Raw genomic sequence first — 922,746 nt, forward strand, 5'->3', positions numbered from 1 at the left:
GTGTCACTTTCGCTTTGGCAGCAGTGTCTTGCCCGATTGCAGGATGAGTTACCTGCCACAGAATTTAGTATGTGGATACGCCCCCTACAGGCGGAACTGAGTGACAATACTCTGGCGCTTTACGCCCCTAATCGTTTTGTACTGGACTGGGTCCGTGATAAGTACTTAAACAATATCAATGGCTTACTTAATGACTTTTGTGGTTCCGAGGTTCCTTTACTGCGTTTTGAAGTAGGGAGTAAACCGGCGGTAAGAACACACAGCCATCCAGTAACCGCCAGTGTTAGTGCACCTGTCGCTCCGGTTACCCGCAGCGCCCCTGTACGCCCGAGTTGGGACAGTTCGCCCGCTCAACCTGAACATTCTTACCGTTCGAATGTGAACCCGAAGCACACATTTGATAACTTCGTTGAAGGTAAATCCAACCAACTGGCTCGTGCTGCGGCACGTCAGGTTGCTGATAATCCGGGTGGTGCATATAACCCGTTATTCCTCTATGGCGGTACAGGTTTGGGTAAGACTCACCTGTTACATGCAGTAGGGAATGGCATCATGGCGCGTAAAGCTAATGCCAAAGTGGTTTACATGCATTCGGAGCGTTTTGTGCAGGACATGGTTAAGGCCTTGCAGAACAACGCAATAGAAGAATTTAAACGCTATTATCGTTCCGTTGATGCATTATTAATCGATGATATTCAGTTCTTTGCCAATAAAGAGCGTTCCCAGGAAGAGTTTTTCCACACCTTTAATGCCTTGTTGGAAGGTAATCAGCAGATCATTTTGACCTCAGATCGCTATCCAAAAGAGATCAATGGCGTCGAAGATCGTTTGAAATCGCGTTTTGGCTGGGGTTTAACGGTTGCCATTGAGCCGCCGGAACTAGAAACCCGAGTCGCGATCCTGATGAAGAAAGCGGATGAAAATGATATTCGCTTGCCCGGTGAGGTTGCGTTCTTTATTGCCAAGCGTCTGCGTTCCAATGTGCGTGAGCTGGAAGGGGCATTGAACCGTGTGATAGCTAATGCCAACTTTACCGGTCGGGCAATCACCATTGATTTCGTGCGCGAAGCTCTGCGTGACTTGCTGGCATTGCAGGAAAAGCTGGTTACCATCGATAATATTCAAAAGACTGTCGCAGAATATTATAAAATTAAGGTCGCTGACCTGCTCTCCAAACGGCGTTCTCGTTCGGTGGCCCGCCCGCGCCAAATGGCGATGGCGCTGGCAAAAGAGTTAACCAACCACAGCCTGCCTGAAATCGGCGATGCGTTTGGTGGCCGCGACCATACCACGGTGTTGCATGCTTGCCGCAAGATTGAGCAATTGCGTGAAGAAAGCCACGACATCAAAGAAGATTTCTCTAACTTAATCAGAACATTATCCTCCTAGCGCTATGAAATTTATCATTGAACGTGAGCATCTGCTAAAACCGCTGCAACAGGTCAGTAGCCCGCTGGGTGGACGTCCTACGTTGCCAATTTTAGGTAACTTGTTGTTGCAAGTGACCGAAGGCTCTTTGTTGCTGACGGGGACCGATCTGGAAATGGAGATGGTCGCGCGCGTGGCGCTGTCTAATCCCCATACCCAGGGAGCAACCACCGTACCGGCCCGGAAGTTTTTTGATATCTGGCGCGGTTTGCCAGAAGGGGCAGAAATCACGGTGGCGCTGGATGGTGATCGTCTACTGGTGCGCTCTGGCCGTAGCCGCTTCTCGCTGTCTACCCTGCCCGCGGCGGACTTCCCTAATCTGGATGATTGGCAGAGTGAGGTGGAGTTCACCTTACCGCAAGCCACACTGAAACGTCTGATTGAGTCCACTCAGTTCTCGATGGCTCATCAGGATGTGCGCTATTACTTGAACGGTATGCTGTTTGAGACTGAAGGTGAAGAGCTGCGCACTGTGGCGACCGATGGCCACCGTTTGGCGGTATGTTCCATGCCAATCGGGCAGACATTACCTTCACATTCGGTGATCGTGCCGCGTAAAGGTGTGATGGAGCTGGTCAGGTTATTGGATGGGGGTGATACACCACTGCGCCTGCAAATCGGCAGCAACAACATCCGCGCGCATGTGGGGGATTTTATTTTCACCTCTAAGCTGGTTGATGGCCGTTTCCCTGATTATCGCCGGGTATTGCCGAAGAACCCTGACAAAACGCTAGAAGCGGGTTGTGACTTGCTGAAACAGGCTTTTGCCCGAGCAGCAATTTTGTCAAATGAGAAGTTCCGCGGCGTTCGGCTCTATGTCAGTCACAATCAGCTCAAAATCACCGCCAATAACCCTGAACAGGAAGAGGCGGAAGAAATCCTCGATGTTAGCTACGAGGGAACGGAAATGGAGATCGGTTTCAACGTCAGCTATGTACTTGATGTGCTGAATGCACTGAAATGCGAAGATGTGCGCCTGTTATTGACCGATTCGGTCTCCAGTGTGCAGATTGAAGACGGTGCTAGTCAGGCTGCGGCCTATGTTGTCATGCCAATGCGTCTTTGAACTATAGCGGGCTATCTTACTTGCCAGCTTGGGATTGGGCAGTGCTCACCATCCTCACGTACATTAAGTACGCTCCGGTGGTTGTGCGCTGTCCGCACCCAATCTGTCTGCGACAATTACGCCCTCTTTCAGAGGTAATGCGATAACGCCCTTGATGGTTTGATGTTCAATAATGAAGACATTTGCAGCATGGCTCTGACACGGTTGTTAATTAAAGATTTTCGTAATATCGAATCGGCAGACTTGGCGCTGGCAGCGGGGTTTAATTTTTTAGTTGGCCCCAACGGTAGCGGTAAAACCAGTGTGTTAGAAGCGATTTATACCCTTGGCCATGGTAGGGCTTTTCGTAGTTTACAAGCAGGCAGAGTGATCCGTCACGACTGTGCCGAGTTTGTGTTACATGGCCGGGTTGATGTGAATGAACGTGAATCATCTATTGGGCTAAGTAAAAGCCGGCAGGGTGATAGCAAGGTGCGGATCGATGGCACTGACGGCCACAAAGTGGCCGAATTGGCGCAAATGCTGCCCATGCAATTGATCACCCCCGAGGGGTTCACTTTATTGAATGGCGGGCCAAAATTCCGGCGCGCTTTTTTAGACTGGGGTTGCTTTCATAATGAACCCGGTTTTTTTACGGCCTGGAGCAATCTAAAAAGATTACTTAAGCAGCGCAACGCCGCGCTGCGCCAGGTTAGTCGCTATGCGCAAATCCGGCCTTGGGATCAGGAAATTATCCCACTGGCTGAACGCATTAGTGAGTGGCGGGCGGCATACAGTGATGCAATTGCGGCAGATATTTCAGCCACATGCGCCCTGTTCCTGCCAGAGTTTGCCTTGAGTTTCTCTTTCCAGCGCGGCTGGGATAAAGAGAGTGACTATGGTGAGTTGCTGGAACGCCAGTTTGAGCGTGACCGCGCGCTAACTTATACCGCCATCGGGCCACATAAAGCGGATTTCCGCATTCGGGCCGAGGGTACGCCGGTAGAAGATTTGCTATCGCGTGGTCAGTTGAAGTTGCTGATGTGCGCACTGCGGTTAGCGCAGGGTGAGTTTCTCACCCGACAGAGCGGGCGGCGTTGCCTGTATCTGCTTGACGATTTTGCTTCCGAATTGGACACCGGCCGTCGTCGATTATTGGCCGAGCGTCTCAAGGCTACCCAGGCACAGGTTTTTGTCAGCGCAGTGAGTGCTGAGCAAGTTGCCGACATGGTAGGCGAAAAGGGCAAGATGTTCCGCGTGGAACATGGCAAAATAGAGGTTCAACCACAGGATTAAAAATGAGCGAGAAACGTTGATGTCGAATACTTATGACTCCTCAAGTATCAAGGTATTAAAAGGGCTGGATGCGGTTCGTAAGCGTCCGGGCATGTATATCGGTGATACTGATGACGGTACCGGTCTGCACCACATGGTATTCGAGGTTGTGGACAACGCTATCGACGAAGCCCTCGCTGGCCACTGTAAAGAAATTATAGTCACCATCCATTCGGATAACTCTGTTTCTGTGCAGGATGATGGCCGTGGTATCCCAACCGGTATGCACGAAGAGGAAGGGGTATCAGCCGCAGAGGTCATCATGACCGTGTTGCATGCTGGCGGTAAATTTGACGATAACTCTTACAAAGTTTCCGGCGGTTTGCACGGCGTGGGCGTGTCCGTTGTTAACGCCCTGTCTGAAAAGCTGGAACTGGTCATTCGCCGTGATGGCAAAGTTCACGAGCAAACCTACAAAATGGGCGTGCCTCAGGCACCGCTGAAAATGGTGGGTGAAACCGATCTGACCGGGACGACCGTGCGTTTCTGGCCAAGTTTCCAGACCTTCACCAATAACATCGAATTCCAGTATGAAATTCTGGCTAAACGCCTGCGCGAGCTGTCGTTCCTGAACTCCGGTGTATCAATCAAACTGAAAGACAAACGTAACGACAGAGAAGACCACTTCCATTATGAAGGGGGTATTCGGGCGTTTGTTGAGTATCTGAGCAAAAACAAAAACCCGATCCACCCGAAAGTGTTCTATTTCTCCACCATGAAAGATGATATCGGTGTGGAAGTGGCATTGCAGTGGAACGATGGTTTCCAAGAAAATATCTACTGCTTCACCAATAACATTCCGCAGCGCGATGGTGGTACTCACTTGGTGGGCTTCCGCACGGCGATGACCCGTACGCTGAACAGCTATATGGACAAAGAAGGCTACAGCAAGAAAGCGAAAATCAGCGCCACTGGTGATGATGCCCGTGAAGGCCTGATTGCTGTTGTTTCTGTTAAAGTGCCGGACCCTAAATTCTCCTCACAGACTAAAGATAAATTGGTTTCTTCTGAAGTGAAAACGGCGGTCGAAACGCTGATGAACGAGAAGTTGGTTGAGTATTTGCTGGAAAACCCAACCGACGCCAAAATCGTGGTTGGCAAAATTATCGATGCTGCCCGTGCACGTGAAGCTGCACGTAAAGCGCGTGAAATGACACGCCGTAAAGGCGCGCTGGACCTGGCAGGTTTGCCAGGCAAACTGGCAGATTGTCAGGAACGAGATCCGGCGTTGTCCGAACTCTACTTAGTGGAAGGGGACTCTGCGGGCGGCTCTGCGAAACAAGGCCGTAACCGTAAGAATCAGGCCATTTTGCCGTTGAAAGGTAAAATCCTGAACGTTGAGAAAGCGCGCTTTGACAAAATGCTTTCTTCGCAGGAAGTCGCAACGCTGATTACTGCATTGGGTTGTGGTATTGGCCGGGATGAATATAACCCTGACAAACTGCGCTACCACAATATCATTATCATGACCGATGCCGACGTGGATGGTTCTCACATCCGCACGTTGCTATTGACCTTCTTCTACCGTCAGATGCCGGAAATTATTGAGCGTGGCCATGTGTTTATCGCTCAGCCGCCACTGTATAAAGTGAAAAAAGGCAAACAAGAGCAATACATCAAAGATGATGATGCGATGGAACAGTATCAGATGACACTGGCACTGGATGGCGCTGCATTGCACGTCAATCCTGAGGCACCACCGCTAGTGGGCGAGCATTTTGAGAAACTTGTTGCTGAGCATTATAGCGTTCAGAAGACCATTGCTCGTATGGAGCGCCGTTATCCGCGTGCTTTGCTGAATAACCTGATTTATCAGCCAACCTTGAAAGAAGAGGATTTGAGCGATAAAGCAGTGGTGACACAGTGGATTGATTCTCTGGTGGTGTTACTGAATGAAAAAGAGCAGCACGGCAGCAGCTACAGTTCTGTGGTGCGCGAAAACCGTGAGCGTCAATTGTTCGAGCCAATATTGCGTATCCGTACCCACGGTGTAGATACCGATTATGATCTGGACTTTGATTTTGTCCACGGCGGTGAGTATCGCAAGATCTGCCTACTGGGCGAAAAACTGCGTGGCTTAATTGAAGAAGGCGCATTTGTTGAACGTGGCGAACGCCGAGTTCCGGTTTCAAGCTTTGAAGATGCGCTGGACTGGTTAGTGAAAGAGTCTCGCCGTGGCTTGGCAATTCAGCGCTATAAAGGCTTGGGTGAAATGAACCCAGAGCAGTTGTGGGAAACCACCATGGACCCAACCAGCCGCCGTATGCTGCGAGTGATGGTGAAAGATGCCGTTGCAGCGGATCAGTTATTCACCACCCTGATGGGTGATGCGGTTGAGCCTCGTCGTGCCTTTATCGAAGAGAATGCGTTACGCGCAGCCAATATCGATATTTAATCCGATAAGCGATTGATCGGATAGAAAAGCCCAGGGCAGTAAGCTGCCTCTGGGCTTTTTTTTGCCTTGGGAAAAGAGAGATAAATATTCTGATTAAAGGAATTGAGACTCTCAATGTAAGAATAAAAGGAAACCAATAAGGACTTTGCTATTTCTGGTCGCTAGCATCGGGTTAATAATTTTTTAAATGTTGATGTGGGGTTGGTATGGGCATGGGGTTAGCAGCAGAATTATTTTGTGAGGTTCGCGATGGCAGATTAGGCAGAGTAAGATTTTTAGTTTGTTATATTACTACGTTTATATTGCCATTATTGATTGCTTTATTTACTGGCGTGCCTTTATTTTTAGCCTATGAAAGCGCTAATGCATCAAATTTTATAACTGCCATTTTAGGCTGCGCGATTGTAGTGATGGCTTTTTTTCTGGTATTTGCCTCAGCAAATATTGAGGCAAAGCGGTTTCGGGACATTGGATTACCGGGTTGGAGCATGTTCACGGTACATACTTTGTTAGGCATTATCAGCCAATTCTCAGAAAATTACCTTTGTATCTTCGCTTTTACCATTTACCTGCTTATTTTCTTATGCTTATTTTGTATTCCAACCAATTTCTTTGGTAGTAAAGCATAGTTTGAAACAACATCATTTCCTCGCATTTTTATGCTGAATCGCGTTAGCATGAGGCATTAGTTAAATAAATGTGAGGACCTATGGCTATTGAACTGATCGCTATCGATATGGACGGCACGTTACTGAATCCGCAGCACGAAATCACTCCACGGGTAAAGCAGGCTATTGATGCTGCCCGGGCTAAAGGGGTCTGTGTGGTATTGGCCACGGGTCGGCCCTATATTGGGGTCCAACGTTATTTACGTGAATTAAATATGCAAAACAGTGGTGATTATTGCATCAGTAATAACGGTGCATTAGTGCAAAAAGCCGCCACGGGTGAGTGTATTTTGCAGGAAACTATCAGTTTTGAGGATTACCTCTATTTCGAGGCTTTATCGCGCAAAATGGATGTTAGCTTCCAGGCTTTTGATTTTGATACCTTATATACCGCGAACAAAGACATCAGCAAATACACCCTACATGAAGTGTTATTGACCGGTATTCCATTGAAATATCGTGCAATCGAAGAGATGGACCCAACATTACGCTTTCCTAAAGTGATGATGATTGACGAGCCAGAAAAACTGGATCGTGCCTTAGCGATGATGCCAGCCGAAGCTTTTGAGCGTTTCACTATCATGAAGAGTGCACCGTTTTATCTGGAAATCCTGAGTAAGCGAGTGGATAAAGGGACTGGGGTGAAAATGCTGGCAGATCATTTAGGCATTGCGCAGGAAAATGTGATGGCTTTGGGTGATCAGGGTAATGATATTGCGATGGTTAACTATGCTGGTGTCGGTGTTGCAATGGGGAATGCTATCCCTGAATTGAAAGAGATAGCGCAGTTTGTCACGTGCACCAACAGTGAAGACGGTGTGGCGGTAGCGATAGAGAAATTTGTACTTTGATATTTAACTGATGCAGTAGCTCATTAATTTGCTGCTCGGATCAGGTTTCGGTTGATATTCAATTTGTTGCTATTGCCGACCGTTATGCCTCAACCGAGCAAGAGGGCTGGCCGGCCCTCCTGCACCTGCGGCTTGCGCGAAATATTGTGGCTTCGCCATACCCTCCGGCAGCTTACCGGCTAATCGAACCGGTGCTGACTCGCTCCCAGCTCGACAGCACCTTTCGCCGCGTCCATGCGGCTCATTCGGCCTGTAAACTTTGTCGGCAATATTCCTGATTGCGCTCAAGGTCAACAGAGAAAATCTAAAAGCCTACCCTCTCTTTTATCACCCTAGAATCCCTTTCACTATTTGCACATCCTGAATCCCTAATCCGGTTAAATCCGCCAGAGTGATCTGTTGGTCATTATCTCTAAAAGAGATACCTTGCGCTAAAACTGAACCCACCTCAGTTAAGGTGTGAGTTGCTAATAGCCCTTGCTGGAATGCCTGCGAAATCTCACCAAATTCTGAGCATTGCGCCCATGAGTCCAGCAAGATTTTATCGGCTTTAGCTACCAGTTCAGGGGATAGCTCATGTTTACCTGCACTATCTGCACCGACCGCCGTAATATGGGTTCCTGGCTGAATATCCGCCGCTTGCAAGATAGGTTCTCTGCTCGGTGTGGTGGTGATAATCAACTGGCATTGACGGGCTAACTTTGCGGCATTCAGTGTAGTATTAACCTCGAAACCTTCATCTTCAGCATACTGCCGATACTCCTCTAATGCCGTTTCACTGCGACCCCAAACCCATAGCTGACGGCATGCCACCACACTTTTTAGGTACATCAGATGTAGCCGTGCCTGCATACCGGTACCGATGATACCAATAGCACTGATATGTTTTGGTGTGCAAAGCTCGGCGGCAATTCGCCCGGCCAGCGCAGTACGCAGCGCAGTTAGCCACCCCTCATCGAGCAAGATAGCTTGTGGCTCGCCAGTAAGGGCGGAAAAGGCCATCATCAGCCCTTGATTACTGGCCAATCCTTGTGCGGGATTATCATAGAAACCGCCGGAAACCTTTACGACAAACTGGCTGTCACCCTGCAAATACCCACTTTTAATACAGCAATCACCGTTGGCTTGCCCAAACAGCAAATGTTGCACTGGCGGCATTTGCACTTGCTGCTGGCTATATGCAATAAAGCCCTCTTTGAGCAGCAAGGTGATGGCATCTGCATCGAACTTGTCAAGAATTTGTTGCTTACTCAAAATTAGCATTCGGCGATGGCTCCCAGATATTTTTCCAGTACGATATTTTTACCGCACAGTACCACTGCCACTTTCTTACCTTGCCAACGTGGTGCCAGTTTCAACGCTGCCGCTAATGCCACACCAGCAGCACCTTCAATCATCCAACGGTCTGTGTGGGCAATCAAGCGCATGGCATCTTTGATTTCCTGCTCACTCACCAGGACTTTCTGATCGATCAACTGTTGGCAAAGTGCGAAGGTGATGGCTCCGGGTTCAACACCTCCGGCGGTACCGTCAGACAGGGTTTCCTGCTCTGCCACTTCCTGAATTTGGCCATTTTGCAGGCAGGTATACATGCTGGTGGCATTCGCCGGCCAGCAACCAATCACCTGTGTTTTATCCGATAATTTCTTTAAAACTGTCGCAATACCAGAAATCAGGCCACCACCGCCAACGGCAATAAACACAGCATCAAGGTCTGGTTGCTGTTCCACCATCTCCATGCCACAGGTACCTTGCCCGGCAATCACTTGCGGGTCGTTATAAGGAGAGATATAGACTTTGCCCTGCTGCTCTGCGGCGATACTCGCAGCCAGTTCGGCATTTAAAGCATCTCCTGCTACCAGTTCAATATGGCCGCCCAGTGCGCGAATAACTTCCAGCTTGATAGCTGCCGCTTGCTCTGGCGCATATATGGTGGCTTTCACTCCTGCCAGTTTCCCCGCTAGCGCCATAGCTTGCCCGTGGTTACCGGTCGAGGCAGTAATAACGCCGTTCTGGCGCTGTTCATCGGTCAACAAACGCAACTTGTTACTGGCTCCACGAAATTTAAAAGAACCGGTATGTTGCAGATGCTCGCACTTAAGATAGATTTCGCAGCCACTGTGCTGCGATAGCAATGGGCTATATTCCAGCGGCGTCACTCTCACTTGTGGGCGTAATACCTGATGAGCTTCTTTAATGGCATCGAATAATGTATTCATGACGGTTCCTTAAAATCCTTTAGCTGGTTTTTATATTTTTCAAATGGTTATAAACAGTCGCCCGACCAATGCCGAGGATTTTTGCCACGTAACCGGCTGCATTCTTACCGTTGAATGCGCCCTGTTGATAGAGGGTCTCAATGAGCATCCGGCGGCTAGCATTATTCAAAGCTGCTAGCGTGAGCTGCTGCTGCTGTAACCAATGATGGATATAAGTGTTGATGCGTTCCTGCCAATCATCCTGAAACAGCACATCCGGTTGTGGCTGTAGTTGTTGCCCTGACAGGAATAGCTCCAGTGCTGCTTTGGCACTTTCAAATACGGTGATATCCAGATTGATACATAACAATCCAATTGGCTGCCTATTGTCATCACGTAATACCGTGCTGATGGAACGCAGTTGACGGCCATCCCAATTACGCTTTTGGTAAGGCCCGATCACCTGTGAGTGCTGATCAAATCGCAACTCACTGAGATTGGAGTCTTCCCCTAATTCCCGCTGTGAATAGTTGTTGGCGATATAAACCAATTTTTGGCTGGTTAAGTCATGAATGACGACTTCTGCATAGGGAGAGAAAAGGGTGGCGATTGCATCGGCAATGGGCTGGTATCGATTAAGCATAGGTCATTTTATTTGGAATTAAAAATCCATATTAGACTTTTATTTCTAAATGCACAGGGGTTATGCCGTTTTTTTCATTCATTTTGTGATGGATTGCTTATTTTGCGATCCAAATTGTAGTACAAAAATAAAGTATAGCTCTACAATCTGTTTGTGTTGAATGACAAAGTTTGAAAATTGTGCGGCGTTGTGGGGACGGTTAATCAAGAGATGCGTAAAGTAAGGGAATCATTATTGGTTAACCTGAAATAACCGGAGCGAACATGACAAAAGAACAACTCAGTAAAACAGACCGCATTATTTTGGTTATTGGTCAGCAGATTGTTGAAGGCAAATATCCACCGGGCTCACCGTTGCCTGCCGAAGCGGAAATTTGTGAGGAATTTCAAACCTCTCGTAACATGATTCGTGAGGTTTTTCGGGCGCTGATGGCAAAGCGATTGATTGAAGTGAAACGCTTTCGTGGGGCTTTTGTCCGGCCACGTAATCAGTGGAATTATCTCGATACCGATGTACTGCAATGGGCGCTGGCCAGTGATTATGACCCACGGTTAATCAGTGCGATGAGCGAAGTGCGTAATCTGGTCGAGCCAACTATCGCCCGCTGGGCTGCCGAAAGGGCAACCTCGAAAGAGCTGGCGGTGATTGAAACGGCACTCAATGAAATGATCGCCAATCATCAAGATAGAGACGAATTTAACGAAGCGGATATCCGCTATCACGAGGCGGTATTGGCTTCGGTACACAATCCGGTATTACAGCAACTCAGTGTGGCAATCAGCTCTCTGCAACGGGCGGTGTTTGAACGAACCTACATGCCTGATGAAGAAAACATGCCGCGCACATTACAAGAGCATCAGGATCTTTATGACGCTATTCGCCATCAAGATGCTGATGCGGCAGAACGGGCTGCGTTAACCATGATAGCCAGCTCCGCTAAACGGCTAAAGGATATTACATGAGTGAGCAGAGTTATGGATAAAAGCTATATCGCCATTGATTGGGGATCGACCAATCTGCGTGCTTGGCTTTATTTACGTGGTGAATGTGTAGATATGTTGCGCTCAGAAGCTGGGGTCACTCGCTTTAATGGGCAAAGTGCGCAGCAGATATTTCAGCAGGTTATCGCGCCGTGGCGCGAGCAGCAGCAACAGTATGACTTGCCAGTGCTGATGGCGGGCATGATTGGCAGCAATGCGGGTTGGATTTCAGTGCCTTATCTTGCTTGCCCAACCCGTCTTACGCAGGTATCGCGTCAATTAACTTGTGTGGCGGAGGCTGAGCCAATTCGGGCATGGATTATCCCCGGTTTATGTGTTGATAAGCCAGATAACCGCAACGTGATGCGTGGTGAAGAAACCCAACTGATCGGTGCGTATAGCGAACGGCCTTCATCAGTCTATTTAATGCCGGGAACTCACAGTAAATGGGTGCAAATGCAGGGTGATCAGGTCATGGATTTCCGCACTCTGATGACAGGTGAATTGCACTATTTGCTGCTGAATAATTCATTGGTGGGGGCAGGGCTGGAGGCTCAATTACCGGACAATACTGCGTTTATCGATGGCCTGACGCAAAGCTTTAATGACAGCAATATCATGCGTTGTCTGTTTGAGACGCGTGCTGCCCATGTGTTGGGTCGATTGAAGCGAACATCGGTCGGCGACTGGCTTTCTGGCCTGCTGATTGGCAATGAAATCGTGCAGATGCAGCAGCAATATCCGCTCGCTGCTGGTGAGTGTATTACGGTGATTGGCAATCCTAAACTGGTTGAGCGCTATACCCAAGGGTTAGAGATGGCTGGGATGCTTTATCAGGTGTTGGATGGCGATCAGGCTTTTCAAGCGGGAATCAGGAGTATTGTAAATGAAATGGAATACTAACATGCCATTGATTGGCATTTTGCGCGGCATCACACCGGCGGAAGTTCATGACCATGTGGCCGCTCTGCTTGATGCAGGCTTTGATGCGGTTGAAATTCCGCTGAATTCCCCACAATGGGAAGTGAGTATCGCGCAAACGGTCGCGGAATTTGGTCATCGTGCATTAATTGGTGCGGGCACGGTACTGAAACCCGAGCAACTGGATGTGTTGCATAGCATGGGCAGCAAGCTGGTGGTCACGCCGAACACCCAACCGGCGGTGATCCGTCGGGCTGTTGAGTTAGGCATGACGGTTTGCGCTGGGTGTGCCACCGCATCTGAAGCTTTCACGGCGCTGGATGCAGGCGCGCAAGCCCTGAAAATTTTCCCCTCGGTCTCTTTTGGTCCCGACTATATCAAAGCATTAAAAGCCGTATTGCCCCCTGAGGTGCCGGTGTTTGCCGTTGGTGGGATTACACCTGAGAATTTGTCTATTTATTTGGCTGCGGGTTGTGCTGGTGCTGGTTTGGGCGGTGACCTTTACCGCGCAGGCCAATCGGTATCTCAGACCGCACAACAAGCGGCTGCGTTTATTAAAGCCTTTAAGGATGCTACAAAATGAAAATTACCAAGCTAACCACTTACCGTTTACCCCCACGCTGGATGTTTCTGAAAATCGAAACCGATGAAGGCATTATTGGTTGGGGTGAACCGGTAATTGAAGGGCGTGCTCGTAGCGTTGAAGCTGCGGTACATGAGTTATCGGAATATGTTATCGGGCAAGACCCGGCGCGTATCAACGATATTTGGCAGACATTATATCGCGGCAGTTTCTATCGCGGTGGTCCTATTCTGATGAGTGCTATTGCCGGCATCGATCAGGCGCTATGGGATATTAAAGGTAAAGCGTTGGGAGTTCCGGTTTACCAATTATTGGGTGGATTGGTTCGCGATAAAATTAAAGCTTACAGTTGGGTTGGCGGTGATCGTCCGTCTGATGTGATTAGCGGTATTAATAAACTTACTGAGATTGGTTTTGATACGTTTAAACTCAATGGATGTGAGGAAATGGGCCTGATTGATAATGCCCGTAAAGTTGATGCCGCAGTAGCGGTCGTAGCACAAATTCGTGAAGCCTTTGGTAACCGTATTGAATTTGGTTTAGATTTTCATGGTCGGGTTAATGCGCCAATGGCAAAAATCCTGATTAAAGAATTGGAACCTTATCGCCCATTGTTTATTGAAGAACCCGTATTAGCTGAACAGGCAGAATATTATCCCCGTCTGGCGGCACAAACCCATATTCCTATCGCAGCAGGCGAGCGGATGTTCTCCCGTTTTGAATTTAAACGGGTATTGGCCGATGGCGGGCTGGCAATTATTCAACCTGACTTATCTCATGCTGGTGGCCTGACTGAGTGCTTTAAAATTGCCGCTATGGCAGAGTCTTATGATGTGGCATTAGCACCACATTGCCCACTTGGGCCAATTGCATTGGCGTCTTGTTTGCACCTTGATTTTGTCGCCCGCAATGCAGTCTTGCAGGAGCAAAGCATGGGGATTCATTACAACCAAGGTGCTGAGCTGCTGGATTATGTGATTAATAAAGACGATTTCAAAATGACCGATGGTCATTTCTATCCACTGACGAAACCCGGCTTAGGGGTAGAAATCAATGAGGAATTAGTGATTGAACGCAGCAAGAATGCCCCTGATTGGAGAAATCCGGTTTGGCGCTATCCTGATGGTGCCGTCGCCGAATGGTAAGTTGCCCTCGTTCGATTAATTAATAAATTATCTAATACAATTATCAGGGAAATAATCCTAACAAAGATAAAGCGTATATCAGCCGTTAAAAAACTATTTTCTTCCGGTTAATAATTCGGGTGGAAAAATAGAAATTATATTAAATAACAATTTATTGCGACCCTACACGCAGGAGTTCCCTTGCGCCCAAAATACGGTAATGCGACAGTGTTATCAGCAATTTGGGCAGGGAGCTTCGGCGTATATTAATCCGATTATAATTGGGATCATTACCATGGAAATGACCTTAGCTACTGCCCCAAGCAAAAGGCGCTATCTGACACTATTTATGATATTTGTCACGGTTGTCATTTGTTATGTTGATAGAGCCAACCTTGCCGTTGCTTCAGCCCATATTCAGGAAGAATTTGGTATCACCAAAACCCAGATGGGTTATATTTTCTCCGCTTTTGCCTGGACCTATACCTTATGCCAGATCCCCGGAGGCTGGTTCCTCGATCGCGTTGGCTCCAAAATGACGTATTTCATTGCTATTTTGGGGTGGTCAGTCGCGACCTTATTACAGGGGTTTGCGAACGGGCTGGGCACCTTAATTGGTTTACGTGCGATTACCGGTTTATTTGAAGCGCCTGCTTTCCCAACCAATAACCGCATTGTCACCAGTTGGTTCCCAGAGCAGGAGCGAGCCTCGGCAGTTGGTTTTTATACCTCAGGTCAGTTTGTCGGCCTGGCATTTCTGACTCCATTACTTATTTGGGTACAGGAAGTCCTCAGTTGGCACTGGGTATTTATTATCACTGGGGGGATCGGCGTTATATGGGCATTGATATGGCACTTTGTTTATCAGCCACCACGTAAATCCAAAGGTATTAATCAGGCCGAACTGGATTACATTCAATCGGGTGGCGGTATTGTTGATGGTGATGCGGCGAGCGAGAAAAAAGCCCGAACCCCCATCACCGCTGCTGAGTGGAAACTGGTATTTAACCGCAAACTGGTTGGCGTCTATATTGGGCAGTTTGCCATAACCTCGACGCTGTGGTTCTTCCTGACTTGGTTCCCTAACTATCTGACCCAAGAGAAACATATCAGTGCGTTGACTGCCGGTTTTATGACCACCGTACCGTTTTTGGCGGCTTTCTTTGGTGTATTGCTCTCTGGGCTAGTGGCCGATCGCATGGTGCGCAAAGGCAAGTCCATTGGCTTTGCCCGTAAAACACCAATTATCTGCGGTTTATTGCTTTCTACCTGCATTATGGGGGCTAACTATACCAACGATCCGTTCTGGATTATGGTGTTAATGGGGTTGGCTTTCTTCGGTAACGGCTTCGCTTCTATTACCTGGTCACTGGTTTCATCATTGGCACCAGTGCGGTTGATTGGCCTGACGGGTGGCGTCTTTAACTTTGTCGGTGGGCTGGGGGGGATCACGGTTCCACTGGTGGTCGGTTATCTGGCACAGGATTATGGTTTTGCTCCTTCCCTGATTTATATCGCAGCAGTGGCATTTATGGGCGCACTCTCTTATATCTTCCTGGTCGGAGATGTAGAACGGGTGGGATAAACCCTGACTCTGCATGTCGCTGATAGTGGTGATATGCAGAGCATTTGACCAGAGACAGAGCACCGGGTGGTGATATAATTCGTATAAATGATTTAGCCTTCCGTATCACCGGAGCCAAGATGACCTGTCAGCAAGATGCCCCTTCACAAGAACAGCAACTCACCTTTGATCCTCGCGGTCATCAACTCACTAATATCAATGTCTGGACCCCTGATAGCCAATGGTTGGCCTATGATGTGCGGCCCAATGGTAGCACTTTTAGTGGCTTAACGATTGAGCGGGTTAATTGTATTACTGGTGATATTGAGGTGATTTATCGCGCTCAGCAGGGGGCGCATGTTGGTGTGGTGACGGTCAGCCCAGACTCACCCGCGCGTTATGTGTTTATCCACGGGCCAGAGCACCCGGATAGCCACTGGCACTATGATTTTCATCATCGGCGCGGTGTGATTGTGTCCGAACCGGATAGAGAGCTGGCGGTAACACTGGATGCGATGGATATCACCCCGCCCTATACCCGTGGGGCATTGCGTGGTGGTAGCCATGTCCATGTTTTCAGCCCAGACGGCAGCCGCCTTAGCTTCACCTATAACGACCATGTATTACATGAATTAGACCCGTTATTGGATTGTCGCAACGTGGGTATTGCACTGCCGCTGCATGGCGTGAATCCACCTAAACAGCATCCTCGTGAATATGATGGCAGCCATTTCTGTGTTTTGGTCAGTCACACCACGCCCATACCACAAGCGGGCAGCGACCAGATAAATCGGGCATACGAGGAGGGGTGGATTGGTACGCAGGGGTATCTTAAAACGGACGGTACCCGTCAGCGTTGGGCATTGGCCTTTATCGGCGACACCCTTTCAGCACAGGGCGAAAAAATCCCAGAAATCTTTATTGCTGATTTGCCCGAACATGACCGAGAGTATGCCCATGCCGGAACGATGCCACTTGAGGGGACGCAAAGCACGCTACCTGCGCCACCCGCAGGGGTGATTCAGCGGCGGCTAACTTACACCAGCGAGCGGCCTTTCCCTGGTCTTGCTACCAGCCCGCGTCATTGGTTGCGTTCATCGCCGGATGGCAGTGCCATTGCTTGTTTGATGAAAGATGATAGCGGTATCGTACAATTATGGCTGGTTTCCCCCAATGGTGACTCACTACGGCAACTGACATTCAGCGAGGGAGGGATTCAATCAGCATTTAGCTGGCATCCACAGGGCGGTAGTTTGGCTTTTGTCTGTGATAACAGTGTGATGCTCTGTGATAGCACCACCGGTCAACTGCGCCGTCTGACAGCTCGCAGTACGGTTGCGCCACTGGCGGATGCGGTGGTTTTTGCACCAGACGGTAATAAGGTGGCATTTATGCGGGAAATAGATGGGTGGGTGCAAATCTTTACTGTGAATGTAAGCTAGGCCCCTTAGCTAATACGGTCAGGGGCTGGAGAGGCCACGAGCTGTGATTACTGTATCGGTGCACTGACAGTTTGTGTCGGTTGCTGATTTTGTGTTTCCGATTGGCGGATACGCTCGCGCGGTGAGCTGGCCATTTTGTCTTCATTGTCTGAGCGCAGATAATCGTAGGGTAGGAGCAGGGTATCCATCACCGCAGAGAAGGGCAGATCTACTGCCAACAGGGGCCGTAGCGCCCAGCCGGTATTGTCATCTTTAAGCATCGCCACATTGGCTTCAGTGCCGGAGTAGTAGCCCTGACTGCTGCTGGTATGGGTCATAATGCTTGAGCAGCCACTAACGAACAGCAGAGAACAACCGGTAACAAAAGGGATAACTGTATTTCTCATTGTTGTACTCAGCTCTCATGATACCGTGATTAACTGACACGACACTATGTCAGGTTTTGTCGTAAATTGTTACACCCATTTACAGACACTTCCGATGGTCAAAGATTCAATCTTGTGGACTGATTTAACTTAAGTGTAAGTTATAACAGCTGATTTATCGAATATTAGTTTAATAAACATCCTATTGAGATTTTTCGTGTAAATTTTTTTTGATTTTACTCTTGAAAAAAACAAGACCGATACCATCTTATTATCAGGTCAGAGAGAATACGCCGATAGGGTATTCAGACCATTAGTCTGTCCATAGTGGAAGGCTTAATTAAAAATAGGATAACACCCTTGCTAATATATTTAGGAGGCAGTTTTTATGCGTAATTCCGAGTTTGCTCCATTGTACCGTTCAGCTATCGGTTTCGACCGGTTATTTAATCTATTAGAATCCGGCCAGAATCAAAGTAATGGCGGTTACCCTCCCTATAACGTCGAGTTGGTAGATGAAAACAACTACCGCATTGCTATTGCTGTGGCAGGCTTTGCAGAGCAGGAGTTGGAAATTGTTACTCAGGATAACATATTGATTATTCGAGGGTCTCATGCTGGTGAGCCTGTGGCTCGCACCTATTTATATCAAGGTATCGCTGAGCGTAACTTCGAGCGGAAATTCCAGTTGGCTGAGCACATTAAAATTAAAGGTGCCAACTTAGTGAATGGCTTACTGTATATCGATCTTGAGCGATTGGTACCAGAAAGTTTAAAACCGCGCCGTATTGAAATTAAGCAATCAGCTTAATATGTTTTTTCAATAATATGGCTAAGTCACATTATTAATAACTGAGCCAAGTCTGCCGTAATCGGGGACTGACCGGCTTTCTATTATCTCGCTTCTTAGAAGGAGTTATATTTATGCGTAATTATGATTTGTCACCTTTACTTCGTCAGTGGATTGGTTTTGATAAACTGGCCAGCTCAATGCAAGGCAGTCAGGATGCCCAAGGGTTCCCGCCATATAACATTGAGAAAACTGATGATAACCACTATCGCATCTCACTGGCATTAGCCGGATTTAAGCAGAGCGAACTGGATATCGAAGTAGAAGGCCCACGCCTGACGGTACGCGGTAAGCCCGCGCCAGTAGAAAAACAGGTTGAATACCTGCATCAAGGCTTGATACGTAAAGAGTTCTCATTGACCTTTACTCTGGCTGAGCATCTGAATGTAGATAATGCTCAGTTTGAAAATGGCCTGCTGCATATTGATCTGTTGCGCCAAGTGCCAGAAGCGCTGCAACCACAGCGTATTACCATCGGCAATGCTGCACCTGCGGAGCGTCAAGTATTAGATAGCCCGGCGGCAACCGAGCAAACTGAACAGCAGTAATTATGATGACCGGTACCTCTGCGTGAGGTGCCGGTATACCCTTCTTACTTAACGCCGCCGCTTTGTTAGCGGCGTTTTCTAACCGAGAGTTTCCCCGCTCTCCGGTGCATTTTGTGGTGTATCACACATTCAACCGTTCCCCCTTCTGACAGAATCCCTACTAATTATATGTCCGTCATTCTTCAAGCTGCATGTACGTTGGCTGCGTTCAATCACCCGAATCACTTACTCATGTAAGCTCATCGGGGTTCTCTCGCTTGCCGCCTTCCTGCAACTCGAATTATTTAGGATATAAGAATTTAAGGCTATGTATGACATTGGTGATATTTCACATGGCCGACCGGTTTTTAAACTTAGGCAAGGAAGTGATTTATGAGTGCTATCGCCCTTACCGTCAGTATGTTGGCGCTGGTCGCTGTATTGGGGTTATGGATCGGTAATTGGAAGGTCTATGGTGTTGGATTAGGTATTGGCGGGGTGCTGTTTGGCGGCATTATTGTGGGCCATTTTGCACAAACCTATGACGTTGTTCTTAATGGGGACATGCTGCACTTCATTCAGGAGTTTGGTCTGATTCTGTTTGTCTACACTATTGGTATTCAAGTCGGACCGGGGTTCTTCTCTTCACTGCGAGTATCGGGGTTACGACTTAACTGCTTTGCCATTCTGATGGTGATTGTCGGTGGGTTGGTGACTGCCATTATTCACAAACTGTTTGCCGTGCCGCTGCCGATTATTTTGGGGATATTTTCGGGGGCGGTGACTAATACACCGGCACTCGGGGCGGCACAGCAGATCCTTACTGATTTGGGGTCACCACCTCAATTGGTTAGCCAAATGGGGATGGGTTATGCCATGGCATACCCATTTGGGATTTGTGGCATTTTGCTGGTGATGTGGCTGATTCGTTTATTCTTTAAAATCAACGTCGATCGTGAGGCCAAAGAGTTTGATAGTAGCCACGGGCAGAATCGTGAATTGTTGCAAACCATGAACGTTGCGGTGCGCAACCCTAATCTGAATGGTTTGTCAGTACAGGATGTGCCGTTGCTCAATAGTGATGAGGTGGTCTGTTCCCGATTGAAACGTGGTGATTTGCTGATGGTACCGTTGCCCGCCACGGTGATTGAACTGGGGGACTATTTGCATTTGGTTGGTCAGCGTGAAGCTTTAGAAAAAGTGCGGCTGGTGGTGGGGGAAGAGGTGGACGTTACGCTTTCCACTGCGGGGACGGCGTTGCAAACCGCCAGGGTGGTAGTCACCAACGAAGCGGTGTTAGGTAAGAAAATCCGTGACCTCAATCTGAAGCAGAAGTATGACGTGGCTATTACGCGCCTTAATCGTGCGGGTATCGAACTGGTGGCCAGTAACAGTGCCAGTCTGCAATTCGGTGACATTCTTAATTTAGTGGGTCGCCCAGAAGCGATTGAGGCGGTATCCGCTGTCGTGGGTAACGCGCAACAGAAGTTGCAACAAGTGCAGATGTTACCGGTATTTATCGGTGTCGGTCTGGGGGTATTGCTGGGGTCGATACCGCTGTTCATTCCTGGGTTCCCGGCAGCATTACGGCTCGGGCTGGCGGGTGGGCCACTGGTGGTGGCGTTGATTCTTGGGCGTATTGGTAGCATCGGTAAGTTGTATTGGTTTATGCCACCGAGTGCCAACCTGGCTTTGCGTGAACTGGGGATTGTGCTGTTCTTGTCAGTGGTCGGGCTGAAGTCCGGCGGTGATTTTATTAATACGCTGGTTAATGGTGATGGGCTGGCATGGATTGGTTATGGCGCGATGATTACCGGCATCCCGTTGCTGACTGTGGGGATTCTGGCACGCATGTTAGCTAAGATGAACTATCTGACGCTGTGCGGCATGTTAGCCGGGTCAATGACCGATCCTCCGGCGTTGGCATTTGCTAATGGCCTGCACCCAACCAGCGGTGCGGCAGCGCTCTCTTATGCCACGGTTTACCCACTGGCGATGTTCTTACGAATAATGTCGCCGCAGATACTCGCCGTGCTGTTTTGGACATTGTAATGGATAGCCGATTATCCTGCGTATAGGGTGTTAATACAGTGAGAACAGGCAGATTGTAAAGACGCCGTCAATCCATCCCTGGAGGCTCGAGTCGCGCCATCCCTGGCGCGGACGCTTTACTCTTCTGCCTATCCTCACCGTATAAAGACTAAGGTGATATTTTCCAAAGGAATAGCAAGTTACGCAATTTGCTGCTTAATACTCACTTCGCTTCTTGAAATGCCAGCTCAATCTCTTCGGCCAGAATTGCGACACCCTTTTCGATTTGCTCAGGTGCGGGCACATAGTTCATCCGCATACATTGATGGGTGTGCGGCCAGTCATGTTCCAAACCAGGGAAGAAATAGTGGCCCGGTACCATTAGCACGCCACGTTTTTTCAGGCGCTGATAAAGTAGTTCGGTGCTGATCGGCAGCTCTTTAAACCATAACCAGAGGAAAATGGCACCTTCGGGTTTGTGGATCAGGCAGCGTTCGGGCGGCAGGTATTTACGCAGGATAGCGATAGTTTGCTGCACCCGTTCAAAGTAAAATGGCCGGATCACCTCATTGGATAAGCGCAACAAATCACCACGCTCAATCATTTCGGCAGCGATCGCAGGCCCCATACTGCCGGGTGATAAGCTGATAATGCCATTCATATTGGTGATGGCCGAAATCACTTTCTCATCGGCAATCACAATACCGCAGCGGGAACCCGGTAAGCCCAACTTCGACAAGCTCATGCACAGGATGATATTCGGATTCCATAATGGCGTAGCATCAGTAAAGATGATACCGGGGAAGGGCACACCATAGGCGTTATCAATCAATAACGGAATATCACGTTGCTGAGCTATTGCATCAAGGCGAATCAGCTCTTCATCGGTAATTACATTACCGGTAGGATTGGTTGGCCGCGATACACATATCAGGCCAATATCATCGGTAATATTGAGGTGATCGAAATCGACGTGATATTTGAATTGGCCTTCTGGCAGCAGCTCAATATTCGGCTTGGCAGAAACGAACAGGTCTTCATCCAAACCTGCATCGGCATAGCCTAGATACTCCGGTGCCAGTGGGAACAGCACTCGACGGCGGTTGCCATCAGCATAGCGACCAGCGAATAAATTAAATAAGTAGAAAAATGCGCTCTGACTGCCATTTGTTAGTGCAATATTCTGTGGCTCAATTTGCCAGCCCAACTCCTCGCGCAGCATTTTTGCCAGCGCTTTCAGCAGCAAGTCTTTGCCTTGTGGCCCGTCGTAATTACACAGCGCCTCAGTCAATTGCCCGCGCTCCAGCATCTCCTGACACAGTTGTTGGAAGTAGGCATCCATCTCTGGAATATGTGCCGGATTACCGCCGCCAAGCATGATAGAACCTGGGGTTCTAAGGCCGTCGTTGAGGTCATCCATCAGTCTGGTAATACCCGCGTAGCGGGTAAATTTATCGCCGAAAAGTGAAAACTTCATAAATGAAAATTTATTGTTATCCGTAAGTGAACAAGTACCATACGCGTAGATAAAAGTGGGTGCAATGCGGAAAGATTTCTTCCTGCCGATGGAAAGTGTCGGCAGGGAGTGTTTTTGCGGGATAATATTCTTATTTACTCTTTCTTGTCTCCGACCCAAACCACCAGCACATTATCCCCCTGATACTGGCGACTAAAAGCATAATAATCATCAGTTTGTTGGGATTGTTGTACTCCGGCACCAATCGCCGGATGGCGAGCGCGGAACTGACTGACTTTTTGCCAGTGTGTCAGCAGCGCACCTTTGGCACCGGTGAGTTCATTCCAGTTCATATCTGATCGGGTGCCCTGCAACGGATCTGAACCCGTTGGGCCGAATTGCCGCCCACTTTCATCGCCATAGAAGATTTGCACTGCACCTGGGGCCAGCAGCAGCAGTGAGCCCGCCTGTTGCTGTTTCAGCAATGACTGCCGGGCATCATCTTTGAAGAATAATCGGGTATCGTGTGATGACAGGTAACTCAATACATTGAAACCTTGCAGTTTTTCAGCCATTTGCTGATAGGTGCTGTCAATAGAAGAGAAGCACGCTAGTGCTTGTTTTGCTTGATCCTGAAAATCAAAGTTAATCATCGCATCGAAGCCGTTTTGGTAGTAATCGCTCTTCATCACACCATGGCCCCATGCCTCTCCGGCCATCCAGAACGGTAAGTTATCCAGTGCTTGAGAGGGATGGGCCGCTTTCCATTCAGCCAATGCGGCAGTGGTTTGTTGTTTAAGCTGTTGCCATGCCGGCTTCTCCACATGCTTGGCAGTATCAACCCGAAAACCGTCGATACCGTAATCGCGTACCCATTGGCTTAACCAATGAGTTAGGTAATCACGCGGCGTGGCCCCAGCAATTTCCCGCGCTGCGGTATCAGGTTTATGCCGATAAAACACCGGTAAGCCGCTGGGGTGAGTCGATTCTGTTTTGATGTCCGGTAAGAAAGCTAATGACATGGTTAGGTCGTCATAACCCGGTGAGTCGTAATCGCCAATATCGGTGCGGATCCACTGCTTGCCCCACCAGTTGTCCCAGGTGGTTTTATCACTGAAATTGATGTAATCATTAAAACTATGCCAGGTTTGGCCTTTGCCGGGCGTCCAGTCGGTCCATTTTTTACCCAGTGTTTTTTCCAGTTGGTCGCCTGGCAAATAGAGTGCCCCGAACTGGTAACTTTGCATATCCGCTAAAGTGGCGTATCCCACATGATTCATCACCACATCAAATAGAACACGAATACCACGTTTATGGGCCTGTTCAACCAGTTTATGTAAATCCTGTTCGGTCCCCATATTGGCATCCAGACGGGTCCAATCCAGCCCGTAATAGCCATGATAGGCATAATGCGGGAAGTCGCCTTTAGTACCGCCCCCGACCCAACCGTGAATTTGCTCCAGTGGAGAACTTATCCACAGGGCATTAACGCCAAGCTGTTGCAGATAATCAAGTTTCTCGGTTAAGCCTGCTAGGTCGCCGCCGTGGAATGTACCAATTTCCTGCATACCATCGCCGTGACGGCCGTAGCTGTGGTCATTGGCGGGATTACCATTTTTAAAACGATCCGTCAGGACAAAATAAACAGTCGCATTTTGCCAGCTAAATGGCGCGGCTTGCTGGGTTTGGGCTGATTCCAATAGCAATAAACCACCACTCTCTGGGGCCGGTTGTAGAGTGATTTTCCCCAGCGAGACTGTTGCCGTTTGGCCGGAATAGAAATCCCGTATCGTTTCGCCTTCAGCAAAGGTTTTGCTCACATCTACAGTGACAGGCAAGCCATTCCAGCGCTGGCAACTGTGGGTTACGACTTTTGCCACTTCCGCCACAGGTTCTGTGAGGCTTAAAGTGAGCGTCGGCGTACCGCTGCGGGTATCAATGCGTGCCTGATACTGACCATCACGGAACAATCGCCACTGAATATCGGCCTTATTCTGACAGGGTTGCAGCGAAAACGTCTGGTTCAACTTCACCGGTCCGGTGGGTTGCCAGCACTGTTTATTCTGATAAAACTTGAGCGGATATTCCCCTTTAGTCAGAGTGCTATTACTGACAAAAATACCATTGTCCTGCTCGGTGAACACCGGGAAATGCTGGAGTGACCAGTTAGCCATCGCCGCCGGTGAAAGTAGCAGCAGCAAGGATGTTTTGAGATGTTTCATGGCACATCTTCCTATTTAGGGAGCGAGAGGTTTATGCGAATTGAGGCTGACTTAGTGTGCCGTTTGGTGAGGAAATAGCCTCATCCCTGAGTGGATTTTATGGGGAGGAGACGCGCGGAGGAGTGGGAATTGGCCTGCTAGCAGGCCAATGGGCGTGGTTAGGCTTTCTGCAAAACCTGCGGATTCACGCAGTTTTCCGTCACGGTACCGGTTAGCGCGGCGATCAGGTTATCCACTGCACAGGCAGCCATGTTGTAACGGGTCTCGGTGGTGGCGGAACCAATATGTGGCACGGCAACGACATTGCGCAGTGAGAGTAAGGGCGAATCTATCGGTAGCGGCTCTTGTTCAAACACATCCAACCCAGCGCCATGAATCGTGCCATCTTGTAGCGCGGCAATCAGCGCTGGCTCATCGACAACCGGCCCACGGCCCGCATTAATCAGAATTGCGCTGGATTTCATTTTAGCCAGTTGGTCACGGCCAATCATATGGTAGGTCTGCTCGGTCATCGGCAGCGTAATACAGAGAAAATCAACTTCAGCCAATAAGGTATCGAGAGAACAGCGACGGGCATTAAAGCGTTTTTCGGCTTCTTCATGTGGGCGGCGGCTGGTATACAACACCGGCATACTGAAACCGAAATGTGCCCGCTGGGCCAGTGCCATCCCAATGCGGCCCATACCGAGAATACCGATAGTTTTGTGATGGATATCAACACCATACCAATCATCGCTAATGCTACCTTGCCATTCGCCGGCTTTCACCCGTTCAGCCAATTCAACCACTCGACGGGCGCAAGACAGCACCAAGGCCATCATGGTGTCGGCGACGGTTTCTGTCAGCACCGTTGGTGTGTGCATCAAGGCCACACCACGCTGGCTCAGGGCATCAACATCAAAGTTGTCATAACCGACAGAAATGGTTGAGGCAGCGCGCAAACGCGGTGCTAATTGTAGAAAGTCCTGATCGATTTTACCGCCGGAACCGATAAGCCCCTGTGCCTGTTGCAACGCAGACAATAGCTCTGGCTGATTATCAGGCGCTAAGCCATCAAAACTGTTTACGGTAAAATGTTGGGCTAAACGCTGATGCAGATCGCTGGGAATACTTTTGTACAGCACAATAGAAGGCTTCATCGCAAACTCCAATGACGTTACCCTTCATACTTGAAGTCGTAGGGGGTTAGCTTCATTCACTAATCCGAATCACTTGACTGTGTAAGTTCATCGGGGTTTGCATCACTTGATGCCTGCCCGCAACCTCAATTACTTTGGGTGGGTGAAATTTAAAGCCAGCATACCAGTGATCACTATTGTGGGATCAAGCGCTAATCACCTTCGTCATGTTACAACGCATGAAAACCAACCTGCGTTGGCAGGTCGGTGACGTCGAATTATTGTGCTTCGCTGCGGGCGGTATTTTTAGCCGTCAGGGTATGCGAACTGATGGCAGCGCAACGTAGTGCGGTAATAATCGCCAATGCGGGTGCGATGGCAAACAGAATAAACAGCCAATGGGCGGTATTTTCTGCCCCCGCTACTCCCCCTGGGGAATTAAGGCCAGAGAGGTTGGCTACCATGCCAGCCATCGCCGCACCGAGTGCGGTGGCAAACATCTGAACTGTGGTAATCGAGGCTCCGGCAATGTCTTTATCTTCTTCAGCAGCCACTTGCAGAATACGGGTCAGCAAATGTGGCCAGCCAAAACCGATACCAAAACCGACCAGTGTTAATGCAATAGCGATCGGCACCATATGTTGCCAACCACCGAGTGAACCGGCTGGCATCAAGATAGACAGTGCCACTAACCCCACTAGCACAATAATTGGGCCGCTGATAATCGCCCAGCGGACGCCTGATTTCTTCCAACCCGCGCTCATTACTTCAGAAAGGGTCCAGCCAGCCGCCATGGTGGCTGCAATATAACCTGAAATCAACGGTGACTGACCATGGAGGATTTGCAGGAAGTAAGGGACGAATATCTCACAGGTAATGCCGATCGCTAGCAGAGAAATGGTGATATAGAGTGCTGCCAGCGGTGAGTTAAGGCGCAATGCATCTTTTGGCAGTAGCCGAGAGGTGGCACGTGACTCGATGCGCAGTAACAACAGCAACAGTAAGATGGCAAACACCATACCCACCATGTTTATTAGGCCGCTACTGGCAATACTGCTGGCAGAAATAGTCAAAACAATCGCGGTTAATAACATCAATTGCGTGACGGGTAATGCCGACGCTGTCGTGGTATTGGATCGGCCCGCTGGCAGGATTCGCCAGGTAAAAATGGCATAAATAAGGGTGATGGGGAGTAGCGTCCAAAACGCAAAACGCCAGGCATTCATTTCAGCAAAGATGCCACCAATCGCAGGGCCAACCAGGGTAGCAACACCCCACATACCTGAAATCAGCGCCATTGCCCGCGGCCATAACGATTGTGGAAATACCAGATTAATCATGGCGTAAGAAAGGGCAAACAGGAAACCACCCCCTAAGCCTTGCACAGTGCGGCCCAGCAGCATCAGTGGCATATTCGGTGCCATGGCACATAACGCACTGCCGAGCATAAAGATTAGCGAGGCAAACAGGTATGCGCTACGTGGCCCGTAGCCACTGAGTAAGCGCGCAGAAAGGGCAGAGCCGAGGATCGAGGCGGTAACGAATAGCGTGGTATTCCAGGCGTACAAGCTCAGGCCGTCAATATCCAGCACCACGGACGGTAAAATGGTGGTGGCGATGTAGATATTGATGGCATGTAACACCACACCACCTGACAGGGCTATGGCAAAGGCCGCATTTTTACCGGAGAACAGGTCACTCCAACGGCTTGCATCATTTATTATCACGTTTCTATCCTGCCAGAAATCTGGTTGTTGAGTTGAGTTGAGTTGAGTTGATTTGGTGGTTACGATAAAATTAAACAAGTAAATTCTTGGAATAACTTAGGGCAGTTACTAATAATAAGTCAAGCATGCGCTTGGAAAATGTTATGCTGGCATTGATTGATCAAAAATAAAAAACCTAGCAATGATACCGGGGAAGATATGAATATCGACCATACCACCAGTCAGCCACAATCGGTGGCGAAACGCCTACTGATGCTGCTTAAAACTCGTGGTCCGATGCAAGCGAGTGATGCCGGGATGATTTTAGGCACGACAGGTGAAGCGGCCCGGCAGCAATTCGTCAAATTGGCTAAGGAGGGGTTGGTGGTCTCCGAGGCGCAAACGCGCGGTGTGGGTCGGCCGATTCAATTATGGCAGCTAACCGAGGTGGGTAACGCGCAGTTCCCTGATACGCACAGCGAACTGACGGTACAACTCTTAGGTTTAATCCGTTCTCAATTGGGTGACAGCGCCCTTGAGTTGCTGATTGATAGCCGCGAACAGGAAACCCGCACTCAATATTGTCAGGCGATGGTGGGGGCAAATAGTGTGACCGAGCGGGTTGAGCGGCTGGTGGCCATCCGCAGCCGTGAAGGTTATATGGCACAAATGCAGCAGGAGGCTGATGGGTCACTCTTGTTGATCGAAAATCACTGCCCGATCTGTGCCGCAGCGGCCAGTTGCCAGGGTTTTTGTCGGGCGGAGTTAGCCGTGTTCCAGCAGGTGTTAGGGGTACCGGTTGAGCGTGTTGAGCATATTCTATCCGGCTCGCGCCGTTGTACTTATCGCATTAGATTGGCGTCATTATGATGACCGATTGGCTGCTGCTGTAATGAAAATGCGGATAAAGCCTGAGGCACTATCCGCAGAGAAAGTATTAAGAATCACAGCGGGCTTAAGGTGATTTCAACCCGGCGGTTTTGTGCTTTACCGGCGGCGGTGCTGTTGCTTGCGACCGGATTGTCCGGGCCTGCACCACTGGTGCGAATACGATTAGCGGCCACGCCCTGCACGATGAGTGCGCTACCCACGCTGTCGGCGCGTTGTTGTGAAAGGGTCATGTTATGAGCTCTGGCACCGGAGCTGTCGGTATAACCCGTCACATTGACGGCGGTTTTATCATACTCTTTCAATACCATCGCCACGCCGGTTAAGGTGTTGGCACCCTCGGGTTTCAGATTGCTGCTGTCAGTATCAAATGTGACATTATTTGGCATATTCAACACGATATTATCGCCCTGACGGGTGACACTAACACCGGTACCGTTCATTTTTTCACGCAGTTTGGCTTCCTGCACATCCATGTAATAACCGGCACCACCACCCAACGCGGCACCTGCTGCTGCGCCAATTAACGCCCCTTTGCCCCGATCGTGTTTCGATGATGACAACATACCAATGCCGGCCCCTAATGCCGCACCAATACCGGCACCGTAACCGGATTTTCCGGCTTGAGACTCGCCAGTATAAGGATTGGTAGTACAAGCGGAAAGCGTAAGCGCCACAGCAACGGCGGCCACCGTGGCCAGAATGCGTTTTTTCATTGAATTTCCCTTAAATGGCACTCTATTTTGGCGAAAAGATAGATAACGTCGCCCAATAGCAGATTAAAAAATCAGTAACCAGCATTAAGTCCTGTTGCTGGTTTTTATCTGCCATCGTTATCCGGTAAAAAGGGGGGGAATACCATTGAGAAAACTCTCATAGTGCTGTGGCGTTAGTCTAAATGCTGTGTTTGTCGGCAGAAAAAGCACAGAAAAGCGCTTTACTCGCTGCCGGGTATTTCAGGAAACCGTAAAAGTGTTAACTATCAAAACTCATCATGCTGGAAGCTGAGTTTTGTGGCTACTCGCGCAGCGGGCTGACTCGGGGTGCGAAAACGTAAAACTTTTACCCCATGTTGTTGTAGATAACGTGCCAGCCCGTGCAGTGCGGCGCTACCGGCCCCGCGAACACTTCCTTCATCATCAGGCAGCAGCACATAGTTGGGATCAGTCACAAAAAATTCGATGTAGTAGTTCTCGTGACTATTTTCAAAAGTCTCATCTCTGCGGGCTGCCAGAATGTTGACAATATCTCCTTGCAGCCGTACCGCCACGTACACATAGTTATTTTCGAAAGAGATCAATTCGCTATACAGGACGAAGTTGTTTATCCGCCCGGCTTCGATAGTGCGGTTATGTTCCGACCAGGGTTCGCTAGTTATGTGGTAATAGATGGGCGCCTCGTTATAAATGTCTGACCATGCGCCTACCGCCGCTAAGGCATCATCCATAAAGGCGGCATCGATATCTGGCCGTATCGGAATGGTGGTATCAAAAATATCGACATCAAAATATAAATCGGGGTGGGTGACCCACTGATCATTCTCAAGCACTCGTACGGTAGGCGGATCGGTGGGGTAATGATAAGAGGCTAAAGAGAGTGAATAGGTGCCTAATGGCAAGCGCTGTGCACCAGAGGGAGGGGCAGTAGCGGTAGGGTTATGTAGCAAATAACGTGCGTAATTTAATCTCGTATAATCAAAAGCCTGAGATAGTTGGCGGATGGTTTCATCTATTCCGAATTGACGAACAACTAACTGGACCTCATTCACCAGGCGACTTTCTGCTGCCGGATCACTGGCCGCATAGCCCGTGGTATCATTAGTATGGATTTGCATTAATACCCGGCGTAGAACATCCAGAGTCCAGTCGCGCAGTGAATCACCGAATAACAGCGTGAAATCGGCTAATACTCTTGCTACCCACAGTTGGCAGTTTAAATTTACGTCTCGGGGATAGCGCTCGGCGAGGATATTATCTATCGAGGTTTTACAAAATTGCGCCGCGGCGGGGAGTGTAAGAGCCTGATTATGTAGTTGGGTGTCGAGCTTGGTTAACATCAGTCCAGCGCTGTCACTATTTTCTGGGCGTTGTGGCTGTGGCTCAAGTAAGGGTGGCTTGGTGGTAATCACAACCGATTTATCTTTGTTATCATCAGAAAACCAATGTTTTACTTTACCCCACAGCGTATCGCCCTGATTGCAGCGGCTGTGAGTGACGTAATTATAAATCGCCAGCGCGGGAATAAAGGCACAGCCTAATGTTCCGGCGGTATCCCGTTCGCTTCTGTGGTGCACAGGCTGAATATCTTCAGTGCTGGCAACCATCACTATTTGGTCGATGATCAGTGGCTGGCTGGCATTGTTATTAATGGTTAACCTTGCATCAAACTGGGAATTATTGAATGGGAAGGTGCCAAGTTCAATGGTGGGCGATAAGGCAATTTGTTCGGTTCCACGACTTTCCATATAATCTATCGCAATCCTGTTACTGTTCAAATGGAATGTCAGGGATAAACGATTGGCATCTGGGTGGAGATGGAAAACCAATGGTTCGTCACCAACCTGGCCAAAAATGGAAAGTTCTCTGTTAGATAACCATATGACTGGGGCTTGTGGTAAACCCACCATAAAGTCACTGGTATTATTAATATCGAAACTTAATAAAACCTGTTTGTTAGGGTGATTTATATTGTTCCAGTATGAGGCGAAAATTTTGGATAAAGGAAATTGCATTCGCTTTAAAATGATACAACGTTCACTACAGACTTTAAGGGGAGAATTAGCAACTATAACGCTGCTGATTTGATTATCCATATCCAAAGCAGCTAAATCACGCTGCCCGATTGACTCGGCTAAATTAAAGTAAGGCATATTGTAACTATCATTTTTATAGATGGTGGCGAACATGCCATTTGGAATGGAGATTGAGGATATACTGTCATTTCTAATAACCTCATCATCTTGATCGATAAAATCGATTCCTTGCTTATGAGATAAGCACATCGATTCTCCCTGAAAATCATCTTCATTATATAAACAAACCTTTGTGTTGTTTATTTGAGGGATATATCTGTTATTAGGTGATAAATGATTATGCTTAATGCAGTCGCGGTCCATTTCATGAGACATGGTCATCGGCGATAATATTATTAATGAAAGCAACATAAATTTATTAGTTATGACTTTTAATTTCATGGTTTTACCTCTATTCGTTTTCTCCGAAAAGTGGAAGGGGGGGAATATCAAAACTCATCATGTTTGAAGCCTAGTTTCATTTTTACTCGGGCAGAGGGTTGTGAAATAACGGTAGAACGTAGTGTTTTCACCCCCTTTTCTTTCAGATAACGAGCCAATTCATACACTGCTGCGGTACCTGCCCCGCGAATATTTCCCTCTGCATCTGGCGTTAGCACATTGCGCGGTGCGCTCACCGAAACATCGATATAGAACTCATCGTTAGCGTTCCCCTTCGCGGCCCCCAGCACGCTAACAATCTCGCCCTCAAGCCGCACCACCACAAACAGATAGTCATTACTGGTGTTTTCCAACTCGAGCAACAGCGAGGTACTGGTGGTGCGTGCGGCACTGATGGTGCGATCAAGGTCAGTTAGAGGATTGTCTTGCTGGTCAGTTTCTAATGGTGTGAAAAGATAAGTATTAAACCAATGGTCCATCACTGTGTGCGCATGAGTAATCGTTGATCTATCTGTGGTGCTGGCATCAATGATCTCCACCTCAAAATGTAAGTCGGGTCTGGTCACCCATGCATTACGCTGACGAATGCGGACGGTAGGTGGCTCGGCGGGATAGTGATAAGACTCCAGCGAAAGTGAATATTCCCCTAACGGAAGACTTTGTGCAGCGGCAGGTGATTGTGTGGCGTTGGGATTATGTTCGACATAATTGGCATAATTTAATTGGGCATAGCGAAATGCGCGGGTGATCTGCCGGATGGTTTCAGCCAAGCCCAATTGTTGGATAATCGCACGGACACCACTGACCAGATGACCCTCAGTGGCCTGATCGTTACCTGCATAGCCCGTCGTATATTGTTCATCAATCCGCGTGACGACATCCTGTAGTTGCTCTGGTGTCCAGTCCCGCACAGAATGACCGAATAACAGGGTAAAATCTGCCAAGACTTTTGATACCCAATGAGGGCAGTTTTCATCTGGGCTGCGGGGATAGCGCGCGGCGAGGAGATTCTCTAGCGAGGTTTTACAAAATCTTGCGCTGGCCGGTAATGTCAGGGCTTGATGATGTAATTGCGTATGAACTTTACTTAATATAAATGCGAGCGGGCTGGCTTGGTTATTGTTGTTTTCGCGGCGGGAGGATTGTGGCTCAAGTAAAGGAGTGTTGCCGGTAATCAAGACTACCTTGTCTTGATTATCATCGGAAAACCAATGTGATATCTGACGCCATAATTTATCCGCCTGATCACAATGGCTATGGGTAACATAATTATAAATCGCCAATGCGGGGATGAAGGTGCAGCCTAGCGTGCCTGCGGCATCCCGTACCTTTCTACTGCATCCACTATATTCAATGTTATCCGTTACGGCAGTATCAACTTGATATTTATCTTCAGAATATAAACAAACTTCTCTGATTTTAATGCCATCGGCAATGGCTAATTGGGAGGATGTTATTAAGAAAATTAAGGCTAATTGGATATTTAGCAATGTCCCTATCATATTAAATCCCTCACTTAATTCCCACAGGAAAATAGGCTCAGGAATAGAGTAATGCAATTATGGATTTGAACCGGTTATTAAAATTTGTCAGATGCAGGGAGAGTTAAAGCAGGGATGAGTTAAATGGGCGCTGCCAATGCAGGGTCAGGATAGTGTTTTTGGTCTCTGCATTATAGGTTTTCCCTACTACGGTAAAACCTTGTTTACGATAGAAGTGATAGGCACGCTGATTTCGTTGGTAGACCTCTAGAGTTAGCGCGCAGTAGCACTGTTGAACGTAATCCATCAACGCTTGCCCAATCCCCTTACCGTGCAAGGATTGGGTGACGAACAGCGCGCCGACCAGTTGTTCTTCGAGAATACTAATAAAGCCTGCAATGGGGTTAGCATCACCGGTAGTTTCCGCTGACAAATATAGCCAAGTGCGTGCCGCCGGGAGATAGGTATTCCGTACCAACGGGGCGCTCTCGTGCCAGTATTGTTCGGCCACAAAAGGATGCGCAGCAATGGTACTGGTCAGCCACAATTGCATCAGGTCATCGAGATCGCTTGGTTGGTAAGGTCGAATCATTTTACGGCGTTATCCGGGTGACAAAAACAGCTTGCCAGATGGTCGTTCACTAAACCGCTGGCCTGCATAAATGCGTAGCAAATGGTGGAACCGATAAATTTAAAACCTTTTTTTTTCAATGCTTTTGACATTGCATCTGATACGGGTGTGGTTGCGGGTGACTCCGCCAGACACCACCAATGGTTAATTTTTGGCTCGCCATCAACAAAACTCCAGATAAAGCGCGAAAAATCCTCACCGTTGGCTTCCATGGCCAGATAAGCCTGTGCATTGGTGATAATGGCCTGAATCTTACCGCGATGACGGATAATACCGCTGTCCAGCACCAGTTTTTCTACATCGTCTGGCCCCATTTTCGCCACACGCACCGGATCAAAATTATGGAAGCACTTGCGGTAGTGTTCACGTTTTTTCAGCACGGTTATCCATGACAGTCCGGCTTGTTGCCCTTCGAGGCAGAGCATTTCGAACAGCGCCTGACTGTCGGTCCGTGGGATACCCCATTCAGTGTCGTGATAAGCGAGATAGAGAGGATCAGAGGTGACCCAACCGCAGCGTTGTAGACTCATAACTCGTCTTCCTTTTTATTATCTGACTTAGCAGAGGATGATCGCTGTTCATTAGCTGATTAGCAACCTATCGACGGACTCTTTACCTTTGTTGGCGCAGAGCAGAATAATCAGTTGGAATACAGTGAAAGGCTCATTTTATCGACAAATCCATCTTGATTGTTGCATCTTGCCGGATTCTGGCTGTATATCTTACGGTCAACGGGTATACTGACTCATTCCATTTTAATCCACTTGTATCGCGTGCGAATCCAACATGCAAAAGTTTGATACCAAGACCTTTCAGGGCCTGATCCTGACGTTACAGGACTATTGGGCGCGCCAAGGCTGCACCATTGTTCAACCACTGGACATGGAAGTCGGCGCGGGTACCTCCCACCCAATGACCTGCCTGCGTGCACTTGGCCCAGAGCCAATCGCTGCCGCTTATGTACAACCTTCACGCCGCCCGACCGATGGTCGCTACGGTGAGAACCCAAATCGCCTGCAACACTATTATCAGTTCCAGGTGATCATTAAGCCTTCACCAGACAACATTCAGGAGCTGTATTTAGGCTCGCTGAGAGAACTGGGTCTGGACCCGACTATCCACGATATCCGCTTTGTCGAAGACAACTGGGAGAACCCGACCTTGGGTGCCTGGGGTCTGGGCTGGGAAGTGTGGTTGAACGGGATGGAAGTGACGCAGTTCACTTACTTCCAGCAAGTGGGCGGTTTGGAATGTAAACCAGTCACTGGCGAGATAACCTATGGTCTGGAACGTTTAGCGATGTACATTCAGGGTGTAGATAGCGTTTATGACCTGATTTGGTGCGACGGCCCGCTGGGCAAAACCACTTATGGCGATATTTATCATCAGAATGAAGTGGAGCAATCCACCTATAACTTCGAATACGCCGATGTGGATTTCCTGTTCTCCTGCTTTGAGCAGTATGAGAAAGAAGCTCAGTCGCTGCTGGCACTGGAAAACCCGCTGCCGCTGCCCGCTTATGAGCGCATTCTGAAAGCTGGCCATACGTTTAACCTGCTGGACGCCCGTAAAGCCATCTCGGTGACCGAGCGCCAACGCTATATTCTGCGCATTCGTACGCTGACCAAAGCTGTCGCCGAGGCTTATTATGCTTCCCGCGAGGCGTTGGGCTTCCCTATGTGCAAAAAGAATCAGAACTAAGAGGCTGTCATGACTCAACAGACTTTCCTGGTGGAAATCGGCACGGAAGAGTTGCCGCCGAAGGCTCTTCGTTCTCTGGCCGAATCTTTTGCTGCCAACTTTACTGCTGAACTGGATAACGCCAACCTGCCTCATGGTGAGGTGGTTTGGTATGCTGCGCCGCGCCGTCTGGCGGTAAAAGTGGCCGATTTAAGCGCGGCTCAGGCGGATCGTGAAGTTGAAAAACGCGGCCCTGCCATTGCGCAAGCTTTTGATGCTGAAGGTAAACCGAGCAAAGCCGCCGAAGGCTGGGCACGGGGTTGTGGTATTACTGTCGATCAGGCTGAACGCCTGGTTACTGACAAAGGCGAATGGCTGCTGTACCGCGCCCATGTCAAAGGCCAATCAGCACAATTACTGCTGGCAGATATGGTGAATAGCGCGCTGAGTAAGCTGCCTATTCCAAAACTGATGCGCTGGGGTGATAAAGAAACCCAATTCGTTCGCCCGGTTCATACTGTAACCCTGCTGTTAGGCAGCGAATTGATTCCAGGCACTGTGTTAGGTATCGATTCAGACCGCATTATTCGTGGTCACCGCTTTATGGGTGAGGCTGAGTTCACTATTGATAACGCTGACCAATACCCGCAGATTTTGCTGGAGCGCGGTAAAGTCATCGCTGATTATGAATCACGTAAAGCTATAATCAAGCGTGATGCAGAACTGGCAGCGCAGAAGATTGGCGGTATTGCTGATCTGAGTGAAAGCTTGCTGGAAGAAGTGACATCACTGGTTGAATGGCCGGTGGTGCTAACCGCCAAGTTTGAAGAGAAATTCCTAGCAGTACCTGCGGAAGCACTGGTCTACACCATGAAAGGTGACCAGAAGTACTTCCCGGTTTACGATGCTGCCGGTAGCCTACTGCCAAACTTCATTTTTGTTGCCAATATCGAATCTAAAGATCCTCAACAGATTATTTCCGGTAACGAGAAAGTGGTTCGTCCGCGCTTGGCTGATGCGGAGTTTTTCTTTAAGACTGACCGTAAAAAACGTCTGGAAGACAATTTGCCGCGTCTGGAAACCGTGCTGTTCCAACAGCAATTGGGGACGTTGCGTGACAAGACCGACCGTATTCAAGCATTGGCGGGCTGGGTTGCCGCACAGATTGGCGCGGACGTTAACCATGCTACCCGTGCAGGTCTGCTGTCCAAATGTGACCTGATGACCAACATGGTGTTTGAATTCACCGATACTCAAGGTGTGATGGGGATGCACTATGCCCGTCACGATGGTGAAGCTGAAGATGTTGCTGTAGCGCTGAATGAGCAATACCAGCCACGGTTTGCCGGTGATGATTTGCCATCTAACCCAGTTGCTTGTGCATTAGCGATTGCCGATAAGATGGACACATTGGCCGGTATTTTCGGCATTGGTCAACATCCGAAAGGTGATAAAGACCCGTTTGCGCTGCGCCGTGCGGCGTTGGGAGTACTGCGCATTATCGTCGAGAAGAACTTGCCACTTGATCTGCAAACGCTGACTGAAGAGGCGGTGCGCCTGTATGGCAGCAAGCTGACCAATGGCAACGTGGTCGATGAAGTGATTGAGTTCATGCTGGGCCGTTTCCGTGCCTGGTATCAGGATGAAGGTCACAGCGTTGACACTATTCAGGCGGTACTGGCTCGTCGTCCAACCAAACCGGCTGATTTTGATGCGCGGGTGAAGGCGGTGACCTATTTCCGTACCCTGGATGCCGCAGCGACATTGGCTGCTGCTAACAAGCGTGTATCGAATATTCTGGCGAAATCCACTGATACCCTGAATGACCATGTGCATGCCTCGGTGTTAAAAGAGCCGGCAGAGCTGAAACTGGCAACACATTTAGTGGTGTTGCGTGACAAACTGGAGCCAGTCTTTGCTGCGGGTCACTATCAGGAAGCGCTGGTGGAACTGGCAGCTCTGCGAGAAACGGTCGATGAGTTCTTCGACAGTGTTATGGTTATGGCAGAGGACGATGCAGTGCGGATCAACCGTCTGACATTGCTGAGTAAATTACGCGAGCTATTCTTGCAGGTTGCTGATATTTCGTTATTACAGTAATTCTGTACTTGGCTGGTCACAGGGGAGCGTATATCGCTCCCCTTAGCTATTCTTATTACTCACGTTAGATGATAAGAATGGGATTTTGTGAAAATAAGTACTTACTACAGGAGTAGTTTCACATGACTTTTGCACTGAATACAGCCCGATATTCACGTTGGTTAGCGCCATTACTGGCGTTACTGGTGGTGTTCCAATTGACCGCCTGCGGGGATAAAGAGCCAGAACAACGTAAGGCTTTTATTGATTATCTGCAAAATACAGTGATGCGTAGCGGGATGAAACTGCCAACACTGAGCGAAGATCAAAAACAGAAATTTGGCCCTTATGTCAGTGATTATGCGATTTTAGTCACTTTTTCACAGCAGCTTACCAAATCTGTTGATGCCAGCTTGAGCCCGGCGATTGCTCAAATCAATGAGATTCGCGTGGCGCAGGATTATCTCGCCAAGCGTGATGCATTACAGCAGTCCGCAGGTGCATTGAACTTGTTAGTGCAACAGATTCGTACGGCAAAAACACAAGCCGATAGTGCGGTTGCTGCATTGAAACAGCCTGATGATTTGAAAGTGGTATTTAATAAAGCTTTCGATAATATTGTGACTCAGCCAGCCAATGTGTTGATCCCAGCAGTGCCGGTGATTTCTGCTTTTGTGCAGGATCTGGCACAAGTTGGTGATTTCTTGCAGCAGCAGGGAACGCAGGTCACTTTCAATAATGGCGGCGTTCAATTCCAGACCCCACAGCAAGCAGCGCTATATAACACGATGATGGCTAATTTAGTCGCCAAGTATCCGGCGATGATGACGGCACAGAAGAGTGTTGCGAGTGTCATGCAGTGATGGTTTTGGTTGATTTGATTTGATTTGATTTGATTTGATTTGATTTGGTGATCGGTTCGGTTGTTAGGACTGATCGAGTTATTCTTTCGGTTAGTATTTGATAAGTGAATAAGTTCGGTTGTTAAAGTAACTGAATTTACTTAACCTGCGATGAACCAACCGGCAAAGGGGCCATAAGCGTGGCCCCTTGTGCAATCCCGCGCTTGCGCGAAATATTGCCCTGCGGGTAAACCGTCCGCGTCTTTCGGGCTGACGAGCCAGCGCGATTCGCTCCTGCTCAAGCGCGCTTTTCGCGGGCGTCCATGCCCGCTCACTCTACCCTCATTCCTTGTCGGCAATATTCCTGATTGCGCTCAACGTCAAAACCATCGCTTTAGGTTTTGATTTTCTCTTTTGACTTTAAAAGCACATTTGAGCTGCCGAGTGAAGAATGAAGTCAGCGAAATCCGCCATGGACGGCGGATTTAGGCGTCATGAGCAGGGATGCGGCAACACTGCGAAGCAGTTTTGAACAACGCTTGCGTTGGCCCGAAGGGTAGCCTCAAAGAGGCCATAATAAAGCCGTCCCGCCAGCGTAATGATGAGCCGCAGGCAAGCGATACGTGCGCAAGCGCGGATTGTTAAGGCCCACGCTTATGGGCCTTAACTCGGTTGAGGCGACTGAGCTAAAATGACCTCGGAGCGTTTATCAACCGAAACCTGATCCGAACCTAAGCACTAAACCCATATCAACCGAAACCCGCTCCAATAATGTGCCCCCTTCCCCCTGTTATTTTATTACACATTTCTACCGAGAGTTGAGTCTGAGAGGTTATTAGCAGGGTGAATGTCTCATCTCCTCTCCACGAGCAAAAATAACTTGTGATTAACATCACATTTTCAAAACAAACTAACCCACGCAAAATGTGATTTATATCACTCTTATCGGGCTTTGTAGCTTAAAAATTCGTCGTCGTGGTTTTCTTACAGTCATTTAGTGTGATCTGCGTCAACAAGCACACCCCTATAATAGGGGGTTTGGTGTGACTTCTGTCACATAAATGCAGTGAGCTACGCGTGAATAAAGGAGCATGCTAGAGTTTGTTTTGCATACAGCGTGTTTGTATTCGATAACACCGGCGGGTTTTGCAGAACTGCCTCAACAAAACAATTATATCGCGCTCTTATTGTTAGCGCGTACCAATAGGGGTGTTTTATGTTTTCACCAGACGCAAAGGTCAGAATTCAAAATTTTGGCCGATTCCTCAGTAACATGGTTATGCCCAATATCGGGGCATTTATTGCCTGGGGTATTATCACCGCACTGTTTATTCCAACCGGCTGGCTGCCAAATGAAACGCTAGCCAAACTGATTGGCCCAATGATCACCTACCTGTTACCACTGCTGATCGGTTTTACCGGTGGCCGTTTGGTGGGGGGTGATCGCGGTGGTGTGGTGGGTGCTATCACCACCATGGGGGTTATCGTTGGTGCGGATATGCCAATGTTCCTCGGTGCGATGATTGTGGGTCCGCTGGGTGGCTGGGCAATCAAACACTTTGACCGTTGGGTTGAAGGTAAAATCAAAAGCGGCTTTGAGATGCTGGTTAACAACTTCTCAGCCGGTATCATCGGTATGCTGTTGGCGATTTTGGCCTTTATGGCGATTGGTCCACTGGTCGAAGTGTTGTCCCACGTGTTGGCTAAAGGCGTGCATATCATGGTGCAGCTTAACCTGCTGCCATTAACGTCTATCTTCGTCGAACCAGCTAAAATCCTGTTCCTGAATAACGCGATTAACCACGGTATCTTCTCACCTCTGGGTATCCAGCAGGCGACTGAAACCGGTAAGTCTATCTTCTTCCTGATCGAAGCGAACCCAGGCCCAGGTATGGGTGTGTTGATGGCTTACATGTTCTTCGGTAGAGGTAACGCTAAGCAGTCTGCTGGTGGCGCGGCTATCATCCACTTCTTCGGTGGTATCCACGAAATCTATTTCCCATACGTGCTGATGAACCCGCGCTTATTGCTGGCGGTTATTCTGGGCGGTATGACTGGTGTGTTCACTCTGACTGTGCTGAACGGCGGCCTGGTATCACCTGCGTCTCCTGGTTCTATCCTGGCAGTATTGGCGATGACACCTAAAGGTGCTTATTTTGCCAACATTGCTGCAGTTGCTGCTGCGTTTGCCGTCTCCTTCGTGGTGTCTGCTATCTTGCTGAAAACCTCTAAAGTCAAAGACGACGAGGAAGACAGTCTGGGAGATGCGACTCGCCGTATGCAAGATATGAAAGCGCAATCTAAAGGCGCACAAGCGGCGAATGCTGCCGCTGCCGCAGGCGACCTGACCACCGTACGTAAAATCATCGTAGCTTGTGATGCGGGTATGGGTTCTAGTGCGATGGGGGCCGGTGTGCTGCGTAAGAAAGTACAAGATGCGGGCTTGAGACATATCTCGGTGACTAACTGTGCTATCAACAACTTACCAGAAGATGTGGACTTGGTTATCACCCACCGTGATTTGACTGAGCGAGCCATGCGCCATGCGCCACAGGCACAACATATCTCGTTGACCAACTTCCTTGATAGCCAGTTGTACACCAACCTGACAGCACGTTTGGTGGAGGTGGCTAACACGACAGCAAGCACTCAGAAAGTGATTGAAACGCTGGACGATAGCTTTGAAGCCTCTGAAGCCAACTTGTTCAAGCTGGGCGCGGAGAATATTTTCCTCAATCAACACGCAGCCACCAAAGAGCAAGCTATTCGCTTCGCTGGTGAGCAGTTGGTGAAGGGCGGTTATGTTGAGCCGGAATATGTTGAAGCGATGTTGGAACGTGAAAAACTGACCTCCACCTATCTGGGCGAATCTATCGCGGTACCACACGGTACCATTGAAGCGAAAGACCGTGTGTTGAAAACCGGTGTAGTATTCTGCCAATACCCTGACGGCGTGCGCTTTGGTGACGAAGAAGATGAAGTGGCGCGTTTGGTGATTGGTATCGCGGCCCGTAATAATGAGCATATTCATGTTATTACCAGCCTGACGAATGCGCTGGATGATGAGTCGGTGATTGAGCGCTTAAGTAAAACTACCAGCGTGCAGGAAGTATTGGACTTATTGGGTGGCAAAAAGTAACCCAGCAATAACTGAATAGGGCCGTTGGGAGAAACGGCCCTTCTACAGCAAAAGGTAACGAATATGAAAGCATTACATTTTGGCGCAGGTAATATTGGCCGGGGCTTCATTGGTAAACTTCTTGCTGATGCCGGTGCGCAACTGACCTTCGCAGATGTTAACCAGCCGCTGCTGGACGAACTGAATAAACGTAAAAGTTATCAGGTCAATGTGGTTGGTGAGCAGGCGCGGGTTGAAGAAGTCAAAAACGTGAGTGCAGTAAACAGTAGTAGCCCAGACGTGGTGGCGCTGATTGCTGATGCCGATATTGTCACCACCGCTGTTGGACCGCAGATTCTGGCACGTATTGCCGGCACCGTGGCACAAGGCTTAGTCGCTCGTCATCAACAAGGTAATACTCGTCCGCTGAATATTATCGCCTGTGAGAATATGGTGCGCGGTACCAGCCAGTTAAAACAGCATGTCTTCGCTGCGTTACCGGAAAGTGAACAAGCGTGGGTTGAGCAACATGTCGGTTTCGTCGATTCCGCGGTAGACCGTATTGTGCCGCCATCAGAAGCGGGCAGTACAGATATTCTGGCAGTGACGGTAGAGACCTTCAGTGAGTGGATTGTTGATGGTACCCAGTTCAAAGGGCAGCCACCGGAAATCGCAGGTATGGAGTTGACCGACAACCTAATGGCGTTTGTGGAGCGTAAACTCTTCACCCTGAACACCGGTCATGCGATAACGGCCTATCTGGGGCAACTGGCCGGCCATCAAACCATCCGTGATGCCATTCTGGACCCAGCAGTACGCCAGACAGTGAAAGGCGCGATGGAAGAGAGCGGTGCAGTGCTGATTAAACGCTATGCTTTTGATCCACAAAAACATGCCGCTTATATCAATAAAATCATCTCCCGTTTTGAGAACCCTTACCTGCATGACGATGTTGAACGTGTTGGCCGTCAACCACTGCGTAAACTGAGTGCCGGTGATCGATTGATCAAACCGCTATTGGGTACACTTGAGTATCAACTGCCACACACCAATCTGGTAACCGGTATTGCGGCGGCCATGAGTTATCGCAGTGAGCAAGACTCACAAGCTCAGGAGTTGGTTGAATTACTGGCGAAATTGGGGCCGAAAGCTGCTTTGGCGCAAATTTCAGGCTTACCCGCTGATGGCGAGGTTGTCGAACAGGCGGTGAGTGTGTATAACGCCATGCAGGACAAGCTGACGCACTAATTTTGTGATGAACAAAATGAGTTTGCGTTAGGTGATATACCCTAAATAATTCGAGTTGCGGGAAGGCGACAAGCGAGATACAAATCGGTCGGGAACCGATTTGTACAGCATTAATGCTAGCCCGTAGGGTGAGCCTCCAGGATGAGGCTCATTAATCCCGATGAGCTTACGCAGTCAAGTGATTCGGGTTATTGAACGTAGCCAACGCACATGCGGCTTGAAGTATGACGGAGATAAATACCGTGTCAGATTGCGCGGTATTTATCTTTTCATAGCCCGATATTCTGAAACCACCTCAGTGACAAGCGATGATTGAAAAAACACAGGCATTTGAGAATCGGGTACTTGAGCATCTGAACGCAGGCAAGACCGTTCGGAGTTTCCTGATGGCTGCTGTCGAATTATTGGCAGAAGCGCTGAATATTCTCGTGGTGCAGGTTTTTCGTAAAGATGACTATGCGGTGAAATATGCCGTGGAGCCATTGCTGGTTGGCGATGGGCCGCTTGGTGAGCTATCCGTCCGGCTAAAGTTGGTTTATGCCTTGGGTGTGATCACCCGTCATGAATACGAAGATGCTGAGCTATTGATGGCGCTTCGTGAGGAGTTAAACCATGATGGCACCGAGTATCGCTTTACTGATGACGAAATCCTCGGGCCATTTGGTGAATTACATTGTGTGGCTGAATTGCCGCCAGTGCCCACTTTCCTGCGCCCGGATGAAGCAGACGCGTCGCTGATTGCCATGCAACGCCAGCGTTATCAGCAAATGGTGCGTTCCACCATGGTGCTCTCGATTACAGAATTGCTCTCCCGCATCAGCTTAAAACAGGTTTCCAAGCTGTCACCACTCGGCCATGCCTGAGTTACGGCAACACACTGAGCCATTCGTCAACTAACAGCCACAATGCTGTTATTGCCATCAAGCCCCCCATCACTCCATTGAATAATCGTAGTTTCCAGTTAACCCGTAACGCATGGCGTAACTGATCCCCCATCACCGCCCAAACGGCCACACAAGGCAGATTTAACAGAGCAAAACCACTAACAATCAGTAGGGTATGGCTCAGCGTAGCACCTTCACGTGGTGTAAATAAGATGGCGACATTCATAGCCATCAGCCAAGCCTTTGGATTAATGGCCTGGAATAAAGCCCCCTGGATAAACCCCATTGGTTGCTGGCCATCTCTTGACTTCGGGCTACCGGAATTAAAAATTTTCCACGATAACCAGAATAAATATGCACATCCCAGCGTCACCAGTGGCAAGCGAATTACCCCCAGCCAACTGAGAATTAATGCCAACAATGTGGTCATTAATGCGCATTGCAACGCGCAGCCAAAGGTAATCCCCAACATCATTGGGAAGGTACGACGTAAGCCAAAATTGACACCAGATGCAGCTAATAACAGGTTATTTGGACCTGGAGTGATCGACATAACGGTAACGTAACTGATGAAAGCACTGTCTAGCATGGGATATCCTCCCCATTCGTACTTGAAGCTGCACGGGTGAGTAAGCTTGTTGCCTACCTGCAACTCCAATTACTGTGGGTATTATATTATTGATGTTATCGAGAGATTCAGCATAAACAGCAATCCGCTATGGCGTCAGAAGCAGAAGTTATCTATTGTTGTGGGTACAGTTTGTATAAGATTTAACTGTACCCATTGAACCTGCGGAGAACTGTCACCATGCCCGTTGTTATGAATGAAATTCGCTACTTGCAAGTGGCTGACAATCTGGCGCAGGCCATTAAGAAAGGCAGTTTGCTGGCGGGTAGCCGCCTGCCATCAGTGCGCGGTTACGCCAAAAACCATCAGGTGAGTATCAATACGGTGGTGGCAGCTTACCGTACGCTGGAGGATCGAGGCTTGATTGAAGCGCGTCCGCAGTCAGGGTTTTATGTTTGTAGTCCGTCAACGGCGGTGGTGCCAACAGCGACAGTCGGCAAACCGGTAAATGAGGTGCTGGATTTAATTGATACGGTATTTGCCGCACAACAAAACCCTCGCTTTACCAATATCTCGCTCGCCTGTCCACAAACGGCGGATTTTTACCCCAGCGCCAAGTTGGGCCGCATCATGGCATCACTATTGCGTCGTGAGCCGCAGTTAATCAGTCAGTACGCGTTGCCACCAGGATGCCAGCGCCTGCGTCAGCAAATCGCCCGCCGCGCCATGACCCTAGGGATGCTGGCTAATCCGGCAGATATCACTATTACGCATGGTTGTATGGAGGCGTTGCAGTTAGCGTTGCGGGTCACCACCAAGCCGGGTGATTGTGTCGGGCTGGAATCGCCAACCTATTTCTATCTGATGCCATTACTTGCCAGTCTTGGCCTGAAAGCCGTGGAGATTCCAACCGATCCACAGCAAGGTTTATCGTTGGATGTGTTGGAGTTACTGCTTCAGGAGGGGCGGTTGAATGCATTGATCGCCATGCCAACGGTGCAGAACCCGTTAGGTTTTACGATGCCACTGGCGGCGAAAAAGCGCCTGGCACAGTTGATGAACGATCATCAGGTGCCGCTGATAGAAGATGGCTTATATGCAGAAATACAATTCGGTTCTACTTTGTCCCCAGCGGTAAAAGCCTTTGACCGCGACGGTTGGGTGCTGTTCTGTTCCAGCTTCACCAAAACACTGGCCCCGGACTTCCGTATCGGCTGGATTGATGGTGGCCGCTTCGCTGAGGCATTACATAAGCTCAAAGCGGTGTCGTCGATGGCGGAACCGGCGTTATTATCAGAAACACTGGCACTGTTTCTGGAGTCTGGCGGTTACGACCACCACCTGCGCGGGCTACGGCGCCGTTATGCGCAACAAGTACAGCAGGCGCAGCAACTCATTGCACAATACTTCCCTCGTGGGACCAAAGTGACCCAACCAGCAGGGGGTTTTGTTTTCTGGGTCGAGTTCCCTGCCTGTGTCGATACCGTGGCGCTATTTCATCAATTGCTACAAGAACAGATATGCCTGACCCCCGGTACGCTTTACTCGCCGAGTGGCCGCTATCGTAATGCTTTTCGCCTCTCGTGCTGTTATCCGTTCAACCACCACTATACCCAAGCTTTGGTCAGGCTCGGGGAGGTTGCTTGTGAAATTAGCAGCCTACCGGCCGGCATGCAGTGGCAACCAATACAGGAGGCTGCTGCTGAAAAGCACGCATCCTGATACACTCTCTATCTTGATGCACAATCAGTGCTATCCTATCCCCAACTTTAGCGAAATATCGTGCCCATCAGTGGCATGTACGGGCCAATACTATGAAAGAACATGCAGAAATCAAACGTCTAAGCGATATGCTGGATGCGTTGAACCACAAAGACCCTACCGTGATCCAACAGGGTAATATGGATTTGATCGCGCAGCATATGAAAGAAAAAGAGAAACTGGCGGCTGAAATTCAGCGCCTGAAAGAAGTGCGGGTTAAAAACCTGAGTGCTGAAGCACAAAAGCTAGCTCAACTGCCGTTCAGCCGTGCTATTACTAAAAAAGAGCAGGCGGATATGGGCACGCTGAAGAAAGCGGTACGCGGTATTGTGGTGGTACACCCAATGACGGCATTAGGCCGTGAGATGGGCTTGAAAGAAGTGACCGGCTACGCGAAAAAAGCGTTCTAATTGCGACTTTCGAAATAACCGGGTGTGTGGCATGGCCGCTACCCGGTTTGTTGTGGGTTTTCATCTCTCTTGACATATGCTAAGCATATGCTAGTGTCTTTAGTGACACGATTATCAGGAGTAAAAATATGAGAACAGTCTCTATTTTCAAAAATGGCCAAAATCGGGCAATACGTTTACCAAAAGATATGGACTTTGCGGGTGTCACCGAACTGGAAATACTCAAAGATGGCGATAATATCATTTTAAGACCTATCCGCCCTACATGGGTATCATTCATGGATGAAGATAAAGCGGATAACGATTTTCTTACGGAAAGACAAGACGTTATCGAAGAGGGACGCTTCGAATTATGATGAAAAGAATATATATGCTCGATACGAATATTTGCTCTTTTATTATGTGGGAACGCCCTGCTGAATTAATTATAAAATTACAACAGTGTATTGAGCATCAGAATAAAATAGTCGTTTCAGCCATTACATACTCAGAAATGCGGTTTGGTGCAATTGGTAAGAAAGCATCACCGAAACATAACTATTTAGTAGATGAATTTGTGAAACGATTAGATGCTATCTTGTCGTGGGATGCAGCGGCTGTAGATGCTACCACTAATATTAAAGTTGAGCTGGCAAAGCAGGGTACGCCAATTGGCGGAAATGATGCAGCAATAGCCGGACACGCAATTTCGGCTGGAGCAATATTAGTGACTAATAACATTAGAGAGTTTGAAAGAGTTAAAAAGCTGCGAATTGAGGATTGGAGTAAATAATCATCATTTCTAATAAAATTTACAAATACAACCCAATCATATATTCAAGGTGGTGATTAAAATTACCTATTTAATTACTGCTCTTTCATATAACTTGCCGTCCTTGGCAAGATCGTGTGTTGTATTATTTGATAATTAATACATCAAGAACCTAATAACCGCCGATTGAAATCCTCGATCTTTCCTTGCGAAAGACGCGTTAGCATAGTTTTACTCCAACTGGTGGATAATCCTGATACAGCCAGCAAGCGGTGATACTGTTCTTTATCGAAAGGCATATGCCAGGCGATGGTAATAGCCTCTGCCACCGAGATATCACTGGTGCGCGCCAACAGCTCTAATGCATGGCCCTCACTAACAATACCGGTGGAAATTACGCGATACAGCCAGCCGCAATAACCGGTCTGCTGCATCAGTGCCGACATTTCCTCGATAGCGAAATGGAAGTTGAGCTTGTAACAAGGTGAACGCGGTTGAGTCACCTGAATGATTGCCCCTCCCCAGCGGTAGATATCCCCCATATAGACATTTTGTTCCGTCATGCCGAGGGTTGAGATATTTTCGCCATAGGCTGGTGCTGCGAAAATATCTTCCTGTGCAGGGAATCGCTCTATCCAGTGGGAGTAGTGTTCTCGTGGATAATGGCATAAGGCGCGGTCCGGCCCACCGTGAAAGCGGGTCTCGGCTTGTTCATCCCCTTCCAATCCCAGCGTCGTGAGCATGATGCCACCCTGAACCTGACGTTTACCAATCGCGCTCGGGGAACTGCCGTTATAAGGCTCGATTTTACCGATATAAACCTGAGGATACTTCATCTGCTCTCCTTGTCTGCGTTGGGAAGGGAGAATCAGAATACCCTGCCTGACCGCAGGGTTCCAAGGTAAAAGAGGTTATCGATAGGATTGAGCGAAACGACGAGATAGGCAGGAGTAACCGCATTGGCTACTCCTGCCGGGTAACGCGGTTTAGCGGATAATCAGAAGGTTTCCCAATTATCGTGCTGAGTGGTGCGACTGCTTTCTGTGCCAGAGCGAGGTGTTGGGGTACTTTTAGGTGCCACGGATGCACCGACGTTTTTCTGTGCCGATTCTGCCTCTGCATCGGATAGGCGGAACACGGCGACGGCCTGTGCCAGTAAAATGGCTTGTTCAGCCAGTGAGTCGGCGGCGGCGGCAGACTCTTCCACCAGGGCCGCATTCTGCTGAGTGGTGCTGTCCATTTCAGAGATAGCCTGGCTAACCTGCGTGATACCACGGCTCTGCTCATCGGATGCTGAGGCAATTTCCGCCATAATATCGCGCACATGGGTCACTGAGCGGACAATATTCTCCATCGTTTGCCCGGCATTTTGCACCAACGTGGTTCCGGCATTTACCTGAGTCACTGACTCGCCAATCAAGCCTTCAATTTCTTTCGCCGCTTGTGCACTGCGTTGTGCCAAATTGCGAACTTCGCTGGCGACAACGGCAAAACCACGGCCTTGCTCGCCGGCGCGGGCGGCTTCAACCGCAGCATTCAAGGCCAAGATATTGGTCTGGAAAGCAATACTGTTAATGACTGAAGTAATCTCAGAGATACGTTTGGAGCTACCGGAGATATCGTTCATGGTGCGCACCACATCGTTAACCAGCTTACCGCCCTGTTGTGCGGTTTGTGATGCCTCGGTTGCCAGTTGATTAGCATGGTGGGCATTATCGGCATTCTGCTTAACCGTGGCATTCAACTGCTCCATGCTGGCAGCGGTTTCCTCTACAGCCGCAGCCTGCTGTTCGGTGCGGGAAGATAAATCGGTATTACCGGCAGCAATTTCGCCGGAGGCATGAGACACCTGACTGACACCAATGCGGATCTCATCAATCATGGCGCGCAGGTTTTCATTCATCCGGGCGACGGCATTCATCAACAGGCCCAACTCATCGGTACGGTTTGATGTTGTCGCCGCAGTTAAATCACCGGTAGCAATGCGCTCTGCCATCGCCAGTGTGGTGCGCAGTGGTACCGTGATCTGGCGGGTCATGCGCCATGAAATCAATAGACCAAACAGCAGTGCGGCAATGGCAGCAATAGTTAACTGCAATTGCGCATTATTGATTTCTGCGTGGGTCCCTTGCAGCTCTTGGGTGAACAGATGGGTGGCCAGTTTATTCAATTCGTTGGCATTCGACTCCATCACTTTACCGGTCTCCAGCTCTTGCTGATAAGCCGGTAAATAGGCCAGTACGTTATCTTTATAGGTACTCAGGCTGGAGATAACCGGAGCCAGCAGCTTTTGCTGTTCGGCCGATAGCACCGGCATAAAAGCATTTGCGGCACTATTAGCGATATTGATTGAGGTAATCAGCGAGGACTCTGCATCCTGGTTGCGATCCAGCAATAAGCCGCGTGCGTTGTAGCGTACGGTCATCAACTTCTGGTTCATCTCTGCTAGCAGGATTTGGGTATTGGTATCTGCCCCTTCATTAAGTAGGCTTTGTTGCAGCTCGTTGAGGTTCTTCTGGGTTTCAGAAATATTCCAGCTTTTGCGCACATCATCTTTATGGGCTACGGCATTGACGAAGTTACTCTGCTGCTGCAGATACTCCTCTACCACATCGGAAATACTGCTAATGGTTTTGCGGTTATCTGCCGACCAACTAAGACTTTCGCTCTGGGTCAGAAGATTTTTTATATTATTGATATGTTGAGAATTTTCTTTGATGTATTGCAGAGAGTAGGTACGTTCATATAATGCGCGATTATATTTTGCCTGATTGGATTCATCGTTAACTTTGTAACTCAGGTCAACTTTATAAGCATGATCTTCAATCACGGAGAAATGATAAGCGGTGGTACCGGCGATGATCCCGACCAGCAACAACATCAGGAAAAAGCTTAATCCCAGCTTTTTACCGACTTTCATATTTTCAAAGCTGCCAAAAACGTTGCTAAATACTGCCATGTTCTTCTCCGTTATGCGGTGTCTCTGATGCAAATCAATCAGCGTAGGTGAGTTTGGGGAGGTCTAGTTATTAGAAGATTTTGGGGAGTTGGTGGTATGTGGGGTAGCCTTGGCAAGAGTACTTATCCCAAACGATATACCCGTCATACTTCAAGTTGCATGTGCGTTGGCTGCCTTCCTGCAACTCGAATTATTTAGGGTATAGTTCATGAGCTTTATATCCATGAATACCAACGCCCTTCTTGGACAATCTATCGGCAGAAATTGGCTAAACTTTAGCAATAAAAATGCCAGCAAGATGACCTTGCTGGCATGTATCCTTCGGACTTGAAGCTACAGGGTTGTTAGCTGCAACTCCACGTTCTTTGGATATGCAACATACGGTTTATGCGGCTTATTTGGCTTGAGTGAAACGCGCTGCTGCTTCATCCCAGTTAACCACGTTCCAGAATGCTTTGATGTAGTCTGGGCGGCGGTTTTGGAATTTCAGATAGTAAGCGTGTTCCCACACATCCAGGCCAATAATTGGGAAGCCTGATGCGCCAGAAACTGCTTCGCCCATCAGTGGGCTATCTTGGTTAGCAGTAGATACAACCGCCAGCTTGCCGTCGTCTTTCAGAACCAGCCAAGCCCAGCCAGAACCGAAACGGGTTGCCGCAGCAGCTTCAAATTTCTCTTTGAAGCTATCTACGCTGCCGAAATCGCGCTCAATAGCGGCTTTCAGATCACCCTTCAGGGTTGTGTCCAGTTTCAGCCCTTTCCAGAACAGGCTGTGGTTAGCGTGGCCGCCGGCGTTGTTACGCATAAAAGTGCGTTTTTCAGCAGGAACTTTGTCCAGATCTTTGATCAGGTCTTCAACGCTGAATTTAGCCAGCTCAGGGAAGCTCTCCAACACCGTGTTTGCATTGTTAACATAGGTCTGGTGGTGTTTGGTGTGATGGATTTCCATCGTCTGCTTATCGAAGTGGGGTTCCAGGGCGTCATAAGCATAAGGCAGGGATGGCAGTGAGTAACTCATAATCATCGTCTCCGTAGTGTAGGGCGGCGCAAAAAAAGTAAGCGCCGCGTAAGCATTCGGATCATTATAGTTAATTAAATGATATTGAAAATGATTATCAATGCCGTACTAATTGTATGGTCTTTCTATTCGCTAATCCGCTGCGGATGGGTGTAAACCGTTGCTCTACCGGGTTTACTGAAGCCAACCAGCGTCAGATTACAGCGCTCGGCAACTTCAACCGCTAAGGTTGTTGCAGCAGAAACAGCAAATAAAATCTCTGCACCGCACATTGCGGTTTTCTGCACCATCTCATAGCTAGCACGGCTGGAAACCAGCACAGCACCTTGCTGCCACGGCTGTTTGGCCCGTATCCCCAGCAGCTTATCCAGTGCGACATGGCGGCCCACATCTTCACAACCACCCAACAATTCACCTTTCGGATTAATCCAGGCCGCAGCATGAGTGCAACCCGTCAACTGACCCACAGTTTGTACCTGCTTGAGTTGTGCCAGTGCGTTATCGAGTTGATTCAAATTAAAGGTCTGAGTGAAAAGCAGAGGGGTGATGGGGCGAAAAATATCATCAAGCTGTTCAATACCACAGACCCCACATCCGGTGCGGCCGGCCATAGCCCGGCGGCGCTCTTTTAAACCGGCAAAGCGACGGCTGGATAACTCAATGTTAACTTCTATGCCATTACAGCCTGGTGTCACATCAATGGCGTAGATATCTTGTGGGGCGCTAATAATGCCTTCTGACAACGAAAAACCTAGCGCGAATGCTGCCAGATCTTTCGGGGTTGCCATCATCACCACATGGGAAATGCCGTTGTAGACCAGCGCTACCGGCACTTCCTCCGCCAGCCAATCCAATTGCGGCTCGGCCATTTGATGGCGCTGTAGCACGTTAAGTTGTTTTGCACCGCAGATTCCGGTGGAGAGGTCAATTGTTGAAGGTTTGATCTGGCTCACTATGCGGCCCTGAAAGTTATAACCCATAATCACAATGTGGTAACATTCACATTAAGAATGGTATGGGTATAATTCTATTTCCAGAAGAATGTATCCCACACCGATAAAGGTGATATCGCGTAAGCGATTTTAGCGCTTCCGGTTTCGTTGAGGGAAGTGTGAACTGAAATAATGTGACAATGAACGAAGGAGAGACCCATGCAGGTCAGCAGAAGGCAGTTCTTTAAGATCTGCGCTGGCGGTATGGCAGGAACCACGGTCGCGGCACTCGGCTTTACGCCGTCAGTGGCGCTGGCGGAAACGCGCAATTACAAATTGCTGCGCGCCCGTGAGACGCGGAATACCTGTACATATTGCTCCGTTGGTTGCGGGCTTTTGATGTATAGCCTCGGTGACGGCGCAAAAAACGCCAAAGAGAGTATTTTCCATATCGAAGGGGACCCGGACCATCCGGTAAACCGTGGCGCGCTGTGCCCGAAAGGTGCAGGGCTGGTGGATTTTATCCATAGCGAAAGCCGCCTGAAATATCCTGAATACCGTGCTCCGGGTTCAGATAAATGGCAGCGAATCACTTGGAATGATGCATTTGACCGCATTGCCAAGCTGATGAAAGAAGACCGGGACGCTAACTTCATTAAGACCAACGACGCCGGTGTTACCGTCAACCGTTGGCTGAGTACCGGTATGCTGTGTGCCTCGGCATCCAGTAACGAAACGGGTTATCTGACCCAGAAATTTAGTCGCGCTCTCGGCATGCTTGCCGTAGACAACCAAGCACGTGTCTGACACGGACCAACGGTAGCAAGTCTTGCTCCAACATTTGGTCGCGGTGCGATGACCAACCACTGGGTTGACATCAAGAACGCAGACTTAATTATCGTCATGGGCGGTAATGCGGCAGAAGCGCATCCGGTGGGGTTCCGCTGGGCGATGGAAGCCAAAATCCACAACAATGCTAAGTTGCTGGTGATAGACCCACGCTTTACTCGTACTGCATCGGTGGCGGACTTCTATACGCCAATCCGCTCCGGTAGCGATATCGCGTTCCTATCCGGCGTGTTGTTGTATCTGATGACCAACAACAAAATTAACCGCGAATACGTCGAAGCTTATACCAACGCCAGCTTGCTGGTGCGGGAAGACTTTACCTTTGATGACGGCCTGTTCAGTGGCTATGACGCCGAAAATCGCAAATACGACAAAACCACCTGGAATTACCAGTTGGATGAAAACGGCTTTGCCAAACGCGATATCACGCTGCAAGACCCGCGCTGTGTGTGGAACTTGCTGAAAGAACACGTCAGCCGTTACACGCCAGAGGTGGTCTCCAATATTTGCGGTACGCCAAAAGAAGATTTCTTGCAGGTTTGCGAATATCTCGCCGAAACCAGTGTGTCCAATAAAACCGCCACATTCCTGTATGCGCTGGGCTGGACACAACACTCGGTTGGCGCGCAGAACATCCGTACCATGGCGATGATCCAGTTGTTACTGGGCAATATGGGCATGGCGGGGGGCGGTATTAACGCCTTGCGCGGTCACTCTAATATTCAGGGTTTAACTGACCTGGGTTTGCTGTCACAAAGCTTGCCGGGCTACCTGAATCTGCCGTCAGAAAAACAGCCGGATATTGACACTTATCTGAAGGCCAACACGCCGAAAACCCTGTTGCCGGGCCAGGTTAACTACTGGAGCAATTACCCGAAATTCTTCGTCAGTTTGATGAAAAGTTTCTACGGTGATAAAGCCCAGAAAGAGAACGGCTGGGGCTACGACTGGTTGCCGAAGTGGGATAAAGGCTATGACGTATTACAATATTTCGAGATGATGTCGCAGGGTAAAGTGAATGGCTATATTTGCCAGGGCTTTAACCCGGTCGCGTCGTTCCCGAACAAAAACAAAGTAGTAGCATCACTGTCGAAACTGAAATTCCTGGTAACTATTGACCCGCTCAATACTGAAACCGCGAATTTCTGGCAAAACCACGGTGAATTTAACGATGTCAGTCCATCGAAAATTCAAACCGAGGTGTTCCGCTTGCCATCCAGTTGTTTTGCTGAAGAAAACGGTTCAATTGTTAACTCCAGCCGCTGGCTGCAATGGCACTGGAAAGGTGCTGATTCACCGGGCGAAGCATTGAACGATGGTGCCATTTTGGCAGGTATCTTTAGTCGTCTGCGTGACATGTACCATCGGGACGGTGGTGCAGTGCCAGAACAGGTGCTCAATATGACCTGGGATTATCTGACGCCAGACAATCCAGAGCCAGAAGAAGTGGCACAGGAAAGCAATGGTAAAGCACTGGCTGATATCACCGATGCTGACGGCAAAGTGCTGGTCAAAAAAGGCGAGCAGCTCAGTACCTTCGCTCATCTGCGTGATGATGGTACTACCGCCAGTGGATGCTGGATCTTTGCCGGTAGTTGGACACCGGCCGGTAACCAGATGGCACGCCGTGATAACACTGACCCATCCGGCCTTGGCAATACACTGGGCTGGGCGTGGGCATGGCCGCTTAACCGCCGCATTCTATACAACCGTGCCTCTGCTGACCCACAAGGTAAACCGTGGGATCCGAAACGCCAGTTGCTGGAGTGGGATGGCACCAAATGGGGTGGCGTTGATATCCCAGATTACAGTGCCGCGGCACCGGGTAGCGATGTCGGGCCGTTTATCATGCAGCCAGAGGGCATGGGCCGCCTGTTTGCCATCGACAAAATGGCAGAAGGACCGTTCCCGGAACATTATGAGCCATTTGAAACGCCGTTGGGCACCAACCCGCTGCACCCGAATGTGATATCCAACCCGGCCGCGCGCGTGTTTAAAGACGATTTGGCCGCAATGGGTTCTCATGAGCAGTTCCCGTATGTCGGTACCACTTATCGTCTGACCGAGCATTTCCACTACTGGACTAAGCATGTGCTGCTCAATGCTATCGCACAGCCAGAACAGTTTGTGGAAATTGGCGAAAAACTGGCAGCGAAAAAGGGCATTAAGCAGGGCGATACCGTGAAAGTCAGTTCCAACCGTGGCTATATCAAAGCCAAGGCGGTGGTGACCAAACGTATTCGTACGCTGAATGTTCATGGGCAGGAAGTTGACACTATTGGTATCCCGATCCACTGGGGATACGAAGGGGTGGCGAAAAAAGGCTTCCTGGCCAATACCCTGACACCGTTTGTCGGTGATGCCAATACGCAAACGCCAGAGTTCAAGGCGTTTCTGGTCAACGTGGAAAAGGTGTAACGGAGAGAACCTATGTCACTGCAAACCCAAGACATTATACGGCGCTCCGGCACCAACTCCCTTACGCCGCCGCCACAGGATCGTAACCACCAGCAAGAGGTGGCCAAGCTTATCGACGTCACCACCTGTATCGGTTGTAAAGCCTGTCAGGTGGCGTGTTCGGAGTGGAATGATATCCGTGATGAAGTCGGTCATAACGTCGGGGTGTACGATAACCCCGCAGATCTGACCGCTAAATCATGGACGGTGATGCGTTTTTCTGAAGTTGAAGATGAAGAGAGCGGCAAGCTGGAGTGGCTGATCCGTAAGGATGGCTGCATGCATTGTGCTGACCCCGGCTGCCTGAAGGCATGTCCGTCGGAAGGGGCAATCATTCAGTATGCCAATGGTATCGTCGATTTCCAGTCAGAACACTGTATCGGCTGTGGTTACTGCATCGCCGGTTGCCCGTTCGATGTGCCGCGCATGAACAAAGATGACAACCGGGTGTATAAATGTACCTTGTGCGTCGATCGCGTTGGTGTTGGCCAGGAACCTGCCTGTGTGAAAACCTGCCCGACCGGAGCGATTCACTTTGGCACCAAAGAGTCGATGAAAGAAGTCGCTGCGGGCCGGGTTGCTGAGTTGAAAACTCGTGGCTTTGATAACGCAGGGTTATATGACCCCGCTGGCGTGGGGGGCACCCATGTGATGTATGTACTGCATCATGCGGATAAACCGCAGCTCTATCATGGTCTGCCGGAGAACCCGACCATCAGTCCGACAGTCACCTTCTGGAAGGGGATCTGGAAACCACTGGCAGCGGTGGGCTTCGCTGCAACCTTTGCGGCCAGTATCTTCCATTATGTGGGTGTCGGCCCGAACCGGGTTGAAGAAGAGGAGGACGAAGACGATAAGCCGGATTCAACATCTGCTGACACGTCATTGCCGCCACCGGAGCAGACCACCGCTGAGCACTCAGACGACGGGGAGACGCCCAAATGAAAAAAGAAAAACGCATCCAGCGCTACAGCGCGCCGGAGCGCATCAACCACTGGATAGTGGCCTTCTGCTTTATACTGGCCGCTATCAGTGGTTTGGGGTTCTTCTTCCCGTCATTTAACTGGCTGATGAATATTTTTGGTACGCCGCAGTTGGCACGCATCCTTCACCCCTTTGCCGGGGTGATTATGTTCGCCGCCTTCCTGATCATGTTTTTCCGTTACTGGAAACATAATCTGATCAATAAGGAAGACCTGGAATGGGCTAAAAATATCCATAAAATCGCCATGAATGAGGAAGTCGGCGACACGGGGCGCTATAATTTCGGTCAGAAGTGCGTATTCTGGGCTGCTATTATCAGTCTGGTGTTGTTGTTGGCCAGTGGTGTTGTTATCTGGCGGCCTTATTTTGCGCCTTCCTTCCCGATCCCGCTGATTCGCCTGGCACTGCTGGTGCATTCGCTGGCGGCGGTCGGGTTAATTATCGTGATTATGGTGCACGTTTATGCTGCCCTGTGGGTGAAGGGCACCATTACCGCGATGGTAGAAGGCTGGGTACCGGCGGCGTGGGCGAAAAAGCACCATCCGCGCTGGTACCGTGAGGTTAACGCCAAAAGTCAGCGTCAGAAAAAACAGGAAGAGAAACCCTGATGAGTATTCGCATTGTCCCTAAAGATCAACTAGGAAAACAAAGCGAAAAAGGCACAACGGCGGGGAATATCCCGCCGTTACTTTTCGCGAATTTAAAAAGCCTGTATACCCGGCGCACTGAACGTTTACAGCAACTTGCGCTGGATAACCCGTTGTCCGATTATCTGGATTTTGCGGCTAAAATTACCCAAGCGCAGCAAAAAGCGCTGCATGACTATCCGCTGGTGTTGGATATGCAGGCGGTGTTGGAGCAATCCGCGGCCAGCGGTAAACCGCCTTTGGATCTGAGTGTCTTTCCTCGAACTGAACATTGGCGCAAGCTCCTGTCAGCACTGATTGCTGAACTGCGCCCTGATGCTCCTGATCACATTGTGGCCGTATTGGATAATCTGGATAAGGCGTCGGTACATGAGTTGGAATTGTATGCCGATGCACTGTTAAACCGCGAGTTTGCCCAAATCGGCAGTGAAAAAGCGCCATTCATCTGGGCGGCTTTATCGTTGTATTGGGCGCAGATGGCCAGCCAGATCCCCGGTAAGGCGCGAGCTGAATATGGTGAACATCGCCAGTTCTGCCCAGTCTGCGGCAGTATTCCGGTATCCAGCGTGGTGCATATCGGTACCCAAAACGGTTTACGTTATCTGCACTGCAACTTGTGTGAAAGCGAGTGGCATGTGGTCCGAATCAAATGCAGTAACTGTGAACAGACCCGTGATTTGAATTACTGGTCACTGGACAGTGAACTGGCGGCAGTAAAAGCGGAAAGTTGTGGTGATTGCGGCACTTACCTGAAAATTCTCTATCAGGAAAAAGACCCGCAAGTAGAAGCGGTCGCTGATGATCTGGCCTCGCTTATCCTTGATGCTAAGATGGAAGGTGAAGGATTCGCCCGCAGCAGTATCAATCCCTTTGTGTTTCCAGGGGAATAGGTTTCCGGGTCACAAAATAGAAGTATAGTTTGTATGGTTATTATACAATGGCCGCGCTCACATGTGATGGCCATTGTAACTACTGTTGGTTTTATCGGCAGGCGCTACTCCATCATCCGAGCGATACGCTAACTTAAATAAGGATATTTATTGTATGTTGAAGATAGTCGCAAAACTGACGGTAGTAATGGTGTTGGTAGGTGGTTTGGCCGCGTGTGATAACAGTAAGGAGAGCAAGGAAAGCACCAACAATGCCGCCCCTGCATCGACCCCTGCTACAACACCCGCGCCCGCTCCGGTAGCCTCTACACCCGCAGTAACTCCGCCAGCAGCAACCACGCCAGCCGCTAAACTTTCCGCTGACCAGCAGCAGGTTAGTCTATTTGATGGTAAGGTTACCTTTGTATTACCAACATCATTTGTTGACCAAACTAAATTGGCGGGTGACGTAAACAATGAGCAAAATCAAACGTTGTTATTGATTGATGCTGCCGGTAAACAAATGGCCGTCACTGCGGTGACTAACCCGCCGGGCGTTGAATTGCTTGATACCAGTGATTTGTCTCTTGATGCGTTAAACAAAGGGTTATTGCAGGGGTTCAGTGCTCAGTACCAGAATATTAAACAAACCGGACAAAAAGACATCACCGTTGATGGCCATAAGTTCCGCCTGTTTGATACCAAGCAAAAAATACAAAATTCGCCGATGGTAGCGACTACAATCTTTACTGTGTTAGATAAGAAAGTGGTATTTATTCAGATGGTCTCTGCCGCTGAAAAAACCAAGCAACACCAAACGTTAGTGAATGGCGTGGTTGATTCTATCGCGCTACACTAATTACTCAGACCGAGCGCCGTACCATTATTATGGCGCTCTTTCGACCTTATTACCTGAGTGAGTATGAGCGCAGAACCCCATCAGTTATACAGTCAGTTACCCGCAATAGATCGCCTGCTACGCGAGCCAGATGTTGCCCCTTTAGTGGCTGAATATGGCCCTGTTTTATTGACCGATATTTTGCGTCAAATGCAGGTTGAGGCTCGTGAATATATCCGCCAATTTCATTCACTGGCTGATTGGTGCAGTGACTGGCCAACAGCATTAAAGCAGCGTTTACATAGCCGCCAATCCGCGTTAAAACCCGTCTTTAACCTTTCCGGTACCGTATTGCATACCAACTTGGGCCGTGCCCCATTGGCTGAATCAGCTATTGCTGCGGTGAATGATGCGATGCGTGGCGCGGTAACACTGGAATACTCTCTGAGTGGTGCCGGGCGTGGCCATCGTGACCGGGCTATCGCCGATTTGCTGTGTGAGCTGACCGGTGCGGAAGATGCTTGTATCGTGAATAACAATGCTGCTGCGGTATTTCTCATGCTGACGGTAATGGCGGCGGGGAAACAGGTAGTGGTTTCTCGCGGTGAGCTGGTGGAGATTGGTGGTGCTTTTCGTATCCCGGATGTGATGCGACAGGCGGGGTGTGAATTGGTCGAAGTGGGTACCACTAATCGCACGCACCTTAAAGATTACCGCCAAGCCATAAATGAACACACTGGCCTGCTGATGAAAGTGCATACCAGCAATTACAGTATTGAAGGTTTCACCGCCTCGGTTGCCGAAGCGCAACTCGCAACATTAGGCCATGAATTCTCCATCCCGACCGCCACCGATCTGGGCAGCGGTTCGTTGGTGGATATGACCCGCTATGGTTTGCCAGCAGAACCAATGCCACAGCAATTGATTGCAGCGGGTATCGATTTAGTCACCTTTTCGGGCGATAAACTGCTGGGTGGCCCACAGGCCGGGATTATTCTTGGCAAAAAACAGTGGATTGAGCAGCTACAGCAGCACCCACTTAAGCGGGTGTTACGCGCCGATAAAATGACGCTGGCCGCACTGGACGCCACCTTGCGTCTCTATCAGCAGCCAGACCGGTTGACAGAGTTGCTGCCAACCATGAGGTTACTCACCCGGCCAACACAGGTTATCGCCGAGAGTGCACAACGGGTATTGGGTGCCCTAACCGCTCGTTATGGCACCGATTTCACGCTGGCGGCAGAACCTTGCTGGTCGCAGATCGGTAGCGGTTCGCTACCGGTAGACCGTCTGGCCAGTTGGGCGGTAACGTTCGCACCAAAAGAGGGGCGCGGAAGTGCTCTGGAAGCCCTAACAGCGCGTTGGCGCGGTTTGGCTAAGCCGGTTATTGGCCGCGTGGCTGATGGGCGTTTGTGGCTCGATTTGCGTTGCCTGGAGGATGAGGCGGCGTTGCTCAGGGAATTGGCTCGATGATTATTGTAACAGCAGGCCATGTCGATCATGGCAAAACGACACTCTTACAGGCCATCACCGGGGTGAATGCGGATCGCCTGCCGGAAGAAAAACAGCGCGGCATGACCATTGATCTGGGTTATGCCTATTGGCCCCAGTCCGATGGCAGCGTTATGGGGTTTATCGATGTCCCCGGCCATGAGAAGTTTTTAGCCAATATGTTGGCGGGCGTGGGCGGCATTGACCATGCTTTGCTGGTGGTAGCCTGTGATGATGGTGTCATGGCACAAACCCGCGAGCATCTGGCGATTTTGCGCCTCAGCGGTCGCCCCACGTTGACCGTGGCACTGACCAAAGCTGATCGGGTTGATGATGAGCGTATCGAACAGGCTCGCCAGCAGGTGCTGGCAGAGCTGGCGGCACAGGGCTGGCAAGCAGAGCAAGTCACTTTGTTCGTGACGGCGGCGGCGACCGAGCGTGGCATTAACGAATTACGTGAACATCTGGCGCAATACCACCAACAAAATGCACAGCACAGCCGGTTACAGCGGCGCTTTCGTCTGGCTATCGATCGTGCATTCAGTGTGAAAGGGGCTGGCTTGGTGGTAACGGGCACGGCGTTGGCAGGTCAGGTGGAACTCGGTGATACCTTATGGCTCACCGGCGGCGACTGTCCGGTGCGGGTGCGTGGTATCCATGCCCAAAATCAAAATACATCACAGGCGCAAGCTGGCCAGCGTATCGCCCTGAATATCAGTGGCGATATCAGCAAACAACAGATCAACCGCGGTGACTGGCTATTAACGCAACAGCCGCCGCAGGCCACGGAGCGGGTACTTGTCATTGTGGATGCTGATACACCGATCCAACATTGGCAACCTTTACATCTGCATCATGCCGCCAGCCATATTACCGGGCGTTTTTCGCTGCTGACCAATCCACAACCTACCGACGAGAACCCCCAGCCGATACTTGCTGAACTGTTGTTGGATAATCCGCTATCTTTGGCTGAAAACGATCGTCTTATTTTGCGTGACATTGCGGCGAAGAAGACCTTGGGCGGTGCACGGGTGATTCATCTGACCGCTCCTAAACGCGGCAAACGGCAACCTGCGTATTTATCTTGGTTAACTGCGCTGGCCCAGGCAACCTCCGACCGTGAAGTGCTGGATTTACATCTGGCTCAAGGGCCGATTTCTTTGTCTGACTTCAGTTGGGCACGCCAGCTAACTGAACGTGATATGGCGGACTTACTGGCGCAGACCGATAGCGTTGTCGCCGGTGATATCGCACTCTCGCGCCCTCATGCTCAGCAAGGGCAACAAACCTTATTACATGTCCTGTGCCTGTATCATCAACAGCATGGTGATCAGTTAGGATTAGGGCGGGCGCGCTTGCGGCGTATGGCGTTGCCAACGCTGGATGAAGGGCTGGTATTCCGTTTGATTGATGATCTGCTGGCTGAAGGGGCGCTAAAGAATACCCGTGGCTGGCTACATCTGCCAGCTCATGGCCTGGCATTTACTGCCGAGGAGCAGGTTCAGTGGCAGCAGGTCGCATCCTATTTTGCCGATGACCCTTGGTGGGTGCGCGATTTGGCGGCACAGATGCAGATTGAAGAAGGTGAGATGCGCACACTATTGCGCAAAGCGGCACAACTGGGCTATATCACAGCAATTGTTCCTGATCGCTACTATCGCAGCCAGCGTATTGAGCAATTCGCTGATTTGGTACGTGAGCTGGATGCCAGCCAGGGCAGCGCCTGTGCCTCAGATTTCCGCGATAGACTGGGTGTTGGCCGCAAACTGGCGATTCAAATTCTTGAATTCTTTGACCGCAGCGGATTTACCCGCCGCCGAGGTAACGACCATTTGTTGCGTGACAGTGGGCTATTTCTTAATACATCTCCTAATGTGTAATTTTTACGATATCCAGCGCATGAGATGTATTAATTGTTGGGTGCTGCTTTTGGCGCTAACCTAATTCGCAAGGATAGTTATATGGCGTGACAGCTTTTCAGCTTTAAAGTTACGCTAACAAAAATATTTAGCGGGAGAAAAGCGCTGCTTCTCTCCCGCTTTAAAACTACTCCGCAGTAACCGCCGCCGGCTGACGGCGAATAAATATCATCACCAAGCCCAGCCACAGCAAGCCACTGATCAGATTGAACAGGTTAAAGATACCGCTGTTGCCCCACAAGTAAGCGATTTTGGCAAACTCAATGCCGAAGGTGAATACCATCATACTGATCATCCCCATGGCGGCAGATACCGTACCTTTACTGATATCACTGGCGAACAGTGTCAACCGCACCAAACCGGCATTAGCCAAGCCAATACCAAAGGCATACAGGCTCAGTCCTGCCGTCATCCACAGATAAGCATGGGATGAATAGAGCGTTGAGCCTGCGGCAACCAGCAAGCCAATAATCATCGGACCGGCACCGTAGCGGATAAGACGTGGAATACTGGTTTTGCCGCTCAATCTCGCCAGTGTCAGATTACCAATAATCAGTGCGCCGAAAATTGGCACCTGCAAAACACCATATTCAACAGTGGATAGCTGCTCACCGCTGATCAAAATGACGGGTGATTGCGCAATCCACGCCAGCAATGGCAGGCTGGCAAAGCCTAACGCCAGGGAACCACACATGAAACGGCGGTTGGCGAGTACCAGCTTATAGTCATGCCACATCGCTGCCACTGACAGTTTCTCTCCTTTCAGAGCGGCGGTTTCCGGCATGGCGCGCCATAAGCCCACAAATGAAATGGCCCCCAGCACGGCAAATAGCACAAACATTGCCTGCCACGGAGCGACATGAATCAAGGCGGCCCCCGCCAGAGGGCCGAGTAATGGGGCAATCAAGGCGACATTGGCCATTAACGCGGTAATTTTAATACAGACCGCTTCTTCAAATGATTCCTGAATAGTGGCGTAACCGACGGCACCAATAAAGCATAAGCCGATCCCTTGCAGGAAGCGCATGGCGATGAACTGTTCGATACTATTGACCAGCAAGATGGCAAGGCATGTCACCACAAAGAATGCGACACCGAACAACATTACCGGGCGGCGCCCACGGCGGTCTGACAACGGCCCAAGTAACCATTGCAAGAACATCCCGCCAGCCAGATAGGCAGTCATAGAGGTCGGAACCCACTCAATACTGGCATTAAAATCAGCCACTACGGCGAGCATACCTGGCTGGATCATATCGTTAGCGATATAAGCGGCAAATTCGAACAATACTAAACAAAGAGGGAATAAAAGCGCCCGTCGACCTAAACGTGTCGCGGGTGAAAATGAAGTTTGCATAAATTAAGCTATTAATAATAAACGTAAAAAAGGATACGGCTCAGGCAGGGTGTGCATTCAAAGCGCGTCAGGTCGGTTATTTTGCCGTCAATAGAGGAATATGGCAATGCCAATTATTTTGGGGATACGTTAAATTTACGTTATTGTTTGCAACCTGATTATTGATGCCGTAAATAGATCAACGCTTTTAGTATGCTGACAGGTGATAGAGAGTATGCATGACCAATAAGATTGGCTGGATTGATAATTTGCGGGCGGTGGCCTGCATTATGGTGGTCATGATCCATGCCACGACCTATTACGTCACCAGTGGTGCTCAGGTGGGTGAGGCTAACTGGGATATTGCCAATCTGCTCAATTCTGCTTCTCGTGCCTGCGTGCCCCTGTTCTTTATGATCTCTGGTTATCTGTTTTTTGGTGAAAAAAGTGCACAGCAAAAGCACTTCACCCGAATTGGGCTATGCCTGCTGTTCTACAGTGTGATTGCCCTGATTTATATTTCGATCCTGACGCCGATCAACGGTTGGAGCTCACTACAGAATATCCTGCAAAAACCGGTGTTTTATCATCTGTGGTTTTTCTACGCCATTATCGTGGTTTATCTGGTATCACCACTGATTAATGTCAAACCGGTGTCAGGCCGCTATCTGGCGGTGGTGATTTTACTGCTGGCAGTGCTAGCCAATCCCCAAGCCAGCAAATATTCGATTGGCGGTTTCCATTTATTGCCAATCAACCTCTATATCTACGGTGATACTTTTTATTACTTGCTGTACGCGCTGTTGGGGCGGGCAATTGGAATGTTGGAAACCAAAGGCAGGGTGATCAGTTGGGGGGCGGCATTGCTGTTTATCACCAGCGTAATATTTATTGCCATCTCAACTGAAAAGCAGACGCGGATTAATGGCAGTTTTGCGGATACTTTCTATATGTATTGTGGCCCGCTGGTGTTCGTTGCGGCGGTATCACTGCTGGTGTGGTTTAAAAACTGCATGAACCAGCAAATTGGCTGGCTAAGCTGGCTCGCCGGGCATTCATTGGCGATTTACGGCTTCCACGCGCTCATTATTCACTTTATTCGCACCCATCATTACGATTTTACGGGTTATCCGATACTGGATATTTTCTATGTTTTCGCACTGGCTCTCGCCCTGAGCACTTTGCTATCCATGGGATTACAGCGCATTGACCGGCGGCGTCTGGTCAGTTAACCACGACCTGCCCACGCTGTTGTGCGCGCCGAAGCTGGCGGCCGGAGGAGAACCCGGCAGCCAGTGCGGCTTTCTCCAGATTAAACCCTTCTTGCAGGCGAACTTCGGCCACTGCGACTCGCAATTGTTCGTGAAATTCACGCACACTGATCCCGACATGTTCGCGGAATAATCGTGTTAAATGGCGGCTACTGACATGTGCTTTCTGCGCGACCTGAAGCAGTGACCATTCGGCTTCCGGTTCTGCCGACATCACATCCTGCGCACGGTGTACGGCGGGATGCAGGTGATTGCGGTAACGTAACCAGGGGGAAAGCTGCGGATCATCGCCAGACCGTCGAAAATAAACCACCATTTCCCGTGCGACTTCTAATGCAGTTTGTGGGCTGCAATAGCGGCTAATCAGATGCAAAGAGAGATCAATACCCGCCGTAATTCCGGCGCTGGTATACACGCCACGGTCTTCAACAAAGATACGGTTTTCTTTGGTTTGTGCGGCGGGTGCCTGCTGACGTAATCGCTCAAGTACATTGTGATGAGTGGTGCATTGGTAGCCATCCAGTAGCCCCGCTTGTGCCGCCAGTAATGCACCGGAGCAGACACAAACCAAGATTATTTTTTGCTGTGTAATGGCTATTTTTTGCTGTTGTAACCAGTGACGGGCTACTGCGGCCGTTTCGGTTGCAAAGTAGTGGCGTGAGTCGCTCACTCCCGGCACGACCAGTAAACTGCCCTCTGGCAAGCGGTCAGGCAGTGGTTGTAACTGGCCTAGCACCATGTCGGTGGAAGCCGTCACTTGCGGCAATGGACTGATATAGAAGAGATTAAATGACCCTGCCAACCGTAAGGTTTCAGCCGGGCCAGTTAAATCCAGCGACAGCACGCCGGGAAGCAATAGGAAATAGACATTTCGTTGCATGGTTAATCCACAGTTACCGTCAGATAACGGTTCAGATAAGCCGGAATATCCGGGGTGTGCTGTAGCAAAGTAGCAACAAAAGCATCGCGTTCAAAGGCCATAACCTGCAAATCCCACACACAGAACGATTCATCCCGTGCCGCACGCCACACTCCCTGCTCTTGTACCCAGACTTTCACGCGCAATTCATTCTCATTGTCCCACCATCCAACAATCAGGTAATTCAGTGTTTTCCCCTGATGCTCAATCACAAAACCAATGCCTGGGCGGTTCACCGTTTCTGCTTCTTCAGGTAACCACTGCCCAACTAACTGATAAGCGGGGGCGTAATATGGTGTGTCACCTTGGGCCTGCGAGTAACGAATAACATAGCGCTTCAACTGCCACTGCTTAAGATATTTAACGTCAGCAGGGGTGATATCTCGTGGCAAATAAGGCTGTGGCTGCCAGTTTACTGTTTTTTCTGCAACCACCTCTGACGGCCGAGTATCCAGAGCATCCAGTGTTTCCGCAACGGTACGGATGGTGGCAAACCGATCGACTAACACGGTTTCAGTGCGCAGCTTTAATTCTTCGCTACTCAATACCACCCCATTTGGCTGCATCATTGGGAAGGTTAGCGTAGCTTCAGTCACGAAGGTCACTTGATAACCTAAATCCGATGCCACACGGGCGGTGGTTTCACAGCATTGCTCAGTACGCATACCGGCAATAATTAGATGATCTATCTGCCTTTCCTTTAGCCACTGATCCAGACCTGAATCAGTCAGCGCGTTATGTACCCGCTTTTGTACGGTAACATCTGCCTGATGGGAAACCAGCGACATTGGTTTAACATAGCCTGAAGCCAGTGAGAAAGGCCCTTCTGGGGCGACATGAAAAACATCGACCAGTGCCACTCCTCGCAGTTTACAGCCGGTAATTAATAGATTCAGTGCCGCCGAGAAGGCGGGTAAGTCTTGCTGCTGCCAAAAAGATTTATGTTCGAAAGATTGTTGAACATCAATAATCAGTAATGCGCTGTTAGTCATTTCCGGCCCTCCGCCGTAAGGATGTAGCTCAATCATGGGCTGGTTTTAACTAGAGCGGAATGCCAAATCCGGCCATCATAGGGTGTAAAAGGGACCAGTTAACCATTTGTTTATATCCCTTATGCTTCAACTTGCTGGTGTATTAGTTGTGCTAGCCTGCATTTTGCAATCTCGGGATATGTATCATTTGGTTTCCAACATCTTTTTTATCGACAAAAATTGACATTAAAAATGTATTCATTGCTTATTATATACAATTTGAATTCATTAAAAGAATAGTTCTATTGATGGCGTATGAATATATTCCTATATTTTGTAGGATTTTTCCTTCAGCATTGTTGATATCTCTGATTTGTCGAATAAACACAGATAAGATTTATTGCTGATATTATAAAAATATTTGAAGTATAACCTTGCTTAGTCAACTCTATTTGGCATAAACAACTGGATTTTGATCATAAACATGGCATAAAACACCAAATAAATTATATATAACGATCGATTTGGCCGATAAATTCGTATTTACTAGATAAAAAGATCGCGTATAGTCCTACCCGTGTCCAGTCGGGGCGAGAACAGCCAGATAATATAAATACATGGGAGTTTATAAAGTATCTGTTACTATTTAATATAAATTACACTTTTATGATTATAATTTAAATGTCGAGACTTAATTCTGGGATTTTTATTCTGGAATGCATTTCTACAATTGAATTTTAGTGTCATTTTGTGATTTCATCTTATTGCATTTTTACTTTCATGTTTTTTATTTATTTTATCGTGGTTATAGCCATCGGTAATGACGTGAGCCGTTGATGGCATTCCATCAGCGTATTCTTTAAATATGGTGTCTAAATAAAGGTTTTTTAATATGTCTAATTTTAAGAAAAGTGCATTGATTATTGCGTTGGCGTCTTCTGCTTTCATTTCCCAAGCATTTGCTGCAGATGAAGGTAATGGCCGTATTCATTTTACCGGTACTGTTATTAATGCACCATGCTCTATCGCGCCGAACTCTACTGATATCAGCGTAGATATGGGGCAGGTAGCGAATAAATTACTGGAAACCGGTAATAAATATTCTCAGAACGTTCAGTACAACATTGACCTGCAAGATTGCGATCTGACTGAACAAACCGCAGGTTCAGTAACTTACCCTGCAATGTCTAAAGTTACCGTAACTTTCGGCGGCGTTTCTGATGCAACCTCTCCAGCATTGCTGGCAAACACCGGTAGCGCAGGTGGTGCAGGTATTCGTCTGATCGACACTAACGGCGCATTGCTGAAAGTGGGTGATACCGGTGCTGATGTTAATCTGGTAACTGGCCCGAATCAGATAGTATTCGCAGCGCGCGTTGAAGCAACTGGCGCACCTGTAACAACCGGTACTATCGTGTCCCAGGCTACTTACGCGCTGAACTATAAATAAAATTACCCTTCGTACTTGGCGTTGCAGCAGCGTTAGCGGCACTTGTTTGCTGCTTTGCTGAAACACCAATTACTTTGGGTCATACCCTGCTTATTTGACGTTACAGCGGCGTATGTAGCTTCAATTTAAGGGGAGGATACTCCCCTTTATTAATACTTTGCCATAAGACAGTGATTTATTTATGCAATATAAATCTAGAAGAAAAGAAATGATCTTTCGAATGGTGCAAATATTAACATTGGCAGGTTTGAGTTTATTATTGCCTGGAATGGCTGCAGCAGTAGAGTTTAATACCAATATTATCGATGCAAAAGATCGCAGTAATATCGATCTGTCTCGTTTTGAGGTTGATGATTATACCCCTCCTGGTGATTATCTGCTTGATGTCCTGATTAATGGCCGGCTGTTACCTGAGCGCTACCTGATACCCTATTTACCTGTCGATGATGGGAAATTAACTAAATTATGCCTGTCTCCAGATTTAGTTGATCTGCTAGGGTTAGCTCCGGCTGTGCGTGAGTCGCTGACATTATGGAATGATGGCAAGTGTGTCTCTATTGATCAAAAAGAAGAAATTACGGCAAATTACGATAAAGAAAAACAATATTTAATTATCTCTATTCCACAAGCATGGTTAGCTTACAGTGATCCTAATTGGGTGCCGCCTTCTCAATGGGATGATGGCATTCCCGGCGCTATATTGGATTACAACCTGTTTGGTAATCGTTATGCGCCGAAAAGTGGTAGTAGTAGCACTAATTTTAGCAGCTACGGAACTGCGGGCGCCAATATGGGGCCATGGCGTATCCGTGCTGATTACCAATATATCAATAATGAAACAGAAGGCTCGCACTACAGTAATTTTGACTGGTCACAAGTGTATGCATTTCGGGCTATCCCAGCGATAGGGGCTAAATTTATTGGTGGTCAAACCTATCTCAGCTCCAGTATTTTCGATTCATTTCGTTTTCTGGGGGCATCACTTTCCAGTGATGAGCGGATGTTGCCACCGACACTGCGTGGCTATGCACCGCAAGTGATCGGCATTGCTCGCACCAATGCCAGAGTCATTCTGAGCCAAAATGGCCGTACCCTTTACCAAACCAACGTTGCTCCGGGGCCGTTTGTTATTCAAGATATTAGTGAGGCGGTACAGGGCAATATTGATGTCCGCGTGGAAGAGGAAGATGGTCGTGTAACCACTTTCCAAGTTAGCGCCGCAACCGTACCATTTTTAACCCGCAAAGGTGCCATCCGCTATAAAACGGCTTTGGGCCGTCCGATGCAGGGCAGCAATAACGCGGTAAGTGATCCGACTTTCTTTAATGGTGAGTTTTCATGGGGGGCATTTAATGATGTTTCCTTGTATGGCGGAGTGATTGCGACGTCACAGGACTACACCGCGATAGCCATGGGTGCTGGGCAAAATTTGCATGATTTCGGTGCGCTGTCTGTCGATGTTACACATTCCCGCTCTCAGTTACCGCATGAAGGGAAGCAGAGTGGTGAAAGCTACCGGGTTAACTATTCCAAGCGTTTTGACCAGACTAATAGCCAGATTACCTTTGCCGGATACCGTTTTTCCGAAAAGAACTTTATGAGCATGAGCCAGTATTTGGATCGGCTAAATGGCAATAATTATCTACAAAATGATAAGCAAACATACACCGTGACCGCGAACCAATATTTGGCCTGGCCGGATATCACTATGTACTTATCTGCTACCCATAAAACTTACTGGAATGATGTATCCAGTAATAATTACGGTGTTTCTGTCAGCAAAATTTTTGATATTGGCTCTTTTAAAGGCATTTCGACGACAATCTCTGCCAATAAAGTGAAATACCAGTATGAAAGCGAAAATCAGGTGTTCTTCTCATTCAGCGTCCCGATTGGTGTTGGGCAGCAGGTCAGTTATGACGCGCAACGTGATAAGAACAACGGCTACTCGCAGAATATCTCCTATTTCAACAGCCAGGACCCGAGGAATATCTGGCGTGTCAGCGCCGGGGGCGCCAGCCCTGAAATACAGCAAGGAAATGGCGTGTTCCGTGGTGGCTATCAGCATAGCTCCCCTTATGGTGAGTTTGGTGTCGATGCCAGCCATAAAAATAATGAATATAACTCGTTGAATACCAACTGGTATGGCTCGATAACCGCGACTGCGAAGGGTGTTTCAGCTCACCAGAATAAATCGGGTAATGAGCCAAGAATAATGATTGATACCGGCAATGTTTCAGGTGTGTCATTGAATAATAATTCGGCGATTACCAATCGGTTTGGTGTGGCAGTGGTAAATGGCGTTACCAGTTATCAGCAGTCAGACGTTCGGGTTGATGTGCAAAGCCTGCCGGAAGATATTGAAGTCTATAGTACTGTTATTCAAAAAACTCTAACCGAAGGTGCTATTGGTTACCGTGAAATTAGGGCAGTAAAAGGTCAGCAAATTATGGCCATAATCCGCCTCAATGACGGTAGTTTCCCACCACTTGGGTCATCGGTTATTGCTGATAAAACCGGAGCCGAGGTAGGTATTTTAGGCGAAAGTGGCTTGGCCTATTTGGCTGGCTTAGAAGATGCCGGGAAACTGACGGTTCAGTGGGGCAAAAAGCAGTGCAAGATAGTATTGCCGGAAAATAACGGCATGAATTCAGGGAAAATTCTACTTCCTTGTCAGTAGGTTAGGCAGCAATATGGAAAAATATTAATTAAAATAGTTTATTGACCGAAAACTATTATTGACCGTAAATTATTTTTTACCCAAAACTGTTGCTTACTTAAAGCAGTTATTCACAGCATAACGATCTAATTTAGAGCGGAACAGAAAATGAAAGACCTTAATAACATGATGCTGGTTAGGAAGAACCAGCAGATAAATAATGCCATAGTAGGGATTGCCTTATTGCTTACCACGATGGTCAGTGAGGCGGCGATTAATCTTGACCGGACACGGATTATCTTCAACAGCAGCGATAAATCAGCCAGTGTTATTTTGCAAAATCAGAGTAAAACATCACCTTATTTAGCGCAATCATGGTTAGAAAATGCCGCTGGCCAGAAAGTAGATAACCCATTGGTTGCTTTACCGCCAATGCAGCGGATTAATGCCGGCCAAAAAAGTCAGGTGCGCATTATGAAACTGCCTGATGCTGATAAATTAGCTACAGATCGCGAGACGCTATTCTATTTCAACGTGCGGGAAGTACCACCAAAAAGTGAAATGACCAACGTGGTACAAATTGCGATTCAAAATAGAGTGAAGCTATTTTACCGCCCTACGGCGATAAAAGCAGATTATAACGAGGTCTGGCAGGAAAAATTACAGATTAGTAAGCAAGGTGAAAGTCTAAAAATTCATAACCCGACACCGTATTACATCACGTTAGGGTATTTAAGCCAGGATAATCGCGGTAATTTCCCCGGTTTCGATAGCCTAATGATCGCGCCTTTTGGTACTGAGATTGCCAAGACGCCAGGTTATAGTGGCAGTCGTTATAGCATTGGTTATATGGATGATTTTGGTGGCATGGTCATCCGTATTTTTAACTGCTCGGCTGTTGATTGCCAAATTCAACCTGCGGAAAAGAAAAAGTAATGCGCGCAGCCTGTTCCGGTACCGGTAAAGGAATGACAATGACTCATGCTATGTTAAATAAAATGGGCCGGATGGGTGGCTCGGTAGTTATTTTATTGGTGACGCTGCTGTTATCGCAGGCGGCCTATGCCCTTGATTGTGTTGAAAAGGGAACCGGTATTGTGATTAAGCCTGCGATACCTATCGGGCAATTAGCGATACCATCGAATGTTGCGGCAGGGACGAAAGTCTGGGAATCGAACGATATTACTGTTACAGCCTATTGCGATAACGTATTAGGCTCGACGGTTGACCAAGTGTGGTTCTATTTTAACCCGCTACATCAATCGTTGGGGCAGGGGTTGCAATTAGGTGTCAGTTATAATGGGCAGGATTTAGAAACTAACGCGGCCCGTTTAAATACCAATTCCTCTCCGATTGTTAAAGGGCAAAACGTTACCGTTACGGTGACTTTCCGGCTATATATTAAAGTGACCGGTAACCCACCTTCGAGCGGTTATTATGTGGGTGCAGATAACTTCACGGTATTCCAACTTGATGGTTCAACTGGGCTGAATCTGACCTCTGGGGCAAAGAACTTGCGCTATGCCTTATCAGGGTTAACGGGAGTACGGTTTATTGCCTGCGGTGCAGACTTGGTGGTATATCCAGAATCGCAAATCGTGAATTTTGGCGTATTCAATAAAGCGTTGCTACAAAATAGCGGCAATAATATTAGTCAGCCGTTTTCCATTACCGCAGTCAAACAAGGTTGCTTGTCCAATTTTTCTATTCAGGCGCAGTTCTCAACCACGAATCCGTTAGTGGGTGATAATGCCATTGATATGCAAAACGGCACGAAATTGACGATTTATAATGATGCCAGTCAGGCGATTGTATATAACCGTTATAACGAGTTCGCACAGTTGAACGATGTGAGTCAGGTGACAAAAAATTATACTGCCAGCCTGAATGCTATTGCCGGGCAATCAGTGAAATTAGGCCAATTTGATGCCACAGCCATCGTGAAAATCAACTATTACTAATACGCTCAGGGCTGAGGGGTATTACTCGCCAGCCCTGAGGTGTTATTTACTCACATAACGGCAGTAATTGCTGATAGAGCTTTTTGAAGATTGTCCGTTGAGCAGTGTAATAGTGATGGCGATCTGTATCAGGTAAATGGGTTTGTTCCAATATCAGTTCAGGTAATAAGTCCGCTAATGGCGTTTCTGGGTTCAGTGCAATTTGAGCCAACCGGGCTGCGCCCAACGCTGGGCCGATATCCCCCCCGGTACGATATTCCAGCGTTTGGCCACTGATATCAGCCAACATTTGCCGCCAATAGGCACTGCGAGCCCCCCCGCCAATCAATGTGACTGATGTCGGCTGCAATCCGCTGGCATGCACCGCATCCATCCCATCAGCTAAAGCAAATCCCACCCCTTCTAACACCGCACGGGCTAAATCTGCCCTGCCATGTTGGTGGGTAAAGCCCCAGAATGCCCCTTTAGCATTGGGGTTATTATGGGGAGTCCGTTCGCCAGAAAGGTAGGGTAAGAACCATACCGGGGTAGCCGCTGGCGGTGCTTTCTCCACTTCTGCTATCAGTGCAGGAACATTATCGACGCCGGTGAGTTGGCAAGCCCAGTCAAGACAGGATGCGGCACTTAGCATCACCGACATCAGGTGCCAGGTATGTGGTAATGCATGGCAAAAACTATGAACTGCGCTGGCGGGGTTGCTGAGAAAGCCGTCACTGACGGCAAAATAGACGCCGGAGGTACCCAGCGACAACATCGCCTGTCCGGTCTGATACAGACCAACACCAATAGCACCGGCAGCATTATCACCACCTCCGGCCACTACCGGAATGGTGTTGATACCCCAGCGGTGGGCAATAGCTGTACTGACATGGCCGGTAATCTGGCTGCCTTCAAACAGTGCTGGCATGTGCTGGCGGTTTAAACCGCAGGCGGCCAACATCTCATCACTCCAGTCACGCTGCGCGACATCCAGCCACATAGTACCGGCGGCATCGGACATATCGCTGGCGAAATCACCACTGATCAGAAAACGAAGATAATCTTTTGGTAACAGTACCTTATCAATACGACTAAAAATATCTGGCTCATGCTCAGCCAGCCATTTCAGTTTTGGTGCGGTAAACCCGGGCATCATCAGATTACCTGTAATCTGGCGCGACTCGGGTACTGCTTGCTCCAGTGCCTGACATTGGGCAAAACTGCGACCATCATTCCATAGAATGGCTGGGCGCAGCACCTGATGTTGTTTATCCAGTAAGGTTGCGCCGTGCATTTGCCCGGTTAACCCAAGGGCTTTTACCTGCTGCAAATCATGTGCTGCGGCCAGAGCCTGCATGGCCTGATCGGTTGCCTGCCACCAGTCAGCCGGGTTTTGTTCCGACCACAACGGGCGTGGGCGCGAGACGGATAAAGCGGCACTTTGGCTCGCAACTACTTGCCCGTTTTCGGCCAGTAGAATTGCTTTGACGCCGGAGGTGCCCAAGTCGATGCCAAGGTACATATACCTTCCTTATAGGTGAGATTGGGGCAGCGGGTGCCCCATCTTAAACATCAGCCGAATAAATAGCGGTTAACCAGATTTTCTAACTGCTCCTGATGACCACTCTGATGTTGCGGATTCAGGTTATGCTGTTCGGCATAGCGTGCCAGCTCTTCCAGCGACAGTTTACCTTGCAGAATTTGCTGACCCATCTCAGTATTCCAACCGGCATAGCGCTTGGCAACGCGTTGATCCAACTGACCATCTTCAATCATTTTGGCGGCAACTTTCAGTGCCAGCGCCATGGTATCCATTGCCCCAATATGGCCATAGAACAGGTCATATTTATCGGTACTTTGGCGGCGTACTTTTGCATCAAAGTTCAGCCCACCGGTAGTAAAACCACCCGCTTTGAGGATCTCAAACATCACCAACGCATTTTCTTCTACACTGTTTGGAAACTGATCAGTATCCCAGCCCAACTGTGGATCACCACGGTTAGCATCTACTGAACCGAAAATACCTAAGGCAATAGCACTGGCGATTTCGTGATGGAACGAGTGGCCCGCCAATGTGGCATGGTTGGCCTCAATATTTACTTTAATCTCTTTTTCCAGCCCAAACTGCTTGAGGAAGCCATAAACGGTAGCCACGTCATAGTCGTACTGATGCTTGGTGGGCTCCTGTGGCTTAGGTTCAATTAATAGCGTGCCCTGGAAACCGGTTTTATGTTTGTGCTCCACCACCATCTGCATAAAGCGGCCAATCTGCTCGCGTTCCTGGCGCAAATCGGTGTTTAACAGTGTTTCGTAGCCCTCACGCCCGCCCCATAACACATAGTTTTCACCGCCGAGTTTTTTGGTGGCATTCATGGCAGTAAAGACTTGAGTTGCAGCCCAACTAAAGACTTCTGGATCAGGGTTAGTGGCTGCCCCCGCGCCATAGCGTGGATGGGTAAAGCAGTTAGCTGTACCCCATAATAATTTTACGCCGCTGCTCTCTTGTTTCTCGGCCAATACCTCGGTCATAACGGCAAAATTATTAAGATACTCTTTCATTGACGCGCCTTCTGGCGAGACATCGATATCATGGAAGCAGTAATAAGGCACATTCAGTTTATGAAAGAATTCAAATGCGACATCGGCTTTGCGTTTTGCCAGAGCCAGTGCATCCCCCGGATGCTGCCACGGGCGATCAAAGGCATTGCTGCCAAACATATCGGCCCCGCCCCAGCAGAAGGTATGCCAATAACAGGCCGCAAACCGGAGGTGGTCGGCCATTCGCTTACCAAGAATAATTTCATCCGGGTTGTAATGATGAAATGCCAGCGGGTTAGCGCTCTGGCTGCCTTCGTAACGCACTTGTTCTAATTCATCAAAATAAGATTGCATGCAATACTCCTTGGAAGCTGGCCCCGCTTTTGCCGGGCTGATGAGCTTTTATCTTCGGAGTTGTTAGCGATTCTCTCAATTACGTTATTTCACACTTAAATTCAGAGAATTATTAATTGTGGTGTAGATCTCATAAATAACCGCTTAATTATAAAAATGCTTAGATATTCATTACACGGATAACATCCCGTAATGGAATTATGCATTTTATGAGGAAGAAAACATGATCGTTATCATAAAATTAACATTAAACCAAAAAACATAATTGGCGGATGAAAATCTGTAATTGCCGATGTGCAAATAAGCGTCAACAATCCCTATTGCAGTCGATGTTTACCGTTTCTCTTACCCTGCTTGCACAATAAGAAAGGTACCGAAAGATGAAATTTAAGAACATTTTACTCTCCGCATGTGCCGCTCTGGTGATGATTAGCCAGCCCGGATTTAGTAAAGAAATTAAAATCGGTATGGCGATAGATGATCTCCGCCTGGAACGTTGGCAGAAAGACCGCGACATTTTTGTTAACAAAGCTGAATCACTTGGCGCTAAAGTATTTGTGCAATCTGCAAATGGCAATGAAGAAACACAGATGTCACAAATAGAAAATATGATTAATCGTGGCGTTGATGTGTTAGTTATTATTCCCTATAACGGTCAAGTATTAAGTAACGTTATCGCCGAGGCTAAACGGGAAGGGATAAAGGTATTAGCGTATGATCGTATGATAAATAACGCTGATATTGATTTTTATATCTCATTTGATAATGAAAAAGTGGGTGAGTTGCAGGCGAAAAGCCTGGTTGAGCGGGTGCCGCAAGGCAATTACTTCCTGATGGGTGGGTCACCCGTCGACAACAATGCCAAGTTGTTCCGCCAAGGGCAAATGACAGTGCTTAATCCACTGATAAAAGAGGGGAAAATAAAAATTGTCGGTGATCAGTGGGTTGATGCCTGGTTACCAGAAAATGCCTTGAAAATTATGGAGAATGCACTCACTGCCAACAATAACAAGATTGATGCTGTGGTGGCATCCAATGATGCAACTGCTGGCGGGGCAATTCAGGCGTTAGCCGCACAAGGGTTGGCAGGGAAGGTGGCTATTTCCGGTCAGGATGCTGATTTGGCTGCAATAAAACGAATTGTTGCGGGTACGCAAACCATGACCGTATATAAACCAATCAGTAAATTAGCCAATGATGCGGCAGAAATTGCAGTCACCCTGGGTAAAGGTGAGGAACCAAAAGCCAACAGTAAATTAAATAATGGTATAAAAGATGTTCCTGCTTATTTATTAACACCGATTCAAGTTGATAAAAGCAATATTGATAGCACTATCATAGCCGACGGATTCCACAAAAAAGCAGATGTTTATTGATTGGCATATTGCTGATTGGACTTTGTAATAAACGGCCAGTTATTTAATTTATTAACATGGCCGTTATTTAATGTAGCCGCAATGCTATAAAATCAGCAGTATTAAGGAGGGGTTATGCCCTACCTGCTAGAAATGAAAAATATTACTAAGCAATTCGGTGTGGTTAAAGCCGTAGATAATATCAGTCTGACATTAGAGGCCGGACAAGTATTATCGTTATGTGGTGAAAACGGTTCGGGAAAATCCACACTAATGAAAGTGTTATGTGGTATTTATTCCACCGGTTCTTATCAGGGAGAAATATTTTTTTCAGGCGAAATGTTACAGGCCAAAAATATTCGTGAAACAGAGCAAAAGGGCATTGCGATAATTCATCAGGAACTGGCGTTAGTGAAGCAGATGTCGGTGCTGGAAAACATGTTCCTCGGTTCCGAATGGGGGCGCTTCGGCATTATGGATTACGATGCCATGTATTTACGCTGTCAGCGGATGTTGGCACAGGTCAAACTGGTCGTCGACCCTCACACTCCCGTCGGTGAGTTGGGCCTTGGGCAGCAACAGCTCGTTGAAATCGCGAAAGCGCTGAATAAACAAGTGCGGCTACTGGTATTAGATGAACCTACCGCCTCACTGACTGAAAGTGAAACCGCTATTTTGCTGGATATTATCCGTGACCTGCGAAACCACGGTATTGCCTGTATCTATATCTCGCATAAATTGAATGAAGTCAAAGCGATATCCGATCATATCTGTGTGATCCGCGATGGTCGTCATATTGGTACCCGCCCGGCGGCGACCATGAGCGAAGATGACATTATCGCTATGATGGTAGGCCGCGAACTGAAAGAGCTTTACCCCCATGAAGCCCACCATATTGGCGAAGAAATTCTACGGGTGGAAAATCTCTGTGCCTGGCATCCGGTCAACCGCCATATTCGCCGGGTCGATGAGGTCTCTTTCGTGTTGAAACGTGGCGAGATTCTAGGTGTTGCCGGGTTGGTAGGCTCAGGTCGAACCGAAACAGTGCAATGTTTGTTCGGCGTCTATCCGGGCCGTTGGCAGGGAGATATTTTTATTGATGGTAAACCGGTGACCATCAACACGTGTCAGCAGGCGATGAAACTGGGCATTGCGATGGTGCCAGAAGATCGCAAAAAAGACGGCATCGTACCGGTGATGGGGGTGGGCGCGAATATCACACTGGCGGCCTTGGATGATTTTACCAGTGCTTTTAGCATGCTGGATGATGCCAAAGAGCAATCCACCATTGCGCAGTCTCTGGCGCGGTTAAAGGTCAAAACCTCTTCATCAGAGCTGGCGATTGCCCGCCTTAGCGGTGGTAATCAGCAAAAAGCGATTCTGGCTAAATGCCTGTTACTGAACCCGAAAATTTTGATTCTCGATGAGCCAACTCGTGGTATAGACATCGGCGCAAAATATGAAATCTATAAACTTATCAATCAATTGGTCCAGCAGGGAATTGCGGTCATTGTGATTTCCTCTGAATTGCCGGAGGTTTTGGGATTAAGTGATCGGGTGCTGGTCATGCATCAGGGGCGCATCAAAGCTGATCTCATTAACCATAACCTGACCCAAGAAAAGGTCATGGAAGCCGCACTCAGGAGTGAAACCCATGTCGCAAGCTAATCAGTCTGAACTGAATACACCAGAAAATGGCGTTAAAAAGCCACTATTTCGGCTAAAATCTGTTAATTTGCAAGTTTTTGTCATGTTGGCCGCTATTGCCATTATTATGCTGTTTTTTACTTTTACCACTGAAGGGGCCTATCTCAGCGCCAGAAATATCTCGAATCTTCTGCGCCAAACGGCGATCACCGGCATCTTGGCGGTGGGGATGGTGTTTGTCATTATCTCAGCGGAGATTGATCTGTCGGTCGGTTCGATGATGGGGTTGCTGGGCGGTGTGGCCGCGATTTTTGATGTGTGGCTTGGCTGGCCGTTGCCGCTAACCATTGTGGTTACGCTAGGCTTGGGGCTAGTACTGGGGGCATGGAACGGTTGGTGGGTTGCCTATCGCAAAGTTCCTTCATTTATTGTCACCCTTGCCGGAATGCTGGCTTTCCGTGGCATCTTAATCGGTATTACCAACGGCACCACAGTATCGCCAACCAGTAATGCGATGTCACAAATCGGTCAAAGCTACCTGCCTAATGGATTCGGTTTTGGTATCGGGGCGATTGGCCTGATGTTGTTTGTGGCCTGGCAATGGCGTCGGCGTAGTCACCGTATTCGGCTGGGTTTGCCGGTTGCGGCACCCCAGGGAGATGTTACTCGCCAATCTATTACTGCTGTAATAGTTCTTGGGGCTATATATTTATTGAATGATTATCGTGGTGTCCCTACCCCGGTATTAATTCTTACGGCGCTGATGCTGGCCGGTATATTTATGGCTACCCGGACTGCTTTTGGTCGCCGGATCTACGCCATTGGCGGCAATATCGATGCAGCCCGTTTATCTGGGGTCAATGTAGAACGCACCAAACTGGCGGTATTTGCTATCAATGGATTGATGGTGGCAATAGCCGGTCTGATTCTTAGTTCCCGCCTGGGGGCGGGTTCACCTTCTGCGGGTAATATTGCCGAATTGGATGCCATCGCAGCTTGTGTGATTGGTGGTACCAGCCTTGCAGGGGGTATCGGCAGTGTTGCTGGTGCCGTGATGGGCGCATTTATTATGGCTTCTCTCGACAATGGGATGAGCATGCTGGATGTGCCGACTTTCTGGCAGTACATTGTCAAAGGTGCGATTTTGTTGCTGGCTGTATGGATGGATTCCGCGACCAAACGCCGGGTTTAACCCTATCTTTTTGCAGAGAGATCAATGCCATACTGCGTTGATCTCTCTGCTTATTGAGTCTTGATATCCCACCTATTTCAGGAGCCATTCCCATGTTTGAGAAACGCTACCGGATAACCTTGCTGTTTAACGCTAACAAAGTATACGACCGGCAAGTGGTGGAAGGGGTCGGTGAGTATTTACAAGCTTCACAATGTGATTGGGATATTTTTATTGAAGAGGATTTTCGTTGCCGTATCGATAACATTCGAGATTGGCTGGGTGACGGTGTTATTGCCGATTTTGATGATCGGCAGATAGAGCAATTACTGGCGAATGTAGATGTCCCGATTATTGGCGTGGGTGGTTCTTATCATCAACCGGCAGATTATCCGCCGGTCGATTATATTGCGACGGATAATGCAGCGCTGGTTGAGGCTGCTTTTATGCACTTGAAAGAAAAGGGTTTAAATCGTTTTGCTTTCTACGGACTGCCTGCCAGCAGTGATAAACGCTGGGCACAGGAGCGAGAATATGCTTTCCGACAGTTAGTGGCGGCGGAGCAATACCAAGGGGTGGTTTATCAAGGAATGGCTACCGCGCCGGCTAACTGGCAATACACCCAGAACCGCCTGGCGGACTGGGTGCAGACCTTACCACACCAGACCGGGATTATTGCTGTGACGGATGCGCGAGCGCGACATTTGCTCCAAGTGTGCGAGCATCTGGATATTGCGGTACCCGAGAAGCTGAGTGTTATTGGTATTGATAATGAAGAGTTAACCCGCTATTTATCGAGGGTGGCACTCTCTTCGGTGGTGCAGGGAACCCGACAGATGGGCTATCGGGCAGCTAAGTTGTTGCATCAACGCCTTAATCAGCGTCAGAAACAACAAGAGACAGCGCCATTACAGCGCATTCTGGTGCCACCGGTTAAAGTCATGGCCCGCCGCTCAACCGATTTTCGCTCGCTACGTGATCCGGCAGTGATTCAGGCGATGCATTATATTCGCCATCATGCTTGTAAGGGGATTAAGGTTGAGCAGGTATTAGATGCGGTAGGAATGTCGCGCTCAAATCTGGAAAAACGCTTTAAGGATGACATTGGGCAGACCATTCATGGCGTAATTCATGAAGAAAAGCTTGATCGGGCGCGTAACTTATTGGCTGCCACTTCCTTGCCTATCAATGAAATATCGCAAATGTGCGGCTATCCATCGCTACAATACTTCTATTCGGTATTCAAAAAAGGCTATTCCATTACCCCGAAAGAACACCGCGATAAATATGGCGAAGTGAGCTATTAACTGATTCGGTACTCTCAATAATGTCTCATCCCACTCTTACTTGAGGGGATTATTCATCATGTTTATTGAATGGCTAGCACCATACAATAAACAAGCTATAATCACCGCCTTACACCATTCTTCCAAATGGAAGATCATCGTCCCCGGTGGGGCGGCTGGACTTCAAATCCAGATGGGGCCGCCAGCGGTCCCTGGCAGGTTCGACTCCTGTGATCTTCCGCCAAAAAATTTTTTTGCCTATTCCTCAGCACTTACAAAATATCCCCATTTTAAGTAAATATGAAAAATAAGTAGAATCAGCTTGTTGAAGTTATGATGATTCGATACGGAAGATTTTGTATGATTCTAAACCAATAAAATGCCAAGTTATTTTCAGTAGTACTGATAATAAAAACATGTTCTTAAAAACAGTATTGACATCTGGTACAGAACACGTAGATTGGAATTCAACACCGGTGCAATTAGTAACGAACTCTTTATTTAGCCGGTGTCCATGTAGTTGATTTAAAGTAATGCGATAAAGGTCACGAAATATTTTTTTATGTGAGATTCGCGATGGGTTTTTAATAATGGACTCGTGCGATGATGATTTCAGGCCACGTAATAAATCTTTACGATCGCATATGTGGACCAAAACGCGATGAGTTAAGGCTTTGTTGTTAATAGTAATGTTCGCGATTTGTGTACGTAAGTATGAAGTCGAGGATATCGCGAAGAAAGTAAAGCCATGTAGTAAGAGTATATATCGCGAGGGTGATGTACTAATTTAGTCAGTGTTATCATAAGCATGGCTAAATGTAACAAACGGGAAATGTTATCATTCAGTTAATATATTGGAGGATAGAGTTAGTTGTAAGCACCAAATATTCCTGTAGAAATAGGTACATCTTTGTAAATAGTACTAAGATAAGTGTCACGTTATTAAGTTGATTAATGTTTAATTTTAAATCTGTAGTACCTTAAAAGCCCTGACTACTGTAGTCGGGGCTTTTATCATTGTGGCTTTATAAGGTTTTGTATTACTGCGTTTTATCGGGGCGATCCAATGCTGTTATCCCGATAAGAACAAAATAACCGCCATGAGGGCGCCCCAATCCCATCAATAACTGAAGCTTTTAACCCGCGCCAGCACATGCTCCCCTACCGGCATAGTAAGTGACGTACATCCTATATAATCGCCAACTAACCCCAGAAAAGACGTAAATGTCTTAAATACATTGATGGCTTCGTTTAATATTGTTTTCTTTCATTTTATCCGATGGGTCACCGATGATCGCAGTTATCTTTGAAGTTGAACCGGCAGAGGGCGAGTACCACGCATATCTGGATTATGCCGGAGCACTGAAACCTTTATTGGAACAAATGGACGGTTTTATTTCAGTAGAACGTTTTCAGAGTTTAAGTAACCCGCAGAAGTTGTTATCGCTATCATTTTGGCGCGATGAGGCGGCCGTTAAGCAGTGGCGGAATATTGAACAGCATCGTAGCGCACAAGCCGCGGGGCGTGCGAGTGTGTTCGCCGGTTATCGCCTGCGGGTAGCGGCGGTGGTACGGGACTACGGCTTAACTGAGCGAGAGCAAGCGCCTGTTGATAGCCAGGTTCATCATAAACAATGAGTTATAGGTAACGACGGATACATTTTGTGTTTGGTAGCCCCCTAATGGTCAACCGCGGAACCGTATAGTGTATTTGGGACGATATCGCCGATTTAGTGTGTCACAATGTAAAATCCATGTGACGTATATGTGACTTCGTGCGCAAAAACACACCAATTTTATGCTGATTTCATCAGTAAAACCACGTTGAAAATCCTTCTACTCTGCCTTAACGCAGAACGAAATTAATTATAACTAATTAATTTAAAACACTATTCATAATATTATTTTTTTTGGGTACGGCAGAATATTGCCTTTTTACCAGAGCTTGATTGTACTTGTCTATACGAGTATATGTTAATAAATACTCAAGCTAAGTAATGTCGTTGATACCTGAAAAACTGGTTGAAGGAAATTGCCGTGACTGCCCCAAATAGATTCCGTGATACTGAGATTCGTGCCCCGCGTGGTACGCAACTTACGGCCAAAAGTTGGCTGACCGAAGCCCCGTTACGTATGCTAATGAACAATCTTGATCCAGACGTGGCTGAGAATCCAAAAGAATTAGTGGTTTACGGCGGTATCGGCCGCGCAGCCCGCAATTGGGAATGCTATGACAAGATTGTTGAAAGCCTGACCCATCTGAATGACGACGAGACGCTACTGATTCAGTCAGGTAAGCCCGTCGGTGTCTTCAAAACCCACAGTAACGCCCCTAGAGTATTGATTGCCAACTCGAATCTGGTGCCTCATTGGGCCAACTGGGAGCATTTTAACGAACTAGATGCCAAGGGGTTGGCGATGTACGGCCAGATGACCGCAGGCAGTTGGATTTATATCGGTAGCCAAGGCATTGTGCAGGGTACCTATGAAACCTTCGTCGAAGCCGGTCGACAGCACTTTGGTGGCAGCCTGAAAGGGCGCTGGGTATTAACGGCAGGTCTGGGTGGCATGGGCGGGGCACAGCCACTGGCGGCAACCTTGGCGGGTGCATGTTCTCTGAATATTGAGTGCCAGCAGAGCCGCATCGATTTCCGTCTTAAAACCCGTTATGTCGATGAACAAGCCACCGATCTGGATGATGCGTTAGCGCGAATCGAAAAATATACTGCGGCGGGTGAAGCTGTTTCTATTGCACTGTGTGGCAATGCGGCTGAAATTTTACCTGAGCTGGTTCGTCGTGGGGTTCGCCCAGATATGGTGACCGACCAAACCAGCGCACATGACCCGCTAAACGGTTATCTACCAAAAGGCTGGAGCTGGGAAGAGTATCGTCAGCGCGCCCAAAGCGAACCCGCATTGGTGGTTAATGCCGCTAAAACTTCCATGGCGGAACATGTTGAAGCGATGCTGGCCTTCCACAATATGGGTATTCCAACCTTTGATTACGGCAATAATATTCGCCAGATGGCACAAGATATGGGGGTCACTCATGCTTTTGATTTCCCTGGTTTTGTCCCTGCGTATATTCGCCCGCTATTCTGTCGCGGTATTGGCCCGTTCCGCTGGGCTGCGCTCTCTGGTAACGCCGACGATATTTATAAAACCGATGCCAAGGTTAAGGAACTTATCCCTGATGATGAGCACTTGCATCACTGGTTGGATATGGCCCGCGAACGTATCAGTTTCCAAGGGCTACCGGCCCGTATTTGCTGGGTAGGCTTGGGGCAGCGCGCTAAATTAGGTTTGGCTTTTAACGAGATGGTTCGCAGTGGTGAACTGTCGGCCCCGATTGTCATTGGCCGCGACCATCTGGACTCCGGTTCAGTTGCCAGTCCTAACCGAGAAACCGAAGCGATGCAGGACGGCTCTGATGCCGTATCTGACTGGCCGCTGCTCAATGCATTGCTCAATACGGCCAGTGGCGCAACGTGGGTTTCTCTGCACCACGGTGGTGGTGTCGGGATGGGCTTCTCCCAGCACTCTGGCATGGTGGTGGTCTGTGATGGCACTGATGATGCTGCTGAGCGCATCGCCCGGGTATTACATAACGATCCGGCTACTGGTGTTATGCGTCATGCAGATGCAGGTTATGACATTGCCATTAATTGTGCACAAGAGCAGGGGTTGAACCTGCCGATGGTTGCTGCAACTCAAGGTAAAAAATCATGAAAACAGTCAATAAAACAGTCAATAAAACAATGGTACTGCACCCTGGGCTGATGACGTTGGCGGATTTGCGACATATATACCAACATCCAGTCAATATATCGCTGGATGAAAGTGCTGATGCGCCTATCCAGCAGAGTGTGAAGTGCGTACAGGCAATATTGGCAGAAAAGCGTACTGCCTATGGCATTAATACTGGTTTTGGCCTGTTAGCATCGACTCGCATCGCTACCGAAGATCTGGAGAACCTGCAACGTTCGATAGTCCTTTCCCACGCGGCCGGCGTCGGAGAGCCGAATGACGACGCCATTGTGCGGCTGATTATGGTGTTGAAAATCAATAGCCTGGCGCGTGGATTTTCAGGTATCCGTCGGGAAGTCATTAATGCGTTGATTACGTTAGTTAACGCAGAGGTCTATCCGCATATTCCGCTAAAAGGATCCGTGGGTGCTTCCGGTGATTTAGCACCTTTGGCGCACATGAGCTTGCTGCTGTTGGGAGAAGGTAAAGCGCGTTATCAGGGCGAATGGCTTGATGCTCGCACGGCTCTGACGAAAGCGGGCCTGGAACCGCTCACCTTAGCGGCCAAAGAAGGGTTAGCATTACTCAATGGCACTCAGGTTTCAACAGCTTATGCACTACGTGGTTTGTTTGAAGCCGAAGATCTCTATGCTGCGGCGTCTGTCTTTGGCAGCCTCACCGTGGAAGCGGCTTTAGGCTCCCGTAGCCCGTTTGACGCACGTATTCATGCGGTGCGAGGCCAGCGTGGTCAGATTGACGCGGCCAATACTTATCGCCACCTGTTGGGCGATCGCAGTGAAGTCTCTGAATCTCATAAGAATTGTGACAAAGTACAGGATCCTTACTCTCTGCGTTGTCAGCCGCAGGTGATGGGTGCCTGCCTGACTCAAATGCGTCAGGCAGCAGAGGTGCTGGCTATCGAGTCGAATGCAGTATCAGATAATCCGCTGGTGTTTGCCGAACAAGGCGATGTGCTGTCAGGCGGTAATTTCCATGCTGAGCCGGTGGCTATGGCAGCGGATAATTTGGCATTGGCACTGGCTGAAATAGGTTCATTAGCCGAGCGTCGTATTTCACTATTAATGGATAAACATATGTCGCAGTTACCACCATTCCTGGTGGAAAATGGCGGCGTAAACTCTGGTTTTATGATTGCACAGGTGACTGCTGCTGCATTAACCAGCGAAAATAAAGGGCTGGCATACCCTTCCAGTGTTGACAGTATTCCTACATCTGCCAATCAGGAAGACCATGTCTCTATGGCACCACGTGCGGGTAAACGCTTGTGGGAAATGGCCGAAAACGTGCGCGACATTCTGGCTGTTGAGTGGCTAGCGGCATGTCAGGGGTTGGATTTGCGCAAAGGTTTGAAAACCTCGGATGCATTGGAGCCTGCCCGCCAGCTATTGCGCCAACATGTAGCCTACTACGAGAAAGATCGTTTCTTTGCCCCCGATATTGAAGCGGCAAGCCAACTCATTGCGCAGCGTCATATGAATGAACTGATGCCTGCGCACCTACTACCCAGCCTTTAATAACGATTTGTCCACTAATAACCGTTCATCAACTAATAACAATTAATCTACTAATAACAACGGTCACCAGTTATTACATCAACCTATGGGTGGTCCCGATTACCGGGATCACCCTCTCTGAACCCCTGCCTGAAAAGGCACAAATTTTGCGAGAATGTACCATGAAGAATGATTCATCCACGCTCAAACGAGGCCTCAGTGCCCGGCATATCCGGTTTATGGCGTTAGGTTCCGCCATTGGGACCGGTCTGTTTTATGGCTCTGCCGAGGCGATTCGTCTGGCGGGACCAGCAGTTTTACTTGCTTACCTCATCGGCGGAGCGGCCGTGTTTATGGTGATGCGCGCGCTGGGTGAGATGGCAGTGCATGACCCGGTAGCAGGCTCTTTCGGTCACTATGCCAGCCGTTATCTTGGGCCGCTGGCCGGTTTTCTCACTGGCTGGACCTATACCTTTGAGATGATTATTGTGGCGTTGGCTGATGTCACCGCATTCGGTATCTATATGGGGTTATGGTTCCCTGATGCGCCACAGTGGGTTTGGGTGCTGAGTATTATTTTCTTTATTGGTGCGCTGAATCTCTGCTCAGTCAAAGTGTTTGGTGAAATGGAGTTCTGGCTATCGTTGCTAAAAGTGACGGCGATTATTGCCATGATTGCTGCCGGCTTGGGCATCATGATGTTTGGCTTTGGTGCAGGTCATGAGAGCACCGGTGTCAGTAATCTCTGGTCTCATCAAGGATTTATGCCGAATGGCTTGACGGGGGTGATTGCATCATTTGCCGTAGTGATGTTTGCTTTTGGGGGGATAGAAATTATCGGTGTCACGGCCAGTGAGGCAAAGAACCCAGAAAAAGTACTACCACGTGCCATTAATACCGTACCGATACGCATTCTATTGTTCTATGTTTTGACCTTGTTTGTGCTGATGGCTATTTATCCATGGAATAGTATTGGGCAAAATGGCAGTCCTTTTGTTGAGATTTTCAGTAGTTTAGGTATCAGTTCTGCTGCTAATATTTTGAATCTGGTGGTTATTACCGCGGCTATTTCCGCCATTAACAGTGATATTTACGGTGCGGGTCGCATGATGTACGGCATGGCGCAAGAAGGGCTGGCACCGAAGTGTTTTAGCCGTCTGACCCGTAATGGTGTGCCATGGATGACTATTTTGGTGATGGCAATCGCACTGTTATGTGGTGTGGTGCTGAACTATCTGATCCCGAAAAATGTATTCCTGATTATTGCCTCGATTGCCACCTTTGCGACGGTCTGGGTATGGCTGATGATCCTTATCTCGCAAGTGGCGATGCGCCGCTCTATGAGCAAAGAGAATATTGCCCGGCTGACATTCCCGGTACCGTTCTGGCCAGTGGCACCGATTCTGACCATCATCTTTATGGCATTTATTATCGCGGTTTTAGGTTACTTCCCTGATACCCGTATCGCCATGTATGTTGGGGTGGCGTGGGTAGTATTAATGACTCTCGCCTGGTGGGTCTGGTTACGCAAGGCTTCACCACGGTCTCTTCAAGAACCGATAGAGAGTTTGCAAAAACAGATAGAAAGTCGCGAGGTTTAGTCACGACTGGCCGCTGATGATCGATTCAGCGGCCATACTGTTGCTTTTTAGCTCTGTGGGGGGCGAGTCGGCACATTGATCACCAATTTTTGGTGTAATTCTAACGCCATGGTTTCAAGGCGGGTGGTTAATTGATTGGTCAGGGTGGTGAGTTCTGTATTCTGCCGCAGTAACTCCAGCATTTGTTCCGCATTTTGCGCTGCCATTCTTTGCCGCTCTTCATTCGCAATGGCTAGTGCCTCGCGATGTTGTGCATCGGCTTGTGCATTAGCCTTATCACGTTCTGCCTGGCGGGTTTGCGCCAATAAAATAAGGGGTGCTGCGTAGGCCGCCTGTAAGCTAAAAGCCAGATTTAGCAAAATAAACGGGTAAATATCAAATTTGACAATACCCATCACATTCAGACCAATCCAGATCACCACAATGAGTGTTTGTGCGCCAAGGAAGACTGGCGTGCCGAAAAAACGGGCAAAAGCTTCTGCTTTCTGGGCAAACCAACTGTTGCCGAAAGGGGTTGATAAGTGTTCATGAGCACGATGGTAGCGGAGATAATCGACTTTACGTGTCTGTAGTGGCGGCTGCTCGGTCACGGGTTCAGTTTTTTTCATAGGATGTTACCCCGGTAGATGAAGGATTCTGTTGAGGTCAGCTCACGACAAAATTAAATCAGGTTACTTAATGCTTCAGACTATTTAATTATAGAGTGGGGTCCGATGAGCAATGAATAATTACCCCGTCTAAAGATGTTGAGTTGATGGAATAATCACATATTCATTTTATTGTTATCGCACTATATACCAAGATAATGTTTTGCGTTTAAAGTAGCGGCGTGGCCAGATGGTGATAAACTGACCTCAATTGTGAAAAATTATATACATACGGAGTAGCGGCCCATGCCTGCCATAGCCATTAAGCGGTGGATTAAACGGATTGTACTGGTCTTGGTGGTAATGTCAGTTACCATACTGGCGATACGAATTTACGATACACAACGTGGCCCAAAGCTCGAGCTTTGGCATACGTTTGTTCCTCATGATATGCGCGCGGCTGAGATTGATAAAGCCAGTTGGGCGGATTACATCAAAGCTGAAAATAACCTTTTCGATGAAGTGCGGATTAATGTTACCGAGAAACTGGAACCAAGGAATGAAATTCCATTAAATCGTTATTACTCTGGTAGCTCGATTTACCCCCCACATTTCAAAAATGACTGGAATCGCTCATATATTCTTGAGCCAGAAGGTAAACCTAAAGGTGCGGTGGTCTTACTGCATGGTTTAACTGACACCCCTTATAGCCTGCGTCATATTGCTGAAAATTATCGTCAGCGTGGATATGTTGCCATTGGTATTCGTTTGCCCGCTCACGGAACAGTGCCTGCGGCTCTGACCGATGTTGAATGGCAGGACTGGCTGGCGGCAACGCGCTTAGCTGTTCGTGAAGCCAAAGCACTGAGTGGCCCTGATTTACCGCTACACGTGGTCGGCTTCTCCAATGGCGGCGCGTTGGCAATGAAATATACGTTGGATTCAATGGATGACCCAACACTGGCGAAACCGGTGCGGGTTATCTTGATATCCCCGATGATCGGTGTCACCAGTTTTGCGCGTTTTGCCGGTATTGCCGGTTGGCCCGCTATCTTCCCGGCCTTTGCTAAAGCTGCCTGGTTGGGGATTGTGCCGGAGTTTAATCCTTTCAAATATAACTCGTTCCCAGTGAATGCTGCCCGTCAGTCTTATTTACTGACGTCTGTGCTGCAACAGCAAATTGCGCGTGATGCCAGAAACAATAAGATGGAGGAGTTACCTCCGATTCTGACCTTCCAGTCGTTAATGGATTCAACGGTCAGTACTCGTGCGGTTGTTACTGCTCTTTATAACCACTTGCCGAAGAATGGTAGCGAAGTGGTGCTGTTCGATTTGAACCGTGCCGCCAGTTTCGGCCCGCTATTAAGAACTTCTTCTTATACTGCTCTGGCGCGTTTGTTGCCTCCACCACCACGTAATTATAGCGTAACGGTGATTACCAACGTTTCACCGCAAAGTAATGAAACAGTGGCGCTGACTACCTTGGCGGGTGAGACTAACGAGGTTTCAGTACCTACCGGCTTGATTTACCCACCGGACATTTTCTCGTTATCCCACGTGGCATTGCCATTCCCAATGAGTGATTCGCTGTATGGCCGCTATCCAGAACCGCGTGACCAATACGGTATCAGCTTGGGGACTTTTGCCGCTCGTGGTGAGCGGGCGGTACTGGTTGTCGGGTTAGACTCACTGATGCGTATCTCATCAAATCCATTCTATTCGTACATGTTGCAGCGGATAGATGACAAGATAGACGCACCAGCGAAATAAGATGATGTTAAAGCCTCCGAATCGGGGGCTTTTTCATAATGAGTGCCATACTTTCAAGTCGTAGCTGTTGTTCATATTTACTGACCCAGAAAGGAAAGCAAAATGTCTATTGAAAAAGTCGTATACCGTGCCAAAGCTAAAGCCACTGGCGGGCGTGATGGTCGGGCAACATCCTCAGATGGCGTATTGGATGTGAAATTGGGCGTCCCAAAAGAGATGGGTGGGGCGGGGGGCGCTGTGACTAATCCAGAACAGCTCTTTGCTGCGGGCTATTCAGCTTGTTTCCTTGGTGCGCTGAAATTTGTGGCATCAAAAGAAAAGGTGAAAGTGCCGGATGATGCCAGCATTGAAGGTACCGTGGGTATTGGTGCCATTCCAACTGGTTTTGGTATTGAAGTGCAACTGGATATCAGCTTGCCGGGTATCGAGCGTAGCGTAGCAGAAGATTTGGTGAAAAAGGCACATGTTGTCTGCCCATATTCCAATGCCACGCGTGGCAATATTGATGTGACATTGAATATCAAATAAGCCAATTTCTCATCTCAGCAGCCCATGAGAATTATCTTGTGGGCTATATGCTGCATCCCCAAATTTTCTGCTCTAACTTCAAATAAATAAGCCAATATATCCTCTAGAGACTATGCGCTAGTTCGTGGATTGACGAACTAAGAATTGTTAAGATAATTCTTGTAACTAAAATCAATAGCATGCTTATTGATCTCGCACTGAACCTGAGGGGGGGTTCACTGTCTGACTGATTCAAGCCGCAAATAGTGTCTCTGGAGACCTGGCGTTATATGGACAGAGTTAAATCTTTATCACAGCAAAGCATTTCTTTGTTGTTGGCTGTTTATATTGGTATTTTCCTGAATATATCTGTCTTTTATCGTCGTTTTGACTCCTTTAGCCAAGGTATCCAAGGCATAAAAGTCGTGTCTGCTATCATCGAAGTGATGGCCATTATTCTGTTTACCTTTTTTGTTATGAGGGTGATCTCCCTCGGTGGCCGGTGGTTTTATCGTGTTATTGCCACCCTGCTGGTCCTAATTTCTGTCGCTGCCAGCTATTACATGACTTTTTTCAATGTTGTCATTGGCTACGGCATCGTTATTTCGGTGCTGACCACCGATACAGATTTATCGAAAGAAGTCATCGGGTTACATTTTGTCATTTGGATGGTATTGGTCAGCACACTACCGTTACTACTTATCTGGAAAAACACTCTGCGGCTAACCCTGCTTGAGCAATTTTTGACACCAGGGCAGCGTATTAAGCCTATTTTGTTGATGGCGGTTGCTGTGGCGCTGGTTTGGTTGCCGTTACGCTATCTGGATAATGTACAAGATGCTAATGAGCAACTGAAAACGGTGGATTTGCCGAGTTATGGCGGTGTGGTTGCTCACTCATATTTACCCTCTAACTGGTTGGCTGCATTGGGTTTATATGCTTATACCCAATATAACGAGCGTTATGATGCGGTAACATTGTATAACCCGACCGAACACCATACTTATATCGCGCCTGCCGGTATTGATGACACCTATGTTGTGTTTATCATTGGCGAAACAACGCGTTGGGATCATATGGGGTTGTTGGGATACCCACGTGATACCACTCCTCGCCTGAGTAAAGAGAAGAATTTAGTCGCTTTCCGTGGTACATCTTGTGATACCTCAACCAAACTTTCACTGCGCTGCATGTTTGTGCGCGAAGGCGGCACTGAGAATAATCCACAGCGCACATTGAAAGAGCAAAATGTGTTTACGGTGATGAAATCATTGGGTTTTACCTCTGAACTGTTTGCCATGCAGAGCGAAATTTGGTTTTACAACAATGCGAATACTGATAATTACTCGTTCCGTGAATTGATTGCTTCAGAGAAGCGCAACGATGATAAGCCGGTAGATGACATGCTGCTGGTTGATGAATTGAAGGAGTCTCTGGGACGTTATCCTGTAGGCAAACATTTGGTGGTATTGCATACCAAAGGCTCACATTACCTCTATTCCCAACGCTATCCCCGCAGTTATGCCCGCTATCAGCCTGAATGTATGGGGGTCGATGATTTTTGCAGTAAGCAGCAATTGGTGAACGCTTTTGATAACAGTGTGCTGTATACCGATTCGTTTATCGCAAATGTGATTGACCAAATGCGGGATAAAAAAGCATTAGTGTTTTATGCATCGGATCATGGTGAGTCTATTGACGAGAACTCCCACTTCCATGGAACACCACGTGAAATGGCGCCCCCGGAGCAATTCCGTGTGCCATTGATGGTTTGGGCCTCGGACAAATTCCTGGCGCAACCGGATCATCTCGCGGCTTTTGAGCAACTACAGGCTGAGCAGCGGGTGGGTAAGACCCATCGTCAGGTTGAATTGTTTGATTCTATTTTGGGTTGTTTAGGTTATACCTCGCCAGATGGCGGCATTAATGCCCAGAATAACTGGTGCCAGGCACCGGGGCGGCCCGCAAAATAAACATTTAGCACAAGTATAATCCGATACGGAATGATTTTTGATTCCAATCCCATTGTCACTTTTAGGTTACGGTATACTCCAGTTCCAATCCCTACTGGCTGGAGTCTTCCATGACTTACCGTGTTGCCTTTATTGATGATCATGACATTGTGCGCTCAGGTTTTGCCCAGCTACTTTCTCTGGAAGACGATATTCAAGTGGTGGGGGAGTTTAGTTCAGCAAAACAGGCACGCCTCGGATTACCTAGCCTACAGGCGAATATCTGTATTTGTGATATCTCGATGCCTGATGAGAGTGGTTTAGATTTACTGAAAGACCTCCCTTCAGGGATGGGGGTCATTATGCTCTCGATGCACGACAGCCCGGCGCTAGTGGAAATGGCGTTGGAGCGTGGTGCTCGGGGGTTCCTATCCAAGCGTTGTAAGCCAGAAGATCTGGTTTCCGCTGTCCGTACCGTTGGCAGTGGCGGCGTCTATCTGATGCCTGAAATCGCCCAACAATTGACTCGTATTGCTGTTGACCCCTTAACCCGACGTGAGCGGGAAGTTGCCTTGTTATTAGCGCAAGGAATGGAAGTGCGCGAGATAGCCGAGTCACTTGGCCTGTCACCGAAAACCGTGCATGTTCATCGCGCTAACTTATTTTCCAAGCTCGGTGTCAGTAATAACGTTGAGTTAGCTAAGCAGGTATTGAATCTATGATGCAGCGTTTTATTATGCTGCTGGCATTGTTATTTATTTATATCACTGCAGCTTTCTGTTTATGGTCCGTTGGCACTCAATTAGTTGATCGGCCGTTACAGGCACTACTGCTGTTCCCGTTTGGCCTGCGGATGGGCATTTTATTGCAAAGCCCACGTCAATATTGGCCGGGCATTCTGTTGGGTGATGCACTGCTATGGTGGCTGCTGACCGATCAGTTTGGCTATCCTTATAGCTTGCTGTGGGCTGCGATTCCCTTACTGCTGGCGACCACGTTATTGGCGGTTATCGCTTCTCCTTGGCTGTTGCGCAATCAGAGCAGCGGCAGTGAATGGAAGTGGCCCTTGATGCAAGGTGTGGTGATTTTTGGTGCTGCATTGATACAAGCATTAGGATGGCAAATTAACAGTGGTCAGGGTGCGATGGCGCTGTTATTGGGGTTGGTGGGTGGATTTACCATCGCGCCGATTTGTCTGTTGTTGTGGCACTATCTGGCGCGTCAAATCTGGGCTCCGCTGGAGCCGGGGCTGATTCATAAACCCATTAATCTACGTTTGCGCCATATCCTGTGGTATCTGCTGCTATTCGCCTTGAGCATATGGCTACAACATCATGTCACCGAGTCAGATTTGTATTTGTTTGCACCGTTCTGTTTGGCAATCCCGATTGTATTTATGTCTTATCGCTATGGTTGGCAAGGGGCGGTGGTGGCCACATTGCTCAATGGCATGGTGTTATTGATCAATACCCCCGCAGAATTAGATTCACACCGTGATTTGTTGTTGTCGTTATTGGCGCAGAGTTTGACCGGCTTATTATTAGGTGCGGGGATCCAGCGTCAGCGCGAGTTAAATTACCAATTACAGCTACGGCTGAATGAAAATCGTGAGTTGGCTAAAGCATTGGTGGTGGCCGAAGAACATGCCCGGCGTGATGTTGCACGTGAACTGCATGATGAGGTTGGGCAGACAGTGACGGTTATCCGAACCCAAGCCAGTATTATCAAACGGTTAACTACCCAACCACAGGTATTGGCCAGTGCCGAAATGGTCGAGACGCTGGCGTTGCGGGTTTACGATGGTGTCCATGATGTTTTGGCGAAACTGTGGCCTGCGGCATTGAATAATCTGCCCTTATCGGCGGCTATTGCTGCACTAATCCGTGAACTTATTCCGCAGGATCAATCAGTGACCGGTGTGCTTAACTGGCAACTCAGTGACGCTGATATAGATGAAACACTGAAAATCACCCTATACCGTATCTGTCAGGAGGGAGTAACCAATGCCTATCGCCATGGTGCTGCCAGCCGGATTGAAATTAATGCACAACAGAATGATAAACAGATAACACTGACGATTCGCGACAATGGAAAAGGTGTTGATTTGGCGACATTAACCCCAGGTTATGGGCTAAGAGGTATGCAATCACGGGTGAGTGCTTTAGGGGGGGATTTTACGCTGAGTGTCGATAACGGCACCTGTTTAAATGTGATCTTGCCCACAGTTTCTCTGCCAGCTAATGAAAACTAAGAAATATTCTCGGTTTTTGCAGGGTTTTTTCTCATTGGTTTTGTACGCACGAGGAACATGATGACTCTACTTGAAAAAATTTCTGAGGTTCACATGTGGTCTTTCCTCAAAAGCCGCGATAACGTGCCGCCCGTCACGGATCAAGCGCAAATTGATTCGTCTTATAAATATTGGCGTATTCAACTAATGTGGACGATGTATATCGGCTACGCTGCGTTCTATTTCACCCGTAAAAGCTTTAACTTCATCATGCCTGCAATGCTGAGTGATTTAGGGCTGACCATGTCTGATGTCGGGATTTTAGGCACACTCTTTTATATCACTTATGGTTGCTCTAAATTTATCTCCGGCATGATAAGTGACCGCTCAAATCCGCGCTACTTTATGGGCATTGGGTTGGTTATGACCGGGGTTATCAATATCCTGTTCGGCATGAGCTCGTCACTGCTTGTGTTTGGTTCTTTGTGGATCCTTAATGCCTTCTTCCAAGGTTGGGGTTGGCCGCCTTGTTCCAAAATCCTGACCAGTTGGTATTCGCGCTCAGAACGCGGGGGTTGGTGGGCGATGTGGAATACTTCGCATAACTTTGGTGGTGCACTGATTCCCTTGTTGGTCGGCTTTATTTCTCTGCACTTTAGCTGGCGTTACGGCATGATTATCCCTGGTATTATCGGTGTGGTGATCGGTTTACTGATGTGTTGGCGCTTGCGTGATAAGCCGAGCACGATGGGGTTGCCGAGTGTGGGTAAGTGGCGCAATGATGCGATGGAATTGGTCCAGGAATCTGAAGGCCAGGGGCTATCAAATAAAGAGATTGTGAAGCGCTATGTATTAACCAACAAATATATCTGGTTGCTGGCGGTATCTTACGTGCTGGTTTATATCGTTCGTACTGCTATCAATGACTGGGGTAACCTTTATTTGACACAAGAGAAAGGTTATTCATTGATGACGGCCAACTCGGCGATTTCACTGTTCGAGGTGGGGGGTTTTATTGGCTCGTTGGTGGCAGGTTGGGGTTCTGATAAGTGGTTCCGTGGCAACCGTGGGCCAATGAACTTGATATTTGCTATTGGAATTTTCCTCTCGGTGGCGTCGTTGTGGATTATGCCGGGTGTCAGTTACATCTTGCAGGCGAGTTGCTTCTTTGCCATTGGCTTCTTCATTTTTGGCCCGCAGATGTTAATTGGTATGGCTGCCGCTGAATGCTCACATAAGGATGCTGCGGGAGCTGCTACCGGTTTTGTTGGGTTGTTTGCCTACTTGGGTGCGGCCTTATCTGGCTACCCCATTGCCCGCGTGATGGAGGTTTGGCACTGGAATGGTTTCTTTGTGGTTATTTCCATTGCGGCCTGTTTATCTGCATTCTTCTTGCTGCCATTCCTACGGGCGCAATCGCCAGAATTAAAGCAAGCGGAAGCCTGATTTACGTGCAAATGCGTCAGTTTTAGCCGTTGGTGATGTTTTTAACAACAGTCACTCAGCGTTTGTTAAAAAGTGATTGACGGCCAAAAATCGTAGCAGTAAGATGCGCCCCGATTCGGCGAGTAGCGCAGCTTGGTAGCGCAACTGGTTTGGGACCAGTGGGTCGGAGGTTCGAATCCTCTCTCGCCGACCAAATTTAAGAACCCTGACTTTTAAGTCAGGGTTTTTTTTGTGTTTTTTCTGCCAAATTTGCCTATCCATCCCGCTATTTCCTTAATCTAAATCGCCCCCACTGACATGATTTGGTCACCGATAATATCTGTTGCGCAGTCATGCACTCATAAGGGGCACCATTAGGGTGCACTTTCGTATGAAGCCTTGCTATCTCTTGGACGGTGAGGGGGGTGGCAAGCTGACTTTGCTTTTTTAACGGCACGCAAGATGTGTGAAATTCTGGCTGGATGTGACAACGATCACGTCACTTATCGGCTGTCACGACAGCATTTCCTCCTGTTTTCTGTCGAGATTACAAAAAAATCCGACCAGATATGCATCATTTAGCAACAAAGTTTTTTCGTTTGTCACTGGATGTTGCGACTGCTTTATTCTAATTAGCCAGTCAATATCGCTGGCATATTACCGCTAGCATAATTTTTCATGCTAATAATGTTAACGAGAAGTTTTTTTTATGTTTGCATGCTGTTTCTCATTGTCTTGATAAAACCTTTCAGACCGTATTGACGTTGCCACCAACTGTTGCCAAATTGGTACCCTCAGGGGGAGTCATAGAGAGCAGTTTGGGTGATTCAATGCATTCAAAATTGCTGTCGTGATAGCTTTTATCCGACATCTCAATCCCGCATCCCTGCGGCTAATGAGCCAAAACGGTACAGTCCACGGACGAAAAAATTATAGGGTCTGGCCGTACACACAACACACATCACCATAATGGAGCACAAGCGATGACGATTTCCTTGGGAAAAACAGGGATACTGAAATTCGGTATTGGGCTGATTGCACTGACCGTGGCGGCCAGTGTACAAGCAAAAACATTAGTCTATTGTTCTGAAGGTTCACCTGAGGGTTTCAACCCGCAGCTCTTTACCTCTGGCACAACGTATGACGCCAGCTCGGTACCCATCTACAACCGTCTGGTTGAATTCAAACTCGGTACTACCGAAATTGAACCTGGTCTGGCTGAAAAGTGGGAAGTTAGCCCAGATGGCAAAAGCTATACCTTCCATCTGCGTAAAGGCGTGAAGTGGCAAGATAATAAAGACTTCAAACCGACCCGTGATCTCAATGCTGACGATGTGATCTACTCCTTCATGCGTCAGAAAGATGACAAACATCCGTACCATAAAGTGTCTGGCGGCAGCTATGAATACTTCCAGGGCATGGGTATGGGTGATTTGATCACCAATGTGGTTAAAGTTGACGACAACACCGTGCGTTTTGAATTGGCGCGTCCTGAGTCGCCATTCCTTGCCGATCTGGCGATGGACTTTGCCTCTATCCTGTCTGCTGAATATGCCGACAAGATGCTGAAAGCGGGCACCCCGGAAAAAGTCGATTTGAACCCAATCGGTACCGGCCCATTCCAGTTGCAACAATACCAAAAGGACTCCCGTATCCTGTACAAAGCCTTTGAGGGTTTCTGGGGTACTAAGCCGAAAATTGATCGTTTGGTGTTCTCTATTACACCAGATGCGTCAGTCCGTTACGCTAAATTGCAGAAAAATGAATGTCAGGTTATGCCATACCCTAACCCGGCTGACATTGCTCGCATGAAAGAAGACAAAACCATCAACCTGATGGAGCAACCTGGCTTGAACGTCGGTTACCTCTCCTTCAACGTTGAGAAAAAACCATTGGATAACGTGAAGGTTCGTCAGGCGTTGACCATGGCTGTTAACAAAGAAGCGATTATTGATGCGGTTTATCAGGGTGCTGGTCAAGCAGCCAAGAACCTGATCCCACCGACTATGTGGGGCTACAACGATGACGTGAAAGATTACGCTTACGATCCGGCTAAAGCGAAAGAGCTGTTGAAAGAAGCGGGCCTACCAGATGGATTCGCTATCGATCTGTGGGCAATGCCAGTTCAGCGTCCGTACAACCCGAATGCCCGTCGTATGGCTGAAATGATCCAGTCTGATTGGGCGAAAATTGGTGTGAAAGCCAAGATAGTGACTTACGAGTGGGGCGAATACCTCAAGCGTGCTAAAGACGGCGAGCATGAAACGGTGATGATGGGCTGGACTGGGGACAATGGGGACCCAGACAACTTCTTCGCCACCCTGTTTAGCTGTGATGCGGCCAAGCAAGGTTCCAACTACTCCAAATGGTGTTATAAGCCGTTTGAAGACGTGATTCAGCCTGCTCGTGCTGAGTCTGATCATGACAAACGTGTCGCACTTTACAAACAAGCTCAGGTTGTTATGCATGATCAAGCTCCGGCGCTGATTGTTGCTCACTCAACTGTGTATGAGCCAGTGCGTAAAGAAGTGAAGGGTTATGTTGTAGATCCGTTGGGTAAACACCATTTCGAGAACGTGTCCCTGGATTAATTTTAACCGTGCATAAGACCGGTGAGTATGTGTAAAAGCATATTCGCCGGTTTCTTATTGATACCCAAAATAATTCGAATTGCAGGAAGGCGGCAAGCGAATGAGTCCCGATGAGCTTACTGAAGTAAGTGATTCGGGTGATTGAGTGTAGCCAACGCACATGCAGTTTGAAGTATGAAGGGTATAGGTTAAAACAGATACAGATGTGAGCCATATAACCTCTCCCAATAAGTGTCATTGTCGCAGAAATTTTGAGCATGGACAGCGCGCAAGCACTGGAGCGGACACCATGACCTTGTAAATCATGGCTACGTGACGGTGGTGAGCACTGCCCTAGGTCAAAATGGCAAGTAAAATAGCTTATTGGGAAGGTTTTAATAAGCTGGGTTGCCCACGAGCAGCCCGGCATTCTACACAGAGAGTTCGGGATATGTTGCAGTTCATACTCCGACGTTTGGGGTTAGTTATCCCAACGTTTATCGGCATTACTTTGCTGACCTTTGCTTTTGTCCATATGATCCCGGGTGACCCGGTGACCATCATGGCTGGGGAACGCGGCATCTCCACCGAGCGTCATGCTCAAATCATGGCGGAAATGGGGCTAGACAAGCCTCTCTATCAACAATACTTCCATTATGTGAATGGCGTATTACATGGCGACCTCGGCATCTCGCTGAAAAGCCGTATTGCTGTCTGGGAAGAGTTCGTCCCACGCTTTAAAGCGACACTGGAACTGGGGATCTGCGCGATGCTGTTTGCTATCGCGGTGGGTATTCCGGTGGGGGTGTTGGCGGCAGTTAAACGCGGTTCAATATTCGATCACACCGCTGTTGGGATCTCCCTTACCGGCTATTCGATGCCTATCTTCTGGTGGGGCATCATGCTGATTATGTTGGTCTCGGTCCAATGGAACCTGACTCCGGTTTCCGGGCGCGTCAGTGATACGGTGTTCCTTGATGACAGCCTGCCTTTGACTGGTTTTATGCTGATTGACACCTTTGTTTGGGGTGAGCCGGGTGATTTCAAAGACGCGGTGATGCATATGATTTTGCCTGCCATCGTTTTAGGGACTATCCCTCTTGCCGTCATCGTGCGTATGACGCGCTCCTCGATGCTGGAAGTCTTGGGTGAAGATTATATCCGTACTGCGCGGGCGAAAGGCCTGAGCCGGATGCGGGTGATTGTGGTCCATGCACTGCGTAATGCTTTGCTACCGGTGGTTACCGTGATTGGTTTGCAGGTTGGTACCATGCTGGCAGGCGCTATCCTGACGGAAACCATCTTCTCCTGGCCGGGGTTAGGGCGCTGGCTGATGGATGCTTTGCAACGCCGTGATTACCCAGTGGTTCAGGGTGGTGTGTTGCTGGTCGCAATCATGATTATTTTAGTTAACTTGCTGGTAGATGTGCTCTATGGCGTAGTTAACCCGCGTATTCGTCACAAGAAATAAGGGGCGCAGAATGTCTCAACTTACTGAGTCTACAGTAAAAAGTGCGCCGAAGCCGATGACTCCATTGCAGGAGTTTTGGCACTATTTCAAGCGCAATAAAGGGGCTGTTATCGGCCTGTTCTACATTATTATTATGCTATTGATTGCTGCCGGTGCTACCTGGCTTGCCCCGCACGGGCCGGCAGAGCAATTTCGTGATGCGTTACTGAAGCCGCCGGTCTGGGAAGAGGGCGGCAGTTGGAAATTCCTGCTGGGTACCGATGATGTGGGCCGTGATGTCTTATCTCGCCTGATGTACGGTGCTCGCCTCTCGCTGCTGGTGGGTTGTCTGGTGGTGGTGCTATCACTGGTGATGGGCGTGATTTTCGGTTTATTGGCCGGTTATTTTGGCGGTATCGTTGATGCCATCATCATGCGTGTTGTCGATATCATGCTGGCACTGCCAAGCCTGTTGCTGGCATTAGTGCTGGTGGCGGTATTTGGCCCCTCCATCGTTAACGCCTCGCTCGCATTGACCTTTGTTGCCTTGCCGCATTATGTGCGTTTAACCCGTGCCGCGGTGCTGGTTGAGGTTAACCGCGACTACGTAACGGCCTCAAGAGTGGCTGGGGCGGGTGCGATGCGCCAGATGTTTATCAATATCTTGCCCAACTGCCTTGCGCCGTTAATCGTGCAGGCTTCTCTCGGCTTCTCTAACGCCATTCTGGATATGGCGGCTCTCGGCTTTCTCGGCATGGGTGCGCAACCGCCAACACCGGAATGGGGCACCATGCTCTCTGACGTGTTGCAGTTCGCCCAAAGCGCCTGGTGGGTCGTGACCTTCCCCGGTGTGGCGATCCTGCTGACGGTTCTGGCGTTTAACCTGATGGGGGACGGCCTGCGTGATGCTCTCGACCCCAAACTCAAGCAGTAACAGAGGTAGAGAGAGATGGCACTTTTAAATGTAGATAAATTATCGGTGCACTTCGGTGACGAAGGTGCGCCGTTCAAGGCCGTAGACCGTATTAGCTACAGCATTGAGCAAGGGCAGGTGGTAGGGATTGTGGGTGAATCCGGTTCCGGTAAGTCGGTCAGTTCACTGGCGATTATGGGACTGATTGATTACCCCGGCAAAGTGATGGCTGACAAGTTGGAGTTTAATGGCCGTGACCTGACCAAGATTTCCGAGAAAGAGCGACGTCAGTTAGTGGGTTCGGAAGTGGCCATGATCTTCCAGGACCCGATGACCAGTTTGAACCCGTGCTATACCGTCGGTTTTCAGATTATGGAAGCGCTGAAGGTGCATCAGGGCGGCAACCGTAAAACCCGCCGTCAGCGGGCGGTGGATTTGCTGACGCTGGTGGGCATTCCTGATCCCGCGTCACGTCTGGATGTGTATCCGCATCAGCTTTCCGGCGGGATGAGCCAGCGCGTGATGATTGCGATGGCGATTGCTTGTCGGCCGAAATTGTTGATTGCTGATGAGCCAACGACTGCGCTGGACGTGACCATTCAGGCCCAGATTATTGAATTGCTGCTGGAGTTACAGCAGCGTGAAAATATGGCGCTGCTGTTGATAACCCATGATCTGGCACTGGTGGCTGAGGCGGCTCATCATATTATTGTGATGTATGCCGGTCAGGTAGTGGAAACCGGTAAAGCCTCGGAAATCTTCCGCGCGCCACGGCACCCGTACACTCAGGCATTGTTACGAGCCTTACCGGAGTTTGCTCAGGATAAAGCGCGTCTGGCGTCGTTACCGGGTGTGGTACCGGGTAAATATGACCGTCCTGACGGGTGCTTATTGAACCCACGTTGCCCGTATGCCAATGATCGTTGCCGCCGTGAAGAGCCAGAACTGCTGGGGCCAGCGGGGCGTCAGGTTAAATGTCATACACCGCTCGATGATGCGGGGAGGCCGACCTTATGAGCCAACCAACTGATATGAAAAAAGAATCACAGGTATCCAAGCCGCTATTACAGGCTATCGACCTGAAAAAATACTATCCGGTCAAAAAAGGGTTCTTTGCACCAGAGCGTCTGGTTAAAGCACTGGATGGGGTTTCTTTCACCTTGGAGCGCGGTAAAACATTGGCCGTGGTTGGCGAGTCCGGTTGTGGTAAATCCACACTGGGCCGCTTGCTGACCATGATAGAGATCCCAACTGGCGGTGAGCTTTACTACCAGGGTCAGGATTTGCTTAAGCCGGATGAAAGTGCGGAAAAACTACGGCGTCAGAAGATTCAAATTGTGTTCCAGAACCCTTATGGCTCGCTGAACCCACGTAAGAAAGTGGGGCAGATTCTGGAAGAGCCACTGCAAATCAATACTAATCTCAACAGCAAAGAGCGGCGTGAGAAAACATTGGCAATGATGGCAAAGGTCGGCCTAAAAACCGAGCATTATGACCGTTATCCCCATATGTTTTCCGGCGGTCAGCGCCAGCGTATTGCCATTGCTCGTGGGCTGATGTTGAATCCCGATGTGGTGATTGCCGATGAGCCGGTTTCTGCACTGGATGTTTCGGTGCGGGCTCAGGTATTGAACCTGATGATGGATTTGCAGCAGGAACTGGGTCTGTCGTATGTCTTTATTTCCCATGATTTATCAGTGGTTGAGCACATTGCTGATGAAGTGATGGTGATGTATCTGGGGCGCTGTGTTGAGAAAGGCAGTAAAGAAGCCATTTTTAATAACCCACGCCACCCTTATACACAGGCATTGCTCTCTGCTACCCCTCGGCTGAACCCTGATATGCGCCGTGAGCGAATTAAATTGACGGGTGAGCTACCTAGCCCCATGAGCCCGCCACCGGGGTGCGCATTTAATGCCCGTTGTCGTCGGGCGTTTGGGACTTGCACCCAACTACAGCCGCAACTGAAGCAATATGGTGATCAAATGGTCGCCTGCTTTGCGGTTGATCAGGATGAAGCAGAAAAAGCCAGCTAACACGAGTTAAGGCCCCAGCGCTGTTGGTTGGGGTCCAATCGACGAGTGCGATATCAATTACAACAACGCCGATAATTCGGCGTTTTTTTATAACTGAAAATAGCCTTCCACTGACTATTTATAACTTCATTTTAAAAATAATTACTGTAAATGTGAATGTAATATTGTAAATAAATAGTTACGCAACAATTTAATATTGCTGAATGTGACTTAATAACCGAGTACTCCTGTTATTTAGGTCGAGATTAACATTCACTTAAAATGATATAGATCACATTTTTAGTTCTATCTGGCAAATGCAGTCACTATCGATGTAAACATCATTTTGTTGATATGTGAATAATAAAGGGTGCAATGAATGCACCCTTTATCAAATAGCCGAAGACAATACTATTCGGTTTTTATTGTGGGTAAGGCACCCAGTCACCGCCATTTAATCGAATATAAGGTTTTCCCTGATATTGAATCACAATGGCATTATCGTTTTCCGATATTACCGCTGTTTGCGGCAATCCTTGTGTCAGGGTCTGCCAATTGATAGTCGGCGCAGTAAATACTTTGCCATCGACCATACGTGATACTAATTCAGAAAGCGCCAGATAGCTGCTTGGCGTATTGATAATCACCGGGCTGGCGGGCTGTGGCGCTTTGATTCCCATTAACGTAATCCCAACAGGGATATGCGTGATACTTGGGCTGGGGATATCCCTCAGGCCGGACATCTGCATTTTATCGCCAACCAGCGCGGCTCCATGCTCTGGTACCACCACCACCATAACTTTGCGGCCTGATTTTTCCAACGCCGCCAAAAACGTATTCAATTGGTCAAATAGCGTTTGGGCGCGAGCGTGGTAATCAGCCGTTTTATTGGTACCAACGAAACGGTTACCATCATGTAACGGTATGATATTCATGAAGGTTGCGCTGCGGCTATCCCCCCCTTTCTGCTGCTGTTCCAGCCAGCGGTTGAGCAGTTCCAGATCATTGTAAATTGGCTCACCATCGAAGGACGCCAATTGATTACTGATGCCTTTTTGTGACATCAGCGGCGCGCGCATATTGCCGTCATCTTGAATGTTTTGCAGATAATTACCAAATACACCTGAGTGGTCCATCATCAACTGAGATGTGAAGCCAAGTTTCGCAAGATTATCAAACAGATAACACTGCTGCTCTTGTGGCAGATAGAGGTCTTTGTGCGATGACTGGCCACAACTGGCGCGCAGTAGTCGAATAGAGGCTGGGCCACTGTAGGCGGTGGCAGAGTTGAAGTTCTTGAACAGAATATCAAACTTATTCCACAGCGGGTGCTTATCCAGTTGGATAGCTTCAATGTCTGACCAAGACAGCGAGCAGATATTAATAACTAACAAATCAAAAGGTTGCGCATCTGTTGGCAGCGATGTAGGGAATGCCGTATGGCGGGTTTTCTCCTGCTCATAAAATGCATTCAGATAAGCCGTCAGATTGGCATCGGTTGGTGGGCCATTGGCCGCCACCTGATGACTATTAGGCGTTGGCGGCTCAGCCCCCAGTGTTACTGGAGATGATGCTACCGACGTTTCAGCGGCAGGTGCCAGAGAAAATGCCGGTGCGGCGATGCTGGCAACATTCAGCCAAATCATGGCTGCAACAACAAAAACCGTCACTCGAATCCACTGTGAAATAAACAGGTAGCCCACCAGAATAACAAAGGCGGTCCCTATCATGGCCCAGTTAATAAAACGGCTAATTAATTCAATTAGATAACTGAAGCTAAAGCCCGTAATCTGCGAGCCTTGGCTCAGGATACTGTTGAGCCCCGGTAGCCAGGTGTCGTGATATAGCAAACCAATACCTATTGGTATCGCAATCCAGTGACGCCAGCGGTGGACCCTATAGGCCGGGATCGGAAATAGCAGGAAAGCAATAAACACCAAGTTGGCCAGCGGATGGAAGTTCAGGTAACCAAACCACAGCAAGGCAAACTTTAGCAGGAAATAGTAGTTCCATGCGCCAAGACCACGCCAATAGCGCCACGGGCTCGGTGATTCTTGCAGTTTATTCTTTGCATTCATGGTTGTTTCTTCGTCAGTGAAGAGGAGCCATTACGCAACCAAACCCCTTCTGATTTTAAATATCGCGCAGATAAGAACAGATGTTGTCTTTTCTCCCACCAGCGTGGAAACCAACGGTGTGCTACATAACCCAGAGGGAAAAAGATAACCGCAGCGCACAGCAGGATTTGCCAGATATCGTTGAGATTCATTGGGTTCGCTCCTTGTTCGGCCCGACATTCAGTGCCAGAGGCACGGGGACTCGTCGGCTAACTTCGGCTTGCTCAGCTGTATCAATTTGTTGCGTATAGGATTTTTTGTCACCGGTCATTTGCCATGCATCGGGGGTATTCATCCGATGAATCTCAGCGATAATTGCCTGATCCTGATACCACCCCCGTTGATTACTGAAAATTTCAGCCACCGGCAAACGGAATATATACTTCAGAGCGGTATCTAAATCATTGATACGGCAGGTAGAAAGGAATAATACCACGTGGTTATCAGCTACCGTTACCACATCACCATAGCGGCGTAGATGGCACAGTGTTAGTGCTTGTCTGGCCTGTAACCCAGGGACTGTCCGCAGAGCAACCATGACACCTTTGCCGTTTTCTGGCAGCAGCGTGTTGTTCATCAGTTGCAAAACAGAGTGGCAGAACTCAGCGGGAGGTAAATAACCTTTAAGCTGAAGTGGGCGTAACGCCTCCAATAACGCATTGATATCTTGAGGAACATGCCGAGAGGAATGTTGGCCCTGAATACCTTCTAACATGGTAAGAAAGCGTGACAGCGGTGCTATGTGAGGCACGATCAGATTCGCGCCGCAGGCCAGCAATAAACGTTCATCGCTGTAACGCAGGCTGGCGTTCATTTCACGCACCACAATTTTGATAGCATCACCCCGTTGGCGGCGTATGTTATGGATCTGATGTGCTAAATCGTCAATTTGCTCACTTTGATTAAGGGCAAAAATCAATGTGGCGGCATGAGCACTTATTGCCCGCTGCGCCAATACTACATTATTATCAAGTAGTTGCCAGTTGGTAGAGAGTGGCGGAGCGCCTTCCAAAATAGTGCGCTCCGCCAAATACAGATGCTCATCATTACGTGAAAGCGGCAGTGCCTGTTGAACTTCATCCGCCATGCTCCAGCCTTGTTCATCTGCTTCTAATCGGACTAACTGATTGGCGGTAACCCCTTTTTCAGTGCTCCACCAAGAGGCAACATACTGGGCATTATCTTGCTGCCATTGCAGGCTAGCCAATCCTTGTAAATAACGATGCTGGCTAACTAGTTGATTCTTAACTTTATTAATACCAGAACTGTGGCAAATTACGATTAACGTACAGTTTTGCGCCTCCAGCCATTGCTGAATATGCTGTAGCCACTGCTGCATCTCTTCGCCAGTGAATGTTTGCCATAAACTGGCCGGTGCTAACAGAATGAACAGTCGCTGTTGCGGCCGTAATGAACGCATTAAATCTTGAGTTAAATGTAGTAATGCTTTTCTTTGTGCCGGTAAGGTAAAAAGTGGCAATTTATAGGGGCCATAACCCACAATATTTGCCAGTAATTTCTCAGGTTTTAGCCCGCAACAAATCAAGGCGGCCCGAGTATTTTCAGATTGGTTACGAATAAGTTGCTGACAGAATAAATTAGCATCAATTTGACGTTCAATATTGACCCAATAAAACCCAGGCGCCTGCATCACGGCTAATTCATCCCAGATTTTTCGAATACCTAATGTGAAAGATCGTGGCATAGATTCTTTATCTGCTTGGTTAAAATGCGATTGGGCCAATTACTGGATAAATTCAGTGAACAATTGTAACATTGCAATAATTATTAACCAATGTCTTTACCGTGATAATAATCTAAGACTCATCTTATTGGGAGAAAGTATACTCGAATTATTGTTATAATTAATTACCATAGCCTATTTTCTAAAGGCGGATAAATGAAAACCATAATAAATCGATTTCACGCCAAAACATCGCTCGAATCTCAGGATGATCTACTAGCATTAACTCAGGCTTTCTCATTACCAACGTTAAGTTATATCGATATCGTCCGTCAGGAACGATTAACTCAGATGATGGCTCGCTGGCCATTGTTGGCTGAACTGGCACAATCCACAGGGAGTGAATAGTTTATGCCGGTACTGGCGTTACAAGGGATAAGAGGGGGGACTGGTACCACATCGGTAACCGCCGCGCTTGCTTGGGCATTGCAACAACTGAAGGAATCAGTTCTGGTGATCGATTTTTCACCGGATAATTTATTGCGGTTGCATTTCAATATGCCGTTTGATCAAACCCGTGGTTGGGCCAAAGCTGAAATTGAGGGCCAAGGTTGGCAGCAAGGGGCGATGCGCTATACCGAAGGGTTGGATTTTCTGCCATTTGGCCAACTAACTCTCATTGAAACTGAGCAACTGAACTCGTCCTTACAACAGCACCCCGGTCAATGGCGAGAAAACCTGTCTGCGTTGCAAGCCAGCGCGCCCGATTGCTGGATTCTATTGGATATCCCTGCGGGTGATAGTATATTCACGCGCCAAATTTTAGCGCTGGCTGATCTGGTGCTGGTATTGATCCATGCCGATGCCAGTTGTCATATTCGTCTACATCAGCAAAATCTGCCTGTCGACTGCCATTTCCTGCTGAACCAATTTTCTGCCAGTAGCCATCTACAACAGGATTTACATCAGCTTTGGCTACAAAGTCTAGATAACTTATTGCCTACATTTATTCATCGCGATGAAGCAATGGCTGAAGCGTTGGCGGCCAAACAACCATTGGGTGAATACAGTGAGCAAAGTTTGGCTGCTGAAGAGGTCACCACACTGGCAAATTGGTGTTTGATTACTGTGGCGAACAATAGGCTATGAACTACTTGATGCGGATGTTATTTCTGACCCCGGTTTATCAGGGGATGCGCCGTCGTTATCATCTGTATATGCAGCAAGGTTGCACCGTGCTCACCGCCTTTTTGACCACGTTGGCGCTGCCGTTGTGCTGGATTTTTCTGCGTCTGGAGTCGCCCAGTTGGCAACGTGTAATACAAAACCGCACTTACTGGTTCCCACAGATTTCACCTATTCGCCCACGGCTTGGCGATGGCCTACGGTATCTCTTGCAAGGGCTGTGGCTGCTACTGACCTATCCTGAATCGCGCAATGAAAAGAGGCACCAGCCTGCCGCAGTCGGCAAAAAGTGGGTAAAACATACCAGACAAGGTTATATCCGTTGGCTGGGGAATATGCCCGAACGTTTTGAACTCCAGCGACTGGAACAATCGCTTATCACCCGATTAACCCCGTCATCAAAGCGCACCCGCCGAGTCCTGTTTATTATTTTGGGTATTTTTACCGGCATATTAGCGTTGCTGTGTATTTCTCAGCCGTTTGGCATGATGGCGCAGTTCGTTTTTGTGCTGTTGCTTTGGGCGTTGGCAATGGTGGTGCGACGGGTGCCGGGTCGCTTACCAACCTTAATGCTTATCGTGCTGTCTTTAACCGTCTCCTGCCGCTATCTGTGGTGGCGCTATACCGAAACTCTGAACTGGGATGACCCCGTCAGTCTGGTATGCGGCTTATTGTTGCTGTTCGCTGAAACATACGCCTGGGTGGTGCTGGTGCTGGGTTACTTCCAGACTATTTGGCCGCTTAATCGCCAGCCGGTGGCAATGCCGGATGATATCAATAGTTGGCCGACCATTGATTTGATGGTGCCGACCTATAACGAAGATCTTGGCGTGGTTAAACCAACTATTTATGCCGCTCTTGGTATTGATTGGCCAAAAGACAAAATCAATATCTATATTTTGGATGATGGTAACCGACCCGCGTTTAAAGCATTCGCTGCTGAGGTCGGGGTGCACTACATTGCCCGACCCACCCACGAGCATGCTAAAGCCGGTAACATTAACCATGCACTGAAAAAGGCTAACGGTGAGTTTGTCGCCATTTTTGACTGCGACCACGTGCCGACCCGTTCTTTCCTGCAACTGACGTTGGGTTGGTTCTTTAAAGATACCAAGTTGGGCATACTCCAGACGCCGCATCACTTTTTCTCTCCCGACCCCTTTGAGCGAAACCTGGGGCGTTTTCGTCAGACGCCGAATGAAGGCACACTGTTTTATGGCTTGGTGCAAGACGGTAACGATATGTGGGATGCCACCTTCTTCTGTGGCTCTTGCGCTGTGCTGCGCCGCAGTGCGTTAGATGCTATTGGCGGTATTGCGGTAGAAACAGTGACTGAAGATGCCCATACCTCGTTGCGTATGCACCGTAAAGGATACTCCTCCGCCTATATCCGCATTCCGCAGGCCGCAGGCTTGGCAACAGAGAGTTTATCGGCGCATATCGGGCAGCGTATCCGCTGGGCGCGGGGCATGGTTCAGATCTTCCGGCTGGATAATCCACTACTGGGTAAGGGGCTGAAGTTAGTCCAGCGCTTATGTTATGCCAATGCCATGCTGCACTTTTTATCCGGTATTCCACGCTTAATCTTTCTAACCGCTCCGCTGGCTTTCTTGTTGCTGCATGCTTACATCATTTTTGCTCCGGCACTGGCGATTGCACTCTATGTGTTGCCGCATATGATCCATGCCAGTCTGACCAACTCCCGCCTGCAAGGGAAATACCGCCATTCCTTCTGGAGTGAAATCTATGAAACGGTGTTGGCATGGTATATCGCCCGTCCGACCACCATGGCACTTCTCAGCCCACACAAAGGAACGTTTAATGTGACGTCGAAAGGGGGGTTGGTTGAAGAGCAGCATGTGGATTGGGTGATCACCCGCCCGTATATCGCGCTGGTTCTTCTCAACGTTGCCGGCCTGATTGCGGGTTTGTGGCGTTTGGGTCATGGCCCGTCGAATGAAATTATGACGGTGGTTATCAGCTTGGTGTGGGTGATTTATAACATGACGATTTTAGGCGGTGCCGTCGCGGTGGCAGTTGAAGCTAAACAAGTGCGCCAGTCACACCGGGTCGAGATAGCCATGCCAGCCGCAGTAGCCCGTGCTGATGGTCACTTGTTCTCCTGTACATTGCGCGACTATTCCGATGGTGGCGTGGGGATTGAAATGCGCGAAGCCGGATTACTGCAAGAGGGTGAGGCGGTTCATTTACTGCTCAAACGTGGGGCGCAGGAGTACACCTTCCCCTGTGAGGTGACCCGAGCCTTCGGCACTAAAGCCGGGATGCGAATGCATCAACTGAGCGTGGCACAACATATTGATTTTATACAGTGTACCTTTGCCCGTGCCGATACCTGGGCGCTGTGGCAGGATGGTTTTCCTGAAGATAAGCCGATTGAAAGTCTGCGCGATGTGTTGGCGCTGGGCTTTAGAGGATATGTCCGTATGGCCAGCTATGCGCCACCGGTAATGCGAAATGTATTGGTAGGATTTACTTCCCTGATTGCCTGGATAGCGTCATTTGTACCCCATGGCGTCGGTAAGAATCAGGCTCCGAGTAGCCAAGGCCAGACAGTGGCTCAACATTGATGATGGTATGGTGATGAGAAAAATAACATGGTTTACCGCATTGGCTTTGGGATTGACGTCATTCACCCATGCTGAAACTCCAACGGTACCGTCAGCTCAATCGGCGGTCATGGCCACTGACGTGGCGCAGATACCCGCAATATCGGGTGATGTACCGATGCGCGACGTAGAATATTCGTTTGCCAAAATCGCGCCGCCGCCGGGGACCTTCTCCTTGCGTGGCACTAACCCTGAAGGCCAGCTTGAGTTCGGCGTGCGCAGTGATGAGGTGGTGACTCATGCGACCTTGAATCTTGAGTTTACGCCATCACCTTCGCTGATCCCGGTGGAGTCGCAGGTGAAAATTTTGCTGAATGATGAACTGATGGGCGTCATGGCGATCACCAAAGATCAGCTTGGTAAACCCACCCACCTTCAATTACCGATCGATCCGCGTTACATCACTGATTTCAACCGCTTGCGGTTAGTTTTTGTCGGCCATTATCAAAATATCTGTGAGAACCCAGCGAGCAATACCCTGTGGTTGGATGTCAGTAAGTCCAGCTCACTGGATTTGCGCTATCAATCGCTGCTGGTTAAAAATGATTTATCCCACTTTCCTGAGCCATTTTTTGATGCCAGAGATAATCGCCCGCTGATTCTACCCGTGATATTTGCTGCTGCACCTGATGTGTCGCAGCAGCGGGCCGCCGCTATTCTGGCCTCATGGTTTGGTGATAAGGCGCAATGGCATGGGCAGAACTTCCCGGTATTGTATAACCAACTGCCTACTCAGCATGGCGTAGTATTCGCGACTAATGCTCAACGCCCTGATTTCCTAAAAGATTACCCGCCGGTGAAAGCTCCAACGGTGGAAATCATCAGTCATCCGAATAACCCGTATGTGAAGTTATTGCTGATTCTGGGGCGCGATGATAATGACCTGATTACTGCGGCACAGGGGATCGCGCAAGGCAATATTCTGTTTCGTGGTCAGAATGTAACGGTGGATAAGGTTGAGCCATTAGCACCTCGCCTGCCTTATGATGCACCAAATTGGGTGCGTACCGACCGCCCGATGACATTTGCTGAGTTGCAGCAATATCCTGAGCAACTGCAAACATCGGGATTACTGCCGCCGCCGATTTCATTAGCGATGAATCTGCCACCGGATTTGTTCTTGACTCGCAGTGCTGGTATCGATATGCGCTTGATATATCGTTACACCTCAACACGTTTGATGGATGGTTCCCGCTTAAGTATCAGCTTGAATAATCAGTTTGTGCAGGATTACCCACTGTCACCGAATATGCCCGAAGACAGTAAGATCCTGCGTCTGCCACTGCTACAAGGCTTACAGGATGCTGCCAAAAGGCTAAGCATTCCGTCCTTGAAACTGGGCGCGACTAACCAATTACGTTTTGATTTTGATTACAGCACCTTGCTGGCAAGCGGTGCCGAGGGGCGATGTGAAACCTATTCTACCGCGCCGAATCACGCGGTAATTGACGGTAACTCTACTATTGATTTCTCCGGTTACCGTCACTTTATGGAAATGCCTGATCTACGGGCATTTGCCAATGCTGGATTCCCCTTCAGCCGTATGGCTGATCTCTCCGAAACGCTAGTTCTGGTACCACCAAACCCGGCGCCAGCACAGATAACCACCCTACTCAATGCGGTGGGAAATATCGGGGCGCAGGTGGGTTACCCCGCGGTCGGTATTAACATTACCGATGATTGGTCACAGGCGGCGGAGAAAGATGCGGATGTGTTGATTATTGGCACCATTCCGCCAGAACTGCGCAATGATCGAAAGATTAACGTACTGGTGGAACAGACCCTGAGTTGGGTAAAAATGCCAAATCGGCAAACCGGCTTACCAACCATGATGGTACCGCAATCAGATTGGGTAGCAGACAGCCAGGCGACGATAAGCTCTGAAGGGGCGATGTCGGCGATTATCGGTCTACAGTCACCTCACTTCCCTCAGCGCAGTATTGTGGCGTTATTGGCCGACAGCTCGCGTGGTTATACCTTGCTGAACAATGCCATGCTCGATACTGGTAAACGCGAAGCGATATTTGGCTCAGTCGCGGTTATTCGCGAGTCGGGCGTCAACAGCCTGCGGGTTGGTGAGACCTATGATGTCGGTCATTTACCGTGGTGGGAACGTATCTGGCATACCTTATCTACCCATCCGGTACTGTTGGCAGGGGTGGCCGTATTGGTCGTGGTTATGGCTGCAATGATGGTCTGGCGTGTATTACGTCTGATCAGTCGCCGCCGGTTATCACCTGATGAGCGAGATTGACGTTGAAGGTCGTGATGTTTAAGCGACAGATCTGTGCCCTGCTGCTCGTCAGTTTTGGTAGCGCAGCAACATGTGATTGGCCAGCATGGCAGCAGTTCAAACATGACTATGTCAGCGATGGCGGGCGCATTATTGATCCCAGCAGCCCGAGGAAAGTCACCACGTCGGAAGGACAGAGTTATGGGTTGTTTTTTGCTCTGGTTGCCAATGATCGGGAAACCTTTGACCAATTATTGTCCTGGACGGAAAACAACCTGGCCGCCGGGGATTTAACCGCACGTCTGCCGGTATGGCTATGGGGACAACGCAAGGATAATAATTGGGATGTTCTGGACCCCAATTCGGCCTCTGACGCGGATTTATGGATTGCATACAGCTTGCTGGAAGCGGGGCGGTTATGGGATAGCCGCCGTTACCAGACGATGGGTACTTTGTTGCTGCAACGTATTGCTCAAGAGGAAGTGGTGAATATTCCGGGCCTTGGCGAAATGCTATTGCCGGGGAAAATTGGTTTTAATGATGATGACCGTTGGCGGCTCAACCCGAGTTATCTGCCGCCACAACTGTTGGCCCGCTTTGCCTCTTTGGCGGGGCCGTGGAAAGCGATGGTTAAAGTCAATCAGCGCTTATTGCTTGAAACGGCACCCTATGGTTTCTCCCCTGATTGGGTGGTTTGGCAAGAGGGCAAAGGCTGGCAACCTGATGAGACACGGCCCGATGTCGGTAGCTACGATGCGATACGCAGCTATTTGTGGGTTGGTATGTTGTCCAATAACAGCCCAGAAAAGGCTGTATTAATCCAGCGCTTCCAGCCAATGGCGGCGGTAACCCAACAACGTGGGGTACCACCAGAAAATACGGATACCAGCAACGGTAAAACCAGTGGTAAGGGATCGGAAGGGTTCTCGGCGGCATTACTGCCATTTTTAGCCGGTAGCCCTGAACCCTATAATCAGCAAACCTTGAGCGTGCAACAACAACGTGTGCAAGATTCGCCACCGCCCGCAGATGCCTATTACAGTGCGGTGCTGACACTGTTTGGTCAGGGATGGGCGCAGCATCGTTATAGTTTCAATCGTCAGGGTGAGCTTCAGCCCTCATGGAACAGTCAATGCGCAACATTAAAATATACTGGCTCTTAAGCTTAGCGCTGTTGTCCCAAGCCTTTACCACTCCGGCGCAGGGCGCTGAGCCTATCTCACCGACCCAGTTTTTACTGGAGCAGGTACGGCTAGGGGAAGCAACCAATAGAGACGAGTTGGTTAAGCAATCACTGTATCGCTTGAATATGATGGACTCGAATAACCCGGAAGTGGTGGCGGCAGGAATGCGCCAAGCTCTGAGACAGGGTAATTTGGCTGAAGCACAAAAACAGTTGGATAAGCTGCAACAATTGGCACCCGACTCAGAGGCTTATCAGCGGGCTAAACTGCTGTTGGCGCTGACTAAGCCGGAGGTACGCCAACAATTACAACAAGCGCGTCTGTTAGCGACCGCCGGGCGGGTGACTGAGGCCAAAGTTCAATATGATCAACTGTTGCAAGGCAAACCACCAACACTGGATCTTGCTGTGGAATACTGGCGGTTGGTCGCACGTGTACCGGGGCAGGAAGCTCTCGCCACCCAGAAATTAGCCGCGCTTGATCAACAATACCCCGGTAATGTCGCGCTGCGAATGGCCTTGGCGCGCCTGTATTTCAATCAGCAAAATGCCACGCAAGGCTATGCCACATTGGAGAAAGTGGCCGCGGACCCAGTGGGAGCTTCAGATGCCGCAGACTTGTGGATGGAGACTGTCAAAACCATGACTGTCAGTCCACAAAGCGTGGCGGCGCTGACCCATTTCCTCGACATCTTCTCGTCTGGTCCTCAGGCTAATATCGCCCGTCAAGCATTGGCCAGCCAGCAGGCCATGCTGGCTTCACCGACTTATCAAGCGCGTTTAAGTGGATTGGCAAAAGTAGACAGCGGTGGCGGGGCGGCGGCTATCCCCGCACTAAAACAGGCACTGGCTGCCGCACCTAATGACCCCGAGATACTCGGCGCGCTGGGTCTGGCATATGCCCGTAGTGGTGACCGTGCCCAAGCTCTGCGCTTGTTTGAACTGGCGCAAAAATCAGATAAAGATGGTCTGAAAAGCGACAAGTGGATCAGCCTGATAAAAACCAATCGCTACTGGCTGCTAAATGACGAGGGGGATAAAGCGCTGAAAGCCGGTAATACCGGGGTGGCACAACAGAAATACCAGCAAGCGCGCCATATTGATGGCAGCGACAGCTATGCATTGATTGGTTTGGCTGATGTTGCCGTGGCCCGTCATGATGATAAAACGGCCGAGCAGTATTATCAGCAGGCACTCCGTCTGGACCCATCAAACGGCAGTGCGGTACGAGGGCTAACCCATATCTACCAGCGCGAATCGCCGCAAAAAGCACTGAGTTATCTGAGCAGTTTACCACGCAGTCAACAAGCCAAAATGCATGACACATTAGACAGCCTGCAAGTCGATATGCTGAAACAACAAGCCGAAAATCTGGCGGCGCAGCAACAATGGCATCAAGTAGCGGAAAAATATCGCCAGGCGCTGAAGATGGCCCCGGACGATGTCTGGATAACCTACCGGCTGGCACAAGCGTTAGCGCAAGAGGGGCATTTGGTGGAAGCTGACGCACAGTTCCACCAATTAGCGAGCCGTAAGCCGAAAGATCCCGAGCAGGTATATGCCTATGCGCTGTATCTCTCCAGCACCGGGCGTGATAGTCAGGCATTGGCGCATTTGGCAACACTGCTAACCCTGCACTGGAACGATAATATCCGCGCTTTAGACCAGCGCTTGAAATTTGCTCAGCTACTGACATTAGCTCGCCAACTGCGGGCTAGTGGTGATGAAGTGGGGGCGATAACCCTATTACGTCAACAGCCAGCCAACACAGCCATTGACTTGACGCTTGCTGATTGGGCGTTGGAGCATGGTGACTATCACACAGCACTGGTGGGGTATCAGCGAGTTCGGGCGCGCGAGCCACAAAACCCCGATGCTATTCTGGGTGAGATTGAGGCTTATATTGCCGAAGGCCGTCTCAGTGACGCTCGCCAATATTTACAACATGAGCCACTTTCCGGTGACGGGACTAACTCAAGCGCTCAGCGGCGGATAGCCAATGCCTGGTACGGCGTGGGTGAACCACAAAAAGCGGCAGAGATCTTCCAGCACTTGAAACCGGCGGCAGCTAAAGGGGGACCCTCACAGGATAATGCATTGATATTCCGTGATTCAGGTCGATTAGCACAAGCGCAGGGGCAACCCGCTGCGGCACAAGATGATTTCAAACATGCCATGGTAGCCAGTGGTATCACACCGACACTGGCGGCGGATAACGACAGTTATACCTTGCTGACCCGCAATCAGGCCACCGATGGCTGGCTTAAGCGGGGCATTCGTTCTGATGCCGCTGACCTTTACCGCCAGCAGGAGACCCGTATCACGATTGATCATGACTACCTGCGGTCAAGCGGCACGGAAGGGATCTCTGATCTCCGAGCGCACAACACCATGTTGCAGGTAGATACCTCGCTGGCTGATGGTCGGGCTTTCTTACGAACAGATACGGTGCAGATGGATGCCGGGACCTTTGACAAGAATGCCCGATATAAAGCCGGTACCTGTTACCAGACAGAAAAGCCATGTCAGACTAATCTACATCAACAGGCAACGGGTACCAGTGTTGCCGTGGGCTGGCAAAATGACAGTTGGGAAACTGATCTCGGTACTACACCGATGGGTTTTGATGTCGTTGATGTGGTCGGTGGGCTGGCATACAGCAATAGTTGGAATCATATTGGCTGGACCGCCACGGCGTCACGTCGGCCAATATCCAGCTCGATGCTGGCCTTTGCTGGAGCCAAAGATCCGAATACCAATGTGACCTGGGGGGGCGTGCGTGCCAACGGTGTGAGCCTGGGAGCCAGTTATGACCGAGGTGAGGCTCACGGAGTGTGGAGCGATTTAAGTTATCACTATCTGACCGGGCAGAATGTGGCGGATAACCAGCGGCTGCGCTTTATGACGGGTTATTATTACAAGCTAATCAACGAAGATAACCGCCGTGTTACCGTCGGTTTGAACGGGATGTGGTGGCATTATCAAAAAGACCTCAGCGGTTATACGCTAGGCCAGGGCGGGTATTACAGCCCGCAAAAATATCTGTCACTGGCTATTCCGGTAAATTATCGGCAGCGGACGGCTAACTGGTCGTGGGAGTTGGGTGGGTCGGTGTCTGTTTCACATTCTGCAACTAGCTCACGGGCACGTTATCCACTGCAAAATCTGCTCAACCACAGTATCCAGACTATTCCAGACCGGTATGAACCCGATGATGGTGATAGCAGTAATGGGGTGGGTTATACCTTGCGCGCCTTGATCGAGCGCCGGTTGAGTTCGCATTGGACATTGGGGGCTGGGGTTGATATCCAGCAGGCGAAGGACTATACCCCAAGCCATGCACTTATCTACTTGCGTTACTCTCTGGCTGGATGGCAAGGCTCTCTGGATATGCCACCACAGCCATTGGTGCCATACGCAGATTTTAAGTAATCATTGGGTCGTGATGATTTGCACGAAAAAACAACGTTAGAGTGAGAAATAGCACTCTGACGTTGCGATCCTGATAGGAAAAGACTGAAACCCACGGTATTCTTCCCCTCCGGTTTGGTTTCATCAGATAAAATCTGAACGCGATCGAGTATCATACACCCAAAGTAACTGACTCGCTGTGAGCGAGCCATAAGCTGATGCTGGTTAGTGCTTCGTGAGTGGAGAGCCGCTAACATCGCTGCAACTTCAAGCAAGAAGGGTATACTCAGACAGCATCGACGAGTCGCCATATCACCATGGCACCCTCTTATATTATTCAGTTGGCATTGGCGGAGAGCGAGTTTGCAGGTAAGGCGTTCATTAACGATTAAACAAATGGCGGCAGTGGCAGTTGTGGCACTGGTGACCATCTGTATTTTTATCGTCCTTCAGTTGTTCCACTTTGTGCAGCAGCGCAAAGATGACTACGCCAAGCAGTTGGAGAGCATTGCATATTCGGTTCGCCAACCGTTGTCAGAAGCCATACTAAGTGTCGATGTCCCACAAGCCAAAAAAATCCTCAATAGCTTGTTACCGATTGGTATTCTCAGCCGCGCTGAAGTGATATTACCGAATCAGATTCAGGTATTACATGCTAACTTCCCCACAGAACGGCCTGTTCCACGCTGGGCTAAGCGTATTTTTTCCCTGCCAGTACAGATAACAATACCGCTGTATGCACTGGAGCGGGTATCCGCAAATCCGCAGCCACTGGCACATTTAGTGTTGCGAGCCGACTCATTTCGTATGTATCAGTTCATTCTCAGTGCATTGTCGGCCATGCTATCGACCTATTTGTTACTGGCATTGGTACTTTCGGTCTCTATCGCCTGGTGTATTAATCGCCTGATTATTCATCCATTGCGGGCGATGGCCAAAGAGCTGGAAAAGATTGGTCAGCAAGGTGTGCTTAACCACCAACTGTCCTTACCTGCCCACCATCAGGATGATGAATTAGGCGTACTGGTACACAATTACAACCGTAACCAGCAACTATTAGCCGAAGCTTATACGGATATGACCCGTATAAATACCCGTTTCCCGGTGACTGAACTCCCCAACCGCCCGTTGTTTATGGCTCTACTTGAGCAGGAAATTGCAGCTGGCATGCATGCTGAGAAATTCCACCTGTTAGTCATTGGCATTGAAACATTGCAAGAAGTGTCCGGCGTAATGAGTGAAGAGCAGCACCGGCAGCTCTTGCTGACTATGGCACAGCAACTTGAACAATGCATTGATGAAAACAGCTTGCTGGCGCAACTGAGTAAAACTGAGTTTGCAGTACTTGCCAGAGGGATCAGCCGCCCGTTCCCGGCGATGCAGTTGGCGCGGCGGATTATGCTGCAAATTACTCAACCCTTAGTCTTTGGCAATATGCAACTGCGGCCCAGCGCCAGTATTGGGATTACTGATTACCAATACCAAGATGAAACAGCCGAGTCTCTGATGGGCAATGCCAGCACTGCGATGATGGCCGCTCACCATCAGGGGCGAAACCAGATTATCGTGTTTGAGCCGCATTTGACTGAGAAAACGCAAAAGCGACTGACTCAGGAGCATGACATTTTACAGGCAATTGAAAATCACGACTTCAGGCTGTTTTTACAACCCCAATGGAATATGCAAGATCAGCGGGTTATCGGTGCAGAAGCGTTGTTACGCTGGCCCCAACCGGATGGCAGTTATCGTTCCCCTTCAGAGTTTGTCCCCGGAGCGGAAGAGGGGGGCGTGATGATGCCACTAGGTAACTGGGTACTGGAAGAGGCATGCCGCATTCTGGCTGACTGGAAAGCACAAGGGATTACCCTATCTTTGGCAGTAAATATTTCGGGTTTGCAGGTGCAGAGTGATCAGTTTTTACCGCATCTGAAAACCATCATCGATCAGTATCAAATCGACCCGCGCCAATTATTACTGGAAATAACCGAAACCGCCCGTATTCAGAATCTGGATGAAGCTCTCGGGCTACTGCGCGAATTACAAGGGCTAGGTTTGTCGATCGCTTTGGATGATTTTGGTATGGGATATTCAAGTCTTCAATATCTCAATCATCTGAAAGGCCTACCAATCAGCATGATTAAGCTCGATAAATGCTTTGTGGAGCACCTGCCAGAAGATGATGTAATGGCGCGAATAATCGCCACTATCTCAGAAGTATTAAAGCTGCGAGTGATGGCCGAAGGTGTCGAGACCGATGAGCAACGTCAATGGTTGCTAAACCACGGCATTTACTGCGGGCAGGGTTTTTTGTTTTCGGAGCCGTTACCGCGAGAGGTGTTTGAGGCGCGCTACATCCTTCGTCCTTGACGCCGCAGCGTTGTTAGCTGCACTCGTATACTCGGCCCATCCTTGGGCCTCGCCTCGTTGAGGCCGCTGCAAGCAGCGTTCAAATCTGCTCCCGGCAGATTCGTCACCCGAATCACTGACTTGAGTCAGCTCATCCTACGGGCTAGCATAAATGCTGTCCAAATAGATTCCCGACCAATTTGCCGTTTGCTGGCTGCCTGGCCGTTATTCCATTTCAGGGGTATTGCGTTGAAGCCAGCGGTAAGTTTATCACTACTGGCTATGTGCAAATTACCAAAAGATGGGCCTTGTATTTTTATAAAAAAAAGCATGATGTTAGTTTGTATTTATCGAGAATTAAGTTAAATGAATGTAGGATAAATGTACTAACACAGGCAAATAAAAAATAAAATTCCCACTCCGTTGTAGGAATTTTATTTTTTATTTGTAGGCTAAAATACCGGGTATTTGGGATTGTTTACCCCCCAAAATGGAAATGGATTATTTTATTCTTTAAAATAAAAACATAATAATCTGCTAAAATGATCTTAATCCACATTAACGATTACTTTTCTATATGTAGACGATCTAAAAATCTTCGGAAAAGACAGTATTCGGTATAATATACTGCAAAACAATATTGCTTTCAGACCATTGATCTGCAATATCGGTGTTTACTAGATGAATCGATCACGTATACTTTAATCCATAGCAAGTGAGCACAGCGACAAGGATGTTTCAGGTTTCTAAGTCGCTTAATATACAGCACGGACATTGTGAATATTAGAAACCCGCTTTACTCCCGCTCTTAAAAGATATTTAAAATATCGTTTTCGCTACCTAGTATATATATTGAGCTTCGACATTTATTGGATGGTTGAAAAAACTCATTACTGGTCTTATTGCCCAGCAGCGATAAATAAATATCTAATGGATTCTTGTGGAATAACCACCACCAAATTAACACAACAGTACTGAGTTATTTAACTCATACATCTATTATTAATTGGAAATATAAATGAAAAAGTTAGCTATTATTGCCTCAATCGTTGCTGCATTCGCGGGTGTTAACGCTGCTCAAGCCGCTTCTACCGGTACCATCACCTTTAACGGTGAACTGACAGCGTCTACTTGTGACGTATCCGTCGACGGCCAGGGTGCAGACGCAACCGTGGTACTGCCAACTGTCGGTACCAACCAGTTGACTTCTGCTAACCAGGTTGCTGGTAGCACAGGCTTTAACATGGCGCTGAGCGACTGTGCTGGCACCCTGAAAACAGTTTCTGCTTTCTTTGAAGCAGGCCCAAGTGTCGATGTGGTTACCGGTCACCTGAAAAATGTAAGCGGTACTGCCGGTCAGGTTAGCCTGGAACTGCTGGACGCGTCTAACGCCATGACGCCAATTAAAGCCGGTAACAGCAACCAGACGACCAGCACGACTTATATTGATGCTTCTACGGGTTCTGCTTCACTGCCGTATGCGGTTCAATATTATGCTGATGGCGCAACCACTGCCGGTACAGTTATCAGCAACGTGGTTTACTCTATCCAGTACAAATAAGTATTAACAAGTAAAACGTAAATTTTAAAGGGCAGATATCTGCCCTTTTTGACGATAAGCACTAAAATTAAAGCATGCACACATTCATTAAGTGTCGAGGTTGTTATGAACAGCACTAACCGTCTTTTATTAACTGTATTTTCAGCCTTGTTCTTGATTCTATTTGTCGGACGCTCTGTTCAGGCCAGTGTGGTTATTACCGGCACCCGGGTAATTTATCCGGAAAAACAAAAAGAAGTGACGGTAAAGGTTAATAACACCGGCACCGGCCCGGTGGTATTACAAAGCTGGATTGACAATGGGGATGTGAATGCCCGCCCGGAAACCTTGAAAGTGCCTTTTGTGCTTACGCCTCCAATCAATCGCGTCGAGCCAAATAAAAGCCAGACATTACGCATCAGTTATACCGGAGCCTCTTTACCCACAGATAAAGAATCGGTGTTTTGGTTGAACGTATTGGAAATTCCCGCGAAAGTGGATTCGGGTAGCAGTCAGAATTATTTGCAGATGGCGTACCGCTCCCGTATTAAATTGTTTTTCCGTCCCGCAGGGTTAGTGGGTAATGCGAATGATGCTGCACAATCTTTAGTCTGGACCAACGTCCCTGGCGGACTTAAAGCCACCAATCCGACACCGTTTCATGTTTCTTTGGTCACGGTGGGGATAACGGGCAGTAAAACAGCGCCGGTTGAAGGCCAAATGATTAGCCCTAATAATTCGCTGACCTTTTCGTTACCGGGAAATACCGCCGGCAATAACGTTGATTTTGAATTTGTTAATGATTATGGCGCACTCAATAAACTGAGTCAGCCCATTAAACCTTAATTTAATTTATATACAGCAGTTATACACAGCGTCCGCTGGTTATCTCGTGGGGGCGGAATACGTCTGTACACTACGGAATAATTGAATAATGAAACACCCTGCAATGCCTTTTTCAGCAGAACGGCGTACCCGCAATGTTGGTTTAACACCCGTTGCGGCGGCGGTTATTACCGTTTTTTTGTCACCAACTGTTTTTGCTGTTGATAGCATTGGAAAAACAGAGAGTACTGTATCACTTGAGCCTAATAAACCTCAGGCGGTGGAGTTTGACAGTATTTACTTAAATACCGAACACGGTGGTTCCGGCATTGATTTAAGCCGCTTCTCGAAAGGGGGCAGCGTGCTACCCGGCACTTACCGGGCTGACATTTATTTAAACAATACCCTGATTGGCAATGAGAATGTGGAATTTAAGGCCCGCGACGATAAAAGTGTCCATGCCTGCTTATCCTCGTCGGTCATTGCCAGTCTTAATCTCAAGACAGAAGCCTTACCGCCTGAATCACTGGCCCCGCTGAAAGAAGAGGACGGCTGTGTTGATCTGGCGTCGCTGATCCCCGATGCCCAGGTGGCTTTTGACAGCGGCGAACAACGGCTGGATATCGCTATTCCCCAGGCATTGTTACTCCGTACCGCCCGTGGCACCGTCAACCCCGCGTTGTGGGACAGCGGCGTGACATCAGGGATGTTGGGCTATTCACTCAATGGCTACAGCTCCTCCGCCAACGGACAGACATTTAACTCGGCTTTTGCCGGGATTAACACCGGGGTAAACCTCGGCTCATGGTATTTCCGTCATAACGGCTCGTATAACTGGCAAGAAGACGGTGACAGCAAATACACCAGTATTAACAGTTATGTGCAGCGGGATGTCCCGGCTGCGCTGGGCCGGGTGTTGCTGGGACAATCCAATACCACCGGGCAGTTATTCGATACCGTGCCTTTCACTGGAGCACAATTCAGCACCGATGACCGCATGTTGCCAGAGTCCCTGCGTGGCTATGCGCCGGAAGTGCGCGGGATTGCCCGCACCAATGCGCTGGTGACCGTGCGCCAGAGTGGTCAGGTATTGTATGAAACCACGGTTTCGCCGGGCGAATTTATCATTGATGACCTCTATCCGACCGGTTACGGCGGCAATCTGGATGTCACGGTGCGTGAAGCCGACGGCAGCACACAGAATTTCCAGGTGCCGTTTGCGGCAGTGGCGCAATTGCTGCGCCCCGGTTCGCAGCGCTACAGCCTGACGGTGGGTAAAGTGCGCAATGATTCGCTCTCCTTTACCCCGGGTCTTTATCAGGGAACCTATCAGCGTGGTCTGAACAACAGCATTACCGGTTATACCGGGGCGCAGGCCAGTGAAGACTACTATGCCGTGCAGGTCGGGACTGCGTTCAGTACCCCGATTGGGGCGGTGGCGGTCGACGTGACCCAGGCCAATACCCGCCTGCGTAACGGCAATGAAAGTGGCCAAAGCTATCAGGTCAGTTACAGCAAGGTGATTGCTGAAACCAACAGTAACCTGAGTGTGGCGGCGCACCGCTTTTCGACTCAGGGCTATCTCGATTTCGCCACGGCGATGCAAACCCTTGATGCCGAACGTCAGGGCTATGACGCCAACAGTATCTACCGGGCAAAAAACCGCTTAACCGTGACCGCCAATCAGGGATTACCGGACGGCTGGGGCCAGATGTATATCAGTGGTTCTTTGCAGGATTACTGGAATAAAGGTGGCAGTGACCAGCAGTATCAGGTGGGTTACAGCAACAACTATAAAAGCATGACCTACGGCGTCAGCGTGAATCGCAGCCGCTCCGGGTTTGGCGAGATGCAAAATACTTATCTGGTCAGTATGAGTTTCCCGTTGGGGCGTAATGACCAGCAGAACGTGCCGCAAATGCGACTGGAAATGAACCGCAATGGTCAGGGCAACTGGGGCGAACAGGCATCGGTTTCAGGCAGTGCTGGCGAGCAAAGCCAGTTCAGTTATGGGGCAACCGCCATGAACAGCAACGGCGGGTCGGGGGCCAGTGGCAGTGTCAATGGTCAGTACCGCGGTTCTAAAGCCACCAGTATGGCGTCTTACGGTGGCGGTCGCGACTATCAGAGTGGCTCGGTCGGCATTTCAGGCAGCATGATTGCCCACCCCGGCGGCGTGACATTAACGCCGTACAGCAGTGAGACCTTTGCGGTGGTGGAAGCTAAGGGCGCTGAAGGGGCCGAAGTGTCCGGTTACTCCGGCGTGAAAATTGATTCACGGGGTTATGCCGTGGTGCCGTATCTGAGTGCCTATCAGATGAATGAGATAACCATCGATCCGAAGGGGACCTCTTATGACGTGGAGCTGGAATCCACCAGTCAGAAAGTGGCGCCGAATGCCGGTGCGGTGGTGATGGTGAAATATAAAAGTACCAAGGGCTATCCGATATTGGTGAATGCCACCCAGTCAGATGGCGAGCCGGTGCCGTTTGGCGCACAAGTGTTAGACACCAAAGGTCAGGTAGTGGGTTCTGTCGGTCAGGGTGGTCAGATTTATGCGCGGGTGAGCGAGGAGCGTGGCCGTTTGCAAGTCAGTTGGGGTGAAGGTACCGGCCAGCAATGTTACCTGAACTACATTCTGCCGCCGCAATTAGCCAACGGTAAAGCCACTGCGATGATGCGGTTTACCTCGACCTGTGTGCCCCAAGGACAAGTCAGTGAGCATCGAGCCATCACAAACTGAGAAGAACGGCATACAGAACTAAAGGGGGAATAACCTGTGCGTAAAGTATATTTAAATCAATTTTGTGTTCTGTCGATGACCGCCAAAATAGTGAACGTAATGCGTAGTTGTGCCAAAGGTGAACGAATGAAAAAAATAATACAAAGTATCGCCGGGCTTGTTTTACTCATGATGACCAGCCATAGCGTTTGGGCTGAGGTGGTTTGTGCGCCGCTGAATGGGGCCCCCCGCACGGATACGGTGCAACTCACTCCTCCGGCGATTTCAGCCGGTGCAGATATTCCAGTCGGAACGGTGATTTATCAGGGGCGCTGGAATAGTGGATCCACTGGCCTTAGCGTGATGAAATGCACATCCCCAGTAGATACCACTATGTGGCTCAATATTGCATGGGGGATTGAGCAAGCCCCTTTGCCACTGGCTAATTGGACGGGTAGCCCCTTTAGCGGTGCGGTATATCAGACCAATATTCCGGGTGTCGGGATTGCCATATCCCGGAACAACAACGCTGATGCAGCTATTTTGGGCCAGGCTAACTATCAATTCCCTGCCGATGTACAAAGTCCGGTAGCGGGTGGGTCTTATGAACCTTTCCTGAATGGCAGAACCGTCTATGTCTCATTGATCAAAATCGGCACGATTACACCTGGAAATTATAGTCTTGATGCGTCAACACTGCCGTCTGCCAGTATCTCTATTGTTAACCCACTGACTCACTCTGCAACAACAGGGCTTCCGGTCAAAGCTAATGTGATCAAGTTTCAGGGGCAGTTAACGGTCTCTGCCCAGACCTGCACGACACCGAATGTGAATGTGAATATGGGGAGTTATGAGAAACGGCAATACTTTACGGCTATTGGTGCCACAACGCCGTGGGTAGATGCCTCGATTACCTTGACAAATTGCCCTACTTTTTATGGCTTCTATAATGCGAACAATAGCACGCTGATGTTTGATTACAGCACCGGCACGGGTGCTGTAGCAACGTCAACCAGTAACAGTATTGGTGTGCGATTAACACCCACTAGCAATGTTATTGATTCGACAAGTGGAGTGATGGCTATCGATTCAACAGTATCAGGAGCCGCATCGGGTGTAGGCATACAAATCGGTTGGGGTGTGAGCAACCAGACGCCAACACTCTTTAACTTTGCCGCAGAACAAACGTTAACGCTGCCAAAAGATGGCAGTTCTACGATACGCGTTCCACTGGTGGCTCGTTATATTCAAACAGAAGCGAACCCCATGCCAGGTAAAGCGAATGGTAAAGCCGTATTCTTGATCAATTACTATTAACTAAATTGTTGTATCAAATTTAATTAAATTAATAACATGGCCTTTATGGGAGGCGAGGTGCCGCTGAAGATAAAGCGGCACCGTTGCAACGTTGGTTTTGGTGCTTACCAAAAAACGGGTTGAGGTAACCGGTGGTATTGGCCATTCGCTGGCTGCTCCTCTTGGTCTACAGATTGTGCTGGTGTAATCACTGCAATATGGCTAGATATCAGAACTTTCATCTATGCAGGAAATATCAAGATATTATCTTTTCTTATATTAATTAACCTTAATTTTTAATAAGAAATATCCGTCATACCTTGGTTCGGCGTGTATATCCACTAATCCTTTGCCCACAAGAAAATAGCAAATATCATCTGTAGTGTAAAAGTGATTAAAACTATCAATAATACCCATATGAAAATATTGGACTAGGATGTATTTGCCTTATATTCGCTTGTACCTACAATATTATTGCCTACCACGTCAAGACTATTTATCCCTCACATTATCCTCTTTAAAATAGCGACAATCCCTTGCTATGCCTACGTTGCAGCAGAATTATTACAGACGAGAGACATTGGTTAAAACTATTTACTTTGAACCATGTCACATAAATGGATATTGGTTTTATTAATTTCAAACTATCGGTCATGGATCTCGGAACTTAATATCAAAATAAATAGAATTATGTTTCATAAATGTCTTTTGTATTTATCATAATAATACTTATCTTTATTAAAATAAGGGAAATTGGAATGAAATTTAAATTACTATCTCTGGCAATGGCATCACTTATCAGCACTAGCGCAATGGCGGTAACTATTGACTATCGTCATGAAATGCAAGATCAAAGTGGTAACACCCACAAAGATCGTTTATTAATGTCACATCGTTTTGCAAATGGCTTCGGTTTGTCACTGGAAGGCAAGTGGAAAGGAGCTCAGGACAAAGATAAAGCATTTAATGAAACAGTCAGCAATGGTACTGAAGTCGTTGCCAGCTATGTATACAAAATTGATAATACATTTTCTATTGAACCAGGTTTCTCATTAGATTCAAGCTCCACAGCCAATAGTTATCGTCCTTACCTGCGAGGTAAGGCTAATATCGTTGACGACCTCTCTGTTTCCTTCCGTTATCGTCCTTATTACAAACGCACCAGCGCCAATATTAATACGCCAAAAGATACATCTGAAAATGGCTATAATCTGACGAGCGTGGTTAGCTATAAATTCTTTAAAGATTACCAATTAGACTATGAGCTGGACTACAAACAAGCCAATAAAGCTGGGGTTATACTGGCAAATAACGAGAACTACGATTGGAGCCATGATTTTAAATTGACTTACAAGTGGGATAAAAACTGGTCTCCTTATATGGCAGTGGGTAACGTTGCTGGCAGCAAAAATACCAACGAACGTCAAACCCGTTATCGCGTTGGGGTGAAATACAGCTTCTGATCCATTATTGAAATAATCAGATTCTGACCTCAGGGGGTCACACCTCACATAACGATTTTTGACAGGTAGCAAGTAATGAAAAAAAGAGCGTTATTCTTGAGTATGGCAGCGCTGGCAACGCTGTATATACCCGCTGGACAGGCAGCGGATACCGATCGTCTCACTGTCGTGAAACAGTATGTCGATAACGTGTTAAGCAAAGCTTCAGATACTTACCACGGCGATAAGCCCAGCCCGTTATTGGCGGATGGTGTTGACCCCCGTACTGGCCAACAAATGGAATGGATATTCCCCGATGGCCGTCGGGCTGTGTTATCAAACTTCTCAGCACAACAAAATCTGATGCGTGTCATGAGCGGCCTGAGCCAGCTTACTCAGGACGCCCGTTACCAAAAACGCGCTGAAGATATCGTTCGTTATCATTTCCAAAATTATCAGGACCCGAGCGGCTTACTCTATTGGGGCGGCCATCGCTTTGTCGATTTGAAAACGCTGCAACCAGAAGGGCCGAGTGAAAAAGAGATGGTGCATGAACTGAAAAATGCCTATCCCTACTATGACCTGATGTTCAGTGTTGATAGTGATGCCACTGCCCGGTTCATTCGTGGTTTCTGGAACGCCCATGTTTATGACTGGCGTATTCTCGAAACCAGCCGCCACGGCGAATATGGCAAACCAATGGGGAAATTATGGGAAAGTAAATTCGAGCAACAGGCCCCCTTCTTTGCAACCAAAGGGCTTAGCTTCCTCAATGCAGGTAATGATCTGATTTATTCCGCCTCTCTGCTTTATAAACATCAGCAGGAGCCAGAGGCATTAGTGTGGGCTAAGCGTTTGGCCTCGCAGTATGTATTGCCACGTGATGCGAAAACCGGTCTTGGTGTTTATCAGTTTACCCAAGCTCTTAAACGGGAAGAGCCAACAGATGACGCAGATACCCACTCCAAGTTCGGTGACCGCGCCCAGCGTCAGTTTGGCCCAGAGTTTGGCCCGGCAGCATTGGAAGGCAACATGATGCTCAAAGGGCGCACCAGCACGCTTTATTCTGAAAATGCGCTGATGCAACTGCAACTGGGTAAAGATCTGGGCAATCAAGGGCAGGATTTATTGAAATGGACCGTGGATGGCCTAAAAGCATTCGCGCAATATGCTTATAACGATAAGGACAACACCTTCCGCCCAATGATTGCTGATGGGCAGGACTTATCCAATTATACACTGCCGCGTGATGGCTATTACGGCAAAAAAGGCACCGTACTCAAGCCGTACAAAGCGGGCAACGAATTCCTGATTTCATATGCCCGTGCTTATGCCATTGATAATGATCCACTGTTGTGGAAAGTGGCTCGCGGTATTGCAAACGATCAGGGGCTGGGTGATCTCGGCACAGCACCGGGTAAAGAGGTGAAGATCAAGTTGGATACCACCAACAGCGATCCTTACGCATTGTTTGCTTTGTTGGATCTCTACCATGCCAGTCAGGTGGCGGAGTATCGGTTATTAGCAGAGAAAATCGGCGATAACATCGTTAAAACCCGCTATATCGATGGTTTCTTTATGGCTTCACCGGATCGTCAATATGCAGATATAGATGCCATTGAGCCTTACGCTTTATTGGCGCTAGAGGCTTCACTACGCAATAAACCACAGGCAGTAGCCCCTTTCCTGAATGGTGCTGGTTTTACTGAAGGTGCTTACCGAATGGACGACGGTTCAGCCCGGATCTCAACCCGTGATAATGAACTGTTCTTGCTCAATGTGGGTGAGAAGCTGCAACCGAACGGCCGTAAATAGTCCCGACAGCGGCCCGTGCTGGGGCCGCTGTTGGTAAAGTGCCGGGCAGTGGCTTCCCAGGGTTGCTTGTCCCGGCGCTTTCCTCTCGGGTTTCTGTGTCGTGATAAAAAGGATAGGTTGATGAAAAAACAGGTTTTAGCCACTCTGGTGTTAGGTTCGTTGTTCTGCGCATCGGGTTATGCCGCGCAGATTGTTGCTGTCACTGCATCGGGTTATGACAGTGAGAAAGGCCATGTTCCGGCGAATATTGCCGACGGCGATGTAAAAACGCGTTGGGCAGCATCGGGAGATAGCTGGATTCAACTGGAATTGGATAAAGCGCAATCCATTGAAAATATTCTCGTGGTTCCATTTAAACCCACCGAACGCAAGCTGAAGTTCTCCATCGCCTATTCCAGTGATGGGAAGAGTTGGCAGCCGCTGGCGCAAGGGCTGGAAACCTCTACGGCGAACAAAAGCGGTGAGAAGCTGACTTTTACACCGGTGACAGCCAAATATATCAAGCTGGACACTTTTGGCACAGATATCAATAAGTGGAGTGCCATTAACGAAGTCGCCATTAACAGTGCTGCCACCGCGCCCACCCGGGCAATTAAATAAGCTTACTGGAAATGGCTAACTCGCCCCCTTGACCAATCATCCTTAAAGGGGGCTATTGCTGCAATACATCGGCTGTTCACGTCGTTCAAAAACCTTCTTTTTCCCCGACACACCATCCCGATTATTTATCTCATTTCTACCCCTTCTGCGGACTAATCATTTTGGTTAATTGTCTGGTTGATCTGTCTGTTTTTCCGTTGTTGCTCTCGCTTGAAGCGTTTCAGTTCTTAATTTCGTGTTAAGGGTGCAATCCAGTGCAACTAATAATTTCCATATTGTTATGAGGGTGTTATTTTCCGCGCAAGCACGGATAAAAAAGAAGTGTCACTCAATCATCACAAAGAGTTAAGCGACAGGCTGCCGTGTATTTACCCAAAAGGACATAGTCATGAAAGTTTCAATATTTAAAAGTCTTTATTTTCAGGTGTTAACGGCGATTACCTTGGGCGTATTGTTAGGGCACTTTTACCCTGACCTCGGCGCTCAGATGAAACCTCTGGGTGATGGATTTGTTAAACTAATTAAAATGATTATCGCACCCGTGATTTTCTGTACCGTGGTTACCGGTATTGCGGGCATGGAAAGTATGAAGGCCGTTGGCCGTACCGGTGCGATTGCACTGCTCTATTTTGAAATTGTCAGCACCATTGCACTATTGATTGGGCTGGTGATTGTTAACGTGGTGCAACCCGGTGCCGGTATGAATATCGACCCGGCAACTTTGGATGCCAAAGCAGTTGCACTTTATGCCGAACAAGCCTCGCAACAAGGGATTGTGCCATTCTTGCTGGATATCATCCCAGGCAGTGTGGTGGGCGCGTTTGCCAGCGGTAATATTCTGCAAGTATTGATGTTTGCTGTTCTGTTCGGTTTTGCCCTGCACCGTTTGGGTGAAAAAGGTCAGCTCATCTTTAATGTTATCGAGAGTTTCTCCCGCGTTATCTTCGGTATCATCAATATGATTATGCGCCTGGCGCCGATTGGTGCTTTCGGTGCGATGGCCTTTACTATCGGTAAGTATGGTGTCGGCAGCTTGGTGCAACTGGGGCAGTTGATTATTTGCTTCTACGCGACCTGTATTCTGTTTGTGGTGGTGGTGCTGGGGTCAATTGCGAGATTCAATGGCTTTAACATCTTCAAATTTATCCGCTATATAAGAGAAGAACTGCTGATCGTATTGGGGACGTCATCTTCTGAGTCCGTGCTCCCGCGCATGCTCGATAAGATGGAGAAAGCAGGGTGTAAGAAATCGGTGGTGGGGTTGGTTATCCCGACCGGTTACTCCTTTAATCTGGACGGCACCTCTATCTACCTGACCATGGCGGCAGTGTTTATTGCGCAGGCGACCAACACCCATATGGATGTTATTCATCAGGTCACATTACTTGTAGTACTGCTGCTCTCCTCAAAAGGTGCGGCCGGTGTGACAGGCAGTGGCTTTATTGTGTTGGCGGCGACCATCTCTGCGGTTGGGCATTTACCACTGGCCGGGTTGGCGCTGATTCTGGGTATCGATCGCTTTATGTCCGAAGCTCGCGCCCTGACTAACCTGATAGGTAACGGTGTGGCAACTATTGTGGTTGCCAAATGGTGTAAACAACTGGATAACGACCAGTTGCAGGCGGTGTTATCAAACAAAACACCACCTAACAGTGAGATAAAAAACGGTCTTTCTTCTTCGTAGCATCAAGTGCGAAAGATATAACCAAGATTCAGTCGATTAGTACGACCAAATCACTACCGGTGGCTTGCTGTCACCGGTAGCACCTCTGCACTATAATCGCGAAAATAATGCCCCGCGATCCATTTTCTGGTGTTAAATACCCTTTAGCTACTATTTTTTACTCTGTTGAGTGACATCGGCAAAAGCATGCGGTCTAACAGAATGGTACACTGCCACCTCCGGTTTTCACGGTGGCGTTGACCGTTGATTTTTCGCCTAATAATGACGGCAGAGCGATCAGTTTGTGATGGCTGGACTGGGGTTATTAAAGCTGGATTGGTTTATGCATGTCTTTATGGCTGCCATATCGATGGCGCTGACAAGTTAAACATGGGCTGTTCGGGTGAAAACACGACTGGCTGGTGTAAATTTGTATCGTTTTAAAATTGGATAGTTTATTAAGTAGGGGTTCACATGCAGGGCACCAGAATTCGTCTCATAGTTGGTGGATTATTGTTGGCTGCCGCCAGCAGTAATGTGCAGGCTGAAGCACTACAACCCGATCCTGCTTGGCAGCAGGGGAAGTTAGAAAACGGGTTCTCATGGCAGTTGCTGGCTACGCCGCAACGCCCAAGCGATCGGATCGAGTTACGTCTGGTTGTTAATACTGGCTCATTATCTGAAAGCGCACAGCAAGTTGGCTTTGCCCATCTGCTACCACGCCTGGCATTAATGAGTAGCGCGAGTTTTACTCCCGCCCAACTTCAGTCGCTGTGGCAACAAGGGGTCGATAACGAGCGCCCGTTGCCACCGGCCATTACATCTTATGATTTCACGTTATACAGCTTAAGTTTGCCCAATAACCGCCCCGACCTGATGAAGGAAGCGCTGGCCTGGTTATCTGATACCAGTGGCAAGCTGGCTGTAAATGAACAAACCGTTAATGCAGCACTGAATGGTGCCACCGATCCTATTGCCACTTTCCCGCAAAATATTCAGGAACCTTGGTGGCGTTATCGGCTTAAAGGTTCTTCTTTGATTGGGCATGATCCGGGTCAACCTGTGGCGAAGCCGGTCGATGTCGAAAAGCTAAAACAGTTTTATGAACAGTGGTACACCCCGGATGCGATGACGTTGTACGTGGTCGGAAACGTGGATAGCCGCAGCATTGCCGCCCAAATTGGTAAAGCGTTCTCTGAGCTGAAAGGGAAACGCGCGACACCTGCACCGATTGCGATGTTAGCGCCATTGCCGCCAGAGCCGGTAAGCCTTATTAATGAACAAGCGGCACAAGATACGCTATCGCTGATGTGGGATACCCCATGGCATCCTATTCAGGATTCCATCGCATTGAGCCGCTACTGGCGCAGTGATTTGGCGCGCGAGGCACTGTTCTGGCATATCCAGCAAGTGTTGGATAAAAGTGATCAGAAGAACCTGAAGCTGGGCTTTGATTGCCGGGTGCAATATCAGCGTGCGCAATGTGCTATCCACTTGAATACGCCGGCTGAAAACCTGACGCCAGGGATGAGTTTTGTCGCCCGTGAACTGGCTAGCTTGCGCGCTAATGGCCTGAGTCAGGCTGAGTTTGATGCGTTGATGGCGCAGAAAAATGATCAGCTAAGTAAGTTGTTTGCAACCTATGCCCGGACTGATACCGACATTTTGATGAGCCAACGTTTGCGTTCACAGCAAAGTGGCGTAGTGGATATCGCCCCGGAACAGTACCAGAAGTTGCGCCAGGCATTCTTGTCGGGTTTGACGCTGGCTGAGCTTAATCAGGAATTGAAACAGCAGTTATCGCAAGATACCACGTTGATTCTGACGCAGCCGAAAGGCGAGCCAGAAGTGAATGTGAAGGCATTACAGGCGGCGTATAACGCAATTATGACACCCCATACGGTGGTGCCAGAGGATGCCACGCCAACAGTAGCGGCAGCGGAAGCAGCACCACCAACACCGACCACTGCGCAGTAATCAAAAAAGCCCGGGCGGTATGTGCCGGGCTTGTCGTTAATGAAATGAATTCATGACGATATGAAGCAGCAGAGGCGGACCGTAGCGACGTCAGTCACCGGCCGCCTGAACCTGTTGGCGAGTATCAAACTGCTGGCATTGCTGCCAGTGGAATGATAGCACCACGATATTGAATCACCGTGCTGGCTGTTAAATGGCCACGTACTGCTGCGTCGTGGGCGCTACCGCCCGTTAAGCGAACCGCCAGATAGCCCGCACTGAAGGAATCCCCCGCAGCAGTGGTATCCACCACTTTCTCTTTCGGCAGTTTGACCGCGGGAACATCATATTGATGGGCTTCAAAACCGTCTTTTACCCAGACGATACACGAGTCCGCACCACGCTTGATGATAATCTCGCTCACGCCCAAAGCCTGAGTGCTTGCAATCACCTGTTCCAGTGGCTTCTCGCCCCACAGCATATCTTCATCATCCAGTGTCAGGAACGCGATATCCGTACAGGCTAACATGTCACGGTAGGCTTCCTGAGTCTCTTGCTTGCTCTGCCACAGGCGTGGGCGGTAGTTGTTATCAAAGATAACTTTGCCGCCGTTGGCACGACAGGCGCGCAGCAATTGCAGCAGACGCTGGCGCGATGTGCTGTCCAGAATGGCCAAACTGATCCCACTAAGGTACAGATAATCAAATTTTTCCAGCCGCTGGCAGATTTCATCGGCTGCCGGGCTGGTCAACCAGAAACGGGCTGCGGCATCATTGCGCCAGTAATAGAAGGTTCGCTCACCGGTGTTGTCGGTTTCGATGAAGTACAGACCCGGCAACTTATTATCCATACGCTGAATAAGATCAGTGTGGATTTGTTCTTGCTGCCAGGCAGCCAGCATCTCTTCACTGAAGTTATCAGTCCCCAATGCGGTCACGTAATGTACATTCAAAGCCTGCTTTGATACCTGACGGGCAATATACACCGCCGTGTTCAGCGTATCACCGCCAAAACCCCGGCTAAGATCGGTACCTTTTTGTGACAGTTCAATCATGCATTCGCCGATAACGGCAATATTTTTGCTGGTCATGGAAAGCGGCCTATTTCTGAATGATGAGTCAGTGATGGGAATGATATTGGGTTATCCCCGGCTAACTTGACGTTGTAGCGTTGTTTGCAGCCGTGCTACAACGCCAATGACTTTGACTATAGTCTCACTGCTGGCTTGGTCGGAGTCAATAGTATTAAAACGACGTTTTAAATTTTTTATGATGTAGGTCGGGAAACTGACAAGTTTCCCGCCACTCAGAACAGAATTATGATGATTTCCGCAGTTCGGTGACGCTTTGACCACCAATACCCCAGTTATCAGTGTCCACTTCATCAATCACGACGACCGTAGTCGCGGGGTTTTTACCTAAGGTATCGACTAATAGTTGGGTGACTCCGGCAATTAGCTGTTTTTTCTGCTCCGCCGTCGCTCCTTCGTGAGTAATTTTAATATTTACATAAGGCATACAGACCTCCATTAACATTAATGGCATTATTGAGTTAACTACTGTAGATGGCTTTAATGTACCGTGCCAGCCCGCTTGGGAACGATAATCTGTCATGCCGCTATATAAAGTTCTGGTCGCTCGAGTCGATAACATCTCCAGAAAGAAAACCGTTTACCACAGGATGCAATCAGGCTGGCAGCGATATACACTGCCATTACTGTACGGTGTCTTGCAACATGGCGACTAAACTGATGATGACCAATAAAGTATCAGGTTTACTTGCGCCATCCTTTGCCGCTATTGATCGAAATAAAGGACAGAGCTTCTGGCGGCAATGTCAGCGTCGGTACACTTTTCAACCTATCTATCGTACATCTGGTGCGTTGCTGGCAATTGAACTGCTCACGGCTGTTTTTCATCCTTCATCCCCGGATACACGTTTAAATCCAGAGGATTACTTCAGTGCTATTAGTATCCGCGCTCGTTTGGATGTGGTACTGGAGCAGTTGAATATGATTAAGCAGTGGCACGCCATATTTGTTCATCACTCGGTACTGGTTTCGATCAACATTGATGGACAGGCATTGATGGCGATGCAAGATGATCTGCAAGCCAAATTGCTAATCGATGCTATGCCCTATATTCGCTTTGAATTACTCGAGCACGTTGATACCTCCCTTGATACTCCTTTTGCGCGTATTGCTGAAGCTGACCGACTCTGGTTGGATGATTTTGGCAGCGGGCTGGCGAATTTCACTTCATTTATCAGTTGGCGCTATGAGTACATCAAAGTCGCCAGAGATTTATTTATTGTGTTGCAAGAAAGTGAGGTTGGAAACCAACTGTTCTTCACCTTGGTCACCTTAATGGGGCGCTACTGCAAAGGGGTTATAGTTGAAGGGGTTGAGACCTCGCAGGAGTGGGCCATGGTGCAACGCTCTGATGCCGCTGCCGCACAGGGTTATTATCTGTCCCGGCCAACTTCATTTGATAGATTACAGACGCTGCCTATGTTGTTTTGTGGTTAACCTTCTCTGAGAAAAAGCACTTCCCTGCCGTGTTGCCTCTGCGCATCACCGGATTCAACTGCCCAAATAATGGATTCTGAACCATCATCGACTATGGTTAGTGTAGTCTTCTGAATCCGCATTATTAATCAGTTAGCTATTTTTATGGCTGATTTTTCGATTAAATTACCGCGAACTGACGTCCATTAAATACGCGCCTGGTGTCGGATTTAGCTTTATCTATTATGAGTACGGGCATGGAGCTGTTATGACAAAAACCGGAAAAGTGCTGACAGGTGTTGGTGGACTTATCGTGCTGCTACTGGCGGCGACGGTGATTTTCGTGATGACTTTTGACTGGAACCGTTTGAAGCCAACCATCAATGAAAAAGTCTCTGCTGAGTTGCAGCGGCCGTTTGCTATCCGTGGCAACTTGGGGGTGGATTGGTCACGTAAAGGGGATGAGCCGGGTTGGCGCGGCTGGATACCATGGCCACATATTCATGCTGAAGATTTGGTGTTGGGCAACCCGTCAGATTTAGTCAGTGATAAAACAGATAATAAAACTAACACGCTAGCCACAGATTTTCCGGCTGGGGAAATGGTCACGTTAAAACGGGTTGATGCCAGTATTGCGCCGTTGGCTTTATTGGCACAGAAAGTGTGGATCCCTCGTATCTGGCTAACACAACCGGATGCCAAGCTGCTTCGTCTGGCTAACGGTAAGAATAACTGGACCTTCAATCTGGCCAATAGCCCTACGCAGGGTGAGGCACCTTCTTCATCTTGGTCAGTGAATATTAACGATATTGTGTTTGATCGCGGTGAAATAACCCTCAGTGATGCCATTCTGAAAGCTGATTTGCACGCCGTGATCGACCCACTGGGTAAGCCATTGCCGTTTGCTGAGGTGACCGGTACTCGTAATGAGACAAAGGATAAACAGGTCACGGATAAGGCGCAGAGTCATACGCCAGATTATGTTTTCGGCTGGAAAATTGACGGTAAGTATCAGAGCCAGCCACTCACCGGCAGCGGAAAAATAGGCGGCATGCTGTCGATGAGTGATGCGAGCGTACCATTCCCGTTGCAGGCTGATGTGCGTTCTGGCTCTACCCGTGTGGTGGTAGCCGGTACCTTAACCGACCCTGGCAATCTGGCGGGATTAGATCTGCAATTGAAATTCTCCGGTGCCAGTCTGGACAACCTCTATCCCCTTATCGGTGTATTGCTGCCCGCGACCCCGCCTTACAATACCGATGGCCGCTTAATTGCCAGCCTAAAGCAAACTGGTGGCGCAGTTTATCGCTATGAAAACTTTAACGGTAAAATCGGTGACAGTGATATTCACGGCAGCCTGACCTATACCGCCAGCCAGCCACGGCCGAAATTAACGGGCAAAATGTCATCAGAAAAATTACGTTTTACTGATTTAGCCCCCTTGATTGGTGCTGACTCCAATCAGGAAAAGGCCAATCGTGGTGAGCGAAACCGGCAGCCTGCAAACAAGGTATTACCGACAGATAAGTTTGATACCAAAAGTTGGGGAGTGATGGATGCAGATGTTACGTATGCGGCTAAGCGTATCGAACGGGATAAATCATTACCTTTGAATAATCTGTCTACCCACGTGGTACTCAATCAGGGTGAGTTACGACTCGATCCACTGCGTTTTGGCATGGCGGGCGGTAACCTTAATGCCACTTTGCGGCTGAATGGCAACAAAGATCCGATGACCGGTAAGGTTGATTTGCATGCCCGTCGCCTGCAATTGAAAGAGCTGTTGCCACAGGTACAGGCGATGCGCAACAGTCTGGGGCAGTTGAATGGCGACGCATCATTTACCGCTACCGGTAACTCAGTGGCTGCGTTGCTGGCAACCAGTAATGGTAACCTGCGCTTGCTACTGAATCAGGGGCTAATCAGCCGTAGCCTGATGGAGTTGTTGGGGCTGAATGTGGGTAACTATCTGGTGGCGAAGCTGTTTGGTGATGATGAGGTGAAAATTAACTGCGCAGTGGCCGATGTGCAGTTGCGCAATGGATTGGCAACACCGCGCCTGTTTGTTATTGATACCGAGAATGCCATTATCAACATTACCGGTAATATCAACTTTGCTACTGAGCGGTTGGACTTATCGGTCAATCCAGAAAGTAAAGGGCTGCGTATTCTGACCCTACGCTCTCCGCTGTATGTGAAAGGAACATTTAAACAGCCTGATGCTGGTGTGAAAGCGGGGCCGTTGATCGCCCGTGGTGCAGTTGCTGCTGTATTGGGTGTCGCACTCACACCTGCTGCGGCCTTGCTGGCACTGATTTCGCCCAGTGAGGCTGATGAAAACCAGTGCACCCCTTTCCTGCAAAAGATAAAGCAAAAGAAATAGAGCAATAAAAGATCTATCGCCAGGCTAATGGGAGCCGGTAAATCAATCAATTTGAACAGAGTAGCGGCTGGGCGGTGAGAGCGAGTAACTAACTGCCTGGCCGTTTTAACTCTACGGAGAAGAGAGCAGCGGCGGCGGCGGTGGAGATAGCAAATTACAGTCGTGATCCTGCAATTCTTCCACGGATGCACGGTGCAGTTTCGTCAGGCTCGCCTGGCTTGCCAGTAGTAAAAATGCCCCATCAGGCAATGCGGTCATGGCTAAACCATAGCGGCCCATACTATCTTTCGCTCCAGCCACCTCATCGGCTAACAGGCGGAATGCACCTGAGTGCTGCAATTCAGCGGCTGTTGTGCGCCGCACCAGATAGTCATGACCTAACAGACCACCTGGCAGGGGCTGCCACTGCTGACGGAAGTTTGCTTCTTGCGCCGCCAGCGCCGCTTTTACCTGTGGTTTCAGGCAAGAAATATGGATATGTAAATGATCCTGACTACGCCCGTATTTTGAATTAATGGTCAGTGAAATATCCGCATCATCAATTGGTGCGCCATATTTATCGGCCATAAAGTGACGGGCTTGCCAGGCATCAAGGAAGTAGTTTGGGCTGCTGCTCGTTAACAACTGTGGGCTTTCCATGCCGCTGATTTTAGCGGTCGGCATCAACAAATACTGCAATGGCCCAACATTCGATTTATACACCACAAAACCAGCCGGTATGTCAGCCGCGACACAAGGCTGCGGGCTATGTTCTGCGACCATATGGGGAACACATTGCTGGCTGACGATTTTCCACAGTGCATCCGCATTGCTAAAACGCAATTTATACACTGTGGCCAGCACCGCAACTGCGAGTAATATCAGTAAAAACCACGGTTTTTTTATATAACGCGACACGGATAGCCCTCTGTTTTTGATAACGGCGGCCAGTGTAGTGATAAGTCAGCGAGGTGAGCAAACGCCATAATGCTTATTTATCATTAATGGGGTATTGACCCTATCTGGTTGGGCTTATTGGGTGGCCTTGTTTCCCCCGCCTTGCGGTAAGGTTTCATCCTCATCGTAGTGGGCTGTGGCTATCCAGGCGGCACAAAATAACGTTAGCCGGGCAAAAAAGTAGAAAAACGCCATTAAACCAATAACGGAGCCAAAAGCCGCCCCGGACGGCGAACTGGCAAGGCGTGGTAGCATCATCGTCATGACAAACTTAATTATCTCAAAGCCGATAGCGGCAATCAGGGTGCCGCGCAGTAACGCTTTTTTCTTAGGTTTATGGCGCGGCAGAATCCAGAATATCCATAAAAATAACAAATAGTTAGCCGCAATAGAGATCGACAACGCAATCAATGTCATAACGGGCCGTAACCAATCAATTCCCCCCAATCCTAATGCATCAACAATGGCAGATTGTGCAGCACCGGCAATTGACGTCAGTGACAGGGTGATAATCAGTGCGATAACCAACCCGGTCAGCGAGATAAAATCGCGGGCATAACGGTAGTAGAACTTTTCCTGATCCTGTGGATTACGCTCCCACACATCCCGTGATTGAGCACGAATCGCCTCGCGTAAGTTCCCCATCCAACTGATACCGGAATACAGCGCAATCGCTAAGCCAGTCAAGCCGACGGTGGTGCGCTGCTGGATTGCGGTATTTACCGTGTTTTTAAGTGTAGCGGCCAGTGTTGGATCACTGATGGTATTGACAATTTTATTAATTAATTCAGCTAATAAGTCAGGATTAGACGCCAGGACAAAACCGACTGCGGCGAAAGAAACCATCAAAATAGGGATCAGTGACAAAAAAGAAAAATACGTAATAGCTGCACCAAACTGGCTGCCCATCCGGTCATTAAAGCGATCGGTGGCACGGATAATATGAGCAACCACTGGGTAAGCTTTGATGTGGTTACTCAGCTGGGTCATATAGGAAATGGCTTTTTTACCGGTTTCAATCCCCGCCGCCAGTGGGGCTGAATTGTCTTTCGGTGCGTTCGGCATAATTCTCCTCAGTGGCCTTAATCCATGCCTTATGCAGATGATTATTCTACAAAATATGATACAAAATGGCAGCAACCTGTTGATAATAGCAGAGTCGACGTCTATCACAACCTAACCAATAGTTATGCCAGGGTGTCGGTCGGGATTCTGTATGACCACGGATATCTCGATAGCTTATGTGTGCTCAATCATCATCACCGCAGTGGTATCCACGGCCAGTGCTTCAAAAATATGTTCCACATCAGCAGAATAGCTAATGTAGTCTCCTGCGTTTAACTCAACTGCTTGATCAACTGGGCCGATTCTGGCTTTTCCTGAACTGATAATCACATGTTCAATGGTACCGGGCATATGTGCTCGGGAGCGCCTGAGTTCACCGGGTTGAACATTAATCCGATAGATATCCCGCTGTACCCCTGTGGGGCAGGCAGCAAGCAACGTCGCGGTGTAGTTCGCCTGTTCAGAAACCGCAGTAATCCCTTCATTGGCCCTGATCACCTGAACATGCATGCGCGGCTGGGCGATAAGCCGACTGACCGGAACATCCAGTGCCATGGCTAACGACCACAGTGTTTCCAGACTGGGATTACCGGCTCCACCTTCCAATTGCGATAACGTCGATTTCGCGATACCTGCACGCTTTGCTAATTCCGTTACCGTCAGCCCTAACTTCTCACGTTCCCGGCGAATAGAGGCAGAAAGCAAGCCAATCGGGGTTGCTGCATGGTCTGAGTTATCGGGTATAAAGTGAGTCATTGTTCACCATATCATTCATTTGTTCATCTTGACGAACGATTGATTGTCGTTCACCATAATAGTCACTTGTTCATTTTAATGTATTGTCTGTTGAGTGCCAAGCACTCAAATACAAAAGCATCCTGGCAGCGATTACGGAGAGAGAATGATAAAAATGAAAGCTCGCGGGGCCATGGAAATGGTCGCAGCTATGCTTATTTCCGGTACTGTGGGCTGGCCGGTTATCGCATCAGGGCAACCTGCGGTAACGGTTGTGTTCTGGCGCTGTGTATTTGGTGCATTCGCCATGTTGATCACTTGTGCCATGCTGGGTTTACTCAAACGCGGTGTGCTCACGCGACAGCATATCGTCATTGCAGTTATCGGTGGTATTACGCTGGTATTGAACTGGGTTCTACTGTTTGGCGCTTACTCTTATGCCTCCATTTCGATGGCAACCGTTACCTACCATACTCAACCCTTTATGCTGGTTGGGCTGGGGGTGCTGTTTTTTGGTGAGAAATTAACAGTAAATGCGCTCTGTTGGTTGCTGGTCGCTTTTGGCGGGATGCTGTTTATCATTATCGGGCAACCGGGGGCCATCACCTCAGGTTCTGACTACCTCTTCGGCATCATTATGGCGCTGGGGGCGGCATTTATGTATGCGGTAACGGCCGCGATTATCAAACGGCTAAAAGGCTTGCCACCACATCTGATTGTACTGATTCAGTTGTTGGTCGGCGCTATTTTGCTGGCACCCTTTGTGTGTTGGTCTGATTTACCGCTATCAGGCAGCACATGGGGATTACTGTTCATTATCGGCGTGGTTCACACTGGGTTAATGTCCGCACTGTTGTACAGCGCGATTCAGAAAATCCCGACCAGTTTGGTTGGCACGTTATCTTTTATTTATCCGGTTGTGGCGATTATTGTCGACTGGTTGGTATTCGATCACCGCTTGAGTCTCGTGCAAATAGCTGGGGCGACCGCCATCCTATTGGCTGCTGCGGGCATGAATTTTGGCTGGAAACTACTAAGGGATCACCCGCGTGAAAGTAAGAAATATTCGCGAGGATAGAATTTAAAACAATAAAAAAGGCTATCAACCCTGCGGTCCATAGCCTTTCTGATCTTTTACCAAACCTTAACGCATGGTTACAAACTCTTCTGCGGCGGTCGGGTGGATAGCGACGGTGTTGTCGAAATCTTTCTTGGTCGCGCCCATTTTCACGGCGACAGCAAACCCTTGCAAGATTTCATCCATACCGAAACCGATACCATGGATACCAACAATCTTCTCTTCCACCCCTACGCAGACTAATTTCATCCGGCATGGCTGGCGGTGCTGAGTCACCGCGCTGTACATTGCAGTGAATGAAGATTTGTACACTTTCACCTGATCGTCGCCAAACTTCTCACGTGCTTGCGGCTCAGTCAGACCAATAGTGCCGATTGGCGGATGGCTGAATACCACGGTTGGGATATTACTGTAATCCAGATGCTCATCCGGCTTGTTATTGAACAAGCGTTCAGACAAACGGCGACCCGCAGCCACGGCTACAGGGGTCAGTTCAACCGCACCGGTGTTGTCCCCGACGGCGTAGATACCTTTGACGTTAGTGTTTTGGAACTTATCAACTTCGATATAGCCTTTGTCATTGGTTTTGACACCGCTGGCAGACAGATTGAGGTTGTCAGTTGACGGTTCACGGCCAATGGCCCAAATCAGGTGGTCAACGGTGACTTCAGTGCCATTTTCCAGTTGCAGCGTTAGGCTACCATCGGCGTTTTTAATCACCGCTTTTGGTACCGCGTCGGTATGCAGTGTTGGCCCTTCGGTGTTCATCACTTCAAGCAGAGTTTCAACAATCAGCGGATCAAAAGTACGCAATGGTGCATGTTTGCGCACAAACAGATGGGTTTCTGTACCTAACCCATTGAGCACCCCGGCGATTTCTACCGCGATATAACCTGCACCTACTACGGCAACTCGCTTTGGCATCTCGTCTAATTCGAAGAAGCCATCGGAGTTAATCCCGTATTCTGCGCCAGGGATATTCGGGTGACTTGGGCGGCCACCGGTGGCGATCAGGATGTGATCAGCAGTGATTTTTTCACCGTTCACTTCCACAGTATGCGCATCAACAAAACGCGCGAAACCATGAATAACATCCACTTTGTTATTGCCTAAACCACGCTCATAAGACTGATGGATACGATCGATGTAAGCAGTACGGTTAGCGATCAGCTTTTTCCAATCGAAATGGTTCACCGTGGTATCGAAACCGTAATCTGGGCCATACAAATGAATCGCTTCTGCAATTTGCGCAGCATGCCACATTACTTTTTTCGGCACACAACCAACGTTGACGCAGGTGCCACCAAGTTGTTTAGCTTCGATCAGCGCACACTTTTTGCCGTACATGGCTGCCCGGTTGATCGACGCGATCCCACCACTGCCACCGCCAATTGCCAGATAGTCGTAATGTTTGGTCATCAGAATCGTTCCCACGTTGTTTAAAATTTGCCTAACAGTTTAACGCTTACCCGAGTTTTGTCGCAAAGGTTGCGTCAATGGCTCTGATTCGCGTGACCAATTGATTTAGGCTGTGTTTATTCTGGCACTACCCACTTCACCAGGGTATGACCATGGCCCGATGGCACCAGCACGTTGTGCAGCCACGGCAACAAGGTATTCATCTGTTGTTCTAGCTTCCACGGCGGGTTAATCACAATCATGCCAGATGCGGTCATACCATGTTGGTCACTGTCCGGGCGCACTGCCAGCTCAATTTGCAAGATACGGCGGATGCCGGTGGCTTCCAGATCCCGTAACATACGTTTGATTTGCTGACGTAAAACCACTGGATACCATAATGCATAGGTACCCGTTGCAAAGCGTTTATAGCCTTCCTGAATACCTTTCACCACATCCTGATAATCCGTTTTCATTTCATACGGCGGATCAATCAGAACAAAACCCCGGCGTGATGATGGGGGCAATTGTGATTTAAGTTGTTGATAACCATCGGCACGTTGAACTTTAGCTCGCTCATCTTTAGCAAACTCATTGCGCAGCAACGGGTAGTCGCTTGGGTGTAGTTCAGTCAGATGAATTTTGTCATCTTCACGCAATAAATGGCGGGCGATTAATGGTGAGCCGGGGTAGTAACGCAGTTTTTCACTACGGTTAAAGTAATTGATAGCACTGATATATGGCGCTAAATCAGCAGGTAAATCATCTCGTTGCCACAGTAGGCCGATACCATCAAGGTATTCACCCGTGCGCTCGGCATGCTCGCCGCTTAACTGGTAGCGACCGGCACCGGCGTGGGTATCCAAATAAAGGAACGGTTTTTCTTTTTCCTTCAAAGACTCAATAATCAGACTTTGAACGGTATGTTTAAGAACGTCGGCATGGTTGCCGGCGTGAAAACTATGGCGATAACTTAACATTTTATTTTAACCAATTGATATTCTAATTTAAATCAAGGATTTAGCGAGAATATATGCTGTAGATTGTGGCAGTGCTTTTTATCTGTGGATGCGACAAACACCCTGGTGAGAAACCGCAGCCAGCACATTATGGCAACTAGTATAAACTGTCTGGTGGATAAAAACTGAATTGCATTAATCTGTGATGAATACCTGATCTCACCTCAATGGATATAATAATGACTAACAAGATAATTGCTGAGCACTACCCAGACGCTTTGCTCTGGTCCTTTGGCGACAGTTCTGAGATGGCAGATGAATTGGCGCAATTGGTCATCAACGGCGCTAAAACAGCGACTTGTTGCTCCTATCGTGCTTATAAATCAGAAGCTTCGCCCAGTGTTGGTGATTACAATGTCATTCTCGATGGCCGAGGCACACCGGTTTGTGTCATTAGAACCATGAGCTTAACGCTGGTCCGCTATTGTGATGTCACCGCAGAAATGGCGGCCAAAGAGGGCGAGGGAGATAAAAGCTTGGTTTATTGGCAGACCGGGCATCGGGCCTTCTTTGAACGAGAGGGTGATTTCTCCCCTGAGATGCTATTGGTCTTTGAGCAATTTAAGCTGGTTGAGGTTTTTGCTACACCAGCAGTGCGAGCTTGATTGCCAAAATCGGTGGGTAATCAATAGTCGTCAGGCCGCCAGCCATTGATTTTCATGTTGATAGACCTCATGTTAATCATACATAGATAATTTATAAGTCGTCGTTGTATTCACCATCGCGGCGGTATTGAAAACGATCATTGATATTCAAAAAAATCATTGATATCCAAAACTATAATCAGGACTGCCCTATGACAAATCCGCTGTTGACCCCGTTCTCCCTGCCGCCATTTTCTGCGATTCGCCCCGAAGATATCGTGCCTGCGGTGAAATCCGCACTGGATGAATGCCGTCAAGCGGTGGAGCGGGTCGTTGCCCAGCCAGGACCTTTCACCTGGGATAACCTGTGTCAGCCATTGGCTGAGTCTGACGATCGCTTATCGCGTATCTGGTCGCCGGTCGGGCATTTAAATTCGGTCAAAAATAGCCCGGAACTGCGCACTGCATATGAACAAAGCCTGCCATTGCTGTCGGAATACGGTACTTGGGTGGGTCAACATAAAGGTTTGTATCAGGCCTATGTCAGTCTGAAAGAAGGCCCGGGGTTTGATGCATTGACAGCCCCACAGCGCAAAGCAGTAGAGAATGCGCTGCGCGATTTCCAGTTATCCGGTATCGGTTTGCAACCCGATCAGCAGAAACGTTATGGCGAAATTGTCGCCCGTTTGTCTGAGCTAGGCTCCACTTACAGCAATAACGTGCTCGATGCCACTATGGGCTGGAGCAAGTTAATTACTGATGTTAACCAATTGCAAGGCTTGCCAGAAAGTGCCTTGGCTGCGGCTAAAGCTATGGCTGAAGCCAAACAGCAGGATGGTTGGTTGCTGACACTGGATATGCCAAGTTATCTGCCGGTTCTGACCTATGCTGATAACGCTAAATTGCGCGAAGAGATGTATCGCGCCTTTGCTACCCGCGCCTCTGATCAGGGGCCAAATGCCGGTAAGTGGGATAACAGTGAAATCATGGCGGAAATTCTGACATTGCGTCATGAATTGGCACAACTGTTAGGTTTTGGCAGCTATGCCGAGAAATCGCTGGCGACCAAAATGGCAGAAAGCCCGCAACAGGTGCTTGGTTTCCTAAACGATTTGGCGAAGCGCGCCCGCCCGCAGGCTGAAGAAGAGCTGGCGCAATTACGTGCTTTTGCTGAAAAACACTACGGCGTCAATGAGTTGGCTGCTTGGGATATCACCTATTATTCAGAGAAGCAGAAGCAGCATCTGTTCTCCATCAGTGACGAGCAATTGCGACCTTACTTCCCGGAACAGCGGGTGGTGGAAGGGTTATTCGAAGTCGTTAAACGTATTTACGGTATTAGCGCCAAAGAGCGCCGAGATGTGGATACTTGGCATCCAGATGTGCGTTTCTTCGAACTCTTTGATGCCAGCGGTGAACTGCGCGGCAGCTTCTATCTTGACTTGTATGCCCGTGAGCACAAACGTGGCGGTGCCTGGATGGATGATTGCGTCGGTAGCCTGCGTCTGGCGAACGGTCAATTGCAAAAGCCGGTGGCTTATCTGACCTGTAACTTTAACGGGCCAGTCGGCGGTAAACCGGCGCTGTTCACCCATAACGAAGTCACCACCTTGTTCCATGAGTTCGGCCATGGTTTGCATCACATGCTGACCAAAATTGATACTGCCGGCGTCTCGGGTATCAATGGTGTCCCTTGGGATGCGGTCGAATTGCCGAGCCAGTTTATGGAAAACTGGTGCTGGGAGCCACAGGCGCTGGCGTTTATTTCCGGCCATTACGAAACCCATGAGCCATTACCGCAAGAGATGCTGGATAAACTGTTGGCGGCGAAAAACTATCAGGCGGCGCTATTTATTCTGCGTCAATTAGAGTTCGGGCTGTTCGATTTCCGCATGCATTATGAGTTCGATCCACTGACCGGTGCACAGATCCTGCCGATCCTGTATGAAGTGAAAAAGCAGGTGGCAGTGGTACCGTCACCGACATGGGGCCGCTTCCCACATGCCTTTAGCCATATCTTTGCCGGTGGCTATGCAGCGGGTTACTACAGCTATTTGTGGGCAGAAGTGCTCTCGGCAGATGCATTCTCGCGTTTCGAAGAAGAGGGGATTTTCAATGCTGCGACTGGGCAGTCCTTCCTCGATAATATTCTGTCCCGTGGTGGCTCTGAAGAGCCGATGACGCTGTTCAAGCGCTTCCGTGGCCGTGAACCGCAGTTGGATGCTATGCTGCGCCATTACGGTATTAAGGGCTAGAACGTGTCACAAGTCAGTATCTGTTTATTGTCTGAAGCAGGCGCCTCCCCCGGCGCCTTGTCTATTTTGGCTGAGCGTTGGGGTTTGGTGTCTGACGAGCAGGCCATTATGGCGCTGGTATTGACACCTGAGCGCCTTGAATTGCGCAAGAGGGATGAGCCGAAGCTCGGCGGCATTTATGTCGATTTTGTCTCCGGCACGTTGGCGCACCGCCGCAAGTTCGGTGGTGGGCGAGGGGAAGCGGTAGCCAAAGCCGTCGGGGTCAAAAAGGGTTATCTTCCCCGCGTGGTCGATGCTACCGCAGGCTTAGGGCGGGATGCGTTTGTTTTGGCGGCGCTGGGTTGCCAGGTGCAAATGCTGGAGCGCAATCCAGTGGTGGCAGCATTGCTCGATGATGGTTTGTGTCGCGGTTATCAGGATGCTGAGATTGGTCCGTGGCTGCGCGAACGGTTGACGCTGTTGCACGCCTCCAGCCTGATAGCACTGGCAGATATTGAACCCCGGCCAGAAGTGGTTTACCTCGATCCGATGTATCCGCACCGGCAAAAAAGTGCACTGGTTAAAAAGGAGATGCGGGTGTTCCAATCGCTGGTGGGTGCGGATGAAGATGCCGATGGTTTATTGGCACCGGCCCGCGCGTTAGCGACCAAACGGGTGGTGGTGAAGCGGCCAGATTATGCCGAGCCGTTGGCAGGAATAGCTGCGCAAGCGGCTGTAACCACTAAAAGTCATCGTTTTGACCTCTATATGCCACTTCCTTGATGTTATTACAGTGTCAGTTTGCCCTATGGCTGTAACACCAATGACTTTGGGTATATTGGTTTCAATCAGGCGGCTGCGCGTTATTGCAGCCACCTGAATCATCGATTCTACCTGGATAAATAGTTATGAAATAAGCGGTGAACTGACAATAAAATCATTGTGGGTGAATTGATGTTTACCGGTGAATTTTATCATCATATCGACTTTGCTTATTTTTGGATCGAAATCAATCATTAGATAGGTAATATTAGCGACATCATCATATTTCTGCATTAATTCTGTTTGACCATTCGCGCTGAATTGATTGGCCATAACAATATTATTATTGCCAGCCATAATGAATGATAAATCAATTTTATCTTCACCAGAGGTAAAGTCGATGATGGTATCGGTATATTTTTTGGTGGAATCTCTGCTATTACGGTATTGGAAAATATCATGGCCCTCTCCCCCTTTCATCCGGTCAGCGCCGCGCCCGCCGAATAGCCGGTCATTGCCATTGCCACCGCTGAGCCGGTCATTACCCGCGCCGCCGGATAAGAAGTCATCACCCTTACCACCGGATAGCCTGTCATTACCACGGCCGCCAAATAGCCGGTCATTTCCCACCCGGCCCCATAATCTGTCATCACCACCCCCTCCGTTCAGGGTGTTATTTGATCGGTTACCGTTGATTTCATCATCACCGCTACCGGCGATGGCATTTTCAATCACGACTTTATTTGCAATTGAGACATTGCCTCTCAAACCACCAATATCAGAGAAACCACGCTTAGTCAGTGTGATTCTTTGGTCTTGATGATAGCCCGAGAAATCAAACGTATCGTTACCACCGGCATCCCACACGCAGAATACCAACTTGTCGTTAGCGTGGGTTGCAGTAAAGTAATCCCTATTACTATTGGAATTGAAACCATAAGTCGTATTACCGATACGGGTACGATTATTGGCTCCGTAAAGGTATTGAAGTGCTGAAATATCATAGAGTTGCGGGGTTGATGCAAAGTTACCCCCGTAGATTGCTCCTGAGTAGAACTCAGATAAATAGCTCATTACGCTGGTTTGTTGTGTTAAGCCCACCGAGTCATGAGTATGCATCAAGCCGAGTGCATGGCCGAGTTCATGCATAAATACCCGACCACCATAGTTTGATTGCGTGGGGGCTAGATTCTCCTCTATCTTCGCATTAATAAATATGGGGCTGAGGTTACTAGGATTCGGGGGATAGGCATAACCGCCACGTGACCCATCGAGTGAAACATTGGTAATGGGGATGTTAGCTATAACATCATCTTTAGCCTCAATAAATTTAATATTCGCCACATCAGCAATGGCGAGCATAGCGGTTCTTATCTGGTGAATTTGGGCTTCATTAAGGGAATAGGCCGGAACACCCTCAGCTGATTTATAATAATGGTAATCTATTGGTATTCGTTGGCTAAATGAATAAGTGATAATACTTATTCCATTCTTATCTTTATTTTGCCATTTGTTTCTGCTGGTTATCGCTAATAGATTAATCGTCTTTGATTTATTAATATCAATACTATTATTAATACCTACAGTTCTGACATTATTTTTAGTCTGTTCCCTGAGCATTATTATTCCTCATAATTTAAATTATTTACTTTGCTATCGACTCATGCACGGGAAGGATGTTACTGACATCGATAATATTTAAAATAAGCACGTTCTTAAAAAGAACTAAGGATTTTATATATTACTCTGCGGGATATATGATTTTTAAATCTATGAGGATAAAGTTCCCATATTCTTCTGGTATTATTACCTCAAAGAATATGGGAATAGAGTCTTACTTACAACACACCTTGGGCCAGCATTGCGTCTGCCACTTTAACAAAGGCCGCAATATTCGCGCCGTGTACATAGTGGGTTTGCTTGCCTTCGCCACCGTATTCAACACAAGATTGATGAATATCGAGCATGATGTGATGCAGACGGACATCAACTTTCTCTGCCTTCCAGCTCAGGCGGGCCGCGTTCTGCGCCATTTCCAGACCTGATGTGGCAACACCACCGGCATTGGCGGCTTTACCCGGTGCAAACAGCACCCCTGCATCAAGGAAAGCATCAGTTGCCTGAATAGTCGTAGGCATATTAGCGCCTTCGGCAACGGCTTTAACCCCGTTGGCAATCAGTTGACGCGCCGCTGGCAGGTCCAGTTCATTCTGCGTCGCACATGGCAGCGCGATATCAACCGGTACACTCCATGGCTGCTGATCGGCTAAATAGACCAGATTACGTTCACGGGCATAATCTTCAATACGACCATAACGATTGTTCTTAATCTCAGCCAGATGAGCCAGTTTTTCTGGGGTAAAGCCTGTTTCATCAACCACTGTACCACCTGAGTCAGAAGCGGTAATCACTTTGGCACCCAGCTCCATGGCTTTTTCAATAGTGTATTGTGCGACATTTCCGGCGCCGGAAACCGAGACTTTACGACCTTCAAAACCTAAGCCGTGACGTTTTAACATGGCGTCGGTGAAATAGACCAAGCCATAACCGGTGGCTTCCGGGCGAATCAGACTACCGCCGAAGGAGAGACCTTTGCCGGTGAAGACACAAGCGGTGTTATTCGACAGTTTTTTCATCATGCCAGACATAAACGCCACTTCACGGCCACCAACACCAATATCACCCGCCGGAACATCGGTATCCGGGCCGAGATGACGATACAGTTCCATCATCAGTGCCTGGCAAAAACGCATCACTTCAGCCTGACTTTTTCCTTTAGGATTAAAATCAGAACCGCCTTTGCCGCCTCCCATAGGCAGGGTTGTCAGGGCATTTTTAAAGGTCTGTTCAAAACCAAGGAACTTCAGAATTGATAAGTTTACTGATGGGTGGAAACGCATCCCGCCCTTATAAGGACCAATCGCCGAGTTAAATTGAACACGCCAGGCGCGGTTAACCTGAACTTTACCTTGGTCATCAGTCCAGGCAACGCGGAATTGAATAACACGTTCTGGCTCGACTAAGCGCTCGAGTAGGCTTTGTTCACGGTAATGTGGGTTTTGCTCCAGAAAGGGCCAAAGTGACGTGAAGACTTCACGTACTGCTTGGAGATATTCTGGTTGGTTGGCATCACGTTGTTGTAAAGATTCTAAAAACGACTCCAGAGAGGTTAAACCATTCATCACTAATAATTCCTTGTACCAATTAAGACTCTCCCTACACCTTTTTGCGAACTATTATTATTATCCAAATAGTGAGGAGACGATGTTGTGCATCTTCGACTATATCACTGGTTTATATTCATACAGCAAGGGATTTTGACAAAAACTTAGCAGGGTTATCAATGAGTGGCTATCGGGGCTTGGCGGGGGTTGTTGATTAAAAACGCCCGCAAAAGGCGGGCGTTAAAGCTAAACAGGATGACTCTCGCGAAACTTATTCGTCTTCGGCGTCGTCATCGCGCAGTGGCACGATAAGCATATCGACATGTACGGTATTGATCAGTTGGCGTGCTGAAGACATCAATTTGCTCCAGAAATCCTGATGATGACCGCATAATACCAAGTCCATATCATATTTCTTAATGGCATCAACCAGTACCTGGCCCAAATCGCCGCTACCGCTGAGGGTTTGCTCAATTGGGTAGCCCGCATTTTGCGAAAGCTCAGTTAATGCATTATGGGTTTCTTCAGAGATACGTTTTTGCATATCACCAAGATTAACGTCGATCAGACCGGTATAGAGGTCTGAGTAGTTAACATCAACATGGATCAGGGAAACTTTGGCATTGTACGGTCTGGCCATGGAGACCGCCTTTTCCACCAATACCTTACTTTCTGGAGATAGGTCAACCGCAATCAGAATGTGTTTGTAAGCCATAAGTAAACTCCTTCCATAATGTTAATTAATGGGTAAGCAAACATTCAACCTGTTGAACGGGTGCTAACACGGTATCTGCATACTATCATTATGACCCCTAACTGAAGTGTTTCACGGATCACAACGCACTGTTTTGATGATGATCACTAAAGCATCCGTATGTCATTTTGCACCAAATTGCACCAATAAGTGATGAGATTCGCCCGTTAATTGCCTTGGCGCACGGTGAGAATACTTGAATTTAAAGCAGATCATTATCTTAAGTATAGCGCTGATAAATCATCATGATTAACGGAATTTCATATTTGTGATGCAAATATAATTTACAAAAAACAGCAGCCAAATTTATGTAATTCAGTTAAGAGAGATTAATATTTAAGCGGAATTTGTATGGGTTACGAGCATTTATCAGTGACAGATATTCGATATAAGTTAGTGCCAATCGATAGTTAACAAATGCCTAAATAGGCTTAATTTAGAGATTATCAGGCTATTTTCCATTTCATTTCCTACACTGATAAAGGGAGTCCTACACGTTCGGATACTGTGTCGAACGAACAACGTATCGAGCATAGTCAGAAAGCGGACGATAGGGGGTGTTTTTTGAGGCCCTGGGGGTGTTTGTATCGGCTAGAGTAAGCGATGGCACAGAGGTTCAGGTGATTGACCCAATGTGTGAGATATCGCTGGGAGGATAATTATGATCAGTACCGTCGCGCTTTTTTGGGCTTTATGTGTGGTATGTGTGATTAATATGGCACGTTATTATTCATCTCTGCGTGCTTTGTTAGTGGTATTACGTGGCTGCGACCCGTTGCTGTATCAATATGTTGATGGTGGTGGCTTTTTTACCTCCCACGGTCAGCCGAGCAAACAAATTAGATTAGTGGGTTACATCTTCGCCCAACGTTATCTTGATCACCACGATCCTGAGTTTATTCGCCGCTGTGAGAGGCTACGTGGGCAATTTATACTGACCAGTGCATTATGTGGATTGGTAGTGGTCAGTCTGGTGGGTTTAATGTTGTGGTATTAGTATGAATTATTGGCAGAGAAGCATTTAAAAAGGCGACCTGATAAGGCCGCCTTTTTTATTTACCGTAACCGTTCAATATGTTTACTGCCCGGTCTTATCACAGTGCTAGGTTGAGGCGCACTATGATAGTAATACGTTTCGCTGGGTTTAAATGAATCTTAGAGCCACCCAGTACAACCCACCGGAAAGAAGAATAGATATTGGTAAGGTTAATACCCACGCCAACATAATGTTCTTCACCGTTTTACTCTGAACACCACCGCCATCAACCAACATGGTCCCGGCAACTGCGGAAGAGAGCACTTGCGTTGTCGATACTGGCATACCGGTATAACTCGCAATACCGATGGAAACCGCCGCAGTCATCTGGGCAGAAACCCCTTGCGCGTAAGTCATGCCTTTCTTACCGATTTTCTCACCGATGGTGACTGCCACACGTTTCCAGCCAATCATGGTACCCAAAGAGAGGGCCAGAGCGACGGCAACGATGATCCAGGTCGGTGCATATTCCACAGTTTCCAACAAATCTGTACGCAGATTATTGAGGAAACGGCGGTCTTCAGCACTGGTTTCAGGCAGTTTGGCAACAGTCCCTGCGGTTTCGGCAACACACATCAGCAAGCGACGCATATGGCTGCGTTGATCAACCGTCAGATCGTCATAGCTTTGCAGATTAGCCAGCAACGTTTGGGCATGATCAATGGCAATCATGGCGCGTGAGCTATCACAATGGAACTGTGCCGGTGTATTCGGCAATGTTTCTGGTGCAGGTACCAGCGGTTTCAGCGCGACAGCATGAGGTAACACCTCAACATGTTGCTGATAATATTGTTGCAGATGGGTCACTGCATCGCGGGTGCGGGCAATATCATAACCGGTTGCATTCATATTCACGACGAACCCAGCCGGAGCCACGCCGATTAATACCAGCATGATCAAGCCAATCCCTTTCTGACCATCGTTAGCGCCATGAGAGAAACTCACACCGATAGCCGATAGAATCAGCGCAGTACGGGTCCAGAAGGGCGGTTTACGTTTACCGTCTTTCTTTTCACGTTCAGCAGGTGTCAGGTGAATACGTTGCTGTTTCTTGGACCCGTTCCAGTAACGACGTAGCAGGAACACCATCAAACCGGCAATAACCAGACCCACAATTGGGGATAAGATTAATGACAGGAAGATTTGAATCATCTTAGGAACGTTCAGTGCATCTACAACAGATGTACTGGTCATTAATGCATTGGTTAAACCAATACCGATGATTGCACCAATTAGCGTATGAGAGCTGGAAGCCGGGATACCGAAATACCAAGTGCCCAAATTCCAGATAATCGCCGCCAGTAGCATAGAGAAGACCATAGCCAACCCATGCGCCGAACTGACGTTTAACAGCAGATCAGTAGGCAATAAGTGAACGATAGCATAAGCCACGCTCAAACCGCCCAGCATCACGCCGAGGAAGTTAAACACCCCTGCCATCACAACAGCAACCTGTGAACGCATGGCACGGGTATAGATTACGGTCGCGACCGCATTGGCTGTATCATGAAAACCATTGATGGCTTCGTAAAACAGCACGAACAACAAAGCAAGAACTAACATTAGGCCGGTATGGAAATCCAGGCCAGCGAAAAGATGTAGCATAAGCGTTACGCCAGTTTGTGGACATGAACGCGGCGCATTATCAGTGACAATGGGGGGTGGGGAAAAGGAAAATATGACCTTTTTTTGACATGACCGCAGACGAATTCGTCTTATTGAGCAACATATGCATGTTATATCAGCAGGTTACTTAGTTTTACTGTATGAGACATTTTCTTACTATAGCGATATTCCTGCGAGCGACTTACAATCTCCCGCCGCCAATTTGTCGGTTGAATGCGCTAAATAATATAATAATCAGCCAAAAGCGGGCAATTTTGCAGCGATGATGATTTTACTCAGTGAGGCCAAGTGTGGAACAGTTTGATGTGGTAGTGATAGGTGCAGGTGCTGCGGGGCTATTTTGTGCCGCTCAGGCTGGACAAGCCGGATGTCGGGTGTTGTTGGTCGATAACGGCAAAAAGGCGGGGCGCAAAATACTGATGTCTGGTGGTGGCCGCTGTAATTTTACCAATCTCTTTGCAGAGCCTGCCGCGTATCTGTCACAGAATCCTCACTTCTGTAAATCTGCCTTGGCGCGTTATACCCAATGGGATTTCATCGATCTGATGAATCGCTATGGCATTGCCTGGCATGAGAAAGCGCTAGGGCAGTTGTTCTGCGATGACTCTGCTCAGCAGGTGGTTGAACTATTACTGAAAGAGTGTGAGCTGGGGCAAGTCACGATTCGGTTGCGTAGCGATGTTTTGTCGGTTGAAAAAAGCGGCACCGGTTTCGTATTACAAATTAATAATTTGGAAGTGAGCACTAACTCACTTGTCGTCGCCTCTGGCGGACTCTCTATGCCCGGACTTGGTGCTTCACCGTTCGGCTATAAGTTGGCAGAACAGTTTGGCTTGAAAGTCCTCCCTACCCGTGCGGCATTAGTCCCGTTCACCTTGCACAAACCGCTGCTGGAGCACCTGCAAACATTATCTGGGGTTTCCGTGCCTGCGGTGGTCACCGCCGAAAATGGCGTTAGCTTCCGTGAGAGTATTTTGTTTACTCACCGTGGGCTTTCTGGCCCAGCAATTTTACAACTTTCAAGCTATTGGCAGGCTGGTGAGTATGTGAGCATTAACTTACTTCCTGATACTGATTTAGATGATTTTCTAAACAGTGAGCGAAAAAACCACCCTAATCAGACACTGAAAAATACTCTGGCTCAACGGTTACCTAAGCGGCTGGTGGAGTGCCTTCAGACCTTGGAGCAACTGCCAGACGTTACCCTGAAGCAATTAAACGCGCCGCAGCAGGCCGCGTTAGTCGCCAATCTTCAACAATGGCGAGTGCAGCCCAATGGCACCGAGGGCTACCGTACTGCTGAGGTCACTCTTGGTGGTGTTGACACCCAAGAGCTCTCCTCTAAGACAATGGAGGCCCATAAAGTGCCTGGAATGTACTTTATTGGCGAGGTTGTTGATGTCACTGGCTGGTTGGGTGGCTATAACTTCCAATGGGCCTGGAGCTCTGCCTGGGCCTGTGCGCAGGCATTGGCGGTTGTTCTGGAATAATAAAGTTTGTACACCAAGCTATAGTTAGTCCATCAAGTGGGCTTGTTGCAAATAATGAGCGTCGGTGATTTTACTGATAGATGAGCGGGATAATTAAGCTAAAACCGCCTCAATATGAAAGAGCCGATTCATAAAGGCGGATCTTTCCCGCACTCGACGTTCAGGCTCGTCACGGCGTAGCCAAATATCAAATTGACCTTTATTCAGTCGTCGCAATGTTTCAACTCCCTGAAGCGTTGACCCGGCAAGGTTTGGCCGTTTGAAGCCCCCGCCCGCTTTGACTAATTTTTTGATGGGGGCATATTCAATAAACCAACGGTAAATGGTAGAGCGGTGAACGGAAACCCCACGCTCTGCCAGCATATCGCTGACATTGGCATAACTCATCGGGGTTGAGCCGTACCACCGTAAGCACCACAGAATGATCTCGGGTGCAAAATGTTTTCATTTGAAATCGCTAGGCGGCCAGGTGGGTTCACTGAAGAAGGGATGAATAGCCTCAGCTTTCATGGTCACTCCATTTTTTGCAACAAGCCCGTCTGAGCGTGGTGAATTATATCACTTACGTGCGACGCAAAAAATCAGCAATGAAACCCTGCAAAAATTGTTGCATGATTTAGATTTGCTGGAAGCGTTATTGATTGAGAAGGAAAGTTAATTTTTCTTCGGTCGGTCATCTTAAGTGATCCGGCTCCTCTCATATTTGGCAGGCAGTTAATATGGCTCTGCTGCGTCTTAATACAACACAACCTTTTCTTGTTATACATGCAACCATCCGTCAGTGTTGGGGCACCCCCTTGTTAATAAAACATCAACTCATTGGTTCTTATTAATTTTATTAAACCTGAATAAGATGGGTTCACTAATTGTTCGGGGCTGTCTGATGCATCATAGGTAATGAAACTACCGATCAGTGTCGAATCTAGCAATATAGATACGGTAGTTTATCGTTACTCACCTGATTCCGTGGGGGGGTAGGAAACTAACACTAAAAAATTTTCGTCACTCTACAATATCAAACGAGATTTATGCAATATTGATTAAATCGCGAGGTTATGTGACGGTATTTTTAATCGGCTGAATATAATAAATTGCGTAATTTTTTTTGGACGAAATCACTAAAAACACCCTCGAGTCATGGGTTCACGCGGGCATCCGCACTACCACAAACGTTCAGGATTATTGCGTGGATTAATATCCTGTTTCAGTTACTGTTTCCTTTGAGTTTGGCATTTTCATCTACGGTTGTCGCGTCTTCTTCGTATACTTCGCAAGTCAATACGGTTACAGAGTCTTATATTTTGCAGACCGGTAAAAACATTAATACTGTCGCCAAGTTAGGGGATGAAATTGATGTTTCCGGTAAGCTGCCTTCGTTATCCATTAGTGATGAAAGTTATTCACATGCTGATATTCACATAAATAATAAGCTGGCCGGTTATGCCCAGACCGGTGCTGTCGCATTATCTAATGGCAATGCAGTAAAATCTGGTGAGCGCATGCTCAACTCAGCTGCCAACAATGAATTAAACAACTCCACGCAGCAGTTGCTGAGCCAGTTTGGTACCGCCCGGGTACAAATGAATGTTAATGAAGATTTTAAGCTGGATGGCAGTATGGTCGATGTACTGGTTCCACTTTATGATAATCAGAAATCCCTACTTTTTACCCAATTGGGTGCCCGAAATAAAGACGATCGTAACACCGTTAACGTTGGTGCTGGAGTGCGTACTTTCCAGAATAGCTGGATGTATGGGGCTAATGCGTTTTTTGATAATGATGTTACAGGCAAAAACCGGCGGGTTGGGGTAGGCGCAGAGGCTTGGACCGACTACCTGAAGTTCTCGGGTAACAGTTACTTCGGTACCACCGATTGGCATCATTCACGGGATTTTGCTGACTATAAAGAACGGCCTGCCAACGGCTATGATGTGCGGGCAGAAACTTATTTACCCTCTCATCCCCAACTTGGCGGCAAGGTCATGTATGAAAAATACCGTGGTGATGATGTGGCCTTGTTTGGCAAAGATAACCGCCAGAAAAACCCCTATGCCATTACTGCGGGTGTAAATTACACCCCTATACCATTAGTAACTATTGGAGCTGAACATCGCGCCGGTAAAGGCAGTAAAAACGACAGCAACATTAACTTGCAGCTAAATTACCGACTGGGTGAATCTTGGCAATCTCATATCAGTCCATCAGCCGTGGCAGCAACGCGCACTTTGGCGGGTAGTCGTTATGATTTAGTCGAGCGTAACAACAATATTGTGCTGAATTATCAGGAACAGAAGGTGATACACCTGACCCTTCCGGCTATGATAAGCGGTGAGGGGGGGACAAGCGTTCCATTGAGTGCAGAGGTATTCACCCGACATGGCCTTGAGCGTATTGAGTGGGACAGTTCTGCCTTGATAGCGGCAGGAGGTTCTCTCTCACCGGTATCTGCGCACGCTGTTGTAGTAGGATTACCATCACATCGGCTAACGCGGAGTGGTAGTAATGCCTATACGTTAAGTGCAGTGGCTCATGACATCCAAGGTAATGTGTCATTACGTGCGACAGCGCAGATCACTGTTATGCCTAGCACTGTTGCAGCAGTGAACCTGACGGCGACTGCCGATAATGAGGTTGCCAATGGCATTGCCACCAATGCAGTGAAAGCGATAGTGATGGATGCGGGCAATAACCTTGTACCGGGCCAGGTGGTGACATTTACCGCCAGTAACGGGGCGAACGTGACGACGGTGATTGGTACTACTGGCGTAGACGGGGTTGCCACGGCGACACTGACCAATATGAAGAGTGGAATAAGCGCGGTCACCGCCACGGTGAACGGCAGTAGTCAGACGGTCGACACCACTTTTGTGGCGGACGGCAGCACAGCGGAAATCACCGCAGCCAACCTGACGGCGACTACTGATAACGAGGTTGCCAATGGCATTGCCACCAATGCGGTGAAAGCGATAGTGACGGATGCGGGTAACAACCTTGTACCGGGCCAGGTGGTGACATTTACCGCCAGCAACGGGGCGAAAGTGACGACGGTAATTGGTACTACTGGCGTGGACGGGGTTGCTACGGCGACACTGACTAATACTGACTCGGGGATTAGTGTGGTCACCGCCACGGTGAACGGCAGCAGCCAGACGGTGGACACGACCTTTGTGGCGGACGGCAGCACCGCAAAAATCACCGCAGCCAAGGTGACTGCCGATAGAAGGGTGGCCAACGGCACGGCCACCAATGCGGTGGTAGTGATAGTGACGGATGCCGGTAACAATCCTGTCGCAGGCCAGGTGGTGGCATTTACCGCCAGCAACGGGGCGAAAGTGACGGCAGTCATTGGTACTACTGGCGTAGACGGGGTTGCCACGGCGACACTGACCAATATGAAGAGTGGAATAAGCGCGGTCACCGCCACGGTGAACGGCAGTAGTCAGACGGTCGACACCACTTTTGTGGCGGACGGCAGCACAGCGGAAATCACCGCAGCTAACCTGACGGCGACTACTGATAACGAGGTTGCCAATGGCATTGCCACCAATGCAGTGAAAGCGATAGTGACGGATGCGGGTAACAACCTTGTACCGGGCCAGGTGGTGACATTTACCGCCAGCAACGGGGCGAAAGTGACGACGGTAATTGGTACTACTGGCGTGGACGGGGTTGCTACGGCGACACTGACTAATACTGCGCCGGGTGTCAGTGTGGTCACCGCCACGGTGAACGGCAGCAACCAGACGGTCAGCACCACCTTTGTGGAGGATTCGATGTTTACCGGAATAGCCGTTAACGGCCATGTGTTCACTGTAAACGATGAATTTCCAAAAACAGGTTTTACCGCGGCTACCTTCATACTAAATATGAACAGAAATGCGAGCGACTTCACCTGGAGTTCCAACCAGCCAGGGGCTGTAAACGTCAATGGTGGCGGTCAAGTGAAGCTCAACAGCAAACCTACGGGGCCAGTGACCATTACGGCGACACCCAAGGATGGAGGCAGTCCACTAAGCTATACATTTGCTGTGCAGAAATGGTTTATACATAACGGTAGCACAATGGCTGTTTGGTCAGATGCTGTGGAATTCTGTAGTCTACAGCTGGCGTCTCAGCCATCACGCACTGACTTGAGTTCTACCAACTACTCATTTGGTACCCGTTTGGTGGGTTCATTGTTCGATGAATGGGGGCGAATGGATAACTACACTGGTTCCGGTTTTATCGGCACCCTCTACTGGACGGGCGACACTCCTGACCCCAGCACTGGTTTCCACTACCTTGGCGACTCGATCGCGGGCGTTACCAATAGCTACAGTGACGCCGATATTCCTAGGCATGTAATGTGTCGTCGATAGAGTCTTGAGTTTTTAAATTTGGTTTTGCTTTTCTGGTATTCCCCCGCGTTTAGTGGGGGAAAGGTCAGTGGCTTTGTGGCGCTAATACTCCGTCGGGTAACATGCTATTTTTTTGATGATGTTATCGGGCTTGTTGCAAAAAATGGAGTGACCATGAAAGCTGAGGCTATTCATCCCTTCTTCAGTGAACCCACCTGGCCCCTAGCGATTTCAAATGAAAACATTTTGCACCCGAGATCATTCTGTGGTGCTTAAGGTGGTACGGCTCAACCCCGATGAGTTATGCCAATGTCAGCGATATGCTGGCAGAGCGTGGGGTTTCCGTTCACCGCTCTACCATTTACCGTTGGTTTATTGAATATGCCCCCATCAAAAAATTAGTCAAAGCGGGCGGGGGCTTCAAACAGCCAAACCTTGCCGGGTCAACGCTTCAGGGAGTTGAAACATTGCGACGACTGAATGAACGTCAATTTGATATTTGGCTACGCCGTGACGAGCCTGAACGTCGAGTGCGGGAAAGATCCGCTTTTATGAATCGGCTCTTTCATATTGAGGCGGTTTTAGCTTAATTATCCCGCTCATCTATCAGTAAAATCACCGACACTCATTATTTGCAACAAGCCCCCTAGGCCAGATAAACCTGTTTCCCTGTACGATAATGACTGGGGCCACTCCCCGGATAGATGCAGATAATTTGGGTTGAAAAACGCGATAACTGCAGATTTTTCCATTTATAAATGCAGGCTGTTACAGGTAGCGAAAGTGACAGCAGTGTTCATTCAAGCCTGCTTTTTTTGAAAATCCGAGAAAATAATAACTCAAAAGTTCCCAATCACTCGATTAGTGTACAAACTTTAATATACCGAGTCGGACTTATGTACAAACTTTATTTTTCCAACACAGCGGTTATGCAGAAACAATAAAGTCTGTTCAGTGACGCTAGAATTCGAATAGACTCGATTTTAATGACATTAAAGTTTGTTTTTTAGCTTTATATCAATAAGTTGGATTTATTTGCCACCATGCTAATTTGACGTGGCTAGAACGCTGATTGCAGTATTGAAGACAATATTAATTGTTTGTAGTTAGGGTTTATGGTTAGGAAGTTGGTGTAATAAGGATCACTCCAAGTGATCCTTAACTGATTAGCATTACGCCTAATGGGGGTGTTTTTTATTGTTCCCCCCCCTATATTCCCGAACAAAACTCGGAAAGGTCTACCCCGACACAGATTAACGCCTAAATCCTCCCTCGGCCGAATTTTTTAAAAGACAATAAAACATTTAGAAAGTATCTTGATTAAGGTGCTCATTATTCTGCGTTATCTATCATTAATAACATCATGATAAAAATCGTTATTCACTTCTGGAGAGATTTATGAAGGCGCTTTTACTGAAACAGTTACCACGGTGTAAAGCATTACTGGCTCTGATGGTTGTTGGAGCCTGCGCTCTGCCTCTTGGCTTCCCGACGATCAGTATGGCTGCCGCACCCACGCAGCAACAGACGCAGGTTCCCGGTTACTATCGTATGGCATTAGGTGATTTTGAAGTCACAGCCATCTATGACGGTTATGTAAAGCTGGGTACCAATCTGCTGAAGGATATCAATGAGAAAGATATCCAGACGCTGCTGTCCAGTATGTTTATTGATAGCACCAACGGGGTACAGACTGCGGTAAATGCCTTCTTGATCAATACCGGAACCAACCTAGTCTTAGTTGATGCCGGCACCGCACAATGTTTCGGGCCGACACTGGGTGCTGTGGTCGATAATATTCGTGCTGCGGGTTATCAGCCTGAGCAAATTGATACTGTATTGCTGACCCATCTACATCCCGATCATGCCTGTGGTATTAACAATCAGGGTAAAGCCGCATTCCCTAATGCTACTGTGTATGTGTCAAAAGGGGATGCCGATTTCTGGCTGAATAAAGACGTCGCCAGTAAAGCTACGCCAGAACTGCGCCCAATGTTTGAAAAATCAATGGAATCGGTTGCCCCTTATGCGGCAAACAATAAATTAAAAATTTACACTGCTGGTGACACCTTATTACCAGGCGTCAAAGTGGTGCCAACGCCGGGCCATACCCCAGGGCATACTTCATATCTTTTCACCTCAAAAGGCGACAACTTGCTGGTGTGGGGCGATATTGTACACAGTCATTCCATCCAATTTGCGCGCCCGAATGTCTCTTTAGAATTTGATACGGATAGCAAACAGGCAGTGGCCACGCGCAAAGCTATCTTTGCCACCGCCGCTAAAGACAAACTGTGGGTGGCGGGCGCTCATCTTCCGTTCCCTGGTTTGGGCCATGTCCGGGCAAATAAAGTTGGCTACACTTGGGTGCCGATAGAATACAGCCCGATGATTGAGAAGAAATAAGGCAATAACACTAAACTGACCATAGTGAAATCTATGGTCAGTCTTATTTTATCTGATCTATCATGGAGTTAGTGCGGCATGACTATCAACGCAATGCCTGAAGAATATTATAGGCAGCTTGCACGCGAACAGGATTAGGGTAATTCTTGTTAGCTAACATCACTATGCCAATATTTTCCTCTGGGATGAAGACAATATAAGCCCCAAAGCCATTGGTAGCACCGGTCTTATGCACCCAGGATGCCCGTGTTGCCGGGTGTGCTGGCAGCAATTGCTCAACTTTACGCGGTTTCAACGCGATATCATTGCCACTGTCGGCGATAACCTCCTGTGGGTTGATAGGCCAGTTATACATTTCCCATCCCAACCCCTGGAACATCTCCCCCGCCTGGAAATAGCGAGACTGAGCCGCGATGATGGCTTTCTTTAACTTATCGTTTTCGGCAGGTAGGCTGTCTGGGTCCATATTGGCCTGCATATATCTCACCATATCTTTCGTGGTGGTTTTTACCCCATAAGCTTCCTCACCCAGCATGCCCAATGTAACGCGTACTGGCTGGCCATCCTTATATCCCCATGCATAGCTTGACTGCATCGATTCAGGGACAGTGATAAAAGTATGTGTCAATTTTAATGGCTGGAATACATACTTTTTCATGTAGTTTTCGAAGGTTAATTGGCTTCTTTTCACCGCCAACGCCCCGAATAAACCAATACTGGCATTGGAGTAATTGCGCATCACTCCAGGTGCCCATTGTGGCTGCCATTGCTGATAATATTGCCATAATGATTTTTGGTCTGTAACCGAATCGGGCAGTTGAAGAGGTAGCCCCCCCGCAGTGTAGGTTGCCAGATGCAGCATTTTCACATCTTGCCACTGACTACCCGTTAGCTCAGGAGCATATTCCGTCACTGGATCATTAAGGTTCATAATGCCGGTTTGCATGGCATATTCCCCAGCTATTCCGGTAAAGGTCTTACTTACTGAACCGAGTTCAAACAGCGTATTCTCAGTGACTGGGATATCTGCTTTTATATCCGCTACGCCATAGTTAAAAAACTGTGGCTTTCCGTCATAAAATACAGCGACGGCCATGCCGGGGATATTCTGTTGTTCGATCAACGGCTTAAGGGTGTTATTGACGATAGCCGCAACCTGTTGCTCCGTAAGTATGGTTTGTGCCGAGGTATAAAATGGCGAAGTTGCGATAGCGGTAAAGACCAAGGTATTGATTACAGACTTTTTCAACATTAGAAAATCTTCCTTAGATTGATAAACAACAAGCAGTGTGTCTCCTTCTGCGTCGCTGATTTTGCGATGATTGACTATGGATAACAATCGATTATATTTAGTGTTTGATAATAGAAAATCTAACAGATAATCCTATGGTACGCAGTTATATTCCCCTAAATTCACTTCGCGCCTTCGAAGCCGCAGCCAGACAGTTAAGTTTTACTAAGGCTGCTATCGAATTAAACGTTACCCATGCAGCAATAAGCCAGCAGGTCAAAGCGCTGGAACAACGCCTCAATTGCCGTCTGTTTATTCGTATTTCACGCGGATTAGTGTTAACAACCGAAGGTGAGAATCTCCTACCGATCCTTAATGATTCCTTTGATCGTATCGCTGACACGCTAGACCGTTTTTCCGCTGGGGTAATGCGTGAGAAAGTCAGAGTAGGTGTGGTTGGGACCTTTGCAACCGGCTATCTCCTGCCGCGCCTGAGGGATTTTCAACAACGTTATCCACATGTGGATGTTTCACTTTCAACGCATAACAACCGTGTTGATGTGGTGGCTGAAGGGCTGGATTATGCTATTCGCTATGGCAATGGTGCCTGGCATGATACTGAGTCGCAATTTTTATGCGATGCGCCACTTGCACCTTTGTGTGCTCCCTCGTTAGCGGGATGTTTACACCAGCCTGATGACCTGCAAAAATTTACGCTGCTTCGTTCCTATCGTCGCGATGAGTGGTCGGCATGGTTTAGTGCGGCTGGAGGATGTGTCCCTTCACCTTCTCAGCAAATAATGGTGTTCGATTCTTCGGTGAGCATGCTGGAAGCGGCGCAGGCAGAGATAGGCATTGCGCTGGCTCCACCGTCCATGTTTACGCATCTGTTACTCAGAGAACGTATCATTCAGCCCTTTAGCACCACGATTAGCCTGGGTGGGTATTGGTTAACTCGGCTACAATCGCGCACAGAAACTGCCGCGATGCGGGATTTTTCTCTGTGGTTATTATCTGAGATGAAATCTGAACTCAGCCTTGGCAGACCACTAATTTAGCAACCACTGATTCTATTCAGAAACCAGTATACCAACGCTACATTTTGGCAGCGAAGAATATAGGTTTCTGTTATTTCCTCCCTCTAGCACAAATTTCCCTCAGTATTTGTGCCGAATTCAGCATGAAGAGTAAATAGACTATAACGTGGCTGGTATATAGAGAATTGCTACAGATAAAATACATGCATGACTGATAAAATCCCCACCTTAATGATGAGTAATAAAGGCGGGGATTTTACTTTGTTGTTTAAATAATTATTTATAGGTTACTTGAGTAATCGCGAAAGTTTTTTCTTTATTAAGATAATTAACATTCACGTTAAATAATTTACTTTTTACGTTCAACGCTGCATTTAATAATGATCTTTTAGGATAAATGCCTGCTTGTGGTTTTACAAAATCACCCGTTCGATATGTAGGTTCTACTATCATTCCAGAAAAACTAATTTGGCCACTCGCTTGCACTATATCTGTAGTGAGTAGAATAAAAATTGTCACGATTAATTTTGATATCATTGAACACCTTCCATTATTTAGAGGATAGTCAACATCAATTTATAAAACGTTACAATTTCAATATAGGTCAAAGAGCGAAAAATTTCCACTGGCGATACAATTATATATAAATTTATATAAAAATCTGTACGATAGCGAATCAGAGAGACTTTTTTGAATAAAAATCACAGTATGTAATGGATGTTGTAATTTAGTTATCCTATAAATTTACTGCATTATCCATAATATGAAATTTTTCATGTCTATTATTACTTGACAAACTAGTAATATACATGATGCAAAACTCAATTATGTATTGTTTTTAATTGCCATAAGGTGATTTACTTATTAGACAGTAAATCTCTTTAACTTATAATAGAGAGCGGTCAGGCTAGTTACTTGGTGTTTTTTGAATATATTCATTTTATGTGCACTTATCGCGGCCTTACTGACATCAAAGAGTATTGAAATTTTTTCACTCGACATGCCAATCAGTAAACATGGTAAGATCTGTTTCTCTCGCTTTGTGAGCTTTAATGATTTCGGTTTTGCTCGCGGATAAATCGTAGATGAATCACTTAATGAATAATCAGTACAATATAGACAACCGCAAAGGACAGTCTCTATCTCTGGGACGGATGTTGTTTTGCATAGGTAGACAATATCTGTTTTTTTTGAAAAGAAATAATCGTCTGACAAGCCACTTTCTTTAGAGTAAAGGATAAGACTTTTCTTCTTTATCGTCTGGTCAATCAATTTAAAAAATCGAAATTGATCAAACATAGATATATTATCGATATCAAAAATCACTACGGGATTAAAAGAATTTATAATTAGAGATTCAAATTCAGTTAAAGTGGTACACACTTTAATAGTGTCACTGATCATACCCTGACGGCTAATAATAATTGGTTCGATGATTTGTCTTAAAGCAAACCGAATTAAATCACTACCACTGTATATAATAACATCTCTCATAAATCACCTTTTACATTTAGATTATCTAACGATTAATCGAATAAACAAACAGTTAAACGCAAATCAAATATCTGGTGTGGATCAAAGAGTATGCGTTGAGACCGTCCCTGGTCTCTTTATCCATCCTGGTTTAATAGTGGTTAATCGTGAAAATAACTACCCTTTAGAACAATAAAAAATAACAGTAATGCTCAACGGCCTCAAACCACATGTGTATTAAGTTCAAGGTGATTTATCAATAGTAACTTTTACCTTACGCCATGGAAAATTCATTTCCCCATGGCGAGGCTAATAACACTATTTAACGTAATTTATTAATAATAGTTAATCAAAAATACTACTTTCCCATCGGCTCTTCCTGGCGAGACTGTCGATGCTGTTTGATAATATCGTGCAGATAACGGTATCTTCACTGATTGTTGACTACTGGTGAGAGATACTGTGATATTTTTGGAAAAATCCAAAAGAGACGGTGAACTTGTCGCACCATAACCCAATTGTATTCCGACGCCTTTTGCAGCTGAAGCATTAGAACTGTCGATAGCAAAAATACCATTACTCGAATTCAATATTGCTGTCGCTGGGGTCAATTTGACACTTAACGTATTATTGATAGGCTGACCCACTGTCGTAACACCACTTCCCGGCGAGGTATTGTAGGAGCTATTATTAAAATACCCATGGAAAACGGGACAGTTCGTCAGGTTAATTGATGCATCTTTCCACGGTGTGGTCGATCCAATCCCGGTAAAATATTTACTCACCTCAAAAGACCCCATCGCAACATTCACATCGGGGGTAGTGCAGGTTTGAGACACAATATTCAAGCTACCACCAAAACTGAGGTTATAAATCGGTATCGGTGTACTATTTGTAAGCGTCGGGTCCGTCGAAAGATTTAATCTCACGCGCGGCAAAAGAGCACCGTTAATCGTACCAGGAGAAACAGGGCCTATTTTTATCAGAGACAGTACCGCATTGATTCTGACGTTAAAATTGAAGAAAGAATCTCCGGAATAAGTCGTTGTGTAGGCGACCGTTGGTAATGCTTGGTTGCTCAAATCGCTCGACACAACAACCCCAATACCAGGAACCTGGGTCTGATAAACACGATTAGGGAAAGGAGTACCGCTCCAATTGGCTATCGTGGGTGTACTGGTATATTCAAGAGTTTGAGGCGCGTTAAAAGACCCCGCACCGCAAGTAAACGCATCTGTCGCGGTACCCGGATCTCTGAAATCAAGCCGATACACCACCGTTCCATTCGGCATATCAGGCCCGACAGTAATACTGGCGGGCGACAGGGTGGCAACAAAGGTCCGCGCCGGTGTGATTTTAGTCGTACACGTCGCCAAAGCCAGTGCGTATTGACTGCAACTCAATAATGCGCCCAGTATGATTATTTTATTAATATTATTCATGATATCACTCACTTTTTATGGTCGTGGCTCGGCGCTCATCAACCTGACCCTGGGGCACACAGGTCGAGGTAAACCGCATCATCGCGCTGGCTTTACCGTTGGCTAATTGCGGCGGCAGAATATAGTTCAGGTAACATTGCTGCCCGGTACCTTCACCCCAACTGACTTGCAAACGGCCACGCTCCTCGCTCACCCGCGCATAAATCTGACCACCCTGACCGACAGAACCCACTACCTGACCTTTGGTGTCTAACACTTGTGCGCCAAACGGCACCGGCTCGCCATCTGACTGGGTGGCATTCACCAATATCGGATAGCCCTTGGTACTTTTATATTTCACCATCACCACCGCACCGGCATTCGGCGCCACTTTCTGACTGGTGGATTCCAGCTCCACGTCATAAGAGGTCCCCTTCGGATCGATGGTTATCTCATTCATCTGATAGGCACTCAGATACGGCACCACGGCATAACCCCGTGAATCAATTTTCACGCCGGAGTAACCGGACACTTCGGCCCCTTCAGCGCCCTTAGCTTCCACCACCGCAAAGGTCTCACTGCTGTACGGCGTTAATGTCACGCCGCCGGGGTGGGCAATCATGCTGCCTGAAATGCCGACCGAGCCACTCTGATAGTCGCGACCGCCACCGTAAGACGCCATACTGGTGGCTTTAGAACCGCGGTACTGACCATTGACACTGCCACTGGCCCCCGACCCGCCGTTGCTGTTCATGGCGGTTGCCCCATAACTGAACTGGCTTTGCTCGCCAGCACTGCCTGAAACCGATGCCTGTTCGCCCCAGTTGCCCTGACCATTGCGGTTCATTTCCAGTCGCATTTGCGGCACGTTCTGCTGGTCATTACGCCCCAACGGGAAACTCATACTGACCAGATAAGTATTTTGCATCTCGCCAAACCCGGAGCGGCTGCGATTCACGCTGACGCCGTAGGTCATGCTTTTATAGTTGTTGCTGTAACCCACCTGATACTGCTGGTCACTGCCACCTTTATTCCAGTAATCCTGCAAAGAACCACTGATATACATCTGGCCCCAGCCGTCCGGTAATCCCTGATTGGCGGTCACGGTTAAGCGGTTTTTTGCCCGGTAGATACTGTTGGCGTCATAGCCCTGACGTTCGGCATCAAGGGTTTGCATCGCCGTGGCGAAATCGAGATAGCCCTGAGTCGAAAAGCGGTGCGCCGCCACACTCAGGTTACTGTTGGTTTCAGCAATCACCTTGCTGTAACTGACCTGATAGCTTTGGCCACTTTCATTGCCGTTACGCAGGCGGGTATTGGCCTGGGTCACGTCGACCGCCACCGCCCCAATCGGGGTACTGAACGCAGTCCCGACCTGCACGGCATAGTAGTCTTCACTGGCCTGCGCCCCGGTATAACCGGTAATGCTGTTGTTCAGACCACGCTGATAGGTTCCCTGATAAAGACCCGGGGTAAAGGAGAGCGAATCATTGCGCACTTTACCCACCGTCAGGCTGTAGCGCTGCGAACCGGGGCGCAGCAATTGCGCCACTGCCGCAAACGGCACCTGGAAATTCTGTGTGCTGCCGTCGGCTTCACGCACCGTGACATCCAGATTGCCGCCGTAACCGGTCGGATAGAGGTCATCAATGATAAATTCGCCCGGCGAAACCGTGGTTTCATACAATACCTGACCACTCTGGCGCACGGTCACCAGCGCATTGGTGCGGGCAATCCCGCGCACTTCCGGCGCATAGCCACGCAGGGACTCTGGCAACATGCGGTCATCGGTGCTGAATTGTGCTCCAGTGAAAGGCACGGTATCGAATAACTGCCCGGTGGTATTGGATTGTCCCAGCAACACCCGGCCCAGCGCAGCCGGGACATCCCGCTGCACATAACTGTTAATACTGGTGTATTTGCTGTCACCGTCTTCTTGCCAGTTATACGAGCCGTTATGACGGAAATACCATGAGCCGAGGTTTAGCCCGGTGTTAATCCCGGCAAAAGCCGAGTTAAATGTCTGTCCGTTGGCGGAGGAGCTGTAGCCATTGAGTGAATAGCCCAACATCCCTGACGTCACGCCGCTGTCCCACAACGCGGGGTTGACGGTGCCACGGGCGGTACGGAGTAACAATGCCTGGGGAATAGCGATATCCAGCCGTTGTTCGCCGCTGTCAAAAGCCACCTGGGCATCGGGGAGCAGCGACGCCAGATCAACACAGCCGTCCTCTTTTTTCAGCGGGGCCAGTGATTCAGGCGGCAATGCTTCTGTCTTGAGATTAAGACTGGCAATGACCGACGAGGATAAGCAGGCATGGACACTTTTATCGTCGCGGGCCTTAAATTCCACATTCTCATTGCCAATCAGGGTATTGTTTAAATAAATGTCAGCCCGGTAAGTGCCGGGTAACACGCTGCCCCCTTTCGAGAAGCGGCTTAAATCAATGCCGGAACCACCGTGTTCGGTATTGAGAAAGATACTGTCAAACTCGGCCGACTGGGAATGGCCAGTCTGAGGGGAGGCGTTGGCCTCAACGCTCTCAACAGCCAAAACAGTCGGCGATAAAAAAGCAGCAATAAGGGCAGCCGCCACGGGCGTTAAACGACCACTACGGGCAGACAATTCTGCAGAGAATGTGATTGCAGGGTGTTTCATTATTCAATTATTCCGTAGTGTACAGACGTATTCCGCCCCCACGAAATAAATGTGGTCATCAGCGGACGCTATGTAGGGCTGTTATTGATAAATTAAATTAAGGTTTAATGGGCTGACTCAGTTTATTGAGTGCGCCATAATCATTAATAAATTCAAAATCAACGCTATTGCCGGCGGTATTTCCCGGTAACGAAAAGGTCAGCGAATTATTAGGGCTAATCATTTGGCCTTCAACCGGCGCTGTTTTACTGCCCGTTATCCCCACCGTGACCAAAGAAACATGAAACGGTGTCGGATTGGTGGCTTTAAGTCCGCCGGGGACTTTGGTCCAGACTAAAGATTGTGCGGCATCATTAGGATTACCGACCAAACCGGTAGGACGGAAGAACAATTTAATACGGGAGCGGTAGGCCATCTGTAAATAGTTCTGGCTGCTACCCGCATCCGCTTTAGCCGGTATCTCTAATACATTTAACCAAAAAACAGATTCTTTATCTTTTGGTAACGCCGCACCGGTATAACTGATGCGCAGTGTCTGGCTTTTATTCGGCTCAACCCGGTTAATCGGTGGTGTCAGTACAAAAGGCACTTTTAATGTTTCCGGGCGGGCATTCACATCCCCGTTGTCAATCCAGCTTTGTAATACCACCGGGCCGGTGCCGGTGTTATTAACCTTTACCGTCACTTCTTTTTGTTTTTCCGGATAAATTACCCGGGTGCCGGTAATAACCACACTGGCCTGAACAGAGCGTCCGACAAATAGAATCAAGAACAAGGCTGAAAATACAGTTAATAAAAGACGGTTAGTGCTGTTCATAACAACCTCGACACTTAATAAATGTGTGCATGCTTTAATTTTAGTGCTTATCGTCAAAAAGGGCAGATATCTGCCCTTTTATATTTCTGTGTTACTCGTACTTATTTGTATTGAATAGAGTAAACCACGTTGCTGACAACAGTACCGGCAGTGGTTGCGCCATCAGCATAATATTGAACCGCATACGGCAGTGTTGCAGAACCCGTAGAAGCATCAATATAAGTGGTGCTGGTCGTCTGGTTGCTGTTACCGGCTTTAATTGGCGCCATGGCGTTAGAACCGTCCAGCAGTTCCAGGCTAACCTGACCGGCAGTACCGCTTACATTTTTCAGGTGACCGGTAACCACATCGACACTTGGGCCTGCTTCAAAGAAAGCAGAAACTGTTTTCAGGGTGCCAGCACAGTCGCTCAGCGCCATGTTAAAGCCTGTGCTACCAGCAACCTGGTTAGCAGAAGTCAACTGGTTGGTACCGACAGTTGGCAGTACTACTGTTGCGTCTGCACCCTGGCCGTCGACGGATACGTCACAAGTAGACGCTGTCAGTTCACCGTTAAACGTGATGGTACCGGTAGAAGCGGCTTGAGCAGCGTTAACACCCGCGAATGCAGCAACGATTGAGGCAATAATAGCTAACTTTTTCATTTAAATTTCCAATTAGTAATAGATGTATGAGTTAAATAACTCGGTACTGTTGTGTGTTAATTCGATTGTGGTTATCCCACAAGAATCCATTAGATATTTATTTATCGCTGCTGGGCAATAAGACCAGTTGATGAGTTCTTTTAACAATCCAATAAATGTCGAAACTCAATGTGTATGCTTGGTAGCGAAAACGATACTTTAAATATCTTTTAATAGTAGGAGTAAAGCGGGTTTCTAATATTCACAATGTCCGTACTGTATATAAAGCATTTTAGAAACTTGAAATGTCCTTATCGCTGTACTCTCTTGCTATGGATTGAAGTATACGCGATCGATTCATCTAGTAAACATCGATATCACAGATCAATGGTCTGCAAGCAATGTTTGTTTGTAGTGTATTATGCTAAATACTGTCTTTGCCGAAGATTTTTAGATCGTCTACATATAGAAAAGTAACCGTTAATGTGGATTAAGATCATTTTAGCAGCTTATTATGTTTTTAATTTAAAGAATTAAATAATCCATTTCCATATAGAAATGAAAATAATCTTATTATTTCGGTAATTAAACCTACGAATTAAAAATAAAATTCCTACACCATTGTGGGAATTCGATTGTTTATTGGTCTTTTTTAGTTTAATAACCCCGCAGCCATCTCACTTACTTCTCAGTAAATAAAATCTAACATGCTGTTTTATAATTAATAAGTTCAGATCAACGGGTGAAAACAACTATTAAGAGACATTTTAAAGTAAAGCTCCGATAGGAAACCACGCTGAATCGCTAAATGCACTCTCTTCACAGTACTTATTACACTTAAAAATACAACATTAATAAAATAAAAATCCACAAAATCAAAAAATAAAGAAATTAAAAGCTAGGTAAACTAACCTTGATTTTTAGAATAAATGGCATGCATATGATAATCATTATCATTCATGGCGAAAGGTCTGGTAATATAGATAATGACGGGGGAATGGCAGTATATAAATTGCTGGCGCTAGACCTATATAAAATGAAACATATAAAAATCACTGCTTACATATAGAAATATGACTCACCACAGAATACGTACTGCAATTTTAATATCATTAAATAATGTGGGTGTTTGTATCTGTGGGGAGTTAATAACTATCTGAAGTTTATATATTCATTAGTGAGTTACGACCAAAATTGCGTCGTATACCCGTATATTAGCCTAATATCAAAGGTAGGAGCTATGCAGTATTGAGCTCATCTGCTATTGCAGCAAAAACATAAATTCAAAAATATTTTCCTTTGAGTGCATCCAAAATGATCACCTGAACGTCTCTATCAGAGTAATCAAACACACAACAAGGATATCAACGATGAAACTCCGCTTGCTACCTGCAATGATCGGCTTACTGGCATTCTCGGCTCTGGCTTCTGATGTCGCAGTAAAAGAGACTACGTTAGGACAAGTTTATACCGACAGTAAAGGTATGACCCTGTATACCTTCGATAATGACAAGCAAGACTTGTCCAATTGCTACAAGGATTGTGCCAAGGCTTGGCCACCGTTGTTGGTAAAAGATAATGCCACTCAACTCCCTGGGCTGGATAAAATTAAACGTGCGGATGGTAGTCTGCAATGGGCACTGAACCATCGCCCACTTTATCTCTGGCATAAAGATCTACAGCCTGGGGATATTACCGGAGCGGGCTTTAAGAATATATGGTCACTTGCCCGTGCAGATAGGGCGCCGGTCAAGGTTTACACCACCGATTCCGGCAAGATTTTAGCCAATAAAGACAATATGTCGCTCTATACCTTCTCTAAAGACAGCAAAGGGATATCGGTATGCTATGAAGATTGCGCCGCAAATTGGCCGCCATTAGCAGCCCAAAAAGATGACAAAGCCAGTGCGCCGTTCAGCGTTGTTGCACGTAAAGATGGTACCTATCAGTGGGCCTATCAGGACCAGCCTTTATATTCTTGGATTAAAGATAAACAACCCGGTGATATCACGGGTGATCAGATAAAAGATGTCTGGCATCTGGTTCATCTTTAAATAACGCGTTTGAGGTTATTGTGGTCACAGCAAATGAAGAACTACAGAAACTTTTCTCTCGGGTCAAGCTGAGAGACAGGCAGGCTTTTGAAACCTTATATAGCCAAACTAATCGCAAGTTATACGGCTTGATCATGAAAATTGTGGCTGATCGAGATATTGCCGCCGAGCTATTACAAGAGGGGTATCTCAAAGTCTGGTTTGCTGCTGACCGCAGCCCAACGACTTATCCCTGGGCCTGGATGTGTCAATTAATGCGTAATCTGGCTATTGACCATGTCCGACAGCATGGCCGTCATCATCCTATTTTTGAAGAGGCAGACATGTTATCGGAAGTGGGGAAAGAAGATGAAACCGATACCGCAGCTCACCTTGCCATTTTAAATCGCTGTATTTTTTCGCTGACACAAGAAAAAAGGCAAGCGATAAGGTTGGCTTATATCCATGGTTACTCCCATGAGGAAATTGTTGAACGATTGGCGCGTCCGTTGGGCACGGTCAAATCGTGGATACGGCGCGGTCTAAAGGAGTTAAAACAATGCATGGACACTTAACTCCGGGTCGATATCGCAATTTAGTCATCCGGGAACATCTGGTGAGTCAGTATTTACTTGGCACATTATCCCCCAAAACCAGAAAACGTCTTGAATCTCTGATGGCGGAAGATGAAAGCTGGTATGAGCTGGTTATGCAGTGGCATTCACGTTTAAGTGGACTGGAACCAATGACATCAGATAAGCCCCCTTCATGGGTATGGAAAAATATTCAGACCACATTGGGACAACCAGTAAAACCGGGGTTGTGGGCATGGTTGGGGCCAAGAAAGTGGCCAACATTGTCGCTTGCTTGCGTGGCACTGTTATTGCTGTTTTCCAGCACTATGTTGTTTATGGCCAAGCCGCAAGTCGCCATGCCCAGCTATATCGCAGTTATGTCGTCCGCAGAAAAGGCCGACCACTTTGTCCTGATGGCTTACAAAGGTGACAAACCAGGGGAATCAAGTATTCGCTTGAAATGGAATGCCCGTCATCAGTCAACCGATGCAGGAATGGAAACAGCCATGTTATGGGCACGAAATAAAGATACCGGTCAGACGGTGTTATTAGGGCGATTTACTGATTTAACTGTCCCTAAATTACTCACGCCAACGGAATGGAATACTGTCAAAAACAGCAGTGAGCTTTTCATTACGGCAAATAATAATCCTGCAAGCAAGGTTCTGTTCAAAGGTACCTGTATTGAACTGTCTGCTTCAACGGTATAACGATGAGAATAGTTGATGAAAATTAGAAAGTTAATCATTGGCACACTGAGTATCATGGCATCGGCGCTGTCCTACGCCAGCGGCCAATTTCTCGATACTAATATCATCCATCAACCCAACGATGGCGTGGTTCGCGTCTATGGGCCGGGCGGACCTCACACCGCGTTGATAAAAGCCGCAGAGAGTTTTCAGCAACAGACCGGACAACGTGTGGAAATAATCTACGGGCCAGAGGAGAAATGGTCAAAAGATGCCCAGCAACGTGCTGATATTATTTTCAGTGCTTCAGAGCAATCGATGACGGCGTATCTGGAGAATTATCCTTTTGTGGCCAGCAAGGATGTTGTGCCGATGTTTATTCATCCGGCAGTGATTGCAGTAGCAAAAGGTAATCCTAAAAATATTAAGAGTTTTGAGGATCTGATCAAACAACCGGTCAAAATTGTGGTGACCGAAGGTAAAGGAACCTACAACACCTCAGGTACCGGTTTGTGGGAAGATATTGCCGGGCGTTTGGGCCGGCTGGAAGATATCAAACAAGTACGGTCACATATCGTGGCCTATGAGCAGGGGAGTGGTGCTGCATTTAAGGCCTTCCAACGGTTAAAAGCAGATGCCTGGATCACCTGGAGTGACTGGCCGATTGCTAACGCGGATAAAGTCGATATGGTGACTATTGAGTCGGAAAGACGAATTTACCGCGACTTCAATATGGCAATTTCACCGAAAGCAGATATAGGTGCGGCGCAATTCATGGCTTATTTGACTACAACGGAAGGCGCTAAGTTTTTCACCAATGAAGGATGGCTGCGATAGAATTAATTGCTTTATCTGCACAATCCTTAAAAGGCATCTGTCATTATCAAGAACCAGTCCTCGGGCTGGTTTTTCTATTTTTGCGCTGGGGGTTGCGTGCCAGCCAGACTCGGCATGGCGTGGCGCATAATATCTAAAAATGCCCGTAATCTTGCTGGGTAAAAACTGGCATGGGGATAAACCAGATAGATGGGCAAAGGTAATCCGTGCCAATCGGGAGTTAGATGTACTAACCGCCCTTGTGCAAGATCTTCGCTTACCACCCACGTTGAGGCGATTCCTACCCCGACCCCCGCGAGTGCGGCATTACGTAAGGCATACAGACTGTCGGTACTCAATTGTGGCTGGATAGAAAATCGATGTATGTCACCACTCGTCTGATGATTTAGGACGACTTCATTACGGTAAAAGGAGCTTAATGCCAGCCAGCGTAAATCCTGCAATTGGTCAGGATGTAGCGGTAGCGGCTTATCATTGAGCAATTCAGGCGCGGCGACGACAATACGCGGCACCTCGGCCAGCAGAATCGCAATCACCGAAGGATCGGTGACGGCCCCAACTTGAATGGCGCAATCAATACCTTCCACGATGAAATCCGGGCGGCGATCATTTAGCATCCATTCCACAGACATTTTCGGATAACGGCCTAAATAGTCTTTAAGCGGTTTGATTAATTGATCTTGCCCGAACGCGTGCGGCACTAAAACTCGCAGTACTCCTCTGGGCTCGTCCGTGGCCCCGCGCAGGTCATCCTCCATCCTATGCCAGTTTTCAACCAGTGCTTTAGCATGGGAATAGCAGCGTTCGCCATCGTCGGTGAGCTTCATAACATGCGTAGTGCGCTGCAATAATTTCAGACCAAGCAGGCGTTCCAGTGTCTGTAACCGCCGGCTAATCGTCGGCTGGCTTGTACCCAGGCGTACTGCTGCTGCCGATAAACTACCAGCCTCAACGATGCGGATAAATGTCTGCATTAACTCTATACGATCAATGCCAGTCAAACCGAGTTCTATCATACGTTAAGCGTATAACAGTTTTACTCTTTAGGCGACTACCAACACATGTCTACTCAGGCAAGAATACTGACTCAATATCATTATAGGTAGCCGCCATGTCAGCCATTCAAACCATACCAAGTACTTTAGATAGTCCTGAGAAAACCCTTTCCGGCCGGACAGTTCTTATGTTGGCAACCGGCGCTGGGCTTAGCGTTGCCTCAATTTATTATAGTCAGCCATTATTGGGGGTTATGGGTACCGACCTGCATGCCAGTGTAGGTACGGTTGGTATGGTGCCGACACTGACACAGATTGGTTATGCTTTAGGTATCTTGTTGCTCGCCCCGCTAGGTGATCGCCACGATCGTCGGATTGTTATTTTATTGAAAGGTCTTTTGCTTACCGCAGCGTTGCTGTGCAGTGGTTTTATCTCTGGTATCAATGGGTTGTTAGTCACCAGCTTTGTGGTCGGGATTGCCGCAACCATGGCACAGGACATTGTTCCTGCATCAGCGACGTTGGCTTCAGCAGCACAACGGGGCAAGACCGTCGGAACTGTAATGACGGGCTTATTGCTGGGGATTCTACTGTCGCGGGTGCTGAGTGGTTTTGTCGCCGAATATTTTAGTTGGCGGGTGCTGTATATCGGTGCGGCGCTGTCAGTTATTTTTATAACGCTGGTGATATGGCGCGGTTTACCTCGGGTTCCCGCCGCTTCAACACTGAGTTATCCAGCACTACTTATGTCGATGATTCACTTGTGGCTTCAGTTTAAAACCTTGCGCCGTGCGGCGCTATCACAAGGGTTGTTATCGGTCGGATTCAGTGCTTTTTGGTCAACACTAGCAGTGATGTTACAAGATACTTATCATCTTGGTAGTGCTGTTGCCGGTGCGTTTGGCCTTGCCGGTGCCGCAGGTGCTTTGGCGGCCCCTCTTGCTGGAGCATTGGCGGATCGCCGTGGACCACATAGGGTTACTTTGATTGGTGCAAGTGTGGCAACCCTCTCATTTGCAGCGTTATTTCTTCTGCCGCTATTGCCACTTCAATACCAGATTGGGCTTATGGTCATCAGCGCGATTGGTTTTGATTTCGGCGTTCAGGCGACACTGATAGCACACCAAACCATTATTTACAGCCTGGAACCTGCAGCTCGTAGCCGGCTCAATGCCTTGTTATTTACCGGTGTGTTTGTTGGGATGGCGGTTGGTTCAGCTTTAGGCAGCCTGATGCTGGAAAAAATGGGATGGACTGCTGTAGTTAGTCTGATTACCCTCGCGGGTGCAGCTAGCCTGGTCGTACGCTGGAGCAATCGTAGCGCCAGGTAGCCGTGATTCTGCTCATAATGAGCAGAGAGGATAGTAATTTTGCCAATACAGTTAGCATGTCGGGATGTCTAAGAAAACAGGCACCCCGAGCCGATGTCTTGAGTTCCGTTTTAAAGTGTTAAGCCCAATAGTCAGTTATCAGCCCCAATATCAGTAGGGCTGATTAGCTTTGTAAATAAGCCATGCTCTGGCGAATTTCTCTTTCTATATCAGCTTCAGACCAAATATTTAGTTGTGACGAAAACGGTTCAAAAGCATAAATTCCCTGATAACCCAGACGTTCAAGATTTGCGACTTGTTGCTTACTGTTCAACTTATCTTGCTCGCTGAGCATAATGCGGTCTTCATCAGTCAGTGTGGATTTCAACCTGTTCTCTTCGACGCCGGAAAGGTGTACTAAGCCAATTATATTAACGTCAATATGTGCATCAAACTCGGCCTGAACGATATCACTCAGATAGTAATGGAAAGTATCCAACACCATTTGGTAGGGGGCAGCCGATGTGCGGATCAGTGATTGTGTTACCAGATGAGAACGCAATGAACTGATTCCAAAGCCTAAAGGCTCAACTAATCCAGTGACTTGATATTTGTTAAACAGGGGGGCAAGTAGCCGCAGTGCATCCAGGGTGTCATGCTCTTTTTGCTCGGCTGAACGTTTGTCACTGGCACTACAATTCGGGCACAGAATGACTCCGTGACAGTTGATATCCCGTGCCAACTTGAGCATGTTTTCCGCTTCTTGTAGTAGCTCGCCTCGCTGCTCTGGCAGATTGAAATATTGCAATGCATTGATAGTAACAATCTCAATTTGATGTTCATCAGCCAGTGCATTGAGTTGGGCCGTGCTTAGCTCGTCAGTCACTTTTCCACCGGGCATATCATTGCGTAGCTCAACCTTATTTAAGCCACATTTCTTAACCAGACGGAAAAAATTCTCAATACTGAGATTCGGGGCGATTTTGCGATTAATACAGAAACGATCTTGCGCGATGGACATGGTGCTCTGCTCCTGCTGTGATAAATGCTATACATAGCTCAAAATAAGAACATTTATTTCATTTTAATTAAATAACGAAACATTAATTTTTAGATGTAGTTCAAAAATTAAGCTAAAAAAGCGATTCAGCTTTCATTAAGAACCAATGAAATCGAGCTATTGCCGTTGTTTTTTTAACCTTAACAATTTATTTATCGCAAAAGAACGAGATTTTTTAGCCTTTTTGGCACGTTGCGTGGGCTATCTGGCTTTTTTGATGGTGGTGTTAAAGCCTTGCAGGAACTTGCGATACATCGCACAAAACAAAATTTCTAAAAGAAGTTATTTGAAACTTTTTTTTCAATGGAATAGAGTCTGCATGTCGGCTGGTTTTTCGCCTCTCTGGTGGCAGGTCGCCTTGCTGGCTATTTTGGTCCCACCACAAGATAGCCTTTACTGATTGAGCGTATGGTCCGTTAGGAATGAGTGTCAGGTTAAAGCCACTTTGAGCGAACCTTGCGGTAGCAGCTATTGAGAAGAGGGTTAGACATGAAAATCGTGAGTAACTTTATTGGCGGGAAGAATTCCCTGAGTTCCAGCAATCAGACTGCCGAGATTCATAATCCAGCCACCGGTAAAGTCGAAAGCCAGGTTACGCAAAGTACTGCCGAGGAAGTTAATCAGGCTATCGGCGTGGCTCATCAAGCATTTGCCGATTGGTCACGGACTACCCCACTGCGTCGCGCCCGTATTATGTTTAACTTTAAAGCACTGATTGAGCAACATCGTGATGAGTTGGCTGAGTTGATTGTCCGTGAGCACGGCAAGGTTTATTCCGATGCGTTGGGTGAGATCACCCGTGGGCTGGAAGTCGTCGAGTTTGCCTGTGGCATTCCACATCTCTTGAAAGGTGAATATTCCGCAGATGTTGGTACGGGGGTGGATTGTTTTTCCATGATGCAACCGTTAGGTGTGGTCGCAGGTATAACACCGTTTAACTTCCCTGCTATGGTCCCGATGTGGATGTTCCCCGTCGCCTTAACTTGCGGCAATACCTTTATCCTGAAGCCACCGGCATTAGACCCGTCAGCCTCTGTTCGTCTGGCGGAATTGTTGACTGAAGCTGGGTTACCGGATGGTGTATTCAATGTTATTCACTGTTCAAATGAGAGTGCAGCCCAACTCTGCACTGACCCACGAATTCAGGCCGTCAGTTTTGTTGGATCTTCTACCGTAGCTGAACATATTTATACTACTGCCAGTGCACACGGTAAGCGCGTACAAGCATTTGGTGCTGCTAAAAATCAGGCAATTATCATGCCTGATGCTGATTTGGATGCCACAGTAAATGCATTGATGGGTGGTGCATTTGGTTCGGCGGGTGAACGTTGTATGGCTTTGCCGATTGCGGTTGTCGTGGGTGATGACACCGCGGACAAATTAATTGAGAAGTTAAAACCACTCATCACTCACTTGCGAGTCGGCCCTGGCTTGCAGCAAGGTGGTGAAGAAAATGAGATGGGGCCGCTAATCTCAGCCACCCATCAGAAAAAAGTGCTCGGTTATATCGATCAAGGTGTGAAAGAGGGCGCAACGTTAGTCACCGATGGCCGCAATTATAAAGTTGCAGGTTATGAGCAGGGATATTATGTAGGCGGCACTCTGTTTGACCATGTCACGCCACAGATGAAAATCTATCGGGAAGAGATTTTTGGGCCGGTACTGGGTATTGTCAGAGTCCCTGATTACCAAACAGCCATTGATACAGTTAATAGCCATGAGTTTGGCAACGGCAGCGCTATTTTTACCAGTAGCGGCCATTATGCGCGGCTATTTGTGCATGAAGTTCAGGCCGGAATGGTTGGCGTCAATGTTCCAGTACCTGTCCCAATGGCATTCCATAGCTTTGGTGGCTGGAAGCGCTCGGTATTCGGTGCGTTAAATGTTCACGGTACCGATGGCGTGCGTTTTTATACCCGGATGAAAACAACCACTGCCCGTTGGCCTACCGGCCAGCAAACGGTTTCAGAGTACAGTATGCCAACACTTGGCTAATGCTAGTGGGTGTGCCTTGGGTTAATTTCAGTGTTAACAGGAGAGTTATTATGTCTTCACTGCTTGCCAAATGTCAGTTACCGGATGCGGATGGACGTATTCAACACATTTCACCGCAAAATGCGGGTTGGCGTTTTGTTGGATTTGATGTCTATCGTCTTACTGCGGGTAAAGTATTAGTTCTGGACAGTGGTGACAATGAACTCTGTCTGGTATTGGTTGCTGGTGTTGCTTCAGTTTCAACTCTGCACGCTGAATACCCACATATTGGTAAACGTATGAGTCCGTTCGAACGAACACCGCCTTATTCTGTTTATGTCCCACATCATGATCATGTGAAAGTGGTGGCAGAAACTGACTTGGAATTGGCGGTATGCCGTGCCCCTGCACAGGGGCATTTGCCTTCCCGCCTGATTACGCCGGCTGATGTCGGGGTCGAACGGCGCGGTAAGGGGCGCAACCAGCGGTTAGTGCATAATATTCTGCCTGACAGTGAGCCTGCGGACAGTTTGTTGGTGGTAGAGGTCTACACAGACGAAGGGAACACCAGCTCATATCCAAGTCATAAACACGATCAGGAAAATTCTACCGACGAAACTTATCTTGAAGAAACCTATTATCACCGGTTGAACCCTGAACAGGGTTTCTGTATGCAGCGTGTTTATACTGACGACCGTTCACTGGATGAGTGTATGCCTGTTTATAACCGTGATGTGGTGAAAGTTCCCAAAGGTTATCACCCGGTGGCAACGTTAGCAGGCTACGACAACTATTATTTGAATGTGATGGCAGGGCCGGTACGGTTATGGAAATTTACCTGGGAGAAAGACCACGCATGGATCAACAGCGATAACTATCCGGTTAATAACAGCTAACTTACTCTGGCTAAAGCATATAATAATGGGGTAGGAGGAATCCTACCCATTCTAGGTGTGAGCAGAAATGACGAAAAACAAACAGAGTCTCCTATTGGAGTGTTTACTCTTTCGCGTTATTCAGTGCCAGTGAAACTGCCAATGTTTGTGCCAGACACATAGAGGCTACTTGCGAACGGAAACCGTCAACTTGAGCTTCTCGCACGACAAAACACACATCGCTAAAAGCCGCTAATGGGCTGACCTGGCTATCTGTAATCGCAATCTGCTGTGCACCACTCTTCGCCCCTAATTCCACCAGTTCTAACGCCTCTTGCGCATAAGGTGAATAACTAATGGCGATCACTACGTCTTTGGGTTTCACCATGCTCAGTTGTTCAGAGAACATTCCCCCTAGCCCATCGATCAGAAAAGCACGACGTTCCAGATGGCGTAACGCATAGGTGAGATAAGAAGCAACACTAAAAGAGCGACGTAGACCAATCACATAGATATTTTCAGCATTTTTCAACAAGTTAACTGCTCTCTCCAACTGTTCTGCGCTGGTTTGTACGGCCAGTTGTTGCAGCGCTTGTGCATTTACCATGGTAAATACATTCAGTATTTCTGCCGGACTTTCTGGTGCCGTACTGCCATCTGTCGATATTTGGCGGAATAACCGTGCTCGCTCAGTATAGTTAACGGTTTCTTCCATCAAATGCTGGCGGAATACCTGTTTCATTTCGTTGAAGCCGCTGAAATTAAAGGCATTAGCAAATCGGATCAATGTTGAAGGTGGTACGTCGGCTTGAGCCGCAATAGAAGCAACCGTATCAAATGCAATGCTATTACTGTTATCCAATATATAACGGGCAACTTGTTTTAAGCGTTTGCTTAACGTCTCATAGCGATGACGAATTTGGTCTTGTAACAATGAAAGTTGAGTAGGGTTATTCATCCATTCGGCCCACGGCAGAGGAAATTTCAGGGGTTATTCCCTTCGTACTTAAAGCTGCAAGGTTGTTAGCTTAGGTTATTCACCCGAATGACTGACATGTGTCAGCTCGTCGAGATGTGTTCGCTTTGGCTGGCTGCAACCCCAAGTTCTTTGAGTCTATCTGACAGTATTCTAACAGGTGGTTGGAAAATTTCATTTATTGATGTCAGTATTTGCTTTTATTTCATCGCAACTTAAATAAATTCACCAAACTATATTAATAGAAATGAATGAAATCTAAAGATATTCCTTTATTAACTTTGATGGAAATCAGGATTTTTTTGGCTTTATGGGGAATAAACAGCGTAGATAGCGGCATAATAGTGGCGCTGAGGCAGTATCACTTCAGCGCCGATAGAGTCGTTTTTAATTCAAATCGCAGGGCGATAGTCACGCCAATAACCAATCAGGGTTTGGTAATTTTGTTTCACTTGTGTCATTAACTCGGCATCATTCAATTCACCTTGTAACCAGTGGCGCGATGCCAGGCCAAAAATGGTCCGGCCGACAGCAAAACCTTTAACCCACGGGGCGTGTGCAGCAGCGGCAAACCCTGCTTTTAATACGGCCTTTGTCGAGTCCAGCCCAAGAATTAATACACCTCGGCAATAGGGATCTTCAGTTTCAATCAGTTTGCCAACCAGTTGCCAGTTTTCTGCCGTTAGCGGCGGCAGCTTCCACCAATCTGGCTGAATGCCTAGTTGATAGAAATGAGCCATAGTTTCAATATAATAGCGCTCATCCTTATCCTTATTATCTTCAGGTAAAATCACTTCCAGTAGCAATTCATGTCCTGATTTACAGCATCCACGATATACATCTACAATCAGCTCATCCTGCTGTTGGCGCAGTTCTGCACGGTCTTGGGGATGATAAAAAACCAGACACTTAACAACATGTTCCAGTGGCCAATCTATTAGCTGGGAACCAATATTACCGTGTTCAAGCCGTAATGGCCTGGAACTGGGTAATTCTATGGGGCGGCCTATCCACCATCCCTGGCCGGTAATGATATTGAGCGCCTCCTGACCATATGTCGTATCAGCCAGAATGCCACTTTTATGCTCCAATCCAGACTCCAAAGCGGCTTGTTGCGCTGCTTGTAGCAACAATGTCTTAAGTTTTGGGATGCGCTCTTCACCAACACCGGCTTCACGGGCCATATCAGCCAATTGTTTGCGGTGGTCAAAGGCAAAAACACAAAGTTCAGGCCACTGTTGCTTACGGGTAGTCACCCGATGTAAATGATTAAGGCGGCTATCCTTGTCAGGGCGTGACACGGAATATTCGCGGCTAAGATAATCATCCAGTTCAATTTTTGTCGGCATCGCTGGAGCACAACCATGACGTGAAACAACTAGCGCCCCACAGGCATTGGCGTAGCGGCAGGCTTGCTCCCAGCCTTCATCATTCAGATAACCGCGCAGCAGGCCAGACATGAAGGCATCGCCAGCCCCTAATACGTTGAGAACCTCGACGCGCACACCAGAATGCAGTTTGATTGACTCCCAACGGGTGGGAATATCCCCTTCAAAAACAGAGCAACCTTGTGCTCCGCGCTTGCAAACCAGTGTCGCTGGCGTGGTTTTACGCACATTTTGCAGGGCTGTCAGCGTATCTGTGCTCCCCCCCGCAATGTGAAATTCTTCTTCTGTACCAACGATTAAATTGAAATGATGCAGTACTTCCTGCAATTCCTGCGTTACTTTTTGCGACTCTATGAAACGCGTTTCACCGTCTCCAAGTGAGGTCAGGCCCCATAATACCGGACGATAATCAATATCGAGCGCTGTGCGCAACCCATACTTATGGGCATATTCCAATGCTTTTAGCACTGCTGCTCGGGTATTCGGATGCGAAAGATGTGTACCCGTGATTGCCAGCGCGCGTGATGAAGCAATATATGTCTCGTCAATATCATCTGGCGTCAGGGCCATATCAGCGCAGTTTTCACGGTAAAAGATCAGTGGAAAAGTCTCTTGATCTTTAATACCCAGAATAACCAGACCTGTCAGCCGTTGTTTATCAGTAATAAGAAAACGGGTATCAGACCCAACACGCTGTAATTCCTCGCGTAGGAAACGGCCCATATGTTCATCGCCAACACGTGCCAGCATGCCTGACTTCAAGCCCTGAATTGCCGTGCCATAAGCAACATTACCTGATGACCCGCCTAAATATTTGGCAAATGTACTGGTATCTTCCAGCCGGGCACCAATCTGCTGCCCATAAAAATCGACGGCAATACGACCGATACATATGACATCCAGTACTTTGTGTTGTGTACCCATCCCCATTTCCTTCTGTATTAAACCAAGCCCCGACAGTGACCGATAAAATAAACCTGTAATGACATTTCTAAAACCAGTATGAGGAATAAAAATTTCAAGTTCAAGATTAAATGAAATTTATTCCCCAGTTTTGTGACGAAGATAAAAGCCTCATATCAGGTCTGAAAATGGGACTTACACCAAAAGCTTAGGCCGGTTATTGGCAGGGTTTTCGAGGTGTAATAAAGAAGAGTTAAAATCAAAATAGTATATTAATATCAATTAATTATGCGTTTTTATTGACGATTGGAAATGAACGGTCGATTGCATGGTAAAAGGGGGACGCGTTATTTCAGTGTTTCTGAGAATATTTGATCTTCATCGCAGAATGAAATGTTTCTTCTGTAATTTGATTTTATGAAAAAAATATTTGTTTATAATCCCTGCTATGTTTCCCCTTACTGTCGTCAGCCAGGCGAAAGCTAACAAGTCTGCTGCTTCTCTCCGGCATATGTATCTTCAGGGGCTGAACGTCACTTGGTCACCATGATGTAGCGCAACAGAGCAAAGGATGGGTAAATGAATAAGATTCGGCTAACCACTGCACAGGCATTAGTCCGGTTTTTGGACAACCAATACCTGCAAGTTGATGGTCAGGAAATCAAATTTATCAAAGGGATTTTTGCTATTTTTGGCCACGGTAATGTGCTGGGAATGGGGCAGGCGTTGGAACAAAACTGTGGCGATTTAGTGGTTCATCAGGGGCGGAATGAGCAAGGGATGGCCCATGCCGCTACCGGTTTTGCCAAACAAAAACTGCGCCAGCAAATTTATGCCTGCACCTCATCCGTCGGGCCGGGCAGCGCTAATATGATTACCGCCGCTGCAACGGCAACGGCCAATCGTATTCCCCTACTATTGCTCCCAGGCGACGTATTTGCATCCCGCCAACCGGACCCAGTGTTACAACAAATAGAACAATCTCATGACCTTAGCATCAGCACTAATGATGCATTCAAACCGGTTAGTAAATACTGGGATCGCATTACGCGGCCAGAGCAACTGATGAGCGCCTGTATTAATGCGATGCGGGTTCTGACTGATCCGGCAGAAACGGGGGCTGTGACACTGAGCTTGCCACAAGATGTGCAGGCTGAAGCCTATGACTATCCTGACTATTTCTTCCACAAGCGAGTTCATCACCTTGACAGACGCCCTGCCAGTGCCGCTATGCTGGCTGATGCCATTGCGTTACTGACCGCCAAACGTAAGCCCATTTTGGTATGTGGGGGAGGGGTGAAATACTCACAAGCCGGCCAGGCATTGCAACGATTTGCTGAATGTTTTGGTTTGCCGTGGGTAGAAACGCAAGCCGGTAAAGGCACTATCAGCTCAGAACATGAATTAAATCTTGGTGGTATTGGTGAAACCGGCTGCCTGGCTGCTAACACATTAGCAAAACAGGCGGATCTGGTGATCGGCGTTGGCACTCGCTATAGCGATTTCACCACGTCCTCTAAATGGTTATTCCAGAATCCAGACGTTTCATTCCTGAATATTAATGTCAGTGCCTTTGATGCCGGCAAATTGGATGGTTTGCAATTGTTGGCTGATGCGCGTGAGGCATTATCAGCATTGCATCAACAGCTTGGCACTACCGGTTATCAAGCCGGATGGGGGGATGAAATTGCTCGCATGCGCGCGGAACAATTAGCTGAAACGCGGCGGGTTTATCAAGTGCAATACCGCGCCGACGATTTCGTTCCTGAAATTAATGACCATTTGGACCGTGAACAGGTTTTTGCTGAATTTATCAATAAAACCGGCTCTTTCTTGACGCAAAGCCAAGTGCTGGGAGTACTGAATAACACATTACCTCCTGATGCCATCATTGTTGCGGCTGCGGGTAGTTTGCCCGGCGATTTACAGCGGGTGTGGCGTACCAAAGGGAGTAACGACTATCACGTCGAATACGGTTATTCGTGCATGGGTTATGAGGTGGGTGCCGCACTGGGTGTGAAGTTAGCTGAACCAGACAGGGAGGTCTACTCATTGGTTGGGGACGGCGCATTTATGATGCTGCATTCCGAACTGGTTACCTCTATTCAAGAGCGTAAAAAAATTAACGTTGTGCTGTTCGATAACATGACGAATGGCTGCATCAACAACCTGCAAATGGAACATGGCATGGACAGCTATGCCACAGAATTCCGCTTTCGTAATGAGGACACAGGCCAATTAGATGGCGGTCTTGTTCCGGTTGATTTTGCCATGCTGGCTGCCGCCTATGGCTGTAAAACATATCGTGTTTCTACCGAGCAACAGCTGATCGATGCATTAACCGATGCCCATTCGCAGGCAATTTCTACCTTGATTGACATAAAAGTGCTGCCAAAGACCATGGTACATAAATACCTGAGTTGGTGGCGGGTAGGGGTTGCTCAGGTTTCTGAAAGTGAACGAACCGATGCAGTGGTTCGTGAGCTGGAAAAAAATATCGCCAAAGCCCGTGATTACTAAGGCTAATTAAGCAGGCAATCAATGCGTTATACCCAATAGCTTTCAACACACAAAATGGCGGTACAGGGATGTGCCGAGTCATGAGGGCTGCCAACGCACCTGCAACTTGCAAGTTGAGCTGGATGTGAAGTCGTAAAACGAGCAGGTATCACCTGCAAACCGAAACTTCATGAGGAAAATAATATGTCGTTAAATATTGGTGTCATCGGAACAGGTGCTATCGGCCAGGATCATATTCGTCGTTGCAGTAAAGTTTTACAGGGCGCTCGTGTGGTTGCTGTAACGGATATCAATCAGCAGCATGCCACTAAAGTTATTCGTGATCTGGGTATTGAGGCGAATATCTATGCCGATGGGCATGAAGTGATTAATGCAAAAGAGGTGGATGCGGTATTAGTCACATCTTGGGGGCCGAGTCACGAAGAGTTTGTTCTGGCAGCCATCGCTGCGGGTAAATATGTATTTTGTGAAAAGCCGTTGGCGGTGACAGCTGAAGGGTGTAAGCGAATTGTAGAGGCTGAAGCCGCCAAGGGTAAACGCTTGGTTCAGGTTGGGTTTATGCGCCCTTATGATCAGGGTTATCGCGCACTGAAAGATGTGATTACTCGTGGGGAAATCGGTGAACCCTTGATGCTGCATTGTGCTCACCGTAACCCGAGAGTCGGCGAAAATTACACCACCAATATGGCTATTACTGACACATTGATCCATGAGATTGATGTACTGCGCTGGCTGCTGGATGATGATTATGTCTCCGTTCAGGTTGTTTTCCCACGTAAAGCCAAACACGCTAAAGCGCATCTGAAAGACCCGCAGGTGGTGTTATTTGAAACGGCGAAAGGAACGCGTATAGATGTTGAAATCTTTGTGAACTGTCAATATGGCTATGATATTCAATGTGAAGTGGTAGGTGATACCGGTATTGCAAAATTACCAGAACCCTCATCCGTGCTGATGCGCAGCCAGGCACGGCTATCGCATGAAATACTGACCGATTGGAAAGACCGCTTTATTGATGCTTATGATGTTGAGTTACAAGCATTTATCAATGACGTTTTAGCTGAAAAACTCACCGGTCCTTCTGCCTGGGATGGTTTTGCTGCCGCCGTTACTGCGGATGCCTGTATTGCGGCACAGAATAGCGGTGAAATTGTTCCTGTGAGTTTGTCGCCACGACCTGATTTTTATAATAAATAACATCAAACTCTGCTGCCTGTGCGCTAGCTAGCCTGCTGCCGCATAGTCAGGTTTTTTGTTGCAAATGGAGTTTATCTCAAGCTTGCATGTATCTTGCGTGAAACGGGGGAGCGATGAAGATTGCATTTGATGTTGATGTCATTAAAGGCCTTGGTATCAGCAATATGGTTCGTCAAGTGGCAGAATGGGGATATGACTATATTGAACAATCACCGCATCCGCAGTTAAACCCATTTTATAAACACCCAAAAGCGGGCCGCGAAGTTGTTGCTGAATATAAGAAAGTACTAAAAGAAACCGGGGTGCAAATATCTTCCTTTATTGTGGTTTATCGTTGGGCTGGGCCACTCGAGGCAAGGCGGCAGGCTGCGGTGACCAACTGGAAGAGAATGATTGAAATTGCAGTTGAAATGGGTGTCTCTGTGATTAATACCGAACTTTCTGGCGATCCAAATGAGCCAGAAGTTTGCGAAGAGATGTGGTATCGCTCAATGGAAGAGTTATTGCCGATTATTGAGCGGGAAGGGATTCGGGTAGAGATTCAATCTCATCCGTGGGATTTTTGTGAAGAAAATAATGAAACCGCAGATTTAGTGAAATCACTCCGCAGCGATAATGTGAAGTATCTGTATAGCGTGCCCCATACCTTTTTCTACGATAAGGGCAAAGGAGACGTTGCCAGCATGCTGAAATATGCGGGTGTTGACCTTTCTCATGTATTGATTGCAGACACCATGAATCACACCAAGCATTGCCGTTATATTGTGAATCCACCAGGTGTTGATGCGGTTATTCATCAACATGTTGGTATTGGTGAAGGGGAAGTCGATTTCTCTGCCTTATTTCAAACTCTGCGCGATATGGATTTCGCTAATCGCACCTTTAAAGTCGGTGGTGAGTCAATTATTGCGACTTCTCTTTTTGGTTATCCAGAAAAAATGGTGCATCAGGCGGTGGCTACTCGCGAACGTATTGAGCGCGAATTGTTGGGGAAATAAAGTCGCCCGGCGGCCTCAGTTGCAAGTTCTCTTTAAGATTTTAAATAAAAACTTAGCCCAACGTTATTGACGTTGCAGTGAACAACGCCGCAGCTTCAAGCGCCAAAGGTATATTTTCCTGCATTAAAGACGGGCAATTAATCACATTTTAATTGTATTCATCTCTATAAATTGGATGTATCGCAGAGGTTTATTATGAATAAAGAACGTGTGAAGTTAGCAATCGCGCCAATTGGCTGGACCAATGATGATATGCCTGACTTAGGCAAAGAAAATACCTTCCAACAATGTATCAGTGAAATGGCTCTTGCCGGATTTACTGGTTGCGAGGTTGGTAGTAAATACCCGCGAGATCCTAACGTACTTAAACCTATGCTTGAGCTGCGCGGTATGCAGATTTGTAATGCATGGTTTAGCACTTTCTTTGCCGATGACCAGCGGACCAAGACCATTGATGAATTTATTAATCATATGAATTTCCTCCATATAATGGGCGCAAAAGTGATTGGTTGCTCAGAACAAAGTAAGAGCATTCAAGGGACGACGAAGGCAGTATTTGAAGAAAAACCACACTTCACTGATGTGCAATGGCAGCGAGTTGCTGATGGTTATAACGAATTAGCCAAGATTGCGGCAACCAAAGGTATGCAAGTCTGTTTGCACCACCATATGGGGACGGGGATCCAAACTACCGAAGAAATAGATCGTTATATGAGTATGGTTAACGACGATGTATATCTGCTCTTTGATACAGGTCATGCCTATGTTTCTGAGGGCAGCCAGGCGGCGATGCTGGCTATTTTGGAGAAATACCTGCCGCGTATTAATCATGTTCATTTAAAAGATGTGCGGGATGAAATAGTGGCTGATGTGAAAGCGAATAAACTCAGTTTCCTCGATGGGGTGAAAAAAGGCATGTTCACTGTACCGGGCGATGGGGTAATTGATTTCCGTCCGGTATTTAAATTGCTGGATGAAAAAGGCTATCAGGGCTGGATGGTAGTAGAGGCAGAGCAGGATCCGGCTATCGCTAATCCATTTGAGTATGCAGTAAAAGCCCGCCACTATATTAAAGAAACCGCGAGCATTTAGTCATATTCAGTTATGGCAGGGGATAGGTTGATACACTATCCCCTGAGGATTAGGCGGATATCTTGATTCGCCCCATATGATACGCATCGATATATTCGCCCTCGCGAAAAGCAAAGCGTGGGCTGGTACCTTCAATTTCAAAGCCAAACTTGCGGTAAAGCGCGATAGCCGCCAGATTATCGACAAACACTGTTAGCTCAATACGTTGTATATTCAACCAGTTATCACATAAATCAATCATGGCAGTCATTAATACACTGCCGATGCCTTGTCCACAGTAATTTGCATCAACAGCAATACCAAAAGTGGCGACATGCTTACGCCGTGCCCGTTGGTTGGCTTCGACAGTCAATTGCCCAACGATCTCCTCGTCAATACATGCCACCAGGCTATGCATCCCGGCGGGAAAATCTTTAATTCTTTTGGCCCACATCTCTTCAGAAGGTAGGGGAAGCTGTAACGTGTCGCGATAAACCTGTGGATGAGAAAATAACTGCCGCAAAGCGGGATAGTCGGTGAACTCCACATGGCGTATCTGCACATTTTCCATAAACATACCCTTACTCTTACTGTTTGAATTACCTAATAAAATAGCGTTTTATTTACCTGAGTCAATAATATTGCAAGTGGTTAGAAAAAACACTTTACAAGTGAGAGTGATAATGATTATCATTGTCGTGCTTTCAGATGAGGCCATCAGTGTTTAGGTGTTCACATTACGAAGGCACGACATTGCTCACATTGCTTCCAGTGTTTACTTAGCCAGCCGGGTGCTGGCTTTTTTTTTGCCTATTTCGCACTGTTTGTTCGCTGCATCATTGGTTCGTAGGCAGTCATATCTCAAGTTCTCTCAACGTTTTCTTTCGCTAATTACTTCAAATTCAAATCATTTGTCTTTCAACTTATTAATCAGTCGAATTTTTTGAACAGAGGAGTGAGTTTTTTACGCTTTCATATTCTCCCGCGACATCTAGACTAAAGAAAACGTTGAGGAGAACTGAACATGATCTATTTACGCAAAGCAGAAGAACGTGGCCATGCTAATCACGGTTGGTTGGACAGTTGGCATACCTTCTCATTCGCTGATTATTACGATCCAGAATTTATGGGGTTTTCAGCACTGCGAGTGATTAACGAAGATGTGATCGATGCAGGTCAGGGGTTTGGTACCCATCCGCATAAAGATATGGAAATTCTGACTTATGTGCTGTCTGGTACTGTCGAGCACAAAGACAGTATGGGTAATAAAGAGCAGATCCATGCCGGTGAATTCCAGATTATGAGCGCAGGTACCGGTATTCGTCATTCAGAATATAATGGCCGTGACGACCAACCGCTGCATTTGTACCAGATTTGGATTATCCCCAATAAGACAGGTTTGGAGCCGCGTTATGAACAGCAGATGTTTGATATCCCGCAAGGGCGGCAGTTGGTGTTATCACCGGATGCCCGCGATGGCTCGCTGAAAGTATTCCAGGACATGACACTCTGGCGCTGGGCACTGAAACGCGAGGAGCAGTCCATTTATCAGATTCAAGCAGAGCGCCGCATCTGGATACAGGTAGTCCGAGGTAAGGTCTCTATCAATGGGCATCATGCTGCGGCCAGCGATGCATTCGCTATCTGGGATGAAGCTGCACTTTCTATTCATGCTGATGAAGACAGTGAAATTTTGTTGTTTGATTTACCGCCAGTTTAAGTTTGACCATCTCATACCCTAATAATTCGAGTTGCAGGAAGGCGGCAATTGAGTGAATCCCGATGAGCTTACTCAGGTAAGTGATTCGGGTGAAAGAAAGCAGCCAACGCATATGCAGCTTGAAGTATGACGGGTATATGTAAAAAAGGGTATGTGCATCGCGCCATACCCTTTTCTTTGCTAGAATAGCATCCCATTTACCCAGCCTCAGTTCATTGATAATGAAGAAAAAAAGGCCAGTGCTCCAAGACGTCGCCGATATGGTTGGGGTGACAAAAATGACCGTCAGCCGGTATTTGCGTAATCCAGAACAAGTTTCTGCGCTTTTGCAGAAAAAAATCGCGCTGGCATTAGACGAACTGGGCTATATCCCCAACCGCGCCCCCGATATCCTGTCCAACGCGACCAGTCATGCCATCGGTGTATTGTTGCCGTCATTGACCAACCAGGTTTTTGCCGAGGTTTTGCGCGGCATTGAGAGTGTGACGGATGCGCATGGCTATCAGACTATGCTAGCGCACTATGGCTATCAGAAAGAGCGTGAGGAGCAACGGTTAACCTCGTTACTCTCTTATAATATTGACGGCCTAATCCTCTCCGAACGTCACCATACCGCCCGTACATTGAAAATGATTGAGGTCGCGGGGATTCCAGTCATTGAGCTGATGGATTGTATTTCACCGTGTATTGATTTGGCTGTGGGCTTTAATAACTTTGAAGCGGCAAGGCAGATGACGCAGCAAGTTATCGCCAAAGGCCATCGCCATGTTGTCTATTTTGGTGCACGTCAGGATGAGCGTACCGTCATTAAGCAGCAAGGCTATGAGCAGGCGATGCGTGAATCCGGTTTGGTGCCGATGAGCGTGATGACCAGCCGTTCATCGTCATATTCGGCAGGTGCTGAGTTGTTGCGTGAAGCGCAAGCCAGTTATCCACTGATTGACAGTATTTTTTGTACCAATGATGACCTGGCAATTGGTGCTGTATTTGAGTGTCAGCGTCAGGGGTTATCTATCCCTTATGATATGGCAATAGCGGGTTTCCATGGTCACGATATTGGCCAGTCGATGGTACCCAAGCTGGCCAGTGTGCTTACCCCGCGTGAAAGAATGGGGCAAATTGGTGCCGAGCGTTTGCTGGCAAAACTGCGCGGAGAGGCGGTAGCGCCGAGGATGGTTGATGTCGGTTTCACCATCCTCCCCGGCGGCAGTATTTAAATCACAATGGTTTAGCTAAATAACTATTGCTGCCAGATGCTATATCACCATGGCTAATAACAGGCAACCGACCAGGCCGCAGACCGAAATAATGGTTTCCAGCACTGACCATGACTTAAAGGTTTCCACAATGGTCAGGTTAAAGTACTCCTTGAACAACCAAAAGCCTGGGTCGTTGACGTGAGAGAAAATCACGCTACCCGAACCGACGGCAATAACCATTAATTCAGGGCTGGCACCGGTGGTGGCAATGAGCGGCGCTACAATACCGCCAGCCGTAATGGCCGCTACTGTCGCAGAACCTAGCGCAATACGCAGTACGGCTGCGATTGACCATGCCATCAGAATTGGTGATAAGCCGCTGCTATTCATCATATTGGCAATATAATGATCAACGCCACTGTCAACTAAAACCTGTTTGAAAGCACCGCCACCGCCGATAACCAACAACATCATCGCAATGATTTTAATGGAGTCAGTTACCGTATCCATCACCGCTTCCATTGAACGGCCACGGTTTAAGCCAAAGGTGAAAATTGCTATCAATACAGCGATTAAGGTGGCTATCACCGGATCACCGAAGAACTCTGCATAAGAGAGCACTGGGTGGCCTTTTGGCAAAATCATCTCTGCCACTGCCCGTAATGCCATCAAAATCACTGGAACCAGCGCTGTAGAGACACTGACGCCAAAGCTTGGCATCTCTTCATCGGTGAAGGTTTTCGGGTTATACAATCCTTCTGGTACTGGTTTATCAATTCCTTTTAGAAAGCGCGCAAACACCGGGCCGGCCAGAATAACTGTTGGAATTGCCAGTAAAGTCCCGTATAGCAGCGTTTTACCCATATCCGCGTGGAAAATGGTCGCAATAGCCGTTGGGCCGGGGTGAGGAGGTAGAAAACCGTGGGTTACCGACAAGGCCGCGGCCATCGGCACACCGACATACAGCAGTGGGATTCGGGCGGACGCGGCGATACTGAATACCAGTGGCAGCAATAGCACAAAACCCACTTCATAAAACAGCGCAAAACCGACAGTAAAACCGGTCAGCACGACCGCCCACTGAATGTATTTTTTGCCAAATTTATCAATCAGCGTGGTCGCAATTCGTTGAGCGCCCCCACAATCAGCCAGTAATTTACCGAGCATGGCACCAAAGCCCATAATCAGCGCCAGACTGCCTAACGTTCCGCCAACCCCAGCTTTGATTGAGCCGACGACTTTATCGACTGGCATCCCTTGCATGATACCTACCGCTAGCGCGACCAGTATCAGCGAGATAAATCCGTTCAGTTTGAAACGGATCATCAGTAACAGCAGCATGGCAACGCCAACCGCGACAATGACTAATGGCATAGTATTTCTCCAATAACTTTGGGTATTTCGTTTTTTGTTATGATTTGCGGTCAGCTTCTTTTTATCGTCAGTAGGGTCGGAAGATGGCCTTTGTGATAAAAATCACATCTTCATTTGTTACCGGTATCATGATACCGGTAACATGGTAAAATACGGAACCATAGAGAGCAGTAAAATTCCCATTCTGAGATAGAGATCAACATTATGGCAGGACATAGCATTATCGTGATGGGTGTATCGGGTAGCGGCAAAACCACGGTAGGAGAGGCTGTAGCCCGCCAAATCCATGCCAAATTTATTGATGGTGACGATCTACACCCTCGCGCCAATATTCAGAAGATGGGCAGCGGGCATCCACTGAATGATGAAGATCGTATGCCGTGGCTGGAGCGTTTGAGTGATGCTGCCTACAGCCTGAATCATAAAAATGAAACCGGTATTATTGTCTGCTCAGCGCTGAAGCGCCGTTATCGTGATCGTCTGCGGGAAGGTAATCCGGGGATGGTGTTTATATATCTAAAAGGCAGTTTCGACGTCATCATGGAGCGATTAAAAGCCCGCTCCGGCCATTTTATGCCAACTGATCTGCTGAAAAGCCAGTTTGACGCGTTGGAAGAGCCAGGTTCAGATGAGCCAGATGTTCTCTGCGTCGATATTGATGCGGATATTGATAACGTGGTGCAGCGTTGTGTATTAGCACTGAAAAGTCGTAACTAAAGTGAGTTTATACCCAAGAGGGCGCGCCCCTCTTGGATTGCGCAACTGAGGCCAACCCTATTTGGTCAAATATGCCCGCACACCATCTAAAAACATCTGCGTAGATAGCATCACCAAAATTAACCCCATCAACCGTTCCAGCGCACTGACGCCTTTATTACCCAGCAGGCGCAGGAACAGATTCGACATCAGCAAAATCGCCGCAGACAACCCCCACGCAATCATCAACGCCAACACTAAATGGCTAATTTGATTAGGATATTGATGCGACAGTAGCATCAGCGTTGCCAGAATCGACGGACCCGCGACTAAGGGAATAGCCAGTGGTACTAAGAATGGCTCTTCCCCAGCCGATAACCCGGTAACGTTACTTTCTGGGGTGGGGAAAATCATCTTAATTGCGATTAAAAACAGAATAATACCACCCGATATCGACACCGTTTCAGTTCGCAGATTTAGGAACGCCAGAATCTTCTCGCCAGCGAATAGGAAAATCAGCATTAATATCAGCGCAATGAGCAATTCTCGAATCAATACGACTCGCCGCCGCTTAGGTTCCAGATGCTTGAGTACCGACATAAAAATCGGCAGATTTCCCAGTGGGTCCATAATCAAAAACAGCAGCACTGTTGCCGCAATCATCTCAGTCATTATTACCTCTAGGGACTGGCGTTTCCCGCCAATCAAAGCCACATATTAGGAAGATTGCTTTGAATCATTCTGGTATCGAATAAATTCACTTGCCACTTTGTCCATATTTTGTAAGGTGGTATCAGGTCTATCTTAGTCAGTCTGCCGTACCCTTACAGCGCGCAGTTATACAAGACAGGCATCCATTAATCGGTGTCACCTTCCAAGGCAGGACAGTAAACATGAAAAATGTTGGTTTTATCGGCTGGCGCGGTATGGTCGGCTCAGTACTCATGCAACGCATGATTGAAGAACGCGACTTTGACGGTATTCGCCCGGTCTTTTTCTCCACCTCGCAACATGGCCAGGCCGCGCCGACATTTACCGGCCAGCAAGGTACGTTGCAAGATGCTTATGATATTGATGCGCTGAGTGCATTGGATATTATCATCACCTGCCAAGGAGGAGATTATACCAACGAAGTTTATCCAAAGCTGCGAGAAATCGGCTGGAAAGGCTATTGGATCGACGCCGCTTCTTCTCTTCGTATGCAAGATGACGCAATTATTATTCTGGATCCGGTTAACCATAGTGTCATTCAACAGGGTTTAGATAAAGGTATCAAGACCTTTGCGGGGGGTAACTGTACCGTTAGCCTGATGCTGATGTCTTTGGGTGGTTTGTTTGCTAATAATTTGGTTGAGTGGGCATCAGTTGCCACTTATCAGGCAGCATCCGGTGGTGGCGCGCGCCATATGCGTGAGTTGCTGACTCAGATGGGTATGCTACATGCTGGCGTGGCTAAAGAGTTGCAAGACCCGGCCTCTGCCATTTTGGATATTGAACGTAAGGTCACTGCTGCAACCCGTAGTGGTACCTTGCCGACTGATAACTTTGGTGTACCGCTGGCAGGTAGCCTGATCCCGTGGATCGACAAACAACTGGATAATGGTCAGAGCCGCGAAGAGTGGAAAGGCCAGGCTGAAACTAACAAAATTCTGAACACCAGCAGCGTCATTCCAGTAGATGGTCTGTGCGTGCGCATCGGTGCGCTGCGTTGCCATAGCCAAGCCTTTACGCTGAAACTGAAAAAAGACGTGCCATTGCCAGAAATTGAGCAAATGTTGGCAACGCACAATGACTGGGTTCGTGTTATCCCGAACGACCGCGAGCTGAGCATGCGTGAACTGACTCCGGCTGCGGTAACCGGTACATTGAATACCCCGGTTGGCCGCCTGCGTAAATTGAATATGGGGCCGGAGTATCTCTCCGCCTTTACTGTAGGTGACCAGTTGCTATGGGGCGCGGCAGAGCCATTGCGCCGTATGCTGCGCATCTTGATGTGATTGGTTATTAAGAGTAATAACCATAAAGCCCTGATCTTATGGTCAGGGTTTTTTTATATGATTAACACGGCTTTTTTGTATCCCTCGATGTGTCAGCAACTACGTTGCACGCCACCCGATACGGGCTTCGCACTACAGCAATTGGCTGATATTCAGCTCTTCCATTAAACGATAGTTATCTGAATAATCCACTGGGATGGCAATGACTGCCGGGCCTAATACATCCATAGCTTGATGCAATTTATGGGATAATTCGTCAGCAGATTCTACGGCAAAACCTTTCGCACCAAAGGATTCGGCGTACATTTTGAAATCAATCGGGCCAAAGCTAACTCCCGATGGCCGATGGTATTTTTTCTGCTGCTGTATTTCCACCATGTTGTAACCGTTATCGACCCAAATAATATGCAGTAAATTGCTTTTCAGGCGCACCGCAGTTTCTAGCTCCATACTTGATTGCATAAAACCGCCGTCACCTGATACGGATACGACCTTTTGATGTGGGTTCACCAGTGCGGCGGCAATGGCCCATGGCAGTGCAACACCCATAGTCTGTTGACCGTTTGACATCAAAATTTGACGGGTGCGGAAGCTGTAAAGATAGCGGGCAATCCAGATGTGAAAGCTCCCCATATCGACACATAGGGTCACGTCACTATTAACAATATCCTGCATTGCCCGGACTAAACGCAGCGGATGAATAGCGAAACCACTCATATGGTCAGCCCGGAGGGCCAAGTCTCGTCGTTGGCGGCAGCGCTCTTCCAATACCGCCTGTGTTGCCAATGTTAATATTAACGGGCCATGTATCCGGGGGGCTAATGCATCTATGGTAGCGGCAATATCGCCCAATAACTCTTTTTCCGGTTGATAGGCTGCATCTATTTCGGCGGGTAAAATATCCAGATGTATCAGTGTTGCCTGGCCGTTGTTCCATAGCGCTGGGTCATATTCCACAGGGCTATAACCGATGGTGATAATCACATCGGCTTGTTGTAGTAACTTGTCGCCAGCCTGATTATTAAACAAGCCCACCCGCCCGGCAAAATGATCAAAGTGCGCCTGATCAACCACCCCTGCGGCTTGATAGGTGCTGGTGACCGGTATTTTGCTATGGTGAAGTAAACGCCGAATGGCTTGAGCGTTTGCCGGCTGACTGGCCATCAATCCAAGGAGCAAAATGGGATTTTTAGCGTTGTTAATCAACTTAGCCACGGCAGTAATCTCATCCAAGGGTGCACCGCCATTGTGTGGACATGGTTGATGAATCAATGCCTGGCTGGTCACAGGGTTGTTGAGAATATCTTGCGGCAGGCTAACAAAGGCCGCGCCCGGCCGACCAAATTCAGCGGTTCTAAAGGCATTACCCAGGACTTCTGACAGCGCCGCAGAGGCCGTCACCTCCGCACTAAACTTAGTTATCGGGCGAAAAATACTCACAGTATCCATACTCTGGTGAGTTATTTTCAGGCTATCGGCTCGTTTTACCGCGCCGCCCAGTGCCACCACTGGATCCCCTTCAGAGGTTGCTGTTGCCAGTCCGGTGACTAAGTTGGCGCAACCCGGCCCTGAGGTGACTAATGCAACGCCTGCTTTACCGGTTAGCCGGCCGATGGCCGCAGCCATGAAAGCCGCATTCGCTTCGTGGCGCACCACAATCGTTTGAATGCTGGAATCTTCCAGTGAATTAAATACTCGATCAATTTTAGCGCCGGGAATACCGAACACCTGCTTTACACCTTGCTGCTCTAAATGATTAACCACCAGATCAGCCCCGCACTGCCAAGCCTGAGTATGCGTTTCATTGGTCATGATGTGTTGTCCTCTATGGTTGATTTAGCCGCTATTAATTGATGTTTTACCGCCGGTTAACTTTCTACCGCGCGGATGGCGTTATTGAGATTTTGCGGGGAGAGATTGGCCTGGAGAAAATCAGCTTCCTGCGGCAGATCGATTACCAGTTTGGCCACGGTGCCGAAGGTCAGAACACCCTTTTCCAATTGGTAGTCGAGCACATGGCCACCGCCATTGCGGGTGTCAGTAATAAAATGCTCGTGGTAGCCAGCAACATTTATTCCTTGGGTATAGTCTGGGCTGCGAAAACCGATGATCACGCCATTTTGATGGGTGAAATCAAACGTCGGTTGCTCGGAGATGGCTTCAAGCATGGGTTTATAGGGGCGCTGTTGGCAGGGAACGGTGCGGGTTTCAACGTGGCTGAAGGTGCCATCAATACGCAGAGCACAAAACAGATTATCTGTTTTGGTAAGGTCATCAATCACATTATGGAGCTGCTTTCTGCTTATTTTATGTTCGAAACTGCGTTTTTCTGTCGGCTGAAAAAACGTCATTACTGCGAAAGGTGTCTTCTGTTCTGGTTGTGCTGAACGGGCGCTGCCATCGGATCGTAATTGATAAATTTTACTGTTTAGTGCGACTAATTCACCATCAAGATTGTTAAATGTTCCTAATCCAAAATCACCGTGTTTCAGTAGTTCTGCCATGGTGATTTGGCCTTCATAAACCCCACTAATTAGCGCGCTCATTAGTGATGTTTGATAAATAATGCACTCAGAATGCTTTTCTCTATAGGCAATAAAGCTTTTTACAATCTCTTGAGTACATGAACAATGCGATGTTATTGATTTAGTCATCTCTCTCTCCGTCTTACCTGTAACATAAATTATATTTATATTTACGTATAAGGTTGACGCTGAAAGAACATAAGTACCAATATAGGAATCCCACTTTTTTGATATCAATAATATATGGAACTACGTTATCTACGATATTTTGCTGCGGTTGCTTCAGCCCGCCATTTCACCCGGGCGGCTGAAAAGCTGGGTATCTCTCAGCCACCACTAAGTCAGCAAATTCAAAAGCTAGAGCGGGAGATCGGGACACCACTGCTACGTCGGCTCACGCGCGGTGTTGAACTGACTGATGCAGGGAAAGCGTTCTATGTGGATGCCTGTCATATATTGACGCTTACGGATGAAGCGATAGAGCGAGCTAAAAGTATCGCGCGCGGGGAGACGGGTAAGTTGCGGGTAGGTTTTGCCAGCTCGACAGCCTTCCAGCCCTTGGTATTGCGCCTACTCCACGCCTATCGGGATAAATATCCTGAGGTGATATTGTCACCCAGTGAAAAGACCATGCCGGTGTTAATGAATGATTTGCATAACGAACGCATTGATGTGGCTTTTATCCGTCAGCCATGTGATGCCAGTAATGAATTCACCTGTAAGGTGCTGGTGGAGGAAGATATGTTGCTGGTACTGCCCCATAACCATCAGTTGCATCGCTGCCCACAAATCAATCTGCAAGCGATACAGCATGAAAAGCTGATTACTTTCCCTCGCGAAGTGGCTCCCGGATTGTTTGATACCATTATCAGCGCTTGCTACCGTGCCGGATTTAAGCCGGAGCTGGGGCAACAATCCCCCCAGTTGGTGTCTGCCATAGGGATGGTGTCGGCAGGCTTTGGTTTTACTATCGTGCCTCGCTCACTGACAACTATTCAGACGAATAATGTTACTTATCATGAGATTGACGATAGTTTGCTAAAAACCAAGATTACACTGGCATGGCGGCGGCATGAGCGCTCTGCCGCGGTACTTAATATGGTGAGTATCATTGCCCGCACGGGTAAGTAATTAACCGTTGTTAACCCTCACTCGCGGTGATAAAGGGCAATTTAAGTGTAATGCGCGTGAATTTATCTGCCTCGCTTAGGGCGGTGACACCATATTCGTTGCCATAGCGGACTTTAATTCGCCGGTCTACCAGATTCATCCCCAGCCCATCGCCGTTTGGTTGCGGTTGATACAAACCAGCATTGTCTTCCACTTCCAGTATCAACGTATTGCCCTCGAGCTTACCGTGCAAGGTGATGCGCCCGTTATTGAACATCTGCGCTATGCCGTGTTTGATGGCATTTTCGACCACGGGTTGCAGGGAAAAAGCCGGTAAACGCGCTTCCATCAATTCATCAGGTAATGAGATCTCAACGGAGAGGCGGTCGGCAAAACGTGCCTTTTCTATTTCCAGATAAGCATTCACATGTTCAATTTCATCGCTCAGCGTGACCACATCATGGCTGCGCTTGAGGTTCTTACGGAAAAATGTCGACAAAGAAAGCACTAGCTTGCGGGCATGGTCTGGATTACGGCGGATTACTACTGACAGGGTATTCAGTGCGTTAAAGAGGAAGTGAGGATTTACTTGCGCGTGCAGTAGCTTGATTTCTGATTGTGCCAATAGCTGTTTCTGTTGTTCAAATTCACCCGCCAGAATCTGGGCGGACAGCAGGTGAGCAATACCTTCACCCAATGTGCGGTTGATACTGGAGAACAATTTACTTTTTGGTTCATACAGCTTGATGCTGCCAATCACCCGATGCTCTTCACCGCGTAGTGGGATAACTAACGTGGAACCCAGTTTGCAATTAGGTGAAATAGAGCAGGTATAAGGGACGGCATTGCCATCGGCATAAACCACCTGATTCAACTCAATCGCCCGGTGGGTATGGTCTGAGGTGATAGCACTCCCCACAAGGTGATGGTCGGCGCCAGTACCGATAAATGCCAGCAGCTTCTCGCGGTCGGTAATTGCCACCGCGCCAACGCCCAGTTCCTCATACAAGATACGCGCCACCCGCATACTGTTTTGTTGGTCAAAACCATGGCGTAGTTGCCCCTCCGCCCGTGCGGCAATTTGTAATGCTTTGGCTGAGAAGGCGGTGGTGTATTTTTCGAAAATAGCCCGCCGGTCCAATAAGATACGCATAAACATGGCAGCACCAATGGTATTGGTGATCATCATCGGCAGGGCAATGTTTCCGACCAACTCGACAGCTTCATGGAATGGGCGAGCAACGGCCAAAATAATTAACATTTGCAGGACTTCAGCGACCAGCGTAATGCCTGCAACCACCAGCGGCTGGAACAGCAAGTCAAGGCGGTTTTTACGTATCAAATAGCTGTGGAGGAAGCCACCCAATAGCCCTTCAGCGACGGTAGACAACATACAGGCGGTGGCGGTCATCCCACCCATGGAGTAACGGTGCAACCCACCCGTCAGCCCTACCAGAAAACCGACCGATGGCCCCCCCAAAACACCACCTAACACAGCGCCGATAGCACGGGTATTGGCGATGGAGTCCTCAATATGCAGACCAAAATAGGTGCCCATGATGCAAAACATGGAAAACGTGAGATAGCACACCAGTTTGTGGGGCAGCCGAATGGTAACCTGCATTAACGGAATAAACAGCGGTGTTTTACTTAACAGATAGGCGATCACCAGATACACACACATCTGTTGTAGCAGGGAGAAAATCAGTTCGGCTTGGCTTACGCCCATATTGATAACCACAAATGCTAATTCTTGCCGCTATTGTAACCACATTTAGCCGCAGAAAGTTTTAACCGTCACCCCTTTTAAGCAAAAAGGGCCTTATATGGGCAAACGTCAGCTCAGTTCCCTGTTTTGGGCATTTCTACTGGCCGATGTTATCCGCACTGTTTTTACGTCTTAACTTAGGGTTTTACGTCATTCACGCACGCCTTACGCCGTTTAAACACTGTTTTTTTTTGCTAATTCATATGAGAAAAAATTTCATTAATAGTAAGCCGATTTTTTTGGCGGCCTTTGACTATGCTTATAGTTTGGGTAAGAAAAGTTAACTGACGAGCTTTTACTGTCAGAAAATGAGTATTAGGGCATTAAATCAACTAATTGGTTAATCATTGACCTTAGTCACTCTTTAAACGCTAAATGGATTGCATGATGAAAAGGTCGGTTCTGCTGTCAGAGTTCAGAATTCGGCTCAAAATCATGCCGTTAATCATAGGAAGAAATCATGCCAGTACTTCCCGATCGTCAGGTGATTAATCAGATTATTTCCGGCCATTATGCCGATCCCTTTTCCATTTTGGGTATGCACCAAACTGCGCAAGGGTTACAGATATGCGCTTTGCTGCCAGATGCAAAAGAAGTCTGGCTGGTCGAAACGGAAAGTGGGCGCAACATTGCTCAGTTGACCAGTGAAGACCCGCGCGGTTTTTTCATTGCGAAGCTTCCTCGTCGTAAAAGCCCGTTTCGTTATCAATTAGCGGTTACTTGGCAAGACAGTCCCCAAATCATCGAAGATCCTTATCGATTCGGGACGTTATTGCAGGATATTGACAGTTGGTTATTGGCCGAAGGCACCCATCTACGCCCTTATGAACGTCTGGGCGGGCATTTAATGAGCCTTGATGGAGTCGCGGGGGTCAGTTTTGCCGTTTGGGCACCTAATGCCAAACGAGTGTCTGTGGTGGGGGAGTTTAACTTTTGGGATGGTCGCCGCCACCCGATGCGGTTACGGCGCGAAAATGGTATTTGGGAGCTATTCCTGCCCGGTGTACAAGCCGGCCAGTTGTACAAATTTGAGATAATAGACAGTAATGATCAGGTACGCTTAAAAGCGGACCCTTATGCATTTGAAGCTCAGATGCGGCCAGAAACTGCCTCGTTGGTCAGCCCGTTACCTGAAGTGGTACAAAATACGCCAGCAAGACAGAAAGCCAATGATTTGCGCTCACCGGTTTCTATCTATGAAGTCCATCTCGGTTCATGGCGCCGCCATACCGATAATAACTATTGGCTCAGTTATGGCGAGTTGGCTGAGCAATTGGTTGAATACGTTAAATACATGGGGTTTACCCATGTCGAGCTGCTGCCGATTAACGAACATCCATTTGATGGCAGCTGGGGTTATCAGCCGCTCGGGTTATATGCACCGACCCGCCGCTTTGGTACTCCGCAGGATTTCAAAGATTTTGTTGCCGCATTCCATACCGCGGGGATTAACGTCATCCTTGATTGGGTTCCCGGCCACTTCCCGAGTGATGAACACGGGCTCATGCAGTTTGATGGCACCTCGTTGTATGAATATGCCGATCCGCGCGAAGGCTATCACCAGGATTGGAATACCCTGATTTATAACTATGGTCGTAATGAGGTCCGTAATTATTTGGCTGGCAATGCGTTTTACTGGATGGAACGTTTTGGTATCGATGCATTGCGTATTGATGCCGTGGCTTCGATGATTTATCGCGATTATAGCCGTGCTGAAGGGCAGTGGGTGCCTAACTATTATGGCGGGCGTGAAAATCTGGAAGCGATTGCTTTCCTGCGTTACACCAATCACACCATCGGCGTTGAGCGCCCAGGCGGTGTGACGATGGCGGAGGAATCGACCGATTTTCCTGGCGTGACATTACCGCCCGATGCCGGTGGATTAGGGTTTAACTATAAATGGAATATGGGTTGGATGCATGACACGCTCAATTACATGCAGTGTGATCCGATTCATCGCAAGTACCACCATAATCTGATGACTTTCGGGATGTTGTACGCCTATACCGAGAACTTTATCTTGCCTATCTCCCACGATGAAGTGGTGCACGGTAAGCGCTCGGTGCTCGATCGTATGCCGGGGGATGCCTGGCAGAAATTCGCCAACCTGCGTGCCTATTACGCGTTTATGTGGGCGCATCCCGGTAAAAAACTGCTGTTTATGGGCTGCGAGTTTGCGCAGGGGCGCGAGTGGAATTTCGATACCAGCCTGGACTGGCATTTACTGGATGATGAAAATGGCTGGCACCGTGGCGTGCAGCGTTTTGTTCGTGACCTGAACCACTGCTATCAACAACATGCGCCACTCTATGAATTGGATTATCAGCCCGATGGCTTTGAATGGCTGGTGGTAGATGACCACGAAAACTCAGTGTTTGCTTTCTTGCGCCGTGATGCGAATGGTGGCGAACTGATTGCCATCAGTAATTTCACACCGGTGCCGCGTTATGACTACCGTGTGGGCATTCCGCAGGCAGGGCATTATCGGGAAGTACTTAATTCTGACTCTGAGTTTTACCGTGGCAGCAATCTGGGTAATCAGGGGGGGATCCATAGCCAGCATGTCGGTAGCCATAACCACGCGCACTCATTGTTGTTAACACTACCGCCACTGTCGACTATTTACCTGTTACGGGAGGGGTAGGATGACTGGCCTTACCCGTGGTTCCCCGACACCGATTGGTGCCCATTTTGATGGGGCTGGGATAAATTTCACGCTGTTTTCAGCCCATGCTGAACAGGTCGAACTGTGTCTGTTTGATGACAATAACCAAGAGTTGAGGATTGCCTTGCCCGCCCGCAGTGGTGATATCTGGCATGGTTATCTGCCTGGAGGTAAACCGGGGCAGCGCTATGGTTATCGGGTCAGCGGGCCATTTGACCCACAACAAGGACATCGTTTTAACCCACATAAATTATTGATAGACCCCGGTGCCCATGCATTAGATCGCAAAGTGGCGGATGATCCAAGCTTGGAGGGGGGGGTTAATCAGCCCGATGAGCGCGACAGTGCTGCCGCCTTACCTAAGTGCATTGTGGTACATGAAGAATATGACTGGCAGGAGGATAAGTCACCGGCTATTCCTTGGGGCAATACCGTGATTTATGAAGCCCATGTACGCGGCTTAACCAAACTGCACCCTGATATTCCGGCTGATCTGCGTGGTAGCTATGCGGCGTTAGCTCATCCCGTCATGATTACCTATTTGCAAGACATGGGCATTACCACACTGGAGTTGTTACCGGTGCAATTCCACGTCGATGAACCTCGTTTACAGAAGATGGGACTGGGTAATTATTGGGGCTATAACGTGCTAGCGCCTTATGCCGTTGATCCTGACTATGCCTCGGGCCGTGACGGCATATCTCCGCTGCGAGAGCTGCGGGATGCGGTCAAAGCGTTACATAAAGCGGGTATCGAAGTGATTCTCGATGTGGTGTTCAATCACAGCGCCGAATTGGATATTTTTGGCCCAACCCTGTGCCAGCGCGGTATCGACAATGCTAGCTATTACTGGCTCACTCCTGACGGTGAATACGACAACATGACTGGCTGCGGCAATACGCTGCGGCTTAATCATCCTAATGTCATGCAGTGGGTTATCGACTGCCTGCATCATTGGCTCGATAGCTGCCATGTTGACGGCTTCCGCTTTGATCTGGGTACCGTTCTGGGCCGCACGCCGGCTTTTGACCAACATGCCCCTTTATTTACCGCGCTGGCTGCCGATGAGCGGCTGCGTGCCTGCAAAATGATTGCCGAGCCTTGGGATATTGGTCTGGGAGGCTATCAACTGGGTAACTTCCCTACCGGTTTTAGTGAATGGAATGACCAGTATCGTGATGCGATGCGCCGTTTCTGGTTAAGGGATGACTTACCGCTGGGACTATTTGCTCAGCACTTTGCCGCTTCAAGCAATCTTTTCCAACAGCGGGGGCGTTTGCCTTCCGCCAGTATCAATCAAATTACCGCCCATGATGGTTTTACTTTGCAGGATTTGCTGTGTTTTAACCAAAAGCACAATCAAATCAATGGTGAGGAAAACCGTGATGGCAGTGATAACAATCTTAGTAATAATTTTGGTAGCGAAGGGTTGGTGGCTGATGAGGCTATCTGGCAACGGCGTAAGTCTTGTCAGCGGGCATTGTTGGCCAGCTTATTACTCTCGCAGGGAACGCCAATGTTACTGGCCGGTGACGAGCATGGTCACAGCCAGCAAGGTAATAACAATGCATATTGTCAGAACAACATCCTCACCTGGCTCGACTGGGGCAGTGCGGATCGTTCATTAATGACATTTACCGCCGATCTTATCCGGTTACGCCAGCAAATTCCGGCCCTGATTAAGGACGCATGGTGGCAGGAAGGTGATGGCAATGTGCAATGGCTGGATAGTCAGGGGCAAGTGCTGAGTGATGCAGCTTGGGAACATGGCTGCCAGAAACAGCTGCAAATTCTGTTGTCTCAGCGCTGGCTGGTGGTGATTAACGCCACTGGTCAAGAATGTGAAATACAGTTACCTGCGGGGGAATGGGAGGTTATCCCTCCTTTTGGGCCGTCAGATCAGATGGAATCATTCACCGTATGGAACGGAGCCGCGCATGACATTTGCGTGCTCGTACTGAAATCTTAAGGAGTCAGCCATGGTTAAATTCGAAAATAAAGACCCATTGATGTTAGCCAGACAATTACCGAATAAATCTGTAGCGCTGATTCTGGCCGGAGGTCGTGGTTCTCGTCTGAAAGATTTGACCGCCACCCGTGCCAAACCGGCGGTACATTTTGGCGGCAAGTTCCGTATCATCGATTTTGCGCTATCTAACTGCCTGAATTCAGGTATCCGCCGTATCGGTGTCATCACCCAGTACCAGTCTCATACTCTGGTGCAGCATATTCAACGTGGCTGGTCATTCCTCAACGAGGAGATGAACGAGTTTGTTGATTTATTGCCTGCCCAACAACGTTTGAGCACCGAGCATTGGTACAAAGGTACTGCGGATGCGGTTTATCAAAACCTGGATATTATCCGCCGCTATGAGGCGGAATATGTGGTCATTCTGGCCGGTGACCACATCTACAAGATGGATTACTCGCGCATGCTCATCGACCACGTAGAGAAAGGCGCTGAGTGCACCGTTGCTTGTATCCCGGTACCCATTAACGAGGCCAATGAATTTGGGGTAATGGAGGTGGACGAGGATTACCAGATAACGGCTTTCTTTGAAAAACCTGCGAACCCGCCTTCAATGCCTGGACGGCCTGATATGGCGTTAGCCAGTATGGGGATCTATATTTTTAATGCCAATTATCTGTTCAAGTTATTAGAAGAAGATATGAATACCCCTGGCTCTACCCATGATTTTGGTAAAGATTTGATTCCCAAACTTACCGAACAGAAGGCGGCTTGGGCACATCCGTTTGATCTCTCCTGCGTGACCTCCAATGCCGAATTGCCACCTTATTGGCGTGATGTTGGGACATTGGATGCCTACTGGCGGGCCAACCTGGATTTGGCATCGGTCACACCAGAGCTGGATATGTATGACCGTGCCTGGCCAATCCGTACCCATATGGAGCCGTTGCCGCCGGCTAAGTTTGTTCAGGATCGCTCCGGTAGCCATGGCATGACCATGAACTCGCTGGTCTCCGGTGGCTGTATTGTTTCTGGCTCGGTAGTGGTGCATTCGGTGTTGTTCCCTCGGGTTCGGGTGAACTCGTTCTGTACCATTGATTCCACGGTATTGCTGCCTGATGTCAATGTTGGTCGCTCGTGCCGTTTACGCCGCTGCATTATTGATCGCGCCTGTCACATACCTGAAGGGATGGTTATCGGGGAGAACGCCGATGAAGATAGCGCCCGTTTTTATCGTTCGGAGGGCGGGGTGGTGCTAGTGACCCGTGCGATGCTGGCGAAATTAGCCGTCAACGTCAAATAGGGCTATTTTATTTATCCGATAGGTGTCAGGAGTCACGATGCGGGTCTTACACGTATGTTCTGAGCTATTTCCTTTGTTGAAAACAGGGGGATTGGCTGATGTTGTTGGCGCTTTACCTGCCGCACAAATTGCTGAAGGGGCCGATGTTCGGGTCATGCTACCGGGCTTCCCTGATTTGCGTCGTGGAATACCAGACACCGTGCTGGTTAGGGAGATAGACACCTTTGCCGGACGGGTTTCTCTGCGCTACGGCCATTATCAGGGCATTGGTATCTATCTTATTGATGCTCCGGGGTTATATGACCGCGCTGGCAGCCCTTATCACGACCAGTCGTTGCATGCTTACGCCGATAACTATCGCCGCTTTGCCTTGCTGGGATGGATGGCGTGTGAGCTGGCCTGCGGGCTGGATGGTTTCTGGCGTCCCGATGTGGTGCATGCCCATGATTGGCACGCTGGGCTGGCCTGTGCTTATCTGGCGGCGCGTGGTAGACCGGCACGATCAGTATTTACCGTCCATAATCTGGCCTATCAGGGGCTATTTGCTGGGTACCATTTGGCTGAGTTACAACTCCCCGCCGCATTTTTCCAAATGTACGGGTTGGAGTTCTACGGTCAAATTTCCTATCTGAAAGCTGGGCTGTTCTTTGCTGATCATGTCACTACTGTCAGCCCGACCTATGCCAAAGAAATTACCCAACCTGCTTTTGGTTACGGCATGGAAGGGCTGCTGCAAGAACGAGCCAGTCAGGGGCGTTTGACCGGCATCCTCAATGGGGTGGATAGCGCCATTTGGGACCCACAGAGCGATACCTTGCTGCACGCCTGCTATGACATAGAGAACCTGCAGCAGAAAGCGGTGAATAAAGTGCATCTGCAAACCACGATGGGGTTGGAGGTGACGGATAAGAAACCTATTTTTGCCGTGGTCAGTAGATTGACCGAGCAAAAAGGGTTGGATTTGGTGCTGGAAGCTTTGCCTGAATTACTGAAACTAGGTGGGCAACTGGCGGTCTTGGGGGCGGGGGATGCCATTCTACAAGAGGAGTTTTTGGCGGCAGCGGCAGACTATTCCGGCCAGGTTGGGGTACAAATTGGTTATCACGAGGCATTTTCTCACCGAATTATTGCCGGTGCGGATGTGATTCTGGTGCCTAGCCGTTTTGAACCTTGTGGGTTAACGCAGTTGTATGGTTTGAAATATGGCACTTTGCCACTGGTCCGGCATACGGGCGGGTTGGCAGATACCGTGGTGGATTGCGCGCTGGAAAATCTGGCGGATGGCAGCGCCTCGGGGTTTGTGTTTGATGAATGCGATGCGCAGGCATTGGTGCGGGCAATTCGCCGTGCTTTTGTTCTGTGGAGCCGGCCAAAACATTGGCGTCATGTTCAGCGCCATGCAATGGGGTTGGACTTTGGTTGGCAAGTAGCTGCTGGTCAATATCTGTCACTTTATCGGCGTCTCTAGTTGTCGATTTGTTGTAACCACGAATTGGGAAAACCGCTATGACATCACCGTTCAGTTATACCTCACCCGTTGTCAGTGTGGATGCGCTGAAACACTCGATTGCCTACAAATTGATGTTTATTGTCGGCAAAGATCCCTCGATTGCGACTCAGCACGATTGGCTGAATGCGACATTATTTGCGGTACGGGATCGGATGGTAGAACGCTGGCTACGCTCTAACCGCGCACAATTATCACAAGACGTTCGTCAGGTTTACTATCTGTCGATGGAGTTTTTATTGGGGCGAACCCTCTCTAATGCACTGTTATCGATGGGTATTTATGAAGATATCGAACAGGCGCTGGATGAGATGGGCCTCAATCTGTCAGAGCTGTTGCAAGAAGAAAACGACCCTGGGCTTGGCAATGGTGGCTTAGGCCGTCTGGCGGCGTGTTTTCTGGACTCACTGGCAACACTGGCACTACCGGGCCGTGGCTACGGCATCCGCTACGAATATGGCATGTTCAGCCAGAAAATAGTGGATGGCCAACAGATGGAGTCGCCAGATAACTGGCTGGAATATGGTAATGCCTGGGAATTCCCACGCCATAATACCCGCTATAAAGTGCGCTTCGGTGGCCGAATTCAGCAGGAAGGCAGCAAAACTCGCTGGCTGGAAACCGAAGAAATCCTCGCCTGTGCTTATGATCAAATCATCCCTGGCTTTGATACGGATGCAACTAATACACTGCGCTTATGGTCTGCGCAGGCCAGTAATGAAATCAATTTGGGCAAATTCAATCAGGGTGATTACTTTGCTGCGGTTGAAGATAAAAACCATTCAGAAAACGTATCACGAGTGTTGTATCCCGATGATTCTACCTATTCCGGCCGTGAATTACGTTTGCGACAAGAGTACTTTTTAGTGTCGGCGACGGTACAGGATATCCTCAGCCGCCACTGGACCATGCATCAGACGTTCGATAATCTGGCAGATAAGATTGCTATTCATCTCAATGATACTCACCCGGTCCTTTCCATTCCTGAAATGATGCGTCTGTTGATCGACGAACATAAGTTCAATTGGATGGATGCGTGGGACGTGGTGCAGCAGGTGTTCTCATACACCAATCACACGCTGATGACCGAAGCGCTGGAAACTTGGCCAATTGACATGATTGGCAAAATCTTACCGCGCCATCTGCAAATCATTTTTGATATCAATGATCACTTCCTCAAACTGGTGCAGGAACAATATCCGTCTGAACCAGAACTGTTGCCACGAGTCTCTATTATTGATGAAACCCATGGGCGGAAGGTCCGTATGGCATGGCTTGCGGTGATCGCCAGCCATAAAGTTAACGGTGTGTCTGCTTTGCACTCTGAACTCATGGTGCAGTCACTGTTTGCCGATTTCGCTCACATTTTCCCTAATCGCTTCTGCAATAAAACCAATGGGGTGACGCCACGGCGCTGGCTGGGGTTGGCTAACCGACCACTGGCTACGGTATTGGATGAGAGTATTGGTCACAATTGGCGGACTGATCTGAGCCAACTCAGTGAGCTGGAAAAAAACCTCGATTACCCCAGCTTCTTGCAGGCATTGCAAAAGGCCAAGCTGGAGAACAAAAAACGGCTGGCGGCTTATATTGCTGAAAAATTGAATATTGTGGTCAATCCGGGCGCGTTGTTTGATGTGCAAATCAAACGTATTCATGAGTACAAACGACAATTGCTGAATGTGTTGCATGTTATCACCCGCTATAACCGTATTCTCGAAGCACCGAATGAGAAGTGGGTGCCGCGCGTGGTAATTTTTGCCGGTAAAGCGGCATCAGCGTATTACAATGCTAAGCAAATCATTCGATTGATCAACGATGTAGCGAAGGTAATCAACAATGACCCTCGGATTAATAACCTACTGAAAGTAGTATTTATTCCAAACTATAGCGTGAGTCTGGCGCAGTTGATCATTCCGGCGGCTGACCTATCGGAACAGATTTCTCTGGCGGGAACCGAGGCTTCGGGTACCAGTAATATGAAGTTTGCCCTCAACGGGGCGCTGACCATTGGCACATTGGATGGGGCTAACGTCGAGATCCGCGAACATGTGGGTGAGGAGAATATCTTTATCTTCGGCAATACCACCGAACAGGTCGAGGTGCTGCGTAACAATGGTTATAACCCACGGAAATATTACGATGAAGATCCTGAATTGCATCTGGCATTGACGCAAATGGCGACGGGCACCTTTAGTCCCGAAGACCCTAAGCGTTATACCAGCCTGTTCGATTCACTGGTTAATTTTGGTGATCACTACCAGCTATTGGCTGATTATCGCAGCTATGTGGATACTCAGGAGCAGGTTGATACGCTATATCGCCATTCGGACGAATGGACGCGCAAGACGTTACTCAATATTGCCAATATGGGTTACTTCTCTTCAGATCGTACCATTGAAGAATATGCCGACGAGATTTGGCATATTAAACCTATCCGGCTGTAGTTATATCCACTGAGCTAATAATAAAAACCCTCTTCAACAGTCAACTGTGAAGAGGGTTTTTTTAAGCAGATCGATGAACTGGATGGGTTATCAGGAAACCAGCGATAATGTCTGTTGTTTCCCGGCCTGCACCTGTGCCAACCATTCGGCAACGCGCTGTTTCTGCGCATCGTCCAGAGCCATACCTAACTTGGTACGACGCCAAATCGCATCATCTAGTTCTACAACCCATTCTTTTTCAACCAGATAGCGTAATTCTGCTTCGTACAAACCATGGCCGAAATGTTCACCCAAGCTTTCGATACTGGTCGCTTCTGCCAAAATTATCTCGCTATGGCTACCATAAGTACGGGTATAGCGGCGGGCCAGCCCTTCAGGTAACCAGTTATAGCGATGGCGCAACTGAACAGTATAGTTATCACGGCTGCCGCCAATATCACCACCCGGCAATGCGCCAGTCTTGGTCCATGCTGGGCCGACATTCTGATAGTAGCCAGACAGTTTTTCCAGCGCGTGTTCTGCCAGTTTGCGATAGGTGGTCAGTTTGCCGCCAAATACAGAAAGCAGTGGTGCTTTACCGTCTTCATCGGCTACATCCAACGTGTAGTCGCGGGTAACAGCTTGCGGTGAATCTGATTCGTCGTCACATAGCGGACGTACACCAGAGTAGGTCCACACGATATCGTCGCGACCCAACTGTTTTTTAAAGTGATCGTTATACACTTTCAGCAGGTAATCGATCTCTTGTGAGTCGATCTTCACCTCTTTCGGATCGCCGTGGTACTCCACGTCAGTAGTGCCGATGATGGAATATTCATCCAACCACGGAATGACGAAAACAATACGATGGTCTTCGTTTTGCAGAATATAGGCTTGTGGCTGATTATGAACCCGTGGCACGACGATATGGCTGCCTTTAATCAAGCGGATGCCATAAGGCGATTTCAGCTTCAGGCCGTCGTCGAAGAATTGCTTAACCCATGGTCCGGTCGCATTTACCAAGCCTTTGGCACGCCAGGTAAAGGTTTTGCCGGTATTCACATCAATGGCTTCAACCATCCATAGACCTTGTTCACGCCAGGCACGGGTCACTTTGGTACGGGTGCGGACTTCACCACCGCGCTCGACCACTTCTTGGGCATTCAGCACCACCAGGCGAGCATCATCGACCCAGCAGTCAGAATATTCGAAACCGCGCACCAATTCTGGTTTCAATATCGATTCTGGTCCAAAACGCAACCCTTTACTGGCAGGCAGACTGGTACGTTTGCCCAAGTGATCGTACAGGAACAAACCAGTGCGGATCATCCAGGCTGGGCGCAGGTGGGGTTGATGCGGCAGACGAAAACGCATTGGGAATGCGATATGCGGTGCCAGTTTCAATAATACTTCACGTTCGGCCAGTGCTTCACTTACCAGACGGAATTCATAGTGTTCCAGATAGCGCAGGCCACCGTGGATAAGTTTGGAGCTGGCGGAAGACGTAGCACAGGCCAAGTCTTGCGCTTCCAGCAGCAGAACGGACAGGCCACGCCCTGCCGCATCCGCAGCGATACCGGCACCATTAATGCCGCCACCGATCACGATCAAGTCTTTGGTTTCCATGCTTCCTCTCTCCAGATGTTCGAAATAGCTCTTTAATGTTCGTTTTCGCTCATTATTGTAATCAAAAACCAACAAACAAGCCAAGAGTTAACCAAAAAAAAACATTCCCCCGTGATGGAGGTAACAGTTTTGTTATCAAAATGTGGGGAAAGTTTGGATTTGGATTTGGATTTGGATTTGGATTTGGATTTGGATTTGGATTTGGATTTGGATTTGGATTTGGATTTGGATTTGGATTTGGATTTGGTGATTAGGTTTGGTTGTTCGGTGTTCTGTGGTCCGATTCGGTTGTTAGAGCACTTGAGTTGACTTAACAACCGCACCGGATCACCAAAACCAAAACTAAAATTTAACGACTAACACAACTCCAATTGAACCTGATGCTGCTCAATAATCTTCATCACACTGGGAGGAGGCATCTGATCGGTAAACAGATAATCAATCAAATTCATATTCCCCAAATTCACCATTGCGTTACGACCAAACTTCGAGTGGTCGGTTACCAGCATCACACAACGGGAGTTCTCGATAATTGCTCGCTTGGTACGCACTTCATGGTAATCAAACTCTAATAATGAGCCGTCCATATCAATACCACTGATACCAAGGATGCCGTAATCAAGACGGAACTGAGAAATGAAATCCAGTGTGGCCTCACCAATAATCCCACCATCGCGGGTGCGAACTTCACCACCAGCCAGAATCAGCCGGAAATCCTCTTTAGCCGTCAGCAAGGTAGCAACGTTAAGATTATTGGTCACCACCCGCAGCCCCTTATGGTTCATCAGCGCGTGGGCGACAGCTTCTGGCGTGGTACCTATATCGATAAACAGTGTTGCACCATCGGGGATCTGGCTGGCAACACGCTGTGCAATACGGGCCTTTTCTTCCGACCACATCACTTTACGATCGTTATAGGCGGCGTTAACTGAGCTGGAAGGGAGTGCTGCACCACCATGATGACGATGAATTTTGTTTTGGTCAGCCAAATCATTCAAATCACGCCGGATGGTTTGCGGGCTAACGGCAAAATGTTCTACTAACTCTTCAGTGCTGACGTAGCCTTGTTGGCGTACCAATTCAATAATCGCATCATGCCGCTGCGTTTGCTTCACTATAATCCCCTAATGCGCCTGGTTGCTCAGGCAGTTATTGTGTGGTTCTTACGCTGTTGCGCGTATCCCAAAATGCCATTAATAACCCAATAATCAAACCTGAAACGTGAGCCGCATTGGCAATCGACAAACCTAAAACATCGAAATAACCGGCAATCAGCCAGAGGACAGAAAAAGCCATTAAACCTCGGGGCAACGAGATACCGCGCTCGGGTGCGCGCTCGCCGGTCAGCCAGACATAACCCATTAAGGCATACACCACACCAGACAGACCACCAAAATTCACACCGCTAAATAGCGATTGCCCCCAGCCACTGAACAGGGCAGATACCACAGTTAATACCAGCAATTTACCGGTGCCAAGCCGTTTTTCCATTTGTCCTGCCAGATACCACCACCACATCAGGTTAAATAAGATATGCAGTAGCGAAAAGTGTAAAAAGCCATGGCTGACCCAGCGCCAGAGTTGTAGATATTGGCTCTCGTCGCGGGGCCAGGCAAGCCATGACATAACGGCCGCATCGCCGACAATTTGCATCAGAATATAGATGGCGATGCACAGTACCATGACACTCAATGTCAGTGGGCCGGCCTGACTGCGCAGCGTCTGCAGGTAGGAAAAGCGCTGATAGGATAAATTTGAGTGTAAATTACCCGATTGCCAACTTGCGGCCTGATAGCGTGGATTGAGGGGATCGAGCAAAAACTGTTCCAGCTCCTGCTGCACCAAGGGCAATTGCTCATCATCGGCAAGCCAGATCTCTGCACCCTGAGTATCAGGCCGAACTTCCAGTACCACATTGCGAGTGGCCATATAATCCACAAAGGCCTGTGCCAGACGCGGATTAGAGATTGCTATTACACGAATCATATTGCCCATTACCGTCTATACCTTTTGTATTTGAGGCCGCAGGGTTGTGAGCTGCCTACCTGCAACGCCAATGATTTTGAGTATAGATATTATGAATGTGATTAAAGTGCTTAAAAATATCACAATCTGGTCGGTTGTGGCGAATGACAAGCTACAAATGGGTAACAAAGTCAGACATTTTCACGAATGATTTCTTGTGGATAGCTTTTGGCCCATGCCTCAAAACCACCATCAATGCTGTAAACCGCCTCAAAGCCCTGCTGGAGCAAATACTGCGCCGCCCCTTTGCTGCTATTGCCGTGGTAGCACATCACCATGACGGGCTGTTCAAAATCTGTTTGCTGCATAAAGGTATGCAGGCTGCTATTGGTCAAATGGAACGCGATGGGTGCATGGCCCGCTTCATAACTCTGTGGATCGCGGATATCGACCAATACGGCGGTATTCTCTTTCAGGCGGCTATGAGCCTGCTCAACACTGATTGTTTCAAACTGTTCCATCTTGCTCTACCTTACAAAAATGCATTTAGAGAGAAAATGCCAAAACACGATTATAATCATTTTTTAGCTGATAAATACCAGACTAACTGTAATGTTATTTTTGTCTCTGATTCCAATTTAATATGTTGTTTTTTTATAGAATTAATAAATTAAATCTATCGTTATTAATATAGGGCACATGGTTGGTTTAAAATAAAGGCATTATCTATGCTTAACCGCTTATCAAGTGCACAATATCAATCTCAGGCTACTATTTATAATGATAATATTAAGGTGGAGAAAAGGAATGCCAGTTTGAATGCTAATCCGACATTAAAGTCATTGTTGGAATTCATTAAATATTTCAATGAAGTGGGAAGTTTGTAGTAAAAACGAAATGAAAAAATTATATAGGCTATATAGTTGTACTTAACTTGTCTTTTCAATCAGTAGGATTGTTGCTTCAATCCCCCATAGATATTAAAGAGCTAACAGTTATAGCCGATAATATTATTAATATAAAAAATATTATCGCCAAAGACCACTGACTGCAATAACATTGGTTTAATGTAAATTGCAGTACAGTGGTAACTTATTGCCATAACAATAAAAATAATCAAACATAACCCATCATCTGTAATAAACGCTGTGCCTGTTGTACGGCTTCCTGGCGGTGAGCAACCCCCAGTTTTTGATATAAATTACGGATATGGGTTTTAATCGTAGTGGCTGCCACTTCCAGCTCACCGGCGATCTGTTCATTACTGTAGCCGGAGTAAATCAGCCCTAATACCTGCCATTCGCGCTGGGTTAGCGGGCTGGTACGGATCAGTTCTGGTACTTGCGGGTGAGTTAGCAGTTTATCGACAAATATCTCATCAAAATGGGCGAATTTATGCCGATGGTGCTGGTTAATATCCTTCAGTATTCGCTGAGCACGATGCTGTTCCAATTCCGGTAACGCGTTAAGTTGAATCAGTTGGCGCAACTGCTGTGCCATAGCTTCACCTTCAATCACGAAATGGCTGATAAAACCGGTGCGGTTAGCCAATGACAGTGATTCAATCAGCGCTTTCTGGGCCTCACTTTTACGTTCGGTTTGCCAATAAAGGATATTACTTAACAACAAATTACGGTTGAGGTCACTGGTTAAACGAAGGCGGCGGGCATTTTCGTTCAGTTCGTCCAATACCACTTCGGCTTCATTAAACCGCCCTAGCATGATCTGTATCCGCGCGATATTACGCCACTGCCCCTGTAAAAAGTGATTATCCGCCATCCCCGGTTTTTCTGCCTGGCGCAGCCAACTTGCGGCGGCGACTTTATCCCCGGTCATCTGCCAGTGAATAACCCGTGGCTTATCGGCATTGGTTATCCAGTCGAGATGATATTGGCTGCCGTGCTGCAGGGCCTCACAACGCTGAATATACATATTGGCGTTATCCAGATCACCACGCGCCAGTGAGCATTTTGCCAGCATCGCCAAACACTGCAATTGCTGTTGGGGTTGGTAATTGACCAGAATCTCAATGCCTTTGCGTGCCGCTTCTTCCGCTTCATCCAGCCGTGACCACGACCATAAAATTTGGGAGCGAATACGCAGCAGGAATTCATGCAACGGCAACTGCTCAAGATGTTGTTCATGAATTAAATCAAAGGCTTTATCTTGCGTTTCATAAGCGGCTTGCAAGAAACCTTGTGCAATCAGGATTTCGCTCTGTTGTAGCAATGCCCATAAGGCATAGTGATAGGCTTCGTGGCGACGTGCCATTTGCTCGGTTTGCTGCATCATGGGCAGCGCACGGCTTAGCTCCCCTTTACAATGATGAACTTCACCAGTTACGGAGGTTGCCACAATACGGCTATAAAAGTTCGCCATCGGCAGATATTTCAGCGCATCAGTTGCCAGTTTTTCGGCTTCATCTGGCTTACCATCATTGATAGCCACCTGAGCACGCAGGGCATCAAATTCAGCGCGTAAAATCTCATCAACAGGGATTTTGCGTTCTTGCATTGCCGATTCAGCGCGCTCGAGCAAGGTATTCACCTCACCATAACGGTGTTGGCTTTGCGCCAGCCAGGCTTGTAGCAGTGCCAGTTCTGGATTCTGCACCAATAAAGAGTAAGGCAGGGCGACTAGACATTGTTCCAGCAGCGCCAACTCACTGTGGTTAAACAGCGTCCAGGCATGTTGCAGCAAGATATCACGTAACATGCCAACATCACCTGCGGCCAATGCATGGTGGATTGCTTCAGCCGGGTAGCCCAACGCCATCCAACCTTCAGCGGCTGCGTGATGCAATTCCGGTAACTCCAACGCCAATTCCCACTGGCAGCGCTGGCGCAAGAAGGTAGCAAATAGCGGGTGGAAGCAGAACCATTCACCACTGTCATCCATACGATGAATAAATAACCCTTGGCGCTCCAACTCTTCCAGCCGTTGCTGACCGTTATCTTCCCCAGTCAGGCGCACAATCAGGGCATCATTCATGGAACGTAATACTGAGCAACGCAGCAGAAAAACGCGGGAATTGCTATCCACCTGATCTAATACTTCATCCACCAGATAGTCTGACAAATGGCTGGCATTTAACCCTGCCAGGCGTTTTGCCGATTTTTGCGCGGATGAGTTTGGCTGACGCGATGACAGTGCTATCAGTTGCAGCGCGGTAGCCCAGCCTTCAACTTCATCACACAAGCGGCTGCTATCACCTTGTTCCAGTGGCACTGACAGGCGGCAATCAAAAAATTGCTGTGCTTCCTGATGATTAAATGCCAGTTGCTGCATGCCTAATTCCAGCAACTGATCGCGCACCCGCAGGTTAGCAATTCCCAGCGGTGGCAAGGTGCGGGATAGCAGGATCAGCGTCATATTTTCCGGCTGGTGACGCAGAAAGAAGCGCACAGCTTCATGAACAGCGTCATTGGTAATCAGATGATAGTCATCGATGACCAGATAAAGCGGGCCGTCCCAATCGGACAACTCGATAAATAATTGAGCAAACAGCGCTGAAAGGCTGGCGTATTGATGCTTTTGGCTGAGCGCTTCACTTTTACTGCAATGGCCGCCAGTCGCCAACTGTACCGCAGCAATCAGATAAGAGGCGAAACGCTCTGGTTGATTGTCACTTTCATCCAGTGAATACCACCCGAGATTGGATTGGTCGGCAGCCCATTGGGCGATCAACGTGGTCTTACCATAACCGGCTGGGCAATTGATCAAAGTCAGGCGATAGTTTGCTACACCTGATAACTTAACCAATAGACGGTCGCGTATCACGGTATTTTGCAGCCGTACCGGGCGGCTCAGTTTTGAGGGGATCAGCATGCTGTGTCCGGTTTAACCAATATCCGGTGAGAAGACGTCCTGGCGAGTGATATGTCCATTTGTAATGAAATGTTACAGGCATTCATAAGAGTAATTATTTTTAGCCTCGTAATTAATCAGCACTGCTAAGGTCTGATAACGGCCATGTTATTGCAATAGAGTTAATGTTTCATATGGCTGTAAGTTGCACCGGATCACAATTTTAGCTACGCCCTGCGACTCATCCCCAGCTAATCCCCCGGCAGGATGATGCCCTTGTCAGTTCTCATTGGCAGGATAAGGGTAAAATTACCCCACTCACAGGATAGAGACTCCCTATGTCACAGCCTACGCTTAAAAAGGACGATTTCCTGGCCGCACTGACCCGCCAGTGGCAGCGCTTTGGCCTAACCTCCGCTCAGCAAATGACTCAACACCAATGGTGGGAAGCTGTCAGCGCGGCGTTAGCCGAACAATTGGCGGCTCAGCCTGCACCAGGTAAAACCCAAAAAGTCCAACGGCATGTTAACTACATTTCAATGGAGTTTTTGATTGGTCGTTTAACGGCAAACAACCTGATTAATCTGGGTTGGTATGACCAAGTGGAGGCGTTGCTGGCCGAGCAGCAAATTAACCTGTGTGATTTGCTGGAGCAGGAGACTGACCCTGCATTGGGTAATGGCGGTCTTGGGCGTTTGGCGGCCTGTTTCCTTGATTCGATGGCAACCGTTGAGCAACCCGCCACCGGTTATGGTCTGAATTATCAATATGGTCTGTTCCGTCAATCTTTCAGTGAATGTAAACAACAGGAAGCCCCGGACAACTGGCAGCGCGAGAGTTATCCGTGGTTTCGCCATAATGCGGCGTTGGCGGTTGATGTCGGCTTTGCTGGCAAGTTAGAAAAACTCGCTGATGGCCGCCAGGTGTGGCGTCCGGCCTTCACCTTGCGCGGTGAAGCTTGGGATTTACCGGTGCTGGGTTTTCGCAATGGTGTAACACAGCCGTTGCGCCTGTGGCAGGCTACTCATCAACATCCATTTGATTTAACTAATTTTAATGATGGGAAGTTCCTGCTGGCAGAACAAAATGGCGTTGAAGCAGAAAAACTGACCAAAGTATTGTATCCAAACGATAACCATCTGGCCGGCAAACGTCTGCGCCTGATGCAGCAATACTTCCAATGCGCCTGCTCGGTGGCGGATATTTTACGTAAGCATCATCTGGCTGGTCGTAAACTGGCTGAATTACCTGACTATGAAGTTATTCAACTGAATGATACCCACCCGACTATCGCTATTCCTGAAATGCTGCGAGTACTGCTGGATGAGCATCAGCTAAGCTGGGATGCGGCGTGGGCGATCACCAGTAAAACCTTCGCCTATACCAACCACACGTTGATGCCTGAAGCACTTGAATGTTGGGATGAAAAATTGGTGCGTAGTTTGTTGCCACGCCATTTTGTCATCATCAAGCAGATCAATGCGCAGTTTAAAAAGGTGGTGGATAAGCAATGGCCTGGGGATGAAGCGGTGTGGGCCAAGCTGGCGGTTCATCATAATAAGCAAGTGAGAATGGCCAATCTGTGTGTGGTCAGCGGCTTTGCCGTCAACGGCGTAGCGCAACTGCATTCTGATCTGGTTATCAAAGACTTATTCCCTGAATACTATCAATTATGGCCAAATAAATTCCATAATGTTACTAATGGTATTACGCCGCGCCGTTGGTTGAAGCAATGTAATCCGGCATTATCTGGCCTGATTGATGAAACGCTGAAAGTGGAATGGGCGAATAATCTGGATGCATTAGCTGGGCTTGAGTCTTATGCCGAAGATAAGGCTTTTAGGGGCCGTTATCAGCAGATCAAATATGACAACAAAGTTAAGTTAGCTGAATACGTTAAGCGAACTATGGGGTTGGTGATTAATCCAGACGCCATCTTCGATGTGCAGATTAAGCGGTTGCATGAATATAAGCGTCAGCATTTGAATCTGTTACATATTCTGTCGCTCTACCGCCAGATCCGTGACAACCCGAATCTGGATATTGCGCCGCGGGTGTTCTTGTTTGGTGCCAAAGCTGCACCTGGTTATTATTTAGCTAAGAATATTATTTATGCGATCAATCAGGCCGCCGATAAGATCAACAATGATCCGATCGTCAAAGATCGCCTAAAAGTGGTCTTTATCCCCGATTATCGGGTTTCAGTCGCGGAATTGATGATTCCTGCGGCGGATGTATCGGAGCAGATTTCAACTGCCGGTAAAGAAGCCTCTGGTACTGGCAACATGAAACTGGCACTGAATGGTGCATTGACTGTGGGCACTCTCGATGGGGCTAACGTTGAGATTGCCGAGCAGGTGGGTGACGAGAATATCTTTATTTTCGGTAACACCGTGGAGCAGGTAAAAGCCATTTTGGCGAAAGGCTATAAGCCGCAGAAGTATCTTAAAGCTGACTCGCACCTGAAAAGCATTCTGGATGAGCTGGCCAGTGGTGCGTTCAGCCAAGGTGATAAGCACGCATTTGACATGATGTTGCATAGCCTGTTGGAAGGGGGTGACCCTTATCTGGTATTGGCTGATTTTGCCTCATACTGTCAGGCACAGAAGCAAATTGATGCCCTGTACCGCGATAAGGATGAATGGACCCGCCGTACCATTCTTAACACTGCCCGGGTAGGGATGTTCAGTTCTGACCGTTCAATTCGTGATTACCAATCACGGATTTGGCAAGCCAAACGTTAAGGAGAAGACTGCATGGATCGTAAATCGCTCGATCAAGCAGCGACACTGGCAGGGATAGCCGCCAGCTACATTAATGCTCATGGTAAGCCGCAGGCTATTTTGCCGGAAACCAAGCAGCAGTTGTTGGCGGCCATGGGGCGCACTCAGGTGCCTCAGGACACCTCGACAGAAAATACACCACTACCGGTGGTGAAAGTATTTACTTTTGGTAGCCCAATGCAGCTACCAATGGCGGGTTCAGGCGATTATCACTGGCAATTGCAGACAGAAAAAGGTGAGTTGCACCAGGGGCGTATCAGTGCAAAAAAGACGCTGACATTGCCATCTTCTCTGCCGCAGGGTTATCACCGTTTGATTCTCGAACAAGGGTTACAGCAGTGGCAGTGTTCAATTATTGTGGCACCGAAACGTTGCTATGAGCCAGATGCGTTGCTGGCAGGGAAAAAGTTGTGGGGCGCTTGTGTACAGCTCTATACCCTGCGTTCCGAACGCAACTGGGGGATTGGTGATTTTGGTGATCTCAGCCAAATGTTGGAACAGGTGGGCGAGCGTGGTGGTGCCTTTATCGGTTTGAATCCAATTCATGCGCTGTATCCGGCTAACCCACAGAGTGCTAGCCCCTATAGCCCCTCTTCAAGACGCTGGTTGAATGTGGTTTATATCGACGTGAACCGCGTGGATGAGTTTCAGCACAGTGAAGCGGCGCAGCTCTGGTGGCATCAACCAGCAACGCAACAGACGCTGGCTGAAATTCGGGCTAATGAGTGGGTTGATTATCCGCAAGTTATGCAACTGAAATTGATGGCGCTGCGTTTGGCCTTCCCGTTGTTTACTGCTCGTAAAGTAAAAGATGCGCGGATGCAGGCGTTCCACCAGTTTGTGGAACAAGGCGGTCGTAGTCTGCATCAACAAGCAGCTTTTGATGCGCTACATGCTCATTTAAGTGCGCAAGACCCAATGATGTGGGGCTGGCCGGTGTGGCCAGAAAAATATCGTGATGGGCACAGCAGTGCTGTAGCTGATTTTTGCCGCGAATACGCGAGTGATGTGACCTTCTATCTATGGTTACAGTGGTTGGCCGCCACTCAGTTTGATAACTGTTTTCGCAACAGCCAGACACGAAAAATGCCGATTGGTTTGTACCGTGATTTAGCTGTTGGTGTGGCTGAAGGTGGCGCTGAAACCTGGTGTGACCGCGAGTTATATTGTCTGAAAGCTTCAGTAGGGGCTCCGCCTGATATTTTAGGGCCGCTGGGCCAGAACTGGGGGTTGCCACCAATGGACCCGCACGTCATGGTTGCGCGTGCCTACCAGCCTTTTATCGATTTGCTGCGCGCTAATATGACCAGCTGTGGTGCTCTGCGTATTGATCATGTGATGGCCTTATTGCGTCTGTGGTGGATTCCCTACGGGCAGACTGCCGCCCAGGGGGCTTATGTTAAATATCCGGTCGATGATCTATTGGCGATATTGGCGCTGGAAAGTCAGCGTCATCACTGCATGGTGATTGGCGAGGATTTAGGCACGGTACCGGTAGAGATTGTGGCTAAGCTGCGTGACAGCGGGGTGTATTCCTATAAGGTGCTCTATTTTGAGCATGACAGTGAGAATACCTTCCGTGCGCCACAATCTTATCCGGCACAGGCGATGGCCACCATTACGACCCATGACTTGCCGACCTTACGGGGCTATTGGCAAAGTGACGATCTGACGTTGGGGAATAAGCTGGGGTTATATCCAGACCAACAGATATTGAAGCAGCTTTATCTTGATCGGGAACGGGCCAAGCAAGGATTATTGGAAGGGTTACATCACTATGACTGTGTGCCAAAGAAGGTAGGCCATAAAGCGTCACTCCTCTCGATGAGCCCAGTCCTTAACCGGGGATTACAGCGTTATGTTGCTGACAGCGCCAGCGCATTACTGGGTTTGCAACCGGAAGATTGGTTAGATATGGCGACACCGGTAAACATCCCCGGAACCAGTGAGGAATATCCGAACTGGCGGCGTAAATTGACCTCGACCTTGGAAGAGATGTTTGCTGACAGTCAGGTTAATCGTTTATTGAAGGATTTGGATAAGCGGCGCAAGAATGTGTCGGCGGGATGATAAGGGAGGGAATCTCTCAGTAGGCTGCCAATAAAGTGCTCGTGGCGGAGAGAACAGGCAGATCGTAAAGACGCCATCAATACGTCGATGTAGGCTCGTGCCGCGCCATCCCTGGCGCGGACGCTTTACTCTTCTACCTATCCTCGCCGCTCCAGATTGAGTCATCTGGTTTTGTCAGCATTAAGAACAATATTATTCATTGGTGTTACAGCAAGGCAGCAAGCGAACAAATCCCGATGAGCTGACATCAGTCAGTGATTCGGGTGAGCGAGCGAAGCTAACACCGCTGTAGCGCCAAGGACGCAGGATAATTAGTAATAGCAGCGCTCAATTATTAGCCAAAGACGCAGAGCAATTAGTAATAGGAATGCTCAATTATTAGCCAAAGTCATTGGTGTTACAGCAAGGCAGCCAGCGAACAAATCCCGATGAGCTGACATCAGTCAGTGATTCGGGTGAGCGAGCGAAGCTAACACCGCTGTAGCGCCAAGGACGCAGGATAATTAGTAATAGGAATGCTCGCCGCGCTGATGCTCGGTCAAATCCCTCACGCCTTTCAATTCTGGGAATTTCTGCAACAGCTCTTTTTCGATGCCTTCTTTCAATGTGACATCAACCATAGAGCACCCGTTACAGCCACCGCCGAATTGCAGGATAGCCAATGCATCTGGTGTGATCTCCATCAATGTTACACGGCCACCATGCCCGGCCAGTTGCGGGTTAATCTGCGATTGCAGAACATATTCAACCCGCTCCATCAATGGTGCAGTATCATCAACTTTACGCATTTTGGCATTAGGCGCTTTCAGGGTAAGTTGAGAACCTAGTTGGTCAGTGACGAAATCGATTTCAGCGTCGTCCAAATAAGGCTTGCTCATTTCATCAACATAGGCAGATAACTGCTCAAATTTCAGTACAGTATCTGTTGCTTCGACCGCATCCGGTGGGCAGTAAGACACGCCGCATTCAGCGGTGGGTGTTCCGGGGTTGATAACAAATACCCGGATTTGGGTGCCTTCTTCTTGATTTGCCAACAGTTTGGCAAAATGAGATTGTGCTGCGTCTGTTATTGTGATCATGGCATCTGCTCAATAGTTGACTATTCTTGTCGGTTATAATACGCCCATTGCTAGGGTGACTACAAGGTTCGGCAGATACACCACACCTGTAATGAGGCAATCCCCTCGGACCAGAGTAGATCGGCAATCTCATTCAGTGTACTGCCCGTTGTTACGACATCATCCAGCAGAGCAATATGTTGGCCGCGAAGAGACTGTGTACAACGAAATATCCCCCGCATATTTTTACGTCGCGCGGTAGCTTTCAATCGCTGCTGCGGTGGTGTAGCCCGTACTCGCTGTAACGTCATATTACTGTAGTGGCAGCCAAGCCAGTGTGCCAATGGCCGTGCTAACAGGTCTGTTTGGTTATAGCCGCGCCGCCAACAGCGCCTGCGGTGTAAAGGCACACTAATGATTCTTTCTGGCCTGATAACCTTACCCTGACGGTAGGCATCAAGCCAGCGTAACAATAATAAACGGGCCAGTACCGGAGCCAACGGTGTGACGCCGTTAAATTTGAACTTTTTTATCAGCCCGTTCAAGGGCGGAATATAATCACTGACAAAGGTCATACTCGCCCAGCGGGGTGGTGCGTTAAGGCAGCGGCCACAAGGTAATGCCGGGTTAGTGCAGGGCAAGCCGCAGCGAGGGCAACAGGGCGGTAATTTAGGTAAATGCTGGTTGCAATAACAACAAATGCCATGCCTGGGATGATATAACCGCTGCCGGCATAGCCAACACTGGCTGACGATTGTTAGCATGTTTATCTTCCTTGATAAGTGATGTATGACGCGGCTAAGGCAACAGGATATTAACGTATGAAACAACTGTATTGGAACATCTGCGGTGAAGGTGATTGCGATCTTGTGCTGCTGCACGGATGGGGGCTGAACGCCGAAGTCTGGCATTGCATAATTGATAGACTCGCGCCGCATTTTCGTCTGCATTTGGTGGACCTCCCCGGTTATGGGCGCAGCAAAGATTTTGGTACGATGCCACTGTCTGATATGGCGGCAATTGTCTTACAACAAGCACCACCGCGCGCCTTGTGGCTCGGTTGGTCGATGGGCGGGCTGGTGGCCAGTCAGATAGCTTTGACTCAACCAGAGCGCGTGCGTGGGCTGATAACTGTCTCCTCCTCGCCATGTTTTACTGCGCATGATGAATGGCCGGGGATTCGGCCGGAAGTCTTGGCTGGTTTTCAGCAACAGTTAAGTGAGGATTTTCAGCGTACCGTTGAGCGTTTTCTGGCATTGCAAACTTTGGGGACGGAAAGTGCACGACAGGATGCCCGTTTATTGAAAGCGGTGGTGCTACAACACCAGATGCCAGAGGTGGAGGTGTTAATCGGCGGGCTAGACATTCTGCGTACTGCAGATTTACGACCCGCACTGGCCAAATGCACTCTACCTTTGTTGCGCATTTATGGTTATCTGGATGGGCTGGTGCCGCGCAAAGTGGCTTCGTTATTAGATAGTGCCTGGCCGCAGAGTCAATCGGTGGTGATGAAGGGAGCAGCTCATGCCCCTTTTGTTTCTCATCCTGATGATTTTTCAAAATTACTTATAGATTTTTCAGCACATGTTGACGCTAAAATCACACTGGAATAGCTAACTGCCACAGATTTAAGGCCTTAGCACATAGAGATGAATGGAATTTAATGCGTAATTTAATGGCTAAATATTAAATTTACTTAATAATTAAGAAGGTTCAAATTGGCGCATCCCCGCGCACTGGCATGGGGAGAGCCTTTTCTTTAGAGGTGTGGGCGGCCACTGCGCGTGGCGTCACATCAGCCAACTGTCTTTAATTAAATCAATATCATCTCTGTTTTTCTTACTGTTTTTATACGCATTAATCCTTCATTTGCGAGGTATTCGGTATGCATTTATTGAAAAATCTGGCTATTGCTCTGGTTGTGACCGGGGTTTCTTTTGGCGCGATGGCGGCGAAAGAAATTACTAAAGAAGAAGCGAAGAATTACGAGAAGATTGGCACCATCACCACGTCGGGTCAGGCAACATCGCCGATGGATGTGAAAGAAGAGCTGTCGAAAATGGCGGATGAGAAAGGCGGTAAGTATTATGTGATCATCGCCGAGCGTGAAAAGAAGAAATTTGACGCTGATGCCGATGTTTATAAGTAATAAAAAGGCAGAGATGCCCATCGGGCATCTCTTTTTGTAACTTAATGATGATTTTTTATTTTATAAATCACAGTGTTACATTTATTTTTTCCTTCAGGGCAGCTCTTGCAACTGCCCGTCAGGCACCCACTATTATCTTGCTCAATGCGTTCAACCTTGCCCATTGCCGTCAGCCTTTCTAGCATGGCCTCAACCAGGGGTAAAGGTGTTGCCAATTGCTGGCTTAGTTGACTCGCTCCCACACTACCACTGAGCGCGATGGCATCGCGTAATTGGAGTAGGCTCGCCATCATGCCTCCTGTTGTAACAAAAGCGGTTTGTTAATGGCAATCATTGCTTGCACTCTGACAACAGCTCGCAGGTTTACTGTTTTGCAACCTGACAGTTACCCGGCTCCGCGCGCGGCGCAATCCAAACAAGATCAATGCATTAATCACCATAACCACCGCAATAATCATTAGGCTTTGTTGCGGGTGCTGGTGAAACGTGGCGGCTTGGTAGAACAGGGTTGCCAGTGAGTAGGCCACATTTAACCCCCACAATATTGAGAAGGTCATCCAGCCGCGGCTGGTTTCCCGAGCGATAGCCCCCATGACTGAGACGCAGGGCACATAGAGCAACACAAATATCAGGTAGCTATAGGCAGCAATACTGGAACCGAATTTACTGCTCATCATGCCCATCGAACCGGCTGCCATTTCACCATCACCTTTGCTGGCTTCAATGGGATTGGATAACACGCTAAGGCTAAAAGTATCTTTTAAGCCCTGCCAGGTAGTTTTAACCGCCCCGACCAATTCGCCCGGTAAGTTGAAGCTCTCGGCATCAAAGGGTTCATTCTTAATCTGCTCTGCGGTATAGAGAGTATTGAGTGTCCCTACCACCACTTCTTTTGCCATGGCGCCGGTCACTAACCCCACGGTTGCCTGCCAGTTATCGCCATGAACACCCATGGGTGCCAGCAGTGGCGTCAGCACTTTACTGACTGAGGCCAGTGCTGAGTCATTGATGCTATCTACCGGTTTGCCACTGAAAGAGAAGCTGTTCAGGCCGCCGATGAAGATACTGGCAATGACAATCACTTTCCCTGCGCGCAGGACAAAACCTTTTAACCGTTGCCAGGTTTGCAATAATAAACTCTTTAGATGGGGCACATGATAAACCGGCAGTTCCATCACAAAGGGTGAGGCTTCGCCACGCATAATGGTGTATTTCAGCACCAGCCCAGTGAGGATGGCGACCGCGATACCCAATAGATAAAGAGAGAAAACGATACTGGCCCCATCCTGACCGAAGAATGCCGCCGCGAAGACGGCAAAAATCGCCAGCCGTGCGCCACAGGACATAAAGGGTGCCATCATGATGGTTATCAGGCGTTCGCGTTGCGCATCCAGTGTTCGTGCACCCATGATCGAGGGCACATTACAGCCGAAACCGACAATCAGTGGTACGAAGGATTTACCCGGTAACCCCAGCGCCTGCATCAGCCGGTCCATAACAAATGCGGCTCGGGCCATATAACCGGAGTCTTCCAAAAAGGAGAGAAACAGGTACATCATGCCAATTTGTGGCACCAACGGCAGCACGGTATTAATCCCGCCCCCCACGCCTTGAGCGAGGAAGATGGTTAACCACTGTGGGAAATGCAGCGTATAACCCACCCATTGCAACCCCTGAATAAAGATAGCCGCAGAGCCGATATCAAATATGGGTTGCAACGCCCCACCGATATTGATGGCTAAGACAAACATTAAATACATGACAAACAGAAAGATCGGGACACCTAACCAGCGATTAAGGATCACTTTATCAAGCGCTTGTGTCAGGCGGTTCGGTTCCGCTTGCTGCGAGTTACCGACCACATCACAGATGCGGGCAATACTTTGATAGCGGGCATCGGCTATCACCAGCTCGGGATCTTCGTGTTGGCTTGCTCGCAGATTTTCACGCGCTAGCGCCACGATTGAGGGCGCTATGCCTGCACGTGCCAGGCTATAGATATCACCTTCCAATATTTGCAGTGCCAGCCAACGGCGCTGCTGTACCGGCCAGGACTCAGGCATGGCCTGTACCAACTTATCTACTTCACTGAGTAGCACTGGCGGGTAGTTAACCAAAGCCTTAAAGGGAATCGGCTGAAGTTCATCAATACTGCTTTTTAATTCATTGATACCCTGCCCGCGAGTGGAGACCAGCGGAATAACCGGGCAACCTAACTGCTGAGATAATGCCTTGATATCAATATCGATATGTTGGCTTTTGGCAATATCCAACATATTGAGCGCCACAATACAGGGAATACCCAATTCAACCAGTTGCAGTGTCAGGTAGAGATTGCGCTCCAGATTCACCGCATCAATGACATTAATCAGCAGGTCAGCTTCACCACTTAGAATGTAGTGACAAGCAATTTGCTCATCCAGCGAGGTTTGCTCAGAAATGGTGGTCAGGGAGTAGGTTCCCGGCAGGTCAACCAATGTCACTTGATGTTGCGCGGTAGTGAAATGGCCTTCTTTGCGCTCCACCGTAACCCCGGCCCAGTTCCCCACCCGTTGGCGGGCACCGGTTAACTGGTTAAAAAGGGTGGTTTTACCTGCATTGGGATTGCCGATCAGGCCGATTGTGAGTGCTTTCATGATCCAACGTGATATTAGTAAATTAAAATCAGACTACGCAGGGGGGCTTTGACACGCAGCCCGGCAGCCAAAATAGGATGTTGACCCGCAATATTAGGGTTGCAAGTCCAGCGTAAGCAGATCTAAGTCTTTTTTCCGTAGCACCAGACTGACGCGGCGGGTCTCTATCTGAATGGGGTCACCTAATGGCGCGAGGCGGACAACATTAAACGAAGAGCCGGGCAGCATACCCAGTGACAATAATTTCTGCCGGTAAGCCGGGCTGATTTCAGGCGAGAAACCAACAATTTTATAGGAACGCTGCGGGATAAGATGCATAGGTGCCTCTTGTTATTACGTTATTGGCGTACCAAAATTCAGAGTGATACGACTCTAAAAGGTAATAGATAAAATAATAATAGTAAGAATCGTTTTCATATTCAACTAAGGTGAAATACTCAAAGGTAAGTATTCGTTACTATTTCATTTTTATATACCCGTCATACTTCCATCTGCCTGTGTGTTGGCTACGCTCACTAACCCGAATCACTTACTCATGTAAGCTTATCGGGATTATCTCGCTTGCCGCCTTCCTGCAACTCGAATTATTTAGGGTATAATTAATGAGTCTGATTTTTATTTATGCTTGTTTTACCATCAAATTAACATAATCGCAAATGAAAATAATGAGTTAAATCAGTTAACTGAATGTTTCCATTATGCCCTGTTAGGGCAGTTAAATACCGATTGTTAACATAATTAATTCACTCACATTTTAATAAAATAACATTCGGATTTTAATTAACTCACAGAATGTCTTCATAATTATTTATAAATTAGAGTGAATAATTGACGAAATTAACCCTCATGTTAAATAGATTGTTAAATTAACGCCGATTTAATCATGATGTAAACGTCATTTCGCAGCAGAAAAGAATCGCGTGCTAATTAATTTAAAAGATAAATCTTCAGCTTTATAGAAGAAAAGGATATGAGAGGAAATATTAAAGATGTCGCGATAATTTGAAACAAAAACGTAAATGAAAAAAGGGCCACCAACGTGGCCCTGAGTAGAGATATCAGCGTTTTTTAAATGCCGCCGCCAGTGCATCACTCATGGCGCTGTTGCTACCAGAATTACTGTCTGCCCGGCCCTTGGCTGCTGGGCGACTGTTCGCATCATTGCTGTTACGAGGCTGGCTGGCACCACGATTGTCATTACGACCATTGGTGCTGCTATTCGCACTATTAGCGCCATTGTTACCACGACGCGAGCCGCCTTCACCAGGCTGTTCATCAAGGCGCATGGTCAGGGCAATGCGCTTGCGTTGCAAATCCACTTCCATGACTTTCACTTTGACGATATCCCCGGCTTTCACCACCTTATGTGGGTCATCGACAAACTTATCCGCCAGTGATGAAATATGTACCAAACCATCCTGATGAACACCAATATCAACAAAGGCACCAAAGTTGGTCACGTTAGTGACCGAGCCTTCGAGGATCATGCCCGGAGTCAGGTCATTGAGCGTCTCTACACCTTCAGCGAAGGTTGCAGTTTTGAACTCAGGGCGTGGGTCACGGCCTGGCTTTTCTAACTCGCGTAGAATATCGGTGACCGTCGGGACACCAAATTGCTCGGTGGTGAAATCACGCGCATTAAGATTACGCAGCGCGGTAGCATTACCCATTAGGTCCTGCAATGCCTGTTCAGTTGCAGCCAAAATGCGCTCAACAATCGGGTAGGCTTCTGGATGCACGGTTGATGCGTCCAACGGGTTATTGCCATGATTGATACGCAGGAAGCCGGCACACTGCTCGAAGGCTTTCGGCCCGAGGCGGCTGACTTTGAGCAATTGCTCACGGTTATGGAAGCGGCCATTCTCATCACGCCAGCTAACAATGTTTTGCGCCATCATGCGGGTTAAACCCGCAACCCGGGTCAGTAACGGCACCGACGCGGTGTTTAAATCCACACCCACGGCGTTTACGCAGTCTTCCACTACTGCATCCAGCTTTTTCGCCAGTTGGCTTTGGCTAACATCATGTTGATACTGGCCGACCCCGATAGATTTCGGGTCAATTTTTACCAGTTCAGCCAGTGGATCTTGTAACCGCCGGGCAATAGACACTGCACCACGGATGGAGACATCCAGATCTGGGAACTCCAGCGCCGCCAACTCCGAGGCGGAGTAAACCGAGGCTCCAGCTTCGCTGACAATCACTTTTTGCGCGGTGACTGCCGGATACTGTTGCTGTAGCTCGACAAAGAAACGCTCGGTTTCCCGCGATGCCGTACCATTCCCGATAGCCACCAGTTCAACCTGATGCTTGATGCATAGGGCGGCCACCACGGCGGCGGCTTTAGCAGCCTGCCCGGTATGAGGGTAGATGGTATCAAAGGCAACCAGCTTGCCGGTAGCGTCCACTATCGCCACTTTCACCCCAGTCCGCAGGCCCGGATCAAGGCCCATGGTGGCGCGCATGCCGGCAGGGGCTGCCATCAACAGATCTTGCATGTTACGGGCGAATACGTTGATTGCTTCATCTTCGGCTCGTTCGCGCAGGGTACTCATCAGCTCGGTTTCCAGATGCATCAGCACTTTGATACGCCAGGTCCAGTTGACCACCGCTTTGCGCCAACCGTCTGCTGGCGCATTATTCAGCCGCAGGTCGAGATGGTTAATAATTATCTGCTCGCCCTGACTTTCGCGCGGCGGTTCGTCAAACTGCGGATCCGGATTCAGCGCCAGTTGCAGCACACCTTCATTACGTCCACGGAACATTGCCAGTGCGCGGTGAGAAGGGACTTGGGCGATAGGTTCGTGGCTGTCAAAGTAATCGCGGAATTTAGCGCCTTCCTGCTCTTTGCCTTCCACCACTTTTGCTACCAAATGGGCATTTTTCCACAAATACTGGCGCACTTTCGCCAGTAGGGTTGCATCTTCTGCAAAGCGCTCCATCAGGATATAGCGTGCACCATCCAGTGCCGCTTTCGTATCTGCAACACCTTTATCGGCATCAACATAAGCGAGAGCAACCTGTTCTGGCTCTTGCTGTGGGTCATGCCATAAACTGTCCGCCAATGGTTCCAGACCGGCTTCAATCGCAATCTGACCACGGGTGCGGCGCTTCGGTTTATAAGGGAGATATAAATCTTCAAGCTCAGTTTTACTCATGGTGCCATTGATGGCACCGGCCAACTGCTCAGTGAGCTTGCCCCTTTCTTCAATTGATTTAAGAATGGTTTGGCGGCGCTCTTCGAGTTCACGCAGATAGCCCAAACGACTTTCCAACTGGCGCAACTGGGTATCATCCAACCCGCCGGTAACTTCCTTACGATACCGCGAAATAAACGGCACGGTATTACCTTCATCAAGCAGGCGGATAGCAGAGATAACTTGCTCCGGCCGCGCCTGTAGTTCGCTTGCAATAATGCTGCTCAGTTGTTCATTCATAAGTCTGATGTCAAGTCTGATAGTGAGTAGGAAAAATGGCAGAAGATAGTTATACGGATTGCCCGGATAAATTGCCAGTAGAGCGGCAGCAGAGCTTGAGGTAACGTGGACTTATCGGTAAAAAGTTAGGGTATAGTAGAAGCATCAATGCCAAAGGGATAATTATATGGCGAAAAGTAATTACATTACCCGCGAAGGCTGGCAGGCGCTGGATCGTGAATTGCATTATCTGTGGCGGGAAGAGCGCCCGGTGGTAACACAGGCGGTGTCTGAAGCCGCAGCAATGGGTGACCGTTCGGAAAACGCTGAATATATCTATGGTAAGAAGCGGCTACGAGAGATTGATCGCCGGGTACGCTTTTTGACCAAACGCCTTGAGGTGCTGAAAGTTGTCGACCCTGACCCGCGTCAGGAAGGAAAAGTCTTTTTTGGTGCCTGGGTGCGGGTAGAAAATGAATTAGAAGAGCAGCGCATCTTTCGCCTGGTTGGGCCGGATGAGTTTGATCCGGCAAAAAAATGGATTTCTATCGATTCACCGGTTGCCCGTGCCTTAATTGGCAAGCAGGTGGAGGATGAGGTGACGGTTCAGACACCAAATGGTGAAGCAACCTACTGGATATTAGAGATCCGCTACCGCCCATTTGACGAAAGTGTTGATAATTAGGCACAACAATAAGCTTTGTAACAATTTCGACTAGAATGTATACCATAAAAAGCTGTCTGTTATACACGTCATACTTCAAGCTGCATGTGTGTTGGCTTCCTTCGTTCACCCTCCGTCACTGACTCATGTAAGTGACCGAGGGCTCGCTCAGTTGCCGCCTTCCTGCGACTCGAATTATTTAGGGTATAAAGTAAGTTTTTTTAACAATGTACAGGTTCGAGCAATACGGCCTTTGGGAGTAATAAAATGCAAGAGAATCACAAGATTCTGGTCGTTGATGACGATATGCGCCTGCGCGCGCTGTTGGAACGTTACCTAACAGAGCAAGGTTTCCAGGTGCGCAGCGTTGCCAATGCTGAACAGATGGATCGCTTGCTGACCCGTGAGTCTTTCCACCTGATGGTGCTTGATCTGATGTTACCGGGTGAAGATGGTCTATCTATCTGCCGCCGTCTGCGTAGCCAAAGTAACCCGATGCCGATCATTATGGTGACGGCGAAGGGTGAGGAAGTTGACCGTATCGTCGGATTGGAAATTGGTGCTGACGATTATATTCCTAAGCCATTCAACCCCCGAGAATTACTGGCCCGTATTCGTGCGGTGTTACGCCGTCAGGCTAACGAGCTACCGGGTGCACCTTCACAGGAAGAAGCAGTGATTGCGTTTGGTAAGTTCAAACTCAATTTAGGCACGCGCGAGATGTTTCGTGAAGATGAGCCTATGCCACTGACTAGCGGTGAGTTTGCGGTGCTGAAAGCCTTGGTGAGTCATCCACGTGAGCCGTTGTCACGCGATAAGCTGATGAATCTGGCCCGAGGTCGCGAATACAGTGCGATGGAGCGTTCCATCGACGTACAGATTTCACGTCTGCGGCGTATGGTCGAGGAAGATCCGGCGCATCCGCGCTATATCCAAACTGTATGGGGCTTGGGCTACGTATTTGTACCGGACGGCAGTAAAGCATGAGGCGATGGCGCTTTTCTCCACGTAGCTCATTTGCCCGAACCTTATTACTGATTGTGACCTTGCTGTTCGTCAGTCTGGTCACCACGTATTTGGTGGTGCTGAATTTCGCCATTTTGCCCAGTTTGCAGCAGTTTAACAAAGTGTTGGCGTATGAAGTTCGTATGCTGATGACTGACCGGCTGCAATTGGAAGATGGCACGCTACTTGAAGTCCCGCCGGCGTTTCGGCGTGAGATTTACCGTGAATTGGGGATTTCGCTTTATACCAATGCTGCGGCGGAGGAAAGTGGCCTGCGTTGGGCACAGCATTACAAATTTCTCAGTGATCAAATGGCCCAACAATTGGGTGGGCCAACCGATGTTCGGGTCGAAGTTAATAAAAACTCCCCTGTTGTCTGGCTAAAGACGTGGTTATCGCCGGATATTTGGGTACGAGTGCCATTAACTGAGATCCATCAGGGCGATTTCTCGCCACTGTTCCGTTATACCCTGGCAATTATGTTATTGGCTGTAGGGGGAGCCTGGCTGTTTATCCGTATTCAGAATCGGCCATTAGTTGAGCTGGAGCATGCCGCTTTGCAGGTGGGTAAAGGGATTATTCCGCCACCGCTACGGGAGTATGGTGCGTCAGAGGTGCGTTCGGTTACCCGGGCATTTAACCAAATGGCCGCCGGCGTGAAGTTGTTGGCGGATGATCGGACCTTGCTGATGGCTGGGGTTAGCCATGATTTACGCACGCCGTTGACCCGTATTCGTTTGGCGACTGAAATGATGAGTGAAGCCGATGGATACCTTTCTGAGTCAATCAATAAAGATATCGAAGAGTGCAACGCCATTATTGAGCAATTTATCGATTATCTACGTACCGGGCAGGAGATGCCGACAGAGTCGAGTGATTTGAATGCCGTACTCGGTGAAGTGATCGCGGCTGAAAGTGGTTATGAGCGGGTAATCGAGACTGATTTGTGTGCAGGTGAAGTGCTGGTGGATATCCATCCGTTATCGATTAAGCGTGCGTTGGCCAATATGGTGGTGAATGCGGCGCGTTACGGTAATGGCTGGATAAAAGTCAGTAGTGGCACTGAGCTACAGCGTGCGTGGTTCCAGGTTGAGGATGACGGCCCTGGTATCAAGCCTGAAGATTTGAAGCATCTGTTCCAGCCTTTTGTGCGTGGCGATAGCGCGCGGAGTACCAGTGGTACTGGACTGGGCTTGGCGATTGTGCAGCGGATTATTGATGCCCACGCCGGTTCGTTGGATATCGGTACCAGTGAGCGAGGCGGTTTACGGATCCGGGCGTATATTCCGTTGCCGTTAGATATGAAGGCGAAGCCACCTGCGGTAGTGTGAGTTTTATTTTGGTTATTTAGTATGGTGATCAGGTTCGGTTGATATGAGTTTAGTGGTCAGGTTCGGTTATGGTGGGGTCGGATCAGGTTTCGGTTGATATGAGTTTAGTGATCGGGTTCGGTTGTTAAAGCAACGGAGTTGACTTAACCTCCGTAGCCTCAACCGCCAAAGGGTGCGGGCGCGCACCCTTGTGGAATCCCGCGCTTCGCACGTATCGCCTGCCCACTGCGTGGGTTCCCTCACTCATCATTTCGCTGGCGGGACGGCTTTATTCGCATCCCTGCTCATGACGCCTAAATCCGCCGTCCATGGCGGATTTCCCTTGCTCCATTCTTCACTCGGCTGCTCAAATGTGCTTTTAAACTTCAAAACCTAAAACCATGATTTTGATTTTCTCTTTTGACGTTGAGCGCAATCAGGAATATTACCGACCAAGATTGCAGGCCGAATGAGCCGCATGGACGCGGCGAAAGGGGCTGTCGAGCTGGGAGCGAGTCAGCCCTGGTTCGATTAAGCCTGCAAGCTGCCTGAGGGGACTGCGAATAGCAGTAATATTTCGCGCAAGCCGCAGGTGCAGGAGGGCCGGCTTGCCCTCCTGCTCGGTTGAGGTGGCAAAGCCAGCAATGAGAACAAATCGAATATCAACCGAAACCTGACTCGGCGCTTTAACAACCGAACCCGATCACTCATCCACCAAACCTGATCTAATCCATTTTTGATTGGCGAAAAACAAAAGGGACACAAATGTGTCCCTCCCATAATCATTACAAAATCAACGCTAACTTAGAGCTTTGGCCCTGCGCTAACCAATGCAGCACCTGCTGGGGTATCAGTATACTTATCAAAGTTAGTGGTAAAACGCTTCGCCAGATCTTCGGCTTTCTCTTGCCACTGTGCCACATCAGCGTAAGTGTCACGAGGATCGAGGATCTCTGGGTTCACGCCCGGTAATGCCGTTGGCACCGCCAGATCAAAGATTGGCAGAGTGAAGGTTTCTGCTTTATCAATCTCACCGTTCAGAATGGCGTCAATGATGCCACGGGTATCCTTGATGGAAATACGTTTGCCAGTGCCATTCCAGCCAGTATTGACCAGATAGGCTTGTGCGCCCACCGCTTGCATACGTTTAACCAGCACTTCTGCATATTGTGTTGGATGCAGCGACAGGAAAGCTGCACCAAAACAGGCTGAGAAGGTCGGTGTTGGCTCAGTTACACCGCGCTCAGTACCAGCCAGTTTAGCGGTGAAGCCAGACAGGAAGTGATACTGGGTTTGATTTGCTGTCAGGCGTGATACTGGTGGCAATACACCAAAGGCATCAGCAGTCAGGAAGATAACCTTAGTGGCATGACCCGCTTTAGAAACCGGTTTAACGATATTTTCAATGTGATAGATCGGGTAAGAAACACGGGTGTTTTCCGTTTTGGAACCATCATTGAAATCAACGGTACCATCGGCCAGTACTACCACGTTCTCCAGCAAGGCATCACGCTTAATAGCATGATAAATATCCGGTTCTGCCTCTTCAGATAACTTGATGGTTTTGGCGTAGCAGCCACCTTCAAAGTTAAATACGCCGTCATCATCCCAACCATGTTCGTCATCACCAATCAACTTACGTTTCGGATCAGTCGACAGCGTGGTTTTACCGGTACCAGACAGACCGAAGAAGATAGCCACATCGCCTTTCTCGCCGACGTTGGCCGAGCAGTGCATGGAAGCAATGCCTTTCAGTGGCAGCAGGTAGTTCATCATCGAGAACATACCTTTCTTCATTTCGCCGCCATACCATGTGCCGCCAATGAGCTGCATACGTTCTGTCAGGTTAAAGGCAACAAAGTTCTCGGAATTCAGACCTTGCTCTTTCCAGTCTGGGTTGGTGCATTTAGCGCCATTCATGACGATAAAATCAGGCTCGAAATGGGCCAGTTCTTCGTCTGATGGGCGGATAAACATGTTTTTGACAAAATGAGCCTGCCACGCGACTTCAGTGACAAAGCGAACTTGCAGGCGAGTATCGGCGTTAGCACCGCAGAAAGTATCAACAACAAACAGACGCTTACCGGACAGTTGCTCGGTTACCAACCCTTTCAAGTGGCTCCAGGTTTCCTGACTCAGTGGCTTGTTATCATTTTTGCCTTTGCCCTGATCGGCCCACCACACGGTATCTTGAGTGATGGCATCGCGGACAATATATTTATCTTTTGGCGAGCGGCCGGTAAAAATCCCGGTATCTACCGCTATTGCTCCTGTGGTGGTGAGGATTCCGCGCTCGTATCCTTCAAGCGTGGGTTTGGTCTCTTCCTGGAACAGTAAATCATAGCTTGGGTTGTAAACAATCTCGCTGACGTTATGGATGCCATAGGCGGCGAGCTCCTGCGGGGTAATTCCTTTAACACTCATGTCATAACTCCTGGATCGTCAATTTTCTACCAGCGATTGTAAATCCTCATCTCTGATTAACAGCGATAGCTATCAAATATTTCAACATATGACCTATTTTTCGCTAGGTTATGAGAGATAGGACACGGATTGTCGCAAGTATGAAACGCCAGAAGAAATAGCTGGGCACGAGTCAGCACCCAACCAATCATTATGCTTATTAATGAATTTGTTCTGAGGAAGTGCTGTTACCACTCTTTAATGAGGCGATATCAACGGCATCAAACAGGTAGTGATTGCCGCAATACTCACAATGCATATCAATATTGCCATCTTGTTCCAGCATTTCGGTGATGTCATCTTCCGACAGTGTGACTAATGCATCAGCACAACGCTCGCGGGAACAGGTGCAGCAGAAACTGACGTTTTGCGGCTCATATAACGTCACTTCTTCCTGATGATATAAACGATACAGCACTTCATTCGCTGGCAGCGTAAATAGCTCCTCAGCTTTGATGGTAGTGGTAAGCTGTGCCAGGTGATCAAACTCATCTTCATTGCGCTCTTCGGCTGGTAACACTTGCAGCAACATCCCGCCCGCAGCGGCTTTACCTTCCACACTGCCGGTACGAATAAACAGGCGTGTTGGTAATTGTTCCGACTGCATAAAGTAATTTTCCAGACAGGCGGCGATAGTCTCCCCTTCCAGTGCGACCACACCCTGATAGCGCTCGCCCTTTGCCGGGGTGATAGTGATAACCAGATAGCCGTTGCCGACCATCTCTTTCAGTGTGCTTTCATCGCTGATTTCACCTTTAAAGCGGGCGACACCCCGCATCTGCTGCTGGTTATTACCGTTAATCACTGCCAGTGACAATGGGCCATCCCCTCCTTGTAACTGCACGGTAATATCACCATCAAACTTGAGCGTGGCGGTCAGTAAACTGGTTGCGACCAACATCTCACCCAACAGTTTTTGTACCGCTGGTGGGTAATCATGATTGGCTAATACTTGCTGGTAGGTTTCATTGACTGAAACCAGCTCACCGCGCACAGCATGGTTAGCAAACAGATAGCGGTGTAATTGGTCGTGATTAGACATAGTTTTCTCTCTTTCTGGCTGCAAGCAAAGCCGTCATCTTTCAAGTTGCAGGTGTGTGGGCTGCCGTCCTGCATGTTGAAATCTATAGGGTTTACTCAGACTCGCCTTGTTTAAATTTGATCAGGTTGCGACGCTCTTTTTTATCCGGCCGTCGGTCAGGATGTGGCATGGTCAGGGCATTCAGTTTACGCGCCTGTGCCACCTTATCGCGATTGGCAATACTGGCTTCAGTCTCTTCATACAATGCCTGTGCTTCGCTTGCACCACGGCGTTGACCGTGTAATGCCAATACCCGCACCGTGCGTTCATCATTGCCCTGACGCAGGCGGATTTCAGCATTCAGTTCAACCAACTTGCTCGGTTTACCGCGCTGGCCGTTGTAGTGGACTTTACCGCCATCCACCATTTCCCGGGCGATTGCTCTGGTTTTATAAAACCGGGCTGCCCAAAGCCATTTATCCAGCCGAACCGATTCGTCAGAAACTGCTTTATCCTTCATGAATACTCCTGCCTGTTATCTCCGTCATATTTCACGTCGCATGCGTGTTGGTCGCCTTGTTGCAACGCGAATTATTTAGGCTATAGGGCTAAACATCTTTTTAGTCACCACGTAACTGTAGCGCGGGTAATAGCTTACGGTAATCATTGATTGCAGGGTGGCTGTGAAATGCTTTGTCAGCACAACTGGAATCCGGGTTTTCTATACCCAGACAGTAGCGGATACCGAATGTGCGCGCGGCATCCAGAATCGTTTCACTGTCATCGACGAATAAGGTTCTGGCCGGATTCAGCCCGGTATGCTGCGCGACAGCTTGCCACAGTCGTTGATCTTCCTTCGGATAACCAAATGTATGGGTGGAAAGTAATAAATCAAGGTGCTGGTCAAGTGCAGTATGCTCAATTTTGACTGCCAGACTGTGTGGATGGGCGTTGGTGAGCAAAATGGTTTGTAACCCTTGCTGGCGTAAACTGGACAAAAACGGCTCAGTATCCTGGCGCAGACGAACCCGGTTACCCGCAGCCGTGGTCATGGCGTAAATATCTAAGTCCAACCGTTCACTCCAATAATCGAAGCAATACCAGTTTAAGGTATGTTGCACTGCCAAGTATTCATCATGAATAATTTTGTGGGCCTGCTCCAGCGGGATCCCTCGGTGTTGGCTAAGGGTTTCCGGCACCTGCTTTAGCCAGAAATGGCTATCGAACTCCAAATCCAACAGGGTGCCATCCATGTCCAACAGCACGGTATCAATCTCTTGCCAATTAAATTCTGGGGGCATAGCGGCTCCACAATCAAATTATTTTTATGCAAACAAATAATACGGGTTACAACGAATACCAGCGCCATCAGGGTGATGTCCCGATAACAGCCACAGATAAAGTTAGCCTAGCATATCAAAGTTACAGAGCCAGCCAGAGATGAATGATATGGCCTGAAAGAAAGCTAACGCAGGAAAGGCGCAGGAGTGAGGGTCTGGTTAAAACAATTATCATAATAGCGTTGAATATTATCCATCCGGTTACGGTTTCGTAGTATCCGTTGAATTAATAAAGTGATATTCACGGCCAGACAGGCAATCAGTATTAGCAGCAATAGGCTGGTACCCAGATAGCGGCCGAGTGTGACGATATCCGGCTCACTGTGTAGCGCGATATGCCGTGTGCCATTGGCATCAATGGTGATATTGGTAATGATGCCTTCTGCCTTAAACTGAGTATTAAGTAGCAGCCCGGAGAGCCGTTGTAATTCCCGCCACTGCTCCAGTGCGCTGTAATCAAACATGGGGACGGCAGGGGCAGGGTGATTAACTAACTGCTTACCTTCATCACTGGTTAGCAAGAAGCCACCCGGCGGCGGGCTATTTAATGCTTCAGTTGCCAAATGCGTTTCACGATAAACAAACGATGAGGTAGCGGTTTTAACCAGACTTTCCAGGGTATCGGCACTGACTGGGCGCAACAGCACATTCATCCCTTTCAATGTGCCAGATTGTGCTCGTTTAACCAGCCCCGGCCAATTCTTGGCATTACCTAAGTTAACCAAGGCATTTTTCAGGCGGACACAGTCGCTATCTCCACCGCATAATGCCTGTGTTTTTAAAACGATATCTGCAAAATCATTCAGTAAAATCATGCCAGATTTTTCAATGGCGGTTGCCAACTGTGGGTTGACGTTGGCACCAGTACCTTGCGGATGCAACTGCTGATTGACTGTTGCCACCAGTGCGGCGGCTTTTTCAATGGTGTCAGATTCAGGTTGTGGCAGTGGTGCTGCGTTATTCCAATAGATCCCAGAACAATCAAACGGCGTAAAAACAAAACTATGCGGATTTTGAGTATTCGGCGGGACATAACACATACCGGTACCCTGAGCTTTCAGCATATCGCCGATGCGCAGAGGCATTTTATCCAGAGCTTCAACACTAGTAACTTGCTGGCTTTGTGCGCCTTGCAACCAGGCAATACTCAATTTCAATGGCAAGCTGAGCGGCACATAGATTAGCAATAACACCATTATTAACAGTGAGCCGGCAATAAGCGTCAGGTTTTTCCCCCAGCGCTGTAACGGGAAATGTTTCATTTCGTCATGCAGGGATAAAAAAGGCCCCTGACGCACGACCTGACGGTTGAGATAGATATCAATGTTGGTTTTCTTGCCCAGGTCATGAGCAAAATAGGGCCCCCAATGGGCCGGATAAATCAGGTCGACAATCCCGAGCGAGATGTTATTCATCTGCCCTTGGTTCGATTCACCAAACAGCCCCCAGCGCTTTGGCGTACCGCTCAAGCAATGGACTTCACGCAAATCTTTTTCAGATAACGGGCGGAACATATTCCAGCATGCCCAACCGGTTAACGTTATCGCCACAATAATCAGCCAGGGCAGTGTAACCGCCGGACCGGTGAGTGCGAAAAACAGTAATAACAATGCCAGACAGATCGCAGCGGCTTCTTTTAAGCCATTAGCACCATGTAAGGCATATTCTTCGGGTGTTTCCTTGCGGATATTCAACAGCTCTATATGTTCGCTGTCCGCTTTGCGGATTGAGGCATTTTGCGCTGGAGAAGGCAAGATAGGCTGGTAGCTATTCTCAGCCTGGTGATTTTTAAGCGTATGCCCATTAAGGGAGATCACCAAAGGAATCGTCTGCGTTTGGATAAGTTCTACGTCATTATCCTGAGCGATATATTGTTCCCACGAAGCCGGTAGGTGAACTTCAATCGAATCAAGGTAATAACGCCATTTATTGGGTTCGTCACTCGCCACGCCGTAGCGGGTGATGGCGCGGGTAACCGAATAAACATTTTCGCTTTGTGGAGTTAGAGTCAGCTTTGCTGGCGCAAGATTGCTGTTCGTCAGTGTGCGGGTGTCAAAAGTTGACTGGGATTTGAATCCGAGCTTCTCTTGCTGACCGAGCAGATAATTCTCAATATTAACCCGTTCTTCCGCGGTGAGTTTACGGTGAATAGGTTTAGCGAACGGCAGTATTGCAGTTACGGGGGCGGGGTGGCGGAATCGGAACCACCATAACAAACCTACCGCGATCAGACTGGTCAACAGTAAGGCCAATATTAAGACTATTGTGCTCATCCCATCCCCATCCGAGCGCCTCTGACTTACGTCAACTCTATGAAAGAATGCATATTATGCGTAAAAACAGTACCAAGGCATATAACAGAGTCATTCAGTGAACTAGCATTTTACACGCTATTATTCATCAAAAAACCTAATGCAAGTGCTCTTAAACTGCCCGTAGATTGATAAGGATAGCAAGGCTAAAACAGCGGTAATATCAGCATAATCCTATTTTCAAACACATTTTTTAACGTGTGTTGAGTGAGGGTAGGATGAAATTTAACCGGTTGAATCTTGACTAAACTCGACGTCATGTTAAAAACAGGTAAATTATATCTAACTGAGATTGCGATAAAGGTTCTCACTAACGCACAATGTGATCAAGTTCTAATAAATTCCAGTATAAAGTGTTGGGTTAATCGTTATCGGCAAAAAGTGGCTTACTAAGTAACCATAAAATAGCTCTGGTTATCCTGATGTAAGTCCGATAGGCGGTGAGTATTTAAATTGGGGCTATCATGAAACACCTGCAAAAACCTAAAATTCTTAAAATAGAAACGGTTGCCCACTCCCGCTTGTTTACTGTTGAAGCGGTGGATCTGGAGTTCAGTAATGGCGTACAACGCGTTTATGAACGAATGCGGCCATCAAACCGTGAAGCGGTGATGATAGTGCCGATTATTGGCGATGATCTCCTGCTGATTCGTGAATATGCCGTGGGTATTGAAGAGTATGAGCTGGGCTTCCCCAAAGGGTTGATTGATCCGGGCGAAGGTGTGCTGGAGGCGGCGAATCGTGAACTGATGGAAGAGGTTGGCTTTGGTGCTAAAAGCTTTGATTATCTCAGTAAGCTGACGATGGCTCCGTCCTATTTCTCTAGCAAAATGAATATTGTTATTGCTCATAACCTCTATCCACAAAGTCTGGAGGGTGACGAGCCGGAACCCCTGCCACAAGTCCGCTGGCCGATCGCCAATATGATGGCACTGCTGGATGAGCCTGATTTTCGCGAGGCCCGTAATGTTAGTGCCCTTTTTCTGGCTCAGGCATTTCTTAATAAGTAATGGTCAGAGATAAAAAAGCCGGGACTCTGTTACGAGCTCCCGGCTTTTATATTGGCGCTGCTCCGTCTTGATACTCAGGCAATCAGCGTTTACAGAACAACTCCATCAGAACAACTCGTGAGTCTGCCCGTTATCCATTAGAGTCGTCCCTGCTTCATGTACTGAATACTCGGTGGGTTGTGTCCCCTCGATAAAGTACTCTGAACGACTGCCTGGCCCGCCACTGGATAACTTACCTGTCTGCTTATCAATCACTACGCTGACAATACCCGGCGGTGGAGAAACCGGTTTTTCTGGCAAACCTTCAAGGGCCGCTTTCATAAAGTCATCCCATGCAGGTTGCGCACTCTTCGCCCCACCTTCAGCACCAGAGATCTGATCTGATATGGCCCCTGATGCAGAGCTGCGGCCTAAGTCGCGGCGATGGTCATCGAAGCCAATCCAGACGGAGGTCACGGTATCCGGGCCGTAGCCAGAGAACCAAGCATCTTTTGAGTTGTTAGTGGTACCGGTTTTACCGCCAATATCCTTGCGTTTCAGGTCACGCCCGGCACGCCAGCCGGTACCCATCCAACCCGGTTCCCCGAAGATATTTGAGTTCAACGCATCACGAATCAAAAAGGCCAACGGCGTGCTTATCACATGGGGTGCGTATTGCTGGTCACCGTTGAGCTTGGCCTGTTCGGGCGTCACTTTTTCTAACTCAGGCATTGGCACATTACTGGCGTTATTGTTCTGCGAGGTGGCGACGTTTTCGATGTTATCATCAGACAGAACAACTGAGCGCTGAGTGTCACCGTAAATAACCGGTAAGTTACACTCTTCACAGACAATCTTCGGTTTCTCTTCGAACAGCACATTGCCCACATCATCAGTTATCTTGGTGATGAAATAGGGATCGACCAGATAGCCGCCGTTTGCCAACACGGCATAACCACGGACTAACTGCAATGGCGTAAAGGAGGCGGAACCTAATGCCAGGGATTCTGAGTGCACAATATTTTGTGCTGGGAAACCAAAGCGTTGCAGGTATTCAGCCGCATAATCCACACCCATGGCACGCATTGCCCGCACCATCACCACGTTCTTCGATTGACCTAAACCTTGGCGTAAACGAATTGGGCCGTCGTAAGTCGGTGGTGAGTTTTTTGGCCGCCAATCGGTACCTGCACCCGCATCCCAGCGCGTAATTGGCAGGTCATTGAGGATGGTTGCCAGCGTCAGACCTTTGTCCATTGCCGCGGTATACAGGAAGGGTTTGATATTCGAACCGACCTGGCGTAGTGCCTGTGTCGCACGGTTAAATTTACTTTGGTTAAAGTCAAAACCGCCGACCAGCGCTTTAACCGCACCATTGTTTGGATCGATAGAAACCAAGGCTGAGTTAACGTCCGGCACCTGTGCCAGCCACCAATTATCTTCTACTTTTCTTACCCAAATCTGCTGGCCAGGCTGCACCACATCGGTCACTTGTTTTGGTGTTGGCCCTTGGGCGTTATCCGATTTAAACGGACGTGCCCAACGCATGCCGGACATTGGTAAGGTCACGTTGCTGCCATCTGCCAACAGTGCCGTTGCTTGCGTCGTATTAGCTTCGGTCACCACCGCAGGCAGCAGTGGGCCATAGACCGGCAAGGTTTTCAGTGAATCGATAATCTGCTCGCGGCCCCATGCGCTTTCGCCCACTTTCCACAACACATTGGACGGGCCTCGATAACCATGGCGCATATCATAAGCCAGCACATTGGCACGCAATGAGTCGACCGCCGCCAACTGGAGCTTTCTGGTTATGGTGGTATAGACCTGATAGCCGTCGGTATAGGCATTCTCACCGTAACGCTTAATCATCTCCTGCCGCACCATTTCTGACAGATAAGGTGCTGAGAAGGCGATTTGCGGAGCATGGTAGTTGGCAACCAGATCTTCACTGCGCGCCTGATCGTACTGCGCCTGGGTGATGTACTTTTCATCCAGCATACGCGAGAGCACTACGTTACGGCGTGCCACTGCTCTGTCATGTGAATAGAGCGGGTTGAAGGTGGATGGCGCTTTTGGCAAACCGGCGATCATCGCCATCTGGCTGAGGGTCAACTCATTGACTTCTTTGCCGAAATAGACCTGAGCTGCCGCACCGACACCATAGGCACGGTAGCCGAGATAAATCTTGTTCAGGTACAGCTCAAGGATTTCATCTTTGGTCAGTAATTGTTCGATACGAATGGCCAGAAAGGCTTCCTTGATTTTACGTATCAAAGTCCGTTCCGGGCTTAAGAAGAAGTTGCGAGCCAATTGCTGGGTAATGGTACTTGCCCCTTGTGAGGCACGCCCAGAAACCATAGCAATTGAGGCAGCACGTAGGATCCCAACCGGGTCCACACCGTGATGCTCATAGAATCGGCTATCTTCCGTAGCAATAAATGCATGCACCATTTCTGGTGGAATTTGTTTTAATGTCAACGGGATACGGCGTTTTTCACCGTATTGAGCGATCAATTCGCCTTCGGCGCTATACACCAACATAGGTGTTTGCAGCCGGACATCTTTCAGCGTGGCAACATCGGGTAGCTGTGGCTCAATATATTTGTACAGGCCAAATATCGAGGCTGCTCCCAGTAAAATGCAACACACTGTAAGGATCAAAAAATACTTTACGAACTTCACCTGAGATTTCCCATTCAATGTCAATTGGGCAGTTTATAAACAACCGCGCCGTAGTATAAAGGCAAGCCCGTAACATGGATACGTTCTTTTATTGTCTCTCGACATGGAGGTCGACAAAGATGTACTCACAATATTGGCAGGTTGGGCTAGATATTCAAATAGATGCTATACGCGCTTTGGCTGTTGTCAGACGCCGCTATGGCTGGCAACTGCGCTACTGGTGGCATCAAACCTTACCTTCTGGCGTTTTGCGGGAGGGTATTTTACAACAGCCAGATATGGTTAGCGACAAACTCAAATTATTGCGTAAACAATTACCAAAACATATTTCATTACGTATCGCATTGCCCGCACAGCGCATATTGCAACACACTATTCCGACACCGGACCGGCGTTTACGCGAACCGCAGCGTGATGGTTTTATCAAAGCCGCAGCAAGTAAGGTCTTTCCGCTCGGCAGTCAGGCTTTAGCCCTCGATTATCGTAGTGAAACCACAGCCAGTAGTGAGTTAATCATCACCGCCGCCCGTCAGTCAGAAGTTCAGCAATGGCAGGCGTGCTTGCATCAAGCGGGTTTACCTTCCGATATGATTGATATTACCCCCTGCGCTCTTCGTTATATGGCGATGGCGGCAGGATTATCGGGACCATATTGGTTGGTTCACCGTTTGGAGAGTGAGTGGCTGTGGGTGTCATCGGCTGACATGCCGTTTGACTTTGGTGTGGTAGCAGCCGACTCAGAGGATGTAGCACCAGGCCAGCCGCCTACTACATTCAATCCATTACCGACGTTGCTGAGACAACTTCAGGCGCGTTATCCCGAGCAGAGTGGAATACCGATAACGGTGTATTACAGTAATGTGGTGGATGATGCCCCGGTTGAAAATACCACCGGCTGGTCACCCTTTACGGCTTTTGCCCAGTATCAACCGCCACTGCCGCCATCCCCCGCTGCATTTATTCTGGCCGGAGGGCTGGCATTACGCCCGGCAGACGACTGATGTATCAAGTTAATTTTTCGTTATGGCGTGCAGAACGTCAATCATCCCGTTACCGTTTTTGGCGCAATCTAGGTTTATGCCAATGCCTATTTTTAGCCATCCTACTGGTTGTAATACAACTGCAATCACGGGTAGTAAATTCCAGCCAACAAATCCGTCTGGCAGCGCTATCCCAGCAGCAAATAGCCTTAGGCCAGCACCATCAAGAGGTGCAACAGACAATGGCACAACTACGGCATCGGGAACAGCGCGCTCAGATTTATCGTCAGGCCCACCAACTTGCCCAGCGATATTCAATATTATTGCAGCAGCTATCGCAGCAAATTCCAGATAGCTGCTGGTTGGTCAGCCTGATACCACAAGGCGATAAGGTGGTTTTTGAGGTAATTAGCCAGAGTTATGCCGCAATTAATCTCTTTGTAGTGCGTTTAGGCCGCTCGCCTCTCTTCACAACAGTGCATTTACAAAAAATTGCTCAGCAGGATGACGGTAATTTTCGCTTTGCGGTTTGGGCCGACTGGCAGGACAGAGATAGTGATGAAAGAGGTAGTAATGAATAAGCGGCTGCAACATTGGATGGATAGGCCGGGTTGGCAAATCTTGATAGGGCAGTGGGTTTTTCTTGGGCTTTTAAGTGTTATGGCTTATGGCATGTTATTACGTCCTGCATGGCAACAGCAGAGGCTCACCGCAGATAAGATTATTCAACATCAGCAACAGGTTGATCATCATCAGGCGGCTTTGGCACCGTTACCCTCACTTTCTCTGGTTCGTCAGCAAATGATGGTATTGAAAGAAAGGGAGGCATCGTGGTTGTCACTTGATAGTTCAATGGCCCATCTGACCGATGAATTGATTGCCCCGTTTGGCGGGCAAGTCATTCGCTGGCAGCGACAATCCGGGCCAGTTGGCGAGGCCGCAGTGGATTCCATAAGGCACCAACAGTGGCACGCTACTCTGCGGGTCAATTTCTATGGATTACTCCATTTATTTCGTCAACTAGCCGAAATCCCCACCCCTGTTCAGACCCAGCTGGTTGAGATTAATAGTGATAATTCCGTACTGTTGGTGAAATTAAGCCTGAAAGAATATCTCGCAGGTGGCGTCAATGAGTAGCGGCAAAGGGAGCACGGTATGGGGCCTCTAAAGATCGTCTCTCTGATAATCGTATCACTGGCACCTGTGGTTTATGCCGACCCCTTATTGACCGCCACAGGGCGTAATCCTTTTCAGGACCTATCAGCACAGCCATGTGATGGTGAGCGGGAGAAACTCACTCATTGGCGATTACAAGGGGTTGTCAGGGGAGGAGATTACTCTTCTGGTTGGATACTGCGGCCAGAGGGCCGCTGGCAGAAGCTAGTGGTCGGCTCACGGCTATTGTCAACTTGGCAAGTTACCCATATTGGCTCACGGCAGGTGAGCCTACAGAATACTGGCTTAGTTGGCTTTTGCTCTGGATTATCGGAGCCAGTGGTGCTGCTGATGCACTAACTAACGGGTTGTTTTAGATAATTATTATCATCACTAAAGAGCTTAGCTGGGCAGCATAAGCACTCTTACCGTTTCAAATATACAGGACATAAAAGGAATTAGTCTGATGAATGTTTCTACTACGAAAACCCGGAGTGGGCTTACCCCAACACTCAGTGCTGGGGTGATGATGCTGCTGCTGGTATTACTCACAAGTCGTGCCTTTAGCGCAAAAAGTGGGCCGCCGGTAACCCTGGAGTTTCAAGATGCGCCGATAGCGGTAGTGTTGCAGGCACTGGCGGATTATCAGCAACTGAATTTAGTCATTGCCGCCGGGGTTGACGGTAATCTCAGCCTGAGATTGGCGGATGTTCCGTGGGAGCAGGCTTTGGCGATTATTTTGCGTATGGGCCGTCTGAAAGTAGAGCGCGAAGGGGCGGTAATGATGGTTTTTACCGAACAGGAGATACAAGAAAGACAGCAACGGGCGGAACAGAAAGATGCATCTGAGTCCCTAAATAATTTCTCACTGGCCTTGCAGTATGCTGATGCTGAACAAGTTGCCGACAGTTTGACTCTTCCTGAAGGTGGGTTGCTATCGCCACTGGGTAGCGTAGTGGTAGATAAACGTACTAATACATTATTAATTCGCGATACTCCCGCCTCTTTAGCACTATTGAAAAGTTGGCTGGCAGAGATGGATTTGCCTTTACAGCAAGTGCAGTTAGCGGCACACATCGTAACTATGAGTCGGGAAAATTTGCATGAACTTGGTGTGCGTTGGGGTATGGACGAAGCAACGCAGCCCCGTGCGCTGAGAGTGAATAATTTTAATGTGAATTTGCCACTCCCCAATAGCGCCCTCAGCGCTGGATTCAATGTTGCCCGTATCGGCGGGCGTCTGCTGGAACTGGAATTGAGCGCGCTGGAGCAAGAAAATCAGGTTGATATTATTGCCAGCCCTCGGCTGGTGACATCCCATCAGCAAACTGCCAGTATCAAGCAAGGTTCTGATATTCCTTATACGGTCTCGCGGGGTAAAAAAGGGGTGCCTACTATTGAGTTTAAAGAGGCAGTATTAGGGATGGAAGTGACACCGAAAATACTGCGTAATGGCAAGATTACTCTAAACTTGAAAATCAGCCAAAATATGCCCGGAATGGCAATTAAACGCGGAGATAGTGAAGCTTTATTAATAGATAAGCAGGAAATAAAAACCCAAATAACCGTAAACGATGGGGAAACTATTGTGCTTGGGGGGATTTTCCAGCAAAAAAATAGTCAGGGAATTAATAAAGTGCCCATCCTGGCCGATATCCCTTGGCTGGGCGCGCTGTTCAAACAAGACACCCAACAACAAAGTCGGCGGGAGTTAGTGATTTTCATCACGCCAAGGCTAATCAGTGCTTGAGCCTTATGGGGGGGTGTTTTATGAAAACAGACCAATCTTGGTGACTTTCTGCAACTTTTTGTGTGATAGGAGGCTTCTAAATTTGACGCTGCCTCCGATTTAGCTTACAAGGGTTACCGAATTGAGCTCCGAGGTTTTAATAACGTTGATACGCCGATAAAAACGTATGGTTTCCCTCCCACGACGTGTACAACGATTTATTCGGTTGCCAAACTACCAGAAGTGCTGAGATAATTTTCCGTCTGATCTCGCACTATCGCTCATGAGGTTTCAGTTTAGGTCCCGCCGCTGATTTGATTGGCGGGGCGGGTTATCATTAACGAATAGTCTTAGTAATACCAAAAACATGGCAGAGAAACGCAATATCTTTCTGGTTGGGCCTATGGGTGCCGGCAAAAGCACTATTGGTCGTCAGTTAGCTCAGCAACTCAATATGGAGTTTTTCGACTCTGATCAAGAAATTGAGCGACGTACCGGAGCTGACGTGGGCTGGGTATTCGACGTGGAAGGCGAAGAAGGTTTCCGCGATCGTGAAGAAAAAGTTATTAATGAACTGACGGAAAAACAAGGCATTGTTCTGGCAACCGGTGGTGGCTCTGTTAAATCCAGAGAAACCCGTAACCGTTTGTCAGCCCGTGGCGTTGTGGTTTATTTAGAAACTACAATCGAGAAGCAGTTGGCCCGTACACAGCGCGACAAAAAACGTCCGTTGTTGCAGGTTGATGCGCCTCCACGTGAAGTGTTAGAAGCACTGGCAAAAGAACGTAATCCGTTGTACGAAGAAATTGCAGATGTCACCATCCGCACTGACGATCAAAGCGCGAAAGTTGTTGCTAACCAGATTATCAACATGCTGGAAAGTAACTGATTTTAGCATTTTACTAATGCCTCCGGGCGTAAGTTAAGAAGGTTACTGAGCGCGACATGGAGAAGATTACTGTCACGTTAGGGGAACGTAGTTACCCCATTACGATTGCTGCCGGATTGTTCAATGATTCGGCCTCTTTTGCGCCACTAAAGGCGGGTGACCAGGTAATGCTGGTAACTAACCAAACGCTGGCTCCACTCTATCTGGATTCGCTCCGGGCAGTGTTGGAACAAAGTGGCATTAAAGTTGATCAGGTGATTTTACCTGACGGTGAGCAGTACAAATCTCTGAGTGTTCTGGAGCAGGTATTTTCTGCCCTTCTGGAAAAACCGCATGGTCGTGATACTACACTTGTTGCCTTAGGTGGCGGTGTAGTAGGCGACCTGACCGGTTTTGCTGCGGCTTGCTATCAGCGCGGCGTTCGCTTTATTCAAGTTCCTACTACCTTACTGTCTCAGGTGGATTCCTCTGTCGGTGGCAAAACCGCAGTAAATCATCCACTGGGCAAAAACATGATTGGTGCGTTCTATCAACCAGCATCGGTAGTGGTTGACCTTAATTGCCTTAACACTCTCCCTTCGCGTGAGCTTGCCTCCGGGCTGGCTGAAGTTATCAAATATGGCATCATTCTTGATGCGGCTTTCTTTGATTGGTTAGAAGATAATATCGATGCATTACTCGCACTGGATATGTCAGCGTTAGCTTACTGCATCCGCCGTTGCTGCGAATTAAAAGCCGATGTTGTTGCTGCCGATGAACGTGAAGAGAGCGGTATGCGCGCATTACTCAATTTGGGCCATACTTATGGTCATGCTATTGAGGCTGAAATGGGCTATGGCGTCTGGTTACACGGCGAAGCCGTTGCTGCGGGAATGATGATGGCAGCACACACCTCCCGTCGATTAGGTCAGTTCTCAGCCAGTGATGTTGAGCGTATCAAACAACTACTGTTACGAGCCGGTCTGCCGGTCTGCGGGCCGCAGGAAATGACACCAGAGTCTTATCTGCCGCATATGATGCGGGATAAAAAAGTACTGGCAGGCGAGCTTCGTCTGGTACTGCCAACGGCTATTGGTAAATCAGAAATCCGTAGCGGTATTGCACATGACACGGTGTTGGCATCGATAGCTGATTGCCAGTTATAAAAATGGCATAAGTCCGATATTTATATGTTCGATACCCATAGTTATTGGAGTAGCTTGTAGGCAACAAGGGAAAGGCAAATTGGTTGTAAACCATTTTGAACAACACTTGTGCTGGCCCGCAGGGTAATCCCTGGTGAGGCTCATAATTCTGCTGAGCTGACGCAAGTTAGCGATTTGGAAGAGAGGGTGGCTAGTACCTTTGCGGCTTCAAGTACGAAGGGTATGCGCATAAGTTCTAAGATGTTGTACTATAAGAACATCATATTCCTTTGCTACGGGCGATTTAGCCTGTTTGCAGTCAGTAAAATCAATCAGCCAGATCGCAGTGATCAATGCGGTGGGCTTTTGCCTCTAGTTGGAGGGTTTAGATGGATGATTTAAAGCCGGAAGACGATCTGAAACCAGATAGCAGTGACCGTCGTCCTACACGTGCCCGTAAGTCCTCGGCCGGACCTAAGCTTGCTGTTTCACGCCAACACATCATGATTGGTATCGGCATTTTAGTGCTTTTGTTGATCATTATCGCCATCGGTTCAGCCCTGAAAGCCCCGACTGAGCATGAAGCATCCCAGCAAAACCCGAATGTTGATGCAGCGAGAAATATTAATCTGTCTGATTCATCTTCACTCACTAGCGGCAATAACACTCAGCCCGGTGTAGCAAACAATGCCAGCGACGGTCATGATGCCAATGGCGTGAAGAACTCGGCTCAGCCACAGGATATTAGTGCTCCGCCAATTTCGCCAACGCCAACTGAAGCTTCAGTGCCGCCTTCGGCGAACAGCCCGACTCAGCGTGTTGAATTGCCAGGCAATATGTCTGATGCACTTTCTCAAACTCAGGGGCAGGTTGATACCTTGTCTCAGAATATGAACGACGGTCAGACATCCACCTTGCCGACGGCACCTGCAACGGTTTCTGGTTCAAAAGGGGCTAAAGCACCGGCACCGGCTACGGGTGAAACCATTACCCACCCGTCGCAGAAACAAGCTACGACAGCAGCTAAGCTGCCAACCAGCAACCATAAAAAACCGACCACCGTGGTTTCTCCAGCGGCATCTGCGGTGACCAAATCAGGTTCCGTTGGCAGCAGTAGTACCTTAAAGAATGCACCAGGTAACCATTTCACGTTACAACTGAGCAGCGCATCACGCTCAGACACATTGAATGCCTATGCTAAACAGCAAAAATTAACTGACTATCATGTCTATGAAACTAAACGTGATGGTAAACCTTGGTATATTTTAGTAAGTGGTAACTACCCCTCTTCTGCTGATGCAAAAAGGGCCATCACGACGCTACCAGCCGATGTTCAGGCGAAAAAACCGTGGGTTAAACCTGTACAACAAGTGCAGCAAGACCTTAAAAAATAAATCATTCTTATTTGTGCGCTGATGTGCTGTTTGAAACAGAGTACAATCTGCGGCTCTGAATTATTAAGTAGCTAACTGACGGCATGAAGAAAAACCGCGCTTTTTTAAAATGGGCTGGTGGGAAATATCCGCTGGTTGATGACATACGACGCCATCTTCCAGCGGGAGACTGCTTGATAGAGCCATTCGTCGGTGCGGGTTCGGTGTTTCTTAACACTGAGTATGAGTCTTACATACTGGCCGATATCAACAGCGATCTTATCAACCTCTACAATATCGTGAAGGAACGCACTGATGATTTTGTGCGTGACGCCCGTGTTTTGTTTACGGGCGACTTCAATAAATCCGAGCAGTTTTACCTACTGCGTCAAGAGTTTAACACCAGTACTGATGCTTATCGCCGCGCATTATTATTTCTCTATCTGAATCGCCATTGTTATAACGGCCTGTGTCGTTATAATTTGAGCGGTGAATTCAATGTGCCTTTTGGCCGTTATAAAAAACCTTATTTCCCTGAGGTAGAGCTTTATTGGTTTGCTGAAAAATCGCAAAATGCGGTATTCGTTTGTGAGCATTATCAGGAAACTCTCTTAAAAGCAGTGCATGGGGCGGTAGTTTATTGCGATCCTCCGTATGCGCCATTGTCAGCGACGGCGAATTTTACGGCATATCACACCAATAACTTTGGCATTGTGGATCAACAGAATCTGGCTCGTCTGGCTTATCAACTTTCGGCCGAAAGCAAGATTCCAGTTCTGATTTCTAACCACGATACAGAGCTGACGCGCAATTGGTATCATCAGGCGTCACTGCATGTGGTGAAAGCGCGCCGTACTATCAGCCGTAATATTCTTGGTCGTAGTAAAGTGAACGAGCTTTTGGCGCTGTATAGCTGAGCGGGAATGCCGCTCGGTAAAGATTCAAACCCAATGGTTTATGAAATAGAACCCCTGACGTAGATGCGCCATCTGTCAGGAAGATGTTTTATAGAACAAAGAGATACGTTTGGAGACGCGGATGAAAAAGTTTTTAATTGCCCCATCTATTCTGTCAGCCGATTTTGCCCGTTTGGGTGAAGATACCGCCAAGGTGCTTGCGGCCGGGGCTGATGTTGTGCATTTTGATGTGATGGACAATCATTACGTTCCTAATCTGACCATCGGGCCGATGGTGTGTCAGGCCCTGCGTGACTATGGTATTACCGCGCCGATTGATGTGCATCTGATGGTAAAACCGGTTGACCGTATCGTCCCGGATTTTGCCAAAGCGGGTGCCACGTATATTTCATTCCATCCCGAAGCCTCTGAACACGTCGACCGTACCTTACAACTGATCAAAGAGAATGGCTGCAAGGCGGGCTTGGTGTTTAACCCTGCTACGCCGCTGAGTTATCTTGATTATGTAATGGATAAGCTGGATGTCATCTTGTTGATGTCAGTTAACCCCGGTTTCGGCGGCCAGTCATTTATTCCTGAAACACTGAATAAGTTACGTCAGGTACGTAAATTGATTGATGCCAGTGGCTATGACATTCGCCTGGAAGTGGATGGCGGGGTGAAAGTCGACAATATTCGCCAGATTGCGGCGGCTGGTGCTGATATGTTTGTAGCGGGTTCAGCTATTTTCAGCCAACCGGATTATGCTGCGGTGATTGATGCTATGCGCAGTGAGCTGGCGATGTCTGCTCATGACTAAATTCGATGCTATCCGTGGTGTGGCGTTCGATCTGGACGGTACATTGGTTGATAGCGCACCAGGCCTTGCCAGTGCTATTGATATGGCGTTGCAGCATCAAGGCTTACCGGTTGCCGGTAACGCACTGGTATCCACCTGGATTGGCAATGGTGCTGATATTTTGGTCGAGCGTGCGTTACGCTGGGCAGGTCATGAGCCGGATGCTCAGTCAGTCACACATACCCGTGAGCTGTTTGATCACTATTATGCCAAAACGGTTGAACAGGGGAGCCAGCTATTCCCGCAAGTGAAAGCTACGCTGGCTCAACTGGCAGCCCATGGTTTGCCGATGGGGCTGATTACCAATAAGCCGACGCCGTTTGTTGCTCCTTTGCTGGCATCACTGGGTATCGCAGATTATTTCTCAGTAATTATTGGTGGCGACGATGTGGTAGTGAAAAAACCGCATCCGGCCCCGCTCTATTTACTGTTAGCTAAACTTGGCCTTCGCGCCAGCGAAATGCTGTTTGTCGGCGATTCGCGTAATGACATTATGGCTGCGCAGGCCGCGGGTTGCCCTTGTATTGGGCTGACCTATGGATATAACTACGGCGAAGCTATTGCCACCAGTCACCCCGATTGCGTGCTGGAGCATTTTGCCGATCTGTTGCCCGCCATCGGGCTGTCGTCTTTAAAAGATCAGGATGTATAAAATGAGTAAACCCACTGAATTAACCACTGTATCCAGTAAACCAATCAAGCCTATCGTATTTAGCGGCGCGCAACCGTCCGGCGAATTGACCATTGGCAATTACATGGGTGCGCTGCGTCAGTGGGTACAGATGCAGGATGATTATGAGTGCATTTATTGCATCGTTGATCTGCATGCCATTACTGCCCGTCAAGATCCGGCGCAGTTACGCAAAAGAACCTTAGATACGTTGGCGCTGTATCTGGCTTGCGGTATCGATCCGAAAAAGAGTACGATTTTCGTTCAGTCCCATGTGCCTGAACACTCTCAGCTAAGCTGGGCGCTGAACTGCTATACCTATTTTGGTGAATTGAGCCGAATGACTCAGTTCAAAGATAAGTCAGCCCGCTATGCTGAAAACATTAATGCCGGTTTGTTTGATTATCCTGTATTGATGGCGGCGGATATTTTGCTCTATCAAACTAATCAGGTGCCAGTCGGTGAAGACCAGAAGCAACATCTGGAGCTGAGCCGCGATATCGCTGGTCGATTCAATGCGTTGTATGGTGATATTTTCAAAATCCCTGAGCCGTTTATTCCGAAAGCCGGTGCGCGGGTAATGTCTTTGCTAGACCCGACCAAAAAGATGTCTAAATCTGATGACAATCGCAATAACGTCATTGAACTGCTGGAAGATCCGAAATCGGTGGTTAAAAAGATTAAGCGCGCGGTGACGGACTCAGACGAGCCAGCAGTTATCCGTTATGACGTAGAAAAGAAAGCCGGTGTTTCTAACTTGCTGGATATCTTGTCAGGTGTGACGGGTCAGTCAGTTCCTGAGCTGGAAGCACAGTTTGAAGGCCAGATGTATGGTCATTTGAAAGGTGCCGTGGCGGATGCTGTCTCGGGCATGCTGACAGAGCTACAGGCGCGTTATCACACTTATCGTGAAGACGAGGCTTTCTTGCAGGAAGTGATGCGTGAAGGGGCTGCCAAGGCGCGTGCTCGCGCGCAACAGACATTAGCTAAAGTGTACGACGCTATCGGTTTTGTCGCCCATCCGTAAGACTCAATAATATGAAGGGGGTTTGCCCCCTTCATCAGCAAGGTTTCCTAACCCATCTTTTCTACCTGTTCCGCTGTTTTGCTGTGATCAGTACTGGAGAACCAATTCAGTTTTTCACGTAAACGGACCACGCTACCGACGATGATCAGGCTAGGGCTGTTGACCTGCTGGGACAGTAATCCCAATTGGCTCAGTTCGCCGCTGACTACACGTTGATGCCGCGAGGTGCCATTTTCCACCAATGCCACAGACGTGGTAGCCGGCATCCCATGTTGAATCAGTTGCTGCTGAATTTCTCCCGCCTGGGATAACCCCATATAAAACACCAGCGTTTGTTTCTCTGCCGCCAGATTGGCCCAATCTAATTGAGCGTCTTTTTTGGCATGACCGGTAATCAAACGCACACTTTGCGCATGATCACGGTGAGTCAGGGGTATCCCGCTGTAGGCGGAGCAGCCGGAAGCTGCGGTAATTCCCGGCACTACCGAGAACGGAATCCCCGCTTCTGCCAGTGTTTCCAACTCTTCGCCGCCACGGCCAAAAATAAACGGGTCACCACCTTTCAAGCGTACCACTCGTTTACCCTGCTGTGCCTGTTGCAATAGGAGCTGATTGATACTTTCTTGCGGAACGCAATGGTAGCCGGACTCTTTTCCGACAAAAATCCGCTCGGCATCGCGCCGTACCAGATTCATCACCTCATCAGACACCAACCGGTCATACACCACCACGTCTGCTTGTTGGATCTGCTGTAACCCTTTTAACGTCAGCAAACCGGCATCTCCCGGCCCGGCACCCACCAGAACCACCTCACCGCGATCACTCAGCGGCGCATTGAACAGATGCTCAATATGTTGTTCGATTTGTCGCTGATCGTCGTTAGCCAATGATTGCGCCAGGCGGTCGTGAGTAAGCAGTTTTTCCCAAAAGCGGCGGCGATCGGCCATCGCGGTAAAATGTTGCTTCACCCGCTGGCGCAAATTGCCCGCCAATTGTGCCAATTGGCCCAAATGCTGTGGCAACATTGCCTCGAGTTTTTCGCGCAGCAAGCGCGCCAATACAGGGGCTTTACCGCCGGAAGATATCGCTATCATAATCGGCGAGCGATCAATGATGGACGGCATGATAAAGCTGGTGCGTTTCGGGTCATCCACCACATTGCAGAACACCCGCTGTAGATTGGCGCTCTGATAGACCAAGGCGTTGACTGCCACCTGATCAGTTGCTGCAATCACCAGCCACTTCTCTGCCAACAAATCCGGTACAAATTCGCCGCAGACTAATGTGAGCAGCCCCTGTTCCGCCCAGTGGTGAAACTGTGGCGTAAACTCACAGGCATTGACGGTAATTACCGCACCCGCATCCAGCAGCAAGCGAGCCTTGCGTTCGGCAACTTCACCACCGCCGACCAACAGGCAGGCTTTATGTTGCAGTTGGCAGAAAATCGGGAAGTAGTCCATCGGCAATCCTTCAGTCTAGGGGCGGAAGTGGCTATTGATAAGTTCAGTGATTGAAGGGGCGACCATACCCCGTGGCGCTTCGATGGTTTACACCGAATGGCTCCAACGGCACGTTTCCCCTTAATCAACATTCTCAGTACGTTACTGTTTCACAGCTTGCGGCGCGTTAACTGCCGCAGGTTGCGGGCGGTTTTCCCGTGGTGTGGCATACCAGTAGCCAAGGCCCATAAAGACTGCGCCTGACAAGGTATTACCCAGGGTTACCCACAACAGGTTGTGACCGATGCCACTTAAGGTGTAGGCCTCGCTATGATTACCAAACCAAGACAGGGCAAACAGTGTCATGTTGGCGACAGAGTGCTCGTAGCCTGAGGCAATAAAGGCCAGTAAACACCACCAGATAGCGATAAATTTGGCGGCACCCTCCACACGGATTGCCATCCAGATCGCCAGACAAACCAGCCAGTTACATAATACACCTTTGAAGAATAAGGTCATAGCGGGCGCAGAGGTTTTTGCTAATGCCGCGGTGTGTACCAAGCTGGTATCCACCGACAGCAGGTTACCGCCACCGTAGTAATAGAGCAGAGCCACAAAAACGGAACCCAGTAGATTTCCCAGCCAGGTTTGTGGCAATACTGCCCACATCTGGCTGGATTTGATGGTGCCGGCCTTCACACCGAAAGTCAGGAACATGGTGTGACCGGTGAACAACTCGGAACCCGCAATAATGACCAACGTCAGCGCCAGGCCGAAGGTGGCTCCCATTACCAGTGGGCGGTAAGCAGGATCGATTAGGTTACCCAGTGTGAAAATCAGAATAATGCCAAGGCCGACGTAGGCACCGGCCATTGCTGAGCCAATCCAGAAACCCAACGGGCTTTCTTTTGATAACTTGACGATGCGAGCCGCGTTGGCGGCGCATTTGTTGATCGTATCTGTATACATACTCATACCTGTGATCGAGAGTTATTTTATGGTTATCTGGTACTGACCGGATAACTGTTATTTATCACGCTTTGACTTGCACCATGCCGTCGCGAACTCGCACGTCATAATGGGCAACTGAGCGACTTTCATCTTCCAGACAGAAACCATCATGCAGGCGGAAGTGCTGCTTTTTCAGCGGACTGGCCACCCATAGGTCACCTTGATGTTCCGCGATTAATCCGCGTGATAACACACTGGCCTGTGCGAAGGGATCTATATTGCTAATGGCAAAGAGTTGTTCGTCAGCATAAGGGCGGAAAACCGCGACATGCTGCTCACCGATCAAGCCGCATACGCCGCTACCGGGTAAAATATCGTTTAATGGACAAAGTGGAATCCACTGGCTCATACGTTATCCTCCAATTCCAACACCCGGACTGGGATACGCTCATCTGGGCGCGCTGGGCGATGTTGTTCACGTTCAGGTACCACTTGTACATTCGGGTCGCGTAGCGGGCTGTTAATGAAGTGGGCAAAACGAACCTGTGCTGCCGGGTTCTCAACCGTCACTTTCCATTCACAGGTCACTTTGTCGCGTAGGCGGGCAATATCGGCTTCCAACTGGTCGTTAATAGCTAACTTGTCGTCGAGGATCACGGCGCGCAGATAATTAATGCCGCCTTCCAGACTTTCCAGCCAGACGGAGGTGCGTTGCAGCTTATCGGCGGTGCGGATGTAGAACATCATAAAGCGGTCGAGGTAGCGCATCAGGGTCTCTTCATCCAGATCCGCTGCCAGCAGGTCAGCATGACGTGGCTTCATACCGCCGTTACCACAGACATACAGGTTCCAACCATTTTCGGTGGCGATAATTCCGACATCTTTACCCTGAGCTTCCGAACATTCACGGGTACAGCCGGATACGCCAAACTTCATTTTATGCGGTGTGCGAATGCCTTTGTAACGATGCTCCAGCGCCACACCAAAGCCGACGCTGTCGCCGACACCAAAGCGGCACCAGGTACTGCCAACGCAGGTTTTTGCCATACGTAGGGCTTTGGCATAGGCGTGTCCGGTTTCAAAACCGGCTTCAATGAGTTGCGCCCAGATAGCGGGCAGGTCATCTTTTTGCGCGCCAAACATCCCCACCCGCTGAGAGCCGGTCAGTTTGGTATACAAATTATAGTGTTTGGCGATACGGCCAATAGCTAACAGGCCATCCGGTGTGATTTCCCCGCCCGGTGAGCGAGGGATAACCGAATAGGTACCATCTTTCTGAATATTACCGAGGAAGTTGTCATTGGTATCCTGCAACGGCGTGTGTTGCGGCTCTAAGATATACTCATTCCAGCACGATGCCAGCAGTGACCCTACGGTTGGCTTACATACTTCACAACCGTAACCTTTCCCGTATTTCTCCAGCAAGGCATCGAAGGACTTAATCCCTTCAACCCGAATCAGGTGATATAACTCTTGGCGCGAATAGGCAAAGTGTTCACACAAATGATGGTTAACTTCAATGCCTTGCTTACTCAGTTCGGCATTCAGCACCTGGGTGACCAGCGGAATGCAACCGCCACAACCGGTACCGGCTTTAGTGGCGGATTTCAGTGCGGCAACGGTGTGGCAACCCTGGCCGATAGCCTGAATGATGTCGCCTTTAGTCACATCAAAACAGGAACAGATTTGCGCGCTGTCCGGTAGCGAGTCCACGCCCATTGCCGGTTTGCTACCCGCATGGGCCGGCAGAATCAGGCTGTCCGGGTTTTCTGGTAATTCGATGTTGTTCAGTGCCAGTTGCAGCAAGTTGCCATAATCGGTGGTATCACCCACCAGCACTGCCCCTAACAGGGTTTTGTTATCTGCGCTAACCACCAGACGTTTATAAATTTCTTTACTTTCATCCAGATAAACGTAGCTACGAGCACCCTCAGTGCGGCCATGAGCATCACCAATCCCACCGACATCCACGCCCAGTAGTTTCAGTTTGGCACTCATGTCGGCACCGTGGAAGGCGTTTTCGCGGCCAAGTAGATGGTCTGCGGTGACCTGCGCCATTTTATAGCCCGGCGCGACTAAGCCAAAGGTGCGCTCTTGCCATGAGGCACATTCGCCAATGGCGTACACATCAGGGTCGGAGGTTTGGCAATAATCATTGATAGCAATACCGCCACGGCGCGCGGTGGCTAAGCCGCATTGGTGTGCCAGTTTGTCTTGTGGGCGGATACCGGTGGAGAAGACGATAAAATCTACTTCTAACTGGCTACCATCGGCAAACAGCATGGTTTTGCGGCTGTTTTGGCCTGAATGAATAATTTCTTGGGTATTTTTACCTGTATGGACTCTGACCCCCATGCGTTCAATCTTCTGGCGTAGTTGGTCACCCCCCATCGGATCAAGCTGTTCGGCCATTAATACCGGTGCAAACTCAATGACATGGGTTTCAACGCCAAGGCTTTTCAGGGCACCAGCGGCTTCCAACCCTAACAGCCCGCCGCCGATAACCGCGCCACGTTTGCTACGGCGAGTACAAGACTCAATCGCATTCAGATCTTCAATGGTGCGATAGACAAAGCAATCTTGCCCTTCACTGCCTTTAATCGGCGGGATCCACGGGTAAGAACCGGTCGCCATAATCAGCTTGTCGTAATACAGCGTACGGCCACTGTTGGAATGGATCACTTTCTCGGTGCGATTAATAGTGATGGCACGTTCGCCAACCAGCACTTTTACACCGTGCTTTTCATAAAAGCCTTCACGAACCAGTGATAACTCTTCCGCAGTGTGGTGGGAGAAGTAAGAAGAAAGATGTACCCGGTCATAAGCGATGCGCGGTTCTTCGCAAAATACGGTTATCTCAAATTGGTCTTTATCTGCTTTATCTAATAAGTCTTCGATAAAGCGGTGGCCGACCATACCGTTGCCGATGATGGCAAGTTTGACTTTGCTCATTTTTGCCTCAATTTTTAATTTTCTACGCTTACAGTAATCCTCCCTACACCGCACTTCTTGATGTAAATCAATTTGCTTTCCATATACCTCTAAGGTGGTAGATGGATGATTTTTAACGATTTTTGATAAGTTGCGGATTTCATTCATCTTTAGCTGAAAGGTTTCAGTTTTAGATTTTAAATGACGGGAAAAGAAAATCGGGCAGCATACTGTTGGTCGGGTAAGCTAAAGCAAATAGCTTTTGGTTATGACCAGAATATAAAAGGGATCATGGAGGCATCGATGACAACGCAATCCTTACCAAATCACTTACTCACCACTATCAATAATGTGCGGCTTGCCGGGCAAGCGGGCTTTTGGCAGATAACTATCGCAGAGGGCAAAATCAGTGCTATTAGCCCGCAGCCGGAACAGCAGACGGTTGGCGCCGGGGTGCTGGATGCGCAAGGTGGGTTGGCATTGCCGCCTTTTATTGAGCCACATATCCATCTGGATACCACCCAAACGGCCGGGCAACCGAGCTGGAATCAGTCAGGTACTCTGTTTGAGGGGATTGAGCGCTGGGCAGAGCGCAAAGCCTTGCTCACGCGCGAGGATGTTAAACAGCGGGCATGGCAGACGTTGAAGTGGCAAATCGCCAATGGTATTCAGCATGTCCGTACCCATGTGGATGTTTCCGATCCTAGTCTGACGGCACTCAGTGCGATGTTAGAGGTAAAAGAAGAAGTCAGCCCATGGGTGGATATGCAGATTGTCGCTTTCCCACAAGAGGGGATTCTCTCTTATCCCGACGGTGCCGCGCTGTTGGAAGAGGCGCTGCGACTGGGAGCTGATGTGGTTGGGGCCATCCCACATTTTGAATTCACTCGCGAATATGGTGTTGAATCTCTGCATATCGCCTTCGCCTTAGCACAGAAATATCAGCGGCTGGTAGATGTGCATTGTGATGAAATTGATGATGAGCAGTCACGTTTTGTTGAAACAGTGGCGGCCTTGGCGCACCGGGAAAATATGGGGGCGCGCGTTACCGCCAGCCACACCACAGCAATGCACTCCTATAATGGGGCTTATGCTTCCCGGCTATTTCGTCTGTTGAAAATGTCCGGTATCAACTTTGTCGCCAATCCATTAGTGAATATTCATTTACAAGGGCGCTTTGATACTTATCCGAAACGGCGTGGTATTACGCGGGTTAAAGAGATGCTGGCGGCAGAAATTAATGTCTGCTTCGGTCATGACGATGTATTCGACCCGTGGTACCCGCTAGGCACTGCCAATATGCTGCAAGTCCTGCATATGGGGCTACATATTTGTCAGTTGATGGGGTATAGCCAAATTAACGACGGGCTGAATCTGATAACCACCCACAGCGCCAGGACAATGCATTTATCTGATTATGGCTTGCAGCCAGGTAATAGCGCTAACCTGATTATTCTGCCCGCAGAAAATGGGTTCGATGCCGTGCGGCGACAGGTGCCAGTGCACTATTCCATTCGTCATGGGATGGTGATTGCCAAGACCCAGCCAGCCGAAAGCCGCATATATCTGGGGCAGGAAGAGGTAGTGAATTTTAAATAGGCGCTGCCCTGCAACCGTGATGGCGGCAGGGCAGTAAAACCGATAAATCAGTCAGTCACATGGCCGTGGCTGCGGTGCTTGGTGAAGAAGCCCAGAATCAGACACATCACAAACACTGCCAGGTACAGGCCATTTGCTGTTGCCAGCGCGGCATGAACACCACTGTTGGCGACAATCGGGCCAGTCACCACGAAGGTCAGCATGGTACCGACAGTACCGCAGGTCAGGATGAAGTTAACCAGTTTTGGCGAAGAGACTTTGGTTTGCAATGAACCCAGAGTAATCAGTGTGGTGTAAATTGCACTGGAAACAAAACCCAACGCCAGAATGTAGTAGCTCAGGTATTGTGGGTTATCGGTGCTGACAAACAGATACATCGCCAGTGTTGCCAGTGCCGCCAGTACAGTTACGATGCGTTGTAGGTCAAAGAAGCGCAGGATAAAGCTGAACACCCACATCCCAATCATATAAGAGATCCAGAAGTTACTGACCAGTTGGCCAGCCTGACTGATATCCATATTGAACGTTTTGGTGGCGTATTCCGGTACCCACTGGATAAAACCAAGTTGGCCAAGGATATAGCACAATGCGGCAATCGACAGGAACAGCACGCCAACCCCCCATTTCTCTTTCGCGACCGGTTTGCTTTGATCAGCGGCTTTGTGGCCCAGAACTGGGAACTCAGAGCACAGTGTTAGCACAAAAATACCGACATACAGCAGGCCGATACAAGCGTACACCCAGTACCATTCGATATGGCGTGCCAGCAGCATTGCGGCGGCGACAGGGAAAATCATCCCAGCCATACTGAAGAACGAATCGGTAAACAGCAGGCGTGAACCGCGCTGACGCCCCTCGTACATATGGGTTATCAGGAAGGTACCAATCGACATGGTTATCCCGCTGACCACCCCGAGGATGAACATGCTGATTGAGAAGACCATTAGATTATGGCCAACCATCAATCCGGCGATAGCAATCAACATCAGAATAAAGCCAAACACCAACTGGCGTTTTAATGGAATGATTTCCATTAACCAGGCATTGAGGAAGATGGAGATTAAAATACCCGCGTTAAGGAAAGTAAATGTGTTACTCATACTGGCAATAGGCAGATTGAAATACTCTGCGATATTCCCCATCACCATCCCGGTGACAATAACTAACGCACCAGTAAGGGCGTAAGAGAAGTAACTGATCCAAGTGAGCCGAATGCGATTGCTGTTATTCATAAATAGGCCTGTGCGTCAGTATCAAATAAATAAAGAGTTAAAGACAGATAATTGCTAAAAACGGACATAGGGCTAAAAGGAGGTCAAACCGGTTTTCAGCACTAAGGCGGCGGATCCTAGCACAGGCATAGTGAGTTTTTGTGATTTACATTCAACTTTTAATGTAATGACTGAAAAGCAATTGCGAATAATAGTGAGCCGTCACAGATTACGATGCGGCCTCAAATGATAAAGATTCTTAATTCTATTAAAGTGTGGGTCGTGTTAAGGTTGCTTCAGGTATGATTTGCCCCGCTTGTAGATCAGTAAAAACTCATATACCGGTCGCCCTTCAAGATACAGGGGTGTTGGCAGCCCTTGCTCAGCCCAGTCACTTAGTTATCTAAGCTGCAGGGGATTTGCTCGGTTGCCGTCTACCTGCATCTCAAAGTAACTTGGGTATAAAACTATTAATAAAACAGATAATTAATCCGCCTTACTTTCTTTTTTTCATCGATATAAAGGAATTTATCGTGATGAGAAGCGTGAACACCGATGTAACACCAACGGCGATAGGCTGCCGTTGAGCCAAATTCTTTATCAAAGAAGGCGCTTTTCTGCCTGGTTGGGGATAGCGGCGATCCTGATGTTATTTATCGCTCCGGTGGTTTCAGTTTCACTGGCGCTTTCGTATGAGCAAAAAACCATCTCAACGATGAGTGTGAGTGCTGCTAAGGCCAATTGTGCTATGGATATGGCGCATCACGCTGACCATCAACAGAGCCAGGCAACGGCCCAACATAGCAATACCGCACAGGCCGGAGGCGGTCATGATGGCATGATGATGGATCATGCAGCTTGTGGTTATTGTGTATTACTGACTCATTTGCCCCTACTGAATACAGCTTCCAAAGCGGATATTCGCTCTGCACTACTGTTAGCCGAGATCCCTCCGCCGTTATTTATCTATTGGTTAATTATTCAAGATACCTATTCAGAGAGCCAACCACGCGCACCACCTGCCTTTTATTCCTGATAATCCGATAAAAAATAAAAACCATTTTTCTGGTGTGGATAAATACTCACCGGAGTAATTTGTATTGCCCAAGGAATAATTATGTCTGGCAAGAGTAAAACCTATAAAAAAACATTATTAGCATGCGCAGTAACCGCTGCTTTTTCGGTATTTGCCTTAAATACCGTTGCCGCTACGCATGATCATCTGATGACTCATGATCCGGTGGCGAATAACACCATCAACGATAGCAGTGATAAAAAACTCAATGATGCTGATGTCATAACTGTTAGCGCGCCTCTTCATTCGCCGCTGGTTATCGTGACCTCGCCTAAAGCGCCGCGCCAACCTGTTCCCGCCAGTGATGGGGCTGACTATCTGAAAACTATCCCCGGTTTCTCGCAAATCCGTAATGGGGGTACCAATGGGGATGTGGTGTTCCGTGGCATGTTTGGTTCACGGATAAAAATTCTGACAGATGGTGGGGAAACACTGGGGGCCTGCCCATCAAGGATGGACGCGCCCACATCCTATATTTCACCAGAGAGTTTTGACCTGCTGACCGTAGTGAAGGGACCACAATCGGTGTTGTGGGGGGCTGGTGCTTCCGCCGGTACTATTTTGTTTGAGCGGCAACCCCCTCACTTTGACCAGGCGGGCATCAAAGGGAATGCCAGTCTATTGGTGGGCTCTAATGGTCGCTGGGATAAAAATCTCGATACCAGTTTAGGTAACGAGCAAGGCTATTTGCGCATGATGGGTAATCAGTCTCAGGCTGGTGATTACAAAGATGGCAATGGGGCGCGGGTGCCCTCGAAATGGGATAAATGGAATGCCGATATCGCCGTGGGCTGGACACCAGACAGTGATACGTTGCTCGAGCTAACGGCGGGTAAAGGTGACGGTGAAGCAAGGTATGCCGGGCGCGGTATGGACGGTTCCCAGTTCTTGCGCGAGAGTCTGGGCGCACGCTTTGAAAAAACAAATATCGGTGACGTGTTGGATAAAATTGAAGCCAAAGTCTACTACAATTATGCCAATCACATTATGGATAACAATACCTTACGCACACCACCGATGATGGCGATGTCCAGTAATGTGGACCGGCGCACGATGGGGGGCCGGGTCATGGGCACTTGGTTGTGGCGGGATCTGAAATTGGAGGCGGGTACTGATTTGCAAACCAATACGCACCGTAAAAATAAACAAGGCCATTGGGATAAAGATGCTCGCTTTACCAGCAACGGCTTGTTTAGCGAACTGACCTGGAGTGCCAGCGATCAGGATAAACTGATTACCGGTGCCCGCATTGACCATCATGAAGTCACCAATTATGCCCGTGCTTTTCAACCGACACGCTCTGCAACGCTCCCCGCCGGTTTCATGCGTTTTGAGCATAATCTGGCTGACTTACCGGTGATGTGGTACGCCGGTTTGGGCCATACGCAGCGTTTTCCTGATTATTGGGAGCTATTTTCGCCGACGTTCGGGCCTGTTGGCTCCAGCAGTGCTTTTGAGGGGGTGAAGAGTGAAAAGACCACTCAACTTGATATTGGCGCGCAATACAATGGTAAGCAGCTCAACAGTTGGGTCTCTGCTTATCTTGGTCGGGTCAATGATTTCATTTTGTTCAAGTATGACCCGAACAATCTGCGCATCAGTCAGGCAGATAATATCAACGCAACTATTATGGGGGGTGAGATGGGGGCCGGCTATGCCTTTAACGACAATTGGAAAGCTGACGCCAGCCTGGCTTATGCCTGGGGGGAAAATACCAGTAATCATCGTCCGTTGCCGCAAATCCCTCCCCTTGAAGCACGGTTAGGATTGACGTTTGAAGCAGGGGATTGGAACAGCACGGCATTATGGCGGTTAGTCAGCAGCCAGCACCGGGTCGCGATTAACGAAGGGAATGTGGTAGGTAAAGACTTTGCTGATAGTGCGGGCTTCGGTGTGCTGTCTGCCAATGTGGCTTACAAGGTTACAAAACAAGTCAAAGTCAGCACTGGTATCGATAATCTACTGAATAAAGCGTACAGCGAGCACCTCAATCTGGCCGGTAATAGTGGATTTGGGTACTCGGCCAATACGTCGTTGAATGAGCCGGGTCGAACTCTTTGGGCAAAGTTGAATGTGACGTTTTAATAGAGCGACCCTTGGTACGTGAAGCAATAGGGGTGTTAGGCACGCAGTCGCATCACTTATTCATGTGAGTGTGATGCGGGTGATGAGCCTCTGATAAGGTTTATTCTGTGCCAGCAACGCCAATAACATTCGCTATCTTCATGAACGAAAAGAGAGATAAGCAGGAAAGAGCGATAACTTGCCACCGGGGCTGACTAGCGGAGTTGTTTCGGTGGCATAACAGAATCGCGCATAATAATTGTTGGCGGGAAACTGGCACTGGGGAGCTGCGGATTAATCAACAACTGGGTGGCGAATTGCGCCATTCCAACAATCGGGAAATGCAGACTGGTTAATGCCGGACTAACAAAAGGAGCGCGTTCGCCACTGTCATAGCAAATCAATGAAATGTCCTGTGGCACCTGCAAATGGTGTTTATTAATAGCCAACAGCGCGCCGATTGCCATTTCTTCGTTACAGCAATAGATAGCGGTTGGTAGGCGAGGCCGCTTTAAGATCTCGTCCGCGCGTTGATAGCCACTTTCCAGATCGTAAACGCCTTCCACACAGGCGGTAGGTTCTAAACCTGCGAGTTGCATGGCATCCAAAAAACCCTGACGGCGTAACACACTGGAATAGCGCTGAGAAGAGCCACTGATACAGGCAATATGACGGTGGCCTGCATCGATAAGTACCTGAGTCGCCATCTGACTCGCATGCCGGTGATCAAAGGTCACACAGCGGGATTCAAGACCGGGAACCATCCTGTCTAATAACACAAATGACCGGCCTGCCGCTGCAAGTTGTTGCAGTTTCTCGTCACTGAGAAAACGTACATGGAGGATTAAACCATCGCAGCGTAAGTTATACAGGCGCTGAATTGCCTGCCACTCTTTATCAGCATTATCCCGCCCTTGGGTGACCAATAACTGCTTACCCTGTGATTCTGTTTCGGTTTGTACGAAGTCCATCAACGCGCCAAAAAAGCCACCACGATATGAGGTTGTCACCAACCCCAAGGTATTACTTTGGCTGGAAGCCAGTGCACGTGCGGCAGGGTTTGGGGTGTAACCCAATACCGCGACCGCTTGTTCAACCTTTTCGCGGGTCAGGGTTTTGACATTGGTATCACCGTTGACCACGCGGGAAACCGTAGCGCGGGAAACCCCGGCTAATACCGCGACGTCTTCCAGTGTAACCATTTCATGCTCCTGTTTAGGCTAAAAGTAACCCTTGGCTATTGAGGCCGCAGGGGGTTAGCGGCGTTCGTGACTCACTCCAGACCGCAGCAATCAGCATTCAAATCTGCCGATTGGTCACCCGAATCGCTTGATTGCGCAAGTTCATCGGGATTTGTGCGGGTTATCTGGCTATAACGCCTATAGCGTTGGGTATAAAGTCAGAACCCGCAACAATAGTTAATTTACCATCACAGTTCTGTGAACTGAGGCAAGTAAGGTTTATTTACCTGTAGAACTTCCTCCAATAGTGGCTGAGCAATGCTGGCGTTAGCAATCAGTGGGTTAGTCACTAACGCTAACAAGGCACTACGACGGTCACCGTGAACCGCAGCTTCAATAGTCAGGCGCTCGTAGGCTTTTACTTGCTGGGTCAACCCATGCATAGCAACAGGTAATGGGCCGAAGGTGAGTGGGTGTGCACCTTGTGCATCAACAATACAGTTAGTTTCTACTACTGAGCCGTCAGATAAGCCGCGAATTGCACCCCGGTTTGTTGTATTGACAACAAGTTGCGTACCTAAATTATTATGAATGGCACGAATAAGTTCCAGTGCAACTTCAGAATAAAATGATCCGCCACGGAAGCTGAGTTGCTCTGGTTTACTGTCCAAATGCGGATCAGCGTACAGCTCGAACAGCTCTTTTTCTACCTGCATAACTTGTTCCGCACGGGTGCCACGCTCGGCTGCTGCGGCCATCTCTTCTGCCAACATATCCTGAGTCTGATAGAAATAGCGATGATACGGACAAGGAATCGCCCCCATTGCCCGCAGGAACTCTGGCGGCCATGGTGCTTCCTTAATGTTGTTCATGGTTAGTGAGGCCCCGTCACACAACATGTCCAGTACCTCGGCGGTAACATCTTTGCCACGTTGTAACACCTCATGCACCCACACCATATGATTTAGCCCGGCAAAGCGCAGTTGGATATCTTCATAAGGTGCGTGGAGCAAGTTGGCAATCATATGGTGCATGCTGATTGGGACATTACACAAGCCGATGATTTTCGCTTTGCTATAACGTGTCACTGCTTCAGTAACGATACCGGCTGGATTGGTGAAGTTAATGATCCAGGCATCCGGCGCTAACCGCTCAACTCTGGCGGCAATATCAAGCATCACCGGAATGGTACGCAGAGCTTTGGCAAACCCACCAACCCCGGTAGTTTCCTGCCCAAGCAGGTTATATTTCAGCCCTAAACGTTCATCCGCGGCGCGTGCAGGGAGTTGGCCGACACGGAACTGTGTCAGGACAAAACTGGCTCCGGCAATCGCGTCATCCAGTGAGAAGTGAATGCTGACTTTTACATGCTCTAGCCCATGCCGGTCCAGCATTCTTCGGGTTAATGCAGCAATGATTTCCACTTTTTGACGGCCCAATTCGACATCAGCCAGTGCCAGTTCAGTGACCGGTAACTGGTCAATACGCTGAATCAGCCCATCAACCAACTCCGGGGTATAGCTACTACCGCCACCGATAATGGCAATTTTAAAGGTTTTCATCATTTGGCTTCCATATAGATTAATTAGAAATGAGAGCGCTCTCATTTGAAAGCAGACTAGCGATTAACCAAAAACAAAATGAGATGTTTCTCCCAAAAATGGCAGATAAGATAAAGGAAAATAAACAAGACGTGATCCCTATAGCAGAATTCCACTGTTGCCTGGGAGTGCGGGAATGGTTTAATTTGGCTAATTAATCATCATGGTGCGGTTTAACTGCTGAAGAGGCAGCTTTTCAGCCTAAATGCGCATTCTGTTACGTAAAATTCCGTAAATGGGTGGCATTGCGCGGGTCAGCTCTCTAGAATCAAAGCGCTTTTCCGTTGTTCGCATCCTACAGAAAGGAACCGTTAATGTTTAAACGTACTTTAGTGACCTTCATTGCACTTTGTTCCCTTAGCGCCGTGGCCCCCGCAGCGTTTGCTGCCGGTGAGCCTCATGTGTTGTTAACGACGTCAGTTGGGAATATTGAGTTGGAACTCAATAGCCAGAAGGCCCCGGTTTCAACACAAAACTTCGTTGATTATGTTAACAACGGCTACTACAACAACACTATTTTTCACCGTGTTATCCCTGGTTTTATGGTTCAAGGTGGTGGTTTTACTGCTGACTTCAAACAGAAAACTGCTAAAACACCAATCAAAAATGAAGCGGATAACGGCCTGCGCAACCTGCGTGGCACCATCTCTATGGCCCGTACTGCTGATAAAGACAGTGCTACCAGCCAGTTTTTCCTGAATGTGGCAGACAATGCCTTCCTTGACCACGGCCAACGTGACTTCGGTTATGCGGTGTTCGGTAAAGTGGTTAAAGGGATGGATGTGGTAGAGAAGATCTCCCAGGTTCAGACCGAAAATGTCGGCCCGTATCAGAATGTGCCGGTTAAACCTATCACTATCCTGTCAGCGAAAGTTTTACCTTAATCGCTGGTTACCAGCCTTCACGTTAAACCTCGAAGGCTGGTTTACAACCAAGCTGTCTTTTGCTTGCTGCCCACCTGCAACGCCACGTTCTTTGGGTAACAGTCGCATTGCTGTCATAAATTAATCCGTTTGCCCGAATCGGGTGCTTATAATCAATTATCTGTCTCTAACGTAAACGTGATGGGGTGAAGGTTTATGAGTGAAACATTGCTTATCGCGAAGGTGCCGCCGGCACAGGATTTAGTGATTTTATCGGCTCTGGCTAACCGTCATGGCTTGATTACTGGCGCGACCGGCACGGGTAAAACAGTCACCCTGCAAAAAATGGCTGAGCAATTTTCCCGTATTGGTGTGCCGGTATTTCTCGCCGATGTGAAAGGGGATTTATCTGGCATTGGGGCGGAAGGGGTTGATTCGGAAAAACTCCAAACCCGACTGGCAGCGATAGGTGTTACGGATTGGCAGCCACAAGCTTGCCCGATTGTGCCGTGGGATATCTTCGCTGAAAAGGGTCATCCGATCCGTGCCACTATTTCCGATCTTGGCCCGCTGCTGCTAGGTCGTCTGCTTGATCTGAATGACGTGCAAAGTGGTGTGTTGCAACTGGTATTCAAAATTGCCGATGACAACAACCTGCTGCTGCTTGATATGAAAGACTTGCGGGCTATCGTGCAATATGTTGGTGACAACGCGAAACAGTTCCGTACGCAATACGGCAACATCACGCCGGCCTCAATTGGTGCTATCCAGCGTGGTTTACTGGCTTTGGAAGAGCAAGGTGCCAATCAATTCTTTGGCGAGCCGATGCTGGATATTCACGATTTAATGCAAATCGACAGCCATGGGCAGGGAGTTATCAATCTGTTAGCGGCTGATCGGTTAATTAATCAGCCCAAACTGTATGCGATTTTTCTGTTGTGGTTGCTGGCTGAACTTTTCGAGCAACTTCCTGAAGTGGGTGATGTTGATAAACCTAAGCTGGTGTTTTTCTTTGATGAAGCCCATCTGTTGTTCAGTGATGCGCCAACGGCGCTGGTGGATAAAGTTGAACAGGTGGTCCGGCTGATTCGCTCGAAAGGGGTCGGCATCTATTTTGTGACGCAAAATCCATTAGATATTCCCGATAAAATCCTCGGTCAACTGGGCAACCGGGTACAGCATGCTCTGCGTGCCTTTACCCCACGGGATCAAAAAGCAGTTAAAGCTGCAGCTCAGACTATGCGCGCGAATCCGGCATTCAGTGCCGAACAGGTGATTACCGAATTGGGGGTTGGCGAGGCTCTCATCTCTTTCCTTGATGAGAAAGGGCGGCCTAATGTGGTCGAGCGGGGTATGGTTATCGCGCCACAATCAAAAATGGGCGCATTGGATGCGACAGCGCGTAATCACGCCATCAATCATTCCCCACTATATGGTCGTTATGAAGAGGGGGTGGATCGCGAGTCTGCTTATGAGAAATTATCTGCGGGTGGATTCTCTACCATGGGGGATGCAGCGCCCGGAGGGGGGGCGGCTTCTCAGCCGTCAACCGATCAGCAGGGTAGCGCGGGCGGTGGTTTGATGGATGGGCTGAATGATTTACTGTTTGGTTCTACCGGCCCGCGCGGTGGCAAACGTGATGGTATCGTCCAGACGGCAGCTAAGAGCATGGCGCGGGACTTGGGGCGACAAATTTTGCGTGGTGTCTTGGGGTCAATTACCGGTGGGCGTAAGCGTTAACCTGATTTTTTGGATATGAAATGCTGCTATTGATCGATAATTACGATTCGTTTACTTACAACCTCTACCAGTATTTTTGTGAGTTGGGTGCTGAGGTGGTGGTTAAACGTAATGATGAGGTACAACTTGCTGATATTGAAAAGTTATCACCCTCACATTTGGTGATTTCGCCTGGCCCTTGCACGCCCAATGAGGCCGGAATTTCTTTAGCGGCCATCAACCATTTTGCCGGAAAGTTACCGATACTGGGTGTTTGCTTGGGGCATCAGGCACTAGGGCAGGCTTTTGGCGCACGTGTAGTGCGAGCGCGGCAAGTGATGCACGGTAAAACCACGGCTATTTGCCATAATGGTCAGGGGGTTTTTCGGGGGCTTAACCAACCGCTGACCGTGACCCGTTATCACTCTTTGGTGATTGCGACCGACTCATTGCCAGACTGTTTTGAACTGACCGCCTGGACGGAACATGAGGGAGTGATGGATGAGATTATGGGTATCCGTCATCGCACCTTGTCATTGGAGGGGGTGCAGTTCCATCCTGAGAGTATACTCAGCGAGCAAGGTCATCAATTATTAGATAATTTCCTTAAAAATTAGCTGGTTGAGTTGTATTTATTATTTAATTGTTTTTTTTGTTTGCCTGATTGTGATTTTTTATGCATATTTTGTGATTATATTTTCATATACCAATAATTGGTAACTCAATGGATTATACCCAAAGTAATTGGAGTTGCAGATAGGCAGCCCGCAAACGAATCCCGCTGAGCTTACACAGTCAAGTGATTCAGGTGACAAATCTGTCGGGAACAGATTTGAATGCTGCTTGCAGCGGCCTCGAAGAGGTGAGGCCCAGGGATGGGCCGAATAATGCGTGCAGCTAACAACCCTGTAGCTTCAAGTGCGAAGGGGATATCAGGGTGGACAGTATAATGGCGGATAAGTTAGCAGTAACTCGCAGTACATTCGATCAGGTTATTTTGCCTGTTTATGCACCAGCACAGTTCATTCCGGTAAAAGGGAAGGGCAGCCGAGTGTGGGATCAACAAGGCAAGGAATATATTGATTTTGCTGGTGGAATTGCGGTTACTGCTCTGGGGCATTGCCACCCGGCGCTGGTAGCGGCATTGCATCAGCAAGGTGAGACGTTATGGCATACCAGTAACGTTTTCACTAATGAGCCTGCACTTCGTTTGGCGCAAAAACTGATTGATGCCACCTTTGCGGATCGCGTGTTTTTTGCCAACTCGGGTGGCGAGGCAAATGAAGCGGCCTTTAAGCTGGCTCGTCATTATGCCATTGAACGTCATAGCCCCTATAAGACTAAAATCATTGCTTTCCATAATGCTTTCCATGGCCGCACCTTATTTACTGTATCGGTGGGTGGTCAGCCCAAGTATTCCGATGGTTTTGGCCCGAAACCTGCCGATATCATCCATGTGCCGTTTAATGATCTGGCTGCGGTGAAAGCCGTTATGGATGACCATACTTGTGCGGTGGTACTCGAACCCATTCAGGGAGAAGGGGGGATCACCTCTGCGACGCCTGAATTTCTACAAGGGGTGCGGGCTTTATGTGATCAGCATGATGCGCTGCTGGTATTTGACGAAGTACAAAGCGGTATGGGGCGTAGCGGCAAGCTGTTTACCTATATGCATTATGGTGTGACGCCAGATATTCTGACCACGGCGAAAGCCTTAGGTGGTGGTTTCCCTATCAGTGCGATGCTAACCACGGAAGAAATTGCGTCGGTAATGGCGGTGGGAACTCACGGCACCACCTATGGGGGCAATCCTCTGGCCTGTGCCGTCGCTGAGGCTGCTCTGGATGTGATTAATACCCCTGAGGTACTTAATGGTATTGAACAGCGCCACCGCCTGTTTGTGCAGGCGCTGCAAGAGATCAATAACAAGTATCACCTGTTTGACGATATCCGTGGCATGGGGTTATTGATTGGTGCCGAGTTAACGCCGCAATACCATGGCCGTGCGCGCGAGTTGCTGATGGCTGCGGCGGCTAATGGCTTGATGGTCCTCAATGCCGGGCCAAATGTGTTGCGGTTAGCCCCTTCATTAGTGGTGGAGCTGGATGATATCAAACAAGGAATGGCGCGGTTAGAGCAAGCCATCGCCAGTCTGGTCCAGGGTTAACTCAATTATGGAGAGGTATTTTGCCTCTCCATTGCTATACATGCTCCCGTAATCTCTGACTGCGCCAAATACCGTGATGGGGTTGTTGTTGCCAAGCCATGGCAGACACCGTATGCATCACGCTTAAGTGTGACAAAACCCGGCGTAAATTACGTTCCAACTCAGAAATTTGTGTGTCCGGTGTGACATCCGGCATCTGCACGAAATCGTTATTCCCCTCGCTGTTGTCTGACTCCAGCCGTTGCTGGCATTGCTGAATGGCTATCTCACAGAGTTGTAAATAATCTGCCGCCAGTTCGACGCTGAGCTGAATGTGATATTTACCTGGTACTGAACTCCCCAAGGGATAAGCCCGCGTCAGGATAGTCATCTCATTGATATGCCCAACAATCAACTCACTGTGAGTGGCCCATAATCGCATATCTGCCAAATATTTTGAGTTGAACCCCGGCTCTTGCATCGCCTGATTTAAGGAGCTTAACACGGTGTTACTGGCCTTATTTACTTCAATGCGTTTATAGGCCAGTTGGTTGATATCAGGCTCAGGCGTCAGCAGCAAGCGCAAAATCTTCTGATATGCCTCTAGCGCCTGATGGGCATTCTTACGCAGTAAACCGCTCTGCCACTGAGGCCACAGCCATAGGGCGCTGGCAAAGGCCAATGCGCAGCCAATTAAGGTATCTAGCAATCGCGGAACCAAGAAGTCAGCGCCTTCTCCGGTCAATAATTGCAAGATATAGACTGCGGTTATGGTTCTGCCAACAACAGATAGCCCGTAGTTTTTACGTTGAACCAGATAAGCGGCAAGGGTAATGAGCAGCATAATGCCAAGGGTGGCACCCTCTGGCATTGGCAGATGCAATAGACCAGCGGCCAATATCAGCCCAATCAAGGTGCCGAGTGCACGGTGATGGATTCGTACCTTGGTGGCGTTATAACCGTTCTGCGTTACCAGCATCACAGTAAGCAAAATCCAATAAGGTTTGGGTAGATGAATTAAGTTACCGATATAGCTACCTGCTGCCAGTGTTACGCCCAGACGAGCCGCTTCCCGCAGTGCACCTGATTTGAACGACAGATAGCTGATCAACGCCGGCCAGAAAGGTTGTGGTTGTTGGCTGGACATCAGGTCACGGTCATACAGTGGTCGCCGGTCACTCAATAGCTGGGTCACGTGGCTGATATGGTAGTAGTAGAATTGTGCGACCGGGTTGTCTGGGTGTGCCTGTGCGATGCTTGCCAGTTCTGTCAGACCATCATCGGCAGTGAAATGCTCATCAGCATGGTGGTGATAGAGAATGTCGTTGGCGATGCTGCGCATTTGAGCTGAGATTTTCTGGCAATTACGGCGTATCACGCTATCAATCTGTGTCTGCTCCATTAACTCTTGTGCTTTTTCTGGCTGAATCAGGGCCGCAGTAATGTGCTCTTGCAAATCGAGAGCCATTTGGAACAATCCCAACAACCGTTTCTGTTCTTTCTTCGTGGTGTTATGAATCAGATTAAATTGCTGATAAAGCTGATTAATCTTGTCCATAATCGCCTGTTGTCTGTCCAGCAGCGGCGGTATCGATTTTTCCGGCTCAAGGTGCTGAGCAAACAGGCTGTATTTGGTGTCACAATAATCGGCTAGTAAGCGATAAAGCTGACTCAAAGGTTCGCGAATCGGTTGATCCTTGCAGAGTCGGAACCATAACCCGTTAAACACCCCATACCACAGTGTCCCTACGGCACACAGCAACGGGGCTTGCCAGATCGGAGCGCGGCCCACCATGCTGAGGCTGAAAATAGCAGCAATCAGTGCCGCGGGTAACAAATGGCCATTCAATTGGCTAATCGCCCCACTCACTCCTAGAACTAATGCCAGGCTGAGCATGACAGCAGGCAACGGAATACCCCATAGCAGCAGTTGCTGGGTTAGGAAGCTACTCACAGTAAACAGCGCGCCGCCGACCAGCAGACGCCGGAAAAAATGTTGGTGTGGTGTATCCAGTGAGGCAATGTTGCAACAGGCGGGTATCAGAGAAAACATCAAGCCCAGCCGAAGTTCGCCGAGAGCGAACCCTAATGCTGCAGGCAGGCAGAGCACTAATGTTTGGCGTAGTGCGTAATTAACTTCAGGATGATAAATAAGCCGTTGCCATTTCATAAAGGCCCCAGAAATTTATTGATCACAAAAGATTAAAAAACTGATGCCGACAGTATCGGCACCAGTTTAGGGGGAATTAACGGGTGCCGTAGACGACAATCGTTTTACCGTGTGCGGAGATCAGGTTTTGATCTTCCAGCATTTTTAGTATCCGCCCCACGGTTTCGCGGGAGCAGCCAACTATCTGACCAATTTCCTGGCGGGTAATTTTAATCTGCATCCCATCTGGGTGGGTCATGGCATCAGGTTGTTTTGCCAGATTAAGCAGCGTTTGTGCAATACGCCCAGTCACATCAAGGAAAGCAAGGTTGCCCACTTTCTCAGATGTAATCTGTAAGCGACTCGCCATCTGTGAAGATAGGCGCATTAAAATATCTGGATTGACCTGAATCAGCTGACGGAATTTTTTGTAAGAAATTTCAGCCACTTCACAGGCGGTTTTTGCTCTAACCCAGGCGCTACGTTCTTGGCCTTCTTCAAATAATCCAAGTTCGCCGATGAAATCTCCCTGATTAAGATAGGAGAGAATCATCTCTTTACCTTCCTCATCTTTGATAAGCACCGCAACGGAGCCTTTCACGATGTAGTAAAGCGTTTCGGCCTTTTCACCTTGGTGAATCAGCGTACTCTTCGATGGATATTTGTGGATATGGCAATGAGACAGGAACCATTCGAGAGTCGGGTCTGTTTGTGGCTTGCCGAGAACCATTCGCTGTTATCCTCTGTTGTTATCGCTGCCTAACATAACAGGGCTCAGAGTTCCCTGTACGGCGTGCTTATAAAATACACTTTCTCGTAGCATATTAATTTGCTCAACTGCCGAAAGGTATAGCCAAGATACGTACCGGGTAGAAACCCTCCACTGAGTATTGAGAAGCTACCCTATTTAATTCTAGAAACAACACTTTCGGTTCTGTTTGTAGCACAGGATGAAGCCAGTGTCTTGTGTTGTATCGCTTCAGCATGATGAACATCGGGTTACATTGCCAGTTTGTAAATGAAAGGGTAGTCTGGATCAGAAAATTTAACCGGGAGCAAGAGTTATGCAGGCACGTGTAAAGTGGGTTGAGGGGCTGACATTTTTGGGTGAATCGGCATCAGGTCATCAGGTGTTGATGGACGGTAATGCTGGAGACAAAGCACCGAGTCCGATGGAAATGTTGTTAATGTCAGCAGGCGGTTGTAGCGCGATTGATGTGGTCTCTATTTTACAAAAAGGCCGCAATGATGTGCGTGATTGCGAAGTGACATTAACCTCGCAGCGTCGCGAAGAGGCACCGCGTCTATTTACGCAAATCAACCTGCATTTTATTGTCAGCGGCAAAGGTCTGACCGACAAAATTGTGGAACGAGCCGTTGAGCTGTCAGCAGAAAAGTATTGCTCCGTCTCACTGATGTTGGGTAAAGCGGCGACGATTACCCACAGTTTTGAGATCCGTGACATCGCCTAAGCAAACCCTTCGTACTTGAAGCTGCAGGGTTGTTAGCTGCGTTCGCTCACCCGAATCACTTACTTATGTAAGCTCATCGGGATGAGTTCGTTTGCCGCCTACCTGCAGCTCCAATTACTTTGGGTTGGGATAGAGTCAAATTATTTTTCTCTCTCTCCAGCCATTGCTATACTGCGGCTTCAAGAATGAAGGAGATTAACCGATTTTCTCCCCTTCCAGCAACTGCTGCACTAGCGGCGCCATAATCAGCTCCATTGCCAGCCCCATTTTTCCGCCGGGTACCACCAATGTATTGATATTAGAGATAAATGATCCTTGCAACATCGCTAGTAAGTAAGGGAAATCAATTTGATCCAAACCCCGGAAATGAATAACCACAAAGCTTTCATCCAGTGACGGAATCGCTTTGGCAGCAAACGGATTTGATGTGTCAACGGTTGGCACGCGCTGGAAGTTGATATGAGTGCGTGAGAACTGCGGCGTAATGTAGTTGATATAATCATCCATGGAGCGCACTACGGAATCCATCACCGCTTCACGCGAATGGCCGCGTTCGCCGGTATCGCGTACTAATTTCTGAATCCACTCCAGATTGACGATAGGTACCACGCCCACCAACAGATCGACGTGTTTCGCCACATCATGATGTTCAGTCACCACGCCGCCATGCAGCCCTTCATAAAACAGCACGTCGGTGGGTTGTGGTAATGCTTCCCACGGGGTAAACGTGCCGGGAATTTGGTTGTATGGCACCGCTTCATCATAGGTATGTAAATACTTACGTGAACAGCCAGTGCCGTGTTCACCGTATTCCGACACACTTTGCTCCAACTGGCCAAAGTCATTGGCTTCGGGGCCAAAATAGCTGATATGTCGGCCTTGATCTCGTGCTTTACGGATGGCTGCATCCATCTCAGGGCGGGTATAGCGATGGAAACTGTCACCTTCAATTTGCGCTGCGCGAATATTCAATTGCTGAAAGATCTTACGGAACGCCAGGCTAGTGGTGGTTGTCCCTGCGCCACTTGAGCCGGTAACGGCTATAACCGGATGTTTAGTCGACATATTAGCTGTAACTCCATGGGGGTTAGATCTTCAGTGACTGGGCTGCAATCGCCTGTTTTTTTATCGTTGATGATTATTTTTAGGGCAAAGTGGCGGGCTTGTCACCCTGTTTCAGCCAATGTCTTCGTAACAGCGAGAGGACTATTGCTGCTCTTCTGCTCCGGCGCGAAATGCGCTGCGCGGCATAATATTGATGGTTTCATGTAATTCGGACCACACCAATATGGCTTCACCGCTGATCAACTGGCGGCGCACATCCTCGACTTTTTGCGCTAATGAGCGCTCATGCTCGCCGTAATCGGTACCTTCACGTAACACAAAGGCTTCAAGTAAGTTATCCAGCGTTTCACCGTCAACTTGCTGCCAGGGAACTATCATTGCTGTTGCTCCAGATAAGGGGAAAGCCAGGCCGGAATACGTTGTTCCAGCCACATTTGTGGGTGTTTCAATGAGCCACTGACGAAACCAACGTGACCGCCATGTTCGGTTAACTGATAGTCAATATTGGCCGGTAACTCGCTGAGCTCCGGGATAACTTCAGCCGTCATAAACGGATCATCTTTGGCATGAATGATCAGCAGCGGAGTCGTAATCTGCGGCAATAGCGGCAGGGCGCTGCAACGGCGATAATAATCAACGGCATCATTAAAACCATGAATTTTAGCAGTAATGACATCATCAAAATCTCTGATTCGCCGCAACCCTTTCAATTGAGCCAGATCCAAAGGCAGACTTCCGGGGTAATGCAAAAGCTTACGCGTGGCATTTAACTTTAGTTGGCCCAGTAAATAATGCTGATAGACCCGTGAGAAACCTTGCTCCATACGATTAGCACAGGGTTCAAGCATCAGTGGTGCTGACACCACCACTGCGGCCTGCAACAGGCTATCTTGGCCTTGCTCTGCCAAATACATCGCCAGCATATTGCCACCCAAAGAGACCCCGACGGCGGCGGTTGGCACCTGGCCATAGCGCTCTCGAAGCCAGCGGAGAAAGAAGCGAGCATCTTCTGTTTCACCGGAGTGATAAATGCGTGACTTACGATTTGGCTCTCCACTGCATCCACGAAAATGCATCACCACACCGAGCCAGCCTTTGGCTTGCCATGCACTTAATAACCCATGGGCATAAGGGCTGTAAAAATTACCTTCCAAACCGTGGAAGAGTACGACTCTGGGTTTATCTCTCGCCAGCTCGGGATTTTCACTCCAGGCCAGATCGACAAAATCGCCATCAGGCAGTTCCAGCCGTTGCCAGAATGGTTGCAATGTCACATGGCGTCTGACCAGCCGTGGCAGCAGTGTTTGCAGATGTGGATTACTGGCTCCGGCCAGTGGGCGAAATAATTCATGCATATAGTGAATGGAAATCATGTTGTTGCTCTTGTGTGATCAATAACACACTGTTAGCTTCATGGGTATATCGCGCATCATTTTGGGTGGGAGGCACCCGTGTTATGGAACAGATGGGTCTGAGTTTATTTCTTTCAATGGTAGGCTTTCTCTGGGTTGCAGCTATTACCCCCGGTCCAAACAATATGTTATTGACCTCTGCGGGGGCTAACTTCGGCTTTATGCGTTCTATCTGGCTGATGTTAGGTATTATGTTAGGCATGCAGAGCATGTTGCTGTTGGTGGCTTTTGGTGTCGGCGGCCTGATTCTTATCTACCCCTCCCTCCATCTGGTTCTGAAAATTTTGGGTAGCCTATATCTGCTATGGCTGGCATGGAAAATTGCCACTTCTGCCTATGAGAAATTGGAAACCAATGTCGTACCGCCAAAACCGTTGCGTCTGTATCAAGGCTGGTTATTGCAGTTCCTTAATCCCAAAGCCTGGTTGATGGGACTCGGGTCAGTCGCCAGCTTCAGTATGACCGGGGCCGCCTATAATCATTCTATCGTAATGATAAGCCTTGGTATGTTTATGGTGAACCTGGTGGCCGGTATCATTTGGCTGGGTTTTGGTACTTTGATTGGGCGCTTGTTACGCAGCCGCCGTGCCTGGTTTAGCTTTAATATCTCGATGGGCTTGCTGACGGCAGCTTGTGTGTTATTGATTTGGCATTAATCAGTGGAGCTAATAGATGGCCTATAACTATTTTCATGTTGATGCTTTTGTTGGCGCAGGGTTATCTGGCAACCCGGCAGGGGTGTATCTGCTGAAGAAACCGTTGTCGGCCGCAGAGATGCAAAGTATCGCGGCCGAGATTAATTTACCGGAAACCAGTTTTGTCTGGGATGAAGGGGATAAATCGGCGATCCGCTGGTTTACGCCGGAACGTGAAGTCGACTTATGTGGACACGGCACATTGGCGGCGGCGCATGTGATGTTCAGCATCATTAATCCTGGCTTGCATGATATCTGTTTTCGCAGTGCCAGCGGTGACTTGTACGTCAAGCGCGATGGCGATAACTTCGGCCGACTGTCGCTGGATTTCCCTTCATTACCGCCCGACCAAATTGCTGTCGCGGCAGAGTTGAGTGCATTGCTTGGCAGCAACATTCAGCAGGTATGGCAGGCAAAATCTCTGTTGGTGGTGCTGGAAAACGAGCAGCAGGTACAGCAGTTACAACCCGATATTGTTGCGCTGATTGCCTATACCGGTCGTGGGGTGATTGTGACCGCGCCGGGTGATGAAGTGGATTTTGTTTCGCGTTACTTTACCCTTGGCAGCAATGAAGATCCGGTTACCGGCTCAGCCCATTGTACCTTAATGCCCTATTGGGTCGCGCGACTGGGAAGGTCATCACTGCACGCCCGGCAGATATCAGCACGCGGTGGCGAATTATTCTGCACCTTAGCCGGTGATCGTACTTTAATTGCCGGTGATGCCCGCATTTTTATGAAAGGCCAAATAGATCTTTAAGTTAACTGCATAGACAATTCCTTCAGATTTTTCTTATCACTAAAAGGAATAAAGAATATTTTTTTATTCCTTTTGTCGTATTACTCCTTCGGGTAACACTGTCATCTCAGAGCGCCCGGTGCGCTCAGGGTCGCAGCGATAGCGAATGACACAGTTAACCCAGCGGAGTGAACCATGGCGATAACCTTATCTTCTGCAAGTCTTACCGCCGCAATACGCGGCTTTTTACGGCCAGGTGGTGCACTGTTAGCTCTGTCGCTAGTTGCTGCCAGTGCACATGCTGTCGATGTGACAGTGGCTTATCAAACTTCCGCAGAACCGGCAAAAGTCGCGCAAGCGGATAACAGCTTTGCCAAGTTGTCCGGTGCCAATGTGGATTGGCGCAAGTTTGACAGCGGCTCTAGCGTTGTGCGGGCATTGGCCTCGGGTGATGTGCAAATTGGTAATATCGGCTCCAGCCCATTAGCCGTTGCTGCCAGCCAAAAGGTGCCAATTGAGGTCTTCCTACTGGCGTCACAACTGGGGAGTTCAGAGGCGCTGGTGGTGAAGAAAGACATTAAAACCCCACAAGATTTAATTGGTAAACGTATTGCCGTGCCGTTTATCTCCACGACACATTACAGTCTGCTGGCAGCCCTGAAACATTGGGGAATTAAGCCGGATCAGGTCACAATCCTCAACTTGCAGCCACCTGCTATCGCCGCCGCTTGGCAGCGGGGTGACATTGATGGCGCTTATGTTTGGGCTCCTGCCGTTAACGAATTAGCCAAAACCGGTACCGTCCTGACTGATTCTGCCCAAGTAGGTCAATGGGGCGCGCCAACCCTGGATGTCTGGGTGGTGCGCAAAGACTTCGCCAAAGCCCATCCTGAGGTGGTTACCGCCTTCGCCCGCAGTGCATTGGCCGCCCAAGGTGCTTATCTGGCCCAACCAGAACAATGGCTGAAAAATCAGCAGTATCTGGGGCAGCTTTCGCGCTTAAGTGGTGTCCCTACCGATCAAGTGCCGGAGCTGGTGAAGGGCAATACTTATTTGCCTGTCGCTGAGCAGATAACGCAACTGGGTCAACCAGTGGATCAGGCCATCCGCGATACTGCCGCGTTCCTGAAAGAGCAAGGCAAAATCCCGCAAATTGCCAGTGATTATAGTGATTTCGTCACTGACCGCTTTGTGAAAGCAGTGCAGGCCACACCGCAGTCCTAGGAGTCATCATGCTAAACGTGCGCGGCCTGTGGGCCGAATATCAGGGCAAACCTGCCTTACAGGATGTGTCACTACAAATCGCATCTGGAGAGTTGCTCGTGGTATTGGGGCCATCAGGTTGCGGTAAAACCACGTTATTGAATCTAATTGCCGGATTTATGGAGCCTTCAGCTGGCAGCATCACTCTGGATGATATACCGGTTCACGGCCCGAGTGCCGAACGGGGAGTGGTGTTCCAGCATGAGGGCTTACTGCCGTGGCGGGATGTGGTCAGCAATGTGGAGTTTGGCCTGCAACTGGCCGGGCTCAGTAAGCAACAGCGGCGCGAAACTGCCCTGAAAATGCTTCATCGGGTAGGGTTAGCCGGTTTTGAACATCACCTTATCTGGCAACTCTCTGGTGGGATGCGCCAACGAGTAGGGATTGCCCGTGCACTGGCGGTTGACCCGCGCTTGTTGCTGTTGGATGAGCCGTTTGGCGCGCTGGATGCTTTTACCCGCGAGCAGATGCAAGAGCTGTTGCTGACTATTTGGCGTGATACCGGTAAACAAATTTTGCTGATCACCCACGATATCGAAGAGGCGGTGTTTCTGGCCAGCGAGCTGTTATTGCTGTCTCCAGGGCCGGGGCAGGTGGTCGAACGACTGTCGCTGAATTTTGGTCGGCGTTATGCCGCTGGTGAGCCATGCCGATCCATTAAGTCTGATCCTGAATTTATCGCCCGCCGCGAATATGTGTTGGGTAAAGTCTTCCAGCAACGGGAGGTATTGGTATGAGCCTGCACAGCACGTTACGTAATCAAGCCGTCACGCTGCCGGTTCACCGCCTACCGGCTAACGATGAACCCCCGCTGATTGCCAAGAAAGCGGTTCGCCGTTTACCTGCGGGTAATGGCCTGTGGCTTAGCATCACTACTCTGATTGTGGTGGTCGCGTTGTGGTGGGCGGTGACGGCGTTACAGCTTATCAGCCCACTCTTTTTACCCGCGCCGCAGCAGGTATTACATCAGTTATTGGTGATTGCCAGCCCGCAGGGGTTTATGGATGCCACGCTATGGCAACATCTGGCCGCCAGTTTGGGGCGAATTCTCATCGCATTACTCGCTGCGGTCGCACTTGGTGTTCCAACGGGCATTGCGATGGGGCTAAGCAGCACCGTACGGGGTGTGTTGGACCCACTGATTGAGATTTATCGCCCCGTTCCCCCCTTAGCCTATTTACCCCTTATGGTTATCTGGTTCGGCATTGGTGAAACCTCAAAGATCCTGCTGATTTATCTGGCGATATTTGCGCCGGTGACGTTAGCCGCTGTGGCTGGCGTGCGTAGCGTGGCACAGGTGCGGGTTAGAGCTGCTCGTGCATTGGGGGCCAGTCGCTGGCAGGTTTTATGGTTTGTGGTGCTCCCCAGCGCCTTGCCAGAAATCTTAACCGGTATCCGCATAGGGTTGGGTGTGGGGTGGTCAACGTTGGTGGCTGCGGAGCTTATTGCCGCTACGCGCGGATTGGGGTTTATGGTGCAATCAGCCGGTGAATTTCTCGCAACCGATGTCGTCATCGCCGGCATCAGTGTGATTGCTATTATCGCTTTTGGTATGGAGCTAAGTTTGCGGGCGATCCAACGTCGGCTAACACCTTGGTATGGAGCACAGCAATGAATGAACGCTTGGTAGTCACGCCGTTAGGGCCGCATATTGGTGCTTTGGTTGAGAATATTAATATTGCCCGCCCGTTGGGTGATAGTCAGTTTGAACAGCTTTATCACGCGTTACTCAAACATCAGGTACTGTTTTTCCGCAATCAGCCCATCACGCCATTACAGCAACGTGAACTGGCCGGGCGTTTTGGTGATTTACATATTCATCCGGTTTATCCGCACACCAAAGAGTGTGAGGAGATTATCGTGCTGGATACCCATGATAATAATCCGCCGGACAACGATAACTGGCACACCGACGTGACGTTTATTGCCAATCCGCCATTAGGTGCGATTCTAGCGGCAAAGCAGCTACCGCCAACCGGTGGTGATACCTTGTGGAGCAGTGGGATTGCGGCTTATGACGCACTTTCTGCTCCGTTTAAACAGCTTTTGGCCGGTTTACAGGCCGAGCATGACTTCGCGCACTCCTTCCCCGAGCACAAACATCGTGCGACCCCGGAAGAGCATCAACGATGGCTACTGGCTAAAGAGAATAATCCGCCGATATTGCATCCGGTGGTACGTACCCATCCGGTGAGTGGGCGTCAGGCATTGTTCGTCAATGAAGGATTCACCACCCGAATCGTTGAGTTGAGTGATAAAGAGAGCGATGCTTTACTGCGTTTCCTGTTTGCGCACACCACCAAACCCGAGTTTCAAGTACGCTGGCGCTGGCAGCAGGATGATGTGACGATGTGGGATAACCGTGTCACCCAGCACTATGCCAATGCCGATTATCTGCCACAGCGGCGGGTGATGCATCGGGCGACTATTCTGGGGGATAGGCCGGTGTACCGGCCTGGTTAACGGGCGGTTTGATTTAGTCTGTGATTAACAATGAGCGGGCCGCTGCGTCAACAGCATCAACGGTGATGTCATCAACCTGTGGCCCGGCATGTAACAACACATGGCGGGTTAACGGGTACCAGCGCCGGTATTTTTCTGGCCGCGACTCAAACAGTGCGACGACCGGGATTTGTAATGCTGAACTGATATGGACCGGTGCGCTATCAGCCGAAATAACTACATCCAATTGACTGGCTGCGGCCACGAACTCATCAACTGACGGTGTGAATAGACTTCGGCCGTGGATGCTCGCCAGTTGCTGTTCACTTGGCGGTGCGATGGGATCATACAAAATCACTATCTCGGCCTGATCACTGAGCTTCAGTGCTAACTGTTGCCACTTTTCCCACGACCAACGCCGTTGCGGTGCTTTATTCGAGACAAACAGCCCGATGCGTGGCTGATTGCGTTCACCTAATTCTGCCTGCCATTTTGCCTGCAATTGTGGGTCAGGATAGAGATGTAACTTGAGCGTATCGATGTCGACCCGCCCCAGTTCGGGTAGCAGTGCAAAACCTGACAGTGCCTCATGGCGTATTGGCCGATTGGTCACATGGTCAGGATTGCGGTCATCAAATTCACTGCCCGGGTTATGCCAGCGGCTATCGACCACATTAAGTTGTTTAGCGAACTGGATACTGTTTTTGTTCATGCCACCGTTAGGGATAACCAGTAAATCAAAACGTAAACATCGCAGTCGCCAAATCAGGGCCAGACGATTAAACAGCGCCTTGATCCTGCCCGGTTGTTGGTTTCTTTCACATTGCTTACTGTAAACGTAGGTGTGAACGGTGCTGATATCGGGGTTACGTGCCAGTGCATCTCGATTGTATTTATTTGCCAGCACATGAATTTCGGCTGCTGGCCAGCGCTGCTTTAATGCATGTAATAAAGCAGTGGTACAAACCAGATCGCCAAGGAAATCAATTCGGATAACCAAAATGCGCTGCATCTATACATATTCCCAGAAGTAATTTTATGCCTTATTAAACATGAAAATTTCCTGAGTAATAACAAAAATAAACGTAAATTTGAGATCTATTTTGATAATGAATGCTTCTGCTGCGCATAACGCCATAGAGTGACTGATAAACGTACCGCTCGCCAGAACTCACTGATATTCCCCGCGCCCTGAAACAGCGCTTTGGGTAAGCCTAATGCCTTAAACTCAGCCGCGAGTGCCGAACGTTCTGGTGACGGGGATAATCTCTTACGCATCAACCCAAAAAAATGGCCGCTCTCCTGATTAGCGTGACGTAACAGCGCACGGCATAACGGTGGTTGTTGCGTGGCAGAAAGGTTAATTAGCGCGTTAATAATTCTAAGATAGCTATTGGCGCGAGCCAACAAGGCTTGGGGTGACGGAGAGAGGGTGATGGAGTGTGGGTTGGTGCGATAACCATAAAATGGCGTATCACAGAAACCGACACGTTGTACGGCGAGTGCCAGATGGGTGGTCCACAGAATATCTTCATGTAGCATTCCAGGGATGAATGCAAGTTGATGGGTCGCGACCAATTCGCGCCGAATCAATTGTAGCCATACATAATGTGGCCACTCATTATGTTCAATACTGCGAATAACCCATTGCTGGCCGCTAAGTATCTCGCTCCACGGCTGTTTATATAACAAGGGGCTGCTGGGCGCTAGGTGGGGATCAGTGGTAAAGGTAAAACCATTACCTATCAGTAAATCTAATTGCTGCCGATTGGCCTGTTGCAACCAAGTTGATAAAGCATCAGAGGCCAGCCAGTCATCGCCATCAACAAAAGCAATCCAGGGGGCGGTTGCCCGAGCGATTCCGGCATTACGGGCCGCAGAAAGCCCCTGATTGGCCTGATTAACAATGACCAGCCGCGAATCACGGCGCGCGGCGGCTACTAATATCGTCAGGCTGTCATCGGTCGAACCATCATTGACGGCAATGATTTCCAATGACACACCCGACTGCTGGTACAATGAATCCAGTAGTTGTGTGAGGTAAGCGGCGCAATTAAATACCGGAACCACCACACTAATATCCTTATTAGTCATGATCTTATTATCCTTAATACTGGCGTTTTCTGAAAAGCGGGTTATCCCGCTTCAAATATCTTAGTGAGGTTCTCCAACTGCTCCTGAGCATCTAGCCAGTGCATTTCAGTCTCTTCAAGTTTGGTTTTCACTTGCGTCTGCTGCTGTAAACATTGGGTCAAATCAGCCTTACGTGCAATATCGTATAAGGCAGAATCAGCCAATTGTTCTTCGATGACTGCCAGCTCGGTACTGAGCTTATCCATCTGTTTTTCCAGCGTCATAATCTGCTTACGCAATGGCTGAGTCTGGGTTCGGAACTCTGCCTCACGGCGTTTTTGATCTTTACGCTGTTGGGCACTATTACCTGACAACTCTTTTGTCGGATTATCCTGCTGGCTTTGCTGGCGCTGCACATCGACCAAAAATTGCTGATAATCTTCTAAATCGCCGTCGAACTGTTCCACTTTGCCATCATGTACCAGATAAAGGTCATCGGTAGTGGAACGCAGTAAATGACGGTCATGGGAAACCACCACCAATGCGCCTTCAAAATCAATCAAGGCTTCGGTCAGCGCCTGACGCATATCAAGATCAAGGTGGTTGGTTGGCTCATCGAGCAGCAATAGGTTAGGGCGCTGCCAGATAATCAGTGCCAGTACTAAACGTGCTTTTTCACCGCCGGAGAAGCGGGCCGTTGGGTCAGTAACCTGATCGCCCTGAAAACCGTAGCCACCTAAATAGTCGCGCAGTTGTTGTTCCGACTCTTTGGGTGCCAGGCGGCTCATATGCTGTAGCGGTGATTCATCCGCACGCAAAAACTCCAACTGATGCTGGGCGAAGTAACCCAGTTTAATCCCTTTGGATAAACCAATCTCACCGCTTTGTGGCTCTAAAGTGCCGGCTAGTAACTTAATTAGCGTAGATTTACCCGCACCATTGCGCCCCAACAGACCGATGCGTGAGCCGGGGACCAGATTGAGCTTAATGGACTGCAAAATCGTACGATCACCATAGCCTGCGCTCACTTTCTCCATGCGGAGTAGGGGGTCAGGCAAACTTTCCGGTGTACGGAAGCTGAAGTGGAATGGGTTATCCACATGGGCAGGTGCAATCAGTTCCATCCGCTCAAGCATCTTGATGCGGCTCTGAGCTTGTTTGGCTTTAGTCGCCTGTGCACGGAAACGGTCGATATAGCTTTGTAAATGCGCCACTTTTTCTTGCTGATGCTGATACATCGACTGCTGCTGCGAGAGCTTGGTCGCTCGCTGGCGTTCGAAAGATGAATAGTTACCGGTATATTCATTCAGCGTCTGCTGTTCAATATGCAGAATCTTATCAATAATAGGATCAAGGAAATCGCGGTCATGAGAAATTAATACCAGCGTGCCAGAATAGCTTTTCAGCCACTTTTCCAGCCAGATAACCGCATCTAAATCCAAGTGGTTGGTTGGTTCATCCAGTAGCAGCAAATCAGAGCGGCAAACCAGCGCTTGGGCCAGGTTAAGGCGCATGCGCCAGCCGCCGGAAAATGAACGTACCGGTTGCTGTAATTGCTCTTGAGAAAACCCCAGCCCGTGTAGCAAACTGGCGGCACGGGATTGAATTGTCCAGGCATGGATGGCATCAAGTTTGCCGTGCACGGTGGCGATGGCATGACCATCGTTTTTTTCATTAGCGGCCTGAAGTTCGGCCTCCAATTGGCGATATTCGCGATCCCCGTCGATAACATACTCTATCGCCGGAATATCCAGTGCCGGAGTTTCCTGATTAACCCAGGCCAGTGCCCAGTTACTGGGGAAAGTGGCATTGCCCCCATCGGCGCTCAGTTCGCCTTTGAGCAACGCCAGCAGGGTGGATTTACCACATCCGTTCTTGCCGACCAGCCCGACCTTTTGGCCAGGATTAATCGTTGCTGTAGCGTTGTCCAGCAAGACGCGGGTACCACGTCGTATTTGAAGCGAAGAAAAAACAATCATAGAGTGCCGTATGTTTAGAGTTTACCCGTCATACTTCAAGCTGCATGTGTGTTGGCTGCGCTCGCTCACCCGAATCACTTACTCTAGTAAGCTCATCGGGATTCTCTCGCTTGCCGCCTTCCTGCAACTCGAATTATTTTGGGTATATGTTAAATTATTATCCCCGTGGTTCTTGTCGCTACCGACGGGTAACGCCAATGACTTTGGGTATAAATCTTAGTCTTTTTTAGTCTTTGCGAAGTATGGTAACGGAAAAACCGGACCCTGACGACGCTTTGGAGGGGAATGATGTCGCAGCCACCGAAGGTTTTGCTGCTGTATGCCCATCCGGAATCACAAGACTCGGTGGCAAACCGGGTTTTACTGCAACCGGTGCAGCAGTTAGAACATGTTACTGTGCACGATCTCTATGCACATTATCCTGATTTCTTTATTGATATTCACCATGAGCAGCAATTGCTACGTGAGCATCAAGTTATTGTATTTCAACATCCTCTCTATACCTACAGTTGCCCGGCGTTGCTGAAGGAGTGGCTGGACCGGGTATTAGCTCGTGGGTTTGCCAATGGTGTGGGTGGTCATGCTCTGACGGGTAAGTATTGGCGCTCGGTAATTACCACCGGCGAACCGGAAGGGGCCTATCGGGTAGGGGGCTATAACCGCTATCCGATGGAAGATATTCTGCGCCCTTTCGAATTGACAGCGGCTATGTGCCATATGCATTGGATGAACCCGATGATTATATACTGGGCACGACGTCAGAAACCGGAAGTCTTAGCCAGCCATGCGCAAGCTTATACGCAGTGGTTGCTGTCGCCGTTGCCTGCGGGAGGGCACTGATATATGGAAGGCTCAGCGCTACTTACTGCCATTTTATTATTTTTATTTGCCGCTGTGGTTGCGGTTCCTATTGCTCAACGCCTGGGTATTGGTGCGGTGTTGGGTTATCTGATAGCCGGTATTGCTATTGGTCCATGGGGGTTAGGTTTTATACGTGATGTTGACGAAATACTGCACTTCTCCGAGCTTGGTGTGGTGTTTCTGATGTTTATCATTGGGTTGGAGTTGAATCCAGCCAAGCTATGGCAGTTGCGGCGCTCTATTTTTGGTGTCGGTGCGGGTCAGGTTGTTATTACAGCGGCAGTATTGGGGGCATTACTCTATTTCACTCAGTTCGCCTGGCAGGCGGCGGTTATCGGTGGCATTGGTTTAGCAATGTCCTCGACCGCGATGGCATTGCAGCTAATGCGGGAAAAAGGCATGAACCGCAACGAAGGCGGGCAGCTCGGATTCTCGGTGTTACTGTTCCAGGATATGGCGGTTATACCTGCTTTGGCGTTGATCCCTATTCTGGCGGGGGGCGGTGGTGCTGCCAATGATTGGGTCAAAATTGGTATTAAAGTTGCGGCGTTTGCGGGCATGTTGATTGGTGGTCGCTATCTGCTGCGCCCCTTGTTTCGCTATATTGTCGCCTCTGGTGTGCGGGAGGTTTTTACTGCGGCCGCATTACTGGTGGTATTAGGTTCTGCACTGTTTATGGATGCATTGGGCCTATCGATGGCGTTAGGGACATTTATCGCCGGGATATTACTGGCCGAAAGTGAATTTCAGCACGAACTGGAAATTGCCATCGAACCTTTTAAAGGGTTATTGCTCGGGTTGTTCTTTATTTCGGTTGGGATGGCGCTGAATCTTGGTGTGCTATTCACTCACCTGCTGGATGTGTTGTTAGGTGTGCTGGCGCTGGTATTTATCAAAGGCACCGTATTGTATGGTTTGGCACGTACATTTGGCTTGCGCCGTTCGGTGCGCTTGCAATTTGCCGGAGTGCTCAGTCAGGGCGGTGAATTTGCTTTCGTCTTGTTCTCCGCTGCATTCTCTCAACATGTTCTAAATGCTGAACAACTGGCATTGCTGCTGGTGGTGGTTACGTTGTCGATGATGACGACACCATTATTGATGCAGGCTATCGATCGCATTCTGATCCGCCGTTATAACGCGCAGGAAGAGAGCGATGAGAAGCCGTTCGTGGAAGATAATGATCCGCAGGTGATTATTGTTGGTTTTGGGCGATTTGGTCAGGTGATTGGCCGCCTACTGATGGCGAACAAAATGCGTATTACCGTGTTAGAACGTGATGTCAGTGCGGTGAGTGTGATGCGCAAATACGGTTACAAAGTCTATTACGGCGATGCCACCGAATTGGAACTGTTGCGGGCCGCCGGCGCGGAAAAAGCTAAAGCTATTGTTATCACCTGTAATGAGCCGGAAGATACCATGACATTGGTGCATCTGTGCCAGCAACATTTCCCTGATTTGCACATTCTGGCGCGTGCCAGAGGGCGTGTTGAAGCACATGAACTGTTGCAAAATGGCGTCAAAGACTTCACCCGCGAAACCTTTTCCAGTGCGCTGGAGTTGGGGCGTAAAACGCTATTGGGATTGGGAATGCATCCACATCAAGCTTATCGGGCGCAACAACATTTCCGTCGTCTTGATATGCGGATGCTGCGTGAATTGGTGCCGCAGCATCATGGTGATGTGGCGCAAATCTCCAGAGTTAAAGAGGCCCGCCGTGAACTGGAAGATATTTTCCAGCGAGAAATGCTACATGAAAGTCGGCAGTTAGATGGGTGGGATGAATACGAATAATGTCGGAGAAAACGATGACAAGTGCTCTTAATAAGACAAAAACGCGCAAAAGATTTATCGCTGGAGCGGTTTGTCCAAAATGTAAGGCATTGGATACATTGGCTTTATGGCGTGAAGATCAGGTAGAGGTGGTCGAGTGTGTCAAGTGTGGTCACCATCAACGCCAGACGGATGAACAGGTCAATCAACACGTCCGCCCGCATGAACAAGTGATCGGTATTTTCCATCCCGAGTAGCGTTATCCTTCGCGATTTTTTATGCTGGTGGGTACAGCGGTGCAGATTTCAGCTACAATCTGTGCCAATTTTTGTTCCAAGGGTAGGAGATATCATGAAAGTAGCAAAAGACTTGGTGGTCAGCCTGGCTTACCAGGTACGTACAGAAGACGGTGTTTTAGTTGATGAGTCTCCGGTGAGTGCGCCGTTGGACTACTTGCATGGACACGGTTCCCTGATCGCTGGTTTGGAAAAAGCGCTCGAAGGTCATGAAGCTGGCGACAGCTTTGATGTGCGCGTGAATGCAGACGAAGGCTACGGCAGCTATGATGAAAATCTGGTGCAGCGCGTACCGAAAGACGTCTTTATGGGCGTTGACGAGCTGGAAGTTGGCATGCGTTTCCTGGCTGATACCGATCAAGGTCCAGTACCGGTAGAGATCACTGCTGTTGAAGATGAGCACGTGGTGGTTGATGGTAACCACATGCTGGCGGGTCAGGATCTGAACTTCCACGTTGACGTGGTTGCTATCCGTGAAGCAACAGAAGAAGAGCTGCAACATGGCCACGTACATGGCGAGCATGATCATCATCATGAACACGGTGATGGTTGCTGTGGCGGTCATGGCCATGATGAGAGTGACCACGATCATGAACATGGTAAAGGTGGTTGTGGTAAGGGCGGCTGTGGCTGTCACTAAGATCTGACTCTGTCAGTCAAAAGCCAGCCTTGCGGCTGGCTTTTTGCTATCCGCATTAATAATGCGGAGGCGGTGTCTCTTCTGCTGGCGAGGCCATCATGGAAGACTGAGATTCGCGCAGTTTATCGGTCAACAAGCGCAGATGCTCCCGCAATTTGGTCATTTCCATTTGGTGCTCCGTCACGATCAAATTGAGTTCCTCAATCGTCACTTCCTGAAATGCCAGACGGCTTTCCAGCATTTCCAGCCGTTGTTCAAACAGGGATTGTTCCATATTAATTTCCTCTCATGACTGCAAACCATACCCTCTTATTACTTCCTATTTGATACTCATAGAGAAAAAACAGGGGAGGGGCGATTCTACCTGTAAAACGCCGTGATTGCCTTGCGAGGATCAAGATATCGATAAAACGAAACTTCTTGTAGTAAAAAAAGTCTTAATATCACTTAATAGCATCAGCATAGAGATTGTTTTGTGTTCGCACAGACAGTTATAGTACAAGTTACACTTATAATCGTTGCTTGGGGTAAGTGTCCTTAAGCCAATGGAGAAATGGATGAAATCACTGTTTAAAGTAACGCTACTGGCTACCACCATGGCGCTGACCCTGAATACCTCTGCTACTTTCGCTGCTGAAGCAGCCAAAACCGCAGCCGCGCCAGCAACGACCAATAGCGCATTTAAAAATGATGACCAGCAATCTGCTTATGCATTAGGCGCATCATTAGGGCGTTACATGGATAATTCCCTAAAAGAACAAGAAAAGCTGGGTATTAAACTGGATAAAGACCAGTTGATCGCCGGTGTTCAGGACGCGTTTGCTAACAAAAGCAAACTGACTGATGCAGAAATTGAAAGCACTCTGCAAAGTTTTGAAGCTCGCGTAAAAGCTTCTGCTCAGGCAAAAATGGAGCAGGACGCTAAAGAAAATGCCGATAAGGGCGCTAAGTATCGCGATACTTTCGCTAAAGAAAAAGATGTGAAGAAAACCGCATCTGGCCTGCTGTACAAAGTAGAGAAAGCCGGTACTGGTGAAGCACCAAAAGACAGTGATACCGTGGTTGTTAATTACAAAGGGACACTGACTGATGGCACTGAGTTTGATAACTCCTACAAGCGTGGTGAGCCATTATCCTTCCGCTTGGACGGTGTTATCCCAGGTTGGACTGAAGGCCTGAAGCAAATCAAAAAAGGTGGCAAGATCACCCTGGTTATCCCACCAGAACTGGCTTACGGCAAAACTGGCGTCCCAGGTATCCCAGCTAACTCTACTCTGGTATTCGATGTAGAACTGTTAGATGTGAAAGCGGCACCAAAAGCTGATGCTCCAGAAGAGCAACCAGCAGCAGCTGCAGGCGAAAAAGCGAAGAAGTAATTCAGCTTAGTTCACCGATTCTGCTTATAACCGCTGCGATAATTGTCGTGGCGGTTTTTTTTGCGGCACATCTATCAATTTTCACTTCTGTTCGTTGATAACTTGACGGTTTATGGCTTGTGGGCTTAACGTCAATATCACGCGCAAACGCAAGGATTTTATCTCAGCATATTTGCTAGACTTAAAATCTAAGATATTGAGTTATGAGTCTGCCAACGATATTGAGACAGGCTTTACCTAGAGGATGGTGTCTTCGATGTCTAATTCGCTTCTCAGTAGCGAAACCAGTGAACTGGATTTACTGGATGAACGTCCGTTCAGTCAGACGGACCATGAAATACTAAAATCATACGAAGCTGTCGTTGATGGCTTAGCTATGCTTATTGGCGGCCACTGTGAAATCGTTCTGCACTCACTGGAAGATCTGAAAAGCTCTGCGGTAAGAATTGCGAATGGAGAACACACTGGAAGGCAAATTGGTTCACCGATAACCGACTTGGCTCTACGGATGTTGCACGATATGGCCGGTGCTGATAGCAGTGTTTCAAGAGCTTATTTCACCCGAGCCAAAAGTGGTGTACTGATGAAATCAGTCACTATCGCTATCCGTAACCGTGACCAGCGTGTTATTGGCTTGCTGTGCATCAACATGAATCTGGATGTGCCTTTCTCACAAATCATCCAAACGTTTATGCCGCCGGAAACGCAGGAAGTTGCTTCCTCGGTCAACTTTGCCTCATCTGTTGATGATTTGGTGGCGCAAACACTTGAATTTACCATCGAAGAAGTCAATGCGGACCGTAATGTTTCTAACAATGCGAAGAACCGCCAAGTGGTACTTAATCTTTATGAAAAGGGTATTTTTGATATCAAAGATGCCATCAATCAGGTTGCAGAACGGCTTAATATCTCTAAACACACCGTCTATCTCTACATTCGCCAATTCAAAAGTGGCGACCTTGTAGGGCACGACCGTTAATGTCTGGCGTGAAAAGATATTGTCTTATGGTCACTGGGCCTGCTTATGGTACGCAGCAGGCCAGTAGTGCTTATCAATTTGCACAAGCGCTGATAAATTCAGGTCACAGTTTGGTGAGTGTTTTCTTCTATCGCGAAGGCGTTTTGAACGCTAACCAATTAACTGCCCCTGCCAGTGATGAATTTGACTTGGTAAGGGCGTGGCAACAATTGGCGGCTGAACATGCTGTTATGTTGCATGTGTGTGTGGCGGCGGCATTACGCCGTGGTGTAACCGACCAACAGGAAGCCGAACAACTCAATCTTGCGGCAGCGAATCTGCAACCGGGTTTTACCTTAACCGGCTTGGGTGCGTTAGCCGAAGCCGCATTGACCTGTGATCGCATGGTGCAATTTTAATGGCAATGAAACGTGTCGCTTTTGTTTTCACCCAAGGTCCGCATGGCAATTCGGCAGGGCGGGAAGGGTTGGATGCCTTACTGGCTACATCGGCATTAAGCGAAGATTTAGGTGTATTCTTTCTGTCAGATGGTGTTTTGCAGCTATTACCTCAGCAACAACCGGAAATAATTCTCGCCAGAAACTATATTGCCACTTTCGGTGTCTTACCCCTGTACGATGTTGATAATTGTTATATCTGCGAAGCCTCATTAGAGCAACGCGGGTTGAGTGGTGTGACGAACTGGATCCTTGATGTCGAGGTATTATCTCCGGTAAATTTACGTCGCCAATTGGCAACTTATGATGTTGTGCTGACTTTTTAATGGGATTTGGGTCGCTATAATGCTGTATACCGTCAGTCATTCCCCTTATCGTTGCGATTTATCTGCTTTGCTGAGATTAGTCACATCCGAAGATGAGATTCTCTTTCTACAAGATGGCGTTATGACTGTTTTGAAAAACAGTGAAAGTCTTAAGCTATTGTTAAATAACCCAGCTTCTCTATTTGTGTTAGAAGATGACGTTATTGCACGTGGTTTGTCTGGTCAAATTTCAGACAGCGCTACGCTAATCGGCTATACTCACTTCGTGGATTTGACCCTAAAACATCAGCAACAACTGGCATGGTAATGCAGTCAATGCTGTATATTTCTTGACACCTTAGATAGTCAGCCATAAAATTCTGCGTCCTCGTTCTCTGCCAGTCGTGCAAACGAGGGGGATTTATCACGTGTTTACGAAGCAAAAAACCAGGAGCTTTTTTAATAATGGCAACGATTAACCAGCTGGTTCGCAAGCCACGCAGCATGAAGGTTGCTAAAAGCAACGTTCCTGCGCTGGAAGCATGCCCGCAGAAACGTGGTGTATGTACCCGCGTATATACCACCACCCCGAAAAAACCTAACTCCGCACTGCGTAAAGTTTGCCGTGTGCGTTTAACTAACGGTTTTGAAGTCACCTCCTACATTGGCGGTGAAGGTCATAACCTACAGGAACACTCCGTGATCCTGATCCGTGGCGGTCGTGTAAAAGACTTGCCAGGTGTGCGTTACCACACCGTCCGCGGCGCGCTTGACTGCTCAGGTGTTAAAGACCGTAAGCAATCACGTTCTAAGTACGGCGTGAAGAAGCCAAAGGCTTAATGGTTCTCCGTTAAGTAAGGCCAAACATTTTCACATTAATGTCAAAATAAACTCTTAGAGTTTTGGACAACCCTGAATTAACAACGGAGTATTTCCATGCCACGTCGTCGTGTAATTGGTCAGCGTAAAATTTTGCCAGATCCTAAGTTCGGATCTGAATTGCTGGCTAAATTTGTAAATATCCTGATGGTAGATGGTAAAAAATCTACTGCAGAAGCAATCGTCTATACCGCGCTGGAAACCCTGGCTCAGCGTTCTGGTAAAGATTTTCTGGAAGCTTTCGAAGTAGCTCTGGATAACGTGCGCCCGACTGTCGAAGTTAAGTCTCGCCGCGTTGGTGGTTCTACTTATCAGGTACCAGTTGAAGTTCGTCCGGTTCGTCGTAATGCCTTGGCAATGCGTTGGATCGTTGATGCTGCTCGTAAACGCGGTGATAAATCCATGGCTTTGCGCTTGGCGAATGAACTGTCTGACGCAGCAGAGAACAAAGGTTCTGCTGTTAAGAAACGTGAAGACGTTCACCGTATGGCCGAAGCTAACAAGGCGTTCGCGCACTACCGCTGGTAATTACCACGCAGTAGCTATGCTAACCATGCGGGCGCTTTAATAGTTAACCCGCATGGTTAATCGAATGAACGCCTAAGGCAATAGAGGAATCAAATGGCTCGTAAAACACCCATTGAGCGCTATCGTAATATCGGTATCAGCGCTCACATCGACGCCGGTAAGACAACCACTACCGAACGTATCCTGTTTTACACCGGTGTAAACCATAAGATCGGTGAAGTTCATAACGGCGCAGCCACTATGGACTGGATGGAACAAGAGCAGGAACGTGGTATTACCATTACTTCTGCGGCTACTACCTGCTTCTGGTCTGGTATGGCTAAACAGTATGAACCACATCACATCAATATCATTGACACCCCAGGGCACGTTGACTTCACCATTGAAGTTGAACGTTCTATGCGTGTTCTTGACGGTGCGGTAATGGTTTACTGTGCAGTTGGTGGTGTTCAGCCACAGTCTGAGACCGTATGGCGTCAGGCGAACAAATATAAAGTCCCACGCATTGCGTTCGTTAACAAAATGGACCGCATGGGTGCTAACTTCCTGAAAGTTGTTGGCCAGCTTAAAGCTCGTCTGGGCGCGAATCCAGTTCCATTGCAACTGGCAATCGGCGCGGAAGAGAAATTCACTGGTGTTATCGATCTAGTGAAAATGAAAGCGATCAACTGGAATGAAGCCGATCTGGGTGTGACCTTCGAATACGAAGAGATCCCTGCTGATATGGCTGAGCTGGCTGCTGAATGGCACCAGAATCTGGTTGAATCGGCTGCAGAAGCGTCTGAAGAGTTGATGGACAAGTATTTGGGCGGCGAAGAGCTGACCGAAGAAGAAATCAAGAAAGCTCTGCGTCAACGTGTTCTGCGCAACGAAATTATCTTGGTTACCTGTGGTTCTGCGTTTAAAAACAAAGGCGTACAGGCAATGCTGGATGCAGTTATCGATTATCTGCCAGCGCCAACTGACGTTGAAGCAATCAACGGTATTTTGGACGATGGTAAAGATACTCCGGCTGTTCGTCATTCAGACGACAAAGAGCCGTTCTCTGCATTGGCATTCAAAATTGCTACCGACCCGTTTGTGGGTAACCTGACATTCTTCCGTGTGTACTCTGGCATTGTTAACTCCGGTGACACTGTGCTGAACTCAGTACGTTCGCGTGAAGAGCGTTTGGGTCGTATCGTACAGATGCACGCCAACAAACGTGAAGAGATCAAAGAAGTTCGCGCAGGCGACATCGCAGCAGCGATCGGCCTGAAAGACGTGACGACGGGTGACACCTTATGTGATCCAAAGCATGTGATCATTCTGGAACGTATGGAGTTCCCTGAGCCAGTGATCTCTGTTGCCGTTGAACCAAAAACCAAAGCCGACCAGGAAAAAATGGGTATGGCTCTGGGGCGTCTGGCAAAAGAAGATCCATCATTCCGTGTGTGGACTGACGAAGAATCAGGTCAGACTATCATCGCTGGTATGGGTGAGCTGCACTTGGATATCCTGGTTGACCGTATGCGCCGCGAATTTAGCGTGGAAGCAAACATCGGTAAACCTCAGGTTGCTTACCGTGAAACTATCCGCGATACCGTCAAGGACGTGGAAGGTAAGCACGCTAAGCAGTCAGGCGGTCGTGGTCAGTACGGTCATGTTGTTATCGATATGTCTCCGTTACCACCGGGTGGCGCTGGGTATGAATTCGTCAACGAAATCGTTGGTGGTTCTATTCCTAAAGAGTTCATCCCTGCTGTTGATAAAGGTATCCAGGAACAACTGAAGTCCGGTCCTCTGGCTGGTTATCCGGTTGTGGACGTTAAAGTGCGTCTGCACTACGGTTCTTACCATGATGTTGACTCCTCAGAATTGGCGTTTAAATTAGCCGGTTCTATCGCCTTTAAAGAAGGTTTCAAACGAGCTAAACCAGTTCTGCTTGAGCCAATAATGAAGGTTGAAATCGAAACCCCTGAAGATTATGCGGGTGACGTAATGGGTGACCTGAGTCGTCGTCGTGGCATGATCGAAGGTATGGAAGATACGTTAACTGGTAAGACTATTCGTGCCCAGGTTCCGTTGTCTGAAATGTTCGGTTATGCTACTGACCTGCGCTCTCAGACCCAGGGCCGTGCTTCATACTCTATGGAGTTCCTGAAGTATGCTGAAGCGCCGAGTAACGTCGCTCAAGCCGTTATCGAAGCCCGTGGCAAATAAGCTTTCGGGTTTAAAACAATGATCCAGTGCTCTCTCATAAGTGGTAGAGCACCAGAGTAAGGAATATAGTCGTGTCTAAAGAAAAATTTGAACGTAACAAACCCCATGTAAACGTCGGTACTATCGGCCACGTTGACCATGGTAAAACTACCCTGACTGCAGCAATCACTACCGTACTGGCTAAAACCTACGGCGGTAGCGCTCGTGCTTTCGATCAGATCGATAACGCACCAGAAGAAAAAGCTCGTGGTATCACCATCAACACTTCTCACGTTGAATATGACACCCCGACTCGTCACTATGCGCACGTTGACTGCCCAGGACACGCCGACTACGTTAAAAACATGATCACCGGTGCTGCTCAGATGGACGGCGCGATCTTGGTTGTTGCTGCAACTGATGGTCCTATGCCACAGACTCGTGAACACATCCTGTTGGGTCGCCAGGTTGGCGTTCCATACATGATCGTATTCATGAACAAATGTGACATGGTTGACGACGAAGAGCTGCTGGAACTGGTAGAAATGGAAGTTCGTGAACTTCTTTCTGCTTACGATTTCCCAGGCGACGACATTCCAGTAATCAAGGGCTCAGCTCTGAAAGCACTGGAAGGCGTTCCTGAGTGGGAAGCAAAAATTATCGAACTGGCTGAAGCATTGGATACTTATATTCCACTGCCAGAACGTGCTATCGATAAGCCATTCTTGCTGCCAATCGAAGACGTATTCTCTATCTCAGGCCGTGGTACTGTTGTAACTGGTCGTGTAGAGCGCGGTATCGTTAAAGTTGGTGAAGAAGTAGAGATCGTTGGTATCAAAGATACTGTTAAATCTACTTGTACTGGCGTTGAAATGTTCCGCAAACTGCTGGACGAAGGCCGTGCTGGTGAGAACGTTGGTGTTCTTCTGCGTGGTATCAAACGTGAAGATATCGAACGTGGTCAGGTTCTGGCTAAACCAGGTTCTATCAAACCACACACTACCTTTGATTCAGAAGTTTATATTCTGAGCAAAGACGAAGGCGGCCGTCATACTCCGTTCTTCAAAGGCTACCGTCCTCAGTTCTACTTCCGTACAACTGACGTAACCGGTACCATCGAACTGCCAGAAGGCGTTGAAATGGTAATGCCTGGTGATAACGTGAACATGGTTGTTACCTTGATTCACCCAATCGCAATGGACGACGGTCTGCGTTTCGCAATCCGTGAAGGCGGCCGTACTGTAGGCGCTGGTGTTGTTGCTAAAGTTATCGCTTAATTGCTTTACTGATTAATTATTTTATTGATCAAGTAACCAAGGGTGCTTCGGCACCCTTTTTTATTGATAAAGTGAATAATCTTAATTGAAATAACACGCATTCTTATTTACACTTGAGAGATTGGTTAAGAAGTGAGTCTCTCTATGTATGTTTGTCTGTGTAATGCGGTATCTGACAAAGTTATCCGTAAAGCTGTACGTCAGCACCATCCACATACCATTAAACAACTGCGTCAATTGGTACCCATTGGTACAGACTGCGGTAAGTGCATCCGACAGGCCAGAGAGATACTGATCGAGGAACGCGCGAACATTCCAGAAATGAATGATGTTGCCTAATAGTTAGCAGGGAGAAGTATTCCCCACACTTTGCCATCTGGTACTACACTTTGTGTACTGGAAGCGGAGGGTATAGTTATGAAAGGCGATAAAAAGATAATTGCACATCTCAATACACTACTCGGCAACGAGCTAGTTGCCATCAATCAATATTTTCTCCATGCCCGAATGTTTAAAAACTGGGGGCTGATGCGCCTTAATGATAAGGAGTATCACGAATCTATAGACGAAATGAAGCATGCCGATAAATACATCGAACGTATTTTATTCCTCGAAGGTATTCCTAACTTACAGGACTTGGGTAAGCTGAATATTGGCGAGGATGTTGAGGAAATACTGAAATCAGATTTAGCTCTCGAGCTCGCCGGGGCGAAGGATCTGCGTGAAGGTATTGCTTATGCTGATTCTATCCATGATTATGTTAGTCGCGATTTATTGAAAGAAATTCTTGCTGATGAAGAGGGCCATATTGACTGGCTCGAAACAGAACTGAGTCTGATTGAGCGTTTAGGTATACAAAACTACTCTCAGGCACAGTTGGCGAAAGACTAAACACTTGCAAGATAGCTTGTTTATTAACCATAAGATTACGCAGTCAAAAAGAGTGAGAATCCTTCTTGGACTCACTCTTTTTTTCATTCCTACCGCACAAATTAACCTTATATCCCCTTAATTAAATTATCTGGCAAGTTTTTGCATAGATTCCCAAAACTGACTTGCTTCCTGCTGGTATTTACGTATAATGCGCGGGCCTACCTAATCTTGGTTGGCCAGATTGAAACTAATCTGTCAGTCATAGCCTAGTGCTGTTACTGAACAATACTCCCGATATGGGGGTTATATGTTGAACGATTACACTCCCCCATCAATCGAAATGGGTGCGAGGAGTAATCATTTACGTTTATAAATAATTGGAGCTCTGGTCTCATGCAGAACCAAAGAATCCGTATCCGCCTGAAAGCGTTTGATCATCGTTTGATCGATCAATCAACTGCGGAAATCGTCGAGACTGCCAAGCGCACTGGTGCGCAGGTTCGCGGTCCGATCCCGCTGCCAACTCGCAAAGAGCGCTTTACCGTTCTGATCTCTCCGCACGTCAATAAAGATGCGCGCGATCAGTACGAGATTCGCACTCACAAGCGTCTGGTTGACATCGTTGAGCCAACCGAGAAAACCGTTGATGCTCTGATGCGTCTGGATCTGGCTGCTGGTGTAGACGTGCAGATCAGCCTGGGTTAATCAGGTCATTGAGCGATTGAGAGGTTGAAACAATGATTGGTTTAGTCGGTAAGAAAGTGGGTATGACGCGTATCTTCACTGAAGATGGCGTTTCAATCCCAGTAACTGTTATCGAAATTGAAGCGAACCGCGTAACTCAGGTCAAAAGCCTGGAGAACGACGGATACCGTGCTGTGCAAGTAACTACCGGTGCTAAAAAAGCTAACCGCGTTACTAAACCAGAAGCGGGTCATTTCGCTAAAGCTGGCGTAGAAGCTGGCCGTGGTCTGTGGGAATTCCGCCTTCCAGAAGGTCAAGAATTCACTGCTGGCCAAGAAATTAGCGTCGAAATCTTTGCAGACGTTAAGAAAGTCGACGTTACAGGTACGTCTAAAGGTAAAGGTTTTGCCGGTACTGTTAAGCGCTGGAACTTCCGTACCCAAGATGCTACCCATGGTAACTCCTTGTCTCACCGCGTTCCGGGTTCTATCGGTCAGAACCAGACTCCGGGCAAAGTGTTTAAAGGCAAGAAAATGGCAGGCCATATGGGTGATGAACGTGTAACTGTTCAAAGCCTGGATGTAGTACGTGTTGACGCTGAGCGCAACCTACTGCTGGTCAAGGGCGCTGTACCGGGAGCAACCGGTGGCAACCTGATCGTAAAACCGGCTGTCAAGGCGTAACGTCGAGGAGATAGGAATGGAATTGGTAATGAAAGACGCGCAAGGCGCGCTGACTGTTTCCGAAACTACCTTCGGGCGTGATTTCAATGAAGCGCTTGTACATCAGGTTGTTGTTGCTTACGCAGCAGGTGCCCGTCAAGGTACTCGTGCTCAGAAGACCCGTGCTGAAGTAACAGGTTCCGGTAAGAAACCGTGGCGCCAGAAAGGCACCGGCCGTGCGCGTGCAGGTTCTGTAAAGAGCCCAATCTGGCGTTCAGGTGGTGTGACCTTTGCTGCGAAGCCTCAGGATCACAGTCAGAAAGTAAATAAAAAGATGTACCGCGGCGCGCTGAAAAGCATTCTGTCCGAATTGGTACGTCAAGATCGTCTGATCATTGTCGAAAAGTTCTCTGTTGAAGCACCTAAAACTAAGTTGCTGGCGCAGAAACTGAAAGATATGGCTCTGGAAGATGTGCTGATCGTAACGGGTGAACTGGACGAGAACTTGTTCTTGGCAGCTCGCAACCTGTACAAGGTTGACGTTCGCGATGTAGCCGGTATCGACCCAGTTAGCCTGATCGCCTTCGATAAAGTGGTTATGACTGCTGATGCTGTGAAGCAAGTTGAGGAGATGCTGGCATGATTCGTGAAGAACGTCTGCTGAAAGTACTGCGCGCGCCGCATGTATCTGAAAAAGCGTCCGCTGCGATGGAAAAGAATAACACCATCGTTCTCAAAGTTGCCAAAGACGCGACCAAAGCAGAAATTAAAGCTGCAGTGCAGAAACTGTTTGAAGTCGAAGTCGAAGACGTTAACACCTTGCTGGTTAAAGGCAAGAGTAAGCGTCACGGTCAGCGTGTTGGTCGTCGTAGCGACTGGAAAAAAGCTTACGTCACCCTGAAAGAAGGCCAGAATCTGGACTTCATCGGCGGCGCAGAGTAAGTCGGAGGAGTAAAACAATGGCAATTGTTAAATGTAAACCTACATCTCCGGGTCGTCGCCACGTTGTTAAGGTGGTTAACCAGGAGTTGCATAAGGGTAAGCCTTATGCCCCGTTGCTTGAGAAATTAAGCAAAAGCGGTGGCCGTAACAACAATGGCCGTATCACTACCCGTCATATCGGTGGTGGCCACAAGCAACATTATCGTCTGGTTGACTTCAAACGCAACAAAGATGGTATCCCTGCAGTGGTTGAGCGTCTGGAGTACGATCCGAACCGTTCCGCGAATATCGCGCTGGTTCTGTACAAAGACGGCGAACGCCGTTATATCCTGGCGCCAAAAGGCCTGAAAGCTGGTGACCAGATTCAATCTGGCGTTGATGCGGCAATTAAAGCAGGTAACACCCTGCCTATGCGTAACATCCCAGTTGGTTCAACGGTTCATAACGTAGAAATGAAACCAGGTAAAGGCGGCCAATTGGCTCGTTCTGCTGGTGCATACGTTCAGATCGTTGCTCGTGACGGTTCCTACGTTACTCTGCGTCTGCGCTCCGGCGAAATGCGCAAGGTTCAAGCTGATTGCCGCGCCACCTTAGGTGAAGTCGGTAACGCTGAACACATGCTGCGTGTGCTGGGTAAAGCAGGTGCTAGTCGTTGGCGTGGTATTCGTCCTACCGTTCGCGGTACGGCGATGAACCCGGTAGATCACCCACACGGTGGTGGTGAAGGTCGTAACTTTGGTAAGCACCCGGTAACTCCGTGGGGCGTTCAAACCAAAGGTAAGAAGACCCGTAGCAACAAGCGTACTGATAAGTTCATCGTACGTCGCCGTAGTAAAAAATAATTAGAGGATAAGCCATGCCACGTTCTCTCAAGAAAGGTCCCTTCATTGACCTGCACTTGCTGAAGAAGGTAGAGAAAGCGGTGGAAAGCGGAGACAAGAAGCCAATTCGGACTTGGTCCCGTCGTTCAACGGTCTTTCCAAATATGATCGGTTTGACCATCGCTGTCCATAATGGTCGTCAGCACGTTCCCGTTTTTGTAGCCGATGAAATGGTCGGTCACAAACTGGGTGAATTCGCGCCGACCCGTACTTATCGCGGCCATGCGGCCGATAAAAAGGCTAAAAAGCGCTAAGGTAGGAGGAAGAGATGGAAACTATCGCTAAACATCGCCACGCTCGTTCTTCTGCTCAGAAGGTTCGCTTGGTAGCGGACCTGATTCGCGGTAAGAAAGTGTCGCAAGCTCTGGAAACTCTGGCCTATACCAACAAGAAAGCTGCTGGTTTGGTTAAGAAGGTACTAGAGTCTGCCATTGCTAACGCAGAACACAACGATGGCGCTGACATCGATGATCTGAAAGTCACGAAGATCTTCGTAGACGAAGGCCCTAGCATGAAGCGCATTATGCCGCGTGCAAAAGGTCGTGCAGATCGCATCCTGAAGCGCACCAGCCACATTACTGTGGTTGTGTCCGATCGCTGAGACTCTGGAGACTAGCAATGGGTCAGAAAGTACATCCTAATGGTATTCGACTAGGTATTGTCAAAGCTTGGAACTCTACCTGGTACGCAAATACCAAAGAATTCGCTGACAACCTGGACGGCGACTTTAAAGTTCGCCAATTCCTGACTAAGGAATTAGCGAAAGCTTCCGTTTCTCGCATCGTTATCGAGCGTCCAGCGAAGAGCATCCGTGTGACTATTCACACCGCTCGTCCTGGCATCGTTATCGGCAAGAAAGGTGAAGATGTCGAAAAACTGCGTAAGGTCGTAGCGGATATCGCTGGCGTTCCTGCACAGATTAACATCGCCGAAGTCCGTAAACCGGAACTGGACGCAAAATTGGTTGCTGACAGCATCACTTCACAGCTGGAACGTCGTGTTATGTTCCGTCGTGCTATGAAGCGTGCTGTACAGAACGCAATGCGTCTTGGCGCTAAAGGTATCAAAGTTGAAGTAAGCGGCCGCCTTGGCGGTGCTGAAATCGCGCGTACCGAATGGTACCGTGAAGGTCGTGTTCCGTTGCATACACTGCGTGCGGATATCGATTACAACACATCTGAAGCGCACACCACTTATGGTGTAATCGGCGTTAAGGTATGGATCTTCAAAGGTGAGATCTTGGGTGGTATGGCTGCTGTTGAACAACCGGAACCGGCTGCTCAACCTAAAAAGCAGCAGCGTAAAGGCCGCAAGTAAGGAGAATCGCTGATGTTACAACCAAAGCGTACAAAATTCCGTAAGATGCACAAAGGCCGTAACCGTGGCCTTGCGCAAGGTACGGATGTTAGCTTCGGTGAGTTCGGCCTGAAAGCTTGTGGCCGTTGCCGCCTGACGGCTCGTCAAATCGAAGCAGCCCGTCGTGCGATGACACGTGCAATTAAGCGTCAAGGTAAGGTCTGGATCCGTGTATTCCCGGACAAGCCGATCACCGAGAAGCCGCTCGAAGTGCGTATGGGTAAAGGTAAGGGTAACGTAGAGTATTGGGTTGCCCTGATCCAGCCAGGAAAAATGTTGTTTGAAATGGCTGGTGTACCTGAAGAAACTGCTCGCGAAGCATTTAAGCTCGCAGCAGCGAAACTGCCTGTAGGAACCACCTTTGTAACTAAGACGGTGATGTGATGAAAGCACAAGAGCTGCGTGAAAAAAGCGTTGAAGAGCTGAACACTGAGCTGCTCAACCTGCTGCGTGAGCAATTCAATTTGCGCATGCAGGCGGCTAGTGGCCAGCTGCAACAAACTCACCTGTCGAAACAAGTGCGCCGTAATATCGCACGTGTTAAGACTTTACTGACTGAGAAGGCGGGTGCGTAATGACTGAGCAAATCCGTACTCTGCAAGGTCGCGTAGTTAGTGACAAAATGGAGAAATCCATGGTTGTTGCTATCGAACGTGTGGTGAAACACCCTATTTACGGGAAATTCATCCGTCGTACGACGAAATTGCATGTACATGACGAGAACAATGAATGTGGAATCGGTGACGTGGTAGAAATCCGCGAATGCCGTCCACTGTCAAAGACTAAGTCTTGGACGCTTGTTCGCGTTGTAGAGAAAGCGATTCTGTAATAGAGTAGCCAACTCGAACATAATAAACGGCTCAGAAAGTGGGCCGTTTATTTTTTCTACCCATAATTTGGAAGCGGTGTTATAATGCCGCGCCCTCATTAATGGGGCTTTTAAACGACCTATTCTGGGTCCTAAAGTAGTAGTTGACATTAGCGGAGCACTAACATGATCCAAGAACAGACTATGCTGAACGTGGCCGACAACTCCGGTGCACGTCGCGTAATGTGTATCAAGGTTCTAGGTGGCTCGCACCGTCGCTACGCAGGCATCGGCGACATCATCAAGATCACCATCAAGGAAGCAATTCCTCGTGGCAAGGTGAAGAAAGGCGATGTTCTGAAGGCGGTAGTGGTGCGCACCAAGAAGGGTGTACGTCGCCCGGACGGTTCTGTCATTCGCTTCGATGGTAACGCTTGTGTTATTTTAAATAATAACAGCGAGCAGCCAATCGGCACGCGTATTTTTGGGCCGGTAACTCGTGAACTGCGTAATGAGAAGTTCATGAAAATTATCTCTCTGGCACCAGAAGTACTCTAAGGAGCGAACCATGGCAGCGAAAATCCGTCGTGATGACGAAGTTATCGTGCTAACCGGGAAAGACAAAGGTAAGCGCGGTAAAGTAAAGAATGTCCTGTCTGCTGGTAAGGTCATTGTTGAAGGTATCAACCTGGTTAAAAAACATCAGAAGCCGGTTCCGGCCCTGAACCAACCAGGTGGCATTGTTGAAAAAGAAGCTGCAATTCAAGTTTCCAACCTTGCGCTGTTCAACACGACAACCGGTAAGGCTGACCGTGTAGGCTTTAGATTCGAAGACGGCAAAAAAGTCCGTTTCTTTAAATCTAATAGCGAAACTATCAAGTAATTTGGAGTAATACGATGGCGAAACTGCATGATTACTACAAAGACGAGGTGGTCAAACAACTGATGTCTCAGTTTGGCTACAACTCTGTCATGCAAGTCCCTCGGGTCGAGAAGATCACCCTGAACATGGGTGTTGGTGAAGCGATCGCTGACAAGAAACTGCTGGACAATGCAGCAGCTGACTTGGCAGCAATCTCCGGTCAAAAGCCGTTTATCACCAAAGCACGCAAATCTGTTGCAGGCTTCAAAATCCGTCAGGGCTATCCGATCGGCTGTAAAGTAACCCTGCGTGGCGAACGCATGTGGGAATTCTTTGAGCGTCTGATTACCATTGCTGTACCTCGTATCCGTGACTTCCGTGGCTTGTCCGCTAAGTCATTCGATGGTCGTGGTAACTACAGCATGGGTGTGCGCGAGCAGATCATCTTCCCGGAAATCGACTACGATAAAGTCGATCGTGTACGTGGTTTGGATATTACCATTACCACTACTGCGAAATCCGATGATGAAGGCCGTGCATTGTTGGCTGCTTTTAAATTCCCATTCCGCAAGTAAGGTAGGGTTACTGATGGCTAAGCAATCAATGAAAGCACGCGAAGTTGTTCGCGTGAAACTAGCTAACAAATACCGCGCTCAACGCGAGGAATTAAAAGCTATTATCTCTGGTGTGAACTCATCCGACGAAGACCGTTGGAATGCTGTTCTGAAGCTGCAGTCTCTGCCGCGTGATTCCAGCCCGTCCCGTCAGCGTAACCGCTGCAACCAAACTGGTCGTCCGCATGGTTTCCTGCGGAAGTTCGGGTTGAGCCGTATTAAAGTCCGTGAAACCGCAATGCGCGGTGAAATCCCGGGCCTTAAGAAGGCTAGCTGGTAATTGTCACCAATTGAATCACGGGAGTAAAGACAGATGAGCATGCAAGATCCGATCGCGGATATGCTGACCCGTATCCGTAACGGTCAATCCGCAAACAAAGTCGCGGTCACCATGCCTTCCTCCAAGCTGAAAGTGGCAATTGCCAACGTTCTGAAGGAAGAAGGTTTTATTGAAGATTTTAAAATCGAAGGCGACACCAAGCCTGTTCTGGAATTAGCTCTTAAGTATTTCCAGGGTAAGGCAGTGGTAGAAAGCATTCAACGTATCAGCCGTCCAGGTCTGCGCATCTATAAGAAAAAAGATGAGCTGCCAAAAGTTATGGCCGGTTTGGGTATCGCTGTTATTTCTACCTCTAAAGGTGTTATGACCGATCGTGCAGCTCGCCAAGCTGGTCTTGGTGGCGAGATTATCTGCTACGTAGCTTAATTCGGGAGGAAAGAATGTCTCGTGTTGCAAAAGCACCCGTCGTCATTCCTGCCGGCGTAGAGGTAAAACTCAACGGTCAGGTTATTTCGATAAAGGGTAAGAACGGCGAGCTGACTCGTACCGTCCATAGCGCTGTTGAAGTTAAGCAAGAAGAAAATACACTGACTTTCGCTCCACGCGAAGGCGCTGTAGACGGTTGGGCCCAAGCGGGTACCACTCGTGCACTGCTTAACGCAATGGTCGTTGGTGTTACCGAAGGCTTCACTAAGAAGCTTCAATTGGTAGGTGTAGGTTACCGTGCCGCAGTTAAAGGCAACGTGGTGAATTTAGCTTTAGGCTTCTCTCATCCAGTTGACCATGAATTGCCGGCTGGCATCACTGCAGAATGCCCGACCCAAACTGAAATCGTGCTGAAAGGCGCTGATAAGCAGGTGATTGGTCAGGTTGCAGCAGATTTACGTGCCTACCGTCGTCCTGAGCCTTATAAAGGCAAGGGTGTCCGTTACGCCGACGAAGTCGTGCGTACCAAAGAGGCTAAGAAGAAGTAAGGTAACACTATGGATAAGAAAGCAGCTCGTATCCGTCGTGCGACCCGCGCACGCCGCAAGCTCAAAGAACTGGGTGCGACTCGCCTGGTGGTACATCGTACCCCACGCCATATTTACGCGCAGGTTATTGCACCAAACGGTTCAGAAATTTTGGTAGCAGCTTCTACTGTAGAAAAAGCTATCAATGAGCAATTGAAGTACGCCGGCAACAAAGATGCCGCCGCAGCTGTAGGTAAAGCTGTTGCAGAGCGCGCATTGGAAAAAGGGATCACGAAAGTATCCTTTGACCGTTCCGGTTTCCAATATCATGGTCGAGTCCAGGCACTGGCAGATGCTGCCCGTGAAGCTGGCCTTCAGTTCTAAGGTAGAGGTGTAAGATGTCACACATCGAAAAACAAGCTGGCGAACTGCAGGAAAAGCTGATCGCGGTAAACCGCGTATCTAAAACCGTAAAAGGTGGCCGTATTTTCAGCTTTACCGCACTGACAGTAGTTGGTGATGGTAACGGTCGCGTTGGTTTTGGCTACGGCAAAGCACGCGAAGTTCCGGCAGCGATCCAGAAAGCGATGGAAAAAGCCCGTCGCGCTATGATTAATGTTGCTTTGGATAACGGTACTCTGCAGCACCCAGTTAAAGGTGCTCACACAGGTTCTCGTGTATTCATGCAACCAGCTTCTGAAGGTACCGGTATCATCGCCGGTGGTGCAATGCGCGCCGTCTTGGAAGTTGCAGGGGTTCATAACGTATTGGCCAAGGCCTATGGTTCTACTAACCCGATCAACGTGGTTCGTGCAACTATTGCAGCTCTGGAAGATATGAAATCCCCAGAAATGGTCGCTGCCAAGCGTGGTAAGTCCGTCGAAGAAATTCTAGGGAAATAACCATGGCAAAGACTATTAAAGTAACTCAAACAAAAAGCAGTATCGGTCGTTTGCCGAAACATAAGGCAACTCTGATCGGTTTAGGTCTGCGTCGTATTGGTCATACTGTAGAGCGTGAGGATACTCCCGCTGTGCGTGGTATGGTCAACTTGGTTTCCTACATGGTTAAAGTTGAGGAGTAACAGATGCGTTTAAATACTCTGTCTCCGGCTGAAGGTGCCAAGCATGCGCCGAAGCGTGTAGGTCGTGGTATCGGTTCTGGCCTGGGTAAAACTGCTGGTCGTGGTCACAAAGGTCAGAACTCACGTTCTGGCGGTGGCGTACGTCGTGGTTTTGAAGGTGGTCAGATGCCTTTATATCGTCGTTTGCCGAAATTCGGCTTCACCTCTCGCAAAGCTATGATCACGGCAGAAGTTCGTCTGTCTGAACTGGCTTTAGTGGAAGGCGACGTAATCGACCTGAACACGTTGAAAGCCGCTAACGTTGTTGGTACCCAGATTGAGTTCGCGAAAGTTATGCTTTCAGGCGAAATCACTCGTGCGGTAACTCTTCGTGGTCTGCGTGTCACCAAAGGCGCTCGTGCTGCTATCGAAGCTGCTGGCGGTAAAATTGAGGAATAAGTAGCAGATGGCTAAGCAACCAGGATTAGATTTTCAAAGTGCTAAAGGCGGATTAGGCGAACTGAAGCGCAGACTTTTGTTTGTTATCGGTGCGCTTATTGTTTTCCGTATCGGCTCTTTTATTCCGATTCCTGGTATCGATGCCACTGTGCTTGCTAAATTGCTCGAGCAGCAGAGAGGGACCATCATTGAAATGTTTAACATGTTCTCTGGTGGTGCTCTCAGTCGTGCTTCTATCTTTGCCTTGGGTATCATGCCGTATATTTCGGCATCGATTATTATCCAACTGTTAACGGTGGTTCATCCAGCGTTAGCAGAGATAAAGAAAGAAGGGGAGGCTGGCCGTCGTAAGATTAGCCAGTACACCCGTTATGGCACGTTGGTATTGGCTATATTCCAATCGATCGGTATTGCTACCGGTCTGCCGAATATGCCTGGGATGCAAGGTCTGGTAATCAATCCAGGCTTTGCTTTCTACTTTACCGCTGTTGTTAGCTTGGTCACTGGGACTATGTTCCTGATGTGGCTGGGCGAACAGATTACTGAGCGTGGTATCGGTAACGGTATTTCAATCATAATCTTTGCTGGTATTGTTGCTGGTCTTCCACCTGCAATAGCCCATACCATCGAGCAAGCTCGGCAAGGCGACCTGCACTTCCTCCTGTTGCTGTTGGTTGCAGTATTAGTGTTTGCAGTAACCTTCTTCGTTGTTTTCATTGAACGTGGTCAGCGTCGTATCGTCGTTAACTATGCTAAACGTCAACAAGGTCGTCGTGTTTATGCAGCACAGAGCACACACTTACCGTTGAAAGTGAATATGGCTGGGGTTATTCCAGCAATCTTTGCTTCCAGCATAATTCTGTTCCCTGCCACGATTGCATCATGGTTTGGGGGCGGGACAGGTTGGAACTGGCTGACGACTATTTCGATGTATTTGCAGCCGGGACAGCCGCTTTATGTGTTACTCTATGCGTCTGCAATCATCTTCTTCTGTTTCTTCTACACGGCGTTAGTGTTTAACCCGCGTGAAACAGCAGATAACCTGAAGAAGTCCGGTGCATTCGTGCCAGGAATTCGTCCGGGAGAGCAAACGGCGAAGTACATCGATAAAGTAATGACGCGTCTAACCTTAATTGGTGCGATGTATATTACTTTCATCTGCCTGATCCCGGAGTTCATGCGTGACGCGATGAAAGTACCATTTTACTTTGGTGGTACCTCCCTACTTATCGTAGTGGTGGTCATCATGGACTTTATGGCTCAAGTGCAAACTCTGATGATGTCTAGTCAATACGAGTCTGCATTGAAGAAAGCAAACCTGAAAGGCTATAACCGCTAATTCAGGGATGTTTGAGAAGTTACGGAGAGTAAAAATGAAAGTTCGTGCTTCCGTCAAGAAATTATGTCGTAACTGCAAAATTGTTAAGCGTAACGGTGTCGTTCGCGTAATCTGCAGTGCCGAACCAAAGCATAAACAGCGTCAAGGCTGATTTATCTTGCATATTTTTCTTGCAAAGTTGGGTTGAGCTGGCTAGATTAGCCAGCCAATCTTTTGTATGTGACTGCAATACTATTTGAGTATCCTGAAAACGGGCTTTTCAGAATGGTATTGCTGTATAAAATAGTAGGAGTGCATAGTGGCCCGTATAGCAGGCATTAACATTCCTGATCAGAAACATACCGTAATCGCGTTAACTGCGATCTACGGCATCGGTAAAACCCGTTCACAGGCTATCTGTGTTGCTGCGGGTATTGCTGAAAATGTTAAGATCAGTGAGCTGTCTGAAGAGCAAATCGAGAAGCTGCGTGACGAAGTTGCCAAGTACGTTGTAGAAGGTGATCTGCGTCGTGAGGTGACCCTGAGCATCAAGCGTCTGATGGACCTTGGGACTTATCGTGGTTTGCGTCATCGTCGTGGTCTACCAGTTCGCGGTCAGCGTACTAAGACCAACGCACGTACCCGTAAGGGTCCGCGTAAACCGATCAAGAAATAATCGGGGTGATTGAATAATGGCAAAGGCACCTATTCGTGCACGCAAGCGTGTAAGAAAGACAGTCTCTGACGGTGTGGCTCATATCCATGCTTCTTTCAACAACACCATCGTTACTATTACAGATCGTCAAGGTAACGCATTGGGTTGGGCAACAGCAGGTGGTTCCGGTTTCCGTGGATCTCGTAAGTCTACTCCGTTTGCAGCGCAAGTTGCAGCAGAGCGCTGCGCTGACGCAGTGAAAGAATACGGTATCAAGAATCTGGAAGTTATGGTTAAAGGACCTGGTCCGGGCCGTGAGTCTACTATCCGTGCGTTAAACGCGGCTGGTTTCCGCATCACTAATATTACTGATGTGACTCCGATCCCTCATAACGGTTGTCGTCCGCCGAAAAAGCGCCGCGTATAACGCTGCTTTTAGGTTTGTTGGAGAGAGAAAATGGCAAGATATTTGGGTCCTAAGCTCAAGCTGAGCCGTCGTGAGGGCACAGACCTGTTCCTTAAGTCTGGCGTTCGCGCGATTGACACCAAGTGTAAGATTGAACAACCACCTGGCCAGCACGGTGCGCGTAAACCGCGTCTGTCTGACTACGGTGTGCAGTTACGTGAGAAACAAAAAGTTCGCCGTATCTATGGTGTTCTAGAACGTCAATTCCGTAACTACTATAAAGAAGCAGCACGTCTGAAAGGCAACACAGGTGCAAACCTGTTGCAACTGCTGGAAGGTCGTCTGGATAACGTAGTTTACCGTATGGGCTTTGGCGCAACTCGTGCTGAATCACGTCAGCTGGTTAGTCATAAAGCTATCATGGTAAATGGTCGCGTTGTTAACATCGCTTCTTATCAGGTATCTCCGAATGACGTAGTCAGCATCCGTGAGAAAGCTAAAAAGCAGTCTCGTGTTAAGGCAGCTTTGGAGCTGGCTGAGCAGCGTGAAAAGCCGACTTGGCTGGAAGTTGATGCTGTCAAGATGGAAGGTGTGTTCAAACGTATTCCTGAACGTACTGATCTGTCTGCGGACATTAACGAACACCTGATCGTCGAGCTTTACTCCAAGTAAAGCTTAGTACCAAAGAGAGGACACAATGCAGGGTTCTGTGACAGAGTTTCTAAAACCGCGCCTGGTAGATATCGAGCAAGTCAGTTCGACGCACGCCAAGGTGACCCTTGAGCCGTTAGAGCGTGGCTTTGGCCATACTCTCGGCAACGCACTGCGCCGTATTCTGCTTTCATCTATGCCGGGTTGCGCGGTGACCGAGGTTGAGATTGATGGTGTACTGCATGAGTACAGCACCAAAGAAGGCGTACAGGAAGATATCCTGGAGATCCTGCTCAACCTGAAAGGGCTGGCGGTGAGAGTTCAGGGTAAAGATGAAGTTATTCTTACCCTGAATAAGTCTGGCATTGGCCCTGTGACTGCAGCCGATATCACCCATGACGGGGATGTCGAAATCGTCAAGCCGCAGCACGTTATCTGCCACCTGACCGATGAGAACGCATCTATTAGTATGCGTATCAAAGTTCAACGTGGTCGTGGTTATGTGCCGGCTTCTGCCCGAATTCATTCGGAAGAAGATGAGCGCCCGATTGGTCGTCTGTTAGTAGACGCATGCTATAGCCCTGTAGAGCGTATTGCCTACAATGTTGAAGCAGCGCGTGTAGAACAGCGTACCGACCTGGACAAGTTGGTTATCGAGATGGAAACCAATGGTACGATCGATCCTGAAGAGGCGATCCGCCGTGCGGCAACTATCTTGGCTGAACAGCTTGAAGCTTTCGTTGATTTACGAGATGTACGTCAGCCGGAAGTTAAAGAAGAGAAGCCAGAGTTCGATCCGATCCTGCTGCGCCCTGTTGACGATCTGGAATTGACTGTCCGCTCTGCTAACTGCCTCAAGGCAGAAGCTATCCACTACATCGGTGATCTGGTACAGCGTACCGAGGTTGAGTTGCTGAAAACGCCGAACCTGGGTAAAAAATCTCTTACTGAGATTAAAGACGTGCTTGCTTCACGTGGTCTTTCTTTAGGCATGCGCCTAGAAAATTGGCCACCAGCTAGCATTGCTGACGAGTAACCGGATCACAGGTTAAGGTTTTACTGAGAAGGATAAGGTCATGCGCCATCGTAAGAGTGGTCGTCAACTGAACCGTAACAGCAGCCATCGCCAGGCTATGTTCCGTAACATGGCCGGCTCTTTGGTTCGTCATGAGATAATCAAGACGACCCTGCCGAAAGCGAAAGAGCTGCGTCGCGTTGTTGAGCCGCTGATTACTCTTGCCAAGACCGACAGCGTAGCTAATCGTCGTCTGGCATTCGCCCGTACTCGTGATAACGAGATCGTGGCAAAACTGTTTAACGAGCTAGGCCCGCGTTTCGCGAGCCGCGCCGGTGGTTACACTCGCATTCTGAAGTGTGGCTTCCGTGCAGGCGACAACGCACCGATGGCTTACATCGAGTTAGTTGATCGTGCTGCATCGCAAGCAGAAGTAGTTGCTGCAGAGTAATCTGTAAACGCGTAAAAAAACCGGGCTTGCCCGGTTTTTTTACGTCTACAATATCAGTGATATGCGTTTATCCTTCCCATATATTGCCAATCCTCTCTTATTATTTTGCTACCGATCCTTTAACCTTAACTATTCTTCGATTTTATAAAGTCTGATCTCTTGGTCGTGATATGGAATTAATTGATGAATGGGCGGAACGACGCATTATTGATGCTCAGCAAAAGGGCGAACTCGATAATCTGTCAGGCAGCGGTAAACCACTACAGCTAGATGATGACTCCCTAGTTCCTCTTGATTTGAGAGCAGGTTACAGATTACTGAGAAATGCAGGGTACCTCCCCGTTGAATTGCAGGATCGTCAAGAAGCGCTTACTGTCGCCGAATTGTTGTCACAGATAGATATGCAGCACGATAACTACCAGAATTTACATAAGCGCTTGGCATTATTGGAACTGAGATTGAGACAAGCAGGGTTTAGCACTGACTTTCTCCATCAGGAGTACCAACATAAAATGGTCGATAAACTGTCAAAAGAGGAGTAACTAAATGTTAAAAATTGGGCAACTCGCTAAACTGGCTGATGTTACACCAGATACTATTCGCTACTATGAGAAACAAGGAATGATGGATCATGGCAAACGGACAGAAGGTGGTTACCGACTGTATAGTGAACAAGATTTACAGCGTTTACGTTTTATCCGCTATGCGAAGCAGCTCGGGTTTACATTAGAAACTATCGCCGAATTACTGTCGATTCGTGTCGATCCTGAACATCATACCTGCCAGGAATCAAAAGCAATTGTGGATTCTCGATTACATGATGTGGAAAGTAAGATAACTGAGTTTAAAAGAATGCGTGAATCACTAAAACGCCTTAGTAATGCCTGCTGCGGAAGTACTCATGCAACGACTTATTGTTCTATTCTGGAAGCACTGGAACAAGGGGCGACTGAAGAACCCGCTAAAGACTAAATTTTAGGTGGGTAGTTTAAATCAGCTTACATTAGCAGTATTATGCGTAGGATTTTTAATCAATAAATTTATCAGTGAGGTTTTATTATGGCGGTATATCGACATACCAAGGGGAAAATTAAGGATAATGCGCTAGAAGCATTACTCCATGACCCACTTTTCAGGCAACGTATCGAGCAGAACAGTAAAGGAAAAGGAAGTTATCGGCGTAAAGAAAAATACGCAAAAGGTGGTAACTGGGAGGCCAGTGGTAAGCAATCAATAGATTCATTACCACTGGTCTTCTGATTTGAAAGCAGTAAAAAGCCATCATATGATGGCTTTTACGGTTATCAAAACTGAACTTACTTTGATTGCTGCGCTTTCAGTAAATCACGAATCTCGGCTAACAGCTTTTCTTCTGTTGTTGGTGCTGGCGGTGCTGCAGGCTCTTCCGCTTTTTCACGGCGCATTTTATTCATTAGTTTCACTGCAGAAAATATAGCGAGTGCCACAATAACAAAATCGAAAATGCTCTGAATGAATGTACCGTAGTTCATTACTACAGCAGGTATAGTCCCTTCAGCAGCACGTAATATGAAATGGAATTGCTTGAAGTCGACCCCCCCAAGCAATAAGCCAAGTGGCGGCATGATGATGTCGGCAACAAGTGAAGAAACAATTCTGCCAAATGCGGCACCAATAATTACCCCGACTGCCAAATCGACCACATTGCCACGCATGGCAAATTCACGAAATTCCTTCATAAAACTCATAAATGACACCCCCTTTAAAAATGAATGACTTAATCTTAGCTAAATAAAACTCGGTAGAACCATAATTATAGAAAATTTTCCCACTATCTACGGAAATAGTTTTAATTTATAAATGGGTTCGAACTAGTTAATTATTAATAATTACAGGAAGAATGGGCTTGGTTGGAACAAACGCTCCACATCGGGCACGAATTTCTTGTGAGTAATAAACATCACTACGTGGTCACCCTGTTTAATTATGGAGTTGCTGTTGGCAATGATAACCTCATCCCCACGTACAATTGCCCCAATGGTAGTACCTGGTGGTAACTTTATATCCTCAACCATTCGGCCAACAACTTTTGATGTGGTTTCATCACCGTGGGCAATTGCTTCGATTGCCTCAGCAACACCTCGCCTTAATGAAGAAACACTGACAATATCCGCTTTACGGACATGACCTAAAAGGGCTGAAATAGTGGCCTGCTGTGGTGAGATGACAATATCAATAACGCTTCCTTGAACCAGATCGACATAGGCGCTACGTTGGATTAATACCATTGCCTTTTTTGCGCCCATCCGTTTTGCCAGCATCGCGGACATAATATTGGCTTCATCGTCATTGGTAATGGCAATAAAGACATCGACCTGTTCAATATGCTCTTCTGCCAGCAGTTCCTGGTCTGACGCATCGCCATAAAATACGATAGTATCGTGTAACATCTCGGCTAATTCGGCGGCTCGCTGCGGGTTACGCTCAATTAATTTTACACTGTAATCTTTTTCTAATCGTAGGGCTAAACCGGCTCCGACATTACCACCGCCAACAATCATAATGCGCTTATAGGGTTTTTCAAGACGTTGTAACTCACTCATTACAGCGCGGATATGCTGTGAGGCAGCAACAAAGAAGACTTCATCACCTGCTTCAATGATAGTTGAGCCCTGTGGACGAATTGGTCGGTCTTGACGAAAGATTGCTGCCACTCTGGTATCAATATGAGGCATATGTTCACGCAGAGAGGATAATGCATTCCCCACCAATGGGCCGCCATAATAGGCTTTTACCGCCGCAATACTGACCTTACCTTCAGCAAAATTAACTACCTGTAATGCACCAGGATATTCGATTAGTTTATAGATATTATCGATAACTAGCTGTTCCGGTGATATCAAATGGTCAATGGGTACCGCTTCTGGCAGAAAAAGCTTATCAGCTTCACGAATATATTCAGCCGAACGGATACGTGCGATGCGATTTGGTGTATTAAATAGTGAATACGCAATTTGGCAGGCAACCATATTGGTTTCATCAGAATTGGTCACTGCAACCAACATATCGGCATCTTCAGCCCCCGCTTCCCGCAAGACTCTCGGATGCGATCCATGCCCTTGTACTACACGCAGATCAAATTTATCTTGCAACTGGCGTAGGCGGCCAGAGTCAACATCCACAACGGTGATATCGTTGTTCTCGCCTACCAGATTTTCTGCCAGGGTTCCGCCAACTTGCCCCGCCCCAAGAATAATTATTTTCATAGCGTTCTCTGTTCCACACTGAAATTAGGTTTTGAGGCATAGCCAAAGCCACGATTATCTTTTGATTAACTTCGCATAAAAGAAACCATCGCCATCCTCAGGGTGTGGCAAGTTTTGTTTACCGGGAGTCGCGTTAGTACCAGTTTCAACCAATTCTGCTTCACAATGTCGTTGCAGGAAAGCGGCTATCTGTTGCTGATTCTCTTGCGGCAATATCGAACAAGTAGCATAAACCATTACGCCACCTTTCTTCAGTCTAGGCCAGATAGCTTCAATGATCTCAGATTGTAATTCTGCCAGATCGGCAATATCACTGTCTCGGCGCAACCATTTGATATCAGGGTGGCGACGAATCACACCGGTGGCAGAGCAAGGTGCATCTAGCAGAATACGATCAAATTGCTGATCGTCACACCATGCATCCGGGGTTCGACCATCGCCGACTCGCACCACTGCATGTAATTTCAGACGTTGTAAATTTTCCTTAACCCGGCTGAGCCGTTGTTCATCAATATCCACAGCTAATACATGTGCTTTTGGCGCAGCTTCGAGGATGTGTGTTGTTTTACCGCCCGGAGCGGCACATAAATCAAGGATCTGTTCACCATTTTGCGGATCAAGTAGATCAACACAACCTTGGGCTGAAGCATCTTGCACTGTTACCCAGCCTTGTTCGAAACCAGGCAGATCATTGACGGCGCACGGGGCAATAAGCCGTACTGCGTCGGGATAAAAGGCATGAGGTTCTGCATCTATCTCCGCTTGCATTAACAGCTCGAGATATTCACCGCGGGTATGATGGAGACGATTTACCCGAAGCCACATTGGTGGCTTTTGGTTATTCGCGTCCACAATCTGCTGCCATTGTTCTGGATAGGCTTGCTTAATACGCGCTAATAACCAGCTAGGATGCAGGTAACGGCTATCACTATTTGCAGCGCGCTCCAGTAATTCCACTTGCTGACGTTGGAATTGACGTAGTACACCGTTGATCAACCCTTTTAGTTGCGGACGTTTCAGCGCAGTGGCACCTTCAACCGTTTCGGCTAAAGCAGCATGTGGCGGAATCCGGGTATAAACCAACTGGTATAGCCCGATCATAATCAGGTAGTGAAAAACACGCTGTTTACCGGTCATTGGGCGCGCCATCAACTGCTGGATACACCACTCTAGCTGTGGTAGAACACGCAAAGTGCCAAAACACAACTCCTGTAGCAATGCGCGGTCTTTATCGGAAATATTTTTCTGTAGCCCAGGCAAAACGGTACTGAGCGATTGCCCCTGATCCAATACCTGGCTAATTGCTTTAGCAGCGATGCTGCGGAGATTATATGTGTTTTTCATAACCAAAAAAGCCGACAAACGTCAGCAAATAAAGGGAAAGTGGCCCGATGATGAAGTATCGGGCGATGAAACCTACATCCGTCATCTTTCAAGTTGCAGGGGTGTTGGCTGATCTCGTTACTTGACCATCTCTGGACCGGCCTTCCTGCATCTTGACATCTATTAGGTATATAGCTGTAGCTGCTGAGTTATTATGCTAGTTGACTACCGGGCGCAAACCATTCGCGACGTGAATTTAATAAGTCAGCTGCGGACATGGCTTTCTTGCCGGCTGGTTGCAGTTGCGTGATATTTAAAACGCCATCTGCGGTAGCCACTTGGATCCCATGTTTATCTGCATGAATGATGGTTCCGGGCTTGGTATTATCTACTTTAGGGAGTACCTGTGCCTGCCAGACCTTGATGAGCTGTTCATCAACGACAAAATAGCTAACTGGCCAAGGATTAAAAGCACGAATACAGCGTTCTAACTGAGCCGCAGAAAGTGACCAATCTAATTTGGCCTCCTCTTTACTTAGCTTTTCTGCATAAGTGGCTTGTGCTTCATTTTGTACTTCCGGCTGTGCACTGCCTTGCGCTAATTGCTGCAATGTTATCAATAAGCCCTGAGGCCCTAATTGCGCCAGCTTATCGTACATTGTCGCACTGGTATCATCCGGCTGAATGTCACATTCAATTTTATGTAGCATATCTCCGGTGTCTAGCCCAACATCCATTTGCATGATTGTTACCCCAGTTTTTGCATCACCGGCCCATACTGAACGTTGGATAGGCGCAGCACCACGCCAGCGTGGTAATAGGGAACCATGGACGTTAATACAGCCTAATCGCGGCATTGCCAAAACAGATGCAGGCAAAATCAGACCATAGGCAACTACGACCATAATATCAGCATTCAGATCAGCCACGAGATGTTGGTTCTCCTCGGGTCGTAGCGATTTCGGCTGAAAAACGGGAATACTTTGTTGTTCTGCCAATACCTTCACTGGGCTCGGGGTCAGTTTATTACCTCGGCCAGCGGGACGGTCCGGTTGAGTGAAAACACCAACAATCTGATGTTGGGAAGACAACAGCGCGCCAAGATGGCGCGCTGCAAAATCAGGCGTTCCTGCAAAAATAATCCGCAAAGAGTCAGACACGTTGGTTTCCTGCATTAGATGGGGTTAGTCGGCTCGGGCATTTAACTTGGCCATTTTCTCCAACTTTTGGCGGATACGCTGACGTTTCAGCGGCGATAAATAGTCCACAAACAGTTTGCCAACCAAATGGTCCATTTCGTGCTGAATACAGATTGCTAATAAATCATCCGCTTCCAGTTCGAACGGTTTACCATCACGGTCCAGCGCTCTGATTTTTACTTTTTCAGCGCGAGGGACTAATGCCCGTTGCTCAGGAATTGATAAGCAACCTTCTTCAATGCCGGTTTCACCGCTTTTCTCCAACAGCTCTGGGTTAATCAACACCAGGCGTTGGTCACGATTTTCCGAAACATCAATCACGATAATTTGTTTATGAACATCCACTTGGGTTGCGGCAAGGCCAATGCCTTCCTCTGCGTACATGGTCTCGAACATGTCGTCCACAATACGCTGGATTTCGCCATTGACTTCTTTTACCGGCGCAGCAATTTTGCGCAGCCGCTCATCTGGGTAATGTAATACTTGTAATACTGACATAAATATCTAGATCTGCGTCCGAGTAGTGAATGATATTCAATCTCTATTCTAGACATTTCCGGCTCTGATTGACAGCATCGTCTACCAATTGAACAAATCGGTGTCAGCATAGAAAGCAAGCCAGGGAGGCAATATGTTAGCGGCTGAATTATGGCTCAGGATGAGCAAGGTTAAGGGATTTGGGGTAGTGAAAAGCAGTGCATTGGTCAGACGGTTACTTGTCCGTGGTGATGTCCACCCCGGCAGATTGGCTGCTTACGGATTGGATGCTCAGCAATGCCAGCAGTTTTATCAAGTAGATCCCCGCTATATTGAGGCCAGTTTAACTTGGCTGAGTCAGCCTTCTCACCACTTATTAGCCTACGGTGAGCCAAGCTATCCACCCCGTTTGGCTCATATCTCTGCCGCTCCTCTGGTGCTGTTTGTTTCTGGCGAGCTCGATGTGTTGTATCGCTCTCAGATTGCCATGGTGGGTAGCCGTCATTTCAGCCACTATGGTGAGCAGTGGGGCTGTTACTTTGCTTCAGAACTGGCTCGAACGGGGTTGGTTATCACCAGTGGTCTGGCAATTGGGATTGATGGGATTTGTCATCAAGCGGCTTTGAATGCTAAAGGAAAGACCATCGCGGTATTAGGTAGCGGGTTGGAGAACATATATCCACGTCGACATCGTCATCTGGCCAAAGACATTGAGTGCCAAGGTGGAGCTCTGGTCTCTGAGTTTTTGACAACAGCATTGCCGGTCGCTGCCCATTTCCCCAGAAGGAATCGTATTATCAGTGGGCTAAGTTCTGCTGTATTAGTGGTTGAAGCTACGCTGAAAAGTGGCTCTTTGATTACTGCCCGCTATGCTATAGAGCAAGGGAGAGATGTTTTTGCTTTACCGGGGCCATTAGGGAGTGCAACCAGCGAAGGTGTGCACTGGCTGATTCAACAAGGCGCATATCTGGCGAGGTCAGCACAAGAGATAGCTACACAAGTGGGCGGTTCACTTCAATGGATATCATTGCCCGGGAAAGTAACTATTTCTGCATCAGAGGAGCAAGTTGAATTGCCATTTGCTGATGTGTTGGCTAACGTAGGAGATGAGGTGACACCCGTTGATGTCGTCGCCGAACGTGCCGGCCAACCTGTGCCAGATATCGTCAGCAAATTGCTTGAGCTGGAGTTAGCAGGGTGGATCGCAGCTGTACCCGGCGGCTATGTCCGATTAAGGAGGGCAGGCCATGTTCGACGTTTTAATTTACTTATTTGAAACTTATATGCATAACGAGTCGGAAATGCTTGTTGATCAAGACAAAATTACTGACGATCTTGCTGACGCAGGTTTCTATCGTGAGGATATCAACAACGCCCTGAACTGGTTAGAGGCTCTCGCAGACCTACAAGAAGGGCAGAAAGCACCTTATCTTTATGCTGCGGATCCGCAAGCATTGCGGATTTATACGGCGGAAGAAGCCCAACGTCTGGATACCACTTGTCGCGGCTTCATCCTATTTCTTGAGCAAATTCAGGTGTTACATCTTGATACCCGTGAGATGGTCATCGACCGTATTATGGCGTTGGACTCTAATGAGATTGACTTGGAGGATCTCAAATGGGTTGTGCTGATGGTGCTGTTTAACATTCCGGGTTATGAAAGTGCCTATCAGCAGATGGAAGAGCTACTTTTTGAAGTCAATGAAGGTTATTTGCACTAAGTGGTAGTATCGCTGGCTAATAACCTTATATAGAAGGCGTTATGACGAAAACAGTTATTGCCAAGGATAATGGGTCGTGTCCTGAATGTGGATCGGCTTTAGTCATTCGTAGTGGGGGTCATGGCCCATTCCTTGGTTGTTCACATTATCCCGGCTGCCAGTACATGCGCCCGTTGAAAGCGCAATCTGATGGGCATATCGTGAAAGTTCTTGAAGGACAATATTGCCCTGAATGCGGTTCAGAAATGGTGTTACGGCAAGGGCGTTTTGGTATGTTTATTGGTTGTAGCCAATATCCACAATGTGATCATACTGAAGTTATTGATAAGCCTGATGAAACAGCGATTGATTGCCCACAATGTGGCCAAGGCAAGTTACTACAGCGCAAGTCCCGGTTTGGAAAGATCTTCCACGCCTGCAATCGCTATCCCGATTGCCAGTTTACAATTAATCAGCAACCCATTGCCGGAGAGTGTGCGTATTGCCACTATTCCTTGTTAATGGAAAAGAGAACCGCGCAAGGCGTAAAACGTTTTTGCGCTAGCAAGTTATGTGGGAAGGCAGTGGTAAGTGAGTAATAACAGCGTGAATAAACAAGAAAATAGTGGTGCTCTGTCAGATGTATTGCGGGCTTTGCAACAAGAAGAGGTCATCGCTTATCCAACAGAAGCCGTTTTTGGTTTAGGTTGTGACCCTGATAGTGAAAAAGCAGTAAATGCTTTATTAGCTTTAAAACAGCGGCCATGGCAAAAAGGTTTGATCTTAATCGCCGCTAACTATGAGCAGTTGAAGCCATATATTGATGACTCAATGCTGAATACAGCGCAACAGGAAATGCTCTTCTCCTGTTGGCCTGGGCCGGTAACATGGGTTATTCCAGCGCGCGCTAAGACACCGCGTTGGTTAACAGGCAGTTTTAGCTCATTGGCTGTAAGGGTGAGTGACCACCCACTGGTACAGCAGCTTTGCTCGCAATATGGCAAGCCACTGGTTTCAACCAGTGCCAACTTAAGCGGTCACGAGCCATGCCGTACAGAAACTGAAGTGAGAATGCAATTTGGCCCTTTTCTCCCAGTGCTCTCTGGCGAGGTGGGTGGTCGTTTGAATCCATCTGAAATAAGAGATGCGTTAACCGGTAAGCAATTTCGCCAAGGATAGAAAGTAGCATGGATCAGAATTTCGCAGTGTTTGGTAACCCCATTGGGCACAGTAAGTCGCCAAGGATTCATGCGCTTTTTGCCGAGCAGACAGGTATAGAGCATCAATACGGTATGGTATTAGCCGCTCATGGCGCTTTTGAGGAAACGTTAACGTCGTTTTTTGCAGATGGTGCATTAGGCGCGAACATTACCACGCCGTTTAAAGAGCGCGCTTATGCCAAATGTGATGAACTAACCGATCGTGCGTCACTGGCAGGTGCTGTCAATACTATCAAGCAATTAGAAGACGGGCGCTTGTTAGGTGATAATACGGACGGTATTGGTTTGCTCAGTGATCTTGAGCGCCAGGGTTTGATCCGAGTCTCTGATCGGATCTTATTGGTGGGCGCGGGGGGGGCTGCGCGCGGTGTGATCTTGCCGTTACTCTCTTATGGATGCACTGTGGTCATCACTAACCGGACTTATAGCCGCGCACAGCAGCTTGCCGAAGTCTTTCATCATTTGGGTGATATCGAGGCTGCCGAAATGCAGGCGCTGAGTGGACAGCAGTTTGACTTAATCATAAATGCTACCGCTGCTGGAATTCATGGCGAAGTACCAAACTTATCTAAAGATATTATGAGTCCTGCAACACGTTGCTATGACATGTTTTATCAAGTGGGGGATACACCATTTTTAGCTTGGGCTAAGCAGTTGGGTGTGGCGAGTTACGCTGATGGCTTAGGGATGCTGGTGGGGCAGGCAGCCCATGCTTTCAAACTTTGGCATGGTGTGATGCCACAGATAACACCGGTGCTAAATAAGTTGCGTGATGAACTGAGTCGATAGAAAGATATTCAATAATGCAGGGAAGGTAATGATTTACTCCCTGCATCTTATGTTACTGCTTATTTAGTTTCTATCAGATAGTCATCTTTCCAGCGTACGTAGTTGCTCGCAGAATAAAGTAGGCCTTCTAATTCTGCCGGCGTTAAAGGGCGAACTTGTCTGGCTGGGCTCCCCATATAGAGGTAACCACTGACTAATCGTTTACCTGGGGAAACCAGACTCCCCGCGCCAATCATCACATCATCTTCGATAACTGCACCATCTAACAAAATAGACCCCATCCCCACCAGTACCCGATTGCCAATAGTACAACCGTGGAGCATCGCTTTATGGCCAACAGTAACGTCTTCACCAATAACTAGGGGGTTCCCTTCAGGATTATGCTCTGAATGATGGGTTACGTGTAACACACTACCATCTTGAATATTTGAACGAGCGCCAATGACGACCTGATTAACATCACCACGAATAGCAACCAACGGCCAGACACTGACATCATCACCCAAAATGACATTACCAATGATCACGCTCGATCCATCGATCATCACGCGTTTACCAAGAGTAGGTGAATAATGAAGATAAGGGCGGATAGGGTCGGACATAGCAATAGCCTCTCAATAAGATCACACTTTACCGGCAATACTAGCCTTTGCTGATGGAATTACAACCAATCGACCGTAGGGATCATAGGGAAAATGCAGCGGATCGACCAAGATCTGCACGTAAGGAGTGAAAAGTATTCAAACAGTAGAAAAAGGCGAAAAAAGAGTTGTGCAAAAAATTCGACTCCCTATAATGCGCATCCATCGAGACGGCACACAACGAATCAAGTAGTTAAGTGACCGGCAAAGAGAACAGAGAAATTCAACGAAATTAGTAGTTGACTCTGAATGAGGAAAGCGTAATATGCGCACCTCGCGTTACCAACCACCGGTTGCTAACGCACTGCTCTTTAACAATTTATCAGACAATCTGTGTGGGCACTCGCAAGACGATATCGAAGCCTGTTTCGGCAGGCAGAAGAAATATCAAAGTCTTGAAGAGTGACCAAAGCAGTACACATTTGAACTTCGGTTCGAATGCTTATTTGCAGAAAGTAATCTTTGAGCATCGCTGCTTTTATTAGCAGCAAATCAAACAAATCTTAAATTGAAGAGTTTGATCATGGCTCAGATTGAACGCTGGCGGCAGGCCTAACACATGCAAGTCGAGCGGCAGCGGGAAGTAGTTTACTACTTTGCCGGCGAGCGGCGGACGGGTGAGTAATGTCTGGGAAACTGCCTGATGGAGGGGGATAACTACTGGAAACGGTAGCTAATACCGCATGACCTCGCAAGAGCAAAGTGGGGGACCTTAGGGCCTCACGCCATCGGATGTGCCCAGATGGGATTAGCTAGTAGGTGGGGTAATGGCTCACCTAGGCGACGATCCCTAGCTGGTCTGAGAGGATGACCAGCCACACTGGAACTGAGACACGGTCCAGACTCCTACGGGAGGCAGCAGTGGGGAATATTGCACAATGGGCGCAAGCCTGATGCAGCCATGCCGCGTGTGTGAAGAAGGCCTTCGGGTTGTAAAGCACTTTCAGCGAGGAGGAAGGCAATCGTGTTAATAGCACGGTTGATTGACGTTACTCGCAGAAGAAGCACCGGCTAACTCCGTGCCAGCAGCCGCGGTAATACGGAGGGTGCAAGCGTTAATCGGAATTACTGGGCGTAAAGCGCACGCAGGCGGTTTGTTAAGTCAGATGTGAAATCCCCGCGCTTAACGTGGGAACTGCATTTGAAACTGGCAAGCTAGAGTCTTGTAGAGGGGGGTAGAATTCCAGGTGTAGCGGTGAAATGCGTAGAGATCTGGAGGAATACCGGTGGCGAAGGCGGCCCCCTGGACAAAGACTGACGCTCAGGTGCGAAAGCGTGGGGAGCAAACAGGATTAGATACCCTGGTAGTCCACGCTGTAAACGATGTCGACTTGGAGGTTGTGCCCTTGAGGCGTGGCTTCCGGAGCTAACGCGTTAAGTCGACCGCCTGGGGAGTACGGCCGCAAGGTTAAAACTCAAATGAATTGACGGGGGCCCGCACAAGCGGTGGAGCATGTGGTTTAATTCGATGCAACGCGAAGAACCTTACCTACTCTTGACATCCACAGAACTTAGCAGAGATGCTTCGGTGCCTTCGGGAACTGTGAGACAGGTGCTGCATGGCTGTCGTCAGCTCGTGTTGTGAAATGTTGGGTTAAGTCCCGCAACGAGCGCAACCCTTATCCTTTGTTGCCAGCACGTAATGGTGGGAACTCAAGGGAGACTGCCGGTGATAAACCGGAGGAAGGTGGGGATGACGTCAAGTCATCATGGCCCTTACGAGTAGGGCTACACACGTGCTACAATGGCAGATACAAAGTGAAGCGAACTCGCGAGAGCAAGCGGACCACATAAAGTCTGTCGTAGTCCGGATTGGAGTCTGCAACTCGACTCCATGAAGTCGGAATCGCTAGTAATCGTAGATCAGAATGCTACGGTGAATACGTTCCCGGGCCTTGTACACACCGCCCGTCACACCATGGGAGTGGGTTGCAAAAGAAGTAGGTAGCTTAACCTTCGGGAGGGCGCTTACCACTTTGTGATTCATGACTGGGGTGAAGTCGTAACAAGGTAACCGTAGGGGAACCTGCGGTTGGATCACCTCCTTACCTAACGATACGCATTGCGTAGTGTCCACACAGATTGTCTGATAGAAAGTAACGAGCAAATAAGGCCGGACTGAGAGATTAGTCGGGCTTTAGTACCTTGTTGGGTCTGTAGCTCAGGTGGTTAGAGCGCACCCCTGATAAGGGTGAGGTCGGTGGTTCAAGTCCACTCAGACCCACCAACTCATCCTCATAGTGCGTTACAGACACACTCGTTTATACCCATAAACGTCGCGTGACTGCGCCTTGTCTGAGAATGAGTTATGCCGATAAGGTATTTTGCTTTTTATATGGGGCTATAGCTCAGCTGGGAGAGCGCCTGCCTTGCACGCAGGAGGTCAGCGGTTCGATCCCGCTTAGCTCCACCATATAAAAAAACTATTTCAAAACGTACTGCGGTCGTAAGGCACAGTGTGTTGTGAAATATTGCTCTTTAACAATCTGGAACAAGCTGAAAATTGAAACAATACAGCTGAAACTTATCTCTCCGTAGAATTACTGAGGTAAGGATTAACCTGTATTAGAGTCTCTCAAATAATCGCAATGCCAATGTGCATTCTGATGAAGAGAGTCGCGTGAGCTAAGTGAAGGCAAGGCGTACGGCACGGAGGAAGCGGAGTGAACTTCATGTTCATGAGCATTCCGAGTACCGCACAACGCTGTATTCACGACGCGCAACCGACTTGAACAGAAGAAACACCTTTGGGTTGTGAGGTTAAGCGACTAAGCGTACACGGTGGATGCCTAGGCAGTCAGAGGCGATGAAGGGCGTGCTAATCTGCGAAAAGCGTCGGTAAGCTGATATGAAGCATTATAACCGACGATACCCGAATGGGGAAACCCAGTGCAATTCGTTGCACTATTGCATGGTGAATACATAGCCATGCAAGGCGAACCGGGGGAACTGAAACATCTAAGTACCCCGAGGAAAAGAAATCAACCGAGATTCCCCCAGTAGCGGCGAGCGAACGGGGAAGAGCCCAGAGTCTGAATCAGTTTGTGTGTTAGTGGAAGCGTCTGGAAAGTCGCACGGTACAGGGTGATAGTCCCGTACACCAAAACACACTTGCTGTGAACTCGATGAGTAGGGCGGGACACGTGACATCCTGTCTGAATATGGGGGGACCATCCTCCAAGGCTAAATACTCCTGACTGACCGATAGTGAACCAGTACCGTGAGGGAAAGGCGAAAAGAACCCCGGCGAGGGGAGTGAAATAGAACCTGAAACCGTGTACGTACAAGCAGTGGGAGCCTACTTTGTTGGGTGACTGCGTACCTTTTGTATAATGGGTCAGCGACTTATATTTTGTAGCAAGGTTAACCGAATAGGGGAGCCGTAGGGAAACCGAGTCTTAACTGGGCGTCTAGTTGCAAGGTATAGACCCGAAACCCGGTGATCTAGCCATGGGCAGGTTGAAGGTTGGGTAACACTAACTGGAGGACCGAACCGACTAATGTTGAAAAATTAGCGGATGACTTGTGGCTGGGGGTGAAAGGCCAATCAAACCGGGAGATAGCTGGTTCTCCCCGAAAGCTATTTAGGTAGCGCCTCGTGAACTCATCTTCGGGGGTAGAGCACTGTTTCGGCTAGGGGGTCATCCCGACTTACCAAACCGATGCAAACTCCGAATACCGAAGAATGTTATCACGGGAGACACACGGCGGGTGCTAACGTCCGTCGTGAAGAGGGAAACAACCCAGACCGCCAGCTAAGGTCCCAAAGTCATGGTTAAGTGGGAAACGATGTGGGAAGGCATAGACAGCCAGGATGTTGGCTTAGAAGCAGCCATCATTTAAAGAAAGCGTAATAGCTCACTGGTCGAGTCGGCCTGCGCGGAAGATGTAACGGGGCTAAACCATGCACCGAAGCTGCGGCAGCGACACTTAGGTGTTGTTGGGTAGGGGAGCGTTCTGTAAGCCGTTGAAGGTGACCTGTGAGGGTTGCTGGAGGTATCAGAAGTGCGAATGCTGACATAAGTAACGATAATGCGGGTGAAAAACCCGCACGCCGGAAGACCAAGGGTTCCTGTCCAACGTTAATCGGGGCAGGGTGAGTCGACCCCTAAGGCGAGGCTGAAAAGCGTAGTCGATGGGAAACAGGTTAATATTCCTGTACTTGGTGTTACTGCGAAGGGGGGACGGAGAAGGCTAGGCTAGCCGGGCGACGGTTGTCCCGGTTTAAGCATGTAGGCGGAGCGACTTGGTAAATCCGGTTGCTTATCAACGCTGAGGTGTGATGACGAGCCACTACGGTGGTGAAGTAGTTGATGCCAAGCTTCCAGGAAAAGCCTCTAAGCATCAGGTAACATTAAATCGTACCCCAAACCGACACAGGTGGTCAGGTAGAGAATACTCAGGCGCTTGAGAGAACTCGGGTGAAGGAACTAGGCAAAATGGTGCCGTAACTTCGGGAGAAGGCACGCTGGCATTAGGTAATGGGACTTGCTCCCGGCGCCGAAGCCAGTCGCAGATACCAGCTGGCTGCAACTGTTTAATAAAAACACAGCACTGTGCAAACACGAAAGTGGACGTATACGGTGTGACGCCTGCCCGGTGCTGGAAGGTTAATTGATGGGGTCAGCCGCAAGGCGAAGCTCTTGATCGAAGCCCCAGTAAACGGCGGCCGTAACTATAACGGTCCTAAGGTAGCGAAATTCCTTGTCGGGTAAGTTCCGACCTGCACGAATGGCGTAATGATGGCCAGGCTGTCTCCACCCGAGACTCAGTGAAATTGAACTCGCTGTGAAGATGCAGTGTACCCGCGGCAAGACGGAAAGACCCCGTGAACCTTTACTATAGCTTGACACTGAACATTGAGCCTTGATGTGTAGGATAGGTGGGAGGCATCGAAGTGTGGACGCCAGTCTGCATGGAGCCAACCTTGAAATACCACCCTTTAATGTTTGATGTTCTAACTCGGCCCCGTGATCCGGGGTGAGGACAGTGTCTGGTGGGTAGTTTGACTGGGGCGGTCTCCTCCCAAAGAGTAACGGAGGAGCACGAAGGTTAGCTAATCACGGTCGGACATCGTGAGGTTAGTGCAAAGGCATAAGCTAGCTTGACTGCGAGAGTGACGGCTCGAGCAGGTACGAAAGTAGGTCTTAGTGATCCGGTGGTTCTGAATGGAAGGGCCATCGCTCAACGGATAAAAGGTACTCCGGGGATAACAGGCTGATACCGCCCAAGAGTTCATATCGACGGCGGTGTTTGGCACCTCGATGTCGGCTCATCACATCCTGGGGCTGAAGTAGGTCCCAAGGGTATGGCTGTTCGCCATTTAAAGTGGTACGCGAGCTGGGTTTAGAACGTCGTGAGACAGTTCGGTCCCTATCTGCCGTGGGCGTTGGAAGATTGAGAGGGGCTGCTCCTAGTACGAGAGGACCGGAGTGGACGAATCACTGGTGTTCGGGTTGTCATGCCAATGGCATTGCCCGGTAGCTAAATTCGGAAGAGATAACCGCTGAAAGCATCTAAGCGGGAAACTTGCCTCGAGATGAGTCTTCCCTGGGGCTTTAAGCCCCCTGAAGGAACGTTAAAGACTATGACGTTGATAGGCTGGGTGTGTAAGTGCAGCGATGCATTGAGCTAACCAGTACTAATGATCCGTGAGGCTTAACCTTACAACACCAAAGGTGTTTTAGATTTGAGAGATAGAAATTTTCAGCGAAGTTCCGAGATTGGGCTGGCTGGCTGTGTGGAGACATATAGCGGGTTTAGTTTAGACAGAATTTGCCTGGCGGCCTTAGCGCGGTGGTCCCACCTGATCCCATGCCGAACTCAGAAGTGAAACGCCGTAGCGCCGATGGTAGTGTGGGGTCTCCCCATGCGAGAGTAGGACACTGCCAGGCATCAAATTTAGTTGTGCTGATATGGCTCAGTTGGTAGAGCGCACCCTTGGTAAGGGTGAGGTCCCCAGTTCGACTCTGGGTATCAGCACCAGTTACATGGGTTAAAGTTCGGTAGTAGTAGAAAAGAATTTACCTGGCGGCAATAGCGCGGTGGTCCCACCTGACCCCATGCCGAACTCAGAAGTGAAACGCCGTAGCGCCGATGGTAGTGTGGGGTCTCCCCATGCGAGAGTAGGACACTGCCAGGTATCAAATCAAGTAAAGACCCCATGCCAAAAGCGTGGGGTTTTTGCTTTTGTGCTATCCGAAAATAGATGTTAGTGACGAGTTTGTTGTATGCTGAAAATGTAGTTAAATCACAGATAGCCCTCAAAAATAGAGTCATAGAAAATGATAACCCTCTGCATTTGTAGAGGGTTTTTGCATTTTGGCAGTATCGAGAATATATGCCGACTGTTCACTGCACTAAGTGCTATTGAGATGGTGGTAATGAAACATTTTCAGGTTGTGGCAGATCACTCGACTTTTTACTGAAAACCCGCTATCTTCAGGCATCTAGAAGTCTAAACGTATAAACGGATATATTGAGGATATAGGCATGCCAATTAGGGTTCCTGATGAATTACCCGCAGTGAGTTTCTTACGCAATGAGAATGTCTTTGTGATGACCTCATCGCGCGCGAAAACTCAGGAAATTCGTCCCCTGAAGGTGTTGGTTCTGAATCTAATGCCTAAAAAAATTGAGACGGAGAATCAATTCCTACGTTTACTCTCTAACTCACCCTTACAGATTGATATCCAATTGCTGCGCATTGATAGCCGTGAGTCAAAAAATACGCCAGCAGAGCATCTGAATAACTTCTACTGTGACTTTGAAGATATCCAGGATCAGAATTTTGATGGGTTGATCGTGACTGGCGCACCTCTCGGTTTAGTTGATTTTTGTGACGTCGCATACTGGCCACAGATCGAGCGTATTATTGCTTGGGCAAAGGACCACGTGACCTCAACCTTGTTCGTATGCTGGGCGGTACAGGCGGCCTTAAATATCCTGTATGGCATTCCTAAGATGACTCGCGAGGTCAAACTCTCTGGTATTTACCAACACCAAACTCGAGAGCCACTGGCACTACTCACCCGAGGGTTTGATGAAACATTCCTGGCACCTCATTCTCGCTATGCCGATTTCCCACTTGAGGTGCTTAAGCAATATACAGATTTGGATATCCTAGTCTCATCAGAAGAGGCTGGAGCTTATTTGTTTGCCAGTAAAGATAAGCGAGTGGCTTTTGTTACCGGTCATCCTGAATACGACGTCGACACGCTAGCGGGTGAATATCAGCGTGATGTGGCCGCCGGTCTTAACCCACAAGTTCCACTCAATTACTTCCCTGATGACGATGCTTCTTTACCACCAAAAGCATCGTGGCGTAGCCACGGTCATCTGCTGTTTGCGAACTGGCTGAACTACTACGTGTACCAAATCACCCCATTTGATTTGCGCCATATGAATCCTACGCTCGACTGACTTTTTATCACCTCAAATGTTAATAAAGGCGGCTGAATCGATGCCGCCTGTCTATTATTCCCCAGTAAAAAAGCTTATTCCCCTTCGATAAACTGGTCTGATCTCTTTGCTAAACAATGAGTTATCTTCGAAAAACGCTAGTAATGGAAGCCTATTCCTATCTGTCTATAACACATACCTATGTTAACAATATGATAAATAAAGATTAAAAAAATATTTTAAATAAAAATGGAAATCGTTTTTGATTTTAATGATTAATTGATTATTCTTAGTCCTGTCGGGGTGAAAAATAACCATGAAATCCAGCCTTAAATTTCCAGCCGGAAGGCATTACCCGATAAGAATCCAAGAGTGACGCTACGTTAGCGTTGATGTGAATGAAGTGAGATTGGTAAGGGGAAGGGTAATGACACAACAGTTAGTTGGCACGGAGTTAGTTTTCACACCGCATTTTAATGCTGCTGAGCGGCAAGTTTTGCCAGATGAGGCCATCGAATTTTTGACCGAATTGGTGGTGAAGTTTGCTGAGCCGAGGAACAAACTCCTTGCTGCACGGGCATCGTGGCAACAGACCATTGATCAGGGTGCTTTACCTGATTTTATTTCGGAAACCAATTCCATTCGTGATGGTGACTGGAAGATTCAAGGTATTCCTACAGACTTACGTGACCGCAGAGTGGAAATCACCGGGCCGGTTGAGCGCAAGATGGTGATTAATGCCCTCAATGCCAATGTGAAAGTCTTTATGGCCGATTTTGAAGATTCATTAGCACCGAGCTGGGATAAGGTTATCGAGGGTCAAATTAACCTGCGTGATGCGGTAAAAGGCACAATTTCTTATGCAAATGAATCTGGCAAAATTTATCAGTTAAAACCTAATCCTGCCGTATTGATTGCCCGGGTTCGCGGCCTGCACTTGCCAGAGAAACATGTTAAATGGCAAGGGGAAGCAATCCCCGGAGGCTTATTCGATTTCGCATTGTATTTCTACCATAACTATAAGCAATTACTGGCCAAAGGTAGCGGCCCTTATTTTTATTTACCAAAAATGCAATCCTATCAGGAAGCCGCCTGGTGGAGTGATGTTTTCAACTTTACTGAGCAACGTTTCGATTTACCACAAGGCACCATCAAAGCCACGGTATTAATTGAAACATTACCCGCAGTATTCCAGATGGACGAGATCCTCTACCACCTGCGCCATCATATTGTTGCTCTCAATTGTGGCCGTTGGGACTATATCTTTAGTTATATCAAAACGCTGAAGAATCACAGTGATCGTGTATTACCGGATCGCCAGTCAGTGACGATGACGAAACCTTTCCTCAGTGCCTACTCTCGCCTGCTGATCAAGACATGTCATAAGCGTGGTGCGTTGGCGATGGGCGGCATGGCGGCCTTTATCCCGAATAAAGATGCAGAAAAGAATGCTCTGGTACTGGATAAAGTTCGTGCTGACAAAGAGTTGGAAGCCAGCAATGGTCATGACGGTACTTGGGTTGCGCACCCAGGGCTGGCAGATACCGTGATGGAGGTCTTCAATCGGGTATTAGGTTCACGGCCAAATCAGTTAGAGGTCACGCGTGAGCAGGATAAACCGATCACGGCTGCTGAGTTATTGGAGCCTTGCACTGGCGATCGTACTGAAGAAGGGATGCGAGCCAATATTCGGGTGGCAGTGCAATATATTGAGGCATGGATCTCTGGCAATGGGTGCGTACCAATTTATGGCCTGATGGAAGATGCCGCAACAGCAGAGATTTCGCGTACTTCTATTTGGCAATGGATCCATCACCAGAAAAGCTTGAGTAATGGCCAGACGGTGACCAAAGAACTGTTCCGCAGCATGTTGAGTGAAGAAATGCAGGTAGTGAAGCTTGAGCTTGGCGCAGAGCGCTTTGATGGCGGGCGGTTTGAAGAAGCCGCGCGTCTGATGGAGCGAATTACAACACAAGACGAGCTTATCGACTTCCTGACGCTACCAGGCTATGCATTACTGGCCTAAAACACCCTTCGTCCTTGAAGCCGCAGCGGTGTTAGCTACGTTCGTTCACCCGAATCACTGACTTGTGTCAGCTCATCGGGATTCGTTCGCTTGCTGCCTACCTGCAACTCCAATGACTTTGGGTATCACACCCTATTTAACCCTACAAAATTGAATAATAAGGAATATCGCCATGACTACCTCTCGTACTCAACAAATTCAGCAGTTGGAACAGGAATGGACATCGCCGCGCTGGAAAGGTATCACCCGACCATATAGCGCAGAAGAGGTGATTAAACTGCGCGGTTCAGTAAATCCTGAATGCACGCTGGCGCAGCACGGAGCACATAAACTGTGGGAATTACTGCATGGTGGTGCGCGCAAAGGGTATATCAACTGTCTCGGTGCGTTAACCGGTGGTCAGGCTCTGCAACAAGCGAAAGCCGGTGTTGAGGCAATTTATCTGTCGGGCTGGCAGGTTGCCGCCGATGCGAATACCGCCTCTAGCATGTATCCCGATCAGTCGTTATATCCAGTCGACTCGGTCCCTGCGGTGGTTAAAAGAATTAATAATAGCTTCCGCCGCGCGGATCAGATTCAGTGGTCGAATAATATTGAACCGGGTAGCAAAGGGTATACCGACTATTTCCTGCCGATTGTGGCTGATGCTGAAGCCGGTTTTGGTGGTGTGCTGAATGCTTTTGAATTGATGAAAGCTATGATTGAAGCTGGCGCGGCGGGGGTGCATTTTGAAGACCAACTGGCTGCGGTGAAGAAATGTGGTCATATGGGCGGTAAGGTGTTGGTGCCGACTCAAGAAGCGATTCAAAAATTGGTTGCTGCCCGTTTAGCCGCCGATGTTCTGGGTGTGCCAACCTTGTTGATTGCCCGTACTGATGCTGATGCGGCTGATTTACTGACTTCTGATTGCGACCCATATGACAGTGAATTCGTGACCGGCGAGCGCACAGCCGAAGGCTTCTTCCGCACACATGCCGGTATTGAGCAAGCGATCAGCCGTGGTTTGGCCTATGCCCCTTATGCTGATTTGGTCTGGTGTGAAACCTCTACGCCGGACCTGGAACTGGCTAAACGCTTCGCGCAGGCGATTCATGCGAAATTCCCTGGTAAATTATTGGCTTATAACTGCTCGCCATCATTTAACTGGAAAAAGAATCTGACCGACCAGCAGATTGCCAGCTTCCAGGATGATCTGTCGGCGATGGGTTACAAATACCAGTTTATTACCCTGGCAGGCATCCACAGCATGTGGTTCAACATGTTTGATTTAGCCCATGCTTATGCGCAGGGCGAAGGCATGAAGCACTATGTTGAGAAAGTGCAGCAGCCAGAATTTGCATCAGCTGAGCGCGGTTATACCTTTGCATCCCATCAGCAAGAAGTGGGTACGGGCTACTTTGATAAAGTCACCAATATCATTCAGGGTGGCGAATCATCGGTGACGGCATTGACTGGCTCGACGGAAGAACAGCAATTCTAAATGCGGTTTGATTGAACGCGTGTCTTTCAGGAGCCTGCATATGCAGGCTCTGTTCCGTATGGCGGGGGTGAGTATGGCGGTAAAACTGGAACGATTAATCGCTCAGACAATCTTGCAGGGCTTCGATGCACAATATGGTCGCTTTCTAGAGGTTACTGCCAGCGCTCAACACCGTTTTGAGCAGGCGGACTGGCATGCCGTTCAGCAGGCGATGAAGAAGCGTATTCACCTCTATGACCACCATGTCGGTCTGGTGGTTGAGCAACTAAAGCACATCACCGATCAGCGCTGTTTTGATGCAGAATTTCTGGCACGGGTAAAAGAGATCTACACCGAGTTGTTGCCGGATTACCCGCGTTTTGAAATTGCGGAGAGTTTTTTTAATTCTGTTTACTGCCGCTTGTTTAAGCACCGTGATTTAACGCCGGATAAGCTGTTTGTTTTCAGCTCGCAACCGGAGCGGCGCTTTCGTGAGATCCCCCGCCCGTTAGCGCGCGATTTTTCCCCAAAAGGGGATCTGAGTGGCATGTTGCAGATGGTTCTTAGTGATTTGCCGCTACGTTTGCCGTGGGAAGATCTGCCGCGTGATATCGGCTATATCACAGAGGCTCTTCGGCAAGCATTCCCTGATGAGCAACTGATAGGCGCACGGTTTCAAATCGCTAATGAACTGTTTTATCGCAATAAAGCGGCTTGGTTAGTGGGTAAACTGCGGTTGGCTGAAGGGATTTATCCCTTCCTGCTCCCCATCCATCACAATGAATCTGGCGCCCTATTTATTGATACTTGCCTCACCGGTAAAGCGGAGGCCAGCATTGTGTTCGGTTTTGCTCGCTCTTACTTTATGGTTTATGCCCCGCTGCCAGCGGCAATGGTGGAATGGCTACGGGAAATATTACCGGGTAAATCGACAGCTGAGCTGTATATGGCAATTGGTTGCCAGAAACACGGCAAAACTGAAAGTTATCGTGAATACCTCACCTTTGTTCATCAATCCAGTGAACAGTTTATTATCGCCCCAGGGGTTAAAGGCATGGTGATGCTGGTGTTTACCCTACCGTCATTTGATCGGGTATTTAAGGTCATTAAGGATCAGTTTGCGCCGCAAAAAGAGGTCAGCCAGGCACGAGTTTTAGAGTGCTATCAATTGGTTAAAGAGCATGACCGCGTCGGGCGCATGGCGGATACTCAAGAGTATGAGAATTTTGTTATTGATAAGCAGCGGATAAGCCCGGAGTTACTGGCCGAACTACAACGGGAAGTGCCGGAAAAGTTAGAAGATTTAGGCGACCAAATCATTATTAAGCATCTCTATATGGAGCGGCGGATGACGCCATTGAACCTTTATATGGAGCAGGCCAATGATCAGCAACTAAAGGATGCTATCGAGGAGTATGGTAATGCCATTAAGCAGTTGGCTGCGGCAAATATCTTCCCCGGTGATATGTTATTTAAGAACTTTGGTGTGACCCGCCATGGTCGCGTGGTGTTCTATGATTACGATGAAATTTGCTATATGACAGAGGTGAATTTCCGCGATATTCCGCCAGCGCGCTACCCGGAAGATGAGATGGCCAGCGAGCCGTGGTATAGCGTATCGCCCAATGATGTATTCCCTGAAGAGTTTCGTCATTTCTTATGCACTGATCTGAAAATACGGCATTTTTTTGAGGAGATGCACAGCGACCTGTTTCACGCCAGCTATTGGCGTGGGTTGCAGCAGCGTATTAGGGACGGGCATGTGGAGGATGTTTTTGCCTATCGCCGTAAGCAGCGCTTCTCCCAGCGGACGTTAAATTAACGGCTACTGCGCGTGCGGATTTTGGGTTTGCGCTGTGCTCGAACTCCTCACGTATTACATATACGCTCCGGGTTCTGCGCGCAGGGCGTACCCAAACTCCTTTCGCTCGCTACGCCTTGATTGAATACAAGCGCGTAAGCGACCGGAGCGCCCCGAGGCGCGGTAAACCCGTCGATCATTGCGCTTAATCTACGGCGTCTTTACCATCTGCCTGTTCTCACCGAACGAAAAAGTTTTTATGCATTCGATTTTTTAACTAATTACGATTCCCGCCACCATAGGATTGAGTGATTTCTTTCGCAGCATGAATAACCAGTGCGCCAAGTTCGGTGACGCGGTCGTCGGTAATGCGTGATACCGGGCCGGAGATAGAGATTGCGGCAAAGGCTTCATGGTGTTCATCGAACAGACAAGCGGCGATACAACGCAAGCCGAGGGCATGTTCTTCATCATCAAATGAATAACCTTGCTTGCGAGTCAGTGCCAGATTCTCTTTCAGGCTGGCTGGATTGGTACGGGTATGTTGGGTATATGCGTGCAGCCCTTTCTTATGTAACAACTGCACTAATTGATCATCTGTCAGGGTAGAGAGAAAGGCTTTACCCGCACCGGAAGCATGCATTGGCAGTTTGCCACCAATGGGGGCTGACATGCGCATTAGCGCAGTACATTGTACTTGATCGATAATAATGGCCTGGTAGTCGCTATGGTCGAGCACCGCCAGGTTGACGGTTTCGCCTGATTCATCCATCAAACGGCGTAGCATCGGATGCACCATGGCCAGCAAATTGCGGCTTTGCAGGAAGCTACTGCCGACAATAAAGGCGTGAGCCCCCATGGTCCAAAGCCCTAAATCCCCCACCTGACGGACAAAACCTTGCTGTTGCATGGTTGTCAGCAGGCGATGAGTGGTAGAATTCGGTAACCCCGCCTGTTGTGCTAAATCCGTCAGGGCGACACTGCCTTGTGATTCGGAAATATATTCCAGTAATTTAAGGCCGCGCGTTAATGACTGAACCTGACCGGTTGCTGCAGGGGTAGTTTGTGCAGCTGCCTTGGGTTTTTTCCCCCGCTTAATCGGAATCGGTAACGCCATAAATCCACCTCTCATCTATTTTTATGGAATTCATTTTCGTTTTTCAATTATGCATGCAAACGATAGAAAACGCTCATCCGATGAGTCGGTTTCTCTACCTGAAAAAGTCTCAACTGCTAGCGGACTCATTACATTGATAACTTGTGCTAGGATGACAGACGGGTTTATACCCGTCATCTTTCAAGATGCAGGGTTGTTGGCTGCCGTCACTCACCCAAGTCATTGAGTTATCTCAACTCCTTGGGTTCATTTCGTTGCCGCCGACCTGCAACTCGAAATCTATTGGGTATATAGGGATGAATTTTTCAGCATGTCTGATACAAATAAACAACCAAGATGCGTCGGGTAATGGCAAAGCAACAGGGTAAAGAGGCGACAGACAGTGGTGGACACAGTATTAAACAATAAGGTTAAGCAATTGCATCAGCAACTGGCACAACGGATCCTGGTGCTGGACGGTGGTATGGGCACGATGATCCAGAGCTATCGGCTGGAAGAGGCTGATTATCGTGGAGCGCGCTTTGCTGATTGGCCAAGTGATCTGAAAGGCAACAACGACTTATTGGTGCTATCTAAACCGGAAGTCATTATCGCCATTCACAATGCCTACCTTGAAGCGGGCGCTGATATTCTCGAAACCAATACATTTAACTCCACCACCATTGCGATGGCGGATTATCAGATGGAGTCGCTGTCAGCCGAAATTAACTATGAAGCTGCTCGGTTGGCTCGGATTTGCGCTGATGAATGGACCGCCCGTACCCCAGAAAAGCCGCGCTATGTTGCCGGGGTTCTTGGCCCGACCAACCGTACCGCGTCGATCTCGCCTAAAGTTAATGATCCGGCGTTCCGTAATGTCAGTTTTGATCAGTTGGTTGAGGCTTATCGGGAGTCTACCCGCGCCTTGATTGAAGGTGGTGTTGATCTGATTATGATCGAGACGGTCTTCGATACCCTTAATGCGAAAGCGGCTACCTTTGCTGTTGAGTCTGAATTTGAAGCCATGGGTGTGCTGTTGCCGGTGATGATTTCCGGCACTATTACCGATGCCTCGGGCCGGACATTATCAGGCCAAACCACAGAAGCTTTTTATAACTCGCTGCGCCACGTTAAACCGCTCTCTTTTGGCCTGAACTGCGCGTTGGGGCCGGATGAATTACGTCAATATGTGGCGGAGTTATCCCGTATCTCTGAATATTATGTCAGTGCGCACCCGAATGCCGGTTTGCCTAATGCTTTTGGTGAATACGATCTGGAAGCCAAAGAGATGGCCGAACAGATTGGTGAGTGGGCACGGGCTGGATTTTTGAATATTGTCGGTGGTTGTTGTGGTACCACACCACGACATATTGCGGCGATGGTTAAAGCCGTCGCTGGCGTCCCTCCGCGCCCGTTGCCGGATATTGCAGTGGCTTGCCGTCTGGCTGGTCTGGAACCGCTGACTATCGATGCTAACTCGCTATTTGTTAACGTCGGCGAGCGCACCAACGTCACCGGTTCGGCTCGTTTTAAGCGGCTGATAAAAGAAGATAAATATGATGAAGCGCTGGATGTAGCCCGCCAACAGGTTGAAAGCGGCGCGCAGATCATCGATATCAATATGGATGAGGGGATGTTGGACGCAGAAGCCGCGATGGTGCGCTTCCTCAATCTGATTGCCGGTGAGCCAGATATCGCCCGGGTGCCAATCATGATCGACTCCTCTAAGTGGGATGTGATCGAAAAAGGCCTGAAATGTATTCAAGGCAAAGGAATTGTTAACTCTATTTCGATGAAAGAGGGCGAAGCTGCCTTTATCCATCACGCTAAGCTGGTGCGCCGTTATGGTGCTGCCATGGTTGTGATGGCATTTGATGAAACCGGGCAGGCGGATACCCGTGCGCGTAAAATCGAAATCTGTCGCCGCGCTTATAAGATATTGACCGAAACTGTCGGCTTCCCGCCGGAAGACATCATCTTCGATCCCAATATTTTCGCCGTGGCGACGGGGATTGAAGAGCATAACAACTATGCGGTCGACTTTATTGAAGCATGCGCCGATATCAAAGCTGAGCTCCCTCATGCCATGATTTCAGGTGGTGTCTCCAACGTCTCCTTCTCATTCCGCGGTAATGATCCGGTGCGTGAGGCGATCCATGCTGTTTTCCTCTATTACGCTATCCGTAATGGCATGGATATGGGGATCGTCAACGCTGGCCAACTGGCGATCTATGATGATCTGTCGGATGAGCTGCGTGATGCGGTGGAAGATGTGATCCTTAATCGCCGTAGCGACAGCACTGAGCGGTTGTTGGATCTGGCCGAAAAATATCGTAGCAGCAAAAGTGGTGAAGTGGCGATTCAACAAGCGGAGTGGCGTGGCTGGGATGTAAAAAAACGGCTGGAATATTCACTGGTTAAAGGCATCACTGAGTTTATCGAGCTGGATACCGAAGAAGCCCGTCAGCAGGCTGAGCGGCCAATCGAGGTTATCGAAGGGCCATTGATGGCCGGGATGAATGTGGTTGGTGACCTGTTCGGTGAAGGGAAAATGTTCCTGCCACAAGTGGTAAAATCTGCCCGAGTGATGAAACAGGCAGTAGCCTATCTCGAACCTTATATTGAAGCCAGTAAGCAGAAAGGCACTACCGCGGGCAAAATCCTGCTGGCAACGGTTAAAGGTGATGTGCACGATATCGGCAAAAACATTGTGGGTGTGGTTTTACAGTGTAATAACTATGAGATCATCGATCTGGGTGTGATGGTGCCGACCGAAAAAATCCTGCGCACGGCGCGGGAGGAAAAGGTCGATATCATCGGCTTGTCCGGCCTGATAACCCCGTCGCTGGATGAAATGGTTAACGTTGCCAAAGAGATGGAGCGACAGGGTTTCACCTTGCCGTTATTGATTGGCGGCGCGACCACCTCGAAAGCCCATACCGCGGTTAAAATCGAACAGAACTACAGTGGTTCCACCACTTACGTCTCCAATGCCTCACGCAGCGTTGGCGTGGTTTCAGCGTTGTTATCTGACACGCAGCGTGATGATTTCGTAGCAAAAACGCGCAAAGAATATGAAACCGTCCGTATTCAGCATGCACGTAAAAAACCGCGAACTCCGCCGGTCAGTTTACAAATCGCGCGGGATAACCAAACCGTAATCGATTGGGAAAGTTATACGCCGCCAGTCGCCCATAAATTAGGTGTGCAGCCTGTCGAGGCCAGTATCGAAACTCTGCGCAATTATATCGACTGGACGCCATTCTTTATGACCTGGTCGTTGGCGGGTAAATACCCACGTATTTTGGAAGATGAGGTGGTCGGCGAAGAGGCTAAACGCCTATTTGCCGATGCCAATGAACTGCTGGATAAATTGTCGGCAGAAAACTTGCTGCATCCGAAAGGCGTGGTGGGGATATTCCCAGCTAACAGCGTCGGCGATGATATCGAAGTTTATCGCGATGAGCGGCGTGAGGATGTGCTGGTGGTCAGCCATCATCTGCGCCAACAAACCGAGAAGACCGACTTCCCGAACTATTGCCTGGCAGATTATGTTGCACCTAAATCTAGTGGCAAGATTGATTACTACGGAGCATTTGCTGTCACTGGTGGCTTGGAAGAAGATGCCTTGGCCGAGGCTTATGATGCTCAGCATGATGATTACAATAAAATCATGATTAAGGCCTTGTCAGACCGTCTGGCAGAAGCTTTTGCAGAATATCTGCATGAGCGGGTACGTAAGGTGTATTGGGGCTTTGCACCGAATGAAAACCTGAGCAACGAGGAATTGGTGCGCGAGAACTACCAAGGGATTCGCCCAGCACCGGGGTATCCGGCTTGCCCGGAACATACTGAAAAAGGCCAAATCTGGCAGTTGCTGGATGTAGAAACTCACACTGGCATGAAGTTGACCGAATCCTACGCCATGTGGCCGGGTGCCTCGGTATCAGGCTGGTATTTCAGCCATCCAGACAGTAAATACTTTGCGGTGGCACAGATTCAGCGTGATCAGGTGGAAGATTATGCCGCCCGTAAGGGGATGCCGGTAGCGGAGGTTGAGCGCTGGTTAGCCCCGAACTTGGGTTATGATGCCGACTGATAGTTAAGTTAGTTGTTAAGTAAAATGAAAGGAGATAGCCGTGATGACTATCTCCTTTTTTAATGCTCTTTAACCAAGTGGTTTGCGCGCTTTAGCCTCGCGTCACACCGGCTACGGCATTTTTCTGTTCGGAGCCACCATGAGCGCCTAGCAGCGGTGTTTTGCCTTCCATCATTTCACTGACGCCACCACCAATTATCTCGGTAACTTTAGACGATGCATTTACTCTCGCTCCGCCCTGGGTGTGTTTGCCGTTGATATCCTGTAATTCCAGACCATTGGTTTGTAAGTTTACATCGCTGTCTCTATTGGTTATTTTTCCACCGATTAGTTCAGTTTTACCGGCTACGTTCAAATTAACTGACTGTGTGCCGCTAATGGCTGATTGTTCTTCAACCGCTTTATTTTCAACGACTTCCACTTCAACTTTAGCTTTGCCGCTGCCACCTTTGACTTGTTCATCCTGAACATTACTTTTGATTTTTTTGCCTGCTGCTTTGGCACCTTTCTGCCACCATTTATCTTCGGTTTCTGCTTCTTCCTTAGACTCGGTTAGCGTTTCATTGCTCCCCTTTTTGGTATAGCTGAGGGGTTGTACGTTATCTTCTTCTTTAGAACCAAAGTAGCTTGAAACTTGGTCATATTGCTTTTTAACTTTATCGAATAACTTATTGGATTTAGTGGTCAGGGTTTTTTTCACTTTATCCGAGCCGATTGGGGTCGCATCGGCTACCTGATTAATCATACTGTCTTGTTTCTCGTTACTGTGATTGAAACTCAAGCCAGTGTTGACATTAACTTCCTGTCGGACATCTTCACGGCTTTGCACTTTCAAGTTACCGCCGATAGTGCCAGTAATATCATTAGCTTTGAGCATAGCACCCGCCAGAGCAGTGTCTTTGGCGCTATTCAGGGCGATATTGTTGCTATTGATATGGGTGTTTTGTTGCATTACAGCATTCAGTTTTTCAACACCGACATCCAATTTAGCGCTGATATTATGGAGTTTTTCGCTACTTTGCTTGTCGACCACCCCTTTATCATCTTTATTGAAAGAGCTATTTTGGTTGCCATTGGCGCCGGCTGTGAAGTTCCAGTTGTTTTTGTGTTCCTGGTCTTGTGCTGACTCCAGCATGATGCCGCCATTATCTGCCGTCAGTGTGGTTTGCTGGCTGGTGATATTGGCATTTTGCATATGGATGGCTTGGTTATCGTGACCGCCAGCTTTAATGTTGACTGCGCCATTGCTGTTAATCACACTGCCTTGATGTTTGGTGGCTGACTCGTCTTTATTAGCAACGTTAACTTCTGCGCCTGCCTTTATCCCTTTACCATTTTTATCGGTACCACTGCTTGTACTCATACCCGCATTGGCACTGGCTGACCAGGTCATATCCTGCTTCGACCCCTGTGATTGCGCGGCCAGAATATCGACTTTGCCACCGGCTGCCAGCAGAATATCACCGGTAGCTTGTTCTTTACTGCCGAACGAGGTGCCGGTGAGTGTCAAATCTTTCCCTGCATTCAGCTCAATACCTTGCTGGCCTTGCAGATGACTGACTTGGGCAACGGAGGTACTGCTTTGCCCCTTACTGTTACCGCCACCTAAACCGGCACCGAAGTTTTTACTGCCGACGTTAGTACCAAGGTTCGCTTTGGCATTAGCCTCAACGTTATTATGGTTTTCACTGGTGTGGTTAGTGACTTGATCAAAAACAATATTACCGCCTGCGCTAACCGTAGTTTTGCCACTACCTGCATTGATATTTGTGCCTTGATAGCTCGCATCCTGTTTCACATTGATATTGACACCATTTGCTGCGTTCATGCTACCAACTTGCGCAATTTCACCTTTTATATGCTGATCTGTCGATCCCCCTTTGCCCTTACCATCAAGGGTAATGTCTTTGCCTGTAGAGGTGTAAACTCGAATATCTGCTTCGCCGAAGGTTTCTGTAACATGTTGGTCAACACGATTAACGGTAGCTTCAAAGGTATGACGCGATGCATCCAGCGTAATGGCTCCTTTGTCCGCTTGATATTTTGTGCCTTGATCTTTGACTTCGCCGTTGGCATTGAGCGCGATGTTACCGCCTTTGATTGATGTTACGACAGATTGGTTACTGTTGAGGTGGGTCTCTTTGGTTCCACCTTTAGCCGCAAGATCTATCCCAGCGTTAGGCGCGCCCACTTCGCCTACCGCTTCAACCATGCCGCCAATATCCAGTTTTTGCCCATCGGCTATCACTTTTTCAACCGGGCGGGTCACTTCGCCATAAGCAATATTGGCCTCATAACCGACATCAACCTTGGTGGTTTTGGTATGCGTTTTTTCACTATTCTCAGCGGCCAGATTATGGATATTATTGCCCTGAGCCTGATAAGCGCCACCGACGTTATGGTCCGTTCCCTGATTGGTGACGTCTTGTGTTGCGGTGATATTCAGATTACCCGCTACCTGTGAACCCGAGACCACGGAGGTTGATTTGTCAGTGCTGGTTTGGGTATCTTCGTAGCCTACGTTTACACCACTGCCGGCTTTATCCATGCCGCCGGTGTAGTGGAAATCAACCCCAACGGTTTCTTTGGTTTTATTGCTGGAGAGAGTGTCTTGCGTAGCGACAAATGAAACATTTTCGCCTTTAATTTCTGCATCGCCTTTGGTGGCAGTGATGTTAGAGCCGATAAATGTGATGTCTTTTTGGGCGTCCAGTTTGACTGTGCCACCTTGCAGTGACGCAGCGTGATTTTTGATGCTGTCAGTTTTTTCGCTCTCACTGCTGTGATTCAGTTTCAAACCTGCCTGGTATTGGTTGTTACCATCATCGCTGGTAAAGCCCGAGATAGTAAGTTTGCTTTTCTGCTCATCAATTTTCTGTTGGGCTTGAGCGGCTTTAACATTAACTTCACCTAGCGTTTCAATACCCAGTTCACCGGCACTTGCTACCATACTGCCAATAACATCAACATTATCTTTACTGATTATTTTGAGATTAGCATCTGACGCTAATTCGCTGCCGATAACTTTTTCATCGCTATTATTGGCTTTATGGGAACTGCCAGTAATATTAAAGGCGACACCGGTACGCTCATCAATTTTAGTGGTGGTGGTACTAATGGCGTTATCAATCTTAATGCCGCCTTGATCTGCCTGAATATAACCATCTTTGGTACCTTTGACTTGACTGCCGGTAATGGAAACACCTTTATTACCTATAACTAGAATTGTTCCATCAGCGATTATTTCAGAACGGTGATTGGTTTCTGCATTCTTATTGTTGTTATTATGATCGATACCCCCTAGCCCTAAATTTTGTTCATTTTTACCATTTGTTGTTTTCTGATTTTTGGTCTTTTCCACATCAATCTTGACTTCATTGGCATTGATTAATAAATCGCCGCCAGCTGATGCCTTAACACCATTGCCGGTAATTTTTCCTTCTGCCGTTAAACCTAAATTCCCATCGGCTTGTAGCATGGTTTTATTGAGTGTTTGAGTGTTTTCTTTATTGTCCCAAGATTTATCCTCTCTCATTTGCACATAGTTATGGCCTTTTTCATGCTTTGAGCTTTGTTCAATCTGGCCTTTGAGTTGTAAATCTTTTTCCGCTTTGACTGAAAGATTATCGCCTGCCCTTACAGAAGAGCTTGATAATTTTATATCCCCTTTGGTTGATTTAAGAAAGATGTTATTCTCCGCAATAATAGTGGTTCCAATAACTGTTTGTTGTTGGTTTTTATTATCTTCAGATTTGCTCCAGTTATGTAGCCCCCACCCACCCTTTTCTGAATAGCCATTGGCCTGTGTATTAGTGAGTTTCTCTGTATCCAGTTTAATATCCCCACCTTGAATAGTGATGTTTTTACCATCAATGATGGCGGCACTAAGATGATTTTTTTTCTTGGCAATAATTGAAATATTTGCGCCTTTAATTTTGGTGCGTTTGAGTGTCTGTGTTGTCGAACCGCCAGAAGATGATTCAATAATATCGCCTGAAGTAAAGATATCACCGGCGCTGACTGTGATATCTTTACCGCTTAAGTTGGCGGGGGTCGGGTTATAATTCAAATTTGGATCGGAATCAACATCAAGATTCAATCTTCCCGGTGTTAAAATTTCTATCGAGTCACGGGCAGAATACCCACTTGACATATTTACCCCATTACCTTCTGCGGTGTTAACAATACGAATTCTATTGGCCTGCATACCACCAAATATTTTACTGTCGTATGCTGAATCCACATATTTTTGTGATTCTAATATCTCCCCGTCAACGCTAACTTTATTTTGCCCGAGGATGATGTTAATGCTCTCTCTGGAGTCTACAGCTCCCAGCATATTAATACGTGGCGCAATTAAGTCTATTGGCCCAACTGTTGATATATAACCTGTTATATTTAATAAATTGGTGTTATTGCGAGTATCAAAGCCTTGTAAATTACCTTGATCTACTAGCGGATTACCGACTACCAGTGAGTTTCGATTGGTATTAATAAAACCACAGCTATTACAGGTAATTCCATTAGGGTTAGCCAGAATATAGTCAGCTGCCATGCCAAAGACTTCCTGCTTACCTAATAATAATGAAGGGTTACGGCTGATAACCTCATTCAAAATAATACTGGCTGCTTGACCATTTAAGTTCTGGTTGGCAGATAATTGCCCGGCAAGTTGTGATTGACCGGTACTGAGAGAGTTATTAAGCACGGCTCCCGCTTTGTTAACGTTAAATTCATTATATTGGTTATGTGATAACCCCGATGCTGAGGGTTTTACGATATCGATGACTGGGACGCCATTTACCGTATTAATTGCTGGATTGTGGGCAGGATCACCGGCACCGACAATCCCAGCAGCATAACAGGTGGCCACTGATACTGAAATAATAGCAACGGCTGCCGCCAGCTTTCCTGCCGGGGAGAGCTTGAACTTATTTTGTTTCATTTTTACTTCTCCATTTTTGTCATATAGTTTGGTATTGATAAAAATTGGCTTTCGCTGGCAGCGGATTAATTAAAAGGAATAAGAGAAGCGCGCCAGAATCTGAGTAGGGTCTTTATTCTCTGTTTTACCGGACAATAAGTGGCCACGGCTGGCTTCAATATCCAGTTTGATATCGCGGTAACTGAGATTGATGCCGGCACTTAACCCCATAGCACTGCTCCAGCCTGGCGATGATTGTTGTATACGACCCACATCTGCCCCTAACCGCGGGGTTAGGGTGGTGTTGCCGAGTGTAAAGTTGCGCGACAAGGTATTCTGGAGATACCAGCCTCGATCCGCCGATAAGGTATTGCGACTAAAGCCACGAATAGCGTTGCTGTCGGTGACGCTCAACCATTCAACGCCCGGTAATCGGTCACGGGTGTATTGGCCATAGAACTGATTGCTAAACAGATAGAAATCATCAAACAGTTTGAAATATTGATTGGAAGTCACAGCGGCTTTAGCTTTGGTGAATTGGCTGTCTTGATAGCTGGCTGATATGTTTTGATCTGCACCCAATAAGGATAATCCCTGTTCAATGCTGACATTCACATTGAATATGCCGGTGGGCAGGATGTGCAGATGATTAATACCTAATTCAAATACCGTCAGTGTCGGGCTGCTGACGGCGATTTTCTGTTCGTTAAAGTAGTTTTCAGCCTGTTTATAGGTTAGTTGTGCGCTTAAGCCATTAATTTGGTCTTGGTCGCGATAGAAAACATAATCGGTGCGTAAGCCATGCTGCTGGGTTTTACCTTGTAGTTCGATGGTATTGAATTGTAACTGCACCGGATAAAGGTATTCGGAATAACTGCCAAACCCACTAAAGGTCAATGCGCCATAAGGAACGGAATAAAACAGTGAATAGGCGCGGCTATGGTTTTTCTGTGGATTATCGGTGGTACTGCTGATATTTAAGCTGAGAGAATCTGATAACCCAAGGGGGTTATCGAAAGAAAATGCATTGCGGCTTAACCATTTACCGGTACTTTTATTACCATAATTATCCAGGGATGTTGTCAGATGCCAGGGTTTTGACCGGATATTACTCAATCTGAGAATTGAGCCGCCCGCCTCTTTTCCTGGTAAAATATCAACAGTTATTTTATTGGAGGGTAAACGGTTAGCTTGATCGAGCCCTTGGTCGAGTTGTTTAATATTTAATGGTTCCCCGATCATATTGGGGAAAACATTTTCACCGTTTAATTCTGGGTCAACACTTTCGATGCTCTCAATAAAACCTTCAGTTACATCGAAACCCAATTCGCCCTCGTTATCGGGAGGAATAAACTGGACGCGGGCGGTAATATAACCTTTGTTAAGATAAAGTTGAGTGAGTTCACGCGCCAACAGATTAATGTTTTCGCTACCAATACATTGCTCCGGTATTGGGCTTAAAGTCTCTAAATCCGCCTCAGTCAATAAGGTAATACCCTGAATATAGACGCCGCTAATGGGAAGACATTGCGCGTTATCATCTAATTCAGGTGCACTATTTTCGGGCGTTTCTATCTCTGCCTCAGGCTGTTTAACATGAGGTAGACGACGCTCTTCTATTAAGTGATTAATTTCAGTGCTGCTGTTCTGTAAGTTCTGGCGTGATTCATTGATCGGAGAGGGAATATCTACCCCCGGAGTCATGTTAGCGTGAGCGCCCGTGCTCAATAAAAAACATAATGCGGTACGTTTTTTTATCATGATGTTTGTGGGGGGAATTTCCTGGGTATAACGCGATGAGTGGACCCAGTCCTTTCCGTCCTTGAGTCAAATTTACGGGCAGCACTATTACCGTCCCTAAAGAGTAGAGACGGCGGATTGAGGATAATAATTAAGGAATATTCAGAGAGAAGGGAAAGATAATAATTTTTTAATATTAAGCGGTTATTGAGTGACTGTTTTCAGAATTATTTTAAATATTATCAGGGTAATGCTGGGTGTTATTTATGTTGTTTTTCTGTCTAAAGCGGGGAATAAAAAGAAACAGAAAAATTGAAAATGCCCGAATGGTTCGGGCATTTATACTCTTTGGTATTACTTTTTATCTTTCTCTACTGGTTTACCTGACCAGTAGCCCGCCAGTAGTGAACCGGAGAGGTTATGCCAGACCGAGAACAATGCGCCGGGTAGGGCAGCCAGTGGCGAGAAGTAAATTTTACCCAACGTAGCCGCGAGTCCTGAGTTTTGCATACCGACTTCAATGGCCAGTGTGCGGCAGGTAGATTCATCAAAGCCGAACAGTTTCCCGCCCCAGTAACCACTTAACAGGCCAATACCGTTATGCAGGATAACCGCAATAATCACCACGAAACCCACTGAAGCGATATGACTCTGGCTACCGGCGACCACGCCACTAATGATAGCGACAATACAGACCATCGACATCGCCGGTAGATAAGGCTCAATGCGTTTCACCGTTTTAGTAAAGGTGTGATGGATAATCAGCCCTGCGCTAATAGGGATGACCACGATTTGCAGAATACTTTTCAGCATTCCCACGACATCAACACTGATGGTGGCGTCGACATATAAACGGGTCAGTAATGGCGTGGCAAAAACCCCCACCAGGGTAGAAACCGCAGAGATGGTCACTGATAACGCGACATCTCCTTTGGCCAGATAAATCATCACATTAGATGCTGTCCCACTGGCAACGCTGCCTACCAGTACCATACCGGCAGACAAGTCCGGTGGCATACGGAATAGTATCGCCAGAATCCAGGCAGTGAGCGGCATAATCAGATAATGCAGGAAAGTTGCCGCGGCTACCGGTGCTGGGCGCGAGAGTACACGCTTGAAATCATCCAGCCGCAGAGTGACCCCCATAGCAAACATGATCAACATTAGTAACGGGGCGACATAAGGCCCGATACCGATAAAGGTGGTCGGGCGGAAATAGGCCGCGACTGACAGCAGCAGCGCCCACAGCGGGAACAGCCGGGTGATTTTTACTAACATGAAGCGAAAGTCCTTAGTCGTCAGTGTCAGATATAAGAAAACCGGACGAAATCGCCCGGTCAGTGTTATCAGCTTGTTGTTGTTAGCAGTGTATAGTTAGTTTTTACTCTGACTCAAGCCGTGTTATTCAAACAGCGTATTATTCAAATAAATTGTTACTCAAACAGATTGTGATGCAGGGTTTGCACCACTTTTTCAGCATCATTCCCTGGCACTAGGAAGCACAGGTTATGGCTGCTGGCGCCATAGCAAATCATGCGGATATTGAATGGGTCAAGGACACCGAATACTTCCTTACCGACGCCACAAGCTTGTGACAGGTTATTGCCGATAATCGCTACCAACGCCAGATTCTCTTCCACTTCAACCCGACATAGTGAGGAGAGTTCAGTCAGCAGTGAGGTAGTCAGCAGACTGCCTGCCGTTGATGTCGAGCCTGTAGTATCGAGAGTTAGTGCGACACTCACCTCAGAGGTGGTTATCAAATCAACTGAAATATTGTGGCGCGCCAGAATATTAAATACTTCCGCCAGAAAACCACGTGCATGCAACATATTCAGGCTATGTAAGGTCAGCAGCGTCTGTTTGCGGCGCAATGCCAAGGCACGGAACAGTGGTGGACTCTCGGTTTCATTACAGACTAAGGTGCCGCCAGCCGCTGGGTCTTTGCTTGAGCCGACAAACACTGGAATATCACTGCGCACGGCTGGCAGCAGGGTGGCCGGATGCAAGACTTTGGCACCAAATGTCGCCATTTCAGCCGCTTCTTCGAAAGCAATTTTATCGATGCGTTTTGCTGCCGGAACCACCCGTGGATCGGTGGTATAAATCCCAGGGACATCTGTCCAGATATCAATGCGGCCAACATTCAGTGCTTCACCCAGTAACGCGGCGGTGTAATCGCTACCGCCACGGCCAAGGGTAGTGGTGCGCCCTTTGCTTTCACTGCCGATAAAGCCTTGTGTGACAACAATGGCCTGCGCGATACGCGGGGCCAATTGCGTTTGAGCTAATTCAGACAGCAATTGGGTATCCGGTTCAGCACGACCAAAACGGTCATTGGTTCGCATGATTTTACGTACATCAAACCATTCCACTGCCACCTGACGCTGGCGTATTAGCTCGACAAACAGCAGTGTAGACATCAATTCGCCGTGACTCACCAGTTCATCGGTTAACGCCGCAGACGTTGCCAGACTGGCCGCTTCAGACAGCATGGCGATGTTTTCCAGCATGCGTTCAATTTCATCGCGGATAACCACCGGATTGCCGAGTTTGGCTAGAATATCGGATTGAATTCGACTAATTTCTGCTAAATGAAGTTCACGCTTTTCAGGCTCACAGCCATCGGCAAGGGCGACCAACAGATTGGTAATTCCAGCCGAAGCTGACAAGATAACCAAACGAACGTCCGGGTTCGATAAAACCACATCGGCGCTGCGACTCATGGCAGCAAAATCTGCCACGCTGGTGCCACCAAATTTGGCAACCACGGTCGCAGAAGGGGCGCTGCGGCTCTGCTGGGGTGCTGCTTGAATCATCTAAAAAAACCTCGTATCAGGGATGCCATCTTAGGGGCATCAGTATTTATCTCTGTACAAGGAAATAACGGGTTATCGACTTTCTGTCAATGAAATGGCTATGAGGTATTTTCATCTTTAATAATATGCGCTGTGATATCACTAAATTGACTATTCCCTTGGTACTTGAAGCTGCTGGAGTGTTAGCTACGTTCACTTACCCGAGTAAGCTCATCGGGATGCGTTTGCTTGCTGCCTACCTGCCACTACTATTACTTTGGCAATAGATACTGTTAGACAATGACACACTGCGAAAACAGGGATGAGATCAAGTGTTGTTTCGAGAGATAACACCTATCGCAAGAAAAGAGATCTCAATCACACCCGAACAGGATACAATTAACCCATTCGTTTCATTATCCTTAAGCCTAGAAGAGCGCCGCTATGAAAAATATTAATCCTAGTCAAACCGCTGCCTGGAAAGCGTTACAGCAACACTTTGAGCAGATGAAAGATGTCACCATCAGCAGTCTGTTTGCCGAGGACGACCAGCGTTTTAGCAAGTTTTCAGCCACTTTTGATGATCAAATGCTGGTGGATTTCTCCAAAAACCGCATTACCAGCGAAACTATGGAAAAGCTGCAAGCTCTGGCGAAGGAAACTGATCTGGCCGGTGCGATTAAATCCATGTTTTCCGGTGAAAAAATCAACCGCACTGAAGACCGCGCAGTACTGCATATTGCTTTGCGTAACCGCACTAACACCCCGATTGTGGTGGATGGCAAGGATGTGATGCCAGAAGTGAATGCGGTGCTGGCTAAAATGAAACAGTTCTGTGACCGCGTGATTGGCGGTGACTGGAAAGGTTATACCGGCAAGGCAATTACTGATGTGGTGAACATCGGTATCGGCGGCTCAGATCTCGGCCCTTACATGGTGACTGAAGCACTGCGCCCGTACAAAAATCATCTGAATATGCATTTCGTTTCAAACGTTGACGGCACCCATATTGCTGAAACGTTGAAACCGTTGAACCCAGAAACCACGCTGTTCCTGGTGGCATCAAAAACCTTCACTACCCAAGAAACCATGACCAACGCCCACAGTGCGCGTGACTGGTTCCTGTCTACTGCGGTTTCTGTGGAACATGTCGCCAAACACTTTGCTGCATTGTCGACCAATGCCAAAGCTGTGGGTGAGTTTGGCATTGATACCAACAATATGTTTGAATTCTGGGATTGGGTTGGTGGCCGTTACTCGCTGTGGTCCGCCATTGGTTTGTCTATCGCGCTGTCGGTTGGTTTCGAACACTTCGAACAACTGCTGAGTGGTGCGCATGCCATGGATAAACACTTCGCCGAAACGTCTGCGGAGCACAACCTGCCTATCCTGCTGGCATTGATCGGCATCTGGTATAACAATTTCTTCGGTGCAGAAACCGAAGCTATCCTGCCTTACGATCAGTACATGCACCGTTTCCCAGCTTACTTCCAGCAGGGCAATATGGAATCTAATGGTAAGTATGTGGATCGTAACGGTACCCCAGTGAATTACCAGACCGGCCCTATTATCTGGGGTGAACCAGGTACTAACGGCCAACATGCGTTCTATCAGTTGATCCATCAGGGCACCAAATTGGTTCCTTGTGACTTTATTGCACCGGCTATCAGTCATAACCCACTGAGTGATCATCACGCGAAGCTGCTGTCGAACTTCTTTGCCCAGACCGAAGCACTGGCATTTGGCAAATCACTAGTTGAAGTTGAAGCTGAATTTGCTGCGGCAGGCAAAACCCCTGAGCAAGTGGCTCATGTCGCGCCATTTAAAGTGTTTGAAGGCAATCGCCCAACCAACTCCATCCTGCTGCGTGAAATTACGCCGTTCAGCCTGGGTGCATTGATTGCGTTGTATGAACACAAAATCTTCACCCAAGGGATTATCCTGAATATCTATACCTTCGACCAATGGGGTGTTGAGCTGGGTAAACAACTGGCTAATCGCATCTTGCCAGAACTGGCAGATGATAAAAACGTAACTAGTCATGACAGTTCTACCAATGCGTTGATTAACCGTTTCAAGAACTGGCGTTAAGCTTGCGGGCTTAAGCTCTTTGATCCGTGCTTATTAGCCCCTTACCCAGTAAGGGGCTTTTTTTCGGCCCGGATTATTTCACCTACTTTCAATGGGAGTATTTATGGCCAAAAATTCGCGTTCTCAATGGATAGCCAAAAATCTACAGCGTTTACTGAATGTGGGGTTGATTGCATTGGCCGCTATTTTGGTGGTCTTTTTGATAAAAGAAACCTTCCATCTTGGTAAGGTCTTATTCGTCAATAATCAGGATGCATCTTCTTACATGCTGATTGAAGGGATTGTAATTTATTTCCTGTACTTTGAGTTTATTGCTTTGATTGTTAAGTATTTTGAGTCGGGTTATCACTTCCCGTTGCGCTATTTTATCTATATCGGCATCACCGCGATTATCCGCTTGATCATCGTTGATCATGAAAACCCAATCGATACATTAATTTATTCTGGTTCGATATTGTTGCTGGTGGTGACGTTGTATTTGGCGAATACCGAAAGATTAAAAAGAGAATAAAAATGGCGGCCATTACGGCCGCCCTAAAGACACAGTACCAGAGGGAAAAAATACCCTTCTTACTTGAAATTGTAGCTTTGTTTACTGCACTCTCTCACCCGAATCACTGACCTAAGTCAGCTCATCGGGCTTCACTCGTTTGTTGCCTTGCTACAATTCCAATTACTTTGGGTATTGGGTGATGAAATTTAGAATGATGATATCGTTAACCCTTCACCCCACCGGCCGTTAAGCCACCTACCAGCCAGCGTTGTGCCAGCAGGAAGACTGCGGTGATGGGAATGGCAGACAGTACCGCAGCAGCGGCGAAATCGCCCCACAGATAGTTTTGCGGATTCAGATATTGCTGCATACCCACCGCCAGCGTGTAGCTGTTCACATCACGCAATAGCAGTGATGCCACCGGGACTTCGGTGATAGCAGCGATAAACGACAGAATAAACACCACGGCTAAAATCGGTACCGACAGGGGTAACAGCACCAGTCGGAAAGCTTGCCATGGGGTTGCGCCATCCAGTGCCGCGGCTTCTTCCAGTGAGTTATCAATGGTTTCGAAATAGCCTTTGATGGTCCAGACGTGCAGGGCGATGCCGCCCATATAAGCAAAAATCACCCCGCCGTGGGTATTCAGCCCGATAAATGGCAGATACTGTCCGATACGGTCGAATAAAGCATATAACGCCACCAGTGACAGCACTGCTGGGAACATCTGGAAGATCAACATGCCTTTCAGCAGGGTGCTTTTACCGCGAAAACGCATGCGGGCAAAGGCGTAAGCGCAGGTAGTGGAGAGCGTGACAATCCCAATGGCGGTAATGACCGCAATCTTGATGGAGTTCCATAACCACAACATCACCGGGAACGGCGGTGGGGTTACGCTACCATCAGCGTGAGTCACACTCATACCCAGCGCCAGTTTCCAGTGTTCCCATGAAATCTGATCTGGGATCAGGCTACCGGTCGCAAAGTTGCCGGGCCGCAGCGAGATGGTAATTACCATCAGTAACGGGAACATAATCAGCGCGATAAAGCACAACATCAGAAAATGAGTGCCCCATAGACGCAAACGCTGGGATTTAGGTTGAACCATTGCCATTTGCATCTCCTCCTTAGTCAAAGTTCATTTTGCTGGCTTTCAGATTCAGTATCGCGAGCGCGCCGACCAGAATGAAAATCAGGGTGGCAATCGCTGCCGCCAAGCCAAAGTCCTGGCCGCCGCCCCCTTCAAAGGCAATACGGTAGGTGTAGCTGACCAGCAAGTCGGTATAGCCTGCTGGCGTGGTGGTGCCAATCATATCCGGGCCGCCATTGGTCAATAACTGAATCAACACAAAGTTGTTAAAGTTAAAGGCGAAGCTGGCAATCATCAGCGGTGTCAGCGGCTTAATCAGCAGTGGCAACGTGATACGGAAGAAGTTCTGGAACGGGCCTGCGCCATCCATTGCCGAGGCTTCATATAAGTCCTCGGGAATCGCTTTGAGTAGCCCCATGCACAGAATCATCATGTAGGGATAGCCGAGCCAGGTGTTGACGATCAAAATCATGCTTTTCGCGGTAATAGGGTCACTGAACCAGGCGGGCTTGATGCCAAACAGGCTACTTAGCATCAGGTTGATTTCACCAAAGCTTTGGTTAAATAACCCTTTGAAAATCAAGATTGAAATAAACGACGGTACCGCATAGGGCAGTATTAACAGCACGCGATAAACCGCTTTGCCTTTCAACGAGTCCCATTGCACCACGCAGGCTAAAACCATACCGACGGCAACGGTCAGTACCACGGTCAGTAGCGAGAAAATAATGGTCCAGATAAAGATGGAGATAAAAGGCTTCTGTATCCCTTCATCATGCAGCACCCGCAGGAAGTTTTTCCAGCCGATAGTGACAGTAAAGCCGGGACTGAGTTTTTCGTTTTGCCACTGGCCGTCGGCGTTAATGGCTTGGTAAAAACCGACATCAGGGTTTGGCCGATAGATAACCCCGGTTTGCTGATTGAGCAGCTCTTTACCGTCAGCGCCCAGTTTATAGAGCGGGCTGGTCGCTGAAAACTGGCGCAGTGAACTCATGCGCAGTTCGCCACCACTGGGCAGCAGTGCCACCAACTCAGCGAGTGCCTGGCGATTCTGAGTAATGATACGCAGTGACGCGCGTTCGCCGGTCTGTTCAGTGCTGGTGGGGGCGACTGTGATTTTTTTCTCACCCGTCGTATCAAGGCTGAAAGGTGCGGAAATCAGAACAGAGCTGTCATCAGGGTTGGTAAGCTGCAAACGCCATTGGTTATCACTGGGATAAAGGCCAAAGGTAAAGGTTTTACCGGTCTGAAACTGCCGATCCATTAGTACTGATTGGGCACGCTCAAAGGTTAATTGGTTGGTACTGCTGTAGTTGGTAAAAGCAATAGCGATAGTGCAAATCAGTGGGAACAGCACAAACAGCCCCATACCTGCCACGCCGGGATAAACATAGCGCCAGGCATAGGCGCGACGATTGGCAAAGACATACAGCCCCAGACTCACCAAAATTAGCGTCACGATGGCAAAAAGATATTCACCCTGAGCATACATCAAGACGATCAAGTAGCAGGTGAATAGACTTAATGTGCCGATAATCAGCCATTTAAGCACATCACTCTGCCACCAGGCGGTTTTCTTTTTACGACTTTCGAACTCGGTGTGGGATAACTGCATAATATTCCCTTCGTACTTTGAGTATTGTTATAGTGTTACAGCAAGTGGTGCTGGGCACGACGAATCGTGCCCTTTTGCAGGTGAAACTGTTATTTGGTAATACGCGTTGCTGCGTCGTTCAATGCCGCTTCAACTGTCTGACGCCCGCTGATGGCGTTCAGTACCGCACTGCGGGTGGCATACCAGAAAGCCGCCATTTGTGGAATATTTGGCATGATTTCACCCTTGGTGGCGTTATCCATGGTTGCAGCAATGCGTGGATCTTTTGCCAGTTGTTCCTGGAATGATTTCAGTGCCACTGCGCCCAGAGGTTTGTCTTTATTCACTTCAGCCAGACCCTGATCAGTTAACAGGTAGTTCTCCAGGAATTCAGTTGCCAGTTCTTTATTCGGGCTGGCGGCGTTAATACCGGCAGTCAACACGCCGACGAACGGTTTGGATGGCTGACCGTGGAAGGTTGGCAACAAGGTCACACCGTAATTGATTTTGCTCTTATCAATGTTGGACCATGCCCATGGGCCATTGATGGTCATTGCTGTTTCGCCTTTGTTGAAGGCCGCTTCTGCAATGGAGTAATCTGTATCGGCATTGATGTGCTTGTTCTTCACCAGATCGACAATAAATTGTAGACCCGCTTTCGCGCCAGCATTGTTCACGCCAACGTTTTTCACATCATATACACCGTTTTCGAGTTTGAAGGCATAGCCACCGTCAGCGGCGATAACCGGCCAGGTGAAGTACGGTTCTTGTAGGTTCCACATGATGGCGCTCTTGCCATTGGCACGCAGGGTTTTATCCAGCGCTGGGATTTCTTCCCACGTTTTTGGTGCTTCTTTCACTAAGTCTTTATTGTAAATCAGAGACAGTGCTTCAACCGCGACCGGGTAACCAATCAGTTTGCCATTAAAGCGAACGGCGTCCCAAGTGAACGGGAACAGTTTGTCTTGGAAGGCTTTAGAAGGGTGTAGCTCAGCCAGTAAACCGGATTGTGCGTAACCGCCAAAGCGGTCATGAGCCCAGAAGATAATGTCCGGGCCATCGCCAGTGGCAGCCACTTGCGGGTATTTTTCTTCCAATTTATCTGGATGCTCGATAGTGACTTTGATGCCGGTATCTTTCTCGAACTTCTTACCGACTTCCGCCAACCCGTTATAACCTTTATCGCCATTGATCCAGATAACCAGTTTACCTTCTTCAATCTTGGCAAAAGCAGAGGAAGAGAGCACCAGCGTGGCTAATGCTGAAAGAGCCAAAACACGTGCGGTCTTACCAATGCCGGATTTTGTGAAGCTGCGAGTCATAATCCAATCCTTTTATCCAATTTTGTGGGTATCGACTTTCTTGTGAATCATTAGCTGCGAATTCTGTAGCCCATTTTCAGGCTGGTGTAGCCGTGAATCACTAAGTGAGGAGGGTGTGGCAGCGCTGCAAAAAATGTTGGGCTGCAAATTATTTATTACACTGACCAAAACACTACGCCGACATATTGAGTCACAACCGGATACACCATCATCCTCCCCCCCTCTACGCCCCCCAGTAGGTTATTGTGACCCAGTTAACACTGCTGGCTATTCTGTGGTGTCAGACACATTAATGCAGGTCGAAATTTGCAAGCCAGATCACGTATTTGTCTTTCCAGTGGAACTTCCGCCCACGCGGGTCGTTCCCTCATCCTCCCATCTCCTCCCCCATGAAAAACTTTGTTACGGATGATTACCAAATAGTGCCACTCGCGCACTATCGGCAGCATTGAAACACCGTCGCCAACAAAATGTGGTTGTTCGGTTAATTATCACCCAGACAGATCAGCACCTTGAAGCGTTAAGCAATGTGCAGCCCTATACTCAGGCCGCGACGTCGTCCGAGGCAACCTGCTCTAAGCATGGCGGTACGACGCGCAGTGCGACGAGAGTCATCAGGGGCTGGGAGTAATCGATGGGTTATGCCGGGGTTTGCTTCCGCCATTTTTCTTCATTCAGGTTCATATGAAAAGTTGTTTGCGTAAGCAAAGGAGTAACAGATGGCTAATGTAACGCTGAGCGGCGTTTATAAGGCCTTTGGTGAGGCGGTGATCTCCAGAGATATCAATCTGGAAATCGATGACGGTGAGTTTGTGGTGTTTGTTGGCCCATCAGGGTGTGGAAAGTCAACGCTGCTGCGGATGATTGCCGGTCTTGAGGACATAACCTCGGGTGAGTTGCTGATTGGTGGCAAACGGATGAACGAAGTGCCGCCATCTGAACGCGGTATTGGCATGGTGTTTCAGTCATATGCACTTTATCCCCATCTGTCGGTAGCAGAGAACATGTCGTTCGGTCTGAAATTGGCGGGTGCGAAGAAAGCCGAAATTAACCAACGGGTGAATCAGGTAGCCGAAGTGCTGCAACTGGCTCACCTGCTGGACCGGCGGCCAAAAGCGCTATCCGGTGGTCAACGCCAGCGTGTGGCAATTGGCCGGACACTGGTCGCTGAGCCGGATGTATTCCTGCTCGATGAACCCCTGTCCAACCTGGATGCGGCACTGCGGGTGCAGATGCGCATTGAGATCTCGCGCCTCCACAAGCGCCTGCAACGCACCATGATTTACGTCACCCATGACCAAGTGGAAGCGATGACGCTGGCAGACAAGATTGTGGTGCTGGATGCCGGCAATGTTGCGCAGGTCGGCAAGCCGCTGGAGCTGTATCACTACCCAGCTAATCGCTTTGTCGCGGGCTTTATTGGCTCGCCAAAAATGAATTTTTTACCGGTTAAAGTGACCGCCGTTGAACCTCGTCAGGTACAGATTGAACTGCCAAATCCAAATGGCCAGTTAGTGTGGCTGCCGGTGGAAGGTACTCAGGTTCAGGTCGGTGCAAATATGTCTTTGGGTATTCGCCCGGAACATCTGCTGCCAAGCAGTGCCTCTGAAGTCACGCTGGAAGGTGAGATTCAGGTGGTAGAGCAACTGGGTAATGAAACTCAAATTCACATCCAAATCCCGGCAATACGTCAGAACCTGGTCTACCGCCAGAACGACGTGGTGCTGGTAGAAGAAGGTGCAACATTCGCTATTGGCCTGCCGCCGCAACGCTGTCATCTGTTCCGTGAGGACGGCACTGCGTGTAAGCGGTTGTACCAGGAACTGGGCGTCTAGCCAAAGCAGAATGTAAAGCACGCATGCCGACAGGCAAATATAACAGGAGATTACTGATGACTACTCTGCGCAAGTTACCGATAGCACTGGCTGTTGCCGCTGGTGTTCTTTCTACTCAAGCTATGGCTGTTGATTTCCACGGGTATGCACGTTCCGGTATCGGTTGGACAGGAAGCGGTGGCGAACAGCAATGTTTCAAAGCCACTGGCGCCCAAAGTAAATACCGTCTGGGTAACGAGTGTGAAACGTATGCGGAAATTAAATTAGGCCAGGAATTGTGGAAAGAAGGCGACAAGAGCTTCTACTTCGATACCAACGTGGCGTATTCCGTTTCACAACAGAATGACTGGGAGTCAACATCTCCTGCATTCCGTGAGGCTAACGTGCAGGGTAAAAACCTGATCGAATGGTTACCGGGTTCCACCATGTGGGCCGGTAAACGCTTCTATCAACGTCATGACGTCCATATGATTGACTTCTACTACTGGGATATCTCAGGTCCAGGTGCAGGTGTAGAAGCTATTGATCTGGGCTTCGGTAAGTTATCTCTGGCAGCAACCCGTAACTCAGAAGCGGGTGGTTCAAGTGCCTGGATCGATAATGCCCGTAAAGATGCTGACCACACTGCTAATGATGTGTTCGATGTGCGTTTAGCCGGTTTAGAAACTAACCCAGGCGGCACTTTGGAGTTTGGTGTGGATTATGGCCGCGCCAATACTCAGGACGACTACGCGTTAGCTCCTGATGCCTCTAAAGATGGTGTCATGCTGACGGTTGAACATACCCAAAGCATGATGGGGGGCTTTAACAAGTTCGTGGTGCAATACGCAACAGATTCAATGACATCATCACAATCAGGTCACTCTGAAGGTGCAAACGTTAATAACAACGGTAACAGATTACGTGTTATCGACCACGGTGCCATCAACCTGGCTGAGAAGTGGGACATGATGTACGTCGCGTTGTATCAGGACACTGACTGGGACAACCAAAACGGCACCACTTGGTACAGCGTGGGGGTGCGTCCGATGTACAAATGGACCCCAATCATGAGTACCTTGCTGGAAGCGGGCTACGACAATGTTAAGTCACAACGTACCGGTGACCGTAACGGCCAGTACAAACTGACTCTGGCACAACAGTGGCAGGCAGGCGATAGCATCTGGTCACGCCCGGCAATTCGTGTCTTCGCAACTTATGCCAACTGGGATGAGAAGTGGGGCTATAACGATGTCAGCGGTAGCGCGGACAACGGTCTGGCACAAAACGGGACTATCGGTACTGATAGCCGCGGTAAGAGCAACGAAGTCACCTTTGGTGCGCAATTCGAAGCTTGGTGGTAACAGCATGATGCAGCCGCCCTTTGGGGCGGCTGTTTGATTGTTTAAACAAGAAAAGTGAGATGCCCTAAATAATTCGAGTTGCAGCCAACGCCCATGCAGCTTGAAGTATGACGGGGATTTGGTTAACTCTGCCGACCTTGCCTGTGCACAGTTAGCGCTGACGCTCAATGTATGAGGGTAATAACAATGAAAAAGAATCTACTGTCACTTTGTCTGGCATTGGTTTTAGGGGTTACAGCACCTCTGGCGGTGCAAGCAGAGTCAACTATTTCTCCGGCGAATGTTTCTATCGCGCCGACGATCAGTACCGCCACCTTACAGCAGTTACCATGGCAGCCATTAGTGCCACCGACTACGCAGGACATCAAACTGACTGCGGCGAGTCCACAAATCTCTCAAGGGAATATTGAAGGGGCTGTTGCCGCTTTTGCTTTACCCGCCGATCGTGGATCGATGGAGATTACACTTAGCAGTTTAGTGACTGATAATCAGCTCTTTTCCCCTAGCGTTTTAGTGCTGGACGAGCAAATGCGCCCAGCGGCTTACTATCCATCCAGCTATTTCACTTATGAAAAAGCGGGCATTATGACCAGTGATCGTCTGCAAGGGGTGATGAAACTGACCCCGGCACTGGGCCAGAAACAAATTTATCTGCTGGTTTATACCACCCGTGACGATTTAGCAAAAACCACCAAGTTACTTGATCCGGCTAAAGCTTATGCCATGGGTGTCGGCAATGCGGTACCGGATATCCCAGATCCTATTGCGAAACACACCCCGACAGGCAACCTGAAAATCAAGGCAACTGCTGAGCAGGGGATGGGTAACGTTATGATTGGCTTAATACAGTCAGCACCGGCTTCGGCTCCAGTCGTGGTCGGCAGTGCGGTTCAACCTACGCCAGCCGCAGTACCCGCACCGATAAAACCTGCGGAGCCAATGCTGAGCGACACTGAAAACTACTTCAACCAGGCGATTAAAGATGCGGTGAAAGCCGGTGATGTCGATAAGGCGCTGAAATTGTTGAACGAGGCGGAACATTTGGGCTCAACTTCAGCCCGAAAAACCTTTATTGGTAGTGTAAAAGGCAAGGGTTAAATCCCGGCACTGCCGAATATGGCTAGATGGTTGGTGCGCTTTGGCGCACCTTTTTTCGTTGGGTCTTATATACAGCTACTGCTGCTCGCAACGCCTCGTTTTGCTATTGGTTATCTTCGCGACACCTTGTTTTGGTTAATTCTGCTTTAAATCTCAAACTCACTTATTTAGTTTTTTGCTAGAAAGAAAAAGATTAAATGAGAATTTAAAAGGCATGCGATTGAGCTTGCGCCGATATCATAAATTGAATGACGGTTTATTGTTTATCCATTCAAATTAAGGTGCTATTGATGCCGAAGGAAAACCAACTCTGCCTATCGGCCACGCTACAGTCGTGGCCGATTCCATTTATGGCGCAACCGTGGGCCCCGCCGATCACAGAAGATAATCTTTCATTGTTAACTATGAGTTCTATCATGGCTCAGTTTACATCCCTTCAGGAAGAGAAGATATTGCCATTAAAGGTGACGGCAAGAGACCATGAGTTATTAGAAAAGATGGCACAAGAGCTGCCCAATGTAAGTTCGACGTCGGATCCTGTTTTCAGTCAGGCGATGCAGTTAATTGATAGTGCCAGAGTCCTGGATCAGAAAACGTGGACGCAACAATTTCCAGCAATCAGTGACGCCCGAGTCGGGCGAATTGTGGATTTTTATCTACAACTCCATGCTGTAGAGGGATTGGAGTTTGCAAATAGTTTAGATGATTTATCACATTTAAGGCCTGGGTTAACCGCGGCTCAAGGGTATGAAAAAGCTCGTGTTATCAGCCTGGAGCGGGATATCCTGTTTAAGTTATGCCAAAAGAGCCTGACACTATCCACAGCAGAAAAACTGACGCCACTCGCCGCCCTGAGTCTTGCCTGGTGGTTGAATCAAGAGTATCAGCCCACGCTGGCTGAATTATCCATGGCAGTTTATCGGCCTGAAAATAAAGAGACCAAGCTTCAGGCGGCGATACTTTATAACCATTCCCATTATGGCAATCGCTATGGTGAAACAGCAGGAATTTCCACTGCGGATTTAAACGATTGGGGGCTGGAGCATCTAGATTCGCCGGAACTAGCGGTTTCCAGAGCGGCCAGGGTGTTAAGGGTTATCCATGAAGGGATGGATGCTCAGCCTACGATATTGCAAGCACCAGAGGCCTATCTTGCTAATGGATTTGCACCGAAAAATGCCCAGGGCAGCTATCTGAAAAAGGAGTCGCTGGAATTGGGGGAAATGATTTTAACCGGATGCGGACAGATTGGATTTGATGCCTGTAGCCAACAGGATTTCACTCAATTTATCGATTTCGAACACGCAGTAGGCAGTTTGGCGTTTTCGCTCAAAACTACACTTAAGTTACATTATCAATTGCAAGGTAGGGCTTTTGATGAGTTGGTAGATAAGAATACCGAGCAACTGTATACATTATTACTTCAGGAAGAAGAGCAATTACATAAGAGCGGTGGAGCGCGCTACAGTCCGACGGCAATCTTCTTATCTCACTTCAGCCAATCTAATGAAGTCGAGCCTCTGACCGTAGAGCAAACGGCTGGTGTCATCAAAAGAATAGCCGGATCAATCGATGTGTCCCATTTGTCTGAGTCAGCTCAAGTCACCTTTAATAGAATAAATCTAATGGTAGACAACGTCGTTGCCGGTACAGCCATTGACGTGGAACATGAAAGATTTGTATCGGACCTTAAATCGCTGGCTCAACTTACTGAGCAAAGCCACCCCTTATATATTTTGGCGCATTATCGACTTTATAAAACAGCGCAAGAAAAAATAGAGCGACAACTCGCTTATCTCGATATGCGTCTAGCCTATCGCCATCTTCCCGCCGCTTTTGATGACGATCAGGCGATAAGAGAGATCCTGACAGAGGCTGGGGTGGAAAAAGTCGATGATTCCAGAGCTTATTATTACCGTTATAGCGACCCGCATAAGCAAAATGATTCACCTGTTAATGAATTTAAACGGCGTCGGGATGCAAGCAATCGCTTTGTCGCCAATATGTCGATGCCTGGTAAGAACGGTAGGTCGATTGATGTTTATAAGACGCTAGATGCGAAAAAAACTGAATATCATGAGTGGATAAAATCGCATCCGGCAGTTCGCTCTCAGGCAATCAAAACATTAATTGAGAAAGGTCAGCGGCCAGAGAGTGGTGCGCTACAAGATAAAATCAATGCCCTTGCCAAGGACTATCGGCCAGAAACTGAAAATTCGCGTTTTTGGCGCACGGCCTGGACATCGTTAGAAGAGAGTTGGGTGTGTAAACTCCCACTACCTAACCCGATGTGTACTATCGCCAGAGTCGAAGGTCCGCGTTCCCGTAACGAAAATGAAAATATGGCAGCGGGTATGGTGGCTATGGTGATGGAGGCGGGTCAGCTCAGGGGAATGGAACGCGGGGTGAAATTGATTGAAAATTCGCCACTGGGCGTAAAGCCATCGGGTCCTTTGGCTCCTCCGTCACGGCCTGTTATACCTTCCCGTTTGCCGGTTGCGGAAGGCGAAGTGATACCAACGCGTCAGACGATACCAAGCCCGCCTGGAAAGCCAGTTGAAGTGCAATGGGTTGAGCTAAAAGATCCACTCGTCTCTGGTGGAATGCGTGAAGCTTGGGTCAGACAGGGGGGCGGCGCGACCTATTGGGAAGTCGACTTAACCACCGGTAAGGACGTGGGTGTTGTCTTGAAACAAGGCCCTGAATTTAGCCGGCAGGGCAGGTTACCAGGGGGCGGGCCCAATCGCTTTACCGAAACTCATATATTAACCAACGCCGACTTTGATTGGCTGGAAGAAAGTGCATTAAGACCCGCCAGCAAAGGGGATGCTCCCTGCGCTTTAACCTCATCGGGCATATTCACTTACCTGAATACCAGTGAAATGAGTTTAGCTGAGAAATTTTTTGGGCCGTTACGTGATAATGTCGCCGCCTCAAGAACCTCCGGAAAATTTTTGCATCAGATTCTTGAACAATTTAAGGCCGAGGGTATTCAAACAGATGTGTCAATATTTCAGAAAAATCTAAGAGACCCTCTGAGTTCCTTTAATCAAGCAATCGAATCATTTCCGGAGAGAGTAAATGTTTATCCTTTGGATTTGAATGCGATAAAAATGGAAATTAGCAGTTTAAAACCTGGCGAAAGTATGATGTTTTTTCCTGAGCGAGCACATGTGATTACCATAGTGCAGACCGCCAACAAAGAAGGGTTGTACGTTTTTGATACAAATTTAATGAATGTAGAACAGCTGAAGTTAATGGATCCTAGGGTAAGAAAGTTCTATAAAGACCTGGTTCCTGAACTGATCATCCAAGAAGACAAAAAATACCTTTCTGGGCAAGATGCAGCAGTGTTACTTGATATGTATTTCAGGTCATCCAGTGAACGTAATAATACTGGTGCTGCAATTATCCGTTATAAGGGACGGACTGCCCAAGCTCATCAATAATAAAGAACAGCGTAATAAAACGACTTCATTTTGTGGGGGGTAATAAAAAGCAACCTGATGTCGCTGGGGAGCTAATCTGCGCTACAATGCCCCCTTATCTACGAATTAGCGGGGGGCGATATTTTCTTCCCAGCAGGGAGCAAACTGCATGTCTACCGGCGATGCATCAATTATAAAACCTATCCAATGGTGTGCCATTGAGCAGCCGAATTTACCAACTGCTATCGCTGATTGGTTGATGGAGTTGGGGTCGATGACCCGGCGTTTTGAGCAGCATTGCCAACGGGTTCATGTCGAACCCCAGCGAGAATGCTTTATTACGCGTAATGAGTTAGGGGAAGATGCGGAGCACTTACCTGTAAGCGAACGCTATTGGCTGCGGGAAATCATTTTGTGTGGTGATAATGAGCCTTGGCTGCTTGGTCGCACGGTTATCCCCGAGCAGACACTGTCTGGGCCGGATAGGGCGCTGGTGGATTTGGGCACCCTCCCACTCGGGCGCTATTTATTTGGTGGGGACAATTTAAGCCGTGATTATATTCAAGTGGGGCGGCAGAATGAACTTTGGGCGCGCCGCTCATTGCTGCGTCTGTCAGGCAAACCCCTGTTACTGACGGAAGTTTTTTTACCGGCCTCGCCACTGTATTCGGTTTAAGCCGTAGTAAGATTTTGGAGATGGATAAATTGAAGGGAAGTACTGTTCAGACCAAATGGCAGGCTTATTGCCGTTTAATGCGGATTGATAAGCCTATTGGCTCGTTATTGCTATTGTGGCCGACGCTGTGGGCATTATGGCTGGCAGGGCAGGGTATCCCAGAAACCAAAATACTGATTGTGTTTGTGTTGGGTGTGTTTTTTATGCGTGCGGCTGGTTGTGTCGTCAATGATTATGCTGACCGAAATATTGATGGCTTTGTAAAACGCACCGCATCCCGCCCGTTACCCAGTGGCATTATCAGTGAACGAGAGAGCAAAATCCTGTTTGTCGTTTTGGTACTGCTCTCGTTTGGTCTGGTGTTAACCCTTAATAGCATGACCATTTGGTTATCATTGGCAGCACTGGCGTTAGCCTGGATTTATCCGTTTATGAAGCGGGTCACTCATCTACCCCAAGTGGTATTAGGCGCAGCTTTTGGTTGGTCAATTCCGATGGGATTCGCTGCGGTGAGTGAGAGCTTACCCTTGGTTTGTTGGCTGTTATTGCTGGCGAACATCTGCTGGACCGTCGCTTATGACACGCAATACGCAATGGTTGATCGCGACGATGACCTGAAAATTGGAGTTAAGTCCACGGCGATTTTATTTGGTCAACATGACAAGCTGATTATAGGTTTACTGCAACTGGCTACACTGGTGTTGATGGTTGCTATCGGCTGGCTGATGGGGTTGGGCGGCGCATTCTATTGGTCAATCCTGCTGGCGGGTGCCTTGTTTATCCACCAACAAAAGATGATTGTGCAGCGTGACCGCGACGCCTGCTTCCGTGCGTTTTTGAATAATAATTACGTAGGGCTGGTGTTGTTTTTAGGGATTCTGATTAGTTATTGGCAGTAAATACGTTTCTGGAAAACAGTCAAAAAAATGGCCAGATGATGAATCCGGCCATTTTTGTTTAGCGGCTTGAGGAATCAATCTTCCGATTTATCCTCTGCCTCGGATTCTGGCCGTTGATTGCTGGTTTCGGCTGGCATACTGACACTCTCGATAGTCAGTTTCACTTCCGGCGTCATCAACGCACTCAGCATATTGTAAACTTCCAACGTATGTTCCTGAACCGCGTCACCACTGTCACTGATATATCCCTCTTCACGCAAGGTACCGACCAGTGTTGAAAATACCGCTTTATCGAAGAATTCTGGTGCGTTAATCCCGTGCAGAACAGACAATCGCTGCGCCATGATACGGCTCTCTTTCTCCAGCGCTCCACGGTTAATGCTCGGATTGGCACTGAGCAGCGACAGGGTAATCGCGTATCGTTGCAGGGTTTCCCGCACACCGGCGGCCAGTAATTGCAGTGGGCGAATTCGGGCCGGATTCAGCACTAGTTCGGTCCCTTTGTCACAAATCAACTGCTGGCGGGCCAGTTCATCTATCAGCGTGTCCAGCGTCTGTGGTAACTGCTCTTTGCTGTAATGCAGGAACAGTTCAGCTTTCAACATCGGATAAATCATACTGATTTGGCGCAACAATTCGTCACGGGTAATGCGGCGGTGGTACATCACCATGCTGGCTATCAGTGACGGTAGCATCAGTAAGTGCTGGATATTATTGCGATAATAGGTCATCAGCACGGCTTGTTCCCGTGGCAGGATGATAATGTCACCAATGTTGTCTTTCTCCACCTCAAACTTATTCATATTCAAGGCGTGATTAAGTAACTCTTCCGGTGTTTTATCCGGCACAGTGACATCTTTCGCATAAGGCACATTACGCATCAGTTGCAGATAGCAATCAAGTTGCTCAAGCAACTGCTCACGGGTGAGTGAACGCTGACGTGAGGCTAACAATGCGGTAGAACACAAGTTCATGGCATTCGCTGCTGCCGCATTATTTATTCTCACCATGATCTTACCGGCCAAATCATTTACCGCCGGTGTCAGCCAGCTTGGGCGCTGAGCTTCAATCGGATCAATGGCATCACGCCATTGCGGTACATTGGTGTTCAGATAGGTGGTCAACGGGATCGGTTCACCAAAGTTGACATAGCCCTGACCGAGGTTACGCAACTTACGCAAGCCCCGCAGCATCTGCAACAGGCTCTCTTTCTCTTTGGTCGCACCACGCAGCTCTTTGGCATAGGTACCCACTTCCATCACATGTTCGTAACCGATATAAATCGGCACCAAAGTGATTGGACGTGAGCCACCACGCAACATCGCCTGAATGGTCATCGACAGTGTGCCAGTTTTTGGCTCCAGCAGGCGGCCGGTACGTGAGCGGCCTCCTTCAACAAAGTATTCAACTGAATAACCACGGGTGAACAGTTCACCTAAATACTCGCGGAAAACCGTTGAATAGAGTTTGTTGCCTTTAAAGGTGCGACGAATAAAGAACGCGCCCAAACGGCGGAAGATAGGCCCGGCAGGCCAGAAGTTAAGGTTAATCCCGGCGGCAATATGCGGCGGCACCAGCCCTTGATGATAAAGCACGTAGGAGAGCAGCAGATAATCCATATGGCTGCGATGACAAGGCACATAGACGATTTCATGGCCATCTTGCGCCAACTGCCGCACCCGTTCTGCATTATGGACGTTAATACCTTGATACAAACGGTTCCACGTCCAGCTCAATACTCTGTCAGACAGGCGCACGGCTTCATATGAGAAGTCGGCTGCGATCTCTTCCATCAGCGTAATGGCATTTTGCTGTGCTTTCTCATGGGAGATTTTCTTGGTCCGCGCTTCATCGGCGACGGCCTTTTCAATCGCCTTTGATGTCAGCAACTTTTTGAACAGATCCTGCCGGGCAGGCAGACTAGGGCCAACCGCTGCCAGGCGTTGACGGGAGAAGTGCATCCGCGCTACGCGAGCCAGTTTGTGGGCGATAGTTTTATCGGTACCGTGCTCGCTGGCCATCCTGCGCAGTGAAACTGTGGTAGAGAAACGCACAAAACTATCGCGACCCAGCCACAATACCGCGAAGAATTTTTGCACTCCGTTAAGCACGCGCAGATGGGGTGTTCCGTGGCCTTCACGCCCCGGCGAACGACCAAACATCACGGAAACCGGTAACATCTGGATATCTAACTCGGGATTATTGCGGTGCAAATCCAGATAGTCGTGGAACAGCTTTACCGATTCCTGTTTAGGCGCGTAGTAGCGAAAGACCCGCGGGCCATTATCGATAAACACATGGCTGGGCAGTTGCACTCCATCGATTTCCAATGGAATCAATGGGTCGGGCAGGTCTTGTGCTTGACACTGCGCTCGCAAAGTCAGCAAATCAGCCTTAGAATTGTAAGGCAAAACGTACAGAATAGGACGAGAGGGGTCTAGCCCTAACTCAGTCACAGGGTCTGCCGGAATAACCTTGCTTTTTACCAACATTTTAAGTGGTAAATTCAATAACTTATAATATATTTTACGCCAACCTGACATAACTACATGAAGCCTCTTGTTAGCAATTCGTCGCAAGGATACCAGAAACTGGTTTTGAGATCTGTGGTGATAAGACAACAGAAAGCGGCAAAAATCATCATTAACTTAAGATAAAGGCAATAAAACATGGCGAATCAATCAACAGGGCTGGCCCGAGTCTATAAAGCGGCCGGTTATTCTGTGAAAGGCTTAACGGCTGCCTGGAAAAACGAAGCGGCATTTCGTCAGGAAGCTGTTGCTGCCATAATCGCTATCATACTGGCCTTCTGGCTGGATGTAGATGCTATCGCACGCCTTTTATTAATTGGTAGCGTGGTTTTAGTGATAATTATCGAAGTCATTAACAGTGCGATTGAGGCGGTAGTGGACAGGATTGGCAGTGAGTTCCATGAGCTATCGGGCCGCGCCAAAGATATGGGGTCCGCGGCGGTATTCCTCGCTATCTTGTTAGCGTTATTTGTTTGGATAACCGTACTTTGCCAGCATGCCGGTTAATGTTATGACGAACAATGCCGCAGAAATAAGCTGTGATTAATCCCTGTTTTTATTCACTCTTTGGTTCCCAACACCCGCTTACCTGTATATACTCACAGCAAGACTGTATAAACAAACAGGGGGCGGAATGAAAGCACTTACTACCAGACAGCAAGAGGTTTATGACCTGGTTCGCGATCACTTAGCGCAAACCGGCATGCCACCGACCCGTGCCGAAATTGCGCAGCGTCTGGGGTTTCGCTCTCCTAACGCCGCTGAAGAGCATTTAAAAGCACTGGCCCGTAAAGGCGTCATTGAGATTGTTTCTGGCGCTTCCCGTGGCATTCGTTTGCTGATGGAAGAAGAAGATGGCCTGCCACTGATTGGTCGGGTTGCCGCAGGTGAACCTTTGCTGGCACAGCAGCATATCGAAGGGCACTACAAAGTAGACCCATCAATGTTTAAACCGAGTGCAGATTTTCTGTTGCGGGTTAATGGGATGTCGATGAGAGATATCGGTATTCTGGATGGCGACCTATTAGCGGTGCATAAAACGCAAGATGTGCGTAACGGGCAAGTTGTAGTGGCACGAATTGATGATGAAGTGACGGTAAAACGCTTGAAAAAACAAGGTAATATCGTACAGCTTTTGCCAGAAAATAGTGAGTTCCAACCGATTATTGTCGATCTGCGCGAACAAAGCTTCACCATTGAAGGATTGGCCGTCGGTGTTATCCGTAATGGTGACTGGATCTAACATTAGCGTTTTATATTGAACTGATAAGCCGTTCCTGCTCAGGAGCGGCTTTTTATTATTAATGACCCCATTAAACGATTCAGACGCCCAAATTAATTGACGTTGCAGGCAGGCAGCCGCAAAGAAGCTCGCTAATTCCGATCAATGCTAACGACAAGTAGATGATTTGGATGACAAATCTGCGGGGAGAAAATTTGAATGCTGCTTGCTGCGGCCTCTCAGAGGTGATGTCTGGGAAGGGGCCAAGTAACAAGTACAGCTAGCCTGCTACAGCTCCAAGTATGGAAAAGTTATTTAGATTGAGACGATTCCGACAATAAGTTATTACCTACTGTTTTAACTGAATAATATCAGTGCTTATTTTTACTTTATAGCTATAATCTCAGTGATTAATATTATCCTGACTTTAATTGCTAGTATCCTCTGCTATAATTATTCGTACGGTAAGCGAAACAACGAAGTTTAATTTTAAATTATGACTGTGAGTGACTAATTTAAATGTGGTTGTTTTTATCAATAGAGAACGTTTATCGTATTGAATTAAATAAACTGACTAATCCCAAGGTAACGGAGATATTATGAATAAAGATCAAGCCGACGGTAACTGGAAGCAGTTTAAAGGTAAAGTGAAAGAAAAATGGGGCAAGCTGACTGACGATGACTTAACGGTAATCGAAGGTAAGCGTGACCAGCTAGTGGGTAAAATCCAGGAGAAATACGGCTATCAGAAAGAGCAAGCCGAGAAAGAAGTCAAAGCCTGGGAAGACCACAGCAAATATCGCTGGTAACAGCATTAAATGGAATTAAACTGATATTGATATAAATTAATCGGGTCTCTCGTTTCATAGAATATGCATTGTTAATCAACCCCGTCTAGTTATTGGTGTATCAACTCCAATTATACTGAAGCGGTGAGGTTATTTTAATAAAAGCTATTCTAGCTCACCTGTATTTATATCTACATCTGCACAAGGACGTGCCTTATTATTAATTATTACCCTGTCGCATTGCTCGCGGCAGTCTACTTTTTGCTAACCGATATATACCCACCAGGGATCTCTATCTATACCCTAAATAATTCGAGTTGCAGGAAGGCGGTAACCGATTTGTACAGCATTTATGCTAGCCCGCTGGGTGAGCCTCAAGGATGAGGCTCATTAATCCCGATGAGCTTACATGAGTAAGTGATTCGGGTTATTGAGAGCAGCCAACACACATGCAGCGTGAAGTATGACGGGTATAAGGCAAAAGTAATTGGAGAGCAGCTAACATTGCTGCAACTTCAATTAGGTACGCAGCTATTTCTTTTTAGTAACAATAGAGTGGTCATGGTCACAATGCTCATGGCTTTCGCATGCTTCAACTTCCCCGCATTCAGCACATAAACCGTGCGCTTCAACCACACTGTGACGCAGCACAAAACCTGATTGTTTTGCTAACTGTGACAATGCCTCTTCAATGCCCACGGTGGTGCGTTCAGTGACTATTTTGCACCGATCACAGATAAATAGCGCTGAAGTATGGGTTGGCTCTTCAAAATGATGACATAGCACATAACTATTAGCTGACTCGACGCGGTGAATAAACCCTTGCTCCAGCAAAAAATCCAATGCGCGATAAACAGTTGGAGGCTTGGCTTGTGGCTCAGACACACGCAACAAATCCAACAGGTCATAGGCACTGATTGCGCCAGGTTGTTGTGCCATTAAGCGTAGTACTTCAAGACGTTGCGGTGTCAGCCGGACGTTACGTTGTTGACACAGACTTTCAGCCTGAGCCAGCAGCTTTTCCTCATCGATAGGTTTCATGATATCCATCCCGCAGCATTTGAATTGAAATGATTTTACCATATTTAGCGTTAATCGCCGATAGGTGAAAAAACGAGGGGAAGGTGGGTATCACACTTTTGTTAATTCACAGGATTCGATGACAGAACGATCAGTCGTAGAGTTCAATTATCACACAGGCAGCTATGGTCAGCTTCTATGGTATAATTACTCATTCCATCCCTTTGTAGGGTTCGCTCGGCGGGCAACTTTAAAGGGTATTTGATGAAATAATAACCGATGAAATCACCGTAAATGCACGCAGCCCAGACTTTTTCCAGCACCCCGGCCAATAAGCCACACTACCCTCTACAACGTTTTTCCGTCGCGCCGATGCTCGATTGGACCGATCGTCATTGCCGTTATTTTCATCGTTTGTTAACCAAGCAGACCTTGTTATATACCGAAATGGTCACCACCGGTGCCATTATTCATGGTAAAGCTGACTATCTGGCTTATAGCGAACAGGATCATCCGGTGGCACTGCAACTTGGAGGCAGTGACCCGCAGGCGCTGGCCCATTGTGCCAAATTGGCTGAACAACGCGGCTACAATGAAATAAACCTAAATGTGGGTTGCCCGTCTGATCGGGTACAAAATGGTCGTTTTGGCGCTTGCCTGATGGGTGAGGCTGAACTGGTCGCTGACTGCATTAAAGCTATGCGCGATGTGGTTTCTATTCCTGTCACCGTTAAAACTCGTATCGGCATTGACCAACTGGATAGCTATGAGTTCTTATGCGAGTTTGTGCAAACGGTGGCGGACCGTGGCGAATGCGATATCTTTACCATTCATGCTCGCAAAGCCTGGCTCTCAGGGCTTAGCCCGAAAGAGAACCGTGAAGTGCCACCGCTGGATTATGAGCGGGTTTATCAGCTCAAGCGTGATTTCCCAACACTGACTATTGCCATTAATGGTGGTGTGAAAACGCTGGCTGAAGCCAAAGAGCATCTTAAACATCTTGATGGGGTAATGATGGGCCGTGAAGCCTACCAAAATCCAAGCATTTTGACCCAAGTGGATCGCGAACTATTTGATGTAAATGCCCCAGTGGTCGATAGCATTAAGGCGATTGAAGCGCTTTATCCTTATATCGAACAGGAGTTGTCTCGCGGCGCTTATTTGGGCCACATCACCCGGCATATTCTTGGGATTTTTCAGGGAATTCCTGGTGCGCGTCAATGGCGTCGCCATCTAAGCGAAAATGCCCATAAGCCTGGTGCTGGCGTTGCTGTAGTAGAGCAAGCCTTAGCGCTGGTCACTCGGCCTTATACCCTTCGTCCTTGAAGTCGCAGGGTTGTTAGCTACGCTAGTGACTCGGCCCATCCGGTGGGCCTCGCAAGGCGAGGCCGCTGCAAGCAGCGTTCAAATCACTTGACTGTGTAAGCTCATCGGGATGCGTTCACTTGCTGCCTACCTGCGACGCCAATTACTTTGAGTATAATAGAATAGTAAATTAGCTATAAGTTAGTCAAATTGACCATGCCTATCCATTTTTCTGGTAGGTATTAATATTACTTAATCATTAAATTCAATGAATTAGCTGATATGTTAAAGTTGGCATGCTTCTTGTAATACTTCTTATAAAATTCCCGATTTGTTCGTTATATTTAATGATGTGGTTGTGGGACATACACAATTATTAAGGAGCCAGCCATGTTTGAAATTCTCTTTGTTATCGGCTTTTTTATCATGCTGATGGTAACCGGTATTTCCCTGTTAGGGATCTTCGCTGCATTACTGGTGGCTGCTGCTTTTATGATGGTAGGGGGCTTATTCGTCATGATGATTAAGCTGCTACCTTGGTTGATTCTGGCGGTTGTGGCCGTCTGGATATGGCGTTCGATGCAGAAACCGATAGTCCGGCGTTACTAAAATTTCCCTTTCTTGCGGTAGCGATCACAGCCTGAAAGATTAGTGGGGCGAATCAGAGGGAAAACGTATTTTTTCTCGGGCGTGCTTGCTAGGATGCTAACCGATACGATTTGGTATCGCATTTTCATCCCTGCCAGAGGTAAAAATAGCCGTATAAACGGCAGTTAGCTCTGACAGAATACGCTGCTGTACCCCTACATGTGCATCAAAGAAAGCGTTGTAAAGAAGGGCTCCCTAATCGGAGCCCTTTGTTTTTTCAACAATATTACCTTAGGAATGGCCAAACAACTCAGGGTATCAGCAAGCTGGATCCTGTGGTCTGGCGGCTTTCTAGGATTTGATGGGCACGGTGAGCATCACGCAACGGGAATTGCTGTGCTTTTGCCACATCGACATTAATGGCTCCGCCAGCAATCAGTGAAAACAGTTCGTGGCTGGCACTTGCTAACTCTTGCCGATTGGTGACATAAGTGTTGAGGGAGGGGCGAGTAACATATAGCCCGCCTTTTTGGTTCAGGATGGCAAGATCTACTCCTGTCACTGGGCCGGAGGCATTACCGAAACTCACCATCAAGCCTCTGCGCTTAAGGCTATTAAGCGAATCCAGCCAGGTACTTTTCCCAACCGAGTCATACACCACACCCACTTTCTCGCCATTAGTCAGCTCTGCCACCCGCTCGGCGATATTTTCTGTACGATAGTTAATCGTGGCCCAGGCGCCAGCGGCTTTTGCCAATTCGGCCTTTTCATCAGAGCCAACACTGCCGATAAGCTTAGCACCAAGCGCTTTCGCCCACTGGCAAGCAATTAGTCCGACACCACCCGCCGCCGCATGGAATAGGAATACCTCACCCGGTTTTATCTCGTGGGTTTGGCGCAACAGATAGTGGACGGTCAGCCCTTTGAGGAATGATGCTGCGGCCTGCTCGAAAGAGATGTTGTCAGGAAGTATGGCAATCTTCTCTGCCGCAACATTATGCACTTCGCTGTAAGCCCCGAGAGCTGATTGGGCATATACCACCCGGTCACCGACATTGATTGTGTTAACCGACGAACCAACTTTAGTGACAATTCCCGCCGCCTCTGTTCCCAACCCACTGGGAAACTGTGATGGTGAATAAAGCCCACTGCGAACATAAGTATCGATATAGTTAATACCGATCGCTTTGTTTTCTACCTGAACTTCATGTGCTGCAGGGTCAGAAGGGGTAAAGTCAAGGTATTGCAACACTTCCGGCCCGCCAGTGGTACTGAATTGGATATGCTTTGCCATGGTAGCTCCTATAGATAGGTGTATTTTCACCCTACAGGGTTCTGCACGGAGTGCCAAGATCTGGCTAATACCGATATGTAATAGGGAATATTATTACCTCTGCGAATAAGACGGTGCGGCAATGTGGGCGGTTTTTTTTTCCTCATCAGCGAACTTTCTGAACTCATCAGCTCCATTCATTTGCGGTCTACCTGCAACTCCAATTACTTTGTGTATATACTAGGCCGTTATATTTTCTATTCGATATTTTCCTATCGCAACAAAGGTAAAGAACACTCTTCATGGCCGCAAAAAAACCAACCAACAATATGACAGAGCCACGAGACCGCCAGATGGAAGGGCTGAAACTCCCGCCTCATTCGCTGGAGGCAGAGCAGTCCGTGTTGGGCGGTTTGATGCTGGATAATGAACGCTGGGATAATGTGTCAGAACGCGTTGCCAGCAATGACTTCTTCAGCCGCCCGCACCGCCGAATCTTTACTGAAATGCAGCGTTTGCTGGAAAACAGCAAACCTATCGATTTGATCACCTTGTCTGAGTCGCTAGAGCAAAAAGGCGATCTGGATTCGGTGGGGGGATTTGCCTATCTGGCAGAGTTATCGAAAAACACCCCAAGTGCGGCGAATATTGGTGCCTATGCTGATATCGTGCGCGAACGTGCGGTAGTTCGTGAAATGATCTCGGTCGCTAATGAGATAGCTGACGCCGGTTATGATCCCCAAGGGCGTAGCAGTGAAGATCTGCTGGATTTGGCTGAATCCAAAGTGTTTCAGATAGCTGAAAGCCGCGCCAGTAAAGATGAAGGGCCGAAAAGTGTCGATCAAATCCTCGAAGCCACGGTCGCGCGAATTGAGCAACTTTATCAGCGGCCCCATGATGGGGTGACCGGTGTTTCAACCGGCTTTACCGACCTTGATAAAAAAACCGCCGGTTTACAGAAATCAGATTTGATCATTGTCGCCGCGCGTCCATCAATGGGTAAAACCACGTTTGCGATGAACTTGTGTGAAAACGCCGCGATGATGCAGGAAAAACCGGTATTGATCTTCAGTTTGGAGATGCCCGGCGATCAGATCATGATGCGTATGCTGGCGTCGCTGTCACATGTTGACCAGACCCGTATCCGAACCGGCCAACTCGATGATGAGGATTGGGCGCGTATTTCCAGCACCATGGGCATATTGATGGAAAAACGCAATATGTACATCGATGACTCATCCGGTCTGACACCGACAGAAGTGCGCTCCCGCGCGCGGCGTATTTTCCGCGAACATGGTGGTTTGAGTCTGATTATGATCGACTACCTGCAATTGATGCGGGTGCCGTCTCTTTCTGATAACCGAACGTTGGAAATCGCCGAGATTTCGCGCTCACTCAAAGCACTGGCGAAAGAGTTGCAAGTCCCGGTAGTGGCGTTATCACAGCTTAACCGTAGTTTGGAGCAACGTGCTGATAAACGGCCCGTTAACTCCGACTTACGTGAATCCGGCTCTATCGAACAAGATGCGGACTTAATCATGTTTATCTATCGTGACGAGGTGTATCACGAGAACAGTGATGAGAAAGGGATCGCGCAGATTATTTTGGGTAAACAGCGTAACGGTCCGATCGGATCTGTCCGGCTGAAATTTAACGGTCAATGGTCGCGCTTTGATAACTATGCCGGTCCACAGTACGACGACGAATAGTTTCCCCTTAGTCCTTGACGCTGCAGGGTTGTTAGCGGCGATGACTCACGCGGAACCCTCGCTGGCCGGCGACCTGCAACACCAGGTTCTTTGGGTATAACATCAATTATTAAGGATAAGAAATGAAAGCGGCAACAGCAGTAATCGACCGCCGCGCTCTGCGACATAACTTGCATCAGGTACGGCGCATGGCGCCACAAAGCCGCCTGATTGCTGTTGTGAAAGCAAACGCTTATGGCCACGGGTTATTAGAAACAGCACATACTTTGCAGGATGCCGATTGCTATGGCGTCGCGCGCATCGGCGAAGCTCTGATGCTACGTTCTGGCGGAATTGTAAAACCTATTCTACTGCTGGAAGGGTTTTTTACCGCAGAGGACTTGCCTATTCTGGTGGCTAACCGGATTGAAACCGCAGTACACAGTATTGAACAATTAGAAGCGCTGGAAGCGGCCAATCTCCCTGCTCCGATCAATGTCTGGATGAAGCTCGATACCGGTATGCATCGTTTAGGCGTCCGTCCTGAGCAGGCCGAAGCCTTCTACCAGCGGCTATGTGCTTGTGGCAACGTTAGTCAGCCAGTTAATATTATGAGCCACTTCAGTCGTGCCGACGAACCTGAGGTGGATACTACCCGCCAGCAACTGGCGTGTTTTGACGCCTTTGCTATTGGCAAACCGGGTAAACAGTCTATTGCTGCATCTGGCGGTATTTTGCTGTGGCCGCAAGCGCATCGTGATTGGGTTCGTCCCGGTATCATACTGTATGGCGTTTCGCCGCTGGATGAACCTTATGCCAGCCATTTTGGTCTACTGCCAGCGATGGCATTAAAATCCAGCCTGATTGCTGTACGTGAACATAAAGCCGGTGAGCCCGTGGGCTACGGCGGAACTTGGGTCAGTGAACGTGATACGCGCCTGGGTGTGGTGGCGATTGGCTACGGTGACGGTTATCCGCGCAGCGCACCATCGGGTACGCCGATGTGGGTCAATGGCCGCGAAGTGCACATTGTGGGGCGGGTATCGATGGACATGATTTCAGTTGATCTTGGGCCAGATAGCAGCGACAAAGTCGGTGATGAAGTGCTGTTGTGGGGGGCGGATTTACCGGTTGAGAAGATCGCAGCTTACACCGGTATCAGTGCCTATGAATTGATCACCAAGCTGACCTCCCGTGTAGCGATGGAATATTTAGGGGAATAAGGTAAGCTGACTAATCAAGGTATAGACAATTATTATCAATCTAGGAGAGCAGCGCCGTGTTCCAAAATGTTGATGCCTATGCAGGTGACCCGATCCTGTCATTGATGGAGAGTTTTAAAGCCGATAGCCGAGCACATAAAGTGAATCTGAGTATCGGGCTTTATTACAATGAGCAGGGTGAGATCCCGCAAATGCAGGCAGTGGATACCGCTGAAACCCAATTGAATGCTCAGCCACATGGGACACCGGTTTACTTGCCGATGGAAGGTCTGCAATCTTATCGTACTGCTATTCAGCAGCTACTATTCGGCAGCGATCACCCTATGCTGGCTCAGCAACGAGTAGCGACTATCCAAACTGTTGGTGGCTCCGGTGCATTGAAAGTGGGTGCTGATTTCCTTCATTCCTATTTCCCAGATTCTCAGGTGTGGGTCAGTGACCCTACGTGGGAAAACCATGTCGCTATTTTCAGTGGCGCAGGGTTTAAGGTGAATACCTACCCGTACTTTGATAATGACAAGCTGGGCGTAAAATTCGATCAAATGCTGGCAACGTTGCAGCAGTTACCAGCCAGAAGCATTGTTTTGCTCCATCCTTGCTGCCATAACCCAACTGGATCTGATCTGACGAATGCACAGTGGGATCAGGTTATTGGCGTGGCTAAAGACCGGGATCTGATCCCGTTCCTGGATATTGCCTATCAGGGTTTTGGTGCTGGGCTGAATGAAGATGCTTATGCGATTCGAGCCATGGCGGCAGCGGAATTACCCTGTCTGGTCAGTAACTCCTTCTCTAAAATCTTCTCTCTGTATAACGAACGGGTCGGTGGCCTTTCCGTGGTATGTGAAAGTGAAGAAGCTGCTGGTCGGGTATTGGGGCAACTGAAAGCCACGGTGCGGCGTAACTATTCCAGCCCGCCAAACTTTGGTGCACAGGTTGTTTCAAAAGTACTGCATGACAGCGAGTTACGGGCGCAATGGCAGGCTGAAGTGGAGCAGATGCGTCGGCGTATTATTGAAATGCGCAGCACGTTGGTGGAAGCCTTGAAGGCAGCACTACCCAATCGCAATTTTGATTACTTAATGCAACAGCGTGGCATGTTCAGCTATACCGGTTTTAGTGCTGCACAAGTGGATCGTCTGCGTGACGAGTTTGGCGTGTATCTGATTGCCAGCGGCAGGATGTGTATGGCAGGTGTCAACCACAGTAATGTTCAGCGAGTAGCGGCTGCGTTTGCGGCAGTACAGTAATTAGTTATCGCGTTATCTAACACGACGAACTGTTTAAGGCGATAGAAATATCGCCTTTTTGCTTTATTTTTTCCACCATCTTTCCGTCACTTATCTACATAACCTGTCTGGTTAGCCCTCCGCCAATGGCTGTAAATCGATTAAAGAATATACTAAATAAGGTGGCAGACCCATGCCCAATGATCATTCATCGCTCACAGTAAATCTTCTGTTATAAGTGCAAGCTAATACTTCAGCATGTTGCTGTATCCGATGGAATGAATACGCTATGAGGCCCTTTCGCTAGACGGCACTGGCCCATTACAGGAGATAACCCAATGAATAATTCAGCATTATTGGAATACTGCATGTCTAAACCGGGGGCAGAGCAGAGTGATCATGAGGAATGGCAGACCAATCAGATTAAAGTAGCCGATGTGATGTTTGCGATGGTGGGTGAAATTGGTGGGCGGCCCTCTATTTCGGTAAAAACCAGCCCTGAGTTGGCGGAGAGTTTGCGAGAGCAACATCCGGAGATCGTGCCGAGTGAACACTTGAATAAAGCGCACTGGAACACGGTGTTTCTGGATGGACAATTACCGAACTCACAATTTTACTCGTTAATTGACCGCTCTTATCAATTGGTATTGCAGGGGTTACCGGAACATAGGCGACAGGAGCTGGCTGTTTGATACCCCCTTGGTACTTGGAGTTGCAGGGTTGTTAGCCTGGTTCATTATTTGGCCCATCCTTGGGCCTGGCTGATTTGTTGTTCACGGGTTGCCAACCTGCAGCTCCAATGATTTTGGATGCTGATAGATTAATTGATGCTCTACTTACGTTGCAGCATTGGCTTGAGGAAGCGTGCGGTATGTGACGCGGCGCATTCTGCAACAGTTTCTGGTGTACCGGCGACCAGAATCTCGCCACCGCCACTACCGCCTTCTGGCCCCAGATCGACAATCCAATCAGCAGTCTTAATCACATCCAGATTGTGCTCAATGACCACAATGGTATTGCCCTGATCGCGCAGCTGATGCAACACCGCCAGCAGTTGCTGAATATCAGCAAAATGCAGACCGGTAGTCGGCTCGTCCAGAATATAGAGCGTCTGACCGGTGCCGCGTTTTGATAATTCACGCGACAGTTTCACCCGTTGCGCTTCACCACCCGACAGCGTAGTCGCAGATTGCCCCAGACAGATATAGGACAGGCCCACATCCATCAGTGTTTGCAGCTTACGCGCCAGTGCCGGAACCGCATCAAAGAACTCGCGAGCCTCTTCGATAGTCATCGCCAGCACTTCGTGGATACTTTTACCTTTGTATTTTACTTCCAGCGTTTCACGGTTATAACGCTTACCTTTACACTGGTCGCATGGCACATAGATATCGGGCAGGAAGTGCATTTCGACTTTAATCACCCCGTCGCCCTGGCAGGCCTCACAACGGCCCCCTTTGACGTTAAAGCTGAAGCGGCCTGGCGTATAACCACGGGTACGTGATTCTGGTACACCGGCAAACAGCTCACGAATGGGGGTAAAGATACCGGTATAAGTCGCCGGGTTAGAGCGCGGCGTCCGGCCAATCGGACTTTGGTCAATATCGATGACTTTATCGAAATGCTCCAAGCCTTGAATTTCACGGAATGGCGCCGGTTCGTTGCTGGTCGCGCCGTTCAACTGGCGCTGGGCGATACAATATAAGGTGTCGTTGATCAGCGTTGACTTACCTGAGCCAGAAACCCCGGTAATACAACTAAACAGCCCGACCGGCAGTGTCAGCGTGACATCTTTCAGGTTATTGCCGCTGGCGCCAATCAGTTTTAACACTTTGGTTGGGTCCCCCGGCACGCGTTGCGCAGGTATGGCGATTTCTCGTTTGCCGCTAAGGAACTGACCGGTCAGTGACTTAGGTTCAGCCATGATGGCCTCAACGGTCCCTTCGGCCACCACCTCACCACCATGCACACCCGCACCCGGGCCAATATCAATCACATGGTCGGCTGCGCGGATAGCGTCTTCATCATGTTCCACTACAATCACGGTGTTACCCAGATTGCGCAGATGAATCAATGTTTCCAGCAACCGTTCATTATCACGTTGGTGCAAACCGATGGACGGTTCATCCAGTACATACATGACACCCACCAAGCCGGCGCCAATTTGACTGGCCAAACGGATACGTTGCGCTTCACCACCAGACAGTGTTTCCGCCGAACGGGACAACGACAGATAATTCAGCCCGACGTTAACCAAGAACTTCAGCCGATCGCCAATCTCTTTCAGCACTTTCTCAGCAATTTGCGCCCGCTGACCACTTAGTTTCATGTTTTGGAAGAAGGTCAGTGCGTGGCCGATGCTCAGTTCAGAAATCTCGGGCAGAGTGGTGTTTTCGACAAACACATAACGCGCTTCGCGGCGCAAGCGAGTACCGTGGCATGAAGCACAGGAGCGATTGCTAATATATTTGGCCAGTTCCTCACGTACTGCACTGGACTCCGTCTCTTTATAGCGACGTTCCATATTGTGCAACACCCCTTCAAATGGGTGGCGGCGAACGGTGGTATCACCCCGATCGTTAATGTATTTGAATTCAATGGTATCTTTGCCAGAACCGTATAAAACGGCGTGCTGTATCGCGCTATCGAGCGAGTTAAATGGCGTTTCGATATCAAACTTATAATGATCTGCCAGTGAACGCAGCATCTGGAAGTAATAGAAGTTGCGGCGATCCCAACCACGGATGGCACCACCCGCCAGCGACAGCTCTGGATTCTGTAATACACGGTCTGGATCAAAGAACTGCTGTACCCCTAAGCCGTCACAAGTTGGGCAGGCCCCCGCCGGGTTGTTAAAGGAGAACAGGCGTGGTTCCAACTCACTCATACTGTAGCCGCAAATCGGGCAGGCAAAGTTGGCGGAGAACAGCAACTCTTCGGCGTGAGGGTCGTCCATATCGGCAACGACGGCAGTACCACCAGAAAGCTCCAGTGCCGTTTCAAATGATTCAGCCAGACGCTGAGCCAGATCTTCACGCACTTTGAAGCGATCGACCACCACTTCAATGGTATGTTTTTTTTGCAGTTCTAATTTCGGTGGATCAGACAGATCACACACCTCGCCATCGATCCGCGCCCGGATATAGCCCTGCATAGCCAGACCTTCCAGCGTTTTGGTATGTTCGCCTTTGCGATCTTTTACCACCGGAGCCAGTAACATCAAGCGGCGGCCTTCCGGCTGACTGATGACGTTATCCACCATCTGACTGACGGTTTGCGCGGCTAGCGTAACATCGTGATCTGGGCAGCGTGGTTCACCGACACGGGCGAACAGCAAACGCAGATAATCATGGATTTCAGTGATGGTACCCACAGTCGAGCGTGGGTTATGCGAAGTTGATTTTTGCTCAATGGAGATTGCCGGTGACAGACCTTCAATATGGTCGACATCCGGTTTTTCCATCAGCGATAGAAATTGGCGCGCATAGGCGGAAAGAGACTCAACATAACGGCGTTGCCCCTCGGCATACAAGGTATCAAAAGCCAGTGAGGATTTGCCTGAACCCGATAGACCGGTGACCACGATCAGTTTGTCGCGCGGGATAATCAGGTTGATATTCTTAAGATTATGGGTGCGAGCGCCCCGAACTTCTATATTATCCATTCAAACACTTCCCGGATGTAAACTGAGCCTCTCCCGCGCCCTTTTTTACTCTTCGTACTTGAAGCCGTAGGGTTGTTGGCTGCGTTCACTCACCCTAATCACTTACTGGCTGTAAGCTCATAGGGACTCGCTCGCTTGCCGCCTACCTGCAACTCCAATTACTTTGAGTAATGTATAGACGCATTTTGCAACGTCAAAAAAGGACACAGCCAGTACGAAACGGATAATTATGACACAAAAAAACCTGAATGGATATCCAGTATTCGAGTGCAATTAAGGCAGATGTCATGATAAAACTGCAACACATTTCGCAGTTATGATCTACTGTGCCGTTTAGCAGTTAGCGTGTTAAACTTACTCGTTTATACTGTACAAAATTTACTTCATCAGGAGAGTTCACATGGCCAGCAGAGGCGTAAACAAAGTGATTTTGGTCGGGAATTTGGGCCAAGACCCGGAAGTCCGCTACATGCCAAACGGCGGAGCTGTTGCCAATATCACCCTGGCCACTTCCGAAAGCTGGCGTGATAAAGCCACCGGCGAGCAGAAAGAAAAAACTGAATGGCACCGTGTGGTGTTGTTCGGCAAACTGGCAGAAGTGGCGGGTGAATATCTGCGTAAAGGCTCTCAGGTTTATATTGAAGGCGCACTGCAAACCCGTAAATGGACAGATCAGGCTGGTGTTGAGAAATACACCACAGAAGTTGTGGTTAATGTGGGCGGCACCATGCAAATGCTGGGTGGCCGTCAGGGCGGCGCTGCTCCGGCAGGTGGTGGTGCACCACAAGACGGCGGGGCGCAAGGTGGTTGGGGTCAACCTCAGCAGCCACAAGGTGGTAACCAGTTCAGCGGCGGTCAGACTTCACGTCCGGCCCAGTCTGCACCAGCAGCACAACCACAAGGCGGCAATGAGCCACCAATGGATTTCGATGATGATATCCCGTTCTGATTGCGCTGTTTTTTAAGCACAACAGTGCTGATTAGGAAAATAAAGCCCTGCCTTGGCGGGGCTTTTTGTTGGTTTTAAGTCGCGCCTGAGGGATGAGATTTTTATACCTCGATATATCTGTTTTGCTTTCTTAAAATTGGTATTGGCAGCTTTGCAAACCAAAAAATTCTTTTATCACTATAATCAATACTCTTATGTTCATCATATGGAGCTTGGTCATGGTCACGGTTCACCATCTGAATAATTCACGTTCACAACGTATCTTGTGGATGCTGGAGGAACTGCAAGTTCCTTATGAGTTGAAGCGCTATCAGCGCGACCCCGGCAGCTTACTGGCACCACCAGAATTGAAAAAAATCCATCCATTGGGAAAATCACCAGTGATTACTGACGGTGATCTCACCTTGGCGGAGTCTGGTGCCATTATTGAGTATTTACAGGAAACCTATGATGCACAGGGGCTATTTAAGCCCACCGGTCACTATGATCGTCAACAGTTCCGTTACTGGATGCATTATGCCGAAGGTTCATTGATGCCATTGCTGGTGATGAAACTTATCTTTAGCCGATTGGGTGGGCCGCCTGTGCCGTGGATTATTCGCCCGGTTGCCAAGGCTCTGGGTGATGGCGTACAGAAAAGTTATCTGAATAAGCAAATTGCTACTCACCGCGATTATCTGGAACAGCATTTGACGAATAATCAGTGGTTTGCTGGCAGTGATTTCAGCGCGGCGGATATTCAGATGAGTTTTCCTATCGAGGCAATCAACACCCGTGGTGGTCTTGAGGGGTTCCCGAAACTGCAAGATTTCTTAGTGCGCATTCATCAGCGCCCAGCCTACCAACAGGCGATTGAGAAGGGCGGAGCCTACAAACTGGAAGGCTGATAACCGATGATTCGGCATCATTGCCACGCAAAGTAAATGAGTGTGAGGCTACTCACACTTTTGTTTCCCGTCAAATTAATGCTCCCCCGACAAATTAATGTAAAAAAATGCAATAAATGTCGCTATCTGGTGTTGATTAGTCGCTACGAATAGCTAGATAATCGTTTGCCTTACAATAAGGCTATTTTATTTGCCATTTTGAACTTGGGCAGTGCTAAAAATCCTCACGTACCGAGTGTACGCTCCGGTTTTTGCGGCTGGCCGCGTCCAAACTGCCTGCAACAATGACGCTTATTGTAGTTTTTCTTCGATTTTTTTCAGTCATGCGTGCTTCCAGCTAATCGTTTGCTATTTTCTCCACCATGAAGATGTTGGAGGCGTTGTCGAGTTAATCGGCAAAAACGGAAACGATTACGTAGGGAAGGGCGCCTGACTTGCTGACTACTTTAAAATGACACACAGGGGACATAACCATGTCTAGCACCAACCCTCAAGTGAACCGGGCAGTAACGCCAAAAGGTTCGCTTGATGCATTTTTCAAGCTTAGTGAACGCGGCAGTAATGTACGCCAGGAAGTGCTGGCTGGCCTGACAACCTTTCTCGCCATGGTCTACTCGGTCATTGTTGTACCAAGTATGCTTGGCAAAGCGGGTTTCCCACCAACAGCGGTGTTTGTGGCAACCTGTCTGGTTGCCGGTCTTGGTTCTTTGTTGATGGGGTTGTGGGCCAACTTGCCGATGGCGATTGGTTGCGCCATATCACTGACAGCGTTTACGGCATTCAGCTTGGTGCTGGGGCAACACATCAGTATTCCTGTGGCATTGGGGGCAGTATTCCTGATGGGGGTGCTGTTCACTATTATCTCTGTGACCGGTATCCGTTCATGGATATTGCGTAATTTGCCGATGGGCGTGGCACATGGTACCGGTATCGGTATCGGCTTGTTCCTGTTGCTGATTGCAGCAAACGGTGTCGGCCTGGTTATCAAAAACCCGATTGAAGGTTTACCGGTTGCACTGGGTGCATTTACCTCTTTCCCGGTCATAATGACTTTGCTAGGGCTGGCGGTGATTTTCGGTCTGGAAAAACTGCGAGTGCCGGGTGGCATTCTGCTGGTGATCATCGCCATCTCGGTTATCGGCCTGATTTTTGATCCGAGTGTGACCTATCAAGGGCTGTTTGCGATGCCTAGCCTGGCGGATGCTAACGGTAATTCATTGATTTTCAGCCTTGATATCATGGGTGCATTGAAACCTGTGGTGCTGCCAAGTGTATTGGCATTAGTGATGACTGCTGTATTTGATGCCACCGGGACTATCCGCGCGGTAGCGGGTCAGGCTAATTTGTTGGATAAAGACGGCCAGATCATCAGCGGCGGTAAAGCTCTGACATCTGACTCCGTTAGCAGCATTTTTGCTGGTTTGGTGGGCGCTGCGCCTGCTGCGGTTTATATCGAATCTGCCGCCGGTACTGCCGCTGGTGGTAAAACCGGTTTGACCGCCACCGTGGTAGGTATTTTGTTCCTGCTGATGCTGTTCCTGTCGCCACTATCCTATTTGGTTCCGGCTTATGCGACGGCACCGGCTCTGATGTATGTAGGGTTGCTGATGTTGAGCAACGTCTCCAAACTGGATTTCGAAGACTTTGTTGATGCGATGTCTGGCCTGCTTTGTGCCGTGTTTATCGTGCTGACTTGTAATATCGTCACCGGTATTATGTTGGGCTTCAGCTCGCTGGTTATTGGCCGTATCTGTTCCGGTGAATGGCGTAAACTGAATATCGGTACCGTGATTATCGCTATCGCGTTAGTGGCATTCTATGCGGGTGGCTGGGCAATCTAAGCGATGAGTTTTTGCTGGCATCGGGGTGACGCTGTCCCGATGCCACAGCGGTTTTTAATAACCCTATTTTCTTTGTTTTTTCCTGCCATCAGTTACAGGTTTTTTCCCCGTTTAACAAAAAAGTGATCTACTATCAAAAGCTAAACTCCGGCCCTGTCTACGGGCGGGTGAGGTTAAATCTTATATTGAGTTGTGTTGAGTTGAGTCTAAGGAAAGCATGGAAATTTTTTTTACAATCCTCATCCTGATTCTGGTGGTGTCGCTTTCCGGCGTTGTCACTCGGATGTTGCCGTTTCAAATCCCCCTTCCTCTGATGCAGATTGTCTGTGGTGCCTTGTTGGCCTTTCCCCACTTTGGTTTGCATGTCGATTTTGACCCGGAATTATTCCTGGTGCTGTTTATTCCACCGCTGCTCTTTGCCGACGGCTGGAAAACACCGACACGAGAGTTTATTCACCATGGGCGGGAGATATTTGGTCTGGCGCTGGCATTGGTGCTGGTCACCGTGGTGGGTATCGGCTATCTGATTTACTGGATGGTGCCGGGTATTCCGCTGGTAGCCGCGTTTGCACTGGCGGCGGTATTGTCGCCAACCGATGCTGTGGCATTATCCGGCATTGTGGGGAAAGGGCGCATACCTAAATCGATTATGGGCGTATTAGAAGGGGAGGCGTTGATGAATGATGCCTCTGGTCTGGTTGCGCTAAAGTTTGCCATTGCGGTGGCAATGGGGACGATGGTCTTTACCGTGTCTGGTGCCACACTTGAGTTCCTAAAAGTGGCGATTGGTGGCCTGCTGGCTGGTGTGGCGGTAACCTGGCTATACAGTAAGTCACTGCGCCTGATGAGCCGCTGGAGTGGTGATGATCCGGCAACACAAATTGTCTTACTGCTGCTGTTGCCATTCGCTTCTTATCTGATTGCTGAGCATATTGGCGTCTCCGGCATTCTGGCCGCAGTGGCGGCAGGGATGACCATCAGTCAGTCCGGGGTTATCCGAAACGCACCATTGACGATGCGGTTACGTGCCGACAGCGTGTGGTCGATGCTGGAGTTTGTGTTTAACGGCATGGTGTTCATCCTGTTGGGGCTGCAATTACCGGGGATTTTGGAAACATCAATCATACAGGCTGAACTGGACCCAACCATTCAAACCTGGAACCTCTTCGCGGATGTTGCCATTATTTATGGTGCGTTGTTGGTACTGCGCTTTAGCTGGCTATGGTCGATGAAGAAAATCAGTAAACGCATCCTGACCAAACGGCCACTGGAGTTTGGCAATTACACCACACGTGAACTGTGGGTGGCATCGTTTGCAGGGGTACGGGGAGCGATTACTCTTGCCGGTGTCCTCTCTATTCCGTTATTCCTCAGCGATGGTTCAGCCTTCCCATCCCGTTACCAGTTGGTATTTATCGCCACCGGCGTGATTCTGCTGTCGGTTATTATCGGGGTGATTGCTTTGCCGCCATTGCTGCGTGGTGTGGTGGTAGCAGATAAAAGTGCCAGCCGTGAAGAAGTGCGTTTCGCTCGGGCGGCGACTGCCGAGGTGGCAATTGTTAGCCTGAATAAAATGGAAGAGCGGCTGGCAGCCAGCAGCGAGGAGAATATTGACCCGGAGTTGCTAAAAGAGATCAGTTCACGAGTTATCGGGACATTGCGACGGCGTACCGGCAGTAAGGATGAAATTGAGAACACCTTGCTGGTTGAGAATCTGGAGCGGCGTTTTCGTTTAACCGCATTACGAGCCGAGCGTGGGGAACTGTATCACCTGCGTGCGACGCAGAAAATCAGCAATGAAACGCTGCAAAAACTGCTGCACGATTTGGATTTGCTGGAAGCGTTACTGATCGAAAAAGAGGGTTAACGCTTCTTAAATCCGGCTGCCGTTCGGTGGCCGGTTTATCTAACGGAATCAACTTTGCGGCCCGCACTAATCAATAAAATATTCTATTATGGTAATAGCAACCCTTAAGGACGAGTCACTCGATATTGGTTTTATGTTAATGGGAAGGAACCTGTGTATTCAAAGAAACTCTGAGGAATATAATTATTGATATTTTTCTCATGGCAGTATTCTATGATTTGTCGTTTGCTGGAAACCCCTGTTTTTCTATAGAGACTTTGGATGGTATTACTGATGGTTCTGGGTGATAGATGAATTTTTCTGGCGATATCCACATGGGAAAATGAATGTAGAAGATAAAATAACACTTCCCACTCTCTTCTGGAAAATAAGTCAGATGGTGGTGTGAATACAAGAGATGTGGGTGTTTTTATTTTATTTAAATGAGTTAATATCATATTATCTACCGCTCGACCATGAAAAATAGTTCCTACAGATACGCCATTTTCATCAATTAATGGATATTTATCAAAAAACCAAGGTTGAAAATAGGGGTGCCCCTCAAATGCATGTATTTCAACTGACGTTATACGATCTTGCGATAACTCTACCTTACGGTCATGTTGTTGAAATTCATTTTGAAACTCCGATGTTGATGCCGGGAGTTCGCCATCGAGTCGTCCTTCTACGTTGAATTTATCCGGTAAGGATAATAATTCATGGTATTTTTTATTTGCATAAATAAATATTGAATTATTATCTTTCGCTCCCCAAGGCTCTGAACTCTGTGCCCAAAAGCGAATTAAAACGTTAAGTGAATCTAATAAGTTAGTTTTCATTATTTCACCATTTAATTAATTTACTATTTAATGATTGGTAATGTTTTAGTATTAATGGGGGTTGTTAAGTTATTAAATAACGATTACCCTTTGCAGTCTAGTTTATTATTTACTCTATTTTCCACAAGGAAGTGTTACATGATCAATATATCCGGTTTTAATTATGATAATGCTATAGAAGATCCCGTCGTTGGGATCTCAATTGCAGAAATGTTTAAGAAAGAAGGTTTGCAGGCTTATGGAACTCGCGTTGAGCAAGGCAAGCGCGTGAGTTGCCATAGTCATGCTCAAGATGAGGAGTGGTATATTATTCTCTCGGGTGAAGGTGCTATCTGGACTGCGGATGTCATTGATGGAGAATTAAAAAATAAGCGTGTAGATGTTTTTGCTAAAGGTTCTGTATTTTGCATCTACCCTAATACCGCGCATCAACTGGCAGCGAAAACCGACGTCGAGTTCATATTCTTGTGTCCGCAATCGCATATCACTCGTGACCGAATCCTGTTTGACGATATTGTGGCAGAGTAAGGCAAAAAAAGGGTGAGGATACCCTCACCCGCAAGTACTCAATGGAAAACCCAACGTAATGAATTAGTTAATGAATAACCTGCGCCAGAAACGCCTGGGTGCGCTCTGATTTCGGGTTAGAGAAAAATTCGGCGGGTGGTGCTTGTTCCACTATCTCCCCACGGTCCATAAAAATAACCCGATCGGCAACGGTGCGGGCAAAACCCATCTCGTGGGTTACACACAACATGGTCATGCCTTCATTTGCCAGACTGATCATGGTATCCAGCACTTCTTTCACCATCTCAGGGTCCAGCGCCGAGGTTGGTTCATCAAATAGCATGATTTTGGGTTTCATACACAGCGAACGGGCGATTGCCACCCGCTGCTGCTGGCCACCGGAAAGTTGGCCGGGGAACTTATGGGCGTGCTCTGCAATCCGCACCCGTTCTAAATAATGCATTGCCAATTCGTCGGCCTCTTTCTTGGGCATCTTACGTACCCAGCTTGGTGCCAGCGTGCAGTTTTGCATCACCGTTAAGTGCGGGAACAGATTGAAGTGTTGGAACACCATGCCGACCTCGGTACGTACCCGTTCAATATTGCGCAGGTCATCGTTAAGTTCGATGCCATCCACCATGATTTTCCCCTGCTGATGCTCTTCCAAATGGTTGATGCAGCGGATAGTGGTAGATTTACCTGAGCCAGAAGGACCGCAAAGTACGATGCGTTCGCCAGGGCGCACATGTAAATTGATATCTTTCAATACGTGGAACTGCCCGTACCACTTATTGACGTTTTCCAGCGTAATCATCATTTTATCGCCTGGAGTTGGCTGATTGTCGCTCATGTTATGCCTCAATGTGTGGAACGTCCGGTGTGAAAGCGCTTTTCCAGATGCTGGCTGTAGCGCGACATGCTGAAACAGAAAATCCAATAGACAGCGGCGGCAAAGACATAGCCTTCGGTCGACATCCCCAACCAGGCAGGGTCGACGGTGGCTTGCTGCACGCTGCTGAACAAATCAAACAGACCAATGATGATAACCAGACTGGTATCTTTAAACAGGGCGATAATGGTGTTTACCAACCCGGGGATCACCATCTTCAGGGCTTGTGGCAAAATAACCAGTCCTTGGGTTTTCCAATAGCCCAGCCCCAGTGACTCGGCGGCTTCGGTCTGTCCTCTGGGCAAGGCCTGTAACCCGCCACGCACCACTTCTGCCACATAGGCTGATTGGAACAACACCACCCCGACCAAGGCACGGATCAGTTTGTCGATGCTGGTGCCTTCGGTCATAAACAGTGGCAACATCACCGAGGACATAAACAGCACGGTGATTAGCGGCACCCCGCGCCAGAACTCAATAAATACCACTGACAGAATACGCACCACTGGCATACTCGAACGGCGGGCCAAGGCCAATAAAATCCCCAGCGGTAGCGCACCGGCAATACCTACTGCGGCGATGATCAGCGTCAGTGTCAGGCCGCCCCACTGGCGGGTTTCAACCCGGGTTAACCCGAGGAAACCGCCATATAACATCAACCATACCAGCAGTGGGTACGCTACCATCCACACCGCCAAATAGCGGCCTCGATGTGGCATAGCGCGCCAGAATAATGGAATGAGCGTCAGCAATCCGATGATCAAGGTGGTGTTGATGCGCCAACGCTGCTCAATAGGATAAAGGCCATACATAAATTGGCCAAAGCGCGCATGAATAAACACCCAGCAGGCACCCTCACGGGTACAATCAGTGCGCGATGTACCTAGCCAGTTGGCGTTAAAAATAGTCCAATTCAGTAATGGCGGGATCAATTGCCACATCAGCCACAGGCACAGCAGCGTCAGCAGACTATTAGTCCAACTGGAAAACAAATTCTTTCTCGCCCAAAACACCATCCGGCTTAACGGGTTGCCCGGCCGTACTGTGCTGGGTGGTTCACGGGTTAGTGTCATCGTCATTCGCTTCCCTTAGCGCTCTACCAGCGCGATCCGCCGGTTGTAGAGATTCATTAAAAATGAAATGGATAGGCTGATAACCAAATAGACTGACATGGTAATGGCGATAGTTTCTATCGCCTGACCAGTCTGGTTCAGCACTGTGCCGGCAAACAACGACACCATATCTGGATAGCCGATAGCGGCTGCCAGTGAGGAGTTTTTGACGATGTTCAGGTATTGACTGGTGAGTGGCGGAATGATGACTCGTAACGCCTGTGGCAGAATAACTTGGCGCAAGGTGACGGTGTTGGGCAGCGCCAGTGAACGGGCTGCTTCATGCTGACCATAGGGCACGGACTGAATGCCTGAACGAATCACCTCAGCAATAAAGGTCGAGGTATAAACCGACAGTGCCAAGGTCAAGGCCGCCAATTCAGGGATAAGAACCAGGCCACCTTTAAAGTTAAAGCCGCGTAACTGCGGTAGATCCCAATGCAGTGCCGAGCCATACAGAAAATGGGCCGCTGCTGGTAGGGCTATCAACAGTAGTAAGGCAATCGGCCAGGTGCGGTGAAACTGACCGGTATGTAACTGACGGAAATGGTTATAGCGATACAGCGCCACGGTGATAACAACGGCCAGCAGCACAGCGAGTATGGCGGGTATAAAACCGGCAGCAAACTCCGGTGATGGTAGATACAAGCCACGGTTGCTGAGAAAAGCCACACCGAAGGCATCCAGACTCTGTCGTGGCCCTGGTAGATTGCGTAATACCGCGAAATACCAGAAGAAGATTTGCAGCAAGGGCGGGATATTACGGAATGTCTCGATATAGATAGTGGACAGTTTGCGTAACAGCCAGTTATCAGATAAACGCGCCAGCCCAAGGAAGAACCCGAGGATCGACGCAAAGAAAATACATAATACTGATACCAGCAAGGTATTGAATAACCCGACCAAAAACACCCGGCCGTAGGTATCACCTTGCTCATAATCGATAAGATGCTGAACAATACCAAAACCGGCGCTGTTATTCAGGAAAGCAAAGCCGGAGGTGATGCCCCGGGTCGACAGGTTGGTAATGGTGTTATGGAAAAGATACGCACCGCATCCGATCAGTATCAATAGCGCGATAATTTGATACAACCAGGCGCGTACCGCTGGATTGGTCAGCGAAAAGACACCTTTGACGGTTGGGCGTTGTGACATAGTGTGGGCCTCGGTCTGGATAATACATCCGGCAGGGCGGGCCTGCCGGAGAGGTAATCAGTAATCAGCGAACCGGAGGCGCGTACTGGAGACCGCCATTGTTCCACAGCGCATTCTGGCCGCGTTTTATTTTCAGCTCACTGCCCAAACCGACGTTACGGTCGAAGCTTTCGCCGTAGTTACCCACTTGTTTCACGATTTTAACCACCCAATCGTTAGGCACTTTCAGATCTTTACCATAGTTGCCTTCCTGACCTAACAGATGTGCCATATCCGGTGTGGTTGGTTTTGCTGCCAGTGCTTCGACGTTTTTCGACGTCACACCCATCTCTTCAGCATTTAACATGGCAAACAGTGTCCAGCGCACGATGGCGAACCAGTCCTCATCACCCCGGCGCACAACCGGCCCCAGTGGTTCTTTAGAGATAACTTCCGGTAATACGATAAATTCGTCTGGTTTACCTAACTTGATACGCAGTGCGTACAGTTGTGATTGGTCAGAGGCCAATGTGTCACAGCGGCCGGAATCCAATGCCTTGGCACTTTCGTCAGAACGGTCGAAGGTAACTGGAGTGTATTGCATTTTATTGGCTTTAAAGTAATCTGCGACGTTCAACTCAGTATCTGTACCGGCCTGAATACACACCGTCGCCCCGTCCAGCTCTTTGGCGCTTTTCAGCCCCGCTTTATTGTGGGTCAGAAAGCCGATACCGTCGTAATAGTTCACTCCGGTAAATAACATCCCCATGCCAGCATCACGGGATGAAGTCCAGGTGGTGTTACGTGACAAAATATCAACTTCACCCGATTGCAGGGCGGTAAAACGCTCTTTTGCGGTCAGCGGGGTGTATTTTACTTTTTCTGCATCACCAAAGATGGCAGCAGCTACGCCACGGCAGACATCGACATCCAGACCAGAGAACTTGCCGCTGGCATCTGCATAGGAGAAGCCGGGCAATCCATCACTGATACCACATTGTACAAAACCTTTTTTCTTCACCGCATCCAAAGTAGTGCCCGCGTGGGCCTGACCTGCTAATGCCACTAATGAGGCGGCGGCAACCAGTGTTGAAATCATTATTTTCTTCATGAAAGCGTCCTGTGAGGCAAAGTCGAGCCTATTTTAATTTTGTAGCGCACCAGTGATGCACCGTCGCTGTCTGTTGGCGTGTAGCCAGTTTGGTATTAGCAAATGGGATGCCAGAGTTGCATTTCATTGATGATATGAGTAATTACTTAGCGTTAACTCTTTGTAGGTAATTTCTGACCGGGTAGGATGCACTTAAATGGCGCATTTAACGGCGGATTGATACTTTTTAGTGCAGAAAATTCTTATATACAGCGATGAACGAGAGGTAAGAGTAATTGAACCAGACTGAGGTATACATTTCGTCAATGTAATAACATAAAAAGCGGCATAGACAGGTGAAATTCGGATTTTTTAAATCTCTGATCCGTTATCTAATCCTCTTGGGAGTGTTTTAACGTAAACACATTAGAGAGAAGGATAAGGATTATGCCTCGTTATTTAACCGCCCTGATGTGCGGGCTGCCATTGCTGTTTACCGCCAGTTGTCTGGCACAGGTGAATATTGAAACTGCAAAATGCAGTGATACCGATTTTACTCAGGTTCTGTCTTGTTACAGAGAAAAGCTGGCCGCAGAGCCACTTATCTATAACTTGCTCAGTCAGGAAAACCTGCCGGGGTTGGAGTGGCGCCGTTACCAACTGACCTCGCAGAATTGGTCGCCGGAGAGCTTGGTCTCCCCTGCTGCATGGCAGCATGAAGTGGAGATCTTTATTCCCGAAAATAGCACGTCCACCAAGGCGCTGGTGGTCATCAATAATGGTACCAACTATGGTACTGAAACCATTCCTCCCTCCGGTCCTAGTGATTTTGCTATCGAGACCTTGCAAAATATTGCCCGCTCGACTGACACGGTGGTGATTGCCATTAGCACCATTCCCAATCAGTACCTTGAATATCAACAAGATGGGAATCCGCGTAAGGAAGATTATAGTGTTGCACGTAGTTGGACTTTATTTATAGATGCTCCAGAAGCCCGTTCAATATTACCGCTACATGTCCCGATGGTGGCGGCGATTTCTCAGGCGATGACCATGGCGCAACAAGCCTTGCCGGAAAAAGCCTTAGACAGTTTTATTGTCACTGGTTTATCCAAGCGTGGCTGGACTAGTTGGCTGACGGCAATTGCGGATTCACGTGTGGAGGCTATTGTGCCTTTTGTGATTGATCTGCTGGATACCCGCGCCGCATTGGAACATATGTATCAATCTTATGGTGGCAACTGGCCTATAGCCTTCACCCCCTACTATCAGGAAGAGATTGATAAGAAACTGAGTACCCCCGGCTTCGCCAAACTGATGCAGATTATGGATCCCCTACAGTACCTGACGAGCGAGTATCAACCCCGGCTCAGTATTGCGAAATACATTATTAATGCCAGTGGTGATGATTTCTACGTGCCTGATAATACGCATTTTTATTATGACAAATTACCCGGTGATAAAACGTTGCGGGTGGCACCTAACTCTAGTCACTCCGGTATTAAAGCATTTAGCGAACAGTCGTTGATCACCTTTGTTAACCGTTTACGGCAAGCCACACCGATGCCGCAGTTGAATACCACTCTGGTAATGAAAGATAAGGTGCAAACCGTCACGGTTAGTCTGTCAGAGACGCCAGAAAAGGTGCTGTTATGGACCGCAGCTAACCCCGATGCTCGCGATTTCCGCTATGCGTGCGATGTAAGATATAGCGCATTTCCGTTGGCTGTGGCCCCGGGTAATACCCTTGAAGTTGCACTTAGCACGCCAGCTACCGGTTGGCAGGCGACCTTTATCGAGGCCACATTCAATGATGGCTTCGTGGCAACCACGCCAGTTTATGTCTCGCCGCAGGAGAGTTATCCCACTACAGCCCCTCCTACCGGTGGGCCTGCATGCAAAACGTTGCCAGGGCGTGCGCTTATCACACCAGACGATGCGATAGATGATCCCGATGAAGCTGAAGCGCAGTTATAGCTCCGCGATATTGAGTGGATTTTAGCTAATAAAAAACCCGACATAGGCCGGGTTTTTATGACAGATCTTGTTGATGCTTAATACAGCGATGGCGCACCGGCTGGGCGGGTTTTAAAGCGGCGGTGTAGCCACAGATATTGCTCAGGTGCGCGCATGATCTCTTTTTCGATAACTTTGTTCATATAGCTGGCGGCCGCTATCTCATCATCAAGCGGATAGTCTTCTAATGCTGGCTGGATCAGCAAGTCATAGCCGCTACCATCTGTTTTACGCAGTAAAACCAATGGCAACAGTGCCGGTTTGGCTAGCCGGGCCAACATAAAAGTGCCACTGGTGGTCGCGGCCTGATTGACGGCGAACAGTGGTGCAAACACACTGCCACGTGGGCCGTAATCCTGATCCGGTGCAAACCACACAGCCTCACCTTTTTTCAATGCCTGCACCATGCCACGAAGATCTTTACGGTCCAGCATGGCCTTATTCGAGCGCATACGGCCCCAGGTCTGCACCAATTCCATCACTTTATTGTTATGCGGGCGGTACATCGCCATCATTGGCTGACATTGCCCCATTACGCGGCCGCCAAGTTCCAGCGACATAAAATGGACGCCAATCACCAGTACGCCGCGCTGTCCTTGCTGCGCTTTTTTCAGGTTATCCAGACCCGTCACGGTAAACCAGCGCTTAATGCGCGCATCGGGCCAAAACCAGGCCATGCCGGTTTCCAGCAACCCCATGCCTAAGGATTCAAAATTACCGACGATAGTCCGTTCAAGAGTCTGCTTATCCATATCAGGGAAACAAAGTTCCAGATTACGCCGGGCGATAGATACCCGCCGTTTCAGGAAGCGCATTGAGGTACGCCCCAACCAAATTCCTAACTTGTTTAACAGCGGGTAGGGGAGTTGGACTAACAGAAATAATACCCCCAGGCCAAACCAGGTCAGCCAGTAGCGCGGGTGGAGCAGTGAGATATGGAATTTCTGCGGCTTTATCATATGAACTCTATCGTTATGCGTTAAGTGCGGGTTTGTAACGCATATGGATGTAACTCGATAGCGATACATTTCTTCAGACACCGGTGGTCAACTATCGTTTTGGTGAATACGACAATTGACATAATTTTTACATTAAAAGCGGGGTCGCGTAGGGGATGGTCATGAAGGCAGGCTATCTATAAGCGATGGGGGCTTTCAGAGGATTATACCATATTCGCGATAAATGAAAGAAAAAGATCAACGCTAGATGTGCTGGCGGAATTATCGCGATATAAACTGCGTTACTGTTCGGCATATCGCAGAAAATGGTGCCTTAGAATCGAGGAAAAATAAGTCAACTGGCTGGAAAATGGGAGACTCATCTCAATTTCGATTAATTATTGTTACCGTTGTTCTATTTTTGGGTTATTGACGTGCCACAGAGGGAGTTATAAATTCAATTTGTGTTTTTAATGTTATTAATTTGATGTTTATTTGTGTTTATTATCTTTGTATTTGATCACATTTATTCTTTCTTATATTTAATTAACCAATTATTAACATAATAAATCATTAAATTTTACTTTTTTGGGCTTTCATCACAATTCACTCTGACTCGTCGCGCAGCCTATTGTGTTCCTTTGTTAATCTCATGTGTGTGAAAAGCAGTCACATGAAAATAAAACAGTCACGGTGTCACACTACGGGCTTCTCACCTCGCAACCAACCCGTTATCTGAAAGAAAACAAGAAGGTATTGCTATGAAACTTAATCTCGCATTACTGAATGCATGTGTCGTTTCCGCATGCATGCTGTTCACTACGCAAACGATGGCAGAGAAAAAATATGAAATTGCTGTTGTCGCGAAGGTTACCGGTATTCCTTGGTTTACCCGTATGGAAGTTGGCGTAAATGAAGCAGCAAAAAAACTGGATGTTAATGCTTATCAGGTTGGGCCTGCCACGCCAGACCCGGCGCAACAAGTTAAAGTCATTGAAGACCTTATTGCCAAAAATGTAGATGCCATCATTGTGGTGCCGAACGATGCCAAAGTGCTGGAACCAGTACTGAAAAAAGCGCAAGAGAAAGGCATTGTGGTGTTAACTCACGAATCTCCTGATCAACGTATCGGGCAGTGGGATGTTGAGACCATCGATAGTGAAAAATATGCTCAGGCCAACATGGACGAACTGGCGAAAGCCATGGGGGGCAAAGGGGGTTATGCGATTTATGTGGGTTCCCTGACTGTGCCATTGCATAACGCTTGGGCGGATTATGCTATCAAATACCAGAAAGAAAAATACCCCGATATGTTCGAAGTCACTCCACGCCTGCCAGTGGCTGAGAACATTGATAAGTCTTACTCCACCACTCTGGATCTGATGAAAACCTATCCGAAAATGAAAGGGATCATTGGTTTTGGTTCACTGGGGCCAATTGGTGCCGGTCAAGCAGTGGCTAAGAAACGCGCGAAAGATCAAATCGCGGTAGTGGGTATCGCTATGCCTGCACAGGCAGCGCCATACCTGATGCGTGGTGATATCAAAAAAGCCCTGTTGTGGGATCCAAAAGACGCCGGTTTTGCTGTGGTGCAGATTGCAGATCAATTACTGAAAGGCCAAAAAATCACGCCAGACTTGACCATCGAAGGCTTGGGTAAAGCCGATGTGGATAGCGAGAAAGGCGTGATCCGTTTCAACAAGATCCTTGAAGTCACTAAAGATAATGCGAAAACATTAGGTTTCTGATTTTCAGACGCCACACCAGGGAATTACCGGCTAACGAGCCGTGCTTGGCAGTAAATCAGGCAGCGGGAGAGCATCCCCGTTGCCCTCACCATCATCACCGAATTGCTGTAAAAATAGCGCCATGCTTATGGCGTTAGGGAAGGTATTGTCATGACTCAGGCCAACGCATTTATCACTCTTGAAAATATCAGTAAGCGATTCCCCGGCGTGCTGGCGCTGGATCAGGTGAATCTCACACTGAATAAAGGAGAAGTGCACTGTCTGGCAGGCCAGAACGGCTGCGGCAAGAGCACCATTATCAAAGTGATTTCAGGAGTTTATCAGCCAGAGAAAGGCGCAAGTATCCTGATAGACGGCAAGCTGTTCCATCAGTTTACGCCGCAACTCTCATTCTTCTATGGCGTGCAGGTGATATATCAAGACTTGTCGCTATTCCCTAATCTCACCGTTTCGGAAAATATTGCCGTCCACCGTTATCTACCAGGTGGTGATTTTTGGGTGAAGCGTAAAAGTATGCGTGAGCGTGCGTTAGCCGCCATGCAGCGAGTGGGTGTCACCCTTGATCCCGATAAAAAAGTTGAACAACTCTCTATTGCTGACCGCCAGTTAGTGGCGATTTGCCGCGCTATCGCTGCCGATGCCCGCTTGGTGATTATGGATGAACCTACTGCCTCGCTAACCAGTCAGGAAGTGAAAGGCTTGCTGGACGTGGTACGTGATCTCAAATCACAAGGTATCTGCGTGGTGTTTGTTAGCCACCGGCTGGATGAAGTGATGGAAGTGGCCGACAGAATCAGTGTCATGCGCGATGGCCAACTCATTGGTACCTGGCCGGCCAGCGAACTGGACAGCCATGAGCTGGCGTTCCTAATGACCGGCCAGCGCTTTACCTACAGCCAGTTACCGCCACTGGCGGCAGAAGCCACGCCGTTGCTGGAAATCAAAAAACTGAGTCGTGGCGAGCAGTTTCGTAACATCGATTTGACCCTACATCAGGGCGAAATTGTGTCGATCACCGGGTTACTGGGGGCGGGGCGTACTGAACTGTGTCTGAGCCTGTTTGGCATGACCCAACCCGATAGTGGCGAGGTGTGGGTCGCCGGTGAACAAGTGCATTTCCGTAACAACCGTGATGCGATCCGCCACGGGATCGGTTATGTCTCTGAAGATCGCCTGACACAGGGATTGATCATGGAGCAATCGATCTATGACAACACCATCGTGTCCGTTTTTGACAAATTACATACCCGCAGTGGGTTGTTGGATCATGCCAAAGCCGCAGCGCTGGTGAAAAAACTGGTGCAAGATCTGAACATCAAAGTGTCCGATACCGCCCTGCCGGTCAAAACGTTATCGGGCGGTAATGCGCAGCGCATCGCTATTGCTAAATGGGTAGCGACGCAACCGCGTATTTTGATCCTCGATTCTCCGACCGTCGGCGTAGATATCGCCAACAAAGAAGGGATTTACCATATTGCCAAAGCCTTGGCAGAGCAGGGGATGGCGGTATTGATGATTTGTGACGAGATCCCGGAGGCTTACTACAACAGTCACCGGATATTAGTGATGCGCAAAGGTGAACTGGTGGCCGAGTTTTACCCGCATCAGTGCACCGAACAACAGGTAGCCGAGGTGGTCAATGGATAAGCTAAAACTGCGGCAACTGACGGGGCGACATGAGTTTTATCTTGGGCTATTGGTATTACTGTTAGTCATCGGACTGAGTGTAAAAAGCCCGGAGTTCCTGACCTTAGGGAATCTGACCGATGTCGCCACCAGTTATGCCATTTTGGGTATTCTGGCCTGTGGCCTGTTTGTGGTGCTGATTGCCGGTGGTATTGATATCTCCTTTCCGGCGGTAACGGCTATTGCGCAATATGTCATGGCGTCGTGGGTGATTACCCATGGCGGCAGCTTCGCGCTAGCGTTTGTTCTGGCCATGTCAGTTGGTTTAGTGCTGGGGCTGATCAATGGGTTGCTGGTGTATTGGTTGAAAGTCCCAGCGATAATTATCACCATTGCCACACTGAATCTGTTCTATGGCCTGCTGGTTTATTTCACCAACGGTACCTGGTTGTACGGCTTCCCTGACTGGTTTATGACCGGGATTAACTGGTTCTCGTTTACCGGCAGTGACGGCTATGACTATGGCTTGACACTACCGCTGTTCTGCCTGGCGGCGACCATCATTTTCACCGGTGTATTGATGAACTACACCCGTCTTGGGCGGCAGATCTTTGCCATGGGCAGCAATAAGGATGCGGCTTCCCGCCTGGGCATTAATATTCTGCGTTTGCACCTCTACGTCTATGGCTACATGGGCATGCTGGCGGGGGTGGCGGCGGTGGTACAGGCGCAGATTTCCCAGTCAGTGGCACCTAACTCATTGATGGGGTTTGAGCTGACCGTGCTGGCCGCCGTGGTCTTGGGTGGCACCAGTATGACGGGGGGCCGTGGATCCCTCAGTGGCACCGTGCTCGGCGTGATGTTGCTGGCATTTTTGCAAAACGGTCTGACGCTGCTGAGTGTCTCCTCTTACTGGCATACGGTTTTCAGCGGCGCAATCATTTTGGTGAGTATCAGTACCACCGCATGGAATGAAAAACGCAAATTGCTGAGGGAGCACTGATATGACCTGGCTAAACCGAACTATTCCTAACGACCGCATTATCCGCCTGCAATTATTGATTCTGGTGGCAGTGATGTTGGCCTTCTCATTGACCTTGGGTCAACGCTTCTTCAGCTTGGGTAACTTCCAGTCTATTTCCTCGCAGTTGCCGATTTTAGGCATGCTGGCGCTGGGGATGGGGCTGACCATGCTGACCGGCGGTATTAACTTATCCATTATTGCCGGAGCGAACGCTTGCTCATTAGTCATGGCTGCCATCATTGTCAGCCACCCTGATCAGCCGCTGTTCCTGTTACTGGCATTAGTTGCTGGCTTGCTGGTGGCGGTGGTGATTGGTGCGTTGAATGGCTTACTGATTTCAGTGGTCGGGGTGTCGCCAATTCTGGCGACGTTGGGCACCATGACATTGATTACCGGCCTGAATATTTTATTGTCCAACGGTGACGTGATCTCTGATTTCCCACCGGTGATTCAATACATTGGCAGTGGTGATATCGCCGGTATTCCAGTCGCGATGATCTTGTTTTTACTGGTCTCCACTGGGCTGTGGGTGCTTTTGGAACACACGACCTTGGGGCGTAGCATCTATCTGGTCGGCTCCAATGAGCAGGCCACCCGTTTTAGTGGCGTGAATACCCATCGGGTACAGGTCGCGGTCTATATCCTGTCAGCCATATTAGGATGGGGGGCGGCTATCCTGATGATGGCGAAATTTAACTCGGCCAAAGCCGGTTACGGCGAATCCTATCTATTAGTCACCATTCTGGCATCGGTATTGGGTGGCATTAACCCGGATGGCGGCTTTGGTCGCATCATCGGCTTGATCCTGGCGCTGGTGGTACTGCAACTATTGGAAAGTGGCCTGAATTTGCTGGGGGTGAGTAGCTACCTGACCATGGCGTTATGGGGTGGGGTGCTGATCCTCTTTATCGCATTACAGAATCGTAAGGCTTAAGAATTGAGGGATACAACAATGGCAAGTTACTTTATCGGCGTAGATGTAGGGACCGGCAGCGCAAGGGCCGGAGTATTCGATTTGCAGGGCCGCATGGTCGGGCAGGCCAGCCGTGAAATTACCATGTTTAAGCCCAAGGCGGATTTTGTTGAGCAGTCTTCCGATAATATCTGGCAGGCGGTGTGTAATGCGGTACGAGATGCGGTGAATCAGGCTGATATCAACCCGATCCAAGTGAAAGGGCTGGGGTTCGATGCCACCTGTTCGCTGGTGGTGCTGGATAAAGAAGGCAACCCGTTGACCGTTAGCCCGTCGGGGCGCAGCGAACAGAATGTAATTGTCTGGATGGATCATCGTGCCATTACCCAGGCTGAAAGAATTAATGCCACCAAACATCCGGTATTGGAGTTTGTTGGCGGCGTGATTTCACCTGAAATGCAAACTCCAAAACTGCTGTGGTTGAAACAGCATATGCCAACCACGTGGAGCAATGTCGGTCATCTGTTTGATTTACCGGATTTTCTCACCTGGCGAGCGACCAAAGACGAAACCCGTTCGCTTTGTTCTACGGTGTGTAAATGGACTTATCTGGGCCATGAGGATCGCTGGGATCCGTCCTATTTTAAATTGGTCGGGCTGGCTGATTTGCTGGACAACAATGCGGCGAAAATCGGTGCTAGCGTTAAACCGATGGGCGAGCCGTTGGGCCGTGGACTTAGCCAACGGGCGGCATCAGAAATGGGATTGATCCCTGGTACTGCGGTCAGTGTTTCTATTATTGATGCCCATGCTGGCACTATTGGCATCCTCGGTGCCAGTGGTGTGACTGGCGAAAATGCCAATTTTGATCGGCGCATTGCGCTGATTGGTGGTACCTCAACGGCACATATGGCGATGTCACGTTCCGCGCATTTTATTGGCGGCATCTGGGGACCCTATTATTCGGCTATTCTACCGGAGTACTGGCTAAATGAGGGCGGACAGTCGGCGACGGGAGCATTAATTGACCATATTATTCAAACACATCCGTGTTACCCAGAGCTGTTGGCACAGGCCAAAAGCAAAGGTGAGACTATTTACGAGGCGCTAAATCATATTCTGCGCCAGCTTGCCGGTGAACCGGAGAATATCGCCTTCCTCACCAAAGATATTCACATTTTGCCGTACTTCCACGGTAATCGTTCACCGCGCGCGAATCCGAATCTGACGGGCATTATTACCGGCTTGAAGCTGTCTACCACCTTTGAAGATATGGCGTTACGCTATTTGGCGACCATTCAGGCGCTGGCGCTGGGAACGCGGCATATCATCGAAACCATGAATAAGAACGGCTATTGCATTGACACTATGATGGCCAGCGGCGGCGGAACTAAAAACCCGATCTTTGTACAAGAACACGCTAATGCGACGGGTTGTGCCATGCTACTGCCGGAAGAGAGTGAAGCCATGTTGCTCGGCAGCGCCATGATGGGCACGGTCGCAGCAGGTGTGTTTGAGTCGCTGCCGGAGGCGATGGCTGCCATGAGCCGCATTGGTAAAACGGTCACACCGCAAACTAACAAAATCAAAGCCTATTACGACCGTAAATACCGCGTGTTCCACCAGATGTATCACGACCATATGCGTTATCAGGAACTGATGCAGGAGGAAGGATGAGCCAGAGTGATGAATGGCAAATAGCCAGTGACGCATGGATGACTTATAGCCGCGAGTTGGCGGCGTTAAAGGATAATGTCGATCCGCAGGTGTGGTTGCAGGTGCTGGAGATGTTGGCTGGGTGCCGTGGCAAAATCGCGGTAACTGGGGTGGGCACATCAGGTATTGCCGCACGAAAGGTTGCTCATATGCTGGCTTGCGTAGAGCAACCGGCGATTTACCTGAATGCCACTGATGCAGCGCACGGCGATTTGGGTTTCCTCGGGTCACAGGACATCATCATTTTGATCTCTCGTGGCGGGAATTCCGATGAGCTGACCCGGTTGCTGCCAACGCTGCAACGCAAGCAAGTGCAGATTATCAGTGTAACGGAAAACGAGCAGTCGGCTATCGCGCAGGTATCTGCCTTGGTGCTGAAAACACATGTGAAGCAAGAGATAGACCCGCTGAATATGTTAGCAACCACATCTATTGTTCTGGTATTAGCCCTGTTCGATGCTATCTGTGCCTGCCTGATGGCACGCAGAGGTTTTACTAAACAGGCCCTACTGGCGGTGCACCCTGGTGGAGATGTGGGTATCGAATTACGTAAACAGCAGTAATTAACCGATAAAAAACACTGCGCCAGTGTCATCGCGCGGTGTTTTTTATTCTCAATATTTCAATGTATTACCAGAAACCCAGCACTTTCCACCAGGCGCTACCGATAATCAGCCAGATAGGGATAACCACCAGACTGATCAGGAAACCAATCTTCCACCAGGTCGCCAGTGGGATAAAGTTACAACCAAACAGGATAGGGGCCGGGCCGCCAGAGTAGTGGGTAGTTGCCATATACAGGTTACTGAACATACCAAATACCAATACTGTCAGCATTGGCGGAGCACCTGCTGCAATAGCAATGGAGACAAAAATGGCATACATGGCACTGATATGGGCGATGGCACTGGCCATCATATAGTGGCTGTAATAGTACGCCAGCAGCAGGATTCCCATCATTGGCACCCAGTTCATCCCCTGCACTGAACCGGCAATTGATGAGCCAAACCAGGTAATAAAACCCAGCTTATTCAGTTGGCTGGCGAGTGTTAGCAGTACCGCAAACCAAATCACCGTATGCCAGGCTTCTTTCTCGGCAATCACATCATCCCAGGTCAGCGCGCCACTCAGTAATAGAATTGCCAGTCCAATAAAGGCGGTCATGGTGGCATCAATATTCAGTGCTGCGCCACATACCCACAGCGTCACCAGCCCGACGAAGACCGATAATACAATCCATTCGTTGCGGCTCATTGGCCCCATTTCTTTCAATTTCACCATTGCCAAGGCGCGCATTTCCGGGGTTTTCTTTATTTCTGGCGGGTAGAAGCGATACAGCAACAACGGGATTACTGCCAAAGAGATTAAACCAGGGACGATGGCGGCCAATGCCCAACTGGTCCAGGTAATGGTAATCCCCATTTCACCGGCCAGTTTGCCAATCATTGGGTTGCCGGCCATTGAGGTCAGGAACATCGCACAGGTAATGGCATTACACTGGAAGATACATTGCACCAGAAATGCCCCGATTTTGCGCTCGGTACCGCGTTCTGGTGTCGATTCATAGGCTTCAGAAATTGAGCGAAACAGCGGCGTAATGATGCCACCACATCGGGCGGAGGTAGACGGCATCGCCGGTGCGAATAGCAAATCGGTTAGAACCAAACCATAAGCCAGACCTAGCGAGCTGTGGCCCAACTTACTGATAAACAGATAACCGACCCGGCGGCCAAAACCTGTTTTAATAAAGCCGCGTGAGATAAAGAAGGCGCAAGCGATCATCCAGATTGTCGGATCAGCAAAACCGGCTAACACTTCTTTGATACTCAGCAAGCCTGTAGCCGCAACGACTGTCAGGCTGAATATCGCCATTGCGCCTAACGGATATGGCGACAAGATCAGGCCGATAACCGTCGCTGCAAAAACCGCCATGAGGTGCCAGGCGCGCGGGTCTACCGATTCCGGGACGGGGCTAAACCAGATACCTATCCCAATAAATAGGATAAGTAACATCCTTCCTATACGTGTTTTGAATATCGACATGATTATTTACCCTGATGCTATTTTATGTGCAGTGTTAATCATCGCCAGTGAAAAAAGCGGTAATAATGAGATGATTAAGGTGATGGTTATATGAAATAACTGTATAGATAAAATAACGTAGTCATTTTGATCAAAGTCATTCTTATATTGTTCGGGATGGGGATGCGTAGCGGGAGATATATATTATTCTGGCGAGAACAATTCAGACGGAATTTAGCGGTTACTCTACTTTATTAATTATCCTATGCGGGATTTTATCTGTTAAAACAACGTGATTTTGCATTAATAGACGAGAAGGTAAAGCCAGGGTCAATCTGAGTAGAGGAACGTCGGACAGATTAAATCTATTGGTAAAGATTAATGCATAAACGTTGCTTATTGGATTTATTACTTTTTGCCTACTGACAATTGAATATTATTCTGAGTGTAGCTCTATTTTTGGCAACAAAAAACCCCGCACCAAGGCGGGTTCTTTTTATTCAGAATAACGTAACTGCTCAGAGCTATCACCTTCATCTATCGTACGTTATTCCAATAGTTTTGGTATCTATTATTGGCTGTTACAGCGCAATAACATTTACCGCTGCTGGGCCTTTAGCGCCGTTCTCAATAGAGAACTCCACGTTTTGGCCTTCATCTAAGGTTTTAAAATCATTACTCTGGATGGCAGAGAAGTGAACGAACACATCTTTGCTACCATCAGCAGGAGAGATAAAACCAAAACCTTTATCAGCGTTAAACCATTTTACTAAACCAGTCATTTTATTAGACATAGAGATACTTCCTTCAATTATTTTTGATTACCGCCATAGGCGAACGGATAGGCTTGGGTACAACTTATGGGGCACTTAGAAGGAATTTCGCGAAGAAGAGGTATCTGTCTGATAACGCTAATACGGAGAACTGCTTTACTAAAACTGCTTGCATAAATGTTACTGTCAACCGGGTACTGCTTATTACTTTATTTGGAGAGCGGGTTACACTGCTCGGGTCTGGCCGTCATCGCTATCGGCAACCTGCTCCCCTAATCACGCTGTATTACAGAGCGACTACGTTTACCGCTGATGGGCCTTTAGCGCCGTTCTCAATAGAGAACTCAACTTTTTGACCTTCATCTAACGTTTTGAAATCATTGCTCTGGATGGCAGAGAAGTGTACGAACACATCTTTGCTACCATCAGCAGGGGTGATGAAACCAAAACCTTTACCAGCGTCAAACCATTTTACTAAACCAGTCATTTTATTAGACATAGGGATACTTCCTTCAATTATTTTTTGCCACAATAGTGCGGCGAACGTGGTCTGTTTTTCAGCGGATTACTTATTTGGGCACTTAGGAGGAGACTCACGGAGAAGGGATATCTATGGATAACGCTTGAACTGAGGACTGCTTTACTAAAACTGCTTTCATAAGGTCTGTGTTCCAAACCGATGAGGCTATTTAACCACAACACATTCCTCGTGGCAACACAATATTTGACTATCATAATCAGTATCAATGGTTTTTTCATCTGGAATGGGGTGCGACGTAATGCCTTTTATGTTACTAAACAGCCTATTACACCGATAAAAGTTGTTGCTAAATTGTGGGGTAATATTTTGTGTTAATGCGCTCATAGCCGGAGGGGGATCCCCCCGGCTGGTTAATTTAGCGGGGAGAAACTGTTACTGTGCCGCTACGGTCACTGGCAATCATGACGCGTTGACCTGCACTGAAACGCGTTGGCCCTTGTGCCTGTACGACGACGATACTGCTGCCATCATCTCGGCGAATTTCCAGTTGTACACCTTCACTACGGTTCATGGCGCTTTGCACGCCTTGACCTGCCATACCACCGGCTACCGCACCACCTGCCGTTGCCAGGCTATTACCACGGCCACCACCTATAGTGTTACCCAAGAAGCCCCCGACTACAGCACCGCCAATGGCACCGGCCACATTATTTTCACTGCCGCCCTGAATGGTGACTGGCCGTGCAGAGATAACGGTGCCGTAGGTTACGGTCTGTACTTGTCGTGCCTGAGAGGCGGTGAAAGTATCACCAGACGCAGTTCTGTTGTTGGCACATCCACTTAATACTGTCGCTGTAAGTGCTACGGCAATGACCAGCTTATTCATAATCAAACCCCTATTATCGGTACAAATCAGACTTCGTCAGCAATACCCTTCCTACTTGACGTTGCAGCAGTGTTAGCTGTTTTCACTCTGAACCTTGGTCAGCTCAACGAGATTCGCTTGTTACCTTACTGTAACGGCAATTACTTTGAGTATAGATAATTGTTAACAATGACTATAGCGTGAGAACTCTTAATCTGAGGAGATAAATATGATAGCAGTGTACATATAGGCGGATTCTCGCCTTATTTTCATGTTACCGTCATGCTAAACATAGTCATTTATCGACTCAGGAAGGCTGTCTTGCTACGCTCTATTCTTGCCGCCAAAATTTTCCGCCTCGACTTAGGTCGACTAATCCTTATTCTAGCTGTAATGAGCGCTTTTGTGACGCTAGCGAACAGTTTCTATGCCAGTTATCGGGTACAGCGGCAGCTACTGATTGATAACACACTCGAAGCCAATCGTGTCTATGCGACTAAACTGGCATCCAGTACGGATATTTTCCTGAGAAGCGCGCAAAAGCAACTGCATTACAGCAGTATGATTGTCGCCAAGAATTTTGATGATCATGAGGCGCTGCAAGCGGAAACCGCACGGCTAAAATACCAAACCGATAGTTTTAACTCGGTGGTAATAACGGATGCGCATGGTGTTATCCGCGCAACATCCCCGGACAATCTCCAGTTATTAGGTCACGTATTGACATCACCAGGGTCAGTGGAGGCGTTAAAACTACGTCGCCCGGTAATTAGTAAGCCTTATGTATCGGCAGCAAATAATCTGGTTATCAATATCTCGACCCCCATCTTTACGCCGGATGGACGTTATCGCGGTTATATCGGCGGTACTATTTACCTGCGCAAGCAAAGTATTTTAAATGAGCTATTGGGTGAGCATTATTATCGTGATGGCTCCTATATCGTGGTGCTCGACAGCGATCGGCGCATCCTTTATCACCAAGATACCAGCCGTATCGGGGAAATACTTGAACCTAAACCCATCACGGAAGCGATAAAAACCTCCACTAACGGCAGCTTGATGGTTACCAGTACTAGCGGCGAATCAATGCTAGCGGGCTATGCCATTGTCGAACCCTCCGGTTGGGAAATCATTACCTTGCGGCCCGAAGCGTCAACGTTGAAGCCACTGGAAGGTTTAATGCTAAAAGGGCTTGGTCATATCACGCCATTGGCGCTACTCACTTTGCTGGGTGTTTGGCTGTTATCCCGGTTAATTGCCCGCCCGCTGTGGTTGCTCGCCGGCAGTGCCAACCATATGGATAAGCCCGATATTGCCAGCAGCATCAAGGAAATTCCTTCCTGGTATTTCGAATCGACCCAACTCAAACGGGCGCTATTGATTGGCATCAGTTTGTTGCAAAAGAAAATCGGTAAATTGAAGTTTGAGGCACAAACTGATCCCATGACTGGCCTGTTTAACCGGCGTGGATTGGCCATCACCCTCGAGCCTATCTCACAGCTTGGGCAGCATTTTTCGGTTATTGCACTGGATATTGACCACTTTAAGTCGATTAATGACGCTTACGGCCACGACGTTGGTGATGAGGTTATTAAGCAATTGGCAGTCCAAATCCGCGATAGCTCCCGTGACACGGATATCTTGTGTCGTAGCGGAGGGGAGGAGTTCCTGATGTTGCTGCCGGGTACTACGTTGGATGTGGCCACACAGGTCGCCAACCGGCTGCGTCAAAATGTAGAAAGGATGGTGATATCGGACATTCATCCTATTACGATTTCGCTAGGCGTGGCGTACTGGAATGGCGAGGGTATGCTGGAAGATTCGCTCAAACTGGCGGATGAAGCCCTATATCGAGCGAAACAGCAAGGGCGCAATCGGGTAGAGATTGCGTAATAAAAAAGGCGCGCTCCGTGTGGAGTACGCCTTTTTAAACAACAAGTTAACTGACTAGTATCAGTTCATGCCGTATTTTTTCAATTTCTTACGTAGCGTGCCACGGTTGATGCCCATCATCAGGGCAGCGCGGGTTTGGTTGCCACGGGTGTATTGCATCACCATGTCCAACAATGGCTGTTCAACTTCAGCCAGTACCAACTCATACAGGTCACTCACATCCTGACCATTCAGTTGAGCAAAATAGTTCTTCAGTGCTTGTTTAACCGAGTCACGCAAAGGCTTTTGAGTCACCTGATCTTGTGAATTTACGGTTGCAACGGTCAGTACGTCAGAATTTACGCGTTGTTCGAACATAGTTCTGTCAGCTCTTTTTTCTGTTTACGCAAGATTTTCGAAATATGCCTCCAACGCCTCCAGCTGTTCGCTGGCATCCTCAATGGCGTTGAATGTGCGCCGAAACTGGTCGTTAGGGGCGTGCTCCTGGAGATACCAAGAGACGTGCTTACGTGCAATACGAAATCCCTTGCCTGGACCATAAAAGTCGTGCAATTCCCGTATATGCCCGTTTAACAAGCGCTGCACTTCGCCAAGTGGCATCGGTGGCAGCAGCTCCCCAGTGTCCAGATAATGCTGGATTTCCCGGAAGATCCAAGGTCTTCCCTGAGCGGCACGTCCTATCATCAGAGCATCAGCCCCAGTGTAGTCGAGCACCGCTCTGGCTTTATGCGGGTCAGTGATGTCGCCATTCGCGATAACGGGAATGGAAACAATCTGCTTAACTGCCCGAATGCTGTCGTATTCCGCCTCACCATTAAACAGGCAAGAACGGGTTCGGCCATGAATCGTCAGGGCTTGTATACCACAATTTTCGGCCAGTTGGGCAATTTCTATACAATTACGGTGTTCGGTCGACCAACCCGTCCTGATCTTCAGCGTTACTGGCGCATCTACCGCATTAACCACCGCGGAGAGGATTTGTTTAACCAAATCAGGATGTTGCAATAATGCAGAACCTGCCAGCTTGCGATTCACTTTCTTGGCCGGACATCCCATATTGATATCGATGATTTGTGCACCATTAGCCACATTGATTCTGGCTGCTGCTGCCATCTCATCCGGGTCGTTACCGGCAATTTGCACGGTACGAATCCCAGGCTCATCGCTATGAACCATACGCAAACGTGACTTATCCGTCCGCCAGACCTCGGGATTCGAGGAGAGCATTTCAGATACCGTCATCCCAGCCCCCATGCCATGACATAGCGCTCTGAAGGGGCGGTCTGTTATACCAGCCATCGGGGCGGCAATCAGGCAATTTGCAAGCTGGAAGTGTCCAATACGCATAGACAAAGAATGACCACACTGTGTCCGTAAGGGCGCGTATATTACGCATTTTTGCGCCCAGATGAAAGGCCAAACTTTGACCAATTGATGAAAAAAGAGCGATAAAATACCCGCCAAGCTGTGCTAATTAATAATTTATTCATATATAACATGGTGTTAACTAAAATTGATTAATTTGTGCGCTTCAGGATTTTCTCCTAAACATCACAATTATCGACTAGTTATGCTACATCTGTCTGGTCGAAAGTGCTGATTTATTCATCAAATCAATGATAAAGCACAGATGGAAATGAGTCAGACCTCCCATTTTGATTAAAAAGAGAGTGTGGTGGATTGCCAGAAATGCTAACTCAGCAAGGGATGTGATGGCCCCTGCTAAGGTTTAACAGCCCTGGCAGGGGAGTCGGTTTTTGCGCGTTTACTGCTTGATACCGGTAATACGGCACCACTCTTCTTTCTCTGCCACTGGGTCGAGGGTGAACTTATCCTCGTAAGCCTGTGCGACGCCCACAGCCTGGGTCGCCAGTACCCCAGACAGACCCAAATGACCGCCGGTTACCGGTAGTACACTAATCAGTGGCGCCAGTTCGCGCAAGGGGCCTGCCAGAATATTGGCGACCACCACATCAGCAGATAAGTCTGCTGGCTGGTCTTTGGCGAGATACAGCTCCAGACGCTCTGAAACGCCGTTACGCTGTGCGTTATCACGACTGGCCTGAATGGCCTGCGGATCGATATCGATGCCAATAGCGCGCGTTGCACCGAGTTTTAGCGCTGCAATTGCCAGGATGCCAGAGCCACAACCGAAGTCGATAACAGTTTTACCGTCCAGGCTGAGGCCATCGAGCCATTGCAGACACAATGCGGTGGTTGGATGGGTACCGGTACCAAATGCCAAACCGGGGTCCAGCATCACGTTGACCGCGGTTGGGTCCGGCACATCACGCCAGCTCGGGCAGATCCACAGGCGCTCACCGAAACGCATCGGATGGAAATTATCCATCCATTCACGTTCCCAATCCTTATCTTCCAACTGCTCAATCTTATGGATAAAGCCTTTACCGAGTTGCGGGTTGTATTCCAGCATGGCGATCACTGCGGCCATCTCCGTTTCAGCATCATACAGGCCAATCACATCAGTATCGCCCCACAGTCGAGTTTCGCCTGGTAGCGGCTCAAACACCGGATTATCGTGGGTATCCTGAAACGTAACTGACACCGCGCCACTTTCAATCAATGCGTCCCCAAGGGATTCGGCCTGATTGCCGGTGGTGTTTAATTTTAGTTGAATCCAAGGCATGACTTTTCTCTCAAAAGCTCAATCCCCTTCATCTTTCAAGTCGCAGGGGGGTTGGCTGTGCTCACGCCACCCGAATCACTTGACTGTGTAAGCTCATCGGGATGCCCTCGCTTGCCGCCTTCCTGCATCTTGAAATCTATTGGGTATATAATTGAGCTGATATAAATTAATCGTTTCTAATCAGCGCTAACTACCACGGGCTGCCGCGCTCTAGCCCTGTCGCCAAACTGATTACCGATATAAAACGCCAGCAGATTAAGCACCAGTGACGGCACTATCGGGTGTAGGCCGGCTATCTTAATATTGAAACTGGCCAATACCGTATAGCATACCGCACCGACAATCATAGAGCTAAGGGCTCCGTGAGCATTGGCGCGCTCCCAGTACAGCCCCAGCACCAATGGCCAGAGGAATACCGCTTCCAGACCACCAAAGGCCAACAGATTCAGCCAGATAATCATTTCTGGCGGCCGCCAGGCAGCAAGTAACAGTAACAGTCCCAGAATAAGCGTCGATAAGCTGGAAATACGCGCCAACTTGCGTTCATTCTTCAACTCTTCTGGCCACAGATTGAGATATAAATCTTTCACGATGGTTGCAGAAGATTGCAGCAACTGGGCATTGATGGTCGACATAATCGCCGCCATGGGTGCCGCCAGAAAGATCCCGGCAGCAAAGGGCGGCAACACGGTGATCATCAGTGTCGGGATCACCTGATCGGGGATCTTCAGGTCCGGCAGGATAGCCCGGCCCAATGCGCCAGCCAAATGCATGCCGAACATCAGGATGGCGACCACAATGGTGCCGATGATAATGCCACGATGTACCGCTTTGCTATCACGATACGAAATACAGCGCACGGCAGTATGTGGCAGGCCAATCACGCCAAAGCACACCAGGATCCAGAACGAGGCCATAAACGGCAAATCAAGGATCTTGTCACCACCTTGCGGTGAAACTAGCGCTGGATCAATATGTTGTAGTGTATCGACAGCTTTATGCAACCCGCCTGCGGCATGGATCACTGCAACCAATAGCAAAATAGTGCCGATCAACATCACCAGCCCTTGCAAGGCATCGTTCAATACACTGGCGCGGAAACCACCAAAAGAGGTATATAACGCGATACTGATACCAAATATTAATAAGCCGGTATCGTAAGGAATGCCTGCCGCAGTTTCCAGTAAACGTGCACCACCAATAAATTGCACGGTCATGGCACCGACAAACGCCACCAACAAACTGATACTGGCCAGCCACACCAGCAATCGGCTCTGATAGCGGGCATACAGCATATCGTTGAGGGTTACAGCGTTATAGCGGCGCGCCAGAATGGCAAACTTCTTGCCCAGAACACCCAGCGACAGCCAGACCGCAGGTAACTGGATCATCGCCAATAACACCCAGCCAAGGCCATACTTATAGGCAGCACCCGGCCCGCCAATAAATGAACTGGCACTGATATAAGTGGCGGTCAGGGTCATTGCCAGTACGAATCCTCCCATCGAGCGATTGCCGATAAAGTATTCGTTTAGAAAACTTCCGGTTTTTTGGCGGGTATAGGCATAAATTGATAAGCCAAATACCATTGCCAGATAGCCCACTAATGGCAGGACAACATCAGTTTGCATTCTCATCCTCCAACGGAATATCGCGGAAGACGAAACGCACCATCAGAGCGCACAACACAATAAACACCAGTGGCAGCGCAATACAGGCGGCTTCAAACCAAGCCGGGAGGCCAGTCATGCCGGGGATATTACCGGGTAAATACGCAGTCAATATCCAGCCAGCCAGATAAGCCAATGTTAAACCAAAGGCCCAGCGCGCTTCTTTGTGGGCTTGTATGAATCTTGTTTCCATTGTTCTCCCCATACCCTTTGTACTTGGCGCGACAGCGTTGTTAGCCGCTCTCACCCACCCGAATCACTGACGTGAGTCAGCTCATCGGGATGTGTTCGTTTGCTGCCTGGCTGTCACACCAATTACTGTGGGTAATAATATCTTTGTACTTGGCGCGACAGCGTTGTTAGCCGCTCTCACCCACCCGAATCACTGACGTGAGTCAGCTCATCGGGATGTGTTCGTTTGCTGCCTGGCTGTCACACCAATTACTGTGGGTAATAATATCTTTGTACTTGGCGCGACAGCGTTGTTAGCCGCTCTCACCCACCCGAATCACTGACGTGAGTCAGCTCATCGGGATGTGTTCGTTTGCTGCCTAGCTGCCACGCCCATTACTGTGGGTAATAATACCTTTGTACTTGGCGCGACAGCATTGTTAGCCGCTCTCACCCACCCGAATTTACTTATCGGATTTCATTAGATTGCCGCTTGACTACAACACCAATAACTTCAGATAGATAAGTCGAAATAAAGTCTCAAAAGAAAAAAGACCGGTGATTAACCGGCCTTGATATAAAAGACTAACAGCATGGAGGGCGAAATATCAGGTTTCTTGTAACCCGAGTTTCTTCTCCAGATAGTGGATATTGGTGCCACCGTGCTGGAAGTTTTCGTCGTTCATGATGCGCAGCTGTAACTCAACGTTGGTTTTGATACCGTCGATAATGAGTTCCGCCAGCGCATTTTTCATGCGAGCAATCGCCACGTCACGGTTTTCACCGTAAGTGATCAGCTTGCCGATCATGGAGTCATAATATGGTGGCACAGTATAACCGGCGTAAATATGAGACTCCCAACGCACACCAAAACCGCCCGGCGCATGGAAACGGGTAATTTTACCCGGACTTGGCAGGAAGGTATTCGGGTCTTCGGCGTTGATACGGCATTCCACGGCGTGGCCGTGTACCTTCACTTCATCTTGTTTGATGGAGAGAGGTTGGCCCGCAGCGATACGCAGTTGTTCTTTGATCAAATCCACACCGGTGATCATTTCGGTAACCGGATGTTCAACCTGAATACGGGTGTTCATTTCAATGAAATAGAACTCGCCGTTTTCATACAGGAACTCGAAAGTCCCCGCACCACGATAGCCGATCTCTACACAGGCTTTCGCGCAGCGCTCACCGATATAACGGCGCAATTCGCTGGTGATGCCCGGTGCTGGTGCCTCTTCAACCACTTTCTGGTGGCGGCGCTGCATAGAACAGTCACGCTCAGCCAGATAGATAGCATTACCCTGACCGTCAGCCAAAATCTGAACTTCGATATGGCGTGGGTTCTCAAGGTATTTTTCCATATAAACCATGTCGTTATTGAAAGCCGCTTTGGCTTCCGCACGGGTCATGTTGATGGACTGCTCGAGATCTTTATCATGACGAACCACACGCATGCCACGACCACCACCACCACCTGATGCCTTGATAATGACCGGGTAACCGATACGTTTGGCAAAGGCTTTATTCTTGGTAGTGTCGTCAGTCAATGGGCCGTCAGAGCCAGGTACGCAAGGTACACCAGCTTTCTTCATCGCGCTTATTGCTGAAACTTTATCACCCATCAGGCGAATAGTTTCGGCACGTGGGCCGATAAAGATGAAACCTGAACGTTCTACCTGTTCGGCAAAATCAGCATTTTCAGACAGGAAGCCATAGCCGGGGTGAATAGCCACCGCGCCGGTGATCTCAGCCGCAGAAATGATTGCCGGGATGTTCAGATAGCTTTTAACAGAAGGCGCGGGACCAATACAAACAGTCTCGTCAGCCAATAACACATGTTTAAGATCACGATCCGCAGTAGAGTGAACTGCCACAGTTTTGATCCCCAGCTCTTTACAAGCTCGCAGGATACGCAGCGCAATCTCACCACGGTTAGCGATTACGATTTTATCAAGCATGGAACGCCTCGTTACTCGATGACGACAAGAGGCTCGTCGAATTCAACCGGCTGACCGTTTTCAACCAGAATGGCTTTTACAGTACCGGATTTATCTGCTTCGATTTGGTTCATCATTTTCATCGCTTCAACGATGCAAAGAGTGTCACCAGCAGAAACTTTCTGACCTACTTCAATGAAGGCTTTAGCATCCGGGCTCGGGGTGCGGTAGAAAGTACCGACCATTGGGGAGCGCACGATATGGCCACTGATTGCTGCTGGTGCAGCCGCTTCAGCAGGTGCTGGTGCAACGGCGGCAGCCAGTGCGGGCTGTTGCTGTGGTGCAGCAAAAGCATATGGCTGTTGCATCATTGGGTAGTTTGGTGCGGCGGGAGCACGACTGATACGTACTGACTCTTCGCCTTCTGAGATTTCCAGCTCTGAAATGCCGGACTCTTCAACCAGTTCGATCAGTTTCTTAATCTTACGAATATCCATGAGTGTGATTCCGTACTCTTTGTGTGTTGCATTAGTTGGATTTTGACAAGCGATTTACCGCTGCCTGTAAAGCAAAGTTGTAGCCATCTGCGCCAAGTCCACAGATTACGCCAACTGCAATATCAGAGAGATATGAATGATGACGGAAAGGCTCCCGGGCATGCACGTTAGATAAATGGATCTCGATAAACGGGATCTGTACACCTAACAATGCATCACGCAGTGCCACGCTGGTATGCGTAAACGCTGCTGGGTTGATCAGGATAAAATCGGTATTACCCCGTGCCTGATGAATTCTATCGATCAGCGCGTGTTCTGCATTTGACTGCAAATGAGACAGCGCCACATCCAATCCCTGAGCTTGAGCCTCTAACTGACTGACAATCTCAGCCAATGTAGTGTAACCGTACTTTTCCGGTTCACGCGTTCCAAGCAGATTCAGGTTAGGGCCATTCAGAAGCAAAATGTGCAACTTATCCGACATTGTGCTGGTATCTCCGGCAATTAGTCCATCATCGTAAAAAATAACCTGATGTCACCGATTTGTCACCTTTTTACGACGAATTTGACACTGCGATCGGTACTAAGGTCGGGCATTATAATGATATCGTAGCAATTAGCAGCTAAATACTGGTCTTATCAGCGAAGATATTCAATAGAAAAGAGTGCGAACTGTGCGTTCAGCATTATTTATGACGGGGAGAATCATGATAAGTTCCGGCCACTAACGGCACCATTGCCGAAATTTTTTATAGCGTAGTGCCAGCAATATAACCGCCGCCACGGCGTAGATAATCGGCAGTGGCGAAAGCGTTTTCACCGACCAAAGATAATGAATTGGCGCAAGGATGGCGACAACATACACCAAATTATGCAGTTTTTGCCAGTTGGGTCCCATTTTTCGTTGCGCCCATAAGGTGGAGGTGACTGCCAGTGACAGTAACAATAACCAACTGATAATTCCCAATGTCAGATAGGGGCGGGTGACCAGCTCGCGCCCCAGCAGGCCAATATTACTCAGGCCCAGTTCCAGCAAGGAGTAGCTGACTAAATGCAGGGTTCCCCAGGCAAAACACCATAAGCCTAATAACCGGCGGCAGCGGATCAACAGGGGCTGTTTACCATAACGCGCCAGCGGCGTGACCACTAAAGTAGCTAGCAATAGTTTCAGTGTCATGCGGCCGGTAAAATGCTGAATATCTTTGGCGGGGTCGGCACTGAGCCAACCCTGATTAACCGATAAAATAAGCCACAGCAAAGGCAGCGCTGCTGCCAGCCAGATAGCCACTTTTAACCCTTTAATCTGCCGTAGACTCAGGCGCATCAGAAATTCTCCCGCAGATCCAAGCCACGGTAGAGGGATGCAACTTGGTCCGCATAACCGTTGAACAGCAGAGTAGGTTGGCGCTGCACATCAAGGATACCGCCGGCGCCGATAAAACGCTCAGTAGCTTGCGACCAACGCGGATGATCGACATGGGGATTCACATTGGCATAAAAACCATATTCGTTAGGCGCACTGAGGTTCCAAGTGGTGGGCGGCTGATCATGGGTCAGGCGAATATGAACGATAGATTTTATCCCTTTAAAACCATATTTCCACGGTGTGATAAGCCGCAGCGGGGCACCATTTTGCGGTGGCAGGGCTTTGCCATACACCCCCAGAGTCATAAAGGCGAGTGGATGCATAGCTTCATCCAGTCGTAAGCCTTCGACATACGGATATTTTAGCCCGCCACCAATAAAACGGTCTTCCTGTCCCGGCATCTGATCCGGTGCATACAGCGTTTGAAATGCGACATAGCGGGCATTACTGGTCGGTTCAACCAGCTTGAGCAGTTTCCCTAACTCAAAACCAATCCATGGCACCACCATGGACCAGGCCTCGACGCAGCGCATACGATAAATGCGTTCTTCCAGCGGGAAGCGTTTTATCAGGTCATCGATATCCAGTGTCATTGGTTTAGCCACATCACCGTCGATACGTATCTGCCAACCCTCAGTTTTTAGCGTGCCAGCATTGGCGGCGGGATCAGCTTTATCCAGACCAAATTCGTAGAAGTTATTGTAACCAGTCACTTTCTCTTCCGGCGTCATCGCCAGATCCGGGTGGTACACCGTTGATTTGGTAAACTCCAGTGGCTTACCTGAGGGCGCTTTAGGGCGATCATTGCCTTTAAACCATGCCAACAAGTCGGCCTGTGCCGCGGTGGGCAAGGCCAGTGACGCCGCCGTGATCCCCAACGCCTGCAACACCTTGCGGCGCTGATAGAAAATACTTTCCGGCGTGACGTCAGCTTCGGTCAGCTTGCGTGGTTTGGTACTGCTACCACGGAGACTATTTTTTGAATGAGAGAACAAGTTGTGCATAGACCTACTCCATCGGACAGGGGAGTCATACTGACCATTATGGTATTAATCATGGCGGCTTATGGACACAAGTGCGAGGCTGCTGGGAAAAATATGAAATTTCTGAGAGCGGAGTGATAGGGCCGGGTGGTAGCAATATCCACCCGGTGACTTTTGTAAAATCAATAATTAGCGAACTTTAACCAACGTCCGGCCAGTGACTTCATTCGCCAGCAGGCGTGCGGCGATAGTTGGCGCATCTGCCAGCGTGATGGACTGTGATGCCTGCTGATAGAAGCTGTCAGGTAAGATTTTCAGCAGCCGCTGCCAGGCTTGCTGGCGGCGCGGTTGAGGTGTCATCACCGAATCCACGCCCTGCAAGCGCACGTTGCGCAGAATAAATGGCATCACGGTGGTGGGCAGAGTATAGCCACCCGCCAAGCCACAGGCGGCAACGGTGCTGTTGTAATTCATCTGTGCCAGCACTTTGGCCAGCAATTTGTCGCCGACAGTATCGATTGCACCAGCCCACAACTGTTTTTCCAGTGGGCGCGACGCATCAAGATAATCATTGCGGGAGAGCACCCGATGCGCACCGAGACTTTTCAGGTAGTCACTGTTGCTGTCACGACCCGAGATCGCCGCAATCTGGTAACCGAGCGCCGACAGTAAGGCAATTGCAGTGCTACCTACGCCACCACTGGCCCCAGTGACCACCACTTCGCCACTTTCAGGGGTGACACCACCGTCTTCCAAAGCCATGACGCACAACATGGCGGTGAACCCTGCGGTACCGATAATCATGGCTTTTCGGGGTTCCAATCCTTCAGGCATGGGGACCAGCCAGTCGCCATTAACACGCGCTTGCTCGGCTAAACCGCCCCAATGATTTTCGCCCACCCCCCAGCCGGTCAGTAACACTGACTGACCGATATGAAAACGTGGGTCTTCACTGCTGTGAACAGTGCCAGCAAAATCAATGCCTGGAACCATAGGGAATTCGCGGATAATCTTCCCTTTACCGGTGATGGCTAGCGCGTCTTTATAATTCAGGCTGGACCAATTGACATCAACCGTGACATTACCGGCTGGCAATTGCGAGGGCGATATTTCACGCACTTCGGCGACAGTACGGCCTTCAATTTGCTCAAGTACAAGTGCTCGCATGTATCACTCTCCCGATATATTTTTCTGCAACGCCAATAACGTTGGGTATAAATAGTGTGGATAATTCAAAAAAGGGATGGGTTAAGAGTGAGCTAATATAGCGGTAACAGCAACCTTCGAGTCTGATCAAGAACAAAAATCAATTCATTGACTTTTATCATGGCTATCCTTTGAAGAGGGATTAATCGAACATCAGGGAAAGGGGCGAAAATATTGTGTTATTGTCGCATTATGAAGTAAAAAGTCAGTTTTATAGCCTATTTTTGTCATATAGTGTGCTCCTCAAGGGAAATGAGGACTTTTCTTCACTTAATTGCGCTTCGCAAGGCTAAGGGATGCGATTTACAACCAAACTTTCTGCGTTTATGACGCTACTGGTCGTCTCGGCTATGTGCTTAGTGCTACTGGGTAGCACGGTAAGTTTCTTCTATTTGTGCCAGAAAAAAATGGAGCATCGTCTCCAAAGTATCGTGACAGCTTATGATCAGTCGCTTCTGCTGCAACCGGCGGATAAAGCGCGAGAGTGGCTGCCTATTATGATGCGAACAGTTGGTGTGGTGGAGCTTAGCATTCAGGATCAAGCCAACACGCTATATCATCTCAAGCTCCCTGCAATTTATACACCCTGGAATAGCGAAAGCAGGCACCGCAACCTAGTGGTACCGATGCTGCATCAACCCGGGGCTTCGATGCATTTCACCTATATTGACCCTTTGAGCAGCTACGCCCGCTCTCTGTACGCTGCGGCTGTTTTATCGCTGGTGGTTGTGGTGATTGCCATGATGCTACTGCTAAGTTTTCGTTGGTTGCGTGATCAGACCGCAGGCCAGGAAAAACTGGAGCGCCGAGCGAGGCGTATTCTTAACGGCGAACGTGAATATGCTATCAGTAGCGACGGACATGAATGGCCGCCTTGCGCCAGTCGTGCCATTGATCGGCTATTGGCCGAATTGATAGAGGTGAGGGAGGAGCGTAACCGTGTTGATACACTGATTCGCGCTTTTGCCGCCCGAGATGCCAAAACCGGTCTCAGTAATCGCCAGTTTTTTGATAATCAACTGACTACCCAATTGGAGGAAGAGGGCGCCCATGGGGTAGTAATCATGGTGCAGTTGCCTGATTTTGATAGTTTAAATGATACGGATGACCATCAGCAGGTACAAGAACTGATGCATTCGTTGATTAACTTGCTTTCTTCTTTTGTTGCTCGTCATCCCTCTGCACTATTAGCGCGTTACCATCAGAGTGATATCGCGATTTTGCTGCCCCATAAGACGCTGAAAGATGCCGATGTTATGGCTGCCCAATTGGTTCATGCGGTCGGGGCGTTACCTGAACCCCATGTTATTGACCGCGAATCATTGCTGCATATGGGGATTGTGGCGTATCGCAGTGGTGAGTCCGTTGAACAGATTATGGATAATGCTGGACAAGCGACTAAAAATGCGGCGATGTATGGGGGGAATGGCTGGTATGTATTCGATACTCAAGTGTCAGAAAAAGGGCGTGGTAGTGTCAAATGGCGCACTTTACTGGAGCAGACGCTGGCTAACGGCGGGCCAAGGCTTTATCAGAAGCCGGTGATTACTGTTGACGGTAAAATTCATCACCGTGAAATAATCAGCCGTATATATGATGGTGAGCAAGAGTTGTTGGCTGCTGAATTTACACCATTAGTGCAGTTGCTCGGTCTGGCTGAGCGTTATGACCGTCAAAAAATTGATCGGATAATTCCTTTATTAGCTTTATGGCCGGACGAAACTCTGGCATTTTCTATCTGCGTTGATTCATTATTGCAGCGTTCTTTCCAGCGTTGGCTGCGTGATACGCTCTTACAATGCAGAAAGTCTGATAGAAAGCGAATTATCTTTGAACTTGCAGAGGCAGATGTGTGTCAACATATCGACCAAATCCGTCCGATGATGCGTTTATTGCTTGGCGTGGGCTGCAAGGTGATGGTGTCGCAGGCCGGATTAACGGTTGTTAGCACCTCTTACATCAAATCACTGCGGGTTGAAATGATTAAACTTCATCCTGGGTTAGTAAGAAGCATTAATTTACGTTATGAAAATCAGTTGTTTGTGGAAAGTCTGACCGGTGCCTGTGCGGGGACGGATACAAAAGTTTTTGCCGCAGGAGTGCTTACCCGTGAAGAATGGCAAACGCTGAAGGATAAGGGGATTTATGGTGGACAGGGCAATTTTTTTGCTCCGCCAACACTTTTGAACCCCGGAAAGAAAAAATATTCGTATTAGGGCTATGTTTAGCCTGATCGTTGAGCAAAAATTAACGTAGAATGTGCCAGTCATTTCCGTAAATCGTTGGTGGGCGCTTACTTCCGACGAGAATCAGGTTAAATGTTAGATTTTATGTGCTGTGTTACGCCGGTCGTTACGCAGAATCTGTGTTGTGCCGAGGGTTTATTCAACCTTTTCAAGCGATATGGGTTCGTGATGGAACGAGATGTCAACAACGCAGCTACTTTTTCACCGAATCAGGACGTTTTTGCGCCTTGTCGCTGCTTCGTGTGGTTGGTAAAGTAGGCGGATTTTATTTTCCGCCCCCAGCTTGCAGGATTATCCTTTCGTTATGTTTAAGAAATTTCGTGGCATGTTTTCCAACGACTTGTCCATCGACTTGGGTACCGCCAATACCCTTATTTATGTTAAAGGACAAGGCATTGTACTGAATGAACCTTCAGTGGTTGCTATTCGCCAGGATCGTGCCGGTTCACCGAAGAGCGTTGCGGCTGTGGGCCATGATGCCAAACAGATGCTTGGGCGTACCCCCGGCAATATCGCAGCTATTCGCCCAATGAAAGACGGCGTTATTGCCGATTTCTTTGTTACCGAGAAAATGCTGCAACACTTTATCAAGCAGGTTCACAGCAACAGCTTTATGCGCCCAAGTCCGCGTGTATTGGTGTGCGTACCGGTCGGGGCAACTCAGGTTGAGCGCCGTGCGATCCGTGAATCCGCTCAGGGCGCTGGCGCTCGTGAAGTGTTTTTGATTGAAGAGCCTATGGCTGCGGCCATTGGTGCCGGGCTGCCGGTTTCTGAAGCAACCGGTTCGATGGTTGTGGATATTGGTGGCGGTACCACAGAAGTGGCCGTTATCTCTCTGAACGGCGTAGTTTACTCTTCTTCTGTCCGTATCGGTGGCGACCGCTTTGATGAAGCGATCATTAATTATGTGCGCCGTAACTACGGTTCATTGATTGGTGAAGCGACTGCCGAACGTATCAAGCACAGCATCGGTTCTGCTTACCCGGGTGATGAAGTTCTGGAAATTGAAGTGCGCGGTCGTAACCTTGCTGAAGGTGTACCTCGTGGCTTTACATTGAACTCCAATGAGATCCTTGAAGCGCTGCAAGAGCCGCTGACGGGTATCGTTAGCGCGGTAATGGTTGCGCTGGAACAGTGTCCGCCAGAATTGGCCTCTGACATCTCTGAACGCGGTATGGTGCTGACCGGTGGTGGTGCATTGCTGCGTAACCTGGACCGCCTGCTGATGGAAGAGACCGGTATTCCGGTAGTGGTGGCAGAAGATCCATTGACCTGCGTCGCTCGCGGCGGTGGCAAAGCGTTGGAAATGATCGACATGCATGGCGGCGATTTGTTCAGCGAAGAATAATAGTCAGCCAAAAAGGAGGAGAACTAGATCAGATGAATCGATATCCAGCTTACTCAACGTAAGAAGGATAAATTCGTCCGATTTAGCGCCTCCTTTTGTCGTCGAGGAATACGCATAATTTATGAAGCCGATTTTTAGCCGGGGTCCATCCCTGCAATTGCGACTGTTCTTTGCCGTTCTTGCAGCCATTGTTTTGGTTATCGCTGATAGCCGATTGGGCACGTTTGTCAAAATACGTACCTATATGGACACTGCCGTTAGCCCTTTCTATTTTCTGGCCAATGGGCCACGCAAAGTTCTCGACAACGTTTCTGAAACTCTGGCTACCCGTGAACAGCTAGAGTTGGAAAACCGTGCATTACGCCAAGAGTTGTTGCTTAAAAATACTGATCTTCAGTTGCTCGGGCAATTTAAGCAGGAAAATAACCGCTTACGTGAATTGCTGGGTTCTCCTTTGCGTCAGGATGAACAAAAAATGGTCACGCAGGTGATGTCCAGCGGGACAGATCCTTACAGTGATCAGGTGGTTATCGATAAAGGTTCTAACAACGGGGTATACGAAGGCCAGCCGGTTATCAGTGACCGTGGTGTCGTCGGCCAGGTTGTCGCGGTGAGTAAACTAACCAGCCGTGTATTATTAATTTGTGATGCCTCCCATGCGCTACCGATTCAGGTGCTGCGTAATGATATTCGTGTGATTGCCGCAGGGAGTGGCTGTACCGATGATTTATTACTAGAGCACTTACCCAGTAATACAGATATTCGCGTTGGTGATGTATTAGTGACATCCGGGTTAGGTGGACGTTTCCCTGAAGGTTATCCGGTCGCGGTGGTCTCTTCTGTCAAAGTTGATAATCAGCGGGCTTATACTGTGATTCAGGCTCGACCAACCGCTGATTTACAGCGCCTACGCTACTTGTTGTTATTGTGGGGGGCCGACCGTAATGGCGAGATGCCATTGCCGCCAACTGAAGTTCGCCGCGTAGCCAATGAACGACTGGCTCCGATGATGTCACAAGTGCTGCCTGCCGCAGATGCTATGGGGCCACCGGCACCATCGGCCGCTACAACCGCCACACCAACAGCAGTGACTGCGCCGGGAGTATCGCCATGAACCGTTACAGCAGCAATGGCCGTTGGGTTATCTGGTTATCCTTCCTGATTGCCATGGTGCTGCAAATTATGCCGTGGCCGGAACAGATTTATATGTTCCGACCGTCATGGCTGGCATTGGTATTAATTTATTGGGTGATGGCATTACCCCACCGTGTGAATGTTGGCACCGGCTTTGTTCTCGGGCTGATTATGGATCTTATTTTGGGTTCAACACTTGGGGTTCGAGCGCTGGCACTCAGTATTATTGCTTATCTGGTCGCTTTTAAGTTTCAACTATTCCGCAATATGGCACTGTGGCAGCAGGCACTCATCGTGATGCTGCTTTCACTCACCATGGATGTCGTGGTGTTCTGGTCTGAGTTTTTAGTGATTAATGTCTCATTCCGCCCAGAAGTATTCTGGAGTAGTGTAATTAACGGTATTTTGTGGCCTTGGCTATTCTTGTTAATGCGTAAAATTCGCCGCCAATTTGCGGTGCAATAAGGACTTAAGACCCATGACTGCCCTGTATCTTGCCTCTGGCTCTCCGCGTCGCCGTGAATTACTGGCCCTGCTTGATGTCCCTTTTGAGGTACTGAAAACCGAGGTCGAAGAGCAACGCCATCCAGAGGAGAGTGCGCAAGAGTATGTCCGGCGCTTAGCGTTGGAGAAAGCTCAGGCTGGGGTGAAGGTCGCACCACAGGATCTGCCGGTATTAGGGGCCGATACCATCGTGGTGTTAAATGGGCAAGTTTTAGAAAAACCACGGGATAAAACCGATGCGCAGCGAATATTGAATGCGCTGTCCGGTCAGCAACATCAGGTGATTACTGCGGTGTCTCTGGCTGATCGGCAAGATGTATTATCTGCCATGGTGGTGACAGATGTGACATTTCGTGTGTTATCCCAGTTGGAAATCAGTGACTATATTGCTACCGGTGAACCCATGGACAAAGCGGGCGCTTACGGTATTCAGGGGAAAGGTGGTTGTTTCGTCAGAACCATTACCGGCAGTTACCATGCCGTAGTGGGGCTGCCGTTGGTAGAAACCCATGAATTACTAAGTAATTTCATTGCGCTACGTAATGTGAGAGGAATACATGACAGCTGAATTACTGGTCAATATCACACCGTCTGAAACGCGAGTTGCCTACATTGATGGTGGCATCTTGCAAGAAATACACATTGAGCGAGAAGCGAAAAGAGGGATCGTCGGTAATATCTACAAAGGTCGTGTCAGCCGGGTTTTACCGGGCATGCAAGCGGCGTTTGTCGATATTGGTCTGGATAAGGCCGCCTTCCTCCATGCCTCCGATATCATGCCCCACACCGAATGCGTGGCCGGGGATGAACAGAAAAATTTCAATGTGCGCGATATCGCTGAACTGGTGCGCCAGGGACAGGATTTAATGGTGCAGGTGGTGAAAGACCCCCTCGGCACCAAAGGCGCACGTTTGACCACGGATATCACTCTACCCTCTCGTTATCTGGTACTCATGCCAGGAGCGGCCCATGTTGGGGTGTCGCAGCGAATTGAAAGTGAAGTCGAACGCGAACGTCTGAAAAAAACCGTGGCGGCTTACTGCGATGAACAGGGCGGTTTTATTATCCGTACTGCCGCTGAAGGAATTGGCGAAGAAGAGCTATCAGCCGATGCTGCCTTCCTCAAGCGCCTGTGGACTAAAGTCCAGGAGCGGAAGAAACGCAATATCACCAAATATAAGTTGTATGGCGAGATGGCACTGGCGCAACGCGTACTACGTGATTTTGCCGGTGCGGCACTGGATAAAATCCGAATCGACTCCAAGCTGACTTATGACCTGCTGGTGGAATTTACCAGCGAATACATTCCTGAAATGACTGCAAAGCTGGATTTGTACTCGGGCAAACAGCCAATTTTCGATCTTTACGATGTTGAAAATGAAATCCAGCGCTCATTGGAACGTAAAGTTGAGCTAAAATCAGGTGGTTACCTGATTATTGATCAAACTGAAGCCATGACCACGGTGGATATCAACACCGGTGCTTTTGTGGGGCATCGTAATCTCGACGAGACTATTTTCAATACCAATATTGAAGCCACTCAGGCCATTGCCCGCCAGCTACGCATGCGTAATTTGGGGGGGATTATCATTATTGATTTCATTGATATGAGTAATGAAGAGCATCGTCGTCGTGTATTGCATTCATTAGAACAGGCATTGAGTAAAGATCGGGTAAAAACCAGTATTAATGGTTTCTCTCAGCTAGGCTTAGTCGAAATGACCCGCAAACGCACGCGGGAGAGCATCGAGCATGTTTTATGCAACGAATGTCCAACCTGCCGTGGCCGTGGCACCGTTAAATCGGTAGAAACCGTGTGCTATGAGATATTGCGTGAAATTGTCCGAGTGCACCACGCTTACGATTCTGATCGCTTCCTGGTCTATGCGTCTCCAGCGGTAGGAGAAGCACTGAAAGGTGAGGAGTCGCATGCTCTGGCTGAAGTGGAGATCTTCGTCGGCAAGCAGGTCAAAGTGCAGATTGAACCACTGTATAACCAAGAACAGTTTGATGTGGTGATGATGTAAGATTTCCCGCTGCCACACTTGCAGCGGATAGCAAGGAGAGATGTGTGAGGCGACTGCCCAGGATAATATTTGCGACAGGCGCCACAATGATTGTTGTGGTGGCACTGTTGGTCAGTGGGCTACGCATGATGCTGCCTCTCATCAACGACTATCGTCTGCAAATCGTGGCCAAGGTTCAGTCCATCAGCGGTATTCCACTGGAAGTGGGGTTCATGCAGGGATCGTGGGAACCGTTCGGCCCAACGTTGGAATTGCGCGATATTCGCGCTAAATTGCCGAAAGCCGATTGGCAGGTGCAGCGGGTGACCCTTGCGCTTGATGTGTGGCAGTCACTGTTGCACTGGCGCTGGCAGTTCCGCGATATGACCTTCTATCAGTTACAGTTAGATTTGAACACCACACTGGATATGCAGCAAAACAGCAGCCGCAATCTTGAAGCGAGTAATCTGACTGATATCTTCCTGCGTCAATTAGATCACTTTGATCTGCGTAACAGTCGTGTCTCATTCCTCACCCCATCTGGCCCGCGCGCTGAATTAGAGATTCCACAACTCACTTGGCTTAACTCCCGGAACCGGCATCGCGCCGAGGGGCAGATCAGCCTGTCGACCATTAATGGTCAGCACGGTGTGGTGCAGGTGCGGATGGATCTACACGATAATCAGGGCATCCTAAATAATGGCATGGTCTATATGCAGGCCGACAAGATCGACCTGAAACCGTGGATCAGCCGCTGGCTGCACACCAATACCGGGCTGGACAATGCGGAATTTAGTCTGGCGGCCTGGCTGAGTATCAAGAGTGGCACTATTTACAGTGGCAATGTGTTACTCAGTGAGGGGCAGGCCAATTGGACTGTCGCGGGCAAATCACATCAGTTGGCGGTAGATGATTTTGTGTTGGAAGGCCGCCGTCAGGGTAGTGGCTGGCAGGTTGATGCGCCGGAGCTAAGACTGAAAACCGATGGTCAGGCATGGCCTAAAGGGCATTTATCTGCCCTGTGGTTACCGGAAAACACGCAGTTTATTGGCCCAGACCAATCCCTGGAGTTACGCATTCGCGCCGCCAATATTCAATTGGAGCGGGTGGGGCCACTGTTACCGACCTTGTCACTTTTTACCCCTGAGCTGATGAATCGTTGGGCGGATTTGCGGCCACAAGGGAATATTGATGCACTGGCATTGGACATTCCTATCAGCCAACCAGAAAAAACCCGTTTTCAGGCTAAATGGCACAATATCAGTTGGCAACAATGGGATTTGTTGCCGGGGGTTAATAATTTTGCCGGTGCGCTGAGTGGTTCCGCAGCGCGTGGGCGGTTGGATATCAATCTCAAAGACAGCCTATTACCTTATGGTGATATGTTCCGCGCGCCGCTGGAAGTTAGTCAGGCCAGTGGTGCAGTCAACTGGCAGATTGATGATAAAGGCTGGGAACTGTGGAGTGACCAGCTCGATGTCCGAGCTAAATCGCTGTGGGGCAACGGCAGCTTCCACTATCAGCAACCCGATATTGGGCAGCCATGGCTGAAAATCCTGGCCGGCATCCGCCTGTATGATGCGGCCGATGCATGGCGCTATTTCCCTGAACCGCTGATGGGTAAGAAGTTGGCAGATTATCTGACCGAGGCGTTACAGGGTGGGCAGGTAGACAACGCAACACTTATTTATAACGGCAATCCTCATGATTTTCCTTATAAACATAAAGAGGGCCAGTTCCAGGTTTATGTGCCACTGCGTAACGCCACCTTCCAATTCCAACCAGATTGGCCTGCGTTAGAGAATTTGGCAATCGACCTCAATTTCCTCAACGAAGGTTTATGGATGGATGCCCCTCACGCGATGTTGGGTAAGGTCACTGGCAGTAATATCAGCGCGATTATCCCTGACTATCTGAAAGAAAAGCTGTATGTCGACGCCGAAGTGGTTGGCGAAGGGCGTGATATTCATGACTACTTTACGGAGACACCACTGCATGATTCTGTGGCGGAAACTCTGGAAGAGCTGCAAGTCGGCGGTAAAGTTAGTGGGCGCTTACATTTGGATATTCCGTTGGAAGAAGACCGTATTACCCACGCCAGCGGCGAAGTGACGCTCAATAACAACAGCTTGTTGGTGAAGCCATTGCAAAGCCAACTGGAAAACATCAGTGGCAAGTTCCGCTTCAACGATGGCAATCTTGATAGCGATACCTTATCCGCTAACTGGTTTGGGCAGCCATTGACGGTTGATTTCACTACGCAAGAGCAGCCAAAAAACTTTTTGGTGAATGTTGGGTTGCGTGGTGACTGGTTACCGGCCAAGTTGCCCGGCGTTCCCGCTGATGTCGCGAAATTGCTCAGTGGTAGCGCCAATTGGCAAGGCAAAGTCGCCGTACAATTACCGAAAAATGGCAAGCCAGACTATAAAATTGATCTGACGGCTGACCTGAAGAAAGTAAGCAGTCACTTACCTGCTCCACTAGATAAAACAAGTGGTCAGGCATTACCCATGCATGTACAGGTGGTGGGGGGGCTGGAGGCGTTTACCCTCTCCGGCAGTGCTGGCAGCAACAATACATTCAACAGCCAATGGTTGTTGCAAAAAGAACAAGTAGAGCTGGCGCGGGCTATCTGGCAATCCGACAGCAAAAAAGTCCCGCCACTGCCGGAGGATAAAGGTTTGGTCCTTAAACTACCGGCACTGGATGGTGAGAGTTGGTTGGCGTTGCTGGCACCGGAGTTTACCAGTGTCAGCACACCTTTTAGCGCATCAGTACCAGCAAAAATAAAAGGCAATAAATCCAATGTGATACTTCCTACCCGGCTGACTTTACAGACGCCACAGCTTTTGGTTGGTGGGCAGGCTTGGCACCAACTGACACTGCTGGTTGAGCCATTATTAACCGGTACTCACGTCACGGCAAAAGGTCAGGAAGTGGATGGTAGCCTGCTGATGGCCGAACATGGGCCATGGCATGCTGATATCGATTATCTTTATTACAACCCGCAATGGACCACGCACGAAGCACAAGATCCCCTGGCGCAAGCTGCGTTGCAGGAGCCACAAACTGCCAGTAAAATTTCGTTCCGTGATTGGCCTGCGCTGCAATTACGCTGCAAATCTTGTTGGATTCTGGGGCAAAATGTTGGGCGTATTAACGCAGATCTGACGCCGAAAGGCTCGGTGCTGACGTTAACTAACGGCTTGATTGAGGCTGGCAATGGGCGGGCTAAAGTTTCCGGCCAATGGCAGCAAGACAGCAATGGCGATAAAACCGCGCTTAATATCGCGCTGAGCGGGCCGAAGATCGATGAAACCATTTCATTCTTCGGCCTGACAACACCGATAAAAGATGCCTCTTTTGATATCAATGCCGATGTTAACTGGCGTGGAGTCCCGTGGCAGCCACAGATTAATACCCTGAATGGGACATTAAAGAGTAGATTGGGCAGAGGCCAACTGAGCGATCTCGGTGGTGGGCGCGCCGGTCAGTTACTGCGTTTGGTCAGCTTTGACGCACTATTACGTAAGCTCCAGCTTGATTTTAGTGATACGTTTAGTCGTGACTTTGCGTTTGATTCTATTCGGGGCACGGCCAATATTAAAAATGGTGTAATGCACACCAATGATTTAGTGGTGGATGGATTGGCGGCCGATATTGCCATGAGTGGTAATGTGGACTTGGTTAAACGCCAGATAGCCATGGAAGCGGTTATTACACCAGAGATTTCTGCCACTGTCGGCGTCGCAACAGCCTTTGCGATCAACCCAGTGGTTGGGGCTGCGGTATTTGCTGCCTCGAAGATATTAGGGCCATTATGGAGCAAGGTTTCGCTGATTCGTTACCAGATTACCGGTAGCTTGGATCAACCAACCATCCATGAAGTATTACGCCAGCTAAAGGAGAGTAAGGCGCCATGAAAAATGCCAATGTTGCATTATTGCAGTTATGCAGCGGTGAAAATACCCGTGACAATCTGGCTCAAATTGAGCAGCAGATCAAACAGTTAAACTCTGGTATTAAACTGGTTATGACGCCGGAAAATGCACTGTTATTTGCCAATGCTGCCTCTTATCGACACCATGCCGAGCAACATAATGACGGGCCGCTGCAACAGCAAATTCGCGAGATGGCACGCCATTACGGAGTGTGGATTCAAGTGGGCTCCATGCCGATGATAAGCCGCGAGTCACCGGAGCTTATCACTACCAGTAGCTTGCTGTTTGATGACCAGGGCGAACTTAAAGCTCGTTACGACAAAATTCACATGTTTGATGTGGATATTAACGATATTCATGGCCGCTATCGTGAATCTGATACTTATCAGCCGGGTGAACAACTGACGGTGGTTGATACACCGGTAGGCCGCTTGGGCATGACGGTTTGTTATGATTTACGTTTTCCAGGCTTATTCCAAGCTTTGCGGGCGCAGGGGGCTGAGATTATTTCGGTGCCGGCGGCCTTTACCAAAATGACCGGTGAAGCTCACTGGGAGATTTTATTGCGCGCACGGGCGATTGAAAACCAGTGCGTGATACTGGCCGCAGCACAGGTAGGGCGTCATGGCGCCACCCGCCGCACCTGGGGCCACACTATGGCGGTTGATGCCTGGGGTAAAATATTAGGGCAGAACCCAGATGCGGTTGCTGCCTTAAAAGTAAAAATTGAAACCACAGGTTTGAACATTATCCGTAATCAGATGCCGGTATTGCAGCACAATCGCTTCCTGCCGTCTCCGTTGCCGTCATCGCATAAACCATCATCTAATTAAAGAGTGAAAACTATGAGCCTCTCGTTTGTCAGTGAGCAGTTACTCGCTGCTAACAAGCTGAACCATCAGGACTTGTTCTCAGTGTTGGGGCAGTTGTCTGAACGCCGCCTCGATTATGCTGACCTGTATTTCCAGTCCAGCTACCACGAGGCCTGGGTGTTGGAAGACAGCATCATCAAAGATGGCTCGTACAATATTGATCAGGGTGTGGGGGTGCGCGCGGTCAGCGGTGAAAAAACTGGTTTTGCTTATGCCGACCAAATCACCCTGAATGCTTTACAACAAAGTGCTCATGCCGCACGCAGTATTGTGCGTGATAACGGTAACGGTAAAGTGCATACCTTGGGTGAGATTCACTATCAGGCGCTTTATCCCTTGCTAGACCCGCTACAAAGCTTGTCGCGCGAAGATAAAATTGCGCTGCTCCATCGGGTCGATAAAGTGGCCCGTGCTGCTGATAAGCGGGTGCAGGAAGTCAGTGCCAGTTTGACCGGTGTCTATGAGCAAATCCTGGTCGCGGCCACCGACGGCACGCTGGCGGCAGATGTGCGCCCATTAGTGCGGCTGTCGGTCAGCGTATTGGTGGAAGACAACGGCAAACGCGAACGCGGTGCCAGTGGTGGTGGTGGTCGTTTTGGTTATGACTACTTCCTCGAAACTGTGGATGGCGAAGTGCGAGCTGATAACTTTGCCAATGAAGCGGTCAGAATGGCACTGGTAAATCTGTCGGCTGTTGCCGCCCCTGCTGGCGCTATGCCAGTAGTCTTAGGTGCAGGTTGGCCGGGTGTATTGTTGCACGAAGCGGTCGGTCATGGTTTGGAAGGTGATTTCAACCGCCGTGGTAGCTCAGTCTTCAGCGGCCAAATGGGTAAATTGGTCGCGTCAGAACTGTGTACCGTGGTGGACGATGGCACTATGCAAGGCCGCCGTGGCTCGCTGGCTATCGACGATGAAGGGGTGCCGGGCCAATACAACGTGCTGATTGAGAACGGTATTTTGAAAGGTTACATGCAGGATAAGTTGAACGCGCGCCTGATGGGCGTTGCACCGACCGGTAATGGCCGCCGTGAATCCTACGCGCACTTGCCAATGCCACGGATGACCAATACCTATATGCTGGCCGGTAAATCGACACCGGAAGAGATTATCGCCAGTGTGGAATATGGCCTGTACGCGCCTAACTTTGGCGGCGGTCAGGTGGATATTACATCCGGCAAGTTTGTGTTCTCAACCTCCGAAGCTTACTTAATCGAAAAAGGTAAAATCACCCGTGCGGTGAAAGGGGCCACTTTGATTGGTTCTGGCATCGAAGCCATGCAGCAGATTTCGATGGTCGGCAACGATCTGGCGCTGGATAAAGGTGTCGGCGTTTGCGGCAAAGAGGGGCAAAGCCTGCCAGTTGGCGTCGGCCAACCTACTTTGAAGTTAGACAATCTGACGGTGGGTGGCACGGCGTAGGGGTTGGTAGTTGGATGCTCAGTTTAGTTCTCAACTGGGCATCCAATAGCTATAGTATATTCAGCGATATCCCTGATATACCTCAGCCACTCGTTTAAAGTACTCGGTCAAATAGTCGATACAGACCTGAACTTTAAGTGGCATTTTATCTTTCTCGGTATAGAGCGCATATACTGGGCGCGGATCTGAATGGTATTTTTTAAACAGTATTTCCACCTCGCCGCGTTTAATTTCCTCTATTACCCACATTAACGGTGCGTAAGCGATACCCGCACCCGCGTTAAGCCAACGGATCATGGTTTGTGAGTCATTGGTGACAAAGCGGCCCTGTGGCGATATTTGCGTGGTAATACCTTCTGGCGCGATTAGCTCAAAGTTACTGTCTGGTCGCACGCTATATTCCAGCCAGGAGAAATTGGTCATATCACTGGGTTTTTCTGGTGTACCATGTTGTGCTAAATAACTTTTGGCGGCGCAGACCACCATCGGCATGGAACCAAGGCGGCGTGAAAATAGCCCCGAATCCTGTAATGCACCAACGCGGACCACCACATCTAAACCATCAGCAATTAAATCCGGTGCCGGAATGCCGGTGACCAGATTAACGGATAGGCCGGGATACTCTTTCAACATCTCTGCTGTCATCGTTGCCAGTACATTTTGTGCCATCGTCGATGAGCAGCCGATGCGTAAGGTTCCGGTTGGGGTGTTGTTAAAGGCATAGAGTTGTTCATGGACTTCCTGTACTTCCTGCAACATGCGCCGACAACCCTGATAGTAAATTCGGCCTGCCTCAGTTAAACCAATGCGGCGAGTACTGCGGTTAAGCAGCTTAACATTCAGCTCGGTTTCCAGTTTTGACACTGTTTGGCTAATCGACGACACACTCATTTCTAACTGCCGTGCGGCGCCAGTAAAAGACCCACACTCAACCACCTTGGCAAATACTGACATCCGTTTTAGTCTTTCCATGGTTCACCCTGAGTTGATTGCTAACGCTTGATTGTTAACTGTAGCTTAAAAGTGATTTAGATCACACATCGTAGATAAGGTGATAATAAGCAGGCTAATATACTGCTGTCGGGAGAATCGTTTTAGGTTTGCAAGCCACGCTGTCGAAGTGTTATCTCGCCTCGCTAAGGTTACAGTCATGTTGCTTAGTTAAGTTTAACCTACAAGTTAGTCTTATGGCTGGTTCACCGGCACCCTATAATAGAAAGGATCTACAGAATGACGTTGCTTCCGGTGATGGTGATATTTGGCCTCTCTTTTCCGCCAATATTTTTTGAGTTGCTCCTTTCGCTGGCGCTGTTCTTTGTTTTGCGCCGTGTGCTACAACCTACTGGTATTTATGAGTTTGTCTGGCATCCAGCACTCTTTAATACCGCGCTGTATTGTTGTCTTTTCTATTTAATATCCCGTCTTTTTTCCTGAGGTCGCCGTGAGTACTTTTTCATTAAAAATAATCCGTATCGGCATCACCTTATTGGTGGTTTTACTGGCGGTTATCGCTATTTTCAAAGTTTGGGCTTTTTATACCGAATCACCCTGGACCCGTGATGCCAAATTCACTGCCGATGTGGTGGCTATCGCACCGGATGTCAGTGGCTTGATCACCGATGTGCCGGTAAAAGACAATCAACTGGTGCAGAAAGGGCAGATTTTGTTTGTTATTGACCAACCGCGCTACCAGCAGGCGTTGGCTGAAGCCGAGGCCGATGTGGCCTATTACCAAACACTGGCGGCGGAGAAACAACGTGAATCCGGCCGGCGGCAACGTTTGGGGATTCAGGCGATGTCACAAGAAGAAATTGACCAGTCCAACAACGGATTACAAACCGCCAGGCATCAGTTGGCAAAAGCTATCGCGGTACGAGATTTAGCCAAACTTGATCTGGAACGCACCACCGTGCGCGCGCCTGCACAAGGCTGGGTGACGAATCTGAATGTTCATGCCGGGGAGTTTATTAACCGTGGCGCTACCGCTGTTGCACTGGTGAAAAAAGATACTTTCTATATTTTGGCCTATTTGGAAGAGACCAAGCTGGAGGGGGTTAAAGGCGGGTATCGGGCGGAAATCACCCCACTGGGCAGCAACCGTATTTTGCACGGTACTGTCGACAGTGTCTCCGCCGGTGTCACCAACAGCAGCAGCAGTGTCGATAGCAAAGGGTTGGCGACGATTGACAATAATCTGGAATGGGTGCGGTTGGCGCAACGAGTACCGGTGAAGATCCGTTTGGACAGTGAAGATCAACAGCATCCCTATCCCGCAGGGACGACGGCTACCGTGGTGATAACCGGGGCGACTGATCGCAATCCTAATCAGGCTTCACCGATTGTTAAGTTGATGCATCGCCTGCGTGAGTTTGGTTAAGATGAACAGCCCGACATTTATTCGCCTGCGCTTTGCGTTCAAACTCAGTTTTGCCATTGTGGCCGCGCTGTTTCTGGGCTTTCATCTGCAATTGGAAACACCACGTTGGTCGGTGCTGACGGCGGCCATTGTTGCTGCTGGCCCGGCATTTGCTGCGGGCGGTGAGCCATTCTCTGGTGCGATTCGTCACCGAGGCTGGTTACGTATTATCGGGACATTCATCGGCTGTATCGGTGGTTTGGTTATCATCGTTCTGACTATCAGAGCACCAGTATTAACCCTGATGCTTTGCTGTTTGTGGGCTGGCGTTTGTACTTGGATCTCCTCACTGGTTCGGGTTGAGAACTCTTACGCATTCGGGCTGGCGGGTTACACTGCGCTGATTATCATTGTCACCACCGGTGAAACGCCATTACTGACACCGCAGTTTGCTGTCGAGCGCTGTAGCGAGATTGTGCTGGGGATCGTCTGCGCGGTGATGGCGGATCTGCTGTTTTCACCACGATCGATCAAGCAGGATATTGATCGTCTGGTCGATAAGGTGCTGGTAGATCAATATAAATTATTGCAGTTATGTATTCGTCCGGCAGAAAAAAACGATATCGATCGGGCCTGGAATGATCTGGTTAAAAATACCACGGCACTGAATGGGATGCGTAGTTATCTGATGATGGAATCTTCCCGCTGGCAGCGTTGTAACCGCCGCTTACGGGTGTTGCACACGGCGTCATTAGCCCTGATCACTCAAGCCTGCGAAACCTATCTGGTATTGATCAATCATCCCGACTTACTCAGTGCCGAGCTGAACGTGATGCTGAGTGAACCGGCAGAGACGCCGGCTGAAATTCATCAGCAGATGAAGAAATTGCGTCAATATATTGGCGGCAGTCACAGTGCGGCGATCCCTGCGACCATCAGCAGTTGGGTGGGGGCGGCGACACGTTATTTATTGCTATCAAAAGGGATTCATACCAACAGCAGTATCAGCCGGGTGGAAGAAGGTATTCTGGACGGCGATGAGCCAATCAAACATGTTTCAGCCGAAGGTCATCATGCGATGATCAATGGCTTGCGTACCGGTATTGCTACGGCGATCGGCGGCCTATTCTGGCTGTGGACTGGCTGGACATCTGGGGCGGGCTGTATGGTCATGATTGCGGTGGTGACCTCACTGGCAATGCGCACCCCCAATCCACGGATGGTGGCGATCGACTTCCTGCTAGGGGTGATTATGGCGCTGCCTATTGGGGCGCTCTATTTCATGTTTATTATCCCTGCGACCCAGCAAAGTATGCTGTTGCTGTGCATCAGTCTGGGATTACTGGCATTTATTATTGGTATCGAAGTGCAAAAGCGCCGTCTTGGCTCGCTGGGAACATTGGCCAGTACTATCAATATCATGGTGTTGAGCAACCCGATGGAGTTTAATGTCAGTATGTTCCTCGACAGTGCGTTGGGGCAGATTGTCGGCTGTTTCGTTTCTCTGATTGTGCTGTTGTTGATCCGCGATAATGCCAAGGACCGAACCGGCAGAACCTTGCTAAACCGCTTTGTTTACAGTGCGGTATCGGCATTGACCACCAATAAAGTCCGCCGCAGCGAAAACCATCTACCGGCGTTGTATCAACAACTGAATCAATTATTGATGATGTTCCCCGGTGATATTGATAAGTATCGACTGGCATTGACGCTGATCATCGCCCATCAGCGGCTCAATAACACCGAGATCCCAGTTAATGCTGAATTGAGTGCTTTTCACAAACAGATCCGCTATACCGCCGATCGGGTTATTAATGCCAAAAATGACCAGAAGCGGCGCTATTACTTCGCCCGTTTACTACAGGAATTAGATCAATATCAGCAAAAATTAGTCGATTATCAATCGCCTGATTCTGTTATCCGCCCGGTAAAGCGGTTGGCGGATATGTTGCATCGTTATCAGAGTGCGCTTATCTAGCGATACTCTTCGTCCTTGAAACCACAGGGTTGTTAGCGGCGCTCACTTACCCGAATCACTGACCTGAGTCAGCTCATCGGGATGCATTCACTGGCAGCCTACCTGTGATTCCAATGACTTTGAGTATCCCCTTTAGAGTGAAACCACAGGGTTGTTAGCGGCGCTCACTTACCCGAATCACTGACCTGAGTCAGCTCATCGGGATGCATTCACTGGCAGCCTACCTGTGATTCCAATGACTTTGAGTATCCCCTTTAGAGTGAAACCACAGGGTTGTTAGCGGCGCTCACTTACCCGAATCACTGACCTGAGTCAGCTCATCGGGATGTGTTCACTGGCAGCCTACCTGTGATTCCAATGACTTTGAGTATCCCCTTTAGAGTGAAACCACAGGGTTGTTAGCGGCGCTCACTTACCCGAATCACTGACCTGAGTCAGCTCATCGGGATGTGTTCACTGGCAGCCTACCTGCAACTCCAAGTTCTTTGGGTATATACTTCATAGTGAAGCAACCTTCCTCGCCCTCCATTGATGGGGGCATCCTTTCCCTCAGGAGGTCGACAAGATGTCAGCACAAAATCTATTACGCGATCCATTGCACAATCCATTACAAAACCAACGACACAGCGACGGTGTGTACCATATCGGCTATTTTGTTGGTGGTAAATGGCATCAGGCGCAGGACACTTTCGACGTACATAACCCTGCTACCGGCCAGTTGGTGGCGAAAGTGGCTAAATCGGGTACCCAAGAAACTGAAGCCGCGATTAAGGCCGCCAGTGCGGCTTTCCCCGCTTGGCGAAAAACACCCGCCAAGCAGCGGGCGGAAATTCTTCAGCGTTGGTATTTGTTGATTATGGAACATCAGCAATCATTGGCTGAGATAATGGTTTCTGAGCAAGGTAAACCATTGAAAGAAGCCTTAGGCGAGGTCGCCTATGCCGCCAGCTTTATTCAATGGTTTAGTGAGCAGGCCAAACGTGCCAATGGTGAGATTATTCCGCCAGCCAAAGAGGGGGCACGCATTCTGGCTACTCGCGAACCGGTTGGTGTGGTGGCGGCCATCACGCCGTGGAATTTCCCGCTGGCAATGTTAACCCGCAAACTGGGGCCAGCATTGGCTGCCGGTTGTACCGGATTGATTAAACCGGCCAATAACACGCCGTTATCCGCTTTTGCTTTACTGGCATTGGCAGAGCAAGCCGGTGTGCCTGCTGGCGTGCTCAATGGTGTTGCGGGCGATACGCATGCCATCAGTGATGCCATCATGGCCAGCCCGGAAGTGCGTAAAATCTCCTTTACCGGCTCAACCGAAGTTGGCAAAACCTTAATGCGTAATGCCGCAGCCACCATGAAGAAAATTTCCATGGAACTGGGCGGTAACGCGCCGTATATCGTGTTTGATGATGCTGATTTGGATGCCGCAGTTGCTGGTGCGATGGCGTGTAAATTCCGCAATGCCGGGCAGGTGTGCGTGTGCGTCAATCGTTTTTACATTCAGGATGGTGTGTATGACGAGTTTGTCAGCCGTTTAGCCACTGAGGTTAAAAAACTGAATGTTGGTAATGGTATGGATAAAGACGTCAATATGGGGCCATTGATTAATCTCGCCGGGCTGGAGAAAGTTGAGGATCACGTCAAAGATGCGCTTGAAAAGGGCGGTCGCCTGCTGGCGGGGGGCAGTCGTCATCAACTGGGGGGAAATTTCTTCCAGCCTACAGTTATTGCCGATGCTAATGAGCAGATGAAAGTCGCCTCTGAAGAGACATTTGGCCCACTGGCTGCCTGCTTCCGCTTCAAAACCGAAGAGGAAGTTATCAAACGAGCTAATGACACGCCGTTCGGGCTGGCAGCTTACTTCTATACTCAGAATCTGCAACGTGTATTCCGGGTTTCAGATGCGTTGGAAAGCGGTATGATTGGTGTCAATGAAAGTTCAGTTTCTACTGAGCTGGCACCTTTCGGTGGTGTTAAAGAGTCTGGCCTTGGCCGTGAAGGGTCAGTGCTGGGGTTAGATGAGTTTATGGAAGTCAAAACCCTGCATTTGGGTAATTTATAAATTGGATTGGTGAATAAAACGTGGGCATGGGTTATCGCAATGAGCAGCACAACAGCTATTGGCAGCCTGAGGGTTAAGGAGAACCATGAATAAACGACTTATGGCCATTCTGGGCGCAATACTGTTGCTGGCAGTGGCGGCATTGCAGGGGATTGGCGGTGTCACGGCGCGTGATATCGGTCAATCGGCGGATCTGGAACGCCCACCTTTATCGGCATCTGCATCGATTGAACAATTGACCCAGCACCAGCAGGTGGCTAAATACCTACAAGTGCATCATCGCCTGCCGGATTTTTACCTTACCAAGCAGCAGGCGCGTGCGCAGGGCTGGGATCCCAAAGACGGCAATCTGTGTAAAGTATTGCCAGGCAGAGCGATTGGCGGCGATCGTTTTTCTAACCGTGAACGCCAACTGCCTGAGGCGAAAGGCCGTAACTGGCGTGAAGCCGATGTTAATTATCGTTGTGGGCATCGCGGTAGCGATCGTTTGCTGTACTCCAATGATGGCCTGATTTATCTAACTCAGGATCACTACAAGCGTTTCATTCGGATGGAGTGAGAAGATGGTAAAAGTGGTATTTGATTTTGACCATATATCCGATCTTCCTGCATTTTACCGCGCATTTTGCCAAAAATTTGCGCTGAGCGAAGATTTTGGCGCCAATCTGGATGCTCTGTGGGATGTGGTCACAGGTGAGATAGCCTTACCGGTAGAGATTGAATTTATTCATTTCAATCACCGCCACAAACGCCGCTTCGGTGCGATTGTGCTGCTGCTTGAGGAAGCGGAAGAGGAGTTAGCAGGCAGCCTGCGTTTCAATATAGTGTGAATTAGCCTTCTTGAGTCGGGAGCCGAGTCAGACCCGGCCCCGCCCGATTATTGCTGCTTTTCAGACAGTTCACGCAGATATTGGAAGATCTGACGGAATGATTTCGGTGGCTTGTTAGTGGCTTTCTCTTTCTGGGCATTACGTATCAGGCTACGCAGTTGTTGGCGATCCGCATCTGGATATAGATCCAACACCGTAGGGATCGCGACATCACCTTCTTCAACCAAACGGTCACGCAGCATTTCCAGCTTGTGGAACAGCGAGATTTGTTGGTTATGGCGATTTTTCAGCTTATCCAATGCGGTTTGGATAGGTTCTACATCACGGGCACGTAGCATTTTACCAATTAACTGGATCTGGCGGCGGCGGCCTTCTTTCTTGATTTTCTGTGCCAGTTCAACGGCTGCCAGCAGATCTTCATCCAGTTGGATTTTCTCCAGCGCATTTTTACCCAGCTCAACCAGCTCGGTGCCGAGTTCTTTCAGCGCTTCGGCATCACGTTTAATTTCACTTTTACTGACCCAGATAATTTCATCGTCATCTTCGTCTTTATCTTCTGGGACTTCATCTAGCCAATCTTCGGGCTGTTTGTTCATGGTCAAATTCCTTAAAAAGAGGCTAATCGTAGCAGGTTGTTGGCTTTCTGCGAAATAGTACAAAGATCTCTGATAGACTCAGAACCATGGCGTTCTATATTGTATCCGTGTAAGTCGTCGTGTTACGACTCTTTCCTGAACGATTATCTCATTAATTATGGCAGACTGATGAAAGTAGTCACTCAAGTTGCAGAACAGCGTAAAACGCTGGAACAAGCGGTTGCACAGGCTTTGGAATTGGCCCGTGTGGGTTCTGATGCGGCCGAAGTCGCTGTAAGTAAAACCACCGGAATTAGTGTCAGCACTCGCTTTGGTGAAGTGGAAAATGTGGAGTTCAACAGCGATGGTGCGCTGGGAATTACTGTTTATCACCAGCAGCGTAAAGGTAGCGCGTCTACCACCGATTTAAATCCAGATGCAGTCGCCCGCACGGTGCAGGCTGCGCTGGATATTGCTCGTTACACTTCACCTGATCCCTACGCTGGCGCGGCAGATAAATCGCTGCTGGCTTTTGAGGCGCCTGATTTGGACCTGTTCCATCCGAGCGATTTGGATGCAGAACAAGGTATCTTGCTGGCCGCCCGGGCGGAGCAGGCTGCATTGCAGGCCGATAAGCGGATTACCAATACCGAAGGTGGCAGTTTTAACAGCCATTATGGCATCAAGGTGTTTGGTAACAGCCACGGCATGTTACAGAGCTATTGCTCAAGTCGCCATTCGCTTTCCAGCAGCGTTATCGCTGAACATAATGGTGATATGGAGCGAGATTACGCTTATACCATTGGCCGACGGATGGAAGATTTAGCCAGCCCGGAATGGGTTGGTGAGGAGTGCGCTCGTCGTACTTTATCCCGCTTATCGCCACGTAAACTGCCGACCATGCAATCACCGGTGCTGTTTGCCGCTGAAGTGGCGACCGGCTTGTTTGGTCACTTGGTTTCGGCGATCAGCGGCGGCAATATCTACCGTAAATCGACCTTCTTGCTCGATCATTTGGGTAAACAGATTTTACCTGAGTGGTTAACTATTGAAGAGCACCCACATTTACTGCGTGGTCTGGCTTCGACCCCGTTCGATAGTGAAGGTGTGCGTACTTTACAACGGGAAATCGTTAAAGATGGGGTACTGCAAACCTATCTGTTGACCAGCTATTCAGCCCGTAAACTGGGGCTGCAAAGTACCGGTCATGCTGGTGGTATCCATAACTGGCGTATTGCCGGTCAGGGGCAGGATTTCGCCGGGATGCTGAAGCAATTGGACAAAGGTTTGGTGGTAACTGAACTGATGGGCCAGGGAGTCAGTACCGTAACCGGTGACTATTCCCGCGGCGCGGCAGGTTTTTGGGTTGAAAACGGTGAGATTCAGTATCCAGTCAGTGAGATAACGATTGCCGGTAATCTGAAAGATATGCTGCGTAATATTGTCAGCGTAGGCAGTGATATCGAAACCCGCAGTAACATTCAGTGTGGCTCTGTTTTATTACCTGCGATGAAGATTGCGGGCGAATAACATCGTGTAGCTTCACACCTAAAGCTGGCATTGGTTGCTGGCTTTTTTTTTGATTTTTATTCAGCCCTCATCTCATTTCTTAATTGATTACAAGAAATCATTGTCAGTTTCAGTGTCTATTGCCTATGTTAAGTGTGAGCAATGTACTAATGATCAGTATTTCAATAACAATAATCCCATCCCCAATTTGGTCTTGCTGCGAAACCCTGCTGCAACGCCACGTTAGAAGGGTATAGAAGGAATGTGAGCATGGGTAAGAAAATGATGGCGTTAATGGCGGCGGTGTTACTCAGCGCCAGCACTTTAGCGATGGCTGCCAGCGTGGCTGATAACATGGAAACCATTGCTGATAATTACGGCAAAGTGTTGAAGGCTGACTCTACTGATGTGATGAAGCAAGGCTTGCAGGCGATGCGTGCAGCGGCGCAGGATGCACAAAAGGGCATACCTACCAAGTTGAAGAGTAAAGGCGAGGGTAGCGCGGAGGTGAAGGATTTCCGTCATGGTTTGGACTTATTTATCGGGCAGATTGATGGTGCGCTGGCATTAGCGAATCAAGGCAAGCTCGATGAAGCTAAAAAAGCAGCGCAAGACTTTAAACCGACCCGCGATACCTACCATAAAAAGTATCGTTAATAATCCCTTTCACCCGAATCACTGACTTGAGTCAGTGATTCGGGGCTTGTCCATTTACCGCCTGGCGGTAACGCCAATGGCTTTGGTAATAGTGTTAGCGGTGATATTCACCGGCTGCTTCTGGCTGGTACAGCAGTTCTAACACAGTAATGCGGGCTTCATCCCCACCTGGTAGCTTCCAACTAATTTCATCATTGACGTGCAGCCCCAGCAATGCCGCGCCCAGCGGAGCCATCACGGAAAGTTGTTCGTTACTGTCTTGTAGCGATGCCGGATACACCAGCGTGCGGATATGCTCTTCCTGGTTATTCAGATCGCGAAAACGCACACGGCTATTCATGGTCACCACATCTGCCGGAATGGCGTTTGGTGGCAGAATTTCTGCACGATCCAGTTCTTCATTGAGCGCTTGAGCGACCACTGTACCGGCAAAAGCCGGTTGCGCCAGTAACGCATCCAAACGTTCAGCATCCAGCTCGTTAATCGTGATGGTTGGCTTGGTCATACCACTCTCCAATTCAATTTCAGCAAAACATAAAAACAACACCCCCACGCCATAGGAGAGGGGGTGTTAGAAAATAGCTTAATATTGATCTGATATTAGGCGCTTCTGACTAGAAAAGAAAGAGATCAGGATCACGAACTTTTTTCCACTACAAACCGCACTGACGTATTTATATAAAAGTTATTTTGTTGTTAATGATTAAGTTAACTATCTAACAGGCGTTTTTTGCGAAAGTGATCCCACCGGTACATTACATTTCCACTTTGAACTGGAAAAAAAGCCGCTACACAGCTATTCCGCTTGCAGGTAGGGTGATGTTACAGCGCAGAGAGAAGATAACTGAACTTATCTTTATCATCAGAAAGTTGTTACAGACCTTAAATAATTCGAGTTGTGGGTAGGCGGCAAAGGAGTGAGTCCCTGAAGTAAATCACTAGGGCGAGAAAACGTAGCCAACGGCCCTACAACCTGAAGTATGACGGATATAGCAAAAATAGGGGATTGCCAGCGTGAATGATGTAGCCGCATTAAATGCCGCCGAGGAACCTGGAAAAGAAGAGGTAATGATTATTACTGAGCGGGTATTAGCTGAAATTACCGCAATGTTAAATAGTGAAAATATTTTTACCAATAAAGTTCAGCAACAAATGTTGACATCACATATCCGTGCCATGGTATTGCGTTCCATAACTGGTGAGCCATTACCTGAAGTGGATAAATCATTATTTGATGAGATTTCAGCACATTCGATGCAAATGGCCCAGCAAGTGGTCGATAAATTTGCCAATTTGCCCATTGAAGAAGCCTATTTGTTGTCGGTGCATTTTGAAGTAGCGAAAGACAATAACCCATAAAACAGTGATCTGGAGAAGTGACTATGAGTCAAATTACCGTTGTGATTGGCGACCGTTTAGGTAAAGGCCAAAAAGTGGGCCAGGGTGTTGAATTGGCTGGTGGCCGCGTAGTGGTTATTCCCGGTGTTGCCGCAGACATGAAATTGGGTGATGTGATGAACAGTGAAAAAGCTGACTTTGGCATTTCATTCTGCGGCAGTGGCGGTGCGGGCGCTATTACGGCGCAAAATAAATATGGTTACAAAGCAAAATACGGCATGCGTTCTGTTGAAGAAGGCGTGACGGCAATAAATGAAGGCTGCAAAGTGCTGGGCTTCGGATTTATGGATAAAGAAGAATTAGGCCAGAGATTAGTCGACGCTTATATCAAGAAATACGGTCAACCGTAATGAAAGAGCAATATACCACTCAGGTGCAAGTGAAAGGTAAAGGCGATACTAAGGAAAAAGCTTTCGCTAATGCACTCGGTAATGTCCAGAATACGGTGTTGAAATCGACACAAAATATTCTGTTACGGATTGAGCCACAAGACGTAAAAGTATTAAACGCAGAATTATCAGTTAAAAATGAGAAGTTTTTATTCTTTTTCCTGCCGCGTGAAAGAAAGACATATAGCGTTGAATTAGATATTACCGTGAACGTGACAATTATTAATACGGATAAGGTCGTCTTCATATCTAAATGAAAAGGATATACTGATGTTTCTAATCATTCTTTTTAAGTCGATTATTATCGGCGGACTGGTCGGTGTGGGGGTAGGTGTTGGGGCCGCCCGTATGTTTCATGCACCGACAATACAGGGGATGGGGGCATTTCGTACCCTGGGCGAACTGAACTCATGCGAGGGAGATCCTGCATCGCACTTCTCCTTTGGATTAGGTTTCTTCTTCAACGCCTGGGCCTCTTCGGTGGCAGCAGGTGCCTTTACTCAGGACGTCGACCACCGCATCATTCCTAACTGGGGTGCCGCCGCATTAATGATTAAAAATCGTAATGTAGCGGAAACCATGCATAACCCGAAAAAGATGGCAATTGCCTGCGGGATTATCGGGGTTATTGTTGTCAGTTTCCTAAACACCACTGCTTCTGCGGTACCAGCAGCATTACAGGTTACGGCCATTAAAGTATTGGTACCAGCAGCAAATATTCTGGTTAACACCGTGATGCCGGTTATTTTCTGGCTGGCGGCTATTGATGCCGGGCGTCGCTCTGGTTTCTGGGCCACTATTTTTGGCGGGTTGGCTCAGCTAATTATGGGTAACGCTGTACCTGGTCTAGTGTTGGGTATTTTAATTGGTAAAGGTGTTGAGGAAAGCGGCTGGAATAAAGTGACTAAGATCATGATGACAGTGATTGTTCTGTTATTTGTGCTCAGTGGTTTCTTCCGCGGATTCGATCTGAAATTCCTGGAGTCATTTAGCCTGAGCGCGCCGGTTTGGCTCGATACCATTCATAACGCATTGAGCGGAAAATAATACAACGAGAGGAGCTTGATGATGGATGAACAAACCAAGAATAATTTCTGGTATGCCGACTGGTCATTTCCGATCTTTGTAGGATTATTATCCTCCGGCGTATTTGCGGGTACTCATATGTATTATTTATATGGTATCGGTGCATTTAACGAAGTGGCATTTGTTTCAATGCTACGTGCTGGTATGGATACCGGTGTTTATGGTGCGGTGGCGGCATTTGGTGCCAGCTTCTTATTCGCCCGTATTATTGAAGGTTCGCTTGTCGGTATTTTAGATATTGGTGGCGCGATTCAAACCGGTGTTGGTCTGGGTGTGCCAGCATTATTACTGGGCGCCGGATTTGTCTTCCCGGTGGCTAATTTTGCCGCCTCACTGGTAACCGGCCTGATTATTGGTTTAGCTATCGGCTATCTGATTATTTTGGCGCGTAAATTTACGATTAACCAAAGTAATTCTACTTATGGTGCCGACGTTATGATGGGGGCCGGTAACTCCTCTGGCCGTTTCCTCGGGCCATTGATTATCCTGTCAGCCATAACAGCATCAATTCCAATTGGGATGGGTTCTTTAGGCGGCGCTTTACTGTTTTATCTGTGGAATAAACCGATTACCGGTGGCGCAATTTTGGGTGCCATGATTTTAGGGTCTATTTTCCCAGTCGCTATTTCATGATGTCAGGGGTAAATATTCAAATTACCGGATATTTACCCTACTAACCCTGCTGCAACGTCAAGTAAGAAGGACATAATGGAGAATAAAGATAATGTATGACTTTATTATCACACGCGCACTATTAGTTGACGGCCGTCAGGTTAATATCGTAATTAATGATGGAAAAATTGTGGCCGTCGATGCGGCTATTACCACTGAAGATAATAATCAAGCCGAGCCTTCAGTTTCTTGCGCTAAAAAAATGTTGGATTTGGCCGGGAAATATTACATCAGTGCTGGCTGGATTGATTCCCATGTGCATTGTTACCCCGCATCTCCTATTTATCATGACGAAGCTGATTTGGTCGGAGTCGCCAGTGGCGTGACGACGGTGGTGGATGCCGGCAGCACTGGTGCCAATGATGTGGATGATTTTTACCGCCTAACCCGTACCGCCAAAACCCATGTTTATGCTTTTCTGAATATTGCGAAAACCGGCATCGTGACGCAAAACGAATTAGCGGATATGACGCAGATTGATAAGCAAAGTGTCAGTCAGGCTATTGCCCGTAATCCTGATTTTATTATCGGTATTAAAGCCCGCATGAGCAGCAGCGTGGTCGGTAAAAACGGCATTAAACCGTTGGTGCGAGCCAAAGAGATTCAACAAGAAAACAATCAGCTACCCTTGATGGTACATATTGGCAATAACCCGCCGGACTTGGATGAGATTGCCGACTTGTTAACGCAAGGCGATATTATTACTCACTGCTATAACGGTAAGCCCAATCGTATTCTGACCCCTGCCGGGACCTTGCGTGATTCTATCCAACGTGCATTGAAACGCGGTGTATTACTGGATGTTGGGCATGGCAGTGCCAGTTTCAGCTTTGATGTTGCCGAACTGGCCATCAAGCAAGGTATTTACCCGCACACCATCAGCTCCGACATCTATTGTCGCAACCGTATTAATGGGCCAGTGCACAGCCTGGCGACGGTGATGTCCAAATTTTTCACCCTCGGTTTGAGCCTTAAACAGGTTATTGCTTGTGTGACAGAAAATGCCGCGCAAGCCCTGCATTTGACTCACAAAGGGATGCTGGCAACGGGCTATGACGCTGACCTGACGATTTTTGAGCTGAAACAGCAACCTCAGCTATTCAGTGATTCAGAAGGTAAATCGGTTACCGGTGAGACATATCTGGTGCCACTGGCGGCGGTCGTTGCTGGTGACGTAGTATTAACTGACGAAGGGAAGTCAAAAGATGTCTTCAGTCTATGAAAAATACCAGTTAAAACATGTAATTAATGCTTCTGGTCGCATGACGATGTTGGGCGTTTCAACGCCACGGCAGGATGTGGTTGAGGCGGTAGATTTGGGCCTAAACCATTACTTCGAAATGAAAGATTTGGTCAATAAGACCGGTGCTTACATTGCTGATTTGCTGAATGTTGAGAGCGCGGTGGTTGTCTCCTGTGCTTCTGCCGGTATTGCTCAGTCGGTCGCTGCGGTGATCGTGAAAGATGATGCCAATTTACTGGTTAATCTACATGCTGCCCCGCGCGCAGTGCCACACGAAATTGTTCTGCCGAAGGGCCATAACGTTAACTTCGGTGCGCCGGTCGATACCATGGTGACGCTGGGGGGAGGCAAAGTGGTGGAAGCCGGTTATGCCAACGAATGTTTACCGGAACAGTTGGAAGCGGCGATCACGCCAAATACTGCGGCGATCTTGTATATAAAATCCCACCATTGTGTGCAAAAAAGCATTCTATCCGTTGAGCAAGCGGTAGTGATTGCGCGCAAGCATCAATTGCCATTAATTGTTGATGCGGCCGCAGAAGAAGACTTGCAATGTTATTACCAGATGGGTGCAGATTTGGTGATTTACAGCGGTGCCAAAGCTATTGAAGGGCCAACCAGCGGGCTGGTGTTAGGCAAGAAAACCTATATTGATTGGGTGAAGTTGCAATCAAGTGGTATTGGCCGGGCGATGAAAGTGGGTAAAGAGGGTATTCTCGGCCTGACCCGTGCTATTGAAAGCTATATGACGCTGGAAAAAGAGACCGGCCAGCAAATGGTAGAAAAAATGACACCATTTATCAGTCAGTTAAATACCATTGACGGCGTGTCTGCGAAAGTGGTTTGGGATGCTGCCGGGCGTGATATTGCCCGTACTGAAATCAGTTTTGATGAAGCTAAAATGGGGCGCTCGACACCGGATCTGGTGGATGCGCTGAAAAATGGCGATATTGCTATCTACTTCCGCGCCTATAAAGCTAATGAAGGCAAAATTGAAGTGGATGTGCGCAGTGTCACGCCATTGCAACTCGAGATTATTTATACCTGCATTAACCGCCTGGCTAAGGGAGCCTGACCAATGAAATTGACCCCGAATTATTACCGTGACCGGGTGTGCCTGAATGTGCTGGCCGGTTCAAAAGAGAATGCACGCGAGATTTATCAAGCCGCTGAAGGCCATGTCCTGGTGGGGGTGCTATCGAAGAACTATTCTGATGTCGACAGCGCAGTCAAAGATATGCGCGAATACGCAGCTCTTATCGATAATGCCCTGTCGGTAGGGTTGGGCGCGGGGGATCCGAAGCAATCAACAATGGTCAGCCAGATTTCACAGCAGGTGCAACCGCAACATGTGAATCAGGTATTTACTGGTGTTGGCCCAAGTCGTGCTTTATTGGGGCAGCATGATACTGTGGTGAATGGCTTGATTTCACCGACCGGCAAAGTGGGTTACGTAAATATCTCCACCGGGCCACTCAGTTCACAGCAAAAGGAAGCGATTGTTCCAGTGACCACCGCCATTGCTATGTTGAAAGATATGGGCGGCAGTTCGCTAAAGTTTTTCCCAATGAACGGGCTGGACTCTATCGATGAGTACCGTTTTGTGGCTGAGGCTTGTGCTGCTACCGGCTTCTGGTTGGAACCCACCGGCGGCATCAGTCTGGATAATTTTGAACAAATCGTACAAATTGCACTGGATGCTGGGGTAACGAAAATTATCCCGCATATCTACAGTTCGATAATCGACAGCAAAACGGGCAATACTCGCCCAGAAGATGTGCGAACCTTATTAGCTATCGTGAAAAAAATAGTACCGTAATTATTTGATTTACCTTATATAAAATCACTAGCGGTGAAGGCCTGTGTTGCCGTGTGAGATAACGCTCCCCCTCTGGCCATGGTGGCGGGGGGATGCCCATACACCCTGAATAACGGAGTGGAGCAGTGAGATTTCCCTATCAACGTCTGGCCTACATGTTCGATGCATTGCAATCGGAAACGCTGCCTCAGGATGAGCTGGCGAAACGTTTTGCGGTTTCGACACGTACCGTGCGGGCAGATATTACGGCGTTGAATGAGATCCTTGAACATTATGGTGCGCACTTTATCCATAACCGTGGCTTTGGCTACCGATTGATGATCGATGATGCTGAACGCTTTCGTGCTCTACAGCAGCAAAACCGCAAAATGCACCTAACTCCGCGAACTGCCAATGAGCGAGTGCATTACCTGTTAATCCGTTTTCTGACCTCTGCTTTTTCATTGAAGCTGGAAGATTTAGCTGATGAATGGTTCGTTAGCCGTGGCACATTGCAAAATGATATGGCTGAGGTGAGAGAAAGGCTAAACCGATACCATCTGACGATTGAAACCAAGCCACGCTACGGCATGAAATTGTTTGGTGCCGAGTTGGCTGTCCGCACGTGTTTGACCGACCTTTTGTTTCAGCTACATCTGCAAGATGCTGATAACCCATTATTAAAAAATGAGTTTCTTAACATTCAGACTATCCCCGAATTAACGGGATTGCTGCATGAGCTATTGGCGCAATATGCGGTACGGCTAACTGATGAGGGTGAGCACTACCTTATTTTCTACTGTGCTGTGGCGATAAAACGCATCGCCGACGGTTATCCGTTATCAGATTTTGATGCCGAAGATGTGGATGAGGCGGTCAAACTCGCCTCCGGCCGTTTGGCAAATGAGTTGAAACTATTATCGGGCAAAGACATTTCGGCAGCAGAAGAAGCGTATTTGCGGGTCAATATTGCCGCCCGCCGAGTGCAAGTCAGTCAGCCTGGTACCAGTCGCCCCAGTGAAATCAACGCCGATGATGAAGAGACATTGGTGGATTACATCCTCTCTTATATCAACGCCCACTATAACTACAATTTGCAGGGCGATAAGCAGTTACGAATTGATTTACTCACCCATATCAAGACCATGATTACGCGGGTGAAGTATCAAATAACTATCCCTAATCCATTGTTATCCAATATTAAACAGCACTATCCGATGGCTTATGACGTAACACTGGCGGCGGTATCCAGTTGGGGCAAATATACGCCTTATAGCTTGAGTGAGAATGAGATAGGCTATCTGGTACTGCACATCGGTGTTGGGTTGGAACGCCATTACAATATTGGTTATCAACGTCACCCACAGGTGATGTTGGTGTGTGATACCGGTAACTCCACTACCCGAATGATTCAGGCACAGATTGCTCGTAAGTATCCGCAGATCGTGATGACACAAACCATTTCCCTGCGTGATTACGAAAATCTCGACCATATCGACGAAGATTTTATTATTTCTAATTCACGTCTGGCGGAAAAGAATAAGCCGGTGGTAGTAATGTCACCGTTTCCGACTGAATATCAGTTAGAACAACTGGGTAAGTTGGTGCTAGTGGATCGCACTCGCCCTTATATGTTGGAAAAGTTTTTCGACAGTAATCATTTTATGATTATCGACCAGCCGATGACACAAGAGCAGTTATTTAAAAAAGTGTGCAGTCAGTTGGAAGAGGAAGGGTTCGTTGATGCGGACTTTTACCCATCGGTGGTGGAGCGTGAGGCGATTGTCTCCACTATGCTGGGGGAGGGGATTGCACTGCCACACTCACTCGGCCTGTTAGCCAAAAAGACCGTGGTGGTTACCCTGTTGGCTCCCAATGGCATTGCCTGGGGTGATGGTGAGGTAGCCCATGTCATTTTCCTGTTAGCTATCAGTAAAACTGACTATGAAGAAGCGATGGCGATTTACGACTTGTTCGTTACTTTTGTGCGAGAGCGTTCAATGAGCCGTTTATTGAGCAGTCAGCATTTTGATAGCTTCAAGGCGATAGCGATTGATTGTTTGAGTCGAATTTGAGTTATGCCAAAGCAAATTTCTAGCGATGGAATAGAAAAGGCTATCCGTGAGTGGTAGACAGCCGTTGAAAAACCGAGGGGCGTTGGGGCGTATCAGCTATGTAGTGATACGGGTTCTGGTTTGTACAATTTAGTCAGATTTGAAATATCGATGCTCTCTTCTGCTTTCCCTAGATCGTAAGCCGCCTGGAGGCGGAGCCACATTGCCGGAGTGCTTCCCAGAACTGCCGTCAGTTTCACAGCCATTTCCGGTGAAACCGCGGAGTGACAGGAGACAAGCCGCTGCACCGTGGATGGCGCAACACTCACGCGGTTAATAATCAAATCACTGCCAGCCATATCTCCTCACAAACCACCCTTTAACCAACTGCGTTGTCACCATATAGCCGGTTAAGATCACCATCAGCCACGGGAAGTAAGAGAGTGGCAGCGCTTGCAATTGCAGGAATCCAGCCAGTGGAGAGAAGGTTAGCCCGATACCAATGACCACCACCGCCAGTGTCATTAGACATAGCGGCCAAGAGGCGCGGCTCTGGATGAAGGGAATTTTACGGGTACGGATCATATGCACAATTAAGGTCTGGGATAGCAGCCCTTCAACAAACCAACCGGATTGGAACAACGTCTGCATTTCTGATGTATTGGCTTTAAATACCCACCACATCAGGCAAAAAGTCAGTACGTCAAAAATAGAACTTATCGGACCAAAGAACACCATAAATCGCCCCAAATCGCCGGCGTTCCAGCGTTGTGGCTTTGCCAGTTGCTCTTCATCAACGTTATCGAATGGAATAGCAATCTGCGAAATATCGTACAGCAGATTCTGGATTAACAGATGGAGTGGCAGCATGGGTAGGAAGGGCAAAAATGCGCTAGCAATCAGGACGCTGAAGACGTTACCAAAGTTAGAGCTGGCAGTCATCTTGATGTATTTCAGCATGTTGGCAAATGTGCGGCGGCCTTCAATTACCCCTTGCTCCAGCACCATCAGGCTCTTTTCCAACAAGATGATATCGGCGGCTTCTTTAGCAATATCTACTGCTGAATCCACCGAGATCCCAATATCAGCAGCACGCAGTGCCGGTGCATCATTGATGCCATCCCCCATAAAACCGACCACATGACCGGCATTACGCAGGTTCTGTACGATACGTTCTTTGTGTATTGGTGTCAGCTTGGCGAACACCGTGGTGGTGCGGGTGGCCTCCGTCAGTTGTGTCTCCGTCATCTGTTCGATATCACTGCCACGCAAGACATGCTCGACAGATAATCCAACATCTTTACATACCTTACGCGCAACTAACTCGTTGTCACCGGTAAGAATTTTAACGTTAACGCCATTGCGTTTTAGTGCCAGCAGCGCCGGCGCTGTGCTCTCTTTCGGCGGATCGAGAAAGGCGATATACCCTTCCAAGATCAGGTCATATTCATCAATAACAGCATAATCCTGCTGATAAGCTGGCATGATACGGGTGGCAACCGCCACCACTCGCAGTCCTTGCTGGTTCTGTTCATCGGTAATGCGGCGGATGCTTGCCAACAGCGCGTCGGTCAATGGGATAATTTCACTCCCTTGGCGGACATGACGGCAAATGGACAACATCTCTTCCAGCGCGCCTTTACAGATAAGTTCGTGATAATCCGCTTTATCGCTGACTACCACTGACATGCGACGGCGTTCAAAATCGAATGGGATTTCATCGATTTTGCGGTAACCCGCCAGCGTATCGGCTGCCCGAGATTCTGAGTCTTTTGACTCAACCATGGAAGATAACACCGCGACATCCAGCAGATTTTTCAATCCCGTTTGGTAATAACTGTTGAGCCAGGCGTAGTGCAGCACCCGCTCACAATTGGCCCCAAACACATCGGTGTGGCTTTCCAACACAATCTTATCTTGCGTCAGGGTGCCGGTCTTATCGGTACACAGAATATCCATCGCGCCAAAGTTCTGAATAGCATCTAAGCGCTTGACGATCACTTTCTGCCTGGACAGTTTCACCGCCCCTTTTGCCAACGTCGACGTGACGATCATCGGCAGCATTTCCGGGGTTAAACCCACAGCAACCGAGAGCGCGAACAGCGCGGCTTCCCACCAGTCACCTTTGGTAAAGCCGTTTATCAACAACACGATAGGTGTCATGACTAACATAAAGCGAATCAGCAACCAACTGACTTTACTGATGCCACTCTGGAAGGCATTAGGTTGCTCATCCTGATGCGTTACACGCTCTGCCAGCAGACCGAAATAGGTTTGGTTACCGGTGCCCACCACGATAGCCAGTGCCGAACCGCTAACGACATTGGTGCCCATAAAGCACAGCGTGTCTCGTTCGAGTGGATTTTGTTCCTCACACTCACGGCATTGCGCCACTTTCTCAACCGGCAGTGACTCACCGGTTAAGGCGGCCTGACTGATAAACAGATCTTTGGCCACCAGAATACGTAAATCCGCCGGGATCATATCGCCCGCAGATAGTTTGATGATATCGCCAGGCACTAACTGAGAGATCGGTAGCTCACGATGCTCGCTCTTGCCCGTATGGGCATCACTGCGCACCACGGTTGCGGTATTGCTGACCATGGCTTTTAAAGCATCCGCAGCGCGGTTAGAACGTGCTTCCTGGATAAAATGCATCAGGGTGGAAATTAACACCATGGCACCAATCACCAATGCGGCGGTGAGGTCTTCGGTGGCGTAGGAAATCAGAGCCAGAATGGTGAGCAGCAAGTTAAACGGGTTGCGATAGCAGTGCCATAAGTGGACCCACCAACTGGTAGCTTGCTGATTTTCAATGAGATTACTGCCATTTTGCAGGCGAATGGCTGCTGCTTCTTGTTCCGTTAACCCTTCGGGGTGGCTCTGAAAACGCAGATAAAGTTGTGGTGGCGTTTCATTCGCGCACTGCAAACGTTGTTGAGTCAGCGCTGCGGGCAAATCTTTTGTCGCACTTCCCTGCGGCAAGCCATCTAACATGGTTTCCCGGCGAATTAGGCGGCGAGGCAGGTTACGGCTCAACACATTGAGCAACTGCCGGGTGAAATTTTTAACTTGCATGGTTTGAGCCTTACTGTCATGTCACAAAGCCGTTTGTCGGACGGTCTTTATGTTGCGCCCACGGCAAACCTGCCGTAGAGAGGGCAAAAACATCATCAGCAGAAACTAACGCAAGGACGTGCGTAGTGACCGCTTATCAGATTGTTATCCGATAAAGCAGCCACCCTGAATGGGGAATTACCTTACCGGACACACCAAAAGGTGTAGGTCGAGGGAACAGGGTCCACTGGGTAATTAACCCCCGGTTTTATTTAAAGATTGTTAGCGGCTGTCTAACAGCTAAACAGACATTAAACCGCATCACTGTTCTCGCCACGCCAAAGACCACCCCGACGGTAAGATATGCCGTTAGGGCAGTAATATGCTGCGAGTCATTGGGATATCATGCGCTGAGTCTGATTCTGCGCATGCTAGACTTCCCACAACTTCGGTAATATAAATAATCAGTTTATTATATGTTTCCAAACCTAAACATTAGGTAAACCATGCAAAACCGTTTGACCATAAAGGACATTGCCCGCATGAGTGGAGTTGGAAAATCCACGGTTTCACGGGTATTGAATAACGAAGGTAGCGTCAGTCCACAAACTCGTGAACGAGTGGAAGCTGTCATCCGTCAGCAGGGATTTACCCCGTCCAAATCAGCCCGAGCCATGCGGGGTCAGAGTGATAAAGTTGTGGGTATTATTGTCTCGCGTCTGGATTCGCCATCTGAAAATCAGGCGGTGCGCACGATGCTGCCACTGTTCTATCAGCAAGGTTATGACCCTATCCTGATGGAGAGCCAGTTTGATCCTGAATTAGTCAGTGAACATTTACATGTGTTGCAACAGCGCCATGTAGATGGCGTCATTTTGTTTGGTTTCACTGGGTTAACCGCAGAAATGCTCTCGCCATGGCAGGAACGAATGGTGGTGCTGGCGCGCGAGTATGCGGGTTTTTCTTCCGTATGCTACGACGACGACGGGGCAGTGCGCTTGTTAATGGATAAATTACGTCACGCGGGGCATCGGCATATTAGCTATATTGGCGTGCAGCCGTCGGATGCCACTACCGGTATGCGTCGTCATCAATCTTATCTTGATTACAGCCAACAACATGGCCTGCTACCGACAGTTGCACTGGGTGAACTGAGTTATCAAAGTGGCTTCCAGCTCGCACCTCAGGTGATAAAACCCGATACCTCGGCGCTGGTGTGTGCCTCTGACACTATCGCTATGGGGGTGAGTAAGTATTTACAACAGCAGAGCCTGCAACACATTCAGGTCTGCGGCATTGGTAATACACCGCTGTTGCACTTTTTGTTCCCAAATACCCTGTCAGTCGAGTTGGGTTATGGCACCGCAGGAGTGAAAGCCGCCCAACAATTACTTGATCAACTTAATCATAGTCAATCAATTCAACAAATTATCATTCCTGGTCAACTGGCCTGATTCTTCTTTTCTCGACGTGATGCTATCTGAAATCCCACCCTGAGTGGTGGGAGTGCGTGATGGGCGAACCCATGGTTTACGGCCAATAACATCATAAAAAGTTGTCAAATTGTGATCTCTAACGCAAGTTGGGAACGTTCCCATTCCATAAAAATCAATACATAGCTAATCTTTAATGAGCTGTATATTTAACAGGCTATCGATGTATTTTTTCTTTAAGACTGACCCTACTGCTTTTATTAAGAAAAACGAATAAGTCGCACGTTATCTCACCTTTACGAAAGGTACGTTGAAATGAGCAAAGTAAAACAACAAGATATCGATCAATTGATCGTACTGGTGGGAGGCAGAGATAATATTGCCACCGTCAGCCACTGCATTACCCGGCTACGCTTTGTGTTGAATGACCCCTCTAAAGCTTCACCTAAAGAAATTGAAAATCTGTCGATGGTTAAAGGTTGCTTTACTAATGCCGGGCAATTTCAAGTGGTTATCGGGCCTGAAGTTGACGATTACTATCAAGCGCTGATTGCTAAAATTGGCCTGAATGAAGTGGATAAAGAGCAGACCAAACTGGCTGCACGGCAGAACATGACTTGGTTTGAACGTGGTATTTCTCACTTTGCCGAGATTTTCTTCCCGTTGCTGCCAGCGCTGATCAGCGGAGGCTTGATTCTTGGCTTCCGTAATGTGATTGGCGATATTCCGATGTCTGATGGCAAAACGCTGGCACAGATGTATCCGGCATGGAAAACCATTTACGACTTTCTCTGGTTGCTGGGCGAAGCCATCTTCTTCTACCTACCGGTGGCTATCTGCTGGTCGACAGTGAAGAAAATGGGGGGCACCCCAGTATTGGGGATTGTGTTGGGTATCACCTTGGTATCACCACAACTGATGAATTCCTACCTGCTGGGGCAACAGATCCCCGAAGTTTGGAACTTTGGCTGGTTTACCATTGAGAAAGTAGGTTATCAGGCACAGGTCATTCCATCAATTTTGGCGGGTTTGGCGCTGGGTTGGATTGAAACTAATCTGAAGAAAATCATTCCAGCCTATCTTTATTTGGTGGTGGTGCCGGTAGTTTCCCTGTTGCTGGCGGTATTCCTCGCCCATACGCTTATCGGGCCATTTGGTCGCATGATTGGTGATGGTGTGGCCTGGGGAGTGAAAGCTGTTATGACAGGCAGCTTCGCGCCGATTGGTGCCGCACTGTTTGGCTTCTTGTATGCGCCGCTAGTCATTACCGGCGTGCATCAGACCACGTTAGCCATTGATATGCAGATGATTCAGAGCATGGGCGGTACACCGGTATGGCCGCTGATTGCGTTGTCTAACATCGCACAGGCATCTGCGGTATTGGGCATTATTATCATTAGCCGCAAGATCAATGAGCGCGAAATATCGGTACCTGCGGCAATTTCAGCCTATCTGGGTGTCACAGAACCGGCAATGTACGGTATCAACCTCAAATATCGCTTCCCGATGTTGTGCGCCATGATTGGTTCTGCGTTGGCGGGCCTCATTTGTGGTCTGACTGGGGTGATGGCGAACGGTATTGGTGTCGGTGGCCTGCCTGGTATTTTATCCATCAAACCACAGTTCTGGGCGATTTATGCTGTGGCAATGTTAGTGGCGATCGTGGTGCCATTGGTGCTGACTATACTGGTTTACAAACGTAAAGAGAGTCGTGGCGAATTACCGGTCTAAATCGTATTCCTCCGCCAAAGGTTATCCTGTGGCGGAGCTGTTTCTTTAATTTTCTCTGTTTTTACTACGAATAAGAGTCTGCTATGAATAATCCTATCCCTTGGTGGCAAAACGGCGTCATTTATCAGATTTACCCGAAGAGTTTTCAGGATAGCACCGGTAATGGCTATGGTGACCTGGCTGGCGTGACGCAACGGTTGGATTATCTGCACAAACTCGGCGTTGATGCCCTCTGGTTGACACCGGTTTATGTCTCGCCACAAGTGGATAACGGCTATGACGTTGCCGACTACTGTGCCATTGACCCTGCTTACGGCAGCTTAGATGATTTCAAAACTTTGGTTGCGGCTGCTCATCAGCGGGGTATTCGTATCGTAATGGATATGGTGTTCAATCATACCTCGACTGAACATGCCTGGTTTAAAGCATCAGCGGAGCGCAACAGCCCGTACCGTCAGTTCTATATTTGGCGTGATGGTGAGGGTGATAATTTACCGAATAACTGGCGCTCGAAATTTGGTGGTAATGCCTGGCAATGGCATGCTGAAAGCGGCCAATATTATCTGCACCTGTTCGCTACCGAGCAGGCGGATCTTAATTGGGAGCACCAGCCGGTACGTGATGAACTGAAGAAAGTGTGCGAGTTTTGGGCTGATATTGGTGTGGATGGTTTGCGCCTGGATGTAATTAATCTGGTATCCAAACAGCAAGACTTCCCGGATGATTTTGCGGGTGATGGCCGCCGTTTCTATACCGATGGCCCCCGTATCCACGAATTTTTACAAGAAATGAGCCGTGATGTGTTTCAACCGCGCGGCCTGATGACAGTTGGCGAGATGTCGTCCACCCGCCTTGAGCATTGCCAGCGTTATGCCGCATTGGGCGGGGATGAGCTGTCGATGACCTTTAATTTCCATCATCTAAAAGTGGATTATCTTAATGGGGCCAAATGGTCGCTAATGCCGCCGGATCGGGTGGAACTCAAACAGATATTTAACCAGTGGCAGCAGGGGATGCATAACCGTGCGTGGAACGCGTTGTTCTGGTGTAATCACGACCAGCCGCGCATTGTATCGCGCTTTGGTGACGAAGGTGCACTGCGCGTGCCAGCGGCCAAGATGCTGGCAATGGTGCTGCATGGTATGCAAGGTACGCCATATATCTACCAAGGCGAAGAGATTGGCATGACCAATCCTAATTTTACCTCGATTAATCAATACCGTGATGTCGAAAGTCTGAATATGTTTGCTGAGCTAAGTGCACAAGATCGCGATCCTGACGAGTTATTAGCGATTCTGGCAGCCAAATCTCGTGATAATAGTCGTACCCCGATGCAATGGGATCGCAGCCGTAATGCCGGTTTCAGTCAGGGAACCCCATGGATCGAACCCTGCAGTAACTATGCTGAAATTAATGTTGATAGCGCGCTGGCTGATGCTGACTCGGTGTTTTATGCCTATCAATATCTGATAGCCCTGCGTAAACAACATGATGTGTTCACTTTTGGTGACTATCGTGATCTCTGCCCGCAACATCCAGAGTTGTGGTGCTACTTGCGCCACTGGCAGGGTAAACAGTTGTTGGTGGTGGCTAACCTGAGCGGTGAACCGCAACAGTGGCAGCCAGAGGAGACTGCGCTGGACGGTAACTGGCAATTGTTGATGAGCAGCTACGGCGAAAGTGCTTTCCAGCCGCAGGAGATGGTGTTGCGGGCATATGAGGGGATTTATTGGGTGAGGGATTGATTTAGTTCAGATCAGTGGCTTCTCTCCTTGCTCGGCAGCTCAAATGGGCTTTTAACTTCAAAGGCCAATTCAAAACAAAACGCTATGGTTTTGATTCTGAATCTCTTTTGACGTTGAGCGCAATCAGGAATATTGCCGACGAGGATGGAGGCCGCAATGGTTAGGTGAACACTGAACGCATATCAACCGAAACCAGAGCCTATCCATCACCAAAACTAAATCACTCTCCCAGCTTTAGCGCGGGTAACTGCGCAAAAATACTCACTAGCCCCTCGCCCCAGCCCTTACGGATCATCATAAAGTAGGGGTGATCTTCGGTGATGCGATATTGCTGTTCGGTACTGAAACTATCGAGTGAATAGATCATCACGTCTAGCGGTAAACCGACGGATAAATTACTGCGCAAGGTTGAGTCCATCGAGATCAACGCGCACTGCATGGCCTGATCCAACGTGGTGTGGTAATTCAACACCCGATCAATAATCGGTTTGCCGTACTTACTTTCGCCAATTTGAAAATAGGGCGTGTCCTGCGTGGCTTCAATAAAGTTACCCTGCGGATAAATATGAAACAGCCGCAGTCCTTCACCTTTAATTTGCCCGCCTAACAACAGGTTACAGTTAAAATCGGTTCCGCCGCTGTTTTGCTGCGCACCGCTGTCTCGGTTAATCACCTCGCGCACCGTCTCGCCCAGAAGTGTTGCGGCCTCATACATCGAGCGCACATTCAGCAGGTTAGTTTGTTCCGGGTCCAGACAGCGGCGTTGCAGCAAACTGACAATACTCTGTGTGGTTGCCAGATTCCCCGCACTTTGCACCACCAGCGTTCGTTCACCCTCTTGCTGAAACAGGTGTAACTTGCGAAAAGTGGAAATATGATCCACCCCGGCATTGGTACGGGAGTCAGAGGCAAACACTAACCCGGATGACAGCCGCATGGCCACACAGTAGGTCATAACACATTATCCTTAGAGCCTATCTCACTAGGGCTATTTTATTTGCCAGCAACGCGCTTTATTGCGACATATCGCGTCGCGGGTTAGATAACATATGCACGGCTGCGATGGTCTGCATATCTTCAAAGCCACCACCACGGCGAATACCTCGCACCGGGCAGGCATCCAGATAATCAATGCCCACCGCCAGTTTTAAATGCTGGTTCGGTTGACAGGTATTATTGGTGACATCAAAGCTCTGCCAGTGTCCATTCAGCCACACTTCTGCCCATGCGTGGGTCGCGACATGACTGGAGGATTCTGTATAAAGATAGCCGCTCACATAGCGTGCCGGAATATTTAAACTTCGGCAACAGGCAAGAAAGACGTGGGTGTGATCCTGACAGACCCCTTGTTCGGCGGCAAAAGCTTGTGCCGCACTGTCCTGTACCGTGGTGGTACCGGGGCTATAGGGCATTTTTGCCAGCAATTCACCCATCATTTGCGTCAGGCAGTCTAATTGCGCATCGGCGTGGGTAGCACCCTGACAATAACCTGAAGCAAACTGGCGAATGGCGGCATCTGGCTGAGTCAATGGGCTGTGGCGAAGAAAGACCAGTGGAGAGAGGTGGTCGCCGCTGTCATCTTCTACATTGTCTGCAATCTCTACCACGCCCTGAGCTTGAATGGTGATGGCTTGATGAGGCTTATCCAGGGTGAGTACATGTAGCACATTACCAAAGGCATCCGTGGTACAAATGGCCTCTTCCGGTAAGGTCAGTTGCCAGGATAAAATGCGCTGGTGGGCTGAATCCTGTGGGGTCAGGCGCAGATACTGAGTGCTGTGTTGCACCTGTTGTGCATAGGTGTAATGGGTGCTGTGATCGACATTCAGTCTCATTGGACCTCCAGATAGGTTTGGCGGATGCTGTCAGCGATAGCGTTGATCTTGCCTAAAAAATCCATCAGATAGCTGTGTAATCCGTCGGCCATCACATCCGTAATGCTGCTAAATCGCAGCTCAGCAAGCAAAATATTGACCAGCCGCCGAGGTTGGTTGCTACGATTGCCACCAATCAACGCCAACTGCTGTTCCATATCGTTAATGCAAGCCAGCAGCGAACGCGGGATCTCATTGCGTAAAATCAGTAACTCAGCAATCGCCTCCCGACTCAGTTGCTGCTTATATAAACTGTGGTATGCCTCCCGAGCACTGACGGCGCGTAATAAGGTGTCCATCCGGTAGTATTCGCGTACCGGGTCATCGTCGCTATCCAGTAATTGGTTTTTCACATCCAATAGGCGCGCGGTGCTGTCAGCCCGTTCAATCAAGGTACCCAATCGAATAAAATACAGTGCATCACTGCGCAGCAAGGTGCCATATACCGCACCGCGAAATAGATGTGAGCGCTCCTTAACCCAATCAAAAAAGGCATCAATTCCGGTAGCGCTGATACCTTGGCGGCGTAGCTGTTTCATCTCAATCCAGGTGGCATTGATACTTTCCCAAACCTCGGACGATAAGCTGCCGCGTACTGCATGGGCATTGTTCCACGCCATCTGCAAACAGCTAAAAATACTGCTGGGGTTGTTGCTGTCGAGCACGAAGAAATTCAACAGGTGGGTCATCGAGACCTGCGGATAGTGCTCGATAAACAGTGTCTGGGTGTTGCTCAGGCTGAGTGGCACCAGTAGATCAAAATTCACCCGATTGCTGGTTGGCATCATCGATAACCGGTTGGTGACATCCAGCACCCTGGTGATGTTTTCTGCCCGCTCCAGATAGCGGGCCATCCAATAAAGCTCACTGGCTGTTCGGCTTAGCATGCATCGTCCTCCAATACCCAGGTATCCTTGGTTCCGCCACCTTGCGAAGAGTTAACGACCAACGACCCTTCTGCCAGTGCGACTCGGGTTAAGCCCCCAGGCACTAAACGAATTTCTGCACCACACAGGGCAAAAGGACGTAAATCAATATGGCGCGGCGCAAGTCCGCTATTCACAAAGGTCGGGCAGGTAGAAAGGGCGAGGGTTTCTTGTGCGATGTAATTTTGTGGTCGCGCCAAGAGTAATTGGCGGAATTGGGCTATTTCAGCTTGTGTCGCCGCAGGGCCAATCAACATGCCATATCCCCCGGCGCCATGAACTTCTTTCACTACCATCTGATCCAGATTAGCTAATACATATGAAAGATCAGTGGGTTGACGGCATTGCCAGGTGGGAACATTCGCCAGAATAGGTTCTTCGGAAAGATAAAAACGAATCATTTCAGGGACATAAGGATAGATGGATTTATCATCGGCGACGCCAGTACCAATCGCATTAGCCAATACCACCCCACCTGCGCGATATACCGACAGTAGTCCGGGGACACCGAGCATGGAGTCAGGGCGGAAAGCCAGCGGATCGAGGAAGGCATCATCCACCCGCCGGTAGACAACATCGACTTTGCAGGGGCCTGCGGTAGTTCGCATAAATACTGCCCCTTCTTTGACAAATAAGTCAGCACTTTCAACCAGTTCAACCCCCATCTGTTGAGCCAAAAAACTGTGTTCAAAATAGGCACTGTTAAAGCGCCCCGGGGTTAGCACCACGACGGTGGGGTCGTTGACCGGTGTGCTTTCGCGCAGCGTTTGTAACAGGTGAGAAGGGTAGCGCTCAACAGGTGCGATGCGTTGTTGTGCAAACAACTCCGGGTAGAGCCGCATCATCATTTTACGGTTTTCCAGCATATACGAGACGCCGGACGGGGTACGCAAGTTATCTTCCAGCACGTAATAGAGACCATCGTTGTTGCGGACCATATCCACACCGATGATATGTGCATAAGTATCACGGTGCAGGTTAACCCCTTGCATACAGGGCTGATATTGGTCATTCGCCAGCACTTGTTCGGCCGGAATAATGCCCGCTTTCAGGATATGTTGTTCATGGTAAATATCATGTAAGAACGCATTCAACGCTTGTACGCGCTGGCGAATGCCGCGATCCAGCATTTGCCATTCGCTGGCGGGAATAATGCGTGGCACGCTATCGAACGGTATTAATCGCTCTGCGCCATCATCGTCACCATACACATTAAAGGTAATGCCTACCCGGTGAAATAGCAGTGCAGCTTCTTCACGCTTACGCGCAATGGTTAGCTGATCGGCCTGTTGTAACCATTGCCAATAGGCATCGTAATGGCCTCGGTGTTGCCCCTCAGCCAGTAACATTTCATCGAAAAATCGTGATACGGAAAGGTCGATGTTCAGCATTATCACCTCGCTAACAGAACAGGCTGTATTGGTGATCACGCATAAACTGTGCCAGCTCGTAAAACAGGCAAAATAAAGGGGATTAGAGCGATTTCAGCCCTATTAGGGTGCAATTAGTGAGTGTAGTGCATTATTACCGAGCAGAAAGTTGCCACATCATGATCATGATGATCTGCAATAGCGCATTGTGAAAGGCACAGAGAAAATATTAGCAGGATAACAATAAAAAACGGCTAGTAATCACCAGCCGTAGACGCAATGACATCAGAATTAACGACGTACCGCGATAGCTTCGATTTCGATCTTCACATCTTTTGGCAGACGCGCAACTTCAACACATGAACGCGCAGGGAATGGCGCATTGTGTTCAGTAAAGAAAGCTTCGTAAGTGGCATTAACGGTGGTGAAGTCATTCAGATCTTTCACAAATACAGTGGTTTTCACGATATCGGCAACTTTCAAACCCGCTGCTTCAACGATAGCTTTTACATTCTCCAGTGACTGACGCGTCTGTGCTGATACATCATCGGCGACCAAACCTGTTTTTGGATCAACAGGGATCTGGCCTGACGTGAGGATCATACTACCCAGATCGACACCTTGAACATAAGGGCCGATGGCGGCAGGGGCGAGCTCAGTGCTGATATTGCGTGACATGTTGACTCCTGGTTACGTAATGCGGAAGGAACCCGTCATCTTTCATGTTGCTGGTATATTGGCTGCGCTCATCGGGACTATAAGCCTCATCCTACGGGCCAGCGTTTGCCGCTTTCCTGCACCATGAAATCTATTGGGTTTAATTATTTCTATATTATAAAGATGGGGTGGGTTACGGCAACCCACGCGAATCAAATTTGCGATGTTGCATTGCTGCGAATATTGCCACTATTGTAAATATTAACGGGCAGCAATATTCGCTTAAGCCGAGCATTAATCCGCTTGCAGCACTACCTGGTGATCAAACTCTTTCTCGCAATATTTACATTTAAGGTGGATTTCACCTTGTTGTGCTTTTACTTTAAAGCTGGAGTCGACTGGCTCATTGTGGCTGATGCAGTTACTGTTTGGGCAAGTGAGAACGCCATCGATCTGCTCTGGCAGGTTTAGGGTCAGTTTCTTCACCACTTCGTAGTTATCGATGCGGTTAACGGTAGCATCCGGTGCATACATCGCCAGTTGGTTGGCTTGTTGCTCTGTCAGGAAGGTATTTTCTATTTTAATCAAATCCTTACGACCTGACCGTTTAGACGGTAGATTCAATCCAATAGTAATACGTTGATCAGTGGCGGTCAGTTTGAACAGCGACAACAATTTAAAGCCGATTTGTGCCGGAATATGGTCAATCACAGTGCCACATTTAATCGCTTCAACCTGTAGTTTGTAATCCTGAGTCATGTTCAATCCCCCTTAAAGAGCCAATTCTGCGTTTAAAACCAGTGCCAGCAGTGCCTGACGTGCGAAAATCCCGTTACCTGCCTGTTGGAAATAGTAGGCATAAGGGGTCTTATCGACATCGGTGGTTATTTCATCAATTCTTGGCAGCGGGTGTAGCACTTTGAGATTCTCTTTCGCGCCATTCAAATCAGCCGCCCGCAAGATAAACTGTGCTTTGACATTGGCATACTCTGACGGGTCAAGGCGCTCTTTTTGCACCCGGGTCATGTAGAGAATATCCAGTTCTGGCACCACTTCTTCAATGCTTTCGTGCAGGCTGTATTCGATACCTTTTTCTGCCAGCATTTGCAGAATATAAGCAGGCATTGCCAGAGCATCCGGGGCGATAAAGAAGAAGCGGTTGCCGGTGAATTTGGCTAGCGCCTGCGTGAGTGAGTGCACGGTACGGCCATATTTCAGGTCGCCGACCATGGCGATATTGATGTTATCCAGCCGGCCTTGGGTTTCCTGGATGGTGAACAGATCGAGCAGCGTTTGCGTCGGGTGCTGGTTTGCACCGTCACCGGCATTAACTACCGGTACATTCCCCGAGAACTGAGCGGCCAGACGGGCGGCCCCTTCTTGTGGGTGACGCATGACAATGGCATCCACATAGGTACTGATGACTGACATAGTATCTGCCAGTGTCTCGCCTTTTTTGCCAAGGGAGGTATTACTGCTATCAGAAAAACCGACCACTGAGGCACCTAAACGGTGTATGGAGGTTTCAAATGACAAACGAGTGCGGGTCGAGGCTTCGAAAAAGCAACTGGCGATCACTTTGTGTTTTAGCAACTCAGGTTGCGGACTACTTTTCAGGCTGGCGGCGGTACGCAGCACCAACTCCAGTTCGTCGCGACATAAATCGTTAATTGAGATGATATGTTTGTGATACAACGTGTTGGCCATTTTTCGCTCTCCTCTATGACCCGTTATACTTCCAGCTGCATGTGTGTTGGCTGCTTTCGCTCACCCCGGTGACTTACTTGTCGTTGACCTTAAAATAAATAAGCTCCTGGGGATTTACTCAATTGCCGCCTTCCTGCAACTCGAATTATTTAGGGTATATATTTTAATTGGTGATAATGCTTAATTCGGCACCGATCAGCAGACAAAAAAAAGCCCCTCAACGAGGGGCTTTACGGGATCGGTTTAGCAACGGGAGAAAGAACGGCAGTTGGCTGCCTGTTGGCAGGCAATTTTGTCGACCATCGAGAGGGTCATTTTCAACAAAACGCACTTGGCTTTCCATCATATCTCCCGGCAAATTGTGGCGAATTATACTCGCGTGTGGTTTCTCTGCAAGGGGTAAAAGCCGCATTTTTGCGATTAGCAAACGATTACTCATCAGGATTGGTTTCAATTATCTGATGATTAACGCCAATGGCCGCCCTCTGGATGGCATTATCACCGGAGGGAATACAACCTGATTTTGTCGCCCGCTATTCAAGTGATTTGACTAGCTTGCCAGGTAAATTACCGAGGATAAAATCATTGATGATACTGTCAAAATCCTTATCGCTCTTAAAGCCTAATGCTTTGGCATAATGCGCTGCGAAATCCCCAGGCCAAGAGCTTACGATTTTCTCAATTAATGGATCTTGCTGAATCTTAATGTGATCAGCGACAGCGTCACCTGCAATACGCCGCAATGCATCAATCATTTGCTGTACGGTAATAGATAGCCCAGGCAAATTAATCACCCGCCCACCCTTAAGTTGACTGGTATCCAATTGGTGACCATGGATAAGATTATTAATTGCCATCTTCGGCGATAGCAGCCATAACGGTGTTTGCAGGCTAACAGGGCAAACCACGTCAATACCTTGCAACGGCTCACGGATAATGCCGCTGGCAAAACTGGAGGCCGCGCGGTTTGGTTTTCCTGGGCGTACCACAATGGTTGGCATACGCAGGCTACGACCATCAACAAATCCCCGGCGGCTATAGTCTGCTAACAATAAATCGTTTAATGCTTTTTGCGTACCATAGGAACTCTGAGGCGACCATACCTGTTCATCCGGCACGACAGCCGGTAACTCACCGCCAAATACCGCTACTGAACTGGTGATAATCACTTTAGGGCAGTGTCCAAGCTGACGAGCGCGCTCGAGTAAACTGCGGGTAGCATCAAAATTGATCCGCATACCCAAATCAAAATCTTCTTCTGCCTGACTGGAGACAATCGCTGCCAGGTGGAAAACGGTGTCAACGTGTTGATTAAAAACGCTGGCAAGCCAGTGCGGATCAGCGATATCACCGCAAAAAACCTGTACCCGTTCATCTGTAATCGCCTCCAGAGGCACCACATCACAGGCTATAATTTTACTGATCCGACGCTGCTGACCTTGCTGGTCGGTTAGATAATCCTGTGTCAGTAAATGTTCAATCAACCGACGACCAAGAAAGCCCGCAGCTCCTGTTACCATTATGTTCATCGTCTTATCCTTTATCTGCATTGTTAGCGGTTTACTGTCTTGGCCGGGACTAAAAATACGAGCGCCGCACCAATAAATAGCATGGTGGAAATAATCAGCATTCCGGTAGTGGTGCTTTGGGTCAGGTCTTTCAGGTAGCCCATCATATAAGGTGCGACAAAGCCTGCCAGGTTGCCCCAGGAGTTAATCAGAGCGATGCCGGCTGCGGCTGCGGTTCCACCGAGGAACGCAGTTGGCAGGCTCCAAAATAGTGGCAAGGTACTCAATGCCCCCATGGCACCCAGAGTTAAGCCCATCATGGCAATAACGATGTTGTCACTGAAACTGGCGGAAATAATCATCCCGATCCCGCCCAATGTCGCGGTTAAAGCCAGATGCCAGCGCCGTTCGCGCAAACGGTCAGCACTACGTGATACTACGATCATGGTCAGAGCGGCGGCACCGTAAGGAATGGCACTTAACAAACCAATGCTCAGTACGTCTTTTACCCCACTCTCTTTGATCAGTGTCGGTAACCAGAAGCCGATAGTGTAGAAACCTGCAATCAGGCAGAAATAGATAAGCGTGAGCAACCAGACTCGGGGTTGCAGGAAAATCTCTTTCAGGCTGCTGTGGACATGATGTTGTGTGTCGTTATCAATGTTGGTCTGTAAGATCTTTTTCTCTTCGTCGGTTAGCCATTTGGCATGACTGATACGGTCAGTCAGTTTAAAAATCACCAAAATACCGATTAAAACGGATGGGATACCTTCCAGGATAAACATCCATTGCCAACCCGCAAAGCCATGGAATCCATTAAATGCGCCCATGATCCAACCCGATAACGGTGCGCCTATCACGCCGGATAATGGAACGGCGGTGGCGAATAAGGCGTACATGCGGCCACGGCGGTTAGTTGAGAACCAATAAGAAAGATAAAGAATGACGCCGGGATAGAATCCAGCCTCTGCAATTCCCAGCAAGCAACGCATTACGTAAAATGACATCGGTGTGGTGACAAAAGCCATCCCTGCCGAGATGATGCCCCAGGTGATCATAATGCGCGCAATCCACAACCGTGCCCCTACGCGGTGCAGCATCAGGTTACTGGGGATTTCCAGAAAGAAGTAGGCAATAAAAAAGATCCCGGCGCCGAATCCATACACCGCCTCTGAAAATTGTAAGTCATCCGCCATCTGCAATTTGGCGAAGCCAACGTTAACCCGATCTAAATAAGCGACGACATAGCACAGCATCAGTAAGGGTAAAATATGCCACGCAGCCTTGCGATAGGCATGGTTCTCCGCGGGGACCACGTTAGGTATCACTAATTGTTCAGTGGGTGATTCAGACATGATGGAGCCTCTTATTTTAGTTATTTGCAGGGGAACAAGGTTCAGCGAAAATCCGTTTGGTTATCGCGCTGGCGTTGTACAGAAATAGAGGATGTTAATTTTAGTTATTTAATGTTTAATAAAGTTAAAAGTAAGGGTTTTTTCAGCAAGTAAATGCGATTAAACTCACAATTGTTAACAATAGGTAAAGGAGGTAATGTAATGCTTTGATTTAAAGTGGATTTAAAATTCAAATTTTCACAAAAATAAACATCAATCCAGCTAGAGCGAGTTATAAATGGAGGAACAATAGGGAATAGAGGGCAACAGGTGTGACCGGCACTGATGTAACAGGAAACTCGGTTGTATCGGCCAACAGACAAGAACACCACGATTTATCGATGCCGCTGAAAGGGAGGAGTATCTGTGCTGGTATGGGCGTCATGCTGTTGGTGGTGGCCATCAGTTAGCATCATGGGTTTTCTGGCAGTGAAAAGGGGTGGGCGCTGTATTTAATTGAAAGGACCGGGATAGCACCAAAAGGCGATAATCACGTGAATCGGTCAGCGTGGACGATGGTTAAGGGGAATAGGTGTGAAAATGTTGAATAGCAAAGGTGGTGTGCTTCAGCCATTAGTGATTGTTTGGGCACCGCTCACCTGAGCGGTGAAAATCAATCTTCATCAAAGCCGGAATTAAATAACTCAATCACTGCCGCCAGCGCCTGAATTTCATCAGGGCCGGTCGCTTCAACCTCAATCTGACGGCCTTTGGCTGAATCCAGCATCAGCAGTGCAATAACACTGCTGGCCTCAGCTTCGGTACCGCTATCGTTGCGTAACATTACTTCAGCATCAAAACTCTGAACCAGTTCGAACAATTTCATTGCGGGTCTGGCGTGCATCCCCAACTTGTTTTTGATCTCAACGGTCTGCTTGATTGTCATTATTTACGCTTTTCCAGAGTACGGTGGCGTGATTGGACATTTTTGCCGCGAGCGCGGAAATAATCGGCCAACTGTTCAGCGACATAAACCGAGCGGTGTTTACCACCAGTACAACCAATGGCAACCGTCAAATAACTGCGGTTATTGGTTTCCAGCATCGGCAGCCACTGTTCCAGATAGCTGCGGGTCTGATACACAAAGTTATGTACTTCGGTATGGCGATCCAGGAAAGAGATTACTGGCTTATCCAAACCTGTCATTGGGCGTAATTTAGGGTCCCAGTGCGGGTTTGGCAAGAAACGCACATCGAAAACATAATCGGCATCGATGGGGATACCGTGTTTAAAGCCAAAAGACTCAAACACCATCGTCAATTCGCGTTCACGTTTACCCAACAGGCGGGTACGCAGCATCTCAGCCAATTCATGCACTGACATTTCAGAGGTATCAATGATCAGATCAGCCCGTGAGCGCAGAGGCTCCAACAGGTCACTTTCTTCATCAATAGCACTTTCTAATGACAGGTTTTTGGTCGATAACGGATGCAAGCGACGGGTATCGCTATAGCGACGAATCAGGGTATTGCGATCGGCATCCAAAAACAGCAACTGTGGTGAAAAGCTGTCCGGCAGTTGAGTCATGGCATGTTCAAATACCTCAGGTGATTCAGGCATATTACGTACGTCTATGCTCACTGCGGCAGAGATATTCCTATCGGCAAGTGTACTCGCCAATTGCGGCAGCAGAACCACAGGCAAGTTATCGACACAATAAAAGCCCATATCTTCCAATGCGCGCAAAGCAACAGACTTCCCTGAACCGGAACGGCCGCTGACAATCATCAGCACCATGTGAGTAACTCCCCTTGGTATTTATCCCCGTCATCTTTCAAGTTGTAGGCGTGTTGAGCGCTTGCCCACATCTTGAAATTTATTGGGTATACATTAGAACCCTATATTCCGGCTACAAGATCCGGGCATAACGGATAAAATAGTTTCCACTTTCCCAATTACGCCGTTTCCGGTGGTAATTCAGTAATGATTTGATAAAGCTCATCATCACTTTGTGCTGCACGCAGACGCCGACACACTGTTTTATCAGCTAATCGCTTGGCCACTAAAGACAAAGTGTGTAAGTGAGTTTTACATTGATCTGCCGGAACCAACAAGGCAAATAACAGATCAACCGGTTGGTTATCAATAGCATCGAAGGCAATAGGTTGTTCCAGACGGATAAATACACCCACTGCACGCAGTGTGTCTTCTTCCAACTTGCCATGAGGTATCGCGATACCACTACCAATACCGGTGCTGCCCATACGTTCGCGGGTTAAGACAGCATCGAAAACCACCTGTGAAGGTAGGTTAAGTTGCTTGGCAGCCAACTCGCTGATAATTTCCAAAGCCCGTTTTTTACTTGAGCAATGTACGGAGCTTTTGGTGCACTCGATATTTAATACCGAGCTTAATTGCAATGCTGGATCGTTGATCATCTCATCTTTCACTTAAGCGCTGTTTTAAACCGTTTCCGGCGGGGATTCACTCCCGACGCTGGAAACGGTTATGTAGCGAGTGTAGAACCTTTATGGGTGAATATACCCTTTGTACTTGAAACTACAGGGTTGTTCGCTATGTTTACTTACCCGAATCACTGACTTTAGTCAGTTCATCGAGATGAATAAGCCTGCTTGCAGAAATACGATTAAAATCGGTTTCTGGCCAATTTGTCATTCGTTTGCTGCCTACCTGCAACGCCATGTTCTTTGGGTATAACAGTCGCAAGGATTCTTAGTGTTGTTTCAATTTGTCTTTATGTTTGTTCAACTGGCGGGCCAGTTTATCAACCAAAATATCAATTGCGGCGTACATATCCTCCTGCTCTGAGCTTGCGTGCAACTCGCCTCCATTCACATGTACCGTTGCTTCTGCAATTTGTTTTACTTTCTCAACACTTAAAACCACATATACCTGGTTAATGCGATCAAAATATTGCTCAAGTTTGGCAAATTTAGTGGTAACAAACTCGCGTAATGCTTCGGTTATTTCGACATGATGTCCGGTAATATTGAGCTGCATAGTGTCTTCCTTCTCAGTTCAGGTCAAACCAACTGTTTACGCTGATTTGACGGCGGGATGGATAACGACTCTCGGTACTTCGCGACGGTACGCCGTGCCACCATGATGCCTTGTTCACATAATAATGTGGTCAGCTTACTGTCACTAAGAGGTTTAGCAGGATTTTCTGCTGCAACCAATTTTTTCACCAGTGCACGAATTGCAGTGGAAGAAGCTTCACCTCCGCTATCAGTATTGACGTGGCTGGAGAAGAAATATTTTAGCTCGAAAATACCCCGTGGACTGTGCAGGAACTTCTGCGTGGTCACGCGAGAGATTGTCGACTCATGCATATCCACAGCCTGGGCGATATCGGCCAGTACCATGGGTTTCATAAATTCAGGCCCATTCTCAAAAAACGCTACTTGCTGCTCTACAATACAACGCGCCACCTTCAGCAGTGTTTCATTGCGGCTTTCAAGACTTTTTATCAACCATTTTGCTTCTTGCAAATTGCTACGGATAAACTGCCCGTCACTGTCATTGCGGGTACTGCTACCCATCGCCGCATACTGCTGGTTGATTTTTAGGCGTGGAATGCTATCGGCATTCAGCTCGACCGTCCATTGATCTTTGTCTTTACGCACCAAAACATCGGGAATGACGTACTCGGACTCCCCGGTATTGATGGATTGACCCGGACGCGGATCCAGAGACTGAATCAGGCCGATCGCTTCTTTAAGTGTATCTTCTTTTAGCCGACTCAAGCGGATCATCGTACGGAAATCATGGTTACCCAGCAAATCCAGATAATCGCTAACCACCAGACGTGCTTCGGCAAGATAGGGGGTATCTTTGTCATATTGTGACAACTGTACCAACAGACATTCACGCAGGTTACGTGCCGCGACACCAATAGGATCAAAGTGTTGTATCCGCTTAAGCACCGCTTCTACTTCATCCAGTGCGACGTTCTCGTCCCCCATGCTTTCCAGAATATCTTCCAGTGGCACCGTAAGGTAACCGGTTTCATCGACCGCATCCACGATAGAGGTCGCAATGGCAACATCAGTATCAGAGAATGGGGTTAAATCCACTTGCCACATCAGGTAGTCTTGTAGCGTTTGGGTCGTTTCCCCTTGATAAACCGGCAACTCATCATCGCTATAATCATTGCCCATTCCTGATGGCGTGCCTGCGGTGTAGATCTCATCCCAGGTGGCATCAAGTGGCAACTCTTCGGGCATATCTTTTTGTTCCAGCGCCTCGCGGGTATCAAGCGATTCACTGTCTACGGTCTCTTTTGCATCTATCTCTTCATGAAGATCAGTTTGCTCAAGCAGGGGGTTACTCTCCAGCGCTAACTGAATCTCCTGCTGGAGTTCAAGTGTAGAAAGCTGCAACAAGCGAATAGCCTGTTGAAGCTGCGGAGTCATAGCCAGTTGTTGGCTGAACTTGAGTTGCAAACCTTGCTTCATAATGCGGTATCAATTTTCCTTTATAGATGAAGGAATATCCGTCATCTTTCAAATTGCAGGGGTATTGGCTGCCGGTTACTTGGCCGCACCTGCGGGCTAGCATAAATGCTGTTTAAATCGATTTATGACCGATTTTATTGTTTGCCGCCTTCCTGCACCTTGAAATCTATTGGGTATTGGAAAAAGGTCAGAGACGGAATTCTTCACCGAGGTAAACACGCTTAACTTGTTCGTCAGCCAGGATTTCCTGTGGCGTACCGTGAGCGATTAAATGACCCTGGCTTACGATATAAGCCCGCTCACAGACGTCTAACGTTTCACGCACGTTATGGTCGGTAATAAGAACGCCAAGACCACTGTCGCGTAGATGTTCAATAATTTTTTTAATATCGATAACGGAAATCGGATCAACCCCGGCAAAAGGCTCATCCAGCAGAATAAACTTAGGATTTGCCGCCAGTGCACGGGCTATTTCAACACGGCGGCGTTCACCACCGGAAAGCGATTGCCCCAAGTTGTCACGTAAATGGGTGATATGGAACTCTTCCATTAATTCATCAGCCCGTTCCTCACGCTGCTCAACAGAGAGGTCTTTACGGATCTCCAGCACCGCCATTAAGTTGTTAAATACACTCAGGCGGCGGAAAATAGAGGCTTCTTGCGGTAAATAACCAATACCGCGACGAGCGCGTTCATGGAGAGGCAAGAGGCTGATATCTTCGTCATCAATCACAATACGCCCGGCGTCACGCTGGACAATGCCGACGACCATATAAAAAGTGGTAGTTTTCCCTGCGCCGTTCGGCCCAAGCAGGCCCACTATCTCACCGGATTTCACATTGAGGCTTACGTCTTCGACCACTTTACGGCCTTTGTACGCCTTAGCCAGCTTTTCTGCGATTAATGTTGCCATAAATGATTACTTACTCTTCTTTTGGCCTGAAGCTGCTGGCCCTTTGTCTTGTAATTGGGACGGTAATAACACGGTGGTGACGCGGTTGCCTTTATCACTGAAGGCTTCCATCTGCTGTTTTTTCACCAGATAAGTGATGCGATCACCTTTGATATTACTATCAAGTTGCTCCAGATAAGCATTGCCAGTCAACACCACAAAATCATTTGCGACTTCATAACGCAGTTTCTGCCCATGGCCTTTTACGGGTTTGCCACTGTCTTGCATCTGGTAGAAAGTGACTGGATTACCATAACCTTCAATGACCATTTTGCTTTGATCACCGCCTGGGCGCGTAACCACGACTTTATCAGCTTTAATCTCAATGGTACCTTGCTTGATAACCACATTGTCGGTAAATGTGACAGTATTGGCCTCCATATCTAACGCTTGTTTAACGGAGTCAACCGTGACGGGCTGATCAGTATCACCCGTTAACGCCAGAGCGGGCAGGCTTGCGGCCAAAAGTGAACTGGCAAGCAAAAAATGACGAAGTTTATTTTTGGATTTCATAAGAGGTTTTAACCTTTTCAATCAGCTCAGCGGTTTTGTCCCGCAAGTTCCCACGCATTTTCATGCCGTTAGATGTGAATCCAACACCAAAGAGGGTAACTTCATCGTCTGAGGATACATCCTGAGTGATCAAATTAACCTGGGCGTTATCGGTTTTAATTTTTTGTAACTGTGCGTCTGGTGTCAGGCTATCAACTTCAACATGACCATACAAATACAGCATCTTATCATTGGTCAATTTGGCGCGGTCGGCGCGCACTGTCCAAGTAGCGACTGCATTCTCCGCAAACAGAGTCATGACCGGTTTGGTAAACCAGGTTAACTCTTGAGTGCTGAAGTTTTGTACGTCTTCAGCCACCAATTTATAATTCAATTGCCCGACCGGATTGAATACCACGGTCACAGTATGCTGGCTCTGCGAAGAGGGCTCATTATCAGTGGCCACGGTTTGTGTGTCCTGCTGATTAAAGCCGGATATATTCCAGCCAATCAATGCCAAAGCAATCAGTGCCAAGGATAATGTTATCCATAGTCTTGTTTTACTCATATCGACAATCCTTTGGCACCTTCAAGTTTATCTTGAGCTAATAATATCAAATCACATATCTCGCGTACTGCACCGCGCCCGCCATGGATTCGCGTCACATAATGTGCCTTGGGAAGAAGTAACGGATGGGCATCCGCGACTGCAACAGATAACCCAACTTGTGCCATGACCGGCCAATCAATCAGGTCATCCCCAATATAAGCAACCTGCTCAGGCTGGCATGCTAATGCTACCAACAATTCGTTATAGGCCACCAGCTTATCAGATTGCCCTTGATAAAGGTGGGTAATGCCTAAGGTGTTGGCGCGGTCTTCCAGTAATTTTGCGCGACGGCCAGTAATAATGGCTACTTCAATACCTGAGGTTATCAGGCAGCGGATACCATAGCCATCACGCACGTTGAAAGCTTTCAGCTCTTCGCCCTGATTACCCATATAAATCAGGCCGTCGGACATCACACCATCGACATCACAAATCAGTAGGCGAATTTTCGCCGCACGTGACATCACAGTGTCGGCTACTGGTCCATAGCATGTGTCCTGATATACGGTGTCGCTCATTTTACCCTTCTTACTTGACGTTGCAGCGTTGTTAGCTGCTCTCTTTCACCCGAATCACTTACTAGTGTAAGCTCATCGGGATGCACTCGTTTGCTGCCTAGCTGCAACCCCAATTAATTTGGGAAACCCTTCTTACTTGACGTTGCAGCGTTGTTAGCTGCTCTCTTTCACCCGAATCACTTGACTATGCAAGCTCATCGGGATGCATTCGTTTGCAGCCTAGCTGCAACCCCAATTAATTTGGGAAACTCTTCTTACTTGACGTTGCGGCGTTGTTAGCTGTTTTATTCACCAGACAGTCCACGGTTAGACCACGCCGGCTCTCAGCATGTCATGCATATGCACCACACCCAGCAACTGATCGCCATCTGCGACCAATACGGCGGTAATATGGCGCAACTCCATCAGGTTGAGTGCATCCACAGCCAACATGGTTGGAGGGACTCGAATACCGCCACTGGTCATTACATCTGCAATTTTCGCGTTATTCAGATCGACACCCAAATCAAATATTCGGCGCAAGTCACCGTCGGTAAAGATACCTTTAATCATCATCAAATCGTCACAGATGACAGTTAAACCCAGATTCTTCCGAGTAATCTCCAGTAACGCATCGCGTAATGACGCATCGGGACTGATGTGCGGGAGCTCTGCACCAGTGTGCATGATATCGCTGATTCGCAACAGTAACTTGCGCCCCAGTGCTCCGCCTGGATGGGAGAGAGCAAAATCTTCTTGAGTGAAGCCTCGGGCCTGTAACAATGCAACTGCAAGCGCGTCCCCCATCACCAAGGTGGCTGTGGTACTGGTGGTCGGCGCCAACCCTAATGGGCAGGCCTCTTGTGGGACCTTGATGCACAAATGAATATCGGCCGCTTTACCCATGCTACTTTCAGGATTATTGCTCATGCAGATTAGCGGAATTTTTTGGCGCTTTAGAACCGGGATGAGAGCGAGGATCTCGTTAGATTCCCCTGAATTAGAGATGGCGAGCACAATATCTTGTGGCGTGACCATGCCGAGATCGCCATGACTGGCTTCACCGGGGTGGACGAAAAAGGCAGGTGTTCCCGTGCTGGCGAAGGTGGCGGCAATTTTGCAACCAATATGGCCAGATTTGCCCATCCCCATAACCACAACTTTGCCATGGCAGTTAAATATTGCATCGCAGGCTTTGGCAAAATCGTCATTAATATATTGATCGAGTTGTGCCAGTCCTTCGCGCTCAATCTGCAGCACCTGTTTACCCGCCTGTTGAAAATCCACTCTTGGCAATGAGTTAATACCCGACGGTGAATCAGTTGCTGGCTGTAAATCATAAGAAGACATACTTGGTTCCCATTGAATGAACATGGTTATGCCACATTAAAGGGTGCAAAAAACAGCACCGCTAGATAAGCGATAAACCCACATAATAACAGAGCACCTGCCATATGACCGATGCGATGTTTACGCCCCAGGCAAAGAAGGGTAAATATCACACTGACACCGAGCATCACCCAATAGTCGCGCTGGAAAGCTTCTGGATTAATATCGCCAGGGGAGAGCAGAGCAGGTACACCTAACACAATCACAATATTAAAAATGTTCGAACCGATGATATTGCCGACCGCCATATCATCTTCCCCTTTCAGCGCGCCAGCGATAAAAGTAGCCAGTTCAGGCAAACTGGTGCCAATGGCAATAACAGTCAGCCCTATAACCAGTTCACTGACACCTGCGACCCGGGCAATGACCGTGGCATTATCGATAATCATTTTGGCCGAGAGTGGCAAGATAATGAAAGCTAACACTAACCACAAAAGAGCGACGGTATTGCTACTGTCTTGAGGCAATTCAGCCAACTGTTCGCGAGTCAGGATGTCATTGCCTTCCACATGGGCCAGACGGGCAATTTTCAGCATCAGAATAATAAACGCCGCTGCTGCTACCAGCAAAATAATACCATCTCCACGGCTGAGATGGTTATCAGCCAGCAGGAAACCACATAGCACCGTCACTACCAGCATCAACGGTAATTCACGGCGTAAAATCTCTGATCGTACTGTTAATGGGCGTATAAGGGCTGCACCACCGACAATCAGCAGTAAATTGGTAATATTAGAGCCAAGCACATTCCCAACCGCCATATCGGTTTGATTATTCAGTGCTGCAGTCACCGAAACGATCAACTCAGGTAGCGATGTGCCGATACCGACGATGGTCATCCCAATAATAAGGGGGGGGATGCCGAAAGAACGGGATAACACAGCGGCGCCATAAACTAATCGATCAGCGCCATACACTAATAAGACCAAGCCGATGATTAATAGTGTTATCGCAAGAGGCATGCAGAGTCCTTTATTAGGTATAATCCCGATCCGTTGGTAGAAGCTGACTGTTGGTAACCCATTTTCGGTGGAAAACAGCTAGCCCATGGGTAAAAACCACTAACAGCGTTTTACGCTCTTTTTTGAGTTAACCCTAATTTTGACTGTGAGTGCCAGAAAAGTAAAACTTATGGCAACTTTGGCTACGAAAAAGTGACAATAAGTTGCCAAAATACTTCCCATTGTGCTCGTTGCCGCCATTTGATGTAGCATTGGCGCTCGGATGAGTAAATAAAGGCCTAAAGGGACGAATGATAATGAAGCAATTGTCGTCGAATTTGATAGAGATCCGCGGGATGAGTTTTACCCGTGGTGAGCGTCCGATATTCGCCGATATCAACATGACGGTCCCCCGCGGCAAAGTGACTGCGATTATGGGGCCATCAGGAATTGGTAAAACCACATTGTTGCGCCTGATCGGTGGGCAACTTGTACCGGATGCAGGTGAAATCTGGTTTGATGGTGATAATATTCCGGCGCTTTCACGTCAGCGTTTGTATGATGTGCGTAAGAAAATGAGCATGCTGTTTCAATCTGGTGCGTTATTCACTGATTTGACCGTGTTTGAGAATGTGGCTTTCCCATTACGCGAACATAGCCGTTTGCCGGAGGAATTGCTGCACAGTACGGTGATGATGAAGTTGGAAGCCGTGGGGCTGCGTGGGGCGGCTAATCTGATGCCTGCCGAACTTTCCGGCGGTATGGCGCGGCGTGCTGCACTGGCAAGGGCCATTGCCCTTGATCCTGAATTGATTATGTTTGATGAGCCATTTGTGGGTCAGGACCCTATAACTATGGGGGTGCTGGTAAAACTGATTGATGAGCTGAATCATGCATTAGGCGTGACTTGCGTGGTGGTTTCCCACGATGTGCCTGAAGTCCTTAGTATTGCTGATTATGCCTATATTGTTGCCGATCAGCATGTTATTGCCGAAGGAACACCGGAACAGTTGCAAGCCAATAGCGATATGCGGGTGCGCCAGTTCCTTGATGGTATTGCCGACGGGCCGGTGCCTTTCCGTTTCCCGGCCGGTGATTATAAAACTGAGCTGTTATACCCAAAGTAATTGGAGTTGCAGGTAGGCAGTAAGCGAGCTATCCCCGATGAACTTACTCGGTTAAGTGGTTCGGGAGTTATCGTAGCTAACCCCCTGTAGCTTTAAATACGAAGGAGATAGGCTGATGGAGTATTCATGTTAGTACAGGCGTTAGCGTCTTTAGGGCGTAGGGGCATTAATGTCAGCGCATCCTTTGGTCGCGCGGGTTTAATGTTATTCAATGCCCTTGTCGGGCGGCCTGAACCGCGAAAACAATGGCCATTATTGGTTAAACAGCTCTATAGCGTCGGTGTGCAATCGCTACTGATTATCGTGGTTTCCGGTCTGTTTATCGGCATGGTTCTGGGGTTACAGGGCTTTTTGATCCTCACCACATACAGTGCTGAAGCCAGTCTTGGGATGATGGTGTCTTTATCACTGCTACGTGAGTTGGGGCCAGTGGTAACCGCACTGTTGTTCGCCGGTCGCGCCGGTTCTGCTCTAACCGCGGAGATTGGCTTGATGAAAGCCACTGAACAGATTTCCAGTTTGGAAATGATGGCAATCGACCCGCTGCGTCGAGTGGTGGCTCCCCGGTTCTGGGCAGGTCTTATCAGTATGCCATTATTAACCGCTATTTTTGTTGCCGTCGGTATCTGGGGTGGCTCTGTGGTGGGGGTTGACTGGAAAGGGATCGATGGCGGTTTCTTCTGGTCGGCGATGCAAAATGCTGTGGAGTGGCGTACCGATTTACTGAATTGCCTAATTAAGAGTCTGGTATTTGCTATTACTGTGACCTGGATTGCGCTGTTCAATGGTTATGATGCGATCCCAACATCTGAAGGGATTAGCCGGGCAACGACCCGTACCGTAGTGCATTCATCGCTGGCGGTATTGGGATTGGATTTTGTGCTGACAGCACTGATGTTTGGGAATTGAGTCGATGCAAACGAAGAAAAGTGAAGTCTGGGTAGGTTTGTTTATACTGATTGCTATTCTGGCGGTCGTATTTCTCTGCCTGAAGGTTGCGGATATCAAATCAGTAGGCAACCAGCCGACTTATCGAATTTATGCAACGTTTGACAATGTGGGTGGTCTGAAAACCAATTCGCCGGTCAAAATTGGCGGTGTTGTGGTGGGGCGGGTGGCTGACATCACGCTGGATACCAAAAACTACAGCCCACGTGTGGCGATAGATATTCAGCAACGTTATAACCATATCCCGGATACCAGCTCTTTGGCGGTACGCACTTCTGGCTTATTGGGTGAACAGTTCCTGGCACTAAATGTCGGTTTTGAAGACCCGGATATGGGCACCACTATTTTGAAAGATGGCGGTATAATTCAAGACACCAAATCTGCACTGGTGTTGGAAGATCTTATCGGCCAGTTCTTGTACAAGAGTGGCGGGGATGGTAATTCTGATGCGCCAGCAAGTGAGCCAGTAGCCCCAACGGCAGCGACGCCCACTCCGACAGATAACGGCAGCTTACCTGCAACTCAACATCCTTAAGAGGGTCTCTGAATGTTTAAACGTTTACTTATGGTTGCGTTGCTGGTGGTAGCACCACTGGCGAATGCTGTCGATCAAACTAATCCATACCGAATGATGGATGAAGCCGCGCAAAGAACATTCACGCGCTTAAAAACCGAACAACCTAAGATCAAACAGAACCCAGACTATTTGCGCACCATCGTACGTGAAGAACTGTTGCCATTTGTCCAGATCAAATACGCCGGTGCGTTAGTCCTGGGTAGCTATTATAAAGCGGCGACCCCTGCGCAGCGCGAAGCGTACTTCAATGCGTTCAGTCAATATCTGGAACAGGCTTACGGTCAGGCATTGGCGCTGTACCACGGCCAAACTTACGATGTTGCACCAGACCAACCACTGGGTGATGCCAATATTGTTGCTATTCGCGTGACTATTCTTGATCCAAATGGCCGACCACCTGTGCGTTTAGATTTTCAATGGCGTAAAAATAGCCAAACCGGTAACTGGCAGGCGTATGACATGATAGCCGAAGGGGTTAGCATGATTAGTACTAAGCAAAATGAGTGGGCTTCTATCCTGCGTCAGCAAGGGGTTGATGGCCTGACTAAGCAGTTGTTGATCGCCGCGAAACAGCCAATTACGTTAGATAAGCAATAATTATGGTAGATAAATTGAGCTGGCAGTCACAGCAAGAAACGCTGGTGCTGCGAGGTGAATTAGATCGTGAAACACTGTTACCACTTTGGCAGCAGCGTGAGGCGTTATTGGCGGGTAAGACTCATATTGATGTCAGCCAATTACAGCGTGTCGACTCATCCGGTCTGGCATTGCTGGTGCACTTTCGCGAACTGCATTCTCTTCATGAACCGGCAGGCAAACAAAGTGTCTCATTAACGATTACTGGTGTCAGTGATCGGTTGTCTACTCTAATTGAGCTGTACAACCTCCAGCACATCATTCCGGTAGAAATGGCTCGTTAGTTAAGTTCGCGGCTTTCTGTGTCGTCTATACCAAAAGCTATACCCAGGTAAGAAGGGTATAAAAGCCAAAGATATTCAAAGGCCCCTGTGCGTAACAACGAAACAGGGGCTTTTCTTTAGTTTCGGAGCTCGCCGTATTCCACTAATATGTTTGGCTGGCTATGCTTCACTTAAAAATAACGATCCTCTTAAAATAGAATGAATCTTATGGATACTAACGAAATTAAAGACGTGCTGATGCAAGCATTAGCATTACAAGAAGCGCATGTTACCGGTGATGGCAGCCACTTTCAGGTGATTGCTGTCGGTGAGTTATTTGCCGATATGAGCCGGGTGAAAAAACAGCAGGCTGTGTATGCGCCTTTGATGGAATATATCGCTGATAACCGTATTCATGCCTTATCAATTAAGGCCTATACGCCGCAAGAGTGGCAACGGGATCGCAAACTAAACGGCTTTTAATGCTGTTGGCCCGGGAGCTGTTTAACGAAGCGTCGACAGTTCTAAGGCGGGCAGTAAATTCGAATTGACAACAGAGAGTGGTCACAATGGATAAATTTCGTGTGCAGGGGCGGACTCGCCTAAGCGGTGAAGTCACTATTTCAGGAGCGAAAAACGCCGCATTGCCAATAATGTTTGCTGCATTGCTGGCTGAAGAACCAGTAGAGTTGCAAAATGTCCCACAGCTAAAAGACATTGATACCACCATTAAGCTGCTCAGCCAATTAGGCACAAAAATTGAGCGTAATGACTCTGGTTCAGTTTTTGTTGATGCCAGCGGCGTGGATGAGTTTTGCGCTCCTTATGATTTAGTCAAAACCATGCGTGCCTCTATTTGGGCGTTGGGGCCACTGGTTGCCCGTTTTGGCAAAGGCCAGGTTTCTTTACCCGGCGGCTGCGCTATCGGTGCGCGTCCGGTTGATTTGCATATTTCCGGTTTGGAACAACTGGGTGCTGAAATCAAGCTGGAAGAGGGCTATGTTAAAGCGTCCGTCGATGGCCGCCTGAAAGGCGCGCATATCGTCATGGATAAAGTCAGCGTTGGCGCGACTGTTACCATTATGAGTGCTGCCACATTAGCTGAAGGCACCACCGTAATTGAGAATGCGGCCCGTGAGCCAGAAATTGTCGATACGGCTAATTTCCTCAATACGCTGGGTGCGAAAATCAGTGGTGCAGGTACTGACAGAATTACCATCGAGGGCGTTGCTCGCTTGGGTGGTGGTGTTTATCGTGTGCTGCCTGATCGCATTGAAACCGGTACTTTCCTGGTTGCCGCGGCCATCTCTGGTGGTAAGGTTGTGTGCCGTCAAACTCGGCCTGATACGCTGGATGCGGTATTGGCTAAACTGCGTGAAGCGGGTGCTGATATTGAGATTGGCGACGACTGGATAAGCCTTGATATGCACGGGCAGCGTCCGAAAGCGGTTACGCTACGCACTGCGCCGCACCCTGGTTTTCCAACCGATATGCAGGCTCAATTCAGCTTATTGAATTTGGTGGCGGAAGGAACCGGTGTTATCACTGAGACCATTTTTGAGAACCGCTTCATGCATGTGCCTGAGCTTATTCGGATGGGCGCACATGCAGAAATCGAGAGCAATACCGTGATTTGTTATGGTGTTGAGCAACTATCAGGTGCCCAGGTGATGGCCACTGATTTGCGTGCTTCAGCCAGTTTGGTATTAGCGGGCTGTATTGCTGACGGGGTAACTATCGTTGATCGTATTTATCATATCGACCGTGGCTACGAGCGTATCGAAGATAAATTGCGTGCCTTGGGTGCCAAGATTGAGCGTATAAAAGGCGAATAAACCCGCTAAAACGCAAGAAAAACAGATGCCAGCCGATGATATCGCGCTGGCATTTTTTATGGCTAAACTCTTCTTCTATCACGACGTAAGTGCAGTTGGCTGCTTTTTTACCCGAATTTCAAGATGACTATTACGGTTGTGGGGTTGTCTGATGACCTAGCACGGCATTTTGATCTAACTCGCTGATAGTGATTTGTGCCGTCATCTGTTGGCCGTTACGTAACAATAAGATAGGGATGGTGGTGCCGGGGCGGATTTCTGCTACCTGATCCATAGTTTCGATAACGGATGTCGCCGGTTTATTATTAACACTAAGGATGATATCGCCAATTTGCAGACCTGCATCTACTGCGGGGCCATGAGCTGATATGTCATTGACCTTAATCCCATGCACCCGATCCGTACTATTGCCGCTGGCATTGAAGGGCGGATATTCCTCGCCGGTAACTCCGATATAGCCACGTATCACTCGACCGTCACGGATAAGCTTCTCCATCACTTTGGTCGCAAGTGCTGTCGGAATCGCAAAACCAATCCCTTCCGGTGTTTCGCCGTTACTGCTCTTATCAAAGGACAGAGTGTTAATTCCCATCAGTTCGCCCAAGGTATTCACCAGCGCACCGCCAGAATTCCCCTGATTGATTGAAGCATCGGTCTGAAGGAAGTTTTGTCGCCCGGAATCACTTAAACCAATACGCCCAGTGGCGCTGATAATCCCTTGGGTGACGGTTTGGCCAAGGTTATAAGGGTTACCAATTGCCAGCACGACATCACCGATATGGGGGGCACGATTAATATTGATTGGAATTACTGGTAGGTTCACCGCATCAATTTTTAGTACCGCTAAATCAGTTAAGCCATCGGAACCCACGAGTAATGCCTCGGATACTCGGCCATTTTGTAGTGCCACAATTATCTGTTCAGCATTATTGATAACGTGCTTGTTGGTAAGGATATATCCCTTATCACTCATGATTACGCCAGAACCCAATGTACGAATAGCCAGTCCATCTTGTGTCGAGCTTAGGCTACGGTTATAGACATTAACCACCGCAGGGGCAGCTCTGCGTACCGCCTGGTTATAACTGGCTGGAACCTCTTCATCTATGCTATTGCTCTTGCCGGAAAAGATATGACCCGGACTACGGAGCATAGGTATTGCGACCAGCAAGACACCGGCAATAATTAGCCCCAAAATAATAGAACGCAATAGCTTAAGAAACATGAGGTTTAAGGCGTAAATGAATGGATGACAGGAGGATAGCATGAGTTTGGCGGACACAGCATTGTGCTGTGTCCGATTTTTCTGCAAATTAGCGTATTAACAGGTAAATATTCTCTTCACCGCGCACAATATTCAGTGCAATTACCGCCGGTTTCGCATCAAGGGCTTTGCGCAACTGAGTAATATCCTGAACCCGGACACGGTTTACAGCAATAATCACATCATCTTTCTGCAAACCAGATTGCGCTGCAGGTGAGCCTTTGGTCACGCTCTCAACTTTGATGCCCTTACTGCCCCCTTTTATTTCCCCATTGCTCAGGGATGCACCCTGCAATGATGGCGATAAGGTTTCTGCGCTAGTTGACGTTGGGCTGCTGTTTTCCAGGGTTACGGTGACTTCAAGCGGTTTCCCATCGCGCAGCATGCCAACTTTAATGGCTTTACCTGGCCCGGTGGTGCCCACTTTGGCCCGCAACTCAGCAAAGCTACTGATGGGTTTCCCATCAACAGAAACCAACACATCACCGGCTTTGATGCCTGCTTTAGATGCGGCTGATTTTGGTAGCACTTCACTGACAAAAGCACCACGCTGAGCATCAATATTAAAGGCTTTGGCCATGTCAGCGGTCATTTCGCTGCCACGAATGCCCAACAGCCCGCGCTTCACTTCGCCAAACTCAATCAATTGTTGGCTGAGGTTTTGCGCCATGTTACTTGGAATAGCAAAGCCGATACCGATGTTGCCGCCACCTGGGGCCAGAATTGCGGTGTTAATCCCAATCAATTCACCATTGAGGTTAACTAGCGCGCCGCCAGAGTTACCACGGTTGATGGAGGCGTCGGTCTGGATAAAGTTTTCCAACCCTTCCAAATTCAAGCCACTACGACCCAAGGCTGAAATAATCCCCGATGTTGCTGTTTGCCCCAGACCAAATGGATTACCGACAGCAACGGCAAAATCACCCACTCGCAGGTTATCGGAATCGGCCATTTTAATCGCGGTCAGATTTTTGGCATCGGTTAACTGCAATAACGCGATATCGGTTTGTTCATCACGTCCTAGCAGCTTCGCATCATATTCACGACCATCATTGAGCTGAACGCGAATTTTATCCGCATTATTGATAACGTGGTTGTTTGTCAGCACATAGCCTTTTTCGGCATTAATGATAACACCCGACCCTAACCCCTCGAATGGACGGCTGCTTTCTTTACCGGCGGGTGCATTCGGGCCAAAGAAGAATTTGAATTCTTCTGGCAAACGTTGCTGTTGTGCCTGTGTTCCTGACACATGAACACTGACTACCGCGGGCAAAACTTTTTCCAACATCGGTGCCAGGCTAGGGACTGCCTGCCCGGCTACTGCCGCTGGGAGAGCTGCTGCGTTCACCATTGGAACAGACGCGAGACCTAAGCCGACACTCAATGCCAGCGCACTAAGAAATAATGACTTTTTCTTCATTGATTTAAACTCTCTCAATACCTAACGGTGAATGAATAGGATGGATGGCTGTTACAGGCCCGTTGTAAATTAAGACTCTGGATTAGCTAAAAAATTCACTTATTTCAAAAGGCTACTGCTGTCCTAAATATAAGCATCCTAAGATATGGCTTGATATAAGGCTCGCTATGAAGCAATTCAAGGAGAGGTAAGTATAGAAGTGTAAATGTACTGACCACGGTAATGTGAGATACACCCCACCGTAGTCAGTATGATAGCTAAACGTGTGCTTAATCGCGGGTCTGATGCTCCGGGCGTAATAACCCCGATGCGCCTTCAGAGTAATCCCGAGGTGGCATTTTTACCGGTGCCTGATCATTATCTGCTTCAGATTCAGTCAGACGGTAGCGGAACGGGTTATCTTGCAGTGGCAAGTCCGGTAATAAGTTATTGGAGCTTTTCGCCATATGTTGGTAGAGCTGGCGATAGTCGCGAGCCATATTATCCAACAACTCAGCACTGCGGGCAAAATGCCCAACCAGTTCCTGACGGTATTCTTCCAAATCAGTTTTGCTTTTCTCCAGCTCATTTTGCAGCACTTGCTGCTGACGCAATTTGCGGTTGCCAAAGCGCATAGCCACCGCGCCAATCACGATACCAACAACCAACCCAATAAGCGCATACTCCCAGGTCATGATGACTCCTTTTTTGACTTCATTGTTCAGCAGGACTTTTTCACTTAATAATACCCACTATAACCGTTAACCTTGTCGGAGTGGAATCCTGATGCAACTTTGCTTATGGTTATCAGGCTTTCTTCGCAGTGGCAGTGTCGGTAAATGCGGCGATTGCCCGATAAATCAGCAACAAAGTCGCGCAAAAAGTAGATAACTATTTTATCAGGGATTGTTGATAAACATGCAACCAAGTACACCTACAGCACTTTACCAGCAGGCACTTGATGCTGGCGACTACCAACCTGATGAGGTACAACGGCGTGCTGTAGCACGGTTGGATAGGCTTTATCAGGAACTAAATCAACGCCAGAGTATAGCGCCGACCAGCACGAGTCTGCGCGGGCGGCTGAACCGTTTGATTGGGCGAGCTGTACCCCGGCCCCCCATACGACCCGCCCAGGGGCTATATATGTGGGGCGGTGTTGGGCGGGGTAAAACCTGGCTGATGGATCTGTTTTTCCACAGCTTGCCGGGTGAGCGCAAGCTGCGACTGCATTTCCATCGTTTTATGCTACGGGTACATCAAGAACTGACTGAGCTGCAAGGTCATGAAAATCCGCTGGAGATTATTGCCGACGGTTTCAAAGCGCAGACTGATGTGCTGTGCTTTGATGAGTTTTTTGTCTCAGATATTACTGATGCCATGTTACTGGCGACATTGCTGGAGGCACTCTTTGCCAGAGGTATCACGTTGGTTACCACCTCCAATATTCCACCGGATAATTTGTATCATAACGGTTTACAGCGTGCCCGCTTCTTGCCAGCCATTGAATTGATTAAACAGTATTGTGATGTGATGAATGTCGATGCGGGGATTGATTACCGCCTGCGGACCCTGACTCAGGCAAATCTTTATCTGACGCCCTTGAATCCACAAACTGAACAGGCGATGGACGATATTTTTGTCAAACTAGCCGGTAAAGAGGGGGACCAAGCGCCGATACTGGAAGTAAATCATCGGCCATTGCCTGCTATTTGTTCAGCACAGGGTGTTCTGGCGGTAGATTTCCATACATTGTGTGAAGAAGCCCGCAGCCAGTTGGATTACATTGCGCTATCCAAACTCTATCACACGGTATTACTGCACAACGTCCACCGCATGGAGACGCGAGATGAGAATACGGCCAGGCGTTTTCTGGCACTCGTGGATGAGTTTTATGAACGGCGGGTAAAATTGATTATTGCGGCAGAAGTATCAATGTTCGATATTTATTGCGGTGAGCGCCTTAAATTCGAATATCAACGCTGTTTATCGCGGTTACAAGAGATGCAAAGTGAAGAGTATCTCTCTTTACCGCATCTGCCATAGGGATAATCTGCACGACCGTTATTCACTTCTGACCAGCTAAAATGCTATTCTGTGGTGGGCGATTTTCCTTCGCCCTAACTTAACATGTTTAATTTATACCTTTCTCGTCAAAAACAGTTCGATTTTTAACGTCGACTTCTCTATAATCTTGCGACCCCACGTTACAACAAAGTTTTTTTCCCAAAAACTTTGATAGTGCCGGCATTGGCTATTCGAAGGGGTAGGTTTGCTGGACTGATGGTCGTGTGAGCCTCAACTGTTTTTGAACGTTTGGGTGTTCACCAACGTGTAACTTATTAATTGGGTAAGCTTTTATAATGAAAACTTTCACAGCGAAACCAGAAACTGTAAAACGTGACTGGTATGTTGTTGACGCGAACGGTAAGACCTTAGGTCGCCTCGCTACTGAACTGGCTAGTCGCCTACGCGGCAAGCACAAGGCGGAATACACCCCGCACGTTGATACTGGTGATTACATCATCGTTCTGAACGCAGAAAAAGTTGCTGTAACCGGTAACAAGCGTACAGACAAGATTTATTACCGTCATACCGGCTACGTCGGTGGTATCAAACAAGCGACCTTTGAAGAGATGATTGCCCGCAGTCCTGAGCGTGTGATTGAAATCGCGGTTAAAGGCATGCTGCCGAAGGGTCCGCTGGGCCGTGCAATGTTTCGTAAACTTAAAGTTTACGCAGGTACTGAGCACAATCATGCGGCGCAGCAACCGCAAGTTCTGGACATTTAATCGGGATTATGGCAATGGCTGAAAATCAATACTACGGCACTGGTCGCCGCAAAAGTTCTGCTGCACGCGTTTTTCTTAAGCCGGGTAGCGGTAATATCGTTATTAACCAACGTAGCATCGAAGAGTACTTCGGTCGTGAAACTGGCCGTATGGTTGTTATGCAACCGCTCGTACTGCTAGATATGGTTAGCAAGTTTGACATGTACATCACTGTTAAAGGTGGTGGTATTTCTGGTCAAGCTGGTGCTATCCGTCACGGTATTACCCGTGCACTGATGGAATATGACGAGACTCTGCGCCCAGAACTGCGTAAAGCTGGCTTCGTAACGCGTGATGCGCGTGAAGTTGAGCGTAAGAAAGTGGGTCTGCGTAAAGCACGTCGCCGTCCACAGTTCTCCAAACGTTAATTTTTTGCCTTTATGGCATCAGATTAATGGCAAAAACCCGGTGTCTCACCGGGTTTTTTTATGCCTGAAAAACCACTTTTCATAGCATCACATATTATATTTTCGTTGCTAAACCGTTGTCTGATAAACAATTAATCACGAAATCGCAGCACCATCCCCACAAAACATGCAAAATCTGGTAAACTATCACCCACTTTTGTGCCTGTTCGGCGAACTGTTGGCGTCCGTGTATCTCCCTGGCTGAATAACTATCTCGACCAAGGCTTATTTACGGCAACAGCTGTCGAGATGACGAACCGGCGGTAAAACGACTCAGGATAGCAACCTAACCGTGGGCTATTCGCACTGTTTTCTAGATAATCTTGGAGGTTTTCATGGCTGTCGCTGCCAACAAACGTTCGGTAATGACGCTGTTTTCCGGCCCGACCGACATTTTTAGCCATCAAGTACGTATCGTACTGGCGGAGAAAGGTGTCAGTGTTGAGATTGAGCAGGTTGAAGCTGGTAATCTGCCGCAGGACCTGATTGACCTCAATCCCTACCAGACCGTTCCTACTTTGGTTGATCGCGAGTTAACATTGTATGAATCCCGTATCATCATGGAGTATTTGGATGAGCGTTTCCCTCATCCTCCATTGATGCCGGTATACCCTGTTGCACGTGGTAGCAGTCGTTTGATGATGAATCGCATCGAGAAAGACTGGTATTCCCTGATGCATAAGATCGAACAAGCTAATGCTCAGGAAGCTGAAGCAGCCCGCAAGCAGCTACGTGAAGCTCTGTTGTCTATCGCGCCGGTATTTAATGAAATGCCTTTCTTTATGAGCGAAGAATTCAGCTTGGTTGATTGCTATCTGGCTCCGCTGCTGTGGCGTTTACCTGTCTTAGGTATCGAGTTAACCGGTGCTGGCTCTAAAGAGTTGAAGGGTTATATGACACGTGTGTTTGAGCGTGATGCGTTCCTGGCTTCCCTGACTGAAGCTGAACGTGAAATGCACCTGAAAACCCGAGGTTAACTGTTATGGAGATGTCGGATATGTCTCCGCGCCGTCCCTATCTGTTGCGCGCATTTTACGAGTGGTTGATTGATAATCAACTGACTCCGCATCTGGTTGTGGATGTCACCCGGCCGGGTGTTTCGGTGCCGATGGAATTTGCCCGTGATGGGCAGATTGTATTGAATGTAGCACCGCGTGCCGTGGGTAATTTGGAGCTGGGTAACGAGGGTGTAAGTTTCAATGCCCGTTTCGGTGGCGTTCCTCGTCAAGTTACCGTGCCGATGGCTGCGGTAATGGCTATCTATGCGCGTGAAAACGGCTCTGGCACTATGTTTGAGCCTGAAGAAGCTTACGATTCTGATGCTGATGGCAATTTTGAGGCTTTCACAGAGGAAGGCAGCGAGACGGCACCGGCTGAGAACCTGACATTAGTCACTGGTGATACTCAGGTATCACAGGACGATAGTCATTCCCCGGATGATGAGCCACCAAAACCGCCACGTAGCGGTGGTCGCCCAGCATTACGGGTTGTTAAGTAACGAACAACACTGTTCTCTTGCACCAAGCGTTACCATACCCAATAAGGGCGGCATTAGCCGCCCTTATTATTTCTGCCAAATAACCAATAATTAAGACAGTTTTTTCAACTCAGCCAGACAACTATCACGTTGACTCATCATATCGCTATTTCTGATAGTCGATAAGGTATGAGATGCGCGCTGTTGGAAGCTGGCTTTGGCGGCACTGTCTTTGACATCTGCCGGTGCGGTACAAATATCTGATACTGTCAGTGTTTTACTGTCGCTCACCGCTTTTAGTACTGCGGCCGGATTATAAATCAGTGCAGAAGAGAGTGCCGATTTCACCCCAGCAGTGAAATTCGCATTACCGGCATCGACCAGTTTAGGGGCCATGGCAATCCAGTTGTCATCACCCAGCTTAATATTATTTTCTACCGCAGGCAGTTGCCCCGCTTTTGCCAGCTCGGCTACCACAGCGCGCGCGCCACGCGCCTCAATATTATAACCAACTTCTTGATAATTCAAAGACATAGCCAATGCGCTGCTGCTGATCGCCAGCAAGCCGCCAGCAATAAAAAGTAAGTGAGATTTCATAACAGATAATCCTTTATTTAAAACAAGGCGTAATAATAAGGCTAGCCATGGGGTCAGGCCAAAAAACATAGATACAGAAAGTATAAGTACGGAAAGCATAAACCTATCGGAGCTCGGCCTTTACTATAGCGCTTCAGCTATAAATTGCTGCAAATAAGGTGGTTGAGATTGTTACAAAATCTTGAGTTGAAGTGGATGTGCGTGGAAAAAAAGCAGTAAAAAGGGCTGGATAACCAGCCCTCTAGTGTTAAGTCTATGGCAGGATACTTTTACTGTCAGACTTCCAGATAATTCATGATGCCATCTGCTGCTTTGCGGCCTTCGGCGATGGCTGTCACCACCAGATCAGAGCCACGGACGATATCGCCACCGGCAAAGATTTTCGGGTTACTAGTCTGAAACGCATTATCAGTGCTATCAGGGGCCACTACGCGGCCCTGCTTATCCAATGCCACGTCATGCGCCGCCAACCACTCCATGCTGTGTGGACGGAAGCCAAATGCCATTATGACTGCATCTGCTGGCAGCACATGTTCAGACCCTGGGATCTGCTCAGCCACGCTGCGGCCTTGTGCATCAGGTGCGCCCAGTTGGGTACGAACCATCTTCACACCACAGACGTTGCCGTTGTTGTTAACTTCGATGCTTAATGGTTGCAAGTTGAATTTAAACTCAACTCCTTCCTCACGGGCGTTTTTCACTTCCCGCTTGGAACCTGGCATGTTGACCTCATCACGACGATAGGCGCACACCACATCTGTTGCCCCTTGGCGAATCGATGAACGCACACAGTCCATTGCGGTATCACCGCCGCCCAGCACCACGACACGCTTACCTTCCATATTGATATATGGCTCGTGGACGGTCGCATCAAAGCCCATCAACTGCTTGGTATTGGCAATCAGGTATGGCAGCGCATCATAGACACCCGAGGCATCTTCATTTGCCAGACCACCGCGCATCGATTGGTAAGTACCCACACCGAGGAACACCGCGTCATACTCCTTCAGCAGCGCATCCATGGTGATATCTTTACCGATTTCAGTATTGAGTTGGAATTCGATACCCATCTCGGAGAAGATTTTACGGCGCTTAATCATCACTTCTTTTTCCAGCTTAAAGGCTGGAATACCGAAGGTCAGCAAGCCGCCAATCTCTGGATGGCGGTCAAATACCACGGCTTGTACGCCGTTGCGTGCTAATACGTCGGCACAGGCCAGCCCGGCAGGGCCAGCACCGATCACCGCGACACGTTTACCGGTCGGGTGAACATGCGACATATCAGGCTTCCAGCCCATCTCAATGGCTTTATCGCTGATGTAGCGCTCGATGTTGCCGATAGTCACCGCACCGAATTCGTCGTTCAGGGTACAAGACCCTTCGCACAGACGGTCCTGTGGGCACACACGGCCACACACTTCCGGTAAGCTGTTGGTCTGGTGGGCCAGATCCGCCGCTTCCATGATGCGCCCTTCGTTGGCCAGTTTCAGCCAATTAGGAATGTAGTTATGAACCGGGCACTTCCATTCGCAATAAGGGTTACCACAAGACAGGCAGCGGTCTGCCTGTGCTTTGGCCTGGGTTTCCGAAAACGGCTCGTAAATCTCAACAAATTCAATTTTACGGATCTTCAGCGGCTTTTTTGGCGGATCTACGCGCTGTAGGTCGATAAACTGATAAACATTCTGACTCATTTCAACCCCTTACTGCGCTTGAACCCGCAGCTCGGCTGCGGAACGGCTACGGTGGCCCAACAGTGCTTTCACGTCGCTGGATTTCGGTTTAACCAAAGCAAATTTGGTCACCCACTCTGGCCAGTTAGCCAGAATTTCTTCGCCACGGCTAGAACCGGTCAACTGAACATGCTCAGTGATCAGCCCACGCAGATGCTCTTCATGGATTGCCAATTGATCAACATCCAGGACTTCCACCAGCTCAGGGTTAACACGTTTACGGAATTCACCATCTTCATCAAGAACATAAGCAAAACCGCCGGTCATACCAGCACCGAAGTTAATCCCAGTGCGACCCAGTACGCAGACAATACCACCAGTCATGTATTCACAGCCGTTATCACCGATACCTTCAACAACGGTGATAGCCCCAGAGTTACGCACGGCGAAACGCTCACCTGCACGGCCTGCGGCGAATAATTTGCCGCCAGTCGCGCCATAGAGACAGGTGTTGCCGACAATGCTGGCCTCATGGCTGCGGAAGTTAGAGCCGACAGGAGGGCGCACTGCAATACGGCCACCGGCCATCCCTTTACCGACATAGTCGTTGGCATCACCGGTCAGGGTTAACTCAACGCCACCGGCATTCCAGACACCAAAGCTTTGACCGGCAGTACCGGAGAAATAAGCTTTGATGGGGTCGGTTGCCAGACCTTGATCACCATGTTTAGTGGCAATCGCGCCCGACAGCGCGGCACCTACGGAACGGTCAGTATTACGGATATCGAAGTAGAATGTCTTGCTGTGTTTCGCTTCAATGTGCGGTTCAGCTTGCGACAGTAACTCTTTGTTCAGTATGCCTTTATCGAACGGAGGGTTACTTTCGGTACAATATAGTGCCTTACCCGGATGTGGCGTAGCGGTTTTCAGCATCGGCGACAGGTCCAGTTTATTCTGTTTGGCTGAGATGCCATCCAGCTCCAGCAGCATGTCAGTACGACCAATTAAATCAACCAGTTGGCTTACACCCAACTCAGCCATGATTTCACGGGTTTCCCGCGCGATAAACTGGAAGTAGTTAACCACCCTTTCAGGCAAGCCGTGATAATGGTCACGACGCAGTTTTTCATCCTGAGTTGCTACACCGGTGGCGCAGTTATTCAGGTGGCAAATACGTAAGTATTTACAACCGAGTGCCACCATAGGCCCGGTACCGAAGCCGAAGCTTTCTGCACCCAGAATCGCGGCTTTAACAATATCGACGCCGGTTTTCAAGCCACCATCCACTTGTAGACGGATTTTATGGCGCAGGCCGTTGGCAACCAGCGCTTGTTGCGTTTCAACTAATCCCAGCTCCCACGGGCAACCGGCATATTTCACTGAAGAGAGCGGGCTGGCACCGGTACCACCGTCGTACCCAGCAATGGTAATCAGGTCGGCATAAGCTTTCGCTACACCGGTAGCAATGGTACCCACGCCCGGCTCAGATACCAGTTTCACCGAAATCAAAGCTTTCGGATTGACCTGTTTCAAGTCGAAAATGAGCTGTGCCAGGTCTTCGATTGAGTAAATATCATGGTGCGGTGGTGGGGAGATCAATGTTACTCCCGGTACGGAATAGCGCAGTTTGGCGATATAGGGTGTGACTTTATCACCCGGTAACTGGCCGCCTTCACCCGGTTTTGCACCTTGTGCCACTTTGATCTGGATAACATCGGCATTTACCAGATACGCCGGTGTCACACCGAAACGACCAGAGGCCACCTGCTTAATACGAGAAACTTTATTCGTACCGTAACGGGCTGGATCTTCGCCACCTTCACCGGAGTTAGAGAAGCCACCCAGACTGTTCATGGCGATAGCCAATGATTCATGGGCCTCCGGGCTAAGTGCGCCGATAGACATTGCCGCCGTATCAAAGCGAGTAAACAGTGATTCAGCCGGTTCCACTTGATCCACCGGGATCGGGGTGCCTTGCGGTTTAATGGCTAACAGATCACGCAGTGTGGCAATCGGACGCTCATTAACCAGCTTGGCATAAACCTGATAATCGCTGTATTCACCACTGTGAACCGCTTTTTGTAAGGTGCTGACCACATCCGGGTTATACGCATGGTATTCGCCGTTGTGAACAAACTTCAATAAACCGCCCTGATCCAACGGCTTGCGTTTCAGCCAGGCACGTTTAGACAGATTTTGCAGATCCTGTTGGAAATCACTGAAGCTAGCTCCACCGATACGACTGACCACGCCCTGGAAACAGAGATTAGACAAATCACGATGCAGGCCAACCGCTTCAAACAGCTTGGCACAGCGGTAAGAGGCCACAGTTGAAATGCCCATTTTGGACATAATTTTGTATAGGCCCTTGTTGATCCCATTACGATAGTTAAGCATCACATCGCGATACTTCTTATCAATCGCTTGGCTATCAACCAATTTAGCCAATGATTCATAAGCTAAATAAGGGTAAATCGCAGTCGCACCAAAACCGAGCAGCACGGCGAAGTGATGCGGGTCGCGGGCACTGGCAGTTTCAACAATAATGTTGGCGTCGCAGCGTAGATTTTTCTCAACCAGGCGGGTCTGGATAGCGCCGACAGCCATTGGTGCGGGTACCGGCAGGCGGTTAGGGGCGATGGCACGATCAGACAGTACCAGCATCACGGCACCGTCACGGACTTTGCGCTCTGCTTCTTCACATAATCTCAGAACTGCTTGTTCCAGGTCAGTTTCGGCAGGGTCAAAGGTCAAATCCACACGATCAGCACGATAATGTTCCCCTTCCAACGTGGTTAACTGTTGGAAATCAGAGAACAACAGGATCGGCGATTTAAAGCTCAGCCGGTGCGCCTGACCTTCTGCTTCGCAGAACACGTTCATTTCACGACCGATACTGGTCGCCAGTGACATAACGTGTGCTTCACGCAGTGGATCGATGGGCGGGTTGGTGACCTGCGCAAATTGCTGGCGGAAGTAATCGTAAATAATACGTGGGCCGCTGGATAGCACCGCAAATGGGGTATCATCGCCCATTGAGCCGGTGGCTTCCTGACCAATTTCACCCAGCACACGGATGACTTGGTCCAGCTCTTCACTGCTGTAACCAAATTGCTTCTGGTAGGTTTCCAGTGTCGAATCATCTAACTGACGGCTACCCACCTGATCTTCTGGCAGATCTTCGAACGGCACCAGACGCTTAACGTTCTTCTCCATCCACTCTTTATACGGGTGGCGGCTTTTCAGATCGTTATCCGTTTCGGCTGAATGGAGGATCTTACCGCTGCGGGTATCGATCACCATCAGTTCACCAGGGCCAACGCGACCTTTTTCAATCACTTCATCGGGCTGATAATCCCAGATGCCCACTTCAGAAGCACAAGTGATCAGCTTATCTTTGGTGATAACGTAGCGCGCAGGGCGCAAGCCATTACGATCAAGGTTACAAGCGGCATAACGGCCATCTGACATCACAATCCCGGCCGGGCCATCCCACGGCTCCATATGCATGGAGTTGAAGTCAAAGAAGGCGCGCAGGTCGGTATCCATATCTGGGTTGTTCTGCCAGGCCGGTGGCACTAACAGACGCATGGCACGAATCAAGTCCATACCGCCACTGAGGAACAGTTCCAACATGTTATCCAGTGAACTGGAGTCAGAGCCGGTCTCATTGACGAAAGGAGCCGCATCCTGCAAATCCGGGATTAATGGCGTTTTGAATTTATAAGCACGTGCACGCGCCCATTGGCGGTTACCGGCGATGGTATTGATTTCGCCGTTGTGGGCCAGATAACGGAACGGCTGAGCCAGTGGCCAGCGTGGCACGGTATTGGTTGAGAAGCGCTGGTGGAACAGGCAGATTGCCGACTCCATGCGCAAATCAGCCAAATCAAGATAGAAGCGCGGTAGATCCGCAGGCATGCACAAGCCTTTATAGATCGTCACCAGATTAGAGAAACTACATACGTAGAAATCTTTATCTTCTGAAATACGCTTTTCGATACGGCGACGCGCCACAAACAGGCGGCGCTCCATATCACGTGGACGCCAGCCAGCAGGGGCGTTCACAAAAATTTGTTCAATCCGAGGCAGGGAGGAGAGGGCAATTTCACCGAGAACATCCGGGTTGGTCGGCACTTCACGCCAGCCGATAATCGACAGCGTTTCGTTTTGCAATTCTTCTTCTACAATGCGGCGGCTTGCCTTGGCGAGTTCTTCGTCCTGACTGAGAAACATCATGCCTACGGCATAGTTTTTGGCCAAACGCCATCCGCGTTCTTCAGCGACCATCCGGAAAAAACGATCCGGTTTTTGTAACAACAAGCCACAACCGTCGCCGGTCTTGCCATCAGCAAGTATCGCGCCACGGTGTTGCATGCGGGCCAGTGCGTGTATAGCGGTACGCACTACCTTATGGCTAGGTTCGCCTTCTATGTGGGCGATTAGGCCGAAACCACAGTTGTCCCTCTCAAGGGATTTATCGTACAACATATCAGTGAACCTCCCCAGGCTCTGCGAGACTCTCACAAACCGACTCCAGAAGGACATGGTTACATCAGGCGGGGTGGGCTGAGAGCCGCGTATTTCGCGACAAATCTGCTTTTCCGCCCTCCGCCAATGGCCTCTTGTGACGGTTCTCACAAGTGGTATAAGACTTGTTTTAAGAGGGAGTCTTAAATTACTGCATAATTATGACTAGACGTTTGCCCGTCTAGAAAGCTTCCAGCGGACCTCCAACTTAGCGAGAAAGAATACTCAGGTCAAATATAGGCTTAAGATATATCTTTAAGGTAATAAATGGGGTTATCACAATGAAAAATATATATTTATTGGTACTTTTAACCCATCTCATACTCAATGAGATAGGCGTGAAATTGTGAGCTGTCTCACTATAGTGCAATCGACAAATCTCTGCACCATGCTAGTGCTGGCGGGGATGTTAGAATTAAACTCTGCTATTTAAATATTTATTGGTTTATTAAACTATTTTTCACTGAATTGTAATAGAAGCGCTAACAGGTTGGTGGAAATAAGAAAATTTAATCATTGGTCAAGTGATTTTATTTGCATTTATAATGAATGGTTATGCGAGGTTGCACCCAAGTGCGTGGGAGTTGATCTCTGTCATCACGAATTGCATCGCTAGCGGGTAGCCTTAAGCTCTTTTTGACAGGCAGTGCCAAGATTATGCAGTTGCAGAAATTAGTCAATATGTTTGGTGCGGATTTACAGCGCCGTTACGGTGAAAAAGTGCATAAACTCACGTTGCACGGCGGGTTTAGCTGCCCTAATCGTGATGGAACACTCGGTCGAGGGGGCTGTACCTTTTGTCAGGTGGCTTCATTTGCCGATGAGAACATGCAGCAACAGAGTATTGCGCAGCAGCTAGCGGCGCAGGCAAAAAAAACTAATCGGGCAAAACGTTACCTGGCCTACTTCCAGGCCTATACCAGTACTTATGCAGAGGTTAATGCTTTAGCTGTGATGTATGAACAGGCTTTAGCCGAAGCTGACATTGTCGGTTTGTGTGTGGGAACCCGGCCCGATTGTGTCCCGGATGCGGTATTGGATTTATTGAGTGGTTATCACCAGCAAGGTTATGAAGTCTGGCTGGAGTTGGGGCTACAGACCGCTAATGATAAAACGCTCAAGCGTATTAACCGTGGGCATGATTTCGCCTGTTATCAGCAAACAGCCCGCCGCGCCCGTGCCCGTGGGCTGAAAGTATGCTGTCATTTGATTGTCGGCTTACCCGGCGAAGATAAGCCACAGAATATGGCAACGCTAGAACAAGTGGTGGCAACCGGTGTTGATGGGTTAAAACTGCATCCGCTCCATATCGTGGAAGGTAGCACGATGGGAAAAGCATGGCGGGCAGGGCGGTTGGCGGAACTGGCGTTGGAACAATATGTTGTGACTGCGGGTGAAATGATCCGCCATACTCCAGCGCAGATTGTCTATCATCGGATCTCTGCCAGTGCGCGCAGACCCACGTTGTTGGCCCCGTTGTGGTGCGAGAATCGCTGGACCGGTATGAATGAGCTGAATAATTATATGCTGGCCCATGGCGGGCAGGCCTCTGCTTTATGACCGGCTACTGCGCGTCGCCATACTGAGATTGTGCAGTGCTCAAAATCCTCACGTACTGCGTGTACGCTCCGGTTTTTCCGCGCTGTACGCACTCAGTCTGGCTTAGCTCGCTACGCCGTAAGTTTTGACCCCCGCCTTATTTTGGCTATGCCTACCGTTTATTGGTAGATAATCAGTTTGTTTCCCAATCTCTCACCGTGATTTGCAATCTTTTCCACACTTCTAAGCAAGCCATCTTATCTCTTGGCGGTTTTACGGTATGATTTATACCCTTCGTCCTTGAAGCTACAGAGTTGTTAGCTGCGCTCGCTCACCCGAATCACTTACTTGTAGTTGACCCTACATGAAAAAGCTCATCGGGATTCGCTTGCTGGCTGCCTACCTGCAACTCCAATGACTTTGGGTGTAGATTCCAAGGCATATTCAGAAACACTGACAGGGGTTGCTATGAAGCAAATCAGGGTATTAGCCCAGTACTACGTTGATTTAATGGTTAAGTTAGGACTGGTTCGCTTCTCACTGCTACTGGCCTCTGTGCTGGTGTTACTGGCCATGGTGGTGCAGATGGCGGTGACGTTGGTGCTGAGTGGCTCTGTTGAAACCCTCGATCTGGTACGTTCCATTTTCTTTGGTTTGTTGATTACGCCTTGGGCAGTCTATTTCTTGTCGGTAGTGGTTGAGCAATTGGAAGAGTCGCGCCAGCGCTTATCGCGTCTGGTTGAAAAGCTTGAAGTGATGCGTTATCGCGATTTAGAGCTGAATAAACAACTGACCGAAAATATTGCTCAACTCAATCAGGAAATTGTTGAGCGTGAAAAAGCGGAAAAAGCGCACCTACAAGTGGTTGATAAACTAAAAGAAGAGATGGGACACCGTGAGCAGGCGCAGGTTGAGCTGGGGCAGCAGTCGGCGTTATTGCGATCCTTTTTGGATGCGTCGCCAGATCTGGTTTATTACCGCAATGAAGATAATGAGTTCTCTGGCTGCAACCGGGCGATGGAGCTGTTGACGGGCAAGAGTGAGAAACAGCTGGTTGGGCTGACGCCCAAAGATGTCTATGCGCCGGATATCGCCGAAAAAGTGATGGAAACCGACGAGAAAGTCTTCCGCCATAACGTCTCTCTTACCTATGAGCAGTGGCTGGTTTATCCCGATGGCCGCAAAGCCTGCTTTGAACTGCGTAAAGTGCCCTTTTATGATCGTGTTGGTAAACGGCACGGATTGATGGGGTTTGGGCGTGATATAACCGAGCGTAAGCGCTATCAGGATGCGCTGGAGAACGCCAGTAGGGATAAGACTACCTTCATCTCAACAATCAGCCACGAGCTGCGTACGCCGCTTAATGGCATTGTTGGCCTAAGCCGTATCCTGCTTGATACCGAATTAGACAGCGAACAGCTAAAGTATCTGAAAACCATTCATGTCAGTGCTATTACTCTTGGGAATATCTTCAACGATATTATTGAGATGGATAAATTGGAAAGGCGTAAAGTCCAGCTTGATAATCAGCCAATTGATTTTACAGGTTTTATGGCAGATCTTGAGAACCTTTCGGGCCTGTTGGTTCAGCCAAAAGGGTTGAAGTTCATTATGGAACCGCAATTGCCGCTGCCGGAGAAAGTGATTACCGATGGCACCCGCTTGCGCCAGATTCTGTGGAACTTAATCGGCAATGCCGTGAAATTTACTCAGCAAGGTAAAATTGTGGTGCGGGTACGGCGTGAGGGGAGTGACCGTTTGATCTTTGAAGTAGAAGATTCAGGTATGGGCATCCCCGAAGATGAACAGGATAAGATTTTCGCCATGTATTATCAGGTGAAAGATCGCAATGGTGGCCGCCCGGCAACCGGTACTGGCATTGGTCTGGCGGTATCTAAACGCTTGGCACAAAGCATGGGGGGCGATATTACGGTGAAAAGTACCCAAGGGGCCGGTTCATGCTTTACCTTGACCATTAAAGCACCTGCGGTGCAGCAAGCCGCGAGTGTGCCATCAGGCGATGACATACCTCTGCCTGCGTTGCATGTATTGCTGGTGGAAGATATCGAGCTGAACGTCATTGTCGCGCGCTCGGTATTGGAGAAATTAGGCAACAGCGTTGAGGTGGCAATGAATGGCCATGATGCACTGGCGATGTTTAAACCTGATGATTTTGATTTAGTGCTGTTGGATATCCAGTTGCCGGATATGAGCGGGTTGGACATTGCGCGCCAAATTCGGGCGGAATATGTGGCAGAGTCATTACCACCACTGGTGGCATTGACCGCCAACGTACTTAAAGACAAAAAAGAGTATTTAGATGCTGGGATGGATGACGTGCTGAGCAAGCCGTTGTCAGTTCCTGCGCTCACGGCGATGATTAAGCAATTTTGGGATCATAAGCCCTCAACCTCGGCGAAAAAACAGGAGCATAAAGTGATGCAAACCCATGAATCGTTACTTGATACTGCAATGCTGGAGCAATACATCGATTTGGTTGGCCCACAATTAATTCATCAAAGCCTGGAAATGTTTGAACAGATGATGCCCAGCTATTTGTCGGTGTTGGACTCAAACATGACGGCACGGGACCAAAAGGGTATTACCGAAGAGGCGCATAAGATTAAAGGTGCTGCCGGTTCTGTCGGTTTGCGTCATATCCAGCAGCTTGCACAGCAGATCCAAACCCCGACACTGCCAGCATGGTGGGATAACGTGCAAGATTGGGTCGATGAATTAAAATTAGAATGGCGCAATGATGTGCAGGTGTTACGTGAGTGGGCGGCGGAAGCTGAAAAAAAATAACCCCGACCGAGGCCGGGGTGCGCGAATACTGCGCCAACACCAGGGAAATCGTCAACCTGCGATACTCGTCATACTTCAAGTTACATGTGCGTTGGCTGATTTTATTCACCCCAGTCACTTACTTATGTAAGCCGCTGGGGATTCGCTCAGTTACCGCCTTCCAGTAATTCGAAATACTTAGGGTATATTATTTCGATTTCGAGTGGATTCGCAGGTTGTAAGGATTCTTCCATACATCATACAAGCAACAACATAGCAAATGTAAGCGCTCTTGTTACAAGATTCATTAAAATTTGTGATAGAGATTCGTCTTTGTCACTAGAACGGGTTAAGCGATTGACAGAGTAAGAAAAGGAGAGGTGTGATGAAAACGGTCGGTGTAGTGCTTAGTGGATGTGGGGTATTTGACGGTGCTGAGATACATGAGTCTGTCTTAACAATCCTGGCATTAGATCGTGCGGGCGCAAGTGTTTTGTTCTTCGCCCCCGATAAACCACAACTGCATGTTATTAATCATGTTACCGGCGAAGAAATGGTCGAGAAACGGAATGTGTTAGTGGAGTCGGCGCGCATTACTCGCGGCCAGATTAAGCCTCTTTCTTTAGCCAATTCAGAGCAATTGGATGCCTTGATTGTACCCGGTGGTTTTGGTGCCGCAAAGAACCTCTGCGATTTTGCAACTCAAGGTTCTGAATGTGTTATTGACCCAGATTTATATAAACTTATTCAATCAATGCATAAGTCAGGTAAACCAATTGGTTTTATGTGTATTGCGCCAGTGATGTTGCCAAAACTGTTGGGTAAACCGATCCGTCTGACAATTGGTAACGATCCCGATACTATTGATGCAATTGAAGTTATGGGTGGAGAGCATGTTATTTGCCCTGCCGATGACGTGGTGGTCGATGCTGAGAATAAAGTGGTCACCACACCTGCCTATATGTTGGCAACATCAATTTCTGAAGCGGCTAAAGGGATTGATAAGTTGGTAACTAAGGTACTGGATTTAACCGAATGACGTTAGCCAGACGCAGATTAAACCAGCTATGGTATTGGGGAAAACGGGGCGTGATCGGCATCGTCACACTGTGGTTGGCGGGCATTTTGATTTTCGCTTTTTTGCCGGTCCCTTTTTCCATGGTGATGATCGAAAGGCAACTGGGCGCCTGGTTGACCGGTGATTTTTCCTATGTAGCGCACTCTGACTGGGTGCCGATGGATGAAATTTCGCCTTACATGGCGCTAGCAGTGATGGCGGCTGAGGATCAAAAATTCCCCGAGCATTGGGGATTTGATGTGGGTGCTATCGAATCGGCACTCTCCCATAATCAGCGCAATCAAAATCGTATCCGAGGTGCCTCGACTTTGTCACAGCAAACAGCGAAAAATCTGTTTCTTTGGGACGGGCGTAGCTGGGTGCGAAAAGGGTTGGAAGTGGGATTGACCGCCGGTATCGAACTGATATGGACCAAGCGCCGTATTCTGACGGTGTATCTCAATATTGCCGAGTTTGGTGAGGGCATTTTTGGTGTGGAAGCCGCTGCACGCCATTTCTTTAATAAACCCGCCAGTAAATTGAGTGCTTCAGAAGCCGCCTTGCTGGCAGCGGTCCTGCCTAATCCACTGCGTTTTAAGGTTAATGCGCCATCAGGTTATGTTATTTCCCGCCAGCAGTGGATTTTACGCCAGATGCGGCAGTTGGGTGGGAAAGACTTCATACAGGCGAATGATTTAGATTAATGGCTTGATGTTTTGGATAGCTAAAAATGGGCCTGGATTTCTCCCGGCCCATAATAGGATTGCTCTTTCTAACTAATTGATTATTTTACAATAGTAAACGCAGTGGTGACGTGCTTAACGCCACTAACCTGGCTGGCAATCTGTGCCGCTGATTGCCCTTCCTGCTGAGTCACCAGACCCAACAAGAACACTTCGCCGTTCTCGGTGGTGACTTTCACATTTGAAGATTTAACTGAATCTGCGGTCAGTAACTGTGAACGAACTTTGGTGGTGATCCAGGTATCCATTGAGGCGGTAGTCAGATCAACCGGCTTGCCTAAGCGCATCTCGTTATACACTTCCGTTGCGCCATCGACACCTGCGGCAATTTGTTTGGCGCGGTTAGACAGCTCTGCGGTTGGCGACTGCCCGGTCAGCAAAACTTTCCCTTGATAAGCGGTCACCACAAAGCGTGTTTGGCTTTTTATCTGCTGATCTTTGCTCAGCGCATTGACGACTCTGGCCTCAAGTGTGCCATCGTCTACCTGAGTGCCGACAGAGCGTGGGTCTGTGGCAGATTTAGTCGCAACGGCTGCGCTGCCGACAACCACGGCACCGACACAGCCTTGCAATAGCAGGGCGCTGAATAGCATGGCAAAAATATAACCAACCTTCATTCGTGCTCCTTTAATCGTCCTGATGAGGAAATAGAGTGTTATCAATTAAGTCACACAAGCAATTCACTGTGAGCATGTGCAATTCTTGAACGCGTGCACTGCGGTGCGAAGGTATACGGATTTCAACATCCTGCTGACCCAACAGGCCAGCCAGCTCACCGCCATCGTAACCGGTAAGGGCAACGATGGTCATATCACGGGTTACAGCTGCTTCGACCGCTTTCACAATATCACGGCTATTGCCACGAGTGGAAATAGCGAGCAAAACATCACCAGCATGGCCGAGTGCTCGTACCTGCTTGGCATAGACCTCATCATGTAAACGGTCGTTGGCAATAGCGGTCAGAACAACATTATCAGCATTTAACGCAATTGCAGGCAGACTTGGTCGTTCTGTTTCAAAACGGTTTATCATGCTGGCGGCAAAGTGCTGCGCGTTAGCCGCTGAAGTCCCATTGCCGCAGCAGAGAATTTTATTGCCGTTGAGCAGTGACTGAACCAACGTCATTGCTGCACGGGATATGGCATCAGGCAAAGCCTCAGCCGCGGCAATCTGGGTTTGAATACTTTCTGTAAAGCAGCCTTTGATTCTATCCAGCACGTTGATTTAATCCACTCAGTAAAATTAATATGCCCTTGGTACTTGAAGCCGCAGGGGTGTTGGCTACGTTCGTTACTCGACTCAGCCAGTGGAGCAATGCAAGTGACGTTAAAAATGGTTTACAACCAATTTGTCATTCTCTTGCCGGCAACCAGCGACTCCAACGTCTTAGGGCATAGCCCGGTAGTAAACCGGAAAAATTGTTAATCCGTATTGAAAGCATTAGGCAGCCACTCTACTTGGCTACCCGTGATGGCAAAAACATCAAAACGGCACGATGTTGTGGCAAAACTGGCGCCTCGCTGTGCCAGCCAAATGGTGGCAGCCCGGAGTAACCGCTGTTGTTTGCTGTGAGTGACGCTGGCAGCAGCGCCACCAAATAGGGCATTACGCCTAAAGCGAACCTCAACAAACACCCAAGTTTCCCCGTCGCGCATAATAAGGTCAATCTCACCACATTGGTAGGTGACATTAGCCGCCTGAAAAATTAAACCAACCCGCTCCAGATAGCTGCGGGCCTGATTTTCGTAATGTGTGCCAGTGTTCCGTTGGCTCATATTCCCTTCGTCCTTGAAGTTGCAGGGTTGTTAGCTACATTCGTTACTCAGCCCGTCCATGGGCCTCGCCTCTGCGAGGCCGCTGCAAGCAGCGTTCAAATCTGTTCCAGACAGATTTGTCACCCGAATCACTTTACGCCGCCGGTACTACCATACCTTGACGGTATTGCAACCAAGGCAGCTTACGGGTAATAACACAATCGGCTGATGCCGTTAAATCACCGGTTGTACCGCTGACCTGGAAACCAGGAATTTGGCGCATTTGCGCAAAATGATTCGATAATGTCCACGCATCGATCCCCATGGCGTACAGGCGTACCAGCGAATAGTCGTTGGCATATTTAGCCGACGCCTGCTGCATTAGTGCTGGATTAGCACCGGCCATCAATGGAATATCACTAAACTGAATGCCTTCCATCTCCAAACGGTAATCCGGGCCAGCACCGGCCTGATAGCTACGTGAACTGGCAAACAGCGCCGGTTTGCTACGCGAGCTGGTGGCCATATCAATCATTGGTTTAATCAGTGTCAGTTCAGCCGGAGTCGCAATGATATAAACTGCATCAATGTTACCACCAGCGGAAGTGGAAACGACGGGCGCATCTACTGGTGGTGCCGGGATTGTCAGACCTGCAATGGTGACAGATGCTGGTGCCGCAGCAGGCGTGCCTGAAACGGCAACTGGCTGGCCAGTTAGCCGGATACCCGCACCACTGTTGATAGCTTGTTTCAGTTCAGCAGTTGAACCGAAGTTTTGCTGCAATACTGTTTGCCCACCCTGCTTCTGCCACTCTTCAGCGAAGGCTTTGGCGATACGATCGCCAAAAGTACCGCGCGGGGTCAGCAACAATGGCATTCTCTTTTCCTGCCCCCATAAATGATGCGCGGCATCGCGAGCTTCATCTTCTGGCGATAAGGCGAAGTAACAGATGTTGGGACTGTTAGTACTGGCTTCCGGCTGATTTAACGCCAAGATATTCAATGTACTTGTTGTGGCCTTCAGTTGTTCAACTTCAGGTTTAAGCAGTGGGCCGACAACCAAAGTCGCGCCATCCTGCTGGGCCTGAGCCAGTAATGCCGCAATAGGCTGCGTTGTTGTGTCGTAGACCTTTACCTGTGCATTGTTGGCGGCAACAGGAGCAGCTACCGGCGCCGGTGTGGTAATCGGTGCTACCTCAGCAGGTGTTGCAGCGGCGGTATCAGTTGGCGTGGTTGCTGCTGTATCGGGGGGCGCAGCAGCAGGTGCGGCTACCGGTAACCCATTTTGAGCGGCAGTGAAACCTTGCTGGATAGCATCGGCAAATACCTGTGCCGGGCCACTGAGTGGCAGCAACAGTGCAATTTTCGCCGTCGAGGCCTGGCTGAAGTTACTGATCTGCGTTAATCCCGTTGGCAGGGTTTTCGCTGCCGGGTTTTGAGGATAACGGTTCTGCCAGTCTTTAATAGCGGCTTTCAGTAGCTCGGGATCTTGTTTGTTATCCTGATACACACGCAGTAAATCCAGCCAACCTTGCAGCACGTTTTCATCTGCATTAATCACAATATTGTTCAATTCTTGTGGTGTCAGTTGTGCCAGAGATTGCCAGGTGCCATCAATATTGTCCTGATGGGCTTTATCTTTCAGTAACGGTTCCTGAGCGATAAACGCACGAATCAGTGGCAGAGTGGCTTTACCTTGATTGGCGGCAATTTGCGCCTGATAGAAACGAACTTGCTGGTTAGCCGAGAGTTGGGTCGCATCCAACTTACCAAGAATATCAGCAGCAGCAGGGTTATTTTTCTGCGCAATCAGCAGTTCTGCGGTCAGTAATTGCTGTTCCTGACGTTGCGTATCGCTCAGATTAGCCGGTAGTGTACCGAGCTGTTCTGCCGCCTGAGGCGTTTTCCCTTCACGTAACAGGGCACGAATGGCGAGTAATTGCCAGTCAGCCTTGTTATCATCACCACTCTGTTGCAACTGTTGCAGATAATAATCAGAGTTCGCGCTTGCTTCGTCCTGTATATTTGCGGGTGGCGGCGTCTGTGGCGCTCTGCCTGAACAGGCTGCCAGAATCAGTGCGGCCAGAACTACAGGGACAAGCCCTGCTTTGGAACGAACGAATGTTGAGGAAAGCATACTGTATCCAGTGATGTTTTTTTCAAGATGCTCAATATTAAATCGGTAATTCGGATGAAACAATGAATCAACACGATCGAGCAGTGATTTCTGCATCTACGCTTTATGTGGTACCCACCCCAATCGGTAATTTAGGGGATATTACCCACCGGGCGTTAGAGGTACTGAAAGGCGTTGATTTGATTGCGGCAGAAGATACACGCCATACAGGGTTGTTATTACAGCATTTTGCGATCAACGCCCGCCTGTTTGCACTTCATGACCATAACGAACAACAAAAAGCCGATCATTTGCTGGCGAAACTGCAAGCAGGCCAGAGTATTGCACTGGTTTCAGATGCAGGTACGCCACTTATCAACGATCCGGGCTACCACTTAGTGCGCCGTTGTCGTGAAGCGGGCATCAGGGTGGTGCCACTCCCGGGCGCTTGTGCGGCGATTACAGCACTTTCTGCCGCCGGTATTGCCTCGGATCGTTTTTGCTACGAAGGCTTCCTGCCTGCGAAAACCAAAGGACGTAAGGATACTCTGCAAGCGCTGATTGAGGAACCTCGAACACTGATCTTCTACGAATCAACGCATCGCTTGTTGGAAAGTTTACAGGACATGGTAACCGTACTTGGCCCACAACGCTATGTGGTACTCGCCAGAGAATTAACCAAAACTTGGGAGTCTATCCACGGCGCACCGGTTGGTGAGTTGTTGGCTTGGGTTCAGGAAGATGAAAACCGCCGCAAAGGCGAAATGGTCTTGATTGTCGAAGGACATAAAGTACAAGCCGATGATGCTTTACCGGCCGTTGCGTTACGTACTCTGGCATTATTGCAAAAAGAGTTGCCGCTGAAAAAAGCCGCAGCGTTGGCGGCAGAGATTCATGGCGTGAAAAAGAATGCGCTCTATAAGTACGCACTTGAGCTGCAAGATGGTGCTCAAGAGCAAGCGGAAGATGACATTCAACAGTAATGTGATTATAATCCGCCGCGGAGTTGACCAGACAGTCGCCGCTTCGCTGCCGTCCCTTTCGGGGGAGACAGGTGAAGGGGAGGAAAGTCCGGGCTCCATAGGGCAGGGTGCCAGGTAACGCCTGGGAGGCGCAAGCCTACGACAAGTGCAACAGAGAGCAAACCGCCGATGGCCCGCGTAAGTGGGATCAGGTAAGGGTGAAAGGGTGCGGTAAGAGCGCACCGCACGGCTGGTAACAGTTCGTGGCAGGGTAAACTCCACCCGGAGCAAGGCCAAATAGGGGTTCACATGGTACGGCCCGTACTGAACCCGGGTAGGCTGCTTGAGCCAGTGAGCGATTGCTGGCCTAGAGGAATGACTGTCCACGACAGAACCCGGCTTACCGGTCAACTCCACTCCTCTTTAAAAACAATGAGTTGGTGTGTCCCGTCTGCATTTCACATTGAGTGGGATACATGATGGGATACATCAACTTTTGTTCTCTTCCTTATACGTTCCGTCGCAATGGTACTTTCTACCTCTACTTTCGTTTACCAGATAACCGCTTTTTTAAATCATCTTTGGCATGTACTGAGATAAAAAGGGCGAGATTTCTCACATCCAGACTGATGTTTTTCATTTCATTGCTGAAACTTGGTAGGATAGAAAACAGCCAGTTACAGACGATTGTGAGAAAAATGAGACAGTTAACGCAAAGTGATATTGATGATTATCTACTAGAAGTTCAAACAGAAATCTATGAAGAAGCCCGTAGGACCAAATTTGAGGCTAGGGAGAGTCTACTTCTGGAGGTAAGCCAATACCCGTCGATTTAGCTAAAGGGTTCTCAGAGTTTGCCGGGGAACACCTAGAGGATACTCTTTACAATGGAGCTGAGCCATTCTCCAATGATCATATAACCGATTATTTCAGTGCTCAATTTGATGTTACTGGGATGACAAATCAGCTTATGGAAGCTTCTGTACAATATGATTATTTCCTCAAACAGTGGCAGGATGCCAGAACCGCTTTTTTCAGCAGGAACCTAAAAGACTATGACGATATTGTTCAGTCTTTAAAACCTCCAACACTTAATGTTCCTATTTATATCACTGCACCAATGGCTGACGGTTCCAGCAGCGAGAATCAGCTTACCTTGGTTGAGGCTTGGAATGATTTTGTAGCATTTACCTCACAGAAGAAGAAATGGACACTTAAAACCCAAAAAGATAATGAAGCGAATTTTGAGTTCATAAAATTTGCACTTGGGGCTGAAACACGGGTGGTATCAATTACCAAGAGAAATATAATCGATATGCTGGATATAGCGGAGTCCTTACCGCAGAGGAATAAAGGGAAGTACAGGAATATGTCATTTCAGGAATGTCTTGATATAGATATTCCTGAGGAGGATTTGATTTCCTCTAGATCTGTTAATGGGTATTTGAAAGTATGTCAGTCATTTTTTTCAGGTTATTTGACACGGGAAGTTGATGTCTTAACTAGCTCACCAACGACGAATGTTAGGTATCCTGCAAAAAGTCAAAGTTATGGTTCGTACTCTCGTAAGGAAATGGCAAAGCTCGTAACTCATTTCCTGAGCCTATCTGGTTGGGAGAAATGGGTGTTTTTATTATTATCCTACACTGGTGCACGTAGGGGAGAAATAGCAAAGTTAAATGCGGAGGATATTAAGTTTGATGATGATTCCCAACGCTATTTCATATATATAAAAGAAAGCAAAACTGAAGCTGGGATTCGGAGTATTCCTTTACATCGTAAGCTAGTAGATTGGGGCTTTCTAGGTTTCGTTGAAAGTAGAAAAACCAAAAGCCAAATCAATGATCTTTTTCCTGAAATTGGTTATGTGAACCGAATCAGCAAAACATTTATCCAGATTAGGGATCGCCTTAAAATTCCCCCTGTGAGTTTTAAGGGTAATCGAAGGGTCGTGCATAGCCTAAGGCACACATTTATAACGAACGCACAGAGTAAAGTCGGGAATGTTAACCTTATTCAGCAAGTCGTTGGGCACGAGCATTCTAAGATTGGGCAAACACAAGTGTATACCACTACATTTGAACTATCTGCCCTATTGTCTGTAGTCGATAGTATCGAATGGATTTGATAATAAAAGTCTAACGAAATATCTTCTTACTGGGGCAACTACCAGCCCCTTTCTTCACGATTGATTCAGTTCTATGACCGTCACTATAAACACAGACTTTGCCGCCCTGTGTAGGGTAGGAATCGATTAATGTAAGGGTGTTCACCGTCGCGTGACTATTTGAGAAAATGAACATCCCGATTAATACTAAATACCGTGGTGGTTTCATAGATTGGCCTCTTGTTTGAAGAGAATACGACTCTATTAATATATAGTTGCAGGAATCACCAAGAGTACAGAAAAGGGAGCATGGCTCCCTTAGACTATTTACAGTGAACTTAGCTTGTAACTTTCTGAAGTAGCAGAGTTATCATCGTATTTCTCTTGAATATGCAGTTTATCGCCATCAATGGAATAGGTGATCACGCTATCATCAGCATCTGTTCTCCATCTTCCCAGACTATCTGGATTATTGGATGCCCACTCAACCCGTTCACCATTCAACCTACACTTTATGGCCCATTTTGATTTATCTGATGAGCGGATGTAATGGACATAGGCAATATCACCTTTGATTGCATCTAACTTCATGATTTTTGGATCTTTACTAAAAGACAATGCTGCGGTTGCTTTGCAGATTTTACCTAATAGTATGTCTGCACTTGTAGTTTTCGCATTCGCTAGGCTTTGGAAACCTAGGGCAAGGACTGCTAGCGCAATAATCCCGTTCTTATTTGACATAGTGATCGCCTGATAAATGGTTACTCAATGGCTATAGAGGGCTTGCCATCATTGAACTTCAACAATATATCGACCACCTTTGTCTTTAATTATGTAGTGGTAAATATCATCACAGAACACTTCGACCTCACCGCCAAAATACTTAGTAAAAACGTTATTTACTTTCTTACATTGGTAGCCTTGGGCCTTGATGAGCGCTTGAGCTTCATCCTTGAGTTCTTGAGATGCCTCTTCAGCATTAGCCCCAAAGGTGATAGCTAGCAGGGTTCCTACAAGTAGCATTTTTTTCATTAAAACTCCATTTAATCAAAATTAACAAAAGGTTACTGTAAAGTATGGTTAATCATTACGTGCATTATTGATCAATAATAACGATCGATATAGAATAATTGATCGTTAAAATTGATCAATTGGTTTGTATGGAGCGCATTGAATACCATTGTTGGTGAAATAATGAACATAATTTTGTGAGCTTCAGTCATGATCGAGCAGAGGACATCTGGTGTATGGATTTGTCTGGTCACTAAAGAATATTTTTATTTGTTATTCAGTCGGTTGAGTAATGAAACCGGTGAGAGAGAAAAGAAAATTGATGGTTAATCCCACTTTTCCAGTTGCCAAAGGCTCTGTTTGAATGTAAGATGAAATGGGTATTTTTTAATGCAACATTTATGGATCGTAATTTAACCCTTCACCTTATGCTATTTCTTAGTGAGTCCCCTTCTGCTGCCTAGCATTCGTAGCTGTCATAGTCCTGTGTTCAGCGTGCCATTTTTACGGGTTTTTAATAATATCCTAATCCTACGTCCTACCCTCTCTACCTCGTGCTCTATACATTCACACTTTGCTCTGCCTTTCTGTTATCTCGATTCTAATCATCAGATTGGCTGGGTTTTCTTTTGCTTTTTTACTTAGGAGTATTTTGATGATTGGCAATTCATTGAGAAGAAAGGGGCGTTCAAAGCTCCTCCATAGTGGTCCGTATTTACATAACTCATTGGGCTATGATGTTAACTACGGTACAAGCCGTAAATGTTCACCACTCTATATCGAGATCTTAGATAAATTTACCAATGAAATTAATGCTATGCGTAGTTGCTATAGCCGTACATATGCGTTCAGATTTGACTTACACATCCCTGAAGGAATGAGTGTTGATGAATCTAACTCCCTGATCAGTGAGCTATTTTCTAAGTTAAGAGACAAATTCAAATCTAAGCAATGGGATAATCAGCCGATTAAAAAGTTTGCTTACGGGTGGGTATGGGAGCTTGAAACCGTCAAACAAGTACATTATCACCTATGGATTGCACTACCCGGGAATCAGGTACAAAACACGGGTCATGTTGATTACGGGATGTTTCAGATAATAAATGACTTATGGCTAAACCTTACTAAAGGCTTGGGGAGTGCTCACTTAGCTAAGAATTCGTATATGATCAAACGAAGCGATGACAAAGAATTAAAGAAGTTCGTTTATCGAATATCTTATCTAGCCAAGGACAGAGGTAAGTATTCTGAGGGGGACAAAACCAAACGTTTTGATGGTTCCAGACTCTTTGGTAAACTGACTCCCACGAATATTGAGAAGCATTGAGAGGTAAACTGCTTAGCAAAGCTCTCTTTACATTCTGGCATTACCGATTTAAATTTTTAATTCATATTGGTTACGAGCTAGCCTCTTAAATGCCTCTAAAAGAGCCTGTAACACTGCCCGTGATGATATGTGCATATAGGTAATGCAACCCCACAGGGTATGAATTAAATAGCCTTAAATCGCTATGTATTGATTTTTTCATCATTGATAGCTTTTCCTAACAATCCAGCCTCAACTTAAAGCCATTTCCTTCTTAATACGGAACACCGTGGCACGCCCACATTCGCATAGCTTAGCAATCTCATCAGCGGATAACTGGCTATTAGTAAGGTAGCTCTTTACCCTAGTACGTAACTCTTCATCTCTTGCTTTACCTTTGAATACTCCACCTTTCGCTTTAGCGATCGCTATACCTTCCTGCTGGCGCTGGCGGATGAAGCTACGTTCTAGTTCACCCACAGCTCCCAGCATAGTGATCATAAACTTGCTGGTGGGGCTATCATCAAACATCATAGAGTTGTCTAAAAAATAAACAGATACGCCCTTGGTCGTCAATTCCTCCAACAATGATAAAAGGTCTTTTGTATTACGAGCTAATCGATCAACTGATTTAACTGTAACCTTATCACCCGCACGGACTTTGTTTAGGAGCTTTTGAAGTTCAGGGCGCTCAGTATTCTTACCACTGATTTTATCAATGAATAAACACGACTCTTCTATGCCTGCGTTCTGCAATGCTTCAACTTGCCTACTCACATTTTGATCTTTACTGCTAACACGCACATATCCAAAAGAAGCCATAACCACCTCAAGTCTCGTTAACGTGGATCAAACGATACAGTATCATTAGACTTACACCAAGAGATTATTGATACTCTATTGCAATGCTTTAAGGAGTCTTAGTGGAGTCTACTTAAACCAGACCGAGTTATAGCGAAAATGTGTTTATAAAGCGGTCATATTCTTGGCATAGCGACGAGCAATATGCTTTTTTAGAGGAGAAATTACACTATCGGTATTGCCAATAATGTGCACCATCGCTTGGGTTGCAACTTTAGTATTGAACTCAGTGACGATGGCTTTATCAACATAATGTTTCCCTGACGTAAACCGTTCAGAATCGCAGATAATGTAGGCGATACGCGGTGAGATTGGGTAGTAGAAATCTGCTTGCTCGGGTACGGAAAACTCTGTCTCTGAGACACAAGAATGTACATTGACGACAGGATGGTCGGATGTGATAAAAGGGATCTCCGTGTCATTCACCAACAATGCATGCCTTGAGTCGTGACGACCTATAAATAGGCTGAATCCAATATTCATCCCAAACATGTAGCTCAAGAACCACCAAGCATGTGCCATTGCGTCAGCAACTTCAATTTCTAAGGTACTACGGCGATGTAATATCTTTAATACCTCATCCCGGTAAGCCTTTGTCCGAACGATTTGATGGCCTAAGAAAACCATGAACTCAATCATATGCTGCTTGTCTTGCAATATATCAAACCGTTCATCTGCAAGCGCTACCAACACTCGTTGTGCCATATCCTCATGAGAAGAATGGAGATTTTCCATGATATTGCACTTCATTGCATGTAGAAGCGCCTCGGCTTCCTGATTTTGGATGCCAGAGTTACGGTAGATTTTTTCCACACTTTGTATTTTAAGGATATCGTTTAGATACGACATGTGCTGTGTTTGCAGATGCTCCGGACTTTGTCGTGAGAAACCCTTTATCACTTCGATATGCTTAGCTGTCAGCGTTGTTATTTTGTAAAAGTAGTTCTCAGCAGCTATGGCACGGACGCTGTCATGGGCAATTTTCCCAGTCTTTGTTGTGTAGAAAACATTATTCGTCCCATTCCCCCACCGGGCGAGGTAATGTGCCCATACATAATGGTGCCGTTTTTTTGCTTGGAGGTCTTTACGTGACATGCATATCTCTTTCGTAAGAGCGTGGTGTTAACATTTTTCAGCTTATGAACTTACTGGAAACCGACTTAGTTGCTTGATATTGATTAACGTTAAAGATTATTCGAAAGTCTGCTTGTGGCATTCAACATAAACTCGTGATCTACGAATTCCCTCTACAAGCATCCGGTTATTCTACTGACGTGGTCAGTAGTTTGCGAACGGCTATTTACTAAAGTGCGAAAGGGATTTCAGTTCATATGCAGTTATACACCGTAGGATATTAGCAAAAGATCTGCAATTTATCACGATGGGAAGGAGCCTCTGCCTAGCACCGTAGACTATGCGATAGCAGCCAATTACCGGCAAGATATTTCCACCAGCCTATTACAATGTTGTAGGGATTCAGCTACCCAGTTCCGGGGCGCGGAGTTTGGTAATTATGCCCTAATGCTACGCGATGTACTGTTAGTTCGGGTTGTCTTAACGGTTAGTCCACTCATTCCATAAACCCCCTCTGCGGTGTCGCCACAAATTTCTCCCGTAGTTCCTAGGGTTAAACTACAAGATTCGGTATCTAAGACAGATGATGGGTGATATTTGAGAAAGATCGGAACTAGGTTTTGTACTCTATGGAAACGGCTAAGCGGCATTGAATAGCTATTGAAAATGAAAAGCCACTATGAGTGGCTGTCGTTGAGTGATGAAGAAATTATCCAAAATAGCATTTTTTCAATCAGATTTTTTCAAGCATAACTCTTCGTTGAGAGCATACTTGGTTGCCATACCGGGCATCCAGCCTGATGGTATGCCCTGACAAGCTACATATCCTCTTTTTTCAAATTCATTTATAAAATAAAATCTGAACCCTATCTGAAAAATAATAGACGTAAGAAAGCAGAAGACAATAAATCTAGATACAGGCTTTTGGATGGAATCGGGTGCTTGACGACCTAAAAAAATAGGGGGAATAGAAAGAAAGGTAAGAGGGGTAAGTATAAGAAAACACGTAATTCCATATATGATAAAAGATGAGAAAACGATAATATCAGGAAATGATAAATACTCATTTATGGTATCTAAAGTCAGATATACACCTCCTACGCTTAAAGGTATAACTAAAAATAGCACACCAAAAAACATAGATACTCTTCTTTTTAATGTGAGTTCGTACATTAAAACCACCTAGTATTAAAGTTACTCAATACTTCTTTGATATAGTTTCTGACTTCATACTCAATAACGTCTTTACCTTTATCAAGCATCTTATCTGCATACATTGCTCCCAAATCCCAAAGCCCCTGTTCCACCTCGCGAGCTTTTTCTACAAATTCTTGCTGTGCACCTTCAATGCACTTAACAACTTGATCTGTAAAACCAAATTTATCATCTAAATAGTTTAAACCAATTGCAGAAACCAACCCAGCGACAACGACTACAACCAAAGGAACTGCAACGGTAGAAACAACGCCTAGAGCGATTGTCCCAATCCCCCAACTAACAGCCGACGCAATACCTATTTTCACTACATCTGTTGCCAAGGAACCGATAAACTCAGCCAGTGACGTTGCATCATTCAATATAAAATCAACCGTTCGATAAGCCGCTGCTACATAAAACGTTAATCGTGCACCACTGATAATAGAGTTTTTAAGCCCATACTTACCAATACCCAAATCAACCACCTTCGGGTTTTTTAATGCAAATACCGGCGCGGTTAATACTTTTCTAACACCAGCATAGCCCGTCAGTTTGATTAACTCAGTGCCTTTATGATTAACGTAGACCGTAGCTCTGATACCGAAGTCACCTAATCGAGCAATAATCATCGAGGTGGTGACAACATCCTTTCCATTCACGCCGTAATTAACCATCACTTGCCCGACACCGGACTGAGTCGTTTCCACCCAAGCTGTTTTTGTGTCTTTCCAACCCCATGATTGGAGCACTTCCAAACTTTCCGAGAGTGTCAGTAGCATCACATCTTGATTGGTTCGTGCCAACATAGCGCGTAAGGCGTCATCCGGTAGAGTATGGGTATTACGTAACACTGGGTAATCTGGTACAAACTCAGAGGGTGGTTTTTCACCCGTAAGATAAGGAGGAGGACTGGCTCTTTTTACCGATTGAGCATGCTGTTCTGGTTCTGGTTCTGTCGAGCGAGCAGGGGCGGAGTTCAACTCGTAGGCATCATTCATCATTGAAGGGATGAATAGTGCCTTGCATGGACAGTTACTTGTGCTGTGCAGCGTCCCCGCAAACTTGCGTCCCAGTATCGTATCACCGGGAATGTGCCCGACAATGATGTAAGTTCCCGGATGCTTGCCGCAGGTAACACGGTCCTGTTCACGGGCGACGGAACTTCCCATTATTGTGTGGGTCGGTTCCCCTTCGGTGATGACGCCTCCGCAGGTTGTTTTATCTCCCACAACCAGATAATAACCTTTTGCCATAAACATCCCTTATTTATCCATTTGCCAATATCAATTTGGCAATCTGCCCAAAAAGGTAAGGGATAATGATGGATCAGGCAAATAAAAACTGAAATTGTGTTTTATGTGTAGAAAGTGAAATAGGGCAGACAATAGGCCTCCCCCAGCAAGTGAGAGACATCGTCGGGCTGCGCTAAGACAATTAGCCTGCTATGATGGGATACAAACTGAGATACACACTAACCTTATAACTACGTGTAAATGCAGCGAGAAACGGCCTTTCATTTGGCTAGTTGCCTTACCGGTCAACTCCACTCATTCCACAAGACCCCGCTTCGGCGGGGTTTTTGTTTTGTGCGATATGGTTTGCGGGATGTCTGTTTTATCTTAACGCTGATAGCGTAAGGCATCCACGAACAACGAAAATGCGGTGGTATGTTGCCGGCGGCTCGGGTAGTAAAGGTAATAACCGGGAAAAGGCTCGCACCACTCTTTCAGTACCCTGACTAAGCTGCCACTGGCAATCTCAGCTTTTACCGCATCCTCTGGTACGAATGCCAGACCAAAACCCATGACGGCGGCATCAATGCGTTGTCGCAAACTGTTAAAGGTCAGTTGCCCATCAACACGAACTCTTAATTCATGCCCCTCTTTTTCGAATTCCCACGCATAAAGGCCACCCATTGTCGGCAGGCGCATATTGATGCAACGATGATTTTGCAGATCTGCCGGAGTGGTGGGTATGCCATATTTAGCCAAATATGAAGGTGAGCCAACGACAGCCATACTCATATCCGGCCCAATCCGTACCGCAATCATATCTTTTGCTACCTGTTCTCCAAGGCGGATGCCGGCATCAAACCGCCCGCTGACAATGTCAGTTAAGGTGTTATCGACCGTGATTTCCACATTAATGTCCGGGTAATCGGCGAGAAATGATTTCAGTACCGGCCAGAGGGTCGAGTCCACGGCATGCTCGCCAGCAGTAACGCGAATATTCCCCGCAGGCCGCTCGCGCATTTCGCTTAAGGCATCCAGTTCACTCTCAATTTCTGCAAAACGTGGTCCCAGACTATTTGCCAGTCTTTCGCCCGCTTCTGTCGGGGCAACGCTGCGGGTCGTGCGGGTCAATAAGCGAAGCTCAAGTCGTTCTTCCAACCCACGAATGGAATGACTTAAGGCCGATTGTGAAACCCCCAGTTTTGCCGCCGCTTTGGTGAAGCTTCGCTCCCTGGCAACCATAAGAAAGGAAATTAAATCGTTAAAATTCTCTTTTAACATCAGTCTCTATACCTGTTTATCTGCCTGTGTGTTCCAGTATAAATAAATTTATGAGTTAAATTCATATACACATGCGCATTTATCCATCTAATCCTCTGCTCGGACATTTGCTACCTTTTTTGCTACCGACATTTATTTAATGAGTGCCTCGTAATGACAAATAAATTACAAGTAGGAGTAAAAGAAATGCAAAAGCGCACATTGGGTCGCAGTAATCTCGACGTGTCCGCCATGGGCTTAGGCTGCATGGGGATGAGTTTCAGTTATGGTCCGGCCGCCGATAAACAGGAGATGATCTCTTTGTTGCACAAAGCGGTGGACCTTGGCGTGACATTCTTCGATACCGCAGAGGTCTACGGGCCTTACACCAATGAAGTATTATTGGGTGAGGCGCTGGCACCTCTGCGCGATAAAGTGGTGATTGCGACCAAATTTGGTTTTCAGGCTGATCCGAACGGCGGGCCAAAATGGATCGGTTTAAACAGCCGACCAGAGCATATTAAAAAAGTGGCGGAAGCCTCACTCAAACGGCTGAAAACGGATGTTATTGATCTGTTTTATCAACATCGCGTCGATCCCAATGTACCCATTGAAGATGTGGCCGGTGCAGTACAGGATTTAATCAAAGAGGGTAAAGTAAAACACTTTGGTTTATCTGAAGCTGGGGCGGCGACCATTCGCCGAGCTCACGCTGTTCAGCCGGTAACCGCCCTGCAAAGTGAATACTCATTATGGTGGCGTAAGCCGGAGCAAGAAATCATACCAACGCTGGAAGAACTTGGCATTGGTTTGGTGCCTTATAGCCCACTGGGTAAAGGTTATCTGACGGGTAACATGAATCAATCAACCCAGTTTGCCAGTGATGATTTTCGTAGCACGTTACCACGATTTACTCCCGAAGCCTTGGCCGCTAATCAGGCGTTAATCACCTTGATTCAGCAGGTCGCTCACCAAAAGGGTAGCTCGCCTGCGCAAATCGCTCTTGCCTGGTTGCTGGCGCAGAAACCCTGGATTGTACCGATCCCCGGTACGCGCAGACTGAATCGGTTAGAAGAGAATATTGGTGCGGTGAATGTAGAGTTGACCACTGCTGATCTGCAACAGATTAATAACGCGGCTGCACAAGTAACGATAATGGGTGATCGCTATCCCGAAACATTGGAGAAGCTTACTGGATTGTAATTTGTTCGCTTAATATCAGAGCAGAAATAGAGGCAGGATTGCTACTTTACAGGCCTATACTCTCTAGGTAGCAATTTCCTTGAAACTAACTTTCCCTATACTCAAACCGTTTACCCTCGACGTTTTTTAAGGTTTATCGAGCTTCAAATCACAGTGTTTATGATACCGGAGATACATCATGACGATAAAAGTTCTCGGTTATGCAGCCAAATCCGCACAAGTTCCCCTTGCCCCACTCGAGTTTACCCGTCGCGATCCGCGTCCTGATGATGTGGTGATGGATGTGCTCTATTGCGGTGTCTGTCACTCAGACCTGCATCAGGCGCGTAACGACTGGGGGTTCAGCAGCTATCCGCTGGTACCCGGGCATGAAGTGGTTGGGCAAGTCACCGCCGTGGGTAAAAGTGTCACGAAATTCAAGGTGGGTGATTTTGCCGGAATTGGCTGCATGGTGGACTCCTGCCGAGTGTGCCAACCCTGTCAACAGGGTCTGGAGCAGTATTGTGCAGAGGGCAATGTGCAAACTTACAATGGTGTTGATCGTCACGACCATACACCAACCTATGGTGGCTACTCACAATCCATTGTAGCTTCTGAAGATTTTGTGCTGAAAATGCCTGCTGGTTTGGATTTGCAAGCTGCCGCGCCACTACTGTGCGCCGGTATTACCACCTGGTCGCCGCTGCGCCATTGGAAAGTGGGTAAAGGCAGTAAAGTCGCGGTAGTTGGCCTGGGTGGTTTGGGTCATATGGCATTAAAGCTGGCGAATGCATTAGGGGCTGAAGTGACGCTCTTTACCCGTTCACCGAGTAAAGAGGCTGATGCTCGTCGTTTAGGTGCACATCATATTGTGTTATCCACCGATGATGCACAAATGGACGCGACCAAAGGGCAATTCGATCTGATTATCGATACCGTGCCTTATGTCCATGATATCAACCCGTACATGCCGACACTGAATGTGGATGGCACCCTAGTATTTGTTGGTTTTCTTGGTGATCTTAGCCCAATGATAAACACCATGCCATTGATTCTGGCACGGCGTTCGGTGGCCGGTTCATGTATTGGCGGCATTGCTGAAACACAGGAAATGCTCGATTTCTGTGCTGAACACGGCATTGCTTCAGATATAGAGATGATCAAGATTCAGGATATCAACGACGCCTATGAGCGGATGCTGAAAAGCGATGTGAAATACCGTTTCGTGATCGATATGGCGTCGTTAAAACCGTAATTATACTGGGAGTCACGCGGGGGGAACCTCGCACTTTTCCCATTAAATCTTAGCTGGCGTGCTCGCCCATATTCACGCAGGCAAATCGATGAGCAGGGCACGCAGCGGCGTTTCAGCTTTAATCACCAGATGCCGTTCTTCTTGTACAAAAGCACCATCACCGCAGGTCAGGCGCTGAGTTTCACTGGCTTGCGGCCCATCCACCGTTACTGTTCCGTGAATGGATTGCAGATAAGCCCTTGGGCCGTGTAGGTCAATGGTGTACTGTTCGCCCGCGGCTAAATCCAGATGATGAATCCATACTTGCTGACGCAGTTTCAGGCTGCCCTGCTCACCGTCAGGAGACGCTAGTAGCCTTAGTGGCTGCGTGCATAATGACAGGTGCTGGGCGGGATTGCTTTCCTGCTCAGGGCAGGCATTGAGCCATAACTGAATGCGAGTTAATGGCTTATCAGTACTCAAATTATGCTCGCTATAGCTGACACCTGATTGAGCAGAAAAGAGCAACACATCGCCAGTTTTACCGCGCACATAGTTACCCAGACTATTTCGATACTCAGCCTCACCTTGTAAAATCAGGTTTAAAATATCAACCTGCGGATAAGTTCGTGGTTGAAATGAGGATCCCGGTGCTAACACTTCCTGATTCAAAACGCGCAGTGAGGCATAACCCAATAGCTTCGGGTCAAAATAGTGGCCGAATGAGAAAGTATAACGGGCTTGGAGCCAACCATAGTCAGCTTGCCCGCACTGTTTTGCTGTTCTGCATGTGATCATGACAATGATTGCCCTATCCTGATATTAATTGATAAAGAGATGGTAAGCGTCTGGACGACGGATTGTTAGCCAGTTAATCTGGTCGCTATATTCAAATTTCCTGATTGAGAAAATGATGGCCAAAGATCGGGCGCTAACGTTAGAAGCATTGAGAGTAATGGATGCTATTGACCGCCGTGGTAGTTTTGCCGCGGCGGCTGATGAATTGGGACGGGTACCTTCTGCGCTGAGCTATACCATGCAGAAACTTGAAGATGAGCTTGATGTGGTGTTGTTCGACCGCTCCGGGCATCGCACCAAATTTACCAATGTTGGGCGGATGCTACTGGATCGCGGGCGGGTGTTACTGGAGGCCGCAGACAAACTGACTACCGATGCTGAGGCACTGGCGCGCGGCTGGGAAACACATATCACGATTGTCAGTGAGGCATTGTCTCCGGCATGGAAACTGTTCCCGTTGATCGACAAACTGGCGCTCAAAGCTAATACTCAGGTCTCCATATTTACCGAAGTATTGGCCGGGGCATGGGAACGGTTGGAGCAAGGGCGGGCTGATATCGTCATTGCGCCCGATATGCATTTCCGTGCATCTTCAGAGATTAACAGCCGTAAACTGTACAAAGTGACCAGTGTCTATGTTGCCAGCCCAGACCACCCCATTCATTTGGAACCAGAACCTCTGTCAGAACTGACCCGAGTGAAATACCGTGGTGTCGCTGTAGCGGATACCGCTCGTGAGCGGCCAGTTATCACGGTGCAATTGCTGGATAAACAGCAACGTTTGACGGTCAGCACCATCGAAGATAAGCGGCGGGCCTTATTAGCTGGTTTGGGTGTGGCGACCATGCCCTATGAAATGGTAGAAAAAGACATTGAAGCGGGCCGTTTACGGGTTGTCGGGCCAGAGTTCAGCCGTGAGGCCGATATTATTATGGCATGGCGGCGCGACAGTATGGGGGAGGCTAAGTCGTGGTTCCTGCGAGAAATCCCTAGATTGTTCGCTAATAAGTAAACGGCTACTGCGCGTCGTCATACTGAGATTGTGCAGTGCTCACAATCCTCACGTACTACGTGTACGCTCCGGTTTTTCCGCGCTGTACGCACTTAGTCTGACTTAGCTCGCTACGCCTTAAGCTGTTATGGCTACTGCGCGTTAATCTGTTAATAAAGTGAAACGTGTATCTCGTCCATGTGGCTCCAGCAGGTCTTGCTGTGGGCCGATGGAGATAATCCCGTAAGGGTTTATAGTGCCGTGGCTGCGATAGTAGTGATTGCGGATATGGGCAAAATCTACTGTTTCAGCGACGCCTTGAATTTGATAAATATCGCGTAAAAAGCCATATAAGCTGAGATAATCGCTGATACGGCGCTTATCACATTTGAAATGAGTGACATATACCGGATCAAAACGCACCAATGTGGTCCATAAACGCAAATCCGCTTCCGTCAGTTGGCCTCCAGTCAGATATCGCTGTTTCGCCAGAATCTGTTCCAGCTTGGCCAATGCATCAAATAAGGTATTAACTGCCTCGTCATAGGCTTCCTGTGTAGTGGCGAATCCCGCCTTATACACCCCATTATTGACCTGATCGTAAACCCACCCGTTGATATCATCAATATTACTGCGTAACGCTGTAGGGTAATAATCCCCCGCCTTGGCGCCGACGCCATCAAAAGCAGTATTGAACATACGAATGATATCGGCAGATTCATTGCTAACGACTGTCTGTTGCTGCTTATCCCATAACACCGGAACGGTTACCCGCCCGCTATAATTTGCATCGGCGCGCAGATAAAGCTGATAGAGATAGTCAAGATGATAGAGTTCGTCGCCGGTGGCGGCAGGGAAATCATTAGCGAAGGTCCAGCCATTCTCCAGCATCAGTGGATGTACCACAGAAACTGAAATCAGTGACTCTAAGCCTTTCAGTGTGCGCATGAGTAAAGTGCGGTGTGCCCATGGGCAGGCAAGAGAAACATACAGATGGTAACGGTGTGCTTCGGCTTTAAAGCCAGCTTTACCTTGTGGGCCCGCCTGCCCATCAGCAGTCACCCAATTGCGGAACTGTGAGGTACTGCGTTTGAAATGGCCACCGGTAGATTTTGTGTCGTACCAGATGTCTTTCCACATGCCGTCTACGAGCTGTCCCATCCAATCCCCCGTGTTCTTGAAATTGTAGCGTTGTTAGCTGCTCTTATTCACCCGAATCACTTACCTGAGTAAGTTCATCGGGATTAATGAGCCTCATCCTTGAGGCTCACCCTACGGCTAGCCTATAAATGCTGTTCAAATTGGAAACCAATTTGTCATTCGCTTGCTGCCTGACTGCAACTCCAATTACTTTGGGGATTGCATTTTATAGTATAGCCTTACCACTTCTTACCCAGCAGGCGGTCAATACTGAAACCACCCGGGCCGGCAACCGCCAACACAATGAAACCGCCAGCGATGGTTAGGTTTTTCATGAACATCAACTGGTTAACCCCTTCCGCAAAGTTAGTGTGGAAGATAAGTGCCGTCAGAATAGTGAAACCCGCGGTGAACAGTGCAGTGGTACGGGTCAGGAAACCAAACAAAATTGCCAGACCGCCGCCAAATTCCAGCAAAATGGTCAATGGTAGGAAGAAGCCTGGGACACCCATCGCTTGCATATATTGTTGCGTGCCAGCATAGGCATCACCCATTTTGCCGTAACCGGCTACAATAAACAGAATCGGCATCAGAATGCGTGCTACCAACAGGCCAGTATCTTGTAATTTGTTCATCGACGACTTCTCCAAAAAGTTGTTCTATTAATGCCTGGCATCTGCGGGCGTTAATGGTTAATCAAAGGTGCTTGTGTGTGGTCGCTTGCCGGTGTTATCCCGCAAACTCCCTGAGTTGATGAGAGAATGTTAGTTGAGAAGTTGAGAAGTTGTTAGCAAGTAAAACTGTCTGTTTTTATCAAAAAAACTGAAGTGTAAGCAGATTAAAGCCGAAAAACGGTCTGTTTAGGCATAAGAAATGGGGAAGGGCAGTCAGTAGCCCGCATGAGATACCGATATGCCACCAAGTGAAGTAACGGCAGGTTAACGTAAGAGAAAAGTGTTACGAAACAATCGGATAGTTCCCCATAACCCAACCGCCCGACGCGACCAGCGGATGAATTTACTCGGGTGGCGGATACCGTATAGCGCGACCAGGCTGGAGCCAATCATCAAATATTTTCGCATACCGACGATTTGTGCCCAACCGCGATCATAAGGTGCAGTGACCTCAAGCCAATGTGCGGCGCTGTTGGCGAGATCCAGACGTTGCTGCTGGATCTCATGTAACAATGCGGCCTTTTCCTGTGCTAATTTACGGCGGCTCAACGCTCTTTCTCCAATAACTCGCGATCCGTTTCCAGTTGCTTACGGGTAGAACCCAGCAGTGTGGAGCGGCGCGCCTTGGTGAGAGTCCAGATAATACCGATTATCGCTAGTGCTAATAGCACGGCAGTGGTAGTGCCAAGCGCCATTAAACGATAGGCAGGATCAATACCCCATATGACTAATACCAGCAGACTCATCAACCCGAAAGCGGTAAACAGCAAGGTAATCCCTGCCATCATCAGCAACTGAACCAGTGTTGCTTTTTCCTCTTCCAGCTCAATAGCAGCCAGACGTACACGGGTTTCAACCATGCCTACCACAATGGTAGCGATACGATGAACAGTATCGAGGACCCCTTTACCGGGGCCCTGAGTGTGAGGAAGCTCAGCCATAATCAGCGGCGAGACAACAGAACGCCTAACACCACGCCGACAGCAGCACCGATGCCTACGCCAGTCCAAGGATTGTCGTGAACATAGGTATCTGCTTTATCAGCAATTTCTTTAGTTTGGGCTGCGATTTTATCGCCGGTTTCGCTCAGACGCTCGCGAGTATCTTTCAACGCGCTTTCCGCTTTGGCTCGCAGCTTTTCTAACTCAGCTTTCGGCTTATCGGTCGAAGTTTGCAGCACTTCTTCCAAAGTATCTGCCAGTGACTTAAGTTCAGCGCGTAAATGTTCAGAGGTTTTATCTTGTGGCATGTAATAGCTCCTTAACATAACTGAGGTGAATACATAACGTAGCGAATATTTTACAAGGTTAAAAGGTTAATAATCTTAAATAACCCTGATGAGTCGCCATTCTCGTATTTAAAACCGGAGTTGCTACTTTTGTGCCTGAGCTTGCTTTAACTCAGCTTGTGCTTCCACTAACTTCTTCTGCTGCTTGGTAATTTTGCTAGCATCACCTTTTTGCTGAGCCTCTTTTAACTCTTGCTGACGCTCAGTGACTTTGTGCTGCTTTTGTCTGATTTTTTGTTGTCGTTCGGCCTTTAGGCTCTCCGCCGTGCAATTGCTCTTTACTTCTTTTAAGGCTGTTGCCAGACCAGCAGCGCGGCGGGTATTGCCATGTTGTTTGGCATAATCTATCTGTTGTTGGATTTCTTTGGCTTTTATATCGCATTCATTGTCTACCACTGCCTGAGCAACATTACAAAACACGACAATGGGTAAAACCAACAGGAGAGAGTGACGTAACAACATAGTATTGCTTCCTTTTACAGCAAGAGTCAGGGACGAAACAGGTTGCCGTGAATGTTTAAGCATAGCGCTGAATTATGTGATACCCAAGTTTACCACAGGATTTTTTATAGATTAATCAGATATCAGCGGAATAAATGGACGAAAAACAAGAGATGACTACGGGGATTTCGCTCCCCGCAGCAATAATTATCCCACTTTCTGTGGGGTATTTCTGAATGCAGGCAACAGACGCTGACGTTTCTTGGACTCGCTCGAGACAATCACATAACCACTCGGCAAGATATCCTGTAAAACGACAATGGCTTCTTTCTGCTGTTCTGGGGATTCCAGGCTCACCACCAGGCTATCATCCTCTGGAGTGATGCTTTTTATCCGAATTCCACGTTGATCGAGATGTTGATACAGATAAAACCCATCAGGCAAGGACAACCCCTGTTGGTTAGGTCGAATTTTCAACGCACTTTCTGTGCGCAAAATGATCGGCGTAAACAACAGGGCTGCCAGCAACAACGCTGTAACTGGCAGGATAAGATAGTGCCAGACCGGGCGGCCGAAACGGCCCCTGAGGTTGATCACTCTGGCTTACCTTTATTATTGTCATTGCTATCGGCAACCGGCGGCGTATTTTTTTTGCGCCAAAGCACATATAAAGAACCAAACAAGCCAATCACCAATAGTGCCAGTGGCAATAACATCAGGACGAACATCACTTCGTCTTCATATTTTAGGAATACGGGGGTTTTACCAAAGGCAAAGCCCATGGTTGTCAGGATCAATACCCACAGGAAACCGCTCATCCAGTTGAAGAACTGAAAACGGGCGTTGTTCAGGCCTGAAAGTCCGGCAATAGTTGGCAACAAGGTACGCACAAATGCCAAGAAACGGCCTACCAGTAGGGCTGATAAACCATGGCGATGGAACAAATTATGGGCGCGCTGGTGGTAATGAGCGGGTAGATGAGACAACCAGCCCTGTACTACTTTCGTATTCCCCAGCCATCGACCCTGAATATAACTGACCCAGCATCCAAGGCTGGCGGCAGTAGTCAATACCACGAGGGTCACAGGGAAACTCATTGCACCTTTTGCAATCAGTACACCAACCAGAATCAGCAGACTATCGCCCGGTAAAAAGGCTGCTGGCAGCAAGCCATTCTCCAGGAAAAGTATGACAAACAGCAGGATATAAATGGCCCATACCAGAGACGGGTTCGCGAGTGTCTCATAGTCTTGTGCCCATAGAGCATGTAAGAGTTCTTTAATGATATCCATCTGGTATTCCTAAAACGTCATTGTTGTATACCCTTCTTACCTGACGTTGCAGCGGCGCTTTCTTACCCGAATCACTGAGATGCTAATCAATGGGCGGGATTCGTTCGTTTTGCCTGACTGCAATACCAATTACTTTGGGTATATTCGTTAGTTTATAAACACGACTCGCAAAAATAACGGATGGCTTTTCGTGTTTAAGCGATGGTTTTGATAAATGTGTTAAAAACAAACCAATTCGCTGATATCAATAGGTAAATATACTTCTCGCTGTAACTGCCTGGACAGCTACGACAACTGACCATCATGGTGGTAGGTAAGCATCCCGCTATATTGAATATTACTCTCTTTCCAGCCACCCACACGATTTTGCTGTGTCGATACATGGAACATCCAGTTGGAGTAGTTAAGCAGTGGCAGTGATTGCCTCGGCTGTTTATATATTTCATCCGCCCGACTGTTGCGAGACATCGGCAGATATGCCCCAGACCATGAGTTATTGGCCAACGACGGATTGGCTGAGCCAGTAAACTTGGTGGCACCCAGCCGATTCTTTATGGCCGTTTTTTTGACCGGCAAACCCATCAGACGTAATTGGGAGGAGATGACCTTATTTTGCAGGTGCAGGTAAGGTGAGAATGCACTTACAGATGATGGCGTGTCGCTAACATCGTGGTGGTCATGATAAACAGAACTCAGCGCTGAGAGCGCCATGCCGGATGGGGTAGAATGAGTGGGCGATAGCAGGTTGCCGGAGACCGAACCGGCCCAGCCAGACACTGCAATAAATAGAGCAAACAACCAGCGCATGTTTTTGCGTTTCGCTCCCAAAGCACCCAAGTAAAAAAGTGCTGCCACTTTAGCAAAATAGCGGGATATGAAACAGGGAAATATAGAGACCTACTGGGTGTTTATTAAGCAATGGTTTAAAAATAGGCTTGATACTGACGTTTGTTGACAGAAGTCGACATTTACTGACTACAAAGCAGAATAATCAGACCGGGAAGAGAAAGAAAAGAATCAGTTTCTCTTCCCATGGCCTGCAACAATCCGGGCAAGGATCAGCTTTTACTATTCGCGACCATATTGTTATTCATCATCAGATTATCGAGATGAACAACGGGGTTTTCTGTGAATAAATAACGATCCACATTAAATTCAAAATCATCGGTAGTAGCACGAAACAGCATCTGCTTGGTATTTTCCAGATGTTGCCACATAGCAAGTTTACTGGCGTAAGGATCTTTACGCATCAGTGCCTCAAGGATCCTGTCGTGATCTTCGCACCAGCTCTCGATCGATTTATCATCGATATGCTCATGCAATTTGATCCAGTAAGGGTTATGTACCCGCTGGCTCCACATTTTTTCGACAATCGTTGCCATGGCGGTATTTTGGGTGGCCAGAGCAACCTGCACGTGGAATTTCAGATCCCATTGTGAATCACGGAAGCGATCTTCCTGGCGCGCATGCTTTTGGATCTCGATTAATTGCACGATATCTTGCCGCGTAACCTGAGTGGCGGCAAATTCAGCAATATTACTTTCGATCAACTGGCGGGCCTGTAATAGCTCAAAGGGGCCTGCGGTGGCGAATTCAATGCTGTGGTTGGGCATCACGAGGTGCTTTTGCTGATTCGACATCACGTGGATGCCGGAGCCTTTACGCACTTCGACGTAACCCTCTACTTCCAGCATGATAATCGCTTCACGGACCACGGTGCGGCTGACATTCATCTCTTCTGAAATGTAGCGTTCTGCCGGCAATTTATCCCCCACCGGATAAACACCCGCTTCGATGCGCTGCTTTAACTCTGCGGCTAACTGCTGGTACAACCGTCTGGTTTCTGTGAATTCCATGATTAAGGCTCTTGGGATCAATTGAGGCAGCAAATTTTGCGGCTCATTTTGTCTGGAAGGCATGATATCCCGAACGAGATACAATTGGACTTGTTATACCACTTATCCCTATTGGGTTCTAGTCATTGCTATCACAGTTGTGATGGAAAATACGTCCTAAACTCAGGGCAAAGAAGAAGTAAAAAGCCCGGTAAATGATTACCGGGCTGGAGTCGAACCAATGGCTCAATAATGACTAGTCAGATTAGTTCTGTCCGGCAGGTGCCTGTTGTATCGGATCGATTGCAGGTTCAACCGCCGGGCGGTTTTGCAGTACCGTCCAGATAACCACTACTGCTAACACATCAAATACCGCCAGTGCAGCAAACAGCGGGCTGAAGCCCATGGTGTCTGCCAACGCACCCACCACCAGAGCGAACATGGTACTGGCAGTCCAGGCCGCCATACCGGTTAACCCGTTGGCGGTGGCCACTTCGTTACGACCAAATACGTCGGAAGATAGCGTAATCAGTGCGCCGGACAGTGATTGGTGAGCAAAGCCCCCAACACACAGCAGTGCGATAGCGGCATAAGGGCTAGTGAACAGGCCGATAGTCCCCGGTGCAATCATTAACAGACCACCCATTGTTACCACCAACTTACGGGAAACAATCAGGTTAACTTTGAAGTGTTTCTGGAACAACGGCGGCAGGTAGCCACCCAAAATACAGCCTAGATCGGCAAACAGCATTGGCATCCAGGCGAACATGGCGATTTCTTTCAGGTTAAAGCCATAGGCTTTAAACATGAATAGCGGGATCCAAGCGTTAAATGTTCCCCAAGCTGGTTCTGCCAAGAAACGCGGGATCGCAATGCCCCAGAACTGACGGTTACGGATAATCTGCAATGCAGACATCTTTTTCGCGTTAGCAGTGGAGTGCTGTGCTTCCTGACCACTGAGGATGTATTCACGTTCTTCATCAGTCAGTTTTTTCTGGTCTTTCGGGTGTTTGTAGAGGATTAACCAGGCAATAGCCCAAATCAGACTGAGCACACCGGTGATGATAAATGCCATCTGCCAACTGTGCATCACGATAGCCCACACCACTAGTGGTGGTGCAATCATGCCGCCGATAGAGGAACCGACGTTAAAATAACCTACAGCAATGGAGCGTTCTTTTGCCGGGAACCATTCGCTACTAGCCTTCAGGCCCGCTGGGATCATAGCAGCCTCTGCCATACCTACCGCACCACGAGCGATAGCTAAACCGCCCCAACTGCTGGCTAACGCGGTACTCATACAGAAGATGGCCCACATAATGGCAAACATGGCATAGCCCACTTTGGTGCCCATCACATCCAGAACATAACCGGCTACCGGTTGCATCAGGGTGTAAGCAGCAGAATAAGCGGCAATGATGTAAGAGTATTGCTGTGTCGTGATATGTAACTGCTCTTGCAACGTCGGTGCGGCAACCGCAATAGCATTACGTGTTAAGTAACCCAATATGGTGCCGACGGTGACCAAAGCGATCATGTACCAGCGTAAGCCTTTAATTTTACGCATCATTTATAACTTTCTCCCAGTCTAAGATTACTGCTATGAAGCGCGACCTGTAGCGGCGTCTCATGGCGCAATTTGGTCCAACCTACATCGCTGTGCATGTGGTGGTACCCGACCCTGCTTAATTGACGTTACAGCGGTGTTAGCTGCTCTCATTCCCCCGCATCACTGACTGGAATCAGTTTTGCCGGATTCACTCGTTTGCCGCCGACCTGTAACACCAATTACGTTGGGTCATACCTTCTTATTGGCGTTGAGGCTACGTGCTGTCACGAGCTTCAACTGCTTTGGGTATCCCTTCCTATTGAGAGCAACTGTGCTGTAGCTGCTCTCATTCTTGCTTGTGTCTTCCCGCTTGGGTCAAATCAGCGCATTTGATAGAGCAATGCGGATGAGATGACTGAGGGCGACGCAACAATAACTTGTCATACAGATTTAAAAGTTGAGTGATATCACAAAAACCACTTTTCAATTAGGGAATAATAGAACCCGACAGACTTAGTGCCGCAAGGGGCTAAATAGATTATAAATGTTGAGTATTTGTTCTTTTTGTTAGGTTTTTGCGATCTCTATCGATAAAAAAATGCTGGACGATAGATGAAATTGGTGTGATAACTTCGCGATAACAGAGAGCAGTGCTCTAAGATGTACTCAAGTGAGGAACCTAATATGTCGCAGTTTTTGACCGAAGACTTTTTGCTGGACACCGAATTCGCCCGTCGTCTGTATCATGACTACGCAAAAGATCAGCCGATCTTTGATTATCATTGCCATTTACCCCCTGAACAGATCGCAGAAAACTACCGCTTTAAGAATCTGTATGACATCTGGTTGAAAGGTGACCACTATAAATGGCGTGCTATGCGGACTAATGGTGTAGCAGAACGTTTGTGTACCGGCGATGCCAGTGATCGTGAGAAGTTCGAAGCTTGGGCTGCCACGGTTCCACATACTATTGGTAACCCGCTGTATCACTGGACTCATCTTGAATTGCGCCGTCCATTTGGTATTACAGGTAAATTATTATCTCCTGCAACGTCAGAAGAGATCTGGCAACGCGGTAACGAATTACTGGCTCAGGACCGTTTCTCTGCGCGCGGCATTATGCAGCAGATGAATGTAAAAATGGTCGGTACCACTGATGACCCGATTGATGACCTACGCCACCATAAAGCTATTGCTGCTGATGGCAGTTTCAACATCAAAGTGTTGCCAAGCTGGCGTCCAGATAAGGCCTTCAACATTGAAGCCGCTGGTTTTAATGACTACATGCAACGCTTGGAAGCTGCCGCTGATACCTCTATCAGCCGCTTTGCCGATCTGTGCACGGCACTGAACAAACGGATGGACCACTTTGCCGCGCACGGCTGTAAAGTATCGGATCATGCCTTGGACGTCGTGGTCTACGGTGAAGCAGATGAAGCCACGTTGGATGCGATTCTGGCGCGCCGTCTGGCCGGTAATCAGCCCACTACTGAAGAGATCGCCCAGTTTAAAACCGCAGTGTTGCTATTCCTGTCTGGCGAATATCACCGCCGTGAATGGGTGCAGCAATACCACATCGGCGCTCTGCGTAACAATAACAGCCGCATGTTTAACCTGGTGGGGCCGGATATCGGTTTTGACTCCATCAATGACCAACCACTGGCGCAGCCACTATCCCGTCTGTTGGATGCTCAGGGCCTGCGTAATGCATTACCAAAAACCATCCTTTACTGCCTGAACCCACGTGATAACGAAGTTATCGGCACGATGGTTGGCAACTTCCAGGGCGAAGGTGCTGCGGGGAAAATGCAGTTCGGTTCCGGCTGGTGGTTTAACGACCAGAAAGATGGCATGCAACGCCAAATGACCCAACTGGCACAACTTGGTTTGCTAAGCCGCTTCGTTGGCATGCTGACGGATAGCCGCAGCTTCTTGTCTTATACGCGCCATGAATACTTCCGTCGCATCCTGTGCCAGATGATTGGTCGCTGGGTGGAAGATGGCGAAGCTCCGGCAGATATTGAACTGCTGGGTTCAATGGTGAAAAACATCTGTTTCGATAACGCGAAGCAATATTTTGCCATCGAGCTGTAATCGCTTTGAATAACAAATAACAGGGCCGGTTAGCGGCTCTGTATAACTCTAACTCATTATTTATTTAACGCCCGGCTGCACTGCGGTAAAGACCTTCTCTACAAAGAAAGGATTGCCTGCAAAGCACGGACTGTCAGTAATGCCGGTCCATGGCTGTATGCGTTATGAGGTGAACCCTGATGCAAACTCTAAACCGTCGTGACTTTCCCGGCCGTAGCCACCCTGACAAGATCATTCAATTTGGCGAAGGTAACTTCCTGCGTGCTTTTGTTGACTGGCAGATTGATTTACTCAATGAACACACCGATCTGAATGCCGGGATCGTGGTGATCCGCCCGATCGATACTGATTTTCCACCGTCACTCAGTACTCAGGATGGTCTGTACACTGCGGTGATCCGTGGTTTGAATGAGCAGGGCGAAGCGGTGCGTGAATCCCGCCTGATCCGCTCAGTTAACCGTGAGATCAATATTTATCGTCAGTTCGATGAATATTTGGCGCTGGCCCGCGATGCCAATATCCGCTTTATGTTCTCAAATACCACCGAAGCGGGTATTGCCTGGAATGAAGCCGACCAATTCAGTGACGCACCCCCAAGCTCTTTTCCGGCTAAATTGACCCGTTTACTGTTTGAACGTTTCGAGCATTTTGCCGGTGCCGCAGATAAAGGTTGGGTGTTACTGCCTTGCGAACTGATTGATTACAATGGTGAAGCACTGCGCGAACTGGTGTTGCGTTATGCCAGTCACTGGCAGTTACCTGCCGCTTTCACCCAGTGGTTAACGGAAAACAATACTTTCTGTTCAACGCTGGTTGACCGCATCGTTACAGGCTATCCGCGTGATGAAGTGGCTGCCTTACAGACCGAACTGGGTTATCAGGACAGCTTCCTGGATACCGCAGAATACTTCTATCTGTTTGTTATTCAAGGGCCAAAAGAACTGGCTCAGGAACTGCGCCTCGATCAGCTTGAGCTGAACGTGCGTATCGTTGATGACATCAAACCCTATAAAGAACGCAAAGTTGCCATTCTGAACGGTGCACACACCGCGCTGGTACCCGTGGCATACCTCTCTGGGCTGGACACTGTCGGCCAGACGATGGATGACGCACAAATCAGCAGCTTTGTAGAGAAAACCATTACCGAAGAGATTGTACCGGTATTGGATTTACCAGAAGACGAATTATTGTCGTTCTCGCAAGCGGTATTAAGCCGGTTCCGCAACCCGTTCATTCAGCATCAACTGCTGTCTATCGCCTTGAATGGTATGACTAAATTCCGTACGCGTATTTTGCCACAGTTGCTAACCTACCAGCAGCAGCAAGGTAAGTTACCACCGCGTCTGACCTTTGCTCTGGCAGCCCTTATCGCCTTTTACCGTGGTGAGCGTGAGGGTCAAACTTACCCGTTGCAGGATGATGCTCACTGGCTGGAACGCTTTTCCACCTTGTGGAGTGGTGTAAAACACAGTGATATCACTCTGGCTGAGTTAGTTAACAGCGTACTGTCTGATGCGACCCATTGGGGGCAGGATTTGACCGCCGTTCCACAACTGGCCAACCAGGTGACAGAGCAACTGCAAACAATCATTGATCGTGGCATGAGAGCTGCGGTAGCGGCCTATAGCTAAAGGTTTAACTATGCAAAGTATTATAAAAATTCACCCGCTGGATAATGTTGCTGTCGCACTGCAAGACCTGGCCGCAGATGAAGTCATTGAAACCGGTGAGCTCAGCGTTAAGCTGGCTCAGCCGGTGGCCCGTGGCCATAAGTTTGCTTTAACAGCGATCGAACCGGGTCAGATGATCGTTAAGTATGGTTTGCCTATTGGCCATGCATTAATTCTCATCCAACCGGGCGAACATATTCATTCGCAAAATGCCAAGACTAACCTCAGTGATCTGGATGAGTATCAATATCAGCCGGAATTCAGTGACCTGCCACCACAAATGGCAGATCGTGAGGTACAAATCTACCGTCGTGCTAACGGTAATGTGGGGATTCGCAACGAATTGTGGATAGTGCCGACTGTTGGTTGCGTGAATGGCATCGCCCGCCAAATCCAGCAGCGTTTCCTGAAAGAGACTCAGGATGCAGAAGGTATTGATGGTGTTTATCTGTTCAGCCACCCATTCGGTTGTTCACAACTGGGTCAGGATCATGAAAATACCCGTACCATGCTGCAAAACATGGTACGTCACCCTAACGCGGGTGCGGTGCTGGTGATTGGCCTGGGTTGTGAAAACAATCAGGTAGATGTTTTCCAAACTACTCTGGGCAAGGTTGATGAAGATCGCGTGCACTTTATGGTCTGCCAGCAGCAGGATGATGAAGTTGAAGCCGGTTTAGAGCATTTACATGCGCTCTATCAGGTGATGCGTAATGACCAACGGGTGCCGGGCAAACTGAGTGAACTGAAATTTGGTCTGGAATGTGGCGGCTCTGATGGTTTGTCCGGTATTACGGCTAACCCTCTGCTGGGGCGCTTCTCTGACTATGTTATTGCGAATGGCGGAACCTCTGTACTGACCGAAGTACCGGAGATGTTCGGTGCGGAACGTATTCTGATGAGCCGTTGCCGCGATGAAGCGACTTTTGAAAAGACGGTCAGTATGGTCAATGATTTCAAACAGTACTTTATCGCTCACAACCAACCGATTTATGAAAACCCATCACCGGGTAATAAAGCGGGCGGTATCACCACATTGGAAGAGAAATCCCTTGGTTGCACCCAGAAAGCGGGTCAGAGCAAAGTGGTCGATGTACTGAAATATGGCGAGCGCTTGCAACGTCCCGGCTTGAACCTGCTCAGCGCACCGGGCAATGATGCGGTGGCAACCAGTGCTTTGGCGGGTGCTGGCTGCCATATGGTGCTGTTCAGTACTGGTCGTGGCACACCTTACGGTGGTTTTGTACCGACGGTGAAACTGGCAACCAACAGTGAATTGGCAGCGAAAAAGCCACATTGGATTGATTTTGATGCTGGTAAGTTGATTCACGGCACCTCAATGGACACCTTGTTGACTGAGTTTGTCGAGTTGATTGTCGACATTGCCAATGGTAAACCGGCGCGCAATGAAGTGAATGATTTCCGCGAACTGGCGATCTTTAAAAGTGGTGTAACCTTGTAAATAGTATGTCTTTCGAATAATATGAAACGGTGTTTTATTTTTTATAAATAAGCTCCGATACCCAAAGTAATTGGAGTTACAGGTAGGCCGCCCGCGAATAAACCCTGATGAGCTTACTCAAGTAAGTGATTCGGGTGACAAATCTGCCGAGCTGATTTGAACACTGCTTGCAGTGGCCTGAACGAGATAAAGCCCATGGATGGGCCGAGTAAAGGGCAGCTAACAATCCTGTGGCTTCAAGCACGAAGGGGGTTCATTATTAACAGTCAGACTCAGTGCGGGTAACTGCACTTCAGGACTCCCCACCATGACCTTCTATTGGTTTGCTCAATCCATTGGTGTACTGGCATTTTTTGTCGGTATCACCATGTTTTTCAACCGTGATGAACGGCGTTTCAAACTTCAACTTTCCGCATACAGTGCCATTATTGGTTGCCACTTCTTCCTGATGGGAGCCAGTGCTGCCGGCAGTAGTGCCATGCTTAACGCATTACGTAATCTGGTAGCCGCTAAAACGCGCAGTAATATTGCGATGATGGTCTTTATCATCCTGACGCTGACTTTTGGTATTTGGCGTATGCAACATGCGGTGGAAATATTGCCCATTTTTGGCACGGTAATTAGTACTTGGGCACTATTTCGCACCCATGGGCTGACCACCCGTTGTGTGATGTGGGTCTCCACCGTCTGCTGGGTTATCCATAACGTATGGTTGGGCTCTATTGGTGGCTCATTAATTGAAGGCAGTTTCTTACTGCTAAACGGTTTTAATATTATCCGTTTCCGCCGCCTGCAACTTAAAGGAATAGACCCTTTCCGGGTTGAGAAGAAAGCGGTAAAAGAAGACGCCGCCCAATAAAACTGGGGGCTGTAATCGCCCCCACGGGTTATGACACTATCCTGATTCAGATGCTTTTACGGTTCGCCAGTGGATCTGGATTAGCCAATCTGGCATCGTCTGCCTGGCAGGCTGCGGCAGTGAACAGCACATCGGTGGAGGAGTTCAGGGCGGTTTCGGCTGAATCCTGTAACACACCGATAATGAAACCAACTGCGACCACTTGCATTGCTATTTCGTTTGGAATACCAAACATGCCGCAAGCCAATGGGATCAGCAACAGCGAGCCACCGGCAACCCCGGATGCACCACAGGCACAGACCGCAGCCACTACACTCAGCAACAGCGCTGTGGGTAAATCAACCGGAATACCCAGCGTATGTACCGCCGCCAGTGTCAGCACGGTGATAGTAATTGCCGCGCCGGCCATGTTAATGGTGGCACCCAATGGAATGGAGACTGAGTAAGTGTCTTCATTCAGGTTCATCTTCTTACACATTTCCATATTTACGGGAATGTTAGCCGCTGAACTGCGGGTAAAGAAGGCGGTTACACCACTTTCACGCAAGCAGGCAAAGACCAGTGGATATGGGTTACGGCGAATTTTCCAATACACAATCAGTGGGTTTATTACTAATGCCACCAGTAACATACAGCCAATTAATACGATGAGTAGCTGTGCGTAACCCAGTAACACGCCAAAACCCGTTTCTGCCATGGTGGAGGCAACCAAGCCAAAAATACCCAGCGGCGCAAAACGGATAACCACTCGTACCACTTTGGTCACCGCATCAGACATATCATTAATTAAGGCTTTAGTGGTATCCGCAGCATGACGCAAGGCAATACCCAAGCCCACGGCCCAGGCCAGAATGCCGATATAGTTGGCATTGAGCAGCGCATGAATCGGGTTAGCAATTATGCTGTTCAGCAAGCCTTTCAGTACTTCTACAATCCCACCGGGAGGGGTGATTTCAGCAGTATTGGTCGCCAGAATAAGGGTGGATGGGAACATAAAGCTAACCACCACAGCAATCAATGCGGCTGAAAAGGTACCCAATAGATACAAAAACAGAATAGGGCGGATACTGGTTTTTTGCCCCTGTTTATGGTTGGCAATGGAGGCCATGACCAGCATCAAAACCAATATCGGTGCAACAGCTTTCAATGCACCAACGAATAATGTACCGAGCAGACCAACGGCTGTAGCTGCAGGGGTAGAGACCACGGCCAAAATGATACCCGCCACCAAACCGACCAGTATTTGTTTAACTAAACTACCACGGGCGATAAACCCGATAAATCCAGATGGTGTCTTTTCCATAGTTTTCCAGTGATGCCTCTTCCCAAGTTAAACTTGTTTTATTTTTTTACCCATTTAGCACTCAAACCGGAACGGGACTGAGCGCTTATGTTCACACCTGTAACTTAATATTATTTGTAACTGGGTGTGTTTGCTTTGACAGTATAAGGGAATCTATTGGCGAGGAAAAAGACAATCAGCAAAATCCAATACGGATCAATATTGCATAACATTTCGTTTACATTTATGTGATCGTAATAACATTTGGTGAGTGGCGAAATATACGGGATAAATGCGGGGTTATTACTTCCCCGCATAATAGATTGTAGCGTCAGGCAGCTTACTTGTGGATAGTCTTATCTGCTGCTAAACGGCGGTCTGCACGATGATTTACCCAGACATTAATTAACAATGTCAGTGCCAGAATACCGGCTACCACACCTAATGAAATGCCAATAGGGATATGGAACAGGTCAATAATCATCATTTTGATACCGATAAACACCAGAATGACGGATAAACCATACTTCAACATTGAGAAGCGTTCGGCCACGTTTGCGAGTAAGAAATACATGGCACGCAGACCTAAAATAGCGAACAGATTAGAGGTCAACACAATAAAGGGATCGGTGGTCACCGCGAAGATAGCTGGGATGCTGTCAACGGCAAAAATCACATCACTTAGCTCAACCAGAATTAATACCAGCACTAGTGGTGTTGCATAGAGCAGGCCATTTTTACGCACAGTAAAGCGGTCGCCATGTAACTCATCCGTCATGCGTAAGTGATTACGAATCCAGCGAACCAGTGGTTTCTCACCGATGGGAGTATCGTCTTCTTTTGCCAATGCCATTTTGATACCGGTAAACAGCAGGAAAGCACCAAACAGATACAGGATCCAACTGAATTGCGACACCAGCCAACTGCCGGCGAAGATCATAATAGTACGCAGTACAATCGCACCCAGCACACCGTAAATCAGTACCCGGCGCTGCAAATTGGCAGGAACAGCAAAATAGCTAAACAGCATTAACCAAACGAAGACGTTATCTACGGCGAGTGCTTTCTCGATCAGATAGCCAGTCAGGAAGGCAAGTGCTTGCTTGTCGGCGATATCACGCCCCACTGTTTCGGCCAGATACCACCAAAAACCAGCATTAAACAGTAAAGACAAACTAATCCACACTAGAGACCAGCAGGCAGCCTGACGCAGTGTCATGGTTTGTGCACCACGACGCCCCTGTAGGAGTAAATCGATGGCAAGCATAATCGTCACGATAACAGCAAAACCACCCCACAATAAGGGAGTACCCACGGTATTCATCATTCATAAACCTCTTAAAAACAAAAACGGCCAACGTCGGAAGACGCTAGCCGCTATGTCTGAGCTGCAAGCAAACCTCGCCTTCCGGCAAGGTCTCACTTACAACACCGATAATGTAACAACACCCATAGGTGCTAGTACATAATGAGGTTGCCCGGTAACCGGGTGCTTTCGCACCGTAATGACGGCTGACCGGCAATGAAGTTACTCCCCTTTGCCGCGCAAAAATAATTGAAAATGGGCTGCTGGTCAATCATTGAAAGTAAATTAACTTACAGCCGGTGGCTGGGTATCGGCTGGGAAAATAACCCCAGTCTGGCGGCGAATATCTGTTTGAATACGCGAGGTGAGCAACGACAACTGCAAACCAGCGTGTTCTACCTGCGCATTTTCCACCAAATTGGCAAAAACCTCAGCTTCATACAGCATAGTATTAATATGCTGTGGCAGCGTCAGATCCACCGAATGGCCCCCTCTTGGGGTAAAGGCGATAGACAGACATTCAGAGATACTTTCAATAATCAGCGAACCATCCTCCCCCTGAATTTCACTGGGGATATCTGATTGGCTGACTTTTGAATGGATGAGAACCACATCAAAATCGCCATAATTCATACAGACGGTGCCGTGGGCATCGACCCCACTGGGGAGCAAACTGGCGCTGGCCAGTACTGATTTCGGCTCGCCCCATAATGCCAGTGCGCTAGCCAAACAGTAGTAACCAATATCCATGATTGAGCCATTAGAAAAGGCCGGGTTAAAGGTGTTGGGATTTTCGCCGTTCAGGTAGCGCTGGTAACGTGATGAATATTGGCAGAAGTTAATGGTGACTTTACGTAATTTTCCCACCTTGGGCAGTGCCTGCTTTAACTGAATAAAGTTAGGCAGATAGGCAGTTTTAAAAGCTTCAAATAGCACGACCTGATGTTCGCGGGCACAGGCAACCAGCGCTTCGACTTCAGCCAGATTTGATGCCAGCGATTTCTCGCAAATAACGTGTTTTTTATGGCTGAGGAACAATCTTGCCTGGGGATAATGTAGGGAGTTCGGGCTGGCAATATACACCGCATCAATCTGGTCACTCGTCGCCAAGGCTTCCAGATTATCAAAGCAGTCAGTAACGTTGTAATCATCGCCAAACTCTTGGGCCTGTTCCAGCTTACGGGAGTAAACGGCAACCAGTTTCATCTTGCCACTTTCGTGGGCGGCATCAACAAAGCGTGCGGTGATCCAATTAGTGCCAATAACAGCGAAGCGAATCATAGTGAACTCCGTTACTACAGAAGAAAAACACGTTGAACCGCCAGATGGTTACACCCACAGGGAGATTTTCTTGGCGAATTCCCTTCGTACTTGACGTTACAGGGGGCGCTATGTTCACTTGCTTGCCGCCTGTCTGCCCCTTGAAATCTATTCGGTATGGCTTTGTAAATCAAATACTAATAAATCGCACCAAACAGATCCAAATGAGTCAGATAGAGGCGAGTGTCAAACTCTAACTGATGATATTGCGGCTCCATATGGCAGCACAAACTATAGAATGCTTTGTTGTGATCTTTCTCTTTCAAATGCGCCAATTCATGAACCACTATCATTTTTAGGAAGGCTTCTGGCGCGTTTTTAAACACAGTGGCGACCCGAATCTCTGCTTTTGCTTTCAATTTGCCACCTTGCACCCTGGAAATTGCGGTATGCAGGCCGAGAGCATGCTTCATCACCTGAATTTTACTGTCGTAGGCCACTTTACTTAACGGCTGAGCGTTGCGTAGATACTGGTTTTTTAAATCAACCGTGTATTGATACAACATCTTATCCGTATTGTAATCATGGGATTGTGGATAGCGCTGACGTAATACATTCCCCAGACGCTGCTCGGTGATGAGTTGGCGTACCTGAGACTGTAAGTTTTCGGGATAACCTTGCAGATAAGTCAGTTCCTGCATATGTATTTGCTCTGGCTAAGTTAGTCAATCAATTGATGGCTGATATGGGCCGATAATAACGTTTTCCCATCGTTTAGACAAAATCCTATTGTGCAGTTGGGCCAAATCTAATGACTTAAATAAAAAGTATCAGTACCAGCATCACGTTACACTTTGCTGGTACTGGTTTTTCGTTAAGAAATTAGTATCTAACTAATTTAAAATTGGTAATTGATACCCAAAGTCGCTTGGGTATCTGAGTAATTGTGCTTACCTAACTGCTGACCAAGGTGGCTCCATAGCTTAAGGTTGTTATTGAACTTGCCCTCAACACCTAGTTTCAACTCAGCAATGTTGTTAATTCCTTGCGGTGTAATATGGGCATCATCCAGTAATAGCCCTTTATTCCCGTTGCTATTTATCCAATTAGTTTCAATGAACGGTTTGATTTTTAAGGTGTTAGTAGTAGATAAAGTATCAGTGCCAAGTTCTAGCGTTGTAAGTAATCCTAATTTGGTCGTAACCGTATTGTGCTCTTCTATCTTTATCTGTGGCCCGGTGAGTTCTTTATGTTGCAGCCCACTGCTACGTTGCAACAATACTTTCGCCTGCGGTTGTACAAATAACTTAGCCTTCTCTTTTTCGATTAATTGAATTTTGTAACCTGTTTCTAACGCCGAGGTGAATATATAAGACTTATAATTCGCACCGGTGACGACTTCTGGTGCCTTAACCTGATTATTAAACATTCCGTATTGTGCAAGTAAACCAATATAAGGCCCAAGTTGACTGATGTTGTTGGCATGCCAGACGCTATATAACCCTAAGTTATAGCCAACTACAGACCCATTAGCTTGATGCTGAGATGTGGTGGAATTGCTACGACTGCTGGCTTTACCGATACCGGCAGTTATTCCCAGAATTCCTAGATCATGTTCACCGCTGCTCCATTGGCTTATTTCGCCCCCTAATTGAGTTGAATAGCGGGTGCCTTTGGTGTGGAGTTGGTCCTGACCGGAGCTAAAGCGGGTTATCGCCCCATTGGTGTTTAACCACATGCCGGTAACTTTTTGCTCGCCCGTCATTGGGTCAATGTAGGGAGTTTCTCCTTGGCGATGCTGTAGGTCGTCAGTAATAAACATCTGTTGTGCAGCCATTTGGTTGGCAAGATAGCTACCGGCTTGCGGATTGTGGCCAATGACAAGTGTTGATTTAGCTATATTGTCTACGATATCCGCTGGTGGGATATTGATGCCTGCTTTCGGTTTTTTTCTCTCTTGTAGCTGCTGTTGTTTTTGAGCAATAGGCTCTGGGGAGAGCACTTTAGCAGCAACGGGTTTTATCGCCTGGAAGAGATCGCTGGCTTCAGTAAATACAGCACCTACTTCATCGAATAAACTATCTTTACTATCAGCCCAGGCAGTTGTGCTACCCAATACTAATAACAGAGCACCAATAGCTTTAGCACAAGGCGTTATACGATAAGGTGATAAATGGGCGTCAGTAGGTTGCAGTGTTTCTTTGCCACTATCGGGCTGAGTAATATTTGACATATACATTTTTTATTTACCTTCCTGGTAATTAATGTTAAAAATTTATCAATGACGAGATATATTATTTTCCAACGACAAACATTGGTTTCCTCTCAATGTGTTGCATTTGAATTTGGTTAAAATAAATATAATTTTTGATGCGATTTAATTAAATAATGATATATTAATTATTTAATTTGTTATGTGAATAAATAATAATATATAATTAATAAACTGTTTAAGTTCGTCTGGTTGGGTATTTTATATTGAGCCAAAAGAATTTGAGTCATTTGATAATGAGTTAACATGAAAGTAAGCTTTGGTAATGATTGGTATCAGGGTAAAATACGCCATTGATTAAGCTATGTTGAGCTATTGGTCAGATTGCTTATCAGGTCATGCCTCTGGCATTTCTGCCTTTTAGCTAGCTTTGGCCTTGCTAAAATGTCATTTAAGCAAAAAAACATTTTACTGATCGCCCGTTTTAGGGGATAAACAGCCCAAATTTATTATTCAGGAGCGGTGATGAGCCAACTCTTACTGGGAACGCAAAGCCTTGAGCTTGAGCGTTTTCCACCACAAGAAAATTCCAATACCCTACAGGCGTGGGAAGCAGCAGATGAATATCTGCTACAAAACATTGACTTAAGCCAAATTGATGGCCGCCCGGTGCTGGTATTTAATGATCAGTTTGGAACGCTGGCCTGCGCTTTACATGCTTATCGTCCATTCAGTGTCAGTGACTCTTATATGAGCCAGTTGGCGACGACGCATAACGTGCAGTTAAATCAGTTAGATGAAAATGCCGTTACCCTATTAAGCAGTATTGATGCGTTACCCGCCGCTCCTAAGCTGGTGGTGATTAAGATCCCTAAAGCTTTGGCGCTGTTGGAGCAGCAATTACGCGCATTGCGCCTGGTCGTAGCCCCAGATACGGTGATTATTGCTGGGGCGAAATCCCGCGATGTGCATAATTCAACTTTGCAATTGTTCGAAAAAATTCTTGGCCCGACCAAAACCACGCTGGCGTGGAAGAAATCCCGCCTGATTCACTGCGAAGTGGCAGATATTCCACTGGCAGATGCGCCGGAAACCACCGATTGGCCGCTGGCGAATACCGAATATGTCATCCATAACCATGCTAACGTTTTCTCTCGCAATAATTTGGATATCGGTGCGCGCTTCTTTATGGAGATCCTGCCGTATGATGTGGCGGGCAAAATCGCGGATCTGGGTTGTGGTAATGGTGTCGTCGGTTTAATTGCATTGGAACAAAATCCATTGGCAGAAATGCTGTTTGTCGATGAGTCCTATATGGCCGTTGCATCCAGTGAGCTGAATATCACCTATAACCGCCCACAAGACTTACCACGCTGTGAATTCATGGTAAGCCATGGTTTGGCCGGTGTTGAGCGTGAGAGCCTGCAACTGGTGCTATGTAACCCTCCGTTCCACCAACAGCATGCGGTCAGTGACCATGTGGCCTGGCAGATGTTCTGTGATGCTAAACGTTGTCTGAAGGTGGGGGGGGAACTGATGATTGTGGGTAATCGCCATCTGGACTATTTCCACAAACTTAAACGTTTGTTCGGTAACTGCGAAACATTAGATTCAAACCAGAAATTTATGGTGCTGAAAGCAGTGAAAACGGCATCATCCCGTTCCGAGGGTGGTGGTAGCGGCAGTCTTGATATGTCGTATAGCGATTTCTAAATACCCTTCGTACTTGAAGCCGCAGGGGTGTTAGCTACGTTCACTCACTCGAATCACTTACTTATGTAAGCTCATCGGGATTTGTTCACTTGCTGCCTACCTGCGACTCCAATTACTTTGGGTATTCCCTGCTTGAAGCCACAGGGGTGTTAGCTACGTTCTTTACTCGGCCCGTCCATGGGCCTCACCTCGTTGAGGCCGCTGCAAGCAGCGTTCAAATCAGCTCCCGGCAGATTTGTCACCCGAATCACTTACTTATGTAAGCTCATCGGGGTTTGTTCACTTGCTGCCTACCTGCGACTCCACTTACTTTGGGTATTCCCTGCTTGAAGCCGCAGGGGGGGGTCATGCCACCCCCTGTTTTGCTTATTCCTGCTTATATAGCCAGCGCCAGACGCGTCCCTTGATCAATTGCCCGGCGTGCATCCAGCTCAGCGGCGATATCAGCGCCACCAATCAGATGCACGGTTTTTCCCATATCCAGCAAGGGCTGATGTAATTCCCTACGCGGTTCCTGGCCCGCACAGATAATGATGGTATCGACGGGTAAACAGCTCGCCTGTTCTGCACGGGTGATATGCAAACCTTCATCATCAATGCTGTCGTAACTCACACTGTTAAGCATTTTCACCCCACGCATCGCCAGGCTGGTACGGTGGATCCAACCGGTGGTTTTACCCAAGCCTTCACCCACTTTACTGGTTTTCCGTTGTAACAAGAAAATCTGTCGAGGTGACGGATGCACTTTGGACCCCGTCGGGGATAATCCGCCACGATGTGCCAAATGTTGATCGATGCCCCATTCGCGACTGAATGCAGCACTGTCCAGACTGCTGGAATCACCGGATTGGCTGAGGTATTCGGCGGTATCAAAACCAATTCCCCCCGCACCAATAATGGCCACGCGCTCACCGACCGGTTTTTTATCGCGCAATACATCCAGATAAGTAAGGACTTTCGGATGCTCAATCCCCTTGATAGCTGGCAGGCGTGGCTGGATACCACAGGCGAGGATAATTTCATCAAAATCAGCCAACTGCTGTGGCTGTACCGAGGTATTTAGCTGCTGAATAACACCATGGAGCACCAACTGACGGCGGAAATAGCGCAGCGTTTCATAAAATTCTTCCTTACCTGGGATCTGCTTGGCAATGTTGAATTGGCCACCGATATCTGTTGCAGCATCAAATAGCGTCACTTGATGACCACGGCTGGCAGCGGTAACGGCGAAAGCCAGTCCGGCCGGCCCGGAACCGACGACGGCTAACCGTTTTGGTGTTTCTGTGGGGAGTATGGGCATTTCGCTTTCACGGCACGCGCGAGGGTTGACTAAGCATGAAGTGAGTTTGCCTTCGAAAATCTGGTCCAGACAGGCCTGATTGCAGCCGATACAGGTGTTAATTTCGTCGGCCCGATGTTGTGCTGCTTTTTGGACAAACGCCGCATCAGCGAGGAACGGGCGCGCCATTGACACCATATCCGCGCAACCATCAACCAGTACCTGCTCAGCAACCGCAGGGTCATTAATGCGGTTAGTGGTGATCAGCGGAATAGCCACTGCCCCCATCAATTTGCGCGTCACCCAACTGAATCCGGCCCGTGGCACCATGGTAGCGATAGTGGGAATACGTGCTTCATGCCAACCAATGCCAGTATTAATCAGGGTGGCACCGGCCTGTTCAACCGCCTGCGCCAATTGTTCAATTTCTTGCCAACTGGAACCTTCTTCCACCAGGTCAAGCATCGAAAGGCGGTAAATCAGTATAAAATCAGTTCCGGTCGCCTCACGGACTGCCCGCACAATTTCTACGGCAAAGCGCATTCTGCGGGTAAAGTCCCCGCCCCAGTCATCATCGCGCTGATTAGTTCTGGCAGCGAGGAACTGGTTAATCAAATAGCCCTCAGATCCCATCACCTCGACACCATCGTAACCCGCTTGTTTGGCAAGCTGTGCACAGTTGGCAAAGTCGGCAATAGTTTGCCGTACTTCATCACTACTCAATGCCTGTGGGGTAAAGGGGTTAATCGGCGCTTGCAATGCGGAAGGAGCCACGGGGTGTTTCTGATAGCTGTAACGGCCGGCATGTAGGATTTGCAGCGCGATCTTACCGCCCGCCTGATGTACTGCATCCGTCACGATTTGATGATGGGGGACTTGCGCCGCATCATTTAATACTGAGGCCCCCTGATACACCACGCCTTGCTTATTGGGGGCGATACCGCCAGTGACAATCAGGGCGACACCACCGGCGGCCCGCTCAGCATAGAATGCGGCCAAACGTTGAGGTCCATCGGGTAATTCCTCTAGCCCGGTATGCATCGAACCCATTAATACGCGATTTTTCAGGGTAGTAAAGCCAAGATCAAGGGGCGTGAGCAGGTGAGGGTAAGCTAACATTGCAGTCTCCATCGGGTGCATTCTGGCTATATTGCAGCAACGTAAATCTGCGCAATATCACCAAACCGTTATTGTTATGTCTCTGCCGCTCTGGCCGAATGCAGCAAGTGGTCGGATGAGATTTTTTATTCAAATTTAGACGGTGCTGTGCAACTTGGGAAATCGCAGTGTGCTGATTGTGATAGCCGTCATGAATATGACATCAGGGAAGGGGCAGTAACATGAAGTATTAAACGAAGGAATTATACCTATAAAGTATATCCCCTTCGTTTCTCGCGATGGCTATTTATAACTTGGCTATTAATCAGTCACCAAACACTCGCAAGCGGTGGCCATCAGGATCTAAAGCCACAAAGGTATAGCCGAAATCCATCTGTAATGGTTGTTGCAAAATAGATAAGCCGCGCTGTTGCCAGTCATTATATAACGATTGCACAGCAGCTTTATCGGCCAGAGCAAAAGCCACTTCACCACCGCCACCGGTGGCTGTCGCCGCCGGTTCAACCGTATGTTTTGACCATAAGCCCAGCATCACCCCTGAATCCAGTGCAAACATGGCAAAGGTTGGGTGAAGTTCTACCGGTGCCTTTGCCAGCAAGTCACCATAAAACGTCGCGCTGTTGGCCGGGCTATCAACATAAAGAATAATGAAATTCGGATCTGCCATGGTTTTTCCCCTTATCCCTTTAGTACTTGAAATTGCAGCGCCCAAATCGGTGCTCGACCGGCCTACCTGAAATTCCAAATACTTTAGGTATCTAATCAAATGGATAGTTTTTTTGTTAACCGAATATCGCTTAACTGGGTTCTATCCTAGCGGGGCATACTGACAGTTTCTGTCAGTAGTGATTATTGATTTGTAGTGACAATAAAAAACTACGGTTTTGGTGGTGTCGACAGCAGCGACTGATCATCGATGCCTTCCGCTTCCCGCCACTGTTTTAGCAACAGCTGTCGGCGCTGAGGATAGCGTTGATCCGTAAGAGAAATAGCGCTTATTCGATCCGCGCGAAAGTTACGGATGGTTTGGCGTAGCTCACACCAGGCCACCACTACGCGCACCTGTTCAAAAAAACCGATAGCAAAAGGCCAGATGCGGCGACATGAGTTAGCCCCTTTCAGGTCTTGATAGGTAATATCCACTTTGCGCTCGGCACGGATTGCGCGGCGCAATACCGGTAGCGCCAGTTCACAGTCAGGCATATGGCCGACAGGGCCGATGAGCAGTGTCGAGGCATCTAATTCGTCACGTAAATCTGTAGGTAAAACCGCTGCGATTTTCGCCAAAGCATTACGGGCAGCGGCACTCAGATGGGTATCTCCACGATGGCTGACCCAGCGCGACCCTAATACCAGTGCTTCTATCTCTTCTTCGGAGAACATCAAGGGCGGCAGCATAAAACCTGGGCGCAGCACATAGCCCAGACCGGGTTCGCCTGCAATATCAGCGCCTTGCTGTTGTAGGGTGGCAATATCGCGATAAAGTGTCCGCACACTGATAGCCAGTTCCTCCGCCAACGCAGCACCTGTTACGGGATAGCGATGGCGGCGTAGCACTTGAATCAGGTCAAGCAGACGCTGGCTGCGGGACATAATAGCTCTCGTCGGAGTATAAAAGCTGACTATAGCACCTTCAGTCAGGCCATTTTACTGGGTGGCAGCAAAACTAGGGAGCCATTGAGAATTTCCTCTGTAGCAAGCCGATAAGCCGCCTACCGTAGAGGCCGATAATCAGCCCACTGATAATCAGTATCATCGCGACAATTTTCGCGGCGGGAATGCTTTCACTAAAAATCATCACGGAACCTAGCAGGCCAAAAATCGGGACTAGCAAAGATAATGGCGCGACAACAGAAACCGGGTATTTGGTCAGTAATGAATTCCAAATCCAATAGGCAAACAGCGTATTGGGATAGACCTGAAATAGAATAGAGAACAGCGTGGTTACATCGAACTGGGTGGCTAACTCAGTAAAACCGCTGGAGCCATTAAATAAATAGCTCAGTAGAAATAGTGGGATAGGGGAAAATAGGCTCGACCAAACTAGAAAGGCAAAAACCTGTTTGGTATTGGCTTTTTTAATTATAATACTCACCAGCCCCCATACCACTGCACCGCACAATACCAATATCAGGCCAGTAGGCGTGACAGAACCATCACTGATGAAAATAATACTGATAAGCCCTAAGAGCGCAACGGCGATACCAATACATTGATATCTTGAGAGTTTTTCGCGAAACAGCAATGCGCCAAGGATCATGGTGAAGAACGCGCCGAATTGCAGCACTAACGAAGCGATTCCCGCTGAGACACCCGCTTTAATACCCAGATTGACGATACCCCATAAACCGATACCAAACAGTAGGCCGTAACCTATTATGTATCGCCATGAAGTATCAGGCTTTTTGATAAAAAGGACTGCGGGTAGGGCGCAGAGCGTGAAGCGAATCCCGGCTAAAATAAGCGGGTCTGCGGCAATCAGGCCAAGTTTTATTACCGAAAAATTAGCCCCCCAAATTGCGGTAATGCATAGAGCAATTAAAAAATCAGTTAGTTTCACGCAGCCTACCTAGGGTGAGAGAATTAGTCGGTTGTTGTTATTTCACAGTGGCAGTTCACAAACTGAGTAGTGATAATCAGTAGCGAACATGAGAATATTTCCAGGACAGCGGTATCGCAATTCAGGATACCGCTGCGAATAATGTGTTATTAATTCTGTTTATATAAACCAGCGACCATAAAGCAGCTAAATGAACTAAATAGCATCTCAATCCCGACCAGAGTCGTAACCATGGTGATCGACATCAGTGGGCCAGCACTCACCAATAGATAGGTAATAATCAGATCCAAGACGCCGAGCAAGATTTGTAGCCATGCCCCCGGCATTCCCCATGTTCTAAAACCGGTTATCAACCGCATCACTCCACCAAAGGCAAACAGCACCGCCAGCACCACTGCCAGACTTATCATCCCTATTGCTGGATTGGTAATAAATACATAACCCATCACAATATATGCGATGCCGAGTAAAATACCGGTCACCATTGGCCAAAGATTATGGGAACGGTTGGTTACCATACCCACGATCATTGCAATCCCACTGAGTAGCAGTAGGACACCAATAATTTTGCTGAGAACAACGCTGGAGGCCAGTGGGTTAATAAGGCAAAAGATCCCGCCCAGTAATAGCAGGATTGCGATGACCCGCATGATAATCCGTTGTTTTTTTAAGGTACTTTCATCAAGGCTCATAAGGTATTTCCGATCTATATTCAGCATGACGATGACTCCTGTATAGTCTGAACTAGGTTATCGATAACTATCATGAGTATAGGTCGAACAATAGATGTATAAATAAAATCAATGATATTCAACTAATTATACTGTGGAATATTTCCTGTACGCCAGATGTGCAAATAGCATTGCAGTGGCACTTATCATCCCCCCCAGAATACAAACACCTGACCATCCCGCATTCGCATATACCATCGTTGCACTGATAGCTCCGATGGCGCTACCGATGGAATAGAACAACATATAGCCAGCAACCAGGCGGCTTTGGGCATCAGGACGTAGCGCCAATATGATGGTCTGATTGGTTACATGCACCGCCTGAACGGCAAAATCTAATATCACGACACCGATAACCAGCCACCAGAGTGAATGAGGCAAAAAAGCGATCGGCAGCCAGGAGAGCAGTAGTAACGCCAAGGCGACTTGCGTTGTTTTCACTCCCAACCCTCGATCTGCCAACTGCCCCGCATGAGCGGCGGCGAATGCGCCAGCGATACCTGCCAGCCCAAATAAACCTACCTGACTAGGCGATAATACGTATGGCGGGCTGCTGAGTGGTAACACCATTGCGGTCCACAGCACACTAAAAGCCATAAATATCAGTAAGGCCAGAGTAGACCGTACACGCAACTCGCGCTCACGGGTAAATAACCCCCACAGCGACAGCAGTAGCTGCCGATATGACGATACAGCCGGTTTGGCAACGGGTGGGATAATGCGATAAAGCATAATAACCATCAATAGCATCACTGCTGCGGAGCAAAAATAGACGGAACGCCAACCGGCAAAGTCGGCCATCGTACCTGAGATAAAGCGCGCGAGTAGAATCCCCAACACGATACCGCTGGTGATTTTACCCACTATTTTGCCTCTTTGTTGCTCTGGAGCCAGTGCCGCAGCAAAAGCCACAATCACCTGTACCACGACAGCCATCAGGCCGATAATCAGCATCGCCACCAAAAGTAGTGAAAAAGTGGGGGCAAGGCTAACCGAAATCAATGCCACAGCAGATAACAATAACTGCCCGATAATTAATTTTCGGCGATCCCACAGATCACCCAAAGGCACAATGAATATCAGCCCCAAGGCATACCCTGCCTGCGTCAGAGTAACCACCAGACCGATCGCCGACGGACTAACGTTAAGATCCGTTGCCATTGTATCGAGTAGGGGCTGAGCAAAATAGACATTGGCGACCGCCATGGCGGATACCATCGCCAAGAGTGGCACCACTATTGATGTGAGGTGTGGTGCCAGAGCTGTTTGTGGTAATCGCCGGGTGCGACTCTTTGCTGATTCTTTTCTGATGGACATAAAAATACCTGATGCCTTTCTGGTTTTTATTTGAAACCACTTAATTGATTTTTAACAGAGGTGGTTTTAATATGCAACCAGTTTATCCAGCAAATGATCGGAGTAAAAGAATGACTAAAACGAGTGAAGGCCAGATAGGGGCAGAAGAATGCCCGGTTGCCAGAGCGCTTAAGGTTTTGGGGGATCGCTGGTCACTCATGATAATTCGTGATGCTTTTGATGGGATCCGCCGTTTTGGTGAATTTCGGAATAACCTTGGCTTGGCAAAAAATATCTTGGCGGGTCGCCTGCGTGAGTTGGTTGAACACGGCATTCTGATGATAGTCCCGGCCTCTGATGGCAGTGCTTACCATGAATATGTGTTGACGGATAAAGGCCGCCAATTATTCCCTATTGTGGTCAGCTTGCGCCAATGGGGCGAAGATCACTTGTTTGCTGTTGGCGAAAAGCACTCTATTTTAGTTGATAATCAGAGTGGGCATCCCATCAGTAAGCTGACAGTATCCTCACAAAAAGGTAAGGTATTGGATGCCAGCGAATGCCATCGGGAAAAAGTGATTAAGCGGTAAGGAAGGTATCTGCGGCGGGAAACATAATCTCAATGGATATTAATGACAGGAAAGGTAAAATGGATTCTCGGATACTGGAAATACTGCAATACACATTGAAGCCAGGTAGTGGTGTGGAATTCCACCGAATTATGCAAGAGATCAGCATTCCCTTGCACGCCAGGGAGGGGATGGACGTCGTCGCTTATGGTCAATCGCTGCACGACCCAGATGCTTATTACCTGATGCGTGCCTTTGACAGTCAAGAGGCATTAGTGAATGCTGAGGCACGTTTTTACAGCAGTGACGGCTGGCTTGCTGGCCCGCGGGTGGCAATTGTTGAACGTATTGAAAATAGTCTCAAATCCGTAATATCGATGCCAACTGCCGCCATTGATGCTTTAAGAACGTAATTGGTCAATTCATAGCATTCTTATACTGAATACGTTATCAACTGATAACGTATTTAATTGCCTCTGGGATTGATTATTGCTCTGCCTGATAAGTGTCGCGTAAGAAAAGGGTTAGCACATCTTTTGGTGGTGTCACCTCACATTCAGACAGCAGCCACCCCACCGCGCCTCGGTGATAAGCACCATGATGCTCAACATGGGAAAACATCTCTTTTCTACTCATTGCCCCTTTTCCCCCATCGACAAATTTGAAGTTAATCATTTCATCCAATTGTTGTTCAACCAGAGAGTGAAGATACTCGAGATAGCGATTATCACTGATAGCAAAGGCGTTATTCAGCACCTCTAGAGGCGGTGTTTCAACCGTATTCAGCGCAGTATAACGGTGGGGAACTCCCTGAATATTGGCGATAAATATTTGATCAACTACATAAATATGATTCATCAGGCGAATCATAAGATGACGTTTATCTTTATAAGCCGCGGTATCAACATTGGCGATAGCGGAGAGGATCTCTTTATCAGCCCAGGCCTTGTATTGAAAAAGCATATCAAAGTGAGTAAGCACAGACATTTTCAGATCTCAGCGGAGAGTTAGATGGCTATTTTATAGTACGAGAATTATTGTAGGTCGTTAAGTAGCGTTGAATTTTAGCCGACTAAAACATTTCATCAACGAAGGGACTGTCTATTGAATATTCGGCAAGAAAATAGCAATGACCTATATATCTTAAGATAATTAGGTAAAGCGAGAGGCTTGGGGGATGAGTAAATTGCTATAACCTGAATCGATGACATTATCGCCATTTCAAGGTGCTTTTCTCTTCTTCTACTAGAATATCCAGCCAATCCGCATTGAACAATTTTCGTTTAAATTGGCTAGCCACTGAGACAGATAAAATCAGATAAAGTGTAATTGTATCCGTGAGATTCCATTCAACAGTCTCTATTCAAGATTGTGCAGTTATGCTTCATTGAGTTGAGCAAATATAGCGCGGCGTCACTTTAATGTTTGTGTAACCAAGGATTTTATAATCAAATTGATGATTTATTAATCTAAATCAATAAGGATTTCTACTGATAGTCAAATACTCTCCTTTTCACAAGGAAGTACAAAATAATGTTTTTCCCTAAGAAATATTCAATATCAATTCTGGCATTAGCGTTTGTTTTATTCTCTTTCCCTACTTCCGCCAAAGTGACTAATTCATCTGATGACCATGTAAAACAGATGATTATCAACGAGTCTATAGAGTCGTACCCTGGCAACTGCCCATGTCCTTTTAACTCTGCCAGCAATGGAAGTAGTTGTGGAAAACGTAGCGCGTGGAGTCGGGCAGGTGGTTATTCCCCCATTTGCTATAAAAAAGAAGTTACCAAGGAAATGGTTACTGAATGGCGTGAATCTAACAAAGCCTAAGATATAAAATTTTTAGTACATGAATGGCAACCCACCCTAGAAAATGCTGCGACACAGGTTACCAGATACAAAAAAGCCAACTCGAAAGTTGGCTTAATGTGCTGATTTAATAGCTAAAATTTGGTGGCCCCTACTGGACTTGAACCAGTGACCAAGCGATTATGAGTCGCGTGCTCTAACCAACTGAGCTAAGGGGCCAGACTTGGGCGCTGATTATACGGTAGTTTTTATACTGCGGTCTAGAGCTGATAAATCAGATGGCTGTTTTATGCACAAAATTAAGGTTTTTTACGCACATAGCAGGTAATTACGTGCGGATGCAGGCTTGAGAATCGGTGGTTTGGGACCAAAAAGAAAAACCCCGGCACGCCGGGGTTTTTGTGTGTTTGCTGCTGTCGCTAACGATTAATCGTCCAGGAAGCTGCGCAATACTTCAGAGCGGCTTGGATGACGCAATTTACGCAATGCCTTGGCTTCAATCTGACGAATACGTTCACGGGTTACGTCGAACTGTTTGCCCACTTCTTCCAGGGTGTGGTCAGTGTTCATATCGATACCGAAACGCATACGCAGAACTTTCGCTTCACGAGCGGTCAGGCCAGCTAACACATCGTGGGTGGCAGAGCGCAGGCTCTCTGATGTTGCAGAGTCCAGCGGCAGTTCCAGAGTGGTATCTTCAATGAAATCGCCCAGATGTGAATCTTCATCATCACCGATCGGGGTTTCCATTGAGATTGGCTCTTTGGCAATCTTCAGCACTTTACGGATCTTGTCTTCCGGCATCAGCATGCGTTCAGCCAGTTCTTCCGGTGTTGGCTCACGGCCCATCTCTTGCAGCATCTGGCGTGAGATACGGTTGAGTTTATTAATGGTCTCAATCATATGTACCGGAATACGGATGGTACGCGCCTGATCCGCGATAGAGCGGGTAATGGCCTGACGAATCCACCACGTGGCGTAAGTTGAGAACTTATAACCACGGCGGTATTCGAACTTATCTACTGCTTTCATCAGACCGATATTGCCTTCCTGAATTAAATCAAGGAATTGCAGACCACGGTTGGTGTATTTTTTCGCAATAGAGATAACCAAACGCAGGTTAGCCTCAACCATTTCTTTCTTGGCACGACGCGCTTTCGCTTCACCGATAGACATACGGCGGTTGATGTCTTTCACTTGCTCAATTGTCAGACCGGTTTCTTCTTCGATCTGGCGCAGTTTCTGCAAGCTACGTTGAACATCGTCCGAGACATCTTTCAGTTTTTCAGACCAGGGTTTACCCATCGCAATTGCTGCGGCAAACCAGGTATCACTGGTTTCATTGCTGGCAAACAGAGTAACGAAGTTTTTCTTCGGCATTTTGCACTGCTCAACACACAGTTTCATGATGATACGTTCTTGAGTACGAACGCGATCCATCATGGTACGCATGTTGTTGACCAGATAGTCGAATTGCTTCGGTACCAGGCGGAACTGTTTGAACACTTCAGACAACTTCAGAATTTCAGCAGCAGCATTGGCGTGGCTACGACCATTTTTCTTGATTTCCATGCGTGCGTTTTCGTACTGCTCGCGCAAATCGCTGAATTTCTGGCGTGCCAGCTCTGGATCGATGCTGTTGTCGTCTTCTTCTTCGTCTTCGTCTTCATCTTCGTCGTCGTCATCATCCATCTCTGCGGTGGATAATTCAGAACCAACGTGAGTCGCCGTCGGCGCAATATCTTCTTCGGCGTTTGGATCAACAAAGCCGTTGATCAGGTCAGATAAACGGGCTTCACCCGCTTCAACGCGATCATATTGTTCTAACAGATAAGTAATCGCTTCAGGGTATTCAGCAACTGAACACTGAACCTGATTGATACCGTCTTCAATACGTTTGGCGATATCAATCTCGCCTTCACGTGTTAATAGCTCAACGGTACCCATTTCGCGCATGTACATACGCACCGGGTCGGTAGTACGCCCGATTTCGGATTCAACACTGGATAACACCTGCGCAGCAGCTTCTGCCGCGTCATCGTCGGTATCAGTGGTGTTCTCGGCCAGCATCAAATCATCGGCATCAGGTGCTTCTTCCAGCACTTGGATGCCCATGTCATTAATCATCTGGATGATGTCTTCGATCTGATCGGAATCGACGATATCTTCCGGCAGATGGTCATTGACCTCAGCATAGGTCAGATAGCCTTGCTCCTTACCACGGGTGACAAGTAGCTTCAGCTGTGACTGCGGGTTTTGCTCCATAAGACGGTATCCACACTTCAGAGTATTTGGGTTGGTGTCGGTCGGCGAAACCGCCAACAATAGCATTTGGGGCCTTTTTTTGTCGCCGCTGCCCGCTATGGCGGCATATTGTGGGGAGTCGCCCCCACATTTATCGGCAATTAAGCCGTTGGGTGTTTCATTTTTTTCTGGCTAATGCCAGATTCAAAGACCAAAGCTCTTTACGTTCTTCGGCGTTTAATCCATGTGTCCGGTCACGCGCTATCAGGGTTTCCTGACGTTGCTCCAAGATGGAGTCATACAGGCTCGTTAGCGTGTCGACAAAAGTCGGTTCGACCATGTCCTCAACAATCATGTGGTTCCATGTTGCGAGAGTTTCAAGCTGTTGGCTGAATTTATTATCCCGATACAGTTCCAATAACTGCCCGGTTGTCAGCCCTGGCTGAGCCAGACAAGTCTCAACCAACTCAATAAATAACGGTAAACCGGCTAACTTGGCTTGCTCGACGCCCTGTAGTGAGGGAATAAGTGTAGCTAGTTGTGGGTTTTGTACCAGTAGCCCTATAAGTATACGCATGGTTGTGCGTTTTAGCTGGGGCGGTTGGTAGGTATTCGTGTTTTCAGCCTGTTTTGGCATCAGCTTATCGAGCTGGCTATCATCGAGCAGGCCCAACTTATTACCGAGCTGCTGGCGCAGATAAAGACGTAATGTCTCACCGGGTACCTGACTGATTAAAGGTAGTGCCAGAGTGCTTAACTTGGCGCGCCCGTCGGGGCTGCTCAAATCCACCTGTGGCATCAACGTTTCAAACAAAAAGGTTGAGAGTGGCTGTGCCCCTTCCATCCGCTGTTCAAATGCGTCTTTCCCTTCTTTACGTACCAGAGTGTCTGGGTCTTCGCCATCGGGCAAAAACATAAAGCGTAGCTGACGGCCATCATTTAGATAGGGCAACGCCGTTTCTAATGCTCGCCATGCCGCATCTCTGCCCGCCCGATCACCGTCGTAACAACAAATTACGTTATCGGTGGCACGGAATAATAATTGAATATGCTCCGCAGTGGTCGCGGTCCCCAACGAGGCAACGGCATAGTCAATACCAAATTGCGCGAGTGCTACCACATCCATATAACCTTCCACCACGAGTAAACGCGTTGGATTGGGATGATTCACTTGCGCTTCATACAAGCCGTAAAGCTGGCGGCCCTTATGAAAAATTTCTGTTTCTGGGGAGTTTAGATACTTTGGCACTCCGTCACCCAGAATTCGCCCGCCAAAAGCGATAACCCGCCCACGTTTATCGCGGATAGGGAACATGACGCGCTCACGAAAACGATCGTAAGTCCGCCCTGTATCATTAGTCACCAGCATTCCTGCATCGTTCAGCGCAGTACGGCTCTCACCATCACGGCCAAAACGTTTTAAGGCATTGTCCCAACCTGGGGGGGCAAAACCAATAGCAAAATGTTGGATGATTTCTTCACTCAAACCGCGATGCTTAAGATATTCGCGTGCCTGATTGGCATTCGAGCCGTTGAGTGACTGTTGATAGAATCCGCTAAGGCTTTCCATCAGTTGATAGAGACTTTGTCGTTGATGACGTTCGATCTGGGTGGTGCCGGTTCCTGCCTCGTAAGGCACTTCCAGCCCATGCATGGTGGCTAATTCCTCAATACTTTCGACAAATTCGAGTCTGTCGTAATTCATCAGGAAATCAACAGCGTTACCATGTGCGCCACAGCCGAAACAGTGATAAAACTGTTTTTCGCCGTTAACAGTGAATGAGGGTGTTTTCTCATGATGGAACGGACAGCACGCATGGTAATTTTTGCCTTGCTTCTTCAGCTTTACCCGTGCGTCGATAAGATCAACGATGTCGGTGCGCGCTAGCAAGTCATTGATAAATACGCGTGGAATTCGTCCAGCCATAAGCCCCTATTCGGTCAGTCCATAAACGAGAACAAGCCGCGCATTCCTTTCGGAAAGCACGGCCTTCGTATGCAACTACTCGATCTGCGCGTTCTTAGAACATAAAAAACTACGCGGTGGGGTTACCCCCGAAGAATTAATACAGACGAGTGCGGCGTGCGTTTTCGCGAGCCAATTTCTTCGCGTGACGTTTTACAGCAGAAGCTTTAGCGCGTTTACGTTCGGTAGTCGGTTTTTCATAGAACTCACGACGACGAACTTCAGCTAAAACACCCGCTTTTTCACAAGAGCGTTTGAAACGACGAAGAGCTACGTCGAATGGCTCGTTTTCACGTACTTTAATTACCGGCATGTGCCTCTCACCTCAATAGAAATCGGTTTGCTGCTGGCCAATCGCCAGCCTTCTCAAAATGGTGCGGAATTTTACTTCAATGGATGCTGCTTTGTAAAGCACCACAGCAAATTGAAACAGGCACGCCCCTGTGATGTCGCCCTCGTTCTTTACAAGAAAGTTGGTGCCGAGAGTGCGACGGCCGCTGATTATATACTAAACAAGGCTGTTGATCGAATTAATCAACACTCTTTTCAAATATGACCACTATCAACAACATTTAGGTGCTCAAAGCGTGAAAATGCCGTCTTTACCGTCAGAGATCATGACTGGCGGCGCTGTTATGCTAAACTATCGGCCGCACGTGAATGATGGGAAATGTAATGCGAGTTTTGGGTATAGAAACGTCCTGCGATGAAACCGGTATTGCAGTATATGACGATAAAGCCGGTCTGTTAGCTAACCAACTGTACAGTCAGGTTAAATTGCATGCTGATTATGGCGGTGTAGTGCCTGAGCTGGCTTCCCGTGATCATGTGCGCAAGACTGTACCGCTGATTCAGGCAGCATTGAAAGAAGCCAATCTGAGCGCTAAAGACATCGATGGTGTGGCGTATACCGCAGGCCCGGGTTTGGTTGGCGCATTGCTGGTCGGGGCGACAGTCGGCCGCGCATTGGCATTTGCGTGGGGGGTTCCGGCGGTGCCGGTCCACCATATGGAAGGCCACCTACTGGCACCGATGTTGGAAGAGAACGCACCAGAGTTCCCGTTTGTCGCTCTGCTGGTCTCTGGTGGTCACACTCAGCTAATCAGCGTGACCGGTATTGGTGAGTATCTGCTATTAGGGGAATCTGTCGATGATGCGGCAGGTGAAGCCTTTGATAAAACTGCAAAATTATTAGGCCTGGACTATCCTGGGGGGCCGATGCTGTCGCGTATGGCACAACAGGGTACGGCGGGTCGTTTTACTTTCCCGCGGCCAATGACCGATCGCCCTGGACTGGATTTCAGTTTTTCTGGTTTGAAAACGTTCGCCGCAAATACTATCCGTGCTAACGGTACCGATGATCAGACCCGTGCTGATATTGCCCGTGCATTTGAAGATGCAGTGGTTGATACGTTGGCGATTAAATCCAAACGAGCGCTGGATAAGACCGGCTTCAAACGTTTGGTCATTGCCGGTGGTGTCAGTGCAAACCGCACTTTACGTTCAAAATTGGCGGAGATGATGCAAAAACGGGGCGGTGAAGTATTCTATGCTCGGCCAGAGTTTTGTACTGATAATGGTGCAATGATCGCCTATGCTGGGTTGATCAGGCTGAAAAGTGGTGTGAGCAGTGAGTTGAGTGTTTCGGTTAGGCCGCGCTGGCCGTTAGCCGAGTTGCCGAAAGTCTGAGTGGGGCTGTGGCGGTGTTGCCGCGTCATCTCGTGATGCTCACATACTGATGTATGCTCCGCTCTCTCAATTCCTTGCGCCTTGCCTCGCTCCCGCTCAGCCATTCTAAGATTGGTGCCGAAAGTCTGAGCGAGGCTGCGGCGCTGTTGCCGCAGTCATTCAAAATGCTCATGGATGAGAGTCCACGCCGTTTTTTCATTCCTTGCGCCTTGCCTCGCTCCCGTTCAGTCATTCTCGTTTTGAGGAGAATCAATCTTCTTTCTCTTCCAAATCTGCGGCTTCTTCGGCCGGGGTTTTCTGCTTTTTCTTTCTGAGTTTATCCCAGATTTTACTTTCCTTGCCGCGCCATAAACGTTGAATGTTATCGTGGTGGCGCATCAAAATCAGGCAAGAGAGCATGGCGACTGGGAAGGTGAATTGAGGTTTAAACCACCAGACGTAGAAGGGCGCAATTAGCGCACTGATAATTGCGCCTAAAGATGAATACCCACTCAATAACACCGTCAACAACCAAGTACCGGTCATCAGACCGGTTAGATCCCAGCCGATAGGGGCGATGGCGCCAAAAGCAGTAGCAACGCCCTTGCCACCTTTAAAATGGAAAAAGACCGGATAGATGTGACCAAGACAAGCAGCGATAGCGGTCAAGCCAAGATACAGCGGGGAAACGTGCAGCAGGTAAGCAATCCAAACGGGTAACATGCCTTTCAGCACATCGAAAATCAGCACTGTTGCTGCGGCTGCTCGGCCACCGATACGCAGCACGTTGGTCGCACCGGGATTACCGGAGCCATGTTCACGCGGATCTGGTAGCTTAGCAACCCGACACACCAGGATTGCACTGGAAATAGAGCCACACAAATACGCGAAGATAATCATGCCAAGCGCGATAGCACTCATAACACCGCCCTGTTGAATAATGATCGTTTTAATCGCAACATCAGTGGATAATACGCATATTCCGCTGGAAGTGGTATCCGGCAGGCGCAAAAACAGAGAATGACGTGATGGACATCGTATTTATTGAAGAACTTAGTGTCATAACCACCATCGGTGTTTATGACTGGGAGCAGACCATCCAGCAGAAGCTGGTGTTCGATATCGAAATGGGTTGGGATAATCGTAAAGCTGCTGCCAGCGATGATGTGAATGATTGCTTGAGCTATGCAGATATCAGTGATGCGGTGATACAACATGTAGAGTCACAGCGTTTTGCCTTGGTTGAGCGGGTGGCAGAAGAGATAGCCGAGCTGCTATTAGTCCGTTTCCAATCGCCGTGGGTGCGGATTAAAGTCAGTAAACCAGGGGCGGTGGCACAAGCCCGTAATGTCGGAGTGCTCATTGAACGTGGTCAACGACCTAACTGATTTTTTGTGTGTTGTGATGACATAAAAGTGCAACCCTGAATAGATAATGTAGTCTGATTGGTTGGTGTGATAATTATCGAGTTTGAACGGCATTGTTTTTTTAGCATATGGTTTTGTTAATCCTATGCTTTGTAACATTGCCGTTTTTTGTGTTTTCTATTACATGGCATTGGGTATCGTAGATGACGGATATGTATTCGCTGTTTGTGGCTGTTGTTTTAGGTGTGGTAGAGGGATTGACTGAGTTTTTACCCGTGTCATCCACTGGGCATATGATTATCGTCGGTGAGCTATTGGGCTTTACCGGCGACAAGGCAAAAACCTTTGAAGTTATCATTCAGTTAGGGTCGATTCTGGCGGTTGTCGTGGTGTTCTGGCGGCGGTTATTTGGCCTGATTGGTATCCATTTCGGCGCGGTACCTCATGAGGGGAAAACCAGCGGTCACCTGACTTTGGGCCATATTTTACTGGCAATGATCCCCGCCGTGGGGCTGGGGTTGGTATTCCATGACCTCATCAAATCGCTGTTTGATCCGAGAAATGTCATGTATGCCTTGGTTGCGGGTGGGGTGCTTTTGCTAGTCGCAGAATGGTTCAAACCTAAAAATCCTAAATCTGTTGGTTTGGATGATATTACTTACCGTCAGGCTTTCGCGATTGGCTGCTTCCAGTGTCTGGCGTTGTGGCCGGGGTTCTCCCGTTCTGGTGCCACCATTTCCGGCGGTATGTTGGTCGGTGTTAACCGTTATGCCGCGTCTGAGTTCTCCTTCATTCTCGCAGTGCCGATGATGATCGGGGCCAGTGGACTGGATCTTTATAAGAGCCTGCACTTCCTGACGCTGGGTGATTTACCGATGTTTGCCGTCGGATTTATCACGGCATTTATCGTGGCTCTGATTGCTATCAAAACCTTCCTTTCACTGATTAAACGTATCTCTTTTGTACCTTTCGCCATCTATCGCTTTGTGGTCGCGGCAGCCGTGTATTGGGTGTTTATGTAACATACCCGTTATACTTCAAGCTGCATGTGCGTTGGCTACGTTCATCACCCGAATCACTTACTCATGTAAGCTCATCGGGTTCTCTCGCTTGCCGCCTTCCTGCAACTCGAATTATTTAGGGTATAAAAAGTGCAGCGAAATATAAAAAAAAGCCCTGATTAATCAGGGTTTTTTCGTTATGAATGGCTTTATTCTGACGCAATTACTTGAGTTTGTTTCCATTGGACTAATGCTTGTTGGCGGCGACGTTTAAGTTCGTCGCGAATGGCCAATCCTTGTAACCCGCTGGCGACTACTTCCTGCACTGATACGCTGCTGGCAATATGGAATGCGGCGCGCAAATAATCGCCCTGCGGATAAGGATTTTCTTCAAATCCGGTACGGCCTCGGGCATCAGCCTCACTGGTCATAATCATCTGCTCAAGACGTTCCGGTTTGCGCCACACATCAATGGCATCAAACAGTTTGAGTAGAGTTTCGGGGCGAAGCTTATTCACTGTATGGATAAGGTCATGGTATTCCGCCACCAGTTTCGCCAAGTCACGTATCGGATTAGGTACCCGTAAGCGCTGACATAACTGCTCAACCAATTTAACTCCAGCTGGGCCGTGGCCGTGATGGTGTGGCCAGAATTCTTTTGGTGTCAGACCTTTACCCAAATCATGGCAGAGAGCGGCAAAGCGGACATCAACCTCAGGGCTAAGTTGAGCCGCAATGGCTAATGTCATCAGCGTATGGATACCGGTATCAATTTCTGGATGCCACTTTTCGGGAGCTGGTACGCCAAATAAACGTTCAATTTCTGGAAATAGCACCGCCAGCGCACCGCAATCACGTAACACTTGAAAATAGATCTGCGGGCTTTGTGTTTTCAGCGCTTTCTCGGTCTCTTTCCATACTCGCTCTGGCGTCAGAGCCGATAGCTCGCCACTTTGTGCCATTGCTGCCATCAATGATTGAGTCTCAGCGGCGACGCTAAAACCTAAATGGGCAAAACGGGCAGCGAAACGGGCAACCCGCAGCACACGTAGTGGATCTTCGCCAAAGGCGTCGGAGACATGACGCAGTACTCTGTTTTCCAAATCTTGTTGGCCGTGGTAGGGGTCAATCAATTCCCCCTCGGCGCTACGGGCAATGGCATTGATGGTCAAATCGCGACGCAACAAATCCTCTTCCAGCGTGACATCTGGCGCGGCATAGCAGGTAAAACCGGTGTAACCTGCGCCGGATTTACGCTCGGTACGAGCTAGTGCGTATTCTTCATGGCTGACAGGGTGCAGAAACACGGGGAAGTCTTTACCAACCTGCTGATAGCCCTGTGTGAGTAACTGTTCCGGGGTGGATCCCACCACGACCCAATCCTGTTCGGTGACCGGCAGATTTAATAAGCTGTCGCGTACCGCGCCGCCGACCAGATAGATTTTCATATAAATCCTTCGTTCTTGACGTTGCAGCGTTGTTAGCTGCTCACTTGAATCACACTTTACCGCCTGGCGACAAAGGCTTGTTTCAGTATAGTTGGGGATGAGAATAGATTAAACAACCAGGCCACCCTGGCGGGCAGCCAAACGCGTCGATTTTACAGTCTTATTAAACGGCTATCAGTTCATCCAGCGATTGTTCTTTTTACGGCTTGGGATCAGATGTGGCAGTACCAGACCAAGGAGCAGGCCGATACCGGCAACACCGCCGCCGTACATAAACCATTGCAGGATAATGGTACGCTGTTTGTCATCTAATTGCAGATTCACAGCGCTGACTTTCTTCTGAGCAACCACTAACTGATTCTTTAGTGACTCGTTTTCTTTTTGCAGCTCGGAAATTACGCTGTCGCTGGCCGCGACCTTCTGTTGCATTTCAGCAGTGCGCTGATTCCAGCTATTATCAATATTAGCCAGCTTATCTGTCAGGATTTTGACTTGTTGTTCAAGGTCCGGTACCCGAATACGCAGACTTGGCGTTTCACTCAATTGATTCAGCGCGATCCAGGTGGTTTTCCCTTTACTGTCGCGGATTTGACCGTAATTTGTGCTGTCATCAACACTTATCAGGACGACTTCATCTCCGCCTTTTAACGTGCCAACAATACGGTATTGGTTACCGGGACCGCTATGAACGTAGGTATCCAGCTCATCAGAGATGTAGCGTTTTTCTTCAGCGTGCGCGCCCCAGGAGATACTGAGACTTAGCATCGCGAGGCAAATTAGGCGTATTTTCAGCATTAGAGAGTCATTTATGAGTGAATTTATGGAACGATAGTAGTGTGTTCAGTTTGCCGACGCAACGCATAAACCGGAATGAGAACTATCTTACTCTCATAGCCAGCGCGGCTTTAGCCACTTTGTTGTTCATTTTAACCACGCTGAAAATTTGTCTTATGAAGCCTTATGGCAGACCTGTTAAAATAGAGGCTGACTCGGGGTAGCCACGCGGTTTTTTTGTGTAAAATAGCGAAGTCTGTGTAAAACAGGCAAACCGCCGCGAAAGAGGCATAATGCCCGTAAACTCGCAACATACCGGTGTGAATGAAATTATGACCGTTGAAATAGAATTAAAATTTATTGCTACTCCTGCGGCCATTGCCGCTTTGCCCGAGCGGCTTACATCCTGGCAAAGCCAGCATTCTGCGCCGCAGACGCTGACCAATATCTATTTTGAAACTGCCGATAAGCGGCTGCGCCAACATGATATTGGCTTACGTATCCGTGGTTATGATGGCCGTTACGAAATGACGGTTAAGACCGGCGGTAAAGTGGTCGGTGGTTTACATCAACGCCCTGAATACAATGTTGATATTGATAGTGACCAATTGGATTTGGCGCGTTTCCCTGCCGATATCTGGCCGAACGGTTGGGTGATTGAGACATTACAAGCAGAACTACAGCCGCTATTCCGTACGGATTTTACTCGAGAGAAGTGGGTAATTACTTACGGCGAGAGCGAGATAGAGCTTGCTGTTGATCAAGGCACTATCAGTGCCGGTGAGCTGTCGGAACCCTTGCACGAAATTGAGCTGGAACTGAAAAAAGGCAATCAGGCAGATTTGCTGGCATTGGCCGCAGAACTGGCACAAATTGGCGGTTTACGGCAGGGCAATCTGAGTAAAGCAGCCCGTGGCTATCATTTAGCACAAGGCAATCCACCTCGTGAATTGCGCCCGTTACTGGTGTTGCAGCCAGCGGCCAAATCCACCGTTGAGCAAGGTATGGTCGCAGGGCTGGAGATGGCCCTGGACCATTGGCAATACCATGAAGAGCTGTGGTTACGTGGCGAACCGGCCGCTAAAGCTATGATCATTGAAGCATTGGCAATGGTGCGTCAGTCATTAGCTATTTTTGGTGGTTTGGTCCCGCGCAAAGCCAGTACTGAATTGCGTGCCGGGCTGCTGGCGCTTGAACCGCAGTTAGAACCGAAGAATGTCGATGCTGAGCAGCTTTGCTATAGCACTGATTACCTAAAATGTAAGTTAGCGCTCACATCTTGGCTGGTTACCTCTGGCTGGCGGCCATTTATGGATGCCAAAGCACAGACCAAGTTTGAAGGGTCATTCAAACGCTTCTGCGACATCATGTTGAGCCGCAGCGCTGCTGATCTGAAAGACGCTTTTGGCCAGCATCTGGATGACGATGGTTATTTGGCGCAACTCCCTCGCTTGAACCGGCAGATCATGTCTTTCCAATTGCTCTCAGGCTTCTATCCGCAGAGTGAATGGTTGCCGTATATCGATGGCTGGTTTGGTTTACAGCAGGAGATTATGCACCGTCAGGGTCACTGGCGTGATACCGCCCGTAAGGAAGCGCTTGCGCAGGCAGCCTTTTGGTTGAACGGTGCTGCTAGTTAATAGATAGCAGCTTGAGGAATGCTTTATGTTGCCACTCTCTTCGGATTTACAGATTCAGGCGCAGAATATACGACAGCGCTTTTATGAGTTACCGGCTCCGCCAGATTTACACGAGGAAGATATCTCTGTGCTGGCGTTGAGTGATTTTGTCAGTGATATGTTACTGATTCACCCTGAGTGGCTGGAGGAGTTGCATCAGCAACCCCCGCAACCGCAGGAGTGGCAATTTTATCCACAATGGTTAAATCTGGCGTTGGCCGAGGTACATGACGAAGCGGCATTATTAACCGCATTGCGGCTGTTTCGCCGCCGGATGATGGTACGCATCGCCTGGTCACAAACACAGCAAACCAGTGTGACTACTGAGACCTTGCAACAACTGAGCGGGTTGGCTGAAAGCCTGATTTTGGCGGCGCGCGATTGGCTGTACCAGGCTTGTTGCCGTGAGTTCGGTACCCCCTCTAATGCCGAGGGGGTACCGCAGCCGCTGCTGATTTTGGGCATGGGCAAGTTAGGCGGCGGTGAACTGAATTTCTCCTCTGATATCGATCTGATTTTTGCCTACCCAGAAAACGGCCAGACCCAGGGTGGGCGTCGCCAGTTGGATAATGCCCAGTTCTTTACCCGCTTGGGGCAACGGCTGATTAAAGCGTTGGATCAGCAAACCATTGATGGTTTTGTCTATCGGGTGGATATGCGTCTACGCCCGTTTGGTGATAGTGGCCCGCTGGTACTGAGTTTTGCCGCGCTGGAGGATTATTACCAAGAGCAAGGGCGCGACTGGGAACGCTATGCGATGGTTAAGGCACGTTTGATGGGCGGGGCTGAAGACCACTACAGTAAAGAGCTGCGCCAGATGCTGCGGCCCTTCGTCTTCCGCCGTTATATCGATTTCAGCGTGATCCAATCGCTACGTAACATGAAAGGGATGATTGCCCGTGAGGTCCGGCGGCGTGGCCTGAAAGACAACATTAAGCTGGGGGCCGGCGGTATTCGTGAAATCGAATTTATCACGCAGGTATTTCAGCTTATTCGTGGCGGCCGTGAACCGCGCCTGCAAGAGCGGGCTTTACTGCCGACGTTGCAGGCAGTCGCCGAGCTGGGTTTATTGCCACCACAACAAGTGAACGACCTCAGCAGCAGTTATCTGTTTTTGCGCCGTTTGGAAAATCTGCTGCAAGCTATTGCTGATGAGCAAACCCAAACGTTACCCGGTGATGCACTGAATCAGGCCCGATTGGCTTGGGGCATGGGGTATACCGACTGGATAGAAATGAGTGCTGCACTGGAACACCATATGCAGGCGGTACGGTTGGTATTTGACGACCTGATTGGCGATGATACTCCCGATATCGGTGAAGATCCTCGTCATGGTTTGTATAAAAGCTTATGGCAGGATGTGCTGGAAGAGAGTGATTTAGCCCCTTTGACGCCACATTTAGACGAACCAGCCCGCCGGCAGTTGTTGACGACGATTAATGATTTCCGCCATGACGTTGATAAACGCACCATTGGTCCTCGGGGCCGTGAGGTGCTGGATCAACTGATGCCGCGCTTGTTCTCCGAGGTTTGCTCGCGCCCGGACGCCAATGTCGCCCTCAGCCGCTTGATTCAGTTGCTGCTCAGTATCCTTACCCGCACCACTTATCTCGAATTACTGGTGGAATATCATGCGGCACTAAAACATGTTATTCGCCTGTGTTCTGCCTCGCCGATGGTGGCCAGTCAATTGGCCCGCTACCCGCTGTTATTGGATGAGTTGCTTGATCCGCAATCGTTCTATCAACCACTGGAACCCGGTGCTTATCGCGATGAATTGCGCCAATACTTATTGCGGGTGCCGGAGGATGACGAAGAGCAGCAACTCGAGGCGTTGCGTCAATTTAAGCAAGCCCAGCAATTGCGTATTGCTGCTGGTGATATCACCGAGGCACTGCCGGTAATGAAAGTGAGCGATCACTTAACTTATCTGGCAGAGGCCATGATTGATGCGGTTATTCAGCAAGCCTGGGGGCAGATGGTGGCTCGCTATGGCCAGCCGAGCCATCTACAGCAGCGAGAAGGCCGTGGTTTCGCCGTGATTGGTTATGGCAAGTTGGGGGGCTGGGAGCTAGGTTACAGCTCAGATTTGGATCTGGTGTTCTTGCTCGATTGCCCGCTGGATGTGATGACTGATGGCGAGCGTAGCATCGACGGCCGTCAGTTCTACCTGCGTTTGGCTCAGCGGGTGATGCATTTGTTCAGCACCCGCACCTCGTCAGGCATTTTATATGAAGTGGATGCTCGCCTACGGCCATCAGGTGAGGCGGGCATGCTGGTCAGCACCGTTGAAGCTTTCGCCGATTACCAACAGCATGAGGCTTGGACTTGGGAGCATCAGGCACTGGTTCGCGCCCGCATCGTTTATGGTGATCCTCAATTGCATCAACAGTTTGATACCATCCGCCAGCAAATTCTGTGCCGCCACCGAGAAGACCCACAATTGCAGCAGGAAGTGCGCGAAATGCGAGAGAAAATGCGCAACCATCTGGGCAGCAAACAGCGTGGTATCTTTGATATTAAGGCTGATGAGGGGGGGATTACCGATATTGAGTTTATCGCGCAATATCTGGTGTTGCGCTATGCGGCCAGCGAGCCACGGTTGACCCGCTGGTCAGATAATGTACGCATTTTTGAGTTGATGGCTAATTACGACATCATGGCACCGCAAGAGGCAGCAGCACTGACCCGTGCTTATGTCACCATGCGTGATGAGATTCATCACCTGGCATTGCAGGAGCTATCCAGTAAGGTTTCTGCTGACAGTTTTATCACCGAAAGAGAGCAAGTTGCTGCCAGTTGGCGAAAATGGCTGGTGACGTCAGATATTGTTGCCAGCGAATAAGATAAAGTGCAGCAGTGCCCGTTATGACTGGGTACGTCGGTTATTAATAGTATGCAAGGTGTCTGTGATATTATCCGGCACCACATATATTCGTCATACTTCAAGCTGCATGTGTGTTGGCCGCGCTCAATCGCCCGAATCACTTACTGGTCTTGACCTTAAGAAATAAGTAAGCTCGTCGGGATTCACTCGCTTGCCGCCTTCCTGCAACTCGAATTATTTAGAGTATAACAAACACAAAATTGGAGCGAAGAGATGTGTGTTTTCGGGGTTAATAACAGCTCACTTTGGGGGGCTAACGTATGAAAGTCACGCTGCCTGATTTTCGCCGCGCCGGTGTATTAGTCGTTGGTGATGTCATGTTAGACCGCTATTGGTATGGGCCAACCAGCCGGATCTCACCAGAAGCACCGGTGCCAGTTGTTAAAGTTGATACCATCGAAGAGCGCCCCGGTGGTGCTGCAAACGTGGCGATGAACATCGCATCCCTTGGCGCTATCTCTCGTTTAGTTGGGTTGACCGGCATCGACGATGCTGCGCGGGCGCTGACCAACAAGCTGAATGAAGTACAGGTGCGCTGCGACTTTGTTTCGGTGCCTACCCATCCAACGATTACCAAATTGCGGGTACTTTCCCGTAATCAGCAGTTGATCCGTCTGGATTTTGAAGAAGGTTTTGACGGTGTTGATCCGCAACCTATCTTTGATCGCATCCAGCAGGCGCTGCCACAGATTGGCGCACTGGTGTTATCCGATTATGCCAAAGGTGCATTGAACAGTGTGCAGCCGATGATCCAACTGGCACGTAATGCGAAAGTTCCAGTACTTATCGATCCTAAAGGCAGCGATTTTGAGCGTTATCGCGGCGCAACACTGTTAACCCCTAACTTATCTGAATTTGAAGCCGTCGTCGGTCACTGTAAAAATGAAGAAGAACTGGTCAGCCGTGGCATGAAGCTGGTGGCTGACTTTGAGCTTTCAGCTCTGTTGGTGACTCGCTCCGAACAAGGGATGACACTGCTACAACCGGGGAAACCCCCATTACATCTACCCACTCAGGCGCAGGAAGTGTTCGATGTGACCGGTGCGGGTGATACGGTGATTGGGGTATTGGCTGCGGCACTGGCTGCGGGTAATACGCTTGAAGAGTCATGCTTCCTGGCTAATGCTGCCGCCGGTGTCGTTGTTGGTAAGTTAGGTACCTCAACGGTTTCACCGATTGAGCTGGAAAATGCCATCCGTGGTCGTGCGGAAACCGGTTTTGGGGTGATGGATGAGCAACAACTGAAAAAAGCCGTTGCGCAGGCCCGTCAGCGTGGTGAAAAAGTGGTCATGACCAATGGCATTTTTGACATTCTCCATGCGGGTCATGTCTCTTATTTGGCTAACGCCCGTAAGCTGGGTGACCGCCTGATTGTGGCAGTGAACAGCGATGCCTCTACCAAACGCTTGAAAGGCGAAAAACGGCCAGTTAACCCACTTGATCAGCGCATGATTGTATTAGGTGCGCTGGAAGCTGTGGATTGGGTGGTGCCGTTTGAGGAAGATACGCCGCAGCGCTTAATTGCCGATATTTTGCCGGATTTGCTGGTAAAAGGTGGTGATTATAAGCCGGATGAGATCGCGGGCAGTGCCGAGGTTTGGGCCGCAGGCGGTGAGGTTAAAGTACTGAATTTTGAAGATGGAGTTTCCACCACCAATATTATTCAGTCAATCAAGAATGGCCGAGGCTAGTAGGTGGGTGGACTAAAACAGGAGTTGAGTCTGGCACAGGGAGTCGGGTTGCTGTCCACTTCACTGCTGGGAACGGGCGTTTTTGCCGTTCCTGCATTGGCGGCGATGCTGGCCGGAGACGACAGTCTATGGGCCTGGCCGATATTAATTATACTGGTTTTCCCGATTGCTATCGCGTTTGCTGCCCTAGGCCGCCATTTCCCTAGTGCCGCAGGGGCGGCCCACTTTGTGACAATGGCCTTTGGCCCGAAGTTGGGGAATGTCACTGGTTGGCTATTCTTGTCTGTTATTCCTGTTGGTTTACCCGCCGCCTTGCAAATTGCTGCCGGTTTCTGGCAGGCAACATTCGGCTGGAGCGATACTGGGTTGCTGATGGTGCAACTGGTCACTTTGCTGGTTATTTGGTTGCTTGGCACGCGCAGTGCAGGTTCCAGCGCCAATGTGCAAACATTGATAGCATTATTGGTCATTGCGCTGGTGGTGGCTATTTGGTGGCAGGGTGAGATTCATCCATCACAGATACCTTGGCCAAAGCTACAAGATATTTCTCCGCCGAATATGTTCAACGCGTTGGCCGTAATGTTCTGGTGTTTTGTCGGATTAGAAGCCTTTGCACATTTGGCGACAGAATTCCGCCATCCCGAACGTGATTTCCCACGCGCACTGATCGTTGGCTTACTCGTTGCTGGTGCGGTGTATTGGGGCTGTACCGTGGCGGTGTTGCATTTCCATGCTTATGGCGAACAACAGGCGGCTGCGGCGTCGTTGCCGGGCATTGTAGTGCAACTTTTTGGTCAGCATGCACTGTGGATAGCGTGCATTATTGGCTATCTGGCCTGTTTTGCCAGCGTCAATATCTATACCCAGAGTTTTGCCCGCATGGTGTGGTCGCAGGCGCAGGTTCGGCCTGAAAGCAAACTTGCGCAGCTTTCTGCCGGGCAAACGCCGGTTAACGCACTTACTGCCGTGGTGGGGAGTTGCCTGGTATTTGCGTTACTGATTTATTGGCTATCGCTGCCACTGGACCTGCTGATTGTTTATGCCAATGGCATTTTTGTGCTGATTTATTTGCTATGTATGCTGGCGGGGATTCGCTTATTGAGCGGGCGCTCGCGGGTGATGTCGGTGATTGGCAGTATTCTGTGTTGTGTATTGCTGGTGATGATAGGTTGGAAAAGCTTATACGCTTTACTGATGTTTTTCCTATTGTGGGTGCTGCTTTCCAGAATGCGGCCAGCGGCGATATCCTCGTAAACTCAGGGCGCGATATCGAACTGCGCCCTGATTATCACTACTGACATGCGACCAAGCGTTACTCGCCGGTTTTGTCATCACCGCTGTTATCATCAATAACGGCTGGGACGTTGTTGAATTTGGCTTCCAGCTCTGTCACGCGTTGTTCCAGTAACGCCAGTTTTTCTCTGGTGCGTAGTAACACTTGAGTTTGTACGTCGAACTCTTCACGATTAACCAAATCCAGTCGTGTTAATTGCGATTGCAGCACCAGACGAATTTTCTTTTCGACGTCTTCCCCGAATTCGCGAATTCCTTTCGGCATAGACTCATGCACCTGGCGGGCGATTTGTTCAATTTTTTTCGGGTCAATCATGATATTTCCCTAATGAGATGTGGATTACTGCTTATTAGTGTAATGCCTCACGTTGATTGTATAAACCTCCAAACATCTACATTTTGGTAATTGCCCAGACGAATCAATAGCGCTATAGTCATAGGGCTTATTCTCAGGGCGGGGTGCAAGTCCCCACCGGCGGTAAATTGTGGTGCGGCATATCTGTGTCGTGGTGCAAAAGCCCGCGAGCGCTCACGTTGTTTCTCTTGTTAAAGAGGGCAAGGTAGAGGTCAGCAGACCCGGTGTGATTCCGGGGCCGACGGTTATAGTCCGGATGGGAGAGAGTAACGGTATCTGCCGGGCTTATAGCTCGCTTGCGTTATTTCGGCTATTTCTATTTGTATATGAAGCAATGTTATATATGAAAGAGTGGCCTTTTACTCCTCAAGACCGCCCTGATTCTGGTAATCCATAATTTTAATGAGGTTTCTTACCATGAATCAGACCCTTCTATCAGATTTTGGCACGCCTGTTGAGCGTGTAGAACGTGCTGTCGACGCGCTGCGTAACGGCCGTGGCGTTATGGTGTTAGACGACGAAAGTCGAGAAAACGAAGGTGATATCGTCTTTGCAGCTGAAGCAATGACTGTTGAACAAATGGCACTGACCATCCGCCACGGTAGTGGCATTGTGTGTCTGTGTATCACTGACGAACGCCGCCAGCAGCTTGATTTGCCGATGATGGTGACCAATAACTCCAGCCAGTTCCAGACGGCATTTACCGTGACAATTGAAGCGGCTAAAGGTGTTACGACCGGCGTTTCTGCGGCTGACCGTTTGACGACTATTCGTGCGGCCATTGCTGACAACGCTAAACCTGCTGATCTTAACCGCCCGGGCCATGTATTCCCGCTGCGTGGTCAGGTAGGCGGCGTATTATCGCGTCGTGGTCATACCGAAGCCTCTATCGATTTGGCAACACTGGCGGGCTACAAGCCAGCAGGTGTGTTGTGTGAACTGACTAATGACGATGGCAGCATGGCCCATGCGCCAGAGGTTATTGAGTTCGCTAAATTGCATGATATGCCGGTAGTGACAATTGATGACCTGGCTGATTACCTCCAGTCTCAGGCAAGAAAAGCCAGCTAATAGAGTGGCGATATCAATGGATATTGCCTGCTGATGGTGTTGGTTTAAACACCGGGTTGCCTCTATTTTCCTGAATAGAGTGCGGCCCGGTTATTTCCTATCATGTCTTGACCCCTAAGTTAACCCTTCTCTGACTTTCCCCATTCAATTTTATTGAATATCTTCATCACTGTTATCTGGCTGTGCAATGAAAAAAAAGCGCGTAATGTATTTCTTATGATTTCAAGCGCCATTTTCTCTCTTAACAGTAAGGATTTCTTATGAACAGCTCTCGTATGCCTGCACTGTTTCTCGGCCACGGTAGCCCGATGAACGTGCTGGAAGAAAACAGTCACACTCAGGCATGGCGTACGTTGGGTGAGACTTTACCGCGTCCTAAGGCGATTCTGGCCGTCTCCGCCCACTGGTATACCCGTGGTACCGCAGTGACGGCAATGGAGCAACCTCGGACTATCCATGATTTTGGTGGATTCCCTCAGGCGTTATTTGATACCGAATATCCAGCGCCGGGTTCACCGGATCTGGCAGCACAAGTTCAGCAATTATTGGCACCTATCGTTGTGCGGGCTGATACCAGTGAATGGGGATTGGACCACGGTAGCTGGGGGGTATTGATTAAAATGTACCCTGAGGCTGATATTCCGGTGGTGCAATTGAGTATTGATGGTACGCAACCGGCGGCTTATCACTATGAGTTAGGTCGCAAGCTGGCAGTGCTGCGGGAGCAGGGCGTGATGATTGTCGCCAGCGGAAACGTCGTGCATAACTTGCGTATGGTTAGATGGCAGGGTGATAGCAGTCCTTATCCTTGGGCTGAATCTTTCAATCAATTTGTGCGAGACAACCTTAACTATCAAGGTGATAACCATCCTTTAGTGAACTTTATGCAACATGAAGGGGCTGCGCTATCTAATCCGTCACCAGAGCATTATCTACCACTTTTGTATGTGTTGGGGAGCTGGGACGGCGTCGAGCCGATTTCGATTCCCACTGATGGGATTGAGATGGGATCGCTCAGTATGTTGTCGGTAAGAATTGGATAGTTCGACGTTATAAAAAGAAAGGTTTGAACTGATAAAGTCAGCGAGCCAGGGGGTGACCACTCCTACGGGCGTTCAGGCGGTTTACACACTTGTATTTGAAACTAAAAGTAGCCCCAACGGAGTGTTTCCCCTTCATTTGACCTTGTCAGCAGTCTGAGGGAAAGCGAGTGCTTTCCCTTAAATTATGCGCAGCCTTAGCCCAAAATAATATGCGGGTAAAAACGCGACAGATCTTGGGTAATCAGTTCTCTGTCTTCACGCAAACCAATGCCACAGGGTTGATCATTCACCAGCCAGCTACCTATCAGGGTATAGCTGTCGCCGAACTTAGGCAGCGGATGGAATTGCTGCACAATCATGCCTTCTTCCCCGTATGGCCCGTCAACTCGGGCAACTTCTTTACCGTTTTCCACTATCTGGATATTGGCACCTTCCCGTGAGAACAGCGGCTTGGTGACATAATGGTCCATCTTCGGATGGTCATCTTCGGCAAAGTAAGCAGGCAACAGGTTAGGGTGATTTGGGAACATCTCCCACAGCAGCGGCAATAAGGCTTTATTAGAGATTATGCTCTTCCACGCAGGTTCCAGCCAGCGCACGCCAGCATCTTCCAACTTGGTTGAGAACATTTCACGGAACATAAACTCCCACGGATAGAGTTTGAACAAATTACTGATAACCTGATTATCCAGGTCAGTAAATTGCCCTTTCTCCCCTAAGCCGATCTCTTCCATAAACATGAATTCAGTTGGCAGACCTGCTTCCAGTGCGCAATCTTGCAAATATTGCACCGTGCCACGATCTTCTTCACTGTCCTGACAGCAGGCCAGATGCAGTAAGCTAAAACCATGGTTATCACGCAGGTCGACAAAGCGCTCAATCAACTTCTCTTGCATGCTGTTGTATTGATCAGAATCCTGACTCAAATTGCCTGCGTTGATCTGATCTTCCAACCATAACCATTGGAAAAAGGCGGCTTCATACAATGACGTTGGGGTGTCCGCATTGTTTTCCAGCAGTTTTGCTGGATTGATGCCGTCATAGGCCAGATCAAGGCGAGAATAGAGCGATGGCTGATGAGTTTTCCATGAGCTGCGAACAAAATCCCAGCAGTGTTTTGGAATGCGGAATTTTGCCATCAGTTGATCGCTATTCACCACTTTCTCAACCACTTGCAGACACATCTGATGCAATTCTGCGGTAGTTTCTTCCAGCTCTTCAATCTGTGCCAGTGTGAATTCGTAATACGCATCCTCACACCAGTACGGCTCGCCATACATGGTGTGGAAACGGAAACCGAATTCAGTGGCTTTCTCGCGCCAGTCTGGGCGTTCGCTAATCGCTAAACGTTTCATTAATCAGACCTTAACCACCCATGCTGCGTGTGCTGGTTTTAGATGATGTCGCGGCACTACGTTGCATAGAAGACTGCTTAGCCACGGACTCACCAAAGCCACCACGAGTGATAGTGTTGGTTACCGCAGGCTTGGGTGCCATGGCGGTTCTTGGCACGTTCATGGTGCGGCCAGTGGTGGCTGAACCAAAGTTTTTACCTGTCGCATCAACAAACTTGCCATTCGCTGGGCTATTTGGCGCTTTCGATGTGAATAGTGGCTGGCTTGCACCACCGCCCATCATCCGGCCCATCATATAACCGGCCATTAATGGCATCCACATACTGCCACTTTGTTGTGGTGCGGCCGCCGTGGTTTCGCCAGAAGATGATGAAGATGTTGGTACCATGCCAGCTTGAGCAGGAGCCTGAGTACACTGAGATTCACCAAACTCTGCCACACAGTCTTCGCGGGTCGCATATTTTGGTGCAGTTTTAGCCGCTTCTTGTAATGCCGTGTTGTAAGCGGTGGTACATTCCGCGCTCTTGGACGGATTCGCCTGAGAGCAATCATCAGCATTTTGATACAAAGAGACGGTTTCATCGGTTTTTTCACAGCCAGCCAGCATAAATACAGCACTGACAGCTAAAGCTACGGGCGCAAGACGGTAATTGCGCCAGGATTTACGGAAAGTCTCTTGATTGATGTTTTGAGTCCGTTTCATCATTATTTATCTCATTTCAGGGCTTTTGTGCCCTTTCCCAGTAAGTACGCTCTAGAATAGGGGAAAGATGTACGAAATTAAAGCGTGGGGGCTTGCCAGCGGCAGACTTTACAAAGCTATACGAAATGCTGCGAGTAGCTTCGCTTTTTTCATTGGCAAAAAGTGCTTGGCAGCGAAGACGTAGGGCATAGAAACCGGGCACAGCCTGATGCTGCACCCGGAGAGTCCGAGTCCGTAAAAATCAGTTACGGAATGGATTGCCACTACGCGCCGCTGCTGGTGCTGCGGTAGCTGGTTGGCTTACAGAAGTAGCACGCGGTGCTGATTGAGCACTTTCGCCATCAGCATAAGCATTCTGGTTGGCATTGTCCGGTGCGAGACTGGTGGCTGAAGTTGGCACTGGCTTGTCCAATACGCCATTCAGTTGCATCAGATCGTCCATATTCAATGTCCCCAACGCGGATTGGATGTTTAACTGATTAATCAGATAGTTATAACGCGCGTCAGCTAATTGCTGTTTGGATTGATACAAGTTAGTCGTTGCAGTCAATACATCCAGAATAGTACGGGTACCCACCTGGTATCCGGCTTCCATGGCATCTAATGAACTTTGGTTGGAAATGACCACCTGCTCATAAGCCTTGATACTACTGATGGAGGCTGAAATATTATTGAATGAGGAGCGTACAGTTTGCACCACACTACGGTGCGCACTTTCTAGCTGTTCACTGGCACCGACGAAATTGTACTGTGCTTGTTTCACCGCAGAATTGGTGGCCCCGCCGCTATACAGTGGCAAACTCAGTTGCACACCAATTTGGTTTTGCCCAGCATCATTATTCACTTGCTGGCTGGTTGGTGACCCCCCACTGTAACGTGTATTGGTTACAGAAGATGAGGCGGTCAAATCGACCGTCGGCATATAACCGGTTTCTGCTGACTTAATTTGCTCACGAGCCAAATCTTGGCTCAAACGAGCAGAAAGCAAGGCAAGGTTACGTTTTTCAGCTTCTTTCAATAAGTTAGTAACTGCTTGTGGGCGCTCAGTCTTCAAGCGACTCACATTCAGTGATGCCAATTCAGGATAATAAACACCGGTGATCTGGCGCAGGTTTTCCAACGCGTTATCCAAATTGTTACGGGCAGTCACTTCTGCTGCTAACACGGTATCGTAGCTGGCACGGGCGTTTTGCACATCGGTAATTGCGACTAAACCTACATTAAACCGCTGGGTCGTTTGGTCCAACTGGCGATAGACCGATTGCTTCTGTGCTTCGGTGTAAGACAGGCTATCAATCGCTCTGAGTACGTTGAAATAGGCTGTTGCCGTGTTCAGGATCAGTGCCTGTTCGTCGGTCTGGAATGTGACATCCTGAATACCCGCCGCCTTTTCCTGTAAGGTCAGGGCGCGCCATTTAGACATATCAAAAATAGTTTGAGTCAGTTGCAGGGAGCCTGATGTCGCGTTGCTATCCGGGCTATCGGATGCATCACGGAAACCATTAGTATGGCTGTAACCTGCACCCAAACCGAGCTGTGGTAACAGCGGGCTGCGAGCTTGATTAATTTTTTCATATGCAGCATCGCGGTCAGCAGCCGATTTGCGTAAATCCGGGTTACTATCCCTGGCTTGCTTATAAACTTGCAGCAAGTTCTCTGCCTGGCTCATGGTACTGAAACCAGCCAGACTCAGCCCGATAAGAAGGGGGAGCAGTTTCTTCATTTGCAGTCCTTGTTGTGCAGCATTTGTGCGGCAATTTTACTATGGTAGCTGTCGATAGACGATATTGTTGCCGATTCTATCAGAGTCTGCCAATGGGATAAGGTGGCTGATTGTGCCATCTCGCCTTAATTTACTTAAATCTATCACAAAGCTAAATGAGTATTCAGACAACTCATCTGTATCGAGCTATCTTGGTCAAATAATCTTTATCAAAATCATTTCTATCGGCTAACTCTATGCCTGCTATTTTAAAATCCTGTATACCCGTCATACTGCAAGCTGCATGTGCGTTAGCTGCTTTCGTTAACCCCAGTCACTTACTTATGTAAGCTTATAGGGGATTATGAGCCTCACCCTACGGGCCAGCGCAGGCGCTGTGCAAAATGGTTTACAACCAATTTGTCGCTCAATTGCCGCCTTCCTGCAACTCTAATTATTTAGGGTATAGCCTGTGTAGTTTGGCTGTCATCAAAAATCACAATTAAGCTTGGATACTTAAGTAAGGAGAACAGTTAATGACGTCAGTACAATCTTCACCGGTGACCTTTGACAAGAATGATGTGGAAATTATTGCACGTGAAACACTTTACAGTGGTTTTTTTTCACTGAATTTATACCGATTCCGCCACCGCCTGTTTAACGGTGAAATGAGTGGTGAAGTTAAGCGTGAAATTTTCGAGCGTGGCCATGCTGCGGTGTTGTTACCCTATGATCCGGTGCGTGATGAAGTGGTATTGGTTGAGCAATTACGGATTGCCGCCATTGACAGTAGCCCGTCACCTTGGTTATTAGAAATGGTAGCCGGAATGATTGAAGAGGGTGAAACCGTTGAGGCGGTCGCCCGTCGCGAGGCGCAGGAGGAAGCCGGAATTGACATTGGCCGCTGTAAGCCGGTGCTCAGCTATTTAGCCAGCCCCGGGGGCACCAGCGAACGTTTGTCTATTATGGTGGGCGAAGTTGATGCGACAACGGCGAAGGGCATTCATGGCTTGGCCGACGAAAATGAAGATATTCGAGTGCATGTTGTTAGTCGTGAACAAGCTTGTCGTTGGGTTGAAGAAGGTGCTATTGATAACGCAGCCTCAATCATTGCATTACAATGGTTGGCGTTGCACCATCAATCGCTGAGAGCAGAATGGCAGTCATAAAGAGAAAAAATAATGAGTAAGCGCTATACACCTGATTTCCCTGAGATGATGCGGATATGTGAAACTAACTTCGCACAATTGCGTCGTTTGATACCTCGCGTCGATGAAGTGGGCGAAAACGTGGCTTATCAGGTTAATGGCGGCAGTTATAGGCTGACAATTATTGAGTCAACCCGCTACACTTCGGTAGTAGAGATTGTGCAAACCGAGCCTGCGGTGAGTCACTGGAGCCTGCCATCGATGGTGGTGCGGCTTTATCATGATGCACAGGTCGCGGAAGTGTGTGCCAGTCAGCAGATCTACCGCTTCAAAGCAAGTTATGATTATCCGAATAAAAAGTTGCATCAGCGGGACGAAAAGCATCAAATTAACCAGTTTCTTGCTGACTGGTTGCGCTATTGTTTGGCGCATGGAGCGGTGGCAGTTCCGGTTTGTTAGACAGACTTATAACCTTGCCTACAGAGAGTGAAGAATCGTGATAATTCTGGTTGGGAAGGGTGCAAAAACAAGGACACCATTTGGAAAGCCTGTTTAAACTGCCTATGGCGAGTGGGGCCAAAGTCAGAATTTTACAAATAACAGATACCCACCTCTTCGCAGGTGAACATGAGACCTTGCTGGGTGTGAATACGTCCCGCAGTTATCGCGCTGTGTTGGATGCGATTATTGCTGAGCAACATCCATTTGATCTGATTGTTGCAACCGGTGATTTGGCGCAGGACCATTCGGTTGCTGCCTATCAAAATTTTGCGAAGGGTATTTCCCGTTTGCCGGCGCCTTGCGTATGGCTACCCGGTAATCACGATTTTCAACCGGCGATGGTAGATGCACTGGCGGATTCAGGCATTGCGCCTTCGAAGCAGGTTCTGGTTGGTGATAACTGGCAAATTCTGTTATTGGACAGTCAGGTATTCGGTGTTCCTTATGGTGAACTGAGCGATTATCAGTTGGAGTGGATGGAGCGTTGTCTGGTGGCTTACCCAGAACGCTATACGCTGATTTTATTGCATCATCACCCAATGCCATCCGGCTGCACTTGGCTTGACCAACACAGTCTGCGTAATGCGCATATGTTGGCGGCAGTGCTGGTTCGTTATCCGCGTGTTACCACCTTATTGTGTGGCCATATCCATCAAGATTTGGATCTCGATTGGTATGGTAAACGGCTGCTGGCCAGCCCTTCTACTTGTGTGCAGTTCAAACCGCACTGTACTAATTTTACGCTTGATACTGTGGCCCCGGGATGGCGCTACCTCGACTTACTGCCTGATGGAATACTTGAAACTGAGGTTCGTCGGTTAGCCAGTGATGAGTTCTGCCCGGACATGGACTCGGATGGTTATTGATGAGTACGCTTCTTTATATTCACGGCTTTAATAGCTCCCCCAGTTCGCTCAAAGCAACCACCTTTAAAAGTTGGTTGCAGCAGCACCATCCTCATATTGAGATGCTGACACCGCAATTACCGCCGTATCCGGCACAAGCAGCAGAAATGTTGGAAAACATTGTGATGGATAAAGCGGGGCAATCTATTGGTATTGTTGGTTCTTCCTTGGGCGGCTATTTTGCTACCTGGCTTTCCCAGCGTTTCAGCATTCCTGCGGTGGTTGTTAACCCGGCAGTGCGGCCTTTTGAGCTGCTCAGTGATTATCTGGGCGAGAATGAGAACCCCTACACAGGTCAACAATATGTGTTAGAGTCTCGACATATTTACGACCTGAAGGTCATGCAAATTGAAAAGTTGGAATCCCCAGATTTACTCTGGTTATTGCAACAAACCGGGGATGAGATCCTCGATTACCGTCAAGCGGTTGCTTATTACACCCCTTGCCGGCAAACAGTAGAATCAGGTGGAAATCATGCCTTTGTTGGCTTTGATCACTATTTCTCCCCGATTGTAACTTTTTTAGGGCTAGCGACTGCCTGATAACAGGCCGTATATGTGCCACCGATACAGCAGGTTTGGTATTACTACAATTTTGGTATTACTACCGTTGGGTATCGTTACTACAGTGGGTATTGCACTGGGGCCGAGATGGCCCACCAGGCATGTCACCGCCAGCCTTCCAACCATTAGCCGAATATTAATCAACCATGACTGAATCCAGCTATAACGCTGATGCCATTGAAGTACTCAGCGGTTTAGAACCAGTGCGTCGTCGTCCGGGCATGTATACGGATACCACGCGGCCAAACCACCTTGGTCAAGAGGTGATTGATAACAGCGTCGATGAGGCGCTGGCGGGCCATGCCCGGCGTATTGACGTTATTCTGCACGCCGATCAATCGCTGGAAGTGACTGATGATGGCCGTGGTATGCCTGTTGATATCCATCCAGAAGAAGGTGTTCCCGCCGTTGAACTGATTATGTGTCGGTTACACGCAGGCGGCAAATTCTCGAATAAAAACTATCAGTTCTCTGGTGGTTTGCACGGTGTAGGCATTTCAGTTGTGAATGCTTTATCCAAGCGAGTAGAGGTCACGGTGCGCCGTGATAGCCAAATCTACAGTATCGCCTTTGAAAATGGCGATAAAGTGCAGGAACTACAAGTTATCGGGACATGCGGTAAGCGCAATACCGGTACCAGCGTGCATTTCTGGCCGGATGTCTCATTCTTCGATAGCCCACGTTTCTCGGTTTCGCGTTTATCCCATTTGCTGAAAGCGAAAGCCGTGTTGTGCCCCGGCGTAGAAATCGTCTTTAAAGATCTGGTGAATAATACCGAGCAGCGTTGGTGCTATGCCGATGGCCTGACCGATTATCTGATGGAAGCTGTTGATGGCTTGATTACCCTGCCAGAAGCACCGTTTGTCGGCTCTTTTGCCGGTGATACTGAAGCGATTGATTGGGCGCTGTTGTGGTTGCCAGAAGGCGGTGAACTGTTGACAGAAAGCTACGTCAACCTGATCCCCACCATGCAGGGCGGAACTCACGTCAACGGTTTGCGTCAGGGTTTGCTGGATGCCATGCGCGATTTCTGCGAATACCGCAATATTTTGCCCCGTGGTGTCAAACTTTCGGCCGATGATATCTGGGAACGCTGTGCTTATGTGTTGTCAGTAAAAATGCAGGACCCACAATTTGCCGGCCAGACGAAAGAGCGGCTCTCCTCACGTCAGTGTGCTGCTTTTGTGTCCGGTGTGGTAAAAGATGCCTTCAGCCTATGGTTGAATCAGAATATACAAGCGGCAGAACAACTGGCTGAATTGGCCATTTCCAGTGCTCAGCGCCGTATGCGTGCGGCAAAAAAAGTGGTGCGTAAGAAGCTGACCAGCGGCCCGGCATTGCCCGGTAAATTGGCGGATTGTACTTCGCAGGATCTGAGCATGACCGAATTATTCTTGGTGGAAGGGGATTCCGCCGGTGGTTCGGCTAAACAGGCACGTGATCGTGAATATCAGGCGATCATGCCGCTGAAAGGCAAGATCCTAAATACCTGGGAAGTTTCGTCAGATGAAGTGCTGGCCTCGCAGGAAGTACACGATATCTCGGTAGCCATTGGTATCGATCCAGACAGCGAAGATTTGAGCCAACTGCGTTACGGTAAAGTTTGTATCCTGGCGGATGCGGACTCCGATGGTTTGCATATTGCCACCCTGCTGTGCGCCCTGTTTGTGCGTCACTTCCGGGCGTTGGTGCGCAACGGTCACGTTTATGTGGCGATGCCGCCACTGTATCGCATCGATTTAGGCAAAGAAGTGTTTTATGCCTTGGATGAAGAAGAGAAAACCGGTGTTCTGGAACAACTGAAGCGTAAACGCGGTAAACCCAACGTTCAGCGCTTTAAAGGGTTGGGTGAAATGAACCCGTTGCAGTTACGTGAAACGACCCTCGATCCGAATACCCGTCGTCTGGTGCAATTGACCATTGGTGATGATGATATTGATAAAACGCTAGCAATGATGGACATGTTGTTAGCGAAAAAGCGTTCCGAAGATCGGCGCAATTGGCTGCAAGAGAAAGGGGATACCGCTGAAATCGAGGTCTGATCGATGAAAGTGACGTTAGAAGAGTTGCAGGCATTTACCTCGGTAGTTGACTGCGGCTCGATTACCGCGGCGGCAGAGCAACGTAGCCAGACCACATCGGGTATCAGCCGTGCATTGAGCCGATTGGAGCAAAAGCTAGCGACCACTTTGCTACGCCGCACCACCCGCCGGTTGGAATTGACCGAAGAGGGCGAGCTGTTTCTCAGCCATGCACGCCAGATTCTTGGCGCGGTGGATGATGCTGAGGAACAGATTGCTCTGCGGCGGTTGAAGCCTGCTGGTCGGTTGCGAGTGAATGCAGCAGCCCCCTTTATGCAGCACGTTATCGTGCCGATGATCAGCGGCTTTCGCGCCTTATATCCGCAAATCATTCTTGAACTAAATACCGACGATCTTAATATCGATCTGTTGGAGCAACGTACTGATATCGCGATCCGCATTGGTGCTTTGCGCGACTCCACTATTCATGCACGTTTGCTGGGTGCCAGCCGGGTGCGTATTCTTGCCAGCCCCGACTATCTGCAATGTCACGGTACCCCGCACACTATTGATGACCTCGCAAATCACAGTCTGCTCGGTTTCACTCAGCCTGAATTCCTTAATCAATGGTCGCTACCTCATTTGCCAGGCGGGCATTCGTCGATTATCCCGAATTTAGCGGCTTCCAGCGGCGAAACGCTACGTTTATTGGCTTTACAGGGTGAAGGGATCGTCGAACTCTCTGATTTTATGACGCGTAAAGATCAACTGGCGGGGCATTTGGTTGAAGTTATGGCGGATCAAACTCTGGAAACCTGGCAACCGATCAATGCGGTGTATTATCGCAATACACAACTTGCCGCGCGGATTACCTGTTTTCTCGATTATGTGAGTGAGCAGATTCAGTTGCAGGGGAGCCATTGGCTCAGATATTAGCGGCTAACACCGCTGCAACTTCAAGCCAGAAGGGTATTAGCCAAAGTAATTTGAGTTGCAGCAAGGCAGCAAACGAATGAATCCCGATGAAGCTTACTCAAGTAAGTGATTCGGGTGAGTGAGAGCGGCTAACACCGCTGCAACTTCAAGCCAGAAGGGTATTAGCCAAAGTAATTGGAGTTGCAGCAAGGCAGCAAACGAATGAATCCCGATGAGCTTACTCAAGTAAGTGATTCGGGTGAGTGAGAGCGGCTAACACCGCTGCAACTTCAAGCCAGAAGGGTATTAGCCAAAGTAATTGGAGTTGCAGCAAGGCAGCAAACGAATGAATCCCGATGAGCTTACTCAAGTAAGTGATTCGGGTGAGTGATAGCGGCTAACACCGCTGCAACTTCAAGCCAGAAGGGTATTAGCCAAAGTAATTGGAGTTGCAGCAAGGCAGCAAACGAATGAATCCCGATGAGCTTACTCAAGTAAGTGATTCGGGTGAGTGATAGCGGCTAACACCGCTGCAACTTCAAGCCAGAAGGCTAAGATAAAATGTGAATGTTCACATCCAACACATCATCCTTAATCACTTCACGGTGTTGATGCATATGTTCCATCTGCAAATGTAACTCCAGATGATGCACACTTTGCCACTTCTCCAGCATGAAAATAGAGTCCGGCGAGTTCTTTTGCCAGTCAAGCTGGGTGGGAACGTCAACCATCGGCACATAACCGCCACAACCTTCCTCGGCCAGTACCGCCGGAATAAGCTTCTCAATTGCCAGTAATACTGCCTGACGGCGCCCTGGTTTGACTTTGATTTCTGCAAAAACGGTAATCATTACTGCCTCTATTTATCTCTGATAGGAAATCAAACGGCCTGATAGTTAAAGTTTTCGGCTAAATGCTGACGGTAACGGCTGATGTCACCTTCAATGTCTGGTTGTTTAATCACATCATTACACATAAATGTTGGCAGAGGTTCCATTCCAAGGAATTGGTTCGCTTTATGGAAATGCAGATAAACACCGTCAACGCCCACCCCATGGAAGAACTGTTTCGGGTCATTGAACGCTGCAAGTGGTGCGTTCCAGGTGACTGACAGCATGTAGGTTTTACCCTGAATCAAACCGCCAGAACCATAACCTTTAGTGGCATCAGAACGGGTACGGCCATCACTGGCATACAGTTTGCCGTGACCTGCGGTAAAGACGTCATCAATATATTTTTTCAGAATCCACGGTTCACCCATCCACCAACCGGGCATTTGATAAATAACGGTATCGGCCCACAGATATTTTTCAATTTCACTTTCAATATCATAGCCTTCATCAACCGTGGTGATTTTCACCTGATGGCCGTTTTCACGTAGAAAGTCGGCAGCGACATTCGTGAGCGTGAGGTTAAGCGCCCCTTTGGAGTGCGCAAACGCTTTCATGGCGTTAATAATTAATACATTACTCATTGATATAATCCTTGTGAAACGGGGGGCTAATAACCCAAAACAGCGGCCTACCCGGAATGCTGAGTATGCTAATGGTTTTTACGCGAGAGAAAAATGGACAATAATGCACAACACTATTGCTAAATAAGCAACAAAACCCTCTATTTAAACCTTTTAAACTGTAAATGTGCGAAGCTCCCCGCATTGGATTTCATATGACAGAAACAGCAGAACAACAGTTTTGAGGCAGCTCTCAGAACGAAGTTAATACCTGGTAGCATATAGCTGCGTACCAAGTTATAGCGGTACACTGCTTGTCTTTTAGCGACACTCGTTTACTCAGGTCAGCGCCATTATGTCCCCTCATACTTTGCTCGTGATTGATGATGATGAAGAGATCCGCAGCTTGCTGACGGAATACTTCACTAAAGCGAATTTTCGTGTGCTTTCGCTACCTGATGGCGAACATTTGCTGACAACATTGAAGCAGGAGTCCGTGGATTTAGTCATTTTGGATGTCATGTTGCCTGGTGATGACGGCTTCACCCTTTGCCGCAAAGCACGGCAAGTATCGGCAGTGCCGATCATCATGTTGACGGCGGCATCTGATGAAAGTGACAAAGTGATTGGGTTAGAGCTAGGCGCAGATGATTATCTGGCTAAACCGTTCAGTGCCCGCGAGTTGCTGGCGCGAGTTAAGGCGTTATTACGCCGTAATCAAATTGTGCAAAGCCCCGGCACTGAGGCACGATTTTTGTGTTTTAACGGCTGGAAACTGGATTTAGTCCGGCGGGAGCTTATTGATCCGCAAAAGCAGAGTGAGCCGTTGTCGGGGATTGAATTTACGTTGCTCTCGTTATTTTTACGTCATCCCAATCAGATCCTCGACCGGGATCAAATCTCTGAGATAACCCGCCGACGGGAAAATAACCCTTTGGAGCGGGGGATTGATGTGCAAATCAGCCGCTTACGTCAGCGTCTACAAGATAGCCAGCGCTTACTACTGCGTACCCTGCGTAATCAGGGTTACATGCTGTGTTGTGATGTTACCCGTGAATATTGATTCGGGCCGTTATGTCCGTTGGCTACAGGATATGTTCCGGCCACTCTGGCCGCGTTCACTTTTGAGCCGCATGCTGTGCATGCTGGTGATTGCCCTGCTGCTGGCAGAAAGTATCTCTGGTTCAATTTGGTATCGTCAGTTTAGTCTGCGCAATCAGGCCAGTCTGGAAAGTACTATCAAAGGGCTGGTGCAAGGGATGCTGACTAGCTACAACTTTATGTCATCTCTGCCGTATAACTACCGCCATTTAGTGTTGCAACAACAATTGGCGTTAGGTGGCTCGCAGTTTTTTATTTCGATCAATAACCATGTATTGGATGAAGTGCAATTGCTGAACAGTCAGGTCGCCAGAACCGTGGTCTCGCAGGCAAAACAAGAACTGCGAACACAATTAGGGGAACGGCAGGCGGCGATTATCTCCCTGACACCCGCAGATCAACTAAAAGTTTTTAACGCTGGAGTTCTGGTTGATAATCTCCCCCCTGCCTGGGTACGTTTTGGTATCACTACATCCCATAAAGATGCGCCAGTATTAGTCATTCAGTTACAACTGAATTCCAATGAATGGCTGTTTCTGGCAGCACCACTGCCACCGCCTTATGATCAGTTAGAAAGCCCGTTGTTTAGCCTGCGTCAGGTCGGCTTTACCCTGTGTAGTTTGCTTCTGGTTTTACTTTTTACCTGGTGGCTGATTCGGCGTGAACTGAAACCATTAGCACGGCTAGCCCATGGCGCACTTGAACTCAATAGTTCACTGGACAGTGAACCATTGCCAGAGGAAGGCAGTGCAGAATTGGTTACCGCGACCCGTTCTTTCAATCAAATGCAAAGCCGTCTGCGCGCTTACCTGCATAATCGTGAAATGCTATTTACCGCTATCAGTCATGACTTGAAAACCCCGCTAACCCGCCTACGGTTGCGGGTAGAAATGCTAGAAGATGAGACTTTGGGGAAAAAATTTGAACGGGATGTCGCTGACTTGGAAATGATGGTCAAAGGCGCACTGCAAAGTATGAAGGATACTGATTTACATGAAAATATGGAGTCCATAGATATCATGAATTTGCTAAGGCAAACGATGGACGCCTATCTCAATGTTACTGTTTCCGGTAAAGCCAGCCCGATCTTTGGCCGCCCTCTGGCGATTAAGCGCCTACTTAATAACATCGTGGAGAATGGGCTGAACTATGGGCAGCGAGTAGAAATAATCCTGTCAGATCACCGAGATTACATCATGCTGTTTATCCGTGATTTTGGCCCCGGAATTCTCGAGGAGCAGTGGGAGAAAGTATTTAAGCCTTACTATCGTTTGCAACAGGATAACCGTGGCAGTGGGTTGGGGCTTGCTATCTCACGTAGCATTGCCAGAGCACATGGTGGTGAAGTGACATTACGTAATCATCCCGCCAGTGGGCTGATAGTTGAAGTCCGTTTACAACGCTATAACTGAGTCTAATACGCATGTTAAAGACACTATCTCTTATTTTTCTGCTGTTGGTCGCGACCAATGCCACTGCCGTTAACGTTGAAGTCCTGCATTATTGGACTTCATCCAGTGAGCAGGCGGCACTGTTATCGGTAAAACAGGCGCTGGCCGAAAAAGGGGATAACTGGCACGATTTTGCTGTTGCTGGTGGCGCAGGAGAGAGTGCATACAGTGTATTGCAAACGCGTGCTATTGCCGGTAACCCTCCGGGGGCGGCGTTACTAGAAGGTAAGGCTATTGAGGAGTGGGCCAGACTGGGTTTTCTCTCTAGCCCTTATACGCCGGAGCAAACCGTTGAGTGGGATCAGGCTTTGCCTCTCGCCATCAAAGCCAACATTAAATATCGTGGTGAGTATGTTGCCGTACCGGTAAACATACATCGTATCAATTGGATGTGGATTAACCCGAAACCTTTCGCCAAATTGAAATTAGCCGTACCTACCACATGGGATGAGTTTTTTGCCGTAGCCGATAAGTTACAAGCTGCCGGGTACATTCCATTGGCACATGGCGGGCAGGCATGGCAGGACGCCACGGTGTTTGAGAATCTGCTGTTAGGCATGGAAGGCGGGGAATTCTACCGCCAGGTGTTTATGGAACAGCGCAGTAGTGCCATCACCAGCGAGAAGATGGTGCGAGTGCTGGAAAAGTTTCGCAAGCTTAAAGGTTATATCGACCCCGATGCCGCCAATCGTCCGTGGCATGAGTCGGTAGAAATGCTGCGCAGTGGTAAAGCTGCCATGATGATTATGGGCGACTGGGCCAAAGGCGAGATGATGCAGGATGGTGATAATCCCGGCCAAGCGTTTTTGTGTGCGCTGGCTCCCGGTACTCAGGGCTATTTTATTTATAACACGGACAGCTTTGCTATTTTGCAGCAAAACGGTAATCCAGTCGTGGTATCGGGCCAGCGCCATTTGGCTGATGTACTGATGGATAAGCAGTTTCAGGTTACGTTTAATAAACTAAAAGGCTCGATCCCCGCCCGAATGGATGTTTCTTTGCAGGATTTTGACTCCTGCGCGCAGCAGTCAGGCAAGGCGTTCCGTCAGGCGGAGGCCTCGGGTAAATTGCTGCCGAGTATGGCGCATTCGATGGCGACAGATGCACAAACCAAAGAGATCTTCTTCCACGTACTGAACTCCTTTTTTATCCATCCAGAGCAGACTCCGCAGCAGGCTGTGCAGCAGCTCAATACTGCCTTAATCGCGGTAAAATCTTAAGTTCAAGGCGTCAAAGCAGTACGCGCAAAATTAGAGAGTGCGAAAATAATTAGACCGTTAGCAATGTTAGCCAATGCTATTTAGCTTTTCCACCACCTCAGCGGAGAGTATCAATTCAGCACTGGCCAGGTTCTCCTGTAAATGTTGCGGTGATGACGTGCCAGGGATGAGCATGATATTTGGAGAGCGTTGCAGCAGCCAGGCAAGCGCAACCTGCATTGGCGTGGCCCCCAGTGACTGTGCGACTTCACTGAGTTGTGTCGACTGCAATGGTGTGAAGCCACCGAGCGGGAAAAAAGGAACCCAGGCGATATTCTGTGCAGCAAGCTCGTCGACAAGTAGGTCGTCATTGCGATTTGCCAGATTATACAAGTTCTGTACGCAGATAATGGGGGTGATTTTTTGGGCATCGGCGACCTGTTTTGCTGTCACGTTACTCAATCCAATATGGCGAATCAGCCCTCGCGCTTGCAGTTTGACCAGTGTCTCAAGGGGGGCGGCCAAGGAACCTTCTGCCGGTTGGTGGACAGCAAACATGCTACGCAAATTCACGACTTCCAACACATCAAGCCCAAGGTGACGTAGATTATCTTCGACCGCGCGGGTGAGTTCATCGGCGCTGAATGCCGGTAGCCAGTTCCCCGTCTTATCGCGTAGTGCGCCCACCTTGGTAACAATACACAGATCATTAGGATAAGGATGGAGGGCTCGTTTAATTAATTGGTTAGTAATATGCGGCCCATAAAAATCACTGGTATCAATATGTTGGACCCCTGATTTGATGGCGTCGCGCAACACCTGAATCGCCTGAGATTCATTCGAGGGTGGGCCAAATACACCTGGGCCAGCCAGTTGCATCGCGCCATAGCCGAGGCGATTAATCTGCCGATCGCCAAGTCGATAAGTAAGAGTACGTTGTGACATGGGATATCTCCTGAGTAAGTAACGCAATGATTGTAGCTGGCTTATAGCTGTGCAACTATCTGGCTAAATGAAGACAAGTTGTACGGAGTGGCGGACAATGCAAATTGATATTGCACTGCTTCATGCGGTGGTCGCGGTGGCAAAAGCGGGCGGATTTCGTGAGGCTGCACGCATGATAGGCAGTAATCCTTCGTATCTCAGCGATGCGGTGCGGCGGGTGGAACAGCAACTGGGTGTCCGGCTATTTCATCGAACCACTCGAACGGTGGCATTGACTGAGGTAGGTAGAGCACTGATGGAGCGGTTAATGCCTGCGATGAGCGAAGTTGATGCTGCACTGGATATTGTTAATCGCTTTCGTGATACCCCGTCGGGCACATTACGTCTAAATGTCCCTGTTAGTGCTGCGCGGTTGGTGTTGCCTGCCATTGTTCCTACTTTTTTGAAACGTTATCCAGACATTCAGTTAGAAGTGGTGGCCGAAAGCAACGTGCAGGACGTATTCCGTGATGGCTGCGATGCGGGTATCCGCTATGATGAATGTCTCGAGCAGGATGTAATTGCGCTTCCGATAGGAAAACGTCAGCAGCGCTTTGCTGTTGCCGCAGCTCCTGAGTATCTCGACCTGCATGGTCGGCCGGAACATCCGAGCGAACTCCTTAACCACCTCTGTATTCGTGGCCGTTATGCCAGCGGCATAGTGCCTGAATGGGAGTTTGAGCGAGACGGCGAGGTGGTGCGAGTTAAGCCAAATGGCCCGCTAATGGTTAGCATTGGTGCTGCCGTTGACCTTGCGGTGGCAACGGCGATTGCTGGCGGTGGGATAATCTATCTATTTGAAGAGTGGCTGCGACCCGCGATTGAACGTGGCGAACTTGAAGCAATTCTAACCCCCTGGTGGCAGCAGTTTTCAGGCCCATATCTGTACTATCCCGACCGTCGTCTTATCCCTTCACCACTCAAAGCGTTTATTGATTTTATCCGCGAACTAAATGGTTAACCATTTAGCGCCGCCATTATCTGGCGTCTGAAGCCAACCGGGTGATCATCAGGGTCTTAAGATAATCCGTCGCTTGAGTTTCAGCCCCCTGATCTATTTTGAATTATGGGATTATTAAATTCCCTCCGGCTCGTCATTTTCCTCATTGTTGGGTGTTTCACTGTCAACGACAAAATGAACGATTCCCCGCTTTCCCGCCGCCAGTGCCTGTTGAACCAATTCGCGGGCTGTAGGGATTTCATCTCGGTCTAGCACTGTTTCCGCCAGCATCTGCATATTGGTACCAGTAATCACTTCAAATTGAGGTTGATGCACACTCAATTGGACTGCACTGCGAAATGGGGAGCCCCCGAGCAAGTCGGTGAAGAACACCACACCGTGCTCAACAGGTAATGTATCCAGTGCCTGCTGTAACGCATGGTCTAGCTGTTGAGTACTCATACCGACCGGAAAGTCGACCGCAATGATTTGCGGTTGTGGGCCAATGACTTGTTCCACCGCGTTATACAATCCACTGGCAAAACGCCCATGGCCGGTGATGATAATGCTTACCATAAAAGGTCCTTGGGCGCTGGCCGTTAGCCAGCGCATTAAAGATTGAGACTGATTGAGGTGCTACAACACACCGAGCCATGACAGTGCGATAGACAATACAAAAGTCACCAGAATGAGCGTAACCGGGCTGACTTTCTTGGCGCGCAACAGGTAATACATCAGCAAGGTGTAGACCATGGGCAGCAGATTTGGGAAGACTTTGTCAAAGAAGGCTTCCTGAATAGAGACCTCGTGGCCCGCGGTCACCGCGACTTTTGCCGCCACGGTAATATGGACATACGAAGCAATCAGCCCACCAACGACTGTCACACCAAGGATGGTCGCTGCTCTGGAAATAGCCCCCGAACTGGCACGCAGTTTATCGATGGCTCTTACCCCCAAGGTGTAGCCCAGATGGGTCCATACCACGCGCAGTAAAAATAGCGCCAGATAAACCACGAAGAAGATGATTGGCCCCAAAATACTGCCCTGACTGGCAAAAGAGGCACAAACCCCCGCGACAATCGGCAATAAAGTGAACCAGAAAATAGCATCACCAATTCCCGCCAGTGGCCCGAACAACGCCACTTTCAACCCTTTGATCAGGTCTCGACTTTCGTGGCGTTCCTCCAGAGAGATCAGTAACCCCATCAGGAAACCAACCGCATTGGTGTTGGTATTAATAAACTCCAGATTATCTTTCATGGCGGCAGACAGAGCGGCTTTGTCATTGCCATAAATCTTCTTCAGCAACGGGGCTTGTGCACTAGCAAAACCAGTCGCCTGCATACGTTCGTAGTTAAAACCGGACTGTAACAGTGCTGACCGAAAACCCAATTTGGTGATATCCCGGCGCGTCAACTTGGTGGTTGGTTCAGTGTTGGCATCTGTCGTTGTTGGCAAGGTATTAGATTCCATCATTCATCTCCTCAGGAGCGGCAGCAGCATGGGCGGCTTTTTTCTGTTGGTTGTAATATTCGTAGATAGCGAAAGCCGTTCCCAGTAGCGCAACAGGCAACAGATTCTGTACCGGTATAAAGGTGACAAACAGGAAACCAATAATAAAGAAAGGGGTGAACGGGGTTTTCATCATAACTTTCAACAGTAAGCCGAAACCAACCGCAGGCAAGATACCACCGGCAACCTCAAAGCCATGAGTCAACCAGACTGGCATTGATCGTACCAGGCTTTGCATCGCGCCCTGTGAAACGTAAGCGCACAAGAATGTCACGGCGGCATAAGTCACAGCAACAATGGCGGTTAACAACAAGTTCAGCCGCCCGAGAGCTGCGCCATCAGCTTCTTCTGCATAACGGTCAGCCTTCTGCATAAAGAAGGAAAATGCTGAGTAATAGAACAAAATGATGTATTGCATTAAGAAGCTAAAGGGCAGGCCCAGTCCGATGGCCGTTTTCGCGTCGACACCGGTGCTGTGGGCAATCACGGTCGTCATAATACCTGCCAACACTGGGTTTGGTGGTTGGGTACCGCCAATCGGGGTCAGGCCAGTAAAGGCCAGTTCGGTCAATGCACCGGTAATCAAACCCGTTTGGATATCACCGAGAATGGCACCCGTTAAGGTACAAACGATTAGCGGGCGGAAGATATACAACGCTTCCAACCAAAAATCGATCCCGACAATCAGTGCCATGATTGCCAGCCCAATACCTTGCATCATTGTTATTTCATGCATAAATAATTCCGTCACCAAAGGCGTTGTAGGGCAGGGTATTATCGGATTAAGTCCGAGACTCTCAGATTGCTATACCCTGATGCGGCGGCTTTTTACTGGACTTTATCTTTGCCGTCACTCGGTGTGTCCTGAATAAAGACATTTACGTTATGCTGTTGAATTGCGTGCAGGTTGGCCAGATCGTTATCATCGACATACACTTTTTTGGTTAGCGGACGTTTGCCTTCCGAAAAATGCATATTCCCGACGTTCACGTCGCGGATAGGTACCCCGCCCTCAACCAAGCGGCGAGCTTCATCCGGTGTGCGACAGACGATAAAAATCTTCTGTTCAGCAGAGGCTTTACCAATAACATCAATGGTTTTCTGGATGGAGAAGAAACGGATCCCTAACCCCATGGACTCGGCGGTCATCGACATAATTTGCTGTTGGAGTTTGTCCTGCGCGACACCGTCGTCGGCAACTAATAACAGGTTTGCCCCAAGAGATGAGGACCACGCCACGCCGACCTGACCGTGAACTAACCGGTTATCGATGCGTAACAGCAGAATGTTGGGTGATGCCATGGGTATTCTCCTACTTCTATTGCAAGCGAAACGACATTGACTGCAAGCAAAAACGACATTGTCGCTGTGTGTTGATTTGCACGCCGTCGTCCCAACCACCGTTATCGGGGGAGCAAGTAAAAGTGGAAGGAAGTCCAGCGCATAGCCAGTATATGAAGGGAAGAGAAGCGGTAGGCTACATGATGATATCGTTTTGTTACCCCGTTGATAGAAAGGGCGGCAGATGTTGCAAGCTTGAAAGATAATGCTGTAAAGCTGAAAGATTGAGTTTATCTGTGGGTTGTGACAGTAACCCCGCAGATGAGGTACTATCGCGGGCAGAAATCGACAATGAACTTGCGGTGCCGATCCGCTGAAGCCAGTGATCGCCATCCCAGAGTCTGAGGATAATTGAGTAATGAGTGATTTGACTCATGACGGTGCAGAACGCTTACCGCTGCACACCTTTACTGAAAACGCCTATCTGAACTATTCCATGTACGTCATCATGGATCGGGCGTTGCCGTTTATCGGCGATGGTTTGAAACCGGTACAACGGCGTATTGTCTATGCGATGTCCGAGCTGGGGCTAAACAATAGCGCCAAATTCAAGAAATCAGCTCGTACCGTGGGTGACGTGTTAGGTAAATACCATCCACATGGTGACAGTGCTTGCTATGAAGCGATGGTATTGATGGCGCAGCCTTTCTCCTATCGCTATCCGCTGGTGGATGGGCAAGGGAACTGGGGGGCACCGGATGACCCTAAATCCTTTGCCGCCATGCGTTACACCGAATCTCGTTTATCCAAATACGCTGAAGTTTTACTGGGCGAACTGGGGCAGGGGACGGTTGACTGGGTGCCAAACTTCGACGGCACCATGCAGGAGCCGAAAATGCTGCCTGCGCGCCTGCCTAATATTCTGCTAAATGGTACTACGGGCATCGCCGTCGGTATGGCAACCGATATTCCGCCACATAACGTGCGTGAGATTGCACAGGCGGTACTGGCACTGATTGATAAACCCACGGCTTCACTGGAAGAGTTGCTGGAGTTTGTACAAGGGCCGGATTTCCCAACTGAAGCCGAAATTATCACGCCGCGTGATGAAATTCGTAAAATTTACCAGAATGGCCGTGGTTCAGTCCGTATGCGGGCATTGTGGAAGAAAGAAGACGGCAGCGCGGTAATTACTGCGTTACCGCATCAGGTTTCTGGTGCCAAAGTGCTGGAACAGATCGCCAGCCAGATGCGCGCCAAGAAATTGCCAATGGTTGAGGATTTACGCGATGAATCTGACCATGAAAACCCTACACGTCTGGTAATAGTTCCACGTACCAACCGGGTCGATCTGGATCAAGTGATGAACCACCTGTTCGCTACCACTGATCTGGAAAGAAGTTATCGTATCAATATGAATATGATCGGTCTGGATCATCGCCCATCAGTGAAAGGGCTATTAGATATCCTGACTGAGTGGCTGGTATTCCGCCGCCAAACGGTACGTAACCGCCTGAATTACCGCTTGGAAAAGGTACTGAAACGGCTGCATATTTTAGAAGGTTTATTGATTGCCTTCCTTAATATTGATGAAGTTATTCATATCATCCGCACTGAAGATGAGCCAAAGCCACTGCTGATGCAGCATTTTGCCATTTCGGAAACGCAGGCTGAAGCTATCCTCGAATTGAAACTTCGCCATTTAGCCAAATTGGAAGAGGTGAAGATTCGTGGCGAGCAGGATGAATTAGCCAAAGAGCGTGATCAACTACAGGCATTGTTAGCATCAGAACGTAAACTCAACACGCTGATTAAGAAAGAGATTCAAGCTGACGCGGCCGCTTACGGTGATGATCGCCGTTCACCATTGACCGAACGTGGTGAAGCCAAAGCGATGAGCGAACATGACATTGTCCCTTCAGAGCCGGTTACCATTGTACTGTCTGAAATGGGTTGGGTGCGCAGTGCCAAAGGCCATGATATTGATCCGAGTGGATTGAGTTATAAAGCGGGTGATAGTTTCCGTGCTGCGGCTCGCGGTATGAGTAACCAACCGGTGGTGTTTATTGACTCAACTGGCCGTAGTTATGCATTGGATCCGCTGACCTTGCCTTCTGCGCGTGGGCAAGGGGAGCCACTGACCGGTAAGCTGACTCCGCCGCCGGGAGCAACCATTGAACAGGTATTGATGGCACCGGATGACCAGAAATTATTGATGGCATCGGATGCCGGTTATGGCTTCGTCTGTACCTTTAATGATTTAGTTGCTAAAAACCGTGCAGGTAAGACCATGATAACCTTGCCGGAAAATGCCAAAGCGTTGACGCCGTTAGAAATTCATGGGCCGGATGACATGTTGTTATCTATTACTGCCGCCGGTCGTATGTTGATGTTCCCGGTCGCGGATCTGCCTGAGTTATCAAAAGGTAAGGGTAATAAGATAGTCTCCATCCCATCGGCACAAGCGGCTGCGGGTGAAGATCGTCTGGCATGGTTGTTTGTCCTGCCACCTCAGACCTCCATCACTCTTCATTTTGGTAAACGTAAGCTCACCTTGCGCCCAGAAGACTTACAGAAATTCCGGGCAGAGCGGGGTCGGAAAGGTTCGCCGTTACCACGTGGCTTGCAGCGTATTGATCGGGTTGATGTTGATGCGCCGCCAGTACCAACCAATACCGAAGAGTAATCGTCGCTAGAAATGAATGACCACCCGGCTTGAGTTGCTGTGGTGGTCATTATTATATTGTTAGTCAGGCATCACCCCGTGAATGTAATCGATGGCAGGCGCAATTTGCGTGCGTTGTCGCGTTACATAATTATGGCGATGAATCTGCGCGGTATTTTGTGGGTAAGCCGTTATACTAGCGTCGATCGCATGTCTAAGAGTGAGTGTTTAAGAGGTTGTTATGCTATTAATTTTGCGCACGGTGCTGGCAGTTTTATATTGTATTCTGGTGTGTGTGTTTGGTTCGATTTATTGCCTGTTTAGGCCGCGAAACCCACGTAATCTTGCGACGTTTGCGCATCTGTTCGGTCGGATGTCGGTATTGTTCGGGATTACAGTTGAACAACGTATCCCCAAGGAAGCGGCGGACTACGGTACCTGTATTTATATCGCCAACCATCAAAATAATTACGATATGGTCACCATGTCGAATGTGGTTCAGTCCGGTACGGTCACGGTGGGTAAAAAGAGCCTGCTATGGGTGCCTCTGTTTGGCCCGCTATATTGGCTGACTGGTAACTTGCTGATTGATCGTGATAACCGCGCCAAGGCGCATGGCACTATTGCTCAGGTGGTTGAGCAGGTCAAAAAAAGAAATGTTTCTATCTGGATGTTCCCAGAAGGTACACGTAGCCGTGGCCGTGGGTTATTGCCATTTAAGACCGGTGCTTTCCATGCCGCTATAGCTGCTGGTGTGCCTATTGTGCCTATTTGCGTGTCCAGCACCAATAATATCAATTTAAACCGCTGGTCAAATGGCAAAGTCATTGTAGAGATAATGCCGCCCGTTGATACCAGTGGCTATGGCAAAGAGCGCGTGCGTGAATTATCGGAACATTGCCGCAACCTGATGCTGGCTAAAATTGAGCAGCTCGATGCCGAAATTGCCCAACAGGCAGAGCAGCAAGCGGCGGGAAAATAATACTATTGGCTTTTATTGATAGGTTATTGCGCGGCTTGTTTTGCTTAAAGTAAATTTTGGATTTCCATTTAAACGACTCTGGTCGTGAGCGTTTTGCCGTCCTTCAGCGTTATTCGCAGTCAGGCAAAATTTTGCAGTAGGTTTGATTGTGGTTTTCACGGAGAAGATATGTCACTCAGTCGTCGCCAGTTCATTCAGGCTACGAGCTTAGCGCTAGGCGCAGGTTCGCTGCCATTGAGGGCACAGGCTAATAGTACCCAGCAACCCCCATTACCGGTTCCACCCTTATTGGAGTCTCGTCGTGGGCAACCGCTGTTTTTGACGCTACAGCGTGCACATTGGGCATTCAGTGGCGGTCAAAAAGCCGCAGTCTGGGGGATTAACGGCATGTATCTGGGGCCGACAGTCAGGGTTTTCAGCGGCGATGATGTGAAGCTGATTTATAGCAACCGTCTGGCTGAACCGGTATCCATGACAATCAGTGGGTTGCAGGTTCCTGGTACTCTAATGGGTGGCGCGGCACGTATGATCTCCCCTGGTGTTGACTGGTCGCCGGTATTGCCGGTACGGCAAGCGGCCGCAACCTGTTGGTACCACGCCAATACCCCTAACCGTATGGCACCTCATGTATATAACGGGCTGGCAGGGATGTGGCTGGTGGAAGATGAAGTCAGTAAAGCGATGCCATTGCCGAGTCATTATGGTGTCGATGATTTCCCGATTATTATTCAGGACAAGCGGCTTGATAATTTTGGCGTGCCTGAATATGACCCGCCAGCCAAAGGTGGCTTTGTTGGCGATACATTGCTGGTCAATGGGGTGCAAAGCCCGTTTGTCGAAGTCTCTCGTGGTTGGGTTCGATTACGTCTATTAAATGCCTCTAACGCTCGTCGTTACATCTTGCAACTCAGTGATGGCCGCCCTTTGCATGTTGTTGCCAGTGATCAGGGTTTCTTGCCTGCGCCCGTGGCCGTACAGCAGCTTTCGCTGGCTCCCGGTGAGCGGCGCGAAGTGGTGATTGATATGTCACAAGGCAATGAAGTCTCCATCACGGCGGGTGAATCTGCCGGTATCATGGATAGGCTCCGTGGGCTGTTCGAACCCTCAAGTATTTTGATTTCTACGCTAGTGCTAACATTAAAACCAACCGGTTTATTGCCGCTGGTGACCGATAATCTGCCGATGCGTTTATTAGCCGACCAGATTTTGGACGGCAACGTGATTCGTTCCCGTGAGTTCCGTTTGGGTGATGATTTACCGGGCATTAACGGCGCTATTTGGGATATGAGCCGTGTGGATGCTCAGGCCCAGCAAGGGACTTGGGAGCGCTGGACTCTGCATGCCGACATGCCACAGGCATTCCATATTCAAGGGGTCTCCTTCCTGGTGAAGAATGTCAACGGCGCGCCGGCGATGGCCGAGGATCGCGGCTGGAAGGATACTGTTTGGGTTGATGGTGATGTAGAGCTACTGGTGTATTTCAATCAGGTTTCCTCTGAGCACTTCCCGTTCTTGTACTACAGCCAGACACTTGAGATGGCGGATCGTGGCTCTGCGGGGCAGTTAGTGACACAGGCCGCACCAACACTTGGGTAAGGCGTTAGGTTAAGGGTTACCGGGTTCGGTTGATATAAGATTAGTGCTTACTTGGCCTCAGATGAGCAAAGAGCGAATATCAACCGCAACCTAATCCACTCTACATTCACTCACTTGATGGTGTGAGCCTGGTAATCAAAAGATATATCCTTCCTCTTTACGTGGAGAAATGCGTATAATCGCCGCCCGGTGATGATTTCTTAACCCGAACCACCTCAACTTTCCTCAATTCAAAGAGTGTTGCCATGAGTACCAGCTTGATCCAACCAGAACGTGACCTGTTTTCCTATCAGCCTTATTGGGCTGAATGTTATGGCACCGCGCCATTCTTACCCATGTCACGGGAGGAAATGGATATATTGGGCTGGGACAGTTGCGACATTATTGTTGTCACCGGCGATGCCTATGTGGATCACCCCAGCTTTGGCATGGCGATCATTGGTCGTATGCTGGAGGCGCAAGGCTTCCGGGTTGGAATTATTGCTCAGCCGGACTGGACCAATAAAAACGATTTCATGCGGTTGGGTGAACCCAATCTGTTCTTCGGCGTTACGGCTGGCAACATGGACTCGATGATCAACCGTTATACAGCCGATCGTAAGTTGCGCCACGATGATGCCTATACGCCGGATAATCAAAGCGGTAAGCGACCTGATCGGGCCACTTTAGTCTATAGCCAGCGCTGCAAAGAAGCGTATAGCCATGTGCCGGTATTGCTCGGCGGTATTGAGGCCAGCTTGCGCCGCATTGCTCATTATGACTATTGGTCTGATACTGTGCGCCGTTCGGTTATCGTGGATGCCAAAGCGGACATGTTGGTCTACGGTAATGGCGAACGGCCTTTGGTTGAAGTGGCTCATCGCCTGGCGGCGGGTGAGAAAATTGCCGATATTCAGGATGTTCGCAACACGGTTGTGATGCGCAAAACTGCATTACCGGGCTGGAGTGGGGTTGATTCTACTCGCCTGGACAAACCGGGGCGTATTGAAGCCATTCCCAATCCGTACGGTGAAGATCTGCCGTGCGCCACTGATAGCATTCCTGAATCCGAAGCTAAACCGGTTACTGTTCGTGCCGCCAAACCCAAACCATGGGAAAAGACCTACGTCTTGCTGCCTTCTTATGAAAAAGTGAAGGCAGACAAAGTGTTATATGCCCACACCTCGCGGATTTTGCATCATGAAACCAACCCCGGTTGTGCACGGGCCTTGATGCAAAAACATGGTGATCGCTATATTTGGATTAACCCACCGGCTATTCCACTGAGTACGGAAGAGATGGACAGCGTGTTTGCGCTACCCTACCAGCGTGTGCCGCACCCAGCCTATGGCAAATCGCCGATCCCCGCCTATGACATGATTCGCTTCTCGATCAACATTATGCGTGGTTGCTATGGCGGCTGTTCATTCTGCTCTATCACTGAGCATGAAGGGCGTATTATTCAAAGCCGCTCTGAAGATTCTATTATTCGTGAAATCGAAGAGATTCGCGACAAAGTCCCTGGTTTTACCGGTATTATCTCTGATCTCGGTGGCCCAACGGCTAACATGTATATGCTGCGCTGCCAGTCACCGAGGGCAGAACAGACCTGTCGGCGTGCATCCTGTGTTTATCCTGAGATTTGCCCGCATATGGATACTAACCATCAGCCGACTATCTCTTTGTACCGCCGGGCGCGTGATCTTAAAGGGATTAAAAAGATCCTGATCGCCTCGGGGGTCCGCTATGACTTAGCAGTAGAAGATCCGCGCTATATCAAAGAATTAGCCAGCCATCATGTGGGTGGATATTTGAAAATTGCACCGGAACACACCGAGGAAGGGCCACTTTCCAAAATGATGAAACCGGGAATGGGCAGCTATCAACGCTTTAAAGAGTTGTTTGATACCTATTCCAAGCAGGCAGGTAAAGAGCAGTATTTGATCCCTTATTTCATCTCTGCCCATCCGGGCACTGAGGATAAAGATATGGTCAATTTGGCGCTATGGCTGAAGAAAAACCGTTTCCGTCTGGATCAGGTACAGAACTTCTACCCGTCGCCACTGGCTAACTCTACGACCATGTATTACACCGGTAAAAATCCGCTGGCGAAAGTGGATTATAAAAGTGAAGACGTCGTTGTACCGAAAGGGGATCGCCAGCGGCGGTTACATAAGGCCTTGCTGCGTTATCATGATCCGGCTAACTGGCCAATGATCCGTACTGCATTAGAGGAGATGGGGTTGCAACATCTGATTGGCGGCCGCCGGGAATGCCTGGTTCCGGCAGCGACAATCGAGGAACAACGTGAAGCTCGTCGGGCGCTGCGCCACCATACTCCGGCCCTGACGAAGCACACTGCTATCACCCGCCAGCGTCAGCCAGGTAGCCGAAGCACAACGTCTGCTATCAGCAAAAAACCGCAGGTTGCCAGTAGCACGCCAGTGGCAAAACCGTCAGTAAGCAAAACTGGGGCGAGAAAATCCCCGGCAAATCAGACGGCTGCCGGCGCAAAGGGCAAAGCTAAGCATCATTAAACTGAATACATCGCCTTGAACTCAGTTGTCAGACCCGAAAACATCCGGGTCTGGCCCGAGGCGTTTATTGCTGTCTAACTTCGAAATTGCCGTCAGTTCATCTTTATGCAATTTAAAATCAAACACTTCAAAGTTTTCCTTGATACGCGCCGGTGTTACCGATTTCGGGATAACGATCAACCCACAATCGAGATGCCAGCGGATCACGACCTGTGCAGGTGTTTTATTGTATTTTTGCGCTAACTGGCGAATAACGGTTTGATCGAAAACGCCCTCACCACCTTGGGCCAGCGGGCTCCAGGATTCGGTTGCAATATGATGGGTGGCATTCCACGAATGGAGCTGGCGCTGCTGTAGCAGTGGATGTAGCTCAATCTGATTGACGGTTGGCGCCACACCCGTTTCATCAATCAGCCGTTGCAGATGAGGAATCTGGAAGTTACAGACACCAATGCTGCGAATTAAACCTTGTTCTTTCAATTTGATCAGTTCACGCCAGGCACTAACGTAGTGATCCTGTGTTGGGTTGGGCCAATGGATCAGATAGAGATCGACATAATCGAGCTGAAGTTTGCTCAGGCTCTCTTCTAGTGCTTTTTTCGGATCCTGCTGGCTGTCATTCCACAGTTTAGTGGTAATAAATAGCTCATCACGAGCCACACCCGCCGCCTTCAGTGCCGAGCCGACACCCTGTTCATTTTTATAAATTGCCGCAGTATCGACAGAGCGATAGCCCACCTCGAGTGCTTTGCTGACAGCAAGCTGTGTTTCTTCAATCGTTGCTTGCCAAACGCCAAGGCCAAGTTGTGGCATCAGGTTGCCATCGTGCAATTTGATAATGGGTTGTGTTGCCATGTCTATCTCCTTCGCTGACTGATTGGGCTGTGTTTGCCCTGTTTACCCGTAATGTAAGTTTAGTCGTGATCATTCTATTTATGATCTTGCTAGCGATTAATCATGTGTGAGAAGTATCAAAATGTGCACAGATCTATCGGCGATCTGCCACTGAGAGATGAACAGCAAAATGCGTGGTAATAAGCTAAAGCCTAGCAGTTAATAACGATAGCACCCTTTTAACGGTAAGTGAAAAGAGTAAGTAGATGTTGAACAGAAGGCATCCTGTTCAACGATGCCTTCTGTGTTGAAAACTGTAAACTGGGCTGATGCTATTATTAGACCGCAGCTTCGTAGATACGTTTACTATCAGCTAAAGTGATATCACTGTGTTCGCCAAGCTGAGTCATACCGTGCTCTTCCAGTTTTTTAATCAAATCAGGAATAGAACTGCCATCCAGTTTGTAGGCCGACAGGCGAGTAGCAACGCCCATGCTTTCAAAGAAATGACGGGTAGCTTCAATTGCGGCATCGATGCGGTGCTCTTCGCTACCGTCACGTAGGCCCCAGACACGCTCCGCGTATTGCAGCAGTTTGGCGCGCTTTTGTTGCTTCTTCGCCACTAACAGAGCGGGCAGTACTACCGCCAGCGTCTGAGCATGGTCCAGACCATGGCGGGCGGTCAGTTCGTGGCCTAACATGTGTGTCGCCCAGTCTTGTGGCACACCGGCCCCAATCAGGCCGTTTAATGCCATAGTGGCACTCCACATAATATTGGCGCGCACATTGTAGTTTTCTGGCTCCGCCAATGCTTTCGGACCTTCCTCAATCAGGGTTAACAACAGCCCTTCAGCAAAGCGATCCTGCACTTTTGCATCAACCGGGTAAGTCAGATATTGCTCAATGGTATGTACAAAAGCATCGACAACACCGTTCGCGACTTGGCGCGGTGGCAAAGTATAAGTGACAACCGGGTCCAGCACGGCAAACAGTGGCTGGACAAAGGGTGAGAAGAAGTGCTGCTTATCACCAGTTTCACGGCGGCTGATAACTGCGCCATTGTTAGCTTCAGAACCGGTAGCAGGCAGGGTCAGCACTGAACCCATTGGCAGTGCTTCTTTAATATCGCTGCCAGTGGTTTGCAGAATATGCCATGGTTCTTGTGGGTAATTGACGGCAGCGGCGATGAATTTGGTGCCATCTAATACTGATCCCCCTCCCACCGCTAGCAGGAAGTCGATTTTCTCCGCCCGGCAAAGCGCAACAGCTTTCATCAGGGTTTCATAGGTTGGATTCGGCTCAATACCGCCAAACTCCAGGAAATCAAAGCCTTTCAGTGCCTGATGGACTTGATCCAGCACACCATTTTGTTTGATGCTGCCGCCGCCATAGGTAATCAAGATGCGGGCATCAGCAGGAATTTCTTTACTCAATTGTGCTATTTGACCAGTACCGAACAGCACTTTAGTGGGGGTATGGAGGGTAAAGTTTTGCATTATTTGTCTTCCAGCTTATGGGTGATGAACAATTATGGTAATCAAAACGCGACGTATTAGCCGGTGATGCAATGATTGTTTATTGCCGTACCATTGACAGCCATTGTCGGCAACTTAGCACGATACCTCAATGCACATTTCTGCCTTGCTCTTGCCTATTTCTCCAAAGCACTGTAGAAAATGCGGTAAATATTGCACAATTTATATCTGATCGTTTTAGTTGCTAGATTATCTCAGATAACTCCAGTAAGTGAGAGTATATGGTTGAGGTTAATGATATTCAGGTACAGATGGCCGAAAAAATTACACGTTTGGCTAAGGGGAATGGCTTAACGCCCTCTGCTGTGCCACGGGTGAAAATTTTGTACTCCACAGTGCACCAGCCGCGCACTCCGGTAATGTACACCCCCAGTGTAGTCATCATATTCCAGGGGCACAAAGTGGGTTATCTGGGCAGTAAAGTGTTTCAGTATGATCCGAAAAATTACCTTATTCTGACGGTTCCACTGCCGTTTGAATGTGAAACTTTTGCCAGCCCTGAAATACCTCTGGCGGGAATATCGATTCATATAGACAGCCAGATGCTACAGGATCTGCTGATAGATATAGGTGATGATGAGCTGGATAAACCGTTCGGTAATACCTCTGGCGTCAATTCATCGGCGCTGACCGAAGAGATGCTGTGTGCCACCGAGCGCTTATTGGATGTGATGTCCAATCCCCGTGATGCCAGAGTGCTCGGCCCACAAATTGTGCGGGAAATTCTCTACTATGTACTGTGTGGTCAATGCGGAGGAGCCTTGCAGGCGCTGGTTAACCGCCATGGGCACTTTAATCAAATTACCAAAACCTTGCGGCGTATTGAAAATCAATTTGCAGATAATCTGAATGTTGAGCAATTAGCGGCAGATGTGAACATGAGTGTTTCGGCGTTTCATCATAACTTCAAAGCCGTCACTAACACCTCGCCACTGCAATATCTCAAATCTTACCGGTTGCATCGCGCACGAATGATGATGTTGCACGATGGGCTAAAAGCCAGTACCGCAGCCAACAAAGTAGGGTATGAGAGTGCTTCACAGTTCAGCCGTGAGTTTAAACGCTATTTTGGTCTCACACCCAGTGAAGAGGTCGCTAAACTGCGGACTAACTGATTTTACGGCCCAGCGAATAATGGCAATAAAAAACGGCGCAGTGAGCGCCGTTTAACTGCTTGAGTCACGAGGCAAACACAGGGTTACTCAGTGACACTTTTACGTTTACACCACACCAACACCAGTGTGCCGACCAAACCAATCAGCAACAACACTATTGGTAAAATCATCAGTGCTGTCATCACCTGGTTTTCATAGTGCTTAACGAATGGGATATGACTTAGCGCGAAACCTAACCCAACGACACTCCCCACCCATAGCAGCCCGCTTAACCAATTAAAGAACTGAAAACGTGCACTGTTCAGGCCAGAAATACCCGCCAGCGTTGGCAGTAAAGTCCGTACAAAAGCGAGAAAACGGCCAATTATCAGGGCCGCCAAACCATGGCGTACAAACAGAGTATGGGCGCGTTGCCGATAATGAACCGGTAGCTGTAACAGCCACCTTTTAACTATTTTAGTATCGCCTAACCACAGCCCTTGCAGGTAACTGAGCCAACAACCCAAGCTGGCAGCAGTGGTTAAAATTATCATGGTCGGTAAGAACCCCATGACTCCCTTGGCAATTAATGCACCCGCCAATAGCAACAAACTATCACCGGGGAGGAAAGAAGCCGGTAGCAAACCGTTTTCTAAAAATAGGGTGGTAAAGAGAATGCCGTAAATGACCCAAATCACATTCGGATCGGCAAGTTTACTAAAATCCTGCTGCCATAAGGCATGAAGGATTTCGCGTAATACATCCATTTCTGTTCCTGTTTGCCTAGCGTGTGAGGATATTGTTGTAAGGACTGGTCTAGTGTATCCGTAATGGCGCGGATCCACATTGATCTTATCCTCAATAATCGAATTTTTGAGGGATATATACGTGTCGATGAGACTATTTGTGTAAGAGAGGATTAATGCGCGGATATTGTTACCGCGCATTAACAAATCAATCGTTCAGAAACCCTTACTGCACTGTTTTGATGCGCTCAAATCCTGCGGCCAAATCGTCCTGCAAATCTTGCACATTCTCCAGACCAATATGCAGACGGAACAGTGTGCCTTTTATCCCGTCCCCTTCATACTGACGAATGGCACGGATATTCTCCGGTTGATAACCCAGAATCAAGGATTCAAAACCGCCCCATGAAAAGGCCATACTGAAGTGGGTGAAATGGTCGAGATAAGCCTCTAACTGTTGCTGACTTAACTCTTCTTTTAATTCAAAAGAGAACAAGCCATTACAGCCAGTGAAGTCTCGTTTATAGAATTCATGGCCTTTGCAGCTTGGCAGGGCAGGGTGATAGACAGTGGCAACTTCCGGGCGCTGAGCCAGCCAGTTAGCAATTTCAATACTGCTTTTCTCGTGTTGTTTTAAACGCACGCCCAGTGTGCGCAATCCACGGCTAGCAAGATAAGCTGTGTCAGCATCAACCATTTGCCCCATCAGATAAGAGTCTTCCCGCAGTTGCTCCCAACAACGCGCGTTGGCAACGGCAATCCCCAGCATCGCATCAGAATGACCAATGATGTATTTAGTTCCTGATTGGATAGAGATATCAATACCAAAATCCAGTGCTTTAAACAGCACACCCGCAGCCCAGGTGTTATCCATCATAATAATGATGTCTGGTGAAACGGCCCGGATGGCTTGTACCATTGCCGGAATATCTTGTACTTCCATGGTGATGGAACCGGGTGACTCAAGGAATACCACTTTGGTTTTTGGGGTAATTAATGAGTCGATCCCGGCACCTATCATCGGATCAAAATAGGTCGTGGTGATATTCATGCGTGATAAAATTTTATCGCAAAAACTTTGGGCCGGCTCATAAGCAGAACCGGTCATTAGCACATGGTCACCCGTTGCGACAAATGACAAAATTGCGTTGCTGATAGCCGCGGCACCGCAAGGATAAAGGACGCAACCTGCGCCACCTTCCAGCTCTGTCATCGCCTCTTGCAGCGAGAAGTGAGTCAGGGTGCCTCGGCGGCCATAGAATAATTCGCCTTTTCCCCGATTGATAGTGGCATGCTTCTTCGCTTTTACCGAGTCGAAAACCAGCGATGAAGCTCGCTGGATCACCGTATTCACTGAGCCTTGAGTAAATCGTTTACTTCTGCCCGCACTGACTAAGGCTGTTTCCAGTTTTTCTGTCGTTTCTTTGTTTGCAGACATGATCGTGTCGTCACCTTTATATAGGATATGCTGTAGTTCCAGAGCCAGCATTCATTTTAGAGATATATTCCTTACGTTAGCATGATGATTGTTATGTGGGGGCAGCTTTCACCATGAAAAAAACTAAAGAGAGTGACGCGCTGTTTTCTGACGGTTTGTAATGGAGAAATTCTGTGTAAGTGGCAAAACAAGGGATTTATTAAGGAGTCTTGGTGAGAGTTCTTTAGTTCAATCAATCACTTCTTATCTTTATATCTAATGTTATCGGCATGGAATAATTAAGGTCGCTATCATTTCTATTAATTTACATAATTGTTTCAATCAGAATAATTCTCTTTCATTCTTAAAAAATCGTCTCAAATACTAATGATAATTACTATCAATTCCCGATTTGTTTGATATGATCGGCACCTGATTTCGTCCTTAAATTGATATGCATATTGGGTGGAGGCACAGCGTGAAAATAGCTGGCAAAGAGATTAAAGATAAATCATTCGTGCAAGGCCGGATGATAGCAGGCGTAATGGCATTATTGCTGGTGGCCGGTTTGGCAGGTCATGCACAGGCCGCGCCAGGCAACAGCAGTGCAGTCGCTGCATCTGTTGCTACACCAACAACTGCAACGTCAACCCCACTACCTACACCGGAAATCACACCGGTCGCTGCAAATGCACAAGCTGTTGCACCTGCAAACCCAGCACCTATGGTCCAGCCTCTGGCGGCACCTGTGCCACAAGGGTTGGCAATGGACTTATCTGTCTGGGGCATGTATCAGCATGCAGACGTCGTCGTTAAAGGGGTGATGATTGGTCTGGTGTTAGCCTCAATCGTAACCTGGACTATTTTGTTCTCCAAAGGTACTGAATTATTCCGTGCTCGCCGCCGTTTGCAGCAAGAACATGAAGTTATCGGGGCTGTGACTGATATGGATACCGCGTCTGAGCGGGCGGAGGCTTTTAGCACCGATAGCATTAGTGCCTTACTGCTACGAGAAGCGCAAAACGAGCGCCTATTGTCGACAGAATCCAATGATAACAATGGCATTAAAGAGCGTACGGCTTTCCGGTTGGAACGCCGTGTAGCAGCCATTGGTCGCCAAATGGGTAAAGGCAATGGATTCCTGGCTACTATCGGTGCAATCTCACCGTTTGTCGGGTTGTTTGGCACCGTGTGGGGCATTATGAACAGCTTTATTGGTATTGCTCATTCGCAAACCACCAATCTGGCTGTTGTTGCACCGGGTATCGCAGAAGCCTTGCTGGCAACGGCGTTAGGTCTGGTCGCAGCAATCCCTGCGGTAGTTATCTACAATATATTTGCTCGCTTAATTGGTAGTTACCGTGCACAGGTGGGTGACGTTGCCGCCCAAGTATTGCTGCTATTAAGCCGCGATCTTGATCTGGCGAGCAGCGCTGAGGCAAAGTCATCTAAGCATCCTCACCAATTGCGTGCGGGGTGATTTATGGCCATGCGTATGAATGACAATCTTGATGAAAGCGGTGAATTACACGAAATCAACGTGACACCCTTTATCGATGTAATGTTGGTACTGCTGATAATCTTTATGGTGGCAGCACCATTGGCAACAGTCGATATTAAAGTGGATTTACCAGCGTCTTCAGCGGTACCACAGCCGCGGCCGGAAAAACCGGTATTCCTGACAGTTAAAGCCGATAATCAGCTTTATGTCGGTGACCAGCAGGTTGACCGCGACACTCTGGCCGCGGCGTTGGATAAAATGACGCAATCCAATAAAGAAACCACTATCTTCTTCCAGGCGGATAAAGTGGTGGATTATGAAACTCTGATGAGCGTGATGGATGCGCTACGCAAATCAGGTTATCTCAAGGTTGGCTTAGTCGGTATGGAAGCGGGCATGGCAAAATAGCCTGCAACGCAGGCGCGGTTACGGTTGCCGCGCCTGACATTAATCTTTCGGCGTATTACGGCCCACTTCACTGGTATCTACCGCCCCCAACGCTTGTAGAAGGTCGCCTTCCAGTTCATGAGTATTTTGTGCTTCGTAGTAATTCTCCTCACCTACGCACTCTTTCCAATCGATATATCTTGGCGAACGGGTGTTATATAAAGGTTTATATCCAATAGCGATGAAAGCCATAGTGATCCCATTCTCTTTTATTTTTTTGCACATACCTTTTTTGATAAGGCTTTGTGTGACATAAAAACCTTTATTTTCTTTATGTGCACTTTCAAAGCTATCATTACCATCAGAAAGAATTATCATCAGCTTTTTATTGGTGTTAGAGCTGATTTCATTAAATAAATTATTAGCAGATAATATCCCTGAACTTATTAGTGTACCGCCTAAAGGGGACATATTAATCATATCATCGATAATCTCATTACTATCATGTTCATTTAATGAATAGGAGTTTGCTCGATTTAAACAAACGTAGCTATTGAATATGTCATCAACTGGAAAGTTAATTACTTTCGGTGGTATCACTGCGCTGTTGCGTGGTATTGAGTTTATCGTTGCAACGTAATCAATACTCTCTCCTATTATTTCAAGTTGATATAATTGTTGGAGGATCTTTTGTGAGCGGGAAAGGAATGTATAAGCAGACTCTGCATCTTCAATATTTAATTCATCAATTTTATTTTTAGTGTCATTATATATCTCGCTGGTTACTTTCCCATATGCGATATGGTCAATATTTTCTAATCCCTCCAATCCAGGGAATTTTTTTAACCCAGATAATGTATATTTACGAAGGTAATCACCATTTGGGCTATGTTGCTTTGGCACAAAAGGTAAATGGCAATACTCCTTCGTTTGTGCACCGTTCCCAATACGCTGTTTAGTCCCCCATGAAAATGGTATAAACCCTATGGTATGTATATTCTCATTTTTTAAGATGTTATTATTGAGGCGGTTAAATATGTCTCTCAACGCATCTATTTTTTTGGCTCGGATTCATTATGATTAAAATGATCATCCATTGAACCAGAGTAATCTGCGACAAATACTACATCTATATTCTCTATCGGTGCACTGATTATATTTTTTCTTGCTGCTCCTCTATCTGTTGCATTTATCATCGCACTAAAATTGGTTACTGGATTGTTAGTTAAAAATCTAGCCAAGTAGCTCATGTTGATCTCAGCCGCATACTCAATTCTGCCATTATTATTGATTATATCTATAGTCGGTGTTGAAAATATTTCTGCTGGCAGATAAGCATGAGCATAAGAACTCACTATGGCTTCATTCTGCGCTATTTGAGTTAAACTCGGAGTACTATGGTTATTTTCTACTGTCAGTGCTAATGTTGCTTGCTCCATTGCATCTGAGAGTTTGGCTTTTTTCTGTAAAAAATGAGTGAGCTCAAAAGAAAAAAATATTAGCCCAATAACCAAGGGCAAAAATATAATAAAGGGAAATAAGATAGCCCCTTGCTCATTCTTTATCAATGGCACCAATAGTCGTACTTTAATGTGAGTAAATCTATTTTTTATCATAAATAGCCTTTTTTATAAATAAGTTCATCCTCGCTAGGATTAACGCTCGATAGTTACCGCTGATGACCTTAATATAGGGATGGGTTCTATCTGGCTAAACAACGCTTGATACCCTGTGGGGGCAGGTAAACATAAGGTGACCTGGTACAGTGGCACCCACCGGCCACGATTACTGTAGGGTGATAAATCGTCCATTTCACGCAATGACATAATGGGTTGACAAATACCGACGCTAAACTCTTCACTCTTAGTATCATTAATAATCTTATTACCAGGTGCTGCTGATTCAGCGGGATTAAAATGTAATGTTTCAACTGTTATCGCGAAATTATCACTGGATATACCCGAAGTTAATAGCATATTGCTCGCCAGAGTTGTTAAATCATTAACATTATTTTGAGTTAGTATTTCATCATCAGAATATAACCTGTTCCTTTCCCGAATTATTCCGGCAAGCGAATAAGATATCCGGTCTAGTTTACCTACGGTTGATTGATATTCAGTCACTGAAATCAATAGTTTTATTAATAGCATTATTATGAAAATGACAAATGAAAACTCAATAATAGCTGAGCCATTATTATTGCTAATAAAGCCTATGTTATTGATTTTCTTGTACAAAAATCACCTCACGAGATAGTTGGATATTAGCCCAGCGTGAGGGGATAGGAAAGAAAATAGGTTGATAGATGTAAGTTACTGTGTATTTGGCCAGTGGCGACGTTTCTGAGCCTGAATATATCTGACTAATGAGGTCAGATATACTATTGCTAAATTCTACAGTAGTATTAATCGCATTGTTATTTGTTATGAAAACACCTAAAATACCATTCTGAGCATTTAAACTTTGCCTCAATATGGCACTATTACTGCCCTCTCTATTCTTAGTCGATTTTACCGCTTCTGAAACCGCCAGATCTAAACTGGCAGAGATATAGAGCAAACGGCCTATCTCTGCACAAGAGAGTAACGTCAATAAAAATAGAACAAAGACTACCGTAAAATCAATAGTGACCGACCCCTCATTCGAATGGAAGAATTGCTCTCTTATTTTACTCATTTACGCACCTTTATCACTTAATCTCTCTTGCTGAAGGCTCTGAACTTGACTTAGGGCGAGTATTAACTCATCCGGGTCTTTAGCCATTTTTTCAGCAATAATGATTTTTTTTGCATAGGTTGTATCACCGAGTTGAATCAGTGAAAAGACCAGGTTATGTAACCTTAACGAGTTTTTTTTACCCGACAAATAATCAGGTAATAATATTCTCACTGCATCGCTATAACGGTTATCAAGCATTGCTACTACCGCAAGATTATTCATTGCCGTCCCATCAGAAATAAATAAGGCTCGCGACTTTTCAATAGCTACTTCTGCTTTATGCACCTCACCACTATTAGCCAATACAATGCCGTGTAAGTTGTGAGCTTCTGCATTATTAGGAGAAATAGTTAATAATTTATTTATAACTGTTATAGCATTTGTCGAGTCATTATTGTTAATCAAGTTTTTGGCTTGCAAAATATATACAGGCTCACTCGGTTTGTTAATCATCGGTTGTAAATAATATAAAGATGACTTGGTGTCACCGGTAAGATAGTAGGCGTTAGCCAGTTTTAATCTTATCGCATCATCTTCTTTTTGTTTTAATCTGGTTCGGTATAAAGTGACCAATCCGGCATGATTATTTGCCTTTAGCAAGATACTCTCACGATATAGAAACTCTTTATTACTTATGCCACTATTCGTGGAGCAACCACTTATCATAAAAATTAAAAGTGAAACGGTAATAGTTTTTTTACATTGTTTGTACATATTTGAGTAACTCCAAAACGCTAGGTGATATAACTAACACAACAAAAGGAATAAGAATAAAAAGAAACATAGGGAAAGTCAGTTTTGTTGATAGCTTACTATTTTTTTCTTCTGTAATTAACAATTGCATTTCTCTCATATCTTGAGAGAGTTTTATTAGTTGTTCATAAACGGTTGAGCCGAAACTGATGCTATATTGTAATGCACTGCAAAACATTTTTATTTCTGTTTCGGTTGATAGTTGTTGAAATTCTTTAATCGCACTCTCTAGCCCATTAATTTCTGCGCGCTTAGTTATTTTTTCTACGATTAAACTTAAATCGATATTTATTAATTTGAATCTTTTAGCCGTATAGCTTAGTGCGCTATCTATAGTCATTCCTGATTGGACACAGGCAGCGGTAATATCGATAAAAAAGGGTAGCGAATTTAACATTTTTTTATTTTTTTATTCACAACATTTCTGGTAATAACTTTTGGTAGATATATAGTTGTTATCAGCATAAGCAAACAAATCATAAGGAAACTCATGCTACTAGTCGCTATGAAACTAGTTTTTACCAATATAATCATCACTATCAGAAATAGCGAAATAATCAATATCTTTAAATAAGTCACCTTATGAAGTATATAAGGTAATTTTATAAAAGAAGATAGCGCTATTTCTTTTTTATTTTTTGACTTTTTTATTTCACGTTTAGAGGATAAAATATGGTCATTGTTAATTTTATTATATATTTCTTTCTTATTGTATTTTTTCTTGCTAATGAGTAATGAGATAAAACCAAATAGTACCATGGCAATAAAAATTATATTCATAGTGCTTTCCTAAGCATTGACCTTATCAGTGCTATCCCAATTATCTCGCTGGAGATAATATAATAAAAAATAATCCTACCAGTAGGATGGTTCCACATTGACTCAATAATCGTTGGATCCATAAAGTAAAGAAAAAGAGAGAATACAAAAGGTATGATAGAGAGAATATTTACTGACATCCGTGTTTGTGCCGTCATAACGGCTTTCTTCTGTTCGGATGTTTTGCTTTTTGTGATCACTTGGGACAAACGACTGGTCAGTTCTCTTAATTGCCCACCTTGTTGCAAGTTAAGCAAAATGATGGTGATAAGAAAGTAAAACTCGGGGTAACGAAAGCGTTGATAGGCATCATAAAAAACAGTTTCAGGAGACTCACCTACATTCAATCGGCGGCAAATAAGGCTTAATTCATTCCCTAATGGCCCACCTACCTCTTTCCCACAACGTTCTAATACTTGGTTAATGCTGGCACCGCTACTGGCAGCCATATTAATCATCAACAAAACCTCTGGGAAATCTCTTTTAAATAGCGTGTGATTATTTTTACGCGAAAAGTGTATTTGAAAAAATATGATACTGAACAAAATAAATGTCAATACCACCAGAGTATTTATCCCAACCCATGTTTTATTTATAATGTAAATGCATATTGCATAACCGATAGGTATGGCTATATGCATTTTATTTTTGTTTATATCAATGCTTAATAAATAGTTCACCCATTCATTGGCTGTTTTTTTTAGTAATGACGTAAGGAAAAAATCATTGGTAGTGGTTTTTTTTGGGTTTTTAATTATGGTCTTCTTTATTTTTATCCATTTTAAGTTAATGAGTAAAAGTAATAGAATCCCAGATAAAAGTATTATGTTGTAAATCATTATTTCACCGTGGAAAAAATACTACTTAGTTCATTTGATAAGCTGTATATATCAGCATTCACCCTCACAGCAGATCGGCTGAATAAACCATGATTAATAAATTCTCCTTGGATTTTTCCCTGTTCGTCACGCTCTTTGGACGGTTCAAATGAGAATATGTTTTGTAATACGACATTGTCCCCCTCCATTCCCATAATTTCACTAATATGGCGTACCTTTCGTGAACCATCATTCATGCGTGAAACTTGCACAATAAGATTGATGGCGGAGGCAATATTTCGGCGAATAGTAAATATGGGCATATTAACTGGACCCATCATGATCATGCTTTCGAGTCGGGCAATAGCATCGCGGGGAGAATTAGCATGTAAGGTGGACATAGAGCCATTATGGCCGGTATTCATTGCCTGAAGCATTTCAAATGTTTCCTCACCACGGCACTCCCCGATAATGATCCTGTCGGGGCGCATACGCAGTGAGTTTATTACTAAGTCCCGCATCGTGATTTGCCCAGTATTCTCTAGCCCGGCGAGTCGTGTCTCCATCCGTACCACATGGGGCTGTTCAAGATTTAACTCGGCAGCATCTTCTAAGGTGATAACTCTTTCGTTTTCAGAAATATATTTTGATAATGCGTTGAGCAGTGTTGTTTTTCCTGAGCCTGTGCCACCAGAGATAATAATATTGACCCGGCAACTGGCTGCAATTATCAAGAAATTAGCCATATCACTGCTCATAGCACCCATATTAACCAGATCTTCTAGCTTTCGTTTGTTGGTACTGAATTTTCGAATTGAAAGTGCTGTGCCATCCAATGTGATTGGACCGATTGCCACATTGATTCGGCTACCATCAATTAGGCGTGCATCTGCTAACGGTCTACCTTCATCAATACGGCGATTGACTCTTTGCATCAGGCGTTTGGCAATATCAGTCAGTTGACTGTTATTAATAAAACGGCGGTTGGTTAAGGTTAGCAACCCATAACGTTCAACAAATATCTTTTCAGGGCCATTGACCATAATATCGCTAATAGACTCATCTTCCATCAGTTCTCTTAACGGGCCAAAACCGGTAATCTCATCGGCGATCGTTGCAATAATATCTTTTTGCTGCTGAGTATTTAATCTATATTCATTGTCATTAAATAAATCATCGTAGGTTTGTGAAAGTAAACCAAAAAGTTTGTCATAATCATCAACCAAATGTTCTACTTTATCGATATCAATGTTAGCCAGCATTTTTTCTCGTATTTCTTCTTGGATGATTAATGATATGTTCATTTTTAATTTTTACCTTTTAGAAGCTTTCTTAACCATGATTTTCTCTTGTTTGATAAATCAATGGTTATGCCTAATGTGTATTTAGCCAATTCGGTTATTATGGTTTTCTTTCGGCCAAAGTAATTTTTATCACTTAATGATTCCGTTGTTTTATGTATGAAAGGGATTCGTATATCTATCTTACGCCCAAGTAATGACGGGATATCTGAAGTATCCAGCATATCTCTTGTTATTGGTCTGCTTTCATTTAAACAGACTAATAGTCGGGTTGCTTGCCTGTTGTCTCGTTTAAATTTTTCATAAATATCAATAAACGTTTTAGCGACACGGACTGACATCATACTATTATCAAGCAATACGATAATGCAATTAGCGTGTTCTATATAATCAGTGAGTTTTTCTTTCGGTACGTTATGAATCGGTTGATCAAATACAATAAAATTGTGCTTTATATCTCTGTGTCCATCAATTTCAGCTATATCTTGCCCTTTACCAAACATAAGAGATAAATTATTTTGATATTCGGTTATTTCTGTAACCATTTTTTTTTCTGTAACAAGATCAAGATCCTGAGATCCATTATTGCCCTGTAATAATAGAGTTGGTGATTGCTTTATCTGTGTGATCGCGGTTGCTAAGTGATAACTGATCAGGGTGGTTCCGATGCCTCCCTTACAGCCCAATATACTGATAAAAAAGGCTTTCCTTTCAGACTCGATAGGGATGCCTTTGAGTAAATGTTGCGTCAATTCAGACAACTGCGACTTTATATTTAAGTATAATATGCCACGCTGAATGAATTGTTGGGCGATACCAATTGAATCAATATCGCCAACTAAAACACACCAACAGTCACGCGGGATAAGAATTTTTATTAAATCTAATGTTTTTTCAATATTATCATTACTCCCGATGTCAATAATAGCACCAATGGTTTTATCGGATAAATTTATTTTTGGCACGAGAAAAATACTCTCATCAAATGATTTAATATCATTAATATCGGCAAGCCTGACTTTCTCTGCGGTTTCTTCGCGCAGCCATTCCCTGCTGGAAATAATAGCAATGGTGTTTTTTATCTTATTATTTTTTTTGTTTATTGCATCTTTGTTAAGAATTAATTGCATATGTCACCATTAAAGGAAATTACTTTGATTGCGTTATTTTGAAAGAATTCTATTTTTATTTACTGCGCATCCTACTTCGCTATCCCGGGACATCCGATAATCATTGCGTTGATATTTGCATCGTCGCTCGTTATCTCTTTGCAAAACAGGTGTAGATAATGACTGGTTTTTATCTGTTGCTAACAAGTCTCTTTTAGCTAATGAACAGGCTTGGTCATTCTCATTTGGCTCGATAATAAATGAGGCATGCACAACGCTAGAGAAAAAAATAACACTGCTAACTATCCATAGTTTCATTTTATGAAACCTCCTTTTCGTAGGAATTCCTTAGCCACTTTTTTCCTTTTTATTTCCATTATATGAGTGAAATTAAATAAGCGTTCCAATGTTGATGTGTGCATAAAATCAGGTAATTCCACATCCTTTCCGGCAACCGGCTTCACCAGGCTGACGGTGGCGACGACCACCAGTTCAGTTTGATTTTTTTGCGTTTGTGCATTGCGAAAGAATGCCCCTAAAATAGGAATATCACCTATGAAGGGGATCTTTTTAAGGGATTCCCGCTCTGATTTACTGATCAATCCACCTAGAATAAAGCTTTCGCCATCACCAAGTTCTAATGTGGTCGCTGCCTTACGTGTGCGTAATGAAGGATAAGCATTACCCCCTTCGACGCTAAAGACTTTATCTACACTACTGACTTCTTCTTCCATACTAATGCGGATACGATTTTTCTCATTTACCTTGGCCGCAATGTTTAGCTTGATACCATAAGTTTTGTATTTAATTACGGTGCTGCTTTGGGTGGTATTAAAAAGTGGTATTTCGCCACCAACTAAAAATGAGGCACTTTCACCGGACAGTACCGATAGATTGGGTTCGGCCAGAATACGTGCAATTGAGTCATCATTAATGGCATGAACTAATGTACTAATTCCGGTGGCATTGAACTTTAAAAATTGAAAGGAGCCAACGGATGCTTCGTTGATACTGCTCCAATCTACCCCTATATTCTCACTAAAGTCTTTAGTCACCTCAGCAATGGTTAATTTCACATTTACTTGGTTAGATTCAGGAAGTTTAATCTTATTAATTACCCCTAAGTAATCAGGGTTATTAAAATGTTGGTCTTCGCGATTTTTCTCTCTTTTCTTGTTTATTGCTTCACCGACAATAGCTGCAATAGTGTCTTTCGCCTCTTCTGACTCTGCCTTACCCGTCAGCAGATAGCCATTACCAATTTTATTGATTTCTATGTTGCTATCAGGATATTCAATTTTTATTCTCTGATATGCTGAAGTAATGATGTCATTTACCATGACGGCAGTTTTATCATTGGATTATTATCTTTATTAAATAAGATAAACTCTGCTATTCCTTCTTTTTTTGCATAAACAATAATGCTATTTTTACCAACCAGTTCATAATCAGCAATAGCAGCGGCGGAGACAAAAACAGTATCAATCGCCTCATCTGTTTTTATTATATATGACTCGCCTGATGATAAATAAACAGGCTTGGCATATGCATGATTGACAACTATTTGGCAGGTTGCAATGGCGAAGAGTAAAAACAGTTTATTCCAACTGATATATTCTGGCCTGGGTGTTCTCATCCTCTTAGCTCTCTTGTTATGCGTAGTTTAGGTATGATGTCATATATATTTGTTGATTGATTATTGCCAGTAACTATACTCGGCGCCAGAACGATATCTCCCGACTTTTCTGCGATATGAATGATGTCAAGTTCCTCTCTTTTAATTATGACGGATATATAACCAGTTACGATTTCTCCGGTCTTTTGATTTTTGTTGTTTTTTTCTGGTAATTCGTCTGTCGAATTCTTTTTTATTCTTATTATTCTCATGGCGGGTATTATTTCATTCAACGAAAAGGTTTGACTTTTTTTATCACTCAATTCTTTCGTGTTAATGACTGTGCCACTACTCATGCCTTTATTTTTATCTGTCTCAAGCACTCTTAATTGAAATGAGAGGGAATCACCTACTTGCAATGTATCTAACAAATACCCATTTTTCTGACTAATAGTGAATTTATAAATAATTTCACCTTTCTTTAAATTAAGGTAATTGAATTCATTACTATCGGGTGAAGCCAAAACTACGGGTGTAATATAAGAACCCGCTACAAGGTTTACTTTCAATAAATGACTGTTGATATCTGTTTTTCCTGATATGTTGCTTTTTATTAATTCACTTGATTCAGGTACCATGATGGCTTTTAGTGCATAATCGTTTTGAGTGAGTAGGGTACCTGAAGAGAGATCATGTGTTGACTGTGCCAGGACAATCTCAACTTCTTTTTCTTTATTTAAATCGACGAAATTATAGGGTGTATGCACATCAGGCTTGGTATTGATCATAATGCCGGCAGCCCCGATGGCGACAATCAAAATTGAAAATAATAAAAGAAACTTACGATTCATTAAAATAACCTTGTGTCATTATTAAGTTAATATGGCTTGATATTTTAGGTGAATAGCGACAATGTAAAACCCGAGGTAATTGCAGCAGCATAGGGAACCCCTCGTTGTTGAATATCGTGTTTGTTAATCAATAAACCTATTATCATTACCACACCGCCCATAATGGCGGTATAGATAATGAAATCTAGTGATTGTTCTGCGGTGAGTGCCAGCAGCAATGCAGTAATGAGTTTTACATCGCCACCACCGATAAGTTTAAAATGAAATATTATATAGCCCATTAGTAAGGAAAAAAGTGGAATGGTGATGTTAACCGTGCTGTTTGTTGTATACCCCAATGCTATGGAACTGAATATAATAGAAATGATAAATTTATTACTGATAATTCGATTACATATATCGCTATAACAAACGAACAGTAGCTGTAATACTAGCAGTATTATTAAGGATGATTTTATTATATCCATCATTTTTCCTAAAACAAAAACATGGCAACGATAAGTTGCCATGTGAAAATCCTGATAAATATTAGAATGACGGTGCGACGCTGTTACCCCTATTAGCCCCCTGGCGCTGATACTGCTGTTCTAGCACTAGCAACGGCCCCATTTACTAACTCGATTAGGGTTGGCCTTGCTAACGTAATAAATACGCCCGCTAATGCAATCACCATAACGTACTCAATAATAGAACCACGGGTATCTTTCAGAAATCCTCGGGTTTTAAGTCGAGTAGCAACACAACCTTTATTGATTAAATCCATCATGTTCGTTTTCCTGTTAAATGGTAGGGGAGTATTCCCCATTTTTAAGTTTTAAATGTAAAGAGTCACTGCTCTTTATTTAGCTACTATCCGACTTGATATAATCAGCCTTGCTGGTAGTGACACCTATTTAACGTTTTTTTTCGCTTGCTGGCCTTTTTATTACCATCATTTAATCTTTTTAAATCACCCTCATCTTATTATCACTATCAGAAGTGCGGTTTATCCCCACTAAATAAGATAATAATAATTAGCGTTGAGAGAAATGAGAGCCAGCAGAAAGAGAAAAAGGCCAACAGAGAAATAAGTTTCTTCCAACGGTAACTGTGTAAAAAACTTTGTTGTGTCGCGATAGGTGATATTACGCTAGCCCCTGGCTTGAATGGTTGGGTTACTGGCGCAAGCTGCTCCTTATTAGATGCAGCAGTGATAAGGGGGTCTGCGTGCATTTGTTGTTCAGCTTCATCATTGATGACAATCTGACTAACAGAACCGGTATAGCGGACACCTTTACGTGGGATGGTATGTATAAGTGATTCTTTCAGCCCGACCTGAAGAAATGCTTTTCGCAACATATAGAGCTGCCCATAGTAGCTACTTTCACTTACAGCTCCGCGCTGTTCTTTCCATACCTGATTAATAATCTGCTCTTTTTCTGTTACACCACTAAGTAGCAGTTGTAAAAATCTAAGGTTATTTTCAGTTAATATTACCACCGAACCGTCAGGACCATTTAAGCAACGTTGCGTAGGGGAAAATAGCACCGTTCCTTCTAATTTAAACATAATCTCATTTGTCTCCATACTGATGGTTACCTATCCTATATAAGACGTTATGTGTTCTTTCAGTAATTTAAGATTATTAAGAGTGCCATGCTTTGTCTCTATTCTAATTCTCAATCTTCTTTAAAGGCTATTTGTGTGTATTTTTGCATTTGATAATTATTCTTAACAAGCAGTTAATTTATTTTGTTGTGGTGTTGTTTATTATGTTTCATTACATATTCTTACCTGAATTTCTCTTTTCCTTTTATTTAAAGAGTTAAATAAATTTAGTTTGCTATTATTCTTCTGTTTTTGCTTTTAGTCTTTCATTTTTATAATTTTACTCTATTAAATATAATATTTGTTTTTATTGGTGGCGAAAGTTAATAGACGATGATTTAGCAGGATAAATTTCTCTGGCAGGGCGATAACAACTGGGCTAACCGATATGAATTGATCGCAAGTGATAGTGTGGGGTGAAGAGTAAACTGTTAAAGTCTTAATCGCTAAACAGTGATAACTACAGTAGGTACCTTTATGACCATGGATTTATTTGATCAGTTGCCTCATGATCCCTGGATTGAAACGTTAGCGCCCGGTGCGGTTGTTTTACATCATTATGCACGACAGCAGGCCGCATTATTATTTGCTGATGTTATTGCTATCACCACTGCCGCGCCTTTTCGCCATCTCATCACCCCCGGCGGTTACCGGATGTCGGTTGCCATGAGTAATTGTGGTCAGGTTGGTTGGGTGAGTGATAGGCAAGGTTATCGCTATAGCCCGGTTGATCCTTTGACTGAGAAAAGCTGGCCTGCCATTCCGGCAAGTTTTATGACATTAGCTGTTGATGCCGCGCAACAAGCGGGTTTCTCTCAATTTGAGCCAGATGCCTGCCTGATAAATCGCTACGAGGCAGGGGCTAAATTATCATTACATCAGGATAAAGATGAGCTGGATCTGCGTCAGCCAATAGTCTCGGTATCGCTGGGGCTAGCTGCGGTATTTCAATTTGGTGGGCTGACGCGTGAGGCTAAATGCCAGAGAGTCTTATTAACGGAAGGGGATGTTGTGGTCTGGGGTGGGCCTTCCCGTTTGAACTATCACGGTGTACTGCCATTGAAAGCCGGTTTTTCCGCTACGACCGGCGCTTATCGAATTAACTTAACCTTCCGTCGCACTCGCTGATTTGAGAGGTTATAAGAAAGTGTGAGAATGCCCTCAATCTTATCTGGCAAGAGTAAGGGCGATGAGAGTTTTATTGCTGTTGACTATCTTTTTTATGCAGCAACATATACACCGCAGGAATAACCAGCATCGAAAGCAGTGGTGCACTCACCATCCCGCCAATCATCGGTGCGGCAATACGTTGCATGACCTCTGATCCTGCCCCGCCGCCCCACATAATGGGAAGCAAGCCGGCCATAATAGTGGCGACAGTCATGGCTTTTGGTCGCACCCGCAGCACCGCGCCTTCATGAATAGCTGCACTCATCTGGCTGGCCGTCATAGCAATGCCGGGTTGCTGATGTTTTTTCACCGCCTGATTGAGATACAGCACCATTATTACACCAAATTCAGCGGCCACACCGGCCAGGGCGATAAAGCCCACCGCGGCGGCAACGGAAAAGTTATACCCCAAGCCATACAGCAGCCACACCCCGCCAATCAGTGCGAAGGGAAGCGTCGCCATGATTAATGCGGCATCGCGGACACTGCTGAACGTGACATACAACAAGACAAAAATGATCATCAGGGTAACCGGTAACACAATTTTCAGTTTTGCTGTTGCCCGTTCCAGGTATTCAAACTGCCCAGACCAGCTAAGGGAGACGCCTTCCGGCAGTTCCACTTGTTGTGCCACCGTTTGCTGCATTTCAGTTACGGCTGATTTCAAATCTCGCCCGCGCAGATCAACATAGACCCAGTCAGATAAGCGCGCATTTTCACTTTTCAGCATCGGTGGGCCTTCTGTCACCTTGATATCGGCCAGTTCCGCCAGTGCGACTTGCCCGCCACCGGCAGTCACTACCGGCAAATCACGCAATTTTTGCAGTGAATCACGTATTTCCCGTGGGTAGCGCAGGTTGATTGGATAACGTTCACGCCCTTCAATGGTTTCACCGATGTTTTGCCCGCCAATCACGGTTGCTACCAGTGATTGCAGTTCTTTTACTGAAACGCCATAGCGAGCGGCCCGTTGACGGTCAATGTTAATATCCACATAGCGGCCACCTGCCAGTCGTTCTGAGAGGGCCGAAGTCACACCTGGTACTTTGCGCACCACTTGTTCGATTTGCTGTGCCACCTGCTCAATTTGGTGCACATTTTTGCCATTCACTTTGATCCCAACCGGGCTTTTGATGCCGGTAGAGAGCATATCCAGCCGATTGCGGATCGGAGGCACCCACAGATTGGCGATACCGGGCACCTTGACGGTGGCGTCCAGTTCTTCGATCAATTTGTCCATGGTCATGCCAGGCCGCCATTGATCCTTGGGTTTAAAACGAATGGTGGTTTCGATCATGGTCAGAGGGGCCGGATCTGTTGCCGTCTCTGCTCTCCCGGCTTTACCAAATACTGTCGCTACTTCCGGTATGGTTTTTATCAAACGATCGGTTTGTTGCAGTAAATGGCTGGCTTCGCGTACCGAAATCCCCGGCAGTGTAGAAGGCATATACAGTAAATCACCTTCATCCAACGCGGGCATAAACTCGCTCCCCAGACGGCTTAATGGATACAGGGTTGCGAGCAGTAATATACCCGCGATAGCCAATGTAGTTTTTGGTCGCGCCAGTACGGCGGTTAACACCGGATGATAAAGGGCGATTAGCCCACGGTTAATGGGGTTGGCATTCTCATCAGGGATTTTGCCGCGAATAAAATAGCCCATTAATACCGGTACTAACGTAATGGCTAACCCCGCCGAAACAGCCATGGCATAGGTTTTGGTAAAAGCCAGCGGAGAGAACATCCGCCCCTCTTGCGCCTGTAATGTAAATACCGGAATAAACGATAAGGTGATGATCAGTAAACTGCAAAACAGCGCCGGACCGACTTCAATGGCCGCCTGCTCTGAAATGCGCCAGTAATCCTGACTGACCGGTGTTTTCCCCGGGTTATCTCGCCGCCATTGCTCCAACACTTTGTGCATATTTTCGATCATCACGATCGCGGCATCCACCATAGCCCCGATGGCGATGGCTATCCCACCCAGCGACATAATATTGGCATTGACCCCCTGATAGTGCATGACGATAAACGCGCCAAGAATCCCCAGGGGCAGGGTGATGATAGCCACCAATGCTGAGCGGAAGTGGAACAAAAACAGTGAACAGATCACCGCCACCACTAAAAACTCTTCCAGCAATTTGAATGATAAGCTGTCGATGGCCTGAGTAATCAGGTGTGAGCGATCATATACCGGTACGATTTCTACCCCAGCCGGTAAGCTGCGCTGAATCTGTTGCAGCTTCTCCTTCACGCCGTTAATGGTTTCCAGTGCATTTTTGCCATAGCGCATCACAATGATGCCACCGGCAACTTCCCCTTCACCATTAAGCTCCGCCACGCCACGGCGCATTTCTGGCCCCATCCGCACGGTAGCGACATCGGACAGTAAAATGGGAATACCTGCACGAGCAGTGATCACGATATTCCTGAAATCATCCAGCGTTTTCAGGTAACCGCTGGCGCGCACCATATATTCTGCCGCCCCCATTTCTAGCACCGAACCACCGCCTTCCTGATTACTATCAGTAATGGCGCTGGCAATTTGTTGATGGGATAGATTCAGCGCCCGCATCCGTTCCGGGTCGAGAACGACTTGATATTGGCGCACCATGCCCCCGACACTGGCCACTTCAGAGACATTGGGTACTGTTTTCAACTCAAATTTTAGTGTCCAATCCTGCAAGGCACGCAGATCGGCCAGACTGTGTTTGCCGGTTCTGTCGATTAAGGCATATTCATAGATCCAACCCACCCCCGTGGCATCCGGTCCCAACGAGGCTTTGGCTTCAGCCGGCAAGGTAGCCTGCACCTGACTGAGATACTCCAGCACCCGTGAACGTGCCCAATAAGGATCAGTGCCATCATCAAACAGCACATAGACATAGGCGTCGCCGAACATCGAGAAACCGCGTACGGTTTTAGCACCAGGTACTGATAACATGGTGGTTGTCAGTGGATAAGTCACCTGATCCTCGACCACTTGTGGTGCTTTACCAGGATAACTGACACGGATGATCACTTGGGTGTCTGACAAGTCTGGCAGCGCATCCAGCGGGGTTTGTTGCAGTGACCAAATTCCCCACGCGGCCATCATCACCGCGCCAAGCAGTACCAACAGCCGATTGCGCAGTGACCAGCGGATAATGGCGGCAATCATAGGTGGCTCCTGTGGGTATCGGTGCTGCTATTGCTTGTTACCGGCTGGATTTGGCGGATTTGTGCCCCTTGTTCATTGAGAGTGAAAGTGAAATTAACCTGACTACCAGCAACGATTTCCGGTGATAACGGCTCTGCCGGTAGTTGGAAGTCCATCGTCATCGCTCCCCATTTCAACGCCGCGATCGGGCCATGGGATAAGGTGATTGTTGAGCCGTTGATAGCGGTGACTGTTCCTTGCACCGAGTAGATATCAACAGGTGCTACGGCAGTGTTATTCGCTGTTGGCGTGGTATTCTCAGTTAAGGCGGGGGTATCCTCCATTTGTGGCAGAGCGCTTTGCAGACTGGCTTCTGAATCAATCAGGAATTGGCCTGAGGTCACCACCAACTGACCGGCGTTTAGCCCGGATTTTATCTCTGTCCAGCCGTCCTGAGTTTGCCCGGTACTGACATCCACCGGCTTAAAGTAGCCATTAGCTTCAGCCAGCAGCACCCGGTTACTATTGCCTGACATCAGCAAGGCTTCTTGTGGAATAGCCAATACCGGTTTTAGATTATCTGCTGGCGCGGATTGTACATTCAGGTACATGCCCGGTTTCAGCTTTTGTTGCGGGTTTTCCAGGACGATGCGCGCTTTTAAGGTGCGGGTAGCGAGATCCATATTAGGTAATAGCTCGCTGACGGTGCCGTGGAAGGTTTCACCCGGCCAACTGGCGGTCGTGGCGGCAATCGTACTGCCGATAGTGACTAAACTGGCTTGTGATTGCGGATAGTCCACCACTATCCATACCGGATCAAGGCTGGCTAACTCAAACAGTGATTGTGTCGCAGTCACTTGTGAACCGGCCCGAATATCCAACTTACTCACATAACCCTCAGACGGAGATCGTAATGTGACCCGCGTTTGCGGCTGGCCGCTTTTTTCGACACTGCGAATCACCTCTTCTGGCATAAATTGCAGTTGTAGCCGTTGGCGAGCGGCGGCCGTTAATTGGCTATCACCCAAGGTGCGGATTGCCAGATACTCTTGTTGCGCGGCACTCCAATCGGGAACCCATAATTGCGCCAATGGCTGATTTTTACTGACCGGTTGTTGATTGGCGCGTACATACAATTGTTCAATAATGCCGTTAGCCCGCGCCGCGATAACCTGCACGCTGCGCTCATCGGTTGCCACTGTGCCGTAACCGGCAAGACGATAGTTGAGTGATCGCATTTCCACCGCGGCAGTGCGCACGCCTAAATTCTGCTGTTGGCGGGGGCTGATGCTAACGCCGCCCTGCGCTACGGCTTCATCGGCATAGCGCGGCACCAACTCCATATCCATAAATGGCGATTTGCCAGGTTGGTCGAAACGCTGACCGGGGGACATAGGATCATACCAATACAGCACCTTACGGCTATTTTCTGCTGGTGTTTTTTCAACCACTATGGCTGCCGTGGTGGAGTGCTCTGAGATGGGTTTAGCCAACAGATAACCGGCAACGCCACTGATCACGGCGACGGCCACCAGCGTCAAACTAGATAGCTTTTTCATCGCATGCTCTCCTGCGGGGTCAGATAACGGATGGCAGCCCAGGTACGGGCTAACTCTCTGGCGGCATTACTGGTATTGAGCTGGCTATCGAGCAGGGAGCGCCGTGCTTCCAGCACACTGCTTAAATCGCTTTTATTGGCCTGATACTGCGCCATAACCAATTTAACCCGTTGTTTTTGCAGTGGTATAACCTCATCAGTCTGACGCTGCCATAATTGCTGTGTGGCCTGATATTGCGCCAGCAGAGTATCGAGTTGCGCCCGGTGGTCGCGGGTGAGTAATGTAAGCTGGTCGTTGGCTTCCATTGAGCGCGACACATCGGCGGCATAGTCTTTATCCTGACGTTGTGAGCGGAATAGTGGCAAATCAACAGTGATCATGACGCCCGCCATATCGTCATACTCGTCAGCTCGTTTAGCGTAATAGACTTCGATCCCAACGTCCGGTGTGGCGGCAATGGCTGATTGTGCGGAGCGGGCTTTGGCAACGTCAGCTTCACGGCTGGCAAGCAATACTTCAGGGTGCTGTTGGATGGCATCACGCAACACGGTGATATCCGCCGGTAGGCGGGCGAAAGGAGGCAACGGGCCGCTGATATGCTTGACCTCTACACCGGTTAACTGCGTCAATTGGGTTTGTGCCAAGGCAACATCACGTTGTGCGGTGGTCAATCTATCCTGCATGGCAGATAACGTCAGGCGCGCATCCAATACACTGCTGGGTAATGCACCACCACTGGCAACACCGGCCCGTTGCAATGCGACCTGTTTTTCGCTTTCTTTTACCAGCACTTGCGCTGCGCCCACCGCCTGTTCGGTCAGGGCGAGATCAAGCCACGCCTGAGCCGTCTCTTTTTGCAGCCTGGTGCGGATAGTTTCACTGCCTGCTGCCGTTTTGCGCGCTTCAGCACTCAGGGTATCAGCCTTTCTTTGTCGCTTATCACTACTGATATAGTCCTGCATGATACCGACCCGCTGCATGGTCATGCCCTCGCGGGTGAAGCGGCGGGCATTACTGCCGCCGACGGGGAGGTTTTCAATACCAAACTTCAATTTTGGATCGGGCAGTTGCGTGGCTGAACTGGCCATATTTTCCAGTGCATTGACCTGATGCTGATTAGCTGACAGCTCAGCCGAGTAGCGTTCAGCGGAGATCAGCGCCTGTTCCAGTGTGATATCTGCCGCGTAGCTCACCGCTGGCAGAGTGAAAAGTGCCGCCATTAACAGTGCGGTAAATCCGAATGGCAGCGCAGCCGTGGGGCGCACCTGCTGTGGGTGATTCAGTAAAGGGGTCATCATTATCCCGCCTTATGGCCGCTGTGCTGAAATGGCAGTTAGCTGATAGCCTCGTTCGGTCTGGCGGAAACTGAATGTCACGGATGTACCTGCGGGTAATGGCTGTGCGGCCAGGCTCTCCGGCAGGTCAAATGTCATGGTCATCGGTGGCCAGTTCAATGCCGGAATGGCGCTATGAGCAATAGATACGCGGGTGGCATGCCAGGTTTTTATCTGGCCCTGGGAGTGATAGCTCTCTGCTGGCGCAGAATCCGCCATTATTGTATGACTATCATGAGACATCGGGCTATTTTCACTCATGGCCGGGCTGGCGGCGAACAGCGGAGAAGAAAACAGTAATACAGCAGATACAGCGCTAAATAAGATACGCATAGCAATAACTCCAAAACATAGAATAAGCACAACACACCACGATTAAGTGGCCTGAAGAAAACGGTTATTTATGTCTGGATCTATTCTCTAAAGCGGCAGAAAGCGATTTCAGTGGGGGGGCCGACAATGGGGGGGGTATGCCAGTCAACGCGCTGGACGCGTGGTGTTTGTTGCCTATCAGCCAATACTAACTCCGTATTGGTGGGTAAGGCTGCCAGCACCAACATGCCGCTGTCAGACTGGACAGAGTCAGGGATGCAGTGTTTTTCACATAAGGAGTTTTGCGCCTGACCATGAGACATATCCATCATTGATGGCATGTCGTGCATTTGGTTTTCTGTTGCTAAAGGGTCAGGCTGTATATGCCCTTGATGCTGGGTAAATACCGGCGAGGCAGAAGGGGCAATATCACACTGATGGCCGGCGATGGCCAACTGTGCGTTGAGAATTAGCCAGCAGGCAACCAGCAGCATACCGCACATGCGCATTTTACTGGCGCGCATCCGGTGCATAAGCTGTGGTACTCCCCTAAATGCTGGCATGTTTAACCTGAATGTGTGGTGATATTAAATAATGCTGCCAGCGAGTATAGGACCATCTCCCTGTTTTTAGAATGGTTTTATCGGGTTGCACTGAGTGAAATGAAAGGTTACCAAAACGTTAGTATGCTGAATTTATTCTATTTATTTCGATATCTGAAGTCGCAATGGGGGTTGATTAGAAGAAATATTTACTTTTCTTTAAGTTATTATCCAACGCCCGCTGAGTTATTAGCCCACACCGCTATGCATCAATCGGCGTGGGCTGAATAAGCCTAAGCCTTACCAGGCATAACTGACAGTAGCGGTGGCAACACGGCCACTGCCATAGAAGCAAGCTGCCATCTGTGCACAACTGGCAACATATTCTTTGTTGAACACATTGTTGACGTTAACCTGCAAACTGGTGCCTTTCATCGCTGGCAGAGCTTGTCCCAGTTCATAACGCATCATCCAGTCATACAATGTCACCGCTGGGACTTTAAAGCTGTTCTTGGCATCACCCCAACTGGTACCGATATAGCGGACACCAACACCGGTGGATAAGCCATCGACTACTCCTTTATCAAAGGTATACATTCCCCACAGTGAGGCGGAATGGCTTGGTGTGCGGGCTGGCATTTTGCCTAATTCAGCCAGTGTTTTGGTTTCACGCACTTTCCCTTTGGTGTAGGTATAGGCAGCAATCAGGTTGATATTGTCGTTAATCTCACTGTTTAACTGCGTTTCGATCCCCTGAGATTGCACTTCACCAATTGGGACGTTGTAGGCCAGTGCCTGGTCGTATTGGCTGATATTTTTCTGGCGTAAATCGTACAATGCGGTCGTCAACAAGGTGCTGCTGCCCGGTATCTGGTATTTGAGGCCAAGCTCAACTTGACGCGCGGTAACCGGGTCCAATGCCCCAGTCCCCGGCGCGCCTTTGGCGGTGCTAGGTTCAAATGAAGTACTGTAACTGATATACGGCGAGATACCGGAATCAAAGGCATACAACACACCAGCACGGCCGGTAAAGGCATGGTCGTCTTGTTGATCCTGAGTGGCGGTTTTGCGGCTTAGCGTTTTTAACTGTGACCAGTCATAGCGCCCGGATAAGAGGAAATTCCACTTATCCAGTTCAATTTGATCTTGTAAATAGACTCCCACCTGATCGAGTTTGGTCAGATCACTGCTATTGAGTGACAAGTCACTCTCTTTAATATTCAGACCATAGACAGGTGATACCCAATCCAGATTGTATTTTGTCTGCACGGTGCCCATAAAGAACTGACTATCAATACGGCTACGTTTGTAATCCAGCCCAGTCAGCACCGTATGGTTTAACTGCCCGGTCCAGAAATCAGCTTGCAGTTGGTTATCAACGGCAAACTCAGCCATGGTCTGGCGCTCGATTTGCGGGCGGCGAGTCATGGTGCGGTTATCTGGCAGCAAATTCATAAAGACCAGATACTTGTAATCTTGCTTGTTATAGCTGTAGCGCAGGTTCTGGCGGAATTTAAAGGTGTCATTGATATAATGCTCAAGGGCATAACCGACAGAGGTCTGCTCGCGTTCAGACTGATCAAATGACGGGTCGCTAACGTTAAAATCGTAAGGTATATGGCCGTATGCAGTACCAAACACGGTTCCAGTGGCTGGCAAGAAGTTACGTGAACCGGCTTTGGGTTCTTTCTGATAACTGGTCAGTAAGGTAAAGGTGGTGTCTTCGTTCGGGATAAAGGTTAATGCCGGGGCGATAGCAAAACGCTCCTGTTTAAAGGTATTTACGGCATCATCTTGTGTTCTGCCAAGCCCGTTCAAACGATAGAGTACTTTACCTTCATCATCCAACACGCCACCGAAGTCGAATGCTGCTTCAGCCAGGCTATTATTGCCTGCACCCACCTGCACTTTATGAATACTTTCCGCTGTTGGGCGTTTACTGACCATATTGATCAGGCCGCCGGGGTTCACCTGGCCGTAAAGCACTGATGCTGGGCCGCGGATTACTTCAATTCGTTCCAGCAGCCAGGGGTCTATCTGGCCTCCACGGCGTGCACCACCTAATGAGTTGTAGCTTAAGCCATCGAGAAAACGCGGGGCATAGCCAAAACCACGAATGATCACTTCGTCATTCATATTCGAGCCGCCACGGTATTCCGGCACGACACCGGCGGTATAGCGCAGGGCCTGTGCCACAGAAGCCGCTCCTTGATCTTGCATTTGCTGGCGGGTAATAACTGAAACTGATTGTGGGGTGCGGATCAGTGGTGTGTCAGTTTTAGTCGCGGTGGCGCTGTTTTTAGCGACGAAACCATCATCTTGTTGGCCGCTGCCCGGTTTGGCGACAACCACTAATTTATCTTCTTTAGCCGCAGTGGCCGCTAATGCGTTGAGTGACGGTATCAGTATCAAGGTGGTGGTGAATAATAAGGTCTTTGCTGTGCAGCCTGCGCGAAATGGCAATGTTGTTGGTATCTTCTTGCCAGAAATATCAAACATGATTTATCCCTACCTGGAAGTACAATAATGGAAAGTATTTGAACCTCATACGTCAGGTTCTTGATGCCAACCGGGCTTTATTTGCCTCTATTTAGCTTGGTTGTTACAAAAAAACGTTATATTCCAATCCAATAACCGTCGCATAGCACATCGGCCATATCTAAATTACGATGATAGGCTGGCACACTGGAGAGAATGCTTACTATGTTATTGCAAATAATAATACTTCTCAATATTATTTGTATTTAGGTAATAACCTTATATATATTAAGTCTTATATCCATTTGTGATGGCGCACAGTCGCTGCGCTATCAATGAATAAAGACGTAATCATAAATAGACCGTGACCGGTGTGATGACATAAAGAGGGCAGCGTGTGAGAGTGGCGAGCGAATATCCAGAGAGTCAGCAGTTATTACAGGATCCTTCGGCGGGCAGTGAATCATGGTGGCAGCGCATCGCACAATGGGGAACGCCCCTGACTGAACCGGCAGCAGCTGGCAAAGTAAAGCTGACTTTCCTGTGGCGCGACCGACAAGGAAAGGCGCGTGATTTGATATATAGCTGCGTGTATATCGATGTTAACGGCGTGACAGATCATCATAGTGTTAATCCTGAATCGCTCACTCGGCTGGGCCAGACGGATGTTTGGTATTGGCAGGCAGAGGTAGAGTCTGATTTTCGTGGCAGTTACAGCTTTATTCCCGTCTCAGCAGAGAAATGTTTGAATTTGCCGGCCGGTAGCCCGCAAGAACAGCGTCAGGCACAGCGCGATTGGTGGATCTCATTGATGGATCTCGCTGAGAACGATCCGTTAAACCCGATTGCCGCGCATTGCAGTTATCGCGGAATGCCACTTTCTGCGGTTCATTTAGCCGATGCTTTGGCGCAAACGGCCTGGCAGCCAATCGATGCGGGTAAAATTCTGCCCGCCGAACCGCAACGTTTACAACTGATTAGTTGGCACAGCCAGTTATTGGGCAATAGTCGCAATGTGTGGATTTACTCAACGACAACCGGTGCTGAAGATAAAGCCGAACGCCCATTGGCTATCTTGCTGGATGGCCAATATTGGGCACTCAGGCAGCCGGTGTTTGGCATATTGGATAGTGAAACCGCCGCAGGGCATTTACCTGCTAGCGTCTATGTGTTGATCGACATCATTGACCAGACTCATCGTTCGCAAGAGCTGCCTTGTAATCAGGATTTCTGGCAGGCATTGCAAACAGAATTACTGCCGCAGATTGCATTGCAACAGGCTTTTACGGAACAAGCGTCTCGTACTGTGGTGGCCGGGCAGAGTTTTGGCGGGTTGGCATCGTTGTACGCTGGATTACATTGGCCACAGCGTTTTGGTTGTGTGTTGAGTCAGTCCGGTTCGTTCTGGTGGCCTGATGTTGATAATTTCAAGGCACTGACGGCGGGGACTGCTGAACGTCAGGGCTGGCTGACCGAGCAGGTGTATCAGGGATTGGGGGCGAGTCAGCCATTGAATATCTTTATGGAAGCAGGTCGCCGTGAAGATGTGATTTATCAGGTCAATCAAGCCATGAGTGCAGCGCTTCGTCAGGCAGGGCATCGGTTGCAGTATCGGGTCTATGCGGGTGGGCATGATGCTCTATGCTGGCGGGGGGGCTTAATTGATGGATTACGCTGTCTGTTAACCTGATCGACTGAGTTTTAACCGCCTTCGGCGAGCAGAGGGCAGACTCGCTCTCTGCTCGCTTGTGGATTAAATTTTAAATCGCCCCTTCGGTATCACCAATGGTGTATGTGAAACCGGATCATCAATGATCAAACACGGCATACCAAATACCTGCTCGACCAAATCTGCTGTGATCACCTCGCGCGGGTGACCTTGTGTAACTACCTGCCCGTCGCGCATGGCGATAATATGGGTAGCGTAACGACAGGCATGATTAAGATCATGCAGAACAGCAACCAAGGTATGGTTATGTTGCTGATTAAGGTTACTGAATAACTCCAATAAATCAATCTGATGGGCGATATCTAAATAGGTGGTGGGTTCATCCAGCAGCAGCAGCGGCGTCTGCTGTGCCAATACCATAGCTATCCATACTCGCTGGCGTTGCCCGCCAGATAATGCGTCCACTGATCGGTCAGCCAGTTCACTGACACCGGTGGCTTGCATAGCATTATTGACCGCCAGTTTATCGGCCTGTGTCCATTGCTGTAATAACTTCTGATGGGGATAACGGCCACGCGCCACCAAATCTAACACGCTGATACCGTCGGGTACTTGCGAACTTTGTGGCAACAAACCCAAATGACGTGCCACCTGCCGGGTATCAATGCTGGCGATATTCTTGCCGTCTAAAATTACCTGACCTGCTTGCGGTTTCAGCAAACGGCTCAGTGCGCGTAGCAGCGTTGATTTACCACAGGCATTGGGGCCGACAATCACCGTAAATTCACCATCAGGAATGGAGATGCTCAGGTTCTGGCTGATTATCTTACCGTCGTAGCCCAGTGTTAGGGCGTCGGCTTGTAAGCGGGAGGAAAAAACGCTGTGGTGTAGGGTGGCTGCAGGGGTAACAATACTCATGATCGCCCGGACTCCCGGATTAAAAGCCAAATAAGATACAGGCCGCCGATGCTGGTGGTAACCACGCCGACCGGCAATTGATTAGGTGGAAATAGGTGTTGGGCGCAGAGATCGGCGGCAACCAGTAATAAGGCGCCCATCAGTGCCGATGTGGTTAACGTCACTGAAGATGTGCCCGCCAGACGCCGTGCTATTTGTGGGGCGGCTAATGCAATAAAGGAGATAGGCCCGGCGGCGGCGGTGACGGCGGCCATTAGAATGACGCCAATCGCCATCAGGCTCAGGCGAGTTTTCTCAACGGGAACCCCTAAGGCACCAGCGGCATCATCGCCCATTTCCAGCAGTGGCATGCGGCGGCTAAGCAGCATTGCGGCTATCGTCGCGGCAAAGATAAACATCAGTGATGGCAGGCCCTTAGCCCAGCTCAGACCATTCAATGACCCCGCCCCCCAAGCCGCGGCAGTCATCGCTGACTCCAGTGATGCCGTGATTGTCAGCCAGGTATTGAATGCAGTGAGCATCGCGCCAATGGCAATGCCGACAATAATTAGCCGAAAACCTTGAATCCCTTGTCGATATGCCAGCAGATACACCGCAATAGCTGCCAGTAAGCCGCCAACCAAGGCGCTGCTGGCAATCTCGAAATAGTTCCCATTAAACAGAGTAATCGCTACTAGCGCACCGGTATAGGCACCCATATTAAAGCCGATGATGTCAGGGCTGCCAAGTGGGTTACGTACTAATGACTGAAATATTGCGCCACTGATACCCAGTGCGGCACCAAAAATAAGCGCCATCACTGCGCGGGGTAAGCGCCATTGATTGACGATAATATCCACTGCACCGCGGGTTTGCCCGAACAAGGCATTAAGTACCTGTTGAGGCATTAATGCCAGAGTTCCCGCCATTAATGCCAGCAGTGCGCCCAACAAACAGGCCAGTAGCAGCAGGCTGCAAACAACTAAACTGCGTGGTCGGATGCGTAAATTTATCGCGCCATCGGGGCGACCAAATAGCCACGGCGAGGTGACAGACTTCATAGCGCGGTCATCCTTTTGTTACGTCGAACTAGCCAGATTAGCAAAGGTGCGCCAATAAATGCCGTTACGACGGAAACCCGTAACTCGCCCGGCACCAAGAAGCGGCCAATAATGTCAGATACCAGCAACAGGATAGGTGTCATCACTAATGTGAATGGGAGAATCCAACATTGATTCGGCCCAACAATCCAACGGGCGATATGGGGGACCATCAGGCCAACAAAGGCGATAGGGCCAACGGCTGCGGTAGCGGCACCGCACAACAAGGTGACGGCGATGACCGCCCAAAATTGGGTTTGGATAATTCTGGCCCCAATCGCGGCCGCCAGATCCTCTCCCATATGCATCGCATTGAGTGGCCGAGCCAGCAACAGGGAGATCACACCGCCGAGCAGGATTGCCGGAGTGACGGCCAATACCACTGACATACTGCGGATATCCAATGACCCTGCCTGCCAGAAGCGCACCCGATCAAAGACCAGTGGATGTGTCAGTGATATGCCAGAGGAAATCCCCATTAACACAGCGCCAATCGCGACACCGGAAAGTGTCAGGCGCAGGGGATTAACGCGCCCGCCGCCCTGAGCACCGACCCAATACACCACCAGTGTGGTTAACATCGCACCGATAAAAGCGGAAATAATATAGCCCTGGATGGCATTAACGCCGAAAAAAATGATCCCGACGGCGACGGCAAAACTGGCTCCGGCATTGACGCCAAGAATACCGGGGTCAGCCAGTGGGTTACGGGTTAGGGCTTGCATGACTGCACCCGATAGCCCCAGCGCTGCACCGGCGAGTACACCAATCAAGGTTCGCGGCAGACGTGATTCAACGATCAAAATGCTATCGGCGCTGTGCTCTGTGCCGAGCAAACTCTGCCAGACCACGGAGAAAGGGATGGCTTTGGCACCGAGCATCAGGCTGGCAGCCATGACCAATAGCAACACAACAATGCTGAACAGCAGCAACAGCCCGCGTCGGCGCGCTGTTGGTACCTCTGACGTCGACACCAGTGTCAGCGGTTTTATTGAATATTGATCTGGAGAATAATCAGCAGGCATTGTAACTCTTCTTTAACAAATGATTATTGTTATCGATTTGATTATCATTATTATTTGGGTGAGATATGTTAGCACGCATTATTGTTAGAATGCATCGCTGTGGTAACGCAGGGGGAAATTTAGCCTGCTCGGTCACATTCCTGAATGCGCTCAACGTCAGAAGCGGGACTTACCCAATCAATGAGCAGGTTTAAACATCCCTTCAATTCGGGCTAACAGATTACTCGCACTGTAATAATCCAAGCGGAAAGTGTCATAACCCACGGCATAAACACGGTTGTGCTCAATCGCTGGAATATGAGCTAAAAATTTATTACTTTTCAATGCATCAACTGACGGTTGATCACCGGAGAAGAGTAAAATAGTCTCACCGTTCAGACCTTCAGCCAGCTTCTCGCCACCTAACTGAATAATATCCTTACGATGTCCCATACTGGTGTTACCTTTCACGGCTTCAGGTATTTCAGCGAGCCTAAAGCCCAGCTCCTGCAACAATTTGCCCTGTGCCGAGTCTTCAGTCCACAAGTTCGCGGTGCTACCGGCGGCTTGATAGACAAAAGCCGACGTTGGCTGCGGTGGTAAGGTAATACTCTGTTTCACCTCATTGAGCCGGTTGGCAAATTTATCAATCACATCTTTCGCATCGGTTTCATGGCCAGTTGCCTGCCCCAATATCATTGCTAACTCTTGCCAGCTTTTATCATCGTAATTAATCACTAAGGTTGGCGCGATAGCAGATAACTGCTCATACAATTTCACCGCTGAATCCCCCCCGGTGGCAGAAATAATAATTAAGTCAGGGTTCATGCCGGCAACAGCTTCGGCGTTTGGCTCAGTCTGATATATCGGTACCAGTTTTTTTGCCTGTGCGACAGCCGACCATTGAGTAAAGAACCCTTGATTATCTGCGACGGTGGAGCTGGGCGCGGTCGCTCCACTGGCAATCACCGGCGCATTGATCGCCAATAAGGTGCCAGTGATGGTGATGCTGGTGGAGACAATCCGTGTAGGTTGCTGAGTTAATGTGACCGGGCCTTTAGCCGTTTCCACCTTCCGGGACCATGCTGGTGAGTTGTCGTCTGCCGCTGATGCGTTGTTCTCCTCCGCGGGTTTGCAGCCGGATAACCAAAATGTCAGACACAGCAAGCCCAGTAGGGCAGGCAGAGAACGGGATGTTTTACAGGCAGGTATATAGTGGGACATAACGGCGTTTTCTCTTTCTATTTAACGGTGCTAGGTCGTAATTTATCATGCCATAAAATGAATGGTAGTAATTATTATTCCTATTACTATTTGCAATGTGGTGAGTGAAAGGGAGGATTGGCGTGCTCATCTTCAAGACAGGAAACCTAGCGAAATATCGCACCAGTCAAACCATTTAGAGGACGATCAGTCGCATGCTGGCCATGACTCATTAGCATGGTTTAAGCCAATTCAGCCGGCCTCTGGGGGCTGCGGCTAGCGCGAATTAAGGTGTAATACCGGCCAGTGATCGTTGGCCGCTCTTCTTTTAGTATCACCGTCGCCGTGCTAAGCACATGCCTATATTGCAATGAATAAAATTGTTATTTCCCCAGCCTGGTTTCCTTGCTAAAAAAATACAGAATCAACCATAGCAAATAAATAGTTAAATTTTGCTGTATCGCGTGCCTGATGGTTTGATATGGATTTTTGTTATTATTTTATTTATCTCGCCCAATCGCATTTAATAAGATATTTAATTCTGCAATTGCAAAAACAGGTAATTCTCTATCTGTAAGTAAATTAATTGATTGGCTAACTATTCTAAGAGTTAATAGGTAATGGGGCGCTGTATTTATATTCAGAATAAATACATATAATGTGGAAACTACTGAACGTTGTTAATCAGTTTTCGATCAAGATTATCGAACGTTATTTACATTTTAATAGGTGAAATCAATCGGTTGTTTAATATTGATCGGTTATCTTGATCTTTTGTGTTGGTTTTATGCTATTTTGGTGATGAGTCCTGATAATTAACCTTTTTCCCTGCGGGGATTATCAGCGATAAACACCTTGAAATCTCAAGGAAATAAACTAAAAAAATAAGACACAGGGGTATTCCCGTGAATTTTCTAAAACATATCACCATCAGGATGGCGTTATTATCTATTCTTGTTATATTTTTGTTGCTTTGGGGAGGCGTCTCGACCTTTACATTATTTTCACTTAACCAATTGACGCATTCATTACATCTGAGTTCTAACCAACAAAAAAACATTAATATTATTAATCGGGGTAATGACCAATATTTTCGTGTGGTTACTCGTTTAAGTCGTGCCGCGGCATATCGTCAAAGCGGGGCAACTGCCGATGCTGATCGTGAATTGGCTTCAGCCAGTGTAGCACTAAAAAATACCCAAGAGAGTTTGGCGAAATTTAAACTGCAATCTCATGAGTCGATGGATCCATTACTGACAGATAAAACTATTCAAAGCTGGTCAACATTATTGAGTAATGGGATTGAACCGATGGCTAAAGCGGTGGCCGAGAATCGCTTCGAAGATTATAACAATTTGTTTAACAAAGATTATCCACCATTAAGCCGAGAGTTTGGCGCTACCGTCGAGAAGTACAATTCTGCGGTTGATACTGCAACAGAGGCTGCCAGTTTGCGGGTGGAGACATTAGTCGACTGGTGTCAACGGGCGCTTTTTGCTGCATTAATTGCCGGTGTTATCATTCTGTTCTTAACCGATCGCTATATCGTCAGTTATTTGGTGCGTCCGCTGGAGTCGATCAAGGTGCACTTTAAACGCTTAGCTGAAGGGCAGTTAGGCCGGCCAATGCCTGAGTTTGGCCGTAACTGCGTCGGGCAACTGATCCCTTACTTACGTGAAATGCAAAATAGTTTGGTGAATACGGTATCAACCATTCGCAACAGTACCGATGCGATTTATACCGGAGCCGGTGAAATTGCAGCAGGAAATGCGGATCTCTCTTCCCGTACCGAGCAACAAGCGGCGGCACTGGAAGAAACCGCGGCCAGTATGGAACAACTGAATGCAACGGTGAAACAGAACGCTGAAAACGCCCATCAAGCCAGTAAGTTGGCTGAGAATGCCTCTGCAACAGCGAAAAATGGCGGGCGGATTGTCAACGATGTCGTTGCCACTATGAGCAGTATTACGGAAAGCTCACGCCGTATTGCGGATATTATCGGTGTGATAAACAGTATCGCCTTCCAAACCAATATTCTGGCACTGAACGCAGCAGTTGAAGCGGCCCGGGCTGGTGAGCAGGGGCGCGGTTTTGCGGTAGTAGCAAGTGAAGTTCGTAATTTGGCCCAACGTAGTGCACAAGCGGCGAAAGAAATCGAAGGGTTGATCAGTGAATCGGTATCCCGAGTGAATATTGGCTCACAGCAAGTATCTGAAGCAGGGGAGACGATGAATAGCATCGTGCAGGCGGTGACCAATGTAACCGACATTATGGGCGAGATTGCCTCTGCTTCTGATGAGCAAAGCCGCGGTATTGGTCAAATTGGGCAAGCTGTCGCCGAGATGGACGGCGTCACACAACAAAATGCCTCCCTGGTACAAGAGTCTGCCGCTGCGGCTGCCTCGTTAGAAGAACAGGCACGGCAACTGACAGAAGCGGTCTCTGTTTTTAATTTATCAGATAATATGCAAGCCACTCATTCTTAGTTACGCTTTGATTCAATTTAAGAAATAACAATTATTGTCGTAATAAATAGTAGAGAACAGCCACCGGATTGCGCTAAGAGTCAGCGCCGTCTGGTGGTTTTCTATTACCAGTTTTAGGTATTTAGCCACAAAAACGATATAGTGAGCTAGGTTGTTATTAGCTTTCAATAATAAAAAAATTCATGTTTTAATCGGGTTAAACAATGAGAATTGCTTACTTTCGCAGCATTTTATTTTTACTGGCGATGGGTATTTCATCGCCATCTTTTGCCATTAACTGCCAGCGTGCAGCGACGCCGGTTGAATATACTGTATGTGGTAATGAGGATTTACACTGGCTGGATCAGACATTTAGCGATATTTATCAGTCCATGCTGGTTAAATATGATACAGAAACAGTGTATCAGCAACGGCAAATATGGGAGAAATCTCTTAACAGTTGTACCAGTGATAGCTGTATTCAGCGCGCCTATTTTCAGGGCATTGCCTCCATGTCTGATATTGACAAAAAATTTGACTGGGCTGGGCAGTGGTGGAATGTCACCAAAGGGAATGACCGGGGGGGCGTTATCAAAATAACCCGGGTTGCTGAGTGGGGATTTAGTATCGATAGCCGCGCCTGGTCCGGTGAGAATACCGGTAATTTTAGAGCTGAAGCGCGTAAAATTGAAGGGTTGGCGGTTGTTGATCTTATTGAAAATACAGCAAGCTGCCGGTTATTACTGATCCCGATAAAAGATGGTTCAATTCAGGTGCACAGCAATGGCAGTTGGGGTTGCCGAATTTCGATGCCTAAAGATGTCTTTATTGACGGGCAGTATATTCGGGCTGAAAAAGATCCGCGTGAGACTCCGAGCTTACTCTCGGTCGGTATTTTTACTGATACCAACAACGATAAACTTTTCCGTGAGTTAGTCGGCGACCATTACGCCCAGTTTGTCGCCTCAGCCAACGTCTATATTTATAGCAATGACCGGGATAACCGGGGGGCAAAAGTATTATCCACCTGGGTGCGAGGTGCAGCCAATAAGCGTGCATCAATCATTATGTATAACCGTGCCGGTTTGATGTGGGCCGCGTATGTTGCGCCTGAAAAAAATGGCACGCTGCGGGTTCACTATTTTACCAATGTGCCTGAAGATAAAGATAAAAGACCCAAAACGATTGTTGAATGGCAGCAGACCTTTATGGATAACTAATTATCCCCTTTGCCTTTGAAGCGGTAGGAATTAATGAGCCTCATTCTTGAGGCTCATCTACTTTTACTCTAAGGTACCAATCACATTCAGCGCCATATCATCAGGCACTTCGTTATAAGACAACACATTCAACCCATTGCAGAATAGTCGTGCATAGCGTGCAATTAATGGCCGCAATTGCGGGGTTACCAATAAAATAGGTTGGTGATTCTCTGCTTTCATCTGCTCTTTAATGATCGGCATATTCTGCTGCAACTGGGTCAGGATATTTGGGTCGACTGGGAAGTTATCCAATACCACTTTCCCCGCTTGCTGCGCCTGATTCAACGAGCCAAGCAACATATTTTCTAATTCGTTATTAATGGTATAAACCGCCAGGTTTTTGTCATCGCCATTGATACCATTGACGATACCGGTACGTAATGCGTAACGCACATCTGAGGTGAGGAGCAGTGAATCTTTGGTGATAGTGGCACTTTCTACTAAGGTGGTGGCGATGGTGACAATATCTTTCAGCGACACATTTTCGGTTAATAGCTGACGATACACCTTCAGCAATTGGCTAAAATTCAATCCGCCAGCCAAATCTTCAGCCAAACGTGGCGACAGCGACTCAAGCCGTTGGTGTAATAGGGTTATATCATCATAATTAAACAGTTCAGATAAATGGTCACGTACCACTTTATTCACATGGGTCGCGACCACACTGGCACAATCCACCACCTGATAACCGAAGTTTAGTGCCGTGGGCTTATCTTCCGGCGCTACCCATACCACGGCCAGGCCGTAAGTCGGATCGATTGCCAGTACACCATCAACCTCGCCGTATTGTTCCGCTGTTGGAATCGCCATCAGTCTATCAATATAAACATCGCCACCGGCGACTTTGACACCATTAATATTGATGGTGTATTGGGACGGTTTTAAGCGGAAGTTTTCCCGTACTTTGACTTCCGGTAATAGAATTCCGCAGGTTTCGGAGATGATTTGCCGCACCCCTCGCAGCCGCTGAATCAGCGGTCGGCCTTTTGATTCATCGACCAGTGTGACCAGCTTATAGCCCAAATTCAGGCCGATAGGTTCAACTATCGGAATATTTTCCCAGTTGAGGTTCAGGGCATTATCTTCAGAAATGGCTTGGTCGAGGATTGTAAGATCGGGCTCAGCATCCGCTTGCTGAATTTTTTTACTTTGCTGCCAAGCGGCGAACAGGAGTAATCCGGTGAAGCTGAGAAAGGCAAGATGGGGCATCCCCGGCACAATGGCGAGTATGAACATCACGAATGCCGCAGCATACAAGATAGTCGGTTTTGCCAACAACTGATCTTTAATTTCATCAGTCATGTCACCGCCATCACTCACCCGAGTGACAATAATTGCCGCCGCGGTTGCTAATAACAGGGACGGAATTTGTGCCACCAGACCGTCACCAATGGTCAACAATACATATTGTTGAAACGACTGGCTGGCGCTGAGATCGTATTTAAAGATACCGATACAGATACCGCCGATCACGTTGATCACCAGAATCATAATACCGGCGATGGCGTCACCGCGAACAAACTTGGATGCTCCATCCATCGCACCGTAGAAGTCAGCTTCGCTGGCCACTTCTTTACGGCGCAAGCGCGCTTGCTCCTGATTGATTAACCCGGCATTAAGGTCGGCATCAATCGCCATCTGTTTACCCGGCAGTGCATCCAAGGTAAAGCGGGCCGACACTTCAGAAATTCGCTCAGCACCCTTGGTTACCACCACAAAGTTGATTGTCGGGGTGGTATCAGAAGAGGAGCGGCAAGAGATTGTGGCGCAACTGAATGGGCAAACCATCTTTTCGCAGCAATCCTTTATTTCAATTCCCTCTAAAAGCAAAAGTGGCGGCGGCAAGTTCTCTGACAGCATTGATGGTAAGGAGCAAGCGAAAGAGACCAAAAGTAATCTGGCAGTTGAGGTGCCGGAACCGGAGCAATCTCTGGAAGAGGTGGTGGATAAATCACGTAAAGAAATGGAAGAGTTATCACGCATCATTATGCAAATTACTTCTGCCTACGATGCGCAATCCAACCTGCAAATGGAAGTGGTGCCACAAGGGCTACGTATTTTGATTCAGGATGATAAGCAGCGCGATATGTTCCAGCGCAGTAGCGCTGTACTGACGCCGTTCTTCAGCCGTCTACTGGCTGAGTTGGCTCCGGCATTTAATGAGATGGACAATAAAATCATTATTACCGGCCATACCGATGCTTCCCGCTACCGTGATCAGGTGTTGTACAACAACTGGAACTTGTCTGGCGAGCGGGCCTTGATGGCGCATAAAGCGCTAGTAAAAGGCGGGCTGGATGACGGTCGGGTATTACAAATCAATGCGATGGCTGATCAGATGCTATTGGACTCAGTCGAACCTCTTGCGGCTAAAAACCGCCGTATTGAAATTATGGTCTTAACCAAAACGGCTTCAGACACCTTATATCAGTTCTTTGGCAACCACGGAGAGAATGTAGTGAAACCGGCAGCGAAAAAAGCCGGATAGTTATGTTCATCTTTTCACCGCCCAGTCTACCCTCGAACCTTCAGGACTGGGCGGTGCTTTTTAATACAATGACTTAACTTAAGTTGCCATACCTACACGCTGAGTTCAGGCGGCAAAACCTAACGTGGTGTGATAGTGACGGTATTCCCATGGGTAGCAATGGTGACACGTTGCCCCGGTTGGAATTGGGTAACGCCCTGAGCTTGAACCACCAGGAAGGTGGTACCGTTATCGCGGCGCACTTCCAGTTCAACACCACTACTGCGATTCATCATACTCTGGACTTGTTGGCCGACTACGCCACCGGCAACGGCACCTGCTGCGGTTCCGAGACGGCGACCAGTACCGCCGCCAATGGTGTTACCCAGAAAACCACCCACCACAGCCCCACCGACCGCACCCGCAACATTATTCCCATCTCCGCCCTGAATAGTGACTGGACGGACAGAAACCAAGGTTCCGTAAGTTACAGCTTGAGCCTGGCCGGCCTGAGAACTGCTAAAAGTATCGCCCGAAAGGGTATTATTATTGGCGCAACCACTGAGAGTGGCGATGGCGAGGGTTACAACAATGAATGGTTTTATCATAAAGACCCTTCCTACTTGAAGTTGCTAACTTATAACCGATTGAATATTGACCGGTAAAATAATCATAGCACGACTTATTTGCTTATTAATTGATAGATAGATAAAAAGTAGAGTTAACTCAAATTTTATAGGACGATTAGCCCCAATCAGAGGGCATGTTATCGTCTCTCTGGCCGACAATTTACCGGCGAAAGTAAAATCACGGCAGTGGAAACACATTTAACTCTGCGTTAAGTGAAATTTATAACCTAATACACCTATAACAGATTGTCCCTCTGGCAAGTATTCGCTATCACTGTCATCGCCATGATCCATTTTGTAACATTAAGATTTATCATTAAAAATGACAAAACAGTCTGTTAGAGTTCTCAAACTGAATGAAATTGATAAGAATCCGATTTTCTGGCTGATTTAACAATTCGCACTAGGAATAATGATTAAATTAATAACTAATCATCTTGTATGATTTATATCCGCAGGTCTGGTTGGTTTCATTTTTTATAAAATGTTCAGGGAAGGGCTAATGCTTAACACTTTTTAGGTAGAATAATGACCTAATGAAATGTTAAAAAAATCAGTTTTAGTTAATAATTGATACCAACATGGCGACCTAAAGATTGTTTTTCGTACAGATTTTTACCGCTGGTGGTGAGTATCGACAAGCGTCAGGCCCCGCAAGGGTTTGTCGCATTTTGACCGTATTTCAAAGTGTGTTAATTCAACGTTTTCAATGGCAAATTACATTCTGATGATCAATTAAATTCACTTAAAAAAGGTAAATGATGCATTTCATCTTTAAGTTGGATGGAATTTTCATTTCCAGTTAAATAACTAAAGTAAGTAATATATAATTAAAGTCATTACATTAATTTACTATTTTGGGTTAATGATATTGAATTCCATCTGCATCCTCCGCATTACCTCCTGACAGATTTTTTATTTTCTGGCAAATGAAATGTTTTGCTGAAACGGTTTTAGTTCACAGATATTTACCCCTTTCAGACTCAATCAATTATCCATTGATAAAGATCAACTTAATTATATTTGCAGAGTTACAAACTATTAACAGAATATCCTTCATCTTTTTTCAAAGTGCAGGTGTGTTGGCTGCTCTCACTTACTCTAATCACTTACTTATGTAAGTTCATCGGGGTTCTTTCGTTTGCGGCCGCCCAGCATTTCGAAATCTATTGGATATAAGACCATGCTTTTTATAGGGATATGCCCATCATTAGTATCGGGTATGTGAACAATATAATAATAATGACAGGGGAAAAAACATGCTTTCCCAGCATGGCGTTAACCGTCGTGATTTTATGAAGCTTTGTGCAGCGCTGGCTGCCACCATGGGTCTCAGCAGTAAGGCTGCCGCAGAAATTGCCAATATGGTCGGTTCACCACAACGGCCGCCGGTCATCTGGATTGGTGCTCAGGAGTGCACCGGCTGTACCGAGTCACTGTTGCGCTCAACGCATCCCACCCTGGAGAATTTGCTGCTCAGTGTTATATCAATGGAGTATCACGAAGTGCTGTCAGCAGCATTTGGTGAGCAGGCGGAAGAGAATAAGCACCGCGCTATTGAACAGCATAAAGGGAAGTACATACTGGTGGTGGATGGTTCTATCCCACTGAAAGATGGTGGGATTTACTGCATGGTGGCGGGCAAACCTATTGTCGAGCATATTCGCGAAGCGGCGGAACATGCGGCAGCTATTATTGCCATTGGCTCCTGTTCTGCCTGGGGGGGCGTGCCAGCCACTGGTGGCAACCCAACCGGCGCGGTCAGTTTGCAAGCGGCGCTACCGGGGAAAACCGTGATTAATATTCCCGGCTGCCCGCCGAATCCGCATAACTTCCTGGCAACCGTCGCTCATATCATTACCTTTGGGCGGCCGCCGGCGTTGGATGCCAAGAACCGTCCTACCTTTGCCTATGGCCGTCTGATCCATGAAAACTGCGAGCGTCGCCCGCACTTTGATGCCGGTCGTTTTGCCCGTCAGTTTGGTGATGAAGGGCATCGTCAGGGCTGGTGCCTCTATCACCTTGGTTGCAAGGGGCCGGAGACCTACGGTAACTGTCCAACCCTAGAGTTCTGCGATGTTGGTGGTGGCATCTGGCCGGTCGGCATCGGTCATCCGTGCTACGGCTGCAACGAAGAGGGGATTGGTTTTACCAAAAGCATTGCTCAATTAGCCAATGTCGAAAACCCAACACCACGCGCTGAAAAACCACAGATCCATAATGTGGAAGGTGGCAAGGTTTCTACCACCGCCACCGCGTTGCTGGGTGGGGTGGTGGGATTGGTTGCCGGTGTCAGCCTGATGACGGTGCGTGAGCTGGGGCGGCAACAGAAGCAGCGCCGTAAAGATGACGATCACTCATCGCGGGAGGAATAGCCGTGAACCGACGTCACTTTTTCAAATTAGCCTCGGGCGGTGTCTTGCTGGCGGGACTTTCCCCCAGCAGTAAAGCTGAGGTCCAAAACCGACCACCGATCCCCGGTGCGCTTGGCATGTTGTATGACTCGACGTTATGCGTCGGTTGTCAGGCGTGTGTCAGTAAATGCCAACAGATTAATCACAGCGAGTTTGCCGCGCACGGTGAAACCTACGCCGGTGGTGATGCTATCTGGTCAAATAACGACAAACTTAGCCCCTATACCAACAACATTATTCAGGTGTGGACCAGTGGTGCAGGTATCCATAAAGATCAGTTGGAAGATGGTTACGCCTATATCAAAAAGCAGTGTATGCATTGCGTTGATCCCAACTGTGTTTCCGTCTGTCCGGTCAGCGCACTGCGCAAAGATGCCAAAACCGGCATCGTTCACTATGACCCGGATATCTGTACCGGCTGTCGCTACTGCATGGTTGGCTGCCCGTTCAATGTGCCGAAATACGATTACGATAATCCCTTTGGCAAGATCCATAAATGTGAGTTGTGTAATCAGAAAGGGGTGGAGCGGCTCGACAAAGGCGGTTTGCCTGGTTGTGTTGAGGTGTGTCCGACCGGGGCGGTGATATTTGGTACCCGTGAAGCGTTGCTGTCAGAAGCCAAACGGCGGCTGACGTTAACACCGGGTGAGAACTATCGTTTCCCGCGTCAGACACTCAGTGCCAACGACACCTACGAGCATCTGGTTGCCCATTATGATCCGCACGTATATGGCGAAAAAGAGGGCGGTGGTACGCAGGTGTTGGTACTGGCGGGTATTCCGACCGAGAAACTTGATTTGCCACCGTTGGCAGAACTGGCAACCGGTGCGCGTTCGGAGCATGTTCAGCACACCCTGTACAAAGGCATGATCCTGCCGCTGGCGGTACTGGCCGGTGTGACGGCGCTGGTGCATCGCAATACCCGCGATGAGCGCAAAGACAGTGATGCCGACACGCACGATAAAAAGGACGGTCCAGATGACGATGCATAAATCCAGTCCATTGGGTGGGCGGCTGGTCAGTTGGCCGGTGATGCTGCTAGCGCCTTTTGTGGTGTTATGCGCGCTGCTGATAGTTAAACGTTTGGTGCTCGGGCTGGGTTCAGTCAGTGATTTGAACGGCGGCTTCCCATGGGGGATCTGGATCGCTTTCGACTTATTGGTGGGAACCGGTCTGGCCTGTGGCGGCTGGGCGTTGGCCTGGGCGGTTTATGTCTTTAACCGGGGCGAATATCACCCGCTGGTACGCCCGGCGCTGTTAGCCAGTTTATTTGGCTATGCGCTGGGGGGATTGTCGATCACCATTGATGTTGGCCGCTATTGGAACCTGCCTTACTTCTTTATCCCCGGTTACTTTAACGTCAATTCGGTATTATTCGAAACCGCCGTCTGTATGACCATTTATATCGGTGTAATGGCGCTGGAGTTTGCCCCCGCACTGTTTGAACGCCTCGGTTGGAAGGTTTCGCTCAAGCGGCTGAACAAAGTGATGTTTTTCGTCATTGCACTGGGTGCGCTGTTGCCGACTATGCATCAGTCCTCAATGGGTTCATTGATGATTGCCGCAGGTGCGAAGATTCATCCGCTGTGGCAAAGCTATGAAATGTTACCGCTATTTTCATTGCTCACCGCCGCCATTCTGGGCTTCTCTATTGTCATCTTTGAAGGCTCTTTGGTGCAGGCCGGGCTGCGTGGGCGAGGTGCCAATGAAGCACCGCTGTTTACCCGGCTGACCACCATTATCGACCTATTCCTGCTGCTATTTGTCTTGCTGCGCTTGGGTGAAGTGGTAGTGCGGCACAAAATAGATTATCTGCTGCATTTCGACCGCTACGCTATCGCCTTTTGGGCTGAAATCGTACTGATGACTTTGCCGCTCATCATCTTCCGTATCCGGCGGGCCAGAGAAGATAGCCGCTTACTGTTTATCGGTGCGCTGTGCATGATTGCGGGTGCGGCGCTATGGCGGCTCAACTACTCGCTACTGGCCTTTAACCCCGGCGGTGGCTACAACTACTTCCCAACCACCAGTGAAATCCTGATCTCAATTGGCTTCGTCGCCATTGAGGTCTGTGCCTACATTTTATTGATTCGGCTATTGCCGGTGCTGCCTGCTCACGGGCAATTACATAAGAATAATCAGACAGAGGTAAAGCATGAGCCAACGCATCACCATTGATCCCGTTACCCGCATTGAGGGACACCTGCGGATCGACTGCGAAATTGAGGACGGCAAGGTCATTAAAGCCTGGTCCTCCGGCACCATGTGGCGTGGCATGGAAGAAATTTTACAAGGCAATGATCCCCGCGATGCCTGGATGATTGTGCAGCGTATTTGCGGCGTATGCACCACCATCCATGCCATCGCCTCGGTGCGCGCCGTGGAAAATGCATTGGGGATGGAAGTCCCAGTCAATGCGCAACATATCCGCAATTTGATTCTGGCCGCGCATAGCATCCATGACCATATCGTGCACTTCTACCAACTATCGGCACTGGATTGGGTGGATGTCACCTCAGCGCTGCAAGCCTCGCCACAGAAGGCAGCCGCCATGTTGAGTGGCTTATCGAGCTGGCCACTGAACAGCGCGGAAGAGTTCAGCCGTGTACAGCAGAAAATCAAAGACCTGGTGGCCAGTGGGCAGTTAGGCATTTTTGCCAACGGCTACTGGGGCCATCCGGCAATGGCGTTGCCACCAGAAGTGAACCTGATTGCGGTAGCGCACTATTTGCAAGCACTGGAGTGCCAGCGCGATGCCAACCGCATTGTGGCGGTATTGGGGGGCAAAACACCGCACATTCAGAATCTGGCTGTAGGGGGCGTTGCCAATCCAATCAATCTAGATATGCCAAGTGTGCTTAATCTGGAGCGCTTGATGTTGGTGAAATCCTTCATCGACCGACTGGGCAGTTTTATCGAGCAAGTTTATAAGGTGGATACGGCGGTGATCGCTGCCCACTATCCAGGCTGGCTCAATCTGGGCAAAGGGGCGGATTACTATCTCAGCGTGCCGGAGCTACCGACCGATCGCAAAGGGGAGACTTTCCTGCTGCCGGGTGGCTATCTGGATAAGGGTACTTTCCGGCCGATTGCCAACCATAACGATCCTTATCTGATCAAAGGTATTGCCGAGAGCGGCAAACATGCCTGGTATCAGGATGACGAACCGCTGGCACCGTGGGAGGGCAAAACCAACCCGAACTACACCGGCTGGCAGGAAGAGGGCAAATACTCGTGGGTAAAAGCGCCAACTTTCTACGGCAAAACGGTAGAAGTTGGGCCGCTGGCATGGTTGATGTGCGGTCTGGCGGCTGACCACGCGCCGACTAAACAGCATTTCAGCGATATTGGCGCGGCCTATCAGAAATTGAGCGGGCAGGCTATCACGCAAGATCAACTGCCCTCGACGCTGGGTCGTATCATTGGCCGCGCAGTGCATTGTTGCGTGCTGCATGAAACGCTGGCTCAGCAGTGGACGGCGCTGGTGGCCAATATCGGTACCGGCGACGTAGAAACCTTTATCAAACCGAATATTCCGTTAACTGGCGAAATCCGCGGTGTTGGCTTTGAAGAAGCGCCACGCGGCATGTTGTCGCACTGGGTGGTCATCAAAGACGGCAAAATCGCCAACTATCAGGCGGTGGTGCCCTCCACCTGGAACGCCGGCCCGCGTAACTACAATGACGAACCCGGGCCATACGAACAAGCGCTGGTGGGCACGCCGGTTGCTGATCCGGCCAAACCGCTCGAAGTGGTGCGGACCATTCACTCATTCGACCCGTGTATGTCTTGTGCCGTACATATTGTTGATACAACGGGCAACGAAGTGACCAAAGTCAAGGTGCTGTGATGGGGATTTTGGTATTAGGTATAGGTAACTTATTACTCAGCGATGAAGCGGTGGGGGTACGTCTGGTTGAAGCATTGGAACAACGCTTTGAGATACCCCCAGGTGTTGAGGTGTTGGACGGCGGTACCGCCGGTTTAGAGCTGATGGAAGCGATGGCAAACCGCGAACATTTGATTGTTGCTGATGCGGTATTCACCGGCCAGCCTCCGGGCAGTGTCGCGGTGCTGCATGATAAAGAGATACCGGCTATGTTCAGCCGCAAAGTCTCGCCCCACCAGTTGGGGCTATGCGATGTGTTGATGGCACTGCAACTGACCGGTGAATCCCCGCGCCAACTGACATTGGTGGGCGTGGTGCCAGAATCTCTGGCGCCAGGAATTGGCCTGACACCGACGGTGATACAGGCGATGGAGCCAGCATTGGAGCAGATTCTGGCCGCATTGCGCTTAAGCGGAATTACGCTCAACGCGCGGGAGCAAGACCATGTCTGACTTCCTTGATGACGCTGGCATTATCGGGCTGACGCAAAACCCGGCACCTTTGCTGGAGCAGGTTTTTAGCCAGATTGCCGCGGATGAGATGCGCGGCTTGCCATTCTACCGTGACCACATACCGCTACGCGCCTGTGGCTTTCAGTTATTTGAGCAGCAATGGGTGGGGGCGTTATTAACCCCGTGGATGCTGAGTTTAGTGGTATTACCGGGGCCGCAGCAAAGCTGGCCGCGTCGGGTGGTGGGTGAGCGCTTGATGCTGGCACTGCCATGCGGCACCATCAGTTTTACGCTCGGCGAAATAGCCGGTTGCGGCCAGTACCTGAGCCGCTCGCTGATGTCGCCATTGGACACCACGCTGCAAGCGGAACAGGCGCTGCTGCTGGCAGAACAGAGCGCTCGCATGGTGCTTTCACTGCCCATTAGCAATGCTGATGCACCGGCTAATCCACGGCGGCGGGCGTTGTTTAGTCAAATGACGAATCAGCATGCATGAAATCAGTTTATGCCTCAGTACGCTGGAGCTGATTGAAACACAGGCCAGGCTTAACAGGGCCAAACGAATAACGGCGGTATGGCTGGAGATTGGTGCGCTCTCTTGTATTGAGGAGAGCGCATTGCGTTTTAGTTTTGACGCGGCCAGCCGTGAGACATTGGCAGCTAATTGCCAATTGCATATCAATTATTTACCCGCACAAGCCTGGTGTTGGGAGTGTAGCGCCAGTGTTCAGATTGAACGGCACGATGCCGGGTGCCCGCATTGTGGCAGCCATGCTCTGCAAGTGGAGAGTGGTGACAGTTTGCAGGTAAAACAGATAGAAGTGGAATAATCCTGAAGGAGTGAATTCCTATGTGCACGACTTGTGGTTGCGCCAGCGGCGAAACAAAGATCGAAGGCGACGACAGTCACCATCATGACCACGACCATCATGATGATGGTCACGGCCACCATCATCACGATGGCCACCACCATGATGATCACCATCATGACCACCCCAACGATGCCCAGCCGCAAAAAACTCAGCATAAACATAAATATGTTGCCAAAGGCACGCAGCCGGTCATTGTCCATCATCACTATTATTACCATCAGGGCGATGTTCATCATCACTACCACGGTAAAACGCCTGAACCGGTAGCGATACCGGAATCAGCTCAGCCGGAAGCTGAAACCTTTGCGCCACAAGTGCATGCCGATCAACAAGGGCTGCATTACGGACAGGGCGAGGCTGGCAGCCACGCACCGGGCATGGGTCAGCGCCGCTTGCTGCAAATCGAGCAAGACGTGCTGAGCAAAAATAACCAGTTAGCTCACCATAATCGTGAGCATTTTGTCGAACAACATATTCTGGCGCTGAATTTGGTTTCCAGCCCCGGTTCTGGCAAAACCACGCTACTGACCTCGACCTTGCAACTGCTGGCCGGGCAAGTGCCTTGCGCGGTAATTGAAGGTGATCAGCAAACCACCCATGATGCCGAACGTATTCGCGCCACAGGCGTACCCGCGATTCAGGTCAATACCGGTAAAGGCTGCCATCTGGATGCGCAGATGGTGCACGATGCGGCACACCGTTTAGCTCTGGCTGATGATAGCCTGCTGTTTATTGAAAACGTCGGCAACTTGGTGTGTCCGGCTAGCTTTGATCTGGGCGAACGCCATAAAGTGGCGGTATTGTCAGTTACTGAAGGCGAAGATAAGCCGCTGAAATACCCCCATATGTTTGCAGCTTCCACCCTGATGATTATCAATAAAATCGATCTGCTGCCCTATCTGGATTTTGATATTGAACAGTGCATTGCCTATGCCCGTCAGGTGAATCCTGATATTCAGGTGATTGCGCTGTCTGCCAGTAGCGGAGAGGGGATGGATTTGTGGCTGGAATGGCTGGAGACACAGCGATGTGCATAGGCGTTCCCGGCAAAATTGTGGCGGTGGGTGAAGACATTCACCAACTGGCATGGGTGGAAGTGAGCGGAGTGAAGCGTGAAATCAATATCGCACTGGTATGCGACGATACCCCGGCGGCATTGCTAGGTCAGTGGGTGTTGGTGCATGTTGGGTTTGCCATGAGCCTGCTTGACGAAGAAGAGGCACAACAGACACTGGCCGCGCTGGAACATATGCAGGCAGTTGGGCTGGATTGGGATGCCAGCGCTGCAAGCGAGGCACGCGATGCGTTACGTTGATGAGTTTCGTGATCCCGCATTAGTGAGCGCATTATTGCAACGGATCGAACAGTTATTGCCGCAGATCGCGGATCAACAGCGCTTGCCACTACAAATTATGGAAGTCTGCGGTGGGCACACTCATGCGATCTTCAAATTCGGCCTTGATCAACTGCTGCCTGAGGGGTTGGAGTTTGTCCATGGACCGGGCTGCCCGGTGTGTGTGTTGCCGATGGGCCGCATTGATAGCTGTTTGGAAATCGCCACGCATCCTGAGGTGATTTTTTGCACTTACGGTGATGCGATGCGTGTGCCAGGGCGCAATGGTTCGATGCTGGATGCCAAACGGCGCGGCGCGGATATTCGCGTGGTCTATTCGCCGTTGGATGCACTGACGCTGGCACAGCATAATCCTGATCGCCAAGTGGTGTTTTTTGGCCTCGGCTTTGAAACCACCATGCCTGCCAGTGCCTTAACCCTGCAACAAGCCAAACGGCTCGGGTTGACCAATTTCACTGTGTTCTGCCAGCACATCACCATCATTCCTACCTTGCGTAGCTTGCTGCAACAACCGGATGTGCGTATCGACGCTTTTCTGGCTCCCGGTCATGTCAGTATGGTGATTGGCACCACGCCCTATGGCTTTATTTGCGACCAATTCCACAAGCCATTGGTGGTTACCGGTTTTGAGCCGCTGGATATCTTGCAGGGGCTAGTAATGCTGCTTGAACAGATGGTCAGCGGGCGTTGTGTGGTAGAGAACCAGTATCGGCGTATCGTGCCGGACAGCGGCAACTTACTGGCACAACAGGCAATGACAGAGGTTTTTGTTGCTAAAGCCAGCAGCGAATGGCGTGGTTTGGGGGAAATCGCGGATTCCGGCGTACAACTCAGCCCTGACTATACCGAATTTGATGCCGAATTACGTTTCAAACCACAGCAGCAGCAGGTGGCAGACTCTCCACGATCTCGCTGTGGTGATGTGCTGACTGGGCGTTGCAAGCCTGATCAATGCTCACTGTTCGGCGGTGAGTGTACGCCAGACAATGCCTTTGGCGCGCTGATGGTGTCATCCGAAGGGGCCTGCGCCGCTTATTATCAGTATCGATAACCCTTGGTACTTGAAGCTGCTGAGGGGAGCTGCGTTCGCTTGCAGCGCCTACCTGCAACTCCAATGACTTTGGGTTATTAATAAGGTCACAACTAAATGAATAAGAAAGAGATTACTCTGGCCCACGGCAGCGGTGGCCGGGCAATGCAGAGCTTGATCGAATCACTGTTTCTGGCGGAGTTTTCCAATCCGGCGCTGAATGAACGGGAAGATCAGGCGCGTATCGCGCTGACGGATCTAACCGTACAGGGCGATCGGCTGGCGGTATCCACCGACAGCTATGTCATTGATCCGATCTTTTTCCCCGGCGGCGATATCGGCAAGTTGGCCGTGTGCGGCACAGCAAATGATGTGGCGGTCAGTGGCGCAACGCCACGCTATCTCTCCTGCGGTTTTATTCTGGAAGAAGGTTTGCCGATGGATGTTCTCACGCGCATTGTGCAATCAATGGCGGCTACCGCGCGGCAGGCGGGGATTCAGATAGTTACAGGTGATACCAAAGTCGTGCAGCGTGGCGCGGCGGATAAGATCTTTATCAATACCACCGGCATAGGCGTGATCCCCGCAGATATTCACTGGGGAACCGCGATGATCCGTGCTGGTGATCGGATCGTTGTCAGTGGCACTTTAGGTGATCATGGCGCGACCATTCTGAACCTGCGTGAAGGGCTGGGGCTGGAAGCAGAGCTGGTGAGCGATTGTGCACTATTGGCACCGTTGATCGCTCCGCTGCGATCTATTCCCGGAGTGCGGGCGTTACGTGATGCTACCCGTGGCGGCGTGACGGCGATCCTACATGAATTTGCGGCCGCCAGCGGTTGCGGCATGGAGATCAACGAATCAGATCTCCCCCTGAAACCGGCGGTGCGGGGTATTTGCGAATTGCTGGGGCTGGATGCACTCAACTTTGCCAACGAAGGTAAGCTGGTGCTGGTGGTGTCACCAGAGGCACAAGAAGTGGTATTAACAGCGCTCCATAACCATCCACTCGGCCAGGATGCCGCCGTTATCGGGCAGGTGACTGAGAATAAACAAGTGCGCTTATGCGGTGCGTATGGTGTTTCGCGTAGATTGGATTTGCCTCTGGATGAGCCATTGCCCCGTATTTGCTGATCCCATTCGTCCTTGAAGCCGCAGGGGTGTTAGCTGCGTTCGCTCACCCGAATCACTGACTGATGTCAGCTCATTGGGATTTGCTTACTTGCTGCCTACCTGTAACTCCAATGACTTTTGGGAACCCATTCGCACTTGAAGTGACAGGCGATTAACTATTTGATAAGTGGGGAAATGTGCCGAATGGGTCGTAACGGCGTGAGCCGTCGAAGCGCCCATCGGTGCAGTCGCCCCGCAATCTCCGAGCTATAAAACAGGTTGCTGGCAGCCTTGTGAAGGAGTTTCTGTGGATAAAAATGGCCTCTGCCTGCGGGTAAAAGGTAAGGTGCAAGGCGTGGGGTTCCGCCCTTATATCTGGCAGCTTGCCCACCGCTTTGCGCTAAGGGGCGATGTCAGTAACGACAGTGCGGGCGTGACGATTCACTTGTGGCAATCACCGGCGCTGGCGGATTTCTTACAGGCACTGCCGCGTCATTGCCCGCCATTGGCACAAATTGATAGTGTCACCACCTCGCCCTACCATTGGGCGCAGCCGCCACTGGATTTTGTGATTCATCACAGCGGTGCCGGGCAGATGGATACGCAAATTGTACCGGATGCTGCAACCTGCGACGCCTGTTTGGCTGAAATGAACCATCCTGCCAATCGTCGCTACCGCTACCCGTTTATCAACTGCACCCATTGTGGCCCACGTTTTACTATTATTCACCGCATGCCCTATGACCGGCCTTATACCGCCATGCGCGAATTCCCACTATGTGCCGCCTGTCAGGCAGAATATGACCATCCGGCCGATCGCCGTTTTCACGCCCAACCCAATGCCTGTGCCGATTGTGGCCCGCAATTGTGGCTAACGGGGCGAGAGGGACAATCGATTGCGCACAACTTTGCGGCGCTAGAGCAAGCCGCAACCGCCCTGTTGGCAGGAGATATTGTTGCCGTCAAAGGGCTGGGAGGATTCCATCTGGCGGTAGATGCCACCAATGCTGCTGCGGTGGCCCGTTTACGGCAGCGCAAGCAACGGCCTTCCAAGCCGCTGGCGGTGATGTTACCGCACGCCGACTGGTTATCACGCTGCGTGCAAAGTAACGATAGCGCCGCGTTATTACGCGTGTTATGTAGCCCTGCGGCTCCGATTGTGTTGGTTTCGTCGCGGGCTGATAGCCCGCTGTGTACGGCGCTGGCACCGGGCTTACCTGAAATTGGCGTGATGCTACCCGCCAATCCGTTACAACATTTGCTGCTGCAACAGGTCGGACGGCCTCTGGTGATGACCTCCGGTAATGGCCGTGGTAAACCCCCGGCATTGAGTAATGAGCAGGCGCTAGGTGCCCTGAGAGATATTGCTGACCACTGGTTATTGCACGATAGGCAAATTGTGCAGCGGGCCGATGACTCATTAGTGCGACTCACCGGCAGCAGTGCTGAAATGCTACGCCGAGCCAGAGGGTATGTGCCAGATGCTTTCGAGTTACCTCCGGGATTTAGCCAGCAGCCAGCAGTTCTGGCGCTGGGTGCGGATATGAAAAACACGTTTTGCCTGCTGCGTGATGGTAATGCAGTGTTGAGTCAACATCTGGGGGATCTGGAAGACCGCGATATCGCACAGCAACAGCAGCAGTTAGTGGCGCTGTTTTGTGATATTTACCATTTCACACCACAGGTGATAGCGGTGGATGCTCACCCCGGATACGTCAGCCACCAATTAGGGAAAACCCTGGCAGCACAGTGGAATATCCCTTGTGTTGACGTGCTACATCATCATGCCCATCTGGTGGCTTGTCTGGCAGAGCATGGCTGGCCTCGCGAGGGTGGGGCGGTGATTGGTGTGGCATTGGATGGGCTGGGTTATGGCGCTGATGGTCAATTGTGGGGCGGTGAATGCCTACGAGTAGATTATACGAGCTGTGAATATATTGGTGGCTTGCCCGCAGTGGCACTACCCGGTGGCGATCTGGCCTCGCGTCAACCGTGGCGTAACCTGCTGGCCCAGTTACAGCGCTATGTCCCCAATTGGCAACATTTGCCTGAGAGTGCGGTGATTCCTCAGCCGGAGGGTAGGGTATTGGCGCGGGCGATTGAGCGGGGGATTAATGCGCCGTTGGCCTCTTCAACTGGGCGCTTATTTGATGCAGTAGCGGCTGCACTCAATCTTGCCCCGCTATCGATAAGTTGGGAGGGCGAAGCCGCCTGCCAGTTGGAAGCACTGGCGCGACAAAGTGCGGTTTCAGTGCCGCCAGTGACGATGCCGCTGTGCGATAACCAACTGGACTTAGCCACTTTCTGGCAGCAATGGTTGGCTTATAATGCCACTCCGGCGGAGCGGGCCTATGCGTTCCATTTTGCTCTGGCCCAGGGATTTGCTACTTTGGCGCGGCAGGCGGCCCAGTATTATCGTATTGATACTATTGTCTTTTCAGGTGGGGTGCTACATAACCGGTTACTGCGTGAGTTACTTAGCGCACAACTGCATGATTTCCAACTGTTGCTGCCCCAGCGTCTGCCTGCCGGTGATGGTGGGCTGGCTCTAGGGCAAGCACTGATTGCCGCTGCGTCAAAATGCCATAAGTGATGATTATGGCTAATGGTGTTTGATTACCGCTAATTGTGTTAATAATAAAGCTCGTTGACTCGGGGTGCCTGCCGCTAAATGCGTAATGGCTGAGATTTTACCCGTATTACCTGATCTGGATTATACCAGCGGAGGGAAGTCGCGGTATCGTTGTTGAGTCCATAAACAACGGTCCCCCTTCTTGTTCGCCGGTGGGGGATATCATGAATACTATTCGCTCTGACTTTTCAATCGCTCCTCTCCCGTACCCTGATGCACTGGCGGCGGCCTGTTTGCAACAATTCCAAACTACACCGCCATTAGTCCATTGCCTGACTAATGAGGTAGTACAGTCCTTCACTGCCAATGTGTTACTGGCATTAGGGGCTTTTCCTGCCATGGTGGTTGAAGCTGAAGAGGCCGCACAATTTAGTACAATGGCGAACAGTTTACTTATCAATATCGGCACGTTACACCGCGCTCAGGCCGAATCCATGCTGGCGGCAATCCAGGCGGCAAATCAATCCTCTACCCCTTGGGTGCTGGACCCCGTTGCGGTCGGCGGGCTTGTCTATCGTACTGATTTTGCCCATCAATTATTAGCGCTAAAACCGGCGGCAATACGGGGTAACGCCTCGGAAATCATGGCATTAAGCGGTATGGCGACTATGGGGCGTGGGGTGGATAGTGTCGATTCTTCGGTGAGTGCACTGCCTGCTGCTCGCCAATTGGCACTACAGGTGCAGACTGTGGTTGCGGTTACCGGTGAGGTGGATTATATCACCGACGGCCTGCGTGATTTTGCCGTGACCGGTGGCGATAAGCTGATGACCCGGGTAGTGGGGACGGGGTGCGCACTTTCTGCCGTGGTAGCGGCATTTTGCGCACTGGAAGGCGACCGTTTACATCATGTGGCAACGGCTTGCCGGGTGATGTCACAAGTCGGCGGGCAGGTATCTCAGCAGGTGGCAGGCCCTGGTAGCTTTATTCCAGCTTTTCTAGATGGCCTTTATCAACTGAAAATAAGCGATCTGGTATAGCCTCTCCCCGGTTAACCTCTTAAAAATAGCGTTACCGCTCAGCCCTATCGCCTTGAGCGCCAGCGGCTGAACGGCCCTCAGTCATAATGTGTATTACGGATAAGAACTAATAAATCATCCAGTTTCATTGGCTTACCCAAGAAATAACCCTGAACTTCATCACACATCAGAGTCTGTAACTGCCCGAGCTGCTCGGCGGTTTCTACCCCTTCGGCGGTCACCGTCATGGACAGCGCATGGCCGAGGTTAATGATTCCTTCGACAATTGATTGGCCTTCATGTGACTCGGCCAGTTCATCGGTAAAGCTCTTATCAATTTTCAATCCATCGAACGGGAAGCGGCGCAGATAATTCAGTGAGGAATATCCAGTACCAAAGTCATCCATCGATAAGCGCACACCCAGGGTTTTCAATGCTGTCATGGTTTTAAAGGCACCATCGGCATCTTCAATCATTATCCGCTCGGTGATTTCCAGCTCCAATCGATGGCTAGGTAGCCCAGTGAGCAGCAGGACTTGGCGCACTCGTTCTATCAGGCGCTGGTTCCTGAATTCAACCGCAGAAATATTAACGGAAACAATCAGTGACGAGGGCCATGTCGATGCATCCTGACATGCCTGTAGCATGGTCCAGTCGCTAATTGAGGTGATAAGCCCCGTCTCTTCGGCCAGCGCAATAAATTGATCCGGCATCAGCAGCCCCAAAATCGGGTGGTTCCAGCGCACCAAGGCTTCAGCACCCGTCAGTTGTGTTCCCTCAATACGGTAGCGTGGCTGGTAATAAAGGTTAAATTCGTTGTGCTTAACGGCCTGACGTAAAAAACGCTCTAGCTCACTGCGTTGCATCAGGCGCTCATTCATTTCACTGGAGTAGAAGCTCCAACGGTTACGGCCACTGTTTTTAGCTTCATACATGGCAATATCTGCAAATCGTAATAGCTCTTCGGCTTGCATTGAGTCTTGAGGTGCCAGTGCAATACCAATGCTGGCCCCGATATAAATATCCTGATCATTTATCACGTAAGGACTTTCGATTCGGGTGATAACGCGCGTACAAAGCTGTTCAATTTCTTTGCGTGACGCAAGACCTGTGATAATTAGAACAAATTCATCTCCCCCCTGACGCGCGACTAAATCTTGATCACGCAAACAACTTCTTAGGCGTTCAGATACCTGATGCAGTACCAGATCACCGGTAACATGACCAAAAGTGTCGTTAACAGGTTTAAACTTATCCAAGTCAACATTGAGGATAACCAGCGGGTGGGGGGCCGCAGCTAAATGGCGTAACTTATTTTCCAGGAATTCTTTCATTCGCAGACGGTTGGGTAAACCGGTCAATGCATCATGTAGAGAGAGGTGCTGAATCCGTTCCTGTGCTTCTATTTCACGGGTGATATCCGATGCGGTGCCACGGAACCCAATGGTTTCGTTGTTTTGGATGATAGGTTTGGCATAAATACGGCAAATGCGTTTATCGCCTTTGGCGGAGAAATAAGTGCATTGCAACTCATTGCGAGATTCAGTCAGATGGGTGTGCTGTAACCAAGAGCGCAGCGGGATAATATCGCAATTTAACAGTGAATCAAGATTACGCCCCAGCCAGCGCTCCACACTTAATCCGGTAATGGTCAAAAACCGTTGCGACAGGTAGGTGATGCGTAAATCGGCATCGGTTTCCCATAACCAGTCGGTAGCAGCTTCGGCGACATGACGAAAGCGTTCTTCGCTGGCGATTAAAGCAGATTTGTTTTCATCCGCTACCCGTGCTTCTGACATCGCCCGCCGCAGAACTAACCAGCCGGTCAGCCCAAGAATCAATGCAACCAGCGTCAGTAGTGGGAGTAATATGTTGAGCAGTTGCGCGCCGGGCATATCCTGATTCCAATGCAGCGTCAATGCGCTGTTATCACTGGCAGATAATAGAACTGACGGGCTGGATGCCGCGTCTTTTTCATCCTCAGGGGTACGCAGTTGATGAATACCATAATCTTCGCCCAAGGTATTTAGCTCGGGCTGTGTCAGTAAATCGATAAACACCAGAACAGAGGGTGCTCCAGCCACTGTTTTAACGCGTGGATCACTACCAGTAGTTAAGGCCGCAGCCGCAACAATGGCCGGTTGCCCAGCCACGTCGATGGTTTCAGTTGCAATATATTGTTTGTCTGCCCGCGCTCGGGCGGCGTCAATCAACGGGGTTATATCTTTGTTGAGCCAATCGGGCAGGCTAATATCTTTCAGTTGCCCATTGATGACCGAATAACGGGTTTTTCCTAGCCCATCAACAACAAACACTCCCTCATAATTAAAGTCGCTATACAGTGACGGCCCCAGATTTTGGCTGACAAAAGCCCAGTCAGGATCGACTTTTACATGCAAATGTTCATAAGCATCACCCCAGAAAGCATTATCTTTTATTCGGGTTTTTATTGAGTCTTGCCGCATTTTCCAGGCTTTTTCTACCAGAAAACGACTTTGAGATGTCGCTCGTTCATTTAATTGCGAGGCGATATAGATAATGCCTACCGCTGCAATAATGATGGTTGCCCCAACCAGCAAGGCCATGGCCTGTAAAGTTTGTTTTGCAAAGAAAACATTATCTCCTTTTGCCCGTGATGGTGATTCTGGCTGGCTGGAGTCCGTCATAGTGAGTTCCCTTGGCACTTACAAAATTTAGGCTGATCCTAAATAGGATAAAACATCCATTTAATCAGCAGGAAGTGAAGACTCAGAAGAAATATAAACTAACATGAATATAATCTTAGTCTCTTATCATTATAGGTGTAATACGTTACCTTCTCTTTGGCCCGCAAAAGGTTGCGCGCTCTTTATGAAATTATCACTTTTTGCCGAGAGTAAGGAATGACCATGGTTACACTGAATTTGGTTTGGTCCACGCTAATCAATTACGTGCCACGAATCCTACGGACTCGGCTGAATTTGCTCTTGCTGTTGAGTCTTGTGACACATCAGGTTTTTGCAGCAGCACCGCTGCCTGCGGTTACTGTTTCGGTCGTAACCTCAATCACACCGGATACTGCGTTACAGTATTTGGGGCGCGTGGAGGCGATTCAGTCGGTGGATGTGACGACCCGCACCGAAGGGTTTATTGCTGCGCGGTTGTTTACCGAAGGGCAGATGGTCAAGCAGGGCTCTCTATTGTATGAAATTGATCCCGCGTTGCATCAGGCCGCAGTAACGCAGGCCCAGGCGCAGTTAGACAGTGCGACTGCCAGTGCTAATCATGCTCAGGTGAACCTCACCCGCTTACAGCGTTTGGGAAGTAATCGCTCGGTCAGCCAGGCGGAAGTTGACGAAGCACAAGCGCAGCGCGATATCAGCCGCGCGGCGGTAGCTCAGGCGCAGGCGAACCTGCAAATCCAGCAATTACAGCTCAGTTTTACCCGTATTTACGCGCCGATAACCGGTCAGATTGGTCACAGCCGTTTTAATGTCGGTAGCCTAATTAATCCTGCCAGCGGCACGTTGGTCAATATTGTCCAACTTGATCCGATTCGGGTAGCTATCGCAGTGAATGAACGAGATTACATTACAGCAACCTATCAGTTGTCGGTTACAGGTCCCTCTGCGGACAGCAGCACATTGCCGTTTGGCAACTTTACTCCTCGTATTCAACTGGCGAATGGTAAGCAGTACCCGGAACGCGGCGTTTTTGAGTCCGTTGATAATCAAATTGATAAACAGACCGGTACCGTTACCCTGCGTACCCGTTTTGCCAATCCACGGCATTTATTACTGCCCGGTGGGGTGGTGAATGTGTCGCTGGCAGCAGAAATGGCAAAACCGGTTACTGTCATACCGATTGCCGCATTGCAGCAGAATAAGCAGGGACACTTTGTTTTGGTGGTGAACGATAAAGATCAGGTCGATGTGCGGCAAGTGACGTTGGGTGAGCAGTTTGAACAACAATATGAAGTGACTGACGGGCTGAAAGTGGGCGAACGAGTGATTGTGGCAGGGCTACAACATGTCCGGCCAGGGATGACGGTTAGCGCCAGCGTTGCTACACCACTGACAGTAAATTAAGGGGAAGGCCAGATGCTGCATTTCTTTATCCGTCGGCCCAAGTTTGCCATTGTTATTGCACTGGTGATAACCATTGTTGGCTGGGTGTCGTTGTATGTGATTCCGGTGGAACAATATCCTGATATTACGCCACCGGTGGTTTCCGTGAGTGCCGTCTACCCCGGAGCCAGTGCCCGCGATGTTGCACAAGCCGTGGCCTCACCACTGGAAGCGCAGGTCAACGGTGTCAGCAATATGCTGTATATGGAATCGACCAGTGCTAATAACGGCAGTTATCAGTTAAGTATTACCTTTGCCAGTGGTACCGACCCCGATATGGCGGCGGTTGAGGTGCAAAACCGCATTTCTCAGGTGAGTGCTCAGCTGCCGGCGGAGGTGAATGAAAACGGTATTTCCGTGCGCAAACGGGCCTCTAACTTGTTGCTGGGAGTCAGTGTTTTTTCACCGAAACAAACCCATGATGCGCTGTTTGTCAGCAATTACACCAGTATTCAGTTGCGTGATGCCATTGCGCGTATCAATGGTGTCGGCGATGTGCAGGTATTTGGCGCGCGTGATTACAGCATGCGGGTTTGGCTCAATCCGCAACGGATGGAATCACTGAATGTCAGCGTGCAGGATATTGTCGCAGCATTACAACAGCAGAACGTACAGGCGGCTGCCGGGCAGATTGGCTCATCACCGTCGGTGCCCGGTCAGCAGCAAACCCTGACCATCAGTGGTCAAGGGCGGCTAACGGACCCACAACAGTTTGCTAATGTGATTATTCGTAGCAATCCTCAGGGCGGCATGATTCGGTTAGGTGATGTTGCTCGCGTGGCGCTGGGGGCGCAGAACTATCAGGTCAGTGCGGCGCAAAACCAGACTGAATCGGCATTTTTAGTAGTTTATCCGGTACCGGGTGCCAACGCGTTAAATGTAGCTAATGGGGTACGGGATGAAATGGCTCGGCTATCAGCCTCTTTCCCGCCAGACCTGACGTATGAAATCAATTACGACTCCACCCTGCCGGTTACCGCAACATTGCATGAAATCGCAGTGTCACTGACGTTAACCTTAATTGTGGTATTGGCGGTGGTGTATCTGTTTTTGCAAAGTATGCGGGCGACTTTTATCGTCGCGCTTACCATTCCGGTCTCCCTGCTCGGCACCTTCGCTGTACTGTATATCTTTGGTTATTCGGCCAATACCCTGAGCCTGTTTGCCATTATTCTGGCGCTAACCATTGTGGTTGATGACGCTATTGTGGTGGTGGAAAACGTCGAGCGCTTATTATCGAATGACCCTGATCTGTCACCGGCGCAAGCAACCAGACAGGCAATGACTCAAATTGCCGGGCCGATTATCGCAACCACCCTGGTACTGATGGCGGTATTCGTGCCGATTGCTATTTTGCCAGGGATTATCGGTGAGCTATACCGGCAGTTTGCGGTAACACTGTCGGCGGCGGTGATTTTATCCAGTATCAATGCATTAACCTTAAGTCCGGCGCTGTGTGCGGTATTGCTGAAACGGCGCACATTGGCAGATACCGGTCTGTTCGGCGGTATTAATCGTGGGCTTGATCGCGCCCGCGACGGTTATGTTTCATTGACCAGCCGTATCAGTAGCCGAGCGGTATTCAGTATCGCCGCGCTACTGCTGGTGGGGCTGGCAACCTGGTGGGGTTACACGCGTTTACCCACCTCGTTCCTGCCGGAGGAAGATCAGGGGTACTTCTTTGTCAGTTTACAACTACCAGATGGGGCTTCGCTTAATCGGACTCAGACGGTGATGGACCAGATGTATCAAGTGGTTACTGATAATGATGCCGTCGAGGATGTGATAAAAATCACTGGCTTCAGTTTGCTTAGCGGCAACAACTCGCCCAATGCCGGATTTGCCATTGTGATGCTAAAACCTTGGGGGCAACGGCCTCATATTGATCGCGTGCTGGCCAGTATTCAGACCAATTTGGCCGCTATCCCTTCGGCGATGATCATGGCAGTAAACCCACCGGCTATTGCCGGGTTGGGCAGTGCTTCTGGATTTGATTTACGTATTCAGGCGCTGTTAGGCCAGTCACCGCAAGAGTTGGCGCAGGTGAGCCAGGGAATTATTTTTGCCGCTAATCAGGACCCGAAACTCAGCCGGGTATTTACCACCTTCAGCGCTTCGGTGCCTGAAACTAATCTGAGTATCGATCGTGACCGCGCCGCGCTGCTACAGGTACCGGTCAGCCGAATCTTCCAAACCTTGCAAACGTCACTTGGGGGAATGAATGCGGGAGATTTCACCCTGAATAACCGTATGTTCCGGGTGCAATTACAAAATGATATGGATTTCCGCCAGCGCACCGCTCAGATAAATAGTCTGAATGTGCGCAGTGACAATGGTGCATTGGTCAGTCTGGCAAATCTGGTGACGTTAACCCCCTCGGTGGGTGCGCCCTTTATCAGTAATTTCAACCAGTTCCCTTCGGTAGCCATCAGCGGTTCTGCGGCTGATGGTGCCAGCTCTGGTCAGGCAATGGCGGCGATGGAGTCGTTATTGGCACAGAATTTACCGTCAGGTTACAGCTATAGCTGGAGCGGAATGTCGTGGCAGGAGCAGCAAACCGGCGGGCAAGTGGTGTTTATCTATCTTGCTGCATTGGTCTTTGCCTATCTGTTTTTAGTCGCCCAATATGAGAGTTGGAGTATTCCGCTGGTGGTTATCCTCTCGGTGGTGTTTGCCGTAGGCGGGGCGGTAGCAGGGCTGGCGGCAATGGGGTTTGCCAACGATGTGTACGCGCAAATCGGCTTAGTGTTGCTGATAGGGCTGGCAGCTAAGAATGCGATTTTGATCGTCGAATTCTCTAAAGCCCGCAGAGAAGAGGGCGCGAGTATCCGTGATGCGGCACAGGAAGGTGCTAAGCAGCGTTTTCGTGCGGTTATGATGACTGCTATTTCGTTTATCCTCGGGGTGATGCCACTGGTTTTTGCCAGTGGAGCCGGGGCGATGAGCCGTCAAATTATCGGTATCACCGTGTTTGGTGGCATGTTGATGGCCACTGCGGTGGGGATACTATTTATTCCCGCACTGTATCTGCATATTCAGCGACTGCGAGAATGGGTGAAAACCCGCAAAGAGGATTCTGGCAGCGACCCGCAACCTTGAGCCGATGTGTAAAAGTGAAAACCCGCCGCTGGCGGGTTTTTCCTTATTGTGGCTCAGGCTTTGTGGTAACTCATATCGCTATCCATCACTAAATGACAGTCGGCGGGCTGGCTGAACTGCAATACCTTGAACACATTAGGGCCGTCAGTGGCGAGGTAAAAATCCTCGGCCTGTTGTGGCGATAAACCGCCACGGATCTTGCGCTCAATCAGGCGATCCCGCAGTAATTCTGGGACGGCATTAATATAAATAGTGTAATCAGCCAGTGCTTTCAACTGCTGCCAACCGGGTTGTTGCAGTAATAACCAATTGCCCTCCAGCACGATAATCGGTGCGTCGACAATAATGGCATCTTCAACCGGGTCATGTAACCGGCGGTCATAGGCAGGCCAGGTCGCTCCAGGTTGCTGCAAGCTGTGGATAGCCTGACGTAGCTTAGGCAAATCAAAGGTTTCTGGTGCTCCCTTTTTACTGCGTAACTGGTGGGCATCAAGGTAGTGATTGTAGTGGTGAAAGCCGTCCATAGGCAGACATTGTACCGGTGTTAGAGTGGTGTCACGTTGGGAAAGCCATTGCCAAAATGTGGCGAGGGTGGATTTACCGGTACCGGGTGGCGCGCATAAAAAAACCACCATGCGGCGCTGAAGCTGCTGTTGTTGCTGAGACAGTGAGGCTAATAGTGGCAGATGCAGATGAGTAATATCGCGGTCGGGAAAATGCGCGCTGTTCTGTAGCCCATTAATGTTAAGTTCCACTCTCATAAGTCAGTTCCTGTAATAATGACGTCACTGCCAACGTCAGCCCGGTTTTCACCATATTCCCGTAGCGGGTCTGATTAAAAATGGTGAAGTCAGAAAACTTCATCTTTTCAATCATTTGAAATAAGGTTTTATTCTGGGTCACGGCATTGAGATTACCCATAAATTCATAAACGATATCGTCATGAAACTCAGTAATATCTCCGGTTTTCTGCAAATGCTCACTGAGCTGAGAAAATAACAAAATATCGGCATAAACCGCTTTTGTTATTTGCCCCAACGCATAAATTAAGCGCAAAGAAACATCCAGACTGTCCAGTGGGCCTGACTTGGCTAATAAAGGCTTGACGGCGTATTCCTGAATATCTTCATCATTATTGATAAATAAATAGGGCAGAAGGCTTTTAATACCCTGAAATAAGATCTCATTGGCATTCAGCAGAAAATCATTGAGATTTTCAGGGCTGGCGAGCCTTTCGAGTACGTCATCTTCAGTTAATGCAGTCATCCTACCCTTAACACCATTATCGATAGTGGAGGGAGTTGATGATATTACAGGTGTTATCCAGCCCGTTAATCAAAAGTGTTTGGGTTTGAAGTTGGCCCCCATTTTTTTCCTTAATACCGGTGACGATATCACCCTGAGTGATGCCGGTTGCGGAAAAAATAATCTGCCCGGAGCGCACCAATTCGGTCAGAGAATAGACCTGATTAAGGTTAACCCCCATTTGCTGGCAGCGTTGGTGCTCCGTGAGGGCAATATCCCGATTCGTCACGCTTTCCCCTTTGGCCTGACAAAAGTCGATCAATTCAGCTTGCATATCGCCGCCCAAAGCACGAATGGCACAGGCCGAGATAACGCCTTCAGGTGCGCCGCCGATGCAATACATCACATCGGCCTGCCCGTTGGATAAGCAGGTCATCAGGCTGGCGGCCACATCGCCGTCCGCAATAGCATAAACTTTAACACCGAGTGCATTGGCCTGTTCGATAGCCTGCTGATGGCGCGGTTTGTCGAGGGTAATCATGCGTAACGTATTTAAAGGTTTGTTTAACTTAGCCGCCACACAGCGCAGGTTTTCTGCCAGTGAACGGCGCAAGTCAATGGAACCTTTGGCTTGTGCACCTACCACTAATTTTCGCATATACATATCAGGCGCATGTAACAACATCCCTCGTGGGGCAAAAGCAATCACAGCCAGCGCATTGGCTTGCCCCATCGCGACCATGCGGGTACCTTCAATAGGATCAACAGCAATATCAACAGGTGGTCCACCGGCACCGAGTTGTTCGCCAATATACAGCATCGGCGCATGGTCAATTTCGCCTTCTCCGATAACAATGCTTCCTTGCATCGTCATCTGATTTAAGGCCTCGCGCATGGCGCTGACGGCAACGCCATCAATAAGGTTTTTGTTACCGCAGCCGAGCAGTGGCCAGGCCGCCATTGCTGCTTGTTCGGTGGTGCGGAAAATATCATATGCCAGTGTTTTCACTCTCGACTCCGATATCCACGTTAAAGTGCGCTAACAGATAGTGTTCTGCTTTTTCATTCCAGACCCCATGAGTTTCGGCGACCAGTTCGGCTAATTGCGCAAATAATGGATCCGTTTTACCTCGTTCGGCAAAATCGTCAATGGCGGTGAGGGGCATGGTAATGCCGTTATAAATCAGTTTCTTGCCACCCGGTATATGGGGGAGGTTGAGCACCGTTTCAGGTACAGCATCCAGACCGCCAATATGAGTAATCATAAAAGAGGGTTGTATGCGTCGCTGGGCAGAAAGCGTAAGTGCCTCTTCCATGTCACCGGTAGAGCCACCAGAAGTACCGACAATATGCGTACTGGAGTAGTGGACGTGATAGAAGTTAAACGGCACTTTAAAGTGCTTATCTGTCGGGCCGGCAAAGAAGTTCAGGCAACCATCTTCTGCCAGCAAATCATCACCCAATTCAATGACTGCTGGCACAGCTGCGTAGACAAATACATCATCAAAACCCTGATTCCCCGTGAGTTGACGTAATGTATCGATGGGGTTATCCAGCTTGCTGCTGTTGATGTAAATCAGTTCGATACCTTTATCTGCTGCCTGTTTTCTTGGTAGTAGTTGCTCAGCACGAGCCAGACGGACTTCATCTATATCTACCACCACCACGCGGGCCGGTTTGATATCACCGTTGATGGCATAATCGATAGCCCCCATTCCCATTGGCCCGGCACAAGCCAATAGGGCCAGATTACCGCCGGGCTTAATGCCCATGCGGTGTTCATAAACATATTGTGTGGTGTGATAACTGGCGTGATAGGCTCCAATAATGCAACACATCGGTTCAGCCAGCGATGCGGCGGCAAAATAGTTGCCGTGATAAGGCAGTACACAGCCGAGATCAATAGCCAGCTTGGGAATAATCATGTAGGTGGCGTTACCGCCAAAATATTCGTAGCTGTAACCTGCTGAATAGCCACTGGGTAGCCCCATCGCAGGTTGCAACACAAAACGTTCACCAGCACGATAGCGGGTGGCTAAATTCTTACCGACTTCAACAATGACCCCCGCACATTCATGGCCAGTAATGGCAGGGTGTTGCGCCACATCACCCGGTACTCGTTTGTGCTCACTACCCAGCAAAGCTGCTTTGTAAGTCGACAGGCAGACGCTGTCGGAAATGACGCTAACCAGTAATTCGTCATCGCTGATCGGGGGTAATTCAAACTCACGTAGGCGGACATCTTGCTTACCGTATATTGCAGCCACTTTCGTTTTCATACTGATTCCTTTGGCTTATCACTTGTAGTCAATTGCTCGAATAAAATATCCAGAGCCTGGTCGCCAAGATAATTTTTAATTAGAATCAATGGCTTGTCCGTCACGCCCTGTGCTCTGCCTTCAAGGCTGGCGTGGGTAACAATGATGTCAGCATCGGTTGGAATGTTTTCGATGGCGTAATGTTTTACCGCAATCGGGTAACCGGCTTTCTCCAGTTTTTTTCTAAACGTGGTTGCTCCCATGGCGCTGGACCCCATCCCGGCATCGCAGACAAAGGCTATCAACCGTACCGGATGATCATTGTTGAGGTGATTGGCCAATATGCCCTCGGCTTTTAGATTCTTCATGGCGGTTTGCGACTCTTCAAAGCTCTCTTCGCTGGTGGCTTTGTCCATTTTCAAGATGATGGAACCCACCAAGAACGAAACTGCAGTACCGGTAAAGACACCCGCACAGGTAGCTAGGAAACCACCGCGAGGGGTTAATGCCAGATACGCGAAGATAGAACCAGGACTCGGACCTGCGACCAGGCCAGCACCTAATAATTCAAAGACATATATGCCACTCATGGCACCGGCGATCATGGCAATGATCATCAGTGGTTTCATAAGAACATAAGGGAAATAGAGCTCGTGGATACCGCCGAGGAAATGAATAATCATCGCGCCGGGTGCTGACTTCTTACTCATACCTTTGCCAAATAGTGAGAAAGCCAGCAGAATACCTAACCCTGGCCCTGGATTTGAGGCGACCATAAAGTAAATTGATTTGCCGTGGATAGCAGTTTCCTGCATTCCCAGTGGGTAATAGATTCCCTGGTCGATGGCATTATTCAGGAACAGCACTTTGGCAGGTTCATTAATCACCGCCAGTAGGGGTAAGAAGCCAGTAGACACCAGTGCTTCGATGCCTTGTTTGACCAGATTATTCGCCTCCATCACCGCCGGGCCGATCACTTCATAGGCCAGTAGGCAGAGCAACATGCCGCTGATACCGAGGGAGAAATTATTAATTACCATCTCGAAACCGGCTGGAATGTGTTTCTCCAATCGCTTATCGATATGTTTAATTAAATAACCCCCTAGTGGCCCCATCACCATCGCGCCGATAAACATCGGAATATCAGCACCAACAATAACCCCCATAGTGCCAATACCGCCCATCACGGCCCCGCGTTTACCCCCAATCAAATGCCCACCGGTAGAACCAATCATTAACGGTAGCAGGTAGGTAATCATCGGGCCGACCAACTTGCCGAAGTGTTCGTTCGGCGTCCATCCGGTCGGGATAAATAATGCAGTGATAAATCCCCATGCAATAAAAGCCCCAATATTAGGTATTACCATTGCTGTTAGAAAACCGCCAAAGGATTGTACTTTGGCGCGTATTGATTTATTAGCCATATTAATTCCTTGTTATTGTATTATCGGAATAGGTTAATAACGCTTAAGGATATCTTTTATATTTTCGGTGTTGGCTGCATTCAGTAATGATGTAATAGATTCATCGTCACAGAACATTTCACTTAATGCCTGAATAGCATAAATATGGGAGTCTGCATCTTTTGCTGCCAGGCCTATTAGTAATTTTACCGGTTCACTGTCAGCGTCGAAAATCACGCCTTTACGCAGCAATGTCAGGCTGAGTGCGGTGTGGTTCACGCCATTTTCAGGGCGGGCATGCGGCATAGCTATTTCTGGTGCCAAAATATAATAAGGCCCTATCTCACGTGTGGCATCTTTGATCGCCTGACTATATTCAGGTTTAACCGCATGATTATCGATTAGGCTTGCCATTGATAAATCAATAGCGTGTTCCCAATGCTCGGCGGAAGGATATATCGCAATACTATTTTCAGGAAAGAAATCGATAAGCGCCTGCATAGGGAGTCCTTATATTATTATTTTATCTTGGCGACCCATTAATTCATTCTCGTGGGCATTAACTGAAATTGAGCTTATTCTTGACGACGCGCTTAATCAAATCGATGAAAAAATGTGATCTGTGATACTAATGAAATGCAAACACTGAAAAACAGTAACTGTGATCACAATTATTTTATATAAATTAGTATTTGTATAAAAATGCAATAGTCTAAATTTGAAGTTAATCACAAATATTTAATTTTAATAAATTATTGATTTTGTGATTTTCGTCTTGTTTGTGGCATTGCGTAATGCATTATTTGTGAAAATTAAAGTGAGTGCTGTACTCCCAGCAGCAAAACGATGTTTTTTGACTGGATGAGGCGTACCTTCCTCGCGGTGCTGCATCTTCGTGCATTTGCCTCTAAAAAGTGCGGGGAAAGCGCACATACAGTGCTATCTCCCGTTACATCTCCTTTTCCCATTACTTAAAGTGCGGGTATTTCCGTTGTTCAGCGGTTATCTAGCATTTGGTACAAACATTGCTTTAGCCATAGACCGCACTATTACCATTAAATTTCTTTGATAGGGATAAGGTATGTCACAGGCGAAACAAGCACCGGAATTAAAACGTACGTTGGGCAGTTTTCAATTATGGGGTATTGCCGTCGGGTTGGTGATTTCCGGCGAGTATTTTGGTTGGAGCTACGGATGGGCGCAAGCGGGCACCTTAGGGTTCCTGTTTACCGCTCTGGGTGTGGCCGCGATGTACACGGCATTTATTTTTAGTTTTACCGAATTAACCACCGCTATTCCTCATGCCGGAGGGCCGTTTGCTTACGCTCACCGCGCTTTTGGCCCAACGGGTGGCTTTATTGCTGGTCTTGCGACGTTGATTGAGTTTGTATTTGCTCCTCCCGCCATTGCCATGGCAATTGGTGCCTATATTAATGTTCAATTCCCCGCAGTTGACCCAAAGTGGGTGGCGGTTGGGGCCTATCTGATATTTATGTCATTGAATATTCTGGGTGTCAGTATTGCTGCAACCTTCGAACTGTTGGTGACGATATTGGCCATTTTTGAGTTGCTGGTATTTATGGGCGTGGTCGCACCAGGCTTTGAAATCAGTAACTTTGTCAGAGGCGGTTGGGCTGGCGCGGATACATTCAGTATCGGGTCATTATCGGGGATTTTTGCCGCTATTCCCTTTGCTATCTGGTTCTTTTTGGCGATTGAAGGGGCTTCGATGGCTGCAGAGGAAGCAAAAGAGCCACAACGTACCATTCCGCGCGCCTTTATTGGCGGTATTTTGACCTTAGTGCTACTGGCATTAGGTGTGATGGTATTTGCCGGTGGGGTGGGCGACTGGACTAAGCTATCTAATATCAACGACCCACTGCCACAAGCAATGAAAATTATCGTTGGCAGCGACAGCGGTTGGTTACACATGCTGGTATGGCTTGGGCTGTTTGGTCTGATAGCCTCGTTCCATGGCATCATTATGGGCTATTCCCGCCAGATTTTTGCCTTGGCCCGCGCCGGTTATTTACCTAAGCCGCTGGCCAAAGTAAACCGCCGTTTCCGTACCCCACACCTGGCTATTTTGGCTGGTGGTGTTGTCGGGATTGGTGCTATTTTTTCTGACTCGTTGATTATTATTGGCGGCATGCCACTGACGGCAAATATTGTCACTATGTCGGTGTTTGGTGCCATCGTGATGTATATCATCTCAATGTTGTCATTATTCAAACTGCGACAAACAGAGCCACGCCTGACTCGCCCATTCTCCGCGCCGTTCTATCCGTTTGCGCCAGCATTGGCGTTAGTTTTGGCGGTTGTCTGTCTGATTGCGATGATCTATTACAACCCGCTGCTGGCTCTGATATTCGCTGGAATGATGTTGGTCGGTTATATTTATTTTCGTCTTACCCACCGTTCACGCGCTACTGCCGCATTTGATCCACAGCTCAGTGCTGCCGAGTGATCCATTCTTGCTATTAATGTCATCATTGTTCAGGCTGTTTATGCAGCCTGAACAACTAAGGGACGCAGTATGTACCAGACAACACTGAGCCATCGTAGTTACCACTTTGGCGATTTACGCGATTTGATGGCTAAAGCTTCACCGGCACGTTCGGGCGATTATCTGGCGGGCGTTGCGGCAGAAAGTGCTGAAGAACGCATGGCTGCCCGTATGACGCTGGCAGATCTGCCGCTAAAAACGTTTTTACAGCAAATGCTGATTCCTTATGAGCAGGATGAAGTCACACGGCTGATTATTGATAGCCACGACCCGCAGGCTTTTGCGCCAATAGCGCATCTGACCGTCGGCGATTTTCGTGACTGGTTACTCAGCGAGCAGGCCGACAGTGTGACGTTAGCGCAAGTCAGTGCTGGTATCACCCCAGAAATGGCCGCCGCGGTAAGTAAAATAATGCGTAATCAGGATTTGATTCTGGTGGCGAAAAAATGCCGTGTTATTACCCGATTCCGTAACACTATTGGCCTTGCCGGCCACTTAAGTGTGCGGCTACAGCCCAATCACCCCACGGACAGTTTGCCGGGTATCGCCGCCAGCATGCTTGACGGCCTGCTGTATGGCAGCGGTGATGCTGTGATTGGCATCAATCCCGCCAGTGACAGCTTGCCATTGTTAGAAAAACTTAATTATATGCTGGATGACGTGATAAGCCGCTTTGAGATCCCCACTCAATCCTGCGTATTAACGCATGTTACTAACACGATTAAGTTGATTGAACGCGGAGCACCGGTTGATTTAGTGTTCCAGTCTATCGCGGGCAGTGAAGCTGCAAATGCCGGTTTTGGCATCAATCTGGCTTTGTTGGAAGAAGCACACTGTGCGGCATTGAGCCTCAAGCGAGGCACTGTCGGTGACAATGTGATGTATTTTGAAACTGGGCAGGGCAGTTGTCTCTCCGGTAATGCTCATTTCGGGGTTGATCAACAAACCTGCGAAGCGCGTGCTTATGCGATTGCTCGCCGCTTCTCACCGTTACTGACTAATACTGTCGTCGGGTTTATCGGGCCAGAATATCTTTATGATGGTAAGCAGATTATCCGTGCCGGTTTGGAAGACCATTTCTGTGGCAAGTTACTGGGTGTCCCACTCGGTTGTGATGTCTGCTATACCAACCATGCTGAGGCGGATCAGGATGATATGGATACCTTGCTGACCTTACTGGGGACCGCTGGACTGACCTTTATGATGGGGGTGCCGGGAGCTGATGACATCATGCTTAATTATCAAAGTACGTCGTTTCATGATGCGTTGTATATCCGGCAATTGCTCGGTCTGAAACATGCACCAGAGTTTGGTCTGTGGCTAGAGAAAATGAATATTATGGATGCTCAGGGGCGCTTGCGTGATACCGCGGCCAATCATCCGTTATTAGCACAGTTGCCACCTATGGGGGCATTCTGATGAGCGGAAATGAGATAATAAACGGGGTGTTACATCGCAATTCGTGGGCGGCTTTGCGTCAGTTTACTGCGGCGCGCATTGCTCTTGGCCGTACAGGAGCAAGCTTGCCGACTGAAGAGCTGTTGAAATTTGGTTTGGCACATGCACAGGCACGTGATGCTGTGCATCAGCCGTTTATCAGTGACGGTCTTGCTAATCAACTGGCAGATTCAGGATTACGGACACTTACCGTCAACAGTGCTGCGCCAGATCGTGCAACTTATCTGCGCCGCCCGGATCTTGGCCGAAAGCTATCGTCGCAAAGCCGTGAACAGTTGTGTGCATGGCCTGATAAGCAAGCCGACATCCTGTTGGTTATTGGTGACGGTCTGTCATCAAAAGCGGTACACCGGCAGGCAATTCCTTTGGTGATGGCCTTACGACCTTATTTGCAAACGCTCGGCTTATCACTGGCCCCGATAGTGTTGGCTCATCAATCACGGGTAGCATTAGGGGATGATGCAGGGGAGTGTTTACAAGCCAAAGCGGTTGTCATGTTGATTGGTGAAAGGCCGGGGCTTTCTTCCCCGGATAGTTTGGGGGTTTATATGACTTGGGGGCCGAACACGCGGCGGTTGGAGTCCGAGCGCAATTGTATTTCTAATATCCGGCCAGAGGGTTTGGATTATCCTCAGGCGGCTTTTAAGTTAGCCTGGTTGTTGGAGCAATCTTTCCAACGGCATTTATCGGGGGTGCAGCTTAAGGACGAAAGCGATAACTCGGCATTGCACGGGCGGGTAAGGCCAATTTACCCACTGATAACATGAGCAGTATATATGTCTGGATGTTTACTATTTAATGGCGGAAATTGCTATTTTTTGTGCTTTTAATTCGACTTTTAACATGTATTTTGGATAATGTTAAGTTATTCTATCTAAATGTTGCAGGCCGCTCTATCCTACACATCGCCTCGCTTTACAACTATTCTTATAAATATCTCACTAAATTTGAATTTTTTAACAGGTATTACTCCGCGTCATCATTTTCATGCTTTATGCAGTGGAGCTATTGGGAACATAAGGAAGAAACAATGGGACTACGAAGAAAGAGTGTTAAACCTATGCAACTCAATGATATTACAATCATTGATGATGCCAAACTGAAGAAGGCAATCACCGCAGCGGCGTTGGGCAACGCCATGGAGTGGTTCGATTTCGGGGTGTATGGTTTTGTCGCTTTTGCACTTGGTCAGGTATTTTTCCCCGGTGCTGATCCCGGTATTCAGATGATTGCTGCGCTGGCGACTTTTTCCGTTCCTTTCTTGGTTCGGCCCCTTGGTGGCTTATTCTTTGGTGCGTTAGGTGATAAATATGGGCGGCAAAAAGTCCTGTCCGTCACCATCATTATTATGTCGGTCAGTACCTTCTGTATTGGTCTGATTCCCTCTTATGCCTCGATAGGTATTTGGGCACCGATATTATTGTTATTGGCAAAACTGGCACAGGGTTTTTCGGTTGGTGGCGAATATACCGGAGCCGCTATTTTTGTGGCTGAATATTCACCCGATAGAAAACGTGGTTTTCTTGGTAGTTGGTTGGATTTTGGTTCCATTGCAGGTTTCGTATTAGGCGCTGGAGTCGTTCTGCTTATTTCCAGCATTGTGGGTGAAGCCAGTTTCCTTGAGTGGGGATGGCGTATTCCGTTCTTCGTTGCTGCGCCATTAGGATTAATCGGTATCTATTTGCGTCATGCACTTGAAGAGACACCGACCTTTCAACAGCACGTCGATAAAATTGATAATGATTCACGCCACAATATTGCCGAGCCACCTAAGGTTTCTTTCCGTGAGATTTTAACCAAACAATGGAAAAGCCTGATTATCTGTGTCGGGATGGTTATTGCCACCAACGTCACTTATTACATGCTACTGACCTACATGCCAAGCTACCTATCCCATAGTCTGCATTATTCTGAAGATCATGGTGTATTGATTATCATTGCAATCATGCTGGGTATGTTATTCGTTCAGCCTGTGATGGGATTAATGAGCGATAAATTCGGCCGTAGACCTTTTGTTATTTGTGGCAGTATTGGGCTGTTTATTCTCGCTATTCCCAGCTTTATTTTGATTAATAGCGGCATCATCGGTTTGATATTTTGTGGTTTGTTGATCCTGGCTATTTTGCTTAACTGTTTTACGGGGGTGATGGCCTCAATATTACCCGCAATGTTCCCAACCCATATCCGCTACAGCGCATTAGCTATCGCATTTAATGTGTCGGTGTTGGTTGCAGGGCTGACACCAACGGCCGCAGCGTGGTTGGTTGAAACAACGCAAAATCTGTTTATGCCCGCTTATTACTTAATGGTGGTGGCGGTTATTGGTTTGGTTACTGGAATATTTATGAAAGAGACTGCCAATATGCCACTGAAAGGGGCGACGCCAGCCGCGTCTGATCGGGCGGAGGCCAGAGAGATATTGCAGGAACACCATGATCATATCGAACACAACATTGATGATATTGATCAAGAAATAGCCGAACTTGAGAAAAAGAGAAAGAATCTTATCGCTCAACATCCTGATATTAATTAATCAGTTTTGAGGGGTACGTCAGAGTGTTAATTTGATTTATATCAATAAAATTCATTTCTATACAATGGTTTACCTTTCTATTCAAATCTGTCTTTGACCCTCCCCCAAGGGGAGGGTTTAGATTATCAGTCATTATTCCAACTTATCTAGAACATTTCCTCTTACTGGAAGGATACCATGACAGTGAAAAAGACATTTGCAACAACAGCCCGACTGGCTATTGTTGCTTTAGCTGCAGTCACTTTTAGCCATTTCGCCGCGGCGACGACACAAACGGAATTTTTGACTCAACATGGCTTAGCGGGAAAAACTACTGAGCAAATGATTGAGACCATCGATCAATCCAAACAAGAACGCCCTTTGGCATATTCAGCTTCGGTAACGAGTGCGGAACTCACCTTATCCGATGAACAACAGCGGTATTCTTTTCCCTTGGGTGATAAGTTCTATCTCTCATTCGCCCCCTATGTAAACCAAACTCACCCATGCTTCAATCACAGTTTGTCTGGCTGTCGTGGTGAATTGGCGAATACCGCATTTGATGTGAAAATTACCGATAAAGCCGGGAAAGTTATCCTGCAAGATACACTGACCAGCTATCAGAATGGTTTTATTGGTGTGTGGTTGCCACGCAATACTGAAGGGACTATCGAAGTGAGTTATCAAGGCCTCAAAGCTGTATCACCTTTTGCGACCCAAGCTGAAAGCCAAACCTGCATGACAACATTGCAACTAAAAAAATAAACGACTTAACGGCAAATCTTAACAATCGATAGAATAATAATAACCAGCTTAGCGGCTGGTTTTTTATTTCCTCGTGGCTGTAATAATAGATGTTTTTCTTGCCACTCTCGAGTATTTTTTAAATTATTAAATCCTGTTTATACTCCTTATGACGAGGGATAATATCTGGCGTAAGTGATATTAAGTTTACGTTATGCTAAATGAAATGACTAAGAGAAATATAATTATTTATAAATTATTATTTTTACGATATAGTTCGCTCCTTTATGGTGAAAATACGCAAAATTAAAGGAAACCTATCCGCATACGTTATAACTTTCCTTTTTCTGTTTACTTGGCTACCTGTCTCTATAGCCGAGTTCATTAAGTGTAGAAGATTATATTATGTTTCAATTGATGCAGAGTGTTTTGACAAGTTCCTTTAATGCGGTCTGTATTATCTATCTTTGCATATCATTACCTTATCTTTATATTATTACCAGACAAAAACCTAATCAGTTACATTATAAAATTCTAATGGGCGTGATTGCCGGTTTTACTGCAACCTATCTTGCTGATTTTCATAACCAAACCAGTGCGACACTCTATGGGTTAATCATTAGTCCTATTGTCCTGACAGCATTAATTTTTGGCCCAATCCCCTTATTGATAAGCTATGCTATCCATGCGGTATTTGTATTTGGATTATCGCCATTTTATGATATTTTCATTATGTCTTTCATGTTTTTATCTATAGCGCTAAAAATTTGGGATAATAAAAGATATACTACTTTTTTCCTTTCGGTTTTCATTCCACAATGTATAAATATTGCTTTGAATTTTGAACGGCTAATCTCTTTAGGATACCTTCCCCGTTCAATATTTAAATCCGCGATGAGCATTATTTTACTCTCGATACTCTATTTTATTTTTAGCCGCTTTCAAAAAACGTTTAGTAAATTCTCTATTTTGCAATTCCAATCCTCGACGGATCAACTGACTAAATTACCTAATAGATTCAGTATTAATCACCATTTGGATAATTTTAGAGAAACGCATAAGGACTGCTTTATTGCTTTGATTGATATAGATTTTTTTAAAAGGGTTAATGATAATCATGGACATTCTGCCGGTGATAAAATTTTATATGATATCGCCCAGGAACTAACGTCAGTGATTAGAGGAAATGATTTTCTGGCGCGGTATGGCGGTGAAGAATTTTTGCTGTTAATACATACCGCAGATAACAGAATTGCCAGTGAGATCTTGGTGCGGATAACTACACATATCCGCGATACGCTGTTTATTACACCGGACAACCACTCTCTCAACATTACGATATCTATCGGTGCAGCTTTATATGTTAAAGACACCTCATTTGATGATGCGATTAAGTCAGCCGACAAAGCACTCTACCGAGCGAAGAATGGTGGTCGAGATCAAGTTGTTTTTCATTAGGTTTTGTATGATTAGGCCATTGTGTAAGTCAGGATCTTTAACTTAGCATAGGCTTTTCCCCTAAGGCCTTTGTAGCTTAACAGCGGGTCCACATACATTGTAGAGGTTGGCGGTGACCAGAGAACATGTTGTTATTGTCATTGATATGCAAAATGGGGTTTTTGCTAATCCACGTTTTGATCGTGAAGGTCGCGTCGTTCGTATTAATCAGTTGATCGACCATGCTGACCAAGTCATTTTCATACAGCATGCAGAAGATGAAATGACACAAGAGAGTGAATTGTGGCAACTGCTACCGGAATTACATTACCCGCAGAATGCTATTTCTGTTACCAAAACAGCGTGTGATTCGTTTTATCTTACCTCGCTCGACACTATTATTGCCCAGCTAGGGGCTACTCATCTGACTATTTGTGGTTGTGCCACGGATTACTGTGTTGATACCACCATCAAAATTGCCGCCAGTAAAGGGTATGCTCTGACCATCGCTTCTGATGCCCATACCACTGCGGACCGGAAATATGCCACGGCTCAGCAGCTTATCGCGCAACATAATGAGGTTTGGTCTGAGCTGTCCATTCCTGGGAACCGTATCACAGTAAAAACGACGCAGCAGATCCTCGCTGACTGGCTGGATTAAATTCCTCTGGGCATACTCGCTTAGCACTATTTTATTAGGTGATGTGTGCCCATAGTCTGATGCGATACACTAGATAAAAATGATGAGTAGGAATAAGTAAACACCATCCAGATTACGTCTACGGTACTGATGATTTGGTAAGGTTCGCTGATATTATTCTTTTCTCTTATCACCCATCCATGTTTTTTTATCTTTAAAATAGAGAAATATCAAGAATTAATCTTGTGTTCATAGAACACGAATGGCGTATTTTATATAAGATTTATGGGACTATGCATTGTAATTAAAGTAATGTAATTCCTAATTACTTGTAGGATTATTCTCTTTCTTTGTGTGATAAATCTTTTTTTGATGATAATCAATAAAAAATATACATCTGCAAATTGAAGTCTAGTTGGTGATTGATTTTGATATTTTTCTTAAGTTGGATTTAAATGCTGACTTTTTCTTTAAATGTAGTTTTTTATTCCGATAAAAATAACCATTTCAATATATTTTCTTATGGGACAAATCTTGTTCTATTTTTTAAATATACGTATAAATAAAGACATATAGATAAGGTATGTTGGATGTTAACTTTATTTTAGTCTTTAGATGGCTGGATTTAAAACGAAGCACCTTGGGTGTGTTCGCCGACTGATAGCCTGGGACTCTCTCTCCTCTAAACGAAAATCGCTTACTTACTGAATCATTAGTTTATGACGTTTTCCTCTTTCGTCTGATTTGTAAGGTGCGATGCCATCAATACACTTTCAATAAGATTTTAATCTTTTAAGGATATATATGAACGCAATTTTTAAAGTTATTTGGAATATATCCTTGAGTATATGGGTTGCGGTCGGTGAGTTTGCCAAGGGAAAACAAAAATCAAAAACTACCCAGCGAGGCTCCACAGCCACACCTTTACTTGAGAAATCAGGTAAACATCTTTCTCCTAAAATAGCTATTGTAGCCGCCGCCGTGATGGGGGTATTTGGTATTCAACCTGCTTTTGCTATCAGTGTCGGCGATTGTGCTGCTATGGGCACAAACTGCGTGACGGTATCAACCGCGGCAGGTTTAGTCGCTGCATTAAGTAGTGCGGGGGCGGGAAGTACTGCCACCACGATCCTATTGACAGCAGATATCAATCTTGCAACTGCATATGCTGGGGGGGTCACTGTAAACCAAGCCGCAAATGCCCGGCAAAATCTGGTGATTGATGGTGGTGGCTATAACTTAAACTACGCGAACTATGCTTTCCTCATGGCGGCGGGAACCACAAATAGTGCCGCCTGGAGTTCGCAAAATGCAACGTTCCAACTCGTCAACTTTGGCGACATTACGTCAACGCTTGCGATCACAAGCGGCATAGTTTCCCGATTGGTGTATGTACAAGACGACACGACTCGGTTAGACGTCACTTTGGATAACATCAAGTCAGTACCCAATGGAAAACTGGTTGCGATGGGTGTTGATAGCGCTGCGGTCGCACCCAATAAGATCGGTAGAGTGATATTCGGCAATATTACCCAGCCTATTACCTTAAATTTTGGCACTTATAGACAATCAGTTTTAGGCAGTAATATTACATTTACGGGACATTTCAACTTAACAGGGATAACAAGCCCTGATTATCCGGCGGTATTCTGGAGTAATGATACAGCAGCGAATAGCGTGCTTCATTTTGCCAATGGTGCCGATGTTAATATTACGGGCACGCGGCTCACTAATGGACCCGGTGTTGTTGGTGTTGGCGTGGCCTCGTATAACTATATGATTGATGATGGTGCCAAATTAACCCTGACTATCGATAGCCAAAACCCGTTAGGGGTGGCTAACTATGGTGTACAGATAGGTTCTTATAATCCGGTTACCGGATTATTTGGTTCCGGTGCAGTGATTAACATGAATAACTTGGCGGGTGATGTCATCAGTAATGCCCCCAGTACGACAACAACTTCATATATTTACAATGGTCCTGCCTCGCCTAATGATGTTATCTACAATCTGGCCGCGGGTTCAAATCTTGTTGTTGCTGCCGGAGCGGCCAATGATGGGATTATTGCCAGCAAAACCCTTGCAGGGACGGGGAATATTTATATCCGTTCAGCGGCGACCATCTCTGATGGCACGCAAAATACCACCGCGGGTACTGGGATTAATATCAGTGCTGCCTCATCGGGCAATGTGGTCGTTCGTAATGAGGCTGAGGGTACTATCAGAAAAGCAACCGGTATCAGTGTCACTGATACCGGTAGTGGGACGGTTAATGTCACTAACGCGGGCACGATCAACAGTACTACTGCCGGGATAGTCCTTACCCATAATGGCAGTGGCACGGCTAGTTTGACCAACAGTGGTTCGATTACTAGCACCACGGCGGGGATTGCAGTTTCAGCTGCCACGGCACAAACAATCAATATTGATAATACTGGTGGCACAGTGAGTGCCAGTGCTGGAACAGGTATTAATGTTCTAACCAATGCGTTGCTAAATATGGTCGGTGGGGCGATTACCACGACGGGTGCGGCGAATGCTTTAACTTTTGCTGGCACTAGCAATAGCCATGTTTTGACTGACTTGATTCTTAATCTGAATGGTACCGGTGCCGCTTTCTCAAAGGCGGCGGGTGTTAATCTGGCATTAAACCATATCATCTTCAACACGGTGACGGGCACTGCGCTAAATAGCCTGGCCGGTCTGACATTTGCCAACAGTGTTAATGGCAATAATATTATTAATGTGACAGGTGCGGGGACCGGGATAAATTCTGTTGGTGGGGTCGATCTCAGTAATGCGTATTTGGACATTAATGTGACCGACAGTGCTGGCACCGGGCTGCAAGTAGCCGATGGTGCAGTAACGGCGACCACTATTGGTGCGAATACCCTGATCAATGCAACGGGTGCAACGGCGATTAATTTCGCAGGCACCACAGCAAAGACATTGAATAATAACGGGACGATTAATGGTGCGGTGACATTTGCCGGAACAGCGGCAAATATAATCAATAATAACTCGATATTGAATGGATCATTAACCACAGGTTCCGGCAGCGATACATTAGCTCTTGGTAGCACATCGCAAAGTAATGGTGCGATTAATCTGGGTGACGGGAATAACAATGTCACTATCGAGAATGGCGCACAGGTATCCTCCATTACAACAGGCACAGGCGACGATACTTTTACTCTTAATAATATGACGCTGGGGAGCACTTATTTAGGTGCTCTAAATGCCGGTAGTGGCTCAAATACCCTGAACTTCAATAACTCATTTGATTCTCTGGCGAGTGGTACGTCGTTACAGGGCTTTACTAATATCAATCTTATCGATAGCCAAATTACCCTGAATTCTGACGATAACGTCGGTAGCGGGGCAATTAATATCAGCGCGAGTAGCGAGTTACTTTTTGGCAGCACATTCAATAGCACACTGAACGCCTCATTAGGCCATGTTGCCGGCGGGGATGGTTTAGCCATTGTTGATAACGGTGCTAATGTTTCGTTGAGCCAGGCCAGTACTTTTGCTGGCGATTGGCAAGTGAATCAGAGCGGTACTCTAACAGTCAGCAACAGCAATCAGTTGGGGACGAGTAACCTTTCACTGGATGGCACACTGAATTTGAATGGTGTGGCTACGTATAACAACTCCCTGTTGGGAACCGGTTTATTAAATATTGATACCGCGAATAACACCTTCAATTTTGGTGCTAATACAGGCACGGGATTCGCCGGTACGATTGATATGAAAAACACTGTTTTCACCCTGAGTGGTGATAATACAGCCGCATTGAGCAATGCCTCCTTTATTGCGTCTGCGGGGGCTCTGGTTGCGGTGGATAATAGCAATCAGGCGATAGGTAATTTTATTCTCAACGGCGGTACCTCTGCATTTTCTAATGGCAGTTTAATTACTGCCGACACGTTGGCGGTGACAAACGACAGCAATATCAGAGTCGATCCGGCCATGAGTACCGCCGGAAACATACTCGATCAAGACACTGGCAGCTCAGTCAAATTAATTGACAGTAGCAATACCCTATCAGCAACAGATTTGGCGCGACTGACACTCATGGATTTGTCGGGTGCGAGTTTAGGTCCTGATACTTCAATGAGTGTTATTCAGGGGGCGAATACGGTAGCACAAGCCCTTTATAACTATACCTTATCCGGCGTCGGTAGCGGCTTGAGCATAACCTCTGTGCTGACTCGGTTGGCAATAATCTCCGGGCAGACATTAACGCTGACGTCACAGGGCGCATTGGATACCAATAAACTGCTGACTGCTCAACTGACTGGTAGCGGTAATTTAGCTATTGGCGCTGATAACAGCGAAATGACGCTGAACAATGCCACGAACGATTACACCGGTAGCACATTGGTGAATGGCGGCATCTTGAATCTGGGCAGCGATAATGCGCTGGGACAGACCTCTGGATTAACAACCGCGGCGGGTACTAATACTAATATCAATGGTCACAGCCAGACTGTCGGCGCACTGACCAATGCTGGTACGGTAACGTTGGGCACGGGTGGGGTGCTGAACAGCGGCGTGCTGTCCAACAGCAGTATCCTTGATATCACTGGCGGGACACTGAATCTGGCGGCGGGCGGAGTATCAACCGCGACCGGCGGTTTGACTGGTGCGGGTACTCTGAACATCAACGGCGGTGACTTGGCGGTCAGTGGTGCTAACAGCGGCTTAAGCGGCCAGACCCTGATTGCGTCGGGCGCGTCGGCAACCCTGAACGGGGCCGGTACACTGGGCAGCAGTGCCATTAATGTGCTGGGTGATTTAAACCTGAACGGGGCCAATGCGGCACTGGCCAATGTGCTGAGCGGCACGGGCGACATCAATACCAACGCTGCGGTGACCCTGACCGGCACTAACAGCTTTAGCGGCGCACACCATATCGGTGCTGCCGGTACGTTGAGCGTCGGTCAAGCCAGTAATCTCGGCGCTTCAACCGCTACTGTGAATCTGGATACCGCCACCTCCAATCTGGTGCTGAACGGTCTTAGCGGCGCGGTTGCCAATGCCCTCAGCGGCGTGGCGGATTCGACTGTTGATATCAACAATGGTGCGAATGTGTCGCTGACCGGCAATAACAGTGGCTTCCTCGGTCAGTATGCGCTGGCGGACAGCAGTAAATTGACGGTGGCCTCAACCAATAATTTGGGGGCTGCTTCCTCTGTGGCCCTGGCGGGCGCACAGGATATTCTGGCGCTGAGCGGCTTTAACGGCATCTTTGGCAATACGGTCACCGGCAGCGGTATCTTGCAGGTCACCGACAGCAGTGATGTGACCCTGAATAACACCAACAGTGTGGACAATGCGGTCACGATGGATATCACGGATGCCACCTTGAATCTGGCTGATATCGCGCTGTTTGACCATGCACTGACCGGCACTGGCACGCTGAACATTGATACTGCCAATAACATTTTCAATTTTGGTGTTAATACTGGCACGGCATTCGCCGGTACGATTGATATGGAAAACACTGTTTTTGCCCTGAGTGGCGATAATACCAGCACATTGGGCAATGCGTTGTTTGTGGCCTCTGGCGGTACGTTGATGACCGTAGGCAGTGGCAATCAGATACTGGGTAACTTTACCCTAAATGGTGCGACGACAGTATTTGGCTCTGGCAGCTTAATCGTCACTGACACGTTGGCGGTGACGAATAGCAGTATCATCCAAGTTGATCCGGCTCTCACCACTGGCGGGAATTTACTTGATCAGGACACTGGCAGTTCAGCCCAATTAATCAGCAGTAATAATACGCTCTCTACACCTGAGTTGGCGCTCCTGACATTACAAGACAGTTTGGGTAATAGCCTGGGTAATGGCACAACTGAAGATATTACTCAGGGGAGCAATATAGTTGCTGAGGCACTTTATAACTACGGATTATCGGGCAATGGCGGTGGCTTAAGTGTGACGTCAAGTCTGACTCAGTTGACGTTACTTTCCGGCCAAAGTTTGACGCTGACGTCACAGGGCGCGGTGAATGCTGATCACACCTTGCTGGCGAAAGTGACTGGTACGGGTAATTTAGCTATTGGCGCGGATAACAGCGAAATGACGCTGAACAATGCCACGAACGATTACACCGGTAGCACATTGGTGAATGGCGGTATCTTGAATCTGGGCAGCGATAATGCGCTGGGACAGACCTCTGGATTAACAACCGCGGCGGGTACTAATACTAATATCAATGGTCACAGCCAGACTGTCGGCGCACTGACCAATGCTGGTACGGTAACGTTGGGCACGGGTGGGGTGCTGAACAGCGGCGTGCTGTCCAACAGCAGTATCCTTGATATCACTGGCGGGACACTGAATCTGGCGGCGGGCGGAGTATCAACCGCGACCGGCGGTTTGACTGGTGCGGGTACTCTGAACATCAACGGCGGTGACTTGGCGGTCAGTGGTGCCAACAGCGGCTTAAGCGGCCAGACCCTGATTGCGTCGGGCGCGTCGGCAACCCTGAACGGGGCCGGTACACTGGGCAGCAGTACCATTAATGTGCTGGGTGATTTAAACCTGAACGGGGCCAATGCGGCACTGGCCAATGTGCTGAGCGGCACGGGCGACATCAATACCAACGCTGCGGTGACCCTGACCGGCACTAACAGCTTTAGCGGCGCACACCATATCGGTGCCACAGGGGCATTAACGGTAACGCAGGCCGGTAATCTGGGAGCCTCGACGGCTACTGTGAATCTGGATACCGCCACTTCCCATCTGGTGCTGAACGGCCTTAGCGGCGCGGTTGCCAATGCTCTCAGCGGCGTGGCGGATTCGACTGTTGATATCAACAATGGTGCGAATGTGTCGCTGACCGGCAATAACAGTGGCTTCCTCGGTCAGTATGCGCTGGCGGACAGCAGTAAATTGACGGTGGCCTCAACCAATAATTTGGGGGCTGTTTCCTCTGTGGCCCTGGCGGGCGCACAGGATATTCTGGCGCTGAGCGGCTTTAACGGCATCTTTGGTAATACGGTCACCGGCAGCGGTATCTTGCAGGTCACCGACAGCAGCGATGCGACCCTGAATAACACCAACAGTGTGGACAATGCCGTCACGGTGGATATCACGGATGCCACCTTGAATCTGGCTGATATCGTGCTGTTTGACCATGCACTGACCGGCAACGGCACACTGAATGTGGCGAAGAATGATGCCAGCACGGCATTTGATTTCGGCTCTTCAGTGGGCGGCGCATTCAGTGGCATTGTGAACCTGACCAACTCGACCTTTGCGTTAAACGCGGGCAACACAGCCGCGCTGGCAAATGCCACACTGAAACTCTCAGCCAATAACGTGACCACCGTTGGTACGGATGATCGCACGTTGCACGGCTTGGATCTGAGTGGCGGCACCCTGATTTTTGACGGGGCAGCGCCGCAGTCACAGGCCAGCGGTGTGGTGACGGTCACTGATCTGGCGCTGAACAGCGGCACCATCAGCGTGACGGGCACTGACAGTTGGACTAACCAGAATCCGGTGCTGGCACCGAATCTGTCGATCCTCGATCAGGATCGGGGCGATATTATGCTGGCGCTGATTAATGCCGGTACGGTGAGTGGGGCGGCCAGCGGTCTTAATCTGATGATCAACGGCACGACGGTCACCGACACCGCGCAAGGCGTGGTCTCTGCCATCTTGCAGGGCGGGACGACGGTAGCGAATGCCACCCATAATTACGGTCTGACCAGCAGCGACGGCAGCGGTGGTAATGGTTTGTATGTCAATTACAGCCTGAGCGCGCTGGAACTGTTAACGGACGGTGCCGATGCTTTGTTGCTGGCAACAGACAGCAGCGCGACCTCGAATAAAGAGCTGAATGCACTGGTATCAGGGGTGGGTGGTTTGCAGGTGGATGCCACCAATGGGGCGCTGACGCTGGCCAACGGCAGTAACAGCTATCAGGGCACGACCACGGTCAATGCCGGTGAACTGATCCTGGGGGCTAACGGTGCCTTTGGTCAGACGTCATTACTGGATATCGCCAGCGGTGCCAGCGCCAACATCAACGGTCACACTCAAACCGTGGGCGCACTGACCAATGCTGGTACGGTAACGTTGGGTACGGGCGGCGTACTGAGTAGTACAGGGGCGCTGACCAACAGCAATAGCCTGAATATTGCGGGCGGCACACTGAATCTGGCGGCGGGCGGAGTATCAACCGCGACCGGCGGTTTGACTGGTGCGGGTACTCTGAACATCAACGGCGGTGACTTGGCGGTCAGTGGTGCTAACAGCGGCTTAAGCGGCCAGACCCTGATTGCGTCGGGCGCGTCGGCAACCCTGAACGGGGCCGGTACGCTGGGCAGCAGTGCCATTAATGTGCTGGGTGATTTAAACCTGAACGGGGCCAATGCGGCACTGGCCAATGTGCTGAGTGGCACGGGCGACATCAATACCAACGCTGCGGTGACCCTGACCGGCACTAACAGCTTTAGCGGCGCACACCATATCGGTGCCACAGGGGCATTAACGGTAACGCAGGCCAGTAATCTCGGCGCTTCAACCGCTACTGTGAATCTGGATACCGCCACCTCCAATCTGGTGCTAAACGGTCTTAGCGGCGCGGTTGCCAATGCTCTCAGCGGCGTGGCGGATTCGACTGTTGATATCAACAATGGTGCGAATGTGTCGCTGACCGGCAATAACAGTGGCTTCCTCGGTCAGTATGCGCTGGCGGACAGCAGTAAATTGACGGTGGCCTCAACCAATAATTTGGGGGCCGCCTCCTCTGTGGCCCTGGCGGGCGCACAGGATATTCTGGCGCTGAGCGGCTTTAACGGCATCTTTGGCAATACGGTCACCGGCAGCGGTATCTTGCAGGTTACCGGCGGCAGCGATGCGACCCTGAATAACACCAACAGTGTGGACAATGCGGTCACGGTGGATATCACGGATGCCACCTTGAATCTGGCTGATATCGCGCTGTTTGACCATACACTGACCGGCAGCGGTACACTGAATGTGGCGAAGAATGATGCCAGCACGGCATTTGATTTCGGCTCTTCAGTGGGCGGTGCGTTCAGCGGCATTGTGAACCTGACCAACTCGACCTTTGCGTTAAACGCGGGCAACACAGCCGCGCTGGCAAATGCCACACTGCAACTCTCAGCCAATAACGTGACCACCGTTGGTACGGATGATCGCACGTTGCACGGCTTGGATCTGAGTGGCGGCACCCTGATTTTTGACGGGGCAGCGCCGCAGTCACAGGCCAGCGGTGTGGTGACGGTCACTGATCTGGCGCTGAACAGCGGCACCATCAGCGTGACGGGCACTGACAGTTGGACTAACCAGAATCCGGTGCTGGCACCGAATCTGTCGATCCTCGATCAGGATCGGGGCGATATTATGCTGGCGCTGATTAATGCCGGTACGGTGAGTGGGGCGGCCAGCGGTCTTAATCTGATGATCAACGGTACGACGGTCACCGACACCGCGCAAGGCGTGGTCTCTGCCATCTTGCAGGGCGGGACAACGGTAGCGAATGCCACCCATAATTACGGTCTGACCAGCAGCAACGGCAGCGGTGGTAATGGTTTGTATGTCAATTACAGCCTGAGCGCGCTGGAACTGTTAACGGACGGTGCCGATGCTTTGTTGCTGGCAACAGACAGCAGCGCGACCTCGAATAAAGAGCTGAATGCACTGGTATCAGGGGTGGGTGGTTTGCAGGTGGATGCCACCAATGGGGCGCTGACGCTGGCCAACGGCAGTAACAGCTATCAGGGCACGACCACGGTCAATGCCGGTGAACTGATCCTGGGGGCTAACGGTGCCTTTGGTCAGACGTCATTACTGGATATCGCCAGCGGTGCCAGCGCCAACATCAACGGTCGCACTCAAACCGTGGGCGCACTGACCAACGCTGGTACGGTAACGTTGGGCACGGGCGGCGTACTGAGTAGTACAGGGGCGCTGACCAACAGCAATAGCCTGAATATTGCGGGCGGCACACTGAATCTGGCGGCGGGCGGAGTATCAACCGCGACCGGCGGTTTGACTGGTGCGGGTACTCTGAACATCAACGGCGGTGACTTGGCGGTCAGTGGTGCTAACAGCGGCTTAAGCGGCCAGACCCTGATTGCGTCGGGCGCGTCGGCAACCCTGAACGGGGCCGGTACGCTGGGCAGCAGTGCCATTAATGTGCTGGGTGATTTAAACCTGAACGGGGCCAATGCGGCACTGGCCAATGTGCTGAGCGGCACGGGCGACATCAATACCAACGCTGCGGTGACCCTGACCGGCACTAACAGCTTTAGCGGCGCACACCATATCGGTGCCACAGGGGCATTAACGGTAACGCAGGCCAGTAATCTCGGTGCTTCAACCGCTACTGTGAATCTGGATACCGCCACCTCCAATCTGGTGCTGAACGGTCTTAGCGGCGCGGTTGCCAATGCTCTCAGCGGCGTGGCGGATTCGACTGTTGATATCAACAATGGTGCGAATGTGTCGCTGACCGGCAATAACAGTGGCTTCCTCGGTCAGTATGCGCTGGCGGACAGCAGTAAATTGACGGTGGCCTCAACCAATAATCTGGGGGCCGCTTCCTCTGTGGCCCTGGCGGGCGCACAGGATATTCTGGCGCTGAGCGGCTTTAACGGCATCTTTGGCAATACGGTCACCGGCAGCGGTATCTTGCAGGTTACCGGCGGCAGCGATGCGACCCTGAATAACACCAACAGTGTGGACAATGCGGTCACGGTGGATATCACGGATGCCACCTTGAATCTGGCTGATATCGCGCTGTTTGACCATGCACTGACCGGCAGCGGCACACTGAATGTGGCGAAGAATGATGCCAGCACGGCATTTGATTTCGGCTCTTCAGTGGGCGGTGCGTTCAGCGGCATTGTGAATTTGCAAAATACCATTTTCAATATCGATGGTTTGAATACAACAGCGTTGACGAATTCCACACTGAAATTATCCAGCGGCAGTCTGGCCTCCGTGGCCGACGGTGTACAGAATATCGGTGGGCTGGCGCTCAATGGCGGTACGTTGCTGTTTAATAATCTGGTGGATAACTCAGGTATCATCAGCTCCTTAGGAACCCTCACGGCGAATAATATCGATACCACCGGTGGCGGTGAGGTTCGGGTTAATTTACCAGCGAATGTCACACCAGATCTTGGCGGTTTGTCGGTGATGCAACTGGATGAAGGGGAGATCATTGTGACCTTGGCCTCCGGCGCTGCGACCGGAACCGGGCATGAGCTGACGTTATCTGATGCACTTGGTGACCCGTTAAGTGCGACCGTTTATCAGTCTATTTCTAACCCTGGTGCACTCTCACCGGCGGCACTGGGTTCGTTTAATTACGGCATGACCACCGGGACCGGTTTTGATGGGTTGTACGTCAATTATGGGCTGAAGGCGTTGGAGTTGCAGAGCACAGGTAATGACGCGCTGATATTAACGGCAACCTTGGCAAACAATGGTACACAGGCTAATGATCTCTCCGCTCAGGTGACGGGCAGTGGCGACCTGGCCTTTGTTTCCGCTAATGACGGCAGCATTGCATCGTTATCGAATTCGACCAACAGCTATACCGGCGCGACATGGGTGCGTGCAGGCAATGTCCGTCTGGCTGCGGATTCAGCACTGGGGCAAACTTCTCTGCTGGCGATGAGCACGGCGACGAATGTGGATCTCAACGGGACTCAGCAGACGGTGGGTCAGTTAGCCACTGAAACCGGCAGTACATTGGACTTCAATAGCGGCAAGTTAACCGTCACTAATGGCGGGCAGGTTGATGGCGTATTGACGGGCGTTGGTGAGCTGGATCTGGCCGGCGGTTTACTGAGTATCACTCAAGCTAATAGTGGTTTTACTGGCAGCACTGACATTGCCAGTGGCGCGACAGCACATCTGTATCAGGTCCAAGGGCTAGGCTCGGGAGCGATTAACAATAACGGCCTGCTTAATCTGGATAATACCAGCGGGGAGCTGCTGAACGCGTTGGCGGGTAGCGGCAACGTCCAACTTTCCAACAGTGCCAATGTCCAACTGGCCGCAGACAATAGTGGCTATTCGGGCTTATTTACCACTGACGCAGGGACGGTGTTGACCGCCAATAATGCAGGCAATCTGGGGAGCAGCAGTGTTGCAAACAACGGTGAGCTAATCTTGGATACGGCGTCAGTCTGGAATTTATCCAACGCGATCAGCGGTAGCGGTACATTGGTTAAACGTGGCAGCGGCACGGTAAAAATTGATAGTGGTACAGTCAGTGCCAGTTTGACGACGATTGAAAACGGTTTGCTGCAACTGGGCAGTTCAACAGCCACCTCGACCCTGACGGTGAATGAGTCACCATTGGCCCGTACATTGGTGGCCACACTGGCATCCAATGTCGTCAATCTGGTCAGTGACGTGTTGATTACTAACACCGGCTCATTAGGTGGATACGGCCAGGTGACAGGGAATGTGGAAAACCGTGGCAACCTGATTATGCCAAATGCCTTAACCGGCGGCGATTTCGGGACCTTCATTATTGATGGTAATTATACCGGCGATAACGGCACTGTGGTCTTCAATACTATTCTGGCCGGTGATTCATCAGTAACCGATCGGCTGTTGATTACTGGCAATACCGCAGGGCAAAGTTTTGTCACCGTGAACAATATTGGTGGTAATGGTGCGCGGACCTCTGAGGGCATCAAAATCATTGATGTCGGTGGCGATTCTGCCGGGCAGTTTACCCTGAATGGCCGTGCTGTGGCGGGTGCCTATGAGTACTTCTTGTATCAAGGTGGTGTTAGCTCGCCGACCGATGGTGACTGGTATCTGCGCACTCAAGCAGATGAGCGCCGCCCTGAACCGGCAAGTTATACCGCGAACCTGGCTGCGGCCAACTCAATGTTTGTAACCAGTTTGGCTGATCGCTCCGGTGAAACAGTGTATACCGATGTCTTTACAGGTGAAGAGAAAACGACCAGCCTGTGGTTACGCAATGAAGGCAGCCATAACCGTTCCCGTGATGACAGTGGCGAATTGAAAACGCAAGATAACCGATATGTGATGCAGTTGGGGGGTGATGTGGCGCAATGGAGCCGCAACACACAAGATCTGTGGCGCGTCGGGGTTATGGCGGGTTATGCCAATAGCAGCAGCTCTTCTGTGGCACAGGAAACCGGTTATCGGTCCAACGGTTCGGTAGATGGCTACAGTGTGGGGGTCTATGGCACATGGTTTGCTGATAGTCAGGATAATACCGGTGCTTATGTTGACACCTGGCTGCAATACAGTTGGTTTAATAATCAGGTTGATGGACAAGATCTCACCACCGAGAAATATGACTCGAAAGGGTTCACTGCTGCGGTCGAGAGTGGCTATGCCTTCAAAGTGGGCCAGAGCGTTAACCAAAATTACTTTATTCAGCCAAAAGCTCAAGTGGTGTGGATGGGAGTGAAAGCCGATTCTCATACAGAAACCAATGGCACAGTAGTCTCCGGCGAGGGGAATAACAACATTCAAACCCGCTTGGGTGTGAAGGCCTTTATCAGCCCAATACCTACCGCTGAAAAAGCCAACGTTCCGGCATTTAAGCCATATGTTGAGGCCAATTGGGTCCATAACACCAAAGATTTTGGCACCACCCTCGATGGTATAACCGTGAAGCAAGCGGGTGCAGCCAATATTGCTGAGTTGAAATTGGGTGTCGAAGGCCAGATCAATAACAAGCTGAATCTGTGGGGTAATGTCGGCCAGCAAGTGGGTAATAATGGCTACAGCGACAGCAGTATCACGTTAGGGGTTAAATATAATTTCTAACTGAAACCAGCCGTTATAAGCCATTAACGGCACATATCATCAGGTATGTGCCGTTTTTTTATGGTTAAAGCTGTACTGAAAAATATTAATGACAGTGGTGGCTGTAGTTGATTCTTTTGGTTTTATATTTTGAATTTATTTTGTTGGCAGCTTATTAAGCTGAGTTTCCTGTATTGTACGATGCTAAATCAATATCATTATTTAAATTATGGTATTTAATATTGCATTAAATTAAATGTGTAATGAAATTAAATTGACGATTTAAGATTTTTGTTATAAAAAATTGAATATAAAAATATTATATTATTCATTAAGTTAGTTTGATCTCTTGGTTTTGTATTGACAGGGTTTATCAGTTTTTCACCCCGTTAGATATTGGCTTTGTTTTCTCCCACACCCCGCAATCACTCTCTCGCGACAGGAAGTCACGCGTATTTCTTGTCCGTTTTGGCCTCGGCCGCTTTACAGGGAAAGGACAGGATATGTCAGCTATAGAACCGCAGGAAAACCGGCAGACCGGAATACTGAATACCATCGAGCGTATCGGTAATGCGATGCCAGATATCACTATGTTATTTATTTATGCATTGGGTGTGTGCTGGGCGCTCTCCTTTGCATTGTCATTTATCAATTTCGACTATTACCACCCTCTGACGGGTGATCAGATTAAAGTGACTAATATGTTGGCACCCGTTGAGTTGGTGACCTTTATTACCACTATGGTCAAAAATTTTATCAACTTCCCACCACTGGCTATCACTATTGTGGCAACGTTAGGGATCGGGGTTGCTGAGGGCAGTGGCTTTATTCAGGTGATGCTGAAAAAGATGCTTAACGTCACGCCACAACGAATTTTGACACCCGCAGTAATATTTATCGGGGTGGTGAGTCACGTCGCATCTGACTCGGCGTATGTTATTTTGATGCCAGTGTCTGCCATGATGTTCTATGCCAGTGGTCGCCATCCGTTGGCGGGCATCGCCGCCGCTTTCGCGGGTTTGGCCGGCGGATTTTCTGCCAGTTACACGCCATCGATTATCGATCCGATCATGCAGGGCTTCACCCAAGGTGCGGCACATATAATTGACCCGAGTTATAACGTCAATGTGTTGTGTAACTATTTCCTGAGCTTTGGCAGTACCTTTGCGGTGATTTTGGTGTGTTGGTTTATTACCGAGAAAATTGTTGAGCCACGTCTGGTTAAGTCGATGCCATTAAATGACGATCTCAGCGTGCTCCACAACAGTGATGAACTGCAAAAAGTGACAGCTCAAGAGAGTAAAGCGTTTAAAAAAGCCGGGTTGACCATGTTGTTGATGCTGATTGGCCTGGCGGCTGCGCTTTACCCGGAAAATTCCTTATTGCGCTCGCCCGAGGGCAGCCTGACCCGCCCTGATGCACCGATTATGCAGGCGATAGTACCCTTGTTGTTCTTTATGTTTGCCATTCCCGGGCTGATTTATGGCTTTAGTGCCGGTACCTTCAAAAGCACCAAAGACGTTACCAGCAGCATGGAAAATATTACCCGTTCATTGGTTTCGTTTTTAGTGTTCAGCTTCTTCTGCGCCCAGTTTCTTTATTCATTCAGCCATTCCAATATCGGCACGTTGTTGGCAATCTCTGGGGCGGATTTCCTGCGCACCCTGGCAATGCCAGCCGGTTTCACTATTCTTGGGGTGATTCTGCTGTCTTGCGCCTTAGATATTATTATCACATCGGCTTCATCCAAATGGTCGATTCTGGCACCGGTATTAGTCCCGATGTTGATGGCAGTTGGTATCTCCCCTGAACTGACCCAGGCCAGTTTCCGTGTTAGCTCAACGGTGAATATCTCGACACCGATGTTTGCCTTCTATCCGTTGATCATTATGTATTGCCGTCAGTATTGCTCTAAAACCGGGGTTGGGACGCTTTGTGCCATGATGTTGCCTTATACTCTTGGGCTGACCATTGTATTAACCCTGATGCTATATCTGTTCTGGGGGTTGGGTATCCCGCTAGGATTCCAGAGTGGGTATACCTATCCGGCTGGCAGTTAATCCCCTGTTTACCTGCAATGCTGATGATATGAATTAAGTCTATAAGGAATAAGAAATGACAATGGCACTCTCAGAACAACTGACCCAACGCTTCTTCCGTTATCTGGCGGTGAGCAGCCAGAGTGATGGCGCGTCAATGACGCTACCCAGCACGGTCGGGCAGCATAAGATGGCGCAAATGTTAGCAGAAGAACTGCGCCAGTTAGGATTGGAAGATATCGTCATTGATGCCTATGCGACGGTAACTGCCCGTAAACCCGGCAACCAACCCGCCGCACCACGAATTGGTTTCATTACGCACATTGATACCGTTGATGTTGGTTTATCGCCTGATATCCACCCGCAGCGGTTGCGCTTTACCGGCAGTGATCTCTGCCTGAATCCTGAACAGGGTATCTATCTGCGCACATCAGAGCACCCGGAAATCCTTCGTTACCAAGATGAAGAAATTATTTTTGGTGATGGCACCAGCGTGTTGGGGGCGGATAATAAAGCGGCGGTCACGGTGGTGATGACGCTGTTGGAGAACCTGAGTGCCGATGATTGCCATGGGGATATCGTGGTGGCATTTGTGCCGGATGAGGAGATTGGTTTGCGCGGTGCCAAAGCGTTGGATCTGGCACGGTTTGATGTTGATTTCGCCTACACGATTGATTGTTGCGAACTGGGGGAGGTGGTATTTGAGAACTTTAACGCCGCCTCAGCCGAAATTGATATTGTTGGGGTAACGGCTCATCCTATGTCTGCCAAAAATGTGCTGATCAACCCTATCCGCGTAGCTTATGACATTATCAGTCAGTTCGACCCACAGGAAACACCGGAACATACTGAAGGGCGGGAAGGGTATGTCTGGTTTACTGATATGGTTGCCAACCCCAATCACGCCAAACTGAAGATTGCGATTCGCGATTTTGATAATGCGTTATTCGAGGCACGCAAACAGCGAATTGGTGAGGTGGTTACACAGATTGCAGCGAAGTATCCACGAGCGAAAATCAGCCATTCAGTCACCGACGTTTACAGCAATATCAGCAACTCGATAGGTGAAGATACCCAGGCGATTGATTTGATTTTCTCTGCTATGGCCGCGTTGGATATTGAACCTAAGGTGATCCCAATGCGTGGCGGCACCGATGGTGCAGCGTTATCTACTCAGGGGTTATTGACACCAAACTATTTCACCGGAGCCCATAACTTCCATTCACCGTTTGAATTTTTGCCAATTAGCTCCTTTGTAAAATCGTATGAGTTAACCCGAACTATCTGCTTGTTTGCCGCTAAATAGCTTATCAGGGGAGGGGGTATATAGCCCCCTTCCTCAATGTAAACCCCGCTATTACCTTAATCTAATGCCTCTTCCTGCACTTCTAACACATGGTATGCGGTTGAGCAGAACAGTGAATTCAAACGTTTCATATCACCTAATAGCCCCATGTGCAGACTGCTGGTTTCAATACTCTGCACATTTTGTTGATGCAGGCGTTCAACGTGAGAGTGAGAATAGCGGCGATTTAATAAACGGAAACGATGCTTGGCACGACGTAGGCGTTTGGCGTTATTGATATCGCGGGATAAAAACACCGACATTCCTAAATCCAGATTGGCTACCAGACGGGTGTGCAGGGTATTTAACTCTTCAAACCCCTCGGCCGAAAATGGCTTACGAGCATTGAGTGACTTGGCTGCCACATCAGCAGTCATGCGGCCAATAATATCGCCGGCTTGTTGCAGATTAACCGCCGTATCAATAATTTCAGCCCAACGACGGGAATCAATCTCACCCAACTCATCCTGCTGTATTTGCGCTAAATAGAGTTTAATGGCGCTATACAGCATGTCGACTTCATCTTCCAACAAACTGACTTCATGCTTTTGCTGTTTATTCCCCTCCAGTACTTCTTTAAACCGCACGAGCATCTGCTCCAGCACATCACCCATTCGCAGGGTTTCCCGCACTGCGTTTGCTAAGGCTAACGAAGGAGTATCGATGGCGGTAATATCAAGGTAGCGCGGGGCCGAGGGTTGTAGGGTAGTTTGGTCATCGCTGACTAATCGGCTACAGATACGAGTCATCACTCCAACAAATGGCAGCATCAACAAGCAGCGCAGCAGGTTATAGAATACGTGGAAGTAAATGACGACTTCGGCGGCGGGCAAATTACGGCTAATGAGCCATTGCCCTAACATATTGACCCAAGGGAGGACTAAAATACAGCCGATCACTTTAAACAGTAGGCTGCCCAGCACCACTTGTCGGGAGATGGCATTCTGCCCACGGCTGCTGATCAGTGCCAGCAAACCACTGCCCAGATTAGAGCCAATCACAATACAGAGAGCGATATTTAGTGGAACTAAACCGGTAGCGGCCAGTGTGGCGGTCAGCAATACTGCGGCCAGACTGGAATAACTGATCATGGCGAACAGTGCGCCAATCAATAATGCCAGAATGGTATCACCGGTCAGAGATGAAAAAATGGCTTGCACGGCGGTTGCTTGCGTAATCGGCCCGGCGGCAGTGACAATCAGTTGCAGTGCCAGAATAATCAACCCGAGACCGATGCCTACCCGCCCCATCTGACCAATCCGACTTTTGCGCTGACCGAGGAAAACAATAACCCCACCCAGGATTAGCAACGGTGAGAGCCAGGAGAGATCAAATGTCAGCACCCGCGCCATCAGCGCCGTCCCGACATCTGCCCCTAACATAATTACTAAGGCCGGCGACAAGGAGATAAGCCCCTGCGATACAAATGAGATAACCAGTAACGCGGTAGCATTACTGCTCTGTACTAGCGCCGTGACACCAATACCGGCGATAAAAGCCGTGGGTTTTTTCTGAATACTGGCGCTCAGAACCCGGCGCAGATCGGCACCATAAACACGCATGATACCGGTGCGAACAATGTGTGTTCCCCACACCAGCAGGGCGACAGAAGAAAGCAGATGAAGCAGAGTCAGCATAGTTAATCTCAGTTGTGGCAAGACCCATATCGTTGAACTGCCTCAACGACGGTTGAACACACCTGAAAAGGCGGGTGGGCCTGGCTCTGTGTAAGTTAGATCCTATTTAAGTCTGTACAGTTTGAGGTTACGGCCATTTGACGATAAAACGGCCCGTTGATGGATGTTGCAGTGTTTTAACAGGGTTACCTTGTGGTGCAGGGCGACCGACATCTACACGCGGGTGAGTTAGGGGTAGATGTAAGGTCATTCCCCAGATAAAGGGGACTTGCAAGACGATATCGACACTAAACATGCCCCATTATAGCAATTTTTGCTGCCAATGACGTCAGTTGTGGGTTTTGGTAACAATACAGTGCGGCCAAGGTGCGGTTTGCCATCTGGTGGCGTGCGCTCTCTTGACCGCTTTTATGCTGTTACCCAGCCACCCGCAGCCAGGCAAATAGCAGCGCCACCATAATCACAACCACAGCCGTGGCAATCACTAAACGTTCAGCAAATAGACGTCGCATCGGTAAACTCCTCAGGCAAAACTGTAGCGTTCTGAATGATACTTCGACATAGGAACACCGATTTCATTCAGTGCAGACTCGATAGCATCCATCATGACATTGGGGCCACATATAAAATACTCGTGACTGGCATAGGGAGGGGGCAAGTGCCGTTTGAACACCTCGGCATCAATGAATCCTTTTTCCCCTGTCCAGTCTGGCGCGGGGTTCGACAACACATGAACCACGACCAAATTAAGCCGTGATTTTAATGCTTCTAACTCTTCACGAAAGGTGATCGATTCCCAATCTTTGCTGCCATAAAGTAGCAGGGCTGGCCGTTGGTCACCGCGATCAGCCAGTGTTCGCAACATACTCATCATTGGCGTTATCCCAACACCACCGGCGACCAGAACATGCATGTCTGCCGGATTTCCTAATGTGAATGCTCCATAGGGACCATCCAAATAGACCCGTTGCCCGATGGGGACTTTAGGTATGTTAGAGGTAAAATCCCCCAGATTGCGGATCGACATTTCCACGCGCCCGTCACTCACCTGTGCGCTGGATGAAAAAGAGAACGGATGGGCGGTAATGTTAAACGGGCTACCCCAAATGGTTAACCAACCGAACTGTCCGGGAGTGAAACGAAAACCGTCATGGCCATCGGGCATCATTACTAAGGTGGCGGTATCACCCCGTTCCTGCCGTACTGCTACCACGCGATAGGGGCGTCGCAATATAAACAGCGGTTTGACTATCCGCACATACAGTAGCAAACCAAACCAAAATAGAATCAGGCCAACCCAAAGTGCTCTTTTTAATGGGTCGTCGAGGTAAAACCCCCAGCCAACCATATGCATGACCCCGGCAACAACCGCCACTACGGCCAGAATAATGTGAGATAAATGCCAGATTTCATAGCGTATTTTTAGTTGAACTCGCCACAATGCGGTAATAACCAAAGCAATTAATGCATAGGTTGATAGGGCGGCAAAACGGGCTCGCCACGGCGCGTCGAAGGAGTTTAGTAGTGCCAATAACTCTGGACGAACAACAAACAGGATTAAGGGATGTGCGATAACCAGCCCGACTGCAATCAAAGAGATTCGGCGGTGGAAGTGATAGATAATATCCTCACCCCAAGGTTCGGTGACATAACGAAAACGGGCAGTCAGACCAAATTGTAGCCCCATTATTGCCAATCCGGCATAACCAAGGGCAATCGAAAACTCCGTCCAGAAATCTCGAGCTGGGGGTAATGTACCGGTTAATAATGCCAACAGAGGGGCCAGAATAAAAAAAAGGTATATCCCAACCCAAATGACACTACGCACAGCATAAGTCGACATATTGCTCACACCAGAATTATGAATAACATGCCAATAAGTATACTAAGCGAAACATAAGATAACCATTTATAAACATCACCATAACAATCTTTGCCATCATATTCCTACAGAGATTATTATTGGGTGAGATGACTCAATCTGCCAGATAATCGCATGTGAACATTAGTTTTTACGCGATAAATAGAGAAAAAATTTTAATCTATAATGATTACCTCTGTCAGCTTTTCCATCTTTTTCAACTCATCACTGCGGGCAGCGGCTAAGTTTTTGTGTGCAGCGACCTCGCATTCGCTTCGTTCTGCTGTACTGATGTTAACCGATGAGACATTTTGGGGCCCGCAGGGGAATATCGTTGAAAGCGTTTGCGGCCACTCTGCTTTTAAACAACTGTATGGTGTGTCGTTCTTCGAATACTGGTCGCAACCACAGACTCGCTCTCCTGAATATGATTTTCACACCGGGATGTCGGCGGTGGAAAACCTGGCTCTGGTACGTAGCTATCATTTCCCAGACCATGCCACCGTTGTTGATATTGCGGGAGGGTTAGGCGGATTGCTGCTAAAAGTATTACAGGCTAATACGACACTGCACGGTATTTTGTTCGATCAAGCTCCGGTGCTGGAAAGACATCGTCTTGGTGAACTGGGGGATGACTCAAGATGGAGGCTCCAGCCTGGCAGTTTCTTCGAATCATGTCCTCCGGCAGATTTTTACTTATTAAAATATATCACTCATGACTGGCCGGATGAAAAGACAACACTAATACTCCATAATTGTCGTAAGGCCATGCTTCCTAATGGAAAAGTCCTCATTATGGATACCATTATTCCTGAAGGTAATATCCCTCACTTCGGGAAAAATATGGATCTGCTCTTGATGGGGAGCTTTGACGGTGGGAGAGAACGCCCCGAAGCTGAGCTGAAAGTGATACTCGCCGGAGCCGATCTGAAACTAAACCGCATCATAAATACCGGCAGTTACGTATCGATAATAGAGGCTGTTGCGCGTTGAATATAGACCTATAAGCCTGACATTCGCCCATTTTTAGTGCTGATAAGAATAGGCGGATGAGCAGCTCTATCTACCTTGGGCAAGAGAACTGGTGGCATTGGCGTAGAAAATTCATAATTTCTCCATAATATAATCAGGTCATGATAAACATATTTAATTTGGTAACTATATTAAGTAAATACAATATCTTACGATTTTTTCTTCTGTGTATTAATCCTGCCAAATGTATCTAAGCGATCTATTAATCCTGTCAATTTATCAGAAGCTTGATGACGGAACCTGTTCATCGTATGCATAGATGGGTATCATTCCGACATTAGTAATGCAAATCATTAGCGTTAGCACTCAAGGATATTTACATCCCCACTTTTCAGGAGAGAAAATGCAATTACGTCTAGCTTTATTTTCGTCATTACTGGCCGCAACTGTTGCGATGACAGGGTGTGATGATTCATCTGCCGCGCCAGAAGAATCAGCCAAAATCAGTATTGAGCATGCGCAAGGAACCACTCAGGTTCCACTAAACCCGCAAAAAGTCATCATACTGAACCCATCCGTGCTCGATACTGCCGATGCCCTGAACATTAAGGTGGCAGGTGTCCCGCAAACCAGTACTCATCTACCCGCATTTTTATCCAAATACAGCGGCACTGAATACCTGAATGCTGGCACATTATTCGAACCCGATTACGAGGCGTTAAGTCAGGCTAAACCTGACCTGATCATTGCCGGTGGCCGTGCTCATGATGCTTATGACAAACTTAGCGCTATCGCACCGACTATCGCACTTGATGTCGATACCAAGCACTTTACCCAGAGTCTGACTCAGCGTACTGAGCAACTGGCCTCTATCTTTGGTAAAGAAGAAGAAGCGAAGGCACTGCTGGGCAAATTCTCATCTCAGATAAACGAGATAAAGCAAAAATCAGCTAATGCCGGATCAGCCATGGTAGTGATGGTCAGCGGCGGGAAAATGTCGGCCTACACGCCGGGTTCCCGTTTCGGTTTTGTGTTTGATGAGTTAGGTTTCACCCCTGCGGCCACTTTCGAACAAACGGGTAGTCATGGGAATGTAGTGACCTCTGAATTCATTCTCAATGCTAATCCTGAGTGGTTGTTTGTACTGGATAGAGACAATGCCATTGGGCGTACTGAAGGCCAATCGGCACAACAGATTCTTGATAACCCACTGATCCATAAAACCAAAGCATGGCAGAATGATCAGGTTATCTATCTCGACTCTTCCTCGCTCTATATTGCCGGTGGCGTACAGAGTTATACAAAACTGATGGATAAGGTCAGTGCTGTGTTGGATAAATCAGCGCCAGCGCAGTAATTCTCACTGATGAAGAATCTTAGCTTTCTAGTTGGCCTGGTTATTTTACTGGGCCTGATGATCTGTAGCCTGTTTATCGGTGCCGGCCATGTCACTTTTGCCGATGTCTGGTCGGATCCCGATATGCGCGACATCTTTATACTTAGCCGGGTGCCACGAACGTTGGCATTAGTCCTTGCTGGCAGCGCCATGAGTGTTGCTGGCCTCATCATGCAGATGCTGACGCAGAACCGTTTTGTCGAACCTTCTATTGCGGGTACGACCCAGTCCGCCAGCCTTGGTTTATTGTTGGTCATGGTTTTCAGTCCATCAGCTCCGGTGATGGTGAAAATGTTGGTGGCTACGGTATTCGCGATGGGGGGGACGGCACTTTTTATGATGTTGTTGGCGCGAATGCGGATGAAATCAGCGCTGATGGTGCCGCTGACCGGCATTATGCTGGGGGCGGTATTTAGTGCAGTAACAACCTTTGTGGCGATGGAGTTTGATCTCCTGCAATCGTTGGGCAGTTGGGAGTCTGGTGATTTCTCGGGTGTCTTGCAGGGTCGCTATGAGTTGTTGTGGATAGTGGGAGCCTTAACGCTGATTGCTTGCCTAATCGCTGATCGTTTTACCGTGGCAGGCATGGGGCGGGATTTCTCGGTTAATGTTGGGTTAAATTATCAACGCGTTATGCTGACGGGAATGTCTATTATAGCCATCATCAGCGGCGTGGTTGTGGTCGTGATTGGCGTGCTTCCTTTTCTCGGTTTGATTGTACCCAATATTGTCAGTATGGCGATGGGAGATAACCTGCGCCGAACCATACCTTGGGTGAGTCTTTGTGGCGGTGGTCTGGTCGTGTTATGCGATATTATTGGTCGATTAATTAGCTACCCATTTGAAATCCCTGCCAGCGTTATTCTGGGCGCGATTGGTGCACTGGTTTTCCTATTATTAATTGTTAGGACAAAACGCCATGCAGGTTAATGAGTATTCATCAAAAGGGAATTGGTTTCAGGGCGCAAATCGGGCATTAAGCATACCGGCAAAGCGGTTGTTACTGTTGAGCATTATTGCAGTCGCTGCGATTGTCATCTTCATGACAATTAATCTGGGAAGCAACATCCAGTATATTCTGGTGCATCGCGGTCTTATTCTAGCCACCATGCTGTTGGTGGCCTTTGCTGCGGGAGTTGCTACTGTCTTATTCCAAACAGTAACCAATAACCGTATTTTGACGCCATCAGTGATGGGATTAGAAGCACTGTTTATTCTCATCCAGACCATGTTGGTGTTTTTTGTTGATGCCAATGGTTTCAGAGTGCTAGGTATTACGGGGAAATTTCTCTGTGAGTCGGCACTGCTGTTATTGTTCTCGGTGTTTCTTTACCGTTGGTTACTGACCGGTGTGGGGATCAATCTGCATAAGGTGCTGCTGGTTGGCTTGGTTTGTGGCACGTTGTTCCGCAGTCTATCGAGCCTGATGCAACGTCTTCTTTCGCCGGGGGAGTTTGCCATATTGCAGGGGAGGGTGTTTGCCACCTTTACCCGAGCGCCAGCAGAGATTATTGCCGTTTCTACGGGGATAGTTGTGATTGTGGGCCTTATTGTTTGGCGCATGCGCCATTGTCTCGATATTATCGCCCTTGGTCGAAATACCGCAATTAATCTCGGCGTTGCCTATCAGAAAAAGATAACCACTATTTTGCTGCTGGTCTCGCTGTTGGTCGCCATCTCTACAGCACTGGTGGGGCCGCTGACATTTTTAGGTTTGCTTATCGCTAATTTGGCTTATCCAATTGTTGGTTCATTCCGCCATCAATATTTGCTACCCGGTGTTTTTCTGCTGGGAACCATTACATTGGTTGGTGGGCAATTGATTTTGGAGCGCTTACTGAATATGTCTGGGACATTATCGGTGGTTATTGAGTTTGTCGGTGGTGCGCTGTTTATTTATCTTTTAATAAAAAAGGCTCCGGTATGATTGAAATTAATGACATTAATAAAAAATACCAGGATACAGCGGTTCTCAATAATATAAATGAGAGCATTCCTTCTGGTGGTGTTACTTCAATCATTGGACCAAACGGTGCTGGCAAATCTACGTTATTGTCGATTATGAGCCGATTGCTGGCGCCTGATATTGGTAGTGTGCTGTTTAATGGTTTGGATGTGGCGAAAACCTCTGGCGATAAACTGGCGACTATTTTGTCAGTCTTACGTCAGGAAAATCACTTCACCAGCCGCCTGACTGTAGCAGATTTGGTTGGCTTCGGGCGCTATCCCTATTCAAAAGGGCGGCTCAACGAAAATGACCGTCAGTATATTGATGCTGCGATGGAGTTTCTTAATCTGGTGCCGCTGAAGGATCGCTATCTTGATGAGCTTTCGGGGGGGCAACGGCAACGCGCCTATGTAGCAATGGTGCTTTGTCAGGATACAAAATATATCCTGCTGGATGAGCCATTAAATAATTTAGATATGAAACATTGCGTTGCGATGATGAAACAATTGCGGCGTGCCGCAGATGAATTGCACAAAACCATTATTCTCGTTATCCACGATATCAATTTTGCTTCTGCGTATTCTGACCACATTATTGCGATGAAGAATGGTGAGGTTATTTATCGAGGGGCACCCGCAGAGATTATGCAGCCCGATATTCTTGAAGAGATTTTCGATATAAAAATCCGTATCGAAAAAGTACAAGATCAGCATATCGCGGTCTATTATCGTTAAGGTGAAAAACGGGCGTAACTATATATTTACGCCCGTTTTTATCCCGTGATTAGAACAACACAGAGTAGTTCACACCAAAGGTACGGCCACGTCCTTTATAGGTATAGAGATCAGGTGCTCCGTAGGTGGGGCTATACAGAATTGGTGCGCGCTGGCCCCAAACGGTGGTGTACTCTTTATCCAGCAGGTTTTCGATGCTGAAGCTGATTTTACCCACTGGCAAGGTGTAGCTGCTCAGGAAATCAATCGTGTTATAACCATCAAGTTTACGGCCTTTACTGTCTGACACATCGAAGGTCTGCTGGGATTGTACCCGCAGGTTCCAATCACCCGGTGCCCAACCAACATAAGCGGTGGCTTTTGACGGACTGGCGGTATCAACAGTGAGTTTCTGCCACTTGCCGTCAGTTTTGGTCTCAGATTTAATCAGGTTAAATGTTGCTCCGGTACTCCATTCGCTGTCTTCGAAGAAATAATCCGCTGCGCCTTCAACCCCGTAGATCCGGCGTTTGTCCGGCAACACACTGATGGTCATGTCTGTTTTGTTGATGGCAATAGTTTGGTCAGACAGTGAGTAGTAACCGGCGATTTGAGTGCGCAGGTTATCACCCGTATAGCGCCAGCCCAATTCATAAGCATTAACCTTAATACCCTCCAGCTTGGAGTCATTTACGTTGACGCTTTTTTGCAGTTGGTAGTGGCCATTGACCAACTGATAGGTCCCGGAGCCGTAATATTTCGCCAGATCGGGGATCTCAAACCCTTGAGAGAAGTTGAACCACGTCTGCTGGTTTTGTGCCAGATGCGCCAGCAAACCGGCATTGAACAGGACGTTGTTGTAATCCGTTTTCCCGCCTGGCACTGCATCTGCGGAGGTCGCGCTGCCGTTAGCAATAGCTTGTTGTTGCGCATAGCCGACGAAATCATCGACCTTGTTCTCGGTGTATTGATAACGCACGCCACCACTCAGGGTAAAGATGGGGTTGATGTCATAGCTGGTTTGCAGGAACGGCGCGAGATTGGTGGTGGTGTAACTTGGGTAACGGCCAACATTGTAGGCATTTTGTAAGGTCATCCCGCCAGACTGCTGTGCCAGTGCCAGATTGAAGAACTGCTGGTTGGCGTTGAAGCTTTCATGCTCCGCGTCGACACCATAAGTCAGCGTGAGGCTGTCGATGGGTTTACTGTTTAGCGTCAGTTTACCGCCGTAAAAGTCGGTTTTCTGCTGTGATGCACCAATACTGGTTACCGCAGTACCTGTTTTGTTCAGGGTTGGGAACGGATAAAAGGTCAATGATTCATCACGGTAAAACACCTGTGCCACCAAATCCTGACCCCAGAAGTCGGTATTGGAGTATTGCAGGTTGATGAGATGGCGCTCAGTGCCCGGAATACGATCTGAGTTCAGATTGCCGCTGTTAGATGCCTGGCCGGTACCCGTCACTGCCGAGAAGTTTTCCCCCAGATATAATCCGTGTTTGCCATCGGATTCGCTGTTGAAATACTGGGTGGTTAACTGCAATTGCTGATGGTCATCAATGTTGAAGGTACCTGTGCCCATCACATCAAGGCGACCGGAATATTGCAGGCCGGTCTGGGTATTATCGATCAACACCTCATCGCCTTTACCGTCATACCAGCCGCCATAACGTTGATAGGAAACAGAAAAACGACCGAATGCTTGCTCATTCCCGCCGCTCACCGCAGCCCCGATATTCTCATCGTGATCGTTATGGCTGTTAAAACCGGTTTTGCCGCCAACTTGTAGTTCGACCTGTTTTTCTTCCTGACCTTTTTTGGTCACAATATTGATCAAGCCGCCAGTGCTACCCCCACCGTAAAGCGAAGTGGCACCGGAGATAACTTCTATATGCCCAATATTAAACGGATCTATGGAGTCAAGCTGACGGCTGTCGCTGCGTGAAGAGTTCAGGCGCACGCCATCGATCATCACCATCATTGAGCGGCCACGCATATTCATGCCGTAGTTGGTCCGGCCCTGACTGCTAACATCCATGCCAGGAATCAATTGCGCCAAAATATCTTTGATTTCCTTGCCAGCTTGAACTTGTTGTTCGAGTTCCTGACCTTCAATCACCCAGGTGGTTTGTGCCATTTCGGCCACGCTGCGGTGTGAGCGGCTGGCAGAAACCACCATTTGATCTTCTGCCCATGCTGCGGGCGCGAGCATAGCTAACAGGCACGGATTTAATACCCAGAGGTGTCTGCGTTTCATTGTTATTCTCTTTTTCCCATATTGGAGGTTATGTTAAAAATTAAAGTTGGTTTAACGATTGTTCTAAACCCAAACTCATTGGAGTTGCAGGTAGGCAGCCTGCAAACACATCCCGATGAGCTTACTCAAGTAAGTGATTTGCGCGCGCACGTGCAGCTAACCCCCCTGCGGTTTCAAGGACGAGGGGATCTGTGCGGGGAATAACGGCCGGCGGCTGGCTGCGCCATTGGATCACCGCTGGGGTGGATGTTAAATCGAACTGTTCACGACCTAAAACCCGGTTGAGAATACGCGCCGATCGCCAAGCCATCAGGCTGAGCTGCGGTTCTGCAATGCCGTGGCTATGCATACCGGCGTTGACTGCAAATAAGCAGTTATCGTGTGGGCCGCGCCAATCGAGGGTGAAGTCGGGAGCCACGCGGTATTGATAATCGGCAGTGGTCATCAGGCGGCTGGCCAGTGGTTTAAGGAATGCCGGACGTTCCTGTTGATAACCGGTCGCGAAGATAGTCACGTCGCTGTCAAAGGTTTCTTTGCCCTGATCGAGATGGTGATGGGTGACTAATTGGTAACCGTTACCTTGCGGATGCATCGCTGTCAGTGAGCGGCTAGGGAGCAGGCGCGCCCAAGGCTTTTCACGTAACACCTCAAACTGATGGTACATAGCACGGTAAATAGCCAGTAGCGACTCACTGGTAATGCCGTCAGACGTCATCTTCTGTTCAGCCAGCATATGTTGCTTGGCGTTGTCGTTCAGAGTATAGAAACCGTCAACGTATTCCGGGGTGAAGTACTCATTGGCAAAAGCGGCTTCATCCAGTGCGTTGTAATTATTCCGGCGTGAAATCCAATCTAACTGTTTCGGTTGGCCCCACTCTGCGCGGAAGATGTTGAGGAACAGGTCAGCTCCACTCTGACCACCACCGACGATGGTGACACGTTTACCAGCCAGATCGGGATTGCGCAGTGCCATTTCACTGGCATGGAAACAGCGATCGTTTTGCTCGCCGACACATTCCGGCAACTTGATACGTTTGCCGATCCCCAGACAAACATGGCGTGCATGGTAGACATTGCGTGTTGTGGTCACGACAAAATGGCGCTGCTGGTCGTCAAAATCCACACTCTGAATATCCTGGCTGAACTCTAGCGAGCTCAACCCATGGGCAGCCCAACTGAGGTAGTCTGCAAACTCTTCCCGTGAAACCGTTCGGTGTTCAGTCGTCAGGAATCGATAGAATTTCTTCCTTTGGACTAAGTAGTTAAGGAAGCTATAGGGATTGGTTGGCGACACCGCACTGACCAAATCTTTCAAAAAGCTGGTCTGCATGTGGCAATCAGGCACCATCATGCCGGGATGCCAGGTAAAGTGCGATTTACGCTCAAAGAATTTGCTGTTAAAGCCGGAAACTTCGCTGCCGAGGGCGGCAATACTGAGGTTAAATGGGCCTATGCCAATGCCGATGAAATCTAAAGTTTGATTCATTGGGCTAGCTCCTTGGTGACCAAATAAAGAGGGTTATCCAGATCCTGCAAGTAATTTGGCAACATTCGACTGCCACCATCCTGCTCTGAATAGGTGAGTTTCACCGGGTTGAGGACTACACGAATAATTTGTGGTTTAAACAAATCAAATAGGGAGAAACGCTCTGCCATGTCTGGATGCTGTGCCATGTAGCGCTGCAGTACCTGTGCCAGCAGTTGATAGAATTGGTGTTCATTGATGCCACACACATGCATCAGTGGTGAGATAAATCTCAGCACGGTGACGAAATGCCCGGTCTGTAGGTCATGTATCAGGTAGTCGGCAGATAAGCGTGCGGTGACGGCTTTCACGACACTGGGCAGTGAGGCCGCTTGCGGGAACTCTTTATCAACCAGGCGCATATCGCCCTGGAAGTCTTTCAATAGCACACGTTGTGGAATGTGGTCTTTCATCACCAAAGTGATGTTTTGGCCGTGGGCGATCAGTGCCACACCGTAACAACACATCAGGTGGTACATTGGCACCACGACCACCCGAAACATCTGTGCTAACCAGGCTTCGGCACTCAGCCCCGAACGTGCAATATAGGCGGCAATCAACGGATGCCCCTGATTATCGGTTTCCATCAGTGTGGCCATCAAAATTGCCTGTTCGCCCGGTTGTAAATAGCAGGACGGATTTTCTCGCCAAATCACGCCAAGCATTTCCTGATAGCGATAGGGCGCTTTACTCAAGGTGGCATAGGTCTGGTGCATCATATAACCGGCAGCGGGTTCTCCGAGGATCTCAGCACCGCTTGCTCGTAGCGTAGGGTCTTGTGCAAAGACTTGCTGTAACCAATGCGAAGCCGCAGGACCTGCGCTGATATATTTACCGGGGATGCCGCGATAACAAGAGGTGTTGTAGATGGTCAGTGGCAATTTGATATCAAATGGTACGCGGCGACTGACATTCGTTAAGGTACGTAATGATTGTTGCGCCAGATAGTGGTCACCAAACTCACCCAGTTCGATCAATTCACCTTCGGCTAATTGTGGCAGGAAGTGCAGGGCGATTTTTTGCTGCCACTGCCATGGGTGTAAGGGCACCGGTACCCAGTCGTCATTCAACGCGAGCTGCTGCCAGTGGCGCTCAAATCGCTGGCGTTCCGAGCTATCCATCGCACTGTCGAGCAGCCTGTCCAACGGGAATTGTGCATCCGCGCACCAGACAAAACTGCCACGTTTGGCGGCGACCCAATGTAGGCGGAACTGCCCTTGATATTCTGGCGCGTAGTGATGCAGGGCGGTTAGACCCCAGCCACGGCGGCCTTTGTTGAAGATAAATTTTGGGTGGCCAGCCAGCAGACATTGTAGTGCATCAGCATCAAGGGCAATCAGATCTTCGGCACTCATGCCCTGACGGGCAGAGAGTAACTGCATGTCTGCGCGCAGCGTGGCATAGAGGTCTTCCAGGTGTTCAGCAACCTGTGCATCGTCCATCTGCAACACTTGCGCCAGTTGGCGTAGCATATGGTCAGCGGTCAGCGGCACTCCTTCGCAGTGCAATGAGGCGGGGTCAATATGCAACCAGCCCCAGATACCCCGTTCGGCACTAAAGCGATAAACCGCGCCCGGTAAGGTGATGATCCATGCCTGGCCTGCTGGCGCGGCACGCAGGGTGCGTTCATATTCCAGTTCAGCCAGGATCTTGGCGATCATCTGACGGTTAACGCGCTGCCAGTTGGCGTAATTGTCAGTGGTCATACCGTACCCTCTTGGAAGAAATCTGCGCGCTGATTCACTATCAGCCGCGAGCGTTTATGGGGGAAATCAAACTCTTTCAAGGTGTGGTAGCCCGCGGCAGGCAGGTGGCGGAACAGGCGCTGGTTATCGGCGCGTGGCTCAGCTACTACCCGGGTTGTGCGTGGTTCATCCAGATACAGATAGTGTGTCAGGCCACGTAACCAACTGCGGATGTATTGCGCTCCTCGCCAGCGCTCTTCACCTACCAGCATGTGTAGTCCACGATCAAAAGGCTGCCAACGGTAATGGCGACCAATCCGGTCTTCTGCTGCCCAATAAACTTCGAAATAACCAAAAGGTTGATCGTCAAAGCAACCCAAGAGCGGATAGCAATAATGCGAATCCAACTGACGTTGCAGATACGCTGCCTGAACCTCAAGCGGGCCACTCATTTCCCAAAAAGCATCTACGCGCGGCGAGTTCATCCAGCGGGTAAACTGCTCTGTGTCGCGATCAATTTCCGGTAAGCGGAAGCTCAGGGTATGTTTAATGTGCGGATCGAAACGGCGATAAACTTCGCCGTTAGGGCGCGCAGCACGTTGTGGGAACCAGATATCTCGCTCGGCGTCATACTGCATCTGATCAGTCGCCCGATGGCGTTCCGCTCCCAGCCACAGTGGTAGTTGATAAAATAGATCCCGTGCCAGATAGTCGCCATAGCTCAAGGCAAACACGGCCTGTGCTTGCGGCTCTTCCCGCCACTCTGCATAGGGCAACGCAATACCGGTTAATTGCGGTGCAGCAACGAACAACTGATCCAATGCCGGTACCAGCCAGCCTGGTGGCAATGGTCCGGGTGAGTGCAATACCGCGCTGCCGTCCAACCCTAAGCTGAGGGTCAGATTTTTTTCCAACTGTTCACAGCGAAAACTGCCTGCGGAGTGCATCAACTTAGCTTGTGGCATCATTGGGCAACTCCCAGGCGCTCTTGGTGAGGGAAACGAAATGGGTTTGCGAAATCAAAGTAGATAACTGCCGGATCAACGATGGTATTTTCATTGTGGTCATGCAGATAACAGAAGAAATTACCCTTGCAGTTCCAATGCGTGCTATCGAGTACGTAATCTAAACAAAGGGTATTTTTAGCCGTAGCCCGCAGGTTATGGAGTGCGTCGCGCACCCGCATCATCAGATTCTCTTCGCTGTCGAAACCGGTAGCCGCTAATGCGGCGGTTACTGCCAGACTGGAGTTGACTAGCAAGTAATAGGGGAAATAGCGCAGTAGTTGTTGTTCAGTGAAGCGGTTTTCCGCTCCGGCTTCGCCAATTTCTTCCAGCCACGGTGTGGCATCTTGGGTAAAGCCGCTGCCCTGACAGTCGCGATACAACATACCGATCGGCAAGTCTTGTTGCATTTCTACCAGAATGTTTTGCTGATGGGCTAATAGCACCAAACCGTAATCAGCTTCGGTGCTGAACAGTGGTAATAAGACCTGTTGGCAATAGGCATCCAGCCAGCAGTGGGTGGCCTGGCGTAACGGAAGATTTAGACGCGCCGCCAAACGGCGCACTGCGGCAACCAGCAAACTGTCGCCTCCATCTGGCGCGGCCTGAGTTAAGGTGACCAGCACATTGGTTTGAGCATCTGGCTGGCTGAACAACAGGTTGTCGCGTAGCACCATCAGACTCTCCTCTTGCACCGTGCCATCAGCGGAACATAAACCGGCCCAACCGTCCTCCTGCATGACCCTGAAGGTTGGATAGCGCGTTTGTAGTGCTTGCCAGCGCGGGGTTTGAGCCAAGCGGGCCAAGCGAATTCCACGTTTAACTTCTTTTACCGATAGCGTACGTACCGAGTTGGTCAGGCGGACACTGAGGGAAAACTTGATCATGTCGCGATTTGATGGGCTATACAGCGAACGCGAGGAACTGGTCGGCAGCCAGCGTTCACCTGCTTCACCCAAGTCTTGCAGTGCTTTCAGTTGTACCAACTGCTGACACCACTCCTGGGACAACAGGTGATCAGCCTGCCAGGGGTGCATCGGCAGCAGCCAAATATCATCGGTAAAGTGTGCCAGTAGCTGTGGTGCACTCTCGCTGGCAAAACGTTGCAGACGTTGTTGCAGTGTCAGGGTGAGACTCTCACCGCACAAAAAGCGTTTATCCACGGCAAACCAGCGTAGTGGAAAACGAGCGGCAAAGTCTGGCAGATAGCGATGGGCCTCTTTCTCATTGAAGGGTTCATGGGATTTTGGCGCGGGATGGAAGGCATGACCGACCAATAAGCCTTGCTCAGCCTGAGCAAAATTGAGTGGCTTATCACGCAGTGACGGCCAATCCAGACGAATATTGATAGCCTGTTGGGTGTTGTCATGACTTTCCAGAACCCGCTGGCGGAAACGTGTAACCACCTCATCTGACAGGTCACCTTTTACTGCGGGTTTATCCAACAACAAGGTCACCAACTGTTCCATGCCAAGTGCCGTACCCGCACCATCGTCCTGCTGATATAGATAGGCTGGGAACAGATAGTGATGATGTTGTGTTGGGGATATATGGCGTAAAGCAATACGAATAGCTTGTGACGATGAAAGAGGGATATGGAGCTGTGGATAGGGTTGATTGTTTGCTGTCGGAAGGATTTGCCAGTCCCGGGTTTCACGCATCAATGCGTTGAGGAAACATTGCGCAGCCACATCGGTTGTCGCGGTTTCTAACTGGATAGTCATTATTCCATGCCACTCTTGATTCAATTGAGAATCATTCTTATATCAATAATATTTATCATTATCAATTAACTTATGATACAGTTTTTCTATTAAATATGCATAAATCCCCTATGTTATTAACGGTTAATTCACTTTTAATGCAAATTTCATCACAGTCTGAAACACGTTCAAGCGGGCATATACCTTCTTCTAATTGGCCGTTAGCCTTTTGTGCCGGCTTGCTGGGGATTGGGCAGAACGGTTTATTGGTCATGTTACCGGTATTGGTTAGCAGAACACATCTGTCACTGTCGGTGTGGGCCGGTTTACTTACCCTCGGATCCATGCTGTTTTTGATCGGATCACCGTGGTGGGGACGGCAATCGGAGGTTCGTGGGTGTAAATTTGTGGTCATCATGGCGCTGGCTGGCTACTTGCTAAGTTTTGTGTTGTTGACGCTGGCGGTATGGGGCTTAGCAGCGGGATGGTTACCGGAGATGGTCGGGCTGGGTGGGCTGATTGTGGCACGTATTATCTATGGCCTGACAGTCTCAGGCATGGTGCCCGCCTGCCAGACCTGGGCCTTGCAGCGCGCAGTGTATGAGCAGCGCATGGCTGCATTAGCTACCATCAGTTCAGGCTTGAGTTGTGGTCGTCTTCTTGGCCCACTTTGTGCCGCTCTTGCCCTCTCAATACACCCAATGGCACCGCTGTGGTTGATGGCAATAGCACCATTGATCGCACTGTTGGTGGTCTGTTGCCAATACAATGATCCGCCATTGCCGCCGGTTGCACATCAACAAAATCATTTACGTTTCAGCATGCTACCCTATTTACTCTGTGCACTGCTGCTGGCGGCAGTTGTCAGCCTGATGCAGCTTGGTCTGGCACCGCATTTAAACCAATTATTCAGGCATTCAGCCACCATGGTGAGCCACCATGTGGCAATTTTGCTTAGCGTGGCCGCAGGTTGTACCTTGTTGGCTCAGTTTTTGGTGGTACGCCCCCAACGTTTCAGCCCCTCTCAGCTTCTGTTGGTGGCAGCGTTATTCATGGTAGGTGGTTTAGGATTGATGTGTACCCAGCCATTGGTATTATTCTATGCGGGGTGTGCGCTAGCTTCTTTCGGTGCGGCGATGGCAACGCCGGGTTACCAATTGATGCTGAACGATAAATTATCCACGGGCAAAGGTTCCGGGGTGATAGCGACCAGCCATACATTGGGTTATGGCATGAGTGCGTTGATGGTGCCGTTAGTAGCAAAATTTTACGGTGAGTCGCAGTTGATTGCTGCGGCTCTGATGATGGCCGTTCTGTTGGGCGGCATAAGTGGCTGGCTGTGGTGCCAGCATCGGGTCACAGCACATTCTGCGGGAGAGTAACTGTCATGTCCGGCGCATCAAGCTACCGAGTTTTCGATATCAAATTGAAAGTAAAAGAAAATATCTCACCGTCACTGTTACGTTGCGTATTTGAAGGGCCAGAAGTCAATCGTATGAAACTTGAAGCGCCAGATCAGCGTATTAAGCTGCTATTGCCCGCAGACAACGGTCTGATTACTCAGGTATCAAAAGGCGACGATTGGTATCGTAATTACCTGACTATCCCGAAAGAGCAGCGACCGATAATGCGCACTTATACCCTGCGTGCATTGCGTGCTGAGCAGAACGAGATGGACGTGGAATTTGTTTTGCACGGCGTGACCGGCCTAGCATCGGCTTGGGCAACACATGCCAAACCAGGCGATGCCATTCAGGTTGTTGCGCCGAATGCCGAGTATCAATCTGACAGTGGCGGTTATGAGTGGATCCCGCCAGCGCAGATGATGCAGGCGTTACTGATTGCCGACGAAACAGCATTACCGGCGGCGGTGGCTATTTTGGAACAGCTGGCATTACAAGCTAACCCTCCACATGTTCAAGCTTTTTTTGAGGTACCGCTGGTGGGTGATTGCATCAATCTTAAGCGATTTCCGTTTGCGCAGGTTTACTGGTTGCCACGTGATACGCCGCATCACCCCGCCCATGGCAGCTTGTTAGTTGACGCGGTACGTCAATGGGTACAAATTCCGGCTGCGGCGCAAGTCGCGGCACAATCATTAGCAGAGAATAGTCTGGGTGGTGATGTGTTATGGGAGCGAGCCGAAGGTACCAGTAGTTTCTATGCCTGGGTGGCGGCTGAATCCTCAACAGTGAAAGCTTTGCGCCGCTATCTGATTGGTGAACGCTGTCTGGACCGTACTTGCGTAAACTTTATGGCGTACTGGTGTTAATCAATTTGCTATATCAAATGCCCCTGCAAAATTAGCCCCCTCTGGGCCAGTTATTCAATCCCCGTCATAAAAATGGCGGGGCAGTGACAATTTCAAATATCTCTCCCTCTCCCCCTCGCAAACACCGATGTTACGAACTGCGTAATGTATTAATAACCTATATAAATACTGACATTATGCTAATGTCAGTATTAAACCGATACCAATCATCAGTTCCAGAGTCAACAAGATTATTCAGGGGAGTTTTTTAGTGGGCGACCCTTAAAAAATAAACCCATGATGCAAATTTATTTGCAGAGCTTTGTATCAAAATAGGTGTGTTATTTATGAATAAATATGATGATATTAAGCAGTTCAAAGATAAAATAGACATGCACGATATTGATTATAAAGAAATTTCTGAAAAAGAAGTTCAAGCGGATGCTTTTTCATGGCCGCTTATTAAACAGTTGGCTTCACAAGACAATGATTCATTTTTAGAAAATGGTCGAACTATACAGCCGACACCTCAGCTTGTTTCAGCCACTGAGTTCGCCGAGCCTGATGTGTTAAACGTGATGAGTGAACCTCACGCTATAAATAGTGATCCTCTGCTAAATACCGAGGTAACAAACCGGCCAGCCGCAATGCGATCACTGTTTCCTGCGCCACCGGTTGCCCATACTCTAGCTCCGCAGCCAGTCAATTTAAACGAACCTGCTATACCGCAAGCGGTTTCTAAACCTATACTTACGACACAATTTTCATCCTCACCAACTGGCCCGTTGGAATCAGGTAAAAAAACTGAATTTAAAAACATTTTTTCACAAAAAGAACCACCAAAAGAGCAGGTTGTTTTTGCCGAGTCATCGCGGGATATTCCTTTACAAACGTTGTTAGAGAGCATCGCCTTATGCCGTTAGTTTGTGTATGTTCACCGAAAGGTGGTGTCGGTAAAACTACTTTTGCAGCCAATTTGGCGCACTCACTGGCACGTAGTGGTAGCAAGGTTCTACTTATTGATTTCGATGTACAAAATGCTCTGCGCTTGCACTTTGGTGTCGCTTTGTCGGATGAACGTGGTTATGTTTCTGAGTCAGGTAATGCATCTGACTGGAGCCAATTTATCCTTAAAGCGGGAACGAATACCTTTGTCTTGCCTTATGGCGAGGTGGATGAAGCGAAACGTCTGGCTTTCGAGCATGAATTAACGGCTGATCCACATTTTTTACAACGGGGGCTACATTCAGTCCTCAATTATCCTGGATTAGTGGTTATCGCTGATTTTCCTCCGGGACCAAGCCCGGCGTTAAAAGCGATGCAAGGGATTGCGGATATGCATTTGGTGGTGATGTTGGCAGACACTGCATCTTTATCTTTATTACCTCAAATAGAGAAAGGCAAACTTATCGGCGCCCCTTTAGATAACAAAATGGGAACCTATTTTGTTGTTAATCAAAGTGATAATCGTCGTCAACTCAGCCATGATGTCTCACAATTCTTTGAGCAACGTCTGGGCGATAAATTGTTAGGAATGATTCATCGGGATGAATGTGTGCCAGAAGCGAATGCTTCTCAACGTTCAATTATTGATTTCAGCCCCGTGTCAGCTGCCGCATTTGATATTGAGCTTATTAGTAAAAAAGTTGCAGCTATTTTGGGAATAAAGATCGGCGGGGGGGAGGTTTACTCTACGCCTAAACATGACTTCTATTAAATACTGGCTGAATTCAAGATGAAGAAAATTCAATTTTATCTTCTGTTGTTACTGTTATTTCCAATCGCTATCTTGGTTGTTGTTACACCAATGGACAGTGAGAAGCAGTACATTTTTGCATTATTCAGCATTGCTGCGTTCTTTTTACTTGGCATAAGTAAAAGCAGAAAAGTAACAATAGTAATGACAGTATTGTCATTTTTGATGTCATCCCGATATATTTATTGGCGCACGACTGAAACGCTTCATTTTGGTTCTGTAACCGAGACAATATTAGGCATACTTCTTTATAGTGCAGAACTTTACATCTGGATTATTCTAAGTTTTAGTTATTTACAGACTATTTGGCCATTAAAACGAACGATTGAACCGCTGCCTGAGAATACCGATTTATGGCCAACGGTTGATGTTTACATTCCTACCTATAATGAAAGTCTGGATGTGGTTAGAGATACGATTCTGGCAGCCCAATGTATTGATTACCCAAAAGAAAAAATAAAAATATATGTATTGGATGACGGAAAACGAACTGAGTTCGCTGTATTTGCTGCGGATGTAGGGGTTGGTTATATCACTCGAAATGATAACCGTCATGCTAAAGCCGGTAACCTTAACCATGCGATGAAGATTACGCAGGGGGAGTTAATCTGCGTTTTTGATTGTGACCACGTAGCTACCCGCGGTTTTTTACAGGCCACGGTGGGTGGGTTCCTGGTTGATAAGCGGTTGGCGTTGCTCCAGACGCCACACTACTTTTACTCCCCCGATCCGTTTGAGCGCAATCTATCAACAGGCCGTTCTGTTCCTAATGAAGGGGCCCTTTTTTATGGCCCTATTCAGCAAGGGAACGATAACTGGAATGCGGCATTTTTCTGCGGTTCTTGTGCTGTTATTCGCCGTAAGGCATTAGATGAAATTGGTGGTTTTGCGGTAGAAACAGTCACCGAAGACTCCCATACTGCGCTGAAATTACAGCGTTTAGGTTGGAACTCAGCCTTTATTTCCATCCCACTAGCCGCGGGGCTGGCGACTGAACGTTTGGCGTTACATGTGATCCAACGGACCCGTTGGGCGCGGGGGATGACACAAATTTTCCGTGTGGATAATCCCTTGTTAGGGCGTGGGCTGAGCCTTCCTCAGCGTTTGTGTTATCTCAACGCCATGATTTATTACCAATTTGGTTTGCCACGCGTGGTCTTTTTACTCGCGCCACTGGGCTATCTTCTCTTTAACCAGAGTATTATTGCCTCGTCAGCCGAATTGATTTTCGCCTATGTTTTGCCCCATTTAATTATGTCTATTGCCATCAACTCACGCAGTAATGGCCGCTTCCGCTACTCTTTCTGGGGTGAAGTTTATGAAACCGTAATGGCATTCCATTTGGTTATTCCAACCATCGTTACGATGATTTCACCAAAACGTGGCAAGTTTAACGTGACGGATAAAGGCGACCTACTGGATAAGAGTTATTTCGATTTCAATATTGTTCGACCGCATATTATTGCAGTTGTTCTGATGTTGCTCGGCATTATATGGGGATTAGTGCGCGTAGCATTGCCAGATTATTTTGGTGTTAATCCGAATGTAATTGCACTTAATATCGCCTGGGCTACTTTCAGTGTCATTCTATTATTTGCGGCTATTTCTGTTGCGCGCGAGACTCGTCAGACACGTAAAACGATCCGCATTGACGTCCAGTTACCGGCCATTATTCATTATAGTAATGGCATATCACTGCGTACTCACACCCTGGACTTGTCAATGGGCGGGGTTCGTCTGGCGATTAAAGACCAACATTTCCCAACTGAGGGTATTGAAGAGGTGGAGCTGATGTTACAACGCGGTGCTGTCAGTCTACCTGTCACGCTTATTGATGTTGAACTCGGTGCTGTGCGGTTGATGTTTGGTGATATTCCACTGGTTAAACGTCGGGAACTGGTTCGTATTGTGTTGGCCCGTGCAGATGCCTGGATTACCGAGCCTTATCCTCAGGATCGACCATTACATTCATTACTCAGCATTATTCGTTGTGCGTTTGAACTCTTTTATCTGCCGTGGAAGCAACGTCGGGCTAGAAAAAGAAAGCTGGCCCTCCAGAAAAAAGGAAATGCGGCATGAAAGGGATATTGAGCAAGATATTGCCGTCATTGTGGTTTACAGGTGTGGTGGCCGCGTGCTCTCTGGCATTTTTTCCCATCAATGGGTTTGCTGTAGACACTAATCGTATCGCGGGCCAGGAACAGCAAACTGAAGATGCAGCCACCGCGGGAGATTTCCCTTTATTACCTCGGCCGAACAGTGATGACTCAACCGCTGGGGCAGTGGCTCCTGCGGTTGATAATTACCCGCAAATCGCCAGCGCCCCTGAAAACCGCCCTTTGTATGATTCAACTCTACCGACACCCGTAGTTGATAACACGGTAGTGGTGACCCGCCCGGCCTCATACAACGCGATAGTGAATACCACGATTACCATTAAAGATATGGGGCAGCCCAATGGGTTGCTGTTAAGTGGCGGTCAATTGCAATCAGGCATTGTCTTCACGTTACCCAATGATTTGGTGATTACCAATGCAAAACTATCTCTGGCGCTAAAATTATCATCAGAGCTGGCTGGTAAGAATTACAGCTTACAGTTAATGCTGAACGGGCAGCCGTTAGGGACATTGCCACTAACGCCGTCAAGTGAAAACAGCGCGATATACCAAGTTGATGTCCCTGCGGCGATGGTGGTCGCGACCAATAATCTGAGTATGAGTATTACTGGTGACAACACGGTATTGCAGTGTGAAACAGATCAATTGAATAAATTTTGGGTCAGTATTTTACCGACCTCAAGTATTCAATTAGAAGGGCAACAACTGAATATTGGTAAGAATTTGGGACTATTCCCCCGGCCATTCTTTGATGCTATGCAGATGAAAGAGACCAAAGTGGTTATGGCATTCCCGGCTAATATTCGTGCTGATGTGATTGGTGCTGCCGCCGGTGTTGCTTCATGGTTTGGTTATCAGGCTAATTACCGTGATATTGATTTCCCGGTACAATTTGATTCACTACCCGAAGGTAATGGTATTTTATTTGGTAAGCCGGGTGAGCATATCGGTGATTTTGTGTTACCGCAAAGCACCGGCCCAAGTCTGCAATTGATTGATAACCCGCACAATCCGGTGGCTAAATTACTCTTGGTTATTGGCAATAATGAGGAGGAGTTGCGTCAGGCTGCATGGCGTTTAACTTCCGGGCCATTACCGCCAGAGGCGAATAGCCTAAGTGTTAAAGCGCAAGCTATCCCGCGTAGCATTCCCTATGACGCTCCACGCTGGATTAATACTGAACATCCCGTATTACTTAAATCTTTAGTGCCAAATCTCGATGCTTTGACTGCTAATGGTATTTATCATGACGGTATTCATGTTGATTTCCGGGCGGCACCCGATCTATTTATGTGGGATGGAGAAACTATACCCATCCATATCGGCTACCGTTTCCCGATTGAAGACTGGATTGATGAAAATAGCTCCCAACTTAACGTATCGATTAACAATATTTTCTTGTATAACCTGCCGGTAAATAAGAAGGGGTTGATTGAGTCCCTGTGGCGGGCGGTTGGTGGCGATACTCGTCAGGAGAGTTATACCCTGCGTTTGGCTCCTTATCTGATTTATGGTGATAACCAGTTAGAGTTCTATTTCGCGATTAATCCGAAAGCCGGAACCCCCTGTAATCTACTAAACAACAATAATATTAAGAGCCGTATCGAACCTGATTCTTATATTGACTTGAGTCACACCCATCACTTTACCCTGTTGCCTAATCTTTCGTATTTTGTCGGCGCATCCTTCCCTTTCACCCGCTTGGCTGATTTCTCACAAACCTTGGTATTATTGCCCGAAAAACCAAGCAAAACAGAAGTTCGTACATTACTTGGTCTTGCGGCTCGTGCCGGTAATTCAACCGGAAAGCCAGTTATCCACGTCAAGGTGAAGCTGGGCGTGTCCGCAAATGAAAAAGATATTTCACTGTTTGCTGATAACGATATTTTGGTGGTGTCGACATTAGACCATGCTGATTTCACCCAAACACTATTAACCGCGACATCATTTGGCCTGGAAAATGGTGTGCTATCAGTGAAAGAACCGTCGACGTTAGAAAAGTTGGCGGATTACCTCACTGGGGTTTGGTTCCGCCAGCAAGTTGAGGCCGATCGCTACCTTTCATCGACCGATAACTGGCGCGGCTTCCTGAGTTTCCGTTCTGGTTGGAATCCGCAGAAAGTCGTGGTGCTGGCAACCGCAACAGGTGATGATCAATTAGCGAGTATTCACGGCGATTTGAAGTTATCGACGGTTAATGCCGGCGTGCGTGGCGATCTGGCGATTATTACCAATGAAAATGGTGTGCGCAGTTTTAGTGTTGGGGAGCAATTCCCTCGTGGTGAGCTGCCTTGGTATCAAATGGTTATCTGGTATGCCAGTCAGCATATCGTGATTTTGGCGTTACTTGCTTTACTGATCTCAGTCATCATTGGTGTGAGCATGTTTGGGTTATTAAAACGCCGTGCAGCAATACGCTTAGGCAAAGATCCTGAAGAATGATAATAAAACTGTTGATGATGTGGGCCTATTGTATGGAGCGGGGTTGATATGAAATCAAGTCATGTAAAGTCACCATTGATTAATGCCCTGTTGCTTACTGGGATGGTCGGATTTGCTGCAATCCCTGTCTGGGGACAGGCGGCAGAGAATACGCCAGCGATAAAGGCATTGTTAGATCAGGCCACCTACTGGCATGAGAAAGCCCATAATGATCTGGCGACTAACGCGCTGCAAAAGATCCTGATGGTCGATCCTACCAACGTTGATGCTTTATATCTAATGTCCCTTTATGCCTCTGAAAAAGGGGATAAAGCCGAGTCGCTTGAATGGCGTAAAAAATTAAATGCGGCCTCCCCGGATGACCCACGTTTGCAGTCGTTAGATAATGCCAAAGTCATGCAGTCCATTTCGCCGAGCCAATTAGCGGCAGCGCGCCAGTTTGCCAGCCAGGGCAATATTCCCAAGGCGATTGAGAGTTATCAGAATTTATTTAACGGTAATAAACCGTTGGATAATTTAGCGGTAGAATATTATTTGACCATGGCGGGGGATGCGGCGACGTTACCAACAGCTATCGCCGAATTACAGCAACGTGTAGCACAGTCCCCAAATGATGTTGCTGCCCGCGTGGCGCTGGGTAAAGTGCTGACCTACCAACAGACAACCCGCCGTGATGGTATTGCCATGCTTAATAGTCTGGCGGCGACTAACCGCGAAGCTGATGCTGCTTTGCGCCAGGCACTGATGTGGATAACACCGCAACCGGCAGATGAAGGGCTTTATCAGGCCTATCAACAACGCCATCCCGATGATCAGGTTGTCGCCGATTACTATAAAAAGAATATCGGTGGAGCAGCAAAAGGCCAGGGTTACAGTGAACTTAATCGCGGTGATTTAACCAATGCGAAAAGCCAGTTTGAGTCAGTGCTGGCGATCAACCCTAACGATGGCGATGCATTAGCGGGTTTGGGATTTATCGCTTTGCGCAGTGGTGATTTCGCCAATGCAGAAAACTACCTGACTCAGGCGGCCAAACAAGGTGGGGCAAACAGCGCACAACTGGCGGCGCAAGCGCAAGATGCCCATTTCTACGGCGAGTTGGATAAAGCTAAAAAAGCCTTTGCCAGCGGGAATATTGACGGTGCGCTGGCATTGAGCGCCCCATTGGCACAGGCCACAGGGGACAAAGGCACTGCGGTGGCGCTGTTCCGAGCTGATTTGTTGCGGCGCAAAGGTGATTTGAGTGCTGCTGAACAGGCTTACCGCAATATCCTGGCGCAGCAACAGCAAAATAATGATGCGAAATTGGGGCTGTATTATGTATTGCGGCAGCAAAAGAATGATGTCGAGGCACAGCAAGTGCTACAAACCGTGCCAAACAATCTCAAACCCGCCGCCGCGCCCGCTGGGATCAATGTTGATCCGATTCGCCGTGAGGCTGCATTAGCGCTGCAACGTAATGATCCTACGGCGGCATTAAATCTGTTACAACAGGCGCTAACTAAGCAGCCATCGAATATCTGGGTTCGTCTGGATATGGCGAGAATACTGCAACAACAGGGAAATACAGCCCAGGCGCAAAGTCTGATGGCTGAAGCTTCGGCTCCCGGCGCACCGGCGGATAATCTATATGCTGCCGCTTTGTTTGCCGCTGAAAACAAAGATTGGGCAACCAGTAATGCTTTACTCAATCAGATCCCGCCAGCCCGCCAAACTAAAGAGGTCCGTGCGCTGGCTGACCGTGTGGAGTTCAATCAAAAAATAGCGACAGCAGAAACGGCTCTGGCAAAGGGTGATTCAGCCAGTGCTGCGGCAATATTGCGCGGACTGGCACAAAATCCGCCTACCGCCCCTGCCGATGTCGGTAATCTGGCTAAAGATTTGATGGCTGCCGGTGACAGCACCACGGCGGTTAGTTTAGTGCGTAAAAATATCAATAACGGCATTCATGGCAAGGCGGGCGATTATGCGGCACAAATCAGTGTCTTGACGCAATCTGGCCTGACGCAAGAAGCGGAAGCCTTATTGAGTAATCCCGCGATTCAAAGTGGCAGTTCGCCGATAGAGATCAGTCGATTACGACTAGGGACCACTATCAATCAGGCCGATGCATTGCGTGAGCAAGGCCAGTATGCTGCGGCGTATGACAAGTTGATTGTTGCGCTACAAAGTGATCCGCAAAATATTGACCTGATGCTGGCGATGGGGCGTCTTTACCAATCCGGTAAAATGAATGATGAAGCCGGTAAAGTTTATGCTTATTTATTAAAACGTGATCCTACTAATGAAGGGGCGCGGGTAGGGGCGGTAAACGTGGCACTGGCTAATGGTGATGTCCAGAGCGCCAGACAATTGATGTTGGGCATGCGCGGGCCAAGAACCCCAGAGCGCTTATTGCTTGCTGCCCGGGTCGCGGAAGCTGAAGGAGATCATGAGCAGGCTTTGGCTTTGTTACGTTCCGCCAAAGGTAAAATGATTGGGCTGGAAGGGGCAGACAGTGTTGGTGGCGCGAATATTGCTGGTTTACAACTTAGCGACAATCCGTTTATTAACCAGACCACCCGCACGCAGCCGCGGACCAATTCAAGCTATGGCGCGGTGTTGCCGTGGCAAAATGCGGGCACAGAAGGCGCTGCCATGGGGGGCGTCAATAATCTGGCACCTACCGCTAACGTTGCGCAAAACGGCACCCTGAAGCAAGTTGATCAGATGCTGGATACTTTACAGGATAAAACTGCCAGTTGGGCGCAGGCCAATATCAGTATTCGCAGTCGCGATGGTGAATCGGGCCTGAGTCAATTGACTGAAGCCAAAGCCCCGCTCACCTTTTCCGGTGTGCCTTTTGATACCTCCCGCCTGAGTTTTACCGTCACGCCGGTATCCCTCAATGCAGGTTCAACCTCAGGTACGGGCAGTAATCGTTTTGGTACCGGGGCATTGCAGCAGGGTTTGGAAGTTAAAAATGCGACAGAGACATCAGCACTTGCCGCAACTAACTCAGCGGCGGTATTAGCGGCGGCGACAACTGCTCAATTGCAGGCTCAGGCGGATAGAGAAAGTGCGTGTAATGGCGCAGGTGCTGGAACGCAAGGTTGTGTTGATGCCAGGGTAGTGGAAAATGATGCCAACAGTGCTAAACAACTGGCGGCTAATAATCTGGTCACAGCCCAAACCTTTAGTCCAAATGATTTCACCGCCGACTCCCCAGGCTCACAAAGTGAGTCAGGGGTAGAACTGGCCCTGGCCTTGGCGGGGGAAGATTATAAAGCCGACATTGGTACCACGCCGTTAGGGCAAGATATGAGTGCCCTTATTGGCGGCGTGCAATGGGCACCTAAGCTTGGCGAATTCGCTAAACTGGCGATGACAGTAGAACGTCGGCCAGTGACGGATAGCCTGCTTTCATACGTGGGTGCAACCGATAAGATCAGCGGATCGCGATGGGGGGCAGTCACTAAGAATGGGGGTGGCTTAAACCTGAGCTATGACGATGGCGATGCCGGCCTTTATGCAGGATTAAATTATTACAATTATATCGGTGATAATGTTCCGAGTAATGGTTCAATTAACTCTTCAGTCGGCGCGTATATTCGTCCTTACCGCTATGATGACCGTGAATTAAAAACGGGCATCAATATCAGTTATATGAATTTCTCTAAAAATCTCAGTTATTTCAGTTACGGTCAAGGGGGCTATTTCAGCCCGCAAGATTATGTCAGTGTCTCTTTCCCGGTTGAGTATAGCCAACGTTATGGTAACTGGAATTATAAATTGGGTGGGGCGGTAGGCTATCAATCCTATTCGCAGGATGAGAGTAAATATTTCCCGAATAATCCAGAGTTGCAGGCTCAACTGGAGCAATTGGTGCGCGATGGTTATAGCACTGAATCCCGTTATGCTGCGCAAAGTAAAAATGGCATCGGATATAACTTCAAGGCTGATGGCAGTTACAACTTACAGAAGAATATGCAGATCGGCGGACAGGTTGGCTATGATACTTTTGGCGACTACTCCGAAACTACCGCCTTGGTCTACTTCAGATATTTGTTGGATGGGAAATAATCATGCAAGAGAATAACTATCTTTCGGAACAACAGGATTATTACCGTCAGCAGCAGCATCAGCCGGGATGGCAAAATGTGGTGCAAGTGCTTTTTTCAGGTATTCAGGCTAATGCTGACAGTGCGGATGGCAGGGCTTTTATCCGCAACATGGGGACTCAACTGGCACAGCATAACCCCTTACCGATAAGTCAGACCGTGGGTGAGTTTGAAGATCAAATTAATCATCTATGGTCCAGATATCATTGGGGATTTTTGCGCATTGCCGCGAATGAACAGGAAATGCAGTTAAGTCACTGTGCATGGCCGGACACGGACAATCTGACTGAACAGTCGCAGTGGAAAACTGCATTTGCAACATTTTTGGAAGGTATTTATAAGGAGTGGCTCAGGCAGCAGGGAGGGCAGTCAGAAGTGAATGTCCGTTGGCTGGATAATAAAACCGAAGGTCCATTAGTGTTCCGTTATAAAAACGGCATTTGAGGCATATTATGCTAATTATGAAGGTCATGCGTGTTGTTGTTACCGCCGGTGTGCTATTTGGCCTACTGTTTTCCACCGGGGTACAGGCTTATCAGCCCGGCTGGGAACAATTTAAAAGCCGGTTTCTTAAGCCCGATGGCCGAATTGTTGATACGGGTAACCATGATATCAGCCATACCGAAGGGCAAGGTTTTGGTATGCTACTTGCCGTATTCAATGATGACCGGCCTACCTTTGATTCATTATTGGGTTGGACTCAAAAGACATTATACAATGCAGATACCGGATTATTTTCATGGCGTTATGAGCCGAATGCTAAAGTAAAAGTTGCGGATAAAAATAATGCTACAGATGGCGATATATTGATTGCTTGGGCATTATTACTGGCTGGGGATAAATGGCACAATCGCGACTATACGAGTCAATCTAATCAGATACAGAATGCTATTATTAAGCACACGGTCATTAACTTTGCCGGTTATCATGTATTATTGCCAGGCTCTGCAAGTTTTAATCATACCAGTTATGTTGTGATCAACCCGTCTTATTACATATTTCCAGCCTGGAATGCATTCTACCAATACAGTCATTTGAAAATATGGAAAGACTTGAATGACGATGCTATCCAGCAGTTATCAGCGATGAAGCTTGGCAAAGTCAATTTGCCGACTGATTGGGTGTCATTGCAGTCGGATGGTAGTTTCGCACCAGCCAATGGTTGGCCTGCACGTTTTAGTTTTGATGCGGTGCGTATTCCATTATATCTCAGTTGGGGAGGACATAATGGCAGTACATTGGCGCCTTTTATTGGCTATTGGCAAGGTTTTTCGCGTTTAAAAACACCGGCATGGGTCAATGTTGTTACGGGGGCTACCGCGGAATATGCACTGACACCTGGGATGCTGGCGATACGGGATCTTACCTTAGGTGATGCTGCTCAATTAACGGCAGTATTACAACCAGAAGAAGACTATTACTCCTCTTGTTTACGCTTATTATCCTGGTGGGCGGCACAGCAGAAATGAGTAAAAAGCACGTTCTACTTGCAGGGCGTGCTTAGGTCGGTTCATCACGGCAACATCCGCTTTATCATGTCAGGATCAGAGCATTGTCACGATTTCTGGTTGATTTTTTCCATTAAAATAAGTCGTTACGTAATAAATTTGTTCTATGATTGAGAACCGGCCCTCTAGTTATTGATGGAGGGAGAGTTCATATAAGGAGAACACAATGCCTCATATGCCTTTGATAGCGCTTCCCCACACTCATTCTGATTGTTGTCTTTGCCATAGTCCGGCGTTCGTTCGTATCAATACGGTGTTTGCTCAGAAAGCTGCTCATTCTGCCCCTATAACAGCGGCAACCGTTGCTGCGGCGATCCCAGGCGCGACTCAGCAAAGAAGAGATGTCGCGGCCAATACTGTGCGTGTGATGGCCTTTGTTAATATTCGCCTTTTTGATGGTGTTTCAGACCATTTGCGCGATGGATTGCAAGTATTAGTGGAAGGTAACAGGATCAAGTCGGTAGAGCCGGCTGATAAAGCATTGCCACCGGATGTGGAACGGATAGACGGTGGTGGCGGTGTATTGATGCCAGGGCTGATCGACGCACACTGGCACGCCATTATGGCTCGGCCATCAATGATGACGGCGATGACAGCAGATTTTAATTATATCCAGGCGCTGGCAATTGCAGAGGCGCAGGCGACTATAATGCGTGGTTTCACCACGGTGCGTGATATGGGCGGGCCGGTTTTTGGCTTGAAACGCGCCATTGATGAGCAGGTGACGGTCGGGCCACGCATCTATCCTTCCGGCGCATTTATCACTCAAACTGGTGGGCACGGCGATTTCCGTCTGATTGGTGAATTACCGCATACGCCATCAGACCCCTTGAGTTATGCCGAACGCGTAGGTATGACGGCGATTGCCGATGGTGCCGATCAGGTGTTACTGCGTGCCAGAGAACAATTGATGCGAGGCGCGTCGCAACTCAAATACATGGCAGGGGGTGGTGTAGCCTCTATGTATGACTCTATCAGTGTGACCGAGGGATCGGTACCAGAGATTCAAGCGGCAGTTACGGCGGCTGAGAATTGGGGTACCTATGTCACCGTCCATGCTTATACGGCACGGGCGGTCACCATGGCGATTAAAGGTGGGGTTAAATGTATCGAACACGGCCAGTTGGTGGATGAGGAGACCGTCCAGTTAATGGCAGAAAAAGGCATTTGGTGGAGCTTGCAACCCTTCCTTGATGACGAGGATGCGGTGCCAATGGCCAGTCCGGCATCACGTGCCAAGCAGCTTGAGATGGTTGCCGGTACTGATACGGCCTATAGGTTGGCGAAAAAATATAACATCAAGACAGCGTGGGGCACCGATACATTATTCGATGCCCGACTGGCAACCCGACAGGGTGCTCAATTGGCCAAGCTGACTCGCTGGTACTCACCGCTTGAAATTCTCAAGATGGCCACCAGCGTTAATGCTGAACTCTGTGCCTTCTCCGGTCCAAGAAACCCGTATCCCGGTAAGTTGGGTGTGGTAGAGAATGACGCACTGGCTGACTTGATTCTGGTTGATGGTGATCCACTAAGTGATATTCAACTCATTGCTCGGCCAGAGAAAGCATTCAGGCTCATTATGAAAGATGGGCAAATCTTCAAAAATACGTTGGGCAGCGATCTGTAGTGACTTTTTATGATCGAATAGCTGTTTTTCTGCCTGTTAACGCCACATTAACTGAGGCCGAATAATGAATGATATGACTTCCCTTAGGAAGCCAGAGTGGTTTTTTTTCAGGGGGTTAGCGAGTACCAACCTGAACTTATGGCGCGGGTCGTTAGTTCTGTTATCGGTTATTGCTCTGAGCGGCTGCACCGGCGTAGCGGCGCCTTCATTTTCATTGGTGGGCTCTTACTTTCCTTCCTGGATGGCGTGCGCTTTTATCGGAATAGTTGTGGCGGTGATGGCTCGCATTCTGTTTATTCGGATGGGTATTGATGAGGTGCTGCCATGGCGGCTGTTGGTGTATGTCTGCCTGGCGCTTGCTGTGGCATTTATCAGTTCCCTATTACTGTTTACACGATGAATGATGAATATGAATAAACTATCAGGGAGTGGGCGTAAGCGGCAACTGGCGCTCATCGTCGCCGGCGTTATCATCGTCGCGGCAGTGATATCAGGCTGGCTTTCCGTGCGGCAGACTACACTGAATCCATTATCTGAAGATGCAGAATTAGGGGCCAGTGTGGTGCATGTTGCCAGTTCGGTACCTGGCCGTATTATCTCGATTAATGTCGTGGAAAACAGCAAAGTTCGGCGGGGTGACCTGCTGTTTACCATCGAGCCGGATCTCTATCGGCTGCAAGTCGCACAGGCGCAAGCTGAATTGCAAATGGCAGAGGCTGCTCGCGATACCCAGCAACGGACGGTGGTCGCTGAACAATCCAATGCCGCGATTACCAATGAACAAATTGTACGGGCGCAAGCCAATCTCAAGTTAGCGACTCAGACATTGGCCCGGCTACAACCTCTGCTCCCTAAAGGTTATGTCACCGCCCAGCAGGTCGATGATGCGGCGACGGCGAAACACGACGCCGAGGTCAGCCTGAAACAGGCATTAAAACAGTCATTTGCTGCGGAGGCTTTAGTCAGCACGACTGCGGCCGCTGAAGCGTTGGTAGTCGCGCGGCGCGCGGCGCTGGCTATTGCTGAACGGGAGCTGGCGAATACACAAGTACGTGCCCCCCATGATGGTCGGGTGGTGGGGCTGACGGTCTCGGCCGGGGAGTTTATCGTCCCGGATCAGGCCATTTTTACCCTTATCAATACTGAACATTGGCATGCCTCGGCCTTTTTCCGTGAAACGGAATTGAAGCATATCAACGTGGGGGATTGCGCTACCGTGTATGTCATGGCGGACAGACAGCGTGCGATTCAGGGGCGAGTTGAGGGGATTGGTTGGGGTGTCAGCTCTGAGGATATGCTGAATATTCCACGTGGTCTGCCTTATGTCCCGAAATCATTAAATTGGGTACGTGTTGTTCAGCGTTTCCCAGTGAGAATCAGTCTGGAAAAACCGCCGGAGGACCTGATGCGAATCGGGGCGACTGCTGTGGTTGTTGTGCGCAATGACGACGGTTGCTGACGGTACGCTCGGTGGCATAATCCGTCAGGCAAAAGCGGATTTAGCCTATTTCCCTGGGCGAGTGGCGATGGCCTGGCGGGTTGCTGCACTCTGTGCATTGATGGCTATGGTTGCCATGGTGTATGGCATCCCGGAATCCGCGATCAGTTGCTATCTGATTATTTTCGTCATGAAACCGGATGGCGTAGAAAGCATGGTGATGGCGATTGCTATCACCATTCTGGTGTCGCTGGTGGTTGGTCTGGTGTTTCTGCTTATTCATTTCACGTTGGAAGCCGCGCCACTGCGCATGGCAGCCTTGATTGTCAGTTCGTTTTTGTTTCTCTATCTTGGCTCAGCCAGTAAGCTCGGCCCGGTGGGGAGTATTATTGCGCTGGTTATTGCGTTTGTGATGACGCTGCTCAGTGATATACCTATGGGTGAGGTAGCAACGCGGGGGCTGTTGTATGCCTGGTTAATGGCGGTTTCCCCGATGTTGCTGATTATTGGCTTTAACCTTTTCTTTGGCCGGGCACCCCAGACGTTATTGCGGGCCAGTTTAGCCGAGCGACTTTTCACCGTAGCCGAGACATTGCGCCAACCCGATGCCACCAATATGGCTAAGCTAACTGAGCTACTACAGGAAGGGCAAAATGAGCATCAACAGCGGGCGCTTTTTGTACGTATCTTCCATCTACGCCCCTCGTCTGAAGCAGCCTGGTTGGAAAGTGCCGTAAAAAGCAGTTATCGCCTGCTATTGGCAACGTCAGCTTTATCTGCTGGCTCACCAGAGAATGAGCGTATTGAACTCGCGGGCTACTGTTGCGATGCGGCACAGGCGATAGCGGCGGGCAATCTTGCTGTTACCCCTCACTTTGCTATTGAGAATGCGGGTGATGAGATCAATGAAATCAGAAACGCACTGCTAGCACTGGCGAATGCGGATAATGGGCAAGATTTGGCTGCCCCGAAATCCTCATTCTTTGCCGCAGATGCACTGACCAATCCTGCTCATCAGCGTTTTGCGCTAAAGACCACTGCCGCCGCCCTAATTTGCTATCTGGTCTATACCGCATTGGATTGGCAGGATATCCATACTGCCATGATCACCTGCTATGTCGCGGCGTTAGGTACCACCGGTGAGACAGTGCATAAACTGGTACTGCGGATTATCGGGTGCTTGATCGGCGCGTTAATGGGGGTTCTGGCGATCATTTTCATTATTCCCTACCTGAGTGATATTGGTCAATTGATGGCACTGGTGTTTGGCTGCATTCTATTGGCCGCTTGGGTTTCCTGTGGCAGCGAACGTATCGCTTATGCCGGTGTGCAGGTTGGGCTGGCATTCCTGCTGACGGTGTTGCAAGGCTTCGGGCCAAGTACAGATCTGGGGGTGGCCCTCGATAGGGTGCTTGGGATCTTGCTGGGTAATCTGGTGGTGTATTTGATTTTTACCCGGTTGTGGCCGGTGGCTATTGTAGATGCGGTGCGCATACATATTAGTAACACGTTGACGGGACTGACAAATTTGGCAGCGCTGTCGCCTGATGCACGGCCTGCGGCACTAAGAGAAGCGACAACCATTGAGGCGGAGATTACCCAAGCGCGAGAAGAACTGGCACTGGTTCCCTTTGAGCCAGCACAATTACGCCCTTCACGAGAAGAGTGCGCACGCTTGTACGCGATACTGGCAGAAATGAGTAAATTGTGCCCAGTGCTGTTTCTACCGACTGAAAAGTCGGCGTCTGATGTGGAACAACTGCGTCAGCTCTCGCTTGTCGGTGACATTACCGCGCAACAAGGCGAGCACGTGCCAGAGAGAGAATCTTCATGGCAGGGGTTATCGCCAGTTGAACTGACTATTGGGCAACGTATAAAAAGACTCGGGGAACTTCTGGGAACTTGATGACATGACGACTCACGCGGTACTGATGGCCAGGATAGCCAAAATGGGCCTTATTTGCACGGCGGCTGGCTTATGCATATTGATTACGGGGTGTGCCACTGAGCGACTTGACCTCGCGCCAGCCTCCTATTCCGAACCTTGGGTCGCGGATGCCAATACGGGCAGTGCTGCGGGCGCGGGTAATTTCTCTGTGCCAGCTAATCCGCTGGTGGCAGAACTTCCTCAGCCACCGGCAATAAAGAGCGGACATCTTTACTCATTACCTGAGCTGATTGATATTGCCCAGAATCAGAATCCAGATACCCGCATTGCCTGGCAGCAAGCGCGACAGGCTGCATTGGCTGTCGGCATGGGGGAGGCGGTATTTTTACCGATCATTTCAGCCAGTGTTATTGGTGGCTACCAGAGTACCAGCACACCGTTACCTTACGCGATTGGCAGCCATAAGGATGTCAATACCTCTGGGAGCGCAGTTGTTCCGGCGCTGGCATTACAGTGGCTTATCTTTGATTTCGGGCAGCGTAGTGCATTACTTGACGCAGCTAAACAAACCTCTTATGCCGCCAATGTTAGCTTTAATGGGATGCATCAGAAGCTAATCTACGATGTCACACGGACTTATTTCCAATATGGTGCCGCGCAGACCCAGAGGCAGATAGCAGAGCAAACGCTGAAAAATAGCTTAAAGATTCAAGATGCTGCCGAACAACGTCAAAAAAATGGTATTGCCACCACCGTCGAAGTGGCGTTGGCGCGCCAACAGGTGGCACAGTCTGAACTGCGCCGCGTGATGACAAAAGGTACGGAACGTGATGCTTATCAGGCATTACTGGGGGCGATGGGGGTTTCTCCCTCATTAGATATCAACATCGCTTATGCCGAAGACCGCGCTTTGCCAGATGTTGCCAGCACGCCGACCGAAAATATGATTCGTCTGGCCCTTTCCCAGCGGCCTGATGTGTTAGCTAGCTATGCGGCGGTTGAAGCTGCCAAGGCAGGTATCAAAGCCACTGAGGCCGACTTTTTGCCAAAAGTCTATCTTGCCGGAGCAGTCGCAGGCGGTGATGGGCGCTTTGATATTCAGGGTCTACCTGGGATTAGCCAGCAGACTTCATCCTCTAGCATTTTGGTGGGGGTCAGTGTTCCTCTTTACGATGGCGGGATACGGGCGGCGCGGGTCAAAGAGGCGGAGTCTCGTGCGGCAGTTGCAGCGGAAGGATTTAAGAAAACTCAGGAGTTGGCGGTGCGTGAAATCGTGGTGGCGGCGGATACTTTGCACTCGGCACTTGAGTCTAATCAGGCGGCACTCAATCTGGTGAAAACGTCATTTATCACCTATGACGCTGCACTGGAATCTTATCGTAATGGTGTAGGTACCATCACGGTCGCTAACGAAGCGGCCAATGGCTTGTTGAATGCACAACAGATGAGTACCGATGCCCACGCCGCTTCGCTGGTCGCCGCTGCCAATCTGGCTTTTGTGATGGGTAAAATGACAAATACCTCACAACCTCTTGAGTTGCTTCATTAATCATAGAAATAAAGGGGCTTTCTTTTGGCGATAGGGGATGTCATTCAGGGGGTTGCACAAATTAACACAGGAGATGATAACCCATTAATGACATAGAGGTTTTTATCTATATTTTTTACACTGACAAAATACTGTACATCATCACGTGTTGTCTGAATGAATTTCGACCAGACATTATCTGGAACATCATCAATAGCTCTTATAATTTGAGTGGTGAAGTTGACTGTATAAACACCGTTATTATCCAAGGTGGTGTAGTTGAATGGCAGAGCGCGATTTAATATATATGATGATGTTTTATCCTGCGCCGTTCCGGTGAATTTTATAAAACCCTCACCATTGCGGGATAAAAAGATACTCATATCTGCCAGTAATGAAACAGAATCATAGGTATTAATGTTTTTTTCAGGTATAGCTCAGAATCGCACTGTAAAACAACTTTAGGCAATAGTTGATAGACCCAGAAAATGGCGACGGCAGCTAATATCGTCAGGTAAACCACGGTAAGGTAACCTTTTTTTCATCGTGCTTCTCCCGAGTTAATCCTGATCGTTCTGCAAGAAGGGTAATCACTGTCTTCTTTTTTTGCACAGATACCAATAAAGGTAAGTTGATTAAATTTATAATAATTACTTCCTTTTAGATAAAAAATCTCGTTATTATCATTTTTGCAGTCTATTTCATCTTAATGTAAATCGTTTTTAACGTGGTTGATTAGCTGCTCAGTGGCAGGATAGGTGGAGTTGTTCTTAACATACAACATACATTTCCCAATTCTACCGGCAAGTACATGGCTTTTCTTATTAATGATGATCTCAGCGAGTTATAATAAATTTTGAATGTAGTTATAGTGAACGCATATTTAAACTTTAAATAATTTATTGTCAATTTGTATTTTTAGGGAATGGCTGAGTGCGGTTTAAGTTTTTTTTGAATTCCGATATTAAAAAATGTACAAGCTACTATTGGCTATATTTTAAGATGTATAGCATCTTCCTTTATTTAATTTTTGGAGTAAAAAACTATATATCTGCTAATTTGTGGCGTATGTTGCCGCATTGTTGATCTTGAAATAGAATAAATGCTGTTTTTAGGGTGTTTGTTGTAGTTGTCATTAGGTGTGTTTAGGTGTCATCGATACGATTTAAATTTTTATGTTGAGAATTACCGAGATACCAGCAGATCTCCCAAGAGGGTTTATGAACAAATGCGTTATGGTGGTTATTCATAAAAAAATATCTTTTTCTCTTCAGCATTGCAATCTGAACTATCCAAGCATTTAGATAAGATAACTGAATTAATACTTAATGATTCATCTATTATTCTGGCTAAAAAAACACAAGTATTAAAGCTGGTTTCAAAGCAGGATACACAACGCTATTGTGAACGCCATGTTCGGGATACTCAGGGTAACAAAAACATACATTATTTATTGTGTTCTTGAATGATAGTCAGGGTTTAGCTGCCGACGGTAAATTACCTGATAATAACCCAGGCATTATATATGGTAATTACAGTAATAATATAATTGACAATATAATCCAGAGTACTATTGGTTTACTGGAGGGAAAAGAGTTACAAGCTGAAAGTAATGCAATGAGTTACCCGGCCAGTGAGAACGCACTCATGGGCAAGGAGCGCACCGTTATGTGTTATTTAAAGTTAGGTATTAACCCAGTGACTATAGCCCAGATAATCAAGCTCAGCATCAAAACGGTTAATGCACATAATAACTCAATAATGAAAAAGATAAAAATGGAAAAAGAATACAATCGTATCGTTTTCATATTAATGAGGCGTGTTTGGCGTAATCTAGATGGTGCCAAAATCAAGAGAGTTTTTTTGTCGATAATTTGGGACTTGTCGCTACGATGGTACAGCTCTCTTTTAACCTTCGTTCTGAATCCACCCGGACCGTACAGCATTATGCTGACGAGGTAAATTGATGGTTATCGGAGTAGGGAGGGGCGGATTTTTCTGGCAAATGCCAGGTTTGGCTGTATTAAAAATGATCGCCCAGTGATGATTTTCATAGGATTAGTCTTGCTGAGGCGAGCTGATTAAGTGATCAATATCAACTTATTGACCTATGTAATTGATTTTATACATTTATCACCTAGCTATACACTTAGCGTGGCTGACGCTGGAGAGAGTCAACTCCGTACAACCGAAACCGGATTGTTCTCGGATATCATTTTTTACTTGTATTACCAACTGCGTTGATAATCGTATTTTTCGCTGCACAGCAGTTTCTCATCGGTATAAATCTGCCACATACCTCTATTTTCTGGTACTGCATGTATCATTCAATGAAATTATATATCGATAAGTCATTTTTACGTTATTAACAGTTAACTGATTCATTGTGATAACCGTTAGGTTCCTCTTTATCCCTCTTTGTTGTGAAATACTCTGGCGCCAGATCACACTCTTAAAAAAATAAAATGTAGGACCATTCCTACAATGCATTTCGTGCAGTCTTGGTTTAAATTTCATGATGATTTTTAACGTGCTAAGGCACAAGGATTTTTTCTTACCTAACAAGAAACTTCTTATTCTTCAATGTGATGTTGCATTTTTTCTGAAATGCTAATAGTTACATTTTGTAACATTTAACCCATTGGTGTTACCTGGCTAATGTTTTTACACTGCCGCCACTGGGTATTTAATCGATATACTTATGTGTGTGAAAAATACCTGTCAGATACTGTGTTATGCCATCCTGCGAATGCGAAGGTTATCTACGAACAATTATTTTCCTTAATTTCATTGCCACGGTTTATTGGTGAGCGATGGCTATTGTTCCAGGTGATGCCGATTATTTTTACGCATCTTTTCAGGGGTGGATTTCCTAAATTCCCGTCCTCTAACAAGGAAAGTCAATGGCCTCGTCAAGCTTCCAAAATGAGATACCCAAAGCGCGTATTAATATTAAATTAGACCTCCACACCGGCGGTGCCCAGAAGAAAGTCGAACTACCTTTAAAACTTCTGGTGATGGGCGATTACAGCAACGGTCAGGAACAGCGTCCGCTGTCCGAACGTGAAAAGCTTAATATCAATAAAAATAATTTCAACAGCGTGTTGGCCGAGTTCCAACCGAGCCTGAAATTAACGGTGCCTGATACTTTGGCAGGGGATAATACCGATACCGCCGTATCTCTGACCTTCAACGACATGAAAGATTTCGAGCCGGAAAGTGTCGCCCGTCAAATCCCACAACTGCGTGCCTTGCTGGCAATGCGCAATCTGCTGCGTGATCTCAAGTCCAATTTGCTGGACAACGCCACCTTCCGCCGTGAGCTGGAAAACATCCTCAAAGACGAAGCATTGAGCGATGAGCTGCGTGCTGAACTGGCGGCATTGGCCCCCAAAGACTGTTAATCGCCGGATTGGCTGCTTGTAGAAAGAAGAAAAGGAACATGCTGATGTCTGTACAGGAAAACAGTGCGCAGGGTACTGCGACGACCGTATTAGAGAAAAACCGTCCCGTAGCCCTGGGGGTTTATGCCTCTTTATTTGAAAAAATCAACCTGAGCCCAGTCTCCTCATTGACGGGTCTGGATGCTTTCCAGAACAACGATACCATGGCGGATGCCACTACTGATGAGCGTGTCACTGCCGCCGTCAGTGTCTTTTTAGACCTGCTGAAGCAGTCGTCGAAAAAAGTGGAAAAGCTGGATAAAACCCTGCTGGATGGCCACATTGCGGCGCTGGATGATCAAATCAGTCGCCAGTTGGATGCGGTGATGCATCACCCTGATTTCCAACGGGTGGAGTCGACCTGGCGTGGCGTGAAATCCCTTATCGATCAAACCGATTTCCGTCAAAACGTGCGTATCGAACTGCTGGATATCAGTAAAGATCATCTGGTGCAGGATTTTGAAGACGCCCCTGAAATCGTGCAAAGCGGTCTCTACACCCAGACTTACATTCAGGAATACGACACCCCCGGTGGCGAACCGATTGCCGCCGCTATCTCCAACTACGAGTTCGACCGTAGCCCGCAAGATATCGCGCTATTGCGCAATATCTCCAAGGTCGCCGCGGCAGCCCATATGCCGTTTATTGGCTCAGTGGGTCCAGAGTTCTTTGGTAAAGAGAACATGGAAGAAGTGGCCGCCATCAAAGATATCGGTAACTACTTTGACCGTGCCGAATACATCAAATGGAAAGCCTTCCGCGACTCAGATGATTCCCGCTATATCGGCCTGACCATGCCGCGCGTGCTGGGGCGCTTACCTTACGGCCCGGACACGGTGCCGGTACGCAGCTTTAACTACGTAGAGCAGGTGAAAGGGCCGGACCATGACCGTTATCTGTGGACCAACGCCTCGTTTGCCTTTGCCGCCAATATGGTGAAAAGCTTCATCAAAAACGGCTGGTGTGTGCAGATCCGTGGCCCGCAGGCCGGTGGCGCGGTGACCAACCTGCCTATTCACCTGTACGATTTGGGTACCGGTAATCAGGTCAAAATCCCGTCAGAAGTGATGATCCCGGAAACGCGTGAATTTGAGTTTGCCAATCTGGGCTTTATTCCGCTGTCGTACTACAAAAACCGTGATTACTCGTGCTTCTTCTCGGCCAACTCTGCCCAGAAGCCTGCGCTGTATGACACTGCTGATGCCACTGCCAACAGCCGTATTAATGCCCGCTTGCCATACATCTTCTTGCTGTCACGCATTGCCCATTACCTGAAGCTTATTCAGCGCGAGAACATCGGCACCACCAAAGACCGCCGTCTGTTGGAGCTGGAGCTGAATAACTGGATCCGTGGGTTGGTGACGGAAATGACTGATCCGGGTGATGACTTGCAGGCTTCCCATCCGCTGCGTGATGCAAAAGTCACGGTGGAAGATATCGAAGACAACCCCGGTTTCTTCCGCGTGAAGCTGTATGCCGTGCCGCACTTCCAGGTTGAAGGTATGGACGTGAATCTGTCATTGGTTTCCCAGATGCCGAAGGCGAAAGCCTGATTGTCATCATTTTTCAAACTGCAGCATTGTTGGCTACGCCCATTCACCCCAGTCAATGACCGGGGTGAATGCCCTTGCCGTAATTTGAAATTTATCGGGCATGATTGTACGCAAGGAAGTACCCATGAAGATTGAACGTCCTCTGTGGACTCGCGGAGTTTTGATTTCCCCGCAGCAATTTCAACAACAGGCTTCTTGGGAGGCCTGGACCAATGAATGCATCGCACAAATGGGCGTCATGCATCCCTGGGGAGTCCTTCAGGCCACTTTTGCATTAGATGCATTGGCTCAGGGCCGCCTGAAAGCAGAACGTTTGCACCTTCGTTTTCAGGACGGTGTCCTGGTGGACACCGATTGTGCTGATGTGTTGCCCCCGACACTGACACTGGCCGCCAATCTGCCGCCGGAGGCCACCGAAGCCACGGTTATGCTGGCGATGCCACAACTGTATGCCAACGGGGGGAACTGTCTGCAACCCGATGAGCGGGGCGAACGGCCCGTGCGCCATCGTCAGGCCTGGCGCGATGTACAAAATCAGTATGGGGATGATAAAAAGCAGGTCGCGGTGATGTACCACCAACTGACCCTGCGGTTGGACAGTCAGGAAAACGGCGATTATCAGGTCTGCCCGGTGGCGCGTTTGCTGCGGGATGCGCAAGGTCGCTGGACACTGGACCCACGTTTTATCCCGCCTATGCTGAGCCTGCAGGCCAGTGCCTGGTGTGGCGAACAGTTGGAATTACTGATGGTGCAGCTTCGGGCGCGTTTACAGCGACTGATGGGCATGCGCCGGGAAAGCAATGCACGAATGGCCGATTTTGCTGTCGCGGATGTGTCGCTGTTCTGGCTGCTCAATGCCCTTAACAGCGCTGAACCGGTGCTGGGGAATTTTCAGCGTTATCCACAGATCCACCCAGAACGGCTGTATCAGGAACTGGCAAGACTGGCGGGCAGTTTGCTGACGTTTTCCCTTGAACACGAGGTGACAGCGATCCCAGCCTATCAGCATGAACACCTGACCCGCGTCTTTCCTCCCTTATTTGCTTTGCTGAATATTCTGCTGGAAGCCAGCCTCCCTTCTCGGGTGGTGGCGATTGAGCTGGAGCATGAACCGCGTATCAATCAGTGGCGAGCGACCCTGCGTGATCCTCGCTTGCGTGAGGGGGCCGATTTCTATCTGTCGGTACGTTCCACTCTGTCTTCAGCGCAGTTACAAACCCAGTTCCCGCAGTTGTGTAAAGCCGGAGCGCCGGATGATGTCGGTAATGTGGTGAATGTTGCACTGAGCGGGATCCCATTGCGTCCACTGAGCCATGTCCCTGCCGCCATCCCATTGCGCCTGGAAAATCAGTATTTCTCCCTTGATCTCAGCCACCCTGCTGCGAAGCAGATGATGGAGGCAGGGGCTTGTGTGTTCTATGTGCCTGGTACGCTGGGTGAGATCCAACTGGAATTGTTTGCGGTGTTGCGCGCATGAACCATCAAATAACTGAACACTCCCCTACGGGGAATATTGATGCATTACTACAGGATACCTGGCTGCAGGTGATCAGCCTGCGTCAGGGAATGGCCTGCTCCGAAGGTGAAGGGCAGGCATTTTGGCAACGCTGTGTTGCAGACATTGAACGTGTCCATCAGGCGCTGAAAGACGCCGGCCACAGCGAACAAAGTTGCCAGCACATCAGGTACGCACAATGTGCTCTGCTGGATGAAACTGTGAAAGGCCGCGGTGTACAGGATGATGCCTACTTTGTGTGGTGTCACTCGCCCTTGCAGGCGCATTTTTTCAACACTCTAGATGCCGGTAACCAGCTTTATGAGCAGATGCGCACCGTGTTGCGTGAGCCCGCACCCGATAGTGCAGTACTGACCTGTTTTCACCGGGTGTTGATGTTGGGGTTCCTCGGGGGATATCGCTCTATTGCGGTACCTGAACGGGAACAACTGGTCAGCCAACTGACCGCACGGGTACCGGCGTTCAGCTTTTCACCATCACGTGGGATCTTGGCAACTGCCTCATCCCGTAACCGTCTTGGGGTCTGGCTGCGTTACTGGCCAGTGCGACTGGGGTTGGCTGCGCTGATGGTCGCGCTGCTGTGGTGGGGTCTTGACCACTGGCTATCTGGTTTGTTACCGACATTGTTACCGGGGCCAATGTGATGAGTCCGCTGTGGCGATATGGGTTATGGCTATGGGCGGGTCTTCTGGCGGTCATATTGTGTCTGGCGTTCCTGCCTTTCTCTCTGTTAGTCGGCTGGCTTATGCTGTTGCTGGTTGCCCTTATTTGCTTGGTGGGAATAGGGCGGGCTAGACGTCAACCGAACATGGCATTCTCTGAACCGCTATTCTCCCTACCATCCGAAAATCCGCTTCCACCTGAAAACCACCGTTTACCGGTGGTGCTGGTCTGTGGTGATGGTCTGGCATCATTATTTGGCACCGAGAGGATGCTGCAGACTGCGCAAGGCTGCTGGCTGCGAGTGGATGAGATAAACAGCCTACAACTGTTTACCCGACAGCTTCTGTGGCAGCGGCCTGAATGGGCCTCTCAGTTGGCGGTGATGGTGGTGGTGAATCCACAGCAACGCAGCGATGAGCGCCTGCTGGCCACCGATCTGCAAGAGCTGCGCTGGCAACTGATGCAACTGCGTAGCGATAGCCGCCATCACATTCCCTTGCTGGTGAGTAGCACGGTGGCCACACTGATGGCCCATGATGCGGTTTGGTTGTCACAACAGCAAACTCCGCCGCTGACGCTCTGGTCAACCATCTCGACGCCGGGATCTCTGGCCGACTGGCAGCGCGCACAAAGCAATGTTGTACAGGCGGAACGACTGAAACAGACGGTGTTGTTCAGCTGCCATCATGACTGGCTGAAAGCACAAGTGCTCCCGGTGTTGCAGGCGCGCAATGAGGATGTGGCACCGGTCTCTGTACAGCAGATTATTCAGCAGCAGGTTGCTGGTCTGCCAGATATAGAGCAAAGCTCCCTCTGGCAACATTGGCTAACCGCCCATACCTCGCTGACACAGGTGTCCGGTTGGCATCCACCGTCGACGGCTGCGCATGACGTCTTGCCTTTGCCAGATTTTGTCTTTTCAACACTTCCCCTCGGCAGTGGTGTGTCGTCACGTCGCCGGGTGCTGCGCCATGGCGTCACTTTACTGACCCTGGCGGCAATAGTGGCTTTGTGCAGCAGTGCCTGGCAAAACCGACAATTGTTGCACCGTGTGAGTTTTGATATTCGCCATTACCACAGCATAGCCATGACGGATTATGGCCCAAAAGCAAAAGCTGTTGAGGTATTACGCCATGATGCTGCACAGCTCAATGAGTGGTTCCGTAATGGTGAACCACTGCGTATGGGATTGGGGCTGTATCAGGGGGAACGTCTGCACCAGCCTCTACTCGATGCTGTTCAAGCCTATATCCCACCGCCAGCGATAGAGGAAGTGGGCGTAGCAACAACGGTACGCCTCGACGCGCTGTCGTTATTTGATACGGGCAAGTTCCAGCTCAAACCGGGCAGTACCAAAATGCTGGTCAACGCGCTTATCGACATCAAAGCCAAACCCGGCTGGCTGATAGTGGTTGCAGGGCATACCGATATTACGGGTGATGCCGACGCTAATCAGACGCTGTCACTTAAACGCGCAGAAGCACTACGCGACTGGATGCTCTCAACCAGCGACGTCTCACCCACCTGCTTTGCGGTTCAGGGCTACGGGGCGACACGCCCGATTGCAACAAATGACACTGCGGAAGGCCGTGCGCTCAACCGTCGTGTCGATATTAGTTTGGTGCCGCAGGTTGATGCCTGCAAAGCACCAGCCCCCAAGACTCATCAAATGATTGATGAGTGATTAACCTAGAAATGGAGAAGTAACCCATGGCAATTCCAGTATATCTGTGGCTGAAAGATGATGGCGGTGCGGACATTAAAGGTTCCGTAGATGTTAAAGATCGCGAAGGCAGCATTGAGATCGTGGCACAGGAACATAACCTGTATATCCCGACAGACAACAACACGGGCAAGCTGACCGGCACCCGTATCCATACCCCGTTCCTGTTCACCAAGGAAATCGATTCTTCCAGCCCGTACCTGTACAAAGCGGTAACCACCGGCCAGACCCTGAAATCCGCTGAGTTCAAATGGTATCGCATTAACGATGCGGGCCAGGAAGTGGAATATTTCAATACCAAGCTTGAGAACGTGAAACTGGTGAAAGTGGCACCGAAGATGCACGACATCAAGGATCCGGCCAAAGAGAAACACAATCACCTCGAAGCCATTGAGCTGCGTTACGAAAAAATCACCTGGACTTACAAAGACGGCAACATCATTCATTCCGATTCCTGGAACGAGCGTACTACCGCGTAATTACCCGTCATTCTTCGCGCCGCAGGTGCGTTGGCTACGTTCGCTCACTCGGGTCACATAGTTATCTATGCTCCCAGGGATTCGTTCATTTGCCGCCTGCCTGCAACACGAATTATTTAGGGTAACCCGCAGCAGCAGGCGGTTCGCCGTCTGCTTTTTGTGTTTTTAGCTCAGTATCGGGGTATCGGTATTCAGCCAAACGCACACACATTTTATCAGATGACCTTATGGGCCTTGGTTTATGGCTATGGGCGGTAGCGTGCCCGACGCCAGCTTCATCTGGCTATTTTACTTGCCATTTTGCACCTAGGCAGTGCTCGGGCCATCACGTACTGCGTGTACGCTCCGGGCCTTGCGCGCTGTCCGTGTTCAAACTGACGGCGACAATAACGCCAGTGAAACCGGCTAACGTATCAGGTTTCGCATACAAGGAAGAGAATTTATGACAACGCATTCAGCACACTTATTACGTCGGTTAAATCCCTATTGCGCGCAGGCACTGGCCGGTGCTGCAACCCTGTGTCAGACCCGTGCCCATGCCGAGATAACCGTTGAACATTGGTTGTTGAAACTGCTGGAACAGGGTGAAGGCGATATCACGGTGATTGCCCGTCGTTATGAGTGGGACATGGACAGCCTGTGGCAGGGGTTGCTGGCCCATCTGGATACTTTGCCGCGCACGGTGCAGGGCAAACCTCAGTTGTCAGCCGCGTTACAGCAACTGATCAAAAGTGCCTGGCTGGATGCCTCGTTGCAGGAAAATGCTGATGCGGTGCGTTCCGCCCATCTGTTATCTGCTCTGATAAATTCGCCATCATTATTGGCCGCCGATGCCGCCTGGCCGTTGCTCAGCCTGAGTACCACCCAGTTACACCGCTTGCTACCGTTGTTGGACAGCCAATCAGACGAGCGCCCTGAAGTTCAGCAGGCTGCGGCACTGGCAGACAGCCCGGTCAATCTGACCAATGAGGCAGCGACTACTACCTCTACCAGCGGCCAGCCGCAACTCAATGACGCCCTGCAAGCGGCGCTGGATAAATTTACCCTCGATGTTACTGCTAAAGCGAAAACCGGGCAGATTGACCCGATTTTTGGTCGCGATACCGAGATCCGCCAGATGGTCGACATCCTGTCGCGCCGCCGTAAAAACAACCCGATTCTGGTCGGTGAACCGGGTGTGGGTAAAACCGCCTTGGTTGAAGGGCTGGCGCTGCGCATTGCCGAAGGTAACGTGCCGGATAGCCTGAAAACCGTCAGCCTGCGCACCCTGGACTTGGGCCTGTTGCAAGCCGGGGCTGGGGTCAAAGGCGAGTTCGAGCAGCGGCTGAAAAATGTTATCGAGGCGGTACAACAATCGCCAACACCGGTGTTGCTGTTTATCGACGAAGCCCACACCATCATCGGTGCCGGTAATCAGGCCGGTGGCGCAGATGCCGCCAACCTGCTGAAACCAGCACTGGCGCGTGGTGAACTGCGCACCATTGCTGCTACCACCTGGTCGGAATACAAACAGTATTTTGAACGGGATGCCGCATTAGAACGCCGCTTTCAGATGGTGAAAGTTGACGAGCCGGACGACGCCAAAGCCAGCCTGATGCTGCGCGGCTTAAAGGGCCGCTACGCCCAGCACCACGGCGTGCATATTCTGGATTCTGCTATTACCGCTGCGGTTACCCTGTCGCGGCGCTTCCTGACCGGTCGCCAACTGCCGGATAAAGCGGTGGACCTGCTCGATACTGCCGGTGCCCGCGTGCGCATGAGCATCGACACGCTACCCGAAGCGCTGATGGAAATTAACGCCGAACTGGCTGCATTGGCGATGGAGCAACAGGCCATCGAACAGGATTTGCTCCTGCTGCCGAGTATCGGTTCAACCCGCTTATCTGAGATTGACCAACGCCGCGCAGAACTGCTGGTTGGGCAGCAAACGCTTGAACAGCAATATGCAGCAGAGCAACGCCTCACCGCCCTGATTATCGACGCGCGTCAGGATATCGCCAACGCGGCACATCTGGCCAGGTTGCAGGAAGAGTTAAGTCAGATTCAGGGTAATGCGCCGCTGCTGTCGCTGGATGTTGATGTGCGCACGGTGGCGACGGTTATCGCCGACTGGACCGGCGTGCCGTTGAGCAGCCTGCTGAAAGACGAACAGACCGATTTATTGCAACTGGAAAACCACCTCGCGACCCGGGTGGTCGGTCAGGATGCGGCGCTGGTTGAGATGGCACAACGCCTGCGCGCCGCCAAAACCGGCCTGACGTCCGAAAATGGCCCGCTGGGGGTGTTCCTGCTGGTTGGCCCCAGTGGGGTGGGCAAAACCGAGACTGCGCTGGCACTGGCCGACACACTGTTCGGTGGCGAGAAATCGCTGATCACCATCAACATGTCTGAATATCAGGAGGCGCACACCGTTTCTCAGTTGAAAGGTTCGCCACCGGGCTATGTCGGTTACGGTCAGGGCGGCATTCTGACCGAGGCGGTGCGCAAGCGCCCGTACAGCGTGGTGCTGCTTGACGAAGTTGAGAAAGCGCACGCTGATGTCATTAACCTGTTCTATCAGGTATTTGACCGTGGCTTTATGCGCGACGGTGAAGGGCGCGAAATTGATTTTCGTAACACCGTGATCCTGATGACCGCCAATCTGGGCAGTGATCATCTGATGCAGTTACTGGATGAACAACCGGAAGCGACCCATAGCGATCTGCATGAACTGCTGCGCCCGATCCTACGTGACCACTTCCAGCCCGCCTTGCTGGCCCGCTTCCAGACCCTGATCTACCGCCCACTGGATGCCACCGCGTTGCGTACCATCGTCGAGATGAAACTGGCACAGGTCGCTAAACGCCTGAACAAACATTACGGCTTGCACTGCTCGATTGAAGAAAGCCTGTACGACACGCTAGTCGCCGCCTGCCTGCTGCCGGACACTGGCGCGCGCAACATCGATAGCCTGCTGAATCAGCAGATTTTACCGGTGCTGAGCCAACAACTGTTAAGCCGCATGAGTGAGCAACAGCGCACCACCTCGCTGACCTTGGGCTGGGATGAAGCCGACGGCATTACCCTTGAATTTGAAGGAGGCGAAAAATGAATACCTCTTTCCCTGCTATTCGGTTTGACCATAGCCACCACAAACTGGTGGTCCGCGACAGCACGGCCTCTGTTGATGTACTGGGCTTTGAAGGTCACGAAAGTTTAAGCCAGCCGTTCTGTTACGACATTCAATTCACCAGCGCAGACAAGGCGATTGACCCGGCCACTATGCTGATGCAGGACGCGTCACTGACATTGGCGGCCCCGGTGGCCGAAGCCTTTGGCGTGACGGTTCAGCAGACCCAGCGGGTGATCCACGGCGTGGTGACCGGATTTAAACGCCTGTCTGCTTCAAAAGATGAATGCCGTTACGAACTGAGTCTGCAACCGCGTTTGGCTTTGTTGTCGCGCAGCCATCAGAACGGGATTTATCAGGACATGTCGGTGCCGCAGATTGTGGAAAAAATTCTGCGTGAGCGCCATGACATGCGCGGTAAGGTCAGGATTTTGTCTTCACGCTGGCCCGTGAATATCCGCGCCGCGAGCAGGTGATGCAATACGGCGAAGATGACCTGACCTTTATCAGCCGCCTGCTGGCGGAAGTGGGGATCTGGTTTCGTTTTACCGCTGACCCCAAACTCAATATTGATGTGGTGGAATTTTACGATGACCAACGTTTTTACCCGACAGGACTGACGCTACAAGCGGTGCCACCTTCGGGGATGCACGACAGCGGCGTGGAGTCGGTCTGGGACTTGTCCAGTGCTCATCAGGTGGTTGAAAAATCGGTCAGTACCGGCGATTACAACTATCGCACCGCGACTGCCGATATGATGGCCGGGGCAGACATCACTCGGGGTGATACCACCACCTACGGCGAAGCTTATCATTACGCCGATAACTACCTGACCGCAGGCAGCGAAGGGCGTGAGCCGGAAAGTGAAAGTGGGGCATTTTATGCCCGCCTGCGCCATGAACGTTACCTGAACAATCAGGCGCGCTTTTCGGGGGTAGCCAATGCGGCGACACTGGGGCCGGGTCAGGAACTGAAAGTCACCGGAAGCGATGTGCCGGCACAGTTTGGTAAAGGGGTGATAATCACCCGCATCACCAGCTATGCCCGCCGTGACCGCAGCTATGAAGTGCATTTTGAGGCCATCCCTTACTCCGAAGATTATTGCTTCCGTCCAGCACTTATCCGCAAGCCGACCATGGCCGGAACCTTGCCGGCGCGGGTGACCAGCACCACTGCAAACGACACCTATGGTCATATCGACAAAGACGGGCGCTACCGTGTCAACCTGATGTTCGACCGTGACAGTTGGGAGCCGGGTTACGAAAGCTTGTGGGTCCGTCAGGCTCGACCGTATGCGGGTGACACCTACGGCCTGCACCTGCCGCTGCTGGCGGGCACCGAAGTGGCGATTGCGTTTGAGGATGGCAACCCGGACCGGCCGTATATTGCCTCTGTGTTGCACGACTCGGCGCACGGCGACCATGTCACCATCAGCAACTACAAACGCAACGTACTGCGCACTCCGTCGAATAACAAACTGCGCCTTGAGGATGAACGGGGTAAAGAGCACATCAAGCTCAGCACCGAATATGGCGGCAAAAGCCAGTTGAATCTGGGGCATTTGGTCGATAACGAGAAACAGCCTCGGGGTGAAGGTTTTGAGCTGCGTACCGACAGTTTTGGTGCATTGCGTGCAGAAAAGGGCATTTTTATCAGTGCCGACGGTCAGGCCAAAGCTCAGGGGCAGGTGCTGGAGATGGACGCGGTTATCAGTGAAATGACCTCGCTACAGGAGATGGCGCAATCTCTGTCAGATGATGCACAGACAGCGACGGCGAATCCCGCAGATATATCGGCACAGATATCACTGATAAATGAGAGGGTAAAGGATCTAACCGCATCAGTCTTATTAATGCATGCCCCAAAAGGCATTGCCCTGAGCAGTGGTGAGCATTTGCAAATATCTGCCAGCGAAAACCTGATAGCCACTGCCGGTAAGAACAGCGATATCAGCGTAGCAAAGAACTTATTTATTGGTGTGGGAAATACCTTAAGTATCTTCGTCAGAAAACTGGGGATGAAGCTGATAGCCAATCAGGGGCCGATAACAGTTCAGGCGCAAAATGATCTGATGGAGTTATTGGCGCGCAAAGCGATAACGATCACCAGTACCGAGGATGAGATAAAAATCACCGCCAAGAAGAGGATTACGCTGAATGCAGGCGGCAGTTATATCACGCTGGATGAGAATCGGATTGAGTCAGGAACTGCCGGAGAATATCTGACCAAGGCAGGGCATTACGGGCGACAGGAAAAAGCGAAGCAGGTAGTGGCAATGCCCGAATTTCAGCTGATTCCCGGTGGGAAGCATAATCTACAATTTCTATTTACCGATGATGATAATGTACCTTATTCAAATACACCGTATATTGCTTATCTTGTCGATGGAAGAGAAATTAAAGGAGTGACAGATGCAAAAGGTAATACGGAAATATTTGTTACCGATGATGAGCAAAATATAAAAATAAATTTACAGGTATAGTGTTCTTAAGATGTAAAAATGCATTTTTTGAATGTTTCTAAAAACCACTTGATCTTTTTAATTTTCAACTTAAATTGATAGTGAATTAAGTGTGATTATTGTTTTTGTGGAGGCTAGATGTCGGTTCATGTTGTTCAGACTAAAATAAAATCTAATGTATCATATGATGAGCTTTCTTATAGTTTCTCACTATATAAGGATGTTTATGGAAAACGAATTTATGTTTTACCTGATACCGGTATAAAACCATTAACAGCAGACTATAGAACACAAGAACACAAAACTATTGATATAACAGAAGAACAGTCCACAGTTTATATTATGGAGGTCATGCTTTACCGTAAAACGACAACCGGTGATAAACCTGTGTTACTAAGGCCTGCAACATCGATTTATTCATTTGGTAAATTTAATGGTGATAATTCCTCCCGTGAAAATGTTTGTTATTATGAAACATTAAAATCAACTAAAGAACAGCGGGAAGGGGACGGCAATATTGCCCACCATCTTATTACCCGTAAAAAAGATAGTGTATTTGAGTCACCTCAGCATCCTAAAACTGACGAAGTAAACAATCCATTTAAAAAAAGTGATATAGAAGCGGCCTTGAATCAGAGAAAATATGGGTCATCTAATAGGGCGATAGGTAATTTTTATCCCAATCAAAAAAGAACAATGTTATGTGGCCCTGCTGCTTTCACTTATTGTTTGATGATGGATAGATTTGATTTATATCAACAGGCAATATGGGATTTATGGGAAACTGGTAAAACAAGAATTGGCTCATTAGTTATTACAGCTTCCGATGAAGTTAAGAAACCGGTGGATTTGTTTGGACTTGATTATAATGGTATCGAAGAAATTAAAATACCTGCTATTGATTGGATTTTTATGGCTAGTTTAAGAGACTCCTCAAATAATATTATGAATTACAATAAGGTTAGTGATGCAGCATCTGCAATTACAATGTGGGGTGTGATGAGAGAATGGTTTTCCGCTGTTGGTGCAAAAAATACTTTTAGTAACATTAGCCTCTCTCATAGTGATTTAACAGATATTTCTGCTCTTAATGATTTTGTAGACACGGTCAATTATTCTACACATATCGTTGCACTGGTAAGTGCAAAGATGATGGGGGGGGCTGATACTTCATTTAAAGACCATTGGGTAGTATGGGAAAGTGGTTTAGAGACAACAAAAATTACACAAACTGATGTTGAAAAATTACCAAGTGCTCTTGTTTCGAAAAAGACTAGTGTTAATGAAAATGTAATGCTAAAACTATTTACATGGGGTGAAGTGCGAACAAATAGACTTAATAAAGATCTAACATTAGATGATTTTTTAAATTGTTCATTTGGGGGGCTGGTATTTACAAAAATACCATAAATTATTATGGATAAATTTTTAAGAATATTTTCAATACTTGTATTTGCGATTTTTTTGGGTGGTTGTGGAATGATGCTTAATCCTCTTCTTATGAAGCAGGCCGAAGTTGAACCACCTAACTTACCTGAAGGTAAATTAGGGCAACCCTACTATGCTAAACTTAAAATAACGGGTGGTAGCGGTGCTATTGCTTCTTTTAAGGGGGATTCCATACCAGTTGAGTCAGGGTTGGTATTAACGTTGGATGATCCTGAACAACCGCCAGGTAGAGATGATCTGATTATAAAAGGGATTCCTTTAGTCTCTGGTGACGTTATATTTAGAGTGAGTGGGTCGTTATTTGGTAGCACGGATAAAGGTTACTTTGGTAAAGAATATAAAGTAAAAATAGTCGAGTAATATGAGTGTTGATTTTAACGGTGTATTAAGTGAGTTTTTTCTTTAGCATTCGATATAGGTGTGTAAAACGTAATTATTAACTAAATTAAATGCTAAATACCATTATTTAATTAATGCCTGATAAATATTATATTTCCCATGATTGGTGTTTGGTGTGTCTCGAATTTTTCTAAAGGCCGGAGGCTAAGTATTAATAGTGACGAATGTCAGAGGCGGTTAGGGATTGTAGGAGTTGGTAATAAGATTAATATCTAAATTGAAAAGTATATTATTTAAGATAAATCAGCAGGTATCTACAATACAGGCGAATAAAAATGAATACCTCTCTCCCTGCTATTCGGTTTGACCATAGCCACCACAAACTGGTGGTCCGCGACAGCACGGCTCCCGTCGATGTGCTGGGTTTTGAAGGCCACGAAAGCTTAAGTCAGCCGTTCTGTTACGACATTCAATTTACCAGCGCAGACAAGGCGATTGACCCGGCCACGATGCTGATGCAGGACGCGTCACTGACATTGGCGGCCCCGGTGGCCGAAGCCTTTGGCGTGACGGTTCAGCAGACCCAGCGGGTGATCCACGGCGTGGTGACCGGATTTAAACGCCTGTCTGCTTCAAAAGATGAATGCCGTTACGAACTGAGTCTGCAACCGCGTTTGGCTTTGTTGTCGCGCAGCCATCAGAACGGGATTTATCAGGACATGTCGGTGCCGCAGATTGTGGAAAAAATTCTGCGTGAGCGCCATGACATGCGCGGTCAGGATTTTGTCTTCACGCTGGCCCGTGAATATCCGCGCCGCGAGCAGGTGATGCAATACGGCGAAGATGACCTGACCTTTATCAGCCGCCTGCTGGCGGAAGTGGGGATCTGGTTTCGTTTTACCGCTGACCCCAAACTCAATATTGATGTGGTGGAATTTTACGATGACCAACGTTTTTACCCGCCAGGGCTGACGCTACAAGCGGTGCCACCTTCGGGGATGCACGACAGCGGCGTGGAGTCGGTCTGGGACTTGTCCAGTGCTCATCAGGTGGTTGAAAAATCGGTCAGTACCGGCGATTACAACTATCGCACCGCGACTGCCGATATGATGGCCGGGGCAGACATCACTCGGGGTGATACCACCACCTACGGCGAAGCTTATCATTACGCCGATAACTACCTGACCGCAGGCAGCGAAGGGCGTGAGCCGGAAAGTGAAAGTGGGGCATTTTATGCCCGCCTGCGCCATGAACGTTACCTGAACAATCAGGCGCGCTTTTCGGGGGTAGCCAATGCGGCGACACTGGGGCCGGGCCAGGAACTGAAAGTCACCGGAAGCGATGTGCCGGCACAGTTTGGTAAAGGGGTGATAATCACCCGCATCACCAGCTATGCCCGCCGTGACCGCAGCTATGAAGTGCATTTTGAGGCCATCCCTTACTCCGAAGATTATTGCTTCCGTCCAGCACTTATCCGCAAGCCGACCATGGCCGGAACCTTGCCGGCGCGGGTGACCAGCACCACTGCAAACGACACTTATGGTCATATCGACAAAGACGGGCGCTACCGTGTCAATCTGATGTTCGACCGTGACAGTTGGGAGCCGGGTTACGAAAGCTTGTGGGTTCGTCAGGCTCGACCGTATGCGGGTGACACCTACGGCCTGCACCTGCCGCTGCTGGCGGGCACCGAAGTGGCGATTGCGTTTGAGGATGGCAACCCGGACCGGCCGTATATTGCCTCTGTGTTGCACGACTCGGCGCACGGCGACCATGTCACCATCAGTAATTACAAACGCAACGTACTGCGCACTCCGTCGAATAACAAACTGCGCCTTGAGGATGAACGGGGTAAAGAGCACATCAAGCTCAGCACCGAATATGGCGGCAAAAGCCAGTTGAATCTGGGGCATTTGGTCGACCAGGAGAAACAGCCTCGGGGTGAAGGTTTTGAGCTGCGTACCGACAGTTTTGGTGCATTGCGTGCAGAAAAGGGCATTTTTATCAGTGCAGACGGTCAGGCCAAAGCCCAGGGGCAGGTGCTGGAGATGCAACCGGCTATTGGCCTGTTGCAAGGTGCTCAGGAACAGATGGAGGCTATCTCCGCGGATGCACAAACCGCCACTGCCAGTCCGGCCGACCTGCAGGCACAAATCAGTTTGTTGCAGCAAAATCTGAGCGAGCTGAAACAAGCGGTAGTATTGCTGAGCGCCCCCAAAGGCATTGCCCTGAGCAGTGGTGAGCATTTGCAAATATCTGCCAGCGAAAACCTGATAGCCACTGCCGGTAAGAACAGCGACATCAGCGTAGCAAAGAACTTCTTTATTGGTGTGGGAAATACCTTAAGTATCTTCGTCAGAAAACTGGGGATGAAGCTGATAGCCAATCAGGGGCCGATAACAGTTCAGGCGCAGAATGATCTGATGGAGTTATTGGCGCGTAAAGCGATAACGATCACTAGTACCGAGGATGAGATAAAAATCACCGCCAAGAAGAGGATTACGCTAAATGCAGGTGGCAGTTATATCACGCTGGATGAGAATCGGATTGAGTCAGGCACGGCTGGTGAATATATGACCAAGGCAGGACATTACGAGCGTCAGGAAAAGGCGAGTTTAAAATCTATAATACCTGTTTTTCCTATTATTGAACCTGGAGAACATAGTTTACGGTTTGCATTCTATGGTGACGATCATGTTATTGGGTCTATGGGGCATCTTGTCGGGCAGCCTTACAATATCCGTAATAGCGCTGGTGAAGTTATAGCTTCAGGAGTATTGGATCAATCCGGCCGTTTCCCAAGAGTAAAAACTCAAGAAGCGGATGAGTTAACGCTGACTTTAGGTGAGGAAAAATGGACAGTAGAAGAGCTTATAGCGTCAACAGAAGACCCTATCGGTGAGGAGTTTAGCGAACCGGATGAATACGATATAGATAGTGATCCTTATTTCGAGAATATCGCTCAAGAACAACAAAGTAATAGATTGCCTGATACGATAATTAATAAATTTATTGGCTATGTAGAAGAGGATATCTAGTATTGAAAACGTATATTTACAAATTTATTTTGAGTTTTGTATTGATCGTACCTTCCTTACTTATTCATGCTGCATGTTTAAACGAAGGTGATGCGGTAAAGTTATCCGGTAGCTTGAAAAAAGAAGTGTTTTTTGGCCCTCCAGGCTGGGGAGAGGATCCCAAAAATGATAAGAAGCTAACTTACTGGATTTTACATCTTGATAATCCATTAACATGTGTCATAGAGGCAAATGATACTCAAGAAGGATGGGGAAATGATGTCCAACTTATCCTTGAAAACAATGAGTATGAGGATTATCGTCAGTTTCTTGAAAAACAGGTCAGTGTAACCGGCCGTATTTTTCTGGCCCAGACTGGGTACCATATGACACCTGTTCTGTTGGATGATATTTCATCAATTTCGCGAACTAATCAATAGTGGAAAAAATGAAACCAGTTAAATTTATAACGGCTACTAACCATCAGAATAAAAAGACTGTCGAATATGAAGCCGATGATGGTTCAATTTTATTAAAAATTGGTGGGGATCTAAGCTGGCGCTTTAATAATCCAGGAAATCTTATAGCTTCCAAAGATATATCAAAGCAGCCTGGTAGAATTGGCATTGGCACAGTTAATAATCCTAATAAGCATGATTTTGCTATTTTTGCTAGTTACAAGGATGGTGTTAATGCAAAAAAATTATTATTAAAAGGTAAGTATGGGAGTTCTACGATCGATGAAATGATAGCGAAATATGCACCCAAAAGTGATGGGAATGACCCTAAAGGATATGCAGAACATATAATTAATTATAGTGGTGCGTCACGAACACAAAAAATTAGTGACATGGATAATGCTACTTTTGAAAAGGTGATGCAGGCAATTCAGAAAAAAGAGGGTAGTGGAAAAGAAGGGAAAGAAGAATGGATAAAGACAACTAAAATTACCCTATCTGATGGTACAAAACCCGTTGTGGGTTATCCACTGAAAGTGACGCTTGGCACTTGTACCTATGAGTGGTTAACCAATAATTATGGCGAGCTTCCTCTTATTGCGCATCTTAATGATGGGATGAGGATTGAGGTAAAGTCGAGTAGCCCATCAGGTAAAGAAGAGGTTATTTATGCAGCTACAGGACTCGAGTCAAAGAGAATAGTACTGAAAAAAAAATCAGCTCAATATACTGCTCATACTTTACCTAAACAGCCAAAGAAACCCAGAGAAAAAAGCAAGCCTAAACCTATTGAGTATATTGTTGAGTCAAAAGATACTCTATCAAAAATTGCAAATCGTTTTAATGTAAGTATTTCCGATATTTCCAAGAATAATAATATAAAAAATATTAATAAAATATACCCAGGTAAAGTGCTAATTATATATGGCAATGCTGATAAAGGTATTGACTTAAGCGAGCAACAGCCTTGGGAAGAAAAGGGGACGTCGTTCCCAGTACCTCCATATCCTTCAAAAAAAGATATCGAACTAAAGAGGACTCCTAAATCAGAAGTTAAGCCAAAAGTAGAAACGCAATCCAAACCAGAAGCTAAACCCAAACTAGAAGCTAAACCCAAACCAGTTGCCCAGAAGTCACAAAAACTTGCTACGGTAGGTGGAAAAAATAGTGGGAATGGGCAGGCACACATACCTTTACTCCAGAACGAAGCTCCTTGGATGGTAGTTGCAGTTAAAGAAGCTGAAAAATGGGGGGGGGTTGATGAGTCTGTCATAGGTGATAATTTCCATAAATTATTAAGTGCTAATACGAAAAGAACATTATCTAATACGCCATGGTGCGCTTCATTTGTAAATTATTGTTTTTATTCAACTAATTATAAAACTTCACATAATTACGCAGGATCAAACTCTTTTGCAGATAAGGATGTGAATTTTAAAAAAATAAAAAAATCTGTTTTTGGTTGTTTAATGATTTGGCAAAAATCGGGTAATGGTCATGTTGCTTTTGTTTATGGGAAAGATAGTGTGACCGATCAAATTATTGTATTAGGTGGTAACCAGGATGATTCTATAAATTTCATGCTTGAATCTGACACAACAAAGAATTTTGTTGGCTACTATGTTCCTGCCATTTACAACCCAGACTTTGAAAAGAAGTTAGATGAGTATGATATTGTTGAGTTAAACAAAGAGTTTGGTATAGCCTATGCCAGAAAATCCAAAGGTAAAGTTAAAAAACCAGTTAAGGATCGTTAATGATATGAAATCATTCAAACTAATAATGTTTTTTTTTATTTTATTATCTAGTTTTTCTGGATATTCAGGTGAACGCGGATATTTTGTTTTTGTATGGGGAGATGATATAAGTAAAAAAACGTTTATCGAATATCGTGAAAATAGTAATGAGTATATAAAAAATAAAGAATGTTGGGCTAAAAGATATGGGAACGGGATATCAATAGCCTATGTTAATTTAGTTCCAAATGGAATTAATATAGAGTTAGTGAACCGAGCATTGTCTGGAGATGCGAGTTCTATTTCCCAAATACAATATATACTTAAAAACTATAGAGATGACCAGATAACGCATGGTTTTGATGGTATGCTTATTATGAAAGAAAAAAATAACATGATGAGTGTTTTATCCATGCCATCATATGGAAGTTTAAATAAAGTTCAACAGGAATATAAGGCTAATATAAATATAAATAAATACGAATTCATAGATAAACTATTATGTGAATCACTTTCACCATTTGATCGTCACTTTATCCCATGATTATTTTACTTATTTAACTACATAAGGGAGTCAATGTAAGGTGTAGATCTTTTGGGTGTGATAAGTAAACTATAATGAAGGGGGGATGTTGAGTTGTATTTTATTTTTAAGTATATTACCATGCTCTTTTTCTAGTGCGCATATAGAACTGAGTTGTAAACTCGGCTCATTTGGGTGCAACACCATTAAAGGATTATTAATATCAAAAAATAGATGAAAAGCAGGTGGGAATTTATTCAAATGATAACTTAATTACTTATTTTAAAGCAAATGATGTTAGTGAGACTTTTGTTTGTTAGGACTTGCCACATCAAAAGATAAATCTAAAGTCATTGAAGAACTATTGATAACATATGATGCTCAGGATTGTGCTTCAAATAATAAAATATTTCAATGTGCTAAGTTTAGAGTTATTGATCTTAATGACTCGTTGGTAATATCTGATTCATTTTATCCTCCAGTATTAAATTCTATATTAATGCACGTTTCATGGGGAACAGATAAATCTACTATGAGTTTCGATGATAAATCTGAATTCACATATCAAAATGGGCGCGTGACCATGACAAATGGTGGTGTGATGGCCCAACAGGAAAAAATAAATCAATCTAAAGGGAAGTGACTGATCAGTACCCTAATATAAACCTTGGTTAATATATGACAAGTATGGGTTAAATCATCTAACTAGCTGCGTGTTATCACACTGCATACGCGAAACACCAGTCTAATTACGTCATGACAGAATGCTTTCCTCTTCGTTATTTAATATTCGAGTCCTCTTATGCCCGTAAAATTAACCACCATTCCCGGCCCATCATTACGTCCTTCGCCGCCCAAGCCATTACGTTGGCTGATTGTATTGCTGGGTCTTACTGCGGCAGGAATATTACTGATGCGTTTTCTGGGGAAAGTGCTGGGCAATACCGAATTCTGGTGGCTTGCCATCGGTATCCCGGTGGTTTTCTGGCTGGTTCTCATGGGGTTTCGTCTGGCGATTTATCTGATACAGCAGATCCAGGCAAACGCCTGGGATAGACGGCGCGAGCAGGTCATATTGCAGGAAGTTCGCCGTGGGCGTCGGGCGTTACAAATTCTGGCGGCTGAATGCAGTACGGCGCATGACTCTGACCTGCAATTTACCGAGATAGTTGATGCGTTACTGCGTAATGACAATAAAATTATTCCTCAGACTGCCTGGAATAGAGAAAGCAGTGTTCGGCACAGTCGGTTACCGGTCACTGAAGGCCTGTCCCCAGAGGCACACCTCCTTACCGTGTTTTCTGCTCTGCTGGAAAACTTGGCTGACCCCCTGTCCCTGCTTCCCTCCGACAATACGGTCGCTATTCTGTTGGAGTCTTCTTCATCAGTGCCCAGACCTCGGGTGCAGGCGCTCTGGCAGCAAGCCTGGCAGGAGAGCGATATTTGTCAGCCTACTACGTTGTTATCAGGCGTCGGGTTGAGTGTTATCGACCACTGGCTTGATCACCGTATCAAAGATAATGCGCTGTTGTTGGTTGTCGCCGTGCAGATAGCCCCTGAACAGCCCGAAATGACAGGAGAGGCAGTGGTGGGGTTGCTATTTGCCAACCGCCTGACGCAGAAAGTGCTTACCCCATTGGCGCTGTTACACCGCCCGGAATCCACCCCCCCACAGCAGGAGACATTGCAGGCGGGGGTGTTACAGGCGGCTGACTGGGTGCCATTACCGCCGAATGTCATACAACATCTCTGGTTGGCGGGGTTATTTGCAAAGAGTGAGGGATATCGCAGTGCCATCGGTGTTCAGGGTAAAGCACCGCTGGCCCGCATCACACCCGGCCCGGATGTCCATAATTTTAATGAATTCTTAGGATATCCAGGATGTGCTGCTCCCTGGCTGGCGATAGCTGCCGCCGCGCAGGCCATCGGTCATTCCGCGGTACCACATATGATCCTCAGTTGTGAACAAGGCAGTGACACTGTCTGGAGTACTGTTGTATCCCCTTATGCTTCCCGCAAGGAGAATGAAACGTGAAGCGCATTGCCTTACCGATTAAAAAGCCAGAAGTCTGGTTCTGGATTGTTGCCCTGTTATTTTTGCTGGCGGGTGCCGTGTTGTGCTGGCTGGTCTGGCAACATCCAGAACGGGTGGGATTAATTCAGGGAACACCGCAACGTGATCGCTGGCTGACGGGACTAATGGTGGGAACAGGGATACTGGCCTTGTGTGCATTACTATCGTATGTCGGAACCCGGTTATCTGGCAGAAAGCACTTTGATGAGATACGGCAGCGGGCACAGGGCGATGATGTGCCGTTGCTGAAAGAAAACGCGAAGGTGGGAGATATTCAGCAGGGCGAACCGTCCCGTCTGAAAACCCGTCTGCGCCGCCGTTACGGTCTGTTCTGGCGCTACAAAGTCCGGCTGCTGATGGTGGTGGGTGAACCTGACGAAATCGCCGCATTGGCACCGCAACTGGCGGAACAGGGCTGGTTGGAAGGGCAGCGTACGGTGCTTATTCACGGTGATAGCGTGCAAAGTCCAGCCGATGAAACCGGGCTGAGTGAGTGGCGTAAACTGCGCCGTGGCCGCCCGTTTGATGGCATTGTTTGGGCGATAACCGCCGCGCAAAGTAGTCATCCACAGTGGATGGACAACGGCCTGCGAACCCTGGAAAAAATGGGTGCCACCTTGCGTTATCAACCACCGGTGTATCTGTGGCAGGTCTGCGACAGCGAGTGGGCTCAGGATACGCGGGTGGAGCAGCCAGTCGGGGTGGTGTTCCCGGCGAAAGCCACGCCAGAGGCGGTTGAGCTTCAACTGCGCGCTCTGTTGCCGCAGTTACGTGAGCAGGGGATGCAGCAGCTTTCTGTCGAACCGCACCATGATTTCTTGTTGCGCCTGGCGCAGTCGCTGGAGCAGGGCGATGCCACCCACTGGCGGCAGCGTCTGACACCGTGGTTTACCGAGTATGCGACGCGTATTCCCCTGCGTGGGTTGATGTTCAGTTTGCCGGCGGTATCAACATCGGCGGCGCGTGTGCACGAGAAAAACTGGACTGCATCTGACCGCTGGCAGGGGGTACTGGATGACTGTCGTTCTGCCCGTGGACGCCGTGTCGGGCTGCCGTGGGAGCAGACATTGTGCTACAGCTTGCTGGCACTGATAGTGCTGTGGGGCGTGGGCAGTGTGGTGTCATTTGCGGTCAACCGTCACCAAATGGTCTCTGCCGCGCAGCAGGCACAGCAACTGGCGCAGTCGCAAGCGGTCTCTGACCAGCAACTCATGGCCCTACAAGCCCTGCGCAATGATATCGGGCGCTTACAATCTCGCGTGGCGCAGGGGGCACCTTGGTATCAGCGCTTTGGCCTGGATCATAATGCGCCGCTGCTTGAGGTCCTGATGCCGTGGTATGGCCAGGCCAACAACCGCATTCTTAGGGATGCCACCGCGCAAAGCCTGCATCAGAAACTCAGTGAACTGGCGGAACTGCCGGCTAACAGCCCGCAACGTGCGGCACTGGCAAAAACAGGCTATGACCAGTTAAAGGCCTATTTGATGATGTCACGCCCGGAAAAAGCCGATGCTGCATTTTATGCACAGGTGATGCAGACCACCGAGCCTGCGCGTGCCGGTGTGTCTCCTGGTCTGTGGCAGAGTCTGGCCCCAGACTTATGGCAATTTTATGCGCAAAATCTGCCTGCTCAGCCGGACTGGAAAATTAAACCGGATACCGGGTTGGTAAGCCAGGTACGGCAGGTCTTGCTGGGGCAGATTGGTCAGCGCAATGCAGAAAGTACGCTGTATGAAAACATGCTGCTATCGGTGCGTCGCAACTATGCCGACATGACGCTGACGGACATGACCGGCGACACTGATGCTCAGCGTCTGTTCCAGACCTCGGAATCTGTGCCCGGTATGTTTACCCGCAAGGCCTGGGATGAGCAAATTCAGCAGGCAATAGATAAAACGGTGGCCTCCCGTCGCGAAGAAATTGACTGGGTATTGAGTGATAACCGCCGTGCGATATCAGAAGATATTTCACCGGAAGCGTTGAAAAAGCGGCTGACGGAACGTTATTTCACCGATTTTGCTGGGAGTTGGCTGAGTTTTCTCAACAGTTTGCACTGGAATGAGGCGCATAACTTGTCGGATGTGATTGACCAACTGACGCTGATGAGTGATGTACGCCAGTCGCCGCTGATTGCGCTGATGAACACGCTGGCGTGGCAAGGACAGACTGGGCAGCAGAATCAGGCGTTATCGGATTCTCTGGTGAAGTCCGCCAAGGCGCTGATGCATAAAGATCAGACCCCGGCCATTGACCAGAGTGCCGATGGGCCAGTAGGCCCGCTGGACGAGACCTTTGGCCCGCTGTTGGCATTGATGGGCAAAGGTGATGCACAAAACAGGATGTCGTCCGACAGCTCGCTGAGCCTGCAAACGTTACTCACCCGCGTGACTAGGGTACGGCTTAAGCTCCAGCAAGTGGTTAATGCCTCGAACCCACAAGAGATGACTCAGGTACTGGCCCAGACCGTTTTCCAAGGGAAAAGTGTCGACCTGACGGACACGCAGGAGTACGGCAGCCTGATTGCCGCCAGTCTGGGAGAGGAATGGAGCAGTTTTGGGCAGACGATGTTTGTTCAGCCGCTGACGCAGGCGTGGGAGACCGTGTTGCAACCTTCGTCGGCCAGCCTTAACGACCAGTGGAAAAACGCGGTGGTGGCCAATTGGAAATCAGCCTTTGACGGGCGTTACCCGTTTGCCGCCAGTAAAAGCGATGCTTCACTGCCGATGCTGGCCGAATTTATTCGTAAGGATAGCGGGCGTATCGACAGCTTCCTGACCCGTGAGCTGGGTGGCGTGCTGCATAAAGAAGGGACACGCTGGGTTCCGAGTAAAGTGAACAGCCAGGGGCTGACGTTTAACCCGGACTTTCTGGCGGCCATTAATCAACTGAGTCAAGTCTCCGATATTCTGTTCACTGACGGCAGTCAGGGGCTGCGCTTTGAGCTACTGGCACGTCCGGTTCCGAATGTGGTGGAAACCAATTTAGCGATTGATGGACAGAAATTGCATTATTTCAACCAGATGGAAAGTTGGCAGAGTTTCCGCTGGCCGGGTGATACCTACAAACCCGGTACGCTATTGACCTGGACTGGCGTGAATTCCGGGGCCCGTTTATACGGTGATTATCAGGGGACATGGGGATTGATCCGCTGGCTGGAACAGGCAAAACAGAAAAAGCTGGATGAAGGGCGTTATCAACTGACCTTCACCACCATGGATAACCAATCACTGCAATGGATATTACGCACCGAGCTGGGCAAAGGCCCATTAGGTCTGCTGCAACTGCGTAACTTCACCCTGCCTGCGCAAATTTTTCTGATACAGAACGCCCCTCCAGCGGCATCTGATCGGACCGATGATGAGGATATGGCAGAGGATTAATCTCTTTTGTCACCCCCTGATATTGACCAACAGGAGCCATGATGGCGACGTTAAATACCCTGATCACTGCCTGTGCCGCGGCCCCTGATTCACTGTTATTAAAGGCAGAACAACAGGTTACACTTTGGGAGCGCTGGTTGCAGCCGGTGACGACTGACCAGCACAGCGGAGAAGACCTCAGTTACAATGACGACTTCCAGCAGATGCGTGAAGAGGTCAATAAACTCTCAGGTGCTGATACCACGTTAGCCAGCGAGCTGGCAGAAAAACTGTTAACCCTGCATGGCAAAGATGTGCGGGTGGCAACCTATTACATTTGGGCGCGTTTACACCGTGATGGCGAGGCTGGGCTGGCGGATGGACTGGCACTGCTGGCCGGGCTTATCAGCCGTTTTGGTGAAACCCTGCATCCGTTGCGCGCAGCCAGTCGGAAAACTGCGCTGGAATGGCTATCGAGTTCTCGCGTGCTGGACAGTTTGTCGCTCTATCCTGAAGTGGATAATGCGGATTTTGAACGCATCGTTGGCGCACTGGCGTTAATCGAACAGAGCCTTAGCTGCTGGGATGACGCATCCCGTCCGCAGTTTGGTGGATTGTATCTTGCCTTGGAACATCGTCTGGCGCAGTCCGGTGGACCGAATGCGGTGGTGCCACAAAACAGCAGCGGGTCATCATCGGCAGGGAGTCAGGGCCAGACTGCTATGGTTTCACCGGAGTTGCGGCCAGTCCAGTCGGGGCGTGACCTGCTCGACCAGGCTAAAACGTTAGCAAAATACCTGCGTAACCAGCCGCAAGGATGGCTCTCTGGGCATCATCTTATCAAGAGCGTGCGCTGGGATACGGTACACCAGTCACCGCCGTTGGATGTGAGTGGACGAACCAGACTGGTACCGCCGCGCCCGGAATATCGCGCGCTGCTCAAGCGTCTTTATCTGCAACAAAACTGGCTGGAGTTGTTGGAACAGGCGGAATCGATATTTGCCGAAGGGGTCAACCATTTCTGGCTCGATGTGCAGTGGTATCTGCATCAGGCACTCAGTAAAGCGGGAGCCCCATTCGATGGCTGGGCAGCTTGTATCACCCAGGATTTACGTCTGTTACTGACCCGGCTACCAGGGCTGGAAGGGCTATGCTGGAGTGACGGCACGCCGTTTGCTGATGAGGTGACGCTGGGGTGGATAAACCAGCAGGTGCTGGAGTCGGTGTCGGGCTGGGGCAGCGAGCCTGCTGCCGTGGTGTCATCCGGTGAAGATGGCATTCTGTTGCTGGAGCCAGAAGCTCTGGCTCAGGCGGACAGTGAAGGGATTGAAGCCGCACTTAACTGGTTGCAATCCCGTCCGGGTATTACCACTGCCCGCCATCAGTGGCTGCTGCGTTTGGTGATGGCCCGCGTGGCGGAGCAGTACGGCAAGAACGATATGGCACTGCATCTGTTGAGTGACCTTGATAGCAGCGGCGCATTGCTAACCTTGCCGCAGTGGGAGCCGGGGCTGGCGTTTGAAGTCAAAGCCCGAAGTCTGAAGCTGCTGCGGATGAAAGCACAACGCAGCGACAGTGACAAAACCCGCCTGCATGTCGAAATGGAAAGCCTGCTCAGTGGGCTTATTGCCCTTGACCCGGCCCGTGCGGCCGTATTATGCGGATAACCGAAAAGGAATAGACAATGGCAAAAGGTTATTACCTTGGTGTTGGGGATCAAACAACCTGTGGTGGCGTGATCATCGAAGGTGATGCCACACATATCCTGATGGGCAAAGCCGTGGCCCGTGAGCAAGATAGAGTAACCTGCGGCAAGCATCCGGGAACTTATATCATTGTTGGCCATATTCCCGGTGATTCTATTCATGGCCGTAAGTTTGCTGGCACCTTGAATAGTCAAAGCAATTGCCCGTGCAAGGCGTGGTTTATTCCTTCGTTGGTGAACGATACGTATGAGTTTTCTTCTATGATAACGGGAGGATCAAATGAGCAACAAACTCAAACTTCAGGCACTCAGCAGGATAAGAAAAAACCAGAACCGCTAATCCCTCCTGTTCGAATCTTTGAAACAAAGAGAAAAATGGATGACTATGCGGCAAAGGATATGCGATATGGCGATATGACTGAGGAGGTACTGAAGAAAAAGTTTCATCTTACAGATGTCTCTTCACGAGTTAACCCTTATACGGCAGTTAACCGCCAGGCCAGTGCTAAAATACTGTTTGATGAGTTTCGTGATTTGTCAGATGCATTTTCGTTTTACGGAGAATATAAGGGCGTGATACGTAATATGATCACGCATATGGAGAAAAACACAGGTAAACCGTACAGTGATCCATTGTTGGATAAAGCTCTAACAGAACAGATATTGAATGATAAGTCGGAGTCAAGTTCTTTAGTTTTAATAGAGAGGGTATTAAGTGATAATATTGATTGGGGAGAGCAGCTCTACCCCTTAATTGATAAAGAAAAACTTTACGAATCAATAGCTTTAAACTCTTCCTTACCTAAGTTTAATGACTACATTGATAGAATAAATGGCTTAGTAATTACTGTTCATGATACATGGTCAACACATATTACATTGCAGTCATTAAAGATAACAGGGAATACCTACACCGCCACAATAAAATATCGAGTGCAAGATCACTTTGGATTAGATAACGATGATATTTCCAACCCTATATATCGGCAGTTTCGTATATTTAGGATCTGGTTTGTTCTCCAGCGCGGAGAAATGTATAGCTACCGCCCGTTTATTACAGAAATGAATACAGTAGTAACGATAGAGGGACGTAAACCATGATCGGAAAGAAAGGAAGGATTATCCTTGCAGCAGTAGTTATTTTCTTTGTATATATTGTATTTTATGTTTTTCAACCTGTTAAAATAATCGATGGACATATCAGAAGCAGTGGTTTTAGTGTGTTAATTGTGAAAAACTCTCCTTTAACTGATAAAGGTAAAATTTCATGGTGGAAAAAAAATGAATTATTTATAAAAGAAACGTATTCTATTCCTAAACCAGATAGTGATGGAACATTTACAGTTGTAGTATTAGATGTTGGTGATGGTTATAAAATAGATAGTGGGACTGATGAAGATTCTGATTTACTCTGCTTTGATGATATGAAAACCGAAAAAAACTGTATTGAAAAAAACTGGGTTATGGATATAGAACACTTAAAAAATGGAAGTACACGGTTTAATATTAATAAAAGTAGTTATATACAGTTAAGTGATGGTGAAAATATAAAAAAACTAGAAAATAAATAATCGCCATGATAATAAATGATGTATTTTAATCAGGTTGGTACTTCAACTATAGTTACTGCCCATTTATTACAGAAGTGAACGAAGTGGTAACGATAGAGGAGAAGCTTTAATTATGAAATTCGCATGGAAAATGCTCTTGGGGGTTTTTTCTGCTGGCATATTATTTTCCGGCTGGTGGCTCTTGCAGTCAACACAAATTGTTGATACTCACAAAAGTGAAAACTGGAGTTACGTACTGGTTAAAAACTTCCCCATCACTGATAAAGGGAGAATAGAATGGTGGGAAAAAAACGCAACCAACTTGAAGTTAAAATATAAAATACCCGTAATAAACCCTGAGGATGGGGGGGTTAATATCATCATCTGGAATATAGGGGAAGGATATAAACAAGAAGTACCAAAGCAGGATTGGATGGCCCCAAGCGTAGATACATCTTATCTTATATGCTTCGATGATATGGAAGATAATAATAATTGCATAGAGAAAGATAGTCTGCTTTCTATATCTCGCCACAGAGATTCTCGGAATCAAGATAAAATGGTAACAGACTTCTCAATTGATAATAATACGTACAGACAATATGATGAAAACAAGGAAGTCATAAAAATAGACAATAATGAAGATGCTATTTATTATTGATATTTACATGTGCTCGCAGGTATGAAGAGTATTTCATTTTTTCGATATATAAATCCCTATCCTTTTAGCTGATTCAGCTTGGGGATTAGTTAGATGAAGATGGTAGGGCATTATCTGGTTTGGTTGAAAAATAAGGTGAAACTTCGGTTGGTAAATTTATGTAGGATTAATATCTTTATATAGTTAAGGATATCTCATTATTGACTACATGATTTTTGCCAATTATTAATAATGGCAATTAATACCACAATTACCCTAGCATTATTGAATATAAAATTAAACCGAACTTATTAGCTTCTATTTTATTGGTTTCATAGAGAATCTTATGGACGATTTAACCCTGCGTTATTTTGACGCCGAAATGCGCTACCTGCGTGAAGCGGGCGAAGAGTTTGCTCGTGCGCACCCTGATCGGGCTGCCGGATTAAATCTGGATAAAGCCGGGGCGCGTGACCCCTATGTGGAACGTCTGTTTGAAGGCTTTGCCTTTCTGATGGGCCGACTGCGGGAGAAATTGGATGATGACCTGCCGGAGCTGACTGAAGGGTTGGTCAGTCTGCTGTGGCCGCACTACCTGCGCACCATTCCGTCGCTTGCCATTGTGGAGTTCACCCCACAATGGCAAGGGATGAAAGAGCGCATGGGGGTGAGCAAAGGTTTTGAAGTGCTTTCCCGCCCCATTGGCGAGCGTGAAACCCGTTGTCGCTACACCACCACGCAGGATATGGACTTGCTCCCGCTGACACTACGCCGTGCCGAATTGGACAGCGAACCCGATGGCCGATCGGTTATCCGGCTGCGCTTTGATTGCAGCGCACTGGCCGACTGGAGCCGTATCAACCTGAGCCGCCTGCCGCTCTATTTTGATGCCGATGCGCCACTGGCTTGCGCCCTGCATGAGGCGCTGACCCTGAATACCGCCAAACTCTGTATCCGTCTGCCGGGGCAGGCTGATCGCCAGCCGCTGGACTGCTATTTTGCCCCGCTGGGGTTCGGTGAGAAGGATACCTTGTGGCCGAAGGCAGACAGCGCGTTCAGTGGTTATCAGCTCCTGCTGGAGTATTTCACCTTCCGCGAAAAGTTTATGTTTGTTGCGTTGAAGGGGTTGGAGGGGGTCGAACTACCAGCGGAACTGCCCTGGTTTGAGATTGATGTGGTGCTGGAAAAACGCTGGGAACATGATTTTTCATTCTCCGAAAAGAATCTGCGCCTGCATTGTGTGCCGGTGATTAACCTGTTCCCGCTGGAATCTGACCCGTTGTCGCTATCTTCATTACAGACTGAATATCAGCTGCGCCCGATGCGCATTCAGGACGGCTATACCGAAATTTATTCGGTAGATTCAGTGATTTCTTCCCGCCATAGTGGGCATCAGGTCTATGTCCCTTTCACCAGTTTCCGCCACAAGGGCGGAATGTTGCGGCATGATGCGCCTGAGTATTACTACCATACGCGGGTCAAACGCGGGCCTTCGGGGTTACACGATACCTGGTTGGTGCTGGGGGGTGAGGCGTTTGATAACCACAGCGTACCGGATAATGAAAACTTGTCACTGAGCCTGACCGGCACCAATGGGCAGTTACCGCGTAAAGCGCTACAAAGCACGGTACTGGATACTGTGGTGAAGTCTACCGGTGCCCAGGTTCGGGTGCGTAATCTGTCGGCGCCTTCGTTGCCGTGCTATCCGCCCAACCGTGACCGTTTTCATTGGCGGGTACTGAGCCATCTGGGCAGCAGTTTTTTGTGGATGATGGATAACGCTGAAGTGCTGCGCGGCACGCTGGCGCTGTATGACTGGACGGACAACGAAATGAACCGACGTCGACTGGAGGCTATCGCCGAGGTTAAACATAGCGAGATTGAACGCTTTGAGCGGGGCTATCTGTTGCGCGGGGTGCACATTGAAATCACTCTCGACAGCAACGGCTTTACCGGTACCGGGGATATTTGTCTGTTCGGGGAAATGCTCAGTCGCTTCTTTTCCCTGTATACCGATATTCATCTGTTTAATCGTCTGACTCTGATACTGCAACCGACAGGAGAACGTTTGGAATGGGAAGAGAATCACACGACCCGCATTCCCGGCTGATCACTCGGCTTAAGCGGGATATCGGACAGATCAATTTTTACCGCTTCTGTCAGTTGCTGGAGCAACAACCGGGAACCTTGCCGCTGGGGAGTACCAATAACCCAGCGGATGATCCGGTGCGCTTTCGTCCGCATCCGGGCATGGGTTTCCCGGTCAGTGAGCTGAAGGCGCTGGAAACTGATCCGGCGCAGCCTGATGCCCCGCTGACGGCGCGCACCACCTTTATGGGGTTGTACGGTGTAGATTCGCCTCTGCCGACGGCCTATATCGACGATATCACCCAGCAGCGGGAAGGGCATGAGGCGCTGGAAGGGTTCCTCGATATTTTCAACCATCGTTTTATGACGCAGTTTTATCGCATTTGGCGCAAATATTCCTATCCGGCCACTTTTGAGTCGGGCGGCAAAGATAGCACCTCCCAAAGCCTGTTGGGGCTGATTGGCATGGGTATTCCAGGTTCGCAGCAGCATTTTGCCACCCCGACATCACGCTTTCTGGCCCTGCTGGGGGTGATGCGTCAACCGGGGCGAACTGCCGAAGGGGTACAGGCACTGGTCCGACTGCTGGCCCCCTTTACGCAGGCTGATGTGACGCCCCATTGCCTGCGTACGGTTCGTCTGACCTCACAGATGACATTTGCCGACGAAGGGGGCAACTGGCTGGACGGTTACACCGTACTGGGCGATGAGGCCATCGATGCCAACAGTCAGTTACTGATTTCTCTGCAGACGGCAGACCGCGACGAGGCCGGTGACTGGTTACCGGATGGCCCGCTGTATACCGATTTTCTGGTGCTGTTGCGGGTGTATCTGGGCTGGCGCTATCGAGCCTGTATTCAACTGACTGTCGCAACACGGTTGCTGCCGGCGTTGGTGTTGGATGAGACCCCGGTAAGATTGGGACTGACCGGGGTGCTGGGGCTGGATGACGATACGCTGTCAGACGATATACCTGAATACTATACCGTGGAGCTGGGACACTACAGTGGACTGACTCCACAGAAATACCAAGAAGGAAACCGACGTGTTAGCTATTACTTCGAAAAATAAAATCTGTACTTCGAAAAATAAAACTTGGGCCGCCTGGAAAAATAAAATCTGCATCTCAGCATTGGTTTTATTGCTCAGTGGCTGTGGGCTGACGCAAGCAGTGACTGATGGCACCGTATCGGCCACAAAATCACTGTTTTATAAGCAGATAAAGGTACTGCATTTAGATTTTACCGCCCGTGAAGCTCTGAATACCGATGAGCACGAAGCGAACTCGTCATCGGAGCCGGTGATGGTGCGGGTTTATCAGTTACGTGATGATAAAACCTTCTTAAAAACGGTGTATCAACAACTGGCGAGCGACGGGGAGGCGGCACTTAAAGATGACCTGCTGGCCAGCCGCAGCGTGATAGTGAAACCGGGCGGTGCGGTAACATTGGATATGCCGATGGAAAAAGATACCCGGTTTGTGGCGGTGGTAGCGCTGTTCCGCCATCCAGATATGGCCAAAGACCACTGGCGTCTGATTCTGACGCTGGACGACCTGCATCCCGATAAGCCTCGGACCCTTGAATTGGGTAATAACAGCCTGACATTGCGGGCGGAGACAAAGTAATGCCGGACGCCTCCTCGCCGTCACTGTATGAGCAATTGCTGGGCAATTTCACTGGCGGGCTTGAACTACATCAGGTCAGTGAAGCTAACCAGGTCATTCTCTCGGTGCTCGACAATATGCAGCGCATTCTCAACTGCCGCGCCGGTACACTCAGTCATCTGCCCGATTATGGTCTGCCGGATATGAGCGAGATCCTACAGGGATTGCCGGGCAGTGCGCACGCGCTGCTGACTACGCTCTCAGCCACGTTGCTAAAATATGAGCCACGGTTGAAAAGTATCAACGTGCTGCTACTGCCACAATCCGCTCCTGGCCATCTGGAGTATGCCATTGAGGCGGAACTGAAAGGGCTAGGACTGGTGCGTTACGGCACGGCATTTATGCCGGAAGGCCGGGTGCTGATACGTCATCTTAAACAACAACATTATCTCAATCCGGGTGAGTCATCTTAACGCCTATTCAGGGAAGACAAACACATGATATCGAATACTGAGCGCACGGTTAAAACCGGCGGTGACCCCCGCCATTTTGCTGAATTTAGTGCCTTACGTGACGAAATCGGCAAATTACATCATCCAGCTCGCCCGGATGTTGACTGGGGGCGGGTCGAGCAGCTTTGTTTGGCGCTGTTTCGCCAGAACGGGGTTGAGTTGCAGACCACGGTAGATTTTACCTTGGCACGTACGCACATTGCCGGTCTTGCCGGGTTGTGTGAAGGGTTGGAGCTGTTGGCGGGCTTGCTGTCTCATCAGTGGAGTGCATTATGGCCGCCGCAAACACATGCCCGGGTGGCGTTATTGGCCTGGTTGAGTGACCGGTTGCAGCAAGTTTGGCGCACCATGACGTTATGCTACGGTGACCTGGCTCAGGTGTACCGGGCAGAGCGTGCGTTGGAACAGTTGTGCACGCAGTTGCAAACGCTAGAGCTCAAACATCTGAGTAAATTGGATGGGGTGCGCCTGATGTTGCATAACGCAGCACTACGTCTGGAGAGCGCCGAGGCCGCCGCTGATACGCCAGACCGATTAAGTATTCCGGTACGGCATGCCGGTGTCTCTGAACCACAACGACAGCCACAACCGACATTCTCGTCGGCTGCGGTCAGCGAACCACTGGTTTATCTTGTCAACGAACCGGCCCCGGCGCGTGTTGAGGTGGAGTTGTCGCCGCCTTTGCCGCCCCCACCACGTTGGAAAGCGGGGCAGGGGTTTGTCGCCGGGCTATCGCTGATGGCCGTTTTGATGGTGGGCAGTTTCTTTATCTGGCAGTCGCTGTCATCTAATCCATTGCGCGAGGCATTGCTGACCAGCGTCGCGCCATTACCTGCGCCACTGGCAGCCAAATCAATCGATGAACTGAGAAAACAAACCTCAGATGCTGAGTTGGTACGATTGGCTGGCCCGGTATTGCAAGGCAGTGGCACACAGTTGGAACAACTGACACAGTTACCGCCGTTATGGGCACAAATGCGGGGGGATGGGGTGTTATCACAAGCGCAGCAACTGTGGCCCGCCAGTCAAGAAGTCAACCGACTGAGTGCATTATGGCAACAACAACGAGAAGCCGGTGCTGCGCCATTGGTGGAGTTGAAACACTATGCATTGGCACAAGAGCGTTTGCGGCAACTGGCAGAGCGACTGAATGGATTGGATGAAAAGAAGGGACGCTATATGACGGTTTCGGAGCTGAAAACGGTGGTGTTTGCGATACAACAGCCGCTGGCAAAAACCTTACCGCTGGAAGAGTTGTTGCGTCAGTATCAGGTACAGTCCGAGTCAGGGCAGACTCCGTCATCGGCACTGCGCCAACAGATTGACAGTCGGTTTAGTCAACTGCTGAACCGCTATGCGTTGCTGGCGTTACCCAATATGGAACAGCACCCGTAGCTGAGACCGCCGTTATCCCTATAGCAACTTAGGGGTAACGGTGTAATAAATCTGCTACCTGACAAAGTTAGGGTTTTCATCAGATGATTTGAATAATTTTATACATTCAAATCAATTAATCTTGGCATTCATACAGATAAAGACACATATTTGGCAATGGTATTTGTGAAGGCAGAGGATGTCACGGCGGCACCCCTGCTACAAGCGCGTCATGTGATGAAAAGTTGCCCAAAATGAATAAACAAAAAAAGTATGAAATAGCCCCATTGAAAGATAGCAGTGAGAGCCTGCAAGGTATTGAAATCAGTGCGGAGAAAAGTGAGTGAACGCGAACGCCACGGTCCCATCTTCCCGACATGTATTTCACTATGCCCCGTTTCGAAACTTGTTTTTTGCCCGCCTCCTCACGGTATTAGGTAATGGAATCGCACCGATTGCACTGGCTTTCGCGGTGTTGGATATCGGCGGTTCCGCAGCAGATTTAGGTCTGGTGGTAGCTGCACGTTCTGTTTTCAATGTTGCCTTCTTATTGATTGGTGGAGTACTTGCGGATCGTTACTCGCGAAGTAAGGTTCTGCTGTCTTCATCTGTTATTGCCGCCTTATCTCAAGGGATTGTTGCCTGGTTGGTGCTGGATGGAACAGCCACAATTATGTGGTTAGCGGTCCTTGGGACGATTAACGGCGCGGCAGCGGGTATTGCCCTTCCTGCTTCTTCAGCAATGGTTCCACAAACAGTACCAGCACGTAACCTCAGGGAAGCAAACGCTTTTATCCAGTTGGGCATCTATGGCGGGACGGTAATTGGTGCCTCATTGGGCGGGGTTCTGACGGCTGCCATTGGGCCTGGCTGGGGATTGGCCGTCGATGCTTTGGGGTTTGCCGCTTCAGCACCGCTTTATCTCTTGATTCGCACTGCCTCGGCACAGCTCCTCGCATCGAAAACCAATATCTTGCAGGATCTACGGGATGGCTGGCAGGAGTTTATTGCTCGTGCGTGGGTGTGGACTATTGTTGCCCAGTTCACTATTGTTAATGCCGCTTTTAGCGGCGTAGTGATGATCCTTGGCCCGATAGTGGCTGATGCTTCATTTGGGCGTGCCAGTTGGGGGATTATTGTTGCCGCACAAAGTATTGGCCTGATTGCCGGTTCTTTTATTGCACTCCGCTGGCGGCCACGACGCGATCTGTTTATTGGTGTCCTTCTGGTTGCACTTTGTGCAGTCCCTATCACTCTCCTTAGTATGGTGTCTTCGACTGCCATCCTTATGGGGGCATTTTTTATTGCCGGCGTCGGTTTTGGGCAATTCGGTGTTGTGTGGGCACATTCTCTACAAACCCATATTCCACCCGAGAAACTCGCGCGTGTTTATGCCTATGATGCGATGGGGTCATTTGTGGCAATTCCTATCGGGGAACTTGCTGCGGGGCCTCTCGCTATGCATTATGGCAGCCGGGCCGTTTTGCTGGCTTCAGCCGTTGCTGTCGTGATAGCGACTATCGCCGCTAGCCTGACGCCGGCAATTAGGCGACTAAATAATGCCGCTCAGGTGAAGCAGCATATTTAGAGGCTTTGCCGCAGTTCATCAGGCGGCAAAGCTTATCCAGTGATACTGTTGGCGCTTAGCTACAATATCACTGGGGGATTACGGCTTACAGTGCTCAGCGATGATGCGAATATCTTTTGGTGTGGTACGACAGCAACCGCCAATCAGTCGTGCTCCCAGGCGCTGCCATTCCCCAACCAGATCAATCAGGTGGTTGTGTCCGCCACCACAGGCATGCCAGGTTTTGCTTACAGCATCGTAATGTTCCCCTGAGTTTGGATACACCAACAGTGGCTTGTCAGCCAATGCAGCAAACTGCTGTAGCGCCGGGGTCACGTTTTCCAGCGCAATGCAGTTTATGCCGATGGCCAGTACTTGCTGATTGCCGCGCAGTAGCGCCAGAACTTCGGTCAGGGGGGTACCGTCACTCAGGTGTTGGCTGTCGCGTAGCGTGAATGCGAACCAGCCACCCAAAGTAGGGAATTGTTGCAGTAGTGTTAGTAACGCTTGCAACTCATCGAACGATGGCAGTGTTTCACAGGCCAGCAGGTCAACCCCAGCCTCAGCCAGTGCCGCGATACGTGGCCGGTGGAAGGCGATCATCTCATCCTGTGGCAGCCGGTAATCGCCTCGATACTCAGATCCATCTGCGAGATAAGCGCCGTATGGGCCAACGGAACCGGCAATCAGCAGCGGCTCAGCTTGCGGGTGCTGATTCAAAAAGTCGTTGCGTGCCTGCTGTGCCAACTGAACGCTTTTGGCAATGAGTTCCAACGATTGTTGCTGGTCGAGGCCACGGCGCAGGAAACCCTGTGGGGTCGCCTGGTAACTGGCGGTGATGGCACATTGTGCCCCTGCGTTAAAATAGTCCAAGTGAACCTGATAAATTAGTTCAGGATTCTCAATTAGCACCTTAGCGGACCACAGCGGATCACTAAGAGAGCAACCTCGCGCCTCCAGTTCAGTGGCTAATGCGCCATCCAAAATCAATGTGCGATCAGCGCTTAAGAGCGCAGAGATAGGGTTGTTAACCGGCATGACTCTCTCCCAATGGTTGGTTTTTCCCGGCACGATGGGTCAGGTAATAGGTGATATAGCACAAGGCAACAAAGGGTAGCCCGCAGTATAGGGCGATACGTTGCTCAGGATCGAAGGCCAGACCGATACAGGCTAACAGGCACAGGCTGAAGCCTGCGATCGGCGTCAGCGGGTAACCCGGCGCGCGGTACTTCAGTCCCTCGATTGGCAGCCCACTGCGTAGGTAGTTGCGGCGAAAAACGTAGTGGGCTGCGCAGATACTCAGCCAGACTGCGACGACGGCAAAACCAGAAATCGCTGATAGTGCGACAAACACCGTATCTGGCGCGATAACACTGGTCAACAGTGCCAACAAGCCGCCGAGCATGCTAAAGATCAGCGCATTAATAGGAATGCCGCGTTTATTGATGTGGGAAAAATAAGCAGGCAGTGTTCGCTGATTGGCCAATGACCACAGCATGCGGCCAGAGGCGTAAAGACCAGAGTTAGCGGCTGACAGGATGGCAGTCAGGATCACGAAATTGAAGATATCGGCGGCATAGGGTACACCGATACGTTCAAATACCAGTACAAACGGGCTTTTGACAACCTCGGCCTGATCCATCGGGATCAACGCAGCCAGAATAAATACCGTACCGATAAAGAAAACACTCAGGCGGATCACTGTGGTGCGGATTGCCCACGGAATCGCTTTTTCTGGTTTCTCTGTTTCGCCCGCAGCGATACCGATTAACTCGGTGCCGGAGAAAGCGAAATTGACCGCCACCATGGTCATCAGGATCGGTAAGGTGCCGTTTGGCAGCCAGTCAGATTGGGTCAGATTGTGCAGGAAGGGGGCAGGTGTGCCGTCCTTCATCGGTAATAGGCCGAACATCGCCGCACCGCCCAAAATGATAAACGCCAAAATGGTGACGACCTTGATCAGTGAGAACCAGAATTCGCTTTCGGCAAAGAAGCGGGTAGTGACCACATTGAGCAGAAAAATAGCCAGACAAAAGATAAGGCACCATAACCACACCGGTGATTGAGGGAACCAATACTGCATACAGAACCCAGCGGCGGTCAGACTGGAACCGAGGGCTACTGTCCAGGTCAGCCAGTATAACCAGGCAACGGTATAGCCAGTGGCTGGGCCAAGATAGCGGGAAGCATACACGTGAAAAGCCCCGGTTTCTGGCATTGCTACCGACAGTTCACCCAGGCAGAGCATTACCAGATAGACCACCACAGCACCTATCATATAGGCCAACAGTGTGCCGAGGGCACCCGTGGTGGATATTATATAGCCGGTGTTGAAGAATAAGCCGGTGCCAATCACGCCCCCGAGAGAGAGCATCACCAGATGCCGAGCCTTCATTGTACGTTTGAACTGCCCTTCGACGGGAACAGGTGAGTGCATGATATTTTATCCGTTTAGACGTCTATATCTCTAAATGGCTGTTAGTTATACCGGCAATACCTTATGAAATCAATGCTAGATCAACAGTTATCACTTAAGAAGAGCATGGCGCGAGGGGGGAGGGGATTTAGCGCGTTAGAGGTGCGTGGTGAATAAACACCGGCACATACTATAGGGTATGTGCCGGCTTATACTGGGTTTCCGTCTTCTGGCCGGTTGATGCCACCATGAATACTGGCTTTTAGCCAAGTTGCGTAAACATCGGTAATAACAAAGACAGTTTGATCACTACTGCATTGGCGATATCCAGGAAGAAAGCACCGACCATCGGTACAATCAGAAACGCAACGTGAGATGGTCCGAAACGCTCGGTAATCGCTTGCATATTCGCAATTGCTGTTGGAGTTGCCCCCAAACCTAAACCACAATGCCCAGCAGCAAGAACGGCCGCATCATAATTCTTTCCCATAATCCGATAAGTGACAAATATGGCATACAGAGCCATGGTTAGCGTCTGCACCAATAAAATCGCCAACATCGGTAATGCCAGAGACGCCAATTCCCACAATCTCAGGCTCATCAGCGCGATTGCCAGAAAAAGGGAGAGGCTTACGTTACCGACTACGGAGACTGCACGGTCAAAAACCTGATAAAACCCGGTATAAGTGAGTAGATTACTAAGAATAACCCCGACAAATAAGACATAGACGAAGATCGGTAATTCAAATAGAGATCCCGCCAGTAACCCCGAGATATAGCGACCAGCCATCAAACAAATGGCAATCATGGCGATAGTTTCTACTAATACCAGCGCAGTGATCATCCGCCCTGACTGAGGTTTCTCGAAGGTTGTGGGTTGCAAGGCATCTTCGGCTCTGCCATTGGGAGTGGCGGAATGTTTAATGAGATAAAGGGCAATAGGGCCGGCGATCAAGCCACCTAATACCAAACCGAAAGTTGCGCAGGCCATGGCAACTTCCGTAGCATTACTTAAGCCATAATTCTCCGCAAATACGGCACTCCAAGCCGCACCGGTGCCATGCCCACCAGAAAGTGTTATGGTTCCCACCAGCAGCCCCATCAGTGGCTCCAGCCCCAGAATTTTGGCCATACCGATGCCAACCATATTTTGCAGTAACAGCAAACCAATAACGACCACAAAAAACTTTATCAATACCTTACCGCCAGCCCTTAAGCTTGCCAGATTCGCATTAAGGCCAATTGAGGCAAAAAAAGTCAGCATTAGCGGATCACGTAGTGATGTATCAAAGCTGGCTTCCCAACCGGTTGTCTGATGAATAAGCAGAAACAGTAATGCGAGCAGCAAACCACCCGCAATAGGTTCCGGGATAGCATATTTTTGTAGTAGAGGAATATTCTGGACACATTGCCTTCCTAGCAATAGCACCAGCGTTGCAGCAACGAGCGTACCATAAGCATCAAAGTGAAACATATCGAGGCCCCACACAGGTAAAATAGTGATCTGTTATTTAAGTTTTTTAAATAGGGCTAACAAACATATATTGGAGGATTCATGGTGACGCTCCTGATAACGGTGAGGCTAAGGAACTTTTTCGTGTAGGAATTCTATTAGCATAAAGAATAGCTAAATTAACGTTATCGCTTAATTAAAGCGTAGCACGACTTTCTTTTATCCTGTGTCTTTGGTGATGCTTTTCTGTATAACATGTTGTTTAAACAATAGATAATGGAATCTGGCATCACTTATTAGTTGCCTACCACCACAGAAAATAGCGGCTCGATATCATTATGAATTTGCTCCGAGCGATAAAGCCCGGAGCTTGTAATCTATTAGCTAATAAACTCAACGGCCCCGCCATTGAGATTATACATTGCGCCAACTATTTTAATTTTCCCCTCTTTCTCTAATCCATTGAGAATACTACTCCGGCTCCGTATTTCATTGATCGTATGCTGAACATTGGTTTTAGCAACGGCATCGACAAACTGATCATTTTTACCGGTTCTTTCTCCGTTAAATTGGGTTGCGTCAATTGCTGGCTTAATTTGATTTAACAAGCCGGTCAGATTACCGAGTTCTACGCCGTCGATTGCCCCCCGAACTGCGCCACACGAAGTATGCCCCAAGACCAGAACTACTTTTGCTCCCGCGGCCGCACAGGCAAACTCCATACTGCCCAATAAATCGTTATTGGCAATGTTACCGGCAATACGGGCATTAAACGTTTCACCAATCCCGGTATCAAAAAGAATTTCCGCCGGAGCCCGTGAGTCAATACAACTGAGAATAACCGCCGCGGGGAATTGACCTTCAGCACTGGCCCGTTTTTGAGCCAAATAATCATGCTGTTGCATCTTGCCTGCTCTAAAGCGGATATTCCCTTCTTTCATGCCAGCAATAATTTGCTCCGGAGTGAGTTTATCTCGCTCTTCACGCGTTAATGCTGCTGCGTAAGATATCCCTGGTGTGGCTAGAGTTAATCCACTGGCGATACCAAGCACCGACATTCCTACCGCAGTTTTTAATAGTGAGCGCCGTTGTTTGGAATGTTTAATATCTGATTGATTGATTGGGGGTTGTGACATGTTTATCTCCTCAAATATGATTTTTGGTACATTTTCATTTAGACACTATATGGAATAGCTGAATAGTGCTTATGAATGTAGCTTGCTATTGCTCAATAGTGAGCATTTCCAGATATTTCTTGTGGTATGAGTATCAATGAGTATCAATGAGTATCAATGAGTTAAGGAGAAAAACCCACGTGTGCGGGTTGGGGATATAAAGGCATTTAACGGCTAAACCCAATATTGTTATCAATTTAAGTTTTTCTTAAGTATCCATCATTACACTCCTTATTATCAGTAAAAGGAGCGATTATGAGCATGAATATTCAGGCACCTTACCAGTTGTTATTTGCTCAGAATGAGCAAGAAGAAAACGAACTGCAACAATATATTCAGCGGGAGTATAGCCGTGAGTTCAATGCCACTATCCCACATTTTTTACCTCATTTATTAGGACTGTATCGTGCCGATGGTGTCCTTATTGGTGCCTGTGGCTTGAATCGTGGTGATTTCGGGGCACTTTATCTTGAGCACTATTTGGACGCACCTATTGAGGTGGTCATTGCAACGCAAACAGGGCATTCAGTTTTACGTAATCGTTTGGTTGAAATAGGTAATTTTGCTTGTTCGGAATCGGGAAATGCACGAATTATGTTTGCGGCTATTTGCCGGTTGTTATGTGAGAACCAGCTTGATTACGTGGTGTTTACCGGTACCCGAAAATTACGCAATATTTTTCACCGATTGAATTTAAAACCACTGGAACTGGCCCCTGCGCTGGCAAATCGTCTCGGTGAAGAGGCTTTTGCATGGGGGGAATACTACCAGAGCCAACCCTGTGTGATGGTGGGGGACTTAAATCAGGGCCGCCAAGTGCTGAGTAAAACCAGCTTATTACTTTCCTTGTTTGCGCCAATGCCCAGCATTTTTACTTTTCAAAGGAGGACACAACGATGATCCTTTTTGAACAGTTGGCGAAAATGGCGGCGCAAGACCCTCTGCGCCCTGCATTGTGCGATAGTTATCAGGTGATTAACTACGGTGAATTACTGCCCAAAATAGCGGCATTGGCAGAGAGGTTCCGCCACCAGAAAATAGCGCGACTGGCACTCTTGCTGGATAACGGCATTGACTGGGCCATTATCGATTTGGCTTGCGCATTAGCCAATATTGTTATGATACCGGTGCCGGTTTTTTTCAGTAATGAACAGCAGAATTGGCTACTGGATAGTAGCGGTGCGGATGCTTTGATTGGCCCTGCACGCGCGGATTGGATAACTACCACATCATTTGAATACGCTCTGCAACGCCGCCAACCGATAGCGGTGCCCGAGTTACCACCGCATACCGCAAAAATCACTTATACATCGGGGACCACGAGCCATCCCAAAGGGGTATGCCTGAGTTGGGATCATCAGATGCAAGTCAGTCTATCGCTTATCGACAGAGTGGCTCCTGCCAATGTTGAACAGCATCTGACATTGCTGCCCCTTTCAACATTACTTGAAAACATTACCGGACTGTATGTTCCGCTGTTAAGCGGGGCATGTAGCCGTATACCGCCGCTTGCTGAAGTGGGTTTTACCGGCTCCAGCCAATTCTCCTATCAGATCCTTGCCCAAGCAATTCAACAGTGGCGCCCGCACAGCTTGGTACTGGTACCCGAGCTATTACGCTTGTTGGTGATGTTATGTGCCATAAATCCAGATCTGACACAGAGTTTACGTTTTGTTGCTGTTGGCGGGGGCAAGGTTGCCACGGATTTAGTGGCTAAATCACATCAATTAGGATTGCCGGTTTATGAAGGATATGGGTTATCAGAATGTGGTTCGGTGGTTGCCCTAAATACGCAGGGGGATATGTTGCCCGGCTCAGTGGGTAAACCATTAGCGCATTGTCAGATAAGCATCGCGCAAGATGGGGAAATTCTGATTTCTGGTTCGACAATGCTTGGCTATTTGGGCGAGCCGGCACCGGCACAAGCTGTGACGACTGGTGATCTTGGGCATTTTGATAACCAAGGTTTTCTGCATATTACTGGCCGTAAAAAGAATGTTCAGATTACAGCATTTGGTCGGAATTTTTCCCCAGAATGGGTTGAAGCCGAAGCCCAAGTTTTTCCGGCGATATCTCGTATTGTCATCTTTGGTGATGGGTTAACCGCCAATGTCGCCTTGATCCAACCGACACCCGGTTATGAAAATAGTCTTGCAGATCAAATAGCTCAACTTAATAGACGGCTGCCTGATTACGCACAGGTTCACCATTATCTTCTGGCCCAGCTAAGTGTAGAAAACGGGTTATTAACCAATAACGGGCGTCCGAAAAGGCAGCAAATTCTGTCCGAGTATCACCTCCGTATCGATCAATTAATTGCAGGGGGTAGGGTATGAATTTCTATCAACAATTACAGCATGATACTGCGGCGGATAGAGAGAAACTCCTTTCTGCTCCGGTTATAGAGGCTTGTCGTAGTGGGAATATTAACGCCGAAATGTATATCGCCTTTTTGACCCAGGCTTTCTATCACGTTAGCCATACCGTCCCTTTACTGATGACGGCGGGTGGCCGGATGAGCTCAGAGTATGAGTGGGTTCGCGGTGCTATCGCCGAATATATTGATGAAGAATATGGGCACCAGGAATGGATATTAAATGATATTCGCACTTGTGGCGGTGATGCGCAGGCCGTTCGTCATGGTCAGCCAGTATTGGCGATAGAGTTAATGATAGCGTTTCTCTACGATCATGCCTCCCGCCTTAACCCGATGGGTATTTTTGGTATGGTGCACGTCCTGGAAGGGACCAGTGTTGCTATCGCAACAACGGTTGCCCAACAGCTCAAACAAGGGCTGGGGTTACCGGAAAAAGCCACGAGTTACCTCAGTTCACACGGTGAACTGGATAAAGAACATCTGACTTTTTTTGAATCATTAATGAACCAGGTTGAAAAAGTCGAAGATCGTGCGGCGATTATTCATTCTGCCAAGGTGGTTTACCAGCTTTATGGGGACATGCTGCGTGGCCTGATGGATCAACCGCAATGAAACTCAATAATAGCCGAGTTCTACTGACCGGGGCCAGTGGCGGTATTGGCCGGGCACTGGCCCATGCATTGGCGAAACAGGGCGCGTGTTTGATATTGCACGGGCGCAATGAAATTGCCCTTACACAGCTTTTGAATGCATTACCTAATCCCGAGGATCATCAAGTATGGGTAGCCGACCTTTGTGACTCGGCGGCATTGGCAAAACAGGTTGAAGTGCTTATGGATCAACCCAGCATTGATATTTTAATCAATAATGCTGGCACCAATCACTTTGCGTGGCTTGAGGATCAAAGTGAGCAACAGATAGTACAGCAGTTATCACTGAATATTCAGGCGCCGATATTACTGACTCGAGCTTTACTACCCTATATCAGTAATCCCGGCATTATTATGAATATTGGTTCCAGCTTTGGCAGTATTGGTTATGCCGGATATAGCGTGTATTGCGCCAGTAAATTCGCCCTTCGTGGCTTTAGTGAGGCACTGGCCCGGGAATTAAGCGGTTCGGCCATCAATGTTCTTTATTTTGCGCCTCGAGCCACACAAACCACGCTTAATTCAACGGCTGTTTATGCCATGAATGCAGAGTTGGGGACAAAAAGTGACAGTGCCGAGTTTGTAGCAAAACAGGCCGTTATTGCACTGAATAAAGAAGTAACACGGCGCTGGCTTGGCTGGCCGGAGCGGTTCTTTGTCAAATTAAACGCAATTTTCCCCGGCGTTGTTGATAAAGCGCTCGCGAAGCAACACGCTATTATTGCCCGCTATGCACATGCATCCAGTGATAAGAAGGATTCGCAATGAAGACGTTAGTGTTGTTACTCACCTTTTTTGGCAGTACCGCTGTTTATGCCCAGAGTGAGTTGGTCGATATCCAGAATCAATGGGCTGTTTGCCAATATCAGGTGGCGGCAAAACTGAAAGAGTCCTGTCTGGAAAAACTCAGCGCTGTTGCAGATAAAGCCAGTTCGGCCAACGGATCACGTGCTGATCTATTAATTTGGTCTGCTATCGTTAAAAGCAGTTGGGCAGGAGAAAAGGGGGGGCTGGGAGCGTTGGATTTGGTTAAGGACGCGAAAGTTAAGCTGGAGCTGGCAATAAAACTCGATGCTAATGCGTTGGATGGATCTGCTTATACCAGCCTCGGAACCCTCTATTATCAGGTTCCCGGTTGGCCCATTGGTTTTGGCGATAAAAAACAAGCCGAACTGCTGTTAAAAAAAGCGTTGCAGGTGAATCCAACCGGTATAGATCCCAACTATTTCTATGGTGATTTCTTGCTGGAGCAAGGGCGCAAAGCGGATGCAAAAGGCTATTTACAAAAAGCACTGGCGGCCCCAGCACGTTCAGGCCGAGAATTGGCAGATAAAGGCCGTCATCAGGACATTCAACAGCGACTTGATAAACTCTGAAGTTTCACTCTAAAAGGTAGCGCCACGATGCACAGAGAACGGCATAGTATCGAAAAGATAGGCTGGCTGCGGGCCGCAGTTCTTGGCGCTAATGATGGGATTGTCTCTACCGCAAGTTTGTTATTGGGTGTCGCGTCAGCCAATGCCACACATCAAAGTATTCTTTTGACCGGCATTGCAGGTCTGGTTGCGGGTGCGATGTCGATGGCAACAGGGGAATATGTCTCGGTATCTTCTCAGTCAGATACAGAAAAGGCCGCATTGGCGGAAGAGCAAGCAGAACTGAACGCCGATTTTCAAGGTGAATATCGTGAGTTAACCTCGATTTATGTTCATCGCGGCCTTGATGTAGCACTGGCCAAGCAAGTGGCTGAAAAACTGATGAGCCATGATGCGTTAGGTGCTCACGCCCGTGATGAATTGGGGATATCTGAAATCACTACCGCTCGCCCATTACAAGCGGCCTGGGCTTCTGCGATGAGCTTCTCAGCGGGCGCAATACTGCCCTTGTTGGTGGCGTTTATTGTCACGGCTGACTGGGCAATTCCAGCCATTAGCCTGTCAGCATTGGCTTCTCTGGCTATTCTGGGGGGGATTGCCGCGAAAGCAGGCGGAGCGCCAATATGGCCAGGTATTATTCGAATTACCTTCTGGAGTGCGCTTGCGATGGGGGTATCATCGGGGGTTGGCATGCTATTTGGTTCAGTCACAAGCTGAAATCAGAATAGGGCGGTTCTGACAAGTAATCCTGATAATAGAACGTTTCATTTCAGCTAGTTAAAAGAGTTATTGGGTAACAGATACATCTTCCTCTGCTGCGAATTGGCTTAACATGTAGAAAGCTGCATCAGCCTAATTTCACCACCGTAATCCCTTTCTTCGTTTCTTGCTCAAACTTGTACAATTATTATTTTCTTGTACAAGTTTGTATTAACCCGCTATGGTTAATCTATAGGTGTTTTCGGCAAGGTAAATGGCATGGCGACATACAGTATCAGTGAGGTGGCGCAACTTTGTGGTATTAATCCAGTAACACTGCGTGCCTGGCAACGGCGTTATGGCTTGTTAAAACCACAACGTACTGAAGGTGGCCATCGGCAGTTCAATGACGACGATATTGTCCGTATCCGCACTATTGTGCGCTGGATAGAACGCGGCGTCCCGGTTAGCCAGATCAAACCTTTACTCGACGGTGGCACAGCACCTGACGACAGCACTAACTGGGTAACACTGCAACAACAGTTACTGGCGCTGATTCAGGCTCCCGCACCGCATAAACTCCGTAGCCGTATCTTTGAATTAGGGCGCGAATATCCACCTCAGGCCCTGATTGAATATGTGCTAAGACCATTACGTTCACAGCTTAAGAATGAACATCAATTGCTGCACATGCTGAGTCGTCTGCTGGATGGCGTGATCATTGAATACGCGACTTTTTGTATGCTGGGTGCACGTAAGAAGCCAGGCGAGAATGTATTACTACTGGGATGGGGAAACATCGATCCTACCGAGTTGTGGATGGCCGCCATCGTTCTGGCGAAAAACAATATGCATATCGATATTTTGCCGGGATCGCTGGAAGCTCCGCAATTGGCTATGTTTAAGGCCGAACGCTACTTTCTCTGCACCGATGGCGTACTCAATACTGCCAAGCGGCGGCAATTAGCAGCTTGGTGCGATGCAGGCTTGAATATTACGCTTATCGATAACCATGCTCTGCTAATCCTTGCTTCGGAGCACTACCATGAGTAACGCTGAAGCACTGCTGGCACGTTTTTCACAATTCTATACCACGTTGGATACAGCACGTCTGGTCGAGCTATCTGATGTTTATCATCGCGATATCCACTTTATCGATCCCGTCGGAGAACATCAGGGATTGAGTTCACTTGAAGTTTATTTTCAATTGCTGCTCAGTAACTTAAGCACTTGTAGCTTTACCCTCACTGACATTCAGCACCATGACCAACAAGCCTCTGTGTGCTGGCATATGACTTATGCCCATCCCCGTCTGCGCCGTGGCAGCTTGCTCAGTTTAGAGGGTATCAGCCAGTTACGCTTTGCTGAACAGCGGGTCATCTATCAGCGTGATTACTACGATCTGGGTGCCATGCTGTATGAACATATACCGCTGCTCGGCGGGATTGTTGTCAAATTGAAGAAGAGGCTACAAGCATGAAACACGTGGTGATCACCGGAGCCAGTTCCGGTATTGGGCAGCAATTGGCGCTCGATTATGCCGCCGAGGGCTGGCAGGTGACCGCCTGTGGACGTGATGAAGCCCGGTTGATGGCACTTGGCGCGCATGATTCGGCAATTACGGCGCGTCATTTCGACATAACCGATTTGTCTGCTACGCGTAGCGCGTTGGCGCAATGTCCGGCCGATCTGGTTATTTTGTGTGCTGGAACCTGTGAATACCTTGATAACGGTGTCGTAGAGGCTGAACGGGTTGCACGGGTGCTTAATACTAATTTTCTTGGTCCGATCAATTGCTTAGATGCCCTGTTACCACAACTGTCGTCCGGGAGCAGGATCGCATTGGTGGGGTCAACAGCCAGCATCATCCCCATGTCGCGCGCAGAAGCTTATGGTGCCTCAAAAGCTGCACTTGCCTATTTTGCCCGCAGCCTGGCCGTGGATTTGGCAAAATCCGGTATTAATGTTTCGCTGATATTACCCGGTTTTGTTGCCACACCGCTGACTGACCGCAACGATTTTGCCATGCCGATGATAATCACCCCTAAGCAGGCTTCGCACTATATTCGCCGTGGTCTGGCAAAAGGGGCCGCTGAAATTGCTTTTCCCCCACTGTTCGCCGCGCTGTTACGACTAACAGCTCTACTTCCACAAGCTCTACAACGCTGGCTTGCCAAGCGTTTGGTGAGGTAATCCAATGAGAATTGCCATTATCGGCAGCGGGGTTTCCGGTTTAACCTGTGCATGGAAGTTAGCTAAAAAACATCAGGTTACACTGTTTGAAGCCAATGATTATCCCGGTGGGCATACCGCGACCGTGGACGTCACGCTGGAAGGGCGCAGCTACGCTATCGATACCGGATTTATCGTCTATAACGAGCGGACCTATCCGCAATTTATTGCTCTGTTGGCTGAATTGGGCATCAGTGGGCAAGCCACGGAGATGAGCTTCTCGGTTACGCATCCTCGCAGTGGACTGGAGTACAACGGCCATACGCTCAATACTCTATTTGCCCAACGCCGTAACCTGCTGAATCCACGCTTTTATCGCCTACTGGCAGAGATTATGCGTTTCAATCGCCAATGTAAGAAAAACCTGGCGAATGGTGGTATTGCGGCTCAAACGGTGGACGATTTTCTGCAACAGGAAGGTTTTTCCCCCTATTTTGCCCAGCATTATTTGTTACCGATGGGGGCCGCTATTTGGTCTTCTTCAATGACTGATATGCGCCAGTTTCCATTAGCACTGTTTTTGCGCTTTTTCGATCACCACGGTCTGTTAGACATCACCAACCGCCCACAATGGTTTGTAGTGCCAGGCGGCTCGCGTGAATATGTGCGCCGCATGTTGGCCATAATGGCAGACAACCTGACATTGCACCTGAATATGCCAGTCCTGCGGGTTGAACGCCAACCACAAGGGGTGATACTTCATAGCGCCTTGGGGCAACAACATTTTGATCAGGTGATTTTTGCCTGCCATGCCGATCAGGCACTGCGTCTTCTGGCCGATGCCAGCCCGCAGGAGCAACGTGTTTTAGCTCAGTTGGGCTATCAAGCGAATGAAGTCATCCTGCATACCGATATTCGTCTGCTGCCACGCCAACGCCGTGCCTGGGCCAGTTGGAATTATCGCTTACCAGCCAGCGACGAGCATGCAGAGAATCAACTCGCCAGCGTGACTTACAACATGAATATTCTGCAAGGCTTGGATGCGCCACAGACCTTTTGTATCACACTCAACCCACAGCAACCGATTGAACCGGCGCTAATTCTGCGCCAGTTTAGTTATCACCACCCGGTATTCAATCAGACTACTGTACTGGCACAACGGCAGCGTTCGCTGATAAACGGGCAGCACAATACCTGGTTCTGCGGCGCTTACTGGTATAACGGATTCCACGAGGATGGGGTACGCAGTGCGCTGGACGTCACGCAGGTTTTGTTGCAGGAGAACGCCGCATGAATAGCGCCCTTTATGTAGGACATGTGCGCCATCGTCGCTTCAGCCCGGTCCAACACAGCTTTGATTACCAAATCTTCATGCCGTTGATTGATCTTGATGAACTGACACAATTGCCCGCGCTGGGTATTGCGTTGGAACGCTTTGCCCCAGCGTCGTTTTATCGTGGCGATTATCTGGGTGGTGGCGATATTAAACACAAAGCGCAGCAACGTATTGCACAATTGACCGGCGAAAAGTTGAATGGCCGCGTTATGCTGTTGTGCCAGTTGCGCTATCTGGGATGTTACTTCAATCCCGTCAACTTTTACTATTTGTATAACGATGATGACAAACTGTGTTGGTTGTTGGCCGAAGTTCGTAATACCCCGTGGAATGAACGCCATACCTATGCCGTAAATCCAGAAGGTACCTCAACCATAGATAAAGTTTTTCATGTATCACCGTTTAACCCGATGGACATGACCTACCACTGGCGGCTCTCTGCCCCCGCACAGAGACTGCGCATTCATATCGAAAATCACCGTGTCAGCCGCGAATTTGACGCGACATTACTGCTTTATCGACACCCTCTAACGCGGGCAACGTTGCGCCGACAGTTATGGCTTCTGCCTCTAATGACACTGAAAACTGCCACCGCCATTTACTGGCAAGCACTGAAGTTATGGCTGAAACGCACCCCTATTTACCCTCACCCCGCCACCGGCGGCAAGGATGAACGATGAGTTCCTCAGAATACACCCTCGCCGATAGCACCCCTTTTTCGGGTCACAATAAAGGTGCTCGTCGCATTATTTTTACCTTGCTACAGCAGTTGCAAGGGGGCGGATTATTGCTGCGTGAAGCAGGTGTCGGTGAAATCCAGTTTGGTGATACCCAAGCTCCGCTACAGGCTGAAATCGAGGTTTATGATCCCCGAGTTTACCGCCGAATACTGTTGGGTGGCAGCATTGCTGGTGGAGAAAGCTACATTGACGGTTATTGGAGCAGTCCTGATCTAACTCGCCTGCTTCAGTTGCTGGCCAGTAACATGCAGTTGGTCGATAAGATGGAGGCCCGTTTAAGTTGGCTGACCGCCCCTTGGCATCGGCTGGTGCACCTGCTACGTGATAATAGTCGGCGGCAGGCACGGCGAAATATTGCCGCACATTACGATCTGGGTAACCGCTTCTATCAGCAGTTTCTCGACAGTGAAATGCTTTATTCCAGCGCGTTGTACAGTGAAACGGAGATGACATTGGAACAGGCGCAACAGGCTAAAATGCGTCGCTTGTGCCAACAGTTAGATCTGCAACCACAAGATCATCTGTTGGAGATCGGTACTGGGTGGGGAGCGCTGGCGGAATTTGCCGCGCGTGAGTATGGCTGCCGCGTCACCACCACGACTATCTCGCAGGAACAGTACGTTTATGCCCAACAGCGTATTAAGCAAGCTGGATTAGAGGATCGCGTTACTCTGTTGTTTGAGGATTACCGTGAGCTGACGGGGCAATATGACAAACTGGTCTCGGTCGAAATGATCGAAGCCGTAGGCAAACGTTTTCTGCCTCTATTTATCAAATGTTGCCAGCAGTTACTGAAACCTAAAGGCAAAATGGTGTTACAGGTGATCACCATTACTGACCAGCGTTATCAGCAATACAGCAGCAATGTGGATTTTATCCAGCGTTACGTCTTCCCCGGAGGCTTCTTGCCATCGATAACCGCGCTGTGCGATACCCTCACACGCCATAGCGATCTGGTGATGTGTGACCTATTCGATATTGGCCGTGACTATGCCCGCACGCTGCAACAATGGCGTGAGCGTTTTGAGCAGAATTGGCCTTTATTACAGAATCAGGGATTTGACGAACGTTTTCAGCGCCAGTGGCGATTTTACCTGTGCTATTGCGAAGCTGGTTTTCTGGCGCGATCCATCAGCACCGTACAACTGAGTGCTGAGCGTCGATGAGATTGGGCACCGGATTTTGGCTAACCACGCTCGGTTTTGATGCCTATTGGACGCTGGCCATTATTTGGCGTGAACAAGTAATGCTTTTTCTACTTCTAGGCGCTGCGCTGGCACTGATATTTACCCCGCGGCAACAGCGTATATGGGTCCTGTTAGCGGCGCTACTGGGTATTACCATGGATGCGTTTTGGTGCTATCTCGATATCTTTAAATTTGCTGGCGGGGGCGGTGTTCCCATATGGATGTGCGCATTGTGGCTTACTTTCACTAGCTGGTTTTATTGGCTACTGAGACGGATTATCCCGACGGTGAAAACAGTTGTGTTGTTAGGTGCGCTTACCGGCCCACTAGCCTATGTCATCGGCTGGAAATTGAATGCGATGACCCCACAAATCGCACCTGAAATGATGATCCTCACCCTATCTTTAGGGTGGGCTATTTATCTGCCAGTTGTCAGTTGGCCAATACTACGCAGGAGAATTGAATGAAGATGCTGTTAACTTTTCTTCTTTGTCTGAGTACTCAGGTGGCACAGGCCAGCGATTGGAGCACGTGGCCGACGGTAGGCAGTGCCACGCTACGTTGGGGGCCCTTTGATATTTATTTTTCAGTATTGCGTACACCGAGCGGACGCTATGAGGAGGGGGGATGGCCGCAGGCACTGAGTATTAACTATCAGCGTTCTATTACCCAAGAAGAGCTGGTGAACGCTACACAAGAACAATGGCAAGCCATGAAAATCAGCGTGTCTGCAGCACAGCAGCAGCGTTGGCTCAAGCAGATAGCGACGATATGGCCGGCAGTAACCTCTGGCAGCCAACTCACTTTCGTGGGTGATAATACTGGCGGACAATTTTATTATCGCGCGCCATCTAATCCATATATTAAGCCGATTGGTGATCGTTTCGACCGTGCTTTCCGAGATGCATTTCTCGCTATCTGGTTGTCACCGACGACACAATATCCTGACTTGCGGCAACAATTGACTGGAGGTATCTGATGAATATCAAAAGCCTGTTACTGGCTTTCCTGTTTGTACTGGCTGGATGCAGTGCAGATATCAATGACTATCAAAACAATAAACCTACTTTCGATTTGTTCGGCTACTTCAGCGGTGAAACCCGCGCCTGGGGAATGTTGCAGAATTATCAGAATAAACAGACTCGCCGTTTTGAGGTGGTTATCCAGGGCGATGTTGTCGGCAATACCCTGACGCTCAACGAGAAGTTTGTTTTTGCTGATGGCGAGCGCCAGACCCGAATCTGGCGCATCATCAGAAACGCTGATGGCAGCTATCAGGGGACGGCAGGGGATATCATTGGCGTGGCCCATGGTTATACCGCAGGTAATGCTTTCAACTGGCGTTATGATATGGACGTGAAAACAGAGAACGGCAGCATAAAACTACACTTTGATGACTGGCTATATCGCCAGGATGATACCCATTTGTTCAACCAGACATCACTGCGCAAATTTGGTGTTGAAGTCGCCAAAGTGACACTGTTTTTTGAAAAGAAAAGCTAACGTTCTGTTGTTGGGTGCAATAATTCATCGAGTAAAGTATGTGAAGAGGAGATTTAACGATGAAAGGAGCGATTCAATTTATTAATATTTTCGCCATGGTGTTGTGATTGATCCTGTCGCGTAAATAACAACGATGACGAATCTCGATGAGAGCGTTTGTTATTCTCAATAGCGTATAACATTATCTCAATTTCACTGATGTTAACATCGCGATTAATTTCATCGTTTATCAGCGATAGCCCCCGTTATGGTCAGATAAAATGATAAATAAAGCCTATTATTCAATTGAATCTTAATACTACGACGTACTGAATTATGTGCTTTACTTAGAGTAGTCATTGTATTTAATGAGGTTACAGTCAGTTATTCATCGGGCTTTTGGGTCGCTAATGTGGCTGTTCTAAGCCCGTCATCAATACACAATTTCTATTTTTATTTGCCGAATCTGCGAAATAAAAACCAAAAAGGAAGGTTGTATTATCATGACTCAGATTTTCACTTTAACATTATCCCCTTCGCTAGACAGCGCAACAACGACGCCCAAAATCTACCCTGAAGGAAAACTACGTTGCACGGCACCTATTTTTGAGCCGGGTGGTGGCGGTATTAATGTCGCTCGTGCTGTTGTTTATCTTGGTGGTCAAGCTCATGCAATTTTTCCTATTGCTGGCCCTACAGGGGAGCACTTGAAAGAATTGCTTGATCGGGAAGGTATTGAGACGAAAACGCTGAAAACGCAGGATTGGACACGGCAGAACATGCATGTCCACGTAGACAACAGTGGTGAACAGTATCGTTTTGTTATGCCAGGGGCACGATTGAGTGATGCTGAGTTTGATCTACTGGTACTACAAGTGCAAAACATCCCTTCAGAATCGATTTTGGTTATTAGCGGTAGTTTGCCGCCAGGTACTGGTATTGAAAAATTAGTTCACCTGATTCAGCAGGCTAAAGCTATGGGATTGCAGTGCATCATTGATAGCTCTGGCGATGCATTAAAAGCGAGCTTAGATTTGGGGGGGATTGCCTTGGTAAAACCTAATCAGAATGAGCTATCGGCCCTTATAGGGCGGGAGTTGAAGCATCCTGATGATGTACGCCATGCTGCTAAGGAGTTGGTTAACCGTGGCGCTGCCGAGCGAGTCGTGGTGTCGCTTGGGCCACAGGGAGCATTGGCAGTCGATCGTGATAACTGGGTACAAATCGTTCCCCCGCCGGTGAAGAAGATGAGTACCGTTGGGGCAGGGGACAGTATGGTTGGCGCAATGACGCTGAAACTGGCAAAGGGTGCAGACCTGTTTGAGATTGTACGTTTTGGTGTTGCAGCAGGTAGCGCGGCAACACTTAATCTTGGCACTCGCCTTTGTTCATTGGAAGATACTCAACGCCTGTATGACTATATTTGTAAGAGTTCGCATCATCCTATCAGTTGGTAATGAACCGGATACCAGCTCGTGGCCTGGATGCGTGGGCAACGCGTTTAGCTAACAAAGAAAATCCGCAACGAACTGAACTCAATGCCCTAAATATTTGGGGCATTTTTAGGGCTGAAAATGGGTTTTAAATTTATACCTTGGTGCTTTCATACTGAACCCAACTGAATGTTGCAATCAGTTCCCGAGGAGGGGGCCTAAGCTGGAACCCCAGAAATTTCCGCTGTGTAAATGCGCCAACATTCGAACCAGTCTGCACCATTACTTACGCGGGTTATCAGTGCTGTTGTCCGACGGCTGGCGCGATTTTATCCGGACAAAGAACCTATACATGATCTCGCAGTGAGGCTTTCTGTCCCTAGCGATTGATACCTATTTCTTAGTCAGCCAGGGAGATGTAGTGCTCCAGAAGATGATATCTGCGCCAAGATAATTGTCGGCAAATTGTACAAACTCATCCTTGCTAAATGGCTTACCCGTATTGGGGTTCTTGTAGGTCAAGGTCGGCTCCTGCACTGCCATGGCAATGAGTGCTAGCTTACTTTTGTATTTGTTGAAGAACGGATATGAGTTCTTCATTTGCGCTTTGCGGTTGGGAACAATATCTGGGCCGCCAAGTCCAATATTATTGGCACTCGCGAACTCAAACAGCCGGCCCATGTAATTGTGGTCGTTGTTCCATTCGCACGGCCAGAAATTGACATATTGCACCACATGGGATTTGGTGAACACCTTTCGCGCAAAGGTGAGATTTTCCATTTCGCCTGCAAAATAGTTATCGCAGGAAAATCCCTTGGGTAGCTTTTTCTCGTCAAGATCAATGGCTGTTTCGGGTAGGTTCACACCATAGACTCGACCATCGAAACGCTCTGCAATCGCTGCCAACAGAGCCTGATAACGTTGGCGCACAGCAGGATCCCATTGCTGTGCCACCCAACCCGAACCACTCGGCTTTCCTTCGCCAGGATTATCAAATTGTGGCGATATCCCCCCACCGTATCTGGCATCATTCATCAGATAATCAGGAACGTACCGGGCATTCTGTTCGAAAAACCGATCCTGGATCTGGATGAAAAGTTTTTTATTGGCTACCTTAAGACGAGCCAAGTCCTTCTCAATCTGCGAGAAGTTGTATTTGTTCTTCTCAGGTTCGAGTGAACGCCAATTGTAAACGATCTGCGCACCGCCAATATCGCTACGTGCGATAATGACTGATGCCGCTTCGAGGTCGCCAGAGCTGGTATAGACAAAGTTTTCTGGCATTTTAGCTAATATGGGCAGTGTCGCAGTAAGCAGTGTTATTGCGACAGTGAGCCTAATGCTTTTGGTCACGAGATTATCCCTTTTTGAAGGTTCGGTTAGGGGGACATGACTTTTACACGTCCCAGACTGGTGAGTTATCAATGTGATATAAACCCACAATCAGACCCAGCCAAGCAATTTTTCCCCATCTGGACGCAGCTCCCCATTTGGGGGATACATGTCTGTAGCGAGTTTCATGGGGATCACTGAATAATAGATGAATAGCCTAAGTTTTCATTACAAAGCCATTTTTTTGCAATAAATTTGGTTCAATCATGATATGTTTGCAAAATTAATCACTCGCGATTGCACGGGAGACATCGACTATGTTGGACAAGTCTGCATTATTACGCGTTAGCGCGCTGACGGCATCCTTGATGCTGGTTGCCTGTAACCAGAATTCCGGTGCCAGCACTGCTGCGGTTGGAAATATACAATCCCGCGAGCAGGCGGTCTTGCCGACCACGGCGATTGAACAGAATATACCATCGGCTGTGACAGTCGCGGCTGAAATACCGGCGGGATGCCGGATCCAGTCATCCGGCGAGTGGAAGGCATCTGTATATGCGCAGCCGCCCAGGCTTATAGTGTCAGGCGAGGTTGAAACTTCTACCGGTGGATATGAGGTCATGCTTGAGCGTGGCGGGGCTGGTCTCAATCCAGCTATCGTAATGATGGAACTGAAGGTCGTCCCGCCGCCCGCCGACGCGATGGTATCGCAGATGATTACACCCCATTCGGTAAAGACTGAAGTACCTGACATGAGTCGTGACCTGACGCGAGTTGTTATCAACTGTGGTGGTGGAAAGCTCGCGGAGATAGCAGAAATCTCGGTGCTGAACTGAGCAACCCATTGAATGATGTCGCGGGAGCTGTGGCCAATTTGACTGTGCATTCGCTGAGCGATTGTGAGGTGGAAGAGTTCAGTTTTGCCCCGCGCGCAGCTGACACGCACGTTCAGGGCTATGGTCTGCGTGTTGGAAGGATTTAAATACAGTGCCACTGCCCTGCTCATAGATCACAATATGTGACCGCACTTGTTTGAAATCCTTCGAATTAACCAACCGGCGGCCAATGTTTTGCCATTGGCCGGTAATGCCGAAAGAGCTGTGTTCCGTGGCAGTGGTGGCCCAGCGCCGCCTCGGCCCTGGGATACGTATCCAGCCACGCCTGCCCATTTTCGCTGTCAAAGAAGGCCTTCACTGTTCCCAGACTCTGATTACCCATCGAAGCATATTTGACCAGTGATTTATAGCGGTCCAGGTCGCCACGGACCTGAAGTTGCTCAAACAATGCGTTGGCTTCTGCAAGCAATAGCGGTTCCCGCTTTTTCTTCTCCCGCACAGTTGCTTTCAGTACTTTATTTCTGGTCACTATGTCAGCAAGCGTTCGCCGTCCTTGTTCCTTCCAATTTCCAGTTGCTGCGCGAACATCGTTTGGAACCAGGCCACAGGCATATAGCACTGATAGATCACTTGCACACTGCCATCCGTTCTGCTCGCCAGTGTCCACGTCGTCTTGTCACACACTTTGCGGGTATCCAGTACCTCCCCCATGAGACGCGAGTCATTCGGGGAGGCAGTCATCGCGCGAATGGTACCTTCCTGTTGTAATAGCTGGCTCAAGAGATAGCGGGTCAAAATGAAGACATTACTAACATCGGGGTGTACTAATCAACGGGGAGCAGGTCATAGGGGATGCAAGCAGGCTCCAGAAACTGCCAGAATAAAGTTTCATAAAATGGTTTCTATATAGTCGGTACACCTAAAGTATTATGTATTAATACCCTGAATAAAATGCAAAAAAACTTGATTTATAAGAATCATTCTGTATTTCTATACATAAGATATACTTATCTATATTTGCATAATAACTATATTTTTTATTAATACAATCACCAAATGCAGCCATTTTTTTCAGTGCCCAATGATTTTTAAGAACATTCCCACCCCATAATGCCTAACAGTTCAATTGCAATATTAAAGGCTTTGCTTTTGGTTTTAAATCCTGCTCCAGAATGAAATAAAACTTATATAATTCATTTTTTTTGATTAGTTCAGGATTTAATTTTTTTAAGTTAAAAAGTTGTCGGTGTATCTCTTTTTTAAACAATGTTTTATAGTGCTTAACTATTTTTAAAAACCAATCTCTGGTCTGAATGTTTTAATTCAGCTTCTTTCCTTGCTATCTGAGGGAGGAGGCAAGGTGTATGTATGCAGAATTTTTCTATTGTCGTTAATAATAAATACTTAGAGTTAGGTCTATTCGAATTGTTAAATCATGTATTACAAAAATCTGGCTATGAAGGTGCTGTTAATGTAGAACCTCAATTTTACTCTGAAAATGACTTTTTATTCATAGATGTCAGTAACATTGACCGATTTAATGTATTGAGTAGTGCAGCTAATAGTATTTTATTTGATAAAGTATTCATCATAACATCTAGATATGATTATGATTTTAATCGTTTTTTTATTGAGATGGAAACAAAAGGAAAGGTTACACTTCTCTGTTTTGATGATCCATTATCTATTTTAGAAAAAAAAATCATGTCAGTCCTTAAGCGAAAGAAAAAGTATACCAATCAGTTAAGTTTTTCACTTGGTGATTTAACATTAAGTAATTACATAAAAAAAATAAATCTAACAAAACAAGAGGTTATTATAATCACTTATTTTAAGTGTGGTTTACCCGGACATGCTGTAGCAAAAATACTAAACAAGAGTGAAAAAACAGTAAGTGCTCAAAAGAGATCGGTAATGAAAAAAATTGGGGTGAGAACTAATGCAGAGTTATTACAAAAACTCCAAATAAATTAATAATTTATTTGAAAAAATACATCTTGTGGGAAATTTCCTACTAAATTCATCCTTTTCGCCTATATTAATATCTATATGTATTAAGTAGATTCAGGATATCGAATAGCTTAAAAGCAGTAATGAGATATTCTAATTTTTCCTGTTAATATTAAGTTATACCTATTTATAGGTATGACTAATTGTCAGGCCTAAATCTAATGAGAGTACACCATGAATAAAGTATTTAAAGTCATTTGGAATAGTGCCTTAGGCCGCTATGACGTTGCATCTGAAATATCTAAATCAGGAAAAAAAACTAAGTCACTTTGCTCGGGAACTGTCGATACAACTTTAGGTTTAACGACCCCCTCTCGCCTGAGCCAAATTGCCATCACCTTGATGTTCACATTAGGGGCGAGTTCTGTCTTTGCCGCAGATATTAGCGTACCGGTATTTACGCCTGATGTAGAATTTGAACAGACCTTCACAGGGACTGGCAATACCTTAGTAGGCAGTTTTAGCAATATCGCTAAGGGCGATATTGGTTTTAAAAACAGTAAACTGGGTGATATTCCCCCGGGGAACTTCCTCTATGGTGCTGAGAATCTGATCAGTAAAAACATTTTCAACTTAGGTGAGATGGTTACTGAAACTTTCCTTGACCCGAAAGGCACTGGCGCATTAATTACTATTAATGTGTATAGCAGTACTGCGATGTCAATTAAACCACTTGCCGATTTTGTGGTACCTGTTTCTTATGCGGTTGGTGAAAATGGCCAGTATGTGAATCGCAACTTATTCCATGTGCAGGATAGCAGTGATCTGACCGTGGCTGTCGGCAGCACGGCCGCAGGTTGGGTTAATGACAGCAATAACTATTTTAACGCCATTCTTAAAGGCAGTCTGAAAAGTGAAGCAGCAACAACGACTTCTTCAGGATTCTATGTTGACTCTACTACATCGGCCCAGAATACAGTCTTAAATTATAACGCCAAAACTGTAGTCAACCTGGGTAATAACAATAATAACATTCGCGATAGTAGTACCGCGGTGGCCAATTCGGTGCTTGATGACTTCGTCGGTACCTTCACCAGTCCCTATTTAGGGGCCCAAAATGTTCAAAATTTTGCTGATTTCCAAAAATACAACAATGACTTGATTGCAGGTATTAAAAGTGGTGCGATCGTGCTGGACAGCAAAGGTTATCAAGCCGAGCTGGCGCGGGCCTATTTCACTAACGGTTCCAATACTTCACCAAAAGTCACCCCGATCTATCTTGATATGGGGATTGATGCTAATGATGCCGTAAATCACATTGTCGATTCTGACCGTGTTGCCTTTATTCATGGTGATGGTCAGCATGCCATTGTGAATATTGGTGCTGATGCCAATATTCAGGCGTTCAATACGGATATTTCACTGGTGCGGCTGGAAGACGGTGCAACCCTTAATAACGCCGGGACTTTGGGGTCAACTTCTGCAACAGTTCGTGGTACCAATATTATTTTTGCCACTGACAGTACGGTTATTATTGACACTACTGGGGTACTGGATGCAGGGACTAATCCTGAGATGCTGGACTTCAAGCCCACACCTACCTCAACATTGCCGTTGTACATAGCTAACGGCAGTCATACCGCTATTTTAGCTAATGGAGCTTCGTCAGTTACCAACAATGGTGTGATTAATACCGCTTCTCGTGGGGCAAGCGCTTATACTCGCGCGGCGGTGATCGATGGCAACTCATCCTTCGTCAATAACGGCGCGATCAATATTGCTTCAACTATCGATTTGTCTCCTGCAGCAGGTTATTTGAATGAGGGGGTGAGTGTTCAGAAAGGCTCTACCTTTGAAAATAACGGTACCGTCTATGTGGGCCGTCAATCACAACGTTCGTTAACTGACGTGGTCACTGACCTGGCCATTAAGACTCAGTCTTATGCCGTTAGATTACTGCAAGATACCGTTAACTTGAGCAATATCGCTACCTTTACCAATAGTGCGACCGGTAAAATCGTGATTGGCAGCAAAACTGAAAACTCTACAGCTATTGCTGCACAAGGAGCGAGAACAGTAGTCAATCAAAACGGCACTATTGAGCTCAACGGTGCTGGCGCGGTATCCGGACAAAATGCAGGGCAGAATATCGGTATCTCTTCCAGCGCTAACGCCACGAATATCTTCAATAATGGTGATATCGTTATAAATGGTATCAATACCGTCGGTATCAAAGTACTGACCAACAGTTCAGCCACTAACGCCGGTAACGTTTATGTAAATAACGGGCTTGATGCTGCCACTAAACTGGCGAACTACGGTATTCAGGCGGTTGGTGCGGGCGCGGTGGCTAATCTCTCTGGTGAGGTAAAGCTGGCGGGCGATGGTGCTATTGGGGTGGTTGCTGAAGATAAAGGTACCATTAATGTCTCCGGTACCGGTCAGGTTGAGTTTGTTTCAGGTAAAAAACAGGTGGGCTACCTGATTTACGGTACGGGCTCTAGCGTCAATAACATTGCCACGGGTGATGAAACGGTTTCAACCGAAGGCTCTACACTGTATCGCGTTGATAAGGGTGCCAGCTTTATCGGGACCACAGCCTCAACCATGAATGCCACCGGTAAAGATTCTTCTCTTATTCAAGTCACCGGTGTTGGCAGTACATTTAACTCCGGCGCGTTAGATATGGTCCTGTCTGGCGAGGGCTCTACTGGGGTAAAAGTCGAGGGTGGCGCCAGCGGCACCATCACGGCAGATGCCAGCCTGGAATTGAGCGGTGATGGGGCTACTGCCGGGATCGTCGATGGCAACTACTACGGCCTGGATGGTATTGCCACCGGTGCTACCGGAAAATCTGTCTTAACCAGTTCGGCGGTATTGACCACCGGTAACACCGCGTCTGGTGCCTATGGCTATATCGCCCGTAATGGCGGTGAGCTTATCCACAATGGCTCCATTGATTTTACACAAGCAGGCAGTACTGGCGTGCTGGTAGACGGCGGGATTCTGACCAACCAAAACCTCATCACAGTCAATGGGACTGCGGTCAATATTCAGGGTGCTAACTCTACCGTGAATAACAGCGGTACCGTCAACGCAACCGACGGCACCGCCGCTTATCTGCTGGGTGCGGGGGCGAGCCTGACCTTATCCGGTAACGGTGAAACCAAAGCGGGCGGCACTGCCCATGGTGTACTGCTTGATACCGGTGCCACAGCACTGACCGTGGATGGCGCAACCATCACCATGACGGCGGGCGGCACAGGTAATGCGATTGAAAACAAAGCGGAAATTACCGGCATTCAGTTAAAAAACACCTCGCTGACGGTGGGTAATGGTGCAGGTATTCGTACCGGTGCCTCCCTGGCGGCAACCAACTCTGGCACGATCAATGTCAACGGCAGCGGTACCGGTATTCTGTTTGCCAACACCGGCGACACCATCACCGATAATACGCTGGACATGTCCGACTCGGCCGGTCTGGTGATTAACGTCAATTCAGCCGCGGGCAAAGGGATTGTCACCAACTCCCGTCAGGATCTGAAAACCGGTGCCAGCGTAAACGTCAATGATGCCGCAGGCGGTGCAGCCCTGATTGTCAAAGGCACTACCGGCCGTGTCGAGCAGTCCGGTAACCTGATATCAACATCACTCACCAGCCCGGTGGTGGACATCAATAACGGTTATGTCACCAGCTTCGTCAACAGCGGTACCATTCAAGCCAACAGCGCCACCCAGCAGGCTGTCGTAACCAATACTGGGACGGGTCTGGCATTTACCAACGCCACGGGTGGCACAATTGTTGGCAAGGTGGATCTGTTAGCGGGCAACAACACCGTGACCCTGATGCAAGGCAGTAAAGGTACTGACTTCACCACCGGCAGCGGCGATGATGCCTTCATTCTGAAAGGGCTGACATTAGCCGATACCGGCGTGTTCAGCTCACTGAACGGCGGTACCGGCAGCGATACGCTGACGCTGGACAGTTCGCTGTATACCCTGAGTGATGCTGATGCCATCCAGAATATGGAATACATCAACCTGATCAATAACTCAACGCTGACACTGGACAATGTGCTGCTGGCGCTGGGTGACAGTCAGGATGACAATGCCAACACCGGTTTTAATCTGGGTGACGGCAGTCTGTTGCAGGTTAATAACCTGAATGCCGTGAGCTTTAACAGCAAGTTGAACGGCCTCGGCACGATGGCCGTTAATACCGCCGGTAATGCCTTTGATTTTACGGCCAATGCGGCACAGAACGCCTTTAACGGGGTACTGGCATTAGGCCACGCCACCTTTGAACTGGCGGCGGATAACACGGCAGCATTAGTGAATGCCACCCTGAAACTGGGCGCGGACAGTATCACCACCGTCGGTGACGGTGTGCAAACTATCGGTGGGTTGGCCTTTGACGGCGGTACGGTGAAATTTAACACCGGCACTCCGGGTGAGACGGTGGCGAAAAGCACTATCCATACCACCAAAGAGATGAACCTACTGGGCACCGGGACGGTGGTGGTGGACATCGACAGCGTCGACAACAGCCAGACGCCGGTCAATCCGGTACTGCCCATCATGGAGCAGGATGATGCCAATACCTTGCTGCAACTGGCGGTGAGTGATGTGGCCGTGCAGGGTAATGGCGGCAATCTGGTGCTGAAAGACCAGGATGGCAATGTCATTACCGATGCCACCACGGCCGATATTGCACAAAATGGCACCACGGTTGCCAAAGGCACTTACGATTATCGCCTGAGCAGCGGTACGGGTAACGACGGTTTGTATATCGGTTACGGCCTGACCGAAGTTGAACTGCTGGGCAGCGGTGCAGATGCACTGGCGCTGTATGCCACCAATAAAACCGGTCCTGCGGCGGATTTGAGTGCCAAAGTGACGGGCAGTGGTGAGTTGGCGATTGATACCGGTGCAGGAAATACGGTAACACTGTCCAATCTGGACAATGATTACACCGGTTCTACCGATGTACGCAGCGGCACCTTGCAGATGCTGAATGATAATGTGTTGGGGAATACCTCGCTGTTATCACTGGCAGCAGATACCGCCTTTGACATGAAGGGTCACAGCCAAACCGTGGGCGAACTGAACAGTACTGCGGGCTCAACGGTTGATCTCAATGGTGGCAGCTTAACCTTGAGCCAGGGCGGTGTGTCTGAGGGTGAACTGACCGGCAGGGGCGCGCTGACGATTGCCGCCAATGTGCTGAGCGTTAAGGGTGCCAATACTGGCCTGAGCGCGGTGACCACCATTACCAGTGGCGCACAAGCGTTACTGAACAATGCAGCGGGTCTGGGCGATGGCAATATCGTTAACGCCGGTCTGCTGACACTGAAAGGGGCTGCGGGCCAGTTAGCAAATGCTATCAGTGATGCCGGCAGTGTGGTGCTGGAAGATAGCAGCGACATCACATTGAGCGGTGATAACAGCCTGTTCAGTGGCCTGTTTGCTATCACGAACGGCAGCCAGTTAACTGCTTCTCAGGCAGAACATCTGGGGACGGCGGCGGTCACCAACGACGGCGCATTGGTGCTCAATAGTGCGAGTGACTGGTTGCTGGCCAACAGCATTAGCGGCAGTGGCAGCCTGACTAAAAACGGCACAGGCACCGTATCGTTGACACAATCTGCGGCCTATACCGGCCAGACAGATATCAATGCGGGTGGCCTGATGTTAGGCAGCAGTGCTGACCCCATGACGCTGGCAAGCCAGCAGGTGAATATAGCCAGCGGTGCCTTTATGGGCGGTTTTGGTGGTGTAGCGGGCGCGGTTGATAACCAGGGCGTGCTGTTTGTGGGCAACCCAACGGCACCGGTGGTACCGGCGATGGGACGTCTGGCCCCGGCCAGTAACATCTTTACCGTTGGCACTGACTTAACCAACAGCGGCACGGTATTTATCGGTAACAAAACCAGTGACGGTACGGGCACCACCGGTAACCAATTAGTGGTCAACGGCAACTATATTGGCAACAACGGTCTGCTGCACTTCAACACCGCGCTGGGCGACGACAGCTCTGCCACCGACAGCATGATTGTGAACGGCAACACCAGCGGCACCACTAACGTAAGCGTAGATAATGCGGGCGGTACGGGCGCTAAAACCTTAAACGGTATTGAGCTCATTCAGGTGAATGGTCAATCCGACGGTGAGTTTGTGAACCCTGGCCGTATCGTAGCGGGTGCATATGATTACTCACTCGTACGTGGGGTGGGTTCAAACGCCAGTAACTGGTATTTGACCAGCCTGAGTAATTTGCCGATTGATCCAGAGAACCCGGTTGATCCAGAAAATCCAGTGGGCCCAGGCGAGGAAACTAAACGTCCTGAAGCCGGCAGCTACACCGCGAACCTGGCCGCAGCCAACACTATGTTTGTGACGCGTCTGCACGATCGTTTGGGTGAAACACAGTATATCGACGCCCTGACTGGCGAGCAGAAAGTGACCAGCATGTGGCTGCGTAACGAAGGCGGACATAACCGTTCACGTGACACCAGTGGTCAGTTGAAAACCCAAAGCAACCGCTATGTGATGCAATTGGGTGGCGATATCGCCCAGTGGAGCAACGATGGTCTGGACCGTTTACACCTGGGTGTGATGGCCGGTTACGGTAATAGCAAGAGCGACACCCACGCGAAATCGGGCTATAAGTCGAGTGGTTCGGTTGATGGTTACACCGCCGGGGTGTACAGCACCTGGTATGCCAACGACGAAGACAAGTCGGGCTTGTATGTTGACGGTTGGGCGCAGTACAGCTGGTTTAACAATAGCGTGCAGGGCGACGGTCTGGCGACGGAAGAGTATAAATCGAAAGGGATCACCGCGTCGGTCGAGAGCGGCTACACCTTTAAGATCGGCGAGAATAAGTCTAAGAACGAAACGTACTTTATCCAGCCGAAAGCCCAAATCACCTGGATGGGTGTGAAGGCTGACGAGCACCGTGAAGCAAACGGTACTCAGGTGAGTGGTCAAGGCGACGGTAATATCCAGACCCGTCTGGGGCTGCGTTCTTATATGAAAGGCCACCACGAAAGTGATAATGGCAAGGATCGCGAGTTCCAACCGTTTGTGGAAGCCAACTGGATCCACAACACCAAAGATTTTGGCACCAATATGAACGCGGTTGAAGTGAAACAAGCTGGCGCGAAGAATATCGGTGAACTGAAAGTGGGTGTTGAGGGGCAATTGAACAAGCAACTGAATGTCTGGGGTAACGTTGGCCAGCAATTGGGCGACAAAGGTTACAGCGATACTGCAGTGATGTTAGGGGTGAAATACAACTTCTAATAAGAGTGACACAAGCTGAATAGTGGCACTTCGGTGCCACTATTCATCCACCGAAAATAAGTTATAGTCCATTTTTAATATAGATAGAATAGTAGAGAAAGGATGCATCGTATTATGCGGGTTATTATTTCAGGCTATTGTAGTTTGACACGCTTTTCACTAGAGATAATCCTTAAAGAAATAATGTCAATCCAAAAAAAACAAATAAGTATTAATGCAGATAAATATGTATTGATAGATAACAAATATATAAAAAAAGATGAGAGAGATATATATATCCTGGATGTAGATAATAGCTCTCTTTTTGATTCATTTAAAACCATTGAAAAAATAAGGAAGTCAAGTCCCCTTTCTTTTATTATAGTGCTTGGTAGAAAAAATGAAAAGATGGGAGGCTATAGCTATTTGTCCGTTGTGGCTGATTGTATACTTTGTAAGACAGCATCTATAAAAACAATTAAAAACATGTTAATTGTTTTTTTAACTTCAAGTGAACCTCCTAAAAAATTTCATCGAACAAAATTAGTCAAAAAGTTAATTAGTTACTAAATCCAATACGGCACTATTGCAAAAATAAGATGATGGTAAGATAAATCTCCATTTTGGCCGAAGGAGTAAAGCACGACCCCATTCACAGGTCGGCATTTTCAGAGTGCTATTATTCTCTGGTCTGTACGCTGGTACTAAAACTGTGCTTAGTTGTTAATTCTGATTTGGGAGTCATGACAATTAAATAAGCATTACAAAGCCATGCGAAGTAAATAAGTTAAGTTCTCGCTGGATTTGAAAGTTATCTTTTAAATTTACAGGGAATGTTTTGCGCGGGTATGGAAAATATAAATAATAAAAACAATGCATTTTTAATAAATATATTGTTTGAGGCGAGGTCAATGAAACCTAATAATCTACGTAAAGAAGAAGTCATGGGCATATTGGAAGAAACTTGTAATGTTCTGAAAGAACAGTTTGGTGGATCTGTCCCCCCAGTGGGCAGTTGGCCAAAAACCAGAGAGTTGGCTGATAAAGCGCATTTGGATATTTATACTGTAAGATTAGTATTAATGAAGTTGGTTGATGAGAACAGAGCCAAGATGTCTGAAACTAAAGTGTTGAATTCATTACGCTGGTTTATTACTCAGACAGCAGAAGAATAGAGGCGACGATCCCATGGGCTTGTTGCAAATAATGAGAGCCGGTGACTCTCCTCATCGATGGGTGGGATAATTGGCCCTGTCGCATTAACAGATCGAGGTCGGCAAAATAGCACTGCCTATTTTTTTATAGCGGCCAACAGATAAAATTGTTCTGCCGGTGACAATCCGTCGCCAGCAGGATGATGAAGTTGTCCTTTGCGTATCATCTGTACCAGCTCAATACCCGCCAACAAGGTCTGTGCCCGTCGAAAGGAGTTGAATCCCAGCATCGTGCGTATCCGACGTTTGATATTCCGGTGATCTTGCTCGACAAGGTTGTTCAGGATCTTACTTTGCCTGACGGTAATCGCTTCCTCATCGGGTTTGTCGGCATTGAGCGTGGGCAAAGCTGCGGTGTTAGCACCACTTTTATCGATAGTGACTACCTAGGGTTTATCCTGGTGACGAATGGCCTTGCCGAAGAAACGCAGGGCTGCGGGGGCATCACGTTTGGCGGTCAATAGAGCGTCGATAGTCTGGCCATTGGAGTCCACAGCATGACACAGGTATTTCCACTGGCCGTAAACACCGACGTCCCACGCTGCGCTTGTGCCGACTGAAAGCCTTATATAGCAAAGGGGTTCCCAGCGATACAGGGTAGAATGGCCAACGATAATACCGCGTTCTGCCATCATCTCTTCTAGGTTGCGTAGACTCAGGGCGTAAGCGAGATACCAGCGAACACATTGGGCGATGATATCAACGGGTAGTGCAGACGTTTGAAGGCTTTTCTTATCAGAGACATTTCAAATAACACCTTAAAACTGTATGTTAACCGACGACAGCTTCATGCAACAGAGCCACTTAGCTTCCACTGGGCTAACCAGCAGAGCCAAAACAGTTTAAAAACATAACTTCACTTAGTCATTCATCCACAGTTCGTGGGGAAAATAAGAATACGTCGATCTTAAATATAGCTATTTATACGGGACGTATAAAAGTTTAACTAGTGCTTAGTGCAGAGATTGGAATTGTCTGAATTATTATCTAATAGCCATTATCCTATCAATAAGTGAAATTATTTCATGTTGAGTGTAGTGCTTAACTTTCCAATGGAGGGTAATATACGACTGAAATTTAGCTTTGTAATTTAAACTCTAGTTTTAAATTAGTCGCGTTCTTTTTGGTTTTTATATTTTACAATTTAATTGGATGAAAAAGAGGCAAGGATGAGAGGGTTTTTATTATCACTTTTAGTATCTGGTGTAATTATGGGGACAATGGCTCCAGTTTTTGCTCAGAACGTTCCTTTTGATAGTAGCGGGAAAATGGGGAAAACTGGCTGGACGTCCTGGAAAAGAGTGGTTTTATCGAAAAACATGCCACTTATGAGATATTGTAGTCGCGACTATTACAAAAATGGCCGTTACGTTACGTCACAAAATAAAATAGTACGCATGTATCAATTTTGTTGAGCAACGAACAGTTGAACGAAGTTAACCATTATTTATTATGGCATCATAAGTAGATATATTAATTAAGGATGATTTTTAATGAAAAATAAACTGTTATCCATTTTAATTTCTGGGATGATTTTTGGCATCGCTGCATCTGGCCCTGCCTACGCACAAAATGTTCCGTTCAATGCTGGAGGCGGTGGTAAAACCATCTATGGTCCTTGGAAAAAGGTCCAGAATGGGTTTATATCAATTACGTGCTATCGAACAGTATATTATAAAAATGGTAATACTGCTCAGCAAAGTAAATGGATTCCATTTGGTACAAAATGCTAATCAAATTTAGTATTCACTGATGTTTTATAGAAAAATTTAATTTCAGGCCATCGTTCAATGACGAAGGCCTTTACTCCATTGAATTTTGGTACTTTTATATAAAGTCCCCAATCACGGTATTTCAAATAGCTTTCCAGTATCACATCTCTTTTTATCTGCTTTCAGATTGTCAGAATTTGCTTACCTGAGCGGCTGTTGTGTCGTTGAAGGGGTCCGCTTGATGGTTAGGAAGTTGGATCCATTTTTTTCCCTTAGGTCAGAATCAAAAGAGGGGGACTGGGCCATGAGTTTCATCAGATCAGGTAGCGTGAGGTTGACGATTGATTTAAATAAACACCATTTTGATAACCAATCCAAATTTCAGGCAGATCTTCCCTATGCTGCCTATCGTAATCATCGCTCTGTTTTGAACTCCAGCCGACGTCGGGGCAACAACTCTTCTGCCCGGATACCGGCCCACGCACTGTTAAAAACCATCCGGCTATCACACAGTACACACTGGTACGGATCTACATTCGTAAATTGTTTCATCAGCGACACAAAGCCCAGCTTCTGCGGTTTTTCCCTTCATTTCAATCCCCAGTGCAGTATAGGGTTGTGCCGTATTAACGTAGGCTAGTCAGCAAAAGTTGCGCTGCCGTGTTGGTGCCACTTTTATCAATGGTCACTACTTCCGGTTCGCCGTGATGTCTAATGGCCTTGCGAAAGAAACGTAATGCGGCTGCGGCGTCTCGCCTGGCGGTCAGCAGGAAGTCAATGGTTTGACCCGCAGTATCGACCGCACGGTACATATATTTCCACTGACCTTTGATTTTTATGTAGGTTTCGTCCATGCGCCACCGACGGTCCACTGTGCGCTTATGCCGACGAAGCGCCTTATCCAACAACGGCACCAGGCGGATAACCCAGCTAACCCAGCGGTGAAATGTGGAAATGGTCAACGATAATGCCGCGCTCTGCCATCATCTCTTCGAGATTGCGCAGGATCAGGGTATAAGCGAGATACCAGCGAACACACTGAGCGATAACATCAGCGGGGTAATGCAGTCGACGGAAGGCGTTTCGGATTAGAGACATGGGCAGGTAACATCACAAAAAAAAACAGCATGTTACCGGACTGCACCTTAATGCGACACAATCGTTTATCACCACTGGATATTTGCAACAGTGCCCAATGGTTCAACAACTAGAATAGGTAGCCATAAAAGTAATGGCTACCTATTCTAATTAGGTTAAATCACTTTAAGTTAAATGAATAGCTAATTTTTATCACTAAGTAAGTTACGATAAATAAGGCCGCCTATAATGCCGCCTAATATAGGCATTATCCAGAACAACCATAATTGCTGTAATGCCCAACCGCCCTGGAAAATAGCCACTGCCGTACTACGTGCAGGGTTAACGGATGTATTAGTAACTGGAATACTAATTAAATGAATAAGTGTCAACGTTAGGCCAATTGCCAATGGAGCAAATCCAACCGGAGCTCGTTTATCGGTCACTCCGTGAATAACGATAAGGAAAAATGCCGTCAATACTACCTCAGCAACAATGGCTGCCTGCATAGAGAAGCTACCGGGAGAATATGCGCCGTAGCCGTTTGAGGCGAAACCATTTACTGATGCATCAAAACCAGTTTTACCATTGGCTATAAAAAATAGAATAGAGGCCCCAATGATACCACCAATGACCTGAGCAAAAATATAAGGGGCTATATCTTTAGTTTTAAATCGGCCTCCAGCCCATAAACCTAAAGTAACGGCTGGATTAAAATGCGCTCCGGAAATATGCCCTACGGCGTAAGCCATGGTTAAAACAGACAAACCAAATGCCAGTGCTACACCAGTAAAGCCGATACCTAACTCAGGGTACGAGGCCGCCAATACAGCACTACCGCACCCACCAAATACTAACCAAAAAGTACCAAAAAACTCAGCAGCTAACCTTTTAGACATGACTACCTCATAATATCAACGACATTGAAATAAATACAAAAAGTATCAGTAATTACATACCTCTATATTGTGTTTTTACTAACATAGAGCAATGATTAATACGTCATCTAAAAACAATCTATTTAGACGAGGAATTAAATTATTAATTTTCATAAAATGGAATAACTTACAATATGAACATTGTATAATATTCATATTGATTGTCTTTAAGGATTCTCCTATAATTAACATGATATATCATGTTAATTAATATTCAGAAAAATTTAAGCGTTTCATAAGCTTTATTAACTTATAAGGTAGTAGCCTTAACAAGGCAGTCTAGGAAAATGTCAGTATTGCTGAATTTTTCATCAATCATCTTTGATCTGGAGGCTCAAAACACCACTATTCTGATCAGTTATGTCGCATTAACAGATCGAGGTCCGCAAAATAGCACTGCCTATTTTTTTATAGCGGCCAACAGATAAAATTGTTCTGCCGGTAGACAAGGGGGCTAATCAGGCGGATCAGTTATTCAATATCAGTCGGTTTGACGGGAGAAAAGAGTCCGTCACTGAGAATATGGATAATCCGCCATTACGTTCTTTCTTCCGCAGGCTTTCAGTCGAATGTCGCTGTACGATTAGCCCACACCGATTTCGGCATACGATCGCCACTGAGATGATGAAATCACCGGATCGTAATCTGAAAGTGGTTCAGACCCTGCTAGGGCATTCAAGTATTGCGGTCACGCTGGAATATGTTGAGGGCGATATAGATAGCCTCAGACTGGCGTTGGAAGAGACTTTTGAGAGAAAAGAGGTTTTTTTTAAAAATCGGCATAACAGAAAGAAAAAATTACCGCTTTCCTTAACTGAATATTGACAGGTGCGCTGAAAAACTGTCAATTTCCTCCGCCTTAAGACACAATAAAACCGAAGTTTGTCATCGACATTCTCCGGTTTATTATTCCCCTATGTTCAACCAAGGTGTAGCAGTTACAGCCTACTTGCACGATGATGATTCGGGTACTTTGTCATGCCTGTTAAAAATCTTAGTTCTTAACAAGCAGGTTATGAATTTGGTGCCCGGACTCGGAATCGAACCAAGGACACGGGGATTTTCAATCCCCTGCTCTACCGACTGAGCTATCCGGGCAACGGGGCGCATTAAACCGTATTGGCGGCAAGTCGTCAATGAGTTTCTCTTATAAAGGCGATCGGTTGCTCTCTTTTCATGCAAAAATAGCGAGAAAACTGTTGGGAAGTTAATTTTTATGGTGCATCTACATATTTCATCTACTTGATTTATAGATTTTTTATTTTTTAGTGTGTTAAATAACAATGGCTTAGATATTCACTAAAAGTGCATTTTTATTGGCCTGCAAGGTTGAACCTACCGGCAAAACATGCAATTATTGCGAAAATTTAGCGTTACTATTCATCCCTCTAATCCATATCATTTCGATTAAGTAAGCAGGAGGCGGTTATGACAGTAGTAGACTATTCAATGCATAATGAGCGCTTCTCATGCTATTTCTCCTGTTTATCTGCTGTTAAGTTCCTTGTTACTTCCATGCGGTAAGGCTATCTGTCGTTCACTGTTAGGCATTATTAAAAATAGAGCTGGATCTCTGATTTTACTGATGTCTATTGGTCGATGCGAAGACCAGTTAACTCACTATTCTAGCTTCTATTTGAGCGAGTGATCGTGTGCGTAATAGATATCAATTTGCCGGCATTGCATAAAATCTTCACCTTATGCGATGTCATATACATGCCAAAATGGCAGCCTCATACCTGACCGTTTGAGAGTAAGTGACATGACACTATTAAAAATAGCAACAAGTGCTCGTTTGGCTTCTTATATAGAAAGCCAGCGGGGAATGGTATACCTCAATCAAACTGATTTTACTGATGTTGCCGCTGTGGTGATGTCGGTTGAAGATGCCAATGCCGGTATATTGTCAAAGTTGCATGATCTGGGTTTTGCTATTCCTACTTTTGTTGCTGTCACGGCACAACAGACGGTTTCTGCCGATTATTTGCCTCTGATTAAGGGGATTATTACGCTCGGCGAAGCAAACAAAGCTTTTTACAATGCTCAGGTAGAAGCTGCCGCCAGTGAATATCAAAAAAATCTATTACCGCCATTTTTCTCAACATTGAAAAAATATGTCGAGATGAATAATTCAACTTTTGCTTGCCCAGGGCATCAGGGTGGCGAGTTTTTCCGTAAGCATCCTGCCGGTCGCCAGTTTTTTGAATTTTATGGCGAGACCATTTTCCGTTCAGATATGTGCAACGCAGACGTCAAACTGGGTGACTTGCTGATCCATGAAGGTGCAGCTAAAGATGCACAAAAATATGCAGCTAAGGTCTTCAATGCGGATAAAACCTATTTTGTTTTGAATGGTACATCGGCTGCAAATAAGGTCGTGACTAATGCCTTATTGACCCGTGGTGATTTGGTATTGTTCGATCGTAATAACCATAAATCCAACCATCATGGTGCGCTGATTCAGGCTGGGGCGACACCAATCTATTTGGAAACGGCCCGCAACCCGTTCGGTTTTATTGGTGGTATTGATGCTCATTGTTTCGACGAGCGTTATTTACGCCAGCAATTGCGGGAGGTTGCCCCAGAAAGAGCAGAAGAGGCGCGGCCATTCAGATTGGCGATCATTCAGTTGGGTACCTACGATGGTACGGTGTATAACGCACGTCAGGTGGTTTATACTATTGGTCATTTGTGTGATTACATTCTATTTGATTCTGCGTGGGTAGGTTACGAACAGTTTATTCCGATGATGAAGGATTTCTCACCGCTATTGCTGGATTTAAATGAAAATGACCCTGGGATTATTGTGACTCAGTCAGTGCACAAGCAGCAGGCTGGTTTCTCCCAAACCTCGCAGGTACATAAAAAAGATAATCATATCAAAGGGCAAAAACGGCACTGTAATCATAAACGTTTTAATAATGCATTTATGTTGCATGCCTCAACCAGCCCGTTCTACCCATTATTTGCTGCACTGGATATTAACGCCAAAATTCATTCTGGTGACAGTGGCCGCCGCATGTGGATGGATTGTGTCAAGTTAGGCATCGATACGCGTAAACTATTATTAGAACGCTGCTCAATGTTGCGGCCATTTATTCCTCCCACTGTCGGTGGTAAAAATTGGCAAGATTACGATACGGACGTTATTGCCAATGACACACGTTTCTTTAATTTTGTGCCTAATGAACGTTGGCATGGATTTGAAGGGTATAACCAAGACCAATATCTGGTTGATCCTTGTAAGTTATTACTGACGACACCGGGTATCGATGCTAACAGCGGCCAATATACCCAATTTGGTGTTCCGGCAGCGATACTGGCTACCTTCTTGCGTGAAAATGGCATTGTGCCGGAAAAATGCGATCTGAATTCAATTTTGTTCCTGCTAACACCGGCAGAAAATCCAGCAAAAATGGCACATCTGGTTGATATGCTGGTTCAGTTTGAGCGCTACGTGGAGCAAGATGCTTTATTGTGTGATGTATTACCGACGATATACCGTAAGAATGAAGAGCGCTATCGCGGCTACACTCTACGCCAGTTATGCCAAGAAATGCATGATCTCTATGTCAGCTATGATGTTAAACAACTGCAAAAGGATATGTTCCGCAAAGCCAGCTTACCGCCGGTATTAATGAACCCGCAAGATGCCAATATCCAGTTTATTCGCGATAATATCGAGCTAATCCCTATTGCCGAGGCTGAAGGGCGCATTGCTGCTGAAGGCGCACTCCCTTATCCACCAGGCGTATTGTGCGTGGTGCCGGGTGAAATGTGGGGCGGGGCGGTACAGCGTTATTTCCTGGCGTTGGAAGAGGGGATTAATTTATTGCCCGGCTTCTCGCCTGAATTGCAGGGCGTTTATATCGAAAAAGGTGATGTAGAGTGGCGGCGTATCTTTGGTTATGTCATTACGCCGTAAACTGAGGTACTGATAGACAGCCGACGAGAGCATCGGCTGTCTATCAATAAGTTATTACAAATTAGGCTTATCAATAACCTAAATAGCGTGCGACTAAAACTGTGCCGGAAATCAGCAATAAGATATTTATTAATCGGATAAGCTGGTCGCGACTTATCCCTAAACTGATTTTATTGGCGATAACCAAACCAACTAACATCCCCGGTACCAACAGTAGTACCATCCATAAAATAGATAGGTCCATGTAGACCCCTGCTAGCGTAAACAAAATAACTCGCGTGAGGGTACTCAGGCCGATAAGCGTGGTCTGGGTAATCCGCAAATTATCTTTGCTGGCTATTCTGCCGGATAAATAAATAGCATAAATAAACCCGCCGCTGCCAAATAGCGCGCTGAAAATACCGCCAATCAAGCCAAAAGGAATGGCGGCAACAGGTTTGAATTGTCCTTGTGGTTTACGCCGGCTAAGGGCGTAAATGGCATATAAAATGACAAATATGCCGAGCGCCAGTAGCAAAATATCAGGGCGAGTACGTAGCAGTAACGTCGCGCCGATCAGACTACCAATAATCATTAGTGGGACTAATCGCTTAAGTTCAGCAAGGTCGGCATGACGGCTATGGCGAGCTACATTGGTAATGGCTGCAAACATATCGACAATTGCCAATAATGGGACAATCTTAGCGACAGGAATAAATAGCGCTAATATCGGACTGGCAATTAATGCAGAACCAAATCCTGTAATACCAAAGATGATATAAGCGATGACCATAGTGGAGAAGATTACCACCATTTCAAACAGGGTAAGTCCAAAGTCCATTTGTTCAATCTGCCGATAGTAGGGATAGGATGATTAGCGATACTATAAACATTTTATTGAGAATGGTTGTTATTCAAATGTGCACTTTTGTCGGGCAATCACACTTTAGACATAAAAAATGACACTGTGGGTGGAGCCTGTCATTTCAGTTTTCCCTTGGTTGGCGTTGCAGGGGGGATTAGCCACCTGCAACGCCAATTTCTTGGGCTATAAAATCCGCTATAAATAAAACTAGTGGCGGCGATAACTCTTCTGCGCGCTGTTCACTTTCACCAGATAACGGCGAGATTCGCCTGAAGGGTGTTTAGTGGTCAGCGTTTGGAATACATCACCAGGAGCCATATTGTTGATAATATTAACAGCCTGGTTCTTATCGCTGGAGAATACCCGCAATACGCTACCAGCTCCGCCGTTATAAGAGGTAATAACAGCATAACGCCGTGAGGTGGCATTCTGAATTCCGCCTAGATAGGTATTTTGCAGAATTGACAGATATGCCGTACCAGCATCAATATTATTTTCTGGATCAAACAGATAGCTACGGCTTGGCTGGCCACTTTTACCCTTCATTTTGAACACATCTCGCCCGGCAGTATGCTGTACAACTTGCATCAGGCCCAACGCATCAGAGCCACTGACCGCATATGGGTTGAAGCTAGATTCTGTTTGCATAATTGCCAGGATCAATGACTCTTCGACGCCATAACGCTCCGCTGACTGGCGCACCAGTGGCAGGTATTTATGGGCACGTTGATCCAGATGGTTAGGGACTAATTGCAAGGTGACCGACCAGATAACATGCAGGCCGGAAGTGCGTTTTTGCATTCTGGTTTGTAGCAGATAATCAGCAAAATGGGCCGCGCGCCATTCCCAACGGATCGGCTGGCCATTGTTATCTAGCACCTGCCCATAGAGGAAGGGCTCTTTACTGATCTGAATATCGTTAACATCCGAATAGAGGTCGATAGAGCCAGGATCATCACCCATTAAAAGTGTGGTAATAATCGCCTGACGCAAGTGAGCCGCCGGATCTGTCGTGGCAATGGTTTCAACCGTAATCGTACCGGCATCGAAGTTGATATGGCTGCGGGTTTGATATTGATCCGTATACTTAACGTAATCTTTTGGACCCGCGATTAAGACTTCTTTTAATCCCCAAATATTTTCAATGTTATGGGCAAATTGGCCCATTAAAATCTCAAAACCGTTGGTATCTTTGACATAGGCTTCGTTTTCTGTTTGATTCTTATTGCCTGAGCAAGACACTAACAATGGTGCAATTATCAGCAAAGCTAAAATTTTCTTCATCTTACAAGCCATATCTTGATGAGGAATAACAACGGGGCCAGCGCAGACCCCGTGTGGTTACTTACTCGGTGGAGTATAACCTTCAATATGAACATCCTGCCCTTCGAACAGGAAGTTAACCATCTCCTGCTCTAACAGTTTGCGGTCTTCGACATTCATCATGCTCAGTTTTTTCTCGTTAATCAGCATGGTTTGCTTGGTTATCCATTGTGACCAAGCTTCTTTTGATATTTCGTTATAGATACGTTTGCCAATCTCACCTGGATAGAGCTGAAAATCTTGCCCCTCAGCATCATGTTTTAAAAATGTGCAAAAAATTGTTCTGCTCATGCTAAATCCTCTTCTATGGCGCTATACCCTTCATACTTGAAGTTGCAGGGGGTTAGCTATGTTGGTCACTCGGCTGTTTTGCCAACTGATGTAATAGGCGTTCAACTGGGGCCGCCAATCCTACCGCGGGTGGTTGTGCTAAGTTATACCAGAGACCTGCACCATCATCCATGCATCCACGGGATGACGCCGTATTCAGCCACATGGGGACAATATCCAGATGGAAGTGGCTGAAGGTATGACGAAAAGCAGTTAACTGCTGCAAACTGCTGCTGGCAATACTTTGTTGCTGCAACCAACGCTCCAGTTCGGCTTGTTCAGAAAATTGCGGGAAGCAAAATAGCCCCCCCCATAGACCTACTGGCGGGCGCTGTTCGAGCCATACCTGCGATCCGTTTTGCATCAACAAAAAGTAAGCTGTTTTTTCCGGTAATGTCTGTTTGGGTTTTTTACCGGGGTAGCGTGCCCAACTGTGATTAGCATAAGCCATACAACCGGTATTCAGTGGGCAAAGCTCACACTTGGGCTTAGAACGGGTGCACACCGTGGCACCTAAATCCATCATCGCCTGATTAAACTGACCTACGCCTTTGGCTGGCGTAACATCTTCACTGATTTGCCACAGGCGGCCTTCGACTTCCTTTTTACCGGGCCATCCCTCAACAGCGTAACAACGGGCCAGCACTCGTTTGACGTTACCATCTAAAATAGGAAAATGTTTCCCTAACGAGAGCGACAAAATAGCGCCCGCAGTTGAGCGCCCAATCCCTGGCAGTGCGAGAATCTCGTCAAAAGTAGTAGGGAACTCGCCTTGATGGCGTTCAACAACCGTTTGGGCAGCTTTATGCAGATTTCTGGCACGGGCGTAGTAACCCAGCCCGGTCCATAAATGCAGAACTTCATCCAACGGTGCCGCAGCCAGCGCACTGATATCAGGGAAGCGCAACATAAAACGTTGGAAATAGGGAATGACGGTCGCAACCTGAGTCTGTTGCAACATCACTTCTGACAACCATACCTGATAAGGTGTTTTATCCAATTGCCACGGCAAGGTTTTGCGACCAAAGCGTTGGTACCACTCAAGTACCTCGTGCGCGAACTGTTGCGCTTGCATCATAAGTTGGTATCAATATCCGGCAGGTAATAAATTAGAGCTGGATTGCAGCATAGAGTTCTCACCCTGTAAACCCCCTTCGTACTTGAAGCTACAACTGTGTTAGCCGCACTCACGCACCCGAATCACTGACTTTAATCGGCCACTTTGGTTATATCTACGTTATTTACTGCTTAATTTTGTACTTATGACGCCCAGAGTTGATAAACTACCGTATCTTTGCATAATGCGCGTTCACATACGCAATCAACAGACAGAAAGTACCATGATAAATGACGTCATATCCCCGGAATTTGATGAAAACGGCCGAGCCATACGCCGTATTCGTAGTTTTGTCCGTCGTCAGGGGCGGCTGACCAAAGGTCAACAACTGGCGCTAGATAGCTACTGGCCGGTGATGGGCGTGGAATATCAAGCAACGCCAGTTGATGTAAACGCCTTGTTTGGCCGCGAAGCTCCGGTGGTACTGGAAATCGGTTTCGGAATGGGGACTTCACTGGTGACCATGGCTGCCAGTAATCCGCAGCAGAATTTTCTGGGGATAGAAGTGCATTCTCCGGGGGTTGGTGCTTGTTTGGGGGCTGCTCACGAGGCGGGACTAAGCAACTTGCGGATTATGTGTCATGACGCGGTTGAAGTGCTGGAAAATATGATTCCAGATGCTTCACTGGATATGGTACAGCTATTCTTCCCTGACCCATGGCACAAAGCGCGCCATAATAAGCGTCGTATCGTCCAGATACCTTTTGTTGAATTGGTGAGAAGTAAATTAAAAGTGGGTGGCGTGTTCCATATGGCGACCGACTGGCAACATTATGCGGAACATATGTTGGAAGTGATGTCAGGTGTAAACGGATACCGCAACCTTTCAGAACAAAATGATTATGTTCCTCGTCCGGACTCGCGTCCGCTGACAAAATTTGAATTACGTGGCCAGCGTCTGGGACATGGCGTTTGGGATCTGATGTTTGAGAGGAAAGAATAATGGCTAATTATAGTTTCCAATCTGATTATTCGTGATGAAATTAACAGTAAGTTTATTTTATTTTGTTGATTAATAAGTGATTTAGTGGGGTTTCTTGTTATCTCATCAAATCACACTAAAAACCACGATATCCTACATTTTACTGTAGATTAGAATGTAGCTCGTTAATCCACCTGTGGTGTAATGGATGTCATATAACAGTGACACTCATGGCGCTAATAGGTGGATAAACCAGAAAAAAAACCACTATCAACTAAAGCCATCGACGCGATGAAACCCGGTGATAAGGCCAGTTGATACCGGCGAAAATCGCCATTACGGATCACTTGTGCGCTAGCGGCATTAAAGCTTTCTTCTACCGCTATACCAGCCCCATAACTCACAAACTCACCCAAGTTAAGATCGGTCACTTCCCTAATATCTCGCTAGCGCAGGCTGGTGCTGAACTGCAAACACTTAAGTAGGCAAAGAATGAAAGCCGCCATTGGCAACAGTACCGCTTATATAATGCTGAATTTCTTTGAGCAGTTATTGTATCTGCATGAATCAATAACGGTGCCGAAGCACCGTTATTGATGAGAGCTAATAACGATTAGAAGTTGTATTTCACCCCTAACATCACTGCGGTATCGCTGTAACCTTTGTCGCCCAATTGCTGGCCAACGTTACCCCAGACATTCAGTTGCTTGTTCAATTGCCCCTCAACACCCACTTTCAGTTCACCGATATTCTTCGCGCCAGCTTGTTTCACTTCAACCGCGTTCATATTGGTGCCAAAATCTTTGGTGTTGTGGATCCAGTTGGCTTCCACAAACGGTTGGAACTCGCGATCCTTGCCATTATCACTTTCGTGGTGGCCTTTCATATAAGAACGCAGCCCCAGACGGGTCTGGATATTACCGTCGCCTTGACCACTCACCTGAGTACCGTTTGCTTCACGGTGCTCGTCAGCCTTCACACCCATCCAGGTGATTTGGGCTTTCGGCTGGATAAAGTACGTTTCGTTCTTAGACTTATTCTCGCCGATCTTAAAGGTGTAGCCGCTCTCGACCGACGCGGTGATCCCTTTCGATTTATACTCTTCCGTCGCCAGACCGTCGCCCTGCACGCTATTGTTAAACCAGCTGTACTGCGCCCAACCGTCAACATACAAGCCCGACTTGTCTTCGTCGTTGGCATACCAGGTGCTGTACACCCCGGCGGTGTAACCATCAACCGAACCACTCGACTTATAGCCCGATTTCGCGTGGGTGTCGCTCTTGCTATTACCGTAACCGGCCATCACACCCAGGTGTAAACGGTCCAGACCATCGTTGCTCCACTGGGCGATATCGCCACCCAATTGCATCACATAGCGGTTGCTTTGGGTTTTCAACTGACCACTGGTGTCACGTGAACGGTTATGTCCGCCTTCGTTACGCAGCCACATGCTGGTCACTTTCTGCTCGCCAGTCAGGGCGTCGATATACTGTGTTTCGCCCAAACGATCGTGCAGACGCGTCACAAACATAGTGTTGGCTGCGGCCAGGTTCGCGGTGTAGCTGCCGGCTTCAGGACGTTTAGTTTCCTCGCCTGGGCCCACTGGATTTTCTGGATCAACCGGGTTCTCTGGATCAATCGGCAAATTACTCAGGCTGGTCAAATACCAGTTACTGGCGTTTGAACCCACCCCACGTACGAGTGAGTAATCATATGCACCCGCTACGATACGGCCAGGGTTCACAAACTCACCGTCGGATTGACCATTCACCTGAATGAGCTCAATACCGTTTAAGGTTTTAGCGCCCGTACCGCCCGCATTATCTACGCTTACGTTAGTGGTGCCGCTGGTGTTGCCGTTCACAATCATGCTGTCGGTGGCAGAGCTGTCGTCGCCCAGCGCGGTGTTGAAGTGCAGCAGACCGTTGTTGCCAATATAGTTGCCGTTGACCACTAATTGGTTACCGGTGGTGCCCGTACCGTCACTGGTTTTGTTACCGATAAATACCGTGCCGCTGTTGGTTAAGTCAGTGCCAACGGTAAAGATGTTACTGGCCGGGGCCAGACGTCCCATCGCCGGTACCACCGGTGCCGTTGGGTTGCCCACAAACAGCACGCCCTGGTTATCAACCGCGCCCGCTACACCACCAAAACCGCCCATAAAGGCACCGCTGGCTATATTCACCTGCTGGCTTGCCAGCGTCATGGGGTCAGCACTGCTGCCTAACATCAGGCCACCCGCATTGATATCTGTCTGGCCGGTATAGGCCGCAGATTGTGTCAACGATACGGTGCCTGTGCCGTTTTTAGTCAGGCTGCCACTGCCGCTAATGCTGTTGGCCAGCAACCAGTCACTCGCACTATTGAGCACCAATGCGCCGTCGTTGGTGACCGCCGCCGTCCCCAGATGTTCTGCCTGAGAAGCAGTTAACTGGCTGCCGTTCGTGATAGCAAACAGGCCACTGAACAGGCTGTTATCACCGCTCAATGTGATGTCGCTGCTATCTTCCAGCACCACACTGCCAGCATCACTGATAGCATTTGCTAACTGGCCCGCAGCCCCTTTCAGTGTCAGCAGACCGGCGTTAACGATATTGCCATCGCCCAGACCCGCTGCATTGTTCAGTAACGCTTGTGCGCCACTGGCAATGGTGGTCACCGCGCTCAGGCCAGTATTGGCACCCTTAACGCTCAGCACATTGGCGGCAATCGTCAGCGCGCCCCTGCCGGTCAGTTCACCCTCAGACACACCGCCCTGGCTCAAGGTTAAGCTGCCACCATTGAGATCAACCGTTGAGCCCGCAGTACTGTTCAGTTCGCCCACGGTTTGGCTGTGACCCTTCATGTCAAAGGCGGTATCTGCTGCCAGTGATAACAGCGAGGTATTCCCCAACACATTATCATTCAGCATCTGCAAGGTGCCGCTGCGTACATCGGTAGAACCGGTGTAATCATTGTCCAGATTGGACAGTGTTACCGTATTTCCTGCACCGGTATCAATCGCCAACTCACCACTGCCCGTCACTTTGGCACTCAAATCCGCCGCAGGACCGGTTTTATTGGTGGCATACAGCGCCAGTGCATCTGCACCGCTGCCCAGCAGTTCAACTTCGGTCAGGCCGTAACCGATATACAAACCGTCGTTACCTGTACCGCTGCTCAGGCGATAATCGTAAGTGCCTTTGGCGACCGTGGTGCCATTTTGTGCAATATCGGCCGTGGTGGCATCGGTAATGACATTACCATTCTGGTCTTTCAGCACCAGATTGCCGCCATTACCCTGCACGGCCACATCACTCACCGCCAGTTGCAGCAGGGTATTGGCGTCATCCTGCTCCATGATGGGCAGCACAGGATTGACCGGCGTCTGGCTGTTGTCGACGCTGTCGATGTCCACCACCACCGTCCCGGTACCCAGCAGGTTCATCTCTTTGGTGGTATGGATAGTGCTTTTCGCCACCGTCTCACCCGGAGTGCCGGTGTTAAATTTCACCGTACCGCCGTCAAAGGCCAACCCACTGATAGTTTGCACACCGTCACCGACGGTGGTGATACTGTCCGCGCCCAGTTTCAGGGTGGCATTCACTAATGCTGCCGTGTTATCCGCCGCCAGTTCAAAGGTGGCGTGACCTAATGCCAGTACCCCGTTAAAGGCGTTCTGTGCCGCATTGGCCGTAAAATCAAAGGCATTACCGGCGGTATTAACGGCCATCGTGCCGAGGCCGTTCAACTTGCTGTTAAAGCTCACGGCATTCAGGTTATTAACCTGCAGCAGACTGCCGTCACCCAGATTAAAACCGGTGTTGGCATTGTCATCCTGACTGTCACCCAGCGCCAGCAGCACATTGTCCAGTGTCAGCGTCGAGTTATTGATCAGGTTGATGTATTCCATATTCTGGATAGCATCAGCATCACTCAGGGTATACAGCGAACTGTCCAGCGTCAGCGTATCGCTGCCGGTACCGCCGTTCAGTGAGCTGAACACGCCGGTATCGGCTAATGTCAGCCCTTTCAGAATGAAGGCATCATCGCCGCTGCCGGTGGTGAAGTCAGTGCCTTTACTGCCTTGCATCAGGGTCACGGTGTTGTTGCCCGCTAACAGATCCACCTTGCCAACAATTGTGCCACCCGTGGCGTTGGTAAATGCCAGACCCGTCCCAGTATTGGTTACGACAGCCTGCTGCGTGGCGCTGTTGGCTTGAATGGTACCGCTGTTGACGAAGCTGGTGACATAACCGTTATTGATGTCCACCACCGGGCTGGTGAGTGATGTTGATATCAGGTTACCGGACTGCTCGACACGGCCGGTAGTGCCTTTGACAATCAGGGCTGCACCGCCTGCGGCATCATTGACGTTTACGCTGGCACCGGTTTTCAGATCCTGACGGGAGTTGGTGACAATCCCTTTGCCCGCGGCTGAATTGACGTTAATCACCAGACCGGCCGAGTCGGACATGTCCAGCGTATTATCGGTGATGGTGTCGCCGGTGTTGGCAAACAGAATACCGGTACCGCTGCCGTTGACATTGATCGTGCCAGAGTTGGTTGCCGCCAGGGAGGCACCGGTACGAATACCTGCACCATTACCCACCGTCAGCGAGGTGTTTTTTAACTGAATGCCGGTAATTTCCGCTTTGTTTTCAATCGCATTACCTGTGCCGCCCGCCGTCATGGTGATGGTTGCGCCATCCACGGTCAGTGCTGTGGCACCGGTATCAAGCAGTACACCATGGGCAGTGCCGCCCGCTTTGGTTTCACCGTTACCGGATAAGGTCAGGCTCGCCCCCGCACCCAGCAGATAAGCGGCGGTGCCGTCGGTTGCGTTGACGGTACCGCTGTTATTCACGGTAGAGTTAGCGCCCTGAATATTGACCGCAGTCCCATTGACTGTGATGAGGTTTTGGTTGGTCAGAATCCCGCCGTCTACCAGCACGCCAGTACTGCCTGCTTGTGTAAAATCAATGGAGCCATTGTGGATAAGCTCACCGCCATTACGGGCGATATAGCCATAGGCACCAGACGCGGTGTTACCGGTAGTCAATACCGCCGAACTGGTTAAGACAGATTTTCCGGTAGCACCGGTGGCAATACCATCCAGGCCGTAGTAGTTGCCATCGACGATACCGGCAGTAGCCCCATCACCGCTCAATTCCAGGCTGGCATCTGCCGTGATGGTGCCGCTGGCGCCACCCTCGACTTTTACCCCAGTAGAGCCCTCGCCCAGGATGTTCATTGTCAAAGCACCCGAATTAAAAGTACTGTTCTCCCCGGTAACCTGGATAAGTGTTGAATTGATACCGTCAGCATCTAATGTAGAAGCATTGCTCCCCGCGAAACTGGCTCCGGTATCAATACGATATAATATCGAACCTTCAGTGGAGACTTTTTCATTACCCACGGCGCTATTATTAATGGTTGAACCAGCGCCAAATGCATAGTAACCAATCTGGTTTTTACCACTTTTAAATTCTACCTGCCCATTAGCACTGACATTGATTGTTCCATTATTACGGGCATGGACGCCGATGGTGCCGTCGCCATATAGGTTAACGTTACCTGTCAGATTCGCTACAGCATTATTACCTTCGGCCCAGATACCGTAATTAGCCCGACCTGAAGCATCGACACCACCATTGATATCAATCTCACCAGAGCTTGAGGCAGAAGCACTATCATTCACTTTTGTGGCATCAGAAAATACCTTGATACCGACTGAGTTGGTGCCATTGAGGATAATTTTACCGGTATTATTGACGTTACGGGTCTTCTCGGTAGAGGAAATACCAATGTTAATACCAGTCGGATCGCTGCTTGCACCATTGATAGTAATAGTACCAGCCTGATTTACAGTAGTATTAGCACCGCGAGCATCGATACCAACGCTGTTACTTGTCTTGCTTCCAATAATAATATGTCCGCTGGCATTATTATTAAATGTACCGTTGCCAGAAAGATATACTGCATAGGAACGCATTTTAATCAGTAGATCATCTGCCACCTGACCAATTTGACGCTGTGCTTCACGACCAATATAAATCAGGCCATTATTATTAGACGTTGAAGTACCTTGAGTAACGATACCACGATTATAATAGCCACCAGCCGCATCACCAATCTCAGCTGTGGAAGCCATATTAATAGTACCGTTGTTGGTAAATTGGGTGGTATCACTTAATAGTGCCACTGCAGTGCTCGCACTGCTGGTACGGGAGGCTACGTTAATAATGCCGTCATTGGTGACCACAGAGCTACCATTGGCTAAAATCGCAGTATGATCACCGATTGTCACATCACGTTTTTGAGTTGCAGCGAAGTCTTTGATTTCGTCATTGGTACCCGCATCTATAATCCCGGTCACACTATTATTGACCGTGCTGTTTGTTGCGAAAACAATATAGGTACCTGAAATGGTAGCTGCAGCAGAGCCGATAGTCCCATTATTGTTCAATGTTGCGCCGTTGGTTAAACGGATTAACGATGCATCAGTGTAGAATGCCTGAATATTTGCGTCAGTGCCTACGTTAACAATAGAGTGCTTACCCTCGCCATGAATAAAGGCAACCTGGTCTTTATTAACTAAATAATTAACTGCGTCATCAACACTGATTTTAGGATCTAAGATAACTTTTTGTGCGGTATTATTATTTTTTAAAGCAAGTGCCAACTGAGCTGCATACTCTTTGTCAGTCAATGTTACTTTGTTATCTTTAATCGCCTGAATAAGCGCTTCATTATAGGCTTTTAATTCTGCAAAATTAGTGACGTTTTGCTGACCGATAACACTCGTGAATTCGCCTGTGTAATCGTCAATGACAAATGAAGCCGCATAGCTTGAACTATCGGAAATATTGTTATTACGATTGCCTAAGCTAACAATAGTTTTCCCATCATAGTTAAGAACCGTATCACTTACCGAAGTATTATCAGAGACAACATGGAACACTGACGTTGTTGTTGCTGCTTGTTGTGTGTCAGTTTTCTTCTGCGTACCTTTTAAGATAGCATTAAAATAGTTGGCAGTGTCTGATGTCCAGTTAGAGCCTGTGCTACCCACATTTACAGTCATATCACTATTAGGTTGCAGCACGAAGAATCGGCGATCGACATATTGCCCATCAACACCGACTGGAAGTGAAGTAGTAACATTAATCGCTGAAGCAGGGGCACTTTGCATTTTACTGCTATCGTAAACATTGACACTCACTTTTTTGCCGGTGATCGGGTCAACATATTCAATAGCTGTTGTTTGCGCACCAATAATGAGTCGATTGAAATCGATCAATTCCGCACCAGATGTAATCAGAGACCGATCAAGTGCCCCTAAGGTCGTGCTTATATAACCGTTTTGGCCTTTAGCTATGTTCGCAAAGCTCCCCGACAAGGTATTACCTGAACCTGTGGAGATCTGTTCAAATTGAACTTCAGGTGTAAATCCGGGAACACTTATATCTGCAGCAAAAGCAGAGTTCGTCCCTAATGTAAACATCAAGGTAATGGCAATCTGGTTCAGGCGAGAGGGTGTCGTTAAACCTAAAGTTGTATCGACAGTTTCTGCTCCTGAGCAAAATGACTTAATCTTTTTTCCTGATTTAGAAAACTCAGATGCAACATCGTAGCGACCTAAGGCACTATTCCAAATGACTTTAAATACTCGATTCATAAAACACTCAATTTTCTCTATTTATTTTGGGTTATAATTAACGAGCAACATTTTTCACTTAACCAAAAAGTAAGTGTGTTGGTGAACTGCCACTGGTGAATGCTTTAAATCTGATGTTGCATTATTGGTACTTATAGTAAACGTACGGGGTTATACATATATATAGGAGAGAAAGACTACTCTTGTAGGAATAATCCCACGGCGGACGAGGAGCTAACAATTAAGGTTTATATATCAATAGATTAATTTAATTTCTTGGATAGGAATAATCTCATAATGATATGAGAGTCTTATGTAAATTAGTCTTGTTTTTTATTTTAAAACGTAATCAATTATAGGCATTTATCGGCAAGGATAAATAATATATGTCTCTTTTTAATAGAGATATTCTCCTTTTAATTCTTAACAAAAACACTATATTTAATATTGCCTATTTAATTTTAGTGAGAGTTCTTAACTAAAACCGCTCAATTATGCATAAAAAGAAAATTTATTAGTAGTTATGATCACAAAACTGATGAGTGCGATGCATTGCTCCAAATATGACTGACCTGTCCCTTGGAATAGATGCCGCTCTCTATGAGTGATATGGGTTCCTTCATGCTCGAAATCCCCCGTCAACCAACCAGTGGATGTGAAAAGGGTGTTCCGCCATTGGGGATGTGACAAATTTATCCTGAACTGCAGTGTGTAACGCGATGAGCACGCAGAAATCGGGGTGAGTGAGGTCCTTGGGTAGATATTAACAGGTGGTGTTGCCATAAAGCCTTAGAGGTCGATTAAAATTGATTCCAATGGAATCAAGGCTTGGTGACAGTGGCAACCTCAAGTGAGTGAGGGTAAGCTAGGCGCATGCTGCTAGTATCTGCTAAACTCGTGATATTGATAAGCTACTGAAAATCAGATGGTTATTAAAGTGTAGGTTGAAATTAAGATTTTACTCTACGCGCTTAAAAATACCATTAAAATCAAATAGGAAAGAATAATGGCTAACAATCGTAGTCGTCGTTTACGCAAGAAGATGCATATCGACGAGTTTCAGGAATTGGGTTTTTCCGTACAGTGGACCTTCCCTGAAGGGACTGGTGTTGATGTAATTGATAAAACTGTCGATGCTTTTATCGATGAAGTCATTGAAGCCAATGGTCTGGCATTTGATGGTAGTGGCTACTTGCAGTGGGAAGGTTTGATTTGCCTGCAAGAGATCGGTCATTGCACTGATGAGCACCGTGCATTGGTTACTAAATGGCTGGAAGCTCGCAAGTTGAAAAATGTAGAAACCAGTGAGTTATTTGATATCTGGTGGGATTGATCTTCCGGTTTAACGGCAGATAATTAATAAGGGCGCCTAAGCAGGCGCCTTTGTTTTTATCAGGCATGGCTAGTGGAAGCTGTTACTAAGTTCTATTGGGAGCATTTTTTTGGCAAAAATTTTAGAGGTAGCAACAATCTTAAATAATGCCTTACTGGCAGATATCTTACAGCAGGTTCGCCCGCTGATTGGTCAGGGGAAGGTTGCTGATTATATTCCCGCATTAGCGGAGGTCTCGGCAGATAAGCTGGGCATTGCTGTGTGTACGCTGGATGGCGAGATTTTTCAAGCCGGAGATGCTGATGAACGCTTCTCTATCCAATCGATTTCGAAAGTGTTAAGTCTGACTCTGGCATTATCCCGTTACGGCGAGCAAGAGGTGTGGCAGCGGGTAGGCAAAGAGCCCTCCGGCCAGCCCTTTAACTCACTGGTTCAGCTAGAATTAGAGAAAGGTAAACCACGCAATCCTTTTATTAATCCAGGGGCGCTAGTGGTATGCGATATGTTACAAAGCCGCTTGAGTGCGCCGAAACAGCGGATGTTGGAAGTGGTGCGCCAGCTCGTGAGCGATGATAGCATCAGCTACGATCCTCGAGTGGCTCGTTCTGAGTTTGAACATTCAGATCGTAACGCGGCTATCGCATATCTGATGAAGTCTTTTGATAATTTTGATAACGATGTGCTGACGGTACTGCAGACCTATTTCCACTACTGCGCCCTGCGCATGAGCTGTGTCGAACTCGCTCGCTGTTTTGTCTATCTGGCGAATCAGGGGCGCAGTATTGGTAGGCATAGCCCGCTGATTACGCCGATACAGGCGCGGCAAATTAATGCCTTGATGATTACCAGTGGCATGTACGATGGGGCGGGTGAATTTGCCTTCCGCGTTGGTATGCCGGGCAAATCCGGGGTAGGTGGTGGCATTATCGCCATTGTGCCGGATGAGTTGTGTATTGCGGTGTGGTCACCAGAATTGGACCATGCGGGGAACTCTCTTGCCGGAACTGCTGCCTTAGAGCTATTGGCACAGCGGATTGGCCGCTCCATTTTTTAAAACAGCGCTTCAGGAGTCTTATGTTACATAAAATGAAAGCATTACGAACGGCAGCCCTGACGGTATTGATGCTGACTGCCGGACAGGTGCAAGCTGAATATCAGTGCAGTGTAAAACCGCAGGATGATGTGATTATCAGCCCGCAATCTGTGCAGATAGTGGGAGCCAGCGGTAATTTGCAGATTTCGCCTGATGGCGATGTTACCCGTAATGGTAAAACACTGACGCTGACCGATGCGCAGCGCCAACAGGCGTTCCGCTACCAGACTGCGTTGCGCAAAGATTTGCCGTGGATAGATCAGGGCGCGCAACAGCATCTTGAAAAAGCACGAGTTTCTTTGGATAAAGTGATTATTCAACAACTGGGGAGCAGCAGTAATGTGCGCAACCGACTCACCACATTGAATGATCAACTAAAGCAACAGATGAACCGTATCATTGAGAAACGTAGCGATGGTTTAACCTTCCATCATCAGGCCATCGATCAGGTAGAAAAAGATGGTCGCCAGTTGGTGCAGCAAAGTATGGGCGGTGTGTTGCAAGATAGCTTGAACGAGATGGGGGTTAAGCAGGCGACTAGTGGTAGTGGTGGTAATAATCCGTTGCAAGCCATTATGGGCAATCTGGGTGGGTTACAACAGGCTATTCAGAACGAATGGAATAATCAGGAACAGGAGTTCCAGCAGTTTGGCCATGAAGTCTGTGGGCGGGTGACGACACTGGAGCAGCAGCGTAAGGATTTACTTAAGGCGCTGAACTAAATCCCCTTGATATTCAATCCATTGTGGGTTAGCTAAAGCAGGTTTAGGTTGTAGGCTTCGCCTGAACCTGCTTTTTTACGCATAGATTTACAAAAACAGTTCTAGCAGTGAATTAAGGAATAATTTTCCTTTCTCGGTAATTTGCCAGTACTCCTCTGTTTCGATTAAATACCCTTTGGCCAATGCCTCGTCTAACTGTGGGCGAATAGTGCTTTCAGCCAGACCAGTGAAGTGGTAGAAATCTGCCCGTGGTGCGGCTTCTAATAACCGGAAACGGTTCATAAAGAACTCAAAAGGCCGGTCAGCCGTTTCCACTTCATACTGTTTATCCAGATATTTACCCTGCATGAAGCCACGGGGATGTTTGGTCTTTATCGTCCGTAGGATGCGGCCATCGCTAAACGTGACTTTACCGTGCGCCCCGCAGCCAATTCCCAGATAATCACCAAAGCGCCAGTAATTGAGGTTATGTTGGCATTGGTAGCCCGGTTTGGCATAGGCCGAGGTTTCATACTGCTGATATCCGGCATCACTAAGTAATTGATGTCCTTGCTGGAAAATATCCCACAGTGCATCGTCATCTGGCAAAACCGGCGGGCGTGAACTGAAACCAGTATTAGGCTCAATCGTCAGTTGATACCAAGATAAATGTGGCGGATCCAGTGTGATAGCTTGGCGCAAATCATCCAGCGCCTCTTCCAGTGTTTGATCAGGCAAGCCGTGCATTAAATCCAGATTAAAGCTACGTAAGTTCAGTGAGGTTGCCAGCTCTGCGGCTCGTTTAGCTTCATCTGGCCCATGAATCCGCCCAAGACGCGTTAATTTCTGTGCGCTAAAGCTTTGTACGCCGATGGAGATACGGTTAATACCGGCGCGTTGATAGCCGCTGAAGCGGTCAGCTTCGACAGCGCCTGGGTTTGCTTCCATGGTGATTTCAGCACCGGCTGTAAGGGGTAATCTGGCACGCACACCATCAAGCAGTTGTTGCATCGCTGCGGCACTGAGTAAACTCGGGGTGCCACCACCAATAAAAATAGTGCTAATTTCACGGCCACTGGCCAGTGGTACGTCGGCATCAAGATCCGCTAATAAGTGCTCTACATATTCCTGATGAGGAACATCACCTTTCAGTGCATGAGAGTTAAAGTCACAGTAAGGGCACTTCTGCACACACCAGGGAATATGAATATAGAGACTGAGCGGCGGTAACTTAAGCATTACGCAGCGCATCCAACATCAGTTTCAGCGCCTGACCACGGTGTGATACTGCATGCTTCTCTTCACGAGTTAATTCTGCGGCGGTTTTACCCAACGCCGGGATGTAGAAAATAGGATCATAACCAAATCCAGCCGCACCAGCAGGTTGATGGGCAATCACACCCGGCCATTGGCCGTGAAATACTAAAGGTGTTGGGTCTTCTGCATGGCGCATGTAAACCAGCACGCAGTGGAATTGGGCACCACGTTGTACATCAGGGGTATCTTTCAACGCCACTAGCAGTTTTTCGAGGTTATCTTGATCACTGGCATCAGTACCCGCGAAGCGTGCGGAGTAAATCCCTGGTGCGCCACCTAGCGCATCAACAGCAAGGCCCGAGTCATCGGCGATAGCAGGCAAACCGGTAATTTGTGCGGCATGGCGCGCTTTTAATATGGCATTTTCGATAAAAGTTAAGCCAGTTTCATCGGCGGATTCTACGCCTAGTTCGGTTTGTGCGACCACATCCAAACCAAAATCGGCCAGCAAATTTGCCAACTCACGCACTTTGCCGGGGTTACCGGTGGCTAATACTATTTTTTGCATGGAGGGATCCTGAATTTTATTAGAGCTGACAGTTATTCTTGCGGAAGTCTCTATCACTCGAGCAGTGCCGCAACTTCTGGCGGGATCTGTTGCGGATTAACAATTTTGATCTGTTTGTGCCGCCCCTGTTCACCTTTTTCGATAACTACCTGGCTTTTCGCTACCCGAAATTGTTTAGCGATAAACTTGATCAAGTGGGTATTAGCTTGGCCATCTACCGGTGGGGCGGTAATGGCGATTTTCAGTTCATCGCCATGTAAACCGACTATCTGATCACGGCTGGCTTTGGGCTGAATATATAGCCTCAGAACCAGCCCGTCCAGCAAGGGTGTTACTGTACTCACAGCATAACCCAAAGCTCGCCTAACATATCCATACCTAAGAAGTTGATCAGATACAGGATAAGAATAACGATCATCGCCGAAAAATCGATACCGCCCATGGCAGGCAAGATGCGGCGAATCGGAGCCATTAAAGGCTCAGTCAACTGATACAGCAGATAGTCCATCGGACTACGGCCTTGGCTTACCCAACTCATCAATGCACGGATAATCATTACCCAGAAAATCAGGTAACCGGCAGCTTTAAACAGTGCAATAACACCAAACAGCAGATTATAAGGGTTGAGTGAGATAGCACCGCTACCAATCAGCAGCAACAGTGGGAACTTAATGGTCATCAGCAGGTATGCCAGCAGCAGTGATGCGCTGTCGATTGGCCCCATGGAAGGAATGATCCGACGCAATGGACCAATAATCGGCTGGGTAATTTTCACCACAAATTGTGAGAATGGGTTGTAGAAATCGCTGTGAACCCACTGCATCCAGATACGCAACAGCAGTACCATCACATACAGGTCAATGACCGTTTTGGCCAAAAAAGTCAGCGTTAGCATGAGTTGCTTTAGTCCTTATCCTTAATATTGGATATACACAAATAGAGAATCTATCAGCGTACTTTATAAGCCCCTATCTTAACGAGAAAGCAATAAGGGTAGTGTCGGATTTTGTAAATTTTGTCGTAGTTAGAACAGCTTTTCCATTTCTTTCGCCCGTTTGATAGCGGCTTGCATGGCGCTGGCAACAGTTTCTGGTAAATGCTGCTCGTTAAATACCCTAATTGCCTCGGCCGTCGTCCCTCCTTTCGAGGTCACCTGTTCACGTAGTGTCGAAAGTGGCAATTGCGGGTTAGCTTCCACGAGTGCAGTCGCTCCAGAGGCGGCTTGTTGCACCAGTAGGCGTGCGGTTTCACTATCAAAACCTAACCGTTCGGCTTCCTGTTGCATTGCTTCCATAAACAGGAAGAAATAGGCCGGTGCACTGCCTGCTGCGGCAATAACGTTGTTGATGCCGTTTTCATCATTCACCCAACAGACTTTTCCTACCGAGCTCATCAGCGAGGCGGTAAAGTTACGATCGTCCTGTGAAACCTGCTCTGGTGCATATAGGCCGCTCATCCCTTTACCCACCAGAGATGGGGTATTAGGCATAATACGCACCAAATTGAGTTTATTCCCCAATAGCGCATAGAAACGTGCAACCTGAACACCTGCAGCAATGGAAAGCACTAGTTTGCCGGTGAAATCGACATTATCTCGCAATGCCTGACATACATCGGCCATTAATTGAGGTTTAACCGCTAAGACGATCACCCCAGCCTTTTGTGCTTGAGTGTTATTATCATCACTACTGATGACACCAAATTCAGCGGCCAGAGCATCACGATTTTTAGCTGAAGGTGCGCAAACGCTGATCATTTTAGCGGGATAACCACTGGCAACCAACCCTGCAATAATTGCGCGAGCCATATTGCCAGCGCCAATGAATGTTATGTTGCGATGTTGCATCAATTTCTCCTATGCCCTTGGTACTTAAAGCCGCAGCCCGAAGGTGTTAATTAACATTAGCGGCTCTGACGCTACTGACTTTGGGGGTTAAGCGCGGGTACCAAAAATGGCGGTACCAATACGCACTAATGTACTTCCGGCACTAATAGCGGCTGCCATATCATCTGTCATGCCCATAGAAAGCGTATCCATCTGAGGGTAGCTGGCTTTTAAAGTCAAGAAAGCCTGATGCATTTGCTCAAATACCGCCAGTTGTCGCGGGTAATCGCTTTCCGGTGCCGGAATAGCCATCAATCCGCGTAAATTCAGGTTAGGCAGCTCACTAATACTGGCTGCTAATGCGGGTAGCTCTGTTAAGGCAACCCCGGATTTACTTTGCTCATCACTGATATTGACCTGAATCAGTACGTTCAGTGCGGGCATTGCTGCTGGGCGCTGAGTGCTTAGGCGCTGCGCTATCTTCAGCCGATCAACGGTATGACACCAGGCAAAATTTTCTGCCACTAACCGGCTTTTATTGGATTGCAGCGGGCCAATAAAGTGCCATTCAAGATCGGCGCTATTGGCAAAGTAGTGGATTTTATCTACCCCTTCCTGCACATAGTTTTCGCCAAAAGCATATTGCCCTGCCACGATGGCCTCTTCGATAGCGCTCACAGGTTTGGTTTTACTAACTGCAAGCAATGTCACTTCTTCTGGAGAGCGTGCGCAATTGTGTGCAACTGTTGCGATCCGCGCTCTGACATCCTGTAGATTCTGCTCAATTGTGCTCATATGGACCCAGGAGTTTGATATGGATTTCACCAGTCTGGATGATAAAAACACAGACCAGGATAACCCTGTATTTAGCGATGGCACAGCTAAATGCATTGACTTAGAAAGCCCCGAACATACCGATGATGGCTTTGATGAACAGGACTTCGCGAATAAGGTGGCGGCTAGTGTAAATCATAACGCATCGGATCTGCACCTTTGTACCGGTTATCACCCGGTATTACGTATTGATGGCGTACTGAAAACCTTCACTCACTGGCCACGGGTGAGTGTCAACTGGCTCAATAAGCTCAGTCGGCACTTATTAAGCGAGGCGCAGTATCGCCGATTGCGGGAAATGGGGCAGGTGGATTGTGCTTACACGACAATTAGTGGACAACGGCTACGGGCTAATATTTTTCAGCAACAGCAGGGGCAATCGGTAGCTTTTCGTATTATCTCTGCGGCATGCCCATCACTGGAAGAGTTGGATGTCCCACCGATTATTCACCAACTCGTTGAGCAAGATAATGGGTTGATTCTGGTTACTGGTGCGACAGGCAGTGGTAAGTCCACGACATTAAGCGCGATGATCAGTGCCATCAATCAGCATCAGGCTCGTCATATCATTACGCTTGAAGATCCGATTGAGTTTGTTCATAGCAGTCTTTCATGTTTGATCCAGCAACGGGAGCTGGGGAGCCATACCCAATCTTTTAGTCATGCCTTAACTGGAGCATTGCGTCAGGATCCCGATATCATTTTGTTGGGTGAGTTACGTGATCTGGATACGATTCGTTTAGCTCTGACTGCCGCTGAAACGGGGCATTTGGTGCTGGCTACGCTACATACTCGTACAGCAACACAGGCAATTGATCGGCTGGTAGATGTTTTCCCTGCGGCAGAGAAAGCCACTATTCAGGCACAATTGGCAGCGAGCTTACGTGCGGTTATCGCACAAAAGTTATGTAATAAAACAGCCGGTGGGCGCATTGCCGTTTTTGAAATTCTGATACAAACCACTGCCGTCAGCCATTTGATTCGTGAAGGTAAATCCTATCAGCTCCCGAATGTGATACAAGCTGGCGCGCAATGGGGGATGCAAACCTTTGAGCAAGGGATGGTGCGGCGGGAGAGGCAGGGGATATTGGCAGAGAATAATGTTAGCCAATTAACATAGCGCCGCTAACCAACAGTAAGTGATTCGGGTGAATGAGAGCCGCTAACACTGCCACGGCTCCAAGTAAGAAGGGTAATTATGCTGACGGGATCTGCTGAGTAATACAGTGAATATTCCCCCCACCGAGCAGGATCTCTCGGGCGGGAACACCGGTAATCACAAAGTCTGGGAACATCTGCTGCAACAGATCTTGCGCCACGCCATCGGTACGGTAATCTAACAACGGGTAAATGATTTGTTGGTTACTGATCAAAAAGTTGACGTAAGAGCCAGCCAGTCGTTCACCAGCGGTACGGGGAACCGCATCGCTGGATAGCACATCGAAAGTCTCTTCTTCGGTGTTATACAGTGGGCCGGGAGCCGGTAGTTTCCAGATTTTTAGCTTGCGGCCTTTGGCATCAACCGCATTGGATAACACATCAAAAGCAGCAACTGATCGTGCGTACTGTGGATCTTGTTGATCGTCGGTCCAATGTAGGGCAACTTCACCCGGGCGAACAAAACAGCACATATTGTCGATATGACCATCAGTTTCATCGTTATAGACGCCATCTTGCAACCAGATGAAGTGTGTAACACCCAGGTATTCACGCAATAACTGTTCAATCTGCGCTTGATTCAGATGCGGATTGCGGTTTGGATTCAGCAAACATTCAGCGGTGGTTAGCAAAGTGCCTTCACCATCGGTATGAATCGAACCACCTTCTAATACCAGTGGGGCGCTGTAATAGGCGTTATGCAGGAAGTCACTCACTTGAACGGCAACTTTCTCATCTTGTTGCCAGTTGGCATACAGGCCACCGTTAAGGCCGCCCCATGCGTTGAACTGCCAATCCACAGCGCGGCGTTCACCGCTACCGTTAATCACCATCGTCGGGCCGGTGTCACGCATCCAGGCATCATCACTGGCCATTTCGACCAATGTTACGTTAGCAGGCAGGGTTGCTTTAGCCTGAGCCATAAATTCAGCTGGCACGCCCATAAATACGGGGGTTGTACTGCTGATGGCCTCAGCAACTTTGGCAAACGTCTGCTGAGCGGGAGCCCCCTTGCCACGCCAGTTATCTTGACGGTATGGCCACAGCATCCAGACCGCATCCTGCTTTGCCCACTCGGCAGGCATAAAGAAGCCATCCTGCTGTGGTGTGCCGGGTAGGGCTTGTGAAGCTGAAGCTTGTAAAATCGCATCTTGTGCAGACATAAATTATCTCCGGGTCTTGCCGTCAGAAGTGGCTAAAGCTTGATACATTTCTGGGCGGCGATCGCGGAACAAGCCCCATGAAGCGCGCTGGGCAGCGATTTCTTGTAAATCAAATTCATGTACCAAAACAGCCTCATCCGTTTTGTTGGCCTGAGCCAGCAGAGCGCCAGTCTGGTCAGCAATGAACGAAGATCCGTAGAAGGTCATTTCCAGGCCCGCTATAAATTTACTTTTCTCGGTACCGATACGGTTAGATGCAATTACGGGCACCAGGTTTGCAGCGGCGTGGCCCTGCTGTACGCGGGTCCAGTGTGGTTGGCTATCGATTTCAGGATAGGCAGGTTCAGAACCAATCGCGGTCGGGTAGAAGATGATTTCCGCACCAAGCAGTGCCAGGCTACGGGCCGTTTCCGGGAACCACTGATCCCAACAGATGCCAACGCCTACTTTGGCATAACGAGTTTGCCAGACTTTAAAACCGGTATCGCCCGGAATAAAGAATTGTTTTTCCTGATAAGCCGGGCCGTTAGGAATATGGGTCTTACGGTATACATCTAACACCGAGCCATCAGCATCAATCATAACCAGCGAGTTATAATAAGCATTGTTGGCTTTCTCAAAGAAGCTCAGCGGTAACACTACTTCCAGCTCGGCTGCCAACTTGGCGAAGTGCTTAATTAACGGGCTACTATCCAGCTCTTGGGCCAGTGCATAGTGTTCCGGGCTTTGATCAATACAGAAATAAGGTGCGGCAAACAGCTCCTGAATCAGGATGATCTGTGCACCTTTGGCATGCGCTTGACGTACCAGTTTCTCGGCATTTTCAATGTTCTTAGGTAGGTCCCAAGAGCAAGCCATTTGGGTCGCAGCAACAGTCACTTTTGTCATGAGAAAACCTCAATAAATGTAAAAAACACCCGCATGGGGTGTGCAATATTTGAGCCGCTGATTGGCATAGGTTCAGTATACAATCCTGTGGGTACAGGTGTCACGATATGCGGGGGATTGCCAAACCAGACGGTGGAAACATAATCTGGGTAACCGTATCTGAAGCTGAATAAAAACCTATTCAGCCAGCCTGTTCATCAAACCAACTTTCCAGAATAATGACCGCAGATGCAGCATCGACACTGCCTTTATCCAAAGCACGGTAGCCGCCACTGTCAAATAAGTTGGCGCGGGCTTCTACGGTGCTGAGGCGTTCATCCTGTAAGGCTATTTGTACACCAAAGCGGCCATGTAAGCGGTTGGCAAACCTGCGCGCGCGGGTAGTTAGGGGTTGCTCGGTGCCATCCATATTCAGCGGCAGTCCGACAACGACTAAATCAGGTTGCCACTCTTTCAGCAGTTTTTCGACTTTCTGCCAGTCTGGCGTGCCATCCTGCGCTTTAAATGACGTTAGCGCGCGGGCAGTGCCGGTCACTTCTTGGCCAATGGCTACGCCGATACTTTTAGTCCCAAAATCAAAGGCAACAATCGTGCGATTAGCCATTAGGCGTGTCCTGCTTGCGGAGCAATATTAAAGATATTGATACCCAACTTGTTGGCCGCAGCTTGCCAACGTTCTGCAATTGGCGTGTGGAACAGAATGTTGGTATCAGCCTCAATCGTCAACCAGGTGTTATCCAGCAATTCCTGCTCTAGTTGCCCCTTTTGCCAGCCTGCATAACCCAATGCCACCAGTAGATTTTTAGGTTGTTCTGGCGTCCCTAGGGTCTCCAATACATCTTTGGAGGTGGTTATCATCGTATCGGCTGAGATAGGAATACTGGAGCCGAATCCCTCCCGTGGTGAATGCAGGATAAACCCCCGATCCTCTGCCAGTGGCCCACCGGTTAATACCGGTTTATCCAGACGTATCGCTGGATCCCGTGGTGAAGGGCTGATTTTCAGTTTTTCCAGCACAGTTTCTACCGTGAACTGTTCCATAGGTTTGTTTATCACTAAGCCCATTGCGCCCTCTTGGTTATGCTCGCAGATGTAAATAACCGAGCGCATAAATAGGGGGTCCTGGAGTGAAGGCATAGCGATAAGAAAATGATGCTGTAAATTCATTATGTTATATAGGGGATTCGCTGAGTTAAGGGGTGAACTTTTGTCAGTATGCGGATAAATGCCAATAAAGTCACGGATCCCCTTCGTCCTTGAAGCCGCAGGGGTGTTGGCTGCGTTCACGCACCCGAATCACTTACTTGAGTAAGCTCATCGGGATTAATGAGCCTCATCCTTGAGGCTCACCCTGCGGGCTAGCATAAATGCTGTTCAAATCGGTTCCTGACCGATTTGTTACTCTCTTGCCGCCTGCCTGCAACACCCATGACTTTGGGGAGGGTATCTGGTTTATTTATTAGCTAACCGCGCTTCGATTGCATCCATCAGCATTTTGGTAATGGACACATCCGGGAAGGCAGCTTCAATTTCACGGATGCAGGTCGGACTGGTGACGTTAATTTCAGTCAGACGATCGCCGATAATATCTAACCCGACGAAAATTAAGCCTTTCTGCTTCAGTACCGGTGCGACAGCGCGGGCAATCGCCCAGTCGCTCTCACTGAGTGGACGGGCTTCGCCTCGGCCGCCGGCCGCCAGATTACCCCGGGTTTCACCTTGCGCCGGGATACGTGCCAGGCAGTAAGGTACCGGCTCGCCGTCAACCACCAAGACCCGTTTATCGCCTTCTTTAATGGCGGGCAGGAAGTTCTGCGCCATGCAGAATCGGCTGCCCAATTCGGTCAGCGTTTCAATAATCACCGACAGGTTAGGATCATCTTGTTTCACACGGAAGATTGAGGTCCCTCCCATCCCATCCAGCGGTTTCAGAATGATATCACCGTGTTTTTGATGGAATTTACGAATGCGGTCTTTATTGCGGCTGACCAGAGTATCCGGCGTTAATTCAGGGAACCAGGCGGTAAACAGCTTCTCATTACAGTCACGCAGGCTCTGCGGCTTGTTCACTACCAGTGTGCCCTTATCTTCTGCGCGCTCCAGAATATAGGTGGCGTAGATGAATTCAGTATCAAACGGCGGATCTTTGCGCATCAGGATGACATCAAGGTCGTGCAGGGGAATATCCTGTTCAGCGCCGAAACTGAACCAACTCTCTTTATCCTGTTTTACGCTGAGTAGACGGGTACTGGCTCGGCCTTCACCACCCTGTAAGTACAGGTCGCCCATCTCCATGTAATGCAGTTCCCAACCACGGCGCTGTGCTTCCAACAGCATGGCGAAGCTGGAGTCTTTCTTGATATTAATGGACGAGATTGGGTCCATTACGATGCCGAGCTTGATCATTCTTCTCTCCTAATGGGAACGAATTTTATCCCAGATCACCAAACCGCACCTGTAAAGCAGTGATTGCGGTAAGAGCTGTAGTTTCGGTACGTAGAACTCGTGGACCTAGCAGGATATCAGTAAATCCAAGGCGCGAGGTCATGGCAATTTCATCGGCAGAGAGGCCGCCCTCCGGGCCAATCAACAAACGCACGTTGTTGAGTGTAGGGGGAAGGGTATTGATGCTGTTGCTGGCGCGCGGATGCAGATTCAGTTTCAGGCTATCATCCTGCTCAGCACACCAGTCTGATAGTTGCATGGCGTTGCGGATTTCCGGGATCCTATTGCGGCCACACTGCTCGCAGGCAGCGATAGCAATTTTCTGCCACTGCTGGAGTTTCTTCACTAAACGCTCGCCATCGAGCTTAACCCCACAACGTTCAGAAAACAGCGGAGTAATCACATTGACACCCAGCTCAATCGATTTCTGCACGGTAAATTCCATTTTCTCGCCCCGGGAGATCACCTGACCCAAATGTAAGCTCAGTGGTGATTCACGGTCTTCCAATTGCCCTTCACCAAGCCGAACCCGCAGATTTTTTTTATCTGAGCGGACAATTTCGGCAGCGAAGACCTGATTGCTACCATCAAATAGTTGCAGGCTTTGCCCCTCAACCATACGGAGCACGCGGCCTACATGATTGGCTGCCTCATCGCTCAACGCCAGTTCGGTATTCGCCTGCAAAGGCTGTGGATGATAAATGCGGGGTATGCGCATGGGTTGCTCTAAGTCCTGAAACGAAAACATACCGCGCAGCGAGTGGTGCCACGCGAAATAAATAAGTGCCTAAGGAGACCAGAGGCAGGGAAGTATCAGCCCATATACTAGATTAGCCTTTTTGCTGCTGGCAAGCCCGTTGTACATAAGGGTTATGATTACCCTGAGCTTTCGCTATCCGCTCATCACGCTGGCATTCCCAGTTGGTGACAGGGTACTGGCGGTTCCAGACCTCAAACAGCTTGCTTTGTTGGCTGGAAAGTCGCAGTTGATATTGATCGCGCATATAAAAATAGGTGCGGGCAATTGCTCCGCGAGCACGCGCTGGCGGCTCTGCCAGTTTATTTTTAAAATCAATTTTCATATCACATTGACCGTATTGGCCCTGGCCGCCATTCCATTGGGAATACATGAAGTTATTGCGGTCACCATTCACTTCGCCAATAGCCGGTTGCAGATTATGCAGATCAGTTTCTATTTGGCGATAGATGGGATCTTTAGTGCAGTTTTTGCGGCCACCTTGTTGCCAGCATTGGCGCTGGTGGCCAAATTGCCAAGCCGGAACCACATGCTCCCACTCGATCCTTGCTGCTCGCTGGGCGTTTTTTCTTGGTTGATAGCCACAACTTTTCAGGTCAGGAATACCTTTCTTACCTTGCCAATCAATTTTGCATCCGCAGTAAAAACTGCTGGGGGCATCCTGATTAATTTTTACAGCGACCGCTTTGGCCTGAGAAAAGTTATTAATGCTTTGACTGTGACTGACCAGAGGAAGCAACGAGGAGGATAAAACCAGCAAGAATAGAATATTGCGTAACATATCTCAAAACAGCCCGATGATGAAAAGCAGGCAGGTTATAGATAATACTGATGGATAGCAAATTAACATGCTGTTTTATAACAAGTAACACCAATTCCTAACAGCTTTTTAGCGCGTTAAATTGCAGCTTTTCACCACAGTGGCGGCAGCGATATTCGCTCTCGCCGCGCTGTACTTTATTGTGGCGACGAATGGTTAATGCATGTTGCTGGCATTTGCACTGATAATTGAAGGTCTTACTGCGCACCGAGGCGACTTCAAACTGGTGGGTGCGGCTGGCGGGGACTTGCAATACCTGCTCCATCATCCAGCGCCACTCTTTACCATGGGGAGCAACTCGGCCAAATTGGCGATAAACCAGCAAGTGAGCCAGTTCGTGCGGCACCACTTCCTCGATAAAGTCCTGCTGATTTTCCAGTAACAATACAGGGTTAAGACGAATCTCGAAGGATTGCAGATAGGCACTACCCGCGCTAGTGCCGCGTTGATGATAATTGATTTTCGGCTCCGAGTAGGCGGTGCCAAGATGTTGATTCGCTAACTGCAATTTGTGGCGCAGGCAGCGCATAACGGCTTGCTGTAACGCGATTGGGATTCGTTGTGTACTCATATCGCCGAAGAATAAAACGGTCGATAAGCAGATGCAAGCCAGTAGGCAGGACTATTTTGAGTAGATTATTATATAAAAACATATAATATAAAAATATATAATGAAATCTAGTTATCCGAAGGGCTTATGAATAACCATCAAATGATCAGCATGGATCTTATGAGGCAAGCGGCAGCAGCGGCTGGTGATGTATTACGGGTGCTGTCAAATGAGGATCGTTTGCTCTTACTGTGTCAATTGAGCCAGGGAGAAAAAGCAGTAGGTGAATTAGAAGCCGCATTGGGGATTCATCAACCAACGTTATCACAACAGCTTGGTGTGCTGCGTAGTGATGGGCTAGTGAACACTCGCCGCGACGGTAAGCGGATATTTTACTCAATCGCCGATAGTAAAGTTTTGGCACTGTTGGAGCTGCTCTATCAGCTTTATTGCCCACAAGAGAAGGAGGCAATATGACTATCGATTGGATTAACTTTACCCCTTACAGTGCACTGGCCGGAGGGGCAGTATTGGGCGTTGCAGTAACGTTTCTATTGTTAGCCACTGGCCGGATTGCTGGTATTAGTGGCATTTTGGGGGGCTTACTTTCGCCAAAAGCAGGGGATCGCGGCTGGCGTATGGCATTCATCATTGGTTTGGTTATTTCACCTTTGGTTTATTCGCTGTTTACCGCGTTACCGGTTATCCAAATTGATGCAGCTTTGCCCACTCTGATTTTAGCCGGATTGCTGGTAGGAATTGGGACGCGCTATGGTGCCGGATGTACCAGTGGGCATGGCGTCTGTGGGCTAGCTCGTTTCTCGCCACGTTCACTGGTGGCGACATTGAGCTTTATGTTTACCGGCTTTATCACTGTGGGGCTGGTTCGCCATCTATTTGCTTAGGAACAGAATATGAATCTATTTTTCTCGCTGTTGGCCGGGCTGATATTTGGTTTGGGCCTGATAGTTGCAGGTATGGCCAACCCTGCCAAGGTCTTAGGTTTTCTCGACATTAGAGGTTTATGGGACCCGTCATTGGCATTGGTGATGGCAGCCGCAGTGGCTATCGCGCTACTCGGTTTTACCTGGGCCAAAAAACGTAAAGTCAGTTTGCTGGGGCAACCCTTGCAATTGCCAACCTCTAATCGTATTGATCGGCGGTTAATTGGCGGTAGCCTGTTGTTTGGCGTCGGTTGGGGATTGGCGGGGATATGCCCTGGGCCGGCACTGGTATTGCTGGGCGCAGGGATGTTCAAAGGGGTTATCTTTGTCGCCGCGATGGTGGCGGGAATGGTAATATTTAGCCTACTAGAGCGTGCTCGTTAGATATAAAAAACCCCGCCAGGCGGGGTTTTTGCTGTTCAGCGCTTAACGGTTGAAACTTATTTCAAGCCAGCAGCCTCACGCAGCAAGGCGGCTTTGTCGGTTTTTTCCCAAGGGAATTCTTCACGACCAAAGTGACCATAAGCTGCGGTTGCTTGATAGATCGGATGCAACAGATCCAGCATCTGAATCAAGCCATAAGGGCGCAGTTCGAAGAATTCACGTACCAAGGTAATCAATTGATCCTCAGAGACCTTACCCGTGCCGAATGTTTCCACCATGATGGAGGTAGGTTCTGCCACACCAATGGCGTATGAAACCTGAATCTCGCAACGGTCAGCCAGGCCAGCCGCAACAATATTTTTCGCTACATAACGGGCAGCATATGCTGCTGAGCGGTCAACTTTGGATGGATCTTTACCGGAGAATGCACCGCCCCCATGACGAGCCATGCCGCCGTAGGTATCAACAATGATTTTACGCCCAGTCAGACCACAGTCGCCCATTGGGCCACCGATAACGAAACGGCCTGTCGGGTTGATATGATATTTGGTAGCTGCGGTGAGCCACTCAACAGGTAGAACCGGCTTGATAATCTCTTCCATCACCGCTTCTTGTAAATCTTTCAGACTGATATCTTCTGAATGCTGCGTCGACAGAACAACCGCATCAATACCGACAATCTTGCCGTTATCATACTGGAAGGTAATCTGGCTTTTTGCATCCGGGCGCAGCCATGGCAAGGTGCCATTTTTACGCACTTCAGCCTGACGCTTTACCAAACGGTGTGCATAGGTAATAGGTGCAGGCATTAAAACGTCGGTTTCGTTAGTGGCATAGCCGAACATCAGGCCCTGATCACCCGCGCCTTGTTCTAAGGGGTCTGAACGGTCAACACCCTGATTAATATCAGGTGACTGCTTCCCAATCGCACTTAAAACGGCGCAAGAGTTAGCATCAAAACCCATCTCAGAATTAACATAACCGATTTCGCGCACGGTTTTACGGGTGATCTCTTCGATATCTACCCATGCGTTAGTGGTAACTTCACCGCCAACTAATACCATACCCGTTTTGACATAGGTCTCGCAGGCAACACGCGCTTTTGGGTCTTGCTCAAGAATTGCGTCCAGTACCGCATCTGAAATCTGATCAGCAATTTTGTCTGGATGTCCTTCAGAAACAGATTCCGACGTAAATAAGTGTTTAGCCATTATTTTCTTTACCTTGAATACAAGTGAAAAGTCACTGCATAGCGTTGGGTGCCAGGCAACAGAAGCCTACGTTTGGTTAGGTCTTCTGATACGTTGACGTTTTACAACGCCTCTTTAGGCAAAGCCTTTAGCAGTCGATCCCATTCGTACTTGAAGCTGCCTGGTTGTTAGCTGCACGCAGTCCTCCGAACCACTCATTTGAGTAAGCTCATCGGGCTGGTTCGTCTGCTGCCCACCCGCAACGCCAAGTTTTTTGGGCGTATAAATTTAGAAGCCTTGCATGATTTGTCGCACACGTAGCATTCTAGCAATTAAAATGTTTGGATGTATTAACATCTGGACGTCTATTTTAGGTCAGCTTTTACTCTTAATGCCAGCCCTTTTTGCATCAAGATATTTCTTGCTTTGGTTGTCATGGTGTTTATTTACCGCTTGATACAGTTATACCCGTCATACTTCAAGCTGCATGTGCGTTGGCTACACTCAATAACCCGAATCACTTGCGACAGTAAGTTCATCGGGATTATCTCGCTTGCCGCCTTCCTGCAACTCGAATTATTTAGGGTATACACGCTATTTTCATTTTGCATTTTGCTCGCGTTATAGGTATAAACTGCGCGCGCAGCTTATTTGATATGCAATGATGAAGATGGCAGAGGATGACATTAGCTCATTGTTACATTTGCAGAGTTTTGCACTCAGGTGTTTAACCGTGAATGGGCATGAAAATAGCGGCGTCATCAAACTGTTACTTAATCTGTCTATACCCAATAGATTTCAATATGCAGCTATTTCCCCTGTAACTTGAAAGATGACGGGTTTATTTAAAGTCTTGTCCGTTCAATCTGAGCGGCATGCGTGGAGGTGGTTGGATTAATGATCCGTTGTCAACTGGTTGCTGCACATCAACAGCTACGTCGTTCTGACGTTCAATCCCCCTTTGCAACCTTCCTTTCTTGTACTCCATCAAGGCGATGTTACACCCACATGGGTGCGTCTCAGGATTCGCGGGCAGGTTAACAGCCGCCTGAAGCACTGAATTCGGCTAGCCTGACCACTTTGCGGCTAATCCGATTCACAAAATCTCAATACGTATTTACAGTCGGACGTATTTTCCATTTAAACGTGTTTTACCCTTTTGGGTAATGAATAGCTGAGTGATAAACCACTTGTGGATAGCGCTTTGCAGCGTAATATTCTGCCGATTCGGCGTCCACGTGGGTTGTCCTTGCTGGTTGTAGCTGCGATAGTGGCTGACTTTATCGTCAGTATCGCAATAGAGGCGAATTATGTCTGATGATAACTTGATTGGCCGTCCGTCAGCAGCGGGCGCACATGTTTCTTTACGCTCTATGCAGGAGGTTGCCATGAATGACCGTAATGCCAGCAAGATGCTGAGCACGTATAACGTCGCCTATTGGGGTGGCAACTATTATGACGTCAACGAGTTGGGTCATATCAGCGTTTGCCCTGATCCAGATGTTCGTGAGGCGCGTGTCGATCTGGCGCAACTGGTCAAAGGAATGCAGCTCGAGCAGGGGCAACGTCTGCCTGCATTATTCTGTTTCCCACAAATTTTACAACATCGCCTACGCTCAATTAACGGTGCATTTAAACGTGCGCGTGAGTCATTTGGCTATGAAGGCGACTACTTCCTGGTTTACCCGATTAAAGTAAACCAGCATCGCCGGGTTATTGAGTCTTTAGTCAATTCTGGTGAGCCGTTGGGGCTGGAAGCTGGCTCTAAAGCTGAAATGATGGCGGTTTTGGCCCATGCAGGTATGACCCGTTCGGTTATCGTTTGTAACGGCTATAAAGATCGTGAATATATTCGTCTGGCATTAATCGGCGAAAAACTGGGCCATAAGGTTTATCTGGTCATCGAAAAGATGTCAGAAATCAAAATGGTATTGGAAGAAGCCGAACGCTTGAATGTGGTTCCGCGCCTGGGTGTTCGTGCGCGCCTGGCATCACAAGGTTCCGGTAAATGGCAGGCTAGCGGTGGTGAGAAATCTAAATTTGGTTTGTCTGCCACCCAAGTGCTGCAATTGGTTGATATGCTGCGTGACGCCAATAGTCTCGAAAGCCTGCAATTACTGCATTTCCATTTGGGATCTCAGCTATCTAACATCCGTGATATCTCCACCGGGGTTCGTGAGTCCGCACGTTTCTATGTGGAATTACACAAGCTGGGTGTCAATATCCAGTGCTTCGATGTGGGTGGTGGTTTGGGGGTGGATTACGAAGGGACGCGTTCTCAGTCCGATTGCTCAGTAAACTATGGCCTGAATGAATATGCCAACAACGTTATCTGGGGTATTGGTGATGCTTGTAATGAACATGGCCTGCCGCATCCTACCGTGATTACGGAATCGGGCCGCGCAGTCACCGCGCACCATACCGTGCTGGTTTCCAATGTGATCGGCGTAGAACGCAATGAATTTAATGAGCCACAGCCACCGGAAGAAGATGCACCTCGTGCGCTGATAAGCCTGTGGGATACCTGGCTGGAAATGCAAGAGCCGGAAAACCGCCGCTCTCTGCGCGAATGGCTGCACGACAGTCAAATGGATTTACATGATGTGCATAGTCAATATGCCCATGGGATACTGGACCTGACACAACGTGCCTGGGCGGAACAGATGTACCTGAGTATCTGCAATGATATCCAGAAGCAACTGGACCCAAGCAACCGTGCACACCGGCCAATCATTGATGAGCTGCAAGAGCGTATGGCCGACAAGCTGTACGTGAATTTCTCGCTGTTCCAATCTATGCCGGATGCCTGGGGTATCGATCAGTTATTCCCAGTGTTGCCACTGGAAGGGTTAGATAAGCCACCAGAACGCCGCGCGGTATTGCTGGATATTACTTGTGACTCAGACGGTACTATCGACCATTATATTGACGGCGATGGGGTAGCAACCACCATGCCGATGCCGCCATATGATGCTGAAAACCCGCCATTGTTGGGCTTCTTTATGGTTGGTGCCTATCAAGAGATTCTGGGCAATATGCATAACTTGTTTGGTGATACTGCCGCGGTTGATGTGTATGTATTCCCAGACGGCACGGTTGAAGTTGAGCAGACTGACGAAGGTGATACCGTCGCAGATATGCTGGAATATGTTCAGTTGAACCCTGAGAAATTGTTGAACCAATTCCGTGATCAGGTGAAAGAAACTGATCTAGATACCGAGTTGCAGGCGCAGTTTATGGAAGAGTTCGAAGCAGGTCTGTACGGTTATACTTATCTCGAAGATGAATAACGGCTAACGGCTGCTTTTTCAACGCAAGAAGTCTCTCTATATTAAGGGCAAACTCAGGTTTGCCCTTTTTGTTTGCCCCTGTCACTGGTGATTGTCCAAATATCAACCACACTAATATTGGTCATTTATGATGCTTATCTGAGAGGTGCTTGAATGGGATGGGTCAGTGTTTGTAAGGTAAATTACGTCAAGCCCGATTTTCCTTTCTCAGCGCAGATTGATGATAAAAGGATTGGCGTCTATGTCATTGATGGTGAGTATTTTGCGATGGAAGACATTTGCCCTCATGCCAATGCATTGTTAAGTCAGGGCTTTATGGATGGAGAAACCGTTGAATGCCCATTACACGGTGCATTGTTTGATGTGCGGACCGGCCAGTGCTTGCGTGAGCCAGGCGATAGGGATTTAGCAACCTATCCAGTGCGCATTAAAGGTGATCAGATTGAGGTAAATCTGGACGTAGATAGTGGCGGGTAATATTTAGTAATAAGAGAGTAACGCCCGCAAAAATCACGGGCGTTATACAGTGATAATTGACGGGGTTTACTTCTCAGCAGCAATACGTTGGCGAATATGATCAGCCCGCGCTTGTGATGACGGATGATCGTCAAACATGCTGCTGGTACGGCCTGCTTCCATGGTTGCCAATTTTTCAAAGCTAGTGACTAAACCATTTGGATCGATACCGCGTTTTTTCAACAAATCGAATGAGTAATCATCCGCTTCGCTTTCTTGTTTCTGTGAAAATTGAGCGTTAACTAATTTCTCGCCAATATCTGCTAACTGAGACTGAGATAACTGCCCGGCAATCCCGCCCGCGGAACTGGCTGCGGTACGCAGGGCTGTCGTGCCATAGGCCACTTGCATCGCTTTACGGGTATGCCCCAATGCCACATGGCCCATCTCATGACCGAGTACACCTTCCACTTCATTGTCGGTCATCATGTCCATCAGGCCGCTATAGACACGAATACAACCATTTGCCATGGCCCAGGCATTCACATCCTTTGTGACATACACCTTATAGTTAGCTGGCGTACCATTAATGTTATCGCCTAATGCGGCTGAAATTTTCACCAACCGTTTGGCATAGGTACTGTCTGTTGGCGCTATCTGCGCTTTCTGATCCATTTCAGCGCAAGATTTTTCGCTGAGCATTTTTACATCAGCATCATTCAAGGTTGCCGCTTGAAATGCCTGTGCGCCTGACTGCATTAAGCCATCAGTATTCATATTCTGGCAGCCGCTAAGCAGCGCTGTAAGGCTCAGTGCAATCATTGAGGTACGAATTTTCATAACACTTTCTTCCTGTGGTTATGCCATTTTATTATTGGAGAGGACCGTTCTCTTCGTGATGATAACGTATCAGTTGCGTTATCTATCCATCATTATTCGCCAACAGTCACTGTTGCATTCTTATTAACTATTGCATTAATCGCTGTTGAATCGACGACGGTTGTTCTACTCTGTCGGCAATAGGTCTTGCCCGAAATATTCGTGGCAACGTATGGTTTATATCGGTTTGTTTGCAAAAACGAACACTGCCAGCCGACAGAGTGGTTAATACACTCATTGTGTGGCTAAAAACGCAGCGAGGGTAACGCGACTCAATCGTTACAGCTATAGCTTTATTCTGAAAATATGGAAGTTTTAGCTCATTTAGTTTTAGTGATTGCCGTTTCAATGCTGAGTCTGAGAAAATGGTAAACTTGAACGCTTTTTTTTAATCCGACCTGGAGTAAAACATGTCCTCTCGTAAAGAGCTTGCCAACGCGATCCGCGCACTAAGCATGGACGCAGTGCAGAAAGCGAATTCCGGCCACCCCGGCGCCCCTATGGGTATGGCAGATATCGCCGAAGTTTTGTGGCGTGACTATTTGAACCATAACCCAACCAACCCACACTGGGCTGATCGCGACCGTTTCGTGTTATCGAATGGTCACGGCTCCATGTTGATCTATAGCTTGCTGCATCTCACTGGCTATGATTTGCCGATGGAAGAGCTGAAAAACTTCCGTCAGTTACACTCTAAAACGCCTGGTCACCCTGAATATGGCTATACCGCTGGCGTAGAAACTACCACCGGCCCGCTGGGTCAGGGCATTGCGAATGCTGTTGGTTTCGCCATTGCAGAACGCACGCTGGCCGCACAGTTTAACCGCCCAAGCCATGACGTTGTTGATCATCACACCTACGCATTTATGGGTGATGGCTGCATGATGGAAGGTATCTCCCACGAGGTGTGCTCTCTGGCTGGCACCATGAAGCTGGGCAAACTGACCGCTTTCTATGACGACAACGGTATCTCTATCGATGGTCACGTTGAAGGCTGGTTCACTGACGACACGGCGGCTCGTTTCGAAGCTTACGGTTGGCATGTGGTTCGTGGTGTTGATGGCCATAATGCTGATTCAATCAAAGCGGCTATCGAAGAAGCTCACAAAGTTAGCGACAAACCTTCACTGCTGATGTGCAAAACCATTATCGGTTTTGGCTCACCGAAGAAAGCCGGTACGCATGACTCACACGGTGCACCATTAGGTGCTGATGAAGTTGCTGCTACCCGTGAAGCATTGGGGTGGAAATACCCTGCATTTGAAATCCCACAAAATATCTATGCTGCGTGGGATGCTAAAGAAGCCGGTCAGGCAAAAGAAGCTGCCTGGAACGAGAAGTTCGCAGCTTATGCCAAAGCTTATCCAGAACTGGCTGCTGAATTCAAACGTCGTGTCAGCGGTGAATTGCCTGCTAACTGGGCGACTGAATCCAAGAATTTCATCGAACAATTGCAAGCTAATCCTGCCAAGATTGCCAGCCGCAAAGCATCACAAAATGCGCTGGAAGCCTTCGGTAAAGTATTACCTGAATTCTTGGGCGGCTCTGCTGACCTGGCACCGAGTAACCTGACTATCTGGTCTGGTTCTAAATCACTGAGCGATGATCTGGCGGGTAACTACATTCACTACGGTGTCCGTGAATTTGGTATGTCTGCCATCATGAACGGTATTGCTCTGCACGGTGGTTTCATTCCTTACGGCGCAACCTTCCTGATGTTTGTGGAATATGCCCGTAACGCGGTGCGTATGGCTGCTCTGATGAAAATCCGCAGCATATTCGTTTACACCCATGACTCTATTGGTCTGGGCGAAGATGGCCCAACCCATCAGCCGGTTGAGCAGATGGCCAGCCTGCGTGTAACACCAAACATGAGCACCTGGCGTCCTTGTGACCAGGTTGAGTCTGCGGTGGCATGGCAGTATGCGCTGGAACGCAAAGATGGCCCGAGTGCACTGATCTTCTCCCGTCAGAATCTGGCACAACAGCCACGTACTGCTGAGCAGTTAGCCAATATCGCTAAAGGCGCATATGTACTGAAAGATTGTGCAGGCCAGCCTGAACTGATCTTCATTGCTACCGGTTCTGAAGTTGAACTGGCAGTGGCAGCAGCAGATCAACTGACCGGCGCAGGCCACAAAGTGCGTGTTGTTTCTATGCCATCAACTGATGCATTCGACAAACAAGACGCCGCTTACCGTGAATCTGTATTGCCAGCAGCGGTTAGCGCGCGCGTTGCCGTTGAAGCCGGTATTGCCGATTACTGGTACAAATACGTTGGCCTGAATGGCGCGGTGGTTGGTATGACCACCTTCGGTGAATCTGCACCAGCAGAATTGCTGTTTAAAGAATTTGGTTTCACTGTTGAAAACGTGGTAGCGAAAGCTCAGGCGCTATTGAAATAAGAGACTGCGTTACTATGAAATATGCCCAAAAAACTTGGTGGTGCCGCTAGCATTCCAGCAGTTCCAAGCCAAAGGGTATACCGGGTGTAAACGGTGATGACAATCCCGGTAATACACCTGTTAAAAGACCGCTTCTGCGGTCTTTTTTTTCGCCAATTGATGGATGTATTGTGCCCTTTATCAGGCAGATATTCCTTTTATGATTAGTTTGGTTTATTCTGGCTGAAGCGTTTCAGTCATGATTGATTTTCAGTTTCAGTAAAATTAGCTGAGGAAAAAGCCGGAAGTATTCTGGCTGAATTGTGATAAGACGATTAACATCTTAGGGCACGGTGCAGTACGCTATGGGGTTGCATGATAATAACCAGAAACAGGGAGTAACATGACAATCCGCATAGCGATAAATGGCTTTGGCCGTATTGGCCGTAGCGTTTTACGCGCATTGTATGAATCGGGTCGCCGGGCAGAAATTTCAGTAGTTGCTATTAATGAGTTGGCTAATGCACAAGGGATGGCCCATTTACTGAAGTATGACTCCAGCCATGGCCGGTTTGCCTGGGATGTTCGTCAGGAATGTGACAATTTGTACGTCGGTGACGATATCATCCGGCTGATACATCAGCCAGAAATAGAGCAGTTACCTTGGGGTGAGTTAGGAATTGATGTTGTTCTAGATTGTAGCGGCGTGTATGGCAGCCGTGCCGATGGCGAGGCTCATATTGCCTCCGGTGCCAAAAAGGTACTGTTTGCCCATCCTGGCGGCAATGATTTAGACGCAACAGTAGTCTATGGTGTAAACCATCAAGATTTACTGGCGGAGCACCGGATTGTTTCCAACGCTTCCTGTACCACGAACTGCATTATTCCTATTATTCAGTTGTTGGATATCGCTTATGGCATCGAGTCTGGCACTGTGACCACCATTCATTCATCAATGAATGATCAACCCGTTATCGATGCTTATCATCAGGATTTACGCCGTACCCGGGCAGCAAGTCAGTCAATTATCCCGGTTGATACTAAACTGGCGGCAGGGATTACCCGTATTTTTCCGAAGTTTTGTGACAGGTTTGAAGCTATCTCGGTACGGGTGCCAACCATCAACGTAACCGCTATCGATTTAAGCGTTAGCGTGACAAACCCGGTTGGTGTCGCTGAGGTTAACCAGCTTTTTCAAAAGGCAGCAAGAGGTTCATTTCGTGGTATAGTTGACTATACGGAATTACCCTTGGTGTCGACCGATTTTAACCATGATCCGCACAGTGCAATTGTCGATTGCACGCAGACTCGGGTCAGTGGGCAGCACCTGATTAAGACCTTGGTATGGTGCGATAACGAATGGGGTTTCGCCAATAGAATGTTGGATACGACATTGGCGATGGCCCGAAGTGGTTTCTAGTATGGCATGCTAACGTCTTGTTTTTCCGCAGTTTTACTGCGGTTATATCAGCGTTGATGTGCAGCTTATGCAACTTTAAAGAGAATCAACAAGAGGATTCACCATGTCTGTAATTAAGATGACCGATCTGGATCTGGCTGGCAAACGCGTGCTGATCCGTGCGGACCTCAATGTTCCGATAAAAGATGGCAAAGTGACTTCTGATGCGCGTATCCGTGCATCTCTGCCGACGATTGAAGCGGCACTGAAGCAAGGCGCTAAAGTAATGGTTACCTCTCACTTGGGTCGCCCGACCGAAGGCGAGTACAACGAAGAGTTCTCCTTGCTGCCAGTAGTTAACTACCTGAAAGACAAACTGTCTTCTCCGGTACGTCTGGCGAAAGACTATCTGGACGGCGTTGAAATTGCAGCAGGCGAGTTGGTTGTGCTGGAAAACGTTCGCTTTAACAAAGGCGAGAAGAAAGACGACGAAACGCTGTCTAAGAAATATGCGGCGCTGTGTGACGTCTATGTGATGGATGCGTTTGGTACTGCTCACCGTGCACAAGCTTCTACTCACGGTGTGGGTAAATTTGCCCCTATCGCCTGTGCCGGCCCGCTGTTGTCAGCAGAACTGGAAGCACTGGGTAAAGCGCTGGGTAACCCAGCACGCCCAATGGTTGCCATTGTGGGTGGTTCTAAAGTATCAACCAAACTGACCGTGCTTGGCGCACTGTCTAAAATCGCCGATCAACTGATTGTTGGTGGTGGTATCGCCAATACCTTCGTTGCAGCTCAAGGCAACAATGTCGGTAAATCTCTGTACGAAGCAGACCTGATTCCAGAAGCCAAGCGCCTGCTGGAAACCTGTGATATCCCGGTTCCTACCGATGTGCGTGTTGCAACCGAATTCTCTGAAACTGCTGTTGCGACACTGAAACCAGCTAACCAAATCAAAGATGACGAACAAATTCTTGATCTGGGCGACGAGTCTGCACAACGTCTGGCTGAGATCCTGAAAAATGCCAAAACCATTCTGTGGAATGGCCCGGTTGGTGTATTCGAGTTCCCTAATTTCCGTAAAGGGACCGAGATAGTCGCTCGTGCCATCGCAGAGAGTGACGCATTCTCTATCGCGGGCGGTGGTGACACTCTGGCAGCAATCGATCTGTTCGGTATTGCTGACCAAATCTCTTACATTTCTACCGGCGGTGGTGCATTCCTTGAGTTCGTAGAAGGGAAAAAACTGCCAGCGGTGGTGATGCTGGAAGAGCGCGCTAAGCAGTAATTTAGATAACGGGGGGCGAAAGCCGCCCGTTTCGCTTTTAGCTAATGAAGCTCGCGGGCTTTATACCCTAAATAATTCGAGTTGCAGGAAGGCGGCAACGAAATGAACTCAAGGAGTTGAGATAACTCAATGACTTGAGTGAATGATGGCAGCCAACGCACATGCAGTTTGAAGTATGACGGGTATAGGCGATTTACATTTAGGGCCTATCCTCACCGGATAGCTGCTATCTTCAGTCGACGAAACAGGACAACGTACATGTCTAAAATTTTTGATTTCGTAAAACCAGGTGTCATCACAGGTGATGACGTTCAGAAAGTGTTCGCAGTAGCCAAAGAGAACAACTTTGCTCTGCCAGCAGTTAACTGTGTCGGCACCGACTCTATTAACGCAGTGCTGGAAACAGCAGCCAAAGTGCGTGCGCCAGTTATCGTTCAGTTCTCTAACGGTGGTGCAGCATTTATCGCAGGTAAAGGCGTTAAAGCAGAAGGTCAGGGTGCTGCAATCCTGGGCGCTATCTCTGGTGCACATCATGTCCATCAGATGGCTGAACACTATGGTGTTCCTGTTATTCTGCACACCGACCATTGCGCCAAGAAATTGCTGCCATGGTTAGACGGCTTGTTGGACGCAGGTGAGAAACACTTTGCGGCTACCGGCAAACCACTGTTCTCTTCTCACATGATCGACCTGTCTGAAGAGTCCCTGGAAGAAAATATCGAAATTTGTAGCAAATACCTGACTCGCATGGCGAAACTGGGTATGACGCTGGAAATCGAACTGGGTTGCACCGGTGGTGAAGAAGATGGCGTGGACAACAGCCATATGGACGCATCTTCTCTGTATACTCAGCCACAAGATGTTGATTACGCTTACGAAAAACTGAACGCTATCAGCCCACGTTTCACCATCGCTGCCTCTTTCGGTAACGTACACGGTGTTTACAAGCCAGGTAACGTGAAACTGACCCCAACTATTCTGCGTGATTCTCAGGATTATGTTTCCAAGAAACACAATCTGCCGCACAACAGCTTGAACTTCGTATTCCACGGTGGTTCAGGTTCTACTGCTGCTGAAATCAAAGAAGCGGTTAGCTATGGCGTAGTTAAAATGAATATCGACACCGATACCCAATGGGCAACGTGGGAAGGTATTCTGGGCTACTACAAAAAGAACGAAGCTTATCTGCAAGGCCAACTGGGTAACCCAGAAGGTGCTGACAAGCCGAACAAGAAATTCTACGACCCACGTGCGTGGCTGCGTGCTGCACAGGTGACTATGGTTGCTCGTCTGGAAAAAGCTTTTGAAGAACTGAACGCCAAAGACGTTCTGTAATTCGATACTGCTTTGACCGACTTAAAAGGCCCCTTGGGGCCTTTTTTCTTTGCAAAAAACGAATCTAACCTCATTTCCGCCGCCTTGATTGACTGAGTAGTCTGATATTTCAGCGTAAATTTCTCTGCCAAAATTGGCAACAGGCTCATTGTTAGTTACCCTAAACAGGCTGTCAGTTGTAGCCGTCAGCATTTTGCGGTGATTTTTTGCGTAATCTCTCCCGCAGGGAGCTTTTTGTAGGATGATTCAAATGGAAGAATTAAACGTAGTTGATGGTATCAATGAAGCGAGTACCTGGTTGGTGAATAACCAAGATTTGCTGATTCAATACGCGGTTAATCTGGTCGCAGCATTACTTATCTTAACCGTCGGTTCAATCATCGCCAAAATTGCGTCACGGATGCTTGGTCGGGTCATGAAGTTACGTGGCATTGATGTCACCGTTGCAGACTTCCTGGCAGCAATGGCGCGTTACAGCATTCTGGCTTTCACTATCGTTGCGGTGCTGGGACGTTTGGGTGTGCAGACTGCATCGGTGATTGCCGTTATCGGTGCCGCGGGTTTAGCTGTTGGTTTGGCGCTACAAGGCTCGCTATCAAACTTTGCCGCCGGAGTGCTGCTGGTGGCCTTCCGTCCATTTAAGGCAGGTGAATATGTCGATCTGGGCGGTGTAGCCGGTACTGTGGTTCAGGTGCAAATTTTCTCAACGACCCTACGGACGGTCGACGACAAAATCATCGTGGTACCCAACGGCAAAATTATTGCTAATAACATCATCAATACCAGCCGTGAACCGAATCGCCGTACCGATATGGTCATCGGTGTTGCCTATGATGCTGATATTGATGTGGTAAAGAAAGTGCTGGGTGACATCATTGCCGCAGATAAACGTATCATGCATGACAAAGGGGTTACCGTGCGTTTGAATGAGATGGCTGCCTCTTCCCTTAACTTCACGGTGCGCGTCTGGACTACCAATGGCGATGCGATGGATGTGTATTGGGATCTGATGGAAAACTTCAAGCGTGCGTTGGATGCTAACAAAATTGGCATTCCTTACCCGCAGATGGACGTGCATTTGCATCAGGTAGCAAAAACTGAGGCAGATTAGTCTGCGTACCTGAAGCTGTAGTGTTGTTTACAATTTGGCTATAGCCATGTCAAATCGGGTCGTTATCGGCCCGTTTTTTCCTTTTTCCATCCTTGTTTTCCCTCTTGCTTAGCCATTATTAGTTTTACTTATTATTGATAAGAAATATCAATTTCCTCTGATGCCGCTCTCCCCGTAATATGCTGCTAGTTCCTCTCCAATTCTCTCGGCCCGTTTTGAGTATTATTTAAAGGTAACAGTATGTTAGCTGTCTATTTACAGGGCTTCGCCCTCAGTGCTGCGATGATTTTACCCCTCGGGCCACAAAATGCCTTTGTGATGAACCAGGGGATTAAGCGTCAGCACCATTTGATGAGTGCCTCACTTTGTGCGCTGAGTGACATTATCTTGATTTGTGCGGGGATCTTTGGCGGCAGTGCCTTGCTGAGTCGTTCGCCATTGTTACTGGCACTGGTCACATGGGGCGGCGTGGCTTTCCTGCTGTGGTACGGTTGGGGCGCATTGATGGCAGCCTGGCGTGGGGGGGGCTCCTCATCTGCAGCCGCAACCGGCGCGCAAGGGCGTTGGCCAATAGTTATAACCCTACTGGCGGTAACCTGGCTCAATCCGCATGTCTATCTCGATACCTTTGTGGTGCTCGGTAGCCTTGGCAGCCAGTTATTACCCGACTCCCGGCCTTGGTTCGCTTTGGGAGCCGTGAGTGCCTCTATTGCCTGGTTTTTTGCCCTCGCGCTATTGGCTGCGTGGTTATCACCGTGGCTTAACCGCCCAACGTCGCAGCGGGTGATTAATCTGTTGGTCGGAGGGGTAATGTGGTTTATTGCTTTTCAGCTAGCGCAACAAGCACTAAATCTGTGAGTTTTTATCATTAATCCGAATCCCATGATTCATAAGATATGCTACGGTTGATGTGTTAATCCGGTTACCGACAGCAAATTAATCACGCTGCCAATGAGATTCGAGTGAGTGTAATTAACTGCAAATATATTTGTCGCTGATTGAATTCACTGGTTATCTAGCTGAGGTCGACTGAGTTGTCATAAATAATTTGCCATGTATATCTTAGGAGGCACTGTGAAGTTGAAGACATTGGCTTTGGCCGCAATGATGGGATTAGGGACGTTACCTTTGGCGCTACAAGTTCAGGCAGCCGAAGTGCCAGAAGGGCCGCATGTTGTCACCTCCGGTACCGCCAGTGTTGATGCGACACCGGATATTGCCACTATCGCTATTGAAGTCAGTGTATCTGCCAAAGATGCGGCAGATGCCAAAAAACAGGCGGATACCAGGGTCGCGCAATATTTTGATTTCTTACGTAAAAGTGGCATTGAAAAGAAAGATATCAATGCTGCCAATATTCGTACTCAACCTGAATACGATTACCAGAAAAGCGGTGAAGCGGTCTTGAAGGGATACCGTGCCGTGCGCCAGGTTCAGGTAACATTACGCCAACTGGATAAGTTGAATGAGCTGCTAGATGGTGCGCTGAAGTCTGGTCTAAACGAGATCCGTGCGGTGGAACTCGGGGTAGCAAACCCGGACACATACCGTGAGCAGGCGCGTAAAAAAGCCATTGAAAATGCTATCAGCCAGGCAGGATCATTGGCTGATGGATTCAAAGTTAAACTTGGGCCGGTCTACAGCATTCGTTACCACGTCGCTAACTACCAGCCTATGCCGGTAGCACGCATGTTTAAAAGCGCTGAAGCGGCACCAGCCACCGATGCCGCACAAACTTACGAACAGCAGACCATCCATTTTGATGATCAGGTTGATGTCGTGTTTGAACTCCAAACTGCGACCAGTACCGCTAAATAAATCAATCCTGCCGTAATACCTGACGCCCATAAGACAACAGGGCGTCAGTCACCTTTCTCATAGTTCTGCTTTCCGGTGCAAACCGGTGCCAGAACAGCATTCGTCGTTGCAGTAATCCTGGCGTCAGATTGATTAATTCGCCTGAAGCTAGCTCTTTCTCGATTTGCAGATGCGGGATCATACAACAGGTGGTTCCTTGTCGCGCTAACTGCACAAAAGCTTCGGAAGAGTTAACAATATGGCAGGGCACGCTGCCCGGTGATAAATCAAAGTTCTGCTGTAAAAACGCCTGATGCATATCATCCAGATGGTCAAACGCCACCGCTGGCGCTTTCAACAATGCCGAGCGGGTTACGCCATTAGGGAAATAACGCTCAGCGAAAGGTTTGGAGGCGACAAACAGGTAATCCAGCGCACCGAGTTGATCAACCAGACAACTGGGGAGCGGTTGAGGTTGGATACTGACAGCACCCACAACCTCGCCGCGACGTAACCGTTCCTGAGTTCGAGTCTCATCCTCGACTTGTAAATTCAGCCGGATAGGGGAATCAGCCAGCACCGGTTTCAATGCCGGTAGCAACCAGGTCGCCAAACTGTCGGCGTTCACTGCCAGCGACAATAACAGTGGTGTATCTCCGCCATTATCATTGCCCAGCCACTCTTCTTCCAGTAACTCAACCTGATGCAGTAACGCGAGCAGTTTCTGCCCTTGTTCGGTAGGCCGTGGTGGCACGGTGCGCACCAGCAGCGGTTGTCCAAACAGATTCTCCAACTGCTTGATGCGTTGAGATACCGCCGATTGGGTGATGCAAAGTTTTTGTGCAGCGCGTTCAAAACCGCGTTCACGGATCACCGCGTCCAGCGCTTGTAGCGTACGGTAGTCTGGGCGTTTCATCGGAGTCATCTCTCCAAATATTAAGTCGATACAGCACTATGCCACATTTTAGCCAGTTTGTTATGACAGGATGCCAAGGTGTCAGCCACAAATAAACCGGCATAACTGTGATCCGGCTAGAATTAACTACCACGCGAGTTGGCTTTATTCACACAATCACCACTGCGGATGCTCTATAATGACCTCAGGTTTTCTTTCACATCAAGGCGTGAACTTACCATGACTCAGGATGAACTTAAAAAAGCAGTGGGCTGGGCAGCATTAGATTATGTAAAACCTGGTACCATCGTTGGGGTCGGCACTGGCTCGACCGCAGCACATTTTATTGACGCACTTGGCTCCATCAAAGGCCAGATAGAGGGGGCGGTTTCCAGCTCTGATGCCTCTACTGCCAAACTGAAAAGTTACGGCATCCACGTATTCGATTGTAATGAAGTGGATGTATTGGATATCTATGTTGATGGCGCTGATGAAATTAACGACCAGATGCAGATGATCAAAGGCGGTGGTGCTGCGCTGACCCGCGAGAAAATCATTGCTGCTATTGCTCGTCAGTTTATCTGCATCGCGGATGCGTCCAAGCAGGTTGCTATACTGGGTAAGTTCCCGCTGCCGGTTGAAGTTATCCCAATGGCCCGCTCTTATGTGGCTCGTGAACTGGTTAAGCTGGGTGGCTTACCGGAGTATCGTCAGAACGTCCTGACTGATAACGGCAACGTTATTTTGGATGTCCACAATCTGAGTATTTTGGATGCCATTGCGTTAGAAAATAAAATCAATGGTATTGCCGGTGTCGTTACGGTCGGCCTATTTGCTAATCGGGGGGCTGATGTGGCACTGATTGGCACTGCCGACGGCGTTAAGACCATAAAATTAAAGTGATCGGTTAACTCGCTCTCAGGATGAGGTTCGCTACTTCATCCTGAAAGTTTTTTTGCCTTTAAATATCTTTTCTTAAAATCGCTAAATTTGGTGATATATATCACATTTCTTCATTTCGTTTTATTAACCTGCCATTAACCCTCTTCACGCCAGTTTTTTATTCCATAAATTAACATTGACACTGATTGTTATGCTGGCTGGCAGGCAATCGTTTGTATTGCTGCCCGCGTAATATTTGTTATGTTGACAGGGTGCTGACCGGATTCATTCGATAGCGGCAGCCACATCTGAAGTCTGAAAATAGGGTCGGGGACATGGCAAAAGTATCACTGGAGAAAGACAGAATTAAGTTTCTGTTAGTGGAAGGGGTGCACCAGAGCACGGTTGATAATCTGCGTGCAGCCGGTTATAGCAATATTGAATATCATAAAGGTGCCTTAGACACCGAATCACTGAAAGCATCGATCAAAGATGCTCACTTCATCGGCATTCGATCGCGTACGCATCTGTCTGAAGAAGTTTTTGCGGCAGCAGAAAAATTAGTCGCAGTAGGTTGTTTCTGTATCGGTACCAATCAGGTTGATTTAAAAGCGGCTACCAAACGCGGTGTGCCGGTATTCAATGCACCTTTCTCCAATACCCGTTCGGTAGCTGAAATGGTACTGGGCGAGTTACTGCTGATGTTCCGGGGCATTCCATCGGCTAACGCCAAAGCTCACCGTGGTGAGTGGAACAAGCTGGCGGTGGGTTCCTATGAAGCCCGTGGCAAGAAGCTGGGCATTATCGGTTATGGTCATATCGGTACCCAACTCGGGATTCTGGCAGAGAGTGTCGGGATGAAAGTATTTTTCTACGATATCGAAAATAAACTGTCGTTAGGGAATGCACAGCAGGTGCGTCACCTGTCTGATCTGCTGAATATGAGTGATGTGATTAGCCTGCATGTGCCGGAAAACCACTCCACTAAAAACATGATTGGCCCTGAACAGTTGGCTCTGATGAAGCCGGGTGCGATGCTGATTAACGCCTCACGCGGTACCGTGGTCGATATCCCGGCCTTATGTGATGCGTTGGCCAGCAATCATTTGGCAGGCGCGGCAATCGACGTATTCCCTGAAGAGCCTGCAACTAATAAGGACCCGTTCAATTCACCCTTGTGCGAGTTTGATAATGTGTTGCTAACACCACATATTGGTGGTTCCACTCAGGAAGCGCAGGAAAATATCGGTGATGAAGTGGCAGGTAAGCTGGCGAAGTATTCCGACAACGGCTCAACGCTGTCTGCGGTCAACTTCCCTGAGGTTTCTCTGCCTGCTCACGGCGATAATACTCGCCGTCTGTTGCATATCCATGAGAACCGCCCAGGCATCCTGACCAGCATTAACAAAATCTTTGCCGAACAGAATGTCAACATTGCGGCACAGTATCTGCAAACCAGTGCTGAAATCGGTTATGTCGTCATTGATGTTGAGACTGATGATGCGGAAAATGCAGAAAAAGCATTGCAGGCGATGAAGGCGATCCCGGGAACTATCCGTGCTCGTTTGCTTTACTAATAACTATTTGTATTGAATGACTAAACACCCGCTATCTATAAAATATCGGGTGTTTTTTTATTTTGCAGGATTATCTCTTACCACTGCCACACTTTTGTTGGTGTCACTATCTCTGGCAATGGTACATCCCAAAGCTCACAGGGCAAGTGCTCTACCCATTGGCAATCATGGGCCAGGCCAATAGGATAAGGGCGCCCTTGCTGCCAGTGTTGCAGCGTACGGTCATAAAAGCCACCACCCATACCTAAACGTTGCCCGAGGCTATCAAACGCCACTAACGGGGTTATTACCATATCCAATTGGTTTAGTGGCAGAACTTCTCGCACATCTAATTGTGGTTCAAGGATTTTCAGGCGATTACGGATAAGCGTGCTATCAGGGCGATAACGCAGAAATAATAAATTACCGGGGCTGAAAGGGTGCAAAACCGGCAGATAAACCTGTTTTTGTTGCTGCCATAGCAGCTCAATAATGGGGCGGGTATTGAGTTCACCATCGAAGGAGAGGAACACGGCAATGGTGTTAGCCTGACGGATTCTGTCATGCTCAGCGATATGCTTTGCCGCCAGATGCGCTGACTGATGCTGTTGTTCCGCAGTCAACAGACGCCGACGTTCACGAATCTCACTACGAATCTTTTGTCGCTCAAGGGCATATTGCGCAGTCAAAGGCATATTATTTATTCAAAAATATGTTGTTAATTTAAAGGATAATTTTTTGATTAAAAAGACATTTTATTGATTCGGAAGATATATTGCTGATGCCAGTAGACAGCCAATGTAAAACGAACGTGATAACCCCAAATGCTGGTTAATCGATAAAGAGGGGATCTCCGAGATGCCGCCGCAGGCTGTAACCCTTGAACCCATGGTTCAAGGTGAACGCAGCGTCGCAACCTTAAGGCTTCTCGGCGGACCGAGCATGCGCACCAGTTACGGAGTCACTACATTCTGTTGGTATTAAATATCGGCTCAGGGGACTGGCCCGCTGGCAAACACCTCAGAGAAATTTTTTACTCACTGCTGAATCTATCATTCAACAGAGATTTATTCAAACTGTGCATCCTGACGTTCAGAGATGCGACCTTGTTCAAGCAACGCCTGTTCAATGGTCTGTTGTAACATCCGAATACGTTGCTCCATATTGGATGCATAGTCACGGGTTTTCAACCTTTCCTGAGCTAATTCGTGACAGACATTCAATGCTGCGATAAAAACTAACTGCTCAGTATTTGTGACTCTAGTGCGAACTTTGAGATCTTGCAACCGTTGGTTAAGATCTTCTGCTGCCATGTTCAACGCGTCTTGTTGTTCTGGCGGACAATTGACTCTTAACGAGCGACCAAAAATTTGAATATCTACCGGTTGTGCAGACATGCCACCTTCCTGACTAATTTTCGCGCCAACCTTGTAAACCAGAGGCAAAATGCTCGTAGTTGCAAAGCGGGCGTCACTATATATATCTCGATACCAAGATTCAACCCCTAATACCCGTTGGGTATTAGGGTCTAGCGCGTTGCGTTTTCTGGTATAGCGACCTTTCTTGGTGGTAGCATAACACGAACTTATCCTGCCAACGATGACCAATACGCATGTCTATAGAGAATACATTACCAACTTACCAATCACTTGCCTTGGCGTTAAGCCAGCAAGCGGTAGCATTAACCCCCGCAGAAATGCATGGCCTGATCAGCGGCATGCTCTGTGGTGGCAGTAAAGACAATGGCTGGCGCACGCTGGTACATGACCTGACCAATGAGGGCGTTGCCTTTTCACAAGCGTTGGGATTGCCGTTACAACAGTTACATGAAGCAACACAAGAAGCGCTGGAGAACGAAGGTTTTATGTTCCAGTTGCTTATCCCTGAAGGGGACGATATCTCGGTTTTTGACCGTGCTGACGCATTATCAGGTTGGGTCAACCATTTCCTGTTAGGTTTGGGTATGTTGCAACCGAAATTGGCGCAGGTGAAAGATGAAGTGGGTGAAGCCATTGATGATTTACGTAATATTGCCCAATTAGGCTACGACGAAGATGAAGATCAAGAAGAGCTGGCTCAATCATTAGAAGAAGTTATTGAGTATGTGCGTGTGGCGGCTATTTTGTGCCATATCGAATTTACTCAACAGAAGCCGACTGCACCAGAGATGCGTAAGCCAACACTACATTAAATGATATGGTGTAATATGTTGAATTAAGTCGATTAAATCGGATGTTCCAGGAGGGTGTGATGACTCAGCAAGAATACCAGAACCGCCGTCAGGCGCTGTTGGCGAAGATGGCCCCGGGCAGTGCAGCACTGTTTTTCGCCGCACCGGAGGCTACGCGCAGTGCGGATTCCGAATACCCTTATCGTCAGAATAGCGATTTTAGCTACCTGACGGGGTTCAATGAACCGGAGGCGGTGTTGATTCTGGTAAAAAGCGATGAGACCCATAACCACAGCGTGTTGTTTAACCGGGTGCGGGACTTAACCGCCGAGATCTGGTTTGGCCGCCGTTTAGGGCAAGATGCGGCCCCCCTCAAGTTAGGTGTTGACCGCGCATTATCCTTCGATGAAATCGACGAACAGCTCTATTTGTTGCTCAATCGCCTTGATGTGATTTATCACGCGCAGGGGCAATATGCTTATGCAGATAAAATTGTTTTTGCCGCGCTGGAAAGATTACGTAACGGTTTTCGTAAAAATTTACGTGCACCGGCCACGCTAACTGACTGGCGTCCATGGTTGCATGAAATGCGCCTGTTTAAGTCAGTTGAAGAAATTACTGTGATGCGCCGCGCCGGTGAAATCAGTGCGCTAGCCCATACTCGCGCGATGGAAAAATGTCGTCCAGGTATGTTTGAGTATCAGTTGGAAGGGGAGATTCTGCATGAGTTCACCCGCCATGGCGCGCGTTACCCGGCATATAACACTATCGTTGGCGGTGGTGAGAATGGCTGCATTTTGCATTACACCGAAAATGAGAGTGAATTGCAGGATGGTGAGTTAGTGCTGATTGATGCAGGTTGTGAATACCGTGGCTATGCCGGTGATATCACCCGCACCTTCCCGGTTAACGGCAAATTCACGCCAGTACAACGTGAGATTTATGACATCGTTCTGGCCTCGATTAATAAATCAATAGAATTGTTCCGCCCGGGTACCAGTATCCGCGAAGTCACCGAGGAGGTGGCGCGCATTATGATTACGGGTCTGGTTGGTTTGGGCATTCTAAAAGGTGATATCGAGCAATTGATCGCTGAAAAAGCGCATCGCCCCTTCTTTATGCATGGTTTAAGCCACTGGTTAGGATTGGATGTGCATGATGTCGGTGATTATACCAATAGTGACCGTGGCCGCATTTTGGAACCGGGAATGGTGCTGACCATTGAGCCGGGTCTCTATATCGCCCCAGATGCTGATGTACCGCCAGAATACCGTGGTATTGGTATTCGTATCGAAGATGACATCGTGATTACTGCTGACGGCAATGAAAATCTGACCGCCGGTGTGGTGAAAGATCCCGATGCCATTGAAGCCCTGATGGCGGCAGCGAGATAACTGATGAGCGTAATCATTGTTGGTGGTGGTATGGCCGGAGCAACTCTGGCGCTGGCTATTTCATCCCTCACCAAAGGGCGGGTACCGGTTGCTTTGGTTGAAGCACAACTTCCTGATAGCAGGCAGCATCCGGGTTTTGATGCTAGAGCGATTGCCTTGGCACAAGGCACCTGCCAACAACTGGAGCGCATTGGTATCTGGGCGCATCTGGTTGATTGTGCCACCGCCATTGAACATGTTCATGTTAGTGATAGCGGTCATTCGGGTTTTGTTAACTTACGCGCCGCTGATTATGGTGTTGCGGCACTGGGTAATGTTATTGAGCTACATGATGCCGGTAAAAGGCTGTTTGCCTTATTGCAGAAAGCGCCGGGAGTGACGCTGCATTGCCCGGCTAAAGTGGTAGATGTGGTTCGTACTGTTGCATCAGCCGGTGTGACGCTGGATAACGGCCAACAACTGAGTGCAAAGCTGCTAGTGGCAGCCGACGGATCTCATTCGGCACTGGCGCGGGCTTGTAATATTCAGTGGCAGCAGCAGGACTATCAACAGATCGCCGTGATTGCCAATATTACGACTTCCGAACTACCGGCAGGTCGGGCTTTTGAGCGTTTTACCCGCAATGGGCCGCTGGCATTATTACCGATGTCTGAAGGGCGTAGCTCGCTGGTCTGGTGTCACGCTAAACACGAAAAGCAGCAGGTCGATAGTTGGGATGACGCCCGTTTTGTGGCGCAATTGCAGCAAGCTTTTGGTTGGCGGTTGGGTAAAATTCTCCATGCGGGTAAGCGCTACAGCTACCCGCTGCAATTATTGACGGCTTCGCGCCATATCAGTCACCGTCTGGCGTTAGTGGGTAATGCGGCGCAAACACTGCATCCCATTGCCGGGCAGGGTTTCAATCTAGGGCTGCGTGATGTGATGTCGCTGGCTGAAACTATCGCGCAGGCGGAGGGCGACCCCGGTGAGTATGCGGTTCTCAGCCAATATCAGCAGCGGCGACAAGGGGATCAACAGGCGACTATTGGTGTCACTGATGGTTTAATTCGTCTGTTTGCCAATCGCTATGGGCCACTGGTGGTTGGGCGTAACCTTGCTCTGATGTCAATGGAGCTGATGCCTGCAATACGTGATACTTTCGCCCGGCAGACATTGGGATGGGTAGAGCGTTAGTATTTAATGGGAATATATTGGCATGCAATCATATGACGTGGTAATCGCCGGTGGCGGAATGGTCGGTCTGGCGCTGGCCTGTGGCTTACAGGGCAGTGGCTTGCGCATCGCTATTCTGGAGCATCAGCCCGCACCAGAACCTCTCACTGCACCGTTGACTGATGAGTTGGCGCTACGTGTCTCGGCGATCAATGCTGCCAGTGAGCGCTTATTGAAAAAAATAGGGGTATGGGACAGCATTTTGGCGCTACGGGCCAGCCCCTATGGCGGCATGGAAGTGTGGGACCAAGACAGTTTTGGCAAAATAGCGTTTCATGCTGATGAATATGGCTTCAGCCATCTCGGTCATATCATTGAGAACCGAGTGATTCAGCAGGCGCTATGGCAGCGTGCCAGCCAATTAGCTGAGGTTACGCTGTTGGCACCGGCCAGCCTCAAACAGGTGGCATGGGGTGAAAGCGAAGCTTTTATCACGCTAACTGATGACCGTATGCTCAGTGCGCGGCTGGTGGTTGGGGCCGATGGCGCTAACTCATGGTTGCGCCAGCATGCGGATATCCCGCTGACTTTTTGGGACTATGCCCACCATGCGCTGGTAGCGACCATCCGCACGGAAGAAGCACATCAGGCAACGGCGCGTCAGGTATTTCATGGTGATGGTATTCTGGCTTTCCTGCCGTTTAGCTCCCCACACTTGAGTTCGATAGTCTGGTCACTTCCTCCTGAGCGTGCTGCCGAGTTAGCTGCGCTACCTGCCGAGCAATTCAACCGCGAACTGGGCATGGCGTTTGATATGCGTTTGGGGCAATGCCAGCTTGAGAGTGAGCGCCAGACCTTCCCGCTGATGGGGCGCTATGCACGTAGCTTCGCGACACACCGGTTGGCGCTGGTGGGGGATGCTGCCCATACTGTGCATCCGTTGGCCGGGCAGGGCGTCAATCTGGGCTTTATGGATGCCGCTGAGTTAGTCTCTGAGCTGCGCCGTTTACAGCGCCAAGGCAAAGATATCGGTCAGCATCTCTATCTGCGGCGTTATGAACGTCGCCGCAAGCACAGTGCTGCGGTGATGCTTGCCAGTATGCAGGGTTTCCGCTCCCTGTTTGCGGGCAGTAACCCTGCCAAAAAGCTCCTGCGTGATATTGGCTTAACGCTGGCTGATAACTTGCCGGGGATAAAACCACCGTTAGTGCGGCAGGCCATGGGATTACATGATTTACCCGATTGGCTAGATGAGTAGTCTTGTGAGTCACTAAACCTCCCTCAGTTGAAATAATCTAATTTCAGCCCTATTTTCGCATTAGTTTTTCTCACTGATAACCAAAGCCTGAAAAGTTGAAACTGACAGGGTTTTGGTTATTTGGTTATATAACATCGCAATTTTTACTGATTAATTGTTAATAATGTGCCTCTGTGCGCATTTTTTCAGTGGAAAACTCTGCACAATACCCCTGCCTTTTGTCCTCTTAGGGCGTGCTATTGCCTATTTTAGCTTATGGTTACCTGATGAGTTCGGTGATAACGTTGGGCAAAAGGTATCGTTTGCGTAACGGTATTCATGCCTGTTTATTAGGGGGATGAAGCCGGTATAAAACACTCATGACATGTTATAGCCAAAGCAATTGGAGTTGTAGGTAGGCGGCAAGCGAATGAATTCCCGATGAGCTTACACCAGTAAGTGATTCGGGTGAATGAACGTAGCCAACGCCCCTACGGCTTCAAGTGCGAAGGGTATATTGAGGGAGAGTAGATGGCTAAGCAGACCCCGCTGTATGATCAGCACGTAGCGTGCGGTGCGCGCATGGTAGATTTTCATGGCTGGATGATGCCATTGCATTATGGTTCCCAAATCGACGAGCACCATATCGTGCGTCAAGATGCCGGTATGTTCGATGTCTCTCATATGACTATCGTTGATCTGCACGGTGCCCGTACCCGTGAGTTCCTGCGTTACCTGTTAGCCAACGACGTTGCCAAACTAACCCAACCGGGTAAAGCCCTTTACACTGGGATGCTGAATGCGTCCGGCGGTGTTATCGATGACTTGATTGTCTATTTCCTGCAAGAAGACTATTTCCGCTTAGTGGTTAACTCCGCTACCCGTGACAAAGATCTGGCCTGGATAATCCAGCATGCTGAACCTTACCAGGTTGAAGTGACGGTGCGTGACGATCTTGCCCTGGTGGCGGTACAAGGCCCAACGGCTCAACAGAAAGTGGCTACTTTACTGACTCCTGAGCAGCAGCAGGCGATCGCGGGCATGAAACCATTCTTTGGTATTCAAACGGGTGATTTCTTTATCGCGACTACCGGTTATACCGGTGAATCAGGGTATGAAATCGCACTGCCAAAAGAGCAAGTTGTTGAATTTTGGCAGCAATTGCTCGCCGCTGGGGTGAAGCCTGCGGGTCTTGGTGCGCGTGATACTTTGCGTCTGGAAGCGGGTATGAATCTTTACGGTCAGGAAATGGATGAAGGTGTTTCTCCGTTAGCCGCCAATATGGGCTGGACGGTAGCCTGGTTGCCAGAAGACCGTCAGTTTATCGGCCGCGAAGCACTGGAAAAGCAACGTGCGGACGGAACTGAGCAACTGGTCGGCTTGATCATGACCGAAAAAGGCGTATTACGTAATGAGTTGCCCGTGCATTTTTCTGATGCGCTGGGTAACTCACATGTCGGTGTGATAACCAGTGGTTCATTCTCGCCTACATTGGGTTTCAGCATTGCGCTGGCCCGTGTGCCTGCGGGAATTGGTGAGAGTGCGGTGGTTCAAATCCGCAACCGTGAAATGCCAGTGCGGGTCACAAAACCCGGTTTTGTGCGGGCGGGTAAGCCGGTCGCGCTGTAAGTCTTCCGAATTATAAGAGCCTAAACTTTTGGCTCTATCTCTTTTTAAGGAGCAGCAATGAGCAATGTACCAGCAGAGTTAAAATATGCGTCATCTCATGAGTGGGTTCGTGCCGATGGCGATGGCATCTATAGCATCGGTATCACTGAGCATGCACAAGAGCTACTGGGCGACATGGTGTTTGTTGATTTGCCTGAAGTGGGCAGTGAAGTTTCAGCTGGTAGTGATTGTGCTGTTGCTGAATCAGTTAAAGCGGCTTCCGACATTTATGCCCCGATCAGCGGCGAAATTGTTGCGGTTAATACTGAGCTGGAAAGCTCACCAGAACTGGTCAACAGCGCACCTTATACCGATGGTTGGCTGTTCAGCATCAAAGCCTCTGATGACGGTGAGCTGGCAGGTTTGTTAGATGCCGAGGCGTATTTGGCGACCATTGAAGAATAAATGAAAAAAAGCCTGAGGTGAGTGAAGTGCAATGAGCTAAGGGTTGACCACGTCTACGGGCGTTCCGGTGGCTTACGCCACTACGACCCGAACGACGTGTTTCCCCTTAGTTCGGCTTTGTGAGTATTTCTAAAACCTCTCCAAGGCGCGGTTAATCTCAAATATCTCCCGTCCCATGCCCTATTCAGGAATGTGTAGCAAATGACTCAGAATCTCAGCCAGCTTGAACATAACGATGCTTTTATTCAGCGCCATATCGGCTCCTCTGCTGAACAACAGCAACAGATGTTGGCCGCCATTGGTGCCAACTCGTTAAGTACATTGATCCAGCAGATTGTTCCGGCAGATATCCAATTGCCAAGCCCACCACAAGTGGGTGATGCCGCCACTGAACACCAGGCGCTGGCGGAACTTAAAGGGATTGCCAGCCAGAATCAGCGCTATAAATCCTACATCGGCATGGGCTACAGCCCGGTACTGACCCCGCCGGTTATCCTGCGTAATATGCTGGAGAACCCAGGCTGGTACACCGCTTACACACCTTATCAGCCCGAAGTTTCTCAGGGCCGCCTTGAAGCGCTGTTGAATTTCCAGCAATTGACACAAGACCTGACGGGGTTGGATCTGGCTTCTGCCTCTTTGCTGGATGAGGCTACTGCTGCGGCAGAATCGATGGCATTAGCCAAGCGAGCCAGTAAGCTGAAGGACGCTAATCGCTTCTTTGTGGCTGATGATGTTCATCCACAAACGCTGGATGTGGTGCGAACTCGCGCTGAAACTTTTGGTTTTGAAGTGATTGTCGACCGCGCTGAAAAAGTGCTGGAGCTGGATGGTGTTTTTGGTGTGTTGCTGCAACAAGTAGGCACCACTGGTGAACTGCATGACTACAGCGCGCTGCTGTCTGAACTGAAAAAACGTAAAATCATTACCAGCGTGGCTGCCGATATTATGGCGCTGGTGCTGTTGACTGCGCCGGGGACACAAGGTGCCGATGTGGTATTTGGCTCCGCTCAGCGCTTTGGTGTGCCGATGGGGTATGGCGGCCCACATGCTGCATTCTTTGCCTGCCGTGACGAATTTAAACGCTCGATGCCGGGCCGCATTATTGGGGTATCACGCGACGCTGCCGGTAATACTGCGTTGCGTATGGCGATGCAGACCCGTGAGCAACATATTCGCCGCGAGAAAGCTAACTCCAACATCTGTACCTCACAGGTGCTACTGGCCAATATTGCCAGCCTGTATGCAGTTTATCATGGCCCGCAGGGCTTGCAGCGTATCGCTGGCCGTATTCACCGGATGACCGATATCCTGGCTGCGGGTTTGCAACAAGCAGGCCTGAGTCTCCGTTTCCAGCACTGGTTCGATACCCTGACAGTTGAAGTCAAAGACAAAGCTACGGTATTGGCTCGTGCATTGAGTTTTGGTATTAACCTGCGCACTGACATTCATGGCGCTGTGGGTATCACGCTGGATGAAACCACCTCCCGCGAAGATATTCAGGCCCTTTTTGCCCTGTTAGCCGGTGATAGCCACGGCCTGGATATTGACCAGCTTGACGCAAAAGTCAGCCAGAGCAGCCAGTCGATACAGGCTACGATGCTGCGCCAAGAGCCGATTCTGACCCATCCGGTATTCAATCGTTACCACAGCGAAACCGAAATGATGCGTTATATGCATCGTTTAGAGCGCAAAGATTTGGCGCTGAATCAGGCGATGATCCCGTTGGGTTCTTGTACCATGAAGTTGAACGCTGCCGCCGAGATGATCCCGATTACCTGGCCGGAATTCGCTGAGTTACACCCATTCTGCCCGCCGGAGCAAGCGGCCGGTTATCAGCAGATGATTGGTCAACTGTCACAATGGTTGGTGCAACTGACGGGTTATGACGCAGTGTGTATGCAACCAAACTCAGGTGCGCAGGGAGAGTATGCCGGTTTGCTGGCTATCCGCCGTTACCACGAAAGTCGCAATCAGGCGAGTCGCCATATCTGCTTAATACCAAGCTCAGCCCACGGCACTAACCCCGCGTCAGCACAAATGGCCGGTATGTCGGTGGTGGTGGTAGCCTGTGATAAGCAAGGCAATATCGATTTACATGACTTGCGCCAAAAGGCAGAAGACGCGGGTGATGAGTTGTCTTGCATTATGGTGACCTACCCGTCAACCCACGGCGTGTATGAAGAAACCATCCGTGAAGTTTGCCAAATCGTTCATCAGTTTGGCGGGCAAGTTTATCTGGATGGCGCGAACATGAATGCGCAGGTTGGCATCACTACGCCGGGTTATATCGGGGCTGATGTATCGCATCTTAACTTGCACAAAACTTTCTGTATCCCACATGGCGGTGGCGGACCAGGCATGGGGCCAATTGGCGTCAAAGCCCATTTGGCACCTTTTGTGCCCGGTCACAGTGTGGTGCAAATCGACGGTATGACCACTCAGCAAGGTGCCGTTTCAGCCGCGCCATTTGGTAGTGCATCAATTTTACCTATCAGTTGGATGTATATTCGCATGATGGGCGCTGATGGCTTGAAGCAAGCCAGTCAGGTGGCTATTTTGAATGCCAACTACATCGCTACCCGCCTGAAAGCCGCCTATCCGGTGTTGTATACCGGTCACGATGGCCGTGTGGCACATGAGTGTATTCTGGATATTCGTCCGCTAAAAGAGGCGACCGGTATCAGTGAAATGGATATCGCTAAACGCCTGATCGATTTCGGTTTTCACGCGCCGACCATGTCGTTCCCGGTTGCCGGAACACTGATGGTGGAGCCGACAGAATCAGAAAGCAAAGTGGAACTGGACCGCTTTATCGATGCGATGTTAGCGATTCGTAGCGAGATTGACAAAGTGGCCCAAGGCGAATGGCCGCTGGAAGACAACCCGCTGGTGAATGCGCCTCATACTCAGGCGGAGCTGGTGGGGGACTGGCAGCACCCTTACAGCCGTGAGCTGGCTGTGTTCCCGGTTGCAGGTGTGATGGAGAACAAATACTGGCCAGCGGTGAAACGTTTGGATGATGTGTACGGCGACCGTAATCTGTTCTGCTCATGTGTCCCAATTGCTGATTATGAGTAATTTAAAATAGAGATAAGTTGTGCATGAATCTGAGGGTCGCGTATGCGGCCCTTTTGCTATGTTGATTATCTCGCCAGTATTGGCATGCTAGTTTGGCAACTCTTTATCGCAGCATAGGGAACCGGGATATGAATAAGAAAGTTGCATTAGTGACGGGCGGCAGCCGGGGAATTGGTCGTGCGACCGCATTGCTGTTGGCAAAACATGGTTATCGGGTGGCGGTCAATTATATCAATGACCAGCAGGCCGCGCGGCAGGTGGTGGCGGAGATAGCGGCTGCGGGAGGGTTGGCGATTGCGTTACAGGCGGATATTGCTGATGAATCACAGGTTGTGGCGCTGTTTGAACAACTTGAGGCGCAACTGGGGCCAATCAGTGCATTAGTGAATAATGCCGGTATTCTGTTCCCACAAACCAGTATTGAAGGCTTGACCGCCGAACGTATTAACCGAGTGCTAACGACCAATGTGACAGGGTATTTCTTATGCAGTCGCGAGGCGGTTAAACGCATGGCTATGCGCCATGGTGGCCATGGTGGGGCAATTGTTAATGTTTCTTCTGCCGCGTCCCGCCTTGGTGCGCCGGGGGAATATTTGGATTATGCGGCCTCCAAAGGGGCTATTGATACACTGACCATCGGTTTGTCGCTGGAGGTGGCGGCTGAGGGGATTAGGGTTAACGGGGTACGGCCAGGTGTTATCTATACCGATATCCATGCCAGTGGTGGTGAACCCGGGCGGGTTGACCGGATCCAAAGCTTGTTACCCATGAAACGGGGTGGTCACCCACATGAAGTTGCTGAGGCGATTGTTTGGTTGCTGTCAGACTGTGCCTCTTATGTCACCGGCAGTGTATTGGACCTGGCGGGCGGAAAATAAAACAGATGCGGTTTGCCAGTCGATTGACATAGCTGGCCTAACCGCATGTACTTCAATATGATTATTTCAGCCAGCCCTTTTGCTGCGCAGCCTGTAACTGGGGCAGTAAATATTGCCAGATCTGAGGATAGCGCTCAGCGACTCGTTGGTTGCGATCCAGCACTTGTTGCAAACGGATACCATTTTCTATCCAGCTTTGCCCTTCGGTATGCAGGTTAATCAGCATTGGCAAAATGCGGTCCAGCACGGTCGCAAAGCACGCATCGGCGGTTTCTTCTGCTTCATATTCGTCCCACAGCGCGGTAAATTGCGCGTTTAAAGCGGGAGGGAGCATACCGAATAACCGTTTAGCCGCGGCCACTTCTTGTTCATGAATGGCGGCTCTGGCGGCCAAATCATAAACGATGACATCACCGGCATCGATTTCAACAATATCGTGCAGCAGTGCCATTTGAATTACGCGGTTGATATCAACATCCGGGCCTGCATAGGGGGCCAGACTCATTGCCGCCACCGCAAAATGCCAACTGTGCTCAGCGGAGTTTTCCTGCCGTAAGCTGGCAATCACTTTGGTGCGGCGCTGTATATCTTTTAGCTTATCAACTTCCATCAGAAACTGGACAGTCTCGGCCAGGGGGCCAAAATCCAGAACTGGCAGTGTTAATGACATAACAAACAACCCTCAAATCAGATAAAGGTAGACCGGTAATACGTTACCTGATTATCTGCAATTACTCTGTTCTTTTTGCTTCATCTGGCGATAGACATGGCGAGTTACATGTATTGACAGAATATTTAAGCTTACACGTGTACACTGGAATCATTCTCAGTTAACCTGAGTGCAGTATATTTGCGCAATTGGCTACCTACCGTGCCGCTCATCGGGATTGATTACCTTGCAGCTTGACTGCAACGCCAATGTCTTTGGGTATACAACAGCTAATATTCAGGATAATAAGTATTGAATAATAAATCAGTTACACCCTCTGCTACAGTTACACCACCTACTTCTGCGGCCCCCTCGATATTGTCACCGGCCACAACGACCCCAGCCTATCCATGGGCAGAAGAGATAGCTAATAGCATTAGCCATGGTATTGGTGTGGTGTTTGGAATTATCGGGCTGGTGTTGCTTTTGGTGCAGGCAGTAGACAGTGGTGCTGATACCAAAGCGCTAACCAGCTATAGCTTGTATGGCGGCAGTATTATTTTGCTTTTTCTGGCATCAACACTGTATCACGCCGTGCCACACCGTAAGGCGAAGCTCTGGCTACAGAAGTTTGACCACTGTGCCATTTATATTTTGATTGCCGGCACTTATACCCCCTTTCTGCTGGTGGGATTGGATTCGCCACTGGCCAGAGGGTTAATGGCGGTCATTTGGGGGCTGGCGCTGTTCGGTGTGATATTTAAGCTGGCTTTTGCTCATCGATTTGAGGTGTTGTCGCTCGTGACTTACCTAACGATGGGCTGGTTATCACTGATTGTGATTTATCAGCTGGCGGTGAAACTTGAAATTGGCGGGTTGGCATTACTGACTATTGGCGGCTTGCTTTACACTTTAGGGGTGGTTTTCTACGCCTCTAAGCGTATCCGTTTCGGTCATGCTATCTGGCATGGTTTTGTGTTGGGTGGCAGTGTCTGCCACTTTATGGCGATCTATTTGTACGTTTGATGCTGTAGCCACATGCATAAATTGAGGCCGGATAACCGGCCTCTGGTTCGAGTAAGACTACTTCTCATCACTCAGTGAGTAGGGCAACGGCTGAATAGTCAGCACACTGCCAACATCATCGCGCACTCGTAGCACACTGTCTGCCGCCAGATCGTTGTTCAACACCGCCTGCACCCACACAGTGCCATCACTGAGTTGAATTGCGGCTAACACGGAACCGGTACGACGCCAGTTCTCACCTAATTGCCACTCTAAATCTTCACCGGCTGCCGGTACACGGCTGGCAGCACCCGCTAACCAGTACAGCGCGCGTTTGTTGGCTCCGCGGTATTTGGCTCTGGCCACCATCTCCTGCCCGGTGTAACAACCTTTACTGAAGCTAATGCCATTCAACGCCTGAATATTGGTGGCTTGAGGAATAAACTGCGCGCTGCTGTCAGTATCAATAATTGGCAAGCCTGCTTCAATATCCAGCGCCAGCCACTGTTTACTGTTGTTAAACTGCGCGCGGTCGGCCAGTGTTTCTACTAGTTGCTGGGCTTGCGCGGCATCAGTTACCAGCAAAAAACGCTCGGCGGGGAGTGAGAAATGCAACAGTGTGTTATTACCTTGCTGGGTCACCGGATGCTCGGCACTCGGTAATTCGGCAAAAACCTCAGCCAGCGCAGTTTTCGCCTCTGCCCCTGCAATGCCTAACAGAACGGCGTCAGGCTGTGCAGCAATAGCCACTTTAGAGAACACGGCATATTTCTTGAGTTCGCTTAACTGGTTATCCAGCAGGCTGCGGCGCTCAATAAATGCCAACCCCTCGCCACGATAAAATAGCCGCAGGTTGCTCCACATTTTCCCTTTAGCATCACAATGGGCGCACAGGATATGCTGGTCGGTGGACAGAGCATCGATATCCGCAGTAACTTGCCCTTGCAGATATTTCACTCGGTCAGCGCCAGTTAAGGTAACGAGCGCCCAGTCATCGAGCGAGATGAGTGTTAATGGCAGCCCGGAAGAGGCGACCGGTGGTTGTGCAGAGAACGGAGTGTTATGTGCCATGCTTACCTGCAAATGAAAAGTATCTGCCAATGAATAGCACCTGCCAAGGCGGTGCCGTGAGCTTATGTCCCAATGGTAAAATAGCGGAGTAGCTTTGCAAGCAGTTATTCCACGGATTGGTCATTATTATCCAATATCTAAATTAACCGACATCTGAGGTACAATGACCGCAGATTCTGCAACAGCATGTTAAAGGTGTTTGAAAAAAACAGCATTTGCTGAGCATTTAGCATCTTAAAATGACAATTCAACGGTGATAATCTTCCCGTTGGATGTATCAAATTGTTACTCTAGCAACGCACCGAATCAGGCGCTTATTGGCGGCTGGGTTCGGATAATATCCTTCACTGAGGAGTCAATCAGGACATGGAAATCGATAATAAGGCCCGTATTCACTGGGCGTGCCGTCGTGGTATGCGTGAACTTGATATCTCTATCATGCCGTTTTTTGAACATGAGTATGATGGCTTGAGTAATAACGAGAAGCAGGCATTTATTCGCTTACTTGAGTGCGATGACCCAGACTTATTCAACTGGCTGATGAATCACGGGGAGCCGCAGGATAGCGAGCTGCGTCAGATGGTCAAACTGATTCAAACACGAAATAAAGCCCGTGGCCCAGTGGCGATGTGATTTGCGGGTATCCTGGCACACTCAACTCTTCTCTTTATTGTCTCATGGTGTTTTAGTGATACTTACCTTGGTTGCGCCTTGGCCTCAAGGGTATACCGCATTGTGGTTGGTATTGCTGACGCTGGTAGTGTTTGAGTGTATCCGCAGCCAGAAAAATATTACGTCCTGTCAAGGCGAGATCCGGTTGAAACCCGGCAATTTGGTACTATGGAAAAGGCTCGAATGGATCGTGGCCAAACAGCCATGGATTACCCGTTATGGCGTGTTATTAAATCTACAGCAGTCGAGCAGCCGTTCAGCCCGTAAGCGGTTGTGGCTGGCCGCCGACAGTATGTCAGAAGATGAGTGGCGGCAATTATGTCAGCTATTGCGGCATTCATTTGGCTCAGATGAGGGGATGAATCAATGAAACCCTTAATCTGGCTGGTAGAGGATGAACCAAGTATCGCTGATACGCTGATTTATACCTTAGAAAGCGAAGGTTTTACCCTCCGGTGGTTTGACCGGGGGGAACTGGCGCTGGCAGCACTGGCGGATGGCCGGCCCGCTTTAGCGATAGTGGATGTTGGCTTACCTGATATCAATGGTTTTGACCTGTGCCGCCGTCTATTGGCGCGCGAACCCGCGCTGCCGGTGGTATTTCTTACCGCCCGTAGTGAAGAACTGGATCGCATTGTCGGGCTGGAGATTGGTGCCGATGATTATATTGCTAAGCCCTTCTCACCCCGTGAAGTGAGTGCCCGCGTGCGCACGGTATTGCGGCGCTTACAAAAATCACAAATTCTGGCCGCCTCTGCTATGGTGCATCAATTCGGTGATTTCACCCTGGATGAGGCCGGCGCGCGGGTGACCTATCATCAGCAGCCTCTCTGGCTCACCCGCTATGAATATCTGTTACTGAAAACCTTATTACTGGCCCCCGAGCGCATATTTTCACGTCAGCAACTGATGGATATTGTTTGGGCGCAGGCAGAAGAGAGTCAGGACCGTACTGTCGATACCCACATTAAAACCCTGCGCTCAAAATTGCGTATGGCTTACGATGAGGAGTCACCAATCCGCACTCATCGTGGGTTGGGCTATAGTCTGAGTTACCGATGATGAAGAGTCAGCGATGAAAATCGGCGTGCGCTTACTGCTAGGTTACTTTCTGATAGTGGCCATTGCCGGTTATTTTGTTATTCGTATTTTCGTACAAGAGGTGAAACCTGGCGTCCGGCGCGCCACCGAAGGCACATTAGTGGATACCGCCACACTACTGGCACAGTTTGCCCGGCAAGATATGCTGCTGGATAACGTTGCCAGTGGTCAATTGGCACAAGCGTTTGCTTCGCTAAATTTGCGGCCAATAGGTGCCAATATTGAAGGTATTCGCAAGGATCGTAACGAATATCGCGTTTATCTGACGGATACCGACGGACGGGTGATTTTTGATTCATCGGGTAAAGCGGTAGGGCAAGATTATTCGCGCTGGAATGATGTTTGGCTGACGCTACGCGGTGAATATGGCGCACGCAGCACCCGTACCAATCCCGCAGATGAACAAAGTTCGGTAATGTATGTGGCGGCACCGGTCATTGCTGAAAACAAAATCATTGGGGTGCTCAGTGTGGGTAAACCCAATATTTCCATGGCGCCCGTTATCAAACGCAGTGAGCGTAAGATCTTGTTGGCTGGTGGTGTCTTGCTCGGTATTGCTCTGCTGATTGGCTTGGGCTTCGTATGGTGGATAAACCGCGCTATCGGCAAATTGGTAGATTACGCTGAGCGGGTGGCCGAGGGGCAGGTTGTGGCGCTGCCAGCGATCGGCAGTAGCGAGTTGAATGATTTGGCCCGCGCACTGGAAAGTATGCGTCTTAAATTGGATGGCAAAGCCTACATCGAACAATATGTTCACACCATGACTCATGAGCTGAAAAGCCCATTAGCCGCCATTACCGGTGCAGCTGAACTGCTACGTGAGTCGCCCCCGCCAGCCACCGCCCAGCGGTTTATTGTTAATATTGAGCAGCAAAGTGCACGCATCCGGCAACTAGTAGATAAAATGTTGGTGCAGGCACGGCTCGAGAGCCGGGTTGATTTACAATTTTCTCCATTGGATATCAGTCACATACTCAAGCAAACCTTCAGTGCGAAAGAGGCACAGGCTGTCAGCCGCGGTATTTGCCTGCAACTAAAAAGCGCCGATAGCGCAATATTAACCGGGGATGGGTTATTACTCAGCCAGGCACTGACCAATCTGATTGATAATGCACTGGATTTCACGCCTTTGGGCGGGGCCGTGATACTTAGTGGCGAGCGGCATGAGGGTGAGTATCTGATAACAGTTGAAGATAATGGCAGCGGTATTCCCGATTACGCTCAAGAGAGAATTTTCGACCGTTTTTATTCATTACCAAGGGCCGATAGCCCGAAAAGTACTGGCTTGGGGCTGAATTTTGTGCGCGAGGTGGCCGCTATTCATCGCGGGCGGATTTCGCTGGAGAACCGCTTGCCACAAGGGGTGAGTGCCTATTTAACGTTGCCGCTGGATGCCACATGATTGGCTGACTTCACCTTCACTTCACATAGCCTCATTCTGCTTTCACTTCACTGACTTAAGCTGCTCTCCTGACCTTAAAAGGAGCGCAAGTCATGTTCAAGTCCGTACTGTTTTGGAAAATAGCCACATTGCTGGGCTTAATTCTATTGATGATGATCCCGAAAGAGATGTTACTGAACGTTATCTCTGAACGCAGTGGTTATCGGCAAAGTGTTATCGATAAAGTCAGTGACAGCACCAGCCGATCGCAGAAGATCCTTGGTCCGCTAATTGTGGTGCCTTATAGCGAATGGGTAGAAAGCGAAGTTGATGGCAAAAAAAAGAGAGAGTGGGTTAATCGCAGTCGCTACATACTGCCGGAGGTCATGACCGTTAGCGGTGCGCCGGATGTTGATGTGCGGCGATTGGGTATTTATAAAGCGCAAGTTTATCAGGGGGCGCTTAATTTCAACGCGCAATTTGACGCTACGGCATTGGACGACTTGATACATGACGGCGTCACTATCGGCAGACCGTCACTGGTGGTGGCGCTGAGCGATTCGCGGGGTATACAGCAAATTTCGCCACTCACGGTGGGCAGCCAAAAAATTAACTTCGAACCCGGTGCTTTCCTGGGGCGGACTGCGCAAGGTGTTCATGCAGAGCTTTCATTAGCGCAAATTCAACAGAAAAAATTTGATATTAGCTTTACACTGACGCTGACTGGCACCAATAGTCTGTCGGTAGTCCCTATCGGGCGTAGCAGTGAGCTAACCTTACAAAGCAATTGGCCGCATCCTAATTTTGTCGGCGAGTTTTTACCGTTGCAGCGCAAGGTGGACGAAAAAGGCTTTCGTGCCCATTGGAGCACTAACTGGCTGGCCAACAACATAAATATCAACTTTGCGGGTGATGACCCACATGTCGACTTCAATGAGTTACCCGCTTTTAGCACCAGCTTGATTGAACCGGTCGATCACTACCAGTTAACCGAACGAGCCATTAAGTATGCCATTTTGTTTATTGGCCTCACTTTCTTCAGCTTCTTCCTGTTTGAAAGTCTAACCTCACTGCGTGTGCATCCAATTCAATATCTGCTGGTGGGGGCCGCCCTGGTGCTGTTCTACCTAATGTTGCTGGCGTTCTCTGAACATCTTGGCTTCACGCTGGCTTATACTATCGCCAGTTTGAGTTGCAGCTTGTTGATCGCTATCTACCTGAGTGCGGTGCTGGGCGGGTGGCGGCGAGGCGGATTGTTTGCTGGTGGTTTATTGCTGTTGTACGGGGTTTTGTTTGGCTTGCTGCAATCGGAAGACAATGCATTGTTACTCGGCGCAGGGTTGCTATTTATTATTCTGGCCGCAGTGATGGTGTTAACCCGGCATTTAGACTGGTATCAAGTGGCTAACCCACAGCTATTGACCGGGCAGAAATCGACCGAAGCCAATACCGATAAGACGGTGAATAAACCGGTAGCAGTAGAGGGCAGCAGTACCGACGCGTTTCGCTTATGGGATTGATATAACGCAAGGGATACAGAAGCGGGCACATCAGGTGCCCGTTTGGCTGACTACAGCAGCGCGTCCATCTCTAAGAGAATTTGATCACACCATTGCTCGATGCGCTCTTCGCTCAAATCGTATTGATTGACCTCATCCAATGCTAAACCAACAAAGTGTTTACCATCGGCGCTGAGTGGTTTTGGGCTAGTAAATTCAAACCCTTCCGTCGGCCAAAAACCGATAAACTCCACTCCCAGTGGGGCGATATGATCGTGCAGCATACCAAGAGCATCCAGGAACCATTCGCTATATCCGAATTGATCGCCCATGCCATACATGGCGACAATCTTTCCCTTCAGATTAAGCTGCGTTAACTGTGGCCAGATGGCTTCCCAGTCTTCCTGTAATTCGCCGAAATCCCAGGTAGGGATACCTAAAATCAGGATGGAATAGGCTTCCATTAACTGGGGGCTGGCATCCTTCAGGTTGTGCAAATCAACCAAATCTTCGCCAAGAATATCGCGGATTTTTTCTGCCACCATTTCGGTATAGCAGGTGCTGGAGCCGTAAAAGAGACCAATCTTCATGATGTATAGCCATAGCATTACTAATAAGGAATAGCATCGAGTGTACCAGATTTGTCTCGTCATCAGGCATAATGGCGCTTGAGTTCAATCAAAGAGAGAAACAACAATGCAACAGCAAAATAACCCGCTGATTGAACAGTTTCTTGATGCCTTATGGCTGGAAAGAAACCTGGCTGAGAATACACTAGCGTCATATCGTCTGGATTTACATGCATTAACCGGATGGTTAGAACATCACGGCAGTGATTTATTGCGTGCAGGTTCGCAGGACTTGCAATCCTTTCTTGCTGAGCGCATTGAAGGCGGCTATAAAGCGACCAGTTCGGCACGCTTACTCAGTGCGATGCGTCGTCTGTTCCAATATTTATACCGCGAAAAGCTGCGTGAAGATGATCCGACGGCTCTGCTCTCATCACCTAAATTGCCGCAACGCTTACCTAAAGATTTAAGTGAGGCACAGGTTGATAGGCTGCTCAACTCACCCAATGTTGATATCCCGCTAGAATTGCGCGATAAAGCCATGCTGGAAGTGCTTTATGCCACGGGCTTGCGGGTATCGGAGCTGGTGGGGTTGACCATCAGTGATGTCAGCCTGCGTCAGGGGGTGGTGCGGGTTATTGGTAAAGGAAATAAAGAGCGGCTGGTGCCATTGGGCGAAGAAGCGGTGTACTGGATTGAAAACTACATGGAGCATGGGCGTCCATGGTTGATTAATGGCCAGTCACTAGATGTGCTGTTCCCCAGCAATCGTAGCCAGCAAATGACCCGACAGACTTTCTGGCATCGCATCAAACACTATGCGATCCTTGCAGGTATTGATAGTGAACGGCTTTCACCCCATGTATTACGGCACGCTTTTGCCACGCACCTACTGAATCACGGTGCTGACCTGCGTGTGGTACAAATGTTACTGGGCCACAGCGATTTGTCGACAACCCAGATTTATACTCATGTAGCTACGGAACGTTTGAAACAGCTACATCAACAGCATCATCCACGTGCATGATTGTTTTGTAGAAAAACGATGTTGTGTGGAAAGAGATAGGATTCATAAATGAGAAAAAGTTTATTGTTACTGCCGGTGTTCATCGCCGCATTCGCCGGCCCGGTTAACGCAGATGATGCCGCTATCCAACAGACGCTAAAAAAATTAGATATTCAGCAAGCTGATGTCCAGCCTTCGCCGATCCCAGGTTTGAGCACGGTGATGACCGAAAACGGAGTGCTTTATATCTCAGCCGACGGTCAGCATCTGTTGCAAGGGCCACTGTATGATGTGAGCGGTAGCCAGCCAGTCAATGTGACCAATCAGATGTTGGTGAAAAAACTTGAAGCATTAAGCAGTGAAATGATTGTGTATAAAGCACCGCAGGAAAAACATGTTGTTACGGTGTTTACCGATATCACCTGTGGTTACTGCCATAAGTTGCATGAGCAGATGAAAGACTATAACGCGCTGGGCATTACTGTGCGTTATCTGGCGTTCCCACGTCAGGGCTTAAGTTCTCAGGCAGAAAAAGATATGCGATCCATCTGGTGTATGGCTGATCGTAATAAAGCGTTCGATGAAGCAATGAAAGGTACCGAGATATCACCGGCTACCTGTAAAACAGACATTAGCAAGCATTACCAGCTCGGCGTGCAGTTTGGTATTCAGGGCACGCCTGCGATTGTGCTGCAAAACGGCACTATCGTTCCCGGTTATCTGGAGCCGAAAGAGATGTTGGCAATGCTGAATAAGCATCAGGCTTCCTTAAAAGCGGCGGGTTAATCACCCGTGACACTCAAAACTCAACTTCGTCGTCGTGAGGCGGCGGATGACAACCATTTACCGGCGCAATTGCATCCGTTGCTGCGCCGCCTCTATGCCAGTCGTGGGGTTAAAACTGCGACAGAACTGGAACGAGGCGTAAAAGGTCTATTGCCCTGGCAGCAACTCGATGGCATTGATGCCGGGGTTACCCTGTTACAGCAAGCACTGGCTGACAAACGGCGTATCGTGATTGTCGGCGATTTTGATGCCGATGGTGCCACCAGCACTGCACTGGCAGTACTGGCTTTGCGCAGCATGGGTGGCAGTAATGTTGATTACCTGGTGCCCAATCGCTTTGACGATGGCTACGGGCTTAGCCCGGAAGTGGTTGAACAGGTCGCTGCCCGTGGTGCGGAATTGATCGTCACGGTTGATAACGGTATTTCTTCTCATGCCGGGGTGGATTTGGCCCATGCCTTGGGCATTCAGGTGCTGGTTACCGACCACCATCTGCCGGGTGAAACCTTGCCAGCGGCTGAAGCTATCATTAATCCGAATCTGGTTGGTTGTGATTTTCTCTCCAAATCACTGGCTGGGGTGGGTGTTACCTTCTATCTGATGTTGGCATTGCGCGCCAGTTTGCGAGAGAGTGGTTGGTTTGAGCAACGAGCTTTAGCCGTGCCCAATCTGGCTGAACTATTGGATTTAGTGGCGCTGGGGACGGTTGCGGATGTGGTGCCACTGGATGCCAATAATCGGATTCTGGTCCATCAGGGATTAAGCCGTATTCGTGCGGGGAAATGCCGTCCAGGGGTCCGTGCACTATTGGAAGTCGCCAACCGTGATGCCCGTCAATTGGCTGCCAATGATCTCGGCTTCTCCCTTGGCCCACGGCTTAATGCTGCTGGTCGTCTCGATGACATGTCTATTGGGGTTGCACTTCTTCTCACTGACGATATCGCTCAGGCCAGAGCTTTAGCAATCGATTTGGATGCCCTTAATCAGGCGCGCCGAGAGATAGAGCAGGGGATGCAGGTTGAGGCGCTGCAACTGTGCGACCAACTGGAACGTACCAGCACGACATTGCCCTACGGCATTGCGATGTACCATCCAGAATGGCATCAGGGTGTGGTAGGGATTTTAGCCTCGCGCATCAAAGAACGTTTTCATCGGCCAGTCATTGCTTTTGCCCCAGCGGGTGAGGGGTTACTGAAGGGGTCGGGGCGCAGTGTGGCTGGGTTACATATGCGCGATGCTCTTGAGCGACTGGATACATTGAACCCAGGATTGATGCTGAAGTTTGGCGGCCATGCAATGGCGGCGGGATTATCATTGGAACAAGATAAATTCGATGAGTTCCGTCAGCGTTTTGCCGATTTAGTCGGTGAATGGATGGATGCCTCACAATTGGAAGGCGTTATTTGGTCCGATGGTGAACTGAAAGGCAACGAATTATCGCTGGAAACGGCGGAGTTGTTGCGTGATGGTGGCCCCTGGGGGCAGTCTTTCCCAGAACCGACATTTGATGGCAAATTCCGTATTTTGCAGCAACGGCTGGTGGGGGAGCGTCATCTAAAACTGATGATTGAGCCGCTAAATGGCGGTCCGCTACTCGATGGTATTGCGTTTAATATCGATACCACCTTATGGCCGGACAGCAGTGTGCGTGAGGTTAAGCTGGCTTACAAACTCGATATCAATGAATATCGTGGTAATCGTAGTGTTCAGTTGTTGGTCCAGCATTTGTGGCCTTATTAGGCAACACCGATGAGCTGGCTCAGGCCAGTGATTCGGGTGAATAAGTCGCGTTAACGCCACTGTGATTTCAAGTAAGCAGGAAATATAGTCAACGAGCTATAAACCGCCGGACAGATCCGTTAGAATTACCAATTCTGTGCCCTAAATAATTCGAGTTGCAGGAAGGCGGCAACTGAGTAAATTCCGATGAGTTGACGTCAGTCAATGATCCGGGTGAACGAAGACAGCCAACACCCATGCAGCTTGAAGTATGACGGGTATAATGACATTCCGTCATCTACGACTCAACGTAAGACTCAAAACCATGTTTGAAATAAACCCGGTAAAAAACCGAATTCAGGACCTGTCTGATCGGACAGACGTTCTCAGGGGGTATCTTTGACTATGATGCCAAGAAAGAGCGACTGGAAGAAGTAAACGCCGAGCTGGAACAGCCCGACGTCTGGAATGAACCTGAGCGTGCGCAAGCGCTGGGTAAAGAACGTTCTGCGCTAGAAGAGATTGTCTCGACCATTGATCAATTGGATCAAGGTATGGAAGACGTTTCCGGCTTGCTGGAATTGGCGATTGAAGCTGACGATGAAGAGACTTTTAACGAAGCCATTGCCGAGTTAGAGATCCTTGACGGCAAGCTGGGCCAGCTCGAATTCCGCCGCATGTTTTCTGGTGAATATGATAGCGCCAACTGCTACCTGGATTTACAAGCGGGTTCTGGCGGTACTGAAGCCCAAGACTGGGCCAGCATGCTGCTGCGTATGTACCTGCGCTGGGCTGAATCAAAAGGCTTCAAAACTGAAATCATCGAAGAATCTGATGGTGATGTTGCAGGCCTGAAGTCTGCCACCATTAAGATCATCGGCGATTACGCCTTTGGCTGGTTACGTACTGAAACTGGCGTTCATCGCCTAGTTCGTAAAAGCCCGTTTGACTCCGGTGGCCGTCGTCATACCTCTTTCAGTTCTGCTTTTGTCTATCCAGAAGTTGATGACGATATTGATATCGAAATCAACCCGGCAGATCTGCGTATTGACGTTTACCGCGCATCCGGTGCGGGTGGTCAGCACGTCAACAAAACGGAATCTGCGGTACGTATTACCCACCTTCCGACCAATATCGTGACTCAGTGTCAGAATGACCGTTCTCAGCATAAGAACAAAGATCAAGCGATGAAACAGTTGAAGGCGAAGCTGTATGAGTTTGAGATGCAAAAGAAAAATGCTGATAAACAGGTTCTGGAAGACAATAAGTCTGATATCGGTTGGGGTAGCCAGATCCGTTCTTATGTACTGGATGACTCCCGTATCAAAGATTTGCGTACCGGCGTGGAAACACGTAACACGCAAGCGGTACTGGATGGTGATCTGGACAAATTCATTGAAGCAAGTTTGAAAGCCGGGCTATGAGGAACTGAGATGTCAGAGCAAAAACCACAAGTCGCTGAGCAAGCGCAAGAACCAGAACTCAATAGTGAGTTACAAGCTCGTCGGGAAAAGCTGGCCTTGCTGCGGGAAAAGGGAATTGCGTTCCCTAATGATTTCCGTCGTGAGCACCTCTCTGACCAGCTACATGCTGAGTACGGCAGTAAAGAGAATGAAGAGTTAGAAGCGCTGAATATCGAAGTCACCGTGGCTGGCCGTATGATGACTCGCCGTATTATGGGTAAAGCATCATTCGTCACACTACAAGATGTCGGTGGCCGTATTCAGTTGTACGTTTCCCGCGATGATCTGCCGGAAGGCGTTTATAACGAAGAATTCAAAAAGTGGGATCTGGGCGATATTCTGGGTGCTCGTGGCAAGCTGTTTAAAACTAAAACCGGTGAGTTGTCTATCCACTGTAGCGAACTGCGCCTGTTGACTAAAGCGCTGCGTCCGCTGCCGGATAAATTCCACGGCTTGGCTGATCAGGAAACCCGTTACCGTCAGCGTTATTTGGATCTGATCGCTAACGATGAATCTCGCCATACTTTCAAAGTTCGTTCGCAGGTGATGTCTGGTATTCGTAGCTTCATGGTGGAAAAAGGCTTCATGGAAGTCGAAACCCCTATGATGCAAGTGATCCCAGGTGGTGCTTCAGCGCGTCCGTTTGTGACTCATCACAATGCGCTGGATATCGATATGTACTTGCGCATCGCGCCAGAACTGTATCTGAAACGCCTGGTTGTGGGTGGTTTTGAACGTGTATTCGAAATCAACCGTAACTTCCGTAATGAGGGCGTTTCCCCGCGTCATAACCCAGAGTTCACCATGATGGAACTCTATATGGCGTATGCGGATTACAAAGATCTGATCGTGCTGACTGAAGAGCTGTTCCGCACTCTGACTGAAACCGTATTGGGTAGCAGTGTGGTGCAGTATGGTGAGCAGACATTCGATTTCGGTAAGCCTTTTGCCAAACTGACCATGAAAGAAGCCATTTGCAAATATCGCCCTGAAACCAATGTGGCAGATTTGGACGATATGGACAAAGCTTTGGCTATCGCCGAGTCATTAGGCATTAAAGTTGAGAAGAGCTGGGGCCTGGGCCGCGTTCAATGCGAGATCTTCGAAGAGACCGCAGAAAGCCACCTGATTCAGCCTACTTTCATTACTGAATATCCAGCAGAGGTTTCTCCGCTGGCACGTCGTAATGATGATAATCCGTTTATCACTGACCGCTTTGAGTTCTTTATCGGTGGCCGTGAGATTGGTAACGGTTTCTCAGAGTTGAATGATGCTGAAGATCAGGCTCAGCGTTTTGCTGATCAGGTTAGTGCTAAAGAAGCTGGCGATGATGAAGCGATGTTCTACGATGAAGACTACGTCACCGCGCTGGAACATGGTTTGCCGCCAACTGCTGGTTTGGGCATCGGCATCGACCGTATGGTGATGTTGTTTACCAACAGCCACACCATCCGTGACGTTATCCTGTTCCCAGCGATGCGTCCGGTTAAATAAGTTTATTGTGGTAGCGGTAATCTATAAGGGTGCTACGGCACCCTTTTTACTAAGCAAAAACCGCCATAGTTATACTTGGTTTAATCTAATCGCTTAAAATACCGGCGCTTAGACCATATCTTCGCTTGCCCACGAGAAAGAACCGGTTATAATGCAAACCGCACACCGAAGCGGGTGTAGTTCAATGGTAGAACGAGAGCTTCCCAAGCTCTATACGAGGGTTCGATTCCCTTCACCCGCTCCAATCTAACGTCTTGCAGTATCTCCCGAAGTACATCAAACCCAGCCATAGCAAGGTTTAGGCCACTGTTGTTGTCTCTTGACGGCTATTGTTGCTCACGGGAATCCACATACAAACGTGTATCGTTATCTGTATAGAAATTCTCTACACTCTGGATTCTATACACATCATGTTTTATACACTCTGGATTCTATACACATGGCACTCACGGACCTTGAGATACGCTGTGCAAAACCCCAAGAGAAGCCCTACACCAAAGCGGATGGTAATGGATTGTCGCTGCTGGTGGAGCCAAATGGCTCGAAAGGTTGGCGCTTCAGATACCGTTTTGCTGGCAAACCTAAGATGCTTTCATTGGGCACTTATCCTGCTGTCTCGCTAACTGAGGCAAGGCGAAAAAGGGATGAGGCTAAAAAGCTGGTTATGGTGGGTATTAACCCCAGTGATTTAAGAAAAGAACAAAAGTTAGTGCAGCAAGGAGAGGGTAGTAATACCTTTGAAGCTATCACCCGAGAGTGGTATCAGCGGCGTTATGATAGATGGTCTGAATCCTATCGTTTAGAAATGATGAGCACGTTTGAAAGAGACGTTTTTCCATATATCGGTTACCGGCCAATCAAAGAAATTAAACCACTTGAGCTAATGGCCGTGCTGTCCAAGTTAGAAAAACGGGGTGCCACTGAGAAAATGCGTAAGGTTCGGCAGCGATGTGGTGAGGTTTGGAAATACGCCATCATCACAGGCCGAGCCGAATATAATCCCGCCCCTGACCTTGCCAGTGCTTTTGCTCCCCAAAAACGCGAACACTATCCACATCTTACGATTAATGAAATCCCTGAATTTCTTTCTAACCTTGCCAGTTATAGCGGCAGCATGTTGGTTAAATTAGCTATGCGGTTGCTGATCCTCACCGGTACCCGCCCGGGTGAATTGCGGCAGGCCGAATGGGCAGAGTTTGATTTTGATAATGCCTTATGGGAGATCTCCGCGGTGCGAATGAAGATGCGTCGGCCACATATGGTGCCGCTTCCGGATCAAGCCATTACGATACTAAAGCAGATTCAACCTATCAGCGGGCGCTATCAGTTTGTGTTCCCCGGCAGAATACAGCACAGCAAGCCTATCAGTGAGATGACACTCAATGTACTAATCCGACGTATCGGTTATGGCGGCAGGGCCACCGGCCACGGTTTTCGCCACACAATGAGCACTATTTTGCATGAGCAGGGTTTCAATACGGCCTGGATAGAAACACAATTGGCACACGTCGATAAAAACAGTATTCGCGGCACCTATAATCACGCTCAATATCTGGATGGTCGTAGAGAAATGCTGCAATGGTATGCCGACTATATGGATAGCCTGGAAAATGGTGAGAATGTAATTCATGGCAGATTTGGGAAACGGGCATAGGGGAGGGATATTTGCTATCTGGCTGAAATAGTTATCCAAACTTTTTAAAGGCATCTCACGATGCCTTTTTGCATTTAGGGGTTATTCGGCCTCGAGAGGCTCACTGATAGCTTGATGATATGTTTGATGTAGCAGGTCTATTTGCTGCCATAGGACGAGATTGAGTATTTCTTTTGCAGCGGGTTGATCAAGCACGACAACGGCGTAAATGAGCGCACGGCAATGATCAATGAGGTCTTCCACTTCGCGGGGCGAGTTATCGTACATGGCGCACCTCCGACCGGAGAGTGGCGGCCAGTGATGCTGGCGGGTGAAGAAAAGCGGTACGGCAAGGGGCTTTAGTCGTCGAATCCATGATGACAACCTCTCAGTTGATGGCTTTAAAATCACCACCAAGAGACGCTAACCTCAAGAGGGTGGTGAGCTGAACGAGGTTAGCGTAACCGGTCAACAGAGAACCCGGCGCATCTTTCGATGCCCCCGTCCAGCCCACCATTGCTTTTTCACAGGTGTAACTGTACCCGCACATAGTAACCGCCTGCGCGGTTGTGCGCTCTGTTTTGTCTCAGGCTGCTAAACCCAGCAACGGATTTTGCCGCTGTGGGGGCACTATATCCGGCCATTCTCTACTGTTCAATTAACCAGTGGTAAATTAGGACAAACATTTTTGTAGATGCGAGAGGGCCGCATTTGTGCGTGTAATATGTATTTAATGCATCGATATCAATTATTATTTGGATTCAAAAATCAGTTTTAAATAAGATTAAAATTAGTAAATAATTAGGTTTTTGTGTTGACCATACTTACATATAGCTTTACTATTTGACCATAACAGCGGATGTGATCACTTATAAAAGTGAGGAAACGATGGTCAAGGTTGACTGGTCGAGGAAAGCGGTTAAGCAGTTACTTTCAATAGATGTCAGATATCGAAAATCCATCAGTGAAAAAGTGAATAAACTGACAGATTTCCCTGCTGTTGATTTGGATATCAAAAAGTTACAGACCGGTGATAGCCAATATCGGATGCGAGTGGGAAATTACAGGATTATTTTTCAGATTATAGAGGGAACTCCTGTGATATGTACGATTCAGGAAGTTAAACGCCGAACCACAACAACCTATTAGGTTGGCTCAGTAGGTTTTCCCTCAAAGGCATGGCGTTATTTTTCTAAACTAAGGTGAATAAGATGGCAAAACTACAATACATTCATGATGAAACAGGAAAGCCTCAGTTTGTGGTTTTACCCATCGCCGAGTACCAGCAACTTATCTCTAATGCGAAGTACGAGGATATTCCCTATGTTGCTGATCACGATGATGATCAGACCATCCCGAATGAAGTTGTTCAAATCATGGTAAACGATGGTGTCAGTTTGCTGGCTGCATGGCGTATCTACCGTGGTTTTTCGCAATATGAAATAGCAGAACTACTTGGCACCACCCAATCCGCGGTATCTCAATGGGAAGCCGTAGATTCTCGCCCACAGAAGAAAACCAGAGAGAAATTAGCAGCAATTTATAAATGCCGGGCGGCACAGATGATTTTGTAAATGCTGTAATAAAAATGACTGGCTTCGTCACATCAATAACCATAACTTATTGATATTTATTAAATCATATGCAAAACAAACCTACTAGGTTATTTTCTTGCTATAAATAACCTAGTAGGTTATATTTATTGAGTAAAACTTGCTCAAGGATGGCAATGAAATGGAGAAACGGACTCCGCATACTCGTTTACTAAAAGTAAAAGAATTGGTATTGAAAGGGAATGTTAAATCGACTCGAACTGCCAGAGATGGCGCTGAAGAGCTGGGGCTGAGTTTTAGGGATATATGTGATGTAGTTTGCGAACTGACTAGCGCTGATTTTTATAAAAGTATGACGACACATCAAGATCATACGATTTGGCAGGATGTTTACCGCCCCATGCTTTCGTGCGGTAGAGTTTATTTGAAAATCACGGTTATCGATGATGTTTTGATTGTCTCGTTTAAGGAGTTTTAATGATGAAATGTCCAGTTTGTGGTGGTGCAGAATTAATCCACGAAGCGCGTGACGTCCCCTTTACCTATAAAGGGCGTAAGTTCATCGTCGAAGGCGTGATAGGACAGCATTGCCCGGCATGCGGTGAAACAATCATGACTGAAGCTGAGTCCGATACCTATGCAGCAAAAACAATGCTTTTGCGAAAAATGGTTAATACAGAATCGATTGCACCCGCATATATTGTGCAGGTGCGAAAAAAATTGGGTCTAAACCAGCGGGAAGCTAGTGAGATTTTTGGAGGTGGAGTGAATGCTTTTTCGCGTTACGAAAAGGGTAAGGCGTTGCCACATCCATCAACGATAAAATTGTTGCAAGTGCTTGATAAACACCCTGAGTTATTGAATGAAATCAGGTAGTTGTTTGGGGGGTAAGATACTTTTTAATGTGATTTTTGCGGCTTATGGGATAGGGATATAACGCAACATTCCTACTCCCCATCTTCTCCCCCCACCCCCACACTATTCACCCCCTTCACCAAGCAACAAGATCACCCCCACAACCCGCGCCCGCTCTGGCCTCAACCTCTCTGAATACTCCCCCTCAGACTCTTCAGCAACTGTTCAGGTGTTCAGTTTTTAATACCTGCCATCCACGAATTAATGAATGCCTCTGAATACTGACTGAACAGTTATTGGTAAACTATTCAGTCGGTTTTTATCTTTGTATTTCAATCAATTAAATATATTTCTGAACACTCTGAATAAGCCAGAGGTGAGAAATAATTAGTGGGGTGGCTCTTCCGGTTGCGGATGGTGGGGCAGTGCCAGAGCGGGGAGCCAGTCATTGGCGGTGTCGGATAAATCCATGTTGTAGCGGAAGCCTTTGTCTGTTCTGGCTTTTTTGTATTCTGCACCGAATTCTTTCATTACTTTGGGAAAGTCTTTGCCGAATTTGGTTAACGATAATGAACGCTGATGGCCGTAAGCCTCCATATAAGCCAGATAGGCGTGATACAGATAAATACGCGGAGCGCGCGGGGAAATTGCCAGCGTTCCCATATACATACCGACCGCTTCGCCCAGCTCGACAATGTGGGCGCAGAAGCCATAAAGCGGATCGGCATCCCGCTTAACCCCCATCGCCTCCCGTGAATCTCGCTGCTCAAGTAGCAACTTTCGCGCATTGTCCTGATCGGCGAATTCGGCCAGCAGGCAGCGGATCACCACCGGCAGTTCTGCCGCGATTTTCTCGCCGATCAGCGGACCTTTATCCGCCTCTTTCACTGGATGGTTGAACGCGAAAATCACCCGCCGTCGGGCAATACCGCCTTGCCGCTCAGTGAAACTCATCGGTTCGTTATTGGTCGCCAGCACCACGGCGGTTATTAAAGTGCTGAATTGTTTCTCATATTTGCCGTCGATTTCCACTAAATCTCCGCCAGTGATGGCCTTGATACCCGCCCCCTCACCGACATACTTCACCTGATCGGGCAACGTAATCAGGCTTTTGCCGACAAACTGCGCGCGCCCTCTGGCCTGATCAAGCGCCGCCATATTGCCGGAGGCGGTGTTCTGGCGGCCAGCCAGCAAGGTGGCGATGTGGGTGAATACCGATTTCCCGCTGCCGCCCTCGCCGGTGACCTCGAGGAATAATTGCCAGTCGAAGCGGTTAGACAGGATCATGAACAGCGCGGCTCTGATGCGGGCCATTTTGGGTAATTCGTCATTGGCCGCATGGGCCAGCCACTTGGCGAAATGGGGGGCGTGGCGTGCCAGATTTTCGTCTGGTCGCGGTTCGGTGAATATGATGTCGTTATGATGCTGCAACCAATCATTGGCGCAATGCGGCCGGAACTGTCTGGCTTTCAGGTCATAAACCCCATTCTGAAAGCCGATCAAGTGGCGCGACGGCTCGGCCATGATCGGGATTTGCAGCTTCATCGCTTCAATGGCATTGCGGATACCGGCCGGTGAATAAGGCGTGTCGTTGGCGTTGAAAATCATCACCAGTTCGCGCCGCAACACACCATCGGGCAGCTTATCCCAGCGCTCGCCATCATAGTGATAAACCGTTTCACTCTCGGTATGCACCGCAATCTGCCCGTAATGTTCGGCCAATAACTGCCCGCGCTGGCTGGCGGCCATTTGCGATAATGTCGGATATAACTCTTTATTTTCAGATGCTTGACTCTCCGGCGGCGGCTGATACAAACCATGATAGAAGCTGTTACGCGCCTGCCCGGTACCGGCTTGCTGGCGGTAATCATCCCAATCGGCTTTATACGGGGTCGGCGGCAGTGTCACCCAACCATCGACCACGCTGGCCACTTTTTCTGCGGCCAGTTGGCCGGTATTAGCAGCACCTTGCGGGTTCACATCATTATCAGCGGCAATGATGATTTTCGCGCGAGGCCAACGGGTGCGGCATGCCAGCGCCACCGGTAACAGATTACCGGCATCGATGGCGGCGATAACCGTATTAAATGGCTGTCGTTATCCGCACCAATTGGATCAACAACCTTCATCATCTCGAAGCGTTGAGTGTGAACAAAAGCGAATAGGTTGGCCACATAGCCTCCACCGTAGCCCCAGCTTTTGGCAAATGATATGCAGCGACTTAATGTGCGATCATTGTTCTCCGCATCTGCATATGAAGGATTAAGCCCTATGAAAAGTGTATACGGTTTTGATTCGTCCCAGACTCTCGATAATGAGTAACGATATTTACCACACGGTGAAAAAATCGCGTCTTTAATCATTCAATTATCCTCAGTGAATGAAGGTTTCAACCTAACATGTTCAAGTTCGACTTAAGCGCCAACAAACGACAGGTGACTAGTGGAGATCAGACAGCATTTCCAAAATATTCAATGGATAAACCGTTTCCTTGGTGTTTTTAAGTTCATCCTTAGTCCACCAATGATGCTGGTAAATAACACTTTTTTCATGTTGACTCCAACCTTCCTGAGTAATGCTCGTATCGGTAACCCTCACGACAAAAAAGCGTTCTTCTGCTTTAACGGTTTCACCCTTTGGAAGAAGCATTTCAAAAGTGCTGTTCCCGACCGCGCTACCTATGAAGTCCCGTTTTATTCCCGTTTCTTCGTAAAGCTCTCGAATAGCAGCCTGTTCGAAAGTTTCATGACCTTCAAGTCCACCGCCGGGAGTTGCCCAGTAAGAACTTCCTGCTAACGCGTCACTAGTATGTGTAAAGCGGAAAAGTAGCACGTCATTAGTGTTGTTGATGATCAGTAATCTTGCGGCTCGACGGGTTCGCATTAGTTCATATTCTTATTTGAAAGTTGAACACAAAAGAATAATCAACTTTGCCAAACTGTTCCAGTAATGCTACTCCCGGTTTCGCTGCCAATAAACGACCGTTTTCCGGCACCTTCCAATCGCTCGTTTTCACACTGTTGGAAAATTAGCCTTGGCTTTTCTGGCAGGCCATCCTATTTTCATCACCGTTTTCTGGCAGGGGCCGGATGAGGAGATATCGTCAATGCACGTTGCAGACATAAACCATGACATGCACCAAACGCCGCCGGGAGCCTCCCTGGCACGTTTTTAATTCCGGGTAATGAAAAGTCATGGTGTGGAGTTAAGGCTATCTCTGAGTTACCTGTAAATTATCAACCAGTTGCTGTCTGAACGCTTTACCAAATGGCCGGACATATCCAAGTTTAGGATCAATTTCAGCGCCAAACGACTCATACCGGTAAAACTCCCCTTCCATAGGTTTACCGCGCCAGTCAAAGCGCACATAGCCATCTGGTTGAGTCTGGTAACCAGTTTGTCGTGCAGAGATAAGGACGTCGTCGCAGTTTTTGAACGCTATACCTGAGAGGAGGTACCAAACCCAGGAGAACCACTTTACGCGCCCCACTTTCCCGGCAGCTTCCCTCATAGCTTGAGGTTGTTTTCCTTTGCCCATTTTCTTAACCTGCCGCAGGCGTTGGAGTAGGGGGAAGATGTATTGAAAGAAATCATTCTTCCCATGGTCCATTTGCCATACCAAGCTTTTCCATACAGGTCATCGTCAGATCGCTTATTGATCAATTCAACGATTTCGCTTTTAGCGTTCTGTAGTTGGCTGCTTAGCGAGCGTAAATCCAAATAGCTATAGTCGCGATAAAACCGTTGGGCGAGAAGACCCAGTTGGTTCCATTTATAACCCGTTTCCGGGAAATCAACAGGCTTTCCCTCTTCATCAAGCGTTATCCATTTGATAACTAAATTGTTCCAGCCAAGTAAGTAGGAGACAAGATTGCAAACGCTCATTACAGTGTCTTTCGCATGTCCTTCCATTGATTCATCTGATGCTGATTCGGGCGGAATTGATGCGAGATAACCTGACAATTTATTAAAGTTTTTGTCTATTGCTAATAGGAGTTCTAATTTGGTTTGTGGCACACCCATGAGAATTCCCTCCCTAGTTGTTGGGATATTCAGCGAGTTTGGCAACGGAGAGGGGCCTACGCGAGCACTTTCTGAAAAAGATGTGAGAGAAAACGCATTATTAATCTGATTCGATTGTATTTTTTCTTTTTAACTTATTGTTTTATTTTATAAACCTCTTCTCGGAATATGAAATTACGCTCGATACCGTGAGCACGTTAACGCAGATATCGCGATACTGAAAGGAGCGATTCTTTATGCTCCTCACTTCAAAACCAGCCAAAACACTAGGAACGATAAAACACCCGATACGTTCAGTTCTGTTGGTACTAACCTGTGACGAATCAGATCGCTTAAAGATCACATTCACTCGCTATTTACGGCTAGAAGGTGATTGTTTTTACGCTGAATAACCTACAAAAGAAGGAAGTGTGATTCTCTCTGATCTGTTTGTTTGCCGGCCGTTAAAAAGTAGTGAAACCAAAGTAATTAACTGTATTCTGTTCTTATGCCAAATATCTATCGGTATTCCCTATGTTGATAGCCTACTTAGATGCGTTAAATATTTTGAGCACGCCTGTTTGGGTCGTTTTACCCAAAAATCAGGAAATACTTTTTGCTAACAAGGAAGCCCGAACAATTGCAGGTGATAGCCCACTCCAGTTACTGCGCAATGGCCGGTTTTCAGCACATGCACAGCAGCATTTGGATGCATACCTGCCGGCTTTGGCAGAAGAAGATCAAATCGTTGAAATCTGGACTATTCAAACAGCAGGCAATAGCTTTCCCCTGAGTTGTCGGCTCTCTTTGACACAATTGGAACCGCACGGAGACGTTATTGTTTTCGAAGGGCTTTATATTGCAGGTGCGGAGGTTACTCGCCCCAATGTCGGTCGATTGTGCTCTAAACCCTACTGTCGCGACGAACGGGGTTTTTATGAGCAATTTTTCGACACCAACACCGCCCCGATGTTATTGATTGATCCATCGGACGATGGCCAAATTGTGGATGCTAATCAAGCAGCAACCCGTTTCTATGGTTATTCCCGGGATGAGATGTGTATGAAACATACTTGGGAAATTAATACCATGGGTAAGGATGTTTTGCCCGTAATGCGTGAAGTGGCCAAGCTACCTGGTGGGCACAAGCCTCTCAACTTCATCCATAAATTAGCCGATGGAAATACCCGTCACGTGCAAACTTACGCCGGCCCCGTTGAGTTGGATGGTATGCGGTTAATGCTTTGTATCATTCATGACATTACTGAACAAAAACGCCTTGAACAGGCATTAGAAGATGCGGCCTTACGGGATCCACTGACTGGCTTGGGGAATCGGCGGCAATTCTTTAATCTTGTTGAACATGCTAATGCGCAAAGCCAACGTTATGCACAAGGCTTCAGCTTGATGTTGGTTGATGCAGACCATTTCAAGCAAGTAAATGATTTGCACGGGCATCATAAGGGTGATGAAGTCTTGATATTACTGGCAAGAACCCTGGAATCTCGCATTCGTGAAAGTGACATGATTTTCCGCTGGGGAGGCGAAGAGTTTGCCATTCTGCTTCCTTCAACCAATTTAGCGGGCGCATTACAAGTGGCGGAGTCTATTCGTGAGGCTGTTCAGTTAGTCTGTCAACCCAATATGCCGCGACTCACTGTAAGCATTGGTGTAGCACAACATCAGGCTGGCGAAGATACTGATAGCTTATTCAAACGCATGGATGAGGCTCTTTACCGTGCAAAAGCGGCAGGGCGAAATAGGGTGCTGGCGGCATAGGCCGATAAGTGGGGGATTAGCTGACCTCTCTTTACCGATAACTAGCCGCTATACGAACACCATAGCCTGGTCGTAGCATTTATCTATTCCAGCGGCAAATGATCGAGTGGTTTTACCTCGCGCAGGACGAAGGTGGTTTGCATCTCTTTAATGCCCGATAATCGGCGGATAACTGACATGGCGAAAGTGGAGAAACTATCGAGGTCTTCCGCGACCACTTGCAGCAGGAAGTCAGCATCTCCAGCGACAGCATAGCAAGCGATAACCGGCGTTAACTCCCCTACCTGCATTTCAAATAGCTTGGCTTCTTCTTCACTGTGGCTGTCAATTTTCACCCGAATAAATGCCAAGATTCCCAAACCAATTTTTCGTCGATCGATATTGGCTTGATAACCGGTAATAATTCCGCTCTCTTCTAATTGCTTTACCCGCCGCCAGCAGGGGGAGGTTGCCATCCCGACTTTATCGGCCAGCTCCTGGTTCGTCATACGGCCAGCATGCTGTAACTGTTTCAGTATTTTAATATCTGCCGGTGTTATGAGTGATGATGGCATTTTCTACCTGATTGTTATTTTATTTGGGAATGTATTACCAATATTAGCTGAATTCAGGTGATAAAAGAAAGCACTTACCTGCCAGCGAGGGATATGATTATGAGCAAATATTATCGGTAAAAGGACAGTGGCTGTGGCAGAGCAAATGCGGATCGCGATTATGGTTAACCCTGAACTCCCTGTTGGTTTAATTGCCAATACCACCAGCGCGGTAGGGATTGGTTTAGCAGCAAAATTTCCGCAACTGGCGGGGACAATGTTGTCCGATTCAGGGGGGAAAGAAATTGATGTTAGCTCAAAATTACCGGTACCTATTTTACAGGCAAATGCTTCGCAGATGAGAGAGGTGTTGTTGAAAGCATTGGCGGCGACCAATGAACGGGCAATTGTGCCTTTCCCGGCATTTGCGCGTGCAATGCACAGCTTTCAGGATTATGCAGATACGTTCCCGCAACACTCTCTCTGTGATGAACAGCTCGATGGTTTGGGATTGGTCGGGCCAGAAAAATGGATTCGATCATTGACTGGCGCGTTAAAACTGCTGCGCTAGTCAGGTAGGTTATCAATGGAAAAGAAACGGGTTCTGGCATGGAACCCGTTTCTTTATTGGCTATCAGTGGGTTAAGTTAACTGGCTTAATTGCAATACGTTACCGGCGACACCATTGATATACAACTTGCGATATTCATTTGCGGGCAGGCTAACGGATAATTCACGCCACGCCGGTTGATAGCTGCCGGTGCGCGCAAAGGTGATATCAATACGGTGATTATCGGTAGTCACCTGCCAACTCAGCCACAATGCATGGCCCTGCTGCCAGCGGTGGCTTTCGCCATCATCTTCAAACAGCATTCCATTCGATCGCCCCGCGCCCTTGGTGGGGTAGAGTGCCAACTCGCGTTGTGAGTCCAACTTGGCATTAACAAAGGCGATGCGGCGTGACAGCGGCAGCGCTGCGCCGGCTCGTACCAATAGTGGCAAACGCTCCAGTGGCGCATCAAGGATGATCTTTTGCCCGCCGCCATACCATTGGCCGGTGTGGAAACAATACCAGCCGCCATTATTATCAGGCTGGCTATTATCAGGTAAGTACACTTCCCGCAGGCGTTGTCCGGCTTCTACCACACTGGCAACTAACAAGTCGCGACCCAGCATAAAGTCGTCATTTTCTGTAAACGTGCCACTATCGTGCTCATGATCGAGGAAAGTAGGGCGCAACATAGGCTCATCATCATGGGTGGCCTGCCACTGTAAGGTGTAAAAATAGGGCAGTAACCGATAACGCAGCGCCATAGCATCACGAATCATCGGCGTGGCAGCAGGGTACATCCAGGGCTCGTTTACCGTGTGGTCGTCATTCCATGAGTGAATAGTAAATCGTGGATGCATCACGCCATTTTGTACCCAGCGAATAAATAGCTCGGCTTCGGGTTTGTCACCCGAAAAACCACCGACGTCGTGGCCGAGGTTGTATAACCCTGACAGGCTCATCCCCAGCCCCATGCGGATGTTATAGCGCAGCGTTTGCCAACTGGTACGGTTGTCACCACTCCAGGTCTGGGCGTAGCGTTGCATACCGGCACAACCAGAGCGTGATATTAAATACGGGCGTATATCTGGTGCAAATGCTTGTTGAGCCTCCATTGAGGCACGCATCATCAGCAAAGGCATTACCGGTCTGATATGTTTGATAGCGATAGATTCACCGAATCCATTGCAGCGCGCTTCACCATCCCACACTTCATATTCATTATTATCATTCCAGGTAGAACCGATCCCCATCTCCAGCAGTTGTTTGGTCACATTCTCCTGCCACCAATCCACGGTTGCCGGATTGGTAAAATCAAGGTGGGAGCCTTCATCATCCCAGAATGAAGAGCGCTCTGGCAACCCGCTTTCGCCATCACGAATAAATAATCCGCGTTCGGCAACGTGCTGATATTGTGGGTGATCTTGTAATAGACACGGTTTAATATTGGCGGCTAACTTAATGCCCGCTTGCAGGAAAGCCTGACTCATCACCTTGGGCTGCGGCACTTTGTCGTAATTCCAGTTAAAAACATAACGCTTGTTGTTGATTGAGGTATAGCCCGATGAGAGCTGGAAAGAGTCGCAAGGAATATCATGCTGCTGACAGAGTGTAATGAATTTTTGCAATTGCACCTGTGCATCGGGAGCATCGGTGTAGTGCATGGTTGAACCGCTGTACCCAAGGCTCCATTTGGGGCCAAATTTGGTTTTGCCGGTCAGGCGGACAAATGCCTTGGTGACATCCAACACTTTCGGGCCGAGGAACATATAGTAATCGAGATCGCCAGCTTCAGCCTGATAGCGGCGATAGGCCAGATGGTAGTTATCAATCTCATTCCCTAAATCTAACCAGCAACTGCTTAAATTGTCATAAAAAAGACCAAAGCTGACATCATCACGGCGAGTGATGGTAAACGGGATATGCTTGTAGAGTGGGTCAGTACTGGCGGCGTTGTAACCCATAGCATCTAAATTGCGCATTTCAAAGCGGCGACCCGCACGGTTAAGATCACCGGCCTTTTCACCTAATCCGTAATATTGCTCATTGGGATATCGCCGCTGATAGTGAGCAATGGCTTCTCCATGGGGGCTGAGTAAATAAGCGCTGGTGGGCCGATCCGCCGCCAGTGGCTGCCACTCGCCGTGCTGATTTTTATATTCCCATGCCAGATATAGCGGTTGATAAATGGTCACCCGCAAACATTCAGTGGTGACTATCAACTGTTGTTCATGGTGTTCCAATTGATAACCTGGGATGGAGAAACCGTCCAGGCTAAGTCGGTCACGGCCAGACCATGGCACGTCGCCTTGTGGGGCAATGCTCCAGGTGCGGTTTAAGGCCAGCTCACCATTCTTTTTAATCAGCACACGGCAGAGGTTTGGCTCTAATATATACAGACAAAATATATGATGATCATCGACCAGTAATTCCAAATGGTCGGGATATTGATTTATTAACTGCCAGTTTTTTAATATTTTCATCACAGCTCATCTTTTTTCTGGCAACAGTACGGGTGCACCGTTGCCGGGTTAATAGCATCAGGCAACCGGTTGTGTTTTATTGCGGCGCTCAGCAAACAGGGCAACCAGGAACACAGCACCAATCAAATCGAAGAAACCCATAGCAATAAACAGCGGGTTAAAGCCAATGGTGTCGGATACGGCCCCAATCAATAAAGTAAACAGGAAGCTGGCAATCCAGGCGGAAGAGCCGCGCAGACCATTGACGGTGGCCACTTGGTTTTTATCAAAAGAATCAACTACTAACGCACTGAGCATGCAAGAGATAACCTGATGACCGAAGCCACCAATAGAGATTAAAGCAATAGCCAGATAAGGGTCTTTGGTGATGGCAACAAAGGCCAGTGAAACCATCATAAAGGCACCGGTTACGGAGCTGGCAACCACTGAGTTGATACGACTGCAACCGAACCATTTTTGGTAGAGTTTGGTTAAATAGCCACTGGCAACACTGCCGATATCTGCCGCCAGGAAGGGGAGCCAGGCGAACATGGCAATCTGTTTCAGGTCCATGCCCCGCTCGGTTGCCAAATAAAGTGGAACCCAGAAGCTAAATACTGCCCATGCTGGCTCGGCTAAAAATGCCGGGATAGCGATACCGTAAAATTTCTTATTCTTACTCAGAATAGCCAATGATTTAAGGAAAGGCAGTCGAGGGAGTACCGGTTCATTGTCTTGGTGAATCAGTTCAAACTCTTCCTTACTCAGGTTTGGATGGGTGTCAGGTGAATGATAAAAACGCCACCACAGCACAACCCAAACCATAGCCAAAGCACCGGAGAATAAGAATGCACCTTGCCAGCCGAAAGCCACATGAGCCAATACGATAATTGGTGGGGCTAACATCGCACCAATAGAGAACCCCACCCCCGCCCAGCCAGCAGCAATGGGGCGTTCCTTTTTCGGGAACCAGTCAGAAATCGCTTTGGCGTTTGCCGGTGTTGCCGCCGCTTCAGCACTACCCATAAAGAAGCGCAGCACCGCCAATTGAAACCAGGTACCAGCCCCTGCGTGCATCATGCATACCACCGCCCAGACACTGGCGCAGATCAGGAACCCCATTTTCAAGCCGATGACATCAATCAGCCAACCGCAGAGTGGCTGGAAGACGGTGTAAGCCAACTGAAAAGACGCCACAATCCACGAGTATTGTTCAGTGGTCATATTCAGGCTGGTTTTTAACTCAGGGGCCAGAATACCCAGAGAGTTACGGGTAATATAGTTAACGGTGACCCCGAGTAGAAATAGTGCCAGCATCCACCAGCGTAATGATTTTATTTTTCGCCGCTCGACAACTTTAGCGGATTGATTAATCTCAACACTCATCCCAGCCTCCTGATGTTAGTCGGCAGTAAATTAACCGGACCAACTTATTGTTTTGGTATGATCTATTCTCGGTTATTAAGATTACGCTGAGTTTTAATGTGACTCCGTTCACATTAAACTCGATTTAAAAAACTCAACTTATTGATAATATTTGTTTTTTGTATGTTTAATCAAAGTTAACCGGACTGATAAGTTTTTAAAATTGGTTTACCAAAACAAGGTAGCTAGCTTAAATTGGCTTTAATACGCATTTTTTTGAAAGGATTTTCATAAGCTGGGCAATATTTCAGCATTTATATTGAATAACGGCCTGAATAAGCTATTCACCGGCTATGAGAATTTTTTCATTTGCTAATTTGAGAGAGATCACAAAATGAATGGAAAGCTAAAAATACAAGAAATTGCTAATCAGACTGGCCTTTCAATTAGCACGGTATCGAGAGTATTAGCCGGTAAAGCCAATACCAGTGCGAAAGCAAAACAGCAGGTAATGGCGTATGCGCAGTCGCAGGGGATATTGCAGAATTTGTCCAGCGGGCGGTTGATGCTAAATAATATTATGGTATTTGCTCCTCATCGCGCCTTTGATGTACGTACCGATATTTTTTACTACAAAGTTATTCAGGGGATTATTGAGGCGGTCAGCCAACATGAAGTCATGATTCGCTACTGTGGATTATCCGAAACTCACTGTGATATTGGGTTATTTTTGGAAAAAATAACCCATCCTCAAACCGAAGCAGCAATCATTATTGGTATCGACGATCCACGCATTCATACATTAGCAGCTGGGGTGCATAAGCCGTCGGTGTTAATTAATTGCCGTGACAAAGAAATGTCATTGGATAGTGTGTCGCCAGACCACCAACTGATTGGTGAGTTTTCTGCCAACTACTTGATACAGCAAGGGCATCGGCGCATTCTGACCCTGCAATGTTTACGCCGCAACACAATGGAACTGCGCTTGGTGGGAATAAAAGAGGCTTTCGCCGATAACAATATGCGCTTTGATGATGGGCAGCATCTGATTACCACTCATGGCTTTGGCGCGGAAGAGGCTGAGCAAGCGTTAACCGCTTTTATCATAGGTTGTGAAGATAAGAGCCAACTGCCGACAGCCATTTTAGCCGGGGGGGACTATATGGCAGTTGGTGCGGTTAATGCATTGAATAAACTGAACATGAACGTGCCTGATAACGTATCCGTTATGAGTATGGATGGTTTTAATCTGGCAGAGATTCATGATGTTCCACTGACGGCGGTGCATGTTCCCCGAGATGAGTTGGGGGCTGAAGCTATACAGTTATTGCAACGACGCTTATTACGCCCAGATGCGCCCTTCAGTAATACCTTATTGCAGGGCAAATTAGTGGCTCGTGCTTCGGTCAAGCAGGTCAATCAGAAAAGAGTGATGTCTACGGCAAATAAGCCATTGGATCAGTTATATGATTTGTAATTATTAGTATGGAAAATCATCAATGTCTATCTCATAAAATAGCAATTACCGCTATAGTTTACAGTTAGCTTTGCACTGTTTACGGCGGGCAAAGAGAGAAATATGCATAAATGAGTTTTATATAAGTCAGATGGGGATATCTTATATCTTACCCGTCATCTTTCAGAATGCAGGTGGGTTGGCTGTTCCCGTTACTTGGCCCATTCATGGGCTTGCCTCTGGGCCGCTGCAAGCAGCGTTCAAATCTGCTCCCGACAGATTTGTCCCCCTAATCACTGAGTTGTCGTGAGTGAGCATGATCGGGATTAGTGAGCCTGATTAAGGCTCACCTGACGGGGCGAGTATCAACGTTGTTCAAATCGGTTCACCACCGATTTGTCTTTTTCTTGCCGCCTTCCTGCACCTTGAAATCTATTGGGTATAGCACATTGAATTTAAGGATATTACCGCATGGAATTTAAAGACTATTATGCCGTGATGGGAGTAGAACCAACCGCTTCCCTGAAAGATATTAAAACGGCCTATCGCAAGTTAGCGCGTAAATACCACCCGGATGTCAGCTCTGAACCCGATGCTGAAAGTAAGTTCAAAGAGGTCGCTGAGGCCTATGAGGTATTAAAAGATACTGAACGGCGCGCCGAATACGACGAGTTAAGGCTACACCGTAATGACCCGCGTTTTACACAGCAACAGGCTGCCTATAATTCAGGTAATCAACAATGGCACAGCAGTGCGGGTGCCGGTTCCCAAGATTTCTCAGACTTTTTTGAATCTTTCTTTGCCAACCGTGGTGCTTCCGCTCATCACACCTCTCAGCGATCACCTCGCGGTGTACGCGGCCAGGATCTTGAGATGGAGTTACCCATCTTTTTAGAAGAGACTTTAGCGGAACAGACGCGTTCTATTTCTTATAAAATACCGACAGTTGATGCTTCGGGGTATCCGGGAGCGGAGACCGCCAAAACGCTAAAAGTGAAAATTCCTGCGGGTGTGGGAGATGGCGAGCGTATTCGTCTTAAAGGGCAGGGTGCACCGGGTTTTGCCGGGGGAGCCAATGGCGATTTATTCCTGGTTATTCGTATTGCGCCGCATCCATTGTTTGATGTTGATGGTCAGAATTTGCAAATAGTGGTGCCGTTAGCCCCATGGGAAGCAGCATTAGGTGCCAATGTCGAGATGCCAACACTGACGGGCAAAATAACGTTAACGGTCCCGGCAGGTAGCCAAAGTGGTCAGAAATTGCGTATCAAAGGCAAGGGGCTAGTCAGCAAAAAAGGCACCGGCGATCTGTACGCGATCCTCAAGGTAGTGATGCCGCCAAAACCGGACGAGAAAATGCGAGCGCTCTGGCAACAACTGTCAGATCAGGCATCGTTTAATCCTCGCACCGGGTGGGAGTAACAGATTATGGCTGAAATAGAAATCACCTATACCGTGACTGAATTATGTCAGTCAACAGGAATAATGCAGGATGAACTGGTCGAGGTGGTCGGGTTGGGTGTGATTGTGCCACTTGAGCCTGCTGACAGCGTCTGGATTTTTGACGCTGATGCACTGAGTTGCCTTCAACGCGCCCAGCGGCTACAAAATGAGTTGGATCTGGACTGGTCTGGTGTAGCAATGACCCTAACATTGCTGGAAAGGGTTGAGCAGCTAAAGAAAGAAAATGACCAACTGCGCAGGCAGCTCGATCGTTTCTTGCAGATATCTTAATGCGATAGCACGGGTTGTGCCCATTTCGGCCAACCCGTATTTTGCTCTTTCTATCTCAGATATTATCCGATGGATAGCACCGAGCGGATATCGCTGTTTTTATTGATATCCCAGATTGCCGTGACATCATCCAGTGAATGAAGCTGGGTCTCAATAGCGAGCTTTTGTTGTGCCGCCAGAACGAAAATATCTGAAACAATTTGTTTTAATTCAGGGATCGCTGGGAAATTACCTGTACCACTACCCAGTATGTGCAAATTTGCGCTGCGTAACACCGCGGCGGGGAGTTGTAGTGTTGGAGATGCCATGGAACCAACATTGACTAAACGTATGCCTTGATCAGAGCCACCAGCATGAGAGGCAAGGTCATGATGGGTCAGTGCGGCGAAGAGAGCCTCGGTAGCAGGCCCCCAGATATAATCCACAATCACGTTATACCCAGCGGGACCCGCCGCTTGAGTAAATGCCTGCGTCAATTCCGCACCCTGCAATGTCAGGTCTACTGTGGCATCGGCCCCCAGTGTTGCCAATACATCCTGACGCCTCCCGGCGGCGATGACTCTGCCCGCCCCTAAATGACGTGCTGCTGCGATGGCCAGTTTGCCTGAGGTGCCCGTCGCACCAAGGATAAGCACGGATTCACCCGGTTGGATCTTGGCCCGCCAGGAAAGCGGTAACCAGGCAGCCAATGCCGGGTTAATCAAGGCTGCCGCAGTCGCATTGTCAACTTCTGGCGGAACCGGAACATACCAGGATGCTACTGTGCGTTCGGCCATGGCACCAAAAGGTTGGCGAAATGAAGCAAAATAAACACGTGAACCATCAGGTAAATGCCCGATACCATCAGTACCAGGAACGATAGGTAATGTTTTCGGGCTGGAATAATGGGTGCCTTTAACGATACCGCGATCAAGTTGTTTGATACCAGCAACCGCAACATTTATCACCGTTTCACCGTGCAGCGGTGTTGGCTCCACAAACTGCCCCACAACCGGCGCTTCACCCAATGCCTCTACTATTGCAGCCTTCATCGTGTCACCTCACATTAGTGTGCTATTTAGCAATAGTCACCAATCTGCACCCAATTTATTATGAAGACAATATGCCCAGTAAGTGACTAATTTTCTTGTTAGATAAGGTATTTAAAGGCTGCTGACGCCTCCATCTACCCGTAATTCTGTTCCGACGATAAAACTGGATTCATCTGAGGCGAGAAAGACCGCAGCATGGGCAATCTCACTAGATGTTCCCATTCTCTTAATCGGTACCAGTTGGCGGATTTGTTCAGCAAGGTGCTCTTGTTCACTGCCGGATAATCCCAGTTTTTGCAGTGCCGGCGTCTGTGTCGGCCCAGGACTCAAGCCATTGACCCGGATTCCTCTGTCTGCCCACTCGCCTGACAAGGTTCGCGCAAGAGAGAGTAACCCCGCCTTGCTGGCGGCATAAACGTTGCTTTGCGGTAAACCGATATGAACACTGGCGGAGCCACAAAGAATCACCGAGGCAGGGTTAGCCAGCAGTGGCAACAGTGCTTGTAACAGGAAGAAAGGGCCTTTCAGATTAGTTGATAATACTCGCTCAAAACTTTCTTCATCCCACTCTTCTATCGAACGATGAGTAACATCGCCTGCGTTGATATAGACGATATCGAGACGTGGCCAAACCAGGGTAAGTTTTGTCGCTAGCTGATATTGATCGGCAATATTACTGGCATCACTATTTAGCAGCAAAACTTGGTCGCCAAGCTCTTCATATGCGGCCTGCAAGGCTGCGCTATTTCTACCCGTGATTGCTACGGTTGCACCTTCAGCCAGAAATTGACGAGCAGTTTCCAGCCCGATGCCACTGGTTCCTCCTGTAATTAGTGCATATTTATCATTTAAACGATTCATGGTGAGTCTTCTCATTAATAACAATGGAAGACCATTTTTAATACAAAAGTATCTAAAGTATAGTAGGTACCAATTGGATACTAATGATGCAACAGGAAAGCAATGACAACCTATCAGCCGCTGACAGCAAAAAATAAATTAGAGCCGGGCAATTCGATTGTGGAAGAAAAGTGTCCGATGGTGCAATTTGTCGAACTTATCGCGGGGAAGTGGGCTATCCCAATTCTTTATCGTTTGATCGTCACTGCGGCTCCTATCCGATTTGGTGAGTTGCAGCGGGCAATTGCGCCTATCACCCAAAAAGAGCTTACCCGGCAATTACGTGCTTTTGAACAACGCGGTTTGGTCTATCGCAAGATCTATGCCGAAGTTCCCCCACGTGTTGAATATGAAATTACGTCATTGGGCAAAACATTACAGCCAACATTGGATTCGTTGGCCCAATGGATGAGAGACCATCATCAAGCCCTCAAGGGCAAGGAGTGACTAGGATTATTGTCGTGCCAAGAAGATCCTATTTTTTCTCAATTCCGCTATTGGCAGTCGCGTAATGCAAGTTGTATGTACTACATTTAAAAGACTGCTCACTAATTCGGCAGTAACAAAAATGGCAACAATAGTTTCAAGGAGAGAGTATGAGTAAAATACCAAGTTGTTGTTCAGAAGATAACCACCCGAATAGCCGACGGAATGTACTAAAAGCTGCATTGGGTATCACTGCTGCGAGCGTCATCGGTGGGATTGGTTTGGGGCTACCCCAAATATCATATGCAGCGGCTATGACCAGAGAAGAACGTGATAAGTTAACGCCAGATCAAATAGTTGAGAGTTTAAAACAGGGCAATAAGCGGTTTGTTTCTGGTAAAATGCAACAACATGATTATCTTGCACAAAAACGCAGTAGTGCAGAAGGGCAGTTCCCTACCACTGTCATTTTGAGTTGTATTGATTCCCGCGCACCAGCAGAGATAGTGCTGGATACGGGGATCGGTGAAACCTTTAATGCCAGAATTGCCGGTAACATCTCTAATGATGATTTATTAGGTAGCCTGGAATTTGCTTGTGCTGCTGCGGGAGCTAAAGTCATCCTGGTTATGGGGCACACGGCTTGTGGTGCAATCAAGGGAGCTATTGATAACGTTGAACTTGGCAACCTGACTGGTCTGCTTAATAAGATTAAGCCAGCAATTGAGTCGACGCAATTTGATGGAGAGAAAAGCAGTAAAAATGAAAAATACGTCGATGCTGTAGCGAAGAATAATGTCAAACACACCATAGATGAGATACGTAAAAATAGCGAAATAATTAGAAACTTAGAAAAAGAAGGGAAAGTAAAAATAGTAGGTAGCATGTACAACTTAAATGGTGGTGTGGTCGAGTTCATTATGTAATATGTTTGCTTTAATTCTATCCCATTCCCCTTGATAAACGTCAAGGGGAATAATAATTACTTCTGATAGGGTATTAAATTAGATATCCTGTTATTTTTTTTATTACACACACCTGCTTGGCTAAGAATAGTATTTATGCTTATATAAATGAGACGGTGTTATAATCAACGGCTGATAGCAGAGTGTCTAGTAAAGATTATTTTTTAAATTGAATCGCGGGTACATAAAATAAGTATATGAATATTTGTAAAGGCAAAGCATATAATTGTTATAATTTTGTTTTTAAGTAAATAACTTGCTTTCATATTGTTAAATGGTATTTATCTCTTGAAGTTTTTCGCCTTTATTGTATTTTAACCTCTGTGGTTGCATGTTTCTTTTGGGATGAATAAAACAAGTTTCAAACATTTTCAATAAGAATGATACCATCATGATGCTGTATTATCTTATTACTATGAATAATGCATTTTCATGACTAATGGTTTTTGTCTAATTATTGACTTGATCAATTATTATCTGGTGACTTTATTCGTTAAGAATTATATATATGTATTAAATTATCGTTTAATATAAAATATAATTATAATATATAATTTAATTTGTTTTATTCATTAAACAAAAGTAATAATAATCACTTGTTTTCTTATCACATCAATGTTGTATGTGATTGGTCTTTATTAACCGAGTGAATGTATTTGAGGGGTTATTTATGTATGTCGATACAGTCTCTGTTGTCTCTGGCAGTAAATTTATTGATGTCAATGGGAAAGGAGTGATTGATTATGAAAAAGAGATATCACTGGATTGCTGTATGAACAAGATTCATTTTCATACTAAAAAGCTAACAATTGATATTAATGAAAAACAAAAGAGATTGGTAATGTGTTTATTTAGTGATGTCAACCGTAAGCAAGATATCATAAAAGTAGTATGGTATGAAAATCATAAAAGTATTTCAGATAATAATTATCATCAATTAATACATAAGTTTAGAGCACATTTAAAAAGTGCAGGGATACCTGATGGCATTGTTAAAACCATAAACAGATACGGTCTTAGATTAGATGCAGGGATATTAAAAAATATGGTATCAAACAAAATGAATGATAGGTTTATTGGCTACTAAAATAGACTTGTCACATCTGTGTTTTCCTCATTATAAATGAGAGGTTAGGGTGTTATCATTTTTTAAGAAGATAGTTATAACACCCAGCCAAACTCTGTTTAGTAATAAAATAAATTTGCTAGATGTGCTCTTAATCTTACTTATTTTATATTGCCTCGGAATGCTTATTAATGCAGTGTCAAGTCAAAATGAAATGCCAGTTCCAATATTATATAAAGGTTACAATGGTGAGAATGATAAGGTAAAAAATAAAGAAATAATGATAAAAGAGATCAAAAGGTTAAAGTTATTTAGCAAGGGCATTAAAGATAACATACAAAAAAACAATGTTACTAACGATATAGCTAATGCTCCTTTGTATATGGGGAGGCTGAAACTGGTTGGTATACTCGAACATGCAGACGAGTCAAAATCTATCGCCATAATAGACTCTGGCGTGGCACAAGAAACCTACTTTACTCATGATAGAGTAGCCGGTACTAATAGTGTTATTATTGTAAAAATACTTAAGGATAAAGTAATTATTAGTGATGATGAGGTTTATTATTCACTGGTTATATTGGAGTGAGTACGCCCTGAATTAAAATGTAAGGGGAGTGTGAATGCATATCAATAATGTCTTCTTGGCATATGGTCGTATATTTTGTTATTTTATTAAAATCACATCACTGACACTATCAAAAATAACTATAGTGCTAGTTTTCTTACCACTAGGTGTAAATAGTGAAAGTTTCTCTGCGCTGTTCAAAGATGCAGATATAAAAGAGTTTATTAATACAGTAAGCAAGAATATCAATAAAACTATAATAATAGATCCTAAAGTTCAAGGTTTGGTTAGCGTCCGTAGTTATGAACTATTAGATCAAGATAAATACTATCAATTCTTTCTTAATGTACTCGATGTTTACGGATATACCGTAGTGGAAATGCCTAATAATATCTTGAAGGTAATACCATCAAAACGAGCTAAAGGTTCAGTTGTTCCTACACTAAGAGAATCGGGGGAAACTTATGGGGATGAACTTATCAATAGAATATTCCCACTTAAACATATCTCTGCCAAGAGTCTTGCCCCACTATTGCGCCAATTAAATGATAATTCTGAATCTGGTAATATTATTCACTATGAGCCATCAAATACTATATTAATTACGGGACGCGCTGCTGTAGTAAACCGCTTGTACTCGATAATCAATACATTCGACCAAGCCGGAGATATAGATGTTGAATACTATAAATTGAAACATGCTAATGCTGTTGATGTGACTAAACTAGTCAATGAAATCATAAATCAAACAACTTCCAACAAACAAGAGCCATTCAATTTAGGAAGAATGATTGCTGATGATAGGACTAACTCTGTATTGGTGAGTGGTGATAGCCATATCAGAAAAAAAGCCATTAAAATGATAAAGGAGCTTGACCATCAACAGAATAGTTATGGAAACACAAAAGTTATATATATGAAGTATGCTCAAGCATCGAAACTTTTGGAGGTGCTAACTGGCATTAGCCAAGGTTTTCTCAGTAACAAAAAAACAAACTCGACAGGCAAGAAACAGAGTGGAAATATTGCCATCAAGGCATATGATCAAACAAATGCTTTGGTCATTACAGCTGAACCGAAAATGATGAGAGAGTTAGACTTGGTTATCGAAAAGTTAGATATCAGACGAGCTCAAGTCTTGGTCGAGGCCATCATAGTTGAGACCCAAAATGGAGAGGGATTAAACCTTGGCATACAATGGGAAAATAAATTTTCTGGTGGGGTCAACTTTATCCCAAACTCAGGAAGGACAAGAAATAATAGTGACGGTCTACTGCCCATGGCAATTACAGGATTAACTGCAGGCTTTTATAAAGGTAACTGGAGTGGTTTATTTACTACCCTGGCAACTAATTCAAATAATAATATTCTGGCAACACCGAGTATTGTCACGTTGGATAATATGGAGGCTGAGTTTAATGTAGGTCAAGAGGTTCCTGTACTGACATCGACACAAACAACATCTACAGATAGGGTCTATAACTCAATCTCAAGGCAAAATGTTGGTGTCATGTTGAAAGTGAAACCACAGATAAACAAAGGTGATTCGGTTCTTCTTGAAATCCGACAGGAGGTATCAAGTATTGCTGACGGTTCTGACGTCACTGCTAATAATTTAGGCTCTATTTTTAACAAGAGAGTCGTTAATAATGCAGTTCTGGTAAAAAGTGGTGAGACGGTTGTTGTGGGTGGGCTATTAGATAAAAAGATAAATAAAACAGTAAATAAAGTTCCTATCTTGGGGGATATTCCTTTTATTGGTGGTTTTTTTAGGCAGAAAAAAGAGAAAATTGAAAAAAGTAACCTTATCTTATTCATTAAGCCAACAATACTCAGGGAAACAAATGACTATAACTTGGTGACCGCAGAGAAATACACTGAATATAATCATGGGAATACAAATAAGCCTTTTATAAATAGTGCTCTAAAGTATTATAAGGAGAGGGGGGGAGAAAAAAGAAATCATGATGATTTCAATAAACTTAAAAAGGATATAAGGGCATTTTACCGTGACGTAGGGATTGAGTTATGAACCAAGATGAGAAGAAGTTAGTACCATTAACATTGAATTGGTCTAAAGATAATGGTGTTATCTTACTCCCAGTAGAAAATGGATATCAAATTATATGCCGCCATTCAGCTTCGCTTGAGGCAATACTTGAAGGGAATAGAGTCGCCTATCAACCTATGGGCCTTGATTTTGTTACTGATGATGAGTTTAATAATACTCTGATGGCCACGTATCAAAATAGTTCAATGCAGTCACATAAAATAATGAATGCAATAAGTGATGAGATCGCGATTTATTCATTTGCTAGTGAATTGTCTGACAGTGAAGACCTATTGGACTCAGATAATGAGGCTCCAGTAATAAGACTAATCAATACCATTTTAACAGAAGCAATTAAAAATTTAGCGTCAGATATCCATATAGAATCTTTCGAAAAAAAACTGACTATCAGATTTCGTATTGATGGAGTATTAAAAAATATATTAGAACTGAAACACAGTGTAGCACTATTATTAGTTTCTCGGATTAAAGTTATGGCGAAATTAGATATTGCAGAGAAGCGTATTCCCCAAGATGGACGTATTGCACTGAACTTGGCCGGGCGAGTTTTAGATGTTCGCGTGTCTGTTCTACCGTCAAATCATGGTGAGCGCGTAGTTATGCGCTTACTGGACAAAAGCAGTATTAAGTTGGACTTACAATCTTTAGATATGTCAGCAAAAAACTATGGCTTGATGAAAAAACTGGTGCTCAAGCCTCATGGTATTATATTGATTGTTGGCCCTACGGGTGCAGGCAAAAGTACTACACTCTATGCAGCTCTAATGGGAATAGATTCAGGTGAAAGGAACATTATGACTGTCGAGGATCCCATCGAGTTTGATATTGATGGTATATCTCAGACACAGGTTCATTCAAAAATTGGCATGACTTTCTCTCGAAGCCTAAGAGCAATACTGCGACAGGACCCTGATGTTATTCTTATTGGCGAAATACGAGATGTGGAAACTGCACAAATAGCAGTACAAGCCTCTTTAACCGGCCATTTAGTTTTATCAACGTTACATGCTAACAGTGCTGTTGGTGCTGTAACCAGGCTGAGAGATATGGGGATCGAACCCTTTATGCTATCAAGCTCATTATTGGCAGTATTATCTCAACGTTTGGTGCGCCGACTATGTATCGAGTGTCGGCAAGAGTATACATTTATGCCGGAGCAACTAAACAGCTTGGGCATAAATTATGGAATGACCATAGCAGGAAATACGCATCGTGCGATAGGTTGCGACAAATGTAATGCGGCCGGTTATCGCGGGCGAATAGCTTTGCATGAGCTCTTAGTTGTTGATAATCGCTTACGGGAAGGTATTTATAAAGGCTATAGTGAGCATGATCTTGTCCAGTTGGCGCAGCAAACTATACGCAGCATTGAACAAGATGGGGTGGATAAAGTTATGGCTGGCTTAACAACAATTGAAGAAGTGGTCAGGATAAGCTTAGAGGACAAGCATGCCTGTATTTAAATATGTCGCTATCAATAATGACGGAGTGAAAATAAAAGGTAATATTGATGCCGAAAGTATGTTGGCTGCCAGGAATATTATCTATCAAAGAAGATGGTATTTATTAAAGATTAATATCATAAAATTAAATTATTTTACAAGAGTAATGAAGTACTTTAACACTGTTAATAATGATGATCTTGTGTTAGTTACTCGACAAATGTCGACATTAGTGAATGCAGCAATACCATTAGACGAAGTATTGGCAATTATCGAGAAG

The 922,746-nt window shown here is 48.3% G+C and carries 769 protein-coding genes, 8 tRNA genes, 4 rRNA genes, 2 other RNA genes, 11 pseudogenes and 2 riboswitches (1 of these 796 only partly in view); of the genes and pseudogenes, 483 read left to right on the top strand and 311 right to left on the bottom strand.

The genetic code is table 11. The features are described 5' to 3' along the window. From dnaA to yidA, 6 genes are all read left to right on the top strand, one after another. Positions 1-1,389, top strand: a 1,389-nt coding sequence (gene dnaA, locus V1953_RS00005; protein ID WP_372568425.1) for a chromosomal replication initiator protein DnaA, incomplete at its 5' end; no start/stop codon positions are given. A 4-nt stretch (positions 1,390-1,393) separates the two neighbouring features. Beyond that, positions 1,394-2,494 carry a DNA polymerase III subunit beta gene (gene dnaN / locus V1953_RS00010; protein ID WP_005186756.1) on the top strand — a complete coding sequence of 367 codons (1,101 nt, stop codon included), beginning with the start codon at positions 1,394-1,396 and terminating at the stop codon, positions 2,492-2,494. A 189-nt stretch (positions 2,495-2,683) separates the two neighbouring features. Next, positions 2,684-3,769, top strand: a complete 1,086-nt coding sequence (recF, locus tag V1953_RS00015; RefSeq protein ID WP_372560198.1) for a DNA replication/repair protein RecF — start codon at positions 2,684-2,686, stop codon at positions 3,767-3,769. A 19-nt stretch (positions 3,770-3,788) separates the two neighbouring features. Further along, the gene (gene gyrB, locus V1953_RS00020) at positions 3,789-6,203 is read left to right on the top strand and encodes a DNA topoisomerase (ATP-hydrolyzing) subunit B (RefSeq protein WP_083161534.1); all 2,415 of its coding nucleotides are present in this window, start codon (positions 3,789-3,791) and stop codon (positions 6,201-6,203) included. Between the two features lie 206 nt (positions 6,204-6,409). Next, positions 6,410-6,832 (top strand): DUF805 domain-containing protein, encoded by a 423-nt coding sequence (locus tag V1953_RS00025; RefSeq protein ID WP_442850528.1) that lies wholly within the window; start codon positions 6,410-6,412, stop codon positions 6,830-6,832. Positions 6,833-6,912: 80 nt separating this feature from the next. After that, positions 6,913-7,722: a sugar-phosphatase gene (gene yidA, locus V1953_RS00030; RefSeq protein WP_083161529.1), complete on the top strand. Its 810-nt coding sequence runs from the start codon at positions 6,913-6,915 to the stop codon at positions 7,720-7,722. A gap of 327 nt (positions 7,723-8,049) precedes the next feature. Here the strand turns inward: yidA and V1953_RS00035 are convergent, their stop codons facing one another. Genes V1953_RS00035 through V1953_RS00045 form a run of 3 tightly spaced genes read right to left on the bottom strand, consistent with a single transcriptional unit; the run spans position 8,050 to position 10,563 of the window. Then, entirely contained in the window at positions 8,050-8,985 is a 936-nt protein-coding gene (locus V1953_RS00035) for an ornithine cyclodeaminase family protein (RefSeq protein ID WP_442850529.1), read from the bottom strand. Next, positions 8,979-9,941, bottom strand: a complete 963-nt coding sequence (locus V1953_RS00040; protein WP_083161524.1) for a threonine/serine dehydratase — start codon at positions 9,939-9,941, stop codon at positions 8,979-8,981. Before V1953_RS00040 ends, V1953_RS00035 begins: the two co-directional genes overlap by 7 nt. A 19-nt stretch (positions 9,942-9,960) precedes the next feature. Continuing rightward, a complete protein-coding gene (locus V1953_RS00045) occupies positions 9,961-10,563 on the bottom strand; it encodes a helix-turn-helix transcriptional regulator (RefSeq protein ID WP_083161522.1) in 603 nt (200 codons plus the stop codon). A gap of 263 nt (positions 10,564-10,826) precedes the next feature. Here V1953_RS00045 and dgoR point away from each other — a divergent pair, with 263 nt between their 5' ends. The 6 genes from dgoR (at position 10,827) to V1953_RS00075 (ending at position 17,177) form a co-directional block, all read left to right on the top strand. Further along, positions 10,827-11,525, top strand: coding sequence for a D-galactonate utilization transcriptional regulator DgoR (gene dgoR / locus V1953_RS00050; protein WP_083161520.1), 699 nt, complete (start codon positions 10,827-10,829; stop codon positions 11,523-11,525). Positions 11,526-11,537: 12 nt separating this feature from the next. After that, on the top strand, positions 11,538-12,446 hold the full coding sequence (locus V1953_RS00055; RefSeq protein ID WP_083161518.1) for a 2-dehydro-3-deoxygalactonokinase: 909 nt from the start codon (positions 11,538-11,540) through the stop codon (positions 12,444-12,446). Next, entirely contained in the window at positions 12,430-13,047 is a 618-nt protein-coding gene (locus tag V1953_RS00060; RefSeq protein ID WP_050087293.1) for a 2-dehydro-3-deoxy-6-phosphogalactonate aldolase, read from the top strand. Before V1953_RS00055 ends, V1953_RS00060 begins: the two co-directional genes overlap by 17 nt. Continuing rightward, positions 13,044-14,192 (top strand): galactonate dehydratase, encoded by a 1,149-nt coding sequence (dgoD, locus tag V1953_RS00065; protein ID WP_083161516.1) that lies wholly within the window; start codon positions 13,044-13,046, stop codon positions 14,190-14,192. Before V1953_RS00060 ends, dgoD begins: the two co-directional genes overlap by 4 nt. A gap of 274 nt (positions 14,193-14,466) precedes the next feature. Beyond that, positions 14,467-15,756 (top strand): MFS transporter, encoded by a 1,290-nt coding sequence (locus tag V1953_RS00070; protein ID WP_102970574.1) that lies wholly within the window; start codon positions 14,467-14,469, stop codon positions 15,754-15,756. Positions 15,757-15,875: 119 nt separating this feature from the next. Beyond that, positions 15,876-17,177: a DUF3748 domain-containing protein gene (locus tag V1953_RS00075; RefSeq protein WP_372568432.1), complete on the top strand. Its 1,302-nt coding sequence runs from the start codon at positions 15,876-15,878 to the stop codon at positions 17,175-17,177. Between the two features lie 47 nt (positions 17,178-17,224). Here V1953_RS00075 and V1953_RS00080 read toward each other — a convergent pair whose 3' ends face one another. Next, complete coding sequence (locus V1953_RS00080; protein ID WP_083161512.1) at positions 17,225-17,563, bottom strand: YceK/YidQ family lipoprotein; 339 nt, start codon at positions 17,561-17,563, stop codon at positions 17,225-17,227. Between the two features lie 367 nt (positions 17,564-17,930). Here V1953_RS00080 and ibpA point away from each other — a divergent pair, with 367 nt between their 5' ends. The 3 genes from ibpA (at position 17,931) to V1953_RS00095 (ending at position 20,971) form a co-directional block, all read left to right on the top strand. Continuing rightward, positions 17,931-18,353, top strand: a complete 423-nt coding sequence (gene ibpA, locus V1953_RS00085) for a small heat shock chaperone IbpA (protein ID WP_442850530.1) — start codon at positions 17,931-17,933, stop codon at positions 18,351-18,353. A 113-nt stretch (positions 18,354-18,466) separates the two neighbouring features. Further along, on the top strand, positions 18,467-18,940 hold the full coding sequence (gene ibpB, locus V1953_RS00090; protein WP_083161508.1) for a small heat shock chaperone IbpB: 474 nt from the start codon (positions 18,467-18,469) through the stop codon (positions 18,938-18,940). A gap of 372 nt (positions 18,941-19,312) precedes the next feature. Further along, the gene (locus V1953_RS00095) at positions 19,313-20,971 is read left to right on the top strand and encodes a putative transporter (protein ID WP_083161504.1); all 1,659 of its coding nucleotides are present in this window, start codon (positions 19,313-19,315) and stop codon (positions 20,969-20,971) included. Positions 20,972-21,173: 202 nt separating this feature from the next. Here the strand turns inward: V1953_RS00095 and V1953_RS00100 are convergent, their stop codons facing one another. The 4 genes from V1953_RS00100 to V1953_RS00115 all read right to left on the bottom strand — a co-directional run bounded on the left by V1953_RS00100 (position 21,174) and on the right by V1953_RS00115 (position 27,467). After that, complete coding sequence (locus V1953_RS00100; protein WP_442850531.1) at positions 21,174-22,427, bottom strand: valine--pyruvate transaminase; 1,254 nt, start codon at positions 22,425-22,427, stop codon at positions 21,174-21,176. A 134-nt stretch (positions 22,428-22,561) separates the two neighbouring features. Further along, positions 22,562-24,628 carry an alpha-amylase gene (locus V1953_RS00105; protein WP_442850532.1) on the bottom strand — a complete coding sequence of 689 codons (2,067 nt, stop codon included), beginning with the start codon at positions 24,626-24,628 and terminating at the stop codon, positions 22,562-22,564. A 158-nt stretch (positions 24,629-24,786) separates the two neighbouring features. Beyond that, positions 24,787-25,767 (bottom strand): glyoxylate/hydroxypyruvate reductase GhrB, encoded by a 981-nt coding sequence (ghrB, locus tag V1953_RS00110; RefSeq protein WP_442850533.1) that lies wholly within the window; start codon positions 25,765-25,767, stop codon positions 24,787-24,789. Between the two features lie 257 nt (positions 25,768-26,024). Next, positions 26,025-27,467 (bottom strand): MFS transporter, encoded by a 1,443-nt coding sequence (locus V1953_RS00115; RefSeq protein WP_193784851.1) that lies wholly within the window; start codon positions 27,465-27,467, stop codon positions 26,025-26,027. Between the two features lie 204 nt (positions 27,468-27,671). On the opposite strand from V1953_RS00115, the gene V1953_RS00120 reads away from it, so the two are divergent. Then, positions 27,672-28,322 carry a helix-turn-helix transcriptional regulator gene (locus tag V1953_RS00120; protein WP_372568435.1) on the top strand — a complete coding sequence of 217 codons (651 nt, stop codon included), beginning with the start codon at positions 27,672-27,674 and terminating at the stop codon, positions 28,320-28,322. A gap of 74 nt (positions 28,323-28,396) precedes the next feature. On the opposite strand, the gene V1953_RS00125 is transcribed toward V1953_RS00120, so the two are convergent. The 5 genes from V1953_RS00125 to V1953_RS00145 all read right to left on the bottom strand — a co-directional run bounded on the left by V1953_RS00125 (position 28,397) and on the right by V1953_RS00145 (position 34,175). Continuing rightward, on the bottom strand, positions 28,397-29,056 hold the full coding sequence (locus tag V1953_RS00125) for an OmpA family lipoprotein (RefSeq protein WP_442850534.1): 660 nt from the start codon (positions 29,054-29,056) through the stop codon (positions 28,397-28,399). A gap of 266 nt (positions 29,057-29,322) precedes the next feature. After that, positions 29,323-31,341, bottom strand: coding sequence for an exotoxin A binding domain-containing protein (locus tag V1953_RS00130; RefSeq protein ID WP_442850535.1), 2,019 nt, complete (start codon positions 31,339-31,341; stop codon positions 29,323-29,325). Between the two features lie 239 nt (positions 31,342-31,580). Then, positions 31,581-33,035 carry a GNAT family N-acetyltransferase gene (locus V1953_RS00135; protein ID WP_442850536.1) on the bottom strand — a complete coding sequence of 485 codons (1,455 nt, stop codon included), beginning with the start codon at positions 33,033-33,035 and terminating at the stop codon, positions 31,581-31,583. A 103-nt stretch (positions 33,036-33,138) separates the two neighbouring features. Then, positions 33,139-33,606, bottom strand: a complete 468-nt coding sequence (locus tag V1953_RS00140; protein WP_083161486.1) for an N-acetyltransferase — start codon at positions 33,604-33,606, stop codon at positions 33,139-33,141. After that, positions 33,603-34,175, bottom strand: a complete 573-nt coding sequence (locus V1953_RS00145; RefSeq protein ID WP_083161484.1) for a DNA-3-methyladenine glycosylase I — start codon at positions 34,173-34,175, stop codon at positions 33,603-33,605. The genes V1953_RS00140 and V1953_RS00145 overlap by 4 nt, the downstream gene beginning before the upstream one ends. A gap of 256 nt (positions 34,176-34,431) precedes the next feature. Between V1953_RS00145 and glyQ the strand changes: the two genes are divergently transcribed. From glyQ to V1953_RS00175, 6 genes are all read left to right on the top strand, one after another. After that, complete coding sequence (gene glyQ / locus V1953_RS00150) at positions 34,432-35,346, top strand: glycine--tRNA ligase subunit alpha (protein WP_005186828.1); 915 nt, start codon at positions 34,432-34,434, stop codon at positions 35,344-35,346. 9 nt (positions 35,347-35,355) lie between these two features. Next, positions 35,356-37,425, top strand: coding sequence for a glycine--tRNA ligase subunit beta (gene glyS / locus V1953_RS00155; RefSeq protein ID WP_372568439.1), 2,070 nt, complete (start codon positions 35,356-35,358; stop codon positions 37,423-37,425). Positions 37,426-37,547: 122 nt separating this feature from the next. Continuing rightward, positions 37,548-38,267: a DUF3053 domain-containing protein gene (locus V1953_RS00160; protein ID WP_083161480.1), complete on the top strand. Its 720-nt coding sequence runs from the start codon at positions 37,548-37,550 to the stop codon at positions 38,265-38,267. 1,195 nt (positions 38,268-39,462) lie between these two features. Next, entirely contained in the window at positions 39,463-41,385 is a 1,923-nt protein-coding gene (locus V1953_RS00165; protein ID WP_442850537.1) for a PTS mannitol transporter subunit IICBA, read from the top strand. A gap of 63 nt (positions 41,386-41,448) precedes the next feature. Continuing rightward, entirely contained in the window at positions 41,449-42,612 is a 1,164-nt protein-coding gene (locus V1953_RS00170) for a mannitol-1-phosphate 5-dehydrogenase (protein ID WP_420072742.1), read from the top strand. Between the two features lie 308 nt (positions 42,613-42,920). Continuing rightward, positions 42,921-43,475, top strand: a complete 555-nt coding sequence (locus V1953_RS00175) for an MltR family transcriptional regulator (protein WP_005186837.1) — start codon at positions 42,921-42,923, stop codon at positions 43,473-43,475. A 1-nt stretch (position 43,476) separates the two neighbouring features. Here V1953_RS00175 and V1953_RS00180 read toward each other — a convergent pair whose 3' ends face one another. Continuing rightward, on the bottom strand, positions 43,477-44,085 hold the full coding sequence (locus V1953_RS00180) for a LysE family translocator (RefSeq protein WP_083161473.1): 609 nt from the start codon (positions 44,083-44,085) through the stop codon (positions 43,477-43,479). Between the two features lie 219 nt (positions 44,086-44,304). Here V1953_RS00180 and V1953_RS00185 point away from each other — a divergent pair, with 219 nt between their 5' ends. The 4 genes from V1953_RS00185 (at position 44,305) to V1953_RS00200 (ending at position 47,007) form a co-directional block, all read left to right on the top strand. Continuing rightward, entirely contained in the window at positions 44,305-45,786 is a 1,482-nt protein-coding gene (locus tag V1953_RS00185; RefSeq protein WP_372568441.1) for an aminotransferase-like domain-containing protein, read from the top strand. 92 nt (positions 45,787-45,878) lie between these two features. Beyond that, a complete protein-coding gene (locus V1953_RS00190; protein WP_075337794.1) occupies positions 45,879-46,235 on the top strand; it encodes a YibL family ribosome-associated protein in 357 nt (118 codons plus the stop codon). A gap of 128 nt (positions 46,236-46,363) precedes the next feature. Then, on the top strand, positions 46,364-46,591 hold the full coding sequence (vapB, locus tag V1953_RS00195) for a type II toxin-antitoxin system VapB family antitoxin (RefSeq protein WP_050086923.1): 228 nt from the start codon (positions 46,364-46,366) through the stop codon (positions 46,589-46,591). Continuing rightward, complete coding sequence (locus tag V1953_RS00200) at positions 46,588-47,007, top strand: type II toxin-antitoxin system VapC family toxin (protein ID WP_442850538.1); 420 nt, start codon at positions 46,588-46,590, stop codon at positions 47,005-47,007. The genes vapB and V1953_RS00200 overlap by 4 nt, the downstream gene beginning before the upstream one ends. Positions 47,008-47,150: 143 nt before the next feature. On the opposite strand, the gene yiiM is transcribed toward V1953_RS00200, so the two are convergent. The 4 genes from yiiM to fdhD all read right to left on the bottom strand — a co-directional run bounded on the left by yiiM (position 47,151) and on the right by fdhD (position 51,943). Then, on the bottom strand, positions 47,151-47,822 hold the full coding sequence (gene yiiM / locus V1953_RS00205; protein ID WP_442850539.1) for a 6-hydroxyaminopurine reductase: 672 nt from the start codon (positions 47,820-47,822) through the stop codon (positions 47,151-47,153). A 161-nt stretch (positions 47,823-47,983) separates the two neighbouring features. Continuing rightward, positions 47,984-49,945 carry a methyl-accepting chemotaxis protein gene (locus tag V1953_RS00210; protein ID WP_083161467.1) on the bottom strand — a complete coding sequence of 654 codons (1,962 nt, stop codon included), beginning with the start codon at positions 49,943-49,945 and terminating at the stop codon, positions 47,984-47,986. A gap of 394 nt (positions 49,946-50,339) precedes the next feature. Beyond that, positions 50,340-50,963: a superoxide dismutase [Mn] gene (sodA, locus tag V1953_RS00215; protein ID WP_050311298.1), complete on the bottom strand. Its 624-nt coding sequence runs from the start codon at positions 50,961-50,963 to the stop codon at positions 50,340-50,342. A gap of 125 nt (positions 50,964-51,088) precedes the next feature. Then, positions 51,089-51,943 carry a formate dehydrogenase accessory sulfurtransferase FdhD gene (fdhD, locus tag V1953_RS00220; protein WP_442850540.1) on the bottom strand — a complete coding sequence of 285 codons (855 nt, stop codon included), beginning with the start codon at positions 51,941-51,943 and terminating at the stop codon, positions 51,089-51,091. Positions 51,944-52,114: 171 nt separating this feature from the next. Between fdhD and fdnG the strand changes: the two genes are divergently transcribed. The 7 genes from fdnG (at position 52,115) to selB (ending at position 61,910) form a co-directional block, all read left to right on the top strand. After that, on the top strand, positions 52,115-55,162 hold the full coding sequence (fdnG, locus tag V1953_RS00225) for a formate dehydrogenase-N subunit alpha (RefSeq protein ID WP_442850541.1): 3,048 nt from the start codon (positions 52,115-52,117) through the stop codon (positions 55,160-55,162). A 12-nt stretch (positions 55,163-55,174) separates the two neighbouring features. Then, positions 55,175-56,146: a formate dehydrogenase subunit beta gene (gene fdxH, locus V1953_RS00230; protein ID WP_372568442.1), complete on the top strand. Its 972-nt coding sequence runs from the start codon at positions 55,175-55,177 to the stop codon at positions 56,144-56,146. Beyond that, positions 56,143-56,793 carry a formate dehydrogenase cytochrome b556 subunit gene (gene fdoI, locus V1953_RS00235; protein WP_083161461.1) on the top strand — a complete coding sequence of 217 codons (651 nt, stop codon included), beginning with the start codon at positions 56,143-56,145 and terminating at the stop codon, positions 56,791-56,793. The genes fdxH and fdoI overlap by 4 nt, the downstream gene beginning before the upstream one ends. Beyond that, positions 56,793-57,722, top strand: coding sequence for a formate dehydrogenase accessory protein FdhE (gene fdhE, locus V1953_RS00240; RefSeq protein ID WP_442850542.1), 930 nt, complete (start codon positions 56,793-56,795; stop codon positions 57,720-57,722). Before fdoI ends, fdhE begins: the two co-directional genes overlap by 1 nt. 154 nt (positions 57,723-57,876) lie before the next feature. Beyond that, positions 57,877-58,560 (top strand): hypothetical protein, encoded by a 684-nt coding sequence (locus tag V1953_RS00245; RefSeq protein ID WP_372560229.1) that lies wholly within the window; start codon positions 57,877-57,879, stop codon positions 58,558-58,560. Positions 58,561-58,623: 63 nt separating this feature from the next. After that, the gene (gene selA, locus V1953_RS00250; RefSeq protein WP_083161455.1) at positions 58,624-60,012 is read left to right on the top strand and encodes an L-seryl-tRNA(Sec) selenium transferase; all 1,389 of its coding nucleotides are present in this window, start codon (positions 58,624-58,626) and stop codon (positions 60,010-60,012) included. Beyond that, the gene (selB, locus tag V1953_RS00255) at positions 60,009-61,910 is read left to right on the top strand and encodes a selenocysteine-specific translation elongation factor (protein WP_442850543.1); all 1,902 of its coding nucleotides are present in this window, start codon (positions 60,009-60,011) and stop codon (positions 61,908-61,910) included. The genes selA and selB overlap by 4 nt, the downstream gene beginning before the upstream one ends. A gap of 166 nt (positions 61,911-62,076) precedes the next feature. On the opposite strand, the gene V1953_RS00260 is transcribed toward selB, so the two are convergent. After that, positions 62,077-63,306 (bottom strand): MFS transporter, encoded by a 1,230-nt coding sequence (locus V1953_RS00260; protein WP_442850544.1) that lies wholly within the window; start codon positions 63,304-63,306, stop codon positions 62,077-62,079. 218 nt (positions 63,307-63,524) lie between these two features. Here V1953_RS00260 and V1953_RS00265 point away from each other — a divergent pair, with 218 nt between their 5' ends. Further along, positions 63,525-64,517, top strand: coding sequence for an acyltransferase (locus tag V1953_RS00265; protein ID WP_083161449.1), 993 nt, complete (start codon positions 63,525-63,527; stop codon positions 64,515-64,517). Here V1953_RS00265 and V1953_RS00270 read toward each other — a convergent pair. Further along, positions 64,510-65,436 carry a GlxA family transcriptional regulator gene (locus V1953_RS00270; protein ID WP_083161447.1) on the bottom strand — a complete coding sequence of 309 codons (927 nt, stop codon included), beginning with the start codon at positions 65,434-65,436 and terminating at the stop codon, positions 64,510-64,512. The genes V1953_RS00265 and V1953_RS00270 overlap by 8 nt on opposite strands. A gap of 2 nt (positions 65,437-65,438) precedes the next feature. Beyond that, positions 65,439-66,467, bottom strand: a complete 1,029-nt coding sequence (locus V1953_RS00275) for a cysteine hydrolase family protein (protein WP_442850545.1) — start codon at positions 66,465-66,467, stop codon at positions 65,439-65,441. Positions 66,468-67,338: 871 nt separating this feature from the next. Here V1953_RS00275 and V1953_RS00280 point away from each other — a divergent pair. The 4 genes from V1953_RS00280 (at position 67,339) to V1953_RS00295 (ending at position 72,516) form a co-directional block, all read left to right on the top strand. Further along, positions 67,339-67,896, top strand: coding sequence for a fimbrial protein (locus V1953_RS00280; RefSeq protein ID WP_083161443.1), 558 nt, complete (start codon positions 67,339-67,341; stop codon positions 67,894-67,896). Positions 67,897-68,116: 220 nt separating this feature from the next. Beyond that, positions 68,117-70,576 (top strand): fimbria/pilus outer membrane usher protein, encoded by a 2,460-nt coding sequence (locus tag V1953_RS00285; RefSeq protein WP_227746574.1) that lies wholly within the window; start codon positions 68,117-68,119, stop codon positions 70,574-70,576. 147 nt (positions 70,577-70,723) lie between these two features. Beyond that, entirely contained in the window at positions 70,724-71,491 is a 768-nt protein-coding gene (locus V1953_RS00290; protein ID WP_083161439.1) for a fimbrial biogenesis chaperone, read from the top strand. A 38-nt stretch (positions 71,492-71,529) separates the two neighbouring features. Further along, entirely contained in the window at positions 71,530-72,516 is a 987-nt protein-coding gene (locus V1953_RS00295) for a fimbrial protein (protein WP_083163973.1), read from the top strand. A gap of 46 nt (positions 72,517-72,562) precedes the next feature. On the opposite strand, the gene xylB is transcribed toward V1953_RS00295, so the two are convergent. Together xylB and xylA are read right to left on the bottom strand one after the other, a co-directional pair. Further along, positions 72,563-74,017, bottom strand: coding sequence for a xylulokinase (xylB, locus tag V1953_RS00300; protein ID WP_372568446.1), 1,455 nt, complete (start codon positions 74,015-74,017; stop codon positions 72,563-72,565). A gap of 50 nt (positions 74,018-74,067) precedes the next feature. Beyond that, positions 74,068-75,387 carry a xylose isomerase gene (gene xylA, locus V1953_RS00305; protein ID WP_083161436.1) on the bottom strand — a complete coding sequence of 440 codons (1,320 nt, stop codon included), beginning with the start codon at positions 75,385-75,387 and terminating at the stop codon, positions 74,068-74,070. A 380-nt stretch (positions 75,388-75,767) separates the two neighbouring features. Here xylA and xylF point away from each other — a divergent pair, with 380 nt between their 5' ends. The 9 genes from xylF to V1953_RS00350 all read left to right on the top strand — a co-directional run bounded on the left by xylF (position 75,768) and on the right by V1953_RS00350 (position 87,708). Beyond that, positions 75,768-76,763, top strand: a complete 996-nt coding sequence (xylF, locus tag V1953_RS00310) for a D-xylose ABC transporter substrate-binding protein (protein ID WP_050086873.1) — start codon at positions 75,768-75,770, stop codon at positions 76,761-76,763. A 114-nt stretch (positions 76,764-76,877) separates the two neighbouring features. Continuing rightward, entirely contained in the window at positions 76,878-78,410 is a 1,533-nt protein-coding gene (locus V1953_RS00315) for a xylose ABC transporter ATP-binding protein (RefSeq protein ID WP_442850546.1), read from the top strand. After that, a complete protein-coding gene (xylH, locus tag V1953_RS00320) occupies positions 78,397-79,581 on the top strand; it encodes a xylose ABC transporter permease XylH (protein WP_083161431.1) in 1,185 nt (394 codons plus the stop codon). The genes V1953_RS00315 and xylH overlap by 14 nt, the downstream gene beginning before the upstream one ends. 92 nt (positions 79,582-79,673) lie before the next feature. Further along, entirely contained in the window at positions 79,674-80,867 is a 1,194-nt protein-coding gene (gene xylR, locus V1953_RS00325; protein ID WP_083161429.1) for a D-xylose utilization transcriptional activator XylR, read from the top strand. Positions 80,868-80,995: 128 nt separating this feature from the next. Then, positions 80,996-81,090, top strand: a tRNA-Sec gene (locus tag V1953_RS00330). A 1,046-nt stretch (positions 81,091-82,136) separates the two neighbouring features. After that, the gene (locus V1953_RS00335) at positions 82,137-82,484 is read left to right on the top strand and encodes an antibiotic biosynthesis monooxygenase family protein (protein WP_083161417.1); all 348 of its coding nucleotides are present in this window, start codon (positions 82,137-82,139) and stop codon (positions 82,482-82,484) included. 399 nt (positions 82,485-82,883) lie between these two features. Beyond that, positions 82,884-84,575 carry a urocanate hydratase gene (hutU, locus tag V1953_RS00340; protein ID WP_083161415.1) on the top strand — a complete coding sequence of 564 codons (1,692 nt, stop codon included), beginning with the start codon at positions 82,884-82,886 and terminating at the stop codon, positions 84,573-84,575. A gap of 29 nt (positions 84,576-84,604) precedes the next feature. Further along, entirely contained in the window at positions 84,605-86,128 is a 1,524-nt protein-coding gene (gene hutH, locus V1953_RS00345) for a histidine ammonia-lyase (RefSeq protein ID WP_442851286.1), read from the top strand. A gap of 161 nt (positions 86,129-86,289) precedes the next feature. After that, the gene (locus tag V1953_RS00350) at positions 86,290-87,708 is read left to right on the top strand and encodes an amino acid permease (protein ID WP_083161413.1); all 1,419 of its coding nucleotides are present in this window, start codon (positions 86,290-86,292) and stop codon (positions 87,706-87,708) included. A gap of 47 nt (positions 87,709-87,755) precedes the next feature. On the opposite strand, the gene V1953_RS00355 is transcribed toward V1953_RS00350, so the two are convergent. Then, complete coding sequence (locus V1953_RS00355) at positions 87,756-88,316, bottom strand: DUF1003 domain-containing protein (RefSeq protein WP_083161411.1); 561 nt, start codon at positions 88,314-88,316, stop codon at positions 87,756-87,758. A 285-nt stretch (positions 88,317-88,601) separates the two neighbouring features. Here V1953_RS00355 and V1953_RS00360 point away from each other — a divergent pair, with 285 nt between their 5' ends. The 12 genes from V1953_RS00360 (at position 88,602) to dppF (ending at position 103,148) form a co-directional block, all read left to right on the top strand. Then, entirely contained in the window at positions 88,602-90,065 is a 1,464-nt protein-coding gene (locus V1953_RS00360; protein ID WP_083161409.1) for an alpha/beta hydrolase, read from the top strand. Positions 90,066-90,167: 102 nt separating this feature from the next. Beyond that, positions 90,168-90,593: an organic hydroperoxide resistance protein gene (locus V1953_RS00365; protein ID WP_004713820.1), complete on the top strand. Its 426-nt coding sequence runs from the start codon at positions 90,168-90,170 to the stop codon at positions 90,591-90,593. Positions 90,594-90,862: 269 nt separating this feature from the next. Continuing rightward, positions 90,863-92,545: a kdo(2)-lipid A phosphoethanolamine 7''-transferase gene (gene eptB, locus V1953_RS00370; RefSeq protein WP_442850547.1), complete on the top strand. Its 1,683-nt coding sequence runs from the start codon at positions 90,863-90,865 to the stop codon at positions 92,543-92,545. 110 nt (positions 92,546-92,655) lie between these two features. Then, on the top strand, positions 92,656-93,246 hold the full coding sequence (gene uhpA, locus V1953_RS00375) for a transcriptional regulator UhpA (RefSeq protein WP_083161405.1): 591 nt from the start codon (positions 92,656-92,658) through the stop codon (positions 93,244-93,246). Next, entirely contained in the window at positions 93,243-94,775 is a 1,533-nt protein-coding gene (uhpB, locus tag V1953_RS00380) for a signal transduction histidine-protein kinase/phosphatase UhpB (protein WP_372568458.1), read from the top strand. Before uhpA ends, uhpB begins: the two co-directional genes overlap by 4 nt. Positions 94,776-94,868: 93 nt before the next feature. Beyond that, complete coding sequence (locus tag V1953_RS00385) at positions 94,869-96,200, top strand: MFS transporter (RefSeq protein ID WP_083163967.1); 1,332 nt, start codon at positions 94,869-94,871, stop codon at positions 96,198-96,200. A 116-nt stretch (positions 96,201-96,316) separates the two neighbouring features. Further along, positions 96,317-96,393: transfer RNA gene (locus tag V1953_RS00390), tRNA-Pro, on the top strand. Between the two features lie 769 nt (positions 96,394-97,162). Continuing rightward, positions 97,163-98,770 carry a dipeptide ABC transporter periplasmic-binding protein DppA gene (gene dppA, locus V1953_RS00395; RefSeq protein ID WP_083161401.1) on the top strand — a complete coding sequence of 536 codons (1,608 nt, stop codon included), beginning with the start codon at positions 97,163-97,165 and terminating at the stop codon, positions 98,768-98,770. A 430-nt stretch (positions 98,771-99,200) separates the two neighbouring features. Beyond that, positions 99,201-100,220 carry a dipeptide ABC transporter permease DppB gene (gene dppB, locus V1953_RS00400; RefSeq protein ID WP_005174906.1) on the top strand — a complete coding sequence of 340 codons (1,020 nt, stop codon included), beginning with the start codon at positions 99,201-99,203 and terminating at the stop codon, positions 100,218-100,220. 10 nt (positions 100,221-100,230) lie between these two features. After that, the gene (dppC, locus tag V1953_RS00405) at positions 100,231-101,133 is read left to right on the top strand and encodes a dipeptide ABC transporter permease DppC (RefSeq protein ID WP_083161399.1); all 903 of its coding nucleotides are present in this window, start codon (positions 100,231-100,233) and stop codon (positions 101,131-101,133) included. 15 nt (positions 101,134-101,148) lie between these two features. Then, on the top strand, positions 101,149-102,129 hold the full coding sequence (gene dppD, locus V1953_RS00410; RefSeq protein WP_083161397.1) for a dipeptide ABC transporter ATP-binding protein: 981 nt from the start codon (positions 101,149-101,151) through the stop codon (positions 102,127-102,129). A 14-nt stretch (positions 102,130-102,143) separates the two neighbouring features. Next, positions 102,144-103,148: a dipeptide ABC transporter ATP-binding subunit DppF gene (dppF, locus tag V1953_RS00415; protein ID WP_083163965.1), complete on the top strand. Its 1,005-nt coding sequence runs from the start codon at positions 102,144-102,146 to the stop codon at positions 103,146-103,148. A gap of 401 nt (positions 103,149-103,549) precedes the next feature. Here the strand turns inward: dppF and bcsG are convergent, their stop codons facing one another. Genes bcsG through bcsE form a run of 3 tightly spaced genes read right to left on the bottom strand, consistent with a single transcriptional unit; the run spans position 103,550 to position 106,949 of the window. Next, entirely contained in the window at positions 103,550-105,205 is a 1,656-nt protein-coding gene (gene bcsG, locus V1953_RS00420) for a cellulose biosynthesis protein BcsG (protein ID WP_372568459.1), read from the bottom strand. Beyond that, positions 105,202-105,396: a cellulose biosynthesis protein BcsF gene (gene bcsF / locus V1953_RS00425; RefSeq protein WP_083161393.1), complete on the bottom strand. Its 195-nt coding sequence runs from the start codon at positions 105,394-105,396 to the stop codon at positions 105,202-105,204. Before bcsF ends, bcsG begins: the two co-directional genes overlap by 4 nt. Continuing rightward, a complete protein-coding gene (gene bcsE, locus V1953_RS00430; protein WP_442850548.1) occupies positions 105,393-106,949 on the bottom strand; it encodes a cellulose biosynthesis protein BcsE in 1,557 nt (518 codons plus the stop codon). The genes bcsF and bcsE overlap by 4 nt, the downstream gene beginning before the upstream one ends. 195 nt (positions 106,950-107,144) lie before the next feature. On the opposite strand from bcsE, the gene bcsR reads away from it, so the two are divergent. The 16 genes from bcsR (at position 107,145) to V1953_RS00510 (ending at position 133,793) form a co-directional block, all read left to right on the top strand. Next, positions 107,145-107,336 (top strand): cellulose biosynthesis protein BcsR, encoded by a 192-nt coding sequence (bcsR, locus tag V1953_RS00435; RefSeq protein ID WP_083161389.1) that lies wholly within the window; start codon positions 107,145-107,147, stop codon positions 107,334-107,336. Positions 107,337-107,339: 3 nt separating this feature from the next. Then, entirely contained in the window at positions 107,340-108,077 is a 738-nt protein-coding gene (bcsQ, locus tag V1953_RS00440; protein WP_083161387.1) for a cellulose biosynthesis protein BcsQ, read from the top strand. After that, a complete protein-coding gene (gene bcsA / locus V1953_RS00445; RefSeq protein ID WP_442850549.1) occupies positions 108,074-110,701 on the top strand; it encodes a UDP-forming cellulose synthase catalytic subunit in 2,628 nt (875 codons plus the stop codon). Before bcsQ (V1953_RS00440) ends, bcsA (V1953_RS00445) begins: the two co-directional genes overlap by 4 nt. A 7-nt stretch (positions 110,702-110,708) precedes the next feature. Continuing rightward, positions 110,709-112,994 carry a cellulose biosynthesis cyclic di-GMP-binding regulatory protein BcsB gene (gene bcsB / locus V1953_RS00450; protein WP_442850550.1) on the top strand — a complete coding sequence of 762 codons (2,286 nt, stop codon included), beginning with the start codon at positions 110,709-110,711 and terminating at the stop codon, positions 112,992-112,994. Positions 112,995-113,008: 14 nt separating this feature from the next. Beyond that, a complete protein-coding gene (gene bcsZ, locus V1953_RS00455; RefSeq protein WP_442851287.1) occupies positions 113,009-114,136 on the top strand; it encodes a cellulose synthase complex periplasmic endoglucanase BcsZ in 1,128 nt (375 codons plus the stop codon). Beyond that, positions 114,106-117,588, top strand: coding sequence for a cellulose synthase complex outer membrane protein BcsC (gene bcsC, locus V1953_RS00460; RefSeq protein WP_442850551.1), 3,483 nt, complete (start codon positions 114,106-114,108; stop codon positions 117,586-117,588). Before bcsZ ends, bcsC begins: the two co-directional genes overlap by 31 nt. A 342-nt stretch (positions 117,589-117,930) precedes the next feature. Next, complete coding sequence (hmsP, locus tag V1953_RS00465; RefSeq protein ID WP_227746572.1) at positions 117,931-119,934, top strand: biofilm formation regulator HmsP; 2,004 nt, start codon at positions 117,931-117,933, stop codon at positions 119,932-119,934. A gap of 997 nt (positions 119,935-120,931) precedes the next feature. Further along, positions 120,932-121,474 (top strand): fimbrial protein, encoded by a 543-nt coding sequence (locus V1953_RS00470; protein WP_083161376.1) that lies wholly within the window; start codon positions 120,932-120,934, stop codon positions 121,472-121,474. Between the two features lie 105 nt (positions 121,475-121,579). Continuing rightward, on the top strand, positions 121,580-122,299 hold the full coding sequence (locus tag V1953_RS00475; protein ID WP_442850552.1) for a fimbrial biogenesis chaperone: 720 nt from the start codon (positions 121,580-121,582) through the stop codon (positions 122,297-122,299). 88 nt (positions 122,300-122,387) lie between these two features. Next, the gene (locus V1953_RS00480; protein ID WP_442850553.1) at positions 122,388-125,021 is read left to right on the top strand and encodes a fimbria/pilus outer membrane usher protein; all 2,634 of its coding nucleotides are present in this window, start codon (positions 122,388-122,390) and stop codon (positions 125,019-125,021) included. A 126-nt stretch (positions 125,022-125,147) separates the two neighbouring features. Then, positions 125,148-126,317, top strand: a complete 1,170-nt coding sequence (locus V1953_RS00485) for a fimbrial protein (RefSeq protein WP_442850554.1) — start codon at positions 125,148-125,150, stop codon at positions 126,315-126,317. 737 nt (positions 126,318-127,054) lie between these two features. Further along, entirely contained in the window at positions 127,055-127,759 is a 705-nt protein-coding gene (locus V1953_RS00490) for an oligogalacturonate-specific porin KdgM family protein (RefSeq protein WP_083161368.1), read from the top strand. A 75-nt stretch (positions 127,760-127,834) separates the two neighbouring features. Then, positions 127,835-129,553, top strand: a complete 1,719-nt coding sequence (locus tag V1953_RS00495) for a pectate lyase (RefSeq protein ID WP_420073287.1) — start codon at positions 127,835-127,837, stop codon at positions 129,551-129,553. 120 nt (positions 129,554-129,673) lie between these two features. Further along, a complete protein-coding gene (locus tag V1953_RS00500; RefSeq protein WP_372568467.1) occupies positions 129,674-130,153 on the top strand; it encodes a discoidin domain-containing protein in 480 nt (159 codons plus the stop codon). Positions 130,154-130,541: 388 nt separating this feature from the next. Next, positions 130,542-131,837: a dicarboxylate/amino acid:cation symporter gene (locus tag V1953_RS00505; RefSeq protein WP_372560264.1), complete on the top strand. Its 1,296-nt coding sequence runs from the start codon at positions 130,542-130,544 to the stop codon at positions 131,835-131,837. Between the two features lie 453 nt (positions 131,838-132,290). Further along, on the top strand, positions 132,291-133,793 hold the full coding sequence (locus V1953_RS00510; protein WP_083161360.1) for a M16 family metallopeptidase: 1,503 nt from the start codon (positions 132,291-132,293) through the stop codon (positions 133,791-133,793). 124 nt (positions 133,794-133,917) lie between these two features. Here the strand turns inward: V1953_RS00510 and V1953_RS00515 are convergent, their stop codons facing one another. Continuing rightward, positions 133,918-134,862, bottom strand: a complete 945-nt coding sequence (locus tag V1953_RS00515; RefSeq protein WP_442850555.1) for a sugar kinase — start codon at positions 134,860-134,862, stop codon at positions 133,918-133,920. A 226-nt stretch (positions 134,863-135,088) separates the two neighbouring features. Then, positions 135,089-135,289, bottom strand: a complete 201-nt coding sequence (locus V1953_RS00520) for a 2-hydroxymuconate tautomerase family protein (RefSeq protein ID WP_442850556.1) — start codon at positions 135,287-135,289, stop codon at positions 135,089-135,091. A 218-nt stretch (positions 135,290-135,507) separates the two neighbouring features. Between V1953_RS00520 and pdeH the strand changes: the two genes are divergently transcribed. Beyond that, on the top strand, positions 135,508-136,299 hold the full coding sequence (gene pdeH / locus V1953_RS00525) for a cyclic-guanylate-specific phosphodiesterase (protein ID WP_193784750.1): 792 nt from the start codon (positions 135,508-135,510) through the stop codon (positions 136,297-136,299). Between the two features lie 247 nt (positions 136,300-136,546). Next, positions 136,547-138,661, top strand: coding sequence for an AsmA family protein (locus V1953_RS00530; RefSeq protein ID WP_442820420.1), 2,115 nt, complete (start codon positions 136,547-136,549; stop codon positions 138,659-138,661). 111 nt (positions 138,662-138,772) lie between these two features. Here V1953_RS00530 and V1953_RS00535 read toward each other — a convergent pair whose 3' ends face one another. The 3 genes from V1953_RS00535 to V1953_RS00545 all read right to left on the bottom strand — a co-directional run bounded on the left by V1953_RS00535 (position 138,773) and on the right by V1953_RS00545 (position 141,418). After that, complete coding sequence (locus V1953_RS00535) at positions 138,773-139,558, bottom strand: CDP-diacylglycerol diphosphatase (RefSeq protein WP_372568469.1); 786 nt, start codon at positions 139,556-139,558, stop codon at positions 138,773-138,775. Between the two features lie 114 nt (positions 139,559-139,672). Then, positions 139,673-140,662 carry an inner membrane protein YhjD gene (gene yhjD, locus V1953_RS00540; protein WP_083161350.1) on the bottom strand — a complete coding sequence of 330 codons (990 nt, stop codon included), beginning with the start codon at positions 140,660-140,662 and terminating at the stop codon, positions 139,673-139,675. Positions 140,663-140,836: 174 nt separating this feature from the next. Continuing rightward, positions 140,837-141,418, bottom strand: a complete 582-nt coding sequence (locus V1953_RS00545; protein WP_083161348.1) for a helix-turn-helix domain-containing protein — start codon at positions 141,416-141,418, stop codon at positions 140,837-140,839. A 148-nt stretch (positions 141,419-141,566) separates the two neighbouring features. Here V1953_RS00545 and V1953_RS00550 point away from each other — a divergent pair, with 148 nt between their 5' ends. Continuing rightward, positions 141,567-142,475, top strand: a complete 909-nt coding sequence (locus tag V1953_RS00550; RefSeq protein WP_442851288.1) for a DMT family transporter — start codon at positions 141,567-141,569, stop codon at positions 142,473-142,475. Between the two features lie 66 nt (positions 142,476-142,541). Here the strand turns inward: V1953_RS00550 and gorA are convergent, their stop codons facing one another. Together gorA and V1953_RS00560 are read right to left on the bottom strand one after the other, a co-directional pair. Then, positions 142,542-143,894, bottom strand: a complete 1,353-nt coding sequence (gene gorA, locus V1953_RS00555) for a glutathione-disulfide reductase (RefSeq protein WP_372560271.1) — start codon at positions 143,892-143,894, stop codon at positions 142,542-142,544. A 116-nt stretch (positions 143,895-144,010) separates the two neighbouring features. After that, a complete protein-coding gene (locus V1953_RS00560; RefSeq protein ID WP_083161346.1) occupies positions 144,011-144,853 on the bottom strand; it encodes a 23S rRNA (adenine(2030)-N(6))-methyltransferase RlmJ in 843 nt (280 codons plus the stop codon). A 218-nt stretch (positions 144,854-145,071) separates the two neighbouring features. Between V1953_RS00560 and V1953_RS00565 the strand changes: the two genes are divergently transcribed. The 3 genes from V1953_RS00565 (at position 145,072) to rsmJ (ending at position 148,493) form a co-directional block, all read left to right on the top strand. Beyond that, positions 145,072-145,497, top strand: coding sequence for an ASCH domain-containing protein (locus tag V1953_RS00565; RefSeq protein ID WP_083161344.1), 426 nt, complete (start codon positions 145,072-145,074; stop codon positions 145,495-145,497). A gap of 191 nt (positions 145,498-145,688) precedes the next feature. Further along, entirely contained in the window at positions 145,689-147,731 is a 2,043-nt protein-coding gene (gene prlC, locus V1953_RS00570; RefSeq protein WP_083161342.1) for an oligopeptidase A, read from the top strand. Between the two features lie 3 nt (positions 147,732-147,734). Next, entirely contained in the window at positions 147,735-148,493 is a 759-nt protein-coding gene (gene rsmJ / locus V1953_RS00575; RefSeq protein WP_442820422.1) for a 16S rRNA (guanine(1516)-N(2))-methyltransferase RsmJ, read from the top strand. Between the two features lie 123 nt (positions 148,494-148,616). On the opposite strand, the gene V1953_RS00580 is transcribed toward rsmJ, so the two are convergent. The 3 genes from V1953_RS00580 to uspA form a co-directional block, all read right to left on the bottom strand. Continuing rightward, positions 148,617-149,834 (bottom strand): M10 family metallopeptidase C-terminal domain-containing protein, encoded by a 1,218-nt coding sequence (locus tag V1953_RS00580; RefSeq protein WP_442850557.1) that lies wholly within the window; start codon positions 149,832-149,834, stop codon positions 148,617-148,619. 476 nt (positions 149,835-150,310) lie between these two features. Further along, on the bottom strand, positions 150,311-151,654 hold the full coding sequence (gdhA, locus tag V1953_RS00585; RefSeq protein ID WP_083161335.1) for an NADP-specific glutamate dehydrogenase: 1,344 nt from the start codon (positions 151,652-151,654) through the stop codon (positions 150,311-150,313). Between the two features lie 253 nt (positions 151,655-151,907). Next, complete coding sequence (gene uspA, locus V1953_RS00590) at positions 151,908-152,351, bottom strand: universal stress protein UspA (RefSeq protein WP_083161333.1); 444 nt, start codon at positions 152,349-152,351, stop codon at positions 151,908-151,910. 700 nt (positions 152,352-153,051) lie between these two features. Here uspA and uspB point away from each other — a divergent pair. Continuing rightward, a complete protein-coding gene (uspB, locus tag V1953_RS00595) occupies positions 153,052-153,387 on the top strand; it encodes a universal stress protein UspB (RefSeq protein ID WP_005187112.1) in 336 nt (111 codons plus the stop codon). A gap of 147 nt (positions 153,388-153,534) precedes the next feature. Here uspB and pitA read toward each other — a convergent pair whose 3' ends face one another. Then, positions 153,535-155,031, bottom strand: coding sequence for an inorganic phosphate transporter PitA (gene pitA, locus V1953_RS00600; RefSeq protein ID WP_083161331.1), 1,497 nt, complete (start codon positions 155,029-155,031; stop codon positions 153,535-153,537). A 311-nt stretch (positions 155,032-155,342) separates the two neighbouring features. Here pitA and V1953_RS00605 point away from each other — a divergent pair, with 311 nt between their 5' ends. Then, the gene (locus V1953_RS00605; RefSeq protein ID WP_372568472.1) at positions 155,343-156,542 is read left to right on the top strand and encodes an NAD(P)/FAD-dependent oxidoreductase; all 1,200 of its coding nucleotides are present in this window, start codon (positions 155,343-155,345) and stop codon (positions 156,540-156,542) included. Positions 156,543-156,635: 93 nt separating this feature from the next. On the opposite strand, the gene V1953_RS00610 is transcribed toward V1953_RS00605, so the two are convergent. Beyond that, positions 156,636-156,968, bottom strand: coding sequence for a hypothetical protein (locus tag V1953_RS00610; protein WP_442851289.1), 333 nt, complete (start codon positions 156,966-156,968; stop codon positions 156,636-156,638). A gap of 82 nt (positions 156,969-157,050) precedes the next feature. Here V1953_RS00610 and V1953_RS00615 point away from each other — a divergent pair, with 82 nt between their 5' ends. The 4 genes from V1953_RS00615 (at position 157,051) to V1953_RS00630 (ending at position 163,285) form a co-directional block, all read left to right on the top strand. After that, positions 157,051-157,200: a hypothetical protein gene (locus V1953_RS00615; RefSeq protein ID WP_193784877.1), complete on the top strand. Its 150-nt coding sequence runs from the start codon at positions 157,051-157,053 to the stop codon at positions 157,198-157,200. Between the two features lie 643 nt (positions 157,201-157,843). Further along, positions 157,844-160,900, top strand: a complete 3,057-nt coding sequence (locus V1953_RS00620) for an inverse autotransporter beta domain-containing protein (RefSeq protein ID WP_442850558.1) — start codon at positions 157,844-157,846, stop codon at positions 160,898-160,900. A 236-nt stretch (positions 160,901-161,136) separates the two neighbouring features. Beyond that, a complete protein-coding gene (locus tag V1953_RS00625; protein WP_442851290.1) occupies positions 161,137-161,469 on the top strand; it encodes a hypothetical protein in 333 nt (110 codons plus the stop codon). A gap of 808 nt (positions 161,470-162,277) precedes the next feature. Next, complete coding sequence (locus tag V1953_RS00630; RefSeq protein ID WP_083161321.1) at positions 162,278-163,285, top strand: MBL fold metallo-hydrolase; 1,008 nt, start codon at positions 162,278-162,280, stop codon at positions 163,283-163,285. 85 nt (positions 163,286-163,370) lie between these two features. Here V1953_RS00630 and ampC read toward each other — a convergent pair whose 3' ends face one another. After that, the gene (gene ampC, locus V1953_RS00635; protein WP_083161319.1) at positions 163,371-164,537 is read right to left on the bottom strand and encodes a class C beta-lactamase; all 1,167 of its coding nucleotides are present in this window, start codon (positions 164,535-164,537) and stop codon (positions 163,371-163,373) included. 134 nt (positions 164,538-164,671) lie between these two features. On the opposite strand from ampC, the gene ampR reads away from it, so the two are divergent. Continuing rightward, entirely contained in the window at positions 164,672-165,574 is a 903-nt protein-coding gene (gene ampR, locus V1953_RS00640; RefSeq protein WP_083161317.1) for a LysR family transcriptional regulator AmpR, read from the top strand. A gap of 255 nt (positions 165,575-165,829) precedes the next feature. Here ampR and V1953_RS00645 read toward each other — a convergent pair whose 3' ends face one another. The 6 genes from V1953_RS00645 to V1953_RS00670 all read right to left on the bottom strand — a co-directional run bounded on the left by V1953_RS00645 (position 165,830) and on the right by V1953_RS00670 (position 172,567). Further along, complete coding sequence (locus V1953_RS00645) at positions 165,830-166,090, bottom strand: hypothetical protein (RefSeq protein ID WP_442850559.1); 261 nt, start codon at positions 166,088-166,090, stop codon at positions 165,830-165,832. Positions 166,091-166,417: 327 nt separating this feature from the next. Continuing rightward, positions 166,418-167,047, bottom strand: a complete 630-nt coding sequence (locus V1953_RS00650; protein WP_442850560.1) for a LuxR C-terminal-related transcriptional regulator — start codon at positions 167,045-167,047, stop codon at positions 166,418-166,420. A gap of 314 nt (positions 167,048-167,361) precedes the next feature. Then, positions 167,362-168,468 carry a fimbrial protein gene (locus V1953_RS00655; RefSeq protein ID WP_442850561.1) on the bottom strand — a complete coding sequence of 369 codons (1,107 nt, stop codon included), beginning with the start codon at positions 168,466-168,468 and terminating at the stop codon, positions 167,362-167,364. Positions 168,469-168,472: 4 nt separating this feature from the next. After that, a complete protein-coding gene (locus V1953_RS00660) occupies positions 168,473-171,106 on the bottom strand; it encodes a fimbria/pilus outer membrane usher protein (protein ID WP_442850562.1) in 2,634 nt (877 codons plus the stop codon). 97 nt (positions 171,107-171,203) lie between these two features. Further along, entirely contained in the window at positions 171,204-171,923 is a 720-nt protein-coding gene (locus V1953_RS00665; RefSeq protein WP_442847457.1) for a fimbrial biogenesis chaperone, read from the bottom strand. A gap of 101 nt (positions 171,924-172,024) precedes the next feature. Beyond that, positions 172,025-172,567, bottom strand: a complete 543-nt coding sequence (locus V1953_RS00670) for a fimbrial protein (RefSeq protein ID WP_442850563.1) — start codon at positions 172,565-172,567, stop codon at positions 172,025-172,027. Between the two features lie 1,349 nt (positions 172,568-173,916). On the opposite strand from V1953_RS00670, the gene V1953_RS00675 reads away from it, so the two are divergent. From V1953_RS00675 to V1953_RS00690, 4 genes are read left to right on the top strand one after another with little or no spacing between them, the layout of a single operon-like run. Then, a complete protein-coding gene (locus V1953_RS00675) occupies positions 173,917-174,600 on the top strand; it encodes a hypothetical protein (protein ID WP_083161315.1) in 684 nt (227 codons plus the stop codon). Positions 174,601-174,620: 20 nt separating this feature from the next. Beyond that, on the top strand, positions 174,621-175,154 hold the full coding sequence (locus V1953_RS00680; protein WP_083161313.1) for an RNA polymerase sigma factor: 534 nt from the start codon (positions 174,621-174,623) through the stop codon (positions 175,152-175,154). Further along, positions 175,139-175,864, top strand: coding sequence for a hypothetical protein (locus V1953_RS00685; protein WP_083161311.1), 726 nt, complete (start codon positions 175,139-175,141; stop codon positions 175,862-175,864). Before V1953_RS00680 ends, V1953_RS00685 begins: the two co-directional genes overlap by 16 nt. A 15-nt stretch (positions 175,865-175,879) precedes the next feature. Then, entirely contained in the window at positions 175,880-176,680 is an 801-nt protein-coding gene (locus tag V1953_RS00690) for a substrate-binding domain-containing protein (RefSeq protein WP_442850564.1), read from the top strand. A 74-nt stretch (positions 176,681-176,754) separates the two neighbouring features. Here V1953_RS00690 and V1953_RS00695 read toward each other — a convergent pair whose 3' ends face one another. After that, the gene (locus tag V1953_RS00695; RefSeq protein ID WP_372568476.1) at positions 176,755-177,696 is read right to left on the bottom strand and encodes a LysR family transcriptional regulator; all 942 of its coding nucleotides are present in this window, start codon (positions 177,694-177,696) and stop codon (positions 176,755-176,757) included. Positions 177,697-177,791: 95 nt separating this feature from the next. Between V1953_RS00695 and V1953_RS00700 the strand changes: the two genes are divergently transcribed. Beyond that, positions 177,792-179,006 (top strand): MFS transporter, encoded by a 1,215-nt coding sequence (locus V1953_RS00700; RefSeq protein WP_083161305.1) that lies wholly within the window; start codon positions 177,792-177,794, stop codon positions 179,004-179,006. 163 nt (positions 179,007-179,169) lie between these two features. Here V1953_RS00700 and V1953_RS00705 read toward each other — a convergent pair whose 3' ends face one another. Next, a complete protein-coding gene (locus V1953_RS00705; protein ID WP_442850565.1) occupies positions 179,170-180,006 on the bottom strand; it encodes a TIM barrel protein in 837 nt (278 codons plus the stop codon). 528 nt (positions 180,007-180,534) lie between these two features. Here V1953_RS00705 and V1953_RS00710 point away from each other — a divergent pair. Continuing rightward, positions 180,535-182,040 carry a CoA-acylating methylmalonate-semialdehyde dehydrogenase gene (locus V1953_RS00710; RefSeq protein ID WP_420073826.1) on the top strand — a complete coding sequence of 502 codons (1,506 nt, stop codon included), beginning with the start codon at positions 180,535-180,537 and terminating at the stop codon, positions 182,038-182,040. A gap of 50 nt (positions 182,041-182,090) precedes the next feature. Next, complete coding sequence (gene iolB, locus V1953_RS00715) at positions 182,091-182,915, top strand: 5-deoxy-glucuronate isomerase (protein WP_420073825.1); 825 nt, start codon at positions 182,091-182,093, stop codon at positions 182,913-182,915. A gap of 103 nt (positions 182,916-183,018) precedes the next feature. Here iolB and V1953_RS00720 read toward each other — a convergent pair whose 3' ends face one another. Then, positions 183,019-183,852, bottom strand: coding sequence for a MurR/RpiR family transcriptional regulator (locus V1953_RS00720; protein WP_083161297.1), 834 nt, complete (start codon positions 183,850-183,852; stop codon positions 183,019-183,021). Positions 183,853-184,262: 410 nt separating this feature from the next. Further along, positions 184,263-186,182 (bottom strand): bifunctional 5-dehydro-2-deoxygluconokinase/5-dehydro-2-deoxyphosphogluconate aldolase, encoded by a 1,920-nt coding sequence (locus V1953_RS00725; protein ID WP_442850566.1) that lies wholly within the window; start codon positions 186,180-186,182, stop codon positions 184,263-184,265. A 558-nt stretch (positions 186,183-186,740) separates the two neighbouring features. Here V1953_RS00725 and iolD point away from each other — a divergent pair. The 4 genes from iolD (at position 186,741) to iolE (ending at position 191,968) form a co-directional block, all read left to right on the top strand. Further along, on the top strand, positions 186,741-188,681 hold the full coding sequence (iolD, locus tag V1953_RS00730) for a 3D-(3,5/4)-trihydroxycyclohexane-1,2-dione acylhydrolase (decyclizing) (protein WP_372568481.1): 1,941 nt from the start codon (positions 186,741-186,743) through the stop codon (positions 188,679-188,681). Positions 188,682-188,864: 183 nt separating this feature from the next. Continuing rightward, positions 188,865-189,878 (top strand): Gfo/Idh/MocA family protein, encoded by a 1,014-nt coding sequence (locus V1953_RS00735; protein ID WP_442850567.1) that lies wholly within the window; start codon positions 188,865-188,867, stop codon positions 189,876-189,878. A gap of 113 nt (positions 189,879-189,991) precedes the next feature. Further along, positions 189,992-190,876, top strand: coding sequence for a sugar phosphate isomerase/epimerase family protein (locus tag V1953_RS00740; RefSeq protein ID WP_083161289.1), 885 nt, complete (start codon positions 189,992-189,994; stop codon positions 190,874-190,876). Positions 190,877-191,071: 195 nt separating this feature from the next. Further along, on the top strand, positions 191,072-191,968 hold the full coding sequence (gene iolE / locus V1953_RS00745; RefSeq protein WP_083161287.1) for a myo-inosose-2 dehydratase: 897 nt from the start codon (positions 191,072-191,074) through the stop codon (positions 191,966-191,968). A gap of 49 nt (positions 191,969-192,017) precedes the next feature. Here the strand turns inward: iolE and V1953_RS00750 are convergent, their stop codons facing one another. Then, positions 192,018-192,518, bottom strand: coding sequence for a GNAT family N-acetyltransferase (locus tag V1953_RS00750; RefSeq protein ID WP_442847461.1), 501 nt, complete (start codon positions 192,516-192,518; stop codon positions 192,018-192,020). A gap of 453 nt (positions 192,519-192,971) precedes the next feature. Here V1953_RS00750 and V1953_RS00755 point away from each other — a divergent pair, with 453 nt between their 5' ends. Both V1953_RS00755 and gntR read left to right on the top strand, forming a co-directional pair. Next, positions 192,972-193,667 (top strand): pirin family protein, encoded by a 696-nt coding sequence (locus V1953_RS00755; RefSeq protein ID WP_372568482.1) that lies wholly within the window; start codon positions 192,972-192,974, stop codon positions 193,665-193,667. 221 nt (positions 193,668-193,888) lie between these two features. After that, entirely contained in the window at positions 193,889-194,884 is a 996-nt protein-coding gene (gene gntR / locus V1953_RS00760; RefSeq protein ID WP_372560295.1) for a gluconate operon transcriptional repressor GntR, read from the top strand. Positions 194,885-194,923: 39 nt separating this feature from the next. Here gntR and gntT read toward each other — a convergent pair whose 3' ends face one another. Beyond that, positions 194,924-196,240, bottom strand: coding sequence for a gluconate transporter (gene gntT / locus V1953_RS00765; protein ID WP_442850568.1), 1,317 nt, complete (start codon positions 196,238-196,240; stop codon positions 194,924-194,926). Positions 196,241-196,444: 204 nt separating this feature from the next. On the opposite strand from gntT, the gene V1953_RS00770 reads away from it, so the two are divergent. Further along, the gene (locus V1953_RS00770; RefSeq protein WP_083161277.1) at positions 196,445-196,957 is read left to right on the top strand and encodes a gluconokinase; all 513 of its coding nucleotides are present in this window, start codon (positions 196,445-196,447) and stop codon (positions 196,955-196,957) included. 57 nt (positions 196,958-197,014) lie between these two features. On the opposite strand, the gene V1953_RS00775 is transcribed toward V1953_RS00770, so the two are convergent. Then, complete coding sequence (locus tag V1953_RS00775; protein ID WP_005186017.1) at positions 197,015-197,608, bottom strand: YhgN family NAAT transporter; 594 nt, start codon at positions 197,606-197,608, stop codon at positions 197,015-197,017. A 221-nt stretch (positions 197,609-197,829) separates the two neighbouring features. Here V1953_RS00775 and asd point away from each other — a divergent pair, with 221 nt between their 5' ends. After that, positions 197,830-198,933, top strand: coding sequence for an aspartate-semialdehyde dehydrogenase (gene asd / locus V1953_RS00780; protein WP_083161275.1), 1,104 nt, complete (start codon positions 197,830-197,832; stop codon positions 198,931-198,933). 132 nt (positions 198,934-199,065) lie between these two features. Here asd and alsS read toward each other — a convergent pair whose 3' ends face one another. Together alsS and budA are read right to left on the bottom strand one after the other, a co-directional pair. Further along, complete coding sequence (gene alsS / locus V1953_RS00785) at positions 199,066-200,745, bottom strand: acetolactate synthase AlsS (RefSeq protein ID WP_083161273.1); 1,680 nt, start codon at positions 200,743-200,745, stop codon at positions 199,066-199,068. A gap of 56 nt (positions 200,746-200,801) precedes the next feature. After that, positions 200,802-201,587 carry an acetolactate decarboxylase gene (gene budA / locus V1953_RS00790; protein ID WP_083161271.1) on the bottom strand — a complete coding sequence of 262 codons (786 nt, stop codon included), beginning with the start codon at positions 201,585-201,587 and terminating at the stop codon, positions 200,802-200,804. 114 nt (positions 201,588-201,701) lie between these two features. Between budA and V1953_RS00795 the strand changes: the two genes are divergently transcribed. Next, complete coding sequence (locus tag V1953_RS00795; RefSeq protein WP_083161269.1) at positions 201,702-202,589, top strand: LysR family transcriptional regulator; 888 nt, start codon at positions 201,702-201,704, stop codon at positions 202,587-202,589. A 10-nt stretch (positions 202,590-202,599) separates the two neighbouring features. On the opposite strand, the gene V1953_RS00800 is transcribed toward V1953_RS00795, so the two are convergent. Then, positions 202,600-204,297, bottom strand: a complete 1,698-nt coding sequence (locus V1953_RS00800) for a sensor histidine kinase (protein ID WP_083163957.1) — start codon at positions 204,295-204,297, stop codon at positions 202,600-202,602. A 499-nt stretch (positions 204,298-204,796) separates the two neighbouring features. On the opposite strand from V1953_RS00800, the gene glgB reads away from it, so the two are divergent. Genes glgB through glgP form a run of 5 tightly spaced genes read left to right on the top strand, consistent with a single transcriptional unit; the run spans position 204,797 to position 214,227 of the window. Continuing rightward, a complete protein-coding gene (gene glgB / locus V1953_RS00805; protein ID WP_102970495.1) occupies positions 204,797-206,980 on the top strand; it encodes a 1,4-alpha-glucan branching protein GlgB in 2,184 nt (727 codons plus the stop codon). Between the two features lies 1 nt (position 206,981). Next, positions 206,982-208,970, top strand: coding sequence for a glycogen debranching protein GlgX (gene glgX, locus V1953_RS00810; RefSeq protein ID WP_420073632.1), 1,989 nt, complete (start codon positions 206,982-206,984; stop codon positions 208,968-208,970). 10 nt (positions 208,971-208,980) lie between these two features. Further along, the gene (gene glgC / locus V1953_RS00815; RefSeq protein WP_083161267.1) at positions 208,981-210,273 is read left to right on the top strand and encodes a glucose-1-phosphate adenylyltransferase; all 1,293 of its coding nucleotides are present in this window, start codon (positions 208,981-208,983) and stop codon (positions 210,271-210,273) included. Between the two features lie 37 nt (positions 210,274-210,310). Continuing rightward, a complete protein-coding gene (glgA, locus tag V1953_RS00820; RefSeq protein WP_083161265.1) occupies positions 210,311-211,741 on the top strand; it encodes a glycogen synthase GlgA in 1,431 nt (476 codons plus the stop codon). 38 nt (positions 211,742-211,779) lie between these two features. After that, positions 211,780-214,227 (top strand): glycogen phosphorylase, encoded by a 2,448-nt coding sequence (glgP, locus tag V1953_RS00825; protein ID WP_083161263.1) that lies wholly within the window; start codon positions 211,780-211,782, stop codon positions 214,225-214,227. A gap of 90 nt (positions 214,228-214,317) precedes the next feature. Here the strand turns inward: glgP and glpD are convergent, their stop codons facing one another. Further along, positions 214,318-215,832 carry a glycerol-3-phosphate dehydrogenase gene (gene glpD / locus V1953_RS00830; protein ID WP_083161261.1) on the bottom strand — a complete coding sequence of 505 codons (1,515 nt, stop codon included), beginning with the start codon at positions 215,830-215,832 and terminating at the stop codon, positions 214,318-214,320. 35 nt (positions 215,833-215,867) lie between these two features. Here glpD and V1953_RS00835 point away from each other — a divergent pair, with 35 nt between their 5' ends. Then, positions 215,868-216,086, top strand: coding sequence for a hypothetical protein (locus tag V1953_RS00835; RefSeq protein WP_442850569.1), 219 nt, complete (start codon positions 215,868-215,870; stop codon positions 216,084-216,086). Positions 216,087-216,188: 102 nt separating this feature from the next. Here the strand turns inward: V1953_RS00835 and V1953_RS00840 are convergent, their stop codons facing one another. The 4 genes from V1953_RS00840 to malT all read right to left on the bottom strand — a co-directional run bounded on the left by V1953_RS00840 (position 216,189) and on the right by malT (position 221,625). Next, entirely contained in the window at positions 216,189-216,947 is a 759-nt protein-coding gene (locus tag V1953_RS00840; RefSeq protein ID WP_083161259.1) for a DeoR/GlpR family transcriptional regulator, read from the bottom strand. A gap of 34 nt (positions 216,948-216,981) precedes the next feature. Continuing rightward, positions 216,982-217,818 (bottom strand): rhomboid family intramembrane serine protease GlpG, encoded by an 837-nt coding sequence (glpG, locus tag V1953_RS00845; protein ID WP_083163953.1) that lies wholly within the window; start codon positions 217,816-217,818, stop codon positions 216,982-216,984. A 170-nt stretch (positions 217,819-217,988) separates the two neighbouring features. Continuing rightward, a complete protein-coding gene (gene glpE / locus V1953_RS00850) occupies positions 217,989-218,318 on the bottom strand; it encodes a thiosulfate sulfurtransferase GlpE (RefSeq protein ID WP_083161257.1) in 330 nt (109 codons plus the stop codon). A 595-nt stretch (positions 218,319-218,913) separates the two neighbouring features. Beyond that, a complete protein-coding gene (gene malT, locus V1953_RS00855) occupies positions 218,914-221,625 on the bottom strand; it encodes an HTH-type transcriptional regulator MalT (protein ID WP_083161255.1) in 2,712 nt (903 codons plus the stop codon). 317 nt (positions 221,626-221,942) lie between these two features. Between malT and malP the strand changes: the two genes are divergently transcribed. Together malP and malQ are read left to right on the top strand one after the other, a co-directional pair. Then, positions 221,943-224,348: a maltodextrin phosphorylase gene (gene malP, locus V1953_RS00860; protein WP_372568488.1), complete on the top strand. Its 2,406-nt coding sequence runs from the start codon at positions 221,943-221,945 to the stop codon at positions 224,346-224,348. Between the two features lie 12 nt (positions 224,349-224,360). Further along, positions 224,361-226,457 carry a 4-alpha-glucanotransferase gene (gene malQ, locus V1953_RS00865; protein ID WP_372568489.1) on the top strand — a complete coding sequence of 699 codons (2,097 nt, stop codon included), beginning with the start codon at positions 224,361-224,363 and terminating at the stop codon, positions 226,455-226,457. A 503-nt stretch (positions 226,458-226,960) separates the two neighbouring features. Here the strand turns inward: malQ and nfuA are convergent. Both nfuA and gntX read right to left on the bottom strand, forming a co-directional pair. Then, a complete protein-coding gene (gene nfuA, locus V1953_RS00870) occupies positions 226,961-227,536 on the bottom strand; it encodes a Fe-S biogenesis protein NfuA (protein ID WP_083161247.1) in 576 nt (191 codons plus the stop codon). Between the two features lie 59 nt (positions 227,537-227,595). Continuing rightward, a complete protein-coding gene (gene gntX / locus V1953_RS00875; protein ID WP_083161245.1) occupies positions 227,596-228,279 on the bottom strand; it encodes a DNA utilization protein GntX in 684 nt (227 codons plus the stop codon). Between the two features lie 57 nt (positions 228,280-228,336). Between gntX and bioH the strand changes: the two genes are divergently transcribed. Next, positions 228,337-229,128 carry a pimeloyl-ACP methyl ester esterase BioH gene (gene bioH / locus V1953_RS00880; RefSeq protein WP_083161243.1) on the top strand — a complete coding sequence of 264 codons (792 nt, stop codon included), beginning with the start codon at positions 228,337-228,339 and terminating at the stop codon, positions 229,126-229,128. 272 nt (positions 229,129-229,400) lie between these two features. Further along, positions 229,401-229,664, top strand: a complete 264-nt coding sequence (locus V1953_RS00885; RefSeq protein ID WP_372568491.1) for a YdgH/BhsA/McbA-like domain containing protein — start codon at positions 229,401-229,403, stop codon at positions 229,662-229,664. A 41-nt stretch (positions 229,665-229,705) separates the two neighbouring features. Here V1953_RS00885 and V1953_RS00890 read toward each other — a convergent pair whose 3' ends face one another. From V1953_RS00890 to V1953_RS00905, 4 genes are all read right to left on the bottom strand, one after another. Then, on the bottom strand, positions 229,706-229,954 hold the full coding sequence (locus V1953_RS00890; RefSeq protein WP_083161241.1) for a FeoC-like transcriptional regulator: 249 nt from the start codon (positions 229,952-229,954) through the stop codon (positions 229,706-229,708). A gap of 30 nt (positions 229,955-229,984) precedes the next feature. Then, entirely contained in the window at positions 229,985-232,300 is a 2,316-nt protein-coding gene (feoB, locus tag V1953_RS00895) for a Fe(2+) transporter permease subunit FeoB (RefSeq protein ID WP_083161240.1), read from the bottom strand. A 93-nt stretch (positions 232,301-232,393) separates the two neighbouring features. Then, positions 232,394-232,618, bottom strand: a complete 225-nt coding sequence (gene feoA, locus V1953_RS00900; protein WP_005186094.1) for a ferrous iron transporter A — start codon at positions 232,616-232,618, stop codon at positions 232,394-232,396. A gap of 740 nt (positions 232,619-233,358) precedes the next feature. After that, complete coding sequence (locus tag V1953_RS00905) at positions 233,359-235,737, bottom strand: Tex family protein (protein WP_442850570.1); 2,379 nt, start codon at positions 235,735-235,737, stop codon at positions 233,359-233,361. 166 nt (positions 235,738-235,903) lie between these two features. On the opposite strand from V1953_RS00905, the gene greB reads away from it, so the two are divergent. The 3 genes from greB to envZ all read left to right on the top strand — a co-directional run bounded on the left by greB (position 235,904) and on the right by envZ (position 238,716). Further along, on the top strand, positions 235,904-236,401 hold the full coding sequence (greB, locus tag V1953_RS00910) for a transcription elongation factor GreB (protein ID WP_005186101.1): 498 nt from the start codon (positions 235,904-235,906) through the stop codon (positions 236,399-236,401). 246 nt (positions 236,402-236,647) lie between these two features. After that, entirely contained in the window at positions 236,648-237,367 is a 720-nt protein-coding gene (ompR, locus tag V1953_RS00915; RefSeq protein WP_004709363.1) for an osmolarity response regulator transcription factor OmpR, read from the top strand. Further along, entirely contained in the window at positions 237,364-238,716 is a 1,353-nt protein-coding gene (envZ, locus tag V1953_RS00920; protein WP_083161238.1) for a two-component system sensor histidine kinase EnvZ, read from the top strand. The genes ompR and envZ overlap by 4 nt, the downstream gene beginning before the upstream one ends. A gap of 783 nt (positions 238,717-239,499) precedes the next feature. On the opposite strand, the gene pckA is transcribed toward envZ, so the two are convergent. The 5 genes from pckA to V1953_RS00945 all read right to left on the bottom strand — a co-directional run bounded on the left by pckA (position 239,500) and on the right by V1953_RS00945 (position 245,792). Beyond that, positions 239,500-241,119, bottom strand: coding sequence for a phosphoenolpyruvate carboxykinase (ATP) (gene pckA / locus V1953_RS00925; RefSeq protein ID WP_083161237.1), 1,620 nt, complete (start codon positions 241,117-241,119; stop codon positions 239,500-239,502). 199 nt (positions 241,120-241,318) lie between these two features. Next, complete coding sequence (gene hslO, locus V1953_RS00930; RefSeq protein WP_372560316.1) at positions 241,319-242,200, bottom strand: Hsp33 family molecular chaperone HslO; 882 nt, start codon at positions 242,198-242,200, stop codon at positions 241,319-241,321. A gap of 91 nt (positions 242,201-242,291) precedes the next feature. Then, positions 242,292-242,699: a ribosome-associated heat shock protein Hsp15 gene (gene hslR / locus V1953_RS00935; protein WP_083161235.1), complete on the bottom strand. Its 408-nt coding sequence runs from the start codon at positions 242,697-242,699 to the stop codon at positions 242,292-242,294. Positions 242,700-242,799: 100 nt separating this feature from the next. Continuing rightward, entirely contained in the window at positions 242,800-243,480 is a 681-nt protein-coding gene (gene yrfG / locus V1953_RS00940; protein ID WP_083161234.1) for a GMP/IMP nucleotidase, read from the bottom strand. 164 nt (positions 243,481-243,644) lie between these two features. Then, on the bottom strand, positions 243,645-245,792 hold the full coding sequence (locus V1953_RS00945; protein WP_083161232.1) for an intracellular growth attenuator family protein: 2,148 nt from the start codon (positions 245,790-245,792) through the stop codon (positions 243,645-243,647). 503 nt (positions 245,793-246,295) lie between these two features. Here V1953_RS00945 and nudE point away from each other — a divergent pair. Next, complete coding sequence (gene nudE / locus V1953_RS00950; RefSeq protein ID WP_083161230.1) at positions 246,296-246,841, top strand: ADP compounds hydrolase NudE; 546 nt, start codon at positions 246,296-246,298, stop codon at positions 246,839-246,841. Between the two features lie 105 nt (positions 246,842-246,946). On the opposite strand, the gene mrcA is transcribed toward nudE, so the two are convergent. Then, entirely contained in the window at positions 246,947-249,502 is a 2,556-nt protein-coding gene (gene mrcA / locus V1953_RS00955; RefSeq protein ID WP_083161228.1) for a peptidoglycan glycosyltransferase/peptidoglycan DD-transpeptidase MrcA, read from the bottom strand. 119 nt (positions 249,503-249,621) lie between these two features. Here mrcA and pilM point away from each other — a divergent pair, with 119 nt between their 5' ends. The 12 genes from pilM to trpS all read left to right on the top strand — a co-directional run bounded on the left by pilM (position 249,622) and on the right by trpS (position 260,204). Next, the gene (pilM, locus tag V1953_RS00960; protein WP_372568494.1) at positions 249,622-250,503 is read left to right on the top strand and encodes a type IV pilus biogenesis protein PilM; all 882 of its coding nucleotides are present in this window, start codon (positions 249,622-249,624) and stop codon (positions 250,501-250,503) included. After that, positions 250,503-251,063, top strand: coding sequence for a PilN domain-containing protein (locus V1953_RS00965; protein ID WP_442850571.1), 561 nt, complete (start codon positions 250,503-250,505; stop codon positions 251,061-251,063). The genes pilM and V1953_RS00965 overlap by 1 nt, the downstream gene beginning before the upstream one ends. Continuing rightward, complete coding sequence (locus V1953_RS00970; RefSeq protein ID WP_193784849.1) at positions 251,056-251,619, top strand: pilus assembly protein PilO; 564 nt, start codon at positions 251,056-251,058, stop codon at positions 251,617-251,619. The genes V1953_RS00965 and V1953_RS00970 overlap by 8 nt, the downstream gene beginning before the upstream one ends. A gap of 18 nt (positions 251,620-251,637) precedes the next feature. After that, positions 251,638-251,997: a pilus assembly protein PilP gene (locus V1953_RS00975; protein ID WP_442847467.1), complete on the top strand. Its 360-nt coding sequence runs from the start codon at positions 251,638-251,640 to the stop codon at positions 251,995-251,997. 169 nt (positions 251,998-252,166) lie between these two features. Then, positions 252,167-253,387 carry a DNA uptake porin HofQ gene (gene hofQ / locus V1953_RS00980; RefSeq protein ID WP_442848312.1) on the top strand — a complete coding sequence of 407 codons (1,221 nt, stop codon included), beginning with the start codon at positions 252,167-252,169 and terminating at the stop codon, positions 253,385-253,387. 346 nt (positions 253,388-253,733) lie between these two features. After that, complete coding sequence (aroK, locus tag V1953_RS00985; protein WP_004702222.1) at positions 253,734-254,255, top strand: shikimate kinase AroK; 522 nt, start codon at positions 253,734-253,736, stop codon at positions 254,253-254,255. Positions 254,256-254,311: 56 nt separating this feature from the next. Further along, complete coding sequence (gene aroB, locus V1953_RS00990; protein ID WP_083161222.1) at positions 254,312-255,400, top strand: 3-dehydroquinate synthase; 1,089 nt, start codon at positions 254,312-254,314, stop codon at positions 255,398-255,400. Between the two features lie 368 nt (positions 255,401-255,768). After that, complete coding sequence (locus V1953_RS00995) at positions 255,769-256,773, top strand: SPOR domain-containing protein (RefSeq protein ID WP_372568498.1); 1,005 nt, start codon at positions 255,769-255,771, stop codon at positions 256,771-256,773. 83 nt (positions 256,774-256,856) lie between these two features. Continuing rightward, on the top strand, positions 256,857-257,669 hold the full coding sequence (gene dam / locus V1953_RS01000) for an adenine-specific DNA-methyltransferase (protein ID WP_442850572.1): 813 nt from the start codon (positions 256,857-256,859) through the stop codon (positions 257,667-257,669). A gap of 121 nt (positions 257,670-257,790) precedes the next feature. Beyond that, positions 257,791-258,468 (top strand): ribulose-phosphate 3-epimerase, encoded by a 678-nt coding sequence (rpe, locus tag V1953_RS01005; protein WP_042568757.1) that lies wholly within the window; start codon positions 257,791-257,793, stop codon positions 258,466-258,468. After that, positions 258,461-259,159, top strand: coding sequence for a phosphoglycolate phosphatase (locus tag V1953_RS01010; RefSeq protein WP_442850573.1), 699 nt, complete (start codon positions 258,461-258,463; stop codon positions 259,157-259,159). Before rpe ends, V1953_RS01010 begins: the two co-directional genes overlap by 8 nt. Before the next feature lies 1 nt (position 259,160). Then, entirely contained in the window at positions 259,161-260,204 is a 1,044-nt protein-coding gene (trpS, locus tag V1953_RS01015) for a tryptophan--tRNA ligase (protein ID WP_083161212.1), read from the top strand. 47 nt (positions 260,205-260,251) lie between these two features. Here the strand turns inward: trpS and cysG are convergent, their stop codons facing one another. The 4 genes from cysG to nirB all read right to left on the bottom strand — a co-directional run bounded on the left by cysG (position 260,252) and on the right by nirB (position 265,546). Continuing rightward, positions 260,252-261,664: a siroheme synthase CysG gene (gene cysG, locus V1953_RS01020; RefSeq protein ID WP_442850574.1), complete on the bottom strand. Its 1,413-nt coding sequence runs from the start codon at positions 261,662-261,664 to the stop codon at positions 260,252-260,254. 141 nt (positions 261,665-261,805) lie between these two features. Then, a complete protein-coding gene (nirC, locus tag V1953_RS01025) occupies positions 261,806-262,612 on the bottom strand; it encodes a nitrite transporter NirC (protein ID WP_083161208.1) in 807 nt (268 codons plus the stop codon). Positions 262,613-262,676: 64 nt separating this feature from the next. Next, positions 262,677-263,003 carry a nitrite reductase small subunit NirD gene (nirD, locus tag V1953_RS01030; RefSeq protein WP_050087415.1) on the bottom strand — a complete coding sequence of 109 codons (327 nt, stop codon included), beginning with the start codon at positions 263,001-263,003 and terminating at the stop codon, positions 262,677-262,679. Then, positions 263,000-265,546 carry a nitrite reductase large subunit NirB gene (gene nirB, locus V1953_RS01035; protein ID WP_083161206.1) on the bottom strand — a complete coding sequence of 849 codons (2,547 nt, stop codon included), beginning with the start codon at positions 265,544-265,546 and terminating at the stop codon, positions 263,000-263,002. The genes nirD and nirB overlap by 4 nt, the downstream gene beginning before the upstream one ends. 282 nt (positions 265,547-265,828) lie before the next feature. Between nirB and V1953_RS01040 the strand changes: the two genes are divergently transcribed. After that, a complete protein-coding gene (locus V1953_RS01040; RefSeq protein ID WP_193784747.1) occupies positions 265,829-267,124 on the top strand; it encodes a cytosine deaminase in 1,296 nt (431 codons plus the stop codon). Between the two features lie 47 nt (positions 267,125-267,171). Here the strand turns inward: V1953_RS01040 and tsgA are convergent, their stop codons facing one another. After that, positions 267,172-268,356: an MFS transporter TsgA gene (gene tsgA / locus V1953_RS01045; RefSeq protein ID WP_050087416.1), complete on the bottom strand. Its 1,185-nt coding sequence runs from the start codon at positions 268,354-268,356 to the stop codon at positions 267,172-267,174. 625 nt (positions 268,357-268,981) lie between these two features. Between tsgA and V1953_RS01050 the strand changes: the two genes are divergently transcribed. Continuing rightward, positions 268,982-269,371 carry a DUF2946 domain-containing protein gene (locus V1953_RS01050; protein ID WP_372568500.1) on the top strand — a complete coding sequence of 130 codons (390 nt, stop codon included), beginning with the start codon at positions 268,982-268,984 and terminating at the stop codon, positions 269,369-269,371. A 189-nt stretch (positions 269,372-269,560) separates the two neighbouring features. Further along, the gene (locus V1953_RS01055) at positions 269,561-271,495 is read left to right on the top strand and encodes a TonB-dependent copper receptor (protein ID WP_442851291.1); all 1,935 of its coding nucleotides are present in this window, start codon (positions 269,561-269,563) and stop codon (positions 271,493-271,495) included. A 194-nt stretch (positions 271,496-271,689) separates the two neighbouring features. On the opposite strand, the gene V1953_RS01060 is transcribed toward V1953_RS01055, so the two are convergent. Together V1953_RS01060 and V1953_RS01065 are read right to left on the bottom strand one after the other, a co-directional pair. Next, a complete protein-coding gene (locus tag V1953_RS01060) occupies positions 271,690-272,676 on the bottom strand; it encodes a LacI family DNA-binding transcriptional regulator (protein WP_083161198.1) in 987 nt (328 codons plus the stop codon). Between the two features lie 227 nt (positions 272,677-272,903). Further along, complete coding sequence (locus V1953_RS01065) at positions 272,904-274,217, bottom strand: 6-phospho-beta-glucosidase (protein WP_083163947.1); 1,314 nt, start codon at positions 274,215-274,217, stop codon at positions 272,904-272,906. 353 nt (positions 274,218-274,570) lie between these two features. On the opposite strand from V1953_RS01065, the gene ppiA reads away from it, so the two are divergent. The 4 genes from ppiA (at position 274,571) to argD (ending at position 279,005) form a co-directional block, all read left to right on the top strand. Continuing rightward, positions 274,571-275,140, top strand: a complete 570-nt coding sequence (gene ppiA, locus V1953_RS01070; RefSeq protein WP_083161196.1) for a peptidylprolyl isomerase A — start codon at positions 274,571-274,573, stop codon at positions 275,138-275,140. Positions 275,141-275,335: 195 nt separating this feature from the next. Continuing rightward, positions 275,336-276,859, top strand: coding sequence for a helicase HerA-like domain-containing protein (locus V1953_RS01075; RefSeq protein WP_442850575.1), 1,524 nt, complete (start codon positions 275,336-275,338; stop codon positions 276,857-276,859). Positions 276,860-276,879: 20 nt separating this feature from the next. Further along, positions 276,880-277,455 carry an aminodeoxychorismate synthase component II gene (locus tag V1953_RS01080; RefSeq protein WP_083161192.1) on the top strand — a complete coding sequence of 192 codons (576 nt, stop codon included), beginning with the start codon at positions 276,880-276,882 and terminating at the stop codon, positions 277,453-277,455. A gap of 332 nt (positions 277,456-277,787) precedes the next feature. Continuing rightward, positions 277,788-279,005 carry a bifunctional acetylornithine/succinyldiaminopimelate transaminase gene (gene argD / locus V1953_RS01085; protein WP_442850576.1) on the top strand — a complete coding sequence of 406 codons (1,218 nt, stop codon included), beginning with the start codon at positions 277,788-277,790 and terminating at the stop codon, positions 279,003-279,005. A 34-nt stretch (positions 279,006-279,039) separates the two neighbouring features. Here the strand turns inward: argD and V1953_RS01090 are convergent, their stop codons facing one another. Both V1953_RS01090 and crp read right to left on the bottom strand, forming a co-directional pair. Then, on the bottom strand, positions 279,040-281,154 hold the full coding sequence (locus tag V1953_RS01090; RefSeq protein ID WP_372568503.1) for a YccS/YhfK family putative transporter: 2,115 nt from the start codon (positions 281,152-281,154) through the stop codon (positions 279,040-279,042). A gap of 76 nt (positions 281,155-281,230) precedes the next feature. Next, positions 281,231-281,863 (bottom strand): cAMP-activated global transcriptional regulator CRP, encoded by a 633-nt coding sequence (gene crp, locus V1953_RS01095; RefSeq protein WP_005186183.1) that lies wholly within the window; start codon positions 281,861-281,863, stop codon positions 281,231-281,233. 334 nt (positions 281,864-282,197) lie between these two features. Between crp and V1953_RS01100 the strand changes: the two genes are divergently transcribed. Then, a complete protein-coding gene (locus V1953_RS01100; RefSeq protein ID WP_004391459.1) occupies positions 282,198-282,605 on the top strand; it encodes an OsmC family protein in 408 nt (135 codons plus the stop codon). Between the two features lie 195 nt (positions 282,606-282,800). On the opposite strand, the gene V1953_RS01105 is transcribed toward V1953_RS01100, so the two are convergent. From V1953_RS01105 to V1953_RS01115, 3 genes are all read right to left on the bottom strand, one after another. Continuing rightward, positions 282,801-283,670, bottom strand: a complete 870-nt coding sequence (locus tag V1953_RS01105) for a phosphoribulokinase (protein ID WP_083161186.1) — start codon at positions 283,668-283,670, stop codon at positions 282,801-282,803. Between the two features lie 141 nt (positions 283,671-283,811). Next, the gene (locus V1953_RS01110) at positions 283,812-284,048 is read right to left on the bottom strand and encodes a YheU family protein (protein WP_032906589.1); all 237 of its coding nucleotides are present in this window, start codon (positions 284,046-284,048) and stop codon (positions 283,812-283,814) included. Next, positions 284,045-285,025, bottom strand: coding sequence for a hydrolase (locus tag V1953_RS01115; protein ID WP_442851292.1), 981 nt, complete (start codon positions 285,023-285,025; stop codon positions 284,045-284,047). The genes V1953_RS01110 and V1953_RS01115 overlap by 4 nt, the downstream gene beginning before the upstream one ends. Positions 285,026-285,135: 110 nt before the next feature. Between V1953_RS01115 and V1953_RS01120 the strand changes: the two genes are divergently transcribed. The 6 genes from V1953_RS01120 (at position 285,136) to tauD (ending at position 290,242) form a co-directional block, all read left to right on the top strand. Further along, the gene (locus V1953_RS01120; RefSeq protein WP_442851293.1) at positions 285,136-285,738 is read left to right on the top strand and encodes a LysE family translocator; all 603 of its coding nucleotides are present in this window, start codon (positions 285,136-285,138) and stop codon (positions 285,736-285,738) included. 16 nt (positions 285,739-285,754) lie between these two features. Next, positions 285,755-286,537, top strand: a complete 783-nt coding sequence (locus tag V1953_RS01125) for a PhzF family phenazine biosynthesis protein (protein WP_083161182.1) — start codon at positions 285,755-285,757, stop codon at positions 286,535-286,537. A 174-nt stretch (positions 286,538-286,711) separates the two neighbouring features. Continuing rightward, the gene (tauA, locus tag V1953_RS01130) at positions 286,712-287,740 is read left to right on the top strand and encodes a taurine ABC transporter substrate-binding protein (RefSeq protein ID WP_102970493.1); all 1,029 of its coding nucleotides are present in this window, start codon (positions 286,712-286,714) and stop codon (positions 287,738-287,740) included. 8 nt (positions 287,741-287,748) lie between these two features. Further along, positions 287,749-288,516, top strand: a complete 768-nt coding sequence (tauB, locus tag V1953_RS01135) for a taurine ABC transporter ATP-binding subunit (protein ID WP_442850577.1) — start codon at positions 287,749-287,751, stop codon at positions 288,514-288,516. Continuing rightward, the gene (tauC, locus tag V1953_RS01140) at positions 288,513-289,394 is read left to right on the top strand and encodes a taurine ABC transporter permease TauC (protein WP_102970492.1); all 882 of its coding nucleotides are present in this window, start codon (positions 288,513-288,515) and stop codon (positions 289,392-289,394) included. The genes tauB and tauC overlap by 4 nt, the downstream gene beginning before the upstream one ends. Continuing rightward, positions 289,391-290,242 carry a taurine dioxygenase gene (gene tauD / locus V1953_RS01145; RefSeq protein WP_442850578.1) on the top strand — a complete coding sequence of 284 codons (852 nt, stop codon included), beginning with the start codon at positions 289,391-289,393 and terminating at the stop codon, positions 290,240-290,242. Before tauC ends, tauD begins: the two co-directional genes overlap by 4 nt. A gap of 13 nt (positions 290,243-290,255) precedes the next feature. Here the strand turns inward: tauD and V1953_RS01150 are convergent, their stop codons facing one another. The 3 genes from V1953_RS01150 to V1953_RS01160 form a co-directional block, all read right to left on the bottom strand. Next, complete coding sequence (locus tag V1953_RS01150; protein WP_372568504.1) at positions 290,256-291,233, bottom strand: glycosyltransferase family 9 protein; 978 nt, start codon at positions 291,231-291,233, stop codon at positions 290,256-290,258. Positions 291,234-291,319: 86 nt separating this feature from the next. Beyond that, positions 291,320-292,315: a glycosyltransferase gene (locus tag V1953_RS01155; protein WP_193784746.1), complete on the bottom strand. Its 996-nt coding sequence runs from the start codon at positions 292,313-292,315 to the stop codon at positions 291,320-291,322. A gap of 41 nt (positions 292,316-292,356) precedes the next feature. Continuing rightward, positions 292,357-294,273: an ABC transporter ATP-binding protein gene (locus tag V1953_RS01160; protein WP_083161177.1), complete on the bottom strand. Its 1,917-nt coding sequence runs from the start codon at positions 294,271-294,273 to the stop codon at positions 292,357-292,359. A gap of 288 nt (positions 294,274-294,561) precedes the next feature. Here V1953_RS01160 and kefG point away from each other — a divergent pair, with 288 nt between their 5' ends. From kefG to slyD, 4 genes are all read left to right on the top strand, one after another. Beyond that, positions 294,562-295,113: a glutathione-regulated potassium-efflux system ancillary protein KefG gene (gene kefG / locus V1953_RS01165; RefSeq protein WP_193784847.1), complete on the top strand. Its 552-nt coding sequence runs from the start codon at positions 294,562-294,564 to the stop codon at positions 295,111-295,113. A 3-nt stretch (positions 295,114-295,116) separates the two neighbouring features. Continuing rightward, on the top strand, positions 295,117-296,925 hold the full coding sequence (gene kefB / locus V1953_RS01170; protein WP_083161175.1) for a glutathione-regulated potassium-efflux system protein KefB: 1,809 nt from the start codon (positions 295,117-295,119) through the stop codon (positions 296,923-296,925). Between the two features lie 14 nt (positions 296,926-296,939). Then, the gene (locus V1953_RS01175) at positions 296,940-297,161 is read left to right on the top strand and encodes a YheV family putative zinc ribbon protein (protein ID WP_372560345.1); all 222 of its coding nucleotides are present in this window, start codon (positions 296,940-296,942) and stop codon (positions 297,159-297,161) included. Positions 297,162-297,255: 94 nt separating this feature from the next. Beyond that, positions 297,256-297,840 carry a peptidylprolyl isomerase gene (gene slyD, locus V1953_RS01180; protein ID WP_083161174.1) on the top strand — a complete coding sequence of 195 codons (585 nt, stop codon included), beginning with the start codon at positions 297,256-297,258 and terminating at the stop codon, positions 297,838-297,840. A gap of 55 nt (positions 297,841-297,895) precedes the next feature. Here the strand turns inward: slyD and V1953_RS01185 are convergent, their stop codons facing one another. Further along, positions 297,896-298,114: a protein SlyX gene (locus V1953_RS01185; RefSeq protein ID WP_005186209.1), complete on the bottom strand. Its 219-nt coding sequence runs from the start codon at positions 298,112-298,114 to the stop codon at positions 297,896-297,898. A gap of 283 nt (positions 298,115-298,397) precedes the next feature. Between V1953_RS01185 and fkpA the strand changes: the two genes are divergently transcribed. The 42 genes from fkpA to V1953_RS01395 all read left to right on the top strand — a co-directional run bounded on the left by fkpA (position 298,398) and on the right by V1953_RS01395 (position 321,995). Beyond that, the gene (fkpA, locus tag V1953_RS01190) at positions 298,398-299,216 is read left to right on the top strand and encodes an FKBP-type peptidyl-prolyl cis-trans isomerase (protein WP_083161173.1); all 819 of its coding nucleotides are present in this window, start codon (positions 298,398-298,400) and stop codon (positions 299,214-299,216) included. Between the two features lie 256 nt (positions 299,217-299,472). Continuing rightward, positions 299,473-300,195: a helix-turn-helix transcriptional regulator gene (locus V1953_RS01195; protein WP_032906602.1), complete on the top strand. Its 723-nt coding sequence runs from the start codon at positions 299,473-299,475 to the stop codon at positions 300,193-300,195. Further along, a complete protein-coding gene (gene tusD, locus V1953_RS01200; RefSeq protein ID WP_083161172.1) occupies positions 300,195-300,593 on the top strand; it encodes a sulfurtransferase complex subunit TusD in 399 nt (132 codons plus the stop codon). The genes V1953_RS01195 and tusD overlap by 1 nt, the downstream gene beginning before the upstream one ends. Beyond that, on the top strand, positions 300,593-300,958 hold the full coding sequence (gene tusC, locus V1953_RS01205) for a sulfurtransferase complex subunit TusC (protein WP_442820442.1): 366 nt from the start codon (positions 300,593-300,595) through the stop codon (positions 300,956-300,958). The genes tusD and tusC overlap by 1 nt, the downstream gene beginning before the upstream one ends. A gap of 19 nt (positions 300,959-300,977) precedes the next feature. Beyond that, on the top strand, positions 300,978-301,265 hold the full coding sequence (gene tusB, locus V1953_RS01210) for a sulfurtransferase complex subunit TusB (RefSeq protein WP_049601300.1): 288 nt from the start codon (positions 300,978-300,980) through the stop codon (positions 301,263-301,265). A 137-nt stretch (positions 301,266-301,402) separates the two neighbouring features. Next, positions 301,403-301,777, top strand: coding sequence for a 30S ribosomal protein S12 (gene rpsL / locus V1953_RS01215; protein WP_002212323.1), 375 nt, complete (start codon positions 301,403-301,405; stop codon positions 301,775-301,777). Positions 301,778-301,873: 96 nt separating this feature from the next. Next, entirely contained in the window at positions 301,874-302,344 is a 471-nt protein-coding gene (gene rpsG / locus V1953_RS01220) for a 30S ribosomal protein S7 (RefSeq protein ID WP_002212324.1), read from the top strand. A 93-nt stretch (positions 302,345-302,437) separates the two neighbouring features. Further along, positions 302,438-304,546, top strand: a complete 2,109-nt coding sequence (gene fusA, locus V1953_RS01225) for an elongation factor G (protein WP_083161170.1) — start codon at positions 302,438-302,440, stop codon at positions 304,544-304,546. Between the two features lie 71 nt (positions 304,547-304,617). Further along, the gene (tuf, locus tag V1953_RS01230; protein WP_005186230.1) at positions 304,618-305,802 is read left to right on the top strand and encodes an elongation factor Tu; all 1,185 of its coding nucleotides are present in this window, start codon (positions 304,618-304,620) and stop codon (positions 305,800-305,802) included. A gap of 144 nt (positions 305,803-305,946) precedes the next feature. Then, positions 305,947-306,141 carry a bacterioferritin-associated ferredoxin gene (bfd, locus tag V1953_RS01235; RefSeq protein ID WP_005186233.1) on the top strand — a complete coding sequence of 65 codons (195 nt, stop codon included), beginning with the start codon at positions 305,947-305,949 and terminating at the stop codon, positions 306,139-306,141. Between the two features lie 78 nt (positions 306,142-306,219). Beyond that, positions 306,220-306,693 (top strand): bacterioferritin, encoded by a 474-nt coding sequence (gene bfr, locus V1953_RS01240; RefSeq protein WP_083161169.1) that lies wholly within the window; start codon positions 306,220-306,222, stop codon positions 306,691-306,693. 375 nt (positions 306,694-307,068) lie between these two features. Next, positions 307,069-307,380, top strand: coding sequence for a 30S ribosomal protein S10 (rpsJ, locus tag V1953_RS01245; RefSeq protein WP_001181005.1), 312 nt, complete (start codon positions 307,069-307,071; stop codon positions 307,378-307,380). Positions 307,381-307,412: 32 nt separating this feature from the next. Further along, entirely contained in the window at positions 307,413-308,042 is a 630-nt protein-coding gene (gene rplC, locus V1953_RS01250; protein WP_002218932.1) for a 50S ribosomal protein L3, read from the top strand. A gap of 16 nt (positions 308,043-308,058) precedes the next feature. Continuing rightward, positions 308,059-308,664 (top strand): 50S ribosomal protein L4, encoded by a 606-nt coding sequence (gene rplD / locus V1953_RS01255; protein WP_004702326.1) that lies wholly within the window; start codon positions 308,059-308,061, stop codon positions 308,662-308,664. After that, complete coding sequence (gene rplW / locus V1953_RS01260; RefSeq protein WP_005159841.1) at positions 308,661-308,963, top strand: 50S ribosomal protein L23; 303 nt, start codon at positions 308,661-308,663, stop codon at positions 308,961-308,963. The genes rplD and rplW overlap by 4 nt, the downstream gene beginning before the upstream one ends. 17 nt (positions 308,964-308,980) lie before the next feature. Continuing rightward, a complete protein-coding gene (rplB, locus tag V1953_RS01265) occupies positions 308,981-309,805 on the top strand; it encodes a 50S ribosomal protein L2 (protein ID WP_005186240.1) in 825 nt (274 codons plus the stop codon). Positions 309,806-309,819: 14 nt separating this feature from the next. Continuing rightward, the gene (rpsS, locus tag V1953_RS01270) at positions 309,820-310,098 is read left to right on the top strand and encodes a 30S ribosomal protein S19 (protein WP_032818077.1); all 279 of its coding nucleotides are present in this window, start codon (positions 309,820-309,822) and stop codon (positions 310,096-310,098) included. A gap of 14 nt (positions 310,099-310,112) precedes the next feature. Next, on the top strand, positions 310,113-310,445 hold the full coding sequence (gene rplV, locus V1953_RS01275) for a 50S ribosomal protein L22 (protein WP_004391423.1): 333 nt from the start codon (positions 310,113-310,115) through the stop codon (positions 310,443-310,445). 17 nt (positions 310,446-310,462) lie between these two features. Further along, the gene (gene rpsC, locus V1953_RS01280) at positions 310,463-311,161 is read left to right on the top strand and encodes a 30S ribosomal protein S3 (RefSeq protein WP_083161167.1); all 699 of its coding nucleotides are present in this window, start codon (positions 310,463-310,465) and stop codon (positions 311,159-311,161) included. A 12-nt stretch (positions 311,162-311,173) separates the two neighbouring features. Then, positions 311,174-311,584, top strand: a complete 411-nt coding sequence (rplP, locus tag V1953_RS01285; RefSeq protein ID WP_038242806.1) for a 50S ribosomal protein L16 — start codon at positions 311,174-311,176, stop codon at positions 311,582-311,584. Then, on the top strand, positions 311,584-311,775 hold the full coding sequence (gene rpmC, locus V1953_RS01290; protein ID WP_005159843.1) for a 50S ribosomal protein L29: 192 nt from the start codon (positions 311,584-311,586) through the stop codon (positions 311,773-311,775). Before rplP ends, rpmC begins: the two co-directional genes overlap by 1 nt. After that, on the top strand, positions 311,775-312,029 hold the full coding sequence (rpsQ, locus tag V1953_RS01295; RefSeq protein WP_032820219.1) for a 30S ribosomal protein S17: 255 nt from the start codon (positions 311,775-311,777) through the stop codon (positions 312,027-312,029). The genes rpmC and rpsQ overlap by 1 nt, the downstream gene beginning before the upstream one ends. A 165-nt stretch (positions 312,030-312,194) precedes the next feature. Beyond that, the gene (gene rplN / locus V1953_RS01300) at positions 312,195-312,566 is read left to right on the top strand and encodes a 50S ribosomal protein L14 (RefSeq protein WP_002213325.1); all 372 of its coding nucleotides are present in this window, start codon (positions 312,195-312,197) and stop codon (positions 312,564-312,566) included. A gap of 10 nt (positions 312,567-312,576) precedes the next feature. Beyond that, positions 312,577-312,891 (top strand): 50S ribosomal protein L24, encoded by a 315-nt coding sequence (gene rplX / locus V1953_RS01305; RefSeq protein ID WP_049612315.1) that lies wholly within the window; start codon positions 312,577-312,579, stop codon positions 312,889-312,891. Between the two features lie 14 nt (positions 312,892-312,905). After that, positions 312,906-313,445 carry a 50S ribosomal protein L5 gene (gene rplE, locus V1953_RS01310; RefSeq protein ID WP_004391419.1) on the top strand — a complete coding sequence of 180 codons (540 nt, stop codon included), beginning with the start codon at positions 312,906-312,908 and terminating at the stop codon, positions 313,443-313,445. 13 nt (positions 313,446-313,458) lie between these two features. Further along, positions 313,459-313,764: a 30S ribosomal protein S14 gene (rpsN, locus tag V1953_RS01315; protein ID WP_004391418.1), complete on the top strand. Its 306-nt coding sequence runs from the start codon at positions 313,459-313,461 to the stop codon at positions 313,762-313,764. A gap of 33 nt (positions 313,765-313,797) precedes the next feature. Beyond that, entirely contained in the window at positions 313,798-314,190 is a 393-nt protein-coding gene (rpsH, locus tag V1953_RS01320) for a 30S ribosomal protein S8 (protein ID WP_032820216.1), read from the top strand. Positions 314,191-314,204: 14 nt separating this feature from the next. Beyond that, positions 314,205-314,738 (top strand): 50S ribosomal protein L6, encoded by a 534-nt coding sequence (rplF, locus tag V1953_RS01325; RefSeq protein ID WP_004391415.1) that lies wholly within the window; start codon positions 314,205-314,207, stop codon positions 314,736-314,738. 9 nt (positions 314,739-314,747) lie between these two features. Continuing rightward, positions 314,748-315,101: a 50S ribosomal protein L18 gene (gene rplR / locus V1953_RS01330; RefSeq protein ID WP_004391413.1), complete on the top strand. Its 354-nt coding sequence runs from the start codon at positions 314,748-314,750 to the stop codon at positions 315,099-315,101. A 14-nt stretch (positions 315,102-315,115) separates the two neighbouring features. Next, positions 315,116-315,619: a 30S ribosomal protein S5 gene (rpsE, locus tag V1953_RS01335; protein ID WP_004391412.1), complete on the top strand. Its 504-nt coding sequence runs from the start codon at positions 315,116-315,118 to the stop codon at positions 315,617-315,619. A gap of 2 nt (positions 315,620-315,621) precedes the next feature. Beyond that, the gene (gene rpmD, locus V1953_RS01340) at positions 315,622-315,801 is read left to right on the top strand and encodes a 50S ribosomal protein L30 (protein WP_002213339.1); all 180 of its coding nucleotides are present in this window, start codon (positions 315,622-315,624) and stop codon (positions 315,799-315,801) included. A 3-nt stretch (positions 315,802-315,804) separates the two neighbouring features. Continuing rightward, positions 315,805-316,239: a 50S ribosomal protein L15 gene (gene rplO, locus V1953_RS01345; protein ID WP_004391411.1), complete on the top strand. Its 435-nt coding sequence runs from the start codon at positions 315,805-315,807 to the stop codon at positions 316,237-316,239. Between the two features lie 7 nt (positions 316,240-316,246). Continuing rightward, on the top strand, positions 316,247-317,578 hold the full coding sequence (secY, locus tag V1953_RS01350) for a preprotein translocase subunit SecY (RefSeq protein ID WP_002213344.1): 1,332 nt from the start codon (positions 316,247-316,249) through the stop codon (positions 317,576-317,578). Between the two features lie 34 nt (positions 317,579-317,612). Continuing rightward, positions 317,613-317,729 (top strand): 50S ribosomal protein L36, encoded by a 117-nt coding sequence (rpmJ, locus tag V1953_RS01355; RefSeq protein WP_002227352.1) that lies wholly within the window; start codon positions 317,613-317,615, stop codon positions 317,727-317,729. 147 nt (positions 317,730-317,876) lie between these two features. Further along, entirely contained in the window at positions 317,877-318,233 is a 357-nt protein-coding gene (gene rpsM / locus V1953_RS01360) for a 30S ribosomal protein S13 (protein ID WP_004702348.1), read from the top strand. A gap of 16 nt (positions 318,234-318,249) precedes the next feature. Then, complete coding sequence (gene rpsK, locus V1953_RS01365; protein ID WP_004709234.1) at positions 318,250-318,639, top strand: 30S ribosomal protein S11; 390 nt, start codon at positions 318,250-318,252, stop codon at positions 318,637-318,639. A 30-nt stretch (positions 318,640-318,669) separates the two neighbouring features. Continuing rightward, positions 318,670-319,290, top strand: coding sequence for a 30S ribosomal protein S4 (gene rpsD / locus V1953_RS01370; protein WP_002218949.1), 621 nt, complete (start codon positions 318,670-318,672; stop codon positions 319,288-319,290). A 25-nt stretch (positions 319,291-319,315) separates the two neighbouring features. Then, on the top strand, positions 319,316-320,305 hold the full coding sequence (locus tag V1953_RS01375; protein WP_002438685.1) for a DNA-directed RNA polymerase subunit alpha: 990 nt from the start codon (positions 319,316-319,318) through the stop codon (positions 320,303-320,305). Positions 320,306-320,345: 40 nt separating this feature from the next. Continuing rightward, positions 320,346-320,735 carry a 50S ribosomal protein L17 gene (gene rplQ, locus V1953_RS01380; RefSeq protein WP_004391407.1) on the top strand — a complete coding sequence of 130 codons (390 nt, stop codon included), beginning with the start codon at positions 320,346-320,348 and terminating at the stop codon, positions 320,733-320,735. 170 nt (positions 320,736-320,905) lie between these two features. Then, positions 320,906-321,277, top strand: coding sequence for a DnaJ family domain-containing protein (locus V1953_RS01385; protein ID WP_442847472.1), 372 nt, complete (start codon positions 320,906-320,908; stop codon positions 321,275-321,277). A 4-nt stretch (positions 321,278-321,281) separates the two neighbouring features. Then, the gene (gene zntR / locus V1953_RS01390; protein WP_420070861.1) at positions 321,282-321,707 is read left to right on the top strand and encodes a Zn(2+)-responsive transcriptional regulator; all 426 of its coding nucleotides are present in this window, start codon (positions 321,282-321,284) and stop codon (positions 321,705-321,707) included. A gap of 87 nt (positions 321,708-321,794) precedes the next feature. Then, positions 321,795-321,995, top strand: coding sequence for an alternative ribosome-rescue factor A (locus tag V1953_RS01395; protein WP_083161161.1), 201 nt, complete (start codon positions 321,795-321,797; stop codon positions 321,993-321,995). Positions 321,996-322,051: 56 nt separating this feature from the next. Here the strand turns inward: V1953_RS01395 and mscL are convergent, their stop codons facing one another. The 5 genes from mscL to def form a co-directional block, all read right to left on the bottom strand. Beyond that, positions 322,052-322,462, bottom strand: a complete 411-nt coding sequence (gene mscL, locus V1953_RS01400) for a large-conductance mechanosensitive channel protein MscL (protein WP_032906607.1) — start codon at positions 322,460-322,462, stop codon at positions 322,052-322,054. Positions 322,463-322,603: 141 nt separating this feature from the next. Beyond that, positions 322,604-323,980: a Trk system potassium transporter TrkA gene (trkA, locus tag V1953_RS01405; RefSeq protein ID WP_083161159.1), complete on the bottom strand. Its 1,377-nt coding sequence runs from the start codon at positions 323,978-323,980 to the stop codon at positions 322,604-322,606. 54 nt (positions 323,981-324,034) lie between these two features. Beyond that, positions 324,035-325,324: a 16S rRNA (cytosine(967)-C(5))-methyltransferase RsmB gene (gene rsmB, locus V1953_RS01410; RefSeq protein ID WP_442850579.1), complete on the bottom strand. Its 1,290-nt coding sequence runs from the start codon at positions 325,322-325,324 to the stop codon at positions 324,035-324,037. A 191-nt stretch (positions 325,325-325,515) separates the two neighbouring features. Continuing rightward, positions 325,516-326,463 (bottom strand): methionyl-tRNA formyltransferase, encoded by a 948-nt coding sequence (gene fmt, locus V1953_RS01415; protein WP_083161155.1) that lies wholly within the window; start codon positions 326,461-326,463, stop codon positions 325,516-325,518. A 24-nt stretch (positions 326,464-326,487) separates the two neighbouring features. Next, a complete protein-coding gene (gene def, locus V1953_RS01420; protein ID WP_083161153.1) occupies positions 326,488-327,000 on the bottom strand; it encodes a peptide deformylase in 513 nt (170 codons plus the stop codon). Between the two features lie 133 nt (positions 327,001-327,133). Here def and dprA point away from each other — a divergent pair, with 133 nt between their 5' ends. From dprA to aroE, 5 genes are read left to right on the top strand one after another with little or no spacing between them, the layout of a single operon-like run. Continuing rightward, positions 327,134-328,255, top strand: coding sequence for a DNA-protecting protein DprA (dprA, locus tag V1953_RS01425; RefSeq protein WP_083161151.1), 1,122 nt, complete (start codon positions 327,134-327,136; stop codon positions 328,253-328,255). Next, the gene (locus V1953_RS01430; protein WP_032906609.1) at positions 328,227-328,700 is read left to right on the top strand and encodes a DUF494 family protein; all 474 of its coding nucleotides are present in this window, start codon (positions 328,227-328,229) and stop codon (positions 328,698-328,700) included. The genes dprA and V1953_RS01430 overlap by 29 nt, the downstream gene beginning before the upstream one ends. Positions 328,701-328,741: 41 nt before the next feature. Next, the gene (locus V1953_RS01435) at positions 328,742-329,278 is read left to right on the top strand and encodes a DNA topoisomerase family protein (protein ID WP_083161149.1); all 537 of its coding nucleotides are present in this window, start codon (positions 328,742-328,744) and stop codon (positions 329,276-329,278) included. 7 nt (positions 329,279-329,285) lie between these two features. Then, a complete protein-coding gene (gene tsaC, locus V1953_RS01440) occupies positions 329,286-329,858 on the top strand; it encodes an L-threonylcarbamoyladenylate synthase type 1 TsaC (RefSeq protein WP_083163935.1) in 573 nt (190 codons plus the stop codon). Positions 329,859-329,866: 8 nt separating this feature from the next. Further along, entirely contained in the window at positions 329,867-330,688 is an 822-nt protein-coding gene (aroE, locus tag V1953_RS01445; RefSeq protein ID WP_372560356.1) for a shikimate dehydrogenase, read from the top strand. A gap of 59 nt (positions 330,689-330,747) precedes the next feature. On the opposite strand, the gene V1953_RS01450 is transcribed toward aroE, so the two are convergent. Then, on the bottom strand, positions 330,748-331,290 hold the full coding sequence (locus tag V1953_RS01450) for a gamma carbonic anhydrase family protein (protein WP_442850580.1): 543 nt from the start codon (positions 331,288-331,290) through the stop codon (positions 330,748-330,750). Between the two features lie 304 nt (positions 331,291-331,594). On the opposite strand from V1953_RS01450, the gene V1953_RS01455 reads away from it, so the two are divergent. The 12 genes from V1953_RS01455 to aceK all read left to right on the top strand — a co-directional run bounded on the left by V1953_RS01455 (position 331,595) and on the right by aceK (position 344,037). After that, on the top strand, positions 331,595-331,735 hold the full coding sequence (locus V1953_RS01455) for a hypothetical protein (protein WP_162484277.1): 141 nt from the start codon (positions 331,595-331,597) through the stop codon (positions 331,733-331,735). A 99-nt stretch (positions 331,736-331,834) separates the two neighbouring features. After that, positions 331,835-333,377 (top strand): 16S ribosomal RNA (locus tag V1953_RS01460). 102 nt (positions 333,378-333,479) lie between these two features. Next, a tRNA-Ile gene (locus V1953_RS01465) sits at positions 333,480-333,556 on the top strand. A gap of 110 nt (positions 333,557-333,666) precedes the next feature. Next, positions 333,667-333,742 (top strand) — tRNA-Ala (locus tag V1953_RS01470). 345 nt (positions 333,743-334,087) lie between these two features. Continuing rightward, positions 334,088-336,995: ribosomal RNA gene (locus V1953_RS01475) — 23S ribosomal RNA — on the top strand. 112 nt (positions 336,996-337,107) lie between these two features. Continuing rightward, positions 337,108-337,223: ribosomal RNA gene (rrf, locus tag V1953_RS01480) — 5S ribosomal RNA — on the top strand. 15 nt (positions 337,224-337,238) lie between these two features. Further along, a tRNA-Thr gene (locus V1953_RS01485) sits at positions 337,239-337,314 on the top strand. Between the two features lie 41 nt (positions 337,315-337,355). After that, positions 337,356-337,471: ribosomal RNA gene (gene rrf / locus V1953_RS01490) — 5S ribosomal RNA — on the top strand. Together the 16S, 23S and 5S rRNA genes with 3 tRNA genes alongside form the textbook arrangement of a ribosomal RNA operon. 350 nt (positions 337,472-337,821) lie before the next feature. Then, on the top strand, positions 337,822-338,751 hold the full coding sequence (gene metA, locus V1953_RS01495; RefSeq protein ID WP_372560358.1) for a homoserine O-acetyltransferase MetA: 930 nt from the start codon (positions 337,822-337,824) through the stop codon (positions 338,749-338,751). 406 nt (positions 338,752-339,157) lie between these two features. Continuing rightward, positions 339,158-340,756 carry a malate synthase A gene (gene aceB / locus V1953_RS01500; RefSeq protein WP_420073461.1) on the top strand — a complete coding sequence of 533 codons (1,599 nt, stop codon included), beginning with the start codon at positions 339,158-339,160 and terminating at the stop codon, positions 340,754-340,756. Positions 340,757-340,928: 172 nt separating this feature from the next. Further along, positions 340,929-342,236 carry an isocitrate lyase gene (gene aceA / locus V1953_RS01505; protein ID WP_083162083.1) on the top strand — a complete coding sequence of 436 codons (1,308 nt, stop codon included), beginning with the start codon at positions 340,929-340,931 and terminating at the stop codon, positions 342,234-342,236. Positions 342,237-342,309: 73 nt separating this feature from the next. Beyond that, positions 342,310-344,037 (top strand): bifunctional isocitrate dehydrogenase kinase/phosphatase, encoded by a 1,728-nt coding sequence (gene aceK, locus V1953_RS01510; protein ID WP_442851294.1) that lies wholly within the window; start codon positions 342,310-342,312, stop codon positions 344,035-344,037. A gap of 256 nt (positions 344,038-344,293) precedes the next feature. Here the strand turns inward: aceK and iclR are convergent, their stop codons facing one another. Continuing rightward, on the bottom strand, positions 344,294-345,133 hold the full coding sequence (iclR, locus tag V1953_RS01515) for a glyoxylate bypass operon transcriptional repressor IclR (protein WP_420073463.1): 840 nt from the start codon (positions 345,131-345,133) through the stop codon (positions 344,294-344,296). Between the two features lie 382 nt (positions 345,134-345,515). Here iclR and metH point away from each other — a divergent pair, with 382 nt between their 5' ends. Next, positions 345,516-349,211, top strand: coding sequence for a methionine synthase (gene metH, locus V1953_RS01520; RefSeq protein WP_420073464.1), 3,696 nt, complete (start codon positions 345,516-345,518; stop codon positions 349,209-349,211). 91 nt (positions 349,212-349,302) lie between these two features. Here the strand turns inward: metH and V1953_RS01525 are convergent, their stop codons facing one another. The 4 genes from V1953_RS01525 to lysC all read right to left on the bottom strand — a co-directional run bounded on the left by V1953_RS01525 (position 349,303) and on the right by lysC (position 358,694). Next, the gene (locus V1953_RS01525; RefSeq protein ID WP_442850581.1) at positions 349,303-354,156 is read right to left on the bottom strand and encodes a hemagglutinin repeat-containing protein; all 4,854 of its coding nucleotides are present in this window, start codon (positions 354,154-354,156) and stop codon (positions 349,303-349,305) included. A 69-nt stretch (positions 354,157-354,225) separates the two neighbouring features. After that, entirely contained in the window at positions 354,226-355,896 is a 1,671-nt protein-coding gene (locus V1953_RS01530) for a ShlB/FhaC/HecB family hemolysin secretion/activation protein (RefSeq protein WP_083162091.1), read from the bottom strand. Between the two features lie 333 nt (positions 355,897-356,229). Further along, on the bottom strand, positions 356,230-357,153 hold the full coding sequence (gene panS / locus V1953_RS01535) for a ketopantoate/pantoate/pantothenate transporter PanS (RefSeq protein ID WP_083162093.1): 924 nt from the start codon (positions 357,151-357,153) through the stop codon (positions 356,230-356,232). A gap of 155 nt (positions 357,154-357,308) precedes the next feature. Continuing rightward, entirely contained in the window at positions 357,309-358,694 is a 1,386-nt protein-coding gene (lysC, locus tag V1953_RS01540; RefSeq protein ID WP_083162095.1) for a lysine-sensitive aspartokinase 3, read from the bottom strand. A gap of 423 nt (positions 358,695-359,117) precedes the next feature. On the opposite strand from lysC, the gene pgi reads away from it, so the two are divergent. Together pgi and psiE are read left to right on the top strand one after the other, a co-directional pair. After that, positions 359,118-360,764 (top strand): glucose-6-phosphate isomerase, encoded by a 1,647-nt coding sequence (pgi, locus tag V1953_RS01545; RefSeq protein ID WP_442850582.1) that lies wholly within the window; start codon positions 359,118-359,120, stop codon positions 360,762-360,764. A 103-nt stretch (positions 360,765-360,867) separates the two neighbouring features. After that, a complete protein-coding gene (gene psiE, locus V1953_RS01550) occupies positions 360,868-361,275 on the top strand; it encodes a phosphate-starvation-inducible protein PsiE (RefSeq protein WP_004705335.1) in 408 nt (135 codons plus the stop codon). 205 nt (positions 361,276-361,480) lie between these two features. Here psiE and malG read toward each other — a convergent pair whose 3' ends face one another. The 3 genes from malG to malE all read right to left on the bottom strand — a co-directional run bounded on the left by malG (position 361,481) and on the right by malE (position 365,263). Further along, positions 361,481-362,371, bottom strand: coding sequence for a maltose ABC transporter permease MalG (malG, locus tag V1953_RS01555; protein WP_032907691.1), 891 nt, complete (start codon positions 362,369-362,371; stop codon positions 361,481-361,483). A 13-nt stretch (positions 362,372-362,384) separates the two neighbouring features. Then, the gene (gene malF / locus V1953_RS01560; protein WP_083162099.1) at positions 362,385-363,962 is read right to left on the bottom strand and encodes a maltose ABC transporter permease MalF; all 1,578 of its coding nucleotides are present in this window, start codon (positions 363,960-363,962) and stop codon (positions 362,385-362,387) included. Between the two features lie 89 nt (positions 363,963-364,051). Further along, the gene (gene malE / locus V1953_RS01565) at positions 364,052-365,263 is read right to left on the bottom strand and encodes a maltose/maltodextrin ABC transporter substrate-binding protein MalE (protein WP_083162101.1); all 1,212 of its coding nucleotides are present in this window, start codon (positions 365,261-365,263) and stop codon (positions 364,052-364,054) included. 472 nt (positions 365,264-365,735) lie between these two features. Between malE and V1953_RS01570 the strand changes: the two are divergent. The 7 genes and pseudogenes from V1953_RS01570 (at position 365,736) to ubiA (ending at position 374,542) form a co-directional block, all read left to right on the top strand. Next, positions 365,736-365,967: pseudogene (locus tag V1953_RS01570) on the top strand (hypothetical protein). A gap of 15 nt (positions 365,968-365,982) precedes the next feature. Further along, the gene (gene malK / locus V1953_RS01575; RefSeq protein WP_005191494.1) at positions 365,983-367,098 is read left to right on the top strand and encodes a maltose/maltodextrin ABC transporter ATP-binding protein MalK; all 1,116 of its coding nucleotides are present in this window, start codon (positions 365,983-365,985) and stop codon (positions 367,096-367,098) included. Between the two features lie 56 nt (positions 367,099-367,154). Next, positions 367,155-368,441, top strand: coding sequence for a maltoporin (locus tag V1953_RS01580; protein WP_083162103.1), 1,287 nt, complete (start codon positions 367,155-367,157; stop codon positions 368,439-368,441). 186 nt (positions 368,442-368,627) lie between these two features. Next, entirely contained in the window at positions 368,628-369,539 is a 912-nt protein-coding gene (gene malM / locus V1953_RS01585; protein ID WP_442850583.1) for a maltose operon protein MalM, read from the top strand. A 290-nt stretch (positions 369,540-369,829) separates the two neighbouring features. Then, positions 369,830-372,988: a hypothetical protein gene (locus tag V1953_RS01590; protein ID WP_442850584.1), complete on the top strand. Its 3,159-nt coding sequence runs from the start codon at positions 369,830-369,832 to the stop codon at positions 372,986-372,988. 148 nt (positions 372,989-373,136) lie between these two features. Further along, positions 373,137-373,643, top strand: a complete 507-nt coding sequence (ubiC, locus tag V1953_RS01595; RefSeq protein ID WP_083162109.1) for a chorismate lyase — start codon at positions 373,137-373,139, stop codon at positions 373,641-373,643. Between the two features lie 29 nt (positions 373,644-373,672). After that, entirely contained in the window at positions 373,673-374,542 is an 870-nt protein-coding gene (gene ubiA, locus V1953_RS01600; RefSeq protein ID WP_083164025.1) for a 4-hydroxybenzoate octaprenyltransferase, read from the top strand. A 74-nt stretch (positions 374,543-374,616) separates the two neighbouring features. Here ubiA and plsB read toward each other — a convergent pair whose 3' ends face one another. Beyond that, positions 374,617-377,085, bottom strand: coding sequence for a glycerol-3-phosphate 1-O-acyltransferase PlsB (plsB, locus tag V1953_RS01605; RefSeq protein ID WP_372569722.1), 2,469 nt, complete (start codon positions 377,083-377,085; stop codon positions 374,617-374,619). A gap of 126 nt (positions 377,086-377,211) precedes the next feature. Here plsB and V1953_RS01610 point away from each other — a divergent pair, with 126 nt between their 5' ends. From V1953_RS01610 to V1953_RS01620, 3 genes are all read left to right on the top strand, one after another. Beyond that, complete coding sequence (locus tag V1953_RS01610) at positions 377,212-377,580, top strand: diacylglycerol kinase (protein ID WP_372569721.1); 369 nt, start codon at positions 377,212-377,214, stop codon at positions 377,578-377,580. A 127-nt stretch (positions 377,581-377,707) separates the two neighbouring features. Next, positions 377,708-378,316: a transcriptional repressor LexA gene (lexA, locus tag V1953_RS01615; protein WP_005191485.1), complete on the top strand. Its 609-nt coding sequence runs from the start codon at positions 377,708-377,710 to the stop codon at positions 378,314-378,316. Between the two features lie 578 nt (positions 378,317-378,894). Then, complete coding sequence (locus tag V1953_RS01620; RefSeq protein ID WP_004391853.1) at positions 378,895-379,104, top strand: CsbD family protein; 210 nt, start codon at positions 378,895-378,897, stop codon at positions 379,102-379,104. Between the two features lie 510 nt (positions 379,105-379,614). Here V1953_RS01620 and zur read toward each other — a convergent pair. Beyond that, positions 379,615-380,124 carry a zinc uptake transcriptional repressor Zur gene (gene zur, locus V1953_RS01625; protein WP_083164027.1) on the bottom strand — a complete coding sequence of 170 codons (510 nt, stop codon included), beginning with the start codon at positions 380,122-380,124 and terminating at the stop codon, positions 379,615-379,617. A 273-nt stretch (positions 380,125-380,397) separates the two neighbouring features. Between zur and dusA the strand changes: the two genes are divergently transcribed. Next, positions 380,398-381,429 carry a tRNA dihydrouridine(20/20a) synthase DusA gene (gene dusA, locus V1953_RS01630; protein WP_372560374.1) on the top strand — a complete coding sequence of 344 codons (1,032 nt, stop codon included), beginning with the start codon at positions 380,398-380,400 and terminating at the stop codon, positions 381,427-381,429. Positions 381,430-381,798: 369 nt separating this feature from the next. Then, positions 381,799-382,017 (top strand): envelope stress response protein PspG, encoded by a 219-nt coding sequence (gene pspG / locus V1953_RS01635; protein ID WP_083162129.1) that lies wholly within the window; start codon positions 381,799-381,801, stop codon positions 382,015-382,017. Positions 382,018-382,306: 289 nt separating this feature from the next. Here pspG and V1953_RS01640 read toward each other — a convergent pair whose 3' ends face one another. Beyond that, positions 382,307-383,290 carry a quinone oxidoreductase gene (locus V1953_RS01640; protein WP_372560375.1) on the bottom strand — a complete coding sequence of 328 codons (984 nt, stop codon included), beginning with the start codon at positions 383,288-383,290 and terminating at the stop codon, positions 382,307-382,309. A 281-nt stretch (positions 383,291-383,571) separates the two neighbouring features. On the opposite strand from V1953_RS01640, the gene dnaB reads away from it, so the two are divergent. The 4 genes from dnaB (at position 383,572) to V1953_RS01660 (ending at position 388,101) form a co-directional block, all read left to right on the top strand. Beyond that, positions 383,572-384,978: a replicative DNA helicase gene (gene dnaB / locus V1953_RS01645; RefSeq protein WP_005191462.1), complete on the top strand. Its 1,407-nt coding sequence runs from the start codon at positions 383,572-383,574 to the stop codon at positions 384,976-384,978. A 122-nt stretch (positions 384,979-385,100) separates the two neighbouring features. After that, positions 385,101-386,180 (top strand): alanine racemase, encoded by a 1,080-nt coding sequence (gene alr, locus V1953_RS01650; RefSeq protein WP_083162133.1) that lies wholly within the window; start codon positions 385,101-385,103, stop codon positions 386,178-386,180. Between the two features lie 56 nt (positions 386,181-386,236). After that, positions 386,237-387,430: an amino acid aminotransferase gene (locus V1953_RS01655; RefSeq protein ID WP_083162135.1), complete on the top strand. Its 1,194-nt coding sequence runs from the start codon at positions 386,237-386,239 to the stop codon at positions 387,428-387,430. Positions 387,431-387,747: 317 nt separating this feature from the next. Then, the gene (locus V1953_RS01660; protein ID WP_083162137.1) at positions 387,748-388,101 is read left to right on the top strand and encodes an MmcQ/YjbR family DNA-binding protein; all 354 of its coding nucleotides are present in this window, start codon (positions 387,748-387,750) and stop codon (positions 388,099-388,101) included. 140 nt (positions 388,102-388,241) lie between these two features. Here the strand turns inward: V1953_RS01660 and uvrA are convergent, their stop codons facing one another. Further along, a complete protein-coding gene (gene uvrA, locus V1953_RS01665; RefSeq protein ID WP_083162139.1) occupies positions 388,242-391,073 on the bottom strand; it encodes an excinuclease ABC subunit UvrA in 2,832 nt (943 codons plus the stop codon). A 400-nt stretch (positions 391,074-391,473) separates the two neighbouring features. On the opposite strand from uvrA, the gene V1953_RS01670 reads away from it, so the two are divergent. From V1953_RS01670 to V1953_RS01685, 4 genes are all read left to right on the top strand, one after another. Next, positions 391,474-392,022: a single-stranded DNA-binding protein gene (locus V1953_RS01670; protein WP_083162141.1), complete on the top strand. Its 549-nt coding sequence runs from the start codon at positions 391,474-391,476 to the stop codon at positions 392,020-392,022. A 218-nt stretch (positions 392,023-392,240) separates the two neighbouring features. Continuing rightward, the gene (locus V1953_RS01675; protein WP_083162143.1) at positions 392,241-392,909 is read left to right on the top strand and encodes a glutathione S-transferase family protein; all 669 of its coding nucleotides are present in this window, start codon (positions 392,241-392,243) and stop codon (positions 392,907-392,909) included. Between the two features lie 473 nt (positions 392,910-393,382). After that, positions 393,383-394,750 (top strand): NCS2 family permease, encoded by a 1,368-nt coding sequence (locus V1953_RS01680; protein ID WP_083162145.1) that lies wholly within the window; start codon positions 393,383-393,385, stop codon positions 394,748-394,750. A 217-nt stretch (positions 394,751-394,967) separates the two neighbouring features. Continuing rightward, positions 394,968-396,617: a Na+/H+ antiporter gene (locus V1953_RS01685; protein ID WP_083162147.1), complete on the top strand. Its 1,650-nt coding sequence runs from the start codon at positions 394,968-394,970 to the stop codon at positions 396,615-396,617. 131 nt (positions 396,618-396,748) lie between these two features. Here the strand turns inward: V1953_RS01685 and V1953_RS01690 are convergent, their stop codons facing one another. After that, entirely contained in the window at positions 396,749-397,435 is a 687-nt protein-coding gene (locus tag V1953_RS01690) for a helix-turn-helix transcriptional regulator (RefSeq protein ID WP_372569717.1), read from the bottom strand. Between the two features lie 138 nt (positions 397,436-397,573). Here V1953_RS01690 and V1953_RS01695 point away from each other — a divergent pair, with 138 nt between their 5' ends. Beyond that, positions 397,574-397,963, top strand: coding sequence for a cupin domain-containing protein (locus V1953_RS01695; protein ID WP_083162151.1), 390 nt, complete (start codon positions 397,574-397,576; stop codon positions 397,961-397,963). 67 nt (positions 397,964-398,030) lie between these two features. On the opposite strand, the gene V1953_RS01700 is transcribed toward V1953_RS01695, so the two are convergent. From V1953_RS01700 to V1953_RS01715, 4 genes are all read right to left on the bottom strand, one after another. Then, positions 398,031-398,792 carry an amino acid ABC transporter ATP-binding protein gene (locus V1953_RS01700; RefSeq protein WP_042568985.1) on the bottom strand — a complete coding sequence of 254 codons (762 nt, stop codon included), beginning with the start codon at positions 398,790-398,792 and terminating at the stop codon, positions 398,031-398,033. An 8-nt stretch (positions 398,793-398,800) separates the two neighbouring features. Beyond that, positions 398,801-399,904: an amino acid ABC transporter permease gene (locus V1953_RS01705; RefSeq protein ID WP_420071407.1), complete on the bottom strand. Its 1,104-nt coding sequence runs from the start codon at positions 399,902-399,904 to the stop codon at positions 398,801-398,803. Between the two features lie 15 nt (positions 399,905-399,919). Continuing rightward, positions 399,920-401,098 carry an amino acid ABC transporter permease gene (locus V1953_RS01710; RefSeq protein ID WP_083162155.1) on the bottom strand — a complete coding sequence of 393 codons (1,179 nt, stop codon included), beginning with the start codon at positions 401,096-401,098 and terminating at the stop codon, positions 399,920-399,922. A 64-nt stretch (positions 401,099-401,162) separates the two neighbouring features. After that, on the bottom strand, positions 401,163-402,188 hold the full coding sequence (locus V1953_RS01715) for an amino acid ABC transporter substrate-binding protein (protein ID WP_083162157.1): 1,026 nt from the start codon (positions 402,186-402,188) through the stop codon (positions 401,163-401,165). Between the two features lie 426 nt (positions 402,189-402,614). On the opposite strand from V1953_RS01715, the gene V1953_RS01720 reads away from it, so the two are divergent. Next, entirely contained in the window at positions 402,615-404,144 is a 1,530-nt protein-coding gene (locus V1953_RS01720; RefSeq protein ID WP_442850585.1) for a PhoPQ-activated pathogenicity-related family protein, read from the top strand. A gap of 77 nt (positions 404,145-404,221) precedes the next feature. Here the strand turns inward: V1953_RS01720 and lpxP are convergent, their stop codons facing one another. Next, on the bottom strand, positions 404,222-405,142 hold the full coding sequence (lpxP, locus tag V1953_RS01725) for a kdo(2)-lipid IV(A) palmitoleoyltransferase (RefSeq protein ID WP_083162159.1): 921 nt from the start codon (positions 405,140-405,142) through the stop codon (positions 404,222-404,224). 740 nt (positions 405,143-405,882) lie between these two features. Here lpxP and V1953_RS01730 point away from each other — a divergent pair. The 6 genes from V1953_RS01730 (at position 405,883) to V1953_RS01755 (ending at position 412,711) form a co-directional block, all read left to right on the top strand. Continuing rightward, on the top strand, positions 405,883-406,869 hold the full coding sequence (locus tag V1953_RS01730; RefSeq protein ID WP_005191421.1) for an autoinducer 2 ABC transporter substrate-binding protein: 987 nt from the start codon (positions 405,883-405,885) through the stop codon (positions 406,867-406,869). A gap of 150 nt (positions 406,870-407,019) precedes the next feature. Continuing rightward, complete coding sequence (locus tag V1953_RS01735) at positions 407,020-408,516, top strand: sugar ABC transporter ATP-binding protein (protein WP_050073816.1); 1,497 nt, start codon at positions 407,020-407,022, stop codon at positions 408,514-408,516. Then, a complete protein-coding gene (locus V1953_RS01740) occupies positions 408,509-409,498 on the top strand; it encodes an ABC transporter permease (RefSeq protein ID WP_032907665.1) in 990 nt (329 codons plus the stop codon). Before V1953_RS01735 ends, V1953_RS01740 begins: the two co-directional genes overlap by 8 nt. A 1-nt stretch (position 409,499) precedes the next feature. Further along, a complete protein-coding gene (locus tag V1953_RS01745) occupies positions 409,500-410,453 on the top strand; it encodes an ABC transporter permease (protein ID WP_442850586.1) in 954 nt (317 codons plus the stop codon). Between the two features lie 18 nt (positions 410,454-410,471). After that, positions 410,472-412,109, top strand: a complete 1,638-nt coding sequence (locus V1953_RS01750) for an FGGY-family carbohydrate kinase (RefSeq protein ID WP_083162163.1) — start codon at positions 410,472-410,474, stop codon at positions 412,107-412,109. After that, complete coding sequence (locus V1953_RS01755) at positions 412,106-412,711, top strand: KpsF/GutQ family sugar-phosphate isomerase (protein WP_083162165.1); 606 nt, start codon at positions 412,106-412,108, stop codon at positions 412,709-412,711. Before V1953_RS01750 ends, V1953_RS01755 begins: the two co-directional genes overlap by 4 nt. A 67-nt stretch (positions 412,712-412,778) precedes the next feature. Here the strand turns inward: V1953_RS01755 and V1953_RS01760 are convergent, their stop codons facing one another. From V1953_RS01760 to V1953_RS01775, 4 genes are all read right to left on the bottom strand, one after another. Continuing rightward, the gene (locus V1953_RS01760) at positions 412,779-414,191 is read right to left on the bottom strand and encodes an anion permease (RefSeq protein ID WP_042568990.1); all 1,413 of its coding nucleotides are present in this window, start codon (positions 414,189-414,191) and stop codon (positions 412,779-412,781) included. Between the two features lie 560 nt (positions 414,192-414,751). Next, entirely contained in the window at positions 414,752-414,964 is a 213-nt protein-coding gene (gene cspE, locus V1953_RS01765) for a transcription antiterminator/RNA stability regulator CspE (protein ID WP_083162167.1), read from the bottom strand. Positions 414,965-415,229: 265 nt separating this feature from the next. Beyond that, the gene (gene cspE / locus V1953_RS01770) at positions 415,230-415,442 is read right to left on the bottom strand and encodes a transcription antiterminator/RNA stability regulator CspE (protein ID WP_005163090.1); all 213 of its coding nucleotides are present in this window, start codon (positions 415,440-415,442) and stop codon (positions 415,230-415,232) included. Positions 415,443-415,839: 397 nt separating this feature from the next. Next, positions 415,840-416,310, bottom strand: coding sequence for a glycine zipper 2TM domain-containing protein (locus V1953_RS01775; RefSeq protein WP_083162175.1), 471 nt, complete (start codon positions 416,308-416,310; stop codon positions 415,840-415,842). Between the two features lie 312 nt (positions 416,311-416,622). On the opposite strand from V1953_RS01775, the gene V1953_RS01780 reads away from it, so the two are divergent. Further along, positions 416,623-418,182, top strand: a complete 1,560-nt coding sequence (locus tag V1953_RS01780) for a sensor domain-containing diguanylate cyclase (RefSeq protein WP_083164029.1) — start codon at positions 416,623-416,625, stop codon at positions 418,180-418,182. Positions 418,183-418,242: 60 nt separating this feature from the next. On the opposite strand, the gene fis is transcribed toward V1953_RS01780, so the two are convergent. The 11 genes from fis to acuI all read right to left on the bottom strand — a co-directional run bounded on the left by fis (position 418,243) and on the right by acuI (position 428,620). Continuing rightward, entirely contained in the window at positions 418,243-418,539 is a 297-nt protein-coding gene (gene fis, locus V1953_RS01785; protein ID WP_002210061.1) for a DNA-binding transcriptional regulator Fis, read from the bottom strand. 24 nt (positions 418,540-418,563) lie between these two features. Continuing rightward, complete coding sequence (gene dusB, locus V1953_RS01790; protein WP_442850587.1) at positions 418,564-419,529, bottom strand: tRNA dihydrouridine synthase DusB; 966 nt, start codon at positions 419,527-419,529, stop codon at positions 418,564-418,566. A 418-nt stretch (positions 419,530-419,947) separates the two neighbouring features. After that, entirely contained in the window at positions 419,948-420,829 is an 882-nt protein-coding gene (gene prmA, locus V1953_RS01795; RefSeq protein WP_083162179.1) for a 50S ribosomal protein L11 methyltransferase, read from the bottom strand. Positions 420,830-421,005: 176 nt separating this feature from the next. After that, positions 421,006-422,460: a sodium/pantothenate symporter gene (gene panF, locus V1953_RS01800; protein WP_372560387.1), complete on the bottom strand. Its 1,455-nt coding sequence runs from the start codon at positions 422,458-422,460 to the stop codon at positions 421,006-421,008. Then, positions 422,450-422,692 carry a YhdT family protein gene (locus V1953_RS01805; protein ID WP_083162184.1) on the bottom strand — a complete coding sequence of 81 codons (243 nt, stop codon included), beginning with the start codon at positions 422,690-422,692 and terminating at the stop codon, positions 422,450-422,452. The genes panF and V1953_RS01805 overlap by 11 nt, the downstream gene beginning before the upstream one ends. Positions 422,693-423,278: 586 nt before the next feature. Next, entirely contained in the window at positions 423,279-424,628 is a 1,350-nt protein-coding gene (accC, locus tag V1953_RS01810; protein WP_083162186.1) for an acetyl-CoA carboxylase biotin carboxylase subunit, read from the bottom strand. An 11-nt stretch (positions 424,629-424,639) separates the two neighbouring features. Then, the gene (accB, locus tag V1953_RS01815; protein WP_004701474.1) at positions 424,640-425,104 is read right to left on the bottom strand and encodes an acetyl-CoA carboxylase biotin carboxyl carrier protein; all 465 of its coding nucleotides are present in this window, start codon (positions 425,102-425,104) and stop codon (positions 424,640-424,642) included. Between the two features lie 31 nt (positions 425,105-425,135). Further along, the gene (aroQ, locus tag V1953_RS01820; protein WP_083162188.1) at positions 425,136-425,588 is read right to left on the bottom strand and encodes a type II 3-dehydroquinate dehydratase; all 453 of its coding nucleotides are present in this window, start codon (positions 425,586-425,588) and stop codon (positions 425,136-425,138) included. A gap of 240 nt (positions 425,589-425,828) precedes the next feature. After that, entirely contained in the window at positions 425,829-426,428 is a 600-nt protein-coding gene (gene msrQ / locus V1953_RS01825) for a protein-methionine-sulfoxide reductase heme-binding subunit MsrQ (protein WP_083162190.1), read from the bottom strand. Further along, positions 426,428-427,474: a protein-methionine-sulfoxide reductase catalytic subunit MsrP gene (gene msrP / locus V1953_RS01830; protein ID WP_083162192.1), complete on the bottom strand. Its 1,047-nt coding sequence runs from the start codon at positions 427,472-427,474 to the stop codon at positions 426,428-426,430. The genes msrQ and msrP overlap by 1 nt, the downstream gene beginning before the upstream one ends. A 168-nt stretch (positions 427,475-427,642) precedes the next feature. Then, on the bottom strand, positions 427,643-428,620 hold the full coding sequence (gene acuI / locus V1953_RS01835) for an acrylyl-CoA reductase (NADPH) (RefSeq protein ID WP_372569711.1): 978 nt from the start codon (positions 428,618-428,620) through the stop codon (positions 427,643-427,645). Positions 428,621-428,955: 335 nt separating this feature from the next. On the opposite strand from acuI, the gene csrD reads away from it, so the two are divergent. From csrD to tldD, 9 genes are all read left to right on the top strand, one after another. After that, positions 428,956-430,875, top strand: coding sequence for an RNase E specificity factor CsrD (csrD, locus tag V1953_RS01840; RefSeq protein ID WP_102970523.1), 1,920 nt, complete (start codon positions 428,956-428,958; stop codon positions 430,873-430,875). Between the two features lie 334 nt (positions 430,876-431,209). After that, positions 431,210-432,253 carry a rod shape-determining protein MreB gene (gene mreB / locus V1953_RS01845; RefSeq protein WP_002228205.1) on the top strand — a complete coding sequence of 348 codons (1,044 nt, stop codon included), beginning with the start codon at positions 431,210-431,212 and terminating at the stop codon, positions 432,251-432,253. 121 nt (positions 432,254-432,374) lie between these two features. Beyond that, positions 432,375-433,367, top strand: a complete 993-nt coding sequence (gene mreC / locus V1953_RS01850; RefSeq protein ID WP_083162196.1) for a rod shape-determining protein MreC — start codon at positions 432,375-432,377, stop codon at positions 433,365-433,367. Further along, positions 433,364-433,852 carry a rod shape-determining protein MreD gene (gene mreD / locus V1953_RS01855; protein WP_032906981.1) on the top strand — a complete coding sequence of 163 codons (489 nt, stop codon included), beginning with the start codon at positions 433,364-433,366 and terminating at the stop codon, positions 433,850-433,852. Before mreC ends, mreD begins: the two co-directional genes overlap by 4 nt. 13 nt (positions 433,853-433,865) lie before the next feature. After that, positions 433,866-434,459, top strand: coding sequence for a Maf family protein (locus tag V1953_RS01860; protein ID WP_083162198.1), 594 nt, complete (start codon positions 433,866-433,868; stop codon positions 434,457-434,459). Further along, positions 434,449-435,918, top strand: coding sequence for a ribonuclease G (gene rng, locus V1953_RS01865; protein ID WP_102970524.1), 1,470 nt, complete (start codon positions 434,449-434,451; stop codon positions 435,916-435,918). Before V1953_RS01860 ends, rng begins: the two co-directional genes overlap by 11 nt. A gap of 44 nt (positions 435,919-435,962) precedes the next feature. After that, complete coding sequence (gene yhdP, locus V1953_RS01870; protein WP_442850588.1) at positions 435,963-439,820, top strand: AsmA2 domain-containing protein YhdP; 3,858 nt, start codon at positions 435,963-435,965, stop codon at positions 439,818-439,820. Next, on the top strand, positions 439,817-440,671 hold the full coding sequence (gene nit1 / locus V1953_RS01875; protein WP_083162202.1) for a deaminated glutathione amidase: 855 nt from the start codon (positions 439,817-439,819) through the stop codon (positions 440,669-440,671). Before yhdP ends, nit1 begins: the two co-directional genes overlap by 4 nt. Before the next feature lie 12 nt (positions 440,672-440,683). Next, complete coding sequence (gene tldD, locus V1953_RS01880; RefSeq protein ID WP_083162204.1) at positions 440,684-442,129, top strand: metalloprotease TldD; 1,446 nt, start codon at positions 440,684-440,686, stop codon at positions 442,127-442,129. Between the two features lie 60 nt (positions 442,130-442,189). Here tldD and aaeR read toward each other — a convergent pair whose 3' ends face one another. Beyond that, positions 442,190-443,101 carry an HTH-type transcriptional activator AaeR gene (gene aaeR, locus V1953_RS01885; RefSeq protein ID WP_050087664.1) on the bottom strand — a complete coding sequence of 304 codons (912 nt, stop codon included), beginning with the start codon at positions 443,099-443,101 and terminating at the stop codon, positions 442,190-442,192. A 258-nt stretch (positions 443,102-443,359) separates the two neighbouring features. On the opposite strand from aaeR, the gene aaeX reads away from it, so the two are divergent. The 6 genes from aaeX to V1953_RS01915 all read left to right on the top strand — a co-directional run bounded on the left by aaeX (position 443,360) and on the right by V1953_RS01915 (position 449,352). Then, complete coding sequence (aaeX, locus tag V1953_RS01890) at positions 443,360-443,563, top strand: p-hydroxybenzoic acid efflux pump operon protein AaeX (RefSeq protein WP_083162208.1); 204 nt, start codon at positions 443,360-443,362, stop codon at positions 443,561-443,563. 7 nt (positions 443,564-443,570) lie between these two features. Continuing rightward, positions 443,571-444,506: a p-hydroxybenzoic acid efflux pump subunit AaeA gene (aaeA, locus tag V1953_RS01895; protein WP_442850589.1), complete on the top strand. Its 936-nt coding sequence runs from the start codon at positions 443,571-443,573 to the stop codon at positions 444,504-444,506. 1 nt (position 444,507) lies between these two features. Continuing rightward, positions 444,508-446,463, top strand: coding sequence for a p-hydroxybenzoic acid efflux pump subunit AaeB (gene aaeB, locus V1953_RS01900; protein ID WP_442850590.1), 1,956 nt, complete (start codon positions 444,508-444,510; stop codon positions 446,461-446,463). 565 nt (positions 446,464-447,028) lie between these two features. After that, the gene (locus V1953_RS01905; RefSeq protein WP_083162212.1) at positions 447,029-448,522 is read left to right on the top strand and encodes an NAD-dependent succinate-semialdehyde dehydrogenase; all 1,494 of its coding nucleotides are present in this window, start codon (positions 447,029-447,031) and stop codon (positions 448,520-448,522) included. An 85-nt stretch (positions 448,523-448,607) separates the two neighbouring features. Next, positions 448,608-449,081 (top strand): ribonuclease, encoded by a 474-nt coding sequence (locus tag V1953_RS01910; RefSeq protein ID WP_193784767.1) that lies wholly within the window; start codon positions 448,608-448,610, stop codon positions 449,079-449,081. Between the two features lie 4 nt (positions 449,082-449,085). Beyond that, positions 449,086-449,352 carry a barstar family protein gene (locus V1953_RS01915; protein WP_083162214.1) on the top strand — a complete coding sequence of 89 codons (267 nt, stop codon included), beginning with the start codon at positions 449,086-449,088 and terminating at the stop codon, positions 449,350-449,352. 47 nt (positions 449,353-449,399) lie between these two features. On the opposite strand, the gene yjgA is transcribed toward V1953_RS01915, so the two are convergent. Then, positions 449,400-449,948: a ribosome biogenesis factor YjgA gene (gene yjgA, locus V1953_RS01920; RefSeq protein ID WP_083162216.1), complete on the bottom strand. Its 549-nt coding sequence runs from the start codon at positions 449,946-449,948 to the stop codon at positions 449,400-449,402. A gap of 168 nt (positions 449,949-450,116) precedes the next feature. On the opposite strand from yjgA, the gene pmbA reads away from it, so the two are divergent. Next, complete coding sequence (pmbA, locus tag V1953_RS01925) at positions 450,117-451,457, top strand: metalloprotease PmbA (protein ID WP_083162218.1); 1,341 nt, start codon at positions 450,117-450,119, stop codon at positions 451,455-451,457. A 249-nt stretch (positions 451,458-451,706) separates the two neighbouring features. Beyond that, entirely contained in the window at positions 451,707-452,093 is a 387-nt protein-coding gene (cybC, locus tag V1953_RS01930; protein WP_083162220.1) for a cytochrome b562, read from the top strand. Positions 452,094-452,187: 94 nt separating this feature from the next. Here cybC and rnk read toward each other — a convergent pair whose 3' ends face one another. Beyond that, positions 452,188-452,598, bottom strand: a complete 411-nt coding sequence (gene rnk / locus V1953_RS01935; RefSeq protein WP_083164033.1) for a nucleoside diphosphate kinase regulator — start codon at positions 452,596-452,598, stop codon at positions 452,188-452,190. A gap of 509 nt (positions 452,599-453,107) precedes the next feature. Between rnk and V1953_RS01940 the strand changes: the two genes are divergently transcribed. The 9 genes from V1953_RS01940 (at position 453,108) to V1953_RS01980 (ending at position 460,754) form a co-directional block, all read left to right on the top strand. Beyond that, positions 453,108-453,452 (top strand): PRD domain-containing protein, encoded by a 345-nt coding sequence (locus V1953_RS01940; protein WP_083162222.1) that lies wholly within the window; start codon positions 453,108-453,110, stop codon positions 453,450-453,452. Positions 453,453-453,475: 23 nt separating this feature from the next. Further along, the gene (locus tag V1953_RS01945; protein WP_083162224.1) at positions 453,476-453,841 is read left to right on the top strand and encodes a glycine-rich SFCGS family protein; all 366 of its coding nucleotides are present in this window, start codon (positions 453,476-453,478) and stop codon (positions 453,839-453,841) included. Then, on the top strand, positions 453,841-454,137 hold the full coding sequence (locus V1953_RS01950) for a DUF4312 family protein (protein ID WP_083162226.1): 297 nt from the start codon (positions 453,841-453,843) through the stop codon (positions 454,135-454,137). Before V1953_RS01945 ends, V1953_RS01950 begins: the two co-directional genes overlap by 1 nt. Positions 454,138-454,150: 13 nt before the next feature. Further along, positions 454,151-454,927, top strand: a complete 777-nt coding sequence (locus V1953_RS01955) for a DUF4311 domain-containing protein (protein WP_004392358.1) — start codon at positions 454,151-454,153, stop codon at positions 454,925-454,927. A 21-nt stretch (positions 454,928-454,948) separates the two neighbouring features. Next, the gene (locus tag V1953_RS01960; protein ID WP_442851295.1) at positions 454,949-455,599 is read left to right on the top strand and encodes a DUF4310 family protein; all 651 of its coding nucleotides are present in this window, start codon (positions 454,949-454,951) and stop codon (positions 455,597-455,599) included. A gap of 91 nt (positions 455,600-455,690) precedes the next feature. Next, on the top strand, positions 455,691-456,860 hold the full coding sequence (locus V1953_RS01965) for an amidohydrolase/deacetylase family metallohydrolase (protein ID WP_372569704.1): 1,170 nt from the start codon (positions 455,691-455,693) through the stop codon (positions 456,858-456,860). Continuing rightward, positions 456,844-457,956, top strand: a complete 1,113-nt coding sequence (locus V1953_RS01970; protein ID WP_442820457.1) for a DgaE family pyridoxal phosphate-dependent ammonia lyase — start codon at positions 456,844-456,846, stop codon at positions 457,954-457,956. The genes V1953_RS01965 and V1953_RS01970 overlap by 17 nt, the downstream gene beginning before the upstream one ends. Before the next feature lie 3 nt (positions 457,957-457,959). Continuing rightward, positions 457,960-458,700, top strand: coding sequence for a 2-dehydro-3-deoxy-phosphogluconate aldolase (gene dagF, locus V1953_RS01975; RefSeq protein WP_420072715.1), 741 nt, complete (start codon positions 457,960-457,962; stop codon positions 458,698-458,700). Positions 458,701-458,825: 125 nt separating this feature from the next. Further along, positions 458,826-460,754, top strand: coding sequence for a BglG family transcription antiterminator (locus V1953_RS01980; protein ID WP_372569701.1), 1,929 nt, complete (start codon positions 458,826-458,828; stop codon positions 460,752-460,754). Between the two features lie 92 nt (positions 460,755-460,846). Here the strand turns inward: V1953_RS01980 and V1953_RS01985 are convergent, their stop codons facing one another. Beyond that, complete coding sequence (locus V1953_RS01985; protein WP_372569700.1) at positions 460,847-461,092, bottom strand: HigA family addiction module antitoxin; 246 nt, start codon at positions 461,090-461,092, stop codon at positions 460,847-460,849. Continuing rightward, complete coding sequence (gene mgtA, locus V1953_RS01990) at positions 461,079-463,811, bottom strand: magnesium-translocating P-type ATPase (protein ID WP_442850591.1); 2,733 nt, start codon at positions 463,809-463,811, stop codon at positions 461,079-461,081. Before mgtA ends, V1953_RS01985 begins: the two co-directional genes overlap by 14 nt. Before the next feature lie 485 nt (positions 463,812-464,296). On the opposite strand from mgtA, the gene treR reads away from it, so the two are divergent. From treR to treC, 3 genes are all read left to right on the top strand, one after another. After that, positions 464,297-465,244: a trehalose operon repressor TreR gene (gene treR, locus V1953_RS01995; protein ID WP_083162240.1), complete on the top strand. Its 948-nt coding sequence runs from the start codon at positions 464,297-464,299 to the stop codon at positions 465,242-465,244. A 294-nt stretch (positions 465,245-465,538) separates the two neighbouring features. Continuing rightward, entirely contained in the window at positions 465,539-466,954 is a 1,416-nt protein-coding gene (treB, locus tag V1953_RS02000; protein WP_083162242.1) for a PTS trehalose transporter subunit IIBC, read from the top strand. 83 nt (positions 466,955-467,037) lie between these two features. Next, positions 467,038-468,699, top strand: a complete 1,662-nt coding sequence (treC, locus tag V1953_RS02005; protein WP_442850592.1) for an alpha,alpha-phosphotrehalase — start codon at positions 467,038-467,040, stop codon at positions 468,697-468,699. 220 nt (positions 468,700-468,919) lie between these two features. Here treC and V1953_RS02010 read toward each other — a convergent pair whose 3' ends face one another. The 21 genes from V1953_RS02010 to V1953_RS02110 form a co-directional block, all read right to left on the bottom strand. After that, entirely contained in the window at positions 468,920-469,654 is a 735-nt protein-coding gene (locus V1953_RS02010) for a proteasome-type protease (protein ID WP_083162246.1), read from the bottom strand. Positions 469,655-469,712: 58 nt separating this feature from the next. Next, positions 469,713-470,534 (bottom strand): transglutaminase family protein, encoded by an 822-nt coding sequence (locus V1953_RS02015; RefSeq protein ID WP_372560426.1) that lies wholly within the window; start codon positions 470,532-470,534, stop codon positions 469,713-469,715. Next, positions 470,531-471,460, bottom strand: a complete 930-nt coding sequence (locus V1953_RS02020) for an alpha-E domain-containing protein (protein WP_083162250.1) — start codon at positions 471,458-471,460, stop codon at positions 470,531-470,533. Before V1953_RS02020 ends, V1953_RS02015 begins: the two co-directional genes overlap by 4 nt. Then, positions 471,454-472,890 (bottom strand): circularly permuted type 2 ATP-grasp protein, encoded by a 1,437-nt coding sequence (locus tag V1953_RS02025; protein WP_442820459.1) that lies wholly within the window; start codon positions 472,888-472,890, stop codon positions 471,454-471,456. The genes V1953_RS02020 and V1953_RS02025 overlap by 7 nt, the downstream gene beginning before the upstream one ends. Before the next feature lie 270 nt (positions 472,891-473,160). Beyond that, positions 473,161-473,547 carry a 2-iminobutanoate/2-iminopropanoate deaminase gene (gene ridA / locus V1953_RS02030; protein ID WP_083162254.1) on the bottom strand — a complete coding sequence of 129 codons (387 nt, stop codon included), beginning with the start codon at positions 473,545-473,547 and terminating at the stop codon, positions 473,161-473,163. A gap of 273 nt (positions 473,548-473,820) precedes the next feature. Continuing rightward, positions 473,821-474,285 (bottom strand): aspartate carbamoyltransferase regulatory subunit, encoded by a 465-nt coding sequence (gene pyrI, locus V1953_RS02035; protein WP_442850593.1) that lies wholly within the window; start codon positions 474,283-474,285, stop codon positions 473,821-473,823. Between the two features lie 12 nt (positions 474,286-474,297). Next, entirely contained in the window at positions 474,298-475,233 is a 936-nt protein-coding gene (gene pyrB, locus V1953_RS02040) for an aspartate carbamoyltransferase (protein ID WP_083162258.1), read from the bottom strand. Between the two features lie 217 nt (positions 475,234-475,450). After that, complete coding sequence (locus V1953_RS02045) at positions 475,451-475,579, bottom strand: hypothetical protein (RefSeq protein WP_420071122.1); 129 nt, start codon at positions 475,577-475,579, stop codon at positions 475,451-475,453. 187 nt (positions 475,580-475,766) lie between these two features. Next, a complete protein-coding gene (gene denD, locus V1953_RS02050) occupies positions 475,767-476,762 on the bottom strand; it encodes a D-erythronate dehydrogenase (protein WP_083162260.1) in 996 nt (331 codons plus the stop codon). 23 nt (positions 476,763-476,785) lie between these two features. After that, a complete protein-coding gene (locus tag V1953_RS02055; protein WP_442850594.1) occupies positions 476,786-478,096 on the bottom strand; it encodes an MFS transporter in 1,311 nt (436 codons plus the stop codon). Between the two features lie 652 nt (positions 478,097-478,748). After that, positions 478,749-479,021, bottom strand: coding sequence for a PTS phosphocarrier protein NPr (gene npr / locus V1953_RS02060; RefSeq protein ID WP_019212424.1), 273 nt, complete (start codon positions 479,019-479,021; stop codon positions 478,749-478,751). Then, positions 479,021-479,872 carry an RNase adapter RapZ gene (gene rapZ, locus V1953_RS02065; RefSeq protein ID WP_019212425.1) on the bottom strand — a complete coding sequence of 284 codons (852 nt, stop codon included), beginning with the start codon at positions 479,870-479,872 and terminating at the stop codon, positions 479,021-479,023. The genes npr and rapZ overlap by 1 nt, the downstream gene beginning before the upstream one ends. 158 nt (positions 479,873-480,030) lie before the next feature. Beyond that, a complete protein-coding gene (gene ptsN, locus V1953_RS02070) occupies positions 480,031-480,513 on the bottom strand; it encodes a PTS IIA-like nitrogen regulatory protein PtsN (RefSeq protein ID WP_032906970.1) in 483 nt (160 codons plus the stop codon). 295 nt (positions 480,514-480,808) lie between these two features. Beyond that, positions 480,809-481,096 (bottom strand): ribosome hibernation promoting factor, encoded by a 288-nt coding sequence (gene hpf, locus V1953_RS02075; protein ID WP_004392031.1) that lies wholly within the window; start codon positions 481,094-481,096, stop codon positions 480,809-480,811. A gap of 23 nt (positions 481,097-481,119) precedes the next feature. Next, positions 481,120-482,553 carry an RNA polymerase factor sigma-54 gene (rpoN, locus tag V1953_RS02080; RefSeq protein WP_083162264.1) on the bottom strand — a complete coding sequence of 478 codons (1,434 nt, stop codon included), beginning with the start codon at positions 482,551-482,553 and terminating at the stop codon, positions 481,120-481,122. Positions 482,554-482,740: 187 nt separating this feature from the next. Then, on the bottom strand, positions 482,741-483,466 hold the full coding sequence (lptB, locus tag V1953_RS02085) for an LPS export ABC transporter ATP-binding protein (RefSeq protein WP_083162266.1): 726 nt from the start codon (positions 483,464-483,466) through the stop codon (positions 482,741-482,743). A gap of 6 nt (positions 483,467-483,472) precedes the next feature. Continuing rightward, positions 483,473-484,018 (bottom strand): lipopolysaccharide ABC transporter substrate-binding protein LptA, encoded by a 546-nt coding sequence (gene lptA / locus V1953_RS02090; protein WP_050087620.1) that lies wholly within the window; start codon positions 484,016-484,018, stop codon positions 483,473-483,475. Further along, positions 484,002-484,565 carry an LPS export ABC transporter periplasmic protein LptC gene (gene lptC, locus V1953_RS02095; protein ID WP_083162268.1) on the bottom strand — a complete coding sequence of 188 codons (564 nt, stop codon included), beginning with the start codon at positions 484,563-484,565 and terminating at the stop codon, positions 484,002-484,004. Before lptC ends, lptA begins: the two co-directional genes overlap by 17 nt. After that, complete coding sequence (kdsC, locus tag V1953_RS02100) at positions 484,562-485,125, bottom strand: 3-deoxy-manno-octulosonate-8-phosphatase KdsC (protein WP_083162270.1); 564 nt, start codon at positions 485,123-485,125, stop codon at positions 484,562-484,564. The genes lptC and kdsC overlap by 4 nt, the downstream gene beginning before the upstream one ends. A gap of 306 nt (positions 485,126-485,431) precedes the next feature. Next, entirely contained in the window at positions 485,432-486,454 is a 1,023-nt protein-coding gene (gene kdsD / locus V1953_RS02105; protein WP_227746579.1) for an arabinose-5-phosphate isomerase KdsD, read from the bottom strand. A gap of 26 nt (positions 486,455-486,480) precedes the next feature. Beyond that, positions 486,481-487,455, bottom strand: a complete 975-nt coding sequence (locus tag V1953_RS02110; protein ID WP_102970525.1) for a calcium/sodium antiporter — start codon at positions 487,453-487,455, stop codon at positions 486,481-486,483. A 296-nt stretch (positions 487,456-487,751) separates the two neighbouring features. Here V1953_RS02110 and mlaF point away from each other — a divergent pair, with 296 nt between their 5' ends. The 7 genes from mlaF (at position 487,752) to murA (ending at position 492,820) form a co-directional block, all read left to right on the top strand. After that, on the top strand, positions 487,752-488,561 hold the full coding sequence (gene mlaF / locus V1953_RS02115; RefSeq protein ID WP_083162272.1) for a phospholipid ABC transporter ATP-binding protein MlaF: 810 nt from the start codon (positions 487,752-487,754) through the stop codon (positions 488,559-488,561). 126 nt (positions 488,562-488,687) lie between these two features. Beyond that, entirely contained in the window at positions 488,688-489,470 is a 783-nt protein-coding gene (gene mlaE, locus V1953_RS02120; RefSeq protein ID WP_083162274.1) for a lipid asymmetry maintenance ABC transporter permease subunit MlaE, read from the top strand. Between the two features lie 4 nt (positions 489,471-489,474). Then, on the top strand, positions 489,475-490,044 hold the full coding sequence (gene mlaD, locus V1953_RS02125) for an outer membrane lipid asymmetry maintenance protein MlaD (RefSeq protein WP_442850595.1): 570 nt from the start codon (positions 489,475-489,477) through the stop codon (positions 490,042-490,044). Between the two features lie 12 nt (positions 490,045-490,056). Continuing rightward, positions 490,057-490,683, top strand: coding sequence for a phospholipid-binding protein MlaC (gene mlaC, locus V1953_RS02130; protein ID WP_372560437.1), 627 nt, complete (start codon positions 490,057-490,059; stop codon positions 490,681-490,683). Between the two features lie 2 nt (positions 490,684-490,685). Continuing rightward, complete coding sequence (gene mlaB, locus V1953_RS02135) at positions 490,686-491,006, top strand: lipid asymmetry maintenance protein MlaB (RefSeq protein WP_083162280.1); 321 nt, start codon at positions 490,686-490,688, stop codon at positions 491,004-491,006. Between the two features lie 207 nt (positions 491,007-491,213). Then, complete coding sequence (gene ibaG / locus V1953_RS02140) at positions 491,214-491,468, top strand: BolA family iron metabolism protein IbaG (RefSeq protein WP_004710915.1); 255 nt, start codon at positions 491,214-491,216, stop codon at positions 491,466-491,468. 86 nt (positions 491,469-491,554) lie between these two features. Further along, the gene (murA, locus tag V1953_RS02145) at positions 491,555-492,820 is read left to right on the top strand and encodes a UDP-N-acetylglucosamine 1-carboxyvinyltransferase (protein ID WP_083162282.1); all 1,266 of its coding nucleotides are present in this window, start codon (positions 491,555-491,557) and stop codon (positions 492,818-492,820) included. Positions 492,821-492,950: 130 nt separating this feature from the next. Here murA and degS read toward each other — a convergent pair whose 3' ends face one another. The 3 genes from degS to zapG all read right to left on the bottom strand — a co-directional run bounded on the left by degS (position 492,951) and on the right by zapG (position 496,181). Continuing rightward, positions 492,951-494,045 (bottom strand): outer membrane-stress sensor serine endopeptidase DegS, encoded by a 1,095-nt coding sequence (gene degS, locus V1953_RS02150; protein ID WP_372560439.1) that lies wholly within the window; start codon positions 494,043-494,045, stop codon positions 492,951-492,953. An 88-nt stretch (positions 494,046-494,133) separates the two neighbouring features. Then, a complete protein-coding gene (gene degQ, locus V1953_RS02155) occupies positions 494,134-495,507 on the bottom strand; it encodes a serine endoprotease DegQ (RefSeq protein ID WP_083162284.1) in 1,374 nt (457 codons plus the stop codon). A gap of 269 nt (positions 495,508-495,776) precedes the next feature. Then, positions 495,777-496,181, bottom strand: a complete 405-nt coding sequence (gene zapG / locus V1953_RS02160) for a Z-ring associated protein ZapG (protein WP_004714934.1) — start codon at positions 496,179-496,181, stop codon at positions 495,777-495,779. Between the two features lie 223 nt (positions 496,182-496,404). On the opposite strand from zapG, the gene zapE reads away from it, so the two are divergent. The 5 genes from zapE (at position 496,405) to sspB (ending at position 500,222) form a co-directional block, all read left to right on the top strand. Then, positions 496,405-497,532: a cell division protein ZapE gene (zapE, locus tag V1953_RS02165; protein ID WP_442850596.1), complete on the top strand. Its 1,128-nt coding sequence runs from the start codon at positions 496,405-496,407 to the stop codon at positions 497,530-497,532. Between the two features lie 317 nt (positions 497,533-497,849). Continuing rightward, positions 497,850-498,278 carry a 50S ribosomal protein L13 gene (gene rplM, locus V1953_RS02170; protein WP_049612536.1) on the top strand — a complete coding sequence of 143 codons (429 nt, stop codon included), beginning with the start codon at positions 497,850-497,852 and terminating at the stop codon, positions 498,276-498,278. Positions 498,279-498,292: 14 nt separating this feature from the next. Beyond that, on the top strand, positions 498,293-498,685 hold the full coding sequence (rpsI, locus tag V1953_RS02175; RefSeq protein ID WP_049612534.1) for a 30S ribosomal protein S9: 393 nt from the start codon (positions 498,293-498,295) through the stop codon (positions 498,683-498,685). Positions 498,686-499,059: 374 nt separating this feature from the next. Next, positions 499,060-499,701 (top strand): stringent starvation protein SspA, encoded by a 642-nt coding sequence (sspA, locus tag V1953_RS02180; protein WP_442820463.1) that lies wholly within the window; start codon positions 499,060-499,062, stop codon positions 499,699-499,701. A 5-nt stretch (positions 499,702-499,706) separates the two neighbouring features. Next, complete coding sequence (gene sspB / locus V1953_RS02185; RefSeq protein WP_083162290.1) at positions 499,707-500,222, top strand: ClpXP protease specificity-enhancing factor; 516 nt, start codon at positions 499,707-499,709, stop codon at positions 500,220-500,222. Between the two features lie 90 nt (positions 500,223-500,312). On the opposite strand, the gene V1953_RS02190 is transcribed toward sspB, so the two are convergent. From V1953_RS02190 to gltB, 3 genes are all read right to left on the bottom strand, one after another. Next, positions 500,313-500,798: a hypothetical protein gene (locus tag V1953_RS02190; protein WP_083162292.1), complete on the bottom strand. Its 486-nt coding sequence runs from the start codon at positions 500,796-500,798 to the stop codon at positions 500,313-500,315. A gap of 275 nt (positions 500,799-501,073) precedes the next feature. Continuing rightward, on the bottom strand, positions 501,074-502,492 hold the full coding sequence (locus V1953_RS02195) for a glutamate synthase small subunit (protein ID WP_083162294.1): 1,419 nt from the start codon (positions 502,490-502,492) through the stop codon (positions 501,074-501,076). Positions 502,493-502,501: 9 nt separating this feature from the next. Then, entirely contained in the window at positions 502,502-506,962 is a 4,461-nt protein-coding gene (gltB, locus tag V1953_RS02200; RefSeq protein WP_083162296.1) for a glutamate synthase large subunit, read from the bottom strand. Between the two features lie 696 nt (positions 506,963-507,658). Between gltB and V1953_RS02205 the strand changes: the two genes are divergently transcribed. The 4 genes from V1953_RS02205 to mtgA all read left to right on the top strand — a co-directional run bounded on the left by V1953_RS02205 (position 507,659) and on the right by mtgA (position 513,085). Then, entirely contained in the window at positions 507,659-508,561 is a 903-nt protein-coding gene (locus V1953_RS02205) for a TIGR01212 family radical SAM protein (RefSeq protein WP_420072007.1), read from the top strand. 447 nt (positions 508,562-509,008) lie between these two features. Then, positions 509,009-511,345 (top strand): aerobic respiration two-component sensor histidine kinase ArcB, encoded by a 2,337-nt coding sequence (gene arcB / locus V1953_RS02210; protein WP_083162300.1) that lies wholly within the window; start codon positions 509,009-509,011, stop codon positions 511,343-511,345. Between the two features lie 364 nt (positions 511,346-511,709). Further along, positions 511,710-512,363 (top strand): isoprenoid biosynthesis glyoxalase ElbB, encoded by a 654-nt coding sequence (gene elbB, locus V1953_RS02215; protein ID WP_083162302.1) that lies wholly within the window; start codon positions 511,710-511,712, stop codon positions 512,361-512,363. Then, positions 512,360-513,085, top strand: coding sequence for a monofunctional biosynthetic peptidoglycan transglycosylase (mtgA, locus tag V1953_RS02220; protein WP_083162304.1), 726 nt, complete (start codon positions 512,360-512,362; stop codon positions 513,083-513,085). Before elbB ends, mtgA begins: the two co-directional genes overlap by 4 nt. Before the next feature lie 80 nt (positions 513,086-513,165). Here mtgA and dolP read toward each other — a convergent pair whose 3' ends face one another. From dolP to V1953_RS02240, 4 genes are all read right to left on the bottom strand, one after another. Further along, positions 513,166-513,741, bottom strand: a complete 576-nt coding sequence (dolP, locus tag V1953_RS02225; protein ID WP_005166550.1) for a division/outer membrane stress-associated lipid-binding lipoprotein — start codon at positions 513,739-513,741, stop codon at positions 513,166-513,168. Between the two features lie 10 nt (positions 513,742-513,751). Then, the gene (gene diaA, locus V1953_RS02230; RefSeq protein ID WP_004710884.1) at positions 513,752-514,342 is read right to left on the bottom strand and encodes a DnaA initiator-associating protein DiaA; all 591 of its coding nucleotides are present in this window, start codon (positions 514,340-514,342) and stop codon (positions 513,752-513,754) included. Positions 514,343-514,545: 203 nt separating this feature from the next. Next, positions 514,546-514,899, bottom strand: a complete 354-nt coding sequence (locus V1953_RS02235) for a YraN family protein (protein ID WP_083162306.1) — start codon at positions 514,897-514,899, stop codon at positions 514,546-514,548. Between the two features lie 133 nt (positions 514,900-515,032). Further along, complete coding sequence (locus V1953_RS02240; protein WP_083162308.1) at positions 515,033-517,015, bottom strand: penicillin-binding protein activator; 1,983 nt, start codon at positions 517,013-517,015, stop codon at positions 515,033-515,035. Positions 517,016-517,077: 62 nt separating this feature from the next. On the opposite strand from V1953_RS02240, the gene rsmI reads away from it, so the two are divergent. The 3 genes from rsmI to V1953_RS02255 all read left to right on the top strand — a co-directional run bounded on the left by rsmI (position 517,078) and on the right by V1953_RS02255 (position 520,084). Further along, entirely contained in the window at positions 517,078-517,977 is a 900-nt protein-coding gene (rsmI, locus tag V1953_RS02245; protein WP_083162310.1) for a 16S rRNA (cytidine(1402)-2'-O)-methyltransferase, read from the top strand. Positions 517,978-517,996: 19 nt separating this feature from the next. After that, an RNA gene (gene rnpB / locus V1953_RS02250) (RNase P RNA component class A) lies at positions 517,997-518,375 on the top strand. 536 nt (positions 518,376-518,911) lie between these two features. Beyond that, positions 518,912-520,084: a tyrosine-type recombinase/integrase gene (locus V1953_RS02255; RefSeq protein WP_442850597.1), complete on the top strand. Its 1,173-nt coding sequence runs from the start codon at positions 518,912-518,914 to the stop codon at positions 520,082-520,084. Positions 520,085-520,390: 306 nt separating this feature from the next. Here V1953_RS02255 and V1953_RS02260 read toward each other — a convergent pair whose 3' ends face one another. Both V1953_RS02260 and V1953_RS02265 read right to left on the bottom strand, forming a co-directional pair. Then, positions 520,391-520,804: a hypothetical protein gene (locus V1953_RS02260; protein ID WP_442850598.1), complete on the bottom strand. Its 414-nt coding sequence runs from the start codon at positions 520,802-520,804 to the stop codon at positions 520,391-520,393. 48 nt (positions 520,805-520,852) lie between these two features. Then, the gene (locus V1953_RS02265; RefSeq protein ID WP_025378177.1) at positions 520,853-521,095 is read right to left on the bottom strand and encodes a hypothetical protein; all 243 of its coding nucleotides are present in this window, start codon (positions 521,093-521,095) and stop codon (positions 520,853-520,855) included. Positions 521,096-521,729: 634 nt separating this feature from the next. On the opposite strand from V1953_RS02265, the gene V1953_RS02270 reads away from it, so the two are divergent. Continuing rightward, positions 521,730-522,401 carry a YagK/YfjJ domain-containing protein gene (locus V1953_RS02270; RefSeq protein WP_072089768.1) on the top strand — a complete coding sequence of 224 codons (672 nt, stop codon included), beginning with the start codon at positions 521,730-521,732 and terminating at the stop codon, positions 522,399-522,401. Between the two features lie 231 nt (positions 522,402-522,632). Here the strand turns inward: V1953_RS02270 and V1953_RS02275 are convergent, their stop codons facing one another. The 5 genes from V1953_RS02275 to V1953_RS02295 form a co-directional block, all read right to left on the bottom strand. Then, on the bottom strand, positions 522,633-523,202 hold the full coding sequence (locus tag V1953_RS02275; RefSeq protein WP_442850599.1) for a recombinase family protein: 570 nt from the start codon (positions 523,200-523,202) through the stop codon (positions 522,633-522,635). Positions 523,203-523,346: 144 nt separating this feature from the next. Then, entirely contained in the window at positions 523,347-524,336 is a 990-nt protein-coding gene (locus V1953_RS02280) for a DUF4238 domain-containing protein (protein WP_442850600.1), read from the bottom strand. A gap of 708 nt (positions 524,337-525,044) precedes the next feature. Then, on the bottom strand, positions 525,045-525,488 hold the full coding sequence (locus V1953_RS02285; RefSeq protein WP_077175462.1) for a hypothetical protein: 444 nt from the start codon (positions 525,486-525,488) through the stop codon (positions 525,045-525,047). Then, on the bottom strand, positions 525,488-526,765 hold the full coding sequence (locus V1953_RS02290; RefSeq protein WP_442850601.1) for a PAAR domain-containing protein: 1,278 nt from the start codon (positions 526,763-526,765) through the stop codon (positions 525,488-525,490). The genes V1953_RS02285 and V1953_RS02290 overlap by 1 nt, the downstream gene beginning before the upstream one ends. 366 nt (positions 526,766-527,131) lie before the next feature. Continuing rightward, positions 527,132-528,025 (bottom strand): LysR family transcriptional regulator, encoded by an 894-nt coding sequence (locus V1953_RS02295; RefSeq protein WP_442850602.1) that lies wholly within the window; start codon positions 528,023-528,025, stop codon positions 527,132-527,134. 186 nt (positions 528,026-528,211) lie between these two features. On the opposite strand from V1953_RS02295, the gene V1953_RS02300 reads away from it, so the two are divergent. Both V1953_RS02300 and V1953_RS02305 read left to right on the top strand, forming a co-directional pair. Next, positions 528,212-529,207 (top strand): aldo/keto reductase, encoded by a 996-nt coding sequence (locus V1953_RS02300; RefSeq protein ID WP_083162314.1) that lies wholly within the window; start codon positions 528,212-528,214, stop codon positions 529,205-529,207. A 178-nt stretch (positions 529,208-529,385) separates the two neighbouring features. Continuing rightward, the gene (locus V1953_RS02305) at positions 529,386-530,441 is read left to right on the top strand and encodes an NAD(P)-dependent alcohol dehydrogenase (protein ID WP_083162316.1); all 1,056 of its coding nucleotides are present in this window, start codon (positions 529,386-529,388) and stop codon (positions 530,439-530,441) included. 72 nt (positions 530,442-530,513) lie between these two features. Here the strand turns inward: V1953_RS02305 and V1953_RS02310 are convergent, their stop codons facing one another. Beyond that, positions 530,514-531,218, bottom strand: a complete 705-nt coding sequence (locus V1953_RS02310) for a pirin family protein (protein WP_083162317.1) — start codon at positions 531,216-531,218, stop codon at positions 530,514-530,516. 115 nt (positions 531,219-531,333) lie between these two features. Here V1953_RS02310 and V1953_RS02315 point away from each other — a divergent pair, with 115 nt between their 5' ends. Then, positions 531,334-532,230: a LysR family transcriptional regulator gene (locus V1953_RS02315; RefSeq protein WP_083162318.1), complete on the top strand. Its 897-nt coding sequence runs from the start codon at positions 531,334-531,336 to the stop codon at positions 532,228-532,230. A 141-nt stretch (positions 532,231-532,371) separates the two neighbouring features. Here the strand turns inward: V1953_RS02315 and V1953_RS02320 are convergent, their stop codons facing one another. The 11 genes from V1953_RS02320 to V1953_RS02370 all read right to left on the bottom strand — a co-directional run bounded on the left by V1953_RS02320 (position 532,372) and on the right by V1953_RS02370 (position 540,449). After that, positions 532,372-533,370, bottom strand: a complete 999-nt coding sequence (locus tag V1953_RS02320) for a glutathione S-transferase family protein (RefSeq protein WP_083162319.1) — start codon at positions 533,368-533,370, stop codon at positions 532,372-532,374. 218 nt (positions 533,371-533,588) lie between these two features. After that, positions 533,589-533,984 (bottom strand): DoxX family protein, encoded by a 396-nt coding sequence (locus V1953_RS02325; protein WP_004714887.1) that lies wholly within the window; start codon positions 533,982-533,984, stop codon positions 533,589-533,591. A gap of 303 nt (positions 533,985-534,287) precedes the next feature. Then, entirely contained in the window at positions 534,288-534,572 is a 285-nt protein-coding gene (locus V1953_RS02330) for a YqjK-like family protein (protein ID WP_372560454.1), read from the bottom strand. Further along, a complete protein-coding gene (locus V1953_RS02335; protein ID WP_083162321.1) occupies positions 534,569-534,964 on the bottom strand; it encodes a phage holin family protein in 396 nt (131 codons plus the stop codon). The genes V1953_RS02330 and V1953_RS02335 overlap by 4 nt, the downstream gene beginning before the upstream one ends. A gap of 2 nt (positions 534,965-534,966) precedes the next feature. Then, positions 534,967-535,272, bottom strand: a complete 306-nt coding sequence (locus V1953_RS02340; protein ID WP_083162322.1) for a DUF883 family protein — start codon at positions 535,270-535,272, stop codon at positions 534,967-534,969. A 123-nt stretch (positions 535,273-535,395) separates the two neighbouring features. Next, positions 535,396-535,773: a DUF1090 domain-containing protein gene (locus V1953_RS02345; protein WP_102970527.1), complete on the bottom strand. Its 378-nt coding sequence runs from the start codon at positions 535,771-535,773 to the stop codon at positions 535,396-535,398. Between the two features lie 186 nt (positions 535,774-535,959). Further along, positions 535,960-536,349, bottom strand: a complete 390-nt coding sequence (mzrA, locus tag V1953_RS02350; RefSeq protein ID WP_083162323.1) for an EnvZ/OmpR regulon moderator MzrA — start codon at positions 536,347-536,349, stop codon at positions 535,960-535,962. Next, positions 536,346-537,044, bottom strand: coding sequence for a DedA family protein (locus V1953_RS02355; RefSeq protein WP_083162324.1), 699 nt, complete (start codon positions 537,042-537,044; stop codon positions 536,346-536,348). The genes mzrA and V1953_RS02355 overlap by 4 nt, the downstream gene beginning before the upstream one ends. 285 nt (positions 537,045-537,329) lie before the next feature. Then, a complete protein-coding gene (locus V1953_RS02360) occupies positions 537,330-537,851 on the bottom strand; it encodes a hypothetical protein (RefSeq protein ID WP_193784768.1) in 522 nt (173 codons plus the stop codon). Positions 537,852-538,102: 251 nt separating this feature from the next. Next, positions 538,103-538,900 carry a transcriptional regulator ExuR gene (gene exuR, locus V1953_RS02365; protein WP_083162325.1) on the bottom strand — a complete coding sequence of 266 codons (798 nt, stop codon included), beginning with the start codon at positions 538,898-538,900 and terminating at the stop codon, positions 538,103-538,105. 244 nt (positions 538,901-539,144) lie between these two features. Beyond that, on the bottom strand, positions 539,145-540,449 hold the full coding sequence (locus V1953_RS02370; RefSeq protein WP_083162326.1) for an MFS transporter: 1,305 nt from the start codon (positions 540,447-540,449) through the stop codon (positions 539,145-539,147). Positions 540,450-541,112: 663 nt separating this feature from the next. Here V1953_RS02370 and uxaC point away from each other — a divergent pair. From uxaC to V1953_RS02390, 4 genes are all read left to right on the top strand, one after another. Continuing rightward, positions 541,113-542,522 carry a glucuronate isomerase gene (uxaC, locus tag V1953_RS02375; protein WP_442850603.1) on the top strand — a complete coding sequence of 470 codons (1,410 nt, stop codon included), beginning with the start codon at positions 541,113-541,115 and terminating at the stop codon, positions 542,520-542,522. A 179-nt stretch (positions 542,523-542,701) separates the two neighbouring features. Further along, positions 542,702-544,153 carry a tagaturonate reductase gene (locus V1953_RS02380; protein WP_442820466.1) on the top strand — a complete coding sequence of 484 codons (1,452 nt, stop codon included), beginning with the start codon at positions 542,702-542,704 and terminating at the stop codon, positions 544,151-544,153. Between the two features lie 10 nt (positions 544,154-544,163). Continuing rightward, a complete protein-coding gene (locus V1953_RS02385) occupies positions 544,164-545,654 on the top strand; it encodes a UxaA family hydrolase (RefSeq protein ID WP_083162332.1) in 1,491 nt (496 codons plus the stop codon). A 307-nt stretch (positions 545,655-545,961) separates the two neighbouring features. After that, entirely contained in the window at positions 545,962-546,513 is a 552-nt protein-coding gene (locus tag V1953_RS02390; protein WP_083162334.1) for a YgjV family protein, read from the top strand. A 46-nt stretch (positions 546,514-546,559) separates the two neighbouring features. Here V1953_RS02390 and sstT read toward each other — a convergent pair whose 3' ends face one another. The 5 genes from sstT to V1953_RS02415 form a co-directional block, all read right to left on the bottom strand. Next, positions 546,560-547,816 (bottom strand): serine/threonine transporter SstT, encoded by a 1,257-nt coding sequence (gene sstT / locus V1953_RS02395; protein ID WP_083162336.1) that lies wholly within the window; start codon positions 547,814-547,816, stop codon positions 546,560-546,562. A 319-nt stretch (positions 547,817-548,135) separates the two neighbouring features. Further along, positions 548,136-549,122, bottom strand: a complete 987-nt coding sequence (locus V1953_RS02400) for a TerC family protein (RefSeq protein WP_083162338.1) — start codon at positions 549,120-549,122, stop codon at positions 548,136-548,138. A 264-nt stretch (positions 549,123-549,386) separates the two neighbouring features. Then, on the bottom strand, positions 549,387-550,382 hold the full coding sequence (locus tag V1953_RS02405; RefSeq protein ID WP_083162340.1) for a Gfo/Idh/MocA family protein: 996 nt from the start codon (positions 550,380-550,382) through the stop codon (positions 549,387-549,389). A gap of 176 nt (positions 550,383-550,558) precedes the next feature. Continuing rightward, on the bottom strand, positions 550,559-551,062 hold the full coding sequence (locus tag V1953_RS02410; protein WP_005192896.1) for a M48 metallopeptidase family protein: 504 nt from the start codon (positions 551,060-551,062) through the stop codon (positions 550,559-550,561). A 197-nt stretch (positions 551,063-551,259) separates the two neighbouring features. After that, on the bottom strand, positions 551,260-552,594 hold the full coding sequence (locus V1953_RS02415; protein WP_442820467.1) for an autotransporter outer membrane beta-barrel domain-containing protein: 1,335 nt from the start codon (positions 552,592-552,594) through the stop codon (positions 551,260-551,262). Positions 552,595-553,098: 504 nt separating this feature from the next. Between V1953_RS02415 and rlmG the strand changes: the two genes are divergently transcribed. Further along, positions 553,099-554,286 (top strand): 23S rRNA (guanine(1835)-N(2))-methyltransferase RlmG, encoded by a 1,188-nt coding sequence (rlmG, locus tag V1953_RS02420; RefSeq protein ID WP_372569685.1) that lies wholly within the window; start codon positions 553,099-553,101, stop codon positions 554,284-554,286. Positions 554,287-554,662: 376 nt separating this feature from the next. Here the strand turns inward: rlmG and V1953_RS02425 are convergent, their stop codons facing one another. The 6 genes from V1953_RS02425 to V1953_RS02450 all read right to left on the bottom strand — a co-directional run bounded on the left by V1953_RS02425 (position 554,663) and on the right by V1953_RS02450 (position 561,292). Then, positions 554,663-556,684: an oxidoreductase gene (locus tag V1953_RS02425; protein WP_442850604.1), complete on the bottom strand. Its 2,022-nt coding sequence runs from the start codon at positions 556,682-556,684 to the stop codon at positions 554,663-554,665. Positions 556,685-556,988: 304 nt separating this feature from the next. After that, positions 556,989-557,351: a VOC family protein gene (locus V1953_RS02430; RefSeq protein WP_442850605.1), complete on the bottom strand. Its 363-nt coding sequence runs from the start codon at positions 557,349-557,351 to the stop codon at positions 556,989-556,991. Between the two features lie 209 nt (positions 557,352-557,560). Then, a complete protein-coding gene (locus V1953_RS02435) occupies positions 557,561-558,277 on the bottom strand; it encodes a helix-turn-helix transcriptional regulator (protein WP_083162348.1) in 717 nt (238 codons plus the stop codon). Positions 558,278-558,350: 73 nt separating this feature from the next. Then, complete coding sequence (locus V1953_RS02440; RefSeq protein WP_372569682.1) at positions 558,351-559,244, bottom strand: EamA family transporter; 894 nt, start codon at positions 559,242-559,244, stop codon at positions 558,351-558,353. 149 nt (positions 559,245-559,393) lie between these two features. Beyond that, a complete protein-coding gene (locus tag V1953_RS02445) occupies positions 559,394-559,963 on the bottom strand; it encodes an HdeD family acid-resistance protein (protein WP_032907485.1) in 570 nt (189 codons plus the stop codon). Between the two features lie 99 nt (positions 559,964-560,062). Next, positions 560,063-561,292, bottom strand: a complete 1,230-nt coding sequence (locus tag V1953_RS02450; RefSeq protein WP_102970529.1) for an MFS transporter — start codon at positions 561,290-561,292, stop codon at positions 560,063-560,065. A 110-nt stretch (positions 561,293-561,402) separates the two neighbouring features. Between V1953_RS02450 and V1953_RS02455 the strand changes: the two genes are divergently transcribed. Both V1953_RS02455 and V1953_RS02460 read left to right on the top strand, forming a co-directional pair. Then, entirely contained in the window at positions 561,403-561,861 is a 459-nt protein-coding gene (locus V1953_RS02455; RefSeq protein ID WP_442820471.1) for a winged helix-turn-helix transcriptional regulator, read from the top strand. Between the two features lie 59 nt (positions 561,862-561,920). Beyond that, positions 561,921-562,253 (top strand): NIPSNAP family protein, encoded by a 333-nt coding sequence (locus V1953_RS02460; RefSeq protein ID WP_083162354.1) that lies wholly within the window; start codon positions 561,921-561,923, stop codon positions 562,251-562,253. 73 nt (positions 562,254-562,326) lie between these two features. On the opposite strand, the gene V1953_RS02465 is transcribed toward V1953_RS02460, so the two are convergent. Then, positions 562,327-562,827 (bottom strand): DinB family protein, encoded by a 501-nt coding sequence (locus tag V1953_RS02465; RefSeq protein WP_083162356.1) that lies wholly within the window; start codon positions 562,825-562,827, stop codon positions 562,327-562,329. Between the two features lie 546 nt (positions 562,828-563,373). On the opposite strand from V1953_RS02465, the gene V1953_RS02470 reads away from it, so the two are divergent. Continuing rightward, complete coding sequence (locus V1953_RS02470) at positions 563,374-563,673, top strand: hypothetical protein (RefSeq protein WP_083162358.1); 300 nt, start codon at positions 563,374-563,376, stop codon at positions 563,671-563,673. A gap of 121 nt (positions 563,674-563,794) precedes the next feature. Here the strand turns inward: V1953_RS02470 and V1953_RS02475 are convergent. From V1953_RS02475 to rpsU, 4 genes are all read right to left on the bottom strand, one after another. Further along, positions 563,795-563,871 (bottom strand) — tRNA-Ile (locus V1953_RS02475). A gap of 207 nt (positions 563,872-564,078) precedes the next feature. Then, positions 564,079-565,917: an RNA polymerase sigma factor RpoD gene (gene rpoD / locus V1953_RS02480; RefSeq protein WP_005190373.1), complete on the bottom strand. Its 1,839-nt coding sequence runs from the start codon at positions 565,915-565,917 to the stop codon at positions 564,079-564,081. 157 nt (positions 565,918-566,074) lie between these two features. After that, on the bottom strand, positions 566,075-567,823 hold the full coding sequence (gene dnaG, locus V1953_RS02485) for a DNA primase (RefSeq protein ID WP_083162362.1): 1,749 nt from the start codon (positions 567,821-567,823) through the stop codon (positions 566,075-566,077). A gap of 136 nt (positions 567,824-567,959) precedes the next feature. Continuing rightward, positions 567,960-568,175, bottom strand: coding sequence for a 30S ribosomal protein S21 (gene rpsU / locus V1953_RS02490; RefSeq protein ID WP_001144069.1), 216 nt, complete (start codon positions 568,173-568,175; stop codon positions 567,960-567,962). Positions 568,176-568,537: 362 nt separating this feature from the next. On the opposite strand from rpsU, the gene tsaD reads away from it, so the two are divergent. Next, entirely contained in the window at positions 568,538-569,551 is a 1,014-nt protein-coding gene (tsaD, locus tag V1953_RS02495) for a tRNA (adenosine(37)-N6)-threonylcarbamoyltransferase complex transferase subunit TsaD (RefSeq protein ID WP_083162364.1), read from the top strand. A gap of 249 nt (positions 569,552-569,800) precedes the next feature. On the opposite strand, the gene plsY is transcribed toward tsaD, so the two are convergent. Next, positions 569,801-570,451, bottom strand: a complete 651-nt coding sequence (gene plsY / locus V1953_RS02500) for a glycerol-3-phosphate 1-O-acyltransferase PlsY (RefSeq protein ID WP_442850606.1) — start codon at positions 570,449-570,451, stop codon at positions 569,801-569,803. A 107-nt stretch (positions 570,452-570,558) separates the two neighbouring features. Here plsY and folB point away from each other — a divergent pair, with 107 nt between their 5' ends. Further along, complete coding sequence (folB, locus tag V1953_RS02505; RefSeq protein WP_050086684.1) at positions 570,559-570,918, top strand: bifunctional dihydroneopterin aldolase/7,8-dihydroneopterin epimerase; 360 nt, start codon at positions 570,559-570,561, stop codon at positions 570,916-570,918. 182 nt (positions 570,919-571,100) lie between these two features. Continuing rightward, entirely contained in the window at positions 571,101-571,919 is an 819-nt protein-coding gene (gene bacA / locus V1953_RS02510) for an undecaprenyl-diphosphate phosphatase (RefSeq protein ID WP_083162366.1), read from the top strand. Between the two features lie 188 nt (positions 571,920-572,107). On the opposite strand, the gene V1953_RS02515 is transcribed toward bacA, so the two are convergent. After that, positions 572,108-573,346, bottom strand: a complete 1,239-nt coding sequence (locus V1953_RS02515) for a multifunctional CCA addition/repair protein (RefSeq protein WP_083162368.1) — start codon at positions 573,344-573,346, stop codon at positions 572,108-572,110. A gap of 174 nt (positions 573,347-573,520) precedes the next feature. After that, positions 573,521-574,141: a TIGR04211 family SH3 domain-containing protein gene (locus tag V1953_RS02520; protein WP_442850607.1), complete on the bottom strand. Its 621-nt coding sequence runs from the start codon at positions 574,139-574,141 to the stop codon at positions 573,521-573,523. 311 nt (positions 574,142-574,452) lie between these two features. Here V1953_RS02520 and V1953_RS02525 point away from each other — a divergent pair, with 311 nt between their 5' ends. The 4 genes from V1953_RS02525 to yjeH all read left to right on the top strand — a co-directional run bounded on the left by V1953_RS02525 (position 574,453) and on the right by yjeH (position 581,631). Next, positions 574,453-575,760: a CYTH domain-containing protein gene (locus V1953_RS02525; protein ID WP_372560695.1), complete on the top strand. Its 1,308-nt coding sequence runs from the start codon at positions 574,453-574,455 to the stop codon at positions 575,758-575,760. A gap of 25 nt (positions 575,761-575,785) precedes the next feature. Next, positions 575,786-578,644 carry a bifunctional [glutamate--ammonia ligase]-adenylyl-L-tyrosine phosphorylase/[glutamate--ammonia-ligase] adenylyltransferase gene (gene glnE / locus V1953_RS02530; protein ID WP_442850608.1) on the top strand — a complete coding sequence of 953 codons (2,859 nt, stop codon included), beginning with the start codon at positions 575,786-575,788 and terminating at the stop codon, positions 578,642-578,644. A gap of 302 nt (positions 578,645-578,946) precedes the next feature. Continuing rightward, a complete protein-coding gene (gene hldE / locus V1953_RS02535; RefSeq protein WP_050086680.1) occupies positions 578,947-580,377 on the top strand; it encodes a bifunctional D-glycero-beta-D-manno-heptose-7-phosphate kinase/D-glycero-beta-D-manno-heptose 1-phosphate adenylyltransferase HldE in 1,431 nt (476 codons plus the stop codon). Between the two features lie 3 nt (positions 580,378-580,380). Next, positions 580,381-581,631, top strand: coding sequence for an L-methionine/branched-chain amino acid transporter (gene yjeH / locus V1953_RS02540; protein WP_083162374.1), 1,251 nt, complete (start codon positions 580,381-580,383; stop codon positions 581,629-581,631). Positions 581,632-581,689: 58 nt separating this feature from the next. Here yjeH and ubiK read toward each other — a convergent pair whose 3' ends face one another. Continuing rightward, entirely contained in the window at positions 581,690-581,986 is a 297-nt protein-coding gene (ubiK, locus tag V1953_RS02545) for a ubiquinone biosynthesis accessory factor UbiK (RefSeq protein WP_083162376.1), read from the bottom strand. Between the two features lie 125 nt (positions 581,987-582,111). Beyond that, positions 582,112-582,297: riboswitch (FMN riboswitch) on the top strand. 145 nt (positions 582,298-582,442) lie between these two features. Here ubiK and ribB point away from each other — a divergent pair. Continuing rightward, the gene (gene ribB / locus V1953_RS02550) at positions 582,443-583,096 is read left to right on the top strand and encodes a 3,4-dihydroxy-2-butanone-4-phosphate synthase (RefSeq protein ID WP_083162378.1); all 654 of its coding nucleotides are present in this window, start codon (positions 582,443-582,445) and stop codon (positions 583,094-583,096) included. Positions 583,097-583,356: 260 nt separating this feature from the next. Then, positions 583,357-584,139: a 4,5-DOPA dioxygenase extradiol gene (ygiD, locus tag V1953_RS02555; protein ID WP_083162379.1), complete on the top strand. Its 783-nt coding sequence runs from the start codon at positions 583,357-583,359 to the stop codon at positions 584,137-584,139. A gap of 194 nt (positions 584,140-584,333) precedes the next feature. Here ygiD and V1953_RS02560 read toward each other — a convergent pair whose 3' ends face one another. The 3 genes from V1953_RS02560 to tolC all read right to left on the bottom strand — a co-directional run bounded on the left by V1953_RS02560 (position 584,334) and on the right by tolC (position 587,920). Then, positions 584,334-585,494 (bottom strand): glutathionylspermidine synthase family protein, encoded by a 1,161-nt coding sequence (locus V1953_RS02560; protein ID WP_083162380.1) that lies wholly within the window; start codon positions 585,492-585,494, stop codon positions 584,334-584,336. A 10-nt stretch (positions 585,495-585,504) separates the two neighbouring features. Then, the gene (locus V1953_RS02565; RefSeq protein WP_083164047.1) at positions 585,505-586,197 is read right to left on the bottom strand and encodes a DUF1190 family protein; all 693 of its coding nucleotides are present in this window, start codon (positions 586,195-586,197) and stop codon (positions 585,505-585,507) included. A gap of 241 nt (positions 586,198-586,438) precedes the next feature. Beyond that, the gene (tolC, locus tag V1953_RS02570) at positions 586,439-587,920 is read right to left on the bottom strand and encodes an outer membrane channel protein TolC (RefSeq protein WP_083162381.1); all 1,482 of its coding nucleotides are present in this window, start codon (positions 587,918-587,920) and stop codon (positions 586,439-586,441) included. Between the two features lie 515 nt (positions 587,921-588,435). Here tolC and nudF point away from each other — a divergent pair. The 6 genes from nudF to V1953_RS02600 all read left to right on the top strand — a co-directional run bounded on the left by nudF (position 588,436) and on the right by V1953_RS02600 (position 593,973). Further along, positions 588,436-589,068, top strand: coding sequence for an ADP-ribose diphosphatase (nudF, locus tag V1953_RS02575; RefSeq protein ID WP_083162382.1), 633 nt, complete (start codon positions 588,436-588,438; stop codon positions 589,066-589,068). 12 nt (positions 589,069-589,080) lie between these two features. Continuing rightward, positions 589,081-589,506: a DUF1249 family protein gene (locus V1953_RS02580; protein WP_050086674.1), complete on the top strand. Its 426-nt coding sequence runs from the start codon at positions 589,081-589,083 to the stop codon at positions 589,504-589,506. A gap of 80 nt (positions 589,507-589,586) precedes the next feature. After that, positions 589,587-590,414, top strand: coding sequence for a 3',5'-cyclic-AMP phosphodiesterase (gene cpdA, locus V1953_RS02585; RefSeq protein ID WP_083162384.1), 828 nt, complete (start codon positions 589,587-589,589; stop codon positions 590,412-590,414). Next, a complete protein-coding gene (gene yqiA, locus V1953_RS02590) occupies positions 590,414-590,995 on the top strand; it encodes an esterase YqiA (protein WP_372560484.1) in 582 nt (193 codons plus the stop codon). The genes cpdA and yqiA overlap by 1 nt, the downstream gene beginning before the upstream one ends. A 167-nt stretch (positions 590,996-591,162) precedes the next feature. After that, positions 591,163-593,058: a DNA topoisomerase IV subunit B gene (parE, locus tag V1953_RS02595; RefSeq protein ID WP_083162386.1), complete on the top strand. Its 1,896-nt coding sequence runs from the start codon at positions 591,163-591,165 to the stop codon at positions 593,056-593,058. Positions 593,059-593,061: 3 nt separating this feature from the next. After that, positions 593,062-593,973, top strand: a complete 912-nt coding sequence (locus V1953_RS02600) for a LysR family transcriptional regulator (protein ID WP_083162387.1) — start codon at positions 593,062-593,064, stop codon at positions 593,971-593,973. Between the two features lie 530 nt (positions 593,974-594,503). On the opposite strand, the gene V1953_RS02605 is transcribed toward V1953_RS02600, so the two are convergent. Together V1953_RS02605 and V1953_RS02610 are read right to left on the bottom strand one after the other, a co-directional pair. Beyond that, complete coding sequence (locus tag V1953_RS02605) at positions 594,504-594,803, bottom strand: putative quinol monooxygenase (protein ID WP_420072773.1); 300 nt, start codon at positions 594,801-594,803, stop codon at positions 594,504-594,506. Between the two features lie 29 nt (positions 594,804-594,832). Then, on the bottom strand, positions 594,833-595,426 hold the full coding sequence (locus V1953_RS02610; RefSeq protein ID WP_083162389.1) for an NAD(P)H-dependent oxidoreductase: 594 nt from the start codon (positions 595,424-595,426) through the stop codon (positions 594,833-594,835). 334 nt (positions 595,427-595,760) lie between these two features. On the opposite strand from V1953_RS02610, the gene V1953_RS02615 reads away from it, so the two are divergent. Genes V1953_RS02615 through V1953_RS02625 form a run of 3 tightly spaced genes read left to right on the top strand, consistent with a single transcriptional unit; the run spans position 595,761 to position 599,177 of the window. After that, entirely contained in the window at positions 595,761-596,468 is a 708-nt protein-coding gene (locus tag V1953_RS02615) for a response regulator (RefSeq protein ID WP_050086662.1), read from the top strand. Then, entirely contained in the window at positions 596,449-597,918 is a 1,470-nt protein-coding gene (locus tag V1953_RS02620) for an ATP-binding protein (RefSeq protein ID WP_442850609.1), read from the top strand. Before V1953_RS02615 ends, V1953_RS02620 begins: the two co-directional genes overlap by 20 nt. A gap of 11 nt (positions 597,919-597,929) precedes the next feature. After that, a complete protein-coding gene (locus V1953_RS02625; protein WP_420072774.1) occupies positions 597,930-599,177 on the top strand; it encodes an ABC transporter substrate-binding protein in 1,248 nt (415 codons plus the stop codon). A gap of 66 nt (positions 599,178-599,243) precedes the next feature. Here V1953_RS02625 and V1953_RS02630 read toward each other — a convergent pair whose 3' ends face one another. Beyond that, positions 599,244-600,101 carry an aldo/keto reductase family oxidoreductase gene (locus V1953_RS02630; RefSeq protein WP_442850610.1) on the bottom strand — a complete coding sequence of 286 codons (858 nt, stop codon included), beginning with the start codon at positions 600,099-600,101 and terminating at the stop codon, positions 599,244-599,246. Between the two features lie 97 nt (positions 600,102-600,198). Between V1953_RS02630 and V1953_RS02635 the strand changes: the two genes are divergently transcribed. Beyond that, complete coding sequence (locus tag V1953_RS02635; RefSeq protein ID WP_083162392.1) at positions 600,199-601,101, top strand: LysR family transcriptional regulator; 903 nt, start codon at positions 600,199-600,201, stop codon at positions 601,099-601,101. Positions 601,102-601,215: 114 nt separating this feature from the next. Here the strand turns inward: V1953_RS02635 and agaF are convergent, their stop codons facing one another. The 4 genes from agaF to agaB all read right to left on the bottom strand — a co-directional run bounded on the left by agaF (position 601,216) and on the right by agaB (position 603,894). Continuing rightward, positions 601,216-601,656 (bottom strand): PTS galactosamine/N-acetylgalactosamine transporter subunit IIA, encoded by a 441-nt coding sequence (gene agaF, locus V1953_RS02640; RefSeq protein WP_083162393.1) that lies wholly within the window; start codon positions 601,654-601,656, stop codon positions 601,216-601,218. Between the two features lie 60 nt (positions 601,657-601,716). Next, entirely contained in the window at positions 601,717-602,553 is an 837-nt protein-coding gene (agaD, locus tag V1953_RS02645) for a PTS galactosamine transporter subunit IID (protein WP_420072780.1), read from the bottom strand. Continuing rightward, positions 602,543-603,328 (bottom strand): PTS galactosamine transporter subunit IIC, encoded by a 786-nt coding sequence (agaC, locus tag V1953_RS02650; protein ID WP_083162397.1) that lies wholly within the window; start codon positions 603,326-603,328, stop codon positions 602,543-602,545. The genes agaD and agaC overlap by 11 nt, the downstream gene beginning before the upstream one ends. A gap of 92 nt (positions 603,329-603,420) precedes the next feature. After that, positions 603,421-603,894: a PTS galactosamine transporter subunit IIB gene (gene agaB / locus V1953_RS02655; protein ID WP_004390117.1), complete on the bottom strand. Its 474-nt coding sequence runs from the start codon at positions 603,892-603,894 to the stop codon at positions 603,421-603,423. A 397-nt stretch (positions 603,895-604,291) separates the two neighbouring features. Here agaB and parC point away from each other — a divergent pair, with 397 nt between their 5' ends. From parC to V1953_RS02675, 4 genes are all read left to right on the top strand, one after another. Beyond that, positions 604,292-606,559, top strand: a complete 2,268-nt coding sequence (gene parC / locus V1953_RS02660) for a DNA topoisomerase IV subunit A (RefSeq protein WP_442850611.1) — start codon at positions 604,292-604,294, stop codon at positions 606,557-606,559. 220 nt (positions 606,560-606,779) lie between these two features. Next, entirely contained in the window at positions 606,780-607,520 is a 741-nt protein-coding gene (locus V1953_RS02665; protein WP_083162401.1) for a 1-acylglycerol-3-phosphate O-acyltransferase, read from the top strand. Between the two features lie 168 nt (positions 607,521-607,688). Next, the gene (ftsP, locus tag V1953_RS02670; protein WP_442850612.1) at positions 607,689-609,116 is read left to right on the top strand and encodes a cell division protein FtsP; all 1,428 of its coding nucleotides are present in this window, start codon (positions 607,689-607,691) and stop codon (positions 609,114-609,116) included. Between the two features lie 245 nt (positions 609,117-609,361). After that, entirely contained in the window at positions 609,362-611,632 is a 2,271-nt protein-coding gene (locus tag V1953_RS02675) for a YgiQ family radical SAM protein (RefSeq protein WP_083162405.1), read from the top strand. Positions 611,633-611,653: 21 nt separating this feature from the next. On the opposite strand, the gene dkgA is transcribed toward V1953_RS02675, so the two are convergent. Together dkgA and yqhD are read right to left on the bottom strand one after the other, a co-directional pair. Further along, on the bottom strand, positions 611,654-612,487 hold the full coding sequence (gene dkgA, locus V1953_RS02680; RefSeq protein WP_083162407.1) for a 2,5-didehydrogluconate reductase DkgA: 834 nt from the start codon (positions 612,485-612,487) through the stop codon (positions 611,654-611,656). A 317-nt stretch (positions 612,488-612,804) separates the two neighbouring features. Beyond that, positions 612,805-613,962 carry an alcohol dehydrogenase gene (yqhD, locus tag V1953_RS02685; RefSeq protein WP_083162409.1) on the bottom strand — a complete coding sequence of 386 codons (1,158 nt, stop codon included), beginning with the start codon at positions 613,960-613,962 and terminating at the stop codon, positions 612,805-612,807. A 260-nt stretch (positions 613,963-614,222) separates the two neighbouring features. On the opposite strand from yqhD, the gene V1953_RS02690 reads away from it, so the two are divergent. Further along, complete coding sequence (locus tag V1953_RS02690; RefSeq protein WP_083162411.1) at positions 614,223-615,116, top strand: AraC family transcriptional regulator; 894 nt, start codon at positions 614,223-614,225, stop codon at positions 615,114-615,116. Positions 615,117-615,199: 83 nt separating this feature from the next. On the opposite strand, the gene V1953_RS02695 is transcribed toward V1953_RS02690, so the two are convergent. Both V1953_RS02695 and metC read right to left on the bottom strand, forming a co-directional pair. Next, positions 615,200-615,862, bottom strand: a complete 663-nt coding sequence (locus tag V1953_RS02695) for a DedA family protein (protein WP_083162413.1) — start codon at positions 615,860-615,862, stop codon at positions 615,200-615,202. A gap of 205 nt (positions 615,863-616,067) precedes the next feature. Further along, positions 616,068-617,279, bottom strand: a complete 1,212-nt coding sequence (gene metC / locus V1953_RS02700) for a cystathionine beta-lyase (RefSeq protein WP_083164051.1) — start codon at positions 617,277-617,279, stop codon at positions 616,068-616,070. 457 nt (positions 617,280-617,736) lie between these two features. Between metC and exbB the strand changes: the two genes are divergently transcribed. Further along, on the top strand, positions 617,737-618,738 hold the full coding sequence (gene exbB / locus V1953_RS02705) for a tol-pal system-associated acyl-CoA thioesterase (RefSeq protein WP_083162415.1): 1,002 nt from the start codon (positions 617,737-617,739) through the stop codon (positions 618,736-618,738). A gap of 3 nt (positions 618,739-618,741) precedes the next feature. Continuing rightward, the gene (gene exbD / locus V1953_RS02710) at positions 618,742-619,167 is read left to right on the top strand and encodes a TonB system transport protein ExbD (RefSeq protein ID WP_083162417.1); all 426 of its coding nucleotides are present in this window, start codon (positions 618,742-618,744) and stop codon (positions 619,165-619,167) included. 39 nt (positions 619,168-619,206) lie between these two features. Here exbD and V1953_RS02715 read toward each other — a convergent pair whose 3' ends face one another. From V1953_RS02715 to V1953_RS02785, 15 genes and pseudogenes are all read right to left on the bottom strand, one after another. After that, positions 619,207-620,193: a hypothetical protein gene (locus V1953_RS02715; RefSeq protein WP_442850613.1), complete on the bottom strand. Its 987-nt coding sequence runs from the start codon at positions 620,191-620,193 to the stop codon at positions 619,207-619,209. A gap of 5 nt (positions 620,194-620,198) precedes the next feature. Continuing rightward, positions 620,199-620,762 (bottom strand): TadE/TadG family type IV pilus assembly protein, encoded by a 564-nt coding sequence (locus tag V1953_RS02720; RefSeq protein WP_442850614.1) that lies wholly within the window; start codon positions 620,760-620,762, stop codon positions 620,199-620,201. Positions 620,763-620,801: 39 nt separating this feature from the next. Beyond that, positions 620,802-621,383, bottom strand: a complete 582-nt coding sequence (gene tadF, locus V1953_RS02725; RefSeq protein ID WP_442850615.1) for a tight adherence pilus pseudopilin TadF — start codon at positions 621,381-621,383, stop codon at positions 620,802-620,804. Beyond that, positions 621,364-621,822: a TadE/TadG family type IV pilus assembly protein gene (locus V1953_RS02730; protein WP_442850616.1), complete on the bottom strand. Its 459-nt coding sequence runs from the start codon at positions 621,820-621,822 to the stop codon at positions 621,364-621,366. Before V1953_RS02730 ends, tadF begins: the two co-directional genes overlap by 20 nt. Next, positions 621,823-622,578 carry a tetratricopeptide repeat protein gene (locus tag V1953_RS02735; RefSeq protein ID WP_193784771.1) on the bottom strand — a complete coding sequence of 252 codons (756 nt, stop codon included), beginning with the start codon at positions 622,576-622,578 and terminating at the stop codon, positions 621,823-621,825. Next, positions 622,562-623,397, bottom strand: a pseudogene (locus V1953_RS02740) (type II secretion system F family protein). Before V1953_RS02740 ends, V1953_RS02735 begins: the two are co-directional and overlap by 17 nt. Beyond that, a complete protein-coding gene (locus V1953_RS02745) occupies positions 623,394-624,275 on the bottom strand; it encodes a type II secretion system F family protein (protein WP_083162423.1) in 882 nt (293 codons plus the stop codon). Before V1953_RS02745 ends, V1953_RS02740 begins: the two are co-directional and overlap by 4 nt. After that, the gene (locus V1953_RS02750; protein WP_372569669.1) at positions 624,275-625,558 is read right to left on the bottom strand and encodes a CpaF family protein; all 1,284 of its coding nucleotides are present in this window, start codon (positions 625,556-625,558) and stop codon (positions 624,275-624,277) included. Before V1953_RS02750 ends, V1953_RS02745 begins: the two co-directional genes overlap by 1 nt. Positions 625,559-625,560: 2 nt before the next feature. Continuing rightward, entirely contained in the window at positions 625,561-626,685 is a 1,125-nt protein-coding gene (locus tag V1953_RS02755) for a pilus assembly protein CpaE (protein WP_442850617.1), read from the bottom strand. Positions 626,686-626,718: 33 nt separating this feature from the next. Next, positions 626,719-626,982 (bottom strand): hypothetical protein, encoded by a 264-nt coding sequence (locus V1953_RS02760; RefSeq protein WP_083162429.1) that lies wholly within the window; start codon positions 626,980-626,982, stop codon positions 626,719-626,721. Then, positions 626,979-628,300: pseudogene (locus V1953_RS02765) on the bottom strand (type II and III secretion system protein family protein). The gene V1953_RS02760 and the pseudogene V1953_RS02765 overlap by 4 nt, the downstream one beginning before the upstream one ends. Continuing rightward, the gene (locus V1953_RS02770; protein ID WP_442850618.1) at positions 628,297-629,130 is read right to left on the bottom strand and encodes a tight adherance operon protein; all 834 of its coding nucleotides are present in this window, start codon (positions 629,128-629,130) and stop codon (positions 628,297-628,299) included. The pseudogene V1953_RS02765 and the gene V1953_RS02770 overlap by 4 nt, the downstream one beginning before the upstream one ends. A 44-nt stretch (positions 629,131-629,174) precedes the next feature. Then, a complete protein-coding gene (locus V1953_RS02775) occupies positions 629,175-629,597 on the bottom strand; it encodes a prepilin peptidase (protein ID WP_442821411.1) in 423 nt (140 codons plus the stop codon). A gap of 92 nt (positions 629,598-629,689) precedes the next feature. Beyond that, positions 629,690-629,896 carry a pilus assembly protein gene (locus V1953_RS02780; protein ID WP_372569665.1) on the bottom strand — a complete coding sequence of 69 codons (207 nt, stop codon included), beginning with the start codon at positions 629,894-629,896 and terminating at the stop codon, positions 629,690-629,692. A gap of 206 nt (positions 629,897-630,102) precedes the next feature. Then, positions 630,103-630,696: a winged helix-turn-helix domain-containing protein gene (locus tag V1953_RS02785; protein WP_372569664.1), complete on the bottom strand. Its 594-nt coding sequence runs from the start codon at positions 630,694-630,696 to the stop codon at positions 630,103-630,105. Positions 630,697-631,194: 498 nt separating this feature from the next. On the opposite strand from V1953_RS02785, the gene alkB reads away from it, so the two are divergent. Continuing rightward, positions 631,195-631,845, top strand: coding sequence for a DNA oxidative demethylase AlkB (alkB, locus tag V1953_RS02790; RefSeq protein ID WP_372569663.1), 651 nt, complete (start codon positions 631,195-631,197; stop codon positions 631,843-631,845). 70 nt (positions 631,846-631,915) lie between these two features. Here alkB and V1953_RS02795 read toward each other — a convergent pair whose 3' ends face one another. The 6 genes from V1953_RS02795 to V1953_RS02820 form a co-directional block, all read right to left on the bottom strand. Next, on the bottom strand, positions 631,916-635,047 hold the full coding sequence (locus V1953_RS02795; protein WP_442847517.1) for an efflux RND transporter permease subunit: 3,132 nt from the start codon (positions 635,045-635,047) through the stop codon (positions 631,916-631,918). After that, positions 635,044-636,585: an efflux RND transporter periplasmic adaptor subunit gene (locus tag V1953_RS02800; protein WP_442850619.1), complete on the bottom strand. Its 1,542-nt coding sequence runs from the start codon at positions 636,583-636,585 to the stop codon at positions 635,044-635,046. The genes V1953_RS02795 and V1953_RS02800 overlap by 4 nt, the downstream gene beginning before the upstream one ends. Then, complete coding sequence (locus V1953_RS02805; protein WP_442848316.1) at positions 636,582-637,880, bottom strand: TolC family protein; 1,299 nt, start codon at positions 637,878-637,880, stop codon at positions 636,582-636,584. The genes V1953_RS02800 and V1953_RS02805 overlap by 4 nt, the downstream gene beginning before the upstream one ends. A 12-nt stretch (positions 637,881-637,892) precedes the next feature. After that, the gene (locus V1953_RS02810) at positions 637,893-638,252 is read right to left on the bottom strand and encodes a copper-binding protein (protein ID WP_442850620.1); all 360 of its coding nucleotides are present in this window, start codon (positions 638,250-638,252) and stop codon (positions 637,893-637,895) included. 80 nt (positions 638,253-638,332) lie between these two features. Then, positions 638,333-638,764, bottom strand: coding sequence for a hypothetical protein (locus V1953_RS02815; RefSeq protein WP_005188166.1), 432 nt, complete (start codon positions 638,762-638,764; stop codon positions 638,333-638,335). Positions 638,765-639,073: 309 nt separating this feature from the next. Further along, complete coding sequence (locus V1953_RS02820) at positions 639,074-641,272, bottom strand: TonB-dependent siderophore receptor (protein ID WP_372569659.1); 2,199 nt, start codon at positions 641,270-641,272, stop codon at positions 639,074-639,076. Between the two features lie 376 nt (positions 641,273-641,648). On the opposite strand from V1953_RS02820, the gene fes reads away from it, so the two are divergent. Next, the gene (gene fes / locus V1953_RS02825; RefSeq protein WP_442850621.1) at positions 641,649-642,941 is read left to right on the top strand and encodes an enterochelin esterase; all 1,293 of its coding nucleotides are present in this window, start codon (positions 641,649-641,651) and stop codon (positions 642,939-642,941) included. Positions 642,942-643,004: 63 nt separating this feature from the next. Here fes and V1953_RS02830 read toward each other — a convergent pair whose 3' ends face one another. The 4 genes from V1953_RS02830 to fepB form a co-directional block, all read right to left on the bottom strand. Next, positions 643,005-643,838, bottom strand: a complete 834-nt coding sequence (locus V1953_RS02830; RefSeq protein ID WP_153046288.1) for an ABC transporter ATP-binding protein — start codon at positions 643,836-643,838, stop codon at positions 643,005-643,007. Continuing rightward, positions 643,835-644,878, bottom strand: coding sequence for an iron-enterobactin ABC transporter permease (gene fepG / locus V1953_RS02835; protein WP_372569657.1), 1,044 nt, complete (start codon positions 644,876-644,878; stop codon positions 643,835-643,837). Before fepG ends, V1953_RS02830 begins: the two co-directional genes overlap by 4 nt. Continuing rightward, positions 644,875-645,942, bottom strand: coding sequence for a Fe(3+)-siderophore ABC transporter permease (gene fepD, locus V1953_RS02840; protein WP_083162446.1), 1,068 nt, complete (start codon positions 645,940-645,942; stop codon positions 644,875-644,877). Before fepD ends, fepG begins: the two co-directional genes overlap by 4 nt. 177 nt (positions 645,943-646,119) lie before the next feature. Beyond that, the gene (gene fepB / locus V1953_RS02845; protein WP_442850622.1) at positions 646,120-647,145 is read right to left on the bottom strand and encodes a Fe2+-enterobactin ABC transporter substrate-binding protein; all 1,026 of its coding nucleotides are present in this window, start codon (positions 647,143-647,145) and stop codon (positions 646,120-646,122) included. Positions 647,146-648,029: 884 nt separating this feature from the next. Between fepB and V1953_RS02850 the strand changes: the two genes are divergently transcribed. Together V1953_RS02850 and V1953_RS02855 are read left to right on the top strand one after the other, a co-directional pair. Then, the gene (locus tag V1953_RS02850; RefSeq protein WP_442850623.1) at positions 648,030-649,610 is read left to right on the top strand and encodes a methyl-accepting chemotaxis protein; all 1,581 of its coding nucleotides are present in this window, start codon (positions 648,030-648,032) and stop codon (positions 649,608-649,610) included. Positions 649,611-649,813: 203 nt separating this feature from the next. Next, positions 649,814-650,809 (top strand): lysozyme inhibitor LprI family protein, encoded by a 996-nt coding sequence (locus V1953_RS02855; protein WP_442850624.1) that lies wholly within the window; start codon positions 649,814-649,816, stop codon positions 650,807-650,809. Between the two features lie 63 nt (positions 650,810-650,872). Here the strand turns inward: V1953_RS02855 and V1953_RS02860 are convergent. Next, positions 650,873-652,576 (bottom strand): annotated as a pseudogene (locus tag V1953_RS02860) (flagellar biosynthesis protein FlhA); the annotation flags it as partial. Here V1953_RS02860 and lafU point away from each other — a divergent pair. Continuing rightward, positions 652,539-653,339, top strand: a complete 801-nt coding sequence (gene lafU, locus V1953_RS02865) for a putative lateral flagellar export/assembly protein LafU (RefSeq protein ID WP_372569917.1) — start codon at positions 652,539-652,541, stop codon at positions 653,337-653,339. The pseudogene V1953_RS02860 and the gene lafU sit on opposite strands and share 38 nt — an antisense overlap. 119 nt (positions 653,340-653,458) lie before the next feature. On the opposite strand, the gene V1953_RS02870 is transcribed toward lafU, so the two are convergent. Then, positions 653,459-653,926 (bottom strand): glycine zipper 2TM domain-containing protein, encoded by a 468-nt coding sequence (locus tag V1953_RS02870; RefSeq protein WP_083162455.1) that lies wholly within the window; start codon positions 653,924-653,926, stop codon positions 653,459-653,461. Positions 653,927-655,189: 1,263 nt separating this feature from the next. Between V1953_RS02870 and hybO the strand changes: the two are divergent. The 13 genes and pseudogenes from hybO (at position 655,190) to thiM (ending at position 668,683) form a co-directional block, all read left to right on the top strand. Continuing rightward, a pseudogene (gene hybO / locus V1953_RS02875) lies at positions 655,190-656,322 on the top strand (hydrogenase 2 small subunit). A gap of 2 nt (positions 656,323-656,324) precedes the next feature. Next, positions 656,325-657,353: a hydrogenase 2 operon protein HybA gene (gene hybA, locus V1953_RS02880; protein WP_442850625.1), complete on the top strand. Its 1,029-nt coding sequence runs from the start codon at positions 656,325-656,327 to the stop codon at positions 657,351-657,353. After that, complete coding sequence (gene hybB / locus V1953_RS02885) at positions 657,340-658,539, top strand: Ni/Fe-hydrogenase cytochrome b subunit (RefSeq protein WP_032906923.1); 1,200 nt, start codon at positions 657,340-657,342, stop codon at positions 658,537-658,539. Before hybA ends, hybB begins: the two co-directional genes overlap by 14 nt. Then, a complete protein-coding gene (gene hybC / locus V1953_RS02890; protein ID WP_372569650.1) occupies positions 658,517-660,211 on the top strand; it encodes a hydrogenase 2 large subunit in 1,695 nt (564 codons plus the stop codon). Before hybB ends, hybC begins: the two co-directional genes overlap by 23 nt. Continuing rightward, positions 660,211-660,702 carry a HyaD/HybD family hydrogenase maturation endopeptidase gene (locus tag V1953_RS02895; protein WP_372569649.1) on the top strand — a complete coding sequence of 164 codons (492 nt, stop codon included), beginning with the start codon at positions 660,211-660,213 and terminating at the stop codon, positions 660,700-660,702. Before hybC ends, V1953_RS02895 begins: the two co-directional genes overlap by 1 nt. Continuing rightward, on the top strand, positions 660,695-661,198 hold the full coding sequence (gene hybE, locus V1953_RS02900; protein WP_372569648.1) for a hydrogenase-2 assembly chaperone: 504 nt from the start codon (positions 660,695-660,697) through the stop codon (positions 661,196-661,198). Before V1953_RS02895 ends, hybE begins: the two co-directional genes overlap by 8 nt. Continuing rightward, positions 661,191-661,532 carry a hydrogenase maturation nickel metallochaperone HypA gene (hypA, locus tag V1953_RS02905; RefSeq protein ID WP_442820489.1) on the top strand — a complete coding sequence of 114 codons (342 nt, stop codon included), beginning with the start codon at positions 661,191-661,193 and terminating at the stop codon, positions 661,530-661,532. Before hybE ends, hypA begins: the two co-directional genes overlap by 8 nt. 20 nt (positions 661,533-661,552) lie before the next feature. Further along, positions 661,553-662,611, top strand: coding sequence for a hydrogenase nickel incorporation protein HypB (hypB, locus tag V1953_RS02910; protein WP_372569645.1), 1,059 nt, complete (start codon positions 661,553-661,555; stop codon positions 662,609-662,611). Continuing rightward, positions 662,602-662,889, top strand: coding sequence for a hydrogenase maturation factor HybG (gene hybG / locus V1953_RS02915; RefSeq protein ID WP_083162471.1), 288 nt, complete (start codon positions 662,602-662,604; stop codon positions 662,887-662,889). The genes hypB and hybG overlap by 10 nt, the downstream gene beginning before the upstream one ends. Then, positions 662,876-663,979: a hydrogenase formation protein HypD gene (gene hypD, locus V1953_RS02920; protein ID WP_083162473.1), complete on the top strand. Its 1,104-nt coding sequence runs from the start codon at positions 662,876-662,878 to the stop codon at positions 663,977-663,979. The genes hybG and hypD overlap by 14 nt, the downstream gene beginning before the upstream one ends. A 96-nt stretch (positions 663,980-664,075) precedes the next feature. Further along, on the top strand, positions 664,076-665,092 hold the full coding sequence (gene hypE / locus V1953_RS02925; RefSeq protein WP_372569644.1) for a hydrogenase expression/formation protein HypE: 1,017 nt from the start codon (positions 664,076-664,078) through the stop codon (positions 665,090-665,092). A 286-nt stretch (positions 665,093-665,378) separates the two neighbouring features. Then, entirely contained in the window at positions 665,379-667,664 is a 2,286-nt protein-coding gene (gene hypF, locus V1953_RS02930) for a carbamoyltransferase HypF (RefSeq protein WP_442850626.1), read from the top strand. Positions 667,665-667,714: 50 nt separating this feature from the next. Continuing rightward, positions 667,715-667,818, top strand: a riboswitch (TPP riboswitch). 49 nt (positions 667,819-667,867) lie between these two features. After that, positions 667,868-668,683 (top strand): hydroxyethylthiazole kinase, encoded by an 816-nt coding sequence (gene thiM / locus V1953_RS02935; RefSeq protein ID WP_083162479.1) that lies wholly within the window; start codon positions 667,868-667,870, stop codon positions 668,681-668,683. 77 nt (positions 668,684-668,760) lie between these two features. Here the strand turns inward: thiM and V1953_RS02940 are convergent, their stop codons facing one another. Further along, entirely contained in the window at positions 668,761-671,328 is a 2,568-nt protein-coding gene (locus V1953_RS02940; protein ID WP_193784773.1) for a bifunctional diguanylate cyclase/phosphodiesterase, read from the bottom strand. Between the two features lie 222 nt (positions 671,329-671,550). On the opposite strand from V1953_RS02940, the gene V1953_RS02945 reads away from it, so the two are divergent. Beyond that, positions 671,551-672,729 carry an efflux RND transporter periplasmic adaptor subunit gene (locus V1953_RS02945; protein WP_442850627.1) on the top strand — a complete coding sequence of 393 codons (1,179 nt, stop codon included), beginning with the start codon at positions 671,551-671,553 and terminating at the stop codon, positions 672,727-672,729. A 12-nt stretch (positions 672,730-672,741) separates the two neighbouring features. After that, a complete protein-coding gene (locus V1953_RS02950) occupies positions 672,742-675,867 on the top strand; it encodes an efflux RND transporter permease subunit (protein ID WP_083162485.1) in 3,126 nt (1,041 codons plus the stop codon). A gap of 53 nt (positions 675,868-675,920) precedes the next feature. Here V1953_RS02950 and V1953_RS02955 read toward each other — a convergent pair whose 3' ends face one another. The 6 genes from V1953_RS02955 to V1953_RS02980 are packed head-to-tail and all read right to left on the bottom strand — an operon-like array spanning position 675,921 to position 681,274. Next, positions 675,921-676,628, bottom strand: coding sequence for a nucleoside/nucleotide kinase family protein (locus tag V1953_RS02955; RefSeq protein ID WP_442850628.1), 708 nt, complete (start codon positions 676,626-676,628; stop codon positions 675,921-675,923). Further along, positions 676,612-677,133, bottom strand: a complete 522-nt coding sequence (locus V1953_RS02960; protein ID WP_083162489.1) for an MltR family transcriptional regulator — start codon at positions 677,131-677,133, stop codon at positions 676,612-676,614. The genes V1953_RS02955 and V1953_RS02960 overlap by 17 nt, the downstream gene beginning before the upstream one ends. A gap of 16 nt (positions 677,134-677,149) precedes the next feature. Then, positions 677,150-678,073, bottom strand: coding sequence for a class II fructose-bisphosphatase (gene glpX / locus V1953_RS02965; RefSeq protein WP_372569916.1), 924 nt, complete (start codon positions 678,071-678,073; stop codon positions 677,150-677,152). 28 nt (positions 678,074-678,101) lie between these two features. Beyond that, a complete protein-coding gene (locus V1953_RS02970; protein WP_372569640.1) occupies positions 678,102-679,391 on the bottom strand; it encodes a zinc-binding dehydrogenase in 1,290 nt (429 codons plus the stop codon). Continuing rightward, positions 679,388-680,794, bottom strand: a complete 1,407-nt coding sequence (locus V1953_RS02975; RefSeq protein WP_102970533.1) for a PTS mannitol transporter subunit IICB — start codon at positions 680,792-680,794, stop codon at positions 679,388-679,390. Before V1953_RS02975 ends, V1953_RS02970 begins: the two co-directional genes overlap by 4 nt. 33 nt (positions 680,795-680,827) lie before the next feature. Continuing rightward, on the bottom strand, positions 680,828-681,274 hold the full coding sequence (locus V1953_RS02980; protein WP_083162495.1) for a PTS sugar transporter subunit IIA: 447 nt from the start codon (positions 681,272-681,274) through the stop codon (positions 680,828-680,830). A 580-nt stretch (positions 681,275-681,854) separates the two neighbouring features. Here V1953_RS02980 and eat point away from each other — a divergent pair. The 10 genes from eat (at position 681,855) to pepT (ending at position 707,212) form a co-directional block, all read left to right on the top strand. After that, positions 681,855-683,240 carry an ethanolamine permease gene (gene eat, locus V1953_RS02985; RefSeq protein ID WP_083162497.1) on the top strand — a complete coding sequence of 462 codons (1,386 nt, stop codon included), beginning with the start codon at positions 681,855-681,857 and terminating at the stop codon, positions 683,238-683,240. A gap of 69 nt (positions 683,241-683,309) precedes the next feature. After that, on the top strand, positions 683,310-684,698 hold the full coding sequence (locus V1953_RS02990) for an ethanolamine ammonia-lyase subunit EutB (protein WP_083162499.1): 1,389 nt from the start codon (positions 683,310-683,312) through the stop codon (positions 684,696-684,698). Further along, positions 684,698-685,504: an ethanolamine ammonia-lyase subunit EutC gene (gene eutC / locus V1953_RS02995; RefSeq protein ID WP_420073807.1), complete on the top strand. Its 807-nt coding sequence runs from the start codon at positions 684,698-684,700 to the stop codon at positions 685,502-685,504. Before V1953_RS02990 ends, eutC begins: the two co-directional genes overlap by 1 nt. 263 nt (positions 685,505-685,767) lie before the next feature. After that, on the top strand, positions 685,768-687,270 hold the full coding sequence (gene proP / locus V1953_RS03000; RefSeq protein ID WP_083162503.1) for a glycine betaine/L-proline transporter ProP: 1,503 nt from the start codon (positions 685,768-685,770) through the stop codon (positions 687,268-687,270). Positions 687,271-687,453: 183 nt separating this feature from the next. After that, the gene (gene cueP, locus V1953_RS03005) at positions 687,454-688,014 is read left to right on the top strand and encodes a copper-binding periplasmic metallochaperone CueP (protein ID WP_193784774.1); all 561 of its coding nucleotides are present in this window, start codon (positions 687,454-687,456) and stop codon (positions 688,012-688,014) included. A gap of 384 nt (positions 688,015-688,398) precedes the next feature. Next, positions 688,399-689,451, top strand: coding sequence for a GGDEF domain-containing protein (locus V1953_RS03010; RefSeq protein WP_442850629.1), 1,053 nt, complete (start codon positions 688,399-688,401; stop codon positions 689,449-689,451). Positions 689,452-689,563: 112 nt separating this feature from the next. Continuing rightward, positions 689,564-690,091 carry an isochorismatase family protein gene (locus V1953_RS03015; RefSeq protein WP_442850630.1) on the top strand — a complete coding sequence of 176 codons (528 nt, stop codon included), beginning with the start codon at positions 689,564-689,566 and terminating at the stop codon, positions 690,089-690,091. 783 nt (positions 690,092-690,874) lie between these two features. Beyond that, positions 690,875-703,888, top strand: coding sequence for an autotransporter outer membrane beta-barrel domain-containing protein (locus tag V1953_RS03020; protein ID WP_442850631.1), 13,014 nt, complete (start codon positions 690,875-690,877; stop codon positions 703,886-703,888). A 482-nt stretch (positions 703,889-704,370) separates the two neighbouring features. Continuing rightward, positions 704,371-705,927: an AbgT family transporter gene (locus V1953_RS03025; protein WP_083162511.1), complete on the top strand. Its 1,557-nt coding sequence runs from the start codon at positions 704,371-704,373 to the stop codon at positions 705,925-705,927. A gap of 55 nt (positions 705,928-705,982) precedes the next feature. Then, positions 705,983-707,212: a peptidase T gene (pepT, locus tag V1953_RS03030; RefSeq protein ID WP_442850632.1), complete on the top strand. Its 1,230-nt coding sequence runs from the start codon at positions 705,983-705,985 to the stop codon at positions 707,210-707,212. A 56-nt stretch (positions 707,213-707,268) separates the two neighbouring features. On the opposite strand, the gene V1953_RS03035 is transcribed toward pepT, so the two are convergent. The 3 genes from V1953_RS03035 to V1953_RS03045 all read right to left on the bottom strand — a co-directional run bounded on the left by V1953_RS03035 (position 707,269) and on the right by V1953_RS03045 (position 710,731). Next, positions 707,269-708,888 carry a Na/Pi cotransporter family protein gene (locus V1953_RS03035; protein WP_083162515.1) on the bottom strand — a complete coding sequence of 540 codons (1,620 nt, stop codon included), beginning with the start codon at positions 708,886-708,888 and terminating at the stop codon, positions 707,269-707,271. Between the two features lie 127 nt (positions 708,889-709,015). Next, the gene (locus tag V1953_RS03040; RefSeq protein WP_193784775.1) at positions 709,016-709,183 is read right to left on the bottom strand and encodes a hypothetical protein; all 168 of its coding nucleotides are present in this window, start codon (positions 709,181-709,183) and stop codon (positions 709,016-709,018) included. 228 nt (positions 709,184-709,411) lie between these two features. Further along, the gene (locus V1953_RS03045; RefSeq protein ID WP_083162517.1) at positions 709,412-710,731 is read right to left on the bottom strand and encodes a ferredoxin reductase family protein; all 1,320 of its coding nucleotides are present in this window, start codon (positions 710,729-710,731) and stop codon (positions 709,412-709,414) included. A gap of 204 nt (positions 710,732-710,935) precedes the next feature. Here V1953_RS03045 and V1953_RS03050 point away from each other — a divergent pair, with 204 nt between their 5' ends. The 5 genes from V1953_RS03050 to V1953_RS03070 all read left to right on the top strand — a co-directional run bounded on the left by V1953_RS03050 (position 710,936) and on the right by V1953_RS03070 (position 715,799). Further along, positions 710,936-711,742: a methyltransferase gene (locus tag V1953_RS03050; RefSeq protein WP_372569635.1), complete on the top strand. Its 807-nt coding sequence runs from the start codon at positions 710,936-710,938 to the stop codon at positions 711,740-711,742. Between the two features lie 382 nt (positions 711,743-712,124). Further along, positions 712,125-713,078: a siderophore ABC transporter substrate-binding protein gene (locus tag V1953_RS03055; RefSeq protein WP_083162521.1), complete on the top strand. Its 954-nt coding sequence runs from the start codon at positions 712,125-712,127 to the stop codon at positions 713,076-713,078. 9 nt (positions 713,079-713,087) lie between these two features. Beyond that, entirely contained in the window at positions 713,088-714,047 is a 960-nt protein-coding gene (locus V1953_RS03060) for an ABC transporter permease (protein ID WP_083162523.1), read from the top strand. Next, the gene (locus tag V1953_RS03065) at positions 714,037-715,044 is read left to right on the top strand and encodes an iron chelate uptake ABC transporter family permease subunit (protein ID WP_372560556.1); all 1,008 of its coding nucleotides are present in this window, start codon (positions 714,037-714,039) and stop codon (positions 715,042-715,044) included. The genes V1953_RS03060 and V1953_RS03065 overlap by 11 nt, the downstream gene beginning before the upstream one ends. Further along, positions 715,041-715,799, top strand: coding sequence for an iron ABC transporter ATP-binding protein (locus tag V1953_RS03070; protein ID WP_083162527.1), 759 nt, complete (start codon positions 715,041-715,043; stop codon positions 715,797-715,799). Before V1953_RS03065 ends, V1953_RS03070 begins: the two co-directional genes overlap by 4 nt. A gap of 49 nt (positions 715,800-715,848) precedes the next feature. Here the strand turns inward: V1953_RS03070 and V1953_RS03075 are convergent, their stop codons facing one another. The 5 genes from V1953_RS03075 to V1953_RS03095 form a co-directional block, all read right to left on the bottom strand. Next, on the bottom strand, positions 715,849-718,035 hold the full coding sequence (locus V1953_RS03075; RefSeq protein ID WP_442850633.1) for a TonB-dependent siderophore receptor: 2,187 nt from the start codon (positions 718,033-718,035) through the stop codon (positions 715,849-715,851). A gap of 121 nt (positions 718,036-718,156) precedes the next feature. After that, positions 718,157-719,521: a lysine N(6)-hydroxylase/L-ornithine N(5)-oxygenase family protein gene (locus V1953_RS03080; protein ID WP_083162531.1), complete on the bottom strand. Its 1,365-nt coding sequence runs from the start codon at positions 719,519-719,521 to the stop codon at positions 718,157-718,159. Continuing rightward, the gene (gene iucC, locus V1953_RS03085) at positions 719,518-721,266 is read right to left on the bottom strand and encodes an aerobactin synthase IucC (RefSeq protein ID WP_442850634.1); all 1,749 of its coding nucleotides are present in this window, start codon (positions 721,264-721,266) and stop codon (positions 719,518-719,520) included. Before iucC ends, V1953_RS03080 begins: the two co-directional genes overlap by 4 nt. Next, positions 721,263-722,213, bottom strand: a complete 951-nt coding sequence (locus V1953_RS03090) for a GNAT family N-acetyltransferase (RefSeq protein WP_083162535.1) — start codon at positions 722,211-722,213, stop codon at positions 721,263-721,265. The genes iucC and V1953_RS03090 overlap by 4 nt, the downstream gene beginning before the upstream one ends. Then, positions 722,210-723,973: an IucA/IucC family protein gene (locus tag V1953_RS03095; RefSeq protein ID WP_442850635.1), complete on the bottom strand. Its 1,764-nt coding sequence runs from the start codon at positions 723,971-723,973 to the stop codon at positions 722,210-722,212. Before V1953_RS03095 ends, V1953_RS03090 begins: the two co-directional genes overlap by 4 nt. A 137-nt stretch (positions 723,974-724,110) precedes the next feature. Here V1953_RS03095 and V1953_RS03100 point away from each other — a divergent pair, with 137 nt between their 5' ends. From V1953_RS03100 to V1953_RS03165, 14 genes are all read left to right on the top strand, one after another. Continuing rightward, positions 724,111-725,334: an MFS transporter gene (locus V1953_RS03100; RefSeq protein ID WP_083162539.1), complete on the top strand. Its 1,224-nt coding sequence runs from the start codon at positions 724,111-724,113 to the stop codon at positions 725,332-725,334. 5 nt (positions 725,335-725,339) lie between these two features. Then, the gene (locus V1953_RS03105; RefSeq protein ID WP_442850636.1) at positions 725,340-726,224 is read left to right on the top strand and encodes a siderophore-interacting protein; all 885 of its coding nucleotides are present in this window, start codon (positions 725,340-725,342) and stop codon (positions 726,222-726,224) included. 326 nt (positions 726,225-726,550) lie between these two features. After that, the gene (gene bcsO / locus V1953_RS03110; RefSeq protein WP_083162543.1) at positions 726,551-727,126 is read left to right on the top strand and encodes a cellulose biosynthesis protein BcsO; all 576 of its coding nucleotides are present in this window, start codon (positions 726,551-726,553) and stop codon (positions 727,124-727,126) included. Next, entirely contained in the window at positions 727,117-727,920 is an 804-nt protein-coding gene (gene bcsQ, locus V1953_RS03115) for a cellulose biosynthesis protein BcsQ (RefSeq protein ID WP_442850637.1), read from the top strand. Before bcsO ends, bcsQ (V1953_RS03115) begins: the two co-directional genes overlap by 10 nt. Before the next feature lie 18 nt (positions 727,921-727,938). Beyond that, on the top strand, positions 727,939-730,038 hold the full coding sequence (gene bcsA, locus V1953_RS03120; RefSeq protein WP_442850638.1) for a UDP-forming cellulose synthase catalytic subunit: 2,100 nt from the start codon (positions 727,939-727,941) through the stop codon (positions 730,036-730,038). Beyond that, positions 730,035-732,518: a cellulose biosynthesis cyclic di-GMP-binding regulatory protein BcsB gene (gene bcsB, locus V1953_RS03125; RefSeq protein ID WP_372569628.1), complete on the top strand. Its 2,484-nt coding sequence runs from the start codon at positions 730,035-730,037 to the stop codon at positions 732,516-732,518. Before bcsA (V1953_RS03120) ends, bcsB (V1953_RS03125) begins: the two co-directional genes overlap by 4 nt. Before the next feature lie 48 nt (positions 732,519-732,566). Then, positions 732,567-736,580 carry a cellulose synthase subunit BcsC-related outer membrane protein gene (locus tag V1953_RS03130; protein WP_442850639.1) on the top strand — a complete coding sequence of 1,338 codons (4,014 nt, stop codon included), beginning with the start codon at positions 732,567-732,569 and terminating at the stop codon, positions 736,578-736,580. Between the two features lie 2 nt (positions 736,581-736,582). Further along, complete coding sequence (gene bcsD / locus V1953_RS03135) at positions 736,583-737,062, top strand: cellulose biosynthesis protein BcsD (RefSeq protein ID WP_083162555.1); 480 nt, start codon at positions 736,583-736,585, stop codon at positions 737,060-737,062. 8 nt (positions 737,063-737,070) lie between these two features. Continuing rightward, a complete protein-coding gene (locus V1953_RS03140; RefSeq protein ID WP_083162557.1) occupies positions 737,071-738,087 on the top strand; it encodes a glycosyl hydrolase family 8 in 1,017 nt (338 codons plus the stop codon). 205 nt (positions 738,088-738,292) lie between these two features. Next, a complete protein-coding gene (locus V1953_RS03145) occupies positions 738,293-739,756 on the top strand; it encodes a metal-dependent hydrolase family protein (RefSeq protein ID WP_083162559.1) in 1,464 nt (487 codons plus the stop codon). Positions 739,757-739,820: 64 nt separating this feature from the next. Beyond that, positions 739,821-740,156, top strand: a complete 336-nt coding sequence (locus V1953_RS03150) for a YtcA family lipoprotein (RefSeq protein ID WP_193784776.1) — start codon at positions 739,821-739,823, stop codon at positions 740,154-740,156. 9 nt (positions 740,157-740,165) lie between these two features. Continuing rightward, positions 740,166-741,215: a multidrug transporter subunit MdtN gene (gene mdtN, locus V1953_RS03155; protein WP_083164071.1), complete on the top strand. Its 1,050-nt coding sequence runs from the start codon at positions 740,166-740,168 to the stop codon at positions 741,213-741,215. Then, on the top strand, positions 741,199-743,100 hold the full coding sequence (locus V1953_RS03160) for an FUSC family protein (protein ID WP_193784777.1): 1,902 nt from the start codon (positions 741,199-741,201) through the stop codon (positions 743,098-743,100). The genes mdtN and V1953_RS03160 overlap by 17 nt, the downstream gene beginning before the upstream one ends. A gap of 4 nt (positions 743,101-743,104) precedes the next feature. Next, positions 743,105-744,631 carry a TolC family protein gene (locus V1953_RS03165; protein ID WP_083162561.1) on the top strand — a complete coding sequence of 509 codons (1,527 nt, stop codon included), beginning with the start codon at positions 743,105-743,107 and terminating at the stop codon, positions 744,629-744,631. Positions 744,632-744,675: 44 nt separating this feature from the next. Here V1953_RS03165 and V1953_RS03170 read toward each other — a convergent pair whose 3' ends face one another. Then, positions 744,676-744,993 carry a FidL-like protein gene (locus tag V1953_RS03170; protein WP_442847541.1) on the bottom strand — a complete coding sequence of 106 codons (318 nt, stop codon included), beginning with the start codon at positions 744,991-744,993 and terminating at the stop codon, positions 744,676-744,678. Positions 744,994-746,257: 1,264 nt separating this feature from the next. On the opposite strand from V1953_RS03170, the gene V1953_RS03175 reads away from it, so the two are divergent. The 28 genes and pseudogenes from V1953_RS03175 (at position 746,258) to V1953_RS03310 (ending at position 783,575) form a co-directional block, all read left to right on the top strand. Next, on the top strand, positions 746,258-746,572 hold the full coding sequence (locus tag V1953_RS03175; RefSeq protein ID WP_442849145.1) for a helix-turn-helix transcriptional regulator: 315 nt from the start codon (positions 746,258-746,260) through the stop codon (positions 746,570-746,572). Between the two features lie 941 nt (positions 746,573-747,513). Next, entirely contained in the window at positions 747,514-748,014 is a 501-nt protein-coding gene (tssB, locus tag V1953_RS03180) for a type VI secretion system contractile sheath small subunit (protein WP_083162567.1), read from the top strand. A 38-nt stretch (positions 748,015-748,052) separates the two neighbouring features. Then, positions 748,053-749,606, top strand: a complete 1,554-nt coding sequence (tssC, locus tag V1953_RS03185; RefSeq protein WP_442850640.1) for a type VI secretion system contractile sheath large subunit — start codon at positions 748,053-748,055, stop codon at positions 749,604-749,606. 124 nt (positions 749,607-749,730) lie between these two features. After that, positions 749,731-751,083 (top strand): type VI secretion system baseplate subunit TssK, encoded by a 1,353-nt coding sequence (tssK, locus tag V1953_RS03190; protein WP_050292348.1) that lies wholly within the window; start codon positions 749,731-749,733, stop codon positions 751,081-751,083. Further along, complete coding sequence (gene tssL / locus V1953_RS03195; protein ID WP_083162569.1) at positions 751,080-751,766, top strand: type VI secretion system protein TssL, short form; 687 nt, start codon at positions 751,080-751,082, stop codon at positions 751,764-751,766. Before tssK ends, tssL begins: the two co-directional genes overlap by 4 nt. Continuing rightward, a complete protein-coding gene (locus tag V1953_RS03200) occupies positions 751,766-753,469 on the top strand; it encodes an OmpA family protein (protein ID WP_442850641.1) in 1,704 nt (567 codons plus the stop codon). Before tssL ends, V1953_RS03200 begins: the two co-directional genes overlap by 1 nt. 26 nt (positions 753,470-753,495) lie before the next feature. Next, a complete protein-coding gene (hcp, locus tag V1953_RS03205; protein WP_004711812.1) occupies positions 753,496-753,987 on the top strand; it encodes a type VI secretion system effector Hcp in 492 nt (163 codons plus the stop codon). Between the two features lie 442 nt (positions 753,988-754,429). Then, a complete protein-coding gene (tssH, locus tag V1953_RS03210; RefSeq protein WP_442850642.1) occupies positions 754,430-757,078 on the top strand; it encodes a type VI secretion system ATPase TssH in 2,649 nt (882 codons plus the stop codon). Then, a pseudogene (vgrG, locus tag V1953_RS03215) lies at positions 757,075-759,578 on the top strand (type VI secretion system tip protein VgrG). The gene tssH and the pseudogene vgrG (V1953_RS03215) overlap by 4 nt, the downstream one beginning before the upstream one ends. Positions 759,579-759,695: 117 nt before the next feature. Then, a complete protein-coding gene (locus V1953_RS03220) occupies positions 759,696-760,967 on the top strand; it encodes a hypothetical protein (protein ID WP_442850643.1) in 1,272 nt (423 codons plus the stop codon). 3 nt (positions 760,968-760,970) lie between these two features. After that, positions 760,971-761,366 carry a hypothetical protein gene (locus V1953_RS03225; protein WP_442851296.1) on the top strand — a complete coding sequence of 132 codons (396 nt, stop codon included), beginning with the start codon at positions 760,971-760,973 and terminating at the stop codon, positions 761,364-761,366. Between the two features lie 314 nt (positions 761,367-761,680). Further along, positions 761,681-764,383: a type VI secretion system tip protein VgrG gene (gene vgrG, locus V1953_RS03230; protein ID WP_442850644.1), complete on the top strand. Its 2,703-nt coding sequence runs from the start codon at positions 761,681-761,683 to the stop codon at positions 764,381-764,383. Between the two features lie 2 nt (positions 764,384-764,385). Next, a complete protein-coding gene (locus V1953_RS03235; RefSeq protein WP_442847547.1) occupies positions 764,386-764,802 on the top strand; it encodes a DUF4431 domain-containing protein in 417 nt (138 codons plus the stop codon). Positions 764,803-764,810: 8 nt separating this feature from the next. Then, positions 764,811-766,577, top strand: a complete 1,767-nt coding sequence (locus V1953_RS03240; RefSeq protein WP_442847548.1) for a TIGR02594 family protein — start codon at positions 764,811-764,813, stop codon at positions 766,575-766,577. Positions 766,578-766,581: 4 nt separating this feature from the next. Beyond that, positions 766,582-767,100 (top strand): hypothetical protein, encoded by a 519-nt coding sequence (locus tag V1953_RS03245; RefSeq protein WP_442847549.1) that lies wholly within the window; start codon positions 766,582-766,584, stop codon positions 767,098-767,100. Positions 767,101-767,392: 292 nt separating this feature from the next. Beyond that, complete coding sequence (locus V1953_RS03250; protein WP_442847550.1) at positions 767,393-767,722, top strand: hypothetical protein; 330 nt, start codon at positions 767,393-767,395, stop codon at positions 767,720-767,722. 159 nt (positions 767,723-767,881) lie between these two features. Beyond that, positions 767,882-769,114: a hypothetical protein gene (locus tag V1953_RS03255; RefSeq protein ID WP_442850645.1), complete on the top strand. Its 1,233-nt coding sequence runs from the start codon at positions 767,882-767,884 to the stop codon at positions 769,112-769,114. Next, positions 769,111-772,533, top strand: coding sequence for an ImcF-related family protein (locus tag V1953_RS03260; RefSeq protein WP_442847552.1), 3,423 nt, complete (start codon positions 769,111-769,113; stop codon positions 772,531-772,533). Before V1953_RS03255 ends, V1953_RS03260 begins: the two co-directional genes overlap by 4 nt. Before the next feature lie 41 nt (positions 772,534-772,574). After that, entirely contained in the window at positions 772,575-774,179 is a 1,605-nt protein-coding gene (tssA, locus tag V1953_RS03265) for a type VI secretion system protein TssA (protein ID WP_442847553.1), read from the top strand. A 17-nt stretch (positions 774,180-774,196) separates the two neighbouring features. Then, positions 774,197-775,318 carry a PAAR domain-containing protein gene (locus tag V1953_RS03270; RefSeq protein ID WP_442850646.1) on the top strand — a complete coding sequence of 374 codons (1,122 nt, stop codon included), beginning with the start codon at positions 774,197-774,199 and terminating at the stop codon, positions 775,316-775,318. Further along, positions 775,315-775,788, top strand: a complete 474-nt coding sequence (locus tag V1953_RS03275; protein WP_442850647.1) for a DUF943 family protein — start codon at positions 775,315-775,317, stop codon at positions 775,786-775,788. The genes V1953_RS03270 and V1953_RS03275 overlap by 4 nt, the downstream gene beginning before the upstream one ends. Positions 775,789-775,900: 112 nt before the next feature. After that, on the top strand, positions 775,901-776,428 hold the full coding sequence (locus V1953_RS03280; RefSeq protein ID WP_442850648.1) for a DUF943 family protein: 528 nt from the start codon (positions 775,901-775,903) through the stop codon (positions 776,426-776,428). A gap of 325 nt (positions 776,429-776,753) precedes the next feature. Beyond that, on the top strand, positions 776,754-778,517 hold the full coding sequence (gene tssF, locus V1953_RS03285) for a type VI secretion system baseplate subunit TssF (protein ID WP_442850649.1): 1,764 nt from the start codon (positions 776,754-776,756) through the stop codon (positions 778,515-778,517). Next, positions 778,481-779,566, top strand: coding sequence for a type VI secretion system baseplate subunit TssG (gene tssG / locus V1953_RS03290; RefSeq protein WP_372569611.1), 1,086 nt, complete (start codon positions 778,481-778,483; stop codon positions 779,564-779,566). Before tssF ends, tssG begins: the two co-directional genes overlap by 37 nt. Then, entirely contained in the window at positions 779,541-780,122 is a 582-nt protein-coding gene (gene tssJ / locus V1953_RS03295) for a type VI secretion system lipoprotein TssJ (RefSeq protein ID WP_083162589.1), read from the top strand. Before tssG ends, tssJ begins: the two co-directional genes overlap by 26 nt. Next, positions 780,122-780,574, top strand: coding sequence for a type VI secretion system baseplate subunit TssE (tssE, locus tag V1953_RS03300; RefSeq protein ID WP_083162591.1), 453 nt, complete (start codon positions 780,122-780,124; stop codon positions 780,572-780,574). Before tssJ ends, tssE begins: the two co-directional genes overlap by 1 nt. Before the next feature lie 24 nt (positions 780,575-780,598). Then, positions 780,599-782,008: a VasL domain-containing protein gene (locus V1953_RS03305; RefSeq protein WP_442850650.1), complete on the top strand. Its 1,410-nt coding sequence runs from the start codon at positions 780,599-780,601 to the stop codon at positions 782,006-782,008. 322 nt (positions 782,009-782,330) lie between these two features. Continuing rightward, positions 782,331-783,575 (top strand): MFS transporter, encoded by a 1,245-nt coding sequence (locus V1953_RS03310; protein ID WP_372569609.1) that lies wholly within the window; start codon positions 782,331-782,333, stop codon positions 783,573-783,575. A gap of 78 nt (positions 783,576-783,653) precedes the next feature. Here V1953_RS03310 and mmuM read toward each other — a convergent pair whose 3' ends face one another. From mmuM to V1953_RS03330, 4 genes are all read right to left on the bottom strand, one after another. Next, positions 783,654-784,592 carry a homocysteine S-methyltransferase gene (mmuM, locus tag V1953_RS03315; RefSeq protein WP_083162597.1) on the bottom strand — a complete coding sequence of 313 codons (939 nt, stop codon included), beginning with the start codon at positions 784,590-784,592 and terminating at the stop codon, positions 783,654-783,656. Further along, on the bottom strand, positions 784,582-785,991 hold the full coding sequence (mmuP, locus tag V1953_RS03320; protein ID WP_083162599.1) for an S-methylmethionine permease: 1,410 nt from the start codon (positions 785,989-785,991) through the stop codon (positions 784,582-784,584). Before mmuP ends, mmuM begins: the two co-directional genes overlap by 11 nt. 241 nt (positions 785,992-786,232) lie before the next feature. Next, positions 786,233-787,444, bottom strand: coding sequence for a sodium/glutamate symporter (gene gltS / locus V1953_RS03325; protein ID WP_372569607.1), 1,212 nt, complete (start codon positions 787,442-787,444; stop codon positions 786,233-786,235). A 359-nt stretch (positions 787,445-787,803) separates the two neighbouring features. Then, entirely contained in the window at positions 787,804-788,559 is a 756-nt protein-coding gene (locus V1953_RS03330) for a carbonic anhydrase (RefSeq protein ID WP_083162603.1), read from the bottom strand. Between the two features lie 294 nt (positions 788,560-788,853). Here V1953_RS03330 and V1953_RS03335 point away from each other — a divergent pair, with 294 nt between their 5' ends. From V1953_RS03335 to pfkB, 16 genes are all read left to right on the top strand, one after another. After that, complete coding sequence (locus V1953_RS03335) at positions 788,854-789,498, top strand: thermostable hemolysin (protein WP_083162605.1); 645 nt, start codon at positions 788,854-788,856, stop codon at positions 789,496-789,498. Further along, complete coding sequence (locus V1953_RS03340) at positions 789,495-790,934, top strand: AMP-dependent synthetase/ligase (protein WP_372569606.1); 1,440 nt, start codon at positions 789,495-789,497, stop codon at positions 790,932-790,934. The genes V1953_RS03335 and V1953_RS03340 overlap by 4 nt, the downstream gene beginning before the upstream one ends. Continuing rightward, positions 790,931-791,587 (top strand): TenA family transcriptional regulator, encoded by a 657-nt coding sequence (locus tag V1953_RS03345; protein WP_083162609.1) that lies wholly within the window; start codon positions 790,931-790,933, stop codon positions 791,585-791,587. The genes V1953_RS03340 and V1953_RS03345 overlap by 4 nt, the downstream gene beginning before the upstream one ends. Then, entirely contained in the window at positions 791,584-792,393 is an 810-nt protein-coding gene (locus V1953_RS03350) for an SDR family oxidoreductase (protein WP_442850651.1), read from the top strand. Before V1953_RS03345 ends, V1953_RS03350 begins: the two co-directional genes overlap by 4 nt. After that, entirely contained in the window at positions 792,390-793,001 is a 612-nt protein-coding gene (locus tag V1953_RS03355) for a tetratricopeptide repeat protein (RefSeq protein WP_442850652.1), read from the top strand. Before V1953_RS03350 ends, V1953_RS03355 begins: the two co-directional genes overlap by 4 nt. A 27-nt stretch (positions 793,002-793,028) precedes the next feature. Beyond that, positions 793,029-793,718 (top strand): VIT1/CCC1 transporter family protein, encoded by a 690-nt coding sequence (locus V1953_RS03360; RefSeq protein ID WP_083162615.1) that lies wholly within the window; start codon positions 793,029-793,031, stop codon positions 793,716-793,718. Between the two features lie 261 nt (positions 793,719-793,979). Beyond that, on the top strand, positions 793,980-794,753 hold the full coding sequence (locus V1953_RS03365; RefSeq protein WP_442847562.1) for a MerR family transcriptional regulator: 774 nt from the start codon (positions 793,980-793,982) through the stop codon (positions 794,751-794,753). Continuing rightward, complete coding sequence (locus V1953_RS03370; protein ID WP_083162619.1) at positions 794,746-795,180, top strand: nuclear transport factor 2 family protein; 435 nt, start codon at positions 794,746-794,748, stop codon at positions 795,178-795,180. Before V1953_RS03365 ends, V1953_RS03370 begins: the two co-directional genes overlap by 8 nt. Further along, entirely contained in the window at positions 795,177-795,893 is a 717-nt protein-coding gene (locus V1953_RS03375; protein WP_442850653.1) for an SDR family NAD(P)-dependent oxidoreductase, read from the top strand. The genes V1953_RS03370 and V1953_RS03375 overlap by 4 nt, the downstream gene beginning before the upstream one ends. A 4-nt stretch (positions 795,894-795,897) precedes the next feature. Continuing rightward, positions 795,898-797,166 carry an NAD(P)/FAD-dependent oxidoreductase gene (locus V1953_RS03380; RefSeq protein ID WP_442850654.1) on the top strand — a complete coding sequence of 423 codons (1,269 nt, stop codon included), beginning with the start codon at positions 795,898-795,900 and terminating at the stop codon, positions 797,164-797,166. Further along, positions 797,163-797,888, top strand: a complete 726-nt coding sequence (locus V1953_RS03385; RefSeq protein ID WP_442850655.1) for a DUF1365 domain-containing protein — start codon at positions 797,163-797,165, stop codon at positions 797,886-797,888. Before V1953_RS03380 ends, V1953_RS03385 begins: the two co-directional genes overlap by 4 nt. Next, entirely contained in the window at positions 797,885-799,114 is a 1,230-nt protein-coding gene (locus tag V1953_RS03390; RefSeq protein WP_083162626.1) for a class I SAM-dependent methyltransferase, read from the top strand. Before V1953_RS03385 ends, V1953_RS03390 begins: the two co-directional genes overlap by 4 nt. Beyond that, entirely contained in the window at positions 799,111-799,602 is a 492-nt protein-coding gene (locus tag V1953_RS03395) for a DUF2878 domain-containing protein (protein WP_083162628.1), read from the top strand. The genes V1953_RS03390 and V1953_RS03395 overlap by 4 nt, the downstream gene beginning before the upstream one ends. Further along, entirely contained in the window at positions 799,599-800,114 is a 516-nt protein-coding gene (locus V1953_RS03400) for a hypothetical protein (protein ID WP_193784779.1), read from the top strand. Before V1953_RS03395 ends, V1953_RS03400 begins: the two co-directional genes overlap by 4 nt. Further along, on the top strand, positions 800,114-800,638 hold the full coding sequence (locus V1953_RS03405) for a DUF3833 domain-containing protein (RefSeq protein ID WP_442820518.1): 525 nt from the start codon (positions 800,114-800,116) through the stop codon (positions 800,636-800,638). The genes V1953_RS03400 and V1953_RS03405 overlap by 1 nt, the downstream gene beginning before the upstream one ends. Before the next feature lie 482 nt (positions 800,639-801,120). Continuing rightward, on the top strand, positions 801,121-802,074 hold the full coding sequence (gene pfkB, locus V1953_RS03410; RefSeq protein WP_442850656.1) for a 6-phosphofructokinase II: 954 nt from the start codon (positions 801,121-801,123) through the stop codon (positions 802,072-802,074). A 369-nt stretch (positions 802,075-802,443) separates the two neighbouring features. Here the strand turns inward: pfkB and V1953_RS03415 are convergent, their stop codons facing one another. After that, the gene (locus V1953_RS03415; protein WP_420073212.1) at positions 802,444-803,334 is read right to left on the bottom strand and encodes a hypothetical protein; all 891 of its coding nucleotides are present in this window, start codon (positions 803,332-803,334) and stop codon (positions 802,444-802,446) included. Positions 803,335-803,699: 365 nt separating this feature from the next. Here V1953_RS03415 and V1953_RS03420 point away from each other — a divergent pair, with 365 nt between their 5' ends. Beyond that, a complete protein-coding gene (locus V1953_RS03420) occupies positions 803,700-804,218 on the top strand; it encodes a hypothetical protein (RefSeq protein ID WP_083162636.1) in 519 nt (172 codons plus the stop codon). 211 nt (positions 804,219-804,429) lie between these two features. Here V1953_RS03420 and V1953_RS03425 read toward each other — a convergent pair whose 3' ends face one another. Continuing rightward, positions 804,430-804,747 carry a hypothetical protein gene (locus V1953_RS03425; protein WP_442850657.1) on the bottom strand — a complete coding sequence of 106 codons (318 nt, stop codon included), beginning with the start codon at positions 804,745-804,747 and terminating at the stop codon, positions 804,430-804,432. A gap of 839 nt (positions 804,748-805,586) precedes the next feature. Here V1953_RS03425 and V1953_RS03430 point away from each other — a divergent pair. From V1953_RS03430 to V1953_RS03445, 4 genes are all read left to right on the top strand, one after another. Next, on the top strand, positions 805,587-806,192 hold the full coding sequence (locus tag V1953_RS03430; protein WP_083162642.1) for a helix-turn-helix transcriptional regulator: 606 nt from the start codon (positions 805,587-805,589) through the stop codon (positions 806,190-806,192). A gap of 210 nt (positions 806,193-806,402) precedes the next feature. Further along, entirely contained in the window at positions 806,403-813,473 is a 7,071-nt protein-coding gene (locus V1953_RS03435; RefSeq protein WP_442850658.1) for an autotransporter outer membrane beta-barrel domain-containing protein, read from the top strand. Positions 813,474-813,587: 114 nt separating this feature from the next. Continuing rightward, positions 813,588-814,022, top strand: a complete 435-nt coding sequence (locus tag V1953_RS03440) for a hypothetical protein (RefSeq protein ID WP_083162646.1) — start codon at positions 813,588-813,590, stop codon at positions 814,020-814,022. Between the two features lie 341 nt (positions 814,023-814,363). Next, the gene (locus V1953_RS03445) at positions 814,364-814,627 is read left to right on the top strand and encodes a faeA-like family protein (RefSeq protein WP_442850659.1); all 264 of its coding nucleotides are present in this window, start codon (positions 814,364-814,366) and stop codon (positions 814,625-814,627) included. 116 nt (positions 814,628-814,743) lie between these two features. Here the strand turns inward: V1953_RS03445 and V1953_RS03450 are convergent. After that, a pseudogene (locus tag V1953_RS03450) lies at positions 814,744-815,411 on the bottom strand (IS6 family transposase). Between the two features lie 748 nt (positions 815,412-816,159). On the opposite strand from V1953_RS03450, the gene V1953_RS03455 reads away from it, so the two are divergent. Further along, a complete protein-coding gene (locus V1953_RS03455; protein WP_083162650.1) occupies positions 816,160-816,399 on the top strand; it encodes a hypothetical protein in 240 nt (79 codons plus the stop codon). 614 nt (positions 816,400-817,013) lie between these two features. Here V1953_RS03455 and V1953_RS03460 read toward each other — a convergent pair. Beyond that, positions 817,014-817,476: pseudogene (locus V1953_RS03460) on the bottom strand (IS6 family transposase); the annotation flags it as partial. Positions 817,477-817,658: 182 nt separating this feature from the next. Beyond that, the gene (aqpZ, locus tag V1953_RS03465; protein ID WP_083162652.1) at positions 817,659-818,354 is read right to left on the bottom strand and encodes an aquaporin Z; all 696 of its coding nucleotides are present in this window, start codon (positions 818,352-818,354) and stop codon (positions 817,659-817,661) included. Between the two features lie 480 nt (positions 818,355-818,834). Between aqpZ and V1953_RS03470 the strand changes: the two are divergent. Next, positions 818,835-819,218, top strand: a pseudogene (locus V1953_RS03470) (site-specific integrase); the annotation flags it as partial. A 197-nt stretch (positions 819,219-819,415) separates the two neighbouring features. Here the strand turns inward: V1953_RS03470 and V1953_RS03475 are convergent. Beyond that, positions 819,416-819,491 (bottom strand) — tRNA-Phe (locus V1953_RS03475). Between the two features lie 664 nt (positions 819,492-820,155). Between V1953_RS03475 and speF the strand changes: the two genes are divergently transcribed. Next, positions 820,156-822,318, top strand: a complete 2,163-nt coding sequence (speF, locus tag V1953_RS03480; RefSeq protein WP_442850660.1) for an ornithine decarboxylase SpeF — start codon at positions 820,156-820,158, stop codon at positions 822,316-822,318. Positions 822,319-822,388: 70 nt separating this feature from the next. On the opposite strand, the gene V1953_RS03485 is transcribed toward speF, so the two are convergent. From V1953_RS03485 to mutY, 4 genes are all read right to left on the bottom strand, one after another. Next, the gene (locus V1953_RS03485; RefSeq protein ID WP_083162668.1) at positions 822,389-823,138 is read right to left on the bottom strand and encodes a sulfite exporter TauE/SafE family protein; all 750 of its coding nucleotides are present in this window, start codon (positions 823,136-823,138) and stop codon (positions 822,389-822,391) included. A 231-nt stretch (positions 823,139-823,369) separates the two neighbouring features. Continuing rightward, entirely contained in the window at positions 823,370-824,446 is a 1,077-nt protein-coding gene (gene mltC / locus V1953_RS03490) for a membrane-bound lytic murein transglycosylase MltC (protein ID WP_372560618.1), read from the bottom strand. A 57-nt stretch (positions 824,447-824,503) separates the two neighbouring features. Beyond that, positions 824,504-824,776, bottom strand: a complete 273-nt coding sequence (locus tag V1953_RS03495) for an oxidative damage protection protein (protein ID WP_083162670.1) — start codon at positions 824,774-824,776, stop codon at positions 824,504-824,506. Positions 824,777-824,828: 52 nt separating this feature from the next. Further along, positions 824,829-825,893 (bottom strand): A/G-specific adenine glycosylase, encoded by a 1,065-nt coding sequence (gene mutY, locus V1953_RS03500; protein WP_372569600.1) that lies wholly within the window; start codon positions 825,891-825,893, stop codon positions 824,829-824,831. A 262-nt stretch (positions 825,894-826,155) separates the two neighbouring features. On the opposite strand from mutY, the gene trmB reads away from it, so the two are divergent. Next, positions 826,156-826,875, top strand: a complete 720-nt coding sequence (gene trmB / locus V1953_RS03505) for a tRNA (guanosine(46)-N7)-methyltransferase TrmB (RefSeq protein ID WP_083162671.1) — start codon at positions 826,156-826,158, stop codon at positions 826,873-826,875. A 215-nt stretch (positions 826,876-827,090) separates the two neighbouring features. Here the strand turns inward: trmB and V1953_RS03510 are convergent, their stop codons facing one another. Together V1953_RS03510 and V1953_RS03515 are read right to left on the bottom strand one after the other, a co-directional pair. Then, positions 827,091-827,285, bottom strand: a complete 195-nt coding sequence (locus V1953_RS03510) for a hypothetical protein (RefSeq protein ID WP_083162672.1) — start codon at positions 827,283-827,285, stop codon at positions 827,091-827,093. Between the two features lie 182 nt (positions 827,286-827,467). Further along, positions 827,468-834,514, bottom strand: coding sequence for an autotransporter outer membrane beta-barrel domain-containing protein (locus tag V1953_RS03515; RefSeq protein ID WP_442850661.1), 7,047 nt, complete (start codon positions 834,512-834,514; stop codon positions 827,468-827,470). Positions 834,515-835,499: 985 nt separating this feature from the next. Here V1953_RS03515 and V1953_RS03520 point away from each other — a divergent pair. The 3 genes from V1953_RS03520 (at position 835,500) to V1953_RS03530 (ending at position 837,641) form a co-directional block, all read left to right on the top strand. Next, complete coding sequence (locus tag V1953_RS03520) at positions 835,500-835,826, top strand: YggL family protein (RefSeq protein ID WP_083162675.1); 327 nt, start codon at positions 835,500-835,502, stop codon at positions 835,824-835,826. A 109-nt stretch (positions 835,827-835,935) separates the two neighbouring features. Then, positions 835,936-836,880, top strand: coding sequence for a glutaminase B (gene glsB / locus V1953_RS03525; RefSeq protein WP_193784782.1), 945 nt, complete (start codon positions 835,936-835,938; stop codon positions 836,878-836,880). Between the two features lie 20 nt (positions 836,881-836,900). Continuing rightward, on the top strand, positions 836,901-837,641 hold the full coding sequence (locus tag V1953_RS03530) for a DUF2884 domain-containing protein (RefSeq protein WP_083162677.1): 741 nt from the start codon (positions 836,901-836,903) through the stop codon (positions 837,639-837,641). Between the two features lie 87 nt (positions 837,642-837,728). On the opposite strand, the gene hemW is transcribed toward V1953_RS03530, so the two are convergent. The 6 genes from hemW to V1953_RS03560 form a co-directional block, all read right to left on the bottom strand. After that, the gene (gene hemW / locus V1953_RS03535) at positions 837,729-838,859 is read right to left on the bottom strand and encodes a radical SAM family heme chaperone HemW (protein WP_442850662.1); all 1,131 of its coding nucleotides are present in this window, start codon (positions 838,857-838,859) and stop codon (positions 837,729-837,731) included. Continuing rightward, positions 838,852-839,445 carry an RdgB/HAM1 family non-canonical purine NTP pyrophosphatase gene (gene rdgB, locus V1953_RS03540; RefSeq protein WP_083162681.1) on the bottom strand — a complete coding sequence of 198 codons (594 nt, stop codon included), beginning with the start codon at positions 839,443-839,445 and terminating at the stop codon, positions 838,852-838,854. The genes hemW and rdgB overlap by 8 nt, the downstream gene beginning before the upstream one ends. Positions 839,446-839,498: 53 nt before the next feature. After that, positions 839,499-839,789, bottom strand: a complete 291-nt coding sequence (gene yggU / locus V1953_RS03545; RefSeq protein WP_420073518.1) for a DUF167 family protein YggU — start codon at positions 839,787-839,789, stop codon at positions 839,499-839,501. Continuing rightward, a complete protein-coding gene (locus tag V1953_RS03550) occupies positions 839,786-840,340 on the bottom strand; it encodes a YggT family protein (RefSeq protein WP_083162683.1) in 555 nt (184 codons plus the stop codon). The genes yggU and V1953_RS03550 overlap by 4 nt, the downstream gene beginning before the upstream one ends. Positions 840,341-840,469: 129 nt before the next feature. Further along, positions 840,470-841,291, bottom strand: coding sequence for a pyrroline-5-carboxylate reductase (gene proC / locus V1953_RS03555; RefSeq protein ID WP_420073519.1), 822 nt, complete (start codon positions 841,289-841,291; stop codon positions 840,470-840,472). Positions 841,292-841,378: 87 nt separating this feature from the next. After that, positions 841,379-842,065, bottom strand: a complete 687-nt coding sequence (locus V1953_RS03560) for a YggS family pyridoxal phosphate-dependent enzyme (protein ID WP_083162687.1) — start codon at positions 842,063-842,065, stop codon at positions 841,379-841,381. A 19-nt stretch (positions 842,066-842,084) separates the two neighbouring features. On the opposite strand from V1953_RS03560, the gene V1953_RS03565 reads away from it, so the two are divergent. Next, a complete protein-coding gene (locus V1953_RS03565; RefSeq protein WP_193784783.1) occupies positions 842,085-843,224 on the top strand; it encodes a type IV pilus twitching motility protein PilT in 1,140 nt (379 codons plus the stop codon). 76 nt (positions 843,225-843,300) lie between these two features. Here V1953_RS03565 and aguA read toward each other — a convergent pair whose 3' ends face one another. The 8 genes from aguA to V1953_RS03605 form a co-directional block, all read right to left on the bottom strand. After that, positions 843,301-844,425, bottom strand: coding sequence for an agmatine deiminase (gene aguA / locus V1953_RS03570; RefSeq protein ID WP_442850663.1), 1,125 nt, complete (start codon positions 844,423-844,425; stop codon positions 843,301-843,303). 3 nt (positions 844,426-844,428) lie between these two features. Next, positions 844,429-845,313, bottom strand: coding sequence for an N-carbamoylputrescine amidase (aguB, locus tag V1953_RS03575; RefSeq protein WP_083162691.1), 885 nt, complete (start codon positions 845,311-845,313; stop codon positions 844,429-844,431). A gap of 181 nt (positions 845,314-845,494) precedes the next feature. Next, positions 845,495-845,917 (bottom strand): Holliday junction resolvase RuvX, encoded by a 423-nt coding sequence (gene ruvX / locus V1953_RS03580; RefSeq protein WP_083162693.1) that lies wholly within the window; start codon positions 845,915-845,917, stop codon positions 845,495-845,497. Next, positions 845,917-846,480 carry a YqgE/AlgH family protein gene (locus tag V1953_RS03585; RefSeq protein WP_083162695.1) on the bottom strand — a complete coding sequence of 188 codons (564 nt, stop codon included), beginning with the start codon at positions 846,478-846,480 and terminating at the stop codon, positions 845,917-845,919. The genes ruvX and V1953_RS03585 overlap by 1 nt, the downstream gene beginning before the upstream one ends. A 285-nt stretch (positions 846,481-846,765) precedes the next feature. Further along, a complete protein-coding gene (gene gshB, locus V1953_RS03590) occupies positions 846,766-847,719 on the bottom strand; it encodes a glutathione synthase (RefSeq protein WP_372560631.1) in 954 nt (317 codons plus the stop codon). 25 nt (positions 847,720-847,744) lie between these two features. Next, positions 847,745-848,476 carry a 16S rRNA (uracil(1498)-N(3))-methyltransferase gene (gene rsmE / locus V1953_RS03595; RefSeq protein WP_083162699.1) on the bottom strand — a complete coding sequence of 244 codons (732 nt, stop codon included), beginning with the start codon at positions 848,474-848,476 and terminating at the stop codon, positions 847,745-847,747. Between the two features lie 112 nt (positions 848,477-848,588). Further along, positions 848,589-849,296 (bottom strand): deoxyribonuclease I, encoded by a 708-nt coding sequence (endA, locus tag V1953_RS03600; protein WP_372569596.1) that lies wholly within the window; start codon positions 849,294-849,296, stop codon positions 848,589-848,591. A 97-nt stretch (positions 849,297-849,393) separates the two neighbouring features. Continuing rightward, positions 849,394-849,906: a SprT family zinc-dependent metalloprotease gene (locus tag V1953_RS03605; protein WP_083162707.1), complete on the bottom strand. Its 513-nt coding sequence runs from the start codon at positions 849,904-849,906 to the stop codon at positions 849,394-849,396. Between the two features lie 126 nt (positions 849,907-850,032). Here V1953_RS03605 and V1953_RS03610 point away from each other — a divergent pair, with 126 nt between their 5' ends. The 3 genes from V1953_RS03610 to V1953_RS03620 are packed head-to-tail and all read left to right on the top strand — an operon-like array spanning position 850,033 to position 851,213. Beyond that, positions 850,033-850,362, top strand: a complete 330-nt coding sequence (locus V1953_RS03610) for a metalloregulator ArsR/SmtB family transcription factor (RefSeq protein WP_193784784.1) — start codon at positions 850,033-850,035, stop codon at positions 850,360-850,362. After that, positions 850,359-850,790, top strand: a complete 432-nt coding sequence (locus V1953_RS03615; protein WP_372569595.1) for a YeeE/YedE family protein — start codon at positions 850,359-850,361, stop codon at positions 850,788-850,790. The genes V1953_RS03610 and V1953_RS03615 overlap by 4 nt, the downstream gene beginning before the upstream one ends. A gap of 9 nt (positions 850,791-850,799) precedes the next feature. Further along, positions 850,800-851,213 (top strand): DUF6691 family protein, encoded by a 414-nt coding sequence (locus tag V1953_RS03620; protein WP_442850664.1) that lies wholly within the window; start codon positions 850,800-850,802, stop codon positions 851,211-851,213. Positions 851,214-851,269: 56 nt separating this feature from the next. Here V1953_RS03620 and metK read toward each other — a convergent pair whose 3' ends face one another. Beyond that, complete coding sequence (metK, locus tag V1953_RS03625) at positions 851,270-852,424, bottom strand: methionine adenosyltransferase (protein ID WP_083162713.1); 1,155 nt, start codon at positions 852,422-852,424, stop codon at positions 851,270-851,272. A gap of 876 nt (positions 852,425-853,300) precedes the next feature. Between metK and V1953_RS03630 the strand changes: the two genes are divergently transcribed. The 3 genes from V1953_RS03630 to V1953_RS03640 all read left to right on the top strand — a co-directional run bounded on the left by V1953_RS03630 (position 853,301) and on the right by V1953_RS03640 (position 856,170). Then, entirely contained in the window at positions 853,301-853,444 is a 144-nt protein-coding gene (locus V1953_RS03630; RefSeq protein ID WP_420070940.1) for a hypothetical protein, read from the top strand. A 269-nt stretch (positions 853,445-853,713) separates the two neighbouring features. Further along, complete coding sequence (gene speA / locus V1953_RS03635; protein ID WP_083162717.1) at positions 853,714-855,693, top strand: biosynthetic arginine decarboxylase; 1,980 nt, start codon at positions 853,714-853,716, stop codon at positions 855,691-855,693. Between the two features lie 153 nt (positions 855,694-855,846). Further along, positions 855,847-856,170, top strand: a complete 324-nt coding sequence (locus tag V1953_RS03640) for a non-heme iron oxygenase ferredoxin subunit (protein WP_083162719.1) — start codon at positions 855,847-855,849, stop codon at positions 856,168-856,170. Positions 856,171-856,236: 66 nt separating this feature from the next. On the opposite strand, the gene V1953_RS03645 is transcribed toward V1953_RS03640, so the two are convergent. Continuing rightward, on the bottom strand, positions 856,237-856,989 hold the full coding sequence (locus tag V1953_RS03645; RefSeq protein WP_083162721.1) for a M48 family metallopeptidase: 753 nt from the start codon (positions 856,987-856,989) through the stop codon (positions 856,237-856,239). A gap of 449 nt (positions 856,990-857,438) precedes the next feature. Between V1953_RS03645 and tkt the strand changes: the two genes are divergently transcribed. The 7 genes from tkt (at position 857,439) to V1953_RS03680 (ending at position 866,363) form a co-directional block, all read left to right on the top strand. Next, the gene (tkt, locus tag V1953_RS03650) at positions 857,439-859,433 is read left to right on the top strand and encodes a transketolase (RefSeq protein WP_083162723.1); all 1,995 of its coding nucleotides are present in this window, start codon (positions 857,439-857,441) and stop codon (positions 859,431-859,433) included. Positions 859,434-859,815: 382 nt separating this feature from the next. Beyond that, a complete protein-coding gene (epd, locus tag V1953_RS03655; RefSeq protein WP_083162725.1) occupies positions 859,816-860,832 on the top strand; it encodes an erythrose-4-phosphate dehydrogenase in 1,017 nt (338 codons plus the stop codon). 103 nt (positions 860,833-860,935) lie between these two features. Then, positions 860,936-862,099 carry a phosphoglycerate kinase gene (gene pgk, locus V1953_RS03660; protein WP_050086390.1) on the top strand — a complete coding sequence of 388 codons (1,164 nt, stop codon included), beginning with the start codon at positions 860,936-860,938 and terminating at the stop codon, positions 862,097-862,099. A 258-nt stretch (positions 862,100-862,357) separates the two neighbouring features. Then, positions 862,358-863,434, top strand: a complete 1,077-nt coding sequence (gene fbaA, locus V1953_RS03665) for a class II fructose-bisphosphate aldolase (protein WP_005192802.1) — start codon at positions 862,358-862,360, stop codon at positions 863,432-863,434. Positions 863,435-863,684: 250 nt separating this feature from the next. Next, positions 863,685-864,545, top strand: a complete 861-nt coding sequence (gene mscS, locus V1953_RS03670; RefSeq protein WP_083162727.1) for a small-conductance mechanosensitive channel MscS — start codon at positions 863,685-863,687, stop codon at positions 864,543-864,545. 240 nt (positions 864,546-864,785) lie between these two features. After that, positions 864,786-865,403 (top strand): arginine exporter ArgO, encoded by a 618-nt coding sequence (gene argO, locus V1953_RS03675; RefSeq protein WP_372569594.1) that lies wholly within the window; start codon positions 864,786-864,788, stop codon positions 865,401-865,403. Positions 865,404-865,619: 216 nt separating this feature from the next. Further along, positions 865,620-866,363, top strand: a complete 744-nt coding sequence (locus tag V1953_RS03680; protein ID WP_083162731.1) for an oxidative stress defense protein — start codon at positions 865,620-865,622, stop codon at positions 866,361-866,363. A 1-nt stretch (position 866,364) separates the two neighbouring features. Here V1953_RS03680 and V1953_RS03685 read toward each other — a convergent pair whose 3' ends face one another. Further along, positions 866,365-867,258: a LysR family transcriptional regulator ArgP gene (locus V1953_RS03685; protein WP_005163344.1), complete on the bottom strand. Its 894-nt coding sequence runs from the start codon at positions 867,256-867,258 to the stop codon at positions 866,365-866,367. A gap of 219 nt (positions 867,259-867,477) precedes the next feature. On the opposite strand from V1953_RS03685, the gene rpiA reads away from it, so the two are divergent. Both rpiA and serA read left to right on the top strand, forming a co-directional pair. Beyond that, positions 867,478-868,140: a ribose-5-phosphate isomerase RpiA gene (gene rpiA, locus V1953_RS03690; protein ID WP_083162733.1), complete on the top strand. Its 663-nt coding sequence runs from the start codon at positions 867,478-867,480 to the stop codon at positions 868,138-868,140. A 314-nt stretch (positions 868,141-868,454) separates the two neighbouring features. After that, entirely contained in the window at positions 868,455-869,696 is a 1,242-nt protein-coding gene (serA, locus tag V1953_RS03695; protein WP_083162735.1) for a phosphoglycerate dehydrogenase, read from the top strand. Between the two features lie 77 nt (positions 869,697-869,773). Here serA and V1953_RS03700 read toward each other — a convergent pair whose 3' ends face one another. The 3 genes from V1953_RS03700 to zapA form a co-directional block, all read right to left on the bottom strand. After that, the gene (locus V1953_RS03700; protein WP_372560647.1) at positions 869,774-870,370 is read right to left on the bottom strand and encodes a 5-formyltetrahydrofolate cyclo-ligase; all 597 of its coding nucleotides are present in this window, start codon (positions 870,368-870,370) and stop codon (positions 869,774-869,776) included. Positions 870,371-870,521: 151 nt separating this feature from the next. Next, positions 870,522-870,705, bottom strand: a non-coding RNA gene (ssrS, locus tag V1953_RS03705) — 6S RNA. A 37-nt stretch (positions 870,706-870,742) separates the two neighbouring features. Further along, a complete protein-coding gene (zapA, locus tag V1953_RS03710) occupies positions 870,743-871,072 on the bottom strand; it encodes a cell division protein ZapA (protein WP_004706812.1) in 330 nt (109 codons plus the stop codon). 215 nt (positions 871,073-871,287) lie between these two features. On the opposite strand from zapA, the gene V1953_RS03715 reads away from it, so the two are divergent. The 8 genes from V1953_RS03715 to V1953_RS03750 all read left to right on the top strand — a co-directional run bounded on the left by V1953_RS03715 (position 871,288) and on the right by V1953_RS03750 (position 881,660). Then, a complete protein-coding gene (locus tag V1953_RS03715) occupies positions 871,288-871,866 on the top strand; it encodes a YecA/YgfB family protein (RefSeq protein ID WP_083162739.1) in 579 nt (192 codons plus the stop codon). Between the two features lie 59 nt (positions 871,867-871,925). Then, positions 871,926-873,239 carry a Xaa-Pro aminopeptidase gene (gene pepP / locus V1953_RS03720; RefSeq protein ID WP_442850665.1) on the top strand — a complete coding sequence of 438 codons (1,314 nt, stop codon included), beginning with the start codon at positions 871,926-871,928 and terminating at the stop codon, positions 873,237-873,239. A gap of 3 nt (positions 873,240-873,242) precedes the next feature. Next, positions 873,243-874,412, top strand: coding sequence for a 2-octaprenyl-6-methoxyphenyl hydroxylase (gene ubiH, locus V1953_RS03725; protein WP_083162743.1), 1,170 nt, complete (start codon positions 873,243-873,245; stop codon positions 874,410-874,412). Between the two features lie 22 nt (positions 874,413-874,434). After that, entirely contained in the window at positions 874,435-875,649 is a 1,215-nt protein-coding gene (gene ubiI / locus V1953_RS03730; RefSeq protein ID WP_442850666.1) for an FAD-dependent 2-octaprenylphenol hydroxylase, read from the top strand. Between the two features lie 510 nt (positions 875,650-876,159). Further along, a complete protein-coding gene (gene gcvT, locus V1953_RS03735) occupies positions 876,160-877,257 on the top strand; it encodes a glycine cleavage system aminomethyltransferase GcvT (protein WP_083162747.1) in 1,098 nt (365 codons plus the stop codon). A 57-nt stretch (positions 877,258-877,314) separates the two neighbouring features. Next, a complete protein-coding gene (gene gcvH / locus V1953_RS03740; protein ID WP_442850667.1) occupies positions 877,315-877,701 on the top strand; it encodes a glycine cleavage system protein GcvH in 387 nt (128 codons plus the stop codon). Between the two features lie 201 nt (positions 877,702-877,902). Then, a complete protein-coding gene (gene gcvP / locus V1953_RS03745) occupies positions 877,903-880,782 on the top strand; it encodes an aminomethyl-transferring glycine dehydrogenase (RefSeq protein ID WP_442820536.1) in 2,880 nt (959 codons plus the stop codon). Between the two features lie 128 nt (positions 880,783-880,910). After that, positions 880,911-881,660: an SDR family oxidoreductase gene (locus V1953_RS03750; RefSeq protein ID WP_083162751.1), complete on the top strand. Its 750-nt coding sequence runs from the start codon at positions 880,911-880,913 to the stop codon at positions 881,658-881,660. Between the two features lie 61 nt (positions 881,661-881,721). On the opposite strand, the gene V1953_RS03755 is transcribed toward V1953_RS03750, so the two are convergent. Then, a complete protein-coding gene (locus V1953_RS03755) occupies positions 881,722-882,330 on the bottom strand; it encodes an HD domain-containing protein (protein ID WP_442850668.1) in 609 nt (202 codons plus the stop codon). A gap of 291 nt (positions 882,331-882,621) precedes the next feature. Between V1953_RS03755 and trhA the strand changes: the two genes are divergently transcribed. Continuing rightward, the gene (gene trhA / locus V1953_RS03760) at positions 882,622-883,335 is read left to right on the top strand and encodes a PAQR family membrane homeostasis protein TrhA (RefSeq protein WP_372569589.1); all 714 of its coding nucleotides are present in this window, start codon (positions 882,622-882,624) and stop codon (positions 883,333-883,335) included. A 57-nt stretch (positions 883,336-883,392) separates the two neighbouring features. On the opposite strand, the gene ygfZ is transcribed toward trhA, so the two are convergent. After that, positions 883,393-884,385, bottom strand: coding sequence for a tRNA-modifying protein YgfZ (ygfZ, locus tag V1953_RS03765; protein WP_420072880.1), 993 nt, complete (start codon positions 884,383-884,385; stop codon positions 883,393-883,395). 366 nt (positions 884,386-884,751) lie between these two features. On the opposite strand from ygfZ, the gene sdhE reads away from it, so the two are divergent. The 5 genes from sdhE to creD all read left to right on the top strand — a co-directional run bounded on the left by sdhE (position 884,752) and on the right by creD (position 889,059). Then, a complete protein-coding gene (gene sdhE / locus V1953_RS03770) occupies positions 884,752-885,018 on the top strand; it encodes an FAD assembly factor SdhE (RefSeq protein ID WP_083162755.1) in 267 nt (88 codons plus the stop codon). Beyond that, positions 884,999-885,427, top strand: a complete 429-nt coding sequence (locus V1953_RS03775; RefSeq protein ID WP_083162757.1) for a protein YgfX — start codon at positions 884,999-885,001, stop codon at positions 885,425-885,427. The genes sdhE and V1953_RS03775 overlap by 20 nt, the downstream gene beginning before the upstream one ends. Beyond that, complete coding sequence (creB, locus tag V1953_RS03780; protein ID WP_442850669.1) at positions 885,424-886,119, top strand: two-component system response regulator CreB; 696 nt, start codon at positions 885,424-885,426, stop codon at positions 886,117-886,119. Before V1953_RS03775 ends, creB begins: the two co-directional genes overlap by 4 nt. A 13-nt stretch (positions 886,120-886,132) precedes the next feature. After that, complete coding sequence (gene creC / locus V1953_RS03785; protein ID WP_420072881.1) at positions 886,133-887,560, top strand: two-component system sensor histidine kinase CreC; 1,428 nt, start codon at positions 886,133-886,135, stop codon at positions 887,558-887,560. Between the two features lie 92 nt (positions 887,561-887,652). Then, positions 887,653-889,059 carry a cell envelope integrity protein CreD gene (gene creD, locus V1953_RS03790; RefSeq protein WP_083162763.1) on the top strand — a complete coding sequence of 469 codons (1,407 nt, stop codon included), beginning with the start codon at positions 887,653-887,655 and terminating at the stop codon, positions 889,057-889,059. A gap of 50 nt (positions 889,060-889,109) precedes the next feature. Here the strand turns inward: creD and fldB are convergent, their stop codons facing one another. Next, on the bottom strand, positions 889,110-889,628 hold the full coding sequence (fldB, locus tag V1953_RS03795; protein WP_083162765.1) for a flavodoxin FldB: 519 nt from the start codon (positions 889,626-889,628) through the stop codon (positions 889,110-889,112). Positions 889,629-889,734: 106 nt separating this feature from the next. On the opposite strand from fldB, the gene xerD reads away from it, so the two are divergent. The 7 genes from xerD to V1953_RS03830 all read left to right on the top strand — a co-directional run bounded on the left by xerD (position 889,735) and on the right by V1953_RS03830 (position 897,729). Next, entirely contained in the window at positions 889,735-890,634 is a 900-nt protein-coding gene (gene xerD / locus V1953_RS03800) for a site-specific tyrosine recombinase XerD (RefSeq protein WP_005185989.1), read from the top strand. A gap of 48 nt (positions 890,635-890,682) precedes the next feature. Continuing rightward, positions 890,683-891,399, top strand: a complete 717-nt coding sequence (gene dsbC / locus V1953_RS03805) for a bifunctional protein-disulfide isomerase/oxidoreductase DsbC (RefSeq protein WP_083162767.1) — start codon at positions 890,683-890,685, stop codon at positions 891,397-891,399. Positions 891,400-891,405: 6 nt separating this feature from the next. Continuing rightward, positions 891,406-893,139, top strand: a complete 1,734-nt coding sequence (recJ, locus tag V1953_RS03810) for a single-stranded-DNA-specific exonuclease RecJ (RefSeq protein ID WP_442850670.1) — start codon at positions 891,406-891,408, stop codon at positions 893,137-893,139. A gap of 304 nt (positions 893,140-893,443) precedes the next feature. Continuing rightward, positions 893,444-894,542 (top strand): peptide chain release factor 2 gene (gene prfB, locus V1953_RS03815; protein ID WP_102970535.1). Its coding sequence is split into 2 segments (ribosomal slippage): positions 893,444-893,518 and positions 893,520-894,542, totalling 1,098 coding nucleotides; the frame shifts between segments, so codons are not numbered across the junction. A gap of 9 nt (positions 894,543-894,551) precedes the next feature. Beyond that, on the top strand, positions 894,552-896,075 hold the full coding sequence (gene lysS, locus V1953_RS03820) for a lysine--tRNA ligase (protein WP_083162773.1): 1,524 nt from the start codon (positions 894,552-894,554) through the stop codon (positions 896,073-896,075). 170 nt (positions 896,076-896,245) lie between these two features. Next, positions 896,246-896,319, top strand: a tRNA-Gly gene (locus V1953_RS03825). A 195-nt stretch (positions 896,320-896,514) separates the two neighbouring features. Further along, complete coding sequence (locus tag V1953_RS03830) at positions 896,515-897,729, top strand: tyrosine-type recombinase/integrase (RefSeq protein WP_442850671.1); 1,215 nt, start codon at positions 896,515-896,517, stop codon at positions 897,727-897,729. An 81-nt stretch (positions 897,730-897,810) separates the two neighbouring features. Here the strand turns inward: V1953_RS03830 and V1953_RS03835 are convergent, their stop codons facing one another. Together V1953_RS03835 and V1953_RS03840 are read right to left on the bottom strand one after the other, a co-directional pair. Further along, positions 897,811-897,996: a hypothetical protein gene (locus tag V1953_RS03835; protein WP_186374462.1), complete on the bottom strand. Its 186-nt coding sequence runs from the start codon at positions 897,994-897,996 to the stop codon at positions 897,811-897,813. Between the two features lie 100 nt (positions 897,997-898,096). Next, a complete protein-coding gene (locus V1953_RS03840; protein WP_005174987.1) occupies positions 898,097-898,258 on the bottom strand; it encodes an ash family protein in 162 nt (53 codons plus the stop codon). A 338-nt stretch (positions 898,259-898,596) separates the two neighbouring features. Between V1953_RS03840 and V1953_RS03845 the strand changes: the two genes are divergently transcribed. The 4 genes from V1953_RS03845 to V1953_RS03860 all read left to right on the top strand — a co-directional run bounded on the left by V1953_RS03845 (position 898,597) and on the right by V1953_RS03860 (position 900,137). Continuing rightward, positions 898,597-898,857: a type II toxin-antitoxin system RelE family toxin gene (locus V1953_RS03845; protein ID WP_005166028.1), complete on the top strand. Its 261-nt coding sequence runs from the start codon at positions 898,597-898,599 to the stop codon at positions 898,855-898,857. Between the two features lie 62 nt (positions 898,858-898,919). Continuing rightward, a complete protein-coding gene (locus tag V1953_RS03850; RefSeq protein WP_020283553.1) occupies positions 898,920-899,282 on the top strand; it encodes a helix-turn-helix domain-containing protein in 363 nt (120 codons plus the stop codon). Between the two features lie 160 nt (positions 899,283-899,442). Further along, positions 899,443-899,739, top strand: coding sequence for a type II toxin-antitoxin system MqsR family toxin (locus V1953_RS03855; protein WP_049562361.1), 297 nt, complete (start codon positions 899,443-899,445; stop codon positions 899,737-899,739). Next, positions 899,739-900,137 carry a type II toxin-antitoxin system MqsA family antitoxin gene (locus V1953_RS03860; RefSeq protein ID WP_049562359.1) on the top strand — a complete coding sequence of 133 codons (399 nt, stop codon included), beginning with the start codon at positions 899,739-899,741 and terminating at the stop codon, positions 900,135-900,137. Before V1953_RS03855 ends, V1953_RS03860 begins: the two co-directional genes overlap by 1 nt. A gap of 366 nt (positions 900,138-900,503) precedes the next feature. Here the strand turns inward: V1953_RS03860 and V1953_RS03865 are convergent. From V1953_RS03865 to V1953_RS03885, 5 genes and pseudogenes are all read right to left on the bottom strand, one after another. Then, positions 900,504-902,207: pseudogene (locus tag V1953_RS03865) on the bottom strand (primase-like DNA-binding domain-containing protein); the annotation flags it as partial. Continuing rightward, positions 902,192-902,479: pseudogene (locus V1953_RS03870) on the bottom strand (DUF1643 domain-containing protein); the annotation flags it as partial. The pseudogenes V1953_RS03870 and V1953_RS03865, both read right to left, overlap by 16 nt. 76 nt (positions 902,480-902,555) lie before the next feature. After that, the gene (locus V1953_RS03875) at positions 902,556-902,999 is read right to left on the bottom strand and encodes an NUDIX hydrolase (RefSeq protein WP_442850672.1); all 444 of its coding nucleotides are present in this window, start codon (positions 902,997-902,999) and stop codon (positions 902,556-902,558) included. Positions 903,000-903,327: 328 nt separating this feature from the next. After that, a complete protein-coding gene (locus tag V1953_RS03880) occupies positions 903,328-903,654 on the bottom strand; it encodes a hypothetical protein (protein ID WP_442820551.1) in 327 nt (108 codons plus the stop codon). Next, a complete protein-coding gene (locus V1953_RS03885; RefSeq protein WP_442820552.1) occupies positions 903,624-904,139 on the bottom strand; it encodes a ClbS/DfsB family four-helix bundle protein in 516 nt (171 codons plus the stop codon). The genes V1953_RS03880 and V1953_RS03885 overlap by 31 nt, the downstream gene beginning before the upstream one ends. A 513-nt stretch (positions 904,140-904,652) precedes the next feature. Here V1953_RS03885 and V1953_RS03890 point away from each other — a divergent pair. Continuing rightward, positions 904,653-905,897 carry a sensor domain-containing diguanylate cyclase gene (locus tag V1953_RS03890; protein WP_083162777.1) on the top strand — a complete coding sequence of 415 codons (1,245 nt, stop codon included), beginning with the start codon at positions 904,653-904,655 and terminating at the stop codon, positions 905,895-905,897. 83 nt (positions 905,898-905,980) lie between these two features. On the opposite strand, the gene V1953_RS03895 is transcribed toward V1953_RS03890, so the two are convergent. After that, entirely contained in the window at positions 905,981-906,451 is a 471-nt protein-coding gene (locus V1953_RS03895; RefSeq protein ID WP_083162779.1) for an Lrp/AsnC family transcriptional regulator, read from the bottom strand. 127 nt (positions 906,452-906,578) lie between these two features. On the opposite strand from V1953_RS03895, the gene V1953_RS03900 reads away from it, so the two are divergent. After that, the gene (locus tag V1953_RS03900; protein WP_442850673.1) at positions 906,579-907,001 is read left to right on the top strand and encodes a DUF2000 family protein; all 423 of its coding nucleotides are present in this window, start codon (positions 906,579-906,581) and stop codon (positions 906,999-907,001) included. A 71-nt stretch (positions 907,002-907,072) separates the two neighbouring features. Here the strand turns inward: V1953_RS03900 and V1953_RS03905 are convergent, their stop codons facing one another. Both V1953_RS03905 and V1953_RS03910 read right to left on the bottom strand, forming a co-directional pair. Continuing rightward, complete coding sequence (locus V1953_RS03905) at positions 907,073-909,463, bottom strand: TIM-barrel domain-containing protein (RefSeq protein WP_442850674.1); 2,391 nt, start codon at positions 909,461-909,463, stop codon at positions 907,073-907,075. A gap of 57 nt (positions 909,464-909,520) precedes the next feature. Next, positions 909,521-910,828, bottom strand: a complete 1,308-nt coding sequence (locus V1953_RS03910) for an MFS transporter (protein WP_083162785.1) — start codon at positions 910,826-910,828, stop codon at positions 909,521-909,523. A gap of 373 nt (positions 910,829-911,201) precedes the next feature. Between V1953_RS03910 and V1953_RS03915 the strand changes: the two genes are divergently transcribed. The 3 genes from V1953_RS03915 to cbpM all read left to right on the top strand — a co-directional run bounded on the left by V1953_RS03915 (position 911,202) and on the right by cbpM (position 913,997). Continuing rightward, on the top strand, positions 911,202-912,284 hold the full coding sequence (locus V1953_RS03915) for a LacI family DNA-binding transcriptional regulator (RefSeq protein WP_102970537.1): 1,083 nt from the start codon (positions 911,202-911,204) through the stop codon (positions 912,282-912,284). A gap of 450 nt (positions 912,285-912,734) precedes the next feature. Continuing rightward, positions 912,735-913,685 carry a curved DNA-binding protein gene (gene cbpA, locus V1953_RS03920; protein ID WP_083162787.1) on the top strand — a complete coding sequence of 317 codons (951 nt, stop codon included), beginning with the start codon at positions 912,735-912,737 and terminating at the stop codon, positions 913,683-913,685. 6 nt (positions 913,686-913,691) lie between these two features. Continuing rightward, positions 913,692-913,997, top strand: a complete 306-nt coding sequence (gene cbpM / locus V1953_RS03925; protein ID WP_083162789.1) for a chaperone modulator CbpM — start codon at positions 913,692-913,694, stop codon at positions 913,995-913,997. 62 nt (positions 913,998-914,059) lie between these two features. Here the strand turns inward: cbpM and V1953_RS03930 are convergent, their stop codons facing one another. Both V1953_RS03930 and V1953_RS03935 read right to left on the bottom strand, forming a co-directional pair. Then, positions 914,060-915,028 carry a quinone oxidoreductase family protein gene (locus V1953_RS03930; RefSeq protein ID WP_420072887.1) on the bottom strand — a complete coding sequence of 323 codons (969 nt, stop codon included), beginning with the start codon at positions 915,026-915,028 and terminating at the stop codon, positions 914,060-914,062. 111 nt (positions 915,029-915,139) lie between these two features. After that, entirely contained in the window at positions 915,140-915,889 is a 750-nt protein-coding gene (locus tag V1953_RS03935; RefSeq protein ID WP_083162793.1) for an SDR family oxidoreductase, read from the bottom strand. A gap of 102 nt (positions 915,890-915,991) precedes the next feature. Here V1953_RS03935 and V1953_RS03940 point away from each other — a divergent pair, with 102 nt between their 5' ends. The 7 genes from V1953_RS03940 to V1953_RS03970 form a co-directional block, all read left to right on the top strand. After that, complete coding sequence (locus V1953_RS03940) at positions 915,992-916,375, top strand: winged helix-turn-helix transcriptional regulator (protein WP_083162795.1); 384 nt, start codon at positions 915,992-915,994, stop codon at positions 916,373-916,375. 149 nt (positions 916,376-916,524) lie between these two features. Beyond that, the gene (locus V1953_RS03945) at positions 916,525-917,280 is read left to right on the top strand and encodes a carbonic anhydrase (protein ID WP_083162797.1); all 756 of its coding nucleotides are present in this window, start codon (positions 916,525-916,527) and stop codon (positions 917,278-917,280) included. A gap of 709 nt (positions 917,281-917,989) precedes the next feature. Then, on the top strand, positions 917,990-918,406 hold the full coding sequence (locus V1953_RS03950) for a winged helix-turn-helix domain-containing protein (RefSeq protein WP_083162799.1): 417 nt from the start codon (positions 917,990-917,992) through the stop codon (positions 918,404-918,406). Between the two features lie 49 nt (positions 918,407-918,455). After that, on the top strand, positions 918,456-918,974 hold the full coding sequence (locus V1953_RS03955; RefSeq protein WP_083162801.1) for a type II secretion system protein N: 519 nt from the start codon (positions 918,456-918,458) through the stop codon (positions 918,972-918,974). A 34-nt stretch (positions 918,975-919,008) separates the two neighbouring features. Beyond that, on the top strand, positions 919,009-920,985 hold the full coding sequence (gene gspD, locus V1953_RS03960) for a type II secretion system secretin GspD (RefSeq protein ID WP_083162803.1): 1,977 nt from the start codon (positions 919,009-919,011) through the stop codon (positions 920,983-920,985). Then, positions 920,982-922,487, top strand: coding sequence for a type II secretion system ATPase GspE (gspE, locus tag V1953_RS03965; protein ID WP_442850675.1), 1,506 nt, complete (start codon positions 920,982-920,984; stop codon positions 922,485-922,487). Before gspD ends, gspE begins: the two co-directional genes overlap by 4 nt. Then, positions 922,474-922,746, top strand: the 5' end (the start) of a protein-coding gene (locus V1953_RS03970) for a type II secretion system F family protein (protein WP_442850676.1). The gene runs 936 nt beyond the window's last position; 273 of the gene's 1,209 nt are visible here — the first part of the coding sequence; the start codon lies at positions 922,474-922,476; the stop codon falls past the right edge of the window. The genes gspE and V1953_RS03970 overlap by 14 nt, the downstream gene beginning before the upstream one ends.

Source organism: Yersinia sp. 2541 StPb PI (assembly GCF_052217145.1).
GTDB lineage: Bacteria > Pseudomonadota > Gammaproteobacteria > Enterobacterales > Enterobacteriaceae > Yersinia > Yersinia enterocolitica_E.

What these genes read in the sequence shown, in the direction of transcription:
- V1953_RS02750 (WP_372569669.1), bottom strand. Translation starts at nt 625,558, where the DNA reads ATGAACATATCATTAATCATCCAAGAAGAAATACGAGAAAAAATGCTG.
- V1953_RS01610 (WP_372569721.1), top strand. Translation starts at nt 377,212, where the DNA reads ATGGCGAATCAATCAACAGGGCTGGCCCGAGTCTATAAAGCGGCCGGT.
- V1953_RS00365 (WP_004713820.1), top strand. Translation starts at nt 90,168, where the DNA reads ATGTCTATTGAAAAAGTCGTATACCGTGCCAAAGCTAAAGCCACTGGC.
- V1953_RS00360 (WP_083161409.1), top strand. Translation starts at nt 88,602, where the DNA reads ATGCCTGCCATAGCCATTAAGCGGTGGATTAAACGGATTGTACTGGTC.
- mlaD (WP_442850595.1), top strand. Translation starts at nt 489,475, where the DNA reads ATGCAAACGAAGAAAAGTGAAGTCTGGGTAGGTTTGTTTATACTGATT.
- V1953_RS03445 (WP_442850659.1), top strand. Translation starts at nt 814,364, where the DNA reads ATGAAACCTAATAATCTACGTAAAGAAGAAGTCATGGGCATATTGGAA.
- tauB (WP_442850577.1), top strand. Translation starts at nt 287,749, where the DNA reads ATGCTAAACGTGCGCGGCCTGTGGGCCGAATATCAGGGCAAACCTGCC.
- envZ (WP_083161238.1), top strand. Translation starts at nt 237,364, where the DNA reads ATGAGGCGATGGCGCTTTTCTCCACGTAGCTCATTTGCCCGAACCTTA.
- crp (WP_005186183.1), bottom strand. Translation starts at nt 281,863, where the DNA reads ATGGTTCTCGGCAAGCCACAAACAGACCCGACTCTCGAATGGTTCCTG.
- V1953_RS00560 (WP_083161346.1), bottom strand. Translation starts at nt 144,853, where the DNA reads ATGTTAAGTTATCGCCATAGTTTTCACGCCGGCAACCATGCCGACGTT.
- V1953_RS01735 (WP_050073816.1), top strand. Translation starts at nt 407,020, where the DNA reads ATGACTCAGGCCAACGCATTTATCACTCTTGAAAATATCAGTAAGCGA.
- trkA (WP_083161159.1), bottom strand. Translation starts at nt 323,980, where the DNA reads ATGAAAATAATTATTCTTGGGGCGGGGCAAGTTGGCGGAACCCTGGCA.
- bcsQ (WP_083161387.1), top strand. Translation starts at nt 107,340, where the DNA reads ATGCCGGTACTGGCGTTACAAGGGATAAGAGGGGGGACTGGTACCACA.
- V1953_RS01080 (WP_083161192.1), top strand. Translation starts at nt 276,880, where the DNA reads ATGCTGCTATTGATCGATAATTACGATTCGTTTACTTACAACCTCTAC.
- prmA (WP_083162179.1), bottom strand. Translation starts at nt 420,829, where the DNA reads ATGCCTTGGATTCAACTAAAATTAAACACCACCGGCAATCAGGCCGAA.
- V1953_RS02675 (WP_083162405.1), top strand. Translation starts at nt 609,362, where the DNA reads ATGAGTACCAGCTTGATCCAACCAGAACGTGACCTGTTTTCCTATCAG.
- V1953_RS03380 (WP_442850654.1), top strand. Translation starts at nt 795,898, where the DNA reads ATGAGAATTGCCATTATCGGCAGCGGGGTTTCCGGTTTAACCTGTGCA.
- V1953_RS03275 (WP_442850647.1), top strand. Translation starts at nt 775,315, where the DNA reads ATGATCGGAAAGAAAGGAAGGATTATCCTTGCAGCAGTAGTTATTTTC.
- ppiA (WP_083161196.1), top strand. Translation starts at nt 274,571, where the DNA reads ATGTTTAAACGTACTTTAGTGACCTTCATTGCACTTTGTTCCCTTAGC.
- V1953_RS03940 (WP_083162795.1), top strand. Translation starts at nt 915,992, where the DNA reads ATGACAACCTATCAGCCGCTGACAGCAAAAAATAAATTAGAGCCGGGC.
- V1953_RS01905 (WP_083162212.1), top strand. Translation starts at nt 447,029, where the DNA reads ATGTCAGCACAAAATCTATTACGCGATCCATTGCACAATCCATTACAA.
- bcsZ (WP_442851287.1), top strand. Translation starts at nt 113,009, where the DNA reads ATGTTTAAGCGACAGATCTGTGCCCTGCTGCTCGTCAGTTTTGGTAGC.
- V1953_RS00485 (WP_442850554.1), top strand. Translation starts at nt 125,148, where the DNA reads ATGAAAAAAATAATACAAAGTATCGCCGGGCTTGTTTTACTCATGATG.
- V1953_RS03330 (WP_083162603.1), bottom strand. Translation starts at nt 788,559, where the DNA reads ATGTCACAACCCCCAATCAATCAATCAGATATTAAACATTCCAAACAA.
- aceK (WP_442851294.1), top strand. Translation starts at nt 342,310, where the DNA reads ATGGCGGTAAAACTGGAACGATTAATCGCTCAGACAATCTTGCAGGGC.
- ibaG (WP_004710915.1), top strand. Translation starts at nt 491,214, where the DNA reads ATGGATACTAACGAAATTAAAGACGTGCTGATGCAAGCATTAGCATTA.
- V1953_RS03550 (WP_083162683.1), bottom strand. Translation starts at nt 840,340, where the DNA reads ATGCTAACGCTGACTTTTTTGGCCAAAACGGTCATTGACCTGTATGTG.
- V1953_RS02385 (WP_083162332.1), top strand. Translation starts at nt 544,164, where the DNA reads ATGCAAAGTATTATAAAAATTCACCCGCTGGATAATGTTGCTGTCGCA.
- V1953_RS03045 (WP_083162517.1), bottom strand. Translation starts at nt 710,731, where the DNA reads ATGTCGACTTATGCTGTGCGTAGTGTCATTTGGGTTGGGATATACCTT.
- tsaD (WP_083162364.1), top strand. Translation starts at nt 568,538, where the DNA reads ATGCGAGTTTTGGGTATAGAAACGTCCTGCGATGAAACCGGTATTGCA.
- mltC (WP_372560618.1), bottom strand. Translation starts at nt 824,446, where the DNA reads ATGAAGAAAATTTTAGCTTTGCTGATAATTGCACCATTGTTAGTGTCT.
- budA (WP_083161271.1), bottom strand. Translation starts at nt 201,587, where the DNA reads ATGACTAAATCAATAACATCGCATTGTTCATGTACTCAAGAGATTGTA.
- V1953_RS02695 (WP_083162413.1), bottom strand. Translation starts at nt 615,862, where the DNA reads ATGGATGTATTACGCGAAATCCTTCATGCCTTATGGCAGCAGGATTTT.
- V1953_RS02775 (WP_442821411.1), bottom strand. Translation starts at nt 629,597, where the DNA reads ATGGATATAATAAAATCATCCTTAATAATACTGCTAGTATTACAGCTA.
- lysS (WP_083162773.1), top strand. Translation starts at nt 894,552, where the DNA reads ATGTCAGAGCAAAAACCACAAGTCGCTGAGCAAGCGCAAGAACCAGAA.
- pepT (WP_442850632.1), top strand. Translation starts at nt 705,983, where the DNA reads ATGACAATGGCACTCTCAGAACAACTGACCCAACGCTTCTTCCGTTAT.
- V1953_RS00295 (WP_083163973.1), top strand. Translation starts at nt 71,530, where the DNA reads ATGACTCATGCTATGTTAAATAAAATGGGCCGGATGGGTGGCTCGGTA.
- V1953_RS00210 (WP_083161467.1), bottom strand. Translation starts at nt 49,945, where the DNA reads ATGGCAGTATTTAGCAACGTTTTTGGCAGCTTTGAAAATATGAAAGTC.
- V1953_RS00755 (WP_372568482.1), top strand. Translation starts at nt 192,972, where the DNA reads ATGATCTATTTACGCAAAGCAGAAGAACGTGGCCATGCTAATCACGGT.
- V1953_RS03100 (WP_083162539.1), top strand. Translation starts at nt 724,111, where the DNA reads ATGCAAATTTCATCACAGTCTGAAACACGTTCAAGCGGGCATATACCT.
- rpsG (WP_002212324.1), top strand. Translation starts at nt 301,874, where the DNA reads ATGCCACGTCGTCGTGTAATTGGTCAGCGTAAAATTTTGCCAGATCCT.
- V1953_RS03105 (WP_442850636.1), top strand. Translation starts at nt 725,340, where the DNA reads ATGTCCGGCGCATCAAGCTACCGAGTTTTCGATATCAAATTGAAAGTA.
- tusB (WP_049601300.1), top strand. Translation starts at nt 300,978, where the DNA reads ATGCTGTATACCGTCAGTCATTCCCCTTATCGTTGCGATTTATCTGCT.
- V1953_RS01120 (WP_442851293.1), top strand. Translation starts at nt 285,136, where the DNA reads ATGGGTCTGAGTTTATTTCTTTCAATGGTAGGCTTTCTCTGGGTTGCA.
- V1953_RS00145 (WP_083161484.1), bottom strand. Translation starts at nt 34,175, where the DNA reads ATGAGTCTACAACGCTGCGGTTGGGTCACCTCTGATCCTCTCTATCTC.
- gorA (WP_372560271.1), bottom strand. Translation starts at nt 143,894, where the DNA reads ATGACCAAACATTACGACTATCTGGCAATTGGCGGTGGCAGTGGTGGG.
- aceB (WP_420073461.1), top strand. Translation starts at nt 339,158, where the DNA reads ATGACACAACAGTTAGTTGGCACGGAGTTAGTTTTCACACCGCATTTT.
- dolP (WP_005166550.1), bottom strand. Translation starts at nt 513,741, where the DNA reads ATGAAGGTTGGTTATATTTTTGCCATGCTATTCAGCGCCCTGCTATTG.
- V1953_RS03280 (WP_442850648.1), top strand. Translation starts at nt 775,901, where the DNA reads ATGAAATTCGCATGGAAAATGCTCTTGGGGGTTTTTTCTGCTGGCATA.
- V1953_RS03375 (WP_442850653.1), top strand. Translation starts at nt 795,177, where the DNA reads ATGAAACACGTGGTGATCACCGGAGCCAGTTCCGGTATTGGGCAGCAA.
- V1953_RS02295 (WP_442850602.1), bottom strand. Translation starts at nt 528,025, where the DNA reads ATGTTAAAAGAGAATTTTAACGATTTAATTTCCTTTCTTATGGTTGCC.
- V1953_RS03360 (WP_083162615.1), top strand. Translation starts at nt 793,029, where the DNA reads ATGCACAGAGAACGGCATAGTATCGAAAAGATAGGCTGGCTGCGGGCC.
- V1953_RS02360 (WP_193784768.1), bottom strand. Translation starts at nt 537,851, where the DNA reads ATGCGCTGGTTGTTTGCTCTATTTATTGCAGTGTCTGGCTGGGCCGGT.
- pmbA (WP_083162218.1), top strand. Translation starts at nt 450,117, where the DNA reads ATGAAAGTAGTCACTCAAGTTGCAGAACAGCGTAAAACGCTGGAACAA.
- rpsD (WP_002218949.1), top strand. Translation starts at nt 318,670, where the DNA reads ATGGCAAGATATTTGGGTCCTAAGCTCAAGCTGAGCCGTCGTGAGGGC.
- V1953_RS03170 (WP_442847541.1), bottom strand. Translation starts at nt 744,993, where the DNA reads ATGAGTATCTTTTTATCCCGCAATGGTGAGGGTTTTATAAAATTCACC.
- V1953_RS00135 (WP_442850536.1), bottom strand. Translation starts at nt 33,035, where the DNA reads ATGATAGGGACATTGCTAAATATCCAATTAGCCTTAATTTTCTTAATA.
- V1953_RS03075 (WP_442850633.1), bottom strand. Translation starts at nt 718,035, where the DNA reads ATGAAACGCAGACACCTCTGGGTATTAAATCCGTGCCTGTTAGCTATG.
- V1953_RS01955 (WP_004392358.1), top strand. Translation starts at nt 454,151, where the DNA reads ATGTTTCTAATCATTCTTTTTAAGTCGATTATTATCGGCGGACTGGTC.
- iolE (WP_083161287.1), top strand. Translation starts at nt 191,072, where the DNA reads ATGAATAAAGAACGTGTGAAGTTAGCAATCGCGCCAATTGGCTGGACC.
- rlmG (WP_372569685.1), top strand. Translation starts at nt 553,099, where the DNA reads ATGAGCCAACTCTTACTGGGAACGCAAAGCCTTGAGCTTGAGCGTTTT.
- hybE (WP_372569648.1), top strand. Translation starts at nt 660,695, where the DNA reads ATGTCTGACTTCCTTGATGACGCTGGCATTATCGGGCTGACGCAAAAC.
- ghrB (WP_442850533.1), bottom strand. Translation starts at nt 25,767, where the DNA reads ATGAAGCCTTCTATTGTGCTGTACAAAAGTATTCCCAGCGATCTGCAT.
- V1953_RS00835 (WP_442850569.1), top strand. Translation starts at nt 215,868, where the DNA reads ATGTTCGTTTTCGCTCATTATTGTAATCAAAAACCAACAAACAAGCCA.
- V1953_RS02755 (WP_442850617.1), bottom strand. Translation starts at nt 626,685, where the DNA reads ATGCAATTAATTCTTAACAAAGATGCAATAAACAAAAAAAATAATAAG.
- pfkB (WP_442850656.1), top strand. Translation starts at nt 801,121, where the DNA reads ATGACTCAGATTTTCACTTTAACATTATCCCCTTCGCTAGACAGCGCA.
- V1953_RS03065 (WP_372560556.1), top strand. Translation starts at nt 714,037, where the DNA reads ATGCAGGTTAATGAGTATTCATCAAAAGGGAATTGGTTTCAGGGCGCA.
- V1953_RS02820 (WP_372569659.1), bottom strand. Translation starts at nt 641,272, where the DNA reads ATGTTTGATATTTCTGGCAAGAAGATACCAACAACATTGCCATTTCGC.
- xylR (WP_083161429.1), top strand. Translation starts at nt 79,674, where the DNA reads ATGTTTGAGAAACGCTACCGGATAACCTTGCTGTTTAACGCTAACAAA.
- V1953_RS00125 (WP_442850534.1), bottom strand. Translation starts at nt 29,056, where the DNA reads ATGAAAAAACGCATTCTGGCCACGGTGGCCGCCGTTGCTGTGGCGCTT.
- V1953_RS00120 (WP_372568435.1), top strand. Translation starts at nt 27,672, where the DNA reads ATGAATATCGACCATACCACCAGTCAGCCACAATCGGTGGCGAAACGC.
- V1953_RS03390 (WP_083162626.1), top strand. Translation starts at nt 797,885, where the DNA reads ATGAGTTCCTCAGAATACACCCTCGCCGATAGCACCCCTTTTTCGGGT.
- V1953_RS01455 (WP_162484277.1), top strand. Translation starts at nt 331,595, where the DNA reads ATGCGCACCTCGCGTTACCAACCACCGGTTGCTAACGCACTGCTCTTT.
- V1953_RS03385 (WP_442850655.1), top strand. Translation starts at nt 797,163, where the DNA reads ATGAATAGCGCCCTTTATGTAGGACATGTGCGCCATCGTCGCTTCAGC.
- alr (WP_083162133.1), top strand. Translation starts at nt 385,101, where the DNA reads ATGAAAGCGGCAACAGCAGTAATCGACCGCCGCGCTCTGCGACATAAC.
- V1953_RS02045 (WP_420071122.1), bottom strand. Translation starts at nt 475,579, where the DNA reads ATGATGGAAAGCCAAGTGCGTTTTGTTGAAAATGACCCTCTCGATGGT.
- zntR (WP_420070861.1), top strand. Translation starts at nt 321,282, where the DNA reads ATGTTAAAAATTGGGCAACTCGCTAAACTGGCTGATGTTACACCAGAT.
- V1953_RS03355 (WP_442850652.1), top strand. Translation starts at nt 792,390, where the DNA reads ATGAAGACGTTAGTGTTGTTACTCACCTTTTTTGGCAGTACCGCTGTT.
- V1953_RS03255 (WP_442850645.1), top strand. Translation starts at nt 767,882, where the DNA reads ATGCCCGTAAAATTAACCACCATTCCCGGCCCATCATTACGTCCTTCG.
- V1953_RS03905 (WP_442850674.1), bottom strand. Translation starts at nt 909,463, where the DNA reads ATGAAAATATTAAAAAACTGGCAGTTAATAAATCAATATCCCGACCAT.
- aguB (WP_083162691.1), bottom strand. Translation starts at nt 845,313, where the DNA reads ATGACAAAAGTGACTGTTGCTGCGACCCAAATGGCTTGCTCTTGGGAC.
- nirB (WP_083161206.1), bottom strand. Translation starts at nt 265,546, where the DNA reads ATGAGCAAAGTCAAACTTGCCATCATCGGCAACGGTATGGTCGGCCAC.
- V1953_RS03420 (WP_083162636.1), top strand. Translation starts at nt 803,700, where the DNA reads ATGTTGGACAAGTCTGCATTATTACGCGTTAGCGCGCTGACGGCATCC.
- V1953_RS03495 (WP_083162670.1), bottom strand. Translation starts at nt 824,776, where the DNA reads ATGAGCAGAACAATTTTTTGCACATTTTTAAAACATGATGCTGAGGGG.
- rplE (WP_004391419.1), top strand. Translation starts at nt 312,906, where the DNA reads ATGGCGAAACTGCATGATTACTACAAAGACGAGGTGGTCAAACAACTG.
- V1953_RS02525 (WP_372560695.1), top strand. Translation starts at nt 574,453, where the DNA reads ATGACCGTTGAAATAGAATTAAAATTTATTGCTACTCCTGCGGCCATT.
- V1953_RS01960 (WP_442851295.1), top strand. Translation starts at nt 454,949, where the DNA reads ATGGATGAACAAACCAAGAATAATTTCTGGTATGCCGACTGGTCATTT.
- V1953_RS01055 (WP_442851291.1), top strand. Translation starts at nt 269,561, where the DNA reads ATGACTCATGATCCGGTGGCGAATAACACCATCAACGATAGCAGTGAT.
- tsgA (WP_050087416.1), bottom strand. Translation starts at nt 268,356, where the DNA reads ATGAATAACAGCAATCGCATTCGGCTCACTTGGATCAGTTACTTCTCT.
- lexA (WP_005191485.1), top strand. Translation starts at nt 377,708, where the DNA reads ATGAAAGCACTTACTACCAGACAGCAAGAGGTTTATGACCTGGTTCGC.
- nfuA (WP_083161247.1), bottom strand. Translation starts at nt 227,536, where the DNA reads ATGATCACAATAACAGACGCAGCACAATCTCATTTTGCCAAACTGTTG.
- V1953_RS00615 (WP_193784877.1), top strand. Translation starts at nt 157,051, where the DNA reads ATGGTCACTCCATTTTTTGCAACAAGCCCGTCTGAGCGTGGTGAATTA.
- trmB (WP_083162671.1), top strand. Translation starts at nt 826,156, where the DNA reads ATGATAAATGACGTCATATCCCCGGAATTTGATGAAAACGGCCGAGCC.
- eutC (WP_420073807.1), top strand. Translation starts at nt 684,698, where the DNA reads ATGAGCGGAAATGAGATAATAAACGGGGTGTTACATCGCAATTCGTGG.
- V1953_RS01590 (WP_442850584.1), top strand. Translation starts at nt 369,830, where the DNA reads ATGCCGAAGGAAAACCAACTCTGCCTATCGGCCACGCTACAGTCGTGG.
- glpX (WP_372569916.1), bottom strand. Translation starts at nt 678,073, where the DNA reads ATGGCGGCCTGGCCACTGCTCGGCTGCGGTAACAAAAACCTTATTGAT.
- V1953_RS01965 (WP_372569704.1), top strand. Translation starts at nt 455,691, where the DNA reads ATGTATGACTTTATTATCACACGCGCACTATTAGTTGACGGCCGTCAG.
- V1953_RS00270 (WP_083161447.1), bottom strand. Translation starts at nt 65,436, where the DNA reads ATGCAACGAAATGTCTATTTCCTATTGCTTCCCGGCGTGCTGTCGCTG.
- greB (WP_005186101.1), top strand. Translation starts at nt 235,904, where the DNA reads ATGGCGAAAAGTAATTACATTACCCGCGAAGGCTGGCAGGCGCTGGAT.
- V1953_RS03755 (WP_442850668.1), bottom strand. Translation starts at nt 882,330, where the DNA reads ATGTCATTAACACTGCCAGTTCTGGATTTTGGCCCCCTGGCCGAGACT.
- aqpZ (WP_083162652.1), bottom strand. Translation starts at nt 818,354, where the DNA reads ATGTCTAAAAGGTTAGCTGCTGAGTTTTTTGGTACTTTTTGGTTAGTA.
- V1953_RS03455 (WP_083162650.1), top strand. Translation starts at nt 816,160, where the DNA reads ATGAAAAATAAACTGTTATCCATTTTAATTTCTGGGATGATTTTTGGC.
- mmuM (WP_083162597.1), bottom strand. Translation starts at nt 784,592, where the DNA reads ATGCCGGTTAACAACCCTATCTCTGCGCTCTTAAGCGCTGATCGCACA.
- V1953_RS01010 (WP_442850573.1), top strand. Translation starts at nt 258,461, where the DNA reads ATGACTAAATTCGATGCTATCCGTGGTGTGGCGTTCGATCTGGACGGT.
- cbpA (WP_083162787.1), top strand. Translation starts at nt 912,735, where the DNA reads ATGGAATTTAAAGACTATTATGCCGTGATGGGAGTAGAACCAACCGCT.
- V1953_RS03400 (WP_193784779.1), top strand. Translation starts at nt 799,599, where the DNA reads ATGAAGATGCTGTTAACTTTTCTTCTTTGTCTGAGTACTCAGGTGGCA.
- acuI (WP_372569711.1), bottom strand. Translation starts at nt 428,620, where the DNA reads ATGCGAGCACTTGTACTTGAGCAAATTGAAGGCCGTACTGTCGCCGAA.
- rpsI (WP_049612534.1), top strand. Translation starts at nt 498,293, where the DNA reads ATGGCTGAAAATCAATACTACGGCACTGGTCGCCGCAAAAGTTCTGCT.
- serA (WP_083162735.1), top strand. Translation starts at nt 868,455, where the DNA reads ATGGCAAAAGTATCACTGGAGAAAGACAGAATTAAGTTTCTGTTAGTG.
- rpmC (WP_005159843.1), top strand. Translation starts at nt 311,584, where the DNA reads ATGAAAGCACAAGAGCTGCGTGAAAAAAGCGTTGAAGAGCTGAACACT.
- V1953_RS02615 (WP_050086662.1), top strand. Translation starts at nt 595,761, where the DNA reads ATGTCCCCTCATACTTTGCTCGTGATTGATGATGATGAAGAGATCCGC.
- tssH (WP_442850642.1), top strand. Translation starts at nt 754,430, where the DNA reads ATGACAACGCATTCAGCACACTTATTACGTCGGTTAAATCCCTATTGC.
- V1953_RS00075 (WP_372568432.1), top strand. Translation starts at nt 15,876, where the DNA reads ATGACCTGTCAGCAAGATGCCCCTTCACAAGAACAGCAACTCACCTTT.
- bcsF (WP_083161393.1), bottom strand. Translation starts at nt 105,396, where the DNA reads ATGAATCTCAACGATATCTGGCAAATCCTGCTGTGCGCTGCGGTTATC.
- V1953_RS00685 (WP_083161311.1), top strand. Translation starts at nt 175,139, where the DNA reads ATGCATGGACACTTAACTCCGGGTCGATATCGCAATTTAGTCATCCGG.
- speF (WP_442850660.1), top strand. Translation starts at nt 820,156, where the DNA reads ATGACACTATTAAAAATAGCAACAAGTGCTCGTTTGGCTTCTTATATA.
- iolB (WP_420073825.1), top strand. Translation starts at nt 182,091, where the DNA reads ATGTCTTCACTGCTTGCCAAATGTCAGTTACCGGATGCGGATGGACGT.
- V1953_RS03895 (WP_083162779.1), bottom strand. Translation starts at nt 906,451, where the DNA reads ATGCCATCATCACTCATAACACCGGCAGATATTAAAATACTGAAACAG.
- treR (WP_083162240.1), top strand. Translation starts at nt 464,297, where the DNA reads ATGCAAAACCGTTTGACCATAAAGGACATTGCCCGCATGAGTGGAGTT.
- murA (WP_083162282.1), top strand. Translation starts at nt 491,555, where the DNA reads ATGGATAAATTTCGTGTGCAGGGGCGGACTCGCCTAAGCGGTGAAGTC.
- V1953_RS03165 (WP_083162561.1), top strand. Translation starts at nt 743,105, where the DNA reads ATGACGACTCACGCGGTACTGATGGCCAGGATAGCCAAAATGGGCCTT.
- V1953_RS02830 (WP_153046288.1), bottom strand. Translation starts at nt 643,838, where the DNA reads ATGAGTATTGTTACCCCTGCAGCCACCCTACACCACAGCGTTTTTTCC.
- V1953_RS02110 (WP_102970525.1), bottom strand. Translation starts at nt 487,455, where the DNA reads ATGCCTCTTGCGATAACACTATTAATCATCGGCTTGGTCTTATTAGTG.
- vgrG (WP_442850644.1), top strand. Translation starts at nt 761,681, where the DNA reads ATGAATACCTCTCTCCCTGCTATTCGGTTTGACCATAGCCACCACAAA.
- V1953_RS00740 (WP_083161289.1), top strand. Translation starts at nt 189,992, where the DNA reads ATGAAGATTGCATTTGATGTTGATGTCATTAAAGGCCTTGGTATCAGC.
- ampR (WP_083161317.1), top strand. Translation starts at nt 164,672, where the DNA reads ATGGTACGCAGTTATATTCCCCTAAATTCACTTCGCGCCTTCGAAGCC.
- sstT (WP_083162336.1), bottom strand. Translation starts at nt 547,816, where the DNA reads ATGGAAAAGACACCATCTGGATTTATCGGGTTTATCGCCCGTGGTAGT.
- V1953_RS01680 (WP_083162145.1), top strand. Translation starts at nt 393,383, where the DNA reads ATGTCTAGCACCAACCCTCAAGTGAACCGGGCAGTAACGCCAAAAGGT.
- yqiA (WP_372560484.1), top strand. Translation starts at nt 590,414, where the DNA reads ATGAGTACGCTTCTTTATATTCACGGCTTTAATAGCTCCCCCAGTTCG.
- lptC (WP_083162268.1), bottom strand. Translation starts at nt 484,565, where the DNA reads ATGAGTAAAACAAGACTATGGATAACATTATCCTTGGCACTGATTGCT.
- V1953_RS00725 (WP_442850566.1), bottom strand. Translation starts at nt 186,182, where the DNA reads ATGGGTACACAACACAAAGTACTGGATGTCATATGTATCGGTCGTATT.
- V1953_RS01175 (WP_372560345.1), top strand. Translation starts at nt 296,940, where the DNA reads ATGACAAGTGCTCTTAATAAGACAAAAACGCGCAAAAGATTTATCGCT.
- pdeH (WP_193784750.1), top strand. Translation starts at nt 135,508, where the DNA reads ATGGCGACTAAACTGATGATGACCAATAAAGTATCAGGTTTACTTGCG.
- V1953_RS00905 (WP_442850570.1), bottom strand. Translation starts at nt 235,737, where the DNA reads ATGAATGAACAACTGAGCAGCATTATTGCAAGCGAACTACAGGCGCGG.
- V1953_RS03700 (WP_372560647.1), bottom strand. Translation starts at nt 870,370, where the DNA reads ATGCCTTTGACTGCGCAATATGCCCTTGAGCGACAAAAGATTCGTAGT.
- cbpM (WP_083162789.1), top strand. Translation starts at nt 913,692, where the DNA reads ATGGCTGAAATAGAAATCACCTATACCGTGACTGAATTATGTCAGTCA.
- V1953_RS03685 (WP_005163344.1), bottom strand. Translation starts at nt 867,258, where the DNA reads ATGAAACGCCCAGACTACCGTACGCTACAAGCGCTGGACGCGGTGATC.
- metK (WP_083162713.1), bottom strand. Translation starts at nt 852,424, where the DNA reads ATGGCTAAACACTTATTTACGTCGGAATCTGTTTCTGAAGGACATCCA.
- V1953_RS03855 (WP_049562361.1), top strand. Translation starts at nt 899,443, where the DNA reads ATGGAGAAACGGACTCCGCATACTCGTTTACTAAAAGTAAAAGAATTG.
- ompR (WP_004709363.1), top strand. Translation starts at nt 236,648, where the DNA reads ATGCAAGAGAATCACAAGATTCTGGTCGTTGATGACGATATGCGCCTG.
- V1953_RS02720 (WP_442850614.1), bottom strand. Translation starts at nt 620,762, where the DNA reads ATGATAAAAAATAGATTTACTCACATTAAAGTACGACTATTGGTGCCA.
- ptsN (WP_032906970.1), bottom strand. Translation starts at nt 480,513, where the DNA reads ATGATCAACGATCCAGCATTGCAATTAAGCTCGGTATTAAATATCGAG.
- V1953_RS02780 (WP_372569665.1), bottom strand. Translation starts at nt 629,896, where the DNA reads ATGATGGATTTAATCAATAAAGGTTGTGTTGCTACTCGACTTAAAACC.
- V1953_RS03020 (WP_442850631.1), top strand. Translation starts at nt 690,875, where the DNA reads ATGAACGCAATTTTTAAAGTTATTTGGAATATATCCTTGAGTATATGG.
- aroE (WP_372560356.1), top strand. Translation starts at nt 329,867, where the DNA reads ATGGATCAGAATTTCGCAGTGTTTGGTAACCCCATTGGGCACAGTAAG.
- V1953_RS00355 (WP_083161411.1), bottom strand. Translation starts at nt 88,316, where the DNA reads ATGAAAAAAACTGAACCCGTGACCGAGCAGCCGCCACTACAGACACGT.
- uhpB (WP_372568458.1), top strand. Translation starts at nt 93,243, where the DNA reads ATGATGCAGCGTTTTATTATGCTGCTGGCATTGTTATTTATTTATATC.
- glgX (WP_420073632.1), top strand. Translation starts at nt 206,982, where the DNA reads ATGACTGGCCTTACCCGTGGTTCCCCGACACCGATTGGTGCCCATTTT.
- zapE (WP_442850596.1), top strand. Translation starts at nt 496,405, where the DNA reads ATGCAACCAAGTACACCTACAGCACTTTACCAGCAGGCACTTGATGCT.
- V1953_RS02435 (WP_083162348.1), bottom strand. Translation starts at nt 558,277, where the DNA reads ATGTCCCGCAGCCAGCGTCTGCTTGACCTGATTCAAGTGCTACGCCGC.
- V1953_RS01580 (WP_083162103.1), top strand. Translation starts at nt 367,155, where the DNA reads ATGACTACTCTGCGCAAGTTACCGATAGCACTGGCTGTTGCCGCTGGT.
- V1953_RS03040 (WP_193784775.1), bottom strand. Translation starts at nt 709,183, where the DNA reads ATGTTTAGTGTCGATATCGTCTTGCAAGTCCCCTTTATCTGGGGAATG.
- V1953_RS01430 (WP_032906609.1), top strand. Translation starts at nt 328,227, where the DNA reads ATGTTCGACGTTTTAATTTACTTATTTGAAACTTATATGCATAACGAG.
- hldE (WP_050086680.1), top strand. Translation starts at nt 578,947, where the DNA reads ATGAAAGTCACGCTGCCTGATTTTCGCCGCGCCGGTGTATTAGTCGTT.
- V1953_RS01720 (WP_442850585.1), top strand. Translation starts at nt 402,615, where the DNA reads ATGCCTCGTTATTTAACCGCCCTGATGTGCGGGCTGCCATTGCTGTTT.
- V1953_RS02735 (WP_193784771.1), bottom strand. Translation starts at nt 622,578, where the DNA reads ATGTACAAACAATGTAAAAAAACTATTACCGTTTCACTTTTAATTTTT.
- V1953_RS01090 (WP_372568503.1), bottom strand. Translation starts at nt 281,154, where the DNA reads ATGAAATGGCAACGGCTTATTTATCATCCTGAAGTTAATTACGCACTA.
- mgtA (WP_442850591.1), bottom strand. Translation starts at nt 463,811, where the DNA reads ATGCAAGTTAAAAATTTCACCCGGCAGTTGCTCAATGTGTTGAGCCGT.
- creD (WP_083162763.1), top strand. Translation starts at nt 887,653, where the DNA reads ATGTTCAAGTCCGTACTGTTTTGGAAAATAGCCACATTGCTGGGCTTA.
- V1953_RS02805 (WP_442848316.1), bottom strand. Translation starts at nt 637,880, where the DNA reads ATGACCCCTTTACTGAATCACCCACAGCAGGTGCGCCCCACGGCTGCG.
- creB (WP_442850669.1), top strand. Translation starts at nt 885,424, where the DNA reads ATGAAACCCTTAATCTGGCTGGTAGAGGATGAACCAAGTATCGCTGAT.
- xylB (WP_372568446.1), bottom strand. Translation starts at nt 74,017, where the DNA reads ATGTACCTTGGCATCGACTTGGGCACCTCCGGCGTCAAAGCAATTCTA.
- hypE (WP_372569644.1), top strand. Translation starts at nt 664,076, where the DNA reads ATGAATAAGAAAGAGATTACTCTGGCCCACGGCAGCGGTGGCCGGGCA.
- gcvH (WP_442850667.1), top strand. Translation starts at nt 877,315, where the DNA reads ATGAGCAATGTACCAGCAGAGTTAAAATATGCGTCATCTCATGAGTGG.
- V1953_RS03240 (WP_442847548.1), top strand. Translation starts at nt 764,811, where the DNA reads ATGAAACCAGTTAAATTTATAACGGCTACTAACCATCAGAATAAAAAG.
- V1953_RS02205 (WP_420072007.1), top strand. Translation starts at nt 507,659, where the DNA reads ATGCAGTTGCAGAAATTAGTCAATATGTTTGGTGCGGATTTACAGCGC.
- V1953_RS02785 (WP_372569664.1), bottom strand. Translation starts at nt 630,696, where the DNA reads ATGGAGACAAATGAGATTATGTTTAAATTAGAAGGAACGGTGCTATTT.
- dprA (WP_083161151.1), top strand. Translation starts at nt 327,134, where the DNA reads ATGTTAGCGGCTGAATTATGGCTCAGGATGAGCAAGGTTAAGGGATTT.
- V1953_RS03095 (WP_442850635.1), bottom strand. Translation starts at nt 723,973, where the DNA reads ATGACTATCCAGTTAGAAACCGCGACAACCGATGTGGCTGCGCAATGT.
- V1953_RS03440 (WP_083162646.1), top strand. Translation starts at nt 813,588, where the DNA reads ATGCGGGTTATTATTTCAGGCTATTGTAGTTTGACACGCTTTTCACTA.
- V1953_RS03395 (WP_083162628.1), top strand. Translation starts at nt 799,111, where the DNA reads ATGAGATTGGGCACCGGATTTTGGCTAACCACGCTCGGTTTTGATGCC.
- V1953_RS02465 (WP_083162356.1), bottom strand. Translation starts at nt 562,827, where the DNA reads ATGTCTGTGCTTACTCACTTTGATATGCTTTTTCAATACAAGGCCTGG.
- xylH (WP_083161431.1), top strand. Translation starts at nt 78,397, where the DNA reads ATGTCGCAAGCTAATCAGTCTGAACTGAATACACCAGAAAATGGCGTT.
- V1953_RS01195 (WP_032906602.1), top strand. Translation starts at nt 299,473, where the DNA reads ATGTCTAATTCGCTTCTCAGTAGCGAAACCAGTGAACTGGATTTACTG.
- fdhE (WP_442850542.1), top strand. Translation starts at nt 56,793, where the DNA reads ATGAGTATTCGCATTGTCCCTAAAGATCAACTAGGAAAACAAAGCGAA.
- malT (WP_083161255.1), bottom strand. Translation starts at nt 221,625, where the DNA reads ATGCTGATCCCCTCAAAACTGAGCCGCCCGGTACGGCTGCAAAATACC.
- V1953_RS00260 (WP_442850544.1), bottom strand. Translation starts at nt 63,306, where the DNA reads ATGCAAACTTCATTTTCACCCGCGACACGTTTAGGTCGACGGGCGCTT.
- V1953_RS03090 (WP_083162535.1), bottom strand. Translation starts at nt 722,213, where the DNA reads ATGATGCCACAAGCTAAGTTGATGCACTCCGCAGGCAGTTTTCGCTGT.
- V1953_RS01155 (WP_193784746.1), bottom strand. Translation starts at nt 292,315, where the DNA reads ATGACTAATAAGGATATTAGTGTGGTGGTTCCGGTATTTAATTGCGCC.
- V1953_RS02625 (WP_420072774.1), top strand. Translation starts at nt 597,930, where the DNA reads ATGTTAAAGACACTATCTCTTATTTTTCTGCTGTTGGTCGCGACCAAT.
- V1953_RS01985 (WP_372569700.1), bottom strand. Translation starts at nt 461,092, where the DNA reads ATGGCTGGCAGTGATTTGATTATTAACCGCGTGAGTGTTGCGCCATCC.
- aceA (WP_083162083.1), top strand. Translation starts at nt 340,929, where the DNA reads ATGACTACCTCTCGTACTCAACAAATTCAGCAGTTGGAACAGGAATGG.
- V1953_RS00675 (WP_083161315.1), top strand. Translation starts at nt 173,917, where the DNA reads ATGAAACTCCGCTTGCTACCTGCAATGATCGGCTTACTGGCATTCTCG.
- hpf (WP_004392031.1), bottom strand. Translation starts at nt 481,096, where the DNA reads ATGCAGCTCAATATTACCGGACATCATGTCGAAATAACCGAAGCATTA.
- V1953_RS00040 (WP_083161524.1), bottom strand. Translation starts at nt 9,941, where the DNA reads ATGAATACATTATTCGATGCCATTAAAGAAGCTCATCAGGTATTACGC.
- zapA (WP_004706812.1), bottom strand. Translation starts at nt 871,072, where the DNA reads ATGTCTGCACAACCGGTAGATATTCAAATTTTTGGTCGCTCGTTAAGA.
- glgB (WP_102970495.1), top strand. Translation starts at nt 204,797, where the DNA reads ATGCCAGTACTTCCCGATCGTCAGGTGATTAATCAGATTATTTCCGGC.
- secY (WP_002213344.1), top strand. Translation starts at nt 316,247, where the DNA reads ATGGCTAAGCAACCAGGATTAGATTTTCAAAGTGCTAAAGGCGGATTA.
- V1953_RS02445 (WP_032907485.1), bottom strand. Translation starts at nt 559,963, where the DNA reads ATGCTGAATATAGATCGGAAATACCTTATGAGCCTTGATGAAAGTACC.
- nudF (WP_083162382.1), top strand. Translation starts at nt 588,436, where the DNA reads ATGACGTCAGTACAATCTTCACCGGTGACCTTTGACAAGAATGATGTG.
- xerD (WP_005185989.1), top strand. Translation starts at nt 889,735, where the DNA reads ATGCAACAGCAAAATAACCCGCTGATTGAACAGTTTCTTGATGCCTTA.
- glyQ (WP_005186828.1), top strand. Translation starts at nt 34,432, where the DNA reads ATGCAAAAGTTTGATACCAAGACCTTTCAGGGCCTGATCCTGACGTTA.
- V1953_RS02940 (WP_193784773.1), bottom strand. Translation starts at nt 671,328, where the DNA reads ATGACGGACTCCAGCCAGCCAGAATCACCATCACGGGCAAAAGGAGAT.
- hslO (WP_372560316.1), bottom strand. Translation starts at nt 242,200, where the DNA reads ATGTCTAATCACGACCAATTACACCGCTATCTGTTTGCTAACCATGCT.
- bcsC (WP_442850551.1), top strand. Translation starts at nt 114,106, where the DNA reads ATGCGCAACATTAAAATATACTGGCTCTTAAGCTTAGCGCTGTTGTCC.
- V1953_RS02980 (WP_083162495.1), bottom strand. Translation starts at nt 681,274, where the DNA reads ATGCAGGCGCTTATCGATTTCTTTCCTGAAAATAGTATTGCGATATAT.
- V1953_RS02405 (WP_083162340.1), bottom strand. Translation starts at nt 550,382, where the DNA reads ATGATTCGCTTCGCTGTTATTGGCACTAATTGGATCACCGCACGCTTT.
- ubiC (WP_083162109.1), top strand. Translation starts at nt 373,137, where the DNA reads ATGTCTACCGGCGATGCATCAATTATAAAACCTATCCAATGGTGTGCC.
- V1953_RS03370 (WP_083162619.1), top strand. Translation starts at nt 794,746, where the DNA reads ATGAGTAACGCTGAAGCACTGCTGGCACGTTTTTCACAATTCTATACC.
- V1953_RS01105 (WP_083161186.1), bottom strand. Translation starts at nt 283,670, where the DNA reads ATGTCGACTAAACATCCGGTTATAGCCGTTACCGGCTCAAGTGGCGCA.
- yrfG (WP_083161234.1), bottom strand. Translation starts at nt 243,480, where the DNA reads ATGCCCCCAGAATTTAATTGGCAAGAGATTGATACCGTGCTGTTGGAC.
- ygfZ (WP_420072880.1), bottom strand. Translation starts at nt 884,385, where the DNA reads ATGGCACATAACACTCCGTTCTCTGCACAACCACCGGTCGCCTCTTCC.
- V1953_RS01740 (WP_032907665.1), top strand. Translation starts at nt 408,509, where the DNA reads ATGGATAAGCTAAAACTGCGGCAACTGACGGGGCGACATGAGTTTTAT.
- V1953_RS02990 (WP_083162499.1), top strand. Translation starts at nt 683,310, where the DNA reads ATGTACCAGACAACACTGAGCCATCGTAGTTACCACTTTGGCGATTTA.
- degQ (WP_083162284.1), bottom strand. Translation starts at nt 495,507, where the DNA reads ATGAAGAAAAAGTCATTATTTCTTAGTGCGCTGGCATTGAGTGTCGGC.
- tssC (WP_442850640.1), top strand. Translation starts at nt 748,053, where the DNA reads ATGCTGATGTCTGTACAGGAAAACAGTGCGCAGGGTACTGCGACGACC.
- pepP (WP_442850665.1), top strand. Translation starts at nt 871,926, where the DNA reads ATGACTCAGCAAGAATACCAGAACCGCCGTCAGGCGCTGTTGGCGAAG.
- bcsO (WP_083162543.1), top strand. Translation starts at nt 726,551, where the DNA reads ATGAATAAATATGATGATATTAAGCAGTTCAAAGATAAAATAGACATG.
- glgC (WP_083161267.1), top strand. Translation starts at nt 208,981, where the DNA reads ATGGTTAAATTCGAAAATAAAGACCCATTGATGTTAGCCAGACAATTA.
- mlaB (WP_083162280.1), top strand. Translation starts at nt 490,686, where the DNA reads ATGGTAGATAAATTGAGCTGGCAGTCACAGCAAGAAACGCTGGTGCTG.
- npr (WP_019212424.1), bottom strand. Translation starts at nt 479,021, where the DNA reads ATGACAATCAAGCAGACCGTTGAGATCAAAAACAAGTTGGGGATGCAC.
- rplX (WP_049612315.1), top strand. Translation starts at nt 312,577, where the DNA reads ATGGCAGCGAAAATCCGTCGTGATGACGAAGTTATCGTGCTAACCGGG.
- V1953_RS02605 (WP_420072773.1), bottom strand. Translation starts at nt 594,803, where the DNA reads ATGATTACCGTTTTTGCAGAAATCAAAGTCAAACCAGGGCGCCGTCAG.
- rpmJ (WP_002227352.1), top strand. Translation starts at nt 317,613, where the DNA reads ATGAAAGTTCGTGCTTCCGTCAAGAAATTATGTCGTAACTGCAAAATT.
- V1953_RS00545 (WP_083161348.1), bottom strand. Translation starts at nt 141,418, where the DNA reads ATGACTCACTTTATACCCGATAACTCAGACCATGCAGCAACCCCGATT.
- rnk (WP_083164033.1), bottom strand. Translation starts at nt 452,598, where the DNA reads ATGACCAAGCCAACCATCACGATTAACGAGCTGGATGCTGAACGTTTG.
- pitA (WP_083161331.1), bottom strand. Translation starts at nt 155,031, where the DNA reads ATGCTACATCTTTTCGCTGGCCTGGATTTCCATACCGGCCTAATGTTA.
- bcsD (WP_083162555.1), top strand. Translation starts at nt 736,583, where the DNA reads ATGCAAGAGAATAACTATCTTTCGGAACAACAGGATTATTACCGTCAG.
- dnaG (WP_083162362.1), bottom strand. Translation starts at nt 567,823, where the DNA reads ATGGCTGGACGAATTCCACGCGTATTTATCAATGACTTGCTAGCGCGC.
- V1953_RS01805 (WP_083162184.1), bottom strand. Translation starts at nt 422,692, where the DNA reads ATGGAAACAAGATTCATACAAGCCCACAAAGAAGCGCGCTGGGCCTTT.
- V1953_RS03620 (WP_442850664.1), top strand. Translation starts at nt 850,800, where the DNA reads ATGAATCTATTTTTCTCGCTGTTGGCCGGGCTGATATTTGGTTTGGGC.
- csrD (WP_102970523.1), top strand. Translation starts at nt 428,956, where the DNA reads ATGCGATTTACAACCAAACTTTCTGCGTTTATGACGCTACTGGTCGTC.
- V1953_RS02290 (WP_442850601.1), bottom strand. Translation starts at nt 526,765, where the DNA reads ATGGCAAAAGGTTATTATCTGGTTGTGGGAGATAAAACAACCTGCGGA.
- V1953_RS01530 (WP_083162091.1), bottom strand. Translation starts at nt 355,896, where the DNA reads ATGATAAAAAAACGTACCGCATTATGTTTTTTATTGAGCACGGGCGCT.
- V1953_RS01760 (WP_042568990.1), bottom strand. Translation starts at nt 414,191, where the DNA reads ATGTCGATATTCAAAACACGTATAGGAAGGATGTTACTTATCCTATTT.
- fis (WP_002210061.1), bottom strand. Translation starts at nt 418,539, where the DNA reads ATGTTCGAACAACGCGTAAATTCTGACGTACTGACCGTTGCAACCGTA.
- V1953_RS02300 (WP_083162314.1), top strand. Translation starts at nt 528,212, where the DNA reads ATGCAAAAGCGCACATTGGGTCGCAGTAATCTCGACGTGTCCGCCATG.
- rplP (WP_038242806.1), top strand. Translation starts at nt 311,174, where the DNA reads ATGTTACAACCAAAGCGTACAAAATTCCGTAAGATGCACAAAGGCCGT.
- fdxH (WP_372568442.1), top strand. Translation starts at nt 55,175, where the DNA reads ATGTCACTGCAAACCCAAGACATTATACGGCGCTCCGGCACCAACTCC.
- V1953_RS03875 (WP_442850672.1), bottom strand. Translation starts at nt 902,999, where the DNA reads ATGCGAACCCGTCGAGCCGCAAGATTACTGATCATCAACAACACTAAT.
- V1953_RS00995 (WP_372568498.1), top strand. Translation starts at nt 255,769, where the DNA reads ATGGATGATTTAAAGCCGGAAGACGATCTGAAACCAGATAGCAGTGAC.
- tssL (WP_083162569.1), top strand. Translation starts at nt 751,080, where the DNA reads ATGAACCATCAAATAACTGAACACTCCCCTACGGGGAATATTGATGCA.
- hybG (WP_083162471.1), top strand. Translation starts at nt 662,602, where the DNA reads ATGTGCATAGGCGTTCCCGGCAAAATTGTGGCGGTGGGTGAAGACATT.
- V1953_RS02355 (WP_083162324.1), bottom strand. Translation starts at nt 537,044, where the DNA reads ATGGATATCATTAAAGAACTCTTACATGCTCTATGGGCACAAGACTAT.
- rplW (WP_005159841.1), top strand. Translation starts at nt 308,661, where the DNA reads ATGATTCGTGAAGAACGTCTGCTGAAAGTACTGCGCGCGCCGCATGTA.
- V1953_RS03950 (WP_083162799.1), top strand. Translation starts at nt 917,990, where the DNA reads ATGTATGTCGATACAGTCTCTGTTGTCTCTGGCAGTAAATTTATTGAT.
- tssK (WP_050292348.1), top strand. Translation starts at nt 749,731, where the DNA reads ATGAAGATTGAACGTCCTCTGTGGACTCGCGGAGTTTTGATTTCCCCG.
- rplO (WP_004391411.1), top strand. Translation starts at nt 315,805, where the DNA reads ATGCGTTTAAATACTCTGTCTCCGGCTGAAGGTGCCAAGCATGCGCCG.
- V1953_RS03130 (WP_442850639.1), top strand. Translation starts at nt 732,567, where the DNA reads ATGAAATCAAGTCATGTAAAGTCACCATTGATTAATGCCCTGTTGCTT.
- iclR (WP_420073463.1), bottom strand. Translation starts at nt 345,133, where the DNA reads ATGGCGTTACCGATTCCGATTAAGCGGGGGAAAAAACCCAAGGCAGCT.
- tldD (WP_083162204.1), top strand. Translation starts at nt 440,684, where the DNA reads ATGAGCCTCTCGTTTGTCAGTGAGCAGTTACTCGCTGCTAACAAGCTG.
- tauC (WP_102970492.1), top strand. Translation starts at nt 288,513, where the DNA reads ATGAGCCTGCACAGCACGTTACGTAATCAAGCCGTCACGCTGCCGGTT.
- yhjD (WP_083161350.1), bottom strand. Translation starts at nt 140,662, where the DNA reads ATGCCGAACGCACCGAAAGACAATTCAGCCCCACTGGCGGCGGGGATT.
- V1953_RS01910 (WP_193784767.1), top strand. Translation starts at nt 448,608, where the DNA reads ATGAATAAACGACTTATGGCCATTCTGGGCGCAATACTGTTGCTGGCA.
- V1953_RS02010 (WP_083162246.1), bottom strand. Translation starts at nt 469,654, where the DNA reads ATGACCTACTGTGTGGCCATGCGGCTGTCATCCGGGTTAGTGTTTGCC.
- V1953_RS01690 (WP_372569717.1), bottom strand. Translation starts at nt 397,435, where the DNA reads ATGAAAACTAACTTATTAGATTCACTTAACGTTTTAATTCGCTTTTGG.
- mreB (WP_002228205.1), top strand. Translation starts at nt 431,210, where the DNA reads ATGTTTAAGAAATTTCGTGGCATGTTTTCCAACGACTTGTCCATCGAC.
- V1953_RS02400 (WP_083162338.1), bottom strand. Translation starts at nt 549,122, where the DNA reads ATGATGAATACCGTGGGTACTCCCTTATTGTGGGGTGGTTTTGCTGTT.
- V1953_RS02315 (WP_083162318.1), top strand. Translation starts at nt 531,334, where the DNA reads ATGGCCAAAGATCGGGCGCTAACGTTAGAAGCATTGAGAGTAATGGAT.
- V1953_RS03515 (WP_442850661.1), bottom strand. Translation starts at nt 834,514, where the DNA reads ATGAATCGAGTATTTAAAGTCATTTGGAATAGTGCCTTAGGTCGCTAC.
- V1953_RS00185 (WP_372568441.1), top strand. Translation starts at nt 44,305, where the DNA reads ATGCCCGTTGTTATGAATGAAATTCGCTACTTGCAAGTGGCTGACAAT.
- V1953_RS03605 (WP_083162707.1), bottom strand. Translation starts at nt 849,906, where the DNA reads ATGAGTACACAACGAATCCCAATCGCGTTACAGCAAGCCGTTATGCGC.
- pgk (WP_050086390.1), top strand. Translation starts at nt 860,936, where the DNA reads ATGTCTGTAATTAAGATGACCGATCTGGATCTGGCTGGCAAACGCGTG.
- gcvT (WP_083162747.1), top strand. Translation starts at nt 876,160, where the DNA reads ATGGCTAAGCAGACCCCGCTGTATGATCAGCACGTAGCGTGCGGTGCG.
- V1953_RS03485 (WP_083162668.1), bottom strand. Translation starts at nt 823,138, where the DNA reads ATGGACTTTGGACTTACCCTGTTTGAAATGGTGGTAATCTTCTCCACT.
- gspE (WP_442850675.1), top strand. Translation starts at nt 920,982, where the DNA reads ATGAACCAAGATGAGAAGAAGTTAGTACCATTAACATTGAATTGGTCT.
- gshB (WP_372560631.1), bottom strand. Translation starts at nt 847,719, where the DNA reads ATGATCAAGCTCGGCATCGTAATGGACCCAATCTCGTCCATTAATATC.
- V1953_RS03365 (WP_442847562.1), top strand. Translation starts at nt 793,980, where the DNA reads ATGGCGACATACAGTATCAGTGAGGTGGCGCAACTTTGTGGTATTAAT.
- V1953_RS02815 (WP_005188166.1), bottom strand. Translation starts at nt 638,764, where the DNA reads ATGCACCGGATGCGCGCCAGTAAAATGCGCATGTGCGGTATGCTGCTG.
- V1953_RS03345 (WP_083162609.1), top strand. Translation starts at nt 790,931, where the DNA reads ATGAATTTCTATCAACAATTACAGCATGATACTGCGGCGGATAGAGAG.
- V1953_RS00650 (WP_442850560.1), bottom strand. Translation starts at nt 167,047, where the DNA reads ATGAGAGATGTTATTATATACAGTGGTAGTGATTTAATTCGGTTTGCT.
- pspG (WP_083162129.1), top strand. Translation starts at nt 381,799, where the DNA reads ATGTTTGAAATTCTCTTTGTTATCGGCTTTTTTATCATGCTGATGGTA.
- dgoR (WP_083161520.1), top strand. Translation starts at nt 10,827, where the DNA reads ATGACAAAAGAACAACTCAGTAAAACAGACCGCATTATTTTGGTTATT.
- V1953_RS03890 (WP_083162777.1), top strand. Translation starts at nt 904,653, where the DNA reads ATGTTGATAGCCTACTTAGATGCGTTAAATATTTTGAGCACGCCTGTT.
- bfr (WP_083161169.1), top strand. Translation starts at nt 306,220, where the DNA reads ATGAAAGGCGATAAAAAGATAATTGCACATCTCAATACACTACTCGGC.
- selB (WP_442850543.1), top strand. Translation starts at nt 60,009, where the DNA reads ATGATTATTGTAACAGCAGGCCATGTCGATCATGGCAAAACGACACTC.
- tkt (WP_083162723.1), top strand. Translation starts at nt 857,439, where the DNA reads ATGTCCTCTCGTAAAGAGCTTGCCAACGCGATCCGCGCACTAAGCATG.
- V1953_RS02275 (WP_442850599.1), bottom strand. Translation starts at nt 523,202, where the DNA reads ATGGCTTCTTTTGGATATGTGCGTGTTAGCAGTAAAGATCAAAATGTG.
- trpS (WP_083161212.1), top strand. Translation starts at nt 259,161, where the DNA reads ATGAGTAAACCCACTGAATTAACCACTGTATCCAGTAAACCAATCAAG.
- dam (WP_442850572.1), top strand. Translation starts at nt 256,857, where the DNA reads ATGAAGAAAAACCGCGCTTTTTTAAAATGGGCTGGTGGGAAATATCCG.
- treC (WP_442850592.1), top strand. Translation starts at nt 467,038, where the DNA reads ATGAATAATCCTATCCCTTGGTGGCAAAACGGCGTCATTTATCAGATT.
- mmuP (WP_083162599.1), bottom strand. Translation starts at nt 785,991, where the DNA reads ATGCACTCACCTGTTCCCGTCGAAGGGCAGTTCAAACGTACAATGAAG.
- V1953_RS02310 (WP_083162317.1), bottom strand. Translation starts at nt 531,218, where the DNA reads ATGATCACATGCAGAACAGCAAAACAGTGCGGGCAAGCTGACTATGGT.
- rpiA (WP_083162733.1), top strand. Translation starts at nt 867,478, where the DNA reads ATGACTCAGGATGAACTTAAAAAAGCAGTGGGCTGGGCAGCATTAGAT.
- nudE (WP_083161230.1), top strand. Translation starts at nt 246,296, where the DNA reads ATGAAACACCTGCAAAAACCTAAAATTCTTAAAATAGAAACGGTTGCC.
- lpxP (WP_083162159.1), bottom strand. Translation starts at nt 405,142, where the DNA reads ATGATAAAGCCGCAGAAATTCCATATCTCACTGCTCCACCCGCGCTAC.
- V1953_RS03150 (WP_193784776.1), top strand. Translation starts at nt 739,821, where the DNA reads ATGAATGATATGACTTCCCTTAGGAAGCCAGAGTGGTTTTTTTTCAGG.
- V1953_RS00480 (WP_442850553.1), top strand. Translation starts at nt 122,388, where the DNA reads ATGAAACACCCTGCAATGCCTTTTTCAGCAGAACGGCGTACCCGCAAT.
- recF (WP_372560198.1), top strand. Translation starts at nt 2,684, where the DNA reads ATGGCTCTGACACGGTTGTTAATTAAAGATTTTCGTAATATCGAATCG.
- gltS (WP_372569607.1), bottom strand. Translation starts at nt 787,444, where the DNA reads ATGTTTCACTTTGATGCTTATGGTACGCTCGTTGCTGCAACGCTGGTG.
- V1953_RS01710 (WP_083162155.1), bottom strand. Translation starts at nt 401,098, where the DNA reads ATGTCACAACGCCCAACCGTCAAAGGTGTCTTTTCGCTGACCAATCCA.
- dusA (WP_372560374.1), top strand. Translation starts at nt 380,398, where the DNA reads ATGCACGCAGCCCAGACTTTTTCCAGCACCCCGGCCAATAAGCCACAC.
- V1953_RS03845 (WP_005166028.1), top strand. Translation starts at nt 898,597, where the DNA reads ATGGTCAAGGTTGACTGGTCGAGGAAAGCGGTTAAGCAGTTACTTTCA.
- V1953_RS03080 (WP_083162531.1), bottom strand. Translation starts at nt 719,521, where the DNA reads ATGAATCAAACTTTAGATTTCATCGGCATTGGCATAGGCCCATTTAAC.
- V1953_RS03305 (WP_442850650.1), top strand. Translation starts at nt 780,599, where the DNA reads ATGATATCGAATACTGAGCGCACGGTTAAAACCGGCGGTGACCCCCGC.
- V1953_RS02270 (WP_072089768.1), top strand. Translation starts at nt 521,730, where the DNA reads ATGATTGGCAATTCATTGAGAAGAAAGGGGCGTTCAAAGCTCCTCCAT.
- V1953_RS02795 (WP_442847517.1), bottom strand. Translation starts at nt 635,047, where the DNA reads ATGATTGCCGCCATTATCCGCTGGTCACTGCGCAATCGGCTGTTGGTA.
- sspB (WP_083162290.1), top strand. Translation starts at nt 499,707, where the DNA reads ATGGAGATGTCGGATATGTCTCCGCGCCGTCCCTATCTGTTGCGCGCA.
- rsmB (WP_442850579.1), bottom strand. Translation starts at nt 325,324, where the DNA reads ATGAAAAACACATATAATCTCCGCAGCATCGCTGCTAAAGCAATTAGC.
- V1953_RS03610 (WP_193784784.1), top strand. Translation starts at nt 850,033, where the DNA reads ATGAATAACCATCAAATGATCAGCATGGATCTTATGAGGCAAGCGGCA.
- V1953_RS02255 (WP_442850597.1), top strand. Translation starts at nt 518,912, where the DNA reads ATGACAAATCAGCTTATGGAAGCTTCTGTACAATATGATTATTTCCTC.
- V1953_RS02430 (WP_442850605.1), bottom strand. Translation starts at nt 557,351, where the DNA reads ATGGCAGATCCGAATTTCATTATTCTTTATGTTGATAGCCCGGCCAAC.
- V1953_RS00580 (WP_442850557.1), bottom strand. Translation starts at nt 149,834, where the DNA reads ATGCTCGCCATTGCTGATGTGGCGAATATTAAATTTATTGAGGCTAAA.
- lptA (WP_050087620.1), bottom strand. Translation starts at nt 484,018, where the DNA reads ATGAAATCCAAAAATAAACTTCGTCATTTTTTGCTTGCCAGTTCACTT.
- V1953_RS02745 (WP_083162423.1), bottom strand. Translation starts at nt 624,275, where the DNA reads ATGATTTACAACATAATACTTTTATCTGGGATTCTATTACTTTTACTC.
- glpG (WP_083163953.1), bottom strand. Translation starts at nt 217,818, where the DNA reads ATGATTCGTGTAATAGCAATCTCTAATCCGCGTCTGGCACAGGCCTTT.
- ubiK (WP_083162376.1), bottom strand. Translation starts at nt 581,986, where the DNA reads ATGATTGACCCGAAAAAAATTGAACAAATCGCCCGCCAGGTGCATGAG.
- V1953_RS01075 (WP_442850575.1), top strand. Translation starts at nt 275,336, where the DNA reads ATGAGTGAAACATTGCTTATCGCGAAGGTGCCGCCGGCACAGGATTTA.
- V1953_RS03910 (WP_083162785.1), bottom strand. Translation starts at nt 910,828, where the DNA reads ATGAGTGTTGAGATTAATCAATCCGCTAAAGTTGTCGAGCGGCGAAAA.
- rpsN (WP_004391418.1), top strand. Translation starts at nt 313,459, where the DNA reads ATGGCTAAGCAATCAATGAAAGCACGCGAAGTTGTTCGCGTGAAACTA.
- bcsB (WP_372569628.1), top strand. Translation starts at nt 730,035, where the DNA reads ATGAAAGGGATATTGAGCAAGATATTGCCGTCATTGTGGTTTACAGGT.
- V1953_RS02025 (WP_442820459.1), bottom strand. Translation starts at nt 472,890, where the DNA reads ATGCTGAACATCGACCTTTCCGTATCACGATTTTTCGATGAAATGTTA.
- V1953_RS00885 (WP_372568491.1), top strand. Translation starts at nt 229,401, where the DNA reads ATGCATTTATTGAAAAATCTGGCTATTGCTCTGGTTGTGACCGGGGTT.
- V1953_RS02320 (WP_083162319.1), bottom strand. Translation starts at nt 533,370, where the DNA reads ATGGGACAGCTCGTAGACGGCATGTGGAAAGACATCTGGTACGACACA.
- V1953_RS02610 (WP_083162389.1), bottom strand. Translation starts at nt 595,426, where the DNA reads ATGAGTAATGTATTAATTATTAACGCCATGAAAGCGTTTGCGCACTCC.
- aaeB (WP_442850590.1), top strand. Translation starts at nt 444,508, where the DNA reads ATGAACAGCCCGACATTTATTCGCCTGCGCTTTGCGTTCAAACTCAGT.
- dppD (WP_083161397.1), top strand. Translation starts at nt 101,149, where the DNA reads ATGGCACTTTTAAATGTAGATAAATTATCGGTGCACTTCGGTGACGAA.
- mlaE (WP_083162274.1), top strand. Translation starts at nt 488,688, where the DNA reads ATGTTAGTACAGGCGTTAGCGTCTTTAGGGCGTAGGGGCATTAATGTC.
- V1953_RS02635 (WP_083162392.1), top strand. Translation starts at nt 600,199, where the DNA reads ATGCAAATTGATATTGCACTGCTTCATGCGGTGGTCGCGGTGGCAAAA.
- feoA (WP_005186094.1), bottom strand. Translation starts at nt 232,618, where the DNA reads ATGCATCTTATCCCGCAGCGTTCCTATAAAATTGTTGGTTTCTCGCCT.
- eptB (WP_442850547.1), top strand. Translation starts at nt 90,863, where the DNA reads ATGGACAGAGTTAAATCTTTATCACAGCAAAGCATTTCTTTGTTGTTG.
- gntT (WP_442850568.1), bottom strand. Translation starts at nt 196,240, where the DNA reads ATGCCATTAGTCATTGTCGCGGTTGGCGTTGCCATGCTGCTGTTACTG.
- V1953_RS01730 (WP_005191421.1), top strand. Translation starts at nt 405,883, where the DNA reads ATGAAACTTAATCTCGCATTACTGAATGCATGTGTCGTTTCCGCATGC.
- nirC (WP_083161208.1), bottom strand. Translation starts at nt 262,612, where the DNA reads ATGTATACAGATACGATCAACAAATGCGCCGCCAACGCGGCTCGCATC.
- bcsR (WP_083161389.1), top strand. Translation starts at nt 107,145, where the DNA reads ATGAAAACCATAATAAATCGATTTCACGCCAAAACATCGCTCGAATCT.
- V1953_RS00160 (WP_083161480.1), top strand. Translation starts at nt 37,548, where the DNA reads ATGACTTTTGCACTGAATACAGCCCGATATTCACGTTGGTTAGCGCCA.
- V1953_RS00350 (WP_083161413.1), top strand. Translation starts at nt 86,290, where the DNA reads ATGAAGAATGATTCATCCACGCTCAAACGAGGCCTCAGTGCCCGGCAT.
- cspE (WP_083162167.1), bottom strand. Translation starts at nt 414,964, where the DNA reads ATGTCTAATAAAATGACTGGTTTAGTAAAATGGTTTAACGCTGATAAA.
- V1953_RS00500 (WP_372568467.1), top strand. Translation starts at nt 129,674, where the DNA reads ATGAAAAAACAGGTTTTAGCCACTCTGGTGTTAGGTTCGTTGTTCTGC.
- lptB (WP_083162266.1), bottom strand. Translation starts at nt 483,466, where the DNA reads ATGGCAACATTAATCGCAGAAAAGCTGGCTAAGGCGTACAAAGGCCGT.
- tauD (WP_442850578.1), top strand. Translation starts at nt 289,391, where the DNA reads ATGAATGAACGCTTGGTAGTCACGCCGTTAGGGCCGCATATTGGTGCT.
- hybC (WP_372569650.1), top strand. Translation starts at nt 658,517, where the DNA reads ATGAGCCAACGCATCACCATTGATCCCGTTACCCGCATTGAGGGACAC.
- metC (WP_083164051.1), bottom strand. Translation starts at nt 617,279, where the DNA reads ATGTCTGCAAACAAAGAAACGACAGAAAAACTGGAAACAGCCTTAGTC.
- rsmE (WP_083162699.1), bottom strand. Translation starts at nt 848,476, where the DNA reads ATGCGCATACCCCGCATTTATCATCCACAGCCTTTGCAGGCGAATACC.
- V1953_RS03060 (WP_083162523.1), top strand. Translation starts at nt 713,088, where the DNA reads ATGAAGAATCTTAGCTTTCTAGTTGGCCTGGTTATTTTACTGGGCCTG.
- V1953_RS01755 (WP_083162165.1), top strand. Translation starts at nt 412,106, where the DNA reads ATGAGCCAGAGTGATGAATGGCAAATAGCCAGTGACGCATGGATGACT.
- V1953_RS01450 (WP_442850580.1), bottom strand. Translation starts at nt 331,290, where the DNA reads ATGTCCGACCCTATCCGCCCTTATCTTCATTATTCACCTACTCTTGGT.
- elbB (WP_083162302.1), top strand. Translation starts at nt 511,710, where the DNA reads ATGAAAACGGTCGGTGTAGTGCTTAGTGGATGTGGGGTATTTGACGGT.
- V1953_RS00165 (WP_442850537.1), top strand. Translation starts at nt 39,463, where the DNA reads ATGTTTTCACCAGACGCAAAGGTCAGAATTCAAAATTTTGGCCGATTC.
- V1953_RS01915 (WP_083162214.1), top strand. Translation starts at nt 449,086, where the DNA reads ATGGTAAAAGTGGTATTTGATTTTGACCATATATCCGATCTTCCTGCA.
- V1953_RS00705 (WP_442850565.1), bottom strand. Translation starts at nt 180,006, where the DNA reads ATGTCCATCGCGCAAGATCGTTTCTGTATTAATCGCAAAATCGCCCCG.
- V1953_RS00505 (WP_372560264.1), top strand. Translation starts at nt 130,542, where the DNA reads ATGAAAGTTTCAATATTTAAAAGTCTTTATTTTCAGGTGTTAACGGCG.
- V1953_RS00530 (WP_442820420.1), top strand. Translation starts at nt 136,547, where the DNA reads ATGACAAAAACCGGAAAAGTGCTGACAGGTGTTGGTGGACTTATCGTG.
- fepG (WP_372569657.1), bottom strand. Translation starts at nt 644,878, where the DNA reads ATGAAGTCTGTCACCTCGCCGTGGCTATTTGGTCGCCCCGATGGCGCG.
- V1953_RS00890 (WP_083161241.1), bottom strand. Translation starts at nt 229,954, where the DNA reads ATGGCGAGCCTACTCCAATTACGCGATGCCATCGCGCTCAGTGGTAGT.
- panS (WP_083162093.1), bottom strand. Translation starts at nt 357,153, where the DNA reads ATGTTAGTAAAAATCACCCGGCTGTTCCCGCTGTGGGCGCTGCTGCTG.
- V1953_RS03945 (WP_083162797.1), top strand. Translation starts at nt 916,525, where the DNA reads ATGAGTAAAATACCAAGTTGTTGTTCAGAAGATAACCACCCGAATAGC.
- gltB (WP_083162296.1), bottom strand. Translation starts at nt 506,962, where the DNA reads ATGTTGTACGATAAATCCCTTGAGAGGGACAACTGTGGTTTCGGCCTA.
- prlC (WP_083161342.1), top strand. Translation starts at nt 145,689, where the DNA reads ATGACAAATCCGCTGTTGACCCCGTTCTCCCTGCCGCCATTTTCTGCG.
- dnaN (WP_005186756.1), top strand. Translation starts at nt 1,394, where the DNA reads ATGAAATTTATCATTGAACGTGAGCATCTGCTAAAACCGCTGCAACAG.
- vapB (WP_050086923.1), top strand. Translation starts at nt 46,364, where the DNA reads ATGAGAACAGTCTCTATTTTCAAAAATGGCCAAAATCGGGCAATACGT.
- V1953_RS02390 (WP_083162334.1), top strand. Translation starts at nt 545,962, where the DNA reads ATGACCTTCTATTGGTTTGCTCAATCCATTGGTGTACTGGCATTTTTT.
- bcsA (WP_442850638.1), top strand. Translation starts at nt 727,939, where the DNA reads ATGAAGAAAATTCAATTTTATCTTCTGTTGTTACTGTTATTTCCAATC.
- V1953_RS02565 (WP_083164047.1), bottom strand. Translation starts at nt 586,197, where the DNA reads ATGAAACGGACTCAAAACATCAATCAAGAGACTTTCCGTAAATCCTGG.
- gdhA (WP_083161335.1), bottom strand. Translation starts at nt 151,654, where the DNA reads ATGAATGGTTTAACCTCTCTGGAGTCGTTTTTAGAATCTTTACAACAA.
- V1953_RS01525 (WP_442850581.1), bottom strand. Translation starts at nt 354,156, where the DNA reads ATGAAACAAAATAAGTTCAAGCTCTCCCCGGCAGGAAAGCTGGCGGCA.
- hypA (WP_442820489.1), top strand. Translation starts at nt 661,191, where the DNA reads ATGCATGAAATCAGTTTATGCCTCAGTACGCTGGAGCTGATTGAAACA.
- V1953_RS02970 (WP_372569640.1), bottom strand. Translation starts at nt 679,391, where the DNA reads ATGAAAACGAAAGTGGCTGCAATATACGGTAAGCAAGATGTCCGCCTA.
- fepB (WP_442850622.1), bottom strand. Translation starts at nt 647,145, where the DNA reads ATGTCCCACTATATACCTGCCTGTAAAACATCCCGTTCTCTGCCTGCC.
- V1953_RS02380 (WP_442820466.1), top strand. Translation starts at nt 542,702, where the DNA reads ATGCAAACTCTAAACCGTCGTGACTTTCCCGGCCGTAGCCACCCTGAC.
- nirD (WP_050087415.1), bottom strand. Translation starts at nt 263,003, where the DNA reads ATGAGCCAGTGGATTCCACTTTGTCCATTAAACGATATTTTACCCGGT.
- malP (WP_372568488.1), top strand. Translation starts at nt 221,943, where the DNA reads ATGTCACAGCCTACGCTTAAAAAGGACGATTTCCTGGCCGCACTGACC.
- rplV (WP_004391423.1), top strand. Translation starts at nt 310,113, where the DNA reads ATGGAAACTATCGCTAAACATCGCCACGCTCGTTCTTCTGCTCAGAAG.
- V1953_RS03435 (WP_442850658.1), top strand. Translation starts at nt 806,403, where the DNA reads ATGAATAAAGTATTTAAAGTCATTTGGAATAGTGCCTTAGGCCGCTAT.
- V1953_RS00975 (WP_442847467.1), top strand. Translation starts at nt 251,638, where the DNA reads ATGGGGCCTCTAAAGATCGTCTCTCTGATAATCGTATCACTGGCACCT.
- aaeX (WP_083162208.1), top strand. Translation starts at nt 443,360, where the DNA reads ATGACGTTGCTTCCGGTGATGGTGATATTTGGCCTCTCTTTTCCGCCA.
- V1953_RS03565 (WP_193784783.1), top strand. Translation starts at nt 842,085, where the DNA reads ATGGATTTCACCAGTCTGGATGATAAAAACACAGACCAGGATAACCCT.
- V1953_RS00770 (WP_083161277.1), top strand. Translation starts at nt 196,445, where the DNA reads ATGGCAGGACATAGCATTATCGTGATGGGTGTATCGGGTAGCGGCAAA.
- gntR (WP_372560295.1), top strand. Translation starts at nt 193,889, where the DNA reads ATGAAGAAAAAAAGGCCAGTGCTCCAAGACGTCGCCGATATGGTTGGG.
- rpsS (WP_032818077.1), top strand. Translation starts at nt 309,820, where the DNA reads ATGCCACGTTCTCTCAAGAAAGGTCCCTTCATTGACCTGCACTTGCTG.
- kefB (WP_083161175.1), top strand. Translation starts at nt 295,117, where the DNA reads ATGGAAGGCTCAGCGCTACTTACTGCCATTTTATTATTTTTATTTGCC.
- V1953_RS03245 (WP_442847549.1), top strand. Translation starts at nt 766,582, where the DNA reads ATGAAATCATTCAAACTAATAATGTTTTTTTTTATTTTATTATCTAGT.
- rplC (WP_002218932.1), top strand. Translation starts at nt 307,413, where the DNA reads ATGATTGGTTTAGTCGGTAAGAAAGTGGGTATGACGCGTATCTTCACT.
- V1953_RS02460 (WP_083162354.1), top strand. Translation starts at nt 561,921, where the DNA reads ATGGATTCTCGGATACTGGAAATACTGCAATACACATTGAAGCCAGGT.
- tssF (WP_442850649.1), top strand. Translation starts at nt 776,754, where the DNA reads ATGGACGATTTAACCCTGCGTTATTTTGACGCCGAAATGCGCTACCTG.
- mtgA (WP_083162304.1), top strand. Translation starts at nt 512,360, where the DNA reads ATGACGTTAGCCAGACGCAGATTAAACCAGCTATGGTATTGGGGAAAA.
- V1953_RS00475 (WP_442850552.1), top strand. Translation starts at nt 121,580, where the DNA reads ATGAACAGCACTAACCGTCTTTTATTAACTGTATTTTCAGCCTTGTTC.
- ubiI (WP_442850666.1), top strand. Translation starts at nt 874,435, where the DNA reads ATGCAATCATATGACGTGGTAATCGCCGGTGGCGGAATGGTCGGTCTG.
- V1953_RS03640 (WP_083162719.1), top strand. Translation starts at nt 855,847, where the DNA reads ATGGGATGGGTCAGTGTTTGTAAGGTAAATTACGTCAAGCCCGATTTT.
- V1953_RS03830 (WP_442850671.1), top strand. Translation starts at nt 896,515, where the DNA reads ATGGCACTCACGGACCTTGAGATACGCTGTGCAAAACCCCAAGAGAAG.
- V1953_RS02195 (WP_083162294.1), bottom strand. Translation starts at nt 502,492, where the DNA reads ATGAGTCAGAATGTTTATCAGTTTATCGACCTACAGCGCGTAGATCCG.
- V1953_RS02240 (WP_083162308.1), bottom strand. Translation starts at nt 517,015, where the DNA reads ATGCTTTCCTCAACATTCGTTCGTTCCAAAGCAGGGCTTGTCCCTGTA.
- yqhD (WP_083162409.1), bottom strand. Translation starts at nt 613,962, where the DNA reads ATGCAAAACTTTACCCTCCATACCCCCACTAAAGTGCTGTTCGGTACT.
- cybC (WP_083162220.1), top strand. Translation starts at nt 451,707, where the DNA reads ATGGGTAAGAAAATGATGGCGTTAATGGCGGCGGTGTTACTCAGCGCC.
- V1953_RS00645 (WP_442850559.1), bottom strand. Translation starts at nt 166,090, where the DNA reads ATGATATCAAAATTAATCGTGACAATTTTTATTCTACTCACTACAGAT.
- uvrA (WP_083162139.1), bottom strand. Translation starts at nt 391,073, where the DNA reads ATGGATAATATAGAAGTTCGGGGCGCTCGCACCCATAATCTTAAGAAT.
- plsY (WP_442850606.1), bottom strand. Translation starts at nt 570,451, where the DNA reads ATGAGTGCTATCGCGCTTGGCATGATTATCTTCGCGTATTTGTGTGGC.
- rplR (WP_004391413.1), top strand. Translation starts at nt 314,748, where the DNA reads ATGGATAAGAAAGCAGCTCGTATCCGTCGTGCGACCCGCGCACGCCGC.
- V1953_RS00315 (WP_442850546.1), top strand. Translation starts at nt 76,878, where the DNA reads ATGCCCTACCTGCTAGAAATGAAAAATATTACTAAGCAATTCGGTGTG.
- V1953_RS00970 (WP_193784849.1), top strand. Translation starts at nt 251,056, where the DNA reads ATGAATAAGCGGCTGCAACATTGGATGGATAGGCCGGGTTGGCAAATC.
- V1953_RS03050 (WP_372569635.1), top strand. Translation starts at nt 710,936, where the DNA reads ATGATTACCTCTGTCAGCTTTTCCATCTTTTTCAACTCATCACTGCGG.
- rpsH (WP_032820216.1), top strand. Translation starts at nt 313,798, where the DNA reads ATGAGCATGCAAGATCCGATCGCGGATATGCTGACCCGTATCCGTAAC.
- V1953_RS02870 (WP_083162455.1), bottom strand. Translation starts at nt 653,926, where the DNA reads ATGATAAAACCATTCATTGTTGTAACCCTCGCCATCGCCACTCTCAGT.
- rpsC (WP_083161167.1), top strand. Translation starts at nt 310,463, where the DNA reads ATGGGTCAGAAAGTACATCCTAATGGTATTCGACTAGGTATTGTCAAA.
- V1953_RS02620 (WP_442850609.1), top strand. Translation starts at nt 596,449, where the DNA reads ATGTTACCCGTGAATATTGATTCGGGCCGTTATGTCCGTTGGCTACAG.
- V1953_RS00660 (WP_442850562.1), bottom strand. Translation starts at nt 171,106, where the DNA reads ATGAAACACCCTGCAATCACATTCTCTGCAGAATTGTCTGCCCGTAGT.
- V1953_RS00335 (WP_083161417.1), top strand. Translation starts at nt 82,137, where the DNA reads ATGATCGCAGTTATCTTTGAAGTTGAACCGGCAGAGGGCGAGTACCAC.
- V1953_RS01395 (WP_083161161.1), top strand. Translation starts at nt 321,795, where the DNA reads ATGGCGGTATATCGACATACCAAGGGGAAAATTAAGGATAATGCGCTA.
- zur (WP_083164027.1), bottom strand. Translation starts at nt 380,124, where the DNA reads ATGAAACCTATCGATGAGGAAAAGCTGCTGGCTCAGGCTGAAAGTCTG.
- malM (WP_442850583.1), top strand. Translation starts at nt 368,628, where the DNA reads ATGAAAAAGAATCTACTGTCACTTTGTCTGGCATTGGTTTTAGGGGTT.
- V1953_RS01945 (WP_083162224.1), top strand. Translation starts at nt 453,476, where the DNA reads ATGAGTCAAATTACCGTTGTGATTGGCGACCGTTTAGGTAAAGGCCAA.
- mutY (WP_372569600.1), bottom strand. Translation starts at nt 825,893, where the DNA reads ATGATGCAAGCGCAACAGTTCGCGCACGAGGTACTTGAGTGGTACCAA.
- glgP (WP_083161263.1), top strand. Translation starts at nt 211,780, where the DNA reads ATGACATCACCGTTCAGTTATACCTCACCCGTTGTCAGTGTGGATGCG.
- glgA (WP_083161265.1), top strand. Translation starts at nt 210,311, where the DNA reads ATGCGGGTCTTACACGTATGTTCTGAGCTATTTCCTTTGTTGAAAACA.
- V1953_RS02945 (WP_442850627.1), top strand. Translation starts at nt 671,551, where the DNA reads ATGGTTACACTGAATTTGGTTTGGTCCACGCTAATCAATTACGTGCCA.
- V1953_RS02800 (WP_442850619.1), bottom strand. Translation starts at nt 636,585, where the DNA reads ATGAAAAAGCTATCTAGTTTGACGCTGGTGGCCGTCGCCGTGATCAGT.
- uspA (WP_083161333.1), bottom strand. Translation starts at nt 152,351, where the DNA reads ATGGCTTACAAACACATTCTGATTGCGGTTGACCTATCTCCAGAAAGT.
- hemW (WP_442850662.1), bottom strand. Translation starts at nt 838,859, where the DNA reads ATGCTTAAGTTACCGCCGCTCAGTCTCTATATTCATATTCCCTGGTGT.
- rsmI (WP_083162310.1), top strand. Translation starts at nt 517,078, where the DNA reads ATGAATCAACACGATCGAGCAGTGATTTCTGCATCTACGCTTTATGTG.
- tusD (WP_083161172.1), top strand. Translation starts at nt 300,195, where the DNA reads ATGTCTGGCGTGAAAAGATATTGTCTTATGGTCACTGGGCCTGCTTAT.
- rpoD (WP_005190373.1), bottom strand. Translation starts at nt 565,917, where the DNA reads ATGGAGCAAAACCCGCAGTCACAGCTGAAGCTACTTGTCACCCGTGGT.
- V1953_RS02235 (WP_083162306.1), bottom strand. Translation starts at nt 514,899, where the DNA reads ATGAGCCAACGGAACACTGGCACACATTACGAAAATCAGGCCCGCAGC.
- V1953_RS02560 (WP_083162380.1), bottom strand. Translation starts at nt 585,494, where the DNA reads ATGAAACGTTTAGCGATTAGCGAACGCCCAGACTGGCGCGAGAAAGCC.
- V1953_RS03055 (WP_083162521.1), top strand. Translation starts at nt 712,125, where the DNA reads ATGCAATTACGTCTAGCTTTATTTTCGTCATTACTGGCCGCAACTGTT.
- fbaA (WP_005192802.1), top strand. Translation starts at nt 862,358, where the DNA reads ATGTCTAAAATTTTTGATTTCGTAAAACCAGGTGTCATCACAGGTGAT.
- V1953_RS00245 (WP_372560229.1), top strand. Translation starts at nt 57,877, where the DNA reads ATGTTGAAGATAGTCGCAAAACTGACGGTAGTAATGGTGTTGGTAGGT.
- mlaF (WP_083162272.1), top strand. Translation starts at nt 487,752, where the DNA reads ATGAAGCAATTGTCGTCGAATTTGATAGAGATCCGCGGGATGAGTTTT.
- glyS (WP_372568439.1), top strand. Translation starts at nt 35,356, where the DNA reads ATGACTCAACAGACTTTCCTGGTGGAAATCGGCACGGAAGAGTTGCCG.
- rapZ (WP_019212425.1), bottom strand. Translation starts at nt 479,872, where the DNA reads ATGGTGCTGATGATTGTCAGCGGCCGTTCCGGTTCAGGGAAGTCTGTT.
- rpsE (WP_004391412.1), top strand. Translation starts at nt 315,116, where the DNA reads ATGTCACACATCGAAAAACAAGCTGGCGAACTGCAGGAAAAGCTGATC.
- bacA (WP_083162366.1), top strand. Translation starts at nt 571,101, where the DNA reads ATGACGGATATGTATTCGCTGTTTGTGGCTGTTGTTTTAGGTGTGGTA.
- V1953_RS01750 (WP_083162163.1), top strand. Translation starts at nt 410,472, where the DNA reads ATGGCAAGTTACTTTATCGGCGTAGATGTAGGGACCGGCAGCGCAAGG.
- V1953_RS00515 (WP_442850555.1), bottom strand. Translation starts at nt 134,862, where the DNA reads ATGACCAGCAAAAATATTGCCGTTATCGGCGAATGCATGATTGAACTG.
- V1953_RS00945 (WP_083161232.1), bottom strand. Translation starts at nt 245,792, where the DNA reads ATGAGCACAATAGTCTTAATATTGGCCTTACTGTTGACCAGTCTGATC.
- V1953_RS00285 (WP_227746574.1), top strand. Translation starts at nt 68,117, where the DNA reads ATGGTGCAAATATTAACATTGGCAGGTTTGAGTTTATTATTGCCTGGA.
- V1953_RS01160 (WP_083161177.1), bottom strand. Translation starts at nt 294,273, where the DNA reads ATGATTGTTTTTTCTTCGCTTCAAATACGACGTGGTACCCGCGTCTTG.
- bcsB (WP_442850550.1), top strand. Translation starts at nt 110,709, where the DNA reads ATGGTGATGAGAAAAATAACATGGTTTACCGCATTGGCTTTGGGATTG.
- ridA (WP_083162254.1), bottom strand. Translation starts at nt 473,547, where the DNA reads ATGTCACGCAATATCAGCACTGAGCTCGCCCCTGCCGCCATCGGCCCT.
- folB (WP_050086684.1), top strand. Translation starts at nt 570,559, where the DNA reads ATGGACATCGTATTTATTGAAGAACTTAGTGTCATAACCACCATCGGT.
- V1953_RS03160 (WP_193784777.1), top strand. Translation starts at nt 741,199, where the DNA reads ATGACGACGGTTGCTGACGGTACGCTCGGTGGCATAATCCGTCAGGCA.
- V1953_RS00510 (WP_083161360.1), top strand. Translation starts at nt 132,291, where the DNA reads ATGCAGGGCACCAGAATTCGTCTCATAGTTGGTGGATTATTGTTGGCT.
- V1953_RS02415 (WP_442820467.1), bottom strand. Translation starts at nt 552,594, where the DNA reads ATGTCAAATATTACTCAGCCCGATAGTGGCAAAGAAACACTGCAACCT.
- V1953_RS03585 (WP_083162695.1), bottom strand. Translation starts at nt 846,480, where the DNA reads ATGAATTTACAGCATCATTTTCTTATCGCTATGCCTTCACTCCAGGAC.
- V1953_RS00105 (WP_442850532.1), bottom strand. Translation starts at nt 24,628, where the DNA reads ATGAAACATCTCAAAACATCCTTGCTGCTGCTACTTTCACCGGCGGCG.
- V1953_RS02520 (WP_442850607.1), bottom strand. Translation starts at nt 574,141, where the DNA reads ATGCTGAAAATACGCCTAATTTGCCTCGCGATGCTAAGTCTCAGTATC.
- V1953_RS01660 (WP_083162137.1), top strand. Translation starts at nt 387,748, where the DNA reads ATGAATAATTCAGCATTATTGGAATACTGCATGTCTAAACCGGGGGCA.
- V1953_RS00290 (WP_083161439.1), top strand. Translation starts at nt 70,724, where the DNA reads ATGAAAGACCTTAATAACATGATGCTGGTTAGGAAGAACCAGCAGATA.
- tusC (WP_442820442.1), top strand. Translation starts at nt 300,593, where the DNA reads ATGGCAATGAAACGTGTCGCTTTTGTTTTCACCCAAGGTCCGCATGGC.
- V1953_RS00280 (WP_083161443.1), top strand. Translation starts at nt 67,339, where the DNA reads ATGTCTAATTTTAAGAAAAGTGCATTGATTATTGCGTTGGCGTCTTCT.
- V1953_RS03715 (WP_083162739.1), top strand. Translation starts at nt 871,288, where the DNA reads ATGTCTATAGAGAATACATTACCAACTTACCAATCACTTGCCTTGGCG.
- epd (WP_083162725.1), top strand. Translation starts at nt 859,816, where the DNA reads ATGACAATCCGCATAGCGATAAATGGCTTTGGCCGTATTGGCCGTAGC.
- dppC (WP_083161399.1), top strand. Translation starts at nt 100,231, where the DNA reads ATGTCTCAACTTACTGAGTCTACAGTAAAAAGTGCGCCGAAGCCGATG.
- lysC (WP_083162095.1), bottom strand. Translation starts at nt 358,694, where the DNA reads ATGATTCAAGCAGCACCCCAGCAGAGCCGCAGCGCCCCTTCTGCGACC.
- yidA (WP_083161529.1), top strand. Translation starts at nt 6,913, where the DNA reads ATGGCTATTGAACTGATCGCTATCGATATGGACGGCACGTTACTGAAT.
- asd (WP_083161275.1), top strand. Translation starts at nt 197,830, where the DNA reads ATGAAAAATGTTGGTTTTATCGGCTGGCGCGGTATGGTCGGCTCAGTA.
- V1953_RS00775 (WP_005186017.1), bottom strand. Translation starts at nt 197,608, where the DNA reads ATGACTGAGATGATTGCGGCAACAGTGCTGCTGTTTTTGATTATGGAC.
- V1953_RS00700 (WP_083161305.1), top strand. Translation starts at nt 177,792, where the DNA reads ATGTCAGCCATTCAAACCATACCAAGTACTTTAGATAGTCCTGAGAAA.
- aaeR (WP_050087664.1), bottom strand. Translation starts at nt 443,101, where the DNA reads ATGGAAAGACTAAAACGGATGTCAGTATTTGCCAAGGTGGTTGAGTGT.
- argD (WP_442850576.1), top strand. Translation starts at nt 277,788, where the DNA reads ATGGCGGATAAGTTAGCAGTAACTCGCAGTACATTCGATCAGGTTATT.
- hybB (WP_032906923.1), top strand. Translation starts at nt 657,340, where the DNA reads ATGACGATGCATAAATCCAGTCCATTGGGTGGGCGGCTGGTCAGTTGG.
- metA (WP_372560358.1), top strand. Translation starts at nt 337,822, where the DNA reads ATGCCAATTAGGGTTCCTGATGAATTACCCGCAGTGAGTTTCTTACGC.
- V1953_RS03220 (WP_442850643.1), top strand. Translation starts at nt 759,696, where the DNA reads ATGTCGGTTCATGTTGTTCAGACTAAAATAAAATCTAATGTATCATAT.
- ftsP (WP_442850612.1), top strand. Translation starts at nt 607,689, where the DNA reads ATGTCACTCAGTCGTCGCCAGTTCATTCAGGCTACGAGCTTAGCGCTA.
- ubiH (WP_083162743.1), top strand. Translation starts at nt 873,243, where the DNA reads ATGAGCGTAATCATTGTTGGTGGTGGTATGGCCGGAGCAACTCTGGCG.
- V1953_RS03025 (WP_083162511.1), top strand. Translation starts at nt 704,371, where the DNA reads ATGTCAGCTATAGAACCGCAGGAAAACCGGCAGACCGGAATACTGAAT.
- sdhE (WP_083162755.1), top strand. Translation starts at nt 884,752, where the DNA reads ATGGAAATCGATAATAAGGCCCGTATTCACTGGGCGTGCCGTCGTGGT.
- V1953_RS00180 (WP_083161473.1), bottom strand. Translation starts at nt 44,085, where the DNA reads ATGCTAGACAGTGCTTTCATCAGTTACGTTACCGTTATGTCGATCACT.
- V1953_RS03415 (WP_420073212.1), bottom strand. Translation starts at nt 803,334, where the DNA reads ATGCCAGAAAACTTTGTCTATACCAGCTCTGGCGACCTCGAAGCGGCA.
- V1953_RS03520 (WP_083162675.1), top strand. Translation starts at nt 835,500, where the DNA reads ATGGCTAACAATCGTAGTCGTCGTTTACGCAAGAAGATGCATATCGAC.
- glnE (WP_442850608.1), top strand. Translation starts at nt 575,786, where the DNA reads ATGTTGCCACTCTCTTCGGATTTACAGATTCAGGCGCAGAATATACGA.
- dsbC (WP_083162767.1), top strand. Translation starts at nt 890,683, where the DNA reads ATGAGAAAAAGTTTATTGTTACTGCCGGTGTTCATCGCCGCATTCGCC.
- malQ (WP_372568489.1), top strand. Translation starts at nt 224,361, where the DNA reads ATGGATCGTAAATCGCTCGATCAAGCAGCGACACTGGCAGGGATAGCC.
- cspE (WP_005163090.1), bottom strand. Translation starts at nt 415,442, where the DNA reads ATGTCTAATAAAATGACTGGTTTAGTAAAATGGTTTGACGCTGGTAAA.
- bioH (WP_083161243.1), top strand. Translation starts at nt 228,337, where the DNA reads ATGAAACAACTGTATTGGAACATCTGCGGTGAAGGTGATTGCGATCTT.
- V1953_RS01435 (WP_083161149.1), top strand. Translation starts at nt 328,742, where the DNA reads ATGACGAAAACAGTTATTGCCAAGGATAATGGGTCGTGTCCTGAATGT.
- rpsJ (WP_001181005.1), top strand. Translation starts at nt 307,069, where the DNA reads ATGCAGAACCAAAGAATCCGTATCCGCCTGAAAGCGTTTGATCATCGT.
- V1953_RS01385 (WP_442847472.1), top strand. Translation starts at nt 320,906, where the DNA reads ATGGAATTAATTGATGAATGGGCGGAACGACGCATTATTGATGCTCAG.
- V1953_RS02950 (WP_083162485.1), top strand. Translation starts at nt 672,742, where the DNA reads ATGCTGCATTTCTTTATCCGTCGGCCCAAGTTTGCCATTGTTATTGCA.
- V1953_RS00735 (WP_442850567.1), top strand. Translation starts at nt 188,865, where the DNA reads ATGTCGTTAAATATTGGTGTCATCGGAACAGGTGCTATCGGCCAGGAT.
- tssG (WP_372569611.1), top strand. Translation starts at nt 778,481, where the DNA reads ATGGGAAGAGAATCACACGACCCGCATTCCCGGCTGATCACTCGGCTT.
- fldB (WP_083162765.1), bottom strand. Translation starts at nt 889,628, where the DNA reads ATGAAGATTGGTCTCTTTTACGGCTCCAGCACCTGCTATACCGAAATG.
- rpsL (WP_002212323.1), top strand. Translation starts at nt 301,403, where the DNA reads ATGGCAACGATTAACCAGCTGGTTCGCAAGCCACGCAGCATGAAGGTT.
- V1953_RS01110 (WP_032906589.1), bottom strand. Translation starts at nt 284,048, where the DNA reads ATGATAGTTCCCTGGCAGCAAGTTGACGGTGAAACGCTGGATAACTTA.
- V1953_RS03850 (WP_020283553.1), top strand. Translation starts at nt 898,920, where the DNA reads ATGGCAAAACTACAATACATTCATGATGAAACAGGAAAGCCTCAGTTT.
- hypB (WP_372569645.1), top strand. Translation starts at nt 661,553, where the DNA reads ATGTGCACGACTTGTGGTTGCGCCAGCGGCGAAACAAAGATCGAAGGC.
- V1953_RS02265 (WP_025378177.1), bottom strand. Translation starts at nt 521,095, where the DNA reads ATGAAAAAAATGCTACTTGTAGGAACCCTGCTAGCTATCACCTTTGGG.
- uxaC (WP_442850603.1), top strand. Translation starts at nt 541,113, where the DNA reads ATGTCGCAGTTTTTGACCGAAGACTTTTTGCTGGACACCGAATTCGCC.
- V1953_RS03560 (WP_083162687.1), bottom strand. Translation starts at nt 842,065, where the DNA reads ATGAGCACAATTGAGCAGAATCTACAGGATGTCAGAGCGCGGATCGCA.
- V1953_RS00140 (WP_083161486.1), bottom strand. Translation starts at nt 33,606, where the DNA reads ATGATTCGACCTTACCAACCAAGCGATCTCGATGACCTGATGCAATTG.
- fdoI (WP_083161461.1), top strand. Translation starts at nt 56,143, where the DNA reads ATGAAAAAAGAAAAACGCATCCAGCGCTACAGCGCGCCGGAGCGCATC.
- V1953_RS00070 (WP_102970574.1), top strand. Translation starts at nt 14,467, where the DNA reads ATGGAAATGACCTTAGCTACTGCCCCAAGCAAAAGGCGCTATCTGACA.
- V1953_RS01060 (WP_083161198.1), bottom strand. Translation starts at nt 272,676, where the DNA reads ATGGTTACACTGGAAGACGTCGCGGTATTAGCCGGGGTTTCCCGCGCT.
- xylA (WP_083161436.1), bottom strand. Translation starts at nt 75,387, where the DNA reads ATGCAATCTTATTTTGATGAATTAGAACAAGTGCGTTACGAAGGCAGC.
- V1953_RS02325 (WP_004714887.1), bottom strand. Translation starts at nt 533,984, where the DNA reads ATGAACAAATTACAAGATACTGGCCTGTTGGTAGCACGCATTCTGATG.
- V1953_RS02895 (WP_372569649.1), top strand. Translation starts at nt 660,211, where the DNA reads ATGGGGATTTTGGTATTAGGTATAGGTAACTTATTACTCAGCGATGAA.
- rplB (WP_005186240.1), top strand. Translation starts at nt 308,981, where the DNA reads ATGGCAATTGTTAAATGTAAACCTACATCTCCGGGTCGTCGCCACGTT.
- mlaC (WP_372560437.1), top strand. Translation starts at nt 490,057, where the DNA reads ATGTTTAAACGTTTACTTATGGTTGCGTTGCTGGTGGTAGCACCACTG.
- V1953_RS03530 (WP_083162677.1), top strand. Translation starts at nt 836,901, where the DNA reads ATGTTACATAAAATGAAAGCATTACGAACGGCAGCCCTGACGGTATTG.
- V1953_RS03915 (WP_102970537.1), top strand. Translation starts at nt 911,202, where the DNA reads ATGAATGGAAAGCTAAAAATACAAGAAATTGCTAATCAGACTGGCCTT.
- V1953_RS02600 (WP_083162387.1), top strand. Translation starts at nt 593,062, where the DNA reads ATGAAAGTGACGTTAGAAGAGTTGCAGGCATTTACCTCGGTAGTTGAC.
- V1953_RS01050 (WP_372568500.1), top strand. Translation starts at nt 268,982, where the DNA reads ATGTTATTTATCGCTCCGGTGGTTTCAGTTTCACTGGCGCTTTCGTAT.
- ribB (WP_083162378.1), top strand. Translation starts at nt 582,443, where the DNA reads ATGAATCAGACCCTTCTATCAGATTTTGGCACGCCTGTTGAGCGTGTA.
- V1953_RS00665 (WP_442847457.1), bottom strand. Translation starts at nt 171,923, where the DNA reads ATGAACAGCACTAACCGTCTTTTATTAACTGTATTTTCAGCCTTGTTC.
- V1953_RS00695 (WP_372568476.1), bottom strand. Translation starts at nt 177,696, where the DNA reads ATGATAGAACTCGGTTTGACTGGCATTGATCGTATAGAGTTAATGCAG.
- dusB (WP_442850587.1), bottom strand. Translation starts at nt 419,529, where the DNA reads ATGCGTATTGGACACTTCCAGCTTGCAAATTGCCTGATTGCCGCCCCG.
- cysG (WP_442850574.1), bottom strand. Translation starts at nt 261,664, where the DNA reads ATGGACTACTTCCCGATTTTCTGCCAACTGCAACATAAAGCCTGCCTG.
- endA (WP_372569596.1), bottom strand. Translation starts at nt 849,296, where the DNA reads ATGTTACGCAATATTCTATTCTTGCTGGTTTTATCCTCCTCGTTGCTT.
- V1953_RS00655 (WP_442850561.1), bottom strand. Translation starts at nt 168,468, where the DNA reads ATGAATAATATTAATAAAATAATCATACTGGGCGCATTATTGAGTTGC.
- V1953_RS00200 (WP_442850538.1), top strand. Translation starts at nt 46,588, where the DNA reads ATGATGAAAAGAATATATATGCTCGATACGAATATTTGCTCTTTTATT.
- V1953_RS03070 (WP_083162527.1), top strand. Translation starts at nt 715,041, where the DNA reads ATGATTGAAATTAATGACATTAATAAAAAATACCAGGATACAGCGGTT.
- sspA (WP_442820463.1), top strand. Translation starts at nt 499,060, where the DNA reads ATGGCTGTCGCTGCCAACAAACGTTCGGTAATGACGCTGTTTTCCGGC.
- V1953_RS01065 (WP_083163947.1), bottom strand. Translation starts at nt 274,217, where the DNA reads ATGAAAACCTTTAAAATTGCCATTATCGGTGGCGGTAGTAGCTATACC.
- V1953_RS03630 (WP_420070940.1), top strand. Translation starts at nt 853,301, where the DNA reads ATGATCCGTTGTCAACTGGTTGCTGCACATCAACAGCTACGTCGTTCT.
- V1953_RS02280 (WP_442850600.1), bottom strand. Translation starts at nt 524,336, where the DNA reads ATGTCACGTAAAGACCTCCAAGCAAAAAAACGGCACCATTATGTATGG.
- V1953_RS01040 (WP_193784747.1), top strand. Translation starts at nt 265,829, where the DNA reads ATGACAACGCAATCCTTACCAAATCACTTACTCACCACTATCAATAAT.
- V1953_RS00965 (WP_442850571.1), top strand. Translation starts at nt 250,503, where the DNA reads ATGTATCAAGTTAATTTTTCGTTATGGCGTGCAGAACGTCAATCATCC.
- V1953_RS02020 (WP_083162250.1), bottom strand. Translation starts at nt 471,460, where the DNA reads ATGCTAAGCCGAACAGCCAGTGAGCTTTATTGGATGGCCCGCTATCTG.
- malE (WP_083162101.1), bottom strand. Translation starts at nt 365,263, where the DNA reads ATGACTCGCAGCTTCACAAAATCCGGCATTGGTAAGACCGCACGTGTT.
- V1953_RS00710 (WP_420073826.1), top strand. Translation starts at nt 180,535, where the DNA reads ATGAAAATCGTGAGTAACTTTATTGGCGGGAAGAATTCCCTGAGTTCC.
- V1953_RS00025 (WP_442850528.1), top strand. Translation starts at nt 6,410, where the DNA reads ATGGGCATGGGGTTAGCAGCAGAATTATTTTGTGAGGTTCGCGATGGC.
- tauA (WP_102970493.1), top strand. Translation starts at nt 286,712, where the DNA reads ATGGCGATAACCTTATCTTCTGCAAGTCTTACCGCCGCAATACGCGGC.
- V1953_RS00520 (WP_442850556.1), bottom strand. Translation starts at nt 135,289, where the DNA reads ATGCCTTATGTAAATATTAAAATTACTCACGAAGGAGCGACGGCGGAG.
- V1953_RS01125 (WP_083161182.1), top strand. Translation starts at nt 285,755, where the DNA reads ATGGCCTATAACTATTTTCATGTTGATGCTTTTGTTGGCGCAGGGTTA.
- bcsQ (WP_442850637.1), top strand. Translation starts at nt 727,117, where the DNA reads ATGCCGTTAGTTTGTGTATGTTCACCGAAAGGTGGTGTCGGTAAAACT.
- creC (WP_420072881.1), top strand. Translation starts at nt 886,133, where the DNA reads ATGAAAATCGGCGTGCGCTTACTGCTAGGTTACTTTCTGATAGTGGCC.
- iolD (WP_372568481.1), top strand. Translation starts at nt 186,741, where the DNA reads ATGAATAAGATTCGGCTAACCACTGCACAGGCATTAGTCCGGTTTTTG.
- V1953_RS00630 (WP_083161321.1), top strand. Translation starts at nt 162,278, where the DNA reads ATGAAGGCGCTTTTACTGAAACAGTTACCACGGTGTAAAGCATTACTG.
- ygiD (WP_083162379.1), top strand. Translation starts at nt 583,357, where the DNA reads ATGAACAGCTCTCGTATGCCTGCACTGTTTCTCGGCCACGGTAGCCCG.
- V1953_RS00470 (WP_083161376.1), top strand. Translation starts at nt 120,932, where the DNA reads ATGAAAAAGTTAGCTATTATTGCCTCAATCGTTGCTGCATTCGCGGGT.
- accC (WP_083162186.1), bottom strand. Translation starts at nt 424,628, where the DNA reads ATGCTTGATAAAATCGTAATCGCTAACCGTGGTGAGATTGCGCTGCGT.
- alkB (WP_372569663.1), top strand. Translation starts at nt 631,195, where the DNA reads ATGACCATGGATTTATTTGATCAGTTGCCTCATGATCCCTGGATTGAA.
- V1953_RS00275 (WP_442850545.1), bottom strand. Translation starts at nt 66,467, where the DNA reads ATGACTAACAGCGCATTACTGATTATTGATGTTCAACAATCTTTCGAA.
- V1953_RS01745 (WP_442850586.1), top strand. Translation starts at nt 409,500, where the DNA reads ATGACCTGGCTAAACCGAACTATTCCTAACGACCGCATTATCCGCCTG.
- V1953_RS00670 (WP_442850563.1), bottom strand. Translation starts at nt 172,567, where the DNA reads ATGAAAAAGTTAGCTATTATTGCCTCAATCGTTGCTGCATTCGCGGGT.
- V1953_RS00045 (WP_083161522.1), bottom strand. Translation starts at nt 10,563, where the DNA reads ATGCTTAATCGATACCAGCCCATTGCCGATGCAATCGCCACCCTTTTC.
- aroB (WP_083161222.1), top strand. Translation starts at nt 254,312, where the DNA reads ATGGAGAAGATTACTGTCACGTTAGGGGAACGTAGTTACCCCATTACG.
- xylF (WP_050086873.1), top strand. Translation starts at nt 75,768, where the DNA reads ATGAAATTTAAGAACATTTTACTCTCCGCATGTGCCGCTCTGGTGATG.
- V1953_RS03010 (WP_442850629.1), top strand. Translation starts at nt 688,399, where the DNA reads ATGTTTCAATTGATGCAGAGTGTTTTGACAAGTTCCTTTAATGCGGTC.
- kefG (WP_193784847.1), top strand. Translation starts at nt 294,562, where the DNA reads ATGTCGCAGCCACCGAAGGTTTTGCTGCTGTATGCCCATCCGGAATCA.
- V1953_RS03935 (WP_083162793.1), bottom strand. Translation starts at nt 915,889, where the DNA reads ATGAATCGTTTAAATGATAAATATGCACTAATTACAGGAGGAACCAGT.
- rpsK (WP_004709234.1), top strand. Translation starts at nt 318,250, where the DNA reads ATGGCAAAGGCACCTATTCGTGCACGCAAGCGTGTAAGAAAGACAGTC.
- V1953_RS03035 (WP_083162515.1), bottom strand. Translation starts at nt 708,888, where the DNA reads ATGCTGACTCTGCTTCATCTGCTTTCTTCTGTCGCCCTGCTGGTGTGG.
- pyrB (WP_083162258.1), bottom strand. Translation starts at nt 475,233, where the DNA reads ATGGCCAACACGTTGTATCACAAACATATCATCTCAATTAACGATTTA.
- V1953_RS02055 (WP_442850594.1), bottom strand. Translation starts at nt 478,096, where the DNA reads ATGTCTGAATCACCCACTGAACAATTAGTGATACCTAACGTGGTCCCC.
- V1953_RS03860 (WP_049562359.1), top strand. Translation starts at nt 899,739, where the DNA reads ATGATGAAATGTCCAGTTTGTGGTGGTGCAGAATTAATCCACGAAGCG.
- pckA (WP_083161237.1), bottom strand. Translation starts at nt 241,119, where the DNA reads ATGAGTGTTAAAGGAATTACCCCGCAGGAGCTCGCCGCCTATGGCATC.
- V1953_RS01715 (WP_083162157.1), bottom strand. Translation starts at nt 402,188, where the DNA reads ATGAAGAAAATAATGATTTCAACACTGGTTGCCGCCGCCTCATTAGTG.
- V1953_RS01860 (WP_083162198.1), top strand. Translation starts at nt 433,866, where the DNA reads ATGACTGCCCTGTATCTTGCCTCTGGCTCTCCGCGTCGCCGTGAATTA.
- rng (WP_102970524.1), top strand. Translation starts at nt 434,449, where the DNA reads ATGACAGCTGAATTACTGGTCAATATCACACCGTCTGAAACGCGAGTT.
- V1953_RS03880 (WP_442820551.1), bottom strand. Translation starts at nt 903,654, where the DNA reads ATGGGCAAAGGAAAACAACCTCAAGCTATGAGGGAAGCTGCCGGGAAA.
- ibpA (WP_442850530.1), top strand. Translation starts at nt 17,931, where the DNA reads ATGCGTAATTCCGAGTTTGCTCCATTGTACCGTTCAGCTATCGGTTTC.
- agaB (WP_004390117.1), bottom strand. Translation starts at nt 603,894, where the DNA reads ATGGCATCACCCAACATTCTGCTGTTACGCATCGATAACCGGTTAGTT.
- gcvP (WP_442820536.1), top strand. Translation starts at nt 877,903, where the DNA reads ATGACTCAGAATCTCAGCCAGCTTGAACATAACGATGCTTTTATTCAG.
- kdsD (WP_227746579.1), bottom strand. Translation starts at nt 486,454, where the DNA reads ATGTCTTCTTATGATTTACAGCCAGCAACTGATTCACCGTCGGGTATT.
- V1953_RS00060 (WP_050087293.1), top strand. Translation starts at nt 12,430, where the DNA reads ATGAAATGGAATACTAACATGCCATTGATTGGCATTTTGCGCGGCATC.
- proP (WP_083162503.1), top strand. Translation starts at nt 685,768, where the DNA reads ATGGGACTACGAAGAAAGAGTGTTAAACCTATGCAACTCAATGATATT.
- mdtN (WP_083164071.1), top strand. Translation starts at nt 740,166, where the DNA reads ATGAATAAACTATCAGGGAGTGGGCGTAAGCGGCAACTGGCGCTCATC.
- mreD (WP_032906981.1), top strand. Translation starts at nt 433,364, where the DNA reads ATGAACCGTTACAGCAGCAATGGCCGTTGGGTTATCTGGTTATCCTTC.
- V1953_RS02425 (WP_442850604.1), bottom strand. Translation starts at nt 556,684, where the DNA reads ATGTTAGCTTACCCTCACCTGCTCACGCCCCTTGATCTTGGCTTTACT.
- plsB (WP_372569722.1), bottom strand. Translation starts at nt 377,085, where the DNA reads ATGTCAGGTTGGCGTAAAATATATTATAAGTTATTGAATTTACCACTT.
- V1953_RS01115 (WP_442851292.1), bottom strand. Translation starts at nt 285,025, where the DNA reads ATGCATGAATTATTTCGCCCACTGGCCGGAGCCAGTAATCCACATCTG.
- ruvX (WP_083162693.1), bottom strand. Translation starts at nt 845,917, where the DNA reads ATGGCTAATCGCACGATTGTTGCCTTTGATTTTGGGACTAAAAGTATC.
- V1953_RS02580 (WP_050086674.1), top strand. Translation starts at nt 589,081, where the DNA reads ATGAGTAAGCGCTATACACCTGATTTCCCTGAGATGATGCGGATATGT.
- selA (WP_083161455.1), top strand. Translation starts at nt 58,624, where the DNA reads ATGAGCGCAGAACCCCATCAGTTATACAGTCAGTTACCCGCAATAGAT.
- V1953_RS00265 (WP_083161449.1), top strand. Translation starts at nt 63,525, where the DNA reads ATGACCAATAAGATTGGCTGGATTGATAATTTGCGGGCGGTGGCCTGC.
- exbD (WP_083162417.1), top strand. Translation starts at nt 618,742, where the DNA reads ATGGCCATGCGTATGAATGACAATCTTGATGAAAGCGGTGAATTACAC.
- V1953_RS02285 (WP_077175462.1), bottom strand. Translation starts at nt 525,488, where the DNA reads ATGTACGAACTCACATTAAAAAGAAGAGTATCTATGTTTTTTGGTGTG.
- argO (WP_372569594.1), top strand. Translation starts at nt 864,786, where the DNA reads ATGTTAGCTGTCTATTTACAGGGCTTCGCCCTCAGTGCTGCGATGATT.
- tssA (WP_442847553.1), top strand. Translation starts at nt 772,575, where the DNA reads ATGGCGACGTTAAATACCCTGATCACTGCCTGTGCCGCGGCCCCTGAT.
- feoB (WP_083161240.1), bottom strand. Translation starts at nt 232,300, where the DNA reads ATGAAAGCACTCACAATCGGCCTGATCGGCAATCCCAATGCAGGTAAA.
- accB (WP_004701474.1), bottom strand. Translation starts at nt 425,104, where the DNA reads ATGGATATTCGTAAGATTAAGAAACTGATCGAACTGGTTGAAGAGTCC.
- ibpB (WP_083161508.1), top strand. Translation starts at nt 18,467, where the DNA reads ATGCGTAATTATGATTTGTCACCTTTACTTCGTCAGTGGATTGGTTTT.
- V1953_RS01150 (WP_372568504.1), bottom strand. Translation starts at nt 291,233, where the DNA reads ATGCAGCGCATTTTGGTTATCCGAATTGATTTCCTTGGCGATCTGGTT.
- gntX (WP_083161245.1), bottom strand. Translation starts at nt 228,279, where the DNA reads ATGCTAACAATCGTCAGCCAGTGTTGGCTATGCCGGCAGCGGTTATAT.
- V1953_RS00080 (WP_083161512.1), bottom strand. Translation starts at nt 17,563, where the DNA reads ATGAGAAATACAGTTATCCCTTTTGTTACCGGTTGTTCTCTGCTGTTC.
- gyrB (WP_083161534.1), top strand. Translation starts at nt 3,789, where the DNA reads ATGTCGAATACTTATGACTCCTCAAGTATCAAGGTATTAAAAGGGCTG.
- V1953_RS00490 (WP_083161368.1), top strand. Translation starts at nt 127,055, where the DNA reads ATGAAATTTAAATTACTATCTCTGGCAATGGCATCACTTATCAGCACT.
- V1953_RS01705 (WP_420071407.1), bottom strand. Translation starts at nt 399,904, where the DNA reads ATGACACTAACCCGTGAACCACCCAGCACAGTACGGCCGGGCAACCCG.
- agaD (WP_420072780.1), bottom strand. Translation starts at nt 602,553, where the DNA reads ATGGAATCTAATACCTTGCCAACAACGACAGATGCCAACACTGAACCA.
- dkgA (WP_083162407.1), bottom strand. Translation starts at nt 612,487, where the DNA reads ATGGCAACACAACCCATTATCAAATTGCACGATGGCAACCTGATGCCA.
- V1953_RS02370 (WP_083162326.1), bottom strand. Translation starts at nt 540,449, where the DNA reads ATGATGCGTAAAATTAAAGGCTTACGCTGGTACATGATCGCTTTGGTC.
- V1953_RS00100 (WP_442850531.1), bottom strand. Translation starts at nt 22,427, where the DNA reads ATGAAGTTTTCACTTTTCGGCGATAAATTTACCCGCTACGCGGGTATT.
- V1953_RS00720 (WP_083161297.1), bottom strand. Translation starts at nt 183,852, where the DNA reads ATGAATAACCCTACTCAACTTTCATTGTTACAAGACCAAATTCGTCAT.
- aroQ (WP_083162188.1), bottom strand. Translation starts at nt 425,588, where the DNA reads ATGTCGGATAAGTTGCACATTTTGCTTCTGAATGGCCCTAACCTGAAT.
- V1953_RS03200 (WP_442850641.1), top strand. Translation starts at nt 751,766, where the DNA reads ATGAGTCCGCTGTGGCGATATGGGTTATGGCTATGGGCGGGTCTTCTG.
- V1953_RS02305 (WP_083162316.1), top strand. Translation starts at nt 529,386, where the DNA reads ATGACGATAAAAGTTCTCGGTTATGCAGCCAAATCCGCACAAGTTCCC.
- rpe (WP_042568757.1), top strand. Translation starts at nt 257,791, where the DNA reads ATGAAAAAGTTTTTAATTGCCCCATCTATTCTGTCAGCCGATTTTGCC.
- rplQ (WP_004391407.1), top strand. Translation starts at nt 320,346, where the DNA reads ATGCGCCATCGTAAGAGTGGTCGTCAACTGAACCGTAACAGCAGCCAT.
- kdsC (WP_083162270.1), bottom strand. Translation starts at nt 485,125, where the DNA reads ATGAGCGACACCGTATATCAGGACACATGCTATGGACCAGTAGCCGAC.
- V1953_RS03885 (WP_442820552.1), bottom strand. Translation starts at nt 904,139, where the DNA reads ATGGGTGTGCCACAAACCAAATTAGAACTCCTATTAGCAATAGACAAA.
- V1953_RS02975 (WP_102970533.1), bottom strand. Translation starts at nt 680,794, where the DNA reads ATGGCTAATAAATCAATACGCGCCAAAGTACAATCCTTTGGCGGTTTT.
- rplN (WP_002213325.1), top strand. Translation starts at nt 312,195, where the DNA reads ATGATCCAAGAACAGACTATGCTGAACGTGGCCGACAACTCCGGTGCA.
- V1953_RS03930 (WP_420072887.1), bottom strand. Translation starts at nt 915,028, where the DNA reads ATGAAGGCTGCAATAGTAGAGGCATTGGGTGAAGCGCCGGTTGTGGGG.
- V1953_RS00170 (WP_420072742.1), top strand. Translation starts at nt 41,449, where the DNA reads ATGAAAGCATTACATTTTGGCGCAGGTAATATTGGCCGGGGCTTCATT.
- V1953_RS02960 (WP_083162489.1), bottom strand. Translation starts at nt 677,133, where the DNA reads ATGACTGCATTAACTGAAGATGACGTACTCGAAAGGCTCGCCAGCCCT.
- V1953_RS03835 (WP_186374462.1), bottom strand. Translation starts at nt 897,996, where the DNA reads ATGTACGATAACTCGCCCCGCGAAGTGGAAGACCTCATTGATCATTGC.
- speA (WP_083162717.1), top strand. Translation starts at nt 853,714, where the DNA reads ATGTCTGATGATAACTTGATTGGCCGTCCGTCAGCAGCGGGCGCACAT.
- dagF (WP_420072715.1), top strand. Translation starts at nt 457,960, where the DNA reads ATGAAATTGACCCCGAATTATTACCGTGACCGGGTGTGCCTGAATGTG.
- rplF (WP_004391415.1), top strand. Translation starts at nt 314,205, where the DNA reads ATGTCTCGTGTTGCAAAAGCACCCGTCGTCATTCCTGCCGGCGTAGAG.
- fusA (WP_083161170.1), top strand. Translation starts at nt 302,438, where the DNA reads ATGGCTCGTAAAACACCCATTGAGCGCTATCGTAATATCGGTATCAGC.
- V1953_RS00190 (WP_075337794.1), top strand. Translation starts at nt 45,879, where the DNA reads ATGAAAGAACATGCAGAAATCAAACGTCTAAGCGATATGCTGGATGCG.
- V1953_RS01695 (WP_083162151.1), top strand. Translation starts at nt 397,574, where the DNA reads ATGATCAATATATCCGGTTTTAATTATGATAATGCTATAGAAGATCCC.
- V1953_RS01100 (WP_004391459.1), top strand. Translation starts at nt 282,198, where the DNA reads ATGCAGGCACGTGTAAAGTGGGTTGAGGGGCTGACATTTTTGGGTGAA.
- V1953_RS02770 (WP_442850618.1), bottom strand. Translation starts at nt 629,130, where the DNA reads ATGAATCGTAAGTTTCTTTTATTATTTTCAATTTTGATTGTCGCCATC.
- msrQ (WP_083162190.1), bottom strand. Translation starts at nt 426,428, where the DNA reads ATGCGCCTGAGTCTACGGCAGATTAAAGGGTTAAAAGTGGCTATCTGG.
- hofQ (WP_442848312.1), top strand. Translation starts at nt 252,167, where the DNA reads ATGCTGCTGCTGGTATTACTCACAAGTCGTGCCTTTAGCGCAAAAAGT.
- V1953_RS00750 (WP_442847461.1), bottom strand. Translation starts at nt 192,518, where the DNA reads ATGGAAAATGTGCAGATACGCCATGTGGAGTTCACCGACTATCCCGCT.
- fepD (WP_083162446.1), bottom strand. Translation starts at nt 645,942, where the DNA reads ATGCCTGCTGATTATTCTCCAGATCAATATTCAATAAAACCGCTGACA.
- V1953_RS01670 (WP_083162141.1), top strand. Translation starts at nt 391,474, where the DNA reads ATGGCCAGCAGAGGCGTAAACAAAGTGATTTTGGTCGGGAATTTGGGC.
- mreC (WP_083162196.1), top strand. Translation starts at nt 432,375, where the DNA reads ATGAAGCCGATTTTTAGCCGGGGTCCATCCCTGCAATTGCGACTGTTC.
- V1953_RS03145 (WP_083162559.1), top strand. Translation starts at nt 738,293, where the DNA reads ATGCCTCATATGCCTTTGATAGCGCTTCCCCACACTCATTCTGATTGT.
- parE (WP_083162386.1), top strand. Translation starts at nt 591,163, where the DNA reads ATGACTGAATCCAGCTATAACGCTGATGCCATTGAAGTACTCAGCGGT.
- hutH (WP_442851286.1), top strand. Translation starts at nt 84,605, where the DNA reads ATGGTACTGCACCCTGGGCTGATGACGTTGGCGGATTTGCGACATATA.
- agaC (WP_083162397.1), bottom strand. Translation starts at nt 603,328, where the DNA reads ATGCATGAAATAACAATGATGCAAGGTATTGGGCTGGCAATCATGGCA.
- bcsE (WP_442850548.1), bottom strand. Translation starts at nt 106,949, where the DNA reads ATGCCACGATCTTTCACATTAGGTATTCGAAAAATCTGGGATGAATTA.
- aguA (WP_442850663.1), bottom strand. Translation starts at nt 844,425, where the DNA reads ATGTCTGCACAAGATGCGATTTTACAAGCTTCAGCTTCACAAGCCCTA.
- V1953_RS03340 (WP_372569606.1), top strand. Translation starts at nt 789,495, where the DNA reads ATGATCCTTTTTGAACAGTTGGCGAAAATGGCGGCGCAAGACCCTCTG.
- gspD (WP_083162803.1), top strand. Translation starts at nt 919,009, where the DNA reads ATGCATATCAATAATGTCTTCTTGGCATATGGTCGTATATTTTGTTAT.
- V1953_RS02630 (WP_442850610.1), bottom strand. Translation starts at nt 600,101, where the DNA reads ATGTCACAACGTACTCTTACTTATCGACTTGGCGATCGGCAGATTAAT.
- V1953_RS03750 (WP_083162751.1), top strand. Translation starts at nt 880,911, where the DNA reads ATGAATAAGAAAGTTGCATTAGTGACGGGCGGCAGCCGGGGAATTGGT.
- iucC (WP_442850634.1), bottom strand. Translation starts at nt 721,266, where the DNA reads ATGACCACTGACAATTACGCCAACTGGCAGCGCGTTAACCGTCAGATG.
- V1953_RS01700 (WP_042568985.1), bottom strand. Translation starts at nt 398,792, where the DNA reads ATGAGCGACAATCAGCCAACTCCAGGCGATAAAATGATGATTACGCTG.
- V1953_RS03405 (WP_442820518.1), top strand. Translation starts at nt 800,114, where the DNA reads ATGAATATCAAAAGCCTGTTACTGGCTTTCCTGTTTGTACTGGCTGGA.
- def (WP_083161153.1), bottom strand. Translation starts at nt 327,000, where the DNA reads ATGTCAGTATTACAAGTATTACATTACCCAGATGAGCGGCTGCGCAAA.
- arcB (WP_083162300.1), top strand. Translation starts at nt 509,009, where the DNA reads ATGAAGCAAATCAGGGTATTAGCCCAGTACTACGTTGATTTAATGGTT.
- V1953_RS03840 (WP_005174987.1), bottom strand. Translation starts at nt 898,258, where the DNA reads ATGTGCGGGTACAGTTACACCTGTGAAAAAGCAATGGTGGGCTGGACG.
- pgi (WP_442850582.1), top strand. Translation starts at nt 359,118, where the DNA reads ATGAAAAATATTAATCCTAGTCAAACCGCTGCCTGGAAAGCGTTACAG.
- V1953_RS03350 (WP_442850651.1), top strand. Translation starts at nt 791,584, where the DNA reads ATGAAACTCAATAATAGCCGAGTTCTACTGACCGGGGCCAGTGGCGGT.
- V1953_RS02515 (WP_083162368.1), bottom strand. Translation starts at nt 573,346, where the DNA reads ATGAAAATCTATCTGGTCGGCGGCGCGGTACGCGACAGCTTATTAAAT.
- fdhD (WP_442850540.1), bottom strand. Translation starts at nt 51,943, where the DNA reads ATGGGTTATAACTTTCAGGGCCGCATAGTGAGCCAGATCAAACCTTCA.
- V1953_RS02410 (WP_005192896.1), bottom strand. Translation starts at nt 551,062, where the DNA reads ATGCAGGAACTGACTTATCTGCAAGGTTATCCCGAAAACTTACAGTCT.
- V1953_RS00385 (WP_083163967.1), top strand. Translation starts at nt 94,869, where the DNA reads ATGTGGTCTTTCCTCAAAAGCCGCGATAACGTGCCGCCCGTCACGGAT.
- alsS (WP_083161273.1), bottom strand. Translation starts at nt 200,745, where the DNA reads ATGACCAATGAAACGCATACTCAGGCTTGGCAGTGCGGGGCTGATCTG.
- bfd (WP_005186233.1), top strand. Translation starts at nt 305,947, where the DNA reads ATGTATGTTTGTCTGTGTAATGCGGTATCTGACAAAGTTATCCGTAAA.
- treB (WP_083162242.1), top strand. Translation starts at nt 465,539, where the DNA reads ATGAGCAAAGTAAAACAACAAGATATCGATCAATTGATCGTACTGGTG.
- V1953_RS02690 (WP_083162411.1), top strand. Translation starts at nt 614,223, where the DNA reads ATGGTTGAGGTTAATGATATTCAGGTACAGATGGCCGAAAAAATTACA.
- V1953_RS01775 (WP_083162175.1), bottom strand. Translation starts at nt 416,310, where the DNA reads ATGAATAAGCTGGTCATTGCCGTAGCACTTACAGCGACAGTATTAAGT.
- msrP (WP_083162192.1), bottom strand. Translation starts at nt 427,474, where the DNA reads ATGCACAACTTGTTCTCTCATTCAAAAAATAGTCTCCGTGGTAGCAGT.
- exuR (WP_083162325.1), bottom strand. Translation starts at nt 538,900, where the DNA reads ATGGAATTCACAGAAACCAGACGGTTGTACCAGCAGTTAGCCGCAGAG.
- bcsG (WP_372568459.1), bottom strand. Translation starts at nt 105,205, where the DNA reads ATGAATGCAAAGAATAAACTGCAAGAATCACCGAGCCCGTGGCGCTAT.
- mscL (WP_032906607.1), bottom strand. Translation starts at nt 322,462, where the DNA reads ATGAGTTTTATGAAGGAATTTCGTGAATTTGCCATGCGTGGCAATGTG.
- tssB (WP_083162567.1), top strand. Translation starts at nt 747,514, where the DNA reads ATGGCCTCGTCAAGCTTCCAAAATGAGATACCCAAAGCGCGTATTAAT.
- V1953_RS03615 (WP_372569595.1), top strand. Translation starts at nt 850,359, where the DNA reads ATGACTATCGATTGGATTAACTTTACCCCTTACAGTGCACTGGCCGGA.
- V1953_RS02015 (WP_372560426.1), bottom strand. Translation starts at nt 470,534, where the DNA reads ATGAGACTGAATGTCGATCACAGCACCCATTACACCTATGCACAACAG.
- pilM (WP_372568494.1), top strand. Translation starts at nt 249,622, where the DNA reads ATGTACTCACAATATTGGCAGGTTGGGCTAGATATTCAAATAGATGCT.
- rpsU (WP_001144069.1), bottom strand. Translation starts at nt 568,175, where the DNA reads ATGCCGGTAATTAAAGTACGTGAAAACGAGCCATTCGACGTAGCTCTT.
- V1953_RS02260 (WP_442850598.1), bottom strand. Translation starts at nt 520,804, where the DNA reads ATGTCAAATAAGAACGGGATTATTGCGCTAGCAGTCCTTGCCCTAGGT.
- eat (WP_083162497.1), top strand. Translation starts at nt 681,855, where the DNA reads ATGTCACAGGCGAAACAAGCACCGGAATTAAAACGTACGTTGGGCAGT.
- pyrI (WP_442850593.1), bottom strand. Translation starts at nt 474,285, where the DNA reads ATGACTCAGGATTACAAACTACAGGTTGAAGCGATTAAATGTGGCACT.
- hcp (WP_004711812.1), top strand. Translation starts at nt 753,496, where the DNA reads ATGGCAATTCCAGTATATCTGTGGCTGAAAGATGATGGCGGTGCGGAC.
- dppA (WP_083161401.1), top strand. Translation starts at nt 97,163, where the DNA reads ATGACGATTTCCTTGGGAAAAACAGGGATACTGAAATTCGGTATTGGG.
- V1953_RS02335 (WP_083162321.1), bottom strand. Translation starts at nt 534,964, where the DNA reads ATGGCTGAGCTTCCTCACACTCAGGGCCCCGGTAAAGGGGTCCTCGAT.
- denD (WP_083162260.1), bottom strand. Translation starts at nt 476,762, where the DNA reads ATGAACATAATGGTAACAGGAGCTGCGGGCTTTCTTGGTCGTCGGTTG.
- V1953_RS02340 (WP_083162322.1), bottom strand. Translation starts at nt 535,272, where the DNA reads ATGCCACAAGATAAAACCTCTGAACATTTACGCGCTGAACTTAAGTCA.
- dppB (WP_005174906.1), top strand. Translation starts at nt 99,201, where the DNA reads ATGTTGCAGTTCATACTCCGACGTTTGGGGTTAGTTATCCCAACGTTT.
- rpmD (WP_002213339.1), top strand. Translation starts at nt 315,622, where the DNA reads ATGGCAAAGACTATTAAAGTAACTCAAACAAAAAGCAGTATCGGTCGT.
- tssE (WP_083162591.1), top strand. Translation starts at nt 780,122, where the DNA reads ATGCCGGACGCCTCCTCGCCGTCACTGTATGAGCAATTGCTGGGCAAT.
- V1953_RS00130 (WP_442850535.1), bottom strand. Translation starts at nt 31,341, where the DNA reads ATGTGCTTATCTCATAAGCAAGGAATCGATTTTATCGATCAAGATGAT.
- V1953_RS02450 (WP_102970529.1), bottom strand. Translation starts at nt 561,292, where the DNA reads ATGTCCATCAGAAAAGAATCAGCAAAGAGTCGCACCCGGCGATTACCA.
- V1953_RS00495 (WP_420073287.1), top strand. Translation starts at nt 127,835, where the DNA reads ATGAAAAAAAGAGCGTTATTCTTGAGTATGGCAGCGCTGGCAACGCTG.
- tolC (WP_083162381.1), bottom strand. Translation starts at nt 587,920, where the DNA reads ATGAAGAAACTGCTCCCCCTTCTTATCGGGCTGAGTCTGGCTGGTTTC.
- agaF (WP_083162393.1), bottom strand. Translation starts at nt 601,656, where the DNA reads ATGGTAAGCATTATCATCACCGGCCATGGGCGTTTTGCCAGTGGATTG.
- uspB (WP_005187112.1), top strand. Translation starts at nt 153,052, where the DNA reads ATGATCAGTACCGTCGCGCTTTTTTGGGCTTTATGTGTGGTATGTGTG.
- rplD (WP_004702326.1), top strand. Translation starts at nt 308,059, where the DNA reads ATGGAATTGGTAATGAAAGACGCGCAAGGCGCGCTGACTGTTTCCGAA.
- V1953_RS02190 (WP_083162292.1), bottom strand. Translation starts at nt 500,798, where the DNA reads ATGAAATCTCACTTACTTTTTATTGCTGGCGGCTTGCTGGCGATCAGC.
- sodA (WP_050311298.1), bottom strand. Translation starts at nt 50,963, where the DNA reads ATGAGTTACTCACTGCCATCCCTGCCTTATGCTTATGACGCCCTGGAA.
- V1953_RS01620 (WP_004391853.1), top strand. Translation starts at nt 378,895, where the DNA reads ATGAATAAAGATCAAGCCGACGGTAACTGGAAGCAGTTTAAAGGTAAA.
- psiE (WP_004705335.1), top strand. Translation starts at nt 360,868, where the DNA reads ATGGCCAAAAATTCGCGTTCTCAATGGATAGCCAAAAATCTACAGCGT.
- V1953_RS00055 (WP_083161518.1), top strand. Translation starts at nt 11,538, where the DNA reads ATGGATAAAAGCTATATCGCCATTGATTGGGGATCGACCAATCTGCGT.
- V1953_RS02760 (WP_083162429.1), bottom strand. Translation starts at nt 626,982, where the DNA reads ATGAAACTATGGATAGTTAGCAGTGTTATTTTTTTCTCTAGCGTTGTG.
- dgoD (WP_083161516.1), top strand. Translation starts at nt 13,044, where the DNA reads ATGAAAATTACCAAGCTAACCACTTACCGTTTACCCCCACGCTGGATG.
- V1953_RS03335 (WP_083162605.1), top strand. Translation starts at nt 788,854, where the DNA reads ATGAGCATGAATATTCAGGCACCTTACCAGTTGTTATTTGCTCAGAAT.
- V1953_RS01640 (WP_372560375.1), bottom strand. Translation starts at nt 383,290, where the DNA reads ATGGCAAAGCATATCCAATTCAGTACCACTGGCGGGCCGGAAGTGTTG.
- V1953_RS00800 (WP_083163957.1), bottom strand. Translation starts at nt 204,297, where the DNA reads ATGGGCGTAAGCCAAGCCGAACTGATTTTCTCCCTGCTACAACAGATG.
- V1953_RS01375 (WP_002438685.1), top strand. Translation starts at nt 319,316, where the DNA reads ATGCAGGGTTCTGTGACAGAGTTTCTAAAACCGCGCCTGGTAGATATC.
- parC (WP_442850611.1), top strand. Translation starts at nt 604,292, where the DNA reads ATGAGTGATTTGACTCATGACGGTGCAGAACGCTTACCGCTGCACACC.
- yiiM (WP_442850539.1), bottom strand. Translation starts at nt 47,822, where the DNA reads ATGAAGTATCCTCAGGTTTATATCGGTAAAATCGAGCCTTATAACGGC.
- thiM (WP_083162479.1), top strand. Translation starts at nt 667,868, where the DNA reads ATGAATACTATTCGCTCTGACTTTTCAATCGCTCCTCTCCCGTACCCT.
- degS (WP_372560439.1), bottom strand. Translation starts at nt 494,045, where the DNA reads ATGTTTCTTAAGCTATTGCGTTCTATTATTTTGGGGCTAATTATTGCC.
- V1953_RS02455 (WP_442820471.1), top strand. Translation starts at nt 561,403, where the DNA reads ATGACTAAAACGAGTGAAGGCCAGATAGGGGCAGAAGAATGCCCGGTT.
- V1953_RS00175 (WP_005186837.1), top strand. Translation starts at nt 42,921, where the DNA reads ATGATTGAAAAAACACAGGCATTTGAGAATCGGGTACTTGAGCATCTG.
- malG (WP_032907691.1), bottom strand. Translation starts at nt 362,371, where the DNA reads ATGGCAATGGTTCAACCTAAATCCCAGCGTTTGCGTCTATGGGGCACT.
- V1953_RS02665 (WP_083162401.1), top strand. Translation starts at nt 606,780, where the DNA reads ATGCTATTAATTTTGCGCACGGTGCTGGCAGTTTTATATTGTATTCTG.
- V1953_RS03175 (WP_442849145.1), top strand. Translation starts at nt 746,258, where the DNA reads ATGGGCAAGGAGCGCACCGTTATGTGTTATTTAAAGTTAGGTATTAAC.
- glpE (WP_083161257.1), bottom strand. Translation starts at nt 218,318, where the DNA reads ATGGAACAGTTTGAAACAATCAGTGTTGAGCAGGCTCATAGCCGCCTG.
- V1953_RS00795 (WP_083161269.1), top strand. Translation starts at nt 201,702, where the DNA reads ATGGAACTACGTTATCTACGATATTTTGCTGCGGTTGCTTCAGCCCGC.
- panF (WP_372560387.1), bottom strand. Translation starts at nt 422,460, where the DNA reads ATGCAAACTGATGTTGTCCTGCCATTAGTGGGCTATCTGGCAATGGTA.
- yjgA (WP_083162216.1), bottom strand. Translation starts at nt 449,948, where the DNA reads ATGAACAAACAGCCCGAAGATTGGCTAGATGAAGTCCCAGAAGATAAA.
- zapG (WP_004714934.1), bottom strand. Translation starts at nt 496,181, where the DNA reads ATGACCTGGGAGTATGCGCTTATTGGGTTGGTTGTTGGTATCGTGATT.
- V1953_RS03430 (WP_083162642.1), top strand. Translation starts at nt 805,587, where the DNA reads ATGCAGAATTTTTCTATTGTCGTTAATAATAAATACTTAGAGTTAGGT.
- malK (WP_005191494.1), top strand. Translation starts at nt 365,983, where the DNA reads ATGGCTAATGTAACGCTGAGCGGCGTTTATAAGGCCTTTGGTGAGGCG.
- nit1 (WP_083162202.1), top strand. Translation starts at nt 439,817, where the DNA reads ATGAAAAATGCCAATGTTGCATTATTGCAGTTATGCAGCGGTGAAAAT.
- V1953_RS02855 (WP_442850624.1), top strand. Translation starts at nt 649,814, where the DNA reads ATGAGAATTGCTTACTTTCGCAGCATTTTATTTTTACTGGCGATGGGT.
- V1953_RS02470 (WP_083162358.1), top strand. Translation starts at nt 563,374, where the DNA reads ATGTTTTTCCCTAAGAAATATTCAATATCAATTCTGGCATTAGCGTTT.
- V1953_RS02730 (WP_442850616.1), bottom strand. Translation starts at nt 621,822, where the DNA reads ATGAGTAAAATAAGAGAGCAATTCTTCCATTCGAATGAGGGGTCGGTC.
- V1953_RS00565 (WP_083161344.1), top strand. Translation starts at nt 145,072, where the DNA reads ATGACTAACAAGATAATTGCTGAGCACTACCCAGACGCTTTGCTCTGG.
- V1953_RS03140 (WP_083162557.1), top strand. Translation starts at nt 737,071, where the DNA reads ATGCTAATTATGAAGGTCATGCGTGTTGTTGTTACCGCCGGTGTGCTA.
- V1953_RS00035 (WP_442850529.1), bottom strand. Translation starts at nt 8,985, where the DNA reads ATGCTAATTTTGAGTAAGCAACAAATTCTTGACAAGTTCGATGCAGAT.
- V1953_RS03270 (WP_442850646.1), top strand. Translation starts at nt 774,197, where the DNA reads ATGGCAAAAGGTTATTACCTTGGTGTTGGGGATCAAACAACCTGTGGT.
- rpsQ (WP_032820219.1), top strand. Translation starts at nt 311,775, where the DNA reads ATGACTGAGCAAATCCGTACTCTGCAAGGTCGCGTAGTTAGTGACAAA.
- rplM (WP_049612536.1), top strand. Translation starts at nt 497,850, where the DNA reads ATGAAAACTTTCACAGCGAAACCAGAAACTGTAAAACGTGACTGGTAT.
- V1953_RS01685 (WP_083162147.1), top strand. Translation starts at nt 394,968, where the DNA reads ATGGAAATTTTTTTTACAATCCTCATCCTGATTCTGGTGGTGTCGCTT.
- ampC (WP_083161319.1), bottom strand. Translation starts at nt 164,537, where the DNA reads ATGTTGAAAAAGTCTGTAATCAATACCTTGGTCTTTACCGCTATCGCA.
- proC (WP_420073519.1), bottom strand. Translation starts at nt 841,291, where the DNA reads ATGCAACATCGCAACATAACATTCATTGGCGCTGGCAATATGGCTCGC.
- bcsA (WP_442850549.1), top strand. Translation starts at nt 108,074, where the DNA reads ATGAACTACTTGATGCGGATGTTATTTCTGACCCCGGTTTATCAGGGG.
- V1953_RS02345 (WP_102970527.1), bottom strand. Translation starts at nt 535,773, where the DNA reads ATGTTGTTACGTCACTCTCTCCTGTTGGTTTTACCCATTGTCGTGTTT.
- fkpA (WP_083161173.1), top strand. Translation starts at nt 298,398, where the DNA reads ATGAAATCACTGTTTAAAGTAACGCTACTGGCTACCACCATGGCGCTG.
- aroK (WP_004702222.1), top strand. Translation starts at nt 253,734, where the DNA reads ATGGCAGAGAAACGCAATATCTTTCTGGTTGGGCCTATGGGTGCCGGC.
- hypD (WP_083162473.1), top strand. Translation starts at nt 662,876, where the DNA reads ATGCGTTACGTTGATGAGTTTCGTGATCCCGCATTAGTGAGCGCATTA.
- dppF (WP_083163965.1), top strand. Translation starts at nt 102,144, where the DNA reads ATGAAAAAAGAATCACAGGTATCCAAGCCGCTATTACAGGCTATCGAC.
- hslR (WP_083161235.1), bottom strand. Translation starts at nt 242,699, where the DNA reads ATGAAGGATAAAGCAGTTTCTGACGAATCGGTTCGGCTGGATAAATGG.
- glpD (WP_083161261.1), bottom strand. Translation starts at nt 215,832, where the DNA reads ATGGAAACCAAAGACTTGATCGTGATCGGTGGCGGCATTAATGGTGCC.
- rpoN (WP_083162264.1), bottom strand. Translation starts at nt 482,553, where the DNA reads ATGAAGCAAGGTTTGCAACTCAAGTTCAGCCAACAACTGGCTATGACT.
- V1953_RS01970 (WP_442820457.1), top strand. Translation starts at nt 456,844, where the DNA reads ATGTCTTCAGTCTATGAAAAATACCAGTTAAAACATGTAATTAATGCT.
- malF (WP_083162099.1), bottom strand. Translation starts at nt 363,962, where the DNA reads ATGCAGTTATCCCACACCGAGTTCGAAAGTCGTAAAAAGAAAACCGCC.
- V1953_RS01185 (WP_005186209.1), bottom strand. Translation starts at nt 298,114, where the DNA reads ATGGAACAATCCCTGTTTGAACAACGGCTGGAAATGCTGGAAAGCCGT.
- V1953_RS02810 (WP_442850620.1), bottom strand. Translation starts at nt 638,252, where the DNA reads ATGCGTATCTTATTTAGCGCTGTATCTGCTGTATTACTGTTTTCTTCT.
- V1953_RS00690 (WP_442850564.1), top strand. Translation starts at nt 175,880, where the DNA reads ATGAAAATTAGAAAGTTAATCATTGGCACACTGAGTATCATGGCATCG.
- V1953_RS01950 (WP_083162226.1), top strand. Translation starts at nt 453,841, where the DNA reads ATGAAAGAGCAATATACCACTCAGGTGCAAGTGAAAGGTAAAGGCGAT.
- V1953_RS03645 (WP_083162721.1), bottom strand. Translation starts at nt 856,989, where the DNA reads ATGAAAATTCGTACCTCAATGATTGCACTGAGCCTTACAGCGCTGCTT.
- V1953_RS01675 (WP_083162143.1), top strand. Translation starts at nt 392,241, where the DNA reads ATGGTCACGGTTCACCATCTGAATAATTCACGTTCACAACGTATCTTG.
- dnaB (WP_005191462.1), top strand. Translation starts at nt 383,572, where the DNA reads ATGGCCGCAAAAAAACCAACCAACAATATGACAGAGCCACGAGACCGC.
- V1953_RS00095 (WP_083161504.1), top strand. Translation starts at nt 19,313, where the DNA reads ATGAGTGCTATCGCCCTTACCGTCAGTATGTTGGCGCTGGTCGCTGTA.
- V1953_RS02955 (WP_442850628.1), bottom strand. Translation starts at nt 676,628, where the DNA reads ATGAGAGTGGAACTTAACATTAATGGGCTACAGAACAGCGCGCATTTT.
- uhpA (WP_083161405.1), top strand. Translation starts at nt 92,656, where the DNA reads ATGACTTACCGTGTTGCCTTTATTGATGATCATGACATTGTGCGCTCA.
- mscS (WP_083162727.1), top strand. Translation starts at nt 863,685, where the DNA reads ATGGAAGAATTAAACGTAGTTGATGGTATCAATGAAGCGAGTACCTGG.
- slyD (WP_083161174.1), top strand. Translation starts at nt 297,256, where the DNA reads ATGAAAGTAGCAAAAGACTTGGTGGTCAGCCTGGCTTACCAGGTACGT.
- rdgB (WP_083162681.1), bottom strand. Translation starts at nt 839,445, where the DNA reads ATGCAAAAAATAGTATTAGCCACCGGTAACCCCGGCAAAGTGCGTGAG.